The following is a 922,746-nucleotide window of genomic DNA, read 5'->3' as shown; positions in this document are numbered from 1 at the left end:
ACAACCCCTATTTTAATTTCATTTTTAATAGCAGGGTTTGTCGGATTATTTAGTGAGACAGCATTGAATATGGCACTAGGAGATCTAATAGCAATATTCGATATTAGTCCATCCTCCGTTCAGTGGTTAACAACTGGTTATCTATTAACACTGGGAATATTAGTTCCTGTTTCTGGATTTATCATGCAATGGTTCACCACGCGACAATTATTTATTGCTTCTTTACTATTTTCTATAGTAGGAACATTCATTGCAGCGGTTGCACCTAGTTTCACTGTGTTATTGCTATCACGGGTTGTACAAGCAATAGGGACTGGATTATTATTACCATTAATGTTCAATACTATTTTACTCATCTTCCCTGTTCACAAAAGAGGGGCAACAATGGGTCTCATGGGATTGGTTATCATGTTTGCACCAGCCATTGGTCCAACTATTTCAGGTTTGGTTCTTGAGAAACTTACTTGGCATTGGATTTTCTGGATCTGTTTACCATTTCTTTTCATTGCTTTGTTGTTCGGTATAAAATTCGTAGAAAATGTAACAACTGTAACGAAACCGAAAATAGATATACTTTCTATTATTTTATCAACTATTGGTTTTGGCGGAATTGTGTACGGCTTTAGTAGTGCAGGAGAAAAGGGTTGGGGCAGTGCAATAGTTATTTTTACAATCGTTGTCGGCCTTGTTTCACTAGTTTTGTTCAGTCTAAGACAGTTCAAAATGGAAGTACCAATGATTAACTTACGTGTCCTAAAATTCCCAATGTTTACGTTAGGGTTATTAAGTGTATTTATAACCTTTATGGTAATTATGTCTTCCATGATTCTGTTGCCATTATACTTACAAACAGGACTTGCTTTAGCTGCATTTACAGCTGGACTCGTACTTCTACCAGGGGGTGTCTTAAACGGACTTATGTCTCCTTTAACTGGTCGTCTATTTGACAAATATGGTCCTAGAGGCCTTGTTACTCCAGGGTTTGTCATCATGATTATCATGTTATGGATGCTATCCAATATTACAATGGACACTTCTATATTTATGGTTGTTGTGATGCACTCAGTTCTGTTTGTTGGAATATCAATGGTTATGATGCCAGCACAGACAAATGGTCTTAATCAGCTTCCGAGAAATCTGTATCCTGATGGAACAGCATTGATGAATACATTACAACAAGTATCTGGTGCAATCGGTACAGCCGTTGCGATTACAATTATGTCGACTTCTCAAACTGCTTATTTAAAGAATGCGACTGATATACTGGATCCAGAAACATTGAGTGCTTCATTAACTGCTGGTGTACAAGATGCATTTATATTTGGTTTAATCCTAGCAATCGTAGGATTAATCATGTCTTTATTTATCAAAAAGGCATAGATAAAATAAATGATAAACCCCATTCTATGAGCTAGTTGCTCAGAATGGGGTTTATTTTACCTTACTTATGCTTTTTATTTGAAGAATCCTCCATACAATCTCAATCCATTAAGTGTTAGTTAAATACTTTTGCTTTAGAAGCTTGAACTAGTGCTGTTATATGATCCAAGTCATTTTGATGGAACGCTTCCACTATAGCACTCCCTACAATTACGCCATCAGCTAATGTTCCCATACTTTTTACTTGTTCCGGGGTAGATATACCAAACCCTGCTAGTACTGGTATAGCGCTCTGCTCAGAAAGACTTGTGAAATGTTGCTCCAACTGGTCACTAAACCCATCTCTGATCCCCGTGATTCCGTTTACCGTTACAGCGTAGATGAACCCTTCACCGGACACTGCAATTTTCCTAAGACGCTCTGGTGGACTAGTTAAAGAAACAAGAGGAACTAAAGCGATATCTGTATTTTCAAGTACGCCATGAAGTTCTATTGTTTCTTCCAGTGGTACATCTGGGACGATTAGTCCAGCTATTCCTAATTTTTCACATTGTTGTGCAAACTGATCTAACCCATAACTAAGTAACGGATTATAATAAGTCATTAATACAAGCGGTACACTAACTTCCTCATAAAAAGTTTCTAATTCCTGTAGGATAGACCGAAGTGTTGCACCGTTTGCGAGCGCGCGTTCACCTGCTTCCTGTATGGTTGGCCCATCTGCAACAGGATCCGAAAAAGGAATACCTAATTCAATAGCAGTTACACCTGCTTGTTGTAAAAAGAAAATTTTAGACTTTAATGTCTCTAGTCCTCCGTCTCCTGCCATTATATATGCGACAAATGCTTTATCTCCTTGAATATTTACTGATTGAATAGCGTTTAATAATTTTGTTTTAGCCATTGTTATTCACCCCTAACGCATCACGCACTGTTTGAACGTCCTTATCCCCCCGACCAGATAAACAAATAACTAATATTTCTTCTGGAGACATTTCTTTTGCAAGTTCCGTCGCAAAATAGATAGCGTGGGCACTTTCAAGTGCTGGTATAATTCCTTCTTTTTTTGATAACAGTTGTAAACCTTCTAACGCTTCAGCATCTGTTACGGATGTATATTGTACACGTCCAATATCATGTAAATAGGAATGCTCTGGACCTACTCCAGGATAATCTAAACCAGCGGAGATGGAATGTGCTTCTTGGATAAATCCATTATCATCCTGCAAAATATACATATAAGAACCATGTAGCACCCCTTCTTTACCCCCAGTGACAGCCGCTGCATGTAGTCCTGTCGAAATACCACTTCCTCCTGCTTCAACGCCGTATAATGCAACAACCTGATCATCTACAAAAGGATGGAACATGCCTATTGCATTACTACCTCCACCCACACATGCGACAACCGCATCTGGTAATTTCCCTACCTTTTCAACTATTTGACGCTTTGTTTCTACTCCAATTACTCGTTGGAAATCACGAACAATTCTAGGGAATGGATGGGGACCAAGTGCAGAGCCTAATATATAATGGGTATCTTCGACATTAGAAACCCAATACCTTAAAGCCTCATTCACTGCATCTTTCAGCGTGCCAGACCCTTTATCCACTGACACTACTTGTGCACCGAGCAATTCCATTCGAAATACATTTAGTTCCTGTCTACGCACATCTTCTTTGCCCATGAATACAACACACTCAAGGTCAAATAATGCACAAACAGTTGCAGTTGCAACGCCGTGCTGCCCAGCACCTGTTTCCGCTACGATTTTCTTTTTACCCATTCGCTTTGCGAGCAGCGCCTGACCAATTGTATTATTTATCTTGTGGGCACCTGTATGATTTAAATCTTCTCTTTTCAAATAAATTTGTGCTCCACCAAGTTCTCTTGTCAGTCTTTCTGCAAAATATAATGGGGTTTCGCGACCAACATAGTCTTTTAAATAGTAATTTACTTCATCTACAAATGTTTGATCAGCAATTGCTTCCTCGTAAGCTTTTTCAAGCTCTATTAAAGCTGTCATCAATGTTTCTGGAACATATTGACCACCGAATCTACCATATCTTCCCGCTCTTTGGTCATCTGCTATTTTTACCATTATTCCACACTCCCATCATCTTTTACGGCTCTTATAAATGCTTGAATAAGCTTTATATCTTTGGTTCCATTTCGCTCTACTCCACTAGAAACATCAACCATAAAGGGCTTTATCTGCTCAATAGCCACTTTTACATTGTTTAGATTCAACCCACCCGCTAGAATGATTTTTTCTGTTGGAATATCATTACCCTCCATCAGCTTCCAATCAAATACTTCACCACTACCCCCTTGATAATCCGTACCCGGTGCATCAAATAAATAAAAATCAGTATCATATTGTTTCGCCTGTATAACATCTGCTTCGTTATGAACAGATAATGCCTTAAAAGAAGGTACATTATTTGTTCGAACAAATTCAGGTGTTTCCTGGCCATGATACTGTATAAAATCGAGCGGTACCTCTTGAAAAGCAGTTAATAGTTCCTCTTTTGTTGCGTTGACAAATACTCCAATCTTCCAAACTTCAGGTGGAATGCCTTTTGCTAACTCTCGTGCTTTATCAATCGTTATTTTTCTTTTGCTAGGTGCAAAAACAAAACCAATCGCATCTGCTCCCGCCTGAACTGCCACTTCCACATGTTCTTTCTCCATGAGGCCACAAATTTTCACTTTCGTCATGAAGTAATTACCTCTCTTTGTACTTGCAAGCTTTGAAGAGCATTCTGAACATCTCCACTTCGCATTAACGATTCCCCAACAAGTACAGCACTGGCACCATAGTTAGCAACTTTTGAAGCATCCGTAGCATTCCAAATACCACTTTCACTTATGAGCACACGTTTTTCCTCAAATGGAAAGCTTGCTGCAATTTCAGCCGTACGTGATAAATCTACTTGAAACGTTCGAAGATCTCGGTTATTAACGCCGATTAGTTTTGCATCCAGCTGCAAAGCACGGTCTAGCTCCACTGAGTCATGAACTTCTACTAACACTTCCAAACCCTTGCTAACTGCATATTCGTATAAAGATAAAAGTTTTTCTTGTTTTAGTGCTGCTACGATAAGTAATATAACAGAAGCTCCAGCATGCTTCGCATGATCTATTTGGATTGGATGAATGATAAAGTCTTTACAAAGAATTGGAATAGAAACAGTGCTAGCAACTTCAGCTAAATCATCAAATGTTCCTTGAAAAAACGGAGTATCGGTTAATACAGAAATACAAGCTGCTCCCGCATTAGCATATTTAGATGCTTGGTCAGCTGGAATAATACCTTCTGCGATTAATCCCTTAGAAGGGGAAGCTCGTTTAATCTCAGAAATTACTTGTAGTTTTTCAGTTTGATAAAGTGCTTCAAATAACGATGGTCGTGTAATAATTTCTAACTGGTCAGGTATCGATCTGAGAAGCATCTGTTCTACTTGCCCTTTTTTGGCTGCTAATATCTTATCTAAGATTGTTGTCATAATGCCACCTCCTGTCTAACAGATTGTTGACTGAAAGTTATAACTGCTTCCAACTTTTCTAATGCTTTTCCTGAGCGGATCGTTTCTGCTGCTAGCTTTACTCCTTCTTGAATTGAGCTAACGATTCCAGATGCAAATAATCCTATTCCAGTGTTAAAAAGCACCGTATCTAAATAAGGACTTGCTTCACCTTGGAGAACGTTACGCAGTATTTTGGCATTTGTGTGACCATCTCCACCACGTATTGCTGAAATAGGAGCAGAAGCTAAACCTACATCATTTGACGTCAGCTTAAAGGGTATTAAATCTCCGTTATCTATTAGGACTAACTGATTAACACCGGCAAGAGAAGCCTCATCCATCCCTCCAGCACCGCAAACAACAATGGCTCTTTTTCTTCCTAAAATTCTTAACACTTCTGCATATTCCATCGTGAAATCCGAACGATTAATTCCGGTATATTGTGTTTCTAATTTAATTGGATTAGTTAACGGACCGACCAGGTTGAAAATAGTCGGCTTTCCGATCATTTGTCTAGCGATTCCAATCCTTTTTAACTTCGGATGTACATTTGGTGCGTAGAGGAAAGTTAATCCCTCTTGCTTAAGTAGGTCGATAGATGCCTCAGAGCTAATAGATGCATGAATTCCTAATGCTTCTAGTACATCCGAACTTCCAGCGCTACTAGAGATTTTCCGGTTACCATGCTTCGCTATTGTTGCTCCTGCACCCGCTAACACGAATGCAGAGGTGGTACTAATATTAAAGCTATTCAAACCATCTCCACCTGTACCGCAATTATCCATATAATCACCATGGGGTTCGTTTAAGTTAATGGCAAATGACTTCATAACTGTTGCAAGTGCTGCAACCTCAATAGAAGTCTCTCCCTTTTTGGAGAGTGCTTTTAAAAAGTCAACAATATAGTGTACTTCCGTATTTTCTGCAAACAATAGCTTGGAAGCAGCCACCATTTCCTCATAAGTCAAATGCTCACTCTTCTCCACTTTATCTATAAATCCTCTCATCTTAAATCTCTCCTCTGCTCTGCTCTGCTATTTTTGAAACAAAAAAAGTCCTCTTCCAAGGGATTTCAGAAAAATCCCTTGGAAGAGGACGGTATTTACCGCGTTGCCACCTCTAGTTGGAGTGTAATACTCCCACTTAAGCTCCTGTAACGTAGGAAACACGTCTACCTCTTCAACAATGAATGTTATCGAGGAAGCTCTCATAAGCCCATTCGCTCTAGCAACAAATCAGTTCTCACCATCCACTGACTCTCTTGATTGTCCGCAAAAGCTACTATTCTTACTCAAACAATTTCTCAGCTATACTAACTCGTCTCAGCTCATCTGTTCTTAGGCGACACTACTTTTAGCATCTTCTGCCTTTTTTCCGAACATAAAAGTTAATTATTATGATAGTAGGAATACTTTCAATTGTCAAACAGTTTTTATCCTTTTATATTCAGTCTGCATAAAATGGTATCAATAAGACAAGGAGGGTTTTAATTAGTGGTAAATCCAATGAATGGACAGAGAATTAGTTCGGAGCAAGCGATAAGTATTGCTTTGCAGAGAATTCCTGGAGAAATTGTACACGTGGATTTGGATATGGAGGATGGTCTTCTCGTATACGAAGTATTCATCATGACATCAAGCAACCAGATTTTTGAAGTGGAAGTCCATGCAAGAACTGGGAATATCCTAAAAATCGAACGAGAAGAAGACTTTGATTTTGATTAATCGACAAACTGCCGATTGAACATAGAAGTGTATAGTTAAAAAACTACTCCGTTGATTCCCTTCAGGATAGTTGGTATAATAAAGGAATTACAGGTATACAATAAAATACCGACCGGATGTTAGTAGCATCCGGTCGGTAAAATAGACTGATTCCCTTCAAGGGTGTCGGCAAAGAGATTAAGTAATCCATCCGAGCGCTAACTCATAGGTGGATTACTTTTTTCGTGTCATTGAAAAGGTCAGCGTAATCAATGCAATGATTAGAGAAGAAAAACTAATCATAATTACGAGCGATTCAAATATCGTCAAAAGCAGCACCTCCTTCTGTACCGGTCGTTAAACAGAAAGTAAAAAAATTGTGCCGTCCACCCATGAGAAGATCAATCTATACTATCAATTATACCACACATACGTTCTATTCCGGTAATTTCCTCCCATTATTTTATTAATTTTTCAGCGTACTTTTGAGGATCTTTAATTTTATTTTCAACAAAAAACTTAGTCATTTCCTTAAAGAAAACCATATAATCCATGTCTAAATCTCTTTCGCTCATTAACTGTTTCAAATGCTCCATATCCCCATCTACCTGAAGACAATCATTCAATAAATCTACCTCAACAGTTATTAGTACCTGGTCATGCAAGGTTACCATACCAATCATTCTTTGATGATTCAAATCTACTTGTTGAAAGGTATGTTGTATGTCAGATCGTTTGTAAATAGTATAGCCCGAACTCTTCGTTCTGGATTCATTGTCTATTCGATTAACAGCTACCAAATGCTGTTCGTAAAAAGTGAGTTTATAAATATCAGGCATTTCAAGTTGCTTCCAAAAACGATAATCATAGATAGAGTCAAAGTAATTCATGATCAGAACCATTATATTACCATGTGTACCTATTGCGATATTCTTGCCATCAAATTTCTTCAAAATTTCTTTCGTTACATGGATACCTCTAGCTTGCGCAACATGATTAGATTCTCCTCCTGGAAGTGAAAAGCCATAATCCGACCATACTTTTAACATTGCTTCGTTAAAATCAGCAACTGGTTGATCGGATAAAAGTCGTTCCTTGAATGCATCCATAATTTCTATATCTTTTTTTAAATGATTCGCAATTCCTTCCACAGTTTGAATAGCTCTCTTATAAGGACTTGATACTACTACTTCTATATTCTCCTGTAGTAACAGATCTGTTATTTTCTTTGCATCGACCATACCCTTTTCAGACAACGGTCTTCCCAATTCGTCCGTGGAATAGATGGAATGCGCATGTCTGACGAAATAAAGATTAGTGAGCATTCCTAATTCACTTCCTTACTAGTTCGCTTTGAATATATGCTTTTAACAAATGGTTCCTTTACATCTGTATATGCACTAATATTAATATTCTTTTGCCTTGCACTCTGAATTTTTATATTCATGTAAGCTTCTTTTGCTTTCTCATTGGAGTTTAAGTAATTTCTAAAAAATAGTTGATTACACCATAGTTCTTCTTCAAAATCTACCATATGGATGAAATGAGTTTTCACTTCATAAGTTTCATCTGTAAATTTTGCCAGAACTATTTCACCTGGTCTTTCCACTCTCAATCTTAGAAATCCGATACTTTGTAATTGTTTAAATATAGCTTTATCTACATTTGAAATATCATCTATTCCTAATAATATATCTATAATAGGTTTAGCAGGCATGTTTTTTATTGCGGTGCTTCCAATATGCTGTATTCGATCTTCTAGAAGTCCTGTTGCTTCTAAAACTTCTAGTTTCACCCGGTTGAACTCTTTCCCCCATTCCCCGTCGTATGGAGATAACTTTACCTCGTTTTTTAATAGTCCAAGCTTCAAAATAATGCCTCCACTTCTACTTTTGCTTTTTAGGAATAGACAATGTTGTCCACTTCTCTTCAGTAGTCACTTGCTTCGCAATATAAATCACCTGTCCAACATGAGAAAATGTATGAGAAAGACTTCTAATAACAGCTTCCATAACGGTATGAGGCTCGTTCCTAATGTAAATAGTTTGGAGCAAATGGACTGATTTTATTGTATCTAATGCTTCTAAGAATACTTGACATCCCCTCGACCAAATTTCTAACAACTCCTCACGAGTTTCCACTGTACTTTCAAATTCCTCGTCCCGATTTCTGTCAGGCTTTTCACCGTCTGTCGTCAAAAAGTCCGTCCATCTTGAAATCAGATTCCCACTCATATGTTTAATGATGATAGCTACACTATTCGAATGATTATTTGGAGTCCAAAATAACTTATCTTCCTCCATCTGCATGATTGCTTTTTCTACATCTCTCATCAAATCAGAAAACTTTTGATGAACTACTCCAATAAAATCAGTGTGCACATCCGTTAGTACGGTCAAATCAATCTCCACCTTTTGGTATTCTCGTTTTTCTATATTATAATAGAAATATTCAGAGAAAAGGAGTTGTTTCTATTATTATGAAAAATGCAGTAGAAATTGGTCGTACTGGTCTATTGGTAAACCCTATTGGTTTAGGAAGTAACGCGGTCGGTGGACACAATCTATTCCCTAATTTAAACGATGAAACAGGCAAGGAAATTGTACGTGCTGCTATTCAAAATGGAATCAATTTTATAGATAGTGCCTTTATATATGGGATGGGAAGATCAGAAGAACTCATAGGAGGAGTATTAAAGGAATTTAACACCAGGCAAGATATGATTATTGCAACAAAAGGGGCACACAAGATAGAGGATGGAAAGGTTATTGTAGATAACTCTCCTAAATTTTTAAGAGAGACCGTTGAAAATAGTTTGCGCAGACTGCAAACCGACTACATTGATCTATTCTATATCCATTTTCCAGATGAAGGAACTCCTAAAGATGAAGCAATTGGAACACTCTCACGACTTAAAGAAGAGGGTAAAATTAGAGCAATTGGCGTATCCAATTTCACAATGGATCAATTAACCGAAGCCAATAAAGACGGGAATTTAGAAGTAATCCAATCAGGCTATAATCTATTCAAAAGAGAGGCAGAAAATGAGTTAATCCCTTTTTGCGCCAAACACCAAATTTCATTTATCCCGTATTTCCCTCTTGCTTCTGGTCTTTTGACAGGAAAATTCAATAAAGATTCTATAATTGAAGACGGCCGATCAAAAAATCCGTTATTTCAAGGGGAGGTTTATATTCGTAATTTGGAAAAGATTGAGTCTCTTCGTAGTATAGCAAATGATAAACAAGCGGAGGTTTCTTCCATTGTTCTTGCATGGTATCTAGCACAAAATACCATAGATACAGTAATTCCTGGAGCTAAAAAACCAGAACAAGTGTTACGAAATCTGAAAGCACTTGAAGTGGAACTGACGATAGAAGAAATGCAGGAAATTAACCAAATTTTTAAGACAGAATAAAAAATTATAATACTCATTTTCATCAACATATATAGGCTGATCGTGAATTCACTCACGGCCAGCCTTTTAGTTACTCCCAATCATAAGGAGTTTCTTGATACACATAATAATTCAACCAATTGGAAAAAAGTAAATGTGTATGGGAACGCCAGGAGTTCATCGGTATTTGTGTTGGATCATCGTTTGGAAAATAATTTTTTGGGACATCAATATCCACACCTTTTTTAATATCTCGGTTATATTCGTCTGCAAGTGTAGTTGCATCATACTCTAAATGACCCGTAATCATAATATGCTTTTTATCTTTTGATATTACTAGAAAAACACCCGCATCCTTTGAGTCGGAAAGCAGTATTAAACGAGGGTCTTTTTTTATTTCATCGAAAGATACAGCTGTGTATCGAGACACAGGTGCGTGAAATTCATCATTAAACCCTCGCACTAAATGTACAGTTGGGTCTGATAAACGATGACTGAATACCCCAAAGCATTTCTTTGACAAGTCATATTTCCCGATACCATAGTGATGGTAGAGAGCGGCTTGAGCCCCCCAACAAATGTGTAAAACAGAGGTCACCTGAGTTTTAGACCAATCCATTATTTCTATAATCTCATTCCAATAATTAACGTCTTCAAATTCTAAATGCTCAATAGGGGCACCAGTAATAATCATCCCATCGTATTTTCGGTGCTTAATATCCTCGAATGTCGTATAAAAAGTATCTAGATGTGTTTTACTTACATTTTTGGAATCATGGGTTGCCATATGTAAAAAGGTTACATTTACTTGTAGCGACGTATTTCCTAGTAAACGGAGCAATTGAAGCTCTGTTTTTTCTTTTTCAGGCATAAGGTTCAAGATAACTATATTTAACGGACGTATGTCTTGAGCTATCGCTCGATCGGTATCCATGATAAATATTTTCTCGTTTTTAAGATGTTCAGCTGCAGGTAACTGTTTTGGTATATTTATAGGCAATTTGTTGTCCTCCTTTAAATTCAAAAAACCCTCTTTCCTATAAACAAGAAAAGAGGGTGAACGTTTTGCTCTCGATTCTTATCTTTCAAGAAATTATCTTGTAGGAGTTAGCACCTTCCTGACTAGTCAGAGGTTGCTGAAGCTTCAACGGGCCATTTCCCTCAGCTTCTCTTGATAAGAGTTATTAAATTATATTGTTCTTCCTGAGTGAATATTAACATTTGTTTTCAAACAATTCAACTTCTTTTAAACTTTAAAGCGATTCACTGCATTCGCTAATTTGTCACTAAGCTCTGTAAGAGTCTCCGAAGCTTTCGCTACAGATTGGATCGCTCTTAGTTGTTCATCTGATGATGCACTTACTTCTTCACATGCTGCTGCAGTTTGCTCTGAAGTTGAAGCCATCACTTGAATTGTATCTACAACTTGATCTTTAAAGGTAGAAACCTGTTCAATTTCTGCTGAAACAGCATCGATCGAAGTTTGCAAATTATTCATCAGTAACGATATTTCACCAAAAGTTACTTCTGTATTTGTTACAACAGAGCCCTGTTCACGGAAAGTTTTGATAGTATCTTCCATTTGGTGTCCTACAGTATGTGATTCACTTTGAAGTTCCGTAATAGTATGCTTTACTTCTTCTGTCGCTTTTGCAGATTGCTCCGCTAGTTTCCGTACTTCATCCGCTACGACTGCAAATCCTTTACCATGCTCCCCTGCCCGTGCAGCTTCAATACTTGCATTTAATGCGAGTAGGTTCGTCTGTGCAGAAATTTGCATAATAGTTTCCATCACACTACCAATCGCATTTACTCTAACTTCCAATGTACTAAACAATGCGGACATAGAGATTAGATTTGACTCCCAGTTTTGGAAAGATGATTTAAGTTCACTCATTTGGTTTTGACCATTCGAATTCATAGTGTTTGCTTTTATAGCTATATCAGTCATCATTACTGATTTTTCATTGATGAGATTGATTTGATCACTTAAGTGCAACGAACTTTCTGTTACGTCTACAGCATCTTCTGCGGATTTAGAAGCACCTACCGCAATCTCACTCACAGCTGACGAAACTTGCTCTGCGGAAGCGTTTGTTTCTTCTGCCACCGCACTTAAACTTTCCGAATTCGATTGGACATTACTCGCAGACTCTTTCACGACCTGTATAATTTCATTCATATTTACAGCCATCTTATTGAAGTTATTAGCTAGTTGTCCGATTTCATCCTTGGATTTAATATTAGCCTGAACAGTTAAATCTCCTTCTGCCATAGAATCCATCAATCTTTTTAGTTGTTCAATCGGTTTCAATATACGACTAATTAGGAAAAATAATACTAAAAAGATTAACGCTTCTATGCATATTACAATAAAAATTATTTGTGAACGAATACTGTCTGCTGTTTGATGGATTTTACTTTCTTCATAAACAGTGCCTACCTTCCAATCTAATCCTGGTAACGTAGTGTATACAGTAGTTGTGTTAGTACCATCCATCAAACCGGTCACATGTCCTGTTTCTGAGGTACTAGAAAGCATTTTCTTTACAGAAGAATCCTTGGATAAATTTTCACCAAATAACGTTGGATGAACAATGGCATTACCATCAGCATCTACAATAATAGGATAACCTTCGTACCCCAGTTCACTGTCAGCTAGCGTTTCAGTTAACTTCGACAGTAAAATATCCATAGCAAGAACACCGACCACTTGGCCATTTTTAATAACAGCTTTAGCACCAGAAATAGCATACTCTCCAGTTGCAGCATCCACAAATGGTTTAGACCAGCTAAACCTCTCTTTGTTTGAAACAGCATTGGAATACCATTCCCTTGAAGTAGGATCAAAATCTGCTCCAAGATCCGCTTCTGGAATTATTTCGATTGACTTATCTGGAAAAGCTATATATACAGATGCTACACCATCATACAAAGAAACAAATTCATTGAAACTAGTATCTAAGTTTTTTTCTAATTGAGTAGCCAATACTACATTTGTGCTTTTAGCATTGTTTTCAAAATCTAGAATTCCATTAGAAGTAGATAATTGTAAAATTCCTTTTTCATAAACAGCCAGATAATTTTGAATGGATGATGTCATTTCCTTAACTATTACTTGACTCTGGTCAAGTAAATCTTTTTCGGTCTTTTCACTTATTGTCCTTGTACTGATAGTTATTAACGGTATCATGCTTACGAATATTAATGCCATCACAGAAACTATAATTTTCCACTTTATTGATTTTCTCATTTCCCATCAACTCTCTATATAAAATTAAATGCATGCCAATGTTACTAACCCCTTTAGCAGGTCATTTATCTTAGTATATAGTAAAATTTATGGATGTTAATACTCTTTTTATAAATATATGATATATCTTTTTTCCATTATCAAGATCAAATACAGTTTGAATCATCTTCTTGCTCTATCCACTCCAGAGTCAAATTCTCTACTTTCATTTCATTTTTTTCGATAGCTACTAATAGTTTTTCGTATGTCTCCCAATCCTGTTCTATCTCGATTTGCTCTTTTAGGTTGAAAATTTCTTTTTCCACTGCTTGAATCTCTTCCTCAATCTTTCGTTCTACACTTCCTGCACTTCTTTTATATGTGGGTTTTTCTTGCTTTTCATTTTTAAAAGGAATTTCAATCGCTACTTGCTCTTCCCACTTTATACGCGCCCAATCATATGGACCTTCAAAAGTGGTTAGCTGACCTTGTTCTAACCAGACAGTTTTCGGGAATAATTTATTCAAAAAGTATCGGTCATGTGAAACAGCTAAAATAGTACCATCAAAATCACCCAAAGCATCTTCCAGGACCTCTCTCGATTCGATATCTAAATGGTTCGTCGGCTCATCAAGAATTAGGAGGTTAATATCCTGATGCATAAGTTGCGCTAAGCGAAGTCTCATGCGTTCTCCACCACTTAAATCACCTATTCGCTTAAATACATCTGGACCAAAGAACATAAACTTCGCAAGGATATGGCGAGCATCCCCCTCTACCAAATTTAACTCACTTCGAAATACATCAATCAGCCTTCCCTTCGGATTCTGTATTTCGAAATGCTGCGATAAATAACCTACACGCACATTGCTACCTAACCGAGCCTCTCCATTATCAATAGGAAGATTACCTAGCAACAGATGTAAAATAGTGGATTTACCTGAACCATTTCTCCCAACTATCGCAACCCGTTCCTTCCAGTACAGATTAAGTTGTGCATCTTCTAACAAAACATTTTCACCAAATGATTTGTATACATTTTTCATCGTAACCACTTCTTTCCCACTTCTAGAAGCAAATTCAAATGAGAGCTCCATCTTTTTGGGGTCGATGAGTGGTTTTCTTACTTTTACCATACGTTCTAGTGCTCTTTCCATATTGCGTGCTTGGCGGAATAACTTCGGATTTGGTGGCACCGCTTCGTTGGCCCATTGTCGAAGACGTCTTATTGCATCCTTCATTTTTTTTATCTTTTTCTGTTGCTCCTCATAATGCTGAAATTCACGCATTAATTTGGCTTCTTTTTCTAGTATAAAGGCAGAATAATCCCCATGATAAAGAGAAAGCTCTCCTTCCTCTAAATCTGCAATTTTAGTCACAACTTGATCTAAGAAATATCGATCATGCGAAATAATTACAACTGTTCCTGAATAGCCAATCAAATATTGTTCCAACCATTCAACTGCAAACAAATCTAAATGATTGGTTGGTTCATCCAACAATAATACATCTGGATCCGACAGTAAGATTTTCCCTAACATTATTTTCGTCTGTTCTCCACCACTTAAACTAGCAAATGGTTGGTTTATGAACCGAGTAAGCTGGAGTCCCTGCACTACCTTTTCAATTTCAGACTCCATTGTATAACCGCCCAAAAGTGTAAATTTTTCTTGAACTTCTCCATACTGTTGTAGCAGTCGTTCCATGTCCGCTGCACCAATAGTTGCCATTTGTTGTTCCATTTGTATCATTTTCTGTTGTAAGGCTGTTATTTTTTCAAAAGCATAATGAAGAACATCTAAACCAGTGACATCTTCCGAATAGGAAGGAATTTGAGCCAAATAACCTACAGAAGTACCTTTCTTAAAGTGAATAGATCCTTCATCAGATTTCTCCATTCCCGCCAATAATTTGAATAAAGTCGTTTTACCGCTACCGTTACGACCAACAATCGCTAACCTATCCCCAGTTTTAATAGCTAGAGACAACTTTTCAAAGATTATATTTCCTCCGAGCATTTTAGTTATATTTTGAACTGTACATATCATAATGAACGCTTCCCTTCAATTCTTTAATGAGCTGAGGAGCAATTCTTTTTTTCGCAACAAAAAAAGACTGTCTAAAAAGCACAGTCTTTTCGCTACCTAATTGGATCCGAAAGAATGACTCCTCAGCTATGAGTATTACTATGAAAATGGCTAAAAATAGACAGACCTGTCCCGTTAGTAGCATTTTCATGAGTAATTGCACAAGAAGTTGATAAGAATTCCAACATAAAAAATTGTGCGTTCATAGTGTTTTTCATCCTTTCTTCACCTCCGTTCGAGTTAGTTAAATAATACAATAACACAATTATTCAAACAATTCAATCGTTATTTTCATTTGGTTTTTCAAACGAAGGATCATTTAGCCCCTCATCTACCTTTGGAATTCCTACATCATTTTCTTCATTTACTTCTTCATTCCCTGTGTTAGGAACTTCTTTATCTTGGTTGTTTAATTGTGTTTCAGGTTTAGCTGGCTGATTGGAGTCCCTTTGAAATCCACAGGCAGTCAGTAAAAGACTTGAAATAATCAATATCGAAAATATTCGTTTAATCATCATTAGTTGCCTCCCAATTTAATATTAGGATGCACTAGCAAAGAAGATTTATACTATAAGATTTCTAAAATTGGCGCATACCAAAAAAAACGTAATATCTTCCGGATAAAATTCACTTTAGGGTGAGTAACATATTTCTAAGGAACAAATAATCTACATAGAATGCCAGTTATCTTTTTAGTTCTGTAAGTAAATGATTTAATGCTCAGGATAGAAAAAAACTCCAGCACATGGCTGGAGTTTCATATATTATTCTTCAATATCAAAATGGATCTCGTCTTCATCGTTATACTCAGATCCATTTTCAAATAACACGGTTGTTCTTAAAATAAGTTTCGTAACTTCCTCATTATTATCTGGTATCCATCTTTCATCGGGCATAATCTCGAAAGGAATCATTTGCATATCCTTTGAAGCAGCTGCACCGACTAACTCTATAGAGTGTTTCGAAACTATTTTAGATGATTCACCATTCGTTAGTTTAAATACCTCTAATTTGATATTTTCAACCGATTCATCATGTACTCCATCAATATAAATTGTACCTGATAAGTTTATCCCATGTTCAATAATAGGATGATCCACAACCGTATCTATCTTAATAGATTTTACTTCTATGGAAGATTCAAACTTCTTCGCCATTATTCTCAGTCCACCTTGTGATTTGTATACTCATAATGATTTTCAATAACTGGTTCAAACTTATTATAACGCTTTTTAAACAATGTATAAAAGTGTGAAATGATAACTTTTAATATGGCATATCCTGGTATCCCTAAAATCACTCCCGGAACCCCAAATAATGATCCTGCTGTTATAAGAACAAAAATAATAGTAATTGGGTGCACATGTAGTGATTTACCCATTATTTGTGGTGATATAAACTTACCTTCTATTAATTGTACTACTGTCCATACAATTGCTAATCCAACTAGTAATAATGGGGATGTTACTAACGCGATTATCGCTGCTGGAGTAATAGCAATAACTGGGCCTAAATATGGTACAACACTAGTAACCATAGCGATAACTCCCAATAATAGAGCATATGGCATTTGAATAATAGTAAACCCTATATAAATCATAAACCCGATACACATAGATACTAGTATTTGTCCTTGAATATATGAGCTAATTTGTCTATCTATACCTGTAAATACTTCCTGTAAATCATCTCGCATCCTTGGAGGGAATAGCTTCATCACAAAATTAGGTAACTTTTCTCCATCTTTTAATAAGTAGAAAACGATAAATGGAACCGTTACAATCGCCAGTACAAAACTAGTTAAAACCCCTACAATGGAGGAAATCCCAGTTGCTATTCCAGTTACAGTATTTTGAACAAATTCCCCAATTTCGTCAGGAAGCCCATTTAATACTGATGCAACGTCATTTTCTATTTGTAAATAATAATCCTTAAAAATAGATGTTCTTAAAAAAGCATCAAGATCATTAAAAAGTTGGATAAAGTAAGTAGGCAGTTCCTCTACTAGTTTAAATATTTGTCCCTTTAAAAAAGGAAACACTAGGAATACCAGTAAAGTTATTAAACCGACTAGGACTAAGAAAATGATCAGAATTCCCCAGACCCGTTTAATTTTAATTTTTTCTAGTAACCGCAATATTGGGCGTAATAAATAGTATACAATGACAGCTAAAATTATTGGTAAAATTACATTGCCGAGAAACACTGTCAAAGGCACAAAAATAAAGGAAATTTCATCGTAGATCATAATAACAAGGCCAATCATTAGCAATAGAACTAATGAAAAGATTGTATTACGTCCACCTAAAAATTTTATGTATCTAGTAGAGAAAAAAGAAGGTTTTTCAGGCTCCACTTCTATCAAACTTCCTTTCTATTTATATTTATTTTACGGAGTAAAAAATAATATGGCAATATTAAAGCAACTTATTTCTCTAAAAACTCTGTAATGGCCGTTTTATTCATCTCTTTGTCGAGTACGATGACTGATCCAGCATGGCTATAATTCTTAAATGAATATGTACCTTCTACTGGAATTGTCAATTTTTCCATTTCTAACTTACCACTTACAACTGCATCTAATACTCTTTTTGTTTTGTCTGAACGCGAATAATCTGTTTGGATATATCCCTCAGTAGCTCCAATGAATTTAGGTAAATTCGGTACGTTTTCAATAGACAATAGCTCGTCTTTTAAGATCTCCATTACCAACTGTTGTCTACCAACTCGCCCAAAGTCTCCTTCTGCATCGGAACGGAAACGAGCATAACCAAGTAGTTCTTTACCATTTAGATTCTGTTGTCCTTTTGTTAATGTGACACCAATTTTCTCTGACATATCCTTTTCAACATTTACTGGTACGCCGTCTGGTGCAATTATATCGACTAGAGACTCAAAGCTACTAAAATCGATTAACGCATAATGGTGAATAGGTAAATCGAACATCCCTTGCATAGTATCTTTCAATAATTGTACTTTTCCTAGATAAAAAGCTGTATTTAATTTATATGATTCATGTTCAGGAATATCTGCATATATATCACGCATGAATGATATCACTTTCACATCATTGTTTTCTTTATCCCAGGAAAAGATCATCATTGTATCTGTTCGAGCTTGATCCTCCCCTCTGGAATCTACACCAAGAACCAGAATATTTTCACGGTCACCTTTCTTAAGCTCATCACCATTAAATTCCATTGGTTCTTTTTGTTCTGTATCTGCTAATTTGTAGCCACTAGAATATTGAGTAAATGTATAAATACCAATTCCTACAGCCAAAAACAAAAAAATAACAAAAAGTATGCGTCCTACTCTGGGACGTCTTTTTCTGCGACGTCTTCTAGTTTGTTGTAATTCTTCTTCCATCTTAAAATCTCCCCTTTATACAGTAATAATAACGTATTTCAGCTAAGATAGTTTCAGATTTTTGTACAACTAGTTAACAAGTGTTAAAATTTGTTTTACACAAGCAAAATTTCAATAGGTGAGATGAATCGGAGGAATAAATATGATAGAAAAAGCAACATTTGCAGGCGGATGTTTTTGGTGCATGGTAAAACCATTCGACACATGGGATGGCATACATAAGGTAACTTCTGGATACATGGGTGGTCATCTTGATAATCCTACATATGAAGACGTTAAAAAAGGGGATACAGGTCACTTAGAAGTGGTAGAAATACAATTTGACCCAAGCATCTTCTCTTACAATCAATTATTAGAAATATTTTGGCAACAAATTGACCCTACCGATGATGGAGGCCAGTTTCAAGATCGCGGTGAAAGTTATCGCACTGCCATATTTATTCATTCGGATGAACAACGACAGCTCGCGGAGAAATCAAAAGAACAGCTTGGGGCAAGCGGGAAATTCTCTAAACCTATTGTTACCGAAATACGAGAAGCTAAAACATTTTATGAAGCGGAAGAGTATCATCAAGACTTCTATAAAAGAAGCCCTACCCATTACAAAGAGGATCGAGCACAATCAGGTCGAGATGAATTTATCGAGAAAAATTGGAAGTAAAATTTAACTAAGTTGACCCCCGAGACAATTTTAAATTGTTTTGGGGGCTTTTTATATACGGGAGAATGGAAATTTCATTTTTTACACTATAAGAATACCTAGTAAGCCCTATTTCATGCTATAACTATTTTAGAATGAATTATGTGTTTAAATTTCATGAAAACCTTGTTATACCAAATACCTCATGGCATAGCATTTGTTATCCCAAGAGCAACTTAAAATTTGATTCAATATTACGATATGAGCGCTGTATTGTTAAAATATATTAAATCGAAGGAGGAATTTTATGACAGAAAAGCAAAATGCATCACAAACCTGGGCTATTGCCCTCTTTTCCATTGGTGTATTTATGGCCGCACTTGATAACGGTATTATTAGTGCTGCTTTAACAACGATTAATCGATCATTCGATGTCGATGCAAACTGGGGAGCATGGGGTGTCACGCTTTACACACTTGGTTTGGCAATTAGTGTGCCGATTATCGGAAAACTTTCTGATCGATATGGACGCAAAAAATTATTTATTATAGAAATCGCCATTTTTGGTATTGGCTCATTACTCGTGGCTTTGAGTCCAAACTTTTCTTTTTATTTAATCGCTCGCTTTTTTCAAGCAATGGGTGGCGGCGGTATTTTCATTATTGGTAGCTCACATATATTAAGTACATTACCTGTCGAAAAACAAGGTAAGGCACTTGGGATGCTTGGTGGGATGAACGGTATTGCGGCCGTACTTGGACCCAATATCGGCAGTATTTTATTAGACGTTACAGGTAGCTGGCATGTACTATTTTTAGTGAATGTACCTATTGCCATTGTACTCGTTATTTTAGGCTTTATTAAACTAGATGAAACGAAAGATGTACAGCCTGGAAAACTCGATTTATTTGGAACTATTTTATTATCTTTAGCGATTTTAGGCATTATGTATGGACTGACAAATTTAGAAGGTGTTCACCTTTTAAAAAGCTTATTGCAACCAAATGTTTATGGCTATATCATTGCTGGTATTGTTCTTTTAATTGGTTTACTAGTACATGAAAATCGTCTTGAAAAGCGTGGTGGTGACCCGATTCTACCATTCCACTTGCTACGTCAACCGCCATACTTACTAACTTTAGTGATTGGTGCATTTTCAGGTGCATTACTAGCCGGAATGATTTTCATCCCTGCATTTTCAGAGCAAGTACTTGGGATTGCATCTGAAAATGCAGGCTATTGGATGACACCACTAGCTCTTGCAGCTGGTTTGGGTGCTGGTTTAGGTGGCGTATTTACAGATAAACGCGGACCTATTTTTGCGGTCATCTTATCGAGTGTTATATCAGCAATAGGATTTTTATTATTCCCATTATGGATTGAAGTAAAATGGCAATTTATCATCTCTTCAATCATCGCTGGCTTTGGTATGGGGATTATTTTGGGTGCGCCATTAAATATGTTAGCAACTGAAAAATTACAAGCAAATAAAGGTACTGCTCTTGCAACATTATCATTAACAAGAACGCTTGGAATGACGCTGGCACCCACAATATACGCAGGTTTTATTGCTCGCGGCTACAATGAAATGCCGGCATTATTCAAAACGGACTTCCCTGAAATTTTACAAGATAATCTTGCAAAAGCAAATTTAAGTCAAGAAGGTGCGGCTGAGTTGCAACAACTAACAGCGCAAATGTCATCTGGTGCTTCAGCTAATACAGACATGACACAACTACTAAATCAAGTTCAAGATCCAACCTTAAAAGAAGTGTTATCTACTAGTGTGCAACAAGTGTCCACATTAGCGGCACAAAACGGTTACGGTGGCTTATTCACTAGTGCTGTAGTCATTGCAACTTGTATTTTAATCGTCACATTATTTTTAGCCCCACTTCGAAAAAAATCATTACAAGGCTAAAAAACTGTATGGCCAATTTTGGTCATACAGTTTTTCTTTTTGTGTGTAATAAAATCAAATTTTTTAAAAGCAGAATACTGATCTGGAACTAAAATTAATGACCTTAAGGATTCTTGAATTATTTTAGTCACTAAAACTTCAGCATCCGGCTCTGTTCACGAAATGTCCTGGAAAAAAGTATAGTCTACGTCCAATACCTTACCTGTCCCATCCCCCTTGTGCTTTAATTCTAAGGATATCAGGTTGACCATTTATCCTTTCTAGTTCCCCCCTACCCAAAGTTAAAAGTAACTCCTGAAAAATAGAACTAGAGTCTGTTTCCTTGTTCAGTCAAAGCTTAAACGCAAATGGGGCTGATTTTTGGGCGAGCATTAACTGAAATAGGTTGAAACCCTATAAAATCAAGGATTTGTAGAATTCGTTCCTATTTCGTGCTATAATAAGTTCATTGTGAATTTTAGGAGGTACTAGCATGATTGCAGTAAGTAACATAAGTCTTCGTTTTGGTGACCGTAAGTTATTCGAAGACGTAAATATAAAGTTTACACCAGGAAACTGTTATGGATTGATTGGTGCAAATGGAGCAGGTAAGTCAACATTTATCAAAATTTTGTCTGGTGAAATTGAGGCCCAAGAAGGCAATGTCATTATGAACCCAGATGAACGTTTAGCAATTTTAAAACAAAATCACTTCGAATACGAAGAATACAATGTTTTAGAAACAGTTATGATGGGACACAAACGTTTATATGAAGTAATGAATGAGAAAAATGCTATCTACATGAAAGAAGATTTTTCAGATGAAGATGGTATGCGTGCAGCCGAACTAGAAGGTGAATTTGCTGACTTAAATGGTTGGGAAGCTGAATCTGAAGCAGCAATACTTTTACAAGGTCTTGGTATTCCAGATGAAATGCACCAAAAGAAAATGGCTGACTTAACTGGATCTGAAAAAGTAAAAGTTCTTTTATCTCAAGCTCTTTTTGGTAAACCCGATGTACTATTACTGGATGAGCCTACTAACCATTTAGATATTAAAGCTATTCAGTGGTTGGAAGATTTCCTTATTAACTTCGATAATACTGTTATCGTTGTATCCCATGACCGTCATTTCTTAAACAAAGTATGTACGCATATTGCGGATTTAGACTTCAGTAAAATTCAAGTTTATGTAGGAAACTATGATTTCTGGTATGAGTCAAGTCAACTTGCTGGCAAATTAGCTTCCGATCAAAATAGTAAAAAAGAAGAAAAAATTAAAGAGCTACAAGCATTTATTGCTCGATTTAGTGCCAATGCCTCTAAATCGAAACAAGCAACTTCTCGTAAGAAAATGCTAGACAAAATAGAACTAGATGATATCAGACCATCATCGCGTAAATATCCATATGTAAACTTCTCGATGAAACGTGAAATCGGGAATGATGTATTACAAGTTCAAAATTTAGGTCATTCTACTGAAGACAAAAACCTCTTCTCTAACTTCAGCTTTACGTTGAACAAAGAAGACAAGATTATTCTTCTTGGAGATGAATTAGCGAAATCTGCATTGTTACGTATACTTGCAGAGGAAGAAGAACCAAAAGAAGGGTCCGTACGTTGGGGTGTTACTACAACGCGTGCCTACTTCCCGCTTGATAACGCTAAATACTTTGAAGGCAATGAGCCTTCATTAGTAGATTGGTTACGCCAATATTCACCTGATGATGAAAGTGAAACATTCCTACGTGGATTCCTAGGCCGTATGCTTTTCTCAGGAGAAGAAGTGAAGAAAAAACCTTCTGTTCTTTCAGGTGGAGAAAAAGTACGTTGTATGCTTTCTAAAATGATGCTTTCCGAATCGAATGTATTATTACTAGATGAACCAACGAATCACTTGGATCTTGAGTCTATTCAAGCATTGAATAATGGTCTTACATTATTCAAAGGCGCAATGATCTTCACATCGCATGATCACCAGTTCATTCAAACAATTGCTAATCGCGTAATTGAAATCCGTGAAGACGGGTCTATCTTAGATAAACAATTGTCTTATGATGAGTTCTTAGAGTGGAAAGATACACAAAACTTATAATACCTAATAATAGAGTACAGGATGATGACAATATGTCATTTTCCTGTACTCTTTTTTATTATTATAAAAAGAAAATCGTACAGATTATGGGGACAATACTTCTCTTAACTTGATACGTCTTCTCTTATCCCCCCTACAATACATGATATAGGGTTGACTAGTTCAGAACATTAACACATCAAAAAAGCACTGCTATATGGCACTGACTACCTTTTATGAGACAAGAATAAAACACCTAATTATGCAGCCAATTGACGGTATTGAACCGGTGATTGGCTGTTTAGTTTCGTTTGAATACGGATATTGTTATAATAAATAATGTATTCTTTGACTATATTTATCACACGCGCATTAGTCGTGTGGTAAATATCTTCAAGGTAAAACGTTTCAGACTTTAGCGTGGAATGGAACGTTTCGATGGGGGAATTATCAGCTGGCGTGCCTTTGCGGGACATGCTCATGGTAATTCCTTTTCCTTTGACTGCTTTTTGATAAGCATACGACGTATAAACGGATCCTTGGTCGCTATGCAGAATACATCCTTTTGGTACTTCGGGTAACTGGTGAAGTGTATCTAATACAAGGGTTGTATCTTGATTCAAGCCAATCGTATAGGCGATAATTTCACCGTTAAAGAGATCTTTAATACTGGAAAGATACAACATCGTCTGACCAAAAGGCAAGTAGGTGATATCTGTTACAAGCCTTTCCAGTGGCTTAGTTGCCGTGAAGTCACGAGCCAATAAGTTATCAGCGATATAGGCAGGTTGACCAGTTTTCTTACGTCTCTTGACTTTGACCTTACATTGCCATCCATATTTTTGCATAATACGCTGCACGGTTTTTTCCCCAATACCTGGATACAAAGCAGTTATCTTTCGATAACCATATCGGAACTTATGTTTTTTGCACATGTCTCCGATCTGCAGATCTCGAATCTCCTTTTGTGTGAGTTGACCCGCCTGCTTTCTCCATCGATAGTAAGACGAGCGACCTACACCAAGGTGGCGACAGATTTCACCAACTGGCATGATATCCTTTAAGTCTTCCACTAATTGAATTACTACTGCTGGCGCCACTTCCTTTCCAATTCCTTGTACTTTTTTAAAACTTCAATCTGCTGTTTCAAAAAACGATTCTCTGCTTGTAGTTTGGCAGTTTCACTACCATATTCCGGTCCTTTACCGAAGGTATATTGTTTACCGACTGGTTGATGGAGACGGTGGGTTTCTCCATTTCGATGCCACCGCAACCATGTTTCCAATTGTGTTTTGTTCCGAATGTTTAACTCTTCCATTACTTCTTTTACCGGCACCCCAGCCAATCGCATTTCAATGGCCTTCATTTTTACTTCCACTGGATAACTGATTCTTGTTCCCATAGAAAAAACACCTCCGTATTGATAAGTTAGGTAATGTATACCCGCTTTTCAACGAAAGGTGTTTTTATTTGTCTCATTTTTTTAGGTCACTGCAATATTATATAGCAATGCTTTTTTATAAGGGATTTGGAACTTTCCTGTGTGGATTAACTTTTAACTGCAGTGCCCTTTTTAGAAGTTTTAATAAAACGACCAAGCAGAGATCTTGTCGGCAATTTTCCAAGTAAGGAATCACTTGTTTCCGAAACTTTCTTCAATACGTTTAGTAGTTTGTCATCTCCAGCCCAATGTTCTTCAATCATTTCAGGAGAAAATTTGTTTAGTAACATATTTACTACAAAAGTAGCTACAATAATGTCATCGATAAAACCACCTGGGCCTATTAAACCTTCTGGTAATATGTCTACTGGCGTGATGAAATATAATATACCACTACCAACGAGTGTTTTACTCTTCGCATCTATGCGGTCATCAAACATCGATTTTACTAATAAGTGAAATAAATCAGGAGCAAATAGAAGATATGGAGTAAACTTTCCTGCTTTACCCGATTTATTTTCTACATAATCAGTAATTTTAGATCGTAGTTTTATATAGAAGTCTTGTTGTTCCTCGTAAGTTGGTAATTCTTTTTTAAGTTCTACATTCATAGTTCATAGCCCCTCTCTCTCTTCACTATACCAAAAATAAGACTATTTGAAACATTTTAGGCTTTTCTATGTTCTATTCCTAAAGAATCAGAAGATGGAAAAATAATAACTGCCCTTTTAGTAGTGTTAATTTCAATTGTTTTTCTCCAATAAAAATAAAAGAAGCTTCGGATCTAACCCCCCGAATCCCCCTCTCCTTTACTTGACTAAATACTCGTTTAACGCTTGTTGTAACGTTGCAAAGGTTTTAGTATCATCATCAAATTTAACGCCTAATTGAATCATTTGTCTCACAACATCCGGTCTTAAACCGGTAATAACGGTGCCACAGCCCATCATCGAAGTACCATAGATAATTTTCAGTAAATGGTCTATTACTTCTGTTTCCATTTCAGATATACCTGAGAGATCCATTATTAACGTTTGTATATGTAAACGGCCAATCTCTGTTAGTACTTTTTCTTCTAAAATACTTGTTCTAAAAGTATCTACTGAGCCAATTAACGGCAAAATACAAATAGAGGGTGTAATTGGAATTATAGGAACTGAAAGGGCTTCAACCACTTTACGTTGGGAAGAAATTAAAGCATCCTTATAAGTCGAATAGTTGATAAAAAACTCATTTAAAAAATAATCTATTTGATTATTAATTTGCTTTTCTAACTCAAAGAACGAATCAATCGAAATCGGTTGTATGTCATTATTGTACTTTTGAATAAAGATCCACAAAGTTCTTCTAATGGCCTGGATCCATTCTAATTTAAAAGATAGCGTCAAAGAAAACGTTGCCCATGCAATGCCTTCTTGCTTTGCAAAAGCACTCAAATCTTTCGTATTTTCATCAATAATATAATGTGTCAGAGTATGAGCGTTATTGATTAGATCTATATCTCCAACTCTTAATATATCATTTATCTTATCTTTAACATTAACAGCCTGGTTTAATAAATATTGTTCAAAATCATCTTTGTTTTCTTCTAAATAATGTTTTAAGTTAAGATCCAGTGTTAATCTGTCCAAAGCGGTTCCCCCTAAAATAGTAAACTCTATTTTTTATACCCAAATGTAATCTAATTAAACACACTTTTAAATTAAATTAGAAGGACTATAAAAAGAAGCACATCCTAAAGGTGTGCTTCTTAAGGGACTATAGTTTTGTAACGTTAGCTGCTTGAGGTCCGCGGTTCCCTTCGACTACTTCAAATTCAACTTTTTGACCTTCTTCAAGTGATTTGAAACCATCACCTTGAATTGCTGAGAAGTGAACGAATACATCATTTTCCCCCTCTACTTCGATAAAACCAAATCCTTTTTCTGCGTTAAACCATTTCACTGTACCTTGTTTCATACTATTACCTCCAAAAAATTAATCAATACGTGAAAAAATTCACATATTCCATGAAGTACCGATTTCACATCGATCACTTCATAGGATATGTGAATCATTAGTACGGATTTTCACTTTAAATTGTAAATTAATTATAGCATTGGCACCGATTTAGTCAATAAGTATTTTCATAATTCTAAATTGTTTAGGTAATTTCATTCCATATTAAACCATGATATATTTGTAAATCATCATCACATGATTCACAAAAACATACTTCTTTTTCTGACCAAAAAGCCCAGTATTTCTCATCCTTCACTTTTTCTTTTGGAAATTTCCCTCGTAATTCCACTAGTTTCTCATTTAAATAGGATTGGGCTTCTGCTTGTGTTTCAAAAGTATGCTTTTCTACAATATGCTGCTCCCAACCTTCAAAAAGCCACCACGGTTCATAGTCTGCCTTCATATAAATTACTTCGAACATAGACATCGCCTCTAACATTTTTTATTAATTCATATTTTACTGCTCCTATATAAAATGTCTACTTAAATGCCTAGCAATTTTATAAATTGAATATTCCTACTTTTTCAGTTAAATTATAGATAACACTATTATAAACAAGTTAGGAGACTATGCTATGAAAAAGCGGGCTTATATTCAAATGCATGGTGATGTGGATGGAGTAGGCTTTAGATTTTTAGTGAAACAAAAAGCTCAATCACTTGGATTGAAAGGTAGTTGCAAACAAACAGAAGACAAACTCATTCATATTCATATTGAAGGCAATATTCAACAGTTGGAGGAGTTTTTGGAGTATATTCAAAAAGGAGTATCTCCTTTATCCCAGACAAATGCTTATCGAATGGAATTATTTGATGAACTAAAAGGTTATACTTCGATGGAGTCAGATATTGTTTAATATTTGTAGGAAATGAAACTTTCTGCTGATTGAATCGTATATAGTAGTATAGAAAAAGTGAAACTTCTATCGTAGGATCGGTTCACCTACAAAAAGTGTAAATTGAACCATTCGGGTTTTTACAGGCAGTTTTCTCCCCCTTATGCCAGTTAGTTATATAGCCCAAACCATTAAGAGGGAGATACTGCCCGTTAATACCGGAAAAAGGAGGTAACATCATGAGTGAACTACTGCAAACCTTCATACGACATTGCTTAAATTTCCCTATCATGATTACTTCGTGGTTTGTTTTCTTTTTTCCATTCGAGAGTGGATTTTTATGGAGCTCCGTTTTTGCTATAGGAGTATATATTGTTTCTAACTTTTCGATAAAGAAAATTCAACAGAGAAGAATTATGAAAAAACATCAATTGACTCTTTCTGAGTATTTCCATATCCAACAACAATTAAAAGAAGCAAATAAAAAGATAAAAGCTTTAAATAGTCTGTATCTGAAAGTTCGTTCAATCAGTTCATTTAAACAATTATTCGAAATGAATCGATTAGCAAAAAGGATTATTTCACTTGTAAGATCTAACCCTAAAAAGTTCTACCAAGCTGAAAAGTTCTTTTATGCACATTTAGATTCAGCAGTAGAACTAACATCAAAGTATACTTTATTAGTTTCCCAACCGGTGAAGAATAAAGATATGAAATTAGCTTTGCAAGATACACGAGAGACATTAGAATCTATCAACACAGTTATGGAAGAAGATTTACAAAGTGTCTTAGCCTCTGATGTAGAGCTACTTAAAATGGAGTTAGATTTTGCTAAATTATCCGTTAAACAAACAGAAAAACCTTTATATTTAAAAGGAGAATCCGAAAATGAGCGAAAAGATATCAAATACAAGTGAAGATATATTAATGGACGAACTATTATCCAGTCCTTTTAACCTAGATACTACTAAGCCACAAGCCATTACAGAAACAGAAGCAGTCCCGACTAAACTGATCGATCGACTTTCGGAAGCTGAGCAACAAAAAGCTCGACAATTAGCTGACCAAATACCAGCTGGTGACTACGAAGCGATTCTAACTTACGGTGCAAACGCACAATCTGAGCTTACCCGTTTTTCTCATCAGATGTTAGATCATGTGCAAAAGAAAGATATCGGACCTGTTGGAGATATATTAAGTGATTTGATGCGCAAATTATCCGAGATTAATCCCGAAGAACTGTCTACCGAGAAAAAATCAGGTATTAAAAAATTATTTAGTCGTGTCAATCGCTCCGTCCAGGAGGTAATGACAAAATATCAGAAGCTTAGTACACAAGTAGATCGTATTGGCATTCAGCTAGAACATTCTAAAAGAGGACTTGTGGAAGATGTTCAAATGCTAAACAAACTTTACGATCAAAACAAAACGTATTTCCAAGCATTAAATGTATATATTGCTGCTGCAGAGTTAAAAAAGGATGACATAGTAAATGTAACTATTCCGGAGTTACGACGAAAAGCAGAATTATCCAACGATCAAATGGCTTATCAAGAAGTCAATGATATGGCACAATTCGTAGATCGTTTAGAAAAAAGAGTGTATGATCTACAGTTATCTCGTCAAATTACGATACAGAGTGCACCACAAATTCGTATGATTCAACAAACCAACCAAACGCTTGCCGAAAAAATTCAATCATCTATTATGACATCTATCCCGCTTTGGAAGAACCAAATTGCTATTGCTTTAACTTTAAATCGTCAGCAAAAAGCAGTAGCTGCACAAAAGCAAGTAACGCAAACGACGAATGATTTATTATTGAAAAATTCGGAGATGTTAAAAGTGAATAGTATTGAAACGGCAAAAGAAAATGAACGAGGCATTGTAGAAATTGATACATTGAAGAAAACACAAGAAAATTTACTACAAACAATCGAAGAAACGATGCGTATTCAAGCTGATGGTCGTGTAAAACGAAAAGCAGCAGAAATAGAAATTGGTCGTATGGAAGAAGAACTAAAACAACGTCTACTACTAATTGCTGACCAATCTAAAAACCGTTCTTCCTAATAATATTATATGGAGCAGTAAAGAATAGATTACCACAACAAAAAGAATTCATTTTAAATCACATTTGATTTAAAATGAATTCTTTTTTAAGTCGCAAGACCCTTTAGTAAGGCTTCAGCATATTTTTCTTATCCTCATCATTAAATACTAATACCTCATGAGAAGCATCATAAGAATCACCATAAAAATGTTCATCTTTATACGTGTGGATATTTTCATATGTCCATTTCATAGCTTCATAAATGGCATACTCATCTTGGTCTGTTGGGGACCAGTATAAAATTTCCAAAATGGTATTTTCTCCAGTTGCTAGAGAACGCCGTGAGTATCCTATGCGAGTAGCGTGTTTGAATTCTTCACGTGCATAAAATTTTAGACGCTTCTCAGAATCAGAGTCATCATAGTTAACAGGTTCTACTTCTAATAGTATGACCTTATTCTTTTCTTTTAATTGACTCAATAATTTCCGACCTAGGCCTTCTCCACGAGCTTCTTTAGAAACAAATAGATAGTCTACAAAAATGAAGTTTTCAAACTCCACGTACATCAATACATGCTTTGGTCCCTCGTCTTTTATATAGATATCTTCTTTATCCGTCAAAAGTGTTTCCATATGAACGCGAGATTTCATTTCATCCACTGGAAAATATTGATTAAGCTTTTCATACCAATTCATGTGTAATAGTTCTCCTTTCAAAATTATATTTTGCTCGGAGGTTTGTTTTAAATAGGAACAAGTTGCCGAAAAAAATCCTCGAGTATATTTATTCCCTATTTAAAGGTTCATAAACATGTTATAAGGATTCTTTTAAGAACTTTGCACAACCAGATGTAGCATCTTCCGAAGTAATCGAAGTGTTTCCTCTGAAAATTTTTCTAATGAAGACGCAGTGGCAGACTTTTTATCAAAGATTAAACGAAACAAGTTTAATTGTTCTTCTGTTGCTTCCCGATCATTCAAAAACAAATGTAAAACGTTGATACCAAGTTGCTCCTGCTCTAACACTGCTTCTGCTGTATCCATAATACCATTTTGGGCATAACCAAATGCAGAAGGCTCTCCATCTGAAAATACAAGTAGAAACTTATGAGCCTCTGCTCTATTTTCTAATCGTTTACCCATCCATCTGATGGCAAATCCGTCTCTATTGTCTTCATGTGCTTCCATGGAAAGAATATCCAAACCATTATCTTTTTGCCCATCTTCTAACTTGTGAATCCATTCAAATGCATTTGGTTGAGAGGTTTCCGTCGCTTCATAAGCATCTTCATAATGGAGGACAATTTCATGGGTAATTTTTAGTTCTCTTAATACATCATGAAATAGTAAAACAGCTTTTTTTGTTTCCTCCATTTTATCCTGCATGGAAGCTGATCCATCGACTAACAGACCAAAAACAGCATCTAATTGAATACTTGGCGCATTTTTTTTATAAAAGGGTTTTGGTCTTTCATCTGTCCAAATAGCCGTTAGCTTTGTAGATAACCTACCCTTTGTTAAGTTCGTACGCTTATCTACTCGCTTTTGTTCTAATCGTTTTTTCATTTCCTGTACAAATGCTTTTAGATAAGGTGCATGGTCTTGTCGATATTTGTATAGGAGATGTTGGTTTTCGGAAATACTCTTAATCGCAATACGCTTTTCCTGATACATCACATTTGTATGTTCTTTTCCGAAGGACTTACCAGCTTTTTTTAAGTCACTGGATTGGTCATTAGTGGACTGATCCACCTGACCTTCCTTGCTATTCCCACTTGATTGACCTTTACCGGTCATCGTAATTTCGTGCCCTTCCTGTCCTTCCTCCGCTTCTATTGCTTGTTGTGCTTTCCCATCTCTGCCGTGCTCTAGTTCATATTGAAGATGCACACCATTTTCTTGTTCATTTTCTCGGTGCCAGGTTCTAAATATCTCTTCAATCGTATCTTTTTCACCTTCCTCACCACGTTCTGAATCTTTAGCCCCTTGATGATAGTGAAAGTCTTTGGATGCTACCCGTGTGTACGATATAATTGCATAATATTGTAGCAGGCTATCCTCATTTATATATTCGTTTAAAAGAAAATATAGCTGATAGGCCAAATCAATAGATTGTTGAGTATTTTTAGATTCATATACTTTTTGAATGATACTATTTGTCACAGAAAATATATCTGGACCTGTTACATACATCGTACCTTCATACAGACAAATATATAAATAACTTATAAAAGCGTCCGCTAAAAAACCTTTTTGAACATTTACTCGAAGTTGCTGTTTGTGAAATTCTAAATAAGTATGAATACGAATTGTAAATACTTTTTGCGTACCTATTCTTTTTTTCTGAATCATTTCAACCATACGAAATTCTTCCAAACAAAATAGTAACTGATCCATGAATTTAGTTAAGCTAGTCGGTTTTTCCTCCTGAAACTGCTGCCATTTCATCACGTCAAAGGACTTCCAAAACCCTTCTGCCATCAAGAAAATGTCAGAAATTCTGCCTGCATGCATCACATGCTTCTCACGATGTCTCCAAAACACACTTAAGGAAATTATTTGATCCGCTGGTTGAAATTCGATCAGTTTACGCTCATTAATCGCTAATAATGTATTTTTGGTTAAAGCTTTAGCAACATTTTCGTAATGCATGAGTTGCCTAGCATCTATCGTTTCATTATTGAACTGTATAAAACGGTCAACTGAAGCCATTTATCTCCCTCACTTAATCCAAGTAGATGCCAATGCTAACACAAGCTGTTTTTCTTGGTCATCTTCAAGCTTTTCAGCAATAGCATAGGTAATCGCTCTGATTGGTTCCATATATAATGCCAGTTCAGTAGCATACAGTAAACTTCTAATGGAGGCTGCTTCTTCTGAGAGCATTCCTTGTTCTACTTGTTCCATTAAATCTTTTGCCAAATTCAACATAAGTATATGTAAGTCTTTCGGTGCTGTGGGGAACATCTCCTGCCATAGCTTTTCCAGATGCTCACCTGAAATATATGGAATTGAAAAGGTAACGAAACGATTTTTTAATGCTTCATTCATAGGGGTTGTACCTATATATCCTTCATTTATCGCTGAAATAACCGAGAAATCAGGATGAGCTCTTATCACCTCTCCTGTAAACGGGTTTGTGAGCATTCTTCTATAATCCAATACACTATGCAAAATAGGAAGTGTCTCTGATTTGGCCATATTAATCTCATCTATGTATAGAATATGCCCTTTCTTCATCGCTTCCACCACAGGACCATCTACAAAATCAATTTCGCTTAATCCACCCTTTGTTATAATTGTTTTAAAACCTAATAATGCCTCTGCATCTAGATCTACCGAACAATTTATACTTTGAATTGGCTGTGAAAAAAACTCAGAAATTGTTTCAGCCAACTTAGTTTTACCTGCTCCTGTAGGCCCTTTCAGTAATACCGGTTTTTTTAGAGATACGGCAATAAGTACATCTTCTAACAAATATTCTTCTGGAGATAGATAGCCTCCTGCTCCAATAAGAGCTGTATCTTGTGCTGAATGCACTCTGGTTAATCTCTTCAGTTTTTCTTCCATTACTAAATTTTTCATTTTCTTGTCTCCTTATGAAAAAAAACCGATGAGTTCACATCGGTTTTTTTATTGGAAATATTCCTTGTAGTAGCCGCCAATTTTTCCAGTGTTATCAATTACAAAGATAAATTCTTCTGTTTCATTTTTAACTTCATAAGTTTTCCCAACGGTAAGTACATTGCTCACAAGGAATTTTTTAGCATCTGTTTGCGTGCATGTCACTGTTTTAATAGTTGGCTTTGTAGCCCAATTTGTATGTATCATCTAACCACTTCCTTTATAACTAGTATACGTTTCAACCCAACTTTTTTCAATTAATGATTCTACTAAAAGAGGAGAAAAATTATACAGCTCCTCTTTCCTGCTGTAGTAAAGGAGAAAGTGCTAATAAATGGTCGATTCGAAATGTTCTTTTCGCTTTCTGCTTAAAACAATATGCGTAGAATATATCGGCTTCAACTCTAAGTAGCTTTACTTTACGCTTACTTATTTCACCTGCTTTGGACAAATATATTAACTCACACACCCATCCACGATGTAAGTATTTCACCAAATCATTACGCATATTCGTGCCCCCTTTTTAACACTATATGAGAACATACGTTTTAATAACACAATTAATCATCATTTTTTTATAAGATCTTTTAATTGTTTTAACACCATCGCAAAGTTGTCTTTTTCGCTGTTTACTCTAAAGTATTTAAAAGGATCTCCTTGCTTAGTTATGCGATCTAATACGGACGGAATCGTAAATGTATCAGGCTTTAAGGACTCTTTTACCTCCTCCCATTTAAGGGGAGTTGCAATAAGCCCTAACTCATTCCCTCTAGGGGAAAATGGAGCGACTATTGTTTTGCCTTCCTTATGTTGAACATAATCTAAATATAATTTATTGCCACGATTCTTTTTCAACCTTTCCGTAGTGAACCATTTTGGTTGCTGTTCCACTAAAAAGTCACATATAAATTTGGTGAATATACCTGTCTCCTCATACGTAAAGCTATCCTCGTCTAAAGGAATATAAAGCTGAATGCCTTTTCCACCTGATGTCTTCACAAACGAATGAAGGCGAAATTGATCAAATATTACTTTCATCTGTTGTGCGGCCTCCACTGCTAACGAAAACTCTTTAACAGAGGGTGGATCCAAGTCAAAAACAATCTCAGTAGGATTATTTGTATGTACCGTCTGAAAGGGAATATGAAATTCTAAAGCAAGCTGGTTACCTAACCAGAGCAATGTCTCTAAATCATTGCACATAATATAGTTAATATCGTCCATTTTCTTTGTCGCAACAAAATCAGGAACATAATCTGGACTATTTTTCTGATAGAAACTTTCCCCAGGAACACCATGTGGAAAACGAATAACTGTTAGTAGCCTATCTTTTAAAAAAGGCAACATATAGGGTGCTATACGTTGTAAATACATAAGGTAATCATCTTTTTGTATCCCAGATTTTGGCCAAATAGGTTTATCTGGATGAGTAATCTTTGTTGTTGGTGGTAAAGGGTATAATTGTTTTTGCATTTGTTCCCAACTACAATCCTGTATGTCTGTATTCAATTTAAACAAATGAAATCTTGGTTCTCTTAACTTTTTCCCATCAAAATCTATACATGCAATTTCTACGCAAATAGAAGGTTCTAACTCCCAAATATTATTGGAAAGTTGTGTTCCTTTCGTTTGAAATAATGTGATTAGTGTAGCTAACTCGACTTCGGATAGACCGTGACGAAACGTAACCACTTCTACTAAAAGGCCATTTTGGTAAACTACGCCGTGAAAAAAGCCATTACTTTTATCATATTTCGTTAAAATAATACTAATATATCTCCAGTTTTTTATTTTTAGCCACTTATTGGTCCGCTCAGCGCTATTCCATTTACTTTTAGTTTGTTTGGCTATCAAGCCTTCCCCATTATTCATGACAATCCGCTCCCACAATAATGGACTGTCTTCATAAACATTTATTGCCTGCAACCTATTTGTATCCTGATAATTTATAGAAACAGGAAGCTTTACTTTGTTAAATAATCGACTCAATTGCTGCTTTCGCTTCGTTAATGGAAGTTTGGTTAGGTCTTTACCTTTATATATGAGCAGGTCAAATACAACATAATGACACGTAAATATTTCTGCATTATTTTTAATAGTATCTATATTTTTCATTCTTCCTCGTAACTGAACTTTTGAAAAAACACTTTGGAAATTATTTACTAAATATACTAATTCCCCATCCATTGTCAGTGGTAAAAAAGGTTTGATTTTGTCATAAATTTCATGACAGAAGCTAATAATCTCAGGAAACATATTATTTAGTAATTTTCCATTCCTGCTTTTAAGTAATGGCTCTTTATCCCATTCTAGAATACATCGAAATCCATCATATTTAGTTTCGTATAGCCACTCATTTCCTATGGGCACTTCTGTTGAAGCGGTTAAAAGCATAGGCAACAAATTATTTCCTACTTCCTAGAGGTTTTTCTTTAGTCTTCATAATAATTCCTTTTTTAATACATATGAAGCGAAAATTATTGCTATCTTCTCATTATTTACTTTACTCACTTTTACAATAATTTTTAACATTACAACATTATTCATTTCATTGTTTCGGATCAAACGCTAGTATATAATGAATCTTCTCCTAAAATATAATCTATAAATTTTTACCCTTGTATAATATCAGTTAAATTGGCCTGATAGTCTCTACCTGGCAGCCACAATAAATGCCGGACTACAAGGAAGCATGAAAAAGAGAGATAAATAGTAAGGTAATTCAATTAATCATTTGCTTCATAATGTTTAGTATTACTGCGTATTTGTTTATGACTCTTATTTTTTCATACTTTCTGTCTGGTGACTGAAGGGATGAATGAATAAGAGTTTTTGTTTTGGGAAAAATAAAGTTGGAGTTGATTAAATGTTTTTTCTATTAAATATACTAGGTATATTTGTTGTCCTTGGCATCGTCTACCTTTGTTCGCCGGATAAAAAGAAAATTAAATGGCGTTCTATACTTACCCTGCTCGTCGCTGAATTGCTCATTACATGGTTTATGTTATCTACCACGATTGGGACATGGACAATTAACAAAATTGCTTCTTTCTTTACATGGTTAGTATCATCCGCAAATGCAGGAATTTCATTCGCCTTTCCATCTGTAATGGCGAACGACACTGTTGATTTTTTCTTTAGTGCTTTACTGCCTATAGTTTTCATTGTAACTTTCTTCGATATTTTGTCTTATTTTGGAATTATGACGTGGATCATCGATAAAGTAGGATGGGTTATTTCTAAAATATCTGGGCTACCTAAGCTAGAGAGCTTTTTCTCGATCCAGATGATGTTCCTCGGCAATACAGAGGCTCTAGCAGTTATCCGTCAACAGTTGGTCGTTTTAAAGGACCAACGATTATTGACATTTGGAATTATGAGTATGAGTAGTGTCAGTGGTTCCATAATAGGGGCGTATCTATCGATGGTTCCTGCCGAGTATGTATTTGCAGCTATTCCACTTAATTGTCTAAATGCCCTGTTATTAGCAAGTATTTTAAATCCTGTAGAGGTTAGCAAAGAAGACGATATTGTTTATGTTCCTCCTAAAGAAGAACGTCAAGATTTCTTTTCTACTATTTCAAACAGTATGCTTATCGGCATGAAAATGGTTATTGTAATTTTAGCGATGGTAATAGGGTATGTGGCATTAACCACTGCTCTTAATGGAATCCTGGGCTTCTTTATAGATGATTTGACAATCGAAAAGATTTTCGGTGTCATCTTCTTCCCATTTGCGGTTTTGCTTGGATTAGGCATCCAAGATGCGATGTATGTTGCATCGTTAATGGGGATTAAACTATCGACAAATGAATTTGTGGCGATGATGGATCTAAAAAACAACATCCAAGACTTAAATCCACATACGGTCGCGGTTGCTGTAACTTTCTTAACTTCATTCGCCAATTTTAGTACAGTCGGCATGATTTATGGTACATACAGCTCTACTTTAGGTGAAGAGCGTTCAAAAATCATCGGCAAAAATGTTTGGAAGCTTTTAGTAAGCGGAATGGCTGTATCGCTGTTAAGTGCGATGCTTGTTGGATTATTCGTTTGGTAGACAAGACAAATGGCTATCAAACAAAGGTTCATTGTGCTACTTAAAGAAAGCCTTCAGAGCACAGGAAATGTTCAAATAGGAAAAGAAGCTAACGACCTAGAAGTAATAGGTTGTTAGCTTCTTTATCTTCCTTACAAATCTTTGTTACGTAAAAATATCATTATCTAATACATAAAAAGAAGGCAAAGTATACATAGTAAGAAGAAAATGAAAAAGTGGTGAGCGCAATGCATACAGTTTGGAAGGGCAGCATCAGCTTTGGTTTAGTTAATATTCCGATAAAGCTTCATACAGCTACTGAAAATAAGGATATTAAATTACGTCAGCTCCACAAAGAATGTCATACACCCATTAGTTACGCTAAGGTTTGCGAAGGCTGTAAACAAGAAGTCAAAAATGAAGACATCGTGAAAGCATACGAATACTCCAAAAACAAATTTGTTATTTTAGATGAAGAAGAGTTAGAAAAACTGAAAAAAGAAAATGAAGACAAAGCGGTAGAGATAATAGACTTTGTCAAATTAGAAGAAATAGACCCAATATATTTTGAGCGTAGTTATTTTATGGCTCCTGATAGCGGTGGCGGCAAAGCTTATTCTTTGTTAAGAGAAGCATTACATGAGTCAGGGAAAATCGGAGTAGCTAAAATTATGATTCGTTCGAAAGAGCAACTAGCAATCGTACGAGTATACAACGAAACATTAATCATGGAAACAATTCACTTTCCCGATGAAGTTCGTAGTACTGCAGATGTACCCAATATTCCAACGGAACAGTCTGTAGTAAAAAAAGAACTCGATACAGCACTAATGCTTGTTGACCAGTTGACAACGACGTTTGAACCTGACAAATACACAGACGAATATCGAACTGCTTTAATGGAGCTAATAGAAGAGAAAAAGGCAGGAAATAATGTAGTATCGACAACTGAAAAACAAACAGAATTACCATCCAATGTAACGGATTTAATGTCTGCTTTACAAGCGTCTCTTGACAAAACGAAAAAGAAAAAACCTGCACCAAGAAAAAGAACGCCAAAAGCAAAAACGTCCTAAACAGCAAGTTCTCTAGCCGGGCAGCTCCTAAAGGGTCTGCCCATTACATGAGTACAGCAGCAAAAATTTTAGATTGTAGGGATATTAATATTGATGCATTTCTACAATCCCATTAATCGCTACGAAAGCATTTATGTCAATTGTCTTTATAAGTGATCTAAGTTCAGGTTCTTCCAACCTATTAATAAAACAAATGACTATTTCGACTTGTTCATTTGTGTGGCCTACTTCACCAGCTATATATGTAACCCCTCGACCTAAATGAGCATGAATTGCATCACCAATTTTCCGGGAGTGATCGCTAATAATCATAATGTTTTTAGATTCATCAAAACCAGCTTGTACCATGTCAATTACCTTCATAGCTATAAAGTATGCTATAGCCGAACATAAAGCACCCTTTAGCCCATAAATTAGCATGGCAAATGAAAATATTAACACATTAATACTCATAATAACTTCTCCCACGGATAATGGGAATTTCTTCGCAATTAGTATTGCTAAAATTTCTGTACCATCTAAGGCACCACCTTTACGTAAAACAATACCAATCCCTAAACCGATCATAATACCACCTAATACTGCTACTAACATGGTATCTCCTGAAATAATAGATGGAATGTGATGCAACAAGCTTGTAGACATTGATAGTGCTGTGATACCAATAACTGAACTAAAAGCAAATGACTTCCCAAGTTCCTTATAACCTATAAATATAAAGGGAATATTTAAAACAAATAGGAATAAACTTAATGAATATCCCGTCATATGAGAAAATAAGATAGAAATTCCCGTAATCCCACCATCAATTATATCGTTTGGGATCAGTACGGCTTCTAGTCCGATAGCTGTGATTAGCGCTCCCAATATAATAAATAATACACGACTTATTCTTTCAAATGTAGTAATAGTCTGTCCATTTCTTATTTCCAATCGGCTGGACTCCTTTTATAGCTGAATAAAGAACATCAAAACACTCCTAATTTTTATTACTCTATAAATATATGTTAGTTCATTGTCTTGTTATGCTGCTTCTGTCTAGCTATAAAATAAACTATTCTTAATATGTATTTTTTGCTGTATACCTTATTATTATACAAAAAAAGACTCCCAATGATGAAGGGAGTCTTTTAATATTAGCTATTTAGTAATAGGTCTTCAGGACTTTCAAGTAATTCTTTAACAGTTTTTAAGAAACCTACTGAATCCTTGCCATCGATTACACGGTGGTCATAAGATAATGCAATGTACATCATTGGACGGATTTCAACTTCATTTCCAACAGCGATTGGACGCTTTTGAATTGTGTGCATTCCTAAAATACCAACTTGTGTACCATTTAGAATAGGTGTTGACATTAATGATCCGAATACTCCACCGTTAGTAATAGTGAAAGAACCACCTGACATATCAGAAAGAGTTAATTTGTTATCACGAGCTTTTTTAGCAAGTTCTCCAATATTAGCTTCGATTTCTGCAAAGTTTTTACGGTCTGCATCACGAACGATCGGAACTACAAGACCACCTTCTGTAGAAACAGCGATACCAATATCATAGAAGTTATTTTTCACAATATCTGTACCATCAATTTGAGAATTTACATACGGATATTTTTTAAGTGCTGCAACTACTGCTTTTGTAAAGAATGACATAAATCCAAGACGCACATCATTTTGTTCAAAGAATTGATCTTTTTTACGTGAACGAAGTGCCATAACATTTGTCATATCAATTTCATTGAAAGTTGTAAGCATAGCTGTATTTTGTCTTACTTCTAATAGACGTGTTGCAATTGTTTGACGACGACGAGACATTTTTTCACGAGTCGTACGACCATCATCTTCTTTTGGAGCACTAGCTGTTGGTGCTGGTGCTGCTTTTGCAGGTGTAGGAGCCGAACCATGAGCAGAAACGTCTTGTACACGCACGCGACCCATAGGATCTACTGGTGAAATCTCACTTAGGTTAATGCCTTTTTCACGAGCTAGTTTACGAGCTGCAGGACTAGCAATAGTACGGTCTTGCTCAGATGAAGTTTCTTCTGCTACAGGCGCTGCTTTAGGAGCTTCCGGAGCTTTAGTTTCTTCTTTAGCTTCAGGTGCTGCTGTTGGTGCTGATGTATTTGAACCTGATCCAGCTCCAACTACTGCAATTACTTGCCCTACTTGTACTGTATCTCCTTCAGCTGCTAGAAGTTCACTAACTACTCCAGCCTCTTCGGAAATAACTTCAACGTTTACTTTATCTGTTTCAAGTTCTACGATGAACTCACCTTTTTCAACTGTATCACCTGGTTGTTTTAACCATTGTGCAATGGTACCTTCTGTAATTGATTCTGCTAATTCTGGAACTATGATGTCTGCCACTTAAATTTCCTCCTCTAGTAATCCTATCTTATAAGCTTTTTAAAGCTTCTTCAATAATACGTGCTTGTTCTACTTTATACGTATCTCCATCACCTTCTGCAGGACTTGCTCTATGCACACGACCTACATAAGTAATTTCTTGATCTTTTGCTATTTCTAATAGATATGGTAGAGCAAAGTTCCATGAACCCATGTTTTCTGGTTCTTCTTGAGCCCAAACAAGTTGTTTGGCATTTGGGAAACGAGAAACAATTTGTTGAATCTTTTCTTGTGGGAATGGATACAGTTGTTCCACACGAACAATATGAATATGATCGAAACCTGCACCATCTTTTACTTTGTCTGCTAAGTCTATTGCAAGTTTACCACTAACAAAGATAATTTTCTCTACTTTGTCTGTTTGTTGGCCTAAACCAGGTTGCTCCACAACTGTTTCAAATTGACCAGTTGTTAAATCTGCTACATCAGCTCCAACTAATGGATGACGTAATAATGATTTAGGTGAAACAATGATTAACGGACGAATAGCATCTTCCTTAAGCATTTTTGCTTGTCTGCGTAAGATGTGGAAATAGTTAGCAGCACTAGATAGATTTGCAACTGTCCAGTTATTTTCAGCCGCTAATTGTAAGTAACGTTCTAAACGAGCACTTGAATGCTCAGAACCTTGGCCCTCAGCAGCATGTGGCAATAGCATAACCAAGCCTGATTTAAGACCCCATTTAGCTCTAGCCGAACTGATAAAGTTATCAAACATAACTTGTGCCATATTTGCAAAGTCACCATATTGAGCTTCCCAGATTGTTAGTGAGTTATTATCCTCTAAGTTATAGCCAAATTCATACCCTAATATTGCTGCTTCTGTAAGTGGACTATTATGCACTACAAATGAAGCGTTTCCATCACTAATCGCATGAATTGGCGTTAATTCAGCACCAGTTTTTTCATCATGAAGAACTAAATGTCTATGAGAGAAAGTCCCACGTTGTGCATCTTGACCAGATAAACGGATAGAATTTCCTTCTTGTAAAATTGTTGCAAATGCTAATGTTTCTGCATGGCCCCAATCCACTTTCCCTTTCCCTTTGAACGGTTCTTCACGACGCTTCAATATTTTTTCTAGCTTTTTGAAAGCATTAAAGTCAGCTGGCCATGTAAGTAGCTCTTCATTGATTTTAGCAAGCTTACTCTCTTCTACCCCTGTTTGAATTTCTGGCATACCATCTAATACAACTTGTGGTATAACGATATCATGTACAGTAGATGGTGGAAGTTCTTTCACACGATCATAAGCTTGTTGCATTTCAGAGAAAACAGACTGGTCTAATGATTTCACATCAGAATTCTCCATTAAGTTTTCCGCTACTAACTGCTTGCCGTATAGCTCACGAACAGTTGGATGCTTATGAATAGAATGATACATGGTTGGATTTGTTACAAGCGGCTCATCCATTTCGTTGTGACCATATCGACGATAACCTAGTAAGTCAATCACAATATCTTTTCCAAATTTTTGACGGTATTCATGCGCAAATTTTGCAACCCCAATTACTGCCTCAGGATCATCCGCATTCACATGAATGACAGGTACTTCGTAACCTTTTGCTGGATCAGAAGAATAGTTAGTTGATCGAGAATCATAATGTTCAGTAGTAAAACCAATCATATTATTAGCAATAATATGGATAGAACCACCTGTTTGATATCCACGAACTCGACTATAGTTCAATACTTCTGTTACTACCCCTTGACCTGGGAAAGCTGCGTCTCCATGTACTAAAATAGCAAAAGCCGCATTTTTATCTTGAACAGGATAACCGGCCGCATCTGTTGTTTCTTGTGCAGCACGTGTTTGACCAGTAACAATAGGACTTACTACCTCTAAATGGGAAGGGTTATACGCAAGTTTTACTGTTAAACCTGATTGAGAGCGATAGCTTGCCCCTTTATGGTACTTAACATCACCAAACCAACCTTCCGAAAGTTCAAGTGAACCATCCTTCGGTAAAAATGATTCAGTAGGAACATGTGCAAACTCTGCAAACATCATTTCATATGGTTTATTTAGGACATGAGTTAATACATTTAGTCGACCACGATGAGCCATACCTATATTTACTTGCTTTGTATTCGTTTTATTGGATTGACGAACTAATTCATCCATTAATACAACTAATGAGTCTAAACCTTCAATGGAGAAGCGTTTAGCTCCAACAAACGTACGATGGATGAACTTCTCAAATCCTTCGACTTGTGTTAAACGTTTAAGTAATTGTTTTTTGTCTTCAGCTGAAAGCTTTTCTCTTATAGCACCTTTTTCAATCTTTTCTTGTAACCAAGTACGTTCTTCCGTATTGACAATATGAGCAATTTCAAACGCAATTTTATCTGTGTACATAGAACGCAAATATTCTATTGCTTGTAAACCATTCATTATATTGGCTGGAGCATTTTTAATAAGGAAAGAAACGGGTACTTCTCGTAAATCTTGCTCAGTTAAACCATAAGTAGTTAAATTTAGCTTTGAATCTTCTTTTGGTCCATCATTTAATGGATAAATATTAGCCGTTAAGTGACCATGATTCCGAATGGCATCTGCTAGTTGAATAGCATTAACCACTTTTTCAAAGTTATTAGGCTCTACAATAGGTGTATCAGGGCTGTTTGATGATGATGAAGCGGGCATCTTAGGTGCTCCATATTGCTTAAACAACTCTACTAATTCAGGATCCACATCGTCCGGAGACTGTAAAAATACATCATACTGCTCCATCACATACCCAAGGTTCGGACCAGAAAAAGCTGACCAAGGTGTTTGATTGTTCGACATTTAGAAAAACCTCCAACATTTTGTGCCTTTTAGGCATTTATCATAAATACATTTAAGTGGATAAAAAGTTCTAGAGTAATACATGTAAAAAATACACGCATATACCTCTCTATAGTTTACCACTCTTTTATATAGTCTCAAACTATCCTTATATAAGAACAATTTTTCCATCTCAATCTTACTACTATCGGGAAAAAATACAATGGTTTTTTTCAAAAAAATTCAGTAATTCGTCATATTTTTTTTACAATGCTACTGAATGATTATTCACTTGTTAATTTAGGGAATAAAATGTAAAATTTTGTCCATTTTCCTTTTTCACTATCCACAGAAATGGTTCCCCCGTATTCATTTACTAGACTTTTTACTATACTTAATCCCAAACCAGATCCACCTCTACGTTTGGTTCTAGCTTCATCAACGATAAAGAAACGCTCGAAAATTTTAGGTAACAATGTTCTTTCAATACCTACTCCGTTATCTTCAACTGTAATCTGGACATGGTCCATATTACAAATAACTGTTGCTTTAATAAATGGTTTCTTGTCATTATATTTTATCGCATTTTCTATTAGATTACGCAGAATTTGCTCAAGAGCTGTAGGCGGAACAGGAACTTTTACTTGCATTTCTCCTTTAATTTCAATTATCGTCTCCGGTGATAGATGGAAGTAGTTTTGTTGCAACTCATGAAGCACAGATATTACGGAAGTAGCTTCCTTCATCGTATGATGCTCATTTTTTGCTAATTTTAACATTTCCTCGATTAATAACTTCATTTTTTGAATTTCTGTAAGCGATATTTCTAAAGACTCATCTAAAATGGCACGCTCTTCTTTTCCCCATCGATTCAACAATGATAAATGTCCTTCCACTACTTGTACTGGGGTACGCAATTCGTGAGATACATTATGGATAAATTCATCTTGTCTCGAAATGGTTGTCGATACTTCATCCATTAGTTCCTTATAAATCTTCAAAAGCTCTCCGATTTCATCTTCATTGTTGTAGACGAAACTGCCTGATTTAGAAAACTTAGTCTGTTTTGCAAGCTGCATTTCATCTCGTAATTCTTTAATAGGTTTCAACAAAACCGAAGACAACATATACCCTACTAAAGCCGAGAGGACAAGCGCAATTAGCGCAAATATTCCCATGGCTATTAATATATAATTCATGAGCTGAGAAAAGCTATCTAAACTATGAGAGATTTGTACGTATCCTTTAAACAAACCAAAGTCTAATTCCTCCAGTTTATGAAAAGTTATATGACCATTAATTTCTTCTCTAATAAATTCCTCTGTTTGAAGTGTAAATGACTTTGGAAAATCACTGGCATCATTGATTCTTAGAATTTCAATACCATCGTTATTCAATACGCGAATGGATTGTTGTTGATTGACCAGCTGATTGAGTAATGTTCTGTTTTTTTGAATGTCTTGTATGGAGATGATTGGACCATTCGATTGAAAAAAGTGAGTAACCTCATCCAATGTATTTTGAGCAGTTTTCTCCTCCGAAATTTGCAGCCAATTAAAGAGCGAAAAATATAAAATAATACACATCATAAGGAAACTTAAAAATATAGAAATTGCTGAGGCATAAGTCCACTTACGTTGTAAAGTCCATTTTTTCATCATCTCATCACATATCCTACGCCTCTAACCGTTTCAATTAGGGCTGCAATTTCGGCAGGAAGTTTTTTTCTCAGATGCCTTATGTATACATCCACCACATTTGTTTCTACCTCTACATCATAGCCCCATACTTTTTCCAAAATGGTATCTCTAGTCAATACCATATTAAAATTCTCCATTAAATACACCAGCATATCGTACTCGGTTTTTGTTAACTCAATTTCTTTTCCCTCATAGAAGACCTGATGCGCTTTTTGCTCAACAGTTAGTCCCTTAATCGACAACTCGTTTTTCACTTTTTCTTCAGATGGCTCTATTCTTCTCAGTACAGCTCGTATTCTAGCTAGTAATTCCTCAATAGCAAAAGGTTTTACAATATAATCGTCCGCACCTGACTCTAACCCAGAAACTCTATCTATAATTGCATCTCTAGCCGTGATTAGAATAATAGGAGTACTTTTCTTCCTACGTACTCTTCTGCATATTTCTAAACCGTTTAAATTTGGTAACATAACATCGATTAACATAAAGTCATAAGTATGATTAAGTGCCAAATCTGCCCCTTCCCGTCCATCATGAGAAACAGTAACTTGAAAATTTTCATGCTTTAACTCAAGTTCCACAAATTTAGCAATATTTACTTCATCTTCTATTAAAAGAATATGTTGTTGCGTCATATCCTCAGCCCCTTCCATTTTGGTTTTATATTGTATAGCATAACCTAAATCAAGAAAAAACCGTTCCATTATGAATGAACGGTATTGGAATATATATAATTGTTTTTTCCATTCTTCTTGGCTATATAAAGCGCTTGATCTGCATTATCTAAAAGCTCGTCTACTGATGAGCCATCATCTGGGAACATAGCAACTCCTATAGAAGAGGTAGGTGAAAAGTAAAAGTCATCTATTGTCCAGCCTTTACGCAAGTTTTCTTGTATAGATTGAACAATTTTATCCAAACCATTGCTTCTGCCATTTACATAGTCGTTGATCTGATCAACAATTATGACAAATTCGTCTCCACCGATACGATATACATTAAACTTATAGTCCAAGCTTATTTGAAGCTTTTCAGCGAAATAAGTTAGAAACTGATCCCCTATATCATGCCCATATTGATCGTTTATAGCCTTAAAATTATCACCATCTATATATAGTAAGCCTACATTCGGAAACGCTGAACAAGCGGAAGAAATATATTCAGGAAGATCTTCATAAAAGGAACGTCTATTTGGTAGACTAGTTAAACTATCATGATAAGCCATAAACTTTAGCTGGTTTTCTAAAGCTCTCTTTTCTGTTATTTCACGAGATACTATAACAAACGACTTTTCCTTACAATCGTCTACTGTACTCTCCACGGACGTCACAGAAGTATCAGTCCAAATCGACTTTCCATTCTTTTTTTTAAGGAGAAGTTCTAATCGAAAATTATCTAACATTTTTATCTTGGAGAAACTCACAGCTTCCGTTTGATCAGCGATAAGATTAAAGTAATAACTACCAAGTAACTCTTCTTTATCGTAATTTAAGATAGTTTCATGACTAGGTGAGGAATAAAGCAAGTATCCATCCGCATCCGTAATAGCAATTAAATCATTTGAATGCTCCGTGATTAACTTAAAGTAACGTTCAATATTGCGCAATTCCTTTAACATACGATTCTTTTCCGTGTTATCAAATTGTACCGTTAAGAACTTTTCAATTTCCCCTAAATCATCTTTTTTAGGAACAACAATGGCATTTACCCAGAAAAAAGAGCCGTCTCTCGTTCGATTACGTATTTGACCATTCCAAATATGTCCATTACTGATGGTGTCCCACATGTCCTTAAAAAAAGATTCATCATGATAGTTAGAATTTAACATGTGAAAGGATTTCCCGATTACTTCTTCCTTTTTAAACCCCGTAGTCTTTTCAAACAAATCGTTTACTACTTCAATTATTCCTTTTTGATTGGTCATGGCAACAAGTGCAACTTCATTGATAGCTTCTCGATATATCTCTAAAAGATAGGTAGATTCTCTTAAATCTTGTGTTCGTGAAACTTCTCTAGTCATTGCGAGAATATAGGTGTACCCATTATCAAAAATAGGAATAACAGTTGTTTCGTTAATATGTGTTCCATTTTGTACACAATGATGATCTTGGTAGCAAACAGACCCTTTTTGAGCACACGCACGATTATATTGTTGAATAATCGTTCTGGTATGAAATTCACTAAAGCATTCATCTAAAGTTTTCCCTATCGGATTCTCTGAGAATAGTTCAGCTGCTTTTTTATTAATAAACTCATATACATAAGTAGAATCTTCTTTTCTCATAACGAACACATATTCATCAGATAAATCATATAATAAATGGAATTGAGTATGGTTTAAAAAGGACTTAGACATCTATTTTAAAAGCTCCAATCGAGTTCTATACTTTGCTATATTAATCATATGTATTTATGTAGAAACTTACAAGTATCTTTCATCTATTAATTGAAAAAATTTTTACAAAAATTTAATTATTTTTAAAATACTTTCTACTATGCAAAACCAAAAAAAATTAGTATATTATTAATGCAAATAATTTTATAAGGCAAAGTTCGCTTTGCCGAGGGAAGGCAAATGGTGCGCCACCAGTTTTGAGCTGGTCCTAGTAGGTTCGATTCCTACCCCGAAATTTTTTATGCACGTTGAAGTGAAAAATTTCAGGGGAACTAGGATGACTATGCTCATTTATGGGTTCTTTTAGGGGGCGCTTTTTTTGATAAAAAAACGAGATTTATTTGAATGTACATCTCTTTATGAACTAATGTCAGATCCAACCATTTTGCCTTTCGTACGTCAAAAAGCAAATTCTGCTGACGAATATTGGTTTATGACCAAACAGTTAATGGAAGAAGAAGAAAAAGGCACTGTTATTTCTCGTACCATTATTAGTGATTTTGGCCAACCAATTGGCACTATAAATCTGTTTGATGTAGATGATGGAGCAGGATTTTTAGGCACTTGGATTGGCAGTTCGTTTCAAGGTCTCGGCTACAATAAAAAAGCTAAAGAACAATTTTTGCAGGAAATTTTCTTTGAATTAGATATACAAACTGTTTTTTTACGTATTCGAAAAAGTAATAGTAAAAGTATTCGTGCAACAGAAAAACTTAGATATGCATTAAAAGCTAATGAATCTCATCCTTCTATCTATGCAGAGGTTAACAAGACAGAAGAAGTATTTGATCTTTACTATATACCGAAAGATTTGTTCCACTTAGTACTAATGCAACAAGAAAACGAAGAAGAACAAGCAATGTAAAAAAACTCCCGTCACTTTTTGAAGTGACGGGAGTTTTTTATTTTTGGTAAGTTAATAATAGGTCAACAAATTGTTCAGGCGTTTTAGAAGCATTAACCTCGAACATTCGATCAATCATTTCTTCTTTTTCATCTACAAGTCGATTAAAAGAGTCCATAAAAGTTGTAGCTGTAAGATCTTCCTCTTCTAATATAGTAGCAAATCCTTTTTTCTCAAAATATTTAGCGTTTAAAACCTGATCCCCTCTACTCGCATGAACGGATAAAGGAATAAGTAACATCGGTTTTTTCAGTTCCAAAAACTCAAATATAGAGTTCGAACCAGCTCGGCTAATTACATAATTAGATATTTTCATTAAATGTGGTAATTCATTGGTTACATATTCAAAAGCGATATAGTTCGGTTTCCCGACTAATAGCTCATCTTTATTGCCTTTTCCACATAGATGAATAACTTGAAATCTTTTTGTCAATTGCTCAATATTCTGTTTGATTACTTCATTGATCTTTGCAGAGCCTTGACTACCACCCATGACAATAATTGTTTCTTTTGATGCATCGAAACCAGTTAACTGTTCTGCAATTTTTTCATCACCATGAAATAAATCAGGACGCAGTATCGCTCCAATAGATGAAGCCTTGTTTGCCGGTAAATGCTTAATTGTCTCTTCGAATACAGTAAAAATATGTTCTGCAAATGACGATGCAATTTTATTGGCAAGCCCTGGAGTTAAATCTGATTCATGAATGACAACTGGTATATTGGAAAGCTTCGCTGCCAGTACAACCGGTACAGATACAAAACCTCCTTTAGAAAATACAACAGAAGGCTTTACTTTTTTTAGCACAGTAATGGCCTGCATTGTTCCATACAACACTTTAAATGGATCAGAAAAGTTTTTTATGGAAAAGTAACGTCTTAACTTCCCATTAGAAATTGGGTGATACGGAATATTAGGGAATTTATCCCCGATAATTGTTTTCTCTATTCCATTATAAGAACCAATATAATGGATATCGTATTTTTTCTTTATTAACTCGGGTATTATGGCTTCATTTAACGAAACATGACCAGCCGTCCCTCCACCCGTTAATACTATTGTGTTATTATTCATTAATAATCTCCTAACTAATTTATAACTTTAAAGGATGTATGCCAACATGCACGAAATGAGAACTCTACCAGAAAAAAGTAAGTATATGATTAAGATCGTTTTACCCATATTAATCACGCAAATTGCACTCTATTTGATGACCTTCTTTGATATCCTGATGACAAGTAAATATAGCATTACCCATTTAGCTGGTGTTTCTATTGGTTCCTCTTTATGGGTACCTGTATATACCGCCTTAACCGGTATATTAATAGGCATTACGCCAATTGTAGCACAATTAATCGGAGCAAAAAAGAAGAAAGATGTACGTACCTTTGTTCATCAGGGTTTTTATATTGGAATATTGCTTGCAATCGTTGTTTTTGTAGGTATTTTCCTAGTCATTGACCCTGTATTAAATTTAATACCTCTTGAAGCTAGTGTACGCATCGTAGCAAAGAAATATTTATTGATGTTGTGCATTGGACTAATTCCGTTATTTTTGTATAGCGTTTTGCGGTCGTTTATCGATGCATTAGGGAAAACAAGAGTGTCTATGTTTATCATCTTAGTATCTGCTCCCATTAATATTGTCTTAAATTACCTACTTATTTACGGTAAATTGGGCTTACCAGAGTTAGGGGGAGTCGGAGCAGGACTTGCCTCTGCGATTACATACTGGCTTATATTGCTGATCGCCATTATTATCGTACTTCGGAGTAACCCATTTGCAGAATTACAAATCTTTCACAGATGGACTAAACCCTCTTTAGTGAAAATAAGGATGCTCATGAAGATTGGAGTGCCGATAGGTTTATCTCTATTTGCAGAAACCACTATATTTTCTGCAGTTACCATTCTAATGAGTGTATATTCAACCGAGGTTATTTCCGCTCATCAAATAGCGATGAATTTTACTTCACTGCTTTATATGGTTCCTCTTAGCATTGCCATGGGGGCAACTATACTAGTCGGTCATGAAATAGGGGCAAATCGATTCGCTGATGCTAGGACCTATAGTTGGTTGAGCGTTGCAACAGCAATTTGCTTTAGCTTAGTTTCTATTTCGATATTGTTGTTATTTAGAGAACAAATAGCCTCTGTATATACGAATGATAAGTATGTAATCGAATTGACCGTTCAGTTTTTCTTCTTCGCCGCATTGTTCCAATTGTCTGATGCGATTCAAGCGCCTGTCCAAGGAGCATTACGTGGTTATAAAGATGTGACGATCACCTTTATTATGGCGATTATTTCCTATTGGATTATTGGCTTACCAACCGGTTATATTCTAGCCAATTATACGTCGTTTGAGCGCTTTGGTTATTGGATTGGATTGATTGTAGGATTAACTATAGGGGCTATAACACTTACGATAAGACTTGTTTATTTACAGAAGAAAATGAAGTAAAAGTGCACAGCTCCGATGTATATCCCTAAGCTTCCACTTTTCCCAAGTCAATATCCACGAATAGTAAGTAACGTGTGGAGCAACGTTTGTGAACCTTCAGTGAACTGCAAGTACTGTTCGAATAATAAAACGATACTCAGACAAATCAAATCACAGCAAACTACGCGCCAAATAATACATACACAAAAAGCGACGCATAGGCGTCGCTTTTTTGTGTGTTAATTATTTACCGATAAATTGCTGTGTCCAATAATAACCACTATCTGATAAACCTACGCCAATATGTGTAAATGAGCCGTTCATAATATTAGCTTTATGACCAGGAGATTTCATCCACGCGTCTACAACTTCAGCTGCGTTACGTTGACCCATTGCGATATTTTCTGCAGCCGATTTATACGTAATTCCCATTGATTTCATTTGATCAAATGGTGAACCGTATGTTGGGCTTGTATGTGAGAAATAATTTTTATTTTTCATATCTTGAGATTTTGCTTGTGCAGACTGAGTAAGTTTTGTATCGATTTGAAGTGCTTTCAACCCGGCTTTAGCACGTTCTTGGTTAGTTAAATTCACCACTTGCTGAATTTCAGAAGTAACTTTAACATCATCTTTCACTTCAGTTGTTGGTTTTTGCACTACAGGTTCTTTTACTGTAGGTGCTGGTTTTTGCACTACAGGTTCTTTTACTGTAGGTGCTGGTTGTTGTACTGCAGGTTTTTGAACTGTAGGTTCTTGTACTGCAGGAGTTTCTTTTACCGGTTCTTTAACAACTGGCTTTTCTTGAACTGGTTCTTTTACTACAGGTTTTTCTTCAGCTGGTTTAGCTGGGGTTACCACTACTGGTTTTTTAGCTGGTTCTGCTGGTTTTTCCACTACAGGAACCGGCGCTTTTTCTTCTGTTTGTTTTTCATCTTCTTTAGCTACTGGTTTGTTCACTACTTGGCCTATATTAATCTTAGAAACATCCTTAAGATTTAGAAGCTTTGCAAAAGATAACTGCATATTGTAATTCCATTTTACTTTATAAGAAAGATTTTTTGGAACTTCCCCATTAAATACAATGGATGTTTTTGCCTCGGAAGTAGTTGGTGAAAACCCAGTATTCATAGATGCGCTAGCTGTACTGGCAGAGATTAATAATCCACTAGCTAATACTCCAGCCATAATCGTATGTTTTTTATTCATGTTTCATTTCCTCCTTCTTTTGTGCTCCCCTATTGTAAACACAAAATTGAATGAAATTTTCACATAAAATATACCAATGAATCCAATAGAATATTTTTTTCTTTAAAATCTACAAGTCTAGCAAAGAATTATGGATAACTTATCCACTATGCTAAAATATTAGCTTTTACAATCGGTTGACAGTTTTTTATATTCTTCGTTATACAGTTCATTCATCATCTGTTTTTGGCTGACCGATAGCGTACTATTACTAATACGATCGAGTGCCAATTTATACTTCTGTTGAATAGATACCCTAGCTCTAGGATGAGTAAATTCGTCCAATAACTCAGACCGAATAATAGTTCTAACCTCTTCAACAGTTTGTATATTATTAACGGAGTGACGATTTTGGTAGAGTAACTGAAACGCACTAATCATTTGGCGTATTTCCAATTACAGTGATTGCTTCTACCTGATCTCCAATGATTACAATCTGTGGCTCTATTTTTATATATTCTGGCAACCATTGCACCATACCATATGCATACTGAAACAGAAAAGGGTTTTTATAGCCTACTAATGGTACATAACCCTTCATACGATAGACCGTATCTGGGAGTTCTTTTACCCATTGTTCGAACACTTCTTTTTCCACTGGCTCCGAAAAAGTATGTAAGCGGGAGGATAAGGTCAGTTGCTTACCTATTGCCGCTTGTTTAACTTCTTGACCACGATAAGTTGCTTCTAGACCTGTAATCATATTCAATGGCAATTTTGCGTTAGAAGTCTGAATAATAGGAGCGTGACTATTAAAACCTTGAATTTGCATCGTTACCGTAGCTACTTCATCTTCAGAAAGAAGATCTATTTTATTTGCTAGTATTAAATGCGCATGTTTTATCTGCTCCATAAATAACATACGTGTTTGAGGGGTCATTTTGTCACGCTCAAGCCATCTTTTACTATCTGCTACTGTAATAATACCCTTCATATTTAATCTATTTGCAAAATAAGGGGATAACACGGCATCCATTGCTTCGACTGGATGAGCTGCACCAGTAGTTTCGATTAAGAGGACATCAAACACTTCTCCCTCTAATAACATTTGCAACTGTGCCTCCATTTTTTCAGAACCTGTACAGCATATACATCCTTCTAACATCTCTTTAATAGGAACATCTTCATCCACTGATCGACTATCAAATGGTAATTTTCCTAATTCATTCATGATTACTGCTGGCTTTAAACCCTTTTCTTTCATTTGTTCAATTAAATGTGACAATAAAGAAGTTTTCCCACTTCCTAAAAACCCACTAAGTAAATAGACATCCTTCATAATTTTAAACTCCCTTAATCTCGTTGAAAAAGCTGACCGTATAGGCCAGCTTTCATCCAACTCTTTATTTGTTTAACAAATCTTTCACAACTTCTTGCGCTTTTAACAACTGAGGATCTTCTTCTAAAATTTTCTCTCTAAGTAAATTCATCAATTGATAAGAAGTATCGCCATCTATATCACCAGAAACTGTAAGTTTGTTGTCGGTCTGGAACTTTTTCACAGCAGCATTCATCTCTGCGTCATAGTTACCATCTACTTCACCTACATCATATCCAACTGCCTTTAACATTTCTTCAGCAGTTTGAACTGCTTCGGAGGATTGGTTAGTTTTCAATGTTACAGTAGTATCTAGAGGTGGTAACATAGCATAGGATGGATATTCCACAACATGATCTGGAAGAATCCCTTTTTCATGAATCCAGTTTCCTTCTGGCGTTAACCACTTAGCAGTTGTAATTTTAATATTAGAACCATCCGGTAAATCATTTACTGTTTGTACAGTCCCTTTACCAAAAGAATTTAAGCCTACTAATGGTACATTTGCAGATTCACTTAAGGCACCAGCCAATATTTCTGAAGCTGAAGCACTACCTTCATCAATGATTAATGTAACAGGTACTTTGATACGAGTTCCATCGGTAGCTACTGTAACCTCTTTGTTATCCTGAATTTCAATTTGCAGTAAGTTCTTTCCTTCTTCTACAAAGAGATTAGAAATATCTATCGCAGAAGATAGTAAACCTCCTGGATTTTGACGAACATCAAGCACTAACGCTTTCATGCCCTCTTTTTCCATGGCATCAATCGCTTTTAACAACTCATCATATGTGTTTGTTGAAAAACTCGATATAATAATATGCGCCACTTGATCATCCAACATTTCTGCATATACCGTTTCAATTGGAATATCGTCACGGACAATTGTTACATCCATTACAGCATTTGTACCACGTTGTATAGATAGTGTTACTTCTGTTCCTTTACTACCACGAATAAGTAATACTGCTTCGGAAGCACTAAATCCTTTAATATCTTTTCCATCTACTGCCATAACTTTATCATTTGGCATCAGCCCTGCTTTTTCAGCAGGCGAGTTTTTAATAGGTGACACGATATTAATAACTCCGTCTACTTCTTGAATCTCTGCACCTATCCCTTGAAAACTCGAAGATATATTTTCATTGAATTGAGAAGCCTCATCCTGGTTCATATAATCGGAATATGGATCTTCTAAAGCATCAATCATCCCGTTAATAGCGCCATTAATCACGGCTTCTTCATCTACTTCTTTATAATATTCTTCTTCTAATTTATCGTAAGCCAAATACAATTTAGAGAACTCAGATCGCTCACTCTTATCACCTGCATTTACATTTACAACTTTTTCATCCCCCCATGTTAACGCAATCAGTGTAACAGCTGCTGTTGCTACAACAAGAGCAAAAATAGTTAATAGGAAAACAAATGGTTTCATTTTAATATATTTGGATGCTGGTTTTATTTCTGTAAATTCTTCTTCGTTATTTTGTTTTTGTTCGTCCAAATCCTTCACCCTTTTCAAAAAACTTCTTTAAATAATGTATGTAATATTTAATATTTTAAGTCATCGTATTATTTTAAAAAAGACTGTCATATAGATGACAGTCTATTTATGATTGTTATCTTATTCAAAGCTAATAGTAGTAGTTAGTCTTGAATTGCAGCTTCTAATGCAACTACAATCATATCATTGAACGTTGTTTGACGCTCTTCAGAAGAAGTTGCTTCTCCCGTGATAATATGATCACTAACTGTTAAAACAGATAATGCTTGACGTCCAAATTTAGCAGCAAGTGTATAAAGAGCTGCTGTCTCCATTTCTACAGCAAGAACTCCGTAGTCCGCCCACTTCTCATTTTGTGCGTTCTCATTGTAGAATAAATCAGCTGTAAATACATTCCCAACTTTTAAATTCAATCCAGCTTCTTTGCCTGCATTATATGCTTTATACAGTAAGTCAAAGTCAGCTGTTGGAGCAAAACTTATATCATCCAAAAGAACTTTGTTCATAGATGAATCTGAAGATGCACTTTGAGCAAGAATTACATCACGCACTTTCACATCTTTTTGGATTGCACCACAAGTTCCAACTCGGATTAACTTTTGCACATCATACTCATTCATCAATTCTGTAACATAAATAGATATAGATGGTACTCCCATTCCTGTACCTTGTACAGAAATACGTTTTCCTTTATAAGTTCCCGTATATCCAAACATGTTACGAACCTCATTATACTGGACAACATCTTCTAAGAATGTTTCCGCAATATACTTCGCACGTAGTGGATCTCCCGGTAATAGGATTGTGTCTGCAATTTCACCTTTTTTAGCATTAATATGAATACTCATTTAAATAACCTCATTTCTAATACGTTTCGGCTTAATGATACCGTTTTTTTCCTATAATTGCAATGAACTTGCTACTTAGAATCCTCTATATAATACTCCCATATTTCATCAAATATAGTTGCAGGCATATTCGGATCTGCTAGCTCTTCTATATATAACGAAACTTTATCGAAAGAAGTTTCTGCTTTTGGAAAATCGTGGTGGTTAAACATGCTATTAGCAAATACTGCCTTTTCATCATCCTTTTGACCCCCACGATACTTTAAAGCAAATAAATAAAACGATTGTCTCATAAAATTTCCCTCCTTTAGCCCTGAAGACTTATAAAAAATTAAAAAAATGTAGATAATTCAAACTAAAACAAGTAAACTTAAAAGTGATAATAGTTTGACATATTGAAAGGATTGGTCTAATTGAGAAGTAATACTACCAGGAATTTGAAATCCTTTAAATTCCCCTCTTTAAAAAGGAACCGAACGAGTAAAGAAAAAGCTAAACGGGAAAATCCTTTATCTCTTTTTAAAAGATTAAAGAAAAAGGATAATAAATTAGATAATAATGATACATCCAAAGGGAGTTTCTTACAATCCATACGAGGGCGCGTATTAATAATATTCACCGTTCTTATCATTATTTTAATTTTAATGCTTGTACTGACATCTACCAAAATGTTCTCTGCTCAACAAGCTCTAGAGAAATTTACAAATGTGGATATAAAAGAACAGATGATGGTCAATAAGATTGCGACCGAAATTGCTCAACTTGCCAATGCAGAACAAAGTTATATTATAACCGGTAAGCAAAATTATATGGCAAGCTATAAAAAATATAAAGACTCAACTATTACACATATTAAACAATTAACAGAAACATATAAAAATCGTCCAGAAGAATCACAAAAATTACAATCAATTGATCAATTTTTCACAACATACTTAGGATACTCAGAGCGAGTAATCAAAATTCGTGATGAACAAGGTATAGAGGCAGCACAAAAGTTAGTCAATACAGGAAATGGTAAAACTGCAATGAATTATGTGGATGTACATATCGCTGCAATGAATGAAATTCTGGAGAAGAAAAACATTGAGCAAATTGCTTTGTTAAAAAAAGAAAATAATACATCACTTATATTATTCATAGCACTTACTGTATTTTCAGTCATACTTACTTTGTCATTTGGTATTTTCCTTTTCTATTCTATTAAGCGGAGTACAAATGCTATAAACCTCTCTATATTAGATATTGCTCAAGCTGGTGGAGATTTAACTAGACGAGTAAAAGTTAGATCAAAAGATGAATTTTCCGAGATAGCTATGAGTACGAATGTATTAATATCATCCATAGCAGACCTTGTAAGAAGAGTGAGAGAGCTTACCGTAAACGTCTCGGCTAGTGGTCAAGAATTAATGGCTTCCTCAGACGAAACCGCCTTAACGATTCAATCTATTGCTGATTCTACCAACGAAATTGCTGTCGGTAGTGATCAAACATTAAGAAGTATGACGGAAGCAATTCAAAAGATGAATTCATTAGAAGAAGCAACAAGGTACTTAAACAATGATGCGCAATCAGTTAAACAAGCTACCGATCACATGATTGAAGCTGCTCAAAAAGGTGGAGAATCTGTACAGCATTCATCCAATGTAATGATGAGTATCGAAGAAACAATGGCTAATACGACTCAAACTGTAGAATCACTAGGTATCAAATCTCATGAAATTACATCCATTATAAAAACGATAACAGCTATTGCAGAACAAACAAATCTTCTAGCATTAAATGCTGCAATTGAAGCTGCTCGTGCAGGAGAACATGGCAGAGGATTTGCTGTTGTTGCAGATGAGGTTAGAAAGTTAGCAGAACAATCTCAGAAGGCTGCAAAAGAAGTTACAGGCATTGTAACTTCTATACAAACTGAAGTTACTTCTATTGTTAAGCAAAATAAAGAAGGTGTAGAAAGTGTAATTCGCGGAGTTGAAGTTGCAAACGAAACGAATGCTTCACTAGACCAAATTATGAATCAAACAAATGAAACTATTTCAATCATCGATAAGATGGTAAAACAAATTGAAGAAACACTTAACTTTAGTCAAGAAGTTGCTGCATCTTTTATAGAAGTAACGCAAATTGCCGAAAATACAGCATCCAACACGGAAACGTCCGCTGCTGCTGCTGAACAAGGATCTGCTGCAATGCAAGAAATTAATGCATCTGCTGTGGAATTATCGCACCAAGCAGATGAATTAAGTAAAGTAGTAAATGAATTCAAACTATAATTTAGTTACCCCAAAAAACCAGACGATCCTTTAATGTAAAAACTAAATCGATCGTTCTCGAAGGCTTTGGACAGACGGTTGCTATATGATTACTGAGCGAATTTTTAGAGATGCTAGTTTGTTGTGACAGACGTCACAACAAACCAGCATCTTTTTTGGGGGGTAATTTTATGGTGTTTGCCTGTCCTTCACCCTTCTAATACTCCTCAAAACAGGTAAGTGCATTTGGGATAACTAGAGAAAAGATACTTTCTTATTCATTGAGGAAACTCTCGAAGATGCAATTTCACTTCTTTAGGTAGTACAAACCGAAAGATAATGCTTCTTAGTCTTCCGTTCCGTTAACTACCTGAAACGGAGATCATAGCGGTATTATTGGTTGATAAATGGGAACCCAATATACACGCGAAAACTTGTTACTTTAACTTAAAAAAAGGAAGTGGATTCCCCACTTCCTTTTTAGTTATTCATTTATTAAAATAATCTACTATACTCTTCATAGCCTTCTTCAGCTAATTTTTCCTTTGGTACAAATCGTAGTGCTGCAGAATTGATACAGTAGCGTAGCCCAGTTTCTTCCTTAGGACCATCCGGGAACACATGTCCAAGATGAGAGTCTGCAGTTTTACTTCGCACTTCTACTCTTCTCATGCCATGGGTATCATCAAACTTCTCTAAAACCTCATGTTCTTCAATTGGTCTAGTAAAGCTTGGCCACCCACAACCTGCATCATATTTATCTTTTGAATGGAAAAGAGGCTTGCCAGATACTATGTCTACATATATGCCTTCATCAAAATGCTGATCATACTCACCTTGAAATGGAGGCTCCGTACCATTTTGTTGGGTTACATAAAATTGCATTTCTGTTAAATTCTCTTTCATCTATAGCCCCTCCTTTATACTTTCCACAAATGCCGCTCTCCCTGATCCCGTAAAATAGCCATTATAGTGTGCAGGGTTTTTCTTATAATAATCTTGATGATACTCCTCTGCAGGGTAAAACTCCGCGGCAGGTAGTATTTTCACTGCAATTTTAGCTTTAAATTTGCCTGAAGCATCCAAAGCATCCTTAGAAGCGATCGCTTTTTCTTTTTGCTCTTCTGTATGATAAAAAATAGCAGTTTGATAAGACGATCCTCTGTCAAAAAATTGACCATTGTCATCAGTTGGATCTATATTCAGCCAAAAAATTTCTAATAAACGATCATATGAAAAAATAGCTGGGTCAAAAGTGATTTGTACTGCTTCATAATGTCCAGTTGCATTAGAACAAACCTGTTCGTATGTCGGATTAGGTACATGTCCACCCGTGTATCCTGAGACTACTTTTTCAATTCCATCGTACGAATCAAAAGGCTTCACCATACACCAAAAACATCCGCCCGCAAAAGTTGCTTTTTCCATTGTTTTGCCTCCTATTCTTTCGGTATTACAATCTCAAGCGTAATGATATCCTCTGCTAAATTCAACTCTTTTGCTCGAACTCCAACTCCAGAGCCCATGGGAATATCAGATAATTGAATGAGGACTTCTTCTTTTTCTGGATCTACCACCATCCATTTTGGAAGCTCAATCGAATCTCTCAGAAGCTTTAAAATGGTTTCAGGATCCAAACTTAATCGTCCAATTTCGACGGAAGATTGCTCTAAACGAATATTTCCATTCTCTTCTACATATGGTTCAAAAAACATTCTTACCGGCAAGTTAATAGAAAAAGCAGTGAACTCTGATGACAAAACAATTTGATCATCCACTGATATTTGAAGGGGAAGAGGCTTATCTCCCATCGCCTTTTTAAGATATGTATTGGCAATAGCTTGAAAATCCTCTTTCGTAGCGTTTACAGTTAACACATTCCCTTCTGCTGGTGTGTTTGTTTCCTCTATCCATACAGACTCAACAGGAGCTGTTATCCAATAAACAACAGTTCCAATACTGCCGATCAAAAGTAGTACTAATAAAAAAAACGCGATTTTCCACTTATTCAATCCATCAACTCCCTAAAACAACAATTCCCTGTTATCCTCATCTATTAAACCACAATCTTGCATTGAGCTAACTATTTCATCTATAACAAGCTGATATCCCTTGCTATTGGGATGGAAAAAGTCTGTATGATAAACCAAATTTGTATTTGTTACGAAAAGATGATCGATTGGTATAAAACAAGCATTCATATCATCTTCAGCCATCTCTTCGATAGCTTCATTCCAATTATTTAAAATTAAATCAAATTCAGATTTTTCATCTGTAACAATCGTAATAGGATTATATAAACCCATGATGATAATTGGGGCAGTACTATTAATCTCCCTAATCTCATCAAGAATCTGTTCATAATTCTTTTCGAATTTATTTAATTCCTTTTCAAAAGCCTCTACTTTCAAATTAAACAAATCTTTTTTTATTACTTTCATGATGTCATTTCCACCAATAGTTAAAGTAATTAAATGAGCTTTCCGGATATGATGATCAATATCTCCAGCTTTTAACATTTTTAATAGTTGATCACTTCTGCGCCCTCTTTTTGCAGTATTGGTTAAATCTACAGCTTCTATTCCATTATATTGTGAAAAATGTTGCTGGAGCCTTCCAAAGTATCCTTCCCTCTTTAACTCATCTCCAACTCCTTGTGTTAAAGAATCTCCAAGCCCAACGACTTCTATCGTTCTCGGGAAGAACTGAAAAGGAATAACATAATCTTCAAAAAGCACATCCTGTTTTTCCGAAAAGCTAACCTCCACCATATCATTGGAATTACATCCTACTAGAAAGATAACGCTTATAATAATTATTAAATATCTCATTTGCAGAAACCCCTTTTGGTAAAACAAAAGCAGGGAAAAATACGCTTCCCTGCCCTCTGCCTTTTACCTATTCAGTCATATACATAAATCCAATTGCTCCTGGTCCTGTATGCGTACTAATAACGGGAGAGGTAAACGAAACTTGGATGTCTAAAAAACCTGACTCCTTTATTAAATTCATCAAAGGAGTCGCCATAGAAAACCCATTTGCATGCGAAATACCTACTGCTTTGACCACTTTCCCTTTTGTATCAGCTATATACCGGTCAAATAAGTAATTAACAACTTGTTTATGACTTCTTACTTTTGCAATCGGTGTATACTCACCACCCGCTAAGCTTGCAATTGGTTTAATAGAAAGTAATGAACCGAGCATTGCCTTTCCTTTTCCAATTCGTCCACCTTTCACAAGGTTATCCAAAGTATCTACGACTACAAATAAATCAGACTTGCTACGAATATCTTCCACTTTTTGAATGATTGCTTCTTTTGTCTCGCCATTGGAAGCCATTCTAGCTGCTTCTTCCACTTGAAATAGTAATGCAAACGATATAAATTTCGAATCGATTACAGTAACATCTGCAGTTGACATTTCAGCAGCTGCTTGTGCTGATTTGACAGTTCCACTCATGCCACCAGTCATATGTATAGAGATAATTTGATCACCATTTTTACCTAGCTCGTCGTATAATTCTTTAAACACTCCTGATGATGGTTGCGATGATTTTGGCAGTTCTTTAGATGTCGCCATTTTTTCTAAAAATTCCTCTGGGTTTATATCTACTCCGTCGATATATGATTCACCATCAATATGAATAGTCAAAGGTACTACATGTATATTATATTGTTCTATCAGGGCTGATGTTAAATCCGCTGTAGAATCAGTTACTATATGAACTTTCGGCATATGCTATCCCTTCCCTTCCTACTTATTACTATTATAAGAAGAATACTGGTGTTCTGTAAACTATTTGATAGCTGAACTCATAAAATCGATTTCTTTAGCAATGATTGTGTGTAAATCCTCTATAATTTTGTTCGGTTCATTGTGGGCAATATTCTCTACAGTGTATGTGGGTAACACGCTTATTTGAACGTTAGCAGGACAAATTTTATTATTATTTTTTTCCATAATGTTTGAAGTGCCATATATGGCTATTGGAACAATTGGAACATTGGCCATTTTGGCAATTCGTACAAATCCTGATTTAAAATCCCCTACTTCTCCTCCCTTGCTTCTTGTACCTTCTGGGAAGATTAAAATAGAGTGCCCCTTTTTTAAAATATTCACAGTATCCTCAATTGACTGATAGGAACTTTTTCGATTGGACCTATCTAAAAATACACAATTCATTTCTTCCATCCACTGCGAGATAATGGGAAGTTTTTTTACTTCTATTTTCGATATGAATCCGAAAGGTTTGGGAATATACGCTAGTAAACTTGGAATATCGAAATTCCCTTCATGGTTGGAAATAAACAACACAGGTCCACTTGGAAGATTTTCTTCCCCTTGAAATCTGAAAGTACTTTTCGTTCTTTGTAGAATTCCACTTGACCATAATTGAGGCACACGATGAACAAGTCGATCATATTGCTCCGTAGTAATCATATTCTTTTGCTTTTTAATAGTTATTAATTTAGATAAAGAAACTGGTAAATATCCAAACAAAAATCCAAAAGTTCTTAGACTCGAAAACAAATTATTCACTAACCTTTCGTTCATAAACCAAATAAGCATAAGTAATACCATCTGGCGTTTTCATATCTTCCGTTGTTTCAACTAACACCCAGTCATCACCATATGGCGGGAAATAAGTATCTCCTTCAAAACTTTGTTGGATAAAAGTTATATAAAGTCTATCTGCTTTAGGTAAAACAGCTCGAAAAATTTGTTCACCCCCAATTACCATTACTTCTTCATGATGAGCAGAGGCTATTTCAATTGCCTCAACTAGGTCTGTCACTACCTCAGCACCCTCAATTTTATAATCGGGATTTCTCGAGACGATAATATTTTTCCGTCCTGGTAGCACTCGCCCGATGGATTCAAATGTATTTCTTCCCATTACAATGGCTTTGTCCATCGTTGTTTTTTTAAAGTAAGCAAGATCACCTGGAATATACCAAGGCATTTTGTTTTCAAATCCAATTACTCGATTAGGATCATGTGCAACAATTAGTGAAATCATTTGTTTCCTCCTCTAATTTTATACGGCAATTGGTGCCTTAATTCGCGGATGCGGATCATAACCCTCTAAGGCAATATCTTCTATTTCAAAATCAAAAATAGACTCTTTTTGGTCGTTCAATAGAAGTTGTGGCAATGCACGCGGCTCTCTTTCCAATTGAGTTGTCACCTGTTCCATATGATTTACATACAAATGAGCGTCTCCTAAAGTATGTACAAATTCTCCAACTTCTAAATGGCATTCTTTAGCTATTAAATGTGTTAATAATGCATATGAGGCAATATTAAAGGGAACTCCTAAAAATACATCAGCACTACGCTGATAGAGCTGACAAGATAACTTGCCATTTGCAACATAAAATTGCATAAAGGCGTGACATGGTGGTAAAGCCATTTCATCTACCTCTGCCGGGTTCCATGCAGTAATGATATGTCTTCTAGAGTCAGGATTTACTTTAATCTGCTCTATAACATTACACAATTGGTCAATCGTTTGACCATCCTTCGTCGGCCAAGATCTCCATTGACGGCCATAGACTGGGCCTAAGTCACCAAATTCTTCTGCAAATGCATCTTCCGATAAAATCTTTTCGCAGAATAGATCCATTTGCTGTTGCACAACATTTTTAAATTCCGGATCCTTTGCTGCCCGAACACCAAAATTTGTCATGTCAGGTCCCGTATATTCTTCACTTTTTACCCATTTTTCAAACGCCCATTCGTCCCAAATATGATTATTAGCTTGTATAAGTGTTTTGACATTTGTATCACCTTTTAAAAACCATAGTAGCTCGCTGACTACTAAACGAAATGCCGTTTTTTTTGTGGTAAGAAGCGGAAATCCTTCTGACAGATCAAAGCGCATTTGATAACCGAAAACGCTTTTTGTACCAGTTCCGGTCCGATCTCCTTTTGTAACTCCACTATTCATAATATGTTTACACAAAGTAAGGTATTGCTCCATGTCATATCCCTCTTTCCGTTTTCATACAAAAAAGCTCTCACTATGAGAGCCATTTTGGTGGTGTGTTTTTTGACCAAAACCCAATCCATTTAGCAATGTATAATATTTTAATACTAGCCTAGATAAATCAACGTTTACTAGGTTTCGAATTTGTATTACTTATAACTTTAGTATATTATAGCATTGTTTTGGGGTGCATTTGGAGTGATATTCACCTTTTTTTTCTATTAAATAATTGCTCGTTGAAAAGTTAGACGGATGGGCAGGTCGCGCGTTAAACATTCTAGACTCTATTATTACCGTTAGTACATTAAAGGTACAGCTTCTTAAAAACCTATTTTTCTTGTTTATTTTTTATCTTTATGAGTTCTGACACCGTAACAAAGACATAATCTTGTTTTTGGAGCTCCTCAATAATTTTTTCTAAAGCTTTAACTGTTTGACTTCGATTTCCCCCACCATCATGAAATAAAATGATATTCCCTGGCTCTACATTATTTAATACTTTTTTTTCTATACGATGCACTCCAGGACTTTTCCAATCCTCGGTATCTTGATGCCAAGACCACATCACCACTTGGTACCCTTTTTTTACAACACTTTGAATCATTTGATCGGTGTATTGCCCTTCTACTGGACGGAACAGCTCTGGACGATAACCCGTTATACTAAAAATTAAGTCATCCGTTTGTTTTAACTCTAATTCTAATTTAGAGAGCGTTGTTTTTGGATGATGAGTATAAGTATGATTTGCAATCTCATGACCTTCGTTGTATTGGCGTAAAATTAAATCTGGATTTTTTTCAGCAAGTTCACCAACAACAAAAAATGTAGCCTTTGCATTATGTTTCTCTAAAATTTCCAGTATCTCTGCTGTGTATTTTGGATGTGGTCCGTCGTCAAATGTAAGAGCCACGACCTTTTCTTTCGTGTTAATCTCCCACACTATCTCTCCAGTATTTTCGTAATGATATCGGTCTTTAACTGCTGAGGCCCTTAAATTAGAACCAAGATAGAAAGTTATTCCAACTAAAAATAAAGTGAGTATAATACTATATCTCTTTGTCATGACACCTCATCATTCCAATCTTAATATTTTACGGAGATTTGATTACTTTTTACTCCATGGTAGTTTTTATACCTTCGCCCCCCAAAAATTAGACAAATAAATTTAGATTTTTAAATAACCAGCATAAAACTTCCTTTATTGTATTATTCTATCTTCAAATTTGAACTAGATTGTCTACATACCTTACACATTTGTAGACTGGAATTTAAAAATGGGAACCTTATCTTCGCATTTGAGATTGTCCGAAAGTACCTCCAGAGCGTCATAAAAAGTATATTCTAATTTCGATTGGTAATCATAAAGTCAAGGCCGTTACTACAATCAAAAGGAAATATTTGATCAGCTGTTGAAGCAAAGCTATACTGAAGATACGCTTGTAGCTATGTAATTTCTCATTTTACCTGTATTTGTATTTTAATATTAAACGGAGTGCGGAGTGCGGAGTGAGGAATTGAGGGCTTTTCAGAAAGATGGAATAGCTGCTTCTAATATTATGGGCAGAATTATTTACTTAATCCATTTGATGAATACGAAGAATGAGGGGGTATATTTCTATATACACTATCCAAACAAAAAAACACTCATTTTCACATGAGTGTTTTGGCTTTTTTAGGATAACCATTTTGGTGGTGTGTTTTTTGACCAATATATGTCACCTAGCACATAATGTTTAGAATATTTATCTTCGGCCAAGTGGTAATGGAAATTGAAATAATATCCTTCTAATGGTTTTTTGTCCGTTCTTACATGAAAACGGATTAAATCTTTTCTTGTAGTTTCATTATAAATATTAAAAATCTTTTCGTGATAATCTCCAGATGGCTTCTCAGAAATAGACAAACGTGTTACTTCCTGACTGGAAGCTTTTGCAATTGTCAAATCAATAACCTCTTGTATTTTAGGGAAAATAACGTCGTCAAATTCATTTTGAATGACTGGTCCTATTCGATTACCAAACTTTATGTATGCTTGTTCTCTGGCAGCAACTGCCATATGTTCATAGGTCGGAGCTTCTTCCGTTATTGTAACTTGTTCATAATCACTTACATCAGAAGAAATTGCCCTTGGAGGACTCTTGGTATCTAATATTTGCTCCCATATAAAATGACTAGGAGATATTAGACCAAATGTTAGCAATGCAACAGTTATGATTATTGACTTTTGGAACCACTTTTTCATCCTATTCACCTTCTATATTGGGCAATTTTAGTAAAACTCTACATTCTATTAAACGTTTTAAAGAACTAAAGGTTTCATCTTCTTACTATTCATTGTACAATAAAATGTGTAAACATTCCATACAGCTTTTTTTATCAAAGGAGGAAAATCACGATGGATTTAGGATTAGTTATTGGTATCGGATTTTTATTTTTAATAGCATATTTAACATCACTTTGCTTTACTGATTAATTGGAAGTTATATCGAGAGTCGTGACTAACGTCATGACTCTCTTTTCTATTTATATGACCAGATTATAAATTTATCACTCCATAATGAAATTTGGAGGATAATCTTATTTCTCTTTTAAACCCGAATTGTTCAAACACCGTAGAACGGAAATGCGCTTTTAATACAACTCTCTTTCTTGCAACTCTCTTAGCCTCTTCTATCCACTCAACGTTTAAAGCATCGTGAATACCAGCTGCTCTTAAAGCTTGAAAATTGGAAGACTCTTCAATAACTTGTTCAAACATTGGGTCTAGATAAACAACATCAAAGGAATTGGATGGCACCGTTTTTGTATATTCCACTGCATCTTGATGAATTATATGTATTCTCCGCATACTAGTTTCTAATGTGTCATTATTCGATTCATAATTTTTTAGCCCTACATCGACCACATATGCTATAAGGGGTTCCTTCTCGCATGCACGCACACCCCCTTCATCACCTACCGCATAAGCAGCAATAATGCTATCGGAGCACAGACCAGCTGTCATATCTAAAATATGGTCACCTCGCTCTAAACGCGTTGCTTCCAAAAATGAATCTTGCTCACCATTCATGAGTCTCTTCAATCGAAAAGCTGCAGAATTGGGGTGAAAGAAAAAAGGAGAAGTGAAACCGTAAGAATACAGTTCCAATCTCTCTTTGTTCACCACAAGCACATTAGCATTCTGCTCTTGTTGTATAGTAGAAACTGATTTCTTGTGCCGTTGAATAAAAGGTAAATTTAACTCTTTGGCGATCCCTTTTGCTTTTAAAATATACGCTGCATTCGTTCTTCCAGCTGTCGTAATTACGGTGTTCATGAAGAAACAACTTGTGAAAGGACACCAGATAAATGATCTTTAATAGTCTCCATCGAGTTACTTTCAATTTGTTCACGTGGAATGAAGTAAGCTAACTTATCATCTTTCCAAATAGCAATAGAAGGTGAACTTGGTGGTACCTCCTCAAAATAACCTCGCATTGTTGCAGTAGCCTCTTGATCTTGTCCAGCAAATACAGTAACTAAGTTTTCAGGCTTAACTTTTAACTCATTTAATGCATGAACAACTGCAGGTCTAGCGAGTCCAGCAGCACAACCACACACGGAATTGATCACGATTAAAGAAACTCCACTTGCTGTAGACATATGCTCTTGTACATCCTCAGGTGTAGTAAGCTCTTTAAATCCTGCCCCCGTTAATTCACTTCTCATTGGTCCTACAATACCTTTCATATACTCATCGTATGCATTCATGATTTCGCCCTCTTTCTTTTAGTTTCACATATCCTATTATAACAATATTTTCCCAGCATTAGCTAATACCCTGTTTTCTCAATTTGCGTACTCTTTCAGGATTTTTGTGACTTTTTTGTGATTTTCGTGACTTTCTTGTGCAACCAAAAGTATTCTTGTGCAACTTGTTAAACAGGTTTTATAAATACAAATAGAAACCACCTTTCATCTTTTTTTACCACAAGAACATTTATTCTAATTTATAACTAGTAATTTTTGGACAAATAAAAAAGAGACAAACTCAATTAAGAGAAAATCGCTATAAAATACTATTTATTATTTCTTAATTTTTCTAGTAAACTACTTACTTTTTCAGTAGCATCATCTGTTTCGCCTTGCAGAAGTGTAATTTTGTAGGTTTCATTGATCTTTATAATCTCAACAATATCTCCTTCATCCAAATGAAGATTGATTAAATTTTTAGGAATCTATAACTGCACTAATTCATCCTCAAGTAATAAAAACTTGCCAAAATCTCCATCTAAACTATCAAGTGTGTATTTTTTATCATTATCTGACCTGCGAATCCAATAAAAATACCCACCGCAAATGCGATGAGTGGAATGAAATTCTTATTTAGTGTTTCCGAGGTTGATCTTTTAATTAATTCCACCACTCCTAAAACAATTGGTACAATTACTGTTGCAAATAATAACACTGCCGTCATCATAAGTTCCTCCTCTTATTTTAAAATAGTTGCTTCAAGTATCAGGTAGATGATACCACCAGCTGCAAATATTGTTTTCATGAAATCCCAAGCTTTTGCCCAATTATCCCGTTTGATCTCAGTATCAACTTTTTTAATTTCTATGTCTGCCTTCCTTTGTTCCTGCTGCATGTCGATGTCAGCTTTTCTTAGTTCCTGTTGCATACCAGTTGAGGATTTTATCAAATCCATTGTTTATCCATAATTGACTGAAAGAAAGAACGCGTTTCTTTGTTTTCTGTAAGAATGGTCGTCTTTAGGTCATGATAATTTTCGTCGGATTCACGTCGCCATTTTTCCATTTCCTTTTTCCATTCGAACAGAGCGTTTTGTCCCTTCAATAAATATTCTCTATCTTTCTTTAATTGCTCTATCTCTTATCCATGTACTTTAACTGTTTCAAACATAGACGAGTTGCCTCCTTTTGGCATCCTCTCACCCCTTTTTGGCAAATAAAAAGAGCACCCAATGGATGCCCTCAATGTTGATTATTAAGTTTTTCTTACAATGCAATATGTTCCAAAAGCAACTAATAATAAGTTCTCTTATTATTACTAAAACGATTAATTAAAAAATTTACTATTGAATCTAAAACAACAAACGATTTGTTAAAATGTACACGATAATTCTCCAAAAATAAAGAGACCCAAATTATTGGACCTCGATTTTTTACTTAAAGTATAGTTTATATAATTACATACAATTACTTTTTCCAGGGAATTTCTTCTCTAAGTCTTGATTACAATTGTACATTACAATTCCTAAAGTTACAGCAATTCCAGCTATATTAGACTTAATGCCTAGGGCTACTATTTTTTTAGCAGCTAAAGTAAATTCTTTATCAGAAATCAAATTGGCTATTGTCGAAAGAGCTGTCGTTGGACCGTAATTTGCTTTTAATCCTGCTAATAAACACTTATTCTCAGCTGCAATAAATTCAGGTTTTTCCTTCATTAAATGCCACTCGCATGCCACTATTAGGGGAGTAATTACCGAAGAATCATCAAACCCTTTCTCATTTACCTCCACAAATAACCCTGCTTCTTCCATCCCTTGAATTATCTCTTGATAATCTTCAAAACCATTTAATTCTTCCTCAAAAATCGCTCTATCATAACCAAGCGTAAACCCATTTTTATCGGTTACAATACCTTTTTCAAAAATTAAATTTAAAGCAGTTTCAAGTGTAGCTATATCCTCTGAATTAACTTCGTCATAAGCATTAGTTTTATTAGTTTCAACAAAACCTCCAAACACCGATAATACAACGATAGATACCACCATACCTAACTTTAATAATATACTTTTAGAAAGCTTATTCATTTTAAAATTCCCCCTTTCTCTTTTATAATATCACACAAATTTACATTTCCGACCTAATTTGGTAAATATTAGATTTTATTAACTTTATTTCTTTTTAACAACTTATTTATAACAACAAAAATTATTGCAGCAATTGATGTTATTATTATTTTTTGCGTTAAGTTAAAAGAATTAAAATTAATTGAAAGAATAACAAAAATACCAACTACGTAAACAATTAATCCTAAAACAAACCTTATATTATTTTTAAAAAAGTCTTTTAGATTTTCCATTAAATTTCACCTCGTATTTTAATTAGAATCTCAAATAAAATCTAGTTGTCTAAATATAGACGATAAATATTTGAGTTTGAAGTAAAAATCAAATACTATCGTAATACTCAAAACAAATAGTTCCTAAATATTAACACTTTTATTAACAATACACTAAAATATCAAATATGTGAAATATATTTTCCCAATCATTTACAAATAATAAAATAAATAACTCTAGCTTATTATATGCTTAATTGCTCTGTTAACTCTTCATATTGTGTTTGAGTAATACGATCACCGACTAGAAAAATATCTAGTTTCTGTTGCATATCCTCTTTTGAAATATAAGACTGACGTTCAATTTGTGATTCACATGCTCTGAAAGTTAAGTTCATTTTGCATTCTCCATTCTATTTTTATAGACCTAGTTCAATCATTGTTACTCGGTAGTCTACATCGACGATATAGTCTGTTAACGCATCTGCTTCAGAAGGAATTACTTAGTTCAAGTACTACCGGGTTCTTATCCTCACCAAACGTAATCTGACCATCTACAATGATTATTTCTTTCTGCATTGCTTGGGGCATTTCATCTGCTGTTATTTCTAGTTTTTCGTATTCACTAGCCTTGTGTCCAACGGTTTCAATAAACCGGTCAAATACTTCCGTATTAAACAAAGGGTGTTGTATTACCTCTAACATAACTTTGTTGTCTGATTTTCTATAAATTACTATTCCCACTTTGTCGCCTCCTTTTTATACATCTAGTACATAATCGCCAGAATAGCTAAAACTACCCGCACCGGTTTCCTTTTTGTTTAATCTCTTTTCAATCAATGGCATCACCCCATTATGCTATTTGCTTTTTTAGACATAGAAAAAGCACCTCGAGAGAGATGCTATATTAAGAATATTTATCTATCAATGCTCTCATATCAATTTGATTTATCTTGTGAATCTCTGAAAAGCGTTCTTGCAATTCTAATACATAATTTAATCCATTCATTGCTTTTTCAAAATCCCATTGTTTGATGAAATTTAAAAAATGAATTTTCTCAGATGAATCTGTGTTAAAATTATTCACTTTGTAAACAGAATCTTCATCAATGGAATAGACAAAATAATGATTATTATTGTAATCAATGATAGGGCCTCGTGTAGACATCCCTTCACATTCATTGTCAGGGTATTTAAAATAGTAATTGTTCTTTCTTAATACTTCAATTACTGGTTTCAACTCATCAATTCTATTCTTGAAGATTTGTCCTAGTTGTCCATTTAGAGTGATCGTCTCTTTTACTAATGAATTTAAAATTTCGTTATTCGACTCAGCCTTTAAACCATGTTGTTTACTTGTAACTTCTTCATTTGTAATTTTCATATCTTCACCTCCTATTTACAATATTCGCTACTGATTACTTCTCATATGTGATGGATGCTGCACAACATATTGCTGACCATTACACTTGATCAATGTTGCAACACCCTTCTTTTCCTTAATAATTTCACTGGAACCAAATTAGATGTGATCATTTTCAAAAACTGTGATTCTTGTATACTCGTAAAACCTTCAGTGATTGAGATTTTACTCACTCCTTTACTACGTTATTTTATGAAACTCTTGAAAATAAATAGTTTTAAGACTCCAAATTTAATCTCTTTATTATTTTTGGACAAATTGTACAATCTCTTTTCATGGCGACATCATACTTTATAAAGGTAAGGCTAGATTTTAATAGCCAGGAAAGGAGGTCTTGAATATGAGTTCGAGTTGTACAGAATGTAATAAACTTGACTGTAGAAAACATAGACAGTCTACTGAGAGTTTTAGAGATTCAAATGAGAATGATAGAAATCGCTGTAAAGGTTGCATTTGTGACCAATTAAGACGATTACAAACACAGACTGAAGTTGATGTTTTTTTATCCGGTGGCCAAATTTTAGAAGATGTTATCTTTATTGCCTTTGATCGGGAAAATTGCTGTGCTTTCTTTAATGATCCAGAAACAGAACCTGGTTCAACACTTATCGTAGATTGCCAAGACATTCAAGCTTTACGAATAGAAGCAGACTGAGTTATAAGGGACCTCTTTCTTTATGGAAGAGGTCCCTCCCTGTATAAAACAACAATATTGTGATTATAATTATTTAATTAGAGCCGAAAGCAGTCTGGGAAGCCTGCTGATTATGCCGATCTAGGCTCTGGTCTCATTCACTCTTTCCCCCTCCGTATGGTTGTACTTCGACATTATCTTATGAACAAACTTAGTCTCTTCATGGTTAGGTTTTTATTAATTGGACACTCTATCTAAGAGGTGACTAAATGAATTTTCCAACCATCCATACAAACTTTTGGGATGCTGTAATCGCAATACCCGTAATCATAATCATTACCCAAATAATTAAGATTCTTTTTCGAGTACAATCCAAATATGTTCCTCTTACAGCCTTAATATTAGGACTTCTTATTTCAGTTTTTATCAGTCACCGCCATCATTTTATTGCAGGTCTTTTCATGGGATGGTTTTATGGCTATGCTGCAATAGGGAATTACGCTTCACTAAAAACTGCAATATTATCTTACAGAAATAAACACAGAAATTAAAAAATTTACAAAATACACTATTCGGTTTGCCAATTACTTTCAACTTTTAGCGCCTACCTATATTAAGATGGTAAGAATAAACTGTTTTGTAGACACTATTTACCCTGAGGGAATGAATTTCTCCTCTATTCCCTCAGTACATATCTTGGTCGAACTGCGCTAAAAAATATAAAACCTTTCACGAAAAAATACATATTGAATAATATAAGTTGAAAATGTAAACAATGGAGGCTAATGATTTGAACAAAAATAATTTAAATTTTGAAGAAAATTATCCAGATCTCCAAACAAACAACCAATCTATTCTACCGGTAGTCAACGCCGCTTTAATTCCGCTTGCAGATGCCCTAGCTGGTATGGCAGAAGTACTTACAACATTTGAAGGACAACAACAAGAACGAAGTAACACTCCAGAAAGTAAAAACATGCAAAAACAACTTGACTATTTAAATACTGAAATAGAAAATCTAAAAAAACAAGTCAATTACCATAACTTATAATTATGGTTAAATAATTATTTTTTACTTAATTTAATTTAGTAATCAGAATAAAATTAAGGGTGTGTAAAAATGAATAATGGAATTGATCATCAAATGGATGAAAATTCTGAATCACCAGATATTTATGTAGCTAAGCTTAATTTAGTTGGAACAACACTTTCTACATTGGGCGATGCTCTTCAGACAATCGCTGCAGGGATTACTTTACAAGAATTAGAAAAAACAAATAATCAAAACCCTCAAAACCAATCAGATCAATCCAAAGAAATAGAAAGTATGCAAAAGCAAATTGAGCAATTAACTAGAAAAATAGATAGAATGGAACGTAGAAATAAATAAGCGTTCATAGATGTACAGATAGCATCATGTGTATCCACCTAATAAAATAAGAGGAAAGCCTATTCTTGGATTATCATCTTCATAAAAGGAGGTGAAAGTCATGCCTAAAGATGGAAAGAGAATTTGGAAAAGGTTTCTAAAACAATTAATTTACTTAATTGTAGAGACAATCCTCAATCATCTACTTTCGTGACAGACTTTCAGCAACCATGCTCAGTCATGAGTAATGGTTAGCCTCCGACATAAATAAACTTTTAAATTTACCTCATACATAAAATCACATTTTGATTCAAATGTAATCAATCACTTGAGATGGTCTAAAATCATCACCCCTCTTAGTTCTGCGGATCTCCATCAAACAAGGCTCGTTGTTTTCTCTGTAATCTCTAAATCTATTGCAAGCAATTTGCCACGCTTTTTCACCAGGGCCAATTTGACTGAAAATAGCATACGTATAATCACTCCATATTTTTTTAGCCTTTTCGTATTCATCACTTCCGTATTTGTATGGATTTTCTAATGGACTAAAACCTTCCGCTGGTATTACCGCTAATACAGTGCATATCTCAAATTCTCCTAGTATATCAATCCAATTACATTTTGAATCATCAAATTCATTTATCACTTCGAAAATAGTTAGTTGATCCAATTGCTCACCCTACTACTCAACATAATTTGGTTAACTGTGCATTATCAATAAGCCACCCTCACAACAACTCTAGGATGCATGCTATAAAACTTCCGAACGGTCAGAGCCTTTTAAAGAATATCAAGAATGGAAAGCTAATAGTTTTGCTGAACACGCATGCATCCCAACTTTTATATTAGATACACTAGAAACACGGAAGCTAAAGCAATATGGATGATCCAAGAGAAATTTGGTGTTGAGCGCGAGTTTGCAGAAAAGAGATTGCAACAGTATGTGTGCAATACTATGCAAAACTTATATAGGTAGCTTAAATGAAGACTAACAATTGGGGGTTTCCTACAACAGATGTGACCGTCACACTTCAAAATCATAGCGACAATGATAATAGGATGAACGCTTATGTCTATCTTGAGAAAGGATAATATCTATGAAACTAGCTGATTTGTTAAAGGAATTACGAGGAGATGAGTCATTACGAACGGCAGCTAAACGGATGAATATTAGTTACTCTTATTTATCACTTCTTGAAAACGGAATTGATAAGCGAACGGGCAAACCAGTAAAGCCTTCACCAGAAACTTTACATCAAATAGCTAAAGCATATAAATATGATTACATGAAACTAATTAAAATTTCCGGATATTTGGATGATGAGAAATTTAATCCTGAATTACAAGAACCATTCCCTACTAACCCCTCGTTACAACTATGGTATAAATCTTTACCAAATAACAAAGAAGATGACGTTAAAAAACTAAAAAACATGTGGGAGATCATTCAATAAAGTGTCTCTAAGTAACAGAAAACTGGATGGTAATTATTAATGCATTTTAAACAAATTAATAAAACCACGTGGAGATGTATCGCGGACGGTCCGGTTGATCCATTTACCGGAAAGCGCAAACAAATAGCTAGGCGTGGCAAAAGCAAAGGAGAAGCTAAAGAAAGAGTTGAAAAGGCTATTGAAGAAATAAAAAAATCACATAGCTTTGATTCGAAAGTAAAATTTAATAAATTCAGCGATCAATGGTTAAATCTTTACCGTTTAAAAGGAAACAAGGAAACTACAGTTGAGCATACTGTATTACTGTAATTAATAAATATATAGCCCAGCTGAAGATGACTGAGATAACAACCCTCAATTTACAACGAGTATTAAACGATTTATTTGAAAAAGGCACAGCTTACCATACGCTTAGAGGAATTCACAATGCTGCAAAGATGATTTTCAATTATGCAAAAGAAGTTGGAGTAATTGGAGTAAATCCTGTAGAAGCAGTATTCGTTCCAAAGAAGAAGCTAACACTCGAAGAGACCAATGGTGAAGATGTATCAAAGTTATATCTGGAAACAGATGAATTAAAAGTATTTTTAAACACTGTAGATGCTCATCGAAATATAATGAATCGGACATTAATCTATACTATTGCCTTTACAGGAATGCGTCCAGGGGAAGCAATAGCTTTAAAATATGAAGATATTGATTTGGAAAAGAAAAGTATTCGAATTAACAAAACTACTTACGCTAAGAAAAGTCTACGAGGTGATTTTGATCTAACTCCACCCAAGACCATTAGTAGTATTCGAACAGTTGATATTGATGATATTATTGTTGAAAAGTTGAAGGAGTTATTTCATTATCGTGTAATTCGAGAATGGATTGTTTCAGATTATGTATTTGGGAATATAGATGGCATCCCCCCTACTGTTAAATCATTAAATCAAACAGTCCGGAGGTTAGGTGAAAAAACACTATAAAATAACAATTCCGGACTTACATCTTGAGGCACACACATATAAGTTTGTTAGCAGAAGCTGAAGTGGATTTAAATTTCATTATGAATCGTGTTGGACATAAAAATTCAAAAACAACGACTGCAATTTATTTACATGTAACTGGTGGAATGAGAGATAATGCTTCACAAAAAATGCATGCTAAATTTACTGATTTACTAAAGGATTAAATCTAAAAAAACTAAGTTTGGGAGAAAACCAGGATAAATGTTATCTTTTTGTAACTTTTTCTTTAAAAAGATAATATTTACCCTTCATAAACGTCGTTGATACACCAAGGTTCACGAAAGATTTGAATGCTTATACTCATCGTATGCATTCATGATTTCGCCTTCTTTCAATTAGTTTCACATATCCTATTATAACAACAATTTTACAGCATAAGTTAATAACCTGTTTTCGTAGTTTTGCTTACTCTTTTGTGATTTTTGTGACTTTCTTGTTCAACCGAAAATATTTTTGTGCAACATGTTAAACAAACTCCAAATCTTCAAGTTACCCATTCTTTTATATAACTCAAATAGAAAACCACCTTTCATATGAAATTTGAATAAAAGATTTTACGAAAAAGTAATTCTCTTTCTATACCCATCCATATTTAATCGACCCACTATACTATTTGCTCTTGTTATCAAAGAAAAAAACACCAATTCAAGTTTATAGAAATTGGTGTTTCAAAAGAAGATATAGATTATTTTGTAAGATTTTTACCTCATGAAAACTAAAAGATTTACTCAGAGTATTACGATAACGGCTATATCTCTTTTGATAATTCCTTTTATGGAGGCAGGTAATTTTTGAGTCTTTCTCTGAAGTATATTCATTCACCACTACAAATTAGCTTTATGTTACGCAATGTAAAATAGGTGATCAAAATGTAGTGGTGGGAGAGACTTTTACTGTTCTAATTTTTTGGTATGATTTTTGTGATCTTTTGGAAAAAGTAAGCCAAATATTATAGTAAAGAAAAAAACGCTTGCGGCAGTTGTAATAATACAAGGCAAAATATAATCTGAATCCATCGCAAATATTACACTTTTTCGAAACCAGTTTTGAAAAGGTAAACCTAGACCTAGAAGTACCGCAAAAAACAGGATTTTAAGACTAATATGCTTGCCTTTTATCTTTTTAATGGCAGTGTTTACACCAATACGTAATAGCGCAAGTCCTAAGCCTACGAACATAAAAATAACTAAATAATATTTGACACTTTCATTTAATATAAAACTTTTACCAATCATTATAAGAAGTGTTGCTAAAGCAATATATAAAATAATCATTTTTTTCTTCAAAATAGATCACGTTTCCTCTCTAGTATGGTGTGTAATGTCTATTAAAAGCTTACATCTACGGCTATTCTTAAGCAATAAACAATATTGAACACATTGTTGTGTGGTTTGAAAGAAGAAAAGAATGTCTGCATACAACGAGAGCAACAAAAACCAAATAATTTTATTGACTTACTGATGGAAGGAAAAAGATTTTTTCTATATTACCATTCGTCAGATTGCATATTATGCTCATTTTCATTATGAAGGTAAACTTGACTTATTAAACAAAATTAAAAATAAAGTAATTATGTATAGCAGAGGCGATCTAAAATTTAAATCCTCGTATATTTCTCCAAAAACCGCTTCATGGTGTAGTAACCATTTTTTTCAAAATGGTGGAAGCTGATCTGATTAATCGACTCCTTGAACTTAGTTTTGATTGGGCTCATCGAATAGCCAATCACCTGTATATATTTGATTTGATAGGTACATACTTCCTAAAAAAGAAGTAGGTGAATATGTTGATAAAATATGAACTAACTTTAAATAATTTTTATGTTCAAACTCTCAATGAAATTGTAAAACAATACAATGAACTAGTTCCTGAGCACGCTTCTTATTCTTATTCCGCACAAGATGTAATCGAGCTACTTCTCGTTCGAGAGCATGTGAACAATGAATTTAGAAAATAGATCTTAACAGGTGTTTTTACTGATATTCATTTTCTTAGATTGCTGAAATACAAAAAGCCCCACCGCTTCAACAGTGGGGCTCAGCTATTGTTTGAGAATACGAAGGGAGATCTTCAGCATCTCCTAGTTATATTACCCGTCACACATAGATAGTAACCTGGTAATTATAGCTAAATATGTTTATCCTCTCATTGCATGTCAGGTTTCTCCTGAAATGAACTTATTTCGGCTCATTCCTGCTACTTAATAGTAAATGTCTGAATTAGGCACTGTTCATCATCCACTACATCTTGTTTTTCTGTATACTGAATATTTAAGTCGCTATAAACGTTTTTCCAAAACGAAACTGCGGGACTATTTTCTATTAATTCAATGACAAAGTACTTCCCTTTCTTAACTTCGAATATTTCCTGTATTGCTTTTCTGCCTAAACCTTGGCCTTTGTATTTATTTAATATAAATAGATCATTTATACCGAAGTCATAATCTTTTTTTAGGAATGGTCTTTCCAGTAGTAGCATAAATCCAATAATGTCTTTATCTAAAAGGATGAAATATGGGGTAAGTCCATCTAATTCCCAAAAATCATCAATTTCCTCATACTCAAAGTTCCCTTGTTCTCCAATATCTAAGAGTGTAGTAAATTTTGAAAGGTCATGAAGATATAATGAGTAAAGATTTTGCAAAATAGTCTTCTCTGTTTCTAATACTTCCTTCAGTTTAAGATTCATATTATGTTACCCCCCATATAATCATTTGAACAGTTCCTTATAGGCCAATACTTTTAAGGCAAGCATTTCTTCCTCCGTCAGATTACTTTCTAACTTATTAAATATTTCCTGTTTTTCTTCTACTGTCATCCCATTTTGAGCTTTTAATTGGATTTCTTGAATTTCACTTATACCAAACTTTGTTATCAAAGCTCTCGTAGCCTCTTCTTTCGTTTGAAATGGTAGTTTGCTACTATCTACATCCTTACCTTCTGCTATAAATTCTTGAAGCTCTGGATCATTTTCAATTTCATTTTTTATCATTTCTAATTCTCCACTATCCTGTAACTCTAGCGATATCTTCTCCATGACTTGATCGGCAACTAGCTTTGGTCCAAAGTAATATGCGCCTACTACAATAATGCCCAAAAAAATTATAATACCAAAAATTACTTTAATAATTCTCAACGTTATTCCTCCTGAATCATGATTACTACATATCATACTACAATCACAACAAGAAAAAACCTTTTACATAGTAAGCACAAAATTGCATGCACTAAAGTAAAAGGTTTCATCATGAACTTATTAAGAAGCAATCCAATCGATATGATTGAGAAACTCGTAAACATCCTCGCAAACTTTTTCTTTCTCTTTTCCAAGAGTAATAATATGACCAGATTCTTTATACCAAATAATTTCTTTATCATCTGTTTCAACTGTTTCATGAATATAAGAAGCACTTTTTTGGTATATCTCATCATCTAATGATCCTTGCATTACTAAAATAGGAGAATTTATACGTTGTAAGCCATCACAGGTCGTTTCAGTTATTTCATGAACTCCATGAAGCGATTCGGTGTTGGTGTTTTTTAATGTCTCTAATTCGTCTATTATTACTTCTGTTGGTTTGCCTTCAAATGATTTATAAATTTTAGCATAGTTATATAACCGATCAAACAATCCGTCTGTATTGTTTCTTTTTATAGGAGCACACATAGATACTACCGCTTTTACGGGGAACTCTTCAGCCACTTTCAATGAAAAAACTCCTCCAAGGGAGATCCCTGCTACTGCAATTTCCTCATAGCCTAAGTTTTTTAAATGATTATAGCCATCTACTACATCCTGCCACCACTCGGATGGACTAGTTAATAATAATTCTTCTGGGGTTAGTCCATGTCCTCTGTACATAGGCGCATGACAAGTATAGCCTCTTTTTTGTAAATATTGCCCTAATCTTTTTACATCCTTCGTGCTCCCTGTAAATCCATGAAGCAATAATACTGCTCTTTTACCGCCTTCTAATGTAAAGGCCTTAGGTGCTACAACTTTCATTTAAATATCCCCTTTATCTCATTAAACTATTAGTCCGTTAAACTTATAGTAGCATTGACTATTTATAATGTATAATTTATTATTCTTATCAGTACGATACCTTTTGTGCATGAATGAACGAAAAGGAATGATATAAATGGAATGGCAGCGATTGGAATATTTTCAGACACTAGCTAGGATTCAACATATGACGAAAGCAGCAGAAATCCTTTCTATTTCTCAACCCGCATTAAGCAGATCTATTGCAAGCTTAGAGAAAGAGATTGGTGTCCCTTTATTTGATAGACAAGGTCGCTCTATTATATTAAACAAATACGGTCAGCTGTTTTTAATGACGGTCAATAATATTATGAAAGAAATGGAGCAAGGTTTAGAGGAAATACAACATATTATTAATCCTGAACACGGAGAAGTTTCACTAGGATTTTTACATACTTTAGGAACAAGTACAGTTCCCAATATTATCCGGGCATTTCATAAGGAGTATCCACATATCACGTTTAAGTTTCATCAGAATCATACACATACACAGTTGAAAGAACTAAAACATGGTAGTTTGGATTTATGTTTGCTAGCTTCCATGGAACACGAAAATCCGATTGAATGGACAGAACTTTGGCGGGATGAATTATTTGTTATAGTGCAAACAAACCATCCCCTCGCAGCACGAAAGAGTATCCGGTTAAAAGAAATAGCAAACGAATCCTTTATAGCACTAAAAAAAGGCTATGCACTGCGCAAAACAACAGACGAAATTTTCGAGAATGAAGGGTTAAAACCTATTATTTCCTTTGAAGGTGATGAAGTTGCTACTGTAGCAGGATTTATAGCTGCTGGACTGGGATACTCCATTTTACCTTACGGAGAAGAAATGGATAAAATGACTAAATTGAAAATTGAAGACGCTTCCTACGAACGAGTAATAGGTATGGCCGTAGTGAAAGATCGCTATCTTTCCCCCGCAGCTAAATTATTTCACCAATTTGTTCTGGATTACTTTCTGGTATAAGAATAGCAGCTATACTTGTGTCTAGCCCTGGCATTTACTTTCGCTCACTATCTAGATCTCACGTTTTTTTCCAGTTACTGACCTCATTATTTAAATACTCGCTCTAGCTAATGATTTACTAGCGGAACATTATATTTCTCCATTATTTTTATCCCATAGAACAAAAAACGCAAGAGAGCAGTTCATCTTAGTGAACAGCTTTCTTGCGTTTAAAATACATGCTATTTTCTTGCTTCACTCATTTGTTTCCAAACAGAACCTTTTGCTTCTTCTCCACCCTCAATACGTGCAATAGCCATGAGAACTTGGAGTTTAACCTCATATTCTTTGTCGTCCATTGCTTCCTTAAGAGCTGGAAGTGAATCTGTGTCGCCGACTTCATAGAAATACATCGCTGCTCTCCAGCGAACTAGTTTGTTTTTATCAAAGAGAGCAATCTTCATGGCATCAGCAAATTGTTCGAACCCTAAGTCACTCATCGCATCTCCAGCTGTTCGTCTAACTGCTGAACTCTTATCTTTTAGCGCCATTTCTAAATAGGGAACAACAGCTTCATCTTCTATCAATCCTAGGTAAACAGTAGCTAAACGTCGAATAGAGACTTGCTCATCCTGCACTGCTCGCTCTAGTATAGGTAAGTCCTCAATTTCTGGATTGATCAAGTTATTTAGTAATTGGAAACGTTGCTCCCATTCACTAACCTCGAATTGTGCTAATGTAAATGGTACTCTAATTGGTTTTTTATCTTCTTCGTTAAGATCTTTATCTGCTATAAGCTGTCCTAGCTTGCTCTGCGGGAAACTAGCTTCCAGTTCTTTTACTAACTGTTCGCCTATTTCCTTTTGATCGCCATAACGAACGCCATAATCTACCCATTTACGAAGCAAAATATAGTTTTCTTTATCGCCTTCCATCGCTTCGTCTAATGCCTTAATAAAGCGTTCTGATAGTCCATATCTCGATTCAGTTTCACTATCAAATACCTTCACCTGAAGTGGAATTCCTTTATACTGCTGCACATGAACGTATACTTCCCCGTAATGTTCTAAAGGTGTAACTGTCTCGTTGACTTCATCATTAGCAGCGCCGAAAACATTTTCCACGCTTGCTAAGATTGTTTCCCATGTAAACTTTGCAATCCGTTCAATAGCAAGGAAATCCGCCACATGATAAACACCTTTAACACCGTCGATTGTAAATAGAGCTTGAATTTCCTTTGGTGCATCCGCTATATTGTCTTTTTTATAGTTATAACTTTTACCAAAAGGTAATTCCTGATCAATCACAACTTTCATGGTATTTGGACTTGGTGTTGGTTCAATCGTTACTATTTTCATGCTTACATACCTCCATTAAGTAAAGTTAAGAAGATGCTATTTCTTCCAAATAGGACCATCTTTCAATAAGTTTCTCATATTTGGCGTTAGCATCAGCTAATTGGTTTGTTATATCTTGCAGTAAAGTAAAATCAGCGCCAGCAGCTTGCATTTTGCCTTCTAATTGCTCGATTAACTGTTCTGCTTTCTCAATATCTTGACTAATAGTTTCCCATTCTCTTTGTTCTTTGTAGGAAAATTTTCTCTTTTCCTTCGGGATTTCCACTTTAATCTCTTCTACTATTTGTTTCGAAGATTCCTTTGGAGTTGTTTTCGGAGCATCAAGCATATCAGAATATACCCCTAACCACTCAGTTACAGTTCCATCCCCATTTAATAGCCATAGTTTTTTAGCAATGCGGTCTAGGAAGAAACGATCATGGGAAATGGTAATAATAACTCCTGGAAAAGATTCCATAAAGTCTTCTAATACAGACAATGTTTGGATATCTAAGTCATTAGTAGGCTCATCCAAGAATAGAACATTCGGCTGCTCCATTAACATTTTTAAAAGTACTAATCGTTTCTTTTCTCCACCTGAAAGTTTCCCTATCTGTGTACCATGTGTGTTTAATGGGAACAAGAAGCGTTCCAACATTTGCGCTGCAGAGAATTTTTCCCCAGAACCAGTTTCTATTAAATCAGATGATTCCCGAACATATTCGATCATTCTTGTTTGGGGATTCAGTTCGGGTAACTGCTGCGTAAAATGCATCAACTTAACTGTTGAACCTTTTATAATTTCGCCAGAATCCATAGGGATATCACCGGCAAGCATTTTAAGAAGTGTACTTTTCCCTACACCATTTGGACCTACTATACCAATACGATCGCCCGCTTGTAACAAGAACGAGAAATCCTCTACGATATTTTTAGTGTCGAATCTTTTAGATATATCTTTACCTTCTAACACTTGTTTTCCAAGTCGAGTTGTAACCATTTCCAATTCTAAATTGAGTGATGAATTGTCACGGTCTAAACTTGCATCTATCTCTTCAAAGCGATCTTTTCTTGCCTTTTGTTTAGTAGATCTTGCTTTTGCACCTCTACGAATCCACTTTAATTCATTACGATATAAATTTTGAAGTTTCTGCTGAGAGGAAGCGTTCATTTCTTCTCGTAATGCTTTTGACTCTAAATAATCTGCATAATTTCCTGTATGGGTATATAAAGTCTTGTCTGCAAGCTCGTAAATATGAGTTGCCACTGTATCTAAAAAGTATCGATCATGCGTTACAAATATGATTGAGCCTTCTACTCTTTGTAGCATATCCTGTAACCAATCCGTTGACTCTTTGTCTAAATGGTTTGTAGGTTCGTCCAATAGTAAAAGGTCCGCTGGTTCGATTAACACTTTTGCTAGTGCTACTCTTTTTTGTTGACCTCCAGATAGATGCAGGATAGATTCTTCAAACTGCGTTATACCTAACTTTGTTAGAGCAGTTTTAGCCAATGAATTGACATCCCACGCTTGATAATCATCCATTTTTTGTTGTAAGTCCATCAACGTATTTTGAAGTTCCGTCGAATCGGAGTTCTCCATTAATGCCAACAAAGCTTCCTCGTATTCACGGTTAATCTTTAATATAGGAGAATCTCCACCAAATACAGTTTGAATCACTGTTTCATCTTTTTCAAATGTTGGCTGTTGCTCTAAGTATGCCACACGATATTTGTTCGGATGATCTCGTTCAATAGAATCCGCTTCTAATTCGCCAGCAATTATAGAAAGAAAAGTAGATTTACCTGTACCGTTTATACCTATTAAGCCCGCTCTATTTTGGTTGTTAATAGTAAAGGCAATATTTTCGAATAGAGTTTTTTCCCCAACTGTTTTTGTTAAATTAGATATGATTAAATGACTCATAGTTGTTCACCTGTTTCTTTACGTAAGTTTTGTAGAAATAGTTCCATGAAGGCATGACGCTCGACTGCAAGCTCTTTTCCTTTTTTGGTTTGCATTCCTTCAGATAGCTTTAATAGTTTTTCATAAAAATGTGTTACCGAGGCTGTTTCCTTCGTGCGATATTCTTCTACGGACATATTATCTCGTGGTGTTTCAGATGCATCATATAATAGTCTACCTTTTGCCCCGCCAAAAGCAAATGTGCGGGCGATACCTACTGCTCCTATAGCATCCAGTCTATCCGCATCACGTACTATTTTCGCTTCTATCGTCTTCGCTTCTACTTCATGACCTCCACTAAAGGAGACTGCTTTGATCACTTCTTTTACATGAGCTATTTTATCATCTGATAAGTTCAGCTGTTTTATAATTCTTTCTTCTTCAAGCTTTTCTTCTGTTGAATATTTTGGATCACTCACGTCATGGAGTAATACAGCCAACTCAATTATCTCTCTATTTGCAGATGGTTCACTATCTGCAATATCAAAAGCATTTTTACGTACTCTTTCTATATGTTGAAAGTCGTGACTTGCATCAAAGTGCATGTACACTTCTTTAACTAAATTCTCACATTGCTCAATAGAATTCATCTTTGTATCTCCTCAGGTCTGATTCGCCTTCTCTATTATATACAATAAAGCTGCTCTACTGTACTATTTGCATTTATTTTACTAACACCTAGCTAAAATAGTTTTATTAGTCTAGTCAAATAGACTATGTCTCTTTTTAAAAAGCTCATATGTTATAGAAAGCCGGTTGTAATTAATATTGCAATCTGGCTAACAAAGAGAAAGGAGATTATAAAATGAGTCATTGGAAATGCACACATTGTAAGTATGAATGTGAAGAGCCACCAAAAAAGTGTAAACGATGCAATAATCATCGTTGGGAGCAAGGGGAAGAAGAAAACAGCTGGGATTCCACTGAAAATAGCGAGGATACAACCGTTTTCCAAGGCGGCGGTCAGTTTTCGTCTGTTGAACAAGAGTCTGACGAATTAATATGGATAAAAGATTCTTGTAACGTAACCGTTCAAACCACAGATACACAAGCAGCAGTTTCACTGCAAGTTGGATTACAACTTGCTATAGCACTAGTTATTAGTATAGCAATTGGCGATTCTATTCAAGGTCAAACTGTTTCACAAGAATTATTCCAACAGTTTAACGATGAGCAAACGAACAAACAGAAAATTTATGTAGACAATTCAAAAGACGTCAATATTGTCACTACTGATACGGACCTGTCAGTTAATATCGAAGCTATGTTACAAGTTTTATTGGCATTAGTTGCAAGATTGGATATTCTTTAATCAAAAAAATTATAAACAAAAGAGGTGAATAAACACAATGGAGAAAAAAAAATGGAGAGCTTTAGATCATTGCGATGATCCGAGTAATAAAGGCAGTGATGTAGAACAGGACGGAAAACAAGTAGTATCTACGAAACAACAATCCTTCGAACGAATTATCGTAAAGGATTCGGAAGGTGTAGAAATACGTACGACAGATACACAAGTAGCCATCTCTCTTCAACTTGGAATACAAGCAGCTATTGCAGCTGTAATCAGTGTTACTATCGGTGATTCTGACCAAGGAAGAGCAGTAACCCAAGAACTAAATCAATTTATTAAAACAAAACAAAGAAACGTCCAAACTACGATAGTTGAAGGCTCTAGAAATATATCTGTAACAACTACCGATACCGATTTGGCAGTAAATATCCAGGCAATGCTTCAAATTCTAGTAGCAATCGTTGCAAAACTAGATATTCTTTAATGTCAATTGGTTATAACCAATCATTTAAACTATTCAATTCCCCTAAAGCTGCATATGCTAATATGCAGCTAATTTTAAATGAAGGAGTGAACAACTTGAGTAATTTACCTGAAAAACCAATAAATATTTCAAACAAGGTGATTGACCTTCTAGTAGATGATACCCTTAGAAGAAATGGTATTGATCCCGAAAACATCAAAAAAAAATTAACAGATCATCAAAAACAGCAGCTAAAAGATTTAGTAGAAGATTTAACAAAGCAAGTAAATACTTTTACTGAACAACCTACGGAAAAAAAGAACTTATAATAACTATTCACAATACTTCCGTGACCTTATAATTCCAGTTAAATTATCTACTCCCATAAGTACTTCTATTAGTTATAAAACTATTTGAGTAAAATCCATAAATTATGTGAAAATTCGACATATTATTGACGAAGACTGACAATTCAAGTATAGTTTATGTATCCATTTATAGAATTCTTAGTGGATTAAGGGAGGAACGTTTATGCAACAGGGGAAAGTAAAATGGTTTAATAATGAAAAAGGGTATGGTTTCATCGAATATAACGATGGAGAAGATGTATTTGTCCATTTTACAGGAATTCAAGGTGATGGATTTCGAGCATTAGATGAAGGACAACAAGTAACGTTCGAAATAATTGAAGGAAACCGTGGACCTCAAGCTGCAAACGTGATAAAAAACGAATAGAAACGCTTCTTCCCGCGGCAAAATAGTCGTGGGGCTTTTTTTATTTTGAACCTTTTAGTTTACTTCCGATTTGTTTAATACTTTCACCAACCGTACATTGTTCTATACAAAATCTATAAGCAATTGTTTTACCGCTTTCTTTTCGTAATTGCGTTCGGATAAAGCAACCATTACAATAAGTATCGGATAAATTATCAATTTCATTTATTAGTTCTGTATTTTTCATAAATCACTACTCCTCACTATTTCACAATTGTACTATTATGTTTCTTTTATGTGTAACTATTCCCGCATTCCATCAAACTAGATATATCCATGACTTTATTAAAAAAGGTGATCATCATGTTAGAAGTATATATTGACGGTTCGACCACTGGCAATCCAGGACCAAGTGGTATAGGTGTGTTCATTAAAGGCGAAGGACATCACCTGAGATTCAGTGAATTCATTGGAGAGTATTCCAACCATACTACTGAATTTATAGCGCTACAAAGAGGGTTAGAAGAAGCCAAAAAACTTTCCCCCTCTATTGTCTCTGCAAGGTCAGATTCGCAAATCGTTTGCGCTGCAGTTGAAAAAAGATACGCAAAGAATCCAGAATTTGCAGCTATTTTAGAGAAAATTTTAGCCATAACCGATACATTTGACCTTTTCTTTATAAAATGGATTCCAGACGACCAAAACAAAGCAGCCCATGCACTTGCGAGAGATGCTGTATTAAAACAACTGCCTAAAAAGTAAGAGGCAGTTGTTTTTAACTATATTCGATTAATACTCATCTTATTATACTTCCTCTTGTTGTGTTTGCTCAAAATCTAATTCGATTTCCACCTTAGTTTTATTCATAAAATTCACAATAACCTCATCACTCCCAAATAATTGAAAAACAGAAAGTAGTGGGTTTTTCGGTTTATTTATAGAAGTATAAATGAATTTCGTCACTTTGTCACTTTGGCTTTCTAATTCATATTCCGTTGTTATTTTGAAGCGATTATTAAGAATAAAGCTTTCTTGAAATGCTTTATAATTGGATTCATTTGTATATTTTTTAATCGTCACTTCGTATTCTTCCGTTAAAGAGCCATTTTGATAGCTTTGTTTTATCATCGTACCCACGATAGATTCTGTTTGCTGAACTATTACCTCATCAATTACTTTTGGAAATATTTTTTTCTTCTTGGCTATATTCCCGTAAAAGTAAGGCCAAGCGAATTCGATTGGTACATTTAAGAGAATCTCTTTTTTCCATTTTTTCATATGATTATCATCCTATTCTATTTTCGATAACATTTTTAGTCCTATTCAAAATATTACTATAATCATAGCATATGAACCAAAATAATAGCTTACTGTTCCCTAGATGAAATTAGACAAACACAAAAAAACAGACTCTCTAATGAGAGCCTGTAAAGTTAAGTTTTAGGTTTAATTAAGCTTTAACTACGTTAGTAGCTTGAAGGCCACGTTGACCTTGCTCGATTTCAAAAGTAACTTCTTGACCTTCATCAAGAGATTTGAAACCTTCGCTTTGAATAGCTGAGAAATGTACGAATACGTCGTCTCCGCCATCGCGTTCGATAAATCCGAATCCTTTTTCTGAGTTAAACCATTTTACTTTACCTTGTTCCATGTGTATATCCTCCTCGTATGCAAAATCTGCATACATTGTGTTACTATCCTTGCTCAACACTGTTAAGTAAAAGTGTTGCCACTTACTTACTAACCGAACAAAAATAATCCTCTTTAAATATACCATGCATTATCAGATAATGCAACAATTAGACATGAAATTTTTTAGTGTATTCTAACAATGCTCCAATCGCTCCACTATAGCCGTGGTGGTCTAAAAAGATCGGTTTTTTCAGCTTTAAAACCGTATAGGATTCAATGATTTGCTGGAGTAATTCATTGTCCTCGAGTGTGGTGCCTATGTATATAATATCCTCCACGTGATGGGCATCTGCGACTTGGATACAAAGAGATGCAACGACTTCTCCAATAATTCCTTGAACACCCGCTAGCAAATCGGAAGGGCTAGTATTATTACTGTTATTAAGGGAAATACCACCAAAATTACTTGCCGTTAAAGTGCCTTTTATCGGTAGCTTATTATCTTTGTAAATATCGCTTACTAAAACATCTATGGCAGTCCTCTTACCATCCCGTGATTGGTTGATAATTTCATCAAAATCGGATATACCTGTCAAAGCCATACCCAAACCTAGAAGAGTCCCCCCACCAATGCCTGTACCACCCAATCTTTTATGGGAGCTTTCTTGCATAATATGTATAGAAGTACCTGTTCCAATATTTGCTATAATTGCAGCCTCGGGTTGGTTAGATCCGCTCTGCATTTGATACATTACACCATTCATTGTCGCATCAAATTCGACGATATACGGTATTTCCTTGTTAGTATTTAAATATCGTTTTAATTGCTCCGCACGACCACCAGTGACGCAGATAGAAGCATTCGGATGATTTGAGTCAATCCAGTCCTTCACTTTATGGAAATCAGATGAACGAAACCGTTTGAAGTCCATCTCATTAAATTCATCCCAATAAGCAATTTTTGTTAATGTTCCACCTGCATCAATACCGATTCTAGTAGTCATTCTAATTCCCCTTTATGTTAAGACACTTACTTTATCCATGATCCTACAATAGGATAATTGAAGCTATCTCCTGTAATCGCTTTAACAATTCCAATAATCGGAACTACAAATGCCATTATACCAAAAATGATTAGCATCGGAATACCAATTAAGATAAAAACTAAAAAGAAAGAAACTGTCAATAATGCAGCCATAACTAGTTGAAACAGAACCGCTTGTATGGAAAGCTTTTTAATTTCTTCATCATTTACTACTAAAAATAATATAAATGGAACTAGAAAAGGGGCAAACCATGTACTTGCATGTAGCAAGATTTTCAAACCTGTGTTTTCCATTTTCACTCACTCCTTTCTTCATAATTATACGACTATACTAGCTAAATAGTTTCATTTTTGAATTTTATAAACACTTTCACCTGCAATAACTGTTTGCACTATTTTAGTAGATAGAATATTTCCCTTTTCAAGGACATTATCTAAAATAGTAAAATCCGCATCATACCCTGGCAATATGAATCCTCGGCTATTTTCTCTTCCAATTGCTTTTGCACTACCTGATGTATATAAGGATACTGCTTCGTATACCGTTAAAGCCTGTTGGGGTAAGTGAACATTATTAACTGCTGCTTCAATTCCTAGCAAAGGGTCAGCTAGTTCTATAGGTGAATCAGATCCTCCTGAACAATCTAATCCTTCATCGAGTAATGATTTCCAAGCATATGCCCAGGGTAAGCGAGTAGTTCCAAGTCGTTCTGTTGCCCAAGGAAAATCCGAAGCTACGAATATTGGTTGTAAATCCAATATAACGGAAAGCTTTTTCATACGTTCAATTAGATCCACACGTAAAACATTAACATGTATTAACCGATCCTTTTTCCCAACTGTCACAGGATACTTTTCGATTAAGTCTAATACTTTTTCAACAGCTTCGTCTCCTATAACATGAACTGCTATATTCTCCTTATACCTACGAGCTAGCTTCACTAAGTCTTCTAGCTTTTCTGGGCTATGAACCTCTATTCCTCTTTCTCCCGGTTTATCTGCATAATCCTCAGACAATAATGCTGTTCTACCACCAAGCGAACCATCTACAAATATTTTCATCGCTCCGAATTCGATAAAAGCCGATTCCTCTTCATCCTGCATCTGTTCAAAAACATCATGATGACGTAATAAATGAACTCTAAATCCACTTTTTACAACTTCTCGGTATGCTTGTAAAGGAATATTATAGTGCCCGTAATAAGCCATGTCTTCCGAATGGACACCGGTTAACCCCTTCGTTTGCAAATCCTCAATACTAGAAGTAATAATTTCCTTTAAATAATCAGTAGTGGGTGATGGTATATAATCTGTGATTAATCGCTGTGCCTCATCATAAAACAGTCCATTTAGTTCCCCCCTCTCATCTTTACCGATTATTCCACCAGTAGGGTTTGGAGTGTCTTTCGAAATACCTGCTAATCTCATAGCTTTTGAATTCGCTACCAGATTATGTCGACATACTCGTTTAAGCACTACAGCCGTTTCCTCAATGAAGTCGATATCCATACAAGTTAATGGGCGCCCTTCTTTCAATTTATTGTCGTCCCAGCCCTCCGTCACATACCATTCTTTGTTCTGAATATGACCAACTATCGCTTCTTTTATTTTACTAATCGAGGTAAAACTAGATAAGTCTAAATAAGATAATTTCTCACCATGACCGATTAAGTGAATATGGCTATCTACAAACCCAGGATACATGACACTTCCATCTAAGGATTCCATTTGATCTGCTAATGGGAGGAGATCTTTTTTGAAACCTGTACTAATAATGGTCCCATCCTCCACTAATACTGCTTCGACGAAATCCCCTTCAGATTTCATCGTGAAAATCTTCCCATTTGTCCATAATGTCTTCACTGTTATGTCCCCTTTCTACGTTCGTTCAATTCATCAACTAATAGTTCTGCTGCTTTTCGATAAGCATTACTCATATTGGAAAGTGAAGCAATTAGTAATATAAGTTGATCGTTTTCATCTGCCTCCTGATTTTCTACTACAATCTCATGGGTTTTCATCTCTTCTAGGAAGTTTTGGGCATTGTTTTGTTGAATTATAATCCATGACCTGTAAAATTTCTCTAAAAGAAAATCCTCTGATTCCATTTTATCATTTAGTGGCTCTAACACTGATTTAATATCTTTAATAGAAAGAGCACCTTTCAACTGATAGATCAAATTGATCAACATTATATGCTTCTTAGAATATCTTTTATTTTTTATAGGGATAAACAACTTTCCCTTTGCGTAATTATTGATCATTGTTTTAGTTAATACTTTTTCCTCTTCATTGCGCAAAGTGTCATTATACTTTGCATCAAATAACTGAATCACTTGGTCCATATACAAGTCAATAATGGGAATATCATCTTCATGAATGGTGGACTCTAAATCTAACTTTTGAGCAATGTCTTCAGATTTACTCATTACCGTACCTCCTGTCAATACATTATGTTTATCATAACTTATTAAATATCCAACGTAAACCTTGACTAAGTGGTGTAATAGCAATATATTTATATGTAGTTATTAAAACTATATATAGAGATAGGAGTAATTTAAATGAATACATATATAAGAGAGCCTTTTAATAGTCTTTCACACTTGTTTGGAGCACTATTTGGGCTAGCGGGATTACTACTATTGTTAGTAAAAGGAATAGAAAATAATAGTTCCCCCTTAACTTTAACTGCACTTATTGTTTTTGGAGTTAGCATGATTTTGCTATATACAGCTTCCGCTACATATCACTGGTGGATAGGAGATGCCCGAAATATAAAGTTTTTAAGACGCTTAGACCATTCCATGATATATATTTTAATCGCAGGTACATACGCTCCATTTTGTCTGATTACATTAAATAACACTGCTGGCTATGTTCTATTTATTATAATTGGATTATTAGCAGTAAGTGGTATTTGTTTTAAAATGATCTGGTTTGACTGCCCGAGATGGGTCTCTACTGCGATTTATATTGGCATGGGGTGGATGATTATCTTCTTAGCGCCTACTTTAGCAGAATCACTAGGGTCTACAGGTTTACTTTATCTGATTTTGGGAGGGATCTCTTATACTATTGGAGGAATTATTTACGGGGTAAAACCAAACATTCCATTTATAAAGAAATTAGGATTTCATGAAATATTTCATATTTTTATATTGTTAGGGACATTGTGCCACTTCATTTGTGTTTATGCTTATGTATTGTAATGAAATTTTACTATTAGTTTAGCTTCAGAAATTCATAATTTTATATTTTCAAAAATTGATTTTCGTGAAGCTCATCACTCGGTGAAAGTGATAAGCTTTACGAAAAATAAGTATTCCCTTGGTTTAGGTTTCTTTACCTATTTCACTTTCCCTACAAGCAAAGTTGGTTCAAGCTCTATTTCCACGTTCCCTCTAAGAGCTCTACTAATCATGCAAGTATCCTCTGCTTTCAATAGTAAACGTGTGGCCATTTTGGAATCTTTTTCATTCACTATCACTAAAGTTGGTCGATGGATTATTTTTTTGTATGTGAAAATGCCATTGGTTACATCTACTACAGCTGATGATTCTACAACAAGGGATGTCTTTTCTATACGACTTCTCTCGAGCATGGCAGCAAGTGTGATAATATAACAGGTCGTTGCCGCTCCTAGCAGCATTTCATCTGGATTGGTACCTTCCCCAGGGCCATCCATATCTAATGGAATCGAAATTTTTGTTTGGAGATTTTGTGCTTGAATCGTTCCTATATCATTACGATTACCTGGCCAATCCGCTTTTAAATGAAAATAATGTTCTACCATATTTATCAATCCTCTCGTTTTTTGCATATTCTATTGGAAATATCATCATGTTCCAGTATGATTAGTTAGGGAAAGAAGGCGAATTTATTGTTAAAGAATTATGGCAAAATTGCAATCTCCATTATTTTTATTTCCATGTTTTTACTCATTTTAGGAGTTAGATATGTACTTGGTCAAGACTTAGTTATTATGAATGTGCTTGCGTTCGCTGCATTTTCCGTAGTAATCGGCGTATTAGCGGGTTCCTTGCTATTGTATAAATTGCACAAAACATTTTATATTTTTGCTATTGGATTATTCATTGGATTTTTTGAAATGTATCGTTCTTTTATTACTGGTCCCAAGGAATTTGGTGACTTAGCGGGAATTCTTTCCTTGTTCATCTTCACTGCTTTTGGATTTGTAATCGGGCTAATTGTGGAAGCTATCTATTATTTACTAAAAAAGAACGAGCAAAAGGATTAAATACAACATCCTTTCTGCTCGTTTTTTATGTTGCCATTATGGTAATATTACGCCCATTGGATTTTGCTTCGTAAAGAGCTAAGTCAACCCTATGCATAATTGCGTTTATATTCTCACCTTGTTTATACTCACCAACTCCTAGAGAAATTGTAATTTTTTTCTGAATAGGCGGGATCGAATCTTTAACCGTTTTTCTTAAACGTTCACCCAAAATATATGCTTCCTGAATATCCTTTTTTGGAAGTATAATGATAAACTCTTCTCCTCCAAGTCGAATACACTCGTCTTGATCACTACATAAGTTCTTCAAACTTTTGGAAACAAAATGGAGAACTTGATCCCCAGCAAGATGCCCAAATTCATCATTAACTTTTTTAAAATGATCTATATCTATCATGATTAATGAAAAAGCGATATTATTATTCACTAATTCATCGAGCAAAAAATCAGCATATCTTCTATTTTTCAACCCTGTCAATGAGTCCGTAACTGATAAAGCCTTCATAATATCAACCGTTTCTTCTTGTTTTTTTCTATAATTATCTATTGTTTCTGTCAGTTGTTTAGCCTCAAAATACCATGTAGGAATGTCTAAGGATAACTCGCGATCATCTTTTCCACGCATAGTATAAATGGCTAACTTTCGTAATGGGGAAGCTAACTTCGTTGAGACGTAAAATGCAATAACAATAATTATAAGAATTAACGGCAAAGAAATAGTAAATATCGTAAACATAATTCCAGATAAAGGTTTAACGGCACTACTAAACGGGGTCTGAGAGACGACTCCCCAGTCACTTTTCTTTATATATGTATAACCCGCAAGAAATTTCTTTCCAAGTGTATTATCTATCTGCAGAGCGCCACTTTTCTCTTCCATTAACTTCTGAACAACAAGGTTAGTTTCTACAGATTGTCCAATTCTACCTTTATCCGGATGATAGATTAAAGTTCCATTCCCGTCAACCACGAATACATAAGAACCATCTTCCGAATAATGTTCAGCAAGAATATTATGGAGAAAATTTCCTTCTTCCAAATATACCGTGCCATTTAGCATCCCTAAATACTCCCCACCGCCTCCAAACAATGGAGTAGTAATTAGTATTAATAATCTACCCGTTTGAGCATAATACGGTTTAGAAATAAATGCCTCTTTCCTCGAGATAGCTTCATTTACACCTGACGAGGTAATTACGCTCCCAACAATTCCAAGATTCGGTGTAGTTGCAATGACGACTCCTTGGTTATTGATAACAGATAAAGAGTTGAAGTTTTTACCACTTATATTTAATTGTTCTAGTATGCTTGTGATTATAATGGGGTTGTCCATGTTCTTAACAACATCAGACTTCCGAGCTTCCAAATTGCTTTGCATATTAGAAAAAGATTCATCTGACAATTGCGCCAATTTCATAGAGTACACCCTATTTTGCTCTAGAGAGTTTTCTATCAAGCTTTCTTTAGTTACAAAATAACTGGAAGTTAGCGTACTAAATATTATTCCAAACATAGTAAAACATATAAGTGATATAATCCAAAATCTTAAAGTTTTCAATAAAACACTCCTTTTAAAAAAACAATCCTAATTAATAATTAATAACTATCATATAACATTAGAACAAAAAAAACTACGACTATATCTAGTCGTAGTTTACTATTAATGCCCACCCAGATAGGCAAGTTTAACTTCTGCGCTGTTTTGTAAATCCTGCGCTGACCCTGAAAGTACTACTCTTCCGGTTTCAATAACATAACCACGGTTTGCAATTGATAAAGCCATATTAGCATTTTGCTCGACTAACAAAACGGTAGTACCTTCATTATTAATATCTTTAATCACTTGAAATATTGTTTTTACCATTAAAGGAGCAAGCCCCATAGAAGGCTCATCTAATAGTACTAGTTTAGGCTTTGCCATAATCGCTCTTCCCATCGCTAACATCTGTTGTTCTCCCCCTGAAAGAGTTCCAGAATGTTGTTTCTTACGTTCTAATAACCTCGGGAAGATTTCATACACTTTTTGCATATCTTCATGAATACCTTGTTTATCTTTTCGAAGAAATGCGCCTAATTCTAAGTTTTCTTCAACTGTTAGATTCGCAAAAACACGTCTTCCTTCTGGAACATGGGAAATTCCAGCCTTCACAATCGATTGTGCTTGTTTGCCTGAAATCGATTTATCCAGAAATTCTATTTTGCCTTTTTTAGGTTTCAGCAAACCAGAAAGAGTTTTTAGCAGCGTGCTTTTCCCTGCCCCATTAGCGCCAATCAATGAAACAATTTCTCCTTGGTTAACAGTAATGGAAACATCACGGAGTGCTTGAATATTACCGTAAAACACATCTATATTTTCTATTTTAAGCATTGTCATCGTGAACTTCCTCCCCTAAATAAGCCTCTATAACCTTAGGATGGTTACGGATCTCTTCTGGTGATCCTTCCGCAAGAAGTTGACCATGATCGAGTACATATATTCTTTCACAAACGCCCATTACTAAATTCATATCATGCTCGATTAACAAAATAGTTAAATCGAATTTTTCACGAACAAATCCAATTAGATTCATTAAGTCATGTGTTTCCTGTGGATTCATACCTGCTGCAGGTTCATCTAATAATAGTAACTGAGGTCCTGCTGCTAATGCCCGAGCAATTTCCAATCTTCTTTGTTGACCATACGGAAGATTTTTGGCTAGTTCATCTTTATATTTCTCCAATTTAAAAATCCTTAGGAATTCTAATGCTTTTTCTTCCATCTCTCTCTCCCCTTTGAAATGAGAAGGTAGTCGAAGAATAGAGCTTAACATCGAATGGGTAGCAAGAGAGTGATAAGCAACTTTTACATTATCTAATACAGTTAACTCGTTAAAGAGACGAATATTTTGAAATGTTCTACTTATCCCTTTTCTCGTAACTTTAAAAGGCTGTAGTCCATTTATTCTTTCCCCATTAAATAATATATCCCCTTCAGTAGGTACGTAGACACCAGTCAATAAGTTAAAGCTTGTAGTTTTTCCAGCTCCATTAGGGCCGATTAATCCGACAAGTTCTCCTTGGTTCAACTTTAGGTTTAAGTTTTGTACTGCCTTTAAACCACCAAACTGAATGCCAGCATTTTTCACTTCCAGTAAAGGTTTATTTTCCATGCTGATCGCCTCCTTTTGGCGTTCTCCAAAGCTTGAAATAATCCGTAATTTCCATCGTACCCATCAAGCCTTTCGGACGATAAAGCATAACAAGAATTAATACAAGACTATAAATAATCATTCGTGTTTCAGGATATCCTTGAAGATACGTGGAAACAACCGTCAATAAAATTGCGGAAAGTACGGCACCGGAAAGACTTCCTAACCCACCAAGAACAACAAATATTAAAATATCAAAAGATTTTAAGAATCCAAATTGACTTGGTTGAATGATATAAAAGTTATGAGAATACAAAGCACCTGCAACTCCAGCAAAAAAGGAGCCAATCGCAAATGCAGCTACCTTATAATAAGTAGTATTGATCCCCATCGCATCAGAAGCAATTTCATTTTCTCTAACAGAAATTGCAGCTATCCCATGCCTTGAATTAGTAAAGTTGACGATTACTATAATGGTGATGACAAGGCAAACAAAGGCATATGTCCAAGTCGTCAAATGTGAAACCTGCATTCCTGCAGCCCCACCAACATAGTCAATATTCAAAAATACAATGCGAATAATTTCTGCAAAACCAAGTGTTGCAATTGCCAAGTAATCCCCTTTTAATCTCAAACTCGGAATACCGACAATTAGTCCCGCTAAAGCAGCAACCATTCCTCCGACAATAATAGCAACGATAAAAGGCAAATCCAATTTCATCGTTACAATTGCTGAGATATATGCTCCTACCGCTAAGAAACCAGCATGACCTATAGAAAATTGTCCCGTAATTCCAATTACTAGATGTAGGCTGACCGCTAAAATTATGTTGATAGCTATAAATATAAATGTATTAGAATAAAATTGATTCATCGTTCCATTTGCAATAAAAAATTGAACCACTGCATAAACCAATACTGCAGCTATAATAAATAGCCAAAACTGTTTTGACTTTTTCATAATTATGTATCACCTACACTTTCTCTCGTGTATTTTTTCCAAAGATGCCAGATGGTCTAAAGATTAGAATTAATATTAAAATGACGAATGCGGCAGCATCTCTCCATAAAGAGAACCCTAAAGCACTAACAACCGTTTCCACCACTCCAAGTACTAATCCACCTACCATTGCTCCAGGGATTATGCCAATTCCACCAAGAACGGCTGCAACAAATGCCTTCACCCCTGGTATTACCCCCATTAACGGATCGATCTTTGTATAATACACACCGAATATAACACCAGCTGCTCCTGCTAAAGCTGAGCCAATTGCGAAAGTTGCAGATATTGTATTGTCAACATTTATTCCCATCAGTTTAGCTGCTTCCGTATCATGAGAAACGGCCCTCATCGCTTTTCCAGTTTTTGTTTTATGCACAATAAACTGTAACAGAATCATTAATACAACAGATACCGATAAAATAAGAATAGACTGAATGCTAATTTGTGCACCTAAAAATGCAAATGAACGATTGGAAAACACATCTGGATACGCTTCTGGTTGAGCTCCTCTAATATAAATGACGCCATACTCTATTAATAGCGATACACCGATTGCAGTAATAAGCGCTGCTATTCTTGTAGCATTTCGCAAGCGTTTGTAAGCAATTCGTTCAATAATAACTCCGAATAACGCACAAGCTGCCATCGAAATAATAAGCGCTGGAAAGAAGCCTAAATTAAACACTGTAATAGAATAGAATCCAATAAACGAACCGACCATGAACACATCCCCATGTGCAAAGTTGATCAGTTTAATAATTCCATAAACCATCGTGTAACCGAGGGCGATTAAAGCGTATATACTCCCGAGTGAAATACCGTTTATCAATTGTTGAACCCATTCCATAATTTTCACTCCTATAACTTAAGATTTCAATAATTTTAGAAATAGAAAAGGAGGGATATCAATCCCCCCTATTAATCATAAGAATCTTAAGGATTAACTTTCGTTTTAAATACTTGCGCTCCATCTACGAATTCAATAATCGTAGCCGATTTGATCGGATGGTGATTTTCATCAACAGAGTATAATCCTGTTACAAGTTCCAATTGATCTGTAGCTTCAATTGCTTCTTTAATTTTAGTTCCATCTGTTGAACCAGCACGCTCAATTGCATCTTTTAATAGATAAACTGTATCATACCCAAGTGCATTGAATGAGTTAGGATCTTTACCATATTTTTCTTTAAATTTGTCAGAGAACTCTTTCGCTTTTCCATCTGGATCTTCAGATGAATAAGCAGTAATAATGTATGAATTATTTAAAGCATCCGCTCCAGCTAAGTCAACAAGTGTTGGAGAATCCCAACCATCTGCTCCCATTAATGGAACTGTGATTCCTAATTCACGTGCTTGCTTAACAATTAAACCAACTTCTTCATAATATCCAGGAATAAATACAAATTCAGGATTAGAAGATTTAATACGAGTTAAATTTGAACGGAAATCAGTATCTTTCGCCACATATGATTCTTCTGCAACAATTTTCCCTCCAGCTGCTTCAAAATCTTTAATGAATGCTGCTGCAAGACCTTTTGCATAATCACTTGCGTTGTCTGCATACACTGCTGCTGTTTTAACTTTTAACTCATTAGCAGCGAAGTTTGCAGCTACCGTTCCTTGGAAAGGATCGATAAACGCTGTACGGAATGTGAATGGATTTACCTTTCCATCATCTCCTACTGTTACTGTAGTACTTGTTCCTGAAGGAGAAATCATTGGTGTTTTTGTGTCTGTTGCTATTTGAACCTGAGCAACGGAGTTACCACTAGTTGCAGCTCCAATAATAGCTGTTACTTTGTCTTGACTTGTTAATTTGATGGCTGCGTTTGTTGCTTCAGCTGCATCTGATTTATTGTCTACTTTAATAAGTTCGATTTGTTTCCCATCTATACCGCCAGCAGCATTGATCTCTTCAACAGCCAAATCGATAGCATCTGCTTCGGATGTTCCATAAGAGGCCACAGCTCCAGAAAGCTCAAGATTTGCACCTATTTTAATAGTGTCCCCACCCTCTGAACTATTTCCTTCTTCTGCTCCGCACCCAGCTAATATTCCGATCAATAAAGTAGATGAAAGGAAAAGTGATGCAAATTTCGATTTCTTCATATAACTACCCCCATTTTGTTTGATAATTCTGAATTTATAAGTCATACTACTCGCTCTCTCTTTTTAGCAAGCATAAACTCAAACATTATCATTTTGTAAGAACAACCCTATTGTAAAACAAACTTTAAATTCAGTCTATACTAATTTTTCTTCATTTTTAGAAAATTAACAATATTAGATTAGTATAATTATTTTAAGCAGTCGTTAAGTCCTTATAAAATAACGAGTTATAGGTCAATTTCCTTGTTCTATCATTCTAATATTTTCCTTAAAAATATTTTTTCAAGGATAGATTAAGCGATATATTTTATTATTTATACTAATATTACATACATTTTATGGTATAAATTGAATAAAATATATGTTTTTACTTTTCAATTAATTATATATATACTATTAATAGTTCGAAATCCGTAATAATGAGGAGAGATAAAATGGTAAACCATATGCCCAAGCGAGACGAAGTAAAGACAGAAGAAACTTGGAATTTAAATGATTTATTTCAGACCGAAAATGACTTTTCAGGAGCATTAAAAGAGATAGAACAAAATGCATTGGAGTTCAATAATCGTTACCACGGGAACATCCAAAATGCTACAGATGTTGTGGGTGCACTTATAGAATATACGAAACTATATGAGAAAATAGTACCTGCGGGAGCATTTGCTAGTCTTTCGTTAAGTACAGATCAAACAAATACCGACGCACAAATGAGAGCAAGTAAATTCGGTTCACTTTCCGCAAAGGTAAGCAGTCAATTATCTTTCTTAAATAGTGAACTAGTAGAATTACCGGAAGCAATCATTAAAGAAGCTATATCAAAATCTCCAGCTCACCAACTTTATTTAGATAAGTTACTAGCAAAGAAAAAATATCAACTTCATCCTGAGGTTGAAAAAACACTTGCTGCTTTCTCCGCTTCATTTGGAGCACCTTATAAGTTATACGATACTACCAAAATGCTTGATATTGCGTTTGATAATTTTGAGGTGAATGGTCAAGAGTATCCCCTTAGCTATGTGTCATTTGAGAATGACTGGGAAGGAGAAGCTGACACAGAAAAAAGACGAGCGGCATTCGAATCTTTTTCTAAAAAATTAAGAGAATACCAACATACTACCGCTAAAACGTATGATATGCATTTGCAAATGGAGAAAACAACATCAGATCTACGAGGCTATGATTCTGTTTATGATTACTTGTTATTTAACCAGGATGTTGACCGCTCTTTATATAATAGACAAATTGATTTAATCACGAAGGAACTCGCACCTCATATGAGAAAATATGCGAAATTGCTTCAAAAAGAACATGGACTAGAAAAAATTACGTTTGCGGATTTAAAAATATCTCTTGATCCCACATATGAGCCCAAAATATCCGTTGAGGAATCCAAAAACTATATTGATGATGCACTATCTGTTATGGGGGAAGAATATATTGAAATGGTCAATCGTGCATACGTTGAACGTTGGATAGATTTCCCTCAAAATGCTGGGAAATCAACTGGTGCATTTTGCTCTAGCCCCTACGGCAGTCATCCATATATTCTAATTTCATGGTCTAGTCGGATGAATGAAGTATTTGTTCTAGCGCATGAATTAGGTCATGCTGGGCATTTCTATTATGCAAACAAAGAGCAGAATATCTTTAACGCTCGCCCATCACTATATTTCATTGAAGCTCCTTCCACGATGAATGAAATGCTAGTGGCCAACCATTTACTAAAAAATTCGGATGACCCTAAATTTAAACGTTGGGTAATTTCTTCTATAGTAGCTCGTACGTACTATCATAATTTTGTAACTCATTTATTGGAGGCTGCATATCAACGTAAAGTGTATGACCGAATCGATCAAGGTTTAAATGTAAATGCACAAATTCTTAATGATTATAAACGTAGCGTTTTAGAAGAATTCTGGGGTGATGCAGTAGAAATTACAGATGGTGCTGAGCTTACGTGGATGCGCCAACCTCATTACTATATGGGATTGTATCCGTACACATATAGCGCCGGGTTAACTATCTCCACACAAGTATCCAAACGAATATTAGAAGAAGGACAAACTGCTGTAGACGAATGGACGGAAGTATTGAAGGCTGGAGGCACTAAATCACCTGTAGAGCTAGCGCAAATGGCGGGTGTGGATATTACGACGGATAAGCCGTTAAAAGATACGATCGCTTATATAGGTTCCTTGATTGACGAATTGGAATCATTAACAGAGGAAATTAATCAAAACAACTAAAATATTACTTGAATTGTAAAAAAGAGCTTGTGCAATAAAAGCTCTCAGACTGTAGACAAACTCAATCTTAGGTGTATAGAGTTGAATGTTAAACTCGGCAAGGCCCACCACTTCGCTTTCCGTGGGCTTGGCTTCAGCCTCCTCGTCACTACGAAAACATATGCTCCTGGGGTTACTCGTCGCAAAGACATTGGTCAAACAAAGTTCGACCAATGTCTTTCCTGCGGGGTCTTCAGCTCAAGCTATTCCCACAGGAGTCTTCGTGGTGAACCTTGCCTTATAAACAGTTCCAATAGAGTAATTAATATCTTACTTTTAATAAGATGAATAAACATCATTAGGGACATTTATTACTATTCATAACCGTTTATAAATATACCTTTGTCGTCAAACTGAGAGCTTGTGCTATACAAGCTCTTTTTTCTGTTTTATTCCTAGTACGTTATAGATGAAGTAGAAAAATAGGCAGTGATTACTCACTAAAATCTAGATTAATTGGTTGTTTCGGTAAGTTATCTTGGAAAAGCATATTTGTCGAATCTACTTTCTCATTGACTTCTTCAAAACGAAAACCATCTGCCCACACTTTTCCTTTACCAACAAGTAAAACGCCAAAGTGAATGGAAGCACTTTCTTCTGGAACATCTAAAACAATAGAATAGTGATTCCAGTCTGTAGTCCCATGAATAGAGCGACTATCCATATTGTCAAATTGAAGTGTATCACCAGAAACATTATCAACACGAAGCCAAGCACCACATTTGGTCACTTGTTCAGTCTTTAAGAAGCATGACATTTTTATTCTTTTATTCTTGTAATTTTCTGCCTGAAACCCTTGCATCATTGTCCCAAATTGTTGTTCATTTGCCTCACCTTTAGCAAAAAGCAAACCCGACTTTGTCCCTGTGTGAAAAACCTTATCATCTACCGTTAATTCATATAGCTCTGTATAAGAACCACTTAAGTTCCACCCATTAATCTGTTCCTGATTGTTCAAATCATTCTCCTCCTTTATTATTCGTACAGCTCTCATCAACTGGCGATACTTTCCTGGAGGCAAGCTGTACACTTCTTTAAACGCTCTTGAAAAAGCCTCTTGAGATTGAAAATGAAATAAAAAACCAATTGTTAAAATTGATTCTTCCGTTTCTAACAGAAGTGTCGCAGCCAATGCTAATCGGCGTAGACGTATATATTCCACAATTGACTTCCCTGTATCTTTTTTAAATAACCTGGATAAATGAAATTTCGAATATCCAATAACGGATGTGAAACTATCTAGATTAATATTTTCCGTCAAATTACTCTCTATATAAGAGACTGTCTTTCGCGTTATTTCACTGTAATACAACTCACTCACCTCAAGATAATCATAACGAATAAAAAGAAAGAATATTTGATAAATATTGCTATATTATCATAAAATAATAAAATAAACATTGGTCTTCTATTTTGCGACCAAAGAATTCGGATTGCGTGTCACATAAGATAATTTTAAGCATTATACGTGGATGATCGGCCGGACAGCGTCGGCCATATCGAAAACAACAACTATAGCTAAATTTAAATAGAAAGCCCTGAAAACTTTACTAATCGTAAAATTCTCAGGACTTTCTTTTTTTGAGAAGAGTTTTGTCCCCTCCTCATTTAAAATTTATGCTTCATTTGTTTATTTTTTAGATATATCTACTCGTTTGACAAATAGTGATAACACTAATGCTACAACTGTTACAAGAGTAGCGATGAAGAAAGTGAAATTGATCCCTTCTAACATTGCTTGAGCACCAAGTTGCATTTTAAACTGCGCCAAAGCATCTGTAGCAGTCGGCACATTTCCAGCTTTCGCTGCTTCTTCGAATAAACTTGCACCTTTTGATTCCATTCTAGCATTCATAATCGTGATGAATATTGCAGAACCTATAGCTCCTGAAACTTGCTGTAACGTGTTGTTGACTGCAGTTCCATGAGGATTCATCTTCATCGGTAATTGATTTAGACCATTTGTCATAATAGGCATCATTACCATGGACATACCTAACATACGGATTGTATAAACTGCCATGATGTAATAATAATCCGAATCTGCTGCTAAATTACTCATCATATATGTTGCAATCGTTGTAATTATTAAACCGATGACCGCTAACGAACGAGCACCGTATTTATCAAACAACTTTCCTGTTACTGGTGACATTAACCCCATTGCCAATGCTCCTGGAAGCATTAACAAACCAGAATCTAGTGGTGAAATACCGCGAATTGTTTGTACATACAAAGGCGTTAATATCATACCTGAGAACATTGCAGCTGAAACAACTACTGAAATGACTGACGATAATGCAAACATTGGATATTTATAAATACGTAAATTTAATAATGGTTCATCTAGTTTTAATTGTCTTAGGACAAAAATTACAAGAGCAATTACTCCGATTGCGATTGTACTATATACAATCGGTGCATCCCATCCTTTATCTCCTGCAGAACTAAATCCATATAATAGACCGCCAAAACCGATTGAAGATAAACCTAGTGATAAAATATCTAGTTTCATATCTTTGTTCGGAGTAATATTTTTTAACTTGAAAATCGCAAATATCAATACGATAACAGCCAATGGTAAGATTAACTCGAACAATACTCTCCAAGTGTAATGTTCAATGATGAAACCTGATAATGTTGGTCCAATTGCTGGAGCCATAATCATTACTAGACCAAATAATCCCATTGCTGTCCCTCTTCGTTCAATAGGGAATGCAGTCAACATAACATTCATTAACAAAGGCATCATTACTGCTGATCCTGCCGCTTGAATCATACGAGCTAATATAAGGACCCAAAACTCTGGTGCAATAGCCGCCAAAAATGTACCCAATGAAAATAAGGTCATTGCGGTAATAAATAACTTTCTGTTCGAGAACTTAGTTACAAAATACGCACTAGCAGGTATTAAAATACCATTGATAAGCATGTACCCTGTAGTAAGCCATTGAACAACTGATGCTTTAACATCAAATTCAACCATAATAGTAGGTAAAGCTACGTTTAATAACGTATTATTTAAAAAAGCTATGAATGCTCCTACAAATAGGATTGCAATCATGGCATATGGGGGTTTTTGTTGCGTTTCGTTCATTCTTATTTATCCTCCTAAAATTTTGTGCGTATTTTCCACTAGTTGTATACTACTTTGAACATTTTATACCCTTAGTCCAAAAAATGCAATCGCAAAAAACGCTTACATCTTTAATTTGTTGATTTAATAGTGTTTGTTTTGTATTATGATACTAGACTTGTAGTATAAAAGGTGTGTAAATATGAAAAATAGAAAGCATCAAGTATTATTGACTGCTCAAAAATTATTTATAAAAAATGGCTTCGCCGCCACTTCTGTCCAAGATATAATAAATGAAAGTAAAATATCAAAAGGTACATTTTATAACTATTTTTCGTCAAAGAACGAATGTATCATTTCTATAATTGACAACGCTAAGGAAGAAACGGATCTGAAGCGTAGGGAATTATTGATACATCAAGATATCACTAACAAAGACATATTAATACAGCAATTAATAGTCCGCATGGATGTATACAAAGAACGAAACTTAGTACCCATTTTTTTAGTTATCTTCCACTCACAAGATTCCGAGCTAAGGGATATTATCAAAAAAAATCATTACGAAGAAGTAAAATGGTTAGCCAAAAGGATAGTAGATGTGTACGGGGCAAAATCACGAAAATGCTCAGTAGATAGCGCTATCTTGTTATTAGGAATGATTCAACAGATGCAGCATCCTTGGACAGTTAAATCTAAAGAAGTTTCTACTGTCGAACTAGTTAACTATGTGATGAACCGTATGGATTCACTAATGGGAGATTTAGTGGAGTCCGATGAAGTTATTATTGACACGTTTGTTTTTAATCATTTTTATGATGAAGTTCGGATTACTAAAGAACATGTGATTCAATTAATCCAGACATTTAAAGAAACAAATGAGAAAAAATTGAAGCTACAGGAAATTGAATTGATGAACTTCATCATCGATGAACTAAAAAGTAATAACACTAGGAAGTTTCTTTTGGAAACAGTAGTAAATAGCTTTTCAAATACGATGAACAATACTGCGCAGTCACTTGAAATAAAAGAAATAGCCTCGAATATTTGGCAGGTAATTGACTCTCTTTCATAAGGAGGTTTGACATGAAAAACAAAGTAATCGAACAGTATGAAGCAGATGAAAATATAATGATCCAAATTTATGTCCAATGGTGTATAAATCATGATATTAATCCTTTAGAGCTTTATAATAGAGCATATCCCAACCAAGCTTCCAACAATGTTATTCTAGAACTAATGGAAACTACAGAGAAAAATTCAACCATTATTGATACAGATACTGTTTTGTATGTACTTCAATTATTCGGAAATGACGATCTTGCTTATGTAGTTTCAGAAGAGGATAAAAAGTAACTTAAGGAGCTGAACCAATGGGTTCAGCTCCTTTATCTATTCCTCTGGTATATACTTTCGTGATTTTTCTAATAAGATCTGCTGACTATCTACTTCGCATTCCGTTTTGTCTTTATAGTGATATTTTCCATTTTGATCTTGGACTCGCGCTTTAACGTTGTCTCGTAATTCTAAATCTAAAATTTCCATTACTCTCTTTTTAATAGAAGGAGATAATACTGGAAATAATATCTCTACGCGCTTTACCATATTTCTAGTCATCATATCCGCTGAGGATAGATATAATCGCGATGCTCCATTACGATAAAACCAGTAAATTCTAGAATGTTCTAAAAATCTTCCAACTATACTCGTCACATTTATATTCTCACTAACTCCTGGAACTTTAGGTAACAAACAACAAGTTCCCCTAACTATTAAATCAATTTTCACTCCAACAGAAGAGGCTTCGTATAACTTTAATATTAAATCTTTATCAGTAAGGGAATTCATCTTTAGTTTTATATGTCCATTATGAAAAGCCTTATGGTACTCTATCTCCTCATCTATTAAACTAATGAATTTGTCTCGAATATCAAATGGTGAAACGACTAATTTATCATAGTTAGGTTTGTCGGTATATCCACTGAGGAAATTAAAAAATTGGGTGGCATCTGAACCAATTTTTTTGTTTGCCGTAATAATTCCCATATCAGTATATGTTCTTGCAGTTTGATCATTATAATTTCCTGTACCGAGATGGACATATTGCTCAATTCTATTGTTCCTTCTTCGAACAACTAATGTTATTTTGGAATGCGTTTTTAAATTATGCATGCCGTAAATTACGAGACACCCTGCTTTTTCTAGCTCCTTTGCCCACTGCACATTATTTTCTTCATCAAAACGAGCTTTTAACTCTACTAACACAGTCACCTGTTTACCATTTTCTGCAGCACGCTTTAAAGCAAGAATTACAGGAGAATTCCCACTAACACGGTACAAAGTTTGCTTGATAGCCAATACGGAGGGATCGTCAGCTGCCTTTTCGATGAAATCTATGATTGGCTGAAAAGATTCATAGGGATGATGAAAAAATAAATCTTGTTTTTGAACCTTTGCAAAAACATCTTCATCACTAGCTATGTCTAGTGGTGGTTGTGGTATAAAAGGTTCATAGAATAAGTGCATATGCTTCCCTTTAAAAATTTTAATGAAGGAAAACAAAAAAGTTACATCTAATGGGCCATCTACTTTATAGACATCCTCTGGTTGAATTTCTAGCTCGTCCAGCAAGTAATTTAATAACTTAGGCTTTATTTCACTTACTTTTACTTCTAATCGACTAACTGCGCCCCACTTTCGTTTTTTCAATTCTTTTTCTATCTCAATTAATAAATCTCGCGCCCCCTCTTCATGGAGAGTTAAATCTGCATTACGTGTTATTCTGAAAGGGTTCGCATGCTTCACATGGTACCCATGAAAAAGCTTGGAAATATGTTCAATAATGACATCTTCAAGCAGGACAGCTACAAATGAACCATCAACTGTAGAAACTTGGATAAAACGCTTTAGAACAGACGGCACTTGTACAATGGCAATCTTATTTTGTTCCACTAAATCATATTGATTGTCTTCAATCATGACTAAAATATTCATTGTTTTACTCAACAATATAGGAAATGGACGGTATGCATCTACCGCGATCGGTGTTAAAACAGGAAAAATTTCTTCTTCAAATAATTTCTGCAGTTCCTTCTTTTGAGCGGTAGTTAGTTCACTATATTTAACTAAAGAAATCCCTTTCTTTGGGAGTTGTTTTTCAATTAGTTCTTTATAAATTTTCATTTGCCTAGAGACTAATTGTTTTGTAATAGATGCAATACGATTTAACTGTTCTTTTGGTGTCAACCCTGCTTTGTTTTCAGGTTTATTGAATCCTGCACGAACCTGATCTTGTAATCCTGCTACACGAACCATAAAAAACTCATCTAAATTGGAACTAAATATAGCCAAAAACTTCATCCGCTCTAAAAGAGGATTCGACTCATCTTCCGCTTCTTCGAGAACTCGCTCGTTAAAAGCTAGCCAGCTGATTTCTCTGTTATTATAATAGGCATAGTCATTAAAAGGATGTTTTTCTACAGTCTTATTAGTCATCACTCAATTTCCTCCATGTCTAAAAACTTCAACTCCACTTCTACATGAACTATTTTCTCTAAATGTTTTTTCAGTTTTTCAGCTTGGTATTGTTCTAAAATATTATTTCCAACAACTAAAAATATAAATTCAATTTTATCCATGGATCTTTTAATGGAAACATTCTTAATATGAGATCTTCCAAGGACGTCCATCCCTTTCGTAAAACGGATTAATGCACCAATATCCCGAAGTTGCTTACTTTCCGTACTATTAATAGTATGTGGATAGAGGTCTATATATTGTTTAAAGGTATCTTTATTTTTGTACGATGCAAGTAAGGCTAATTTCAAGCGATCCTTGTTTGAAATCCCATCTATTGTTAAATTAGTTAACAGATAAAAAGTATGCTGACTAGATGCCTCCTGATCAATTTGCTTTCCAATATGAAATAGTTGGTAGGCATATTGAAGTAACGCATCATTTTGCATTGGGGTAATATAACCCCATTGTCCAAATTTGTTATATATCGAAGAAAATATTTCATATAGATGAAGTGATATATGTTCATCAACATGAAATTTCCCTAACACATGCCGAACAGCATTTTTTGTTACACTATTAACGTTAAAATCACCTGGAAAATATTTTATAAGCTGAGCGTAAATTACCCCTTCCCTCAGTCCTTTTTTGCTATATATAAAGACCATACTTTGTACCACTTCCATAAATACGCGAAAAGTTTCTAAAGCAGGTACAATAATATCCGCTCGATCACTGGATAAGCCATCTATTTTCTTTAACCCCTCTAAAGATGATTGGGTGAATTTATAACTTATTTCCTGCAAATCCACTGTGCTTAACTCGTATTGGTGAGTTCCATGCAACGAATTTTTTTTTCTTTCCTGATCTACTTGTGCTATATTACGTGCGCTGCCCCCAATAGCAATGATGGGCACTTGCAAATTATGTAACCATTCAAGCGATTGAAATTGTTCTCTAACAAATTCTATTAGGGATATTTTTTCCTCTGTTGTCATAAAACCGTTCGTTATAAATCTCTTTTTTAATGAAACTGCTCCAAATGGGAAACTATGCGAAAACTTCATTTCTTTGTTTTCAAAGTATGTAACTTCCGTACTTCCTCCACCCATATCGATCGTTACAGCTGTGGGGATACTAGTAGAATGTATTACTGCTAAATAACCATAATATGCTTCTTCTTTAGCAGATATTATAGTTACTTTTATGTCTGTTTGTTGTTTAACCTTGGTTATGATAGTTTCACGATTTTCCGCTTGCCTAACAGCCGCAGTAGCAGCAGCAAATACATCGGTTACTGATAAATCATCTAAAATTTTTTTGAAATTAAATAATGTTTCTATTAAAAGGTGAATACCTTCTTCACTTAAATTTCCAAATGTATCAATATGCATACTTAAGCGTGCTACCGTTTTATAATTATAATGTTCTACTAACCCCTCTTTACTGCTATAACTAAAAACTACTAGACGTATAGAATTGGAACCGATATCTATTATTGCTTTTTGTTCACTAATAGGTTTCATAAAATCTACTCCTTTATATAAAGTTTATTCCTTATTTCTCCTCTTCAATATTAATAATGTAAATTTAAGTTATTTTTCTGAATTATTTATACTCCCCTTTATTTATTTGATGTACAATAATTTATAACAAGGCTTGGAGGGATGAATATATTGAAAAAATTCACAAAAGAAGAGAATAGCTGGTCTCTTTATGATTGGGGCTCTTCTGCCTATTCAATCACTATTACTACAGCTGTTTTCCCTATCTTTTACAAAGCATCCGCAACAGCTGGGGGGGTTGATGCAGCAGATTCCACAGCATATCTCGGATATACAATTGCTATTTTTACTTTTATACTTGCCTTGATAGGACCAATTCTAGGAACAATCGCAGATTATCGTGGGATGAAAAAGAAATTTTTCACTTTTTTCTTTGTATTAGGAGTTACATTTACTACGATGTTAGCATTTGTGCCTTTTGATAACTGGCTATTATTATTAATCTTTTATACCCTTGCCGCACTCGGTGCAACTGGAGCAAACGTCTTCTATGACGGCTTTATTGTTGACGTCACAACCAATGAACGGATGCATAAAGTCTCTTCACGTGGATATAGCCTTGGTTATATTGGGTCCACTATCCCATTTTTACTTAGTATTGTCATTATTTTATTGGCTCAGAGAGAAATTATCCCTATTTCGTCGACAAATGCTAGTCGAATTGCATTTGTAATAACAGCGGTCTGGTGGGTTATATTTTCTATCCCAATGTTCAAAAATGTGAAGCAAATTCATTTTGTGGAGAAAGAAGGAAATTTAATCGTTGAAAGTTTTAAACGATTAGGAAACACCTTCAAAGAAATTAGACAATATCGCACTGTATTTTTGTTTTTACTAGCATACTTTTTTTATATTGATGGAGTTGGTACGATTATTTCCATGTCTACAGCTTATGGATCTGATTTAGGATTGAGTGCAACAAGTTTACTTATAGTCCTATTTGCCACCCAAGTTGTCGCTGGACCTTTTGCACTTTTATATGGGAAATTAGCTTCTAAATTTACGGAAAAGAAAATGCTATATGTGGGGATCATTGTTTATATTATTGTATGTAGTTATGCATTTTTCTTAGATACTATAGTTGACTTCTGGATCTTAGCAATGCTTGTCGCCACTTCTCAAGGCGGTATTCAAGCCCTTAGTAGATCCTATTTCGCTAAAATAGTTCCAAAAGAAAATTCCAATGAGTTTTTCGGATTTTATAATATCTTTGGTAAATTTGCATCTATTATGGGACCGCTATTAGTAGCTATTACTGCACAAGTAACAGGAAACTCTTCCTACGGAGTATTTAGTCTGATAATACTATTCATTATTGGCTTTATCATTCTAACAAAAGTTCCAGAACCAAAAACTGCACCTCCTGTGGATCAAATCGTAAACAGTTAGGCTGTTAAGGCATACTAGAATCTAGTATGCCTTTTATCCTGATGCTATTTAACATGAAGCTGTCCTGTTATCAAACGTCGTTTAGTCCATATTAATGTAAAGATTAAAAACAACTCAAATGCATTCGTCACTGCTCCACTTTCTATATTAAGAGGTACGGCACTTCCAATAGTCATAACTATGGCACCTATAAAGAAAATCGGCCATTTTGTTTTTTTCCATACGATTGCACTCGCTACAATAAGAATAAGTGTTACAAATAACACCATAATTGGCGGGCCTGTCGCTTCCTCCACATTCGAATAGCTGACGACACCATATTCCTTCACCACTTCAATTTCCAATCCAACAACCTCTACTGAAAATTCAAAAACCATTAAACCAATCGTATAAATAATACCTACTATAACTAACCATTTTTTCTTTGCCCATTCAATTCCACTTTCTCGTAGTGTTCCTATTGAATACATTACAAGTAGTGGGGTTATTAAAGCGTGCAAGCAAAAACGAGAGAAGTTTAAGCTTTCCAATAATTCTCCTTCGCCAATCCACTTGCCTGTTGCTAGTATCAAATTATCATAAATCAGTGGGAGTATAACTATATAAATAACACTGCTCCATTTGGCCAACTCTTGCTTTCTTATACCATATAATCCCCATATCAATAATGCCGTATATAAAAATGTATAAAGAAAATATAAAAACGTATCCATTCAATCGTCCTCCTTTCTATTCCATTCCCATATTCCAAAAATTTTAATCAGAAAATTAAAAAACCAAGCAAAAATCGCCTGTCCTTTAACGTCATATCCTGATTCTTTCGTTTTCTAGGAGCCTTTTAGGATAACAAGAGAAAGTTACTTTCATGTCTTATTTCATAAATTTTTCCTATCTCTTTTAGTTTCGCTTTCTTATAGTATTACTCAATATGTCAAAAAAACCTGCACTAAAAACGTATTGTTTTAGTTGCAGGTTTTATAATTATTCTATTGTTTTCCAAAAGTATTAGGCATCACTACAGCAAGAACTTCACCGCGAGCGCATAGTTCTTCTCCCGCAAACACTTCTGTTATTACCTTGAATTTCTTTGGATGAATTTCTTCTACTTTGCCAACTGCTTTAAGCGTAACTTTTTGAGGTGTTGGCTTTAGGAAATCGACATGAAGTGAGCCAGTTACGAAACGAGGCGGCGTTTCTCCACTTCCTGGTTCAAACCCATTTTTTCGATGTAATGCGAGTGAAGCAGAGCCAGTTCCATGACAGTCTACCAGTGCCCCTATTAGTCCCCCGTATACAAAGCCAGGTATAGCAATATGTTCTTCCTTCGGTTCATATATAGTTACTGTCTGTTCCCCATCCCAGGCAGTACGGAAATGATGCCCATCTTTGTTCATCCTTCCACAACCGTAACACCAAGCAAAATCCTCTGGGTACTCATCTTGAATAGCGCGAATTTTTTCTACCATTATAACTCCCCCTTTAGAAAACCATACAAAAAAGCTACCCGTACGTCAATACAGATAGCGAGATTCTATTAATAGATGTCCACTCTGCGATCCTGAAAAACAGGGATCCTCTTTCTAACTTCATCCACTTCATCTAAGTTAATATCTACTAGACCGATTGTTTCTTCCTCTGCTCCAAGCCAAAGAACTTCACCCCACGGCGCAATTACCATCGAGTTTCCATTAAACGAATTGTTCAGATCTTCTCCAACTCGATTTACTGCTACGATGAAACACTGATTTTCAATCGCACGAGCCTGCAATAATATTTTCCAATGATCTATTCTTCCAGCTGGCCACTGTGCCGGTACAAATATAACTTTAGCTCCAGCCAATGAATGTGTTCGGAACCACTCCGGAAAACGTAAATCATAACAAATAACGCCGCCCATATCGACATCATTTAACGTAAAGATATTTTTGTCTGTTCCCGCCTCTAGATAAAGATGCTCATCCATTAATTTAAACAAATGTGCTTTATCATATTCAGCTATTACCTCACCAATATTATTCACGACATACATCGTGTTAAAGAAATGATTACCTCTTTTCGTAGAAACGGATCCGCCAATGATATGAATATGTAATTCTTTAGCTAATCGCGTGAGGAGACTTTTAGTATCTTCGCCGTTTACATCGGCTATTTCTTCAAGATTCGTTAAATCATAACCCGTATTCCACATTTCAGGTAATACAACGATTTCTGCATTCAGCATCGCAGCTTTTCGCACCTTTTCTTCTACTTTTCTAAAGTTTTCCTTCGGATCCCCAAAAGCTATATTTAACTGAACACATGCAATTCTCATTTTGACACTCCTAAAGACATAATTATTAAAAGGTTATAAGATTTGACGGATAAATGCAACTATTCTTGTAAATCAAACAATGAATTCGTTGCTTTATTTAATATTCCCCTTTCTCCATAAAAGTCCGTATTTCTTCTATCTCTCCTTTTAATCTTTTATCCGCAGAGTCTAAAGATTGTTTGTTATCTACTTTGCTAATGAGACCTTCCACCAACGTATCTAGTAATCGTTCATCATCACTGAGTTCTCCATCACTTAGCTTTGAGTCATACTTTTCTTTGTATTCATTAAAAGTTTCCCATTCTTCGCTTGTCGGCTCTCTGTCCATTTCTAATGAGGTTTCAATAGTAGTAAGCACCTGCTCAACATCTCCATGCATTTCTGCTTTAATATTCTCGTTAACGGATCCACATGCTGTTACTAGTAAGGTTAATGTAAGAAGTATTAATAATCGTTTCATATGACAACCCCCTTCTTTTGAAAATTGTAATCTGCCATGGAATTGCACTATGCACGGGGTGCAATTCTGGACTTACGTTTAATTTTAAACGTATTAATAAAACACCTAGACTATGTGCCTAAGTGCTTTATTGGTGTACTTGGAAGGTCAATATTGCAACAGATAATATATTACATAGAACCATCCGAAGAAACCATGAATAATCGCCCACAGTATCGACTTGTTAACTGTCCATGAGATAACTATCGCTAATACTACTCCAAATCCAATTCCGCCAGATGTTACCGACCTCTGTCTAATCGCACCCATCCTATCCTTTTGGCAGTCCTATCTATTAATATATTCCTCGTAGGCAACACCTTATGCCAAGACACGCAAAATCATCCGTAATACTTTTTTATGTAGCTTTTAGTATCTCTTTAATCGATTTTTTGTGAAATAAGGAAGGGAATTATTTAAAAAGTGGGCGTAAGTGACATCAAGGCAATCTTTTGGAGCTCTAATTTGATGGTTAGTTGGAATATTGGTACGTTTAGTTGGAATTTTAGGCTTTCTAGTTGGAATTATTATCGTCATGCTAGTTGGAAAAATGTAATACAGGAAAAAGATGTCCAGTCCTACACGTCCAAGCATGAAAAAAGATTCACATTTTAAAAATCAATAACTATAAAAACCAACCAATACATAGACAAGCTATTTATTTTTGTTAGAATAAAAATACAAATGCAACTTTTTAGAAAACGAGGTTTTGTACATGGAATTTTCAAACCGTTTAAACAATCTACCTTCTCAGTTCTTTGCTACACTTGTCAAAAAAGTGGGAGATGCAGTTCTAGAGGGTCGAGATGTGATTAATTTAGGACAAGGTAATCCTGATCAACCCACTCCCCCACATATTGTGCAAGCAGTCCAAGAAGCGGCCGCTAATCCACTAAATCATAAGTATAGTCCCTTTCGTGGAACGGGGGATTTTAAAAAAGCAGCATCCAATTTTTATAAACGGGAATATAATGTAGATATTGACCCTGAAACGGAAGTGGCAATTTTATTTGGAACGAAAATTGGGTTAGTAGAGCTCCCATTAGCTTTGATGAATGAGCATGAGTTAATGTTACTTCCAGACCCTGGTTATCCTGATTATTTATCGGGAGTAGGATTGGCAAATGTCGAGTTTAATACTATGCCATTACTGGGGGAAAATAATTTCCTGCCGGATTATAGCTCATTAACAGAACAACAAAAACAACAAGCAAAACTTATGTACTTAAATTATCCAAATAACCCTACGGGCGCTATCGCTAATTTAGACTTTTTCCAAGAAACTGTTACATTGGCAAAAGAAAATGATATTGCTATTGTTCATGATTTTGCATATGGAGGAATAGGTTTTGACGGTGTGAAGCCAGTAAGCTTCTTACAAGCTGATGGAGCAAAAGACGTTGGTATCGAAATGTACACACTGTCCAAAACTTATAATATGGCTGGTTGGCGCGTTGGTTTTGCAGTTGGAAACTCTAAAATCATTGAAGCTATTAATATTATTCAAGACCACTTATTTGTTAGTATCTTCCCTGCTGTTCAAGATGCTGCAACTGTTGCTTTGAACGGTAGCCAAGCATGTGTAAAGGAACTGGTTGGTCTATATGAAGGCAGACGGAATGCTTTAGTCGAAGCTTGTACTAGCATTGGATGGAAGGTGACTGCACCGAAAGGCTCCTTCTTTGCTTGGCTACCAGTCCCTGATAATTATACGAGTGAAGCTTTTGCAGATTTATTGCTACAAGAAGCTGACGTAGCGGTTGCTGCTGGTAATGGATTTGGGTCATCCGGCGAAGGATTTGTTCGAGTAGGATTGTTAGTGGATGAAGACCGATTGAAAGAAGCAATTACAAGGATCGGAAAGCTTAATTTATTTGGCTATGTTAAAGGAAAAGGTTGATTTGAAATGCACATAAAAAAATGAGCTGGAATATATCTCCACGCTCATTTTACTTTGGAGTATGTTTTTACTAAAACACCCGTTTGTTTAAGGTATTTATTCACATAGAACTATCCAAAATAGTTCTATGTATGCAAGTTCTAATAATCTAACTGCTTTAAGCTCAATAATAAACCATCATCTGTAATCTTTTTAACCTTAAATGAATTTAACTTTCTGTCAATTTTTTTATCCGTTTTATCTGCATTACTGAATGAATTTCTTACTGCATCTATTGCATAATTAAGAATTGATAACACACCTGCACTTCCTAATGCCACTCCTATACTTTCGTTCTCTGGAAGATGAGTATCCATAATCTTTCTTACTTCTTTATAATAGTCTCCTTTAATAAGAATATATTCAGATTTTGCCTCTAAACCTGCTAATAACTCAGTTCGATTATGTGCTTCATAAGCTTCTATACCATTCACTTTGTACATAAAAAATCCCCCTTTCAAGTGTCATAATAATAATTTACGAATATAAACAAACTAAAGTTCCGCTTTTTTCTAATTTTATTTATTCGACTAAACCGCTGCGTTAGTTTAAGTGTAACACTTTTAACATAGCTATTTATTTTAACAAAAATGCCGCCCATTAAATGAGGCGGCATTTTCTAATTATGTTAAAGCTGATTAGGTTTATATTTTTTCTTTTCTACCGGATAAAACTGAGTTGCTCCTGTTTCTTCATCAAACTTTCGTTGAAAATCCATACCAATAGTTTCTGCCAACACTAAATCTACTGTAATAACAGGATTTTCCCCTTTCATAAAATGACCACCAAAAATATTGCCATATTGGTCACAGATTGTCCCATGGAAATGTGTTTCGAACTGTCCATCTCTTTGACAGACAACTCCCGTCCCTTGCAAAAACTCGATTGGTCCCTCTTTGACAACGAGGTTATTGTACCATACACCTATGGGTGAATCTTGGTTTGGTATCAAATAAACAAATCCACTTCTTTGAAAACTTCCAAAACAACTAAGAATTGTAGCAGAATTAATTCCATTTACTTTACACAATTCCTCTATTCCTTCTAGCAAATCAGTTCCATATACTAAACGCGCTCCTACTACCTTTCCTAGCTGACCTACTGCAAAGTTTGCTCTTACTCTTGACAACGCTTACACACCCTTTTTGTATAATTATTTATTTTTATTAAACATATACTATTTCGAATGTTATACGCAACTACAAAAAAGTAGGTTGACTTTAATAAGTTGATGTAGTAAATTATATTTTATGAACTGTTGAAAAACTTAATAACTGATATCTCTTATCAAGAGTAGCTGAGGGACTGGCCCTATGAAGCTCGGCAACCATCCACCTAATAATCTATGTGGAAAGGTGCTAAATCCAGCAAAACAATTTTGTTTTGATAGATAAGAGAGGACTAACGTATGTATGCGCCTCTCTTTCTTTTGAAAGAGGGGCTTTTATATTTATACAACGTTCTGAATAATTATTTGGAGGAATGGAAAATGAAGAAATTTGGATTTTTATTGTCAACGGTACTTTTATCAGGAGCGCTTGTAGCTTGTGGAGATGATGCAACTTCAGAAACTAAAGCGATTAATGAGGACAAAATAGTAGTGGGAGTAACTGCTGGGCCACATGAACAAATTGTAGAAGTGGCTGCTAAAGTGGCTGCTAAGGACGGATTAGAAGTTGAGCTTAGAGTTTTCTCTGACTATATTTTACCTAATACAGCCTTATCGGAAGAGGATTTAGATGCAAATAGCTATCAGCATGAGCCATTCCTAGATACGTTTAACGAAGACCATGGCACAGATTTAGTTCCTGTAGGAAAAACGATATTAAATCCAATGGGTGTCTATTCAGACAAATATGATTCTATAGATGACCTGCCAGATGGAGCAACTTTTGGTATACCAAACGATCCAACAAATGGCGCTCGTGCATTATATATTTTAGAAGAAAATGGCTTTATCAAAATTAAAAAAGATAAAAGAGAATCAGCAAGTATTTATGACATTGAAGAAAACCCAAAAAACCTAGAATTTATTGAACTAGAAGCTGCTCAAATCCCGAAACAACTGAGTGAAGTAGATGCAGCTGCCATCAATACAAACTTTGCACTTGATGCAGGTATTAGTCCAAAAGAGGATTCCATATTACTAGAATCTTCCAATTCTCCTTACGTGAACTATATTGTAGTCCGTGCAGAAAACAAAGATGATCCGACAATCCAAAAGTTTATCAAAGCATATCAATCGGAAGAAGTTAAAAAATTCATCGAAGAAGAGTTTAAAGGTTCAGTTTTACCTAGCTGGGACGAATAATGGAGTCATAAACGTTACCGACTTCGGTAGCGTTTTCTTTAAAAAGAAAGGAAGATCGTGAAATGATTGTATTAGAAAATGTCTCGAAAGAGTTTAATAGTAAAAGTGGAACTGTAAATGCAGTAAAACAAGTCAATATACGGGTAAATCAAGGAGAAATCCACGGTGTTATAGGATATAGTGGTGCTGGAAAAAGCACACTAATTCGTTGTGTAAATTTACTGGAAAAACCTACAGAAGGTAAAGTTTTCATAAACGGCGTCGAACTTACTTCCTTACCCCTCCCTAAATTGCGTAAAACTCGCAATAAAGTTGGCATGATATTTCAAGGATTTAACCTACTTAAAACAGCAACGGTTTATGATAATATCGCCATTCCACTAAAGCTACTCGGCTATAACAAAGACGAGGTAAAAAAACGGGTGGAGCAATATTTAGACATAGTTGGTTTAACTGACAAGCATACAAATTATCCTAACCAGTTATCAGGCGGACAAAAGCAACGTGTTGCTATCGCTCGCGCACTTGCTCAGGAACCTGAAGTATTGCTTAGTGATGAAGCAACCAGTGCACTGGATCCAGAAACAACTGATTCCATCTTAGATTTGCTACTAAAGATCAATCGTGAATTAGGAATTACTATACTCTTAATCACGCATGAAATGAATGTCATTCAAAAAATTTGCGATCATGTATATGTCATGGAAAATGGAGTTATCGTGGAACAGGATACAGCTATCAATCTATTTACGAAGCCTACCCACCCTACTACCAAAAAGTTTTTAAATACAATTAGCCAACGGAATTTATCCAATTCATTGATTGCTCAGTTGAATGTTACTGGCGCAGTCACTCGTTTAACATTTGTAGGGGAAAGTACTGGAAAACCGTTATTGGCAGAAGTTAGTCAAAAATTTAATGTTCAGCCAAACATTTTAACTGCTAATATTATCGAATTGAAGAATGGCATTGTCGGAAATATAGTCGTTCACTTAATTGGCGACAAAGAACAAGTGAAAAACGCTATTAACTATCTAGAAGCACAAGGTGTAGCAACGGAAGAATTGGAGGGACATTCTCATGAGTAGAACAGATCAATTTGTAGAGCAATGGCTACCGATTATTGGTGAATCTGTTGTAGAAACATTTCAAATGGTTAGTATTTCCCTTTTCTTCTCTGTACTAATCGGGATTCCATTAGGTATTTTAATCGTTTTAACTAGACCTGGTCAGGCATTGGCAAATAAGTTTATTTATCAATTAACTAATTTAATCATAAATATTGTACGTTCTATCCCGTTCATTATTTTACTATTCTTCATCTTGCCATTTACAAAACTCATCGTTGGAACAACTATTGGTGTGCAAGGAGTTATCGTGCCATTAGTCATTTATACAGCACCATATATTGCTAGACTAATGGAATCTGCCCTACTTGAAGTGGAGAACGGTGTTATTGAGGCATATACAGCAATGGGGATTAGTACAGGTGCCATCATTTGGAATGTCTTACTTCGTGAAGCTCGCCCTTCTATCGTTTTAGGGTTAACCATTTCAACGGTAAGTTTGATTGGAGCTACTGCAATGGCTGGAATGGTCGGAGCAGGTGGTTTAGGCGACTTGGCATATCGTTTCGGACATTTGCGCTATGAAGTAGATGTTATGTATGCAACAGTAGTCATTTTAATCATCCTTGTCCAAAGTATTCAATCTATCGGAAACCGTATTGCAGCGAATATTAAAAAAGACTAGTAGGAGGGTTACGAATGACAAATCTATTATATGTTGAGCGCAGTGAATCTATCGCAACAGTTGTTTTTAACAGATCAGACAAGAAGAATTCATTCTCACTGGCTATGTTTAAACAGTTAGGTGAATTATTGACTGAACTGGAGAAGGATTCAAAAGTTAAATTATTAATCCTTAAAGGAGTAGATGAAACTGCATTCTCTTCTGGTGCAGATATAACAGAGTTTCTAGAAAATCGTTTCTCTGCTCAAAAAGCAAAAGATTATAATGATGCAACTCTTGAATCTATTGAGAAATTATATCGTTTCCCTAAACCTACTATTGCCCTTATTAAAACATTAGCTATAGGCGGGGGATTAGAACTTGCAAATTCCTGTGACTTCCGATTCGCCTCTTCTGGTAGCAAGCTTGGGATAACCGCTGCAAACATTGGCATTATTTATAATCTCGTTAGTACGAAGCGCTTGGTAAATCTTATCGGTCCTACGAAAGCAAAGGAATTATTGTATACCGCTAAGCTAATCACAGCCGAAGAAGGAAAAGAAATTGGCTTAGTCGATTATATTTATCCATTGGGAGAAATTGAGGAAAAGTGTCTTGAATTCGCTCGTCAAATTATTCGTAAGTCTTCTGTTGCCAACAACGGGATTAAACAAGTAATTCAAGCAATTATTGATGGCGACAACGAAGAAACAGAAGAAATTGAAAAGCTAATTTTAGAATCTTTCAGCTCCGATGACTATAAAGAAGGCATTGAAGCGTTTTTAGAAAAAAGAAAACCAAATTTTTCATAAGAGGTGAACTTTGATATGTCTACGAATGATTTATTATTAAAAAGTATCGAAGCAAGTAAGCATTACCCAATAAATTTTACCGAATTGGAAGCTGCTGCAAAACAAGCATTAGAACCCGGTCCGTTTGGTTATATTCGTTCTTCTGCTGGTGGAGAAGAAACCTACAGGAAAAATACAGATTCCTTTTATAAGTATTCAATCATCCCCCGCTTTTTAACGGATGTGTCTACTTTAAATACAGAAGTAACGATTCTTGGACATACATATCCCCACCCCCTCTTTATAGCTCCTGTTGGAGTCAATAAAATAGCCCATGAAGACGGCGAATTGGCGGTTTCTAAAGCTGCGGCAAAATTTGGATTCCCGTATATTCAAAGTACCGTGTCTAGCTATTCTATTGAAGAAATTGCCGCTGAAACAAAGGGAAGTTCAAAATGGTTCCAATTATATTGGTCCTCTCAACAGAAGGAAGTTTCCTTTAGTATGGTAAGAAGAGCAGAAGCTGCAGGTTATAAAGCAATTGTACTTACAGTTGATACGACGATGCTTGGATGGCGTGAGGAAGATATTCGCAATCAGTACTCTCCGTTAAAACGCGGTTTCGGACAAGGTAATTATGTGTCTGATCCAGTATTCATGTCCGCACTGAGCGATCATTCTCAAGAAACTATCGTCCATAAAATTATTGAAAATATATACCATCCTACTTTAAACTGGACGAATATCTCGGAGTTACGTGAACATACAACACTACCAATTCTAATAAAAGGAATACTTCATCCGGAAGATGCTAAACTTGCCGTGGAAAAAGGAATAGATGGAATTATCGTTTCTAATCATGGGGGGCGCCAGTTAGATGGTGTTATTGCGAGTATCGATGCCCTTCCAGCAGTAGTTCAAGCAGTGAATGGACGAATCCCTATTTTGTTTGATAGTGGAATTAGAAGAGGTTCTGATGCAGTAAAAGCTTTAGCACTTGGAGCAACCGCAGTTTGCATAGGTCGTCCAGTAATATGGGGATTAGCCAGTGGCGGTCAGGAAGGCGTGGAACGCGTGTTAGAAAACTTCCTACAAGAAACTAGAGTTTCTATCTCCTTGAGTGGTGCGCGGAATCTAGAAGAAGTACAAAACCTACAGTTATTTAAGGATTAAGGATTTTATAAGGTGGTAGATTGGTGATGGAACAAGCATTAAAAGGAATGAAAGTAGTTGATCTATCTCAAGTTCTCGCTGGACCCTATTGCACCATGGTTTTAGCTGATATGGGTGCAGAAGTTATAAAAGTGGAAAAATTCCCAAATGGGGACGACACTCGAAGTATGGGTCCTTACATAAATGAAGAAAGCTATATGTATATGATGGTCAATCGGAACAAACGCGGAATATGCCTTAATTTAAAAACAGACAAAGGTCTTGAGGTATTATATAAACTTATTAAAGAAGCGGATGTTTTTATAGAAAATTATCGACCGGGAGTTACGAAAAAACTCGGCATTGATTATGACACGCTGAAAGCTTTAAATCCCGCTTTGATTTATTGTTCTATATCTGGTTATGGTCAAACAGGCCCGTATAAAGACAAAGGCGGCTATGATATTATGGCGCAAGGTCTTTCTGGTCTGATTGACATGACCGGAGAAAAAAATGGGAAACCTGTCAAAGTTGGAATCGCTATTCATGATATAGCTGCTGCTCAAACGGCCATTCAATCTATTTTGTCTGCCTATATTTATCGACTTAAAAAAGGGACTGGTCAATATATTGATGTCTCCCTTGTAGATTCTGGTCTTGCATGGACTGTGTGGGAAGCCGCAGCATATTTTGGCAAAGGTGAAGTGCCTCAAAGAAATGGAACAGCACATCGTGTTTCTGCTCCCTATCAAGGATTTAAAACACAGGATGGTTTTATCCTTATTGGTGCAGGCAATCAGAAACTCTGGGAAAAGTTTTGTTTACAAGTAGTCCATAAACCACAATGGCTTACAGATGAACGTTTTTTAACAAATAGTATTCGAGCAACTAACGCTAGCCAACTCGAGATGGAGATTGAGAAGGTTCTATGCAAACACCCCTCCTCCTACTGGCTAGACTTGCTAGATACATCGGGCGTACCTTCTGGACCCATCTATTCTTACGATCAAGCTTTAAATGATGAACATATTCTATCGAGAGAAATGATAGTAGATTACGAACATCCTGTAGCAGGTTCAATGAAAACACTAGGGTTTCCAGCTAAGTTTTCCGAAACACCAGGTCAATTTAGAACTCCCGCTCCCCTCCTTGGACAGCATAACAAAGAAATACTCACGGAACTTGGATACAACGAACAGGAAACACAGTCATTGCTATCCTCCAAGGTTATCAATAACTAACGTTGGGCCTATCCCATTAAAAAGACCAATTGCACGGAGCAATTGGTCTTTTTAGTGGTAGATTTACATATTAGCCATTAGTCTTTTAGCAATAGCTTCATATTCATCCGGTCCTATTCCAGGTGCAAATTCTTCCGGGAGTGATCTTAAATCAGGAATATCATATCCTTTTGGACTTCCTTCTTTCACAATTAGCTTCTCACCACTCATAGGATTGTTACCTTTCCAAATCTGATTTATATCCTTGTAATCCCCTACATTATTCCACGTAAATAATACATTTCCATACCCTTGCTCTTCATACTTTCTTGCAGTATCAAAAACACGGTTGTCGAGGTTAGGAATCGGAAGCATTTTCGTCACATCTACCCCTGTTGCTATTTCAATCGCTTTTGCATATGCCAAAACATGCGTTCCTCCGCGCACAAGTAAATAGCCGATCATTTCTCGAGCCGTAGGATGATCCGTCATTTCATACACGCGCATTTTGTGTGTTCTAGCACCACATTCTAAAAAGAAGTTATGCAGTAAATCTAACACTAAGTTGCCACTAGAAAATACATAATCACCTCTCCAAGGATTCCCCATAGAATCTCCTGCCAATGAAGTTTGAGCATTTGCTATAAAAGCATACGTATTTCGTTTATCGATAGCATCTTGAAGAGGGGAACTGTTTGGATCACCAGTAAAAGAAGAATTTTTATTTAACAAGTTAATTGTATTTGATACAAGTTCCACATGACCAAACTCTTCGGCAGTAATACTTGCTACTAAATCATAAAATGGTTTTAATTTCTTTCTACCACGGAAATTAAAGGATTGATACATATAGTTATTTAACGTCGACATTTCCCCAAATTTCCCGCCGAGTAACTCTTGAACTGCCGATGCAGCATTTGCATCGCCATATTCAACTCTAGGTAGATCAATTAATAACTTATCCACTCGTTGAAACAAATAACATGCTCCTCTTTTTTTATTTAGTAGGTGAAATCCACACTATTTGCTGTATTCTAATGTAAAATGGAGTTCCACTTACATCTAATACTAGATGATCAGGTGCAATACCTTTAAGTATACCTTGCATGGTACTTCTAGTTGTTTGAATAGCAATCATTTTGTCCTTTAATCCTTTAGCTGCCTGGTAAACATAACCTTCAAATTGACTTACAAATTCGACCGTTCCCTGTGGCTTGTCGTTCATGGTCTATCCATCCTTTCCTAACAATCTTACTAGTGTATGACATAAGGTTTTATATGGTTACGAGAACATGCTATGATGGACTAAGACGTTTAGATAAGTTGGGTGATAATGATTAAGAGAATATTAGTAACAGGTTATAAAGCACATGAATTGGGAATATTTAATGATACTCATGATGGGATTCCTATCATAAAAAAAGCAATAGAAACACAACTTCGTGTTTTGTTGGAGGAAGGTTTAGAGTGGGTAATATTAGGTGGTCAACAAGGTATAGAAACTTGGACTGCCGAGTTAATCCTAGTGCTTAAAGATGAGTATCCGCAGTTAAAGTTTGCCATAATTACCCCATTTTTAGAACAGGAAAAAAATTGGAATGAACAAAAGAAAGAAAAGTATGAGAGCCTATTAAGGCAAGCTGATTATCAGACAAGTGTCACAAAAAAACCGTATGAAGCTCCCTGGCAGTTTATAGAGCGAAATAAATTCGTTGTTCGTAATACCGATGGAATGTTAATAATTTACGACGAAGAAAATGAGGGCTCTCCAAAGTTCATCAAAAAATTAGCAGAGCAATATGCGGAAAAAAATGATTACCGAGTAATTACCATAGATGCATATGATCTTCAATTAATAGCAGAAGAAATAGCAGAAGAAGGAAGGAACCAATTTCTATGATTACAAACAAACTAACTAAAAAGATCGAAGAAGCTACAAACAATGAAATAACATTAACAATGGAGGAAAAAGATTTTGCAGAAAAAAACCTTTTACTTCCTGAAGGATTAAATATTCTTCCACAAGACTTATTTAACCATGCAATTATCGAAAGGTACAATAAAGAAACAGATGAGTTAATAGCTAAAGAGCCCACCTCATTTTTACAAACACCTGCTTCCTATCTTAAAGACAATATGCAAGAATATGTTTATTTAGAAGCTAATATGTTGGATGTTGTAAGCGTAGATGCGATTGCAGTTGAATATGATGAAGTGTTTGAAGTTTACACAGCAATGTTTGGTTTATTTATCCAAAAAAAATATACAGCAGAAATCAGAGCATTTTTAGATGAGCATTACAATTCAGAGAAGATGCAATATAGTATAATGTTCGCAGGTAACGAAGGTTTATGGGAAATTAATTTACCGATAAATTATATAAAAGGATTCGATGGTTCCTTTACTATGGAAGAAGTTTATCAATTATTATACTCATTAATCTTTAAATTAATGACGAATATTAAATAAGTTTTGATCCGCAATCCCAATAGAATGATATTGGGATTGTTTTTATTTTTTTATAGCTTGCATATTTGATGACTTTTTACTCAAACTACAAAGGATGTTCCATCAAAAGTTTCTACAAGGAGGAAAATTGGAATGACACAAAATCCATTTGGACAAGGTCAAGGTCAAACGCATCAAAATATGCAAACTGGTAATATCTCACAAAATATGAATCATGGTGGTCATGAGGTATTTGACGTCCATGAAGTTTTAGGGACTGTTATTTCCGGATTAAATTTAAAAGTACTTCTACGTCCCCATGTAAAAGACCAGGAACTGCTAAGTATTTTAGACCGTCAATATGCATTTGCATTAGACGAATATAATATTACCGTTGAATGCTTTAAAACAGGTGCAGATCCTTCCCATCCAACTACTAGCTATAAAATGCAGACTGGAAATGACTTCATATATGGGATAAAACCTTCCCAACCTAAAAAGCCAATTCAATCTGCCAATGAACTTTCAGACGAACTGATTTCTGGATACCTTCTTGGTGCCGCTAAAGCTTCCGCAACTATTAAAACTACCGCTGCACTTGAAACAACTAATCCTGTTGTTCGCCGAGTACTTGCAGATTCCATTCCAAATTGTATTGAAATGGCTTATGAGCTCTCTATTTATCAAAACAAGCACCATTATTACCAAGTACCTCAGTTGGATCAACAAAGTATGCAAGCTCTGACGAATTCATATGCCCCTGCACAAGGAAATATGATGAGCTAAATAACAAATTTCGCCCCATGAGATTGGGGCGATTTTTTGTTTGTTCATGTATAATAATTTTATGAATTATTAATGGAGAAAAGGGTGAAATTTATGCGAGTAGCTATTTTTGATTTTGATGGTACTATCTATGCGGAAGAAACATTCACACTACTAATGAAACATTTAAAAGAACACCCTACTTATCATTCCTCATACAAACGTTTTTATCGCGCTATTGTTCCACCGTACATAGCAAATAAGTTAAAGTTATATCCGGACAACAAAATGAAAAAGCGTTCCATGCAATTATATTTAGAGGCATTTAATGGACTGACAAAACAAGAAATGGATATCTATTTTAGTGAAATTAAAGCTACTATGCAGCAAGATTTCAACGCAAAAGTATTAGAAAGACTCAAACGTCACCAGGAAGAGAATATTCATATATTACTAGTATCTGGTGCGTATACGCAGTTTTTAGAAAGTGTGACGGATGGTCTCGTGTTCAATCAGATTATTGGAACCGATATATTTTATAAGGACGACAAAGTTTACACAAAGAATGCAATCAACCATGTAAACGGACAGCAAAAAACGTTGAAGGTTTATGAAGCTTTGGATGGTCATCAAATAGATTGGGAAAATAGTTATGCATATGGAGATAGCTTTTCAGACATGCCTGTATTAGAGCTTGTAGGAAATCCAGTTGCTGTTAGACCAGAGGAAAAGCTCAGAAGCCTAGCAAATGCACGCGGTTGGGAAGTAATGGACTGAGTGCATTAGGAAATTTAATAAATTGTTGGACGACATTTCGGCAGGCTATTCGACCGATTGTCCCTTCTACCAAAAACGACCTAGTCTCCATACCGAGACTAGGTCGTATTATTAAGTAAGTCGGACATTCACATTCTTTGAATATAAGTAAGATTTTATTTCTCCAATTGTGTAGTCTCCGTAGTGAATCATGGATGCTACTAAAGCCGCATCAGCTTTACCGTCAGAGAAGACTTCTTCGATATGTTCGATCTTCCCTGCCCCACCTGAAGCGATAATAGGAATATTAACTTTTTCCGATAATAACTTGATCAGCGCTACATCATAACCGTTTTTCATGCCGTCCTTATGGATACTTGTGCAAATAATTTCTCCAGCACCTAAGTCAGCTGCTTGCTGCGCCCACTCCACAACATCCATTCCTGTTTTCTCATGACCAGAATGTGTATAAACTTCCCATCTAATAATTTCTTGGTCATCATTATAGATTGGCATGGCATCTAAGCCTAATACGACGCATTGTTTACCATAAATATCTGCTGCTTCCTTCAGTAACTCTGGGCGCATTACTGCCGCCGAGTTGACTCCAACTTTGTCTGCCCCAGCCCGCAGTAAATTTTTAAAGTCATCTACTGTGCGCACCCCTCCGATAACGGAAAATGGAATATTTACTTGTTCGGCCACCCGTTGGATCCATTCCAATTTTACATCTTGGTTTTTTAAAGAAGCGGTCGTATCAAGATAGATTAATTCATCCGCACCATCTTCCGTATACTTTTTACCAAGTTCGGCAGGATCACCAATAATAGTAGGATTTCTAAATTGAATATACTTCACTGCTTGATCATTTAGTACATCGATGGCTGGTACAATTCGTTTTCTTAACATCTTATTTATCTCCTTGCTTACAGTAGTTATCTAAAAGTTGGATGCCGTATTTACCACTTTTTTCTGGATGAAATTGTACGCCCATTACTTGTGAATTACCAATAACGGAAGCGAAATTTATACCATAATTTGTCTCTCCTAAAATATCTTCCCGATTTTCCGGCATAGCAAAATAAGAATGCACAAAGTAAAAGTCTGTTTCATCTGGAATATCTTCAAAAAGAAAATGATTTTGTACATCTGTCACTTGGTTCCAACCCATATGGGGAATTTTCTCCGATTCATCGGTAAATTCAGGTACACTGCCTTTTAGAAATCCGAGGCAATCCATATTTCCTTCCTCGCTCTTTTCTAATAAAAGCTGCATCCCAAGACAGATACCAAGTAATGGAATACCATCTGAAACTCTTCCTTTTAAATAATCACTTAAACCGCTCCGATCCAACACATCCATCGCCACTTTTGCATTTCCAACGCCAGGCAGGATAAGCTTGGTAATTTCATCGGTATGATCACTAGCTTTTGTAATAAGTTTTGTTTCATAGCCAAGCTGCTTGATCGCTTTTAACACACTATGTAAATTCCCTGCACCATAATCTATAATACCAATCATGTTATTGCCTCCATATTCGTTATGTAACTATTATGACATCTTATGACCAAAAACGGAACAAAAACTTTAGTTCACTAGCACGGTAAAAACCGATCATGAGACAATGACCGGTTTTTTACTAACATATTCATTTACTCGTTTAGCTACTTCTTGACCTTCTTTGATAGCCCAAACAATTAAACTTTGACCTCTTCTAGCATCGCCAGCTGTAAAGATTCCCTCTACATTTGTTTGATAATCTTTAGAAGATGCAGCAATCTTTTTATTGGTCATTTGTACCCCAAATTGGTCCGCCAAAGTAGTTTCTGCTCCTTCGAAGCCAATAGCAACAAATACAAACTGAGCAGGCCATATCTTTTCTGTACCTGGCACTTCTTTAAAAAAGTAGAAGCCGTCTTCTCCAAGAACTTTCTCCATTCGAATCGTATGCAGTTCTTTTAAATGACCATTCGTATCTGCAACGATTTTCTTCGTTTGAATTAAATACTCTCTTGGATCTTTTCCAAACTTAGCATCTGCCTCTTCATAAGCATATTCCAGTTTAAAAATAGACGGGTCCGTCGGCCATTGATTATCATCTGCTCGTGTTAATGGCAATTGAGGGTGCTTCCCAAATTGAACTACACTTCGACATTTTTGTCGTAGGGCTGTCGCCACACAGTCTGCTCCCGTATCTCCACCACCAATTACGATTACATCTTTCCCTTTCGTTTTGATGAACTGATTATCCTTAAAATCTGAATCCAATAGACTCTTTGTAGTCGTCGTTAGATATTCCATCGCAAGATGTATCCCTTTAGAGTCACTGCCCTCCATATGAAGCACACGTTGTTTTTGCGCTCCTATACATAAGATTACGGCATCGAACTGTGCTTTTAGCTGGTCTGCGGAAATATCTTTACCTACCTCCGTGTTTAGGACAAAATCTATACCTTCTTGCTGGAGTAACTGAATTCGACGCTCCACTATATCTTTTTCCAGCTTCATATTCGGAATTCCATACATAAGAAGACCTCCCGCTCGATCAGCTCTCTCGAAAATGGTAACGGAATGTCCCGCCTGATTGAGGTCATCTGCACTGGCAAGACCAGCAGGCCCTGAGCCGATAATAGCTATTTTCTTTCCAGTTCTCGTTAATGGGATTCTTGGTACGATCCACCCATTTTCAAATCCTTTATCAATAATAGTACGCTCAATATTCTTGATGGAAACTGCTGGATCCGAAATAGCTAAAGTACATGACCCTTCGCATGGTGCCGGACAAACTCTCCCAGTAAACTCCGGGAAATTATTAGTCATCAGCAATCTTTCTAATGCTTCTTCCCATTTCCCTTTATATACTAAATCATTCCACTCTGGAATAAGGTTATTTATAGGACAACCGGAAGTTGCCCCCCTAACCTCAATACCCATATGACAAAATGGAGTTCCACAGTCCATACATCTTGCCCCTTGTTTTTGTAAGGACACATCCGATAGTTTAGAAGAATATTCCTTCCAATTATTTATACGTTTGAGAGGGGCCACCTCTTTACCTTTTTCACGCTCATATTCCATAAACCCTGTAGGTTTTCCCATAAGTATCTCCCCTCTCCTTATTTTTTCGCAAGTACTTTCTTTTCCTTTTTTTCCACACTCGAAGTTTCCAAAAATGCTTGCATTGCAGCAGCATCGTCTGTTAAGCCTTGAACTTTGAACGATTGAATTTTATCCACCATTTTTTTATAATCATTTGGTACAACTTTCACAAATCGACTAGATGCTTCATCCCAATTGTCTAAGAGATTCATAGCTTTTGTGCTTTTCGTATAATAATAATGATCCATGATTAATTGGCGTACAGCATGTAGCTCATCTGCAGTTTGAATTTGTTCAAACCCAATCATCTCTGGATTACACTTTTCTTTAAAGCCACTCACATCATCCACAAGAACATACGCAATTCCACCCGACATTCCTGCTCCAAAATTCTTTCCTACATCTCCTAATATAACCGCTCGACCACCTGTCATGTATTCACAGCCATGATCGCCAATACCTTCAACGACAACGTCGACACCACTATTTCGTACTGCAAAGCGCTCCCCAGCACGGCCATTGATAAAAGCAGTTCCACTCGTTGCCCCGTAAAGCGCAACATTTCCAGCAATAACATTTTGTTCTGCTTTTCCTTGAATCGGTGCTGTTACGATTAGTTTTCCGCCAGATAAGCCTTTCCCAAAATAGTCATTTACATCGCCGGTTATATACATCGACATTCCTTTTGGTATAAATGCCCCAAAACTTTGGCCAGCTGCTCCTGTAAATCTTAAAACAATGGAATCATCCACTAACCCTCGCGCTCCATATTTTTTAGAGATTTCACTTCCAATTATGGTACCTACTACACGTTCTCTGTTAGTTATAGGGAAATACAATTCTGCTTTTGACTGACTTTCTATTACCTTTTCCAGTTTTGGTAACAATACACGCATATCAAATGATTCATCAATTTTATGATCCTGTAATGTATTCCAAGTTCTCGGACCTTCTGGTTGATATAAAAGAGCCTCTAGATTTAGCTGTTTTGCTTTCCAATGGGATTTAGCACGTTCACTAACTTGCAATACATCGGTTCTACCGACCATTTCTTCCATTGTTCTGAATCCTAATAATGCCATGTATTCTCGAACTTCTTCTGCTACAAACTTCATAAAGTTAACTACATAATCTGCCGTTCCAGTAAATTTATCACGCAACTCTGGATTTTGTGTCGCAATTCCAACTGGACATGTATCTAAATGACATGCTCGCATCATGATACAACCCATTACAATAAGTGGTGCTGTTGCAAAACCATATTCTTCTGCGCCAAGCAAAGCTGCCATTACAACGTCTTTACCTGTCATTAACTTGCCATCAGTTTCTAACACAACTCGATCGCGCAAACCATTTAGCATTAACGTTTGATGTGCTTCTGCAAGGCCTAATTCCCACGGAAGACCGGTATGTTTAATGCTCGTTTTAGGTGATGCACCAGTCCCACCATCGTATCCACTAATTACAATTACATCTGCCGCCCCTTTTGCTACCCCAGCAGCAATTGTTCCTACACCTGATTTTGCAACAAGTTTAACACTGATCCTAGCTGCTCTATTTGCATTTTTTAAATCATGTATTAATTGAGACATATCTTCAATTGAGTAAATATCATGATGTGGTGGTGGAGAGATGAGCCCTACTCCTGTAGTTGAACCACGAACATCTGCAACCCAAGGATATACTTTGTTACCAGGTAATTGCCCACCTTCTCCTGGTTTTGCCCCTTGCGCCATTTTAATCTGCAATTCATTTGCTTGAACGAGATAATGACTCTTAACACCAAATCGACCAGATGCAATTTGCTTAATAGCACTGCGACGATTATCGCCGTTTGCATCCAGTTCATAACGACTAGGGTGTTCACCGCCTTCTCCGCTATTACTTTTACCACCTATTCGATTCATCGCAATAGCTAGTGTTTCGTGTGCTTCTTGGCTTAAGGAACCATATGACATAGCGCCCGTTTTAAAACGTTTAACTATTGATTCGACAGATTCTACTTCCTCTAGAGGAATTTTTTTAATTGCTTTATCAAAGGTCAGTAGATTTCTTAAGAACCCGATACGCTCCTCATTGGCCATTTGCGCATATTGTCTATATAAACCATAATCCCCTCTTCTAGTTGCCCATTGTAGTGTATGAATTGTTTTTGGATTGAAGGCATGATGTTCTCCCGTATTTCTCCATTGAAAATCACTACCAGATTCTAAAGAATCACTAGTCGAAAGAATTGCTTGTTCATGTCTTTTGTTAGCTTCATTCGCAATTGTTGCTAGGTCAATTCCACCAAGTTGTGAAACCGTTCCAGTAAAATATCGTTCAATTACGTCTTTACTAATTCCAACTGCTTCAAAAATTTGTGCACCACGATAACTTTGTACAGTGGAAATGCCCATTTTCGACATTACTTTTACTACTCCATCTGCTATTCCTTTACTATATTTAGCAACTGCATCTGGATAACTACTCGTTATGTGCCCATCCTGTATTGCCTCGGCAATCGTTGCGTAAGCTAAATAGGGATTAATAGCATCTACCCCAAAGCCGATAAGTGCAGCAAACTGATGTACCTCACGTACCTCACCCGATTCAACAATAATACTCACCTTTGTCCGATTACCAGTTCGCAGTAAATGCTGGTGCACATGACTTGCTGCTAACAAAACTGGAATGGTCTGCTGTTGTACCGAAATACCTCTATCTGAAAGTATGAAGAGTGAGATTCCTTGGTCGATCAATTCATCCACTTTTTTGGATAGAAGGTCCAAGTCAATTTCTAAGTCTTCAGACATATTCAGATGGAGTGAAGCAGCAGTAAATGATTTTATACTATTCTTTTTAATATGTGCTAGTTGGCTATTTGTTAAAATAGGTGTTTCTAAGAAAATCCGTTTTGCATTTGACGCATTCGGATGTAGTAGGTCACCTTCCGCTCCAAGCAGTGTCATCGTTGAAGTTACAATATGCTCCCTAATCGAATCAATCGGAGGATTAGTAACCTGCGCGAATAGCTGTTTAAAGTAGTTGAATAAAGACTGGGGACGATCAGATAATACCGCTAAAGGAGTGTCGTTCCCCATCGATCCAATTGGGTCCTTCCCGTCTAACGCTATCGGAATCATATATTTATGCACATCTTCATACGTATAGCCAAATACTTTCTGACGGAATAACAAATCCTCTGGTTGCTCTACTTTTTCTTCGATCGCTGGTAGTTTATACATATTATCTGTTAACCATTGCTGATAAGGCTGCGCTTGAGCCATTTCTGATTTAATCTCTTCATCCGAAATAATTCTGCCTTTTTCCAAATCTACTAATAGCATTCTGCCAGGACTTAGACGCTCTTTATATAAAATATTTTCTTCTTCAATATCTACAACCCCAACTTCAGAGGAAAACACAATATAATCATCTTTCGTAACCAAATAACGCGCTGGGCGTAATCCATTGCGGTCTAAAATAGCACCTATCTGTTTGCCGTTTGTAAAAGAAATTGCTGTTGGTCCATCCCATGGTTCCATTAAACTGCTATGATATGCATAGAAAGCTTTCTTTTCTTCTGTGATATGAGGATTCTCAGTCCAAGGTTCAGGAATAAGCATCATAGCTGTATGGGCAGGAGTTCTACCTGCTAAAACAAATAACTCAAATGCATTGTCTAGCATAGAAGAGTCACTACCATTTGTATCGATAACTGGTAGTAACTTGGTTAAGTCCTCACCAAAGGCTTTGGAAACAAATTGTTTTTCTCGAGCCTTCATCCAATTGATATTGCCTCGCAATGTGTTGATCTCCCCATTGTGAACTATATAGCGATTGGGATGTGCTCGCTCCCAACTCGGAAATGTATTTGTACTATAACGGGAATGTACAAGTGAAAATGCAGAAGTGAATAGTTCATCCTGTAAATCTACATAAAACAAATCTACCTCTTCTGGAGTTAGCAATCCTTTGTAAACAATTGTTTGACTAGAAAGGCTTGCACAATAGAATTTAAGGCTTTGATGACCAGCCCAATGTTCCGCTTGCTTGCGGATAATATATAGTTTGCGTTCAAAAGCTAATGATTCCATTTCATTATTTGCCTGAATAAAAACCTGGCGAACGAAAGGTACTGTTTCCCTTGCTTTATCGCTTAACATGCTTGTATCGATTGGTACTGTTCTCCAGCCAATCAGAACTTGCCCTTCGGCAGCTATCAAATCATTTATTTTTTGTTCGATTAGTTCGCGTTCGTTGGAATCGTTTGTGAAAAATAACATTCCGACTCCGTATTTACCTTTTTCAGGTAAATCCCATTCATTACATACAACACGAAAGAATATGTCAGGTATTTGAACCATTAAGCCTGCTCCATCCCCCGTTTTACCATCGCCACCTCTGCCAGCGCGGTGCTCTAAGCGACATAACATCTCAAGTCCTTTTTTTACGATATCGTGTGTTGCATTACCTTTTATATGTGCGTACAAACCTATCCCACATGCGTCATGTTCAAAAGACGGGTCATACATACCTTGTGCTTGTGGTAGTTGGTGAAATGTCATGTTTATACCTCCCTTTAACCTAAAAAAGTGTCTTAAGAATATTGTATGTTTTCAAAATAATATAAACAATATATAATTTGGATATAAACCATCTAATATTGAGATAGATAAGGAGAATTCGATGGAACTACGCCAATTGAGATACTTTATAGAAGTAGCAGAAAGAGAGCATATTTCGGAGGCTGCAGTCCATTTACATGTTGCTCAGTCCGCAGTTAGTAGACAGATAGCGAATTTAGAGGATGAACTCGGAGTTCAATTATTTGAACGGATCGGTAGAAATGTAAAGCTAACACCAATAGGTAAGATTTTCTTAGACCACAGTGTCTCTGCTATTAAAGCCATCGATTTTGCCAAGAAACAAATTGATGAATATTTAAACCCTGAAATAGGAACTATTAAAATTGGCTTCCCAACAAGCTTAGCAGGCCACTTGTTGCCGACAGTAATTTCTGCATTTAAAAAGGAGCATCCAAACGTTGCTTTTCACTTGCGACAGGGATCCTACAATTATTTAATAGAAGCGGTTAAACAGCGTGAGCTCAACTTGGCGTTTTTAGGCCCACTTCCTCCCAAAGATAGTAATTTAAATAACACGATTCTTTTTACCGAGAATTTTTCCGTTCTTTTAAATGCCAACCATCCCTTTGCGAAAAGAAGTAAGATTCCTCTTATTGATCTTCGCAACGAGGATTTTGTTCTTTTCCCTGAGGGCTATATTATGCAAAAACTAGTGGTCGAAGCATGCAACTCTGTTGGTTTTACACCAAAAATTACCTCAGAGGGTGAGGATATGGATGCGATTAAAGGTTTAGTAGCCGCAGGTATTGGTCTAACACTGTTGCCAGAAAGCACTTTCTATGACTCTACACCTAGATTCACGAAGAAAATCCCTATTGATTTACCTAATATTCGAAGAACAGTCGGAATCATTAGTCCGGCTTCCAGGAATCTATCACCTTCTGAAAAAGTATTTCATGATTTCGTTGTACAATTTTTCTCATTGCTTGGGCAATATCAGTAACCGAACATACATCTTCCTCTAAAAACCATAAAGAACCGGGCATTTTACACGCCCGATTCTTTTATTTTCAAACCTAACATAATGCCCTGCATAAATGCGATTATTTTTTATCAGCATTGGTGGATTCGGCCACTTTTGATAAATAATATTTTTCTTCTCTTGCCATATGATCAGCCATAGATACAGTAAAAGTTCCAAGCACCTCTGCATTTAGTTCCATTTCTTCTAATTCATCTAGAAAAGCTAAAAACAGAGTTATTTCTAACTCTACATTATCATTAAATCTATTTATGCTGGGAACTTGTTGATGTTTGTGCGTAGGTAACCAGTCAATTCAACCGCTTTCAAATAAAACTGTTCAAAATGTTTGGCAAAGATTTCACTTTTTTCTTTTAGTCTTTTCTCTGTGTCATCCATTCGAGCATCAATTGCACCAGCATGACCAGAAGCATCCAGTAGCCAAATTAGATGGTGATGCAATTCATGATAAATAGGTGGTACTTCCCCTTTTTCCAGATAGCTTAATACCAGTTGATATTCTTCTAACTCGTTTACCATATGACTTATAAAGGTAGGCGTAAGGTGAATCCCCATCTCCCCTAGTAAATGCCTTTTGATAATGGACAATTTAAATGATTTTAATTGATCCACATATTCTGCGACAATATTAGCAAAAGAAATCCCATTTGTTTCGTTCAAAGCATTTACTTGAGAAAAAAGTTGATCGAAATGTTTTATGAAATAATTCGCCTTCTCGATGTCCTTCTTTTGAGAAGGATAGAGCGAATCATGAATAAAGCGAGAATGATCTCCTAGCACGCGAAGCCAAAACTGATGTTCAAAGACAGCACTTTTCAAGTAATTATTTTCCAACCATACATCTCCTTTAGTTTCCCTCTACTTCAATTTATTCATCTTATATTGTTTTATTAATAAAATTATATAAAACCGAAATGCCAACAATATATAAAAGCCAATTCTTTAAATGGCTTTTAACATAAATCATAAAAAAACATGAAGATCGCAATTACACGATCTTCATGTTTTAATGGATTACCTAAGCCTTAAAATACACTCAGTTTTTCGTCTTTTAAATCACTGATAAACATGCAACCGGGTGCATGAGTAATCATTATAGAAGGCTTAGACTGCATAGCGACTGCTTGAGGTGTAACACCACAAGCCCAGAAAACTGGCACTTCTCCATCCTTTATCGTAACGGAATCTCCAAAATCAGGCTTCGATAAATCCGTTATTCCAATTGTTCTTGGATCTCCAATATGGATTGGCGCACCATGTACCCCTGGAAATCTGGAAGTAATTTGTGTAGCTCTAATTGCGTCTGCAGAAGACATTGGTCTCATACTTACTACTGTCGGCCCTTCAAAAACTCCTGCTTTCACACACGCAATATTCGTTTTATACATTGGTACATTACAGTTTTCTTCAATATGTCTAATCGGGATACCAGCATCCAGTAGTGGAGTTTCGAACGTAAAACTACATCCAATAAGGAAAGCTACCATATCATCTTCCCAGTAATCAGTAATATCCAAAACTTCCTCTACATAGATGCCATCTTTATAAATCCGATACTTTGGAATATCTTTGCGTATGTCAGCATTTTGAGCAATTGACCTAGGCACAAAAGAACCTATATCAGTTACATCGACCAAAGGACATGACTTAGGGTTTCGCTGACAGAACAGCAAGAAATCATAAGCATATTCTTTCTTTAATATCGCTAGATTTGCTTGTGTATAGCCTTTAGACATTCCAGCTGTAGGACCTGTAACTTCTCCAGAACGTATCAATTCACGTATGTTACTGGGTGACATGGATATATAGTTATTTATACTAATTCACTCCTAACTAGTTAAAAAAGCAATGGAATTTGTTCTATAAGTGTCATGATACCTAAAACACCCATGATTATCGTTACTAATCCACCACCTATCGTCATCCAAAGAGGATGTTTATACTCTCCAACCACTTCTTTTTTATAAGCTCCAATCAGTAAAGTGCCGAGGGCAAGTGGTAAAATTAGTGCATTAAGTGCTCCTACAAGGAGAAGAACGTTTACAGGTCTTCCGATAAAAGCAAATGTCACAGTAGATACAATAATAAATAATATAATTACCCAATTATGGTATTTTTCGATTTTTGGGTGGAAAGAACGAATAAATGAAACGGATGTATAAGCTGCTCCTACCACTGAAGTAATGGCTGCCGCCCACATAATTACACCAAATATTCGATACCCAATCTCACCGGCAGCAAGTTTAAATACTGAAGCTGGTGGATTCTCTGGGTCTATTGCCAACCCCTGAGATACTACTCCTAGAATTGCAAGGAACAAAGCGACTCTCATGATACCTGTAACTGCAATTCCCGTCACCGAACTTTTTGTCACATCTGGTATCGATTCTATTCCACTTACTCCTGCATCCAGCAATCTATGTCCACCGGCAAAAGTAATGTAGCCGCCTACTGTACCACCGACTAATGTAACTATCGCAAAAATACTTATTTCAGAAGGTGCAAATGTTCTTACTATCGCATCTCCTACTGGAGGAGATGTTATAAACGCTACATAAAGCATTAGTAATATCATGACAAAGCCAGCTACTTGAGCAACTTTATCCATTGCTTTACCTGCTTCTTTAACTACGAAGATAAATATAGCAAATACAGCACTTATTATTGCACCAGTAATCGGATCAATTCCGAGCATTGCATTCAATCCTAGACCAGCACCTGCGACGTTACCTATATTAAATGCTAGTCCGCCCATCACAATAAGAATTGCTAAAACTACACCAAGCCCTGGCAATACCTTATTTGCAATCTCTTGACCACGAAGACCAGATACAGTAATGATTCTCCAAATATTAAGTTGTGCAAATACATCTAGTATTAATGAAATTAAAATTACAAATCCAAAGCTAGCTGCTAATTGTTGAGTAAATACGGTTGTTTGTGTTAAAAAACCTGGTCCAATGGATGAAGTTGCCATTAAAAATGCAGCACCAAGCAATACGCTATTCGTAACTTTCTTGTTACTATTCACAGCAATAATATTCTTTTTTGACATCTCTCTCTCCCCCTAGTCTACTAATGAAGATATAGCAATATTGCTGCGCTCTAAAGTTTCTTTAATCTGTTTTGCAAATGCAACCGCATGTTCTCCATCCCCATGGATGCAAACTGTATCTGCTTTTATCGATACCTCCGTATTTTGTTGAGATATCACTATCCCCTCTTTAATCATTTTGACAACTTGTGCAACCGATTGATGCGTATCAGTTATTAATGCATCTGCATGTTGACGAGAAGTTAAAGTTCCATCTTCCTGGTAGGTGCGGTCTGCAAAAACTTCATGAGCTGTCTGTAAACCAATTCTTTCTCCTGCAGCTGTTAATTCACTATTCGCTAGTCCAAAGAGAATTATGGATGGATCCACATCATAAACTGCTTGCGCTATAGCCTCTGCTAGCTCTTTGTTTTTCGCTGCCATATTAAATAATGCTCCGTGAGGTTTTACATGCTGCATCTTTTCATCAAATGTTGCTAAAAATGCTTGTAATGCTCCTATTTGATAAACTACCATGTCGTAGCCTTCTTGGGGAGAGATATTCATTTCTCTACGACCAAATCCGTTTAAATCTGGTAAACCTGGATGTGCACCGATTTTAACCCCATAATCTATAGCTAGTTTTACAGTTTCTCGCATCACACTAGGATCTCCCGCATGAAAACCACATGCTATATTAGCAGAAGTTACATATTTCAATATCTCTTTTTGTTCTCCTAATTGATAACGTCCAAAACTTTCACCTAAATCACAATTTATATCTATTTTAAACATTTTTCTAAACCCTCCCCAGATTTAAAATAAAAGAATCAGCCCTGATTAGTTCCGTAATATGGAACCTTAGTTTTGAAACTTAAAAAAAGTTTACCACAGTTTGATTTTTCTGAATAGATATTATTTTTTATTAGGTTATTAAATATGGTGCAAAAACAAAACTTGTAATTTAAATTTAGACAATTATAATAATTTATATAGTTCGTATTTAAGAACTAAAATACCGCAATTCGAAACTAAAGGAGTTTTTCCAATTATGAATTCTTCCCAGTTAGAAGTCGACATTAAACCTTTAGGCGATTCTGCACTTATCGTTCAGCTTGGAGAAGGTATAAGTCCTACCCTACATAAACTTGTAAAAAGTCTCTCAGACCTGATTTCTACTAATCCCTTTAAGGGAATTATAGAATTCGTACCTGCTTATAATAATATTACCGTGTACTATAATCCTTTTGTGGTACAAAACGCACACAGTGGTTCGAATAGCGCCTATGATAAAGTGAGTAATTATATAAAGAAAATTGTTCAACAAATAACTTTGGAGAACAGAACCAACACAAGAACTGTAACTATTCCAGTTTGCTACGGTGGTGAATTCGGTCCTGATTTAGAGAATGTTGCGTCAGTAAATAACCTAACAAAAGACGAGGTTATTGATATTCACACAAGTAGTGAATGTTTGGTTTATATGTTAGGATTTGCACCGGGATTTCCTTTTATGGGAGGTATGAATGAACGAATAGCAACTCCAAGAAGAGATACACCAAGATTATCTATTCCGCAAGGTTCAGTAGGTATTGCTGGTAAACAAACAGGGATTTATTCGTTAGAAACACCTGGTGGATGGCAAATCATTGGTCGAACTCCCCTAAACTTATTTCTTCCAAAACAGTCTCCTCCCTCACTTTTACAGGCAGGCGACAAAATTCAATTTGTTTCCATTGCGCCTGAGGAATACTTCTTATACGAGGGGTTGAAGAAATGAGTATCAAAGTGCTACACCAGGGATTGCTGACTACTATTCAAGATTTAGGGAGGTACGGCTTTCAAAAGTTCGGTGTTATCGTAGGTGGAGCAATGGATTACTATTCCTTAAGGCTTGGTAATCTCTTAGTTGGTAATACTGAAAATGAGGCTGCTCTTGAAATCACACTGTATGGAACTACGCTTCAATTTGAGGAAGATACACTAATTGCTATAACTGGTGCTAATTTCTTACCTACTTTAAATGATAAGCCTGCACCACTATGGAGCCCGATTATTGTTAGGAAAAACTCGGTGTTAAAATTTCATACAGCTGTAGATGGAAGTAGAGCATATATAGCAATTGCAGGAGGAATTAACATTCCTGAGGTGATGGGTAGTAAAAGTACGTATCTTCGTGCCAATATTGGCGGATTTAAAGGGAGGGCCTTACAAAAAGGAGATGTGCTTCCTCTAACTTCTTCAAAAATCTTCAATAGCAAGACGTCAAAAATTAGGCAGAAAAACAAGGGCAATTGGAGCATAAATTATAATGAGTTGATAAATTTGGGCAAACATCAAATAATTCGAGTAATACAGGGGACAGAATTTGATAGGTTTGATAAAGAAAGTCAATATAAACTTTTGACGGAAGTTTTCACTTTATCGTTACAGTCTGATCGAATGGGATATCGGTTAGAGGGATCATCACTTTCTCTTTCTGAAAACTTTGAACTGTTATCGGAAGGAGTTACATTTGGTACTATTCAGATCCCCCCTAGTGGACAGCCAATCATTCTTATGGCCGATAGACAGACAACAGGTGGTTATCCAAAGATAGGACAGGTAATTTCTGCAGATTTGCCTACCCTTGCTCAACTTCCACCCAAAGCTACTATCCAGTTTAAATTAGTAACATTGGAAGAAGCAGAGCAGGCATTCATTCAAAATGAACAAAAGATACACCTTATCAAAAAAGCGATTAACTTTAAACTATATCCCTAAATTCAAAACCCCCTCATTTTTTATTGAGGGGGTTTAGTGTAGCCTAGCTTATATGAAATTTCGTCAGCAGCCTTCATTACTTTTTGGGCATAAAATTCAATATTCTCATCTTGGTAATTAGCTGCGATACCTGCAATACTAAGCCCACCTACTACTTCCCCTTTAAAGTCCAAAATTGGTGCTGCAATTGCTGAAGTATAATCCTCTAGTTCAGAATGGCTTATTGTATATCCATTTACCCTTGCATCACTTATAGATTTTAATAACTCTTCTTTAGTAGTTATAGTTCCAGTTGCAATTCTTTCAAACTCTGTCTTATTTAGATAGGTCTCGATTTCTTGGTCAGGTAAAAAAGAAAGAATAGCCCTTGCACATGCCCCTGCGTAAAGAGGGCTTCTTCTCCCGACAGCAGTATACAAGCGAACTTTTTGATAGACATCCACTTTTTCAATATAAATTGTTTCATCGCCTTGGCGAACGATTAAATTTATTGCTTCTTTTAGTTCTTTATGTAATTCTTGCATAATATCAAAAGCAATTTGCCTCAAATTTAATCGGGAAGCTACAAGGTTTCCATATGTTAGAAACAATAAACCTAATCGGTATTTTGAATCTTTTCCTTTTTCTACGAAACCCATTTCTTCTAAAGTCAGAAGCATTCTGTAAACAGAAGTTTTCGGTATTTGAGATAGATCAATTATCTCTTGAAAAGTGAGTTCTGAGTTTTCGAGAAACAAGTTTAAGATATCCATTGAACGAACTACAGTCTTATTTTTCATATTATCACCTTCTATTAAAATTATTAGCGATTATTACTATAGTCTATCAGTTTCTTTTTACTTCTATAGTTTACAAGGAAGATACTAATGCCAACCATAACTAAACCGATAATGAGTAAATATGTAATTGGTTCATCAAGGAATACCGCTCCTAATATGACGGCAATAATTGGTACCATAAAAGTGGAGGAACCTACCTTACTTGCTTCACCTTCTCTAATAAGTTTGTAATATACTATTTGTGCCAGAGGTATACCTAATACGGAACCATATGTTAAGGCACTGATATATTTACTATTCCAAACGATATCTGAAAAGTCCTCGAAAAAGCTCCCGAATCCTATCAATACAAAACCGCCTATTATACATTGCATGGAAACCATCCAGTATGGATTCACTCTATTGCTTACTTTTTTGACGTATATAACACCTAAAGCCCAAAAGAAAGCAGTTAATAACCCTAAAATTACACCAATAACTGATACATGGAAAGTCAAACCATCCAAGCTCACAATAACAATACCGATAAAGCCAATTACTAACCCCAAAATCTTTCCAGGAGTCATAAATTCACCGAGCCAAATCCATGCAAAAAGCCCTAATAATACAGGTTGAAAATATACAAGAATGGAAAATAATCCACCCGGTAAATAATTTAACCCGACTGTTTGAATTCCAAAAAATAAAGTTGTATTTAATAAGGCAGAAGTGCAATACAGACGCCAATTCTCACGCCACTTTAATTTATCCCTAATTTTAAATAATATTACTGCTAATAGTAATCCACCCATTGTTGCTCTCATTCCTGCAAATATTACTGGAGGGGTGTATGGTAATGCTAATTTATATATTGGCCAACTGGCTCCCCAAACAAAAATCAGGAATAGGAGCATCATAGTTGATTTATTAAAAACTTTATTCACTTTAAATTACTTCCTTCCAACCTTTTACGAATTCTCTAAAATTACTATACACCTTACGTCCCAAACATGTATGAACATGTGTTCATTATCCATTAGTATATTATACCTCCACAACTATTCCTAGATTGAAATATCAAAAGAGACCGCTAAATATTTAGCGATCTCCTTTCAAAAGTATTATCTTTTTAACTTACAATAGCATTTGCAACAACTAACATTATTAATGCTGTAAACCAGGCTAAAGTTGTTGGAACAGACCAAACAAGAATTTGTTCTTTCAATTTAGTAATACCAAGCATACGGTTTACAACCCAGAACATCGAATCATTAAAGTAAGAGAACAACATGGCACCTAAAGCAGCTGCTTGTGCAGCAAGTGCTAAGTTAACATCTAAATTTACTAGAATTGGCGCAGAAATGGATGCTGCAGTAATCATAGCAACTGTCCCACTACCTTGTATTAAACGTACAATAGACGCAATGAAGAAAGGAACTAATATTGCAGGTAATGGTAATCCTGCAATAATTTCAGCAAGATAATCACCAGTTCCACTATCACGTAAAACAGTACCTAGAGCACCTCCTGCACCAGTAACCAGCAAGATAATACCCGCTGTTGTCATACCTTCTTCCATTCTTTCCAATGCTTCTTCACGCTTCATGTAATTAGCCAATCCGTAAATTGCAGCTACTAATCCTAAAGCCAATGCAATTATCGGTTGACCTAGGAACAACACATAGTCCCATACACCACCGGTAATCTCTAAAGCAGATAAAGTAGTATTAAAGAATATCAAAATAATAGGTAATAAAATTGGGAAAAAAGATTTAAATAAAGAAGGTAGTTCTTTTTCACGATCACCCGACGCTGCTAAGAAATCGTTATACACCATATCTGATGAATCTTTACGAACAAAACCATCACCATTTTCTTCAGGAAGTTGATAGATTCGTTTTCCTATCCACTGCGCGTACAATACACCTACAATAATGATTGGCACTGCAAATATAAGGCCCCATAAGATCATTTCTCCTATATCTACACCAAAAATACCTGCAACCCCTAATGGTCCTGGAGTTGGTGGAACTGCATGGTGAGTTGCCACCAAACCAATTGCAAGTGCGACTCCAAGAGTAACTACTGATTTTCCAGTTTTACGTGATAAAGATTTAACTAAAGGATTTAAAATAACAAACGCTGAATCTACAAAAATCGGAATGGACACTATATAACCAGCAATAGCCATTGCCCATTCTTCTTTTTTCTTTCCTACCAAACGTATTAATGAATACGCTAGTTTTTCAGCAGCACCAGTAACTTCTAAAATACGACCCATCATGACACCTAAACCTACTACTATACCTATTGAAGCTAGTGTATTACCAAAACCAGAAGTAATCGAATTTACTACATTTAGTGGCTCCATCCCCCCTACTAAACCAGTAATGGATGCTGCTATGATTAAAGCTAAAAATGCATGAATTTTTGTTTTTAACACAAGTAAAATTAGAACAGTAATTCCTATTACTAGCCCTAGTAACATTTGCAATTCTAATGTCATCCCCATGAAACCCCTTTCAATCCTCTGTTTTTAAAAAAGGAAAGTATAATACTTTCCTTCTATACTAATTACTTATAATGATTCACGAGTAAATTTCGGTGCATATTCAGCAGCAAGTTTAATACATTCGTACATGCTTACCTCAGATGCAATGTTTTTCCACGCTATATCAAATGCAGTACCATGATCAACAGACGTACGTAGGAAAGGTAGACCATTTGTAATAGATATTGTACGATGGAAATCCGTCATTTTCGCTGCGATATGACCTTGATCATGATATAGAGAAAGAACAGCGTCATACTTACCATTTAGTGCTTGGAAGAAAACTGAATCTGCCGGTACTGGACCGTAGGCATCAATTCCATCTGCTTTCGCAAGTTCGACACCTGGTTTAATTTCTTCTACTTCTTCCATACCAAATAGTCCACCCTCCCCTGAATGGGGGTTTAATCCTGCGACTGCAAGCTTACGACTCTCAACTCCTAGACGTTGTAGAGCTTTATCACATCTATTTAAATAATCACGAACTCTTTCTTTCGTCATTTGCGTAATTGCTTCTGCAACTGACACATGTCTTGTTAAGAAGAATATACGCATTCCTTTTACTTGGAACATTGTTAGTGGATCTGGAGCACCACCTAAATCTTCAAGCATTTCTGTATGACCGATATAAGGAACCTTTGCAGCTTTTAATGATTCTTTATTGATCGGAGTAGTTGCAATTGCTTTAACTTCGCCAGCCATTGCAAGTTCCACTGAGCGTTTGATAAATTCAAATGCTGCTTGTCCATTTTGTGCCGAAACCTCTCCTGGCACGAAATCTTCCATATTAATATTTGCTAAGTCCATTACATCTATCGTCCCAAACTCATAGGAACCTTCTGCTGGTGATGAAACGACACGAACTTTTAAATTTACACCAGTTACTTCTATTGCTCTACGAAGTATATTCGCATCCCCTACAACTAGAGGTTTACACATTGTGTAAAGTTCTTCTTTTGCTAAAGATTTAACTGTAATTTCAGGTCCAATACCTGCCGCATCTCCCATAGGAATTGCAATAATTTCTCGAACTGTAGTCATATCCTAAACACTTCCTTCTTCTTTTTTGTTTGTTAAGAATCTTACACACTTATAAATAGAGTACTTATCCCCTACCATGCCACCTTTAGTAATTACAGGAATGCCATCGAAAGCTCCTCCTATAAAATGACCATATGCCGCTAAAGGAAGTACTTCATCCTGCAAACCAATAGCCTGCGCTTCACTGACAGAGCATAGAGCTGCTGTCACATCGCCACCACTGGAAAACATTCCATCAATTGCATGTTCTGTTTGGTCAATAACACTATGAGTAACTCTAGCCAAACCTTCCGTTAAGCGCTTGGCAAGCTTTTCTTCTGTTACTCCTTCTCTAACAGCTATTTCTTTTAAATCTAGTTTCCCTGAACCCGGTGCATACGTAGTGATGATTAATACTTCTTGATCCTCTAATTTAATGATTGCTTCCTTCATCGCACGCTCTATTTCTTCGTCCCACGTACTAGTAGTAGAAGCTAATGCCTCCGTATTGACATAAACAGGGTCAGCATTTTTCTTGTCTATCAGATAATTTAGTTGTCTTCCAGTTAAAGGAGTTATGCTACCAACCGTTACGATGAACTTATTCGTCAAGACATGCTGATGAGCCATTAAACGACTATAAGATGCGGATAATGGACCTGGATCCACGGGCACTAAAACCACTCCCTCAATTGCTGCCATCGACTCTGCTATATGATCAATGTCTTCATTTGTCACAGCATCTACAACAATAATCCGATTTCCAGCTTCTATTTGTTTCATCATTTCCATTTGAATACTATTTTTTCCCTTTAAAACTCTCCCTAATCCTATGTGGGAAACTGGATACTGACTTTGCTCTATCATTATAGTAGGCACATGAGAGATTGTAATTGGATTCATTGGATCCTTCGCAACGTCCGTAGATTCAACTGGTACACCATCTATTAATAGATAGCCCCCAGATACGATACGTCCTGAATCTGGATAGGATGTAACAACTACTGCCACACTATTTTTTCCTATTGCATCTAATAATGTGTCTGTTTCTACTCCAAGGTTTCCACGTACCGTACTATCAATGCGCTTACAAAAAATACTTGCCCCCCATGTCGAAAGCTGTTCGTACGCATTCAACACTCTACTTTGTGCAATACTTGGTGCACAATATCTACTATCTGTGTCAACACTAATGGAAGTAAAACCACCCGTTTTTGGCACCTCTCCCCCAAAAACTGCAGTAGCACTATTGAACCCATTTTTAGAAAGGAGAACTCCAGTTGCATTAGCACCGGTTAAATCATCTGCAATAATTCCAACTTTCATTTTTTCACGCCCTTAATAAAGGTAGTCATTTCACTGTAGATTTCTTCTACTTCTTCTGGAAGTGTTTGATCTGTTATGATAGCTGTCACGCAATCGATATCCGCTATTTTAGCAAACGCTTTCTTTCCGAACTTTTGAGCATCCACTACTAGATAAACTGATTCACTACTATTAATCATTTCTCTCTTTATAGAAGCTTTTTCAAAAGTAGCAGATGTAATGCCTAGTGTTGAATGAACTGCATGGGCACCTAAAAACAAAATATCTACATGGATTTCTTTTAACATATTTTCTGCATATGTTCCGAAAACTGCCCCTACACCATTTTGAATTTTTCCACCTAACATAATGACTTCCACTTTGCTATCCATCAATTCTGCAGCTATTTTAATGTCATTTGTAACAATTGTTAAATTTATTTTCTGTTTTAAACGTTTGGCAATTTCAAAATTAGTAGTACCAGAATCGAGAAAAACTTTCATACCATCTTTTACAAGTCCTATAGCGATTTCAGCAATTTCTACTTTTTGTGGATGAGCTTCAGAAATTTTTTGAATATAGCTCTGTTCGGCAATAATAGCCTCGGGTATTGCAGCTCCACCGTGAGTTCTTATCAATTTCTTCTGTTTTTCTAGTTCATCTAGATCACGACGAATGGTCATCGCAGATACATCTAGTAAATTTACTAAATCCAAAATTTCTACTTTTCCATTTATGGCAAGCTCTTCAATGATGCGTTTCTTTCTTAATATCGGAGTCATACAATTCTCCTTTTCATAAAAACGTTTACTATGAACATATTATGTTCGATTCTACCAATAAAGTCAATATATTTTGTTTAATTTAAACTTTTAATGTTAATAACGAACATTAAACCATTTATAAAACAATTTAGAATTATCAATATTAACTAGCATTTTAGCGATGTAGTGTGATAAACTATATTAATCTTTTAAATGAAATTGGAGGTACACCGCCTTATGCAATTAACAGATACGAAATCAATACAAGTGGAGAATGTCCTAATTGCACATCAGTTTTTAAAAGATGTCGTCTATCATACTCCCTTACAAAAAAACGAGTATTTATCAGAAAAGTATGGAGCAACTATTTATTTGAAACGAGAGGATTTACAACATGTCCGCTCTTTTAAATTACGTGGGGCTTACTATAAGATTAAAACAATTGAGACAGAAGCAAGGGAAAAAGGAGTAGTTTGTGCAAGTGCTGGTAACCACGCACAAGGTGTCGCTTACGCATGTGCACAACTCGGTATCATCGCAAAGATTTTCATGCCTTTAACCACGCCCTCACAAAAAATTGATCAAGTGAGAATGTTTGGACGTGAATTTGTGGAAATCATTCTAGCCGGTGATACATTTGATGATTCCGCAGAAAGTGCAACGGCTTATGCAGATACGGAGGATAGAATTTTCATCCACCCATTCGATGATCCGGATATCATTGCGGGGCAAGCAACTGTTGCTGTAGAAATAATGAATGATATTGATGTTCCTATAGATTATTTGTTTGGTAGCATTGGTGGTGGAGGCTTAATATCTGGACTATCTACTTATATAAAGAATGTCTCTCCTTTCACCAAAGTAATTGGGGTTGAACCTGAGGGAGCTGCAAGTATGCAGGCTGCTTTCCAAAACGGAGGTCCAATTAAGCTAGATTTAATAGATAAATTTGTAGATGGAGCAGCGGTAAAATGTGTTGGTAATCTCTCTTATGAACTAAGCAAAAAGTACGTGGATGATATTGTTCTTGTACCGGAAGGAAAAGTTTGTACGACGATATTAGATTTATACAACAAGCATGCAATTATCGCTGAACCTGCTGGTGCTCTATCCGTAGCAGCATTAGACTTTTATAGGGAAGAAATCAAAGGGAAAACTGTAGTTTGCGTCATAAGTGGGGGTAATAATGATATTGGGCGTATGCAAGAGATTAAAGAAAAATCATTAATCTATGAAGAGTTACTATATTATTTCATCGTCAAATTCCCTCAAAGAGCAGGAGCATTACGTCAATTCCTGGATACGGTTCTTGGACCAAATGATGATATTACCACTTTTGAATATACAAAGAAAAACAATAAAGAAAGTGGACCTGCACTTGTCGGCATCGAATTGAAAAACAAAGAAGACTATTCTGGTATTCTTTATCGTATGAATGAGAATGGGTTTTCCTACAAAGAAGTAAATAAAGATAGCACTCTATTTGAATTACTTATATGATAAAAACCTGTGTAACATCAACGTTTATAGCGTTTGATGTTACATTTTTTAATATACTAATATAAAGTGTATAAAAATCTTCACACCTCTATTCTAGCAATATTTTAATCTGTTTGATATAATGATTCTTGTATTATAAATATTCTAATCTAGGGGGAAATTGAATGTCAGAAAATCAAAACAACAACAATAACAAAATGACAACTGCAGCGGGCGCGCCTGTAGTAGACAACCAAAACTCGCAATCAGCTGGACCACGTGGCCCATTATTATTACAAGATGTATGGTTATTAGAAAAACTAGCACATTTTGATAGAGAAGTAATTCCTGAGCGTCGTATGCATGCAAAAGGATCTGGTGCTTACGGTAAATTTACTGTTACTCATGACATTACACAATATACTTCAGCAGCTCTTTTCTCAGAAATCGGTAAAGAAACTGAAATGTTCGTTCGTTTCTCCACAGTAGCTGGTGAACGTGGAGCAGCAGATGCTGAACGTGATATCCGTGGATTCTCTATGCGTTTCTACACAGAGCAAGGTAACTGGGATTTAGTTGGTAACAACACTCCTGTATTCTTCTTCCGTGACCCACTTAACTTCCCAGATTTAAATCACGCTATTAAACGTGATCCACGTACTGGTATGCGCAGTGCAAATAGCAACTGGGATTTCTGGACATCATTACCGGAAGCACTTCACCAAGTGACCATCGTAATGAGTGACAGAGGACTTCCAAAATCTTACCGTACAATGCACGGATTTGGTAGCCATACATTCAGTATGATCAATGCTAACAATGAACGCGTTTGGGTTAAATTCCATATGCGCTCACAACAAGGCATTGAAAACTTAACTGATCAAGAAGCAGTTGAAGTTGTTGGTGTGGACCGTGAAAGTCACCAACGTGACCTATACGATAATATCGAAGAAGGCAATTTCCCGAAATGGAAAATGTACATTCAGGTAATGACAGAAGAGCAAGCTAACAACATGCCTTACAATCCATTCGACCTGACAAAAGTTTGGTATAAAAAAGACTTCCCTCTAATTGAAGTTGGAGAATGGGAACTTAACCGTAACCCTGAAAACTATTTTGCTGAAGTAGAGCAAGCAGCTTTCACACCTGCTAACGTTGTACCTGGTATTAGCTTCTCTCCAGACAGAATGTTACAAGGTCGTCTATTCTCTTATGGTGATGCACAACGCTACCGTTTAGGTGTAAATCATCATCAAATTCCAGTTAACACACCAAAATGCCCGGTACACTCTTTCCATAGAGATGGAGCAATGCGTGTGGATGGTAACTTAGGTGGTGCATTACCTTATGAGCCAAATAGTTATGGAAAATGGAAAACTCAACCTCAGTACACTGAGCCACGTTTACCACTTCATGGAGATGCTGGAATTTGGGAATTCCGTGAAGATGATGATAACTACTATGAGCAACCAGGTAAACTATTCAGATTGATGAGTCCAGAAGACCAACAAGTTCTTTTTGATAACACAACACGCAATATGGACGGCGTAGAAGAATTCATTAAGATTCGTCACATCATTCACTGCTATAAAGCAGATCCTGCATACGGACAAGGTCTTGCAGAAGCAATGGAAATTCCGTGGGGCAATATCGAAGCTGCAATGGCTTAATATATCCACTTAATAACATAGCTTTACTCACAGAGTGGTTAGTAGTAACTTAGGTTACTACTAACCACTTTTTTATATAGTTAAAAACCCTCTAGAATGGCTCAAACTGAACAATACTTACGAAAAGGAAACGTTCATCTATTCGTGACTCATTAAACAGACAAAAAGAGCAACCCATGGCTGCTCTTTTTGTTGTTTAGGACGATAATAATGCTCGATCACTTGTTAACTTTTGGCCACGAATACGTTGGAACTCTTGCATTAGCTTTTCAATGGTTAAGTGTTTCTTCTCTTCTTCCCCAACCTCTAATATTATTTGTCCTTTATCCATCATGATCAAACGATTACCTAAGTCTAATGCTTGCTGCATATTATGAGTAACCATTAAAGTGGTTAGATTATCTTTTTTGACAAGCTTTTCGGTCAAATTAGTTATTAGTTCTGCTCGAGAAGGATCTAAGGCAGCTGTATGCTCATCTAGCAATAATATAGAAGGCTTTGTAAATGTAGCCATTAACAATGATAATGCCTGCCTTTCTCCACCTGAAAGCAGTCCAACTTTAGCGTTTAATCGGTTTTCAAGATTTAAATGCAAGCTTTCAAGTGAGTGAAGGAAAAGTTCTTTCCTCTGTTTATCAACTCCAATTTTCAAGCTTCTTTTTTTATTTCTAGAAAAGGCAATTGCTAAGTTTTCCTCAATTGTCATGGTTGGTGCAGTACCAGACATTGGATCTTGAAACACTCTTCCTATCAACTTGGATCGTTTAAATTCGGGTAATTTTGTCACTTCTTCTCCATTAATATAAATTTGGCCAAAGTCGGGAGTCAATGCCCCAGAAACCATATTTAACATGGTAGATTTACCCGCACCATTACTTCCAATAACGGTAACAAAGTCACCAACATTTAGCGTTAAATTTATACGATCTAATGCAATTTTCTCATCTGCAGTACTCTCATTGAAAATTTTGTTAATATTATTTAATTTAAGCAAGGTTCTCACTCTCCTTACTTCTATTAAGAGCTAAGACTTCCGATTCACGCAATGCATGTCGTTTTGCTTTCCTGCTCTTTTCACGTCGTTTTTCGAAGAACTGAGGTAAAATGAGCGCTACAATTACGATAAATGCAGTAATTAGCTTCATATCTCCTGCATCCAAGAATTCTACGCGAAGCGCTAATGCTAAAACGATACGATAAATGATAGCACCAGTGATTACAGCAATAGTTGTTCTAACGATTGTTTTCGTACCGAAAATTGCTTCTCCTATTATGACGGAGGCAAGTCCGATTACTATCATTCCAATACCCAACCCTATATCAGCAGCTTTTGTATACTGAGCAATTAAAGCTCCAGAAAATGCAACAAGGGCATTGGAAATACCTAATCCTAATATGACAAGCGTATCTGTATTTGCTGAAAAACTGCGAATCATTTTCTTGTTATCACCGGTTGCACGAATTGCTAAACCAACTTCCGTTTTTAAGAACCAATCAAAAATAAATTTTATTATAACTATTAAAATAGCTACAATTACTAGTGTCCCCCAAGTTTTAGGAACATATTGAACACCTAAAGAAGTTAAGAATCCATTAATAGTATCATCTATACCTAAGCTTCCCCACCAACTGAAAAATTGGCTAAATATAGTTCCTTCATTCATCAAAGGGATATTAGGTCTTCCTACAGAATTCTCAATTGTAAAACCCATTATCCTCAAATTGATGGAATACAAAGCAATCATCATTAATATTCCCGACAGTAGTGGATTAATCTTCCCTTTCGTGTGTAAAAACCCTGTCATACATCCTGCTAGGAATCCTGCAAATATAGCAACGAGTGTTGCAATAGCAGGATGATAGCCTAACACTATCATCGCCGCTGCTGTTCCTGCTCCTGTTACAAAGCTTCCATCAACCGTCAAATCAGGAAAATCCAACACTCGGAAGGTCAAATAAACACCGAGAGCCATAAGTGCATATATAAACCCTTGCTCAACTGACCCAAAGATTGCTGTAAACATAAAACATCAAACTCCTATCTATTCTGCAAATTCCGATTCCCATTCATCTTTTACTTCTATTCCAAGGGCATCAACAGTATCTTTGTTTAAAACAAATTTCAAATTTTGTGGATATTGAACGGCCAAATCAGCTGGTTTACTTTCACCCTTCAAGATTTTAACAGCCATTTCTCCAGCTTCATAACCGATATCATAAAATTCAAAGCCATATGCACCTAATCCGCCACGTTTAACAGAATCGAACTCGCCTACCATCATCGGTAACTTATGCTCATTAGCAACATCTACTACGGATTCAAGAGCTGAAACAACCGTATTGTCAGTGATGATATATAAGGAGTCAACTTTCCCTATTAAAGATTCAGTTGCTTGCTTCACTTCAGCTGATGTTGAAACGGAAGCTTCTACTACATTTAGACCAACTTTGGCCATTTCTTCTTTTACTGCATCTACAGATGAACGTGAATTTTGCTCTCCTGCATTAAATACCATACCAACATTCTTTGCACCTAACTCATTTTTCAAAAATGCAATAGTATTTGGAATCGCATCAGGTTGTGTATCAACTGTTCCAGTTACATTTCCACCTGGGCTTTCCATTGAATCTACAAGTTCAGCATCAACAGCGTTAGTTACAGAAGTAAATACAATTGGAATGTCCTCTGTAAGAGCCGCAACTGCTTGAGCACTAGGCGTTGAATTGGCAAATATTAAATCGGCTCCTGAGTTTACTAGATTATTAGCAATAGTTGAGTTTAGACTATTATCATTTTGAGCATTCTCATATTGATATTCGACCTCGAGTCCTGCATCCTCAATGGCTTTTTGAAATCCTTCGTAAGCTGCATTTAATGATGGATGTTCTACAATTTGAGTAACACCTATTTTAAATACTTCTTTATCGTCAGACTTTACAGAAGTGGATTTTGTTGCAGCAGAATCATCTGTACCACATGCAGCTAATAGTAAAACAGCAGCGGATAATACCATACCAAACTTTTTCTTTGTTTTTCCCATCTTTAATACCCCCAGTTTACATTCAATACATCAGCGATTCAACTCGCTAAAGTATTACGATAAAGCAATGTTACACCGGATAAGAATAATAGTCAATAACATTATGAATTATTAATTAATTTAATTTGTATGCTGCTATTTTTTACTTATTGCCTTTAAGGTTAAAACCCTTACGATGTATATTAAATCTGCTATGATATAACTAATAATCCGAATTAGGAGGTATATAAATGACTACTGTAATTATTATTAGTATTTTTATTTTCTTAATAGTATTAGGTCTCACTATTTTCACTATTAATAAAGGGTACGCATTTAAGCATACAATTGATGATTTACCTGAAAAAGACGATAAAAAAACGCATAGCCATAATGGCTAATGCGTTTTTTCATTCATGCACAATTTAATTGTTTACTTTTACTTTATCTTTATCTTTTTTAATTTGTTTACTTCTTAATTGACCACATGCAGCGTCGATATCACTACCTTGCTCCATACGAACACCACAATTAATCCCTTTGTTTTTCAATGTTTGGAAGAAAGCACTAATCGATTTTTCATCACTTCGTTGATATTGACCATGCTCATCTACTGGATTGTATGGGATTAAGTTCACATACGAAAGATGACGTTTGTTTTCTAGAAGTTTAGCAAGTTGAAGTGCTTCTTCTACATGGTCATTTACATCTTTGAGTAGTATATATTCAAAAGTAATACGACGATTTTTCTTCTCTAAATAATAATCTACAGCTGCCATTACTTTTTCAATAGGGAATGCCTTATTGATAACCATAATTCTCGAGCGAAGCTCATCATTAGGAGCATGCAATGAAACTGCAAGATTTACTTGAAGATCCTCTTCCGCAAAATCCATAATTTTCTTAGCAAGACCACTTGTTGATACTGTAATATGACGAGCACCAATAGCAAGTCCTTTTTGATCATTTACAGTACGTAGGAAGTTCATCAAGTTTTTATAGTTATCAAACGGCTCCCCGATACCCATAACAACGATATGGCTGACACGTTCTTCCTTTTGAATTTGGTCCAAATGGAATTGCACCTTCATGATTTGTTCCACAATTTCTCCTGCGTCAAGGTCACGGCTCTTTTTAAGTAATCCACTTGCACAGAAACTACATCCAATATTACAACCTACCTGCGTGGTCACACACACGGAAAGACCATATTTAAAGCGCATTAGAACAGTTTCGATTAAATTACCATCTTGCATTTCAAATAAGAATTTAATGGTGCCATCTGCAGATTCTTGCTTAACACTTTCCTTTAACGTCTGTATAACAAAATTTTCTTCCAAAATCTGAAGACATTCCTTGTTTACATTGGTCATTTCTGCAAAGCTTTGTACACGTTTAATGTACAACCAGTCCCAAACTTGCTCTGCGCGGAATTTTTTTTGGCCTTGACCCATTAGCCATTCGATTAACTGATCTCTTGTTAGACCATATATAGATTTTTTCATTATAAGCCCTCATTTCATGCGTATACAATTTGCCTATTATACTATAGTTATTTACCCAAGACAACTTATTATACTGGAAAAAAGGTTAAAAAGATATAATTATGCTTGTGTCATATCTATTTCTACTTCATTTTCTCTAATCCAATCACTGTAGCTACCAACATATAGCTGAACATTTTCATAGCCTGCCTCTTTCAAACAACCATACAAAGGCGCAGCTGTAACGCCACTACCACAATAAGCTATCACAGGTTTGTCAATTGGAGCTAATTGACTTAACTTTTCCTTTAATTCTTTCTGCTCTAGGAATTTCCCGTTTTTCTTCAGTTGCTCCCAGTCAAAATTTATAGCTGATGGGATATGCCCCGCAATTGAATCGATTGGTTCACTTTCACCTTTATAGCGTACATTTGATCTTGCATCTATTAATTGACCCTCTTTTTCCTGTGCTACAACTTTCCTTACTTCAGCCATTGTCAGTAACTTATCGTTGTTCCATTCAGGGATTGTTGAAGTATGTGGTAGGACAGACTCCATGTTAGAAACTGGTAACTTGCCCTTCAACTCTTCGTAGCCGGAACGGGATACATATATATGTTTAAATCCTGCCCACTCCAATAAGAAATAGGCACGTAACGCAAAAGGTGTAGCTCCTTGATCATAAATTACTATATAATCATCTAATTTTAAACCAGCTTGCTGAACCAGTCTTGTCATTTTTTCCTTCGAAATCATTGGATGACGACCATCTTGACTGCCCATATCTGATAAATCTTCTTCCAAATCCCAATATACTGCACCTTCTATATGTCCCTTGTTATACATTTGACGACCCGCACCTTTTTCACCAAGATCAAAGCGAGTATCGATAAAACGGGGATTATTCTCTAAAATCTCTCCTAATTCAATAAATACTTTTGCCATTTAAGCCCTCCTTTATAGTTGCGCATATACTGACTTCCACAAATGAAGTGTTTGTTCCTGCTCTAATAATTTTCGTTCCGCATCAATTTGCGTAATCGATTCTTGTAGTAACTTCAAACGTAGAGCCTCCGATTCAATATCCGAGTATTGTTCTATCCACATTCCTAAACGTTCTTTTTCATTCGATAGGTATTGATCTGCCTCCACTTTGGATTCATCGGATAAAGTATCACGTAATTTTTCTTTTTCATTATTCTCAAAAAAGCTCTTGGAATTTTTAAAATAGGATTTTACATGCTCATATTTAGTAATGCTTTCAAATGGTCCTACAAAATCTAGTAATTCTCTCTCGGTAACTTCATGTGGACTAAATGTAAAGCTTGAATTCAAATCTTTTAGTACGCGTATTTCTTCTTTTTCTAGTTGCAGGATTTGTTGCTGAATATATTGCAATATACGGAAATTGGAGACCCGCATTTCTTGTTCGATATCAAAACGTATCATTTTAAGAATATCCTTTAAAGCAATGTCCAATGCAATTGATGCGGATTTATTTGCAAATAATGATGGATTATATGCCTCTTTAAAGAACTCATTGAAACGATAATATACACGTTGTAATACGTAATAGAGTAGTGTATCTAGCTCCTGGTTAGCATCTTTTGCAATCTGTGTGTATTTAGAATTTGTATAGCGTTTACGAATATTTTGTTCTTGATTTCGAAGCTCGACTAGACGTTGGTCTTTTCGGGCCAGATTTACTTCCGTCTGTTCTATTAAGCCAAGTAGTTTCGATTGTTGACGAGTTGCTTCCTCTTCAAGAGCAGATATAGAGATTTGCTTCAGATCCTTTTCAAGAAAATGATGAAAAGATTCTTCAAACTGTTGCATTCCTTCATGCAATGATAATCCATCGAGTTTCTCTTTTAACCCTTGTAAACTAGATACCCCGTAAACTCTTGGGAAACGAATACCAAAACGTTGTAGTTCATCTTGGACGTATTGTTTTACTAAATTGGCCTCCTCTTCTGAATCTGCCAAATCGATGGCATTAACAACAAAGAACATTTTATCCAACTCGAAAGCATCTTTTACTCTTCCCAGCTGTATTAAAAACTCACGGTCTGCTTTTGAAAATGCATGGTTGAAATAAGTAACAAACAATACAGCATCAGCGTTCCGAATATAGTCAAAAGCTACTCCGGTATGTCTCGCATTAATCGAATCTGCTCCAGGTGTATCTACTAATGTCACACCTAGTCTCGTTAATTCACAATCATAATAAAAATCAATAAAATCTACAAAACAGCTTTTCGATTCATCCGCTACAAATTGGCCAAATTCATCTCCAGAAACATGCAGAACATTTCCAAATTGCCCTTTAAATGTTGGATATCCTTTATAAAATGCAGTAACGAATGATTTGTGTACCTCTTCAGCTACCTTCTCTTGCATAACCGTACTAGCTTTTTCAAAAGCTTCCTCTAATGTATGGACAGTTATTCCAAGCTGCTCATAAGCATAACTCACATCTTCTAAAATTTGCCCCTCTGATTTCAACACTACATCAGCAGTATTATGTAAATGATTTTCAGACACAGGATGAATTTTGTTAATAGCTGCGGTTGTAGGGTTTGGTGAAACCGGCAGCACATTTGCCCCCATTAAAGCATTAGAGAAACTAGATTTCCCGGCACTAAATGCACCAAATAACGCGATAGTAAATTGTTGATTTTCCACTCGTAAAGCTTTTCTTTTTATCGTTGCAGCAGCTTCTTCAAAAGCAGGTAATTCTGCTAATACTTCACCAATTCTTTTCGCACGACTCACTACTGCCTCCGCGGAGAGAAGAACTTCTTCGTCCTTTACTTCTTCTTCCTTTGCTACATTTACAATAGGTTGCTCCGTAGTATGCGCTTGTTCTTCATAATCTGTAATAGAACCTTCAAATTGAAGTCGTTCTTGTTCCCAGCTTTTTAATAATTTATCTCTGTCTTTTCTAATTGGCAACGAAGGAGTAGTGACGTTTTTTTCAAATGTTTCTATTCGTGTATCTATTTCTTCCAATGATTGAATAGCTAGCCTCTTTTCATTGAGCTCCGCTGTTTTTGATAGTATTTGGTCCTCATCTTCCAACGGACTTTCTTCTATATAATGTATACTTTCTTCTTTCCATACATCTGTTTGGTTGATGTAGTAACGATTTACCGCTTCTGTAACTCGATTGGCGAAATTTAGAATCGCATTACCAGTCGTACTTGCACCTTCGTGAAGAGAATTTTCAATCAGACTAGGAGAAATAGCAAACTGAATTTCATCAATCTGATGGATTTTTTCTTCTGTTAATAAGGAAACATCTTTTAACATACGTTTCATTAACAATTTCATATGAGAAGTTATATTGGTAGAAATTATTTTTTCTAACATGCTAATAATTTCGTTAAGTCTACTTTGTCTTTCTTCTTCAGTTTTCTTTTTACTACCCAAAAATCCAACTTTAAATGTAGGTTGCTTACTTTCTGCATAAGACTTTAAAGCTTCACGCATTTCAAACGTCATTATAGAAGCATTTTCAAGTATGTTTTTTCGAAGTTCTTCAAATGTTTTTCTCCAAAGCGTAACATCTTGAAGTTTTACTTGCGTTTGAGCTAGTTCCAATTGTTCTTTGATATCCTCTTTATTATTCCAATCTTCTTCACTTAGCTGACTTTCAAAGGCTTCAAAACAAGTAGCTTTTTCATCCTCTAAAAAATGTAAATGCTCATCTTTTAACTTTTCTAGCGTTGCCTGGGCCAGTGTAAGATAGTAATCCTCTTTATTTTCAATAGAACTAGTAACGATTTGTTGAACTTGCGGAAAATCATTATGTATGAAATCTTTATTTTTTAGGCTTGTATAAAATATTCCTTTCGGATCAACCGACCACGATTTAAATGCATCTGTAACAGATTGCTTATAAGCTGCAAATGGTAGTTCTTCTTCTCTGTGCTTATCTACCTGATTTACGATTAAATATACATTCTCATTATAATGAAGTAATTGCTTTGTAAATTGAAAGTTTAACTCAGACTGAACATGATTGTAATCCATCACATAGAAAACAATATCTGCCAAATGAAGGGCAGATTCGGTGGAAATGCGGTGTGCATCATCAGTCGAGTCAACTCCAGGAGTATCCATTATAGTAATTCCTTTGGGAAGATTAGACCCAGCATGTCCTATTTCAATTTGAGATACTTTACTTCCGTCTTTTGAATATTTTTTTACTAATTGAATATCATACTCCCCTGAAAATCTAACAGGTGGTTGATCCACAAAGTGAACAAGAGCATAATTTTCTTCTGTATTTTGAACCGTCACAATATTTGCAGAGGTTGGAATCGGGCTAGTTGGCAGTATTTGCTCATCAACTAAGGCATTAATCATACTAGATTTCCCTGCAGAAAAGTGACCTGCAAAAGCGATAGTAAATGTGCCTTTTTCTAATTTTCCTGCAAATAATTTAGACTTACGATAGCGTTCATCATCATTATTCTGTTGGAAAATCGTTGCTAGTAAAGCATTTTGTTCTTTTATCATTTGTAATTCATTTGAGTTCTGCATATAAAAAGTTAATCTCCTTCATAATTCGACAATGTACATCTATCATAGCAAAGTTTTAAAGCCTAAAACAATATTCTTTCACTCTTTTAGTTAATAAGAAAAACCGAGCAAAAAGATGTCCGGTCCTTAAGGAACTGAAACGTAGATATACCGTCAATTTCCGCTCCGAGTGGTCGCTTTCCATGGGCACGGCTTCCTGCCCTTTCTTAAATTCAGAACTCGGACTACTTGAAAGAATGAAGACCACTGCTGATTTCCGCTTCAGGCGGACGCTTTCCGCAAGCTTGGCTTCACCCTCCTCGTTCGCTATGCTCCTGCGGGGTCTTCAGCTCAAGCTATCCTGATTGAGTCGCCGCCTTGCGCTCCGATCAAAATAGGGAGTAGTACTCAATCATAAGATTTCGCGTAGCCTCTCGCTTAAATGATAAGAGTGGTCAAAGTTAAAAGGATAAAATCGTACAGTGTTCATCGTAAATTTTTAAATACTTTCCTAAACTTTTAAAAATGACTCTACTTGTTTTCACAAATAAAGTCATTTCGTCTTTGTTTCATATTGTTTTCGCTTTAGGAGCTATAGATTTTAAAATATATGCCGTTACCCCACCATAAACTAAAATAGCTGATCCAATGAAAATAGCTAACAAAATAATCGCCCTCTCAACTGAATTTGATATTCATTCTCATTGACATAATACCATAGTATATTTTAAATTTCTACAATACCTATTCTTTTTTCCTATATAACATGTTAAAATTGATACATCTATACTAGTTGGAGGGTTAAAATGAGTACTACTAAACATATTCAAACAATTTTAAATGGAACAATCCAATCCTTAAAGTCAGTTATACCAATTTCAATGGATATAAAGTCACCTTCCCTGATGGTTCAACCATTTGTGCAAAAGGAAATGGGCGTACTTATCGGAATCATCGGTGATATTAAAGGGCGAATTATTATTGACTCTACGGCTGAAGCCTTTTCAGCAATTGGAGCTACTATGTTCGGAATGCCATTAGAAGGTGAAATGCTCGAATCATTTACAGGTGAACTCGGGAATATGATAGCAGGTAATCTATGTACCTCCGTTGCTTCAAGTGGAGTTGAAATTGATATTACTCCACCTACTGTTATTGTTGGTACTAGCAGGTTATATGGTTTCCAACATGCTTTTAGACTGCCTGTAGAAATTGAAAATATAGGTGAAATGACCATAATCTTAACGATAGATGAATAGAAAACGGAGCCTCCTTTTAATAGGAAGGTTCTTTTTTTTTGCTTAAAATCATTACAGGAAGGTAATTGTGTTCCAAAAATACCAGATTTCACATATATTTCACAGTTAATAACCGTATGTGTGATTTTTATCACATCATCTCACGACTATTATATTTATGATGAGACTATAGAGTTTAGTAGAAGGAGGTGTAAGTAAATGTCGAAAAAGAAAGAAAAAGACTCTGATTTAAAAGGGACACTTTATTCCGTAGGTTTAGTTGGCGCATTTATATTAGTTACTTGGTTCTTGGCATTCTACTTATTCATAGACAGATTTTGAATTTAAATTGGAGGTTTAAGACTTATGCATATTCATAAGTATGAAAAGTGGTGGCTAACATTTGGGATTAGCTCATTGGTATTATTTTTAACTATCGTCGGTTTTAGTGCATTTCATTATGGTTCCCATCCCCCTTCCGGGAAAATTTATATCGACCCTGAGCGAGTTGATGAGATAGCTCCTTTTAATAAACCAGGAGTTCATAAAGTAGAAGGTGAAGAGTGGGATTATGAAGTAGTTCTTGTAGCGTCTGCGTTCTATTATAATCCACCAGAAATAGAAGTACCTTTAGGTTCGACCATAAAGTTCATAGCAACTACTAAAGATGTAGTTCATGGATTTCAAGTTGCTGGAACTAATATTAATATGATTCTAGAGCCAGGTTATGTTTCGGAATATGTAACAACAGTTGACAAACCTGGTGAATTTTTAATTTTATGTAATGAATATTGTGGCGTAGGACATACCACAATGACGTCCATGTTAAAGGTGGTAGAGTAAAATGACAACGATTAAAGAAAAAGCACAAGAATTTGTAAGAGTTGATCGACGCGATGGGAAACTGGCACTAGCTCATATATATGTAGCATTTATCGCTTTATTCATCGGGGGGCTTTGTGGATTATTACAAGTCCTTGTCCGCTCAGGTCAATTTACACTCCCTTGGGGGATTGGCTATTATCAAGTATTAACTATCCATGGGGTTTTATTAGGTCTTATCTTAACAACTTATTTTATATTAGGTTTTCAAATTGCTGCAATTAGTAAAACATCCGGTACGTTATCAGACAAACAACGATTAGTCGGGTGGATTGGTTTCTGGGTAATGACTGCAGGTACAGTTGCTGCTTCCATAATGGTATTACTCAATGAAGCTTCTGTATTGTATACTTTTTACGCACCACTTCAAGCACATTGGATTTTCTACGTAGGTATGGCACTAGTTGTAGTTGGGTCATGGATAGTAGCTATTGCACAGATTATGAAATATGTGGAATGGCGTAAAGCAAATCCAGGGCAACCTAGCCCACTCTTATCATTTATGGTAATTGTCAATTTGGCGATGTGGATTATCTGTTCTTTAGGAGTAGCTGTAGAAGTAGTATTCCAACTAATTCCTTGGTCATTAGGATGGGTGGATAAGGTTGATGTATTGCTTTCTCGTACATTATTCTGGTATTTCGGTCATCCATTAGTGTACTTCTGGTTGTTACCTGCCTATATGGTTTGGTATGTTGTTATTCCTAAGATCATTGGAGGGAAAATATTCTCTGATGCATTAGCAAGGCTTTCCTTTATGTTATTTTTACTCTTCTCCATTCCTGTTGGTTTCCATCATCAATTGACAGAACCCGGGATTGATTCGTTCTGGAAGTTCTTACAAGTAGTATTAACAATGATGGTTGTTATCCCTTCATTGTTAACGGCTTTCTCTATGTTCGCTACTTTTGAGTTACGAGGAAGACAACTGGGTGGTCGTGGATTATTCGGTTGGTTCAAAAAACTACCATGGAATGATGCTAGGTTTACAGTTCCATTTATCGGTATGGCAGCATTTATCCCTGCTGGTGCTGGTGGTATTATTAATGCTTCTCATCAGATGAATGCATTAATACACAACACTATTTGGGTAACTGGACATTTCCATTTAACTCTGGCAACGACAGTTGTACTGACTTTCTTTGGAGCCGCTTATTGGTTAATACCTCATCTTACGGGTAGAGTATTGACGAAACAAATGAACAAGTTAGCAATTATTCAGGCTATTGTTTGGGCATTTGGAATGTCGATCATGTCAGGTGCAATGCATGTTGTAGGATTAATGGGTGCGCCTCGTCGTTCGGATTTCTCCACTTATGGTGGTGCACAACAAGCAACTGAATGGATACCTTATCAAATAGCACAAGCAGTTGGAGGAACAATTCTTTTCATCGGGATCATATTAGTACTTTATATTGTTGCAAATTTATTATGGTTTGCTCCTAAGGGTGAAACAGAATTCCCTGTTGGTGAAGTTTCAGAGAACGCGGAAAAGACTCCAATGTGGTTGGAAAATTGGAAGATTTGGTTAACAATTTGTATTGCATTAATCCTATTTGCTTACACTGTTCCAGTCTTTGAGATGATTCAAAATGCTCCTCCAGGTTCAAAAGGTTATAAATTCTGGTAACAATAAAATATTAAAAAATGGTTAGTCGAGACTTATGTCCAGACTAACCATTTTTCTATAGTCCACTAGGAACAGAAAAGCACCTAAAATAAATACCAAAAACAATTCCCTTTATAAGAAAAACCGGGTAAAAAACGCCCAGTCTTCTAATAATTGAAACGTAGATATGCCGTTGATATCCGCTCCCGGCGGACGCTTTCCATGGGCATGGCTTCAGCTGCTCCCCTCGTTATGTTCAGTCCAGGGTCTTTAGCAAGCAAACCCCTCGGAAGGCCAACAGGGCACGAAGGCGTTGCCACATGGTGCACATAGCATTTTATGAACCCCACCTGAACGGAAATCAGTATTATTCAATCTTAAAAATTCTGTAAACCCGGTGTTTATACTGCAATTTTTTTATAGTTTCTTAATCTTTTAAAAAGACCCAAGCAACATCATCGCTTGGGTCACCTATTATTTAAAGGTTATAGATTTTTGTATACTTTTCTTCTAAATAATCAGCAAGGTATTTACCGTTAAGACCTTCACCTGTTGCTGCTTTCAGAATATCTAAAGGTTTTTTAAGAGCACCATACTGATGCACGTTTTGTGTAAGCCATTCCTTGATAGGTGCTAAATGGCCTTGTTCTAACAAACTATCAAACTGTGGAATATCCTTTAGCATCGCCGCTTTAAATTGAGATGCATATATATAACCAAGAGCATAGGATGGGAAGTAACCGAAACTTGCTCCAGCCCAATGGACATCCTGCAAAATTCCTTCTGCGTTAGTAGATGGTCTAACACCCAAATATTCTTCGTACTTAGAATTCCAAATTTCAGGGAGATCTTCTACTTTCAAATCACCGTTAAACAATCCTTTTTCAATCTCATACCGAATCATAATATGAAGAGCATATGTCAGCTCATCCGCCTCGATTCGGATTAAAGAAGGTTTTACTTCATTGATAGCTCGAAGAAAGTCTTCCACAGGAACTTCCCCAAATTGTTCAGGTGAATAGCTTTGTAGCTTTTCATAATTTTGTTCCCAGAACTTTGGATTACGTCCTACAAAATTCTCATAAAACAGTGATTGAGATTCATGAATACCCATTGAAGCCCCACCCGCTAGTGGTGTACCTGTTAACTCTTCTGCAACATTCTGCTCGTATATCGCGTGACCACATTCATGAATAGTACCAAATATTGCCGAACGGAAGTCGAACTCATCATACTTAGTCGTGATGCGCACGTCACCTCTATTTAATCCAGTAGCAAATGGATGCACTGTTTCATCTAATCTTCCCGCATCAAAATCATATCCAAGCTGTTTTAGTATATCTAAACTAAAGGACTCTTGTTTTTGTTTATCAAAAGATTGGAACAAGAAATCTGTTTTTGGCTGGTTTGGAGATTCTGAAATGCGCTTTAATAACGACACAATTTTTTCTCTTAGTTCATTAAAAACTTGATCTAAAATTTCAGTCGTCATGCCAGGCTCATACTGGTCCAACAATACATTATAAGGATTGTTATCTGTAACTCCCCAATACTCTACAAAGTTCTTTAGCGTAGCAACCATTTCAGTTAAATATGGTTGGAACATAGACCAATCATTGTTGTTTTTTGCTTCTTCCCAAACAGACTCTGATTTAGATTGAAGAATAACAAATTTCTTGTATTCATCTGCTGGAATTTTCTTGCTGAGATTATATTCCTTTTTTACTTCTTCAAACACACGTTTACTTACTTCGTTTACAGAATCCAGCTCATGTTCCATCTGGTCTAGTAATTCTTTAAGATCGTCTGAAGTCGATAAATTAAATACATCCGTTGCAAGTACTCCTACAACTTCAGATCTCTGATCAATACCTTTTTTCGGAGCACCAGTACGCATATCCCAATAAAGCACCCCTAATGCTTCTTGATAAGCACCAATTTTCTTCACATAATCTAAAAAATTTTGTTCTACAGACATTTCTATTCCCCCTTGATTCATTTCGAAATTGGTGTAGGTAATACCCCTGTAAATCTACTTTCTTGTAATGCTTCTTCTTCATTTAACAATAAATGAATTTCCCCGTAATCACTAGATGTACGGATCAAACGCCCAATACCTTGTTGTAATCTTAAAAGCATAAATGGCAATTCTACTTCCTCAAATGGATTGTTAGAGAAAGAACGTTTTGCATCAAATAGTGGATCTACAGGTGGAAATGGTAGATCGTAAATTATAACTCTGGTTAAGGCTTCTAAAGGTAAATCTAACCCTTCCCAAAGATGATAGGAACATAAAGTGGAGTATTCTCCATTTTGGAATTCTTTTACAATGGTTGAAAGCTCCCGATCTCCTTCAAAGACGATATCGCTTCTATCACCTATAGTAGCTCGGAAAGAAGCCATTGCTGCTTTGGATTTAAACAAAATAAGGGTTTGCATTGGGTTATTTAATAGTTTCTCCACATGATAAGGCTTCTCTTGCTGTTCCATTTCCTCCGTGTATATCTTCATCACTTCGTCATAATCAAATGGAGATGCCACAGAGAACGATTGGAATTTTTCGATTCCTAAAGAATCTGCAATATACGTAAAGTCCTTTTCTATAGATAATGTAGCAGAAGAAAAGACAATTGGTATTTTAGATGTAAATAATTTTTCATGTAAGATATCCGTAACTAATCTTGGCATGATGATTAACGTTTCATAACCATCAATGATCTCTAACCATTCAATTCCGTCCCCTTTTTCGGTGAATAAACGAAGAGAGAATGTGTATTGCTCTAAAAATTCTTCTACCATACGTAGCTCGTATTCCGGAATCGTATATAACTCTGACTCGAATACAAATTCCTCTAACAAGCTGTCGGTTACCCGAATAGCTTGTTTACATAATTCCATTAACTCTACAGATTTATCAACCTTCATGCGGTCGGTTTCTTCCATGTTACTACCAATACGTAACAAACCAAACATTTTATCGTGTAATTCTTGGAGAACTTCCATTAAGTTCAATGTTTTTTCTCGCACACCGTCAACCATTACTTTTTCCAGTAATCGAATAAGTGTTTCACTTTGAATTTCGTACGTTAAAGCTTTTTGAGCAGCGAATTCAAGTAAATGCCCTTCATCTAATACGGCCATTGATACCTCGGGTAATAATGGCATTTGACCTTCACGTATACGAGATTCTTTTGTCCAAATATGCTCCATTAAAAATTCATGTGAGCAAATGATTAAGTCTGTAGACTCACGATAATGCTGGCGATGAATTGTTTGTCCACAACGATTTCGCAAATCACAAACCATACATTGCTGAGTTGGATGATAATTAACTTTCTGCCAATCCTCATCGCTTACTCCAGCAAACTGACTGCGCTCTCCATATGGATAAATTTTTTGCATAGATGAATGTGCATATACAAAGTCCGGAACTTGATCTTCAATTTCTTCTAAGAAATATTCATTATCATCATCTTTTTGTGCTTCTTCTAATCGTTTCAAACATAAATATTGATCACGTGATTTTGCTAATCGCACATCAATTTTTATATCTAAATAGTTTTGAAGTTTAAAAATATCTCCAGCTTCTTTTACAAGTTGTTCAATTAGCGTTTCATCTGCGCATGCGATTAAAGCCGGTTTTCCCGAATAACGAGCATACGCAATAGCCGGAAGCAAATAAGCAATGGTTTTACCAGTACCTACTCCTGCTTCAGCAAATAGCACATTTCTTTCTTTTAACGTTTTTTCAATTTGATATGCCATGAAAATCTGTTCGTCGCGACACTCAAAACCTTTTTCGGGTAATTCATCATATAATACATCACCCATCCAGTCTCCTAATGATTCGAAGAAAGAACGGTCTTTTGAAAGTTGGAATGGTAAAGCTTGCTTCATCTAAAAACTCCCTTAAATAATAATATAACAGCAAGGGGAACTAGTCCCCCTTACTGTTATGAACGTTTACCCCAGAACTGATAGTAGTCCGTTCGAATAAATCCATTAAATAATTTACGCTTCTTAGTTGCACGTCTACCGTATACATTCTCAAAGTTTTCCATAGACGATAACATATAGACAGACCAGGAAGGATACTGGCTCATTAAATACCCTAGTTCACCAATAACCTGCTCGATTTCTTCCACTTCACCAATACGTTCTCCGTAAGGTGGGTTACTAACTATTACTCCATCTGTCAAAGATGTAGTAAAATCCTTTGCATGCATTTGTTTGAATGTGATTATATCACCAAATCCAGATTCAAATGCGTTTTGTTCCGCAATTTGAATCATTTTAGGATCAAGGTCTGAACCGAAAATTTGAAGTTCTTGATCATAATTAGCCAATGATTCTGCCTCATTACGTACTTCTTCCCAAACTGTTTTTGGCATCCACGGCCATGCTTCACTATGAAAATCGCGATTAAACCCTGGTGCAATATTTTGTCCAATCATTGCTGCTTCAATCGGAATAGTACCGGATCCACAAAAAGGATCTACAAATGGTCGGTTCGGATTCCATTTAGAAATTTTCACTAAAGCTGCGGCAAGTGTTTCCTTTAGTGGTGCTTCCCCTTGTCCATGGCGGTAACCACGTTTATGAAGACCTGCACCACTTGTATCTATTGTAATGGTAGCTATATCTTTTAATATACTTATTTCCAGTTTGAATGTTGCTCCAGATTCATCTAAAAAACCAGTTCTTTTATGTGCTAATTTTAAGCGTTCCACTACTGCTTTTTTTACTATTGCTTGACAGTCTGGTACGCTGAATAATGTTGATTTGACTGATTTTCCTTGAACCGGAAATGCTGCATCGACAGGTAAATACTTTTCCCATTGTACAGCTTTTGTGCCTTCAAACAGTTGATCAAAGGTTTTTACCGGAAACTGAGCAGCTACTATTTTAACTCTGTCTGCAACACGTAACCAAATATTTGCACGCGCAATTGCACGCTCGTCCCCTTCAAAATAAACCTTGCCATTTTCCGTTGTTGTTTCATATCCTAATGCTTTTACTTCATCTGCAACGATTGATTCTAATCCCATAGCTGACGTTGCTACTAATTTAAATGTTGTCATTATATATTCCTTTCCTGTCTATAAATTTCCCATAACTCGATAAAATCCATAAGCTCCTTTGCCGCTAATGGTTTACTATAATAATATCCTTGAATGATATCGCAGCCCATTTGCTGTAAAAGCTTTACTTGACCTATCGTTTCTACTCCCTCTGCTACAACTTTTATATGCAGCCGATGAGCCATTAATATGATTGTCTCTACTATAGCTTGCTTATCTTGTAAGTTAGTAATTTGTTGAATAAAACTTTTATCTATTTTCAAATAATTTAGTGGGAATCTATTCAAATAACTTAGAGATGAGTATCCAGTTCCAAAATCATCAATTGAAATTTTAAAACCCATTGCTTTTAGTTTAACAAGTTTATTTACTATATCGTCTGAATCCTTCATCACTGTACGTTCTGTAAGCTCTAATTCCAATAGGTGCGGACTACAATTATATTGCATTAGTATAGAATTTATACGTTCTATAAAATCATCCTGTTGAAAATGGACAGATGCGACATTAATGGACACCGGTAATATATGTATCTTCCCTTGAGATCTTGACTCCAGTATATCCAAACAAACTTTTTCTAATATTACCTCACTTAAAGGAATAATTAGACCAGTATCCTCCGCAATTGGTATAAATTCAGCGGGTGAGACAAAACCTAACTTAACATTGTTCCATCTTACTAAAGCTTCTACCCCAATTATATCTTGTTTAGCTAACCCGATTTTTGGTTGATAGTGAATGAAAAAGTCTTTATTTTGAATAGCTTTTCTGAGCTCTGCTTCTAGTCCAATTATTCGTTTAGAGTCTTTCTTTAAATCATCAAAATAAAAAGCATATTGGTTTCTACCATTTTGTTTTGCAAAATACATTGCCTTGTCTGCTTTATTTATCAATTTCTCAATATCTTTACCATCTTGCGGAAAAATACTAATTCCTATACTTGCAGTGACATATACTTCTGTATCATTTATGAGAAATGGTTTGTTAAAGAGCTTTGTAATATCCTTAGCCAAGTTTGCAGCTTCTTTTTGATATTCTATGTTGAATCTAGAAAAGACAAATTCGTCTGCACCATAACGAGCAAAAATATCGGAAGAACCAGCTATCGAGTTTATTCTGTTAGTAACCTCTATTAATATTTGGTCACCTACTTCATGCCCCAAGGTGTCGTTTATCTGCTTAAACCGATCTAAATCAATAAATAATATAGCATGACTATGTATCGAATTATTTACTTTCCCAAATAATAATTCATTAAAAGTATTTCGATTCAGAATATTGGTTAATAAATCGGATTGAGTTAGTTCTTCAAGTTCTTTTTCCGTCTCTTTTTCTATAGTGATATCGGAAAAAACCCCGTAATAATTGGTGAGCTGCCCTTGTTTATCAAATACGCTATAAATAGAAAGAATTTCTGGATATATTTCTCCATTTTTTCGTCTATTCCAAATCTCGCCCCTCCATGATCCATAGGAGCGAATTTTAGACCACATTACTTTATAAAAATCGGCATCCTGTTTCCCGGATTGTAATATGTTTGGATATTTCCCGAGGATTTCAGATGACCGATAACCTGTAAGTGTCTCAAAAGCATTATTTACCATAGTAATTTGCATTTTTTCATTTGTAATCATAATACCTTCAGTTGTTGACTGAAGAATTTGTTCCAATAATTCAATTGAAAAGCTCTGTAAACGTTCGGGTGGTTGTTTTTTCAGAATCTTTTACCTCCCCTATTACGTAATTCAGTAAAATTATTCATATAATAGAAAAGCTCTCCGTTAATGGAGAGCTTCTTAGTTATTAAATATAGCCACTCATACACTCAATAAGCCATGTTTTGTTTCCACGGTACTCAAACGGTGCATTACCTCGTACGTATGTGGACGGCAATCATCTATCTACAGATGAAATCTGTTTTTCTATCCGTTCAATTCCTTCAAGAAAATGCCCCTACCATAATTTGGGTTTCTCACTCGTGGGGTTTACCTCGTTCCACCTGTATAGTTTCCTATACAGCTCCGTCACTGTGGCACTTTCAGAGATTGTCAGCCATATCCTAAGACTTAGGCCTTCATCCCGCCGTTAGCTATTAATAGCTACCTTAGTTTATTTTTTCACTAAGCACGAACACTACATTCATCGCAGAATTGTGTGAGCATGGACTTTCCTCTACAATGTCTAGCATTGCAGCGATTGCCCGAATATATAAGTGGTATTTCCATTATATACGAATCTCCAAAGTTTTTCAATATAAGATTATGCCAAATTGCCTTTAGCATCTTTTTTCGTAAGTCATGCCCGATTACTCTACAAGTAGAGCGATTATATCTATAGCAGACTTAGTAATAATTATTCGTACAATTTACTACCAAAAACATGTTTTTCTAGATGTGAAAGACGCTTTAAAATATCAAAGTTAGTTGCTCCAGTTTGCGGTGCAACAGCTTGTGTTCTCTTTGGCATTTCCTCTAGTTGTTCTTTTAGTTTATTATTTTCTAATTGGAGTTGTGCAATTCTTTTTTCATAAGCCTCGTAATCTTGAATAACATCGTCTAAAAAAACATCTACTTCTTCTTGGTTATAACCTCTTAAACCCGTTTTAAATTCTTTTTCTAATATATCAGATGCCTTTAGTTTAAATTCCATATGGTATCTTCCTTCCATCAACAATTCGCTACTCATATTATAGCATATCGGTGTCGAATAATGGAGTTTTTTCAGCCGTTTATATGCGTTTTTTGTTATGTTCTGCGCTTTCCCGGGAAATATTTAACTTCCGAATTATTCTCATTTCTCTCTTAGTAAGTTCCTTTTTCAAGCGAGACTGTACGTCTTTATTAAGTTTTGCTTCATATTCTATGCACTGCTGCGTCATTTCTAAAGCTTTTGGGAAATCTTTTACTTGATGTTCGAATAGCTTTGCCAGCTCAATATAAACTTCTATACGATATTTCCCGGAAATCTCTTTCAATGCTTGTTCAAACGCTTTCAAACTGTCCTCGTAAGAACGAGCTCGTTTTAAATGGAGACCTACGAAATAGTAAGCAATACTAGTCTCTTCTGCAGAAAAATTATTTACGACAAAAGTAAACCAATCCATACTTGTATTCATCGTTTTTAAATCTCTAAACCATTTAGCGATATTAGTATAAGTTGTGGCTGTTTCAACTACATTTTTTTCTTGAAGTAATTCTACGGAGAGAATATAAAGCGTTACAAGCGATAAAATATCCCATTCATTATGCTTTAATACCTTCATCAAATTGATAGGATTACCACTTTTCACTGCATCAAAATAGATTATTGGTGCTAGGTGACCAGGTATATCATTTTCTCTTTTAAATCCAAGCTTCATTTCCTCTATTTGCTTTAACTTAAAACGCTCTAATTCACCCTTCCAAATTCTTTTAGAAGAATGCATTAAGTCAATTTGATGATGGTGCTTTAATCGTGGTAAATCGTTTCTATTCATCGTCCATCTTGATAGCAGCTGGGGAAGGTCAAAACTCTTCCCGTTATACGTAATAATAGTCTGTTCGTTTACCCAAAAATCAGTCGCCTTTAAGAAACTTACCTCTTGACCTGGATCAGCTAGCACAAATTGAGTAAGCAAGAACCCATCCTCCACTTCCTTTAACACTCCGTTTAAGAAAATAAGTACTCCCGCACCTTTTAACCCGGTCGTTTCTGTATCATAAAAACAAAAGGGACTTTCTTTAGTAATAGTTAAAGGATGCGTCGGATAGACTTCCTGCATAAACTTTATTGCCTGTTGTAGTTTATTAAGCCCAATATTCCCATGTATATGCCCCAAAGGATAAAAAGTTTCCTTTACAAAGTAAAATCCTTTTTCTTCTTGTATAAATTTTAACCCTGCATTTTTCCATGGTTCAACGTAAAAGGGAAGCGCCATTTCTAACTCTTCCTTTTTTACTACCTCTTCAATTGGCTTCTTTTTCACTAAATTCTTCATTTGCATGAGTTTTTTTTCATACGACATGGCGGTCCACCTGCAATAAATGAAGTAACTTAATCACTTCTTCCTTTAGATTCAACTCCGCGTCTTGAGCACCAATACATGCAGGGCAGCCATGCATACAAGAGCAACTCTCTACCTGAACTGTTACTTTTGGTACTAACTCATTCCAAAGATCAAACATTCTTTCAGAGAGACCGATTCCACCTGGATAACTATCATACATATAAAAAGTCGGTTTTTCTCCGTGAATCGATTTAACCTGAGGCACAACATGGATATCCTTCGCATCACAATGAATAAATAGCGGGATAAAAGCATGTAACGCATAAGAAACCCCTGTCATTGCGTCTGACAACAAAGTGTCTTTCCAACCGTCTGGTTTATCAAAACTAAACCAGGTAGAAGAAGTATGTAATTCTATTGGTGGTAAATGGATTTGACCAGAACCGATATTATCATGTGTATCAAACTTAATCTTTTTGAATATAGTTGGTTGTGCTAACACTATAATGTCACCGAATCGAAGTATCCCAATGTCAGCTTCTTTTGCTCTATCTTCGCTTAATACTTTTAACTCAATTGCTATATTAGCATCTGTAAAATAATCGACATCGACTTCTCGCACAAATGCTTTTTTCTCTTCCCAGTCTAAAATTTCTACTTGGAATTGAGTTCCCTGATGTAAGTAAATAGCTTCTTCGTGAAGTAATGTCATCGCACTATATTGATCCATTTCACCAATAACCCTAGTTTTAGTTGGAATTGATTGATCGATAATAATAACATTCTCTTGAGATGCGGAACGTAGGCTTATATTACTCGCCGGAAAACTATCAGACATCCAATGCCATTTTTCTGATGTTTTTAAAAGGACACCTTCACTTTCAAGAAATGCTAGTAACTCCTGTATAGAAAATTCTGCATACATATCGGCAGGTGAAAAAGGTAATTCAAAGGAGGCACATTTTAAATGATCCATTAAAATTATCATATTATCCGGATGAATCCTTACTTCTTCTGGAGATTGTCCAAGAAAGTATTCAGGGTGTTTTACTACATATTGATCAAGAGCTGTAGACCCGGCCACATATATAATAAGTGCTTCATCCTGTCGTCTACCTGCTCGTCCAGCTTGTTGCCAAGCACTAGCAATGTTCCCTGGATATCCCGTCATAATACACGCCTGCAGCTGTCCAATGTCGACTCCTAACTCTAATGCATTCGTACTAACAACCGTTCTAATTATTCCCTCTCTTAGTCCCTTTTCAATAGTCCTTCTTTCCGAAGGCAAATAACCGCCCCGATAACCTCTTATTGTTTGATCATTAATCTTTTTACTAACTAAGGATTGTAAATACGTCACAAGCATTTCTACTCGCACACGGCTCTTCGCAAAAACAATTGTTTGAATACCATTTACATATAATTCCTGTGCCAAATCTCTAACTTCTAAAACGGCACTCCTTCTCACATTAAAAACTGGATGGACTATTGGAGGATTATAAAATATGAAATGTTTTCTCCCCGCTGGTGCACCGTTCTGGTTGATCAATTCATGAGGTGTATTCGTTAAATTTTCAGCTAGTTCCTTTGGATTTTTGATGGTCGCAGAAGTACAAATAAATTGTGGATTGCTTCCGTAGTATGCACAAATTCTTTTCAGACGTCTTATAACATGTGCAACATGACTCCCAAAAACACCCTTATATGTATGGATTTCATCTATCACAATATATTTTAAGTTTTCAAATAGAGTAACCCATTTTGTATGATGTGGTAAGATACCCGAATGCAACATATCAGGATTGGTTAAGACTATATGTCCAGACTTCCGAATTTTTTGTCTAATACCCGGGGCTGTATCACCATCATATGTGTAACTTAGTATTTCTTCCCCTGTTGCTTCAATCAAATTATTTAGATCGCTTTTTTGATCTTGTGCTAATGCTTTTGTTGGAAATAGATAGATTGCCCGTGAGGTTGGATCTTCCATAATCGATTGTAGTACTGGGAGATGATAACAAAGTGACTTTCCAGAGGCTGTAGGAGTGATCGTTGTATATGACTTACCGGATGATGCTGAATCGAAGGCTAGTCGCTGATGTATATATAACTGATTTACACCACGGCTTTTTAGTGCCTTTTGAATGGACGAATGCATTGTCTCTGGAAATGGAGCATAAATTGCTTCTTTTTCTTCGGTTGTGTGAATACGTTCAATTTGTGGAAAGCGATTTTCATCCACTTTCCACGCATCTAATAATTGATGAATGCTTTGTTTTTCAAGCATATTCATCCCCTACTTCCTTAATAGCTTGAATAATTGTTTCTAGCGTGTATTTGGATGAATGGACAGACGAAAGAAATCTTTTTTTGCTTGTCCCTTTATAGTAAGATTGCACGATAAACTGTTTCATGGATTCAAGTAATGAGTCAATTTGGCTTGGGTGGACATATTTTGGACGTTTCACTTGAATCCATTTCCGGACCAATTGTTCCCATTCCAGACAGATCTCATCTATTTTATATGCATGTGGTTTTACATCTATAAAAAAATCTGGCTCTTTATCAAGTTCTCTATATTGATGAAAACGTAAAATGCAATCATCGCATTCTTTCATTAGTTGGTTGCTAAGCTTTAATAATGACAAAGTGATCCCTCGCATTCTATTTACAGTTTAGCAAATTCACACTAATATTACTAGTTCTAAGCGAACGTACATTCCTTACAATTTGTTTTCAATTTTTTCTAGCTTGCCTAATAATCGAAATGAGTTTTTACTAAAATCCTCTTCAAATTTATCCTGCTCGTCATTTAATCTCGTTTCCAATAAAAATTCTAGAAGCTCTAACTGATCTATTAATCTTTCAATTTTGTTCATTTTATAGTCCCCCTTTTTTAGTATTTATTCGCTGGATTTATTTACTCTCCTTCCTGTATGACAAAGCATCTTCTCGATAGACAAAACAAGTGCCTACTCGACATTTCGGAATATGAAACCTTCTTTAATAGCTGTTCGTCTAATCTACTTGTGATAAACTAATAGCATAAAGAGGTGATTATTTTGGCTATTCATTATCCAAATGGAAAAGCGTATGTCCCCGTGATCCAAGCAAAAAAAGAAAAGAAAAAGGATTACTCATTCAGCAATAGGGGTAAGACGTTAGAGGACGAAATTAGTGATGCAAATGAATATTATATTGCGCAGGATATAGCTGTTATTCATAAAAAGCCGATACCTATTCAAGTCGTCAAAGTAGATTATCCCTCAAGGAGTAGTGCTGTTATTAAAGAAGCTTACTATCGCACTCCTTCTACTACCGATTTTAATGGAGTATATAAAGGGAGATATATTGACTTTGAAGCAAAAGAAACGGAAAATAGAACAGCGTTTCCCTTAAAAAATATTCATCTTCATCAGGTAGAACATATGCGAAAGGTTTCTAAACAACTAGGGATTACCTTTTTGCTCGTCCGTTTTTCTGCATTAGATCGTTATTTTTGTTTGCCATTTGAACAATTATCATTGTTTTGGGATAGAATGCTAACAGGAGGAAGAAAGTCTATTGCCATATCTGAAATGGAATCACATGCAATAGAAATTACTCCAAGATATGCACCAAGAATTGATTATATAAAAATAGTTAATGACTTGAACGTATAAAGTGAAAGTGAGGAGACGTTTATGAGTGAGCAAAAAATGACTCGTGAACAACGAAGAAAACAAGTACAAAAGAAGAAACAATCTAAAACACCAGCTAAAATGTGGATAAAAAGAATTTTATTAACCATTGTCATTATTGGTGTCGTCGGACTTATAGGTGGAGGGTCATTATTCGCCTTCTATGCTAGCAGTGCCCCTGAGCTCGATGAAACTTCATTAAAAGATCCGATTAGTCCAAAATTGTTAGACGCTAACGGTGATCTTTTCGCAACAGTTGGGGCGGAGAGCAGAGAATATGTCGCTTATGACGATATTCCACAGCAAATGGAAGATGCGATTATCGCTACAGAAGATGCTCGTTTTTACGATCATTTCGGTGTCGATGTATTACGTTTAGGGAAAGCCGTACTCGCTAACCTCACAAATGGTTTTGGGGATCAAGGAGCAAGTACGATTACACAACAGGTCATAAAAAACTCGTTTCTTACAAATGAAAAAACTTTAAAAAGAAAAGCCCAAGAAGCTTATCTTTCCATAAAGCTTGAGAGAAAATATCAAAAAGAAGAAATTTTTGAAATGTACTTTAATAAAGTGCTAATGTCTGGAAGAATTTACGGTTATGGTACAGCAGCTCAACATTTCTATGGCAAAGACTTAAAAGACCTTACTTTGGATCAGTTCGCAGTTCTTGCAGGTATGTCACAACGTCCAAATGCGTTTAACCCGTTTAAAAACCCAGAACTTACAAAAGATCGAAGAAATGTTGTATTACATTTGATGAATCTACACGGCAAAATTACAGAGGAAGAAATGAAAGCAGCTCAAGCTGTCCCTATTGAAGAGGCACTACTACCGGAAGATCAACGAGTTGCTAAACAAGATTCTAAATATGATGCTTTCATAGATATCGTTTTAAATGAATTAGAAGCAAATGGAGATGGGGGTGCTATCTCTGAAGGAATTACCATCTACACGACATTACAACCAAATGCTCAACAACAAGTAGAGAAAACATTAAACTCTGATATGTTCCCTACCGAAGATATTCAGTCAGCCGTATCAGTAATCGATACGAAAACAGGTGCTATTGCAGCTGTTGGTGGTGGTAGAAATTATGGAGCTGACAGAGGCTTTAACTTTGCTCAGGACATGACAACACGTTCACTTGGCTCGACGATTAAACCACTGATTGATTATGGTCCAGCTATAGAATACCTAGGTTGGTCAACAGGACAAACAATTACCGACGAAAAAATTACCTATACGGGAACTGAACAAGTAGTACGAAACTTCGATGGTAAATACAAAGGTAAGATGACATTTAGAGAAGCGTTGTATAATTCTCGAAATGTTCCTGCAGTAAAAACACTGCAAGAAGTAGGTACAAAGAATGCCGCAGAATTTATAGATCGCTTTGGAATTGATCTTGGGAATATAACAGAAAGTAGCGCAATCGGCGGTACTTCTAAGGCAATGTCCCCTATTCAATTGGCCGGTGCTTATGCAGCTTTCGGAAATAGTGGAGTTCATACAGAGCCATACTCCATTAATAAAATTGTATATCGTGATGGCAAGACAGAAAAAAATTATAAACCAAAATCTAAAGAAGTTATGAAAGATTCTACTGCTTATATGGTTACCGATGTATTACGTGATGTATTGACAAAAGGTACCGGTAAGCGAGCAGATGTCAGCGGGTTAGACATTGCTGGTAAAACAGGAACATCTAATTATAGTAAAGATGATATGAATAAATGGGACCTACCAAGTAGCGCCTTTCCTGACGTTTGGTTCGCTGGATACACAACAGACTACTCAATTGCTATTTGGTCTGGATATCCAGAGATGAAAACACCAATGACAACGAATGAGGAACGTAATCTTCCTCAAAATATTTTCCATGAAGTTATGGCTAACATTTCTACAGACACAGCGAATGAGAAATTTAAGAAACCAAGTTCTGTCGTAGAAGCCACAATTGAAAAAGGCTCAAGCCCTCTTAAACTAGCAAGTGAATATACACCTGACGAACTAAAACTGACGGAACTATTTGTAAAAGGCACAGAGCCAACCGCAGTTTCTGAGGAATATGAACAACTCGAATTGAATTCACCATCCAATCTTTCTGTGGATTATGATGAGCTAGCTTCTACTGCTACATTATCTTGGGATTTTGAACAAGAAGATTTAGAAACAGAAGTTCAATTTGAAGTTGCCGTTAAGGTAGATAACGGAGCCAATGAATTAATTGAAACGACTAAACAAAAAGGATTAATCATACAAAGTCTTATTCCAGGAAGCACATATATGTTCAGCGTTACCGCAGTCTCAGACGGTATCCGAAGTGAAAGTGTTTCCGTACAATTAACGTTAGATGCTGAAGTTGAAGAAGAATTAGATGAAATTGAGCCAATTGAAGAAGAGCCAAAAAATCCAGACGGCTCGAATAATGGTAATGAAAATAATAATGGCAATAATGGCAACAACGGTAATGGAAATGGAAACAATAACGGCAATGGTAACAACGGTAATGGGTCAGATCCAGGGACAGATCCTGGTGCAGGTGGTGCAAGTCCTGGTCCTGGTGCAGGAACAGAAAAGCCTGATGATGGATCGACTGTCCCTCCAACTGGAGGTACTGGAGAAACCGGAGAAAATGATGATACCGGAACAACCCCTTAATAATAAAAGAAGCAGATCTTGACTAATGTCAAGATCTGCTTCTTTATTTATGTTAGATTTAGGCTATTTAAGTGCAATGCTCTCCACATACTATCTCAAGATTCATATATATCCCTATTTTTCAATTTGGCAATTAAGTTTTCGAGCCAAGTAATTTCATTTATGATCGTATCGGAGATATAACCATCAGCAAAGTCCACCATTTCCTGCACAGTATCCTCTACGTGAATGTGACTATAGATATCTTTTAATTGTAACTGCTTCGAGTGCAAGCTTTCTAGCTTTCTCTCCAAAATAAGAATAATGTGGGATTTCTCTACATAACGTAAAAACATTAATCCAACGATCACTTCTGCTAGCTTATTTGCTTTTTCAAATAGTTCATATATTTTTTTAGGCAGGTCTTCACGACCCTTTTCAGTTATGGTATAAACCTGTTTATCTGGTCGATTTTCTTCCTTGATGACTTCTACCTGCTGGATTAGTCCCTGCTTTGAAAGAGATTCGAAATGATAGTATAGTTTGCTTTCTGTTAAATCACCTATTTTATCAAATGGAATAGGATCTGATAATTCTTTTTTTAATTTATAAGGATAATTATCCTCTGCCATTAACTTACTTAAAATATAAATTTGGATTGACATAATACACCTCCATACTTAATTTACATTAGAAGTAATAAAGCTTCAACCATGTAATATGATTGAAGCTTTATTATTAATTATTTACTATTGGCTGAGCATTTACTGGAACGCTTGTATTTGCGCTTGCTATTACATCCAATGGTACGTCTTTGTGAACGAATCTCACGATGATCATATTGATAATCATTGCTCCGGCTGCTACAGCTACTAAGCCCCATAAGAATGGAGATTGTTCTGTAGAACCGAACATAACCGCATAATACGATTGTACGGAATAGTACATAGGTGAAATATGACTAACGAAGTTAAAGAAACCATACATCATTTCACGAGGCATTGTCGCACCGTTCGCAATCGTTTGTGATAATAATACAGGGATATTAATAATCATACCTGCTTCACCAATTAGGAATGTGAAGATTGCACATACATTAAATGCCGCCATATATAACAAGATTTGTTGACCTGCAAGTTTGAATATAATACTTGTATCCAAATCTGCAATTGAAAACGCCACTATTAATGCAAAGATCGTTGAAACAACTGCGATGATCAATGCTGAACCTTGTACATAAGTGAATAGTTTTACTTTAGACGCTTTACCACGGCTAAGATTAAAGGCACCTACTAGTTGCATTGCCGCAATCATTGCTCCTACATAACAAGCCATCGTTAAGAACATAGGTAACATGCTGTTGTGCATACCATCTGGCACATCATTCATGATGACATAGTTTCCTACATAAGCCGTTTCGATTTGCTCTGCTATTGCAGTCGCTTGCTCTTCAGGTACATTCATATTTAATAATACACCATGAGCCGTTTGTGTGGAGAAGCTTGTACTTAACTGGTTGTTAATTTCTGTTACAACTGAGCTCATTGCTGATGAAACCATTGTAGCTGATGCTTCGTTTACAGTGAAATCAATTTGAGCTGATTCACCTTTTTGAGCATTTTCTGTAAATGTCTCAGGAATATGGATAACTAATGCATACTTGTTATCTCCTAATTTATCTAAAGCTTTTTCATTTGTTAACTCTGTATCTATCTTAAATGGTAAAGATTCGGTCAACTGTTCCGCTATTTGTGAACCGGATTCACCAGCATCATCATTAATAATCGCAACTTTTAGTTCATCCATATTACCGGGTAATGCTGAATAGCCTAATAGAAAAATTAATAGCATAGCTATAGCATAAAATATGCCCATAAAAATAGATGCTTTAAAGCCTTGTAAGTTTAAAAATTGTTTGAATTTCATTCTTTATTTCCCTTCTTCAACTAAACTTCGATTAAAGTACTTCAATTAAAGTACTTTTCTTTAACTATATTAAATTATTATATTATAAAAGTAAAGATGTTTACTATGCCTTTTCCCTTCCCTATGGTATATGTTATTAAAATAGACACATTTTTGATGCTCTCCATTATTTCATGAAGGATGATGTCATACTCCCTTAAGCTAATTCTACTAAAATTTAAAAAAGCGAATGAATCTCTTGGATTCACTCGCTTTTGGATTGTGCACGTATACGCGCTAATTTTTTCTTTGTTTCTTTAAAAAGCTCATCGAGTTGAACAAAAGCAACATGTTTATCTATATTGGACTTGATAAATGTAGTGCGTTCCATATAGTTAAGAGGTGTTGCTTCTTCTGTCTCATCAAGTATATACATTAGCTGATGAATACCCTTTCGCATAAGCTCACTTTTTTTCGGATCTTTATTTCGGATTAACTGAAGTAGTTCTTCCCTCATTATTTCCCATTCATCGAAATAACGTTGATTATTGTGGGACAATCTTATTCATCCTCTTCTTCCCTTCTCTACAAACCGAGAGTAAAGGACATTCTGGGCAATTTGGGTTTTGCGCTTTACAATGATAGCGACCAAAGAAAATTAGCTGGTGATGCGTTTTTGACCATAAATCAATGGGTGTTTTTTTCATTAACGTTTCTTCCACCTGTAGCACAGAATCTTTCCATCTGCAAAGACCTAATCGCTTTGAAACTCTTTCCACATGTGTGTCTACCGCAATCGCTGGAATGTCGAATGCAACCGAAACTACAACATTAGCCGTTTTCCGACCTACTCCTGGAAACGTAGTGAGTAAATCACGGTCAGGCGGCACTTCTCCGTTATACAATTCTATTAGCTGCCTACTCAGTGCTTGTATATTTTTAGCCTTATTTCGAAATAAACCAATCGAACGAATATCTGTCTGTAATTCCTCAATGGATACAGCTAAATAATCCTCCGGTTTTTTATACTTTTGAAACAAATTTTTTGTTACTTTATTGACTAAAACATCTGTACATTGTGCGGATAATAGAGTGGCAACTAATAATTCAAATGGATTCTCATGAACTAACTCACAATGTGCATCTGGGAACATTTGCTCCATTTCATCTAAACAGTAGAGCCATTGTACCTTTGTAAGCAAAGTTTACACCTACTCTCTTTCTTCTAACCAGTTGTAAAATGGAACCTTCACACTAGACGATGGCTGTTCCGTTGGATTTTGAACTGGCATATGCTGTCTAAATTGTGCGGACTGATTTTCAGCAGCTTCCACTGTTTTAATATTTTTCTTCTTCCAATCAAATAAAATTCGATCTATATAACGCAGACTAAGTTTTTGAGAAAGTACTGCCTCTTTTAATGCCAATCGAATCAGCGATACAGAATGTTTGTCTTGGTCAAACCACATACCAATTGTTTCACATTCCATAGGAGATAATAATCGACCAAATTCTTGTTCGAATAATTTATATATATCCCCTTCCTCTTCTTTACTGTGAAGGTCTTTATCATCGTTTTGTAGCTGTTCCATATAATCTACTAATAGCTCCCATAATAGATGAAAGGAATAGTATTCATAATGTATCCCATTTTGATCTAGATGCTTTTCTATTTGTATTAACCCCTTCTGCATAAGGCGTTGCAAAATAGTCACTACTTTATCTTCACTAAAATAAGTACGTTCCACTAAATTCTGTGGGGTAGGAAAATGATTTCCTGCTTCTCCATAAGCGATTAAATGCAATAAAAGAATAGCTTCCTCATCTCTAATATTGATCGCTTTATAGTGACTAAAAAAAAGCTGGGAAATAGTTACATTTCCCTGCTCAGTCCAGATACGGAGTCGATCTCGCTTTTGCATGCTCGTACTCCTTTCTCTCTATATAATTTCTATTTACTTTTTATGGGTATAAACGATTTAACAAACGTGGGAACGGTATAGATTCACGGATATGCTCAGACCCACTAAACCATGCTACTGTGCGCTCTAATCCTAATCCAAATCCAGAATGTGGTACAGCCCCTTGTTTACTCAAATCTAAGTACCAAGCATAAGCGGATTCATCTAGGTTATGCTCTTTAATACGCTGTTTCATCAATTCATAATCATGAATACGCTCAGAACCACCAATTACTTCTCCGTACCCTTCAGGAGCGATTAAATCAGCACATAAAACTACATCATCACGTTCTGGATGTGGCTGCATGTAAAATGGTTTAATGCCTATTGGATAGTGAGTAATAAATACTGGTTTGTCAAAACTTTCTGCGATTGCTGTTTCATGAGGTGATCCAAAATCATCTCCCCACTTAATATCATCAAAGCCTTTTTCTTGTAAAAACTTAATAGCATCATCATATGAAATACGTGGGAATGGTGCTTGAATATTTTCTAATTTAGACGTATCACGACCAAGACGCTCTAATTCAAGTGTACAGTTTTTCAATACTGCCTGCGCAATAAATGAAACATACTGTTCTTGCACTTCTAAGCTTTCTTCAAATTCAACAAAAGCCATTTCTGGTTCAATCATCCAGAATTCGATTAAGTGGCGACGAGTTTTAGATTTCTCTGCACGGAATGTTGGTCCGAAAGAAAATACTTTTCCTAATGCCATAGCCGCTGCTTCCATATATAATTGTCCTGATTGTGAAAGATATGCATCTTCATCAAAATATTTAGTATGGAATAATTCAGAAGTACCTTCTGGCGATGAACCTGTTAAAATAGGTGGATCCATTTTCACAAAACCATTTTCATTAAAGAATTCATATGTAGCACGAATTATTTCGTTACGAATTTTCATAATGGCATGTTGCTTTCTAGAACGTAACCATAAATGACGGTTGTCCATTAGAAATTCCGTACCATGCTCCTTAGGAGTTATAGGGAAATCGACTGCTGCATGAATTACTTCTATTTCTTTTACTTGAAGTTCATATCCAAAAGAAGAACGTTCATCTTTAATCACTTCACCTATTACATACATAGAAGTTTCTTGCGATAAACCTTTTGCAGTTTGGAAGATTTCTTCCCCAACATCTTCTTTTACTACTACACCTTGTACAAAACCAGAACCATCGCGCAATTGTAAAAAGGCAATTTTACCACTTGAGCGCTTATTAGCAAGCCAAGCGCCCATTTTTACTGTTTCTCCAACATGGTTGGCCATATCTTTAATCATGATTTTTTTCATTATACCCTCCAAAATTTTTGACTATAAGTTCGAAATTCGCTTCCACCATTCTCCATTATCAAATAACAAATATACATAATTGAGGTTGTCTTCTGCATTTACATAGGTTATTTCCCACACCGGCCCTATTTCTTCTACACCGAGTTTAGCATGTAAAAGCTTACCATCTTTAACATCTTTCATCACCAAGTCTACTGCTCGTTGCTCTGATATTCCTTCTTCCAGATTCACTTCCATAATTTTTTCGTCCGATTTCCCATGAGGTAAAAAGTATGCTTTTTCTTCCCCTTTAGCTGTCGAACCAATTACGGTGTAAAAAGTGGAAGTATTGTTATATACGTAAGTTTTATCCACCTGAGCTAGCAAATTGTTCTCCAAAACATACGATTCTGCTTTATCCGTTGCTTCAGAAAATGGACCTTTGGCTTGAAAGTAAATTAATAAGCTAATAACAATCGTTAAACTTAATGCAAAAATAACCATAAATAATAACCACTTTTTAAGTCCCATCTGTTACGTCCTATAAATGGTGAAAACCGCTTTATTTTCATCTTGCTTATCAAGAGCAAGCCCAAACATTAAGTCTTTCTCTTTAAGCGTACGATTCAATACATCGACTATTTTATATAAGTCTGATTGGTAGTCAACTATAACAGTTGATAGCGTTTCTATTTTGTTTTCCATATTCCAACCCGCTTTCTAAAATCATCCTTCATCAGTATACCAATTTTCTAGCTCTAAGACCATATTTTCTAGCGATACTTTCTTAACAGGAATATTAGGAATAGCCTGTAAAAAGTCTCTTCCATATGACTTAGTCTCAATACGTCTGTCCAAGACGATGAAAACGCCTTTATCTGAAGATGATCGAATCAGACGACCGAAACCTTGTCTAAAACGCAACACCGCTTCTGGTAAAGAATAAGCAGAAAATGGATTTTGACCATTTTTCGTTAACAATTCTGCTCTTTTTTTGAATAATGGATCGTCTGGAGAAGAGAATGGTAACCGAACCATAATGATAACCGATAAGGCATCACCAGGAACGTCTACTCCCTCCCAAAAGCTATTCGTCCCAAAAAGAACTGATTTGGAGAACCGCTGGAATGACTTTAATAATCTCATCCTACTTCCAGATGTCATGCCTTGTGCAAAAAGCATATAATCATCCAACAAATGGGTATCTTGTATTAATTCCACTGTTTTACGAAGCATATCTTGGGAGGTAAACAAAACAAAGCATCTACCTTCTGATACAAGAACCGTTTGGACCACTGCTTCTGCAACCGCTTCAATATAATCACTTTGCGATACCTGTTTAATGTCGGGCATATTTTCCACAATTAGCAGTTCCGCTCCACTATAATAATCGCTAGCGGCTTTATACTGATAGATAGGTATTTCTGTACCCAACCCGAGTTGGGTCGTGATGAAATGCCTATTAGAAGGTACCGTAATTGTTCCAGACGTCCAAATAACCGCTCCCACTTCTCGATGCGTCATTAAGGCTTTTTTAATATCTTCTCTATAATTTAGTGGTCTTTTTATAACAGTAAGGCTACCAGGAATACTCCGAGTATCAACTTCTAACCATCTTGCCTCTGTCACTCTGTTCTGTAAGAAAATTTCATCCCATTCACTGACTTTAATGACTAACTCTCTAATCCAATATTGCCATTCATTGATAAATGATTGTATTTTCTCGTCTTCCACATGTTTACTGTATGAGTCAATCATAGATTTGGTAGAAAAGATGAAAACCTGAATCGAATTTGCAACGGAGCGGAAAATAGTTTGGTCTAACTCCAGGTCATCTAATGCTACCGTCTTTTTAGTGCTCTTCCCGTTCCTTTTACTTTTCTGAAGAAAGGCATCAATTACATAGGAAACAGCCTTATCAAATTTCTCAATGGTTTCTACATATTGCTTTTCTAATTGAATTTGAATAGATAATGGAACATGCAAAATCTCCAATTTCTGCAACAATTGCTCGGTATCAAGTGTCCCAAATTGTCCTAAAACATATTTCCAATTGGTATAAGAGAAAATACGTTCACCGCGAGACATACTAGCGTGAATCATTTGATGGGCCTCATCGACAATCATTGCACAACCAGCTGTTAATATGGGTTGTTCTCTTTCTTGATCGGTCATTACCATTGCATGATTAGTAACTAAAATATGGCAGTCTTCACTTTTACGAAGAGCTCTTTCATAAAAATCATTTGCTCCTACTTCTTTTTTGTTAGACAAGCTTCCTCTTCTGATTTTATCGACAAATAATTGGCCGCCACCAGAGGCATTAAGCTCAGTTAAATCGCCATCCTCAGTTAAAGTAAGCCATACTAAAATTTGCATAATCGTAAAGGTTTCATCATATGACTCATCTTCCAGTTGAACCTGCTGCCAAAAGCTATACAGATCAATATAATGATGCATTCCTTTTAATGTTGCTACCTTCACATTAGTTTCTAAAATTGCGTTGATCTTTGGTATTTCTTCACTCACCAATTGATCGATCAAATGAGTTGTATATGTACTTATAATTACAGGTCTTTTCTTTTGGAATGAATAGAGGACAGCAGGTAATAGATAGCCTAGTGTTTTACCAATTCCCGTTTCGGCCTCACAAACTATTTCTATTTCATTTGTTAAGGATGCTTGAATTTGATCCATCAATTCAAATTGTCCCTCACGTTCTTCAAAGCTAGGGATACTTTTACTAAATAATTCAATTTTCTTGTCCCGTGTTTCAGGAAATGACAATGAATCGGTTTCTTCATGTTGTTCATCAGAAATTTCCTTTATCGGAATCCCTCGGTAAAGTAGAAAACCTTCTGACACTACCTGTTTTCTTTTTTCAACAAGTACATCAAAAAATAATATAGATAAATTAGATTTTAACTGAAAGGAACGTTTATGTAATAATTCGATAGTTTTTAGCGGTAGCTTCATTAATTGATCGATACATTTTATCAGCAAATAAGCAGTTGCCAGAGCATCGTCATCAGCTCTATGAGCAGATTCTAAATTGATTTCTAACTCATTTGCTATATCTTGAAGCTTATAGCTATAAAGGTTCGGAAACATTAGCTTTGTGAATTCTACCGTATCCATTGTTTTGCATACTAGGTTTGGAAGACCTACTCTCTTTAGTTCCTTCTGAAGGAATGGTAAGTCAAAGTGAATATTGTGAGCGACAAAAATGTGATCCTGTAGCATACCCAATACCTTTGCTCCAATATCCTCAAATAATGGTGCTTTTTCAACATCACTTTCCGCTATATTAGTCAGATCCTGGATAAATAGAGGAATTGGCTTTTCTGGGTTTATAAAAGTCGTATATGTGTTTACCAATTTGTTATTTTCAATAAATACAATTGCAAGCTGAATAATACGGTCACCATTCGTCGATGAGTGGCCTGTTGTTTCAATATCGACAACTGCATATTTATGATTTTCCATCATTCCTCAACTCACAGTCCTTTTGTTCTAAAAAAATTGTACCACATTCACTTTCCAGTGACGAAATTTTTACTTTCAAACAAGATACAAATGGATAAACGGAATATTCTTAAAATCACGTTCCGATCAATTTCTTTCCATATACTTACGTAAATACGTTTAAAAAGGAATTAGTATCTTTAAACAATCCTAAAAAGCCTAATTCAATCTGGAAGTATAGACCATATTAATACGAATCCTGGAGTTTCTAAATAACTTTTATAAAAAATAGGATAGGAAAAGAACAGAATAGTCGTAATTATTGGAATTTCCATAAACTGTGGTATAATCAAGCAGTACACAATTGGATTAGTGACTTCCGAGGTTGTCACTCCTTAGAGAGGAGTTCGAGGAAATGTCATCTCAACATTTAAAAAACATGTTGTTATCATTACAACAATTTCAAGATTCTAAAATCTCCATTACAATCAATGACCACAACAATGAAGCCTTATTTACAGTAAGTTTATCAGAAAGTCTATTTCAAGTTACCAATACCAACAATCACAAGACAGAAACTTCCGATAATGTAGATTCGGTAGTAGAATATATAGAGAATAATATTTTTACAAATTGACCCTAACTAGTAGGTCTCTTTTTTTTTTGAATAAAATTAGTTCTATAACTGTTTTATTTGAATTTTGATTCTGTCCCACCTTTTACTCAGTTTACTTCTGTTGTCATCTAGTAAATGGATGTCTAACATAGATGCAATGGTCTCAGCTATTCTTTCAATGGACATGTGTTCGGTTTCAATACGATGTTTAAATATATCATTGGATAAGCCTTCTATACACCTTTCTATTTGCAAAGCACCCCAAGAGTCTTTGCTCTCTCCTCTACTTCTCAGTCTCTTTATTAGTGTTTCCTTGGATGCCCAAAGGACAAAATGATTTACTACGACACCATCCTTTCTTAGCTTTGTTATTATTTCTTCAAAGTACTGTGGATTTACAATAGTCATTGGTACAATAATTACCCCATTGTATTCACTCGCTATGTATTTTAACGTAGTATAATTTAGTTCTCTCCAGACACTGTGATCTTGGAAATCCGGTTTACTAAGCTCAGTTGGAATATTTTTGTTAATAAAAAAACCCGTTTTTTCTGGATCAAAGACAACAGAATTAGGAATCCTACGATGTAATTCATATGAAGTCTGCGTTTTCCCTGAACCAAATGCCCCGTTTATCCATATAATCATAAAATCACCTTTTCTTTAATGAATGATCAACTTACTACACTCATTACTAAATTCATAAGTTCCAAAATTATTATATACAACACTTATTCAACCTTTTAAGCTAAAAATCCTTTTATTTACTGCTAAATAACAAAAAAAGAGCTGTTATTAGCTCTTTTTTGCAAAAAAGAAAATGAAGTATGTATTTCATTTTCTACTAGCTATAAATAATGGAATTTTGAATTTTGATCATTCCTTTAGTATGCATTCTTCCTCCCTAGTATTATATTAAGTTTTTCTGAGCTTAATAGCATTGCTACAGCAAAAATGACAATAACAATCGGGAAAATCCCAATAGTCATCTGAGAAGCCATGAAACCAAGAAGTGGTGGCATGAATGTTGTGCCCGTATAAGCAAACGCCATTTGATAGCCCATAATCGTCTGAGAATGCTTTTTCCCAAAACGTGTTGGTGTTTCATGCAACATACACGGAAATATCGGCGCTAATCCTAATCCGACAATTATAAATCCGACAAATGAGAAAGCGGACGGTAACGGTAAAACTAATATTATGGCACCACTCAATGCTATTAACTGCCCCCACCTAATGAGCGTAAGGTTGGTAACTTTATAAGTGATAAAACCTGTTATTAATCTGCCAACAGTTATCCCTGCGTAATAAAAAGAGATCCAACCGGCAGCTGTTGCTACACTTATTCCTTTAATATTTACCAAGAAACTACTTCCCCAAAGACCCACAGTTGCTTCAACTCCACAATAAAAAAAGAATGTAGTCAGAGCCCATTTTACTCCTTTAGTTTGAAGTGGCTTTGTATTAGTCTCTTTTTCATTAATTACATCTTTTAGCTCGTCACTTTCCTCTAGTAAACGATCATTTCTTTTTACTTTTACTTTTTTCCATAAAGGCAAGGTGAAGAAAAGAATAATAACTAATGCAAACTGAATAGCTGCAATAAGAAAATATCCATTTCTCCAAGAACTAGAACTGTCCCCTAATATAAACTGAGCCATAATAATCGGACCTAAAGTAGCTCCGACTCCCCAAAAACAATGTAACCAACTCATATGCCTCGCCTTGTAATTTACAGCTACATAATCGTTTAACCCTGTATCTACAGCCCCAGCTCCTAATCCAAGTGGAACAGCACAAACCATTAACCAAACAATCGATGGAGCAAAATGAAATCCAAGCAAGGCAACAGCGGTCATTAATACACTGACAAATGTGACTTTCCCAGTCCCGTACCGTTTGAGAATCCTTCCACTAATAAGACTAGAGATTATTGTGCCACATGCTATGGTCATAAATAATAGTCCAGCAGTCTCGAGTGGAGCCCCCAAGTCCCCTTGCATCACAGGCCAAGCTGCTCCTAATAATGAATCAGGTAAACCTAAACTTATAAAAGCCAAATAGATTATTATTAAAAGAAATGTTGCCATGTTTCACCTCATATACTTCCAATTATTTTATTTCATTCAACATAAGCTCTATCCCTAATCTTTGTAGTCCATATAAATAATCTTGTTTCCAATCACTTATAGTTAGCTTAGGAAGATGTTCTGGTGGAACATAATTAGAACTTGCACTAGTAATTTTTTCTACTAACGCTTCATCCACTTCATCTTTGCAAAAAATGATGGTATGTGGGTTAATGCTTGCTGTAAATGATGCTACTAATCGGCTAATCGGATCAATCTGATAATCTTGAGAAAAAGGAGCTTCTTTAGATTCAGTTCCGTTGTTTTCTAACGCTTGCCATAAATTCTGCTCATCATACTGAGGGACGAACGAAATCTCCCCAGCGAAAAATGTACTCCCGCGCACCACATCTCCATTTATCAAAAAACCTGCACCAGGACCATTTTGACCTATATACAAATATACAAGGGAGGGATTGTTCTTCCCCCCCTTATAATGGTGATATCCGAGTACGGCAGCATTCATATCGTTCTCAACAACCACAGGTATCGAAAAATGATTTTCATAAAATCCTTTAATATCAAAATTTTGAAAGTTCACATATCCAGGTATATGAAAAATCCTTCCATTATCAACAGAACCAGGTACCCCTATTGCGATAGAGCTAATTTTTTGGTATTCTGCTATTAATTTTTCCATGCTCATAGTTAATAGCTGTAAGCCACCTTCCACTAATACACTTGGAATTACCCCCCGCTCTTTCACCTCTCCCACACAATTAAAAATCGCATAATTTGTTTCTTGCCTCTCTAAAAAAATGGAAAGACCAAGCGTATGCTCAGGATTGTACTTATACCTTTTTGCTCGTCTACCTCCACTGGATTCATCTAAACCGACTGAAATAACCTCTCCACTCTTCTCCATTTGAGCAAGAAACTTACTTATAGTTGGGAAACTAATGTCTAATTTATCGCAGAGTTCAGCTTTTGTTGCACTTTCAAACTCTAAAAGCGACTTCCTAATACTCGAAATAATTACTTTCCTCACAGACTTTGGAGTAGCATTCACTAACTCCACCTCCTACTTAAATATACTTATTAAAGATCTTTAATAAGTATTGATGATAATATATCATAGAAAATTATTGGAAACAACTACTATATTATTCGTTTTCAAATAATTCTTTTTTCTTACAATCACACGAATAAATAACCTCTATTACTCTGTTTCCTGATTAAAAATTGAATCCATACATTACTTTTTTAATTAATTCATGAAAATCTGATGCGAAGTATGATATGGTAAATTGTCTACAATTAAAGATTAGAAGGTGAACACCGTGCTAGAGGTAAGTGAAAGTAAATTAACGAAATATGTTGTACATCACGTCGGCGATATGCTTGTACTAGGCGATGAAGCACTCTCCCAACCTGAAACGATGTTGGAAGCGGCTTTTACTCAATTAGCTTTTAACAAAATTGATTTGGAGCAACAATTCGAGTTTTTCCACGAATCAGACATAGGATTGAATGAAGTATATACGTATGTAAACTCCATATTTGATCAGGATACTAGTTTCCTAGAGCAATCCAACCAGATTGCCACTCATTTAAAAAGTGTTTCTCAGCATCCAAATATTAAACACGGAGATTTATTCATAGGGTTATTTGATAATTGCCTATGGCATAACGAAGTGAAAAAAGTAATAGCTATCGTCAAAATTGATGAAAAAGAAATGTTTTTAGATGTGAAAAATGAGCAAAATAAAATGGTTGTGAACGGCATTGACGGAATTAATGTAAAAAAAATCAATAATATGGCGGTTATCATGGACATGGGTCCAGACGTAGCACCAGCTGTCTTTATGAAAACAAAAAAGAAAGAGGATGTCGTATACTGGCAAGAGCGTTTTTTGAAGATTAAAGTAGCGGATGAGCATTATCACAAAACAGAGTTAGCTTTAACAGAATGTAAAAAGTATATTATTAAGGAAGAAAACTATACGAATACCGAGAAATTGGGTTATTTGAATAAGACACTCGAATACTTTAGAAATGAAGAAGAGTTCCAGGTAGATAATTATATTGACACAGTCTTTGAAAAAACAGATTCAGTTCAAAAAGATATAATTGTCAATTCAGTAAAACCATATGAAACGATCATTTCTGAAAGTGCCATTGCAAAAGCCGAAAAAACGTATAAACGTAAAATTAAATTAGATTCCAATATTGAAATTCAAGTGAATGTACGAGATATTGAACAAGTCAATGAGCTGATTGAAGTTGGCTATGATGAAGCTACAAATCGGAAGTTTTATAAAATCTATTTCCAAGAAGAAATCTAATCCAAGATAAACATACTAGTATAAAGTTTAGTCTGAAGAGGATAAGAGGACATGGGCAAAGGACACGCCACAATTCTCTTAGAACCTGTATTCTTTACTATATTATTACCGAATGTATTTAAAGGGATACTGGATGTGACGGATGTCACAACCAATATCCCTTTTTTTCGGTAATTTATGGAGTTTGCTTCTTCAAGTCCCATGAATCTAGTGTAAGCAAAAGAAAACCAAATTTCTTTAACTGTTTACACTTTCAACTTTCTTCGCTTGTCTCGCATGGAGTGATTTCATAGCATAACGCGCTATAGGTTGTGCGATTAACATTTCAATCCAAAATGCTACACCAAAATTTCTCGGCCACACATGCAAGAAGTTTCTAAACAAGTATTAAAACTATTACATCGATAATCTATACATAATTTGTCGAGCAATTTTAAAAAGAAGAAGTAGCCGATTAGATATAAATAGCCTGCCATTCAAGTCAGTGTTCACTGATTTGAATGGCAGGCGTATTTTGTATTCAATTACATAACTGTTGCTTCCGGTTCGTAATGGATGATTTGTTTGATAGAATTATCTTCATTCATAATTGCCACTGTTGGCTTATGTGATTGTGCTTCTTCATTCATCACATATGCATACGATAGTATGATTACTACATCCCCACGTTGAACTAGACGTGCAGCTGCTCCATTTACACAAATAACACCACTACCTCGTTCACCTGAGATAATATATGTCTCAAAACGTGCACCGTTATTATTATTTACTATATGCACTTTTTCGTTAGGTAACATACCTACAGCATCTAATATATTCTGATCTATTGTAATACTTCCTACATAATTTAAATCAGCTTCCGTTACTACTGCTCGGTGGATCTTCCCATTTAACATCATTCGCAACATATATTACACATCCTTTTTTTCTTTTAAAATATTATCTATCAAACGTGCCTTCTCAAAAAATACGGCTGTCGCAAACAGTACTTCCTTCGTATCATCTGTAACTGACTGTAACGTTGGATAAGATAATGCTTCTAAATAATCAATCTTACCAGAGGTGTTGCTCTCAATATGCTCTTTCCCTTTTGCAATTGCCGCTGGTAAGTCATTTGTTTTTTCCCATGTTTCTGTAGCTAATTGCAAAGCTTTATACAAATGAACTGCTTCTAATCGTTCTTGTTCGCTTAAAAATACATTCCGGGAGCTCTTAGCAAGTCCATCAAGCTTCCTCACTGTCTGTACCCGAACTATTTCTACTGGGAAATTATACGCATTCACAAATGTCTCAATAATAGCTAGTTGTTGTGCATCCTTTTGTCCAAAGTATGCCTTCGTTGGCTGAACAAGATTAAATAATTTAGTAATTACCTTTAGGACACCTTCAAAATGTCCTGGTCTACTTTCACCACATAGCTTAGTGGAAAGATTTCCTACCCCTATAGAGATACCACTTTCAAAAGGATACATTTCCTTTGCACTTGGAACAAATAATACATCTACTCCAGCATCTGTAGCTAGTTGTGTATCACTTTCAATATCTCTTGGATATCTGTCTAAATCTTCATTTGGACCAAACTGAGCAGGATTCACGAAAATACTTGCCACGACTATGTCATTATCGATTCTAGCCTTAGTTAATAAGGCTAGATGTCCTTCGTGCAAATAGCCCATTGTGGGAACGAAACCTATCGTTTTGTCTTTATTTAGTTCGATTATTTGTTTTAGCTCATTTATCGTTTGTATTGTTTGCATGATTGCCTCCATATAGTGCGGAAAGTTGCTCTTTCTTCATCGTAAAGGAATGTTCTACTGTTGGGAAAGCACCATTTTTAACTTCCTCTACATATTGCTTAATACCAGCTAAAATTGGTTCCCCAACATTTGCAAATTCCTTCACAAATTTAGGAATATGATGTGTACCATACTTTACCATATCATGAAAAACTAACACTTGCCCGTCAGCTTGTGCACCTGCTCCAATACCAATAGTAGGAATGGTAAGAGCCTTAGAAATAGTGTCTGTCAGTTGATGTGGAATACATTCTAAAACGACGGCACAAGCCCCAGCTTTTTCACATAGTTTTGCGTCTTCTATTAACTTTTCTGCTGCTGCTGCAGTTTTTCCTTGTACTTTATATCCACCTAGTACACCCGCAGATTGAGGCAACAAACCTAGATGAGCGATAACTGGAATACCGGCAAATGTCAATTTTTCAATGACTGGCAATACATCATCCGCACCTTCGAGTTTCACAGCCTGTGCACCCGTTTGCTGCATAAGTTGAACCGCATTAGTTAATGCTGAATCCAATGAACCGTGAAACGTCCCAAAAGGCATATCGACCACTACAAAAGTATCCTTCGCACCGCGTCTAACTGCTTTTCCATGATGAATCATATCGTCCATCGTTACGAAAACAGTAGAGTCATAGCCTAAAACGACCATACCTAGTGAATCGCCCACAAGAATCATATCCATTCCTGCTTCTTCCGCAAATTTAGCGGTCGGAAAATCATAAGCTGTCATCATCGTAATTTTCTCGTCGTTTTTTTTCATACTAATAAAGTTACTCGTTGTTTTCATACAAAATCCCTCCATTTGTGGTGAAGAGAAAACCATATAAAAGCCCTTCTATTCCGTTATGGACAGAAGGGCAGAAAAATTGTATTTATAGGTTTTCCCGTCCCTGTCATATAGATCAAGGCAGACTATTTAGTTAACAAAACTCTTTTTCTAAAGGTGCAGTTCTTAAAGGATACTGCCCAACACATACAGAATAACAAAAAAAATGAAATCCGTCCAAACTAACTTCTTCCTAACAAATGAATATCTGCCGAATAAATACCACGAATTTCACCATTATCTAATCTCAGCTCTAAAACTCCATCTTTCGTAATACCTAAAGCTACACCTTCAAGTGTTTCTCGTAACATAGTGGCACGTATACGTTTTCCAATCGTGCAGTTATGGCTTTCCCATAGTATTTTAATAGGTTCAAAGCCTTTTTCTACATATAGATCGCCATATTTTTCTAGATAGTAAAGTATTTTAGCTACCAATAAGGAACGATCCACCTCTTCTCCATTTTCCATTTTCAATGAAGTGGCAATGTTTTGGATGGATTCGTCAAATGCACTTAGTTCCTGATTTACATTGACACCAATTCCTATAATAATTGAATGGACTATATCCATATCTGCCTGTAATTCCGTCAAAATACCGGTGACTTTTTTTCCGTTTATCAATATATCATTTGGCCACTTAATCTGAGGTGTAAGATTAGTTACCTCTTGAATAGCTTGATTGATAGCTACAGCTGAAACCAGTGTAAACTGAGCAGCAAACTCGGGACTTATATTTGGACGAATAATAACGCTCATCCATATGCCTTTATTTGCAGTAGAGTCCCAGCTGCGTTCTAACCTTCCTTTTCCAGCAGTTTGTTCCTCCGAAATAATAACCGTTCCATGAGAGGCACCCTGACGTGCTTTGTCAGCGGCAATAATTTGAGTGGATGTACAAGATGTATAATAATCAATATTTCTTCCTAATTGTTTCGTGTTAAGTTTAGGAAGAATTTGCTCTGGCGTAACTAAATCCGGTATAGACTGGAGTATATACCCCTTCTTTTTGATAGCTTCAATTACATAGCCATCCTCTTCTATACTTTTCAAATGCTTCCAGATCATGGTTCGTGAAATATGTAGTTCATCTGCTAACTTCTGGCCAGAGACCGGTTCCCCTTTAGCATTGATAAGCGTTGAAAGAATTTTTTCTTTAATGGAGATATTCATGAGAAAACCATTCCTTTATTTCGTGTCTGTCATTATTTATTTTTCCATTTACAATCATGCCCGTTAATATGTCTAATACTTCTTTTATCCATGGGCCTCTTTTTTTGTTTGTCCATTCAATCAGGTCATTTCCATTCACAACAATATCTTTTTTAGAAGTAATGGGAAGTGTACGTTTCTGTAGTAAAAATTTCGCAAGTGGATGAGCTATTTCATTTGAAAAAATGGAGTTTCCAAAGTGGTAAGCTACTGTCAGAACTTCCTCCCTAAAAAGGAATAATTCATCAAGCGTCCAAGCACCTTTTTCCAAACTATAAACTGCTTCCAACACATGTTTTACATGTCTTTTCTCATCATTTGAGCATTTATAATGATTTAAAAGAATGTTAATATTTTCGTTCGACTGCAATAGAGCAAAGAAGGCCCATCCATTAGCTTTAACATTAAAACTCGAGAAGTTGTCCCAACTTTGTAGATGCCTTTCCCAGTCGCCAGGGAAATTCTGAGATAATCCACTTTCTACAAAAAGTTTCATGCCTTTGAAAGGAAAGTCACTTAGCCATATCTTTTCTAGCTCCACTTTTACTCTTTCAATGGAGACATGCTTAATAAGTGCATGTAAGGAACGAATTGCTTGAAAGGTCTCTTGCTCAAGTGTAAAATTCAGCTGCGCTGAGAAACGTACTGCTCTTAACATACGTAATGCATCCTCTGAAAATCTTAACTGAGGATTTCCAACCGCTTGAATTATTTCTTCCTCGATAGCTTTTTTGCCTCCAAAATAATCGACAAGCTCATCTTCTTTAGTTAAGGCCATTGCATTTATCGTAAAGTCTCTTCGTTGAAGATCCTCTTGTAAATTACGTACAAATGTTACACCATCTGGTCGTCTAAAATCAGAGTAGGTAGATTCCGAGCGATACGTAGTTACTTCAATAGGCTCATCTACTACAACTAAAACAGTCCCATGTTCGATTCCAACATCAATAGTATGAGTAAATATCTGTTTGACCTCCAAGGGAGTAGCATTTGTAGTGATATCTACATCATTTGCAGGAGCATTACGTACAAAGTCTCGGACAGCCCCCCCTACTACAAACGCCTCAAAGCCTGCCTGTTCCAGTTCTTCTATTATTTTATAAGCTGCCGGCCACCGATTTTTCATCAAGCTATTTTCTCGCCACTCTTTCATACATTTCTTCATACTGCTCTACAATACTTTTAGAACTAAATCGATCCCGTATAACTTCTAAGGACCTATCGACAATCTGTTTATGTAATGAGGGGTTTTGTAAAACTTCCACACCATGTTCTGCTACCTTTTTCCAATCCCCTAGTTCCACGATAAATCCATTTTCGCCATTCGTAATTACTTCAGGAATGCCACCTACATTCGTTCCTATACAAGGCACTCCACAAGCCATTGCTTCTAATAGCACTAAACCAAAAGACTCTTTTTCAGAAAGCAGTAGCATAAGATCTGCTATGGAATATAGTTCTGATAGATTTTCCTGTTTACCTAAAAATAGAACATCATTTTCGATAGATGTACCTTTAATGGATTCCATAATAGGATGTTTTTCGGGTCCATCTCCTACTAACAGTAATTTAGAAGGAACCTCTTCATGGATAAGCTTAAAGCTCTGTACTATATCCGGAACATGCTTTACTTTTCTAAAGTTAGAAACATGAATTACTACTTTTTCATGTGGTTTTATACCTAATAACTCCTTTAGATTACCTGCATCCTTTTTAGTATATTCTTGCTCATCAATAAAATTATATATCGTCTCAATATCCTTATTTGGGGATATTAAATCCATTGTTTCTTGGCCAAGGGAATGAGACACTGCCGTTACGACATCTGATTTTTCTATCCCATACTTTATTGCGCCTTTTAACGACGAGTCATATCCTAAAACGGTTATATCAGTTCCATGTAAAGTAGTAACAATGCCGATATCTGAGTTTGCCATATCCTTTGCCAGTATTGCACACACCGCATGAGGAATAGCATAATGTACATGCAATACATCTAATTGCTCATCTACAATTACCTCTGCCATTTTATTGGCTAAAGCAATATCGTATGGAGCATATTGAAAAACAGAGTAGCTATTCACTTCCACTTGATGAAATGTGATCTTTGGAGATATTTTATTTAGTCGGAAAGGGATCCCAGATGTGATGAAATGTATTTCATGCCCTTTTGCTGCAAGCATCTTTCCTAATTCTGTTGCAATTACCCCTGATCCCCCAACAGATGGATAGCAAGTAATTCCTATTTTCAATTTACGCACTTAATCACTTCCTTAACGTGAACGTCTCTCTTCTAGTAAACGCCAATCTAAAAAACCTTGTTCTATACCTTTTAAAAGGATTTCAGCTGTTCCCATATTTGTTGCAAGTGGGATCTGATATACATCGCAAAGTCGAATAAGCGCCGTTACATCTGGCTCATGCGGTTGAGCGGTAAGTGGATCTCGGAAAAATATAACCATATCCATTTCGTTATTTGCAATCGCTGATCCTATTTGCTGGTCTCCACCTAGTGGTCCAGATTTATATCTAAATATATTTAAACCAACTTCATCTATAATTCGTGTTCCGGTTGTTCCGGTAGCAAATAATTCGTGCTCTATTAATATTGACTTATATGCTGTTACGAACTGTATCAAATCTTCTTTTTTCTGGTCATGTGCAACTAATGCAATTCTCATTGTTTCCCTCCTATAAAATAATATCTTCTAAACCATAAATCAGAACATCACGCTCCATGATCTCATTGATAGACAATACAATTCCAGACATAAAGGATGCGCGGTCAAAAGAATCATGACGTAGTGTTAGCAATTGCCCCTCTCCACCTAAAAGCACCTGTTGATGTGCAACTAAACCAGGTAATCGGACACTATGTATATGCATGCCATCCATTTTTGCTCCTCTTGCACCTGGAATTATCTCTTCTTCATCCGGATGTCCCTGTTCCATAGAAGTGCGTGTTTGTTGTATCATCTGAGCTGTTTTAATTGCTGTTCCAGAAGGAGCATCTACTTTTTGATCATGATGCATCTCAATAATTTCCACATTCGGCAAATATTTTGCTGCTGTTTGTGCAAACTTCATCATAAGCACCGCACCTATAGAAAAGTTTGGGGCAATAATACATCCTACTTGTACCTCTTCTACTTTGTTTCTTAATGTATCTAATTGTAAATCAGTAAAGCCCGTTGTACCAATAACTGGTCTCACACCATAGTCAAGTGCAGTCATCGCATGCTCAAAAACGGCAGAAGGAATAGTCAGATCAACTAATACATCAGGTTCTGTTTGTTCGATTAATAAGTCTAATGATGTGAAGATGGGAATGTTATCCCCTAAGCACTCTGTCTCTTGCTTATAATCCAAAACTGCCACTAATAAAAAATTTTCGTTTTTTATTACAGTTGCTACTGCTTCTCTTCCCATTTTACCTCTTGGGCCTGCTACCGCTACTTTAATAACCATTATTAGTCCTCCTTAATCGTCCATCTATCTTTATCTCTTGTATTATATTTGTTTAAAACTTGCTCTAGTGATTGCTGCAGATCTATACCTTCTGCATTTGCCAAACATAATAGTACGAAAAAGAAATCTCCCATCTCATCCGCAATTTCTTTCTCCACTTCTGTAGATTTCTTTTTCTTTGTCCCATACTTATGTTGAACTTCACGGGAGAGCTCCCCTAGTTCTTCCGTAAGTCTTGCTAGTAGTTCCATTGGTGGGAAATAACCTTCTTTAAACTGGTTTATGTATGTATCCACTTCTAGTTGTAAATCAGATAAAGTTTTTTTCTCTACCATATAATCTATCTCTCCTTCGTGTATATCCTAATAAGAAAAGCAGCTAGTTGTCAAAAACATCAAAATAATCGATAATAACTTAAGTATGAACTAATAAGCGAGGTGTAACAATGGGAGTTGGACTTAAATTAAAAAATATTATAATGATTATATTGGGATCAGCCATTTATAGTTTTGGCTTTGTTCACTTTAATATGCAAAATGAACTTGGTGAAGGTGGATTTTCTGGTATTACTCTCGTTTTATATTTTGCATTCAACTGGGATGTAGCATTGATGAACCTTTTATTAAATATACCAATGTTCTTCTTAGGTTGGAAGTTGCTTGGGCGGAAAATGTTTGCTTATACAGTGATTGGCACTGTTTCAGTATCCGTATTTTTAAAATTATTTGATATTTATGAATTCCATCTTGGGCTAGAAGATGACTTGTTTCTAGTTTCACTATTTGCTGGGGTTTTTGTAGGTGTAGGTTTAGGTATTATTTTCAAATATGGTGGTACAACCGGAGGGGTCGATATTATCGCCCGACTTGTATTCAAATACAAGGGATGGAGCATGGGTAAAACGATGTTTATCTTCGATGCATTTGTCATTTTGTTATCCTGGGCGACTTTCCTAAATGAGCGTTCCATGATGTATACGCTTGTTGCAGTATACGTTGGCGCAAGAGTTATAGATTTTGTGCAAGAAGGCGCATATTCTGCTAGAGGTGCATTTATCATTTCAGACAAGCAAAATGAGATTGCTGATCTCATTACGAATAAATTATCTCGCGGAGTAACAATATTAAACGGACATGGACATTTCACAAAAAGTAGTCGGGAAGTAATCTATTGCGTCGTAGCGAAAAACCAGATAAGTGCATTGAAGTCGGTTATAAGTTCTATCGATCCACATGCATTTGTGTCTATAACAGAAGTAAAGGATGTAATGGGAGAAGGTTTCACTTTAGATGATGAGAAAAATCCGATAGATTAGTGTGAAGGATTATTCAAGTATCTTACTTGGGTGATCCTTTTTTAATAGATAAGCAATAATATAGAACACAGCATGAATATTGGATTATTTATAAAATTTTAATGAATGAATGATACTTCTGATTTACGCTACAGGTGGACGCGTTTCGCGGGGTGAGCGATGAGCTACCACCACAGCACACGCGTCGTTGTGATATCTCGAAGCACCTTCTCTTTTATATTACAGTCGTAATGGCATGAGGGTATAGTTTTCTTCATACGATTTACTTGAGGTGATAAAATGGAATTACTTTCTGAAAAGGAAGCATTGAATTGGATACTCTATGTTATTTACTTCGGATTTCCTATTCTAATAGCAATAAATTTAGGTGTACTAATAACTTTAATCCAATTAAAGAGAAGAATAAAAGATAAAAAATGACCCTAAAGGAACAGAGTAATTTTTGTTTCTCTTATTGAACTAAACTACTTATTTTAAGAAAAAAAAGCTATACTCCTTCTTGAAGTAAAGCACCCAATAGTGAAGATGAAATGGAGGAACTCAATTAAATTAAGTTCCTGCTTTACAATGAATATTTACAATTAAATCTATTTCGGCTTACATTCAAAAGAATAACTACTTGTGAGATTATTATGGATTTCTAATTTGACTTCCCCACCATTTTCATAACAGCCAGTAATGAGTAAATTTATTTCTTTAGTATTGAAATAACTATGGGTATGCGTTATAAAAGACACTCCAAATAAAGCCATAATGAAAATTAATAAAAAGCCTTTTAAATTCACCTTTTTAAAAATACTCATTTTCATCCCCTCCTTTATTTCAATTGAACTAACCTATTCTTTTACTTTATTACGTATAAAAGTAATAGAAGTTCGAATTATTTCAAAAAATAAAGTTCCCCTTGTTCAACTAAACTGCTGCTTTAGTTGAATAAGAAAAAGGCTTTACTCCTTCTTAAAGTAAAACACCCTTAGTTGAAGTAGGAAAACTAAAATATATTTCTAATATCTTCCCAACCATACACAAGTTCGGTAAGTTTTTTCTCTGAAATCTCAACTTCAACAGCATCTATTTTTTTCCCACCAAGTGATTCATAAAACAGACGAGAAATATTATCTTTTAAGACAAGAACAAGCATAGAGTTTAATCCCAATTCTGCAATTTCTTCAATTATTGGTTTAACAAGTACTTTTCCTAAACCATTGCCCTGATACTCTTTTAAAATGTATATTGCATATAACTCCCCTTCGAACCCATGGTAATTCCCGCTTCTTTCTAATCCACCAGAAGAAAAACCAACAATTTCCCCGCCATTGGTCTCTGCTACATATACCCCGCCATTAGGAATATTGTTTTCCCATAGCCGTTCTCTACTTTCGTATGTTAAATTATTTAAATATTGGTCTGAAACTATATTGTTATACGTAGTTTTCCAAGAATCAACGTGTACTTTTGCTATTCCTTTTACGTCTGATAAAACAGCTTTTCTAATGTTCATATTCCCATTGTTCATTAATTCCTCTCCCTCTTTTGCAGTAAATAATACCATAAAATTTCGATTTCATAATGAACTAACCTGCTGTGTTAGTTCAATAAGAAAAGTTATCCTTACAGGCAGCCACTTGTTCTAACTGCATAATCGAAATTTAAGTGAAGAAAAAAGAATATATCAAAAAAACAAAAATCCCTATTATTCCTGTGACAATAAATGGAGTTCTGGAAACTGGCCTTCTTTTAATTCGAATGTAAAAACCACTCAAGATATACATGCAACAGAGTAATAATCCAATAATATAAGTTTGATTGATTCATCTCCAAACTTGAAGTAAGCAACCCTTTTGCACAATATTTTACATATATTAACTTATTCAACACAGTAGCAAAATAACCTTCTTCTTCAACGAAACTGCCGTTAAGTACATTCTTTCACAAATTTTTAGATGCAGGTCAAATTCATAATACTTTTACTAAAAATCAATCAACCTTTACCTTTAACTTAGCCAAATTTAATAATAATTGTTGTTCTCATATTAAAAAAGAGCTTGGAAAATGAAACTTCCAAACTCTTTTTTCTGTCTTTCTTTACTAAACACCTGTTACTTTGAATGTATTTCTTTACATTGTCTTTTACTTAATTTGTTTCGTATCCTCTGTTAAGAAGGTAATAACTACAAATAATGCAAATGCCAATAACAATAAAGTTCCGCCTACAATGAACAAAATCATCACAAATGTTTCATTTAAGTTAAATGGGTTTAAATTATACATCCACATACCAAACGTTAGACCAAGTGCGCCTAACATTCCTGTAATAGCGTGTATAGGTACAAGTTTTTTGTATTTTACAGTATACACTCTATAAAATATTCCCCATGCAAATACGGATAACCATCCAACTAATAATATATGTGCATGTATGGGACGCAATGAATAATCCATACTTCCGCTCATTTTAGACCCTAAAAACGTACCGATTATTCCAAATATAGCAGCAAAACGAATTAATCGAATTGACCATTTCTTTTCCATAATGTTAACTCCTTCTAATTGGTAATTTAATTACAAATGTACTTCCTTTTCCGACTTTACTAGTGACATTTACTTGTCCACCATGTAACTCCACAACTTTCTTGACTATTGATAGTCCTAGCCCAGTACCATCTTTTTTTCTAGCTGTATCTACTCGATAAAAGCGGACAAATATTTGCGCTAATTGTTCATTACTAATCCCTATTCCTGTATCTTTGAAAATAATTTGAATTTCACCATGTACTTCTCGACAAGTAATAGAGATGATACTTCCTAATTCAGAATACTTAATAGCATTACTCAATAAATTATCCCACACACTCATGAGTAATTCTGCATCCCCTTGAATAGCTACAGGTTCTAATTTATAGGATAATTCTAATTCACGTTCATTGATTCGCCATTGCGACTTCCTTATAATCTCTTTTAACTGTTCATCTAATCGGACACTATTCCTTTGTAAGGAATAAGAAGCCTGATCTAAAGAGGTTAAGATAAGTAACTGTTTTGTTAAGTTCGATAATCGCTTAGATTCTCGCTGAATAATGGCTGCATACTGTAACCTGTCTTCTTTCTCTAGTTCATCAGTTTGAAGTAGATCAGAGTAACCTTGAATATTCATTAATGGCGATTGAAAATCATGAGAAACGTCATTTACAAATCCCTTGCGTAATTCATCATTATGAGCAAGCTGCTGCTGCATCAAATTAAAATTTTCCGCCAATTGGCCAATCTCATCGTTTCGTGAAATATTTAATCGGTAATTGAAATTTTCGTTTTTTACCGCCTTAGTAGCTTCTGTTAAGGATGAAATCGGTCGTATTAGGTTTCGTGTCATAACAGCCACACCGAGTAAGCTAATGATAGCTATTGCAACGACAAAGCTCATTAATACAACATGGATATCCGAGAAAATGGACTTGTTATCGGGTCTCAAAAATAATGCATATTGGTCTTGCTGTGTAACAACAGGTACCCCAACGGAATTTTCCAAGCTATTGGAAAAATGTCCCATCATTAATAACGAACTCGGTGCATATTTCATCCCATGATATATTTCACCATCCATAATAATTTGAACTGTTTCAGTGGGTATCTTTAGATTTTGAAATTCTTCACCAAAGGGGTATTTTTCTCCAGAACTAGATATTAGATAGATTTGATATCCTGAATTACCGATTAATGATAAATAGGCATGCATAGAATCCTTCGAATCATGCATATTTTCAATTCCATTCGCTACCTCTTGAGCAAACTCTACATTCTGTGAATCAATATTGTTTTTTGAGACTGAAAAGTAAATAATATTCGCAAGGGCAAATCCGACGATAATACTGCAAAACAAAATTAATACAGTCGCGCTAATAAATTGTCGATAAAGTGTTTTCATTTCAACAGCTCTAATTTATAACCAATTCCACGAACGGTTATAATTTCAACATTTGCCTCGTAACGTATTAATCGTTCCCTTAATCGATTAATATGTGTATTCAGCGTATAGTCATTACCCTCAATATCAATTCCCCATGTATGCTCAATTAGAAAAATTCGTTGCACGATTTTTCCACTTCGTGATGCTAACAAAGTGAGTAGTTCAAATTCCTTCAAAGGTAACAAAACGGTTTCTTTTTTTATAATTACTTCATAGTTTTTTCGATCAATTTTCATATTCCCAATTTCTATGAAGTTTTCTAAAGATCTTTCATAACGTCGCAAAACAACTGCAACCCTAAATAATAATTCGCTAGGCTCAAATGGCTTTACTATGTAATCTTCTGATCCAGCAGTAAATCCTTGTTCTTTATCTGCTAATTGACCTTTAGCGGTTAATAAAATCACGGGAATATCATAATCTTCCGTCAAAATTTCTGTTAACTCAAAACCATTCATACCCGGCATCATAACGTCTACAATCGCCAAATCCACTTTGTAAGTTTCTAGTAAAATTAGCGCTGCTTCCGCATTGTCAGCATTATGCACTTTATACCCTTCACGTTCCAAATGTATAGTTACTAGTTGCAATGTATCTAAATCATCATCTACTAATAAAATCTGCATAGTAACGCCTCCGCTTTCTAGTGAATTTGGTTTCATGTAAGTTATTAATTATATTATTGTAACGTTAATTTACCATCTTCCATACGGTAAACGCGGTCGCAATATGCCAGCATTCGTTCATCATGAGTTACCATAACAGCAGCCTTACCACGTGCTTTAACCTCTTTTGAAATAAGGGAAACGACCTCATTTGCACGGTTTGTATCCAATGATGCAGTAGGTTCATCCGCTAAAATAAGCGATGAATCATTCATAAATGAACGCGCGATTGCTACACGTTGTCGTTCCCCACCAGAAAGCTCATTAGGGAATTTTTCGAATTTACTGCTCAAACCAAGCTCTATTAATAATTCTTTTGCAAAGGCTTCATCTTGTTTTGTTACTTTACCCGACATCTTTTTTAATAGAAGTAAATTGTCTAAAACATTTAAGTACGGCATTAAATTAGACGTTTGTAATATAAATCCTATTTCATGTAATCGTAAATTGGAAAGCTCTTTATCTTTTAGTGTTGCAATATCTTTATTATCAATTTTGACTTCACCTTGTGAAGGTTTTAATAATGCCCCAGCAATCGATAGAAATGTTGACTTTCCAGAACCTGATGGGCCAATAATGGCCACAAACTCTCCAGAAGCAACCTCCATTGAAACTTGATCTAAAGCTACTATTTGTGATTCGCCTTCTGTATATACCTTTGAGACATTTTTCATGCTTAAAGTCATTATTCAACCCTCCCTAACGCGGTTAATGGATCTATTTTTGAAATTCGACGAACTGAAAACAACGAGCTACCAACAGATATCACTAATAGTACTATTCCATAAATAATAACTAATACAGGATCTAAATTAAATGGCATTTCTTCTGGGAATACCATCGCAGTTAGATATGTAAGGCCAATACCTATTAAAATACTAAAAAACGACAACACGAATACTTGAGATACGATTGCTTTAGCTATAAATCCATTTGAAGCACCAATTGCTTTCATCACACCAAATTGCTGTGTTTTTTGGATTGTTAGAACATAGAAGAATACCGCAATAACGAATGCTGAAATGACAATTAAGAACACTAGCATCATCATTATTGTACCATTTTCCGCAGTATAACCTGGCATACCATTAATAGCTTCGGATTTGGTTACTATTTCCACGCCATCGACTTCTTTTTCTATTTGTGCTGCATCTACGTCCTTACCTAATATGGCGAATGCATTGATAGCATCTTCTACTCCATTATTTGATCCGGGTGCAGAATATTTATACTCCCGTACAAAATCCATATTTGCAAATAGTGAAGGCAAGTGATTGAATGTCTCGTTTTTCACAAAACCAATAATTTCTGCATTTAGTTCAGAACCATCAATTGCTACGGAATCACCAATTTCATAGCCATTTGTATTTTTTAATGTGATATTCGCAACAACACCATTTTTAATCTTCGGATCAACAGCTTTACCTTCTATTACTTCTGGGTGTAAAAATGAGCCAGCTTCAATACCTAATAAAGCAGCATCTACTTTGTCCTCCCCTTCAGCAACACCATCAATTGGTAAGATTGCTATAACTGACTGAGAAAATGGAGCAACATCTTCTACCCCTGGCTGCGCTTCAATGTTACTTTGCAACGATTGAGATAATAATGATTTTGAAAATGTCGCACCCGCTCCATTTTCATAAACAACATGCTCTGCTTCCCAGTTTTTAATCGTCGCAGCGCTTAGTGTAGATAATCCATTTCCTAAACCCGAAAGAATAAATACAAGCCATGCGATTAATATTATGATAAGCCCAATCATTGTAAAACGTAACTTACCATGTTTTAGTTCTTTTAATGCCAAAAACATATAATAACCTCCTTATTTATTTACATTTCTCATCATATACAAGCTATATAAACTTTATATAAACTTTCACCAATTAAGCAGAATTAGAGATATAGAAATCCGCCAAATTTATTAATATATTTCATCACAAGACAAAAAAACCCACTCAAATATTTGAGCAGGATGTATCAGATGCTTTTTCATCACCATTATTTATTCCGAGCTTATAAACCTGATTGGTTCTTTTGAATAATAGATATAATCTCGATATATAACGCTGTCATTTCGTCAGGGGTCTTATCTAAACCATTTTGAATCCACTGTTCAATTAATCCTAAAAATGCTGATGTGATAAAGGATAAGTAGTATTCCATTGGCACCTTTAAGTTTGTATGGAAACTTTCATTTTTCTCTAAATTAACACGCACTTTTTCTGAAAAGGCATCTCTAAATCGAAGATGAAAACCAGCTCTACCACGATCACTTAAAAATATTTTTAACATTGGCGCATGCATTTTAATCGAGTTAAATAAGGTAGCAGCTAATTGTTCTTGATTCTTTTCAAATTTTTGCATAGATGAATAATATTTTTGCAATTCATCAATATGATTGCCTAAATCCTCAAATAACTGTTGCTCAATTTGATCAAGTAAATCAAATTTATCTTTATAGTGTAAATAAAATGTCCCGCGATTTATTTGCGCAACTTTTGTAATGTCACCTACCGTAATTGCTTCAAATGACTTATTCTCTATAATCTGCATAAATGACGTTTGGATAAGTTTTTTTGTTTTGCGATTTTTTTCTGTATAAACACTCATAAAATCAACTCCTCCCAAAAATGAACACACTGTTAACTTTTGTTTATTGCTTTAATATACGCGTAAATTGTAAGATATACAAGTACCACTAAACAACATGTTGTAAATTGAGAAAGGATGAATTCCAGTTGAGATTATTTAAAGAGAAATTAGCATGGGTTGCCCCTATCGCTGTAATATTAATAATTGCTCTATTCTCTTTGAACTTATTTGCTCAAGGAGATCCAAAAGTTAAAAATCTACCAATTGCGCTTATAACGAGTGATAAAGGCAGTCATGTGGATGCTGTAAAAGAAGCAATCGAACAAATGAGTAAAGGTACCGACGGTGAGGAACCGATGTTAACTTTTTCAAGTGAAAAAGAAGCAGATATTGAAGAGTTGTTTGCTCAAAAAGAGTATTATGCAGCTCTAGTTATTCCTGAAGGGTATAACGATGCCGTACAAAATGCCATGACAAGTAACACATCAGCAACTCTAAAAATATATATTAATCAAGGTTTTAATATGACAGGTGCAAACTTTGCGAAAACTGCTTTAAATGGATTAGTTACCCAAATTAGCGATCAATATTCAACAAACCTTATAGGACAATTGGGCGATCAACAAATAGATGCTAACCAAGCATCTGTGCTTGTCCACCCCGTCGTATCTGAAGAAAAAGTATTCAATACAATCACTACTGCCACAGCGAATGGGAGTGCACCGACATTATTGGCCGTGCCTGCTTGGGTTGGAGCATTAATCGGTGGCTTCATTGTCTTCCTAGCTACATCTAGCATCTTTAAAAAAGAAATACTAACACGTAAACAAACATTACGTCTAATGAGTGGACAAGTATTATTCGGTGTAATTATCGCCCTGTTCTCAGGCTTTACTGTTGCAACACTTGCACAGATTGCTGGTATTAATATGCCAAGCTACTTTTTAGTCGCTTTCTTTGTATCCTTTGCAGCATTCTGTTTCTACTTATTGGTATCAGCTATAACTGCATGGATTGGCAAACCTGCCATTACGTTATTTATGGTCGTTATGCTATTAGGTATGGGTGTTCTAATGACGCCACAAGAAATGCTTCCAAGTTTCTTTGTAAACTTCATTCGTCCTTGGGTACCAATTCGGTTTGCTTCTGAAGGTTTACGTGAAATCTTCTACTTTGGTAGCGGCTTCTACACAGGGGAATCTTTCAACACTATTTTAGGAATTGGTATTGCAGGTTTATTGATTTTCCTACTGTCTATTTTTAAACCAGTACGTACAAAAACTAGTGCAAATTAAAGAACAGTTGGCAAGCGTATATGCTGCCATCATTAAAAAGTGCTCTTTTGTTCCGTCCAATCAGATCTAACATTATTATCGACTTACGCACTAAAGTGAAGGAAAAAGCCAACCATATTGAACTGCCCCGTAAATGTTAGACACAAAATCTAACATTTGCGGGGCTTTTTTAATGTCTTTTACAGCGGAAGAAAGAATTAAGAGTGTATTACGAAATTTAAATGGTCATGAATCTATCTCAGAGATTGCTCAAGAAGTACAGGTAACGCCACCATATAATACAAAGTACCGTTCCGAGACTGGACAATGGTAACTGAGCCTATGGTGAAATAGAACTTGAGCAGCTACGAGTTATTCGTAGTTTAAGAAGTACCTATTACTCGATTAATGCCATTTTACGATTACTCAAACAAATCCAACAACCAAGTCCTGATATTTCCGCGATTTGAAATACACCAACAGATGAAGAATATATTGTGTCAGTAATTGATCAATTAGGTAAATCATTACTAGATGCCATAGCAGATGCAAAAGATACATTAACTTTATTTCAAGAAAAAACCACTTTCACATAACGCTAACGGAAAGTGGTTTTTAGCATCTTTACTTTAAACTAATGTGCGATTTGAAAATACCCAAAAATCCATATTTTGCTTCTTATATTAAATCCACTCTTTTCCATGTTCGCGAATAAATTTAATATCGTTTTGATAATGTTCAACGTGCCCTTCATTTATCATCTTTTGAAAAGCAATGTCACCTTCATTGGCTTTTCTTTTTATGGTTTTACATAATCCTTCTAATCTTAGCAATACCATCTCCAAATAATCCTGATCTATTCCCTCACCATAGGATTCAAAAAACAATTTTACTCTTTGTTTTATACGGTCGGCATGCTGGTATGAATTATAATAAACAGCCTCACCAGTTTCGGAATGATAAACTCTACTTAAGGGGACGCAGGTGTAAAGAGTATACGCTATGTCCCAAAGTCTTGGACCAGGACCAGCAACATCAAAATCAATAATACCTACTGGTCTTTTATGTTTAAAAATAAGGTTGTATATTGCAAAATCATTATGGCATAGTACCTCAAATAGTTTGGGGGTGTTATCTAACGATTGCCAGCTATCATCAAATGAAAAATCACTCACACAATCATGATAAAGACGGAGCATATTCGCTATTTCTATTAAGACATCATTAGACCACATGTATTCTTTTAAAGGATAATTCCCAGCTTCTCCTTCAATAAATGATAATATCTCTCTTCCTATTTCATCGATACCTAAAAACTTTGGTGCATAACTGAAACCTTTGTTCTCCAAATGCTGCAATAGCTTATGGATTTTGTGACTATCTGGCTTTAATTCTCGTCTCACAGTATCTCCCAAACGATAAACGTTAGAGACATTCCCTCCTGTTAGCACTTCTTCGTTTTCATGATTTGACATCTAAATATCCCTCCCACCAAAGATAAGAGTAATAACAGAAAAAGGATATTTGAGAAATAGGAAAGTAAATCCACTAATAATCATTCCTACCACTCTATACGGATTTTAAGATAGAATACTATCAATATATTTGATATCTATTGGATAAAACCTTGTTTCTGTGTCCCCATATGTCTATGTACTTCCATTTGTTGAGGAAGTCGATAATTATTTTAATCTTTCAATATTCTTTTCTATTTGGACTATTTTTAACAATAATTTTATCCTACATATCTGCATGTAAACTGAAATTTGCTCCACTTTTAAAGACCTAATGAATCTTTACCATAACCATTTTCTAAGCTTTGTACTAGTAACTCCACACAATTAACCACATCATCTATATCTTCAAATACTGTTTGTACTATTTTTTCTTCTATTCCTTTTCCACGGTAACATATAACAAACATACCCAGTCTATAAACTCTTTTGTAATCGTTTTTTATGATAAATTCTATACCTTCCTTTTCAGAGTTTAAAAAGAAAAATGCATGAGAATCATCTAGCAAAACATGACCTTCCATCTCCTCAAATCCTAATATCCTAATACTTAACTCACCCTCATTAATGATGGTCGAGAATTCATCATATTCTTTAATTACTTCCTTCGATAAGGGGTGATTATGTTCAACTTTAAGAGGAAGTACTCCTTTATTTCTTTGTTCTTGAAGATACTCAGAAAATCCTTTATCTATTGCTTTAGCAAATCTCTCAAAATCAAATTTATAATTGTAAAAAATGGGTTTACCATTTTCAAAAGTAAGACGTTCAATACATAGAATTTTCTCCTCTACAGTTAAATAATATCTCACCGCAAAACCGAAACCGTCTATATCAGTTTTGTTCGTTTTTCCATTCCATAGCTGTAAAAGTACATAGAAAAACGAAGGTATTGAAACGAATGCAATACAAAATGTGAAAGAGATATCTTGACCATCTCCATTTAATTTTATTTCAACATCTCCGTTTATATAATCTATATCAACACGAAATGTATATTGGTTTCCCAAAAAAACACTCCTTTTGTTATCTTGTTCAACTAACCTAATTGGTTAGTTCAATAAGATAAAAAGCTACCCTTACAGGCAGCCACTTGTTTAACTAAGTACCTATTACTTTAAGTACATTTCTTTCATTCTCTATATTGTTGCTACTAAAAAACTATCAGTAATTTCATAAACGTTTTATGTTCCAAAACTCGTCCTTTTCTGAACACTCCCCTATCCAAATGGAAAAGGGCATTTTTAAAATTCTATGCAGTGTTAGTAAATACTCTATTTTTTATAAAAGAGGCTGTTTAGAAATAATAACCCCGTCCTCATCCACATAAACATACTCTCCTGGATTCCAGTCGACTCCACCAAAGTGGAATTTGCCATTGCGCTCGCCTGTTCCATCTTTTTTACTTTTCAAGGGATTTGTTCCTAACGCAAGAATACCAACATTCATTTTAGCAAGATCAACAGAATCTCTAACATAACCGTTAATAATAACGCCTGATAACTTTCTTAACTGCGCTATGCCCGCTAAACGATCGCCAAGAAGTGCGCATCGATTAGAACCACCACCGTCTACAACAATTACTGAGCCTTCCTGTACACTTTCAAGTGCTTCAACGAGGAGCACGTTATCCTCATACACACTTACAGTTTCAATTTTTCCTGAAAAACGTGTCTTTTTTCCGAAAGAACGAAATGCGATATCGCTAATTTGTAGTTCATCTGAATAGTCGCCGCATAAATCAGTAGTTTTAAAGTCTAACATAATGGATTCCTCCTAATATTTTAATAAATATCAAATTCATTTTTCCGCAATCGGGTGCGATTATTGATTAAGCATCACTTTTCTTATTCAACTAACGGGTGCAGGTTTGATGAAGAAGGTTATAAGGATCAAGGTAGAAAATTAGTTATTATTAGAAATTCTCTAATATTACAAACAGGCAGTATAGAATAGTCATGCTCTGGAAGTAACGGTAGCAGATAAAAGAGTAAACATTAATAAGTGAAAAACGAGATGACATTCTTATAAATTTGAACTCCTTGAGATAGCTCCAATAACAGTACCTATCCATATTCCTGCTAAAATAGTAATCATAAATAAACCCAGTCCCATACCATCCCAACCACCAATTCCAATTACGCTATAAATAATTACCCCGATACAAATTAGACTTAATACAGTAGAAGTGGAAATTAAAGATTTTCTTGAAACTTTACGGGACGTAATAAACATCACAATTGCAAACACAATTCCGCAAAGCAATATAGGAGTCCATCCATCTAACATCAAAGCATCCATTTATTTACCTCCTGTTATGTTTTCTACAAACTGGCACGATTGTTGAACACAAGTTAAACAACACTCTTCAACTAATCTGTACCTTATTTTAATGCGTTTAAAATAACCATAAGTTCCAATATTAAACAAATTACCATAAACTGCCGCATTAGTTCAGTAAGAAAAATGACTAACCTTAGTACCCCCATGATACTCAACTAGAGCACCCGTTTGGTTGAATAAGTGTTTTTTCAAATGTTAAACGACTAAAAACAGAAAAAATAAGTTAAGTTTTATAACTTATTTTTTCTGCTTTCAATTAGTAATAAAAGTGACAACACCACTACACTAAATACCACTATAAACAAAAATGACAAGTATAGAGTCATGAATCCTTCAAATGCCTCATCAAACTCTATAAGAGCGACATCCGGGTTATAAATACCACCCATAGAAATATATCGAACCACTTCAAGATAAACAAGATGGAAAATAATACTCATCCATAATGTTCCTGTATACTTTCTATATAGCTGTAGAGCAATTCCAAAAGTGAGGAGCAATATAATATAATCTATAGTTATTACAAATGGATCACTAAAGAATATTGACTCCAATGCCATTACAGTAATCGGAATACAAATGAACATCAACGGTTGCAAAATTAATGAGATGATGAAGCGAAATTTCTTATTCAACTCTTGAAATATTAACCCACGTATAAAGACTTCTTCTGGAAATGCCTCATACATAAATGCTGTCAGTGCATTGATTAAAATGGCAATTATAACACTTGATGTAAAATTAAATCTAACATTTTCAATGCCACCAAATATATAAGCCGTTAAAATACCTAATAGGACTAAAGTAAAAGGCAAAGTAATTCCCACTATCAACTTAGATGATGATTTTACACCCTTCAAGCCAATGTTACTAAAAACGTCTGGTTTTTTTCTTTTAAGTATATAAAGTATAAAAAGCGTTAACCCAGTAAAGATTACTCCTTGTAAGAGCATGCCTATTTGTCGATCCATATCTTGTTTTTCTATCAAATATTGTCCGATATTACCCGATACAAAGAGGAATAATGACACGAGTACAAAGTACAAAATTAACCTGCTAATCCTGAAACTTGATGAATCTATTTGAATTCTCCTCTCTTTCTAATAGATTAATATTAAATCTTTTCTGGTGAAAAACCTTTTAAGTATTTTGTGTCATATTCCTCAGTAAAATGTTCATATGACTTTAATTCTTCTTTCGCCAAATCTGTTAAATAAGAAGACTTCGGGGTCAACAATTTTTAATACTTTATTAGATTTCACATGAACTACTCCTTTCACACTTCCCCCAATGTTAAGAAAAAAGAGCTTTTGATCAACATAACTTATCATTATGAACACGTACTTAATTTAAGAGAAAAGACCTTTTAAATATATTCTACTTCCCTCTAGTTATTCCTTCTTCAACTAATCTGATTCTTTAGTTCAGTAAGAAAAAAGGCTCTACTTCTTCTTGAAGTAAAGACCCGTTAGCTTAATAAAATTTATTTTATTCACTTGGTATATAGCCAATTACTTCATTGGTATTGGGGTCAACGAGGATTGAAGGTGTACCGATTAGTACATTATCTTTATCTTCGAACGAAATGGTTAATACCTCTTTTCCATCATAAGTTTTATCCAACAATTCATAGCTATTATCAGCAATCGTTTTTTTCACTTTCGCACTTTGCCAATCTTCTTTAGCCCTGTCATACCAACCTTTTTCATTTATAAATTCCCATGCTACTGCCCTAACATCTCCATAATTATCCGTATCATTTGTATTTTCTATAACTTGTTTATTTGAACAACCAATGATTACCCATATCGAAAATACTGTTAAGGTTAAATATAAAAATTTTAATTTCATAATACTTTAACCTCTTTTCAATTAGACGATAAAATCTATTTTGGTATTCAATAATTCAACTCTTGTTAAACTAAACTGCTGCTTTAGTTCAATAAGAAAAAAGCCTTTACCCCTTCTGTAAGTAAAGGATCCGTTATTTGAATAACTAAGCTTATTTGGGATCCTCAATAGTTTCAATACCACTAAGAAAAATTAAACCATTTCTTTTTATCTTGTATCTTACGTAATAGGTCTTATCTTTCTGAATTAAATTCATTACCATTGGTTCCCTAACAATTACTTTAGTCTCTTCTTGATGTCCTACTGGGGCATTAGGGTTAAATCCCTTTATCCATGCTTCATTGTTATCGTTAGAATACCCTTTTTCAGTGACTGTAAAATCAGTTACAGTTAACACAGACGAAAAAGAATTATAAATTAAAAAAACAATCAAAAAGGCAACAGAAATTGTTATAGCCGACAATAAAGTTCTTTTACTCTTCATAAAATTCCCCTTCTTTCACTATCCCGCTTCGTTAGTTAAATAAAAAAAGCTACCACTATAGGCAGCCTCTGTTTAACTAAAGCACCTAATAGTGAAAAACATCTCTACATTCCTTTTATCCCATTAGACTCAAAAACCCAATTGTTAAAATCATTGATCCAATAGAAAATTAGGCACACTATTACAAATTGATTAAAATTAATCTTTTTTAATTTACCTTTTCTTTTCTGACTGTATAAAAACATAGTAAAATAATTTTCCTGTAAATAATTAGAGTACTCAGATAATTTATTTAATGGTTAGATCCTTAATCGTTATATAAAGTCGCCTCGCGGAATTCATTATATGAGACCTTATATCTTCAATTTCATTTAAACTAGAAATCTTTATTTGAAGTTCTGCTACTCCTTTTAAATTACTGATATTTATATTCTCTTTTTCTATCCCAAAATCTTGAATAAGCTTATTTGTAAAATTAGTTATTTTGCTGTTACCTTTCTTTCCAACATAAAATAAAATCTTAATCTTATAACTTCTAATGGAAATTAAATACTGATTCAAGGCCCAAATATAATTATCTTTTTCATTATCATAATGGCTTGGATCTCCAAAATGTTTGGCTTGACCACAATGATGACAAATTGCTATATAACTAACATGTCGCCTATTTACACCTGGTTGTTCAACATTCACAAAAACTTCATAGGGAATAAACACATCACGTGAACAAAATCTACAAATAACAGGCTCATCGTAAATCGTGATACGACTTTTTTGGGGGCGTAGGGGTTCATCCATCCCGCTCATTCTTTTGTCACTTCCATGTATTCAATAATAGATACATGTTTTTGTAACATATGATCAAATCGGTTTTTTTCTTGAAACATTCGTATTTCACCACATGACGTGCAAGAAAATGATTGCAATGTGAGCTGGTCTGTTACCGTTTCACCTAAAGGATATAAATCCGTATAAACTTCACGATGCAAAAATTCATCTTGCTGACAAAAAAAACAAACGAGCTGCTTGTCACGAACTTTTATTTGATACGTCCCTCTTCTTCTAACCATTCCATCACTCCTGATCATTAACACTGCCTTATTTTACGTTTGAATTAAATGAGGGTTCCAAATTTAAATAATTTACCCATTTAAAAATACGCCATCTTAGTTTCTTCAACTAAACTGCTTGATTAGTTCAATAAGAAAAAAGACTTTCTCCTTCTTAAAGTAAAGCACCCATTAGCCATCCATGTAGCGCAAAATCAGCGCTACACCACAGAGAATGAAAATGTGAAAACCTGGGTATAGGATACTACGGCTGGGAGAGGAAGGTCGATGAACTATGGTGCCATAGAGCCCATCCGTTAGTCTGACTCCAACGACCACGGTGCATCACAGACTGTCGCTCCCTTACGGGAAGCACTCATGGGAGATTAATCCTACTCTGGTTATTGCACCAGCCTCCAATACTATTTGCCGTAGAAAGGATGATTACAATGGAAGTAATCATTGAACGTGCTTGTGGGATGGATGTCCATAAGGATTCCATTACTGCTTGTATTATTACCCCAAAAGGAAAGGAGATTCAAACGTTTTCCACTAAAACTGTATTTCTATTACAGTTAATTGACTGGATTAAGGGGCATGGTTGTACTCACGTAGCAATGGAGAGTACAGGTGTATTTTGGAAGCCTATTGTTAACTTGCTAGAAGCCGAGAGCATTGAGTTTTTAGTAGTGAACGCTCAACATATGAAAGCAGTACCAGGTCGCAAGACCGATGTAAAGGATGCCGAATGGATTGCCAACCTTCTTCGTCATGGTCTACTTAAAGCAAGTTTTATTCCAGACCGAAATCAGCGGGAATTGCGAGAGTTAGTTCGATACCGTCGAAGTATTATTGAAGAGCGTGCGAGACAACATAATCGGATTCAAAAGGTTTTAGAAGGAGCGAATATCAAACTCGGTTCCGTTGTCTCCGACATCATGGGTGTTTCATCGCTTGATATGCTTCGTGCTATCGCCGATGGCGAAAATGATCCTGAGAAATTAGCTAGCTTTGCCCGCCGATCAATGAAGAAGAAAAAGAGTGAACTAGAACTAGCTCTTCGAGGGTATATCAATCCACATCAACGTCTCATGTTAAAAACCATTCTGGTCCATATAGAATTTCTAACTGAGCAGATTGAGCTATTAAACGAAGAGGTGGCTACTAGGTTATCCTCCCATCAAAAAGATATAGAACGATTGGATTCCATTCCTGGCATCGCCACTCGAATGGCTGAACAAATCTTAGCCGAAGTCGGTACAGATGTGGAGAAGCAATTTCCCAGTTCAGCGCACTTATGTTCCTGGGCAGGATTAGTACCTGGACATAATGAAAGTGCGGGCAAGAGGAAATCAACCAACATGAAAAAAGGAAACAAGTACTTGAAATCGGCGTTAATTGAAGCAGCTCATTCTGTTAGAGGATCCAAGACCTACTTGGGAGCCTTGTATAGGCGTACTGCATCAAGAAAGGGTAAAAAGCGTGCAGGGATATCAGTGGCTCATGCCATTTTAAGAATCAGCTATTATCTCCTAACTCGCAAAGAAATGTACGTAGACTTAGGGGAAGATTACTTTGACAAACAAAAAGAACAATCGATTGTACGATATTCTGTTCGAAGACTTGAAAACTTAGGTTACAACGTGACAATCACTGAACCAAATGCCTCCTAGTCCAACCCACAATTTAATTCACATTTAGGCGCCGCACTTTTTTAAAAAATTATTGAGCTGCGTCAGATTTCGTATTGCCTTTTTCTCTAAATCGAAGATTTTAATTTTCATGGGAGTTCAGTAAGTTCAACAAAGAGGCGTTTAGCCCTCGTCCTCCTGTATGATAAAGGGAATTAATAATTAATACTCCAACTCTTCTAATTAAAAAGCTTTTATTACTGACCATCCTTTATAAATACCTTTATATTTTTTGGAATATAAAAACATAAGCTCAGTTTGATAATCAACAAGTGCCAATGCTTCTGTTTTAGTTACTTTAATTATAGAATAATCAAAATTTTCATCTTCAATGGCAATATTAAATCCTGTTTCACTTATCTCACTAATACATTCTCTTGCAAATTCATTTGGTATTGCAAGTACATGAGTAATGTGACATCTATTCACCTGCGATAAGTTTATTTGGGTTTGTTTTATTTTTATTCTGTTTTCCTTAAGTCTTTTTTCCTTTTCTTCAGAGGTTTCATAGCAATTGAATAACCCTACACTAAGGGAATGGTCAATTTCAATACGATTATAATCTAAAATCCATTTTCTATACTTATGATATAAAGGTAAAAGATTATCTTTATTTATGCCGAAAACATCACAACCTCGGTCATCATAAATATGAAATATTATATCCTTCTGGGTGCTTATAAAATAAACAGATTGTCCAATAGAAGGTTCTCTTCCTTGTTCATAATTTCCTATACCTTCAAGTATTTCCTTGTAAGGAATAAAATTTAATTGTGAGGATAGTAGTTTCACTTTGTATTCATTCTTGATTTCTATGGTTTGACCAGTTAACTCATCATAATCCTCATCTATATCGAACAAAGTTTCCTCTTCTATATTTTGCTTACTGAGTAAATCATACAGGTATACTGGAGTAGTATTTCCAAACATGATGTCCTCGGTTACTTCCCAATCTTTTATATAAACATAAATAATATCATCTTTCTTGAACAATTCTTCAAATAATGTAGTAACTCTTGTTACAACTTGGTTTATTCTTTCTTTAGTGCCGTTTTCATATGGCTCACCTAGTTCAAACCTTAGATGCAATTTACTTGTTAGGTTTGGAAAATTGCTGTCTATGTACTTCAATATTTTTTCCTTCATTGGAATAGCTCCCTTATATTAATTTCGAATAATTTTCAGTCAGCTTCATCTCTTTTATAAGTTTCCTTATTGAAGTAATTCACCCGTCTTACTGGGGAATAGTTTGCAAAACCGACAACTTTGCCATTAACTTCCGCAACATAAAGAATAGAACGTTCTAAACGTTGTTTCATACCTTCATCATTGTAAGCTGAATTTAAGAAGTTATTTTGTACCTCTAATGGAATTATGCCCTCATATGTAGCATTCCAAGTTGTTTTCGCTATATTTTGAACTTGTTTTGTATCTGCGTACTGCATCTTACAAATCGTAATACTCATATAAAGTCCTCCTTTTGTTCAATAACTTACATATTTTAACTTATTCAACACAATTGTAGAAAAACCTTCTTATTAAGCTGACTAACAATATACGACCGTCTTTCTCTTTAAAATAGTACAGCAACCAGAATTTTTTGCCATATCAATTATTGCTGCTTTTTTGATATTAAGGTAAGGTTTAAAGTAACAATAAGTGAGGATGATTTTCAAATGAAAATATTACTGGTGGAAGACGATCGCACAATTGCTTCAGGACTTGAATATTCATTGCAACAGGATCACTTTTCTACGGTTCTTTGTTATGATACGGTAACTGCTAAACAGGTGATAGCTGAACAATTAGATCAATTTACGTTATGTTTATTTGATATATCCCTACCCGATGGTGATGGATACGAATTATGTAAGATGGTGAAGGAGCGGAGTGATATTCCTGTTATTTTTCTAACAGCGATAGATGATGAGGTGAATGTCGTGATGGGGCTTGATATGGGAGGAGATGATTATATTACTAAACCTTTTCGTATCCGTGAGCTTCTCTCACGAATTAAATCCGTCTTAAGAAGATATCATCAACAGACCCAGACCAAATCGATCATTGAAATCGAAAATATACGGATTAACACGCTAGAAGGGAAAGTTTATAAGAATGACGATGAGATTTCATTGACTGCCTTAGAGTACCGATTATTGCTTATTTTTGCGAACCATATTGGGCAGATTCTTTCAAGAAATCAGTTATTAGAACAGATTTGGGATGTGGCAGGTGATTTTGTGAATGATAATACATTGACGGTCTATATTAAAAGATTAAGAGAAAAATTAGAGGACAACTCTCAGGTTCCAAAGATTATTAAAACAGTGCGCGGTCTAGGTTATAAGGTAGGTGATTAGTATGCTTCGAAATAGAGAGATTCAGTGGTTATTCGTTACGATGTGTTCGATCAGTCTCGTGGCAATTGTGATCTCGGCAATGATGTCACTCGCTGTCGCAGTGCTTACTTGTATCACTTCAGCGTTACTTATTACATGCAGTTTGGTATTTACGAGATGGAGATATACGGAGATTGGGAATCTCTCTAGCTATTTACGCCAAATAAGTAATGGGAATTACACGTTAGACGTTCGTGATAATCAGGAAGGTGAGCTGAGTATTCTAAAGAACGATATCTATAAAGTGACACTCATGTTATCTGAACATAGTGCGCTTTTACAACATGATAAAGTCCAGCTTACGAATGCGATTTCCGATATATCACATCAGCTTAAGACTCCCCTAACCTCCATGACAGTCATGGCAGATTTATTAAGTGAACCCGAACTTCCTCCTGATAAAAGAACAGAATTCACACGTAATATACGGATTCAACTTGAAAGGATTGGATGGCTTGTATCTTCATTATTAAAGTTCTCCAAAATTGATGCAGGAACGGTTCAATTTAAAAAAGATTCTATTTTGGTCAGAACATTGTTTCAAAAATCACTCGAGCCTGTTCTGATTCCAATGGATATTAAGCAACAAACGGTCTCGATTAAGGGTGATGACGCCGTATCTTTTCTCGGTGACCTTAATTGGAGCGCTGAAGCTGTCATCAACATTTTGAAAAATTGCGTGGAGCACACACCTGAGGGTGGGGCGATCTCTATATCTTTTGCAGAAAATGCACTGTATACCGAAGTAATCATTGCTGATAACGGAAAAGGAATTTCGAAAGAAGAGTTACCCTATGTTTTTCAACGATTCTACAAAGGAAAGAATGCAAGCGAAGATAGTGTCGGTATTGGACTAGCCTTATCTCACAGTATTATTACAAGTCAGAATGGAGATATCAATATCAACAGTGAGAAAGGAATGGGCACACAGTTTCATATTAAGTTTTATAAATAAATCATTGCATTAAGTTAAGTGACTAAATAGTCATGTAACAGTCACTGTAAAGTCACAATAGACAGATATACTGATCTCATTAACACAAATGGAGGTCTTACAATGGAAATATTAAAAATTGAACATCTGTCTAAAACGTATGGTAAAGGTGAAAGCGCGGTAAAGGCGCTTGATGATGTATCTTTTACAGTAAATAAAGGAGAATTCATCGCTATTATTGGTCCTTCAGGTTCAGGCAAATCAACGATTCTACATATGCTTGGTGGTGTGGATCGACCGACAAGTGGCAAAGTGTTCGTGGACAACACAGATATTTATAATCTAAATGAGACGCAACTGGCGATCTTTAGACGTAGACAAATCGGCTTGATCTATCAATTCTATAATCTTATTCCGGTCTTAACGGTGGAAGAGAATATTAAGCTTCCCCTACTACTTGATGAACATAAGGTGGATAAGAAGCAATTCGCGGATATCGTGAAGACTTTAAATTTAGCTAATCGCTTAAAGCATTTACCAAATCAGCTCTCGGGTGGGCAACAACAACGGGTGTCTATTGGAAGAGCACTGATTAGTAATCCTACGATTATGCTAGCAGACGAACCAACAGGTAATCTTGATAGTAAAAATGGTAACGAAATCATTGATTTATTAAAAATGTTTAATAAAACCTTTAATCAAACGCTGATTATCATTACCCATGATGAGCGGATTGCGCTACAAGCCGATAGAATCATTACCATTGAAGATGGAAGGATTGCCAAAGACGAGGTGATTCGTCCGTGAATATTGTTAACAAATTAACAGTAAGACAATTGAAGGAAAACAAACGCCGCACACTAGTGACTATTATCGGTGTCATTATCTCTGTAATGATGGTGACAATGGTCCCTACATTTGTGGTTTCGCTTATGGATTTAATGCAAAGGCAAGCGTCAACAACTACTGGATATTGGCATGTCCTTTATAAAGATGTGAATCCATCTCAACTTAAATCGATTGCTACAGATGAGGAAACTCATATACTTGGTGTATCAAGAGATATAGGTTATGCCCTATTAGAAGAGGGAGTTAATCCGAGTAAACCCTATTTGCATATTAAGGAATATAATGAACAAGGTTTTAAGCAATTTCCAATTGAACTAAGTTCAGGGCAACTTCCTCAAGCAGACAACGAAATTGTTATTTCGGAGGAAATTGCAACGAACGCCAAAGTGGTATACAAAATCGGAGACACGTTAACACTCGATATTGGCGAAAGAATTAGGACGGGGGCTGCAGCAGATGCACCGGCAATAAAACAAGGCGACTCACTGGTAACAAAAAATGGTGAGCGTGCTGAAACAATAGAACATACAGAAACTAAAAGTTATAAGGTTGTAGGCATCATAAAACGACCGACATGGGAGCCAGCATGGGCACCGGAATATACCGTCATTAGTTATGTAGATGAAAGTACATTGGGTGCAAATGATATCGTTGATGCCACAGTTGCATTAAACAAAGTTAAGAGTTCCCTGTATACACACGCACAGGATTTAGCTAATCAAATTAACATTGAATATGAGTCTATTGATGTTAATCATACTTTATTGAGTTACTATAGCATGGCGTATACCGATAAATTGAGTATGACCATTCTAGCATTAACTTTAGTCATTATGGGCATCATTATTGTTGGATCAGTATCGCTTATATATAATGCATTTGCGATTTCTGTCTCCGAACGGTCTCGTCATTTAGGTATGCTTTCAAGCGTGGGCGCTACAGCAAGACAGAAGAGGAATTCGGTATTTTTTGAAGGGATGGTTATTGGCTTAATCAGTATACCAATTGGAATCATTCTGGGAGTTGTAGTAACTGGTATTTCGTTCTTGTTTATTAATCCGATGATTCGTCAAGGGAATTTTGGCATAACGGAGGAGTTGGAGATAACTATTGCACCAGGTTCTATATTGATTGCCTGTGCCGTGTCGATCCTAACAATCTTCCTTTCAACCTATCTACCAGCAAGAAAAGCATCTAGAATATCTGCGATTGATGCGATACGACAAACAAGCGATGTTAAACTAACAAATAAAACAGTGAAAACATCCAAGTTGGTTAGCAAAATTTTCGGTATTGAAGCAGACATTGGTCTGAAAAATTTAAAGAGAAATAAACGTAGATATCAAGCAACGATCTTTTCACTTGTCATCAGTATCGTTCTTTTCTTGAGCATGTCTTTCTTTACAGACAATATACAGAAAGCGATTGAACTTTCACAGGATGTGAACTTTGATATTAAAGTTGATTCAATCGGTATTGAACCCTTAGATGATCAGGTTATCAACTCGATTGCTAATCTTGATGATATAACGGAATGGAATGTAACGAAATTTTTCTCATTGATTTCTTGGGTTGATAAAGATGTATTTCCAAATGAATTACATCACCTTTTGAAAACTGACCCTGTATGGAAAGAAGGAAAGTTCCGATATGACATTGAAGTTCATGTCTTAGATGATAAAAACCTACAAGATTATGCGAAAAGTGTGGGTGCAGATTACAAGCAACTCATTGACGCAGAAAACCTGTCTGCTATTGTGGTTGATACGCTTACTTATAAAAATGTAGCAGCAAATAAAATTGTAAAGAAAAAGGCCATTCATGCAAAAGTTGATCAGAGCCTTGACCTATTAAAATTAGATTGGGACACTGAAAAAGAGACACCCTTAAATAAGATTAAGATAGCTGCCTTAACGGATCAACTTCCTATGGGAGTCACACAAGAAGATATCGCGGGGGCTTTTAATATGATTATCTCTGAACAAGTCATGGATCAATTGACAAGCAGAGCTGATGTTCAATTAAGTCTAAATCTAAAGTCCACGGATCCCATGGCCACAGAACAGGAAATCGATGAAATGAAAGAAATTAATCTTCGCATTAGCAATAGGTTAAAATATGGGCAGGAAGGTGAACAGCTGATTCTCCTGATATCCGTATTGGCGAATGGATTCATCTTATTAATTACATTGGTGTCTATAGCCAATATATTCAACACCATCTCGACGAGTATCTCACTTCGCAAACGAGAATTCGCGATGCTGAAATCAGTTGGGATGACGCCCAAAGGTTTCAATAAAATGATTAATTACGAAAGTATATTTTATGGAATAAAATCATTACTCTATGGGCTTCCAATCAGTATCGGTGTAATATATTTGATATACAAAGCACTGATGACTAGCTTCCAATTTGAATTCACAATCCCCTGGATAAGTATAATATATGTTATCGTGGCTGTATTTATCATTGTTAGCATAACCATGTTATATGCGAGTTCAAAAGTGAAGAAGGAAAACATTATTGATGCGTTAAAACGGGAGAGTATATAAGTTTGTAATTAGGGTTTAAGATGTTAACCTAGTAGTGAAATACTACTAGGTTATTTTGTTATAGTAGGGCACCGTTAGACGACAGATTCATTCAACTTGTACAACAATAGATTATGCCCTATTCGAAGTTAAGGCACCTCTCGATTTACTAACATTATGGAGCTCAATCCCTTCAACCAGTTGGCTTTCGGCCCGCCACCTAACTGTCTACGCTTAAAGGCTAATGTTACCATTAGCCCTCCAAGACTCGCCTACGAGTGAATGGCTAGTTCATTCTCGACGGGAATCCCACCCGCTATATGATACGACCTAGGCTCGGCCGCACAAGCACCCGTTAGTAAAAAACATCTCTATCATAGCAATCCTTCATAAAAGGAAAGCATATATAACTTAATAAAGAGAGAAGTAAAATTACTTCTCTCTTTTAAATATATTATTCTGACTCCATCGTTTTTCTAAACAAATTCTGATTCTTTAAAGCCATAATACTAACTATTGCAAGTAAAATACCAGAAACAATAAAAATACTACGTACACCGAAGTAATCTGAAAGAATACCCATTGTTAGGGAGGCAATTCCAAATGTGCCTGTTCCAATAGTGCCAAGAGAAGTATAAACAGTTGCTAATTGGTCTTTGGGTACGCTTGTTTGAATTAATGTTTGTTGAGGTATATTTTTCAATTGTCCAAAAAGCCCAATTAAGACGGATAGCACCATTGCGATTACAGGGAAACTCGTCAATCCAAATACAACCGTAAAAATGCAAGTCATAAACGCTCCTGTAATGATAAAAACGTGACGTTTTTTATCTACAAACAAGGAAAACTTAATACACAATATACTTCCTACTACTAAGCCTATAAAAAAAGCTGCATTAATATAACCCCACCAATATTCTTCCGCCTTTAATGCCTGTTCGACATAGACCAATATTATTGCTGCTATCCAAACTGAACCAGCAGTAGTTTCAAAAAATTCCATACGGACCACTGTTTTTAATAACGGTGTCCGTTTAATAGTTCGCCAACCAATGGTTAATTGAGACCATTTTTTTTCTTGTCTTTCTTCTTTGTGTTCTACATTTTTTAACAAATTCAAGAAAATGCTTGAAAAAATAAATAGTACAGTAACTATCCAGATTAGTTGGTTTGGACTGAATACGATTAATAGCATACTTCCAAAAAACCAAGTCCCTATTTGGATAGTTTGTGTAACTGTTTCTGCTATTCCATTTGCTTCTACTAAGCTTTCTTCCGCTACATAAAAAGGAATCAAAGTTTGTCTAATTGGATTCGCACAACCATCAAGAAGAGCAATCAAACCAATTGCTACAAATATGAAATAATAGTTATTTGAATTAAAACCCATCATCAAAAAAAATCCTAAGCCCAATAAAAATAATGTTTTTCCTATTTGTGAACCAACTAATAAACGTTTCAAATTGTACTTACCTATTAGCAGTGGTGTTAGAACACTTGAAATAAACATAGAAAAAGTAATGGTAAACGGAACGAAGGCTGATGCGGTAGCTGACTCGGTTAAACTGTATATAATGCTAATAACACCGACAATGTACAACACATCGCCTATATTAGCTAATGATTGGCCAATCATTAAAAAAAGAAAATTACGATTTGATTTCAATATTATCCCCCATTTTCTTCTGAATTGCCTGAAAAAAATGAAGGGTGTTAAATTGGACTATTAAGCATGAAACTTTGCTCCTTTATGTACGCAGTATGACAAAAATCACTGGGGGATCAACATGACTTATCATATTACGTTTGAATATTAACTTGATTGTACCTTAAATCTTTATTAAATTAAATGGCCGTTCTTCGCAATTCATAACGATTATCAACCTTTATCTTTAACAGAACCCAAAAAATTAATAATTATGTTGAAGTGCTAAAGCTCTTGAGGAAAAATCGACCCTTTTTTCGAATTAGTTAGATGATGTTACAAGTGAACAATTCATTTGCAAACAAAAATGGAGGGAGATGACTACAGTCATCGCCCTCCATTTTTTATACTTTATTAATCGTTTCGACTCATTCCAGTATAGATTAATACTAAACGTAATAACTCTAAAACAGCAACTGCTGTAGCAGCAACATAAGTTAAAGCAGCTGCGCTTAATACTTTTTTCGCGTGACGTTCTTCCTCATTGCGAATAATGCCGTGAGAAACCATTTGGTCCATCGCTCTACTCGAAGCGTTAAATTCTACAGGTAATGTTACAATTTGGAATACAACACCAGCAGCTAATAACACGATCCCTATCAACATCAGATTAGGGAAACTAGCTATCATACCGATCATGATGAAAACCCAAGAAGCATTTGACGAAATATTAGCTACTGGCACTAATTTATGACGTAAATTTAAAAACGAATATGATTCTTTATGTTGAATGGCATGACCGACTTCATGTGCTGCAATCGCAGAACCTGCAACAGAAGCTTCATGGAAATTATGAGAAGATAATGCCACTATTTTTGTCATTGGATTATAGTGATCGCTTAAAAACCCTCTACTCTCCACAACCTGAACATCAGCTAAACCATTTGCATCAAGAATTGTTCTTGCTACTTGAGCCCCTGTCATCCCGGATGTAGAACGAACTTTTGAATATTTTTTATATGTTCTTTTAACTTTCATTTGTGCATACAAAGGCAATAACAGAATTATCGCAAAGTATATAAGATAAGAAGCCAAATTTTTTCCCCCTCTATAATCTATACTTCTTATTTTAATAGGAATAATAGAGACATTCAACTAATACGCTTTGACCTTTTTTGATAAATAAAGGAAGCTAACAAAATACAAGCAATAGATAGCCAAAATGTAAAGTAACCAATCTGATCAGCATACTTATCTAGACTACTATATATTGGCATCTGATCAAAGACATAATCAATCACATCATTATGTAATGTCCATATAGCAGCTATTATGATGTGTATCCATCTAAAGCGATAAAAAGGAATGTAGAGAATAGCCTGAACAGCCATTGCAAAATGCGATGCTACGAGCATCCAACCCATCCAACCTAGATAATCATTTTCAACATATGTCCAAATATTCATGACTACAGCCCATAACCCATATTTAACTAGTGTGATTAAAGCTAGAGCTTCAATCAACTTCCAGTTTTTCTTTAATAACCAAGCAAATAAAGCAATTGTAAAAAACAAACTTGCTGTAGGACTATCAGGAACGAATAGTAGGAATTTCGCCTCCGTTTGGGACAACTGACTTTCATACCAAATGTAGCCATAAATAGTGCCAAGTAGATTTACTATGAATAATAGCCACATAAATGTTTTGTTAAAGAGAACTAGTTTTATATACATTAGCAATTCTTTCATTTATTTGGACTCCCTTTTTGTGTAAGAAAAAAAGAGAGTCAGTTTCCTGACTCTCTTCATTTGTTAAAATTATTCTGCTGGTTGTAATGTAGTGATATACTCAGCTAGTTTTTGTAACTCTTCCTCGGTACCTGTAAATGTTCCACCAGGCATACCGCCTTTACCTTCATGAGCGATTTCAACGATTTCCTCAGCAGTATATTCTAATCCTACTAATGGTAAACCGATACCGCCCTCAAAGGAGTTACCGTGACACCCAATACAAGAAGAACCTTGATAAAGTTGATAACCTTCGGAAGTTTCATCAAACTCGACTGATACTTCTTCTTTAATCTCACCGTAAGCTTTAGCAGCTTCCCAGTCATGGTTTACAACAGATTCCCATGTTAAGTAAATGATTGAAGCAATTGCTAGAAGCATGAATCCTGTCGGTAATGGACGTTTCCATGGGCTTCTTTCCTTGCTTGTATCTAAAAATGGTACTAATAATAGCGCTCCGAAAGCCAATCCTGGCATTACGATTGCTCCAATAATATTAAATGGTCCTGAAGCAAATTCATATTTCAATAATTGGTATAAAAACAAGAAATACCAGTCTGGTACTGGAATATAACCTGTGTCAGCTGGATCAGCTGGGCGTTCAAGTGGCGATGGATGTGCAACAGTTAATACCAAATAACCAACTAAGAATACCGCACCGACTAACCATTCTTTAAGTAAAAAGTCAGGCCAGAAAGCTTCTGTTTTGCCTGGATACTCAGAATAGTCTTTTGGAGTGTTTTTCTTACGGTTAGAAAGATCTGGTACACGTGAGTCTCCAACGAATTTCATGCCTTTTCCGCGATGCATAGTGTCCCCTCCTTGTAACAATTATCTGTTCCATTTACCCATTAAAGTGGTCCAGAAATACCTTGACGACGAATCATGATAAAGTGAGCTGCAAGTAATGCAAATAGAGCAGCTGGCAAGAAGAACACATGAATCGCAAAGAATCTTGTTAATGTTTGTGCACCGATGATTGTTTCATCACCAGCTAAAAGCGTTTTAATAATTCCACCAACAAATGGAACAGATGCTGCAATTTCAATACCTACTTTAGTTGCGAACAATGCTTTCATGTCCCACGGTAATAGGTAACCTGTAAATCCTAAACCTAACATAACAGCGAAGATTAGTACTCCGACCATCCAGTTTAGTTCACGAGGTTTTTTATAAGAACCAGTAAAGAATACACGCAATGTATGTAAGAACATCATAACAATTACAAGTGATGCTCCCCAGTGATGCATCCCACGTACAATTTCACCGAATGCTACTTCATTTTGAAGATAGTAAACAGATTCCCATGCATTTTCAATATCAGGTACATAATACATAGTTAAGAACATACCTGAAAGAATTTGAATTACCGTGATGAAGAACGTTAATCCTCCGAAACAGTATACAAATGCCGAAAAATGATGTGCAGGGTTTACGTGTTCTGGTACTTCATGGTCTGCAATATCACGCCATATAGGAGTAATATCAAGACGTTCATCCACCCAATCATAGATTTTATTAAGCACTGATGTCGTACCCCCTTACTTTAAACTAATGTGTTAGGAATAGCTTTCCCAATTTCTAAGAACCCGTCATTTTCACGAACTTCATATTGATCCAACGGACCTAGAGGTGGTGTTTTTGGTACATTTTTACCGTTTTTCTCGTAACGACCAGCGTGACATGGACAGAAGAATTGATTTTTGTGCGCTGGGTCTGCTTCCCAGTTTACTGTACAACCTAAATGCTTACATACTGGAGAAAGTGCGATAATTTCATCGCCTTCTTTGTATACCCAAGCTGCATTGGTAATATCAGACTTGTACCATGCGTCCACTTGTTCAAAAGTGAAGTCAACACGTTCTGGAACTTCTGTAATATCGGCAATTTTCTTCTCCGTTAATACAAAATCTCCGCCTTCTTTTTTCTGCAATACAGGATCAACTGCAAATCGTACCATTGGCATAAGCATTCCAGCTGCCATAAATCCGCCAACACCTGTTAGGGTGTAACTTAAAAACTGACGTCTTGATACTTTATTGTTACTCATCCTTTTCCCCCCTCTTACTTAAAGGTTCAGTCCAATGGACATACTTGCTTGAATAATAATACTAGGACATATACATGATATATCAATAAAAAAGGAAGGTCAATATTCGATTTCCTCGAATTATAAACTTTATAGACAAATTATGTTCCAAATTGTCACTAATTCGCCCATATTTTCGCAAAAATCGGAATAAGTTGTCGTAATTGATCTTCTAATACTGAGTTTCTCATTTTTTGGTCCATGGAGTCCAGTGGAATAGATGGAATCCATATAATATTTTGTTCTTCTCCCATTGTACTCCAGTCTCTATCAGAAGTAACGTAAAAGATGTGTTTGAATGAGGCTTTGTTTAGTTCTTCTTGCCACGTTTCAAATATCGATTGCTTGTCCTGACTCTTTGTATAAGAGAAGGAAGGAAATAAAACAATCCTCCCTTTGAACTGATTTTCAATTACGTTTGCTAATGACAATGTGAATTCAGCTGCTGAGGCTGCAAAACGGAAACCTTCATCAGAACCATCAATCTGTATAAGTGGAATCACTGCTGTATCTATATATTCTTTTTGTGCTTGAAAAACTGTGCTATCTTTTCCGTTCCAATGCATTTGTAACCTCTCCTACATCTCTTTATGTTGTATTTGCTTCCACAACGAAGAAAGTTCCATAAACTTTTCTTTGTTATTATCATCAATTGCTTTATCAATTTGCTTTTTTAATTGCTCTACTTGAAATGAATACAAGCTTTCACTAACTATATCCTCAGCTATCATTTTATCCTTCTCATTGATCTGTAAATATTTTGGCATATAAGGATTCTCTTCTAGTACTGCAAGATACTCTGGACTCGGTGGCATCATTTGAAAGTTTAATTGAATATACATATCCTCTTCTGGATGTAATCGTAAATCATGGAAAGATTTTTCAGCATCAGCGGTCATAATACTTCCCTTGTAAAATCTAAAAGGTATACCTGAGGACGTAGTCACAGACATGATCATTGCTCGAGGACAATAATGTGCCTCCTCTACGAAGTGTACATTATTTAACAATGTCTCATGGCTTATTAAATAATTCAAGATCCACACGCACTCTCTTCTTTTCATCTGATACTTTTTCAAAAACCAACGAACAAATTCTTTTTTCTCACCAACTGAAACAGAAGCAGTCACGTAACCTCTCCTTCCCTCATTTATTCGAACATTTCAAACCATTCACTATTTTCCGGTTGAAGTTTTTGTAAAATCAGTACAACTTCTTTTGCTTCTGCCCTTTTCCCTTCCTCTAGAAGGAAATAAACATACTTTTCTAAAAATGGAACATCCTCTATATGTTCAGTATATGCAAGCTGATAAAATTCGTATGCTTTTTCATACAATTCTAATCTTTCGTAAGCGGTTGCCAAAAACGGATACATGGCAGACCATTCAAAATGCTCCTGCTTCAACGTTTCATAGAGCTCCACTAACTCTTCATCTTTTTCTTCTGTTGAATACAACGAAGATAAAATGAAGATAGCATCCATATATTCTGGGTCCAATGCAATTGCTTCTCTTAAAAAAGTTTCTGCTTCCTTCACTTTACCCAATTTCAAGGAAATTTTACCTGCAAATAAATAATATTCTTTTTCAAACTCATCACGAGCGATTCCATCTGTAATTGCTTTTAGAGCATCCTCATTTTTTTCGAGCATCGCATAGGTCTCTGCAAGTAACATATAGCCTGAGAAGTAGTCAGGATCGATTTGAAGGAGGTCCTCCAATTGCTTGGCAGCAGTTTCATATTGCTGCACTTGGAACGATGCATAAGCTGCATGGAATAGTACGTCTGGAGCTACTTCCTTTTCAAGCGTTAATGCGTAGTATGGAATCGCTTCTTCATAGGCTGCTCCTGCACTATAAATTTCTGCTAGTTTAAGGGACAAATCGATAGCCTGAAGTGATTCTTGATGAGGCAGTAGATCCTCCATCACACGTGCTGCTTCTAAGTATCTGCCGGTTTCAAACAATAATTCACCTTTAGCATACAAAAGCAAAGGCTCTTTAGGTAAAAGTGTCAGTGCTTCGTTTATCTTTTGTTCTGCAACCTCATATAGTCCAAGCATTTGATAGTAGTCTGCTAACGTGAGTAGTGCTTGCGGATAAGCGTCACTTGTTTTTTCGATAGTCGTTAGCATTTCTAGTGCTTCATCTTCTTTGTCCATTTCTAAATACAGCTGGGCTTGATCGATTTTCAATTGATTTTCCTCAGGAAATAAAAACTGAAGGTGTTCTAGGATTGAAATAGCTTCCTGTAAAAAACCAGATTGTGTTAATAGATCTGCTAACTGGTATTGCTCGTCGGGATCGCCATTCAATAAAAAGCTTTCAAGCATTGTACTAATTTTTTCTATGTTTCCTTCTTCCATCGCGTGGATAAAGGGAGTAAAGTTGTCCATATTATCACCATACTTTCATTATACCTTTATCCTACAAGAACATTTGTTTTTGAACAAGAAAAAAACCCTCTTTGGAAAAAGAGGGTGCCTGTTCATCTTAAATATCCTAAAAACAGTTAGTAATACAAGCATCACTTTATAACACTTGAAATATCATCAAAGAATGTTGGATAAGAAACAGCAATACATCCTGCATTATCAATTGTTACGGGTTCAGTAGTGATTAGAGAAGCTACTGCAGCCATCATTCCAATACGATGATCTCCATAAGTAAGCAGATCCCCACCATGGAGTAACGTGGGTCCCTCTATTATCATCCCATCATCGGTGGCAGTAATATTTGCGCCCAGTTTCTTTAATTCATTCACTACTGCATCAATACGATTTGTTTCTTTCACTTTGAGCTCTTCTGCATTTTTTATAACAGTTTTTCCAGTAGCTTGGGTAGCAAGTAGGGCAATAATAGGAATTTCATCAATTAGTCGTGGGATAAGTTCTCCACCAATTTCAGTACCTACAAGATTAGAAGATTCAATTTCAATTGTACCCATTTCTTCATGACTACTGTTTTCTGAGTCATTCACTGTAAAGGATGCACCCATTGCTTGCAGAACGTCCATAATGCCAGTTCTTGTTACGTTTAAACCTACATTTGTTAAGGTAAGTTTACTATTAGGAACAATTGCTCCAGCTACTAAAAAGAAGGCAGCAGAGGAAATATCTCCAGGTACGACCACATGAGTTCCTGTTAACTTTTGTCCACCTTGTAAACGTATCATTTTACCATCTACTGCAATGGTTGCACCAAAGTGTTGTAACATTTTCTCTGTGTGATCCCGAGAAGTTTCTAGTTCTTCCACTATAGTTTCTCCATCTGCATTTAAAGCTGCTAGTAAAATGGCAGACTTCACTTGTGCACTGGCTACAGGCATCGTATAACGAATAGCTTGTAATTGAGTACCCTCAACTGCAATTGGTGTAAACTGGCCATTCTCTCGCCCGATTAGTTTAGCATTCATATCTTTTAAAGGATCCGTTACTCTTCTCATTGGACGTTTTTGAATAGATTCATCCCCTATTAAAACGGAGGACACGGAGGAGCCTGCTAAAATTCCGAGCATTAAACGAGTAGTTGTTCCCGAATTCCCCGTATATAATATTTCGCCAGGTTCCTTCCAGTTCGCAATTCCATCACTTTTAATCGTTACCTTCTCCCCTTCGATGGTTATATCCACTCCAAGCTTTTGAAAGCAATCAATTGTACTTAAGCAATCATCACTCTGTAAGAAACCCTCAACAGTTGTAGTTCCTTCAGCTATAGCGCCAAACATAATAGACCGATGAGAGACGGATTTATCTCCCGGTATACGAATAGTGCCCTTCAAAGAGGGCTGTACATAATCTAACTTCTTACTAGTCAACAATGTCTTCCCTCCCTAAGAAATATATGTTTCAAATGTTGTATTATTTGCAATACATTCTACCGCTTTAGCACGATCATTTGTCGATTGAAAACTGATAACTAAAATTCCAAAAATATCTTCACGAGTTTCTACGATTCGTAAATTTGTAATACTTATATTATCTTTTGCCAAATAACCTGTAATCTCAGATATAACACCAGGATAATCTGGTACATCCACATACAGATCAAATACACTAAACATCGCGCCTTGTGTATTAATAGGAAGATCATCTCGTACTTTTTTAGCAACATTAAAATAATTTTCTATATCACTAGAATCCGCATATGAAAGCAGTTCTTGTAATTTAATCATTTCATTAGTCCACGCTTTCAATTGATCCGTTAATTCCTGCCGATTTTGAAGCGTTATATCTCTCCAAACAATAGGGTTGGCAGAAGCGATTCTTGTTAAATCACGAAATCCTCCTGCCGCCAGTTGTTTCGTAAATGGATATTGTTCATTCTCGAAAGACAATTGATGCACCAGAGACGCAGCAACTAAATGGGGGAAATGACTAACTACAGCGGTCATATGGTCATGCTCTTCTGCTCCGACTTGTACTACCTTCGCTTTCGTTACCTGCAATAGATTGATCAACACTTGAACACGCTCATCCGTTTCATCTTCAAAAGGGGTTAGCAAATAATAGGCATTTTCAAACAGGATTGGTCTAGCAGCTTCCACACCACTCTTGTGAGAGCCAGCCATAGGGTGACCCCCTATAAAAGTTATGCCCTGCTCCTTTAATGATATCGCGACTTTCATAATTTCTTTTTTTGTGCTTCCTGTATCTGTAATAATCACTTGTTTCTTCAATTGCCATTTCGGTAATTCTTTCATCAAACGAATCGTTTCACTCACGGGAGTAGCAAAAACAATGACATCTGCAAAGGCACTACTCTCTTCTAGATTGGTCGCTATCTCATCAATGACACTAATTCTTTTCGCTGTTTTTAACGTTTGGCCATTTGCGTCATATCCAATTATTTTCACATCTTTATTGCGCTTTAAGCTTAGTGCCAAGGATCCACCTATTAATCCGAGTCCTATAATGAATACGTTTTGTTGCATTATAAAACGCCTTCCTCTTTAAGAACCTCATCAAGCTTTTCTAATAACTCACTATTTTGTTGTTCCGTTCCAATGGTAATACGTAAATACCCTTGTTTCCCTAATGCATTTCCACTTCGAACTATAAATCCGCGCTTCATCAAACCTTGGAAAACTGCATCACTATCTGCCTTCACTTCCATTAAGATAAAATTCGTTTGCGAAGGGAAATAATGCAGATTTCTTTCGTTGCAATAAGTCACGTACTGAGCTTTCCCCGCATTATTTTTCTCTTTGCATTCATTGATAAACGCTTGATCTTCTAATCCAAGAAGGGCTACCTGTTGACTTATAACCGTATTATTAAATGGCTCACGAGTTGGTTCTAGCTGAGCTATTACTGATTCCGAGCCAATAGCATATCCAATACGGAAGCTTGCCAGACCATATGCCTTAGAAAATGTACGCATTATTAAGACATTCGGATGGTTTTCTAATAATCCAAGAGAATCTTTGTAGTTACTATCTGTTATGTATTCTGTGTATGCTTCATCTAAAACAATTAATACGTCATTTGGCACTTTCTCGATAAACTGTTTCAATTTATCACTAGGTATTAAAGTCCCTGTTGGATTGTTTGGATTACACACCCAAATAATTGCAGTATTTTCATCAATTGCTGCTAGCATGTTATTTAAATCATGTTCTCCATTTTTAGTAAGGGGTATTTCACGCACTTCTGCTCCCTCCACCACCGCATTGTGCTTGTATTGACCAAATGTTACATCCGCCATAATAGTATTCAATCCAGGTCGTAAAATAGCTCTTGATACAATCAGAATATTTTCGTCAGATCCATTGCCAAATAATAATTGCTTTTCAGAGACGTTCAAATGATTTGCCACAGCAGCTCTTAAATTTGATGCATATCCATCTGGATAGATAGCAAAATCTATATTTGCGTTTGCAAAGTATTCTTTAACTTTTGGTGAAGCACCATAAGGATTTTCATTGGATGCAAGTTTCGTCACTTTTTCTAAGTTGAACATTTTCTTCACTTCATCGGTAGTTTTTCCAGGCTGATATGCATGTAACCCATTAATCTGTTGCTTAAATTTCATTTTAACCCCTCAATTCTATAAATTATTTAAGTAAATCTGGTCTTAATGCGACTGCATTATTTAAATAGATATGCTCGATTTGTTGTTGGTTTTTATCTGTATTTATATGCATGAGTAATCGAATACACTTTTCCAAAGCCCCTGGTACATTCATCTCGTGGGTGCACATTACCGGTACATATGCCCATCCTTCTATGCCTCGAACGGCACGTGCCGGAAATGCAGAAGTTATATCCGGCGTAGTAGAAATGATCACGGAAGCAATGTCTTCGGGTAAAATGTCATTCGATTTTGCCATTGTTTCCACAAGACGTCTTGTTTCCTGCAGAACTAAGTCATTTGAATCTGCTAATACGGTGGTTGCTCCTCTTACTCCTCTAATCATTTGTTCTCCTCCTTCACCCATTGTCGTAGCTGATTATCACAACGTTTAATCTCTTCTACCGAAACTTTCTGCATAAATGGATGCCCTATTTCTTCAAGCAATGCAAAGTGGAGTTCTCCATTCATCGATTTTTTATCTTTTTGCATAAACTTTGATAAGCTTTCAAATGAACAATGAAGCACGTGTGTGAAATTATACCCAAGTCTATTTGCTAGGTCATAAACCCTTCTTGCATAGCCCTTTTCCACATTCCCATGAAGCTCACTTAGCATTAATGCTGGGATCATACCGATCATCACAGCTTCCCCGTGCGTGACTTGCCCATAACCTACAGAGGCCTCAATCGCATGACCATATGTATGGCCAAAATTCAAAAACTTTCGGTAAGACTGTTCTTTTTCATCCAGCTCAACAATATGCGCTTTAACTCGAATTCCTTTTTCAATCCAATGCAATAATTGTTTATTTTCGATTGCCAATAGGTTTGGAAGAATAAGAAATTCATCCATCCATTTAGCATCACTGATCAATGAATGTTTGATCACTTCCGCTAATCCTGAGCGAATTTCTCCTTCTGGTAACGTTTTTAAAAAATGAAAGTCATATATTACTTCCTTAGGTTGATAGAAAGCTCCAATCATATTTTTTCCATTCGGGTGATTGATCGCAGTCTTACCCCCAACGGCACTATCATGTGCTAAGATAGTCGTTGGAATTTGGTAAAAAGGAATACCACGCATAAAGGTTGCTGCTACAAACCCAGTCAAATCCCCAACTGCTCCTCCCCCTAATGCCAGAAGCGCAGAATTTCTAGAACAATTTTCATCTAATAAAAAAGATTGGACTTGATAATAGGATTCAAATGTTTTGCAGGATTCACCATTAGGAACAATATAAAGTTTAAAAGGTAGCGTAAAATTACTGCGTACATATTCCTCATGTAAACTCCACACATGTTCATCTGTGATTATGACCAATTGATCATATTTGGATAATTTATCTGTTTCTCTACTACAAAAGGATTGTAGAATATTTTCTCCTAGATAAACTTCATAGACGGAGTCTTTTGTTTTTACTTGAATAGACATCATTAAAACCCCTTTGTATAAGCTCTATGACTCTCTATATCTGCAAGTAATGTTTCTAGTTTATCTCCATGGAAAGTATCTAGAACCGCTTGTGCAATTTCCCAAGCAATAACAGCTTCTGCAACTACTGAAGCTGCTGGTACCGCACAGCTATCAGACCTTTCAATACTTGCTTTAAACGGCTCCTTCGTATCAATATCAACACTTTGAAGTGGCTTATAAAGCGTAGGAATTGGTTTCATCACACCACGTACTACAATTGGCATTCCTGTGGACATGCCGCCTTCTAGACCCCCTAGTCGGTTTGTATCACGTGTATACCCCTTATCTGCACTCCAAGAAATCTGATCATGAACTTGGCTTCCAAAAAGATTAGCCATTTCGAATCCCAACCCTACTTCTACTCCTTTAAATGCATTGATACTCATCATCGCCATTGCGAGTTTACCGTCTAGTTTACGATCATAATGGACGTAACTTCCAACTCCAGCTGGCATCCCAGAAACAATTACTTCTACTACTCCACCAATTGTATCTCCTGCTTTTTTTGCATTATCAATAGCTTCTACCATTTGTGCAGAGGCTTGAGGATCTAAGCAATAAACAGGATCATCTTCTACAATTGTACGGATTTCTTCTATTGTCTTTCCATTAGCCAAATCCAAATTAGCTTCAATCCCACCAATTTTCGTAACATGAGCCACAATAGTTATTCCTAGTTTGCTTAACAACTCTTTTGCAACGGCTCCTACTGCCACTCTTACAGTAGTTTCTCGTGCGGAGGAACGCTCCAGAACATTACGTAAATCACGATGACCATATTTCATACCACCAACTAAATCGGCGTGTCCTGGACGTGGTCTAGTGATTTTTCTTTTAATATCCTCTGGATCTATTTCATCTCCAAGCGGTTCAATTCCCATAATGTTTGTCCAGTGCTTCCAATCATCATTGTTTACAACTAGACAAACTGGAGAGCCTAACGTTTTCCCATGACGTACACCTGATGTTATAGCTACTGTATCTTTTTCAATTTGCATACGTCTTCCACGACCATGTCCACCCTGTCGACGTTTTAACTCTTTATTTATCATTTCACTCGTTATTTCCAATTGCGCTGGTAATCCTTCAATAATCGCAGTTAGTTGTGGTCCATGTGACTCACCTGCAGTTAAGTATCTCACAATACTTTCCCCCTTCAACTCGCTAAAGTATTTGTTTATCACTATATCAAAATTTTGGTGCCATGTATAGAAGAAAAGCACAAGAGCCTACGAAAGCCTCTTATACAAATAAAAACCACTGAAGTTCTTCCATCCTCATCCATCCTCATTAATCGATTATCATGATCGATTAACGCTTCACTTCCTGTATTACTGAATTTATGGAGATTTTATCCTTTATCTTTGCTTAGAAGAAAACTGCCCGAAATACATCGGACAGTTCCACTTATTTTTTCCGATAGAAAAAGGTATCTTCGGTTTCAAACCCGTACTTACCTGGATTGAATATCTGTTCCGTACTACCGACGAATAGAATTCCTCCAGGTCGCAGTGAATCACTAAAGTTTTGATAAATTTGATCTTTTGCAGCTTCTGTAAAGTAAATCATGACGTTACGACAAACAATCAAATCGAAATTTTTATCATATGTATCTTTCAATAGATTATGTTTTTTAAATGTGACGGTCTTTTTAACGGAATCACTTATCTTATAAAATGGTGTTTGAGTCTCAAAGTACTTATTTTTAATGTCAATTGGTACCTCAGCTAGTGAACGTTCTGGGTAAATACCAACTTTTGCACGTTGAATTGCATTTTCATCTAAATCTGTTGCATGTATGGCAATTTGAGATAAAGGAACATGATTGGACAAAACCATCGCTATGGTATAAGGCTCTTCACCAGTAGAGCATGCGGCACTCCAAATTTTCAATCGTTTATTTGTTTCTAATAACTTTGGAAATATTTTCGTTTGTAATATATCCCAGCGTTTTTCGTTCCGATAAAACTCTGAAACATTAATCGTCATTCTATCTAGAAACTCATTCATCAAATCTCTGTTGGAGTCAAGCGCTTGATAAAACTCAACAAAGTTTTTATATCCTTTTTTTTCATATAAAGAAGTTAGTCTGCGTCTCATCTGCGCTTCTTTATATGCTGCAAGATCAATGCCTGTTTTTTTCTTTATGGAATCCACAAATTTTATGTAATCCGGCAAAATGATTTCGCCCCTTTCTGAAAACCTTTATCTAGTATATCGTATACATAGCATTTAGAACATACTAAAAAGACTGATAAATGTGAGCATTTGCCTATTTTTTTATAAATTGAAACCAAGTGGCTCTGATATAGCTCTTTTTATCTGTTATATCTTACTTTTATAAAATAAGAAGAACTAGACAAAAAAGACACCAGTCCTTGCCATTGAATTTCCGCTCCGAGCGGACGCTTTCCGTGGGCACGCCTTCAGCCGCTTCCTTCACTTTGCTCAGTCCAGGGTCTTCAGCTCGTGCTGTTCCACTGGAGTCGCCACTCTGCGCTCCAATCAATTAGGTCCACTTTAAATAATCGATAATAGGATATAAAACCACATAAATATATGTGGAGTATCTAATATAAGTAATGATGAAATGAACTCCGAAAAAAAGAATCTTTACTTCTTCTTAGATTATAAAATAGTATTCCTAATCAGATAGACTGTTTTATTCCTCTATTAACTTTCACTACTCTTATCATCTAAGCAAAAGGCTATGCTTAATCTTATGGTTGAGCTAGTACTACTGATTGTAATGACTTGAGCGCAACGAAGAGTAGAATGAAGCTTGTTCACCAGACAATTTTCAATACTTTCTTAATCCTAAATAAAAAAATGGTTGTTTATGACCAAAGTCATAAACAACCATTTTCTGGATTAGTTAATCCAGTTGTTAGCATCTTTTTTATATGATACTAGTTCTTCTTGCTTGAAGAATAATCCAATTTCACGTTCAGCGCTTTCAGGAGCATCAGAACCATGAATAATGTTTTTCCCTACAGTTAATGCGAAATCTCCACGGATAGTTCCTGGAGCTGATTCTTTAGGGTTTGTTGCTCCAACTAATAAACGTGCAGTTGAAATAACATTTTCCCCTTCCCAAACCATTGCAAAAACTGGTCCAGAAGTGATGAATTCTACTAATTCCCCGAAGAATGGGCGTTCTTTATGCTCGCCGTAATGCTCTTCAGCAAGTTCAGTAGGAATTTGCATTAATTTTGCTCCAACTAATTGGAATCCTTTTGCTTCAAAACGACCTACGATTTCACCGATTAAGTTACGTTGTACGCCATCAGGTTTTACCATTAAAAATGTTTTTTCCATAGTTAACACTCCTCGAATATATATAATGGACTTATTCTCCACCGTTACAAATATTATCATTATAATTCATTATTTTCAAATTAAATTAATAGACGGTAGCTCAAGTTTAGGTTTTAAAGGCAGGTAACTGAACAAAATACCATTTAAAATTTCCTTTTACTCATAAACAATGCGATGTTTTGTAATGACTTTTTAGCGGAATTTGCCGGCAATTGCTTTACTTCATTTAGCGCTTTTTGCAAGTAAAGATTACTAATTTGTTTAGCACGATTGATACCATCTGAGTCCCGAATTTTAGTTAACAGAATTTGTCGATTCTCATCACTTATTGTCCCTGCTAAAATTTCTTTTAATAATGGTTCAATATCTAGATCGTTTTTAACGTATAAAACAGGCAATGTAATATTCCCCTGTGCAAGATCAGATCCAGCAGGTTTACCTAACTCCTCATCTGTAGATGTAAGATCCAAAATGTCATCTATGATTTGGAATGACATACCGACGTAATAGCCAAACCATTTCAAATGCTTGACCGTTTCCTCATCTGCTTGGGAAGCAATTGCTCCTAACTCACAGCTAGCTGAAATTAATATAGCCGTTTTCCGTTTAATCCGACGTAAGTAGTCACGAACTGTTTGTTCTAAATAGTGCTTATCCTCAATTTGAATAATTTCCCCAATACAAAGTTCCACCATCGTATGAGATAACACTTCATGTGCATATGTATTTTGTAAATCTGTTATGTATTCAATTGCATTGGCAAAAAGAAAGTCTCCTGTATACATTGCGACCCGATTATTCCATTGTGCCTTCACCGTTTCTCTGCCTCGTCTAGTTTCTGCATCGTCTATTACATCATCATGGACGAGGGAAGCCATATGAATGAGTTCAACAGAAACAGCTACGCTTTTTATAGAATCTATCGAATAGTTTCCAAATTTTGCTGCAAGCAACACAAAAACTGGTCTAATCCGCTTTCCTCCGGCTAATAGCAGATGAAGAGACGCCTCATTCAATAAGTGAGAAGAAGAATTTACCGCTACAGCTAATTCTTTTTCGATGATATCAAGATCCGATTTCAAATCGGAATAGAGTAACTTTAATTTCATCTTGTCCACGGTTACAACCTCACTCACTTAAATATCTTTTTTAAAGCCAATATGTCTAGCTGCCGCTCCACCGCTATATGGTTTGCTCGTTACATTGACCAAGCCCACTTTTTCGAATAGCTTAGTTAACTCAGCTCGATTTGGAAACTCTTTAGCAGACTCCTGTAACCATGAATATTCTTTATAACTTTTCGCAAAAAGTTTTCCGAATAATGGCATGATATAACGGAAATAGAATCGGAATAAACCATTAAATAATTTCGAATCTGGTGTAGACGTTTCTAAGCAAACGACCATCCCACCTGGTTTAACAACACGATTCATTTCACTTAACACTTGTGTATAATCTGGAACATTGCGTAATCCAAAACCAATCGTTACAAAATCAAAGAAATTATCTTCAAATGGCAGCTCCATAGCATTTCCTTGGATTAACTCAATTTGTGAGATATGCTTCACTTTTTCTAATCCCACATTTAACATGTTTTGACTAAAATCTAATCCCCTTACCTCACCAGTTGGCCCAGTTGCCTCCGCCAATGCAATTGTCCAGTCTGCTGTCCCGCAACATACGTCCAATGCTTTGCTTCCAGGTTTTACTTGCATAGCCTTCATCGTATCTTTACGCCATGCTTTATGTTGTTGAAAGCTAATAACCGAATTCATCGAATCATAGTTATCAGATATCTTTTCAAACACTTCATGTACATGCTGTTCTTTTGATTTTTCCACGACTTAACCTTCTCTCAACTGCTTTTCTAAGGTGCATTTCATTAACTTTTCTAAAATTATACTTTTTAGTTGTTCTTCTAATAGCTCAGAGTTTTTAATCTCATCCATAAGTATGGATTCAATCTTTTCTATCTCCAACTGGAGAATATTAATATTAGCCTGTAACTGACTTGACTTACTAATATAAAATGGTTGTTCACCTTGCTCATATGCTGCAAGTTCCTTTTTTAAAGCAATGAGGAGGAGAGACTCTTTCATTACGAATACATACTCATGAAAAGAATAATACTCAAGTAATTGTTCAATGGATTGAGATTCTATGAGTTGAATGGATTGAATGAGCTGATCGAACCCATAAATTTGTCGGTCATAAAATCTTGTTTTATGTTCTGAAATAGTCGCGACACCTTCCGACAAAATCTGGATTAAGTCTAGTTGTCCATCGCTTGCTAATAGGTGGTAATACTTCCCACTGTAATAATCTCCAGCTAATACTTGTAACTGTTGATCTTTGCTAGTTGCATTCAACTCTTTTACTAAATCATGAGCAGCTAAGGCAGAAAAGATAAGAGTTACTGCAATAGCAGACTTTCTTTGGGATTCTTCCCATTCTTCTCCATTAAAAAGTGGTAAAAGTGTAAAAAACAAACGCTCTTCATCAATGACAGGAGCCCCAGTATATTTCAACAATGTGCTTTGTTGAACTTGATGGAGAACAGCTTCTTTATATTGCTTTATATGTTGTTTGATCAATGCTTCGTTCATACACCTTACTCCATTTCCCAACCGCGCTTAATCTGTCTATATGGTTATATTAATAACTACTTTTTAGAATCGGATTGTATAATTCCATTCGATGAATGAATGGATGCTTTTCCTCTAATTTTTATAGCTGATGTATGTTCTGTAAACTGAGCAATCATTACTTCGCCACTATCCAGTTTTTCAGAATGATGAAATTTAGTATCCGTTCCTCTTGTAAGACCAATTACATGAACTCCATCTTCCTCAGCTTTTATCACAATATAATCTGAACTAGACATTTTATAGTCTCCTTTGTTCACAGTCTTTTTCCATCATACCATATTCTAAAGCCGACATCCAAAGGTGTTACTTCATCTTTATGAATGAAAGTATTTCTGAGCGTTTAACATCATCTGTTTCTAAAATTCCACGCGCTACCGCAGTAATTGTTTTGGCACCAGGTTTTTTAATACCTCGCATCGTCATACACATATGCTCTGCTTCCACTACTACATAAACTCCATGCGGATTTAACATTTGCATTATATCATCTGCAACGCTTGAAGTGATTCTTTCCTGTAATTGAGGACGTCTCGCGGTTGTTTCGACAGCTCTGGCAAGTTTACTCAAACCAGTAACTACACCATTTCGAGGAATATATGCCACATGTGCTTTTCCGTAGAAAGGAACTAAATGATGTTCACACATGGAGTAAAATGGTATGTCCTTCACTAAAACTAACTCTTCATGATCTTCGTTAAATACGGTTTTAAAATATTCTTTTGGATCTTGATGTAAGCCTTCGAACATTTCTGCGTACATTTTAGAAACTCTTTTAGGTGTATCCAACAATCCTTCTCTGTTAGGATCCTCCCCAACTGCTTCTAAAATCATTTTGACCGCTTCTTCTATTTTGTTCAGATCGACATTTGTCATCTGTAGACCCCCTAAAACTATGTATTATACCAATTGCATCTTAGCATATGAAATGCTTATAATAAATAAATTTATCCCGGTCGCTCTATCATTAGCAAATATTTGTATATTAGATTTCTTTAAATTATTGAAATTTCTTTTAGAAGTTTATCGAACAATCTGAGATTAGCATTTAATTGAAAAGAACGGTTACCGTGAAGCAAGCTCCACAATAACCGTTCTATGTACTACAACATCAGTTATTTAACTGCGTCTTTAAGTGCTTTACCTGGTTTAAACGCAGGTACTTTGCTTGCAGCGATGTCGATTTCTTCACCTGTTTGTGGGTTACGTCCTTTACGTGCAGCACGTTCACGAACTTCAAAGTTTCCGAAACCAATCAATTGAACTTTTTCGCCATCTGCAAGAGCAGTTTGAATTGATTCAAATACAGCTTCAACAGCTTTTGAAGCGTCTTTTTTAGAAAGTTCTGTAGCTTCTGCAACAGAGTTAACTAGTTCTGTTTTATTCATACCATTCACCTCCTCTCAAAGGAAGATAGCTTCAATCCTGTAAAAAGAGTATCACAACAAAAAATCCTACGCAACACTATTTGCACGAGTTTCGCTAAGTTTCCTCAAAAAAAGGGCAATTTAACGCAATAACAGGACTTTTTGCATAGTCGCAAAAAGCCCTGTGTTGGATTTACAATATAAATGTGACCATCCCTCGATCACCTTCATTAACCATTCTTTCAATCGTTTCTCGCATTCTTTTCTTCGCAACATCAGAAACACTCTCTGTTTTATATCGTAAACTTTCTTTTAAAACTTCGACTAGGGAAGTACCAAAAACCTGCGTTTGCCATAAAGCATCTCTGTCATGTAAAAAACCATGTTTTAAATCTTTTAATAATTGCTGACTATGAAACTCTGACCCTATTAATGGAGCAAATTCTGCTTCCATATCCACTCGAATAATATGGAGAGATGCGGCTTTTGCTTTTAAACTGACACCATAGAAATTATTCTGTTTAATAATCTCTGGTGCTGTTGGCTGAAAATCTTGTATAGTTGGTAACGATACGCCGTAGCCATGTTTCTTTGCAGCTTCTAGAGCTTCTGAGAATTTATTGTAAGCCTTTTTAGCAGTAGATGCCTCTTTTACGAATAACAGCCAGTCTTTTTTCGATTCAATAGGCTCATCTAGCCACTCATCACAAACCTCTTGAAATACTTCGGGTTTTAAGCCAATTTGTATACATGCCGATCCTCTGCCGGGGTTAGCCTCAACCACTTCTGCAGATTGTATAAAAGGAACTTGCTTAAATCTAGAAGCTAATTCCTTTACGTCTTTCATTTTGGATACTAATTGTAGCCACTCCTGTAACGAGGAAGTGATTGCATTATTGACAAAATGATCTGGTTCTAATACATCCGTCCAATCAGGCTTAACTAATTCAATATCCGTGATCGGAAATTCATAGAGTGCTTGTTGGAGTATGTATTGAATTTCCTCAGCAGTCATGCGATCAACGGCAGTTGCAATTACTGGAACCTCATGTTGTCTTTGTAATTCTTCACTTAATTGAATTGTTTCTAAATGACCTGGATTTTTGCTGTTTAGAACGATAACAAATGGTTTACCAATTTCTTTCAATTGGGTAATTATTTGTTGTTCTGCACTTTCAACGGCCATCCGAGGAATATTATTAACAGATCCATCTGTCGTAACAACAATTCCAATTGTAGAATGATCTCTAATTACTTTGTCTGTCCCAATCCTAGCAGCTTCCTCAAAAGGTATTGCTTCGCTATGCCATGGGGTGTGCACCAACTTTTGACCTTCTTCACCAGAATGTGTTTTAATGCCGTCAATCATGTAACCGACGCAATCTACTAGTCTGATTTGTAAGCGTAGCTGGTCTTCTCCTAGATGTATATTTGTCCCGTGTGCCGGCACAAATTTAGGCTCAGCTGTCATAATCACATTACCTGGTGAACTTTGCGGCAATTCATCTTGTGCACGTAGACGCTCGGCCTCTTCTTGAATATTAGGAATTACTACTAGCTCCATTACTCGTTTTACAAAAGTCGATTTACCTACTCGGACAGGGCCAACTACACCAATATACACATCACCATTCGTTCTTTCTGCTATCTGTTCATACAGTTTACTCGACATGGATACTCTCCTTTCTTAGCAATTTAATATATGCACAAAAAAAAGGTTTCATGCATATTGCACGAAACGTCTTTTTACAAAGATTAAGAAAGTAAATATGTAACAAGCATTAGGAAACATAATAATTCAACAAATAATAGCGCTTTGTTTTTTTTACTTTAAGCAGAGGCCTCCTACAGACTTGCTAAATCACGAAACGTAGAAATCTGTTTCTATGAGGGCGACGGATAAACAAACGCATAAAACAGAGGCCGGTCATGACGTCCGTCACAACCAACCTCTGTTCAAAGATCTTTGAAAACGATAGAAAAAGGAATTATCTAAAAGAAACAATACCTTTTAGCCCTATTTTTATTATTTATTCATTCATCATAAAAACAGGTTCATTCTTTTCATTTACAGTATAAGGCAGAGAGTATGCTGGCACAATCGCAAATTTGTCCGTTAACAAAAACCGAATATCATCTCCTGGCTCTATTTTCTTATCAGATTCCTGAAGTAGTCTATTCAATTCGATGGAGTAATCTACATAGACTTCCCCATCACCAGTAGCCACTATAGGCAACTGAGTATCAGAATAAGGGCTTTGAACAGTTAACTCGCTGTCATAACCCATTTTTTTGAAATCTAGCTTATATACGCCATCTACAATCGTTTCAGCTATAGGACCAAATCCATTTATACTCTTTCGATGGTTAATATCACGCAACGTATCTGCAATACGTAGGTCTACTAACTTAACCGTAGGATTCTCTTCTACATCCATGAGTACATATTGATAGATCCCCCCAGCCTCATAAGAATTGGCAGGAGCCTTTCCAAGCTTTGATGGAATAATTTTGCTAAAATCGATTGGGTATTTAATATATTGATCTGTTTCCATATCACGCGTTTTTATCGGTAAAAGTCCACCGGAATCTTTTTGAAAACTGTCAACAGCAGTTTGAACTGCAGTTAGTTGGTCCTCATATGGCAATAAATTTTCAGGCTCATAACCACTTTTATAACCGCATCCTGCTAAGAAAACCGTTATCATAATGAACACAGCAATAAGTTTAAAGTTTTTCATAGGAATCTCCTTACTAAGCCTTAGTTGGGTTAGATATAATATAGATCATCGTAATGAAACCTATAAACAATAATATGTAAGCGATCAAACCTAATATAAATTTCAATAATTTATTCTTTAGTTTTGTCTTTACAAAAAACATAAAAGCCATAGCTAAAAACATACAACCCATAGATCCAAACGATATCCACATTTTATCCATAGATGAAACTAATAACACCACAACAACTTCCACACCTTTCTACAATAAAAAAGTATAACATACTAGAATTGAGCAAGCGCCTATGTAATTCTGACTAAAGGCTTCTGTAACATACATTGTACAGGAACTAGACAGAGTATAACAAAAAGTTCAGAAGGAACATGTTAAAGAAGCTTTAATAATAATATGTCTAGTATACAGTCAAAAAAGAGTTGTTTTTAACAACAACTCTTTCCATTTGTGACAATTTTAGAACGTTTTATAATCTTCTAACTCATGCTTCTTTGTACGATGCATAAGAATGTCTACAGCCTCTTTAGGGTTGACCTGTTCAAATAAGACAGAATACAGAGCTTTAGTAATTGGCATGTCCACTTGTTGCTTTGTAGCTAGTTGATATGCTGCTTTTGTAGTACGCACACCTTCTACAACCATACCCATCTCTTCTAACACTGTATTAAGTGTAGCTCCCTTACCTAACATATTACCAGCACGCCAATTCCTAGAATGCACACTAGTGCAGGTTACAATTAAGTCACCCATGCCTGTTAATCCAGAGAACGTGTAAGGTTGAGCACCTAGACTAATACCTAAACGGGAGATTTCAGCTAGACCTCTCGTAATGAGTGCAGCTTTTGCATTGTCACCGTAACCTAATCCATCTACTATCCCTGCAGCTAAAGCAATTACATTTTTGAGTGCTGCTCCAATTTCTACGCCAATTACATCGTCGTTAGTATAGACACGGAAAGATTTGTTCATAAACAAGTCTTGAACCTTTTCGGCAGCAACCATATTTTCACTTGCAACTGTTATCGTTGTTGGATGCTTTAAGACAACCTCTTCTGCATGACTAGGCCCAGACAATACAACGATTGCTTCTGTAACATCCTCTGACAGTTCTTCCGCAATCATTTCTGATATTCTTTTTAGGGAATCAGGTTCAATACCTTTCGAAACATGTACAAATAGCTTCTTTTCAGCCAAAAAAGGTAGCATATTTTGGCAAACTTCTCTAATAGCTTTAGTGGGAACAGCAATGACAATAACATTTGCATGTTGAATCGCTTGCTGAAAGTCACTAGTAGCCTTTAAATTAGTCGGTAAGATAGTCTCAGGTAAATATTTTTTATTGGTATGATTTGTAGTTATTTCTGTTGCCTGATCATCTCTATGGGACCACAGTAAACAGTCATGTTCATTGTTTGCAAGAACCATAGCTAGGGCTGTTCCCCAGCTTCCTGCACCCAGTACAGTTACTTTTTCCATCGCTATTTCGCTCCTTTAAAACTAATAGGATTAAGTTCTTGCGCGCGTAATAATACGAATTGGAGTTCCTTCAAAGTCAAAGGATTCTCTAATACGATTTTCTAAAAATCTTTCATAAGAAAAATGCATCATCTCAGGTTCATTAACAAATACCACGAAAGTTGGTGGTTTGATAGCCACTTGAGTTGCATAGTAAATACGCAGACGTTTCCCTTTATCAGTTGGAGCCGGATTTCTTGCAACAGAATCTTCTATAACCTCATTCAGAACAGATGACTGAACACGCATTGCATGATTTTCACTTACTTGATTGATAACCGGTAGAAGTGCATGAACACGTTGTTTTGTTTTAGCAGAAACGAAAACAATCGGAGCATAATCCAAGAATAGGAAATGATCTCTAATTTTCTTTGTCATTACATTCATCGTTTTATCGTCTTTTTCAATAGCATCCCATTTGTTCATCACGATAATAACTGCCTTACCGGCTTCATGAGCGTAACCAGCAATTTTTTTATCTTGTTCTTGAATACCCTCTTCAGCATTCAGAACAACTAAAACAACGTCAGAACGTTCAATCGCCTTTAATGCACGTAAAACACTGTATTTCTCAGTTGTTTCATATACTTTCCCTTTTTTACGCATACCTGCTGTATCAATCATTACGTATTCTTGACCATCAAAAGAGTATTCCGTATCAATCGCATCTCTTGTTGTCCCAGCTATTTCACTTACGATTACACGATCATGCCCCAAAAATGCGTTGACCAAAGAAGATTTCCCTACATTAGGACGCCCAATTAGAGAAAACTTAATAACTTCTTCCCCGTAGTCTACATCTTCTACATCTGGGAAGTTTTTCGCTACTTCATCTAGTAAATCTCCTAGACCAAGTCCATGAGAACCTGAGATTGGGAAAGGTTCGCCCAGTCCTAAAGCGTAAAAGTCATAAAGCATTTCACGCATATCCGGATTGTCAATTTTGTTAACAGCTAAAACGATTGGTTTTTTCGTTTTATATAAAATTTTTGCAACATATTCATCTGCTGCTGTAATTCCTTCACGACCGTTAGTTAAGAAGATGATTACATCTGCTTCGTCCATCGCTATTTCTGCTTGTTGCTTAATTTGTTCTAAAAACGGTTCGTCGCTAAGTTCTATACCACCTGTATCAATGATATTAAATTCATGTGTTAACCAATCGGCAGAACTATATATACGATCACGTGTAATACCTGGAATATCTTCCACGATAGATACACGCTCTCCTACGATTCGATTGAATATAGTCGATTTGCCGACATTAGGCCTACCAACGATTGCTACTACTGGTTTTGTCATTACTTTTTCATCCTTCCAACTTCGTCTATGTTGTATTATACAACAAAAAGACAAAAACAGGCGACTTTATTGAAGTCACCTGTTTAAGATAGTATATTATGTTAGTTATTATTAGTGAAGCCTTTCAGCTTGTCTCCTAATACATCACTTATAGAAAACCCACGTGATTCTTCTGGCATTTGATAATCTTCTATGTTGTATTTATCTTCATTTTCAAGTAATTCTTTAATACTTAAGGAGAGACGTTTTTCAGCACTATTAACATCTAGTACTTTAACTTGTACTTCTTCGCCCTCTTTTAAAACTTCATGTGGATTGCTAATATGCTTATGTGCAATTTGCGAAATATGCACTAAACCTTCAACTCCTGGGAATACTTCTACGAATGCACCGTATGAAACAAGACGCTTCACTTTCCCAGTAAGTGTTGCTCCTTTTGCCACTTTTTCTTCCACCACAGACCAAGGTCCAGGCAGTGTATCTTTGATGGATAAAGAAATTCTTTCGGCATCGCGATCGATCGATAATACTTTTACTTTAACTTCTTGCCCTTCGGTTAAAACGTCTGTAACATTATCTAAATGCTCGTACGAAATTTGTGAAATATGAACAAGTCCATCTACTCCACCTATATCGACAAATGCGCCAAACGAAGCTAAACGTTGTACTGTACCCGTCAAGATATCACCACTTTTAATGGACTCAAATGTTTGTTGTTTGCTAACAGATTTTTCAGCTTCAACAACTGCTTTATGGGACAGGATAAGTCTATTTTTCTCTTTTTCAAGTTCTACAATTCTAAAGGTCATTACCTTCCCTTTATAATCTTCAAAGGATTCTACAAAATGATCCTCTATTAGGGAAGCAGGTATAAATCCACGGACACCTAAATCTACTACTAATCCGCCTTTTACAACTTCTTTTACTTCTGTTTCAATTATTTCTCCAGATTGGAATTGTTTTTCTAGTCTATCCCAAGCTTTTTCTGCATCTACTCTTCTTTTAGAAAGGACAAAGTTAGCTTCTTCCACTTTGGTAATCATTAATTCTAATTCGTCACCTATGGAAACGGAGTCGGATGCTTTTTCAATATGCAAGCTAGATAGTTCGCTTATAGGTACTATCCCGTCAAAAGGTGCTCCTTCAATTGTTACAATGATAGACTTTTCATCTACTTGTGCAACCGTTGCTTTTACTAGTTCACCCTCTTTAAACTCATTCGTGTCGTTTAAGTTCATTTCTTCTGACATATGATATTCCTCCTTCACAGCGTTTCTATTCTATTTTATGCGAATTGATACAGAATTACAAAAGGAAGCACTTTAAAAACGAAAAGATTCTAACTATTTAGACTGATGCGCTTCTAATAACTCAGCTATTTTTTCCATTATTTTTTCAGTCACTTCATCTGCAGAAGCTTTTCTTTCACGATACGGCGCAATATCAATTGGTTCACCATAAACTACCTTCAACTTTTTAAAAGGTTTATATGGGCCAATTATTGCGCAAGGAACAACATTAGCTTCCCCGCGTAAAGCAAAGAACCCTGCTCCACTAAATCCTTTTCCTAGCTTTCCATCTTTACTTCTAGTTCCTTCCGGAAATAAACCTACAACTTCCCCACTTTTTAAGAGTTTAATAGCTGTTCGAAGTGCGTCTCGGTCACTTAGCCCTCTTTTCACCGGGAAGGCGTTAACGCCAGGTAATATACCTTTTAAAAGTGGTACATTAAATAATTCTGCTTTTGCCATAAAGTGCACAGGTCGTGGGGCTAGTATGCCTACCACCGGTGGATCCAAAGCATTAATGTGATTAGAACATAACAAAATCCCTCCATCTTTCGGGAAATGTTCTGTTCCAATAACTTCAAATCTATAAAGTGGTTTTAATGCTGAAAAAACAACCGTCTTTGCAAACGAATATAGATTCAAATTAAGACATCCTTTCTTTTGCTAGTTGCATAATTTTATTCGATACTTCATCAACTGTTAATAATGTTGTATCTATATAAATAGCATCTTCTGCCTGGATCAATGGCGATGCTTGTCTTTCACTATCTAGCTTGTCTCGTAAAGCAATCTCTTGTTTAAGTTCTTCTAAGTTTGTTTCAATTCCTCTATTTTGGTTTTCTAAATATCTTCTATTCGCTCTTTCTTCTACACTGGCGCTCATAAATATCTTCAGCTCAGCATCTTTTAATACATGGGTACCTATATCTCTACCATCCATCACGATGCTACCGTTTTTACCCATTTGCATTTGTCTCTTAACCATTTCTTCCCGTAACGTTGCATGTGCAGCAACAGCCGATACAGAAGATGTTACTTCTTTAGAACGAATTTCGTCCGTAACAGCCACTTGGTCAAGAAATACTAATTGACCCTCTGGAGAAGGCTTTAACTCAATTATAGTTTCTTTTAATAAAGCAGTTAATTTATCTTCATCTAGCAAATCTATGTTTTGTTGTAATGCTTTATACGTGATTGCCCTGTACATTGCACCTGTGTCTACATATGTATAACCTAATAACTCTGCGGTTTTTTTTGCTATCGTGCTCTTACCTGCTGCTGCTGGGCCATCTATGGCTATTTGTATTTGTTTTTTCACTTTATTTGCCTCCACTCTATTCCTATACATTTTATCATAGAACAGCATTAATGAGGAAAAAGCAAGCTTCTAAAATGTAACTTGTTTTTTCCTTCAAATTTGAAGAGGTTACCCAAAAGTTTAACTTCTGGGTAACCTCTATTTTGATTTAACTCAATGTTTTCTTCCGGATCAATAGTTGACGTTCAAAACAGAATCTTACAATTTGTTGTTTGTCTAGGTCATCTGTATCCGTAAAATGTAAAGAAGCGATGGTTAAAGAACCTTTATCCCATATTCTAATCACTTGCGCTAGTGTGGAGACGTATTTAATATCTCCATTATTAAACAATAACGGAATTAGCAAGGAAACTTCGTCACTTGCTTGAAAGTTAACTGGCGTGTTTAAGATAATTCCTGTTCCTCCAGCGCTTATATCATCTGTGACAAATTGGTATCTTTCCTCTTCGAATTGAACGGATATATCAATAGAAGTATTAACGCGGACGAAATCTCTTCGCTGAATTCGTAAAAATTCCGAATCCGGCGGTAATGCAAGCTTAATCATCGGTATTTTCTGAGACTTTTTACCTAGCACCTCTGTTTGAAATGCATAAACGGCTTTAGATTCTTCTACAAAGCTCGCTCTAAGCTGCATACCATCCATTAGGAAAACTGTTCTATTGGAAAGTGTATCCATCGGATAGTCGATATATATAAATTGATCATCTAAATCCACAACTTTACAATGATATTTTTCCGTTTTATCCGTAAAGGTTGGCTCCAATATTAATTGTGTACCAAGTTTGATTTTCATAGGCAATCCTCTTTCAGTGTCATAATATATTTTCTATTATGACACTGAAATGGATATAATTCTATAGAAAAAAGCTCTACGGAAGTTTTTCTGCATGTAAAATTTCGTGGTTTTCGGTATCAATATAAATTTTATATGTGCCAATAGACTCGTTTACAGCTATCAATTGATAGGCCAAACGTTGTTGTAGCTGTTTATTTTCCACATATGCTAATCGCTCTTCTTCTACCGAAAAGTTACTTGAAAAAAGCTCTTCTTTATTGATTGGCACTATTTTTTGTTTATCAATTTTTTCTTTTTGAATGTATTCCATCGCATTTAAGCCAAGCAATTCTCCATTATCCTTTGCAATCTTTAATTGGATTCCATCTGCATAAATTAAAGCATCGTTATCCTCCGCTTTTCTTGCAAATGATAAATGCCAAGCAATCGAATTTTCACGATATTCAACCATCTCCGTGTCAGTAAATCCTAAAGTTTTAATATACTCAGCGGACTTATCTTTCATCTGCTGCACCGTTATAGTCGTCTTTTCAAAAGGTCTTTCCAATAAAAAGGATAGTAAATGTCCGCCTTTTTTAGTCAAATCTGCGTATCCTATACGAATACCTTCATGAAATTGGATATGATAAAAAGGATAAGGAGCATCCTGTGAGCTTTCCGTTATGTGAATCTTTGAATCCTTAAATTCTGGAAACAATTTAAAAAACTTTTCTTTAGCTTCCGCTGATGTAATATCGGCGTCTTTAATATGCTGTAAATCTTTTTTCTTTTGTTGATCCGCTTCACTTGCAGTCATTGGGAAATCGCTTTCTGTATAAGCTTTTACAGAGTTACCTAGTGACTTCCAACTCTTTTCACCACCTTGATCTAATTTGTTCTGAACAAATGCTTTAACGATATAATCCTTACTCCCACCGTCTTTGTTTGTAAATGCCCACTGATTTGAAAGTTCCTGCAAGTTTTCTCTAGCACCAGCCATATTTTTTTGCCATTCTTCAATAGGAACCTTGCCGTCTTTGACCTGTGCAGCACCATTTCCTAATCTGTTTAGATAATTCATCCATATAGCAGATGTTTCGTTATTTATCGGCAATGCACTTATCGAAGTTCTTATATCCGAGGAAATCCTCCACACATCATCTAAAGGCTGCTCTAATGCTTCCTTATCGGTAAACAGCATTGTCTGATCTACGGATTCTGTTAGCTTCGTCAATTTCTCTGAAGCTGAGGTCAATTGATTTGAATATTGTACTGCTAATGCATTCTCAAGCCTATTATTTTGAGACTGAACAGAGAAATGATACACAAGGAAGACTACAGCAACAGAAGACACGATAACCCATATAATTTTTTTCATTTTATCTCCTTATGAACAGAATATATGCTGTCCAATTGTTTTAATTTGTGGTCGGCTCCAAATCCACTTACTAGTTGCTGTTTCCGGATTAAAGTAATAAATAGCATTTTCGGTAGGATCCCAACCGTTGAGTGCATCTAATACCGCTTCTTTAGCCCGTTCATTTGGCTCAAGCCAAATTTGTCCATCCGCTACTGCAGTGAATGCTAAAGGTTGAAAGATAACTTCCGAAACTGTATTTGGAAATTCAGGATGTTCAACACGATTTAGAATTACCGCAGCAACTGCCACTTGTCCTTCATAAGGCTCTCCACGTGCCTCTCCATATACAGCATTTGCAATCAATTTCAAATCTTTTTCCGAATATTGTGGTGGCAATTGCATATTTGTGCTTTCTTCTTTTTTGTTCTTTACTTGTTTATCTAAATCAATCCCACCGTAATACGTAAAACTATTCCCTTTATTTATCTGTTCGTGTACAAATTCTTTATCGTAATCCGAAACACCTACTAGTTTTTTCTTAGTGTCTTGTCCTAATAGTCCATCTATCGGCAGACCGTATTTTTCCTGGAAATTCCTCAATGCCCAGTAGGTACTATAACCAAACTTGCCATCTATCTCACTCTTATAAAATCCGATATACTGTAATCTTGCCTGGAGTTCAATAACGTCGTCTCCATAGGCACCTCGTTCTAATGTCTGAGCAGAAAAAGCCTGGGTAGTTGGTTGCTCACTGATAAACGAATAACTGAATGTACAAAATAGTAAACTAATCAGGATGTACTTTAGTTGTTTCAAACGACATCTCTCCTTTTTTCTTAGCATGGAGTAAGATGCGCCAAATTATACAAAAAAAGTCTAGCATTTGCTAGACTTTTTCTTCTACATAATATTCATGATTTGCATATCTTTTTCTACGAGATAGAACATGAGCTTTTTTAACTTTGGATAAACTAAACAACCACAAAAACAACATGAATGGTACCATCAATAAAAGCTCTAGTCCTGTAATACTTAATATACTATTATAAATAGTATGTAAGAACAGCGGTGCTATTAATGCAAACAATATTTCATAACGAGATTTAGTTAAAGTAGTAAATTTCGCTCTACCGATATAATATCCCATTAAAACACCAAATAGCGCATGACTGGAAACAGGTAGAATTGCACGTAAGATAGCTTCATCCATACCAAAGTTCAATAAATATAGTATATTTTCCACAGTCGCAAAACCTAGTGCTACGCTAGCACCATATAATATGCCATCATAGGGATCATCGAATTCCACATGTTTGTAGATAGCGACAATTAGAACTAGCCATTTAAAAAACTCTTCTAGTGCACTCGTTACAATAGCTTGATGGATAAATAGAGAAGAAAAGATCTGTTCCTCTTGAAGAACATGTTGAATAAATAAAATTGGAAACGTTAATATGGCGCCATATATAAATGTATGTAACAATAATCTGGAGGGTTCTGCAGAAATTTCTTTTCGCAAGTAAAAATAGCTTAACAGTGCTAAAGCAGGGGCTATTGCAACGGAAAGTAGTATAAACATAAACTTACTCCTTCCATTTCATTATTACTATTATACCTTAAATACGCAAATTTTGGGAGGTACTTACTCACTATGAAAACTATTTTATTAATTCACACAGGTGGTACGATATCCATGCAAGTACATGCAGAAACAGGAGCTGTTGTACCAGCAGATCAAAATCCACTTTTAATCGAGGCAGAAAAACTTAGATCATTAGCTAATATTGTGGAAATAGATGCTTTTAATCTCCCTTCTCCTCATATAACGCCTATCGAGATGATGGAGCTAAAACAGCTTATTGACCAATACATTTTATCGGACAATATTGATGGGGTTGTTATTACACATGGTACAGATACATTAGAAGAGACTGCCTACTTTTTGGATCTCACAGTAGATACGGACATTCCCATTGTCCTTACAGGTGCCATGCGTTCATCCAATGAGATAGGAGCTGACGGGCTATATAACTTGTTATCAGCGATACAAGTGGCTTCTTCGGATGATGCAAAAATGAAAGGTGTACTAGTGGTATTAAACGATGAAATACATACTGCAGAAAATGTGACGAAGACTCACGCTAGCAATGTTAGTACTTTTCAGAGTCCGCAATATGGTCCAATAGGATTTATATCTAAATCAATAGTACATTTTCACCATTCTCCCAATCATCGTCTTGTTTTTCCAATTGAGCATATCGATAAAAAAGTTGCATTGTTTAAAGTGTATGCAGGAATGGAGCCAGACTTGCTACAAGCATCGATTGATCTTGGATATGATGGAATAGTATTGGAAGGTTTAGGGCAAGGAAATGTACCCCCTCGCCTTGTCTCTGTGATAGAAGAAACATTAAATAAAGGGATTCCGATTGTATTAGTTTCCAGATGCTTTAATGGAATTGCGCAAGATGTGTATGGTTATAAAGGTGGTGGAAAAGGTCTTAAAGATGCAGGTGTAATTTTTGCGCAAGGATTAAATGGACAAAAAGCTCGCCTTGCTTTACTAATTGCACTGAACCATCCTGATCCGCTAAAAGCGATTGAGTATATTTTTTGAGTTGTGTTTTAGGAAGATAAAAAAAGAGTAGCTGACGTAACTGAGTTTACGTCATGCTACCTTTTTTATGATGGTTAATAGTGTTTATAGGGATTTGGAGAGAGACGTCTTTTACTTACGTTCAAATTGCTGAATACTCGCTCTTAATGTACTGATACTTGCGGATGATTGTGATTGACTTCCTCTATATTCATCATAAGATGATTTTTGGGTTAGTCAGTTTGCTTATTATTTTTTCTTTTTATTTCGTTTGCAATCTGATCCCCATGGAATCGTCCATTTTCAATGAAAATTTCATTTGCGTTATTCCCTGCAGCAATAACACCTGCTATGAAAATTCCTTCTACATTTGTTTCCATTGTTTCTGCATCAAAGGATGGTCTACCTGTAGCTTCGTCAATATCCACACCCATTTCCCTTATAAATGCATGATCAGGATGATACCCAGTCATTGCAAATACAAAGTCATTCGGTATTTGAAACTCTCCTGTTTGACTACTCTTTAGCGTTACCTCAGATGAGCCTATTTCTATTACTTCTGTATTAAAGTGCATTTGTACTTCCTTATTTCTTACAAGACCATCAAACTCCGGAAGTACCCAAGGTTTTATACTTGGTGAATACTCATTTCCTCTATATGCTACTGTAACATTGGCTCCTGCTTTGTTTAGTTCTAAAGCTGCATCTATCGCGGAATTTTTCCCACCTATTACTAATATATCTAATCCAAAGTAGGGATGCCCCTCTTTGAAATAATGTCGAACTTTTGCTAATTCCTCACCTGGTATGTTCATATAATTTGGATGATCATAATAGCCAGTTGCTATTACTACATACGTTGCCAAATAAGTTTCTTTAGATGTATATACTAAAAAATTATTTTCTTGTTTCTCTACTTTTAGAACTTGTTCGTATTTATGAACATCAATGTTTTTAAGTTTTGCTACTTCTCGGTAGTAAACTAAAGCTTGATTTCGTTTTGGTTTTCTCTCTTCTACTATGAATGGAACATCACCTATTGATAATTTCTCACTTGTGCTAAAAAAGGTCTGATGTGTAGGATAATTATAAATAGCCTCTACAACATTTCCCTTTTCAATTACGATGGTTTTTAGTCCAATATTTTGTGTAGAAATAGCAGCTGATAATCCACAAGGACCTCCACCTACTATTAATACATCTACTTGTTGATACACCCAAAAAACTTCCTTTCTTTTATTCACTTATTGTCTTCCACTAATGGTAATGAGATGGCATTCAGATTTCGCTCCAAGTCGAAGTGGAACTGCCGTTGTGCCATAACCATTGCTAATGAGTTCAGCACTATTTTCTTTTTCTCTATAGCTTCCTTTTTCATAAATTCCAAATGGTCCAAAGCGTATTTGGCCGCCATGAAGATGACCAGCTAAAAGAAGATGTGGCTTACTTATTTTTTTAGCATTATTGAAATAAGCTGGAGCATGGGTTACAAAAACGATGACATCGGATTCTTTAACATCCTTGAAAGCCTCATACATTTTTACATTCCCTTCGAAACCATCGTTAATCCCAACAATGCGTAAGGAAAATTTATCTTTTTCAAACCTAACAGACCGATTTTCCAATATATAAACAGCATGTGCTTCTAAGATGTCACTTAAGTTCTGCGCACCAACTTCTCTATCATTATTCCCAAATACGTAACAAGTATTTCCAAGCTTAGCAAGCTGCTTAATATTTTCATTTGTTCTTTTTAAAGGAACGCCTCTCTCCGTCAAATCTCCACCTATTACAACTATATCTACTTTACCGATGAGGCTTTGAATTAGCTTATCACTTATTTTTCTTCTGTGAATATCTGATATGAAAAAGACACGAAATTGAATATCTTTTGTCCACTCATTGATATACAAAGAATGGGTATGAACGTTAGTTTGAAAAGCTAAAAATAGCATATATAAGAAAAGCAAAACTACGATAGACAACAAAACACTAATAATCCAAACAACCAATTCTATACCCCCAAACAACATGGAAAAGGACAGGGAAATTCCCCTGCCCTGCACTTGTGCAATTGATCATTCTACTCTTCTTTATCAATGTGTAGTACACGGAAACCTGACTTTTCTAAATCAGCTAAAATTCGATCCATTTTTGAATCATTTTCAATCTTTAATACAATGCGTCTGAATAATTTATCGGTCTCATCAAAAGTTACGATTGAAATAACAGAGGCATGGTATTTATGAAGGACATCTGTCATTTTTTGAATACGTCCTTCTGATTCCACCGAGGTAAATGTAATACGCGTTCCTTTACTATTCATACCAAATGCACTTTTAAACTGTTCTACTGCATCATAGCGTGTAACTAACCCAAGGAACTTCCCTTCCTCAACAACAGCAAGGACTGGGAAATCATGAAGCTTAATCATTGCGTTTTCGAAAACATCCTCGTAACCAACAAAAACATCTTCGTTTGTCATAATATCCGTAACTTTCGTTTGCTCCATGAAAGCTTCTTTATCCAATTTACTATAAAAATGAGCTTTATATAAAAGATATTTGTTGAACATACCAACATATTTCCCATTATCTAAAATAGGTAAAGCATCCATTTCTTTTTCTTCAAGTAGACGAAGAGCCGACGAGACTATTGTACCTACTTGAACTGTTACACATTTTTCTTTTGGGATCATAACACTTTTTACAAACATTTTAGCACCTCTTCCAACTTAGGATATACTTTATATATTCAACATTTAAAAGAAATATCCTTCTTTCTCTATGTTTAAGGTAGGACTAACTTTTGACCAACTGAAATTTCATTTGAAGACAGGCCGTTAGCAGACTTTATCTTTTCGACAGCACTTCCATCCTTATAATAATTGACCGCTATCCGATATAGTGTTTCATTTTCCTTTACGATATGCGTTCTAGAACTAGCAACTTCGGTAGGTTCCGTTTTCTCCACCGCCGCTGGTTCTTTCTTAGGCTCTTCCACAACTACCTTTTTTGGCTCCTCTTTGTCTACTTCTGCAGGCTTTTCAGCTTGCTGCTCCGTTTTTTCAGGAGTAACAGGTTCTGTTGGAGTCACTTCTTCTTTTGTTTCGTCTTCTTTTGTTCCGTTATTAATTGATTGTGTTTCAACATGTATCGCATCATTTTTCACTACTTCCGCCTTGTTTGGATCGGCTTGATAGAAAAATTGAACATAAATAAATATACTAACTGGTATTAATATGAAAACACAAAATACGGTAGGAATTAATAGGTTCTTAGATTTCTTCTTGGGTTTCTTATTTAAACTTCTACTTCTTCTCATGTTATTAGAATCGTCATCTTGTCCTATGGATTGTCGATGTTCGTCGATTTTTTTTTGGTAATCATCTTGGTTCATTTTACTCAAACTCCATTTCTGCCATCATTTCTACTTCTATTATGACGAATATTGTAGAAAAAGTAAACTTATCAAATGTATTATGTAGGAAGGAGGATATTTAACCTTTTTTTCCAATTTAATTCTTCTTGACTATTCTTTTCCTCTGTTCGTTTTTGTAAAATATTCGCAGCTTCCATCTTACATTTGGAACAACAATAGTACGGTTTCTCTATCAATCTTTGGTCAAAATAATGAAGTAGTTGTTGTCTTATACATATATCATTTCGTATCATGGTATAAAATTTTTGTATATCCTGCCACTTTTTTTGTTTTATATCCTTAAATAATTCAATTGTTTCATGTTCGTTTAAACGTTCTTTCCAGTAAGTAAGAATTCGGGTCGTTGTTTCTGCTTGTTCGACTCCAGAATAAGAAGATTGGTAAGCAATTTGAATGTCTTGTTCCTCAGGGAAGTCTTGCATCGTAACGTAAAAAGTTTGCTCCACATCCGTTGGAGTATACAAAAGAGAAGCGATTGCTTGTTTTCCATCTCTCGCAGCCCTTCCAACCTCTTGCATGTACCCCGCAATCGAAGTTGGAATATGATCATGAATAATTTGTCTTATATTATCTTTGTGTATACCCATTCCAAATGCATTTGTCGCACAGATCCACTCTAGTTGCCCTTGCTGAAATTGTTGTTGGATTAATATTCTATCACTTTGTTCCATTTTAGCATGATAAAATCCAACTGAAATTCCTTGTTCTCGCAGTGCTGCTGCATATGTCTCTGTCTTTTTACGAGACTGTGTATAAATTATTCCTGGTCCCTCTGTGGAGGTGACTCTGCCTAGTATCCACTTCATTTTTTGTTGTTGGTTATCTACCTCTATCATTTCATAGGCTATAGCCGGTCGATCAAGTGAATGAATATATTCAAATGGTGCATTCATTTGTAGAGTTTTTTTAATATCATCCACCACTTCGGCTGTCGCAGTAGCTGTTAAGGCTAGAACGTTCACCGAACCAATTGATTGGAGCCAAGTGGAAATCCTTAAATAATCTGGTCTAAAATCAAATCCCCATTGTGAGATACAATGTGCTTCATCCGCCACTACATAAGCAATAGAAAGTTTTCGAAGTGCTAGGTTAAATTGTTCATTTTGCAACATCTCGGGAGAAGTAAATATGAATTTATAGTCAGCTAATCGACGAATAGCCATCTCCTTCTCCTGCAAAGATAAAAAGGAATTAATAGCAATGACTCTTTTTTCTCCAAGTATTTTCAATTGTTCCACTTGATCTTGCATAAGGGACAAAAGAGGTGACACAATAACCACAGTACCTTCCATCAGATAAGCAGGTAGTTGGTAGAGAAGTGATTTCCCCATTCCTGTAGGAAGTATTGCGATAACATCTTTTTTTTCTATTATTTGTTCAATTATTTCTTGTTGACCAGCACGAAAAGTAGCATGGCCAAATCTGTTCTGAAGAATTTCATTTAATTTATCCATGAATTTGTTCTCCCTTTGTTAGTGCTAAACGTACTTGAAAATAAGTTAGTTCGGGTATTCTATTTTTTATCACAGTAAGCTTTTTCGTATGCAACTCTTTGGATAAATGAAGAATCTTTTCAACTTGCTCACTCGATATAAATGCCGAAACAGAGAAATTTTTATCGGATGAAACTATTTCAATTACATGATCTTCTATTGTGTTAATCTTTAACTTTCTTATTCTAGCTATTTCCTCCATTGTATACCCTTTTTCAAAAAGGCTATTCGTTTTAAAAGCAGAATCTGTGAGAGGAGTGTCTAGATGAATACCTTTTGCTAAAGAAAACAACAAAGGACTAGTATTTATATCAATATTGTCCAATATATTATGTAAGCACTCTAAGAAATTTATCTTTGCGTTCATATCAGTTAAATCATAGTAACGAGACAATTGTTCCCAAGTCAAACCAGTTTTGTTATATCCACTAAGTCGATAAACAAATAATGTCCTGTGTAAATCATTTAACAAAGGACTTTCAAGCAATCGGAATATCTCTTGCTTTATATCATTACTCAAGTTAAATTCACGAAAGTTATGTTGGATGAGGAAGTCTTTGACGAAATTCTGAATAGCCATATCCTTTTGGTTTGGCACAAATTTTTTCTCTTTTGCTTGGAACTGGGACAAAGTTTGGATCACTAAGTCTAATCTTTTCCAAAATAATTGTTCCCTGCCTCTGTATTCCCAGCCATTGAATAGAAACTCTTTACCTTCCCCTACTGTAGCTATTCCTTTTTCTGTAATATAGACGAGTGATTCCTCTACCTGAATTAGTTCACGGTTATGCAACTCATTAATTCCAATATCATAGTCTTCCTTCGATAATTGTGGAAGAATAGAGAAAAAAGCATGAAGTTGAAAATATGTCACATCTTGAATAGTTTGTCCTGATTTTTTACCTTTTAATAAATAATAAGGAGCATTCTCAGAACGTTGTCCGGATAACTTATGTATAATAAATAGTAATATTTGATGAAAATGCATAGGAATACCTCTCTTTTCTGAAGTATTTTGGTTGAAATATAGGGAAAACATCTTTAGAATGAATACGATAGCATATTCGTGTTAGTAGTTATAAAGGAGAGAATATAATAATGGCAAAATATACAATTGTAGATAAAGATACATGTATAGCGTGCGGAGCATGTGGAGCCGCTGCCCCAGATATTTATGACTATGATGATGAAGGTATTGCCTTCGTTATTTTAGATAATAACATGGGTACAACAGAAGTTCCAGAAGAACTAATGGAAGATATGGAAGACGCTTTTGAAGGCTGTCCTACTGATTCTATTAAAGTCGCAGATGAATCATTCGAAGGCGACGCACTGAAATACGAATAGTATATGGAATGGTGGTTGTGACTTTGTCATAATCACCATTTTTCATTCTAATAATATCAGACAAATAGACGCTAGGTCGGTCAATATCCGTTTCAATTGTTTTCGCATGGCTTTGGACAGACTTATTACTATCGTTTGACTGTCTCACCCTTCTACAACATTTAGAAACAGGTAAGGGCGTTTTTAGATAACTAGAGATAAGATACTTTCTTATTCTTAGAGGTGATGGATGACAGTCTAAGTACGCGACATCCTGTCGCAACGACTGCCTGACCCGCATCGTGCGAGCCCGAAGATGCAATTTCGTTCACTCGTTTGCTTCTTTGTTTTTTGGCAACACTTACTATTACTCTTTATTTCCACTAATGTACGTGAAATCTACCTTCTTCATCTATCAATGGAGAAAAATAACATTTAATTCAAAAGTGAATACAAATAACTTTTCCATTTCTAAGATTTTACCACTCTTGTGACTTAAGCGATAAGCTATGTTAAATGTTCTTGTTGGGTACTACTCGTTTATTTGATTGTAGCGCAAGGCGGCGACTCCAGCGGGTAGTGATATGAACCCCAAAAGTTGTACTCTTATTATGCCGCTTTTTCATAGTTTAAGCGATACTCAATGGGGCTCATCCCATTGAGTTTTTGTTTGATGCGTAGCGTATTGTAATATTCAATATAGGTTTCTATTTCTTGCGTCGCTTCTTCTAAAGAGCGAAATGAATTTCGATAGATACATTCATTTTTTAAAATACCAAAAAAACCTTCCATTAAGGCATTATCTAAACAGTTTCCTTTGCGTGACATACTTTGTGACATGTTATAAGGTTTTATCAACTGTTGAAAACGCGGGATTTGATACAGCCAGCCTTGATCCGAATGGATCAATACTTGATCTTGAAGAGATAAATTTGCCCGTTTGATCGCATTTCCAAAAGAATCTTGTATTAGGCCAAAGTTCGGGTTTTGTGTAATAGAATAACCGACAATCTCCCGGTTAAACACATCTAAAAAGGCGGATAAATAAAGTTTATTGCCGGCTACTTTAAATTCTGTTACATCTGTTAGCCATACTTGATTTGGTTTTTCTGTCTCGAAATGACGATTGATTTTATTATTCGCAATCTGACCAACCTCGCCACGGTACGAACGATATTTCTTTGCCTTTTGAACACCATGTAAACCAAGGTCATTCATTAAACGGCGTACCGTTTTATGATTAATAAAAAATCCTTCTTTGCGTAAGGCTAAAACAATTCGACGATACCCGTACAACTCTTTGTGTTGGTAGAATATACGTTCAATCGCTTCTTTTATCGTTGCGTATTTATCTGCCTTCTCTAAGTTCTTCTTATGATAATAGTAAGTTGCTTTTTTTACTTCAGAAACATGTAATAAAATTTGTAGAGGAAATTCATGCCTTAATTCATCAATCACTCTTACTTTCTCTTTGGTTGGGACTTCTTTTTTTCTTGAACTAAGGCATCTAACTTTTTTAAATAAGCATTCTCTGCTCTTAAGTATTCAAGTTCTTCTTGTAATTTTCCGATGTCTGTCATACCTTGTTTCGGCTGCTTTTTCTTCATATCACGACGCTCCCTTTTCAAATAATAGAGCGTCCATTCCTCTTCTGACATGTATTGATGCATCCACTTCCAGATGGTTGCACGACTGGGAATGTTAAAACGACCAGCTACTTTTGAATAAGGTTCAGCTGTCTCTATCATATGTTGTATTACGTGTATTTTAAAAGATTCCTCATAACCTTTACAAGCAGGAGCCATTAATCCTTCCATTCCATGAAATCGATAGATTTCTATCCAACTACTAATAACCATCTTATCGACACCCAGGTCGCGAGCGATTTTTCTTAATGGCATTCCTTTCTCAAAAAAGGCATCAATTACTTCTGCTTTTTTTATGTTCATAACGTGCACCCCCAAGTTAGTTTTAAGTCCAACATTTTGGGTGCACATCATAGCTTGAGCTGAAGACCCCGCGGAAGCGCAGCGAACGAGGAGGCTGAAGCCAAGCCCGCGGAAAGCGTCCGCCTGAAGCGAAAATCAGTATTATCATTCTTTCTTTTCAGCTCCATGAACCAAGTATATTTTCTTTTTAAAAAAAGTTGTTCCTCCTAGTGGAGAAACAACTTTTTGTTAATTTGTATTAGGTTTCATATATGAACTAGTTACTTTATCAAGCAATGGCTTCATTCGTTTGAATAAAACAATCATCACGATCGTTACTAATATACCTTTAATAAGATTAAATGGTAATATACCAAAAATGATCGTATTAAACAAAGCAGTGCCTGTTTCCATAGGGAAATTTAAGAAATAAGCGTACATTGGTAAAAATACATAATAATTTAGTACACTCATCCCAATAGCCATAGAGACTGTACCTGCTCCGAGTCCTGCCATAATGCCTTTGGACGAAGTAACTTTGCGATAAATCAAATACACAGGTGCGATAAACAAGATACTAGTTACAAAGTTAGCCATATGACCAACAGGTACACCAGTTGGACTTCCTGCAAATAACCAATCTAGTACATTTTTTAAAAATGCGACTAAAATTCCTGCAACTGGTCCCATTGTGATTGCAGCGATTAATGCTGGTATATCACTAAAGTCCACCTTTAAATAAGCCGGTAAAACCGGTAATGGAAATGCAAGTAGCATTAAAACAAAAGAAATACTACTCAGCATTGCGACTGCAATAAGCATTCGCGTTTTGCCTTTTAACATAAATCCTCTCTCCTTTTGCGATTCACTCCACAAGAAGAAAGGTTCAGAACGTTTGCATACTTAAAAAATCCCTCGAACTTATAGAAGTTCAAGGGAGAAACAAGGTACACTTTAATAAGCGTATCCGTATAAGCATACGAAAAACGACTGCACCTTCACCTTCTCCCATCCAGACTATACTGTCGGCTTTGGAATTTAACCAAATCAACCTGTTAAGGTTCGCGGGCTGAAGAAATAAATTTCTAATACCGCCGGTCGGGAATTGCACCCTGCCCCGAAGATGAATCAATATTTTGTTGTCCTCCAAGAATATATCTTGAATTAATAACATTTTATCAAATTAAAACAATATATGCAACAGACCTGTTTGCAACTGAGAATACTAGGCAAATTTATGTTATGGGCGATAATAAAAATTTAAGGGCTGTCTCGGATCGCTTATGGGCTGGGCTATCCTCAAGTTTTCTACTAGCAGGATCGTTAATTATAGGTATAGGCCATCACATATATCTTAAAACAAAAATGCCAAGCTTAAGTTAATAAGCATTGGCATTTTTTATTATTGAATTGTTTGCATAGTAAAACCATTTGGCCCCACTGGAACTGGAAGTGGACTAGAAAAATCTATTTCATTCCATTTTTCTTGTACGATATTCTCTAATCGGATAGTTTGATTGAAGCTTGCAGCTGTAAGCGAGAAAGCTTCTATCAAACGAGATGCATCACTTTCATTTAGTGATTCCAAATCTAAAGGCTCATCAAAATGTACAACAAGTCCCTTATCTTCCTTAACTGAATAAGTTACATCATTCGGAATAACAGAAGTATAAATTTCATTTTCAGGATTTTTCATCCCCTGCAATGCTTCTAATAGTGTATTGAAAGTTTTATTGAAGTTTGGTGTTAAATAGGTCACCTGATTAAAAGCCTTATATGCAAAATAATTTACCTTCTGCTCTGTGCCAGTTAACACCAAAGGTTCATCTATAGTCCCTACTTGATCCCATTCGATTGGGGATCCATCTTCATTTACTCTTAAGAACGAATCAAAATCGGTAAAGACCTCATTGATTGAAGAGATGTATGGTACAGCTGTTCCAGGTGCAGAATCGTAACCATGATCTGCTGGTAAGTAATGTTTTAATATTTTACCTTCTGCTCTAAAGTAGCCTTTGTAAGGATGATATTCTTGGAAACCAAGAGAAGTTTCGTCAATCTCCAGAGCATACTGATTATATAATTCTAAGCTACTAGGTTCCATATTTGGAAAATCCGCTTCTATTTTCTCTTGAGGAATGACAATCGTGATTGGTACAGTGAGCGCATTTTCTAATAGAGTAAAATGAAATACCGTTCCATCACCTAAATCCTGCTCATAAACAGAAGTAAAAGTCCGATCAAATGGAGCTATTTCTACATTAGAAGCTAACTTTTCAGACATAGTTGTCATACCAACAGATTCTTCTTCTTTAGCATCCATAGAGGATTCCTCTGGTACTTCTAGAGTTCTCATTTGATCGTCTGCTGTGGTCGATTCTTCGACAGTATCAGCTGTGGAACTCTCATTGTTATTTATATAGGAAGAGACGAGTACGGTTAATAATAATACAGATGCTACAGAAATGATAAATGGTAGCCATTTGTTCATAGACACCTGTATTCGTTTACGTTGCTCAAATTTCTCTTGCGTTTCTATTTTTGACTTAAGCTGCTGGTAAACTTCTTCTTTTGAGCGCTTATCTGTAAACTTGGGCATCTTTTTTAATAGTTCATCTAATTCACGGTCTTCTGCTTTTTTCTCACTCATGATGAACATCTGCCTCCTTTTGCTTATCAGATAATCGCTCACGAAGTGCTTTTATTGCACGATGTTGCGTTGTCTTCACTTTCCCTTCGGACCAATTTAAGATTTCCGATGTTTCTGCAATCGAAAGCTCCTGGAAATACCGCATTATAATAACCATTTTCTGATCTCCCGTACAATCATCCAACGCAACTAATAATGTTCTCATCTCATCATTGAGCTGCACTAAATCTTCCGGTAGCATATCTGAAGATGCAAGTTGCATCGTTTCCCAGTCAAATGAGTCAAATAATCTCTTTTTCCGGACAGCTTGTTTTCTAAAATGGTCAATTGCTATGTTTTTGGCTATTGAGAATAACCATGTTTTTTCTGAACTTTTCCCCTCGAAGCTACTATAAGCTCTGAGTACTCGTACATATACTTCTTGGACCAAGTCTTCCGCAGTTTGTCTATTTTTCACCAAATATATGAGAAACTGAAAAACATCTTGATGATAGGTATCATACAAGCGGTGGAAAACGGAGTCATTCATATGCTCCCCCCGTTCTATCAATTAGTCGTTTCAAGTAAGTATTTGTTACACAGCTTCTATTGGCAATTTAATGATAAAGGATGTTCCTATCCCTATTTCGCTTTCCGCTGATAACACACCATCATGTCGTTCTACTATGTTTTTAGCAATAGCCAATCCTAAGCCTGTGCCACTTTTTCCCCTTGTTCTGGCTTTATCTGCTTTATAAAAACGTTCAAATACATATGGAAGATCTTCTTTCGGAATCCCATACCCTGTGTCGATAACCTTTATAACGAACTGTGCGTCTGTCCTACTCAATTGCACGGTAACAGAACCATTTTCTGGAGTATGTCTAAGTGCATTATCGATTAAATTGGTTAGTACTTGCTCCATACGATCCTCATCTAGATGCATGGATAAGTTTTCTGTCAGGTTATGTTCAAAGTACAAGCCAATATCTTTTTCTTTAGCAGCCTGGTCAAATTTTTGCGTAATTCTTTCAATTGTCGGAATGACTAGAACGTTCTCTTTATATATACTAAGATATCCTGACTCTAAGCGTGCTAAATCTAACAATTCGGTTACTAATCTTCCCATTCGCTTAGATTCATCATATATAATACGCATCATTTCATTTTTGTCTTCTTCCGTGGTCACTACATTATCGATTATTGCTTCTGAATACCCATGAAGCATCGAAATAGGAGTTCTTAACTCATGTGAAACGTTCGCGATAAAATCTGATCTCATTTTATCTAAACGATGTTGTTCCGTCATATCACGAAGCACGATTACTGCTCCTCGAACGACATTTCCACTAGAATATAAAAGGCTTATAGATGCTGCAAAATAGGATCCTTTAATCTCTAATTCTTCGTCAAACTCTTCTTTTACTTCAAACACATATTCCAATAAGTGCTGGAGCTCAGCAGGAAGTTTAGAATCTTCTGTTGCTTCCAAACTTTTATACCACTTATCCAATAGAAGATCTGCCTGAGGGTTTTTAACTTGAACTTCAAATTTTGTATCAAAAGTAATAACAGCATCCGTCATAGACGTTAATATACTTGCTAATTGTTCCTTTTCTTGGTTAATCACTTCTACATGATGCTTCAATTGTTTACCCATCTGGTTAAAGGCGATTCCTAGTTCACCTATTTCATCTTTTTGAAGATACGGAACTTTTGTTTCAAAATTACCTTGTGCCAACTGGATTGCTGCTTCTCTCATAGATCTTAGTGGTAATGTAATTCGTGAAGTTAAAAAGAATGTGAACATCGTAGTTAAAAGTAAGGCGATAAATCCAGATAAGAAAACAATTTTCGTAGTACTATTTGTCGTTTTACTGACAACCTCTAAACTTTGATAGATAAAAACAGCACCATGGATATTTTTATTGGATTCTAAAGGTGCGGCTAAAATAATATAATCTTCCATCCGATCCTCACTATTTATAGCGGGCATTAGCATTTTTTTGACGATTGGTTCATTAGATGTATATATTTTAGATAAGTCCTTATCATCCAATATCTTTTCCTGTACTACCTCTTTGTTGAGGCCCTCATGGATAGACAAAAAAATGGACTCAGAATTACGTACAATTAGAGTATTCGTTTCTGTACCTAATATATCTCGGATTATTTCAAACGAATCTTCTACATTTTCATGTTGCTCAACTATTTTCCCTATGGTCACTGCTTCTTTGCGAAGGGTGTCCTCTGCTTGTTCTGTATGGAAATCTCCTAAAAATTCAAGTAATAAAACGGTTACAATAAATAACACAAATAAGACGAGAAGCAATATGGTTCCCCATAGCTTCCCGACAACACTATTCCAAAGTCTATTCATTTATAACCTCAAATTTATACCCAACACCCCATACAGTTACAATCATTTTAGCAGACTTTTCGGAAACTCTGTTTAACTTTTCACGCAACCGTTTTACGTGAGTGTCAACTGTTCTTAAATCACCGAAGAAATCATAATGCCAAACTTCTTTTAATAATTGCTCGCGATCAAATACTTTGTCTGGTGCTTTTGCTAAGAAGTAAAGTAATTCATATTCCTTAGGAGTTAAACCTACCTCTACACCATCTGCAGTTACTCTATGAGCATCATGATCTATTGTAAGGTGTGGAAAAACTACTATTTCTTTAGAAATAGACGATCCCTGTGAAGGTGCAAATGCAGTAGAACGTTTTAACAAAGCTTTTACTCGTAACACTACTTCTCTAGGGCTAAACGGTTTCACTATATAATCGTCTGCTCCTAGTTCAAAACCTTCTACGCGATTAGCTTCTTCCCCTTTAGCTGTCAATAATATAATAGGAGTTTCTTTATGAACACGTAGTTCTGTCATCACTTCTATACCATCTTTTTCAGGCATCATTATATCTAAAAGGATACAATTATAATCATATTCTAAGGCTAACTTTAATGCGACTTCCCCATTTTCAGCTTCTTCTACTTCGTAACCTTCTCGCTCTAAATACATTTTCAAAAGACGACGAATACGTTCTTCATCCTCAACTACTAGAAGTTTAATTGTTTCAGACATAGTTTTATCAAACCTTTCTATCAACATCTACTTTACATTGTACAATTACTGTATCCAAAATGAAAGAAAAGCCCTTCCCCCCTTGTTATATAAAGAGTAAAGAGCTTTCCACAAGTACACACATTCTGTTTCGTTTCAGTCTAGTTAGCATTTATAAAAGCTTACACTTTTTTAAGCGTAGGAATGTAATCCTGCTAAAATTAGATTTACTGCAATCAAGTTAAACATAATTATGATGAATCCGATTAAAGCGATCCAGGCAGACTTCTTACCTTCCCAACCTTTTGATAAGCGAAGATGTAAGAACACTGCATAAAATAAGAAAGTGATAAGTGCCCATACTTCTTTTGGATCCCAGCCCCAGAAACGCGACCACGCTTCATGTGCCCATATCATAGCAAATATTAAGGCCCCAAGTGTAAACACAGGGAATCCAATTAATACGGAACGATACCCAATTTCATCCATCAATTGAGAATTAGACTTTTTCGTAAGTGGTTGTAATACAGTTGCAAGACGCTTACGTAATATTAAACGAAGTAATAAATAGATTACAGAACCGATTAGAATCGACCATACCACAGTAGTTAATTTTTTAGCATTTACTAGTGGTGGCATTTCAATAAGTGGATCTAATGCACCTTCTGTAATCGCTACTGACTCATTCATACCAAAAAGCGCTGGCATTGTATACTCAATATTATGCTCTGTTTCATCTTTACTTATATACGAGTACTCTGCACTGTAATCCGCAAGTGAAAATGACAGCGTGGAAACAACAAATCCTACAACAAGTACTAAAACATACATAACTGCCTCAATCCAAAAGCGTTCTTTGGATTTTTTTGTCAGGTCAATATTTTTCAACAAGTATATAAATCCTGCTACTGCACTTATTGCTAAAATTGCCTCACCCATTGCGGCAGTAATTACATGAATAGTCAGCCAGTAACTTTTCAAAGCTGGTATTAAAGGTGTAATTTCTGTTGGGAACATGCTTGCATAAGCAATGATTAACACGGCAATAGGTAAAGCAAACAATCCTAGAGCAGGTGTTTTATATATAAAGTATATAAGAATAAATGCTCCTACAACCATCATCCCAAATGCAGTAGTAAATTCAAATAGATTACTTACAGGAGCATGTCCTGCAGCAATCCATCTAGTGATAAAATAACCAATATTAGCGATAAATCCTAAAATGGTAACGGTAATCGCTAATTTTCCCCATCTATCAAAGGACTTGGTAGTTTGAGTATTTGAAGATTTTACTGCTCCTCCAAATAAAAACGTAGCAATAAGATATGCTACAAAAGCTATAAATAATAATGTACTACTTAAGGATGCCATATCCATTATGTTAAACTCCTTCCACTTTATCCACTTTTTCTTCTAAAGAATCTATATCTTGCTGATCTAGATATTTTGGAAGATGAGCTACATCTGTAACCTTGTCCAAATCTCTCTTAACACTCAACCAGTTTTTGTTTGTATGCGCGGCAATAACCGTTTGTCCATCTTCTAATAACTGAATCCAAATTCGACGGTGATTCCAGTACGCCCCTTGTGCTACACCAATCATGAAGATAAGGCCTCCAAGTGCAAGAAGTGGAAGTGTTAAATCCTTACGAACTGTTAAACCAGATACGTCTCTTGTCTCGACACTTTGGAATGCAATTTTATGTTGGTTTTCGCCTAAAGGTTCTACTGTCTCTTTAATCATGACAAAACTTGTTTCCCCTTTAGGAAATTCAGGGCTATACATTTTGATTAGAAATGCTGGGTTATTAGGAAGCGGTGATTGAGATTGCGGAACCCCTTCTTCAAATCCAGTAAAATCTGCATAATAGTCCATTACTTCAACTTTATAACCATCATTTAGTTCATAAATGGGTTGTGGATCAGCTAGATCGATTGTAAATTCTCCAAAAGATTGTTGTGTTTGTTTATCCTGTAACTGGAAAGTCATCGTTGCTAACTCATCCAATCGGAAGTCCATTTGGAACACCGAAAAGTTATCGAATTTAATTGGTTTATTTACTTGAATAGAAGCTTCTTTTTCAAATGTTAAATCCTCTGTATGACCTGCAACAGCGCCTTCAGGACCCTTATACAAAGCTACATCTGTTTGATAGTTCTTTGCAATTGTACCCACTCGATCAATCGCTTCACCATAAACTTCTTTGGATTCTTCTTTCGAGTATGTCTCATAAATAAATTCTTTACTCTCTAAAAAGTATCCATGGGTTTCAGGTACATAAAGTGTTTCTCCTTCACGTAACCACATCGTTTCATCCACATAGAAACCAGGAAGTGCACGTAGCATTACACCAAAAAGGAATATGATAAGTCCTAAATGGTTTACGTATGGCCCCCAACGTGAAAACCGTCCACGTTCAGCCAATATAGCATTACCTTCACGTTTCACATTGTACTTAAGCTCTTTAAGCTTTTCTTCTGCTTTAAGTAGAGACTCTTCTGAAACATCAGCTTTACCAATACCATAAACACGTTGTCGTTTTAAGAAACTGATATGCCTTTTTGTCTTTTGTTTTTTTAGAGATTTATATAGTGGTATGACTCTGTCTAAACTTGCGATAACTAAGGAAATCCCTAGCATACCTACCAATCCCTGGAACCACCAAGAGCTATATAAGTCCGATAAGCCAAGCTGATAATATAGCGTTCCAAATGTACCATAAATTCGCTCATAATATGCTGCTATATCCGTTTCATTTGTTGCAGGCACATAAAATACTTGTGGAAGTATCGTTCCAATCGCGGCTGCAACTAAAATAGCAACAATTATCCACATACCTACTTTTACACTGGAAAAGAAATTCCATACTTTATCAATTATCGTCTTATTATACGTTTGAGACCGTCTTGCAGATCCTTCATAGCGCATATCTACAATTTTTTTTTCTTTTGTCTCATCATTTAATGGACGACCACAGCTCTCACATAATTCTGTACCAGCTGGATTCACGTTTCCACATGTACAAACTATCTTGTCCATTTTTAAAGACTCCTTCATGAAGGTTTAATTTGATCCATAAAATTCGCAATATCTTCTTCAGTCATTTCGCCTTTTATAATTTTTTCAATTTTACCTTCGGGATTGACCAAAAATGTTGTTGGTAGTGGATCAATATTATATGATTCCATTACACTTTTATTGCGATCAATTGCTATAGGGAAAGTTAAACCATATCGATTTAAAAAGCTATTTACCTTAAGATCTGATTCACCAATATTGATGGCTAGTGTTTGAACACCTTTATCAGTAAATTCTGCGTATTGGTTGTCCATTGCTGGCATCTCTTTTGCACAAGGCTTACACCATGTACCCCAGAAATTCAAAAACACGCCTTGTCCTTTATAATCAGACAAACGTCTTTCCGTACCATCCATATCTACTAAAACAAAGTCCGGAGCTTTATCTCCTACTTGCAATACAGCATTTTTTTCTTTATTTAGGTTGGAGTATACGGTAAAAACTATAGCTACGACGAGTACTGCTAATATAGCCGTTCTCATATAAAATCTTTGCTTTTTAGATTGAGCCAATTTGCTAACCTCCATTTCCAAGCATAATCATGAATAATTATAACAAAATTTACAATTTAAAAGAGCCTTACTTATGAAGGCTTTGTGAACACTCAAAATTTATTTACCTATTTTTCCCGTCTCTGCTAACACTCTCATTTTCTTCACTTCATGATTAGTCAATTCTCTCCACTCGCCAGCATTTAAGCCATGAAGCCCTAAGAAACCAAATTGTTCTCTTTTTAGCTTTTGAACAGGAAAACCTATTGCATCGAACATTCTACGTACTTGACGGTTTTTCCCTTCATGTATAGTGATCTCTACAATTGATTTATCCGCTTTACGCTCAGAGGATAATAACTTAACTCTAGCAGGAGCTGTTTTCCCGTCTTCTAAAACGATTCCACGCTCTAATGGACGTAATTGTTCCTTCAAAGGTATCCCTTTTATACGAGCTACATATGTTTTATCTACTTTATATTTTGGATGTGTAAGCGCATATGAAAAATCGCCATCATTCGTTAAAAGTAGCACTCCTGACGTTTCATAGTCCAGTCTTCCAACAGGATACAAACGTTCTTTTACATTAGGTAATAAGTCCGTCACTGTTTTTCTGCCTTTATCATCTGATACTGCAGAAATCACTCCACGAGGTTTATAAAGTAGATAGTATACTTTTTGCTCTTTTTCTAATTTTACCCCTTCTACTTCCACTACATCATTGTCAGATACTTTTAACCCTTGTTCCGTGACTACTTTACCATTCACTTTCACTTTTCCTTGCGTAATCATTTCTTCTGCTTTTCTTCTTGATGCCACACCTGCATGTGCGAGCACTTTTTGTAATCTTTCCAACACATTCACCTCGTCCATTCTATCCAATTCATATGACTGAATTATGTCATACTTTGGGGGAAATTAAAAGAAGACAGTCTTTTATAATAACTGTCTTCTTTATAATTTATTTAATTTTCTTTACTTCAAATTTTAATGCGACCTCATTATTTATCGTAACATTCCAAAGATAAGGTTTTTTCTCTGAAGATTTACGTGGAATGATTAACACATTTTTGGCTTCCTCTTGTTCTTCTTTTTTTAGTAAAAGGAAATAATCTTTCTTAACTTCTATAACCTGTTTATCCAACAAGCGATACTTTCCTTTTTCTACAACTTTCACATTGTCATATGACTGAAAAACATTTGTCGCAAGAGAAGAGTGCGTATTCCAATCATTCGAATGGTTTAATGTTACAACGATCACTTTTTTTCCATCGTCTTCAAAATAAGTCACAAGTGTTCTCCCAGCTACTTTTGTATAACCTGTTTTTCCGGCAATAGCAAATTTATTGTAGTGTAATAATTTGTGCTTATTTCTCCATGAGACAGATTTTTCCTTTGGTTTATAAGTTTTAGCAGAAGCAATTTTTGTAAATGCTTCATTTTGCATTGCCAAGCGAAACATATTAGCCATATCTAATGCAGAAGCATAGTGTTCTTCATGATGAAGTCCTGAAGGATTAGTAAAATGAGAATTTTCTAACCCAGCCAACTGTATCTTTTCATTCATCAACTTAGTAAAACCATCTATTGAGCCACCTGTATGCTCAGCAAGCGCATAAGCTGCATCATTTCCTGAATGTAACAGCAATCCATACAATAAGGATTCCACCGTCCAAACCTCTCCTGCTTGTAGATATAGGGAGGATCCCTCTTGAGTTGCCGCAGCGTTGGAGATGGTTATCTCATCATCTAGCGGAACATTATCCAACACCGTTAAAGCAGTCCATACTTTAGTTAGACTCGCAATAGGTAGCTCTGCGTTAGCATTGCTCCCTTCTAATAATCTTCCCGTACTTGCATCAATAACAACATAAGAAGATGAAGCCTTTGCCTCATTCACATTCCACAAAAGAAACAGCAACAAAAATAATCCTAATTTTTTATAAATGAACCATACTCCTCATTCAATTATTTCTACCCTTCAAATGTCTCTTGAAATTTTGTCATAAACAAATCTGTGTCTTCCATTTCATCAACAGATAAGTCTTCTGGAAGCGGTGGAAGTGCTTTAATATCTTCTAATCCAAAGTACTGTAGAAATTCATTGGTCGTTCCATATAAAATAGCTCGACCCGTCCCATCTGCCCTACCTACCTCTTGTATAAGACCTTTAGCAGAAAGAGTATGAATTGGTCGCTCAGACTTAACTCCCCGAATTTCCTCCATTTCCACTCTTGTAATAGGTTGCTTATAAGCAATAATAGCTAGCACCTCAAGAGATGCCTGTGACAATGACTGCGGTGTAGGATTTTCTACTAGTTTTTGAATAATTTCTATATTTTGTTGTTTTGTTACTAACTGATAAGTTCCTGCTAATTGCTTTATCTCAATACCTCTACTGCTATTCACTTTGTATTCTTGCATCATTTCATGGAGTATTTCTTCAATTTCCCCTTCTTTGGAACTTGTTAAAAATGCTAATTGTTTTTTAGTTAGCCCATCCTCACCACTTACAAATAATAGGCTTTCTAAATTACTCATCAATTTCATCTTGGAATTCACTTTCGATATCTCCCTTTCGCAACTGTACAAACAAATCATCAAAATTACTTTTTTGCTCCACTGAAATAATCTGGCGTTTCATCAATTCCAGTAGGGACAAAAAAGTAGTGACAATCGTTTGTTTATCTCTAGTTGGAAACAAATCATAAAATGATAGTTTCCCTCCACCTTTTCTTAATACGTCAATGACATTTTTCATCTGAGCTTTAATGGATATATCTTGCTTACTTACTCTCGTATTAAGAGGTGCGTTTAGTTGTTTCCTACGTAACATTTTTTGAAAAGCACCAAGCATATCGTACACATTAGCGTCTAGTTCGAGTAATTCTATTTGTTTACTAGTTTGGTATTCACTTAAATCGGTTGGTGGTCTAGAATAATAGAGTGAACGGGTTTCCTCCATCTCATGCAAGTTTTCTGCCGCTTCTTTATACTTCTTATATTCTATTAATCTTTGTACGAGTTCATCCCTAGGATCTGCTAAATCCACATCGAAAGCATCGTCCATATCATCGTCTTGGTGAATCGGTAATAACATTTTACTTTTAATAGATAGTAAGGTTGCTGCCATTACTAAGTATTCACTGGCTTCATTGAGTTCTAGTACTCGCATGGCGTGAACATGATCCATATACTGTTCTGTGATTTCTGCCATTTTAATATCGTATATATCTATTTCCAAACGATTTATTAAATGTAATAATAAATCTAGAGGGCCTTCAAACGCATCTGTTTTTACTTCATAAGACATAAAACTCCACCTAATATCGATTTTTAACATTATTATAGAGGAAAGGTGATTGCATTGCACCCTACATTTCATACTAGTTTTGTGTCATTTCTAAAACATTTCAATGAAACCTTCGATTATTTTGAGTGTCATGAGTTATTGGAAGACTATTGGAAGGAAGTTTCCCCAAGACATAAAAAACACGCATTGACTGCTTTAATCTTGTTAGCAACTTCTATGTATCACTGGCGTCGCGGGAATTTTAGTGGAGCGATTAAAACGATGAAAACAAGTTTAAAAAGAATGGATGAAACAAAGAACTCTCCTTTCTTTGAGAACATCAACTACCAAAAGTTAACAGAAAATATGAATCTCGCACTTGAATTAATGACTAGTAGTCAAGACTTCCAAACATTCTACATTGAGGTAACCAATTCTTCTTTACAAACGTTAGTTAATAACCTCGATTTAGAAATGAACGATGATTTACATTTTCTTATTCATAAACATATGCTTCGAGATCGTTCTGAAATACTGGAGGAACGGGATAGAGAGAAAAAAAAGAGAGATGACTTATAAGGTTCCAAGTCATTCTCCTTCTTTTTTTGTTTGGCATTTAGTATAAAATGATTCAACATCCTCCGATGGCTTTATAGAAGTTGTTTGTAGGACAGTTGGCAGTTTTAGCAACATTTCTTTTCCAAGTCCTTCTCCACGATGGGAAGGACTGACAGAAATGTGTTGTATAACTGCTTCAGTATCTTCCATCCGCACCCCTATTAACCCTACTAAATCGTCCTCTTTTTTCCAAAGAAACAAATGCCATGATGGATTCGTCTCATACTCATGAATTGTTTCTAATAGTTTTTTTACATCTTTTTCGTGGGGCATAAAGGAAAGTAGTCCCATTGAAATTTTCTCAAATGTTTTTTTATAGCGAAGTAGCATCATTAAAACCCTCTTTTAATTTCATGGCTTGGTTAATAATTTATCGGCAAAATTATACGTTCAGATTCATAGATTCTATAAACGCATTATTTCACATTAAATTTAACAAAGTCCAGTTTGTTAAAATATCTGTTTTATAGTACCTTAATTTTATCGATTTTACAAATTAGCATTAGGAGCTATAAATAACCAATATATTAATCCCCATACAATTCCTACGATAAATATCATTAGAAACAGTATAACGTTTGCCTTTTTCATCTTGTTCACTCCTTCTCCATTGCAAGAGGAAGGTCAAGATGTATAAGATCTTCCAAAGTCTCTCTTCTTACAGCTAATTGATGTTTCCCATTTTCTACAAATACTACTGCAGGTCTCGTTAACCGATTATAATTACTTGCCATGGAGTAACCATAGGCACCTGTACAGAACATTGCCAGTATATCACCAGGCTCAGATACAGGCAACTGAATATTTTCGATTAATTTATCACCAGACTCACAACATTTTCCTGCAATTGTATAGTTTTTAGTCGCCGGGAGATCCATTTTATTTGCAATAACTGCATCATATTGTGCTCCATATAAAGCAGGTCTAATATTATCAGACATACCCCCATTAACCGCTAAATAATTCCGAACATCTGGTACTTCTTTCTCAGATCCAATTGTATATAATGTCGTCCCTGCATCCCCAACCAATGACCTGCCCGGTTCTATCCAGATTTCTGGCATTTTAAAGGAAGAATTGTGCACGAGTTCTTTTACGATTTGGATCATTTCATTCACATATACGGCAGGTTCAAGTGGAGCATCCTCTTCCGTATATTTTATACCGAAGCCACCACCTAGGTTTAAAACGCTACATAAGAAGCCATAGTCTGTATGCCATTCGATCATTTTAGTAATGAGCTTCTCTGCTGCCACTTTAAAGCCTATTGTTTCAAATATTTGTGAACCAATATGACAATGTAGACCAAGTAACTGGATATATTCATCTTGATACACATCCAGAAATGCTTGGTCTGCTTGTCCATTCAACAAGTCAAAGCCAAACTTAGAATCTTGCTGGCCTGTCGTAATATAATCATGTGTATGAGCTTCAACACCAGGCGTTACTCTAAGTAAAATTTTAACTTTTTGCTTGTGCGTTGCAGTAAGCATCTTTAATAATTCTATTTCGTAAAAATTATCGACAACTATACAACCAATATTATGCTCAAGCGCTAATAATAATTCTTCTTTGCTTTTATTATTTCCATGAAAATGAATTCGTTCCACTGGAAATCCCGCTTTAATCGCAGTAAATAATTCTCCTGCAGATACTACATCTAAAGATAAGTTTTCTTGCTTCATCACTTGGTACATTGCAACACTAGAAAATGCTTTGCTCGCATAGGCAACTTGTGCCGATATATGTTGATCTCGGAAGGTCTGTATAAATGCATGTGCTCGTTCTCTAATAAGAGATAAATCGTACACAAACAATGGTGTTCCATATGTTTTTGCAAGCTCTAAGCTATCTATTCCACCTATCATTAAGTGACCTTTTTCGTTTACAGCATGCTGTGAAACTAGCACCATTTAGTTCGCCTCTTTTCCCTATATCTATTAGAACTTTATCACAATAGATAAGGAAATGGCAATGCACATTATGACCGTTTACGATCAGGTGATCTTGTGATAAATGGTCTTTTAGCATCATTAGGCATAGGATATCGTATGATTAAGCGCAAAAATGCTTTTGGAAAAAAGGGCTGAAGTGGCCATAAATAAGGTACATTTAAAGGTTTTACAGAACTTATATACCAAAGCAGTGCTAGAGAAGCGACAAAAAATCCATTTGGTCCAAATAACGCTGTACTCAGCAGGATAATTGTCCTAAAGATTTTCGTTGTAATACTAAGCTCATATGAGGGAATAGAAAAAGTGAAGATCGCTGTTATAGCTGTATATAATATAACTTCTGGAACAAAAATGCCTACATCCACAGCCATTTGGCCAATGACTAATGCAGCTATAATACCCATTGCCGTTGATAATGGAGTTGGAGTATGAATAGCAGCCAGCCTTAGAAATTCTATCCCAATATCTGCAAATAATATCTGTAATAATAATGGTATATCAGTCATTTCTTTAGGTCCAATAAAATCAAGCGCCTTTGGTACAAACTCCGGATGAACCGATAGCAAGTACCAAAATGGTAATAGAAACAAGCTAAGCAGAAAACCTAAAAATCGAATCCATCTGACAACAGTCCCAATCGCTGGTGCTTGCCTGTACTCTTCCGCATGTTGGAGATGGTGAAACAGGGTCGTAGGTACTATCACAACGGATGGAGATGTATCTACTACTATTATTATATGTCCTTCTAGTAAATGTGCGGCAGCTATATCTGGCCTTTCTGTAAATCGCACAAAAGGCAAAGGATGGAACCCTTGTTTAAAAAGCCATTCTTCCAAGGCTTTATCTGTCATCGTAATTCCATCATGCTTGATTTGCTTGATTCGATCACGAATTTGCGTAAGATTATCTTCATTTGCAATATCTTTTATATAAGATATTGCAATATCTGTTTGACCTAATTCTGTAACTTGGTGTAACTCAAAGCGCAAATTAGTATCTCGAATCCTCCTTCTAATGAGCGCCGTATTTTGAACTATATTTTCTGTAAAACCATCCCTAGAGCCCCTGATAACCTTTTCATTGTCCGGTTCTTCAGGTGTTCTTCCGGGATAAGAGCGTACATCAATTGTATACACTGTCCCATTCGATAATATAAACGTTACTTGTCCACTTAACAGTGCAACTATCCATTTTTCCTTGGAGTCATATTGCGTTATAGAATAATAAGGAAAATAATGTTCCATAATCTCATTTTCACTTATAGTTTTATCTGCAATTTTCATTTGAGTGTTCGTCAATAATTGAGTAATTACCATGCCATCAATTAACCCATTAATATAGACGAGTAGAACTGGAAATTCATATAAATGGGTATGTAAACTTCCCACATCATAAGACTCATTAACTCCGAACTTTTCTTTTAAATAAGATTCGGCTTCATCCATACTATTAAACAAAGGTTTCGTTTCAATCACCTATCTTTTGCATTTGTATTCGTTTGACCCACAGGTACTAGCCAACTTTTTAACTGGGTTAATATTTTCTTTTCTAATCTGGATACTTGAACTTGAGAAATTCCCAACCGTTCCGCAATATCACTCTGTGTACAATCTAGGTAATAGCGTAAATAGATAATCATTTGCTCTCTTTTTTCTAACTTCTCAACTAGCTCTCGTAGAGGAATATGCTCGAACGGTTTCTCAGACCGCTCATCCTTCATCTGGTCCATTAACGTCAAAGCATCTCCACTATCGTTTTCATACAGTTGCTCCTGCAATGATGCTGGATCACGAAGAGCGTCGGTAGCCATCACTACTTCTTCTCTAGTTACCTCTAAAATATGTGCAAGCTCCAAAATAGTCGGTTGGCGCTCGAACGTTTTCAAAAAATCATCGGTTGCATGCCGAATTTTGAAGTTTAATTCTCGAATCGACCTACTAATTTTCACCATTCCGTCATCTCTTAAAAATCGCTGTATCTCTCCTATTATCATAGGAACCGCATACGTCGAAAACTTAACCTCGTAGGACAAATCAAACTTGTCCACGGATTTCATCAAGCCAATACAGCCAATTTGAAACAAGTCCTCTAGATCTGCTCCTCTGGAAGCAAAACGCTGTACAATAGACCATACAAGCCTTGTATTACCCTCAATCATTTGTTGCCTTGCTAGTTTATCACCAGTCTGTGATAGCGCTATGAGCTCTCGCATTTTTTCTTGAGTAAGTAAAGTAGACGGTTTTTTATTTATCATTAGACGATCCTGCATGATTCTTGAATTGGTACAAATTGCTTCGTGATCGTTACTGTTGTCCCCCTATCAGGAATGGAGTAAATCTCAACACCATCACTAAAGCTTTCCATAATCGTAAAGCCCATCCCTGAACGTTCTTGCTCAGGTTTTGTCGTAAATAATGGCTCACGAGCTTGATTGACATCACGAATTCCACGTCCATAATCTACAACCGAAACGACAATTTCTCTATCTATTCGTTGTGCATGCAGTTCAATTTTACCTACTCCGTCTTCTTCATAACCATGTACGATAGCATTTGTCACCGCTTCAGAAATAACCGTTTTAAATTCAGATAACTCCTCAATAGTCGGGTCAATCGTCGCGATAAAGCTAGACATAACCATTCTTGCTAAAGCCTCATTTTCACTTTTAGCGATAAAAGATAATGTGATCTCATTGTCCATAAACTATTCCCCCTAACTTAGACATTATTTCAATTTCGGATTCGCTATAAATATAAGGACTTAAACCTGCAAACTGAAAAATTTTACGCATAGTCGGAGATGGGTTAACAATAATCGTTTGTCCATCTATTGGAGCAAGCTCCCTCATTCTTCCTAAGATCAATCCTATTCCCGAGCTGTCCATAAAATGTAAATCTTTCAAATTCCAAACTAATACTTTAATAGACCCGTTTTTAATCATTGGAACTATCTCATTTCTAATGTCATTTGTACTGTGATGATCTAATTCACCTTTTAATCGAATAATAATTATTTCGTCTCCTACTTTTTCAACTTCATGAATCATAAAATCGCCTCCTTAGATAGCGCTATTCCACATGCTCCTTGATAATTCCTTGCGCGTGACAAAAGTAGAAGAAAACATCGGTTATTAGTCGATTTTCGACAGAGGATGGTCATATAAAGTATGGGAATATAAACATTTTTTTAATCAAAAAATAGGCATCTCACAAAAGTTTTTAAAAACTTTTAGTAAGATGCCTATTTAAACTATGTAATTGGAATAATTATCTGATTCGTTAGTAATGGAACCTCTAGGGACGAGTAAAGCAATTCGTTCGTAAGTAAGTCAATATGGAGCGCAAGAATTCATAGCAAATTCGCTTGTATATGACCGACGAGAGAGCACCAAAACCTTAGAAAACAAAGCAAAACAAAATCCACAAAAAGAAAAGAGGATCATGACCGAAGTCATAATACTCTTTTCCGATCAATAATTTATGCAGTTATTACTTCATAGATTAAAGGTGGTGCATCTTTTTTAGCAGCTTCGATATCGATAAATTTAGTTAATTTATCCATTACGTCTTGAACATCTTCTCTGTTTGAATAGATCGTAGCAAGTGACTCTCCTTTGCTGACAGCGTCTCCAACTTTTTTGTTGAGTACTATGCCAACAGCTAAATCTATTTCAGATTCCTTCGTAGCTCTTCCTGCTCCTAGAAGCATTGCCGCAGTTCCGATTTCGTCTGCTTCCATAAATGTGATGAAACCATCTTCAGATGCTGGAACTTCGAATTTGAACGCTGCTTGAGGTAGTAAAGAAACGTCATCAACGATTTTTTCGTTTCCACCTTGCCATTTGATGAATTGTTTAAAGATTTCTAATGCTGACCCATCTTCGATCACAGCAAGCAGCATTTCTCTTGCTTCTTCTAGAGTTTCAGCTTTTTCTCCTACTACTACCATTTGACTACCAAGTGTCAAACATAGCTCTGTTAAATCATCAGGTCCATTACCTTTTAAGGTATCAATAGCTTCCACGATTTCTAATGAATTCCCGATTGCTCTTCCAAGGGGTTGACTCATATCTGAAATAATTGCCATTGTTTTTCTTCCAACATTATTCCCTATACGAACCATTGCTGTTGCAAGGGCTCTCGCATCTTCTGTCGTTTTCATAAATGCTCCGTCACCAGTTTTAACGTCTAATACGATAGCACCGGCTCCAGCAGCAATTTTCTTACTCATGATCGAACTTGCTATTAATGGAATACTATTCACAGTACCAGTAACATCACGTAAAGCGTATAATTTTTTATCCGCAGGAGTTAAATTACCACTTTGGCCAATTACCGCTACTTTTAGTTCATTTACTTGTTTCACAAATTGTTCGGATGTTAACTCTACATGGAAGCCTTCAATCGCTTCTAGTTTATCGATTGTTCCACCAGTATGCCCAAGTCCTCTACCACTCATCTTAGCAACTGGGACACCACAAGCAGCAACGAGCGGTCCGAGAACCAAAGTAGTTGTATCGCCAACTCCTCCAGTAGAATGCTTATCTACTTTAACGCCTTCGATGGCAGAAAGGTCAATTGTTTCTCCCGAATTAACCATAGCCATTGTTAAATTAGCTCTTTCTTCATCCGTCATATTTTGAAAGAAGATAGCCATTAAAAGTGAACTCATTTGATAATCTGGAATCGACCCATTCGTATATCCTTCTATAAAAAATTCAATTTCTTGTTTTGTAAGAGCACTACCGTCTCTTTTCTTTTCAATAATATCGATCATTCTCATCGTATATACACTTCCTTCATTTTGATTTTGCTTCCATTTAAAGCATAGTGTTATTTTAATAGAGAAAGGAAACTCTCTCCAAATTGAGGTTTTTTAACCCCAAAGTTTTCACTAATCGTTGCTCCAATGTCCGCAAATGTGTTGCGTAATGGTAACTCTTTTATTTCCTTGAACTGTGGAGAATATACAATTAACGGAACATATTCTCTCGTATGGTCAGTTCCTGGCATCGTTGGATCATTTCCATGATCCGCTGTAATTATTAATAAATCTTCCTCAGTTAACTTTGGCAGTACTTCATTTAGACGAACATCAAATTCTTCTAATGCCTTACCATAACCTAGTGGATCACGACGGTGTCCAAATAGTGCATCAAAGTCTACTAAATTTAAAAAGCTAATACCAGTGAAATCTTTATCCAACGTTGCAATGAATTTATCCATACCATCCATATTATCTTTTGTTCTTTCTGTAGAAGTAATACCTTCACCGTTATAAATATCATTTATTTTTCCAATTGCAATTACGTCTAATCCAGCATCACTTAATTCATTCATAGCGGTGCGGCCAAAAGGTTTTAACGCATAGTCATGACGATTTGATGTACGTGCAAATTTCCCGGGCTCTCCAATAAATGGACGAGCAATTATACGACCTACTAGAAATTCCTCCGAAAGTGTTAACTCACGAGCAATTTCACAAATACGATATAATTCTTCTAAAGGAATAATTTCCTCATGTGCTGCAATTTGAAGCACAGGGTCAGCAGATGTATAAACAATGATTGCCCCCGTTTTCATATGCTCTTCGCCAAGCTCGTCTAAAATTTCTGTTCCACTTGCAGGTTTGTTCCCAATAACTTTGCGACCAGTTTTTTCTTCTAATTGAGAGATTAGTTCATCCGGGAATCCATTTGGATATACTTTGAATGGTGTGTCAATATTCAAACCCATGATTTCCCAGTGCCCTGTCATTGTATCTTTCCCCACAGATGCTTCTTGCATTTTCCCAAAATAAGCGGTAGGTGCCGCAACATGTTTAATCCCTTGTATATCATCAATATTACCAAGTCCCAGTTGTTCCATCTGGGGCATATGTAGGCCGTTCATTTTTTCGGCAATATGTCCAATAGTATGAGATCCTACGTCACCAAATACGTTTGCATCTGGTGCTTCACCAATACCAACAGAATCCATAACAATCACATGTATGCGCTTAAATTTACTCATAACATAACCTCCTACTGTTTTCTTCTAGTTTAACAAAAAATTGAAAAATGTACAGGTCAGACCTCTGACAATTTAAGCTCTAGGATGAAATTGTTTATAAACATCCTTTAATCGGCTTTTGCTAACATGCGTATAAATTTGTGTTGTAGATATATCCGAATGCCCCAGCATCTCTTGAACAGCACGCAAATCTGCACCATTTTCTATTAGATGAGTGGCAAACGAGTGCCGCAGTACATGAGGAGTAATTTCTTTAGAAATTCCAGCAGCGGCGGCATGATTATTCAGTAATTTCCAAATACCCTGTCTAGTTAGTCGTTTCCCACGTTGATTGATAAAAATAGCTTCTGTTTTTTCAGACTTCAATAAAGTCAATCTAGCATTTTCTATATAATCTGTGCAAGTTCTAATGGCAGAACCACCTAAAGGTATGATTCGTTCTTTGCCACCTTTCCCAAATACACGAACAAATCCCATGGATAAATGTATATCCTCTAGATTTAAGTTTAAACATTCGCTAATTCGCATTCCACTTGCATACATAAGCTCAAACATAGCTAAATCTCTCTGCCCTTGCGGCTTAGATATATCTATACTATTTAAAAGGTTATTCAATTCCTCTACGGATAAATATGTTGGCAACTTTTGTTCCATTTGAGGTAGATCCAGATGGACAGATGGATCTGTATTTGCCACTTTCTCTCTCAATAAAAACTGATGAAAAGAACGAATAGATGATATATGCCTTGAAATCGTCCGAGCAGATTTGCCATTTTCTTTTAAGTTTCGAAGATAAAGAACGATATGTGTACGTTCTATCTCATCAAGACTATGTAGTTGTTGAATCTCAAATATATGATGCAAATAATCGGATAAATCTTTTTTGTAAGAAATTAGTGTGTTGCTCGCTAATTGCCGTTCTATTTGTAGAAAGTGCAAATAATCTTCTAAATGCATTTGCCCATTGTTCAAGTATTTCACCCCTCATATAAAATAATCATTTAAAAAAAGGATAGCTAAAAAGCTATCCTTTTTTTATTTAAGAAAGTAATGATAATTAATCGGCAACTGCCTAGCGACAGTACCTAGACCCTCTAGTCCGTTCAAATTTACTTCTAAGCAGAGTTAACCTCAGAACGTTGTCAGTACTGACTTAGGTGATTGTACATCCCTATTTCTCTTCTTGGCAACGGTAGCAAATACCGTGAAATGTTAGACGATGATCTTTTATCCTAAAGTTCCACTTTTTCTCGACAATAGCTTCGACATCTTCTAACAAATCTTCTTGAATTTCATCTACAGCTCCACATTCAATACAAACCAAGTGGTGATGAAAATGTGCTGCACCTTCTTGTCTTAAGTCATAGCGAGATACGCCGTCCCCGAATTGAATTTTGTCTACTACATTCAATTCGTTTAATAACTCAAGCGTTCTATAAACTGTTGCTAGTCCTATATCAGCTGATTTCTCTCTAACTAGTAAAAATACATCTTCTGCACTTAAATGATCTTCCTCATTTTCAAGCAAAACTCGGACTGTCGCTTCACGCTGTGGCGTCAGTTTATAGCTCGCACCAGATAATTGTTTTTTTATACGATCAATACGGCTTTCCATATGACGCCTCCTTACCTGAATCCATTATACCAATAATTGAATTCTCATTACAAGAGATTCACATAATAATAATTATTAGAAAGAACTAATTATTAAATAATATAAATGGTATTAAGATGAACTCTATAATTATAACAATTATATAAAAGGATAGCGAAAAAATATTAATCCGATTTGCTAATGCTAATAATAAGATACAATAAACTAGTTGAAATGGAAACCACCAGAACACATATGGAAAAGTAGATTCCTGTGTTTGCAGTAGATAACTAGAACAATACCCATAGAATGTAATTTTAAACGCACAAATAACTAAAATAAGTTTTCGTAAATAACGATGTTGATAAAACAAAAAAAACACAATCGCAACCATTAAATGAGGAAAAATAGTTTCTAAAAAAGTAGGCCGCTCTATTAATAGAACGCGTGCATCCAAGAGATTTATAATCCATTGCTGCTGTTCTACCGTACTTTGTTCAAATAATATTAAACCTCCGACAAAGCTAACTACAAGCACACATAATGAGATAAAAATAGTATAAGTCTGGTTCAAATTGGAACACCCCCCTATCTACTTTCATCATATGCTTGTACTAACTTAAATCATGCTTCTTTAAAATAATCTTTCAACCAAATATATGCGAATGCAGTTTTAGCATCATAGATTTGTTGTTTCTTCACCATTTCTTCCATCTCGGTAAGACTAACATGTAATAACTCTACAAACTCATCTTCATCTAACCCAACTGGTTGTTCCATCTTTACAATATTATCTGCAAAGTATAAATGGATAATCTCATCAGCAAACCCTGGTGATGTGGAAAATGATTGAATGTATTGTAAATTGTCAGTCGTATAGCCCGTCTCTTCTTCCAATTCCCGCAATGCAGTTATTTCAGGCGCTTCTCCAATTTCTATTTTCCCGGCAGGAATTTCGATAATGGATCGTTCTAATGCCTTTCTAAACTGTTCTACTAAAATTATTTTGTTGTCTTTTGTCACAGCTATCACGGCTACCGCACCAGGGTGCTTAACAATCTCTCTATTACTAGTTTTACCATTTGGTAATTCTACTTCGTCTACTTGTAAAGTAATGATTCTACCTTTAAATTTAAGCTCAGATTGAATTGTTTTTTCCTCAAATTTTTTCATAACATATCTCCCTCTCCTATATATCATTTCACTTTAGTTGAATCTATCTAATTGACATTGTACCATGTAGAAAAGGACGTGATAAAACTTGAAGAAAAGACAATTAGGTAAAAGTGATCTATACGTTTCAGAAATCGGATTAGGTTGTATGTCCCTTCCTACAGACCAAACGGTTGCCAATAAAATTATTCAAGTAGCTTTGGAAAACGATATAACGTATTTTGATACAGCTGATCTATATGATAAAGGCGAAAATGAAAAAATTGTCGGTAATGCCCTTAAGGATAAAAGACAAAATATAATATTAGCTACGAAAGTTGGAAATCGTTTAAACAAATCTGGAGATGGTTGGTCATGGGATCCATCAAAAGAATGGATAACGGATGCCGTACACGCTTCCCTCAAACGTCTCCAAACTGATTATATAGATGTATATCAGTTGCACGGAGGCACGATGGAAGATAATGTAGACGAAGTGATAGACACGATGGAGTCACTTCAAAAAGAAGGACTTATCCGTGAATATGGAATCTCCTCCATTCGTCCAAATGTCATAGAACGTTTTTTAAGTAAAAGTAATGCAGTTTCTGTAATGATGCAATATAGTTTGCTAGATAGAAGACCTGAAGAATGGTTCTCCCTATTAGAAAATAACTCGGCTACGCTCTTTAGTAGAGGAACACTAGCTAAAGGACTATTAACCAAGGAAGGTTTATCTAGAGCATCTAAAACTGAGGATTATTTAAGCTATAGTCACCAGGAATTACTAGAGGCTCTAAAAGAACTAAATGATTTGGAAGCTCCTTTAAGTTCCATTGCTCAACATTATGTTTTACAGAAAGATGTAACAGGTTCCATGATTCTCGGCGCAAGTAGTGAGAAGCAACTGTTAGAATCTCTTCAGTCATACCACTTGGAAGTTCCAGAAAGTACATTACAAAAAGCAAGTGAGTTAACAAAGAAAGATATTTATAAAGAACATCGAATTTAATATATTATTATAGGATGGCTAGCCGTGATCTACTTCACGACTGGCTTTTTTTATAACTTTGGAAGAAGATATTTTTCCCACCAAAAAACCTATTCGCCGAAGCAAATAGGTTTTCTTGTTTAAAATTTTGAACTATTACCAAAGCCGTATTCATCTAACAGTTCTTCAAAAGATTTATTTTTTTCTTTTTCTTTCTTTTCAAAAGCTAGCTGTGCTTGTCTTTCTTCTTCTTTTTCTTGTTCAGCTGATACTAATTGGTTCTTCGTTTCTTTTAGTTTCGCTAAAATATCAGAAGAAAGCTGATCGGATAACGAGTTACCTTCTTCTACTTGCTTAGCAGGCTTTACTTGTTGTTGTTGTCTTTGTTTTTTCTTAGCCAATTGATTCACCTTCTTTTTATGAGCGTTTAACTATAGTCGCAACCCCTTGGCCACCACCTATACAAAGTGTAGCAAGACCGGTTTTTGCATCTCTCTTCTCCATTTCATGAAGTAAAGTAACGAAAATACGAGCACCACTTGCCCCAATAGGATGACCTAATGCAATTGCTCCACCATTTACATTTAGTATATCATGATTAAACGACAGCTCTCTATCAACAGCAATCGATTGTGCCGCAAAAGCTTCATTTGCTTCGATTAACTCTATGTCTGCTAATGATAATTGCGATTTTTTCAATGCTTTTTTAACTGCTTCTACCGGTCCAATCCCCATGACGCTTGGATCCACTCCTGCCGATGCATTTGCAACGATTGTCGCAAGTGGTTTGAGGCCAAGTTCATCTGCTTTAGCTTTGGACATTACTACTACCGCTGCTGCTCCATCATTAATACCTGAAGCATTACCAGCAGTTACAGAGCCATCTTTTTTAAACGCTGGACGTAGACCCGCTAGTTTTTCTTCCGTAGAACCTTTTTTTGGATACTCATCTTGCGAAAAGACAACCGGATCTCCTTTTCGTTGAGGAATTTCTACAGGCACGATCTCATCTGCAAATTTACCTTCTTCCATCGCCAGTGCAGCTCTCTCTTGAGAACGTGCAGAAAATTTATCTTGCTCTTCTCTAGTAATATTATATTGGTCACATAGATTTTCAGCAGTCACACCCATATGATAATCATTAAATGCACACCACAGACCATCTGAAATCATGCTATCTACTACCTTCTGATCACCCATACGGAAGCCATCTCTTGCGTTTTTTAGTAAATATGGAGATTGACTCATATTCTCCATTCCACCTGCAACAATAATGTCTGCATCTCCCGCAATAATAGCTTGCGTCGCAAGATGAATTGCTTTTAGACCAGAACCACATACCTTGTTTATCGTTAAAGCTGAAACTGACTGTGGCAGCCCTGCTTGGATGGAGGCTTGTCTTGCTGGGTTCTGTCCTAAACCTGCTTGAAGGACATTCCCCATAATTACTTCATCCACGATTTCTTTAGAAACCCCCGCTTTTTCTAATGCTTTTTCAATAACAATAGCACCTAGTTTAGTAGCTGGTACATCTTTCAAAGCCCCTTGGAACGAACCAATTGCAGTTCTAACTGCACTTACGATCACAACTTCATTTGTCATGTGATTTCCTCCTTGTTTCCCCTGTATCAAACAAATTTTTACAAAGTTCAATTTAAATTTGCTTGTTTAACCATCCTTTCTTTACAATAAAGAGGGAGGGATGATTATGTTTAGTTTACCAAATAAAGTGACAATTATCGAGGTAGGTCCTAGAGACGGTTTGCAAAATGAAAAAAATGAGGTACCAACCGATATAAAATTATCTTTTATCGAAAAACTTCAGCAAGCCGGAATTGAAGAAATGGAAATAACTTCTTTCGTATCACCGAAATGGGTACCACAAATGAAAGATGCAAACGACATAGTGAATCAAGTGAAAAAGATGGGTAGACAGTTAGTACTTACTCCAAATAATAAAGGTGTCGAATTAGCCAAACAATCCGGAGCACAAAATTTCGCTGTTTTTGTAGGTGTCTCTAACAGTTTTAATAAAAATAATATAAATAAAACTACAAAAGAAAGTATGGATGAACTAAGACCTATTGTGGGCAAACTGCTACAAGATGGTCATTTCGTGCGTGCATGTATTTCAACTGCTTTTTACTGTCCATATGAGGGCAAAATGGAGTCTTCGGACACACTAGCACTATGCAATGAATTCGTTTCATGGGGTGTAAACGAACTTAGTGTCGCTGATACAATCGGAATGGCTAATCCACAAGAAAGCTATGAATTATTTACTGCACTCAAGAAGGAATTCCCTGCAACGCTCATTACCGCTCATTTTCACGACACACGTAAAATGGGTATCGCCAATATTTTAGCGACCTTACAAGCAGGTATTGATCGCTTTGACACATCTGCCGGCGGACTAGGAGGATGCCCTTTTGCACCTGGGGCTACAGGAAATGTAGCAACTGAGGATGTTGTGAATATGCTACATCAAATGGGTATAAGGACGAATATAGATCTCAATTCATTACTTAAAGCAGTAGAAGTAGTTGAACCTTATGTGTCCAGACCGATAGATACGGGAATGTATAAACTATTCAAAAGTAAGTAGGGGTTGATCGGATGAAGAAACGTGTAATTATTTGGACGAGTATTTTTACTAGTGTTTTAACAGCTATGGCTACGTTCTTTGGTTTCTTTGTAACTAATAGACTTATGTATATGAAAAAGAAAGAAAATGATTTTATTTTGAATCGTGAAATTACATCAAAACGATTAGATGAAGCTTGGTTTAATGCTGTAAACAAAACGGAGCAATGGATTGAATCTAAGAATGGGTATTCCCTAAAAGCAATATTTGTTGAACCACTAGAAACAAATAATTACGTCGTTATTTGCCACGGGGTTACAGAAAACAAGATTAACTCACTTCGTTTTGTACGTATGTTCGAGCGACTCGGTTTCAATAGTGTTGTTTATGACCACCGCAGACATGGAGATTCTGGTGGCAAAACAACAAGTTTTGGGTTTTATGAAAAAATAGATTTACAATCTGTAGTAGAAGCTGTAAGAGAAAGAGCTGGTCAAGATGCTGTTTTAGGTATTCACGGAGAATCTATGGGGGCTGCTACAACATTACTCTATGCTGGTTCTATTATAGATGACGCTGATTTTTATATTTCCGATTGTGCATTTTCGGATTTTGAGCAACAAGTTTATCATATAATGACCCAGTCCACGCCTCTCAGATCAAGTCTTGCCATTCGATTTGCTAACTTGTTTCTGAAGTTGCGGGATGGATATACGCTAAATCTCGTCTCTCCAATTGATGTTATTGACAAAATAGAAAAACCTGTTTTATTTATTCATAGTTTACAGGATGATTTTATATTACCTAAAATGACCGAGGAGTTATATGAAAAAAAACAAGGCTCAAAAACCTTGAAAATGTTTGATATTGGCGAACATGCTAAATCTTTCAATGAAAATAGTAAGGAATATGAGCAAGTGGTGGCTGATTTCCTACAAGAAAACGATTTGCTAAACAAATAAAAAGCACTCAGCTGAGTGCTTTTTATTATTTTTGCATTTTATTCATTTGATTCATCATTTGTTTAACTTGTTTTTCTGAAGGCTTACGACCCATTTGTGTCATCATCATACGAAGCATTTGTTCATTAATAGGTGGGTTTTCTTTTAAGTATTTCATCATATATTGACGCGCTGCAAAGAAACCTAATGCTGCACCAGCAATTAACGCAACGATTATAATAACGATCCAAATCCATGTTTGCATATATTCTCCTCCTTTACATACTTATCTACGTGTACAAGACACCATTAGAAATTATACTATAGATTCTTTTGGCATTCTATATAATTCGAAATAAAAAAGCAATTCGAATACTTATATGACAAAGTATTCGAATTGCTCGTACAACTTTTTACTTTTGAAGTAATGCTTTCATTTTCGAAACTACGTTTTCCACGGAGAAACCATATTCTTTCATAACGATTTCACCTGGAGCACTTGCACCGAATTTATCAATAGCAATTACGTCTCCATCAAATCCAACATAACGATGCCATCCTAATGATGCACCCATTTCAATTGCAAGACGTTTTGTTAAATGAGAAGGTAATACAGAGTTTTTATAAGCAGCATCTTGTTTCTCAAAAAGATCCCATGATGGCATAGAAACTACTGATACTTCAATACCTTCTTTAGAAAGTGCTTGTTGTGCTTCCACTGCAAGACTTACCTCAGAACCAGTTGCAAGTATTATTGCTTCTGCTTTTTCATTAGGTGCTACTACATAAGCCCCTTTTGAAACTCCTTCTCTTACTAGTTCTACTGAATGATCTAGTGTTGGCAAGTTTTGTCTAGAAAGGACTAAAACTGTTGGGTTATTTTTAGATGAAACTGCTAATTTCCACGCTTCCGCTGTTTCATTTGCATCTGCAGGGCGGATTACCGATAAACCTGGCATTGCTCGTAAAGAAGCTAAATGTTCAACTGGTTCATGAGTTGGTCCATCTTCCCCAACTGCGATACTATCATGCGTAAATACGTATGTTACTGGAAGACCCATCAAGGCAGATAAACGAATTGCAGGTCTAACATAGTCACTAAATACGAAGAATGTACCACCAAAGACATTTAGTCCTCCGTGTAAAGCCATACCATTTAAAGCAGTTCCCATTGCAAATTCACGCACACCAAACCAAATGTTTTTCCCTGCATAATCGTCAGCTGAGAAATCTCCTACATTCTTCATAGTAGTTTTGTTTGAACCGGCTAGATCAGCACTACCACCAAAGAATGAAGGTAAGTTTTGGGCAATTGCATTAATCGCTTCACCTGAAGCAGAACGGGTTGCATGAGAAGTACCTGCTTCGTATGTTTTAAGTGCATCTGCAAAGTTTTCCGGTAACTTACCAGAAATTGCTGTTTTTAATGTTGCAGCTAACTCAGGGAATTCCGACTCATATTGCTTAACTTTTTCATTCCACGAAGATTCTTCTTCAACACCCAATACGTTTGAAGCTTGTTTAAATGTGTCATAAACTTCTTCTGGCACATAGAAATCTTCTTCAAATAACCATTTATATTCAGCTTTAGCTAAAAGAGTTTCGTCTTTTCCTAATGGCATACCGTGCGCATCGGATTTACCAGAACGATTAGGAGAACCGAATCCAATAACAGTTTTAACTTCAATAATCGTTGGCTTGTCATTTTGAGACTTCGCTTTTTCAATGGCATTTGAAATTTCTTCAATGTCATTTCCGTCTTTTACATGAATATAGTTCCAACCATACGAGTCAAAACGTTTTTCAACATTTTCAGAGAATGATTTATGTAAATCACCGTCTAAAGAAATATCATTACTATCATATAATACAATTAATTTATCCAACTTAAGATGTCCAGCTAAAGAAATTGCTTCTGCAGCCACACCTTCCATTAAATCACCATCACCACATAATGCGTACGTATAATGATCAATAATTGAATGGTTGTCTTTATTGTACGTAGCAGCTAAATGTGCTTCTGCCATTGCCATTCCGACTGCCATACCAATACCTTGACCAAGTGGTCCTGTTGTTGCTTCTACTCCTGCAGTGTGACCAAACTCTGGATGTCCGGGAGTTTTAGAATCCCATTGTCTGAAGTTCTTAATTTCTTCCATTGGTAAATCGTACCCACCAAGATGAAGCAAGCTATATAAAAGCATAGAACCATGTCCAGCAGATAACACAAAGCGGTCACGGTTGAACCACGTTGGGTTACTTGGGTTATGACGTAAATGCTTTGTCCATAATGTGTATGCCATTGGAGCAGCCCCCATTGGTAAACCAGGGTGACCAGAATTTGCTTTATCAATTGCATCAATTGATAATGTTCTAATAGTATTAATTGCTAATAAATCGGATTGTAATGACATGAATGACATCCTCTCAAACAAATTTTTTGCTATATATCTAGTTTAGACAAGAATGTCTGTATTATCAATGGTTTTGAAATGATAATTTAATTCAGAAACTTTCCTTTCTTTGCTTCTTGAACTTTTGAAGGTGTTACATCATTTCCATCAGGGTCAATTACTTTTACACTTTCAATGGTATCTCTCATAGTAGAGCGAAAAGTTTCCAAATATTCTTTACGTAAAGAGCTTTGTTCTTTTGCTTCTTCCATGGAAAGTCCTGTAGTTTTAGATTTTCTCGATAACTCACTAATTCTCGCTAATTTTTCTTTACTTAACAATTCTTTTCACCCTTTCACTTTATCCTTATATAAAGGTAAGGAAAAAACACACAGAGTGCAAGTCATTTCACTCCGTGTGTTTCTATGTACTCCATATAACGTCGATGGACAGTTGCTTTACTAATATTAAACCCCAAACCTTTTAGGGTCATCGAAATCTCTTCATAGGTAAGACCAGCATTACGAAGTCTAACTACTTCTTCTAATGGCACGTCTATTCTCTCTCTTCCTTCGGGATTACCTCTTGTTTTCAAGTTTTTTTCCGGTCTATATCCTTGAGACACTGCTTTTTTCATACCTCTTTTAATTTTTGCGTTGTGTAATTTCCGCTGATACTCCTCCACTAGCGCCAATATTTCCAAGAGCATAGTATCCATTTCGTTTAGATTAATGACACCTTTATCCTGTAACGTATAAATCGAAGTATTGATTTTTTGAAGTAAATGTAGAACGGCCATTCTACCGTTTCCTCTGCCAATACGTGTCTCATCTTGTACAAATACCGCTTTAATTTCATTTTGTTTAATATAGTCAAGTAAATCTAATAAGCCTTCGCGTTCAATATCATATCCACTATGCTGATCTGAAAATACTTTTTCAACTTCATAATTATTTAGTTTTGCAAATTCTATCAATTCTTCCTCTTGCCTTTTTAATGAAGTCTCTTGAGACTCTTTTTCTGTACTCACTCGACAATATATAACTGATTTCACTTTGTATCGCCCGCTATCTCCGTATCATGATTGAAATGGTAACTTTTTTCAATGACTGGAATAATAATAACTTCCCCCGCTTTAATATGACCGTCTTGCAAATTATTCATCGCAATTACTTTATCGATCCATTTTAGCTTATCTTCATTCGTTCCATATTCTTGTGCTAAAGCCCATAAAGAATCTCCTTGTTCTATATTAATATGTTGGCTCTCGTCTGTCGAAAAAGAATTCGAGATTATTATAAACATTGTAAATGCAATACTGCACGCTACAAATATTGTTAAAAAGTAATTTTCTTTCATCCAGGTCATTTAAAATCCCCCTAATAGAATGTGTGTTCGTAATGTATATTTTAATATTAATGCGAACGTTTGTTTTTGTCAACAATAATTAGAACCTATGTTTGCATTACTGTTCTTCCCCTGTTATACTATTAATAAGATAGAAAAGGATAGAGATAATTATTCAAAAAGAGGTGAACATATGAAAAAAGCATCTAAAAGACAAGAAGATATACTTGCTTTTATAAAAGAAGAAGTTCGTAAAAAAGGTTATCCACCATCCGTTAGAGAAATTGGAGAAGCTGTGGGCTTAGCATCTAGTTCAACTGTTCATGGACATTTAGCACGACTGGAAAGTAAAGGTTTAATTAGGAGAGATCCAACAAAACCACGCGCTATTGAGATTCTGGATGGCTTGGGCAGCGTTGCTGAAAAACACAATGTGGTTCATGTACCGTTGATCGGTAAAGTTACTGCTGGTATCCCTATTACAGCAATTGAAAATATAGAAGAATTCTTCCCACTTCCAGAAACATTTGGAACTGCAGATGATAATTTATTTATGTTAGAGATTATGGGTAATAGTATGATAGAGGCTGGAATATTAAATGGTGACTATGTGGTTGTAAAACAACAGCAATCTGCCAATAATGGCGATATTGTTGTCGCAATGACTGATGAAGATGAAGCAACAGTTAAAAGATTCTTCAAGGAAAAGTCCTATTTCCGTCTGCAACCCGAAAATTCTTCCATGGAACCTATCATTGTAAATTCAGTTAGTATACTTGGAAAAGTAGTTGGAGTTTACCGTAATATTCAATAGTTTTGTCGAACTTGACAATATAGACAAATAAACGTAAGATAACAGAGAGCCGATATCATATTTCAACGAAAAGTGGACATTTTCGTTGAAATCATCGAAAAACCCCTTTACCTTAATGGTTGAGGGGTTTTATTTTTATACATAAGTAATTAGTAGCTTTGGTAAACTAGTAATACTACTTCTTCTTCTTGAGGGCAGCTAAAGTCTTTGTTCCGACTACCCCATCAACTGTTAAGCCCTTTTTCTTTTGAAAGTCTTTAATAGCCGAAATAGTTAAGGGTCCCTCTATCCCGTCATTTATCAATTTATAACCTGCTGAATTTAAGAGTTTCTGAACTTCAGTGACATTTATTTCACTTATATACTTTAAAGGATTTACCGCATTTGGCTGACCTGTCTCGTAAGATGGTATGTGAATTTCAAAATGTAAGTGGATACCTGTGCTATTTCCTGTACTCCCTTTAATACCTATTTGTTGACCTTGTTTAATACTTTGTCCCACTTTCACAGAAATAGTTTTTAGATGCGCATATAAGGTTTCGTACTTTTTACCGTTTAAAGTATGTGCAATCGTTATGGTATTTCCATATCCTCCAATAACTTTCGCTCTAGTCACTTTACCACTGGCAGATGCTCTTATAATCGGACTACCATCATTCCCAATGTCAACTCCTTTATGGACTTTAACATTACTATTTTTTCGAATTTCTCCAAAACGAGATGTAATTTCTCCTTCGCTTGGTCTAATAAACAATTTATAACCTCCCTCCTATTAATAAGTAGAGAACAATCCCTCTCACTAGTTAATGCTCGAATGATTAATAACATATAGTCAATAATCATCATATTTCCCTAAAAAATTGTAAAAAGATTAGAAATGAGTAAATTTGGGTATTAATATTTATAATCAAGCATATGTTAAATTATTAATATTATTTTCTGTAGACCTATATAACTATATAAAGGGGCAATAATTTATGAAACTAATTATAGAAGAACTCAAAAAGCTTATTAATGATTATTATAGATGCAATAACCACTATTTGAAGAAAGAAATTTTGATTGACATTAATCTGTTGAAAGATGCATTAAGAATTTTAGAAAAAAGAAAGTTAAATATAAACACAGAAAGCTCACTTATTTTTTAACGAAGTGTGCTTTTTTTATTAATGTTACACACTATATAGTTTTGCCATGTAATGTTAGATTTCAAAATTAATAGTATTTTATTCTTTTTTCTTACGAGACAATCAAAATGACTAGTCCTCCTAATTTCTATTACATATATTATATTATGCCGTCCAAACGGCTAATCTATTATAAGGAGGTGAATTATATGGTTCTTGTACTTCAAGAGTTTACTACCCCTGCAAATACTAATGTAATTGCAGATACAGCTGCACCACCTGGAACGCTTCCGACACCCGCTGTACCAACTCTACCAGCAATGGTTTCACCTTTAGTAGATGGAAGTAGTGCTTATATTTGGTCTCCTAACACAGAGTCCAATCAAACCGTGACATTTCAAAGTATCTTTAATATTGGAACTTTGCCACTACTCACTCTAGCATTACCTCTTTCCGCTTATTTTGCGTTTGCAGCTAACGAAACGGCTTCTGTAACTGCAACTCTAGAAGTTGTTAATCTTCTTGGAATCGTAGTTGCTACTATTCCACTTTTTTCAGGTAACAACTCAGGTAGCTCTCAGGACGTTGCAATTACATCCGGGGATACGTTACTAGCAATCGGCCTATTAGGCAACTCTGGACGAATTGTAGTTGAGACTACTGTCACTTCTCCAACCGTATCTGGATATTCCGCAAATCCCGGTCGATATCTCGGACAACTTACAGTGCATAGCATATTGGCAGTTTAGTTTATAAACTACACATTATCTCGAAAAGATAATTATGTTTTTCAAGAACAAACTCTTTTTGTTAATAAGAAATGCATATGGAGGGTCAAGCATTAATAACGCCGTGACTCTCCAGTTTGTTAGTAGAGTAATTTTTATCACTTAAAATTTTATGCAAATCACTTCCATTTACACTAGTTTTGTTAGATAATAAGTAATAGGTAATATAGTTCAAAGGGGAGTATATTTAACTATGATATTAATTTATAAAGAATTAAATAATCTAATTGATGATTATTATAAATGTCCCTTCACACATATTAAAGAACAGATCCTCATAGATATTAATCTTTTAACTGATGCCTTATTAATTGTCGATTCTGATTTTCAATATTAAATCTACCTAATCTATTCAATTTAGTTTTTGGTATCACTATGAAATTTTATAAAATAGCTTATTCAGAGCTTCCAAAGGTGAGAAACAAGTCGAGATACCTGAAACTCAATTGGATTATACATAAAAAGCGTTGGAAGCATATAGCTCCAACGCTTTTACTATGAATACATTTTCAATGTAATCCTCATGATCCCTTGCGTGTACAGTCATTCGGATAGGATACTTGTTAATTTTACGTTATGTGGAATCATAGAAGAATTCAAAGCACCTCAATCGTAGAATAAGGTTAGTTTGTTTTTTATTTATAATTCATTCACTAATGAGATCAAGTTTTCGATCTGTTTTTTTTATTCAGAGATAATGACAACCAAATAGCAGTGACACCTAATATAATAATCACGATTGTGTCAAGAATTGCGCTAGATCCTCCGCTTCCTAAAAATTGAATTAGATTATGAAGGCTATGAAACAGAATCAGTGGTAAAATGTTGCCAGTTTTAATAAATAATTGCGCTAGTACAATACCAATTAGAAAAGAATAAGCCAATTGTAGTCCAGTTTGCCCCAAACTTTGTCCAGATAACAAGTTAAGCATATGTGTGACAGAGAATAATATGCTCGAAGTCAGGATAGCTGGAAGAATACCTCGTGGTAGTAATATTTTTATCATTATTCCTCTGTAAATACTTTCTTCCACAAAACCGATTAAAATAGCAAAGCCAACATAGAAAATAATCGTTTCAAGCGGCTGGGAACTAAACCCTTGAAGGCATAATACGATTAAAATAATCAGTAGAGGTAAATACAGTATCCAATTTGCTCTTTTCATTTCTCGTTTAAAACCATAATAAGTCCACTTTCTCTTCCATGAAAAATAAAAAAGTAAAAATAGCGCTGTTGGTATGAACGATATTAATATAGGTGTATTGTAACTTAATTGTTTAATCGTAGCGATTGCACCTGCTATAAAAACGACTAGTAAAAAAATGACTTCAATAAGTATGATACTTATTATAGGGTGTTTTTTAGAATAACTTAACTTATTATGCATTACACATCTTGCCTCCCAATAATATCTTTTAACCAATTTAGTGCAAATTTAAAAAACTAAAATTTCAAAAAATATATATAACAATCTATTCGAGTTTCCTTACGCACATTCCTCCTTTTTAGTTTGAGGCCCTTTTTTAAAGTAATATTAACTCTCTTCATTGCCTTTTAACTCTGTAGATCGATCAAAATAAATAAAAAAACACCGATCAAGTCAATAAAAGACTGAACGATGTTTTTAAATTTAGGGGTGAAATTGGGGTGTTGAACATTTGAGTGAAACTCTTTATCACTCACCCCATTATAAAATCCTATACTATTAGATTAATACATTTTCAAGTATTGCTCACGTTACTATGGGTGTACAGTTGTACGGATAATATACCTACAGATCATTAGGTGAAATAACATGAAACGAATGCTATTTATATGACTTTTCAGACGTTGTCCTATAATCAAAAACAACTAGGTATAACTGCTTCGTGGTAGATCCGTGGTAGAATTCGCATATGTTCGTGGTAACATTTTAACCTTTAAATACGCAGTAATTTTATATAGGTTATTTCGGAAAGCGAATATTTAACTAAAGCACCCATTATCTTAATAAGGAAACTACATTACACCTCTTCTTTATCAAGTAAATAGCCATAAAATTCTTCGTGCAAAGCAATATCTTCTTGTAGTGATTCTTTAGTGTCTCTATCAATTAAATCAACTAAAAATTTATCAGCAAGTTCATCGCCACCATCAATCATAACTAATATTGAATGCATTACACCCTCTATCACGTTATTAACTACTTTCCTATACGCTTCCAGTTCCTCTCGACTTGAGAGTTTTTGTTGCATTATTTTAAGAGATTCTTCCACATCAGTCCAAGCAATTAAATCTGTGTTTGGATTCAAACTATCAACTGTTGATTCTCTCCAAACGTCCTTTATACTTTTTAAGTTCTGATAAAGTAATTCTTGTTAACAAATCTCCCCTAATAAAAGTAGGTCCTTCTTGAAGTAAAGCACCCGTTACTTCAAAAAGATAATTATAATTTCTTTTCAAAAAAGGTTAAGGATAGTTGTTCATTTACTATTAACTCTTTAATATTTTGAAATCCATTCTTTTTATAAAAACTAACTGCAGGATTATTTTTAGAACCAGTTGCTACTTTTATTGTTTCAACCTCGAACTTAGTTTCAATAAAATTTAAAAGCAACTGCGCAATTCCTTTTCTAAAATGGTTTGGATGTACGATTAACCTATGTATATCAACTTCATCATCATCTACTTTTATAGATATTACTCCGCATAGTATTTCATTTTCATAATAACCAAAGAATGCCTCTCCGCAATGTTGCAAAGTATGAACCGTATCCTTTAATGGTGGTATTTCATATGAACCAATAATTTCTGCCTCTATCTTATATGATGGTATTTGAATGTTTAAAACATCTGCTGCGTTTTTTCTATTACTAATATCGATTATTTTAATCAAGGGAACCCCTCATTTCTATTTTACAGATTTTATGAAATAGTTACTTCTAATCCTTCCAATAATTTTTCATCAAAGAGATTGACCATTCGGGTTGTCTTACTTCATCTTTTGGTAGAAATTCTTTCATTACTGGCTTAATGTCGATAATCGGAGTTCCGTCTAATGCATCTAATCCCTTAACTATTAATATTCGCTGTTTTTGTTCAATAAGTTCTACAATAGTTACCCCTAATTTATTTGGTCTATTTTTCCCTCTCTGAGCAAATATTCCAACCTCTGGATAATCTTTATTGTTTCTTGGGTGTCTTGCTTCATACTGAATTTTATCATCTGAGACTTTATTAAATAAAAAAACGATTTCTAAATGTGAGAATTCATTAATCCCTTTTAATGAAGCTTCATTTATATTTTCCGCAAGTTCAATTGTTGATACGATTGAACCCCAATTATCATCCAAAATATCTTTTCTAGTATTATTTATAAAGGCAATTGGTTTGATAGAATACTGCATTTGTTTCATCCCCTCCTATAAATAATGCATCACGATATATGATTTCGTTTTCATCTTTATCGTACCAAGCATTATCCCCAAAAGAAAATATAGATTAATTATACATATCCATAATTTTATCTTATTGAATATTGAACTCTCCTAGATGTCTCTATTTAGATACAGAAACACCCCCATATTCACATGTTTTTAAGAGTTACCGTTTGTCTTTCACTTTTCCACTTAAAATACGTATAAATTAATTGAACTACTAGAGTAACTATCAAAAGTACCAACAAAAATACGCTAAACTTTGAATTGATATCCATTAATAGCAGTTGAAAGGATAAAAATATAGCAAGAAGAATCATCCACAAAGTTTGAACAAATTTCGTTCTATAATTCAATTTCCAATAATAAAATCCACTTTCACGACTATTTTTCACTAATTCCACCACTTATAGTTGTTACTTCTCCATGAATGTTTGAAGTTCCTTCTTCAACTAGTCGAGTAGAAGAGAACCTCTCTACCTTGCGGTAGATTGTGTTCTTCTCCCCTCACAGAACCGTGCTTGCGCTATTCACGCACACGGCTCCTCCAAGTCTTCATTCACAAAATATAGCTAATCTCTTTTCTTAAGTCGTATATATTCACCTTTATTCTTGGTGAAGGTAACGGATATTTATGAAGAAAGAGATTGAATTTATCCCAAGTAAAGGATTTTCTTTGACTTCTTCTGTTGAGCCATTTAAACAGTAAGTATTGGATTTTGTCTTTAAATTGTTGAACACTTGGAGTGTTATCTGTGATGCAATAGTAGTTGTAATAACCTACAAGCGAGCGTTTAAATCTATCCATAATCATATGAATATCATTGTTTCGGTTCTTCTTTATCCATTCCTTCGATTCCTTAAGTTTACCTTGTAGCTTTTTCCTGCTTGATTTCCGTTTCACACGAAAGTATCCAGATTTACTCTTTCCACAGTAGTGTGTAAAACCTAGGAAATCAAAGGTGTCAGGTTTTCCATTTCCCTTTAGTTTTGCATCTTTCTCCGCAAATCTCCCGAAGGGGATAATTTTGGTTTTATCCTCCGCTATTTCTAAGTTAAACTTCTGTAATCTCAGCTTTAATGATTGAAAGAATTCCTGAGCTTCGCTCTTATATTGGAAGCAACAAACAAAGTCATCTGCATAACGAACTATGTATGCTTCTCCTTTACACTGTTTTCTAACTTCCTTCTCAAACCACAGGTCCAGGACATAATGGAGGTATAGATTGGCAAGTATCGGAGATATGACTCCACCTTGCGGTGTGCCTTTATCTGTCTTGTATTTCTTTCCTTCCTCCATGTATCCACCTTTAAGAAACCTACCAATTATTCTTAGTAAGTTAGGGTCAGCAATTCGCAGTTTTAAGAACTCCATCATCCATATGTGGTCAACGTTGTCAAAGAACCCTTTGATATCTACATCTACTATATAATTTACTGATTTCTTTTCCATGTAATAATTTAATATTTTCAAAGCATCGTGGCAGTTACGATTTGGGCGGAACCCAAAAGAGCAATCTAGAAAATCATTTTCATAGATGGCATTTAGTATTTTTGTAATGCCTTTCTGTACAATCTTATCTTCATGTTCCGGTATCCCCAATGGTCTTTTCTTGTTGGAGTTAAGCTTCGGAATATACATTCTCCTTACGGGAACAGGATGATAACTTTTACTTTTAAGCCTACTTACTAAATCCTCTATATTTTCCTCTAGTGTTTCACTGTATTGCTCTTTAGTTGTGCCATTAATCCCAGTAGCCTTCTTATTAGGTAATTCAAGATGACACTGAACTAGAGATTGCTTATTTAGTAAATGGACAATAGATGTAAATTTCATTTTAGGATCAGATTTTGCTAATTCTGCTATCCTTAATAGTTTTGTTTCCATTTAATATTCCTACCTCCGAGTGTAGTAAATGTGTCCCTAGTAAGGGTGATAACTTGGTAGCAGCCTTTCCTCCATCGGCATTACCCAACTTCATTGGTACTACGCTGCTATCCGACTCCCTACAACGGCATTTGGTTTCCTTGCTTATTATCACTTGTACACCATACTCTTCTATTAGAAGAGACCGGTAGGGTCTCCCGAGTTGCCGTATCATATCCATGTGTGACGTGCCAAGGTCTCTGACCCCAGAGAGGTTTTATTCTTCTTGCCTTTATCGAAGAATAAAATGTAGCTTTCTACCGCAGTTAAGGCATCAGCCCTCTCGATTTACTAACATTATGGAGCTCAATCCCTTCAACCATTTGGCTTTCGGCCCGCCACCTAACTGTCTACGCTTAAAGGCTAATGTTACCATTAGCCCTCCAAGACTCGCTACGAGTGAATGGCTAGTTCTTTCTCGACGGGAATCCCACCCGCTATATGATACGACCTAGGCTCGGCCGCACAACTGCTTCGTTAGTTTAAGTGTAACATTTACGGGGCAGTTCATTTTTTTTGATGGTTTTTTTTAACTAAAGCACCCGTTACTTGAAGATGGATTACTAGACATTCAACCCTAAAAAGATATTTGCCTCATTTTTAATCGTTGATATTACTTGGCTTTCATTAAACTCTAAAGGTATATCACCATTACGTTGTTCATCAATCATTTCACTTATTTCATACCACTCCATCAAATCATCAGGATAATCTAAATCCGAAGCAACAATTCGATAAATCTTATAAGCAAAATCAAATGTAAATGAATGATTATTTTCTTTAATAATTTTATTTGCTAGATGACCTATATAGGCTCTAGCACAAATCTCGAAGGTTGGTTTCTGTATTTCCAACTCATTTAATGCTCTATTAAAATACTCTTCCACTTCGAAAATACTTTCACCAGTTAAAAATGAAGAAATTATATTTACAGATGGTAATGACACATCGTTTTCTAATAAGTTAATCGACCAATTTACATAGTCCTTAGTTATTACAGTTCCCTTTTGTATTTTATAAAATAAAGCATTTGTTTGCACTATATCAACCACCTTATAGGTTCTTTTCCTACAATCAGAATAAAATCCATATTCAACTAAACTGCCGCGTTAGTTCAATAAGAAAACTCTTACAGTTACTAATATTTTACATGAGAAGGCAAATAATAAAAGCCCCACTCTAATGAGCAGGGCAATCGAATTATTTACTATTTAATTTTGCTAACAATGCTTTAGATGGTGTTTCATATTTAACATGTTCTGGCATCTTAGTAACCCACATACCGCCACCAACATTATATTGGCCACCATGATTGTCACGATATCGATACACTCGATACTCTTCACCAGGATTCAGAATACGAACCATTTGAAGTTTACCGTCTGGGCCATCTTGCCATAGGTTAATGCGTTTCAAGATTGTAACCTTACCAATCTGACTTGGTTTAAGTTCCGTTTTACCCCACATGATTTTATCATTAGCAACATCTTCCGCTGCTTTAAGTGGTAGAAATACAGGTCGATGTCCAGCCTTTAATTGAGCGATTGTTAGGCCTTTGTTGTACTGCAAATGAGGATAGTCTTTAAAACCCTTCCAATCTCCGCCCCATTCAAAACCCATTGATTTAGCAATAGCTGCAACACGTTTCCATTTATCATCGACCGTCCACAATGATTGATTTCCATCATCTGATACAAGGAAATAATCAATAGATAGTCCATAATTGTGGATGGACGTTCCTGGTGGAGCATTAGAAACGATACTCCCTTTTGAACCATATACTCTACCATTCCAAATATAATTCGGTCTACCTTGTCCATAAATATAGGCTTGGTCCTCATTCGAACGGAATCCAGATGATATTTGCATGTAAATACCTTCATTGTAACAACGCTTAATTAATTCAATTGTATATTCCTTCAAAGAAGGATGAACAGCTCCTATACGATTAACAGAACGATTTATTAATGTCTTTACTAATACAGTCATAATCTCACCTCATTTCTCTTTTGGTTTGTTATAAATTAAAGCTTGTTTACTTCAGATCCTTGTGTAGTAGGATCCGCAACTACACCACTGGTAATCAAAACTAGAATAAAGGCATCCACATAGTTATTGTATTCAGCTAAATCTATTAGACCTGAGCTGTTAACTATTAAACCGATACCAATTTGTGCGGTATTTTCTCTCAATCCCCTTTAGATATATAGATAATTAAAAAGAACGCTCCTAATGGAACGTCCCCTTATTAATTGTTATTATGTTTTCTCATAGCATGTTCAATACTTGAATAAGTTTTTATATCTCTAAAATCAATCCCTAGTTGTACGGTTGTTTGTGCAATACTTGGACGCACACCTGATAATGAAGTACTCACTCCAATTAATTTTAGCGCATTAATCATGTGAAAAAGCTGATGTGCAACCATTGTATCTACAATAGGAACCCCTAGCAAATCAATATATAAGTGATTGATTTGCAATTTAGAACATTGTTGCAGTGTTGATTCTAAAATTACTTTGGCTCTGTTTGTGTCAATTTCTCCAACTAGTGGTAACAAAGCTATGGTGCTATCTAATTTAATTACCGGGGCACTTAGTTCAATAATCATCTCTTGTTGGGATTTTAATCTTATTTTGGATTGTTCAATAAATTCATTAGTAAATTTGAGTACAACGTTATTGATTGTAGTCAATATAGCGTTTGTATACGCTATTATTTGTTTGCTTGAAAGTTCATTAGGATACTGATCCATAAATTCTTCGAGCAATTCCAAGTAAAGTTCTTGTTGCCTAAAAAATTCCCCTATTATTTCTGTAAGCGGAGTATGTTGGTGACCTTCATCATTAACAACCATTGTAATAAAATCATCAAAACTTTTTTCACATACTTCATCTGATTTATTAAACATTTCAACGAATTTTTCATGGAATAGATGGTTCTGTTGTTTAAGCAATTGTATCTCTTCTAGATTAGAAGTACCATAAATTCCATTTTGATCTTTCTTTAGACTCTCATACCATCTTTCAGTTAATTGCCATGTTTTACTTTTAAGAAAATCATACAACTTTTGATTTCTGTCCAATTGATTTCCTACTTTCGTCATAAATTCACGATTATAGCACTCAAAATATTACTATTTTGATAGTACCATAGAAAAAATAAACAGACACTTTTTAAGAATTTACAATTTATATAATTTCAGATGGAGTGACCATGATTGTTGATCTATAATTTCCATCGACCTTACTTAGACCAACTCTTTCGGGTATCCCCTCTCACCCCTTTTCGGCTTGTTTCGCCGGACATTAATCATATAACCTTGACCGTGACAATTACTCGACAATATAATGTAAGTTAGACCACTATACAGGCAACTGATTTTAAGTGGTCTGTCTTAAATACGAAATGGAGAGAGATATCACATGACAACAGCACATAATACTGCAAAATTTGAAGATATTGCAAAAACAGTTTTAATGCCAGGAGATCCTTTGCGTGCGAAATATATTGCAGAAACATATTTAGAAAATCCAGTTCAGTTTAATAGTGTACGTAACATGTTTGGTTATACAGGAAGTTATAAAGGAAAACAAATATCCGTAATGGGATCTGGGATGGGAATGGCAAGTATAGGTATTTATTCTTACGAGTTATTTAAGTTCTATGATGTAGAAAATATTATTCGAGTAGGTAGTGCAGGTGCTTATACAGATGAACTTAACATTCATGATATTGTTCTTGTAGATAGTGCATGGAGTGAATCAACATTTGCAAAGGTTCAAGCTGGGGTAGAAAATGATATCCAACTTCCTAACGAGTTATTAACGAAGAAAATTGAAGATGCTGCAAATCGCATCCACACTCCTATTGTTAAAGGTAGAGTACATTCAAGTGATGTATTTTATCATGAAGATAATGTTCCAAATCATGTTGATTTTTATAATGACCATAATTGTATTTGTACAGAAATGGAAAGCTATGCATTATTCCATAACGCACGAATATTAGGGAAAAAAGCAGCGAGTATACTAACTATCTCAGATTCTTTAGTAACCCACGAGGAAATTAGTGCTGAAGAAAGGCAAACATCATTAAATAATATGATGAAAATTGCTTTAGAGGCTTGTTTGTAAAATATAGAAACCGGAGATGCAATAATACTTTAGTATTTATGTGCATCTCCAGCGCTATCCCCAAAATGGTTTTGAATAAATGATATCTAATACATCGTTCATTAACTAAATTAAAAAGTAGGCTATATTTAAAGTAAATTGAGTTGCATAGGCAACTCTTTTTTCTTGAAGTAAAGCACTAGTTAGTCACGTTTTGAATCTTGTTTTGTGTCGTGATAATGGTACACCTTTACCTAATTCTACCCTTTTAATGCTTTTAAAGAATGCTTAGAGGAAATTGGGAATATCTCTCTAGACACACACATGCTGTTTTGTTATTGGAAGCTGGTACTGATATGAAGTTTGTACAGGAACAACTGGGCCACGGTTCTATGCAAAATACATCGGACGAATATGCACATGTTTCCAAGAAGATTGCTGCACGTTCTATAGATAAATTTGATGAGTACATGAAAGAAATTGAATAATTTCATGCTAGAAATGTGATATTATTTAAAATACTTACCACGAACCTATAACAAATAAAAAAGCGTTGGGAGCATAGTGCCCCAACGCATTTACTATTAATACATTTTCAGATATTGCTCACGTTCCCATGGGTGTACAGTTGTACGGATTCTATACCTACCTATTTTCATATGTTTTTAAAAGTCATGAATCTTATTAAATAGCCAAATTACAATATTAAAAGTCATAATTAGTCACTACATATAAGAGAAAATTGGGCAACTTCATTAATTTGTATTGGGCAAGTTATATTTATAAAAGGCTGGGGTTGATTTCGTGCGGTGGTTTTGATTGTGAAATGTTACACTTAAACTAACGCAGAAGTTTGGTTGAACAAGGAACTGGATTTTTCACTATATAACATTGCAAATGATGTAAGGTATCAGAAACAGAAATGGATTTTATATCATCTTCCACCTATAATCAAAGTAATAATGGTCATTAAAATTTTAAGGAGAATCCATTATGTATTAACAAATGGATTCTCCTTTCTTTTCTTTGCTCTTGTCAGAACGACGCTATGACTCAGTTCAGCTTATTTAATTTTTTTCTTAAATAATAAGAAGAAAATCCAAATCAAACCAATAATAATGATAAGTATAGATCCATAAGTAGAAACCCAATAGATTGTTCCTGTTGGTATAACATAGTTGGCTAGGATAAATAGAATGACTCCGAAAAATAAATATAGGTGTGGTAATATATAATTCGTTATAACGTTCCCCTCCTATATAATGATATTTTCATTTAATTATTTGGGCATCTGGGCGTGAGGTTGCGGTCTGTGTTCAGTAAAATATTTCTGTTGAGAAACAGATATACCAAGGACACCCTTTGAAATTGTGAATGATGGTGAAATACTAACACTTTTTTCTTGGTGAGCGTAATGACCGTATGCGTCAATCAAACTTACGCTGCTAACATTAGGTTTAATATCATACTTCATAGAAATTTTATGAACCTGACATCTAACGCACCCTAACCCACCATCTACTAAATCTGCTGCTAGCCCGTAATCCCCATTTCGATTCCATTTAGAACTACTACTTGAATAGTTTATGGTTTGCAGATGAGTTAGAGAAACGGCAGATCGCACTACTTGAGTACCATACTCCGTACCTCTTACTGGTGATGTATTTCCATTTATACCAATTCCGATGATATCTTCATTAGTATTCAGAGCTCCTGTAGACCAATCAACTACATTATTAACAGTATAAACACCTGTGCTTTTTTTAGATACAGAAACAGTCATTTTTTTATATGAAGTAGATGAACTATCTGAGTCACTATATATCGTTAGCCTTTCATCATCTTCTTTAAGCCTTTGCCAATATTCCTCATAACTAACTTCTTCAACACTAGTAACAGGAAGAGAAGCTTTAGAATTCATATTCAAATAATCTTTCTGGATAAAAGGGTTATTTATAGTAGTAGTTATGTAATACTTTGTAGAATTGCTTACAAATTCCCTTTTTAAGATATCTTCTTTACTCTCACCTGAAGAAACCAAAAGTGTAATTACATCTAGGGTGAATCCTTTGTCTGTTAATGATTTTAACTCATCCTCCGAAAAAACAGGCCCTAATACTTTGACATGATTCTCATCCATTTCTAGTCCGTATACCATTTCTTGCGCTTTAAGATTTTCACTTTCTGCGCTAGCAAAAGTATTCACTGAAAAGAAAAATAATGTAGATAAAAGAATTGCTGTTAAAACTTTCTTCATTTTCTTCACTCTTTTCTATTTTTTTAGTACACACTGTAGTTCATCATCTTATTGCGATTCTCCAGTAAGTAGGTATTCTTCAACTTGTTTATCTGTCAGTTGAACTACTTTTGGACTAATAGATATTTAACTTTCATTACTGCTAGATGTGTTTGCCCAAAAAAACGAAGCCATGTTAAAGGTAAGTAATAATGCTGCCAAGAATACTAAAATGTATTTTTCATGTATTTCACCCCCCTTCATTTTACACAAGAAGATACCAAATATTGTGTATATCCTTAAAATAACATTTTTTCATGAAATGCCAAGATTTTATGCACAAATGGATATTTTCTTTTTTGAAAAACCTCATATTTTTTATATTAAAATAGAATTAATAAAACCTTGGTACTCGATTCAAACTCTTTTTCAATTCTGGATGCACCTTTATCAGTGGGTGCAGATACCTTTACCTTTTTACGATTGTAGAAAGTGGTTGTACGTTTTTCCTCTAAAGTTAATGGATCACCTTCTCCTCCAGCTGACACCGGAAAACGATCAATCTCATCCGCTAATAAAACACGAATTGCACGGGATGCTAAACCAGTAGGGGCATTTGCACCTGCCAGAGCAATAAATCCCCCTGGAAATGATTTTTGTAATATTGTATTTTCACCGTCACGTGATTTTGAGTTTGAGACTTTATTTCGTAATGAAGGGCAAGCTCTGAACATAGGTGCAAGACGTTCTTTTGAAAAGTTCTTTGCAGCTTGTTCAGTTGGTTGCAACATCATTATTGGATATGGTTCCATGTCTATAAAATAGCCTAGGGCATTTAATAATATTTCTGACTTCCCTACTTGCGCTGAAGACATAATTACAATATCTTCATAGCGTGGGTCTGTAATAGCATTCATAATTTCGCGTTGATATGGAGCTCGACTTGTATCCCATTGTCCAGGCTCAGCAGAAGTTTCAGAGAGTAACACACGAAATTCGTCGGCCCATTCCGAAACTGTTAAATCCGGTGGAGGAGACAAATTTTCTTTAATGCTGTTTTGAATTAGCTTTAATGTTGCTAGGTATTCTTTACTCATTCAATCCATCGTCATCTTCAATAAAAACTTCTTCTTAATAAAAGTCTTTTGCGTTATATTCGGCTAATTCGGTCATTGCTTCGTGTATACCTGATTTCAGTTAAGTAGGTTTTACCAGCTACACGAGATGCTATTTTGGATGGAAATGCTAAGAGTTTTCCTCTAAAGTGACCTAGCATTTCATTCATTACACGTTTAACATCTTTGGAACGGTGTAAATCGCCACGCATAACTTGTACCTGCAACTCTGTTTTTTCACGTCTTGCTCTTGTCCAATAAGCTTCTTCTACTGTTTTATCAACCACTTCTGTACGTTTGCTATCTAAATAAGCAATGTATGCTTTAATAGATTTCGGTAAATCATACTTTCCATGCGATACCCTAACCACTGCATTTTCTTTCGTATATTGACGGATTCGAGCCTCTGAAACACCCAAGACTATCGAAATTTCTTTGCTACTAACAATCTACGCAGAATCCTCTGAACCTTTACGTGTCAAGCACTCTCACCCCTTTCAAATTCTTAAATATTCATATTTTATTTCGAAAACGTAAATCACCGTTTTCGTTTTGTAACTAGACGACTTTCGGGCTCGAAAGCACCCGTATGTCAATTTAAAACCCAGGAGAACCTAGTGTTTTTTTATTCACCTTTTGAATATCATATACAACCTCAATTAATAACAATAAATCCTTATTATTAAAGGTTTTACGGGTCATGAAAGGAGATGCACATGACATGTAGTATGCAATGTTTTAATCATTGCTCTTCACTATTAGTGGGCAGTCGCTTACATTAACCCTTTGAGTTCCCTTCAAGTGATAGGGAGTTGAACTCATTTTCAAACGCTCAAAGCTTGATAAATCAACAAACTAAAAAGGAATTTCATTTCAGTTCGGTTAATACTCTTATTGAAGGGAAGTAAAACGATAATAGATCTGTTAGAACTAACAAACGTAGGTTGTTCTATAAAAATAAAAAAGATATGTTAAAGGTAAGGGTTGATTTTTCGTGAGGTTAATAGTTTGTAAAATGTTACACTTAAACTAACTAAGCAGATTATTGAATAGGCTTATGTAAGGTTATTATTAAATTGATTTGTAGATACTCCCCAAAATAGAAAATAGTAAATTTATACTATTTTAAAATAAACTGAATTTTTCTATAATTATGGCTATAATAAAGGAGGGAGAAATCAATGAAAAAATTTTTATTTTTATGTTGCACTGTTTTCATGCTGGTACTGTTAAGTGGGACAACCACTTCTGCCCAAGAAAACCTTAGTTACGAAGAGGTTATTAACACAGAAGTAAGTGAATTGAATGAAGATTTAATTTCTGATGACTTAGTTCCTTACGGATTAATCAAAAAGCCTGAACTTGCAGGTGATATGGGAGCCTTAGCTTCACGTTCAACTTATGTAGGTAAAGTTAGTGGTGCCAAACAATACCATAATAGTGGGGATTATAACAAAGGTCTTACTGAAATGACTAAACTTGGAGGTAGAGGCGAAGTTTATCCTGTTTATAATAATAATGGAACATTACAATGGCGAAAAGATGGATCTGACGGAGTAGCTTTTTATTATCAAAGTAGCTCTTTTACAGATGGACTACAAAGATGGACTATAAATTTCCCAGGATATAAAATAAGGTTTATGGACAGTTAATTATATTGGGGGAAGATAATCTTGGAAAATGGAAAATTAATTATTTGGGAACCACTTGAGAATAATCCATTTGATCGTTTTAAAGAACCAATGAATTTAGTATCTATGCACTATGATGGAGTAGATTTGGAATTAACATTCTCGGCATTCAACAGTGGACAGGAATTTAAATTCACATACATGCAAGATGAAACTAATTTTTATGCCATTCGTCATTTTCGTATTCTGAAAGAATTAACAAGAAATGATATTGAAATCCTAATTGGTAAATTACGAGAGGAAAGGGAAGTCGCAGGATTGACAAGGTTCGCATACGATCCCACTTTTTACAAAATAGAAAATTCAAGTTTTAAATCCTGGTATAAAAGTATTGATCTTTCCTTGCCATTACCTGAAGATTCTCATCTTGAACATCACTTATATATAGCATCGGATTATTTTATTGACGTCCTAAGTGAACAACAACCCACAATCACTAAATCAACTTAGATAATATAAAAACTGAATACTTTTGTTTTATTTCAACTATCTAGTTGAAATAAAATTGTCAAGGACAAGGGTGTTCTCATAATAAAGGATATTTTAAAAACTCATAGAAACTACTACTGCTGTTTTAGTTATACATGGCCATCATTTCGATGGTCTTTTTTTATGTCCAATATATTAGTTAATCTCAGATATGCATTGTGAAATGTTACACTTAAACTAACGGTGTGCTTTAGTAAAAAAGGACATCATTTGGAGAACAAATCTAAGCTCATTTTATATGTGTATTTTAAATCAACCTTTATCTTTAACATCACCAATAATAAAGTCAAAGAGATATAATTCCCTTTGCCTCTCTAAAGGTTAGCAACGTTTTCATCAAACTTAGCTTGTTGCATACCTATGTATCTCAATGTTATTTTGGGTGAAGAATGATTGAACAGGTCCTGCAAGTCCGCAAGATCTTTATGTTTTGTATAATACATATGGCCGAACGTCTTCCTCATCGAATGAGTTGCTATTGGTTCCGTATAACCAATTTCTTTCGCAGCCTTCTTTAAAAACTTATCTACTGTGCTGCGTTCAATGGCTTTATTCTTACCAGTGCGAGTTTTTTGTCTAGATTCAAACAGATAATCATATTTATTTTTGTTCTTAATCAATCGTTCAAGTGGTCTCTTTAGATTTCTATGGATAAATACTTTTCTTGGTTTCTTTGTTTTTCCTTCTACTATGTCTAAATGCATCTTTCCCTGGACATCTTTAACCCTTAATTTTGTAATGTCTGAAATACGGAAACCAGTGTAAATCCCAATTAAAAATAATACTAAGTTTCTATCACTGGTGTTCTCAAAGTATTCAATAAAGGATTCTCTCCACATTTCATCACGTATAGGTTCAACAGATTTCATAGCATAAACCATCCTTCCGCTTTTATCTTTTCTTTAATTCTTTTCATAGTCACATCTACCGTACCTTTAGGGATTCTCAGACTTTCAGCTATTTCACTATGTGTTGCTCCATCTGCTTTTAGTGTCAATATTTCTTTTTGTTTAGCGTTCAGGATTTTAGTAATTTCCTTTACTGATGTCTCTTTCATTATTTCTTTTTCCTTATCATCTTCATCAAATAGCCTTTCTATTGAATCGATACTTTCAGACTCATCTTTTCTTAACTGAATCCAATAGGGTTCAAAAGGAACTTCTCTCTCTTCTGATGCTCTTCTGCTAATTTCTCTTCGAGCTCCTGGACGTTTACCGATAGTGATCCATTCGATTGAATATTGTAGATTTGAAATCCAACTGTTTATAATCTTTTTGTCTTCTTGCAGCCTAATTAAAATGTGAAGTGCCTTTTTATGTTTTATCCGTTTTGCAATCGTTATTTTCTTTTCTAAACGAGTACGTAGTGCACGGGTTTCTTTCAAAGTTTGTTTGTATTCTACTAATAATTCTCTCAAATCGAATGCACCACCCTTCTTTTATCTTTGTCAAAAGGCTCCACCTTTGCATCTTGTATAAGTACCACGATTACAACCCATAAGATTTTTCAAATCTTTATTTGATAATTTTTCTTTGACTTTAGTGTGGGTAAATGGACAATTGTCCTTTGATGGCTTTGCAAATCCTATTTCAGTAAGCTCACTTTGAATCGTTCTCATTCCCTTCACTCCTCATTAAATAATCTTGCGAATCATTTGTTTTGGTCTACGATCTATTACTTGGTGCGTGATTTTCTTCCGAGAAAAATTCATACGATACTGATTCTTTTTAGTCTTTTGCTTTTCCTCTTCCAACTGATAAAGCTCTATCCACTTCCCTTTGAGCCACGGCTGATATATACGCTCATATTTCTGAAAACTTCGAACAAAAATCAATGGATAAATTTGATGACTTTATGAAATCTCGTGAAAAATAATTGGGCAAAAATTGGGCAAAACATTATATGTGCCCAACAATTATATAAAGAAACAATAAAAAAGCGTTGGAAGCTTAGTGCCCCAACGCTTTTACTATTAATACATTTTCAAGTATTGCTCACGTTCCCATGGGTGTACAGTTGTACGGAACATATCCCATTCGATTTCTTTCGCTTCTACAAAGTTAGCGTAGATATGCTCACCAAGGGCTCCGCGAATAATTTCATTCTTACCTAATTCTTGTACAGCAGCATGTAAAGTTGGAGGTAGATTATGAATACCATTTTCAATACGTTCCTCTTCTGTCATCACGTAAATATTACGGTCTACTGCTGGTGGAGGAGTTAGTTTATTTTTGATACCATCTAATCCTGCTTGTAGAATTACTGCCATTGCAAGATATGGATTTGCTGCAGGATCTACTGAACGAACTTCAATACGTGTACTTACACCTCTTGAAGAAGGAATTCGGATTAAAGGACTTCTATTTTGTCCTGACCAAGCTACATAACAAGGTGCTTCGTATCCAGGAACGAGACGTTTATACGAGTTAACTAACGGGTTTGTAATCGCTGTAAAGCTTTGTACATGCTTCAGTACTCCAGCCATAAATTGCATAGCTGTTTCACTTAAGCCAATTTCAGCTGATTCATCATAGAATGCATTGTTTTTCCCTTTAAATAGAGATACGTTAAAGTGCATTCCTGAACCATTTACACCAAATAGTGGTTTTGGCATGAATGTCGCATGCAATCCGTGTTTACGTGCAATTGTTTTAACAACCAGTTTGAACGTTTGAATATTATCACATGCTGTCACTGCATCAGCATACTTAAAGTCAATTTCATGTTGACCTGGAGCAACCTCATGATGAGATGCTTCAATTTCAAAGCCCATTTCCTCAAGTTCTAAAACGATATCACGGCGACAGTTTTCACCTAAATCCATAGGTGCTAAGTCAAAGTAACCACCATGGTCATTCAGTTCAAGTGTTGGCTCTCCCGCCGCATCTAATTTGAATAGGAAAAATTCAGGTTCAGGTCCTAAGTTAAAGCTTGTAAATCCTAACTCTTCCATTTCCTTCAAGACACGTTTTAAATTATTACGGGGATCTCCTGCAAATGGAGTTCCGTCTGCTTTATTTACATCACAGATTAAACGAGCTACTTTCCCTTTGCCCGTAATCCACGGGAATACTACCCATGTATCTAAATCTGGTACTAAGTACATATCTGATTCTTCAATTCGTACAAATCCTTCAATAGAAGATCCGTCGAACATCATTTTATTGTCAAGAGCTTTATCGAGCTGACCCACTGGAATTTCTACGTTTTTAATCGTACCTAGTATGTCTGTAAACTGAAGACGAATAAAATTCACCTCATGTTCTTGAACGAACTTTTTAATATCCTCTTTTGTATACTTGCTCATTATTTCACTCTCCTATTTAAGTTATATATGAACCTCGATTATCTGAAAAATCGAGATAGGTCCCCTTGTCGTAAAGAAGCTCTTTGTTGCCTTTGAGCTAAATGCATTTCTTCTTTTACAATCGCACGTAGTTCTCTGTCCGAAATCACTTGTCGAACATCTTTCGTAGTAATTGGACTATTCTTCATTTCAAAGATTTGTTTAATCCCAGCGATATTAACTCCTGTTTTTAGTAGATCCTTAATCTCCAAAAGTATATCTATATCATCCAATGAAAACATGCGTTGTTTACCTTCCGTCCGTGCAGGGTGAACCAGTTCTTGCTCTTCATAGTAACGAATTTGTCTAGCAGTCAAACCAGTCAGCTGCATAACAATATTCATCGAAAGTAATGGCATCGAGCGTCTCCATTCCTTTTCCATCACTGCACCTCCTAGTAGGTTATAAGATTATTATATGTTATGTTAGCTAACATGTCAACATCATGTCAGGAAAACTAACAATTATTTTTCAGAAAATTAAAACCACTCCCTTTTAATCGGAAATGGCTTCACTTTACTATCTGTTTAACGTTTGTACGGCCCCTAAAATAGCATATTTCACATGTTCATATGTTAATCCACCTTGGATAAACGCTGTATAAGGAGGACGAATCGGTCCATCAGCTGTTAACTCCATACTAGAACCTTGTACAAATGTACCTGCCGCCATTATGACATCATCTGCATAACCAGGCATATAAGCCGGTTCAGGCATAAATTGAGCATTTACCGGAGAATGCATTTGTATTGCTTTGCAAAATTGAATCATTTGTTCAGCATTTTGAAAAGAGACCGATTGTATTAAATCGGTGCGCGGCTCTGCAAAATGGGGTTCCGTGTTCATTCCTACCTCCTCTAAAAGAGCTGAAGTGAAGATAGCTCCTTTGACTGCCTGAGATACGACATGTGGGGCAAGGAAGAATCCTTGATACATATCCATTAGCGCATGTAAAGAAGCGCCTGCTTCCGCTCCTATACCAGGAGAAGTCATACGGTATGCACATTTAGTGACAAATTCTTCTTTACCCGCTATATAGCCACCAATTTTCGCTAGCCCACCACCTGGGTTTTTAATCAGAGAGCCCGCCATTAGATCTGCCCCTACATCGGTAGGTTCCAACTCTTCTACAAATTCTCCATAACAATTGTCTACGAAAATTACTGCATCCTCTTTTATACTTCTAATTTCGATAACCATTTGCTTAATCTGATCTATTGTAAACGAAGGACGTACCGCATAGCCCTTCGAACGTTGAATAGCAATTACCTTAGTATTGCTTTTTACAGCATTTTTTACAGCATCCCAATTGATGTCCCCAGTTTCCAGTAAATCTATATGATTATACGATATACCAAAGTCAGCTAAAGACCCTGTATCCTCTTCTCCACCACTTACGATCGATTGTAACGTGTCGTAAGGTTTACCGGTTATATATAGCAATTCGTCCTGTGGTCTTAAGACGCCGAACAAACTAATAGAAATAGCATGTGTACCTGAAATAATTTGAGGGCGAACAAGCGCAGCCTCTGAACCAAATGTCGTTGCATACACTTTTTCTAATGTATCTCGTCCCTCATCATCATAGCCATATCCAAAGGATGGGTGAAAATGATGATCACTAACACCATGTGTCTTAAAGGCTTGAATTACTTTTTGTTGATTTAAAAAGGCAGTTTTTTCTACAAGCTTTTGATATGGCGCTACTTTGGATTCTACCTTCTCAGCAAGCTCTAATATTTCCTTCGATAAAGTTGTTGTAAATGTCATGTTATATTCTCCTAATATTTATATTACAAATAGAAAAGACTAATCTCATAAATGAAATTAGCCCTTAGTTATTATCAAATATACCTTGGCCTATTTGAGCCCAGACTTTATCGAGCTCTATCGATAAAGACCACTGTAATTTGATAAGTTAAGTTAGAACTGTAACTCGCCGTCCCAGTCCATCATACCACCAGCAATGTTCGTAACCTCATATCCGTTTTCCTCTAAAATCTCACAGGCCATTGCACTACGGCCACCTGCTTTACAAACTATGTAATGAGGAACTGATTTGTCGAGTTGATCCATGCTGTTTTCGATTTGACCTAAAGCGATATGTTTAGCTCCAGGAATAATCCCAGTTGCCACTTCATCACTTTCACGTACATCTATGACACTGATTTGCTCACCAGCATCTAATTTTTCTAAAAGTTGTTCTGTTGTAATAACATTCATTTTAAACTCTCCGCTTCTGTGATTTCTTCTATAAAATCATAATGGGAGCATAGCTATCTGTCAAACAATCCATATTATTCTTCTGTCAGTTTAACTGGTTTTGAAGGAGCAAATGTGGAAATTGCATGTTTGTAGATTAACTGTTGCTTTCCATCTGATTCAAACAGGACAGTGAAATTATCGTATGACTTAACTAACCCTTTTAGTTGGAAACCATTTAACAAAAATACTGTTACAAAAATGTCGTTTTTTCTAAGTTGATTTAAATATAAATCCTGAATATTTGTAGGTTTCATCCCAATACCCCCATTATACAATTTGCATGTTTAAACACACTACTATGTTAATATTCGCTTTTTTTATTCTTTTTCCTGCATAAACTCATTAATTTCTTTCGATATTTTTTTTGCATCCGTGAAAGGATTAAACCAATTAATAGCCATTTTGTTTCGGAAATAGGTTAGTTGCCTTTTTGCATACCTTCTCGAGTTTTGCTTTAATTGTTCTATTGCATCATCGAAGGAAACATCTCCGTCCAAATAAGCATATATTTCTTTATAGCCAATTGCCTGGATGGATTGCACATCTCTAATCCCTTTACTATGGAGCATTTTCACTTCTTCTAGAAGGCCATTTTCCAACATTATATCTACTCGCTGATTGATACGATTATATAATTGCTCCCGATCTATGGTTAGGCCAATAATATAATGATGATATACTTTCTCATGGCCTTGGTTTTGCTCTATAGCATTCTTTTGTTTCCCTGTAAGCTCTACTCGTTCAATTGCCCGAATTACCCGTTGGACGTTATTCGGATGTATTTCCATTGCTGCTTCTGGATCGAGAGAATGCAAAAGGTCAAATAGATCAACAGGAGACATTTTTTCTAATTCGGCGAGTCTGTTTTCATCGCGATTCGGTTGTTCCGTAAATCTAAAGTCAAACAGAACCGACTGAATATATAGACCAGTTCCTCCTACTATTATCGGAAGTTTACCTCTTGCTGTAATTTCTTCAATTTTTCCTCGGACGAGGCTTTGGTACTCCGCTACAGAGAAACTCTCTTCTGGACTTTTAATATCTAGAAGATGATGAGGAATTCCCTCCATTTCTTCTTTTGTAACTTTTGCAGTTCCAATATCAAGCTCACGGTACACCTGCATGGAGTCGCCATTAATAATTTCTCCATTAAATGCTTTAGCCAATTCAATACTTAAAGCTGTTTTCCCAACAGCAGTTGGCCCGACTATAGCAATTACGTTTGTTCTATTTAGCATTATTCCAACATCCAATTTACAATTATTTCATATGTTTGAAGTTTGTTTACCTCTTTTAGTATTTCATGCCTTGCATCCTCTACCAAATGGACAGTAACTTTAGACATTCCGACTTTTTTATAGCCATTTGCGACTTTAAATAAATCCTTGCCATCCTTACCAACAGGGTCCTTGATACCACTAATAATTAAAACAGGTAAATCTTTTTTTATATGATTATTTTTTTTGTCATCGTGGATTATTCTTAACCCATCAAATAGGTCTATATAAAATCGGTTCGATGGTATGAAACCACATAACGGATCTTCTATATATTTTTGTACTTCTGTTTCATCAGTTGTAAGCCAGTCAAATGGTGTCTTCGTATCTTGAATTTGTTTATTAAATCCTCCGAATGCCAAACCATTTATCAAAGTCCCTTCAGATTTTGGACTTTTAGCAGCGGATACAAGCTGAGCGACCACTTTACCGATTTCACCCATAACTCCAGGACTAAAAGTAGTACCTGAAAGGACCACTTTAGTTAATGAGTCGCTATACTTTTGCATATATCTACGAGCTACAAACGACCCCATACTATGGCCAAATAGAATGAGCGGCATATCACCCAGATCCTCTCGCACATGCAATAACACTTCCCGAACATCTTCTGTTACACGCTCGAATCCTAACTTATCTGCAAAATAACCAAATTCACCGTTTTTTTCAGCAGTTATGCCATGACCACGATGATCATGACCAGTAACGACAAAACCTTTACTCATTAAAAATGTTGCGAATTCATCATAACGACCGATATGCTCTACCATTCCATGTAGAAGATGGATATGAGCTATTGGGGGTGTATCAGGGGAAAACTTCACAATATGAATAAGATGATTATCTGACATTTTGCCTTCTAAGATAGTTTTCAGCTTAATCCCTGCTTTCTTTTAATGTAGCTTCGGTATAAAGTATTTCTAGTTGTTTATTAAACGCAGTCGTTTCTTCTTTAGAGTAATGCAATAATTGCTCCATCACTTTTACTACTTCTTCTTTATACTCTTTAAAATGCTGTATATCAAAATAGAGCATACCTGTTCTTCTTACTAAAAAGTCGACAGGAGAATATGCCATTTCTTCATGCACCGCGTAATAGATTTGAGCGATAAGCGATAAAGGCAAAGTTGAAGGGATAGTAGAAAGAATTTGTGCATTCTGAAATACTTTATCGACATTCGTCCCATACATTTTAGCCAATTTTCTACCTTCTATACGAGATAGACCATAAGCTGGAGCCATTTCTTCCTTCTGAGTAAGAAAGGCTTCCCATTGCTCAGAGCCACCAATATCCCCACCGGATAACGCTAAGCGTTTAGTAACACATGGACCATATTTTTCATTTCCTAATTGTTTGGATATTTTATCGACAATTGTTTCTGCCATTTTCCGATATCCTGTTAGTTTACCTCCAGCTATTGTAAATAAGCCTGCCTCCGATTGCCAAATCTCATCTTTTCGAGAAATTTCAGATGGATCCTTTCCATCCTCATATATTAATGGACGAACCCCTGCCCAAGTAGACTCCACTTGATTTGCTGTAACGTGAACTAATGGAAACATTGCATGAATGGCTTCAATTAGATAATCGACATCTTCCGGCGTTGCTACAGGATGTCGAATATCACCTTCAAAGAATGTATCCGTAGTCCCTACATATGTTTTTCCATCTCTTGGGATAGCAAAAACCATTCGTTTATCAGGAGTATCAAAATAGACAGCTTGTTTAAGAGGGAAAACAGATTGATCGATAACCACATGAACACCTTTTGTGAGCTTCAGTTTTTTGTTATTTTCAATAGCATCTAAAGCACGAACTCCATCTACCCAAGGACCAGTAGCATTTACTATTTTTTTTGCATGAATCGAAATTCTTTTATTGCTTACTGTATCTACAATTTCCGCTCCAATTACCTGGTTATAGTCATCATAAATAAAGGAACGAGCTTTAGCATAGTTTAAGCACACTGCCCCTTTTTCCATTGCTTTTTTCATGACCTCAATGGTTAGTCGAGCATCGTCCGTACGATATTCAACATAATAACCTCCACCAAGTAAACCTTTACTTTTTAGGAGGGGTTCTTTTTCCAGAGCTTCATGGTCAGAAAGCATTAATCTTCTCTCATCTTTTTTGACACCAGCTAAATAATCATACATTTTCAACCCAGCTGATGTAGTGAGAGGACCAAATGTTCCTTTTTTATGAAAGGGCAGTAGCATCCATATAGGCTCCGTCACATGAACTGCATTTTCATACACTATTTCTCTTTCTTTGCCTACATCCGCAACCATTTTCACTTCTAATTGCTTTAAATATCGTAAACCACCATGCACAAGTTTTGTTGACCGACTAGAAGTTCCCGCAGCAAAATCCTGCATCTCTACTAACGCAACAGACATGCCTCGAGTAACGGCATCTAGCGCAATACCCGCCCCGGTTATACCTCCACCTATCACCAATAAGTCAAACTCATAATAATTTAAAGTATTCACTATTTGCTCGCGTTCTACAGAAGACTTCAATCATTCCACCTCTTCATCTGAAAGTTTGAAAATACGTGTTGCCTCAACTGCTTTTGTCCAACCTCTATATAGATGATCTCTTTTCTTCGTTTCCATTTTTGGCTTGTACTGCTTTTGACTTTCTCGCAAGTTAGTAAGCTCTTGTTCATCTTTCCAGAAGCCTGTAGCTAGACCCGCTAGGAAAGCCGCTCCTAATGCCGTGGTTTCATTAAGCTTGGCAAGTTCAACAGGCAAATTTAACATATCACTCTGGAACTGCATAAGAAACTCATTGCTTACTGCTCCACCATCAACTCGCAATGTCTCTACATCTACTCCAGAATCTTTTTCCATCGTATCAAGAACATCTTTTGTTTGATAAGCGAGGGATTCTATCGTTGCACGGATGAAATGCTCTTTAGTTGTTCCCCTAGTTAATCCGAAAATAGAGCCTCTCGCTTCAGAATCCCAATAAGGCGTTCCTAATCCTACAAATGCGGGAACAAAATAGACCCCGTCTGTGGATCCAACTTTTTTTGCATAAACTTCAGATTCAGGTGCACTTTTTATCATGCGAAGCCCATCTCGAAGCCACTGAATTGCAGAGCCAGCAACAAATACACTACCTTCTAACGCGTAGGTTACTTTTCCATTAATCCCCCACGCAATAGTTGTCAATAAACCAGACGGAGAGGCAACTGCTTCTTCGCCCGTATTTAAAAGCATAAAGCAGCCAGTGCCATATGTGTTTTTCGCCATGCCTTTGTCAAAACAGCATTGCCCAAAAAGCGCAGCCTGTTGATCTCCAGCAGCTCCTGCTATATCTATTTCTTTACCGAAGAAAACAGAAGGATCTGTCTGTGCATATACCTCAGATGATGAGGCAACCTTTGGAAGCATTTCCATAGGTATAGCAAGCTTCTCGCAAATCTCTACATCCCATTGCTGATCATATATATTATAGAGCATTGTTCTGGAAGCATTAGAGTAGTCCGTAACATGGGCTTTTCCATTAGAGAGCTTCCAAATTAGCCATGTATCTATCGTTCCAAAAAGTAATTCACCCGCTTCTGCTTGTTCTCTCGCACCATCCACATTATCCAGAATCCATTTTACCTTTGTTGCAGAAAAATACGGGTCCAATTTCAAGCCCGTCTTCTCTTGGAAAAACGTTTCTAAATTAGCCTTCTTCAATTCTTCAATGATGGATTGTGTTTGTCTCGATTGCCAAACAATCGCGTTGTATACTGGTCTTCCCGTGTGTTTGTTCCATACAACGGTCGTCTCCCGTTGGTTTGTAATTCCAATAGCATGAACGTCCTCTGGTTGGCTACCACTTTCCGTTAGAACAGCAGCTAATACGGATAATACAGATCCCCAGATTTCTTTTGCGTCATGCTCAACCCAACCAGATTTAGGAAAATATTGTTTAAATTCTCGTTGAGCAGAGTGAACAATATTGCCGAGCTCATCAAATAGTATTGCTCTAGAGCTTGTCGTTCCTTGATCGATCGATAATATATATTTTCCCATTTTGGCTTCCTCCTACATAACTCGTTTGAACATTTTCTCCACTTCATAAGTAGAAAAATGTATGATAACTGGTCTACCATGTGGACAAGTCAATGGATGCTTTGCATTTTTTAAGCTTTCAAGCAACTGCTCCATATCCCTCATCGTTAAATAATGATTTGCTTTGATAGAAAGCTTACAGCTCATCATAATTGCTGCATCTTCTCGCAGTTTTTTTATATCTGTTTTACGGTTATTCAATACTTGTTCGATTAGACCTTCAATAATCTTTGTTTCTTGACCCTTAGGGAACCATGTAGGATAATCTCTTACGACAAAGCTTGAAGAACCAAACTCCTCTAAAAATATCCCTACATTTATTAATTCATCCAAAGACTCTTTAATACGGTATGCCTCGTCCAAAGAATAGTGAAAAGTTAGCGGCAGCAACAGCGATTGTCGCTCATCTGCATTTACTTCCCCTATCTTCTCCTTGTAAAACTCATATTTAACCCGTTCTTGTGCAGCATGTTGATCTATTAAGTAAAAACCATCATCACTTTGGGCAACAATGTATGTTCCATGGATTTGACCTACTACATGTAAATCAGGAAATGGCTTCTTCTCTTCGATATTTTCAACTGGTTGGACTTCGAAGTCTGTAAGCGGATCTACTTCTTCATATATGATACTTGTCTGTTTTTCAGGTGAACTGTGAGCCTGGTCAAAATACACTCCATCATTGGCAGGTGTTATTGGATCCTTTTGAACTGGCTCATACGTCTGTTTAAAGAAATTGAATTGTACACTTGGTTGCTTTTTCTCAACTGGCTTCTCTATAATTTCTGGTGGTTTCTGCACTCGATGCATAATAGAACGGATTGTTATACGAACCAATTCCATTAGCTCTTTTTCTTTGCTTAGTCGAATTTGATGCTTGGCTGGATGAACATTGACATCGGTAAGAATTGGATCCATTTCAATATTTAGAACTACTATTGGATATCTACCTATCGGCAACAATGTATGGTAGCTATCTACTATCGCATTATTTATACCATAGTGCTTTACCCAACGACCGTTCACTAAAACCGTTATATAGTTTTTAGATGCTCTCGTTATTTCTGGCAATGTCGCAAAACCAGAAATACGAAAATCCGATGAATCATTGTCGAAAGCGACCATTTTTTTCACGTTAGATATTCCGTATATGGCAGCCAAAACTTGTTTTAAATCGCCTCTACCACTCGTCTGCATAATGGTTTGTTGATTGTGCGTAAGTTTAAAGGCAATCCCTGGATAACTGATTGCTAAGCGATTTATCAAATCTATTGAATGACCTAATTCCGTTTGAATCGTCTTCAAGTATTTTAAACGAGCTGGCGTATTGTAAAATAGTTGACTTACAACAATATCCGTTCCTCTCCGAATCGGACCTGGGGTATTAGATATTACCCTCCCACCTTCTAACTCTACTTTTGACCCAATATTTTCACCATTTGATGTCCATAAACTAATCTTAGATACAGAGGCTATACTAGCAAGTGCCTCTCCCCGAAAACCTAATGAACGGATTCTAAAAAGGTCATGCTCTGTAGTTATTTTAGAGGTCGCATGTCTAGAAAATGATTTTAGCGCATCATCTGCGTCCATCCCCTTACCATTATCGGTAACTTGAATTTTAGACAGTCCTGCTTCTTCCAGCGTAATTTCAATAGAAGTACTATCAGCATCTATGGCATTTTCAACTAATTCTTTTACAACAGAAGCTGGTCTTTCCACCACTTCACCGGCTGCAATTTTGTTGGACAGCAATTCGTCCATTACAATGATTTGTCCCATTTCATTCACCTACTTTTGGGTTATTCTAGCTCTTTTTGTAGCTCGTATAAAAGTTGTAACGCTTCTAATGGAGTAGTACCCGATATATTGACTTTCTTTAACTTTTTCATAATTTTATCTGTCGCTTTATTTTCTGGGTTAGTAACTAGTTCTTTACGTATCTTTGGTTGCTCATCAAAAAATGATAATTGCGTTTCGCTTACATTTACAGCACTTTCTCCCTTTTCTTCCTGATCTTCAAAAGTTGCTAAAATCTCACGGGCACGGGAAATAATTTGTTCTGGTAGTTGCGCCAACTCAGCTACGTGAATACCGTAACTCTTATCCGCTGGGCCATCTTTTAACTTATGTAGAAAGACAACTTTGCCATCTTTTTCTGTTGCTGAAACATGAACATTTCGAAGCTTCGATAACGATTCTTCTAACTCAGTCAGTTCATGATAATGTGTAGAAAATAGCGTATTAGCACCTATATTTTCATGAATATATTCCATCATTGCCTGAGCTAAGCTCATGCCATCATATGTGGAAGTACCGCGTCCAATCTCATCAAACAAAAGCAAGCTCTTATTTGTTGCATTCATAATAGCATGCTGTGATTCCATCATTTCAATCATAAATGTACTTTGGCCACCCGCCAAATCATCCGCAGCTCCAATACGAGTAAATATTTTATCGACAATTGGTAACTTTGCAGATTCAGCAGGTACATAGCACCCTATTTGCGCCATCACCGTTGTAATCGCGATTTGTCTCATAAAAGTACTTTTACCCGACATATTTGGTCCGGTGATCAACAGCATATTGGTCTCTTCCGTAAGTACACAATCATTCGGTACATATAGCTGATTGTTCATCATTTTCTCAACAACTGGATGTCTACCTTCTTTAATGATCATGGCATTAGAATCATGAAACACAGGCTTTGTTAAACGATGGTCCTCTGCCACTTGAGCAAATGATATAAAGACATCTAGCTCACTAATTTGTTTAGCCAATTTCTGAACAAGCGGTATATATGTTTTAATTTCTTCCCTAACTTGGGTAAATAGTTCATATTCAAGTACTAGGCTTTCATCTTCTGCAGATAAAATAAGAGATTCTTTTTCTTTCAGTTCATCCGTTATATATCTTTCAGCGTTCGCAAGCGTTTGTTTTCGAACATATCTAGACTCATCTGCTAAATGAATATACGATTTAGTTAACTCAATATAGTAGCCAAAAATACGGTTATATCCTATTTTTAGATTTTTGGCACCTGTAATTTCTCTTTCTCTTTGCTCTAATGCGGCAATCCATTTTTTACCGTTAACGGAAGCATCGCGAAGTTGGTCCAGTCGTTCATGGTAACCGTTATTAATCACTCCACCGTCTTTTACGGCAATCGGAGGATTTTCACTGATTGCTTCTTGTAACTTTCTCCAAATAACTTCACAATCCTCTAAAGCAGCTCCAAGTTTTTGCAACACCGTATCTTCCGATTCACTGAGTAGTTGCTTTATAATTGGCACCTTTGAAAGAGATTGTCTTAACTGCGCAAGGTCCCTTCCTCCAGCACTTCCAAATCCAATTCTTCCTACAAGTCTTTCTAAATCATATACTTCCTTAAAAGCTTCTTTAATCTCCTCACGAAGCATAAAGTCATTTAGAAAACTTGTCACTATTTCTTGACGTGCTTCAATCGATTGTTTGTTTGCAAGTGGCTGATGAATCCATTGCTTTAACTTTCGGCCTCCCATTGCCGTTACCGTTTCATCTAGTAGCCATAATAACGTCCCTTTTTGGTCACCACTTCGGATAGATGATATTAGCTCTAGATTCCGTTTGGAATGGTAGTCCATTGCCAAAAAGGATTCTCTTTGCTGAAACGTGAAAGGCTGAATATGTAAAAGAGATTGTTTTTGTGTTTTTTGAATGTATTGTAAAAGTCTTTTTACTGTTTGATGCGTTTGTTTGGGATGATTCGGAATGTACTTTTGAATCGCTTCATCTGTTAACTCCTCTTTTTCAATCGAAACCGTAAAATCATGGATAGTTGATAAATCATTAATCAGTACATACATTTGTTCACTGACGATTAGTTCTTTTGCTTGGATGGAGAGTAGTTCCTGTACGACCTCCTTTTCATCACCAGAAAGAATAGTCGTAAAACCATCACCTGTCGATACATCCAAATAAGCAAAAGCAACTTCGTTTGATGCAAGTAAGTCAGCAGAAGCAATAAAATAGTTAGACTTGGTTTGCATTGCTTTTCCTTCTATTAGCGTCCCTGGTGTAACAAGACGTACAACTTCTCTTTTCACAACACCCTTTGCATGCTTTGGATCTTCTACCTGCTCACAAATAGCGACCTTATATCCTTTACTTATAAGTGTTTCAATATATCCTTGCGCAGAATGATGAGGAACGCCACACATCGGAATATTGTCCTTCCTACTGGTCAATGTAATTTCTAAAATCGCGGCAGCTTTAATAGCATCATCATGAAACAATTCATAAAAATCACCTAAACGAAAAAATAAAAACGCATCTATGTGGTCTTCTTTAATTTTTAAGTATTGTTGCATCATTGGAGTCTGTGTAGTCATTTAAATCCTTCTCTCTTCTTTACTAATATAATGATTATACCAAAAAACAATGAAAAATGAGGGAGTTGGAAGAATCAATGAAAGGATTCATCTATTCATGACGAATAAAATGAACCCTGAATAAGTAACCTAATCAGGGTTCAAATAGTCTGTTACTTTTTAATTGGATTTTTCTTAAAAGACTCTTTGTCAGCACGCTTGAATTCTTTTGGATATATAACTTCTTGCATCGATGATAATCCGTTATCTTTTAGTTTGAACTTTTCATGTGGTTGCTTACGTTCTTTCATTGAGAACACTCCTCTCGTTTTTAATCTTTGTTAGTTTTTCCTTTATCACGAGAGATATTCAGTGTTTTATAATGGAATGAACTTTATAAGCACTTCCAAAAATTTCTTTACTACATGCCTGCATATTTTCATTTGAAAATGGTATTTATAAAGCTAACGAGAGAAAAATGATACAGCGCTTAAATTATTTTTAGTCAAAAAAAAAGCCGGTAGTAATAGCCGGCTTGTTAAATGGACGAAGAATCATCCACTTCTTTAGAGGAGCCTGTGGAACTCGAACTAGAGGAACTGGAAGATGAACTAGATGAGCTTTCTTCTCCATATGCCCATTCTTCTTCAAATTCCGCTTCATGTACTTGAATACAAATAGTTGTTTCCCCAACGACCTCAACAAGTATCTCTCTTTCTACTGTTACTTGGAATTGTGTACCACCTGAAATAATAATAGCCTCTGTACAGTTTGGTTGTTGCAGCACACGTACATGTACTTCTTCTCCCGTAGTGTCTTTATCGCGATAATGTAGTTTAATGCGATCTTTATAATTGATTGTTTCCGTGAATACGGACGTTTTGGAATGGTCATGGTGCGCATACCAAACGTTAATATCAAATTTCCCAGTTACTTCTACATATCTTCCGTGTTTTTTAGACGAACATGTGTGATTAATAACCCAGCAACCTAAAATACTCGATGGTGTATTCGGTGGACGAAGCACTTCACAGGATTCTGTTCTCTTTTTACCTTTCGCAACAACAGCTTTCGTCACAATATGGCGCATGTGTTTCATTTTTTTCCTCCTTGTAATCAAGTCATAACATCATATGCGCCCATCGCCCAATCGGTTCATCTTGTTACAAATGTTATGTAGAATAAAAAGAGGAAAACCATCATTAACTCACTTTTTGTCACATCATACGTCTATTCAATCGTTATTTTAGGCCAATTTGACTGCCAGTTTTTCCGCTGAATACGTTGCTCATATACTACCATAAGATTTTTATCTTTTGCAAAGTGAGGGACTGGTTTCACATGTAGCTTCAGAATGTCCGCTACCCCATATGGAGCTACGAGCGCTATATCATTTTGTCCAAGTAATTTCACTCCAATGGCAGTCACCGTTTCAGGAAAATTGGCTATTCCCTCCGCTGAAGAATGATAAGGCGGCAAATTATTGATCTTGTGCATTCTCGCCTGATTTTTTACTGACCAAGGAATTGTGGGCATTATTTTACGTAATTGATCCTCCCACTTTTTTTCCTCTGATTCTTCCTTATTGTTAGCATCAAAATAAATTACATCGATATCTTCTAAAGGCGTTCTTTCTATATACCCATGTAATGCATCCCAGATTTTGGACCGAACAAATCCCGCACATATCCACCAGTCTGGAAGGTCTAATTGTTGAGCTGCTCCTAATATATCCATCATCCATTTATCTTCTAGTATTAAATTTTTTATATCTTCTGTTGTTTGCAAAGCCCTAACCTCCCTCGTTGTTACCCTCTTGAGAACATTAATTTCCAACCTATGATAATACTTATAAACAGAATGACCGCATATATCGGTAAACCATAAGGAATGAGCAAAATAAATGCATGTATCGCTGCCATAACCCCAACTAGGAACATGCTGCCGAAAACTTTGATGAAGCCATTAGTTTGCGTATGCTCATGTGAGCTTATGAAAGGGAACTTCCCTTTACTAAAAATTCCATAGGATACGAGTGTTAGAACGATTGTAGCTAGTAGAACAACCACTAAGTCCAAAAAAATTCGGAAAGAAAAAATCCAGAGAAATATTACACTTAAAATCGCTAAAATAGGTATGAAATAATTCATGATACTCGCTTTTAAAGTTGCACTATATACAAGGGCTTTATTTTTGATAGGAGCTGCATAAAAAATCCATTGCCCTTTATAGTTACCAGAGTACTCTAGCATTTGCACAACGGATGGAATCATTATTAAAGAAAAATAGATGACCATAAAAGAACTTCCACTTCTCATTTCCTCAAAGGAACTAGAGCTTATCGTATTGAATAAAAAAATAAAAGGAAAAATAATCGCAAATCCTAACAAAGGGAATATTTTGAGCTTTAGTTCTCTTTCTTCTTTTAACAGTAGAGTGGCAAACTTATAAAAAGTCCGTTCCTCTTTAGTCCCACAAAGAATTCTTGCCCAAACTCCTTGTAATTTACGGTTTCGCTTTTTCGTTCTGTTAGCATCACTTTGTAATTTAGAAAGATTTCTTTCAAAGGACGGCATTAAACGTATATATAGTGCTATTGCAAGAAATGGAGCTAGAATAGCAAACAGCGATAAGATAATAATCGGAACGGAAAAATCTTTATTTAAGATTAATTCGAAGGGAGCAGCAAACCAAAATGGCGGGAGGAACATATGCCACCATGTAAAAGTGTACGTAATGTCAATATTAACTATTTGAAACACACGACCCACTAATTGATAACTAATCGCCATGCCAATCGCTAGGAAAATTTGCACGTAGTTAATAACATCCTTTAACATTTCCCCACTGAAGAAACGTAGGATAAATAGATATACAAAGGCAGTCAATACTACAGACAAACTGCTAACCAATAATATTTCAAATAAAAACAGGAGCGCAAATATAATACCAAACTTAAAGACACTGACAATGAGAGGAATAATTACAAACGAACCAGTTAATAGAACCATATATATCATAATATGAGTAATCTTCGCTGCATTTAAAGTCTTTGCGCTAATAGGTTTCGGATGAAGAATATTTTTGTCTCGTATATCTAGTAGAACAGCAGAAAAATCAGAAACCATCGATGTCATTAAAATGATAAATAAAGAGCTAAACATGATAGTAAGCGAGAACAGAAACTCATTGCCTAAAAATAGAAAAGGAACTAAAAAGAGAACACCAAATAACCCATACATCCATAAGGATTTAAGAAACTGATTTCCTTCCTTTTTCACATTAGAACCACTAAAAATTGCTGGCATTCTTCTACTATCCATCGTCAGCTTTAGCTGTAAGATCAAACGCATCACATCATAGTCTATATTCAACCTTTGAAAAACGGACCTAAAGCGATCTAGAATTCTCAGTGACGCAAAATCATTCATCTTTCCTGCCTCCACGAACTAAATTCACAAATCGCTCTGCAATTTCCTCATGCTCAGTAAAACCAGTCAACTGATTGAAGATGTCTTCTAAAGAACCTTCCTGGTTTTGCATTTTCAACTCTTCAAAAGATCCATCTGCCACAACTTGACCATCTACTAATAGTACAATTCTATTACTAATTTTCTCAACGACATCCATAATATGTGAAGAATAAAAAATAGTCTTCCCTTGTTCTGCAAGCTTTGCTAGTATTTCCTTAATAACCATGACACTGTTTGCATCTAGACCACTTAACGGTTCATCAAAAAACAATAAATCTGGGTTATGTAGCAAACTAGATATGATTAATACCTTCTGTTTCATCCCTTTGGAAAAGGAGGAAATTCGTTGATGAAAAACAGCCTCTAAACCAAATTCCTTCATCAATCCGAAAGCCTTTACCTCCGCCTCTTTACTGCTTAATCCATAAATTTCGCCAGTGAAGGTGAGATATTCAAAGGCAGTTAGATTTTCATAGAGCTCGGCTGTCTCCGGCACGTAGCCAATGCGTTTTTTATAGGAATAATCACCTTTAATAATATTTTCTCCGAAAATTTCAATAAGCCCTGTGTAGCCATCTATTAGACCAAGCATTAGTTTGACAGTTGTACTTTTCCCTGCTCCGTTAGGTCCGATGTAGCCAATAATTTGACCTTCATATACATCTAAATTGACACCTTTTAATACTTGTTTGTGTCCAAAACTCTTTGAAACACCATTCAGTGACAATACTTTTTTAGTATTCATCATACTCCCCCTCTGTATATATCATTCTCAAATTCTAAATATTTACATATTCATATTATCATATCAATACTCTTAATATTCCATTATTTTCATATAGAGAAATTTCTTTCTACTTCTAACTATTGAACTTCAAGGACAAAGAGTGTAGCATTTTCTAAAGTTGGACTACATAATCTCGTAAGGAGAGAAGATATTTGTTAACTACTAATGAAATGAATAAAAAGGCTTTTATTTTATTGATAATTGGAATTGTTTTCATCTCCACCACTCTACGTGCACCGCTTACCGCCGTGGGACCAATTATCTCGTATATACGAGATGGATTAGACATTTCCAATGTTCTAGCAGGATTTATCACAACGATTCCTCTGCTAGCTTTTGCTATTGTCTCTCCCTTTGTCCCAAAAATTGCGCGACGACTTGGGATGGAAATGACACTATTTCTAGCTATTCTATTGTTGGCAATAGGAATTATTATTCGTTCGCTCGGAACGCCCTTTCTTTTACTCTTAGGTACTGCGCTTATAGGTGTTGCTATAACATTTGGAAATGTACTACTTCCAAGTTTTATAAAGCTAAAATTTCCTTTACAGCTTGGACTTATGACTGGAGTATTCACTGTTTCTATGAACTTATCTGCGGGTATTGGTGCAGGTATCAGCTATCCAATAGCAGATGGAACATCTTATGGTTGGCAAGGTGCGCTCGGATTTTGGGCTATTCTTGCAATAATTGCATGTATTATTTGGTTACCTCAAGTCAAGAAAAAACAAGAAATAGATGTCGTGCCCTCTTCAACTAATGTAGAAAAAGCCAAGTCAATATTAAAATCACCTCTAACATGGACAATCACTTTATGCATGGGTTTACAATCACTCATATTTTATACAACTGCAGCATGGATTCCTGAAATATTGCAAACCCAAGGAATGGAGGCCGAAAAATCCGGCTGGATGTTGTCCATTATGCAATTTGCACAACTTCCAATGACTTTTCTTATCCCAATTCTTGCGGGTCGATTTAAGGATCAGCGAATATTAGTTTTGGTATTTACGATTTTCTATTTAATAGGCTTCACCGGACTGTTATATGGGGATATCTCACTGACACTTCTATGGATGGTTGCACTAGGCTTAGGTGGTGGGGCATCATTCGGACTGGTCATGATGTTCTTTTCTCTTCGTTCGCGTACCCCTATGGGAGCAGCAGATTTGTCGGGTGTTGCGCAGTCATTTGGTTATTTACTTGCAGCAGTCGGCCCTGTATTTTTTGGATTTATCCATGATGCAACGGGTAGCTGGGAGATTCCTAAAATACTATTTATCGTAACTGTTATTCTTCTTTTCTTTGCTGGAATGCATGCAGGAAGAGATCATTTTGTTTCGGAGGAAGTCTAAAGAACAATTAAATTCACAATTAAAAGGAGCATGATTAACCATGCTCCTTTTTTAATACGGTGAAGGTTGATAGGAATAATTTGGCGTTACTTTCTCATTATTATATGGCTTATGAAAAATATGCGTGGTGGCAGGTGACATTGGAGGAATAAGCCATGTCCAATTACCTGTGACGTCACGACCTGCATCTTTCTCAATTTCTTCAAATTTCTTAAATTGTTGCGCAGCAGTATGATGATCTACAATACTGACACCATCTTTTTTGAAGGAAAACAATACAGCTGTATTTAGTTCCAAAAGAGCCCTATCTTTCCACAGAGAAGCATTAGATTTCGTATTTAATCCCATTCCTCTGGCAACTGAAGGTAACATATTGTAGCGATAGTCATCAGCTAAGTTTCGTGCACCAATTTCGGTGCCCATATACCATCCATTAAACGGAGCAGCAGCGTACGTAATGCCTCCAATCTCCAACTTCATGTTCGAGATCATGGGTACTGCATACCACTTCATCTCTAAATCTTCAAACCAATCATATTCAGGATGACGAATTGGTACCTCTAAAATATACTGCTCCGGAATATCAAATAATTTCGGTGGGTGATCCTTCACCTGAATAACAAGTGGCAACACATCAAAATTGGTTCTCTTCCCCTTCCATCCAAGTTCCTCACATTTTTCCGTAAATTCTATGGAATCGGAATCTCCAATAATCCAGTTCTCCGTTTCATAGCCAGCATATCGGATAAGCTGATGATTCCATATGCGAATATCCTTTTGTGAAAATATTGTGATAGTCGGCCGAATTCGACCTTCATTTGTCGCAAACTGCATATGGGCGATGAGTGCCTCAAATACAGCTTCCTCGTTATGTAAATGTCGTTTTTCAAAAACGGTAAGGCTTTGCCAAAACAGACGACCTATGCATTTATTACTATTACGCCATGCCACCTTGGCACCGAATTCTAGCTCTTCAGTAGTGTGTTCGTAGGCCCCTACTGTATTAATCTGACTTTCTATTTCTTTTAAACGTATATGCATGTCTATTTCCGCCTTACCAGTTTCCCTATAAAAAAGATGAATAAAGTCCTGTGCTTCCAATAACATTATCGTAGCACCTCCCCATCTCTCCATCTTAGTAGAATAGAGCCACTACAGACAAGTGACAGAACTAAGAAAGATGTGAGGATTTTATGTCAGTAGAAATAATCGAATTAATTTATATGCTATATACATATTCGACTCCTTTATGTTAAAGTCTAGGTAACATTGAATAATTTGGTAAAATTAAAGGAGATTTCCCCATATTATATTGTGATATGTAGTTATCTTTACACACACCTTTTGACTCACCACAACTTAGTTCAAAAACTTAGGAGGATTTACTATGAAACGATTTTCTGTAATCATACTTTCCGCAACATTAATTTTGGGGGTTTCTACAACAGCACCGACAGAGACAGAGGCGGCAGCTAAGGAATTTAGCAATTGCACAGAATTAAACAAAACCTATAAAGGTGGAGTAGCCAAGGCTGCAAATATTAAAAACAAAGGCGGAAAAACCAAATTTACTCCTTTTGTATCAAAAGAGATTTATGAAGCTAACATTAAAAGCGACCGTGATAAAGATGGCATTGCATGTGAGAAGTAATTTTATAATATAGCTATTGTAACTTAAGAAAAGTTGATAATATGTAATGCATTTTATTGTATTACCTGACTAGATTCTAATTTCTCCTTTTTATATAACTAAAATAAAAAATAACCTTGAAAGGCGTTAAGCCTTCAAGGATATGATTTTTTATTTGGTTGTAATCTTGAATGTTGATCTTTGCACTTCAGGATTTTTTAGGTATATACTAGCGCCCTACATTATAGTATATTTATATCTAGAAACATTAATGTTTAAAGAGTTCTTTACATTAAATCGGTCTTGTAGCTCAGTTGGGAGAGCACCACCTCGACAAGGTGGGGGTCGCAAGTTCGAGACTTGTCGAGACCATCCTTTTCACAAGCCTGTAAACGTTGATGTATCAATGTTTACAGGCTTGTTATTTTAGTGGAATTTCCTAACATATACTTCGTAATCTAGGGTTTGTCCGCAATTTGACCGCAGGATTTTCACTGTATTAGTTAGCGTGACTTTGAATGGTCTGATGAAAAGTATCAGCAATATCACAATCTGTATTCGGTAATAAATGGGCATAGAATTCTAAGGTTATTTTGGGATTTGCATGGCCCAACCGTTTAGAAATTTTAACGATATCTACGCCTGCCGAGATAAGTATGGATGCATGTGTGTGTCGAATATCATGGAACCGAATATTTGGTACATTGGCGGTCTTTACAATACGTTTCATTACTCGAACAACATTGCGCGGATCTTGAAGGCTTCCTGTATTTGTACAAATGACCAGGTCTTGGTCCTCAAATGCAGATCCCACTAACTCCTTCCATTCTTCTATTCGTTTTTTTTGCAAAACTAATTCATTGAGAACGAATTCAGGAATAGGAATTTGTCGCTTGGAATTTTTCGTTTTCAATGATGTGAAAATATAACCCTTTTTAGGAACATGCGCTAACGATCTTTTCACATGAATTACTTTTTGTTCGAAGTCTATATCACTCCACTGTAACCCTAAAATCTCTCCTCTTCGCATACCCGTATAGATAGCAAGTAAAAAAGTTAAATAATGCTTCTCTCCTTTGCAGTTGCGAAGAAACTCCTGTATATCTTTAAGTGACCAAATAGACATCTCCTCATATCTAACTGAAGGCGGATCTGCATCAGCCACTGGATTGAACATTATTTTCTTCCATTTAACAGCTTGGCTAAATGCTTGATTTAATAGTTGATGCATTTTGCGAATGTAACTCGTACTATAGTTTTCTTTTAATTTTTGGTTATAGAAAAAATCAATATCCGATGTAGAAACTTTAGCTATTTCTTTATTTGCAAACGCATTCTTTTGAAGGAGGTGTTTCTCTATAATGTACCTACTGTTCGTAGCGGATGTTTGTTTAATCCTATTACTGTAATGGTTGTCGAACCAATTTAAAATATAATCCGAAAAGATTTCTTTGCTTAGCACTATATAACGATTTTCATCTAACAGTAATTCAATTTTTCGCGCAGCTGCCTCTGCATCCTTCTTTTTAATAAACCCTCCTTTGCTTATTTGTTTACGTTTCCCAATTAACGGATCATGCCCAATATCAATTGTATATGAATATGTTTTACCTCTTTTTCTGATGTGCGCCAATTATTAAATACCTCCATTTTTTTACGCAACAAAAAGGTAAACAAGTGGTCTAGTCACCAGTCTGACCATTCATTTAACCTTTTATAATTGCGTTGAGATATTAGCGATTACTTAACCATAAAAAAAACTCATCTCTCAATACTCTTTTACACCTTCCTATTTTAATTAGTGGAAAGTCATCTTTATCCATGAGTTCATAAGCTGTTGGTTTAGAGACTTTTAAAATTTCACTGATATCACTGGCAGTTAAGATAATAGGATAAATGTCGATATCAATTTGCTTCATATTATAGACCACATCACTTTATCCTTTTCTAACATTTAGAACCACTTATTTTTTTGCTCTCATTTTTCTCCGTGAATTTCACCTTGCTAATTTTATTCTTCATTTTTAGCTCTTCCTCCCATTCTTTTAATATTGCTAATCCATTATCACGTTTACATTTCGATTGACCTCGAACATTTTCATCCAAAAGAAACCCTCCTAAGGCATTTAGGCACTGACCTAAACAAATGAGACAAATAAAAACACCTTTCGTTGAAAAACGGGTATACAATACCTAAATTCAATGCGGAGGTGTTTTTTCTATGGGGACAAGAGTTAGTTATCCAGCAGAAGTGAAAATGAAGGCAATTGAAATGCGCTTGGCTAAGGTGCCGGTAAAAGAAGTAATGGATCAGTTGAACATTCGTAATAAGACGCAATTAAAGACATGGATGCGGTGGTATCGAAATGGAGAAATCCACCGTCTCCATCAACCAATTGGTAAACAATATACCTTCGGTAAAGGGCCAGAATACGACAGTGAGACAGCCAAGTTACAGTTGGAGAATCGGTACTTGAAACAGCAAATTGAAGTCTTAAAAAAGTACGCAGAATTGGAAAGGAAGTGGCGCCAAAAGTAGTCATCCAATTAGTCAAAGAATTAAAGGACATTATGCCAATAGGCGAGATTTGTCGGCACCTAGGTGTAGGTCGCTCATCCTACTATCGTTGGAGAAAGAATGCGGATCAACTCACTCAAAAAGAAATTCGAGATCAGCAGATTGGCGACTTATGCAAACAACATAGGTTCCGATATGGTTATCGCAAGATTGCCACTCTGTACCCAGGAGTTTGTGAGAAGACTGTGCAGCGTATCATGCAAATAAATGGTTGGCAATGTAAAGTTAAGGTGAAGAAACGCAAGCGTACCGGGCAGCCCGCATATGTCGCACCGAATTTATTGGCACGGGATTTTACAGCATCTAAGCCCTTGGAGAAGTTAGTCACAGATATTACGTACTTGCCTTTTGGCCAATCGATGATGTATCTTTCTAGTATTCTAGATGTCTACAATGGGGAGATTGTGGCACAAACTATTGGATTTAAACAAGACACCGACTTTGTGTTGGACACGCTCTATCAATTGCCTGAGCTACCCGAAGGGTGTATTCTGCATAGTGACCAAGGTTCCGTTTATACATCCTATGCTTATCAAAAAGCAGTCAAAGAAAAAGGAATTATCATGAGCATGTCCCGCAAAGGCACGCCAGCTGATAATTCCCCTATCGAAACGTTTCACTCCTCGCTAAAGTCAGAAACGTTCTACCTCGACGAAATTTACCGCACAACTAATGCGCGTGTGATAAGTATCGTCGAAGAATACATTACTTATTATAACAATATCCGTATTCAAACGAAACTAAACAGCCAATCGCCGGTTCAATACCGTCAATTGGCTGCATAATAGGGGTTTTTATTCTTGTCTCAAAAAGGGTAGTCAGTGCCTTTACCTTAAGAGGGTTTCTATATATTACAATCTTTTTCATTTAACCAATATATTAGCTAATATTATTAAAGTAAAATTATAGCTTATCTTTTATTTGAACTAATGTTAATCATTAACGAGAATTGCCTTTATTCTAGTTAGCAGAAATTTTTCAATCCAACTCTTTACAGTAACAATTATATAAATTTCTAAATCAAAGACCTTCGTTAAAAAAGGATCTGTTAAATATATATCAATTAAACAAGCAGTCCAATTTTCATTGTTTTTATAAAGCAAAAGAGTCATAAAGGTAATTTTAAAAGAAAAAGTTGATTTCCTTTTCTTTCAATAATTTAGTTAATTTTTCGTCCTTCAATTCAAATAATACATTTCTCCATAAAAAGCTTTTATTCAGATAAACAATATTTTGTTCTATACTATTGTCTTTTGAAATTAGTATACATAGTTTTTGATTGGTTCTTAAGAATGCATCCCGAATATAAATCTCATTTTTCATACCTATAGATTCCTCTAACGTAATTAGTTCTGAATAATTTATATTCGCTTTATTGTCTAGATGAATTTCAATTGTAAAAAAGTTCTCGCGAATATCCACACGAGCACATAAATGCCTTGAATCCCCAGCATCAAAAAAGTTATTTTTAATTCTTACACCAAAAATCCTTCTTTTTAATCTTGATATTTGATTCATTTCGATTAGGACTTCTTCTATTAATTTATACAATTTCATTTTTTTGATTTTAGGAATTTTATATTCGGTAAATGATTCAATCATTTCATATTCGGTAGACGTATTTTCTATATAGCGCAATGGCAGATCTAATATAATCGCTAAATCATAAATCATTTCTAATGAAGTAGTCCTGTGAGATATTACTTCACTCTCTCCATTGTATTCCATATTTTTCCTAATAAAATCACTTATTTGACTACTGCTAAAATCAATAAAGAGTTCTATTTCATCATCAATTAAATCAAATAGACCTTTCATAGCTCTGCAGCGTAGACCGATTGAAATGATAGATAAAAACCCATCCAATAAGTATTGATTATTATTTACGATATATTTTAATTCCTTCAAATTATCATATTTGCTTAAACCTCTTTTTTTAAGGTATCCCGGAAAACTAATTTCCTTTTTGATTAGTTGTTGGATTAGTTTTATATTGTCCACTTCAATCTTATTGATTTTCATCTAATCATCACCTGAGTAAAATATACCTGTCTCAAAGTGATACGAATTCTTTAGCCAATATTTTGGCTAAAGAATTACATTTTGTAATTTTCACAAATACTTTAATAAACGACCATTTCATTTATAGTATTTCTAATTAGTATTCAACCAAATTATATTCCCATTTTGCATTTTCCATTAATATTCTAATTGGCACCCTAGAATGTCCAATTGTTTTCTGATCATGAATCGGTAAAACCTTAATATTTTCAAGTTAAAAACTTGAGGCCACTGATATTTTAAGGCCAGATAGTTAATTTTCAATTGAACACCTCCAAAAAACTCGCATGGTTCTTAAATTCTCTGCAAGTATAAAATTAATAAAAATGGGACAAAGTTAGGATGAATACTTAAACAAATTCAATTACGAACAATTTCCGTTTTATCTTTCCGAAATGCAAAAAAGCACTTTTGAAAAAATGGACAAACCAATCCCCTTGAAGGGTAATTGTCTGAACACTTACCAAAAGTGCTTTTAAGTAAACCTCTGCCGCGTGGTGGAGGCCAATAAATAATTTCTCTATATTTATATTTTATTTCATAATATCTTCAATATCAAGTAAAATTTTTCAAATATTTATCGCAAACTAATACTTTAATTAGAGGGAGAAGTAAATGGAACACAAAGTAACTAAACATGGTTCTTCTAATAATGAAGAAGATCAATCTAGAGAAATTATCGAGGAATTTAGAAGAAGATTCTCTTCAACTAAACAAAAAGATATCGAGAAATTTGTAGATTTCTTTTATAAGGAATGTCAAAAAGACAGTTTTCTATTCTGCTCAAATAATGATATTCAATTAAATAAGTTGAACCTATCTCATGCAATGAAAATACAGGAACAAGTGGAAGCATTAAAAAGTATGAACCAATTAGATATAAAAGAAGCCACTTCCTATTTGTATTTCTTAGATCGGTTCTGTAAGTTTCTCACACAAAAAGAAGTAGCAAAGATATATTATATTCTACCTATAAAACAAAAAAATTCAAAAAAAAATAAAAATCCTACCCTTCCTCTCATTACTGATTTTGAAGTTTTTTTGAACTTAAAAAGATATTCCCATACGACTATTAGGTGTTCGTTGGTTAATATTAAATCTTTCTTGAAATTTTTTAATTATACTCCTGAAATTCGCCCTACAAATGAATATTGGTCAACTAGCTTTAAAAGATTTGAAGAACACTTGATTAGAAAATCACTTTTAGAAAACATTCAACTTAGCAGTGCTTATGAATATTTAAAAGCAGTAAGATTGTTTTCCAGGTTTTTATATGAAAATAAAGAAATAAACTTTATTTATAATATACCAACTAAAATGATACAAAATGCTAAACGGTGTAATGAATATACAAATGAGTCAGATATTCTCTTAGTAATAAAATGTATATTTGAATACTCAAAGAATGTTTTAAGGGATATTTCAATCTTCCTAATTATTTTAGAAACAGGGTGCAGACCCATTGAAATAGTTAATTTAAAAATTGATGATGTATATTTACACGAAAAGCTAATAGTATTAAAGAGCAAAAAGTCTCATCAAAGGACTTTGTTAATATCAGGCACGACTTGTTCGCTTATTAAAGACTACTTAAAAATTCGCAAAAATTATCTTATTAATCAAACAGATTCTTTATTTATAAATAAATTTGGAAACCAAATAACGAGTTCAAATATATCTAATTTGTTTCGAAAATATAATAAACCCTTTCAAGAAAAAAATTTTACTCCTAAAACACTAAGACATACTTTCATAACAAACGCACTAAATAACGGAAATAGTATGGAACAAGTCAGAGAAATTGTTGGCCATAAACATTTAATTTCTACCCATTATTATTTTTACAGGAATATTGAAAAATTAAAAAAATTATTTTTAGACAAAAAACTATTTTAATTGGAGGATTTTTAATGTCAATAAATAAAAAAACAAATATGTCTATTGAAGAAATATGTACTCAACTAGGTATTTCCGAAACAGCTTTTTTAAAATTCCTTGAAACATCTAATGATGAATTCTCGAGTGTTCAAAAGCCTATCGAAAATAATAAAACCGTTCTTTTTGTAATAGATAAATATCTAGAACACCTTAAAACATTAGTTAATATTAATAAAAGATCTAAAGAAACTGCAAAAACTTATAATAACTTTCTATTAAGAGTTAAATCACACATTTCAATTAACTATCCTTCTTTAAAAATTAACGAATTTAATGAAGTTATATTAAACGAAATAATCACTAAGGATAATTTAGAAAATAAAGAGTACTCCGTTAGAACCATTAATAAATATAATGCCATTATAAAAAGTCTATTAAAATTTACTTATCATATGGATTTTTCAAATAAAGATTTTCGTCATAAGTTCACAATAGAAAAAACTTCCTTAATACCTAGATACATTAAAGAAGAAGATATCCCTAAAGTTTTGGAGGCCACTAAGAAATTATCTAAACCAATTAGATGTAGAGCAATAATTATGTTTTTATTATTGACTGGTTGCCGTGTAAGTGAAATATCAATTGTTAAAGTAAAAGATTTTGATATCGAAAATAATTTAATTTATATATTAGGTAAAGGAAATAAGAAACGAATTGTCCCTATGTTCCCTCAACTTAAAGATGAAATACTATATTATTTACAAAATAGTGGGATGAAGGAATGGGACCCTCAATGTGAAGGATATCTTTTTGCAAGAGATGAGAATCTTATAAGAAACAGAAATTTTCCAATTAGGACTATTCAAAACACAGTTGATCGTATACGAGACCATTTACCTGAGCTCACTTATATCACATCTCATTCTTTTAGACATACATTTGCTGTATATTGTCTTAAAATTGGCGTTAAAGAACACCTTCTTACTGAGATTTTAGGTCACACAGATCCAAAAACCACTATGACATATACAAAATTACGTGGTGAAGATTTAAGAGATGCTATTATGAATAAGTTTCCTTTCCCGTTTGAAAAACTTTTAAATGCTATAAACGGGGATTAAAATGAATACAGCTTTAGAAGAACTTGAAATTTACAAAAAAAATGTACGCTTAGCCAAATCTACTCTCTATACTTATACCCTATATTTAAAAAAATTTCTTAAATACTTATCAGAAGAAATGGAAAATGAACTTCACTTAATTTATTTGGATAAAGTCTCTAATTTAAGTGACATTAATGGTAGAATAATCAGATACTTTCCGATTGATGGTAAAATAATCGACAATTATTTATCACTTATTAAACATAAAGGATTTAATGTTTTGAAAGATAATTATAAAGCCTTAATGAGTTTTTTCAAATTTCTAGAACACAATTACAATTTTTCAAACCCTATGTATACTTTGGAATTTCAACTGAAAGATTATTTAGAAGAAAAAAAGTATTTTACAGTCCTAACTCGAGGGAATATCTTAAAGTTGCTAAACACAATTCATGTCCATTCAGACAATTTAGAGAGAGATGTTAATTTATTTTTAACCTTAATTTCAACTGGTTGTAGAATTGGAGAAATACTTAAATTAAAATGTGAAGAAATAGATGGTACTAACGATACACTCTCTCTCAATAAGACCAAAACCAAAGTAGAAAGATTGTTGTTTTTAAGAATTGAAATGGGAAAGGCATTAAAAAAATACACAATAAATTGTAACAGAAAACCAACTGATTTTGTATTTTTGTCAGATGATAATAAACCCTTTACTAATAAAGAAATAAATACTTTATTAAAAAGATACTTGGAATTAGCAAAACTACCAATTATAACTGTACATGGACTAAGACGTACCTTTGCAACTATAATGGCAGATCAAGGAACCCCAATTGACGTCATTAGGCAGTTACTAGGCCATGAAAGCTTAATCACTACAAAGCAATATATAAACCCACATTATGTACGCAACAAAGACTTTAATGCCCCTAATAATAAAATGATTCTAGAATATCTAAATCAAAAAATCTGATTGCATATATGATAAATTTTATATGTATTAATAAAGAATAAAGGAGTAGGGCATTTCTGCTCCTTTATTCTTAAATTAAATTGACTACCTTTTTATAATTAATAGATTAATCTAACTAACATAATAGTAAATAGCATCAATCCCAAAACAATAAAGCCAATTTTCATTTTGAGCTGATTTTTTTAGTAATGATAATTATAGTATAAATAAAGATTACAAGGAATATTGAAAGTATTACGATAATACATAGTTCCTCAAGAGCTGAAATGTTACTTTGCTTTTTCACAGTTATTCCTGCTTTTTTAAAAGCATCATCAACTGTTGCTACTAATAAAAATGGTGATAATCTTGGAGCTAGTCCTACCCATTCTTTAGTCATTTCCCCCCTCCTTTCTTATTTTGTTATTAATGAAACAAAAAATACCCCACACTGAAATATATCACTCATCAAAGTGATATATATTTCTGTGTGGGGTACTCCCATTTATTTCTATTAACTTAAAAATATTATAGCTTCTCTAACTTATTAAATCAAGCTTCTTTATAAGAATACCAAATATTGCCACAGAAATTCATTATACACACAAGAACTTTATAAGCCAACGATCACCTTACAAAATGATGAGTCTGTTCGAAATGTCCTAAATAGGTCATTTTGTGTGGATAAAGAGAGGTCTTATATTGGTAATGGATATAGCTATTGTCAAAGTATGTAGAAACTAGAATTAATTTTGTTTTTATTTTATATTCGAGAAATCGGTGTGATAACGGTAAGAACATAAAGATTCTGGTATAGTTCAATGTGCCTTTAATTCTGTTAGAATCCAGTGAGAATAGGAGAATATTTCTACTGATTTTAGATCTGAATTTAATAATGTTGTAATTGATAAATTACACGGCTATTGGTAAAAAAGAAACACTTATGATAATACGGAGTATGGGGTAACATATAAGATTTTATGAACTGAACTCATCAATCAACCGGACTACCCTACCCTTGAACAGCACTTTTGATTCAGTTCATACCATTGGCTTTAATGGAATAGAAAAATCTTGTAGTTCATTTTCTAAATTCATACCTACTGCAATTAGGACTGTCCATACAACTGGTGTGAAAATAGGAAGTTGTTTTGTCGAATATTATAACAAGAAAGAGGTGTATGCTATGTCGGATAAAACCCAACGTACTTGCCTTATGGCCAATCTATATATACAGATGATCCCAAAGAAGGAACTGGGGTACAGATTCCAAAAGGAACAAAGAAAATAACATTTCATGTTGAAGCAGAAAATACAGAAACCATCTTATTCTGGTTGATTCCAACAGGTACTCTAACATGGACAGAAAGAAAACTTATTGGATATGACATTCGAGAAAATCAAACTGATAATAACTTTACTTTAACTTGGAACATAGATAAGCCAAACCTAAATGACCATTTACATGTTCAAGCAATAGGTGAAGAAATAGTGGAACAGGATATAATCAATTTATATATGGAATAAAACTTGGATGCTTCTTTAGTTGAAGAAGAATAAAGGCTGCCAGCTGACAGCCTTGTTCTGCTAGTCGAGTAGAAGGGAACCTCTCTACCTTACGGTAGATTGTGTTCCACCCCCCTCTCAGAACCGTGCTTGCGCTATTTACGCACACGGCTCCTCCAAATCATCCTTCACAAAATGGTGATTCTGCTATCCTCAATAGTTTAGTTTACATTTATTATTTCTACCGCTGTGTGTAGTAAATGTGTCCCTAACTGCGTTAGTTCAATAAGAAAAATGCTTTACCCTTCTTGAAGTAAAGCACCCGTTAGTTGAAGATGAAACAGAAAAGTAATCTTCCACAATCGCGCCCGATTGTGGAATAACTTTATCTACTATACGATGTCCAAATTCTATAAATATCTTTACCTTCTACCTCAATCTTATCTCTATGCATTGTAACATTTACATTCGTGTATCCCGCCCATTGTGGTATTAGTTCCGTTAAACAATCAATTACCTTTACAGCAGGAGTTGCATAACCGATATTTTCTTTTCTTAAAAAGCCATTTGAGAAATCTTGATATAATGAGTCCGTCCATTCATAAACTTCAAACTGAGAATCAAAAATCCGTTCATCTTCTTGATATCGTCCGTTAACCCAGTATATTTCCATAACAATGCCTCCTCCTAATCAAAGCAGCGTTCCATAACACCATGTCCTATAAAGACAAAGACACTTTCCTAGTTTTCCGGGAAAGCGCCGGATTGTTGTTGACTAAAGCACCCGTTAGTTGAATTAGATCTTCTATTATTTGTTTAATTAATCTCCACTATATGAATTATATTTTAATATAGACAGTATATTCTTTTGGATTAATAAAACCTAATTTACTACCTAAATTGATTGAAGCAATATTATCAACATCACAATCCCAACGAGGTTGAATATTATGGGAAAGACAATAATCCATAAATTGTTCAGCTACAATACTTGCTAACCCTTTTCCTCTATAATTTGAGTCGGTTATTATATCTACTTCGGCATAATTTTTAGATTTAAAAATTGAAACTCCTTCACTAATAACCCTCTCTCCATCCTTCACACAAAAACCAATCCCATTTTGAAGAAAATTATCAGTGGAATCCCAATATTCGTCGTAGTATTTTTTATCAAATTCCAAACAATGTTCAATCAGATATTGATTAATATTTGTTACATCAAACTCACTAATATCACTTCTTTTTCTATTTTTAAATGCCATTAAATCAAAAGAAAAACCATAACGTTGTATTTTTCTTACTTTCTTCTCAAGGCATTTTTCAATTGCCTGATTCCAAGTAGGTTCAGAAAAAAATAATGTAAATCTTTTCCCTTGCTTAATTGATGCCTCATGTATTCTAACTATGTTCTTAAGAAATAGTTCATCAGTTGATTGCCCTGTAACGTAATATAATCCTGAATCGGTGTTAATAAGCAATGATTCATAATTGGTGGAATCCGCAAGTACCGTTCCTTTAATAATGCAATCTAATACGCTAAATACAAATGTTGGTGCTTCTTTAATTTTCTCCTTTATTATATTAAAATGTTCTTTTGGGACCGTAATCATTTCGTTAAACCTCCATCAATCCTACTAATAGAATATTTATTTTTTGATTCATATATTTAACAAACCTGCACCTTTAGTTTAATAAGAAAAAACAGCTATACCCCTTCTTCAAGTAAAGCACCCGTTAGCCATCCATGTAGCGCAAAATCAGCGCTACACCACAGAGAATGAAAATGTGAAAACCTGGGTATAGGATACTACGGCTGGGAGAGGAAGGTCGATGAACTATGGTGCCATAGAGCCCATCCGTTAGTCTGACTCCAACGACCACGGTGCATCACAGACTGTCGCTCCCTTACGGGAAGCACTCATGGGAGATTAATCCTACTCTGGTTATTGCACCAGCCTCCAATACTATTTGCCGTAGAAAGGATGATTACAATGGAAGTAATCATTGAACGTGCTTGTGGGATGGATGTCCATAAGGATTCCATTACTGCTTGTATTATTACCCCAAAAGGAAAGGAGATTCAAACGTTTTCCACTAAAACTGTATTTCTATTACAGTTAATTGACTGGATTAAGGGGCATGGTTGTACTCACGTAGCAATGGAGAGTACAGGTGTATTTTGGAAGCCTATTGTTAACTTGCTAGAAGCCGAGAGCATTGAATTTTTAGTAGTGAACGCTCAACATATGAAAGCAGTACCAGGTCGCAAGACCGATGTAAAGGATGCCGAATGGATTGCCAAACTTCTTCGTCATGGTCTACTTAAAGCAAGTTTTATTCCAGACCGAAATCAGCGGGAATTGCGAGAGTTAGTTCGATACCGTCGAAGTATTATTGAAGAGCGTGCGAGACAACATAATCGGATTCAAAAGGTTTTAGAAGGAGCGAATATCAAACTCGGTTCCGTTGTCTCCGACATCATGGGTGTTTCATCGCTTGATATGCTTCGTGCTATCGCCGATGGCAAAAATGATCCTGAGAAATTAGCTAGCTTTGCCCGCCGATCAATGAAGAAGAAAAAGAGTGAACTAGAACTAGCTCTTCGAGGGTATATCAATCCACATCAACGTCTCATGTTGAAAACCATTCTGGTCCATATAGAATTTCTAACTGAGCAGATTGAGCTATTAAACGAAGAGGTGGCTACTAGGTTATCCTCCCATCAAGAAGATATAGAACGATTGGATTCCATTCCTGGCATCGCCACTCGAATGGCTGAACAAATTTTAGCCGAAGTCGGTACAGATGTGGAGAAGCAATTCCCCAGTTCGGCGCACTTATGTTCCTGGGCAGGATTAGTACCTGGACATAATGAAAGTGCGGGCAAGAGGAAATCAACCAACATGAAAAAAGGAAACAAGTACTTGAAATCGGCATTAATTGAAGCAGCTCATTCTGTTAGAGGATCCAAAACCTACTTGGGATCCTTGTATAGGCGTACTGCATCAAGAAAGGGTAAAAAGCGGGCAGGGATATCGGTGGCTCATGCCATTTTAAGAATCAGCTATTATCTCCTAACACGCAAAGAAATGTACGTAGACTTAGGGGAAGATTACTTTGACAAACAAAAAGAACAATCAATTGTACGATATTCTGTTCGAAGACTTGAAAACTTAGGTTACAACGTGACAATCACTGAACCAAATGCCTCCTAATCCAACCCACAATTTAATTCTCTTTTAGGCGCTGCACTTTTTTTAAAAATTATTGGGCTGCGTCAGATTTCGTATTGCCTTTTTCTCTAAATCGAAGATTTTAATTTTCATGGGAGTTGAAGAAGGAAAGTGAAGCTAGTTCAATAATCTCGTCCGATTGTTGATTTTTCATTTATTGACAAACAGCTCATCTATTGTGGTGTCCAATACAGAAGCAATATTAAAAGCTAATTGTAAAGTAGGATCATATTTATCATTTTCAATTGCATTTATCGTTTGTCTAGATACCTTACAAAACTTTGCTAGTTCCTCTTGGGATAATTTAGCTGATTTTCTTAATTCTTTAATATGATTTTTCATTTAACCACCATATTTCTTCCTAAAAAACAGTAATGAACTTAAATATATAATGGAAGTTGTTATGAGAAAGGTAACTGGATTTATACCCTCATACGAACCATTTTTCCAAATATTTATATATATTTTTTGAAAAAGTTCAATTAACACGTATCCAATTACTATTGCAAAGGTGAAGGACTGGGCTTTCATTTTGACGAGGTTTTTTCTTTCGTCACCCAATTGTGGTAAAGATACAAGAGTACTGATAATCAAAATAGCACTAATCCCTAAGATAATAAAAAGAACAGTTGAAACAATCCAGTCCATAACTTATTTCCTCCTCATAAATGTAAAAAGTGTTTGACATTTATTATTGTATCACTGATTAATCAAATGTCTAATACTTTTTACATTTCGTCATAAATAAGGGAAGAATTCTCTATAAGAAAAAATGCTTTACCCTTCTTGAAGTAAAGCACTCCGTTAGCTTAAGTAGGAATATTAACAAAATATAGTTTTATTATAATGGACAGAAATCATTAACTATCTTAATAAGACGTTCATTTTTTTCTGATGATACATTTTCAGATAATCTTGCTCCTGCAATGATTGGAGCCCATTGAAAAATGTCATCTTTAGATAAACCACTTTTTTGACAATAAAGACGCAAATACATATCTGCTAATTCAATTGAGAACTGTTCATACAATAGATACGTTCGATAGACGTCTGCACGTAAATCCCCTGCACTGGAATCCACCCAATCAATAATTGTCACTTGGTTATTATCTGACATAATTAAATTAAACATATGAAAATCTCCATGACATAACCTTTTCTTATATGTAATCGTATCCATTTTTTGTAGTAAAGCGGACTTATGTCTTTTATCTAACTGTTGTGCTGATTCAATTTGACGGCTTAACTTTAAAGACATAGGTTCAAGAGAATCAGCTACTATCATATGAATTTTTTGTTGTATATCTATGGAGATATTCATGTAATATTCTGCTTGTTCCATGTTTTCGGATAAAATATCACCTATTGTTTTCCCTTTAACAAACTCCATTATTATGGCTTGTTTCCCATCTATTGTCGTGACATCTAATATTTTTGGTACAGAAAGTCCACATGAATGTGCAAACTTTTGTTTATTTGCTTCATATGAAGATTCCGTATCGGGCAAGAAATCATTGAAAACTTTGACAATCTTGTTTTCGTAGAGATAGATTTGTGCTGTATTTCCAATTGCTATTGGAGCTCCTAAATTCATGGGTTTTACTCTCCCCTTATTTTACTTAATAAGTATTATTAAACATTATTTCAAATGATTTTTCACTGGCTTATTGAACTAACCTGCCGCTTTAGTTCAATAAGAAAAAGACTTTACCCCATCTTGAAGTAGTCGAGTAGAAGGGAACCTCTCTACCTTACGATAGATTCTGTTCCACCCCCCTCACAGAACCGTGCTTGCGCTATTTACGCACACGGCTCCTCCAAATCATCCTTCACAAAATGGTAATTCTGCTATCCTCACTAGTTTAGTTTACATTTATTATTTCTACCGCTGTGTGTAGTAAATGTGTCCCTAGTGAGGGTGATCATTTGGTAGCAGCCTTTCCTCCATCGGCATTACCCAACTTCATTGGTACTACGCTACTATCCGACTCCCTACACGGCATTTGGTTTCCTCGCTTATTATCGCTTGTACACCATACTCTTCTATAAGAAGAAAAGACCGGTAGGGCCTCCCGAGTTGCCGTATCATATCGATGTGTGACGTGCCAAGATCTCTGACTCCAGAGAGGTTTTATCCTTCTTGCCTTTAACGATGGATAAAATGTAGCTTTCTGCCGTGCTTAAAGCATCAGCCCTCTCGATTTACTAACATTATGGAGCTCAATCCCTTCAACCAGTTGGCTTTCGGCCCGCCACCTAACTGTCTACGCTTAAAGGCTAATGTTACCATTAGCCCTCCAAGACTCGCTACGAGTGAATGGCTAGTTCTTTCTCGACGGGAATCCCACCCGCTATATGATACGACCTAGGCTCGGCCGCACAAGCACCCGTTAGTTGAACAAGCAATAGCATTATTATGACTTTTATAAATTACAAATTTCTATTCTAATTTATCATTTAATTTCGATTTTATTTCCTCCAATAATTTATACTGCTTATCTTGGTTATCTAAAATCTTATCTGTTAAATTTTCTAATGTTTTCGTAATAGACCATAAAAAAATCCATAAAAATATAATAACTGGTAAGGCTACTATAATAATCACCACCACCCTCTACTTTTACTTCAAACTAATTAGATAATCCATGTTGTTAGTTCAACTAACTTACCACGTTAGTTCACTGCCCTTTCAGGCAGCCACTTTACTAAGCACCCGTTAACTTAATAAGCATTTTATGTATTAGATAGACTCTCATTTTCCAATTCAACTTCCTGATTGCAATACTCATCATAAAGTAATTTCATTGCTTCAATAATTATTTCATCTGCTAATTCCTCTTTATATCGATTTGGTAACTCCTTTGCACCCAAAACAAATAATAATGGATTTTTGGAAAACTCACCCATTATCCCAATATCAATTACTACATTATCTAAACCTCCAGTCATATGATTTAAGAAATGGCTTGGTATTCCTTCTATATTACCTCGTTGCCTAACTAAACCATTAATAACTGGAATCCATAAATCAGGATTAGTTTTGTATCCTTGATGTATTAATTGTAAAAGTTCTAACATCTCACTCAATTCTCCATTGTTGTCCAAGTCTCTTGGATTTTGAGTAATATTTATGCTTTTAAAATATGATTTTATTCTATTGTTAATCCTTTCCCATCCACCACAAAATTGAACAACTCTCTCTGCGACAAAGCTATCGTGACAGGCTATCATAACTTCCACCGCATCTTGGAGTGCCAAGTTTTCTCTACTTTGAAAGTGAGGATACACTTCGTTGCTATCCTCTTCTGGATTTAAAATTACATCATAAACAATGTCAGTCCATTTATAGTGTCTTTCTTCAACCAATTTTGCGATACAAAAGGCAATAGCAACTTTTGCCGCAGAAGCAAGAGGTACTAATAGCCCTTTATTTAATGATAAAACTATATCCTGTTTTGCTTGAGAATAAATAATAATTCCCACTTCACCTGACTTTAGTTCCTCTAATTTTTCAAGAACTTTCTCCATTTCCGAACCCCACTTCACAGTATTTTTCTATTCACTTGTCCTCTCTGTAAACTTGTCCTTGTTCAACTAAACTGCTTCCTTTAGTTCAATAAGAAAAAGGGCTTTACTCCTTCTTGAAGTAAAGCACCCAGTAGGTTAAGTACAAAATTTCACAATCTCTTCATTACAGCATGAGCTACAATAAGCGGTGCATGTATTTATTTCATGTATCATTTTACCATGATCCATGAAAGGTCTTTCTTAATTCATCTGCAACACGAACTAACTTTATCTTTAATCCATCAAACCAAGGTGGAGTATCAATAATTTCTTCAAACTCCAAAGTTTTTAATAACTTGGCGAACTTATATAAGTTTGCATATCTTTGGTATTGCGAAAATTGAGCCACTACATCATTTTCTAGGACCATTTTGGAACGATATCCGTTCAAAAAAGACTGAATCAGTAATTTTGAATGTGGATTGTCATCGTCAATAAAATCATCAAGGGCTGTAACGATATCAATTGCATACCAATGGTACATTGCATCATCAAAGTCGATTACATTGAAACTATGATTCTTATTCTCTTCAAAAAAGATATTATCCAATTGGAAATCATAATGTATCAATCCGTACACATCATTTCCAGTAGGTAACGATTGAAGCCAAGAGGTAACCCTACCTAGCTCCTCTAGGGCAATAAGTTCCATTGGATGCTTTTGAAATACACTTTCCATGAAATGTACTGTGTCCACCCAACTATTTCTTCTTTCAGATACAGGCACGAATTTTTTTGACAAACAATGTAGTGAGCCTAGAGATTTCCCCCATTCCTCCATCTGTTTTTCGGTAATTGTATCGGAATCCAAATTAATTCCGTAAGCTGCACTAAAGACAACAGCAATATAGGTTGCTTCAGGAGTCTTTAGTGTTTCAATAAGTTCTCCACTTAGTGATTTAATTGGTGTTACAGATGGAAACCCATTTAAGTGTAAATATTGCATATACTCTATTTCAGCTTTTAATTGTTCAATATTTTTATCCTGCTCAAAACTAAATCTCAAAAAATATTGAACCTGATTACGTTCAAAAGCATACACAAAGTTTGAACTTGCACGCCACAGCTCCAAAGTTCCCTCGTCATGTTCCCAGAATTGAATGAGTCTCTGGGCGATAGTATCGGAAGCTAATCCTCTTACCATGTTTTCTAATTTCATCATCTCTTATTTTTCCTCCCATACCTTTGAGAGGATTAAACCTTAGTTAAGAAGTAATCCCTCTCATTAGTGTACTATTTTGAAGTTCTATCATTTTCAATATGTCACCCCTTCCATAAGTTTCGGCTATAAAACTAAATAGCCAGACATAAACTAATTCTACATAAAATTATATATACCTCTTTTATTATTTCTTCCCCGATAGGTCAATAAGACTTACTACAATAAGAAAAAGAGCTGCCGAACCATGTTCGTTTAGCAACTCTTCCATCGGTTATTTTTTATTCAACTAATTATTCCGGAAAGCGAATCTTCAACTAACCTGCGACTTTAGTTCAATAAGAAAAAAGGCTTTACTCCTTCTTGAAGTAAAGCACCTCGTTAGTTGAAGTATTTACCTTTCTTCTCATTGATGATGGTCGAGAATTCTTCATATTCTTTAATTACTTGCTTCGATAAGGGGTGAGAATCTTCTTCTACTTCTATAGGAATTCCTTTACTGCGTTGTTCTTGAAGGTATTCTGAGTCTTCGGCAGGGATGGATTTTTCTGGTTCAACTTTTTTCGTTTCTTTTTTCATAGATGGACGCTCCTTTTTCTTTGGTTCTAGCGCGTCCATTCCTTTTGTCTTAAGCAATTGATCCCACCGATAAATGATACTCGGAGAAGAAATATTAAATGTGCTTGCCGTTTCTAGAAAAGACGTACCTGTTTCGTTCATAAAATTAAGTACGTCTAGTTTAAACTCAGATGAGTAGCTTGTATAGCATTTCTTAAACCCTTTTTCACCCTGTACTTCAAATAATTTCACCCAAGTAATGACTTGAGATTTAGCTACGCCAATGCTTTCTGCAATAGTTTGATAGCTTTCGTTTCCAGTTAAATAGCGTTTTACCGTTTGTAATTTAACTTCTAATGTATATTTAGACATAAAAACACCCCGTAAATGTTAGTTGGTGTCTAACATTTACGGGGCAGCTCAAAATGATGGCCATATTTTGCTAAAGCACCCGTTAGCCATCCATGCAACACAAAAAAATGCTGCACCACAGAGAATGAAAATGGTTAGGAAGTGTTATATACTGATATTAACCTTAATCCAGTCAACCGTAATCCATAGACTTATTTACGCTCTCCTCTTTTTTTAACGATTAAGTGGGGTGTTCTTAGTATTGTCATTTTTCATTTCTTGATGAACTAATTTTCATGGGAGTTGAATAAGCACCTTCTCTTCTATACTTAATCAATAAATTCTCCTAGCCCATCAAAGCCTTTTATTTTATAACCTATTTCACCCATATCACCAACTTGATTAATATCTATAATTACAACAACTTTTCTTGGTTTCTGAATACTAAAATATGCTAGTGCATCTGATTTTTTTTCACCATTTTCAAGATTATAGTGCATATACATACTCAAATCATTGGGATATATATCTTTACTACTACCAGTTAACGTAGCAGTCTTACCAACCTCTATATGTTTTATTAATCCTATTTCTTTAAACTCAAAGTTCTCAGCGTGACCATATGTAAATTTGAGGTTTGATATGCTTTCATTATTTAAATTATTTACCTCAATAGTTACTCCCGAATTGTATTTTTTATACTCTCCTTGACCTAAAGTACCTAAAAATGAAAGAAACAAATATATCAAAAACATTAAAATCGATAAACAGATTATCCCTATTAAAACAAATAAAAGAGTTTTATATTTTTTCAATAAAATATCACCCTATCCTTACCCGACAAGTCTATTAAATGTACTAACGTCAACTGCGACATAAAACTCCTAATTTCATCTAACAACTAAACTGCTGCGTTAGTTCAATAAGAAAAAAGGCTTTATTCCTTCTTGAAGTAAAGCACCCGTTAGTTAAGTACCGTTCTTCACAAACTTTTATATTCATTGAGTAAAAAACAAATTAAAATCTCCCCGTTTATTAATCAAAAATTAATTCTTTTCAATAAAAATATAGTAGATAATTGATACATTAATGAAATTATAAATGCAACAATACAAGGATACCCAATTATCACCACTGGGTTCATATGTTCAACCAAGCTAACTTCTCCCCATTCTAGCCATAACCCCCATCCCATTCCAAGAGAACTTAAAATCAAACTTATTGTAAATACAAAATATAATCTTCCTTTAAATAATCCAACGTACATATTTGCAATAAGAAAATAAAAAGCTACGATAATGATTGTTAGATACAAATTAAAGCCATTTAAACCTGGTATTACTAAAGTAAATGTGGCACCAGTAGTAAAGACAACTGCTATCATACTTAATATCAAAAAATATAACCTGTTCTGTTGTACTTGTTCGTAAAAGTTCTCATTTGACTTTTTCATTGAGTACACTTCCTTACTTATTAATTCAAAGACCTTTAAAGTTTGTTATTGAACTAACCTGCCCCTTTAGTTGAATAAGAAAATGGCTTTACTCCTTCTTGAAGTAAAGCACCCGTTAGTTGAGTAAGCACTCCTTGATACCCATTAAGCAATCACTCTCTATCGGAAGTCAAATCTATTTCATATTGTCCAGAAAAATCTTCATACCCACTTGCCCTAAATAAAAGTTTCCCCTTATTATCAGTTCCGGTTATTTCTAAAATAAGTACTACTTTACTTGGTTTATTAGAGTGTAAATAAACTAGACTTTCAAATTCTGTCTCAGTTTTGTTAATTGGATATTGTAAATATAAACTTCTATCATTACCTGTGTCTTTTATTTGATGATTATAAAAACTAGAGGTTTCTTCAGGTCCTAATTGAGTGATAGTACCTAAATCCTGATATACATGATTACCATCGAACGCAAAATAGAAATTTAATCCCGTTATTACTTCTTTACTTGAATTATAAACTTCAATTGTCACACCATTATCATATTTTAAGAACTCTCCTTGATGAGTCCATCTCAATAAGTTGAAAAATACGAAAAATAACAGAAAAAAAGAAACAATGCCGATTATTTTGTATTTCAGTATTTTTTTCACTTTTTTCTTTCCCTTTCTTTAACTAAACTGCTGCTTTATTTTAATACGTTTGAAACAAATAGAGGTTCCAATTTTAAATAATTTCCCCATTTTTAATTAACATAAATTCATTTTTCTTATTAAACTAACCTACCGCGTTAGTTTAAGTGTAACATTTCACATTCTACATAAAAATAGACCATCATTTTTTTGATGGTCTTGTTTAACTAAAGCACCAGTTATTGAATAAGATACTCTTTCATACTTTTTTTAGAGCAAGTTTGACCGAAGTATTTATTTGCTCTTTATACACACCATTTTTATCAATAGCTAATAATTCCTCTTTTAAATGTTTTTCAAATAAATCAACGTTTTCTCCTAAAAACCGTTTAGCACCAAAAGAAGTAGAATAATGATTTCCGATTATAGAGTCCAGTGTCCATATCTGCTCATATGAAGGTAATTGATGAATTTCTAGGTCGAACTTTGATCCTGTTATAATTTCCTCATGACTAACTGTTGGATGACTGTATGTAATATTCCCTGCTCTTCTTTCATTCCCATACCAATGTTTTACAACTTCTTGAACTGTCTGCTGCCAAGGTAGAAGCACTTCATTAGGAGAGTAATTATCTATAATAGCTATTCCGCCACCAACAACTATCATTTCGTATAAACTTTCAAGGACTCGCGGTCTATCCATCCAGTGAAAAGCCTTTGCAATAGTTACAAGTCTAAAGGTCGTATTGTTATTACGTTTATATTTCTCTAAATCACCAATTAGCCACTCTGTATTTTCAGCTCTAATTTCCTTACTGATTCTTTCAGCCTCTTGAATCATCTCAGGCTCTGTATCCAACCCTACCACTTTTTCAAACCAATCAGAGAACCTTAGTGGTAATCGACCATCGCCGCAGCCTAAATCCAGCATGTTGCTTTTCCCATCTAAAGAAAACTTATTTCTTAAATATCTGATTAAAGAAGAAGAATATAATGGTCTATATTGTGAATAATACCAAGCTGTGCCTTTAAATAAATCGTCCCCATAATCTTTCATTGAATAATCCTCCTTAATTAAGCACTTCAAATCTTATTAAACTAACCTGCTGCTTTAATCTACTGAAAAAGGCTTTACTCCTTCTTGAAGTAAAGCACCCGTTAGTTGAAGAAGAAACTCAGTACTGGCGGTAAGAATAAGAGACTAATTGCAGTGAAAATAAGTATTTTAGAAATCAATTTCGGTAGTTTTTCTCTATCTTTTCCTTTATTCCTTCCGCTAAATTGCAATTTATTTTTATATAGCACCAAAAACAGAATAAGAATAGAGACATAAGGCATTCCACCATATCTTTCATCAATATCAATGCCAATCTCTAAATATATACTTCCCCAAAGAATTACCCATATGATACTAACAAATACGAATATAACTAAAATTAGTGTTGACTCTAGAAAGATTTTCATTGCACTCTCCTAATTTATATCTAATTAGTTTTACCCTTTATTTCACTAACCTGCGGCTTTAGTTCAATTAGAAAAAAGGCTTTACTCCTTCTTGAAGTAAAGCACCCGTTAGCCATCCATGCAGCACAAAAAAATGCTGCACCACAGAGAAAGAAAATGGTTAGGAAGTGTTATATACTGATACTAACCTTAATCCAGTCAACCGTAATCCATAGACTTATTTACGCTCTCCTCTTTTTTTAACGATTAAGTAGGGGTCTTCTTAGTATTGTCATTTTTCATTTCTTAAAGAACTAATTTTCATGGGAGTTGAATAATTTATCTATGAATTTTCTTTTTTATCTTTTATGAAAAGCCCAATTATTACAAGAATAAATCCTAAACCTAAAAGGAAAATCTCGTCACCACCTGTTCTAAAAGCACTTTCATGTGGTAAATATAATGCAACAAGCATCAGTGCAATACCCAGTAGCATTGTTTTAGTAGAACGCATTTATTTATACTCCCCCTTCCATAATAAGTCATTAATTTTCAAATAAAGTTTCATTTATGTTTTTTGAACTAAACTGCTGCTTTAGTTCAATAAGAAAACAGGCTTTACTCCTTCTTGAAGTAAAGCACCCGTTAGTTTAAGTGAAAAATTTCACAAACACCTTATTTTTTGACTATAGATATTTTTAAGTCTTTTATCAGTCTTAAAAGAATTCATAAAAATTTGAATCACACTAATTTATATCTTTAAGATATCCTTCATCTTCTAATCTTTTTATTGCACCTGCTAACATCAAATATTCAGTTGTAGTTGCCTCTTCTTCATAAAGTTCATTATGAAGAAGAATCAGATGATTAGCTATTTGAATTATAAAAGCGACATGGTATGCATACAATTCCCTAGAAATTTCTTTATTATATATAGGCAACATACTGACAGGGTAAGCATCTCCTAAACTACCTATTTGAAATAATGGATCAAAAGACTTCCTGTCTGAAACATGGGCAACTTTATTCAAGTCACCATAAATTTTCGCCATATCCCATTTTACAAACTTTACATTAGGTGTTTTCCCATCCTTACGATTCCCAGCGATAAATTCTTCCAATGCGGCAATTGTTTCTAATTCTTGTTTTAATAGATTGGCGGCTTGTGCATAGAGACCTTCAGAAATAGAGGTTTCACATAAATCTATTCCTTGTACAAAAGATGCAATTAGACTTAATCTACCTGATATTGACTCGTTTGATTTCCCCAGTCTCAAATTATTTTTATATAAAAGACTTCCTATACATGCTGTAGCAGATAGATGGGCATCAAGTAACAAACTATAATTTTGCTTTGATACTTCCCGATTTTCTACTCTTTTGATTTGAGTTTGTTCAAATAATTTAATTGCATATGCTAGTTTATTTTCCATATCTTTTTTTACTTTATCCAATGTACTAACTCCTTCTTCACAATTCACAATCCTCACACTTTAATCTTTTCACTTAATTGACTTGTCCATGCAAAAAGACGCTTTTTTTTATTAATGAAAAGCACCCGATTGTGGAATTTAAGCTTAATGCAGAAAATGCTTATACAAGCTGGAATTTGCCGCTAATCATTAATCTCACTTTCATCAGCAATACCTGAGTATATAATATGGTGGTACGTGTCCCCATCATATTCGTATGCTGTGTATGGAACAATATGATTGTATTTATTCGTAAGTTTCTCAACAGGTTGAAATTGTGCAATGGCATCTGATTCACTATAATCATTTACTGGGAAAAAAAGATACTCATACAAGCTATCTTTCCTACCAAGACGTTTGGCACTTATTACATGATATTTCACGTTTGCAACACTCCCTTCACTTAACTCAATAACTTTGGTATCTTTAATTAACTTCTACATCAGAGTTAGAAAACCCTTTTTACACTAAACTGCTTCGTTAGTTTAAGTGAAAACCTTCACAATCTTATTCAAATACTAACATAATCATCTAATTTGGTCTCATCAATTTTTTAAACAAATTAATATTTCTAAGATTGAATTTCCAGATCTGATTTTCTCAAACTCGATTGATAACACCCTTTTCTTCTTTAATTCCATCCTATTTGCTTGATTTTCCGTCGTTTTTGCGTTAATCCTTCTTGTAGCAACCCCACCGTAGATTAAAAACCTCACTATTCTACATAAATAAAATTGCACTGAACTAAATGGGGTAGACCAACAATATCACTCACTTAATCCATGATTCAAACGAAAACAAACAGCCAATCGCGGGTTCAATACCGTCAATTGGCTGCATGATAGGGTGTTTTATTCCTGTCTCAAAAATTATAGTCAGTGCCCTCCACCCAACAAGGTTTCTTTATGTCTATTATGACTCAAAAGCTGTTTTATCTGGAAATATACCATTTTCTCTTACAAGGCAAACTGCCAATCTTTGAGCAGCTCGATCAAAATAAAACTTAGAGGGAATATTTTGATCAGGTAAACTTTCTAACTCTGAAAAGTTTCTGGTTATTTTATTTAACTCAATTTTACCCATAATCTCTTCATTAGGTCCAAATTTGTAAACTACAGTTTCATCATCTTCATATTCCTTTAATAGTAAAACATACGAAGCCATTTTTAATCCTCCTCTGCTGGAACCACGGACGCCCAGATTTAACTGTTTTATCGTGTGCGGTCCTGTAATCTGTTTTAAATATTCCTTCAAATTTTGATTCGAAAAGTTCATGATTCAATAAATCAATAGCATTCTTGTTATAATTACCTTTTTGAAGCCTATCCCATGCTTGTCCAATTTGATAATCTGACTCAAAGCGTCCAATTCCATGTTCTTTTATGTGCCCTTTGATAAATAAATACTGCTTTATTCTTTGTACCCGCTGTTCAGTCATTCCAGTACTGTTAGCAATAGACAGGACATCAGTTTTGGGTTTTCTCTTCTGCTTTATCAAGTTGCTTTAGATATTCATCAACTGAAAGTTCCCTGCCTCCAGTTTGAACTTTATCAGTGCCCTTAGAAAAAGATTCCTTCACCAGTCTTACCAATACCAATAATACTTTTAATTTCAGTGACATTTTTCACTTCATCTATTTCTGTACCATCCACTGCAGTAGTTCCAGATTTCTTAACTGGCGATGGTACCAGTTTTAGTCCAAAATGCTTGGCGATCACTCCAATGCTATTTTGCCAATGATCCTTTGAAAAAGTCTACTTGGTGAGACTGCTTCTTTAACCATTCCGCTAAAACCGAATGTAGCATAATTAGTAAAATCGGCTTTCGAGTCGAACATCTTGTCTCCTCTCTCTTTGGCTCCTGACAAAGTTTTCTCCCTTAGTAGTATGGTTTGTCCGCAATTTGTCTGCAAGATTTTTCTGTATTAGTTAGTGTGAATTGCGCGGATCTTGAAGGCTTCCTGTAATTGTATAAATGACCAGGTCTTGGTCCTCAAAACAGGTCCCACTAACTCCTTCCATTCTTCTATTCGTTTTTTTTGCAAAACTAATTCATTGAGAACAAATTCAGGAATAGGGATTTGTCGATTGGAATTTTTCGTTTTCAATGATGTGAAAATATATCCCTTTTTAGGGACATTGGCTAATGATCTTTTCACATGAATCACTTTTTGTTCCAAGTCTATATCACTCCAATGTAGCCCTAAAATCTCACCTCTTCGCATACCCGTATAGATGGCAAGTAAAAAAGTTAAATAATGCCGCTCTCCTTTACAATTACGAAGAAATTACGGATGGAGGATTTGCATCTGCCAATGGATTGAACATAATTTTCTTCCTTATAGCTGTTAAAATTACTGTTACTATGCCCTGGATACCGAAGAAAAATAAATTGATAAAAAATCATCTTACCTAAGATTGTCTCTAAAAGGTAAGATGATTTATAATAATTTTATAAAAAATTATATATATAAACTACGTTTCACTTTCGCCAATAAATCTGTTAACTGAATATTTCCTGAATTTTTTTTCATTTCTTTTTTTACATTTTCGTCCAAATAATCATAAAATGTTTTAAAATCTAAATAAGCCATTTGTTCAATTTCAACCGCTGGATAACCTATTTCTATCAAAACATGTTTTTCGTCTAAAGGTTTAGGTAGTTGTGCAATATCATATTCATCTAAATCAGATTGAAAAAAAGCAAATACTATCTCTTGTCCATAACCTTCTCTTTCAACAAAGCTTTCTAATGCCTTTTCTAGATACTTTCCATTTATGAAATCAAAATATGTTAGCATTAATTTATCAATATCAGCTTTACTTTCATTTACTTGATATTCTCGACTCATTTTCGTACTCCAATCAAATAATATTTTTAGTTAATCAATAACAGGGAAAAAGTTTGTTATTTCACCAGCCTCATTAAGATACCCTCTAAATTTTAAACTGTTTGAAGCAGTTCCCTCCACAAGTCTCCCATTTACTTTTCCATTCTGCATCGCTTCCTGTCCCCATTGATAAATTTTCTCGTCACTAATCTTAGAGGGGTCATAGACTGTTTTAGGTTCCTTGATATTTTTATACGATACTGGTTCGGCAATATTACCTGAAATATCTTTTCTAGGTATTTTATACTCAACCTCAAAAATACCTTCAATGGATGGATGTGCTTTTTTGGATACAATTAAATCATCTGATTTAAAACCTTGATTTTTCAAAGCTTTATTAAATTCATCCATATTATGGCCACCAACAATACCTTTTTTTGTATTCACATTTTCAACATTTTTAAGGTGATTCTTTGCATTGTCAACAAAATTAAACTTATTAGTCGCACCTATATTTGCATTTTCAGACAAGTTTTTACCTTCACCTATTGCTTTACCATCCCCTGTAGCATTCCCAGGTTTCTTAACCAGTGACGGCGATGATGCCAATCTAAGTCCAAATAAGCTTCCTACAAATCCAAAGCTATTTTGCCAATGTTCCTTTGAAAAAGACTCCTCTGGAAAGATGGCTTCTTTAACCATTCCACTAAAACCAAATGTAGCATAATTAGCAAAATCGGTTTTCGAGTCGAACATCATGTCTTTTCTTTCTTTAGCTCCTGACAAAATTCCATCTGAAACCCCGAAAGTCCAATAGTTTACAAAATCATATGGAGAATCTAGAGCCTTATCACGTCGTATACCTACCCCATTCCAAAAGTCTTCAGCAATACCCTTGAAACTATTGAAGGATTTTACGAATGGGTTTTGATTAATATCTTCCTGTTCTGTCCCATTGACCTCTGGTCTAGGACAAGATAAGGCAATCATATCTGTACCAACAAAAGGATGGTGTATGCTAATTAAACCCCCATAGCCAAATCGTATTGGACCACTACTAGCTATAAATGCCTGGAGCATAGTCGTCAACTGATTTTCTCTATTTGATAAGTTGGAAAGCCCAGCTATCGGAGATGTACGATACGCCAATTCTGTCTTCAAATTATTTTTAGAAGTCAAAACTCCCCAATTTTCTGTTTGGAAATGAATATCTGTTAGTCCAGATTCAAACATACCCTCTAAATCCGAGAGCCAAGTTTCCATGGTCTGCATATCCTGTTCAATGGTTTGTAATGCATTCGTTTGAGTTGCATCAAATTCATAAAGTTGCGAGATTGTATCATCACGTTTTCTCTTAGAACTAATGACTCCCTCGTGCACTCCGCTATCATCTAAGTGGGGAAGACCTACAATATCGCTCACCTGATCCATAATGCTGTTTGCCTCATCCGTTAAGCTAGCTGTTAGTTGACCGATTTGTGTTAGCCCCTGTTCCAGTTCTCCCTCTAGAAAAGTTTCGAGTATATAACCGGAAGAATCAGGTTCTAGTGAGTAAAGTGCTGCTTCCATTTGGTGAAGGACTTGTTGATAGTGTACGGAAAACAACTGGAAAAATTGGAGAAATGGTAAATGACATTCCTCATAAAAGGAGCGAATGGCATTTCCTCCTTCTCCTTTTAATTGATCCTCCATCTGAACTAACCCCTCCACTGCACGGTGGATTGCTTCTATTTCAGTACTTAACCTGGTTAACATAGTAATGTTTCGTTGTAGCCCTTCTTGAAATAAATCTACATCTAATACTTTCATAGACTTTTCCCCATTAAGCTTTTGGAAATAACTACTTCGCAATATTCTTTATTGTACAATAATACCCCACAGGTGAACATTCTTCTCCCCCTCTAGTAAACTACCAATAGTTATAATATTCCATTTTTATACAAGAAGGTAAAGAGAGAAGTTACCATTTCCAAGAAAACAATTCTAAGGAATTAATATAAAATTTTTTAAATGTGACTATTAAACTACTACCAAATTAAAACAGTGGTTGTATAGATAGAAGTGAATACGGAGTTTTATTTAGTACTATCATCATTAATAAAATCATCTTTTGATGAGTAATCTTACTATGATGATAGTAAAAGTCCTTATTTAAAACGCGAGAATCTAAAGAATGTTAGCAATGGATTAAAGGGGATTCTATTTTAAAAAGTCTATAAGACATATACGACAAAGGCAATACTGTAATTAAGACATTTTACCGATTAGCTATTATTAAAACTGTAGTAACCTGTTTTCATTAAATGAGTAATACAGACCACCTGTTTACTCTTTTGTCCGCAATTTGTCCGCATAATTAATTTTTTGTACCGATCTTATTTTACTGAAATGATTTTCACTGTCTCGACAACCTTATTAAACCAGACTTATTTAACCTAATAGAATTCAATTTAACCAGGTTATATAAGGGTTACAAATTCGACAAGGTGGGGGTCGCTGGTTCGAGACCAGTCGGGACCATATTAATAATGTAGTCGCAACCTTTGATACATATAGGGTTGTGACTTTTTTATTTTAAAGATAATTCATCAAATTATTGCTTATGGGGTTAAAATGGGGTTAAAATTCATATAAATCTAAAGTAAAACTTATAAAAATAAACCACTTAAGTATATATATCTACCACAATAACCAATTCTCTAAATTAGGATTACTCTTCATTACAGTCCGTCCCTCAACCTCTTCTAACCAGTTATAAAACTTCACAGGTTTACTCGCACGAGGTTGTTCCTCCACAGATGAAGAAGTGGGTCTCTTCCTATTAGAACGTCCCATCGACTTACTATAAGCTCCTACGAATGCACTTCTTAATGTATTAGTAAGAGTTAATGTTCCATCTGCAATATCACTAATAAGCTTGAAAATAACATTCTTAGCTTTTATGAAGTCAGATACATTATTTAGATCAGTAGCTAATACTGCTTTATGCAATTCATCCTTTAACTCATCTTTCATTGGTAAGCTATTCATGAAATCAAATAACATCTCCTGGTACTCATTCATGTACGCTCACCCCTTTTGAATATCTATTCGAGATGAGTCATGAAATTCCTTCTTCAATCCATTATGGTAACGTCAACTATTTCATCTAATTTTAATTGCAGCAAAGTAAACGGATCTTCTAGCTCAATTACTCTTCTTCGTAGATCCACACTTTCTACAACACCTCTCTTGTAAATAAACGCTCCTTCCCTCCACAACTTCACTTTAGTGTCAGACTTTCTTGTATTGGCTGCATCTAAAGTATGTTGGATAGCATCGTAGTCCCACTCGTTTAAATCAGGTCTTGGTTCCAGTTTAACTTCGTGACCAAATCCTCTTAGCATTGCTACATGTTCGGGAAGCATCATAGACGTTTTCCACTTCACATCATGACGTGCATCAAGCCCGTATTTAGCGCTAATCTCCATATCTTTATGACTGTCTGGCATCATATTACTGCACGCTCCTTGTGGATGACGGGAACAAATGCGAGCAAATTTTCAATAATGAAGGTACGTTTTGCATTCCTTTTAAAACAAAACGCTTGAAAAGTATCGCCTTGAATCTTTAGGACCTTCAATCTTCTTTGACTAATATTACCTTTAGAATCCATATACATTATTTCTACCAGTTGATTTCTTTCCATACACTTCATTAAATTTATACGTACACTTGTTCCCTCCCCTTTCAATCATTATACGAACAATAGTTCTATTTCACAACAAGTAATTTTTAGGTAAACAAAAAAGCGACCTACCCATTTAAGAGTAAGTCGCTAAACCATGATTTATTTCTATCAAGAATTAATTAACTTCATAAAAACAAGAACTAGATTCTATTACCAATTAAAAGTAATTTTTTCTCCTGTTTTTAAAATAGTGATACCTTCAAATTCAACTTCTTGTCCAGTTGATTCTGCCAAAGTAAGAATGTTATTGAATTTTTCAATATCCATTGGAAAACCTATGACTTTCAAAAGAGAATAACCAGTGGTTATACTTGTTTTATTTTGAATTTCAAAGTGATGTCTTCCGCCAAGATTAGCATATTGAAAATGTAGTTCACCTTTTCTAGATACCAATATGTTTTCAGCTGAAACCTGCATAACATATGCTTCACCTAAAACCTTTTTAAAACCTTCAAATGCAAATTTTATTTCTTCCCTTGCAGATGAATCAATTACAGGTTCTTTTATTACACCACTTCTTCTAATTATTTCTAAATGTTCAACTAAATCGTTGTATACTGTTAAATCTAAATTTTGTTTTTCACTCTCTTTTACATCTGGTAGTTTCTTAGCTATTTCTGCAAGTCTCTCAATTAAATCCTCGGTATAAGTTGTAAGTGGAATGCTATCAATTAAATTCTGAATATGTGATGCACTGTATATGCCTGCCTCTTTGTCAGTCGTTCCTACTGGCGTAGGAATTATAACAGGTTTTTGGTTTTTGTTAACCAATGCTAACTTAGATTTAGATGGAGTTTCATATTTTAAACTGTCGTTGTTTTTTTGAATAAATGAGCCTGCGCCAACTCCATATAACCCGCCATGTTGTCCTTTGAATTGGTACGCTCGGAACTCATCACCCTTTTTTAAAGTACGAACAATTGTTAAGGTTCCATCATTATTTAATTTAACCAGTGGAGTGTCTTTTAAAATTGTTACTTTACCAATTTGTCCTAGTATTAATTCTGTCTTACCCCACATAACTTTAGAAGCTGCCTCAGCTGTATTGACTTGAAATGTAAATATTCCCATTACGAGTGTTGTAATTATTGTGCCTTTAATAAATTTTGAAAACATATGTATTTTCCCCTTTCCGATTACTTTAATAGTACATATTGGAAAAGGTGATGTCTATAGACTTATTAAAAGACCCACTCGAATATGAGCAGGGCTGTATGATCATTTACTATTTAGTTTCGCTAACATCGCTTTAGATAGCGTTTCATATTTAACATGTTTAGGCATCTTAGTGATCCACATACCGCCACCAACATTATATTGACCTCCATGATCATCTCGCTCACGATACACACGATATTCTTCTCCAGGATTCAGAACACGAACCATTTGAAGTTTACCGCTCTCATGAGGGCTATCTTTCCAAAGATTGATTCGTTTAAGGATTGTTACTTTGCCGATTTGACCAGGTTTTAATTCTGTTTTTCCCCACATAATTTTATTCGTGTTAGTTCCAGCGACTTGATTAGGCACTAGCAATGCTTTCAATCGTTTACGAACACTATCCATATTAATTCCTGGGCATGATGTTGCAGTGCCTTCAAATTCATTGTGGCCAAGTACATCCTCCACACCTAATCCAAAGTCCTTCATCGCTAGTAAGCATCGTTCTTCAAACGTTCGCTCTTGTGCAGCAGTAAATGCACCATTACCGACTACGCATATATGATAAGTGTTTGTATTGTGGTTACCGATACCATTTGTAGGATAGATAGGATCATAACAAAGTTGAACTGTGCCATCTGGTAAAATGATTTCTGCGTATCCACCTTTTGTCCATCCTTTGCTTTTCCAATGATTCCAGAACGTAAAATAATCACCACTCGTTGTCGCTGAATGGTGACGTGCTATTTTGGTTATTTGAGATATCTTTCGTGTGGAAGATGATAGAGCTACTTTATTTCGAATATCTTGAATATTAGCCAAATCGACAGAACACAAAGACCAAGAAGCTTTTCAAGAGACTGAGGAAATTAAAGTAAAAGCAAAAATAGTGAACTGAAACATAGACACGGGTATGACACAGCGTCATCTACGGGTCTATCTGGTATTGGGATTCAAGGAGCTACAGCTATATTCGCAGTTAATCTCAAACGAATCCTAAAGCTTCTGAGTGAAAAGGAGTAAAAAGAAACAATGAAAAAGGCAATTTATCGTCTAATCAGACGGCAAATCACCTTTTTTTGAATCATATTCAGTAAAACCATAAAAAAACGTAAGTTTTTCAGTGGCTTCCTCGAAATAAGTGCGACCTTATCATTTATTTTCTTTTACATATCTAAGGTTACCTAAATATTTGTATAACTTTCCATGTAAGGATATAGATAACATGTTTCTCATGTACATTGACTCTATCCGTGATAAAGGTTTCCTAGACTGTATAGCACACCCTTAACATCATGTTTAGGAGAGGAACGCAATTTTAAGGAGGTGAAAACAATGTCAAATTCCATAACTAAGTTACTAGTACACGCAAAGCAACAGAACAAATGGATTCCAAGAAGTGTTTTGACCATGAATAACTTTTCACTAAAGGCAATACACCATTTAGAGGATGAAGGTTATTTACTTGGACATCATTGTAATGATAGAGGAGCGCTGATCCACTACGCGTGTTATCTCTGTAAAGCAAAAAAGACGTTGCTCATCCGAATGGATAAACAACGTCTTATCAAAGGGGTGGGGCATGAAACAGGTGGGTACCTCCTTTAATATAGATGACCAGGTACTGAGAAAAATTCTATTTAGAAAAACACATGTATATGGCTGGTTCCTTATAGTTCACCTTTATATTTGATCAAGAATGACAATATAAAATGATTAAAAGAATGTAATATTATTGAAAAATCTAGTTGCCTAATACATATCGCTTATATAGAATTAGTTCAATAGGATTATCCCCTATATTTACATAGGTAGATTATGATGAAGAAGCCATGAAGGTAGCTATCCCTGAGATGGTACAAGTGAGGATTATCGAGCCTACAGTTAATTTTCGAAATGCACCGTCGCTACAAAGTACTGTAACAGCAACAGGTTATGCCAATGTTATTTATGTTTTTTAAAATGAAGAACAACTTGATGACGATTGTGTTACTTGGTTGATGATTCAGCTATCTGATGGACGAACAGGCTATGTTAGTAAGAAGGTTGTTGTAACTCAAAGAACATTGGAAAGTAGTACAAAGTATTTGGCACAGGGAACCAAAATCAATATTAAAAAAGGGGTTATAAATTGTTCTGTTCGAAGTGTGGAATAAAATTAGATGTAGAAGATACTTTTTGTTTTAAATGTGGTGCAAAGGTTTCGGCACCAATAGTAGGGGAAGTGCAAAGTGAAGTAGCAGCTTCTTTTGATGGGAAGATTTCTCATAATCAAGTTAGAAGTACTAGAGTGGGAAATTTATATAGCCAGTGTTCTGAATTAAGTTATGCAGGTTTTTGGCAACGAATGGGTGCAACCATAATTGACCTAGTTTTGTGGATAGCATTCTCTTTTTCGATTGCACTGCTATTGCCTATAGATGAAGAGTTTTTAACTATCACTGGCTTATTTATAAGCTGGATGTATTACGCTTTGTTAGATAGCTCTTCTTGGCAGGGTACTATAGGCAAAAAGGTAATGGGTATATCTGTATGCGATTTAGATGGAGAGAGAATTTCATTTGTGCGTGCAACATTTCGTTACTTCTTTCATATATTTTCAGCATTAATTTTGTATATTGGATTTTTTATGGTTATCTTCACTCAAAAAAAGCAAGCTTTACATGATATGATGACTAGTTGCGTCATCGTTAAAAAATAACTTAATAGATCGTAGGGATAGTATAATGGAGCGTTTTATATTATTTTTGATTATGACAGCTTTAACCTTAGGAGGTGCAGTCTGGATGTCAGATGGTATGAGTTATCCTAAGGAGAATGCGCAAGAATCATCCAATGAGTCATCTTACTTAGAAAACTTAAATGACGAAAATATTACATATGATTCTGATAGTGAACTTAATATTGAATCTGAATCAAATTATCAAACTACTGAGAGTAATATTGAAGAAAATCAAAATAGTAACGGTGAGATAAACAATAGCTTTAATTTAAGTCAGGTAGTAGACAGATTTATTAATGAAAAGATTATTACGGTAAATGGTGTAGATTTAACCTTTAAACAACCCCTTAATGAAAATTTTATTTATAATTCGTTCGGTAAACCATCTGATGTAACAGAAGAGATGTATTTGAGTTACGAATACCCCGATTTTCGTATAAGCTTTTATGAGGACAGATTAATGAGTGTTGCCTATTATTATATAAATATTGATGAACAAGAAATATTTGAAGTTTTAGGTGAACCTGATTATTTCAATGACAGAAACGAATATAACCAAAAAACTTTCGGCTATACAGTATATTTTAACGGTGAGGAGCATGGAGAAAATTTCATTACACTTGATTTTGCATTCAGTGCTGATGGTACTTTAGAATACTTTACAATTAATTAGGGTTCCACTTCTTTTTCCTCATTCGAGAAAATTGTAACTCACAAAATGTATAGATAAATATTTATTCTTAATTCCCCTTTGAGTAAATACATAAACAATTAGATTTATGATATCGTTTATGGTTTCTTTTATTGTCCTCATAACTTCTGTTGGTAAGTTTATCAATAGCTAATTTGGTTGGATGATAATAAAGGCAATGAATATCATGTCCGTAACTTATAGCGAATTAACTGTAACAGATTTTTATGTCTTAATTTCAAAAAAAGTTGGATAAAGTAATTGTCACTAAGCCAATGCATCAAGAAAGATATGATCTCTAAGAAAAAAGCAATAAGTAAGATGGGTCATCAATTTAGGGGGCAGTTTTGTGGGATACTTAAAATATTTATTTAAGCTGTTAGGAATAGTTTTTATAGGAATCGTCATTATTCTTTGCAGTATGTATGTATACATGTTCACACACGATCCACCTGCTAGCTCGTATAATGTTTCCGAGGAAATGTATAGTGACTCACAAGAATTACTAAGTGTCATTGATATAGAATTCCAATCAGTTAATTTTTCGGGAACTCTTGATGAAGAAAGCATGGATAAAGTTCTGGATGCAATCGAAGGATATACTACTAAATATGTTGGAAGTGGTAGTATAACAGCTCAAGAAGAGGGGTTGCTTCAGGATATTGGTAGAGTCGTTAAGAATTATATTCAACTAGATGAATTGGATTTATCGTATCAAGGTGTAGAGCTTGATTTTAACGAGGGATTTGGTGATTATTCTGGGGAGAAACGGAATATTTATGAAAGCTATTTTCTGCATAGAGCAGACTTAAAAGATACATATGGGTTTGAGTTTGAGGAGTGAATTAAGACTAACCTCAGGAAAACTACATTGAAATTCGTAAGGTACTGTTGGTAAAAAGAAAACATTGCCAAAATCCCAAGCCTCATGAAGGACTTGTCGGGACCATCATTTTAGTAAGCCCACAAACGTTGATATTCCAACGTTTGTGGGCTTTTTCTTTTGAAACATTTTTTGTACAGAACGACGAATTTTAAGCTGCTCACGATATTTTTTCCAGTGCTTTTTCAAAAATATCAGCTAAATCATTGTCTTCATTTGGAATGAGGTGAGCATAGGTTTCTAATGTGATTTTCGCATTCGCATGGCCTAAACGTTTTGACACCTTCACTACATCAACACCCTTAGAAATTAAAATGGATGCGTGTGTATGACGGAAATCGTGGAATCGAATTTGGGTTACGTTTGAAGTGGTAATCAGTCTTTTCAACGCGCGTAACACATTTCGCGGATCTTGTTTTGATCCTGTTTCCGTACATATCACAAGATCTTCCTCCTGATATTGTTCACCAAGTTGTTCTTTCCAAATTTCTTGTTGTTTGCGATAGTTAACTAACGCTTTCACAACCATATCTGAAATTGGAATGATTCGTTTGGATTTCCGCGTCTTCGTTGATGTTAAAATATAACCCTTTTTTGGAATATACGCTAACGAACGTTCGACATGAATCGTTTTATTTACAAAATCAATATCGCTCCATTTTAACCCTAAAATCTCGCCTCGTCTCATTCCTGTATAAATGGCAAGGAAGAAAGTTAAATAATGTCTTTCTCCCCTACAATGTTCAAGAAACGTTTTGATTGCATCATAAGACCAAATTTTCATCTCTTCTTTTCTCACAGCAGGTGGATCCGCATCATTAACCGGATTGTATTTGATTCTTTTCCATTTAACCGCTTGGTTGAATGCTTGATTTAGCATTTGATGCATTTTACGAATATAACTCGAACTATACGCTTCATCAATTTTAAGGTTATAAAAAGCATCAATATCCTCTTTCGTAATTTTTGATAAAGGTTTATTCGCAAACGGATTCTCTCTTATTAAATGTTTATTGATGAGAGATTGGGCATTAGATGCCGTCGTTTCTTTAATTCGTTTTTCATGGTGAGATGTAAACCAACTTTCAATAAAAGTAGAGAAAATTTCCTTACTTGGCTCTACATAACCTTGATAACGGATTTTCGAAATTGGATTAAAGAAATAGAATCTGAAGAGATATCTAGTATGGAAAAAGAAAGGCTTGTCCCCTTATTTCCTATAGAACAAGCAATTAAGCTACTCAATTGTTTCTTTAAATGCTTTTCTCCCTGTATAAACTTTATTAACATCTATTGTTATGCTGCTAATAGAGTTTTCTGTCAAGGGGACTTTGCCATCCTTCTGTACTTTGTTCCAATTCTTCACATCACTTCTGTACAAATATTCTGATAGACGATAAATATCCACGTCTTTTTCCAGTCCTTCTAAATAGGTTTCTTCGATTTCTTTCTTTATTTGTTTCTTCACAAATTGGCGAATCTCTTTCTCAGTAATTTTTCCTTCAAAGCTACTTAGTAAAGCATTCATATTTAATTTTACTTCAAATTTTACATCATTGCCTTGAACTTTAGGTTTTACTTTTATTTTTAGATTATCTATAGTAATCGAAACAAACTTATCTTCACGAGGAATTGTAATTTCCCCTTTTTTAGTTTCCTTAGTCATCCACTGTAATCCATTAATCTTTTCGCCTGAGATAAAGCCTTTAAATTCATCTGGAGTAACGACACCTACTCCCTCGAATTTCGGTAGTTTATCTTTTTCTTTTTCATTCTCCCAATTATCGTCTATTTTCACATAGGGTATGTTTACTTCGTAACTAGGTTCATTTAAACGGATAACGAGCTTCCGAAAATCTATTGGTTCTACAAAGGACTCTTGTTGGTATGAACTCATAGGATCTGCTAGTTTAAGTCTAGTCATGGCGCTGTTAAAAAGAGGATTTAGCAACATAATTTCACCGATAGGATCATTCGTTGAATATACCCACGTTTGATATCTAATCTCCCTAAATCTTAAAAAGGCGTTAATAACAACATTAGCTCTTCCTTCTTTAAGCGCTTCCTCTGAAAGTACCATATATGTCATATGCCCCCAGAATAACTTCAAATCCGTCGATTTATACAATTCAAAGAATGCCTCTTCTATAGTGTCTCCTTTAGCCTTGCCAACTTCCACCTGAATAGCATCCTGGTTTGGTTGCTCCGTTTTTGCAATATTGATGAAGTCGATGATTTGAGCATGTATTTCATACTTATCCTCTTTATAATCTATCCCTATTGCATAGATGTATCGTATTCTATTTGGTTCATCCACATCCCAACAGCTGGTAAGTAGAGGTAGAACTAAGCAAAGAATGCACAATTGTTTAGTTATTCTCTTCATCATCTTCTCCTCCAATTCGAGTAGAATCCTGAGGGTTTAAAGAATGAGGACGTTCTTTATAGTTTTTGGGCGCAGGCCTTATAAGAGATCTTTTAATAGTTGACCAGCTCAAATCCGTTGCAATATTCATATAAGGAACTCCAAATATTCTGATATTTGATAAATAAAGCAATAAAAAAAATAAAGCAATAAAAAATCCAAACAATCCTAGAATAGATGTAATCAGTATGAGTATGATTCGAACTATACTTACAGCAGTGACAAGCGACTGATTCACTAAAGTGAAGGTGGCGATTGTGGATATAGCTATCACAACAATCATTGCAGGGCTAGTTAAGCCTGCTCTTATAGCTGCATCCCCTATGATTAGACCACCTACTACACTTATGGTTCCACCAATAACGCTTGGCAATCGTAAGCCTGCCTCCCTAAATAACTCAAACATACCAAGCATCGTCAGCATTTCAACGGCTGAGGGCAACGGTAGTCCGGAATTATTTTGAACAACGGTGGCTAGTAATTGAAAGGGTAGTTGGTCCTGATGAAAAGTAGTAAGCGCTAGCCAAAAGGCTGGCAAAGCTAATCCTATCATTAGACCAATTATCCTCAGCACTCTTTCCGCACTACTAAAAGCGATTGGATATTCCACGTCTTCCCCTGCTTTTAAAAGTAAAAACAAATTGACAGGAGTAATGACTACATAAGAGACACCATCTACTAGAATAACAAACCTTCCCCTTACTAAAGCTTGTACAGCAAAGTCTGGCCGACCTGTATAATCATTTCTTGGGAAGATAGGCGATCTTTTATTTATCATTTCTAGTAGCAGTTCACCACTAAAAACGATATCAATATCCACTTCATTTAATTGACTCATAATATCCTTCAGAATATCCTTATTAGCAATATCATCCATATAAAGTACGGCAACTGTCGTTTTTGACCTTTTTCCTAATTCGAGTTTTTCCACGTTCAGGGAATTGGTAGGTAATCTTTTTCTTATTAAAGCAATATTAACCGATATATCCTCAATAAAATTATCCCTTGGCCCCTTAATAAGTACTTCCATCCTAGATTCCTCAGGATTTCTATTCGGCTTTTTAGCAATATTACTTGAGAGCGTAAGATTTTCATCCTCAAAATAAAGAATTAGAAAACCATTAAAGATTCTTGAGATTAAATCTTCTTTTGTCTCAACCTTTTGTAAATCTGGTATATAAAGCTTATTCAAAATGAACTCTTCAAGTGGTTCCTCGCTAACCTCACTACACGTTTCTTGTACCCGTGGAACAATGGTCTCATTTAGTAGTTGAAGATCGATCATAGAATCACAGGTGATAAAATGGACTTTATATTTCCCGTAGTTGTACAACTGAAATATGACATCTTCATTCTTCTTGAATAGTTCCTTTATTGTGTGAAGATTTAGTATCCCCTCCGGTGGTTTCACTTTGTTTACCTCCTTTCCTACGTTTTTTCTCTTTTTTAGTTGTTTTTTTATGAAAGAAAGCTATCAAGAACAGGAAGATTGATACGAGTAAAAAGAATACGAAAGTAGCTATAAGAAAGTAATTACCTTTGATGAAAAGAAATAAATTGTCATTTATTACGGTTAAAATCATACAAAGGATAAAGAACGCAGGGGCTAATATGAACCATACAGACTTCTTTTTATTCATTTTAAGAAGGTCAACTGTGATGAATAAGAGAAGTCCAACACGTATAAAGGCACCAGTTAACCATTGGTAGATGGAAAAAAAGTCTAGATGTTCAATGAACTGCCCAATGGTAACTAAACCCCATTCCTCATATGCCGGATAATTTTGTTCGGCTGCCTCGTGTGGTCCAAACTCTGTAATAGCCCCCAATAATGGACCTAAGGTTAGCCCCATTAACAAGAACAGAATGATCGCAAAATGGAACCATCTCATTTTGTCCTTAATATGTTGTTGTAAAAAGAGAAGTAGTATTAGCTCGATATAACCTGCAGCAGGAAAAACACTGGCTTTTAGCACTGGCTCCCAGCCATGCTCCAAAAAAGGTCGTAGTAATGAATAATCCTTCACTTGAATATTCACAAAGGCTACAAAAAAACCTAAAACTAAAACACCAAACAAGACCATGACATTTACAATGGCAATAGTTTGAATACTGCTAGTTGCTAATAGGATGCACAAAACGATATAAATTATTAATAAGACGATAATGGAGGTGGTAGGCAAGAAGGTTGTTTTCACCCATTGCATCGCTTCACGCATTGTAAAGGCCGCCGATACGAACAGATAGATCCCTACTACGTAACGAAAAATTGTACTAGTTTTGGGACCTGTTGCCTCCTGAAGCCACTCCAACAATGGCCTCTGTTTAGCTTGCTTATAAATATAAACAAGTATAAAAATCCATAAGCCCATGATTACTGCAGCCAATATGACAGAAATCCACCCATCTCTACCTCCTACCTCTAGAATAGGAGGTAGAATAGTGACATGATTTTTTAATCCAATCATAGTCATGGATAAAGCAACAACGTGTAAAATACTTATTGGACCGACTTTTTTCAAATTCATACCTTCTAACGTTTTATAATACTTTCTAGTTTTGACAACTTTTAAAGTGTTTATAAGGTAAAATAGATATAAATTGAGAACTATTCATAAATAAACTAAGTGGAGTTAAATAGGATATGTTTTTTAAAACGATAACATCCTGGTACAACTTATTACTGGAGAGATTTATCTTTACGCAGAGAAAACCTTCTAGCTAAGGATTCCTCTAAAACAAAAAAGGGTTAAGATAAAATTCACCGAAAATAAAAAAGGGTTAAGATAAAATTCACCGAAAATAAAAAGCCTCGCAAACTTTACGACCTAGCAAAGTTTGCGAGGCTTTAATTACAATTATTTATAGTTTTTTATTACAGCGGATGCTTACCAGGATAAGGATATCTCCCAAACAACTACAATGGAGTATTTCTTACAAGAAATAAGCTACCTAAAAAAACGTGAAATCAAGTTGACCGATTTCACGTTTTTTTAATTGATAGACTAGCTATGTCCCAGTCTCTATTCTTATTCAACTACTGAATAGTTTCCGTGCTCCATGGAAATTACATATTGGAATTTGAAATTAAAATAATTGGTGAACATCTGAGAGCCATAAAGCCTGAAGATGGAACCGCACTTTTAGATATTTCCTTAAGAAACCTAAGTACCAATCCTGTAACCATTGTTTCCGGAATATTGATTGTAAAAGACTACCAAAATAAAGTGAGATCTAAGCATGTCGTTTACGGTTTCGAATCTGAGATGGGAGCAGTTTTAGTATAGAAATTCAGCCTAAAAGAGAATTAATAGGGGAATTGCATGTTGGCTTTGGATCTACTGATTGTTTAAAAATTGTCCTTGATAAATATGGTTACACTGATGAACGATTTATCTTTGATTTGTATTTGCTAAAGATGAATTTCTATGGAAGGTAGCTCAAAAAATGAAAAACGAATGATATGAAGATGTTTTATAATGAGGGGAAACTAAGAAACAACTGTTACACACTGTTTTCATAAAAGTAGTAATACAGACCACCTGTCTACTCTTTTGTCCGCAATTTGTCCTCATAATTAATTTTCTGTACCGATCTTACTTTACTGAAATGATTTTCACTGTCTCGAAAACCTTATTAAACCAGACTTATTTAATCCAATCGAACTCAGTTTATCTAGATTATATAAGCGAGATAAATTCGACAAGGTGGGGGTCGCTGGTTCGAGACCAGTCGGGACCATCATTCCAAAAGCCTTTAACCTCAGCGGTTTCAGGCTTTTTTTAATTCAATTTGTTACCTATAAAACAAGTAGAAATCCTTCTTGCGTGACCGATGTGTGACGAATTTATTAAAAACGTATTTTTTGGACTTTTATCCATCGATATTTTTAGATAATTAAACCTGCTAATAGGATTATATATAATAGAATAAATAAACCACCTTCCCTTAATCTGGTTGGTGGTTTTCCATTATTATCATTTGTTCCACATTTATCGCATTGTAATATACTTCTCCAATTTGAATTACTCCTTCATTAATCTTTTTAGGGGCTTGGTCGCTCTCTACTCCTTTCCAATAACTAAATGTGATTGGTGAGTTAATAAGCAATTGAATGTTATATTTTTTCATTATTTCACCTCAAAGATATCTATTGGAGATGAGTAGGGAAATTCCTTCTATTATGAAGTAATAATCTGTTTGTTGTTTTTTGTTTTAATGCACTAAATATGCACCAAGTAATTCTTCGCATTTTTCTTTTATCTCTACATTTAAAAATTTCCGATGATCTTCTACATCTCTGGATTGAAATACATAGGTTGTAGAATCGTTACTGGATTCCCTCTTAAAAACTTTCATGCTGTTCCTAAGCAAATACATTTCCGATGCTTTTAAATCTTTATTAATCATTTCTATAGCAGATTCTACAATTTTTAAATAGGGTCTTTTTAGCTTTAATGGTTGTTTATTAATTTGATCGATATCTTTTTCTAATACTTTTATAAGCATTGGTAAATAAAGCTGGTTTTCAAAGTATATTAATTCTTCAGCTCGAATATCAGGCACTTGAAACACCTCGTCTTCTTCTTTTTTATTACCTTTATTATAAGAACGCTTGTTTGATTTTACAACAAGTAAATTTTGGACAAATAAAAAAAGCGACCTCCCCTATTAAGAGTAAGTCGCTAATTAAAAATTCATATTTTTTGTTACAGTTAAAAACTCAGACTAAAACTAATTGTTTTCAGTAGTCTCTTTTTTTATACCACCACTTATTAATTCTTTTAGATAGACTAGGGTAGCGCTGACGAAAGCCAACATATAAATATAGCTTTTACTATCTAAATAAACTTGATAATTATTACTTCCTTCAGGTACTACTAATGGAAAAGCAATCGTACCAGCAGCTTCTCCGATCACAAGAATTGTTGTAATCGTTGCAATAATAGAATATAGTTTCTCTAAATTATAGATTTTCTTGAGTTCTATTTCCGGTTCTAGTATTTGACTATTTTGACCTTTTAACAGTTTTTGCATCAACCAGTTAAACACTTTTTCAATCTGATACGGTAATTTTATTAATATATCCAAAATAAATAAAATACAAAGAGTAAACATTAGAATAACAAACAGATCGCTTTCAGTCAGCCCTGTTGTTTCAATAAGAAGAAAAGCTATCGGTAACCCAAAGATGAAATAAGCTAAAGTTTGAAGAAAAACTCCGAAATAATACATAAATAAAAAACCTAATAATTTTATTTTAATACTATTAATCATTGGAAAAAACGTATATTTAGGACTCCCTAAAAATATAATTGCGCAAGAATAAAGCACAAGTGAGATAATAATACTATTTAATCCCAATTGACTAAAGGAAGTGACAATATCTTTTTGACTCTTCACCCATTCATAGCCCATAATAAAAGCAATTATAATAAGTACAAAGCAACAAAGCATTATTAAAGTTAGTATAATTCCTAGGTTTCTGTAACGCTTGTCAGCTTTGGTATTGTAAATATTTTCTCCCATATTAAAACTCCATCCAATTATATTAATTTGATAAATATTTATATCTGGGATTAATGATTATCCCTACAATTTATTTCGTCCAATTTTAATTTAAATTAACAATTTCTCTATATATTTTATACTTATAGTATATAGTTTAATTAATATTATCTAAAAAAACCCCACTCAAATTAGTGAGCAGGGCTTGATATTAAAGGGAACCTTTAGATTCTAATTTAGTTAATAATGGTGCAAGCATTGTAATTAATCGAATATCTACAGAATCTTTTACTTCGTAATTAGCTGCCATCAAACCATGTTTCACTAATTTATCAAAAGCATTTTTTTGTCCTGGCGTTAGTACTATTTTGTCTGCTGTCACTCCATCCACCTCTTTCTTTATTAGTCCAAATGATTTTACTAGACCATTGACATGTCCCTGTGCTAATCCATTAATAAATTCATCTTGTTTTAGTAGTGCTGCATCAGATGCATTATCAATAAAACCACACTCGGTTAATATGGAAGGCATTTTAGTATTTCTCAATACTTGAAAATCTGCTTGTTTCTTTCCTCGGTTTTTCATGGTACCAATTGTTTTGATAATTTCTGCATGAATAATATTTTGGTAAGCGATAGATTTGGTGCTACCTGGATAAACAAAATCTTCGTAACCACTACCTCCACCTGCATTAATGTGGAAGGACATAAAGTAATCAGCCCCCCAACTATTCGCTTCATTTGTCCGATCAGAAAGTGATGGATATGTGTCGCCAGTTCGGCTCATTTTCGTTTGAACATCTTGATAAGCTGTAAGTAAAGTTTCTACTCGTTTAGCAATTTTGAGTGTAAGGACTTTTTCTAACAAATCATTTCCAACTGCACCTGGATCACTGCCACCATGCCCTGGATCTAAATAGAATTTAACCATATTATTTTCCACCTACTTTTCTATCATTTCCAAGTTCAAATAGTCCTGTGGAAGCAAGTCCTGCTAAAGCACCTGACCAAAGTCTTAAAGTTAAATCTAAATCGGTAAACGGTTGACCTGCGAACCCAATAAAAATACCCACCGCAAATGCGATGAGTGGAATGAAATTCTTATTAAGTGTTTCTGAGGTTGATCTTTTAATTAATTCCACCACTCCCAAAACAATTGGTACAATTACTGTTGCGAATAATAACACTGCCGTCATCATAAATTCCTCCTCTTATTTCAAAATAGTTGCTTCAAGTATCAGGTAGATGATACCTCCAGCTGCAAATATTGTTTTCATGAAATCCCAAGCTTTTGCCCAATTATCCCTTTTGATCTCAGTATCAACTTTTTTAATTTCGATGTCTGCCTTCCTTTGTTCCTGCTGCATGTCGATGTCAGCTTTTCTTAGTTCCTGTTGCATACCTGTAGTGGATTTTATCAAATCCCATTGTTTGTCCATAATTGACTGAAAGAAAGATCGTGTTTCCTTGTTTTCTGTAAGAATGGTTGTCTTTAGATCATGATAATTCGCATCGGATTCGAGACGCCATTTCTCCATTTCCTTTTTCCATTCGAACAGATTGTTTTGACCCTTCAATAAATATTCTCTGTCTTTCTTTAATTGCTCTATCTCTTCTCCATGTAATTTCACTGTTTCAAACATAGAGTTGCCTCCTTCTGGCATCCTCTCACCCCTTTTTTTGCATATAAAAAGAGCACCCATTTGGATGCCCTCACTGTTAATTATTAAATTTCTTTAAGACGCTTTATGTTCCTACTAGGTAAGAAAACCCTACCAAAAAGATGAGGCCAAATGTGTTAGAGTTTACAAATTTTAAAATAAGAATTCCTCCCACGGAACACTGATATAAGTGGACTGACCTATGAATTTAAGCTTTCCAGTTGTTTTATCAATTTCGATTTTATCGATATATCTTGCCCCTGTTTTTTTCCAAGTGCGTACTTGATTTCCAGATTGATTGTAAGCGGTAATAGCTATAATATCGTTATTATTTGTATCTGTAGATACCCAATAATTATAGCTTCCCAGTTTAAAACCAACTGAAAAGTCTTGAAACCTAAATCCCTGAGGCGGCGTTGTCGTCCAATATAAATATGTAGCTGACTGTAATACTATATCGTCAATTGTTAAAGGGGCACTCGGAGTAACAATTAAGTTTATTGTATAAGTTGTAGTAGACTTACCGTCTTCTGAGGAAACCTCTACCTCCCATGTAGTACCGCCATTATCGGTTGTAGCTGGAGCTATTATCGCATTTACATCTGTTGCTGTTACCTTAATATCTGTTGCTGTTAAGTTTGCCAAAATTGTTCCAGCTGGCAGCTCCACAGAATAAGTAATTGTATCCGCTGTGCTTACTACCGCAACTACACCTGTTACAGTAATTTCACGAATAGTAGAAAGGGAGGATTTAATTTCAATTAGTAGAATTGCTGCTTTTGCATTCGCTAAGGCTGTTGTAACCTCTGTAGTTTGCTTGGCAGAATTAATCGCATTAAGTCCAGCTGTTTTTAAAATCGAAATCTGTCCCCAATTCGTCGTACTATAATCATCCTTCACATCTACTTTAAAGCTCTTTAGTTCATTAATCGCATTTGTTTTAGCTAAGCGTAATGCTCGTTGCGCTGAAGTTTCAGAAGATCCTCCGGTGTCTCCACCTCCTCCAGTTGATGGCGGTGTTACTGGTGCCACAGGTGCTGGAAAGATGATAGCTTGAAGTCTTTCCAACTCTTTTATTAATGCTTGGTGGAACGGGTTTGTACTAGATAGCTTTGCTACTAGGGATGAAATATCTTCTATCGCTTTTATTGTTTCTTCTTTTTTTCCTGCTAGGTATAACTGTTGTGCATTTGCTAGCTTCATCGTAATAGTTACTGGAATAATTAACTCATCACGCTTTGTATCTGCAGGCTTTTTATACTTTTCTAGTAGAAGATCACGAGGTGCTTTTCCTGTGAAACGATACAAAATCATCGTTCTTGATTTTAGTTGGACAGATAACTTGTGATAGGCTTTTTCCACTGCCAAGAAATCATTTTTTACTTCTGCTTCTTTTATTTCCTTTAGTAATGGATCTAAATACTTCGTTGCGTAGTTATAAGCATCGATGTATGGGATGAGTCCTTTCACTATTTTCTCTTCATACAATGCATCTAATTCTTTCAATTTAGCTTGTTTTTCTTTTTCTGAAAGATTAGATGTGAGAATGACATTCTTAGTTGCTTGATAATTTTTCTTTACACTGTTTAACACCGAATCTAGTGAAGTACTCGGTATAAGTTCCCCTTTAAGTGCCGGTTCCACATAAGACATGGTCGCTTTTTTCATTTCCATTTTTATTGCATCAATGGATTGTTGAACAGAAGTTGTTTCTCCGTATGCAACTGGTGAAAATGACAAGATAGTTGAAACTAATAAAACTGCCACCATTATTTCTTTCCATAGTTTTCCTTTCATACTTTCTCCCCTTTGTAGAGTATTTATAAATACTCTGGATTGTTCAAATAATATACCTACTAACATTAAACTACTTTTGTTCATATGAATATTGAGGAATGTTAATAGTGACTAAAAATATTTAATTTTTTTTCTTAAGCTCCAGTTTTGTGAAAAGTATATAAAAAAAACGCTCCGATTGGAACGCTCTCTTCCTGCATTATTATCTTACACAACAGAACAAAAGAATAAATGATATATAAAAGTATATATTTCTTGTGTGATTCAATTTCCTATAAAGAAGATATTTAGCTTTTGTAGAATATCCTCCTTCGTGATAAATACCAAAAAATTCGTGACTATCCCCATTTCAAAAAAAGATATAAACTATAGATATAGATTAATTGAACTACCAAAATGATGAAAAGTACCCACAAGGAGTGATAACGAGATGCAAATGGTTTTGCTAAATGCAAAAACAACCGCTCCACAAGCTTTTGCTGAAACGGTTGAACGAGAAAGGTTATATGATTTACTTCGTAGTAATGCATCAAAACAAGTAACATTAATACAAGCACCTGCAGGGTATGGTAAAACAACTCTTCTTAGTCAGTGGTTCAATTTATTGAAGGATCCGGTTGCATGGCTTTCCATAGATGATGCAGACAATGATCCTATTCGTTTTTGGAAATATGTAGTACATAATGTATCTGAAAGCACCAAAACGGATATAAATGAAATTCTTTCCCCTTTATTTAATTTGCAAGAGCAGACCTCATTAGAATTTCTGATTGACTCTTTTTTAAGTGAAATTGGTTCCATTCCTCAAACATTACATATCGTATTTGACGATTATCATTTAATCCAAAATGAAGCCATTCACAAAATGATGACGCAATTTATAGAATACTTACCGAAAAATGTGCAAATCTATTTGACTAGTCGAAAGGATGTATTATTACCAATTACTAAGTGGCGAGCTAAATCCCGACTGAAAGAAATTAGTATGGAACAACTTCGTTTTACCTTTAAAGAAGTGCAAAGCTTTTTTCATCAGAGAGACATTACTTATAGAGATGCCGAATCACTACAATATGTGTTAGAAAAGACGGAAGGCTGGGTAACAGGACTTCTATTGGCTAGTCTCGCAACAAAGGATATACCGGCAGAACGAGTAATCTCAGAAGCAATCGATAGTAAACATCCATTTATAACAGATTTTTTATTACAGGAGATTTTGGTAACACTCTCCCCTTCTGTACAAGAGTTTCTAGTTCGCACCTCTCTATTAAACTCGCTTGAACCAGCAGTTTGCGATGCTCTAACGAGTCGTACGGATAGTTATGATATATTACTTGAACTTGAGAAAAATGGACTTTTTATTGTGCGCCTTAATTCAAACCCTCTAGTTTTCCGATATCATCATCTGTTAACTGAGGCATTGCAGGTTGAGCTAAGAAACCGCTTTACAAAAGTGCAGGTACTTTCGATTGTCAAAGAAGCAGCAACTCTTATGCGTGAGAATGGGGATTTTATCGCTGCCATAGAATTGACTTTGAATGAACAAGCTTTTGAACTCGCAGAATCTTGGATTACTTTTCATCTTGTTGACTTATTCACTTCAGGACAAACGACTACTTTCATGCGTTGGGTACAAATTTTCCGCTCTAATAATTTCCCCGTACCTTATGAGATGCTTGTAATGGACGTCATTGCATTGATCGCTGTACTCGAAATAGAAGAAGCTGGCCTAATCATGCAAGAATTAGAATACCGCCAAATAACAGAGCAGTGGATGGATAAAAGTGAAAATCAAGCTATGGCTACCATTTATGAAAAGGTTAAAGCATTTGTCCTGTTTGGTATGGATGGGAATATGGAACAGGCAGCAGAAATTGTACGCAAGCAATTAGAAAAAGAAACTGTTAGTTCAAGATGGGATGATATCCCTATGAAATATAATTTATTTGAACACAAAATTTTGCGTACTAATGTAGGAGCAAAAGGAAAACTTGTCTCATTCGAACAAGGAATTCCATTTGCCAAGTTATTTCGTGAATCAACATTTAAAACACAAAGTATCAATGCGTTCAGTTACGGAAGTTCTGCAGAAACACTATATGAGAAAAATTATATGGAGGAAGCATCGGAAGAGCTTGAATTAGCTCTACAATATGGTCATCAATTTAAGGACCCAGGTTTATTTATCCCTATGTATATTCTAAAAAGCCACATATACGCTATGAAAAAGCAGTTTATTTCAGCACATGCTATCCTGAATCACGCTATAGAGAATGTGAAGGAAAAACATTGGGTTACCTCGTTGCAGATTATGAAAGCACATTGTTATTTACTAGAAGGGAACCTCTTGCAGGCAAAGTCAGAACTCACCCATACGAAATCTAGGCATCCTTTCTGGTTATTAGTACATGCTCGACTTTTATTGGCACAAGAACAAGTGGGGGATGCCCTATCTACTATTATTAGCGTAAAATCAAAGGCAACATTAGAAGATCAAGTATCGACAATCATTGAAGCAACGACCCTCGAAGCAATTTGTCACCTTGCCATGGATAATGAGGAGGCTGCACTGACTACATTGCATGAAGCATTGAAGCAGGGAGAACCTTATGGATACGTTCGTACTTTCTTAGATGAATCAGCAATTATTCCATTGTTAACTAAGTACCTAGCAATTAGACAAAAAAAGGAGCAAGGACATTGGAATACTGTTCCCCTTTCATATGTTGAGCACATAATCCAGAGTGGTGATAAAAAGAAAAATGCATCCATCCTACTGACACCCCGGGAGTTGGAAATCTTCGCATTACTTAAAAACGGATCAACAAATCGCGAAATTGCTAAACATCTCTTTCTTACTGAAGGAACAGTACGTGTCTATTTAACAAACATTTACGGAAAACTTGGCGTGAAATCTAGAACCCAGGCAATTTTAGTAAATTAATCCACCAAAACGGATTTCCTTCTATAAATAAAAGGGAATCCGTTTTTTTATTAATTTTTCAAATAAGATTAACGTTTTACAGTTAGACTTATTTTATCGAGGAATTTTAACATTAAAGCTGTCGAATTTGTAGTTCTTATTCTCGTAAATTTTCATATCTACTTTTTCCTTCGGAAGGTCAATAAACGGTGTTATGGTCAATTCATCTACCTTATCATTAATAGGCTCATAAACGATTTTTCCATCTCCGTCACTCACACCTCCTTCGAGTATTTTTAGTTCCTTACCTGATGAATCCACCACTCGGAATTGTAGAAACATCTCCAAATGACCTATTTCCCAACTTCTAGCCTCATAGCTGAGAAGCAGACCACTTGGACCAAGTATTACTTTGTTAACTGCGAATCTAAAGTCCCCTCTTTTTTCTGAATGACCAATATCGATTTCTTTATTATTCTGTTTCGTAACTGCAGTAGTAAAACTCCATTGTTCGCCTGACTGACCTTTAAAGGACAATTCCAAATTTAGCTCTTCAGGTTGTGGCTTCTCCTTCCAAAAATGATCGAACTGTAAGAACCCTACTGTTTCTGTTGGGGTTTCGATAATATTATTTATTCCAATTCCACCTTGACCCAATTGCTTATCTATTGTGTATCCAGGTATTTCAATGTATTCTTCAACGATTGGTTTTTCCGAAACGATCGAGTAGCTAATATTAAACCTTGTGCCATCATAGAATATTTCCCCTAGACTAATGGTAATCCCATTGACCGTTTTGGATTGTCCTACAACTTCTATTAAATCCAGTTCAGATACATTTTTTTGTCCTGAATCACCTAGATAGCTAAAAATAGAGCTTATCCCATGAATAGAAGACAAAACTGTAGCCATTGCTGGAGACACCATCGAAGAAGCTACTAATAATCCAAAAGCCAAAACTGCTGCCCCAATGCCATAACCCCACTTTTTTCGAGTTGATTGTTTTCTCATGTGATGTGACTGGTTCTTTTCAATTGATTGCTTTAGTTTTGCCTTTACACGTGCCTTTTCGACTTCATTTACTTCCATTACTTCAAAATCTTCATCATCCAGCTTGAGATTATTTAAGTGCTCAAAGATATCTTTCATGCAAAATCCCCCCTAATTTACTATTAGTCCGTTGTAGTTTTAGTCTTTTCTTTCCACGGTAAATGCGATTATCGACTGCAGCTTTCGTTAAACCAATATTTTTCGCAATTTCTTCACTTGTCATGTCCAAGAAAAATCTCATCATGAAAATATCTCGGTCAATGACTTCAAACCCACACATTAACTTTAATATTTCATATTTATTTTCAGTAACGAGAACCTCGCTTTCTACAGAGGGACTACTACCTACATCTAAATCATTCGTACCAACAATTTCAACTTCTACACGTTTGTTTGCTATCCGATAGGTATCAATTGCTTTAAATTTTGTGACAACACAGAGCCATTTCCGAAAATCATCCGTGTCCCCTTCAAACTGATTTGCGTGATGCCAAATAGTTAAAAAAACATCATTTATACATTCATCAACAAGACCAGGGTTTCCTAATGGTGACAATACTTTATAGGTAATCCCCTTAACTAACGGTAAATATTTGTCAACTGCATATTCTAAAGCATCTTCTTTTTGACGTTTAAGCCGTTTTATAAAATTATGGTCGGTAGATCTCATAAGAATTGTCCCCTTACTTTTTGTAAAATCCCTCACACTATATACAACGTAACATATACACTTTTTTTCTCACATTTAATAAAATTTAATCATAAAGCCGGAATACCTTTCCCTTTGTTTCTTAAACTACAACAAAAAAACCTGCCAAAGACAGGTCTTTTCGGTTTCAAAAATATTAAATTATATTGGAGTTCATAAGAAAATTCTTATTGAACTAATCTGCTGCGTTAGTTTAAGTGAAACACTTCACAAACTTTCCTAACGAATGATTTCTGAAAGTTCTTTCAACAATCAATTTCGTTGTATTTTGCTCCATTAGTATAATAAATAAGTTCAACAAAAAGAGCGTTAATTCCTTCATTTCAGAATCAACGCATCTATATATTTCATCCGTTCTCTCAAACCCTTTTCTTTTGGGTCAACTCGTTCCAAACAACAATTTCTTCATATAATCCTTAAATTTACTCGAATTTCTGCCGTTTTTGCGTTAATCCTTCTTGTAACAACACCCCGTAGTTTTAAAACCTCACTATTGTAATTGTACAGACCTAAATGGGGCGAGCAACAATATCACTCACTTAATCCATGATTCAAATGAAACCAAACAGCCAATCATCGGCTCAATACCGTCAATTGGCTGCATAATAGGAGTTTTTATTCCTGTCTCCAAAAGGGTAGTCAGTTCCGTTCTTGATAAAACTTTTTGGGGCGGTTTTTTAGTCTTTATACTTATGAATAATTTTTAGTGAAGTTTCAGGTAAATATGGCCATATATAATTAGCACCTTCAAAAAAATTATCTTCTTCTGCCAGATGCCAATATAGCCTAGCTTCTTCATAATAACTGACGTGAAGTCTTCTTATAATTTCTTGATAATCTGTAAAATTCTTGATCAAAGAAACATCAAATCCTAAAAAGTATACAAGACCACTTTCACCAACTAACCCCTCTATTTGCATAGACCCTGCTTGCTTCCCTTTTTTAAATATCAATTGAGGATCATACATACATGTCGAATCATGATGAACTATCCTAAAGTCTTCTATTAAACTATTTTCTAAATCAGTTCCTTTATACCACCACTCTAAACACCCATTCCCTATACTTTCGATAATTTCACCACAGTTGTCACAAATCCATTGTTGCTTTGGTTTTAATCTTGTATCTAACTCAGAAAATATTACATACATAAAATCACCCCTGATTCATTAAACAACACAAACTTAGGATAATTATACTATAATTCAGCCTCTACTTTAACAATTTTTTCATTTTATTTTTTTTGAAGTCATAGTATCTATGTTCCAATTCTGAAGTTAAGAATTACGCGTTATAAAAAAGACGCAAAAAAACTAATTAAAATAAATTTAGTACGCTAGTTCATTTCTGAATTTTTATCCACTAATCTGCTGATTAACATAAAGAGGTTACAACATAATATACATTCTCCTTCCCTTTGAAAGTTCAATTATAAGAATTGTTATTCTAATTCTATAAAATTACCAAGGAAAAAAACGGAAAGTGTGCTCTATCTTACATACCAAAGACCCTTTATTCGCCTTTTATGAACGTTTAAAACAATCGCATATCCCTGAATTCAATAAGGTAATAAAAACGTTACAAAATTGGTAAGTAGAAATTCTGAATAGTTTTGTAAACAACTATTCAGACGGGTTTTTAGAATGCATAAATAACTTAACCAAAGTGATCAAATGGAACGCATTTGGTTATCAAAATTTCTTGCGATTCCGAGCTATAATATTACTAATACACAAGTATAAAAAGATTGGAACTCATGTTAGTTAAGGTGAAGAAAGTTTTACTTCATTCCAACATTTGACGGAGAACCAAAATTACACATAAAATTATTATCATCCTTAAATATAGTTACCTATTATTAGAGGGAGAGACTCTTATCCTTTTATAGTATTTTAATACAAGGTAGTTCATATTCTTTATATAATAATTTCTATTTCCATACCCCCTTGAGTAATATTTGCAAAGGGAATATGGTCCGTTTCTTTTGTTTGTTTTATACCTATAATGACACTAGAATGCGATACTTGTTGACAGTATAGATAATCTATTAAGTGACTATCTGCTTTTAGTCCATTCTCTCCTATTTGAGAAAATCTTACCATTGGAAGAATGCCAGAAGAGACATGTTGTAACTTAACCACTAACCCCTTAGGATTGCTTTCTACTAAAGAGACATAGGATTGTCCGCTTTTAAATTGAATGCTCCCATTTCCGTTATTTGCTTCTAGGATAAATACTATTGTCTGACCTTGAAGAGGCTGGAATGCTGCATTACCACCTACTAGTGTATTATGTGCTACTGATCCCGTTGTTTCTACGTTAAGTGGAACACCTTTAGTCCCCATTTTCATCGTGTTTCCAACTACCCCAACATCCTTACAATTCCATATTCTCAGCCCGAATTGAGTTAGAGAATTAGGGGTTTTAATCGTGTTCCCTTGAACCGATCCGTCCTGTAAATTACGGACTAATATTCCTCCTGCTATTCTCTGATGGTCTACATCTATTAAATTATTAGTTACAATTCCCCCAAAGTTCGGTTGAGTAGGAATGGAATATCCAGCATAAAGTACATACGGCTCAAAAATCGTGTTTGCAATGTCCAGCTCATCTGGAACTCCGTGAATGATATTCCCATCAACAATCAATCGATCAAAAGAACCTACAAATATCACTCCGTCTGTACCAAAGCAATTTTCAACATGATTATTGCTTATTACGGCATTTGTCTGTTGATTAACTTTGCTTTCTCTTTGGACTCCTCCAATATAGATTGCGCCCAACGGATTTTTAGCGTAACCACAATTGATGATTTTATTGTTAGCTATAATACAATCCTTTGCAAATTGCTCTACATTGGTCCATTTATAATAGACCCCTCCGACCATGGAGTCAGAAATAAGATTACCCGTTGCTATTAAACCACCACCTGCGTGGCCATCTATGGCTTTACGTTTGTTTCCCCTAAGGGTACACCCGCTGATTAAAAGATCGTTGGCTTTGGAAAATGACGTACCCAGTGAATTGATCCCGTAGCCAGGGTCTACATAAGTATGATGTTTGGAGGCATGTGGATGTCCAGCCCGATCGCTTATGCAATTAATTACCCGTGGTCTTTCTACTGCTGAGAATACATAATTACTTGAATAATTATCATGTGCATTACATTCTATAAAAGTTATATTTGTATTTTCTCCGTATTCTAAATCAGTTGGTAGATAGTCCCCTAAATGTCCAACTGAAAATCCAGAGTAATTAAATCCACTACTTTCACAAGCCCTTAGGGTAATGTTATTACAGTTACGATGCACTAAAACCCCACTTCCTACATTCCCTATAAATCCTCCGCCAAATAACCCAAATGGCTTGCCATCATTTCTAATCCGAGCACTAGTATCGAAACTATTGTTTTTTCGGTAATTCCAAAATCCAGATGTTGGATAGCCCCCTGCAGCAGTACCTTTTTCCCCATAACCAGTTAAAGGATCTATTTCCGGAAACTGACCAAAGCCCTCAAACTTAATACCTTCAATAATGCAGTCATCACAAAGCTGAAGCTCTAAGATTCCCTGAGCATGAGTTTTGGTAAATAAAACAGCTCCATAACCTATTAGATGTAAACGTTTCTTACCTCTTAGGAGCAGGCAAGGTTGATCATTGTTCGGAAAATCAGATAACTTTGTATTCTTTTCTAGCCAGTAATGGCCCGGTGGTAAAATCAGGGTATCACCATCATTTGCATAGTTAAGTGCCGCCTGTATCAGATCCTGTATTTTAGTCTGTCCAGATGTGTCCGCCTTTATAGTCTTCGCTGTTCCACCTTCTATTTCATCTAACATTTCAAAATTACGTGTTAACCCCTTAAGGAAATCTGTTGAAAGTTTGTCCTCGATATTAGCTGGAATATAATATTTCTTCTTGGGTGTATAATTTGTCATTTTTTATATCATCTCTCCTTAAATAATGTTTCTAAGATCTGCAGGATTTCACGACAAAACTAGCTATTTTTTTGATCTAATGAATCGTTACTATTTAAATAGGTGAACAATCTCATTTGTTTCTCTCCTCTCTTAAATTACTAATAGTTATAATATTCCATTGTTTCATATGAAGGTAAAGAAAGAAGTTATATTATTCACACAAATAATACTTAAGGATTAATAACCCAAAAATATTGTATGACTCTAACACTAACACTGAAGGATAATAGTGGTTAAATAGGAATGACTATATATTTTTATAAAGTACTCTCCTTTCAATGAAAACTCTACTTGCTTAGCCCATCTCAATAAGAGTTAATAATTAAGCTCTTTATCCACCTTCTTGATTTCCTGTTTCTTAAAAATAATATCTCGAACTATGCTTTGAATGATAAAATCTCTAGATGTCTGATATTCTCGCTTTATTTCACCATCTGCTTGAACGTGTGATAGTATCTGTTCTGCTTTTCTAGTTGAACAGTTATTTACACAAAATGAAATTCATTAAATAGGGCATACAATTTAAAGGTGTTGTACGTACTAAAAAATTTGTTAAAACATCAGATTGGGATTGCAAGGTTTATCTCTATTCTGTAAGTAATAAATAGTTCATTCGTCACTAGGTATCTCTTCAACAAAGAAACCTTGAAAGGCACTTTGCCAATCAAGGTTTCACATAAATTACATTATATCTCAGGTATATCAATCTCTTTGCCTGGAGACTTACTAATTAGAACCTTTTAAAGTTATCTTATTCATAATTTGTAGTAGCAATAAAGTCAAAAGCACCTGTTGAACTAATTTCATTTTTATATTCAAAATTATATATTAAAATTACTGCATTATATGATTTCTTTAGGTTTATACTTTTCTGGATTTTTGGGATGACAATTTCTTCATACGAACAGCCATCTAATAATGCTGAAATATCACTACTACTATTCTTATAGACCGCTTTTTCTATAGTATCCTCATCTGTTTCATCCATATCAATATTAAAATCGATAAAGAATTGGGAAGAGACAGACTCGCCATCCTCATCATACGTTAAATCAACATACTCTCCTATTGAGTCCTCATCGTTAATATTCCCTAACCAAATTGAAACCCATCCTTGTTTTTCCATTATAGTATCCTCCTACTTTAATCTTAGACCTTGTGGTAAAGACGAAACTCCACCCTCTAATCTATAATTAGCCCAATTATTAAGTCGTCTAACAAATGTATTATAGTCGCTAGAAGTATCTATTATTGCTAACAATTCATTATGTGCTTTAGTTGAGCCTAATCCTCCATGAACACCGTTTGGATTGACAAATTTGACATCGGTTATAGCTGTTCTTAAATCTTTAATCTCTTCAGCACCAATATTCCAATACTTAAATTGTGGAGCCCTTGAAACTAAGTGCCACTCACTCAGTGCGTAAGTCTGGGTAGCATCAAATTCATAAAGTTGCGTTAAAGTATCATCACGTTTTCTTTTAGAACTAATGACTCCCTCCTGCACTCCGCTATCATCTAAGTGGGGGAGACCAACAATATCACTCACTTGATCCATGATTCAAATAAAAATATAAAACCAATCACGGGCTCAATACCGTCACCATTCTCTAGATTCAGCATATAAAAAAATCTTACCCCATTCTTCGGGAACCATATTAACTAGTATATTTGCAATTTGTTGATATATCTGTTCCATCAATTGCGTTTCCATCTGCCTTGCCTCCTGGATAATTAGCTAATCTATCTGAGGATTTTTACCGTCTATTGGATAGCTTACCCGAAACTTATTAAGGCAAAATTAAAATGCAAGCGACCGACCGGTATAATATCGAACTCATGCCAAAAGCAGTGAAAAATGAATTAACTGTGTTTCATTATTGGTCACTTCATTAAACAAAGACCATTTGCCGCATCTGCTACATCACCCACAACAGGTATAAGCGCTACTATATCTAATGCAAACCGACGATAAAAAACATACAATTTAGTGAGTATACCGTATGTATTCAAATTCAAACGAAATTAAACAGCCAATCGACGGTTTAATTCCGTCAATTGGCTGCATACAGGTTTTTATTTCTATCTTAAAAAGGGTAGTCAGTGCCTAAGCACTCAATCAAGGTTGTATATAATTTATTGAAGGTTTAAATATTTATTTTAAACCTTCATCCCTTTCGTTTGATATTATCTTTATCTTATTTCCTTTAAAAACACCATAGTGTCATTTGGTAGAGCGAGAATCTGAATGATTTATGGCTTAAGTTTAAAAGCATTAAGCGTAAAAAAACATACAACTCTATAGGCCTAGTTGTATCAAATTCTTAAAGTTACATGATTGTATATATATATATTTACTTAAATATTACCTTTTCTCCTGACTCAGTATATACAAAATATTTTTTCTTGTTTTCACTAAGTAAGGTGATATCTGTCCCGAATGACATATCAAATATATTCATTATTGCTGGTTCTATTTCAATAATAGTTCCCCAATCACAAATCGACATATTTGATGCATCAGCAAGATATTCCTCTGTATCTATATCTGACAAAAATCTCCACCCATTATCAAGAGCATTTACCGGTTGTTCTTTAATACACCATTTCAATTCCCCTTTATTTTGTAAAATATTATTTGATACAACACTACCACCTAATCCACTGCTCTTTTTCAACTAATCACCTCTATGACTTTTTTCATATCATCAGTTCCACGTTCTTCAATTAAATACTTTAATGAATATCCAGATTTATTTAAATCATTAATATTCGGACGTTTTTCTAAACATTTTACTATTAAATCATTTCCTTCTTTAGTTCGTTTTTTTAATACTTCTTGACATAAAGCCCATATCGCAGGATTACCAAATTTTTCATCTTTTAAATTCAAATCTACCCCCATATCAACCAGCCTATGAGCCAACTCAACCGCACCTTTACAATTAATATTTGCTGCTAAATAGTGCAGTTCATTACATTCATCATTGGAAACTATATTAATCTTTGCATTATTGTCCAATAAAAAGTTAGCTATATCAAACTTTCTACTGATTAATGATTTTTCAAGTAAACTAATGCCATTTTTATCAATAAAATTTACAACCTCTTCAACACGTTTTTTCTCAATTTTAAGCTTTTCCAAAAATAATTCAAGATTTCCAAATTTTATAGTAGTCCAATAATCAGCTTTATTAATATCCATTTATACTATCATCCCCTCATTCATGCTTATGACTTCGGTTAGTGCTAGGTAATTCTGGTCGATAGTTTGCAGGATCTCTATACCAATCTAAGAACTCTTTCTTTGTAATAGTCCCATTCATATACAATTCATGCATATCAGAATATTTTTCTCCTGGTAAATGCCCCATATCCCATTGACCACCTCTTGTTTTAGATTTATCCCAAATTATTTCTACTCCTGATGGGTCATAAACTTTCTCAGTAATAGGATCTATTGCATTTCCCCATACTTGATCAACTTGACCTTTGCCATAACTAGGTCTGCTATTACTATATGGCTTTTTAGAAGCAATACCACCCTCAGTAGCATTACCCGTACCCTTAGCTCCATCAGTAACATTGTCCACCGCTTTGCTCGCATCCTGAGCTTCCTCTATTGCCTTACTTCCTTTTACAACAAGTTTACCACTCGTACTCGCCCAGCCAGCAAAGGGAATCATCGCAGTAAAAGAAAGTGTCGCATTTAATTTATCGCCTCTAGCCGTATAGATAGCACCATTCACACCATCTGCTATTTCACCAAAACCAGGTACAAGTCCTGCAATATCTAATCCAAACTGTAAAGAATCTAGGAATTTGTTTTCTTTCGGTTTGTCTACGGTGACCGCTTCTTCTTTATATTCAACCTTGGAAACAACTTCATAGAAAACAGTTTCGTTTACCACATACTCTTTAATAAGTAAACCATTGTCATACGCATGATATTTAATATTTTCCACTACGTTTTCTTCAATAGTCTTCAGTTTCTTTCCTTCCAACGTTTGGAAAGTTGCCGCGGTAATCATCGTACCGATTAGTTGTTCCTGTTCTTTTACCCATAAGTCATTTGGATTTAAGTATACCTTCGGAAACAATTCCGTTCTAATGTCACTTCTAAACGTAAGGACATCCCACTGACTCGGTAAAAAGTTTATATCCTTCACCCCTGCATGGAACAGTCCTTCCATATCCGTAGCAAGACCGTTCGCCTTCAGATTTGCATGTTGCCAAACTTCATGCCCTTCTAGATTATCCCCACCAACAGACCTATCAACAAAATCCTTATAAGTAGTAACTTCATTTTGCTGAATAGTTTGCTTGGTAGCTGCTTTACCCATTTCTTTAGCTCCATCATTGACATTATCTACAGCTTTGCTCGCATCCTGAGCATCCTCTATTGCCTTACTTCCTTTTACAGCAAGTTTACCACCCGTACTTGCCCACCCAGCAACGGGGATCATCGCGGGAAAAGAAAGTCCCGCATTTAATACATCCCCTCTAGCTGAATAGATAACATCATTTATGCTATCTGCTATTTCACCAACACCAGGTATAAGCCCTGCAATATCTAATACAAACTGAAAAGAATCGAGTAATTTGTTTTCTTTCGGTTTCCACCTTGCCTATTTCCTGCTTTATAAAGTGTAGCCCACAATGCTTTTCACCAAAAAGTTTCGTGTTTTCTCGATTCTCAAACAAATTATTTTCTAATTGTCTCATTCAAATATCAGCTGATTTAATATAAATCATAGAAAAAAACCTTGAGAGGCATTTAGCCAATCAAGGTAATAGGAATTTTTTAAACTACTAAATTATCTTTATTGTGCTCTAAATGAAAAACTCTGTAATAATAAATTCAATTAGCTGATACTATCATTTTCTTCTATGAATTCTAAAAACGAATCTTGCAGTTCTCCCTCAGTATCAATAGAATCAAGCAGTAATTTAGGTTCAAACGAACAATCTTTTAAAGTTGAACTTCCATCAATTACTCCTAGCATGTTTGAAATAGTATCAATCATGGTTTGCTCAATTATCCTCATTAATATATCTTTATTTTCATCAGTTAAACTATCGTGAAAACCAATATTTTTTTTCCAATAATCATCTGTTTTAGGAGTCACATTCGTAGTTTCATACAAGTTTTTGTATAGTTGAAGGTTCTCTTTAACTATAGACTCATAAAGTGATTTAACAAAAATCTCATTCATTTTATTTCCTCATTTCTGGATACATTTTTTTATTTAATTCAATGAGTTCTTTTAATGCAGAGTTCGGTATGTCGTCATAGACTCTTCTTAGCTCCATAATATCCCTTGCCAATAGCTGTCTAGGAGTCTCTATTCCTTTGGTACTCCTTGAAACTATACCGTTAGGCCCTTTTATTGTATGACCGACCTTCGGAACATTGATTGCAGGAGCAATACTTGGATCATAATTATCCACTAATTTCTTCATCACTGCCTTCTGCCCTGTATGATGGGCATCTAGTCCTTCCACTCCTTTAATATCTTTATATGGTCCAACTTGATATTTATCCGTACCCTTAGTTCCGCCTTTAACATTATCCACCGCTTTGCTCGCATCCTGAGCTTCCTCTATTGCCTTACTTCCTTTTACCGCAAGCTTCCCACCCGTACTAACTGAACCTATAATCGGAATCATCGCTGAAAAAGAAAGTGTCGCATTTAATGCATCCCCTCTAGCTGAATAGATAAGACCATTTGCCGCATCTGCAATTTCACCTGCAACTGGTATAAATCCCGCTATATCCAAACCCAACTGTAAAGAATCTAGGAATTTGTTTTCTTTCGGTTTGTCTACGGTGACCGCTTCTTCTTTAAATTCAACCTTGGAAACAACTTCATAGAAAACAGTTTCGTTTACCACATACTCTTTAATGAGTAAACCATTGTCATACGCATGATACTTTATATTTTCCGCTACGTTTTCTTCTATTGTCTTTAGTTTCTTTCCTTCCAACGTTTGGAAAGTCGCTGCGGTAATCATCGTACCGATTAGTTGCTCCTGTTCTTTTACCCATAAGTCATTTGGATTTAAGTATACTTTTGGGAACAGCTCTGTTCTAATATCACTTCTAAACGTAAGGACATCCCACTGACTCGGCAAAAAGTTTATATCCTTCACCCCAGCTTGGAACAGTCCTTCCATATCCGTCAACCACTTGTCCATCGTCTGCAAACCATGTTCAATTGGATTCAGTGCGTACGTCTGTGTAGCATCAAATTCATAAAGTTGCATTAAGGTATCATCACGTTTTCTTTTAGAACTAATGACTCCCTCCTGCACTCCGCTATCGTCTAAATGGGGCAGGGCTACAATATCACTCACTTGATCCATGATACTGTTTGCCTCATCCGTCAAGCTAGCGGTGAGTTCGCCAATAAGCGTAAGTCCCTGTTCTAGCTCTCCGTCAAGGAAAGTTTCGAGTATGTAACCGGAGGAATCAGCTTCCAGTGAATGAAGTGCTGCCTCCATCTGGTTAAGCACTTGTTTAAACTGTTCAGAAAACAACTGAAAAAAATGAAGAAACGGTAAATGACATTCCTGGTAAAAAGAACGGATGGCATTACCTCCTGCTCCCTTTAATTGATCCTCCATCTGAACTAGCCCCTCCACCGCCTGGTGGATTGATTTCATTTCACTGCTTAGCCTGTCTAACATAGTTAGGTTTCGCTGTAGCCCATCTTGAAATATATCTACATCCAATATTTTCATAGGCTTTGCCTCATCGAGCTTATAGAAATAGCCACTTCACAATATTCTTTATTATACAATAATACCCCACAGGTGAACATGCTTCTCCCCCTCTAGCAAACTATTAATAGTTATAATATTCCATTTATACGTGAGAAGGTAAAGGGAGAAGTGATAATATCCAAAAAAATAAACCATACGAATTAATAAACAAAAAATTGACCATGACTCTTTCACTACCAAGGAAAGAGAATAGTAGTTAAATAGATAGTAATGAACATTTAGTTTGATTTTATCTTCAATGAGAGAACTTGCTAATGTGTAAGTAAATGTTGTTATTTAAAAAGCTGGAGTCTAAAGAATGTTGCTAATACACTCATCTACTGGTAGTTTTTATCGCTACTTGCCAATAACAATTAGCCTTTCATTTTCATCGATTTAAACCCTGGTGAATTAGAGTATGTACATACCTGGATAATGAAGGAAAACTGTGGACGTAAGTATCAAAAAAATGCGCGCACAGTGGAATATATGCATGCACCTGGACTATTTCCTACAATCTCAGTAATAGATAATCCTTCATGAGTTAATTTCAGAATTGCTCTTATTAGGTATGCCTCTATGATTTTCCAAATTGAATCCCCACTTAAGCTAAAACTACTAATTCTTCCTCAGATTTAGAAGAATACTCTGTTTTTATACTATTTAGAGTTTCTTCTCCATCATGATGTCTTCCTAAATAAGCGTAAGCTTTCTAACCACTTTAATATTATCCATGAGTCCATCTCCCTTCAACATCTACCCTTCAACGATTACAAGATATTTTTTGATTTCTCCTTCAGATTCAACAATTAAAATATCTCCTCTTTCTTTGGCAGAAAAAATCTTTGCACCAACAGGAAGTTTATTCGACATCTCATCTTTAAAATTTGTATTTGCATCATTTTTTGTTTTTATTTCACCGATTTGAACACCTTTTGTTAAAGACAATTCTTCAACCCAATCAATATTAGTTTTGTAGATAACTCCATCATATTGAAAAATATCAGCATTAGAATCCAATTTTAAAATCTCTTCGGCATCAATACTATCAATTGTTACAGTGGTTACTTCCCCATCATTCGAACATCCACTAATCATTAAAAATGGTAATGCAATCAGTACATAAAATAATTTTTGAACCAATGTAACACCCCCTGTAAATATAGTCGGTAATAATCTATCTTAAGTTTCATCTTAAGTATCATTTGAATAACGGTGTAATGCAACTTCCTCTAGGTCACTCGGTTATCTCCCTCATACGATTAAAGTAACTGATAGTTGGACGAATGCAACGCCCTCATTTTATTCAAAGTGAAACATATCTTCTATTTCTTCGCTTGCTTTGGGTAAATCCATTCCTTTTTTCCAAATCAAAATATTATCTTCTGGAGTTCCGTAATACAACGCCTTTATCTCCGCACCCTCACGATTCAATTCTTGACCTTCAATATTAAAAATATCATACCCCTTCACCATAGAATATGGCGGCTGTGCCCTGCTCTTAATTATTGGTCGTAAAGGAGTTAAGTAAAAGTTACCTTTTTCATCCATATCATATTTTATTCTATATATACTATAACCATCTGTTATATCATTTTCATAAACGATACTTCCGTTTTCCAACTTACTTACGTTCTTTATCTCTACCACTTCGATTGGAACGTTTGTTATGTGCCAATGAAACAAACCGTAATATCCTAATGTGATAAACGATAACAATAATGCACTAATTATTCCCCCTTTAATAAATGATTTGGTTTTTGAACGGTTCCAGAAAGATGAAATACCTTTAATAGCATTGCCATCATTCTTATTTCTCTCCATTTCTTCTTTTGGCAATATAAAATCAGCTTTTATTCTATATAGTTCCTCTTTGCAACTCTCACATTCAACAAGGTGTTCTTCTACTATTCTTTTGCTATCATCACTACACACATTGTCATAATATAATGGAAGCAAATCTTGAACTATTTCACATGATACTTTACTCATTTCCTATTCCTCCTTTAGCAAATCTTGAATTTTACGTTTGGCTCGGTGAAATGTGACTCTCGCCCAACTTTCGGTTCTCTCAAAGAGTTCACTTATTTGTTTGAAGGAAAGTTCACCAAATACTCTTAACGTAAAAACTTCTTTATAAGGCTCTTCTAAGTGACGTAATACCTTGTGAATACGGAAATTTTCTTCCTTATTTAGTATGATTTCTTCAACACTACTTACACTTACTTCAGGTATATTGTCTGTATCAAAACGCTTTTGTTTATTGAGATAGGTAAAGTATGTATTTTTAGCTATTTGACAAAGCCATACATTAAGTTTGCACTTCCCGTTAAATTTATCAATATTTTTTAATGCCTTAAAAAATGTTTCTTGTGTAATTTCTTCAGCTATCTTTTCGTTGCGACTTAACAACAGTACAAACGAGTAGACATCCCTAAAATATTGATTGTATATCCTCTCAAATTCAGGCACATTTTTACCTCCTTTCATAAATAAGACTAAATTATGAGGAATTCGTTACAAAAAATAATAAAAAATTGGCAGACGTGTAAGTCTGCCATTAAGTCATGTTTTATTTATTCATAGAAGTCCTTTTATCTGTTAAAATTTCTGAAATAAGCACCCCTTAGCTTTATTGTTTATGAAAATTAGTATCTTTAGGCATTATTAACTATCATAAATAACATCAATAAAATCCTCATTCATAATTGATTTTCTAACTTTACTTTAATTGGTTTAATACATTTTGCATCTAATCATTCCCTATACGATTTAACGCTTTATATGTCAGAAGGACAAGCACTTTAAAAGAATTATTGTTAATAAAATAAACCACCTTCCATTAATCTGGTTGGTGGTTTTGAGCTTCTGTAGCCTCAACTCTATTTATATTTTTATTTCCAAGTGATAATAATTCGTTCCTATTCATTCGTGACATTTCATCTAATGCACCAAGTATTAATTCTGGAGGATGCTCATCCATTAATTTGTTAAATAGTTCCTCGGTTCTATCCAATACTTTCACAACCTTAATCTATTATGGTTACATCTACTATTTCATCTAATTTTAATTGTAGCAAAGAAAATGGGTCTTCTAGTTCAATAACTCTTCTTCGTAAATCCACACTTTCTACAATTCCTCTATTGTAAAAGAATGCTCCATCTCTCCACAATTTAACTTTAGTATCCGCTTTGCTTTTAATGGCCATATCTAAAGTATGTTGAATTGCATCATAATCCCATTCATCTAATTCAGGGATAGGTTCTCTTTTGATCTCTTTACCGTATTCTCTAAGTAAAGAAACGTGTTCGGGAAGCATCATAGCTACCCATTTTTTATTCCCTCTATCTTGAACCTTGGATAAATCAAAAACTGGTTCGTAAAATTCATCGTTCATATAACTTCACGCTCCTTCTGTGTGAAGGGAACAAATGCTAGTACATTATTTACTTTAAAAGTCCTTTTAGTATTTCGTAAAAAACAAAAAGCTTTAAATGTATTACTTTCCACACTTAATACCTTTACTCTTCGCTTGCTAATTTCACCGTTATTATTCATATAAATCATTTCAGATATTTGATCAAACTGCAACGACTTTAAAATATTTATACGCACATTTGTTCCCTCCCTCTTGTTTTTTAGTATACGAACAATAGTTCTATTTTACAACTAGTAATTTTTGGTGAAATAAAAAAGCGACCATCTCAATGAATGAGAAGGCGCTTTTAAAGAAGGAAGTACAAAAAGAAAAGTTCTCTTAACTAACACTTTTTTATGAAAGAATACATATACAGCAAGCGTACTGTATTCATGTCTAAAAAGTGCTATTGGCTAAGCTAAATTTCTCTCTTAAGCTTCCTTTTTAGTAACTCATAAAACTAGCTCCCACAATAACAAGTAAGATAAACAATACTACAATCAATACGAAGCTAGATCCGTTATTAGAATTATCGCCGTAGCAGTCTCCTCCATTATAACCAGACATCTTATCCTCCTCCTTTCTAATTAATATTTATAGATTATGCAAATATTGTTGAGCGACTAAGGTAATCCACCTTGTCATTAAGAATTATATTTGTTTCTTTCTTTGGTTCCTTTAAACAAAACATCTAACAAAAAAAAACCCGCTCAAATTAATAAGCAGGGTTAAATAAAACTGTACTATTACTTTCTTCTATAGTGTATGTTCCTTTAGGTGTTGCTTTCTATCCAATCACAAATGTGTGTTCCTAGGTCTCTAATACTCTTTCCTATACGATAAATGCAAAGTATAAAATGAATAATAAACAAAGAACATACATAATCGGATGAATTTCTTTATAACGCTTTTGTGCTACTAAACAAATTGGATAAAGAATAAAACCTAATCCAATACCGATTGCAACACTAGAAGTTAGAGGCATCATAATAATTGTTAAAAATGATGGAATGACAATTTCTAACTTCGTCCAATCAATCTTACGGATTTCCATTGCCATTAAGGCACCTACAATAATTAATGCAGCTGATGTAACTTCCACCGAAATAACGTTAACAAGTGGGGAGAAGAATAAAGCAACGACAAAACAAGCCGCTATAACGACAGAAGTAAAGCCAGTTTTCCCTCCAACAGCAATACCAGCAGAAGATTCAACGCTTGTAGCAGGAGTTGAGGTACCTAAAATAGCACCAATTACACCAGCAGCAGAATCAGCAAGTAATCCTTTACCGATATTCGGAATCTTATTACCTTTCATCATTCCTGCTTGGCTCGTTAATCCAATTAATGCACCAGCTGTATCAAAGAAGGCAACGATTAAGAAGGTGAAAATAACTGTCAGTGTTTGTACATTAAAGATTTCATCTAAATGGCCAAACACAACACCAAATGTTGGTTCTAGGCTTGGGATACTTCCAATAATCGATGAAGGAACTTCGATTAAACCGAAAATCATACCAATACCCGTTGTAATAACCATTGCGTAGAAAATACCGCCATTAATTCCACGTACTAACATAATGATTGTAATAATAAGACCAATAATAGCTAATAAGGTCATCGGTGAAGTTAAATCACCAATCGAAACAAATGTATCCGCATTGCCGATAATGATTCCACCATTTTTTAAACCGATAAATGTGATGAAAAATCCAATACCAGAAGCGATAGCGTATTTTAAATCGATTGGAATGATATTAATAATTTTCTCACGAATTTTCATTAAACTTAATAGCATAAAAATGATTCCGGCAACAAAAACGCCCGTTAAAGTAACTTGCCAGTCAATACCCATTCCAATACATACTGAAAAAGTAAAGAATGAATTTAATCCCATACTAGGTGCAATGGCGATTGGGAAGTTCGCAAGTAAGCCCATCAGAAGTGTACCGACGATTGCAGTAAGTGCAGTTGCAGTAAATACAGCACCATGATCCATACCAGATTGGCTTAGGATAATTGGATTCACGACTAAAATATAAGCAATAGATAAGAAAGTTGTGATACCGGCAAGTGTTTCCGTTTTATAGGAAGTACCCCGTTCTGCAAATTTAAAAAAGTTTTTCATGTTGTAATCTCCTATTTGCAAGATTGAAGGTAATGATCCTAGGTTCGTGTTACAACCTATTCATTTTACTTTCTCTGGATAGCAAAAAAACTTTGACCACTATTTGGACAAAGTTTCTCTACAAAATGGGATAAAAAAATATCATTAATTTCCCATTCCTTGTAGTCAGCTATTTATTGGTAGCTGGTAGAAACTCTCAAGCCATATTCTTGAATTTATACAAGGTATATATTTTCTTTTAAAAACAATAGGAGAATCATAACAAGTTTAATTTGAATCGTCAATATTATATTTTTCCATTAAAAGATGTAAAAATATTTAAAAAAGAGCAAAAAGTTAAGAAGATACATATCTACAAAAAAACAAAAAATTCGGCTATATTACTGCACTCAACTTCTTAGTACTAATAGTACGTGGTTAGTAATGGTTATTTGCAGTATTGTTGGGGTACAAAAAAAGCCACTTGTAATTAAGTGACCTCATCAAGAACAAATACATATTTTTCAATACTTTCATCTGCTTTGATAATAATTCCAAATACAGTAGCTATACCCTTTGAAACCTTAACATCAGTAAGTTCAATCATACTCTCAAAAATGTTTGGGTTCATTCTTATTTCCTTTACCTGTTTACCCTGCGAATTGAGATAATCAATATCTTCGTGTATTTTATTTAATAATACTTCCAATTCCTTTCCTCCTTAGGTATCTTCTACTTGATATCATGCCCAAATTGACACTAATAATTTCAAAGCACAATAAAAAAGCCGGTATTCAGAATTGAGTGCGACTTTAAATACTTCTATTTATCATTATTTAAATGCCTTAGTTCACTTACCCACTACAGTCAAAACGAATGAATTAGCATTGAATTCTCTCATTAACAGTATTAAAATCGCCCACACTACAGCTACAGTAGACAAGAATATCCCTTTATTACTGGTTGATTGGAACACAACCTCCCCCTTATAAAATAAATAAATAATGGACAAATAAAATAAGCACCTACTAAATTAGTAAGAGTAAAACTTTATTTTGAATATGCCCCATACAACTCCTATTAGTAACCCTCCTACATTAAAACCAGTTAAAGAAATAATTATGTTAGTTATCTAGTTATTAATAATCATATGCTTTTCTTTATACAAATTAATTATGTTCAATATAACTTTATTCTGAAAATTAAGCTTACTAAATTAATTTAGAAAAAATAAAAAAGCCTCACTTCTTCAACAGTGAGGCTCCAATCTATATATATTAAGATTGTATGAGAAGTTACAAAGGGAGATCCTTGCTTTCTCAATAACTATACTACCATAGTTTAATGAATCATAAAAATGCTATACTTCCTATAATACTTTTACCTATTTTTATTACAATATTAGTTTGCTATTAAATTCTTCAATTTACGAGCTAGTGGAAGTAAAGTATTCCACACATTATACTGATTTACTTTTCTAAAAGAATTCTTTCTATCGTACAGCCCTAACTAAATTGCTTCCTGTCTTACTCTTTCTTGAACTTCATACAATATAGGTTCATTTACCACTCTATCCACCTCTCTCTTTATTTAAATCAAATGATCAAACTAGACCATTGATATGTCCCTTTGCTAATCCATCAATAAATCTCCCTTGTTTAAGTAGCGTTGTATCAAAAGTACTACTTATAAAACCACTTTCGGTTAATATGAAAGGCATTTTTGTATTTCTTCACACTTGATAATTAGCTTGTTTCTTCCACGGGTTTAAAAATGTCTTTTTTATAATGATTTCTGCACTTATTTATACCGCTCAGAAAACAGCTGAAAAAATTGAAGAAATAGTAATTGCATACCACCCGGTAATAGGAGTGGTTAATTGCCCCATGGGACTAGTAAAATAACAGCGTATGTACAGGAGTGATTATGTGTTTGCACTTTAATAAAAACTAGTTACTAGAACCGGACTTTTCAGTCAGCCCATGATATGACAGGGACTGTTAACAGAAAAGAAATTAAGTTCATATACTAGTTTGAGCAATTGTAGACGTTTTTAATTGATCATTTTGTTTCTTAAAGGAATGAATGTTATTGAATGAAAGTAATGCTGAGCAAATGGAGTTAAATCGTCTTCATCTTGGATGCGGGCATACAATTCTTGAGGATTGGATCAATCTGGATTTTGTTGCACAAAAAGGTGTGGATGTTATTGCAAATTTGGATGCCTGTGCGGAAGTTCCACTTCCGTTTGAAAATAACAGTATTGAGGAGTTTTATGGGAGTCATTTAATTGAACATATTCAACATACATTACCGATGATGCAGGAACTTCATCGGATTGCAAAACCGTGTGTGAAGGCCAATTTTCGACTTCCAAACGGAGCAAGTGATGATGCTTTTGAAGACCCAACTCATGTAAAGCAGTACTTTTTACAATCATTCGGTTATTTTTCACAACCTTATTATTGGCGGTCCGATTATGGATATAGAGGAGATTGGAAAGCTGATAAGATTACTTTACTCGTAAGCGAAGAAAAATACCAACAACTATCTTTTCAACGAATATTGGAAGATGTAATGACTAAACAGAATGTTGTTCTCGAAATGGTTGTTGAATTAACAGCAATCAAACTGATTCGAGAAGCAAAAAAAGAATTACAAACAAGACCAATCATTGATTTTGTCTTGGTGAAATAATCATAAGGATAAAGTCCACATAATTAGTAACAGTTAACCAAATATAAAAAAACACCTATATTATAGGCGTTTAAAATGACTAGAATAATTACTCCACTACATCTCTTACTTATAAAACATTTATTTGGTACCCCTTATCATTTCTTTCTATTTCGACTACGTCCCCTTTACTCAAAGGAACCTTAATCATTTTATACGGGATAAGTAAACGATTTAGATCTTTGTTTTTATTATTAGAAAACACACCAAAGAAATCGTCAATTTGTTCAACAATATATTTTTCCATAGTAATCTATCCTCCTTAAAAATTATAATACCTTCTATGTAAGTTGAATGAATAAATCATTAAGATAATAAATTTTAAAAATTTTTATTGCCTATAATGACGAACAAAAATATATCAATAAGTTAAAGCCTCACTTCTTCAACAGTGAGGCCCCAATCTAATTTCATTAAGATTGTAAGAGAATTTCGAAGGGAGATTCTCAACTTCTCATATTTATATTCTACATGATAATCTTCGGATTTAATTTGGTAATTATATGCACATAATATTTTAATATATCTTTATTCCACGTATCTCTTTGTTCTAAATCTTGAACCAAGGTAGCTTACATATTTTCAAATAAATTTCTTTTAACTGGAAAGAAGATGCGTGTTTCGGATTGTGTTAGCTATTTGTACTCATAATTGCGTAACTCCTACGAGACATTTACTGTAGAGACATCTAAATCTGAACGACTGAAGATGCACCAGTATATAAGTTTATTATCTCCGTGTTAAACTATAAATAGATGAATTAGAAGTAATCGTTCGGGAACTATTCAATGAATACACTACATATTGATCGAAGTCGATGGAATTTGGTTAAGAGGTGTATTATTGAATACATATATGTGAATTAAGTGAATATCAAAACAGATAACCTGCAAGTATTACATAGAAAATAAAATAATAGGGTGGTGCTTCCATGACTGGTATGGGCTATCGGACGATAAAGACTGCTGTAGGAGCAGGGCTGGCAATTTGGATTGCGAGTTTATTGGATTTGGAATTTGCAACATTTGCAGCAATTATTGTTATTATGTGTATTGAGAAAACGAAAAAAAAGACATTAATTACTATTAAGGATAAATTCTTTGCCTCCCTTTTATCTTTGCTGCTTGGTTCATTGATATTCGAGGTATTAGGTTATCATCCCATTGTCTTTTCTTTATTTATTTTGTTATTTGTTCCAATCCTCGTAAGAGCTCACATCCAGGGTGGTTTTGTCACAAGTATGGTTGTCGTATTACATGTTTATACGGTAAAGAATGCTGATTGGACAATGTTTCTGAACGAGCTATACATTATTTTCATCGGGATGGGAATTGCTGTTCTCGTCAATAGTTTCATGCCAAATTTCAAACGAGATATTGAGGTTTTTAAAAAGGAGATTGAAAAACGGTTTGAAATTATACTTTATGAATTCTCTGCCCATTTAAGGGATAATATGCGGAACTGGGATGGGAAGGAAATACTTGAAGTAGAAGATTTAATCAATCAATCCAAAAGCCTTGCCAATCAAGATGTAGAAAATCAACTATTACGAAAACAAAATATAGATTATTATTATTTGGAAATGAGAGAGGATCAACTAGAACTTCTAAAGCATATGATGAAAATCATTGCTATTTTCTCTTCCTTTAGCCTAGACATCAAACAGAAAGAAATGTTCGCAGAATTCTTGGAGGATTTAAGTAGAAACGTTCACTCGGGAGATACAACGAACATTTCAATAAATAAGTTAGATGAATTAAATGCCATAATCCGCGAGATGGAGTTACCGAAGACAAGAGAAGAATTTGAAGTAAGGGCGAATCTATTTTATTTGACTTATGAAATGAAAAACTACTTAAACATAAAGAAAAAGCTTTTTGCTCAAAGAAATTAAAGATGGAAAAAAAACAACCTTTGATATTTATATGGTTGGTTTATGGTTTTGCTATCAGGTGTATACCCCCTTTATAATATGATTCTAATGAATTGTCACAAACTAATAGGAAAAATAAAAGAACAACTACAATCAGTTGTCCTTCGTTAGTATTCAATGTTTAGCTTTTAACAAATGTACATTACTGGGAGGCAAAGTTCAATTGCCTTCCATTTCTTGTTTGAAGATAATCCCATCCTCATCTGGGATTAAGTCGATAGTTGAGTCAACTTCTAATATGTTTGCTATCGTCTTGGGAACGTGTAGCGTGCAACTTGATCGTTTTAAGTGATCAAATCTTAATTCATGTTCTGGTTTAAATGAAATATCTTCGGGCTCTTTAACAATTTGTCCTTCTGAGAAAAGAACTTGTACATCGCTTTTTGTTAAATGTGGATACTTTTCTAAAATGTGTTTTTCTGTTGTTTCTGAAATCTCTATCTCCATATCAACGTCCACTTCCTTTTCCCTAACACCTTTAGTTTATCACACCTAACAACCATCCAATCCAATTAGCAAAATACAGAGAACTTGTCTGTCGCGTTTTCCATTTACTGAATACACATTAAATGCACTATTGAATCGAAATTGACTGCTCTCTCGTCACTTTCTCCCAATCGTCGAGCTCCTGTATACATTTAAAAAGAACGCCCGGGTGGACGTTCCTTTGATTACTTACTTATTTATTATTAATATAGTCCATTCCTTGAGCTGTTATTGCTAAAACAAGGTTTTCTGATCCTTGCCCACTATCTATGGCATAACCCTCTTCGATAAGGTATTCAATAGCATGTTTGCTACTAGCATCAGCATTAACCATTGCTTTAGGTAATGTATAACTTCCGCCATTATTAGCAAAATGATAATCATAGAGACTTTGTAACAAAATATCCGATAACTTTTTTATTTCTTCGTTAATCATAAATAATCCCTCCTCAATAATCAATATACAACACAAGTTTTAAAATTTCTTTCTTTATGCTTTTGACAAATCAAGTATATTGCAGTTAATCAAAATGGATAGGCCAAATTTACAATAGTTCGTTAAAACAACAACTAATATAACCCAGTACCACTTAATTGTAGCAAAGTAGTAACTATATACTTTTTACCAAGTTCATAGTCATCAAAGTTCTGTTCATTGTAGATGCAACCTCTCTCTCTAAAAAAGGTATACCATTTACCTTCTTCCTCAAAATAATGGAAACCCTCATTTAGAGAATATTTACTCGCTGAATCACTATGTTGCAGACCCTGGACTGAAATATATTCATATACCTCTTCATCGCTAACCGTAAAAACTTTAGAGTATTTATGATTTCTCATATTTGGAACACCCAGCGTTTTACAAGCAAAGTCTAATGGATTTCCATAGAGAAGTGTCTCTATTTGTTTTTCTTTATCTATCAAACTGTCCCCTCCTTATTTAAATTCCATTTTATATCTATCTTTCATTCTACATTTAAAATACTTTATTTTTTTAGTATGTTCAAAAGATGGTCATATTCTATACCAAAGAATTTGATAAGTATAAAAACATATTTTGCCCCGAAAATAATGATAGAATCATATATACAAAGACTATGAGAGAAATTTAGGTACTGCTTGCATTGTTCTAAATGCAAAAATGCTCGACATCCGTCTTATATATGTAGAAATAGCCCTAAAATGTTCATAAGTAATGAAGAAAAAGAGATAATATAATGGAATTTTGCTAAGCAATTAGGTTATATTAGTTCAAGTGGGTAAACAAGGAGCTAACAAATACAATGAACAAAAAATCACAAAAGACGTTATGGGCTCAAGTAGTTAAAACAGGAATTATCAAGTCCAATCTAATTCCAATGGTTGCTGGATTAATGCTCGCATTATATACATATCAGTACAGCTTTACAGATAATATTTGGAATGTAGTGTTTGCATTTTTAGGTACAGCAGCTGTAATTGCTGCGGCAGGTTCATTCAATAACATTTATGACCGCGATATTGATGCCATTATGGCACGGACTAAGGTTCGTCCAACTGTAACAGGTGAAATATCGATTAAGAAAGTTTTGATCGTTGCTATTTTATTATTAGTAATCGGATTAATTTTATTATATATAGCTTCTCCGTTAGCATCTTTACTAGGGTTCTTAGGGGTGTTTTTCTACGTAGTCCCTTATACAATGTGGACAAAACGTCATACTATTTGGAATACGGAAGTTGGTAGTATTTCAGGAGCTATGCCTCCTTTAATCGGTTGGGCAGCAGTCGGTCCTGATATTTGGCATCCAGCTTGTTGGGCGTTATTTTTAATAATGGTCATATGGCAAATGCCACACTTTTACTCTATAGCCATTCGCAAGAAAGCAGATTACGCTGCAGCAAAAATACCGATGCTCCCTGTTGTCATGGGGAAAAAACGCACATATATTCAAACAAATTTCTATTTAATTTTATTAGTGCTATCTAGCTTTTTATTTTTACCACTAAGCTTAGGTCTAACCTTAGTATCACTTGCTCTAGGCTTATTTTGGTTAGGGTTGAGCCTATTCGGCACACGCAAAATGGATATAAAAGATTGGGCAAATAAAATGTTCAAATTCTCTTTAGTGCACATGATTGTTATTTATTTTACGGTAATAATATACTCTACAATCGGCCTTATTTTACAGGCACTTTAATGATAAAATTAGCCATAATAAATGAAGTTTAATATTAATTTTTTTAGTTATATGAACTACCAAAAGACTTGCACCGTAATGGGCAAGTCTTTTTTTCTTTCTTCTTATTCACTGGTATCATCGACTACTTTATTAATTCTTTCAAGCATTGTTGGATGAGAATATCGAAACCATTTTACTAGGAGTGGAGGATTCACTTCATTTAATCCAGCTATGGTTAGTTTTTGAAAAGTGCTCACAGCAGCACTTGGCTCTGCCACTAACTCGATTGCGTAGTCATCAGCTCTTGTTTCTTCATACCTGGAAATGTAATTTGTTAACGGACTTGATGCGAATGATAGAACGGATGTAATTAGTAAAAACAGTGGAAACGAATGAATAGCGTGTATCTGTTTTATTTTTAAGCGACTTCCGAAACGAGCGATAATCCAAGGCATTAGTTTTGCTATTAACCATAATCCTAAAATGGTCGTGAAAGTGTACACTACTATTCCAATATAAATATGTTTCTCTACATAATGGCCCATTTCATGTGCCATTACGAATAGAATTTCACCCTCTGTTAGCTGATTTAATGTCGTATCCCATAATACTATTCTTGAATTACTCCCGATTCCCGTTACATAAGCGTTCAGAGCATTTGTCTTTTCTGCCATATTCACTTCATATACATGGTTGGCAGGAATATTTGCTTGCTCAGCTAATGTGAGAATTTTTGTTTCTAATTCTTTATCCGTTAACGGATAAAAATCATTATATAATGGATCGATTACTACTGGTTGAATGAACATCATGAATATAGAGAACGGAATCATTAAGAGGCTAGCATTTATCCACCATTTCTTTGTGTTTTTATAGATAAGCCAATACAGCACCGTCACAATCACTACAGTCATACCATAGTTGACCCAAAAATCGATGAGATTATCTCGCATCCAAGAAGAAAAATTTTGGTTGCTGATTCCGTAGTTTTTACTTAAATAATACCTATAATAGTCCAATGGAAATAACACGATGAATATAAACAAGGACAACAAGAATAAATATACTGCTTTTTTAATAATTCCCCATTTTACTTTAATGAGTAGCGAGTTTGCAAACGCTTGAGAAAGGCCAGAAACTAATATGAAAATGTAAACTAGCCACTCAAAAGGTGTCGCGACAAAAAAGAGGAAATTCTTTATTTTTGAATATTCCTCACTCAGGTATACTTCTTGCTCCGACATAAAAGTATGCGGATCTGCGACTGTCCCCTGCAAGGATTCAGGTATACCTCCACTATTGCTATGAAAAATATATACATACATCACTAATATATATACTCCAAATAACAAAAGAGCGGAAATCCCGTATTTTTTTACCAAGACCATTCATCTCCATTCACACTTACTTATATTAAGTGTAAGCAGAAAAAATGAAATATAGAACTTCAACGAACCAATACGTTTTTCACCTTAAAATTAAAGAACTTATCATTTGGAATAACTCCAACTATACGGAGCACATTAAACTCTAGGAGGTGACTTAACTTTGTCAAACAAAAGCAAACCAAACTTTAAGAAAAAAGAACCAAATTCACGAAGCGATAATCGAGAAGAATTTTCAGGAGAATTATCTTCAAACGAAGCCAAAAGTAAAAATGAAAAACGAAATAACCAAAAGAACAGATAGAAAAATCATTAATAGGTGCTCTGGGCTCACTTGACTTTTAAGGGCAGCCTAAAGATGACGCAACTTTTGGGTCTGCGTCATCCTTCTGTTTTTATTTTTCCGATTTTAGGAGTTCCTCATACAATTTTATATATTGTAGAGAAGACGATGACCAGCTAAAATTCAGATCCATTGCTCGATCTATCAGGTTGTTCCACTTTGTAGGTTGGAAGCGAAATAGACCTACTGCACGTTCAATTGTATGTAACAATTCATGGGCATTATAATTAGCAAAGCTGAATCCCGTTCCTTCTTCGGTTATTTCATTGTAAGGAATTACTGTATCCTTCAGCCCACCTGTTTCACGGACGAGCGGCAAGGTACCGTATCGAAAGGCGAGTAATTGCCCTATTCCGCAAGGCTCAAATTGGGATGGCATTAGAAATATATCTGAACCAGCATAAATTTGTCGAGCCAATGATTCGTCAAAAAACAGATTAGCTGACACCCTATCAGGATAAATGTCTTCAAAATATCTGAATGATTCTTCATACTGCTGATCTCCAGTGCCTAGTAAAACAAACTGAACATCCAAACCGATGATTTCATGAAAGACATGTAAAATCAAATCTATCCCTTTCTGGTCAACTAATCTAGTAACCATTGATATGATCGGAGTATTAGCTTGGATAGGTAGGCCGAGTGTTTCCTGTAAATGTTTTTTATTAGCTGCCTTTCCCTTAGAATCATCGAATGGAAGCAATAAACTTCCATCACTTTTAGGATTATAGCAGTCATTGTCAATTCCATTTATGATTCCTTGCAGATTAGCACCTCTTTTACGTAAAAACCCGTCCAGTTTTTCGCCATAGTAGGAAGTCTGTATTTCAGATGCATAGGTTGAACTTACAGTCGTTAGGCAATCAGCAAAAGCTAGTCCTCCCTTGAGATAACTAATTCTCCCATAAAACTCTAAGGCATCTATATGGTAATATTGGTCGTCAAGATCCAATAAATCAGACAGAACTGTTTTAGGATATACTCCTTGGTAGCGTAAATTGTGAATGGTAAACACAGTTTTTAATCCCTGATAGTATGGGTTATTGTTATAATTGGCTTTCAATTGGACAGGTATCAACCCTGTTTGCCAGTCATGGCAATGTATTATATTCGGGCGCTCTTCTAAAAAAGGTATAGCTTCTAGTACAGCCCGAGAGAAGAATGCAAACCGTTCACCATCATCTCTAAATCCATAGCTACCACGCCTTTTAAAATAGTATTCGTTATCCAGAAAATATACGGTTATTCCCTGATAGTGAATTTTCTCTATACCACAAAATTGACGTCTCCATCCAACAGGTACTTCAATACTTTTAATCCATTGCATTTGTTCTTTAAACTGTAATGGGAGATCATCGTATTTAGGCAATATTATGCTAACATTTACGCCCTGTTCTTTTAAAGAATGGGGTAAAGCGCCAATCACATCGCCTAACCCCCCTGTCTTTATAAATGGAGCGCACTCTGAGGCTGCAAATAACACATTCATGCAAGTGGACCTCCCGTTTAAACTACTTCTTCTTTTTTGATAACAACCGGCTTATTTATCGCTGTGATTTTCTGATTTTTAGTGATAATTACTTGTTTATCCGTAATTACGTTTTCTATACGTGCTCCCTCTTCAATATCCCCTTTTTGCATAATGATACTATTTTTCACCACCGCTCCCTTTTTAACCTTTACTCCACGAAAAATAATACTATTTTCCACAGTGCCTTCGATAATACATCCATTGGCGATTAATGAGTTAGATACCTTGGAGGAATTCGTAAATTCGGCAGGAGCTTCGTGTTTGATCTTGGTGAAAACTTCCCATGAATCATAGAAAAAGTGTCGAAGAATTTCTGGGTTAAGAAACTCCATATTACTAGCATGGTATGTTTCTAGGGAGTGAATAAATGGCATATAACCCGTGTATTGATACCCTTGCACTTTAAGATTTATCAAATTAGCTTTCACAATATCTTTTAAAAAATCATATTCATCGTATTCTATGCAATTCTTTATTAAATCTATTAAAAGTTGTTTCTTAATCACATATGTTTCTAAACATATATGGTCACCTTTCTTCGGTGCTGTAAAGAAGTTTATATCACGGACTGCACCGTCTGTGTCTAGTGAACACTGATGATAAATGGGCCTTTTAACTGCCCCCCCATCATAATCCTTAAACAGAACCGTAATATCTGCTTTATTGCTTTCATGTTTTTTTAACACATCATTAAAGTCAATTTTACAAATATGGTGACCAGGTGCAATAATTACAGTATCTGCAGTTGCTCGTTGAAAGAATTCTAAATGATCATAGAACTGTTGTAAGTCACCTTTAATCTTTTCATCTGGATGAATGGACGGAAGTATAAATAGACCTTGTGAGCGGTGATCCAAATCCCATTCCTTTCCGGAGCCAAGATGATCCATCAATGACCGATATTTATCTTTGGTGAAAATAGCAACTTTACTTATTGAGACGTTCATAAAGTTGGACATTGTAAAGTCAATCATTCGGTAGCGTCCGCCAAAAGGTAAGGAAGCTAAACAACGGTGATGGGTCAATTCTTTTAATATAGGTCTTTCATTTACAAGATTAATAACACCTAAGACATTCCTCATTAAAATACCTCCTATTATAAAGCTTGCAGCAAAGCACTTTCCGAAGATATTTGTTGATTTTCTCCTATTAATATAAGTCCTTTTTTCGTGTCAGAGATTATTGCCCCATCTTCTATAACTGTACCGCTACCGATTATTGCTTTTTCTATTATTACATTATTTCCAATTTTTACATTTGGCATAATGACCGAATTCTTTACATTTGAGCCACTTCCAACTTGAACATTATATGACAGAACAGAATGGTCGACATTCCCAAATACTAAACAGCCTTCATTCACCAATGATTCGGTTACATTCGCATCTTCTGATATATATTGTGGAGGGTGGTTAGCGTTTCCTGCGTAAATTTGCCAGTTTGGATCTCCTAACTTAAAATTTGATGGTTCTTCCAATAGATCCATATGTGCCTCCCACAAGCTTTCAATCGTCCCGACATCTTTCCAGTAGTCTTTAAAACGGTACGCTTGTAGTTTTGCTTTATTCTTCAGCATTTTTGGTATAATATCTTTTCCAAAGTCATTAGAGGAACTAATATCCTCTTCGTCTTCTGTTAAATATTGTTTAAGATGGTTCCAATTAAATATATATACACCCATGGAGGCTAGGTTACTTTTTGGATTTTGTGGTTTTTCATCGAATTGTATAATTTGATCAGTTTCGTTGGTATTCATAATACCAAAGCGATTTGCTTCTGCCCAAGGTACCTCTATGACCGCAATGGTCGCATGTGCATCATTTTCCATATGATCTTCAAGCATTTTGTTATAATCCATCTTATAAATATGATCCCCCGAAATTACAAGTACATATTCCGGATCATTATGATCGATAAAATGAAAGTTTTGGTACACAGCATTAGCCGTACCTTTATACCATTCACCGCCATCTTTCCCTTGATAAGGTGGAAGCATAGAAACCCCACCGTTATTACGGTCCAGATCCCATGGCCGTCCGTTTCCAATATATGAATTTAAAATATGCGGCCGATATTGAGTAAGTATGCCGACGGTATCGATACCCGAATGTGTACAGTTACTTAACGTAAAATCGATAATTCGGTATTTCCCTCCAAATGGTACTGCGGGTTTAGCTAAGTCACTCGTCAATTCCCCGAGCCTCGAACCTTGACCTCCTGCTAAAAGCATTGCAATCCATTTTTTAGATGCCATTTAGATGGTCTCCCCTTTTTCTAGTTTTTGTTTCTTTCATGAATATCGCCATTCCTAATGGTGGTACAGTTATTTCTAGGCTATAAGGTTGTTTGTTACGCGGAAATGGATTAGTGCTCCTAATGGTAGAATTCAACTGTCCCGAACCACCAAATGATGCAGCATCACTACTAAATGCTTCATAATAATTACCTTTAGTAGGAACTCCTATTTGATAATTGTGGTAAACCTCGGTTGAAAAATTACAAACTATAATGCAGTAATCACCCTTCCGTTTTCCTTTTCTCATAAACGTAATCACACTTTGTTCCCTATTGTCTGCATCGATCCACTGAAATCCAGCTTGCTCATGATCCAGCCGCCATAGGGAAGTGGTTTTTTGATAAAATTTATTTAACTCTTTATAGTAATTAAAAAAACTAGAGTGAGTGTCAAAATCTAACAGCATCCAATCCATCTCCTGCTGATATTTCCATTCGTCAAATTGACCAAATTCACTACCCATAAATAAAAGCTTTTTGCCGGGATGCGTAAACAAATAGCCAAATAAAAGGCGTAAGTTCGCAAATTTTTGCCAGTAATCACCGGGCATTTTATTTAGTAATGACTTTTTGCCGTGAACCATTTCATCATGCGAAAATGGAAGAACAAAGTTTTCCGAAAATGCATATAAAAAGGAAAAGGTTAATAAGTGATGATGCTTCGGTCGTTCATTCACATCCAGCTTCATATATTTGAGTACATCATTAGACCAGCCCATATTCCATTTGTAGTTAAACCCAAGACCCCCTAGACTTGTAGGACTTGTTACAAGTGGCCATTCCGTAGCTTCCTCCGCCATCATAAGTGCGCCAGGAAATCTCCGGAAAATGATTTCATTTAGCTTTTTTAGAAATTCAATTGCTTCGAGATTCTCTCCTCCACCATACTGATTCTTCAACTCTACAGGAAGAGGATTATCATGATTTAAATAAATCATGGATGAAACTGCATCAATTCGAAATCCATCTACATGATAGACTTCCATCCAAAATATGGCGTTTGAGATGAGAAAGCTGACGACTTCGGGTTTACTATAGTCAAAGCTATATGTTCCCCAGATAGGTCTCTCTGCTCGCATGGGATCTGCTGATTCGAACAGAGGCGTCCCATCAAATCTTCCAAGTCCATGGATATCCTTACAAAAATGCGCTGGCACCCAATCAAGAATCACACCAAGCCCTTGTTGATGGCATTGATCTATAAAATACATTAATTGCTCAGGCGTCCCATATCTGCTAGTCGCTGAATAATAACCAGTAATTTGGTAACCCCATGAACCATCGTAAGGATGCTCCATAACAGGCATTAACTCAATATGGGTAAATCTATTATCGATTGCATACTCAATTAGTTCGTCAGCAAATTCTTGATAACTATAAAACTCACCATCTTCTTTTTGTTTCCAGGAAGCCAAATGAACTTCATAAATAGCCATCGGTTTATGATACATATCTTTCTTTACTCGCTGAGTCATCCATTTCTGATCTGACCATTCAAATGCATTTAAATTGTAGATAATAGAAGCTGTTTCTGGTCGAAGCTGCGAATAAAAGGCATAAGGATCTGCTTTTAATACTTTTTGTCCGTCTGGACCTGTAACCTCATACTTATAAATATCTCCTTGTGCTAAGTCGGGAACAAATAGCACCCAGATTCCAGATTGATCCAAACGTTCCAATCGATGCTTTGTACCAATCCAATTGTTAAAATTACCTACAACCGATACCTTTTTAGCATTCGGTGCCCAAACTGCAAAACGAACTCCTTGCACTTCGTTCTCTTCAATTAGATGAGCTCCAAGCATCTTATAGCTTTCATACAATGTTCCTTCATGAAAAAGGTATACATCAAAATCACTTGGGAGTCGCCGGTGATCCAACTTCATAATCTCTACCATTTAAACACCTCTTTCAATCTATGATTCTTTTCATTCAAATACTCGTTCTCCCCTAAATTATTCGCCATTAATCTTTAAACACCTTTTAATATTTCGCTATTGCCAATAGTATATAAATTTCGACAAAATAAAAAATCCTCCATGCACTGAAGGACTTTTACTAATATATTTTGTTCTGTAAATATTAATAACGATAATACACTAAAGTGCATTGACCAGAGATTAGCTATTAGCTGTCCTCCCTTTTGGGGTAGAAGATGCATCAATCATACGATTTAAAAATAAGTAGGAAAGTGAGACAGACCAAGCAAGTGGAGTGTTACCATTTGGAACATTTTTACCACCAATATATAACTCAGGAACTTCCCAATTTTCTGGGATAATTCGCTCTGTTTTACTAATATATTCGAAAGCTTTGTCATACATACCTAGCTCCAAATAACATAGTCCGAGCCAAGGTAGTCCAAAGCACCATTCTGCTTCGCTGCCTTCGTTATAATACTGATCATTGTGATAACGAATACAGCCATGTGTGCGCTCAAGTTGTTCAGAAACCATTTCAACTATTTTAAGAGCAGTTTTCCTTTCAACTATACGATATGGATAGATAAGTGAAAGTAGGGATAAATCTGTTTCTTTCGTTTCACTTTCTCTAGGTAAGAGAAAACGCAACGTCTCTTCACCTTTTTGAATTAGTTCATCCTTTACGTTTACTAACATTTTCACAGAACGTAATCCAGCAACACATGCTCCTACACTGGAAGCATGTAGTTCCATATTTTCTTCCCACATACCATTATCCTTTGCCTGCCAGTATTGAAGACACTCTAAATAATCGACCAGCTTCTGAACGATAGCGATATCTTTCTCATCACGAATAACTTTATGGCCATGGCTCACCCCTACTCCCACACCCCATAAAAATGCTCCAATTGCATCATTTTGAGCGTGACCCCATTCTTGGTTCAATTCCTCTAAATCTGTAGAATAGCGTGAGTGTATATATTCAAAAAGGTAGACAGGTTTTTGTTCTCTATGGATGTCTATTTTCCATTCATAGGTTTTAAATAGATCAAATAACGCATAATATGCTTTTTCATACCGATCAGATTGACTTTGTAAAAAAGGCAAAACTGTGTATACAATATCACGTATCCAGACATAATTGTAGTCTTGCGAAACACTGGCAGTATAGGCTCCATTCGGTAAACGCATCCGATCTAAAACTTCCATAGCATTGTTGACTTTCATATACGAGACCTCCTTTAATAATATCTATACAGTGATTGTTAACCATTTTCTTTTATTCTAGACAATTTAAACAAAGACGAAAGCGCTTCCAATAATTATATATTATGCAAAATTTTTTAATTGGAAAAGCAACAGTACCTAGTCTTTAAAAATCTTTATTTTCTTAGTTACAAATTTCAGATTCTACTATGCGTTTAGTATCCAATGCTACCACTACCCAAGATATTAATTTGTAAATCAGCATTTGGGATTTAGTTAACGAATAATATTAACCAAACCTAATTCAACAAAAAAACATAACGAAGTCCCGGAGGAGGGATTCGTCATGTTTCGTTTGCTGTTAAATTTGGTCTACGGCTTCCTTGAATATTTCATATGAACGTTTTCTAGCTTCCTGGTCATAAATGTATGTAACTGCCATCAATTCATTTACATGGTATGTCTCTAAGAATGGTTTTAATTGCTCCGTTATTGTATTTCGACTGCCTTTAAAAGTATAAGTCGACATTGCACGTACTGCACTTTCCTCTAAATGATTCCACACACCATTCAAGCTTTCCACTGGCGGCTGTAATAAGCTCTTTTTACCAGACACCACATTTAAATAAAATCGATCACTAGTAGTAGAAAGCAGTTTCGCTTCTTCATCGGTTTCTGCTCCTATTACATTTACACAAACAATCACATAAGGTTCAGATAGATACTCTGAAGGAACAAACTGATTTCGGTAAATTTGTATTGCATGTTCCAACTGCTGAGGAGCAAAATGTGCAGCAAATGCATACGGTAGTCCTAAACGAGCAGCTAATTGTGCGCTTGAAGTACTTGAACCTAGAATATATATTGGTACATTGGCACCGACTCCCGGAAATGCGCGAATAGCTCCTTGGTTATCTAGCGATTTAAAGTAATTTTGCAATTCTACCACGTCCTGTGGAAAAGAAAAAGCAGTTTCCTGTGTAGTCCTGCGGAGCGCACGAGCTGTTTGCATGTCTGTACCAGGTGCACGACCAAGTCCTAAATCTAGTCTATTTGGATAGATATTTTCCAGTGTCCCAAACTGCTCTGCAACTACAAGAGGTGCATGATTTGGTAACATAATTCCACCTGATCCTACTTTAATCGTTTCGGTTTTTTCCAACACATGGCCGATTAGAATGGAAGTTGCTGAACTAACAACATTCGGTGAATTATGATGTTCTGTTAGCCAGTATCGACTGTAACCAATCTTTTCTACGTGTTGCGCTAGGCTAACCATATCCTCAAAAGCCTCTTTGTTTGTTTGGCCTTCCTTTACTGCCACTAAATCCAAAACTGATACAGGAACAGGTTGAAGTCTTTTATTCATATATTTACTTCCCTTCATTATATAACGTCTCCATTAGATAATAGAATCAAGTTACTATTACTTCAAGGTATCTGCTTGATAAGTCTTATAAACTATTTGTATAGAAGACATACAAAAACCCCATCTAAGATGAAGGATGGGGTTGGCTCTATACAATTATTTTTTGATATTTCACCGTGATTTATAGCTTCCATTTCCCTTAATGTTCCTTTGACAAATCGAGAAAATCTTTCACTCGTTGCATATATTCATCTGCGTCATAAGAGAAGTATAGCTGACTAGCTAGTCTAACAGGATCTCCGAAGAAGAAACGTTCGTATAACGTTTGCCGAGTACCAAAAGAACTCATCGTTAAGTCCCACGCTAAGCGGAAAAGTTGGACACGATCCTCACCCGTATTTTCACGAGATTGTAAGTAATGATTTAATTCATTTCCTACAGGTGATTGAAAAGTATTTCCTGTTGGAATAGACATTAATCCACTGGCACCTAATAGTTGAATAATTTCTGTAAAACGCGGATATACGCGAGGATATACATTCATAGCAATTTGTAATGTCGACCGATCTGGCTGCATCCATCCACCTTTGTCTATTTTGGCTTCTACTTCTGATTTAATCACTAGTGCTTTCATCGTTTCCAAAGCAATAATTATTTCGGAGACTTTTTCTTGCACATGTTGGTATTCCCCAATATTAATAGTTTCAATAATAGAGTGGACTATTCCTAATATGAATTCGGTTTTCACAATTTGCCTAGATACTACTTGATGAAGTGTAAAAGGCAAGAAAGAATTCGATCGCATAAAAATATTGGAGATAGGAACATTATCATAAAAAAATACACGTTCCCAAGGAACTAATACGTTATCAAATACAACAATACTATCCATTTCTTCAAACCTTGAACTTAATGGATAGTTAAAAGACGAATCACCTCCAACAAATGATTCTCTACATATGAACCTTAACCCTGTTGTATTACTAGGTATTGAAAATGCGAAACCATTTCCATCCTCTTCCTTCCCATTTGCAGAAATAACTAAAAGCTCATCCGTTATTCCACCTTGTGTCGCAAGAAGTCGTGCCCCTTTTATAATAATACCATGCTCGTTTTTATCTACAATTTTTGCAGCAATTGGCTCTTTCGAACGTTCTATATACAGTTGAGTCCGATTTACTTGTGGCTCTATAAATGTATGGGTCATAGAAATATCTTTTTCTCTTGCGTATTCATAAAATGATTGCAGGTTTTCTGGGAAACAGTTTTTTTGATCCTGCAACAGATGCACGGATGAAGCTAGAGCCATTAAAACAGTGTTCATATAATCTGGACTTCTCCCCATTAACCCGTTGTTACTTCTAGCCCATTGCTGAATCATTGTACGTCTTGTTACTAAATCTTCCTTCGTCTTTGGTTGTAAATATGAAATACCAACCCTATTTTTAGTTGTTGGAGATAGATACGTTAAAATATCCTTTAAGTCTTTATGATGCTGAAGTTCATATAATGCAGCCTGACTCTTAATAATTCCTTTAAATGCAGGGTGCTCCGAAATGTTACCTGTTACACGTTTCCCCTCTATCCAAATATCCGTTTTTAGCTCATCAATCCGTTCAATATACTGTCTCCCCGTTATAGCCGGCATACTCTCACCCCTACTGTATTAGGTTGTTCATAGCACTATATTATTCTACTGAAGCTGAGGTGTGACGGATCAGTTCTGAAAGATAAAAGGATAATATCAATTGGCCTGTCTCCACTTATAAAAAGGAAATCCTCATACTTCCTATTTAAATCTATTCTCTTCTTCTTTTACTGTGCAAATCATCCAAAAAAAATTATTGTTTAGTGGAATAAATTTCCTTATTTATGAATATACTTCACCTAGAAGAAGGAAGTGAGGTCTATTAAATACTTAATTCTTATATTTGTTATTTGTTTATATGGCTGTAGCGAGCAATATACAAATCCCCCGAGTCAAGACTCTGTTGAAAATCAATTGATACAAGTATCCAAAGAGGATTTCTCAACGGAGGACATACCAAAATATGAATATTATGCAAAACAAGGTTGGACTCTAACATTTCAAGATGAGTTTGATGATTTAGAAGTGTCGAGTAAGAAATGGAACAAACTAAATTCAGGTTATAAGGATCATGGTCGTAAGCATCATTATTTACCGGAACAAGTTTCTAGCTCCTCAGGCACTTTAAAATTACAAGTTGATAATAAACCATTTCAAAGTTATCCCTACCGTTCAGGTGCAGTAACTACTCAAGGACTCCACGAACAGCTTTATGGAAAATTTGAGATACGTGCAAAACTACCAGTGGGACAAGGGTTATTACCTGCGATTTGGCTACTACCAACAAACCATGCTGCCTTCCCTGAAATCGATATAGTGGAGATGTTGGGTCAACTTCCTAACGAAATTTGGCATGTCGGTCATTCAGGACCAGGTAAACGTGAATATCAAGTTACCAATATAAATGGAAGTCAATGGCATTTATATACGCTAGATTGGACTAAAGAGGAAATAATTTTTTCGATCGATGAAATTGAAAGATTCAAGATCAAGAATTTTGCCAATACAAGCATGTACTTATTAATGAACGTTACAGTCGGCGGTGTTTGGGTTGGGGACCCAGACAAAGAAACGAAATTCCCCTCATATATGGAAGTAGATTACGTCCGAATTTATTCAAAAAATAATTAATATTAGAAAGTTGGAACAAATTGAGTTATTGGTCTTTTTTATTTACAGCAATCTTCGTACTTTATCTCTTATTACAATTAAAATATATATATAGATCCTTAAAAGTTAAAAAAGCACCCTACATTTCAAATAAAGAGAAAAAAATTACTGTGTTAATCCCTGCATTTAATGAGGCGCTCGTTCTCTTACAATGTCTAGAAAGTTGGAAAAGGTTAAACTACGATAACAAAGAAGCTATATTTATAAATGATGGGTCAACCGATAATACGATGAATGTTTTACATGAGCTACTTGATCTATTAATAGTAGAAAAAGAAATAACCTTAGATAATTCATCCATAAATTTTTCTAGACTCTTTCAAAGTAAAAATTTCCCACAAATTTACGTAATCGATCAACTAAACGGTGGTAAGTCGGCTGCCCTTAATGCCGGTATCTCCATTGCAACTGGAGAAATTGTAATTACCCTTGATGCCGACTCCATATTAGAAAGTGATAGTCTTACTAGAATTAATGAATCATTCTCTGATCCAAAAGTGATTGCTGCTGGTGGTATGGTACAAGTGGGACAAGTAATAAATAGAAGAGGTAATAATTTTTACGGGAAAAATTGGATTATCAAGTATCAATTATCTGGTTATTTATCTTCTTTTTATGTACGGAAAGTAACACAAGCAAAGTTAAATGTATTAGGAGTGGTATCTGGGGCATTCGGAGCTTTTCGTCTATCTATCCTACAACAAATTGGTGGTTTTAAAGATACGCTAGGAGAGGATATGGAAATTACTTTTAGACTTCATAAATTTATTCATGAGCGGAAACTCGGTGAAAAGATGATATTTGTTCCTGAGGCAGTTTGCTATACAGAAGTTCCTGAAGATTTCAAATCTCTATTACATCAGCGAGTTCGTTGGCAAAAAGGTTTTCTAGATTGTATTAATCTATATAAAAAAGATTTTTTTACCAAACTAAGTAAAAGGTTCTCCTTTTTTTTATTATTCGAATCCATTGTACTTAGCATTTTAGGGATAATCACAATTTTTATATTACCAATTACCTTATATTTAGGGAATGTATCTCCATTTACCATTGTATTGCTTATTACTGCATGGTCTAGTGAATTCATTTTAAGATTAGTAGCGGTTCAACGCGCTGGACATTTTGGTTATACCTTTTCTTCTAAGCAGTGGTTAAAAATTATATTATTTACTATTTGGGAGTCTGTAACTTATCGCTTGCTGGATACCTTTTTCTTCTTTTATGGATCCATCCTTTATATTTTCGGTAATCGCCATAATTGGCATAAACTCCAAAGAAACGGATCTGTCATCTACTCCGAATTGGAACCTGTAAGATGACCTATCTTCATTAAACCCGAATGGCCCTATAGGGGTTCCCATTCGGGTTCTTTTTTTATTTAAAGCGTCCCACCAGATCCACCATCAATATTAACAGATGTTCCCGTTACATAAGACGCGGCATCTGACACTAAAAAAGTAATGACATTTGCTGCTTCTAAAGTTTCACCAATTCGCTGAAGTGGAATCGTTGGACCAACTACATTTTTAGAATATTCTTCCCAAGTAAGTTCTGGAGCTTCTTTTTTCCACTTCAATTCGATTTGGTTGCTTCTAATAAGGCCAATACATACTGTATTAACTCGGATATTATCTTTTCCCAAATCTTTGCTCATCGCTTTAGTCAATGCCATTCCAGCTGCTCGACTAACAGTTGTTGGCAGCGAACTAGCAGGAGGTGTTTTTCCTAATACTGCTGTTACGTTTACAATTGCTCCTCCGCCCACTTTTCTCATATAGGGTATTGCAGCTTTTGACGTATGTATAGCTCCAAATAATTTTAAATCTAAATCTGTTTGCCACAAATCTGTTTCCACTGATTCAAAAGGGTTTGCAGAAGAAGTACCAGCATTATTAACTAAAATATCAATACGTCCATAATGATCTACTGTTTTTTGAATAATTTCTTTGCATGCTTCTTCTTTGGTAATATCCGCAGGAACAATAAGTACTTGTACCCCTGTTTCACTATTAATAAATGCCGCAGCCTCTTTTAATTGTTCTTCTCCTCGAGCACAAAGAGTTACCTTAGCCCCTTCTTGCACTAATTGTAAAGCTGTTTGTAAACCTATCCCTTTACTTGAGCCCGTAACGATTGCTACTTTTCCTGCTAATCCTAATTCCATTATGTTACCCCCTCTAATTCAAATCATGTTCTTCTTTCATTATATTACAATTTTATATTTTGTCAGAATTATTGCTCTCCTCATTAGGAATCAAAATAACGATAGAATGATTTCTTTTGAATGACACATTCTAAAGGAAAGGAGAAGTGATGAATTATGCAAAAACTAGTTATCGAACTTACCATTATAGCTTCTATGCAGACATTAACAACATATATACCTAAAACCGCTCCTACTCATCAGGAAACCCCTGCCTATGCTAAATGGGGACAAGTTGCTGTAAAAGAAACTCAATCCAAATTTCCCCATGCAAGTATAATTGACTACCTTTATGAAGGAAGTGAACCGAAAGAAAATTCTACCATTGAAAAGTTCCGTCTAAGGTTAAAAGAGAGTGATAAAGAATTTGGAGTCTCTGTTAAAATTGAATATTTTACTGATACTAATGAATTGATCCATGTTCAAATCCATGAAGTTTCAGATTAATTGTTTATACTTTTCCTCTTGTTTCTAAGTCATTTCTAGATATTAAGTAAGTCAATTATCACGACATGACCTTTAACAGATTTGCCATCTCAATTGCAGAGACGGCTGCATCGTATCCTTTGTTTCCAACCTTTGTACCTGCCCGTTCAATAGCTTGTTCTATAGATTCTGTAGTGACGATACCAAAAATAACTGGTACTCCAGTTTGTAAACCTACTTGTGCAATTCCTTTTGCTGCTTCGTTGCAAACATAATCATAGTGTGTCGTTGAACCTCTGATTACTGTACCAAGACCAATGATTGCATCGTATTTTTGGGAATCCGCCATTTTTTTTGCAATAAATGGTACTTCAAACACACCAGGAACCCAAGCAACTTCAATACTTTCTTCAACGACACCATGACGTTTTAACCCATCTATTGCACCGTCAACTAGTTTTGCATTGATGAAATCATTAAAACGTCCGACAACAATACCTACTTTCAAATCTGTTCCGATTAAATTTGCTTCGATTGTTTTTACCATCTTATTCTCTCCTCAGCTAGCTTTAATATTTATTAAATACCTTGATAGTTCTTCGATTGTGACAATCTTTAATTGATATTGTTTGGCAAGTTCCAGTAAATCTGGTAAGCGTGCCATTGAACCATCATCGTTCATTATTTCGCAAATTACACCTGATTTAGCTGATGCACAAAGCATGGCAAGGTCAACTGCAGCTTCCGTATGACCTCGTCTTTCCAGTACACCACCTGGCTTTGCGATTAGCGGAAAGACATGTCCTGGTCGTTTAAACTGTTGTGCCTTTGCTTGTGGCTTAATGACTTGTAACATCGTCTCTGATCGATCAAACGCACTTATGCCCGTTGAAGTGTTTTCATGATCAATCGACACAGTAAATGCAGTTTGATGAGAATCTGTATTATTAGAAACCATCGGATGTAATTGCAATACCTCTGCGATTTCTTCATGAATAGGCATACAAATCAATCCTCGACCATACTTAGCCATGAAATTGATGTTTTCTGGTGTTGCAAATTCTGCTAAGCAAAGGAAATCACCTTCATTTTCACGGTTTTCATCATCTACTAAAATAATAAGCTTTCCTTGTGTTAAATCTGTAATTGCTTCTTCTATCGTATTTAGCATGCTAATTTCTCCTTAAAAACCGTTCTGCTGTAAAAAGTCCTGGGTGATAGTCGATTCACTTTTCTTTGTACTAAATTGATGCACATACTTCCCTAGCATGTCACCTTCGATATTAACGAGTTCACCCGCTTTTTTCATGCCTAGAACTGTTTCCTTATTTGTGTGGGGAATTAATGAAACTGTTACCGTCGACTTATTTATAGCAAAAATAGTTAAACTTGTTCCATCAATCGTTATAGACCCCTTTGGAATACAAAAGTGACTTGCCTCTTCTGGTACTATAATATCGATATACACTGCATTTGCTGCATGGCGCTTTTTCAATATGGTACCCACACCATCCACATGTCCTGTAACGAAATGTCCACCGAATCGACCGTTTGCCGCTAATGCTCTTTCTAAATTGACAACTGAACTGCTATTTAATAATTTTGTTGTAGTTGCATAAAACGTCTCTGGCATAACGTCCACTGTAAATTCAAATCTTGAAAATGCGATTACTGTTAAACAGATACCATTCACTGCAATACTATCACCTAATTTGATGTCCTCTAAAATTCGTTTTGCTCGGATAATAAGTTGCATACTGCTAGCAGATGTTTGTACGTTCTTAATGGTGCCAAGCTCTTCAACAATTCCTGTAAACATCGTATCCTCCTTATTAGTAAGTACTTTTAGATGGAATCTAAAGCCTACTTCAAACAAAAACCTCCGTACACATAAGTGTCGGAGGGAAATTAGGTAGATTCAAATAAGCCTTTTGTGTTTTTCTCTCAAAAAGCATTGAACTACTCCTTCTCCCATCCAGACTATAACTGTCGGCTTTGGATTTTCACCAAATCATGCGTTTTACGGCTCACAGGCTTTGAGATTTCTCTCTTACTGTCGATTGGGAATTTCACCCGACCCCGAAGGATAGTTATTCAATTTTAAAAAGTAGAAGCGCCTATGCTCGCGGGATCATGTCCCAACAAACTGACTTACCCAGATTTGTTGGCACCGACAAACGCTATAGCTAGACATTAAAAAACGCACCCAAATTTATGGATGCGAGAGAAGTCATACTTTAATAAGCCTTTTGTTCCTTTTTTAGCATAACTAAAAAACCTCCAAATAGGCAACTTTCTCCTTCTCCCATCCAGACTTTAACTGTCGGCTTTGGATTCTCACCAAATCATGCGTTTTACGGCTCACAGGCTTTGAGATTTCTCTCTTACTGTCGATTGGGAATTTCACCCGACCCCGAAGGAATGTTATAAAATTGTTCTTAGCATAACAATTTCATATCTTAATTGCAAGGAGTTGAGTACTTTTACATTATACAAAAGGATTTTGAAAAACATAAAAAGCTAAGAACCTCTTATGTTGAGGGTCTTAGCTAACTTTTCTCTAAAAAATAATTAGATCATGATGATGACAATCTTTTATTTTTCATACTGTTTAATACTTTTTGCTGTATGTACAAATACTGATCTAATTCTTCCACAGTCAACTCTTCAAATAACTCCACAAATATTTCTTCGCCAATCTTTTGTGCTTCCATTAAAGCAGATCGCCCTTTTTCTGTAATCTGAAGATGGATCGTCCGGCGATCTTCTTCACTATACAGTCGTTCCGCTAATTCAAACTTCACTAGCTTGCTAGAAATATTTGTGATTGCTCCTTTTGTATACCCTAAGGTCTCTGCTAAACCACTTTGCATTACCGGACCATTTGCACGTAATTGAGCTAGTACCAAAATTGCAGATATTCCTACTGGAAATTCAAATTTAGAAGAGAATTTAACTATATTTTCGTTTGAGATTATTTCAGTTGCATGAATCAATTTAAATAAATTTGTTTTCTCCATACTAATTCCTTCTATTAACGCAACATGATGGATCCACCATCAACCATCATCGTTTGACCTGTAATATATCTTGAATCCTCACTAGCTAAAAATACTGCTACACGTCCAATATCCTCTTCTACTTCACCGAAACGACCCATCGGTATTTTACTTAGTACTGCTTTATAATATTCAGGTTGAGCTTTTGCCCATGCTTGTACTCCCTCTGAGTTAGCAACTGGACTGATAATATTCACATTAATACCAAAACGACCCCATTCGTTTGCAGCGACACGTGATATCCCACGAATTGCTTCTTTAGCAGCAGCATATGCTCCTTGAGTTTCATGACCAGCCAATCCTGCCCCTGAAGCAAAGTTAATAATATTTCCTTTTGTTTCTTTTAAGTAAGGCAGTGCAGCCTGCATTAAATAGAATGTTGGATAGAATCCAGTCCCAAATGATAGATCAAGATCCGCTTGTGTAATATTCTCAATCATTAATTGTTTTGATGCATGTGCATTATTTACAAGTACATCCAACTTACCATAGTTATCAACTATTGTTTTAATGATATTTGGTAAGTTTTCGCGATCCATAAGATCTGCTTTTAAAAACATTGATCTTGGGGAAATTTCTTGTAGTAATTTCTCACTTGCTTTACCTGTCTCCTCATTCACATCTACAATTGCAACGATTGCGCCTTCTTTAGCCATTGCTTTTGCCATCCCAAATCCAATTCCACCAGCACCACCAGTAATGATTACAACTTTATCTTGAAGTTTACTCATCTTTAACACTCCTTTTTCTCTAATGATTTCTAATTTAGTTTAACACTAAACAATTTAACAATAAACTAATATGGTTTATCTATTTTAAAGTTCTATAACTTTTAAATAATCATAAAATACATAGATTCTAAATTATAAAGTAAGGGGAAATGGAAATGTTTGCAGTTCATTTTATGGAGAAAAATATGGTTATTTTAACTCAAGTATTAAGAGATATCCCTTCCATCGATGATGATCTTAAAATCAAAGGTAGAAAAGGTAAAGTAATTAATGTACAGGAAACAGAAGAAAATGGTATTCAGGTTCAGGTAGAATTTGAAAAAGTGGTAGATAAAAGCAAAACTTCTGTAAAAGATCTCGGGAAGAAGAAACGAAAATAACTTTAAAACAATAATACCCGTTAAATGAGCGTATATACTCATCTAACGGGTATTTATATTTTAGTGAATATCTCGTTTTTTGAACGTACCGCCTCTTACTTCTGCCACATCTGTGATCACAATAAAAGCACCAGGATCCAATTCTTTAATAATTGTTATTAACTTATTTTCTTCCATGCGAGTGATTACACATGTGACAATATCCATAGTTTCATTGGAGAAACCTCCGCGGCCACTGGAGTACGTTACACCACGTCCTAAACGATCTTGTATTGCAGACCCAATTTCCTCTGATTCTTTACTAACTATACGAACTGATTTGGAACTTTCAAGTCCAACTTGAATAACATCAATTACTATTTTAGCTATGTAATAAGTAGTAGCTGAATAGAGTGCTCCTTCTAAGCCATATATAAAACCAGCACCTAGAAAAATAAACGCATTAATAAATAAGATTATATCTCCTACTGAAAATGGTACTTTTCGAGATACTAGAACCGCTAGAACTTCTGCACCATCAAGTGCACCACCGTTACGTAATACCACACCAATACCAATACCTAGCATTACCCCTCCAGATATTACTACTAATAGTGGATCTTTTGCACTCAGAATCGGCTCAATTTGATGCATTAAAACTGTTGAAATAGATAGGGATGCTATACCAATGATACTCATTATTGCAAAGGTTCTCCCCACTTGTTTATAACCAATATATACAAACGGTATATTTAATATAAAGAGTAAAAGTCCAAGTGGTATATTAAACAAATATGTTCCCATGATACTAACACCTGTTACGCCGCCATCAATAACTGAGTTTGGTATTAAAACTGCTTCCAGTGCATAACCAGCTATAGCTGCTCCTATGACGATTAAAATTATTCTACGGACTTTATCCGCTACTTTATTTTTCTGCATAATTTCTAAGACTCCCTTATTCATAAAAAGATTAAACAAATATGATTACTATTAATTTTAAAGAAAAAAAGACTGAGTTACAAGATTAAATCTGCATAACGTAATACATTTCAGTTTTTGATATTTATCCTCTCCTGTAAGTGAGAAAAGCCCGTAAACTTTTAAGGTTCACAGACTTTTCTTTCCTTTGGATTAAGTACCGCAAAACGTTTTGTACGGTCCTGAAGTATCAGGAGGAAGAGTAGTATAATCCATATAGTCTGCCTTGTAATCATAAGGATGTGAAATTACACTTAGCAAATTGTTTAATACACTATAGTCCTCATTATTCACTGCTGCATCAAGCGCTTCTTCTACTCGATGATTTCTCGGAATAACTACTGGATTACTTTTCTGCATTAGTTGCTTTATAAATTCTTCTGACACCTGTTGATTTTCAAGTCTAGTTTTCCATTTTTCATACCATTGTTCAAATCCATTTTTACCGAATAATTCAGTTTCTTCCACTTTATCAAGAGTCAATAATCGGAATGTATTTGTATAATCTACTTCGTATTTCTCCATAAGTTCAAGAAGGTTTTCGATTAGGGAAATATCCTCTTTTTCTATATTAAAAATCCCTAGCTTATTCCCCATTCCTGTTAACCAATAATTTTCATAAGTTACAGGGTAGGCCGCCATCGCTTCTTGCGCTTGCTGCACAGCTTCATCCGGATCTTCGTGAATAAGAGGCAATAAACTTTCTGCCAATCTCGCTAAGTTCCATGCGGCTATATTTGGCTGATTTTCATAAGCATAACGACCTTGTCTATCAATGGAACTAAATACTGTTTTCTGATTATATATATCCATAAAAGCACAAGGTCCATAATCGATTGTCTCTCCGCTTATCGTCATATTATCTGTGTTCATCACTCCATGTATAAAACCGACAAGTTGCCATTTTGCTATCAATGCCGCTTGGCGTTCAATCACTTCTTTAAGGAATGCAAGATAGCGATTTTCATTAGCCAATAAAATTGGGTAATGTCTTTCTATTGCATAATCCGCTAAAGCTTTAAGATCTTCGAATGTGCCCCATTTTGCAGCGAATTGAAAAGTACCTACACGTAAATGACTTGCAGCAATACGTGTCATCACTGCACCCGGTTGAACAGTTTCTCGCATAATACTCTCTCCGGTAGTAACTACTGATAAGCTTCTGGTTGTTGGAATTCCTAGAGCATGCATCGATTCACTAATAATATATTCACGTAACATCGGCCCGAGGCCCGCTCGACCGTCTCCCCCACGAGAATATGGTGTTCTACCAGAGCCTTTCAATTGTACGTCTACTAGCTCCCCCGACGGAGTTATTTGTTCACCAAGCAATAGTGCTCTTCCATCACCTAATATGGTAAAATTTCCAAATTGATGACCAGCATAAGCCTGAGCTAAAGGTATACCGCCCTCAATCACCTTATTACCAGCAAGTACCTCAACACCATGAGTATTTTCTAGCTCTTTCAAATTTAGCCCAAGAGATGTTGCCACCGCATCGTTTAATATAACCAGTTTAGGATTACTAACAGGATTTACATTAATAGCTGTATACAGTAATTCTGGAAGTTCGGTATACGTATTTTCCAAGTTCCATCCTATATTTAAATTCTCTTCCTTCATCGAATCTTCCTTTCTTGAGTTAAAAAAGCAATACTAGTTACTTATTATTCATTATTATACCCTTACATGCTACAGATACGCTTCCCTCGCCTTTACATTTTGTTCAAAAAAAGATATTACCTGCGTAATTAAAAACTTCACATAGTCGAATATCACACTGCCTTTAATGACAGGCTAATTATGGATGATTTCCTTTTCACTCCATTTCTAGAGTATTTAAAAACACGAGCTAAAATCAGCTCGTGTTTTTAACATTAATATTGATTTGGTAGTTTCCTAGTGTGCTAGTGTGCTAAAACTTCCGTATTTTTCTTTTCTTTTGTCATTAATTGAATAACAAGTAGAATAACAAAGATTATTAATCCAGCAATATCTGAAAAGTTTTCTGGATATATTAATAGTAATCCCGCGCCGATAGCAATTATTCTTTCTACCCACGTTACTTTGCGATACCAATAACCAATCATCCCAGCTCCAATTGACATCATCCCTATAATTGCCGTAAAGACGACCCATATAACTTCCCCAAATGACGTATCTATCATTAAGAGAGCTGGGGAGAATATGATCATATAAGGAATGATAAATGCAGCTATTGCTAATTTAGCAGCTACTACTCCTGTTTTGATTGGATCTCCACCAGATACACCTGCTGCTGCAAACGCTGCAAGTGCAACCGGTGGTGTAATATCTGCTATTATTCCGAAGTAGAATACGAATAAATGTGCTGATAAAGCGACAACTAAAGGAACTGTTGCTCCTGCAGGCATATCAAGCATCAATAAAGTAATAATAGCTGGTGCAGCTATTGTTGATGTAATCACATAATTGGCAGTCGTTGGAGAACCCATACCTAAAACAATAGATGCTAGCATCGTAAAGAATAGTGTTAAGAAAATATTTCCACCCGATGCAGAAATTAGACCATTCGCTAAACTTAAGCCTAATCCGGTTTTTACAACTACTCCAACAATAATACCAGCTGCGGCTGTGGCAGCTGCGACTGCTAATGCAGTTCTCGCTCCATCCACTAAGGCATCTATTATATCTTTAAAATTCATTCTAGTTTCTTTATCAATAGCACTAAATACTACTGCTGCAACGATACCCCATAATGCTGCTTGCATCGTTGGTACACCTATAAACATTAAGACGATAATTGTTACAATCGGTATTAATAAATATAACTTTTTCAATACTTCTTTTCGGTCTGGCATCTCTTCTTTAGACATACCTTTTAATCCAACACGCTTTGCTTCAAAATGTGTCATGATCCAAATACCTGCAAAATATAAAACTGCTGGTATTGCTGCTGCTTTGGCAATTTCCCAATACGTTATTCCACCAATGAACTCTACCATAAGGAATGCCGCTGCTCCCATAATTGGAGGCATTAATTGTCCACCAGTAGAGGCCGCTGCTTCTACTCCTCCAGCAAATTCCTTCCGATATCCAAGCTTCTTCATCATTGGGATCGTGTAGGAACCAGAAGTTACAACATTAGCTACAGAACTTCCCGAAATAGTACCCTGTAATGCACTCGAGAAAATAGCAACTTTTGCAGGTCCTCCTGTTAAACGACCTGCAAGTGTTACAGCAAGGTCATTAAAATATTGTCCAACTCCTGTTTTTACAAGGAATGAACCAAATAATAGGAAAACAAATATAAATGTAGCAGATACACTAATCGGCGTACCTAATATCCCATCCGTTGTAAAGAACATAAGATGGATTAAGCTGCTTAAATCTTGCCCTCTGTGTGCCAAGAAACCAGGGAAATACGGTCCGAAAAACGCGTAAACTAAGAAAACAGTAGCGATTATTGTAATAGGTACCCCGACAGTCCGACGAGCCGCTTCTAAAGTTAATAGAATTGCTAACGCACCTACGATAAAATCTAAATTGGTCATTGTCCCAACTCGGAACACTAATTCATTATACATAATCGGCCAGTAGAGACCTACTCCAATAGATAGTAAGGAAAGAAGATAATCATAAATTGGAATTTTTCTATTTCTAATTGATTTTTTCATAGCTGGGAACATTAAGAAAATAAGCGATAATGCAAACCCTAAGTGTATGGATCGTTGAATGTAAGCCGTAAATTGGCCTTGTATAGCTGTATATAGCTGAAATATAGAAAATGCTAATAATCCGAAGAAAATTACCTTTTTCATAATACCATCTACAGATCTTGTATTAGATTCAGGATCATATTTCTGTAAAATGGCTTGTTGCTCTTCTTCTGACAATTGCTTAAAGGATTCTGTTTCTGTAGAATCGTTATTCGGCTTTACTTTTTTTTCAGTCATTCAACCTAACTCCTTTCCATTGTTCATATAGCGATATATTTTTTATTTTGAATTCATAAGATTTACTTCGTTCTAATAATTTTTTTAAGTTATAATCTCTTTGTCTATATTGAAATATTAAATCCATGTCAATATTAGCAACTAGAAGTGTAAAAGAAGGGATAACTTTGTCATCAAAAGAAAGTTTGTATATTCCATCCTTTACTTCTAATGCTTGCCCTTCCTCCGCATATCCTGGCATTCCGATTCCTAGATCTTCATACACCATCGACAATAGCTGAATTCTAGCATCTTTTGTAATCTTATATAGTTCTATTACATTGCTTTTATGTATAGAATGTGTGAATTTAACTTGGAATTCTTGTTCATCTTCAACCCTTATATAATAAAAATTAGGATTATCACTTCTTGTTTCCGTAAAAATAAATACTTGTTGAAATGGATAGAAGAATGAAATACTCACTACACATATGAGGATTATTATTCCCAGCATCTTAAGTGATCTCATTTTTTCTCCACCATTCCTTCAATTAAAAAGGGACATGTAAGCAAACGCAACATGCCCCCAAGCATTTAGTTTTATTTATTTACTTCATCAAAGTACTTTTGTGCACCTGGGTGAATTTTGATACCAATACCATCAAGTCCTGTTTCGGGCTTAATGAACTGCCCTTTTGGATGTGTAATGCTACCAGCATTATCATAGATCGCTTTTGTCATTTCATACACTAAATCTTCTGGAAGCTCGTTAGTTACAGCTAGCATTGCTAATACTGAAACTGTTGGTACTTCTTGAGTTAAGCCATAAGTACCTGATGGAACTATGTCTTTAGCATAATACGGATATTTTTCGATAAGCTCATCTGCTTTAGCATCATCAACTGGAACGATTACTACATTTGAAACTGCATTTAATGCTTCTACAGCACCAGTTGGAGTACCAGCCGTAATAAACGCTGCATCGATTTGACCAGCTTGTAAACTATCTTGTGATTCTCCAAAATCTAAATTCTGTGGTTCAATATCATCCATTGTTAACCCATGAATTTCAAGTAATTGTTCTGCATTTGCATATGTTCCTGATCCAGGTGCTCCTACAGAAATTTTCTTACCTTTTAAATCTGCAAATGTCTTAATCCCAGTCTTATCTGTAGTTACTAATTGAACAGTTTCTGGATAAAGAGCACCAAGTGCAGAGATTGTATCAACTGCGTTATCTTTAAACATTAACTCACCTTCTGTTGCATAGTAAGCAATGTCCGTTTGAGTAAAGGCTATTTCTGCTGTACCTTCTTTTAAAGCTGTCATATTAGCAGCTGATGCTTGTGAAACCTCTGCTGTTGTTTTAATACCAGTTTCTTTACTGATCAGATCAGCAAAAGTTCCTCCAAGTGGATAGTACGTTCCTTGAACCCCACCGGTTAACAAACTTAAAAACTTAAATTCATCTTTTGTTTTACTAGAATCTCCATCTGCAGATGAACCTTCCTCATTTGAGCCACATGCTGCAAGTATTAATAAAACTAAAATACTTAGAATGCTTAACAACTTAAATTGTTTTTTCTTCATACAATTTCCCCCTCTTATAAATATTCCCAATGTACAGAATAATTTTAACATACAACTTAATTGAATTACCACCCAATTATGTAACTTCAGAGTTTTGGACAAGATAATTACCACTACACTTCTCTATCGAACCGACTTCATAAGTTTGAAGAAATATTCAGTTCTCCATTTTTACTATCTGTAAAAATAACAAAACACATGAAAAAAGCATGCATATAATCGTGTAAGGATTACATGCATGCTCTATTTTAAGCTCTACTTATGAGCAGCCATCATATGTTGTGTTTTTTACTTTTGAACCAGTTTCACCTCTAAGTAAGTCACCTTCAGTTGCTTCAATAATTTGATTGGTTACATTGTTAGAAATGGAATTAGCTACTAATTGTAGAAGACTATTTACATCACCTTGGGATTGTTTAAATTCTTGTACAATTGGTAGTCCATCGATTTCTTCTTCGATAGCAGCAATTTTTCCTTCTATTAGGCTAAGTGCTTTTTCTTTCCCTAAATGTTGAAAGTTAACTGCTTGTTTTTGTAAGCTTTTTAGACTTGCTATTTTTTCACGTACCTTAGTATTCTCATTAATTTGTTCTTCTGCACGTTTGAAGAATTCAACTTCCTCCGTATTTGCAATCATTGTTGCTATTTCTTTTGCTTTTTCAATAATATCTTCTCTTGTATATTTAGTTGTAGACATTATACTCCCACCTTTTGCTCGATTATTTCATTTACCAGTTCCCCAGTAAGTGACCATGTTTTTGCTTCTACTATTTTAACCTTAACTAATGTCCCAATGATATCTTTTGGTCCTACAAAATTTACTAGTTTACTTTTGCTCGTATAACCTGCAAGTACGTCAGGATTATTCTTACTTTCACCTTCGACTAAAACTTCCACAATTTGTCCATCATGTTTTTTCATAGCCTCCGAAGACATATCATTCACCAGCTTATTTAATCGCTGCAGTCGTTGTTTTTTCACTTCCATCGGTACGTTATCTGCCATTTTTGCAGCTGGTGTACCTTCTCGAGGAGAGTAAATGTACGTGTATGCTATTTCGAATCCTACTTCTTTATACAAAGACATTGTTTCTTCAAATTGTTCCTCTGTTTCATTTGGAAAGCCCACAATTATATCCGTTGTCAATGAGACGTTCGGTATAGCTGCTTTTATCTTTCTAACTAGCTCTAAATAGTTCTCTCTTGTGTATTTACGAGCCATTATCTTAAGAATATCCGAAGACCCAGATTGAACAGGTAAATGAATGTGGTCGACTAAATTTCCTCCCTTGGCAAGCACTTTGATCAAATGATCATCGAAGTCTCTAGGATGACTAGTCATGAAACGAATGCGTGCTACGTCAATTTTCCGAAGATCATCCATTAAATCACCAAATCGATAATTCAAATCTTCAAAGTCTTTTCCGTAAGCATTAACATTTTGACCTAGCAATGTTACTTCTTTGTATCCTTGCGCAGCAAGATGTCTAATTTCTTGAATAATATCTTCCGGACGACGACTACGCTCTTTTCCACGTGTATATGGAACGATACAATATGTACAGAATTTATCGCAGCCGTACATAATGTTGACCCAGGCTTTAATCGAACCTTTACGTACTCGCGGCAGATTTTCTATAACGTCTCCTTCTTTAGACCAAACCTCTACAACCATTTCTTTTGAAAGGTATGCTTCGTTCAATATTTCAGGAAGACGGTGAATATTATGTGTTCCAAAAATCATATCTACTTGATTGTAAGTTTTTAATATTTTTTTTACAACTGATTCTTCTTGGGACATACATCCGCATACACCAATTAGGACATCAGGGTTTTTTTGTTTTAAATGCTTAAAGTGACCAAGCTCACCAAATACTTTATTTTCAGCGTTTTCACGAATTGCACAAGTATTAAGTAAAACCACATTGGCATCATCTACAGTATCTGTAGGTTCATAACCTAGTTGCATGAAAATACCTGCCATTACTTCTGTATCATGTTCATTCATTTGACATCCGTATGTGCGTATATAAAATTTTCTGTTTTGACCCATATCTTTAAATTGTTCTGCAATAGCAAAGTCGTTATGGTACTCTATTTCTTCTTTGCCACGTTTTTTCGCATCTTTTAATGATGGTGGAGTATAGACTGCTTGAAAATATTTACTATAATCCTTATCGGATTTTTTATCCAAAGAGCTAGCTTCCTTCACTTGAGTACTTTGTAAACGTGATTCCTCGTTCATAAGAACTCTCCTTTCCTTCATTCGTGAAAAGTACGAATATCCCTACTATTATACTGAATAGTTATGTATTGCCACAAGGCTTTCAGCTTAAAATTGCCTAATTAGACAAATTAAGTGCATATACTTAGTTTATCGGGATTAGTTGGGAGAGGTTATGGGCTATATCTTCATGCTAGAGGGCTAGATGAGAATATTTATGGGCTATACTCTATCATTTATGGACTTGCTTAGTTTTTATGGGCTATATTGGCTTGTTATAGGCCATAATCCATTTTTAATGGGCTTTCGTTCGCAGTTCGCAGTAAAAAAGCTCATGAACTTTTGACATTCATGAGCCCTTAAACCATTACATAAAGTCTTGAATTAAAGCATTGAATTCCTGTTCACTCATCTTCAAATTTTGATCGACAAGTGGTGTTGGTGCATACCCAGGAACTTGTTCTTGGTATGATGGTGCATTTTCGTCTTGATATATGATACCTGTTACAAGACCTTTTGTTTCCATTACTACTTTCATAGCTTCATCTCTGTTTGTAGAATCATATCCTTCTACAGCAGAAAGCTTAGTTAAATGCTCTTTAAACCAGTCATACGTATTTACTTTATTGTATGTTACACATGGGCTAAATACATTTATAAACGAGAAGCCTTTGTGATTAATGCCCGCCTCAATAATAGCAGTTAGCTCTTTAATATCAGAAGAAAATCCTTGCGCTACAAATGTTGCTCCTGATGTAAGAGCTAGTTCTAATGGCTGCACGGATGGTTCAATTGCTCCACCAGGTGTTGACTTCGTTTTAAAGCCCTCTGCTGAACGTGGAGACGTTTGCCCTTTTGTTAATCCGTAGATTTGGTTATCCATAACAACATAAGTTATATCTACATTACGACGTATCGAGTGAATGGTATGACCCATACCTATTGCAAAGCCATCTCCATCACCACCAGAAGCGATAACGTGTAAATCTTTGTTTGCCATTTTTAGGCCCTGAGCTATTGGTAGTGCACGCCCATGAATGCCATGAAAACCGTATGAGTGAATATATCCAGAAATACGTCCAGAACAACCGATACCAGAAATTACAGCTAAATCATGCGGTTGAATGCCAACATTTGCAGCAGCACGTTGAATCGCTGCCTGCACTGAGAAGTCACCACATCCTGGACACCAGTTAGGTTTTACGTTATTACGAAAATCTTTAAATGTTACCATCTGTTAGCAACTCCTTTACTTGTTTTGCAAGCTGTAATGGTAAAAATGGTGTGCCATCATATTTTGTGACACTCACCAATTTATCATGACCACCTACATTCATTTTGATGATATTTGCTAATTGTCCAGTTGCATTGTTTTCCACTACTACCACTTTTTTCGCTTTCGCAACTAGTGATTGCATTTCCGCCACTGGGAATGGGTGTATTAAGCGAATATGCGCATGATTTACTTTAATGTCACTTTTAATAAGTGTTTGTTGTAATTCTTCCAACACACCTCTAGTAGAGTTGAAACCAACAAATAGTATATCAGCCTCTTCATATGGTGCGTTTACATATACAGGCTCTTTGAAGTTAATATGATTAAGCTTTCCTAAACGTTTGTCCATTTGAGCCTTACGATTTGTAGCTGCCTCCGATGGTTTACCTGTTTCATCATGCTCTACCCCAGTTACATGATGAATCGCATGCTGTGTGCCTGGTAAGACACGTGGTGATACCCCATCTTCAGTCAGTTCATAGCGTTTGAAGTACGATTTATCTTCCGTTACCGGTATTTCTTCATTCTCCACTAATTTTCCACGACGAATTTCAACCTTCGAATAATCAAATGGCTCCACTGTTTGTTTACCAAGTGATAGTTGTAAATCAGATAAGATTATTACGGGAAGTTGCAATTCTTCTGCAATATTGAATGCTTGAATAGTATCGTAGAAAGCTTCTTCTCCAGTACTTGGTGCAATAACCACTTTTGGAATTTCGCCATGTGTTCCATAAATCATTTGCATTAAGTCGGATTGTTCCTGTTTAGTTGGTAAACCTGTTGAAGGTCCACCACGCTGTGTATCCACGATTACAAGTGGTTGTTCAGTCATACCAGAAAGTCCGATTGCTTCCATCATGAGCGACAGTCCTGGACCCGCTGATGCAGTAAATGCACGAACACCTCCATAGTTTGAACCAATCGCCATTGTAGCGGCAGCAATTTCATCTTCTGTTTGAATAACTGCACCACCAAAGAGTGGTAATTTTTTAATCATATATTCCATAATTTCTGAGGCAGGTGTGATTGGATATGCTGCCATAAAACGAACACCTGCAGCTAATGCCCCAAATGCAATTGCATCGTTTCCAATCATGAACATACGGTGTTTTCCATCCGCAGGAGCAATCTCCCATTCTCCTAGACGATCTCCGAGCTGCTCCGCCATTGTATCAAAACCTTGTTGAATAGCTTGCATGTTTTTTTCTACTACTTCTTGTCCTTTTTTGCCGAAAATTTCATCTACCACACCTTGGAATACTGCTTTGTCTAAGTTAAGTAATGCTGCACTTGCGCCAATTGCTACCATGTTTTTCATAAGAGATGTCCCAAGTTCTGCAGCTATCTCTGTGAAAGGGACGATATACATTGGGGCCTTACAATCTTCAGGTACCACTGGTGAGAATTTTGCATCTGCTAAAACAATGCTTTTTTCCGTTAACTCTTTGTAATTTACATCAATTGTTTCTTGATCAAATGCTACTAAAATATCTAAATCATCTGGTATTGTACGAACTTGTGTTGGGCGTACACAGATTTTATTGTTTGTATGGCCACCTTTAATACGTGAAGAGAAATGACGGTATCCGTATAGATAGTATCCAAGGCGATTCATCGCCATTGAGAATATTTCTCCTGTACTCTCAATTCCCTCTCCTTGCTGCCCTCCTACTTTCCAAGAAAGCTGTTGCAACATATAAACATCTCCTTACTATTCGATTAAATACTAATTTCCTTCATAAGTTTATCATGAAGTTTAAGTTATCACTATGTATTCTCTATATTTTTATAGAAATTCAGACCTTTGACGGAAGCTTATCGTCACATTTTATTCGAATAGTTTGGAGTGAAAAGGCGGCGAGGAGGCTGAAGCTAATCCAACTGAAATCATTGCGCTATTAGCAGCGCTCACTAGACCTCTTACAAAAGAGAGGTCGCTACTCTATGAGCAGCGACCTCTCGTCTATTTTGATCTTTTTTCAACAAGTAACTTTAAAGCTGTTCGATCTTCACCTGAAATGACAATATCGGTGAAGGCAGGAGAACAAGTTAAGTCTGTTCCACTTGGAGCTACAAATCCTCTGGCAATTGCTATCGCTTTGATAGCCTGGTTTAATGCTCCTGCTCCTACTGCTTGCATCTCTGCATACCCTTGTTCTCTTATTACTGCAACTAATGCCCCAGCAACTGAATTTGGGTTTGAACGGGAAGATACTTTTAAAGAATCCACTATCATTTCTCCTTTTGTCGCTATATTATGAACTTGCTTCTGGTCCATAACCTAACGTATGCGCAGGAGTAATCTTTTAGACTTTTTAACCTTTAAATGGGTAATCCTCATTTATATAAATTCTTTCCTGGTGTATCGCTTTTCCAGTAGTATTGTCCACTTCTACGAAGAAACCACTGAGCACAGAACGACCTTCCTTCGGTACCTCGAATCGCGTTGGCATATTTGTTTGAAAGCGGTAAAGTACATCCTCTTTTTTCATACCCAAAACTCCATCATAAGGACCTGTCATTCCCACGTCTGTAATATATGCGGTACCTCCAGGTAAAATACGAGAATCTGCAGTTTGAACATGTGTATGTGTTCCTACAACAACAGAAGCTTTTCCATCTAAATGCCAACCAAATGCAATTTTTTCACTTGTCGCTTCGGCGTGGAAGTCTACAAAGACAATCGGTGATAGCTTTTTGGCTTCTGACACCATCTCTGTTGCCATTTTAAAAGGATCATCATGTGGTGGTAGAAACGTTCTACCGTGCATATTGATCACTGATATGGTATGACCATTTTTAGAAATGGACGTCATTCCTTTACCAGGTGCGTCTTCTGAAAAATTGGCAGGTCGTATTAAGTAGTCTGTGTCATCGATAAAATCCATGATTTCTTTTTGATCCCAAGTATGGTTGCCCATTGTCACCACATCTACTCCCATATGGAGCAATGACTGGAAAATACTTTTTGTAATCCCGCGTCCTGCCGCTGCGTTTTCTCCATTTGCAATGACTACATCTACATCGTATTTTCTTCTCAGTCTTGGTAGATAATCCTCTAACGTGTCTCGTCCCATTGAACCAACGATGTCACCTATAAATAATATTCTCATTACTACATCAATTCCTTTCACGAAAAAAAGGCTTCATTTCGAAGCCTTTTTGTTAATACTACCATAAAGCATTCACATCTATACTAGATGTTATTTTGCATATTCTACTGCTCTAGTTTCTCTAATAACAGTCACTTTTATATGACCAGGATAATCTAACTCTTCTTCAATTCGTTTACGAATATCTCTTGCCAAACGATGAGCAGTTAAGTCATCAATTTGATCTGGACGAACCATAATACGAATTTCTCGACCAGCTTGAATAGCGAATGATTTTTCTACACCTTCATAGGATTCAGAAATTTCCTCTAATTTCTCCAAGCGACGAATGTAGTTTTCTAATGTTTCACTTCTTGCACCAGGTCGCGCTGCAGATAATGCATCGGCAGCTGCCACTAATACAGCAATAACGGAAGTAGCTTCTGTATCCCCATGATGGGAAGCAATACTATTAATAACTACTGGATGTTCTTTGTATTTTGTTGCTAGCTCGACACCGATTTCTACGTGGCTACCTTCCACTTCATGGTCAATTGCTTTCCCAATGTCATGTAGTAACCCTGCACGTCTTGCAAGTGTTACATCTTCACCAAGCTCTGCTGCCAACAACCCTGACAAGTAGGCAACTTCTGTGGAGTGTTTTAATACATTTTGGCCATAACTTGTACGATAACGAAGTCTACCTAGAATTTTCATAAGATCTGGATGTAAATTATGAATCCCCATATCGAAAGTAGTTTGTTCTCCAATTTCACGAATTTGTTCATCTACTTCTCTTCTAGACTTTTCTACCATTTCTTCGATTCGCGCCGGATGAATTCGTCCATCCTGTACCAGTTTTTCAAGTGCTAAACGCGCTGTTTCTCTTCGAATTGGATCAAAACCTGAAAGAATTACTGCTTCTGGTGTATCGTCAATAATTAAATCGATACCAGTTAACGTTTCAAGTGTACGAATGTTTCGACCTTCACGTCCTATAATGCGACCTTTCATCTCATCATTCGGCAGATTAACTACAGAAACAGTTGTTTCAGCAACATGGTCTGCAGCAAAACGTTGTAACGCAAGAGAAAGAATCTCTCGAGACTTTTTATCGGATTCTTCTTTAGCTCTAGTTTCCGATTCCTTTGTCATCACAGCAATATCAGTAGTAAGCTCATTCTCTACTTCCTGAAGAATTATTGACTTCGCTTCTTCACGGGTTAAAGTAGAAATTCTTTCTAGTTCTGTTTGTTGCTCTTTAACTAGTTCATCCACTTTGCGTTCTTTTTGTTCGATATGCTGTTGTCTTTCAGTTAGAGCATCATCTTTACGCTCAAGACTTACTTCTCTCTTGTTTAGAGCATCATCTTTACGATCAAGGTTCTCTTCTCTTTGTACTAACCGATTTTCCTGTTTTTGCAGTTCCATACGGCGTTCACGGATGTCAGATTCTGCTTCATTTCGTAATTGGTGAGCTTCATCTTTGGCTTCTAAAAGTGCTTCTTTCTTCAACGCTTCCGCTTCTCGCTTTGCTTCATCTATGAGATTAGCTGAAGATTGTTTTGCACCAGTCACTTTTGAATCGTTCACGTTTTTTAGATAAATATAACCAACAACGGCACCGACAATCAGACCAAGCAAAGCGGAGATGATAATTTCTGTCATTCGAACACCCCCTAATGCTATACTTTTTAGTTTCAGTCGGCACGTATATACAAAACCATATACGTAATGCCTATAATCATTTAATAATAAAGAAATTATACAATTTTAATTGTATAGATGTAGAAATACTCTGTCAAGGAAGGGAGGTATAATATATATAAAGTAGGACAAAATAGATAGATGTTTGTGCAAAATTCCATTCAAATGAATTTAAACACAAGCTTTTATAAGATCAAAACTTGTTTCTATCCTTTTAGAGGTGCTTAAATAAGCCATTTTCTATTTGATAATGTTACTAATTTTATAGCCCGAGATGAATGACAAGTCATTTGAAACGGAAATTATAACAAGATTATTATTTATCCAGAAGGAACTAGTCTACAACATACAATTTATATGTTTTCAAAAAAAGTCTCTCAAATGAATGAGAGACTTTCTGTCTTGTTATTACTTATCCTCTAATAATAATTCAAATTCTTCGTCTTCGTCCTCTTCAATGTCATGTGCACCAATCGTTAAAGACCCTGCTGCCATTCCAAGAGATTCACGGATTTTACCTGTAATTTCTGCTTTAATAGCAGGATTCTCTTTTAAATATTGTTTTGCATTTTCTCTACCTTGTCCTATACGTTCCTCATTGTACGCATACCAAGAACCACTTTTTTGAATAATGTCATATTCAGAACCAATATCAACTACTTCTCCTTCTTGAGAAATTCCTTCACCATACATAATATCTACTTCCGCAGTTCTAAATGGTGGAGCAACTTTGTTCTTCACTACTTTAATTTTTGTTTTATTACCCATAATATCTGTACCATGCTTGATTGCTTCTGCCCGTCTTACTTCTAAACGCACAGAACTATAGAATTTAAGCGCACGACCACCTGTTGTAGTTTCCGGATTTCCGAACATTACTCCAATTTTTTCACGAACTTGGTTGATGAAAATAGCGATTGTGTTCGATTTACTAATAACACCAGAAAGTTTACGTAATGCTTGAGACATTAATCGAGCTTGAAGACCCATATGAGAATCTCCCATTTCTCCTTCAATTTCAGCTTTAGGTACTAAAGCTGCTACAGAGTCAATTACTAGTATTTCAATTGCACCACTACGTACAAGTGCTTCTGCAATTTCAAGTGCTTGTTCCCCTGTATCTGGTTGAGATAAAAGTAATTCATCAATATTTACACCTAGTTTTTGTGCGTAAACTGGATCTAATGCATGCTCCGCATCGATAAATGCAGCTTGCCCACCAGTTTTTTGTATTTCTGCAATGGCATGTAGAGCTACAGTTGTTTTACCTGAACTCTCTGGACCATATATTTCAATAATACGTCCTCTTGGGTATCCACCTATTCCTAGTGCAGCATCCAATGCTAAAGAACCACTAGAAGAAGTAGAAATTTCAAGATTTGTCTTTTCTCCTAATCTCATAACAGAACCTTTACCAAATTGTTTCTCTATTTGTTTTAACGCCATATCTAATGCTGCTTTACGATCATTATTAGCCAATTAATTTCCTCCTCAAAAGAAATGATGATGTTTTTTATTTCTATCCTTACTATACTCGGTCTTTGAGAAATTTACAAGAAAAAAGCGAACGTTCATTCGTTTATTTTTTACGTCTATTTAATTTTGAGTGTGAAAAACGGCTCAAAATTGGATTTTGGGCCGTTTTATTGATCTAAATTAAATTTTCGATAATGTTTGCTCACGCAGTAGTCGTATTAGATAATAGATTGTAAATTTCACTGTTCTAATTCTGTTCGTGTTTCGTAAACCTGAAAGATTGAGCTTATAGGTCACTGGCTTCAAATCCCCTAATGCAATTCCAATCCAAATCGTGCCAGCAGGTTGCCCTCCATGACCATCAGGACCAGCAGCTCCAGTAATACCTACACCTATATCGGTTTGAAATTTTTCTTTTACTTTAAGTGCCATTTGCTCTGCACATTCACTTGAAACAACGCTAAATTTCTCAATAATAGCAGCATCTACACCTAGTTGGTTTATCTTCACGTCTTCTGTATAAGTGATCATCCCACCAACCAATGCTTCCCCCATTCCCGGCACTGCAGCAAGTTCTGATTGGAAAAGTCCTGCTGTCATGCTTTCAGCTGCTGAAATAGTCAAGTCATTTTCGATAAGTATTTCTCTAAGTTTCGAAGGTAAAGAGTCATTATTATATCCATAAACAAATTTACCAACTCTGTTTAAAATTTCAGCTTGTAATGCTTCAATCTTTTTCCAAGCCTCATCCTCCGAATTACTCTTTGCTGTTAATCGGAGTGTAACCTCTCCATCAGAAGCAAGGGGTGCAAGCGTAGGATTCGTTTGGTTATCTAGGAGATCTTGGACTTCTGTTTCTAGCTCGGCTTCCCCTATTCCATAGAACCGAATAACATGGGACATAATAACATTTTCATCTAAAAGAAGCTTCGGTAATAGTGGCTTCGCTTCAAATTGGAACATAGGCTCCATCTCTTTTGGTGGACCAGGAAGTAGCATATATGAATGACTATCGGTAGTTAGTAACATACCAGGTGCCATACCATGTTTGTTTTCTAATACGGTGCTTCCTTCTAAAACAAGTGCTTGTTTTTTGTTGTTATCTGTCATTTTGCGACCCATACGTTTAAAGAAATCCTCAATATAGATGATTGCATGATTATCTAGCACTAAGCTCAATCCTAAATGCTTGGCAATAGTTTCTTTTGTTAAATCATCTTTTGTTGGACCTAACCCACCTGTGAATATGATTAAATCCGCACGTTTTTCTGCTATTTTAATCGATTCTACCAACCTATCCGCATTATCTCCTACAACCGTATGATAATATACGTCCAACCCAATCTCTGCTAGCTGAGTAGATATAAAGCGGGCATTTGTATTAGAAATCTGACCTAGTAATAATTCAGAACCTACTGCAATAATTTCTGCTTTCATAAAGAACCTCCTTCCTACTTAGAATCTAGTAACACCTTGCGATTCAAATAAAAGTAATCCCACCCAGACCATACAGTGAAGAATAAACAAACGTAAAGCATGATCATATCAAAAGGAATATGGAACATTTCAAAGAATATATTACCCAATAATAGGGAAGAAATCGCAACGATTTGAGTCCACATTTTTATTTTGCCTAGTTGATTGGCTGCGACTACCTCGCCTTCATTCGCTAATATTAATCGAAGGCCAGTTACTGCAAATTCACGGCTAATAATTAATATAACTACCCATGACGGTGCCATTCCAAACTCAACTAAAATGATTAGAGCTGCAGAAACTAATAATTTATCTGCGAGAGGATCAAGAAATTTCCCCATATTAGTAACCAAGTTATACTTTCTCGCATAGTATCCATCTATAAAATCAGTAATCGAAGCAATTATAAAGATAATTGCACCTACTAGATGTCCAACTGGAATTGTTGCTCCCAGTAGTGTAATATCTCCCCAATTGAAGTCTATAAGCATAAAAAACATAAAAATTGGGATTAAAAATATACGGAACAAAGAGATTTGATTTGGTATATTCATTTTCATAAAAAATAACTCCTTTCAATATCAAATAAAATAGCCATCATAAAGATGACTATTTGTTGAACTGTATTACTGCATTTTGAGTAATTTCTGCACTTTTAAACTCTACAACTTCATCATTTATTGTAACAATATTTCCAGGAGCGTGTCCAAGACGTATACGTATTTTCGATAATGCACTTGCATCAAATTCGTACGTTTCTCCAGCCTTTACAGATTGATCTGCAATAATTTTGTCGTTTTCATCCCTAATATTCAACCATGTAGTATTTACTGCGACCAATTTTACTAAATAGGTTTCCGCACCGGTTAAATTATAATTTGAAGTTACCCCTTGTAAATCGACGAAACTTAGCTGTTGTGTAGGTTTTGGTTCTTCTTCTACCTCTTCAACTGTTTCTTCTTCTTCTTTAGGCTCTTCCTTATCAGTAGGTTGTATATTTTCATTGTCCTCAAATGTTGGCTTGTTCTCTTGTGTTAGCTCATCACTTGTTACAGTATCTTCCGGCTCATCGGCCCTGTTTTGGAATAAAAACCACGACATTATGATAATTGCGATAACAAAGACTACTACCATAATCATTGGGAAAATCTCCATGATTTTACTAGATGATCGGCCTCCTAATGCTCTTCTAGAAGGAGTTGTAGGAATACTCTTCGTTACATCCTCGTTGGATGGCGAAGGGATTTCTGATTTATACGTTTCTAATAATTGGTCTCCATTTAATCCAACTGCCTCTGCATATTGTTTAATAAATGCACGAACATAAAATGCACCTGGCATACTTGCATAATTTCCTTCTTCAATACCTGCCAAGTACCGTTTTTGAATTTTTGTTATTTCTTGCAAATCTTCAATACTATAACCTTTTGCTGTTCTCGCTTCTTTTAAGCGAGCCCCAAGTTCTGTCAACTAAAACACCTGCCCGTTAAAAATTGAATCCACCAAATCCGCCAAAGCCAGTCATTCCTTTGTCAGACATTCCGTGGTTTTTTTCCATCATTTCATATGTGATTTGTTCGTCAGGAGTGTGACGAAGCTCGATAATATAATCAAAATCATCAATAGAATACTCCGAATGTTGGATGAACATATCCGGATGTTCAACAACTTTGATTGTTGGCATCCGCATCATTTCCCTGACTAATTGGAGATGCTTTTCATCGTTTGATTTTCTCGTTACAATTCCATCTAATATAAAAATATTACGATCGCTAAACTCATCCCCTGCCAATTGGTTTCTAATCGTTTGCTTAATCATTGTAGAAGACAAGAATATCCACTTTTTATTTGCACATACACTTGCTGCGACGACCGATTCCGTTTTCCCTACTCTCGGCATACCTCTAATCCCTATTAGTTTATGCCCTTCTTGCTTAAAGATTTCAGCCATGAAATCTACTAAGAGCCCTAGTTCATTACGCACAAATCTAAAGGTTTTTTTATCGTCTGCGTCACGCTGAATATACCGGCCATGACGAACCGCAAGTCGATCTCTGAGTTTGGGTTCCCTGAATTTAGTCAACTGAATCGTTTCCATAGTAGAAATAATATGTTCAAAACGTTCAATATTTTCTTTTTTCTCTGCTTTTATAAGCATACCCCGTCTGCCTTCATCTACACCATTGATTGTTACAATATTAACTCGAAGCATACCAAGTAAAGAAGAAATGTCACCTAAAAGTCCCGGACGATTAACTTGAATTTCATATTCAAAAAACCATTCACTAGCCATGTTATATCTTTCCCTTCTCTGTAGATGACGTTTCACTTCATGATTAGTTCTATCATATATGATTTTGTAGTCGAATAAAAGAAAAAAAGAAAAGAGACTGTAATACTCTCCTTTCTTTTACCCTTGCGCTCACTATTAAAACAGTAAGGAGGAAATTAAATATACCATCCTCCATTTACTCGAATAACTTGACCGGTTATATAACTTGCCTTTTCGCTCGTTAAAAATGCGACAGCATTCGCTATATCTTGTGGAGATCCCAAAATACCGGCAGGGATTTCTTCCAAAATCAGCTGACGAGCTTCTTCTTCAATATGGGTATTCATCTTTGTATCGATAAAACCTGGAGAAACTGCATTTACCCTTGTCCTCTGTAAGGCAACCTCTTTAGCATAAGCCTTTACAAGAGCATGCTGAGCGCCTTTAGCAGCAGAGTAAGCCACTTCATAAGATGCACCCGTATCTCCCCATATACTACCTACAAAGACGACTGAGCTACTAGTCTGTTGTCGAAGCTTGCTATTTAGTTTTCCTAATAAGGCCATAGGATGTTCTACATGCACTTGAAACAACAAACGAATCTCATCTATAGTAGTATCCTCTAATCCTTTGTAGAGGCTATGCCCTTGGGCAAATACAATTGCATTAAGCGCGAAGATGCTATCTACAATTTTTTCAATACAATCTGCCTTACTCATATCCGCATGCACAACCATAAACTCTTGTTCAGAATAGGACTCATTTAGTTCTGTTAACAGCTTTTCAATACGCTCATTATTGTTAGCATAGTGAAGGTACAAGGACCAACCAGCTTCTGCAAGATTACGACAAATTGCGGAACCAATTTCACCAGATGCACCTAGCACTAATGCAAACTTTTTAGTCATTTTGTTTCTCAAAAGGTAATATCGTAAACACAGTATGAGCATCTTCGTCTGCTAACGATAGAAATGCAGATTTCACTTGGTCCATTGTAAGTTTTTCTAGAGCTAGTACTACATCAAACAAATTCATGTCATTAAATGAATAACGAGTAAATTGATTGGCAATATATTCTATCGAATTCAGCGCACGTAAGAAAAAGCCTAATTTTTTACGGACAATACGTTGTAAGTCCTGTTCTTCTACGTTCCAATTGGAAGCAAAGTGCTTAATCGTTTCTTTTATTTTGTCGTTTAGTTCAGTAGGATTAACAGTATCTGAACCAATCATTGTAAATCCATATCCTTGCTCCATAGAGAAATCAGCAGAGTAAGATTCATCAATCCAACCATTTTCGTATATTTCTTGATAAAATGCAGAACTTCTGCCAAATATCATTTCAATCGCAACTTGCATTGCCAACTCGTAATTTAACATTTCATCACCGGAAATATCCGTATTACTAGCTTTAATACCGAATAAAACTTTAGGCTTTTGAACATCCATCTGAAGAGTACGCTCTTTTATATCCACTGCTTTTTGTTCTTCAGGATAGAAACGTTTAATTTCTTGTGGCTCCTCAAATTTCTTCGCTGCTTGATCTGCTTTAATGAAATCCATCATTTCTTCTGGATTAACAGCTCCCACTACGAAAAGCACCATATTTGATGGATGATAGAAAGTGTTATAACACTCATAAAGATGTTCTGCAGTAATATGACTAATAGTGTCAATTGTACCAGCAATATCAATCTTTACTGGATGCTCTTTATACATATTTTCGATTGTTCCAAAGTATAAACGCCAATCTGGTTGATCATCATACATCGTAATTTCTTGACCAATTATTCCTTTTTCCTTTTCTACTGTCTGTTCTGTAAAATATGGCTGTTGCACGAAATCCAATAAAGTTTTCGTATTATCTAAAACATGGTCGGTCGAGGAAAACAAGTACGCTGTTCTCGTAAAAGAAGTAAATGCATTCGCAGATGCCCCTTTTTCGCTGAACTTTTGGAATACATCTCCTTCTTCTTTTTCGAACATTTTATGTTCTAGAAAATGGGCAATTCCATCAGGAACAACAACAGGCTCCTCTTTACCTAGAGGTATAAATTCACGGTCAATCGAGCCATATTTTGTGGTAAAAGTGACAAATGTCTTAGAGAAATCTTTTTTAGGAAGAATATAGACATCTAATCCATTTGGAAGTGTTTCTTTATATAATGTTTCATCTAATTGTTGAAAATACTCTTTATTCATTTGTTGCACCTTCCTTACCTGAAAGGAAATAAACAAATTCCTTTTCAATTGTTAAAGCCATTTGTTGTATTTCTTCTTTTGTAACATGCATCCATTTTTCTACCCAATCTTCAACAGTGAAAGAGGTATTTAGCTCTTTATATTGATCATAAATTTCAATTTGAGCACGTGCTGAATCCAAAGCTTCTTTCAACTGATTGGTAAGCATGGATTTCGTTTGATTTAATTCTAAGTCAGAGATTTCACCGTTTTGCAATGCTTTTAGTTGTTCATCGATTAATGCAACTGCTTTTTCTTGTAAATTAGAATCTATTCCTGCTAGCACAAAGATTAAACCATAGAGCGAAGAATAACTGCTCGATGCATAATAGGCCATACTTTCCTTTTCACGTACGTTCATAAAAATCTTCGAATGTGAAAATCCACCTAAAATACCATTCGTCAGCTGCATAACCGGAAATTCTTCCGAGAAGAATGTGATAGGTGTTTGATAAGCAATATGGAGCTTACCTTGTTTCATATCTTGAATTTCATGAAGAAATTCCTCGTTATTACTTTCTTTTGGTATATCTACTGCTTTTACAATCTTCTCTGTACGAACAGCAAAAGAAAAATGGCTTTGCATTTTATCTTTTATTTCCTGCACGTTAACATCCCCTACTATATAGATGGATAAATCATCTTTTGTTAGCAAATCATGATGCATATCAATCAGTTGATCGTTTGTAATTGCTTTGACAGCTTCTACTGTCCCATTAGACGTTATGGAAGCAGGACTATTAGGGCGAATATTCTCTAACAAGCGCTGTTGAGCGTATCTTGTTTTGTCATCATACATAGATTGAATACGTTCAATAACCTGTTCTTTTTCTCGTTTAACAATCGACTCATCAAATTTCCCATTCACCAAATTTGGCTTGAAAATAACCGTATGTAATAAAGAAAAGACTTCATCGACAATTTTTTCATTGGATAAGTATGCGTCATTTACAGTTTCTGCGTTCAATGAAAAAATATGGTGGCTCCCTTTTTTCGTCGTATCAAAGTATAAGACGGCACCGTACAAATCATCTAAACGTTTTCTAAAAGCTACATTTGTAGGGTATACTTCATTGCTAAATTGTAATATATTCGCTAATACTGCACGCACAGCCGCTTTTTCTACTGTTAATGGCTGTTTCCATTTGAACGATATATTGATCGTTTTAAATTGTTCTGTTGGTCTCACAAAAAGCTTTACGCCACTTGCAAGTTCAAATTGTTGAAACATAAGTGATCCCCCTTTTTCTTTCTAGTGTATCTCAGATAGTGATTCACTATACATCCTCTAATTATATCAGTACAAACAAAAAGGGACCAATTAATTGGCCCCTCTTCCATTTTTTCCATTAAATTTTAATCATTGAATACTTGACTGTCGATTTATGTTCCAATCAAATTATAAAAAGTTTAGAGTATCTTCACTACAAACTATCAATTAACGTTTTCCTTTGATATAAGGAATTCCACTTGCTCTTGGTGCGTATGCTCTTCCAATAAATCCAGCAACCGCCAAAATAGTTAAAGCATAAGGCAAGATGTGTAAGAAGTATGTTGGCACTTCTTTCACATATGGAATTTGTCCACCAATTATACTTAATGCCTGAGCGAATCCAAAGAACAATGCCGCTCCTAGCGCTCCTAGTGGATGCCATTTACCAAATATCATGGCAGCCAGTGCCATGAACCCTTGACCATTTATAGTAGTATGACTGAATTCACCAGAAATTGATTGAGAATATACTGCTCCACCTAAACCTGCAAGCGCACCTGATAGGATAACTGCAATATAACGCATTTTTGTTACATTTACACCCATTGTATCTGCTGCCATTGGATGTTCCCCAACTGCACGGAGACGTAATCCAAATGGAGTTTTATAAATAACAAACCAAGCCATCACAGCGATACCAATCGCTAAAATAGAGGTACCATATACATCTTTAAATAACATAGGTCCAATTACTGGTAGATCACTCAAGAATGGAATATCAAATCGGATAAATCGTTCTTGAATATAATCTGTTTGCCCTTTACCATAGATCATTTTCACCGAGAAAAGAGCAATTGCAACACCTAGCATATTGATCGCAACCCCGGATATTGTTTGATCCGCGCGGAAAGAAATCGATGCTACAGCATGCATAACAGAGAATAACCCGGATACAAGCATTGCTGCGATTAACGAAACCCATGGAGTCATTGCGCCAAATGTATCCACGAACATTAAGTTAAATAGAATACCGATGAATGCTCCCATAACCATTAAACCTTCTAGTCCGATGTTAATAACACCAGAACGTTCGGAGAAGACTCCTCCTATTGCTACGAAGATTAACGGAGCTGCATAGAAAATAGCTGCTGGAATAATAAAATATAAAACATCTAAGAAGCTCATATTACTTCGCCTCCTTTTTCTTGTTCGCTTTTTCTAGGAAATAGCGAATAACGTATCCACACGCTACGAAGAATATGATAATAGCTATTACAATAGAAACGATTTCTACTGGAATACCAGCTTCGTTTGGCATATTGAGAGCTCCGTATTTTAATGATCCAAATAACACCGCACCGAAAATTACTCCTAGTGGTGTATTGGCACCTAATAAGGCTACTGCTATTCCATCAAATCCAATTCCAGTAAATCCACCCTTAACATTTGCATATTGGAACGTACCTAATGCTTCCATAGCACCAGCTAATCCAGCAAATGCTCCAGCAATAACCATTGAAAGAATGATATTTTTGTTTACATTCATCCCTGCATACTCAGATGCATGTTTGTTAAATCCAACCGATTTTAACTCATAACCAGTTGTTGTTTTTTCTAATATAAACCACATTAGCAGTACCATAGCAAGAGCTATGAAAATACCATAATGCAAACGAGAGTAATCTGTAATACTTTCGAAAAATGCAGATTTCAATGAAGCCGAAGCATTAATCGTTCCTGTATTGTCTCCACCATCCGACACCACTTTAATTAAAGCGTTTGTTGTATGTAAGGCAATATAGTTCATCATAATTGTTACAATTACTTCATGTACCTGTAGTTTCGCTTTTAATAAACCTGGGATAAAAGCCCAGGCCGCTCCAGCTAATGCTGCTGCGATAATAGCGAATGGTAGATGGATATACATCGGTAGATCAAATGCAATCCCTACATAAGAAGCGGCAAACCATCCAACTAATAATTGCCCTTCAACCCCGATATTAAATAGTCCCGTACGAAAAGCAAATGCCACGGATAAACCAGCAAGTAAATATGGAGTGATTTGACGAATTGTCTCTCCAATTGCATAAGCATCTCCAAAAATACCATTCCATAGTGCCGTGTAACCTAGTATAGGATCGTACCCACTAACCAGCATGACAATGGCACCTACAAGCAATCCTAAAATAACAGAAATTACAGGGACAAGTATATTGACTACTCTATTCGACATGAGTTGTATCCCCCTGTTTAGCTATGTTTGAATTCTTCTTTTGACCCGCCATCAACAAACCAAGTTCTTGTTCTGAGGTTTCTTTTGGCAATAATGTATCTACAATTTGTCCATCATAAATAACTGCAATACGATCGGATACATTCATAACTTCATCTAATTCGAATGAGAGTAGAAGTACCGCTTTTCCGTTGTCTCGTTGTTCAATAAGACGTTGGTGTATAAATTCAATAGCTCCTACATCAAGGCCTCGTGTCGGTAAAGCTGCGATTAACAAATCTGGATCACGCAAAACCTCTCGTCCAATGATTGCTTTTTGCTGATTTCCTCCAGACAGTGCACGAGCAGGTGTATGCTCTCCTTGCGTCCGCACATCAAAATCATTAATAACTTTTTGCGCCAACTCAGAAACTTTTTTATAATTCATAATTCCACTTTTTGAAATAGGTTTTTGATAGTAAGTTTGTAATGCAATATTATGTCCGATTGAAAAGTCTAAAACTAAACCATGTTTATGACGATCTTGTGGAATATGCCCTACACCAGCCTCCGTAATTTTACGTGGCTTTTTGTTCGTAATATCTTTCCCGTTTATCGAAACAGAACCGGCTTTTACTTTGCGAAGACCAGTAATTGCTTCGATTAACTCACTTTGACCATTCCCATCAATACCAGCAATCCCTAAAATTTCTCCTTTGCGGACTGTTAGGTTTAGGCCTTTTACTTTATCAATACCACGATAATCTGCGACTACTAGGTCTTTAACAACAAGTGTATCGTCTGTTGGATTAGCTTCACTTTTAACAGTTTTGAATTCTACTTGTCTACCAACCATTAATGATGCTAATTCATTGGGATTTGTTTCTGCAGTTATAACAGTACCAATTCCTTCACCTTTACGAATAACTGTTACTCGATCAGATACATCCATAATCTCTTTTAACTTATGTGTAATTAATATAATCGATTTACCTTCTTGTATTAAGCGTTTCATAATTTGTATAAGTTCATTTATTTCTTGAGGAGTTAGTGAAGCAGTCGGCTCATCAAAAATAAGAATATCCGCACCACGATAAAGCGTTTTCAAAATTTCAACTCGTTGCTGCATCCCAACCGAAATGTCTTCAATCTTCGCATTAGGATCTACATCTAATCCATACATTTCAGACAGTTTTTGAATTTTCTTAGCCGCATCTTTAATATTTACCATACCAGCTTTAGTTAATTCATTACCTAATATTATATTTTCTGTTACTGTAAAGTTTTCAACAAGCATGAAATGCTGATGCACCATTCCTATGCCTAAATCATTGGCAACATTTGGGTCTGTAACTTTAACTGTCTTTCCTTTTACTTTTATCTCGCCGGCCTCTGGTTGATATAATCCGAACAAAACGTTCATAAGCGTGGATTTACCAGCACCATTTTCTCCTAAAAGAGCATGTATTTCTCCCTTTTTTAACTGAAGGGTAATGTTATCATTTGCAACAAACGATCCAAACTCTTTCCTTATGCCAAGCATCTCTATTACATAATCCAATGAACTCACTCCCCACTATCATACTAGTACTAAATTAATACACGAAAGACTCTAGACTTTTGAATAGTTAAAATCTTTCGTCTACTAATTTAAAATATCATAAAGACCGAGAGAGATCGGTCTTTATGATGTTCGTTAATATTATTATTCTACTGTTTCAGGAACAACGATTTCCCCATCAGCGATTTTCTTAGTGAACTCATCAATTTGGTCAAGAACATCTTGTGGAATAGCTCCACGAGAATCCGCAAGACCAACACCTTCTTCAGCTAAACCATAAGTTACAGTTGTTCCACCCGGGAAGTTTCCAGCCATTGCATCTTTTGCAATGTTTTGAACTGCAGTTCCAACTTTTTTCAACATAGAAGTAAGTGTTACGTTAGTATCGCCTACAGCACCTTCTTCGTATTGGTCAGAGTCAACTCCGATTACCCATACGTTTGCGTTAGCATCTTTTGTTTTACGTTCTTTTGCTTCTGCAAATACACCATTACCTGTACCACCAGCAGCGTGGAAAATAATATCTACGCCTGAAGAGTACATACGGTTAGCAGTTGTTTTACCAAGTGCAGCATCATCAAATTTACCAGTGTATTGAACATCTACTTTAATAGATGGATCTACAGCTTTAACACCTTCTAAGAATCCTGCTTCAAAACGTTCAATTACCGGAATTTCCATTCCACCAACAAAACCGATTTGTTTAGACTCAGACATTAGAGCAGCAGCAACACCTGCAAGGAATGATCCCTCTTGCTCTTTGAACATTACAGAAGCAACGTTTGGAGCATCAACGATTGAATCGATGATTGCAAGTTGAGCGTCTTTTTGTTGTGCAGCAATCGTTTTAATTGGTTCTTCCATTAGGAAACCAATACCATATACTACATCAAAGTCGCGACGCACTAAGTTATTTATGTTTGTAATATAATCTGCATCTGATGTTGATTGAAGGTAGTCATATCCACCATCGCCTTTTTCAAGACCATTTTCTTTACCAAACGCTTCAATACCTTCCCAAGCTGATTGGTTGAATGATTTGTCATCAACCCCACCAACGTCAGTTACCATTGCTAGAGAAAAATCTACTGCTTCAGTTGTACCTTCAGAACCTGTTCCTTCTGAATCTTTTGGTGTAGTTGTTTCTTCATCTTTAGACCCACATGCTCCTAGGATAGTTCCAGCAGCAAGTACTAGTGATAGACCTAATCCAAATTTACGTTTTGTCAATTTGAAAACCCCCATTTATTTTCTTATTAGCAGGAATTGTTGCATTTTACACCCTTTTCCGAACAACGTGAAAGCTAAATTTATCCGCTCGAAAATAATTTTTCGAGTACAAAACCACACGATCGTTTTCATCGTAATGGAGTTGTTTTAAAACAAGCAAGGAAGTTTCTGGCTCACAGTTCAAAGTAGGAGATGCGATCTCGTGGTAACCCACAGGATCAATGTAAGTCACCGCATATGAAATATGTATTTCTCCAGACTCTTCTAATGCAGTAAAAATAGAGCCTTCTTCTCTAATGAGAAAATCATTAGGTAAATAATTTTTCGGAACCTTATCGACACAATACACAACCGGTTCGTCATTTGCAGTACGGACACGTTCCATTGTAACTATCGATTGCTCATCTCCACACTGGAATCTTAAAATATCATCCTCAGATGGAATCGCTTGCATAGAACTCAAGTAAACTGTACCTGGTTCCATTCCAGCCTTACGAATCATAGATGAGACGCTAGAAAGCTGTTCGATACCAGACGTGAAAATGGGCTTAGAATTTACAAACGTGCCCACTCCATGTCTTCTGACTATTACATTTTCTTCTTCCAATAAGCGAAGAGCTTCTCTTAAAGTTGCGCGACTTACTCCTAATGACTTGGCCAATTCAAATTCTGAAGGAAGCTTTTCCTTTTCTTTGAATATCCCCTTATCGATGTCTTGTTTAAGACGATCAATCACTTGTAAATATAAATGCCGATGGTCTACTTTTATTGTCATCTAAAACACCACCATTTTGAAGAGATCAGACCTCTGATGTAAAACTTTCCTACTAATCAGTCATACTATAACATTTTTAATACATGAAATAAATACTTTTATTTATATTATTTTAAAACTTGATACAAAAAGTATGTGAATTTGTAATTATTTTGTCATACTTTTTCTATAAAGTGTGATACTATTTAACCTTTTAGGTTATATATTATCATCATCCACAGAGTGTTTAGAAACCAATACTTGTCTTGGCTTACTTCCCTCATAAGGTCCGACAACCCCACTAAGTTCTAGCTGATCGATAATTCTGGCTGCTCTGGAATAACCAATTCTAAATCTTCTTTGAAGTAATGAGACGGAAGCAGTTTGCATTTCAGTTACTAGTTGCACAACATCATCATATAATTCATCTCTATCTAACTGTTCTGCCGACTCTTGCACTTCATCTGGAATCATTTCATCTTGATAATTAGCCTTTTGTTGTTCAATAACAAAATCTACAATTCTTTCAACTTCCGCATCTGATAAAAATGCCCCTTGTACTCGGACTGGCTTCGAGCTACCGGCTGGAAGAAATAACATATCCCCTCTACCTAATAGTTTTTCTGCTCCTCCCATATCTAAAATAGTTCTGGAGTCAATTGCTGAGGAAACTGCAAATGCAATTCTTGAAGGAATATTAGCTTTAATAATCCCTGTTATCACGTCAACGCTCGGTCTTTGTGTAGCAATAATCAAATGAATACCAGCTGCACGAGCCATCTGAGCCAAGCGAGTGATAGAATCTTCTACATCACTAGAAGCAACCATCATTAAGTCAGCTAATTCATCTACTATAACCACAATAAATGGTAGTTTCGGATGTTTTTCTTCATTCTCTTCATTCCATCTGTCAATATGCTCATTGTACCCTTGCATATTTCTTGTGCCTGTATGAGAAAACAACTCATATCTTCTTTCCATTTCAGAGACTATTTTCTTCAAGGCCTGTGATGCTTTTCGTGGGTCAGTTACAACGGGCGCAAGTAGATGCGGTATCCCATTATACATATTAAGCTCTACCATTTTTGGATCAATCATCATCATCTTCACTTCATGCGGTTTTGCTCGCATCATTATACTTGTAATTATGCCATTGATACAAACACTCTTCCCACTTCCAGTAGATCCGGCAACGAGTAAATGTGGCATTTTATTTAATTGGGCCAGCACAGCTTGCCCAGTTACATCTCGTCCAAAGCCAATTAATAGCTTCTGACTCGGCATATTATTTTCTTCTGATTCCAAAACTTCTCTCAAACTTACAATAGCTACTTCCTTATTTGGTACTTCGATCCCTATAGCCGATTTCCCAGGTATAGGTGCCTCAATCCGAATATCTCTCGCTGCTAAGGCCAAAGCAAGATCATCATGTAAACTAACGATCCTACTAACTTTCACCCCTACATCAGGTAGAACTTCATATTTTGTTACTGCTGGGCCTAAGTGAACTTGAGTAACCTTTGCCTTAACACCAAAACTTAAAAATGTTTGTTCTAGTTTTTTAGCATTAGCTTGAATCGCATTCAATTCACCACTTTGATCACTATGAGCAGGTGCATCTAACAAATTAATAGAGGGTAGTTGATAATCTTCATTCTCAACTGCTTCATTTTCCAAATTAATCTCTATAGGTTCAACGGGTTCAGATGGTTGCTCTACCACTTCTTTTCTAGCTATACGTTCGGTAAATGCAGAAATGATCGGTGATGTGGACTGCTCCTCTTCTTCTGTTTCTAAAGGAACTGCTTCTATTACAGTAACAGCCTCTTCCTGTGCAGCCTGTTTTTTGTTTCGACGGGACTGACCACTAATAGGAGTAGCTGTAGGTGTAGGTTTTTTCTTCTTTTTTTTCGGTCTGTTTAGGAAGCTTTCTTTTAGCTTCGGAAACGCTTCTACTAAGTAAGGAACTAAGGCTTTTCCAGTCAGTAACACAATTCCTATAAATAACATTAGCCAGCCCGCTACTTTTGCGCCGGCCGAAGCAAACAGAACATGGAATGATGCAAAAAGGATTGCACCTATTATTCCGCCGCCTAATGAGGTATTTCTATTGGTAATCCCACCACTTTCTACTAGAACGCGATAGCTTTCTCTTAACACAGAGTTGGTTACTAATGCTTTTCCTTCAAATAATTGTTGAAATAATGCGATATGGCTAAATAACAATAAACTTCCCAAAACAAAAGCACAGCCTAAAAGTAATCTATGGTTCCATGCCGGTACGGATTGTTTGATCATTATAATAAGTGCATACACGATTAGCATAAATGGAACTGCAATATGCCAATTCCCAAATAAGAAATAACTAATATAAGACAAAAATTCACCCACAAGCCCATATTCAAAAAACGAAATAATGGATAATCCAATAATTAATAGTCCAATAATTTCATAAAGGAGCGGATGCATTGTTTTTTTAGACGGCTTTTTAGTTGGTCTTTTTTTCTTTCTTGCCAAAGTGTCACCTACTTTCTAAGTAATTTTAAAAATCTATTAGAAGAAAAAACAGAAATATGCGCCAGGTCCTTAAACCGACAACGATCGTTTTCGAAGGATTATGGACAGACATTTCCCTCATACTAGTCGTACACGCAGAAAGCGTCCAACTGTATTGGAAATCAGAATACTATTCATTCTTTCCCCTGCCACGGATGCCTTATTCAAGTTACTTTTTTATATACTTTCTTGTCCTTTAAGATAAAAAGGATTTCCTTCCGTATTCGGAAAGGAAATCCTTTATTCATATTAATATTCCATAATAATAGGGATAATCATTGGACGTCTTTTGGTTTGTTGGAATAAATATGAATTTAGCGTATCACGGATTTCTTGTTTAATGTTTGTCCATTCAAACGTTTCTTTATTCACATATTTTTCAACAACAGTTCTGACCAGCTTGGCAGACTCTTCCATTAGCTCTTCAGATTCACGAACATAAACAAATCCTCTCGAAAGAATTTCTGGTCCTGAAGCAATTTTCTTCTGTGCTCGGTTTAAAGTAACAACAACAATAAATATACCATCTTGTGAAAGTAGTTTGCGATCGCGTAAAACAATATTTCCTACATCTCCAACACCGATTCCATCTATTAAGATATTGCCAGCTTGAACTCGGCCACTCATTCTCATTTTACCACTCTTATATTCTACGATATCCCCTTTATCGGCGATGAAAATTTCCGATTTGGTCATACCAATTGCTTGAGCCAATTTTGAATGGGCTATCAACATGCGATATTCCCCTTGAATTGGTATAAAGTATTTAGGTTTTGTTAGATTTAACATCATTTTTAAATCTTCTTGACTACCATGACCTGATACATGAACATTTTTTTCAGAAGTAAGTACTTTTGCTCCAACTTTTGCAATTTGGTTCATCGTATTATACATTCCTACCTCCATACCTGGAGACGGTGTAAAAGTGATCAAGACAGTATCTGTATCTTTTATTTTAATATCTTTATGATGCTTACGGATCATTTTTTCTAAGGCTTCTAATGGTTCACCTTGTGTACCTGAGACAATAACTACAATATTTTCATCATTGTATTTAGAGATTTCCTTGATAGAAATAATTGTCTCCTCTTCTACAGTGAAATACCCTAGATCTAACCCTATTTCGAAAATATTTTCTAAGCTTTTTCCTGCAATTGCGACTTTTTTTCCTGTTTCAATTGCTTTGTCGATAACTTGTTGAATTCGTATAAAGTTAGATGCATATAGTGCGACTAGTATACGACCTTTAGCAGCGTGGAATGTTTCTGATAATTGGTTTTCGATTACCGCTTCAGAAGTTGTATAACCTGGTCTTTCTGCTTCTGTTGAATCAGATAGAAGTATAAATACACCATCTTCTCCTAAACCAGCAATTTTTGCTATGTCAGGACGATACTTTCCTTTAGCCGATTGGTCAAACTTAAATTCTCCGGTATGAACAATTGCACCTTCAGACGTATGGAACACAATCCCAAGAGAATCAGGAATACTATGCGTTGTATGGAAAAAAGTAACATAGGTTCCTTGGAAATTCATGCGACTTTTATTTGTTACTTCGAAAAACTTGACTGGTTGTTTCGTCGGTAACGCTTTTAAATGCGTTTTTGCTAAAGCAATTGTCAATTTAGAGCCATATACCGGTGCTTGTACTTTTTGAAGTAAATATGAAATGGAACCAATCGCATCTTCGTGACCATGTGTTAAGAAGATCCCTTTTACACGATCCTTGTTTTCTACTAAGTACGTAATGTCAGGAATTACAATATCTATTCCTAGCATTTCATTTTCTGGGAACATTAAACCACTATCTACGACAAAAATTTCTTCATCTATTTCTACTACGTACATTGCTTTTCCGATTTCTCCAACTCCACCGAGCGGTATAATTCGAATAAGTTCATTTTTTACTTTTACCAAATCTTTTCCTCCTATAAATCAATTACGCCTCAGAGAAATTGTATCTAGATGTATATGGTGCTTAGTCCTGCGTCATGCAGTTCAGTTTGCAACTATCGAATAGTAATACGATTTTAGGCTTTCTGTAGTCTAAGACTCCATTCAACACCTTTTACATCCTCCGAAAGCTTTACTTTCTAGCAAATGCTTGTACTTCCTGAATCTTTATTACTTATTAATTAGTATTCGTCTCTCCGCCCTTTCCAAGGGTGGGAGATATCTATTTACGTTAGCTTGTTAAATTTTTTATAAAAGAAGTTAACCCGACCAACATCCACGTATTTTCATTATATCGGACGTCAGCGATTCACACAAATAAAAAAAAGGCTGAAATAGGAAATCTTCAGCCTTTCTGCCAAATTATTGAGTATTCAAATATTCATCCCAGATTACATCAAATTCCTGCTTTTCTCTTTCGGTCATCTCAGTGAGTGGTAAGCGTAAGCTTCCCACTTCTACTCCTACCTTCGAAAGCGCATATTTTACGACAATCGGGTTGGGGTGTTTGAAGAGTGCCTGTATTAACGGCAATAATGATTGATGAATTCTTGCAGCTTCCGTATGATTTCCATTATGAAAAGCTTCCATCATTTTCTTCATATCATTTCCTACAATATGGGAAGCAACCGAAATTACTCCAGTACCCCCTATTGCTAGTAATGGAAGAGTGAGTGAATCATCTCCGCTATACACTTCTAAATTCCCTTTTGTTTTAGCCATTATTCGAGTCATCTGATCTAAATTACCACTAGCATCTTTTAAAAACTTAATGGAGGGTATTTCGCTTAAAGCTACCAATGTATCTAGTTCCATATTGATAACAGAACGGCTTGGAATATTGTATATGATAATTGGCAATATTGTTTCATTTGCAATAGCTTCATAATGAGCTATCAGCCCGCGTTGATTGGGTTTGTTATAATAAGGGGTGACAATCATTAGGCCATCCACTCCCAGAGCCTCAGCCTTTATAGACAAGTCAATGGATGCGGCTGTGCTATTACTTCCAGTACCTGCAATGACAGGTACTCTTTTGTTTACTTTCTCTACTACGAATTTAATAAATTTAAGTTTTTCTTCCATTGTTAAAGTTGGAGATTCTCCTGTTGTCCCACAAACGACAAGAGAGTCAGTCCCTGTCGAAAGTAAATGTTCAATTAATAATTCTGTCACAGTATAATTGATGGAGCCATCTATTTGAAATGGGGTAACCATTGCCGTAGCAATTGGTCCTATCTTCATTTTTACACCTCTTTTAATATACCTTCAGCAATAAGTGCTTCTGCAATTTGTATAGAGTTTAGCGCTGCACCTTTCAATAAATTATCTGATACTATCCACATATGAAATCCTTTATCGTTTGATGGATCTTTTCTTAAGCGTCCTACAAATACATCGTCTTTACCATCTGCATAGTACGGCATAGGATAAAATTGTTGGTCAGGAGCGTCTTGTAACGTAATCCCCTCTGAGTTTGCAAGTAGTTGTTTTAGCTGATCGATTGATACATTCTCTTGATCTACCTCTACATAGACAGATTCGGAATGTCCGGTAACAACGGGCACTCTTACACAAGTTGCTGCAATAGCAAGATTAGGTAAAGACATAATTTTTTTAGTTTCATCCATCATTTTATGTTCCTCAAAAGTGAATCCATCTTCGGTGAACACGTCAATTTGAGGAATAACATTACCTGCGATAGGATAATGCTTTTCAGCACTTTTAACAGGTAAGATTTCTGGTTTTGCTTGTTTATCTTTTATACCTTCACTTTGTGTTGTCAATTCATTAATTGCAGCAGCTCCGGCACCCGATACCGCTTGGTAAGTTGAAACTATTACTTTGGTTAGACCAAATTTCTGACGAATTGGTTCAAGTGCGCAAACCATCTGAATAGTAGAACAATTTGGATTAGCAATAATCCCTGTTTGTTCATGTAAGGCTTGTTTATTTACTTCAGGAACTACAAGTGGTGTATCTTTATCCATCCGGAAGGCGCTTGTGTTATCAATTACGATTGCCCCTCTATTGCTCGCTTCTTTTGCTAGAACTTTAGAAATTGAACCACCTGCAGAGAAAAATGCTACATCTACACCTTCAAAAGCTTCAGGTGTTGCTTCTTCAATAGTATAAGAACTTCCATCTACTTCTACTTGTTTACCTGCTGATTTTTTAGAAGCTAATAACTTTAACGTTTTGTATGGAAAACTTCTTTCTACTAATTTTTCAATGATTTTTTGACCAACTGCTCCTGTCGCTCCTACAATTGCTACTGTATAACCTTGTGACATGAAAAGCTCTCCCCCTAGACCTATGCTATTTTTGATATTGTATTTTATTATACATGAAAATACATCTTCATCAATATTTATAATTTATGACTTATGAGCAAAGGCTGGAATTGTTTGAATTGAATCGCATGTTCAACTGTTTGAATTATTTTTGTAAAGTCAGCAATGAGTGAGTTTGGTTTGCTATGAGGATTATCTTGGCCAAAGGGGATAAAGTATATGTTTTTAGTAGAAAGTAATTTCATAATGTTCATTCCATTCAATCCTAATGCATCATTTGTGGATATTCCAAGAACTACTGGTTTTCCATTTCGCAATGTTGCTTTTGCCGCCATCAACACAGGTGAATCTGTTTGGGCATTTGCAAGCTTACTAATAGAGTTGCCTGTCATCGGAGCAATTACCATACAATCCAGTGGGTTTGTAGGTCCAAATGGTTCTGCCTCCACTATTTTTGACACTACTTTACTACCACTTGCCTCTTCTATTTTCTCAATCCATTCTTCCCCTGTTCCAAAACGTGTTGCCGCAGTTAATACAGAATACGTAATAATAGGAACTACAGTTGCCCCTAGATCAGTAAACTGTTTAATCATTGGGATAACTTCCTCATAAGTACAATGAGAAGCAGTTATTCCTAATCCAATTCGAAAACCTTTTAACACTATTTTTCCCCCTCCAGTAGAGCCAATTGAGTTTGCACAGCTTTTGCTATCAAATATCCTGCATCTTTGGGAAAATACAATCCTGGTAAGCTAGTTGAATGGATATAATTTGTTGGGATTGAATTGGCTGACTCGAGTAAACATCCTGGATTTGAAGCTAGATCATACACTTTTTTAAATATAGCCGTATCAGACGTGCTCAGCCATCTGTTTGGAATAGTGTTTATCAGATAGCTAGTATCTGCTTCTTGATTATGAACAACATGCTCAAATTGTTCTATCTGATATCCATAGCTTTTTGCCTCAAATAATTGATGTTCCGAGCGAACCGAGATAATTACCTCTGCGCCCAAATGATGTAGAGCAAAAGCAAGTCTTTTTCCCACTCTTCCATACCCAGTTATGATGAATTTTTTATTATAAATAGATTCGTTTTCACTTCTATAAAAGTTATATATAAATCCCTCTGCTGTAAGATTTGCATTTTCCCAAATCCACTGTTCATCCTCTAAATAATAAAAAGCATGGACCTGGCTATTTTGTATTTCCTGTTCAATTTCTGTATTCGTTTTTCCAACGAAAAGGAGAAGACATGACTCAGGCAAAACGAAAGAACTATCTATTTGTAATGGTGGAATAGGTAAAAAAATGATGGTAGGTTGAAAATCCATTATTGCGGCTTTTAGTTCTTCCGTCCAAATCGTCGTTGGAAAGATTTTCACTTCTAGTTCGTTATCTAATGTGTCCTTCAAAAACGATAGACGGGCGTCTGTACCTATGATTGCACATTTTTTTTTCACGAATATTCACTATTTCCAATTTCATTGTTTGCCTCATTAAACAGAATTCTATCTTTACCAATGAGAATTATTTCTTCCCATGAGATAAATTCCTTTTTTTTCGCTGATTTATTTCCTTGAAAAAAGGATCCTGTTTTTTGAAAAACTTCAAAACCTTCTATTTTCCCATTTTCAGGATTGAAGAGTAACTCAGTGTCTGCTAGTTTGCCATATCTCGCCCCGTCCTTAACTTGGATCAGCTCTTTTTCTGCAAGTTCCGAAAGTAACAATCATTCTCCCCCTTATTGATTTCTATTTATATATATGCCATTTCGCAGTACAAAGTGAATATAAAATAACGAGCAAGAAGACGCCTGGTCCTTAAAAAAACAAAAAATATATTTCCTATATAAAAAAAGCCGATCAAATTTGATCGACTTTTGGTTTAATGATTGAGATGGCTGGTTTATGGGAAAATGTCTCTGCAGCAAGATCCATTACCGATTGTAAGGAGACTTCATCAATTGATGCACTTACTTCATCTAATGAACGATGTTCACCATACAGCAATTCATTTTTACCATTACGGCTCATTCGAGCATTGGAGCTTTCTAAGCCAAGGAGTAGATTACCTTTCAATTGCTCTTTTGCATTAGATACTTCTGTTTCTGTAAATCCTTTTTCAAGAATATTTTGTATCGCTTGCTGAATTGACATAGATAGTTCTTCCAATTGGTTGCTAGAAGTCCCACCATAAATAGCAAGAGCACCAGTATCTTCATATGAAGAATGATAAGAATAGATCGAGTAAGCAAGACCTTTTTCTTCTCTGATTTCTTGGAAAAGCCTAGAAGACATACTTCCACCCAAGATATTGTTCATCACAACTAGGCTATAAATGTTATCAGCCTTTACACTTAAACTTGGATATGCTAAACAAAGATGTGCTTGCTCAGTTTCTCTAAAGTTTTCGACATGTACTGCTCTCAACTCTGGAGTTGCCATAGGTATCTTCTCATTACTCGATTTTTCTAGTTGGCTAAATAATGTTTCAATATACTCTAGTAGTCCTTCTGGAATATTACCCGCAACAGATATAACTACATTTTCTGGGGTATAATGTTTTTTCATGTATGCTTGAATCGTTTCTTTTGTGAAACTATTCAACGTTTCCTCTGTGCCTAAAATAGGCGCACCAAGCGGGTCATTTTCGTACATCGCTTGCCATAAATATTCATGCACGATATCATCTGGTGTGTCCTCTACCATATTAATCTCTTCCAAAACAACCTGTCTTTCTTTCTCAATTTCATTTGCATCAAATTGAGAGTGGAAAAACATATCTGCTAGTATTTCCACCGCATGTTCTGCATGATGATCTAATACTTTTGCATAGTAGCATGTATTCTCTTTAGAAGTGAAAGCATTGATATTACCACCAATACGATCAAATTCTTCTGCAATTTGTTTCGCAGTTCTCGTTTCAGTTCCTTTAAATAACATATGCTCAATAAAATGAGTTAAGCCATTTTCTTCAGGTAACTCATACCTTGATCCTGCCTCGACCCAAATCCCCACAGCTACAGATCGCACATAAGGAATATGTTCTGAAACAATTCGTATTCCATTTTCACAAGTTATTTTATTTATCAAATTAACACCTCAGTTTATTCTATTCAGCTATTTAAAAAGGTTGCCGTAGCAACACGGCTACGGTCAACCTTTTTTGTCATGCTGATGTAATTGATTAATTATTTGTTTTCTTGTTGCTCAGCGCGTTCTTTTTCTTCTTTTACAACAATTTTACGAGATAAATTGACACGACCTTGATTATCAATTTCTATTACTTTCACTAATAGCTCATCCCCAAGTTTTAGAACATCTTCCACATTTTTCGTACGTTCTTCTTGAATTTCGGAAATATGCAATAAGCCATCTTTGCCAGTGAATAATTCTACGAAAGCACCGAATTTTTCAATTCGTTTAACTTTCCCAAGATAATATTCGCCAACTTGCGCTACTCGTACAATGTTCTCGATAATTTCTTTTGCACGTGCAATCATCTCTTCATCAGCTGATGCGATATAAATTGTACCATCTTGCTCTGTATCAATTTTCACGCCAGTTTCATCGATAATTTTATTAATTTGTTTACCACCTGGTCCAATTACATCACGGATTTTATCCGGATTAATCTTAATCACAACAATTTTAGGTGCATATTTGGACAGTTTCTCACGTGGTTCAGAAATTGTTGCAAGCATACTTTCTAAAATTTGCATACGACCAATTTTAGCTTGCTCTAACGCTTCTTCAAGAATTGTTCTTGATAGTCCATCAATTTTAATATCCATTTGAAGTGCTGTAATACCTTTAGATGTACCAGCTACTTTAAAGTCCATATCTCCAAGATGATCTTCCATTCCCTGAATATCTGTTAACACAGTATAATGTTCACCTTTTTTCACAAGTCCCATTGCAATCCCTGCAACTGGTGCTTTCAAAGGAACACCTGCATCCATCATTGCTAGAGTTGATGCACAAATACTAGCTTGTGATGTTGATCCATTGGATTCTAACACTTCTGCTACTAAACGAAGTGTGTATGGGAAATCAGCTTCATCTGGAAGAACTGCCTCTAGAGCGCGCTCTCCTAAAGCACCATGACCAATTTCGCGACGACCTGGAGCACGGATAGGACCAGTTTCTCCTACACTAAACTGAGGGAAGTTATAGTGATGCATGAAACGTTTTGTTTCTTCTAAGCCAATTCCATCGATAATTTGCACATCACCAAGGGGCCCTAGAGTACATATGCTCAAAGCTTGTGTTTGTCCACGTGTAAACAATCCAGAACCGTGAGTTCTAGGCAATACGCCAACTTCTGAAGATAGTGGACGAATTTCCGCTACTCCACGACCATCAGGACGAATTTTGTCTTCTGTTATCAAACGACGAACTTCATCTTTCACCATTGCATCTAAAATTTCACGTACTTGCTTCAACGTCTCATCAGTTGCTTCTTTTTCTGTATAAATTGCAATGACTTCTGTTTTTACTTCAGTAATAGCATCTTCACGAGCATGTTTTTCTTGTACTTGTATTGCTTGTACAAGTTTTGTTTCACAAATACCTTTTACTTCTTCAAAAAGTACTTTATCTAACTCAAAAAGAGGAATATCTTTTTTCGCTTTTCCAACTTCAGCTACTACTTTTTCTTGGAATTCGATTAACTTGATAATTTCATTATGACCGAACATAATTGCCTCAAGTACCGTTTCCTCTGAAACTTCTTTAGCTCCTGCTTCAACCATGTTAATCGCATCTTTTGTCCCGGCTACTACCAAGTCTAAAGTGCTCTTACCCATTTGCTCTACAGTTGGATTGATAATTAGTTCTTCTCCAATTAAACCTACCTGAACGCCAGCTATTGGACCGTCAAATGGGATATCTGAAACGCTAAGCGCTAAAGATGAACCTAACATTGCCGCCATCTCAGAAGAACAGTTTTGATCAACAGACATCACGATTGAAATCACTTGAACTTCATTACGGAAACCATCTGGGAATAAAGGACGAATTGGACGGTCAATCAAACGACTTGTTAAGATTGCTCGTTCTGAAGGACGTCCTTCACGTTTGATAAATCCGCCTGGGATTTTACCTACAGCGTAAAGTTTTTCTTCATAGTTCACAGTTAAAGGGAAGAAATCTAAATTCTTAGGGTTTTTCGATGCAGTTGCTACAGATAATACAGTTGTATCACCATATCGTACTAATACTGCCCCGTTCGCTTGTTTTGCAAGTTGTCCTATTTCTACTTGCAACGGGCGTCCTGCCCATTCGTACGTAAATACTTTCTTTTCACTCATGTAATCTGGACTCCTCTCGACTTCAAAAACTCCTTTAAAAAAGGGTATATAAAAGTTATATGTATCATAAGTAGTGTATCAAAAATCTTTCAACTATGCGAAGTTTTTTATGCAAAAGAAAAAGCGGGATAAATCCCGCTTTCCTAAATCGAATCTTATCGACGTAAACCAAGTTTTGCGATTAGATCACGGTAACGTGATACTTCGTTTTCACGTAAGTATTTTAATAAGTTACGGCGACGTCCAACCATTTTGAATAGACCACGACGTGAGTGATGATCTTTCTTATGAGTACGTAAATGTTCGTTTAAAGAGTTAATCTCTTCTGTAAGAATTGCGATTTGAATATCAGCAGATCCAGTATCACTTTCGTGAGTTCTGTACTCAGCGATTAATTCATTTTTGCGTTCTTGTGTAATTGCCATGTTGGTTTCCTCCTAAAATTCTTGTTATCCCCTAATCCTGAGCAATCGTTGGAGAATCGAAAAAGCCAAGGAAAGGTTAAGTACGGTATTGTACTTATAAAGATTATCATAAATAGATTGGTGAAGCAACTAATTAGTAATGGAGAACATTCATGATTCTTGTGAAAAAAGGAGAACAATTTATGTTATTGGGCTAAAAATCTAAAAAGTAAGTGCTCTGATTTCCGTTCCGTGTGGACGCTTTCCGCGGGCGAGGTGGAGCCTCCTCGCTTCGCTGTGGGGTCTCGACTTTCTCACTGTTCCCGCTGGAGTCGCCGCATTGCACTCCAATCATTATGTGAGTAGTACTAATTTTGGAGATTGAATACAGAACTTTTAATAAAAACTATCATTTTAAAAAGTGTATTAAAAACTTCAAATTTTTATTGAAATGGAATTTGATCTCTTTTAATTGACATAACTTCCGAGTAGTCCAACCGGGAGTGCACGAAAATAATACATAAGTTTTTACCAGAACCTCTGATTTATAATTAGTGATTATAGCATAGGATTTTTCACTACATTTTTAACTTAGACCAATTTCGATTATCTAAGCGATAGGTTGTCGAGTACTACTAACTTCGTTGATTGTAGCGGAAGGCGGCGACTCCAGCGGGATTAATGATGTGCACCCAAAATGTTGGACTTAAAACTAACTTGGGGGTGCACGTTATGAACATAAAAAAAGCAGAAGTAATTGATGCCTTTTTTGAGAAAGGAATGCCATTAAGAAAAATCGCTCGCGACCTGGGTGTCGATAAGATGGTTATTAGTAGTTGGATAGAAATCTATCGATTTCATGGAATGGAAGGATTAATGGCTCCTGCTTGTAAAGGTTATGAGGAATCTTTTAAAATACACGTAATACAACATATGATAGAGACAGCTGAACCTTATTCAAAAGTAGCTGGTCGTTTTAACATTCCCAGTCGTGCAACCATCTGGAAGTGGATGCATCAATACATGTCAGAAGAGGAATGGACGCTCTATTATTTGAAAAGGGAGCGTCGTGATATGAAGAAAAAGCAGCCGAAACAAGGTATGACAGACATCGGAAAATTACAAGAAGAACTTGAATACTTAAGAGCAGAGAATGCTTATTTAAAAAAGTTAGATGCCTTAGTTCAAGAAAAAAAGAAGTCCCAACCAAAGAGAAAGTAAGAGTGATTGATGAATTAAGGCATGAATTTCCTCTACAAATTTTATTACATGTTTCTGAAGTAAAAAAAGCAACTTACTATTATCATAAGAAGAACTTAGAGAAGGCAGATAAATACGCAACGATAAAAGAAGCGATTGAACGTATATTCTACCAACACAAAGAGTTGTACGGGTATCGTCGAATTGTTTTAGCCTTACGCAAAGAAGGATTTTTTATTAATCATAAAACGGTACGCCGTTTAATGAATGACCTTGGTTTACATGGTGTTCAAAAGGCAAAGAAATATCGTTCGTACCGTGGCGAGGTTGGTCAGATTGCGAATAATAAAATCAATCGTCATTTCGAGACAGAAAAACCAAATCAAGTATGGCTAACAGATGTAACAGAATTTAAAGTAGCCGGCAATAAACTTTATTTATCCGCCTTTTTAGATGTGTTTAACCGGGAGATTGTCGGTTATTCTATTACACAAAACCCGAACTTTGGCCTAATACAAGATTCTTTTGGAAATGCGATCAAACGGGCAAATTTATCTCTTCAAGATCAAGTATTGATCCATTCGGATCAAGGCTGGCTGTATCAAATCCCGCGTTTTCAACAGTTGATAAAACCTTATAACATGTCACAAAGTATGTCACGCAAAGGAAACTGTTTAGATAATGCCTTAATGGAAGGTTTTTTTGGTATTTTAAAAAATGAATGTATCTATCGAAATTCATTTCGCTCTTTAGAAGAAGCGACGCAAGAAATAGAAACCTATATTGAATATTACAATACGCTACGCATCAAACAAAAACTCAATGGGATGAGCCCCATTGAGTATCGCTTAAACTATGAAAAAGCGGCATAATAAGAGTACAACTTTTGGGGTTCATATCATAACTTGAGCTGAAGACCCCGCAGGAGCGCAGCGAACGAGGAGGCTGAAGCCAAGCCCGCGGAAAGCGTCCGCCTGAAGCGAAAATCATTAGTATTTTTCATTCTTTTTAAATCCCATGAAACAAGTATTCACATGATACTTATATACTTTTCTATTTTTTAAAAAAGCTACCGAAAATAACCTTCGGTAGCCATCTATAATTATTCATTTTCATTTTTAAAAAACTCGATGGCAACTTGCTTGTCTTTTCCAATTTGTTCTTTTAACTCGTCAATTCCATTGAACTTTTGTTCCGATCTAATTCGCTTATACCAATGGACCGTTACTTCCTCACCATAGATGGATTGATCAAAATCAATAATATGTACTTCAATAGAAAGTCTTTTCTCATCGGGATTATTAAATGTTGGTTTGTAACCTACATTACATACTCCCTCATGCCAAGTCTCCTGAACGCGTATTTTAACTGCGTACACGCCAGTTGCTGGTGTAAATTGTCCTTCGGTCGGTTCAACATTCGCCGTTGGAAAGTTTATAGTTCTCCCTCTTTTGTCACCATGGATCACAACTCCTGTTAACTTGAAAGGTCGGCCTAATAATTCTCTGACTTGCTCCATATTACCCGCCGTTAGCTCAGCTCTTATTCTAGTTGAGCTAATCTTCTCGTCCACGAGCTGTTTTTTCTCTACGACTGATACAGAATATTTCCCTTCAGAAAGAATCTCCATATCTTTCATTGTACCTTTACCAAAAGCTCCAAATGTAAAGTCAAAGCCGGCTGTAACGTGTTTGACATTCGTCCCGTTTATAAAGAATTCTATAAACTTTTCGGGTGTTAACTTTGCAAAATCGGAAGTAAACCGAACAACAAAAACTGCATCTACCCCTAAGCTTTGCAATATATCTGTTTTTTCTTGAATAGGTGTAATATAAAATACTTTCTCTTTTCTGCCACCAAGTACTAATGAAGGATGCGGATCAAATGTCATCACAGCTGTTTTGATATTCTTCTCTTTCCCTTTATCGAGGGCTTCCTGAATGACTGCTTGATGCCCTTTATGCACTCCGTCGAAAAAACCAATCGCTAAAGAGTAAGCTTCATTTTTATCATTTTTAAATAAATGGTTTGGATAGGATAAGTGATATACGTCCATATTAATCTCCTTTTTCAGATGAAAACATTTTTTCTGGTTTCATCATACCACTTTTCGTCGGATGTTTAATATAAACTGCTATCGGATTTTCCAACAGTTCGAAAACTATTTTTTCGTTTTCAGATAATAACGGATGAATTTCTACTACTTGTCCATTAGTTATACTTTTGTTGTTATCATCATTGACTTCAACTGTTGGCCAAGTCGCTAATGCATCTTTTAAGGGAAGTAATGTTACAGATAATGAACCTTCATCCACAGCAGTTTGCACCTCACTTAAAGTGAGACACTGATCTTTAGAAAAGCTTCCAGAAGCGGTTCTTACTAGAGATGACATATGTGCTGGATATCCCAGTAATTCACCGATTTGAACAGCAAGGGTACGAATATAGGTACCTTTTCCACAGTCGACTTCAATGTTGAACGTAACTTCTTGTCCTGAAAAAATAGGGGCTTCATCCAATAATCTTATATTGTGAATCATCACTTTCCTACTTGGGCGTTCTACTTCTTTTCCTTCACGAGCGTATTCATATAGTTTTTTTCCATTCACTTTTACTGCAGAATACATCGGGGGAATTTGAGTAATCTTCCCAGTCAGTTTCGCTAATACTTCTAAAATTTGTTCACGAGAAAAAGACTTAGGAGTTATGTCATTTACAACGATGTCACCGTCTGCATCTTCAGTAGTTGTTGATGTACCAATAGAAATAGTAGCTATATACGTCTTCCCTTGATCCATTATATATTCTGACACTTTTGTAGCCTGCCCTAAACAAATAGGTAAAACTCCTTCCACACTTGGATCCAATGTTCCTGTATGGCCAATTCTTTTCATCTTCAATATTTTTCTAAGTTTAAAAACACAATCGTGTGAGGTCATTCCTTTTTCTTTCCATAAAGGCAATATTCCTTCGTACATCCAGTTCACCCCTTGTATATATAACAAAGAAGTCTGCTTTAATAACAAAGCAGACTTCTTAGTTTTTATTACTCAGATGGCTTATTAATTTGTCTTAATAAATCATCTATACGATTACCATATGCTGCAGATTCATCATATTCAAAGATTAGTTCAGGCGTTATACGTAAGCGAATACGTTGACCTATTTCAGAACGAATAAATCCTTTAGCTTGTTCTAAAGCTCTTAAAGTATCCGCGCGGTTTCCATCAAGCACCGTAACATAAATGGTCGCTTGTTGTAAATCACCAGTAACAGCTACATCTGTGATAGTGACAAAACCGATACGTGGGTCCTTTAACTTTCGTCCGATAATTTCGCCCAATTCTTTTTTCATTTGCTCAGCAACTCGGTTAGCACGCATTGACATGATCGCTACACCTCATTTTCTTTTATAAGTATTCTTTACTTATATTAATACATTCCCATTCAGGATTAGATTCAAGAAATCGGATTGCGTTCATTAGCTCTCGTTCGGCCGCATCTTTTTGAGAAGCAATTGCAACGATTCCAATGCTAGTACGCTGCCATGTATCCTGATGATCTAATTCTGAAATAGAAACATTATACTTTTGTTTTGTTCTTGTGAGCATTCTTTGAAGAACAGCTCGTTTTTCTTTTAAAGAATGTGCAGTAGGAATGAGAAATTCACAGTCTGCATAGACAATCATTAGCGTTTAATTTCTTCCATGATATAAGCTTCCACGATATCGCCTTCTTTGATATCATTGAAGTTTTTAATCGTGATACCACACTCATATCCTTTAGCAACTTCTTTAGCATCATCTTTAAAGCGTTTTAGCGTATCTAGTTCGCCTTCGAAAATAACAATTCCTTCACGAATAACACGTACACCACTATCTCTAGAAATTTTACCTTCCGTTACGTAAGAACCAGCAATCGTACCAACTTTAGATACTTTGAAAGTTTCACGAATTTCGGCTTGACCGATAATTTTCTCTTGGAACTCAGGGTCAAGTAGCCCCTTCATTGCAAATTCAATTTCTTCGATTACTTTATAAATAATACGGTGTAAACGAATATCTACGCCTTCTTGGTCGGCCATACGTTTTGCATTTGTATCCGGACGAACGTTAAATCCGATAACAATTGCATTCGATGCAGCTGCCAAACTAATATCTGATTCTGTAATTGCTCCAGCTCCAGTATGAATTATGCGAACGTTAACACCTTCTACATCTATCTTCATAAGGGAAGCAGCCATCGCTTCAACAGTTCCTTGTACGTCTGCTTTAACGATTAAGTTAAGCTCTTTCATTTCCCCTTGTTTCATTTGATCAAATAAATTGTCTAATGTTACACGAGTTTTTTCTGAGCGTTGAGTAACTTGTGCTTCTGATGCACGAGACTCTCCAACTTGTCGAGCTGTTTTTTCATCTTCGAATACTACAAAGCGGTCTCCAGCTTGTGGCACTTCGTTTAGACCAGTTATTTCAACTGGAGTAGATGGTCCTGCCTCTTTCACACGGCGACCAAGATCATTAACCATTGCTCTTACGCGTCCGAATGCATGACCAACAACGATAGGGTCTCCAACTTTTAATGTACCATCTTGAACTAGTAATGTAGCAACAGAACCACGACCTTTGTCAAGTTGAGCTTCAATTACAGTTCCTAAAGCAAGACGTTTTGGATTTGCTCTTAACTCTCCAACTTCTGAAACAAGTAAAACCATTTCTAACAAGTTGTCGATTCCTTCTCCTTTTAGTGCTGAGATTGGTACGAAGATAGTATCTCCACCCCATGCTTCAGGAACTAAGCCATGCTCTGTTAACTCTTGCATTACACGGTCAGGATTGGCAGATGGTTTATCCATTTTATTTACTGCTACGATAATTGGCACTTCAGCTGCTTTCGCATGGTTAATAGCTTCTACTGTTTGAGGCATAACACCATCATCAGCTGCAACTACAAGAATCGTGATATCCGTAATTTTTGCACCACGTGCACGCATTGTCGTAAATGCAGCATGTCCTGGTGTATCTAGGAATGTAATTTTCTTGTCGTTGTCTTCAATCATATAAGCACCGATATGTTGAGTAATACCACCGGCTTCTCCTGCAGTTACTTTTGTATGACGAATTGAGTCAAGAAGTGTTGTTTTACCATGATCGACGTGACCCATAATTGTAACAACTGGTGGACGCTCTGATTGATTAGTGCTGTCTTCTGGAGTTGGATCGAAGTGAACTTCTAAATCAGTAATGTCGATACGGATTTCTTCTTCAACTTCTACACCATAGTCTGCACAAATAAGTTCAATTGCATCCTTATCTAATACTTGGTTTATTGTTGCCATTACGCCAAGTAGGAATAATTTTTTGATAATTTCTGCTGGTTCACGACCAATTTTTTTCGAAAGTTCAAGAACAGTTAAAGAATCGGTAAACGTAATCTTCGCTGGAAGTTCACGTTCTTTTCTTGGTACTGGTGGTTGAACTGGTGTAGTAGGACCTTTTCTACGTTTTTGGAATTTTTGACCCGGTCTATTGCCACCTGGACGATTTTGACCACCTGGACGATAAGCACCCGCTGGAGCTTTGTTATTTGTAAACGTCTTTTTAGGTTGGTTATTTGTTCCTTGCGTGCTGCTAGATTGCGTATTACTTCCTGAAGCTGCAGCATTTGTATTCGTTTGGTTAGACGGTCTTGATTGTCCGCCAGATGTTGGTCTTTGTTGACCTTGGTTAGACGGTCTTGACTGTCCGCCAGATGCCGGTCTTTGTTGGCCTTGGTTAGACGGTCTTGATTGTCCACCAGATGTTGGTCTTTGTTGACCTTGGTTAGACGGTCTTGATTGCCCGCCAGATGTTGGTCTTTGTTGACCTTGGTTTGAGTTTGATGGTCTTGATTGAGTCTGTTGTGCAGGTTTTGAAGATGTTGAAGCAGGTTTAGTATTTGATTGTGAAGAATTTTTATAAATACCATCTAGTTTAGAGATAGTTTCTCCTTCAAGTGTAGACATATGATTCGTCACTTGAATATTCATCTTTCCTAATTGCTCAATAACTTCTTTACTCGATTTATCTATTTGTCTCGCATATTCATGAACTCTGATTTTAGTCATTAGCTCACCCCCGGTTATATTCGTTGAGAAGGCCGGACAGTTTTTTAGCGAAACCGTCATCCATAATGGCTATTGCCACCCTGGCCTCTTTTCCCGTCGCATGTCCGAGATCGTGCCGGTCTCCAAAGACATGCAGCTCAACGTTAAAAGATGCACATTTATCATTAATTTTTTTTGCTGTATTTTTAGAAGCGTCATTTGATAAAACAACTAGTTTTGCCTTTTGGCTTCTTATTTCTTTTACAACTAATTCTTCACCAGTTATTGTTTTTCTTGCTCGAGTCGCTAAACCTAAAAGATTAGATATCTGTTCTTCTATTTTCATTTGAGTTTATCTCTTTCAATAACAACGATTAACTGGTCATATACTTCATTTGGAATTGGTGCTTCTAAATGAGTGCCTAGTGAATTTTTCTTTTTCGCTTGGTTTACCGCTTCGATAGATTTGGATACATAAGCGCCACGACCAGATTTTTTACCTGTTAGGTCTACGGAAACTTCTCCTTCTTTCGAACGGACTATACGAATCATTTCTTTTTTCGGAAACATTTCACCAGTAGCAACACATTTACGTAACGGTATTTTCTTTTGAACCGCCATTTTAAATCACCATCCTTGCTTATTGTTCTTCTTTATAAAAATCGAAATCATCCAATTCTTCTTCATCCATTTTTTCTACGATAAGCTGTGGAGAATTTTCATTTGGATAAATTCCAAGTTCTCTTGCATCGGTTTCGCTCTTAATATCGATTTTCCAGCCAGTCAGTTTTGCTGCAAGACGAGCATTTTGACCTCTCTTACCAATTGCAAGTGACAACTGATAATCTGGTACTACTACCGTTGTAGATTTTTCATCTTCATTTACTTGAACGTCGATTACTTTAGAAGGACTAAGCGCATTTGCAACAAACACTACTGGATCTTCAGACCATTCAACTATGTCAATTTTCTCTCCACTTAACTCGTTAACAATTGTTTGTACTCGAGCACCCTTTGCACCAACACATGAACCAACTGGATCAATTTCGTCATTATGTGCAAAAACGGAAATCTTCGAGCGGTCACCTGCTTCACGAGCAATAGACTTAATCTCTACAATACCTTCAAAGATTTCTGGAACTTCCATTTCAAACAAACGACGAAGTAAGCCAGGGTGAGTTCTAGAAACAAATACTTGTGGTCCACGAGTAGTACGTTCTACTTTCGTAATATACACTTTAATACGTTCATGTGGACGGAATGTCTCTGTTTGGATTTGTTCATTTGCTGGTAATACAGCCTCAACTTTTCCTAATCCCACGTAAATATTACGAGCATCTAATCGTTCTACAATACCATTTACAATATCATCTTCACGATCCACATATTCTTCGTAGATAAGACCACGTTCAGCTTCACGTACACGTTGAGTAACAACTTGCTTCGCCGTTTGAGCTGCAATACGCCCGAAATTACGTGGTGTAACTTCCTCTTCAACTACATCACCAATCGCATAGTGTGGATTTATAACTTGAGCATCCTCTAAGGATATTTGCTGACGGTCGTCTGCTACTTCTTCTACTACATCTTTTCTTGAATAAACAAGCATAGTACCAGTAGCTAGGTTAATATCGACACGAACATTTTGGGCTTGGTTAAAATTTCTTTTATAGGCAGTTACTAAAGCAGCTTCTATTGCTTCTATTAAAACATCTCTTGAAATTCCCTTTTGTTGTTCGAGCGCAGTTAACGCATCTAAAAATTCACTACTCACTGCTTTCACTCCTCCATATACGTTATGCAGAGAAATCAATTGCTAAACGGGCAAGCGCAATTTTCTCTTTTTCAATTTGAATTTTTACTCTTCTTGTTTTCACACGTACTTCAATTAATGCGCCTTCTTCTATTGAATAAGAAAGTAATGTTCCTTCAAATTCCTTAGCTCCGTTCACTGGCTCGTATGTTTTGATAAAAACATGCTTACCAATCGCATTCGTGAAATCCGAATCCTTTTTCAAAGGTCGTTCTGCTCCAGGAGAAGAAACCTCTAAAAAGTAATTTTCTGATATTGGATCTTCTACATCTAACTTTTCACTTAGTTTTTCACTAACTTGAGCACATTGTTCAATATCAATGCCGCCATTTGGAGTATCAATATAAATACGTAAAAACCAATCTCGACCTTCTTTTACATATTCTATATCTACAAGATCTAAATTTAACTCTTGTAAAATAGGCGATACAAGCTCTTCAATTTTACTAATAATATTACTCATATAAGCCTCCTACACAACAATGATTTTCTATATAACAACAGAAAAGAGCGGGAAATCCCACTCTTTCGTCACAGAACTATGAAACATTGGTAGTTTTATATTACCATACATCATGGTGCCTTGCAAATTACCTCCTAAAACAATGAAAGCTGATTGGCATCTGGCAGACCTTCTAGACAGCCCATCGCATCCATATATTCGATGATTGTCTTGGATACTTTACCTCTTTGTTGAAGATCTTCCTTGGATAAAAATTCACCATCAATTCGTGCTTTAGCAATTTGAAAAGCAACATTTGTACCTAATCCTGGTATCGAATCAAAAGGAGGAATTAATGTATTTCCTTCTATAATAAATTCATTTGCATGTGATTTGTATAGATCAACTTTTTGAATTTTAATGCCTCGTTCTGTCATTTCCAATGCAATTTCTAATACTGTTAATAAGTTTTTTTCTTTTGGAGATGCTTCAAGGCCCTTTGCATTAATCTCATCTAGTTTTGCTCGAATTGTTTGAGATCCGTTGACCATTGAGATCAAATCAAAGTCAGAAGCTCTTACAGTAAGATATGCCGCATAATATATTATGGGGTAATGCACCTTAAAGTATGCAATACGAACTGCCATTAATACATAGGCAGCAGCATGTGCTTTCGGGAACATGTATTTGATCTTTTTACAGGATTCAATATACCAATTAGCTACCCCTTGTTTTTTCATCTCTGCTTCAAATTCTGGAGTTAGCCCTTTCCCTTTCCGAACTGACTCCATAATTTTAAATGCTAAGGAAGGATCTAACCCTTGATAGATTAGGTAAACCATAATATCATCACGACATCCGATTACATCAGAAAGCTGGCAAGTACCAGCTTGGATCAACTCTTGAGCATTTCCAAGCCATACATCTGTCCCATGTGATAAACCGGATATTTGGACAAGCTCAGAGAAAGTAGAAGGTTTCGTTTCTTCTAGCATTTGTCTTACAAAGCGCGTTCCAAACTCAGGGATTCCAAGTGTCCCTGTTTTACAATCAATTTGTTCTTCAGTAACACCTAATGATGCTGTTCCACTAAATATTTTCATCACTTCTGGATCATCTGTAGGAATTGTCTTAGGATCAATTCCCGATAAGTCTTGAAGCATACGAATAACAGTAGGATCATCGTGTCCCAGAATATCAAGTTTTAGCAAATTATCATGAATGGAATGAAAATCAAAATGAGTTGTTTTCCATTCAGAATCCTGCGCATCGGCCGGAAACTGAATCGGGGTAAAGTCATATATATCCATATAATCAGGAACAACAATGATTCCACCTGGATGTTGACCAGTTGAACGCTTAACACCAGAACACCCTTGAACTAAACGATCAATTTCGGCACCACGAAGAGCCAAATTATTATCGTTCATATAGCCCCTGACATATCCATAAGCTGTTTTTTCAGCCACCGTTCCGATTGTACCAGCACGAAACACATAGTCCTCTCCGAATAATTCCTTGGTGTAATTATGTGCAATAGGCTGATATTCACCACTAAAGTTTAAATCTATATCTGGAACTTTATCTCCTTTGAATCCAAGGAAAGTCTCAAACGGGATATCTTGCCCCTCTTTTACATAAGGTGTATCGCAGTTAATACAATTTTTGTTAGGTAAGTCGAACCCAGACCCAACCGATCCGTCTTGGAAAAACTCTGAATGCTGACAACTTGGACATACATAATGCGGCGGTAGTGGATTTACTTCCGTAATTTCTGTCATTGTAGCTACAAGAGAAGAACCTACCGATCCCCTGGATCCAACTAAATAGCCATCATCTAGAGATTTTTTCACTAATTTATGTGAAATCAAATAAATTACCGCAAAACCATGACCAATAATAGATGTTAATTCCTTCTCAATTCGTGCTTCTACTATCTCTGGTAGTACTTCCCCATAAATTTCTTTTGCTTTGGAATAAGTAAGAGATCTAACTTCCTCATCTGCTCCCTCAATCTTTGGGGTATATAAATCATCTTTAATCGGTTTTATGTCTTCAAGAGAATCGGCTATTTTTTGAGGATTAGTGACAACAATCTCTTTTGCTAGGTCTTCTCCAAGAAAGGCAAAGGCATCTAACATTTCATTAGTTGTGCGAAAATGTACTTTTGGTAGCCCGTTACGATTTAACGGATTAGCTCCGCCTTGTGAGTTTACAAGTATTTTTCTAAAAATAGCATCATTTTCATGCAAGTAATGTACATTGCCGGTTGCTACAACTGGTAAATTCAATTTTTTACCTAGTTTGAGCATTTTACGGATGATATCTTCTAAGTTCCATTCGTCTCTAACTAGTTCTGCCTCGATTAAATGAGAATATACTTCTTTAGGATGTATTTCTAAGTAATCATAAAACTGTGCAATTTCCTCCACTTGCTCTAATGGTTTTTGCATTAGTCCCTCAAAAACCTCTCCCTTATCACACCCTGAACCAATGATCAGCCCTTCTCTATGTTTTTGCAACACTGACCTTTTTATTCTAGGTACACGATAGAAAGTAGTTGTATGAGCAAGTGATACTAATTTGAACAAGTTTTTTAAACCTACCTCATTTTTAGCTAAGATTGTGCAATGAGTTGGTCGAGCTCGTTTATATGAATCCCCTTGTCCAATATGCTTGTTAAAGTCATCTAGAAACTCTATCTTATGTTCCTCAGCTTCTTTTAACAAATGTTGTAGTAAATATCCTGTTGCCTCACAGTCAAATATCGCTCTATGTGCTTGTGTTAACTCAATATTGAACTTTTTAGTTAGAGTACCAAGTCGATGGGACTTCATCTCTGGATGTAAGAACCTAGCTAGCTCTAATGTGTCTATAACCGGATGACTGAAATAATCTATTCCTGTTCTCCGATAACCTTCATATAGAAAGCCCATATCAAAAGATGCATTATGAGCAACAAGTATGCCATCGCCTATAAATTCATAAAAGTCCTTTATAACCTGTTCTATTTCAGGTGCATTTTGAACCATGTCATCTGTAATTCCAGTTAACTCGATCGTAGTAGCGGAAAGAACGTGATGCGGATTAACAAATCGTTCAAATTTATCGATAATATTACCATTTTGCATTTTTACAGCTGCCAACTCAATTATTTTATCGTAAGTAGCAGATAAGCCTGTAGTTTCAACATCAAATACAACATATACAGCATCCTCTAATGCAGTATGCTGTTCATCATAAGCAATAGGAACACCGTCATGTACAAGATTTGCTTCTAATCCATATAGAATTTTAATACCATTCTTTTTCCCAGCAGCATATGCTTCAGGAAATGATTGTAGATTCGCATGATCTGTAATAGCTATAGCTTTATGTCCCCATTTCGCTGCTTGTGATACAAGTGAGGATACAGAGGAAACAGCATCCATTTGACTCATCGGTGTATGTAGATGTAACTCTACACGTTTTTCTTTCGCTGTATCGATTCGTACCGCCGGATTTATCTCATTCATATCTTGTGCCATAATGATTAAATCTCGTACAAAAGTATCGTTTTGCACGGAACCTCTTACCTTTATCCACATTCCCTTTTGTAGTCGTTCCATCATTTGGGCATCTTCTTTATCTCTAGAGAACATCTTCACTAAAATAGAATCTGTATAGTCAGTAACTTTTGCAGTCAGAAGAGAACGACCACTTCGCAACTCTTTGACTTCGACGTCGAATACAAAACCTTCGATCGTTACTCTGCGTTCCTCATCTTGAATCGATTTTATGTCAATAATTGGCTCATCTTTTTTAAGAGGCACTCCTAGTTGGAAAGGACCGTCTGTATTCTGATTGCCATTCTCTGTTCTATTTTGATCACGTTTTTGCATATCTTCTAACGCTTTTTGACCTAACATTTCTTCCTCTAAACGACGTTGTTCAAGAAATTCTAACTGCGCTTGTGCTATTGCTTCTGTATCTTCAACTAAACGGAAGTCGAATGCTATTTTTGGAAATCCAAACCCTACATATACATCTGACAATTGTTCGATATATTTCTTTTTAAACGTTCGCAATTCAATTTCCTGCCCACAGGTTAAATGAATCATCTGACCGTTCCATTCGGGCTGTTGTTTTAATAAGCGGTCTTTTAAAGGTGGTGCCATGTCACTTAATTCTTTCAGAACTAATGGCCAATATTGATTGATAAGCTCCTGCGATACGTCTTTTCCTTCACTTTGAATAGTGAGTAAGATATTCGCTATACCAGAAAACTTTTCTATTAACCTTGTTTGAAAAATCGTAAATACATCTATTGGTAATACGGCCTGTAGTTGAATTTGAAAAGCCCATTGTCTATTTTTTTTATGTACAGTGAATCGATCGATGGATGCATGTTCAAAATGCTTTACGAAGGAATCCTCTGTTAACTCCAGTTGCTGCAATAACAAATGCATCCTCATTTTACCGTCGTCCATAGTTTGTATCCCTCCCTGATCTGTCTAGCTCCAGCGCTAGTCTGGGGTGTAATAGATGTTTGTGCTTTTATATACACAGTAAAAGAAAGGAAGTTCAGATGATTGAACTTCCCCCCTTAAAATTTTTTTACCCATTGAAGAAAAATCGTTGTATATCATTCCATGTAACGACAACCATTAGTACCATCAATAGCATAATACCGATAAAGTGGACCATACCTTCTTTTTGTTTATCTACCGGTTTTCCTCGTAAAGCTTCAAACAAGAAGAATAATAGTCTACCACCATCTAATGCTGGTAATGGTAACAGGTTCATAATACCAAGATTTATACTTAGTATTGCAGCCCAATGCATTAAATTGAATACACCATATTGCGCTACTTCTTCAGTCGCTTTATATATTCCAACAGGACCTGATAAATCATCTATAGAGAAATTACCAGTAATTAATGTGCCAAGTATAGTAAATATACGTTTAGTCCATTCATATGTTTGCTCTGCTCCAAAGACAACCGCCTTGGCAGGATTTTTTTCCATTGGACTAGTGTATTGTACACCAATTTGTCCAACTTTTTCTTTTCCAGCTACAACTTCTTGGGGTGTCATAGACAGATTAACTTCTTGTCCATCACGTTCTACTGTAAATTCCATCAGTTCATTTGAACTTACTTTCACTTTTTCTGATAATTCGTCCCATGTCGTAATGGAAGATCCATCTATTTTAGTTACCAAATCGCCATCTTGCATGCCCGCTTGAGCAGCAGGACTGTCTTTCACAACTGTTGTTATGACAGGTTCATATGTTGGTACTCCTTGAAACAACCCAAGCGCTAAGAAAATGAAAAACGATAGGATAAAGTTAAAAAGGGGTCCTGCAAAAATAGTTAGTGATCGCTGACCAACTGTTTTGGATCCGAATTGACGATCGGCTGGTGCAATGATTGTTTCACTGCCTTTTTCATTAATGACAGCATTTCGTGCTACATTGTACCTTACTAACTTTTCTTCTTCATTGTATCCCTCGATAAACATTTTATCGGTTAAATCAGATTTTTCTACTTCTAAAAACAACATATCAGGATAATGCTTATTTTGATTTAATAAAATCTGATCAATTTCGTCTTGATCATTTAAACGGATTCCTAATCGAAAGCCCGGCTGAAGCTCAACGGAGTCCATATCTTCTCCTGCCATACGAACATATCCACCGATAGGCAATAATCGTAGTGTATAAAGAGTCTCACCTTTTGTATATCCAAAGATTTTCGGTCCCATACCTATTGCAAACTCACGCACCATGATTCCAGCTTGTTTTGCAAAGATAAAATGCCCGAGTTCATGGAAAAATACAATACTTCCAAATATAATTATAAACGCAATGGCTGTCTCCACTATATCCCACCTTTAGTTTCTAGCTGTTTATGCTTTTACTTTCACATCTCTTCATTTTACCATGTTCTCAATAGATTTTCTTGTTTTTGCATCTACATGAAGAATAGTTTCTAAATCTGGATTTGAAAGAATCGTATGCTCATCCATAGCTCGTTCGATTAGCTCATCAATTGTTAAGAAACCAATTTTTTCTTGTAAAAACAAGGATACAGCAGCCTCGTTTGCAGCATTTAGGACCGTTGTCATAGTTCCGCCTGCTCGTCCTGCATCAATAGCTAATTTCAAAGCATGATAACGTGTGTAATCCATCTCTTCAAAATGTAACTTACCTATTTGAGCTAAATTAAGTCGTGGAGCTGACTCTCTTGTCAATCTCTCCGGATAAGACAATGCATATTGGATAGGTACACGCATATCTGGCGTTCCTAATTGAGCAATAACACTAGTATCTTGGAATTCAACTAATGAATGTATAATACTCTCTCGATGAAGTAACACTTCTATATCATCATAAGGAATATCAAATAATACTCGCGCCTCAATAACTTCTAAGCCTTTGTTCATCATTGTGGCTGAATCAATTGTTATTTTCGACCCCATAGACCAGTTAGGATGATTCAGTGCATCTTTTACCGTTACATTTTTAAGCTCTTCCCGAGTAAAGTCTCTAAAGCTTCCACCTGAAGCAGTAATGATGAGCTTTTCAATTTCAGAACGTTTTTCTCCGTTCATCGCTTGAAACAAGGCTGAATGTTCGCTGTCGACCGGCAGTATTGGTACATTATATTGCTTAGCTGCATTCATTATTAAGTGTCCAGCAGTTACTAATGTTTCTTTGTTCGCAATTGCAATTGTTATTCCTTTTTTAATAGCTTCTAATGTTGGTCTTAATCCTACACTTCCAAGTACAGCATTCACTAAAACATCTGCATTTGCATGAGCAGCAACTTGTACTAATCCTTGATCACCAAATACTAGTTCTGTTCGTGGAAATTCTTTCCTTAACAGAACTGCATCCTCTTCAAATAACACAGAAACTAGAGGAACTGAAAAATCTCGAATTATTTGCTTCGTAATTTCTATATTTTTTCCCGCTGAAAATGCTACTAGTTGAAACTTATCTGGATGCTCTTTTATTATATCCAGTGTTTGTATCCCGATAGAACCAGTTGCACCTAATAAACTTATTTTTTTAACCATGAAATAATGTCGTCTCCTTAGATAAAATGTAAAAAGTGAAGAAGCGGTAAGACAAATAAAATACTGTCAAATCGATCTAAAATTCCACCATGACCTGGCAATAATTTACCAGAGTCTTTCACATTATAATGTCTTTTTATCGCTGATTCTACTAAGTCACCTAGTTGTCCAAAAATAGAAGAAATAATTGTAATTCCTATTAATACAAGCATCGATGAAGTAAGCGGGCTTATCCATTGAATAATGAAAGCAGTGATTAATGCCCAAATAATGCCTCCAACAAAACCTTCTACTGTTTTATTTGGAGAGATATCAGGCCATAATTTTCTTTTCCCAATTTTTCGTCCGGTAAAATAAGCTCCAGAATCTGTTGTCCATACGATCAGCAATGCAAAAATAACGTATGCTAAACCTTCATTTCTTGTTTCAATAAAATAGTAAAAACCAATACCAACATATAGTGTACTTAAAATGACAAAAGCTGCATCATCAAAAGTGAAACGATTTTTCACCAATACTGTATAGATTAATACTAAAAATACTCCAACAAACACCCACTCTAATTTCGTGTGCCCTGTATAATGCAAAATATCATCTGTAAATGATGATGGCAATAACAATAGAAACAGGAGTAGATACGAAACTAAACTGGCGAATGAAAATAAACTTAAGTGCTTCATGCGAAGCATTTCATATAATCCTACTGCTGCAATTATGTATACTAATATAGTGAAAACAGGTCCTCCCAACAAAACAATTGGGAGAAATAGTGCCAAAGCAATAGCACCTGTTATTATCCGCTGTTTCAATTTACTTCTTCCCCCTTAAGTCCACCATATCTTCTATTCCTTTTTTGATAACTTTCAATAGCTTCTAATAAGCATGCTTCATCAAAGTCTGGCCAAAGCGTATCTGTAAACCAAAACTCCGTGTAAGCAAGCTGCCAAAGCATAAAGTTACTCAGTCGAACTTCACCACTTGTTCGAATGAGAAGATCTGGTTCCGATAAGTCTTTGGTCATTAAATTATTGGTCAGCAATTCTTCTGTAATTTCATCCTCTAAAATCTCTTTTTGCTCGATTTGTTTTGCAATACGTTTGACTGCCTGTACAATTTCATCTCTACTTCCATAATTCATGGCAAAGTTAAGAATCAGTCCATCATTTTGGGCAGTTTCATCCATCGCTTTATAAATAGCTCTTTTTGTATGCTCTGGCAGCATATCATGATTTCCCATCATTCGTACTTGAACATTTTGTTCAATTAACTCCGGTAAATATGTCCCTAAAAATTCTTCGGGTAGTCGCATTAAAAACTCGACTTCCATTTTTGGACGTTTCCAATTTTCTGTGGAAAAAGCGTACAAGGTTAACGTATCTATCCCGACTTCATTTGCAAATAGAGTAATTTTTTTTACAGTCTTCATACCTTCGTGATGACCAGCAATACGGGGAAGTGACCTCTTTTTAGCCCATCTACCGTTCCCATCCATAATAATTGCAATATGGCTAGGTAACTGTTCCTTTTGGGCATTTTCTTTACGTTCATCTAAATGAATATTGATCTTTTTCTCATTTTTACGAATTAGTTTATTAAACATTTAGAACCCCCCAATCTACCAAGTCGAACGTCTATCCCTATCATAACAAATAAACCCATATATAAAAAGACGTCCCTTTCAAAGGACGCCTTTTTTAAATAAAAGTTCAGAAATACTTAACCTAGACAAATCATTTGAAGAAGACTTTGGTATTTATTAAAGCATTAACCTTCACTACATCTTCATAAGGGTTAAACTTCTAAAATTTCTTTTTCTTTATCTTTAGTAATTGCATCAATTTTTTCAATGTTAGCATCTGTAAGTTTTTGAATTTCTTCTGTATAATTTCTTAACTCGTCTTCTGTAATCCCACCAGATTTTTCAAGTTTTTTCAAATCATCATTACCGTCACGACGAACGTTACGAACATTTACTTTTGCTTCTTCTGCTTCTTTTTTTACTAGTTTTACTAATTCTTTACGACGCTCTTCCGTTAATGCTGGAATTGCAATACGAATTAGTGTTCCATCATTAGTAGGAGTAATACCTAAATCTGATTTCATGATCGCTTTTTCAATATCTCCTAAAATAGTTTTATCATAAGGAAGGATTGTTAATAAGCGAGCTTCTGGTATAGAAATACCAGCCATTTGATTGATAGGGGTTGGAGCTCCATAATAATCTACTGTAATTTTGTCAAGTAGGGAAGCACTAGCACGCCCAGCACGGATAGTAGATAATTCTCTACTAAAAACTGATATTGTTTTAGTCATTTTATCACTTGTTTGCTCTATCACTTTTTTCGGCATTAAGAATTCCTCCTAACGACTGTCCCTATGGTTTCCCCGAGCACAGCCTTTTTAATATTTCCTTTTTCCATAATCGAAAATACAATAAGCTCTATATCATTGTCCATACATAAAGTAGATGCTGTAGAATCCATTACTTGGAGTCCTTGTTGTATTACTTCGATAAATGATAGTGTATCATATTTCACTGCCGTACTATCCGTTTTAGGATCAGCAGAGTAAACACCATCTACATTATTTTTGGCCATTAATATAACATCTGCTTCTATCTCAGCTGCTCTTAAAGCTGCAGTTGTGTCAGTAGAGAAGTATGGATTACCTGTTCCCGCTGCAAAAATAACTACTCGTTTTTTTTCTAAATGACGAATGGCTCTTCTACGTATGTAAGGCTCTGCGACTTGTCGCATCTCGATAGATGTCTGAACACGTGTTTCGACACCCGCTTTTTCAAGAGAATCTTGTAGAGCTAGTGAATTCATAACTGTAGCAAGCATACCCATATAGTCCGCTGTAGCACGATCCATGCCCATTTCGCTTCCTACTTTACCTCGCCATATATTTCCTCCACCTACAACTACCGCAACCTCTACTCCAAGATCTACAACTTCTTTCACTTGTTCGGCTACAGATTTAATAATGTCAGGAGATAAACCGAAACCTTGTTCTCCAGCTAACGCCTCGCCACTCAATTTTAAAACGATTCTTTCGTATTGTGGTTTGCTCATAGGTATCCTCCATCTCTATCTTGAAAAATAGGGAACACAAATTACGTGTCCCCCGGTTGTTATTGATATTATTTCTAGCAACGACGCATATTGTGAAGACTACCGAATTCCGTTTCAAGATAACGCCTTCCGCGGGAGAAAGCGCTGAACTATCGAGTCGAACGGTGTCTGCCGCTTTTCTATTTGTCTAGCTCCAGACACCAGCTGCTCATTCGCTTCAGACTTGCAAATAAAGGCAAAGGACGCCTTTATTGCAATTCTTCCAGCGCTGATCGCAGCAGGGCGGTGTCTGCCGCTTTTCTTTTATTAGTTACCTTTTACTTGGTTCATTACTTCTTCAGCGAAGTTGTCTTCACGTTTTTCGATTCCTTCACCAACAGCATAGCGTGTGAATGAAACTAGTTTACCACCAGTTGATTCAACAAATGTTTTTACTTTTTGGTCTGGATTTTTAACGAATGATTGGTCTAATACACAAACTTCTTCAAAGTATTTACCAAGACGACCTTCTACCATTTTAGCAACGATATTTTCAGGTTTTCCTTCGTTTAGAGCTTGTTCTGTTAATATTTTGCGTTCGTGTTCTACTTCTTCAGCAGAAACTTCATCGCGTGAAATATAAGAAGGGTTTAAGGCTGCAATATGCATTGCTACATCTTTAGCCGCTTGCTCATCAGTTGATCCTTCAATCACTGTAAGAACTCCGATACGTCCTCCCATGTGTAGGTATGGACCAAATGCATCTGCATCTGTTTTATTTTCAATTACAAAACGACGTAATGTAATTTTTTCTCCAATTTTCGCAACTGCGTTAGAGATTAAGTTTTCTACTGTTAATCCATCTTCTATAATTGTAGGTAGTGCTTCTTCTACTGAAGCTGGCTCTGTAGCTAATAAATGAGATGCTACAGTCTTCACTAAATGTTGGAAAGATTCATTTTTAGAAACAAAATCAGTTTCAGCATTCATTTCTAATAATACAGCTTTGTTTCCTTCCACTTGGATGAAAGTAGTACCTTCCGCTGCGATACGATCTGCTTTTTTAGCTGCAGAAGATAGACCTTTTTCACGTAAAAAGTCGATTGCTGCTTCTAAATTACCGTCTGATTCTACTAATGCTTTTTTACAGTCCATCATACCTGCACCAGTTTTTTCACGCAATTCTTTAACCATTTGTGCTGTAACTGCCATTATAAATTCCTCCTAGAACAATTAATATGTCATTTTCTCAAAAAAAGGTGATAAGAGGTTTGGCCGCTTATCACCTGTTAATTACATTTGTATTACTCAGGTCTTACTCAGCTGCAACTTCAGCAGAAGTTACTTCTTCGTCTTCACCTTGTCTTGCTTCTAGTAATGCATCCGCCATTTTAGCTGTTAATAATTTAACTGCACGAATTGCATCATCATTTGCAGGAATTACATAGTCGATTTCATCTGGATCACAGTTTGTATCAACAATTCCTACTAATGGAATGTTAAGTTTGCGAGCTTCTGCAACAGCAATACGCTCTTTACGTGGATCTACTACGAACATTACATCTGGAACAGCTTTCATATCACGGATACCGCCTAAGAATTTAACAAGACGTTCGTGTTGTTTTTTAAGTTGAACAACTTCTTTTTTAGGAAGTACTTCAAACGTACCGTCTTCTTCCATTTTTTCAATAGCTTTAAGACGAGCTACACGTTTTTGAATAGTACCGAAGTTAGTTAAAGTACCACCTAACCAACGTTGGTTGATATAGTAGTTACCTGAACGTTCTGCTTCTTCTTTAATAGCTTCTTGAGCTTGTTTTTTAGTTCCTACGAAAAGAACTTTCCCACCGTCTTGACCTACTTGACGCATGAAATCATAAGCTTCTTCTAATTTTTTCACCGTTTTTTGAAGATCGATGATGTAGATTCCGTTACGTTCAACAAAAATGTATTTTTTCATTTTTGGATTCCAACGGCGAGTTTGGTGACCGAAGTGTACACCAGCCTCTAATAATTGCTTCATTGAGATTACTGACATGATTTGTTTCCTCCTGGTTTGGTTTAGTCTTCCGCATTCATCATTTTTCTTTAGCTACTCTATAAATAGAGCACCTGCTAAATCCATCCGAACTGCGTGTGTATTCATACCGTTTTCTAATATAACATATCATTTTTATACTTTCAACTATTTTAATCTTTAAATTTCAGGAAAAGTTCAACTTCAGTCTTTCCTATTTGGAGAATTTTCGCTATTTCGTCAGAATTTCTTCCTTCTTCATGGTGAAATAACACTTTTTCTCTCATAGTTTCCGGTACTTTTTTTGCTATTGTTTGAGCAGATTTCATATAACTACTTGCTGCAATTTGCTTAGAGACGAAAGAAGTTGGTGTTTCAAATACTCTAGCTTCCTTTGTTGATGGATTTTCTACCATTTTAGAAAATGTAGTTTGAGGTACTTCTGTATTTTGTAATTCCTGTATAAGTCGATTATTTTCGTCTGTAATTTCTGCAATATATGCACTAAAAGAATCTTCAATATCCAATAAAACTTGTTGTTGTTTTCGTTCCATTTCATTAAACTTTGAAATCTTGGCATTTAATAGAGCAATGAAGTAAAAACTTATAACTTGCATCAAGAATAATATTATTAATAAGGTCGTTATCATAACTGCTCCTAACCACTAAAATCTACAAATTTCCCTTTGAAAGGATGCTTTGTCTCTTTCAATTCTCGCTCTTTCTTTTCTCTGTTCTGCCGCTCTTGCTCCATACGCTCTTTCTCTTCTTCCTGAGAGCTTGTCTCCGAAGTTTCCGAAGACTTGATGACCGTTTCTCTGTTTTTTTCTAACTGTTTTTCTGAGGCAGCTTGCGCGTTGGATTGACTAATTGCACCTTGTTGTTGTATTTGGTCTGCTATTTTACCAGCATCAAACGTTTTAGGAATAGCTATTTGAAGTTCTGCTAGTTTTAAACTCATAGTAGTATCCCCTTTATCTATACATTCGTCATTTCAGGCATTAAAAGTTTTCTAAGTTTAAATAGTGCTTTCGAATGAATCTGAGATATTCTCGATGTAGAAAGACCAAGCATCTCTCCAATAACTGTGAGCGTTAGCTCCTCCGTATAAAATAAACTTAAAACTAATTGTTCATTTTCATTTAATTGTTGAATTTGATCGGCTAAATCACCTATTAGTTCTCGCTGAACCATTTGTTGTTCTGGTGTTTTCTGAGAGTCATCTCGAATTACATAAGATTTTTGCTCAGGTTCATCACTTTCTTGTAATTGCTCATCTATAGACAGTACATTAGAAAAAAAATGTTCCTGTACAGTTTGATAAACCTCTTCAACAGGTAACTCGACAAATTCTGCTATCTCTTCAGCAGATGCATGTCTCATCAACTTTTGCTCGAGTTCTTCAATTTTTGATTCTAATTTCTTCGATTTTTCTCTTGAAGAACGTGGAAGCCAATCTTCTTTTCTTAATCCATCAATAATAGCCCCTCGTACACGAAAGGAAGCATAAGTATCAAATTTCAATTCTCTACTATAATCAAACTTGTTCAGAGCATCAAATAATCCCATCATTCCTAAACTTTTAAGCTCTTCTCTAGATATATTTTTAGGGATACTCGCACCAATTCTTTGCACATGATAGTTTACAAGTGGCACATATTTTCTCATGAGTAAATCTCCGGCTTGAGGATCTTTGCTTTCAGTCCAATTCTTCCAAAGAACCTGTTCATCTGTCGAATCTTGATTTGCCACAATTATCCTCCTCTCCCATATATCTGACCATTATGGTTATTATAACAAAAATCTCACTAAAAAGGGGAGTCGAAACTACCGACCCCCTCGTTTTTTAATACATTTTGTTATATTGTATTGGTTTTTTCATCTTCTACTAACATTGTTTTTACTAACTCCGCATAATCTTCTGAAGATATTTCAGACTTTAAATTACTGGCTTCATCTTGAATAGCTATTTCTTTTATCTCTTCCTGCGGATTACTCATTATATAACTAATAATTGCTCTAGCTAAAAATGTTAATAGGAAAAATCCAACAGAAATAATACTTGCTTCAAGAATAATTCCCATACCCTCTATAAATGGATAAGAGAATAAAAAATATACAGTAAAAGCAATAAGCGCTACCCAAAAATTAGAAAGAATAGTTCCTAGCATCATATATTTCTCACTCCTTGATTAACTGTTCGAATATTTAGTAATTTGGTGGTAGGATCAAATTCTATTGTTCTACCACTATTTCCTCCAGTATCTTCTGCGATTATAGGAATAGAATACTTTTTTAAATACTCTTTTACTGCTTCAACATTGCGTGGTCCAATTCGCATTGCATCTTTAGTAGAAGAAAATTGAAACATTTGAGCTCCTCCGGCAATTTTAGCTTTTAATTTAAAAGGCAGAATACCTTCTATTTTGAGCTGTTCCACCATTGCGGGAATTCCAGTATCCGCAAACTTAGCGATATTTACCACCTCAGTTCTACCAAGACTAGAATCTGGTAACATTACATGGACCATGCCTACTATCGTGGATCTCTCGTCATACAAAACAACTCCTACACATGAACCAAGTCCTGAAGTACGTATTTTATCAGGAGCTTTCGCAATATTCATATCGGCAATACCAACTTTAACTATTTGACCTTGTGTATTCATATTAGCTAACTCCTAAAGCTTTAAAAATAGCTTCAAATGATTCTGGATCAGGTAATAAAAAGAAATGCCCTTTCACACTTTCCACATTCCGAACATCCTTTTCATTAATAGCAGTATCAATCACAATAACATAATCACTTACATGAGATAACTCTACCAATCCAAAACTAATTATAGCTCCCACCATATCTACGCTTAGGGCAGGTACAGTAGGGTAGATTTTTAAAGAAGTAAAATCTGACAATGCAGATAAATAAGAACCAGAAAGTATATTACCAAGCTCCTGCATGGCTGAAACACCTATTTCAGAAACTTCACCTGTTTGAAAATCGAAGCTCTCATCTTGTATCAACCTTCGGATAAATCGATTCGCTTGTTCTACAGGTAGCACAAAAAACATGCTGCCTGTTACATCTCCCTCAATGCGAAGATAAATACCTGCAACTACTCTTTCTGGCCCTCCCGCTAAATCCATCATTTCATCAAAGGAAACCATTTCTACTTTAGGTACCTTCATATCAATTTTTTTGTTTAATAATGTCGATAATGCCGTTGCAGCATGTGCAGCACCAATATTTCCTATTTCCTTTAATACATCTAAATGTACAGAAGTTATTTTATTATCGTACATTTATTAAACTCCTGACTTAATAGGATTTAACACAAGATTTAAGTTCAATAGTATTAAAAGGCGGCTATCAATTTTAGCTACTCCAGCTATAAAATCTGATTCCATTCCCCCAACCACCTCAGGCTGTGGTTCAATTGCATCAAGAGGTATATCTAATACATCATTAGCAGAGTCAACAATTACACCGACATTCATATCATCTAGCGTAATTATAATAATACGAGTAGAATCACTTAAACTGCTTTCACCTAATCCAAAGCGATTTTTCAAGTCTATAATTGGAGTAACTACCCCTCGCAAGTTAATAACTCCTTTTACAAACTCAGGAGTTTTAGGTACACGTGTAATATATATAAGTTTTTCAATGCCTTGTACCTGACTTACAGGTATAACATATTCTTTATCTGCCAATTGAAAAACGACTACTTTTAAATTTTTATAATCTACGACTTCTGTCATAATGCTATCTCATCCTTTCTAATTGATGCTCTTTAGCTGATTAACGCATTACAATCTACAATAAGTGCTACTTTACCATTACCTAAAATAGTTGCACCAGAGATTGCGAACACACTTGATAAATATGCACCCAGTGATTTTAAAACGATCTCCTGTTGACCAATAAATGAATCTACTACGATACCAGCCATTTTATCTCCTTTACGGACAAGAACAACCGAATGGAATTCGTCATCAGTACTTTCTCTTGGAACATCAAATACAGTTTCTAAAAATACTAGTGGAACAACTTTTCCACGGAAATCTATCACTTTTTGGTTATGAGCATTCAATATATCAGAAGAACGAATAATAGCAGTCTCGATAATAGAAGACAGCGGGATAGCGTAAATTTCTTCCCCAAGTTCTACAAGCATTACGGAAATGATAGAAAGGGTCAACGGTAATTGTATAGAAAATAGAGAACCTTTTCCTTCCGTCGACGAGATATCTATAAAACCGCCAAGAGATTCAATCGTTGTTTTTACAACGTCTAAACCAACTCCTCTACCTGAAACGTCTGAAATGACATCAGCAGTAGAGAATCCTGAAGAAAGAATAAGCTCCGCTACTTGTTTATCACTTAGCATTTGCGCTACTTCATCTGATACAATTCCTTTTGCTATAGCTTTTTTCAACACTTTCTCACGGTTAATGCCTGCACCATCATCTTCAATTTCGATAAATACATGATTTCCGCTATGGTATGCACGAAGAACGACTGTACCTTCCTCTGGTTTACCTTTTGCTAAACGGATTTCAGGACTTTCTACACCATGATCTAGAGAGTTTCTTATTAAGTGAACAAGAGGATCTCCGATTTCATCAATAACCGTTCGATCTAATTCAGTTTCTGCCCCAATAACTTCTAGATTGATTTTTTTGTTTAAATCACGTGCTAATTGACGTACCATTTTAGGGAATCTATTAAATACTGTTTCTACTGGAACCATACGCATATTTAATATAATATTTTGAAGGTCACCAGTGATACGGGACATACGTTCTACTGTTTCATCTAATTCACTATTGTGTAAATCCTCAGAGATTGATTGTAGACGACCGCGATCTATTACTAACTCCTCAAACAAATTCATCAATACATCTAAACGTTCAATATTTACACGAATTGTTTTACTAGACTGAACTTGATTGCTTTTAGTAGTCGGTGATTTTTCCGTAGCTTTTACTACCACTACCTCCTGACTACCTTCAATAACTTCTGTATTCCCCGAAAATGGAGTCGCTTCTACTTTGTCAAAATCGATATTATTGCGTTTTTTGAGTTGCTCTAACGTAACCGAGTTAACTAATACTTCCGTTACTTCAGAGACCTTCATTAATTTCTTTTTCACATCTTCAGAAGACTCATTTGTAACTAAAGCTACATAGAAAATTTCATCAAAATCTTCTCCTTCTAACTTTTCAACGGAGGGTGAAGATTTTATAACATCTCCCATTTTCTCTAATAATTCAAAGACCATATATACTCTTGCAGCTTTTAATAAGCAATCTTCTCGCAGCTTGACAGAAATTTCATACGTAGAGAAATCCTGTTCGACTGATTGTTCTATAACTGTCATTTCATAATCATCATACGATAACCAATTTTCTTGAGAAATATTACTTTCTACAGTTGATTCGACTATCGTCGCGGACAATGGAATTTCTTCTCCTGTTTCTATATTATGTAACTTTTGAACAGTATCTGTTACATCCAGATTTCCTTTTCCACCGGAGGCAATATCCATTACCATCTCTTCCAATTGATCAACAGCTATAAAAACAACATCCAATAATTCTACTGTTACATGCAGACGGCCGTTTCTAATTTCATCTAAAACATTTTCCATTTTATGTGTTAAATTAGCGATATCTTCATACCCCATCGTTGCGGACATGCCTTTTAAGGTATGTGCAGAGCGGAATACTTCATTAACAATTGCAATGTTTTCAGGATTTTTTTCTAATTCTAATAAATGTTCATTGCAGGCTTGTAAATGTTCCTTACTTTCTTCTATAAACATTTCAAAATATGGATTCGTATCCATTGATTAACACCCCTTAAGGAAGATATTGTATGATTGTTTTTGCTATTTGATCTAAATCTACTACTTCATTTACTAAATTAGTTTCTACAGCAGCTTTTGGCATTCCATATACAATACATGTACTCGCCGATTCTGTTATAGCTATAACATTTCCACTCTTTTTTAACTGTTTGAGACCGAGAGATCCATCAGATCCCATTCCTGTCATAATAACGGCAATCTTGTCGAAATCATTGAACTGACTATTATCTTCAAGAAGCACATCTACCGCTGGTCTGTGTCCCGCTCGAGGTGGTTCTATGTCGTCTAGAACGATGTAATAAGCCGAAACTTTTTTTTGTATACGCATATGAAAGCCGCCTGGTGCTACATATGCGTGTCCATCTTGCAGTAAATCCCCATCTTCTGCTTCTTTTACTTCAATTTCAGATAATTGATTGAGCCTTTGTGCCAAAGACTTTGTAAATCCTGCAGGCATATGTTGAACGATTAATACAGGAGCTTTCATATCCTTTGGAAGTTTTGTAATTACTTCCTGAAGAGCGCGAGGTCCTCCAGTTGAAGTACCAATTAAAACCATTTTCTTTCTGGACTTGTCCCACTTAACAGCATTAGTAGTATCAGGTTTATTTTTTAATTCGACACTTTTTGATATTATATTATTGGTAGGTAATGAGGAGCGTTTCTGCATTTTGTTAATGGATACTTGTGCAGCATGTTCAACTTTTTCTACTAATTCCAATTTAATCTTATGTAAATCTAAGGAAATAGTACCACTTGGTTTTGCGATAAAATCCACGGCGCCATAATCCATCGCTAGCATCGTACTTTCCGCTCCACTTTTCGTCGTACTGGAAAGCATTACAACCGGAACCGGCGTTTCTAACATAATCTTGCGGAGCGCCTCCAAACCATTCATCACTGGCATTTCAACATCCATAGTGAGAACATCTGGCTGTAGAGTTTTTATTTTTTCAATTGCGTCTTTTCCATTTCTCGCGATCCCAACTACCTCTATCAACTTACTATCGACAAAGAAATCACTGATAAGTTTTCTCATAAATGCAGAGTCATCTACGACTAATAACTTCTTTTTAGACTTGTTATCCATAATCTCACGTCCTTCCTGAAAAAAGACTTTTTAATCGAGATATGAAATTATTTTGCTTACGAGTAGCTTCTATTGCATCTTCCAAATCGGTAAATGTATAGACTATCTTTTTTAACTTTTTCGTTATTTCAGCTTGCGGATATAAGACAGAAAATGGGGTTTGCTCCCTTACTGCTTTTCGAACAACTGTATCTTCGGGCAATACACCTAATATCGTAATTTCTTTGGAGAGAAACTTAGACATTGCTAGTTTTAATCTTTCTGTTGTTTCAGCACCTTCTTCATCGCTAAAGGCTCTATTACAAATAAGATAGAATTTTTTTTCAGAATCTTTATAGTAAATATATTTCATCATAGAATATGCATCTGTAATAGAGGTAGGCTCCGCTGTCGTAATGACGATAATATCATCCACAGACATTAACAAATCTAGTGTCTGACTTGTTGCACCGGCCCCCATATCAAAAACAATGTAGTCAAAGGTTTTCTGTAAATATTCGAAAGCCTCTATTAAGCGATTGAACATTTCACCTGTCCACTCAATTACACCACTTAACCCAGAACCCCCAGATATATATTGCAAGCCATTTGGACCTTCAAACAACACAGACTCTATTGGCTGTTCTCCAACCAAATAATCTTTCAAGCTATATGGCACTGATTTCCCTAGTAAGATATGAATATTGCCCATTCCAATATCCATATCAATTAGCACGACTTTTTTGCCATGCCCACTTAAAGTTGTGCTAAAATTTATAGAAAAATTACTTTTTCCAACTCCACCTTTACCGCTAACTATTGCTAAGGAACGCCCAAGCCTATTTTGATTACGCAGCATTTTCATTCTAAGTTCTTCAGCCTGATCTCTCATAGCGAATCCCCTTTAAAAACAATTTGAGTAATTCTTCAAGACTAGCTTCCATAATATCTTCCGGGACTTCTTGACCATCAGTGTAGTAAGCAAGTCCTTTATTATATTTAACCATTAAATTGATAATTGAGCCAATAGTATTTGTTTCATCTATCTTCGTAAAGATAAATTTATCAATAGGAAATTCACTAAATTGTTCTATTATCATTTCCATGTCTTTTTGCTTAGACGTAGACGAGAGTACTAGAAAGGTTTCCGTATTCACTTCAAATTCGATTAACTTTTCCAAGTCTCTTACAAATTTAGTTTCTTTAAAATTCCTTCCTGCTGTATCGATAAAAACGATATCTAAATGTTCGAACTTTACCATTGCTTCTTGTAAATCTTTTTCGTTATACACAATTTCTAAAGGAGATTGTAATAAGCCCGCATAGGTTTTTAGTTGCTCTATAGCTGCAATCCGATATGTATCGGTCGTAATAAAACCAACTTTTTTCTTTTTCTCTAAAATTGCACGCGCAGCTATTTTAGCAATAGTTGTCGTTTTCCCGACACCTGTTGGTCCTAATACGTTTATATATTTTTTAGTATAAGAAATTCCACCAAATGGAAGATGCTCCATATGAGTTTGCAGAGTAGAATTTGTCAGACTAAGCTGATCTGCTATTTCGAAAGCTTCAGCATTCCTTTTATGATGCACAAAAAGCTCATCACTAACAGATGTGATCAGCTCCTCTGACAATTCTTGTTCTTCTAAAAAGTCCATAAGAGTTTTCATTTCAGCTGGGTATGAACTTAGCATTTCTGGACGTTGAATATTCCTAACCATTTGTTTTAAATCTGCTAATTCTTTATGGATCTCTATAGAAACATTTTGTTGTTCTTGAGACACAATAGTGGGCATCTCAAATGTATTATTGGTCTGTTCTAATGTATCGATTCCAGCTAACACTTCGAAAGATTTTTTCTTAAATAAGCCTAAAAAACCTTTAGAAAATACAACCTTAGAACTTAATATAACTGCATCGTCACCAAATTCTTTTCGAATTAACTTCATTGCTTCTGGCATTGTGCTAGCCGTATACTTTTTCATCTTCAATCTACATTCACCACCCCGACGCTTTGTACCTCAATGGAGGATTCTAGTTCATTATAAGAAAGAATTGGCACATGAGGGAAATATCTTTCCGTCATTTGTCTAAAATACATCCTTACTGCAGGTGAACAAAGAATAATTGGAGACTGTTCCATCATGGAAGCACGCTCCACCTCTTTTGCCATAGACTCTAGTATTGCTTGAGAATCATCTGGATCAATCGATAAATAGTTTCCATGTTCTGTTTGTTGAATACTGTCAGCAATTAGTTTCTCCACTTTACCAGAAACCGTTAACACTTTTAATATATTACTATTTCCAGCATACTGTGTTGTAATTTGCTTCGCTAGAGATTGTCTTGAGTATTCAGTTAATACATCGGCATCCGACGTCATTTTTGAATAGTCTGCAAGGGTTTCAAAAATGATTGGCAAATTGCGAATTGATACACGTTCTCTTAAAAGATTGCTCAATATTTTTTGTATTTCTCCTACAGTTAATGGTGTAGGTGTTAACTCGTCTACTAGGATTGGATATGTCTCTCTAATGTGGTCGATTAATTGTTTTGTTTCTTGACGACCTAATAATTCATGTGCATTATTTCGGATAATTTCAGTCATATGTGTTGAAACAACACTTGGAGGATCAACAACAGTATATCCTAGTATTTCTGCTTCCTCTTTTACGGATTCTGTTATCCACTTAGCAGGTAAACCGAAGGAAGGTTCAACAGTATCTATACCCTCAACGGAATCATCATCACCAGGACTCATAGCTAAATAATGATCTAAAAGAAGCTCTCCTCGAGCCATTTCATTTCCTTTAATTTTTATACGGTATTCGTTTGGTTGCAGCTGAATATTGTCACGTATTCGAACTACTGGAATAACTAAACCTAATTCAAGTGCTAGCTGTCTCCGAATCATTACAACACGATCAAGTAAATCTCCGCCCTGCGCAGCATCTACTAAGGGAATCAGGCCATAACCAAACTCAAATTCTATTGGATCCACGTTTAGTAAATTAATAACATTTTCTGGACTTTTCATATTATCAGTTGTTACTTCCTCTTCAAATTCTTCCATCTCTTCCGGACCTTCTTTACTAGCCTTACTTATCATATAAGCTCCTACAGCTAGTGCAATTGCAATCGGCAAAGTTAACACTAAACCAATCGGTGTAACAATACCTAGAAGCGTTATTGTCACGGATGCAACATAAAGAAGTTTTGGCTGATTAAACAATTGTCCTGTTATATCTCCACCAAGATTTCCTTTAGATGCAGCTCTGGTTACAACAATACCAGTTGCAGTGGATATTAATAACGCTGGAATTTGGGAAACTAAACCGTCTCCAACAGTAAGAGTCGAAAATAATACCGCTGCTTCCCCAAAAGGAAGTCCAAATTGAACGACACCAATAATAATACCAAATAGTAAATTTATAATAACGATAATAATACCTGCTATGGCGTCCCCTTTAACAAACTTTGTAGCCCCGTCCATCGCACCGTAAAAGTCCGCTTCACCACTAACCTTTTCACGTCTTTCACGAGCTTCTTTTTCGGAAATCATTCCTGCGTTTAAATCCGCATCAATACTCATTTGTTTACCAGGCATTGCATCTAGAGTAAATCGAGCAGCAACTTCAGATACACGCTCTGCACCTTTTGTAATTACGATAAAGTTAATAATAACTAAAATAGCAAATACAACTAAACCAACGAGCATATTCCCTCCTGTAACAAATGTACCAAAGGTTTCAACTACTTTTCCCGCGTCACCCTCAGCTAGAATTGCTCTTGTTGTAGAGATATTTAAAGCAAGTCTAAATAATGTTACAAGAAGAACTATTGTTGGAAATACAGAGAACTCTAAAGCTTCTTTCATATTCATAGCGGTCATCAATATTAGTAAGGCTATTGTAATATTTATAATAATAAGGAAACTTATCAACCAATGAGGAAGAGGTATTACGAGCATCGCCACTATAGATATTACAGCTGCCAATACGGTTATATCGCGGATTTGCATTTACTTCCACCTCGAACTTTAACTTTAAATTTTTTGTTTAATACGATATACATAAGCCAATACTTCTGCAACTGCTTTGAAGAATTCGTCTGGAATTCGTTGACCTACTTCTACTTGGTCAAACATAGAACGAGCAAGCTGTCTATTTTCTACCATGACAACATTATTTTCCTTGGCAATTAATTTAATCTTTTGAGCAACAAAATCTGCACCTTTTGCAACTACCGTTGGGGCATCCATTGATTCATCATCATATTTTAAAACAATCGCAAAATGTGTTGGATTCGTAATAACAACATCAGCTGAAGGAATCTCCTGCATCATACGACGCATCGCCATTTCACGCTGTCTTTGTCTTATCCGTGATTTAACAATTGGATCCCCTTCTGAGTTTTTATGTTCATCTTTAATATCTTGCTTAGACATTTTAAGGTTTTTTTCATAGTCGAACTTTTGATAAAAGAAATCTAAGATTGATATAAACAATAATACACATGAGGCAGCTATGCCCATCGTACCAGTTAACCATCCTACAGTGGAGAGTGTATCCCAAGCAGTTTTAAATGATAGAGATAATACCTGTTCCAAGTTCATCCATAATATCAAAGTAGTTATAGATCCGATAAATGATATTTTTAAAATAGATTTTAATAGCTCAATAATTGCTTTAAGTGAAAAGATCCTTTTGAGACCTTTTATAGGGTCAATCTTTTTCAAATCAAACTTCAATGGCTCTGTCGTAAACAGCAAACCAAATTGAAAGTAATTTGCCGCTACAGCTGCTACTACCGCTACTAACATAATGGGCAATAAAATTACAGCCATTTCTAGGAGCATATCTTTATAAATGATAATGGCAGTATCAATTGTTAACGTTTCAATCAACATATATTTAGTAAACGTCACGCTGAAAAACGAAAAAATTTCAGTTCTTAAAAAGCTTGCAAAGAAAAATAGAAATACAAAAACAGCGAGTAATACAATCGCACTTGTCACATCCGGACTTTTTAATACTTGTCCTTTTTTTCGAGAATCTTCTCTCTTTTTTGGAGTAGCTTTTTCTGTTTTTTCTCCCGCAAAATACTGAAGATCTAAGCGTAGAGTAATCATTTTAGCCACCACCTAAAATTATCATTAAGTCGCGCATAGCTACGACCATAATTTCAAACAGTTGCTGCACTACAGCCATAAGCACACCCATCATCACAAGAAGAACTAAAAATCCTACTGCAATTTTTATCGGAAACCCTATAACAAATATATTTAATTGTGGTACAGTCCTTGCAGTAATTCCAAGAGCTATATCCACAAGAAATATTGTTGCGACTATTGGGATGGACATTTGAAATGCTACTGCAAAAACACCGGCAAAAGTTTTCATAATAAATACCACATAATTTTCTTGACCAAAAGTTGGCCAAACCATTTCCATCGGCATAAATTGATAGCTGTAAAAAATCCCATCCAACAATAAATGATGACCGTTTAAAGCTAATAACAGCAATAGGGCCAGAGTGTTCAAGAACTGACCAACTAAGGGACTTTGTGCACCTGTCTGTGGATCAATAACATTGGCCATTGCAAATCCCATCTGAAAGTCAATAAATCCACCTGCAATTTGAACAGCTGACATAATGATATAAGCAAGTAAACCTATAAATAATCCCAATATAACTTCTTTAATAATTAAAAGAATATAATCTCCATTAATTTCAAATGGTTCTACATCGAGGGTATAATACATCATCCACGATAAGATTACAGCAAAGGCTATCCGATGTGTTGCAGGTATTGTTCGATGCGAGAATAGTGGTAACACTATAAAAAATGCGGAAACACGAGCAATTATTAGTAATAAGACTGTTAAACTTGGTAAAATTGCATCCATTGTATCAACCAATGTATCTTATTAAATTCCCGAAAATATCTGCTGCATAAGAAGTTACTTGTGAAAGCATCCAAGGGCCAAAGAAAACTATCGCAACTAACACAGCAACGATTTTAGGCACAAATGAAAGTGTTTGTTCTTGAATTTGTGTAGTGGCTTGAAAAATACTTACAGCAAGACCCGTTATTAACGCAACTAAAAGAAGAGGACCTGATGCAAGAAGAATGACCCAAATTGCTCGTTCCGCAATTGAAATTACCATTTCATTGTTCAATACAATCAGCTCCTAAAAACTTTGTAATATAGACTTCATAACTAAATACCATCCATCTACCAATACAAATAATAATATTTTAAATGGTAAAGAGATCATAACTGGAGGTAACATCATCATACCCATAGACATCAAAATACTCGCTACAATCATATCAATAACTAAAAAAGGAATAAAAATCATAAATCCAATTTGGAATGCTGTTTTAATTTCACTAAGTGCAAAAGCAGGTACCATAACAGTTAGCGGAATATCCTCAATTGTTTCAGGTCTTTCTGCTTCTGAGTATCTCAAGAAAAGCTCCAAATCTTTTTGCCTTGTATGCTTACTCATGAACTCTTTGAAGGGACCGCTAGCTTTTTCATAAGCTTCTTCTAAAGTAATATCTTCATCAAACAATGGCGTTAAAGCTTCTTCATTTACTTGTTGTAATGTTGGTGCCATTATAAAAAATGTTAAAAATAGTGCTAAACCAACTATCACTTGGTTGGGCGGCATCTGATTAGTAGCAAGAGCCGTTCGAACAAATGATAATATAATTACTATTCTAGCAAAGGACGTCATCAATATTAAAATACTCGGAGCTAATGATAAGACCGTTAACAATAGCATTAATTTTATAGATGTGGAGAGATTTGATGGGTCGCTGTCCGAGAAAAACTGGACAAATTCATTCATTGTTATCGCGCTCCTTCGTCTTCCAATCCTTTAATACATTACTACGGTCTTTTTGAATTTCTTGTAATTTTTTCTGAAAGGTCTCTTCAAACGAAGGCTGTTTACTATCCTTCTTCTGTGAGGTACCTTTGCCTTTCAAGCGACCTACTATCTCAGATATGTATGGAATACTTGTTCCAACATCTACTTTTGCTTCATAAATTCTCGTTAAATTTTCTATCTCAACTGGATCGTTTATTTCTTTTAATAAAGTAACATCTTCCCCAATACCTACCAAGAATATGGAATTCCCTACTTGCATTAGCTGTAACGATTTACCTTGACCTACCCCGACCCCACCTAAATTGTGAATAAGCTGGTTGGTTTGAAAGGTTTTGTTTCTACTATTTACAAAACGAAGTACACCGTAAAGTAAGGCAATAACAAACAAAAGAGCAAGCACCATTTTGATGTAATCCCATACTGTAACAGAAACACCTGCAGAAACGGGTTCATCTGTCGTTTCTGAAGTATCAGGAGTTTCTTTTATAATTGCTTCTGAATCTTTTTCATTTTTCGAATTATTGTTCTTTAGGTACTCATCAACACTTTCATTTGAACCTACCTCTGCTTTTACATCTAGCAGAGTTCCAAAAGTTAAAAAAAGAAGTACACTTAAAACGAGGGGAAGTTTCCTCATGTCATTACCCTAAAGCTTTGGAAATAGCTTCAATTACACGATCTGCTTGGAAAGGTTTGACGATGAAATCTTTTGCTCCAGCTTGGATTGCATCAATTACCATTGCTTGTTGGCCCATTGCTGAGCACATAATAATCGTCGCGGTTGGATCTTTTGCCTTTATCTCTTTTAAAGCAGCAATTCCATCCATTTCTGGCATAGTAATATCCATCGTTACTAAATCCGGTTTAAGCTCATTATACTTTTCGATTGCTTGAACTCCGTCTCCAGCTTCTCCAACTACTTCAAATCCATTTTTGCTTAATATATCTTTAATCATCATTCTCATAAATGCTGCGTCATCTACTACTAAAATTCTTTTCGACATAATATGTCTCCTCCATTGCTTATCTTAAATTGTTAATACGATCTGCTTGACTTAATATATCTGTTATACGAACACCGAAATTCTCATCAATAACAACGACTTCTCCTTTAGCTACATGTCGATTATTAACAAGAATATCTACCGGCTCTCCAGCCAGTTTATCGAGTTCAATGATGGAACCGCTTGTTAGTTCCAAAATCTCTTTTACAGTTCTCTTAGTACGACCTAGCTCTACTGTTACTTGGAGGGGAATATCAAGTAGTAAATTTAAATTTCTAGACTCATTTTTCGATAAGCTCGGAGATTCAAAGCTTGCAAATTGTGCTTGTTGCACTTCCACTCGCGATGCTTGTGGTCGTGATTGTTGCTGATTATACTGCATTGGAGCCTGTGGTCGCATTTCATGTTCTTGTTGTGTTTGCATAGTAGGTGGCTGTTGAACCGGCGCTTGATTTACTTTTTCTTCAATAACAGTAACTGCTACCTCTGGTTCTTCTTCTCCTGTTAATGTTTTCACTAAGCTCAGCCCAAATTCTAATGGTAATAGTTGCATAATATTAGAATCTATTAACTCTCCAATTTTAAGACGGAAAGATATTTTTATGAGTAATTCATCATCAGGAATGGCATTTACTCCTTCACCTTGTACCAGGTTCATAAGGTCGATGGTAGGTGGTGAGATATCTACTTTTTTATTGAAAACAGTAGACATTGACGTTGCTGCTGAACCCATCATTTGATTCATCGCTTCTTGAACTGCACTTAACTGAATTTCGCTAAGTTCAGGGTTTGGATCTAAACCATCTCCACCAAGCATTAAGTCTGCGATAATGGCTGCATCCGACTGTTTTATAACGAGAAGATTCATACCGATTAGTCCAGCAGTATATTGTACTTGTACTGCCACATATGGATGTGGAAATTCTTCTTTTAATTTTCTACGGTTAATCATTTTAATATCAGGTGTAGTGATATCCACTTTTTGGCCTAAAAGGGAAGAAAGGGCTGTAGCTGAACTACCAAATGAAATATTACCGATTTCCCCAAGTGTATCTTGAGCAAATGAATCCAAATAGTCTTCTATATTTATATCTTCTGTATCTCTTTCTTTTGTACTTTCCTCATCAATATTCGTTCCTCTAAGGAGGGCCTCAATTTCTTCTTGGGAGAGCATATCATCACTCATCATCAACCTCTCCTCCTTTCACAGTTTCAATGACTTGCACAGCCATTCGTTTTTTTAGTTTACCAGGTTGACCTATAAATTTAGGAATACCGCCAACTTTAACAGTTAATGAATCATCAATCTTAGTATTTAATTGAATGACGTCTCCTAATTGTAAATACAATAAATCTTCCATAGAAATATCTGTTGTCCCAATTTCTGCGACAATAGGAATTTCTGCTGCTTTTACACGTTTTTTCAGAACTGCTAATTGTTCTGGTGATACTTCTTTTTTATTTGTTTGCATCCAATAACGTACAGAAAGGTTAGGAACAATCGGCTCCAACACTACATGTGGAATACAAATATTAATCATTCCGCTTGTTTCACCAATAATAGTATTAAAGGATATTACAACTACAGTTTCATTCGGTGATATCATTTGTAAAAATTGTGGATTTACTTCTAGCTCTGTAAGTATCGGATCGATATCTGCAATGTTTATCCATGCTTCTCGCAAATTATCAAATGAACGCTCAAATAAATTCGTCATAATCTTCGTTTCAATCTCTGTTAAATTGTCTACTTTTGTATGTGCTTGTCCTTTTCCACCCATCATTAGATCCAACATAGAATATGCAATATTTGGATTAATCTCCATCAGGATATTCCCTTCAAGTGGTGGGACCTCAAAAACATTAATTAATGTCATATGTGGCACTGAACGAACAAACTCTTCAAAAGGTATTTGATCGACTGACACTACCGAAATTTGCACATATGTTCTTAACTGGGCAGAAAAGAATGTAGTTAATAGACGAGCAAAGTTTTCATGTATTCTCGTTAAACTTCGAATCTGATCTTTTGAAAAGCGAAGTGCTCTTTTGAAATCATATGTTCTTATTTTCCTAGCCTCTTGTTCACTTTTCATTTCATCTGCAGTCATTTCACCTGTTGAAAGTGCACTCAACAAAGCATCTATTTCTGATTGAGATAATATATCTCCTGCCAATCTACTCACCTCCGTTCCAAAAGCTCACTTTATTGAATAATATAAGAAGTTATATAAACTTGTTGAATTTTCCCGTTATCCATTAGCTCACCAATTTTTGATTTTAATGTAGATTCAAAAACGGTTTTACCTTCTTTTCCTTCTAAGTCTTCAGGAGTCATTTCAGATAGTTCCGTAATGACTATATTCTTTACTTGAAAATCCCGTTTAGTTAATTCTTCTGCAGCATCTACACTATCCGCTTGAACTTTTAATGATATACGGATAAATTTGTTCGATGTTAGATTAGTAGTTATTTCTGGTATATCTACAGATGATTCAATAATCTCATCAATTGTTGGCTTATCCTTTTCATCTGTCTTGTTTAACTGCATCACTATTAGCAAAGCGACTACTCCAACTAACGTAATCGAAACTAAAATAATAAGCATAATGGTTAATAGTTTACTTTTACTCTTCATCTTGTTCACCTCTTATATGGGGGTTCGATAATATATGTACTTCTTCGTAAAACTGAGAAATTTTGGAGTATACTTCTTCCCTAGATTCCAACGCTACATATTTATGACCATTTGTGAGTGTAATCGTCGTATCTGGAAAAGACTCCACAGTCTCTATGTACAGAGCATTTAACGAAAACTCCTTGCCGTTTAAACGAGTAAGATTAATCATAATGAAGGGCCAGGACATTAAGGAACGGCCCAACCCTCCCTTTCAAATAGATTTAAGATTAATAGATGATTAACGTTTTAAGTTGATTAACTCTTCTAAAATAGAATCCGAAGTTGTGATTATACGAGTATTAGCTTGGAATCCACGTTGTGCAACGATCATATCTGTGAATTCTTCTGATAAATCTACGTTAGACATTTCTAGGAATCCAGAGTTGACTGAACCAATCCCCTCATTAGTTGCCACTTGGTTGAATGGCTCGCCTGAGTTAGCAGATTTTTGGTAGTAATTTTGTCCAACCTTTGTTAACCCGCCAGGATTAGGAAATTTAGCAAGTACTAATTGTCCAGCCCATTTTAACTGACCATCTGCATCTACAAAAGTTACCGTACCATCTTGGCCAACACCCATACTTTGAGCATTTGTTGGAATGCGAATCGGAGAATAATCTGGTGTACCTCCAGTTGTTAAGGCTATATCTGGTATTCCGTCTGCATCTGAATCTAAATTATCTACTGCCCCAGCGGATACTACCGAATCAGCATCAGGATAAGAAGCATCAACAGTTGCAGAAGTTCCATCCCATCCAGTTGCTGCGAAACCAATAATGTACTTCCCATTTCCATCTACCAGGTAACCATTGTTGTCCATATAGAAATTTCCTGCCCTAGTATAAGAAGGGTTTGTAAAGTCTCCAGTTGTAGTAGTTGGATCGACACCTACCCCATCTGCCACTTGAAAGAAACCATCCCCAGAAACAGCTAGGTCAAGTGTGTTACCAGTGGACTGCATTGAACCACCTGCATGAATAGTATCAATTGCAGATAATTGTGATCCTAAACCAACTTGTTTCGGATTAACTCCCCCTCGAGTATTTGTTGCACCAGAAGCGCCAGAAGTAGTTTGAGAAATCAAATCTTTAAAGATTGTACGACCTTTCTTGAATCCATAAGTATTAACGTTTGCAATGTTGTTACCAATCACATCCAATTTAGTTTGAAAGTTTTTTAAACCTGAAATACCTGAGTACATTGAGCGAATCATTAATTTTATTCTCCTTTCAATTTGCGTGCTAGCTTCTATCAGTCGGCTGCACATAGCATCCTTTACAGGTCCTGCTATTATTTAGTTAGTTCAGTACGATTGTACCGTCAATATTTGTGAATAATTGGTTTGTTGCTTCCGTGCGATTCATCGCAGTAATGACAGTGAAATTTTTTGCACTGACGATTAATGCTGCTTGGTCCATCAATACAAGAGAGTCGTTCACACCTTTAGAGCGTGCTTCTGCAACTTTATCACTTACTATTGCCCAATCTGCATCTGAAATATATATATTTCTTTCTTGTAAACGTTGGTTTGCATGTTTACTTACTATTAATTCTGTTTTGACAGATGCTTCATGTAAATGATGTAAGAAAGATTGTTTTGGTAAAGCCACCTGATTTGATGTGATTGGTTGACGGATTTTTGTATGCAGCGGAACACGATTTATAGAAATATTGTCCATTGCAATTCTCCGTTCTTATTGGATAGATATAAACTGATCGGCTTTTATTGAGACGTTACCACTTAAGTTATATATAATCTTTCCGTCTTTTTTAGAAACAGATTCTACTAATCCTGAGCTTGTTGCATTTCCGTCTGTATAACTAACTGTTTTCCCAATAATCATACTAGCTTCTACCAAATTACCTGAATTGGAACTACCAGATAATACTTCTGAAATATTCCCAGGTTTAATGACTTTACCATCTGCTAAAGTGAATTCTACGTTCCCTTCTACAAATTTAATACCTGTAATAGATCCAGTACCTTCATTTGTAATAGGCTTTCCAGCAGCATCTAATTTATCTGTAAGTTCATGCCATTTTACTTCTTTACCAACGAAATTACTAAACTCAATCATTTGGCTTTGCTCTTGTATAGCTGCAAATTCTTTAAAAGCATTTGTTAAGTTAGTCATCTGTTCTAAAGACGAAAACTGCGCCATCTGTGAGATGAATTGTGAGTCATCCATCGGTTTTGTTGGATCCTGGTTTTGAAGCTGTGTCATTAGGATTTTTAAAAATGCATCTTTTCCTAATTCTCCACTACCTGTGGTTTTAGTTGTTGTAGCTTTATTTGTTAAATACATACTTTTTGTAATTGGGGTCGTATCTGCCATCTGTTAAACCTCCATATCTGTTAAGAAGTCATCGAAAGAAAGTGTTTTTTCCTGATTTTCGATATTTGTTTCTTCGTTAGGCTGCTCTTGCTGTTGTTGTTTAAAAGATTGTTGGAAGTTTTGGTTCTTCTCTTGTCTCACTGAATCTTGTAAGGCTTGTGTAATTTCTAGCTTATCTAGCTGAATGTTTTGCCCTGCAAAACCTTGTCTCAATTGACCAGAGTTTGAATCCAACATTTCTTTTCCTAAAGCAGTGGAAGCTAATATTCTGGCTGTTAACATACCATCTTTTTGTATCAATTCAATTCGAATTGTACCGAGATGCTCTGGAAATAGCTTTAAGACTAATCTGTTTACTCCACCCGTTTGCCCAAATTGAACACGGTTCATTACTTTTTGTAATTCATTTATAAACTCTTTTGACTGACCAGCTTTCTCTGTTGGTAAGTTCAACGAAACTGATTCTACTTTTGTTTGAACTACTGTAGTCGTACTACCTTGTATATTTGAGGTAATCTCTTTCGTTTCAGTAACTATCTCTGGTTGAACAGAGTTAGTTGTCTGTTTAACTACCAATTGAGTATGAATAATTGGTTGTTTTAAGAGCTGTGGTAATGATGTTGGTTCATTGGCAGGCATTTTCCCTACAGTTTCCTTCACATTTTCAAGCAACAGCTTAATATCAAATAGTGTAGATTCCTCTTTAATAGTTAAATCTGATTTATTACCGATTAACTGTACCGTTTTTAGTAACTCTACAGCCTGTTTTGCTTCAGTTGGATTACTCGGCCCTCGTCCATTAAGAGAAGAAATAATTGCATCTATTATTTTGGGTGCCTGTTCATTTATTCCGGTAAGTAAATCCCAGACATTCGATTCTTGTATTTCTTCATTAGTGTTAGCATCACCCTCGGCGCCTAATAGTTTATCTAAAAGATCCTTTAATTCCTTAGGATTTACCGTTAATTCTTCTGAGCCGACTAATGATTCAAGTTCCTCTAAAGATGTTGCATTAAGAATCGAAAGCAAATCTTGTAGTACATCTCCCTCGGTGTTTACTGGAGATATAGCAGTCGGTTGTACTTGTGAATTGGATAAAATTTGTCCAAATACGGAACCGAATTTTTGACTGTTATTCTTAGTCATTTGTACTTTACTGTTTGTTTGTATATCAGCAGTTATATTTGTATTAACGGACATAACGACATTCACGTTTATATTCACCACCCTTCAAATGGAGATAATTACTTCGTCATTAACTCTGTATATTTAGCAGCATCTTCTGGAGTCATTTTTTCATAAATGCTCGCTACTGTATCTGGTTTGAGACTTGTTAAGATGCGCAAAGCTTCCGCATCGCTCATCTTTGTAATAACTGGAGCTGCTGTTTTTGCTGACATTTTTTCAAATGTAGAAACAACTTCAGCATAATCTCGTTTAGCACTTTCCTGATTTCTAGTTAATGTTGCTATTTCTTCTAGCAATCTTTCTTGTTCTATTAATAATGCTTCCTTCTCTGTTGCAGAATTATCTAGTTCGGTTTGAACTTTGGCAATTCGAGCTTCTTTTTCTTGAATTTCAGCTTGTAATGAGACAACTCTTTCTTCTAGTACTTCTGTTTTTTTGTCTACTGTTAAAACCTGTTCCTCACTAAAGCCAGTTATCTCTTTTGCTTTTTCAAAAACATTTATATTTGCTATTTGAGCAAGTACCAGTAAGAGAAGTAAAGCAAATAAAAGAGGAATGATAATCCAATAAAAGAACATTTTAATTTTACTTAAACCTTTTGTTTCAGCCATGCTTCTACTCACCTAATCTCTTTGTTTTGAAACTTTAAAGAAGATATTTCATCTAATTGAATCGTTTCTAGTCTTTGTTGCTCTTCTTGAAACTGTGATAGGTCTTTTTCTTTAATCTTTTCAAACTTTTTTACCTCTAATGACTTTTCGAGTAACTTTTCTTCCATCCAATTCATTTTAGACCTTGCTTGGACAACTTCCTTTTGAACAACATCAATTCTTTTTTGAAGTCCGTCCATATAATTTGAATAATGGTGGATATTGTCTACTGAAAGTCCAGAAAGCAGAAGGTTATTTTGAGTATCTGTTGTATTTTCTTTCTTTTTCAACAAATTATATAACTCCGTAGCAACTTTCTCGAAAGACGACACGGATTCTTTAAAAGCCATTTCCGTTTCTGATTTTTCTTGTTCACGAATTGTTAGAACTTTAGCAAATTTAAACTGATAAGCAACCATTTATGATACACCACCTGATAATTTCACTAATTCATCAACGGAAGAATCCAAAGATACTTTGTCTAAATACCCTTGTTTTAAAAAAGAAGTAATTAAAGGTTCATATTGTATTGCTTCATCAATCTCACGAGATGTCCCACGCTTATATGCACCAATATTAATAAGATCTTCTGATTTATCATACGTAAAATATAAATCTCGTAATCTTTCTGCTGCTTTCACATGTTTGTCATCTGAAATATGATTCATCAATCGACTAATGCTTTTTAATACATTAATAGCAGGATACTGTCCCTTGTTAGCAAGTGAACGATCCAACACAATATGACCATCTAATATTCCGCGAACTGTATCAGCTATTGGTTCATTCATATCGTCACCGTCTACCAATACAGTATAGAACGCTGTAATTGTGCCGTTTTCATTTGTGCCAGTTCGTTCAAGCAACTTAGGCAAGATAGAGAATACAGAAGGAGTATATCCTCTTGTAGCTGGAGGTTCTCCAACTGCAAGTCCGACTTCCCGTTGTGCCATCGCTACACGAGTTACGGAGTCCATCATAAGCATTACGTTTAACCCTTTGTCTCGGAAGTATTCTGCAATAGCTGTAGCTGTAAAAGCACCTTTTATGCGCATTAATGCAGGTTGATCAGAAGTAGCTGCTACGACAATCGATTTTTCTAAACCTTCTTTTCCCAAATCTCTTTCGATAAACTCTCGTACTTCCCTGCCACGCTCTCCAATTAGCGCAATGACGTTTAAATCCGCATTAGTATTTCTAGCAATCATTCCAAGCAATGTACTTTTCCCTACCCCCGAGCCAGCAAAGATACCGACCCTTTGGCCTTTTCCGACAGTAAGCATTCCGTCAATTGCCTTCACACCTACTTCTATTTGCTCTTCAATAGGTGGTCTAGTTAAAGGATTTGGAGAATCTTTTTCTGTCCCAACAGTCATTAAACCCTTTGGTAAAACAGATCCATCAATTGGATTGCCCATTGAATCTAATACTTTTCCAATAAGTTCCGGCCCTACCTTAATCTCTAATGGACTATTCGTTCCTTCGACTAAACAACCAGTAGATATCTCTCTTATATTCGTATAGGGCATTAAGACGACAATTTCTTCCTTAAAACCAACAACTTCAGCAAGAATAATAGAAGCTCCTGTTTTGGCGGAGTTTATATGGATTTTACATACATCACCAACGGAACTTTCAGGACCTTGTGATTCAATCATTAATCCAACAACTCGACTAACTCGACCATATTTTTTAAATGTAGGTATATTCGAAATTTGTTGTATTAAATCTACAGCTTTCATCACATTCACTCCATAATGTCTAGAATATCCACAAGTTTACGTCGTAATTCTTGCACTTGCTCATCAATACTTACTACAATTCTTCCGTGATTTGTTTCTATATAACAATCAGTTTCATTCATATCTTCATCAACAAAAACCATAAATGGAACATCTACAGGAAAAATGGAGGAAAGCTCTTCTCTATTATTAGAAACAAGTTCAAAGTAAGTGGGAGATACATATAGTTTAATCACTTTCATTTCTCTCGCTTCTTTTAACCCTCTTTTTACAACAGATAAAAATAGTTCTTCATCATCCTCAAGCTTTGTACCAATAATTCTTTCTGCAGTCCGTAATGCTAGTTCTATAATGACCTGTTCTTGTTGTTGTAAATAATTAGCAGCATTCTCATGAGCAATTTCCATTGCATTATTAGCAAGTTTTAGCGAATTTTGCATATCTGCTTGAGCTCTTAAACGACCTTCTTCTAATCCTTGCATAAAGCCTTCGTCATATGCCTGTTGCTGATAAGCGATCTTTTCTTCTTCCCACGCATTCAACTGATTTTCAATATATTGTTTCGTCTCTTCAATATCTCTTGTTAATAAGCTTCGTTTCTCTGCTATTTCATGATTTACCTGTTCCAACATTTTACTTCTCTCTTGTGTAAGAACATCTATCGTTAACGGCTCGGCTGTGTTCATCATTTCTTGAACATATAGATTCCTTATTTGAATGGGTTTGCAATTTTCCTTCGTTTCACTCAAATATACATTCCGGAAAATTTTAGACAATGATGTCATCTCCTCCACCACGAGCAATTATTATTTCGCCTGCATCTTCAAGTCTTCTAATTACTGTTACTATTCTAGATTGTGCTTCCTCTACGTCACGTAAACGAACTGGACCCATAATTTCCATTTCTTCTTTAAAGGTGTCAGCCATACGTACGGACATATTGCGGAAAATTACGTCCTTAACCTCTTCACTAGATACCTTCATAGAAAGCAATAAGTCTTCGTTTTCACAATCACGAATAACTCGTTGAATCGAACGATTATCCAATGTAACAATATCTTCGAATACGAACATTCTTTTCTTAATCTCTTCTGCAAGTTCTGGATCTTGTATTTCTAAAGCATCCAAAATTGTTTTTTCCGTAGTTCTATCCACACCATTTAATACTTCTACGACAGCATCTACACCGCCTGTTTCCGTATAATCCTGCGTCACAGTTGAAGATAACTTGCGCTCAAGTACAGATTCTATTTCACTAATAACTTCAGGTGAAGTGGAATCCATTGTCGCTATTCGTTTAGCTATATCTGCTTGCATTTCCTGTGGTAAAGAGGAAAGAATAATTCCTGCTTGCTGCGCTTCTAAATAGGAAAGGATTAACGCTATCGTTTGTGGGTGTTCATTTTGGATAAAGTTAAACAGTTGAGCAGGCTCAGCACGTCTGGCGAAATCGAATGGTCTCACTTGTAGAGAAGATGTGAGTCGATTGATAATTGCCTGAGCATGTTCAGTACCTAATGCTTTTTCTAAAACTGTTTTTGCGTATCCAATACCGCCCTGCGAAATATAGTCTTGCGCTAATGCTATCGTGTGAAATTCTTCTATTATATCTTCTTTAATGTCAGGTTCTACTTTTTTTACACCTGAAATTTCAAGAGTTAAACGCTCAATTTCTTCTTCATTTAAATGTTTATAAATAGAAGCAGACACTTCAGGTCCGAGAGAAATTAATAAGAGCGCGGCTTTTTGTTTACCACTTAAATCTTTTTCTTTCTTGCTCATAGCCGTTCCCCCAATCAATTACGCCTCGGCGTACTTACATCAAGATTTTGAATCCGGCAAGCCGGGAGTATTGTTCCAGAATCTATGACATTCGCCGGAGGCTTTAACTTTATTATGTGAATAAAGTTAATCCTCTGCTATCCAAGTACGTAATAACTTCGCAAATTCTTCTGGCTTATTTTTAGCCATTTTCTCTAATTGTTTTCTTCTAAGAGTCGATTCTGTTTCTTTTTCTGTGTTAATATCATCGACATTAAATTCCTCGCGTTGCTCTTCTAGAATAATCATTTCTTCCTCATCGGTTTTTCTAGAGCGAAGTAGAGATACTACTAATAGAATTATTGCAACAAGTAGAATTCCACCTATTACATAAACCCACCAAGGGATAGCTGATTGCGTATTTGCTACTGTAGTAGCTTTCCCGTTAAATGGTTGTACAGATACTACAATTTTTTCTTGTAGTAAATCTTCTGTCAACTCTCCTCCAGCCTCTTCATCTATAGAAGTGCGGATTATTGTTGCGAGAATTTGTTCTATATCTTGTTCTACACCGTCGGGCATTGTTGTTACATCCTCTGGATTTGGTGGTTCCACCATAACTTGAATGCCAATGTCCCGAATTTTATAAGGACTTTCAACTATCTCTTTTTTAATTCGATTTACATCACTATTTATTGTATCTTCTATGCGTTCATAATCACCATTTGATGTGGAACCTTCTACGTAGTTCGTGAAATTGTCAGTTGCATCTTCTGTCGCCGGAGTTCCTCCAGCTACAGGATTCTCGCCGGTAAAGGTTTCAGAAATACGTTGTGCACTAATTTCAATTCCAGCCATATTCTCTTCATCCACAGGTTCCACTAGATTTTCTTCTCTGTTTTCCTGTTTAAAATCAATATCTGTTGTAATAGAAACAACTACTTTATCTTGTCCCATTAAAGTACCCAACATTGTTTGTACTTGTCTCTGTAAATCACGTTCAATTGTTTTCTTAACAGACATTTGATCTGTAACATTCGCACCAGCTGTATTTGCATTTGCTTGTTCTAAATCGAAGTACTCTAGATACTGATTTCTAATGCTAATGTCTTCTGTAGCTAAGTTAGGTATTGACTTGGATACTAAGTTATATAAGGACAAAATCTGTGAATCTGAGAATTTGTATCCAGCCTCTGTATTCAAAACTATTGCTGCACTTGCAGTTTCATTGCTTTGAGAAAGAAATACACCCTCTTCCGGTAACGTAATCATTACCTGTGCATCCTTTACTCCTTCCACACCTTTAATTAATTTTGCAAGTTCTGTTTGCATGGAAGCCAATTTTAATACATTAAATTCGTTATCTGTCATACCAAATCCAGCATTTTGAGAAAAGAAGCTGTAATCAATCATCCCCGATTCTGGGTAACCTTCTGCTGCAAGTTGAACTAACAACGAGTCCACTTGCTCTGCTGGTACTAATATGGACGTTCCACCTGGAGCAATTTCATTTGGTACTCCTTGTGTATCTAATGTTTCTTTAATACGTCCTATTTCAGATGGAGATACATCTGTATATAGCGGAACGAAGTTAGTTCTATTCATCAATAGTGTAATAACTATAGCTAAAATAATAACCGCTAAAAAACTGCCAATCATTGTTCCTTTTTGCAATTTATTGCGACTTTTCCAAAAAATTGTTACGTCGCTCGTCATTTTCTTTATACGTTCATTCATTATTATCCTCCGGTTATGGTGAATATTTTTGCCTAATTTATCGCGTTAACCGAGAGAGGTTAAACTGACATACGCATGATTTCTTGATATGCCTCTACAACTTTGTTTCTGATTTCTAAAGTAGTATTTAATGTAATACTTGCTTTTTGAGAGGCAATCATTACATCGTGCAATTCGATATCGCCACCGTTTATAAGCTTTTCAGTAGCTACATCGGACGCTTTTTGATTTTCATTTACAGATTGAATGGCTGTTTTTAAAAAGTCGCCGAAATCAGCTTGTGCTTCTGAAGGACTAAGTTTCGATGTTGACGAAACTGGATTTATCTGTGAAGGATTAAATAATGAAACGGATTCTATTGCCATTTAAACTATACCTTCTTTCCTATTTACCTATTTCTAAAGCTTTAGACATCATCGCTTTGTTTGCATTAAAAACTGTTACGTTTGCCTCATAAGATCGAGTAGCTGATATTAAATCAACCATTTCTTTTAATGGATCAACGTTTGGCATTTCTACGTATCCATCTTCATCTGCATCAATATGTGTTGGATCGTATACTAATTTAAAAGGAGTTTCCATATCTTCTTTTACATTACTAACTTTTACTCCATTTCCAACACTTCTATTATCCGACGAACCCATTGCTACATTTAAAAAATTTGAAAAATTACCATCAATTGGCTTCATTGTTACAGACTTTCTTCTATAAGCTTGCCATTCACCATTGACAAGTTTAGCTCGAGTAGTATCAACATTTGCCATATTGGAGGATATTACGTCCATTCTAAGCCGCTGAGCCGTTAACGCTGATGCTGTAGTATTCATACCGTGGAATATCGACATAATTTTAGCTTCCTCCTCTTACAACAGTTTGAAGCGTATTTAACTTACCACTCATTCGGTCTATTAATGCATTATAGTAGATTTGATTGGTTGCCAGATTAGCTTGTTCTTTATCCATATCTACCCCATTGCCATTGTGGTTATAGCTATAATTGGCATAATCGAACACACCTGCACCACTAGTTTTAGTTTGAAAATCTATATGTCTTTCTTGAGTTCTGTGTGCAGAAATCTTGGATTGTTTAGCACTAGATAGATATTCATTAAAACTTACACTTTTCGCTTTGTAGTTCGGAGTGTCGATATTTGCTATATTCTGCGCAATTGTCTTTTGTTTTGTAGCAGAGAAATCTAAACCTTGCTCTAAACTTGAAATTGAACCACCAAATATACTCATTTTTTCACCTCATCATTAAAAGTTTTCGACATATTTTTATTAAAAAATCTCTAATATCACAATAATCTAATTGTAATGATTTTGTAACATTGTGTCTATCTATTTTTTTTGATATTCATAGGACTTTATTCCTCTTAATTTGATAAACATCGACACTTTGTCACAAAAGTGCCATTATTAAAATATTCAGATATATTAAACGCTAAATTTATCATCATTTATTCCAATAAAAAAATCTCTTCCACAAAAATGGAAGAGATTTAATCTTATTTAATTATTTCATTTTAAGTTGAGCTAACTCTGCAAGAAACTTATCATTTAATACTTTGATATATGTTCCTTTCATCCCAAGTGATCTTGATTCAATAACTCCAGCACTTTCCAGTTTACGAAGTGCATTAACGATAACTGATCTTGTTATTCCAACACGATCAGCTATTTTAGATGCTACTAATAGACCCTCACTGCCATCTAACTCTTCAAATATATGTTCAATTGCTTCTAATTCACTGTAAGATAGTGAGTTGATAGCCATTTGTACAATTGCTTTACTACGAGCTTCTTCTTCAATTTCTTCGGATTTTTCACGTAAGATTTCCATTCCAACTACTGTTGCACCGTATTCACCAAGGATCAAATCATCATCTTCAAATTCTTGTTTCAGACGACCTAAGATTAGTGTACCTAAACGCTCTCCACCACCGATGATTGGAACAATTGTCGTTAGACCATCTTTAAATAGTTCGCGGTTTTCTTCAGGAAATACCGAGTGCTCACTGTATACATCTAAATTTGATGATGTTTCATCCACATGAAAAAGGTTTTTCGTATATTTCTCAGGGAATTGACGCTCTTCCATCATTTTAATAATACGTTCGTTTTCAATTTGTTGATAAACTTCAAAACCTAATAATTTTCCTTTTCTAGATACGATGAAAGCATTACTTTCAATTACTTCGCTTAAAGTAGCAGCCATTTCCTTAAAGTTTACTGGCTTACCAGCAGAAGCTTGTAACATTGAGTTAATCTTTCTTGTTTTTGTTAATAAATTCATGAATTGAATCCTCCATTTAATTTTCCTATTTATTTTAATATTCTAAAGGTTTTTAATTGTTTTAGATACTAATACGATTTGATTTTACAATATAAATTGAGATAAATCTCTGTTTTTCACAATATTGTCAAGTTTGCCGTCAATATATGCAGGAGTGATCTGTATATGTGCAGGAGAAATGTCAGAAGCTTCAAAAGAAAGCTCCTCTAATATCTTCTCTAAAATAGTGTGAAGACGTCTCGCTCCTATATTATCGGTCTCCTGATTGACTTCATACGCAATTTCACCAATTCTTTCAATAGCATCTTCTGAAAACGTAATGGTTACTCCTTCGGTTTCCAATAGAGCTTCATACTGCTTAATAAGTGATTGGCGCGGTTCTTTTAAAATACGGACAAAATCGTCTTTTGTCAATTTTTCTAATTCTACACGAATTGGGAAACGACCTTGTAATTCAGGGATTAAGTCAGACGGCTTAGCCATATGGAAAGCTCCTGCTGCTATAAATAAAATATAGTCCGTTTTAACTGCACCATATTTCGTGGTAACCGTAGACCCTTCTACTATTGGTAGAATATCCCGTTGAACACCTTCACGCGAAACATCCGCAGAAGATCCTCCACTATTTTTACTTGCTATTTTGTCCATTTCATCAATAAAAATGATCCCTGTTTGTTCTGTCTTTTCTATGGCAATTTGAGCAAGTTCATCTTTGTCTATTAGTTTGTTCGCTTCTTCTTGCATTAATACTTTTCGAGCATCTTTTACTTTCATTTTTCGCTTTTTCTTTTTCTTCGGCATAAGATTTGATAAGGCATCCTGCATATTCATGCCCATACTCTCCATACCACCTGGTTGTAGTGCATCAAATAAAGACGGAGTTTGTTCAACAACCTCCACAGTAATAAACTCATCCTCCAATTTGCCATCTCTTAAATCTTCGGCAATTTGCGAACGTTTTAAACGTACATCTGTATCTTCTACATCTGTAGTATCTTCTTCCTTCCCTCCAAACAACGCTTCAAATGGATTGGAATTTGCGTTCTTTTTCTTCAATGAAGGTACAAGTAACTTAACAATCCCGTCGTTCGCCAATCGAATTGCTTGGTCTTTCACTTCTTCCATCTTTTCTTCTCGAACAATTCGAATAGCTGCTTCCACTAAATCTCTTACCATTGATTCCACATCTCTACCGACGTAGCCTACTTCAGTAAATTTGGTTGCTTCTACTTTGATAAATGGAGCCTTCGTTAACTTAGCAATTCTTCTAGCGATTTCTGTTTTACCGACTCCGGTAGGTCCAATCATTAGAATATTCTTCGGAATCACTTCATTTTTCATCTCATCGTCTAATAATTGTCGACGATAACGATTTCGTAGTGCAACGGCTACTGCTTTTTTAGCAGCTTCCTGTCCAACAATGTATTTATTTAAATGCTCTGTAATTTGTTTTGGGGTTAAGTTAGCTTCTTTCATTCACCTAATACCTCCACAATAATTTGATGGTTTGTAAAAACACATATATCTGCAGCAGTAGTTAGAGCCGCTTTAGCAATTTCTTCTGCCGTCATATTCTCCCCTGCAAACTGCTTTAATGCTCTCCCAGCAGCTAATGCATAGTTCCCACCAGAACCGATAGCTAAAATACCATCATCTGGTTCGATTACCTCTCCAGTTCCCGAGACAAGTAACAAACTATTTTTATCCATCACTAGAAGCATTGCCTCTAGTTGACGAAGCATTTTATCTCCTCGCCATTGTTTAGCAAGTTCGACTGCTGCTCTTTGTAAATTGCCGTTATATTCTAATAGCTTGCCTTCAAACATTTCAAAAAGTGTAAAAGCATCTGCTACGGAGCCAGCAAAACCTGCTACAACTTGACCGTTAAAAAGCCTTCTTACTTTTTTCGCAGTGTGTTTCATCACTACTTGGTTACCTAATGTCACTTGACCATCTCCGGCCATTGCTTGGCTACCATTGTGACTAACTGCAAATATCGTGGTTGCATGAATATTACCCATTTAAATTTACCTCCAATATTTACGCACGCGGATGCGCATTCATATAAGTTTTACGTAAATGCTCTTTTGTTACATGTGTATATATCTGTGTGGAAGATAAGCTGGAATGCCCTAATAGCTCTTGCACGCTCCTAAGATCAGCACCATTATTTAATAAATGTGTAGCGAATGTATGTCTTAGCATATGTGGATAAATAGTTGAGTTCATCGAGGCTTTTTTCAACATTTGGTTCAAAATATATCTTACGCCATCAGTCGTTAAATGCTCTCCTCTACTATTGACGAATAAAAAGGTATGGGAGGTTTTCTTCATCAGTTTTGGTCGACTATTTTGTAAATAATCATCTATCGCTGCTAAAGCAAAATCACCGACCGGGACATATCGTTCTTTTCTTCCTTTACCCATCACTCGCACGACTCCATAGCTACTATCTATATGACGCAGTTCAATCGATGTAAGTTCACTCACTCGTATCCCTGTCGCGTATAATAGTTCTAAAATAGCAATATTTCGTACAGATAGAGAATCTGTTCCCTTATTTTCCTCAAACAATTGCACCATTTCTTCTTCATAAAAGAAATGAGGAAGTTTTTTTTCTCTTTTAGGATGAAACAAAGATTGAAACGCATCATCTCGAACATTATATTCTTTGTGTAGGAATTTATAATAAGAGCGAATGGAGGATATCTTTCTCGATATAGAGGTTCTCGCTAACTTTTCATCATATAACCTTGTTACATACAATCTTGCGTGAATATACTCAACTTCATTTAGATCCGTAACACCTTCATTGTTTAAAAAAGATAAAAACTGCTTTATATCTTTTTCATACTCCTGAACTGTATGAACGGAATAATTTTTTTCTAATTGTATGTATTGTATAAATGCATGAAGTTCTTCAAATCCAATAATGATTATCAACTCCAGTATAAACCATTGTAAAAGCCTCTAAAAGTATACAACTTTTAAGAGGCTTTTAGCAATTATAACGCAGTCTTTTTCATAAAATTTCGAATTGTCGTCAACGCTCGATTTGCCAATTGTTCTACTTTCAGCTTTTTATCTCTAACTTTCGGCTGTAATTCAGGAAATAAACCAAAGTTGATATTCATAGGTTGGAAGTTTCTCGGGTTCGCTTCAGTAATATATCTCGCCATACTTCCAAGCGCTGTTTCAGGTGGAAATACGACTAATTCTTCCCCTTTTGCAAGCTTAGCTGCATTTATCCCGGCCAGTAACCCGCTACCAGCTGACTCCACATAACCTTCTACACCCGTCATTTGACCAGCAAAGAAAATTTGGTTATTTGCTTTTAACTGATAAGTTGGTTCTAGAACATATGGCGAATTAATGAACGTATTACGATGCATAACTCCATAACGGACTATCTCTACGTTTTCAAGACCAGGTATTAACTTCAGTACTTCTTTTTGTGGTCCCCATTTCAAGTGTGTTTGGAAACCAACAATATTATAAAGTGTTCCTGCACCGTCATCTTGTCGAAGCTGAACTACTGCATAAGGACGTTGACCAGTTTTAGGATCTTCTAAACCTACAGGCTTCATCGGACCGAATAATAATGTCTTCCTCCCACGTGCTGCCATCACTTCTACTGGCATACAGCCTTCAAAGAAAATTTCTTTTTCAAACTCCTTTAAAGGCACAACTTCCGCAGCTATTAGTGCATCATAAAAACGATTAAATTCGTCCTCCGTCATTGGACAATTAAGATATGCAGCTTCACCTTTATCATATCTCGATTTTAGATATACTTTATCCATATCTATACTATCCTTTTCAACAATAGGAGCAGCTGCATCATAGAAATACAAATAGTCTTGACCAGTCATGTCTTTCACTTTTTCAGCAAGAGCTGGAGAAGTTAATGGACCAGTTGCTATAACCGTTATACCTTCTGGAATTTCTGTTACTTCCTCATTGACAATTTCGATTAGCGGATGATTACGTATAGCATCTGTAACTCTACCCGAGAAATCATGTCTGTCTACAGCAAGAGCACCTCCTGCAGGTACACTACTGTTATCTGCAGATTGTATAATAATAGAGTCCAACATACGCATTTCTTCTTTAATAACGCCTACAGCATTAGTTAAGTTGTTAGCTCTAAGCGAATTGGAGCATACCAATTCAGCAAATTTGTCCGTATGATGCGCAGGAGTTTGTTTAACGGGGCGCATTTCGTAAAGACGTACTTTTATACCTCTTTTTGCAATTTGCCACGCTGCCTCACTTCCTGCTAATCCAGCACCAATAACGTTTACTATTTCAGTCATGTCGTATCCTTCTTTCTAACTTTGCGGATCTTCTTTATAATCACACGCAACACATTGTATTTGTATACCTTTTTTCAATTTCTTTTCCACTAACATTTCGTTACATTTCGGACATGGTCGACTTATCGGCTTGTCCCAAGAAACAAATTCACAAGTTGGATATTGGTTACAGCCATAAAACAAACGTTTTGTTTTACTTTTTCTTTCCACAATCTGGCCTTCCCCACATGCTTTACATGGGACCCCTATCTCTTTGATGATTGCTTTTGTATTACGACATTCCGGGAAGTTACTGCAAGCCATAAATTTACCATAACGCCCTAATTTATATACCATTGGTGAACCACAGTTTTCACAATCTTCTCCTGTTGGTTCATCTTTTATAACAATTTTCTCCATCTCAGCGTCAGCATACACGACACGCTTCTCAAAATCTTGATAGAAGCCATCAATTACTTCGACCCATTTTACTTGTCCCTCTTCTACACTATCTAAATCTCTTTCCATCTGGGCCGTGAACTCAATATCCAAAATTTCCGGGAAGAATTCAAATACTAGCTGATGGACGATTGTTCCAAGTTCAGTAGGAACAAAACGCTTCGTCTCTAATGCAACGTAACCACGTTTTTGAATCGTATCTAACGTTGGAGCATAAGTAGACGGTCTACCTATCCCTAATTCTTCTAATGTTTTTACAAGTCTTGCCTCTGAGTATCTTGGAGGAGGTTGAGTAAAATGTTGTTTCGGATCAATAGCCAATGCATTAACTTTATCTCCGATTTCTAAAACTGGTAATAGCTTGTCTTTATCGTCGGTTTGATCATCTGAACCTTCCACATACACTTTCATAAATCCTGGAAATTTAACTTGGGAGCCATTTGCTCTAAAGTAAACTTCTCCGTTTTTAAGGTCAACAGCCACTGTATCTAGTATAGCAGATTCCATTTGACTAGCTATAAAACGTTCCCATATTAGTTTGTATAATTTTAGTTGGTCACGCGACAGAATCGCTTTTAGTTCACTTGGTGTTCTAAGTACACTTGTTGGTCGAACAGCTTCGTGGGCATCTTGTGCTTTTTTCGATTGCTTTTCTACTTTTTTTGTAGAAATATATTCAGATCCAAATTCGTTTTTTATATATTCTTGAGCTTCTGCTTTTGCACTATCCGAAATTCTTGTAGAATCAGTACGCATATAAGTAATCAAGCCGACCGTTCCTTGTTTTTTCCCTAGGTCGATTCCCTCATACAGTTGCTGTGCTAACATCATTGTTTTTCTAGCTCGGAAGTTTAATTTTCTTGCTGCTTCTTGTTGAAGGGATGATGTAGTAAAAGAAAGGGCTGGATTACGTTTCCGTTCTTTTTTAACAACATTGGCAACTTCAAACTTTTTGCCCTTCATCGACTTCAGTACTTCTTTTACTTCTTCTTCATTTGAAAGTTTTCTCTTTTCTTTCTCACTTCCATAATAAAGTGCATCGAAGGCTTTCTTATTCTTGTCAAATTGCCCTTCAATCGTCCAGTACTCTTCCGGCGTGAAATTATTAATTTCATTTTCCCGGTCAATGATTAAACGAAGAGCTACAGATTGAACTCGGCCAGCTGATAGACCTTTTTTTACTTTTTTCCATAGTATAGGACTTATATTGTAACCTACAAGACGATCCAAAATTCTTCTTGCTTGCTGAGAATCTACTAAATCCATATTTATTGGTCTAGGATGTTTAAACGATTCTAGGATTGCTTCTTTTGTAATTTCATTGAATACTACTCGACAATCTGATTCAATATCCACGTTTAATGAGTTAGCTAAGTGCCATGCAATTGCCTCCCCTTCTCTGTCGGGGTCAGCCGCGAGATAAATTTTCTTCGCTTTTTTAGCTGCTGTTTTTAATTCTTGTAGTACCGGGCCTTTACCCCTAATTGTAATATACTTTGGTTCGTAATTATTTTCTGTATTTACACCCATTTGACTTCTAGGGAGATCACGAACGTGACCAATCGATGCTTTGACTTTATATTTTTTCCCAAGATACTTTTCTATTGTTTTTGCCTTTGCTGGTGATTCTACAATTACTAAATAATCCGACATAAATTTCCCTCCTTATAGAAGGTAACTCGCTTTAATCTACAAAACAAATACCTGTTGCAAAATGTATAACAGTTTTCTTATAAAAGCAAGACTTTTCATTTTTTTGTTTTTCTATTTATTTAACTCTTCCAGTATTTGATGTCCATTCCACACAGGTTTTGCACCTTCCAATATAAGCAAATGCGGTCCTATAGATAGCGGGGAAAGGATAGATCCCGGGATAGCAAAAATCTCCTTACCATTTTCTAAAGCATGTTCCATAGTGGAAACTGTACCACTCTTTTCAGTTGCTTCTGTGATAACTACGCCTTGGGAGAGCCCACTTATTATTCGATTTCTCATAGGGAAATTCCACTTTTGGGGTGTTATATACGGAGGATACTCTGTTAATAACAACTGATTTTTCTCCATATCGGTAGCTAACTTAAGATTTTGTTTAGGATAAACGTGAAAGAAACCTGTTCCTAGTACTGCAATCGTTTTTCCACCTAAATTCATAGTTATTTGATGGGCTAATGTGTCTGCCCCCTTTGCAAGGCCACTAATTATCACATACTTTTCTTGTATTAAAGGGGGGAGTATAGCCTTAATACTTTCAGCCGAATAATCTGTTGCTTTTCTCGAACCAATAATTGCTAGTTTCTTAGAGTTCGTAAGTAGTTCTGTCTTACCTTTTAAATATATTACTGCAGGAGGGTCATACAAATCTAATAGACTTTTAGGATAGTTGGGATCAGAAAATAGAATGGGGATAATCGAGTGTTTTTTATACATTTGCAGCATTGGAATTTCGACAAATTCTAGGAATATTTTTTGGAGTTTAATAGCACGTTCGAGGGATATTTTACATAATTTCGCCAATTTTTGCGGGGGGATTTTTTCAATTTTCGCTAGTTCTGGATCATATTCTAATAGAGGAAATAGCTTATTTAATGGTACTGGAAACACATAATGTAAAGCTAAAAAGCGGTTAATAAACGGACTCTTACCCATTGGTTTCCTCCTTTTTTTGACAAGCGGGAGCGCCTGATTTATAAGTTATTCGAGGTTTAAAACTTTGTGTTGTACCGAATAATACGACACTTTTCAGGCATTCTACATACGCTAAAAGCCCTGAAATATATAGGTTTGATTCTATTTAGGGAACTCTGAAGTTGCTCAAGGGAATCCTCACTGGAGTCAGCTTTTAGATGACCGAACAATCAGTTATATTCATTTTAAAAAATACGGCAGCACCATCCGATGCGCCGTACCTCTTTATTAATGTGTTTTACAAGAATCGTAGATACCCGCTTCTTTAATCGCTTCGATTAAAGTTTCACCAATAACAGATGGAGTTGCTGCAACTTTCATACCAGCTGCTTCCATTGCTTTGATTTTTCCTTCTGCAGTACCTTGTCCACCAGAAATAATAGCTCCAGCATGACCCATACGTTTGCCTTCAGGTGCAGTTTGTCCACCGATGAATCCAATGACAGGTTTTGTCATATTTTCTTTGATCCATGCAGCTGCTTCTTCCTCTGCAGTTCCACCAATTTCCCCAATCATAACTGCTGCATATGTGTCAGGGTCATCGTTGAATTCTTTTAGAACATCGATGAAGTTTGTTCCGTTGACCGGATCTCCACCAATACCTACAGATGTAGATTGGCCAATACCTGCATCAGTTAACTGTAGAACAGCCTCATAAGTCAGTGTTCCTGAACGAGATACTACTCCTACATGACCTTTAGTGTTGATGTATCCTGGCATAATACCAATTTTACATTCATCTGCAGTAATAACACCTGGACAGTTTGGTCCAACTAGACGAGTTTTCTTACCTTCCATGTAACGTCTAACGTTAACCATGTCTAGCACTGGGATATGTTCAGTAATACAAATAGTCATATCTAAATCAGCATCAACAGCCTCTAAAATCGCATCTGCAGCAAATGGTGCTGGAACATAAATTACTGAAACATTAGCGCCAGTAGCTTTAACAGCATCTTCAACTGTATTGAAAACTGGTACTCCCTCTACTTCTGTTCCACCTTTACCAGGTGTAACCCCAGCAACGATTTTAGTTCCATATTCTAACATTTGCTTTGTATGGAAAAGAGCAGTTGAGCCCGTAATTCCTTGTACAATTACTTTAGTATCTTTATTAATATATATGCTCACTTTTTGTCCCTGCCTTTCTTATCCTACAAGATTAACGATTTTTTGAGCGCCGTCTGCCATTGAATCTGCAGCAACGATATTTAAGCCCGATTCATTCAATAGTTTTTTACCTAATTCTACGTTAGTTCCTTCTAAACGGACGACAAGTGGAACTACTAATCCTAATTCTTTCGCTGCAATAATAACACCTTCAGCGATAATATCACACTTCATAATTCCACCGAAGATATTAACAAAAATACCTTTTACATTTTTATCAGAAAGGATGATTTTGAATGCTTCTGTAACTTTTTCAGCAGTCGCGCCGCCCCCAACGTCAAGGAAGTTTGCGGGTGATCCGCCGTAATAGCTAATCGTATCCATTGTTGCCATAGCTAGTCCAGCACCATTAACCATACAACCGATATTTCCATCTAAAGAGATATAGCTTAGGTCATATTTTGAAGCTTCAATTTCTTTTGGATCCTCTTCATCATAGTCGCGCATCTCTAAAATGTCTTGATGACGATATAGAGCATTTCCATCGAAGTTGAATTTAGCATCTAGCGCTAAAACATCGCCATCCGCAGTTACTACTAATGGGTTAATCTCAACGATTGAAGCATCTTTTTCTTTATAAACTTGATATAAACCAAGCATAAATTTAGCTGCTTTGTTCACAAGTTTAGCAGGAATGTTCATATTAAATGCCATACGGCGTGCTTGGAAGCCTGTTAATCCTACAACTGGATCAATTTCTTCATAGAAAAGTTTTTCAGGAGAATTTGCAGCCACTTCTTCAATGTCCATACCGCCCTCTTCAGAGCCCATTAATGTTACACGTGAAGTTGAACGGTCTAAAACTAGACCCACATAATATTCTTTCTTGATGTCGCTTCCTTCTTCGATAAGTAAGCGTTTAATTTCTTTACCTTCAGGACCAGTTTGGTGAGTAACAAGTACTTTACCTAGTAATTCCTTCGCGTATTCACGTACCTCATCTAAATTTTTAGCGATTTTAACTCCACCAGCTTTACCACGACCACCCGCGTGAATTTGAGCTTTAACAACGATAACGCTTGTTCCTAATTCTTTTGCCGCTTTAACTGCCTCTTCAGGTGAGAAAGCTACAATCCCGTTAGAAACTGCTACACCATATTGTCTAAGGAGTTGTTTTCCTTGATATTCATGGATATTCATCTTACATCCTCCAATCAAACTTATGTCAAGTAATTTACTACCCTTCTAATTGTATTAAAAGTGTCACATTTTGTCCACAAAAGTATAGCATTTACGTAATACGACGAATATTCAGACTATGTGTTGGTAGATCTTATTGTAATTCCTTTTTCTTTATCTATTTTGTAAATATAGGCAAAGACCTCTGCTACCGCCTGATATAACTCCTCTGGAATCGATTGGTTTATATCCAATTGTCCGAGAAGTTCTACTAAACTTGCATCCTCTTGGACGGGAACATTAAATTCTTCGGCTCTCGCTAAAATATTTTCTGCTATTTTACCTTTTCCTTTTGCTACTATCTTCGGTGCATCATTACGATCGGAATTATACGTTATTGCTACAGCTTCTTTTCGAGTATACCTTTCATCTTTCATATACGAATGTCTACTCCTTGTGCATCAAGCGCCTTTGATTTTGCCATCAAAGCCGAAGTGATTTTTTGTTCCTCAAAGCTTTTTACGAATACTCCCGAAAGTTGATATCCTACCGCTGATAATCCTTGCTTTAATATTTCTTTAAATTTATCTACAACTGGAACTAAATCCTTGTCATCGTTATATAAAGTAATCGAAACGACTCTATTTTGTACTTGCATATCTACAACCGTTTCTTTTAAAGTATCTAGCTGCAAATAAAACATAATCCTAGCAAAATCAGAGTCGATTTTACCGTCTTCTTTCATCCGACCATTCCACTCAAGTGTAGCATCCATTTTTTTACCTAGAAACTCTAAAGGAACTTGCATCAGCAACTGATGTTGTGGCCCATTTTCATTGGATAATATTTGTAATCCATTCATACGTGCAAGCACTGTTTCTGCACTATCTCTCAATGCAGTAGAAATGGTCTGATTTTGCATTAACTCCACAATTTGTGGCTTTAATTGAGAAGCTAGTAGTCTTATTTCTTCGCTATTATTTCCTAATTTTGCTTCATAACCGAATCCTAGAGATCGTAAGACATCTTTTATAGCGTGCTCAAATGCTTTTCCATCTAATTGCTGCATAACTTGTTGCTCTGCTTGAATGACCGTTTGAGTAAGTATATTACTGCTGGCAGCATTTCTACTTATGTTCGTTACATTTTGTAAATTTTGAGTTATAGCTTCTTCCGTAATGCCTTTCCCTAATAACGACACCAAGTGGTCCTTGGGAGTTAACCCATTTAAATCTTTTGTAAAAATTGCTTGCTGACTTTGCTCGGCAAATACTTTTATCAATGCATTATTCACTAGCTGAAGTTGATTAGGTTGCCTATTATTTTTCAGTAAAGCTATCACTTCATTCTTTTGAGTGGTCGTTAATGAAGACTGTTGACTAACCCAACTACGAAATTGTTCTAACACTTGCCCTTTTTCTGTGGGAGAGGCTTGTTCAAGTTTTAATAACAATTCTCCAGCTGAATTTGCAATTGCCGTCTGACCAGTAATCGGTGTTGGATTCGAAAGGCTCGCAGTAGCTGGCAGCACATTGGATTCCTTTAACATTTGTAGAATCGGTAAGCGTGATGATAGAGGGGATTGTTGATTTTGAAGATTTTCTATCTGCTTACCTAGTATCGCACCTGCAACTGGGCCATTAAATGGCTCTGCTAACTTTTGTATGTTTTGCAGGATATTATTTTTTAAACCTAGCATTACTGTTTGATCCATCTGTAATTGGGATTGTAAGTTTTGAAGAATATTATGCATTCCATCCGTAGATTTCCCGCTCATTACTGTCTGTAGCATAGTAACCGTCAAAGGCAGTTTCATATCGACTATTTTTTGGATAGCCTCAAGGGCACCTTTTAACGTCACATCTTTTGGCATTTGTTTTAATAATTGTTCTACTTGTACTAATGTATCTTTGGAAACCGGTAATTGTTGTTTTATAAAAAACTGCACGGCTGCTTGCATTTCGGTTGTTTTTGGTAAATTCATGGCTTGTAATAATTGTTGGCCTTGTTGTGCTAATGTATTTCCTTGTGTGAGAGGCCCTGTAACTACCTTTAGTTGTAATTCAGGTGCTGATTTCTCTACTTGAAAAAAATGAGAATCCCCAGCTTTTAGTGGAGTCTCTAATTTTGCTATTACTTTTTGATTGCCAATTTGTACTTCGGCAGTTTGGTTTGGATACAATTTTTTAATCGTTCCATGAACTACTTGCCCTTCCTTCAAAGGTGCTTGTAAAGGAGAAGTTATCCCGGAAGCTGCAGATGATTGAGTAATTGAAAAAGATGTGGAAGTCACGTAATCACCTCATTCTTAATATTGATTTAATCGGCTCAAATGTTTTTCGATGGTGCTGGGTAGGACCATATTTCTCTATCATTTCGACATGTAACTTTGTACCATAGCCTGCATGTTTGTTAAATAAATACATCGGATATTGCTCATGTAACTGATCCATGTATTCGTCTCGAGCGGTTTTAGCTAAAATAGATGCTGCTGCAATTGCCAAGCTTTTTGCATCCCCTTTTATAATAGAATGTGTTTCGATGTCAATAGGCAATTTCATCGCATCTACTAATACGACATTCGGTTTTTCTTCTAAGTTTAATACAGCCTCTGTCATGGATTGTTTCGTTGCTTCATAAATATTCAACTGATCGATTTTTTCAACTGTTTGAAAGTGTATGCTGTACGCAATTGCATTTTGTTTAATCGCTATAGCTAACTCGTTTCGTTTAGTTCTAGAAACTTGTTTTGAGTCATCTAGGCCTATTAATTCTTTCGTATCATTTCGAAGGATTACAGCAGCTGTGACGACCGGACCTGCCAAAGGACCTCTTCCAGCTTCATCCACTCCCGCTACTAAACTCTTATCCTCCGAACAATAACTTCTATCGAAGGCTACTTTTTCTTCATGTGCCTGACGTTCTACTAATAATTGTTGTTGTTTTCTTTTCCAACTTGTCCACAGTTTGCGTGCACCAATTCGTTCATCCTGCTCTAACTCCGTTATCCATGTTTCTAAACCTGTAGATTGCTCTAATTTTTCTTTTATCTCTTTTATACTTAACATCTCATTCACATCAGCTTTCCATCTCTTATTCTATGTATCGGCAATAATGTATAAAATTCAACAAATCCACTTCCATCAAACACTCTTTAGAAACGAGAAAACCCTTTTTACCATTTGGCAAAAAGGGTATCAGTAACATTAATATTCTTCCACAAAATCAAACGTTAACCTACCTAGATTTAGATTGCGCACATCTCGAACAACTAGTTCTGATACTTGATCGTAATCTATTTCGGTACCATTTCTATAACATCTTCTTAACTTGCCAATATGATCAAAAGTTTCTACTAAATCTTTGCTTACTTCTGTAATCTGATACCGTTCTTCCATCCGCTTTGGATAGTGGTCCTGCAAGAAGTTTAGACCATATACCGCTAAATCTTCCATATTAATAACTGCATCTTTAATAGCACCAGTAAGCGCAAGTTTATAACCAACTTGCTGATCTTCAAACTTTGGCCACAAGATACCCGGTGTATCTAACAATTCAATTTCTCTTTCTACTTTGATCCATTGTTGCCTTTTCGTAACACCAGGCGTATTACCTGTTCTTGCTATATTTTTCTTGGCAAAACGGTTAATCAGCGTGGACTTCCCTACATTCGGAATACCAACAATCATTGCGCGAATTGCACGAGGTTTTATTCCTCTATCTCTCATACGGTCCCATTTAGGCTTTAAAAGCTCTTTTGCGGCCTTGAATACAGTTTGTAGTCCTTTTCCCTCTAGAGAGTTAATCGCCACTGCTGGATGTCCTTTTTCCTCGAAATAAGAAATCCATTTTTTAGTCTGCATTTCATCTGCCATATCCATTTTATTTAAAATAAGTAATCGCGTTTTTTGATGGATCACTTCATCTATCATTGGATTTCGAGATGATAGTGGTAATCGTGCGTCTATTAATTCAAACACGATATCCACTAATTTTAAGTTTTCGGTTACTTCTCTTCGTGCTTTGGCCATATGACCTGGAAACCATTGAATTGTCATCGTGCACCTCCTGTTACTTTATAAAACCAATTTCATTCAGAGGCCAAAAAACAATATTCGTATTACCAATAACTTCATCAATAGCGACTAGTCCAATATGTCGACTGTCTTTACTATATCTTCGATTATCACCCATAACAAAAATATATCCTTCTGGGATTATCTCATTTTGAGTAATCTCTTCTAAAGTGAAATCATCTGTAAGTGTACCTTCTGTTATTTCACTTTTATATTGATCTAAATAAGGTTCAACTACTTCTTCTCCATTAACGTATAATTGATCATCTTTATACTCAACATGATCACCAGGTAGGCCTATTACACGTTTAATATAATTTTTTTGCTCTGGGGCATGGAATACTACTATGTCAAAACGATCTGGCTCACCAACCATATAGCCGATCTTGTTAACAACCATACGATCCCCATTTTCTAATGTGGGCATCATTGATTCTCCGTCTACTACGATAGGTGTGAATAAAAAGAAGCGAATTATCGCAGCTAGTCCAAAAGCAATTAATAAAGCTTTTGACCATTCCCATAATTCATTCTTTTGCTTTTTTGCTTGTTCCATTAACTTGCCCCCTTTGGTTATTCTCTTTATTGTACAAGGAAAACTCTTTTCAAGCAAAAACAAATATCCAATTTTCGTGGAGTTTGTGTGATTTGTTTATTATGAACAAAAAGTAAATACCCTTTTAATGACTCTATTATATGCTCTACGGAAATCAGTAGTATTATTCACCCTTAAATGTTCTTCAAATCGTGTGTTTATGCTACATTGTATAATTTCTTATCTTCAAATAAAAAATGTTGTAGCAAAAGTGGAACCACCTTTGCTACAACATCTACTTTTGCTATTAACGACGTTCTTTAATACGAGCTGCTTTACCACGTAGGTCACGTAAGTAGTACAATTTAGCACGACGAACTTTACCACGACGAGTAACTTCTAAGTTTGCAATTTTTGGTGTGTGTACAGGGAATGTACGTTCAACACCAACACCGGATGAAATTTTACGAACTGTGAAAGTTTCGCTAATTCCGCCACCACGACGTTTAATTACAACTCCTTCGTACATTTGGATACGTTCGCGAGTTCCCTCTACAACCTTAACGTGAACACGAACTGTGTCCCCAGGACGGAATGTAGGAAGGTCTGAACGTAATTGTTCTTTAGTGATTTCTGAAATAATGTTTTGCATCATTTTCTCTCCTTCTGTAGAATGCTCTTACACACAGTTGCTGTTGCAGCGGAACACCCAAAATCAGTACTTTCCATAAAAGTACATAATAAAATATAACATACCTAATTACCGGACGCAATAATTATTATAAAATTACTATCCTTTTATTTCTTTTAATAAACATTCCTGTTCCGAGGTCAATTCTATTTGATCCAATAAATCAGGTCTGCGTGTGAACGTTCTATTTAAAGATTGTTGTTTACGCCATTTATCAATTGCCGCATGGTTTCCAGACATTAAAACATCTGGAACTTTATAACCTCGATATTCAACCGGACGAGTATAATGGGGATGCTCTAACAAACCAGTCGAAAAAGAATCTTTTTCATGCGATTCTGCATTTCCTAATACATTAGGCAGTAACCTTACCACGCTATCTACCACAGTCATGGCTGCTAACTCACCGCCTGTTAATACAAAGTCCCCTATAGAAATTTCATCAGTAACTAGATATTCCCGAATTCGTTCATCGTAGCCTTCATAATGTCCGCAAATAAAAACAAGCTCTTGTTCCATAGCAAGCTCTTCCGCTTTTTTCTGCGTAAAACGCTCTCCCTGTGGACACAAAAGGATAATACGTCTATTTGTCCCTTGACTCGGCGGAAGTGCCTCTATGGCATTAAAAATAGGTTCTGGCTTTAATACCATACCCGCCCCACCACCATAAGGATAATCATCTACTTGATGATGTTTATTCCCTGAGTAGTCTCTAAAATTCACTACGTTTATTTCTACTTCATTCTTTTCTTGGGCCTTTTTCAAAATAGATGAGTTAAATACACCAGTAAACATTTCTGGAAAAAGAGAAAGAATGTGAATATTCATCATGACAGTAAACCATCCAATACTTCTATGGTAATTTTCTTATGTTCAATATCAATTGATTTGACTACGTCCTCAATATATGGGATATAGTGATCTTTTTTCCCTTGTTCTGGGTGTACTGTCCATACATCATTAGCACCCGTTTGAATAATTTCCGTTATAGTTCCAATGATTTCGCCATCCGTAGACTCTACTGTACAGCCTATAATTTCATGAAAATAGAACTCATTTTCTTCTAAATCTGAAAGATATTTTTCAGATACCTTTAAAATGGCATTACGAAATACATCTACATCTTTTAACAATGAATAACCTTCAAAAGTTAATAGATCAAAGTTCTTATGTCTACGATGACTTGCTACTTTAACCATAATTGGTTTAGAACCATCCGCTTTATGTAAAGCAAGTTCACTTCCAACCTCGTAGCGTTCATCTGCAAAGTCAGTCGTGGAGATTACTCGAACCTCTCCCCAAATACCATGTGTATTTACTATCTTTCCTACATTAAACCATTCCATTAAGATTACCTCCTAGTCAAAAATAATTTAAATATGCCGTTGATTTCCACTCCGGTCGGACGCTTTCCGTGGGCACGGCTCGAGCCTGTAGTCTCTCCCTCGTGCTGTCTCACTGGAGTCGCCGGCCTGCGCTACATTCAACAATAACCACTTAATATAAGAAAAGTTGCATACAATGTCGTATTTTCTCTCTCCAAATAATATAAATCGATTTCTGCATTCTTCATCTATTATTGGTTAACATTTTTTAATTTAAAAAAATTAAAATTGATTTTAATTGATCGCTAAAAATTTGACCAATCTTTTTATTTTAGTGATAAACTATGCCCAATCTTTTAGTGTAGTACTGCACATTAATTAATTGTAGTGCAAGGTGGCGACTCCAGCGGGAAAGCGTTAGGCGAAGACCCCGCGGGAAAGCGTTAGGCGAAGACCCCGCAGGAAAGCGTACAGCTGTAACGGAAATCATGGGATTATTCATTCTAACAAGTTCCTTAAACAATTGTTAACAGGACATTTTTATATACGGAGCTACGCATATACTGAGTATAATGTTTTCTACCTATCAAAAAAGGAAGAACAAATTGTTCTTCCCTTTTAATCTAATATGTCGACATATGTTTTTTTCTTTTGGTGACTGCCTGCTGCTGAGTAAACAATTGTACGAATTGCTTTCGCGACACGCCCTTGTTTGCCAATTACTTTTCCCATATCTTCCGGATGAACAGAAAGTTTATAAACTATACGGTTTATATTTTCTTCTTTTTCAACCTTCACATTTTCTGGATAATCAACTATCGGTTTAACGATTGCTTCGATCAGCTGCTTCACATTGTCCCCTCCGATTATTTGCCGAGTTTTGCGTTATGGAATTTCTCCATAATTCCTTGTTCTGAGAACAAGTTACGTACTGTATCAGATGGTTTTGCACCGTCTTGAAGCCATTTTAACGCTAATTCTTCGTTAATTTTAACTTCAGCTGGTTTAGTAAGTGGGTTGTAAGTACCTACTGTTTCAATTTGACGACCATCACGTGGTGAGCGAGAGTCTGCTACTACAATACGATAGAAAGGAGACTTTTTAGCTCCGATACGTTTTAAACGAATTTTTACTGCCATTTTCATTGCACCTCCGAATAGTTTCACACAAGATAGTATATTATCAAGCTTTTATTTGTTTGTAAAGTGTTTTTTCTTAACACCCTATATTTTTTATTTAAATAATGAGTCTAGACCAGGCATTTTCATCTTTTTCTTGCCTTTTTGTTGCATATTGGTCATTTGTTTCATCATTTTTTTCATATCTTCAAATTGTTTCAGTAATCTGTTTATATCTTGAATAGATGTACCAGACCCTTTAGCAATTCTCTTTTTTCTTGGTCCATTAAGTATCTCGGGAGTTGTTTTTTCCTGCGTAGTCATCGAATAAATGATGGCTTCTACACGATCCATCTGTTTTTCATCTACCTTCGCATTTTCCAACCCTTTGATTTTACCTGCACCTGGTAACATTTTTAGAATTTCATCTAAAGGTCCCATTTGTTTCACTTGACCAATTTGCTCTAAGAAATCATCGAATGTAAAACTTTGCGTACGGAATTTCTCTTCTAATTCCTTCGCACGTTCTTCATCGACATTTGCCTGAGCTTTTTCGATAAGTGACATCATATCGCCCATACCTAAAATTCTAGAAGCCATTCGTTCCGGATGGAAAGGCTCTAATGCATCCATTTTTTCACCCATCCCGACAAATTTAATCGGTTTTTGAGTAACGGAGCGAATAGATAACGCAGCACCACCACGTGTATCTCCATCTAATTTCGTTAAAACGACACCGGTAATACCTATAGCTTCGTTAAAATTATTTGCTACGTTGACTGCATCCTGACCAGTCATTGCATCTACAACTAAAAATACCTCATCAGGTTCTTTAATTGCGCGTATATCTTTTAACTCTTGCATAAGTGTCTCATCAATATGAAGACGTCCAGCAGTATCTATAATAACTACATCGTGATGTTCTTCCTTAGCTTGTTCTATAGCCTGCTTAACAATTTCAACAGGGGAAATATCGGTCCCCAATGCAAACACAGGTAAAGAAAGCTGTTTTCCGATAGTTTGCAGCTGTTGAACGGCCGCTGGTCTATAAATATCCGCAGCAACCAATAAGGGCTTTTTGTTGTACTTTTTACGCAGGACATTGGCTAATTTACCAGTAGTAGTTGTTTTCCCCGCCCCTTGCAAACCGACCATCATAATAACCGTAGGTGGTCTCGTAGAGAAAGAAATTTGACTTTGCTCTCCACCCATCAGTTCGGTCAATTCATCTTTAACGATTTTAACAACCTGTTGACCAGGCGTTAAACTTTTCATCACGTCTTGACCAACGGCACGGTCCGATACATTTTTAACGAATTCTTTTACTACTTTTAAGTTAACGTCTGCCTCAAGAAGTGCATAACGAACTTCTCTCATCATTTCTTTTACATCAGCTTCAGAGATTTTACCTTTACCTTTAATCTTCTGAAGTGTACCTTGGAGTCGCTCTGCTAATCCTTCAAACGCCATGCACGTTCGCCTCCTAATCCCATTCTTTTAATTGATTAATGAGTTGAATCAGTTCTTTTTCAGATGATTGATCTTCTACAAGAGAAAGCAGTTGTTCCACCGTTTCTTGTCTACGTTGAAATTTGGAAAACAGACTTAGTTTTTCCTCATACTCTTCTAACATAGCTTCAGTTCGACGTATATTGTCATATACAGCCTGCCTTGAAATAGTATATTCTTCTGCTATTTCCCCAAGAGACAAATCATCTAAATAATAAAGTTGCATATAGCTTCTTTGTTTATCTGTTAATAAAGCCTGGTAAAAATCGAAGAGAAAATTCATGCGAGTTGTTTTTTCAATCATTCCCATCTCTCCTTACCATATCAATTACAGCATGGGGTTATTACTTCTCCCATTCGCTAATCACTTATCATACTCTAGTTTAGTAAGAGAAAAGACATCTGTCAAGTAAAATTACTTGTCTGACTCTATTTCTTCTGCTTCTTCCAAGTCTAATCCATCAGCGAAAAGACCATATACATACTTTTCTGCGTCAAATGGTTGTAAATCATCCATCTGTTCTCCTAGACCAACAAACTTTACGGGAATATGCAGTTTATTGCGTATAGCGAGTACGATACCACCTTTTGCGGTACCATCTAGCTTAGTTAAGACAATACCCGTTACATTTGTTACTTCTTTAAACGTTTGTGCTTGAACTAGTGCATTTTGTCCTGTAGTAGCATCAAGAGCAAGTAGCACTTCATGAGGAGCATTTGGTATTTCACGAGAAATTACACGATGAATTTTTTCCAACTCATTCATTAAGTTTACTTTGTTTTGTAACCTACCTGCAGTATCACAGATTAGCACATCTACACCGCGAGATTTAGCAGCTCTTACAGCGTCATACATAACTGCTGCAGGATCGGAGCCTTCTGACTGCTTAATAACTTCGACTCCTACTCTATCTCCCCATACTTGTAGCTGTTCGATAGCCCCAGCACGGAACGTATCCCCCGCTGCTAGCATAACGTTTTTCCCTTCCCCTTTTAAACGATGGGCAAGTTTTCCTATCGTCGTTGTTTTACCAACGCCGTTCACTCCTACAAACAAAATAACCGATAAATCATTTTCTTCAAGTTGAAGCTCCGTTACGTCTTCCTCACCAGCATTATAAATTTCTACTAACTTCTCAGAAATAACCGATTGAATGCCAGAAGTATTTTTAATGTTTTTACGTTGTACTTCAAAGCGTAATGAATCCATTAATTCTGTAACTGTTTCGAAACCTACATCCGCTTGCAGTAATATTTCCTCTAGTTCTTCAAAAAAGTCTTCGTCCACTTTACGATATTTGGCTACTAGATCATTTACCTTTGACGTAAATTGGTTTCTTGTTTTGGAAAGACCTTCTTTAAACTTATTTGTAATAGAAACTGTTTCTTCTGCTTCTGGAGTAGAACCTAACATTTTTTCTTTGAATTTTTTAAAAAAGCTCATATATAAACTCCTTTTAAGTTACTAATTCCTCTTCTAATTTAACAGAAACTAATTTAGAAATACCAGATTCCTGCATGGTAATACCATATAGGACATCCGCGCCTTCCATTGTACCCTTACGATGTGTAATCACGATAAACTGTGTATCGTTGCTGAATTTCTTTAAATAATCGCTATAACGTGTGACATTAGCCTCGTCAAGTGCTGCTTCCACTTCATCCAAAATACAAAATGGAACTGGGCGTGTTCGTAAAATCGAGAATAGTAACGCAATGGCAGTAAGTGCTCGTTCTCCACCAGATAATAAAGAAAGGCTTTGTAGTTTTTTCCCTGGAGGCTGAGCCAGTATCTCTATCCCCGTATCAAGTAACGACGTTGGCTCTGTTAATAACAAATCTGCCTGACCACCACCAAATAGTTCTCGGAACACTACTTTAAAATGACGTTGAATTTCATTGAAGGTTGTTTCAAAACGAATGGTCATCTCTTCATCCATTTCTTTAATAACCTCATGTAATGTCTCTTGAGCAGATAACAAATCTTCTCTTTGTTCAGTTAGGAATGAATGACGTTCGTTTACTTGTTCAAACTCCTGAATGGAACTAAGATTTATCGGACCCAATTCTTCAATAGAACGCTTTAATAATTTAACCTTTTTACGCGCCAAATCCTCGTCCATTTCAAATGGATAATCCTGCTCTGCATCTTCTAATGTCATGTCATAAGTTTCTTCTAAATGATTTTGTAACGACTTCATTTCTACTTCAATTTTACTTTGTTTTATGTCTAACGTTCGTTCATCCATAAGATGTATATTAGCTTGTTGTTGCAATTGTTTTAATGACAGTTCTGCTTGCAATATTAATTGTGCAAGTTCTGAACGCTTAGTTTTACCTGATTGTATTTGAACGATTAAATATTCTTTTTTCTTTTTATGTTGTTCGATTAGTTCGATTAGTTCTTCCGGAGATGTCTCCCCTTGGTCATCATTTTCATACCATGCGATTTCCTTTTGTAAAGTTGTCACTTTTTGTACACTCACCGTACTAGACTGTTCCAAAAGAACTTTTTCTTTCTCAAGTTGAGATAGTTGTTCATTGACAACAGCGATAAGAGAAAGTAATTCGCCTAACTCATTTTGGAATTTATCTTTCTCTTGCAAAGATTGTTGCTTCAACGACTGTAGTTCATCAATTGTTTTCTGAATAGAAATCAATGACTCGTTAATTTCTTTACTTCTGGCAGCAGTTTGCGCTTTTTTCTGAACTAAGCCTTCATGGTGATGATTCTTTTCTGTTTTTTCCTCGTCATATTCCAATAACTGACTTGTCAATCTAGAAATTATAGCAGCACATTCTCTAGATTCTGAAAGAAGTTTATGCTCTAATTCTCTTAGTTGCTCACCAGAAATTCGAGTGTCTTCTAAATCTATTTTCAAGTCTTGTACTTCTTGTTTTCTTTTAGAAACAGAAACTTCTGCTTCTAAAACAGATTTTTCTAGTTCTACTAGCTTGATATTAAGTTGTTCAAGCTCTGCTTTACGAGTAAATAAAGAAGACTGCTGTTTAACAGACCCCCCTGTTAAAGATCCTCCGGCATTTACTACATCTCCATCTAATGTAACGAAACGGAATTTATATTGCAGTCGAGCAGCCATTTCATTGGCCCCTTTTAAATCTTTGGCAATTATAATATTACCAAGAAGATTTTCTACAATAATTTGATAGCCTTCAGAATAATTAACAAGTTTATCCGCTGTATTTACAAAAGATGGATGGTCTTGAATAGAATTGAGTGTGAACTCGTTTATTTTACGAGATTTCATAACCTGTAGTGGTAGGAATGTTGCTCGGCCTACCCTTTTCTTCTTTAACCAATCTATTGCAATTCTAGCATCCTGGCTACTATCCGTAATTATATGCTGAGATTGCGGACCAATAGCAGTATCAATTGCCGTCATATATGATTCTGGTATTTGAATTAGTTCAGCAACTGCTCCGTGAATACCTTTTAGTTCCTTCTTATCTCGCGCAATAAGAACTTCTTTAACTCCTTGGAAAAACCCGGAAAACTCAGATTCTAACTCTTCCAATGAGTCTCTTCTTGCTTGCATTTGGTGTTTCATCTGATAGGCTTTTTGAAGCATTGTTTGTTGCTCTTCAAAGGAACCTTCTAGACGTTCTGAAACTTCTCTTTTTGTTTTATAATCCGTAAGCCTTGCTTGTAGATCCTTTTGACATTTTGACAATAACGGGTCTAACTCGTTTTTGCGGATTGTTAGCTTTTCTAATTCGTTTTTAATTTCTTGGTAGTCTGCAACCATTTTTTCTGAAGTAACGAGTTCCAAGTGAAGTTGTTGCTCCATATGTTTCATCTCGTTTTTCATAGTTGCTTCTTCATTTAGCAAATCGATATATGTACTTTTCAAATCTTCAATTTCTTCTTCCATTTCAGAAGCAGATTTACTCAACACATGATCGATTTGAACCTTTTTAGCACGAAGTACTTTAAGTTGAGCTTGTTTATTAGATTTTTCTTTGTTATTCGTTTTCATTTGCTCTTCTAGCGTTTGAACTTTATAACGTTCTTCTGCTAGCGCCTTTTTAAGCTGCGATATTTGTTGACTAGCATTTTGTTGTTTCTCCGCCAAAAGCAGCTTTCTGCCTTCCAAGCGTTCTAATTCAGAACTGGATTCTACTAGTTCACTTTGCTCTGCATCCAACTTTTCATCAATAGCGGTCATTACTTTTCTGTCTTGCTGAATATTTTTTTCCAGCTCGTCAATTTGTAAAAGTAGAGACTGTTTGATGTGCTGAAGTTCGCTTAACTTTGTTTTTAATTCCATATTTTCTTGAACAAAATTCCTTAAATCATGAGCGATAACTGCAATTTCAATATCCTTAAGTTCTGCGGACATCATTAAATAATCGGACGCCAGAGAGGATTGAATCTGCAAAGGCTCCATTCGACTATCCAATTCATGCAAAATATCGAGAACACGATTTAAGTTATCGTCTGTTTCAATTAGCTTGAATTCAGCTTTCTTTTTACGTTGCTTGTACTTTAAAACACCTGCAGTTTCTTCAAAAATAGTACGGCGATCTTCAGGTCGACTATTTAGTATTTCGTCGACCCGGCCTTGAGAAATAATAGAAAACGCTTCTTTTCCAAGCCCAGAATCCATAAATAAGTCAGTAATATCCTTCAATCTGCACGTTTGTTTATTTAACAAGTATTCACTGTCACCAGAACGGAACACTCTTCTAGTCACACTAATTTCCGAAAAATCAAGAGCTACCCGTTGGTCTGCATTATCTAATATCAAGTTCACTTCTGCAAAGTTCAATGCTTTTCTAGAATCACTTCCTGCAAAAATGACATCCTCCATTTTTGCACCTCGAAGAGACTTCGCAGACTGCTCTCCTAAAACCCATCTTATTGCATCTGTAACATTACTTTTTCCACTACCATTTGGCCCTACTACTGCAGTAACTCCTGGAACAAAATCTATTCCAATACGGTCTGCAAAAGATTTAAATCCAACAATTTCTAATCTTTTAAGGAACAATGACTATTCCCCCTGTTCTGAATCCCTTAATGCGAGTATAGCAAGTCTTGCAGCTTGTTGTTCTGCCTCTTTTTTAGAACGACCATCGCCGATACCCAGTTCTTTAGTGTTTAAAATAACCCGAGAAACAAAAGTACGATTATGAGCCGGTCCTTTTTCCTCTACTATTTCATAGCTTAACGTACCAATATTTTGTTGTTGAATAATTTCTTGTAATTGACTTTTATAATCCATCACATGCGAAAAAGCACCGAGTTCGATTTTGGGGAAAACAATTTTTTCTAAAAACTCTATAACTGTTTCTAATCCCTGATCTAAATATAATGCACCGATATATGCTTCAAAAACGTCTGCTAAAAGTGCAGGTCTTTCACGACCGCCTGTTAGCTCTTCCCCTTTTCCTAACAATACATATTTGCCGAAGTTCAACTCATTTGCAAACAATACAAGAGATGGCTCACAAACGATGGCCGCTCGGAGTTTAGTTAACTCGCCTTCACTCATGCCAGTATATTTTTGAAATAAATATTGAGAAACGGACAATTCTAATACTGCGTCTCCAAGGAACTCTAGACGTTCGTTATCGGCAAAAAATTTACGGCGATGCTCATTCACATAAGATGAATGGGTAAAGGCTTGATACAATAATGTTGGATTTTCAAATCTTATTTGGAAATGCTCCTGAAACTGCTCAAATTGTTCTTTTACAGTTTCTGAAAAAATTACTCTGCGAATATTATTTTTTTTGCGATTTACTTTCATGAATTATCTGCCTTTCCACTTATCATATGTTCATCTAAGTTTACCCGTTTCTAGCCTAATGTGCAAAAAGAAATAGAGACGTTCTCTTATTCACATGGAATAAGTAGAACGCCTCTGCTACTATTAAATTTTATGTAGTAGACTTCCTACTGCATAATATTTAACCTTGTTTGCTTTCAATATATTTAACTGCACTACCTACAGTTGAAATTTGTTCAGCATCTTCATCTGAAATTTCCATATCGAATTCATCTTCTAATTCCATTACTAATTCTACCACATCTAGAGAGTCTGCACCTAAATCTTCACGAAAAGATGCTTCTAATTTTACTTCGTTCTCATCTACTCCTAGACGATCGATGATTACTTTAGTTACGCGTTCTAAAACAGTTGACACATTAGTCACCTCCCCTCAATGATTATACAAAAAACTGCTTTGTAATGAAAGTGCTACTACAACTTATACATAAAACTGCCCATATAGACTGGAGCCTTACATATACATGCCGCCATTTACATGAATTGTTTGACCAGTGATATAATTTGCGTCTTCCGAGGCTAAAAATGCAACCGCCTTAGCGATGTCTACCGGATTTCCAAATTTAGCTAGTGGAATCTGGCTTAACATTTGAGACTTAATATCCTCCGGTAAAGCATCTGTCATATCTGTTGTTATAAATCCAGGTGCAACCGAGTTCACTGTTATATTACGACTGGCCAATTCTTTAGCAGATGACTTGGTTAGACCAATAACCCCAGCCTTAGCAGCGACATAATTGGCCTGCCCTGCATTCCCAGAAACTCCAACAATCGACGTAATATTAATAATTCTCCCTGCTCGTTGTTTCATCATTTGTCTAGTCACAGCTTTTGTACAAAGAAAGACACCTTTTAAATTCGTATTAAGCACATCATCCCACTCTTGTTCCTTCATACGCATAAGTAGATTATCACGAGTGATACCAGCATTGTTTACTAAAATATCAATCGAACCAAATTTCTCTAAAGTGGAGCTTATTAGATTTTGAACATCATCTGCTTTGTCTACATTCGCTTGAATAGCAAAAGCCTCTCCACCTGAAGCTTTAATTTCTTCTACCACAGCTTCTGCTCTCTCTTTACTCCCACTATAGTTAACAGCAACCTTAGCTCCCTCATTCGCAAGGTATAAAGCAATATCTTTTCCTATCCCGCGAGAAGCACCAGTTACAATTGCACATTTCCCATCTAATTTACCCATGTTGCTCAACTCCTAGCTCAGTAATAACTTGCTGTAATGTCTCTTCATCATGCACACAATAAGTAGTTACAGATCGATCGATCTTTTTCACTAAACCACTTAAGACTTTACCAGGACCACATTCTATAAAAATAGTCGTTCCTTGCTCTATCATCTGTTGGATCGATTCTTCCCAGCGAACAGGTGAATACAATTGTTCAACTAGTAAATTTTTAATATGGCTAGCATCTGTAACTGGTTCAGCAGTTACATTTGAAATGACAGGTATAGAAGCTTGCTTTAGTTCAATTGCTGAAATTGCAGCATCTAATTGCTGCGCTGCAGGTCTCATTAGTTCGGAGTGGAATGGTCCACTTACTACTAGAGGAATCGCTCTTTTAGCACCAGCTTCTTTTGCTTTACTTGATGCTTCTAATACTCCTGCAGCAGTTCCCGAAATAACAATCTGACCTGGACAATTTAAATTAGCTATTTGCACAACCTCACCGTTTGATGTGACATCATGAGTAATAGCTGCTAATTCACCTTTGCCTAATCCGAGAATCGCAGTCATCGCACCTTTTCCGGCAGGTACTGCTTCATTCATATATAAACCTCGTTGATGAACTAATAAAACCGCTTCTGCAAAGCTTAGAACATCTGACGCAACTAGGGCAGAATATTCACCCAAACTATGACCAGCGGTAAAATTAGGCATGATTCCAGCTAATTTTAGTTTGTGTGCAATCATGGAACTTGTAGTGAGTAATGCCGGCTGTGCATTATAGGTTTTGGTAAGTTCCTCTGCAGGTCCATTCAACATGAGCTCACTCAAAGAAAATCCTAACACTTCATTTGCTTGTTCATAAAAATGGTGACAATCTGTATTATTCTCTACTAATTGTTGACCCATGCCCACTGTTTGTGAGCCTTGGCCAGGGAAGATAAAAGCAATTTTAGTCATTGGGTGATTCCTTTCGTAATGTAGTTGAAATTATGTCCGCAACATTATGTTCCACCATTGTACGAGCCTGTCTGATGGCATGATAGATAGCTCGACCGTTCGAGGAACCATGTGCTTTAATAACTGGAGCTTTCAGACCGAATAATCCTGCTCCTCCATATTCGGAGTAATCTAATGTGTTTTTTAACACTTTAAGTTCATTTTTTGCCAATAAATAAGATATTTTTGTTTTAGCAGATGTATTAAAAGCTTCCTTCAATAAAGTAAATATGCCCGAAGCTGTACCTTCAATCGTTTTAAGTACCATGTTCCCAGTAAAACCATCCGTCACAACCACGTCCGCTACTCCATTAAGTAAATCTCTAGATTCAACATTACCCACGAAATTAATAGGTGAGTCTTTTAAAAGTTTAAAGGCAGCTTTAGTTAACTCGTTTCCTTTAATATCTTCTGTCCCAATATTCAGCAGCCCCACACGAGGATTGGAAATACCGCGAACTTTCTCAGCATATATACTACCCATAACCGCAAACTGCTCTAAATGCTCAGGTTTTGCATCGGCATTGGCACCTAAATCCAACATAACAAACCCTTTTCCATCAAGCGTAGGTAATGTCGGTGCTAAAGCAGGACGATCTACTTGATCGATACGACCAACTATAAATAATCCAGCCGCCATTAAAGCGCCAGTATTCCCCGCTGACACGCAAGCATCAGAATCTCCACTTTTCACAGATTCAGCCATTTTAACCAAGGAGGAGTTTTTCTTTCTTCTAATTGCACGAACAGGCTCATCTATCCCTTCAATTACTTCATCTGTATGTATAACTGTTAAACGTTGATGTTTAGTTATTAACGAGGCAAGCTTTTCCTCATCACCATATAACTGAATTTCTATATCTTGGAACGCTTCTAACGCCTCGTAAACGCCTTTTACTATTTCATGAGGAGCATTGTCCCCACCCATTGCATCTATTGAAATTTTCATTATTAATCACCTTTTTTATGACATCGTTACTCGATACATGCTAAATTGACCAACGAAAACCGTCTCATTTTCTACCTTGCTAGTAACCTCTATTAACGTACTATTCTTTTCGACATCACTGGATGTCACTACTGCTTTAGCAATTACACGATCTCCTACTTTTACAGGTTTGACAAATGTAAGATTAGACTTTCGAGTAAGCGCTAAATCATCATTTATAACCGCAACCGCTAATGAATTGGCCTGAGCAAATAAATGGTGTCCTCTTGCTATACCATTTCTAGCAAAAACATGATCATGTGTAATATCTAATAAGGAAATCGCTTGTTTATCCAAATCTATATCAATAATCTCTCCAATTACTTCGTCAATTGGAAGAGACTTGACGTCTTCTCCAAAATTATGAGCAGCAACTGACTTAATACGTTCTCGCAATTCCGGAATAGATAATTCCATTCTATCCAGTCGGATAGTTTGAACACTTACATGAAAAGTAGAAGCTAAATTTTCATCCGTCACAAACGGGTTTTTATCTAATGTTTCTAAAAGTAATTTCTGCCTATCCTTTTTGGAGTATTTCATATCCTCACCACCATTTTAGCACTTGGTACTAATATCAGTATATAAATATTAAAAAAAGAATGCAAGAATAGATTCAAAATCCTTCTTACATTCTCTTTAATCAATTCGTTCTCCATCCATAGCTTTTGAATTTATCAGCATCTCGCGGAGTCCCGCCATTTCACTCGAATCCCAAAATTCTTTAGAGTCTAATAACCTCTCAGCATCCACTTTAGCAGTATTTAAAGCACGATAATCATGCACAAGATCTGCTACTTTAAATTCTGGAAGTCCACTTTGTTTTTTCCCAAAAAAGTCACCAGGCCCTCGAAGTTCTAAATCTTTTTCTGCTAGTATAAAGCCATCATTAGTCTCGGTCATGGAAACCATTCGCTCTTTTCCTTCTTCGGACTTTGGATCAGCTAACAATACACAAAATGATTGATGTTCACCTCGACCAACTCGACCTCGTAGTTGATGTAACTGAGCTAGACCAAAACGCTCTGCATCGAAAATTATCATAAATGTTGCATTCGGAACATTTACACCAACCTCTACAACTGTAGTGGAAACTAATACCTGGATAGCCCCTTCTGAGAAATCTCTCATTACTTGTTCTTTCTCATCCGAATGGAGTCTTCCGTGCATTAAACCAACTGTGGAGGTGGCCTTCAGTTCTTCTGTCATCATGTTATACACATCTACCGCATTTTGGACATCAAGCTTTTCAGACTCCTCGATTAAAGGACAAATTATATAAGCTTGTCTTCCGGTAGCCAGTTCACTTTTTAATCGAGCTATCAATTTATGTAGCTGATCAGGTTTCATCCAATGTGTTTCAATCTTCTTACGACCTGCAGGCATTTCATCGATAATGGAAACATCCATTTCCCCAAAAGCCGTAATAGCTAAAGTACGAGGAATAGGAGTCGCGGTCATAAAAAGAACATCTGGATTTTCCCCTTTGTCTTTTAGGACTCTCCGCTGCTCCACACCAAATCTATGCTGCTCATCGGTTATGACAAGCCCAAGCTTTTTAAATACAACATCTGGTTGAATTAATGCATGCGTCCCTATTAAAAGATCTATAGTCCCAGCTGCTAGATTTTCTAAGACTGCTCTTCTAGCTTTAGTTTTTGTTGAACCGGTCAGTAAAGCAATTCGGACACCTATAGGAGCTAACCATTCGTCAAGTGAACTAGCATGCTGCTCAGCTAAGATTTCCGTAGGAGCCATTAATGCCCCTTGATATCCCGCTGTAATTACGGCATATAAACTAATTGCGGCGACTATTGTTTTTCCAGACCCAACATCCCCCTGAAGTAAGCGATTCATACGATGAGGTTCCCGTAAGTCTCGACATATCTCATTAACGACTCTTTTTTGAGCATTTGTTAGTTCATATGGCAAAGTTTCGATTAGCTTCTTAACTAGATCATTATGAAAGGCAATCCCATTCCCTACATTTTGTTCTTTTCGAACCTTTTTAATTGCCTGCATTTTTAATTGAAAAACTAATAATTCCTCATACACAAAACGCCTTCTTGCATCTTTGGAATGTTCCGCATCTAGAGGGAAATGAATACCTTCTAAAGCATCTGATATACCTGGTAAACGGTATGGCACTCGAATAGAATCTGGTAGTGGATCTACTAAAGATCCCTTTAAATGATCCAGCGCTTGCCTCATGAACTTACGAAATGTTTTTTGATTGATCGAGCCTTTTAAAGAATATACCGGTTCAAAATCTTGTAAATCCGTTTTTGGTCCAATTGAAAAAGTAGAGACATTAATGACCTGTCTACCTCGATCCCATTTTCCCGATACGGTTACGATAGAACCTGGAATTATCTTATCTTTTAAATAGCCTTGGTTGAAAAATACAGCCTTTATTAAGTGTTGTCCTGCAAGTATTCGAACTTGCATTCTGGATTTGTTTTTCCCTAAAAAAAGAAGGGAAGGCTCACTTTCGACCCTTCCTTCTACTGTCACTCGTTCATTATGCGCAGTCTCTGCCAAATTTTTTAGTCGGAAATCCTCGTGTCTATAAGGGAATGTCATAACTAAATCCTCTAAAGTAACAATACCTAGGTCTTGCAAGGCGTTTGCTGTACTACTTCCCACTCCCTTTAGAGAAGCGACTAAATCATACTTATTAGTTTCCACTTCCAACTACTGCTCCACCAAAAATTTTAGCCTCTAACCATCTACCGGTAGGTGTTGCTGCAAGACCGCCTTGACCCGTTTCTTTTAAAGTAGAGGGCATCGATTGACCAATTCGATACATTGCATCTATTACTTCGTCACAAGGAATTCGACTAGTCACACCCGCTAGCGCCATATCTGCTGCCACTAATGAATTAGCGGCACCCATCGCATTTCTTTTCACACAAGGTACTTCTACTAATCCAGCTACTGGATCACAAACTAAGCCAAGCATGTTTTTTAATGTTATCGCAAAAGCTTCCGCACATTGAGCAGGAGATCCTCCCGCCATTTCTACGATTGCTGCTGCCGCCATTCCTGAAGCAGAACCAACTTCTGCCTGACAACCGCCCTCTGCTCCTGAAATAGAAGCATTATTCGCCACTATAAATCCAAAAGCACCAGATGTGAACAAGTACCGTATCATCTGTTCTCTAGTAGGGTTCAATTTGTTTTTTACTGCAAATAAAGTACCAGGAACTACTCCCGCCGAACCTGCTGTTGGCGTTGCACATATCGTTCCCATAGCAGCATTAACTTCGTTAGTTGCCACTGCTTTACTAACAGCATCTAACATAAGCCCTCCTGTAAGAGCATTGCCTTTTTTAAGATAGTTTTGTAGTAAAACTGCATCTCCACCAGTGAGACCCGAAGTAGATTGAACACCACGAAGGCCTTTTTCAACAGCCTCTTCCATAACCGTCAAATTACGATCCATTTGAGCCATTATATCTTCTCTAGAACGATCTGTAATCATTATTTCCTGTTCTATCATTATTTCAGAGATCAGTTTGTTTTCCCGGGTTGCTCGCTCTACTAATTCACGAACGTTACGAAATAGAACTTCCATTTGTATTCCCCCTTAATCGGCGATTCTTGTTACTTGCGTAATATTAGGCAAATCACTAATTTCATTTAATATTTGTTCATTCACATTTTGATCGATTTCAATAACCATCAATGCCATATTTCCTTTTTCCCGTCTCGAAACTTCCATATGTCCAATATTAATATCATATTTTGCCAAACAGTTTGACACACTTGCAATACACCCTGAACGATCCTCGTGAACTACTAAAATAGCCGCTAGTTCACCTGAAAGACGTAGTGGAAAACCATTCAACTCTGTAATTTCCGTTTTTCCGCCGCCAATAGAAATTCCGACCATAGACATTTCACGGCTTTCGTCACCAATGACGATCCGTGTAGTATTCGGATGCTCTGTGTGTGCGGTCTCTGGTATAAATTCATATGTTAAACCAGCTTGCTTCGCGTCCTCAAACGCCGTTTTAATACGTTCATCAAAAGTATCATAATCTAGCAAACCACCAACAATTGCTTTATCCGTTCCGTGACCTTTATATGTTTCTGCGAAAGACCCGTATAAATATATTTTAGCCCATGTAGGCTGTTTTCCAAATAAGTCCCTAGCTACTCGCCCTATACGAGCTGCCCCAGCAGTATGGGAGGAGGACGGACCTATCATAACTGGCCCGATAATATCAAAAACAGATTTAAATTTCACTGATTAAACCTCCACATGATGTTTTAGTACCCCCATTTTACACTCTAACCTCAAAATAAACAAAGTATTATATTTTATCTAGTAAACTTCGGCAATTAGATACGAGGATATATTTTCTAGTATATGTATTAGGATACGAACCAAACCATTCATGGCACAGGGTGAGCCAATCTAATATCCTTTATAAAATCTGGGTTCCAGACCTTAAATAGTCAATGTGGTCTTGTTTAATATTTTTCGCTCTAAATTATAAACATAAAAAAACCATGTAGAGAAGATTAGCTCTACATGGTTTCTAAATTATTCTACAGATAAGATATATGGGTAAAGTGGTTGTTTCCCATTATACACTTCTACTTCTATATCTTTATAATGTGCTTCAATAAAAGCTGCGAATTCGTTCGCATCCTCTGCACTTACATCTTCTCCATAAATGACCGTAACTATTTCGGACTCTTCATCCATTAATGACTTGATCAAGCTAGTAGTTACTTCTTTTAAGGAAGGTTTAGAAAGTACAATCTTACCTTCTGCAAGCGCCATGAAATCATCTTTTTTAATTTCGACTCCATCAATAGATGTATCTCGAACAGCAAATGTTACTTGTCCTGTTTTGACATGTGCATATGCTTCGGTCATATTGTTTTTATTTTCCTCGACAGTTGCTTGCGGGTTAAAGGCTAATATTGCAGCCATTCCTTGCGGGATTGTTTTGGTAGGAACTACAGCAGCTTCGATACCTAGTATTTCCGCAGCTTGCTCGGCAGCCATTACGATATTTTTGTTGTTAGGTAAGATCAATACGCGCTCTGCTCCAACCGCTTGTACAGCTTTGACAATATCTTCAGTAGATGGATTCATCGTTTGTCCACCTTCGATAACTGCTGATGCACCTAAGCTTTTTAATAGTTCAGAAACGCCAGTCCCCATCGCTACAGTAACAATTGCATATGGATGAACCTCTGTTTTTTTCGTTGCTGCTCCAGTGGAATATCCTTCTCCCACGATTTCTGTATGTTGCTGACGCATATTTTCAATTTTAATCTTGATAAGGTCACCATATTGTTGTCCATATGTTAAAACCTCACCTGGTGTTTCTGAATGAATATGAATTTTTGCAATTTCATCATCCGAAATAACTAGTAAAGAATCCCCATATTCACTTAAATCATTACGAAAAGCCGTTTCATCAAATGATTTTTTTCCTTCTTCAAAACGAACCATAAATTCTGTACAAAAGCCGAATTCAATATCAGCAGTATCCATAAATCCTTGAACATTCATATGATGTTCAGCGCTAACAAGATCATCCATTGAAGACCCTACCGTCTTACTCGGTAATGCTTCCCCTTTTAGACTCGCTAAAAATCCTTCATAAACAAACACTAGTCCTTGTCCACCGCTATCAACTACTCCAACTTCTTTTAGGACGGGTAGAAGATCAGGTGTTCTGTCCAATGATTTTTTTGCTTCATCCACTATCGCTTCCATTAGCTCACGAATGTCATCCACATCTTCGCTAACCTCTACAGCTTTTCGAGCAGAATCCTTTGCAACAGTTAAGATAGTACCTTCAACCGGCTTCATAACCGCTTTATATGCAGTTTCCACACCATAGTTAAGTGCATCAGCAAATTGTTTTGCATTTAATACATCTAACTGCTCGATTGATTTACCGAAGCCACGGAATAATTGAGATAAAATTACTCCTGAATTTCCACGAGCACCCATAAGTAACCCTTTAGAAAGCGCTTGAGCTGTTTTTCCAATATGCTCATGAGTATGGGCTGCTGTTTCTTTTGCCCCTGAAGTCATGGATAAATTCATATTAGTCCCTGTGTCACCATCTGGTACAGGAAATACATTTAATGCATCTACGTAATCAGCATTTTGGAAAAGATGATGTGCTCCCATCTGAACCATGTCTGCAAATTGGATACCATTGATTGATTTCATTATTTTCTCTCCTTATTTACACGTTTGCCACGCGAACTCCTTGAACATACACATTAACGGATTTCACTGACATACCAAGAGATTTGTTTAGTGTGTATTTGACTTTTGACTGTACTTGGTAGGCTATTTCTGAAATTTTCGTACCATAGCTAACTATAATATACATATCAATATGTAAATCTTCTTTTTCTTGTCTCACTAAAACACCTTTAGTGAAGTTTTCTTTTCTCAATATATCTGTTAATCCATCGCGAATTTGATGCTTTGAAGCCATACCAACTATTCCATAACATTCAATAGCGGCTCCTCCAGCAATTTGAGCAACTGTATCTTGTGATATATCAATTAGTCCGAATTCATTTTTCAATTCAATTGACATGATAAGACCTCCAAGTCTTTTTGACTATCTTTTATTGTACTACACCCATTAAAATTATAAAAGAGACGTTTACTTTCGTCCACTTTTTCAACAGTTTGGGAAAATGTGCTAGTTTTATACAGCCTGTTTTTATCACTTCTTAGTATAGGTAATTTTATAGCACTTGTCTGTCTTACACCCTACATTAACTCTTAGAAAAAGGTTAGTACATTTTCAGATAATTAGAGAAAAGATACCTTTCTATACATAGTGGAAGCTCTCGATGATATAATTTCGGGAGCTATAATACTTCTCTAGAAGGCAAACACTTACTTACTACTTCCTTTATTGCCACTCGTATAAAGTAAGTATGCATTCTTCAAATCATCAGGTAATAACATTTCTATTTCAAAAAGCGATTACAAATAACACTTTCTAAAATTTTACCAACCTTAACTTTTAAGCGATAAGCTTTGTTAAATCTTATAATATATTACTACATACTTATTGATTGTAGCGTAAGGTGGCGATTCCAGTGGTAACAGCGTTAGGCGAAGACCCCACAGCGAAGCGAGGAGGCTGAGGCAACGCCCACGGAAAGCGTCCGCCTGAAGTGGAAATCACAGCGGCACTATTATTTTTCTTAAACTAAGTCTTCCAGTGATTTTCGCTGCCTAACGGCGTCTTACGCTTTTTTATACTGGCTAGTTCCAGCGCCTAGCCCCTCGAGTCGCTTCAGGATTTCAGTAAAGGCAAAGGACGCCTTTTCTTGAAATCCCTCCAGCGCTTTTCGGGGCTTGCATAGGCGCTTACACATTTTTATACTGTAAAGGTTTTTTTCTTGATAAGTCTTGCACTTCATTAAGGTCTGTGGTAAATTATTAAAGTATGTGAAATATCGAACTGAAAAATCTTTCAGCTTCTTTTTTAAAGGAGGAAATATAATGCCAAAAGTATGTGCAATCACTGGGCGTAAAGCTCGTTCGGGTAATGCTCGTTCTCACGCAATGAACTCTACTAAACGTACATGGGGAGCTAACCTTCAAAAAGTACGCATTCTTGTAGACGGTAAACCAAAACGTGTATGGGTTTCTGCGAGAGCTTTAAAATCAGGAAAAATTGAGCGCGTTTAATCGCACTCATAATTAATGCCAGACCGACTTTCGTCGACCTGGCATTTTTTCATTTCTTCTTTTCTTCTTTTTTAAATAGCCGTATACAAACCTTCACAAAACTACTTACGGATTTAGGCAATCTAAATGTGTAGACCTTCACACAATTCCTCCCTTTTAGTCGCTACTTCTTATCATTAAACATATGCCCGCGGTAAAAGAGATAGTACCTGTTTGGTCTTTAAGTTCATTACTTGTAAATTTTGCATTCCCTACATCCATAAATTCCTTATTAACATTGTACAAAAATCCATGTAAAGTCATATTTTCTACCTGTTCTCCAAAAGAGAAAAAAGACACATATTTATAATGATCATCATAATTTATCTGATGTGTTCCTGCAGGTAAAAACTGTATAATATTTTGTTTGTTTTGGATGGAAAATATTATCGATGGATTTTTTAATTGCAAACGACAAATATCATGTAAAGCTGCCTCATAGTGATCTAACCGTCCGCCAGTTATTCCTGTTACGATTACTTCATTGGGTTTATAGTCTAAAGCAGTGAGGATCGCAATATGAGTATCCGTTTCATCCTTTTCAGATTGTAGTTCCGTAACTTTTTGTACTTTAGTCTTCATCAAATTTAGCTCTTCTGTTGTTAGGGAATCAAAATCACCGATTGCTTCATTTGGTAATATGCCCTCTTTCAACAACCACAATGCACCCCGGTCAGCACCTATAAAAATAGCTTCGTCTCGATGAAAAGGAAGTTGTTTAAAATCAACAACTTCCTTAGTTGGCCCACCTGAACAAACAACTACACGTTTCATTTTGGTACTACACTTAAACCGGCCGCTTTGATCGCTTGCAAAGCTTTTGCTTTATCTGGAGCATTATAAATGGCAGATCCTGCTACTAATATAGTAGCTCCAGCTTCGACACAAGGTTTAATCGTTTCTTCATTTATACCACCATCAATTTCAATCTCAATCGATAGATTTCGTTGTTTGATAATATCAGATAACTGCTTCACTTTAGGGACAACCGAGTGAATAAACTTCTGCCCACCAAATCCTGGGTTAACAGTCATGAAAAGAACTATATCTATATCTTCCAGTACGTGCTGGATTGTTTCTATTGGGGTATGTGGGTTCAGTACAACGCCCGGTTTAACACCGAATGAACGGATTAATTGGATAGTTCTATGCAAATGAGGACACGCTTCTACGTGAACTGTAATATAATCTGCTCCCGCTTTGGCGAATGACTCAATATACTGATCTGCGTTTTCAATCATTAAATGAACATCTAAAGGTAATTTTGTAAGTGGGCGAAGTGCCTCCACAACAATTGGTCCCATTGTAATATTGGGAACAAAATGACCATCCATTACATCGATATGAATTAGTTCTGCACCGGCTTTTTCTACTTCTAATACTTCTTCTCCAAGTTTAGAAAAGTTTGCTGCTAATATTGATGGAGCTATTTTCACCATAATTTAGTACCTCGGCTTTCTATCCATAATTTCTTCTAAGAATTGCAAGTAATGTTTGTAACGATATGCTTTAATCTCACCAGAATCTACAGCTTCTTTTACTGCACATTTCGGTTCCTTAACATGCATGCACTCTCTAAACTTACAATCATTTTGCTTAACTACAAACTCCGGGAAACACCGATAAAGTTCTTCTTTTTCCATCAAGTCAAACTCAAATGAGCTGAAACCTGGTGTATCAGCGAGCAGACCTCCGCAAACCTCGATAAGTTCCACGTGTCTAGTCGTATGTTTACCTCTCCCTAATGCATTAGAAATAACACCAGTTTTTAAATCTAAGGAAGGTAAAATAGTATTCAACAAAGTAGATTTACCCACACCAGATTGACCTGCCAAAACAGTTGTCTTTCCTTCCAATAGAGGAGTAATTTTCTGATCAAACGCTGAATCGTCTTTATATGTCATAAATAATTGATACCCTATTTTTTCGTAATCCTTCATATATTCCCTAATTTGAGTTTCTAATTTTTCATCCATTAGATCACTTTTCGTCAAACAAATAATCGGTTCGATATGAAAAGATTCTAATACTACTAGGAATCGATCGAGTAAGATTGTATTAAAGTCTGGTTCCTTAATGGAAAAAACCAATATCGCCTGATCGATATTTGCAATAGGTGGACGGACTAAATTGTTTTTTCTCTCATGGATAACTGTAATGGTCCCATCATTATTCCCTTCCACCGTATAGTCAACAAAGTCACCGACTAAAGGTGATTCTCCTCTGTTTCTAAATATACCTCGCCCGCGACACTGGATAACCTTTCCATTATCGTAAACATAATAAAATCCACTTAATGCTTTTCTTATTTGACCTGTTGGCATCCGAAACCTCCCTATTCTTAATCATCATACCCAATTGTTTCTTGCAAGATTGTTTTAGAGTTTACCTCAATTCGATATGCTGCTTTTTGACCTTCACTAATTTCTAATTTCAATTGTTTTACAACAGTTTCAGTAAGTTCAAATTCTTCGGCAGGCTCCAACATTGAACGTGTTTTGTCTTCAATGTATATCCGAACTACTTGCTTCTGAGCAACTGGTTCTTCTTTTATTTCCTCTTCCTCATCGCCCTCGCCTTCAACGGGTTCTTCTTTCTCTTCTTCGGCAGGTTGTTCATAAGGAATCGTAACTGTTTTCACGACGAATTTAGTAGGCTTGGCCTTTGGACCGTCAGAAATTGTTACGTTTATTGTACTTCCAGGATCTACTTTTGCATTTGGTTTCGGTGATTGTTCCATCACATTTCCTTTTGGAATGGAGTCCGAATTTTTTCTGTTTGCAACTTTAATCTTAAATCCAGATGATTTTTCATAATCACTTAAAGCTTTTTCATTCCAATCAGTCAAATCACTAACTGTGCGTAAATCTGGGCCTTTACTGACAGAAAATAGAAGATCTGTTTCATCTGGTATGACCTCTTCTCCTGCAGCAGGTGTTTGTTTTATTATAGTTCCTTTTGGCTGATCATCAAAGTCTTCACTTATCTCTATATTGAAATTTGGTAACAATGTAGTTACTTGATCTATATTCTTACCGATATAATTTTCAAGGACAAAAGATTCTTTTCCAGACGATATAAATAAATGAATTTCACTATTTTTTTCACGAAACTTACCGGCTTCCGGTGTGGTGCGAATAATTTTGTTTTCTTCCACTTCATCTGAAACTTCTAATGTTTCATCGCCAATTTTAAATCCTTCTGACTCTAATTGTTCAATCGCCTCTTCTAATTCTAGGTTAGAAACATCAGGAACTTCTACCTTTTCGGCTTTAAAGAGACCCGGAAATACGATGAAACTTAATAATATTAATAGGACTAGTCCACCTAATATCCCACCAAATATCTTCCTTTTTTTGTTCTTACTTTTTGGCTTCCCTGGTTTTGAAACTTTATCTGATGTGGACATTTTTTGGGTGTCCGCTATCTCATTAAATGGCACAGGCTCTTTAATAACAGGCAATACCTTCGTTGCATCATCATCAATAGCTACTGCAAATTTTGCTTCTTCTGCTCTTTCAGGTGATAGAGCAGTTGCTAAATCATCTGCCATTTCTTCTGCCGTAAGATATCTATCTTTTGGGTCTTTTGCTGTAGCCTTAAAGACGACATTTTCAATACTTTGTGGTATAGAGGGAATAATTTTCCGTATAGACGGTGTTTCAGTTTGTAAATGCTTTAAGGCGATTGATACTGCAGACTCCCCTGAAAATGGTAGTTGTCCAGTTAATAGCTCAAATAACACGATACCTAAAGCATAAATATCCGACTGTTTTGTGGCTGTGCCGCCTCGCGCTTGTTCAGGCGATAGATAATGCACTGTACCTAGAACAGAGTTCGTCTGTGTATAAGATGTGGCACTAAGTGCCATCGCAATACCGAAGTCAGTTACCTTTACATTTTCCTCTTCATCCAACAAAATGTTCTGTGGCTTTATATCACGATGAATAATATGATTATTATGCGCAGTAGAAATTGCTGAAGTAAGTTGCTTCATAAACAATACTGATTTTGTTGGTGAAACCGGTGCATTCTGCAATATGTATTCTTTTAATGTTTTACCCTTCACATACTCCATCACAATATAATGAATATCCTCATCTTCGCCTACATCATATATATTGACAATATGTGGATGTGTAAGGCTTGTTGCAGAAAGGGCCTCACGTTGGAATCTGCGGCGTAATTCTTCTTCATTTGCAAAATCATACCGTAATATTTTTATCGCTACGTCGCGATCCAAAATCATATCATGTGCCAAATATACATTGGACATGCCGCCTCCGCCAATCATTTCAAGTAATTTATATCTACCACTTATTCGTTTGCCTAACAGCATCCTTACACCTCCTCAGCATTGTTATATAATAGGATTAAAGAAATATTATCTTCTCCACCTAAACTATTTGCTTCTTCCACTAAATCTTGACCTTTTTCTTCCAGTGTCTTACTGGAATATAAAATGGACTGCATTAATGATTCACTTATCTTATTACTCAAACCGTCTGTACAAAAAAGTAAATAAGAGTTTGGTTGGAACTCGATATCGTAGAAATCTGGTTGAATTGTTCGTTCCGTACCAATGGCTTTCATGAGAACATTTTTGTTGGGATGGGTCTTCGCTTGTTCTTCACTTATTTCACCCGAATCGATGAGCACATTTACATATGAATGATCTCGTGTAATTTGAAGCACTTGCGCAGGAGATATTAAATAGACGCGACTATCCCCTACATGGGCAATAATCCCTTGGTGATTTTCAAACAAACCCGCGATTAACGTTGTACCCATACCTGCGCACTCTACGCTCATTTTAGAATGTCTCATGACTGTTTGGTTAATTGATTGAAATGTATAGGTTAACCAGTCTTTTGCTTTTACTATAAATGGATTGAATGCAGCAAAATACTTTTTAAATTCAGAAACAGCTAAGTCACTAGCTACGTCCCCAGCATTGTGCCCACCCATTCCATCAGCAACTACAGCCAGTAAACGACCGTCTTCTCGCCTAAAAACCTCTACTCTATCTTCATTTACCGTTCTTTTCATACCTACATCCGTTTTCACAACAAACTTCATCTTATCATTCACCTCTTTTGAATTTGGCAAAGAGTGTTCTCTATTTCTGTTTTTGGAATAGAGCTACGTAAAATCCATCACTGCGTAAATCTTGTGGGAAAATCTGAAGCGTTCCTTCTTTTTCCTGATTCTTTATACGTTTAATAACGTCTGGAAAATGCTGAAGTTTCATATCTGGATGTGCATCTAAAAATAGTTGTGTTGTACCTTCATTTTCCTCTAAATCCACTGTACAAGTACTATAGACCATTAACCCATCTGGTTTTAATAGTTTATATGCTTCTTCAAGCAAATTCATTTGAATTGGTTTAAGAGAAGCAAAATCTTTTTCCTGTTTAGTATATTTAATATCTGGCTTACGTTTCATAACGCCAAGTCCACTGCACGGTGCATCAACAAGTATTCGATCAAATGATTGTTCTGCAAAATTTTCACTAGCTTTTCTTCCGTCCATCTCCACTGTTTCAATGAAACTAAATCCTAAGCGTTCCGCATTTTCCTTCACTAGCTTTAATTTATGCTGATGAATATCCATTGCTACAAGTTTCCCTGTATTTTTCATTTTTTCAGCAATATGAGTAGTTTTCCCACCTGGTGCAGAACACATATCTAGAACGGTCATTCCAGGTTCTGGCTGAAGAACATAGGCTGGAATCATTGAACTTTCATCTTGAATGGTCACAAAGCCCTCTTGATAAGCAGTTGTTCTCGCTGCTTGTCCGTTGATCAGGTAAATGCATTCAGGAATGATTTCACTTTTAGCTACTACATGACCTTCTTGAGTCATTTGATGAATTACTTGATCAACGGTGCGTTTAAATAAGTTTACTCGCAAAGTAGTCACAGGTGGTTCATTGTTTTCTTTTAACATTTTTTCTGTTGTTTCAAAACCATATTGGGATATGAAACGCTTCACCATCCATAGAGGGTGGCTCGTTTCGATGGAAAGTCTCTCTTCTCTATCCTTAATATCTTCCGTTGAACGTACGCCTTCTCTTAAAATGGACCGTAATATACCGTTAACAGCTGAGGCAATCCCTTTATGTCCTCTTCTTTTCGCGATTTCTACTGCTTCGTTCACAGCAGCATGATCAGGAATTCGAGATAAATAATGAATTTGATATAAGGATAATCGGAGTAATTGCTTCACCCAGTCATCTAACTTACCTTTTATAAACGGTTGCAAATAATAGTCTAGTGTCATTTTATATTGAAGTGTGCCGTATGTTAGTTCCGTAAGCAAAGCGCGGTCTTTAGCGTCAATCGTATATTTTTCAATTGTTTGATGTAACAGTAAGTTACTATAGGCTTGTTGCTTTTCAACAGCCATTAATATAGTAAGGGCTGCATCTCGAACATTACCTGTCCAAATCTTTTCATTTTTTTTAGTCATTCAAAAGTATCTCCTATTCGCAATTTCGAACCTACACCGCGCAAATAATCTTCAGCGGACATTTTCTTCTTACCTGCTGGTTGTAACTCATTAATGCGAATTGCATCTGATTTGCCAGTTTGTACAACGAAATAATCTGACTCAATTTTTACAACAGTTCCAGGCTTTTCGTTTGTTTGAGTGTTTATAGTATCCGCTTTCCATATCTTCACTACTTGTCCTTCTAATGTTGTATATGCTACAGGCCACGGATGGAGCCCACGGACTTGATTGTGTAATTGTAGTGCTGAATTGTTCCAGTCCATTCTTTCTTGTTCACGAGAAATATTTTTAGCGAATGTCACTAGGCTGTCATCTTGTTTTGTCCGATTATTCTCTTTAGCGATAATCGAAGGCAATGTTTCTTTAAGTAGGTTAGAGCCCACTGCACTTAGTTTTTCAAATAATAGTCCGGTATCATCCGTATGTTCAATAGATATCTCACTTTGAGAGATGATATCTCCAGCGTCTAATTTCTCTTCCATATACATTATAGTGACACCAGTTTGGCTTTGGCCATCAATAATCGCTTGATGAATTGGAGCTCCTCCACGGTATGCAGGAAGCAACGAGGCATGAACATTAATGCATCCAAGTTCAGGAACGTCTAACAATTCTTTCGGAAGAATCTGACCAAAAGCGGCGGTGATGATCAAATCTGGTTTTAGTGCAATAATTTGCTCTAGCTCTTCGGAACCCTTTAGTTTGTTTGGTTGAATGACAGGTAAGCCAAGTTTAATAGCTTCTTCTTTTACAGGTGGAGCCGTTAGCACTTTCTTCCGCCCTACTGGTCGATCTGGTTGAGTCACGACAGCCTTAACTTTATAGCCTTCTTCTACTAACATTCTCAAGATAGGAGCAGAGAATGCTGGGGTACCCATGAAGATAATAGAAGTCATACTTCTTCCACCTCATTTTCAATTTCATCTAATTCAACGTAACGAACAACCTTAGTCGTAAATAAAACACCGTGCAAATGGTCAATTTCATGTAAAATGGCTCTTGCCTCATAATCTTCTGCTTGTAATTCATATAAAGCTCCTGTTCGATCTTGAGCTTCTACTTTCACAAAAAATGGACGTTCTACTTCTCCATAAATGTCGGGAAAACTAAGACATCCTTCCACTTCTATTTCTGAACCTCCGACTTCCACTATCTCAGGATTAATCATTTCGATAATATCTTGTCCTTCACCTAAGTCGACAATAGCTGCCTGGATCGTCTCTCCAACTTGTGGTGCAGCTATGCCAATTCCATCTGAAGCAACCATCGTGTCATACATATCGTCTAAAAGTTTCGCTAGTTTATTGTCAAACTTGGTAACTTCTTCACATTTCTTTAATAATACATCATTGGGATGTGTAATGATTGAACGTACTGCCATTTCTTTTCCTCTTTTCAAACACCTTATAAAATAGTGGATGGATCTAAATCAATCGTTAAAATGATTCCTTTTTTTATCCACTCTGTTCGGTATATTTTTATTAACTGTTGAATTTTTTCAACTAGTATTGGTTCTTTTTTGTATTTTATCAAACATTGGTAACGATATCTATTTTGTATCTTACTAATAGCGCTAGATGTTGGTCCTATGACCATCGTAGTAGAGGACAGATTCTCTCGTAACCATTCAGTCGCTAATTTTGCATATTCCGATGCTAACATAACATTTTCATGTGTTACTTGAACAAGTGTTAAATAGTAGAAAGGTGGATATTCAAACTGTTTTCGTACTAGCATTTCTTTATGATAGAACGGTTCATACAACTGTGACTTTGAATATTCAATGGCATAGTGCTCTGGGGTATAAGTTTGAATGTAGACCTGTCCCTCTTTATCGTGTCGACCAGCTCGACCACTAACTTGTGTCATCAGCTGAAATGTTTTTTCAGCGGCTCTAAAATCGGCTAAATGCAGAGTGGTATCCGCGTTTAACACTCCAACCAGTGTTATATTAGGGAAATCAAGCCCTTTAGCAATCATCTGGGTACCGAGCAAAATATCTGCTTCTCCATCTCCGAATTGTTTTAAGATCCGTTCATGAGAACCCTTTGTCCTAGTCGTATCTACATCCATCCGTAGAACTCTTGCATAAGGAAATAACTTAGTGATTTCCTCTTCTACTTTTTGAGTTCCCGTTCCGAAAAATCGTATATGCTCACTTTGACATTCTGGACATTGCTTCGGTACAGGTTCTTCATGTCCGCAATAATGACATTTCAGTTGCTCACCTTCTCGATGATAAGTTAACGAAATATCACAATTATCGCATTCAACTACAGTTCCACAATCTCTACAAAGTACGAATGATGAAAATCCTCTTTTGTTTAAAAATAATACGATTTGTTCTTTTTTCTCTAGCTTTTCTCTTACAGCATCAGCAAGATCTACACTGAACATGGAACGATTACCATTTTTCAACTCTGCACGCATATCTACAATATTCACGACTGGTAAGGGCTGTTCTTTTGCACGCATTTGTAATGTTAACAAACTGTATACACCCTTGGAAGCTCGTGCATATGATTCAAGTGAAGGTGTTGCACTTCCTAAAATAACGGGACATTGATGAAAATTACTTCTCCATATAGCAACATCTCTTGCATGGTATCTTGGTGTATCTTCTTGTTTATATGTAGATTCATGCTCCTCGTCGAGAATTATCAAACCTAAATTTTTAAAAGGTGCAAAAATGGCAGATCTAGCTCCTACAACAACCTTAACTTCCCCACGCCAAATTTTTCGCCATTCATCAAATTTTTCTCCGACAGATAGCCCACTATGCATAACAGCTACTTGATCGTCAAAACGTAATTTAAATCTTCTAGTCATTTGGGGGGTCAATGATATTTCAGGTACAAGCATAATTGCCTGTTTGCCTTCATTGATTGACTTTTCAATAGCATTCAAATAAATTTCCGTTTTCCCGCTACCCGTAATGCCATGTAACAGAAAAGTAGTATGTTCATTATTATCCTGTGCATTGTTAATTTTAGAAAGAGCTTCCTGTTGTTCGTCTGTCAATTTAAATCTATTATCCCGATCGTTATACTCTAGGCTGTTTATTTCACGGTATATTTCTTTGTTTTTTGTTTCTAAGATACCTTTGTCTATTAAAGCTTTAACCGTATGATTATTTGTTTGCGTATAATCTTTAAGTTCTAGCATTGTATACGAGGGTTGCTTCTTAAGTAAAAGCCATTCAATAAGTTCTTTTTGTTTGATTGCATTTTTTGGTAGCGTATTTAGTTGTGATAGAACTAATTCCTCATCCTGTACCATACGATACTTGGTAATTGTTTTTACCTTACCTTGTTGCTTAATGACAGTATCTAACTGAAACTTCCCTTGTTCCAGATATTTTTTCATCTGTTTTAGCATGCCGGCTTTTTCAAAAATTTCGTATGATATAGACTCTTTTGATCCAAACAGAGCTAATGTTTCTATATCTATACCATCATGTTCTACTAATCGAATTTCTTTTTTATATGAAGCACGAAGAGCGGCAGGTAACATCACTTGAAGTGCATCTATTTCATAACAGAGTGTTTTTTGTGTCATCCACTTGGAAAGCTGTAATAATTCATCGGTTATAACAGGCTCCACATCGATTATTGAGATAATCGCTTTTAGCTTGGACAGATCTAAATCAGATTTTTCTTTAATATTCGTTATAAACCCCTGTACTTTTCTATTTCCAAAGGGTACATGCACTCGACTTCCACGCTCTATCACTGTCTCTAATTTATCAGGAACTATATAGTCAAAAGGGCGATCAATAGGATAAGCTGATACATCTACGATAACTTCTACTATCATTTGGCATCATCTTTCTCCAATTGAATAATAGTTTGCAGTAATTGTAGAGCGAGCACTTTTTTAGTTTGATGTCCAAAATACTGTTCTATATTTTTACCTACTAACGTAACAGCATTCGTATCTGTTCCAAATCCAGATCCTTCCTCCGTCACGTCATTAGCAATAATATAATCTGCATTTTTCTTATCTAACTTGCTTTTAGCATAGTGGATCACATCATTGGTTTCTGCTGCAAAACCTATTAATAATTGGTCTTTTTTTCGTTTCCCTAACTCCAAAAGAATGTCAGTAGTTCTTTCTAATACAATTACAGACTCCCCTGGTTGTTTTTTCATCTTTTGCAAATGAACTTCCTTTGGTTTGTAATCTGCCACAGCAGCAGTTTTGACAACCATTGTTGCTGTATCAAAATGAAGTAAAACGGCATCTAACATTTCTTTGGCACTTTCTACAGAAACAAGTGTTACATTTGGTGGTGGACTTAAACTGACAGGGCCTGATATCAAAATTGTTTCAGCTCCTAGTCTAGCTGCTGCTTCCGCCATAGCGTAACCCATTTTCCCACTAGAAAAGTTAGTTAAAAAACGAACAGGATCTATTCTCTCTCTTGTTGGTCCGGCTGTGACTACAACTTTTTTTCCTTTTAAAGGTAGTTCTTTCGGGACAAAATATCCCTCCACCAACTGTACAATCTTCTCTGGTTCCTCTAAACGACCTTTCCCAACATATCCACATGCTAAAAAACCTTCAGAAGGCTCTATAAAATGAAATCCATCTTTTGAAAGTTGGGCAATATTGCGAATAACCGCAGCATTATCATACATATGTACGTTCATCGCAGGTGCTATCCATACATCAGCAGTAGTCGCTAATAAAGTTGTAGTGACCATATCATCTGCAATACCATTTGCTAACTTACCAATCACATTAGCTGTTGCTGGTGCTACAATTACCAGGTCAGCCCAGTCTGCTAAATCTATATGTGCAATTACACTAGAATCCTTTTCATCAAATGTGTCAAAATACACATCATTCCTAGACATTGCTTGGAAGCTTAACGGCTGCACAAATTCCATTGCTGATTTTGTCATCATTACTTTTACATTTGCGCCTGCTTGAGTCAATTTACTAACCAGCGCAACTGCTTTGTATACAGCAATTCCACCAGTAACACAGATAAGAATTTTTTTAGAAGTTAACATTATGAATTCTCTCCTCTAAACAACAACCTCCCAAAGAAACGTACATTCTTTGGGAGGTCATTGCTAACAAAAATATTTAAACTTCGTCTTCATAAACTACAGAATCATTTGATGATAATATAGTTAACTCACCAGCTGCAACTTCCTCTAACGCTCTTCCTACTTTTTTATAGGACACATATGAAGTTAGACGTTCTCCGCCTTCTTCTTGTAACTGACGAGCTCGCTTGGATGCGACCGTCACTAAAGAATATTTTGAATCGATTTGCGTTTTTAAAGAATCTACAGATGGATATAACATATTAAATTTCTCCTTCCAGCATAGCTGAATATCTTTTTTCTACACGTTCACGACGACAATGTTCGGCTACGACAATTGCATTAATTTTCGCACATGCTTTAGACACTTCATCGTTTTCTACTACATAATCATATAAATGCATCATTTCAAGCTCTTGTCGTGCAGCTTGAATACGTGAACTGATGACATCTTCTGTTTCCGTTCCTCGGCCAATAAGTCTTTGTTGGAGTTCAGAAAGGCTTGGAGGCGCAAGGAATATAAATAAAGCTTCTGGAGCTTTCTCGCGAACAAGCGCTGCTCCTTGAACTTCAATTTCCAAGAAAACATCGCGTCCCGAATCTAACGTAGCATTCACATAGTCGATAGGAGTTCCATAATAATTCCCCACATATGCTGCATACTCTAACAATTTACCTTCTTCAATCAATTGTTCAAATTCTTCTTTTTGTTTAAAGAAATAATCTACTCCGTCTACTTCACCTTCACGAGGGCTTCTTGTAGTCATAGAAATAGAGTACTCATAGTTTGTACCGGGTTCGGAAAACAACTCTTTTCTAACTGTCCCTTTACCTACTCCTGATGGACCTGATAAAACGATCAATATACCTTTTTCTCTTCGCATAACGTCTCCTTCAAATACAGTCATACTACAACGACTTCTTCCAATTACATACTTAACTGATTATAACACAAGTGTACTGGAAAATGATAAGATATATTAGATAAGTGCAAGCGCCGATGCTTTAGAAGTCGTCTAATTTAGTGACGTCGTGTCACAACGAAATAACTTTAGACACTAGGTGCTCGAGCTCGACATATAGAAGGCGCACGCAGCACAATAAAAATAATGATTTGAAAGAGGAGTACTTATGGCATTTGACGGTTTATTTACTATATCTATGACAACAGAATTACAACAACTCGTGTCCGGACGTATTTCTAAAATACACCAGCCCAATTCACAAGAGATATTAATGCATATTAGAGCTCAAGGTAAAAATTACAAACTTTTGTTCTCAGTTCATTCATCTTATTCACGCGTACAAATTACACACGAAACAATTGACAATCCAGCCCAACCACCACTATTTTGTATGGTATTGCGTAAGCATTTAGAAGGTGGAATTATTACTGGAATTCATCAACATGAAAGTGATCGAATTATTATTTTCCAGATACAAAGTAAAAACGAAATCGGTGATGATATTTCCCGTGAAATTCATATGGAAATAATGGGACGTCACAGTAATTTACTTTTAGTAGATCCAACTCGCAATTTAATCTTAGAAAGTATAAAGCATCTCTCTCCTTCTATGAATAGTTATCGTACTATTTTACCAGGACAGCCCTATATTGCTCCTCCTTCTCAAAACAAGCTGAATCCACTCGATGTTTCAGAAAAACTAGAAGCAGTACTTAAATCGGCTAATGATTCGGAAGAAATTATGGATCAAATTTCTGGTTTTTCTCCATTACATGCGAAGGAAATCATGTATAGATTCCAAAGTTCAACGGATAGAGTGGAGATTTATAAGGAGTTTATCCAAGAGATTACGCATGGTGGCTCTACAAAACAAATTGTAGAAGTAAATGGAAAATCCTATTATTCACCAAATGCATTAACTCATTTGGAAGGCGACAAATTTGATGAAGCAAGTTTAGGTAATTTATTGGATCGGGTCTATTTTGCAAAAGCAGAACGCGACCGTGTGAAGCAGCAAGCAGGAGATTTAGAAAAATGGCTTCAAAACGAATTAAACAAATTGAAGTTAAAAATGAAAAAACTCCAAAAAGACTTTGAACAAGCAGAGAACTTAGAAACTTATCAACTATTTGGTGAGCTAGTCATGGCAAATGCACATGCGATTGAAAAAGGATTAAAAGAAGTAGAGCTAGTAAATTATTACGATGAAAATGAAAAAACAATTGTGATTCCTTTAGATGTCCGAAAAACTGCTACGCAAAATGCACAAAAGTATTATAGCCGTTATACAAAAGCTAAAACTGCATTATTAAAAATAGAACAGCAATTTGAAATTACCAAAGATGATATTGCTTACTTTGAGTTGCTGCTCCAACAAGTAATGCAAGCCTCTCCAACTGATATTGAAGAAATTCGAGAAGAGTTAATGGAGCAAGGATTACTGAAAATGCGCGCTTCGAAAAAGAAGAAAAAGCCCGTTAAGCCAACACCAGAAAGATTTATCGCCTCGGATGGTACCGAGATATCGGTCGGCAAAAACAATAAACAGAATGATTTTGTAACTTTTAAATTAGCTCGTAAAACGGATACATGGCTTCATACAAAGGATATCCCTGGATCCCATGTAGTTATACATTCAGAGAATCCGTCAGAACAAGCACTATTAGAAGCGGCAAATCTTGCAGCATATTTTAGTAAAGCACGCGAATCTTCCTCAGTTCCGGTAGATTATACCGTAATTAAACAAGTGAAAAAACCAAATGGGGCAAAACCTGGATTTGTCATCTATTTTGAACAGACCACCTTATTTATCACACCGGACGAAGAAAAGATTAGAAATATGAAGAAGTAGAAAGATGTTAATCTCTAAAAAAAGCTAAAAGAAAGGTCTGTTGGAAGTAAATCTTTACTTCTGTCAGACCTGTTCTTTTTTTATAGTTAATAATTTTAATCTTTTTCGCATAACTAGAAAACCTTTTCGAAATAATTCTGTATTAGCTACAATCTCTATGATGATTGCTTCTAACAAAGCGATAGTGAACACGACTAGAAGTAAAAAAATAGCTACTTTATCGAAAATGCTCTCGAAGGAGTTTGGGTACGATATAAATTTTAGCCTAGTGTAAAAAAAGATTGAACCAAAACCCAAAGCAAAAACAGGGATATATTTGAATAAGTTCTTTGATACCTTTTCCCCTATATAGTAAGTTATTATAGCAATGAGACACATTAGAGTTAAACATACTAAGATTGCAATCTTAAAACTCATATTGAACACCTCTTTCCGAAAACAAGAAAATATTTTTGTTTACTAAAGACAAAATAGCCTTTACATACCATATTCATAATATAAGCGGATAATACACTTCCTATAGAGTAAGAATTTTAATTTTCAACCTTTCAGAACCATAAGATGAACATTCTCCTATAGACTCAATACAAGCTTAACCAAGATATAAATAATTTAGTCTTTACTTGTTCATACCAAACATTATATGGGAAATATCAATACCAATGGAAAAGGCCACTTGATGCGTTAACATCAAGTGGCCTTTAAAATTATAACCCAAATCTTCTTTTATTTTAATTGACACTAAAACTACTACCTAATACATCGCGGACTTCGTGAACAACAACGAACGCATTTTTATCTACGCTACTGACAGTTTGCTTCAGCTGTACTAGTTCAGGTTGGTTTATAACAATATAGAGAACTTCTTTTTGGTTTTGACTGTACCCGCCTCGACCTTCTAGAATTGTTACACCACGCGACATATTGGACACTATAAATTGGCGAATCTCCTCCGAATGTTCAGAGATAATTGTCACTGCAGTTCGACTATTTAATCCTTCAATTACATAGTCAATCACTTTTGAACCTAAAAATACGGCAACAAGCGTGTACATTGCTTTTTCCTGTCCAATGATAAATACAGATCCCGCAATAACAATAATATCAATAACTAAAACACCTTTTCCTAGACTCCATCCTAAATACTGATTGGCTAAACGAGCTAAAATGGCTGATCCTCCGGAAGTTCCGCCTGCTCTGAACATTAAACCCAGACCAAGACCTACAAACACACCAGAGAAAAGAGCAGCTAGCAATGTATCGCCATTCAATTGATGACCTACATCTTCTGTTAGAAACAGAAACAAAGAAGAAAAAACAATTCCAATTACTGTATATATCATTGTCTTTTTGTCAAAAAATTTATAACCAATAGCCAAAAGGACCGCATTAATCATCAGGTTGACAACCCCTGGTGACCATTCAAATAGATAATAGGTAATTACCGTTACCCCAATTACCCCGCCTTCGGATAATCTGTACGGAATTGCAAAATAGTTAATCCCAACTGCGAATAACAATGATCCAATAATAATTAACAATATTTCTTTCATACGTTGTTGTGCCATATTATGTATATCCTCCTACGAATAACCAGGCAAAAATTCTACTCTATCCCTTTTTACAGGCTGTAATCCTCCACGGATGGAGGTTTCACTCTATGTAGTTTACTGTCGGTCTTCCGACTCCCATTTCTTTGCGTGCTTCTCGATTATTTCTATTAATTTATTCATTGCTGGGGTAAGCCATTTATCTTTGTGATACGCTAATTGAGTAGTCACAAACTCATCACTGTGCAGCCAAGGTAAAGCAACTAAGCTGCCTCGTTCTAGTTCTTCTCTCACCGTCATCAAAGGGAGATAGGAAAGACCTAATCCACACTTCACTGATTGTTTAATAGCTTCGATATTCCAAAAAGCTATTCGTGAACAACCAACACCCTCCTCTTTAATCCATCTTTCTAGCAAATCGCGATAACTTCCAGTCTCTGTTAAAAGTAATACTTCATCTTCCAAGTCGTTTGGAGTTATCATCGCTTTACCACATAATCGATGTCCTGCAGGCGCAATCATTACCAACGTCTCTCTTACTAAATCACTCGTAACAATGTCAGGTCCTAATTTTTCAGGATTTGTAAATAAAGCCAAGTCAAATTTCCCAGATTTCAACTCATTATTAAGCTCCTGACTTTCGGAAGGTTGTAATATAAGTTGGACTTTCGGATACAGCCTTTTGAATTCATATAAAATAGTTGGCAGTCTATATACCATTAAAGATTCATTTGCTCCGATCAATACTGTACCGGAAGGCTCTGTATTTAATCGGGAAGAATCGACCGCTTCCTGATAAAGATGTAATATTTCCTTTGCATACGATGCTAAATGGTTCCCTGTATCTGTTAGAACAACTGTTTTTCCTAGCCGGTCAAAAAGGCGATTTCCAACAGCCTCCTCCAATGCTCTTACATGATTTGTAACTGTCGACTGTGTGTATCCCAACTGCTCACCAGCTCGAGTAAATCCTCCACATTCAGCTACAACTAAAAAGGTCTTTAGATTGCGAAGTTCCATAGTCAATTCCCCCATACGAATAATATTCCTCATATTGTATAGGAATCCTATTTAAATGGCGATATTTTTTACCGCCAAATGATATTATAGTATCTTTTTCGATATTAATGAAATTAATTATATTAATTAAAATCATTTAAAATATTAGGGTGAGGTGAATTCCTAGTTATTTAAATATAATTCTTTATGCATCGGGCATTATCTTTAAAAGAATAAGCTTTCCTTTTGCGGAAAGACTACCAAAAAGGAGTGAAACAAAATGGCGCAAAAAAATAAAATACTAGTACCTTCTGCACGTGAGGAGTTAGATAAATTAAAGTTGCGAGTTATGAAGGAGCAAGGTTATAAGCTAAAAAGCAATAATCCGGACGATGTAAAATACGAAGTTGCAGATGAATTAAGTATTCCCTTAAATAATGGATATAACGGTAAACTGACTTTAGCACAAGCAGGCAAAATTGGTGGACCAGTTGGTGGGAGTATGGTGAAAGAAATGGTAAGAATGGCGCAAAATCAAATGAAGAAAAGATAATTCCCTCTATCGATAAGGAAAACAATTCAATAGCATAAAACCTGTAGATGGGGGGATTATAATGCTGAAACAGATAAGATTAAATTAATTATCTGTTTTTTGACATTAAAATATTTCCCGAGAAATAAAAAATGAAAAGAGGAGGTCATGACAAATGGCATTTAACCAACAAAACCTTAGTCCAGGAACAGCTTTCTTTCGGTTCATGTTAGGTTCAGTAATGACCACTTATGGAACTGTACGACTTTTACATGAACCTAAAAGCAGAAGCGGGAAGATGCTCGTCCTTTTTGGTTCTATGAAAGCTGCTGAAGGAGCAACAAAGTTTTGTCCGACGAAAGCGATTGGTACGGTGATGGATAATTTAGCAAATGAAAATGCTAAATCAGGTGCACAAGGATCTCAAACAGGACAATATGCATCAGGTGGGAATACTGACAACCAGCATGGTGGAATCATGCAAATGGTTGGAAGTCTTGCACAAAAACTAACAAATGCTAATTCGTCTCAAAATACTTCTGGCTCACAGAACGTAGGAGGGAATCAGACTAGCAATTCAGCTGATCAAAGTAATATGGGGAGTAATTCATCATCAATCAGTAACCTCGCTCAAACTATTGCCCCTCAGTTAAGTCAAGCAGTCAAAGAAGTAACGAATATGGCAAGTTCACAACAATCATCAGGTACTAAAAATGAGCAAAAACAAGCTTCCGGAACTAGTGAGGGAAGTAGCAAGAAAAATGCTACATCAAGTGGAAACAACTCAAAATCAGCTTCTAGTACTAATAATAAGCAAGCTGCTCCCGCAAAAGCAAACACTGATACAAACGGGAAATCTAACAATTCGAATATAGACTCATCCATCATAGTAGAAGTATCGAAATCAAGTCATAAGAATTCAACTACACCAAACATTCTACAATAAGCAATATTTGACTATACTTTCTTCAAACTGAAAACGTGCTCAGTACCAGTCGAAAACTTCGAGTGACTACATAGCACGTTTTCAGTTATCCCATCAAGTATTACAGTCCTATTGCTAAAATGATGTAACCAACAATTAATATTAACCTTCCTCTTCAAAATCTTCCTCTAATCGCTTTACAAACTCTTCTGCAGCACTATATCCTTGCTGTTTTAAATACCAATTATTTGCCGCTGCCTCAATAAGTCCCGCAACATCACGACCAGGTTGTAATTGGATTTGCATATGTGGTATTTGAACACCCATATAATCTATAAATTTTGTTTCTAATTCTAATTCATTATTTAATGTATTGCTTTCCCATTTAGTTAACTCAATATCTAATGCGATTCGAGTTTCCTCTTGAAATGCAGTGCGGCCATATAGGCGGACTACATTCAACAAACCAATACTTCGTAGCGCCAAAAATTCTTTGTTTTTCTCATTATGGGAACCTAAAAGAGTCTGTGGACTTAGCTTTTTTAACACAACGATATCATCTGCTACTAGCCTATGGCCACGCCCTATTAGTGTATGTGCTGTTTCACTTTTACCGACACCAGATTTCCCCCGCAACAAAATGCCCATACCAGATACATTCACACAAACACCATGAATTGAAATCTCTGGAGCCATCGCTTTTACAACAAATGCATCTAGTTTTGCACTTACTGCGCTTGTAGAATCAGGAGTGCGCAATAGTGGGATATCATTTTCTACACAATATTGTATTAGACCGGGAGGCTCGGCCTGGTTGGAGGTAATTATTATACAAGGTGGATCGTATTGAATAATGTTACCTATACGTAACTTACACTCTTCAATCTGGAGTGTGTGTAAATAATTTATTTCATTTTTCCCTAGGATTTGAATATGTTCCGTTGCTATAAAATCGAACTTGTCCATAAACTCCAAGCCTGGACGTCGAACTTTTGTTTTCTTTACTCCCCGATGGAATTGATTGTGACCAGATAAAACTTCTAGAGAAAATCTATTCACAAGGTCCATCACAGTTAAAATTTTCATCGCTTACACTCGCTCTCTCCATATCATTAACTCATCATATAACAAAAATAAGTGCATAACTATTCATTTCTAGTTTGATGAAGGTCTACATTTCCCATCCAACTCTTAAATAACAGTGCCTTATCTCTAAGCCAATCGCAAGTATTAAAGGAATGGCAACTACTCTGCGGTCTGCAAGAATTATTCTAAACGCTTACAGTCATCTAGAATAATCATATCTTTTCTATATAGATTACGAGCAGTATATTGTATTGTAAAATGCTTATTTATAAATTCAAGCCAAAAACTCCAACCTCGGTCTGTATGTGATGGAAACGGAATACTATGTAATTTTTGCTCACAATACCCTTAACAAAAAGCCTTCTAAATATACGAGTAAGTATAGAATTAGTTTCAAGTTAAAATTGTCTATAAGAAAACGATCCCTCTTTTGTAGAGAGATCGTTTACAACCTAGTCTATTGTAGTAGTCCACTTTTTAAATCACTATGCCATTTAGCAAGCATAGGAATATCTTCTTCCTTAATCATTCTTGCTTCTTTTGCAGCAGTTGTTAAAGCATCGTAATTTGTTAAACTGACGAACGAAATCCCTGCTTCTTCAAATGCATGATCTGCTTTTAGTAGTCCATAAGTAAAAATACTAACAACACCTAGTACTTCTAGACCCTCTTTTTGAAGGGCTTCAACTGCCACTAGACTGCTTCCACCTGTCGAGATTAGATCTTCAATGACTACTACTTTTTGTCCTGCGACTACTTTACCTTCAATTTGATTGCCACGACCATGTTCCTTTGCTTTTGAACGTACATACATCATCGGAAGTTCCAGTACATCACTCACCCAAGCAGCATGGGGAATCCCCGCAGTTGCCGTACCAGCTACTGCTTCAGCTCCTGGGAAGTTTTTGTCGATGGCTTCTGCTAATCCCTGAGCAATTTCTTTTCGAATAGCAGGTGATGACATCGTAATACGGTTATCACAATATATTGGAGATTTAATACCAGAAGCCCATGTGAATGGATCGTTCGGTTTTAATGCAACTGCACCAACTTCTAGAAGTGCCTTGGCAATTTTGTTTTCTAAGCTCATGCATTTTCCTCCCACATTTTTAAAATAGTTTCATATGCTTGTACTGGGTCATTCGCTTTTGTTATTGCACGACCTACCACAATATGAGAAGAACCAAAGATTCGAGCATTCGCTGGAGTTGCAACACGTACCTGATCATGCGCTTCTCCTTCTGCTAAACGAATACCAGGAGTAACACGTAAAAATCCTTCACCACAGACAGATGCAATTTTCTTGGATTCTAAAACGGAGCATACGACTCCATCTAGCGCTGCCGTTTTAGCTAGCTCTGCATAATGAACAACTGATGCGTCTATCGTTGTTTGTACCAGCTGTTCTTGCTGCATTTGCAATTCAGAAGTGGATGTTAGTTGCGTTACAGCAATAATAGAAGGTCTTTTACTGCCAGCAGCGGTGCCAGCATCTAATCCTTCACGCGCTGCAATCATCATTGCTACTCCACCTGCCGCATGCACATTCACCAAATCTGCTCCTAAACGAGCGAGACCTTTCATCGCATGCCCTACTGTATTTGGAATATCATGTAGCTTCAAATCAAGAAAAACATCATGACCCATCTCTTTTAGTTTATACACAATAGAAGGCCCTTCTTGTAAATATAATTCCATCCCTACTTTTACAAATAATGACTTCTCAAATGGAGTGAGAAATTGGTATGCATCTTCTGCAGAAGCAAAGTCTAAAGCAATAATTGGACTGTTTTTCATAGTCGATGGCTCCTTCCAACTAAATCTGTTACGGTGTTAAATCCTAGTTCATCTAATTTTGCTGGAAGCTGTTCGATTAAATTAGGACAAATGAATGGATCAACAAAGTTTGCTGTTCCTATCGCAACCGCACTTGCTCCTGCCGATAAGAAATCCACGACATCATCAATGTTAGTAATACCACCCATTCCAATAATGGGGATAGACACTTTTTGGGCTACATCATAAACCATACGAAGTGCTACTGGTTTAATAGCTGGACCGGAAAGACCACCAGTTACATTTGCAATTACTGGACGACCAGTTTTAGTGTCTAAGCGCAATCCTAATAATGTATTAATCATCGTAATACCATCAGCTCCGCCTGCTTCTACCGCTTTTGCAATTTCTCCAATATCCGTTACATTTGGAGATAGCTTCACATATACAGGGACAGAGGAAACAGCTTTTACAGCTTTTGTTAACTCCTCGGCAATAAGAGGATCTGTTCCAAATGTAATTCCCCCTTGCTTCACATTTGGACAAGAAATATTTAGCTCAAGAGCATGAACATTTGGTGCTTGAGAGATTGCCTCTGCTACCGTGACATAATCTTCTGTAGTATAGCCTGCAACATTTGCTATAATCGGCACTTCGTATTGTTCGAGCCAAGTCAGTTCATTTTCTAATACTTTCTTTAGGCCTGGATTTTGCAGGCCAATTGCATTTAACATTCCTGACGGCGTTTCTGCCACACGTGGTGTAGGGTTACCTAATCTTGTTTCAGGAGTTGTAGCCTTTATCATAATGGCACCTAATTGCGATAAATCATATAACTTCGCATATTCTTTACCAAACCCAAAGCAACCAGAAGCTGGCATGATTGGATTTTTCAAAGAAAGACCTGGTAAAAGGGTAGCTAATCTATTCATACTCGAACAACTCCTGACGGGAACACTGGACCATCTGAACAAACCTTCACATAATCAGCCTCTATTTTTTCTGTTGTATTGCAAACACAAGCAAAACATGCCCCTATTCCACAACCCATACGTTGTTCAAAAGATAAATAACCTTCTTTTTCTGGGTATAGTTTTTCTAGAGCAGCTAGCATCGGTGTTGGTCCACAGCTATAGTAAACTGCAAAATCATCTTCTAGCTTTTCTAACACATTTGTTACGTATCCAGTAGAGCCATGGCTACCGTCCACTGTTACAATATAAGTTTCTCCAAGTTCTTGAAATTGTTTTTCAAAAAAAACAACATCTTCCGACTGAAATCCTAATACATGAATAGGCTTTACACCTTTTTCCACTAGCCTTTTAGATAGTTCAAATAGAGGTGGCACACCAATTCCGCCACCTATTAGCAAAGCCTTTTGACCCACTTCTACTTTATCAATCGGAAAACCATTTCCAAGGGGTCCAAGTACATCCACTTGGTCCCCTGGTTTCTTTTCAGAAAGAAGTGTAGTCCCTCTGCCTTCTGCGCGGTATATCATTGTAAATTCTAAAGTTTTTTCATTTATAGATGAAATACTTATTGGTCTTCTTAGCAAAGGTTCCATTTGATCAGACACTCTTAGATGGACAAATTGTCCTGGTTGTTTCATATCCAGTACTAACTGTCCAGTCAATGTGAGTTCAAAAATGTTCGTCGCAATAGCACTTTGTTTTACGACTTGCATTTGTTCTTGTCTAATCATGCTTTTACCTCCTGATGTTTCATCGTTTCAGTTGAGAATGTCATTGACTCAATGACACGCAGCATTGCTTCTGCAGTATCTAATGAAGTTAAACAAGGGATGCCATTTTCAACGGATTCTCTACGAATACGGAATCCATCACGTTCTGGCTGCATTCCTTTTGTTAACGTATTAATGATAAATTGTGCTTCCCCTTTTTGAATTACATCTAGTAAAGTAGTTCCTTTTGAACCTATTTTATCAACGATATCTACTGGAATCCCAACATTTTTAATTGCTTCAGCAGTACCTTGAGTAGCCATAATGCGAAATCCTATTGCATAGAATCTTTTCGCAATTTCGATACCTTCTGCTTTATCTTTATCTGAGATAGTCATTAGCACTGTGCCATGATCTTTAATCTCCATACCCGCTGCTACTAAACCTTTATATAATGCTTTTTCAAGCGTGATATCTTTGCCCATTACTTCGCCAGTAGATTTCATCTCAGGTCCGAGTGTAATGTCTACACGACGAAGTTTCGCAAAACTGAACACTGGTACTTTTACATATACACCTGGGCTAGTTGGAGCAAGTCCTGGTGTATAACCTTGTTCTACAATTGATTGACCTAAAATCGCTTTTGTTGCGATATTCGCCATCGGAATCGATGTGATTTTACTTAAGAATGGTACAGTACGACTTGAACGTGGATTTACTTCAATAACATAAACCTCATCTTTTGAAATAACATATTGAATATTCATCAATCCAACAATTTTCAATCCTTTTGCAAGTCTTGTTGTGTAATCTACCAATGTATCCATCTGGTATTGCGAAAGCTTCTGTGGCGGATACACAGCAATTGAGTCACCAGAATGGACTCCTGCACGTTCAATATGTTCCATGATTCCTGGTATTAACACATTTTCACCATCACAAATTGCATCTACTTCTATTTCTGTTCCAGTTAAGTAGCGGTCAATCAAAACTGGTTTTTCAGGACTTGCTTCCACCGCATTCTCCATATAATGTTTAATCTCATCTTCGGTGTAGACAATTTGCATGGCACGCCCACCAAGTACGTATGAAGGTCTCACTAATACTGGGTATCCTATTTCATTGGCAATGGTCGTTGCTTCTTCTACAGACACAGCAGTTTTTCCGAGTGGCTGTGGAATATCTATTTCATGAAGAGCTGCTTCAAACTTATTACGATTTTCTGCACGATCAATGTCCTCTAGCGTTGTACCTAAAATTTTCACGCCTCTTTCTTCCAGCCCAGCAGCTAGGTTGATAGCTGTTTGTCCTCCAAATTGAACAACTACCCCTTTTGGCTGCTCTAAGTCTACGATGTGCATAACATCTTCTAATGTGAGTGGTTCAAAATATAATTTATCTGAAATGGAGAAATCGGTTGAAACTGTTTCAGGGTTATTATTAATAATAATTGCCTCATAGCCCGCTTCTTTAATCGCCCATACAGAATGTACAGTTGCATAGTCAAACTCAACCCCTTGACCAATACGGATCGGTCCTGACCCTAACACAATCACACTTTCCTTTTCCGTACGAATAGATTCATTTTCCTCTTCATATGTTCCGTAAAAGTAAGGTGTTTCAGACTCAAACTCCCCTGCACACGTATCGACCATTTTATAAACTGGTACAATTCCATTTTCTTTTTTAAATTTATAAACTTCTAATTCAGTTACATGCCAATATTTCGCAATAGTTTTATCTGCAAAGCCCATACGTTTTGCTTTATATAACACTTCTTGATCGAAAGGATTTGCTTGGATTACTTGTTCGTACTTTACAATATTTTGAAGCTTGTTTAAGAAAAATTGATCGATCTGACTCCACTCATGTATCGTTTCTACAGATACTCCACGGCGGAGTGCTTCTCCTATAAAGAATAATCTTTCATCACCCGCACGACGAATACGTTTTTCCATCCACGCATCTGTAATTGATTCACTATTTTTCATTTCGATATGGAAGTGCCCAGTTTCCAGTGAACGTACTGATTTAAGAATTGCTTCCTCAAATGTACGTCCTAAAGACATTACTTCTCCAGTAGCTTTCATTTGTGTTCCTAGATTACGTTTTGCCGATTCAAATTTATCGAATGGCCATCTAGGAATTTTGGCAACAATATAATCCAATGCTGGCTCGAAGCAAGCGTAGGTTTTTTGGGTAACTGGATTCATCATCTCATCCAACGTAAGACCAACAGCAATTTTAGCGGCAAGTTTTGCAATTGGATAGCCAGTTGCCTTTGATGCCAATGCAGAAGAACGGCTAACTCGTGGGTTCACTTCAATAATATAGTAATTGAAGCTATGTGGATCCAGTGCTAACTGTACATTACATCCACCCTCAATTTTAAGTGCACGAATAATTTTTAAAGATACATTTCGAAGCATTTGGTTTTCTCGGTCCGACAATGTTTGTGTAGGAGCAACAACAATTGAGTCCCCAGTATGGATCCCAACAGCGTCGAAGTTTTCCATATTACATACAACAATTGCATTATCCGCAGAATCACGCATTACTTCATATTCTATCTCTTTATATCCAGCAATGGATTTCTCCAGTAAACACTGTGTAACCGGACTATATTTTAAACCACTTGTCACTATTTCAGCTAAATCGTTATCGTTATAACAAATACCCCCGCCAGTTCCACCCATTGTAAATGCCGGACGGACAATAACTGGATAACCAATTCGCTCAACAAATGCTTTTGCTTCTTCCAGATTATGAATAATATCGCTATCGGGAACTGGTTCATTTAATTCATTCATCAACGTTCGGAATAAATCTCTGTCTTCCGCTTTGTGAATAGCTTCCAGTTTTGTACCTAATATTTCAATTCCTAGTTCATCTAAAATGCCGGACTCATCGAGTTCAATTGCCATATTTAGTCCAGTTTGTCCCCCAAGTGTTGGTAAGATGGCATCTGGACGTTCTTTACGAATGATTTTACTAACAAATGGTAACGTGAGAGGTTCAATATAAACTTTATCTGCAATTTCTGTATCTGTCATAATAGTTGCAGGATTTGAATTCACTAAAATAACACTATAGCCTTCTTCTCTTAGTGAGATACATGCTTGTGTACCCGCATAATCGAATTCCGCTGCTTGGCCGATTACAATTGGACCAGAACCTATTACTAGTATTGTTTTTATATCTTTACGTTTAGGCATGTGAACTCTCCTTTTTGCTTTCAGCATTCATTAGTTCAATAAACTCATCAAATAGATGTTTTGAATCTTCTGGTCCCGATGATCCTTCTGGGTGGAACTGAACACAGAATACTGGGAATTTAGTATGTCTTACTCCTTCAACCGTGCCATCATTTAACGCTATATGTGTTATTTCTAAATCTGTTTGTGCGATGGAATCTGCATCAATTGCATAACCGTGATTTTGAGAAGTTAACTCTGTTCTTCCAGTTCTGAGATCTTTTACTGGGTGATTTCCTCCGCGATGTCCAAATTTTAACTTGAAGGATGTAGCGCCACTTGCAAGTGAAATAAGTTGATGTCCAAGGCATACTCCGAAAATCGGCACTTTCCCAATAATTCCTTTGACCATTTCAATTGCTTCTGGAATATCAGTTGGATCTCCAGGTCCGTTAGATAGCATGACACCATCAGGGTACATACCTAGAATTTCAGTTGCTGATGTATTATAAGGGACAACAATAATATCGCAATCTCTTTTATTTAGCTCTCTTAATATGCCGTGTTTCATACCAAAGTCCACAAGTACGACTCTCTTTCCTCGTCCGGGACTTGGATATGGACGAGTTATAGAAACTTGTTGTACTACATTTTTGGGGATTTCCGTAGCGAGAAGTTCTTTTACAACTTGATCCACATTCACTTCTTCACCAGCATTTGTAAGTCTGCCTTTTAGAGAACCATGCATACGAATAATACGAGTAAGCTTTCTCGTATCAATTCCTTCAATTCCAGGAACGTTTCTCCCTTTTAAAAATTCACTCAAAGTACCTGTACTTCTGAAATTTGAAGGTTGTTCCGCAAGCTCTCTTATAACCACTCCGGAAAGACCTATTTTAATAGCTTCAAAATCATCAGGATTTATACCGTAGTTACCAACCATTGGATATGTAAACGTCAATATTTGTCCACAGTTAGAAGGATCTGATATAGATTCTTGATAGCCTGTCATGGCAGTTGTAAAAATCACTTCACCAATTGTCCCTGCATCACTACCAAATGCATTTCCCTTAAACACCGTACCGTCTTCTAATATTAAATATCTTGTTTTCATATTTGTTCCTCCTGCCATACGATTTCTCCGTTATACATTGTCAGTTGTGGCCAACCATTACAATCCCACCCGTTAAATGGTGTATTTTTTCCTTTAGATATAAATGTTACTTTATCTATTTTTTGTTCTTTTTTTAAGTCTATTAAAACCAAATCCGCTGGTGCTCCTACTTCAAGCTTCCCGAACTCAAATCCGAATACTTTGGCTGGTTTAATAGTTAGGTAATCCAATAGTTGCTGTAATGTCCACTCACCAGGTTTTACGAAGTGAGTATATAATAATGGGAATGCTGTCTCTAAACCGACAATTCCGAACGGCGCTTTTTCAAATCCATTTGATTTTTCTTCTTCTGTATGAGGAGCATGATCAGTGGCGATAAAATCTAAAGTTCCATCTACTAACCCCGCTCGTAGTGCCATCATATCTTCTTTAGCTCTAAGTGGTGGGTTCATTTTCCAAATTGCTTCATCAGATGGAATATCATCCTCACAAAGTATTAAATGATGAGGACTTACTTCCGCTGTTACGTGAATACCTGCTTTTTTAGCGTCTCGTATTACTCGTACAGATTCTTTTGTACTTACATGACATACATGATAATGAGCCCCTGCTGCTTCTGCGAGTAAAATATCACGCGCAATATGTACGGATTCTGAAACTGATGGGATCCCCTTCAATCCAAGCTCTTCACTTCGTTTTCCTTTATGCATAACTCCACCGTAGATTAACGAGTTATCTTCACAATGCGCAACAATTGGAATATTAAATTTCGCAGCTTCTTCCATTGCTTCCAGCATTGTACCTGCAGCTTGAACACCAACACCATCATCTGTTAAAGCAAAGGCTCCAAGATTTTTCAACGATTTAATATCTGTTCTTTCTTTACCTGCTTGTCGAATAGTAATAGAACCATATGGCAAGACACGTACAAGTGCGTTTTTCTCTACTAAATCTAAAACATGTGAGAAGTTTTCGGCTGTATCAGGCACTGGTCTTGTATTTGGCATAGCACAAATAGTTGTATAGCCCCCTTTAGCGGCAGCATTCGTTCCTGTTTCTATCGTTTCCTTCTGCTCTCCACCTGGCTCACGTAAATGTACATGAACATCAATAAACCCTGGAGAGAGCAAGAGACCCTTACCATCTATTTGTTGTGCTACAGTTGATGTGACATTGGCTCCGATTGCAGCAATCTTACCATCTTCAACTAAAACAGCAGTCGTTTCAAATTCCCCTTCATTGTTAACTATTTGAACGTTTTGAATAATTTTCGTCATGTTATTCTCTCCCTTTCAAAATCATTTCAATGACAGCCATGCGAACAAAAACACCGTTTTCCATTTGTTTAAAGATTCTTGATCGATTACATTCAACTAATTCAGTGGCTATTTCCACATCTCTGTTAAATGGTGCTGGATGCATGATAATTGCACTTTTGTTCATTTTTTTCTCTCGTTCTAGTGTGAGACCATACGCTTTGTGATATTGCTCTTTAGAAAATATTGTCTTCCCATCATGTCTTTCGTGTTGAACACGAAGCATCATGAGAACATCACTATCTTCTATTACCTCGTCGAAATTAATAAATGCTTCGAATTCTCCTTGCCATTCTGGTGGACATACAAATCGGACTTGTGCGCCTAGTCTTGTAAGTGCATCTGCATTTGATCTGGCAACACGACTATGGCTAATATCCCCAACAATTGTTATTACTTTATTTTGCAGGGTCCCAAACTCTTGCCAAATAGTATAAATGTCCAAAAGGCTTTGAGTCGGATGATTTCCTGTACCGTCTCCCCCGTTAATAATTACAGGTTTTACTTTTCCAACGAGTTCCTCAAAATAATTATTTTGTTCATGCCTAATTACTAATACATCTAGACCGATAGATTCTAAAACTTTTACTGTGTCATAAAGTGTTTCCCCTTTAAGGGTGCTGGAGAATCCAGCATCGAATGGAAGGACCTCTAGATTTAACTTTCTTTCTGCCATTTCAAAACTCATCTTCGTTCTGGTACTAGGCTCAAAAAACAGATTTGAAACCATGTAATTATTCCTCAAAGTTGAGGAAGTGCCATCATGAAACGCTTTTGTTTGATTTAATATGGAAAGTATTTGATCTGTCGATAATTCTTTCATTGATACCAAATTTTTCATTTAACATCTACCTTTCTTTCCCACCAAGCATTTTTTGATAATATCCAAATAATAGGAAAACCTCCTCGAAAAAGTCTCGAGAAGGTTCGTTTAAGCATAGACAAGTAGCAGGATCATATGAAATGTCCCAACTTGCTATCCGAACCTTTTGCTGACTCACTGTTCAACTTCTTAAAAGGCCAATTATTTAGTTTGATATAAATCCGTACTTTCTGCTTGCTTTCTTCCAGGTAGGATGAGATTTAGTATAACTCCGATAATTGCTGCTAAAGCCATTCCTTCAATGCTAAGTGCTTCCGTAACGATGAATTTTGCTCCTCCAATTCCTATTACGAGAATGACGGATGCAATAACTAAGTTTCGACTATTGCCGAAATCTACTTTTGCATCAACTAACATCCGTAAACCACTTGCTGCAATTATCCCAAATAACAGAATAGATACGCCACCTAGGACTGCTGTTGGTATCGTTGATATAACTGCCATCGCTTTTCCAAAGAATGATAGTAGAATTGCCACAACAGCAGCACCCAATATCACATAGACACTATAAATACGAGTGATGGCTAAAACTCCAATGTTCTCCCCGTAGGTAGTTTTAGGTGGACCACCGATAAGTGCACTTACTAAAGTACCTAAGCCATCACCTAATAATGATCTATGCAGCCCTGGTTCTTTTATGTAGTCTCTCTCTACAACTTTTCCTAATACGAGCTGATGTCCAATATGCTCGGATATAGTAACGATAACGATTGGCACCATTACTAGTAAAATATTCGTAGTAATGACAAAGTTATAATGTACCCCAGGTAGCAAAAAGTCTGGTGAAGCGAATAATTTCGCTTCTTTAATTGGAGCAAAGTCAACAATCCCGATAATAATGGAATATATATAACCCACCACTAAACCTATTAAGATTGGCATTGTACTAATAATATTTTTAAAGAAAACCGTACAGACTATTGCTGTAAACAAAGTAACTAATGCCGCTGAGAAATGTAAGAAGCTATATTCTTTTAAGCCTGAATCTGCATTTGTTATATTCATCGCCATATCTACTGCAACACCAGATAGTCCTAATCCAATGACCATGATGACTGGTCCAACAACGATTGCTGGTAACAGCTTCATAATCCACTTATAGCCACTTTTCCAAATTACTAGCGACACAATTCCGTAAACCAATCCTACGAAAACCGCACCGATCATTGCATTACCCGGATTAATAGCTTCCCCCGCTTCATTCAAGCCATTTACTGCCACAAGAATTGGTGCGATGAATGCGAACGACGATCCTAAATATGCCGGCACTTGAAATTTAGTTACGAGTAAGAAGATTATTGTTGCAATCCCACTTGTTAATAATGCAATTGCAGGACTCAAACCTACTAGTTGCGGTACCAAAATAGTCGATCCGAACATTGCAAACATATGTTGAAAACTTAAAGTGATGAGCTGTCCACTTGATGGCTTATCATTTACATCTAAAATGGCATTTGACATGAATTTTCCCTACCTTTTAAATAGATTCTTATTCGTAAATGGATACTGCATCTACCTCGTCTGTTTCCGTTACTTTGACGACAATTCTCTCCCCACTAGAAGTGGGTATATTTTTGCCAACATAATCTGCTCTAATAGGTAGCTCGCGGTGTCCTCTATCGATTAATACTGCTAACTGTATTTGAGCTGGTCTTCCAAGATCCATAACTGCATCCATCGCCGCTCGTACTGTTCGACCTGTGTATAAAACATCATCCACTAGAATAACTTTTTTATCTTTCACATCATGCGTAATATCCACTTGCTGTACTAAAGGTTCATCAGTATTATTTTTTAACGATAAGTCATCCCTATAAAGTGTAATATCGAGCTCTCCTGTTTTTATCGGCTTGCCCTCAATTACCTCGATCCGATCTGCTAAACGTTTCGCTAAAAACGCTCCTCTAGTTTTAATGCCCACTAGAATACACTCATCAATTCCTTTGTTACGTTCAATAATTTCATGTGCAATTCTTGTGAGTGCTCGATTTATCGCTTTCTCATCTAGAATATTTGCTTTTTCTCCCATTACCTTCTCATCTCCTTTGAACAAAATAAAAAACCTTCTAGACTCGAGAGCCTAGAAGGTTGTAAATGCGTTATTAAGTAGAGTGATTCCTAAAAATCCGCAGATTGATAGTGAGTCACGTTCACATGTACCTTCTCAGCCTCTCTGGACTGTTATTAAAGGTGAAGCTATATAGTTTTTAAATTACTAGCAAGTAAATGTTTGCTTGTTTTCAGTATAGAGTACTATTCCTCATTAATCAACGTTTGATTTTTTAAATTTTGTATCAAATTAGTAAAATCATCTGGAAGAGGGTATGAGAACTCTAAGTATTCTCCCGTTTTCGGGTGAATGAAACCTAATAATCCTGCATGTAAAACTTGTCCATCAAAGTTAATCGTTTTCTTCGGACCATATTTTGGATCTCCAGCAAGTGGGTAACCAATATATTTCATATGCACACGAATTTGATGCGTACGTCCAGTTTCTAATTGGCATTCCACTAACGTAAATTTATCAAATCTATCTAATACGCGGAAATGTGTAACAGCATGTTTGCCGTTATCCACTACTGCCATATTTTGTCTTTCTCTTTTATCACGAGCGATAGGTGCATCTATTGTCCCTTTATCATGCGCTATTCGACCGTGCACAATTGCTGTGTATTTACGAGTAACTGTTTTCTTAACCAGTTGATCTACTAAAGAGACATGGGCAACATCATTTTTAGCTACCATCAGTAAACCTGTCGTATCTTTGTCAATACGATGCACAATTCCAGGTCGCATTACTCCGTTAATACCCGACAAATCTTTAATCTGATACATTAAACCATTAACGAGGGTCCCAGTTGTATGACCTGGTGCAGGGTGTACTACCATTCCACGAGGTTTATAAACTACTACAACATCCGCATCTTCATAAATAATTTCTAAATTTAGGTTTTCTGCTTGGATATCCAGTGGTATAGCATCGGGAGGTGTTACGACAATAACATCTCCTACTTTCACTTTATAATTGGACTTAGCTGGTTCATTGTTTACAGTAACATGTCCATCTTTTATAAAGTTTTGAATCTGCGTACGTGACCAATCTGATTCAAAAGATGCCACTGCTTTATCAATACGCTCTTTTGCTTGTTCATTTTCAATAATAAATGTTAAATCTTCCATTACTTCACCTTTTTCTTTTCAGCTCGTTCTTCCTGAAATACAAATATTATTATAATTATAACTCCGATAGTTAGTGCAGCATCCGCCACATTAAAAATAGGAAAATCATAATTGATAATAGGTATTAAAACATCGACGAAATCTACTACTTCGCCTCTCCAAAGTCGGTCAATAAAGTTCCCAATTGCTCCACCAAGCAGTAACATCAAACCAACTTGAAACATCGGTTTTCCTTTTGCTTCTTTATGGAAGTAATAGATAATTCCAATGATAACAATGATAGTGACTATGGTAAAGAATCCTATTTTTCCTTGCAGAATGCCCCAGGCTGCTCCTTTATTTCTATGAGAAAGTAGCGCTAGGTAAGGGTCCCACAAAATAATTCGTTCACCAAGTGACATATTCTTAACGACAAGCCATTTGGTCCATTGATCTAACGCAATGAAAAAAGCAGCTAGTCCATAAAATTTCCACACATTATTTCCCCCACATAACAAATTCTTTACAGTAAAAAATTGAACACTCTCCACTTAGTTTAACACAGAACCATACAATTCGTAAAAGAGCAGAGAAATTTCAATATAGAAAATATTCTTCAGCTTATGAGGAGTATTTGTATTATGTGCTAGATCGGCTTTATTATAGGCTTCCATTACAGTTACGAGGTATATTGTTGAATTTGTGGCTATCTTCATTAAAACGAAATATTTAAAAATGTGGCCCTATATAAAATAGGACCACATTTTCTTCGTACTATTTACTTCACAACCTCTGCGCAACGTGCACATAATGTTGGGTGTGCTTCTACTGTTCCCACTGTTTCAGAAATTGTCCAGCAACGCTCACATTTTTCACCATCTGCTTTTTCTACTACAACGGAAGCATGTTCTAATGCCAAGCTGTTAGCAGGAGCTTCAGAAGGAGCCCCGCCTAATTCAAACTTAGAAACGATAAACAATTGAGCGAAGTCGATCGCATCTGTTTCAAATAATTCTTTATAGTCATCATTTACATATAGAGCTACTTTAGCTTCTAATGATTTACCAATAGTTTTTGCATTACGTGCTTCTTCCAATGCTTTTAGAACATCATCACGTAATTCCATAATTTTATCCCACTTAGCTGCTAACTCTTTAAATTCAGGATAATTGACTGCTTCTGGCATATCTGTTAATTGAATACTTTCTGCTGTTTCATGCTCTAAGTAAGCCCAAAGCTCATCTGTTGTATGAGGCAGAATAGGTGTTAATAGTTTTAATAGCGCTAGTAGCGTATCATACATAACTGTTTGCATTGCACGACGATCTGGGTGATCCTCCCCATAGATATACACAACATCTTTTGCAATGTCTAAATAGAATGAACTTAGCTCACTTGATACAAAATTATTAATCGTATGGTATACACTTGCGAAATCATAGCGATCATATGCCGCTCTTACTGTAGAAATTACTTCTTGAAGTTTCATATACATATATTGATCGACTTCACGTAGATCTTTAAATTCCACACGATTATTAACCGGATGGAAATCACTGATATTACCATGCAAGAATCGGAAAGTATTACGAATTTTACGATATACTTCGGATACTTGTTTGAAAATCGCATCAGATACACGTACATCTGCTGTATAATCCACGGAAGCTACCCATAAACGTACAATGTCCGCACCTAACTGATTGATCACTTTGGAAGGAACGATAACGTTACCTAAGGATTTACTCATTTTTCGACCATTGCCATCTAATGTGAAACCATGGCTTAACAATCCTTTATAAGGAGCATGACCAAACATAGCTGTACTTGTGATTAGAGAAGAGTTAAACCAACCACGATACTGATCTGATCCCTCTAGGTATAAGTCAGCTGGGAATACTAAATCATCCCGTTCTTCTAGAACACCTTGATGAGATGAACCCGAATCAAACCATACATCCATGATATCTGTTTCTTTTGTAAAGATACCATTTGGACTACCAATATGAGTGAATCCTTCAGGTAATAATTCCTTCGCTTCTCTTTCAAACCAAATATTCGATCCGTGCTCTCGGAATAGTTTAGAAACATGTGAAATCGTCTCTTCTGTCAGGATTGGTTCTCCATCTTCCCCATAAAATACCGGAATTGGAACTCCCCATACACGTTGTCGAGAAATACACCAGTCTCCACGATCACGAATCATGTTAAATAGACGAGTCTCTCCCCATGCAGGAGTAAATTTTGTATCTCGAATTGCTTGTAGTAATTCATCTCTAAATGCCTCAATTGAAGCAAACCATTGAGCAGTAGCACGATAAATAACTGGTTTTTTTGTACGCCAGTCATGTGGATATGAATGCGTAAAGAATGTAAGTTTCTCAAGTGCACCAGCAGCTTCTAGAGCTTCTGTAATTGCTTTGTTAGCTGTATCATAAAATAATCCTTCAAAACCTGGTGCTTCAGCAGTCATAACACCGCGGTCATCCACTGGACAAAGGACATCTAATCCATAAGCTTTACCAACATAAAAGTCATCTTCCCCGTGACCAGGCGCTGTATGAACACAACCAGTACCAGATTCAGTTGTTACATGCTCCCCAAGAATGATAAGAGAATCACGATCGTATAAAGGATGTTTTGCAACTAAGCGATCCATTTCTTGACCTAATAGTGTACGCTCTACTGTGTATTCTTCCCAGCCTAATTCTTCTGCCACAGCTTTTACTAAATCTAATGCAACAACAAACTTAGAACCCTTCGTTTCGACAACTGCATACTCCACTTTTGGATGTAAAGAAATAGCTAAGTTCGCAGGAATAGTCCAAGGTGTTGTAGTCCAAATGATAAACTTTGTTCCTTCTTCAAGAACTCCTTTACCTTCCGTTACCTTAAAGCTTACATAGATAGATGGTGATTTTTTATCTTGGTATTCAATTTCAGCTTCTGCTAATGCTGATTCACTTGAAGGTGACCAGTAAACAGGCTTTAATCCTTTATAAATGTATCCTTTTTTAGCCATTGCACCGAATACTTCGATTTGACGTGATTCAAAATCAGGAGTCAATGTAACATATGGATTTTCCCAGTCACCACGAACACCCAGACGTTTGAACTGCGAGCGTTGATTATCAATTTGTTGATAAGCATACTCTTCACAAAGCTTTCTAAACTCTGCTAAAGACAGTTCTTTACGTTTCACACCTTTATTTGTTAATGCTTGCTCGATTGGAAGACCATGTGTATCCCAACCTGGAACATACGGTGCGTGGAAACCTGTCATAGACTTATGACGGACAATCATATCTTTCAATACTTTGTTTAATGCGTGACCCATATGAAGATCACCATTTGCGTACGGTGGTCCATCATGCAGTACAAAAAATGGTCGATCTTTTGTATGATCCTGTACTTTTTTATAGATATTCTGCTCTGCCCATTTTGCTTGGATTTCTAACTCTTTCACCGGTAAGTTTCCACGCATTGGGAAAGCTGTCTTAGGCATTAATAACGTATCTTTGTATTCCATCTTATTACCTCCTAATTAGTAAAAACGTAAAAATTGTATTAATCTACACGTAAACAAAAAAACTCCACATCCCAAAAAGGGACGAGGAGTTATGCTCGCGGTACCACCCTACTTGCGATTTCTCAAAAAATCGCCGCTTAGAATGCCATAACGGGGCACTAACCGAAGACACTTACTAAAAAGTTCAGTGCCCTTGCTCCAAAGTGATAATCTAAAGAGTTTATATTCCTGAGCTCTCACCATCCTCAGGTCGCTTTATCAAAAACAAATTTAGACGTCTTTTTCTACGCATATTATATGATATGAAATTATTATAGGTAAAGTATGGCGATGAGTCAAGAAATGTTAATCTTCTGTTACAGATAGTCGATCAATTACTTCTGTATCCACATCATATTGCATTAAATGATTCCAATCATCAGTATTGATCAAGTCTAACTGTGCTTCTACTAACATTTTAAAGCGATTGCGGAATACTTTTGATTGTTTTTTTAGATCCTCTATTTCCATCGCAATTCTTCTAGCTTTCGTTAAAGCTTCATTAACGATTCGGTCAGCATTTTTCTCTGCCTCTTTCACAATCAGCTTCGCTTCTTTTTGTGAATTGCGACGGACTTCTTCTGCAGCCTCCTGAGCAACGACAATGGATTTATGTAGGGTTTCTTCAATCGAAGTAAAATGACCAACCTGTTCGCTTGAAGTTTTAAGCTTTGTTTCTAATTCTTTTTTTGCTTTTGTCAAAATTTCAAGGTCTTTCATTATTTGGTCAAGGAATTCATTTACTTCGTCTTCATTGTACCCTCTAAATCCTTTACTAAATTCCTTGTTATGTATATCAAGTGGTGTTAGTGGCATTTTAACATCTCCTTCACTTTACTAAACTTGTATTCTTTCTCCCATTATACATTTCTACGAGATTGAATACATCTATATTTGAAATATTCTTATAAAAATTAATTTTTTAGTTCTAATCTACCTATTTGTAATCGAATTTTATCTTTTTTTGTCCTGCCTTCCATCATGATTAATTTCACTCTTCCATGTCCTCTTATAGAAATGAGATCGAGTTCTTGTAATTCAAGGGATACTTGATCTTTCTCGGACCAGTTCACTTTCACTTTCCCACTTTGAATAAGAGATGCAGACTTTTGACGAGAAATATTAAAAATTGAGGCAATTACAGTGTCTAAACGGAGTGAGCTTACCGTTAAGGTCTCAGTCATCCATTCCTCCTGTTGAACAAAATAGTCTTGTGGATTTCCTACATCATCGATATGAACTTTCACTTTTCCAATAGATGTAAAATTAGCTCGTACATAATCCAGTACCTCTAAAGCTACAACGAACTGAATGGCACCATCTTGTACACGTATATCTCCAAATTTACTACGATCAATTCCTAAGGACATCATCGAACCAAGCACGTCCTTATGTTTTAACGTTACAAATTTAGTAGGGTAATGGACCTCAACTACCCTCATAGAGAAATCAATTTCCGATGAAACATAATAGGAAGGAAACAATAGAACTCTTCTTCTCTCCGCATCCTCTAATGCACCTTCAGCGCTAGAACCAATATCTTCATATTGTCTACGAATCGAGTCTACTATAAATTGCTGCCTAGGATCTAGAAAGTCCGTTAACTTAGGAGCATATCGGTCCTCTACTTCCCGCATCATACTAACAACCTGCTCAATAAAAGGCTGTTCTTCTTTTCTAAAATGTTGCATTACATTTTCCATTATAATATTTCCCTTTCAATTATAGTAAAAAACCCCACGGAAGTGAGGTTAGAGAACTATATTAGCTATATAATATATACCCGTCATTGCTAGGTTTAATACAAAAATTGCAACGATTGGTGAAATATCAATCATTCCTAGTGGTGGAATAATTTTTCTAAACGGTTCTAAGTAAGGTTCACAAATTCTACCTAAAAACTTCCCGAAACTCGATTGTTGAATGCTAGGTACCCAAGACATTAAAATATATGCAATTAATGCATACGAATAAATTCGAACACCTAAACTTAATAAAGTTAAAACTAATGCCATAGTATAATTACTCCTCTGTTAATCTAGGTCGTTATAGTAATAATCCGATATTGCACCATCGACTTCTACTGAATCGGGTGCACAAAGGAATATATCCGTACCTATTCTTTGTATATCTCCACCTAAAGCGTACACTGTTCCACTTAAAAAGTCGATAATTCGAATTCCTTGTTCCTTGTCAATACGTTGCAAATTTACAATCACTGCTTTTTTACTCTTTAAGTGTTCAGATATATCTTGTGCTTCTGCATATACTCTCGGCTCTATTAATATTACCTTGGAAGACTTTTGGACATTTTGAATACTAACAAGATTAGGAGTATTTATTTCCTTGGGCGTCGTATTGAATTTACGTTCTTTAGGTACTGACTTTGCTGTTTGTTGCTTTATATTGTTATCTACCGTTTTTTGTTGTTGAGGTCTTGACTGCTGCGTTTCTGATGCTTCCTCTTCTTCATCTAAGTAAAAGAAATTTTTCATCCAGTTTTTCATGCTATTCAATACCCTCCTTCTCTTTTCCAACCAATGCTGTTCCAATTCTTATAAAGGTAGCACCTTCTTCTATTGCTATTTCAAAGTCTCCAGACATTCCCATGGAAAGTTCTGTACAAGGTGCGTTAACTATTTGTTTAGCTGCTATTTTACTTTGAAGTTGCTTCAATTTTTGGAAAACATTTCGGATGATTGTGTCATCTTCTGTATTAGGAGCCATCGTCATAAGTCCAATAACACGAATTTTTTCATGGTTGTGGAGTTGATCTATAAATGCTTCTACTTCATCATAAGGAAGACCATGCTTTGACTCTTCTTGCGATACGTTTACTTGTACAAAACAATCCTTCGTAGAGGTAGCTCTTTTCTCAATTTCATCTGCTAGGCTCATCCGATCCAATGAATGCAGGTATTTTATATGATTAATTACTGATTTCACTTTTCTTGTTTGAAGTGACCCTATGTAATGCCATTGAACATCACTAGAAATGGCATCTAACTTCTTCTTTAAACCCTCTGGTCTATTTTCACCCAAATGCATAACACGATTCTCGATTACTTCATTTGTTCGATTAACAGAAACTTCCTTTGTAACTGCAATTAGAGTTATATCTTCTAACTTTCTATTTGCTCGATTGCTAGCACTTTGCATACGTTGTTGAATTTGTTCTAAATTTTGTTTTACATTTGTCATTCGAAACCCAACTTTTCATCAATTGTTTATATTTATTGTATCAATGAAAAGTTGTTTTATCAATGAAGAACATTGTAAGACTATATTTTTGAGACAATTATAACATCTTTTCCAATTATCGCTATATTTTGTACCGCTATTTTCTTCGTTTCTCTTTTTTTATTAAAAAAAGTTGGATAAGCGCCATTTTCCTCTACTATAAATGAAATAATAAAACCAGTGTCTTTATCAATTTCTGCATCCACGATATAGCCTAATAATTGACCACTTTTCGCTTCTATTACTTCTTTTTGCTGTGCATCTGAAAATTTCATCACTAACCCCCTTTATTTAGTATATGAACGAAATAGGAAAAAAACCCATTCCATTATGATGAAACCTTTGTTTGGATTTACTCATAAGGGAACTCTATTACTAGCTTTGTTAGGATGAATACACACTTTTAACAATATGGTATCGTCAATATTTTACACGCAAACCGGGAAATAACCATCCCAGCGACTTGCAAAACGTATTAACTATTGTCGTTTTCTAAATTTATCAAAAAAAACAAAAACGTTTTTTTCTAGAAAGAAAAAAACGTTTTTGCTGAAGTAATATTATGGATTCAATTGACTTTGAATAGTGGATAAAGCACTCTTTTCCAATCGAGATATCTGCGCTTGTGATAGCCCTAAGTCCATTGCTATTTCTGTTTGCGTTGCACCATAATAAATTCTCTTCGTTAATATTTTCTTTTGTCTTGTATCTAGCTTCTGAAAACTTTCTTTCACAGTAAAATAAGTGACCCATTGATCTTCCGATACATCATTGTCGCATAATTGGTCCATCATATAAATAGCATCGCCACCGTCACTGAATATCGGTTCTTGCAAAGACACTGGATCCTGAATGGCATCTAGAGCAATTAAAATATCTTCCACCGGAATATCTAGCTCTTTGGATAAATCATCCAAGGTTGGCTCTTGTAGATGCTCGTTTATAAACTGTTCCTTTGCTTTCATAGCTTTATATGCAATATCTCTCAAAGATCTTGATACTCGTACTGAATGGTGATCACGTAAATGTCTTTTTATTTCTCCAATAATCATAGGAACTGCATACGTTGAAAAACGGACGTTATGCTTTAGATCGAAGTTCTCAATAGACTTGATGAGTCCAATGCAACCAACTTGAAACAGATCATCAGCTTGCTCTCCCCTGTAAGCAAACCTTTGTACTAGACTTAAAACTAACCTTAAATTACACATTACTAGTTCGTCTTTAACAGATTCTTCACCAGCTTGTAATCGGATAAATAATTCTTTCATTTCTTCATGCTTAAGTAAAGGAAGCTTAGATGTATCAATGCCGCATAATTCAACTTTTGTTCTCGTCATAGATCTTCCTCCGGACTTTTTAATTGTTCTAAGTCAGTTTGTCCGGTATAGGTAAGATTATTCTTTATGATACTATCCAATTTCACCCATTAAGCAATAGGTTCGTTTAAGAGCTCCTTTAAATCCAATATTATTTTCTTTTCTAATCGGGATATATATGATTGTGAAATACCTAAATGATCGGCCACTTCTTTTTGAGTCATTTCTTCCTTGCCGTTTAACCCAAACCGACATTGCATTATATATTTTTCTCTATTTCCAAGTAAATTTATTGCTTCGAACACATGTTGGCGCTCTAGTTTTTTTTCCACATCTTCAATGATTAAATCCTCACTAGTTCCTAAAATATCTGATAATAATAGTTCATTGCCATCTGAATCCGAATTTAAAGGTTCATCAAAAGAAACCTCTGACTTCATACGGTTCGTCTTTCGTAAATGCATTAAAATTTCGTTCTCTATACATCTAGAAGCATAAGTGGCAAGCTTGATACCTTTATCTAGATTAAATGTTTCTACTGCCTTTATAAGACCTATAGAACCAATACTTATAAGATCTTCTATATTTGTATTAGTTTGATCAAATCTTCTCGCTATATAAACAACTAACCTTAAGTTTCTTTCAATTAATACATCTCTTGCATGATCATCGCCATCCATAAATGCGAGTAACATTTCTCTTTCTTCTTCTCTCGATAATGGTTTAGGTAATGATTCATTGCCTCCAATATAATGTACACTTTTTCGTCTAAAAGATAGGACCCAATAATAAACTTTACGGAACCATTTCATCAGCATTAGCCTACACTCCTTTTCTTCAAATGAAAATATGAGGAACTTTGCAGTATTCCATCCGCCTCATGTGGAAATTTTTCTTTCGCTTTCGTCATCACAATATATCCTTTAGGTAACGGTTGACCGTCAACCAACCACTGATCATACTTGATACCAATAACCCATGTTTTATGTTTTTGTATCGTTGCAATTGGTATTAATCGTAATTTGCTAACATACTCTTTTGGTATCTTGTCCAAACTAGCACTTCCGTCAAACTCCCATTCACTAATTTCTTTAAATAACTCATATGGTAATATCTCTTGCAACATTTCTGCCGCTACAAAATGAACAGGATCATTGGATAATGGTTCTGTACAGACATTTCCCGAATCTATAAAAAGGGTTAATTCTTGAGAAACTCCAAATAACGTAACGTTGGATGAATATAATAGCTCTCTTTCGGAATTTGCTATATTTAAATGCAATATATTTTTTGTCAAAAAATATAAACCACCAGTCGCTATTAAGGCAAAATTAATAATCATAAACAAATTACCACTATTGTCATACAAAGGTGCGATAGCTGTAAGCAATCCTCCAGCAAAGACACTAGCAAGTAATGTTAATATAATTGCTTTAATTATCTGTGAACGTTTTTTCCAAAAAGCGATTGAAATCATTACAAAAAACGATAAAAATATTGCGAATAAAGAATGAGAGAAAACGACTGTTATTACTCCAGCTGTTAGAGCAGAAAGAAATAAATACCTTTTCTGATTTTCAATCCACCCAATCTTATTGGCAAATGCTAAAACGGTGTAATTGAAAAAAGTATTGGTTACAATCATTACTTCCGCATACATAACTTCCCTCCTTTTGATTAAAGCTTAGCATCTAAAGTGTAAGAAATTTGTCAAAAGACCGTTCAAAAACGTTCTTTTTTTACGACATAATAATAACTAGGAAAAATTGTGATTTAACAAAAAGTCGTGTAAATTTTATATCCTCCATCTGTGTAATGCATAAGAAACACCGGGCAAAAGATACACGGTCATTGAAGGTAAAAACCTGTTTCTATCGTTTCTGGAGTGCTTTGGACAGAAGATTTGCTGTATGATTACCGATTGATTTTTTTAAGATGGTGTTCGTGACTGACGTCACGAACACCATCCCTTTTCTCAGTAATCTTATGGCATTTGTCTTTCCGCCGCCCTCCTACAACTTTTAGAAACAGGTTAGTTCGGTTTTGGATAACTAGAGAAAAAATACTAACTATTAATAGAGAAAGCTCTCGAAGATGTAATTTCGTTCGCTATTTATTCTGTTTTACATAATGAACACTTATTATTTCTCTTAATTTCCACCAGTATGAAAGAAAATCTACTTTCTTCATCCTTCTTTGGATAATAGTATTTATAGTTCAAAAGCGATTACAAATAATTGGTTACTTTCTATTTTTGACCAATCTGATCATCTAAGCGAAAAACATTGCTATATCCTTATAGTGGAGTACTACCTATATTTTGATTACAGTGGAAGGTGGCGACTCCAGTGGGAGAGTGAGACAGATGAGCTATCACATCGATGCGTTAGCGACGGTGATAGCTCATCGCTCACCCCACGGAGGCCAAAAAGATGTTGGTCACGAAGGCATTGCCACACGATGTGGCGCTCTTAGCCTTTGAACCCCACCTGAAACGGAAATCAGCAGGATAATCCATTCAAAAAAGTTATCATGAACCCAGTATTAACGATAGCTTTTTATATACTTACTCAAAAAAAAGCAACCACCGAAGTGATTGCTTTTTGCATTTTAGTTAGTTTCTGCGTTGACGATTTCTTAAGAAAGTTGGGATATCTAACGCATCCTCTTGTTGGTTATGAGAAACATGACGTTCTTGTTGAGGCGCTTGTTGTTGCGGCACTTCTTCTTTACGTTGTTCTCTAATAGGTGCTGTTGTTGGTTGTTGCGGTGCTCTGTTTCCACCAAATCCTGTGCTACGCGGTTGTTTTTGTGTGACTAACTCTTCATTGAATCCTGTTGCAATTACTGTTACAACTATTTCATCTTTTAAGTTATCATTAATAACCGAACCGAAGATCATATTAACTTCTTCATCGGATGCAGAGGCAACAATATCGGCTGCTTCTTGCACTTCAAATAGACTTAAGTTAGATCCACCAGTAATATTCATCAAGACTCCTGTCGCACCGTCTATTGAAGTTTCAAGCAGTGGACTTGAAATAGCCTTTTTCGCCGCTTCAGCTGCACGATTTTCTCCTGCAGAAATACCAATACCCATCAGAGCAGCACCTTTGTTAGACATAATAGTTTTAACATCTGCAAAGTCAAGATTGATAAGACCAGGTACAGCGATCAAATCAGAAATACCTTGAACCCCTTGACGTAAAACATTATCAGCTTCTCTGAATGCTTCTAGCATTGGCGTGTTTTTATCAACGATTTCTAATAAACGATCATTTGGAATGACGATTAATGTGTCTACTGATTCTTTCATCATACTAATTCCGCCTACTGCTTGAGTAGCACGTTTACGCCCCTCAAAAGTAAATGGACGTGTTACAACACCTACTGTTAATGCCCCTAAATCACGTGCGATTTGAGCAATAACTGGTGCTGCACCAGTTCCAGTACCGCCACCCATACCGGCTGTTACGAATACCATATCCGCTCCTCTAAGAGCTTCCTCGATTAACTCTTTACTTTCTTCAGCTGCTTTTTTCCCGACTTCAGGGTTTGCTCCTGCACCAAGTCCACGAGTTAGTTTTCCACCAATTTGTAATTTCACTTCGGCTTTTGACATATTGAGTGCTTGCGCATCCGTATTAACAGCGATAAAATCTACACCTTGAACACCATGTTCAATCATACGATTTACAGCGTTATTACCGCCACCACCTACTCCAATAACTTTAATGATCGCTAATTGATCTTCATTTGTTTCAAATTCTAACATGCTATTGCCTCCTATGTTCTAACTGCTATGATAAATGGTTTGTTATTCAAAAAACTTGTCAAAAAATCTCTTTGCTTTTGTCATGGCGCTATCCTTGTGTTCATTAGTCGATTGAGCAGACTGTTTTTGTTTTTTAGAAACGGCAACTGCTTCATTTGAAACCGAATGCGCTAACGCATGGCTATCACCAATTTTACCATAGAAAAGATCTTCTTTATAGGCATATCTTATAAGACCAACTGCAGTTGTATATTGAGGTTCTCGAACCCCAATATAATCCGGAGTATATAGTCTCACTCTTGTTTGAAGGATATGTCTTGCTAACTGTCCTAAGCCTTCTAGTTTAGAAACTCCACCAGTAATGACTACTCCGCCTGGTAAGTCTTGTAACCCAAGTCGATAAAATTCTTCTAGAACCATTTCAAATAATTCTTCTAGTCGAACTCCAATGATTTCCGCAATATAACGTTGTGAGTATTGTTCTTTCATATCTGCACCTATTACTGGGACTTCAAATAGTTCATCATCTGAAGCATCATCATAGAAAGCATGTCCATATTTTAGTTTAATCATTTCAGCTTGTTCAGTTGGTGTTTTTAAGACAATCGATAAGTCTTTTGTAATATGGTCACCGCCAACTGGAATAACGGAAGTGCTGACTAAATGGCCTTCATTGAAAATAGCAATCGTCGTCGAACCACCACCTATATCGATATAAGCTGTCCCATGATTTTTTTCGTCTTCCGTTAATGCAAAGTGGCCACCAGCTAAAGGCTGTAAGTAAATCTCTCTTATTTGAAGGCCAGCTCTTTCCACACATCTTAACACGTTATGTAAAATTGTTTTGGATGTAGTCATCATAATACCGTCAAGCTCCAAACGCGTCCCGATCATTCCACGTGGATCCTTAATTTCTTCTAAGTGATCGACGATGAATTGTTTTGGTGCTATATTAATAAGCTCTCTCTCAGGAGGAATAGACATAACTTGAGCTGACTCTATAACACGTTCTAAGTCACCATCAGTTATTTCTCTATCATCACGATTAACAGCCACTACTCCCTTAACATTTTGTATATTGGCCATATTTGCCGGAATACCTAATACAATTTCATTAATAGACATACCGATCATTCTTTCGGCTTCACTTACCGCTTTTTTAATTGATTGAACTGTTGCATCTATATCTACGATGGTGCCTTTTCTAATTCCGTTAGATTTTACATTTCCAACACCTATTACGTGCAGCGAGTCTTCATTCATTTCGCCGATTAAGACCTTAATGGAAGACGACCCAATATCTAGTGATACGTATAATTCTGATTGATTCAACCCGTGGCACCTCCTAAGAACTCTTTATTTATTATTCTAGTGTAAAAATAGTATAAAGTCTAAAATTTTCTAAAGAAATAGTCAATTTAAACCTAATAATTTATTAATTTTTTCTTTCTGACCATTTTGTGAGCAAAATTCGACGGATAACTGCTATATTCTGAAATAATCGTACACCAAACGCAAAAATCGCCGCTAGGTATAAATCTATCCCTAGGTGTACACCTAAAAATGCTAAAGCTGCAGCTAGGGCTATATTGAAGAAAAATCCTGAAACGAATACTTTGTCATCATAGACATGCTGTAGATGTGCACGTATGCCTCCGAATAGAGTATCAAGTGCTGCCAATACCGCTATAGACAAATAGCTTTCATATATTTCAGGGATTTGTATTTCCGTTAATAAACCGAGGGAAATCCCAAGTATCAGCCCTAATAATGGCAACCACATTTCATGACTCCCCTTCCGGTACTTCTTTTAAGAATTGGTTATTCAGAGCTTGGTCATAAGAGGAAATCGTGATATTTTGCTCGGGCTTACCAATCTTCAGTTTTAAATTATCAATATAAAAGTCATCTCCGATTGTGGAGGCCTCTAACTGATTATACATTTTTTGCGCATCCTCAAAAGTAGAGGTTCCAATTTTAATAGTAAATGGTGCATTTCTTACTGGTATATTATTCACTGTTGTTTTACCATTTACATCTCTAATTGGGGAAGAATAGATAATTCGTTTACCATCCACTTCAATATCATTTGCTTTAAAACGATTGATTTCATTGATAAGTCGGATGAGCAAATCTGGTGAAATACCTTCCACAGGTTGTCCAAGTGCTACGCTTTCTAAGGATGGCTCCACTTTAATAATAATTCCTGGACCAGTATGTTCAACCAGACCTATATCTTTTTTTAATTGTTCTACTGTATCCTCTAAAGCAAGTTCAGCACTTTCGCTTACCATGTTTCCATATTTCAAGATTGTTTGATCTAATACATAAATTTCCGAAAGTAACTCTGAATGTGTTTCGGTTTCTTTGGATAATTCTTGACGAATAGCCCATATATCTCGTGTATCTCTTGTTTCAGGATTTTGAACTGTGTTAAATTGTATCGCTAACATAAAGCCAATTATTAACAAAACTATAGTAAACCGAATATAGACGGTTTTTCTCATCATTCGGCCTCCTTATATCCCGTTTTACTACCAGTGAGTATTGAAGAAACCTCACCCAGTTGAGTAGCATTACTATATTAGTTAGCTATAATCATCTTCACGTAAAGCAGGCATTGTTATTAAATCCTTTTCTCCTACAGTCACCACTATATTATCACTAGTAAGTTGGTCAACAACACCTCCTCCTAGATTTACGGAAGAAAGCAATACTTTCGGATCTCCTACTGCTTCAATCGTAAATGGTGCTGGAAAGGTCTTTCCATCTACTACAATCACTGGGCCTGTACATCTTATATAAGAGTTTGCATGAAGTCTTTGGCCATTAATAGATATAGCTTCTGCACCAGATATTTTAAGCTCATTAATCACTTTAAATACGTGACTTTCATGTACTATATAGTCATTTGGATTTTCTTGAGAAGGATTATAAGCTCCGTCTTCCAATGAAACAGTAATACCTTTTCCTTGTGAGGGAATATCTCCAATCAATAATCGAAGTATTTCTGCTTCCTCTACTAATTCTTCTACACTTTCTTCACTCTCTACAAAAGAATGTTCAAAAGCACGGATTTTTTGTTGCTTATCAGTAATTTCTTCTGTTAGCTCTTTATTGCGTTCTTTTTGTTCCACTAATTTTTCTCTATACTTTTCTTGTTCTTGGAAATTCGAGAGATTTGAAGCGTTTTTTTCGTTGTCTTCAGATGAGATACTATACGAATATGCAAGTATAAATCCTAACACTAAACTTACCATCGATATAGTAATAAGCCCTCTAGATGGTACTTTAAGGAGTTTGGTCTTCTTCACTTTCCACAACCTCCTCTTCTACTGGTACATTATACACATCTTTAAATGGTTGGAAAAATGTCCCTACTTCCAAATCAATAACACCCTTCACTTCGGGATTTAGCTGAGAAACAATGGAAGGATAAAAATTCATTTTTTCTCCGAATGATGGAATGATCGCCTTAACTTCATTTCCATCATTCATAAATACTAGGATAGAGTATGCATCATTTTCAGTTGGTGCATATTTAATTTGAGAAATACCTGTTAACACTTCGCTGTCCAATAATTTTAATTCTTTTATCATCCTCAAACGGTTTTTTTCATTGTCAAAACCTGAAAAGATAGGTCCATCCTTTGGTAAAACTTGTCCATCTGTTTTAATAATCTGTCCATTTTCTAAAATTATATGAAGAAAATCTCCATCCTCTAAATAACCTATTTGATGAAACTCATTAACTTGAATATGAACGGCTGTTAACCACTTTCGCTTAACTTGTACTGATTCTACCCATGCGTTCTTAGCCAAGAGGTTTTCAATTTTACTTTCATTAAAACTCCACATCGACTCGCCAATATTCAAGGTACTCTCCTCTATGTACAATTCTTTAGGTACTAGTTTTTCACCGTCCACTGTAATCTTTTGAACCTGACTATAAGAGGATTGAAAATATAAAACTATTAATAACGTAGTAACAAAGAGAAAAAGTAGAATGGAAAATTTTTTATTTGTTCTACGTCTTCTGCGTTCTTTTAAGGTAGGTATACGATCTTCAATATCGATGATTTTTTCCATTCTACCGCCTCCCTTCTTTTTCAGTTTCTTGAGCTAAGTTTAAAATAATTCCAATAATCCCCCAGGTCATCACTAACGAAGATCCTCCATAACTGATGAATGGCAAGGTTACCCCAGTCACTGGCAATAGACCTGTAACTACCCCCATATTTAAAAATGTTTGTACTGCTAATAGAGAGGTAAATCCAATAATCATTAACTGACGTTCACGTGTTTTTGCACGCGCAGCCATCGAAAAACTGGTTGAAAAAAACGTTAAAAATGCTAATACGATTATGAACCCACCGATGAAACCTGACTCCTCCAACAAAATAGAAAAGATGAAATCATTTTGTGGTTCAGGCAAATACAAAAACTTCTGGCGGCTATTTCCATACCCAAAACCAAATAATCCAGCTGGACCTATGGCAAGCAATGATTGTATTGCTTGAAATCCTGATCCCAGTGGGTCATTCCAAGGATCTAGAAAGGCTTGTATTCGCACAAGTCGGTATGGAGCAGAAACAATTAGCAGTACAAAAGCAATAATGCCACTCATACCTATCCAAAGAAAGAACTTGAACGGAAGTCCTGCTGCAAACAATAAAAAGAATACAGCAACAACCAATACAAAAGCGGAACCAAAGTCTGGTTGAACCATGATAAAGCCAATTGGCAATAATAACAAAAGGCCACTTTGAATATACATTTTCATTCTAGAATTTTTAACATTTGCTAGAGAGTTAGCTAACACTCCTAATACTGCTATTTTAGCTAACTCTGCTGGTTGAAAATTCATAAATCCAAGAGAAATCCAACTTTGTGATCCATTTCGAACCACTCCAATACCAGGGATTAAAACGCCAATTAGCATGAGAATCGCAACTATATATAATCCTCTCCAAAATCCATCAGACCGTATGAAACTTGCCTTTTGAATAATGAAGGCTCCAACTATCCCTACAATAAGATATGCTGCTTGTTTTAATGCAAATGGCATTTGTCCTTTGTAATGGACTTCGCTCCAATAGGAACCCGCTGAGTGGACAAAGAATATACCAATGATGGATAAAAACAATACAGAAGATAGGAAAATAAATTTTCTTGTATCTTTCGTTTAGGTCATCCTTTCATTACTCTTTTAAAGATGTAACATGGTCGATAAATTCATCTCCACGAATCTCAAAGCTTTCATATTGATCCCAACTTGCACATGAAGGTGAAAGCAATACGATATCCCCTTCGGATGAAGTCGCTAATGCTATTTTAAATGCTTCACCTAAGGTTTCTGTGCTAACTACCGAGGAGATTCCTTGCTCTTCTCCAAACTTTTGCAATCGATCTTTAGTTGCTCCGTAATGGACTAATGCTTTCACACGATCTAAGTAAGGTATTAGTTCATCAAATGAATGGCCGCGGTCCACACCACCTGCTATTAATATAACTGGCTCTGTAAAACCTTCTAGAGCACTTTTAGTTGCAAGTGCATTTGTAGCTTTTGAGTCATTATAAAATTTACGGCCTTTCCATTCCCTGATGAATTGAGTACGATGTTTAACCCCGTGGAATGTTGATAATACTTGTATAATAGCTTCAATAGGACATTTCATCAGTAATGCTGTCGCTGTCGCAGCAAGTACATTCTCTAAATTATGCTTACCTCTCAGCGCAATAATAGATCGTTCAAATAATCGTTCACCGTTCCAGTAGACGTATAGCTCATCTGCACTTATACCCTCTTTTGTCTTACTACTAACATAAAAAGGTATTTTGGCTGCCTTACTCATTTGAGCATAGTCTTTCACTATTTGTTGTTCTCCATTATAAACTAGCCAATCAGTAGCATCTTGCTGTTGGGTAATTTTAAATTTAGCATCTGTATATTCCTGAAAATCTTTATGGTAATCTAAATGCGCTTCATATAAGTTAAGTAATACAGAAACTTTTGGCTTTAACTCTTCTGTACCCATAAGCTGAAATGAAGATAATTCGGTTACGATAATATTCTCTGCTGTCGCTTCTTTTGCAACAGTAGTTGCAACTGTACCAATATTACCAGCTATTTTGGGCTTTTTATCGGCAGCTGCAAGCATTTCAAATATCAATGTAGTAGTTGTAGTCTTTCCATTTGAACCGGTTATTCCGATCATTGGAGCATCGCTAATACGATAGGCAAGTTCTACTTCTGTCCATACAGGTATTCCTCTTTTATTTGCCTCTGTAATAACGGGATTGTTATAAGGTATTCCAGGATTCTTGACGATTAAACTAAAGCCTTCATCTAAGATATCTTCAGGATGACTTCCACAAATAACAGTTAAACCTTTTGATAACAAGTACTGAGCATTTTCATTTTGCTCGAATGGCTTAGCATCATTCACAGTAACAAATGCTCCTAAGTCATGTAGCGTTTCAGCTGCTGCAGTACCGCTTTTTGCCAAACCTAAAACAAGTATTTTTTTATGAACTACATGTGGTAATTTCTTCATCTCACAAAACCTCCAAGCAGACTACAATCATTGCAGCTATGAAACCTATTGCCCAGAACACAGTAACTATTTTACGTTCATTCCAACCCGACAATTCAAAGTGATGGTGAATCGGACTCATTTTGAATATACGTTTGCCCGTTGTTTTAAAGCTAATCACTTGTAATATCACCGATAACGTTTCAATTACAAAGATAATCCCAACAATTAGCAATAATAATTCATGTTTCACTAGAATAGATACCATGGCTAGCGCACCACCTAATGCAAGAGAACCCGTATCTCCCATAAACACTTTTGCTGGATATTTGTTGAACAATAAAAACCCTAAAAGTGCTCCTGATACACAGAATGTAAAAATAGCTATATCACTCTGTTCATAAGCAAGTGCTAGAACACCAAATGCTGCAAAGGCAACTGTTGCTGTTCCTGCAACTAATCCATCTAAGCCATCTGTCAAATTAACGGCATTTGAAAAACCAACTAGCCAAAAGATAAGAAATGCAATATACAATTGACCTAATTGAAGTTCCATTTCTGTAAATGGTATAACTATATTTGTATCAAAGGGTCCTTGTTTTAATAAGAAGTAGGCAATGATCGCAATAATAATTTGACCAATTAGTTTCTGGATAGATGTTAAGCCTAAATTTCTTTTTAAAACGACTTTTATAAAATCATCCAAAAATCCAATAACACCAAAACCTACTAGGATAACTAACAAAACAATGGACTGAGTCGTTAATTTATCAAAATAAAGGGATAGAGCAAGTGTTGAAATAATGATGGAGGTTAAGAAAATCAGCCCTCCCATTGTAGGTGTACCTGCCTTTACTTGATGCGACTGAGGCCCTTCTTCTCTTATGCTTTGACCAAATTTCATCCTTCTTAAATAAGGAATAACAATTGGAGCAAGAATAACTGTAAGGATAAAACTAACAATAAGTGTAATAACCGTTGTAGACAATGTCATAAAAAAATCTCCTTAAATACGATCAACTATTAATGAATGTACTATTTTATTTATTTGTGTATACATGAATTGTTCCATCTAATGGGATGAGCCCATTTTCTTTTGGCAGCTGAGAAATTATTTCGTCTCCATCACCATGCCAAACAATATTGAAAGGATACATATAGGACGTTATTTCCTTCCTTTTTGTTCCTACCAGGTTCGGTGTACGAACTTGCTCTACATCTCCCCATCTATACTCTTTTTCTATCTGGGTGCCGCTTCCTTTTGTCTTCAGTGAATCTTCCAAAATTTGACCAACAATAGGGGCTGCTATTACTCCTCCGAATTGAGTGCTGTGTTTAGGGTTGTCGATGGCAACATATACGATAAGTTCTGGATTATCTGCTGGTGCAAAACCTATAAAGGATACAATGTACTCTCCATCCATATACCGGCCATTTTGAACTTTTTGCGCTGTACCTGTCTTGCCACCAATTCGAAGTTGATCACGATAAGCATTTCTACCCGAGCCCTCCGCAACTACATGTTCCAGAGCATCTCGCACAATGGCTGAAGTTTCCTCACTAATAACTTGACGCTTCATCTCTGGTTCACTACTTGATAAGATTTCGTTTGTTTCACCATCTATTGTATTTTTCACAATAAATGGCTTATATAGATACCCACCATTTACTGCCGCAGCTACAGCTTGCACTTGTTGAATAGGGGTGACTGAAATACCTTGACCAAAAGAGGTTGTGGCGTGTTCAACTGGTCCAAAGTTCTCTTTACTAAATAGAATACCCGAGGATTCCCCTGCCATCCCTGAACCTGTAGATTTACCGAACCCAAAGTTACGTATGTATTCTTGTAACTTCTCTGCGCCTACTCTATTTCCTAACTCAATAAAACCAGGGTTGCAAGAATTTTCAACAACTTCTAAAAATGTTTGATTTCCATGTCCTGATCTTTTCCAGCAACGAAGCCTAGAGCCTTCTACCATGGTATATCCTTTATCATGAAAGTGATCATTCTGTAAGTCTACTACATTCTCTTCTAATGCCGCACTCAATGTAATAATCTTAAAAGTTGAACCAGGTTCAAAAGTCATCCAGACCGGTAAGTTACGATTGTAAACGGTCGAATCCACCTCTTGATAGTCCGACGGATCGAAATTAGGAGCAGAAGCAAGTGCTAATATTTCACCATTTTTGGGGTTCATAACAATCGCAATCGCTTGAGTCGCTTCATATTTCTGCATAGCTTGCGATAACTCACGTTCCACTACTTGCTGAATATCTAAATCCACTGTCAACTGAACATGATTGCCTTTTACACCATTTTTCCATCCATCGTCCACATGTGGAAGTGGTACTCCTTTTGCGTCGGTAAACATTCGTACAGCAGAGGATTTACCTTTTAAAATAGAATCATATTGGTACTCGATTCCCGCAAGCCCTTGTGCATCATAACCAGTAAAACCTATTAATCTAGATAACATATTGCCATATGGATAGTCTCTTAAATAATCGACTCCTGCATACAAACCTTTAATATTCTTATCTTGTATTTCCATAGCAAGCTCGCTCGAGATATTTTTTCCTTTAGGTGCAATTTTCACCAAGTATGCTCTTTTGTTTATTTGCTCTAAAAGCTCACTTTTGTCCATCCCTATTAAGGAACCAATTTCTTCAGCTACTTGCTCTGGATTCTCATTTTGAGAAGGCATATAAAATAATGTCGGTGCAAGCTTGTTTCCTACGATAACTTCTCCATTACGGTCTAAAATATTCCCACGGAGAGAAGCATAAGGTAGTTCTCTATCCCAGCTTTCTTTTGCCTTTGTCGTAAGCTCATCAAATTGGAAAAATTGAAGCTGAACTAATTTGAGAAGAACTAGGACGAACAAAAAAATAATCATAATCCAAATCAGGCGCAGACGTACAATTTGTTTTAACTTTGAAATTGCCAAATCCCCTTTAGTCCGTTTTAGATAACTTATGAGAAAATGACACTAACTATTCTATCCCTATTTAGTCCTGAGGTAAATCAGTTTGTGATTCGTCTAAATTTTCCTTATTATTTGTTACTTCTGCTGGAGTTGCAAGTTTCACGACGATTGGAGTATCTGCAGTTACGATCGATCCTCCAGTCAAGCTCTGTTCATTTACAAAACCTTCTCCAACAATTTCTATTGGTAACTTAGATAACGATTTATATATCATAATATTTCTTTTCGACCAACCTTTAAAGTCAGGTAATTGAATATCACCCTGTCCCTTTAGAAAGACTATACTATTTGAAATAGCACTTGTTTTTGCCGCTGGATATTGTTCTTCTACCTTATCCGACTGACCGATAACTACTGTCTTTAATCCTTGTGCTTCCAATTTACTTTGACTTGCCATTAAATCTTCCCCAACTACATTCGGCATTTCAATTGATTTTGCAAGTTCCAAGTTTTCCGGCTCAATATTTAAATATTTCAAGCTTCTTTCTGTCACTGCGTTGAAAATTTCGGATGTTGTATCAGAACCAGTTTCCGTCATTTCTAAATTAGGTCGATGAACCATCACATAAACAATTAACTGCGGATCCTCTACTGGAGCCATTCCTAAGAAAGAATAGAGGAAATCATTTCTTCCCCAGTAGTAGCCCCCTCCAGGTTTTGATATTTGAGCAGTACCAGTTTTACCTGCTGAAGTATATCCATTCAACTTAAATTTCTGGGCAGTACCTTTTTCTGACGTTACCGTACTTGCCAATATTTCTTTTACCTGCTGCGCAGTTTCTGCAGAAATAGGAGATTTCTTTTCAACCTCTTTATGATTCTCCACTACATCATTAGTATTAGGATTGACAATTTTATCAATTATAAAGGGTTGCATCATCTTCCCTTCATTTGCTATAGCAGTCATTCCTTGCACCATTTGTATAGGTGTTACGGTTGTTCCCTGACCATATGTTGTAGTTATACGTTCAACTGGACCAGCATTTGCTATAATTCCAGTTGCTTCGCTGGGAAGGTCTATACCCGTCTTCTGTCCAAATCCAAAGAGTTTAATATATTCATTGAACGTTTCCTCTCCTATTTGGTTAAGCAAGTACGCCATTGAAACATTGGATGAACGTTGGAAACCTTCTAAATACGTTATATTCCCCCACCCTACTACATTATGATCCCTTATAGTTCTATCAAAGATCTTATAGGAACCCGATTTATATGTAGCATTAGGTGCCCAGACCCCTTCTTCGATAGCGGCGGCTAATGTGAATATCTTAAAGGTAGATCCTGGCTCAATCGTTTGCTCAGTTACTTCATTTAGCCAGTTAGTAGATAATCCTTCTCTTGTATTCGGTTCAAAGGAAGGGCGCTGGGACATAGCTAATATTTCCCCAGTTTTTGGATCTGCTACAACAGCCGTAATCCGTTCTGGATTATATTTTTCTTGTGCCGTATTCATCGCTTCTTCTAAAAAGTTTTGTATGGTTTTATCTAAAGTGAGGTAGATGTCTAAGCCATTTTTAGCTTCTGTCACCATCTTCTCAGCATTCGGTAGTAAGAAGCCTTTAGTATCACTTTTAAATTCCACTTTCCCAGGAGTGCCGGTTAACTCTTCATCGTAAATATATTCAAGACCCATTTTGCCAACAGGTTCAGCTGTTCCATCTTCTTTCTCTTCCTTTAAAGCAAAACCTATCAAATGCGAAGCAAACTGACCATTAGGATATAATCTTTTTAAATCTTCGATAAAAATTATTCCAGGTAGTTTGTTGCTTTTTATCTCTTCCATAACTTTGTTGCTAATATCCCTGCCAGCTTTACCAAATTCAACTTGGTATTTCTCGGATTTTATACTTTTCTCTAGTAAACTAGTAATCTCTTGTTCTGTCATATCAATATACTTTGCTAAAACTTTGGCCGTGTTAGCTGGATCACTAACATGCCTTTGTATACCACTATTGTTAGAAGCGTTCGGGCTAATGACAGCGATCATTTTATAGCTAAGTGTATCCTGCGCTATTATCTCGCCGTTACGATCAACTATTTTCCCTCTACTAGCTTGAAGAACCTGTTCTCTACTATACTTGTGCTCTGCCTTCGTTGATAATACTTGACCTTCAGCAGTACCCGTATATTGTATAAATACAAAACGACTAAGTAATAAGAAAAAGAGCCCTCCATATAATAAAAACATTAGAAAGGCTCCCCATTGAAAACGAAATTTCTTATTCATTGTCCTGGCACTACCTTAACGTTTTGCTCATTCAGTTTCAAACCGAGCTCTTCCGCCTTTTTCCAAATACGGTCATAGGTAGATAATTCATTTACTTGTACTGATAAGTCAGTATTATTTTTTATAGTAGAGTCAATTTCCTTTTCCATTAGTGCAATATCTGTAGTAGTTGCTCGCACAGCGCTTTCCGTTTGAATAATCATGACAGATAAAGCAGTAACTATTGCTAACAACCCGACTAATAGTATTTTTTCTCCTTTAGAAATAAGATTATTACGTTTTTTCGCCTGCTTCTGTACCTGTGGTTGTTCAGTGTAAGAAGGGCGTGGTATGTATGTTTGTGATTGCTGTTTACGTAAAGCCATTTAGACACTTCCCTTTTCGATTAATTTTTCCACAATACGTAACTTAGCCGAACGAGAGCGATTGTTTACTGCCAACTCTTCTTCCGAAGGGACTATCGGTTTCCTTGTAACCACTCTTAACATTGGCTCCATACCAGCTGGAATCATTGGTAAATTTGGTGGTAACTCTGGTAAAGAAGATGCTTCTTTGAAAATTGTTTTAGTTAATCTATCTTCTAAGGAATGGAAGGTAATAACACTTACTCTTCCTCCTACTTTTATAAGCTTAATTGCATCTTCTAGTGAGTCTTCTGCTGCACCTAATTCATCATTTACAGCAATTCGGATCGCCTGGAAAATTCGTTTAGCAGGATGTCCACCCGTTCTTCTAGCAGCAGCTGGAATACCTTCTTTTATAAGCTCAACAAGTTGGAAAGTGGTAGCAATTGGTTCAACTTCTCTTGCCTTCTCAATTTTGCGCGCAATTTGTTTAGAAAACTTTTCTTCTCCGTAACGGAAAAATATCTTAAGTAATTTTTCATATGGCCAATCATTGACTACATGGTAAGCAGTTAACTCACTTGTTTGATCCATTCGCATATCTAACGGGGCATCGTAGTTATAACTAAACCCTCGCTCCGGTGTGTCTAATTGGGGAGAGGATACACCTAAGTCATATAAAATCCCATCAACCTTTTCAATACCAATTTGGTTAAGTTCATCTTTTAGATAACGAAAATTTGCATGGACAAAGGTAACTTTGTCTAAATAAGGTGCAAGTTTTAGCTTTGCATTTTCAATGGCAGTCATATCTTGATCAAAGCAAATTAGTCTACCTTTTTCGTTTAACTGTTGTACTAAGTATTCACTGTGGCCAGCTCCGCCTAGCGTGCAATCCACATAGATCCCATTAGGACGAATAGCTAGTCCATCTACTGTTTCTTTTAGTAATACGGTCGTATGATGAAACAAGCGTTTCTCCTCCTCTTAATAAAATACATCTTGGCGTATTTATTCCTAGTTAAACTTCTTTAACTCTGAAATCCAAGACATTTGTCTAGACTTTAATGCAATCCACCGGGACAAACCCAGTTAGATAAGTTATATATCAAAGCCAATCATATTTTCTGCAATATCATTGAAAGAATCCTCAGACTCCACAAAATAATTTTCCCAAGCATCTTTAGCCCAAATTTCAAGCCTATTTGACACTCCAAGTACGATACATTCCTTATCCATCTTCGCATAACTTCTGAGATTACTCGGAATGTTGATACGCCCTTGCTTGTCTATTTCTACTTCGGTTGCACCGGAAAAGAAAAAACGAGTAAATGCTCGAGCATCTTTCTTCGTTACAGGAAGTTCTTTAAGTTTGTCTTCGAGTTTTCGCCATTCATTCATAGGATAACCAAATAAGCAATTATCAAGACCACGTGTAAGGACAAAACTGTCATCTAAGTGTTCTCGAAATTTGGATGGTATTATTAACCGTCCCTTTGCATCAACGTTATGTTGATATTCGCCCATGAACATGCTACTCACCCCACTTTATGTCATTAACATACCACAACGCCCCACTTTCCTCCACCGTTTTTTTAAAAACAGGACGATATTTCTTTAAAATGTGTAATTAGTACTTGTTGAGACACGTTTTCTAGTAAATTCTACAAAGAAATCCTATAACTTTGATACATGAAAAGTTTGGAAAAGTTCCTGTGTTTATTGCGATTTCCAGTGAAATTATGAAGGAATTATCTTAAAAGTGGGGGCAAGTGACAAGAATCCAAGCGAAGGAAGCTCTATTTAGTCGTTAGTTGGAATATTGGTACCCTAAGTTGGGATTCTGGCACGTTTAGTTGGAATCTTGGGCTCTCTAGTTGGAAAACTGTAAAACAAGAAAAAAAATCCCCACTAATGAAAGTGGGGATACAAATTATAAATAAATCACGTGATGTTTACCATTAAATTCATATGGTACTTTTAAGAGCTGTTTAATCAGAGATGGACCATACTCATTCATCAATTGAATCGGTGTATATGTTCGTTCTTGAAGACCATCGTTAGGCATTAAGTTCATACTAATACGATCATAACGATTAGTAGTCGCATCTAACTTACTAAGGAATGTATCTTCAATTGCGTTATTAATAAAATTCAATTGTTTTTCATGATTTTTAAAATTCTTTTGTACTAATGGAGATAACTTCAAACCGTCTTTCATCAAAAGTTGCTCCAACTTCCCGTACTTTTCTATAAGATCTGCTTTTATTTCCTCTATCAAGCGAGGAACTTCCTCGTTACGATTGCTATTTATATAGTGCAACTTAGCATCTTGTAAAGATCCATCCCACACATCTTCAATCGTAAAGGATAACTTTTCTAATAAGGATTGCGTATTTGCATTGACTATCGAAATACTAATACGGGGCATTAGAACTGGCATTTTCATGTCAAACAACTCAAATGCTGTTTTTAATGCGCCCCAGTATGCAATCTCGCCTGGTCCAGCAATAAAGCTTAGCACTGGAAAGACCATTTCCTGCATGATTGGTCTAGTTACCACATTATTGCTTAACTTCTCCGGATGTTCTCTTGCAATTTCCATCATCTCGTCCAATGTAAATGAGATTCCCTTTGCCTCATGAACAAATTGATTGTTCACTCTTTCTAATAAGAAACGCTCTCCTGCTTCAACATAAAACAAATGAGCCGCTGACTCTTTTGCTTGTATCGGTGTACCAAATCCTTCAAGTGCTATTTTTTCTTCATGCTCAAATACTACTTTAGCTAGTTCTGAAGAATGTAATATTTGAAGTTGAAAATAATCACTTTCCAATTTTCTTAATGGCTCATACGCAGCGTCTATTAAGAGTAAACCTTCCTCTTGAAATAGTTCGTTCATCAAGGCTGTGAAAAAGCTTGTATACGTTAAATTATTATCTAAAAGCTCTAAAACATTAGATTTAAGATCTTTCGTATATAAGGTTTCGGGTAAACTTTTGAAAATTTCATCTAAATACTCTTTTATTAACTGGTGGTCAAAAGTAGCTTCAGATGCAATTTTTTTCGTTCGAGACTTTTCTGGATAAACAAGCTTTTGAAGTGTTCGGCTTCTATCTATGTATACATGATTTATCTCATCGATATCATGATCTTCTCCAGCAATCCAAAAAACAGGTATAACAGGTACTCCTAGAGTTTCTCTTTGTTGTTTTGCCAATGTAATAACCGAAATTGCTTTATGAATTGAATATAACGGTCCAGAAAGAATCCCTGCTTGCTGCCCGCCTATAACTACAACCCCATTGTCTTTAAGTTCATTTATATGCTGACTACTTTTTTTGGAAATACCATATTCACTCATATAAGAAGTAATTACATCAGCAAGCTCAGTTCTTTTATGTTTAGTAAAATTAGCTTCTTTAACCCTTTTGTTAAGTGCCTTTTGGTTCCATTCATAATGAAAGAAAGAAGATAAATTAGCTACATCCTCCAAATATTTCTTATAAAATGAGGAAGCGAATGGTTGTGTGTACTGCTCTAATCGCACGTTTTTTCCACCTCTATTATTTTCAAGTTCATTTTGGCGAAAATTCACCAAAGCTATCATTTTAAATACTTTAAGAGTATAACACTTACTATATATGTGTAAAAATTATTAGCTTATATAAGTTAAAACATATTGGATAACTCCGAATAACCATAAAAATGCATAAAAACAACATAATAGTAAAAATAGTATTCTCCAAATTTTCCTCAACAATGGAATTATTTCAATTTCTTTTTTAGAACGCCAGTCTAAACATGTCATAATCGTCGCTAGTATAATGGAAAAAATAATAAGATACCAACCAATCCCTTTCGAGAAAAGGAATGAGAACAAATTAGCCGTAGAAAAGTATAAAAAGAAAGTCGAAACATCAGACGCAATGCCAATTGATTTTTTTCTTTTATGTAAAACAAATTTACAAATGATAAATACAAGCAAAAACACGACTACTGGGTATATTACAAAAATCGAAAGAACATTAACGACGGTAATCACCTTCTTTGTTTATTTCACTTAGTAATAAATAGAATGCTTGTAAAATAGGCAAAGTTTTATTTCTTTGAGCGGCTTTCTCTATTATAGCTCCAACAATGGTATCTAACTCCATCATTCTCCCATTCTCAAAGTCCTTGAGCATAGAGGAACGATTTCCCCTGGTATTTTCGCACAGGGAGACAACCTCCTCCCATATAAGCCTTTCTCGCCAGTCATCAAAAGCAAACATCATTTCGTCATACATGCCTCTCAATATAGCTTTATAGGAGTCATTTTCAACTAGCTCCCCATTAGTCACTTGAGCAATAGTAGTCAAAGGATTAATCAAGCAATTTAACATAGCTTTCTTCACAAGCATCTGTTCGATATCACCGGTAAAGATCAAAGGGAATTCCTCGTTATTACCCTCCATTAAACTATTAATCGAAGCCCATTGCCCTTTATAAAACCCAATATAAGTTGGACCTATTCCTAAGTGTTGAACCGTGGAATTATTTATTTTCGTAGCACCATGTAATACAGAACCAATAAGGACAGTTTCTTGTGGTAACTTCCGTAGAAAAGATATGTGTGATAAACCATTTTGCAAAAACAGAAGAGGGATATGCTTTGGTAAAGAATTTAGCTTAACTTCTAAATGTGTAAGATGATGATACTTCACTGCAATAATAATAAGATCCATTTGTTTTAAATCAGTTATGTCCGAAACTATATCACAAGTAATTTGTTTCGGATTTTCCGTTTTCTTTTCTATGTATAAATGATGGACTTTACTAGTTTTTCTGACTAAAAAAGTAATGTCATGATCTGATTCCGACAAATATGCACCAAATAGGAGGCCTATCGCTCCTGCACCAACAATACCAATTTTCATAAGTCACCCCCAAGTTCTTTAATAAAACAGGTACTTTTTCACTCTTAAGAAAAACCGAAAAAAAGACTCTTGGTCTTCTAAGATCGGAGACGTAGATATGCTGTTGATTTCCGCTCCGTACGTTAATCAGTATTAAATTTGTTTTATTCATTCTTAAAAGTTCTATAAACCCAGTGTTATGGTAAATTAATATATACTTTCTCTTAAAAAAGGTCTACCTCTGGGGTAGACCTTAACTTTATCATTATTATACAGGAAGCACCGGATGTTTTCGAGGTGCATTTACTATTTGTTTATCTTCATAAAAACGTAGTCGATTTGCAAGTTCTGCGCGTAAATCGCTTGGTGCTACAATTTCATCGATGATCATTTCAGAAGCAAGTTTATAAATATCAATTTCCTCTTTATATTCGGCATGTTTTTGTTGAACGAATTTCAGACGTTCTTTTGGATCTTCGATTGCCTCAATTTTGTTTGAGTACACAGCATTTACTGCCGCTTCTGGGCCCATTACAGCTATTTGAGCTGTAGGCAAGGCAATGCACACATCCGGCTCAAATGCAGGACCAGCCATTGCATATAAACCTGCTCCGTATGCTTTACGTACTATAACAGATATTTTGGGAACTGTTGCAGAACTCATCGCTGCAATAAGCTTCGCCCCATGTCTTATAATTCCAGCACGTTCTACTTTCGTTCCTATCATAAACCCAGGAACATCAGCTAAGAATAGTAGCGGAATTGAAAACGCATCACACAGGGAGATGAATTTTGTAGCCTTATCCGCTGAATCTACGAATAGCACTCCACCTTTAGCTTTTGGTTGATTGGCAATAATTCCTACTGCTCTGCCATCAATTCGCGCTAAGCCTGTAATTAACTCAGGAGCAAACAACTTCTTCACATCAAAGAACGTACCTTCATCGATAATTGCTTCAATTGCTTCGTACATATCAAATGGCGCGTTTTGATTTTCAGGAATGATTGCTTCTAGTGTTCTTCCTTCTTTAATGGCTTTAGGTTCCACTTGTTTTGGTTTCTCCGTATAATTCGCCGGGAAGAAGTCCAAATAGCGTTTAGCCTCGGCAATTGCTTCTTCTTCTGTTGAAACAAGAACGTCCCCTACTCCACTGACTGTGCAGTGCATACGAGCTCCACCCATCTCTTCTAGCGTCACTTTTTCACCGATTACTTTCTCTGCCATACGAGGTGAGCCTAAATACATCGAAGCATTGCCTTCAACCATAAAGACAATATCACAAAAAGCAGGGATATAAGCTCCCCCAGCTGCGGAAGGACCAAATAATAGGCAAATTTGTGGAATGAACCCTGATAGCCTTACTTGGTTATGGAATATCCTTCCTGCTCCTCGTCTATTTGGAAACATATCTAGCTGATCGGTAATACGCGCACCCGCTGAGTCTACTAGATACAACATTGGTACTCTATTTTTTTCTGCTATTTCTTGGATACGAATAATTTTTTCTACAGTACGCGATCCCCACGACCCAGCTTTCACAGTGGAATCATTTGCCATGACACAAACAGTTTGCCCATTTACTTTACCGGTAGCAGTCACAACACCATCTGCTGGCAAATCTCCTGCTTCCACATTCGCAAAGCGACCATCTTCGATGTATTCCCCATTATCAAAAAGTAACGCTAAACGATCTCGTACAAATAATTTGTTTTGCTCTTTCATCTTTTCATGGTATTTTGCTTGTCCCCCTGAATAAACAGATGCCAGTTTTTCTTCTAATCTATCATTATACGCTTTTGTTTCTCCCACGTTGTAAAACCCCCTTTATTCAAACGTTACTAATACATCGCCTTCATTGACGAAGTCGCCTTCATTTGCATTGATTGTGGCAATTTTACCCGCTGTTTCTACTTCAATTGGAATCTCCATTTTCATGGATTCCAACACCATTACTACTTGTCCAGCTGCCACTTCTTCTCCAATTGCTACGTTTACGGTAAATACTGTACCTGCCATAGTCGATTCTAAATTTTTCATTTTGAAACTTCCTCCCTTTGTTTGTCCATCCATTCCCCTAAAACGGATGTTGAATACTCCCCACTGATGAAACTCTCATCATCCAAGAACTGTTGGAATAGTGGAATATTTGTTTTCACACCTTCTATTTTAGCAGAAGAGAATACTTTTTGTGCAGACTCTATTGCTAATTTTCTATTTTCTGCATGGATAATAACCTTAGAAATCATCGGATCATAGAATGGTGTAACTTTGTCACCTTCCGCATAACCAGCATCAATCCGGACATCCTCATCTGTTTCCCAATTTTGAACTGTAATAGTTCCAGGTGATGGGAAAAATGTTTTTGGATCCTCTGCATATATTCTAAACTCTATCGCATGTCCATTAGACTTTATCGAAGCTTGGTCTCTCACAGGTAGTTCTTCCCCGGCAGCAACTCTTAACTGCCATTCCACTAAATCGAACCCAGTGATAGCTTCGGTAATGGGATGCTCTACTTGCAGTCGAGTATTCATCTCTAAAAAGTAAAACTGATGATTATGATCTACTATAAATTCTACCGTTCCAGCATTTATATAATTTACAGCTTTCGCTGCATTCACAGCAGCTTCCCATAATTTCTCTCTTGCTTCTTGTGGGAAGTTCGGAGAAGGTGCCTCTTCTAGAACTTTTTGGTTACGACGCTGAACCGAACAATTTCGTTCAAATAAATGAACGATATTACCATGTGTATCCCCAAAAATCTGCACTTCAATATGTCTAGAGGAATCAATGAACTTTTCAAGAAAAACTACATCACTACCAAAATACGATTTTGCTCGTGTTTTAATCGATTCAAAATGTTTAAGGAGGGTCTCTTCATCGTCACAACGAATCATCCCTATGCCACCCCCCCCTGCACTTGCCTTAAGCATGATTGGATATCCAATCGAAGAAGCTGCCGTAATTGCATCTTCTACAGAAGCAAGTCCCGCTTCTGTTCCTGGGACAACTGGCACGTTTGCATTGATCATTGTAATTCTTGACTCGATTTTATCTCCCATTTTTTCCATTGTATCAGGACTAGGACCGATAAAAACTATACCTTCAGCCTCTGCTTTACGAGCAAAATCAGCATTCTCTGATAAAAAACCATATCCCGGATGAATCGCATCCACTTTTTCTCTTTTTGCAAGAGCGATAATATCATCTACTTTTAAATAGGATTGCTGAACTTGACTCGGGCCAATCTCAAAAGCATAGTCCGCTTCTTTCACATAAGGTAAATCTTTATCAGCTTCTGAATAGATTGCTACTGTTTCAATATTTAATCGCTTACATGTTTTAATAATACGTCTTGCGATTTCTCCCCTATTGGCGATTAATACTTTCTTCATCTTACTTCCCCCTTCGTTTGAACATTTCTCCCATCTATATTAGTCTATACGATTGTTGAAAGCGATTTCAACTAAATTCTGCTTTGTCTCCCCAGGAACAACAAAAGAAGCCCTATAAAAAGGCTTCTTTTACTTGCGTTCAATATGCGTAATACCTTGTTTAACCCAGTTTAAAAGCTGTTCATAATCATTTTTCAACAAATTGTATGCACTTGAAATTTCATTATAAGAATGCTTCATCTCATCGTAACTTTCCATCGCCAGTTGCAAATGGTTTTGAAGGGAGGAGGAATCTGCTGCTTCTTTAGTAGAATAAGAAGTTGGTTTATGTTCTTTTTTCATAATTTGAGGGCGTAGATTTTTGTTCCACCGGAATGCACAGGCTTGCTTAGATCTACCAAGTAATACACTTGCTTCTTGAAAACCAGAAATTTGCGTGTGGCCTTGATTAATTTTGTTCAAAATTATTTCTTTTAGAAGATTATCTTCTTCCTCAGTCCAACTATCTTTTCTCAATTTCACATTCATCTGGATCACCCTTTGCTTTTTTATTAATATATGCAAAGTGGGTGCAAATAGACTCTCATATTATTTCTTTTTAGATAAAAATGAATTGACCGCATCGTGATGTACTTCCTGCTCCCAAAGAACAGAACAAGTTCTTACTTCTTCCATAATTCTTTCGTATAATTTTGACTGCTCCCACTTACGTATTAATTGCATTTTGTATGCTCTTAATACAGTCTCATGAGGCACAATCATTCTTTGCACAAAAGCTTCAAGTGCTGTATATTTATGTCCTTCAAAAATTTCCGTTGCCCACCCAATAGTTTGAAGTTTGTCAGATGGGTAAGGTACCGCTTCAGTAAGCATTTGTAGAGTGTGATCCTGACGCATTCCTTTTTCCCATAAATAGGTTCCACCACCCCATCCAGAAGTAATGGCCAACTGACCTTGTATGAATCCACATCTTGCTTCTTTCTTTACTAAACGGTAATCACATAAGGTTGCAATCTCACAGCCTCCACCAACTGCAGTTCCGTTAACTAATGCTAATGTTGGAATAGTCATTGTAGCAACGTCATACAAAATAGTTGCCGCCTCACTTAACATTTCAAATGATTCTCGCTCTGTTTTCAACTTGTGAAGAACAGATAAATCACCACCAGAACAAAAAGACTTATCACCTGCTCCAGTAATTACTGCTAGTTTGATCGAACTATCATTTTTCACTGTATGTACTAGTTCTTTAAAACCTGCTAAGACTTCCATATTTATCGCATTATGAATTGCAGCTCTATTTATTTCAAAAATGATAATTTCATCTCTTTTTACTATAGTATAATCCATTTTCTGACACCCCTTTTTAAATTATATATAGAAAAAAAAGACTACCCAAGAGCCATGATCTCTTTGGTAGTCTTTTAAGGAACAAATACTGAATTATTTGCTCAATACTTCTTTCCCTTTGTATTGACCGCAAGATTTACAAATACGGTGAGCCAATTTCATTTCACCACAGTTTGAACAAGCAACCATACCAGGTACGGATAATTTAAAATGTGTACGGCGTTTTCTTTTTACAGTTTTAGAAGTTCTTCTAGCTGGTACTGCCATAGGTGGCACCTCCTTACAGATCTATTATTCGTCTGTCTGATCAAAATACTTCGCTAAATCAGCAAGTCTTGGATCTACTTTTGGTTGTTCATCTTCCTGCATTTCTTTAAGTTCTTCATCTGTTGCATAACTCCAACCATTTCCACCCTCATGTCTAAAGTGGTCTGCACCTTCTTTATACACTTGCATTGGAATTTCCAGAAGAATTAATTCTTCTAGAACTGGGTCAACGTTAATAACATCACCTTCTACTACATGAAAATTATCATAGTCGCTAGCAGAAGTTAATGCTGACTCAGACCAGTTGAAGATTTCATCAGATTCAATCTCAAATGGAAATTCTACATCCTCCCATGTGCGTGCACACGGTAAAATAAGAGTTCCAGAAAGCTGAAAGTGACAAGTCATTTGCGCTGCACCAAATGTGCAGTGCCCTTTTACGTGAACGGCTGAAATCCTTCGAACGTCTTGGTTCCGCTTCTTCACGTTTTCGAGTTCCACGAATTCATCTAAAGTTAGTCCGTTCTCACGATATTTAGATAGCTGATGAATTGTCCATTTCATACGATTATCACCTCAAGACAACAAAGTTGATTATATAATGACTGAATTTAGATGTCAAGATAATTTCTTGTCACTACAATATTTTAACATTATACTTGCATAAAAGAAAGGATTTGATTTGAATATGAAAGCAACTGGAATTGTTGTAGAATATAATCCATTTCATAACGGTCATTTACACCATTTACAACAAACCCGCATCAAAACAAATAGCGATATTATCATTGCCGTGATGTCTGGGAACTTTCTACAGCGCGGCGAACCAGCACTTGTTGACAAATGGACTCGATCAAAAATGGCCGTTGCAGCGGGTGTTGACTTAGTAATTGAACTTCCCTATGCATTTGCAACTGCCCAGGCAAGTGATTTTGCTAAAGGTGCTATTTTCTTGTTAGATGCTTTAAAATGTCATTCCTTTTGTTTCGGCAGTGAAGAGGGATCATTAGAAGCATTTCAAGAAACCTATAATCTATTATTAACCAAAAAAGACGAATATAATACGGCCATTGCAAGTTATATGAAAAAAGGTATTAGTTATCCTAAAGCGTTAAATGAAGCCTATAATGAAATTTCTGAAGCTACGACGGTTCGATTAGTAGATTTATCTAAACCCAATAATATATTAGGATACCATTACATTCAGGCTGCAAATCATTTAAATAGTGATATTAAGCCAGAGACAATTCAACGTGTCGTGGCAAATTATCATGATGATGCTCTGAAAACAGAAACTATTGCCAGCGCCACAGGTATTCGCAAATTGCTTTTTGAAGGCCAGAAACTTTCGGAGGTAAATGCTTTCATGCCTAGTACAAGCCTATTAGGATTAACAGAATGGGAAAGCAATAACAAATCTTTTGGTAGTTGGGAACAGTTCTATCCAGCATTACGATTACTAATAATTCGCTCCTCTAGAGAAGAGCTTGGTCAAATAGCAGAAATTACCGAAGGGATGGAAAATGCTATTTGGAAAGCGGCAAAAACACATACGAACTTTCAATCTTTTATGCAACAGATAAAATCTAAGCGTTTTACATGGACACGTATTCAGAGGATGCTAACACATATTTATACAGATTTTACTTGGAACCAATTGCGAGAAATCGATTTCCCCACATATATAAGACCCTTAGCAATGAACAAGAATGGACAGGCATATTTGCAGAGCATAAAAAAAGACTTGCAGCTTCCACTTGTAAGTAGAGTAGCCGCAAGTAAAAAAGATACACAGTTGCAATTAGATATTAAAGCTGCCGACCTCTACTACTTAGGATTACAGTCTTCGTATGGAGAATCTATGGTTGGAAGTGATTTTCGTATTGCTCCCATTATCGAATAGCTTATTTGGCCTTTAACTGATCTAAATACGCCAGAGCATCATCAATCGTTTTCACAGGTACGATTTTCATTTTCGTACCTATTTTTCTTGCAGATTTTAGAGCTTCTTCATAATTAGATGTCAAATCAGGATTATTTGCTAAAATAGTTGGATTAATATCATCATCAGGAGCGAACATTATTTCCATGTCTTTATTGTCCGCAGCTATGACTTTTAAATCTATCCCACCAATTCTTCCTACTGTCCCATCAGGACCCATTTCACCAGTGCCTGCTATTTTATAGCCCTTCGTAATATCTTCAGGTAATAATTGATTTAAGATTTCCAAGGTGAACATTAGTCCAGCAGATGGTCCTCCAATATCTTCGGAATTAATATGTACGACAGGAGTTGTTTCCACTTTTTTGTCTGCCGTATAACTAATTCCGATACTTGGCGTTTCAAGCACTCCAGGTATTGTTTTAAGGGATACTTCTTTATCCAACTGTTTTCCATCACGCTCAACCTTTAGACGAATGACATCGCCTTCTCCTTTGCCAGTTAAGTATGTTCTTATAGACTCTTCGGTTAATTCTCCGATATCATCCATTTGTAAAATTTTATCGCCAGCTTCTAATATTCCATCAGCTGCACTTTCATCCACCACGTTAAAAATAAATATTCCATTATTTGATATAGTGTAGGGCTTATTTGCTCGGTTAAATGCAACTGAAATAGCATTAAATTGAGAATTAGACATAAGCTTTAATTGACGAACATTATATTCTGTTTCATCTTCGTCTTCTTGGCGGATTTCATTTGCTTTGTATATTTTTTGGTTGTCCGTTATTTTGGCAAAAGCATAAGTAAGCGGGGTAGCTTTTGCTAGTGCGATTGTTAGGAGACTCAATGTACCCTCGTCATCCTGATCCCCACCATCTACTTCTACAAATGGTTCAAGTTCGTATGCACCACCTGGTTTAGAAATATAAGAGTCCATCGGATAAAAACCTAACGCTAACACTATTGCTACTATGAAAAGAAGGATTATCGGATTTCTCTTCTTCATTTAATTATCCCTCTCTTTCTACAACACATTTGAATATTAGTTTATCACTTCCATTTTTTTCTGACAAAATTTATGTGAACAAAGGATGAATTTTACATGCATAGACTAATAACAATCGGTAGTTGGGCACTTATTATACTTTTATTTTTACAGCCTGGCGTTGCCCACAAAGGTGCACTAGAAGGAATGAGGATTTTCACTACTGCTTTACTACCCTATTTACTCCCCTACTTAGTAATAACACAGCTATTTATTCGTTCTAAAAACTCGTTTTTAAATACTACGAACAAATATAAAATGTATTTAAATATTTATTTACTAAGTGCAATAGGTGGATTTCCAAGTGGAGCTGCAGTTATAACATCGTTAAAAGATATAGGTACTTTAAATAAAAACAATGCAAGTTGGTTGCTTGCGATATGCCACGCACCTAGTCCAATGTTCGTTATAGGCTTTGTAGGAATTGAAATTTTCCATGCAGAAATTGCTGGCATTAAACTTTTAATCATTATACATGCTGTGAATTTAGTTTTTTTGCTAGTATTTATTGTGTTATCTCCACCCATTCATCCAAGTACACATATTCAAAAGCCTTCTGAATCTCCATTCCAGGAAAGTATTAAAGAGACGTATCAAATACTATTGCTAATCGGTACTACGGTTATATTTTTTACTACAGTGAGTTTTATCGTATTTGAATCCGTCAAAGAAATTTTACCGAATATTTCCCCAACCTTACTTGTTTTCGTCGCATCTCTCTTTGAAATGACTGGTGGGATTAGCTTAGCTGGTGAAATGTTGTCAGGCTCCGCACTATTACCTTTAGTAGTTGCTTTTATTATTGCTTTTAGTGGTATAAGTATTCATATGCAAATAATCGTTCTTGCTCAGAAAGCAAATATCAGTATTCGTAAATACATTCTTTTCCGCTTTCTTCATATGCTAATAATTCCAGTACTGTTTTTCTTTTTATAACACTGTGAAATAGTAAAATAATAAAAGATACATAATCTGATATAATGTCTCTTTTAAGACTACAAAATCATATCTCTGTTTAGGCAGTCGGTAATATCCATACATTCACTTTGACTGCCCTTATCCTCTATTATCTTAACCCTTAGAGAGTTTAATAGAATAGCTTAAACTGCGTCTGCCTGATAACAGTACAACAGTATTATTCATTCTTTAAAGCGTTATGAATATTGTGCATAAGGCATTTTTATCTATATTTAAAAAAGAACCCTGCATAATCGCAAGGTTCTCTATTCATTAATATGTATTATATTTTTCTATTAATGCTTTCTCTACATGAGAGGGCACAAGTTCATCTATTTTGCCACCATACCTAGCAACTTCTTTTACGATACTTGAGCTCAGGAAGGAATACTGATTTTTGGTCATGATAAAGAATGTTTCTATTTTATTATTTAGTACTCGATTCATAGAAGTGATTTGCATTTCATACTCAAAATCAGAAACAGCCCGTAAACCACGAATAATAACACTTGCATTTACACTTTCAGCATAATCTATCAATAATCCTGAAAATGTTTGAACCTTGACGTTCGGCAAATTAGAAGTAGCATCTATGATCAATTGCATTCTTTCCTCCACAGAGAAAAGTGGATTTTTGGATGAGTTATTCAAAACAACGATAAAAACTTCTCCAAAAATAGATGCTCCTCGATTTATAATATCTAAATGACCATTCGTAATTGGATCAAAAGTTCCTGGCACTACTGCTATTTTTCCCAATTTAATTCTCCTCTTCTTTAAGGCAACGATAAATAGAGATGACCGTACCTCCATATATCTCTTTTTTCACTAGCTCAAAGTCACCATATGATTTTTCAAGTGTGACATTTTTCTCATGTTCACAAACAATAATAGCAGATTTACTCATACATCCTTTGTCTACTAATGATTGAACTAAGTCATAATACACTAACTTGTCATATGGAGGATCCACAAATAATAAGTCAATTTTGAGTTCTCTTTTCTCAATAGCCTTTACCGCTCTTGTAGCATCAGCTTTGAATATTTCACCAGAATCCTCCAAACGACACTTCGTCAAATTATCTTTTATAGTTTGGATAGCTTTTGGATCTTTTTCGATAAAAATACATGTATCAATACCTCTACTTAAAGATTCGATACCCAAGTTACCACTGCCTGCAAACAGGTCAACGGCAATACCTCCATCAAAATATGGACCAATCATATTAAAAATAGACTCTTTTACCTTATCAGTGGTAGGTCTTGTATTCATTCCAGGGACTGCTTTTAATGGCAGTCCTTTCCTCGAACCTGATATTACTCTCATAACTACACTCCAATGCTAAAATAGTGCGGATTGTGTAATATTTATACGTTTTTCTTGTTTTTCAATATTTACTAAAAACAAACGTATCATCCACGCTTCTTCAATATACAACTGCGAACCTATATCTTCAAATGGTTCTGATAAAGCATCATATCTTTTTTCATTTAATACATAGAAAGGTTCTTGAATCGGAAAACGAAATGCTCTTGTTGCATTTTGCACATATAAACCTTTGTCTGTGTGGTTAAGTGTATATCCCAAATTAGTAAGCAGCGGTTCTGCTGCATAAAGAATTTTGCCATCCTTAAAAAGAACTTTCATCTTTTCCTGTTGTATCTCATTGATATATAAGGGTCTATAATCTTCAAATAATAATGGGAAATTTTCAGCACCTGCCTGCTCATTCAAAACAAAGAAGGAGGTTTTTAGATTGATAATATCTGTCAAAATCTCATCAAACTTCGCTGCAGTAAGTTGTTGTTTATTGTTAAGTAAAGCAGTTTGAAACTTCTTTCGTTGTTCGGAAGTTAAATAATTAGTTATCGTTTCGTACATCCAACTGGATTTTGGAGAGCCAACAGGCAACTCTAACAAAAAGCTACTTAGGACTTCAGCTATCAATTGATCATCTCGAGGTAATTCATATTGTGCTTGTATATTCTTAACGATAAGTTCATTTTGAATAGAAGCAATATCCTCCTGTTGAACAAATGCAATTCGAGAAGCATCAATATTACTTTTGTTTTTCTCAAAAATTACAGCTAAATGTTCGCTATTCGTATAATCTAACTCCCCCAGTAAGTTAGTGACTTCATCAGGCAAAGTATTTGAAGCGTATACTGTAAAATAATCATCTTCATATTGAATAGGCAAGACATTCTGCTGCCAATATAATTCTTCTACATCCCCAGCGCCAATAGAAAGTGAATAATCGATTAGCTCAAGGGAAGTTTTACCGATTAAAGGTAATCCTGATACCCACATACCGCCTCTTTTTAGTTCATCTGTAATTTGAAGTGAAGTTAGCGAAACAGCCCCAGTTTCTATTTTAACTAGGAAGTCTTGGATTAATTGGCCATCCTTTAAACCGTCTACTAAAGGAATTTCATAGGAAATGCTCTGTTTAGAGTTATCTTCTGCTTTAAACGTAGTCATGTCTTCAGTTAAGCGGTTGCAACTATCACTCGTATCTAAATCACAGCTTCTATTTTCGCTAATAATCGGCCATGTTACAATAACTTCTTCCTCAGGAAGATTGATAAAATGTTGTTTAATAACAATCTTATCCTTTTTTACTTTCATCTCTACATCCTGTTCATAGAAGAATACTTGTCCATTCTCTTCTAATCCTGAAGAGTACGCATCATATTGAAATAAGAGCAAAACACTATTAGTTACAATTAGGAATAGGCATAAAAAACTTAAAACAAATTTCATAGAATTGTCCTCCAACAAAGTGTTAAGATATATGAGAAAGGAAGTGTTTTCAATTGATCCAACGTTTTATAGAACTAGGCGAAGGTTATGGCGATATTTACGAGCTATGTGAACTCGCAAAAGTAAACAAAGAGCGTATACACCAAGCATTTATATTTTCTTCAACTAAAGACGATATAAAATATTTTTCCATAGCAATTGCTCTAAAACCAGTAAATACTGCAAATTTCTTTCCCATATATATATGTCGAGAGGGTATTGTTGAAACCCAAAAAGAATCTAAACGACTCAGTATTTTTAAGGAAGCTTTAAACGAAATAGCTATCCAACCTGTAACAGTCGATATAAAACATTCTTCCATCTATGTGGATGTTAATTTATATTATCAGTATATAATCGGTATTTTACGTTTAAACAATTTAATACCACCGCTTCAATAGGCTAGTTACAGTCCAATTTTGTAATCGTATTCTTTTGCTTTATCTGGTTTACTATTTTCAAATTCAGTTTTTAAAAACGGTCTATATGACTCTAAAATTTCCTTGACATAAGGCAGTTTGTTCATCTTTTGCTTAGCAGCGTCAATTTGATCTTGATCGCAATATAATACGACATATTTTTGTCTTTTAGAAATATAATGAACGTGACCAAACTTTCGCAAGGATTTAGCTTGTTTTAAATGATGTACATAGACAATTAGTCCTTGTCTTTCTGTCATACTTTTCCCCTCATTTCTTCCTCTCAAGAATAACATAGGGAGGAATTTGATAGCAACAACAACTAACTGACAGTTTTGTGTTCTTTAGATATAATAGGAAAATGCCTATATATTTTTTAAAAAAACATTTTACTCTTTTAAGGAGGAATTGAAACTATGGGTAAAAAATCAAATGTAGCTTTCGCACTTGCTGCTGCTGCAGGTGCAGCATGGGCTAGTACTAAAGTACTTTCTAAACCCCAAAGTCGTACCACCAAAAAAGCATTGGAATATGAACAACCTATTATATTGGCTCATCGTGGGGGCTCGGCACTTGCCCCCGAATGCTCTCCTTCTGCATTTGAACAAGCCGCCAAACTTGGAGTCCATGGTTTTGAAATTGATATAAGACTGACAAAAGATGAAGAGATAGTTGTATTTCATGATGAAGAATTAAACAGAGTTACTAACTTTACTGGTAGAATATCTGATTATACGTTAGCCCAATTGAAAGAAGCAGATCTTGGGCATCATTTTTTAGATATTGAAGGAGTTCCTTCTTACAAAAATTGTGGAGAACAGATTATCACTTTAGGAGAATTATTAAATTCATATCCACAGATGCTTATCAATATGGATATGAAAGATGCACCCAATACCTATGAAGGTAGTTTAATGCCTTCAAAACTTTGGAGACTTTTAGAGGAACATCAAGCATTCGATCGAGTTGTGGTTGCGAGTTTTTATGATGATCAACTAGATAGATTTAATCTATATGCACAAAACTCGGTTGCAATTGCTGCCAGTGAAAAAGAAGTAAGAAAAGCCTATACGGCATACTCAAGCAAACTAAAACATCTATATCATCCAAAGGCAGATGTTTTTCAGATTCCAGTCAAATCAAATGTATTTCCACTTGATAATCCTGGATTTATAAAGTTTTTGAATTCATTAAATATCCCTGTTCACTATTGGACAATTAATGATCCAGAAGTGATGAAAAAACTTATCAGCAATGGAGCTAAAGGAATAATTACCGACAGACCTGACTTAGCAATGGAAGTTTTGAAATTAGATTAGTGTCTAATTAAGAAGAAGTATGATTCAACTATAATATTTATCACCTCTATTGATTTCCGTTTCAGGTGGACGCTTTCCGCGGGGTGAGCGATGAGCCATCACCGTCGCTTCGCGTCGTTGTGATATCTCATCTGTCTCACTCATCCCGCTGGAGTCGCCAACTTATACTGCAATCAGAGATAGTAGTGCCCAACTAAGGATAGGACCAAAAAGCGTCCAGTGTAGAAGAAATTACAGTGTTTATAAGGTTACACTTCTTAATCAATCCGTTTCTTCAAATACTTAGATTTATATAACGAAAAATTTTATATTTGATTCAATTTTATAATTATTTATTTCCATTTAAAACACGAATATTTAGATGATATTTTCCGTTTATTAAAAGTGGATTTTGTTGATTGGAACGCAAGGTGGCGACTCCAGCGGGAACAGCGCGAGCTGAAAGCCCCGCAGGAACGCAGTGACGAGGAGATTGAAGCCGTGCCCGCGGAAAGCGTCCGCCTGGAGTGGAAATCAACTTTATTCGAATTATACTACTAATTACATAATTATAAAATTGACTCTTTATTTCTTTGTAAAAAAAGATGTGTGCATTTTATGCACACATCTCATAACTTTTGAAACTTTAGGCTGAACAAGAACAAGATCCACCTGTACCGCAGCCACTTCCACAACTAGAACCCGAAGAAGCAAAAAATGGGTTACTAACAGGAACTTTAACACCTTCTGAAACAGATTTACCAATTAATAAACTCACTTCGTCCAGTAAGTCCTGCAATTCGTTCTCAGCGACTTTCAAGTTCGCCACTGCATCTACCATATCTAATTTTCGTTTAGTTACTCGGATGTCTTTCATAACTTTCGAATAATCAGGATGGTATTTCCCGAAACGTTGAACCTCTTCGTATTGCTCTTTTAGCCTAGCGAAGCTATTAACCTCACCTACTAAAGATGTATCTGTATATACAGCACGATGTGCATCTAAGTATTGATAAAATTGTTCAGAGGAAAGAATCATAGTACATAATATATCCGATTGATCCATTATCTCGACCCATTCGTTTGTCATAATCATTTTGATTAACCTCCAATCATGTTAATCATACCAGAAAAGTAAAAATAAATGCCAAACTATTAACTTATTGTTAGGAGAAAATAATGAACAAACTACAAAATTTATTTGAAACAGTGACAGAAAACGCATCAGAACAAGAAATTAGCCTAGTAAATGATTTTCTAAATGCGATTCAACAAAAACAACAAAATGAAGCACCTACATACTTAAATGCTGTATTTCAAATGGACACCCAGTATGACGAAGGCCAATGTACTGTCACGATGCCAATAACTCCAATCTCGCATAATAGTTTCAATATGCCGCATGGCGGTATTATTGCTACACTTTCCGATAATGCGATGGGTTTTTTAATTAACAAGGATCTACACCCTGAGGGCAAAGGTGCAGTTACAACGAATATGACAATTCATTATGTTAAAGCATCAACAGAAAAAACCTTAATTGCAACTGCTAAATACCTACATAAGGGTCGTCAAACGATAGTTATGGAATGTACGGTAACACAACCGGATGGAAGAAAAATAGCTTATGCTACTGGATCATTTTTTGTGATTAACCCGCCCTCTTCTTCAAAATAGGTATTGACTACATCACGATCAGAAAAAGGGACTACAAGGTCATGTAAAATTTGCTCTTGTTCATGTCCCTTTCCTGCTATTAACACGGTATCCCCTGCTTGCGCCATTTGTAAAGCATATATAATAGCTTTTTTGCGATCTGGTTCTATTTGAAACTTCTGTATATCTAATCCTCTTACAATATCTTTAATAATATCTGCTGGACTTTCACTACGCGGATTATCCGAGGTGATTATAGCCTTTGTTGCAAAAGTTGTCGCAACTTTTCCCATTTCGTTTCTTTTTTTCTTATCTCTATCTCCTCCACATCCAAAAACAACGTAAATATTATTTTTAGCGAAGGATTTAATAGTTGTAAGACATACTTCCAGAGCATCAGGAGTATGCGCATAGTCGATAAATACTTTTATGCCCTCAAGGTTATCTATTTGTTGAAACCTACCAGTTGGAAGTGTTACTGGTTTTATGTTTTGTAGCGGTATATTCAAAGTCCATAACGACGCAAGTGCAGCAGCGAGATTCATCCCGTTATAAAATCCACTATTCCTCATTCGCACGTCAATCTCTTCGTTCTTTACTTTAAATTTATATATTATCTCGTCTTCTTCTTCATTTTCCTGTTTAAAAGCAACCGCATTACGAGTATCTACACCGAAACTAGTAATAGGTAAAAAAGAATTTTCTGCTACTGATCTACACCATTCGTCATCTGCGTTAACTACTAGTTTTTTACATAATGGGACGAGTAATTCTTTTGATTTCTTATAGGGAACCATTCCCCCGTGAAATTCAAGATGATCTTTTCCAATATTTAAAAATACACCGATATCGATTGGATAGCTTCCCAATCGATTGTCCAATAATCCTTGAGAAGATGCTTCTAATATAATGAACTCAACAGAATGCTTGGAACAATGCTGAACAATTTGGATAAAATCATAAAATGGCAACGTAGTATTATTTCGGAAATTTTGCTTCAACTGCCTACCGTTTATAAACACGCCTAATGTTCCGATTACACAAACCGATTTCCTCTGCTGCATGAGTAATTGAGCAATGAAAGATGCAACTGTTGTTTTACCATTAGTACCTGTTATTGCTACAGTTTTCATTTTGGTTCCATATAGTTCGTATGTTTTTTCACTAATTTTCTGCTTTAACCGGTCCAAATCCGAAGGAATAATAATCTGAGGAACACTGCAGTCAGCTATAAAAACTTCTGAAATTATTGCAATTGCCCCTAGTTGAATTGCTTCATCAATAATGCGAAGATTATTTCTTTCGGAAACAAAGATATCCCCTTCTTTAATTTGCTTTGAATAATTGATGATTTTGCTCTTTCGGCTTATTGAAAAGTCACCGATAATCCTATATGTTAATCCTTCTAAAAGTTCGTTTAACGGATAAATAGTACCACACTCCCTACACCATTCTTGTAAAATCGCATACAGTAAAATGAATTCCCTGTATCGTATGAACGGAGTGTTTGAAATGTCACGAATAGAGTGGTTGAGATTATGATTGTTCAAAAATTTGGCGGTATTGCCATGCAAAATCATCAGAACAGACAATTAGTAATACAACGAATCCAACAAGCAATTAATACCCATCAACAGGTTCTTGTCGTTGTTTCAGCAATGGGACGTAGAGGAAAGCCCTATGCAACTGATACTCTTTTAGATTTGCTTCCTTTAAACGACAGTAGTATTGAAACTGATTTACTCTCCGCATGTGGAGAACTAATCTCGAGTGCCGTATTAACAACAGAACTTAAAGCGCAAGGAATATCTTCTACTCTTCTTTATGGGAAAAGTGCTGGCATAATTACGAACGATACGTATGGAAATGCTCTTATAAAGAAAGTAGATCTTAGTTCTGTAAACCAAGCATTTAAAAATTTCCATTGTGTTATCGTTCCTGGTTTTCAAGGCTTTTCAGAAAGCACCCATAATTTCACTACATTAGGAAGAGGAGGTAGTGATTTAACAGCAGTAGTCTATGGCTATCATTTAAATGCAGATGTAGTTGAATTTTATAAAGATGTACCTGGTATAATGACGTCAGATCCGTTTACTAGTGACAATGTGGAACTTATTCCTTTTATGACTTATAAAGAGCTTGAAGAAAAGATTGATGAGCCAATCGAAGTCATACAAAAAAGAGCAGCTACATTCGCTGCTCTTCATCAAGTGCCTTTGCATATTCGGTCTTTGTATTTGGATAGTGAAGGTACCTTTGTCTCTAACTAATTATTGAGGTATGTTTTTGGGTGTATTTACTACTTTTCGTTCGATAAAGTTTTGAGTATAATAGCTACCGTATACCCCAATACCAGTATGTGTAAAGTCTTTACCTAATAAGATTTCTCGATGGTCTTTAGAGTTCAACCAACCATTTACAGCTTCCCCAGCATCAAAGTAAAAAGCAGCTGTATTACCGGCAGCACTAGAAAATTCAATGGATGATTCTTTCAATTGATCACTAAACTTAGATACTTCAAATTTTTCATTGGCCACAATATTGTTTCTAGCCATTTCTTCACTATTAGCCATCGCTATATTTTGCAATTCATTATCAGATACTAAAAGTTGAAGACCATTCCGATAACGATATACGTTTGTCAGTTCATAAATTTGACGCTCATTGGCACGATCTATTGCTACTTGTGAAAGAGAGTCGGGAGTTTTTGCTTCTACCATGATTCCGTTATATAAAATATCATATGGCTTATGTAACAAAATAGTCTTTGGATCTGTAAATCTCACTGCTTCTAATTGTTGACTTTCTGTATCAATGTATAACATAGCAAATAAATTATCAAACTGAACTAGTATTCTATTGTTTATGTCCTCTTCCGAAAGTGTAAAAGTATACGTATTTGAATCTATGGAAAATGTAATTTCCGATTGTACTAGTGTAAATCGATATATATCAGCTAGTTGTTGCCCAATTTTATATGGAGCCACTTCTACATTTTTTCCAGCTGCAAAGGCTTGAGTTACTTTGTCTCCTTCTATACCTATTAATAAATAAGTTGTAAGAGATTGATTGTACACCCACCATTCATAACCAAATGCTGATGGCTCGGTTCTAGTTGGTTTTCCTAACATCTCCACAACCGATTGGGCCGATTCTCCTACTAATGTTGAAATGCCATCTTTAGGACGTGTAAATACCGTCTCCACCTCCACAACTTCTGGAGTAGTATCAGGAATTACTTGACCTGAATTATTGGAACCAGTTATCAGTTTATTTTCATGTACAGGATTATCAAAATATATAAATATCACTAGTACTATAGCTATAGCGATAACAATTCTAATTAGATTATTCATCATATCTTTTTCACCTTTTTCTTCCCCCATTTCTCCTAGTATACCAAGCTTAACTAGAAAGACACAATGTTACCATTGCAACATTATGAAATTTGCATTAATATTAGTAGGAACAGATTCTATTTGGAATATGAACGTGAGGGAGGACAATTTAATGTATTTCGAAAACACTGGTATAGAAAACACTGTCATTGATCTAAATATATTAGACGATCTTATGAAAAAGCATGGTTTAGTTCGTGCAGGTCAATGGGATTATGAACGTGTAACATATGATAAAAAGTATATAATCAAAGAAGGTACTTTTTATCTTCGAGTATTTGGTTTTACAAAAGATGGCGATGTAGGTGCTCATGATGCGAACATTACTCTTTTAAAACCTGTTATAGGAAAACACTATTATCCTCATGGTGTTGAATATGGTGAAAATGAAGTTTTCCCAAAACATTTACTAAAATCAAGTGAACAAACATTAGCTGCAGTAAAAACAGAGTTAGCTGCTTTTGAAATTCACGCATAATAGGAATATCCTAAAACGCAAGAGTTTCATTCTCTTGCGTTTTTTCTGTTCAAAATTTACTAATTTGTCTATACTGTAATAAACGATAGAAAAGGAGTGTATGATGGTCTTAAATCTTTTTAAAAAGGAATATATAAAATATCTTTTTGTAAGCATTTTTCTTTTGTTGTTAATAATATTTATCCTTCCAGTTTCCATACCTATTATACTCGCATTACTGACTGCTATTATAATCGAGCCAATTGTTAAGTTCACTCAAAAAACATTTAAATGGAAGCGGAAACCTGCAGTCATAACAAATTTCGCTCTTTTTATCAGTATCATTTCCGGACTTTTATATTTAATAATAACAAAACTCTTTAGCCAGCTTATTTATACCTCACAGACTATTCCTACATATATTAATAACTGGACTGGATTATGGATTGATATGCAAAACAGTTTATTTCGATATACGGAAGGACTCCCTAAAGAAGTAGTAGAATCAATTCAAAAAAAATTTGACGCTACACTAGAAAGTATGAGAGATGCCCTGCTAGATATACTTAGCTATAGCAATATTACTGCATTGCTGACGAATATTCCAAACTTCTTAGTTAGTTTTATAGTTTTTATTATTGCTCTTTTTTTATTTATGTTAGATTTGCATAATTTACAAGTAAAGTTTTTTTATTATTTAACTGATAATACTGCAAGTAAAGTACGATTTATGTTTGCTAGTATAAAAAAAGTCGCTATTGGATTTATGAAAGCCCAAATTATAGCAAGCTTCATCATTTTAGGTGCCGCATTCCTTGGGCTACTGCTTATTATTACACCAAAATATGCTTTAATAATGGCAATTGTCATTTGGATAATCGATATCATCCCTATATTAGGTTCAATAGCTATTTTAGCACCTTGGGCTATTTATCATTATTTAACTGGAGACATGGTGATGGGAACCAAATTGGCTATTTTAGCTGTCGTTTTACTAATAATACGTAGAGCAGTGGAACCAAAGTTGATGGGTTCCCAAATGGGTATATCTCCATTAGCTATCCTTATAGCTATGTTTATCGGAGCAAAGCTTTTCGGTTTTATTGGATTTTTAATAGGTCCACTCGTTGTTATTATATTTATCACTGCAAAAGAGTCCGGCATGCTAAAACTAAATTTTAAGGTTTAAATGATTAAGTAAAAGTGCAAAATAGAATGCAGCTACTCTAATGATCTTTAAAAGGCAACGTTCTTATGGAATAAATCCATAAGAACGTTGCCTTTTGTTTTGTTCTTTATCTATCCACCTATTATTGCTTTAATAACTGAGGTAGTTTCTCCACCATGATAGAATACGTATAGCAATAAATACACAGCAACCCCTGTAATTGCAACAAAGAACCAAATAACACTGGTGATTGGCCCAATCTTACGATGCTTTTTAATGTTATTTTTATAACCTAAGTATAAAGTAACTAGGCCAAAAACTGCACCAGTCGTTGCTAATGTAATATGGAATATCAAAAAGATAGTGTAGTAAATTTTAATGTCATCAGGACCACCAAAAGCTGTATTTCCGATGAAAATAGTTCGCGATGCATAGATGATGAAGAAAAGTAAAGCCGAAATTGCAGCAGCAGTCATCGTTTTTTTGTGGGCATCAATTTTTCTTTGTTTAATAAGTGCCCAACCTATTGCAACTAACACCGCACTTAACACGATAAAAAATGTACTTATAGTTGGTAGAACCGGTAAATTCATTAATCATTCTCCTCAAATAACTTTATTAAGTTTAAAGGTCAGCTTGGACTTTTAAATCATCCAGAGCTTTTTGTGTGATTTCATCTGCATTATCTTGTTCATTTTTATACCACTTGAAGAAAATAGACATTAAAAATGCAGCATAAATTATTTCCTGTACGATTTTCATCAGTATTCCACCCAGTTGTTGATCATCGATAGGTGACATATTAGAAAATAATTCAGGTCCACTCAATGAAAGTCCTGCTAATGTACTTGCAGGTACACATAGCTCCATTGCTTTCAACCAAACATCTGGATTCGTATACGTATCATATAAAGGTGTCCCCGTAAATATAATTAACGCACATGCAGGAGTTATTAAAACTGCACTGCCTATTATGAAGCCAATCTTCTTTAAACCGTGTAGTCGTTGAGTAACTTCCTCAATATCTATAATAGACCACCACATGAAAACTGCTGAGATGAATAGGATAAACGTATATGTGCCATGTAGTCCTTCATCCAGTTTGATAGTATCAAATAATAAAGGAATGTGATAAATCGAAAACAAACCAGAAAATACTATAAGCGCTAGTAATGGCTTTGTTAATATTGGAAAAACCTTACGAACTACTGGCAATTCTATTACTACTTTCCAAACCCACCAAGGAATACCTTTCATCAGTAATGGCGGAACTAACAATAACAATAATGCCATCTGAACCATATGGAAAGAGAACATTATATGTGCCATTAAATCTACAGGTGAACCTTTCACAATATATAAAAGAACTATACCTATTAGAAAATAAGCAGCCTCTTTCTTTTTTAGTGGCTCTGATACTTTAAAGTCATTTCGCCATTTGACCGTTATTAAAAAATATAAAATAGTTAAAAATACTATAACACCAATCATTATAGGGCTCCACAATGCTTGGAATCCAAATATACTTATAGGCATAAGTATCATCGCTCCTTTTTAGGTAACTTCCTCTATTATATAGGTCAAACCCAATAACTTCAATGAACGAACTATGACATTTCGCTATTTTCAAATATCATTTTAATCAACAAAAAGCCGAGACAAAGTTTTTAACTTTGTCTCGGCTTTAAGTTGTTTAACCCCACCAAATAATAGTAAGGAAAGTTAAGATAAAAGTGAATGCTATTAAAACAGCACTGTATAAGAAAAACGCAACTACCTGATGATTTTTTTCACTCATATGCATGAAGTAGTAAAGCTGTAACACTACTTGAATTGCAGCAAGTAATAAAATCACTGGAACGATTAGATAGACAGAAAATCCAGCAGCTACTGCTGTAAAAGAAATTAAAGTTAAGAATATCATAATCCCAAAAGTAGTAACTTGGTTACGCATATCCTTTTTGCGTTTTTGCTTAATATAATCAAATTCTGTTTGAGATCTCACATAAACTTGAGCGTCGTGTGACATATTAACCAACAACTCCCATCAAGTATACTACTGTAAAGATGAACACCCAAACTACATCAATGAAATGCCAGTATAGGGAAGCAGTATAGTATTTTGGTGCATTATACAAACTAAATCCACGTTTTGCATTACGTACCATTAATAGAATAATCCATCCTAGTCCAATTACAACGTGCAATCCATGAGTACCTACAAGCGTAAAGAATGCAGATGAGAAAGCACTTTGTCCATAATGAAAACCTAAATGTACATAGTGATTAAACTCATAAATTTCTAAACCTAAGAATGCTAATCCCAACAGAACTGTGATAGCCAACCAAGTTTGCATACCTCTAAAATTATGGTTTTTCATATGATACATTGCATACACACTAGTTAGCGATGAAGTTAATAGAATCATCGTCATAATAAATACTAACGGTAATTCGAATAGTGTGTTAGTAGAGAATTCCATCCCACTTGGGCCTTTGTTTTTAAGCGCTAAATACGTAGCAAACAAACTTGCAAATAGTACAGTTTCTCCACCAAGGAATAACCAAAAACCTAAAAACTTATTCTTACCTTCTAAAGTAACTTGCTCAGGATGATCTGGCCAAGTTTGTGGGGTGTACTTTTTATTAAAGTCCATTATTATTTACCCCCTTTATCATTCATTAAATCTTCTTTGTGAATATGGAATCCATGATCATCTTTTATAGAACGAACAGCCATAGAACCAAGTGTAATTGCTAAACCTAATACTATAACAGGAATAGCCCAATCTTTTTCACCGTTATATAATGCTCCAAATGCAGCGATAAACAAACCGAAAGTCATAACAATTGGAATGATTGAATTGTTAGGCATATGGATATCAGAAAGTGGTTCTGCATATGTCATACCTTCTTTATTACCTTCTTGTTTTTCAATCCAGAATGTATCTAATCCACGAACAAGTGGAGTTTGTTTAAAGTTATAAAACGGAACTGGTTGAGGAATAGCCCACTCTAAAGTACGGCCGTCTTCCCATGGATCATTGCCAGCAGGTACATTCTTAACAACTGTTATGATAATGTTCACTACTAGAATAATAACTCCCACTGCCATGAATGCAGCTCCAATTGAACTGATTAAGTTGAATAAATCCCAACCTTGATCTGCTCCGAACGTAAATACGCGACGTGGCATACCCATTAGTCCTAAGAAATGCTGTATGAAGAACGTTAAATGGAATCCAATAAAGAAGAACCAGAACGTCCATTTACCTAGTTTTTCACTTAACATTTGGTTGAACATTAAAGGCCAATATAAGTGTACTGCTGCTAAAATTGCTAACACTACCCCACCTACGATTACATAGTGGAAATGAGCAACGATAAAGTATGAATCATGTAATTGATAATCAAGCGGAGCTGCTGCTTGCATAATACCAGTTACCCCACCTGCTACGAATGAAGGAATGAATCCTAACGCATAAAGCATTGGAGTTGTAACTTTAATACTTCCTCCCCAAATCGTAAGCAACCAGTTAAATATTTTCATACCAGTAGGAACAGCGATTGCCATAGTAGCAACTGCGAAAATAGCATTAGCTGTTGGTCCTAAACCAACCGTAAACATATGGTGAGCCCAAACCATGAAGCCTAAGAAACCAATTAATACAGTTGCAAAAACCATAGAAGAGTAACCGAATAAACGTTTACGTGAGAATAAAGCAAATATTTCTGAGAATATACCAAACGCAGGTAATATTAAGATGTATACTTCAGGATGCCCGAATATCCAGAATAAATGCTCCCAAATAATCGTATTACCACCCATTGTATGATCAAAGAAGTTACCACCGAACATGCGGTCTAAGATTAAGAAAAATAAACCAATAGTAAGTGGTGGGAATGCGAATAATATTAATGCACTAGCTACAAATGTAGTCCAAGTAAACAATGGCATACGCATGTATGTCATACCTGGTGCACGCATATTAATGATCGTTACAAGGAAGTTAATACCTCCTATATAGGTACCAGCACCGGCTATTTGAAGTCCAAGTGCATAAAAGTCAATACCATGACCAGGAGACGCTAGCGATAATGATGCGTAAGAAGTCCATCCCGCATCAGGCGCTCCTCCCATAAACCAAGATAGGTTAAGGAAAATACCACCGAACAAGAATAACCAAAATCCAAGTGAATTTAGAAATGGAAACGCTACGTCACGTGCACCAATTTGAAGTGGCATAACGGCGTTCATAAATCCAAATAATATCGGCATGGCCGCTAGGAAAATCATCGTTGTTCCGTGCATTGTAATAATTTCATTGAACAGTCCAGCACTAACAAAGTCATTATCTGGTTGTGCTAATTGAATACGAATAAGCATTGCCTCAATACCACCGATTACGAAGAACAAACCGCCGGCAGCAAGGTACATGACTGCAATTTTTTTATGGTCTACTGTTGTTAAATAGTCCCATAAAGTTGCGCCAAAGCCTTTTTTCTTTGCGATAGAACTCACAACTTTAACCTCCCTCATAATTTATCTGTGGAACTTATTTTTCTACAGATAGTCCCATTAGGTATGCTGCAAGAGCATCTAATTGAGCTTCACTAAACTTTTCGCCATCGTTAATAGCTTCTGGCTGAGGCATTAAGTTACCCGGTTTGTACTCTTGAGGATTATTAATCCATTTTTTTAAGTTTTCTTCATCATGAGCCATAAATCCAGCAACACGATTACGGTCACCAAAAGTAGCTAAGTTTGGTCCCACTCCACCTGTAGTGCCTGCTCCTGAAGTAGCATGACAAGCTATACAGCTAGTATTAAAGATTTCTTCACCTTCTGTTGCAAGATCATCTGTTGCAACATTTTGTGTAGATTTCATAGATTCAACCCAAGCATTGAAATCGTCTGATTCCAATGTTTTAACTTTGAAATCCATTAGAGCATGTGACGGTCCACAAAGTTCCGCACATTTACCATAGAACACACCTTGTTCTAAACTTGCAGATGCTTCATCAAATTCTAAATAGAACTGGTTAACGTTTTCTACGTTTGTATCCATTTTACCACCTGCTGTAGGAATCCAGAAGGAGTGCTTCACATCAGCAGCTTTTAAATTGAAAAATACTTTTTGATCAGTTGGTACTACTAACTCTTGAGATGTAACTATTCCAAGGTCTGGATACTCAAATTCCCACCAATAAAGTTTAGCAGTAACATTTACTGTTACATTTGTTTTGTTACCTTCTTCGTCTACTTGATCCATTGCAGCTACATCAGCATGTTTATACGTATAGTAAACAGTTGGAATAGCCAGAACGATTAACAGTATTATTGGAATAACTGTCCATACTATTTCAAGCGTATGACTTCCTTCTACTTGTTTAGGAATAACATCTTCCCCAACTTTTTTACGACGGAATTTCACTAGTGCAACAACATAAATAATTACTACTACAATAATAACTAAAGCCATAATAGCAGATGATAGTAATAACAAATTAAATTGATCTCTTCCGACTTGTCCTGCAGGTGTAAGCGTTGATAAGTATTCTTCGCCACAACCCGATAAGAAAATCGTTAGAGCTGCTAACAGTGAAAAAAGTCGCCATTTTTTAAGCCCTCTCATCATAGCTAAATCAAACCCCTCTTTCATAGTTGTTTTCATGTTTCTTTGGACTGTGGTTCTGTTTATATGAATTCTTGTTGACTAAAGAAAGAATTCCAGCAATTAGATAAAGATAGAAAAAATAATTATAGCTACGAATAATATCGTCATATAGTTTAAGGAATATATAAACATTCCTGTCGCCCACTTGATATCATCTTTCACACGGAAACCTTTTATAGAGAAGTATAACCACCCCAAGTTAAGTGCTGTTGCCAACGCAACAAATAGTACACCTAAGTCCATCAATAAAAATGGTAATGGGAATAATAATAGAATCCATAAAAGAATTGACACTTTTGTACGTTTGAAACCTTTTACTACAGGCAGCATGGGAATATTAGCAGCACGATATTCTTCCGTGCGCTTCATCGCAAGCGCATAAAAGTGTGGAGGTTGCCATGCAAACATAATTAAAAATAAAGCTAATGCTCCAAAACCTAAGCTAGGTTCAACAGCTGCCCATCCAATCACCGGCGGTATTGCACCAGATATACTGCCAACTATAGTATTACTCACATGCTTTCGTTTAGACCACATCGAGTATAACACAACGTAACTGACGATTCCTGCTAGTCCCCAAACTCCAGCTGAAGTAGAGGCCATAAACAACAATATTTCACCTACAATCATTAGTGAAAACGAAGTTATTAACACTGATGTTGGACTAAAACGTCCAGTAACTGTAGGTCTACCTTTTTTGCTCTTCATGACAGGATCTATATCACGATCGATAAAATTATTCATAGCTGCAGAACCTGCGATAATCATGCCCGATCCAATTAGCGTATAAAATAATATGTCTAACTCTCTAAGAAAGTTTCGATCCGTAAATTGAAATGCTAGCCACATACCAGTAAATGTTGTAAATAAGTTAGAGTTAACTATACCTATTTTAATGAGCGATAGAAAATCTTGATAAAAAGTATTATTAATTTGTTCAGATTCCCTCTCATTAGTCGCGGTAATAGAATGACCATTTGACATGCTGCCCCTCCTTTCAAAGTTGTAAGCATATTCCGCTACCTTTTACTATAACGAAAATCTTTCTTAATTTCTACAGTTAATGATAATTTTCGCATAAATATAGTTTAGACAGTTTTTTTTATACTCAGAACATATCAATAGTAAATCATTTCTAGATTTTATTTGTGAAAGTTAGAGTACGAATTTATGAACATTTTGTGAATAACTATAACTAGGTATATTAGTTTGAAGGTTATACATTGTATTTTCCATCGCGATTCGATATCATCAAAAAGCAGATACCGTCTTTTCAAGACGAGCAAGATACACAAAGTAGGTGGCGTAATGCACATTCATAAAATTTTAAAATGGTTAGCTGTTGCTTCTACAGTAGGTATGCTGCTCATTCTTTTAGGAGGAGCATTAGTTACTAAAACCGATAGTGGTATGGGTTGCGGTAGACACTGGCCTGGCTGTAATGGACAACTTATACCTGATGTTATAACAGCTGAAGTATTGATTGAATTCTCTCATCGTCTAGTTACAGGTGCTGTTGGTATATTAATCGTAGCACTTGCAGTTTGGGCATGGAAAGCACTTGGACATGTCCGAGAAACAAAATTTTTATCAGCAATGGCAGTTTTTTTCTTAGTAGCGCAAGCATTAATTGGTGCTGCCCAGGTAAAATGGGGACAAGGTGACTTTATACTGGCTCTTCATTTTGGAATCTCTCTAATCTCTTTTGCTTCGGTGTTATTACTGACCTTATTAATTTTTGAGATTGATCGCAAGTTTGATACAGATAAGATCAGAATCGGCAAAACATTAAAATTCCATACAATTGGTGTAACACTTTATTCTTATATTGTTATTTACACCGGCGCATTAGTACGACATACAGAATCTAGTCTCATATGTAACGATTGGCCCTTATGCAATAATGACCAGTTTGCTCTTCCTACTAATTTATACGAGTGGGTCCAAATGGGACATCGAGCTGCTGCAGGATTAATATTTATATGGATACTCATTATTGCGATTCATGTAATGCGAAATTATAAACAGCAACGCGCAATTTACTGGGGATGGACCATCTCTTTAATATTAGTTTCGTGCCAAGTAGTTACCGGTATGTTAGTTGTATTGACTAAACTTAATCTTTACTTAGCTTTACTACATTCTTTATTTATCTCCTTACTATTCGGTTTACTCTGTTATATGATTCTATTGTTATCCAGAAGTAAATTGAATAACTAAAAGAATAAAGGCTGTTAGACAGAAATGTCTAACAGCCTTTTAATTATTCTTTATCCATGACAATCAATAAATCACCTGTTGCAATTGCTTCTCCAGCAACAACATGAATCTCTTTTACAACTCCGTTAAATGGTGCTTGGACTGTAGTTTCCATTTTCATCGCTTCTGTAATAAGAAGATGTTGACCTCTTTTTACTTTGCTACCTGTAGAAATTGCAACCTTTAGAACAGTACCTGGCATAGTTGCTCCAATATGACCATCATTCGTTAAATCCGCCTTAGGTTTTGATAAATGACTCACTTCTACATTCATATCTTGAATAGAAATTTCTCGTGGTTGACCGTTTAGTTCGAAGTAAATAATACGGTTACCATCATGAGTCGGCTCACTTATAGACACTAACTTGATGATTAACGTTTTTCCAACTTCAATTTCTACTTCAATTTCTTCTCCTAATCTCAATCCGTATAAAAACGTCGGCGTATCTAGTACGGAAACATCCCCAAAGTTTTTATCTGTTTCACTATATTCTTCAAAAACCTTTGGATATAACGTATAAGCAAGAACTTCTTGGCTAGTAACAGGGCGCTCTAATTTATGGAATAGCATTTCTTTAATCGCTTCGAAATCAACCGGCTCCAATAATTCACCCGCACGCACCGTGATTGGTTCACGATCTTTTAAAATTACTTTCTGTAGCTCTTTTGGGAATCCTCCATAAGGTTGCCCAATATATCCTTCAAAAAACTCTATAACGGAATCTGGGAAATCGATGGTTTTACCTCTCGTAATGACAGAAACTTCGTCTAAGTTATTTTGTACCATGAATAGTGCCATATCCCCTACTACCTTAGAAGAAGGAGTAACTTTTACCACATCACCAAATAACATGTTTACGCGAGAATACATCTCTTTTACTTCTTCCCAGCGATCGCCAAGCCCTACTGCTTTCGCTTGTTGTTGAAGATTACTATATTGGCCACCTGGCATCTCATGAACATAAACTTCCGTATGGGGACTCATCATACCGCTTTCAAAGTCTTGATAATACTTGCGGACATCTTCCCAGTAATAAGAAATTTTCTCAAAAGCATCGATATTTCCTATAACTTCTCTGTTCGATCCTTTTAACGCATAACTTAGACTACTTGAACTCGGTTGAGAGGTTAGACCTGCCATAGCCCCTAATGCCGTGTCGACTATATCTACACCAGCTTCAATTGCTTTTGCATAAGTAAATACTCCGTTACCGCTTGTATCATGTGTATGAAGATGTATAGGAATGTCAACCGTGCTCTTTAACTCGCTTACTAACCGATAAGCTGCTTCAGGTTTTAATAATCCAGCCATATCCTTAATCGCTAGAATATGCGCTCCAGCGCTTTCTAATTCTTTTGCCATGTCTTTATAATACTGCACCGTATATTTGTCTCTAGAGTCATCTAAAATGTCTCCTGTGTAACATAACGCCGCTTCTGCTATCTTCCCTGATTGTCTAGTTGCATCTATCGCAACTTCCATCCCTTTTATCCAGTTTAAGCTGTCAAAGATTCGGAATACGTCAATGCCCGCTTCTGCAGATTTTTGTATAAATTCCTTTATAACGTTATCTGGGTAGTTTTTGTATCCTACTGCATTGGCTCCACGGAATAACATTTGGAATAAGACATTTGGAATCATTTCTCTCATTTTTATCAAACGATCCCATGGATTTTCTTTTAAGAAGCGGTAAGCAACGTCAAAAGTTGCTCCTCCCCACATTTCATATGAAAACAAATTATGCATTCCTTGCGCTGATTCTTTCGCAATACCGAACATGTCATGAGAGCGAACGCGTGTTGCTAATAATGATTGATGTGCATCTCGGAAAGTTGTATCCGTTAATAGAACACCTTGTTGCTCCTTCACCCATTTAATCACTCCATCGGCACCTTGTTCATCTAAAATTTGTTTTGTGCCTTTAGGTGGAGCAGTACTTAGATCAAAACTAGGTGTTCTAGCCTCTCCAAAGATAGGCTTGGACTTTTTCTCGATACCTGGGAAACCATTAACAGTAACATTCCCTATATAATTTAACAATTTAGTACCACGGTCTTTGCGATTAGGGAATAAAAACAACTCAGGTGTAGAATCAATGAAACTCGTATTAAATTGTCCAGAAATGAAGCTCGGATGTTTTACGACATTTTCTAAGAATGGGATATTCGTTTTAATCCCCCGGATTCGGAACTCCTGCAAATTTCTGTCCATTTTAGCAGCAGCTTCCTTGAAGGACATACCCCAAGTACTAACTTTAACTAACAGAGAATCGTAGTACGGGGTGATAATAGCCCCTTGGAAACCATTTCCTGCGTCTAAGCGTACACCAAACCCTCCACCCGAACGATATACCATTAACTTTCCTGTATCAGGCATGAAGTTATTTAAAGGGTCCTCCGTTGTTACTCGTGACTGAATAGCGAATCCGAATAATGGGATATCTTCTTGCTTTGGAATTCCCATCTCTTCACTATTAAGAGCAATACCATCTGCGATTTTAATCTGTGCATGGACAATATCCACCCCAGTAATCATTTCTGTAATTGTATGTTCCACTTGAATGCGTGGGTTTACTTCGATAAAAAAGAATTCATTATCTGTCACTAAAAACTCTACTGTTCCTGCATTTATGTAAGATACATTATTCATTAATTGGACAGCTGCATCACATATTTTATCGCGCAATTCTGAATTTAATGAATTTGAAGGTGCTATTTCTACGACCTTTTGATGTCTTCTTTGTATAGAACAATCACGTTCATATAAATGGATTAAATTACCTTGAGTATCTCCTAGAATTTGAACTTCAATATGTTTAGGTTCGAAAATACAGCGTTCTACATATACTTCATCTGAACCAAAAGCCGCTTTCGCTTCGGATTTAGCACGTTCAAATGCACTTTCAAGCTCATCTTCCGATTGAACAACGCGCATCCCGCGTCCACCGCCACCTAAAGAAGCTTTAATCATTAATGGATAGCCATGGGCTTCCCCAAATGCCTTAACCTCTTCTACAGTATCTAAAGGACCATCGCTACCCGGTATAACAGGTATACCCGCTAATGTTGCTTGTTCACGGGCTTTTACTTTATCGCCAAACATATCTAAATGCTTGGATGTTGGACCGATGAAAATAATTCCTTCTTCTTCACATCTCTTCGCAAAATCCACATTTTCAGAAAGGAAACCATACCCCGGATGAATGGCATCAGCCTTACTTTCTTTAGCAATTCGAATAATATCTTCAATATCTAAGTATGCATCAATAGGCTTCTTACCTTCACCAACAAGATAAGACTCATCGGATTTAAATCGATGGAACGAGCCGGTATCTTCTCTTGAATATATAGCGACTGTTCGAAGGTTTAACTCCGTACATGCTCGAAAAATACGGATTGCAATTTCTCCCCTGTTTGCAACTACAATCTTTTTAATCTTATTCATTCAATTCGCCCCTTATTGTCTATTTTTTTCATGCTTCACGAACATAGATACGTTCATCAATATCCCAAGTGCTGCCGATAAAATAATTACGGAAGTACCCCCGTAACTTATAAACGGAAGTGGTACCCCAGTTAGCGGAATAATTCCAAGCATTCCACCTAAATTTATAAAGGTTTGAAACCCTATAATACTACCAATACCCGCAGCGATCATGCGAGCTTGTGGATCTTTTGTAGATAAAGCAATACTAATAGCTTTAAAAACAATAAAAAACAATCCACATAAAACAATTAATACTCCGATTAGTCCAAGTTCTTCTGCTATGATAGCCATGATAAAATCAGTATGTGGTTCTGGTAAATATCCATATTTCTGATTGGAATTCCCTAAGCCTAAACCAGTTAAACCACCTGATCCAATAGCAATATAACCATTTACAATTTGATATCCAAATCCTTGCTCGTAATCAAAAGGATTGAAAAACGCTTCTAACCTCCCTCTACGACGTTCTGTCAACAACGCATCTTTTAGCATATAGATGGCAAACAATCCTGCTACTATAACTATACCAATTAATCCGATTATTTTGGAAAATGATTTAAATTTAATTCCACTTGCTGCAATTACTGAAATAGCAACGAAACTAATAATCATTGTATTTCCAACATCCGTCTCCATCATGATTGAAACGAAAACAAAAAATAACACGATTAATGGTGGTCCAACAGATTCGTTTAATTTATTTAATGTACCATTTTCTGATTTTTTTGCAAATATACCTGCGAAATATAAAATTATTACTAGTTTAGCAATTTCGGATGGTTGTACATTAAAACCTATATCTATCCAACTTTGCGAACCACTCTCTCCACCCACACCGATAAAGTGGACGGAAAATAAAAGTGTAAACATCACAAGAAGCATGAGTTTCATTACTGTTTTGTTTTTATAATGTTTATATGGAAAAAAAGCTGTTATAAATAAAACCGGAATACATAGTAATAAGTTAGTTTTTTGCTTATTAAAGAAGTAATCTGGCTCCCACCCATAATTGAGTACGGCCCACCCCATACTGGCGCTATAAATCATTACCAAACCGAAAAGGCACAAAGCTAAGTATACAAAAAATAATGGGTAGTCAAAGTTTTTAGCGTAACGTTTTAAATATGTAGTCATATAATCATACCTCTATTTCTTTGGATAGAAAAAAAACTCAAACAGATAGTTTGTTTGAGTTTTATTATTTTTCTGTATGGATCTCATGTAAAACAGACATTTCTTTTTCAAGTGAGGCAACAATCTCTTTTCCTTCACTCTTTTCTAGAAGTCCAAGTTTTACCGCAAAATCTATTTCACGAGATAATCCAAACATTTGCGTGTCTAAAACCTCTTCATATAGAGGGCATTGAGGCATCATTAAATTATCCATCTGCACTTTTATAAGCTGCGCGATTTTTTCTGCATCTTTTTTCAAAAGCTCTAAAGCTTTTTCTTGATACGAAATTTGTATATTAGTATCCATGAGGACGCCCCCATTTTTATTATTTCTAATTATTTAGCTCCCTAAAGTGTATCTTTTGAAGAGGAAAATTGCAAGCATTCTCTTATTGAAGTTAGCTAAATAGTTAAATATTCTTTAGAACTTTTTAATTTAAAGGTATACTTATGAAGATTAGATAGTTTAGAGGAGGCAATTCTGTTGGAACTTATTATACCAGTTAAAGGTGCAGTTAAATTTAATATTACATTAGACCCTACTGTTTGGATTTTTGATGATCGTAAAATCGATCTGGATGAGTTTTTTTCTGGGAAGTATGAATATAAAGATGAACTAGAAGAGTATACAAAAGTTACATCTGCTCATTGGTCACGAGAGATTATCGAGGGCTCTACAAACCCACCAACTCTTCAAACAGAGAAAAAATATGAACGGACAAAAGCACTGACAAGTACTTTCGGAATTGATATGAAGCCATTTATCCTAAATTCTGAACCTTTGCCAAATGCTACAAAAGTTGTGATTGAAACTACTGAGGAAGAATATATATTCTCTTTAGAAGACTTAGATAAGCTATTATTGAAATTTAGTCATAAAGGTAAACCACTACGTGAGGATGGTCCTGTTCATATATTGAAAAAAGATGGAACAAATATTAATGCTCCAATCAAATTTGTCACAGCATTCCGTGTAGAATAGGAGATGTTTAGATGAAAGTACAATGCGCGATTTGCGATCGAATAGATGAGCTTCCAGATGATTTACCACTTGCGAAGAAACTCAGAAACCGCCCAATTCACACTTACATGTGCCCTGAGTGTCATGATCGCATTGAAGAAAGAACAAACCGCCGTCTAGCAAGCGGAAAGTTCATTTTTTATAAGAGTTCACGACTGATTGAAAATGAATTTTAAACATTAAACATCGTAAATTAGCTTTAGGTCAATACCAGTTTCTATCGTTTTCGAAGGGCTTTGGATATACGTTTTCTATATGATTACCGAGAGAATTTTTTAGGGATGCTGGTTGGTTGTGACTGTTCGTTACAACCAACCAGCATCCCTTTTTTCGGTAATCTTATGGCGTTTATCCATCCGGCGCCCTCATACAACTCTTAGAAACAGTTAAGTACGTTTCGTTTTTGGATAACTAGAGATAAGTTACTTTCCAATTGATAGAGCAAGCTCACGAAGATGCAATTTCGTTCGCAACTTCGCTTCTTTAATTAGTAAACACTTACTATTTCACTGCATTTTCACTAGTGAGAAAGGAAATCTTCCTTCTTTATCCTTCATTACAGAATAGTATCCCTAACTTTTAGGTAATATCACTATATTAACTTTGACTACTATTATCATCTAAGCGATAAGCTATGCTTAATATTATAGTTGACTACTACTCATTATTTTGATTGGAGTGCTAGGTAGCGTCTCCAGCGGGAAAAGCGTTAGGCGAAGACCCCGCAGCGAAGCGAGGAGGCTGAGGCAACGCCCGCGGAAAGCGTCCACCTGAAACGGAAATCAGCAGTATTATTCATTCTTACATGCATCAGAAAACCTGTATTCACAGTGAATTTCCTTTATCAATGTTTATCTTCAAAAGAAAAAGCTCGGCTACATTTAAGTAGTCGGGCTTTGTCTTTTTTCAAGTCGTAAACGTATTTTATAAATTATTAGGATTAATGCCGCCACGATTAATCCCTCCACTACGGGAAGGAAAAACGCAAGGAACGTCAACATTAGACAACCTAATAACAAAAATGCATAAATGACGATATTTTGGCTAAAACGCAATTTCTTTGCAAATCCAAGCTTGTACACAAGCACAGACAGAAAGAAGATTAAAAGAAATAGTACATAACCAGCTATATCGTAAGTTGGCATAACCTCATAAATATATCTTGATATACTAGACATTCTACCAAATACGAATTGCTTTTCCTCCAAGGTTATTCACCCTTTCAGTTGCTATTAAAGTTCTGCATTTTTCAATTTTTTCGTTACTCGTTCGCGCTCGCTCTTCTCAAGAACTTTTTTACGTAAACGGATTGACTGAGGAGTTATTTCTAGGTACTCATCGTCTCCTAAGAACTCAATTGCTTCTTCAAGCGTTAAAATACGAGGTCTTTTAATTACGTTCGTTTGGTCTTTGTTTGCAGAACGGATATTTGTTTTTTGTTTTGCTTTTGTAATATTTACAGTGATATCAGCATCACGAGTATTTTCTCCTACGATCATACCTTCATATATATCAGTACCTGGTTCAACGAATAAAGTACCACGGTCTTCAATACCCATCATACCGTAAGTTGTTGATTTACCAGTTTCCATAGAAACAAGTACACCTTGATGACGTCCGCCAACACGACCAGAAACTACTGGTTGGTAGCTATCGAATGTATGATTGATGATACCGTAACCTTTAGTAATTGACATGAATTCAGTTGAATAACCAATTAGCCCACGAGCAGGAACCATAAAGATTAAACGAACTTGTCCACTACCATTGTTGACCATATCAATCATTTCGCCTTTACGAGTACCCATAGATTCAATAATTGAACCTACACTATCTTCTGGTACATCAATTTGAACGCGTTCGATTGGTTCACATTTTTTCCCGTCAATTTCACGGATGATTACTTGTGGTTTTGAAACTTGTAATTCAAAGCCTTCACGACGCATATTTTCGATTAAGATCGACAAATGAAGCTCTCCGCGACCTGAAACAGTCCAAGCATCTGGAGAATCAGTATCTTCAACACGTAAAGATACATCAGTTTCTAATTGAGAACGAAGACGCTCTTCAATTTTACTTGAAGTAATCCATTTACCTTCACGACCTACGAAAGGTGAGTTGTTTGTTAAGAAAGTCATTTGTAATGTAGGCTCATCAATACGTAATGGAACTAATGCCTCTTGATGAGTTGTAGGACAAACTGTTTCCCCTACGTTGATGTCTTCCATACCAGAAACAGCAATTAGATCCCCAGCTTTAGCTGATTGGATTTCATCGCGTTTTAAACCGAAGAAACCAAATAATTTAGTTACACGGTAATTTTTAACAGTACCATCAAGTTTCATCAATGAAATTTGTTGACCTACTTCAATTGTTCCGCGGAATACACGACCAATACCAATACGACCAACATAGTCATTATAATCAAGTAAAGCTACTTGGAATTGTAATGGCTCATCGGAGTTGTCAATTGGTGCTGGAATAGCAGAGATAATCATTTCGAAAAGTGATTTCATGTTTTCTTCTTGTTTAGCAGGATCTTCATCTAAAGAAGAAGTTCCGTTTACACCTGAAGCGTAAATAACTGGGAATTCTAATTGATCTTCATCCGCACCTAATTCAATAAACAATTCTAGAACTTCATCTACTACTTCTAGTGGACGAGCTGAATCTTTATCTACTTTGTTTACTACTACGATTGGCGTTAATTTTTGTTCTAACGCTTTTTTCAATACGAAACGGGTTTGAGGCATACAACCTTCATATGCATCTACTACTAGTAAAACACCATCTACCATTTTCAAAATACGTTCTACTTCGCCACCGAAGTCAGCATGTCCAGGCGTATCAAGAATATTAATACGTGTGCCATTGTAATCGACTGCTGTGTTTTTTGCTAAAATGGTAATTCCGCGTTCACGTTCTATATCATTCGAGTCCATGGCTCTTTCATCAACATGTTCATTTGAACGAAAAGTTCCTGATTGTTTCAATAATTGGTCGACTAATGTCGTTTTTCCATGGTCAACGTGTGCTATAATTGCAATGTTTCTTAAATCTTGACGTATATTTGTCATATTTCCACTCCATATTCTTTTTTCGAGTCCATAACTGTGTTATTATATCACAAGTGAAACTAAAGTAACATTATTTTTTATCATTTATTTTGGAGGTAATCAATTTGGGTAATATTAAATGGATTTTTGTTCTATATTCTCTAGGTGCAATTTTATCAATGGCACTTATAGGAATCGCTATTGCATTGCGAAATATTCCACTTGTTTTTATATTTCTTATCTTATTATTTGTTATTATGGGATTTGGTTTCAAAACAAAGAAAAAAATGCGTGATGAAGGTTTACTTTAAATACGAGTTACCATCCAGCAGGATTCATACTGCTGGATTTTATTTTAGTTGAATATAATCCTTTAATAATTCTTCATGTAGTCCTGGTTTAGACACGATAAAGCTATCAGCATCTAGTAAATCTAGATGTTCAAATGCTAAATTCGTAGCAATTGCTCCGACCTCTTTTGCAATAACCAATCCACCAGCTATATCCCAAGGCGATAATCGCATGGACATATAGGCATCTAGCCTTCCTGTTACTACATATGATATTTCGATTGCTGCGGAACCAAGTGACCGAGTACCTCTAACAGTTTGAAGTAATTTCACCATCCCTTCATAATGTACATATCTATTTGGCACTACCCATCTTGCATTTACTCCCACGACTGCCTCCTCCACTGAAGCAGAACTTAACTTCGGCAACCGTAAATCATCCAGATAGGCACCACCATTTAAGGACCCACTAAGTAATGAATCCTCCATCACATTATATATATACCCAAGAATCCCTACTCCATCTTTAAATATTCCTAATGAGATAGCAAAATTTTGTTTTTGGTGTATGAAGTTTGTTGTACCGTCTATCGGATCAAGTAACCATACATAGCCGTTTAAATCTTTTATGTCATCACCGAATCCTTCTTCACCAAATATTCGATGCTCAGCAAAATCTGCTTTTATATGCCTAATAAAAAATTGCTCTGTTTCTTTATCGATATTAGTAACCAAGTCATTGGCTTCGGATTTCGATTCAATAATGAGTTCAGAAGATAAGGAAGTTTTAATGTTATATGCCGCTTCCTTTATTAACGACTTTGCGTATGTATCTAGCTTGTGTAAATCCAATTGTCCCACCCCTTTTTAACGCTTATGTTATTAGTATAAAGAAAAAAACACCGGCTGTCTTATCATTAGCAGGTGTTTTTTTAAGGTACTCCTATAATTGGAACATTAATCGAGAGCATTGAGTTCCTCCAAAAGCTGGTGAATCTCAGCTAGGCGGGTTTTAGATCCATTTATCTCTTTTTCATTGTTAGTCGTCATTGCATCAAATAACGTTGCAAGTTCATAGTCTAACTCCATTTTTAATGTTTGTATTTTTTCTTTTTCCAAGTCTTCTTTACGAATAATATGCACTACCTGTCTCATCACTACCACCCCTTCTTTTTCGTATCGTAATATTCAGAAGATTCTTTATAATAAAATATGCAGTTATATAAATAATGTCTACTGAAAAATACTACTTACAAGATTTTTACCCAATTTTCCTATAAAATAAACATAGAAGTTGAAAGGAGTTTACATATGAGCAAAACATTTTGGACAAAGGAAGATTTTGATGTCTTTCAAATAGATGGACTTGAAAACAGAATGGCTGGATTGATCGAAAAAGTTAGACCTAAGTTCGAAGAGTTAGGAAATCATTATAGTCATTATTTTTCTACATTACTCGGACAAGAATATTACGCTCATGTAGCAAAGCATGCTAGACGGTCAGTGAATCCTCCTAAAGATAGTTGGGTAGCATTTGCACCTTATAAAAGAGGCTACAAGGCACTCCCTCACTTCCAAATAGGGTTATGGGGAAGTCATGCTTTTATTATCTTGGCGGTTATTTATGAAGCACCCGATAAAGTGAACATTGCTGAACGATTATTAAAGAAAAAAAATTTGTTTAACAATTTGCCTTCGGACTTTATCATTTCTGGTGATCATATGAAGCCAGATGCTTCCTTGTTAAAAAAAGTAAAGAAAGAAGGTCTTGAACAACTGCTGGTACGGTTAAAAGATGTAAAAAAAGCAGAATTTTTAGTTGGCCGCCATATTAGTAAAGACGAAGCAGTTCAATTTACGGAGGAAGAATTTTTGAAATTTGCAGAAGAAACTTTTGATCATTTAATACCAATTTATAAAACGATGGTCCAAATGAAGTAAAAAACTTTCCTCCTATACTATTTGAGTATAGGAGGTATTTTTTATCCTTTAATGATAATATTCTCCGACTGTTCTTTCATCTTTTTAATAATAGGAAAACTTATATATCCACTTTCTTTTTCAAATTCACGAAAATATGTTTTCTCTTCTGCAATAGAAGGTACTATTTCTTTAAACCTCCGATATCTCTTTAATAGTTCCTCTCGTTTGATGCCATTTTCATATGCTTTTTCTATCGCTTCAAAAAATTGCACTACATCTACTATTTCTTCTGTGGACCAATCCAAAGAGAAAGGATATGTGTATTCCATATAATATTGCCTCCTATTATTTCCATTTATTTCGTATGTTCATTGCTTGCATTTCCATTCGATTGAATAGCTCCTGTACGGAAGGTATATCTTCTATTAACCCGACTGACTGCCCTGCCCATCCAAATCCATTTCGTTCATCGCCTTCATATATAAATTGCTTATTAGCCTTACCGCTAATGTAGTCCTTAAGAGCATCATATGTTGGATTCTCTTTTTCAATACTTAAAATTTCATCAGTCCAACTATTTTTTAAAGCTCTTGCCGGAGCACCAATAGATCTTTTGATAACTACTGTATCCATTTCTCCGCTCTTTATTAATGTATTTTGATAAGCCATGGAGGCATGTATACATTCTTTTGTGGCGATGAACCTTGTCCCCATTTCAATCCCTTCTGCTCCAAGTGCGTGAGCAGCCATCCATCCTCGACCATCTGCGATACCACCAGAAGCGATTACTGGAATGGATACAGCGTCAACCACTTGAGGAATTAGCACGATAGATCCCACATCATCTCTACCTAAATGCCCCCCGCCCTCCTGTCCAACAACCATTACTGCGTCCGCCCCAAGTTGTTCTGCCTTTTGAGCCTGTCGCTTAGCTGCAACTAACACTAATTTTTTAATAGATGTATTTGCTAGTTTTTCTAAAATAGGAGCTGGATTTCCACCAGTCATTGATATCACTGGAACTTCTTCATCAATAGCAACTTGGAGCATATTTTCATAAGGTCTCCCAGTCTGTCCAATTGCGAAATTCACACCAAAAGGTTTCTCCGTTAACACTCTTACTTTATGTATTTCTTCACGTAGCTCATCTGGCGTCTTCAAACTCATAGCAGTTACCTGTCCTAAGCCTCCCGCATTTGATACAGCCGCACATAACTCCGAGTATGCTAAATATGCCAGTCCCCCTTGAATAATCGGAAAGTTAGTCCCTAATAAATCAGTAACCTTTGTTTGAAAAGTCATTCCTAATCCCCCCTTATATGAATAGTGTAATAAAATTGTTCTGATGATACAAATGACAATTATTTTAATAGTATTAATGAACATGAGATGCTATAATTTCTTTTGTTTTAAAAAAATTTATCTTAAGGTGGTTGGAGCGTTGTCACAATTAGAAACTCCATTATTCGATGCATTACTTAAGCATCGTAATCGTCATCCAATCCAGTTTCATATTCCTGGGCATAAAAAAGGAAAAGGGATGGACCCTGCATTTCGAGAGTTCGTTGGAGATAATGTACTTTCAATAGATTTGATCAATATTGCACCATTAGATGATTTACATTCTCCTAAAGGTGTCATTAAACAAGCACAACATTTAGCGGCAGAAGCATTTGGTGCGGATGAAACTTTTTTCTCCGTTCAAGGGACAAGTGGTGCTATTATGACCATGATACTTACTATTTGTGGACCTGGAGATAAAATCCTTATTCCGCGAAATGTACATAAATCAATTATGTCCGCTATTGTTTTTGCAGGTGCGATTCCTGTTTTTATCCATCCTGAGGTAGATAAAGAATTAGGTATCTCTCATGGTATTTCCGTAGAGTCAGTGGAAAAAGCATTAGAGGCACATCCAGATGCAAAAGGACTACTAGTTATTAATCCTACCTATTTTGGATTGGCAGCAGACCTTAAAAGAATTGTAGAGCTATCTCACGCAAAAGGAATTCCAGTTGTGGTAGACGAAGCGCACGGAGTTCATATACATTTTCACGATTCTCTACCTATTTCTGCAATGCAAGCTGGCGCGGACATGGCTGCAACCTCTGTGCATAAATTAGGTGGCTCCATGACGCAAAGTTCTATATTGAATGTAAGAAAAGGGTTAGTTTCTACTAAGCGTGTACAATCTATCTTGTCTATGCTAACAACAACTTCTACTTCTTATCCATTACTAGCATCTTTAGACACCGCTAGACGTCAGTTAGCCATTCATGGGGAAGACTTAATAGGTGATGCCATTCGCCTTGCAAAAGATACACGTAAACGTATTAACGCTATTCCACATATCCGTTGTGTTGGAGATGAAATTTTAAAAACATCTGCAACATTTGATTTTGATCCTACTAAACTTTTAATAAGTGTGAAAGACTTAGGCATGACAGGCTATGATGCGGAAATATGGCTTAGAGAAAAAGCAAATATAGAAGTAGAGCTTTCTGACCTGTATAATATTTTATGCCTTATTACACTCGGAGATACAAAGAAAGAGGTTAATTTACTTGTTAATGCTCTTTCGAGAATGGTTGCAGCACATGAATCCGATGCAGTGGTATTAGAACCTTTTGTTACTTTGCCTGAAATACCTGGGCTTGCCATGTCTCCAAGAGATGCTTTCTATGCGGCTACAGAGTCTGTACCTCTGAAAGAGGCAAGTGGACGTATTTCTGCAGAGTTCGTAATGGTATATCCGCCTGGTATTCCGATCTTTATTCCCGGGGAAATAATTACACAGGGTAATATCGATTATATAGCGATGAATATGGAAGCAGGATTGCCAGTACAAGGTCCTGAGGACGATACACTTGAAATGATTCATGTCATTAAAGAACATCAAGCTATATATTGACAAAAAAAGGAACTCGTGGTGATGAGTTCCTTTTTCATTTCGTCATATTATACATATACTGTAATGAAGTCTTAAATTTAGAACTAGATTAATAGAGCAATTAACGGGAAAATGAAAGACCCTAATATAGCACTCAATGTCATAGAAACAGAGCCCATTGTTAACGTTTCCTCACCGTATTCTCCTAGTTTAGATACACCAATACCATGAGAAGCACTTCCCATGGAAACCCCTCGACTTATCGCCTTATCAATACGACAAACTTTAAAAATAGTGGGTCCCAGAATAGCCCCCACTAAACCTGCAAGAATAACGAAGACAGCTGTTAAAGTTGGTATACCGCCTATTGTTTCACTTATCGGAATAGCAACAGGTGAAGTGATGGATTTCGGTAATAATGATAATAGAATATGTTCTTCAAATGACAATAACTTAGATAATATCATAATACTGATTATCCCTGAAAAAAGAGCACTTAATACACTTAAGATAATCGGGTACTTGTATTTATAGATTTTCTCTTTATGAATATATAATGGATAGGCCATACTAACAACAGCTGGCCCTAATAATTCATTTATCCACTTTCCACCAGACATATAGGAATCATAAGGTGTTTTACTAATTATTAAGATAAGAACAATTAGTACAGTTGTAGAAAGAATAGGTAACAATAACGGGTATGTAAATCGTTTATAGACGATAGACATAATATAAAAAAGCACAATAGTTCCTACTATCATCATGGATGCAATCATTCAATCAGCTCCTTTTCTAATAGCTTCCGCTCAAGGTACTGACAGAACCTTCCTGTGAAAATAATAGTAATTACAGTACTAAGTACAATAGCAAATACCATTCTTAAACCAGCCCATGATAAGAGTTCTGGATAATCCATAATGCCAACAGTCGCTGGTATAAAAAACAACGCTAGAAAAGCCAATAAAAATCCAGCCCCATCTTTTATAAGTTCTACCGGTATTATTCTGAAATATAAGCAAACAAAGAGTAATAACAACCCGGCAATACTCCCTGGAAATTGAAGAGAGAGACTTTGAACGATCCATGACCCGATAAACGAGAAAAGATATAAAATAATTACTTGAAATACAATTCGGATAACTTTAACCATTTTTTTGCTTTAAAAGAATTTCTTTTAAAGCTTCCACCTCCAAGAAACTGATAGATATATAGGGAATAATTCTACGCCGATTTAGATACACTGTCTATTAATATAACCAGACAAAAATACGCAGGACCTTTAAGTACAAAACCTGTTTAATGAGTTCCCGATATGATTTGGACAAGCTTCCCCAGTAACCAAAGGACGTTTGTCTCTACTTCCTGGAAGTCTTAGAACAGGTAAGTGATTTTAGAATAGTAGAGAATAGCTACTTTCTTATTCATAAAGGAAGACCTTTGGATTATCCAAAGGTCTTTAGATTATTGTATTCCTTTAATTGTTTTTGGATCAATTAAATCGTATCCATTTGCACGAAGACCCTCCACAATACCTCGTAATGCCTGTGCAGTCCATTCCCGATCATGCATTAACAAATTAGCCCCGTCTGTCAAATATTCAGTGTTCACCATAATATCCGTCAAACTAGCAGCATCCCGATATTGTTTTTCCCAATCATATCCATATGTCCAGTTCATTAAAAGCATACCCTCTTGCTTAACAAGGCTCTTACTAAAATCTGTATTAACCCCAAAAGGCGCTCGGAAGAACTTCGGTTTTTCTCCAATTACAGCTTCTACTGTCTCATTTACTTTTATAATTTCTTCTTTTTGCTGCTCCTCAGAGCTCTCTTTTAAATTTACATGTGTTTGCGTATGATTTCCAATAGAGAATCCCATATCGTAAATTGCTTTTAAGTTATTCTTTTCATCATCTGTGTCTAGAAAATGACCATTTACGAAAAATATAGCCGGTGCATTTAACTCTTTCAACGTTTTTGCCATTTCTACTGCGTATTTTTCAGGAGCATCATCGATTGTAAGCAAAACTGCTTTGGGATTGGCATCTTCAATTGGTTTGAATGTCCAATTTGCCTCATTTAGCTCGTATAGTGATTCAGTTTCTTGGATCACTACTTCTTCTTCTACAACCTCTTCCACTTCTTCTACTACAGGTTCTTGAGATTCTGTAGTAGTCTCATTACTTTCTTTTACTGTTTTAGGCTTTTCATCTCCGTCACTACATGCAGAAAGTCCAAGTAACATTACTGCTGATATCATCCAAGTTGTATGTTTCAATATAATCACCCAGTCCCTTCCTCTATATTTTAACAGGCTAACTAGATTGATAGTAGTTAAAAAGAAAACACACTAAAGAGGATTTCCTTAGAGTGTTTTCGAAGACTGATATTGTTCCGAGATTATGAAGTCGTCATCCAATAGAACATAAGGATGTGTTTCCATCAAACTATTTTTGAGAAAATCTGGCATTTTCTCTCCTTCATATGCACAGATTAAGGGAAAGGAAAGTGAATTTACCGCTTCATCTACTATTTCCTCAAGATCTTTTATAAGATGTAGCGGCTCTTCCATGCTAGCCCACTCGACATGTGCCCATGCGCGAAAAGAAAGTTTATTTTCCACATAAGACTGTATTGTTTTACTAAAATACTCTGCGATTGAGGGAGGATGATAACTTCCACTTGACCAATAGAAATCCATACTATTTACATAATGAATTAACTCTAATTGTTCTTTCGTTAAACGCGAGTTTAATTCTTTTTGAATAACAGAGTAAAGACGAGAGTTCTCTATAAGAACCACGTAATCACCTGCTGCGATACCGTCTTCAATATAATTCAATAACTGTGAAGTGTAATTTTCTAATCCACGGTACTTATACAAAATATGAAGATGATCATCTCTATGATTTTCAAGCACTTCATTCATATTTACTATTACTTTTCTTCTTACAATACCTTTTGAGTTTTCAAGCATATGTATCACCCCTTTTTTATTCATTCGACGGATTTCCCCAATTTCCTTCATTACTATTCAAATATAGAAAGTCATATTAACTTTAACAGAAGAATTTCTTTCCACAATAAAAACAATAGACCTGCCGCAAAAGCGAACAAGTCTATTGTTAAACTTAAGTTAGAAGTTATTTAGATAGAATATGAATTGGATGACCCATAACTACTTCTGCAGCTTCCATCGCAATTTCACCTAAAGTTGGGTGAGCATGAATAGTCATTGCAATATCTTCAACAGTCATTCCCGCTTCAATTGCTAAACCAAGTTCAGCGATCATATCTGAAGCACCTTGACCTACGATTTGAGCTCCAAGTAATAAACCATCTTCTTTACGTGAAACTAGTTTTACGAAACCATCTGTAGCGTTTAAAGCTAGTGCACGACCATTTGCTCCAAATGGGAATTTCCCTGCAGCAACGTCATATCCTTGCTCTTTCGCTTGTGCTTCATTAAGACCAACTGTAGCCATTTCAGGATCTGTAAAACAAACAGCAGGAATTGCTAGGTAATCTACAACAGATGTTTGCCCAGCGATTGCTTCTGCAGCTACTTTTCCTTCGTATGATGCTTTATGTGCAAGCTGAGGACCAGCAACAATATCACCAATAGCGTAAATATTAGAAATGCTTGTACGACATTGTTTGTCAACCTCTAATAATCCACGTTCAGCGAATTTAATGCCAATTTCCTCCAGACCCATTTCATCCGTATTTGGACGACGACCTACAGTAACTAGAACGTAATCTGCTTCAACTTTTTTCTCTTCTCCGCCAACTTCATAAGTTACTACTACGCCAGTATCTGACTCTTCCACACCTTTTGCAGATGCTTTAACAGCTATTTCCACGCCTTTTTTCTTCAAGCCTTTTTTAACAATTGTTGTCATTTGTTTTTCGAAGCCAGCAAGAATATCATCGCCACCTTCAACAATCGTAACTTTTGAACCCAAGTTAGCAAATGCTGAACCTAGTTCTGTACCGATATATCCTCCACCAATTACAACTAAGTTTTCTGGAATTTCAGGTAAACTTAATGCACTAGTAGAGTTTAAAACACGTTTTGAGTATTTAAAAGTTGGAATTTCTACAGGACGAGATCCTGTTGCAATAATTGCATTTTTAAATGTATATGTTTGCGCAGATTTTTCATCCATTACACGTACAGTATTAGCATCAACAAAATAAGCTTCGCCCATAACTACTTCGACATTGTTTCCTTTTAATAATCCAGAAACACCGCTAGTCAGTTTTTTTACTACACTGTCTTTAAAAGCTTGTGATTTAGAAAAATCGATTTTCACATCTGTAGCTGTAATTCCCATATCATCAGCATGTTTTGCTTGTTCAAAACGGTGACCAACAGAGATTAATGCTTTAGAAGGAATACATCCTACGTTTAAGCAAACTCCTCCGATATGTTCTTTTTCCACAACTACGACTTTTTGTCCTGTTTGTGCTGCACGAATTGCTGCAACATATCCACCAGGGCCTGAACCTATTACAAGTGTATCTGTTTCGATTGGGAAATCTCCTACTACCATTTTTTACGCCTCCATTAATAATAATTCTGGACTGCTAAGCAAACGCTTCATGTGATTCAACGCATGTTGAGCAGTCGCACCATCGATCATTCGGTGATCAAAGCTCAATGATAATGCTAACACAGGTGCAGCCACAATTTCACTATTTTTTATTACTGGCTTCTCTGAAATTCGACCAATTCCTAAAATAGCGACTTCTGGATGGTTGATAACTGGAGTGAACCATTGTCCACCCGCGGACCCGATATTTGTAATAGAACAAGATGCACCTTTCATTTCGGCAGCAGCAAGTTTACCATCACGCGCTTTTCCTGCTAGTGCATTAATTTCATCTGAAATTGCAAAAACCGACTTACGATCAGCATTTTTGATAACTGGAACTAATAGACCTTTATCCGTATCAGCTGCAATACCTATATTGAAGTAATATTTTTGAATTACCTCGTTTGTTTCATCATCATAAGATGTGTTTAACGCAGGGAATTCTCTTAAAGTACTTACTAAAGCCTTAACTACATAAGGTAAATATGTTAACTTGATATTTTTTTCAGCAGCAATTTCTTTAAATTTCTTACGATGTGCAACAAGTTCAGTAACATCTACTTCATCCATTAACGTTACATGTGGAGCTGTATGTTTAGAATGTACCATTGCTTTTGCGATTGCTTTACGCATCGGTGAAAGTTTTTCTCTAGTTTCAGGGAATTCACCTTCAAATGTAACTGGTGCTGAAGTTTTAGTTGGTTGTTCAGCTTCTGCATTAGTAGTTGTTTCAGCTTTTTCTTCCACTGCAGTAGGCTGATCTCCGGATAAGAAAGTTTCAATGTCTTCTTTTAAAACGCGGCCATTTTTACCTGAACCCGTTACATCCGAAATACTTACATCGTTTTCACGTGCAAACTTGCGAACTGAAGGCATAGCAATAACGCGTGTATCACCTTTTGGTTGTTCTTTAGGTGTTGTCGTCACTTTCTCCGCTGAAGCTTCAACATTTTTTGCTGGAGTTTCAACTTTTTCTTTGTCTACTGATTGGCCATCTTCAGCAGTTGCTTGAACTTGCGCTTCTGTTTTTTCTTCTGCTTTTTCCTCATCACTATGATCGCCTTTAAATTTAAGGTCTTCATAACCAGGAGCATCAAGCTTAATAAGCACATCTCCAACGATAGCTACTGTTCCTTCACTTACAAGAACTTCTGTAACTTTCCCTTTTACAGGAGATGGAATTTCTACAACCGCTTTATCATTTTGCACTTCGCATAAAATATCGTCCTCTTGTACCTCATCGCCCGCTTTTACAAACCACTTAACAATTTCACCTTCATGTATACCCTCACCGATATCTGGTAATCGAAATTCAAATGACAATGTATTCACCCTTTCTATAGCAGATTTTAAATTAGAATGTTAAAACTTTTTTAGCTGTATTTACTATATCCGTAGCATTCGGTAACCAAACCGTTTCTGCTTGAGAGAATGGGAAAACAGTGTCTGGAGCAGTTACTCGTAATACTGGAGCTTCTAAACTTAAAATAGCACGCTCTGTAATTTCTGCTACAATGTTTGCCGCAATCCCTGCTTGTTTTTGTGCTTCTTGAACAACCATTGCACGATTCGTTTTTTCTACAGAAGCAATAATTGTTTCGATATCCAAAGGTTGAACTGTACGTAAATCGATTACTTCTACAGAGTGCCCTTCTTTTTCAAGTTCTTCTGCTGCCTTCAAGCTTTCGTGTACCATTGCACCGTAAGCAATAATTGTTAAATCTGTACCCTCACGTTTAACATCAGCTTTTCCAAGAGGAATTGTATATTCTTCTTCCGGTACTTCTCCACGGAATGAACGATATAATTTCATATGCTCAAGGAAAATTACTGGATCATTATCACGAATTGCAGAGATTAATAGTCCTTTTGCATCGTATGGAGTAGAAGGAATAACCACTTTTACACCTGGTGTTGAAGTCATAAGAAGCTCTAAACTATCAGCATGCATTTCTGGTGTATGAACTCCTCCACCGAAAGGAGAACGGATTGTAACAGGTGCATTAAATGCTCCCCCTGTACGGAAACGCATACGAGCTAGCTGACCAGCTATAGAATCCATTACTTCAAAAACAAATCCAAAGAATTGAATTTCTGGAACAGGACGGAACCCTTGTAGGGAAAGACCTACGGCAAGACCACCAATACCTGACTCAGCAAGTGGTGTATCAAATACACGATCTTCTCCGAATTCTTTTTGTAATCCTTCAGTTGCACGGAAAACTCCGCCGTTAACGCCTACGTCTTCACCGAAGACTAGAACGTTTTCATCATTTTTAAGCTCAGTACGGAGTGCATCCGTAATTGCTTGAATCATCGTCATTTGTGCCATCGGTTACTTCGACTCCTTCTCAGTGTAGTAAGCTAATTGCTCATCTAAGTTATATGGATTTTCTTCATACATAATATTGATAAGGTCCGTTACTTTTTGTTTTGGTGCTGCATCTGCTTTCTTAACAGCTTCTTTAATTTCTTCTTTTGCTTTTTCAATTACTTCTGCTTCTTTTTCTTCACTCCAGATACCTTTTGTTTCCAGGTATTTACGGAAACGAACTAATGGATCTTTCTTTTCCCATTCAGAATCAGTTTCTGAAGTACGGTAACGAGTCGGATCATCGCCAGCCATCGTATGAGGACCGTAACGATAACATACTGTTTCAATAAGACTAGGTCCGTCACCTTTAATGGCACGTTCTCTAGCATCTTTCGTAGCAGCATAAACAGCAAGTGGATCCATGCCATCAACTAGAACACTAGGAATACCAGCTGCAATTCCTTTTTGTGCAATTGTTTTAGCAGATGTTTGTAGTTCGCGAGGGGTAGAAATCGCAAATTGGTTGTTCTGAACGATAAACACTGCAGGAACACGGAATGCTCCAGCAAAGTTAATACCTTCATAGAAGTCCCCTTGTGATGATCCACCGTCACCCGTATAAGTAATAGCGATTGCTTTCTTACCACGTTTTTGCATACCAAGTGCAACACCAGCCGCTTGGATAAATTGAGCACCAATAATTATTTGAGGTGGGAAAACATTTACACCTTCAGGAATTTGGTTCCCCATAAAATGCCCACGTGAGAATAGAAACGCTTGCCATAAAGGTAAGCCATGCCAAACTATTTGAGGTACATCACGATATCCAGGTAAGATAAAATCATCTTTTTCTAAAGCATATTGAGAAGCTAGTTGAGAAGCTTCTTGACCCGCTGTTGGAGCATAGAAGCCTAAACGTCCTTGTCTATTTAAAGAGATAGAGCGTTGATCTAAAATACGTGTATAAACCATACGACTCATCAACTCTACTAGTTCCTCGTCAGATAAGTTAGGATTTGCTTTTTCGTTTACAATTTCCCCTTCTTCATTTAAAATCTGAAACATTTCAAACTTTTCTTCGATTTCATGAAGCGTTTTCATAGGGTCTAACTGCGCTGGTTTGTTTGCAGCCATTATTACATCTCTCCTTTTCTTCTGTATTAAAATTATTATTTAATTATAGTAGTACAACAACATTTCCTTTTTAGTATACTCAAGAATAAATCCAGGGTCAATCATATGAAACCCGTGTATTTAATTGTCGGAATATTAGAACTTATATAGCCTGTACTACTACTAAATTATGTCTGTACTATATCAGATTGCTATATTTATATAAAAAAGCAGCTCTGCGTAGAGCTGCTTTTTTATTTTCCATCTTTCTGTAACGAAGTTAAGACTTCTTCCTTCACTTCATTTACCCTTGCTGTTGCTTCATTAAACTTTTCAACGGATTTTTTCACTACTTCATTGTGCATGTTTACATCTTGAACCTGTGCTTGAATGACAGTTATATCTGCAGATTCATCTATTAACATATTATATAAATTTTGTTGCAGATCAGCTAACTCATTATAGTTAGTCGTTACTTCTTCATATGCTGTAATACGTTCTTCCAATGAAGTCTCCATTTTTTTTAAAGTTTCTTTCTCCGAAGCTTCCTTGGTTTCTGAAATAAGTGTATTAATTTTTTTAATATCCTCAGTAGTAGCGTTTATCGATGCAGCTTCCTTTTCTACTAAAGTTAATCTAGTTTCTAATAGAGTTGCCGTATCTTCTACCATTGTAGTAAGTTCTTCCTTTTGATCTTTAGTCAGTTCCATCATTTTCTGAAAGTTTGCCTGTTCTTTGGATTCTGTTTCTGCTAATTCTTTTTGTACATCTCTATAATCGGCTTCTTGATCGTAAATTTCCGTTAAGATGTTAGATAACTTTTCTTCTGTCGACTCCCCAAAGTTACAGCCGGCAAGTAGTAATATACTACTTAAAATGAGTACAAATTTGTTTATTTTCATCATGTAACCTCCTATACCCATTCAACTATAATTGTATTAACTATTAAATTCAACTGACGAATAGGCTGTTTTTTGTTTAGTATACAGACAAATTTCGCTATAATAGATATATGAACATTGAAAGGACGATTAAAAATGATTTTAATGAATGATATTGTCAGAGATGGTCATCCATCTTTACGTACAAAAACAGAAGATCTTATCTTCCCATTATCACAAGAAGATATAATTCTTGCCAATGATTTACTGGAATATGTTATTAACAGCCAAGACGATGAAATGGTTGAAAAATATAAAATACGACCAGGAATTGGAATTGCTGCTCCACAGGTAAATGCTAACAAAAGAATGTTCGCACTTCACTTAGAAGATGAAAACGATCTAGAAGTAAGCTTCGTAGCAGTTAACCCCAAAATAATTAGTCACTCCGTAGAAAGAACGTATATTTCTGCTGGAGAAGGTTGCTTATCTGTAGATGAAGTAATCGAAGGATATGTGCCAAGATATGCACGCATTACCGCGACAGGTTTTTACCCAGATGGAGCTCCATTTAAAAAACGCTTAAAAGGATTAGCAGCTATTGCTTTCCAACATGAACTCGATCATTTAAATGGCATCATGTTCTATGATCACATCAACAAAGAAAATCCATATGCTCCGATTCCAGATTCGGTACCTTATGAACGAGTTTAAACTTTTACACAAAACGCCGGTCCTACGTATGTAGAACCGGCGTTTTAGTTATCGTATTCAAGTTTCTAATTTGTCGTTTGTAGTAGTGATATGATGGCTATTCGAGACTTTTTATTTGTAATTGCACCAACTATAACTACCATTTTGCACTCTCCATTATTGTAAGTCTTTCAATCTTGGCATAGCAGATAATGCACCAGGTTTAGTGGCACAGATCCCACCTAACCTATTACTAAATGCGATGTAACGTATCCAGGCCTCTTTTGTGGAAGGATGCCCCTCCAAATATATCTTTGAAAGAATGCCTGCGACAAAAGCATCTCCAGCACCAGTCGTATCAACTGGTATTACTTTTTCTACCGGAACATGTACTACTTCCCCGTGAAGCACCGCATAAGTCCCCTCTGCACCAATAGTAATAAGTAAAGCCTCGATATTATATTGCTGCATAGATTTGATACCATCTTCTATAGATGTCGTTTCCGTTAAAAAGAATAATTCTTCCTCTGTTAACTTCAATATATCAACCATGTTAAAAAAGGAAGAGATGGTTTCTCTACAACTCTCTTCACTACTCCAACGTAATGGTCTAATGTTAGCATCAAAAGAAATAAGTACATTTGACTTTTTCATATTCTCTACAATTTTTCTAGTTGTCCCAAGAGCTATAGGATGAAATAGGGTACCAGAACAAAAATGAAAAACAGATGTTTCATGAATTATCTGGTTCTTAATAGCGGAAAAGTCTACTTGGATGTCAGGGGTAACATCAACATAACGTTCAAAATGACGTTCATTGTTCTCCAAGAGATGTACATATACACCGCTAACCTCTTTTTCGGGAACTATTTGCGAAAAGGATAGATCTACTCCCTCCTCTGCTAATTCATTTCTAACAAATTCAGATGTTTCATTTTCTCCGGTTACAGTTATGAACGAAGATGCTGCTCCGAGTCGTGCTACTCCTGCAGCAACATTAACGGTCGCACCACCTAAAAACTTTGTGAATCGACTATTGCTTTGATCTTCTGCAATATAATCGACAAATGCATCACCATATATCAGGACAAACTTTTTGGACATCTAGTAAACTCCTTAAATTAACCTTAATTTTTTCATTGCGTTGGAAAGCCCACTCTCTGATACATGATCCGTAACAAAGGTAGCATGTTCCCTTAACTCTTCGACACAGTTCCCCATTGCGACACTTGTACCAGCGAACTGAAGCATTTCTATATCATTTAGGCCATCACCGAAAGCTATCGCATCTTCGGGTCCTCTTCCAATATGTTTTAACAAAAGATCCATCCCTTTAGCCTTTGAAATCCCTTTAGGAAGAACATCACAGGAAACACGGTGCCAGCGGACAAATTTTAAATTTGGAAAAGCTTGTTCATATTCCTTTTGTTCCTCTAAACTGCAAAAGATAAGCGCTTGATGAATATCATTCGTCAAATAGAAATCCTCTGCATAACGTGGGAAATTTATTTTCAGTGTAGATATACTATCGAATACATCTTGGTGATCAGGAAAGCTAGAAACCATTTCATCACTGTCCATATACACAACTGGTTGCTTTCTTTTGTTAGCAAACTCCGTTAGTCGGGCCAACTCTTCCCTCTCAACAATCCCTTTATGTAATACTTCTCCTCTGAACTGAACAATTTGACCATTGTAACAAACAAACGAATCTATTTTCAATCGATCTAAAACAGCTTGAGCAGTAAAAGGAGAGCGTCCAGTCGATATGACAATTTCATGTCCATTATCTCTGGCCTTTTGAAGTGACTCTTCTACTCCATCGGGAATATTTTTATCATCGTCTAAAATCGTTCCATCAATATCAAAAAATAAAATTTTGTTTTTCATAAAAATCCTCCATTCTAAAATGCGAATTATTTGACTTTTCAGTCATAATCCTTTACACATTTCACTCTTGCGTATATAATACTCTATAAGGAGTGAATAGCCATGTTGAAACGCCTGAAAAGGAAATGGTTGAGACGGCTCGGTGGAATGCTTAGAAACAAAACGATTGCTTAAAGTAGGCTTCAATCCTCAGTTTTTCACTACAGGATTGATAGTTTTAACATTTGACCGCTTACGTAAATTTAATCTCCCGCTAACGCCAAAGTTTTAGGACAAGGCTTAAAATCGGGATATTACACTACTCGTAACGTAGGTAAAATACTTTTGCCCTCTAAAATGGAGGGCTTTTCTTTATTTTAAATAAGTGTCATGATAATATAAAGAGAATTGATTTATTTTGAACGTGAAAAAGGAGAGTATAAAATGATTTTTAAAGTTTATTATCAAGAGAATGTACTAGAAGTACCAGTTCGCGAAAACACACAATGTTTATATGTAGAGGCTGAAACTGAGCGCGAAGTTCGTGCGCTATTAATAGACCGCAAATATAATATCGAATTAATTCAGTTGCTTGAAGGTAATCATTTAGAGTACGAACAAGCCGGCGAAAATTACAAAGTAGAGAAGATTTAATATATGAAATTTGTAAAAAATGACCAAACTGCGGTTTTCGCCCTCGGCGGACTAGGCGAAATCGGCAAAAACACATATGGCGTTCAATTCCAAGATGAAATAATATTAATCGATGCTGGTATTAAATTCCCAGAGGATGATTTACTCGGCATTGATTATGTAATTCCTGATTACACTTATTTAGTAAAAAATGTGGACAAGATTAAAGGACTCTTTATCACTCACGGTCACGAAGATCATATCGGTGGTATTCCCTATCTTTTAAAACAAATTAATGTACCCGTTTACGGAGGAAAGCTTGCCCTTGGTTTATTAAGAAATAAATTAGAAGAGCATGGCTTACTACGCCAAACAAAAATGATCGTTATTCAAGAAGAAGATGTTATCAAGTTCAGAAAAACTTCTGTAAGTTTCTATCGTACAACACATAGTATTCCAGATGCATTTGGGATAGTGGTAAAAACACCACCCGGCAATATTGTGCATACGGGTGACTTTAAATTTGATTTCACACCTGTAGGTGAACCAGCAAACTTAACAAAAATGGCTGAAATCGGAAAAGATGGAGTGCTATGCTTACTATCAGATAGTACAAATGCAGAAATCCCTAATTTTACAATGTCAGAGCGTAAAGTCGGAGAAAGCATGGATTCTATTTTCCGTAAGGTAGATGGTCGTATTATCTTTGCTACTTTTGCATCTAATATTCATAGACTTCAACAAGTAACCGACGCAGCTGTTCTTCACGGACGTAAAATTGCTGTCTTTGGTCGAAGCATGGATAATGCTATGACAATCGGTCGTGAACTTGGTTATATTACAGCTCCAAAAGAAACGTTTGTGGATGTAAGCGCATTGAACCGATTACCAGCGAACGAAGTACTTATACTTTGTACAGGTAGTCAAGGGGAACCGATGGCAGCATTATCTCGTATCGCTAACGGTACACATCGACAAATTCAAATTCAACCTGGAGATACAGTAGTATTTTCTTCTTCACCTATCCCTGGAAATAGAGCAAGTGTCAATCGTACGATTAACTTACTATTCCGTGCAGGAGCAGAAGTAATCCACGGTTCATTAAACAATATTCACACTTCCGGGCATGGTTCACAAGAAGAGAATAAGCTTATGCTTCGTCTTATGAAGCCTAAGTTCTTCATGCCTATTCACGGAGAGTATCGAATGCTGAAGATTCATACTGAATTAGCAGTAGATTGCGATGTAGATCCGGATAATACCTTTATTATGGAAAACGGAGAAGTACTAGCCTTGAGTGCGGATGAGGCACATGTTGCTGGCCGAATTCCTTCTGGCGATATTTATATTGACGGAAGTGGAATTGGAGATATTGGTAATATTGTTCTTCGTGATCGTCGTGTCTTATCAGAGGAAGGCTTAGTTATTGTTGTAGTAAGTGCTGATATGGAGAAGAAAAAAATTGTATCAGGTCCTGATATTATCTCTCGTGGTTTCGTTTATATGCGTGAATCAGGAACAATGATTAATGAGGCACAACAAATGTTGAATAAACATTTACGATACACTATTCAAAGTAAAGAGACTGAATGGTCTGAACTAAAAAATGAAATTATAGACGTTCTAAGTCCTTATTTATATGAAAAGACGAAACGTCGTCCAATGATACTTCCGATTATTATGGAAGTATAAGTAATAACCTCAGAATCTAAAATTCTGAGGTTATTTTTTTTACCTAAAAGTTAGTTGTACATGTTCCCTCTTTTGAATATCATACATGGATATCATTCCAATGGAGGCATCTAGTATGAACTCAATATTTACTTATATTTTTTTAGGTATATCCTTAGCGGCACCCGTGGGACCTGTCAATGCGGCACAATTAAATACAGGTATAAAGAACGGATTCTTTCATGCATGGATTTTTGGCTTTGGTGCTTTGTTGGCTGATATTTTATATATGGTGTTAGTCTATTTTGGAGTGGGACAATTTGTTGATTCTCCATATATCAAAATATTTCTAAGGTCCTTTGGATGCTTTGTTCTAATTTACACCGGGATAGAAAGTCTACTAACGCTCCATAAGATTAAGTTAAATTTCCATAAAGAAAAAAGAATTAGATTTAGACAGTCATTATCTTCAGGATTTCTTTTGTCTTTGCTAAACCCTTTAAGCATTCTTTTCTGGTTAGGAATATTTGGTTCAGTACTAGCTGAAGCCTCTCAACAAATTACGGATAGTCAACTCATTTTATATAGCTTTGCAATTATTGGGGGTATTATTTTATGGGATACTTTTACGGCTTTCCTATCTAGTGGTGCACGGAAATTTCTTTCCAATAAATTTTTAGTGATCATTTCTATCATTTCCTCTTTGTCCATGCTTGGTTTCGGAATTTATTTTGGCATTCAAGCTTATCAATTACTTTTTTAAACCTCTTCTTTTTTCCACTTTTTGCGTAAAAATAATACGATGATCGCGATAATTGATAGGAATATGAGGCTGATGAAGAAACCTGGTCGACTAGTTGAATGATAAAGCGCCCCACTGACAGCTGCCGAAACAAGAATAATACCGATTACTCTTTTTACTTTATCAGCTTTCGTTGTGTCCACTAGCCTGTGATACATAGCTAAGATAAACAGCCAATTATAAAGCAACATCAATGCGGCTGCAGTAGTTATATACTGATAAACTTTATCTGGTAGCAACAAGGAAGTAACTATCGAAAGAATAAGACCTACAGAAGTTAGAGCTATTGCTGGTAAAGGCGTCTTAAACTTCTTTTTCGTTTGCTTACTAAATATGGCTGGTGCATCCCCCTCTTCAGATAAGGTAGTAAGGATTGTCGTTACTGAGAATAGGGACGCTGACATAGTTGAAAAACCCGCAATTATAATAGCAGCTGTAAAAACATGAGGAAAAAAATCCAGATTAAAACCGGATAATGCTGTAACAAATGGGCTCTTGTCATCCTTAAATTTAGTATATGGCATTAATAATAACGCCAAAATAAGAGACGTGACATAGATTATACCAAGTAATCCTAACATGACCTTACCCGATTTTGGTGCATCTTCTTTCTTTTTCAGATAAATAGCCATGACACCCATTACTTCAATTCCACCGTGTGCATAAAATGCAAATAGAAGAGCACTCCAAAAACCTAAAATTCCTTTCGGAAAGAAACCTTCTAATGTACTTGGAATATTATCTTTAGGGTTGCCATCTATTACTCCAGTCAATGCCAAAACTGCAATGATGATGAACATAAAAATAGCAGCAATTTTCATCACTGCGAATACACTTTCTAGTTTTCCAAATGCCTTTGCTCCTATGAATAACACTAACAATCCGCAAATTGCATAAATTAATGCAAATATCCATAGAGCTACTTTTGGAAACCAAAGTTTGGTTAACAGAGATATCGCTGTCAATTGACTACCAATGATCAATATTTCAGAACACCAGTAAACCCACCCACTACTAAATCCCGCCCAACGTCCATAAGCTTTTTTGGCATAAGTTCGAAATGATCCTTTTTGTGGATCATTCGCTGACATTTTAGCAAGTGCCTCAAACACAATATAGGTAGCACAAGCTGCCATAGTGAAAGCCAATATAACCGAAGGACCAGTCATTTGGATGGCTATGCTAGAAGCTAAGAAAAATCCTGTGCCAATAATACATCCTACTCCGATAAGAGATAGTTGCCACCATGCTAAGTGACCATCTTCCTTATTGGTACTAACCGGTTTTTTGGACATTTCACACCTCCTCGTAAACCTAGTATTTCACGAGAAATAGTAATTATGAGTTCGGTTTACACTTAGTTCACTAATACATAAAGAGACTGTTTATGACATGAGTCACAAACAGTCTCTTTTATATAACTTATACTTTTTTTAAGATAAAACTTTCTTTTCAAAACGTATAATATCCACGTCCGCTCCAATAATGATTAACACATCATTAAGTATTAGATTTTCATCTGCCTGTGGAGAAACTATAATATTATTCCCTCGTTTAATCGCCACAATATTAATGCCATATTTTGCACGGATATCTAAGTCAATAAGTGATTTACTTGCTATTTTCTCATTGACTCTTATTTCCATAATAGAATGTTCATCAGAAAGTTCAAGGTAATCTAATACATTGTTGGAAAGAATATTGTTTGCAATTCTAATACCCATATCTCTTTCAGGATGTACTACCTGATCTGCTCCAATCTTTCTTAATACCTTTTCATGGTAATCATTTTGTGCTTTGACTGTAATTTTCTTAACGCCAATCTCTTTTAGCATTAAAGTAGTCAAAATACTAGATTGAATATCGTCTCCAATAGCAACAATAACATGTTCAAAATTTCGAATACCCAATGATTTCAGCACAGCTTCGTCTGTTGTATCAGCAACTACCGCCTGAGTGGCAATGGTCGCAAACTCATCTACACGTTCAGATGCTATATCAATTGCCATAACATCTGCTCCTTGATCAATCAGCTCTCTGACAATACTACCACCGAATCTACCTAAACCGACTACAACAAATTCTTTGTGCATCCTAAATGCCTCCTACATATCTAATGCGATAAGTTTAACATATCCAATCCTTTAATTGATAGAGAATTTAATCATTATTTTATGTTTTCATTAATAAGCATAAGCAGCCTTTTTTCTAACATCATCATCCCTTTTTCGCCTGCTTGCATATGCCTTAATAGTCCTTTCTTATCAAACAAATAAAAAGATGGAACTACTCGATTTTGAAATTGATTAGTCACGATTAGTTCATGATCCAAATAAATAGAATCCTTCATCCTTCCTCGTTGAATTGCATCTAGAATAGGCTTCTCGAATAAGTCATCTCTAGATCTTGGCATATGAATGCCTACTACATGAAAATTTTCCTTATATTTTTCTTTCCACAATCTAACGTTATTATATGCTCCTCCACATAATGAACAGCTCACTGACCAAAAGTAAACTAGGACGGGCTTTTCCCCTATTAGTCTGTCATTGTTTATCTGTCCATTTATCCATCTCGGATCCATTGGAAATGACGGTAATTTAGTACGTAACTTCACTGCCTATATCCCTTCTTTCTTTCAGCATTCATTAGTATATGCATTCTTCAAAAATAGCGTTTGTTCTGTTAAAGAAAAAAATTTTGATATTCCTCAAATAAATTGTTAAAGTAAACTTTAAGTTGTGTTAAAATAAACTTTGTCTGAAAAATACTAGTTTATTTCCGAAGGAGCCTAAAAATATGCAAATCGGGAAAAAAATTAAACAGTTGCGCTTAAAAAAAGGTCTGACACAAGAAGAATTAGGTGAAAGAACCGATTTAAGTAAAGGTTTTATATCTCAATTGGAAAGAGATATAAACTCTCCTTCTATCGAAACGTTGTTTTCAATCTTAAACGTCCTAGGTTCCAAGCCAAAAGATTTTTTTGATGACGATGATCATTCTCGAACGAAAGTGTACTACCCGAAAGAAGAACAGACTATTTACTTGGATGATGAAAAAAAGTACAAGCTTCATTGGCTAATTTCAGAATCCAATGAAAATGAAATGGAGCCAGTACTAATTTCATTGGATATTGGGGGACAATTTAAACAATTCGAACCTTCTCTTTCCGAGACTTTCATATACGTGCTACAAGGGAAAGTGACACTCACTATAGGTAAACAAAACTATATAGCTACAGCTGGTGAATCACTTTATTTTGATGCTTCTGATAATCATCTTCTACAAAATGCAGCGGAAGAAATTTCAAAGGTAATCTATGTCGTTAACAATTCTTATTTGTAAGATACTTAAATAACAATGGAGGTATATTATGTCTGACAATACTATTATTCGTTTTGAAAATGTGACAAAATCATATGATGCAGAAACGACCGTATTAAAAAATATCAACTTAGAGTTAGAGCGAGGGAAATTTTATACTTTACTAGGTCCATCTGGTTGTGGGAAAACAACAATTTTACGTTTAATCGCTGGTTTTATGCAACCTACAAGTGGAAGTATTTACTTTAACGGCAAACTCATTAATAATGTCCCCGCCAATGAAAGACAGGTAAATACAGTATTTCAAGATTATGCGTTATTTCCCCATTTAAATGTATTTGAAAATGTAGCATTCGGTCTTCGCATTAAAAAGCTTGGCAAAAAAGTAATAGAACAAAAAGTAATAGAAGCTTTGAAATTTGTTAACTTAGTAGGTTATGAAAAAAGAGAAATTGCTGAAATGTCAGGCGGACAAAGACAACGTGTAGCAATTGCACGTGCCATTGTAAATGATCCTGAAATCATTCTATTAGACGAGCCCCTTTCTGCATTAGATTTAAAATTACGTTCTGAAATGCAATATGAGTTACGTGAGCTTCAACAAAGACTTGGCAAAACTTTTATATTCGTAACACATGACCAAGAAGAAGCATTGGCAATGTCTGATGAAATTTTCGTGTTAAATGAAGGCGAAATTGAACAAAGTGGTACTCCAATGGATATATATGATGAGCCGATTAATCGCTATGTAGCTGACTTTATCGGAGAGTCAAATATTGTTTCTGGTACAATGGTCGCTGATTTCCGCGTAAAAATTGGTGACAAAGAGTTTGAATGTGTGGATCAAGGACTAAATCCAAACGAAAAAGTAGATATCGTCATTCGCCCAGAAGATTTAGAAATAACAGCTGTTGACAAAGGGAAAATGAAGGTAAAAGTAGATACACAATTATTTAGAGGAGTTCACTATGAACTTTCTACTTACGATGATGAGGGAAATGAATGGCTAGTACATTCTACGAAAAAAGCAGACGTTGGTGCTTCTATTGGTTTAGATTTCGACCCGGAGGCTATTCACGTTATGCGTTTAAATGAAACAGAAGAAGAATTTGACAAACGTCTCGAGTCTTATGGAGAAGACGCATATGCATACTAAAACTACCAAAGCATTTTATTTAATACCTTATTATGTGTGGATTGTATTATTTGTTGTTGCTCCCATTGCTTTAATTGCATATTATTCCTTTTTCGATTTAAGTGGAAACTTCACTTTAGATAATTATCAAAACTTTTTTACTTCAGTTTACTTAAAGTTAACCTTGAGTTCGTTTTGGTATGCATTTCTTATAACTTTTTTTACTTTACTTATTGCATATCCAACAGCATATTTGCTAACAAAAACACGACATAAACAGCTTTGGTTGCTGTTAATCATCATTCCCTCTTGGATAAATTTATTATTGAAAACTTATGCTTTTATCGGGATTTTTGGTTTATATGGGCCTGTAAATGCATTTCTAAATGTATTTGGGTTGGAAGAAACACAAATTTTATTTACAGATTTTAGTTTCGTTTTTGTATCAGTCTATATATTTATCCCATTTATGATTTTACCTATTTTTAATTCATTGGATAAGTTAAATCCTTCCTTAATGGATGCTAGTCGAGATTTAGGTGCATCTAGCTGGACGACATTTTCAAAGGTGATTCTACCATTAACTATTAATGGGGTAAAAGCTGGAATTCAAGCTGTATTTATCCCTTCCCTTTCGCTATTCATGATTACTCGATTAATCGCGGGGAACAAAGTTATTACTTTGGGTACAGCTATTGAGCAGCAATTCTTAGTTACCCAAAACTGGGGAATGGGTTCTACAATCGCCGTTTTCTTAATCATCTTTATGGTAATTATAATGATCATTACTGGTCAACGTGATAAGGGGGCTTATGCAAATGGAAAAAACAAGTAAGTCAGCGAAGTTTTACTTAGCCCTTGTATTTATCGTTTTATATACGCCTATCTTATATCTGATTTTTTACTCGTTTAATAGTGGTGGAAATATGAATAATTTTGAATCATTTACTTGGGAACATTATTCTGCTGTCTTTTCAGATACTCGTTTGATCATGATACTTCTCAATACAGTAATTGTTGCTTTACTTTCTGCATTAATAGCAACAATAGTTGGTGTATTTGGTTCAATCGGCATTGTATTTATGCGAAACAAATCACTGCGCAGATCTATCCTTTCTTTAAATAATGTATTAATAGTAAGTCCCGATGTTGTTATTGGTGCATCGTTCCTAATACTATTTACAGCTATTGGGGTAAAACTTGGATTTGCATCCGTATTAATTTCTCATATTGCATTTAGTATACCCATTGTTGTATTAATGGTATTACCGAAGCTGCAAGACATGAATAGTACACTCATTGATGCAGCAGCAGATCTTGGCGCATCCAAACGTGATATTCTGACACGCGTAATTATCCCTTTTGTTAAACCTGGAATCTTCGCAGGATTTTTTATGGCCTTAACATATTCTCTTGATGATTTCGCAGTTACTTTCTTTGTTACAGGAAATGGCTTTAGCACACTTTCAGTTGAAATTTACTCGATGGCAAGAACTGGTATTACGTTAACGATTAATGCTTTATCGGGAATCATATTTATAGTGACACTAGTTCTCGTGGTTGGGTATTATTTTGTTAGCCAACGCGGGAAAAACCCTGTCGGAATGGGGGTTCGAAAATGAAAGAAATAACAAGAGCAGCTATAGCCATTGTTGTCGTTTGTATCATTTTGTTTGGTGTCAATAAATATTTAAACCAAAGCTCTGGCAATGCCAGTAGTGATACATTAACTATCTTTAACTGGGGTGAATATATCGATCCCGATTTGATCTCTCAATTTGAAGAAGAATCAGGTTATCGTGTTGTGTACGAAACATTTGACTCCAATGAAGCAATGATGACAAAAATAGAACAAGGCGGAACTTCTTATGATATTGCGGTACCTTCAGAGTACGCAATTGAAAAGATGAAAGAAAATGACCTATTACAAGAAATTGATCATTCTAAGATTCCGAATCTAAGCAATATTGATCCATACTTTTTAGACTTAGCATTTGACCCTAAAAATAAATACTCCATTCCTTATTTCTGGGGAACAGTTGGAGTTGTGTTCAATCCTTCTCTTCTAGACGGACAGACCTTTGATAGCTGGGAATCACTTTGGGACCCATCTTTAGAAGGTGAAGTGTTACTAGTAGATGGTGCACGTGAAATTATTGGGATGGGATTAAATAGTCTCGGTTATTCCCTTAACTCTACGGATGAAAAAGAATTGCTGGAAGCTACGGCGAAACTGAAGGAATTGACTCCAAATGTAAAAGCAATTATCGGAGATGAAGTAACTCAGCTAATGATAAATGAAGAAGCTTCCGTAGCTATTACTTTCTCTGGGCAAGCAGCTGATATGATGTGGGAAAACGAAGGATTAGATTATTCAGTCCCTGAAGAGGGATCGAATCTTTGGTTCGATAATATGGTTATACCTAAAACTGCTGCAAATGTGGAAGGTGCTCATGAGTTTATCAACTTTATGTTAGATGCAGAAGTTGCCGCACAAAATGCAGATTATGTTGGATATTCCATTCCTAATACCGCAGCAATTGAGTTAATGGATGAAGAAGTAACTTCTGATGAGCGATTCTATCCCTTAGAAGAAGCTAGAGAAAATCTAGAAGTATATAAAAACCTAGGTCTTGAAATGCTTGGTAAATATAACGAGCTATTCTTAGAATTTAAAATGAGTGCTAACTAAATGGGAGAGTCGTCATAGTGACGACTCTTTTTATTGCGTAGAAAGTATATAATAAATTACCATATACACTATTTTAATGATTGAAAGAGAGAATGAATGAATAATACTACTGGTTTCTATTTCAGTGGCCGCTTTCCGCGGGGGGAGCGGAGCGAGGGAATCGGCTGAAGTCGTGCCCACGGAAAGCGTCCGCTCGCAGCGAAAATCAACGGCATATTTTTAGAGGATTGGGCGTCTTTTTTCTCGTTTTTTTTTATGTTAAATATTATATAATTCGTTACTCGAAAGTTTTTATTCTTTTAGGAATATGGTAGAATCTATAGACGCATAAAAGTAATTACAGAAAGCAGGAGTATTATGGCGAAGAAAACAAATAGTTCGGCCTTATATATTTTAATGTTCAATATGTTTATTGCTATGTCGGGGATAGGATTAGTAATTCCAGTAATGCCTCAATACCTAGAAACCTTTGGTGTTGCAGGTCAAGCTCTCGGATTTATTATAGCTTCCTTTGCATTAGGTCAGTTTCTATTTTCCCCACTTGCAGGTGACCTATCTGATAAACTGGGACGAAAAAAACTAATTATTGTAGGATTGGTCATTTTTTCGGCATCTCAATTATGGTTTGGGTTAGCTACATATGAATGGATGTTGTATGCTGCACGATTTATAAGTGGTATTGGGGGAGCCTTTTTAATACCAGCCACTATGGCATTTGTTGCAGATATTACTACATTAGAAGAGCGTGGGAAAGGAATGGGATTCTTAGGAGCTTCTATGTCACTAGGCTTTATGATTGGACCAGCGCTTGGAGGATTTTTAGCAAGTGTAAGCTTATCGTTCCCATTTTACATGGCATCTTTAGCAGCTTTGATTGCAGGAATAATATCTTTAATCATTCTACCCGATATTAAAAATACTGTTTCCGAAATACCGTCGGAGCCTAAAAAGCGCGAAAACATCATCACACAGATGAAAAATTCAGTGAAGACACCTTACTTCATGATGTTAATCATAATTTTTGTTTTCACTTTTGGAATAGCAAACTTCCAAACGACGTTCTCATTATATGTAGATCATAAGTATAATTATACTCCACAGGATATTGCTGTTGTCTTAACAGTTGGTGGGTTTATAGGTGTCATCGTGCAAACGTTAGTAGTGGAGAAACTATTTAAACGTTTTGGCGAATTAAATGTTATCTTAGTCAATTTGGTTGTAGCTGCAATAGCTTTTCTACTATTCTTTGTAGTAGACGGCTTTGCACTTGTATTGCTTGTCGCATCTATCTTCTCTACTGCAACTACACTCATCCGACCAGCAGTAAATACAGTAATTTCTAAAATGGCTGGTAATGAGCAAGGATTTGCTGCTGGTATGAATAATGCTTATATGAGTTTAGGAAGTATGATTGGACCAGCGCTAGCAGGGATGTTTTTTGATATTAATATAAGCTATCCGTTCATTGTAGGATCTATCATACTACTAGCTTCGTGGGCTATCACACTTATATGGATTAAAAGAAAAAAACCGATAATTTAATTTTGAATTAACTTATCAATACTCTTTCTCGGAAGTGAAATTTATTAAGACGTTTTTACTGTATGATTTCCGAGTGAAATTTTAAGGATGCTTGATGATTATGACTTCTGTCACAACCATCAAGCATCCTTTTTTGGTAATTTTATGCCTTATCTCTTTTTCTTTTCTCTAACTAGTTTCCCCACGTAGGTTGTAGTCGTATTTACTGGTTCCGCTTTTTTGCCAGATCTTTTGAACGGAGAAAGCAATAGGTGGAAACCAAATCTTCTTATTGTAATATCGATAAAGAACAAGAAGATAGCTAACAATAGAAGAGACTGTTGAATAGATTGTTTCTCTGAACTAGAGAGTTCCATTTCTCGGAAAGCTTCAGATGGTTCAGTTAGTATCTTTCCATTTGTTCTACTTGTAATCATTTCCAGAATTGCTGTATTCGGCTTTTGTATTTTGTATTCCTCGCTATAAGGAACGGAAATACCTGCCTGGTAAACAGCATCTTGTTCATTGGAAATTCGGAAAAACACTAATCCTGGTTCACTATCTATTGTTACCCTTGCTTTACCTGGTGCAATTGCTTCAGATGTAACAGAAACCTCTTCGCCTTTTTCATTGACAACTGCTACGTCCAAAAATGATGACTTTCCTGACGGATCTGTAACAGTAAAGGATTCATCCGAGGACTTTTGAATAGAAAAAGGCACCTCACTATATGCTGGTAATAACCTGGAGACTGCTGTATTCCAAAAATCTCCCCAATTAGCCCATCTCGCTAGGTCACCACTCCATTCACCAGTGGAATCCGATGTAAAAGCAATTGTGCGACCGAGTCCATACATCCATTCAGCTAATACCGGATCCTTTTTTTCACTTTCAACAACAACGGAAGCTGTTTGTTTAGGTGTTGTGGCAATATAGGCATTCATTTGAGGAACTCCTTCTGCAAACAAACTTGTCCATGCAGCATCTCCAAAAATAGTGGGATAGAACGGATTATCTTCAATATAGGTTCTTGAGATCATTGCTGTCTCGGTGGACATTATAGCAGGAATAGTAGATTCATCTTGGACATCGTAGAACGTGCCCCCTCCCATTTCTGCTAAACTTTCTAGTAAAGATCTATCCGCATCTTGCCCAACTGCAACAGTGGAGACTGTTATTAATCCCTCTTTACCACCTTCTATCAACGTTTGATAGTCATTGTTGGTAGCTGACTGACCATCTGTCAACAAGATAATATGTTTTCGCTGAAGTTTAAGAGGTGATAAATTTTCGTATGCTAGCGCTAAGCTCGTATAAATTTCTGTTCCTCCGCCTGTCCCTACAGATAGTATGCTTTCTACAGCTGTTTCTTGGTCATTCAATGGAGCAGTATCAATTATTTCCCATGGTCGATCATCAAAAGCGATAAATCCGAGTGTATCTCCTTCTCGAAGCATTTCTACAGAACGCGCTGCTGCTTCCTTCGCATATTCTAATTTTGTTCCACTCATACTACCTGACCTATCCATAACGATAATTAACCCCAGTGAAGGCAGTTGTTGCTTTCCTTTTATCTCCATCTCCACTGGTAATAATCGCTCAATAGGACTCTTAAAATAGCCTCCTAAGCCAAAGCTGTTTTTCCCTCCGACCATCATAAAACCCACACCAAAGTTTTTCACAGCCTGTTCAATAACCATCATCTTCTGTTCACCGACGACATGACCAGGTACATTATCAAATATAATCGCATCATATGATAAATAATTTGATAAATCAAAAGGCAGGACACCTGCATCTATAACATCCGTTGTAATCGCTTGTTGATCAATGACTGTGGCAATATTAGAAGAATTACCGTCATGCGTAACTATTAGAAGTCGTGGAGAACTCTCTACATTTGTGACACTTGTCAACTTGTTATTCTCTATTAGTCCATCCTCAGCCAGCACAACTTGTACTTCATATTTAAGTAATCCTTCGCCCTTAGATGCATTTCTAAATGTATACGTATTAGTGCCAGGTTCTACATTTATTTGTTCGCGCGTGAGTAGCTGATCATTTTGATATAGAAGTAACTCGGCCACTGCTTCACTTGTGGCATCAAGGGTAACATTTAATTGTTGCTGTTCTCCTTCAAAAGCCACAGGCGGCGTCTCAAAGGAAGTTATAGCGACATCTTCCGATGACAGACGAGCCATTTGAACAACATCTATCGTGACATTCCCTCCTGCGATTTTCACAATTTCATCACTAACAGATCCAATTGTTTCTATCCCATCTGTAAAGAGGACAATTCTTGTAGCTTTGTTTGGCTCAATAATACCTGTTGAAAGCTGCAGGGCTTTCGCTAAATCTGTATTACTTGGATCTGACATAGGAGTGAAAACTGGTAAATTCACTTCTCCCGTTGTTAGCGCTACTTCCGTTTGAAAATTCTCTGCAAATGTATAAACACCTACTAAATGGGTCATTTTTTTAGACTTTAAACTTTCCTCTACCCACTCCGTTATTTGTTTGTCAGTTCCTTGTAGAGAAGCAGAGCGATCTACCAAAAACAGAACCTGCTCTTCTTTGACAGGTAACAAAAGATAGGGATTAGTAATTCCTAATATTAAGCACAGAATAGCCAGTATCCGTATACTAAAGACTACTTTCCCCTCTCGCTTAAAGATTTTCTTATCTTTTCGCCAAGTCCAAAGAAAATAAAAACCAATAGGAATTAATAGTAAAAGCCAAAGTGGTTGGTCAACTCGTAAATCCACGTCTTCTTTGCACCTCCCACTCTATTACAAATAGTAAAATTAGTAGTATTAATATAAATGGAACAAAGGAATTGGCTTGATAGTCTTCCTCAGCATTCATCTGTTGTCCATTCACTTTATATGAAGTACCTTTTTCAATTACTTTTTCCTCTTGAGGCAATATGACAGAAAGATTCTTCTCAGCATCTTTCGTACGTAGAACATATAAGCCTGGTTTATGTGGTGCTACGAACTTCCCACCATTTTCAATAGCATACTCATATTCATCATTCATCGTATAAATTTCCCACTCGTCCAAAGCACCAAGAGATAAAGGCTTTCTCTCGTTAGGAGTGAATGTTCCTAAATAATCACTTCCTGATGAAAGTTGCTCCTTTACACTCCACATAAATAGTGGAAACGTAGGACTCAGTGGCCAATCTGTCATTTGAATATCTGCAAGGATAATAATATTTCCAGATGGTGAGGTTTGGATGAATGGATCATCCCCTACAGAAGCAATAGTAGTATAGCCCTCTATAGGCGGATACACTGAACTCACATATATGTCCTTTAAATCAGCAAAAGCAAATAATGGAGATTCAGTTGTCTGAACGTTTCCATTTACTTCCTTTGGTATAGCATCGTTCCTGCCTATATATAAGATTGGCCTTTCATCCTCTATATTTACGCCAAACTGATTGGTGACCATCATACCTTCATCCTTTAACAAACCAACTTGCTCTGGAGGAACACTACTCACCTTAATGTCTAATGACTGAAAAGCAGTTCGAACTAGCGAATGAATGGTGCTATCTATGAAAACATTAGACAATTGATCCTGCATGAATATAATATTTTCATTATCTAAAAGGTAAGAATCTTGGATGTCTATATTTGCTTTTAAATAACTTGAATTGACTAGTTCATCAAAAGATAATGTAATCGTTTCTTTTGGCGGTAAATTGACAACTTCCGTTACTAATATTTTCTCTTCATTGGATATCGTCAGCTCTGTTGTACTCTCTTTTTCTGATTGATTTTCAATTTGAACTAGTGTTGAAATTCCATTTGCTGTTTCTGTTGCACCAAATCTTTTAATAGATGCATTGGTAACCTCAGTTGTTAAAGCTTCCACATTCCAGCTTACATTTTCATGTTGCAACGGAAGAGATTGCCTTTCTAAATCATCTGTAAAAATATACACAGAGGTTGCTTTATCTTGAAAAAAGGATTGGGTAAAATCAAGAGACTTTGACATATTTTCTGCTTCATAGCTTATCTCTAGTTTATTTATCTCTTTAATCATTTGCTCTGTATTCTTTTCTTTCCTCAATAGGACAACTGGCTCATTTCCCGTTGTGATTAATGTTAAGGGCTTACCCGATAATTCCTCGACTAACTCAAGCATTTTACTTCTATGCTGTTCAAAAAGAGAAGTAGCGTTATTTACATTTACTTTCATCGTTGCAGAAGTATCTACGACAAACACAATCTGTTCCCCAGCAATCGATTTTGTTTTCCAATAAGGTTGAAGTAATGCTAGAACAAGCAAAAGCATGGCGAGCATTTGTAAATAAAACAAAGCATTCCGCTGCAAATGTTGTAAATATGGGGATGCCTTTGTTTCTTTCATTGCCTCCTGCCAAAACAGTGTAGAGGAAACAGATTTTTTTACATATTTTTTTCGAAAAAAATAATATAAAAGCACAGCAATTGGGAAAATGGCTGTCCAAGAATATATTAACTGATTAATACCCAAACCTATTCACCTCATTGCACCCAGTTTGCTCTTAATAATTGTTGAAACATTGTATGTGATATTCCTTCATCTGCATTTACCTGCAGTATTTTAATACCAAACTTATGACAAAGTAGTTCTAATTGTTGTTGATGCTCTTTTCTTTCTCGATGAAATGATTCAAGTACTCTGGAGGAAATAGAGACATTTACTTGTTCCAACGTTTCAATATCTTCTAATTGAACATCCCCACCGTATGATGGAGCGAGCTCCTCATCAGTAACTACTTGTAATATTCGAATATCACCAGCGAATTTTGGCAATTTCTGTAGAAATCGTTCCCATGAAGCAATACTTTCTAAGCAATCTGTAATCACAAACAATACAGTACTGTCTTTCGGTAAAAAAGGAAGTGCATTATCTGTAAAAGTGGAAGTCATTGCTGGTTTGTCTATGTCAGAAATAGTTTGAACGAACGCTTTTCGGTAGGTTGCACCCTTTCTTCTAAAGGGCGGCTTTTTGTCTTCATTAACAGCTGAAAAAGATAAACGATCATCTCTCTGTAATACAAGAATTCCTAAAGAAGCAGCTAATTGCTTAGCAAAGTTCCATTTCAGTGAATCTCCCATAGACTTAGTCGTATCAAGTAAGATATGCACTCGCATTTCTTGTTCGTCTAAAAAACGTTTAATAAAATACTTGTCTGTACGTGCATAAACATTCCAATCTATTTGCCGTACATCATCACCTGGCGAGTATTCACGAAAATCCGAAAAATCTAGAGATGCACCAAAACGCTGAGATCGATGGGAGCCTTTATGTTGGCCTCTGAGTTTCGATTTAGTTGAGATGGATAATCTACTTAGCTTACCTGCCCAATCCTTTGGTACTAATTGTTCACTACTCATACAACTTGTCCTTGTTTTACTGTTTGTAAGATAAGATCGATTAGTGCATCTGCCGTTTTACCTTCCGCTTCCCCTTCATAATTGAGTAATAAACGATGTCTCAATACCGGTTTAGCCACTGTTTTAATATCCGCTATCGACACATGATATCTCCCAGCAACCAATGCTCTAGCTTTGGCTAACTTTATGAGACTTTGTAATCCACGAGGACCACTTCCATATTGAACATATTGGGTTATTTCTGGGATGCTTGCTTCCTCAGGATGCGTTGCGGCAATAATATCTACTGCATATTCCAACATATCATCTGCTATAAGGACTTCCTTTACCATTTGCTGTGCACGCACTATTTCTTCTGCGTTCATTACTTTATTCAGTTGAATCGTTAATCCACCTGTCGTGCGTTTTGTTATTTCCATTAACTCGGCTTTAGAAGGATATGCTACTAATATTTTACATAAAAAACGATCCATTTGAGCTTCTGGTAAAGGGTAGGTACCTTCCATTTCAATTGGATTTTGCGTTGCAAGGACGAAGAAAGGTCGGTCCATTTGTTTAGTGTCACCGAGCACGGTAACTGTTTTTTCTCCCATAGCCTCTAACAGTGCACTTTGTGTTTTAGGTGTGGCGCGATTTATCTCATCAGCTAACACCATTTGGCTAAAGATTGGTCCCTTTTGAAAGGTAAATTGTTGTTTACCATTTTCTAATCTTTCAATCATACTAGTACCAGTTATATCAGATGGCATTAAATCAGGCGTGAATTGAATACGTGAAAAGGATAAATCTAACACTTCCGAAACTGTCCGTATGAGCATTGTTTTACCCAATCCGGGTAATCCCTCGAGAAGGGCATGCCCATCAGCCAACACACAATAAATGGAGAATTCAACAGCCTCCTTTTGACCAACTATAAATTGACCTATTTCCGTTCGAACATCATCTAAACGCTTACTCATATCCATATAGTCTTCTGTTGTATAAGTCATGTTTCCCCTCCGTTATTCTCTTTTTTCAACTGATGAAAAGTAATCTTGGACGATTCTTTGTAAGTCAGCTGGTAATTGCATGCGCTCGGAACTTTTTATATAAGACTCCGAATAATCATTAACTACCTCTTTATATGGTCTTGATGAGCCGCGAGTTATAGCAGTATCCGCGGGTTGTTCACTAGCAGAATTTCCGTCTCCCAGTCCACCTGAATCGACTGAAGTTTTCCCGTTTCCACCAATCCTTGGAGGTATAGACAGTAAATCTCTACTTCCTGAACCTAAACCTGCGCCTGACCCTGTTCCTTGGCCTTGACCTTGACCCTGGCCTTGGCCTTGGCCTTGGCCTTGGCCTTGGCCTTGGCCTTGGCCTTGACCCTGTCCTTGTCCTTGTCCCTGTCCTTGTCCTTGTCCTTGTCCCTGTCCTTGTCCTTGTCCTTGTCCCTGTCCTTGTCCCTGTCCTTGTCCTTGGCCCTGTCCTTGGCCTTGACTTTGACTTTGTCCTGCGCCAGAATTAGGTGGATTTTTTCCCTGCTGCCCATTTTTATTGCTTGAAGATTGCGAACTATTATTTTGAGCTACCCCAGCACTGTATGGTAAAGATTTCCCCATCTTACTTAGTGTAGTGCGAGAATTTGATGCACTTTTAGCTAGTGCATTATTAATATCCTCTAACGAAGCGAGTTCTTTTTGCTCCTCGGTACTTAAAGAGGATTCAGACGTCCCTTCTTGTTCGGCTACCTTTTTCTTTTCTTCTAGCTTCTGTTCTTTTAGTGCTAATTCTTTTTGCTTTTTCACCACTTCACGCAAAGTTTCTTCTGCTATATCTAAATCTTTAAGTTTTTCTTTAAGATCATTCAATTCTTTTTTTACTGGCTTTGACAATTCCTTTTTCTCAAGCTTACTTACTTCTTTCTTTAGTTCCTTTACAATCTCTTGCTCTTGTTCCAAATCCTTAGCTTCTAATTGCGTTGCAGCTGGGAATACATACAAACTGAGAACTGCTGCAAAAGCCAAAACAAACCCTATAATCCATTTGGGTTTAAAGTATTTTTTGTCACGCTTCTTAAAAAGAAGGAAAGCACTCTCACTGTTTGTTTCTGCTTTGTCTATTAATCCTTTAGCAAGAAGAGATTTCCCCTCTAGAAAACTTAAAGCACTTACAAGTAAATTATCAACAAAATATGCGTCCAACTTTTGTACTGCTTCTCCACTTGAGGGTCTTTTCCAAAAAGCATAAAGATAAGTGCCTATAAAAACAGAACTTCCAACAATGATGGAAGTTCTTAAAAAATATGGAAAGACAAATAAACGAGATACCAATAGGATAAGCGCAGTGGCACTAAAACCATAAAAGAGGGCCGCTTGGAGCATTCTGACATAATGCTCCATAGCTAGACTATTTCTTGCCCTTTGAACGTATCTGATCAGTTTTTTCGGAGTAGTCATCCATTTGTCCTCCTTATTTTGTCCGTTTCATATTTACTCGTAATTTTTTCACCGATATGAAAATTGATATTACTGTAATACAAATATAGAAGATGGCGTAGCCTGCCCAAATAGGGAAATCGACCTTCGTTGTATCTGTTATAAATGTATCTGACCCTGGTGATATAAGTGTTAAGACGAGGACCACCGGATTTATACTCGCAAAGAAATGCCCCAACGGGGAAGATGCTATCGAACCAGCTACCATGCTGTTCATTCCTGTAATTACTAAATAAATAAAACCCGTCACCGCACTTAAGAAAATCATTGTCCCATATGTTGCAATCATAGAAACAATCGTCTTACGAATGATGGTCGAGTACATAATTCCAATACTTCCAATAGCTAGCATCGTTAAAAAGAAAAATAAAAATATAATTCCTAATTGACCTGGTGACACCCCACCGAATAAGAAAACCATACTATAAATAGGTAATCCCGCTATTAATAATAGTAATAAAAAGGCAATAGATGACGTTAATTTGCCCGAAATAATTTGGAAAGAAGTTTGTGCGGTCGTTAATAATATATTCAATGTTTGTTTCTCCCGCTCTGAGCTAATAGCACCTGCCGTTAAGCCTGGAGTGATGAAAAGTATTAAACCTAATTGTATATAAGTAAGCATTGCAAACATAAAAAAGCTTTCTTCCGGACGGAAATATCCAGTTCCTGTAAATTGAGTTGTTAGTAAAATAAATCCAAAAACAAAAATACACATAGCAATTAAATAAAATAGAATTCCTACAAAACTTTTTGGGGAACGAAAGCGCAACTTTATTTCCTTTACCAATACCGGGTTAGAAAACACCTGCTTCATTTATTTCGCTCCTTTCGTTATTTCCATAAATACATCCTCAAGATCCGTTTCTGTCTCGGCGAAGGAAATAATTCTAATCGAATGGTCCATTGCCTTTTTAAGTAAATCGATTTGATCGTCATCAGTCCCTCGATAATTGAAGGTCACTGAATTTTTATCCGTGTGTAATTCCACAGAAGAGACAAAAGGATCCTCTTCAAAAAAAGTAGCAACATTTTCTAATAATCCTTTTACTTTCACCGTAATATGTCTTTCTCCTGCAAGCTGAGCTTGGATATCTGCAACGGAGCCATGCGCGATCAATCTTCCCCCATCTATTACACCTATTTCATCACACATTTCCGCTAACTCCGGTAATATATGGGAGGATATAAGAATCGTTTTCCCCATTCCTTTTAGCTGCTTTAAAATATCTCTCATCTCTACCCGTGCTCTTGGATCAAGTCCAGAAGCTGGTTCATCCAATATAAGAACCTTTGGATCATGTATCAATGCTCGTGCAAGGCATAAGCGTTGTTTCATCCCTCGTGAAAGTAAGTCCACATATTCATAACGCTTATGAGTCAAGTTCACTAGTTCGAGCAACTGTGGAATTAATACTTTTCTTTCCGCTTCAGAAATCCCATAACTAGCGCCATAAAAATCTAAATATTCATTTGCTTTCAACTGATCATACACTCCAAAAAAGTCAGGCATATAACCAATTTGTTTACGTACTTCACTTGCATCTGTCCTTACACTTTTGCCATTTACAATGGCGTCACCAGAGGTTGGTTGCAGTAATGTAGCCAGTATAGAAAAAGTGGTCGATTTCCCTGCTCCGTTTGCACCTACGAAACCAAATACAGTGCCTTCTTGTAGCGTTAAATTTAGATCATTAAGTGCAAAAAATGAGCCGTATTTTTTAGTTAATCCTTTAATTTCTATCATTGCTTCACTTCCCCCTTCATACGCACTTCTGGAAGTCGTGTATATGGATCGCCTTGTACTGATTTTTTAATTAATTTGTATTGGATTACTCCTGATTGATCGATATACGTATTAATATTTTCAGTTAAAGTAAATCGACTTTCTGTAATCTCTTCAAAAGATTTTGTTTCTAAGTTCCAAATTTCAATATTATGAGAATTTCGATCTGTATTCGCTATCTGTAACTGCGTCCAATTCACCTTATCTAAAGGAAGTGTGTCTGGAACTTTCCAGTGTATATTATATTCTCCATCATCTAAATACCACTCGAAGTTATTGCCTTGGACTGGTTCCATGTATTTACCGAATTGCTCGGTATTTACAACTACTGAGAACGTATTAGCTGGGAGTGTAAATTCACCTGAGAAAATAGTAGTAGCTGTGAAAGGTTGAATAACTAAATGCAAGGCAGAAAGCTCCACTTTTTTATCCTTCAACTCAACTGGAAGAATATTATCTTCTGCAAAACCAGTTATAGCAGGTGTTGAATTTGAATTATTTAACATAAGACTTGATGAATAAAGTGCTTGCTTACGTTGTGTTATTAGATCCATTTGATTTGCATTATATGTTCCATAGCTTGCACTAGCGTATGGGTTAGAAATGGGCATTAACATAACGGTACCCAAATCCTTATTTATCTCTATTTTTTCTCCAGCAGCCATGTCACCTAACTTATATAGCTTACTACCCGACCAAATAGAAACATCCTTTAAGCCAAAAGGAAAATTACTTTGAACTGTACCATGTATTTTACTAGAATCTACTGTTAAATCTACATTAAAGTTACCTACATCTTGCAATTGGGTCTCCCCAAATAAGGAAGATACAGACCAATAACCAACATCACGGAAGATCAGTTCACTCTTGGCTGCATGTTTTTCCATAATAGCATTTTCATGCACATTTGCAGTTTGACCTGTTAATGAGTTAGTACCTCTTTTTGCAACCATCGTAGTAGTATTTGGCGCTTCAAAAGTGAAATTTCCACCTTTGTTACTCAATATAGATTCAGCATAATATCCTTGTAGGCTCTTATCTTCATTGACTTGAAGAAACGATGATTGCTGAACTTGCGGCCTTGCTATTCGATCCTTGGCGCCGTATCCAAAAATAGCAAGGGATGCAATTATTGCAGTGAGAGGAATGATACCCCAAGCATACTCGCGCTTATCTTTTCTTTTCAAAATAATATATAACAGTGGAACTATTATGATCATATAAAATACGACAATTCCAATCATTAGTGGGGTAGATACCTTAAAGGAACTAAATAACGAATTCGTTTCCCCTAGATTGTATACAAGCTCGTCTTTCATATTATAACCATACATACTTTGTGTATTTTTCACTTGAACTGACTGCAATATAGTAGACATTAAGTCATTATAAACGGGATCATCTGCCAATGGTGCATCCCCTAGTGAAAAAGTAGTTTGGATGATTGTTCCGCTTCCCAATTGTTTCTTGCCAGCTAGTATCATCCCATCGAGTTGGACTAGTGGGGTAGACCCATTGTTCAAAGTCGCATCATATAACTTTAAATCATTTGTCAACAAGCTCTCTGTTAATGCACTTAGATTCTGAGGAGTAATACTTTGTGTTGTCGTATGTAAGTTTAATGGTAAATAGTCAGCTAGATTTCCAAGCTCACCTATTACATTATCAGAGGCTCCAATTACTATTATTCCGCCTGACGATACATAATCGATAAATGCTTGCTGTTGTTGTTCAGTTAAATCAGCAATTACAAACTCATCGATAATAATGTAATCTGCCATTTCCCAAGCAACCGCTTCATCAGGTAACGTAAAGTTACTCTGCTGGGCTACATGGATAATTTCGTTGTTCACCTGATTTGGTTGTTTCAGTTGAGTGAGAACCTTTAAGCGATCTGCACTTTCCGTCAATGTTAAATAGAAAGTCGTTGCAGGGTCTGAAAAATTTGGTTTCAACGTCTTATTTCCTTTGTAGGCAATGGATTTCCCTTTTTCCCATCCTCCTTCAAAAAAGTGAATCAACTGAAGACTATTTCCAGAATACATATAGTCTTCCGCTAGCCCACTTGCTGCAATTTGGACAGTTTTTGTTTCCCCTGCGCCAATTTCAAAAGGAATAGACTGGGCATTTCCTAAACTATAGGATTCTGCTAAATCTAGGACGATGTCACCTGAAAATGCATCTCCCTTGTTTTCTACGGTTAGAGTTACAGGTAATCCTTCCCCATATTTTGCTTTTCCATTAAACCCAGTTGTTACTTTTACATTTAGTTCAGGTTCTGGCGCAGCTAAAGCTTCTAATGATGGCGTAAATATTAAATAAAATATTAATGCTGAAATAACCACCATAAACTTTTTAATATACATCTTTTTCCCCCCTTGTCTATATATGTATTAGTACGTTAATGGTATAGTTAGGTTCCATTATTGAAAGTTATTTGCATGTTTTTTTACAATTTCGACAAAAGCATTAACCTGGGGTAAATTGAAAGCCGCATCATAGCCGATTAACCATGTATCTCTTGTCAATTCAAATTGCTCTTCATTATTCGTTAATGGTATTTTGTTGACATCTTCATGACCCGTTAAAGTGATCGACGGTAGAATTGCATAACCTATTCCATTTAGCGCCATTTGCTTACAAGTTTCAATTTGATCGACAATAATTTGCCTTTTCGGATTAACCGTAAAATGTTTTTGCCACCATTGTTGAATTTCCTGGTAGTAGTTAGAATCACTTTTAAATTGAATAAAGGGCTTATCCGTCGTCAACACTTCCTCTATCGACGTCATCTCCTTGTCCACCAAATATAAAGTATCTCTAAATAAGTGAATCTTATTTCCCTTCCAGTCAGATTGGCCACGCACTATGCCAATCTGCGCCTCGCCATCATAAATGGATTTCACAATTTCTGAGCTCCATCCGGTCAATAATGAGATTTTCGCTTCTGGATAAGTTTGTACAAAGTCTTTTAATACTTTTGGCAGCCAATTTTGTCCAACGATCGAAGCACATGCAATTTTCAATGTCCCATGTACTTTCGATGATAAGGATTGAATTGCTTCAAATACTTCTTCTCTTTGTTGAAGCATCTGGTTAGCAAACTCAATGACAAGTTCCCCCTCTGGCGTAACCGTTAGACCTTTTTGTGATCTCAAAAAAAGCTTAGTATTCCACTCTTTTTCAATTGTTTGCAGCCTAAGAGACAATGCCGGTTGAGACAAAAACAGTCTTTCCGCTGCTTTTCTCATATTTTGTTCCTCAGCTAATGTACGAATTATTAAAAAGTCTGTTACCATTTGCTTACCTCTTTTCGGATAGGATTATTTTAAGCTTTATACGCTTATAAGAAAAAACGGATAGAAGCTCCCGGTACAGTACTATAAGTTCAAGGGTATCACTTCGGCGGGATGAGTGAGACAGATGAGACATTGTAGCTCTATGTTCAAATATATACTTTCCTAAAAAAAGAAGGCCAACTAGGATTGGCCTTCCCTTCTAACTGTTTAAAATTTTATTGTGCTTGATAAAGATACTTTTTCATTTGCTTTAAAATAACTCTTCTTGTTAAAATCCCCAAAAAGGTCTTCTCGTCATCTACGACACAAATATACGGGTTATCTACTAATAAATCCAACCCTTTTTGAAATTTTTCATCTACATGAATAACCGCGATGTCTTTTTTCATAATATCGTCAACTTTTAAATCTGGTAAACGTTCATATTCAATATGTTCTAATCCTAAAATTTCATCCGTAATTTGTTGAGAGCTTATTAACCCCTGAAGTCTATATTTTACATCTAATACTGGGATCGAAGAATACCCAGTTTTAGTAAGTACAAGTAAAGCATGTTCTGCGTTATTTCCTAATTGTACATGTGCAACCTTCTCTGCAGAAATAATGAATTCCAAAATAGGAATTTGTAAAAAGTCTTTGCTGCTCACAGTTATCATTGCATCCTACTCCTTTGTTTGCTTTCATCATAAGAAAACACCCTATGTAACTATCATAGCATATTAAAGGAATAAAAAAACCATGTAATCGCTTACTTTTATGTTAGAAAGGATTAGGATTCAACCATTGCCCGCCATCTAACGTAACAATCTCTCCATTCATATATGAAGCCTTGTCGGATAATATAAATGTTGCAAGTTCTGCAATCTCCTCTGGTTTTCCAAGTCTGCCCAGTGGTACTGATTGAAGTGTTCGTTTCGCAGCTTCTTCAGATTCCCATAGTTTTCCTGCTCCACCAGTACGTTCGATAGGTCCTGGGGCTATACCATTTACACGGATACCATATTTACTTCCCCATTCAACCGCTAAAGTTCTTGTTAACGACATTACCCCAGCTTTTGCAGCGGCTGAATGGACAACTCCTGCTCCTGCCCCCCATGCATATGTAGCAAGCATATTTAAAATAGAACCTTTACTCCCCTTGCTAATCCAATAGTTTCCAATAGCACTTGAACAATAGAAAGAACCATTAAGTACGATATCAATTACCGCTTTCCAACCATTAGGGGAAAGTTTTTCAGCTTCTACTATAAAATTACCCGCTGCATTATTAACTAAACCATCAATATGGCCAAATGTTTGATCTGCAAATTGAATCATTGCTTCTACATGCTCAGGCTCACGAACATCCATTTGGAAGTACGCTATATTACTACCATATGCTTCTATTTCCTTTTTAGCGCTCTTCAACTTTTCTAAATCTCGGCCAGTTATGACTACATTGGCTCCTTCTGAAACAAATTTCATCGCCATGTATTTTCCCATCCCGTTTGAACCACCAGTAACTATTATCGTCTTCTCTTTTAACAATATAAACACCCCTTTTAAATTGAATGAACATTCACTCATTATATTATCATAGATAATAAAAAAAAGCCGTAAATTCTCTAAACGAATTTACGGCTATGTGCGTTGCATATAAGATTCATTGATATGTTCAATTGAGACAGGTTTACTGAACAAATAGCCCTGAGCTTTTTGGCAATTTGCCGCTTTGAGAATTTCTACTTGTCGATCCTTTTCCACTCCCTCAGCAATTACTTCCATCCCTAAGTTGTGCGCAAGTTGGATAATAGTTCTAGCAATAGCTGCATTTTTATCGTCTAATTCCATATCTTTGATAAAAGATTGATCTATTTTAATAATATCAATAGGATATTTCTTTAAATAACTTAGTGAAGAATAACCAGTTCCGAAGTCATCAATTGAAATAACAACTCCTATATCCTTCAGTTCTTTTAAAGTAGAAAAAGTATCTTGCATATCGGTCATAGCACTCTCGGTAATCTCCACTTCTAACGAACTCGGACTGATACCATACTTTTGTATTTTTTCGTTAATCTTTCTAGCGAAGTTATCTTGGATAAACTGTTTTGGCGATATATTTACTGCGATTCTAACTGGGCGATAGCCTTTTTCTTGCCAATACTTTAGCTGCTTACAAACTTCTTCTAGCACCCATTCTCCTATTTGCATAATCATTCCTGATTCTTCTGCAAGTGGTATAAAATTCATAGGTGATACATATCCAAACTTCCTATTATTCCAACGAAGTAATGCTTCAAATGAATTTATCTCACCAGTTACTAGATTAACTTGTGGCTGGTAATGGATAGAGAATTCTTCCTTCTCAATTGCTCTTCTTAAATGTGATTCCATTAATGCATCATTAGGAAAAGCTAAGTTCATTTGTTCTTGATAGAAACGGTAATGTGCCCTTCCTCTATCTTTAGCAATATATAATGCTTGATCTGCTTTGATAAGTAACTCATCCATTTTTTTCCCATCATAGGGGAACATCGAAATCCCAATTGAAGCCGTGACGAAATATTCTTGATGGTCTAAGTATAAAGGTTTAGAAAGTTCTAATAATATATTCTCTGCAAAGTCACTAGTCTCGTCTCTAGATTTACCAACCACTATAAAAACAAATTCGTCGCCACTTTGTCTATATAAATTACTCGATTTATCAATATATAATCCAAGTCGATCTGCAATTTTCTTGAGCAATTCATCACCGTAATTGTAGCCAAGTGATTCATTTATCATTTTAAATCGATCTAAATCTATCCTAACTACTGAAATTTCAGTTCCTGACATTGCATTCACCACATTATCTTGTAAATGTTCCTTCAATGCTCGTCTATTCCACAAGCCAGTAAGGTGATCATGATATGCAAGATAATATAGCTGTTCTTGTTCATCAGATTCTGCGGTTGTATCGCGCAGAACTAAGTGAAAAGTAGTCACAATATTATTTTTTTCCAGTGGGATAGCTTTTATATACATCGGTATATAATGCCCTTTAACATGCTGTATTAAGCAACTTTGCATTTCTGTAGGATAGCCTGTTAATGTTTGTTTCATCATTAACTGGAAATTTCTCCTCGAATTTTCTTCTATTAAGATTTCAATAGATTGTCCTACTAAGTTTTTTGGATTATACCCTAAAATTTTTGAAGTAGTACCGTTTAGATCGAGGATCTCTCCATTCTCAAAAACTGATATGACGGGGTCCAAATTGTTATTAAAAAGAGACAGATATTTATCTTTAAACCCTTTTAATATACTTATTTCTTTCTCCTCGTTCGTCCTATCATTCATTGTCACACTATAGATCGGTTCTATTCCATCTTCTAATAGGACAATGGTTATATCATATGTAAATAACTTTTTATGTATAGTAAAAGGTATATTTGGATAAAGCTTATACTTACCATTATTGACAAGCATAGGTTGTAATTGGTTCAACACTACTTCTAATGTACTTTGATCTAACGGATTTAAAATTGAAGTAGCAGCATCATTTACATAAATTAAGGAAAATTTATTTTGTTCCTCTTTTTTCAACAAAAATGCTAGAATCAAAGGGTTTTCGTCGATAATCTTTATTAAATAATCACTGATAGCTAAATTTTTATTTGATGAATTATGCATATAGTCCTCCAATGATTATTTAAAAGTACTTGATATATAGATAACTTTACTTCATTTTATCGGTTTGTTCACTACTTTCTTTAGGATAATTATTCAAATATATTTATTTTTCACTATTCTTTTGGTTTGTGTACACAATTAACTACAAAATTGGTATGATATAATTATGGAGCAACTTTCGAGGAGGATTATATGTCCGTTATATTTGATGAAAAAAGCATAGCAACAGCAATTTATACTGTTAATCGTCATGCGAAAACAGCAATAGACAACAAACCGCTATACGAATTAAAGAAGTTAACGATTGAAAAGTTAATAGCTGAAAATAAAGCAAAAAAAGTTGGTCTTCATTTCGTACGAAACCCTAAAAATAGTCAACAACAATCCTCTGTCTTAATCCAGTATGCCGACTACTATTTTCATATAATTCCGGTAAAAGAAGATTTTAAGAACCTCCCTCACCTTGGGCATTTAGACGACTCATATCGAAATCCAATTCGAAAGATGAATTTAAAAATGGCTAAACAGTTACTTACCGATTATATTGGTCCTCAACTTATTGTAAAAAAGCCTTCAAAGCAACCTGTTGTTTGTACTAAGTCCTATATGAAAGAAAACTATAAACGTACCATGAAATCCTATTTAGACAGGTAAGAAATTTTATACAAAAAACTAGCAGGAAGAAACTAATCCCCTTGCTAGTTTTTTTGCGTTATTCAATATAAACCATAGACTAACCTACAAAATAAATTTGTCGATTTTCAAGACCAGCTCAGCTATTTCTGGTTTACTAATTTGGTCCTCTGCTCCGACTTGGTCTCCTTTATGACGAAGATCATCCGTAATTAAACTGGAGAAAATAAGTACAGGCAACTTGGATAAAATAGTATGCTCTTTTATCTTTTTAGTCAATGTGTGACCATCCATCTGAGGCATTTCGATATCTGTTACAACGATTTGTACATGCTCAGCAATATCATTCGTCACTTTAGTTATTTGGTCTAAATAGTTAATAGCATCTAAACCATTCTCAAAAAATTCTAGGTTTGCGTAACCAGCTTCCGTCAAAGTGTCATGTAATAGTTTACGAAGTAAAGGGGAGTCCTCTGCTACTACAATTTTTTTGTCTGATCGCTCACGTTTACCAAGCTTTTTCACAGACTCGACACTAATACCTGATTCTGGATTAATATCGACAATAATTTTCTCGAAATCTATTAATAGAATCATTTCTTCTTGTCTTTTAATAACTCCAATAACATGGGAAGAACTACCTTGATAAATATCGGATGGTTTTTCAATTTGATCCCAAGAGATACGATGAATTTGCGTGACATTATCTACATGGAAAACAACACGTTGTTTATTGAACTCTGCTACTATAAATTTTTCTTGATCACTCTTGTTTTGAACAGGAATTCCTAAGACTCGGTTCATGCTTACTACTGGCAATACCTCACCGCGAAGTTGAACAATCCCTTCCACATGGGGGTGCGCGTGTGGAATAAATGTAATGCCAATAGGCTGAATTATTTCTTTAACTTTAATCACATTTATACCAAATTTATTTTGTCCAATCTGAAATTCCACAATTTCTAATTCATTTGTGCCACTTTCAAGTAATATTCCTTTTTGATCGCTCACGACAATTCGCCTACCTTCATAATATGTACAGTTATTATAACATGTAGTAGTAAATAATTACTATATTATATGTACAGATTTATTAAGGCTTGTGTACCATTTTCGGAATACCCTTCTTCCATTAGTTCCTCATATAAGGATTTGGCAAGTGCTAAACCTGGTAATTGAAGACCCATTTTATCCGCCTCTTCTAAAGCAATCTTCATGTCTTTCACAAAGTGCTTAATATAAAAGCCAGGCTCATTATTTCCTGCTATCATTCTTGGGGCCAAATTACTAAGTGACCATGATCCTGCTGCTCCTGTTGAAATGGAGCGTAAAACTTGGTCTAAGTCTAAGCCAGCCTTTCTTCCATAAGCTAATGCCTCACAAACACCAATCATACCTGTAGCGATAGTTATTTGGTTACACATTTTAGTATGTTGACCAGCACCAGCTGTCCCTTGGTATAAAATCGTTTCTCCAAATAGACTTAGAATAGGAAGTGCTAGTTCAAATGTCGATTTTTCCCCACCACACATAATAGAAAGCTTTCCAAGCTGTGCACCAATATCTCCTCCAGAAACAGGGGCATCTAACGATAGCATCCCTTTCTCTTTTGCTTTTTCTTCAATTTTCTTAGCTAAGGTTGGTGTCGAAGTTGTCATATCTATCACAATTAGATTGACATTGTCTATTTGAAAAATACCATTATCGCCAAAATACACTTCCTCCACATCTTGTGGATAGCCAACCATAGTGAATAATATCTCTACTTTCTTTGCAACCTCGCTAGGGGAGGAAACCAATACTGCTCCTTCTTTGACTAAGTCAGCTGCCTTCTCTTTTGTTCTTGTATAAATCGTTACTTCATGATGAGCATTCAATAGATGCTTTACTAAACTTTTCCCCATTACACCTGTACCAATAAAACCAACATTAAATTTTTTTGACATAGTTAATCCCCCATTTATATTTTTCAATACATTAAGTGTACCAAAAAAAGAGGACCATCCATATAACTTTTGGATGATCCTTAAAAAGGGGGAAATGAGAATGTTGCTGTGTTCTTTATTATTATGCCCCGCTCTATATTTTTTAAACATCTTTTTCAAAAAAAAATTCTTTTTTTATTGTTTCCAGGTTTGATTGAAAAAGTTGGGCCTTCTCTGAAGAAATCGTTTGGCCCCCATATCTTACTTCTTCGTATACTTGAAAGAACTCGTCCTGCACGACCCATTCCATTCGTCGGAACCAATCACGAACTGTCTCACTTTTAGCCCGGTTATAAGTATAGAATGAAGCCTCTACTTCAAATTGTTGATACTTCTCTCTTAATAGAGACGTATCCACTTTATACAGGGATTGCTGACCAATGTGTTCATGCTCTTCTTTTTGATCTTCTAATTCTTTATTCAAATAATGAATTACACTTGGCTCTGCAATTAGCTCATCTGGTTTGTTTTTCATTAAAAATCGAAGGAAAAGTATAATCGCCAGGATAGCTAAAACAATGAAGATTAATTCAAATGGAAATGCTCCTCCTAAAGTTTCGGATACAACTTCTTGTGGTTCAAGTTCCGTTTGCTCTTCTGAAGGGATACGTTCCATTTCTTCCGGAATTTTTATTTCTAACTTATTTAATAACTTGTCTAGATATTCCAATAGAGGGACAAATGGAATGATAGCTATAGTCATCACCTTACCTAGAAGAAAACCGAACCCAGTTCTTAACAATGGTATTGTAAAATAAACCAACATTGATAAACCAACTACAAAAACTAATCCGATAGAAAATCCACCTGCCACGTGAGACAAGGAAGCTGAATTTTGTTTATTTGTGCTTATCCACACAGCATATAGTCTCGTTGCACCTTGGATCACAATACCTAAAATGACGATGCTATATAAAGGAAAAATATAGTCCTCAATCCCAATGATTAAGCAAATAAAATGAACTACTAAAAATACTAGGAAGAAACTCAAATGATAATTACTTTCTACTGACTGTTCATCTTGAATTTTATTAAATCGTATTTGTAGGCGCCATATAGATATTCCCGTACCAATTATGTATAACCAGAGTGGGCTATTAAAAAGAAATAGTATTAGTAAAACACTCATAGGAACTATATACGGAATTATTGGCCTTGGACCAGTTTTACTCATGATTATTTGCACGCAGCTCACAATGAATAGCTGAAGTATAATCCATAAAAAAGGTAACACGATATTCGTTTCCTGATGAAAAATAACGGACACTAATGCGATTATCCATATATCTTGTAGGTATTTGCCCAGGGACTCCGCTTGAACCATTTTCGAACTAAGAACTTCATTCATTAGATATGCCCCCTACCTTTGTAGACGCCATTAATATTACATTCGTGCTCTGTTCCCATCGATGGAGCCACAATGTAAAATTATCTACATGAGGCGTCATTACATACGTCACCACTGGTAACTCCTCATGTATATCTATGTAGGCTAGTAATTTATCAAAAGGAATAATACTATTAGCTATCGATAGGATGGAAAGCAATTCCATTGCTTGGATACGATGCGAATCCCCACTACCAAGTGGTAGATGTACAAAAGGAACTTTTCCTGTTGCTCGGATATTTATAGCAAATGAGAAAGGGATCTCTTCTCTGTAGCAAGCATCTATGTAGGAAGCTAGCCATTCTATTTTTTCTTCAAAATCAGAAAGAACGCTGTATCTTTCCCCAACATTAACAACAAATAGAGCAGACACATTGGCCACACGTGTAAAAACTTTTGTTTGTAATTGTCCCGTCTTTGCACTAGCCTTCCAATGTATATGATGAAATTGATCGCCAGGCTCGTATTCCCGTGTACCTACAGGGAAGAAAGGATCATCAAACAAAGAAGAATTCAAAGGTAAGTCACCTTGCTTCAATTTAGATGGTGGAAAATTAGTGTTCACTTCATTTATAGTAGGAAAAACAATAGCATCCATTAATATAAACGGCTTGTACTCCAGTAATATAGATCCTTCTGTTAATGGATGAGGTATCAGTACTTCGAGCTGTCTAATTCTAGCAAGGCCTCTAGTTATCCCTTTAATAGGTACCTTTAAGGAAACTGTTTTTTTATATCCTATTGAAAAAGGAATTCTAACCTCGTGAAACTCCCCTATAGTTGTATTGGCTATACCATCTGGAGCTATATTCGTTTGGAAACTAATTTTTAGAACTGCGTTCCAAATTGGGAGTCCTTTGTTGTGAAAAGTCAATGTAAAATCAGAGGAAGTGTTTTTCATTAAACGTATTCTTTTTTTTTCATTTACAAATTCGAACCTTTTTCCAACTCGGTGATAATAAATTATTTGTAACAGTGCTACTATCAATAAAAATGAAATAATGGTTACTAAAATATACTGCTTAAATAGAAAGCAGAGAATAAGAGAAAATACTAGAATATCTATATACATTCTAGTATTCTTCATACCTGCACCATGACGATTCCAATTCATCGCACATTAGCCTCCACTGGTGCTTCCACCTCTTCAACTATTGTTGTTAAAATCTCTGCTAAATTATGAATTAGCATTCCTTGAGGTGATAACTTCATGCGGTGAAGACATACTGGTTCGATAACACTCTTCACATCATCCGGTGTTACAAATGTTCTGTTGTTCACAAATGCATATGCCTTCGCTGCTTGGAGAATAGCCAGAGAAGCGCGGCTACTAAGTCCAAGTTCTATGTAAGGGTGATTCCTTGTACTATGCACAATTTGAATAATATAGGTCATGATATCCTCATGCACGGTTATTTCTTTCACTTGTTCAGACCACGTCTCGATCTGATCCAGCGATACGATTTTCTCTATATTTATTTTTCCTGGAGTGCGACCAAATTGTTTTAGAATAGTTTTTTCTTCATCCTTTGAAGGATAATCTATCGTCAATTTAAACAAAAAACGATCTAACTGCGCTGCTGGCAATGGAAAAGTTCCTTGTTGTGATTCGACAGGATTTTGTGTGGCAATTACCATAAATGGTTTTAACAGAGGAATTGTTTCCCCATCTATTGAGACCTGCTTTTCTTCCATTGCTTCTAACAAACTTGACTGGGTTCGAGGAGTAGCACGATTAATCTCATCAGCTAGCAATATATTACTCATTATTGGTCCTACGCGAAGAACAAATTCTTGTTTTTGCGGATGAAAATAACTAATGCCTGTAACATCTGAAGGTAATACATCTGGAGTAAACTGTAGACGCTTAAATTCACCATGAATAGCTTCTGCAAAAGCTTTAGCCATCATTGTTTTACCGGAGCCAGGAACACTTTCCAATAGTACATGCCCCTGCACTAACAACCCCATTAACATAAATTTTATTTCTGTTTCTCTCCCAATTATAGCTTTGTTCAGTTCTTGTTGTAATAATGATATATTACTCAATCTACTCTCTCCCCCTATTATCCTTCTATTTTTGTTTCTATATCACTCATATCAGTATATTGGAAATCATTTAATAATTGATCTAATTCTTCACTTAACTTAATCGTTTCATTGTTTAAGATTCCTTTTTCTATCGCGCACTTTATCATTTTTTCTCTTGTAACCTCTAATTGATTTGACCTTGTTTCTGACATACTGAATCGCCCCTTTTAAAAATGTATATTCTTTAAATTATACCTATTTTTGAAAAGCGCTAAACCAATAAACGGACGACAATTAATGACATCCTTAGCTTCTAGCTACGTCTAAATAAGTGTATACTACTTGCCCACCTTGTTTTGCATTACCAGAAAAGTGTTTAAAATCCTCTCGCAAAACTAATACTTTTCTAAAAGCTAGAAATTCATTTTTTTCGATGACTATTTCTTTAATATCTCTATTTTTAAGCATATTTAGTTTTTTTTCATATGATTCATGCATATATCTCATTCCTTTCACAAATATTTTAAGATTTTCAGTGAAAATACTTTACGTACTCCTTATTTTAAGGCAAACTGTATTATATTACGTTCTTAAGGGGATGGGGCACTCTATGAAAATAGCTGAAGTTGGTAATATTATTGAATTCAAAGATGGTCTTCAAGGCATTGTAGAGAAAGTCAATGAAAATTCTGTAATCGTTAACTTAACTTATATGGAGAACTTTAACGAGCTTGAGGCAGAAGAAAAGACAGTTATAAATCATAAGCGTTATAAAATATTATATAGTAATGAAGATTAAACGTCATGCCGTTCCTCTCAAAAGATGGACGGTTTTTTAAATATAAGAAGGATGTGTATTATGTTTCGTCAATTATCCATTTATCAGTTAGTATTTTCACTATTTCTTGCTTACTTTTTGTCCTGGATTACTTTTTCGAACGAAGAAGTTTTTTGGTACTTTTATACGTTTTCTGTGTTTTTCCTAATGGCAGCTTTTTTTTACTTTTCAAAAATGGAAGAAGACAACAATTCAGTTCGCTTAATTTTTCTTGGAGTTATGTTCGGGGTGCTTGCTTATGCAGGCATTCTAGTATCATACTTATTAATCGACATGGGACCAGCTAGTTGGACAAATAGTATAGATAAATTTCTAAATCATTTTGGACCATCCGCTATCTGGCATTATCTCCTGTTAGTATTCATCATCGCTCCTGGGGAAGAGGTATTTTGGAGAGGACTAATCCAACAAAAATTAAAAAAATTTATGAAGCCTAAATATGCTGTTGTGTTAAGTTCGTTACTATTTGGATTGTCGTTCATTTTCACTGGTTTTTGGATAGGTATATTAGGAGGATTTTTCGTAGGGATCATCTTTGGTATACTATATGAGTGGAAACGTAGTATTACTGCAATTGTTCTCGCCCATATCACATTGCTTGTTCTATTGTTTTTAATATTACCCATCACTTGAAACATATGAAAAATCTTTTCGTCAATATGAGCGAGTACTTTGTTAGCCAACAATCGCTGAGATTCTGTAGCAACTTGAGATGCTAAAATTGAACAAGTATTGAATGAAAAGCAAAGACTTTATTTTATAAAAGGGAGCTGAATAAGGATGAAAAAAATTTATACGCTACTTTCTATACTATTACTAACAGTAATTCTCACAGCTTGTGGGACAAGTACAACAACCGAGAAACAGGATAGTAATACACAAGAAACTGAAAATACGGAAGTAACAACTTCCCCAGAAGTAACGGAAAATAGTGAGGTTGATACAACACAAGCTGCTTCACCTGAGAAAGAATTAGAAGGGACCGCAACGGAAAGTGATAGTAATAAATATTCCATCACTGTGTTGGAGGGCTATGAGTTAACTGCTGAAGAACCAAATAAAGACCTATTATTTAACCAAGAAAACGATTTACAATCTATGCGTATCGAAACTTTCTCGGCAGAGGAAATTACTCTTGAAGAAATTCAAGAGAATATAATGGCTTCATTGCAAGCATCCAATGAATCTTCTACTGTTACAGAAATTACGGACGACAATATGATTCCTACACATGATTCTATCAAAAATGTTTCTGCTCATCAGATCGATACAACTGATGGCAAAGTTTCTGGATATGTATTTGAACGTGATGGATTGCTCGTTAAGTTAACTGTTTTTGACACAGCTGCTACACCTGCACTTGAGAAATTTGTACAAATGGCTGAAACAATTAAATCTAAATAATTACAGTACTCGCTATATTATTAACCGACTAATTATTGAAGGAGTGGTCATGACTAACGTCATGACCACTCCTTTTTTTAAAATATCTTTTTAAAACAGACTAGTACTTTTCTTGAAAACTAGAGCGTGATCCATTCGAAGATTCAATTTCACTCACTATCTCTTTCGGTAAAAAACAAAAACCCCGCTCACATTGCAAGGTTCAAAGGATAAAATATTAGTATGATAAGTTTTTAATTGATAAACCTAACTTTTTTGTAAGTTCAATGACTTCCTGCTTTTCATCTTCGGATAATGCACCCATAAGACTTACTAATTGTTCCTCATGGCGCGGAAATAGTTCATCCATAAACAACGTACCTTCTTCGGATATTTCTGCATATGTTACACGTCTATCCGTAGGACTCGATACTCTTTTAACATACCCTCGTCCTTCTAATTTATCAACTACATACGTAATAGAACCACTTGCCAACAAAATTTTGTTACCAATTTGCTGAAGGGGTTGTTTACCTTTATGATATAAAAGCTCTAGTACAGCAAATTCGGTTGGATTTAAACCATTTTCTTGAAAAAACTGATTCGTACATTCATGGATTACTTTATGGGCACGAGATAATACTATGAATAGTTTTAATGCACTGTTTGACTGTTCAGCTGTCATATTTCGTCATCCTCACCTATATAAAATACATTACCCACTATTATATAGGTCTAAGCTTTGAAATGTCAAAAAGCTTTATAAACTATTATTTAATGGAAGGACAAATTCAAAAGTAGTACCTTGTTCTACTACACTACTAACTTCTATATTTCCACCATGCTCTTCAATTACTTTGTAAACATGTGAGAGCCCTAGACCTGTCCCGGTTGATTTAGTAGTGAAAAAAGGTTGAAAAATTTTATTGATATGTTCATCATCAATGCCTTGTCCTTCATCACAGACAGAAATACTAACAAACTTCCCTATCTTATAAGAAATATTAATATTAATATTTCCCCCATCAGGCATTGCTTCCATTCCATTTTTAATAGCGTTTACAAATACCTGCTTAAGTAGCTGACTATCGCCAATTACCTGACACTCTCCGTTTGTTTGGCTAGTAACATGAAGGTTGATTGATTTTAGTAATGCTTGGGGACCCATAAAGCTCACTACTTCTAGTATTATCTCTTCAATATTTATGACAGTAAACTTAGATTTACTTGGTTTCGAGAGCTCTAAAAATTGAGTAAGTATTTCTTCCATTTTATTGATTTCTTCATTAATTACAGTTAAGTAACGCTTCGCATCATCCGTTGCATTTTGAGTTAATAATTGAGTAAAACCTTTCAAAGATGTCATAGGATTTCGAATTTCATGTGCTATTCCTGCTGCTAATTGGCCTAATGTTCGCAGTGATTCCGATTGATCCAATCTTTTCTTCATATATATTTTTTCCGATTCATCACTAATTTCTAATAAATATAAATCACTATCACTTTGTTTAGAAATTACTACATGTACATATTTATATTCACCAACGATCGGTTGGTATTCCATATGATTTTCCAAATATCCTTCTTTTTTAAGTTTTTTTACTAGGAACTTTTTCTCCTCATCACTTACACTAAACATCTCACATAAATCATTAGTATGATTACCAACATAGTCATCTTTGTTGATGTCTAGAATTTTTTCGGCATATGAATTCATATCTAATAATATCCCTTTGTCATTAATAAATATAAGTCCACTCGAGAAAAGCTCGAATATATTCCCTAAATTTTCTTTATATTCATATTTTGTTAACAAGAAAACACCCGCCTTTTCGGATTATTTCCACCACAAGATTGAAAAACAGAGATTTTATTTATACATGATTATTTATTCTGATTATTCCACAATGACGGACAGATTGACATAATTCTTTTGACCTATATTGTCGACAGTAGTAATGACTGATACAATAGAAATACTAATAAAGGAGTTTATGAACAATGAATATTATATTAACTACATTGAATGCTAAGTTTATACATACAAACTTGGCACTACGCTGTTTAAAAGCATATGCTGAACCCGAGTATCACCCCTTAATAGTTGAATATACCATTAAAGATCCAACGTTTAATATTGTGGCAGACCTTTATCAAAAGAAGCCTAATGTAGTTGGTTTTAGCTGTTATATTTGGAACATTGAAGAAACAATAAAAGTTATTAAAATGCTAAAAACTGTGGACCCATCTGTTGTTGTCGTTTTAGGTGGTCCTGAAGTTTCTTATGATACTAATGTCTGGCTTCGACAAATTAGAGAAATAGATTACGTAGTTGTCGGTGAAGGAGAACAGTCCTTTAAAGATTTACTAAATTATTTATCAGATAAACAAACTATAAAAGATGTTCCTGGTTTAGCTTATGTTCGAGATGACAAATTTATACTTAATCCGCTACCTCCAAAACTCGATTTAAGATTATCTCCCTCCCCCTATCGTTTTGTAGAAGATCTACCTGATTTGTCGAAACGTATTGTCTATGTAGAAACAAGTAGAGGGTGCCCCTTCTCTTGTCAATTTTGCTTATCTTCTATAGAAGTTGGGGTTCGATATTTTAACCGTGACAAAGTCAAAGAGGATATTCGTTATTTGATGGAAAATGGTACAAGAATCATTAAATTTGTGGATCGAACATTTAATATTAGTCGAAGTTATGCGATGGAAATGTTCCAATTTTTAATTGACGAACATCAACCGGGAGTTGTTTTTCAATTCGAAATAACTGCAGATATAATGCGTCCTGAAGTAATTCAATTTTTAAACGACAATGCTCCAGCAGGATTATTCCGTTTTGAAATAGGTGTTCAATCTACAAATGATTTAACAAATGAACTTGTACAACGTCGCCAGAACTTTGAAAAGCTAAAACGTACTGTAACTATGGTTAAAAGTGGTGGAAAGATTGCCCAACATTTAGATTTGATCGCAGGTCTTCCAGAAGAAGATTATTCTTCATTTAGAAATACTTTTAATGAAGTCTTCGAAATGCGTCCGGAGGAACTTCAGTTAGGTTTTCTAAAATTACTTCGTGGTACTGGACTAAGAGTTGAAGCCCAGAAATATGGCTACGTTTATGTAGACCAAGCCCCATACGAAATATTTTCAAATAATGTGTTAACCTTCGATGATATTTTGCGTATTAAACAAGTAGAAGATGTTCTGGAGAAGTATTGGAATGCTCACCGGATGGACCGCACATTAGAGTATTTATTCGAACATGTATTTGAATCTCCTTTCGATTTCTTCCAACAGTTCGGTACATTCTGGGAAGAGCGGAATTGGTCTAGAATCGGTCATCAATTGGAGGATTTATATACTAGACTTTATACGTTCTTGGAAGGTCTAGAACATATTTCATTGCCTACTATTCGAAGTGTTATGAAATTAGATTATTTATCTAACCAAAAGTTTCAACCTCGTAAGCCTTGGTGGAATAATGACCTTAGTAAGGAAGAACAATCCAAGATGTATAAATTATTGCTAGATAATCCAGAGCTTGCTGGAGAGTCCTTTACAACGCTTCAGCTGAATGAAAGAGAATTATACAAACAAACGTTCATCACACCAGTTTCTATTGATGTAGATGCATTTATGCAAGGATCTATAGAAGAAAAAGAAGGATATCTACTGACTACCTTTGGTAAATCAGAGTTTCCTCACTTATCATTTGTGCACAAATAATATAGAGCCTTTCTTATTTTTCTAAAATAAAACGAGCTATCCGTAAAGGAATAGCTCGTTTTTTCATTCACCCAATAATTACACGTTCTTTCGGATAATGATACTTTGTTTTGTTATGCTTACCTCCTAATGTGAATAAGAAGGAGATTAATCCAACTCTACCTATGAACATCAGAATCATAATAATAACCTTTCCAATATTCGACAAATCCCCTGTAATACCTAGACTCATACCACAAGTTCCAAAAGCAGAAGTAATTTCAAATATTAAGGAGGAAATTGGAACTCCAGGCTCTGTTACAGTAAGAAGTATGGTAGCAGTGAAAACCATTACTAAAGCTAGAATAATAACAGCATACGAGCGATACACATCTATTAAGTGAATCTCCCGACCAAAAATTTGGATATTCTCTTTGCCCCTTGAAAAATGGATTAAAAATAGAAGCGCAATAGCGAAAGTTGTAGTACGAATTCCGCCTCCAACAGAACTAGGTGAAGCACCAATGAACATTAAAACACTCATCAAAAAATTGGTGCCTTCGCTAAATATAGTAACGTCTATCGTCGTTAGTCCTGCTGACCGCGTGGAAATTGAATGAAAAAATGCAGTAAAAAACTTCTCGTGCCACGGCATACTTTTAAATGAATTAAAAAATTCTAATATAAAAATCATAACAGTTCCAAATAGCAACAATGCTCCATATGTAATGGTCGTTAACTTCGTAAACAAAGAAAAGCGGAAATTCTTATTTTTGTTCGATAAAAACTCTTTTACCTCAATTAAAACTGGAAAACCTATCGCTCCAAAAACGATTAATATTCCTGTAATCGTTTGAACAAAATAATCATTATGATATGCATATAATGATTGCCCAGTAATATCAAACCCAGCATTAGTTGTTGCGGATACAGATGTGAATATTCCATGAATTGCTGCCTGTTTTATCGTATCAAAATACTGTGTAAAATAGACAGTTAATAGCGCTGCGCCAATAGTTTGGACAAGCAAGAGAATTTTAACAATCTCTTTTATTAGATGAACGACGCCTGATAAGTTAGATTGATTGTGATCAACCATTATTAACTGCCTTTCACGTAAACCAATCTTCTTCCCAGCTATTAACCAGACAAAAGTCCCTAGTGACATAATTCCAATTCCACCAAGTTGTAAAATAAGAATAATCATGAAATAACCAAAGACACTATATGTATCCAAAATACTGACTGCAGTCAAACCAGTAACAGAGACTGCGCTCACTGCCGTGAACAAACTATCAATGAATGCGACTTCTACACCAGGTTTATGCACTCCTGGAAGAGAAAGTAGAACTACTGAAATAGCTATAGCAATAAAATAATACGTAACAATTACTTGAGCAGGTGTAAATTTTAATCTCTTTTTAAGTTGTGGCTGCTTCATTATTTTATTTCCTTTCAACATTTCGAGTAATCATTATCTCATTGTAAAAAAAAAAAGCGTAAAAAGATAGCTAAAACTATCTTTTTACGCTTTTACTCTAATTATTTTGCTTCTTTTTTCTGTTTTGCAACACCTAAAAGGTATCCACCAATAGCAATCGCAAGTAATACGATCCAGAAAGTTAACTTCCATGGAGTAGAATGTGGGAAATGCTCATCTAACACGCCAACGTTTGGATGTGATAAAGTCATAACAGTAAGTTTAACCCCAACCCATCCTACGATTAAGAATGCAGCTGTTTCTAATGTAGGCATCTTCTCTAGTAATTGTACGAATTTATGTGCAGCAAATCGCATAATTATTAGACCAATGATTCCGCCTAGGAACATAACTGCGAATTGCCCTCCATTAATACCACCAATTTCATAAGTTCCCCAATATGGTAATGTTACTGCTATTGCAACTGCAGCTAGCATAGAGTCAATAGCAAATGCTATATCTGCAAGCTCTACTTTTAATACAGTCATCCAGAAACCGGATCCTTTTTTAGGCTCCATTCCTTCCACATCTATATGTGGTCCAGGGCTTTTACGTTGATCATAAATATGTTTTATAGATATGAATAACAAGTATGCCGCTCCTAATGCTTGAACCTGCCAAATATTCACCAAGAAAGTAATCATGAATAACGCTAAAAATCTAAATACAAAAGCACCTAGTAAACCGTAAAACAATGCTTTTTTCTGTTGCGCCTTCGGTAAATGTTTTACCATTACAGCCATTACGACTGCATTATCGGCTGCTAATAATCCTTCTAAACCAACTAGAACTAATAACACCCAACCGTATTCCAATAATATTGCCGTGTCCATAAAAAAATCCTCCTTTTTTGCATATAAAAAGACCCATGCCTTAAAAAGGCAAAGGTCTTGCTAAGCAAAAATATTATAATTGCTATCATAACCGGTGGCATAACCACGTAATGACGACTATGAAATAGGTTTCCCTATAGCTACTCCCCTTTGACGTTAGTCAAAAGTTTATTTAATTATGTTCTAATTATACCATTATTCTTCCTCTTGTAAACTAATAACTACTATATGCTACATTAACGATTCGTATGATTATCACTTTTAATCTGCTAAAACGTCTTAAATATATGAGGGCTCAAGTTCACTTTATCGGAATATGAAAAGAAGTGTCATTCTTATGCTTATTATAGAATTCTATCATTGTCGGTACCGTTTGAATGAAGTCTGGACATGTAATATCTCCTTTGGCAAGAATACTTTCAGCATTTGTCGTATCAAATGTGGCATTCCATGTTAGATAATCTAATGTTTCTTTTTCAACTTGTAAGAATTTCCTTACTGGAGACAAAGTAACTGCGGTTTTCGCAATTGGTAGCGGGAGCCTACCTTTAGGATACTTTCCTGTAAGTTCTTTTACGAATGCTCTATATACCTCTTCCACTGGATAAGGATTGGGATCAGTTAAATGAAGCGTTTTACCAATGGCTTCTTCGCTATGTGAACAATAGATGGCTGCTTTCGTTATGTAATCACTTGGAACTACGTTTATACATGCAGTGGATTTACCTAAATACGGGAGAAAAGGAAGCTTTCTTAGATTAGAAATCATATTTACAAAGAAGTATGGACCATCAAATTTAATCGTTTCTCCAGTTTCTGAGTGGCCTCTTACAATTCCCGGTCGAATAATTGTAACGGGTATTGTTTCCTTTAACTCTTCAACAAGTAATTCAGCCTCATATTTTGTTTCTTCGTAATGGTTTTTAAATCCTGCAGGACGAATTAATTCTGTTTCTAATAATTTCCCTTCTCTCAAACCTGCAACATAAGCCGTACTAAAATATGTATATCGCTTTAGTTTAGAGAACTGTGTAACTACTCTATTAAACATTTCTGTACCGTGAACATTTACTTTCCATGCAATTTCTTTAGGGACAGCTAAATCATATATAGCGGCAAGATGCCAAATATATTCGACTTCGTCTCGTAAATTTTCAAGTGTATTCTTAATAATCCCCGCGTCCGGTAGAGTTATATCTCCTTCTATTATTTCAATAGTTTGAGAATGGTGTTGATCTTGATAAATTTCAGCAATCATTTTTTCCGCTAAACCAGTTTGTGAAGGGAGTACAAGTACATATATTTTGGAATAAGCATCCTGCTTTCTTAACTCTTTAATGATATTCTTTGCCAAAAAGCCTGGAAATCCTGTTATTAATGCTGACGACAATAAAAACACCCCTTTTTTACAGTATACAAAAAAAGAGTCTCCAACTGAAGACTCTTTTCCCTATTTTACAGAATATTTGGATGTTTCCTTCTGGTTTCTTTATCAAATAGACTATAGATGACCGGAACTACGTATAGTGTGAGGAAAGTGGAGCTTATTAATCCCCCTATTACTGTGATTGCCATTGGCTGATTAATCTCGGTACCTTCCCCAATTCCTAAAGCTAATGGTACTAAGCCTAATATTGTCGTCAATGCTGTCATCAGTATTGGACGTACACGATCACGTACAGATGTAATAATTGCATCATATGAAGACATACCATCCCTTTTACGTTGGTTAATATAATCGACCAACACAATACCATTGTTTACAACAATTCCCACTAGTATTAAAATTCCTATTATAGCAGAAATACTTATTGGTAAATTAGTCGCAAATAGTCCAATGAAAATACCTATCACCACGAGTGGAACAGTGAACATAATTACAAAAGGATATTTGAATGATTCAAACTGTGCTGCCATCACTATAAACACCAATACTACAGCAAGTATTACCGCTAAAATCATATCATTCTTGGAGTTATCTAATAATTCTCGATCGCCTCCAAAAGATACGGCAATATCCTCTGTAAATTTCTGTTCCTGAATAATCTCATCGATTAAATCTGACATCTCACCTAGCGAATACGCTGACTCATATTTTACTGAAAATGAGATTGCACTAGCTTGATCGACACTTCGAATTGCTACAGGTCCTTCTGCTATATCAATTGTCGCAATTTCTTCCAGAGCAATGTACTGACCTGAAGGAGTACGTAATTGCAATTGCTTCAACTGCTCTAGATTACTTCTATACTTTTCATCAAACTTTACATACACACCTAAAACTTGATCATTTTCATCAATAATTTGAGAAGTTAATACCCCTCTCGTCATATTATTTACTGTCTGAGCTATTTGCGCAGGAGCAATTCCATAATCTATAGCATTCTCTCGAATGACATTTATCTGAACTTCTTCTACTTTAGTAGTTAAATCATTTGTAACTTGGACAACTCCATCTAAGCTGGTTAAATCTTGCTGTAATTGATTCACTGCTGTGTCTAATTTTTTCTTATCGTTAGACAACACAGTAAATGACACAACATTCGGAGAAGAACCAGAAGCAGTTTGGACATTGAAATTTATCTCTGCATCAGCTCCGACAGCTTTTACCACCTTAGGTTGCACTTCATCTACAAAAGTGAAAACAGAACGATTTCTATCCTCTAATGCTTTTAATTTCACAGAAATTTCTGCTGTATTAGAATTTGCACTTCCTCTAGACTGTCCTTCTTGACTGCCTCCAACAAAGCTGACATAAACCTCGATATCCTCTTCTTTTTTTAGAATTTTTTCTACTTTCTTGACTACTTTATCAGTAGCTGCAAAAGAAGAGCCCTTTTCTAGATCTACCGCAATAGTAACAAATCCTTCATCTGTAGCGGGTAGAAATTCTGTCCCAACGCGGAATAAGCCGATAGTCGAAACTACTAAAAGAATCACAGTAATTATTAATATCATGGCACGATGACCTAAAGTCCACTTAATCGATCGTTCGAAATTACTATACGTTTTCGACCTTCTTCTTCTAGCCTCTATATTTCCTTTTGGCTTTTTCAATAATTTACTTGCCATCATCGGAATAACAGTAATGGCTACTACTAATGATGCAAACAAGCTGAAAGATATCGTAAGCGCAAATTCTGTGAATATCTGTCCAATTAGACCAGATAAAAAGAGAACTGGAACAAACACAGCTACCGTAGTCAAAGTCGAAGCAGTTATAGCACCTGCTACCTCCTTCGTTCCAATACTGGCAGCTTCTTTTGGTGTTTTTCCTAACCCTAAATGTCGTTCAATATTCTCAATAACAACAATGGAGTTATCCACAAGCATCCCTATACCAAGAGCTAATGCCCCTAACGTCATAATATTTAGAGAAAAACCAGCAAAATACATAAGAACAAACGTGACAATAACGGAATACGGAATAGCAACCCCAACTATAATAGGACTTCTTATGCCCTTTAAGAATATAAATAATATAACCATTGCCAGTAATCCACCCGTTATAAGAGTAGTTCCAATATTATTAATGGCAATTTTCACATAGTCACCTTGGTCAAAAAGTATATTGGCATTTACATTTTGAAACGCCTTTTTCTCCAATTGCTTATCTAATGCTTCTTGAAAAGATGTGGAGACATTAGCTGTATTAGCACTAGATTCTTGGAAAACTGATAGTAAAACAGCCGGTGCATCGTTAGCTCTAGTTTCCGAAAACTGCTTTGCCTTTGTTAAATCTACCGTTGCTACATCAGCAATTGTAACTTCCGTTCCATCTAACGGGTTAACTGTGACAACTAAGTTTTTAATATCATCTACAGACGTTAGTGTACTAATGATACGAGTAGTAAGTGATTTATCCTCGTTTGTTTCAACGGGATTACCTGGAAGGGAAATATTATTTACTTGAATGACTTGTACAATATCTGACTGTGTAAGTCCTTTAGCTTTTAATTTCTCTTGATCCAGTAAAATCTGCACTTCTTCCACTAAAGAACCAGATATATTAACACTTGCAACTCCTTCAGTTCTTAACAGTTCTTTCTCTAATTGCTTAGCTATTAGCTGAATATCAGTTTCAGAATTCTCCGCATTCAGTGCAAGTTGGATAACCGGGAATTGGGCAGGGTCAAATTTAAGGAATCGTGGTTTGTCTGCTCCATCAGGGAGAGGAATAATATCGATACGCTGCATAACATCCATTTGAATGGCATCCATATCCGTAGACCAATCAAATTCTAGCAAGATGAAATTTGCCCCTTCTTGCGAAGTACTATTTACAGACTCAATTCCTGGCAAAGTGCTAAGTGAAGCTTCCAAAGGCTTCGTAATTTTCTCATCTACCTCAACTGGGCTTGCCCCTTGATAATTTGTAACAACTACTGCGATTGGTGGATTTAAATCTGGTATTAACGTAACAGGTATTTTAAAAAATGAAACCCCGCCCAGAATTATGATTAAGTACATTATAACAATTGTAAATACGGGTCTTTTTATAGAAAAGTCACTAATTTTCATTTTCGGGGGACCACCTTCTTATTGTGCTATTTATATCATATGCTCTACAGAAGAAGAGTTCAAATTTTTATCACATGTAAATAAATGACCCCATGAGATTGAACGCTATTACACGCTTTTTTCGGATTAATATTTCACTTGGAAAGTTATTGTGCCTCGAGAATGCTTAGTCTAGGATGACAGCAGTAATATATAGAGCTCCGAGAGGTATAACCACTGGAAGCGCTAGTATTTGGCTCTCGACCGCTAGTGAAACAATTTCCATTATTACAAAAGAAAGAGGTCACCTGATAGGCAACCTCTTGAAGATTAAAGTAAATTATAAAGTTTAATATGCTCGTATTTGTCTTGGAACCAACGAGTAGCGAACTCATTTTCAAACAGGAATACATAATTATCATATCGATCTCGGACAAGCATCGAGCGTGGACCTGTCATCGATTCCTTTACATCTTCCTCATTTTCAATCCATCGTGCTACTTTTGAGCCAATCGATTCCATTCGAACATCGACATTGTATTCGTTATTCATACGATGCTCAAACACTTCAAATTGAAGCTGTCCAACAGCACCTAAAATAACTTCTTCTGTATGAAGTGTCTTATAGTATTGGATTGCTCCTTCTTGCACTAACTGTTGGATTCCTTTATGGAAATGCTTCGACTTAAGTACGTTTTTAGCAGTTACTTTCACAAATAGTTCCGGTGTAAATTGAGGTAGCTTTTCATACGTAAATGCTTTTTTACCTCCAACAACGGTATCCCCTATTTGATAGTTCCCCACATCGTATAGCCCAATAATATCTCCCGCAACTGCTGTTTCAACTGTTTCACGGTCATCTGCTAAAAATTGTGTAGATTGTGTCACTTTGAAGGTTTTCCCCGTTCGAGCCAAAGTCACGGTCATTCCACGCTCAAATTTACCAGAGACAATTCGCACAAAAGCAATACGGTCACGATGAGCTGGATTCATATTTGCTTGAATTTTAAAGATAAACCCAGAAAAATCTTCATTTAGTGGATTTACTTCTTCCTCTTTTTCAGTCATTCGTGGCTGAGGGGTTGGAGCAAACTGTAAATAAGTCTCCAAAAATGTTTGAACCCCGAAATTTGTTAAAGCACTACCAAAAAATACTGGCGTTAAATCACCTGCAAGTACTTTTTTCTCATCAAAATCATTACCTGCTTCATTTAGCAGCATAATATCTTCCATAGCTTGAGTGTAATAAGAAGTCGCTTTCATCGAATGATCTACGGCAAGTTCTCCATTCTCATCTATAGGAAGAAATCTCTCTGATTCATCCGTACGGAATTGTTCAATCCGTCCATTAAAACGATCATAAATCCCTAAAAATTCTTTCCCCATACCTATTGGCCAGTTCATGGCATATGATTGAATACCTAGTACCTCTTCCAACTCTTCCATAAGTTCAAGAGGTTCTTTCCCTTGACGGTCAAGTTTGTTTATAAACGTAAAAATAGGAATTCCTCTCATACGACAAACTTTAAATAGTTTTAACGTTTGAGCTTCAATACCTTTTGCAGCATCGACTATCATAACTGCACTATCAACAGCCATTAGTGTACGGTACGTATCTTCACTAAAGTCCTGATGTCCAGGTGTATCCAATATATTTATACGACAATTATTATAGTCAAATTGCATAACCGATGATGTTACCGAAATTCCACGTTGCTTTTCGATTTCCATCCAGTCAGACGTTGCAAACTTCCCGGATTTTTTCCCTTTAACTGTACCTGCATCACGAATAGCTCCACCAAAGTACAAAAGCTTTTCCGTAATAGTCGTTTTACCAGCATCGGGATGGGAAATAATTGCAAAGGTTCTTCTTTTCAATATTTCATCTTGTAATTTTATATCCATTCTGTTATATCTCCTTCTTATTTCACTTTCTTATCATATGGATTTAGGGAGCAAAAAACAAGTAAAAAAAGTGTAAGTGCTTATGTTTACTCTGAAAATCATTGTAAACACCGCAGCAAAAACCATTTTCCTCTTTATCGAACCATATGTTATCACTCATGGAGCATGACGTTGAAGTTTGATAAAAAAAAGCGAAAGCGCCAATTTCGACCTAGAAATCACTTCAAAAATTGGTTAAAGGCACAGTATACCTTTAACCTATATTAGAAATTGAATCTGGCAGGTTAGGCGCTAAGCTTAAATAAGCAGGACTCTTAAGACATTTTTGTATTTACGTAACTATATAAAAGTTTTGCTGTATTTTCCAACGAATCAATATGTGTACGCTCGTATGCATGAGATGCTTCAATACCAGGTCCCAATAGTGCATGCTTCACATCATATCCTGCACGAATAGCCGCCGATGCGTCAGATCCATAGTAAGGATAAATATCCAACTTATATTCAATATTTTCATTTTTCGCCAATTCTACTAATCGTCGAGTTAGCTCGTAATGGTAAGGTCCTGAAGAATCCTTTGCACAAATAGACACGGTATACTCATCAGACGATTGACCATCTCCGATAGCACCCATATCAACAGCCAAATATTCCACCGTTTCAGCCGGCACATTAGAGTTACCACCATATCCGATCTCCTCATTATTAGAAATATAGAAATGTGTTGTATGAGGTAATGTCATGTCTGTATCTTGAATGATTTTGACTAATTGCAGTAGTAATGCTGTACTCGCTTTGTCATCGAGATGGCGAGATTTGATAAAACCATTTTCAGTTTCTTCGAATCTCGGGTCAAATGAAACAAAATCTCCAACCTCTATACCTAATTTACGTGTATCTTCAGCCGTTAATACTTTTTCATCTATACGAACTTCGATATTTTGCTCATCTCTAGGTAAACCACTGGCATTCTTATATACATGTACAGTTGTTTGATGCATTAAAATAGTACCTCTAATTTTTTTGCCATCTGCTGTATGAATAGTACAGTACTCACCTTCCACAGCATTCCAATTAAAGCCGCCTACCATCGTAAGTTTTAATCTTCCACTACCTTTCACTTCTTTTACCATCGCACCTAATGTGTCTGTATGGGCTGTTAAAAGTCGATGCTTTGTATCATCTGTTCCTTTTATAGTAGCGATTAATGCACCTTTATTTGTCCGAATATAATTCACTTGCAGTTGCTTTAATATATTTTCCATAAAGTCCATAATCTCTTTTGTATAACCAGACGGACTAGGAATTTCTACTAATTGCTTTAATAATGCTACCGTTTCTTTTGCTTCAAATGTATATGACACTTTTTTATCCCCTTTCACTACCTTAGTCTTATCTTAACAAAATCTTATATAATCAGATACACCTAATTAGGATACTATTTCAACAACTAAAAAAGCGGATTCACTTTAAGGTTCTAGATTATCATTAGATAAAGTAATACTACTTATCTGTTGTCATAGACTAGACGAAAGAGTAAATCCACTTTTTTATTTAATTTCCCAGCACAAATTCAGGTACTTGATAGAACTCTAAAGGTTTAGAGAAATAATATCCTTGGACAGTATGACAGTCATTTTCTCTTAAAAACTCAATGACCTCGGCTGTCTCTACCCCTTCTGCTACTACTTCGAGACCAAGGCTATGACCAATTTTAATAATAGAGGTTACAAATTACTGCATCTCTACCTATTAATACTTGGCTTGTCAAACTACAGTCAATTTTCAATGTATGAATCGGTAACTCACTTAAATATCAGAAATTAGAAAAGCCAGAACCGAAGTCATCCATTGCAAGTTTAATTCCCATTGACTCAAGGTCATGTAATATTTTCAATAATATTTCCATATTTTTCATTAAAACATTTTCAGTCAACTCAATTTCTAAATAATGAGGAGGTAAACCTGTTTTTTCTAGAATTGTATGTACATTTGCTAAGAAATCATTTTGCTCTAGCTCTATAGGACTTATATTAACGGATAATGAGACCCGTTTCTTCTACGAAAGGTATGAAATCATTTGGAGGAATAATTTCTTTTCCTTTTTTATTCCAACGTAACGCTAGATCAGCGGCTCTGTGAATTTCTTTATAACTAGATCCATGTAGTGGAAAAGAAGCTATCCCAATGGAACAGGATATATGAATTTCCATTTCTTCTATATTAAAAGGTTCTTCTACCTTTTGAATAAGTAGCTTTGCATTTTCTAGCATTTTAGTTCTTTCCGCTTGCCCCTTAATAAGCACATCAAATTCATCCCCACCAATGCGATATAACTCCCCTGTAGTGTTGTAAAATTTCTTAATCCTAGCCGTTACTAACATCAAGAGGGAGTCACCAGTAAAATGACCAAATGAATCATTAATGTTTTTACATCTGTCCAAATCAATATATAAAAAAATAAAAGGTGTGTTTTCGTTTATCACTTGTACAATATCTCTTTATAAAGCCGCAGTATTAAACGAATTTGTCAAATGATCTCGGTAGGCAAGCTCAGTCAATTTAGTCCTTGCCGACTCAAGTTCCGTAATATCGTTTCCAATACCAATTGCGCCACTTATTGTTTCATTTGTTTCAATAGGAGAGATTGTAATATGTATACATCTATCATCTAACCATTCCTTATAAGAGACCTCCTCACTTCGATTTGTCATCTCTTCTGAGATGTATGTATCCATATTATAAATAGGATTTAATATTTTGTTTTTTATAGAATTAATGCTAGGTTGAATCGTTTGTAGACCTTTCTTTGCTAAAAACTCTGAGGCTAATTTTCCGGTCAATAATGAAAAACCATAATTATTTTCACTATCTATTTCCACTTTGAAGACAAGATTGTTTATATGGTGTGCCACAGTTTCAAAGGAAGAAAGTAGTTTGGTCTGCAATAATATTTCCTTTTCTTTTTCTATAGTAATATCAGTGCGGATACTTAGAAAATAGGTATCATATCCGTTATTTTCAACAGGTATTATATACGTTTTCACCCAATATAATTCGCCATTCTTACGCCTATTACATATCTCACCTGTCCATGTATGTCCATTTAGAATAGTAGGACCACATGTTTTTAAAGAAAGCTTCAGGATGAGTTTTCGAGTTAATAATTCTATGTGTATTTCCAATTAGTTCTTCTTTACAGTATCCTGTAATCTGGCAGAAGCGGTCATTCACGAATAATATTTGTCCTACCTTATTGGTTACCGCTATTATCATCGTTTCATTCACTGCATAGTCCATGACCTATTATTTATGAATTGTGACATTTTGAATCTATTAAGTATTTTAAAAAAGCCATTCTAGTACAAAGACTAGAATGACTTATCTCATTTTATAAAGCTCTATTGGCTGATACCATTACTTTAGTAAGCCTCTCACTAGCTTCACTTTGTTCTTGTAAGGTGGGAAAACGATATTTACTGGTAAGCTTGTATTTTTTTTCACGATAGACTTTTGATGTGTAAATAGAGTAAAGCTTGCTTCTCCGTGATAGGATTGTACTCCTGAGTTCCCTACTCCTCCAAATGGTAAATGAGCACTTCCAGCATGCGTGATTGTGTCATTTATACAGCCTCCTCCAAATGGTAGCTCTTGAAGAAAGAATTGTTGCGCTTTCTCATGTTCACTAAACATATAAGCAGCCAAAGGTTTTGGAAACTTACGAATTTGCTGGATTATAGTCCGTAAATCATTGTAAGGGATTATAGGTAGTATCGGCCCAAATAATTCCTCTTTCATCGACGTACTATTGAAATCAACTCCATTCAATAAAGTTGGTTCCATAAATAAATCATCACGATCCGTTTTCCCTCCAAAAATAATATGGTCACTTTCCTCTTCTAAAATTCTCTTTAGACGATCAAAATGATTACCATTTACTATTCTTCCTAGGTCAGGACTTTGTTGCAATTCTTTTCCGTAAAACTGTGTAATTGCTTTTTTCATCTGTTCGATAAACTTATCTTTTACCGATTCTTCCACTAATACATAATCGGGCGCTATACATGTTTGACCTGCATTCACAAATTTCCCCCATACAATACGTTTAGCTGCTACAGCTAAATTTGCAGTATGATCCACAATCGCTGGACTTTTCCCACCTAATTCTAAAGCAATGGGTGTTAATCGCTCTGCAGCTGCTTTCATCACTATTTTTCCTACTTGGACGCTTCCAGTAAAAAATATAAAATCAAAAGGAGCATGTATTAACAAAGAAGTTTCTTCCTTCTCTCCCTCTAATACTCTAATATATCTCGGATCAAATGCTTCAGAAATAATTTTCTTCACAATATTAGTGGTGTGAGGTGTTGCTTCTGAAGGTTTAATAACTGCACAATTTCCTCCAATAATTGCTCCAATTAGCGGCTCCATAATAAGTTGGAATGGATAATTGAATGGTGCAATTATTAATACGGTTCCATAAGGATCATTTACAACAAAGCTTTTAGATGGCATTAAAGCAACAGGTGTTTTTACGTACTTCGGTTCCATCCACTGCGCAATATTTTTAATCATAAAGGAAATATTGTCATAAACTAATCCTATTTCTGTGACATAGGCTTCGAATTCACTCTTCCTTAAATCCTTGTATAATGCTTCTATTACTTCTACTTCATATTTTTTAATCGTATTTTTAAGTATTTCTAATTGGGCTATTCGAAATTCTACAGGTCGAGTCATTCCAGCATAAAAATAGGCTTGGTGCTCTTCTAGCATATGGTTTAATTGTTGCTCTGAAAATTTCATTTTTTATTCTCCCCTTTTATTCATTTAATCTTAAAGGAATCATACTATTTTTTTCTAATAGAAGAAAGAATAAACATTTAATATGCAATACATGAAGTCTACCTTTCGTGGAATACTAATTGTAAGAAGTCATTTCCACCAATAGACTACAACTATAAGTCTATAAGACTTCAGAATCCCTGTGCTAAACGATTCATTTTTCACGTAATTGGTTTATATGCGAAGCTCAGCAGGGTATAAAAATCGTATATATAAACAACACGAATTATTAAAAGGGAGGAAATAATAATGACTGAAACAGAAACTTGGTGGGAGCCCATTTTTACAGGAGCTTTCGCATTAGGGCTAAATAAAGAGCGTTTAAATGAATTAGAAGAAGAAACATTTTTATATTTTCAAGAGGATCAAGGTGAAATGGAGAAACACTAATTGAATAATCTATTTAGGATTTCAGCTTTTCCCTTCTATTGTATAAGGAAAAGCTGATTTTTTATTTCCTCTTTATTTATATGCTAAACTACAATTGGTGATAATAAATGAAGAAGATTTTTGCTTGTCTAGTTCTATACACTACACTTCTATATGGTTGTGATGAAAGTTCCACTAATGGTGTGATTCAAACTGATGGAAGTACCAATCAAATAGCTGTTGAAGTTGTGGAAGTTATTGACGGTGATACGATTAAAGTTAAATATAATGGAGACATAGAAAAAGTTCGATACTTGTTAATAGACACTCCCGAAACAAATCATCACACTCTAGGAAAACAACCATTTGGTGAAGAAGCAAAACAACGCAACAAGGAAATATTAAAGAGTGGGAATGTAACCATTGAGTTTGATGTAGGAAATCGACTAGACGACTATGGTAGAATGCTCGCTTATGTGTATGTAGACGGCGAAAGCGTCCAAGAAACATTGCTCGAAGAGGGACTAGCAAGGATAGCCTATATCTTCCCTCCGAACACTCGATATTTAGACAAGTTTGAGGAAGCTTCTAAAGTGGCTAAAGAAAGAAGTATTGGTATTTGGGAGACAGATAACTACGTTACTAATAGAGGTTTTAATAATGAAGTTCTAACTAATAATAATGCTGAAGAAAAATCCACAAATGAACAATGTAATATCAAAGGCAATATTAATCGGCAAGGCAAAAAAATTTACCATATACCTAGCGGGAAATATTATGAACAAACTAATCCTGAAGAATGGTTTTGTACTGAGCAGGATGCTATACAAGCCGGTTTCAAAAAGTCTGGTGAATAAAAATGCAATCAGTGGGAGATGATGGCGCCACTGACTGTATTTTTATATTATGTTCTTGCGCCTTTTATTTTAGCTTCTGGAACTGTTTCTTCAGGTGAAATATCTGCAAAGGTTTCATTTTGTTCTTCTAAATCTCTTGTCCGATGCGCTAAACGTGAAGCTGCACTAGAAGCGATGCTCGCCACTAAATCATCTAAAAATGTATGAACTGCTCCTCCAATTTTAGTATCTAATTTTGAAATAAGTCCAATTTTGTTTTTATCTAAATGGCCAAATGTAGTTACTGCTATACTGCCATAAGTAAATACAGCTCCCAATGCAATCGTTTCGTCTACCCCAAACAAACCTTCATCCGCTTCCACTATTTGTTGCAATGGTGCAGATAGCATTTTCTTCTCTGCCAACTCGTCAAGTTCGATACCAACTAATATCGCATGTTGCATTTCTCTTTTTTTCAATACACTTTTAACAGATTCTATACAATGTTCTATAGTAAGTCCCTTATTGTAAGGAAATTGCATCTCAAATACAATCTCTGCTATTTCTTCTAAAGTAACTCCACGTCTTTTTAACGCGTCTTTTGTAGCTTGCTCTACTTCACGAGAATGGACTCTAGATGTTTGTCTATCCATATTGTTATCCCCCTTGTTGTTTCATCATTTCGTTTATTATACCTCTTTGCTAGTATATGATACAATTTCTGTACTACATGAATGATATTAGGAGGAAATTATGAACAAGGGAACTATACAAGATATATCGTTTTTTAGTGAGGCTTTACAGGAAGAAATGCAACTTCTAATATACTTGCCTCCAAATTATTCACCTCTCTATAAATACTCTGTACTAATAGCATCTGACGGAAAAGACTATTTTCAACTAGGAAGAATTTCTCGAATGGCTGATGAGTTATATGAAGAACAAGCAATTGAGAACTTAATCATAGTTGGAGTACCTTATAAAAACGTAAAAGATCGAAGAGATAAATATCATCCAGATGGTTCTCAATTTCCTGCTTACAAACGTTTCTTGGCGCAAGAATTAGTACCGTATATAGATGAAAACTATCCTACTTATCAAGTTGGAATGGGCAGATCACTAATAGGCGATTCGTTAGCTGCTACTGTTTCACTCATGACAGCTTTAGCATATCCAAATACATTTGGAAGAGTAATAATGCACTCCCCACTTGTCAATCAGGCTGTAATAGAATCCGTCGAGAAATATAAAGACGTTCATGCATTTTCTCTTTACCACGTCATTGGAACGGAAGAAAAAGCCGTGAAAACAGGGGACGGTTTATTAACGGACTTCATTACTCCAAATAGAGAGTTACACAATTTATTTAAAAATAAAGGATTTTTGACCTTTTATGACGAATTAAGAGGAGACCATACTTGGAAGCTTTGGCAACCAGATATAAAAAGAGCGTTGTTGCAAAATTTTAGCCTATAGAGAAAGATTTGTTATAATAGGTAATATTGTTATTTTAATAATTTGAGGAGGTAATGAAAAATGAAATACGGAATTGTTGCTTTTCCATCTAAAAAGGTACAGGACTTCGCAAACTCCTATAGAAAGCGTTATGACCCTCACTATGCTTTAATCACTCCACATATGACGGTCAAAGGTGTATTTGAAGCCGATGAAAATGAGATTAAAACCATCGCTGAAAAGGTTAATAAAGTAGTGCGTAATCATAAACCATTTACTTTAAAAACAACTAAGGTAAGTTCATTTGCCCCTGTTACTAATGCTATATACTTTCATGTGGAACCAACAGCTGAGCTAGTTAAACTGCATGAGGATTTAAATGATATTCAATATAATGAGAATGAAAGCTATTCTTTTGTTCCTCATATTACAATTGCTCAAAAGATGAACGCAAGTGAACATGATGATATCCTGCCACAATTAAAAATGATTGGTGCACAGTTTGAAGAAGAAATCGATCGCCTACATCTTTTATATCAACTGGAAGATGGATCATGGACTGTATACGAAACATTTAGATTGTCTGGAGCTGAGTAAGTATTGGTGTACGCAAAGAAAGTGGAAACTGAAAAAGAATATGAAGATGCTATAAAAATTAGAAGAAAAGTTTTTGTTGAAGAACAGGACGTCCCTCTTCATCTTGAACTGGATGAGCATGACGAAGAGGCAGTACATTTTGTAGCATACGACGAAGGCACTCCATTCGGCGCAGGTAGAATTAGAGTTATTGAACCTGGAATAGGTAAAGTAGAAAGAGTATGTATTCTTCCAAGTTATCGTGGACGAAAGTTAGGTAATCTCATGATGCAATGCATGGAGGACTACTCGAATTCTACCGGCATTAATAAGTTAAAGCTAAATGCACAAAGTCAGGCCATTCTTTTTTATGAAAAAAGAAATTATACTATTACTTCACCTGAATTTTTAGAGGCTGGAATTCCTCACAGAGCGATGGAGAAACAAATTTAATACGACAATTTTATGGAGAGTTTTGACTAACGTCAGACTCTCCATTTTACGTTTAAAACTTTTTTAGTGACCAATATTTACAAAATTTTCATTTCCGTGACATTCTTTCATGCTATATCATATAAATACTATTAAAGAATGAATTCAAACCATATATGTATCCATATAAAATTCATCAAAATATTCCAAACTTCATAAACATCCTAGTTGAAGATAAGACTTTTTATGGTTTTTTGTTTTAAATAGTAAAGCAGGAAATCTCCATTTTGTTTGAAAAGTTCCCGCTTAATCATAGGCTTTTCATCTCTTTCAATTAAAAACGATTTGCACCCAAAAGTATAAGAGGGTTAACGTTACAATCGTTGTTATAGGAATTACTTTTATCGAGATGCTCAAATAATCTTTCCATGTAATTTTAATTTTATTTTTCCTTAAAATGTCCATCCAAATAAGGGAAGCAAGTGTGCCAATTGGTAACAACAGTGAACCCATATCGCTCCCAATAATATTGGCAAGATAAATCGTTTTTAAAGTAATCGGGTCTAAGCCCATTTCTGTTAATGTTATCGTCCCAATCATTAAGGCAGGATGATTGTTAAAAAGGTTTGATAGTATAGACACTAACCCCCCCATGATGAAACTAGCTTGGAATAACCCCTGCTGAACTATCGGCTCACACCACTCAACTAGTAGTGCAGTTAGACCCACATTGTGTAGGCCGTAAATAATTACGTACATAGAAAATGCAAAAAGTAGAATATGCCATGGTGTCTTTTTCAAAATATCTATTGGATTAGATTTTAAATAATATCCTCTCCATAGTAATAGAATAAGCGAACTAATTGCTGCAACAATTTCAATGGGAATATTTACATAAGAAGCAAAAAATAGCATCCCTCTTACAACTAAGACAAAGAATAGAATCTTGAACATAAATTTACTACGCTTATGTTTCGTTTCCAGGGAGATACTTGCTTTCAGTGGATGAAAGTTTTGAGTAAAAAATGATTCCTCCACATTTATGAGAGAGTTTGGTAAAGTTTCAGGCAGTCTTTTCTTCACAATAACAAACATCAAACAGGACATAAATAATAACCCTAAAGTTGCTGGGACAAACATCATTAAAGTATGCATCCATAAAGACATATCAACAATCTTTAATGCTATTAAGTTAACTAGATTGCTTACTCCGATAGGTGCGCTGGAGGCAGTCGCAATTAAAGCTCCACTGATTAAATAGGGGATTTGTTGAGGAGGTTTTAGTCTCATGTTCTTAAGTAGTAGTATTAAAATGGGAGTTGTTATCAAAATACTTCCGTCATTATTGAACAATAATGTCATTCCAAAACATAATAACTGTGTATACCAATACAATCGATAACCTGATCCTTTTGAAAAACCTACAATTCTAGTAGCTACCCAGTTGAAAAAACCAAAGCTTTCCAATATAACAGCCATGACAACTGTCGATATTATCGTAATGGACGCCCCTCCAACTTTATCGATAATATCAAACACGTCTGCTAAAGTCACAATTCCTGCAAATAATAATATCCCAGCGCCAATTGTTGCTGGCCAAGCTTCATTTACTTCTCTAGGTCTTACAAAAATGACTAACATCGTAGATAGGAACACCAGAATGGCGATTCCAATTTGCAAACTCATACATATACCATTTCCTCTCCTTATTATGATTGTCCCCTTCCTTGTATGTATATTCCTTTCCCATTAGAGAAACGAGGTGTATGTCCATATTCTCTAAAATATTTTATGAATCTCACTATTTTACATAATAGAATAAATAAATTCTATCTATCCCCAACTTCAAGAAGCATGAAATATTTCATGCTTCTAATTTTTATACTCCGTGAATCGTTTTTATATGATCAATATTTATATAATCCTTAACTCCTCTAGCTGCCTCCAACTCGACAACTTGTTCTTCTACATTTTTTATAGTTCCAATATGACTCTTACTTCCACCAATATTAAACACAATAATCTTATCTATAAATTTTTCTATTTTGTTTTTAAAAGTATCAACACTAGCTTCTGTCACTGATAGTTGGAACTTCGGATTATTTAACCCGTAAGGACATTCATTTGTAGGATAAGGAATTAGCCACTTTAAATGTTTGGTAGATATATACATAGTTTTATAAATCGGCGAATAAAATTCAAAATAATCATCCATTATCTCAGTAATATAACCATGTAGGGGCTGATCATCTATTAAGTATATTTCAGTGCTCTGTCCCTGAGCTTGATGTAGCGTTACTCGTAAGGATAGTTCATGATTATTTCCACCAGTTTTAATACTAGAAGACTCTATTGGGGCAAGGGCATCTAGCTCATTTTTCTTTAGAGGACAGAAGCTATGGATATGAATGATAGGAATATACATATAATCTGTACCATTGAAAATAACTATAATATCTGTTCCAACATCAATTAGAGTACCCTTTAATACCTTTTTTCCTGACACCTCTATTTGGACATACTCTTTCAGTAGACTTTGAATAATTTTATTCAAGGTCACAACTCCTTTTAGTATTTACTCGTCCTGGAAACACTACCGTCTTAACTTCCGGTACATTGTCGTTGCATGTCTCATTAGCGATATATATTGTTTTTCTATTGCAGCTGTGTCGTGCCTAGAGTCATAAATTGGATAACCATAAATCATTTCATACTGTCTTATTTTTTCTGGACTCCCCTCGACTCTTGGGTGAAAATAAAATTTGTTATCTGTTTGTTTAAAATTTACCGCATTTGAAATTTGAACTGCTGCGTAATTCATCAAGGCAAAGTATTGCTGCTCCAACATTTCATTCACTTCTTTTTTACTCATCACATTTACATTTAATTGAGGTTTTTTTTTTTCTAATGTCCTCGGTGGATTATCTAAGATATCTAGTTTGTCTTGCCCATCCGAGTTTCCACCAAGTTGTTTTGAATAGTCTGTCTGTTCATTTAGCTCCGGCTTGGACGTGGTCACTAATTTATTTTCAATTGGGGGTGTCATTTTATTTTTCAAATCATTTTCCTTTGGTAATGTAATAGTAGATTGATCACTATTCATTGAGCTCCAAGCCGTTAGAAGTACATCTTTCCCCTTCACTTTCGACCTATTTTCAGAAATATTTAGTTCTTCATTGGAATCAAAACTAACTTGTTCTTCTTCAATTTGATCTTTTATTTCATCTAGGTAAATCTCAAGTTGTTCTTCTGATTGAGGAGGAATAGCTTTATCTAATAATTTATCTTCAGCTATTAAGTCTGTCACTTCACTTTCGACTTCATCTATACTGGATACTTCCTCTTCTAACTCTAAAATAATAGCCTCGGCAATTGCTAAATCTCCACTGCTACCTTTTTGCTCCAATTCAACTTTAGCAGAAGTGTCATTATCCTCTAACCCGGTTATTTTAATCGGGTCCACTAATTTATCAGTAACCCCAATCGTCACTGCCTCAACTTCTTGTTTACTAACTAAAGTACTAACTTTCTCTGTTAATTCACCAGGGGTTGGATTCTTCCTTACTTCCGGTTCGGGTAGAGGAGCTGTCACATTTGTAACAATCTTATTGGCCATTAGTTTAGTTCTGTCCTGTTCCACAGATAAATTCTCATTTCTAACCTCAATAGAACCTTTGCTAATAGTAAATCTATATAGTTTTTGGATAGCCAGTTGTTCCTTCTTATTGGAAAAATAGAGGTCACTCTCAGATATATTGCTAGAAATATCGGTAATATGTGAAATAGGAATAAAAAATAACTCTTTCCTATTTATTAGAATGATATGATCCTCGAAGATACTGCTTAATATTCCGTAAAGAGTAGGAATTCCGTATTTGTTTACCGTAACCCATTGGTACCTTAATGCAATTAACACATCTGTCATATCATTTCTAACTAGATATGGACTAAACTTCTTGACTAGAGACAAATCGGTAGTATTCTTAGAAATTGCTTGTATTTGATGTATCGCTATATAGAAAGTATTTTCATTCACTTCCAAAACAATATGATTTTCTTGAATATCTAATAAGATACCTTCAACGAATTGATTATTAGCTAAATACAATCCTATACTCTTCTTTTCATTGGCATATAATACGTTTTCGAAGTTTCTTTTCTGCACTTGGAGGTCACCTCCCTTATAGAATATTCGTCGCTTTTAATTAAAAAAGCGACGAATGCATACTTATTTACTAGCTTTACTTTGCTTCTTCTTGATTTTTTGATTCATTTTTATTATCTTCTTTGTTATTTTTATTTTCCTCTTTACCACTTTTATCTTTGTCTTTTTTCGTTTTTTCAATCTTCACTCCATAACTAATATTACGAATATGGAATAAAGCAACTCGAATTATTTCTTCGTTCGCCACAATTATTGCGTAATCATCTGTAACTGAATCTAAAACACCTTCTAGTGTTTCAGGCCCACCACGATTGATTTTTACCCACTGTAATGTTAGACAATTCAAAATACCTTTGAAATCTTCGGCTTGAATATACTCAAAATCTTTCGGTATTTCAAGATTGAATTCTGTCTCGTTTTTAGAATGATTCGTCAAACTTTTAATATGTTGTGTACTATAATATATAATTCCATCGTTTTCTGTTAATAAAGTAAAGTAATCGTCCTCAGCTGACAAGAGTAAACCCACTCTCGATTCTGGGCCTCCTCTATCTACTTTAATTACTTTGTCTACTAGAGAGAGTAACATTTTCTTATTCATCTTTCTAACCTCCTTTTTAGTTATCCTTGTATCTATATGTATCTTGGAGGACCTGAGTATTGGTTAAACGCCCATTTCACTTTAATTATACAAGCACCCATCATCTTAACTCCCCGAACAATATGATGCATCTCTTCATATTCTGTAATAGTGTCATTAAATCATAGAAAGTAGTGAGTATTTTGAAAGACCACAAAAAGAAAAAAATGCCTCATCATAAGTCGGAAGATACATCAAATGATATTGCTGATAAAAATGTAAGCGAATCAGAAGATGAAACAATAGGAGCAAAGGAAGGATCAGAGAACAAAAAAGACAAGGATTCGAAAAAAGAAAAAGATAGTAAAGAAGATAAAGAGAAAAAGGAAAAAAAGACCTCGAAGGATTCAGAGAAAAAACAAGACACTAAAAAAGAACATAAAGAATCCAGTAATTTTGAAAATACAGATGAAGACAAAAAAGATAAAAAGAAAAAACATGAAAAATCAGAATCAAGTGAAAAAAGCGCTGACGATGAGAAACATTCAGACGAAAAGAAAAAAGGACATAAAAAATAACCATAGCACTAAGTCAGACGGAGTAATAAATAAAGGTCCAGCTAATTCCATGATGGAATTAGCTGGACCTTTTATTTTCGTTGTTTGTTAGTTCAAAATTGAGATTCATCCTGAAAGAATCGCTTATCGTAGATAAGCGATCTTTCTAATACTATGAACTAAACATACGTATTAATACTGTTTCCTTTACCACTGATTTCAGCTATTAGTGGAGATAAGTTTACTGGATTTGGATGGATAAAGCCTTTAAATAATGGTTGGATTGATGGTCTTTCTTGTTCCATTAATTGCTCTGCTTCCTCTTCTAAAAATTGTTCCTGCTCTTCTAAGTGATCATCAAAACCAGATTTAAATTTTACAGGTTGAATATTATCAATATAAGCAAAATTATAATCATTCCCAATCATTCTATTAGCATAAACTTGTGATTGAATCGGTTGTATTGGAAGAATATATCCCATGTTCTCCACCCCCACATTATTTTTATTATATTATGCTTTACCCCATCCTATTATTCTTAAACCTATTTTTTTATAAAAAGTTTAATTAATTTACAAACTTATAATAGTTTTTGAATATCTGCTAAACTTAACGAACTCCCACTCTGTAAAATAGAGCGTGTAAGTTCATCTTCTAATTCCTGAGAAACAGGTTTATTTGCTAACTTGCCAACTTTACGTACAATTTTACGAACTTGTTTCTCATCCGTAAAATCAGCATGTGAGATGGCATTGGCAAGCGTAAATAGGTCATCCATTGACACACCGGTTTTATTTTCTATAGATTTAAAAAATGAATTTTGCATAATTTTTCCCCCTCACATCTTATTGTTTTTTATTAATAAGGGAGAAAGCTTCTACCAACAATGATTAGTAATATAAACAATACAACGATTAGTACAAACGTTGAACTTTTGTTGCCACCATATTCGTTGCCTCCAGCATACCCCGGGTATCCTTGGTATCCTGGGCATCCTCCACCACAGTAGTCATACATACTCTTTCCCTCCTCTCCTCTTCAACTTATTGTATGCGAGAGGAGAAAGGAAAAAAGGGCGAATCAACTAGTACGTTGTCTTCCGCTTTTGAAAAATGAACGCTCCAATGACACCAAACAATATTGCAGAGCTTATACCAGAGCTTGTTACTTCAAACATTCCAGTCAATACACCGATTAACCCATGCTTTTCTGCTTCTGCTAGTGCTCCATGTGTCAAAGAATTTCCAAAGGAAGTTATAGGAACCGTCGCTCCTGCACCAGCAAAGTCAATCAATGGCTCATATAGACCAAACCCATCTAATATAGAACCTAATACCACTAAAGTACTTAATGTATGTGCAGGTGTTAGTTTAAATACATCCATGAAAATTTGACCAATAACACATATCAAACCACCAACGATAAAAGCAGTCACTAATGATGAAATCATGTTAACCCCTCTTTTCCATACGACATTCAATAGCATGAGCAATACAAGGGATTGTTTCCCCTTGTTGAAATGTTAAAGGGGATAATAATGCCCCTGTAGCTACTAACAAAACACGTTTAAAAGATCCTTTTTTTAACTGATCGTATATTTGACCGAAAAAAACAACAGCCGAACAGCCTGCTCCACTACCACCTGCATTGAAAAACTTATCATTTCCATAGAACTGAGCACCCGCATCTTGCAAGATAACACCAGTATTTTCATCTTGAAACATTTCCTTTAATATAGAAATTCCTATATTGCCTAAATCCCCTGTCATAATTACATCGAAGTCAGCCATTTTACTATTCGTATTCGTTAAATGTCGCTCGATTGTATCTCTAGCAGCCGAGGCCATTGCTGCACCCATATGTAATGGGTTTGTTTGTTGACTATCCACCACTTTGCCAATAGTTGCATGGGTTACGACTGGAGTATTTTTCAAGTCTTTTTCTAACAGAGAAAAACCTGCTCCAGTTACAGTCCATTGAGATGTTTTGGGTTTTTGAGTACCATACTCCAACGGGTACCTAAATTGACGCTCTACAGCTTGATGATGACTAGAAGCTCCCGCAAGTACAGTCCGCGCATTTCCTGACTCCAACAAAAGACAGCCAAGAATAACCGATTCCATCGAACTGGCACAAGCTGAAAAAACTCCCAAGTATGGGATAGCCAGGCTCCGCGCTGCAAAATTCGTTGGAGATAACTGATTGATAAGATCTCCTCCTATCAGAACATCTACTTTATCTACCTGAGTATGACCTTTTTTAGCAGCCCAATGACATGCACTTTCAATCATCCGAGCATGTGCCTGCTCATTTGTTTCATCCTTTTCTGTTTCTAATGAAAGAACCTCATCAAAGGAATCAGCAAAAGTACTATCCTTTTCTACTGGTCCCACCACTGTTCCCGTATTGGCTATACAAATTTTAGTTGTAAACTGAAGAGTTCCAAACGTATTTACCATGAGACAACACCTATATTCACTAATATTGTTTTAATAAGTGCAACGACAAATGCAGACAGCACACCAAATAAAATAACCGATCCTGCAAGTTTGAACATATTGCCTCCAACCCCTAATACATACCCTTCCGATTTATGCTCTATTGCAGCTGAAATTACTGCATTACCAAATCCTGTAACGGGTACCGCTGATCCAGCACCCCCGATTTGGGCAATTTTTTTGTATAAACCAGTTCCGGTAAGAATCATTGCGATAAATACTAATGTAGCAACCGTTGGGTTTCCAGCAGTCCCCTCTGTAAAAGGGAAAAAGCGCATATAGAAAAATGTAATAAGTTGTCCTATAGTACAGATGATTCCTCCAACAATGAATGCTTTGAGTATGTTCATAAAAAATGGCACTTTGGGATTTTTTTCATCTACTATTTTTTGAAATTGTTGTTGGTCCATTAGGTCTCTTCCTTTGATAACAATTTTATTTTTTCAATCGACTTTTTCAGTTCTTTTTGTTTCAATTTCTTTTCGATGATGGTTTCTACTTCCCACATAAGTTTTTGATCACCTGTAACAAGTACTTTTTTTTCCGGAAATTGTTTTTCAATTTGTTTAGTAATTTTTTTTTCGATTTTTGCTTTATTAAATCGATCGAATCGATTTATATAGATTGCAACTAAAATATCTTCCTCATTTATCACACTTTTATATCCATAAATCGTATCTTGTTTTTGCATGATTGGTTTTAATGAAGCGGAATTATCAGAGGGGAATATCACTTTTTCTTTCTCGCTTGAACAAGCGCCCAACAATAAAACCATTAGAAAAACAAATAAGCTTTTTTTCATATGATTACTTGCTCCTTTTTTTTGTTAGTATGCTCGCGGGTATTTGAAATATGCAAATTGCTTACGAGATATTTGCCCTTGTCAAGATGAACTTCCCACATACGTTAGTAAGAGATGAAGAGGAGGTGAATTTAATGGGTTGTGGAAAAATAGGTGATGTTACTGACGAGCATCGTTCTAGAAACTGTGTTTGTGATGTTGTCCGCGCAATTAAAGACATTCAAGATCAAGCAACAAACGACGAATGCCCTCAATGTCCTACAAATTGTTTCCTAGAACCACTTGGTGGTCTTGTTAGCCCTGCTAGTAGACGTCAAGCAGACACACGTGTATTTATGTTATTAACGAAAGATGGAGATCCTTTTAAAGCATTCTTCCGTGATAATGATAGATTTGATTGTGATTGTATTTCTGTTTTCTTCCGTGTAGAAGATATCTTTGACGGGTGCTGTGCAACATTAAGAGTTTTAGAGCCACTTGACAGAGAGCGTAAAGAAGTTGATTTATTAAACGATTGTGGTACAAAAATCGATTTAAGAAAACTTTGTAAAGTTCGAAACTTCAGATCTACTGGTAGCTGTGTTACTGTAGACTTAGAGTGTTTCTGTGCAATTGAATGTATCGCCGATGTATTTTTAGATGTATGTGACTGATCGTTTCATCTGTAGTGTCTATTCCGTTCGGGGCGAACCCGAGCGGTTTTTTAGTGATTTTTTTTGAAACACCTGTCCTTTAAAAATCGGTTGACGCTCTTAGCCTTTGTACTCCACCTGTAACTTAAATCAGTAATATATTTTCTTTATGCTTTCTTTAAACACAAAAAAGCTATCCTACAATAGGATAGCCTAAGTTCACTTCAATATACTTCCACGCCACATAATCTTTTCGATCTCTTCTAATGGAACAGTCATCAATTCTTCTTTTCCAACTTGTAAAGTAACTTGACTATCTTCAACCCTCTCTACTTCACCTGGCACAGTTACTCCACCTTTTAGATGAAATATTAACGGTTGATATACTTTACGTTGAAATGGTTTTGCTAAAAATTTTAATTTATCTATAATTGCTAGTGTCTTCGTCGAATAACTTTTCTGTATTTCATAAATCGATGTACTTTCATCTAGTAATTCGTATGGAATTACAGCTCGTTCATTTGGTGGCAGATGAAAAACTGGAGGACCTTTTATAAAGAGCAAAGGATCATTAAATGAGTTCATTAGCACATCCTTTTTACTTTACTTTATGCAATTTTTAAAAATATGATACAAACTACAATGATGAAATAAATAAAGTGGCCAATCCAAGGTAAATTAAAATACTCACGACATCATTTATTGTTGTGATAAATGGTCCCGATGCGACTGCGGGATCTATTTTCATTCGATGCATCAATAAAGGAATAAAAGAACCTCCCAAAGTAGCAACAAAAATCGAACCAAAAATCGATGAACCAACCAAAATACCAATTAGTAAATCATGTTTCCAAAAAAATACTACTCCGACCACAAGCAAACCACAAATGAGACCGGTAATCAGTCCAGTGCCAGCTTCCCTAAAAAGTAATTTCGTCTTACTTTCTTCTTCTATATCTCCTGTTGCAATACCACGAACTGCGACGGCTAGGGCTTGTGTCCCACTATTACCAGCCATACCAGCGATTAGGGGAATGAATACAGCAAGAAGTGCAACTTTATCTAGTGTTTGTTCAAAAATACTCATTAGATTAGCAGTGAGCATTCCTAGGAATAACAAAATAATAAGCCAAGGCAGTCTTTTTCTAGCAGCTTGTAATGGTCCTTTATCAAAGGTGTCCATATTGGATACACCAGCAAGTTTTGAGTAATCATCTGATGCTTCTTCGTCTAATACATCTAAAATATCATCGACCGTTACAATTCCTAGTAAATGATTTTTAAAATCTACTACTGGAACAGCTAGGAAATCATAGTCTTTGATCATTCTTGCTACTTCTTCTTGATCAACACTTACTAAAACACTTACTACGCGGTCATTCATAATATCCTTTATCAATGTATCTTCATCTGCAATGATTAAATCACGTAGTGAAATAACACCGGATAGTTTATGATCATCGTCCACCACAAATAAATAATAAATGGTTTCTGCTTCAGGTGCAGCGCTACGCAAAATAGTCATTGCTGAGCGACATGTTGAATTTTCTGGAATGACTACATATTCTGTTGTCATGATGGAACCAGCTGTATATTCCTCATAATGCAAGAGGTCCTTAATTTCTTTTGCAGATTCCTTATCCATAATGTTTAAATAACTAGCAACCTTATCTTTACCTAACTCATTTAGAACATCTACTGCATTATCTGTAAACATAAAGGAAAGCATATCTGCAGCATATGTAATATCCATTTCCTGCATAAACAAATCATATTGCTCGCCATCAAATTTTGTCGCTTCAAATAGTTCAGCTATTTCTTTAGGAGAAAGGTAATGATAAATTTTCATACGTACATCTGGCTCCACCTTTTCAAAAAATATGGACTGATCATACGGATGTAGTTGCATAAATTCTTCTCTAAACTCTTCCATTGACTCATTCAATAAAAATTCAATTAAGATAGATTCCTCTAAGGGCTCTTGGGTGATTTCATCTTTCACACTTTCTCCTCCTCTCTGCATTTTGCTTATTTATTGTATGAAGTAAGCACTAAATAAGCAATGTTAATATTCCCTAGGAAATAATTTTATAAAAAATTTAGGTAATCTTTTAACTAAATCAACAATATGAAACACACAAAATAACTTAATATTATAACCTATAATTCGTATTCGTTTAATGAACTTCGCTGATTGGAGCGTAAGGCTGCGATTACCATGTTAAAAACGCCCTGTGGACGAAGTGACAGGGAATGAAGTGTCCGTCTGGATTAGATACCGATGAGGTTGGTTTGGCTACCACTAACTTTTTATAAATACGAACTCAGTTACTAAAAATATGAAATCCCACCATTCTTCCTGTCACTTAGGAATAATTAGTGGGAATCAGCGCTTTCATATCTTCTGGAAATGGAGCAATTAAGTGCATACGCTCTTTTGTAAATGGGTGTATCAATTTTAGTTCTTTCGCATGAAGTGCTTGCCTACTTATGATTTGGAGTTCACCACCATATAGATCATCTCCGATTAATGGATGATCAATAGACATCATATGTACTCGAATCTGATGTGTACGACCAGTATGTAAATATAATCGTACATGCGAAAGTTTTTTTCCGTCGATTTCAAAACGAGATAATACGTGAACAGTTGTTTTAGCCTGTTTACCATTGTCATCGATAATACGTTCAATAATACTACCATTTTTTCTACCAATAGGAGCATCAATAACTAATTCATCTTGTTCAATATGACCGTGAACGAAAGCCTCATAAGCACGTGAAATTTGGCCTAATTTTTGCATTTCACTTAATAAATGATGTGCGTGACGATGCTTAGCCACACAAATGATACCAGAAGTGTCCTTATCAAGCCTAGTTACAATATGTACTGTAGAAGATAGTCCACTTTTCTCCAAATATCCAGCTATATAATTGGCCATTGTTCCGGTGGGATGTTCGCGAGATGGAATTGTGCTTATGCCGGCAACTTTTGTAAGAATGAGAAGATGGTCATCCTCCATCAAAATTGGAAAGTCGACTTGCTGAGGTATTAATCCCAAACTCTTTTTCTCAGGTGGAAATGTAATTTTGACCGAATCCCCTATATCTAACTTATGGCGTACGGTCTTCTCCACTCCATTAACCGTAATTTGCCCACCTTCGTATTTAATACTAGTCAATGCTTTTTTCGAAATACCGTATTGCCGAATTGCATCCCGAAGTAATTGTTGCGACTCATTTACTCGAAATTCTAAATGGATTAAATCTTCTTTCATATTTCTAAATCACTATCGATAAAGGAAGAATGTACTCTATGCCAAAAAGGAAATGATCTAAACCGAGCGAAACGAACTTTTTCATCTGCCACTCGATACTTAATAGATTGAACATCTTTGTGTAATAACTGAAGATGGTCTACAGTAACCATGAAATCCGGTCCTTTCACAGGCTTGAGTAAACATGAGTGATGTTTCGGTAAGACCAATGATGAACCAACTGTTCGGAAGACCCTGTTATTAATAGATGCAATTTCCGCAAGTTGAATAGCTTCTAACGAAGGATGCACAATGGCCCCTCCAAGTGCTTTGTTATATGCCGTACTCCCAGATGGAGTAGACATACATAAACCATCTCCTCTGAATCGCTCAAAATGGTCTCCGTTCAGTTCCACATCCATTACTAATGTAACATCAGGTGATTTTACAGTAGACTCATTTAATGCTAAATAGACCGAACTGTCTTCCCCATGTTTATAATTGATTGTTACCTCAAGTAAAGGATATTCTATTACTTCAAATTCTTTTTTCGCGATGCTAATAACTAGTTTTTCAATCTCTTCTGGTTTCCAGTCCGCATAAAATCCGAGATGCCCTGTATGAAGTCCGACAAAAGCAACAGAAGGGGTTAAATGTTTGTACTTATGAAATGCATGTAATAATGTGCCGTCCCCACCAATGGATAAGACGATATCCGGGTTTTCTTCATCAATAACGAGTCCAAAATCTACTAAATACGTTTTGGCACTTTCCATTAATTCATTCGATAAATCATCATTTCGGGACAATATAAAAAATTTCATAATTCATGTTCCCTCTCTTTCGTTTTTGGATTCCAGGAGATTTGGATGAGAAAGTTCCTTATTTTCACTAAAGTATTTCTGCGCTTCTTGAATTTCTCCACGGATTAAAGACATTTCTTCATCTAATCGAAATGCTGCTTCTGCCGCATATTGAAGTCTTTTTTTAATTTCTTCTGGAAAGATCCCTTTATATTTGTAATTCAATGAATGCTCGATAGATGCCCAAAAATTCATCGCTAATGTACGTATTTGAATTTCAGCGAGAATATTTATCTCCCCGTGAATTGTTTGAACTGGATATTCAATAATCATATGATAGGATCTATACCCACTTTGTTTCTTGTGGGAAATATAATCGCGCTCTTCTACTATTCTTATGTCATTTCTAGCGCGCAACAGAACTACGACCGTTTCTATATCATCTACAAATTGACACATCATCCGTAAGCCAGCAATATCTGGTATTTCTTGCGCTAACGTATCAGAAGGCTCAAATAAGATTCCTTTTTCAAGTGATTTATCATATATACTTGCCAACGGTTTGACACGACCAGTTACAAATTCGATAGGTGAATTTGTATTATCTCTTTCAAACTGCGCGCGCATTCCTTTTAGTTTTACTTTTAACTCTGACACAGCTTGCTTGTATGGCTCCAAAAAGCGATCCCATTGCCCCATAAGCTTGTCCTCCACTTCCAATGACCTTAGTTCTATGGTTGTAAAATTTCACTAAATGCTTCTTCCACTGCTCTGGAGAAATCTGCACCGTAATTGTCATTACCTTCTATATTGAAAATTAGCATGTTCAGTTCCTCTTTAAAGCCCTGTAAGATCAATTCTTTGTCACCGATTTGCAACGATGGATCTTTTTCAGCTTTTAAGGTGTTTACAAGTAATGGCCAAACTTCTTGACCAAACTTTAAGTAATGATATCCTATTTCATCTTCTAAGAGATAAATAAAAGCCATAGAGTCTGAATCAGTAATCATTTGACCCGCTGCTTTTAGTTGAGGATTATTAGGTAATACTTCTAGCGTAAAGCGTATATCATTTTCTAATTGAACACCACTAAGCACATTATAAGTAATAGGCAAAATAAATCGTTCCTTTCTGTCTATGCTTCCACTATTTTAACATATTGAATCTCTTTGAAAAGCGCATATAATAGAAATAATAGGAAAGGTCGTGTAATATGCAATCCGAAAAAGAAATAGAGTTTAAAAATTTATTAACAAAACAAGAATTTGAATGCTTTGTATCCTTTTTTCAAATAGGTCAAAAGGACTTTCACACCCAAACAAATTATTACTTTGATACACAGAATAACTTTTTTAAGGATAATCGGATGGGTTTTCGCTTGCGCGTATTAAAAAATAAAAATGAACTTACTCTTAAACGACCGATAGAAGAACATGTGATGGAAGAAAATACAGTAGAAGTGTCTGATTTTGAAAGGGATGCTATTATCAATCAATCCACTTTCCCTTCTATTCCCTTTCTACAGCAATTCAATCTTGCCACTCCTTTACTCTGTATTGGAAGCTTACAAACAAATCGTGTCGAAATGTCCTATAAAAACGGGAATCTTTTTTTAGATCACTCCATTTATAGTCAAACAGAGGATTATGAGGTAGAATATGAGAGTAGTGATGTAAAATATGGAAAAAAAGTGTTTCTTGAATTGTTGGAAGCACATAGTATTCCAATTCGACCCACTGATAAGAAAATTGCTCGCCTAGTGAAATATAACAATATGTTGAAAGGTTGATCCCTTTGGATATTCAATCCTTAAAAGTTTTAATGGAAATAAATGCAATGCAAACTTTAGGTAGTGTGCAAAGCTCTCAAAATGACTCATCCAATCCTTCCTTATTTTCTGATATGTTAGGACAAGTTTTACAAGCTAGTACAGGGAGTCAGACAAATGAAGATATTTCTTCATTATTATATAGTGGAAAATCCCCTATATTTGTTCCATCTAGTGTAAACTCTGCACAGAGTAATTTAGCGGATTTAATCTCTTCTTATTCAACCCCTACTACAAATGGGACAGACTATGATGAAATTATTAAACGAGCTGCAGAAAAGTACAATGTTCCAGAAAAACTGATTTCTTCTATTATTAAACAAGAGTCTAACTTTAACCCCTCTGCTACTAGTTCTGCTGGTGCTTCCGGATTGATGCAATTAATGCCAGGTACAGCTAAGTATTTAGGAGTTACTAATTCATTAGATCCTGAACAAAATATAATGGGTGGGGCAAAATATATAAGTCAAATGCTTACTAAATTTGATGGCAATATTGAAACGGCGCTTGCTGCATACAATGCAGGACCAGGAGCAGTAAAAAAATACGATGGTATTCCACCATATAAAGAAACACAAAATTACGTACAAAAAGTGATGAATAACTTCCATGCATAACCGAAACATTAACAACCTATTAATATTAGTAGGTTGTTTTTTTATGCCACTCCCTTTGGTGAGGGAATAAGATAAAATAATATATTTGTCCTATTAAAAGGGATTAAAAGGCTTATTTTCATTAGATTTTTCGTTAGTTGTCTACACTAAAATTCGACTACCGTTTACTATGAGATAATCTAATTGTTTGAGATATTTAGGTTTCGTTGATAGAATGAATATAGTGCTAGAGCAAAGGGGTAAAGAAAATGACACAACAACCTATACTTCCTTACGATGAAATCGGAGCAGAAAAATTACATCTGCTCGTGGATACGTTTTACGGCAATGTAGCAAAGCATCCACTGCTTATACCGATTTTCCCTAATGATTTATCGGAAACAGCAAGAAAACAAAAACAATTTTTAACGCAATATTTAGGTGGACCTAATTTATATACAGAAGAACACGGACATCCGATGATGAAAATGCGACATAATCCATTCCCGATCACTCCTGAAAGAGCACAAGCATGGCTTTCCTGTATGAGAGATGCGATGGATACAATAGGATTAGAAGGGAAGTCTCGGGATACATTTTATCGCCGCTTAGAACTTACAGCCAACCACATGGTCAATCAAACGAGTCATGAGGAGGAGAAAACGTGACAAGAATACAAATTCCGTCTGATACGTGCACATCCCCAGTAGTAAACAAGCCGCTTGAAATGTATGTTTTTTTGGACCCACTTTGTCCAACTTGTTGGGATATGCAACCTACCCTACGGAAATTGCAAGTAGAGTATGGCCAGTACTTTACTGTACGCACTGTATTAAGTACTAAACTGAATAAGTTAAATACAGTTTGTAACTTTCCCAATGCCGATTTGAGTAATGATCCATTCAGTATTTCTAAAATAGAACATTCAGTTTTCCCTTCAATTGCTGTAAAAGCAGCTGAATTTCAAGGGAAAAAAGCTGCTTTACGGTTTTTCATAAAAATACAAGAATATTTGTTTTTGAAGACTAAAAATGTTACATCCTTTTCTGTTTTACAGGAAATAGCAGAAGAAGTTAAACTCGATGTTGATGAATTTACACGAGACTTTATTTCCAATGAATGTGCTAGGTCCTTCCAAAGCGACTTATCCATTACTTGTGAAATGGAAGTCGACTCTTTTCCAAGTATTGTATTCTTTAATGAAAATATCGAAGATGAAGGCTTAAAAGTTTCCGGAAATTATCCTTACGAGATATATGTACAAATTCTACAAGAAATGTTAAATAAAGAGCCTGAAATACAAGACCCTCCGTTGCTTGAAAAGCTTTTTGATCGATTCCATTCTTTAACTACAAGTGAGATTGCAAGCTATTATAATATTTCTAATCAATTAGCAGAACGTGAGCTTAAAAAACTTCTATTATTGCAAAAGGTTGAAAGACTACTCTTACCAAATACCGTATTATGGCGGTTAAAATAAATAAACAACGGCCTATCTTTTATAAGATAGGCCGTTGTTTATTGTCATAAATACAGAAAACACCCATTCCTCCTACCGAGGAAAGGGTGTTTTCATTTACAAAGGGGATGGGAGAAATGTTCACGTTCAAACAAAGGGGTGTATGTTATCTTGTGATTTATTTCACACTCTTACTTTACCACGCCATATTATATAATACAATATATTAGCTTATCTTTTCACAAATTCGTCATACATCATAGGACGTCTTACCTCTATCCCAAACATATTATCAGTGCACTAGTTACTGAGAACGATAAAGCTGACACTAGATTAAACCTATTTTCCGTTCGTGAATTACACTGGACGACTTATTCGTATGATTGCCGAGTTTATTTTTAGATGTTTCATCGTATTTTACATCACTACGACCAGCATCTCTTTTTCAGGTAATTTGGTGCTTACGGTATATTTTCTTAAAAAAAGCTTGGCATTAAGCCAAGCCTTGTTGTTATTCTCCTAAAAGTAGTTGTTCTAATTCATTTAATTTTTCTTCAAATACGCGACACGCTTCTTCAATAGGAGCAGCAGTGTTCATGTCTACGCCAGCTTTTTTCAATACTTCGATTGGATAATCCGAACAACCTGCTTTTAGGAACTCGTTAATATAACGGTCTACAGCCGGCTTACCTTCCGTCAGAATTTGGTTACTTAAAGCAGTTGCAGCGCTTAAACCAGTCGCATATTGGTATACATAGTAGTTGTAATAGAAATGAGGAATTCTAGCCCATTCCAATCCTATTTGTTCGTCAATTACAATTTCATCTCCAAAGTACTTTTGATTTAACTTATAATATTCTTCTGTTAGTTTATCTGCCGTTAAGGCTTCACCATCTTGATCCAATTGGTGAATAATATGTTCAAACTCCGCAAACATAGTTTGACGGAAAACAGTTCCACGGAACCCTTCTAACCAGTGATTTAATAAGTAAATACGTTTCTTTGGATCATCAATCGTTTTTAGTAGATAATCATTCAATAATGCTTCGTTACATGTAGAAGCTACTTCTGCCACGAATATAGAATAATCTCCGTAAACATAAGGCTGATTAGCTCTAGTATAATAACTATGAATACTATGGCCAAATTCATGTGCAAGCGTAAAAAGGTTGTTAACGTTGTTTTGCCAGTTCATCAGTATATATGGGTTCGTACCATAAGTTCCTGAAGAATAAGCGCCAGATCGTTTACCTTTCGTTTCTACTACATCAACCCAACGATTTTCAAGTCCTTGCTTGACAATAGACACGTACTCTTCCCCTAGAGGTTCAAAGCTCTTAAGCATCGCATCACTCGCCTCTTCATATGTGTACTCCATATCCAATTCTTTCACTAATGGGGTGTATAAATCCCACATATGAACTTCCTCTAATCCTAATACTTTTTTTCTTAGAGCTACATATCGATGAAGTAAGTGAACATTTTTATTGACTGTATTGACTAAGTTGTCATATACACTCTCGGGAATATGATTGTTAGACATAGCAGCTTCACGTGCCGATTTATAGTTACGAATTTTAGCGTTAACATTGTCTCCTTTAATATTCCCTGTAAGGGTTGAAGCAAATGTGTTTCGGAATTTTCCATACGTATCATACATCGCCTTAAAAGCATCTTCACGTACACGCGGATCTTCACTTTCTAAGAAACGTGAGTATCTGCCATGGGTTAGTTGGACATCATTGCCATCTTCATCTTTGATAAATGGAAATTCTAAATCTGCATTATTTAGTTTACCAAAGGTATCAGCTGATGCACCTGCAACTTCCGAAAACTGTGCCAATAATGCTTCCTGTTCTTTTGGAAGTATATGAGGACGCTCTTTATTAATCTCTTCAAGTAATTGTTTATAAACTTGTAAATCCTTGTTTTTAGCTAAATAACTAGCAATTACAGTCTCATCGACGGAAAGTATTTCTGGCACTAAAAACGATAGCACAGTAGACACTTTCACATACAATGATTTTATACGGCTATCCATCGCCTGATATGTGCTATTTGCAGTATCTTGGTCCGTTCTCATATGTGCGAATGTATATAGTTTACGCAATCTTGAAGTAATTTCATCACGGTAAGTCAACACTTCTAACAGAGCGTCAGCACCATTACTGATTGTTCCCTGATAAGAAGATGCCTTCTCTGACAATTTCGCTACCTCTAGATATTCTTTTTCCCATTCATCATTTGAAGCAAAAATATCTTCTAATTTCCAAGTTAAATTTTCTGCTACTTCATCACGAGTCAATATTTTATTTTTTGTATCTGTAGTCAAACTAAACTCCCCCTCCTACTGTTTCGAATTTCGAATCACCTTCTATTTTCTCAATATTCAAATCAATTTGCAAGGAATTCACTGTATAACAATTGTTTCATTAAATAATAATTCATTTTACTATTATATATTGCATCTTCAGTAGAAATTAGACAGCGTTGAAGTGTATTAAGATAGTTTTCTACTGCTTTTATATGTTCTGCGGAAGGCTGGGATGATATATTTCTATCTAATAGAAAAGTTTCACAATGTTGATAGTCCGCTTGTGGAATGGATAGACCTAGTTGATGTAAATAATCTATAAACTGAATTTGCCATTCAACCGCATGGGTAGGAAAAATAACAGCTAGTTTAGTTGGAATACCTATAAAAAAAGGTACTTTCTTGGGATGCATTCGCCATCTATAGCATATTTGGAGGAACAAGGATTGGACTCCTTTTCTATTAAAAAAGTATAGATTGTCTAAATGCTTGGAGCGGTGGTGCTTGTATAAGCATAAGTATTTTTGAAACTCTTCCCATGAATTCTTTTTTAGTATGGCAAAGGGCCAGGACTGCTCTTCCAAGGATAGCTTCTTAACTTTAACAATATAATTATTAGCCTTTACATGCATTGGATTTGAAATATAATGAAAATACTTTGTTCGAGGGCAATAGGTGAGTATTGCTTTTCCATTTGGGGTCGTATAAAAGAACTGTTGCCGGAAGGAGGATAGCTTCATAGTGCCTATTTCATGGATTGGAAAGTCGGAACTTCTCGGTGTCCGCAAGATCCATAGAGGAATAATTTGCTTAGTTATATAGCCATTTGTACGCTCCTGAATTGTGGTAACGGGGATTTGACTACACTGGAATTCTATTGCAAATTTGGATACATTGCTTTGAACATATAGGTCGGGTCTTTGATGAAGAAAAGGTAGGTAAGCTTCTAATTCTACGGATGATGAATGTTTCTGCAAAAACTCATATAAATCCAATTTACCATTTAAATGGTCTTCGCTTTCTCCTTCTGAAAAAGCCTGATTGCAGGAAATATTCCGAGTATGAGCAAAATGTGGGATTTTTATTGGTCCATTTTTCAAAATAACTTGTTCGCTACATTGAGCGCAGGAGAAGGTATTGCTCGTTTTTAAAACATTTAAAAAGGTTCGAGGATGTTGTGCAGGTATGATTATTTCTCCATCTCTTGTTACAGCTGATAATATTGGTATCACCTCCAAATACCAATATACAAATTTTCAGAAAATAATGCAACTACTTTAAACAAAAGTATAAGCGCATATCCAGAAAGATTCTATAAAGAAGCAATCAAAAAAACCTTCTATAAATAGAAGGTTTTAAAAATGTTTATTTAATTCGTCTAGAACTCCACTGGAAATTATTTCTTTCCCATACTCTTGAATTATATGAATGGTTGTCTTTGAATTATTTGCAAACTCTGAAACAACACTTAATGTATTAAGTACCAATTCAAATTCGGTTTCATCAAAATCAAAAACGATATGCAAATAATACTTCTCTTCATAAAAATACAAAGAAGTCTGTAAATCTGCCTCATCTAATTTTTTTGCTAGACCAATTACATCCTCAAAGCTTTCAAAAACAAATGTATAATCCGTTGGAATTTCATCTAATTCATCCATATAACTTGAAAAATCATCAAACTCATGTGGACCGATAGAACTTGATACCCCATTTTTAAATATTTTACTAGATATATCATCAGCATCTGAATTATTCCCTAAACGCTCATCTTGTTTTGTTAATTCCGTTCTTGTAACAATCACTTCCAAACCTTTTTCCATCGCATGAACTTGAATCCATAAAGGACCATCTAATTCTTCAAAATGATCATCATCATGAACCTCATCCATCATTTCCCAAAAAAGCTGCTCGCTCTTATCCTTATTGAACCAGATTTCATCTCGGCTGAAGCCTCTTTCTTCAATGTCGATGTATGAAATGTATACTTTGAAAGTGTTATCATTGATACGCTCGATATCCATTTAACACATCTCCTTTCGCTTCTTACCGTCTCAAATGTGTAGTGTCTATTACTATTGTATGTCGTTTATAAAAAAAAGAAAAGGATTCCTACTTAACTTTTAAAATTATTAATCAAACTACATGCATTGTAGAAAAATTTAGCCTTGAATGCAAGTGGAAGAAAAAAAGAAAAGCCAATTATTTTTCAAAAAAGTACTTTGAAAAACAATTAGCTTAATATTACACTAGTTAACTAGACGTTGTGCTTCAAGTAATTGATAAGCACGTACTTTTCTAGGTAAGAATCTACGAATTTCATCTTCATTGTAACCAACTTGTAGACGCTTTTCATCTAAAATAATTGGTCGACGTAGCAAGCCAGGATGTTCTTGAATTAGTTCGTAAAGACGTTGTAACGGGAGACTTTCTAAATCAACATTCAGCTTTTGAAATATTTTAGATCGTGTTGATATAATTTCATCTGTTCCGTCTTCTGTCATACGAAGGATTTCTTTTATTTCACTTATACTAAGTGGTTCTGAAAAAATATTACGTTCTTTATATGCAATCTCATGCTCTTCTAACCACGCTTTTGCTTTTCTACAAGAAGTACAACTTGGTGAAGTGAATAAAGTTACCATCATTTTAAAAAACACGTCCCTTCAAATGTCTGTGTTATATAAAGTAGATTATAATTAATTTAATGTAGTTATATACTTTCTTTAGTATACACCACTTTTAATTTTTTTAAAATACGTTTTAATGAAAAATTTAACTAGGAAAAATTACTGTCACAATTTCGTGTTACTTATTAGGTAATCCGTATATAGAATGAATCATTTTTAATTATATACTAATTATTACCCACCATTTCAAGAACTTAAACATCTCCAACATAAAATACTATTTTCTCAATTAGTGATACTTAATGAAAATAACTGTTATACTTAATAGTACGTTTTAAATGCAAAAAGGTTTCAAAAAAACAAAAAAGTAGAATGATAATATCATTCTACTTTCTTGTTATTCTATGCTTAAGGAGTATAATCTACGCCTTTAGTATACTTATTGCCTGCATTCCATAATAAATATTCTTTAATCCCAGCTTCGCTTAATGCCCTAATCTGGGCCTCTACTTCCTCTTTACCATATTGTTGATAATTACCCGCCCCTAAATACGAAGCAGTAAAATCTTGTAGCCATGGACGTGATACAGGGGGCGTTTCTAGCTCTGCCAGTTTAGCATTTTCAACCTTTGCATATTCTTGTACTAACCTATATGGCTCTAAATCTGGTTTTGCAATTCCAAAGTAAGAAGTCCAATGACTTGGGTAAATCATAGAAGAAATAACGTCCACATTTTCAGATATTTTACTGAAATTTTGACCGATTCCTGGAGCCTCTGGTAATGTAGCTGAATATCCAAAAATATCAACCGATAGTTGAGCGCCATATGGTTTTAGTTTTTCTTTTGCATAAGCTACAAAATCTGTAACTGCCGAAACCCTACGTTGAACAAAATCTAGGTCTGACTTTTCATATTCACCCATTGAGTATTTTAACGTGTTTTCTCTCTTCTCAAAACCTTCTGGAAAACGAACATAGTCAAATTGAATTTCCTTAAAGCCCATTTTAGCTGCCTCAATTGCTATTTCCACATTATAATCCCATACCTCTTTCATAAAAGGATTAACAAATGCTTCCCCACGTCCATTTTTCCAGACTGATGTACCATCTACAAATGACCATTCAGGCTTTCTCTCCGCAAGCTCTGTATCTTTAAAGATAACGATACGCGCTATCGGATAAATCTTCTTTTCTTCCATGGTTTTCAACATTTTTTGCGGATCTTTTATGTACGGTTTCCCAATATCGTATTTTGTTAATGCTGAATCTTCTTTTGGGATGTATGTAAGGTTTCCAAAATCATCTTTAATATCAACAACCATTGCATTTAAATCGGTTGTGTCCATTAAATTCACTAAATCATTAAAACGTACTCCACCTGCAGAATGTCCTGTTACATATACACCTCTTACCGCATCTGGATATTCAAATGTCAAACCAGAATCATATGTGAATAATTTAGATGAAGATACAAGAGTTTCGTCTATTGCTTGAAAGCTAAATTCTTTAGAAGAAAATTCTTTTGAAAATAAATTTGTTTCTGCACTAACAGCACCAGGTATAAATACTGTCATTGCTATCGATGCCGAAGCTATTACTCTTAGATACTTTTTCATATTTTAAAAATCCCTCTCCTATAAGTCACTCTATTCTAACAAGTTCAAACTATGAAAGAAAGTGCCATTAGACCAAAAATAAATAGAGTGCGAGAATTTCATATTTACCTTACATGTATACCCATTAAAATACGATTAAATCAATTTATGATATAAAAGGCACTTTGGACAGAATATTGGCTTTATTAATTAGTCAGCTAATACTTGAAGAGGTGAACCACATCGTTTGTCCACTAAAATACTTTCCGCTGACGTTTTCTCGGCCCTATAGAAGGCACCACATTACACTCCAGTCAATCAAGTAAGTAATACTTCAATGAAACGTTTATCGCTTAGGTGTGAGTATTTTCATATCATTTACTTGGAATCCAGTCAGTACCTTATATACTTTCTTTCAAAAAAAGCGACCATTCGTATGAATGGTCGCTGATTTATTATACTTGTGAACCTGAAATAGCTTGTAAAGTGGCAAGCTCTTTTGTTGAACAATATACAAAATGTCCAGGCGTTACTTCGCGCATTGCTATCTCTTCCCCATCTTGATAATTATGAGAAGCAGGATCGTATGATTTACGCACACGAGTACGCTCATAATTTGGATCCGGAAGTGGTATAGCTGACAATAGTGACTGTGTATATGGATGCATTGGATTTTTATATAAATCCTCTGCAGAAGCTAGTTCTACTAACTTACCAAAATACATAACACCGATTCGATCCGAAATATACTTAACCATTGATAAATCATGGGCGATAAACAAATACGTTAAGCCTTTTTCTTCTTGTAATTCTTTTAGTAAGTTAACTACTTGTGCTTGAATAGAAACGTCTAATGCCGAGATTGGCTCATCGGCAATGATGAATTCTGGGTTAACAGCTAGTGCTCTCGCAATACCTAGACGTTGTCTTTGTCCACCAGAAAACTCATGTGCATAACGGTCAGCGTGCTCACGGTTCAACCCTACAGTTTCTAATAATTCCACAACACGTTCTTTACGTTCTTTTGGATTTTTAACAAGTCCATGAATGTCTAAACCTTCCGCAATAATATCAAGTACTTTCATACGCGGATTTAGCGAAGCATAAGGATCTTGGAAGATCATTTGCATTTTACGGTTAAATGATTTTAAATCTTTTTTCGACTTTTTATCATGAACGTTAATTCCATCATAAATTACTTGTCCATCTGTTGCTTCGTAAAGGCGTATAATTGTTCGACCTGTTGTGGATTTACCACAGCCAGATTCCCCTACTAGTCCAAGTGTTTCCCCTTTATATATATCGAAACTGATATCGTCTACCGCACGAACTTCATTAGGCTTACCTTGATTGAAATACTGCTTAAGATTTTTAATTTCTAGTAATTTTTCAGCCATTAGTAAGTCCCTCCTTCCGTTCCTTCATAATAGCGGCTACCTGGGAACTTTTTCATACGTTCTACAATTGCTAGTGGAGGCTCAACTTGTGGAGCATCCGGATGTAACAACCATGTAGCAGCTGAGTGCGTATCACTTACTTTAAAAAATGGTGGTGCTTCTTCTAAGTCTATTTTCAAAGCATAATCACTACGTAGTGCAAATGCATCACCTTTAGGTGGATACAATAAATCAGGAGGTGTTCCTGGAATTGCATATAATTTTTCATCGGCACTATCTAATGAAGGCATTGAACTTAGTAAGCCCCATGTATAAGGGTGTTGAGGGTTATAGAATATTTCATCTACGGTCCCAATCTCAACTATTTTACCACCATACATAACGGCTACTCTATCCGCAACATTTGCCACGACCCCAAGATCATGTGTAATGAAGATGATAGATGTATCTATTTTCTTTTGAAGGTCTTTCATTAACTCTAAAATTTGTGCTTGAATCGTTACATCTAATGCAGTAGTTGGCTCATCCGCAATAAGAATCTGTGGATTACATGCTAGCGCAATAGCAATAACAATACGTTGACGTTGACCACCAGAGAATTGGTGAGGATATTGCTTAATACGTGCTTCAGGTTTCGGCATACCAACTAAACGCAATAAGTCTATTGCTACTTTACGTGCTTCCGATTTCCCAACTTTTTGGTGTTTTAAAATCGGCTCCATAATCTGGTTACCAATTGTCATTGTAGGATTCAAAGAAGTCATTGGATCTTGGAAAATCATTGAAATATCTTTTCCTCGAATCTTTTGCATCTCTTTATCCGATAGCTTAGTTAAATCTTTTCCGTTAAATAATATTTGACCACTTTTAAATTCTGAACTAGATTCAGGTAACAAACGCATAATTGCTTTTGTTGTAACTGATTTACCAGAGCCAGACTCTCCTACAATTGCCAGTGTTTCCCCTTTTTTTAAGTCGAAGTTAACGCCACGAATGGCCTTTACTTCACCAGCAAATGTATGGAAGGAAAGCTCTAGGTTTTTAACTTCTAATATCTTTTCCATATTCGCTTTCCTCCTTTAGTCTTTCATCTTCGGATCAAATGCATCACGCAAACCATCACCAAGTAAATTAAATGCAATCATTAATAGACTTAAGATAAGAGACGGATACAATAAAATATGCGGTTGGAACTGAATTAACTTATAACCATCATTAATAAGTGTACCTAAAGACGCGTTAGGTGCTTGAAGTCCTAATCCTATGAAACTTAAGAAAGCTTCAAAGAAAATCGCACTCGGAATAGTAAACATAGTATTAATAATGATAATACCCATGATATTAGGTAAAATGTGCTTAGTAATAATTCGACCATTAGTTGCGCCTAGTGTTCTTGATGCCAGAACAAATTCTTGGTTTTTGAATTTCAGTACTTGACCACGAACAATTCGGGACATACCGATCCACCCTGTTAAGGTGATTGCGATAATGATCGCAGTTATGCCTGGTTCCATAAATAGAAGCATTAGTATAACGACAACTAACGTCGGAATTCCATATAAGATTTCCACGATTCGTTGTAATATATCATCGACACGACCACCGTAGTAACCAGAAATCCCTCCATATGCTACACCAATAACCATATCAATTAAAGCAGCAGCAAAAGCAATTAATAAGGAGATTTGCGTACCTTCCCAAACACGTGAGAACATATCGCGGCCTAGGCCATCTGTACCGAACCAATAATACGTATCAACTTTTTTCATTTCGTATAAATCTACTTCTTTACCAGCTAAGTTACCAACTCCATCGAATATACCAAGGTTTTCAAGTCCTGGAACTTTCGGTGGTAGATTTGCATGTTTCAATGTTTGAGTTTCAGCATCATGTGGACTAACCACCGGTCCGACAAACGCCATGATGATGATAAAAGCCAATATAAACATACTAACGATAGCTGCTTTGTTTTTGCGGATACGCAACCAAGCATCTTGCCAGAAACTTAAACTTGGTTTCGAAATTCTTTCCGCATGACTACTATCTAATTGAACTCTTTCAAACGACTCAGCAGGTAATTTTTTTGTTTCTTGACTCATTAATTATTACCTCCTGACAAACGAATACGAGGGTCAATGATTCCGTAAAGAATATCAACTACGAATATTACGACTATTAAGAACGCAGAGAAGAACAGTGTTGTACCCATAATGATTGAGAAGTCATTTGATAAAATTGCTTTTACAAATTGTTCTCCGATTCCAGGAATCGCAAAAATTTGTTCAATTACAAGTGATCCAGTTAGTAATCCTGCAGCTAGAGGACCTAATACTGTTACAAGTGGGATTAATGCATTACGGAAAGCATGTTTAAATGCAACTTCAAATCCACTTGCTCCTTTAGATTTAGCTAAAGTGATGTAATCTGAACTTAATACTTCAATCATCTCTGTTCGGATAAAACGAGAAGCTGTTGCAAGTGGTCCCATTGCTAGTGCAAGAGATGGAAGCACACTCGACATCCAACCGTCTTTCCATAAGGCAACAGGGAATAGTCCCCATTTAACACCAAACCAATATTGGAGGAATGTTGCAAAAACGAAAGATGGAATTGAAATACCAATGATAGCTATTAACGTACTACCATAATCCCATATTGTATTTTGTCTTAAGGCTGCAATCATTCCTAAAAGTATACCGAGTACTACACCAAGGACTAACCCTTGGGTTCCGAGTAATACTGAAGGTCCCAGACGATTAATAATCAATTCTGTTACACTTGCGTTTTTAAATTGGAACGAGTTTCCTAAATCACCTTGGACCAAATTTAACATATACTTTGCATACTGTACCGGGACTGGTTTATCTAACCCATAATTGGCTTCAACTATCGCAAGTTGTGAAGGAGATAGTTTAGGAGCAGAGCTAATCGGGGATCCTGGAAGCGCCTTCATCAAGAAGAATGTAGCCGTTGCAATCAGGAAAAATGTTATAAACATATAAAACACACGACGAATAATGTATTTTGTCATCTTTGCACCTCCTACAAAAAATATTTTAATAGATTAATTACTAAATATATATAAACAGATTAAACTACCTGTTGTCAAAAAGAATAAAAATATAAAATATTTGGTGAATTCTGATTCATTTAAAAAGAGAGTATATGGTCCGCATTAGGAAACCATATACTCTCAAACTATGTGATTTTAAAGATTTACTAAACTATTAGTTTTTACCTTCGATGTAAGCCCATTTGTAGCTATAGTCTCCACCGAATGGGTGGGCAACAATACCTTTAACATATGGTTTTTGAAGGAACATTAATCCACGTTGGTACATTGGTCCGATTCCAAAATCTTCATCAATAAGAAGTTTTTCAGCATCAGCAAGTGCTTGCCAACGAGCTTCTGGATCTAGTGCTAATTCATTTACAGCCGAGTTTACTAATTTGTCATATTCAGGGTTTGCATATGACATTTGGTTGTTACCGCCACCAGTTAACCATAAGTTCATGAATGTGTAAGGATCTTGATAATCAGGTCCCCATCCAGCAATTTGAATATCGTAGTCTTGGTTTGTATCAAGATCTAAACGAACATTAAATGGAACTTCTTTTAATTGTACAGTTAAACCTGGTAAGTTTGTTTCTAATTGATTTTTAAGGTATTCACCAGTTTTCTTCGCAGATTCTGTATCTCCATTTAAGATTTCTAGAGTTAACTCAGAAACACCTAATTCAGATAAACCTGTTTCAAACGCAGCTTTTGCTTCTTCAACATTAAATACAGCCATGTCTCCGTTAACATCACGGAAGTCAGTACCATTTTCGTCGAAAGTGAAGTCTTTTGGTACTAAGTAGTTAGCAGGTACAGAACCATTCGCTAAAACTACATCTACTAAATCTTGTTTGTCAAACGCTTTTGTGATTGCTTCACGAATATTTACGTTAGCAAGTGGAGTTTTTTCTCCAAGACGTTCTTGATTGTATTTGAAATAGAATACAGATGTTTCTGACTCATGGATTAAATCTGGGTCAGCACCGTATTGCATCGCAAAATCACCTGTAAGTGGTGCACGGTCTTTTTGACCTTCTGTATATAAGTTAACGCCAGTACCTGGCTCTTTAACTACATCATAGTTAATTTCTGTTAGTTTCACAGTTTCTTTATCCCAGTACTCTTCGTTTTTAAGAAGTTGCCAAGATAAACCTGTTCCGTCCCAATTAGCAAGTGTAAACGGTCCGTTGTATAAAAGTGATTCAGAGTTTTTCGCGTAGTTTTCACCTTGCGAAGTAACGAATGCTTCACTTTGTGGTAAGAATGTTCCAAATGACATAAGTGATAAGAAGTAAGGAGTTGGTTTATCAAGCGAAACTTCTAAAGTTTTTTCATCTAGCGCTTTAACACCTAACTCAGTGTAATCCATTTTTCCTTCAGAAATCGCAGTAGCGTTTTTGATAACTCCCGCCATCATATATGGACCATATTCAGATGCAGTATCTGGGTTCATAGCACGCTTCCATGAATATTCAAAGTCATTAGCAGTTACTGGAGTACCGTCAGACCATTTAGAATCACGTAATTTGAAAGTATAAACTAATCCATCTTCAGAAACTGTTGGTTCCCCATCAGAGATTGCAGGAACAGCAATATTTTCTTGATTCAAACGGTATAAACCTTCGTTCACGTTGTTAAGTAGGTCAAAACCAACTGCGTCAGTTACTAGAGCTGAGTCCATTGTTGGAATTTCAGCAGTCATGATCAAGTTAAGAACTTGTTCCTCATCTGCTGCTACTTCTGTTTCTTCAGTTGTTGCGTCTTTATCGTCTTTGTCTGTAGTTGTATCATCTTTAGTTTCCTTATCATCGCCACCACAAGCAGCTAGGAATAAAGCAACAACTAACAGTAGGCTTAAAAGCCATACAAGCTTGTTATTCTTCATAAAATTAACCTCCTTAAATATTCAGAAAAATTCATTACAATATTTATTATACATTTTCTTTCTAGCTTGTACAGGCTTTTTTTTTATATTTTTACAATAGTGTAACAATATCATTACATTGTCCTAACAATTGTGAATCTTTGGAAAAGAAATTGCTTATTTTTGGTAATTTAAATAATCAATTTTTTGCATATTTTCAGTGTCTATTTTATAATTTACAAATGATGAGGTGAAATATGAAGAATAGGTTAATTTATTTTTTGGGTAGTCAGGTAATTATTTTTATATTAATGCTATTGGTTTATAAAAATATCCAACTCGTATCATACATAAACATGTCCTTTTTTGTCGGAGGAACAATAACATTTATTGGTTTAATGACTTATGTGGTTTCAGGTGGTTTTTTTGATTTCTTTACTGCAAGTACACGCAAGATATTTACACCGAGATATATGAGAAAAGAAGCAAAACAGATGCGTTTGCCGTCTGAAGTTTTTTCATTTCCCTATAAACCAATAATTGCATTAGGTCTCTCGAGTTTACTTTGTATGAGTATTGCTTTGTTTATCTATTTCAGCTAATTAAGATCCCTTGATTTTTGTGTTTCTTCTATATATAATAATCAAAACTAAATAATTTAGCTTTGAAGAAGAAAAGTACATTTACTGAAGTATGCTAAGAGAGTCTGTGGTCGCTGTGAACAGATCATACGGTAAATGGAATGGGCTTCTGAGCAGTATATGTGAAAGGAAAGTAGCATATACCGTCCCGTTCACGTTACGAAACAAGAGTGGCTAATTATTTTAGCAAGCTGGGTGGTACCACGGATTTAACATCATTCGTCCCTTTTATAGGGATGCGTGATGTTTTTTTTTATTTTTCAATACAAAAGGAGATAGTAAAAATGAAGAAGATCTTTTCAGGCGTACAACCAACAGGAATTATCACATTGGGGAATTACATTGGTGCCTTCCGACAATTCACTGCATTACAACATGATTATGATTGTGTGTTTTGTATTGTAGATCAGCATGCTATTACAATTGCGCAGGACCCGAAAGAACTAAGTGATCATATTCGCTCATTAGCAGCATTATATATTGCTGTCGGCATTGATCCGGAGAAATCCACATTATTTATACAGTCTGAAGTTCCTGCACACACACAAGCTGGCTGGATTATGCAATGTATTTCGTATATCGGTGAATTGGAAAGAATGACTCAATTCAAAGATAAATCTACTGGTAAAGATGCGGTTTCAGCAGCATTGTTAACTTATCCACCATTGATGGCAGCGGATATACTTTTATACCAAACAGATATTGTACCTGTCGGTGATGATCAAACTCAACATGTCGAGTTAACAAGAGACTTAGCTGAAAGATTCAACAAACGATATGGTGAAGTATTGACAGTTCCGCAAATTCAATTACCCAAAAATGGAGCTCGTATTAAATCCTTACAAGACCCACTGAAGAAAATGAGTAAATCAGATTCCAATCTAAAAGCTACGATACGACTTTTGGATAGCCCAAAGGAAATTGAAAAGAAAATTAAAAGCTCTGTTACAGATTCTGAAGGTATCGTTGCTTTCGATCCTGAAAACAAACCCGGAGTTTCTAATCTCTTAACAATTGAATCCGCTTTAACAGACGTATCCATCCCAACACTTGTACAAAAATATGAAGGCAAGGGATATGGAGATTTCAAAGCTTCCGTGGCTGAAGTCATTATTGCGCATTTAACCCCTATTCAACAAAGATATGAGCAGTTGCTCAATTCTACTGAACTGGATGAAATTCTAGACTTAGGAGCAGAGAAAGCCCAGGCTCTTGCAAATGAAACTTTAGTTAAGATGGAAGCTGCAATGGGTCTCGGAAGAAGACGACTAAAGTAATTGCTAGTATAGACACACATAAAAGTATAAAATCCGTCGACACCATCATATACATGAGGACCGATCTCCAGGAGTAGCCTAGCGATAAAAAGTTCAAATAAAGTACTAAATGTGAGCAGCTAATAACTGCTATTCCATAACTGACTAAAAATATTAATAATCTTATTAGTATCACATCCTTATAAGACCATATGAAAAACCGCTCCTAAACTTTCGTTTAAGAGCGGTTTTTTAAAAAAATATTTATTTAACTGGAGTATCAGCCACTAGTTCGATATCGATATAATCGAAATCAGTATCATAACCGAAGTCCCAGTTTTTAACACGATCATTGATTGGAAGTAATTCATAACGGAATTGCATAGGAATTACAGCAGAAACATCTTGCATATATTCTTGCCATTCACGGAACTTCTTAGCACGGAATTCTCCATCAATTGCTTCAGGAGAATCGATTGCAGTTAACAATCCTTCAAGGTCTTCAGATGTGTAACGGCTGAAGTTATATACCGCTGTTTTAGAGTATAATCCTGCTGGAGATGGGTTTGTACCTGTACCCCATGCGCCCATGAATACATCGATTTCTGGATCATCCGCTTGTACTTTATCATAGAATGTGTTGAATTCAATTAGACGACCTGTAGCTAATTGTACGTCTAAACCAACCTCACCCCAGTTTTGTAAATAGTAAGAGATTACTTGTTCTTGTGTTTCATCACCAGCCATAGCTGCTAATTTAATAGAAAGTTTTTCTCCTTTTGGATCTTCACGTAGACCATCGCCATCTGTATCTTTATATCCAGCATCGTCTAGTAGTTTTTTAGCTTTTTCTGGATCATAGTTATATCCTTCAATAGATGCATCATGGAATGATTTAAATACTGGTGGAATTAGAGAGTTAGCACGTTCACGTAAGTCGAAGTAAAATACTTCATTAACTTGCTCGATGTCTAAAGCATAACCCATTGCTTGACGTAATACTTTGTCACCCATTTTTGCTTCTTCTTCATTTGTAATTGCAAGACTTGCATCATAGTCATATTTCCCAAGTTTGAATCCTACATAAGAGTAGTACAATTCTTGACGACCAAGAAGCGAAATATTTTCAAGATCTTTCACATTTTCATAAGCGCTTGTTGGGAAAGAAAGAGCTAAATCGTACTCACCAGTTTCTAATGCTTTCGCAGCTGATGCAGTTGGAACTGTTTTGATCACTACGCCGTCCAGTTTTGCTTGACCTTTCCAGTAGTTGTCATTGCGTACAAATTGTACAGTCTCACCAGGAACGATTTTGTCGAATTTGAATGCCCCTAGAGTAACTGGGTTTTTACGTACAGCATCACTTTCAAGTAATTCAGCAACAGGAATATCTTTTACGATATGACTTGGTTCAGCATAAAACCATAGTCCATCTCCACCTGAGTAGATTGCTGGAGAAACTTTGTTGAATGAAATTTCTAAAGTAGTTTCATCCACTTTTTTCAATCCTGAAATTGTATCTGCTTTTCCATCATGATATTCTACAGCACCAACGATATTTTGGAAGTCTGAATCATAACGAACTCCTGCATAATCAGGATGGCCAATAATTAAGTAAGGTTGGATTAAATCCTCAATTTTAAGTGGCTCTCCGTCTGACCATTTAACTCCGTCTTGAATCTTAATAGTTGCTTTATTGCTAGCTTCGTCAACATCTAATGTAGCAATGCCACCATCAGAAATTAGGAAATCTCCATCAGTGTCAAATAGTACATTACTTGAGTAAGCCATAATTTCAGAATCATAAGCATCTTCATATAGAGTATAAGAGAAGATACCTTGGAATGGAGAATCATTTACTAATGCAACTTGTAAAGTTCCTCCTTTAATAGCTTCGCCTTCGTTATCAAGTACTACAGAGAATAAATCGTCTGAGGCAGGCTCTTCAGCATTTTCCTCTGCACCATCATCTTCCTTTTCTCCACCGTCTTCTGTCTTATCCGGCTCATCAGCAGGTTTTGAAGTGTCTTCATCTGAATTACACGCGGCAAGAACTAGCATCATTGTCAAAAGTAATGCAAGTAAAGCTAAAAGTTTCTTATTCATTCTTTTTCCTCCTTTTTATTCTCTTTTTATATATCAAACGCTCTAGCGTCTAATAACTATTTTTAACCAAGTCGTTGACGTGCATCAGCAGATCTTCGAATTGCCTGACCAACATAATTGATCGCTAACATAAGTAATAAGATTAGTAATGCTGCTGGCAACCAGTTCCACCAGGCATTTTCCATGATGAATGGATCTGTTGCATAGCTTACAAGTGTTCCTAAACTTGGTGTAGACGGCGGTAAACCAAAACCTAAAAACGATAGTCCAGTTTCCAATCCGACATTTCCGGCAAAATTTAGTGTCATCTCCACGATTAATAGAGAGCTTAAATTCGGCATCATTTCTTTGAAAATAATAACGAAATTACCTGTGCCTAATGTTTTCGATGCATTTATATAGTCTCTTCTACTTTCAGAAAGAGCTTTACTTCGAATAACCCGCGCAGTACCTACCCATAAGAATACACTCATTATTAAAATGAATATGAGAATATTATATTTTGGTACGATAGTTACAAATACAATGATAATCATTAGAGAAGGTATAGTAATGAAGAAATCAATAATACGCATAAAGATATTATCAATCCATCCTCCAAAATAGCCTGTCACTAAACCAATGACTACACCGATAAAGCCTGTTAATAATGTAACTGATATTGCAATTGTCAATGAGTTACGCGCACCTACTACTAATTGGCCAAGGATATCCCGCCCGCCTTTATCGGCTCCTAACCAGAATTTTTCACCTGGTTCTGCTAGCTTGTCACGCAAGCTTATTCGCATAAGCTGAGTTTGGTCAATTTGCCATGCCCATATATATATGCTTCCAATAACTACAATTAACGATATTAATGAGAACATTGCTAATTTATCTTTCATGAACTCCCGCGCAATAACTTGAAAACCAGTCGGGGGAGAGCTTACTTTCATCTCTTTTGATGCTTCAATAGCTTCCGTATTTTTCATTATTTGGACTCTCCTTATCCATTATTTTTTAGTCAATCCTAATTCGAGGGTCAACGATGCTCATGATGATATCGGATAATAGACTTCCTAATAATGTTAAGAATCCAAAAAGCATAACAAGTGCTGTAATTACACTATAATCACGCCCATTAATTGCGTGAATGAACAATTGTCCCATACCATGATATCCAAAAATAGTTTCAATAAAGATAGATCCAGTTAGAAGTCCTGTAATAGTAAACCCTAAAAAGGCTGCAATCGGTAACAACGAGTTACGTAATATATGACGAGAATACACTTTATTGATCGGAATACCTTTACTTTTCGCAGTCCGTACATAATCTAACGACTTAGAATCAATAATTTCGGAACGTAGGTACTGAATAATCCCAGTAGTCGCAAGTAAGGCATACGTAATCGCTGGTAATAAAATATGATAGAACTTACTCCATATAAAGCCAGCTGTTCCAGACTCGTATTTAATATCTACGGTCCCACTAGTAGGGAACCAACCTAATTCATATCCGAAGAAGAACAGATTGATCAATCCTAATACAAATGTTGGTATGGCAAAAACTATAAAGCTATACAATACAATCGTTTTATCTAGGAGAGAGTCATGGAATCTACCAGCTATAACTCCTAGTGGAATGGCAATTAAATATAATAAAAATACACTTAACAAAGATAACCATAATGTATTCAACGCACGTTCTCCGATTAAATCAGCAACAGGGACGTTAAAGGTGTAGCTACGTCCAAAGTCTCCTTGAAAAGCATTCCCAATCCAGTTCACATATTGAACATACCATGGGTCATAGAAACCAGCTTTAATACGAAGTTCTTCTACTCTAGCGGGATCTGTTTCTGGAGTGATTAATCCTGTAAAAGGGTCCCCAGGCATAAACTTCGCCATAATAAATATTAAAAGACTAAGTACAAATAATTGTGGAATCATTACGAGAATACGCCTAATTATTGTTTTCCACATATTACATGCCCCCTTTGTTCTGAGCACTCATTGCCACTTGATGTGTATTGGAGATTGTTTGTAAATCAAAAACTCTTCCATTCTCATCATAATAATTATGGTGATTCGTTAAATAATCTACTTCTACAGCTCTTCGGATATTCTTTCGCTCTTCACGATTTGTAGGATTTACCTCCGGTATTGCAGACAGTAATCTTTTCGTATATATATGTTGAGGATTTGTATAAATATCATTTCGATTACCAGACTCTACAAAACGTCCTTTATACATAATCGAGATATTATCACACATATGTTTAACTACTCCCAGATCGTGGGATATAAATAAGAAACTCAATCCAAACTCCTCTTGAATATCTTTTAAGAAGTTTAAAACCTGTGCCTGAACGGATAAATCGAGTGCCGATACTGGTTCATCAGCAATAATTAGTTTAGGATTGCTTGCAATTGCTCTTGCTATACCTATACGTTGTTTTTGTCCACCTGAAAATTCATGGGGATATTTGATTCTTGCTTCCTCACTCATCCCAACAATCGCCAATAATTCATTTATTCTTTTTCTTTCTTCACCAGGAGAAAGTTTCAAGAAATTACGAATAGGTTCTGCGATGATATCCTCTACTCTTTTTCGCGGATTCAAACTAGAGTGTGCATCCTGGAAAATCATTTGGATATCACGGTTATAGGCGGAATTTCTACTTCTTACTTTGTTTGTAACATCCACGCCTTCATAAATAATGTTTCCAGATGTAATTTTCTCTAGACCGATAATAGATTTGCCAGTTGTAGATTTTCCACAACCTGATTCTCCTACTAGTCCATATGCTTTCCCTTTTTCAAATTCAAGATTTATTCCATCTACAGCGTGCACATTATCTACAACTGTATTGAAAAATCCTCCACGAATAGGGTAATGCACCTTTAGGTCATTAATTTGCATGAAACTCATAGGGGATTACCTCCTTTTTCACTTTCAAAGTGAAAATGCTGCCAGCATGTACATCTAACGAGATGACCTGGAGATACTTCATGCAATGTCGGATTTTCTTCATGTGCTTCAGCAGGAATCCAAGGGATACGATCTGCAAATCTACATCCTACTCTTGGTAATTTTACTAACGATGGTACCATTCCTTGTATTACTTGTAGCTTTTCATTCTCACTATTCATCTGTGGAATAGAATTTAGTAGTGAACGTGTATATGGATGTCTAGGATTTGCAAACAACTCATCTACAGGTGCTTCTTCAATAATTTGCCCAGCATACATAACTACAACACGGTCAGCCGTTTCAGCTACTACACCTAAATCATGTGTGATTAATACAATACCTGCTCCTGTTTCATTTTGAAGTTCTTTCAACAGATCCAGAATCTGAGCTTGAATTGTAACATCTAATGCAGTTGTCGGTTCATCAGCAATAATAATATTTGGTTTACAAGAAATAGCAATTGCAATAATTACACGTTGTCTCATCCCGCCTGAAAGTTGGTGGGGAAACTGTTTAGCAATTCGATCTGGATTCGGGATTCCTACTTGTTTTAGTAATTCTAATACACGCGTATTGCGCTCTTGTTTTGACATTTTAGTATGATACACAAGACCTTCTTCAATCTGCTCACCAATTCTCATTAATGGGTTTAAAGCTGATAACGGATCTTGGAAAATCATTCCTATCTCTTCTCCACGGACATCATTTAACTTATCCTCTTTCAACAGGGTTAGGTTTTCCCCATTATATAGAATTTCTCCTTGAACTCGTGTCTTGTTATGATCATATAGTCCAATAATAGAAGTGGCTAATGTAGATTTCCCACAACCTGACTCGCCCACTACTGCAAGTATTTCATTTTTTCTTAAGGTTAGAGATACACCATCAACCGCATCGTAATATGTATCTTTTATGCGAAAACCTGTATGTAAGTCGTTTATGGTTAAAATCTGTTCTAAGTTGTTCAACATATTGCTCCTTTCAGTAATCGCTCTACTAAACTATTATTTTAGAAGTCTACTTGCTCATTCAATGTTTAAATTTTCTGTTTATTATTACCTTCTGGTTAAATTCTATTACAGTTCTATTACAATCGCAATATTATTTTTTCAATATTTGATTAATTGGATACTTTGAGAAAATTTAAATAATCTAAAAAGCTAGTTATAACATACGATTGAGGCATATATAAATAATTAAATTATTTTATTGGAATATTAATATATTCGTCATATTTCAACATTTTCTCTTACAAAAAAGTTGTTTTGTGTATTAAAACACTGACGAATCAACACTTTAAAGCGATGAATTATAGAATTCAAAAAAAGCATTTCCAAATAAACCTTGGAAATGCTTTGAGAGAATAATTTTATATTTTTTTGAATAAAATACTTGCATTATGTCCACCGAAACCTAATGAATTACTCATAGCATATTCGATGTCTTCTTTTCTTGCAGCATTTGGTACATAGTCTAAATCACATTCTGGATCTGGAGTGTCTAAATTCATTGTCGGTGGCAATATTCCCTCTTTTAATGCTAATACAGTGAAGATTGCTTCAACGCCACCTGCAGCACCTAAAAGGTGGCCTGTCATAGACTTAGTAGAACTCATAGCAAGTTTATATGCATGTTCTCCAAACACAGTTTTCACTGCCATTGTTTCAAAATGGTCGTTGTATGGTGTACTCGTTCCATGCGCATTAATATAATCTACTTGTTCTGGTGAAATTGTAGCATCGTCAAGTGCTTGTTTCATCGCACGAGCTGCACCTTCGCCTCCTGGTGCTGGTGCTGTAATATGATGTGCATCTCCAGTTGAGCCATATCCGATAATTTCCGCATAAATTTTAGCTCCACGTGCAACGGCATGTTCATATTCCTCTAAAATAATAATCCCAGCGCCTTCTCCAATTACAAATCCATCGCGATTTGCATCGAATGGACGAGATGCTTTCTCAGGATCTGTATTTAACGTAAGGGCAGTATTTGATACAAATCCTGCTACAGACATATGAGTAATAGGTGATTCTGCTCCGCCTGTAATCATCACGTCTGCATCCCCACGTTCAATCACCTTAAATGCATCTCCAATTGAGTTTGTGCCAGATGCACAAGCTGTTACCGAACAAGAATTAATAGCCTTCGCGCCAAAATGAATGGATACTTGCCCTGCTGCCATATCTGGAATCATCATTGGTACAAAAAATGGACTTACTCGGCGTGCTCCTTTCTCTAAAAAGACACGGAATTGTGCTTCATAAGTCTCCATTCCCCCTATACCAGAACCAATCCATACTCCTGTACGAAGACCAATTTCTTCTGTTATTGTCAGGTTGGCATCTTCGACAGCCATAATAGAAGCAGCTAATGCGTAATGGGTAAAGCGATCCATTTTTCGTGCTTCTTTTCTTTCAATATATTTTTCTATATCAAAGTCTTTTACTTCAGCAGCAACCTTAGCAGCAAACTGTGATGCATCTAATCTTGTCAGCATACCTACACCAGATTTTCCTTCTTTAATACCCGACCAAGTTGTTTCTATATTATTACCTAGTGGTGTAACAGCTCCTAAACCCGTAACTACTACTCTGCGTTTCATCATGTAAGATTCATCCTTCCAAATTGTTCGCTTATTTTCCCCATTTTAATGCAATTGCACCCCAAGTTAATCCTCCACCAAAGCCAACCATCACAATAATATCATCATCTTTTACTTTGCCATTTATCACTTCATCATATAAAGACAATGGGATAGAAGCCGAAGATGTATTACCGTATTTATGGATTGTTTTAGACATCTTTTCAATTGGTAATCCTAGTCTTTCTCTGGACGATTCCATTATACGGATATTGGCTTGATGTGGAATGAGCATATCCACTTCTTCTTTGTTTAGACCAGCTTTTTCTATTACATTGATCGCAGATTCGCCCATTTGTCTTACTGCAAATTTAAAAACTTCTCGTCCATTCATGTGAAGATGAGGACCTTCTTGTGATAAATGCTTCCCACCACTACCATCAGCACCGAGTTCAAAAGATAAAATTCCTCGTCCTTCTGACACTTTACTAATTACCGCAGCACCAGCACCATCTCCGAATAATACTGCTGTATTTCTATCTTCCCAATTAGTAATTTTAGAGAGTTTTTCTACTCCCACAACAAGCACGTGGGAATATGTATCAGACTCCACAAATTGCTTTGCTGTAACAAGTCCATACATAAAACCTGCACAAGCAGCCGACAAGTCCATTGCAGCAGCATTTGTTGCGCCAATTTGTTCCTGTATCATTGTTGAGACACTTGGAAAAGGACGGTCTGGTGTTACCGTCGCTACAAGTATCAATCCAATTTGATCAGCTGTTATTCCTGCGTCTTTTATAGCTTCTTTTGCAGCTTTCACAGCCATATGAGATGTATTTTCTTCTTCTCCAGCAATTCTACGTTCTTCTATACCAGTCATTGTTCTTATCCATTCATCAGATGTATCCATTCTTTTCTCAAGGTCTTCATTTGTCAAAACATGCTCAGGTGAATATGTTCCTAAACCAATTATTCCCGCATTCATGAAAGTTCCTCTTTTCTTATAATCTATTATTAGTACCTGGTATTAATAATAACGAATATATGTACATTTTTCAACAACAGAGTTCCTTTTGCCAAATATTCTTTTGTAATATGCTATGCTATGTTATGATATATATATAAAATTAGCGCCTGAGGTGAAATTACATGCAATATATAATGACAGTATTTTGGTCAGTAGTTTTAGTTACAATGTTAAATTATGTAGTAAGTTCCGTGCAAAACGTTGAATTTGTGTTCATGAATGGTATTATCATGTCCATTCCAGTTGCAATTATGGTTCTAATTATCGCAGCTATCATTCCTGAGGAACCAACAGCTAAAGCACATCACTAAAAAAGCCTTCCCACACGGGAGGCTTTTTTAGGTTCTATAATATTTGTTGGGGTTTTTCTACAATTGTGCATAAAAAAATGCACGTAACTTCCGATTCTTTTATACTTGAATTGTCGAGAAACAAGTATGAAAAGGAGCTACGTGCAAATGAATTTTACCATGAATATGCCAGGATTAAAAGATGTAACTATCCAAAAGGTGGAGGAAACAGGTGAGAGAATTGCTCTTCACGTTTCACTGCCAAAGAAAGCGCATAGCTGTCCAAACTGTCATCAATTTACGTCCAAAGTCCATGATTATCGGGTTCAAAAGATTAAGCATTTAAAATGGTTTGAGCGATTAACAATACTTTTTTATAAACGTCGTCGTTATGCATGTAAATGTGGGAAGCGCTTCTCGGAGAAATCCCCTTTCGTGGATAAATATCAGCGTTTCTCAAAAGAATGGAATCAAGTCGTACGTATACGTTCCATTAAGGCTAAAACTTTCAAAGAAGCCGGCGAAGTACTTGGTTCTTCGAGTTCAACGGTGATGCGTCGTTTTAAAGAGGCTGCGAAAACAGAGCTTATCAGTGGAGTTAGCTTACCTAAAGCTATTGCGATTGATGAGTATAAAGGAGATACAGATGCAGGCACATATCAGCTGATTATTGCCAATGCCGAAACACATGAACCGATTGATATATTGCCTAACCGCCGCAAAGAAACGGTAAAAGACTATCTTTCGAAGCATGGTGCCAATGTAGAAATCGTAGTGATGGATATGAATCCGAGCTTTAAAGCAGCCGTGAGAAAGGCCCTAGGCCAGCCAGTGATTGTGGCCGATCGCTTCCACTACTGTCGATATATTTATTGGGCGTTAGATGAAGTTCGTCGTCAAGTTCAAAAAGAGTGGCATGAATACGACCGCAAGAAATGTAAGAGAATGCGCCATGTCTTGTACAAGAGACAAGAGAAATTAACAAAAACCAACGCTTGGTATTTAGCTCGTTATACGAACATGTCTGAAACATTGAAACAGGCACATGAACTCAAAGAGGCATACTGCAAATGGTTTGATTGGGCAAAAGAAACGAAGGATTTAGTAGAAGTAAAAAAACAATTAGAAGCTTTTTACCGTAAGGTAGAGGACAGTAAAATTCCAGCCTTTATAAAAGCTATTCGAACCTTTAAAAACTGGCAAACTGAGATCTTAAATAGCTTTAGTTTTGGTTATTCGAATGGCTTTCTGGAGGGCATTAATAATAAAACGAAAGTGATGAAGCGTAACGCATATGGTTTTCGTCGCTTCGATCACTTTCGCGCAAAGATTTTATTAAATATAAAGTATAAAGAAATCGGAGTTCATCTCGGTTAAAGAGAGGAGTGGAAATGTCACCACCCCAACATTTGACGTTGAACCCTTTTTTATATGCAATATAGTTATATACGAGAAATACTACCGGTCTTACATGTAACTTTCCATCATGATTTTCAGTTCATCTTCTTCCATTTTAGCAACTACCTTACTGCCAGGTAGAACAGTACCACCGATTAGCAGTTTAGCTACTGCCGTTTCTAAGTAACGTTGAATATATCGTCTCAATGGTCTTGCACCAAAAGCTGCATCTGTACCTTCCTCAACAATCCACTGTATCACTGAATCATCTACTTGCAACTCAATTTCTTGCTCATGCAAACGACTTTGAAGTTGTTTCACATATTTTTCTGTAATCTTAATGAAATGATGCGTGGTTAAGGAATGGAACATAATAATATCATCTAAGCGATTTAATAATTCTGGTTTAAAATGTTCACGTAATGCACTCATCACAAGGCTTTCATCTTGTTCCGATACTTCCCCAGTTGTATTTGCTAAGTACCCTGAGCCAATATTAGAAGTTAAGATGACAATTGTATTTGTAAAGTTTACTATTCTACCTTGGCTATCTGTTATTCGTCCATCATCCATCAATTGCAATAAAATATTTGCGACATCTGGATGTGCTTTTTCTATTTCATCGAGCAACACGACTGAATACGGATTTCTACGAACAGCCTCTGTTAATTGACCACCTTCTTCATACCCGATATATCCTGGAGGTGCTCCAACCAAACGAGAAACACTGTGCTTTTCCATATATTCCGACATATCAATACGTATAAAATGCTCCTCAGAGTCAAATAAATTTGCCGCTAATGATTTAGCAAGTTCCGTTTTACCAACTCCCGTAGGTCCTAAAAATAAGAAAGAGCCAATTGGTTTATGAGGATCTTTAATACCTGCTCTTGCACGCCAAACCGCCTCTGTCACTAACTGGACAGCTTGATCTTGTCCAACTACTCGCTCTCCTAATGTTTCATTCAAGCGTAAAAGCTTTTCTCTTTCTCCCTCTACCAGCTTTGTTACAGGAATACCAGTCCATCTTGAAACAATAGAGGCAATTTCCTCTGCTGTTACCTCTTCTCGTAATAGACGAGTTTCTGTATCTTCATTTACTTGGTTTTCATACACTTGAAGCTCTTTTTCTAGTGTGGGAATTTTACCATGGCGAAGCTCTGCTGCTAAGTTTAAATCGTATTGATTTTCCGCCTCTTCTAATTCTCGGCGATAGAGATCCAGTACTTCTCGTTTTTGTTGAATTACTTGAATAGCCTCTTTTTCTAGCTGCCATTTTGTTCGCATTTCACTTGTTGAAGTCTCTAATTCTTTTAAATCCTTACGCAATTGCTCTAGTCTTTTTTGACTTGCGGCATCCTTTTCTTTCATTAACGCTTGTTCTTCAATTTGAAGCTGCATCATTTTTCTTGTAACTTCGTCGAGTTCCTGCGGCATTGAATCGATTTCTGTCCGAATCATCGCGCAAGCCTCATCAACTAAATCGATTGCTTTGTCTGGCAAAAAACGTTCAGTTATATAGCGATTTGAAAGCTCTGCCGCCGCTACAATTGCTCGGTCATGGATTCGCACCCCATGATGTAGTTCATAGCGCTCTTTCAGTCCGCGTAAAATAGAAACTGTATCTTCTATAGAAGGTTCTCTGACCATTACTTGTTGGAAGCGTCTTTCAAGTGCTGGGTCCTTCTCAATATACATGCGATATTCATCGAGTGTTGTAGCTCCAATACAATGCAATTCCCCGCGCGCTAACATTGGTTTCAACATATTACCGGCATCCATTGCACCATCTGATTTCCCTGCGCCAACTATCGTATGAATTTCATCGATGAATAAAATAATTTGTCCTTCGCTATCTTTCACTTGTTTTAAAACGGCTTGAAGGCGTTCTTCAAATTCTCCGCGATATTTTGCACCAGCGATTAACGAACTCATATCAAGCTCAAAAATCTGTTTCTCTTTCAATCCTTCTGGTACATCCTTACGTACAATTCGCTGGGCGAGTCCTTCTACAATGGCCGTTTTACCTACCCCTGGTTCGCCTATTAATACAGGATTATTTTTCGTTTTTCTCGAAAGGATTCGAATAACATCCCTTATTTCCTGATCACGCCCAATAACAGGATCCATTTTCCCCTCTTTGACTGCATTTACTAGATTTCTACCGTACGTTTCTAAAGGACTTTTTTCATCTTGCTGTTTCATTTGCATTTTACAAACCTCTCCTCACGAAATAGTTTGACCTTCTTTGACTAATATAAGTATACGTTTTCCCTATAACCTTTGTAAAGAAATATGGCATGATATTTGGTTAAGTAAATTACCTAAATATGCTATTATATATGAAAGTGCACATATGAAAACAAATGTGAATATCGGAAAGGAAGTAATAATTATGAATGAACAAAGTTCCAATTCACAAGGTATACATGCACTATTCGAACAATATGGAGCCAACTTAAAAATAGATAAAGATCAATCCATTTTTTTAGAAGGTGAAAGATCAGAAGATGTTTTTCTTGTAAAAACTGGTACCATTCGCATAAGTAAGGATACAGAAAGCGGAAAAATATTAACTTTGAGAATTACTGGAAATAATACGATTATAGGAGAAACTTCTATTTTTTGCGAAGTTTTGTATCATTCCGTTTCGGCAAATGCAATAGAACCTACCCACTTATTAGTATTATCTCGTTCTACATTGGAAAAATACTTATCGGATGATTCTACCCTTATGAAAGAATGGCTTCAAATCCTACAAGTGCATAATTTAAAAAACGAAACTCGCTTAAGAGATTTATTGCTCCATGGGAAAAAAGGTGCGTTATTGTCCACATTAATACGATTAACAAATACGTATGGGGTAAAACAAGAGGATGGTGGTATACTAATAGATCGCGCATTGACCAATCAAGAATTGGCCAACTTTTGTGCTACTAGCAGAGAAGTTGTAAATCGAATTTTAAATGACTTAAAGAAAAAAAGGGTTTTATCGTTAGATAATGGTATGATTACAATTCATAATCTACCTTTTTTACGCACAGAAGTTGAGTGTGATAACTGTCCATTGCATATTTGTCGAATTGACTAGCTGCTGAGCTAATTCAGCGGCTTTTTTGTTTGGATTTTGGAAGGTGAAACTTAGGTGGAATCGTGTTTAACTCAGGGCACTATTGTGGAGCTTAATAATAAAAAGTCGAATCTACTATGATTCGACTTTTTACTCGATGTATTTTATTACCTAATTCCTAGTGCTATTTTAGCGTAGCGGGACATATTGTCTTTTGACCATGGTGGATTGAAGACAACATTCACATCTGTTCCTTTTACTTCAGGTAGTTCACTAAGTGCTGTTTTTACTTGATCTACAATCTGTGGACCCATTGGACAACCGATTGATGTTAATGTCATGGTAACTTTTGCAATATCTTCATCTGCTAATTGCACATCATATACTAAACCTAAATTGACAATATCTATGCCTAGTTCAGGGTCGATAACATTTTCCAGAGCGGCCATCATACTATCCTTCATGTCTTGTTCTTCATCTTGACTCATATTGAAAACCTCCTCTATTTTATCCCGCTTAACAGGCTATATATCAATCATATCAAACTCAACAGTTTATGCCAAACTATCCGCAAGCCACTGCATAGAAGCTAGCAATCCTTTTCGTGATACTGCATGTCCCGCTGACTTCTCGTTCATCAAGACTATATTCTTTTTATCATATCGCTTTCTAAGCGAAGCGATAAATTGGGCAGTTGGTTCATATGGTACTACAGGATCCTTTTCTCCATGCCAGAAGAATAATGGCGTTTCAATAAGATTATCAGGATAGTTTGATGCGTCAAAAGTAGCTAATGTGTCGAACATATTTTTTCGTTCAACCGCATTCAATGGTACTTTGAATCCTTTTTGTTCAACGGAAGCAATTTGTCCTTTTGCAAGTTCTACATAACCAGGCGTACCCATCATAATAGCAGCAGCGTCAATCCATGGATAGACTGTTAAACAGCCTAGAGTAGTAATACCGCCCATTGACGTTCCACCTATACCAATTTTTTGACCTGTGAAATAGCCACGTTTTTCTAACTCAAGCTTAATATGCCCAACTTCTTCGATAGAAGTTAAAACAATTTCCCAAAAACGAAGACTTATTTCTACTTCATCTAATTTTTCATCTCGTTCTCCATGTAGATGTGCATCTGGTAAAATGACGCGACAGCCTTGTTGTACAAGCTGGTAAGCGTAATGTAGGTTATGCTCTTTTCCACTTTCAAATCCGTGTAAAAAGATGACAATTGGAGCATCCTTTTTTGTTTCTTCTTTAAAAATATGTAATAACGGAATGTTTCCCCATGCCTCGGTAGTAACTATCATTGCTATCCCGCCTTTCTTCTTTCATTATTCTACCAAAGTAATCTTAAGAGTTCAAAGAGGCTGATTTTACATTTTGACGTTATTCATTGAAAACGATACACTTTAAAGTAAGATAGAAGGGAGTTTTTTTTAATGAAACCACATTTAATCGTGTTAGATTTAGATGGTACTTTATTGACCGATGAAAAAGTAATTTCAACAAAAACTAAAAATATACTTCAGCAGGCAAAAAATGAGGGACATGAAGTAATGATTGCCACTGGTAGACCTTATAGATCCAGTGAAATGTATTATAAAGAGCTCGGTTTGAGTACACCAATTGTTAACTTTAACGGAGCATTTGTTCATCATCCTGGAAGATCCTCATGGAAAACTGTACATACACCGATAGATTTAAAGGTTGTCAAACAAGTAGTTGAAGCGGTAGAAGGTTATTCCATCAAAAATATGCTCGCGGAGGTATTAGATGATGTATATTTACATTATCACGATGAAAAAATACTCTCAGCATTTTCATTAGGGAATCCACAGGTAACTACCGGAGATTTACGTAGCCTTTTGAAAACAGACCCAACTAGTTTACTAATCCACGCAGAAGAAGACTCGGTCGATTTAGTACGCCAGCATTTAAGAGATGTTCACGCGGAAGTAATTGATCATCGTCGATGGGGTGCACCTTGGGATGTTATTGAAATTGTACGCCATGGTTTAAATAAGGCGGTTGGACTCTCCCAAGTATCCAAGTTCTTAAATATACCAAAGGAACGTATTATTGCGTTTGGTGATGAAGATAATGATTTAGAAATGATAGAATATGCTGGTGTTGGTGTAGCTATGGGTAATGCAATTAGTCCTCTTCAATCCATCGCCAATGAAGTAACTTTAACGAATAATGAAGATGGTATTGCAGAATTCCTAATAGAAAGATTAAACTTAACTAAATAGATTCTGCTGTTTTTCACTCCAGACGGACGCTTTACCCTCAACAACCAAAATCAACAATTTCTAAAAATGATTATAAATATGTTACCATGCAAAAGTTATATTATATTTGAAACAAGTAATTATGAAATTAACTCAAATAAATAGAGTTACAGGAGGATGGGAAATGAGAATATTTGCTGATAGTGCTTCAGATTTACCTAAGAGTTTTTTTGAAGAAAATAACGTTCTTTTAGCACCACTTAGAGTTCATATTGAGGAAGATGAATACGAGGATATTATTAGTATTGATTCTTCGGAAGTTTATGCTGCAATACGTGCAGGGAAGCATCCAAAAACTTCACAAGTTTCACCTGAATTATTTTTGCGCTTATTTGAAGATCTTGCAAAGTCAGGAGAAGAAGGATTATATATTGCATTTTCATCGGCTCTTTCCGGAACCTACAGCACAGCTATGATGATGCGGGAGCAATTATTAGAAACGTATCCAGATTTAAAACTGACGATTATCGATACTCAATGTGCATCACTAGGATATGGTTTGGTCGTTAAAGAAGTAGTTAGACTGCGTGATGAAGGAATGGATGCGGCTCAAATTATTGAAAAAGCACATTTTCATGCCGAGCATATGGAACATTTATTTACCGTGGAGGATTTAGATTATTTAGCACGTGGTGGGAGAGTTTCTAAAGCGAGCGCATTTGTTGGAGGGTTACTTAATATTAAACCACTGCTCCACGTAGAAGAAGGCAAACTCGTGCCTTTAGAGAAAATTCGTGGACGTAAAAAAGTGTTGAAGCGTATGCTTGATATGATGGATGAACGAGGAGATACTATAAGTGAACAGACAATCGCTCTTTGTCATAGTGATGATGAAGCGACAGTACTAGATTTAAAGCAAATGATTGTAGAAAGATTCAATCCGAAGAATATTGAAATATATTCCATCGGTTCAACTATTGGTGCGCACGTTGGTCCAGGAACAATGGGACTGTTTTTCTTAAATAAACGACCATAAAAGGTAAAGTAAGATCTATAGTTTATGTAGATCTTATTTTTTTTGGAGAATACTTTCTCATTTACTTCACATACTACCATTTACATGGAGAAATTCTGTGAAAATATAAACTAGGAGTGAGACAAATGGGAATTTTGAGTGGTAATCCAAAAGAAGAACCTTTACATTACGGTGAAGTATATGCTCTGTGGTCAAACTTAGTAATTAATAACGGGTTAATCGCCGCATATCAAACTTTTTATAATCATGCAGGTGATGATGAACTAAAACAGTTGATAGAAGAGTGCTATAAAGCTATGGAAGAAGAAAATAAACAAATTGAGAAGATATTAAAAGTAAATTCCGTTGGTTTACCACCTGCACCCCCTGCTCGCGCAGATGCTCGACTTGAAGATATTCCGGTTGGTGCACGATTTAATGACCCTGAAATTGGAGCGGCATTAGCCATGGATTCAGCTGCTGGACTAGTAGCATGTAGCAAAGTAATGGGTGAAAGTATCCGCGAAGATATTGCTATGCTTTACGGACAATTTCATATAGCTAAAACTCAAATTGGTGCAAAAATTCTACGCTTAAACAAAAGTAAAGGGTGGTTGGTATCTCCACCTCTTCATAATTTCCCTAGTAAAAAATAGTTTTTCGCAGTCCCACAAAAAAACTGTTCACCCGTAAATACAGGTGGACAGTTTTTTTAGTTATTTACTTTTTTCTTCATCTACTCGGCGTTGTTTCCCTTTACGCCAAACAATGATCAAAAATAACATAAACAGTAGATAAGCAATGACCATTGCAGAGATATAAGCACTATTTAGTCCTGTATCATCTTTAACTTGATATACTTCGACAATCTCTCTATCTAATACTAAACGGTAAGAACCATCATCGGTAGCACGGACTATATCCGATTCAAATAAACCAAGCAGTTCTTTATCTTCACCGATTTCATCACTAGAAAGATCTATTCTTTTGGTCTCACTTGTATTATTCACTACCACATAAAATGTTTCTTCATCCGAAGAACGTTTGTATACTGCATAACCATCTTTGTTTTCTAATAATTCCATTTTACCAGTTCGCATTGCTTCAGACTTTGTGCGAATGGAGGCCATATCCTTTAAGTATTCAATTAACTCTTCATCTACCCGGAAATTCATGATTTGGTGGCTATCTTGTGGTTTTTGACCATTCATCGCTATTTCCGTACCATATGTCATATACGGCACTCCCGGTAATGTAAGAATTGTACCGATTGCCATCTTAATGCGAGTAGGCGGGAACATATTTTCCACTGCACTATGATACGTAATTCTCTCTGTTAACAAATTATCCACCATTACAAGGCTATCTTCATTTGTAGAAGAAATAGACTCTGAAGGTAAATCTGTATTTTTGAAAGTATCCCGGAAATCTATCATTTGCTGTTCTGAATAGTCCAAGTCAAAATTCGCTTCTGACTCTTCGAGTGCGATGACATACATAGGATCACGAACTTCTTTTACTGCAGCGATTAAGTCATTAATAAATGCAGTTGGCGCTCCCTCCAACTCTGACAATTTAACTCCATCAATTTTGTAGGTTTCTGCAAATTTTATGATGGTATCAATAAGAGCCTGTTGTACATCATTATTAGTCAAATCCAATTGCATCTGACCATTTTCTGTTGATAGTACCCAATCACTCTTTTTGTTGTCGGTTGACCAAATATGTTGGTCGCTAAAGTTATTTAGAGGAAATTCAACCATAATCTTTATATCTTTTTTGTGTGATTCATCTAATAACTCGTTAAATTCTTCCGTTGTCCCAAAGTGTCTCTCTAGTTCTTCAAAGTCCAAGATTCGCTTTCCATCATAAGATTCAGTAGAAAAAACAGGACCAATAGAGATTGTAGTGAAACCCATATCTTTAATATGTGTCATCTTTTCTAAAACACCTAGAAAGTCCCCACCTGCGAATGCATTGGGATCTTTGGGATTGACCTCATAATCATTCGTTCCTAATTTATTGAAGTAACGATCTACATATAGATCATAAATACTTTCGTTATGTATAGAGTTATTCGTTTCTGCATTGCTCACCTGAGTTGTTGTAAGGCAAAGACTACTCATCAGCAATCCAGTTATAATCCATTTTGTAAACTTCAAGGTAAATCCTCCTTTGACGCATATACATTTCATTTTAACAAAGCTCTGTTTTAATCGCTATTGTTTCGCCATTAAAGCATTAAATATCTATTATATTTCGTCCAAACTGTGACAGCTATACTAAAAGTATTTCTAGTGCTTTATAACAATGTTTTACATTACGACTACCGAGTGACTTTTTGAGATGTTGCTAGGCTGAAAACACCATCTGTTCCTTTTTCCAATTCCCTTGTCCGCAGTACACTTTTATAAAAAACAAAACCACCAATCACTCTGGTGGTTTCTCGATTTTATGAAATTCTTGAAGGATATGTGATTGGAGTTCACCAGGAGAATCAGTATTGTTTTTTTGTAGATTTGCAATGACAACTGACGCACCTACAAAAACAAGCATTAGAACAATGACTAATATTAGCAATGTTATTCCCACCTAAAGCTCCCCCTCTCTTATTCTCTCAAAATAGCACAATATCAATAAAATGAAAAGAAGCTTTCACTAAGTGAAAGCTTCCCAAAACCTATGCTAAAAAGTTGATACCCATTGGTAATTTGAACCCAAGGAAAAGTGCGATCAAGAAGAAAACAAATACTAACACTAAGAAAGTTGTGTACGGTTTCCCTTTTGCCTTTTTCACTAAAGTCATTTCCATCATTCCAATTACTAATATGCCTGCTAGGAACTTAAATCCGTAAAGCATTCCTTCACCAAAGTCCATGCCCTTGATGAACAAAGCAACCCCAGAAATGATGATTAGGATGTAGAACAAACGTAAAATCATATGAACTACTTTAGGTTTAGCAATCGCTAATGCTACAAAAAATAGGATTAGTGCGACTACCCAAGTGGTAATGTGTAAATCTGTTCTTGCTAGAAAATCCATTTTTTCCACCTCAATATACTTGTAGTTTACTACTATCCTATTTAGTGTACCATGTTACTCGAATTTGTTCACTAATGTACCTATTCCTTCAATAGAAATTTTTACTACATCTCCTGATTTTAAGTAACGTGGTGGATTAAATCCCTTGCCTACCCCAGCCGGTGTTCCAGTTAATATAACATCACCTGGCTCGAGGGTAACAGACTTAGAAATCTCGGCAATAATTTGTTCCACTGAAAACACCATATCGGAAGTTTTACCATTTTGACGAATCTCATCATTTACCTTAGTCACAACAACTAGCTCCTGTGGATTTGGTAACTCATCCTTCGTTACTACATAAGGCCCCATAGGACATGACCCTTCAAGACTTTTCCCTAAGAAATATTGCTGATGCTTCGTTTGTAGATCACGCGCAGTTAAGTCATTGGCAATTGTGTAACCGAATATATAATCATAAGCTAATTTTTCTGGAATATTTTTTCCTTGTTTACCGATTACAATAGCTAGCTCGCCTTCGTAGTCGAAGGAATTTGTAATATCTGCGTGTAATGATAGAGTTTGCTCATCTGCTGCAATGGAAGTGGGAGATTTCGTAAATACAACAAATTGACTTGCCGTTCCACCCATTTCTTTTGCATGATCTGCATAGTTTTTACCAATTGCCATAATATTTTTTGGTGTTCTTGGAATTGGTGAAAGCCACTCTATTTCTGTAAAGGAACGTTTGAAGTTATTTGGCTGTTCAGCCTTTGATGCCGCTTCTACTAATTTACGGATTTGTTCGAGAAAATCCATCCCTAAACCTACTCCATCTATAATAGTAGTGGGAAATTTGGGTAATACTTGGAGCGTCTCCTGAATGTGTAATACATCCCATACTGCCTCTTCTTTTTTTACTTTTGGTCCGAAGTAAATTTTGTCGTTTAAACGGTATGATAACAGTTTCATTTGATGGACACTCCCTTAAAAGTTTTAATCTATCTCTTAGTCTATTACAAATTAACTTCATTTTCATCTATTTTCGACTAATTATTCGAATAAGTCAGTTTTCTCCATAACATTTCTACCGGACCTTGCTTAAATTTCGTAAACCAAATCTCTGCAAAGACTACTTGAAAAGCATAAATCCCTATAGCCATCCACGTTCCTGTGCTTAAATCAATTTTCCCGTATAATCCGAATCCATAAGCATAAAAAATAGTAGTCGCAATAATAGATTGCATTAAATAGGTCGTCATCGACATTCTACCAACCTTCGAAATTGGTGAAAATATTTTTGCTGCGAAAGGAATCGAGCAAACTAATGCAATTATACCTGCGTAGGCTATTGCTTGAAGTGGTCCTCCAAAAGTATCTTGAATACCCATAGTAAATAAGTTTGCTTCTAGTAAATATGGAAGCCATTTAATAACAGTACCGACTATTAACATTACTAACACTGTAATCATCCAATATACTTTTAATTCTCTTGCTCTTTCTATAAGCTTCCATTTTGCTGCTGCTGCACCTAGTAGTAGGAAGGGAACGATAGTAAATAGCATCGAAATGACGATTAGTCCATTTCCACTCATATATAACCAGTCTGCTAAGCGTTGAGAGAAAATATCGCCCCATGATCCTTGGCCATATGCAACAATAGAAGCTTCAATTTCCTGAATGCCAGTATAAATAATCGTGGCATTTGGCTCTAAAAAAGATCCTAAATAAACTAAACCATAAAGTAATCCATTTGGTATTAAGAATAAGAAGATACTAATGAGTAGTAACCAAATTGGCTTTAATCTAATCATCAGTATTAAAACAAATCCTGCTAGGGCATAAGTTATCAAAATATCACCGGCCCAAATAAGAAATGCATGAATACATCCTATTATTAACAATACAGTCAATCGGCGAACGGCAAATTTGGCAAATGGACCGCCGTTAGCCGTAGACTTCCGAAATTGCATAGCCAAACCGTAACCAAATAACATGGAAAACAGTGGATATACACTTCCTTGTACAAAAATGTCAATCATTTTAAACGTTTCATAATCACTTGGGTTTTGAAACCAAGTATACGGATTTATATAAATATATGGAGAGTGGAAAAATAGCATATTAACGACAAATATGCCGAGTAGAGCAAAACCTCTCATGACATCTATCGAGATAATTCGTTCATTGACTCCTGTTGGTTTAATAGACAAGCTTTTTTCCCCCTAAAATGACACTGTTCTATTTACGTCAAATAAGTATAGTACTTTTTCTTTAATCTCTACTTGTAATATTGCCTCAATTGCCTGCGTGTAAAGAGACAATTGCAACTGATAACGTTGTTGCATCTCTTTTTGTAATATGGAGTCATCCTTAACTAAATGTTTTACTTTATCTGTTTTATAGTCCAATAAAACCCAACGACCATCCTCTTCCAAAAACAAGCAATCTACGACCCCTTGGATAATTTGTTTATCTCCATCTGCGTCTTCTAATGCATACGTAAAAGGAAACTCTCGCATAATTTCTTTCGCATTCCGTAGACGTTCTGCCATCTCTGACTGGAAGAAGGAAACCATTTGCTTAGGTTTTATAGCAGCTCGTTCAGCTTTCGTTAAAATTTCACGTTCTTCCAGCCTTTCTGCAAAAAGGAGAACCTGCTCTTCATTTTTTTGTTCCTGAAGGTCGACATTTTGCATAAATGCATGGACCGCAGTACCTGCTTCTGCACCTGTCAAAGCCGTTTCCTGCTGCAGGAAGAAAGGACGCTTCGCAACTTTTTTTAGATTAGTTGGACCAGACATTTTAAAATAGTCATCGTCCGATTGTTCCATTAGCTGCTGAATTTTCTTCATCTCACTAACAGTTTGCTTTGAACGTTTATGAGTAGAAATTTCATGGACATATGGTGTATCGAAACGGTCCTTAATATCCTGCAAATAAACACTTTTTGATGGATCTATTAGCTGCTCAAGTAAAACAGCCTCTTTTTCTTCCTCTTGTACAGTGTGCTTTAAATCATCTACACATTTAGCAACAATCTTCCATTTTGATTCGCTATCTACGAGATTTGCTTCATTTACTTCCGATAGCTGCCTGAAATTTGTATGTCTTGCTAAAGCTGGACCAATCCAGTCTAAATACCCTTTTGCTTTCGCACGCATATAACCCGGTAACATTTCTTCACTCAAAACATTTTGGGCATCAACCCATTTTTCTAACGTTTTTGCTAAATCTTTTATAGACCCAATGAGGAATAATTGCTCTTTCGCACGTGTCATTGCTACATATAAAACTCGCATTTCCTCAGCTTTCAATTCCATTTGCTTTTGTTCCTTCATAGACAAAAATGGCAATGAAGTGTAAGAAATCCGCTTGTCAGGATCAATTGCTTTTACTGCAAGTCCAAAAGATTGGTCAAATAAATAAGCTTCATTAAAATCCATTTGGTTAAAGGGTCTACCCATTCCCGCTAAGAACACAACTGGAAATTCCAATCCTTTAGAAGAATGAATAGTCATTAAACGAACAACATTTTCCTTTTCTCCTATAGAGCGTGCAGCCCCTAAGTCATCCCCTCGTTTACGCATACGATCGATAAAACGTAAAAAGCGGAACAGCCCCCGAAAAGAAGTTTTCTCATAATCGATTGCACGGTCGTGTAGAATACGAAGGTTTGCTTGTCTTTGCTTACCATTTGGCATCGCACCTACTATTTCGTAGTAATGCGTATCTAGGTAAATCTGCCATATTAAATCGGCAAGTGAGCCTCTCCTACTTAAATCGCGCCAATCTTCATATTGAAGTAAAAATCTTTGCAGCTTCTCAGCAGTATCAGATGATAGTCCAGCTCCTCCGGTAGACACAAAGGTTTTCATCGCATCATAGAAAGGCTCTTTTGGAGCAGATAATCGGATAAGTGCAAGCTCAGATTCTGTTAGACCAACAAACGGCGACCTAAGAACAGATGCAAGTGATATATCTTGATAAGGATTATCTATTGTACGCAACGTATGTAGCATGATCAGCACTTCAATTGCTTCAAAATATCCTTTCGAAAGTTCTGCATATAGTGGAATACCCGCTTCTTTAAATTGCTCTGTAACCTCTCCTGACCATGTCATCGACCGCATTAATATGACCATATCGCTATACCGGACGGGTCGATGAGTTTTTTTCCATGGATCGTAGACAGTTGCTTCGGATTGAATCAGTTCATTTATTTTTGAAATAATATATCGCGCTTCAGCTTGTGACTTTTTAAGTTCTTCTTCTGCCATTACTTCGATTGTTTCTTCGTCATCTTCATTTGGTTCAGCACTACCGTCTTCCACTTCATATAACAGTGCCAGTTCAACAGGAGTTTCGATTTCTTCATACGGTGCTCCAGGTTTTAACGAAGCTGCTTCATCGTATTGAATTTCCCCAACTTGTTTACCCATTATTTGACTGAAGATATAGTTCGTTGCGTGTAATACTTCTTTTCTACTGCGGAAATTGGCATTTAAATCGATTTTGATACCAGAATCGATTGGAAGATCGTTGAATGCGAGATATTTCCCTAAAAATAGCATTGGCTCCGCTAAACGGAAACGATAAATGGATTGCTTTACATCCCCTACCATGAACATATTGCCAGTATTTTCATCTCCACTTTTCACAAATTGTAAAATGGTTTCTTGTAGTAAATTTGTATCCTGATATTCATCCACAAGCACTTCTTTAAAACGAGCTTTATATTCCTTCGCTATTTCGGAAGGAATGAGTTCACCATTTTCACCCTTTTCCGATAGAATATCTAATGCATAATGTTCTAAGTCTGAAAAGTCGACTAGACCTTTTTCATTTTTAGCTGTGGTATAACGTTCCCCATATGCTATAGTCAATTCCACTAGTTTTTGCAGCTGTGGGGCCATTAAACGCATTTCCTCTAACAATCTTTCAGGTGTTCGAGTGAAATAATTATCCTTTAAGTCATTGATGATTTTCTTCACTTTCGTACGTTTGTTAGTCGCTTGGTTTTTCAACCCTTCATCGCAAGAGTCTTTTTTTATCGCTGCCGCTCTTCCCCATTTAATGCCCTGGAAATAATGAAAAACACTTTGCCAGGAGCTATTCTTCATCAAGTCTACTGCCTCTTGAATCATTTGCTGGTCGATTACCGCAGTATCTGCAAGAGGTGCTGGCCCTTTTGGTTCGTTTGCAAGTCGACGAATCTCTTCAGTTACAGCGATTGCCTCTTCTAAATGATGTATGATCGCAAGTTTCAATGAGCCAATAAATGATAACTCATCAATAGTCATGTCTTCCGAAAGATTATATGCTTCAGGAATTGCCAGTAACCATTTCTCTGGTTCCGGATGAACGCGTGAATAAGAATAGAGCTTTTCAATCATCACTTCGATGGATTGATCATCACGATCGGATGTGAAACTGTCCGATAATCGATACATAGGTTCTGGATTGTCGACATGATAAGCTTCTTCTAGCACTTCTGCTAACATATCGTCACGCATAATTGCAGCTTCTGTTTCATTTGCGATACGGAATCCTGGATCTATCGTAAGCATATAAGCGTATTGTCGAACAATATTTAAACAAAATGAATGCAATGTAGAGATTTGGGCTTTGTTTAATAGACTTAGTTGCTTTCGTAAGTGATTCGATGTTGGATCATTTGCAATAGCCTTTTCAAGGGCCTCTCCCATACGATGGCGCATTTCTGCTGCCGAAGCATTAGTAAAAGTAACAACCAGTAACTCATCGACATTAATCGGTTGTTCTTTTGCAATGACTTTTTGTATGAGTCGGTCGATGAGAACAGCGGTTTTTCCCGAGCCTGCAGCAGCGGAAACAAGTACATCAGCACCTGTTGCCCAGATAGCCTTCCATTGTGCAGGTGTCCATGTTAACTCTGCTGGCATATTAGGAATGTTCATGTGGACTCATCTCCTCACGTATTTTTTCAGCTATTATTTCAGGCTGCTCCACTTTCAATGCACGTACTTGTTGTGCGGGATCCGCGGGATCAAATTGGCAAACACTACGGAACGAGCAATAATTACATGGCATTTTATCTTTTATTCGATAGGGTAATACTCGAGTATCGCCAGCATTCATCGCGTTTCCGGCTTGTTCATGCTTTTTACGAACAAAGGACTGCAGTAATCTCATTTGCTCCGGTTCTACTACTTTGGACGATGATTTCGATAAGTTTCCGTCTTTGTTCATGCGTACGGGAATAACCTTTGAAAATCCTGAGATTTGATCGTCCATTTCCATAATTACTTCAGGATCATCAAGTAGAAGGCCATTCATTTTATATGATTTATAAATAGCATCCTCAAGTTCTTCCTCTTCCATTTCTTTTTGTGATTGGATAAATGGATTATGCATATGCACATATAAAACTCCTGCTGGATCAGCATCTTCATGTAGCCACACATCAGCATTTTCAACAGCGACATCTAAATAAGTTAACATTTGAAGAGAAATACCATGGTAAACCTCATTCAAATCAATCCCTTTTTTAGAAGATTTATAATCGACAATTCGAACAAACATATTGCCGTTAATATTAGCTGCATCTACACGGTCAATTCGACCGCGTAATTGCATTTTCCGGTTCCGCTTCAGTGGAATTTCTAAAGCTGGTAATACCTCTCCAGGACCAAACCCTGCTTCTATAGCTATCGGGACAAAGCCCGAGCCTTTAGAATGTCTACTTAAAGCGATTAACGTATTAGCAACGATTTGTTCCAATTTTCGTTGAATGTATCGATAGCGGTTTGTACTCAATAACAATTGGTGGACAAAAACAGGCACAATATAATCGACCGCTTGTCTAGCAAGCTGGTGGCATTGCGGGCGGGTTAAATCAGACCATTGTATATCTATACGCTTCGTTTCATCCGCAATCCATTTTAACGCCGCATGGAATAAGTCTCCCATTTGTGGTGCTTCTAATCTATACTCCGCACGCTCTTCTAGCTTTAGACCATAGGATGCGTAATGTGCAAAAGGACAACTATAGTATTTCTCTACCCGAGACACACTAGAAATCATTGTTTCTCCGTATAAAGCAGCAGTCATTTCTTCATTTAATCTTTCGGTTTTATTGCCATGGATTAATGGCTTTGTAATTCTCTTCAATAATTTGGACCAATATGGATCCTCTAAATAATATTGATAAACGGACTGCCACACTTCAGTTAACTTACCTGTTGCTAGTGCTCCTCGAAGTTGCATAACCACATAAGGTAATGTAGGGCGTGGATGACTAATGGAAGTTAAGTCTAATTCATCCGAGAGCATATCACTTGGGTCCACAACAGCTATTTCGACCGGTAAGTCGCTTACCATCTGATGAAGTTTTTTTATATACAAGGAAGGCAACAATGCTTTCCCTTCGTTATCTGCCATCGGATACGATACGTATAGGAAATGAGATGCGGTTACGAGTGCTTTGTATATTAAATAGTTTTCATCCATTAAACGCATTTTCGATGTAGGTGCTAGTTCAAAGCCAATTTGCGTGAACCATTCACGCTCAGTATCTGTTAATAACCCTTCATGGTCCATCCGTTTTGGATATGCTCCATCGTTAACACCTACTACAAATGCAGCTTTAATATTTGTGAGCCGAATAATATCTACATTTCCAACTATTACTTGATCAATCGTCGGCGGAATGCCCGAAAAAGTAAGTTGGTCGTAACCCTCGTCTAAAATTTTCGCTACTTCCTCCAAGGACATTTCCTTTTCACCAAACATCAAGACAAATTGGTCTATTACATTTACCCATTCGTTCCACACTTGTTCATGTTCGGAAGCTAGAAGCAATTGGCCATTTTCTTCTTCCGCTTGCTTTAAGCTTTGTAACTTTTCATATACGTTAAGTGCCTCTATAAATGTATAAATAGCTATTGCAAAATCCTTACCAGTTCTACTTTGTTTCAGCTGATCGGAAAGAAGTTTTATTGGTTTGACGATTAAATCTCTCATTGTATGAATAACTGCTTGAATACTCTTCTCTTCATCTGTTTGGACTTTGGAATAAAACTCTAAGCCTCGATATTTTTTATAAACCCAGCGTCTCTCATCTAGCCATCTATCTCCATAAATTCCGAATGCCAACACAAAATTTTCTAAACGATCAGCACGCTCTCTCCAAGTTTTTTTAGAAGCATCTAATGGGAAAAACAAATCCGTCTTCACTGCACGAAAAACTGGTTCATACTTCCAGTCTGTTCGGATTATCTCAAGAATAGTTCGACTAAATTCAATGAGCGGGTGATGTAACATCGGTTTCTTTTTACTTATGAAAAACGGTATATCATACTGTGGAAAAATAGTCTCGATTAAACCTTCGTATGTATCAGCATCTCTATGCAAAATAGCCATTTCGTTAAACCGAATACTTTTTTGTTGCATGAGCTCACGTATGTGTCTTGCTATAGCATGCATCTCCGCACGACGATTGGCAGCTTCCGTTATGTGAATATTTCCTTCTGATTTTGCTTGCAAAGGAGGAAGCTTATCAAGATTTGCCTCTATATGAGCAATTTCTGGTGACCTAAATCGTTTCTGTTCAGATTGATGTACAGTCTCTTCAATTTCCACCTTTTCCATCTGCGCTATTTCTAATAATCTTGCACATGTATTGGCAGGCTGATAAAAAAGAGATTGTTCATCTACTGCATCCTGTAATGATTCCATAGGAAGGGCAACGGTAATACGTTTTACTTGTTTCATTAATTGCTCGATAATCTCTAATTCTCTCGGCGTAAATGAAGTAAACCCATCTATATATAAATCTGTATTTGCAAGGAGGCTAGAGTCTTTTATTTTATTTGCTAATAAGGTTAAGTATCCTTCTCCGTCAATGTAGCTAACGCCTAATTTTTGCTCTACCTTTTCAAGCATCAGCATGATATCAGAGGATTTATCAATAAGTGTTTTGGGTGCATTTACATTTTCTAAATTGTTTAGGGCATTTGCCATTGTGGAATAATCCATACAGTATCTACTAAACTCTTTTAGTAGCACTTCAATTTGATCGGTGAATCCTCTTTTGGTTGCTGCTCGTTTAAATAGTGTAAATTCGTCTTTGTGGTTTTCAAGTAGGCTACGAATGAGCATTCGGTAACCGAAGCCACTTATTTCTTCTTTAGCTATTCCTCCTGTTTCTTGGAGAACGCGCCATGCTAGTCGTTTAAATGTCGTTACTTGTGCTCTAATTAGCCCAGGTAGTCCGGATTCGGCTGCAAGGTCATATTCACTGGAAAAGGACATCTGGTCAGGTACTATGTAGAATATTGGGTCTCCTATAGGAGCTTTTTGTAGAGCTGTGATTATTTCTTCGTGGATAAAAGTTGTTTTTCCAGAGCCTGATCGGCCACTGACTATTCGTAGCGACATTGGGTTTTCAATCTCCTTTCTAGTGAGTTAATATCTTATAATAAAATCTCAACCTTTTTACCAGTTACTCGCACTTGCTATTCGTTAATTGCTCTCGGGACGGATAAATAATCCTGGATGAAGGAGCTTTAACGGCTTCCTGAAGGTTCATGTGTAGCGTGAGGCAACATATCCTTCTAGGAACAATCTATTGATTTGCTTAGTATGCTGAATATAATTTTTGTGAATGCTAGAGTTATCCAATATTTTGTGGAATATTAAAAAACCGAATAATCTCCTATCTCTATTGTACAAAACATACTACAGAGAGGGAAATTATTCGGAATAAAATTGGGATGTAGCTTGTGATATTGGCCAGTAGCGTGCTTTTACCGTACCAACAATTTCTTCAGTATCTACAAAATAGAAATATCGACTATCCATACTAGAAATACGATTATCGCCTAGAACAAATAACTTTCCAGACGGAACCCTTTGACTTCCTGTTAGTTCCTCTAATTCAAAATCACCAGTAAAGTTCTCATCTGGATTATTGAACGCACTATAAGACTGCAAATAAGGTTCTTTTATTCTTTTATTGTTTATAAACAACTCATCATTCTCATAGGTAATCGTATCACCTGGCAGACCAATTACACGTTTTACATAATCTTCTTGCTGATCACCATGGAAGATCACAATATCCATGCGTTTAACTTCTGTCATTTTACTAACTATTACCTTATCTTTATCGTTTAATGTGGGCATCATTGACTGGCCCACTACTTCATAATTTGTCACGAGAAATACTTTGACAAGCGTCACGATTAAAATACCTATTACAAGTGCTGCCAGCCATTCCCACATTTCTTTTTTCACATTATTCAAGACTTTCTCCTCTTTTGTTTTTTCGTTCGCTGCTGATCAATCTAAAATCAGCCTCTACTTTTTTATTTAATCTCTTTTCAATTGCCTTACCTACAAACCATAGGATTGCAATTACCAAAATAACAATAGCGGTTCTAATTGGTTGAGTGATTAATGCTTTGATGTCAGATCCAATAAAACTAACAACGAAAATCATAATGAGTTTACCTAATGCCAGTGTCCAGAAATATGTGTTTTTCTTCATATCTGAAAGACCTGCAACAATATTAACTAGAGCAGAAGGTGTAAATGGAAAACAAACGAGTAAAAAGAGTGGTCCAAATCCATTTCGCTCTACCCATTTTATTAATTTTTGAATTTTAATATGTCTTGTAATAAAACCTAATGCGCGAGCTCGTCCATATTTTCGGATGACTAGGAATACTGCATAGGAACCAGCTACAGACCCTATCCAGGATATTAAAAATCCAAACAATAATCCATAGGCATTGACGTTTGCTACTATGAAAACGACTAAAGGTAAAAATGGAAGAAAGGCTTCCAAAAAAGGTAATAAGATACCAATTAGCGGTCCAAGTGCTCGATAATCATGTGTTAAGTTAGTTAAAGTTTCTACTGAAAACCATTCCGGCATTTGGCTCTCCTCCAAATATGTATATTTATACTATTCCCATTTTTGCTGTACATAAAACTCTCTAATTATAGTATAATTTGATGATTATGCATTTAGGTGGTGAACATTTTGTGAATAAAAATTCGTTTTTATCGGGTTTGAAAGCTGGAGTCAGTATAGCAATCGGTTACTTTCCAGTTGCACTGACATTTGGCTTGCTAGCAAAAACGACCGGACTATCTATTTGGGAAGCAACGGCGATGAGTATTTTTGTTTATGCAGGAGCAGCTCAATATATGTCCCTCACACTTATTTCAAAAGGCGTTGACCCTATTTTAATCGTTTTAAATACATTTGTCGTTAATATTCGTCACTTCTTAATGACGGCTGCACTGAATGAAAAGATGCAAAGTGAAAAAAGATGGATCAAAGGGATTTATGCTTTTGGTATTACAGATGAGAGTTTTTCAGTATTAGCTACACAAAAAGAAAGTAAAATAGCTACCCCCTTTGCTTTTGGCGTAGCTGTAATTGCATATAGCAGTTGGGTTATATTTACTGCAGTTGGACATGTCATTGGCGCAAATCTCCCTGCATTTTTACAAGCAGCAATGTCCATTGCTTTGTATGCAATGTTTGTTGGATTGCTTGTTCCATCCATGCGTGGAAATCGTAAAGTGGTAATGCTTGCGCTTGTAGCTGCCGTAATTAACGGTTTCTTTTATTGGACCGGGCTATTATCAACTGGTTGGTCCATCTTAGTTGCTACTTTGGTATCTTCTATTTTAATTGAAGTCATTTATACAAAAAGAGGGAAAAACTTACCGAAAGGGGCTTAACAAAATGGGGATGTGGTATTGGTGGACTTTGCTTGGAATGGCACTGGTGACATATATTCCAAGGGCATTTCCTCTTACCTTTTTAGAAGGGAAAGAATTACCTCCAGTAGTATCGGGGGTATTGCGTAATATTCCTTATGCAGTATTAGGAGCTTTAATATTCCCGGCTATTTTATATGTCCAACAAGACAATCTTTTATTTGGTTTAATAGGAGCAGCCGTAGCGTTTAGTTTAGCTTTTCTATTTTCAAATGTGATGATTGTAGTTCTTGGAACAATTGGAGTTTTAGCTGTATATAGCTTGATATTTTAATCCGTTTGTTTGTACATAGTTTTTAGAACAAAAAATCCGCTCTCTTTACAGAGGCGGATTTTCTTTATTATTACTAGTTTTCATATTGGTACTATACCAAAATCCTAATGTAAGGGATGCAGCGTCAATCACATAAATCCACCATCTATGTGTATAGCCTGCGTAGACCGATGCTGCGAATAATGCTACGGTTAATACTAGCGCAACATAATGATTGAAAGTGATACGTGTAAATAACACGACCATTAATCCCGGAGCAAAAATAGCCAATATTATTTGAGTTGTGATTGATAGTGATTCCATAGCTTCTCCTATCTAACTAAGATTAGACCTAGTCGATAATGATCATGTCTAAATAGTATGTGCTGACGAAGACGTAATTCTCCGTTTGAATCCAGCACTTCTAGGCGACAATGAGCAGCATTTATTTGAACTGCTTCATATAATTCCTGTTCGTTTTCAACTTTCTGTCCGTTCACTTTAACAATACGTTCTCCTATTAAAAGACCCATTTTCTCGGCAGGAGATCCAGAAAGCACACCTGCAATCATAACACCATTCGATTGTGGCGATACAGCATAGTTCCCTGTTTTTTCTTGTTGGTATTTTATAATAGTAATTAGCAATCTCGCGATGACACCTATTAGTATAGCAATTGCACTTACTAATGGCTCAAAATAACCGATCGCTGCAATTATTGTAATAACAATTCCTAGTTGCCAAACAATTTTACCGTACCCAGCAAAAAAATGAATCGGTAGAGAATGTTGAGATTTTTGTTGAAAACCAATTACAAATGGAAATACAACGAAAGAAAAAGCAGTTTCTCCTAATGTAAACTGTGGCCAATAAGGTAAATACGTAGGAATAACATCCCCCGGAATCACCAGTAGTATAGGTAATAACCATAATTTTTTCACATGATATACAATCGCTTCAATACCTCTATGAGTAGTAACCAGTTTTGGTGAAGCTTGAGCTGACCCATGCTTTTGAATAAGGACGCCCTCTACAATGAGTAACAATCCAGCAATTATAGCAACTGGCACAATTCCTGCCTGAAGAATATCTAGCCCCGAAACAGTCCAAGTAAATACGTCTATACTCCAGTTAAATGTATACATAGCATAGGCAGTTGCCGTACCTAATGCAATTGTATAAATAGCAGAACCAAACTGATACGTAAACAATAGTATAAATAATAGCATCCACATGCTGTATATCAATAGCCATGAATTAGGAATAACTAATCCGATAGCTACGCTAATAACTGATAAAATAAGTGCCCAAATGATACCATCTAGCAAGAACCCCTTTGCCTCGGTCCATCCCCATAGTAGCCTCGTGCGAAATTGTCTTCTTTCTCTTTTAACGCGAACGTATCCGATTAATATCGAGAAGAGAAGCGTAACATATACTGCTGGATGGAGGAAAAAACGTCCAATTCCTTTAACCAATTCGATTAATACTTCTTGCACCATACGCATCCCCTCACTTACAACTATACTTCCTATTATTGTAACAAACGTAGAGGGCTTTGCGTATAGGATTTTCGTATATACTTTGTTATTTGATATCGTGAAGTAAATAACTTACTCCCATTTGGAACTGTTTATCGTTTTCTCTACTAGTTTTATAATCTAGAATAGTTTTTGATAATGACTGAAATAATACATCATCAATCTCGTTATACTCGTCTAGGCTTCTCTCTTGTCGATACTTTTCAATAGCATCCTGTGTATCTTCATCAAAATATCCATCCTGGCGACTGATATTATAACCAAGTGCCCCTAATACTTGTTGAACATACTTTACTTCCTCCCCGAAGTCCCCCACATGAAAATTCCCTTGATAGTATTTTATATCCATCATATATAATTCATCTGGCTCGACCTGTAAATCTGCTTGAATTCCTTTGTGATGGATCCACTCTTGTTTCGGAGTAAGCCATTTATGAGTGGAGATTTTAAGCTTTCCTCCATTTAGAAGAGGGTGTGTTTCTTGCACTGTCCCCTTACCAAAACTTTTTTCGCCAACAATCATTGCACGCTTATTATCCTTTAAAGCCCCGGCTAATACTTCACTTGCTGAAGCACTACCGCCATTTTGTAGCAACACCACCGGGAGCTTGTTTAAATACTGATTGTCTTTTTTTTCAGTATTTAGCATTTCCAAAACCCCTTTGGCATCTTGCATATAAGCAAAAGTGGAACCATTCGGTAGTAAAGTACCGATTATTGTCGAAACACTATATAAATAGCCACCTGGATTTCCTCGAACATCAATTACAAGTCCATCTATTCCTCGTTCTACCAGAGCTTTCGTTTGTTTCTCCCATTCTTCTCCAGTCTTCTCTCCGAATAATGAAATATTGACAATGCCTAGTGAATAATCATCTACTTCATAAACATCACTGGAAACCGTATGCATCGCAATCGTGTCCCGTTTCATATGTAATTCGACATGGCGATTCTCACTAGACCGATATACAGTCATTTTGATACTAGTACCTTTTTTACCGCTTAATAACTGCATTAACTGAGTCATTGACTTTCCTTCTACTCTTTCTTCATTTACTCGAACGATTTCATCCTGAGGCTTTAAGCCAGCTTTAAAAGCAGGTGAATCTTTCAAAGGTGCTACTACGACAAACTTTCCTGCCGAAAGCATAATCTCCGCTCCAATTCCAACCCGTTCCTCCGCTAGTGATGCTTCTTGGTTCGCTGCTTCTTCCATAGTTAAATACGTACTATGCGGATCCTCTAATGCCTCAGCCATACCACGAATGGCTCCTTCAACGAGCAGACTGTCATTTTTCGAGAATACTGCTTCTTTTTTGATCAATTGAAACGCTTCATCAATGACTTGACTATTGCTTACATCTTTTTGTTCTGTAGCTGATGGTTTCATCAACCACATATACCCGATACCTAAAACAACAACGACTAGCAATCCATAAAGAAAAAATCGACTTTTGCGCAAGTTCAACCTCCTACTTTTCCACTAATATATGTGTGAAAAGAGGAGTTTAATACTTGCCCCAAAAATCGATTCTTATTTTAAATTACTTATATAGTCTGCTAACATTTGCTCATCCATTGGACCAACAATCTTATTTTGGATGGTCCCTGTCGTATCGATCATATACGTCGTTGGTATTGTAATCGCTTGATAGGTTTCTCCAACTATTCCATCTTCATCTAAAAGTATAGGAAAGCTAAGTGCATAATCATCTTGGAAGGCTTTCACTTTATCAATTCCAACATCGCTACTTGTCAAATTGACAGCTAAAATTTCTACATTTTCTTTTTCTGCCATATCTTCGTAATAGTTTTGCATATGTGGCATTTCTGCTTTACATGGTCCACACCAGGTTGCCCACAAATTTAAAACTATTTTCTTCCCTTTATAATCTGCGAGCGTAACTTCCTCGCCAGCTAATGTCGTGAGTGTAAAGTTAGGTGCCACATTCCCTTGACCTAAACCTTCGTTCGCAGGATTGTTTGCCAAATCTGTGCCCAACTGCTCCCCTGCAAATGCTTCTTGTTCATCGATATTACCTCTAACAAATGATATTGTGGCTATCGCTATTAGAGCAGCAATAACTACTAGCGCAATTATTTTCTTTTTCATATAATACCTCCTACTTGGTACATACATTTCTCTGCCCTTATTATATGTTATTCGTTGCCTAAAATACGAATTAAAAGAGTTGCAATTGTGACTATGTAGTGAAAAGTAAGCTTATGAAATATTTTCTAAACGGATGTACGCTGACCGTACTTCCCTGCTAATGACATAGAGAAGATATTCTAAAGGGACGAATGATAACAATAGAAAGTAATTATGTTACGCTAATTTATAGAATTTTTTCCGTTTCGCGATATTATGCGAGCATTTGAATCAGGTCCCCTTGTATTTAACATTCCTGAGTGAGTAAATGATTAATGAAATGTCTTCTAAACGGATGTGCGCTGGCCGCACGCTACGCATGAGCCTTCTAGGATGGTCGCTTTCAGCTCCTTCATCCTTTAGGAAGTCTCATTCTTCGCGCTCATGCGGCTCGGAAGGCGCACATCCTGTTTTCTTGCTAAGACATAGAGAAGATTTTCTAAAGTGACGAATAATAACAATAGAAAGTAATTGAATTTCACTAAAATTTATGGGGATTTTTTCCGTTTCGCGAGTAAATAAATGCGCAGAGTGAGTAAACCCATTGTGAACGCCAGTATCTAGTGAATTATGCGAGTATTTGAATCAGGTACGCTTGTATTTAACGTTCCTGAGTTAGTAAGTGATATTTATGCTAATGAAATGTTTTCTAAACAGATGGGCGCTGACCGCACGCTAAGCATGAGCCTTCTAGGATGATCGCTTTCAGCTCCTTCATCATCTTCGCGCACATGCGGCTTGGAAGGCGCACCTCCTAAGTACCACTGATCATACTAAATTGAATATCTATATTTATGAAGTGTTCATTATTAAGATATCAGACGCTAATAAATTACAGACCCATAGCGAGTAACTCATTCTTATGCTAATAAAATGTTCTCTAAACGGATGTGCGCTGGCCGCACGCTACGCATGAGCCTTCCAGGATGGTCGCTTTCAGCTCCTTCATCCTTTAGGAAGTCTCATTCTTCGCGCTCATGCGGCTTGAAAGGCGCACATCCTAGTTTCTGCTAATGACATAGAGAATATATTCTAAAGGGACAAATCATTAGAAAGTAATCATTCTTGCTAATTTATGACAATTTTTTCCGCTTCACGAGTAAATAAGTATGCAGGGTGAGTAAACCCATTGCGAACGCCAGTATCTAGTGAATTATGCGAGTATTTGAATCAGGTCCGCTTGTATTTAACGTTCCTGAGTGAGTAAATGATTAATGAAATGTCTTCTAAACGGATGCGCGCTGGCCGCGCGCTACGCATGAGCCTTCCAGGATGGTCGCTTTCAGCTCCTTCATCCTTTAAGAAGTCTCATTCTTCGCGCTCATGCGGCTTAAAAGGCGCACATCCTAGTTTCTGCTGATGACATAGAGAAGATATTCTAAAGGGACAAATCATTAGAAAGTAATCATTCTTGCTAATTTATGACAATTTTTTCCGTTTCGCGAGTAAATAAGTTTGCAGAGTGAGTAAATGATATTTATGCTAATGAAATTGTTCTCTAAACGGATGGGCGCTGGCAGCAGGCTACGCATGAGCCTTCCAGGATGATCGCTTTCAGCTCCTATCATCCTTTAAGAAGTCTCATTCTTCGCGCTCATGCGGCTTGAAAGGCGCACCTCCTAAGTACCACTGATGATACTAAATTGAATATCTATAGTTATGAAGTGTTCATTATTAAGATATCAGACGCTAATAAATTACAGACCCAGAGCGAGTAACTCATCTTATGCTAATGACATGTTTTCTAAACAGATGTGCTCTGGCCGCACGCTACGCATGAGCCTTCTAGGATGGTCGCTTTCAGCTCCTTCATCCTTTGGGAAGTCTCATTCTTCGCGCTCATGCGGCTTGAAAGGCGCACATCCTAAGTACCACTGATGATACTGGATTTAATTTCTTTAGATCTGAATCATTTTCTCTTAACTAACCTTTTCCAATTCATCGTTTTTATACTACTAAGTCAATTCAATTTCAAAGTTAATACCTACTCACTTCTTGATTGAAGTGCAGTGCGGCGACTCCTGCGGCAACAGCGTGTCCAGGTGAGACTCTGCAAGAGGCTCACGGACCGCCCGCGGAAAGCGTCCGCACGGAACGGAAATCACAGTAGTACCTTCCTTTTGTTACTTACTACTATCTGTTATTTGCTGCCTTCTATATTAAAATTTCCAATTCATCGTTTTTATACTACTAAATAAATTCAATTTTAAAGTTAACACCTACTCACTTATTGATTGAAGTGCAGTGCGGCGACTCCTGCGGCAACAGCGTGTCCAGGTGAGACTCTGCAAGAGGCTCACGGACCGCCCGCGGAAAGCGTCCGCACGGAACGGAAATCACAGTATTAACTGCCTTTTGTTACTTACTACTATCGGTTATTTGCTAAATAATCTAGCTAGTGTTTTTCCTTCTATATTAAAATTTCCAATTCATCGTTTTTATACTACTAAAATCGATTCAATTTCAAAGTTAACACCTACTCACTTATTGATTGAAGTGCTTTGCTGCAACTCCAGCGGCAACAGCGTGTCCTGGTGAGACTCCGCAAGAGGCTCACGGACCGCCCGCGGAAAGCGTCCGCACGGAACGGAAATCACAGTAGTAACTGCCTTTTGTTACTTACTACTATCGGTTATTTACTGAATAATCTAGCTAGTGTTTTTCCTTCTATATTAAAATTGTTTTTATACTACTAAATAAATTCAATTTCAAAGTTAACACCTACTCACTTATTGATTGAAGTGCAGTGCGGCGACTCCAGCGGCAACAGCGTGTCCTGGTGAGACTCCGCTGGAGGCTCACGGACCGCCCGCGGAAAGCGTCCGCACGGAACAGAAATCATAGTAGTACCTTTCCATAAGCTATCTTGAATTCTATTATGAAATCTACAATAAAAAAACGCTTCTCCACGAATGGAAAAGCGTTGGTTACTATTATAATGAAATATATCTCAGTGGGTTAACAGAGTTTTTGGCCATACCTTCCCAGTTTCCAATATGAATCTCAAAATGTAAATGAGGTCCAGTAGAATTACCGGTAGTACCTATCGCTCCAATAATCTGACCTTTTGATACAACTTGTCCAACACTAACTTTAATACTACTTAAATGCGCATATAAAGAAGTAAATGTCTGGCCATCAATAGAATGTGTCACCATGATTACATTCCCGTATGTGCTCAGTGGAGAAGCGTAAGAAATAACTCCATCAGCAGCAGATAGTACTGGTGTACCTGTACTGTTCGCAATATCAATACCGTAGTGAGTTTTTATTCCTCCTGAAATTGGATGTGTTCTACTACCATATCCAGAAGTGTATCGACCTGATGCTGGTTTTGTCCATGCCCCAGCAGAGACATTTGGAATGGCTATTGAAGAACCACCGCCACCACCGCCGCCACTAGCTGCTTGCTGACGTTGTCTTTCTGCTGCTTCTTTACGTTTCTTTTCTTCAGCTGCTTTTCTTGCAACTTCTGCTAATCTTTTTTGTTCAGAAACGATTTTGTTTTGTGTTTCTTGACTTAAGTTTAGAATTTCATCATATTCCGTTTCTAAAACTTCTTTTTCTTCATGTAATTTTGCTTGTTCTACCTCTAGTTGGTCTACTAAATTACCTTTAGAAGCTTTTTGTCCATCCAGGGAGGCCTTTAAACTTAAAAGTTCATTTTTGCTATCTTCTTGCTGTTGCAATTTTTTGTTTAAACTTGCCTGTTGTTCTTCTAATTGCTTTTTATCATTTGCTTGCTCTTCTAAGATAGTACGATCTGCATCCATCAGCGTGTTGACAGCAGAAAAACGGTCGATAAAATCAATGAAACTATTTGCCCCTAGTAAAACATCTAGGTAACTTACAGATCCTCCGCTTACTTGAACAGCACGAATACGTTCTTTTAGTAGTTGATCGCGTTCTTCAATTTTTCTTTCAAGCTCTTTAATAGAAGCTTGTAACTTTTCAATTTCAGTAGTTGTTAATTTTATTTGGTTTAATACTTCCGAAATCTGTGATTCTGTATTAATAATCTTAGTATCTAACTCTTTAATTTGAGCCATAATTTGATCTATTTTCGATACATTTTGATCGATCTTACCTTCTGTATGTTTGATAGTTGAGTCAATACTATTTTTCTTTTGCTCTAATTGTTTTTGTTCCTGTTTTAAATTATCTAGAGTATTCGCTAAAGCGCTAGGAGTCGTTATTAAAAGCGCCCCAGTAGTAGCTATAGCCATAATTCTTAGCATCCATTTAGACTGTTTTCTCAAAACCTATCTTGCTCCCTTCAATTTACCAATTATACCCGTAAAAATTTACGAACCGACATGAAACTTCCCCAGATACCAATAAGTACACCCATTAATAATATTAATGCGTTTACTTGATAAATAAATGGCGAAAATTCGAGCAGTTTAAATAAGTTTCCTGATTCTAATTTTGGCTCTAACAATTTATAAATATTAGAGTAGAGTACTGTAACTAATGTTATAGGAATGATAGCTCCTAAAATCCCTAGCCACATACCTTCTAAGATGAATGGAATACGAATAAACCAATTCGTTGCTCCTACTAGTTTCATAATTTCGATATCTCTTCTTCTTGCAACAATTGTGATACGTATAGTGTTAGATATTAGGAACATTGCTGTAAATAGCAATGCCAAGATTAGCACTAATCCAACATTTCTCCCTGTGTTCAAGAAGGAGAATAGTTTTTCTATTTTACCTTCCCCATACTTCACTTCAAATGTATTATCGAGACGATCTAATTTTGTTGCCACTTTTTCAGTTTCCTGAGGGTTGGTAGCTTTAGCATAAAACACATCATGTAGTGGATTCTGTTGTTCAAATAATCGTAAATCTTCTCCAAAATCAACTACTAATTTACTTAATTCTTCTCCTTTTGGAGAATATGTAACTTCTTCAATTCCAGTTGTGTCTTTAATATCTTGTTCTAGCTTTGTAATAGCTGCTTCATCTGCTGTTAATTCGACATAGACTTTAATCTCTACGTCTTTCTCCAAGTCATCTGCTACTTTGTTCAAGTTCATCATAATCATGACGAAAACGCCGACAAGTAATAATGTAACTGTTACCGCACTAACCGAAGCAAATGTCATCCATCCGTTACGACTGATGCTCTTTAAGCTTTCTCTAAAGTGTCTTGCTAATGTTCTACCCTTCATAACCGTATTCTCCTCCGTATTCGTCTCGAGTGATTAATCCACCCTCAACTGCAATAACACGGTGTCTAATAGTATTAACAATTTCTCTATTATGAGTTGCCATAATAATTGTTGTTCCTCGAGCATTAATTTCTTTAAATATATTCATAATTTCCCATGAGGTTTCTGGGTCTAAGTTCCCTGTAGGTTCATCTGCTATAACAAGTTTGGGCCTATTGACGATGGATCTTGCAATTGACACACGTTGTTGTTCTCCACCTGAAAGCTCCGTTGGGAACATTCTTGCTTTGCCTTTCAACCCTACCAGTTCTAATACATCCATAACTTTTTGTCGTATCACTTTTGGTGTTTCTTCTATAACTTCTAATGCAAACGCCACATTTTCATAAACACTCAAACGTGGTAATAATTTAAAATCTTGGAACACTACACCGATTTGGCGTCTTAAAAGTGGAACTTTACTATTTTTTAGAGTAGCTAAATTGATACCATTTATTAAAATATCTCCTGAGGTTGGGCGTTCTTCTCGATACATCATTTTGATGAATGTCGTTTTCCCTGCTCCACTTGGTCCAACTACATAGACAAAGTCACCTTGTTCAATCTTTACATCAATACCGTTTGCGGCAACAATACCATTTGGGTATTTCTTGTAGACATTTATCATTTCTATCATTAATAAACCACCTATTTAGATTCGTCATAAAATGCAACACGCCTATTATAACATTAGATTCGCTATTTTTTGTTACAATTAGATTTCATTTTATAGGTAATTATAGGGGGAATTGTCTAAAGTCGAATCTGCGTTTTATCCTAACCAGTAAATTTCACTTACATACCTTGTACCCATTACCACATATTCTACATTATGTGAGAAGATTCCTTCTTTTATTTCAATAAAAAAATCAGCTACTCAAAGAGCAGCTGATTTCGTTTGTTAACCTTCAAAGATTATTTCTTAGCAGCTAACCACTCTGCTACTGCAGTTGCGTCATCTCCAGAAATAATTCCTCCTGGCATTGCGCCTCTACCGTTTTCAATTACATTTAAAATTTCATCTTGTGATAGGCGTGAACCTACATTGTTAAGGGCCGGGAAGTTACCTTGTCCCTCTAAGTTTTGACCATGACAGCTAATACATTTCGCGCTAACAATTTTTTCTGCGTCTACTGAAGCTGTTTCAGTAGTAGTAGTGCCAGAGTCTGTTGATGTATCTTTATCAGCATTATCATCTCCGCCACCACATGCAGCAAGTACTAATCCTGCTCCAAATATTAAAGCTAAGAGTTTCTTATTCATGTTATTACCTCCCTAAGTTAAATTTAATCTGCATACTCATTATACCTTACTTATGATCTTTTGAAACCTTCTCCCAGTACTTCATAGGCATCCGAAACTATGACAAAAGCAGCAGGGTCAATAGTTTTAATGATATGTTTCAACTTTGTGAACTCTGTCTGATAAGCCACGACCATTAAAATTGGTCTTTCCACATTCGTATACCCACCATAAGCTGGAAGTTTCGTTACACCGCGATCAATCTCGGTATATATAGCATCTCTAATTTCATCCTGTTTATTCGTAATAATATAAATCATTTTTGATTGACTAAAACCTAGTTGCACAAGATCAATCGTTTTAGTTGTAACAAATAATGCTATTAATGCATAAAGGGCCCTTTCAATATCAAAAACAAAGGCTGCACTAAGTACGATCAATCCATCTATTAACAGCACACTTGTCCCAAGAGAGAATCCCATATACTTCGTAATAATTTGTGCTGCTAAATCTGTTCCACCTGTAGATGCGCCACCTCTAAAAACGATACCCAATCCTAAACCAACACTAATTCCACCAAACAATGCGCCAAGTAATGGATTCATCGTCCATGGTTCCCAGGTAGCAGTTAATAGTACAACTGCTGGTAGCACTAAAGTACCGACAAACGATTTAATACCAAATTTTGCGCCTAAAAATATGAGTCCTGCTATAAACAATGGAATATTAAAGGCATATTGCACAAGTCCAGGCGCCCAACCAAAGACTCCTTTTAAGATTGTACTAATTCCGCTAACTCCACCAGAAGCTACCTGGTTCGGTAACAAAAAAACGTTAAATGCAATCGCAATAATAGCTGCACCAATGATTACATAAACATAATCCTTGGAATTGTTAATAATGGGGTGTGGTTCTTTATATTGTCTACGATTATTATTAGTTTCCATTTCATTCCTCTTTCATCCACATTCTTTGTTTGCCTGCACTAGTATAACAATTGAAAAGTAATTTGTGAACTTCAACAAGATAGCGTGTTGACGAGGTGAAGTGGATGAAAAGGAGAGGTGTGGATTGTCTTATATAGTTGTTATCTCTCCAAAACAGTGAGTTATACATACAACTGTTTCAAGTTCATGGATAAGTAATTAAAAATAAAAATATAAAGTTGATTTCTGCTCTGGGCGGACGCTTTCCACGAGCATGGCTTCAATCTCCTCGGGCCAACAGGATGTTGGTCACGAAGGCGTTGCCACACGAAGTGGCGTTCTTAGCCTTAGTTCCTCTTAAGCATTCCTGCGGGGCTTTCAACACATGCTATTCCGCTGGAGTCGCCTCCCTCCGCACCAATCAACAAAGTACACCATATTTGTGGTTTTATTAAAATAAGTAACTATTATATTGACTACCTTCGGACGGTATGCCTTATAAATCGCTAACTAACATTCTAGGCAAATATGTTAGTTACTCTAACCTTATCTTTTATCGTGTTTAGATAAGCTCATTTCTAATTAATAGTTAATGACTTCTCACTTACTGATTGGAGTGCAAGGTGGCGACTCCAGAATATAAGCGAGAAAGTCGAGACCCCGCGAAAGCGGCCGCCTGAAAATGAAATCAGTATTCTATGAACTGGAGTGTTCACTCTTTATTTTATATACTTTGTATTTAAAAAGAGCATGTCCTAAGACACACTCTCTAAGTAACTATTTTGTATTAATGCTTTGTGCTTCTTTGTATGTTTCGTCGATATAGTTGGCAATTGCCTGCTGATCTTCTGTTATTTGCACAAGTGTTGCATTGAATTCTTCTACAGTCGCGGTGCTTTCTTCAATAATGGCCGCAAATTCACTCGTACTAATATTAATGGATTCTGTATTATTGGAGATAATATCTACATCCTTTAAGAACTTAGCTAACTCGTTTTGCAGTTTCTTCATTGTTTCATGAAGTTTATTAAATGATTTATTTGATTTATCGGCTGTTGAAACTTGTGCATAAATTTGATTTACTCCATTTTCTAACTTTTTTAGAGCTTCTTGATTGTATTTGTTTAATTGGTTTAAATTATCATCTATTTTTTCTAGAGACTGATCAGTGACACCAGCAAGTTTTCGGATTTCTTCTGCCACAACGGCAAACCCTTTTCCTAGTTCCCCAGCTCTTGCAGCTTCTATAGATGCATTCAAGGCTAGAAGATTAGTTTGTGCTGTTATTTGACGAATATCACTCGCAAAATTATTTGTTTCATTAATTTTTTCGGAAAGAGCATTAAATGTTTTATTGAGTTCCACAAAAAATACGGTGAATTCATCAATTTCATTTTTCATCTTTTCCATCACTATAGAACCGTCCGAAGCATTCTGTTCTGCAAATTCCGCTTGTTTGACGATTTCATGTAAATGTCCAGCCATTTCTTTTACTGAATCAGATGTTGCCTCAGTAGATTTTACAATGTCCACTACATGATCTGCTTGTTTTTGAGAACCAATACTTACTTCCCCTACAGCAACAAGCATTTCTGCCTGTGCATTGTTTGTATTAAATGTATTCGTCCGAATTTGCTCCAAATTAGATGTAATGACAGACACTGCAGTTTCCAGTTTTTGGTGAAGAAATGTTTCTTCATCAGATTTAACTTTAGCATCTTCTAAAAGTTTTTCAACTTTCGTGAATAGATTCTTACTTTGCCTTACTTGTAAGAAGATACCTAGAGCCATTATGAACTGGATGAAGAAAATATTCACAGTTCGACCTTCAAATATACCTGAATCATCCCACATTACATTTAATATCATTGCGAACACGCATAAAATGTAACCGTATACAAAAACACTCTGCTTTGAATGTAAACTGCTTAGAATTAGTATGAAAAGTGCTAAAACGATAGTAGCAATGCTCACTACATTGAAATAACTCATGCTAACGGCTGTAATAGCTCCCGCTAGTATGACAAAATACGGGAATATACGAGCGAAATATATCGACTTTCGAGCGATAATAAACATAATTACGGATATGACAAATGGAATTCCAATTGAAATAATGACAACTACTGCCTGTTGAATAATAATTTGAACAAGTAATCCTAAACCTGCTGCTAATGCATAAGCTAAAAATAAAATGACGTTTTTTCTCTGTAAGTCTTCATTTTTCAACTCATTAATATTCATTACTCTTTCCCCCGCCCCTTATATTCTGAAAATTTAAAAACCGATGCTATATAATTATAACATCGGTTTCTAAAACGTCTATTAGTTTATTTTTGAACGGAGATAAGCGTGAATAAATGGATCAATTTCACCGTCAACAACGGCATGAACATTACCGCTTTCTTCATTTGTACGATGGTCTTTTACCATGGAGTATGGGTGGAATACGTACGAACGTATTTGACTTCCCCATCCGATTTCTTTTTGTTCCCCACGGATTTCTAATAACTGTGCTTCTTGTTCTTCGATTTTCAATTGATATAATTTTGATTTTAATAATTTCATCGCATGCTCACGGTTTTTTATCTGTGAACGCTCTGACTGACAAGTAACAACCGTATTTGTTGGTAAATGTGTAATACGAACGGCTGAGTCAGTCGTATTAATATGCTGTCCACCAGCGCCAGTTGCACGATAAGTGTCAATTTTCAAATCTTCTGTCCGAATATCAATTTCAATTTCATCTGTAAACTCTGGCATTACTTCGCAGGATACAAATGAAGTATGACGGCGCCCTGATGAGTCGAAAGGTGAAATACGTACAAGACGATGAACGCCTTTCTCCGCTTTTAGATAGCCATATGCATTATGTCCTTTAATGAGTAGAGTTACCGATTTAATACCTGCTTCATCTCCAGGTAAGTAATCAATCGTTTCTACTTTAAAGCCGCGTTTATCTGCCCATCGTTGGTACATACGAAGCAATATAGAACCCCAATCTTGAGACTCTGTACCACCCGCACCTGGATGCAATTCTAAAATTGCATTGTGCTTGTCGTATTCTTCACTAAGTAACATTTGTAATTCAAAGTCACTCAGCTTGTTTGTAAACTCATTGAGTTCTTTCCCAAGATCTTCTTGCAACTCTTCATCTGGCATTTCTTTGATCAATTCCAAAGTCATTTCCAAATCTTCTTGCGTAGATTCAAGAGAACGATATTCTTCTACTATTGCTTTTAGAGCATTTGTTTCATTTATTACTTTTTGAGCTCCTTGTGCATCATCCCAAAAATCAGGAAATGTCATTAGCTCCTCTAATTCTTGAATACGAACCTCTTTGTTTTCTAAGTCAAAGAGACCCCCTAAAGTCTTTTAACTTTCCTGAAGTTCTATCTAGTTCATTACGTACTGTTGCAATTTCTATCATTTGTATTCCTCCGACTTTCTGGTGTCTAGTTATAACGTTCACATGTCGTTACAATAACATTGTAACGACATGTGAACGCATTCTGCATTTCTTAGTGGCTTGCTACAGACGCCAACCTCTCGAGTCGCTTTACGATTAAGATAAAGTCTTCCAAGGCCGGTCGAGGGTTACAGGCGTCTTGCGCTTTTTATATTATTTTACTGCACCGTGACAGTTTTTGAACTTTTCACCACTACCACATGGACATAGGTCGTTTCGTCCGACAGAAACTTCTTTACGCATAGGTTTTTTCTTCACTGGGCCGCTTTCTTCTTTTGGATTTACAGCTTGCCCTTTTGCTACTTCTTCACGTTCTAAGTTATTGCGAATTTCTGCTTTCATCGCGTATTTAGCAACGTCTTCCTGGATAGAATCGACCATTGCTTCGAACATAGCGAATCCTTCACTTTGGTATTCGCGAAGTGGATCCGTTTGCCCATATGCACGCAAATGAATTCCTTGGCGAAGTTGATCCATTGCATCGATATGATCGATCCACTTAGAGTCAATAGAACGAAGTAATACTACCTTTTCAAACTCGCGCATACGTTCTGCAGTCATTTCTTCTTCTTTCGCATCGTAGAAACTTATAACTTCTTGTTTGATTTTTTCGATCATTTCTTCAGAAGATAAATTTTCTAATTCTGATTGTGTAATGACACCTTCAGGCAACAAATTCGCTTGAATATAATCTTCAATCCCTTTTAAGCTCCAGTCTGCCTTATTCTCAGAGCTTGTATGAGAAGAAACTAAACGTTCAATTGCGCCAAATAACATCGACTCTACAAGTACACGCATATTATCTGTTTCAAGTACTTCATTACGTTCTTTATAAATGATTTCACGTTGTTGACGTAGTACATCATCATATTGTAATAAACGCTTACGTGAATCGAAGTTATTTCCTTCTACACGTTTTTGTGCCGATTCCACAGCACGAGATACCATTTTAGATTGAATTGGCTGTGAGTCATCCATACCAAGCTTAGACATCATGGCACGCATATTATCGGAACCAAATCTGCGCATTAACTCATCTTCCATCGATAGGTAGAACTGTGTTACCCCTGGGTCACCTTGACGACCAGAACGTCCACGTAATTGGTTATCTATACGACGAGATTCATGTCGTTCTGTACCAATAACCGCTAATCCACCAACTTCAATGACACCGTCACCTAATTTAATATCTGTACCACGGCCAGCCATATTTGTTGCAATCGTTACAGAACCTAAATGTCCCGCAGTCGCAATAATTTCTGCTTCATGTTCATGATTTTTGGCATTTAATACATTATGCTTAATGCCATGTTTAGTTAACAATTTAGAAATAATTTCAGAGGTTTCAATGGCAACAGTACCTATTAGAACTGGTTGACCATTTTTATTGCGTTCTGCAATATCAGCCGCTGCTGCTTCGTATTTACCATTCATAGAAGCATAGATTAAATCTGCACGGTCATCCCTTGCTATTGGACGATTTGTTGGAATCGCAATAACGTTCATATTGTATATATTACGGAATTCTTCTTCCTCCGTTTTTGCCGTACCTGTCATACCTGATAGCTTATCGTACATACGGAAAAAGTTTTGGAACGTAATTGTAGCCATTGTCATTGACTCATTTTGAACTTCTAAGCCTTCTTTTGCTTCAATCGCTTGATGAAGACCATCACTGTAACGACGACCTTTCATCAGACGACCCGTAAACGAATCGACAATTACAATGTCACCTTCTTGAACGACATAGTCGACATCCAAATGCATAGAAGCGTGGGCTTTAAGTGATTGATTGATTGCATGGTTTAAACGCACATGAGTCAAGTCAAATAAGTTATCTATATTGAAAGCTTTTTCTACTTTTTCAACACCTGTATCCGTTAGTGTTACACCTTTTGTAGATTCTTCATAAGAATAATCTACTTCTTTTGTTAGGGTACGTACAAATGCATTTGCTTGTTTATAAAGAAGTGCAGCTTTATTGGCTTGTCCAGAAATGATTAACGGCGTTCTAGCTTCATCGATTAAGATCGAGTCAACTTCATCAATTACAGCGTAGTGAAGTGGACGTTGCACTTTATCTTCTTTGTATAACACCATATTATCTCTTAAATAATCGAACCCAAGCTCATTATTCGTCGAATACGTAACATCCGCAGCATAAGCTTCACGTTTTTCTTCTTTGGACATTGAATTTAAATTCAATCCCACACTTAATCCTAGGAAATTATATAATTTTCCCATCTCCGCAGCATCACGACTAGATAAGTATTCATTGACCGTAACAACATGCGCACCAAGACCAGTAATTGCATTTAAATAAATGGATAATGTAGAAGTTAGTGTTTTACCTTCCCCAGTCTTCATTTCCGCAATATTACCTTCGTTTAGAGCAGCTGCTCCCATAATTTGAACACGGAAAGGGAACATTCCAAGTACACGTCTAGATCCTTCACGTGCTACTGCAAATGCTTCTGGCAATAAACTATCTATGCTTTCTCCTTTTGCATAACGTCCGCGGAACTCGTCTGTTTTCCCACGAAGTTCATCATCAGTTAAGGCTTCCATTGTACTTTCTAATGCCTCTACTTTATCCGCAATTTTTTCTAAGCGTTTTAGTTCACGTTTATTCAAATCGAACACTTTGTTTAATACACCCAGCATCTATTTTCACTTCCCATTTAATATCTTACTCTACATTTTACCATTCGTTCTAAAGGCACGCAAATAAGGTCCATTATTAAATCAAAAAACTCTCCTCGCAGTTACGAGGAGAGTTGGATATAAGCTTTAAAGGCTTAGTTAGTTTCAATTAAGCCGTATTTTCCATCTCTGCGTTTATAAACGATATGAGTACCATTAGACTCAGCATCTGTAAAGATGAAGAAGTTATGACCAAGCATGTTCATTTGCAATACTGCTTCTTCTTGGTCCATTGGTTTTAGGTCGAACTGTTTTGTACGGACGATATTATATTCATCCTCTTCGGAATGATCAGTTGCTCCTTCAGGTGGATCGATTGTAGCAAAAAATGTAGCTACACCTTCACGCTCACGGAACTTGCGATTTACTTTTGTTTTATATTTTCTAATTTGACGTTCTAGTTTATCTACGATTAAGTCCACTGCAGCATACATATCTGCATTACGTTCTTCTGCTCGTAGTGTTAAGTTTTTCATAGGAATTGTTACTTCTACTTTTGTTTGTTTGTCGTTATACACTTTTAAGTTAACGTTTGCAGTCGCTTGAATCTCTTCGTTGAAGTAACGGTCTACTTTATCAATCTTACCTTCAACGTACTCACGTATTGCAGGAGTCACCTCAATATTTTCTCCACGAATGTTAAAGTTTAGCATGAAAACTCCTCCTTTAATTTAACTCTATATATATATTTCAACACCACCTTTAAAATATCCTTCTTATTTTAAAGTTTTTATTTATTTTTTGTCGAAACTTGTAATATTTTTTACTTTTTAAGTTCCATTTCTTTCCGTCTACGTTTTTTTAGCTCTCCAATAATCATCTGTTCACTTTCACTATCTCCAACCAACTTAACACCATACTCATGGCCCCATGCTTTGCGGTGGGACCATACAAATTCCCCTACCATTGAAATAGGATTTGTGTCTAACATGAAATTCAATTCCACATGATGTAATTGATCTATGGAGATAAATAATTCGCTAAACAACTTCAAGCCATTCGGACTTATGTCTATGATTTTGCAGGCACCTTTGTTTGATAACTCCACACCAACATTACCTTCGTGTTGCTTGATTAGACGAAAGGTTGCGTCACAGGGTTCTTCAAATGTATAACGAGAATATTCATTGCGATTATACTTCAAATCCACCTCTCCTTCCGATATTTTTAAATTTTATATTTCTTCATTATGCATAATGAGGAAAGAATTATCAAATGATATGAGATAATTTACACTATTTTAAGAAACAAAAAAGTTCTACCGTAAATTATACGATAGAACAGACATGTATATGTTTTATTTATTTATCGCTACTGTTACATCAGCAATTCGTTTAGCTCCTACATAGCGGTCTCCCCAATAATGAGGATCACTTAACTTATCGATTTTCACACCTTTTGAAGAGGATGAGTGGATAAATTTCCCGTCACCAATATATATACCAACATGCGATACGCCTTTACCAGCTGTATTAAAGAATACTAGGTCACCAGAAGCCAAATCACTTTTACCTACCTTAGAACCCGAAGCATACATTCCAGAAGATGTTCTCGGAAGGCTTACTCCTAAATCTTTATACACATAGCTGACGAATCCTGAACAATCAAATCCTGCTTTTGTTGTACCGCCACCACGATATTTCGTTCCAATTAAATCTTTAGCTGTTGCGACTAATTCAGTTGAGTTAACAGAACTTGCGGCTTGCGTATTTACTGCGAATGGTGCTGTTACTAAGAGAACAGATAATAGTAACATAGCCGTGACTTTTTGCGACATAGATTTCAAATTCATCGTGTTCCCCCAAGGTCTTAAATTTTCTGATTATTCCTCTAAACTCATATTACCATTCTTTAAACCTTTTTAATTTTACAGTTATGTAACAATTGTGTTACAGAAAAAATCGAGCATTCCCAAGGGTTTGCATATAAAAAAACTAACAAGTATAAAAAATATCACTTGTTAGGAAGAGTTTATATTACAAATCTTGTGCTTGATTTCTCCAAAATAATTGCCTGCTCATTCACATCATTTATCAATTTAGATAGCTTTTCGATATTTTGAACATTAGCTCGAAGCATGTCATCTGTTAGTTCCATTTGTACTGTGTTAGATTCTATCGATTCTATTAATGCAAAAATGAGTTTCTCAGAAGTATTCTTTTCTTTTTCAATAGTTAACATAGAATCTTTCATATGGTCGTTTTGATACTTGGAATCTCTTATGTAGGAAACTATTTTATCCATCTTTTGATGCAACATTTTAAATGTTACATCATTATTTTTGGAAGTTTCCATTCCTTCGACAAAAACATTTGCCATTTGAGTACCTTGTTGAGTAATCGAATTGGATATTTGACGTATAGTATTTGCTGTACCAGATACTTCATCTGCCAATTTCTTCACTTCTGCAGCTACAACAGCAAATCCTTTACCATCTTCACCTGATCTAGCGGCCTCTATGCCAGCATTCAGTGCCAAGAGGTTTGTTTGTTTTGAAATCGCCTGTACAATTGTGGTCATTCTAGCGATTTCCTCTGTTCTTTCTTGAAGAAGCTTTCTTTCTTGATCTGCTTCTTTAAATAAGTTTCGTAACCTTGCAGACTCTACAGCCGTATTTCTCAATGCCAATGCACTTTCATCCGCCATTTGTACAGCAATAGCAGAATCCCCGTTTAACTTAATAACCTTCTCTGTTACTTCATCAAAAGTATGGGAGAATTCCTCTAGAAAGGAGCGAATACCGATAGATGCTTCTTTTTGATTGCGCATGCTTCCACCAGTTTCATAAATAGCTAGTTTAATGGTATTTGTGCTATCGACGGTATTCTTAGAATATCCCTTTAGCTTTACGCTATTAGCACTTAGAGTTTCTGCAGTAAGTTTAATCGTTTTTACGATGTTAATAAGATTAGCTCTCATCTCGTTCATCGCTTTTGATACTTCTCCTATTTCATCGTTTGTTAATATGTGTATTTGTTCACCATTTAGTTTTCCTAGAGATATATCTCTTGCAGATAGTACTACTTGCGAAAGCTGAGTCTTAATTTGTCGATTTGTTAATAATACTAGAGCGAGTGATAGTAATCCCGCAATTAGAAACGATGAAACGACAATATAAATTGTATTTTTCTGGCTCTCTGACATTTCTTCTATTAAAAGAATTCTTTTGTCAGATTCAAGTTGTCTAGCGTCTTTTAGCAATACTGTCAGGCTTACGTACTTTTCATTGATGGACTGAAGTTGTCTTCGTTTGGCGACATTTTCTTTGTTCATAACCGATTCCTTTAAGTTATTCTCATATGTAGTTTGTATTGATTGTAAGGTTTCTAAGAAAGTTTTCCAATTTACATAGGGCATATGCTTACTTGAAGAAATTTGTAGATTTACTAGATTCTCTTTTGTCGATTCATAATCTTTATCAAACTCTTCTAGAGGATCTCCAGCAAAATTGGAAATGGCAATATATAAACTCGCTACCTCCGATCGCATAATATCCGTACTCTCGATATTTTGTGAGTAGACTTCCATATCATTAGCTAAATCTTGGTTGTGAACTACTTGGAAAATCAATAAGACAGTCATCGCTCCAAATAAGATAAAGGAACTAAAAATAGCAATTAAATACTTCATTCGCAGTGGTATAGTAGACCATTTTTTCATAGGTATTCCGACCTCCCACTGAAATATAGCATAACACTTTGCTTAAATGAGCGTGTTTTCTGAAACTTTACAAGGATTTTACAAATTTACAAAGGAGCTTTCGGTGCAACCTCTTAATAGTCTTAGTAAAATTTCAATTTTTTTCTCTTTAATTTATTTTAGTAACCTGTCGAATACTCTGATTAGAGGTGTCGATATAAATGCAGGAAACAACAAAATTCCTTATCTAGGTTTGGAAGATCGAATTCAAGCATATTTTGTCACAGATAGAGGATTTCAAAAATAAACGAAATGAAGATGGGAGAGTAGAAATTTGTTGAAGGGATAGATAGAGGGAGAAGATTCAAAAATGACTCCGAATTTCTCGGAGTCATTTGTTTATTTTATAGTTAATCTAATTTTATTTTGAGAAGGGTCTTTAACTGTGTATATACCATTTTCTTCAAAAACTTCTGATCCAAATGCTTTTACTTTAGTGATTGCTATTTGTAGTGCCTCATTTGAAGGGTAAACGACTGAGAATGCTTTTAACCCAACCACGTTTTCTGGTGTAGGAGGTGCTCCAATTCCCGCCCAAGTATTTAATCCAATATGGTGATGGTATTTACCAGCTCCCATAAATAATGCACCAGGATAATTAGGAGTCATCACATCAAAACCTAAAGCATTGTAAAATTCTTTTGTTAAGTCTAGTTCTGAGACATGTAAATGAATATGTCCCATTACAGTTCCTGCTGGCAAACCATTCCACGAGGTACTAGCTCCTTCCGTCAAAATACTTTGTGCATCAATTTGAAGGGTAGCCATTTCCACATACTCATTTTCCCATTTCCACTCAGAATCTGGACGATCAGTATAAATCTCAATGCCATTTCCATCAGGATCATTTAAATATAGTGCTTCACTAACTAAGTGATCTCCTGCTCCCACTCTAATGTTAAGCTCAGAAAAATATCTTAAAATTGCCCCTAAATCAGCACGTGTTGGTAATAATAACGCAAAGTGATATAATCCAGCAGTTTTTTGTTGAGTTGGCATAATATTTTCTGGTTGTTCAATAGAAAGAAGTGCTGTTTTTCCATCGGCAGTAAGATATATTTTGTTAGCTTGCTGTTCCAATATTGTAAAGCCTATGATATTCTCATAAAATTCTACGGAACGCTGAAGATCCACTACCTTTAACTCTACTAATTCTACAAATGTGTTTGGTTTATTATGATATTTCATGTTGATTCCTCCAGTTATTTATATAGGTTACTTTTCGTAAGTAATTATATTTTAGTTACTTAATAAAGTCAAGAGAAGAGTTTAGGATGAGCTTGTAATAATGGTATCGTTAATTAGTTGGTGTTAATCGCAAGGTCTGAGGACAGAATCACAAGTTAGTTGATGCATATCACAAGATGATTGTGTGGAATCGCAAATTAGTCGATACAAATCGCAAATGGTGGGATTAAATCGGAGCATTACAGTTTTGCGCATCGTTTTTATTATTCGCAACATCTTACGTCGTATACGCAACGTATACCTCGATTTACGCAACTCTCGCAATATTATAATCACTCTTCCTGTAAAACATCAAAACACCACTTTCCTCAATCAGGTAGTGGTGTTTTCGAGTTGCTAATTAGCTATTCTTTTGTCTTCATAAGCTTTAATTTTATCTTCATATTGGAAGGTTAACGAAATTTCGTCCCATCCATTTAGAAGCATTTTCTTTTGGTATGGATCAATATCAAATGAATATACCACACCATCTTCGCCTGTTACTGTTTGCACTTCTAGATTAACTGCGACGTTGTATGCTTCTTTGCTTAACAAGGCTTCCACTTCACTCACCGATAACTTAATCGGTAAAATTCCATTTTTCATGCAGTTATTATAGAAGATATCCGCAAAGCTCGGTGCAATGACTACTCGAAATCCGTAATCCAAGATGGACCAAGGAGCATGTTCACGGGAGGAGCCACATCCAAAGTTATCATGGGCTACTAGAATAGTAGATTCTTTATATCGTTCATCATTTAGTACAAAGTCTTTAATTGGCTGATCATTTGCATCGAAGCGCCAGTGGTAAAATAGGTATTTTCCAAATCCAGTACGTTCGATACGTTTTAGAAATTCTTTCGAGATAATTTGATCTGTGTCTACATTTTTTTGATTTAAAGGTGTGATGACACTGTTAATTTCATTGATAGGCTCCATTTGGTTTCCTCCTCCTTATGCATTTACTAGTCCAAATTTGCGAATATCTACAATATGACCTTCGATTGCAGCAGCTGCTGCCATTGCTGGGCTCATCAGATGTGTTTTCGAACCCGCACCTTGTCGGCCTTCAAAGTTTCGATTAGAAGTGGATGCACAGTGCTCTCCTGCTGGAACGATATCATCATTCATCGCTAGGCACATACTACAGCCTGATTCGCGCCATTCAAATCCTGCATGAAGGAATATTTGGTCGATACCTTCTTGCTCTGCTTGTTTTTTAACCGTTTGCGATCCTGGAACGACAATCGCCGTAACATTGGGATGTACTTTGCGACCTGCAATAACAGTTGCTGCTGTGCGAAGATCGCTTAAGCGTGCATTTGTACACGAGCCGATAAATACATTTGATATTGTAATGTCCTGTAGCGGCATCCCTTGTTCTAGTCCCATATAAGCTAATGCTTTTTCATGTGCTTGTTGGTCACTTATTTCAGCAAAATCGGTTGTGTATGGAATATTTTGTGATACACCAGAACCCATCGAAGGATTGGTACCCCATGTTACAAATGGCTCAATTTCATCTGTAGAAATCTCTACCGTTTTATCGTAAAGTGCCCCTTCTTCCGTTGCTAGAGCTAACCAACGTGCTGCTTCTGTTTCAAAAGCTTCCCCTGAAGGTACATGTTCACGCCCTCTAAGGAATTCAACTGTTGTTTCATCCGGGCTGATCAAACCAGCACGTGCTCCTGCTTCAATCGACATATTACAAATAGTCATACGCTCTTCCATTGATAGCTTTCGAATCGCTTCGCCAGTATATTCAACGATGTAACCTGTACCCATATCGATACCAAACTTCGCAATGATTGCTAAAATAATATCTTTTGCAGCAACGCCATATCCAAGCTCACCCGTCACTTTAATTTGCATTGTTTTCGGTTTAGCTTGCCATAAAGTTTGCGTTGAAAGTACATGCTCCACTTCACTTGTACCGATACCAAAAGCTATGGCACCAAATGCACCATGTGTAGATGTATGGCTATCTCCACAAACAATTGTTTTACCAGGCTGAGTTAGACCCAGCTCTGGTCCGATAATATGAACAATCCCTTGGTCCGGATGGTCCATATTGGCAAGTGGAACGCCAAACTCTTCACAGTTTTGTTGAAGTGTAGAAATTTGTTTACGAGCGATAACGTCTTTAATCTGTTCTCTATTTCGAGTTGGGACATTGTGATCCATCGTTGCATAACATAGATCTGGCCGACGCACCTTACGATTATTTAGTCGTAACCCTTCAAACGCTTGGGGAGATGTCACCTCATGGATTAAGTGTAAATCGATATAGAGAAGGTCTGGTTTACCTTCTTCCTCGTACACAATATGTTCATCCCAAATTTTCTCAATAATCGTTTTTGCCATTTAGTTTCTCTCCTTTTGGTTAGACATAAGAAAACATAATACTATCTGATACAAATTCTGAGTCTAATTCTTCTAAAACTTTTGAAGTCCATTCTGTAGTAGAAAGCACTCGTTTTCCTTTTATTTCTAAGTCACTTGTGAAGTTACCGTCATTTAATACATTGAATACTGCTTCTTCAATTGCTGCTGCTTCTGTTTCCATTTGGAAAGACTCACGTAGCATCATTGCTGTTGAAAGAATTGTAGCGGCTGGATTTGCTTTATTTTGTCCAGCGATATCAGGAGCAGAGCCATGGACCGGTTCATATAAACCAAAACCATCCTCACGCGTACTTGCAGATGGCAGCATTCCTAAAGAACCAGTGATTACGGAAGCTTCATCACTTAAAATATCTCCAAACATATTTTCCGTTACAATTACGTCAAAGTAATCTGGCTTCGTAATTAGCTTCATCGCTGTTGAATCGACTAGCATATGCTCTACTTCCACATCTGGATATCCTTGTTTTTTCTCTTCCACAATTTGACGCCATAGTTTACTAGAATCCAATACATTCGCTTTATCCACAGAAGCGAGCTTGCCGCGACGGCTTCTTGCTAATTGGAAGGCAGTATCTACAATTCGTTCAATCTCATTGCGGGTATAAACTAACGTATCGACTGCGTAATCATTTGTTTTCTTACGTGGTTCAGCAAAATATAAACCACCCGTTAACTCGCGTACAATTACTAAATCTACTGATTCTGCAACCTCCTTTTTAAGAGGAGAAGCTTCTAGTAATGCAGGAATCGCTTTGACTGGACGAATATTAGCGTACAATCCAAAGTGCTTACGAATAGCTAGCAAACCTTTTTCCGGACGTAAATGAGATGGATTTTGATCCCATTTTGGCCCACCTACTGCGCCTAATAGGATGGCATCACTTTGACTACATGCTTTAATTGTTTCTTCTGGAAGTGGGTTTTCACAAGCATCAATTGCTGCTCCACCGATTAATCCATATTGCAAGTGGAACGTATGGTTATAACGTTTTGCAATTGCTTGAAGCACCTTTACTGCTGCTTCCGTTACTTCTGGACCGATTCCGTCTCCCGGTAATACCGTTATCGTTTTTTCCATCTCATTCACTCCCATTTTTTTATTTACAAAGTTGATTTTCACTCTAGGCGGACGCTTTCCGCGGGCACGACTTCAATCTCCTCGGGGCAACAGGATGTTGGTCACGAAGGCGTTGCCACACGAAGTGGCGTTCTTAGCCTTAGTTCCTCTTAAGCGTTCCTGTGGGGCTTTCAGATCGTGCTGTCCCGCTGGAGTCGCCTCCTTGCGCAACAATCAACGAAATCCAATTAAATTCCCCTGGATTTATCCTACCTATTTATTACTGTTACTGACCTACTGCGGCTTGTTCTTTTATTTGAACGTTTACTAATTGACGATTGATGGCGTTGATATACGCTCTGGCAGATGCTTTCAATACATCTTGGGAAGCATTTCTACCCGTGGAGGTTTTGCCGTTGAATGTTAAGTTGATTACTGCCTCACCGAGTGCGTCGCGTCCTTTAGATACAGACGATACACGGTAATCTAAAATGCGAACTTCGCCGTTCACAATCTTTTCTAGTGTATTGAAAATGGCTTCTACTGCACCTGAACCTGCGCAAGTTTCCACTACTTGTTCACCTGATGGTACTTTTACAGTAATCGTTGAGGTTGGGACATTGTTTTCATAGTGGACGACTAATTCCTCTAATTCATACAATTCCACTTCTCCGCTCTTCACTTGCTGATCAGTTAATAAAACAAATAAGTCCTCTTCTGCAATTTCTTTCTTACGATCTGCCAATTTCTTAAATGCGACAAAAGCGGCATTTAGTTTCTCATCACTTAGCTGGAAGCCCATTTCCGCCGCTCTCGAGAAGAAAGCATGACGACCGGAATGTTTTCCAAGAACAAGTTCAGTAGCTACGTCACCGATAAGATCAGGTGTAATGATTTCATACGTTTCTGGATTTTTAAGCATGCCATCTTGGTGAATTCCGGATTCATGAGCAAATGCATTTTTTCCGACAACCGCTTTATTTGGCTGAATTACAACGCCTGTAAGCTGACTTACTAGTTGACTAGTACGTTTTGTTTCTTTTAATATAATGCCAGAATCTGCTTGGTAATAATCATTGCGAATATGTAGTGCAACAGCTACTTCCTCCAGTGCTGCATTACCCGCACGTTCACCGATACCATTAATCGTACCTTCTACTTGCGTTGCTCCATTTTCAATAGCTGCTAATGTATTAGCTACAGCCATTCCTAAGTCATCATGACAATGAGCTGATAATTTCACTTTTTCGATACCTGTTACGTTTTCACTTAAGTATTTGAAGAGAGCTCCGTATTCAATAGGACTCGCATAGCCCACTGTATCGGGAATATTAATTGTTGTTGCTCCTGCTTTAATGACTTCATTCATAATGCGAACTAAGAAATCCTTGTCGGAGCGAGTTGCATCCTCTGCAGACCACTGCACAAGTGGAAAATATTTTTTTGCTAGTTTCACAGATTCCACAGCAATTTCGATCACTTGCTCAGGTGTTTTATTTAACTTATATTGCATATGAATCGGTGAAGTTGCGATAAATGTGTGTAGATGCGGTTGCACGCCACCTTTTAACGCTTCCCAAGAAGTTTCGATATCACTTTTAATCGACCTAGCTAGACCAGTAACGACTGAATTTTTCACCGTATCTGCAATTAGCTTAACTGCCTCGAAGTCCCCAGGGGATGAAGCAGGAAACCCTGCTTCAATAATGGAAACACCGTACTTTTCTAGCTGACGAGCAATCTCTAACTTTTCTTTTGTATTTAAATTAATACCAGCTGATTGTTCGCCGTCACGTAGAGTTGTGTCAAAGAATTCAATTTTGCGCACTAGTCACCACTTCTTTCTTGACTTTTTTCCCTTCATTGATGAAAGGCATCATTTCACGTAATTTTGCTCCAACTACTTCAATTTGGTGCTCTGATTCTGCTTTTTTAATAGCATTATATTTTGGACGATCTGTTTCGTTTTCTTTAATCCATTCTCTTGCAAAAGTACCGTCTTGAATATCTGTTAATACGTCTTTCATACGATCTTTAACAGATGCATCAATAATACGTGGTCCTGATACGAAATCTCCCCACTCTGCAGTGTCTGAGATGGAAGAACGCATTGTAGCCATTCCTCCTTCGTACATAAGGTCAACGATTAGTTTTAATTCGTGTAAAGTTTCAAAGTAAGCAAGCTCTGGTTGGTAACCTGCTTCTACTAATGTTTCGAAACCTGCTTTAACGATTGCAGTTGTACTACCACAAAGTACCGCTTGCTCTCCGAATAAATCTGTTTCTGTTTCTTCTTTAAACGTTGTTTCTAAAACGCCTGCTCGTGCAGCTCCGATACCTTTTGCATAAGCAAGTGCTAGATCCTTTGCCTGACCAGTTGCATCTTGGTAAACTGCGAATAATCCAGGTACTCCTGCTCCTGCTTCGAATGTTCTACGCACTAAATGACCCGGACCTTTTGGTGCTACTAGGAATACATCCACATCTGTTGGAGGAACGATTTGACCAAAATGTACGTTGAAGCCATGTGCGAACACTAATGTTTTGCCAGCTTTTAACGAAGGTTGAATTTCTGCTTCATACACTGCTTTTTGTCTTTCATCTGGCAATAAGATCATGATAACGTCTGCTTTTTCTGCCGCTTCTTTTACAGAATATACTTCTAGACCATCCTCTTTTGCTTGGTCGAATGATTTACCTGCACGGATACCTACTACTACATCAAATCCTGAATCCTTTAGGTTTTGTGCATGTGCGTGACCTTGTGATCCGTACCCGATGATTGCGATTTTTTTGTCTTGTAAAAGTCCTTCTTTGATATCTCCGTTATAATACATTTTAGCCATTGTTATTTCCTCCTCGAATTTGGGTTTTTTATATTTTTTATTCATTAATCACTAATAATGATAGATTTCCGTTTCATGCGGACGCTTTCCGCGGACGTTCCCCACATTACAATACAATCAAATGAGTTTTAATTATTTCAAAATGGATAGCTGTGGGCCGTTTACTTTCTGTGTCTCGCGTACAAATGCGGTTACGCCTGTTCTTGTTAGTTCTTTAATGCCATAGGGTTTGAGCAAATCGATGAATGCATCAATTTTTTCTGGACTACCTGTTACTTGGAAGGTGACTACGTTTTTACCAGTATCAATAATAGAAGCACGGAAAGGTTCTATAATACTATTAACCTCTGCTCTTACAGTTGGTGGCGACGCAACTTTTACGAGTGCCAGTTCTCTTACGACAATTTGTTTTTCGGTAATATCATTTACTTTCAGAACATCTACTTGTTTTTGTAGCTGCTTTAATAGCTGCTCAAGCTTTTGTTCATCCTCCACATTTACTACAAATGTCATTTTAGAAATTTGCGGATTTTCTGTATGCCCGACTGTGATGCTTTCAATGTTGAACTGACGCTTCATGAGTAAGCCAGTCACACGATTTAGTACTCCACTTTGATTGATCACGGTTACTGTGATGATTCGTTTCATTCTGGCTTCACCCCAATCATTTCATGTAGAGCTGTGCCTGGAACAACCATTGGATAAACTAATTCTTTTTGTACTACTCGGCAATCGATTAAAACTGGTTCATCTGATTCTAATGCTTCTTTTAACTGAACCTTCGCGTCTTCAAACGTTTCAATTTTATACCCTTTGATATCGTAAGCTTCCGCTAGTTTCACGAAATCTGGTTGAACCGAAATTAATGATTGTGAGTACCTTTCACCGTGGAAGGTCTCTTGCCACTGGCGGACCATACCAAGTGCTTGATTGTTTAAAATAATTACCTTTACTGGAATTCTCAGCTCTTGTAATAGAGATAATTCCTGTAACGTCATTTGGAAACCTGCATCCCCAACAATTGAAACCACTTTCGCATCAGGCTTTGCTAACTGTGCACCAATTGCTGCTGGGAAACCAAATCCCATCGTCCCTAGTCCACCGGATGTTACCCAGTTATGTGGTGACCTAAATTTATAGTATTGCGCGGTCCACATCTGATGCTGTCCAACGTCTGTTGTGACAACCGCGTCTCCGTTTGTATACTCATGCACTAGCTCGAGAACTTGCTGCGGAAGCAATCCACGTTCTTCGCTTGCTTGATAATGAAATGGATATTGCTCTTTAGAAATATTTAAGCTTTCTAACCAAGCAGCTGTATTTCCATTCGGTGCTTCATGCGCTATCAAAGCTTCTAATGCTTCTTTCGCATCCGCTACAATCGGAATTTCTGTTGGAACGTTTTTGCCAATTTCTGCTGGATCTATATCAATATGAACAACTCTAGCGTTTGGAGCAAAGTAATTTAAATTTCCTGTTAAACGGTCATCAAACCGTGCACCGACGTTTATAAGTAAGTCACATGTTTGGATGGCCATATTCGCTGTATAGGTTCCGTGCATGCCTGCCATTCCGAGGAATAGTGGATGATTACCTTCGATACCCCCTAATCCTAGCAGCGTATTCGTTACTGGAATTTGATACTTTTCAGCAAATTCAGTAAGTTCGTCTGATGCTTTTGCAAATAATACTCCTGCTCCAGCAAGGATTAACGGTTGTTTGGCGGTAGAAATAGCTTGAGCCGCTTTTTGAATTTGTAAAAAGTTTGGCTTTGTCGTTGGCTGATACCCTGGAAGATTTACTTCCTGATCTTCATCTTTTGGCGTTACGAACAATCCGGTAGCCATATTTTTAGGTATATCTACGACAACTGGTCCTGGACGACCTGTAGAAGCAATATGAAAAGCTTCGTTGATGATTCTTGGAAAATCAGCTACATCTTTTACTTGGTAATTATGTTTAGTTATAGGCTGCGTAATACCGATAATATCTGCTTCTTGGAATGCATCTGTACCAATCACGGTTGTAGCAACCTGCCCCGTAAACACGACTAACGGAATGGAATCCATCATCGCATCGGCAATGCCGGTAACTAAATTCGTTGCACCTGGTCCCGAAGTAGCAATCACTACTCCAACTTTTCCAGAAACACGGGCATATCCTTCCGCTGCATGAATAGCGCCTTGTTCATGTCTTGCAAGAATATGTTTAATCGGATTTTTGTACAATGCGTCATAAATAGGTAAAACCGCACCACCTGGATAACCAAATATTACTTCAACCTGATGCTTCTTTAACGTTTCGATAAAAACATCTGCACCATTCAACTGTGTAGGAGCCTGTGTGGTTATTAGCTCTTCATAAACTTGCTCAGTTTCCTCAACGGTCAACTTCATCATTAATTCCTCCTTTTTAATCAAATCGCCCAGTTCGCTTGTAAAACTTCACTTTACTCTCACTTTAAATGACTAAAGTTAAATGTATAAAAAAGAAAAGAATCTCACCCCACACAAAGAAACCAACGTTCTTTTGTATAGGGATGAAATTCTTTTCATGGTACCACCCTAGTTCGTAGCGCAACCGCTACCTCGCAGATAACAAGCAATTGCCCACTATCCATTTATAACGAGAGTAGCTAAACTACACCCGGAAGTATCTAAAAGGTTTCCCGTTCAACACTTCACTCCGAGGGGATGTCGCTAAAGGTTGTATTGTCGGTTCCCACCACACCGACTCTCTGTTAATACAAGGTTCCTTTAACTTTTGCCTCATCAATGATTTATCTATTTGATTTTTTATAAAAACCGTTTGTAAAGTTTATCCTTAGATTTTCATAACTCCACCAGTACTTGCTGATGTTACTAGTTTTGAATATCTTGCTAAATAACCTTTTTTAATCTTTGGTTCAAATGGTTGTAAGTTTGCTTTTCTAGTAGCTAATTCCTCATCGCTAACTTGTAAATCTATCGTTCTATTTGTTAAATCAATAGCGATCAAATCATCATTTTGAACTAAAGCAATTGGTCCACCGTCTGCAGCTTCTGGAGAAATATGTCCGATTGAAATCCCTCGAGATGCTCCGGAGAAACGACCGTCTGTTATTAGTGCTACTTGTGTTCCTAATCCGCGACCTTGAATCGCGGAAGTCGGTCCAAGCATTTCCGGCATTCCTGGTCCACCCTTTGGACCTTCGTAGCGGATAACAACGACATGACCTGCTTGAACGGTACCATCATCAATCGCTTCTTGTGCAGCTTCTTGCGAATCAAACACAATCGCTTTACCAGTGAACTCTTTAATAGAAGGATCCACCGCACCTACTTTAATAACTCCGCCTTCAGGAGCAATATTTCCAAATAATACGGATAAGCCTCCTACAGGACTATATGGGTTTTCTTTTCGGCGTATGACTTGATCATTCGTAATTTCTGCTTCTTTCACATTTTCATAGAGTGATTTTCCAGTAATCGTTAGTCGATCTGGATGAACCGCTCCAGGAATCTCACAAAGCTCTTTTATAATGGCACTAACTCCTCCTGCTAGATGAACATCATGCATGGAGTAATCAGATGCTGGCATAATCTTCGATAAGTAAGGTATACGTTTTGCGACTTCATTAATCTCACGCACGTTATATTCAATTTCAGCTTCGTGTGCAATTGCTAATGTGTGGAGTACTGTGTTTGTTGAACCACCCATTGCCATATCTAGCGCAAATGCATCATCGATCGTTTCTTTTGTTATTAAATCTCTAGGCTTCACATCTTCTTTTACCATTCGTATTAGATGATGGGCTGCTTCTTTTATAAGGCGATGACGTTCATCTGAAGTTGCAATAATCGTTCCATTACCGGGAGGCGTCACTCCTAGCATTTCCATCAAGGAATTCATGGAGTTCGCTGTGAACATACCTGAACATGACCCACATGTTGGACACGCATTCTGTTCAATATCTAGTAGTTCTTCAGCCGACATACCACCTGACTTATAAGAACCTACTCCTTCAAACACAGAAGTGAGTGAAAGTTGTTTCCCGTCGGCTGAAGTACCAGCTTCCATCGGACCACCTGAAACAAATACAGATGGAACATTCGTTCTTACTGCTGCCATTAACATACCCGGTGTGATCTTGTCACAGTTTGGAATGTAAAACACTCCGTCGAACCAGTGCGCATTAATAACTGTTTCAGCTGAATCTGCAATAAGCTCTCGACTAGGAAGTGAATATCTCATACCGATGTGACCCATTGCAATTCCATCGTCTACACCAATCGTGTTGAACTCAAATGGAATTCCTCCTGCTTCACGAATAGCTGCTTTCACAACTTCGGCAAATTTGTTTAAGTGCATATGACCAGGAATAATATCAATATAGGAGTTACAAACACCGATAAACGGTTTATCTAAATCTTTTGTTTTAACCCCAGTTGCATAAAGCAAGCTTCTGTGTGGGGCGCGATCGACGCCTTTTTTTATCATGTCACTTCTCAATTCAATCGCTCCTATACTTTCCGCTTATGTAGCGTTTAGCTTTGCAGCTTTGAATATTTATCATTGTGAATTTTCTCACAATAATTAATATATTGTTGATATCATATCGCCTTTAAAATGCCCCGTCAACACCCAAATTTTAAATTGTCAGTTATTTTTGAATATTCTTTTTGTTTGTAATCGCTTTCATCTGCGATATATCGCATTTCGCAGAAAGAAAAAATAATTATGAACTTTTTGTTAAAATGACATGAGTTTGGAAGATATTAGAGTTGTGGGGCAGATGAGAGGTTGATTGAGGTATATCTTTTTGAATCGCAAATCACACATCACAATATACACTTCGATAATCGCAAGTTGACAAATAAAAACCCTTTCTCCAAAAAGAGAAAGGGTTGTCTGTTACCACAAATTTGGCTTTGCAACCATGAACCATAGCATGAGTAATAACAATAATATGTATTTCCACACATTGGACTTTAATTTTTTGATGAGTGTATCCAAATCAATCGAACCTGCGCGAAATTCTCGAATATTTGGTTTAAATGCTCTTGCTAGGAATACGATTGAACTTACCATCACAACAATTGTCATAACCACCCAGGAGGTTGTCCATGACCAGTTCCCTTGCCATACAAGAAGAATCCCTGACCCAACAAGCACATGGCCAGCGTGTTTAACTAGACGAATAGCTGCTTGAAACACTTCTAATGAAGTATCGATCATCTCTTTACTTTTGCCTTTCATCCTATTTAATAACGGGAACAGAACAAAAAACGGACCTATCGATAAAACTGCACTTATCACATGTATGAAAATAATGAATGTATACATTTCGAAACAACTCCCTACCGCAAGTATACCTGATTTCCCTTGATAACTTTGTGACGAGTTCTGGAATGTTAAGAGATAATCTTTGGGAATTAGAGGGATTTACTTTTGTGCAATGTTATTGGTCTTTCTCACACTTTTTTCCGCAACTCATTTCCAGTTGACACAACATTAGGTATCTTTTCAGCAATATCCTGCATCGTTTACGCAACATTGCCGATCATTCACGCAACTTCCCTCTATTATGCAGAAAAACGACTCCCATAAGCAATGGGAGTCGCTTGTGTTTCTTATATTTTAAAGTGACTTACTTCGTTTTGAAGTTTTTCTGCTAAGTCTGCTAGGAATTGTGCATTGGATGAAATTTCTTCGTTTGCTGCTAACTGTTGTTCGGTTGCGGCGCTTGTGTCACTTGCTCCGTCTGCTGCTTGTGTTGCTAGTGTTTGAACTTGTTGGACACTTTCTGTCACGGTACTAGATATTTCTTGGATATGACTTATAGCGGTTGTGACGGATTCTACTTTTTGTACTACGTCGTCTACACTTGTTTCAATTTGATGGAAGACATTTAGTGATTCAGTTGTTTGCGCTAAGCCTTCTTCCACTTTTTCTCCGCCCGAAGTTATTGCTTTAACTGCTGAACTCGATGCTGTTTGGATTAACAGGACCATGGCTGCTATTTCTGCTGCTGAGTTTTTCGATTGCTCTGCAAGTTTGCGCACTTCTTCTGCTACTACTGCAAAGCCTTTTCCATATTCACCAGCACGCGCTGCTTCAATTGCTGCATTCAACGCGAGCAGATTTGTTTGATCGGAAATGTCTGTAATCATGGAAGTAATGTTTTGAATTTCATTAGAATGTTTCGCCATGTTTTTCATAATTTCTGTTGTTTCATGAAAAGTAGTATGAATATTATCCATTTGACTAGCAACATTTGTAACGACATTAGACCCCTGTATAACGAGAGATCGTACTCCGTCTGTAGCTTTTAACATTTCGTCATTACTTGAAGCAATTTGGGAAACACCTTTTTGTAAGTCTGTCATGGATTGCATCGAAGCATCCATTTGAGTTACTTGTTCATCACTTGCTAGCATTTGAGCTTCCGCAGATTTTGCAACCATTTGGGAAGATGCCAGACTTTCTTCGGAACTAGCAGAAAGTTCTTCCGCGTTCGCTGCTAATTGCATCGATGAATCTCGAACACCGGAAACTATTCGTTGTAAATCACCAGACATTTTGTTAAATGTAGTGGCCATCTCTCCAACTTCATCTTTATTCTTTATAGTAATTGACTCGATTGTTAGATTGCCGTCCGCAATTTCTGCAAGACCATTCGTCACTTTTTTAATAGGTTTAGCTATACTTCTACTTATAAAGTATGATACGAGCACTCCAACAACGATACTAAGAATCGTTAATATTAGTGTAACGATATTAGAAGTTCCTACATACGTATTTAATTCGTCTCTTGTTTGATTTGCTCTTTTTTCTTCATTAGTTTTTAGTTCCACTAGTATATCTGCAATCTCCAGATTCAACTGTGTAGATTCAGACGCATTTTTTTGGTACATTCCGTTTTTCTTTTTTAACTCAATTATTTGACTGTTTGATTCGTAAAGCTGTTTAGATTTCTCTTGTAACGTACCTACTAATTCTTTTGACGTAGTATCATTTAGATTCTTAGAAAGTGATTCTGTAATCTCCGTCACTTGTTTATAATTCATTTCTAGTTTTTCTACTGACGTTAGTTTGCTAAACATTAAATACTCTAACACTGACGTTGACATTTCCTTTTGAAGTAGTTCCACTTTCTCTACAAGAGACACGCGTTCCATTTCCTCATCGATTAATGAATCATATTTACTTGATATATCGTAAGTTGTCCACATAGACATAACACTCGCTATTATTAACAACACCAATACCGCTGAAAATCCACCCCATAATTTCTTAGAAATTGTTAATTTCATAATTATCCCCTTTTTCTCTATAGATGCTACTTAATGCTAATTATACAAGTGGAGAGCTGACTACATTTATTGTCGAAATATTTATATTTTAGGCAATAAATGGCCCTAAATCTAAATTGAAATTTAGGGTCATGGAAAATTATAGTTTAAAATGACTAACTTCATTTTGTAGCTGTTCTGCTAAATCTGCTAGTGATTGAGCATTTGAAGAAATTTCTTCGTTTGCAGCTAATTGTTGTTCTGTAGCCGCACTTGTGTCACTTGCGCTATCTGCAGCGTGCGTAGCAATTGTTTGTACTTGTTGAGCACTCTCTGTAACAGAATTAGCCATCTCTTGAATTTGTCCAATAGCAGATGTTACTAGCTCAACTTTGTTCACTACATCCACTACACTAGTTTCAATTTCTTCGAAAACATGAAGAGATTCTGTCGTTTTCGAAAGACCAAGTTCTACTTTGTCTCCCCCAGTTGTTATAGCTTTCACCGCTGATCCAGAAGCAGTTTGGATTAGTTTAACCATTGACTCGATTTCAGAAGCGGAATTTTTCGATTGCTCTGCAAGCTTACGAACTTCTTCAGCAACAACCGCGAATCCTTTACCATATTCTCCTGCACGAGCTGCTTCAATTGCAGCATTTAATGCAAGTAAGTTCGTTTGTTCGGAGATATCCGTTATAAGCGATGTAATGTTTTGAATTTCATCAGAATGCTTAGCCATATTTTTCATTATTTCAGTTGTTTCAGTGAAAGTAGTATGGATCGTTTCCATTTGGTTAGCTACTTCAGATACTACTGAAGAACCCTTTGTTACTAAAGTTTGCACACTGTCTGTCGCTTGTAACATTTCATCGTTACTCGAAGCTATTTCTGCAACTCCATGCTTAAGACCTTCCATAGAGTTCATCGAGGACTCCATATGTTTTACCTGTTGTTCACTGGCTACCATTTGCTCTTCGGCAGATTTCGCTACCATTTGAGAAGATGCAAGACTTTCTTCTGAGCTTGCAGAAAGTTCTTCCGCATTTGCTGCTAATTGCATCGATGAATCGCGCACACTTGATACAATTCGTTGTAAATCGCTCGACATTTTGTTAAACGTTTTCGCCATTGTACCTACTTCATCTTTATTTTTAATTATAATCGGTTCAACTGCCAAGTTACCATTCGATATTTCTTCTAGTCCTTTTGTTACTTTTTGAATTGGACTAGAAATAGATTTTCCAATGAAATAAGAAATCAGAACTCCAACAACAATTGCCGCTATAGTTAAGAATATTAATATTTTGGACGTGCTAGCCTCAAAATTTTCTAAATCCACTCTTGCTTCTGCCAAGTTTCCTTCTTGAACATGTTGTATTTCTGCCAAAATATCAAGTACCCCCGCATTAATTTCCGAGGAGTTTGCTGCATATTGTTCAAAAGGCTGATTCGCATTTTTCATTTCAATAATTTTACTGTTATTTTCAAATAACTTCACTGTTTCTGTTTGAAGCTCTTTCATTAACTCCATGGACTCTGCATCTGGAGCTTTTTCTATTAAAGCTCGTGCTGCAACAGAACCTTTCTCTATTTCAGCATCAAACTTATCCACTGCTTCTCTCTTACCAAACATAACAAACTCTAATATAGCAGTAGCCATATCTTTTTGAATGACAGTAATCTCTTCTACTAAATCTATCTTAGCAATATCGTCATCTAGTAAATCCTTGTATCTGTCCGTTAACTTCGCAGTCCCAATTTGAGTAATAATACTTGTAATTACTAGTAATAGTAAAACAGCACTAAAACCAAACCACATTTTCTTAGAAATTGTTAACTTCATATATATCCCCTTTTTTCCTATTTATATTGTTATTATATGATTCTAATGTAACTATATCATTATACATAACATCAGGGTATTTGGACACATGAATTTCAAAAAAATCCAGTAAAATATCCTATGCCATATAAAATGACATAGGATAGACAGTTTTAATTTAAATTTTAAAATGACTAACATTATTTTGTAATGCTTCCGCAAGATCTGCTAATGCTTGTGCATTGGATGAAATCTCTTCATTTGCAGCGATTTGTTGCTCTGTCGCTGCACTAGTATCATTGGCTCCATCTGCTGCAAGTGTTGCAAGTCGCTGTACTTCTAATGCGCCCTGTGAAACAGACTCCGCCATTGCTTGTATTTGCTCAATAGCTGCAGAAACCGATTCTACTTTAAGCCCGACTTCTCCAACAGCCACTTCAATGCCTTCGAAGACTTTTAAGGATTCTGTTGTTTTAGCGATACCAGCTTCCACTTTCTCGCCACCATCTGTTATAGCATGAACAGCCTCACCTGATGCACTTTGAATCAGTTGAACCATAGAAGCTATTTCTGTAGCAGAGTTCTTAGATTGCTCTGCAAGTTTACGCACCTCATCGGCTACAACTGCAAAGCCCTTACCATATTCACCAGCTCTTGCTGCTTCAATTGCCGCATTCAATGCTAATAGATTCGTTTGTTCTGATATATCCGTTATTAAAGCAGTAACCGTCTGAATATCATTGGAATGTTTCTCCATATTCTTCATGATTATAGTCGTATCAGTAAATGTTGTGTGAATAGTATCCATCTGTTTAGCAACATCTGATACAACATCAGATCCTGTGTGAACTAGTTTTTGTACATCATTTGCTGCATGTAGCATTTCTTCATTGCTAACAGAAATTTGACTGATGCCTTGTGATAGTTCTGTTAATGATTGGACGGATGAATCCATATGATGCACTTGCTGTTCACTTGAGACCATCTGAGCTTCCGCAGATTTTGCAACCATTTGAGAAGATGCTAAGCTTTCTTCGGAGCTAGCGGAAAGTTCCTCTGCATTAGCAGCAAGCTGGATAGAAGAATCTCGTACTCCTGATACTATATCTCTTAAGTCTTTAGACATTGTATTAAATGCTGTGGCCATTTCGCCGACTTCATCTTTATTTTTAATCACAATAGGATCAACTAATAAGTTACCTGTTGCAATTTCTGTAAGGCCTGCCGTAACACGCTTCACGGGTGCTGAAATACTTCTACTGATAAAGTATGCAAGTATAACACCTAGTAAAACACCTAATGCCGCTAAGGAGCTAACGAATACTTTTGCCCCAAATTCATAACTAGTAAGCTCTTCTCTAGTTTTATCCATATCGTCTTGTAAAAACTTTTCAATTTCTTCTAGTACTACTAACGCATCTGCATTTGTAGTTTTCGCATTGGCAGTAAGTTTATTGACCGCCGCAGTATCTTTTTCCATTTTCGCTTTAATTGCATCTGCATTAATAGCAGCGAACATATCATTTTTCTTTTCAAATTCTGTCATCATCTCTAACGTCTCTGGTGAAAACAACTTATTGCGTAATTCAGCAGTTAAATTATTCGTAATTTGTTGATGTTCCTCTACACTTGCTCTGGATGCATCTGTAGTAAATAGTAAATAATCCATTAGTGCTCCGGACGTGTCTTTTTGAGAAATTTCAATATCTGCTACTATATTCACTTTAACCGCTCGGTCATCTAGCAAAAATTTATATTTATTACTAGTTTCCATTATCGTCATAAGCGACAAAACAGATACAGCTATTAATAACACTAAAACAGTAACAAACCCTAGCCACATCTTCTTACCGATAGTCCACTTCATGTCTAATCCCCCTTTGCCTTACTTCACAGTTAATGCATTAAATCGATTGAATGAAACAAAATGTTCTTTCCAATAAGAAGAATCTAAACTTGTCACTTCCACATTTTTTGAACCCGCATGGATAAACTTATTATCGCCTATGTAAATTCCCATATGAGAAATTCCTTGTTTATATGTATTTTGGAAAAATACTAAATCTCCTACAACTGGTATCGAAACAGCAGAAGTTTGTGTAAAGTAACTCTCACTACTTTGCCTATTAATATCTAAACCTGCTTGCGCATGTAAGAAATAAATAAATCCACTGCAATCAAATCCGGACATTGAATAACCACCATATACATATGGTATACCTTCTAAACGTTTTGCAAAATCTACTATTAACGGATACATAACTTGTCCCTTAGCAGATAGATTACTTGCTTGGCCTGAAACTGGTGCTGTAATAAGTGAAGTATCTTTTACTTGAACAGGTGTAACAACTGTCTCTTCTTTTGGTGAGTTAGAAACCACTACAGGTTTAGTAGTAACAACCTTTACCGGAGTTTTAGTCGCAACAGTGGGCTTTTTCACAACCAACTTTTGTTTGATATAAATACTATCCTTCGTCAGCTTATTCCACGAACGAATGTCGTTGATTGTCACTTTATGAAGCTTAGCAACTTTCGATAGTGTATCCCCCTTTTTAACTTCGTATAAGGTATTGGCACTAGCAGATGATGCAAATGAAATAAGTAAGACTGTTACTATTAGCACTTTCTTGAACATAAAGACCCTCCTTCTATTTAACTATTAAATCCATAATACCATTTCTACTGAAGATTCACATTACTATTTTAAAATTTCCCAGGAAATATTAACTCGCCAAAGAGAGTTTAATGTGAGAAAATAAAATATGAATGAATATTCAGTCATAAATAGAAAGGGAGATTATATATGAACGAAACGTGGCAACTAATCGAAACAACGATGAATGAAAATCCATCACCTATTCAAACTGAAAATGTACGTTATGAGTTTCATTTGACTGGGGATGATTCGAGTGTGAAACAGCTAGTCTTAGCAAATGGTATTGTAGAAGTAACAAATGACACTTCAACAAAAGCTGATTGCAAATTAACATTAAGCTCTAAAGACTTTATGAAATTACTTGCAGGAGATTTAAATAGTACTACTGCTTTTATGTTTGGGAAGTTGAAGGTCGATGGGAGTATAGGGTTGGCCCTGAAATTGGAGGGGTTGTTGAAGGAATATGTGTTTGAATAAAGTATATAGTGTTCTGATACCTAGCATTCTATTTAAACTTTCAAACTCGTTTAAAAAGAGACATATGGCTTACGTAATGAGTCCTCCCATTTGACGGGTCTTTAATTAGGTTTACTTACTGAATTTATTTGGCCGCTCATTTTTTACTATAATAGATTGCTAGCTTTATTCCATCAACCTCAGACAAAAAGTTATGTTCCTCTAGAATCGTTACATTTCAATGAATTTCAAAAACTACAAAAAAAATTGGAAGAGATTAATTCTCTTCCAGGTTTACTTAATTTTTAGTGTCGTAAAACGTACCATCTTTAGTTACATTTCTATATGGGTTAACGTAGTTTTTCATATTACTTTTTTTCGATTTAGCATCGTAAATATTATTTTTTATTTGCTTGGTGAACAAGGCAAGTTTCAGTTGAATATTACCTTCCATTTCTATAAGTTCTTTGCCAAGGACTTCTTCTTCAGCTGTAAAAGGGCTAGTTATTTGTGAATGTAATTGGTCACGTATATCTAGACATTTCTCAATATTTGCTATTGTTTCATCACGTTCGGCTTCCTCTGTCTGCTGTGTTAGTTTCAGAAGTGTTTCGGCCACCTCGCGCCAGACTTTCATTGCTGGCCGAATCATATTTCATTTACTTCCCCGTATTGTTTTTGACGGTTAATTTGAATAACTTGCTTCCATGTATCCCGAAAATCTGTAATGATAACAGATGCTTCCTCGAACATCGTACCATCTTTTTTTATGTTACCATCAATGAGACGACTATTTACAAATTCATATAGGCTAAGCATATTTTGTGAAACTGGATAAGATGTATCTAACGTCAACATCAACTCAGATATAATTGCCTGCGCTTTTTGCGACGATAGATTCATCTCTTGGAAGTTATTATTTTCGAGTGAATTTTTAGCCTGGTGGATAAATTTCAGGCACCCATTATACAGCATAAGCGTTAGTTCGCCAGGCGTCGATGTATTTACTGAGTTATGCTGGTACGTTGCATAAGGATTATTAGTAGCCATTAAAATCTCTCCTTTTTGTTACTACTTTATTATGCTCCACCGCCAAGAGCATTCATCAAGTTAGCAGATTGTGCATTTGCACGCTGAATTGCATTTTCCATAGCTGAAAACTGTTTCCAATAACGTTCTTCCACGACTTTTAAACGATCTTGAAACTTGTCCATTTGCTTGTTCATTTCTTTTAAATTTCTACCTAAGGTAAATGAAGCCTCCGTAGAACCGGAATCTCCAGCACGCTTATGAATTTCTTTATAACTACTCTCTGCAATAGCTCTTAATCGAACTGCAAATCCTTGCTCGCCTGTCGAACTACCAGCAGTCGCTGCAGTACCAGTTTGTGCGAATAGTTTTTGGACTTTGGCGGGGTCGGTGTTAATGGCTTCCTTTAACTTTGCCTCATTGACAACGAGTTTACCATTTTCTTGCCAAGCGTAATTGCCACTAGGAGTCGCAATACCAATATCTTTCAGTGATCCCTGGTCTTTAACGGAACCCATAAGTGCAGAGCGCATCTGTGTTATCATACCTGAAATGACTGGATCGTTTTTAAGCAAACCACTTTTGGCTTTCTCTTCCCATAATTCGATCTCTTTATCTGACATCTCCGCTTTTTCTTCAGCTGAAAGTGGTTTAAAGTCGCGATATGTTTTTTCTCTGACTAGACCATTCAACTCATCTATAAGTTTATTGTAGTCATCTACAAACTTGACGATATTATCAAAAACTGCATCCGTGTCTGGCTTCGTACTAAAATTTATATCTGTATTATTTGCTGCTTTAAGTGTAAATTCAAACCCATTGACATCAACAATATTTTTTGAACTTTCCATTCTAAGACCATTTACAGTATATATCGCAACTTGACCCTTATTTGCAGGAGCAACGGTTTTTCCAGATAAACCTAGACTTTGAACAATATTACCATCACCCGTAACAACGATTTCACTACTGCCATTTGTATTAGCACCACCATTTTTGGTTGCCATTGCAATTTGACCAGTCTTAGCATCATAAAAAGCATTTACACCTGTCTGCTTCGTAATTCTATCCATTACATCTTGAATTTTATCTGTAGATGCAATAGTTATATCTTTATCTTGCATTACTCCATTTTCATCTATCGCACTTATTTTAAGTGTGGTTCCAGTGATTCCAAGATTAGCCATAGTAGTTGTTGCTGGTTTTCCAGCACCTGCTGCTATTACATCACTCTGCATTGTCGAATTTTTTGCTAACTGTTCGATTTTAATCGTTCCTGAAAAATCGCTTGTTGAATTTTTGTTTTTAATAGAAACATCATTTGGCGCAGAACTCTCCGTAATTTTCGCATTAAAGTTCGTTGAAAGGACCATATTTTTAAACGTATTATCGCTAAACTCTTTCACCTTTCGATTAACAGTACGGTAGCTATCTAGTTGCCACTGAAGCGTTTGTTTTTTTTGTGTAACTTTAGTAAGTGGGATTCGTTGTACTTTCATTAAATCATTAATGATCGATTCTGTATCTATTCCAGATGCTAATCCACCAATTTTCATAAATAATCACCCTTCCTTATATTTTGTGATTGACAAACAAACCATTGAACTCTCGCATAGCAGCGTGAGCATCCATTAATTTTCTGGAGGGAATTTCTTTAATAACTTCATGCGTTTTTGGATCGACGATTGTTACATAATACTCATTCAATTTTTCATGGAACTCAAATCGAAGTTCTGAATTCGAACCTTCTAAAAACTTATTCATACTTTCCGTCAGTTTCTTTGCTTGATCAGCAGGCAACTGATCCCCATCCGCAGCCTTTTCAATGGCCTTATCAACTATTTTTCGGAATTTTTCAACCATGACATCCATGTCTGGTCCGCTCCGCTCCAATTGAGAACTTCCTTGCGTTGTAACTCCAGTAACATCAATACGATTTACCATTTCTCATACCTCCTTGTATTTGAGAGCGCTCACATATAAATTATATCGGCTAATCAAAAAAAAAGTTAAGAAAATTGGTAAAAATAAGTATTAGACCTATATTAAGTTAAATCACTTATTTAGTTTGGACTTAAAATCATTATATAGGTAAATATTTCTAATTTAAACTTTGAAATTCTCTATAATAATTTGTAAATTAGAATCCCAAACTTTTAGTATACTACCTTTGTAAAACTATTTTTCATTTAAAATAAACTATTTCATCTTAACTATTGGAATTGAACTCGAGATATTTTCTGGGGGATTACCAAGCATTCAAACCTCCATCTACAATGAGATTCTGTCCGGTTACATAACTGGATGCATCAGATGCTAAATATATAAGTGCCCCTACCATTTCCTCTGGTTGTGACATGCGCCCCAATGGAATACGAGAGCTATATTTTTCCTTAAAAGTATCATTTTGTCCGCTTTCTATTCCACCAGGTGTAATCGCATTAACACGTATACCTTCCTTTGCCCAGTAGGTGGCAAGATACTTGGTCAGTCCAATAACCCCTGCTTTGGATGCTGAATAAATTGCGGGGGAATTAATTTGACGACCAAGATAATATGAACCTTCGTATATTCGCTGATCAGGGGCCATCACACCATAAATAGAGGATGTCTGAATGATAGACCCTCCTTCTCCCTGTTTTTTCATAACTTTACCAACGTGCTTCGCAACTAGGAACATACCATCCAAATTTGTGCTCATAATTTCTTTCCACTGATTAAGTTCATAATCTTCAAAATCAGCAAAGAATGCATCCAAATTATTCGATTTTCCAGCTGCATTGTTATGCAAGACGTTTATTTCACCAAATTCTCTTACAACTGCCTGAACCATCTTAATAACTGACTCCTCAGATGTAATATCACATTCGAAAGCAATTGCTCGTCCAGCATAGCGTTCATTAATTGAAGCCGCAACTTTTTTAGCTTCTGCAAGTTGAATGTCTACAACAGCTACATTCGCTCCCGCATCAGCCAACCCAGAACAAAAATGCCTTCCTAGTATTCCTGCTCCACCCGTAACAACAGCTGTTTTACCTGTCAACTTAAATTTCTCAATGTAATCCTTTTTCATAATCTCATACTTTCTATTCAATATTTTTTTGAAATATCAGTTCAATATATTGTTAAATTCTTTTAGATACACTTTTCTTTCCTCTTTTTTTGAAATCTGTCCGCCTATTAACAAGCAAAGAGTGACAAGAGTGTCATGCGGTCGATAATAAACTTCATTTTGAGAGACAAGTTGTCCAAATCTCCAGAGCATTCTTCGGAACATTGAAAAATTATCTTCTATATTAAATGAAGCTCTTTTAGTAATTCCCCAAACATTAATATTAAAAGTTTTTGGAGCATTTCCTAAAATATTTATTGTCCATGTTAATCCATCTTCAAAATTAAGTAAATACATATCCGAAGTTGTTTTTATATACTCAATTGATACTGGTGAATTTGGAAGAATTCCTAACACAGCATCAAGAAGATGAATACCATATTTTTCCCAATCATTTATGACAGAGGATTGAATAATTTTCAACTCACCATAATCTTTTAAGTTAGATCTAATATCATCTAATTCTATTGCATAACGCATTCCTGACATAGACATTAACTGTCCATTTATAAGATAATCTTTAAAATAAAGTAATTCTTGAACATCTACAGTCAATGGTTTATCTACAAATACTTTTAAACCCGCTTCTAAATACAATTTAGCCATATCAAGATGATTTTCATAATCATCCCTCGCTATAATCACAGCATCTACTTTACCAATCATATCCTCGTATTTGTCCAAGACATGATCTATTTTACAGGCTAAAGCAAGGTTTTGACTGATTTCTTTTTCTTGGGTCCAGACATGCGTAATTCTAATATTTTCAAAGCCCATTTCAGATGGATCGCGTTTTTTAATATATCTATAAATAACTTCCCAACTTGATTTCTTAAGGTGCTCATCATTATAACCATTTATAATCGCACTAAATGAATAGGGATGTCCGTTACCGTCTGACAGACCAAGTAAACCAATTTTCTTTACCACACACCCCAACCACCATCCACACATACATTTTGACCAGTCATATACGAAGATGCATTCGAACATAATAATGCTACTGCACCTTTAATTTCATGAGGTTGTCCAATCCTATTCAATGGATTTTTTTCCGAAAGTCTTTTCATGAATTCTTCGTCTTGTTGAGTTTCGGGGTGGGGAAACGGTCCCGGACTTAGACAGTTTACTCTAATTTCATGAGGTGCAAGAAAGCTTGACAAGTATTTTGTAAATTGAATAACACCCGCTTTTGCAGCACCGTAACTAGGAGGATTAGTATACTTTTCCTCATTATATAATCTATAGTCAGGAGCAATATGACCATACATTGAAGTAATATTTAGAATAACCCCTTTAGTTTCAATTAGCTTAGGCATAGTTGCCTTTACAAGTCTAAAGACCGAATTCAAACTCATATCAATGTCATACTCCCAGTCAAGGTCTGAAATTGACTCAAATGAATTTTTGTTTCCCGACCACGCATTATTAACTAAAATATCTAAACAATCTAATTGATCAACAAAGCTTCTTATTGATTCTTTATCCATCAGGTCAAGTTGAACAGCTTTTATTTCAACATTTGGAAATTGAACTTTTAGCTCCTCAATTTTATTCTTACTATTTTCAATATTCCTACTTGCAATTATGATATTAGCGCCTAATTCTGCTAAACTTTCACTAATTGAATAACCTAAATAACCCGCTCCTCCTGTGACTAGAGCAGTTTTCCCACTTAGATTAAATAGTTCAGTTAATGTTACATTCAATTATAATCTCTCCATTCTCTTAATAAATAATATTAGAACTTAAATAGGTTTTCAGCAATTACTAAATCAATAGGTTCATCAATATCAATTGACCTCTCTTTTGGCATTATTATTGCACCTGTTTCACCAATAACCAATCCAATACTATTGTTATTAATTTTTTTTACTTTTGCTACATATACCGCTCCATTAAGCTGATACGCTTCAGGTAATTTTTGTCTAGGAAGCCAAGGAACTGCTCCTTCTATGAATATTTCAGGGACACCATCTTTTATTTTCCAAGCACGATGTGGATTAAGTGAAGCTTCAGTATAAGTAGCAACAGAATCATACTTTTTCTCATCTATTAACTTAATGCAACTACTAATATCTTCAATATCGCGAAATGGAGCTGTTGGTTCAAGAAGGACAATGTATTCAAATTCTTTTGTTTCTTTTTGTAACTCACCCAACACATATCTTATTGTATCGATTACAAGAGAATGATCTTGAGAAAATTCTCCTGGTCTCATGTTAATTTCAGCTCCATACTTTCTGGATACGTTAGCAATATTATTACAATCGGTCGAAACAATTACATTGTCAATTTCCGGAGTTGCTAAAGCTTTTTCTATTGTCCAAGCAATTAATGGTTTTCCTGCCAATATTGCAATGTTCTTTTGAGGTATTGATTTACTTCCACCTCTAGCTGGTATTATAGCAACAACCTTTTTGTTATTAATCATAAAGCTCCTCCATTATAGTCCAGGTTTGCCTTCTCATAGTCATCCACTTGACCTATATCCAACCAATACTCTCTTAAGGGAAATGCAGAGACCATCTCTTTTTCTTGCATCAATATCTTGTATAATTCAGGCATATCAAAAAATTGATCTTTAGGTATTCGATCTAACGAATTTGGATTTAACACATATATACCCGCATTTACAAAGCTTTTATGTAATGGTTTTTCCACAATAGATAAAAGTTTATGATTATCTGTCTCAATGACTCCATACGGAACTTGATATTCATATTCACGAACACACATTGTCGCAACGGAATCAGTATCATTATGAAAATTAAGCAATTGTTCAAAATTGATTTTCGTTAATATATCACCGTTCATCACAAAAAAAGGTTCGCTTAGCTTTTCGGGTAACAATGATAGAGCTCCAGCCGTACCAAGTTTTTTTGTTTCTACTATATATTCAACATTTACGCCAAGATGTGAACCATCTTGAAAATAATCCATAATCATTTCTTTTTTATAATTCACTGAAAGTATAAAATTGGTAAACCCAAAGTTTTTAAAACTTTCAATTATCGTTTCTAAAATCGGTTTATCTCCAACATTTAACATCGGTTTCGGGATTTTTTCTGTCAATGGTCTAAGTCTTGTACCAAGACCACCAACCATTAATACAACTTTGTTTTCTTTCTTAATTGCGTGTTCAAGTTCATCTGAAAATAGAACACTATGTAATATATTATCTTGTAAAATGATAGGCAGTTGCTTTAGCTTTCTCTTTATCATAAATTGTTTATAGTAAGAAGCTTTTTTACCTTCCAGTTCGCATATAGGAACATTATTCATCACTTCTCTTATCGGAGTATCAAGAGATAATCCTTTTAAAATCCCGCGCCGAATATCTCCGTCTGTTACTGTGCCTAGTAAGTGCATAGTATTATCTACGACAGCGGCAAATTGCATTGTTGTTTCATCAATCAATTTCATCGCTTGCAAAATCGTCGTCTCAGGAGCAATTAAGATATCTTTCCAATTTTTCATGCTTACACTTCCTTTGCTGGTACCCCGTAAACTTTTTTATTTTTAACGATATCATTTACAACTACGGATCCCGCACCGACTAATGTCCCGTCACCAATTGAAATTCCTTGTATAATCGAAGTCCCTGTACCAATGTGACAATTTTCTCCAATCAGAACACCGCCAGACAACGTTGTCCCTGGCGCTATGTGGGAATGCTTCCCAATTGAACTATCATGTTCAATGATTGTACCAGTGTTAATAATGGAATTATCCGAAATTTTCGCATTTGTTTGAAGAATAGCGCCTGCCATAATTTGAATACCTTGTCCCAACTGAACGGAAGGAGAGAGAATTGCCGCTGAATGTATAACATTAGCAAATGAATAACCATGTGCTATAAACGCTTCAAAAATGGCTTTACGATGCAATGAAACAGATACAGTTCCTAATCCTAAAACAAGATCTATTTTATTTTTTCCATACAACTTGATTGCTTCATCCGTACCCAAATATGGTAAATTGAAGAGGGATTTATTCTGTTCTGGTGCCGTATACCCTAATATTTTTCTTTTCTGTGCTATTAGTATTTCCAATAATACAGCTGCATGACCACCATTACCAATCATGATTACTGGCTTACTCATCGATTAACTCATCCACTTCATAAGATTGATTAGCCACTTTTCCAATTAAAGACCAATACGATCTTGGAGGCATTCCGTGACCAGGACGTTTAATAGCTATATGACGTTCAGCAAATATTTCACCAGCTGCGATTTTCACTTTAGCTACAATACTTTTTCTAGCTACTTTACGATTATCAAGTTCTTTTGGAGTCGGCTTCTTATTCCCAGTACCCATAGATTCTTCAATTGCTTTAATCCCAGTCACCATTTCCTCTAACTCTTTTGGTTCCAAAGAAGCACGATGATCAGGCCCTGGAAGATTTCGATCTAATGTAAAATGCTTTTCGATTACTACTGCACCAAGAGCAATTGCCGCAATTGGGACCGCAATTCCTTCAGAATGATCCGAAAAACCAATCGGTAACTGAAGTTCTTTTTTCATCTCATTCATTGCACAAAGATTTATTGTTTCAAATGGTGCTGGGTATTCGGTTGTACAATGTAATACGGTTACAAACTCTCTCAGAAGCAGCCTCGCCTCTTCCTTTTGATAGAATCTTTGTACTTGATTAAGATTAACCTCTTGGTCAGGGAATGCCAAGCCGTATGCAATAAATGACAATGCTTCATGAATATCTTTCATTGTCGCCATTCCAGTTGACAGAATTATTGGTTTCTTCTTAGTAGCAATATAATGAATAAAAGGACTATTAGTCAGCTCACCAGAAGGGATTTTAAATTTGCTCATTCCAATATCATTCAATAAAAAATCGACACTTTCAATATCAAAAGGCGTCGACAAAAATTCAATTTCATTTGCATCACAGTAATATTTAAGTTTCACAAATTCATCGTAAGATAACTCGAGCTTTTTCAACATCTTAAATTGAGATGTCACTTCACCTAAATTTTCCACTTGATAATTAGCTTGTTGTGCAGAACGTGTTACTAAATTCTCCGCTTTAAAAGTTTGAAACTTTACTGCATCCGCGCCCGCTTGCTTCGCAACATTTACTAATTGTTTTGCCATTTCAAGTGAACCATTATGGTTAACACCCGCTTCAGCAATAATATAAGTATGATGATGTATCATAAGTCATAAAACTCCTTTTGAATTGGCTGGGAAGGTAACTTTTTTATTTGCCTAATAATCTTTTTAGATACATCTCCGTCACCAAATATTTGTCCGTATGGACCTTGAAATTTCAGTGCGTTTTCTATCGCTTCACAAACAGAATTATCGTCTATAGAAGTCTGAATAACTGAAGAAGGACATTCTCTTCCCATTTGACGATTTCCACAATTCACAGTTGGAGTCTGTAAATAGGGTACTTCGATAATTCCACTTGAAGAGTTACCAATAACAATCTCCGCGTGTTTGACTGCACTTAAGTAACGTAACTGGCCCAATGATTCAAATAGATAAGCATTTGGATTATTTAGAACAAATTGTTCGATTTCCTCATTGATAGTCCTTCCACCATTATCTGCATTTGCTTTTGTGAAAATAAGTTGTACATTCTGGTAACGACCTAGAGCAGATAGAAGTGGATAGATGCCATTTGCATTGCCATTAGTTTCAGGATGATATGTAATTAAAAAGAAAGGGATGTTATCGTCTATCTTAAGTTCTGTACACAATTCTGTTTTTGAAAGAAGCGGTATCTTTAAAATATTTTCGATACCAAGAGCACCAACATTCCATACATTTTTGGGATGTTCTCCGAGTTGAATGACTCGATTACGATGTGATTCTGTACTTACAAAATGCCATGATGCCATTTTGGTAATCGAGTGGCGGATTGCATCATCATATGCCCCAACAGTCAATTCTCCACCATGTAGATGAGCAATTGGCAATTGCATAATAAGAGCTGTTTGCGCTGCAGCCATCATTTCAAAACGATCTCCCAGAATAATTAGTAAATCAGGTTGCAATCGGTCGAATACCTCTGCAAAACTAATCGTGGCAAGCCCCATTGATTTGGCAACACCAACGGTTGTGTCTGATGATAAGAGTATTTCTACTTTTTCATCTATCACAAATCCATCCAATTCAATCTGTTTATACGTCAACCCAAATTCAGGTGATAGGTGCATCCCTGTAACAACTAATTGTAATTCAAGCTCTGCATCTTGTTGGATTTCTTTCATTAGCCAGTAAAGAAGGCCGTATTCTGCTCGTGTGCCCGTAACAACACATATTTTCCATCGCAATGAATTCACTTCACTTTCAAAGGTGTACTTGGAATATTAATCAATGTATTTTTCAATTTTTTTGTAATTGTCAAATCAGCTTTCGGCATATTTTCAAATGGTTTCAATTCATCCATCGGCGTCCAGATCGGTCTTGACATGACACCACTTTCATTTAAAAAATCCAATATATTATCACGATTTTGTTTTTGATCCAGAACCAAAGTTTGCAACCAATAGTTTCCTTTTGTATTAACGGGTTCTTTAAAAAGAGTTACACCATCTAAACATTTTACTATGTTCTCATATTTTTCAGCGAGTTGTCTTTTTTGTTCGATAAACTTAGGTACTTTTTGCAATTGTGCACAACCAAGAGCAGCATTTATGTTGGGCATTCTATAATTAAAACCTATTTCATCGTGTTCATATATCCAACGATGCGGTACCTTCGCTGTCGTAGTTATATACTTTGCATAATCAGCAAGGCGATCATTATTTGTTAAAATAGCACCACCGCCACCTGTAGTCATAATCTTATTTCCATTAAAGCTCAGTGCACTTACACTCCCAAACCCACCTGTATGTTTTCTTTTATAATAGGAACCTAAAGACTCTGCTGCATCTTCTACTAGCACTAAATTATACCGCTCACATAGTTCAATAAGCGGGTCAAGATCGACAGAATGTCCAAAAGTATGCATTGGTACTACCGCACGGATGATTCGTCCAGTTTGTTTGTTTACAAGATGTCCATTTTGCATTTCACCGATATCCTTGATATGCTCCTCTAGCATGAACGGATCTAAACCAAGCGTTACCTCACTAACGTCAATAAAATGCGGAAATGCCTGCAAGTATGAAACTGCGTTCGCTGTTGCTACAAAGGTTAGAGATGGCATGAATACCTCATCATTTGATTGTACTCCTGCTACTTTTAATGCTATGTGAAGGGCAGCAGTTCCGTTTACAACAGCAACTGCACGTTTTACACCAGTAAATTCAGCCAGCTCCTTCTCAAAACGATCAACGTATTTACCTACTGATGAAACCCATCCTGAACTAACACAATCCGTTACAAATTCAATTTCCATTTCATCGAAAGTTGGTTCATGAAGCGGAACAAAATCTTTTTTGTAGAGCTCTTTTATTTCGTTTGCAAATGTTATCCATTGTTTATTCATATATTATATACATCCGTTTTATATGTTGCTAAATTTGCCGGATTGGTGAACCATTCAATCGTTTCCTCTAACCCTCTTCTAAAGCCCTCTTTACCACCGTAGTTAGGCTCCCATCCAAGTAACTCTTTCGCTTTTTGGTTATCAGCCCACAAGCGCTCTACTTCACTTTTAGCTGGACGAAGACGATGTTCATCCGTTTCGATCGTCAAATTTACATTCATAATATCTGCAATTATTTCCGCTGTTTCTCCGATTGAAACTTCATAGTTGGAACCAATATTTATCACTTCACCATTGGATTTATTACTATTCATCACAGAAATGAAACCATTCACAGTATCTCTCACATAGTTAAAGTCACGCGTCGGACTTACTGCCCCTAGTTTTATCTGTTTGTTTCCAGCTGCTAATTGCCCAATAATTGTAGGAATTACTGCACGAGCAGATTGACGAGGTCCGTATGTATTAAACGGGCGTATAATAGAAACTGGAGTATCAAACGATTTATAAAAAGATAACGCTATTTGATCTGCTCCAATTTTCGATGCAGAATATGGTGATTGCCCTTGTAATGGATGGTTTTCATCTATAGGAACATATTGCGCCGTTCCGTATACTTCACTAGTAGATGTATGTACCACTTTTTCGACATTCAATTCACGGGCTGCTTGTACAACATTCAAAGCTCCTTTAATATTTGTATCTACATAAGTATCCGGTGAATGATATGAATATGGTATTGCAATGAGCGCGGCCAGATTTAGGACATGTGTGCATCCCTTCATCGCTTCTCTTACTCCATGCGGGTCGCGGATGTCTCCTGCGAAAACTTCCAGTCTTTGTTTAATATCATTAGACAACTGATCAAGCCATCCCCATGAATTAAATGAATTATAATAAACAAAAGCACGTACGTCATAACCTTGACGTATTAGTTCCTCTGTTAAATGAGAGCCAATAAATCCATCTGCTCCTGTAACTAATACCTTTTTCGAATTCATTTCATATTCCTCCAACTGATTAATATATTTTACATTTATCCTTTATTATTTGACTAAAGATTAAATAATAATTCTAATACAGTTAGTAATAAAGGACAGTGATCTCTTTTGTAATTATAACAGTAATTTAAATAACTAAATTACTCTAAAATCTATTTTTATCTATATTTTAATATCGTCAAAAATAAATCAATTTCAAGAAAAATGCTACTGATAATAATGGTTATAAATTATAGACGTTACAATCCGACTTATCATCATATATCATTCGCAATATTCATCACTATTAGACTAAAGAAAATATTAATATAAACACACTAAACATTACTTTTATCCTCCCGATAATATAAGTGTATTGAACTATATTAATAGGAGGAAAGACATTGAAAATTTTAAAGTTTATTAAGCTTGCTTTAATAGCTATTCTTATTATCGGCATAGCTACTCCACTTTCAACAGAAGCTGCAACAGTTAAAAGTGGCGATTTAATGAATATTAACAAGACAGTAAGTAACAGCACCCTAGTAAAGGGGGAAACTACAGATGTAACACTTACTGTAAAGGGAACTCCACAGGATTCAACTTTTGTAAAACCTAATGACGTTATCTTAATTATTGATAAGTCTGGTAGTATGCAGTCAGACAATAGACTTAATGCGGCCAAACTAGCTGCAAAAGAGTTTATTGATTTAATGGATTTAACGAAGCATGAACTTGGAATAGTTGATTTTAGTGATCGTGCATCTTCTTTTGCATTAACTACTGACCAAAATGCTGCGAAAGCATATGTAGATACCATTCAACTTGGTGGAGGTACAAATACAAGTGATGCCATCAGAACAGCTACAACAATGCTAGCAACTAAACGCTCTGAAGCACAACCAACCATTGTTATTATGACTGATGGAGAAGCCAACAGTTCAACTGATGCTTTAGCTGCTGCAAAAGCTGCGAAAGCTGCTGGTATCACGTTCTATTCAATTGCTTTATTGGGACCAAACGATAATCCAGATACTAGCGCACCTAACAAATTATTAAAAGAAATGGCATCTTCCTTTGATCACCATCATTTCGTATTGGGTTCTGTAGGGCTCTCTGATGTCTACAAAGCAATTGTAGAAGAAATTGGTCTTGCAAGTGCTTATAATGTAACAATCACTGATAAAATTTCTCCTGAGTTTGAATTGGTACCGGGCTCATATGACAACCATATACCTAGACCTACTGTGAATGGTAACACAATCTCATGGTTCATCTCAGAATTAAAAACTGACGAACTAAGCTTTACTTACCAAGTTCGTGCTAAAGATAGTGCAACAGCTGGTAAATATACCCTAGCTCAAACATCTTCAACGTTTGAAATTGGTGATGGTTCTACGTATTCATTGAACACGACAAATCCAATCATTGAAATTAAGAATCATGCACCAGTTATTACAAATATAACTAAAGATAAAGGTCTTACTTCAGGTGGAGAAACAGTAACGATTACTGGTCAAAATTTCTTACCTGGTGCCAAAGTTTACTTCGGAACAGTTTTAGGAACAGTTACTTCATTTACTACCAATGAAATAATTGTTACTACACCTGTTGGTACGCAAGGAACAGTGGTGCTTAAAGTTGAAAATACAGATCGTCAATTTGCGATTGGTAGTTTTAACTATTATGCAATCCCAACAATTACAGCTGTTTCACCTGCTGAAGGTCCGTTTCTGGGTGGTAACACTGTTACAATTTCAGGTACCAATTTCTTAAAAGGTGCTGTCGTTTATTTTAATGATGTTCCAGCAACTACTACATTTTCATCCAATATACTTTTACGTGCAACAGCACCAGAAGCGACTGCAAGTGGAGTCGTAACTGTTAAAGTTGTTAATCCAGATCAGACAAGCGGAGAGCTAATTGATAGCTATACGTATTTAGAAAAGCCAACTCCACCTGCAGTTGAGATTATTAGCTTGTCGTTAACAAGTGGCGAACTTCAAGGTGGTACAACTCTTATTGTAACTGGAAAAAACTTTGATCGAAATGTTCAAATCTATTTCGGAGATACTGTAGCAAGTACTACATTTGTTTCTTCTACCAGTGTCAGAGTAACTGTACCTGCTGCGACTACGCCTGGTGCCGTTCCGGTTAAAGCTGAAAATCCAGATGGTATTAGTGCTGTCTTAACAAATGCATTCGAGTATTTAGCTCCTGCTCCACTACCTGTACCTGAGATTACATCTTTGTCTGTAGATACAATCTTAGTAGGAAATACACAAAATACAATTGTTTATGGAAAAAACTTTAACAAAACTACAAAAGTATTTATAGGTAAAGAACAATCAAAAGTCACTTATCTGACTGCGACAACATTACGTGCTACAATCCCAGTAAGTAATGTAGCAGGAGCAGTAGATGTGAAAGTAGAAAATGATGAAGGACAAGGATCAATGTTAGTAGATGGATTCACATATACAGAACCTGTTCTAGATCCTGCTCCAATCATTACAACACTTTCAAGTAATGCAGGTTCTACTGCTGGTAATGACACAATTACAATAACGGGTGATAACTTTAAAACTGGTGCTAAAGTGTATTTCGGAGACAGACTAGCTACTATAACATCTATCTCAGCTACAGAAATCACAGTAAAAACACCAAGTGCACTAAATAAAGGTCTAGTTTCTGTAAAAGTTATCAACTCTGATCTACAAGAAGGTATATTACAAGATTCCTTCACATATGAAGGAATTAAGCCTACAGTTACACGTATATCGTTAGATAATGGTTCAGTAAAGGGCGGCTATAACACAGTTGTCTACGGTACAAATTTTGCTTCAAATATAACAGTCACAGTTGGCGGTAAACCAACAACCGTCAAATATTTATCTGCAACTCAACTCCGTGTTACTATACCATCTGGTGCAGCTCCAGGAGTCGTACAAATCGTTGTGGACCTTGGTGGGGAAACGGATAGTATATCGTTCACATATAATTAAACAGCACTAAAATAAAAGCGTCATGGCTGTTAACTAGCCATGACGCTTTTATTTATAGTTCTTTATTCTTTCATCCTTTATGATTTCCGTACAAAGCTTACCAATAAGCGCATAAAATGTTTCTAATTCTGTAATTAGCTCAAGATAATCCTGGCTCATATACCTCTTTTTAAGATCAAACAGTTGAAATTCATTATTAATCTTTTTAAACATAAACGTTACATTAGCAAGTAATACTTCAACTAAGATTGGATGATTCCTAATCCCACTAAAATCTTTTACGACTTTAGGCATATCATTCGCCGTCACAAGACCTATTTGGATTAACCTATCTAAATTATCCTTCGCTTCGAATACTTGTTTTTGTAAGCCTTTTAGTTTCCCTGTGAATTCCTTTAAAACTGCAAGCGGATCGATTAAGATCTCTTGAGGTTCCTCATCTAATATGATTATATTTTTCATCTCTTTAGTAATGACGCTCTCTTCAATAAATATTGTCCCTTCGATTTTAGCACCATGCTTAGATAAATTAAATATCGCTATATCAGCTGGAAGTGTCTTAATAATCGCTTCAAATGTTTCTAAAAATATTTTTAAGGGTCTTGTAGTACCTACCGGCTGGCCTAGATTATTGGTGACTACTAATTCTTCTTTCTCATTTTGTACCGCCGCATGATGCTTTACACCTTTTGCATAATACTCTCCATCTATCAAGGCTAAATCTTGACCGACTAGATAGACTTCTGAAAAACCAAAGTAAATAATTGCTCGCATTGTAAAGACAGCAACGGATGGCGATCGTTTTAAGACTTCAGATAGATTATCAACGAATTGAGGAGAAATATAATCATTTGCTGTTTTTGAGACTACTAATCTACCTTGATGATTCGTTTGAATACTTGAATTTGATACTGTTTCATATATTAAAGTGCCTTCAAAAACAATCCCCTTAAAATGTGTATCATAGTTTAATTGCCCCGCATCTATGCTTAAAACATAGTCGGGTTCAATGCCATTATCCAGTAATACTCGTAAAGCAGGACCCACTACAAAAATATGAAAAAAGTCTTTATTGTCCTTCAAAAACTCAATATGCTGTTGAAGGGATGGTCCTGCTGCAACTAAAATAGCTCTTTCCCCTTTGAACTTATCTTTTAACGTATGAATTTTTATAGCTTTTTTGGTGTTTTGTATATTTAATAACGGCTCAATAATCCAGTCTTTTGCAAACCACATTTCAGTATTATCGGAAATTTGTTTTGTTTTAATTCCTTCATTAATAACCTGTAAACAATCTTTTATAATAGGTTCTTCAATTTTTATGTAATTAGGATGAACTTGAATAGATGTCGGCATACCAATATACTCATTTAAAAATGACATAAATGAAATAGATGTTAAATTTTTATAATGTATAAATGTTAGTTTATCCCTTTGGCTATTAATGATTTCTCTATGTACATCACGTACTAGTACTTCTTGAAATGGCTCAATAAATAGAAAGTGAGCATTTTGCTTATATACATCACTCTTAACAAGTTGCTCAAACAGCTCCCCATTACCATAACCCAGAATAACAATAAAATTATTTTTCAAAGACGACATTTTTTTGAGAAAACGTTGCGCTTCTTTCTCTGGTGAATATAATGAGTTCAAAGGTGTTGTCTTGCCCGATTTTTCATACACATAGACAGCCATATTCGAATCTGATTGTACCGTACTAATTGTATAAGTCATTTACATTACCTCATTTGTCTCGTCTAAGAAATGCTGAAGAATAGTCAGTACTTCATATTCCAATACATCTAATACATATTCATAGTTTCCCTCTTCAGCACGCGCCAGTGCTTTAGTGGAAATGTCATTCATTTGTTGCTGATCAAGTAAACTTTTTTGTAAAAATTCTTCGACAGATGAAAACTCTAATAAGGCTTCTGTTACTTGTACAAAGCCACTTAAAACGTCTGAGAAGTTTTCTGTTTCACGCATATCTTCAATATACACTTCTACTTTACGGATATAGGTTTCTAATTCATCATTAAACTCGCTGAGTAATACTGAAGTATGCATAGCTACTAAGCGAAGCTCTGGGTTATTATTCAGTAATAGACTTGCTAATTCGTCTTGCGACATAGGTTGCTGATCCTGTTTCACTATGATTAACTTCTCTGTAAACAAGTAATCCTTCAGTTGTTGTGCTACTATTTCTACTTCTTTTTCCTCTGTCACCAGGTGATCATTCACATATAGCATTTGAATCTCTCTCCTTAATTTAAAAAATAGATAGCCCGGTTAGGCTATCTATTTTCAATTATAGTTTAACTACTAATTAACGAAGTAGTTGTAGTACACCTTGTGGTTGTTGGTTAGCTTGTGCAAGCATAGCTTGTGAAGCTTGTGTCAAGATGTTGTTTTTCGTGAATTCCATCATTTCTTTCGCCATGTCAACGTCACGTACACGTGATTCCGCTGCTGTTAGGTTTTCAGAAGATGTGCCCAAGTTATTGATTGTATGCTCAAGACGGTTTTGAATAGCACCCATTTTCGCACGTTCCACAGAAACTTGGCTAATTGCTCCATCGATTGCAGCAACCGCAGCAGTTGCACCAGCGCGGCTTGTGATATCGATTGCACCTGCATCTACGCCTAAAGCAGATGTACGCATATCATTAATTGAGAATGTCATTGCTTGACCAGCGTTAGCACCTACTTGAAGTACTAAATTCGAAGCTCCACCGCTTAATAGTTTTTGTGTATTGAATTCAGTAGTAGTTGCAATACGATCGATTTCTAATGTTAACTCATCGATTTCTGCTTGCATAGCTTCACGGTCTTCAAGTGTATTTGTATCATTACCTGACTGAATAGATAGTTCACGCATACGTTGAAGGATTGAATGTGTTTCGTTCAAAGCACCTTCAGCCGTTTGAATTAAAGAAATACCATCTTGTGCGTTTTTAGAAGCCATGTCAAGTCCACGAACTTGCGCACGCATTTTTTCAGAAATTGCAAGACCAGCAGCGTCATCGCCAGCACGGTTGATGCGAAGTCCTGAAGATAATTTTTCAATGCTTTTAGAAGCAGCAGCATTGTTTGTCGTTAATTGACGGTGCGTGTTAAGCGCAGCTATGTTGTGATTAATTCTCATATTAATATTTCCTCCTTGAGTGTGTGTTTGGTTCACATCCATGTGAACCAGAATTTGTTTGTTTACAACTTTCAGGAATCGGCCGGTATTCCTTACTTGCTGCTTACATTAATTATATCGGATTGCTTATAGGTATGTTTAGCTTTTTTTTCAACTTTTAATTCTTTTTTGATAGTTTATTAAAAAGCGCATGATTTAGTTTGTTTGCCTCTGTATTTGTTTCAGAAATGGTTAAAATAAGTTCACCACGTAAAATTTCCATCGACTTAGGTGCTTCAATTCCTATCCTAACCGTGTCCCCTTTCACTTCTAACACTCTAATTTCAATATCATCATCAATTTTAATCGTTTCATTTACTTTTCTTGATAATACAAGCATCGGTCACGCCTCCTCTTTTGTTAGAGATGGTTGAGAACCAATTACGTGGCGTACTGCGAATTTGTTGTCATTAATGATCATTTGTTTTGCTATTTTTTTTGATATATGGAAAACAATAGGAGCTTGCAAGTTGATCGTTGACGCCTCTAAGGGCTCTTTTAATGACAAAACTCCTAAAACAAAAACATCCCCCTCTTGTTTAATATCAAGTAATTCAATTGTTGGTTCATCGATATCGAAGGAATAATTTTCTACTAAAGTATATGGATTTGCCACAATTAGTGCAATCTCACTAACATTTATAGATTGTAGCACTTGAAACATTGTATTTACTTCAATCGGTATCAAAGCAAATTCTCTTTCGTCCTTAAAACCTGGAATCCCTTTCGGAAAATGCCAAAGTTGTTCGGAATTTAGTTCGATTTCACCAAAGAACTTTGTTTTGATCAGCATATAATCGACTCCTTTTCATGTTACCTATTCTTTAGACTACCATTCTATCATTAATAAAAAAAACTTGTACTATGACAAGTTTTTAAATTCATTATTAATTTTGGAATTTTTTCTATATATGTACCTACCATTTAACATCAATTTGAATGGATGGCCATTGTTCCATTTGAACAGTCACTTTACCTGGCGTATATCGATGGATAGGTTTCTGAACTGTTACTTCATTAATCGGCTTTTGCGGTTCCACATTTATATCCAAAGTTCCCGGTTGTATCTCCATTTCAAGTTTTAATGGATTAGGAATAAACTTAATGCCTAATGATTTCATCGGGCGACTTCCATTTTCAATTGCTTGTTGCTTGATGACATTATTTCCATTCGCAATATCCATAAGTTCCCTGCCTTGTTCTGCCCGGCGCGCTATTCCTTCCATCCCTTCTTGCATACCTAGTTGAGCAAACTCCTCTGTCCGTTTAAAAACGCTCTTTAAATCTAAATCAGCACGCACTTCTGTAGTATCAAGTGAAAGTTGAGGGCGGGTCGTAGAGATTTCCAAAATTGCAGCAGGTTGTTGCTGCGACATAATAGCACGTGGTTGTTCTATTTCTTGTGTCCCAGGTGTTGTTTGAAGACCTAGAACACCTCGTGTTGTCGTGATTTGAAGTTGAGGGATGTTCACATGAGTCACCTTCCTATAGAGAAGGCGCTTGGATATATACTCCAAACGCCTTGTTTATATTTATGTGGATATTTTTTTCAGATGTTTCCTATTTCAATAAATTTATCTTAAGAAATCAACTAACGAAGGTTGGATAATGCGAGATCCAATAGCTAATCCCGCACGATGAATGGACTCTTGCGTGATTAGATTTGTGATAGCTTCTTCATACTCCACATCTTCGTTATCAGACATTTGTTTCGTAACAATTAAATTTTGAGATGAAAGGCGATTTTCCATCATCTCTACTCGATTTTGACGTGCTCCTATTTCAGAACGTGCCGTTAGTACTGTGTCAATATTTTCATCAGCTAATCCAAGTAACGCATCATAATTACCTTTTACTCCAGTGTTTTTTTCGTCTTCCAATGCACTCTGAAGTTGAACCATCATATCATCAATTTCATTAAATATTCCAATTCCATTAGTATTTACTGTTATTTCTACTCCTGCATTAATCTCAATATTAACGTTTTCATTAACTCCCGGATAGTTAGTATCTAAAAATCCATTCGCATCATAAAGTGGGGCAGTCCCATTTGGATCGTACATAGGAGATAAAGTTTTGGTACCAGAAAATATAAACTTGTCCCCAACCTTCGTATTTCCTAAATCACGGATTTGTAATTTGATTTGGTCAATTTCTTTCGCAATCTTATCTCTATCTTCTGCTGTTTTTGTATCATTATTTGCATCTATAATTAGATCCCTTACTCGGTGGAGAGCTTGACCTACTTTGTCCAGCCCATCATCTGATGAGTCCAGCCAGTTATTTACCTCACCTAAATTACGCTCAAATTGTTCTACTCTATTTAAATCGGATCTATACCCAATTCCTTTCATCGCAATAACTGGATCTTGTGATGGTCGCGAAATTTTTTTTCCAGTATTTATCTGCTCTTGTAAAACACCCATTTTTGAGTAACTACTCGATAAATTACGTAGCATATTGCTTGAGAGCATTGATTGAGTTACACGCATGTTGTTTACCTCCTATTATAGTCCTACTCGACCCATACCATTGATAATTTTATCTAAAGTTTCGTCTACTACAGTAATCATACGAGCAGACGCATTATAAGCTTGCTGGAATATAATCATGTTTGTCATTTCTTCATCAAGTGATACCGAGCTTACAGACGCTCGACTATTCATAATTGTGAGTTGTTTAACTGCTGAAGTTTCAGCTAGACGATTCGCTTGTTCTCCGTCTACCCCTAGTTTTCCGATTAAAGATTGATAAAAAGATTGAGTACTTGTATTGTTTAAGCCGGCTATAGATTTAGTTTTAAATTCAGAGAGTAGTTGGGCATTTTTACCGTTACCTTCTTGGTTTATTAAATCAGAAGCAGCAACTTTACTCGGGTCATCTCTTACTACTTTATTCACTGCTATATTTCCAGCAGTTATAGTATCTCCACGGTCATTTGGATCAAATGGAGCATTGGGATCTACAAAGAAATTATGTCCTGTCTCACTTGGTATCGGATTTCCAGCTGCATCCTTGGTTGGAAGTCCAAAGCCAGAGCTATGAATCTCATTAAACGCTTTAGCAAATTCTTGCGCCATTTTATTAAGCTCGGTAAGCATCTCTGGATAATCCCCTTGACCAGTATTGCCGTATCCATATGAATTAATAAGGGACAGCATTTTCCCTTGGTTTGGCAGAAGTTCCGAATGATCAATTGTTGCACCATTTGCCGGAAGACCGTTAATCGTAAAGCTTTGGAAAGGATCTTTATTGTCTCCTGCGGGTAAATTATGCGCAAATTGAGAAGCTTCTTTGCCCTCTACAATTTTAATAATATGATCAGGTGCTGGTTTACCAGTTTTTATACTGATTGTCATGTTGCCTTCTGCAATTGCAAGTGAATTACCGCCGTTTTTAACATAATCTACTTGTATAGGGAAGTACTGAGATAATTCATCCACCAGAACATCACGAGCATCGTACAAGTCATTTGGCATATATCCATTTGGCTCAACTTTTGAAATATTCTCATTGAGTGATGCTATTTGCTTTAAAATGGAATTTATATCTTTTGTTGAAATATCAATTTCGTTTTTTAAATTACCTTGCACTTCTATTAGTTGTTTATGAATATAATTGAATGATTCTGCTGCTGTAACTCCGCGTTCAGTAACAACTTTACGTGTACCTGCATTTTCAGGAGATGTACTCAACTCTTGTAGTGAATTCCAAAATAAATCTAGTGATTTATTCAGACCAAATTCGGACGGTTCTGACATGATATCTTCTATTTGGGTAATTGCTTTTGATTTGGAATCCCAGTAACCAAGTTGGTTGGTCTCTTGTCTAAGTTGACGATCGATGAATTGGTCACGCACACGTTGAATCGAATGTGATTCCACGCCTGTTCCAATAAAACCTGGAACTTTTGGTGCATTTAAACCTATTCCAGGATAAGGAAGAGTTGCTTGCATATTTACACGTTGACGAGAATATCCAAGAGTATTGGCATTTGATATATTATGTCCTACTGTATAAAGAGCAGTTTGTTGTGTGAACATACCACGTTTACTAGTTTCTAATCCCATAAATGTTGAGCGCATGGGTTCGCCTCCTTAGACTTGTGAATTGAAGTAAGTTTTGTCATTTGATGGGCCTTTTACTTCGGTTTGTGAATAGTTTATTTGGTCTGGCTTTGGTCGGTACATATCGATCGTCATGTTGACAAATTGTAGTGATTGATATGTTAGTTGTTGGTTTAATGCATTTTGTTTTTTTAATGTTTCCAATGTTAATAAAAGATTATTACGTGCTTTTGTTAGCTGAGCTTTTTCTGCTTCTGTGGTGGTATTTTCTAAGACAAGTGCAACAGTTGGGTTGTCAGTAGGAGCAATTCCTTTTGCTCGAAGGTAATCCGTTACCTCTAATTGACGCTGTTGTTCAAGTTGTGAAATTCCTGCTACGTGTGCCTGCTCATCCTTGAGCAGTTGGTTTAGACTGTCCATGTCACCAACCTTTATAGCTTCTGTCTTTTTATAAGCAACCTCTAGTAAGCTTTTGTGAAGCATGTCTAGTTTGGTAAGTGATTGCAAAATGTTAGCGATGGACATGATTGTAAGCTCCTTTTATAATCGGTAATAATCTAGGATGTTCGATGCTAGTTTTTTTGCATCTACTTTGTATGTTCCAGCATCAATATCCGCTTTTATAGCTGCAACTCTTTCCGCTTGTTCTACTTCAACTGACGATTTTGTTTGCATACTTTTAGCAGCAGACGAAATTTCTAATTGATCCGCGGCTGTCTTCGTAGTTTGAAGTGCTTTTTCAGCTTGTTGTTGATTGCGTTGATAAGGATTTATCTGATTTAAACCAATGTTATTTATTTTCATTAGAATTTTGTCCTCCCCTCTTCTTACTTAGTGTCTATACATTATTTCGGCATGAAATATGAAGTGTTTAGAGTAACATGAACTATTTGTATGGATTAGGTCTTGGGAATTAAAGGTATAAGTAGAATTGGAAGGTCTTTTGGTGGAACTGGAATTGATTTTAGTGGAACTCGTGTGGCCATGAGTGGAACTCAAGAAAAGTTGGATAGAATTCATTTATTACTATTGTTTTCATCCCATGAAAAAACTCTCACATGAGGTGAGAGTTATTTCTTCTTGCTATCTGAGTGGTATGTACCACTTCCTTGATTTTCTACTTTATCACGGAATTCTTTTGCTGCATCAAATTGACGAAGACCTGATTTTAGTTCTTCTGTACATTTTATACATAGTTTACCTGATTGTGTAATTTTTCCACAGTTATCGCATGGATAGCCTAGGTTCGGGAACATTGTTGGTTGTAAACGGTTTTTGCGAACCCATTTATGTAGTAATGACTCTTCTACTCCTGTAGCTTCTACAATTCTTTCTACAGTGGCTGCACGGTTTTCGCGTTTACGTAGGAAGCGGTAAACCGTTTCGTATAACTTTTCTTCGTTCATTGCGCAATTATTACATACTTCTCTTAAACCCGTAAAGTTAAAAAACTCGCCACATGAAGGACAATTTTTAAGTTCACCCATGTCGTTACCTCCAAATAATATTCTTTCTTTGTTTATCGGCAAATTACCCTTTTATTAAAGTAATTGCGTCGACTCTTTTGGCACCTTTATCCTTTAAAGTCTTCGCTGCATGATGGATAGTAGCACCAGTTGTGTAGATATCATCGAATAAAATATAATTTGTTGCTTCGATAGTACTACTTATTACTTCGAACAAATTGTTTGTTTTTAATCGCTCTATTTTTGTTTTCTTCCCTTGAGAATCAGATGTTGTTTTGGTGAGTAATTGTTGAAAAGGAATTCGCGCTGCTTTTAGGAGCTCGTCCACTTGGGAGAATGTACGTAACTTTAGTTTTTCTGGATGCATGGGAATTGGTACGACAATGCCTTCTTTTCTCTGTAATGCTAGTTGCAGCTTTCCGGCAAATACTTTTGCTAATGCAACGTCTTGGAGGAATTTATATTGGTGTAGATATTCTTTCATCGGTTCGTTATAAGTGTATAAACAAAAGACTGAGTCGACTGCTCCTTCATAAGGAGTTCCTAGAAAATCAGTAAAATCATTGGTCAACTTTGAAATGTCAAATTTTTCAAAACATCTACCACAAGTAGAAGAATCCAATTCATATAAAAAAAGCTTGGACCAGGTAGCTGTAGGTTGATAAGGAGTGGCACAAATTAAGCAATTCACGAACGATTCCACCCTTCTATCGCATCCTGTGCTTTATCCATTTCTCTGCTTATTCCGTGATGAAAGAAAGTAATGTCTCCATCTGGATACAGAGCTGATCTACCAACTCGTCCACTTATTTGAATAAGGGCACTGGAGGTGAAGATGGGCTGCTCTGCTCCAACTACAGCTACATGGACGTTTTCGATCGTAATTCCTCTTTCTAATATGGTTGTTGTTAATAAACCAGGGATTTTCTTTTCGCGTAATTGCATCACTAGTTCTTTTCTATCTGGGTGCTCTGCATGAACCCTTGGTAAATCACCTGGGAAGTTCTCTAGCATTTCGATAGTAGGCAAGAAGATAAGAAAAGGCGTATTAGTTTCTATCTTTTCATTTATCCAGTTTTGTATTTTCAGAGGAATTTTTCCTTTTTTGAGTTGTCTGGAGTAACCCCAAAGACTTACAAATTTAGGTACTGGCAGGTCGTGGCCGTGATATCTTCTCGTTAGGATGGATTGGTTGGTTATTTTTAATGATTTTGTAGGAGTGGCTGTTACATAATGTATGGCAGCTTCTTGTTTTGCGGCTTTAGTAACTGCTTTTTGGAGGGTTTCATCAGCATAATAAGGAAAGGCATCTGCTTCGTCGACAAATACGACATCGAATGCATTTTCAAATCTATAGAGTTGATGTGTTGTTGCAAGTATGAGTTCAGGAAATCCTTGTTGGTCAGGTGCTCCGCCGAATAATGCATGGATTTTTGTGTTTGGGAAGACTTTCTGGAATCGAGGGAATAACTCTAAAATTACATCGGTTCTTGGTGCAGCAACGCAAACTCGTTTGCCTGCTTGTAAGCAAGCAAATATAGCTGGAAATAGGAGTTCTGTTTTTCCCGCTCCGCATACTGCATGGACTAGGTGAGATTGGTTTTGTCCCACACTAGCAAGTAGTTCTTTACTCGCCTTTTGTTGAAGAGGTGTAAGCTGGCCGCTCCACGCAAAGACATGTGCGTTCACGCTGTGAGCATGCTGCTTGTCCCAAAGGAGTAATTCGGAACAACTACTCACACGCCCCATTCGTATACAGTGGCGGCAATACGTACAGATTTTGTTGCAATGGGCACAGTTGAATAAGTGAAACAAGGATGGGTTCGTGTTGTGGCATCTGTTGCAGATGTTCATGTTTGATTGCCAAAAAAGGTTGGAATCTGATTTTGTGAGGACACCAGGTTTTAGGTGGATGTGACCGGAGTCGATGTGGGCGTCGATGACTTCGCGTGGGAATGGGGTGTGTTCGCGAAGCCATATGCGGCCAGTTAGAAATTGTTGTAACTGTTCGTTCATGGGCATTCTCCTCATTAGTTAATCTTGTACCAACCGAGACCCATGGACCCTTCCCCAAGATGTGTACCGATTACCGGACCGAAGTAGCTGATAGTGAAGTCTACGTTTGGCATTGTTGCTTGAAGTTCTTCTTTCCATGCAATTGCTTCGTTTTCGTAGTTAGCATGGATGATTGTCGCTTTTATGTTGAATTTGTTTGAGTCTTCTTGGAGCATGTCCGAAATACGTTTCATCGCTTTTTTACGCGTACGAACTTTTTCAAATGGTACAATGACTTTGTTTTCAAAGTGTAGAATCGGTTTTACTTGTAGTACGGAACCGATGACGCGCTCGAAGCCGGTTAGTCTTCCCCCGCGGTGAAGGTGGTCTAGATTGTCGACCATAAAGTATGCACGCATCGTTTGTTTCATGTTATTTAGTTCTTGTAGGATAGCGTCCGGTGAAGCACCTTGTTCTGCCATTTCAGCAGCTTTAAGTACGTAGAAGCCTTGGACCATACAGGAAATTTCTGTGTCGAATGTTCGTACATCAAGATCAGCTACCATTTCTCCTGCTTGTTCTGCTCCGGCAAGTGTTCCGCTGATGCCACTAGATAGGTGGATAGAGATAATTGCATCGTTGTCTTTAGCTAGCTTTTCATATGTTTCGATAAATGTTCCTAAGGCTGGTTGGGATGTCTTTGGAAGCGCTCCACCTTTACGAATTTTATCGTAGAATTCTGTGGTGTTAATGTCGATTTCTTCTTGATAGGTGTCATTACCGATGACAACACTTAGCGGCACCATATGAATATTCAGTTGGTCACGAATTTCTTTCGGGATATATGCGGTGCTGTCGGTTACGATTGCTGTCTTCATTTAATAAATCACACTCCTACTTGTAGTTTACTGAATAATGAGTAGAAATGAAAGGATAAAAAAGCCCAAACATGATATTTGTCATATATGTCTGGGGAATCCGTTGTTATTCAGTTGTTTCGCCTATATAGTAAACGCTAGAAACTAACCATTTGCCATCTTCTTTGACGAATACAGTTACTTGACGTCCATTCTGTTCAAGTTTAGCGCCTGTGTCCATTTGTTCTAGAGAAGTATGGATATTAGAGAATACTTGCGCTTGTGATTTATCGTATTCAATAATGGTAATATTATCAGCTGTACGGATAGTATTAAAGTCGTTGAACGTTTCTTCTACTTTGACTTTTTCAGCTTCGTAGTTGAAACCTTCTGGATTTTTAGAAATTGTGTTCATATAGCGTTCTGGGTCTTCTGCGTTAAATGATTCCATGTATTCCGTGAACGATGAGAGTAATGCTGTTTTTTCTTTTTCTGATACATTTGTTGCTTCTTCAATATTGTCGCCTGACAATTCGAAGCCTATATTGGTTTCGCTTTTATCTTCTGCACCGTGATCCGTTGTTGTTTGTGTGTTTGTTGGAGTGATGTCGGTTGCGGAATTAGCGTTTTGCGCTGTTTCGTCGTTACTATTGCAAGCTGCCAACGTAAGTGTGAAGGCCGCGAGTGTGATTGCTTGGATTATTTTCATATATTTCTCCTCCTGCTGAAGGTTATTTTGTCATAATTAGGACGAAAACTCAATTATTATGTTCCCATTTAAAATAGGTAGAATATTCCGGTATTGGAATTTGAGATATAGGTAGAAAGGAGCTGAAGTATTGAGTGGACATTTTGCTTTGTTGAAAAGGTTAAATGTTGGATCTCCGTCGTCTGATTTTATTCGCAAAGAGTCGAAAAATGTATGTTTGCGAATGTTGTGAGGATCGACTTGTTAAGAGGTAGAGAGTTGCGTTTGTCCGGAAATTTTCGTGCTTTCTCTGATGTTTGTTTGGAGTTGGATGATTGGAAGATGCAGATAGATTGTCTTTTAGTAACCGACAGGTATTGTATTGTGATTTAGTCAAGAATATAAGTATACGCTTATATTTCTGGGAAGCGCTAGATGAATTTTATAAAACAGAGAATGGATCGAAAACCCCTGTTCTATCCTTATTTTCAATTGATGCCACAGATTCGCTTCATGAAAGATTTCTAAGTATTACCTATCCAAAGATGAAAGTGACTGGTGCAATATCTTACAACTAAGTCCTGCTATATTTTATAACAATTCACCATAATTCCATTTATAAATTAGAGAGCATAATTGAGAGAGAGAGACACACAGATTTACAATAGTTCTGGTGTTCTAGTCTTTCTATTGAGGAATTAGAGACTGGCACAAGCTCGACCGAACGCCTATAAGAAAGCAGTGGACGATTACTTTTGGTTTATCAATAAATATAATATAATACAAAAAAAATTCCCACTCCAAAACACTGGAGTGGGATTCTTTATTATTAACGAACTTCAACCCAACCGTTTTTGATGCCGGTTACTACGGCTTGGGTACGGTCGTTTACGTTCATTTTTTGAAGAATGCTGGATACGTGATTTTTTACGGTTTTTTCGGAGATGAATAGTGTTTCTCCGATTGTTCGGTTACTTTGGCCATCTGTTAGTAATTGAAGTACTTCGCATTCACGTTTTGTTAGTAAATGGAATGGACGACGAATTTCTGTTTGATGGAAGTTCCCTTTGTTTTCACGCTCGCTTAAGCGACGGAATTCTGCAACTAGGTTCTTAGTAACTTTTGGATGTAAGTATGAACCGCCTTTTGCTACAACTTTGATAGCGGAGACAATTGCATTTGCATCCATTTCTTTTAGCATGTATCCAAGAGCACCTGTTTTTAGTGCGTGTGATACGTATGACTCATCATCATGGATAGAAAGGATGATTACTTTTGCATCAGGGAATTTCACTAGTAATTCTCCTGTAGCCTCTACACCATTTTTAGTAGGCATATTGATGTCCATCAATACTACATCTGGAAGATATTTTTCATAAAGACTTAAAACGTCGTGGCCGTCGTCACCTTCTGCTATTACTTCGAAAGAGTCTTCAAAGTCTAATATACGTTTTACTCCTTCGCGAAATAGTTGGTGATCATCTATGATTATTATTTTTGTCATGTTCATTTCCTCCTATAATTAAAAAGCCATATTTACTATTCCTCATTTAATGGAATACTAAACAAAATACTTGTTCCTTTGCCAGGGGATGATATAACTTTCATCGATCCTTCTAACAAATCCACTCTTTCCTTCATACCGATTAAACCAAAGGATTTTTCTTTTGCTACTTCTGGATCAAAACCAGCTCCATTATCTTTGACGATAATATTTATCTTTTGTTTCAACCATTCTACTTTTACCCAAGCTTCAGTAAATTTCCCGTGTTTAGTTCCATTCGTTAAGCACTCTTGGACAATACGGAAAATGGCTACTTCAAAATTGGTTTCTAGTCTTTTCTCTTCTCCAAAGTTTTGGAAATTAATCCTACCTGTTGGGTTGTATTCTTCGATTGTTGTTATATACTTTCGAAGCGTTGGTATTAAACCTAAATCGTCTAATGCCATAGGTCGCAGGTCGTAAATAATACGACGTACTTCTGAAAGAGCATCACGAACCATTTTTTTAAGGTCTAAAATTTCTTTCATCGCTGCTTCTCCGCCACGCTGCTGATATGTAAGATTGATTAAATCTGTTCTAAGAAGAACATTCGCTAGCATTTGCGCAGGGCCATCATGAATTTCCCTTGAAAGTCTTTTACGTTCTTCTTCTTGTGCTTCGATAATTTTCAAGGTGAAATCTTGTTTAATTTTTGCATTTTCAAGTGCTTCCCCTACATCTTTCAAATCGGATGTTAAGTAATTCATTACGATATTCACCTGATTGACCAGATGATCGGCACGTTCAATCATTTCTAGCAAGCCCTGTAATCTGCGTTCTAAATCATCTCTTCTAATTCTAAGCTGACGTTCCTCACTACGTTTTATGAGAAGATTTATTTGAATTTCATTTGCAGTTTCGTAAGCTTGACGAACTTGTGGTTCATCGTACGAGTCAAAATTCTTGGTTACCTCAGCTAATCGATTTCGGGAGTGCCTCGATTTTGAATCGAGCAAATCTCCTTCTATAATAACTGTCTCGATATCTCCACGAATAATTTCTAACTCCACTTTCATTTCTTCAAAGCTTTGTCGACTCTGTTCGCTTATAATGAATATATCCTTTTTCGAATGATCCATCACTTCGACCATGCGATCGAAAATAACATCTAACGACTGCGTTTCAAAATTCATATTCGTCATCTGTTTTTTCTCCTTTATGCGCCCAAATGAGTCCTCATTCACAAATGATGACATGTCCTATTATAGCACTAAGTGACTAAAAATAAATTAAAATTACTTTACAACTATGTTTCAATAGAATCAGGAGGGGAAATATATCTATGAGAAAAGATTACCATACTATCCAAGGCTATGGCGAGAGCGAAATAATCATTCAAAAATCACGTTTTCTAACGTATGTGAGCCGGGCTGAAACAGAACAACAAGCGCAAGATTTTATTAATAACATCAAAGAAAAGCATAAAAGTGCTAATCATAACTGCTCTGCATACATTATTGGCGAGCATGACAATATACAAAAAGCCAATGATGATTGGGAACCAAGTGGAACTGCAGGAGTCCCAATGCTCGAAGTATTGAAGAAACAAGGTCTACAGGATACAGTTGTTGTCGTCACTCGTTACTTTGGGGGTATTAAGCTCGGTGGTGGCGGACTTATCAGAGCTTATGGAAAAGCAACTACAGAAGGAATTGACGCCGCAATAGTGGTGGAACGAAAGCTGCATCATCTGATGAAGATCTCTATAGACTACACATGGCTAGGAAAAGTGGAAAATGAAGTTCGCAACTCAGTATATCCTTTAAAAGAGATTAACTATGTGGATCTTGTCGAAGTAATGGTATTTACAAAAGCAGATGAAGAAGAAACCTTTATTAACTGGATGGCTGAAATGACTAATGGACAGGCGAAAATCGAACTTGTCGAAAAAGAGTTTTTGGAATTTACGGTAAATTGATTTATACTTTTATTATGAGGAGATGAATCTATGAAAAAAATCGCTATTATCATAATGTTATTGTTCACTTTAGTCTCAGTTCCAGCAATTTCTCAAGCAGCAGATTGTCCTTCCATCGTATACTGGGATGGTGTTCAACTAAAACCCGGTCAAATCGGCCGAGTTTTGATACAAAAACCAACAACTATTTATAAAAATGTAAACGGAAAGTTCGAATTTTCTAAAACTGTTAAACCTGGAGAAAACTACAGAATATACGCGAATAAATCTACATACTATCATCTTGGTGGCGGATTAGTCATACGAGATAATGCCGATATTGTGTATCAAACACCTTCTAAAAGTAAACTTAGTCAACTAAAATGTGTGAAAACAGCTTCCACTTCTATATCCATTGGTGATAGCAAAACGACTACAGCAGCAAAACTAGGCGCACAACAAAAAGCAGTTATAAACGAATTTGGTGCTTCTACATCGATTTATCATAATAATTATAATAGCTTCTATGCAATTAGTTATTTAAACAATAAAGTTGCATCCGTTTATACAAAAGATAAAAATTACAGTATTAATGGTGTTTCAATATCGAACACAATTGCACAGCTAGAAAGCAAACTGGGTACTACCTATGAAACTACTGGCAATACGTATCCAATTGAAATAATTACGTATAATTTACCAAAGTATGAAGCAAACTTTTTCATAGATGTGCATAGTGACAATAAAGTTTCTGCTATCTATTTAATAGACCATCAATTGATAGATAAAAATCCTAATTTATATCCTAAAAAGTCTACTACACTAGAAAGAGGTTATGAGACACTGTTATTCGAATTGACAAATGCTGAACGTAAAGCACAGGGAGTTGCAGTTTTACAAAGCTCATCGAAGATTGCGAGTGTTGCACGAACTCATAGTGTGGATATGGGATTAAATGATTATTTTAATCATGATAATTTGAAAGGAAAATCACCATTTGATCGTCTAGCCGATAGCGGAATCGCATTTAGAAATGCGGGAGAAAACATTGCAATGGGTTATACAAGTCCTTACTTTGCACATGAAGCGTTGATGAATTCTATAGGTCATCGTAAAAATATCATTAGTACCTCTTACTCTCAATTAGGTGTAGGGGTTTACTTTGCAGATTGGACATATGGATCGATTCCCTACTATACCGAAAACTTTATAAGACCTTAAGGAGCAATAGCGAAAGCACCTATGATATCCCCGACGAGCGCTGAAAGGAATAGCAATAAAGGTGTTTTTTGTCTTTATTCGCTAGTCTGAAGCAATTCAAGACGCTAGGCGCAAAAGTCTAGACGGAGACTCATTTATGGGGAAAAGATTATTATTTTCTTAAGATAGATTAAAAGCAGCCCAGATTAAAAATTCTGGGCTGCCTTTTTTAATTAATACTTTTCAATTGTTGTGCCTTGATAGTAATGTTTTAGAATCCGATCATATGTCCAACCTGCTTCGGCACGTGCTTTGGCACCGTATTGACTCATACCGATTCGGTGACCATAGCCTTTACCATTTACAGTTACTGTTTGGACACCTGTCATGCCTGTTGAGGAGATGATGCCTTCATTCGTTTGGACTTTCACAGAACCATCAGGAATCGTCACTGTACCATTTGCTGTTTGAACAGACATTCCCTTAAGTGATGACACCTCTGAGGAACTTTTAGCACCTTGAATAGCAAGGTCAGTTCCACCTGTTGGTTTAGTGAAAGTTATGTCGAACCAGCTAGATTTTAATGATGCATTGTTAGCATCTAAAAATACATTTCTCATAACAGTTTCATTGCCAGTAATTGTTTTCTGTCCGGTGGAAGTCACTGCAGTTACGGCAGTAACTTCACCGTTAGATCCACCTTTTGTTAGCTTGATGTCTAACAAAGTATCAGTTGATGCAAATCCGAATTTTTTTAATATATTTGATACTGGAATGCTCACTGACCAATTTTTATATGGTGATACCTCAATGGAATCGTCTACAGAAACAAAGTGTGAAACCTGGGTACTATTCCAAACTTCACCAATGTTTGCTGTTCTACCTCCACTAGTAGAATAATAGTAAGCTTGAACTAGTTTACCATTAGCTTTTAACACCAAACCGTTTGTTGCCTCTACTGCAGCATTTGAATTTTTGTGTTCAGATGAATAACCTTTATACATTTGGTCCTTCGTAGTACTACTTAGAATACCTGCTTTACTCAATGTATAGCTTCTTGCTGCAACCGTCTGAGCTTTTAAAGCCTCGATATGCCAAGAAGCTGGTGATTCATTTGGAATTACGCCTTTCAAATAATTTTCTAAATCTAATCGGTTAACGATTTGAACTGTCGTTCCTGATTTAACTACATTAAAACTTCCACGATATTCTCTGCCATCTGGAGCTTTCCCAATTGGTAATGAGGAAACTTCAGCAACTCTCCCACTACTAGCAGGAATCCACGATGAAATGCCTTGCTCATCCGTAATAGAGTACCAGGTTTCTCCGTTACCATTTGTAAATTCATTCACATAGTTTGCACCTTGGAAAGCTTTATATGATTTTACTGTTTCATACTCAGTTGTTGCACCTTTTTTGCCATCTACATTTTCATTAAATACTACTATCTTTTCGTTGCCGGATATTGCATGTAAAGCATACCCCTTTGACGAAAACATAGATGCCCCTGTTTGATAAATGGAAACTTCCCCATTCACTTGAGAAAATGTTACGGGTGTATTAGGCAAAGCATAGAATATTTCGTTAGTTGTTAGGTTTTGAAGCTTATACACTCCTGATAAATTTAGAGAAGTTGAGGAAGCATTGTGTACTTCTACTTGTATTTGCTTGGAATAGCTTTCTTGCTTATATGCAAATGCACTATTTGTTGAAACTAAGCTAAGTGCTGCTACTGATAACATGGCTATTACTTTTTTCTTCAATTATTTCACCTCAGTCAGCGTACTTAGCACCCAACCTTTGTTGCCTTTAGGAGTTTGAACATTATACCAAGTTTCACCATTCGCATTTTTGAATGACCCTAAATAAGTTAATGTCGAGCCTTTCGCAACTGTTTCAAGTGATGTGTAATTAGTAGTTGCGCCTTTACGTACATTTGTAGCTTCTTTTGTTATTACTTTTGATGGTACGAAGTTTCCTGGTTTGGTCATAGATACATCACCAGAGAAAATCCAACCTTTTACAGTTGCTGAAATTTCTACATTATACCAAATTCCATCTGTACCTTTATGCTCACCAATAACAGTCAAACCTTTGTTGGCTACAATTGTGGAAATTACTTTGTAACTTCTTGTTGCTCCAGAATGTACTTTTGCACTTGCCGTAGTATAAATTACAGCAGGTGTTCCAGTTGGAGGATTAGTTGTTACTGGTGGCGTTACAACAGTACCGCCCTCCGCTACCGCTTTTTGTAATTGTTTGATAGCCGCATCTTGTTGTGCAACTTGTTTTTCTAATGATGCTACTTTTGTTTGCAAAGGATTTAATTGTGCTTGTACCCATTCAACTGATGCCAAAAGTAGATTTGAATCTGCTTTCGTAGATGTCGGAGCATTAATAGTTAACAACAAACTTAACCCTAACACAGTACCAACTGTTGCTAATAATTTCTTTTTCATAACTTTATCTTCCTTCCATTACTGATTGAAATAGTTTTCTAATCCATTACGAATTCCAGTGGCAGCTTTTTTACGGAAGGCCGTAGAAGCCAATTGTGCTTCTTCCGTAGGATTTGAAAGAAATGCTAATTCGACTAAAACAGAAGGAATCTCATTCATACGATTCACATAGAAATTTTCCTGTTTCACTCCACGATTATAAGTTCCAATAGATTTTACTAGATCAGATTGAATACTCTTGGCAAGTGTCAAACTTCTAGGACCATTAAAACTCACTGTAGAATTATAGAACGTTGTAGTTCCTTTCGAAGTAGAATTAAATGAATCTGCATGAATACTTATAAAAGCATCATAATCAGAAGCATTTGAGATACCCGTACGCTGTGAAAGCTCTAAGAATACATCTGTACTTCTAGTAAGCCTAACAGTAGCACCTGCAGCCTCTAACTCAGCTTTAAGGAATTGAGCAGTTGCTAGATTCACATCTTTTTCTTTCGTCCCTTTTTTACCTATAGCACCAGGATCAGAAGCACCATGTCCTGCATCGATAATTATTTTCTTACCTACTAACCCTTTAGGTACTACTTTGATTGTTAGTTCGTTATTATAATCTCTAATTGTATAAGAGTATTTAGGATCGAAAGTTATTAATAATACAGATGTACCTCCGGATACCTTCTCCACTTTCATACTCTTCACGCCAACTACATTCGATTTAATCTCGTTGATACTTGTGAGATTGCCATAAACACGCAGTACATTTGCGGATGGTACTGAGTAAGTAATGTCAAACTTCTTAGGTTTAGACCACACCATATAATTTTGACCGTTTCTTACTTCAGTTCTACCGTTAGTCAATGAAATTGCTGAAACTGGCGCTGCATCTGAAAGAACAGATGCTTGAATCCAACCACGTTTTTCAGTTGGTGTTTCGATATTTACCCACCCGTTAAGCGTACGTAGTATTCTTACAGGTGAACTTAAATAAATTGTATCTACTTTCTTCGCCGTAGCACTTGCTCCGTTATACACTGTAGAAGTCTTTGTCCCATACTTAGTTGGGAGATTTGTACTTATTTCGAAGCCAGGAATCCAACCTTGCTTTCCGTTTGCTTGAATATTTAACCAAGTAGTACCATCAGTCGAAACTAATTTGCTTAATACGGTATACTTCGTATTTTTTGCTACTCCTACTATAACAGCAGAATTATAATTGCTATCTGCATACATTAAAGCATTAGAACGTTGTATGGTACCTGTTTCTCCATTCCCAGGAGTGACAACTGGAGTATCGTTCTCTTTATCTACAATAGTTACAACAGATTGATGTAACCAAGCATCTCCACTGCTGGAAACTACTTGATACCATTTCTCATTACTTGCATCAGTTGCATATTGAGAAGAAACATATTGGTCATTTAGTTTGGATTGAGTTACAACATCAAAAGTCGTTCCCGGACCTGAACGCATATTTGCTACAGAGACAGAAACTTTTAAGTTATTTTCTTCCGTAACTATATCTCCATTTGGAGATGGTGTTTCAGTGGATGGATTTTCGGGTACTGTAGAAACACTGTCAAATGATTCAGCAGACATCCATCCTTTTTTACCCACTGCATAAGTTACTTGATACCATTTTTCTTTTGCAGCATTCGTAAACTCTTGATGGATTGCTAGTTTTACACCTTTTTTAATAGTTGCTACAGTTTTATAACTTTTCGTAGCACCAGAATGCACGGTCGATGTTTTGCTTACGACTTTATTTGCAATAGAGTTATTTTCAAAGGCAGATGCAAGAATCCAACCTTTTTTCCCAGTGGCATATGTAACTTGAACCCATTTCTCGTTATAAGCATTAGTAAACTCTTGGTGAACGGTAAGGGTTGATCCAGCTTTAGCTGTGAAAACTGTCGCATAGTTTTTCGTAGCTCCTTTATGAACAGTTGATGAATTGATAACTGTCATCACTGTAGCTGTTTCTCCCGCAGTCCCATTCAAGACGAATAAGTCCGAGCTAACCCAGCCTTTTTTACCGCTATATTCTACGTTAAACCAAATCTCATTTTGAGCATTCGTAAAAGCACCGATAATTTTTAACGAAGTTCCTGCAGGAATAGTCTTCACTACTTTATAAGAAGTTGTCGCTCCACTTCTCATATTAGTGGCATTTTTCCCTATTTTTTGTGTTGTTCCAACATAGGAATCCCCAGATTTTGTAGCAGCCGCTTTAACAGCAGTTGTGGCTGCTTTTAAATAGTCACTAATAATCCAACCTTCAGTCGAATTAAAGGAAACTTTATACCAAATTTCCCCTTTACTATTTTTTTCATTGGCAAGTACAGAAACCGACTGACCCACGCTAGTTTGTGATATTTTATTGAACTCAGTACCCGCACCTGATCTAATATTGACATTATTTTCAGTAACTAACGCTTTGTTACCTATCAATTGTTGAATATCTTCTAATATTATCGAAGAATTAGAGGCTGCGTAAACAGATGGCGCTTCACTGGCAAGAAGGTTAAGTGGCAAAAGGACAGAAGTTGCTAATACGGATGATGCGATTACTTTTTTCATTTGTTCCTCCTAGAACGTTTATTTCTTACATAATAAAACACAGTATCTCATAAAACAATCCAATTAATGAATTTAAAACCTATGTACTATAAATTTAACATATAACCTAATTTTTTAGCATAAGCTAAAAATACTCATTTGTATAACAATATTATTACAATTCTCGATATTCTGTCATTGAATTGTAATATATATCGAATTTACTAGAATATACGAATATTATACAAGGGAACATAATGCATTCTCACAAAGTATCGGTCAAACCTGCAACATGTTTAATTACCCTCTCTCATTCAATTTGTGGATAAAGAATATAAAAATTACCGTTCATATCTATCCAAACTTCAAATCTTAACCTTTGGAGTGTGAGATGGGTGAGAAAGATGAGATATCACAGCGACGCGCTAGTGACGGTGATAGCTCATCGCTCCCCCCACGAAAAGCGTCCAGCTAAAACGGAAATCAGCTGCATCTATTCTATTACTGAGTTTAATATTTTATTATTTAAGCACGCGCTATTGATGACAAGCTGGCGACTTCGGCGATAGCAGATGAGCATCACAGCGACGCGCTAGCCCTCATCGAAAAGCGTCCAGCTAAAACGGAAATCAGCTGCATCTATTCTATTACTGAGTTTAATATTTTATTATTTAAGCGATAACCTCTATCCAAACACCAAATCGAGATGCACCTTACATTATTGATTGGAGTGCAAGCTGGCGACTTCGGCGGGATGAGTGAGACAGATGAGCTATCACAGCGACGCGCTAGCGACGGTGATAGCTCATCGCTCACCCTGCGAAAAGCGTCCAGCTGAAACGGAAATCAGCTACATCTATTCTATTACTGAGTTTAATATTTTATTATTTAAGCGATAACCTCTATCCAAACACCAAATCGAGATGCACCTTACATTATTGATTGGAGTGCAAGCTGGCGACTTCGGCGGGATGAGTGAGACAGATGAGCTATCATCACATCGCTCACCCTGCGCGTCCACGAAACGGAAATCAGCTGCATCTATTCTATTACTGAGTTTAATATTATTATTTAAGCGATAAGCTCTATCCAAACACCAAATCGAGATGCACCTTACATTATTGATTGGAGTGCAAGCTGGCGATTTCGGCGGGATGAGTGAGACAGATGAGCTATCACAGCGACGCGCTAGCGACGGTGATAATCGCGTCCAGCTGAAACGGAAATCAGCTGCATCTATTCTATTTCCTTATAAATTGAAATCATTGAAAAGCTACACCTGTCATAGAATCTTTATCCTCTAAATTACTCTAACAAATCTCTTTATCTGATACCACTCACTTTATTGATTGAAGTGAAGTCGGCGACTCCAGCGGGAAAGCGCAAGCTGAAAGCCCCCAGGAACGCTTAAGAGGTACTAAGGCTAAGAACGCCACTTCGTGTGGCAACGCCTTCGTGACCAACATCCTGTTTGCCCGTGGAGATTGAAGCTGTGCCCGCGGAAAGCGTCCGACCGTAACGGAAATCAACAGCATTTATTACATATCTTTTATCTTTTATCTTTTATCTTTTATCTTTTATCTTTTATCTTTTATCTTTTATCTTTTATCTTTTATCTTTTATCTTTTATCTTTTATCTTTTATCTTTTATCTTTTATCTTTTATCTTTTATCTTTTATCTTTTATCTTTTATCTTTTATCTTTTATCTTTTATCTCTCACCCTCCCATTTAAATATAAGAAAATCAAATTTATTTTATAGACAAGCAGTTCCTCTCCTGAGAATCCAATTCTTTATATTTCTATAAAAAAAAGAGTAAAACGAAACGCCCGTGAAGGCGCTCCATTTTACTCTCCAAAAGATAAATCATTTGCAGTCTTAGTTTCATTTAATTCACTTTGCGCATTTTGTCCAAAATCATCTAAATTCAACTTTAGCTGCTTTGAAACAGTCTCGATAGAATCCTCATCAGGGATGAAATAATAGATTCCTCTAATAGTTGCATCATCTCCAGTTATTTGTAACTGCTCAAAAGGAGACGACTTTAAATTTTGATACATTTTGATCAACCCAAAATACTCAGATGAAGGAATATTAGTTCTCACATTTTTTCCTACATCCCTAATCATATCATCAATTTTTGTAATATTACCGAGGCTTGTGCCTTGATTGATAATCTCTTGAATTACTTGTTTTTGACGTAAATTACGTCCGATATCCCCTTGGGGATCTGTTTTACGCATACGTACATAAGCAAGCGCTTCGTTCCCATTTAACTCCATAGGTCCCTCTGTGTACGTTTTCCATTTTAAGCTCTCAGTTAACTGAGCCTTAAACGTAAACGGCACATCCACTTCAATACCGCCAACTGTATCAACGATATCTTCAAATCCTTGGAAGTCAGTAGAAACATAGTAGTCAATTTCTAAATCTAAAAACTCTTCTACAGCATTAATCGTATAGTTAATACCACCATTTGCATAAGAGTGATTGATCTTATCTTCATAACCTAAATCCGGAATATACACTTTAGTATCACGAGGGATACTAACCATTGAGATTTTCTCCGTTTTCGGATTAATCGTTGCTACAATAATCACGTCGGATCTACCATAAGTAGCACCTTCTTCATTTTCAATACCTGTAAGCATCAGAGTGAAAGCGGAATCTTCTGCCATCGCACTATCAAACTTACTTTCTGCTTTATTTTCTTTATCTCGTTCTAACGGTTCAAACATGTTCGAGGTCGCATTTTTTGTCTGTAAGGATAGGTTAGTAGCGAATACAATCACACCAGACAATAAAACCATCGAAATGACTAGAACCGTATATAATAATTTTCTTCTCGTCTTCTTTTTTCGTTTTGTTTGACGTGAAGTAGCCATAATTCTTCCCTACTTTACTGTTAAAATATAATCTCACCAATTATACATAAAATATTGTCGTATGTATATCAGGAAGTTGCTTACTTCTTCGTAAGGTTATGCAAGAGATCTTGGACGATTGAAACCCAGCTGTATTCGTTCAATGCTAAATTTCGTCCACATTCTTTCATTTCTGTACGTACTGCCTCATCCATTTCTACAAATGAGAACATCGTATCCGCTATAGAATCAACATTTTCTGGCATTGCAACTAATCCAATATTATTTTCCGTCACAATCTCAGCACTTTCCCCTTTTCCGCAATATAATACCGGAACCCCAGAGGAAGCAGCTGGGAAAATTTTTGATGGGCGAGCTCCTTCAAATAATTGAATGTCTCTTAGTGGTACGATACTTACATCTGTAACTGAGAATAATTTTGGCATTTCTTTTAAAGGTAAATGACCTAAAAAAGCTATGTTCATAAGTCCTAATTCTTTTGCTAATTCATGAAGTTTTTGTTCCTCTGGACCCGCTCCAGCTATTAAGAAGAAAGCATTAGGAACTGTTTCCTGCATTTTCTTTGCAGCGTATAAAATAAATTCCAACCCTTGAGCATAACCCAAATTACCACCATAAGAAAACACGAACTTATCTTGTAGATTGAACTTTTCTACGTACTCCGCATTTTTTTCTTCTGGTTGGAAGAAAGTTGTGTTTACTCCATTTGGCAAGACAAATACTTTGTCTTCTGGCTGAGAGTGGTTAATAATATATGATTTTATACCATCTGTTGCAGTAGCAATTTTCCATGAATGCTTATATAAAAATGACTCTAAAATTTCAGCAAGTTTAATAAAAAATTTATTTTTTACCAATCCTAATTTTACCGCAGACTCTGGCCAAACATCGGCAACATTAAAGACAAATTTTGCACCTTTTAATTTGGCGCCTAATAGCCCCGTTAAGCCTAAAAAGATAGGCGGTGAGTTCACTATAATAACATCTACTTTGCCAGTTTTCATTAATCCGTAAAACGAACTGAATGTAAAGGAAAAGTACGACACTAAACGTTTATAAAATGTTCCTTTTTTAGAAGGATAAATCCAAGTACGATGAACAGGAATTCCATCCCATTTTTCAAACTCATATTTTTTTCCTTTATACTCATCCGGAATAATGCCGTGAGGATGATGAGGGAATGCTGTTACCACTTGAATATCATGGCCTTGAGCAAGAAGTTCCTTACTCACTTCATATACTCGAATTTGTGGTGCTCCTGTTTCTGGAGGGAAATGTTGACACAAATATACAATACGCATTTAAATCACCGTTTTAATCTTTCAATTTATTCTTTAAATATGCCAATAAAGGCTCTCTTAAATCATCACGTTTTAAAGCAAAATCAAATGTCGCTTGTAAGAATCCAAATTTATCACCGACATCATAGCGTTTGCCCTCAAACATATAAGAGTAAATAGGCTCTTTAGCGAGCAAGGAATCGATTGCATCTGTTAATTGAATTTCGCCTTTTGCATCTGGTTGTACTTTTTCCAATTCTTCAAAAATACCAGGTGTCAAAATATAACGACCAACTATTGCTTGGTTGGATGGAGCATCCTTAATGGCTGGTTTTTCCACTAATCTTTTCACTGTATATAAATTATTATCTGCTTCGCTATAGTCAACAATACCATATTTACTTACATCTTCAGTTGGTACTTCATTGACCCCTAAAATACTACTTTGCACTTGCTCATACTTATCAATCATTTGTTTTAATGCAGGTACTTCCGCATCAATAATGTCATCAGGTAGTAAGACTGCAAATGGTTCATTGCCAATGAATTTCTTTGTACATAAAATCGCATGTCCAAGTCCAAGTGGCTCTTTTTGACGCATATAATGTATATCGACTAAATTAGAAATGTTTTCTACTGTTTCTAGCAGCTCTAATTTCCCAGTCTTCTTCAATAATAGCTCTAGCTCAATGGATTTATCGAAATGATCTTCCATCGATTTTTTATTGCGACCAGTTACAATAATAATATCTTCAATTCCAGAAGCAATAGCTTCTTCAATAATATATTGTAGGTTGGGCTTATCTACGATAGGTAACATTTCTTTTGGTAATGCTTTTGTGGCAGGAAGGAAACGAGTTCCAAAGCCTGCTGCAGGTATAACCGCTTTTTTAATCATATCCAATCACCTTTCTCTTCTATACGATTATAGATACTTTTTATATAGCTCTAACATATAGTGCGCATTATCAATCCAACTATAGTGTTCCAATACATGTGTAACTCCAGCTTGTCCCATGGAAGCTCTCAATCCATCGTTACTTGCTAGCTTCTTGAACGCATTTGCCAGCTGATCTGGACTTTCTTTATCGGTCACTATTCCAGTCACATCATTGACTACTACCTCAGGAAGACCACCAACATTTGAAACGACTACTGGAATCCCACAAGCCATCGCTTCCACTGCAGCAACTCCAAAGCTTTCACTATCTTCCGTAGATGGTACCGCAAAAATGGTCATTTTCCGAATTACATTTGGTACTTCTGTATTCGGTACTTTACCTGTAAACGTAGTAACTGAATCTATACCTAAGTCTTTGGATAGTTGCTCATACTCTGCTCGTTGTGGTCCGTCACCTGTTATCACCAGCTCGGAATTTGAAAATTCCTTATGAAACAAAGCAAAGCCCTTCACTAAATCAGCGATTCCATACTTATCTTCCAGTGCTTTTACTGTACCAACAATGATTTTATCAGTAGATTGTTCTGTACCTGTTTCCGGATAAAAAATATTAATATCTACCCCAAATGGAGTTACCTCTACAAAACGTTTAGTATATAAATTTGTCTCTTTAGCCATCACATGACTGGTAGAGAAAACAGCTGTAGCTTTACTTAATGTGAATTCTATTAGTTTTTTATTGAGTTTGCTCTTTTTAGGGAAATCAAAAATATCTTTTCCCCACACCGAAACAAAATACTTTTTATAATTAACCATCGCCCCTAACAATCCATAGCTAGAAACAAAATGAGAATGTAGAACATCTGGCTGCCATTCTTTCAGCATTTTTTTCAACGCAGGAGCTGCTGCTAAATAGGAAGCTTTGCCTGGTAAAGATTTCGGTAATACAACAGTTGGTACTAATTTAGCATTGTCCTCAGAGTAATGATCTTTAAATGTGTATACTTTTACGTCAATTCCTTGGGATTGATAAAATAATGCCCACTTTTGAGTATGAATGGATCTGCTTGGTGCTAATAACGCAATTTTCATTGGTTACCTCCTATTAGCGCATGCGCTGCTTGTTCAGCTCGTTCATTCCATGCATGCTTTTGTAAAAAAGTTCGCTGTATATTTTGTTTGTATTCAGCGAATTGAGATGGGATTCCTTGCATTCCTTCTACAAGACTCTCAGCATCATCACCTGTTAGAACCCCGTAAGGACCAGAAGCTATGAAGTCTTCCTGTGCAGAGCAATTAGTTGCAATGATCGGCAGTCCTGCTGTTAAGTATTCCACCATTTTAATCGGCACTGCAAAATCATTGTACACCGAGCGTTTACGTGGAATGAAAGCAAAATCTACTTCCTCATATACTTTCTGTAATTCTGCCCCACTAACGTGCTTAACCTCTATATAGGATTTGTTTAGCTTGTCCTTATCCGCTCTTGGTAAATCATTAAATTCATCTTCACGACAAACAATAACTAATTTACCATGAATTCCACTCTTGTTTAACGCATCATAGGCATCCACTAATGTAGGTAAGCCGTAATCATCATTATTAATACCACCTACATAAATCCCTTTAAACGGATTTTGTATCTCATTTGTACTTGATTTTATTTCTGTAAAACGTCCTCCTGGAGGAAGCGCCATTTTAGCTGCATTTATATTAACGTACTTGCCCATAGCATCGCTTGGTAAAAAGACCGTATGCACATATTTTCCGTAAAACTTCTCTTCTATCTTATAGATAGATTGCATGATAAATTTCTTTAACCCTTTTAATGAATACAATTCGTCGAATTTCCAGTACACATCTCGATAAAATACTCCGACTGGAATATCGTGTTTTTTTAAAGTTTTAAAGACATCTTTATCAATTTTCCAGTCTTTTGGAATATGCCCCGCATCAGTTAACCACAGCGGTATCGTTTGATTTTCAGAGTAACAAAATAGTGTCTGCTCTAGCTTTCTCTCCTGTAATACTTTATTCCACAAGAGACGACGTTCAGTTGTATTACCTGAAATGATGATAAGTTCTAAATCATGCTTTTGTGCATATAACTCAAAGGCTTTAATCATTTCTACTGGACGGATAGCAGATCCGCTCTTTGGATTTGCAGCTATCGTAAAAGGATAATAAATAAGAATATTTTTCATGCTTTCACCTTTTTCCTCTTCACCTTACTCATAAGGAATGTCCAAATGACGTGAAAATATTGCTCTACTATAAATAATCCTGCTAGCACGACTGTCATAATTATCCAAATAGGATTGAAGAAAAAGTCTGCTGCTCCACCAACTAGTGTTCTTGGAATATTAATCGTAAAGTAAACTGTTAATGCAATAACGACTGGAGTTTTTGGCAGTCTTAAGAAAGCGATATATAACAACTGAATAACAGCCGCTACATAAATAATACATACAATAACACCGACATAACCAAAGGAACCAAATGCTTCTCCGATGAAAATTGTATTTAATACACCGCCAGTTCCTTTATCTACATTTTCAGGGAACACATTTTCCATGACCATTCTTGCTGAACGTACCTGTTCAACATCGAAAATACCAGCAATAAATGACGGCAATCCTTTCATCTCAAGGAAAGCGATTGAATGCGAGTAAGTATCCAAATGTAAAAAGAAAGGAGATATTTGTGCAAGAATAATTCTTCCGATTGGACCAGAATTATAAGACAAAAAGCTCTCTACCTCTGTAACTCCTTGGATAGCTATATACATTATTACTAATAACACAGTCCCTGAAATAACAAAGGCACTGATTTTCTTCCAATTTAACTTTAACGTTTGTGTGAATACACCCGCTAACAACAACATGATGACATAAAAGAAAATAGGTGACTTTGCCAAATCGTATGTAGTTATTACTAAAGATGACATAAACAATAAGAAGAATACAATTTTCCAATACAATGCTTTAGACTGTGTTGTGTATATAAAAGCAATAATAGAAAGCACCGGTGTCAAAGCAATCGCAAATATGTTCCGTATATATACATCTATCCCACTTATTCCTCGCGATGCATCAATACGCATCTTCGCAAGTTCAGAAGTGTTTCCTTTTAACAATTCATATAAAGGAACTGTGGAGGTTTTTAACATTGTATACGCAACGGCTAACACTGATATAGCAGTTAATGCACCAAATGCTAACCTAAACAAGCGTCTATTCTTATCTACACTTGTACGAACGGGTTCGTGTAGGTAGCGGTCAAACTCTTTTTCGGAATTAAAACCGAACATTCTTCCTACAACCAATTGCGTTAATGGAAATAAAATCATTAATATCGTCAACAAAATAAATCCAATGATTCGATATTCCTCATGGTCCATTCTCTTGATCATATAATAATCGTCAATTCCTAAAGCTATCAATAATCCGCCAATATAACTGGAGATAAGGAAAGAATAATAATATATTATCGTAATCATATTTGGCCTTACAGGAGAAAGGCTTCCAGAAACCTTTTTGAAAAGGTATGTGGAAGCCACCACAGTAAAGAGCCATATGCTAAAAATTAACAATGCTCACACCTACTTTATATTCATCAATAACGCCCAGCTTGGATATCTGTGGCATTTGCTAGATTTTTTGATCACTTGAATCACTGTTGATTTCCGTTACAGGCGGACGCTTTCCGCGGGCACGGCTTCAATCTTCTCGTCACTGCGTTCCTGCGGGGCTTTCAGCTCGCGCTGTTCCCGCTGGAGTCGCCGCCTTGCACTTCAATCAACAAGCTCGACTTACATATAAAAAGGACTTACTTACCGTGATTTTCAGAACTAAGCTAAATATTCCTTTAGTAACGTCAAAACTTTCTGAGCTGTGTTCCCATCTCCAAATACAGGTGTGTATGAAGGAGAAACTTGTTTGTTTACTGCTGCTACTATTTTATCTGTATCTGTACCAGTTAAAATATTTGCATCTTCTATTAATGTTTCTACCCATTCTGTTTGATCACGAACTGTTACACATGGTACTTCTGCGAAATATGCTTCTTTTTGTACGCCACCAGAATCTGTAACGATTTTTTTCGCATTTGTTTCCAATGAGAGCATATCTAGATAACCTACAGGTTCAATTACATGTAAATTAGGAATTTCATCTAATTTAAATCCATAATCTTCTAACATATGCTTCGTACGTGGGTGTATTGGCCATACTTTTTTATCGGGAATTTGACTAAATGCATCTAAAATAGATTTCATACGTTCTACATCATCTGTATTTTCTGCACGATGAATCGTGATTAATAAGTAATCTTTAGCTGTTAGATTTTCACGTTCTAAAATAGTTGTAGATGACGCTGCTAATTCTTTGTTGTACAATACTGCATCATACATGACGTCCCCTACGTTATAAACGCCATCTGATATATGCTCGTTTGTTAAATTTTGGATAGCTGTATCAGTTGGGCAAAGAAGTAGTGTAGAGATATGATCTGTTAGAATACGGTTTACTTCTTCTGGCATTTTCTTGTTGAAACTACGAAGTCCTGCTTCAATATGCACAATCGGTACATGAAGTTTAGCCGCTGCAAGAGCCCCTGCTAGTGTTGAGTTAGTATCACCATATACAAGTACAAAATTCGGAGTCTCAGTTAAAATTATTTCTTCAATTTTAGCTAACATTTCTCCAGTTTGTTTCCCATGGTTTCCAGAACCAATTCCTAAATGATAATCTGGTTTAGGAATATTCAACTCTTCAAAAAAGATGTCGGACATATTCGCATCATAATGCTGCCCAGTGTGCACGATAAGTTCTGTCACTTCTTCACGAATTACACGTGATACCGCTGCAGCTTTTATAAATTGGGGTCTTGCTCCTAAAATTGTAAGAACCTTCATTTTGTAATCTCCTTCATCATTTCAATCATGTCTTTTACGATAAATGAATTAATATTATATGGATGTTCATACTTTTTACCATTTCGTGAGAACTTTAACGATTTTATATATTGCTTATAAGTTGGATAAATACCAAACCATTCCATAGGCTCATCAAAGTATTTCCGGTACAGATTTTTCTTCCTATATAGCTTGCGCAAAACAGGATAAAGAATCCCATACTTATTTTTTAATGAATTTTCCGGACCTGGTTTTTGAGGTATTGAATAATAATCTGGATGCATTTTATGCAAAGTATAATCATATAAATATTTTTTATATTTTAAATCTGCTGGAAGCTTACTGAAGAAATGGATTAACCGATCGTCCCATAACGGAAGGGACCAACTTTGGCCAAAATATTCATACACGCGGACAGAGTTAATAATGAATTTAGATTGTCTTTCTCTCCAGTTCCACTCATCTATTAATGAAGACACTCGCTCATTCGTGTAATTGGAATACACTTCTATGTCTTCTATTAAACCTCTTCCTATATTCGTGTTTGCATAAGTTTTTTCACCATTTAGTTCCCATAATCGGAAATGTTTGTTCATGATAAAGGTTTGAATTTCACTCACTTCAAAGTCTTTATCAATAATCGATTCATAGGGTAAGTGACCACCTGCAAGATAATCTAAGGAATGACCTGGAAGGAACACTGCATCCTCTAATTTCTCTTCTTGCACTAATAACTTTGTGCTCGGAAAATCCTGTAAATGGGCAACAGAAACACCATTACTGGAATATACAACATAGTCTTTCCATTCTTCAGACTTGTACATGTCTTCCCACATTTTTTTGTCATAAGCAAAATACTTCCACTTCAGCCCTAACTGATCTGCTATTTGTTTACTAACTGTAGATTCACCATTACCTGGTCTTCCATATGTAAAGGTAGTAATATTCTCTTTTAAACCTCGTTCCACGAGATTCAATGCTATTAACCTAGAATCATAGCCACCACTAAGTGGGATAATTATTTGACGTCCCTTTAAGCGCGTTGCCAAATCATCAAATAATTCTTGGAAAACCTGCTCCAATTCCGCAGCAAATGTATCAATAGACTCGGATTCTTTTTCCAAAACATAGGTGTAATAATATGTTTGCTTAGCTTCCTTAGCTAGTTTTACATAAGAAACCGCTGGTACTTGGAACCAGTCTACAAATAGAGTTTTATCTCTAAATACAAATCCTGTGACAAGAAACTCATCTTCTGCTTCCATTACCATGTCCATGCCTTCATGAGGTGTAATATAATCTTGGACAATCCAATTGGCTGCAGAATCTTGTGAATAGAATAATGGGATGGATCGTTTCATATCTGTCACTAAAGTGGTGTTATGTTCATTCGTGAATATTAATGCATATTCGCCATTCCATTTAGAATAGTCCATAGTGGAAAGCTGTGCTTCATTAAATAGGCTACCAAAATTTTCATGGGTGACATATTGATTTTCATAGTAGAAATAACCTCTGAAAAACCCTTCATACCCTTCGCCTATAATAGGATAAAAATCTTTATGCCTCAGGTTAATTTTACAATTTCTCGCCATGTCATATCCCCCATTACTTTCTATTTACAAAATACTTATCCATTCGAACAAGCAGTACTAAAATGATGAACGCTAACCATACTCCAGCTATTAGCAAATCATTTAAATCCGTTAATTGTATATACACTATGCTAAGTGTAGCAGCGATTAACCAGAAGATTGTCCATGCCATTTTAAATCCAGAGAAAGGTACATAGTATAGCTTCTGACTTTTGCGAAACACCATAAATAGAGCCAAGCAGTATGCTGATATATAGGAAATGACAGTGCCCCAGATTAAGAAACTTGGAACGAATATAAAATTCAATATAACAGATACAACTGCTGCTATTCCAAATGCTATAGAAATGTGTTTTGTTTGTTTGGAATAAAATATCCCCGTAGAAACGATCATATAATAAAAGCTTAAAAAAGTAGCAATTGAAATAGGTGCTACATATTGAAACGCAATTCTAAACTGCTCTGGCATTACTAAAATAACCCATGGCATAACTGTAGCTAACGCTAAAACTCCAAAACTACCTATCAATAAAAATGCTGCATATAGAGTAGAAAATAGTTTTGGGCTACTTTCCTTATCTTTCAATGACATAGAAAAAGGTCTCCAAGCAAGCTGAATCCCACTCGTCAACAAGGTGATGAACGTAGCAAATTTTATAGCGGTACCATAGAGCCCCACATCGCCAATAGTTCCATAACCTCTGATAAAGTAATTATTTGCATTTGCAATAATCCAAAACGCTAAAGAAGCAGGTACTAACGGAGTAGCATAAACAAGTATTTTCTTTAAAATACTCCACTCAAACAGCGGTTTCAAATAAACTCTTACTGGCTTTATCAATACTAAGACAATAATAGCTACACTTATCAAGCGAGCTAATAGTATTCCTTCCAGTGAAGTCCAAACGAACATCAAGAAAAGGAGAGATACGATTGCTATTAAAAGCATCTTGGCAACAGTCATTGCGACTACTTTTTTTGTATGAAAATCGTATCTCAAAATAGTTAGAACAAGTGTCAAAATCGTATCTAAACAAAGTGTACCAAGAGCTATATAAAACAATGTAGCTTGACCAGGAACGTCTAATAGCAATACAGAAAGCCACTCTCCACCGATTAAAAATACAACAAATAACAAAATAACAATGGATATTCTAAAGGTCATAACGGATCGAACATATTTTTCACGTGTCTCTTTATCTTTATACTCAAAGTAGTAATAGGCCAATGCTGAATCTGTACCAAAGATTACTAAGAAAGTAAGCATCGACACATTTGTATCGACTAACTGAAGCAAACCTACTAGCGATGTATCAACTAAATAATGAGCGTACAAAGGAAACAGGATGAAAGCTATTAGTTTCGTTCCTACATTCATAAATGCGTAAAGGAGCGAATCCGCTCCTAAACGTTTTAACTGAGAGAACACTTAGAGAAGCTCCTCTTCAGGTACATTTTTCATGAATTTTGCTGGGAATCCTTTTATAACTGTCTTCGCTTCTGTATCTTTTGTAACGATTGCTCCTGCAGCAACAAAAGTTTCTTCTGCAATAGTGATTCCCGGAAGAATAATAGATGCTCCACCTACACGTGCACCTTTTTTCACAATTGCTCCTTTGATTTTATCAAAACGAGCTTCTGTTCTTCCCATAAAGTTATCATTTGTAGTAGTAACACAAGGTGCGATAAAGACATGATCCTCTAGAGTAGAATGCGCCGTTATATAAGAATTCGATTGAATTTTTGTGCGTTCTCCGATTGTTACAAAGTTTTCTACCGTAACATTACGTCCGATAATAACAAATGATCCAATCTTCACATCTTCACGAACAGTAGCTAAATCGGCTATTAATGTACTTTCACCGATAATAGCACCTCTATAAATAATTGTATTCGCACCAATTGTACATTCTTTTCCTAGTTCAAGGGGTGGAATTTCTTTTGTAATTTGCATTGTGCTCGTTTTAGCTGGCTTCGGTTGCTTTCCAACAACAGCACCATCATCGACAGTTGTTCCATCACCAATGATTGTGTTTGCATGAATAGTCACACGATTACCAATGCGTACATTACTTCCCACTCTGGCCCCTTCTTCAATTACTGAAAAATGTCCAACTGTTGTATTTTCACCTAGCTCCGCAGTTTCATGTATAAAGTTCATGTTCATATCCCCCTTAAAGTTTAATATAACGATTTGGAGTTTCGATTCCTTTGAATGCATTACGCGTATCAAAGATAACTTTAGATCTCTTAGCAATATTTTCATAATCAAAGCCAGTATGATCTGTAGCCAGGATAACCATATCTGCATTATCAAGTAGTTCATCCGTCAATTCTGAAGTATGTAGAACTTCTCCATTTACACGGTAAGATTCTACATGCGGATCCACTGTTTTGAAATCAGCACCATGATGTAATAATAACTCGACTAATTTAAGTGATGGAGATTCGCGCATATCATCGATATCTTTTTTGTATGCTACACCTAAAAGAAGAACTTTTGCATTACGTAACGCTTTACCTTCATCATTTAAGATTTGCATTGCGCGCGTAATAACATAATCAGGCATTGAATTGTTTATTTCTCCTGCTAGTTCGATTAATCTAGTGTGGTAGTTATACTCACGTGCTTTCCATGTTAAATAGAATGGATCGATTGGAATACAGTGACCACCTAAACCAGGACCTGGATAGAATGCCATAAAGCCATATGGCTTCGTTTTAGCTGCATCAATTACTTCCCAAACGTCAATTCCCATTTTTTCGCATAGAATAGCCATTTCATTTGCAAGAGCGATATTAATGTGACGGAATGTGTTTTCAAATATTTTTTCCATTTCAGCAATAGCTGGACTTGAAACTTTATGGACATCGCCTTCAAGAACACTGCTGTATAATGCAGCTGCTACATCCGTACATTTTTCTGTAATCCCACCAACTACTTTTGGAGTATTTTTTGTATTGTAAGTTTTGTTACCTGGATCGATACGCTCTGGAGAATACGCAATGAAGATATCTTCTCCAACAATAAATCCTAATTTTTCCAAAGCAGGACGAATAATTTCTTCTGTAGTACCTGGATAAGTTGTCGATTCTAAAACAACTAATGTACCTTTTTTCGCATATTTTGCGATTTCAGTTACTGAACTTTCAACGTATGAAGTATCCGGTTGTTGATAAATATCAAGAGGCGTTGGTACACAAATAGCTACCGCATCCACTGAACTAATAGAACCATAATCCGAAGAAGCTGTTAAATGACCTGAGTCTACCATTTCTTTTAAGTCATTATCTACAACGTCTCCAATATAGTTAACGCCTTTGTTTACTTGTTCAACTTTAGATTCTTGTACATCAAAACCGATAACTGTATAACCAGCTTTTGCTTTTTCTACAGCTAGTGGTAATCCAACATAACCTAATCCAACGACACCAATAACAGCAGTACGGTTTTCAATTTTTGCTAATAATTCTTCATAGTAATTTGACATATATGTCTCTCCTTTAAATTAACTGAATGTAATACGTTTACCTGTCTCAGATGATTCGATAATTGCTTCTATAAGTCGAACAGGGTTATAACCATCTAAACCGCCAACTTCTGGATTCCGGTCTTCGTTGATCGCTGCAACCATATCTTCAATAATACAGTCGTGACCCTTTTTGCCCCATGGATCATTTTGTATTTTAGTTTTTAATGCTTTTACTTCTTCTGAAGAATAACCTTCTACATCCCATGTATCAATGAATACCGCATTTTTCCCACTAACTTTCACACTAGCAGTTTCACCAAAAATGGATAAAGATTCTTCCAAGTTTTGCGGATAAACAGTTGTAGCTGCTTCTACCACTCCTAGAGCACCACTTTCAAACTCTATTAACGCAGTTGCCACATCTTCTGTTTCTATATCACGGAAGCGTGTAGCGACCATTCCTTGAACAGATTTCACTGGTCCCATAAACCATAACAACAGGTCTAGATTATGTATTGCTTGATTCATCAGGACTCCACCGTCGAATTGCTTTGTACCTCTCCATGGTGCTTGATCGTAATACGCTTGTCCTCTATTCCAACGGACAGTTGCATTAGCATGGCTAATTTTACCGAATTTCCCTGCATCCATTAATTCACGAACTTCCATAATAGCTGGACGGTAACGATTTGGATGAACGATAGAAAGTTTAACGCCTGCATCTTTGGCAATTTCCATCATTTCAAGAGCATCTGAAGAATTTAGTGCCATTGGCTTCTCTGTTACAATATGCTTTTTATGTTTTGCAACAGCCTTCGTTAAGGTTGCATGAAGACCAGAAGGAACACAAATGTTTACTACATCAATTTGTGGATTTTCAGTCAGCATTTTATCTAAATCTGTATATTTCAACACATTTTCATCATCGATTAATAATCTTTCCGGATTTGTATCACAGATGGCAAGAAGATTTGCTCCTTCTGCATTCTGAATAGCAGCTATATGTTTATCTGCGATGAAACCCATACCTACAATTGCAAATTGAATCATACTCTTTTACTCCCTCTAGCTTCTAAAATATATTTCCATAAAGATAAAGTAAGGATAGCAGCCAATATACCAAGAATGAATCCTGCGATTGCTCCTTCTAAACCATATGATTTTGTTTCTACCACATACGTATTTGCTAATGCGGGTTGCTCATAAGTAATTATGTCATTTCTCACACGTTGCTCTGTAGCTAATGCATTTTTCAAATCCATTTCTGCAGTACTTAATAATGCTGCAAAGTTATTTACTACTGTTAAATTTTCTGTTTCACTAAGAATCCCTTTATAGGACTCAATTGCCGTCTGTAAGGTTTCAACTTGGGCAGCCTGCGTATTTGCATACGTTTCTGTTGCTTTTATCACTTTATCATGTTGAACTATTAGCCCGTCTAATAACTGATCATTAAATTGAGTTAACTCTTTTGTTAATTCATCCTTATTATTCCCACGAGTTTCAACTTTAATATAGCTTCTTGTTGGGACAAATACTTCTGTAGTTCCAGTAAAGTGTTGACCATATTTTGTTTTAATATGTTCTGGGTTAGTCAAAGCTTCTAACTTAACAGAACCTGTAAAGATTGTACTTTTCCCTACGTAATCTCCATCTTTAGGTATGACCATTGCGCCAAGGTAACCTAACAAAGCTAAAATTACAGGAATAATAATAAACCATACTTTCTTTTTCCAAAAAAATTCTAATGAATCGTACAAACGATATGTTTTATTTTCAGCCATTTCACTTCTCCTTCAAATCTCTTGAACAGGCAGTTAGAGGGAAACGTAAATAACGTCTCCCTCTACTGTTTATCCATTCATTATTTACTAGCAAAAAACTCGGCAATCTTCTCTACCACGTATTGTTGTTGTTCTTCTTTTAACTCTGGGAACATTGGTAAAGAAAGTGCTTCGTTAGCAGCTTTTTCAGATTTAGGGAAATCACCTTGTTTATAACCTAAACCTTCAAAAACAGGTTGAACATGCAATGGTAGTGGGTAATAAATCATTGTAGCAACGCCATTTTCTTTTAAGAAAGCTTGTAATTCATCACGACGCTCCGTCAAAATAGTGTACTGATGGAATACATGATGGAATCCTTCTACAACTACAGGTGTTTTTACATGATCCGCAACTTTTTCGTTTAACAGATTTGTATAAAAATCAGCATGTGTTCTACGTTGTGCACTCCATGTATCTAAATGAGGGAATTTAACATTTAATACAGCTGCTTGTAACTCATCTAAACGGCTATTATAACCAAGTACATGATGGTAATATTTTGGCTTGCTACCATGCACACGAATTACACGACTTTTTTCTGCAATATCATCATTATTCGTAACGACCATACCACCATCGCCGTAGGCACCAAGGTTTTTAGTAGGGAAGAAGCTATATGTAGCTGCATCTCCTAATTCACCAACAGTAAACTCCCCTTGTTTAGCACCAATTGCTTGTGCTGCATCTTCCACTACAAAAAGATTATGTTTATCTGCAATTTTACGAATGCTTACCATGTCAGCCATTTGTCCATATAAATGTACTGGAATAATAGCTTTTGTTTTATCAGTAATATGTTTTTCAATCTCATTAGGGTCTAAGTTAAATGATACTGGATCAATATCTGCATATACAGGTGTTGCACCAGTTCTTGCAATTGCTCCACCAGTCGCAAAGAATGTGAACGGAGTTGTAATAACTTCATCTCCAGGTCCAACTCCAGCTGCTTGTAAAGCTATATGAATTGCATCACTACCATTCCCACAGCCAATACCATGGGCAACATGACTATATTCTGCAATATCTGCTTCTAGTTTTTTAACATTACTACCAAGTATAAATTGAGAGCTACTCATAACTCCGTCTAATGCTTCTAAAACTTCACTTTTTAATGTTGCATATTGTTCTGATAAATCTAACATTGGTACTTTCATTGTCTCAACACCAACCTATTCCATAAATTAAAATCTAATATAAATTTAAATAAATATGTGAAAAGCACAAATTAATTGCGCTTATACCCAACAACTTTTTGGAATACAGAAATAATTGGCCTGTATTCATCACTCACTAGTCCAATCTTTTCAGCAATAATTTCAAACGCAACTAATATAAACAACAAGATAAATATTGCCCATCGTAAAGTTAGTGTTTCAAATGTAATTGCCGTAATACTGAATATTAAACCAAAACCATATATTACTAATACAGTGTCACGATGCTTCAACCCTAATGCTAATAATCGGTGATGCAAATGCGACTTATCTGCAACAGAAATAGGTTTCCTGTTGACGACCCTTCTAATTATCGCAAAGGACGTATCAAAAATTGGAACACCTAAAATCATAATTGGAACAACAAAGCTAAACAAAGTGACGCTTTTGTATAAACCAAGTAATGACAGTATCGATATTGCATATCCTAAGAACATCGAACCAGTATCACCCATGAAAATCTTCGCAGGGTAGAAGTTATGGAACAAGAATCCAAGTGTACTTCCCAATAATATTAAGGAAAGTGTCAAAATCAACATTTTATCTCCTGTGAAAGCCAGGAACGCAATACTTGCAAATACAATGGAGGAAATCCCAGCCGACAATCCGTCCAAGCCATCAATTAAATTGATAGCATTGGTAATAGCTAATATCCAAAACAATGTAACTACATATGAGAAGATACCAAGTTCGAAAACACCAATGAATGGGATATTTAAAACATCAATCGTTAATCCACTACCCATTACTGCACAAGCCGCTAATATCTGACCTAATAGTTTAATCTTTGCTGAAATCTCGTATTTATCATCTATTATTCCCAAAACAATTATGATCAATGCACCGACCATAATACCAGTAATTTTCGCCTCATATAATCCAGCAACAAAATAACCAGCAACCACCGCTATAAAAATAGCAAGTCCACCTAATCGAGGCATTACGTTTTGATGTACTTTTCTTTCAGAGGGCTTATCAACCGCTCCTATTTTGTGTGCTAGTTTAATAACAAGCGGAGTAACCGCTATTGCTGTCGCCATAGATATGATAAAAGCAAGAAGTAATTTAATATCCAAATATATCATCCTTGTTTTATTATTTTCAAAAATTTAAATGCAACTCCCATTTAGACGTATATGCTATATGAAAGTTTCTTCAATTACTGATTATACTATAAAAATACGGTTATAACCAAATTTAGTATAAAGAAAGAAAAGACAGATTTTTCTTAAACAATCCAGTCAGGTTCGTAATAAAGCAGTAAATTTTAGAATCCACTTCCACTGATCGCAATTTTATATAACTACTTAAAATATCTATTATCAGATTCAATTCTATATGTTAACTGTATTTCAAGATTATTAAAATGGTAAATTATGCATATGAAAATCACAATCTCCATTATAGGAAAGGGTGGCTTGGAAACCATTTGATTGGCTCTGCTATTTCTTTTATAAAATACTTATTTCCTTAAAATTGTAATTAATTATAGATTATCTTTAAAAACATTTAAAGGAGCGCGATATTAGTCGCACTCCTTTGTGAAAAATATAGTTATTAAGAACTCCAAGTATTCTTTAAGAGAACTCTGGCCAGTTTACCTGAAACTGATCTCCCTCAATCTTTTCGAGAGTTCTATACTTGAATGGTACTAACTCATCCAAATTATACTCTTCCAATGCTTTTTCAAGTGGTAGCAATTGAAAACTTTCCTCATCTTCTAGGATCAAATACGCTCCTACTACTTTACCTGCTTCTTTCGTGTTAATACGAATAAAGGCGGGGAAGAACAAATCGTTATTAGATTGTATGATAGAAGAAGCAAGTATTACATTTTTACCATCCTCGACAATACTATCTTGTTCAATTTTATCAAATACCTTTAAAGCCCAAGCTTGTCGCTTATAATAACCAATAATCTTTTCCGCTCCAGCTTCCACTGAGGCGTTTGATTTCTTCGTTTCTCTCTCTTCCGAACTCATGTACTTCCCTCCACTATTAGCAAAAATCCATACGAATTACGTTATCATACATCAATATAGTTCGCAACTACTATTACTATTCTCTTACGTTAGTCTTTATAAATAGATTGAATATCATCAATTATAATAGAACCATTTGTTTTGTTGTTATTATCTGTTTCCATATAACGAACAGGTAGAGCCATTTTCAGTGGATACGATAATCCAGCTGGTACTTCTACTGAAACAAATTGCCAATTAGACCAGTTTACATTTTTACTAAAGTCTAACTGAACTGTTTTACCAGAGGCATCTGTAATTTGAGAACGCAACCAATGCCCCTTACTATCTCCCTTAACCCACATACCAATTTTCTTAGCAGGAGTAGTGATCGTTAGACTAGTTTTTGCGTCCACATACGCACCTGATGTTCCAGTGGTACCTGTAAAGTCATAAACTAGTTTAAGCGCTTTGGACCCATCTCTATCACTTGTAACTGATTCAACCGAAACAGAGTTTACGCGATCACCTGAAGCCTCATAGTTAGAAATACCTTTATTGAATGATTCTAGAATAGTTGGCGCTACTTCTCCTATAACAACAGGAATTGTTGTAGTCTTAGAGCCATATTTTGCAGTAATCGTCCCAATACCATCTTTGTTTGGAGCTGTAAATTTACCATTCTTTATCGTTCCAATAGTCGTTGACCAAGTAAATGCAGCTTGATCTGTAATTACTGCTTGACCATTATTCATTCCACTTGCAGTAACTTGAATAGCTTGTCCTTTATTTGCGTGCAACGTACTTTCGTTAGTCTTAATGCTATCTAACGTATTGGTAACTTTAATTTTAATATTGGTTGTTTTGCCTTCATACGTTACAACGCCAGCATAAGTTCCTGGACCTGCTGTAACTACTTGTTTTCCATTCGTACTTTTTAACACAGAAGAAGTTACTGTGCCGTTGCCGGATACTGCTACAGGATTCATGTATTGATCAATACCTTTAACAGGCACGGAAAGATTAGTATAAGTTGCACCTTGGAAAAGTTCTAAAACATCCGAAGCAGGTGCAATTGTTGCAAGTGCACTTGTCTTATACTTGCTGATAAATAATAGTGTATTAGAAACAGAACGTTCTCCACCATCTGATGGTTTGTTCGCAACAGTCACCTTATTTGCTCCTAGTTCTCTAGCTACTAGAGTTGAAGAACCACCGCCATCGAATGTCATCGCATATTGAGCGCCTAAGTCTTTCATAAGTTTAGCAGTATTTTGTAGTGTCAAACCTTTACTTGCAGTACTACGGCCATCTACTACCGCCGTAAAAATACTTCCGTCTTTTTTAATACCAACTGCCGTACGTGGCGCAACCCCTGCAACTTTGATCGTTTGTAGTGCTCCATTTTTCACTAAATGATAACGTCCACTAATAGATTCACGAACATCATTCCATTCAGTAGGCGTAAAGTTAGTTGTAATTTCTATTTGATCTCCTACTTGAACAGTTTCTAAAAACTTACTTGCAAAATGGTGTCCTGAAAGAATAATTTCTCCACTGTTTAACTTTGCATTTCCAACACTAGAAATATTTTCAGTTACGGTACCTACTAATTTTTCAGAACCATTTAACTTACCAGATTCCACTTTCACTCTGACTTCGGTTCCGAGGTTATTTGTCCCTGTTGTTCCCGAGAAGTCTTTTGTATATATTACTAGGTGATTTGCAGCTCTACTTCTATTAACTGAATTAATAGCATAAGATTGTCCACCATTAACTGTAACATTCATCGCAACTTTTGGAGCACCAATAATAGCTTTTCCATTCCCTTTGATGCCTAATACGGCTAAATCACTTAATGCCGTTTGAGGTGTAGAAACGATAGATCCATCCATCATCATTAAATCGATAGGTTGGCCATATTTATCGAAATAATCTCCATTTACTCCCCCCACTACATGGTAGGAATCGTTTTCAGCCACACTATTCGCCTGTGAAGATGTAGTTTCAAAGCCTTTTATTTGATCTTTTGCTAACTCAGTCTTTAACTCAATATTTGATGTTTTTCCATCATATTCAAGCATAAATAGTTTTTGTAAACCATTCGTTGAATCGATATCAAAGTACTTTTTGCGTACACCAGGAGCTATTTGAGTAATAGATTGGTTAGAAACCTTACCTATTGTTAAAGAGGGTTTATTCTCGACAGGAAATAAATTAGAAACTGTATTTCCTGGTGTTGGTGCCGTCCCTTGTGCATTTGCTAATTCTTTTAACTTTGCTTTAGATGGTGTTTTATAATCAACATAGCCTGCCATTTTCGTAATGTACATGCCACCACCTAAACCATACTGGCCCCCGTACATATTGTCGTATCGATAAACTCGATATTGCTCACCTGGTTTTAATATTCTTTCAAATACTAATCCCTCTGAAGTACGCTTCCATAAGTTTATAGGTTTAATAACCTTAATCTTCCCTGCTTGTCCGGGCACCATTAAAATCCCATCCCAATAAACTTTTGTAGTTTGTGCTTCTACGTGATTTGTTTGAAATAATCCACCCATGGCTACTGCAAAAATAATAAAAAGATATAGCAATTTTTGTTTCATTTAAGTTACATTCTCCTTCGCTTCGTTGAACTTTTATCGCTATTCGTTTTCCTTCACTTTACGATTTTGTTCGATTGTATATTTCCATAAATTACTGCCATCGTAGTAATATAAATTACCGTTCAAATCTTTCTCAAGGCCGTAAACGCCTTTATCTTTTAACCACTCAACTTTTAATGTATCTTTTGTCACTTTGAATAATTTACCTTCAACGCTTCCGTATATAAATCCATCAACGTTCTCAAGGATTTGAGCATTACGGAATCTGCCGGAGATTAATGGTAGTAATTCAACTGTTTTAACATCTGTCCACTCATCTGTGTAGACGAATAACTTTCCGTCCGCCATACCCCAAACTTTATTATCTTTATCTACTATTAAACTAGTAACCATACTCGCACTAAATGGAAGTTGAATATACTTCTTGTCTTCCGGAGTACTTCTATTAAAGTAGAACAGTCTTGCTCCCCTTGGATTTACTTGTTGGTTTGCATGAATAGACGTACCACCAAATACCTGTGTTCCTCTACTAACAAGCGAAACAATACTTTGGTTATAAATATAATTCTCGTAAATCTCCATTTTTTCTGTTGTTGTATCATAGAATGCTAAAGCTCCGCCACCAACACTTGTATCTGGCAAGGTTCCAAAAATGATTTCTTTACCATTGTTATATGGTGCTACAGCAGTCGTACGTTCTTGACCATATTGATTCATACGAATAACTTCTTTCGGATTTCCAGTAGACCATTCTTTTTCACGATCATAAACTAGTAATCTTGCTAGCGGGTAAGCGCCTATATATAGCTTGTTATTAATATCAAACATAGATTCAATTTGGCTGATATTACGGTACAATTCTTTGTTTCCTGTTTGTACATCATAAACACCAAGTCCACCAGACATATATCCGTTAGCAAAAATTTTCTTGCCATCTGAACTTGAAGCAAGTGTATACAACTCTACTGGCTGTTCTGGTAATTCAAATTGGTGGTAAGTCATTTCACCTGTTTGAGGATTATATTCAAAATGTTGCCCTAAATTATCCACCATCCCAGAAAGAACAAATTCTTTTGGCTCTTCTTCGATAGGTTGTTCTTCTATTACTATTCCTTCTTTATTAGGAATTCCTTTATCGATTGGATTTACTATGACTGGTAGAGCATTTTCAATTGGTTTTTCTTTTCCAGACTTGTCTAGTACTCCTCTTAAAATCGTATCCTTAGACTTATCTTGAATCTCTTGTTCTGATGTTGGAGTTTCTTTAATGATAAAGTCTAAGTTAATAGCTTCTGTTCCTTTTGGTAAATAGACACCTAGCTCTGTATGTTCTTTCGTTTTTAAATTATATTTAATGAGCTGTTGCGCTTTTGTATAATACAATGCATCCTCATTTGGAGATAGTACTGAAACTGTTTTAGAATTCAATTCAAACTCATCAACAACTTTTAATGTTTTACGATCAAAGATTACTGCTAGATTCGAAGGATGTAATCTTGCAATAATATAGTCTTCCGTTAGAACTAAATCCTGTGCATATTTTTCAGACATATATTTAGAAGGTAAAAATGAAGTGAAATTTTTTGTTTTAGGCTTTTTCACCAATAAATCCATTGGAGATCCAATTGAAACATAGATTTCATCTTTCTCTTCATCTGCTACAATTGCTTTCACAAATTCCCTTCTTTTCCGAATTTGACCAAATTCTTCAATTTCTTTTTTGTCTGTATCAAAAGCAACTAAACTTCCTCCATATGCAGAACCTGCATATACTTTGTTACCAGAAACGATTAAATCTTGTATAGATGTATCGCTTTTATTCGAAAAAATAGCACCATGCTTTTCAAATTCCTCTGAGTTAGGATCATAGCTGTACAACGTACTAGAAACAGAACCACCAACCCATAACTTACCGTTTACATCTACATCAAGACCCCATGCACTTTTTGAATCTTCCAACGTAAACGTATGTAGAATTTCTTTTGTAGCATAACTAACAACTACTAAAGCTGCAGGAGAACCATGCATGATGTAATAGATGAAGTACTCTCCCTTTTCATTTGCTGCAATTTTCGAAGAAACTGCTGATGATTTGAATATCAACGAACCAAGATTTTCATAACCTTCTAAAATAACCTCTTCTTCCGGCTCAGCTTCAACCGCATCCTCTAGCCATTCTTCGGAATCACCTTCTACTTCAATAATATTTTCTACTTCTACAACGTTCTCTATCTTTACTTCCGTGGCTTTTAATCCTTCTGCATAAACGGGTGAACTTATTGGAGCAACTAACATAATACATACCATAGATTTGTAAATTTTTCTCATTTTATAACCCCTTTCCCTACTATTCTAACATTAACATCTATTGGTAACATTTAAAACTTATTGTTGTAATATAATTGAAATATAAGCACTTTATCTTACAAATGCTCACTTATATAATTCATGATATAATGGAGTTTGGAATTTAAAAGTAGGGAGAATGAATATGTTACATTCTATTAAAAAGATGATATCTGGTGAAACAATCGAATTAAAACAACTGAATAAAATTGTATCTAAAATAAATGCCTTAGAAGAATCATTTTCTCTTAAGACAGATGAGGAATTAAAAGCTTATACACAAGTTTTCCGAGATCAACTAAATAATGGAATCTCTCCAGAGGAATTGATCATTGAGGCTTTCGCTGTCGTTCGGGAAGCATCTAAACGAGTTCTGGGGTTAAGACATTATGATTCTCAGTTGATGGGTGGTGCCGTACTAACGCAGTCACAAATCGCTCAAATGCAAACGGGTGAAGGTAAGACATTAGTAGCAACACTTCCTGCTTATGTGATGGGTGCACACGGGAAAGGAACTCATATCATTACAGCCAATGAATATTTAGCCACTCGTGATTATCAACAAATGAAACCTCTGTTTGAGTTCTTAGGATTGACAATTGGCTTAAATATTTCTGGAATAGAAGCAGATGAAAAAAAAGCAGCTTACAATTGTGATATTACATATGGGACTGGGACAGAATTTGGCTTCGATTACTTACGAGACCATATGGTGCAAGAAGCAAATCAGCTAGTTCAGCGCCCTCTTTTTTACGCTTTAATCGATGAAGTGGATAGTATTTTAATAGACGAAGCTAGAACACCTTTGATAATAGCTGGGAAGTCTAATGCAAGCTTGAACTTATTCCCAATTATGCATATGGTAATTGATTCATTTAAAGATAAAGTAGAATATGATTATTATCCTGAAACAAAACAAATCGTATTATTAGACGATGGAGCAGACCGATTAGAAGAGGCATTTGGAATCGACAATGTGTATGATAGTGAGCATCGGGAATTTATGCATATCGCAATGCAGACTCTTCGAGCTAAAGTAGTAATGCGTAAAGACGTAGATTATATTGTAAAAGAAGATAAGATTATGATTGTTGACCCTTACACTGGTCGTGTAATGGAAGGGCGCACCTTTAGTGATGGACTACATCAAGCAATTGAAGCAAAAGAAAAGATTTCATTGAAGGAAGAAAATAACACCCAAGCTTCAGTTATGATCCAACATTACTTCCGATTGTACAAACACGTTTCTGGTATGACGGGAAGTGCAGTTCCATCTAAAGATGAATTTTGGGAGACGTATAATTTACGTGTTACAGAAATTCCAACGAACAAACCAAATCAACGTAAAGATTTAGAAACACTTGTTTATGTGACAATTGAAGATAAAATCAAAAAAATTATTGAAGAAACGAAAAATTACCATAGTATTGGTCGTCCAGTATTAATAGGAACTACTTCTATCCAACAATCTGAAGAGCTTTCTGCTGCTCTAAATGAATTAAATATTAAACATTCTATATTAAATGCTAAAACCGAAGAAGACGAAGCGGAGATTATTTCTAACGCAGGGCAGCTACACAAAATTATGCTTGCCACTAACATGGCTGGTCGTGGTACCGACATTATTCTTGGTAACGACGTACACCAACTAGGTGGACTTCATATTATTGGTACCGAGCTACATAGCAGTGCTCGTATAGATATGCAACTGCGTGGCCGTGGAGGTCGTCAAGGAGATCCTGGTAGTACACAATTTATCATTTCTTTAGAAGATGAACTGTTCTACTATTATGACGAAGAAGAATTGGAGAAATATAGAAAGAAAGTCAAAACAGATCAAACTGGTTTGATAATTGCTCCGAATCCATCTAAATTTGTTTATAATGTACAAAAGGTTATTGAAGGTACACATTTCTCTAGTCGCTCTCATTTATTGAAACTTGATGATATTAATAATGATCAGCAATCAGTTATGTATAATTATCGGGAGAAAGCGCTACATGTCAATAATATGCAGTCGCTCATCATTGATGCGATGCACGAAAGAAAAGAACATCTTATCCAAGAACTCTTGGACATTAACTTAGATAATGTAGACAGTGTCGCTATGTGGAATGAAATTATTGATGAAATTAGAATTTTATCCACACTAAATTCCGATACCGAAAATTTAATGGACTCTACTGATAAAGACAGTAAAGAGCAATTAGAAGTAGCATTAAATAAGGTGTATAACCAAGCAATGGATGTTGCCAGTACGGTTTCCCAAGAAGAAGGTATTTGGGCAAATATACAATCCATATACTTAGAAGCATTAGACAGGTCGTGGATCACCCATTTAGATAATCTTCATCATTTAAGAGAAGGTATCAATATACGTGGATATGGACAAGAAGATCCTTATAGATTGTATGCTTTTGATGCACTTCATACTTTCGACGAAATGTTACAGGCGTTCTTCCGTGATATTATTCGACACTTCCTACAATCAAGCGCAACGAAAATAGAAGAATAAATATTTATATCTTTTAAGGGGATTGTGGTCACTGCTCAATCCTCTTTTTTGACGTTTAATAAAACAACAAACTATATATACTATTATCAGTTCTCATTTATATTCTGGGACTTACACTCATATATTTACAAAAGGGCTTGTAGTTATAAGAAATGAGGACCATGAATGTCGAAGAAAAAAACTTGGATTACAATTTTTAGTTGCTTGCTTTTTGCTGGTATTGTATATGCTATTAGCATTTATCAAAATGTATCCACTACACTCGAAACAATCCATGAACCAGAGATTCGCAAAGTTTCTGAGCTTAGAGAGACAAAAGTAGAACTAGTAGAAAAGGAACCCATCTCCGTTTTACTACTAGGCGTAGATGAACGAGATGCGGATATCGGTCGTTCTGATACTATCATTGTACTTACCGCTAATCCTTCTCTCGCTTCGATTAAAGTATTAAGTATTCCCAGAGACACGTATACAGAAATTATTGGGTTAGATAAGAAGGATAAATTAAATCACGCATATGCATTTGGCGGAATTGACATGGCACTTCATTCCGTTGAAAACCTTCTAGCTATCCCAATTGACTATGTTGTACAGGTTAATATGGAAAGTTTTTTAGAAATTGTCGATAGTGTTGGCGGTGTTACGGTAGAGAACCCATCTGCTTTCGAAGAAAACGGTTATCAATTTGCAGCAGGACCCATACATTTAAATGGAGATAGTGCACTTAGTTATGTTCGCATGCGTAAAAATGATCCGCTAGGTGACTTTGGAAGACAGGAGCGCCAAAAACAAGTTCTCCTAGGTATATTAAAGGAAGGTGCTTCTTTCAATAGCTTACTCAACTATAAGGAACTATTGACCTCCTTAGCGGACAACATCCGTACAAATATGACATTCGGTCAGATGATGGATATTCAAAAAGGTTATAAGACTTCACTAACAAATGTAGAGTCTATTACGCTAACGAATGGAAGTGGGCAGCGAATGGATCGCATTTGGTATTATGTGCCCAACGATAAAGAAATGAGCAATGTAACTAGGACCTTGAAGGAGCATTTGGAACTCCTTGACGATCAGAGGGAATAGTGGCTTGAACATGTTTGCTCGCGGTTGACAGGTGAATACCCGAGGACTCACTTCTGATACTCTCGTTCGGGGGTTGTTTACTCTCGGAACGGGAGATTCTTCTATTCTATAGTAGGGTAAATTGCAAAAGGCTGTTCCAAATTAATGGAATAGCCTTTGTTTTGTCATCTAAACTTAAACGCTATAGGAATTGAGATGGACTTAATGTAAGAAGGAATTCTTCTAGTCTATTCATTCCTTTTTCTAGCACAGCCATATTGTACGCATAAGAAATACGTATGAAACCTTCTCCGTATGCTGTAAACGCACTTCCAGGAACGACAGCCACACCGCCCTCCTGTAATAGCTTCGTAGCAAACTCAAAGGAATTCATTCCATACTTTCTTATATCAGGGAAAATATAAAAAGCGCCATTTGGCTTTTCCACCGTCAGTCCCATCTCTGTTAATCGACTAAATACAAAGTCACGCCTTTTCACGTATTCCAAATTCATCTCACTTGGAGTGTCTTTGGCGCTTGTGATTGCTTCCATTGCTGCATATTGGGCAGGTAGTGAGGCACAAATTGTATTGAAGGCATGCACTTTTACTACATGCTCCATCACATTTGCTGGCCCCATCAGGAAGCCGATTCGCCAACCCGTCATCGAATGCGACTTTGAAACACCATGAATATAAAATAATTTTTCGCGTATTTCCTCATAGCTTGCAAAGGAATGATGCTTTCCTGAGAAAGTGTTCTCGCTATATATTTCATCTGTTAGTACGAATAAATTCTTTTCTTGTATCACATCAACTAATTCATCCATTGTCTCTTTTGTAAGAACAACCCCAGTAGGATTAGAGGGATTATTGAAAAACACGGCTTTTGTTCGCTCATTGATCAAGTTTGCAAGTCTTTCTGCAGACGGTTGGAAATTAGTGTCCGTCGTATCTAAATACACTACTTTCGCTCCACAAAGTTCAATCACAGGTACATACCCTGAATAAGTAGGAGCTGGTAGAATAACCTCGTCTCCTTCTACTAAAATTGTTCGAAAGACTGCATCGATTGCTTCACTAGCACCATTTGTTATAATAATTTCACTTTGAAGATCATATGAAAAACCATATTTGTCAAAGAAAAAAGAGTTCACTGCATTTCTTAACTCTAGCAGCCCTGCATTATGCGAATACCCGGTTAAATTTTGTTCAATTGCCCGGATACCTGCTTCTTTTACAGATGTAGGTGTTGGAAAATCCGGCTGACCAATCGTTAGATTAACGGCATCTGGGTAATTAACTAATTGATTGGAGAATTGTCGTGTTCCAGGAATTTTCAATGCTTGTGCTCGAGGATTTATTTTTATATCCATAGGTTGATCTCTTCTTTCTATTAATTTTCTAGTAAGTATATATGCTAGTATACTTTAAACAGCATCGTTTTATTATTATATTCTGAATTATTTAGTAATCAAAAAAAGTCATGCAATGTATACTTGAACATTGCATGACTCCCTATTTTATTGTGGCATTTGATCTGGTTCGTGGCTAAATTGCCATTCAATACCGAACTTATCTCTTAGGGAACCGTAACATTTACTCCAAAATGTTTCTTGAAGATCCATGCTCACTTTACCGCCTTCTTTAAGAGCATTAAATGTGGATTTAACCGTATCTTCTTCATTACTTACAAAAGCTAAACTGATATTATTTCCTTCTGTAAACGGTGATCCCGGAAACGTATCAGAGAACATTATATTGCTTCCATTAATATTTAAGCGAGTGTGGAGAACTAAGTCTTTTGCTTCTGCAGGCAATACAAAATCCGGGCTTTGCGGTGATTCACCGAAAGTCATAATCTCTGGTTTTTCTGTCTTAAATACTTCTGCATAAAATTCTGCAGCTTCTCGACAATTCCCGTTAAAAGTAAGATATATATTAATAGCCATTTTAGAACACTCCTCTTCTCAAATAATGTAATTATTCAAACAATAAACATCAACTTTATTGTAGCACTCAGAGATCTAAAATAACATTAATTTTTAGTAAACTTTATCGCCATTGAAAATAGAGTTCTTTACGATTACATAGTCTACATTACGAATCGACTCTAATTTATTTCCACCTGAATATGATATAGAAGATTGCAAGTCTTGTTCCATTTCTCTTAAAGTATCTTCTAGTGGACCTTTATATTCTACAAACATTTTTTTACCTTCAACATTTTTCTTTTCGCCTTTTTGAAATTCAGATGCAGAACCGAAGTATTCTTTATACTGCTTGCCATCTTTTTCGACTGTAACACCAGGAGATTCTTCATGACCTGCAAATAGAGAGCCAATCATAACCATGGAAGCTCCAAAACGAACGGATTTTGCAATATCACCATGTGTACGAATTCCACCATCTGCAATTATTGGTTTGCTAGCTGCTTTTGCACACCAACGCAATGCCGCAAGTTGCCAACCACCTGTTCCAAATCCTGTTTTAATCTTCGTGATACATACTTTCCCAGGTCCGATTCCAACTTTCGTTGCATCCGCTCCAGCATTTTCTAACTCTCTTACTGCTTCTGGAGTTCCAACATTACCAGCAATGACAAAGCTATTCGGTAAATGTGTTTTAAGATGTTTAATCATGTTAATAACTGCATTAGAATGACCGTGCGCAATATCTATAGTGATGAACTCAGGTACAAGATTTTCTTCCGCCAACTGTTCTACAAATGTGTACTCTTCTTCTTTGACACCCACACTTATAGATGCAATTAAGCTACGTGATTGCATACTCTTGATGAAGGCAATACGTTTTTGTGGTTCAAAGCGATGCATTATATAAAAATAACCATTTTCAGCTAAATAATTTGCAATATTTTCATCTATAATTGTCTGCATATTAGCAGGCACTACTGGCAATTTAAAAGTATGTCCCCCAAGTGTGACTGTAGTATCACATTCTGATCTACTATTAACTACACATTTTGCCGGAATTAATTGAATATCTTCATAATCGAATACATTTTCCATCATATACACTCCCAAATACGAATATTATTATCAATTGAACTAAAAACGTTCGTCCATTTGGTAATTTACATCATTTTGAGTAGTATGTCAATCTCTTATACTAAGCTTGCACATAAGTACTCGAAGTATTACATACATTTTACTGAATTCTTTTCATCTTATTTATATCTATTTGCATTTCAATTAATTTTATCCGGTCACTTAGTTCCAATACCGCTTGCATAATTTGATGCTGATCTGCCTTAGACATATTTGTATGACGTTCTACCTGGTCAACTGTTTCCTCCACTTTTTGAATACTGCGATTCATTACTTGTACTAGATACTCAACTGTCAAAATTTATCCACTCCCTTCATTTCCCCTAATTTTACTTCCTCAACAAGTTATTTCAATTGTCAGAATATATCATTAAATACAACTATAGAATTTTCATCGACATTTCGCCCTTAAAAATCCTTTTTCAACGGATTTAGATACTCAAAATAAATTTGAATGTTCCATGATTTATTTTATTTTTGATTAATATAATAGTAGAAAGAAAAGGAGGAGGAGATTTCTATTAAACCAAATCCAGTTGAACCAGAAGAAATGGCTTATAGAAATGATTTAGATATACAAGCTTCCCTTCAAATGATTTGGGAAGGCGCCCCTGTTTCGACAGTGGAAATCGAAAAAGAGGAGTATGAAACACCTTAACTTCCCTACAGTAGTAGGGTTTTTTTAATTTGTTTTAGTAGCTAGAACATGATAAGTTGAATAATAATAGTGTTCTTAGAGGAGTTATTAAACATGATTATAAAAAAAATAACTATGCGGCATATGAAAATGACAATGAAAAACCCATTTGTCACTAGCTTTGGAAGTATGCAGGAAAAAGAATTTTTCTTACTAGAGGTCTTTGATGAAAAGGGAAACTCTGGTTGGGGAGAGTCCGCAGCCTTCCAAGCACCATGGTACACAGAAGAAACCGTTCAAACTACTTTACATATGATTAGGGACTTTTTAATACCACTTGTGTTGAACAAAGAAATTAGTCACCCAGATGAAGTAAGTGAAATTTTTGCAACTATCCGAAAGAATAATATGGCAAAGGCCGCCGTGGAAGTGGCTATTTGGGACTTATATGCTAAACGAACGGATCAATCACTTTCACAAGCTCTGGGCGGAGTTACAGAAAAAATTGAAGTAGGCATTAGCATAGGCATTCAAACAACTACAGAGAAATTATTAGAAGTGGTCAGCAATTATATCCAAGAAGGATACAAGCGAATTAAGGTGAAAATTAAGCCTGGATATGATATCGAAGTGATTCAAAAACTGAGAGAAGCATTTCCCAGTGTCCCTCTTATGGCTGATGCGAATTCATCTTACACGCTCGAGGACTTTGAACTTTTAAAACAATTGGATGATTTTCAGCTAATGATGATTGAACAGCCACTCGCTAATGATGATATTGTCGATCATGCTAAGTTACAAAAACAGTTAAATACCCCTATTTGCTTAGATGAAAGTATTCTTTCTGTAGCTGATGCACGTAATGCAATTGAGCTTGGTAGCACAAAGGTTATCAATATAAAAATTGCGCGTGTTGGAGGTCTAACGGAAGCAAAGAAAATTCATGACTTATGTATGGAAAAAGGTGTTCCTGTTTGGTGTGGTGGAATGTTAGAGGCAGGGATCGGCCGTGCACATAATATCGCTCTCACCTCGCTACCCAATTTCACGTTGCCAGGTGATACTGCAGGTTCTTCTCATTATTGGGAGGAGGATATCATTTCCCCGGAAATAGTTGTGGTGAATGGCTATATAGAAGTTCCCAAAGGGAATGGAATAGGCTATGAGCCGAATATGAAAGTAATTCAACGTTATTTGTTAGACACTATAGTATTTGAATAGTAATCTTTGTAAAAAAACAGTCTTAAAAAAATTAGCTGGCATGAGTCCGGTTATATACCGTATGCACGCCAGCCAATTAGCTTTCATTATATTAATCTCTAAGATTAATGGATTACAATAAAAGGTGACTTATTTTACTTTAATAATGCAAGTTTTGATTTAGAAGGTGTTTCATACTTCAAAGCACCGTGCATATCGACAAACAAGCCGCCGCCTAAGCCGTATGCTCCTCCGTGATTATCTGATACGAATGTATAGACACGATACTCTCCACCCGCTGGTAACACTTCTTTTCTGCTAGTGCCATCTGCATTAAATGTTGCCATATCTGCGGAAAGTGTTACTTTACCAATCTGTCCTACTTTAAGTTCCGTTTTTCCCCACATTACTTTTGGGGATGAATCTTCTAGTAATGCAAGTTTTGCTTTAGATGGTGTTTCGAATTTTACATTTACACCATTTAATGTACTATTTTGGACAACATAATACTCACCGCCTACATTATACATAGGAAAGTATCCTTCTGGTGTTTTGGTGGAATATACTCGATACTCTTCACCCTTCTTCAATTCACGGACAGCACCTCCGTCAAGCATTGGGTCTTTACCTATATGCAATAGAGGTGTGTCCTTTAAGATGGTAACTTTACCAATTTGCCCCTTCTTTAATTCCGTTTTACCCCACATTACTTTTGTGGATGAAGCTTCTGATGTAATGCTGAAAGTAAACATCGCCATTAAAGTAAATGCAATTATTGTTAACATAATTTTTTTCATTATCTTACCTCTTTCACTAGTTAATAAGTAAATTATAACATATAAAATAGTAATATTTTGATATTTAAAGTATATTTTCCTTTTTAATAGAGATTTATAGGCTAGTCCTAACTTTTCTCATTTAATTGCTACTTGCTTTCAAATATCTTCGAGGAATCTTTCAATCTTTCCAGTAGTCTAATCTTTTCCTTATTATTTATAGTGAAACTGGTTTATAATAACTCATAGAGTTCTTAGCATTAATTTTAGATTCTAAAGTATTTACTTTAGCAACCAAATCGATAAGTAGTGCATTATTCTCAGTATTACCTAATTTTTCTATTAACATTTTCAGTTTTCTTACTTTTAAAGCTACTTCGCCGATATTTTCAGTTTCTAACTCTGCTTCTATATTTTCCACACCCATATAAATAGATATTGGTAAAGCTAGTTCAGCTCGCTTTTCTTGTGCAGGAGCTTTATATGTGGCAATTAGTTTGTTACGGTTCGCTTTTCCGTCCACTTTATAGAAGACTTCCGTGCCTTTTTTCAATTCATTTGATAATAAATGATAGTTTTTAGCCAATGTTTCCCAATCTAAATTTGCTTTAGCAGTTTCCAAGCCAGCTATTAATGGTAAAATAGTATCCTTCCCATAAGCATCTGCCTCTGTATAGGTAACCAGAGGAACTTTTGGTTCATACTTCACCTTTTCTGGCTTGTTCTGTATTTTGGTATCACCTTTTTTCTGAGTATTAATTTCTTTATCTTTTCCTTCACCTAAATTGTTCTTAACTTTATCTAACATTTTATTACTTATATTTTTATCATTAAACTTTAAATCATCTTTTTTATCCCAGTTATCGTAGTTTCTATGATTTGTCCCTAGTCGCTGTTCTTTTCGCTCCTGTTTGCGATCCATCATTTGGTGAGAGCTTTTGCCTTCTTTGTGTCCACCATCTCTTCCTTCTCCATTGACATGAGCTTCTCCAATTAAAGGAACACCCAAAATTGTTGTAGATAATAGAGCCGTTGCAGCTGTTAACTTAAAAGTATTGATCTTCATATGAAATCCCTCCTCTTTCTTAATAAACCAGGAATTACCGATACATATATAAATCATAATTACATTAACATTTTGATACCCCACCACTTTTTCTATAAACGAAAATCACAGATCTGTAACATAACAGTAATGGTAATTAATAATTGTAATATTTTTAAAGTTGTCCATAAAAAAATCCTATCGCTAAATTAATAGCGATAGGATTTTACAGATCTTACTTTTTCACGTCAACAATTCGACCTTCTGTTTTATTGTTAACTGTTTTTAAAGTTTTCAATTGTTCTTGAAGATTTTCCCAATCTGATAAGCCCAGGTCTGTTACTCGACCTTCTTTATAGATTTTTTCAAATACATCGTAGCCATCTCCGCCTTTAGCTGTAAATGCATTAGTTGCTACCATGTATTTTTCATCATCTTTAATATCTACCAACGAGCCATCTGCTGATTTATACTTAATGGAAACTACCCGTTCATTAGCAGGTTTTGAAGAATCGAATTCAATTTTTGCACCAGCCACGTGTAAGAATCCACCGTTTTCTTTTGGATAAGTTTTAAAGCTTATTTCAAATGCAGCTTTTAGTTCTGCTCCAGTGATTTCCATCGTAGCAAGTGTATTGCCGAACGGCAGAACGGTTATTACTTCTCCAACTGTAATTGGACCTTTGCCAATTTCAGCACGTATACCTCCACCATTTTGGAAGGCCATAATAACCTTATTATCGAATTGTTTTGCCTTTGACAGCATACCATCAGTAATAATATTTCCAAGAGCAGTTTCATTTTTACGAACGCTTGGCTTTGTATCATCTCCATCAGTACGTGGTGTTTGCAACTCTTCTTCTGCAACTACACCAATTTCAGTCTTATTGATTGTATCTATTTTATCCGAGTATTTTTTTAATAAAGCAGCAGCCGCTTTATCTTCTACTTGATCTTTAATCTCAATCAGTTTTCCAGCTTGTCCTACTACTTTACCTTCTTTGTCAAAGGACACATCCAATGTTCCTAAGAATTCACTATATTGTGAAGCTTGTACTATAATAGTAGGATTTTTCTCTTTGCCAGTGCTATCTTTTCCTACTACTACAGGTTTTTCTAATTTAGTATGGCTATGGCCACCAACGATCACATCAATACCATTTACAGCAGCTGCTAGCAACAAATCATTGTCTACTGTAGGATTATCATCATATCCAATATGCGTTACAGCGACAACTTTATTTACTCCTTGTTTTTCAAACTCATCCACCATTGTTTGAGCTGCTTTTATATAGTCTGTAAAAGTAACGTCTTTCGGACTAGATATTGTAGCAGTCTCCGCAGTAGTAAGACCAAATAAACCAATTTTCTGTCCATCTACTTCTTTAATAATTCCGCTATAAATTTGTCCATCTTTAGGATCTGCTGAAACCTTTACATTAAACAATCCTTTTAAATTTGCATCTTTTGAAAAATCAACATTTGCGCTAACAAATGGGAAGTTAGATTTCTCAATAAATTCTTTTAATGCTTTATGACCTTCAGTGTCGTTTCCTAGGTCAAACTCGTGATTACCAAATGTCATTAAGTCATAATCCATTAACTTCATTAACTCTAAATCTGCTTGTCCTTTAAACTCATTGAAATATAATGTACCTGAGAATACATCTCCAGCATCAATAAGTAAAGTAGAAGGTTTTTGAGCTCTCACTTCTTTAATAGCTGTTAAACGTTTAGGTGCCTGTGTTGTACGGGCATGTGTATCATTAACATGCATTAAAGATAATGTGAAGTTTGTATTTGTTTGAGCTCTAATATTCTCAACATACGTTAGTAATTCTTTAATAATTGGTGAAGTAGAATTACTCGGTAACTTCTCTATTAATAGATTAATAGATTCAAGCACTTTTACAGCTTCTTTTTCTTTATTTGCAGTTATATAGGCTTCTGCTTCCTTCGTTTTCATAAAAATAGTAACCGGTAGCATTAGTTCGTCACGTTTTTTATTTGCAGGCTCTTTATATTGGTCTAGTAATAGATCCCGAGCTGCTTTACCTGTAAAACGATACAAAATAGAAGTACGAGTTTTTAACTGTACAGAAAGTTTATGGTATGCCTTCTCTAACTTATCCCAATCCTTACTAGCTTCAGCCTGTTCAATTTCTTTCATAATTGGATTTAAATACTTGTCCGCATAATTATAAGCATCGATATAAGGAACTATTCCTTTAACAACTCGTTCGTTATATAATTCATCTAAATTTTTGAGTAATAGATCTTTGTTTTTAGCTGTAGATTTAATAATTTCATTTCTTGCTTTTTGGTAGTTTGCTTTCGCAATATTCAAAGCTGGGTATAAGTCTTTACTTGGCGCAAGTTTTCCCGCTTGAGCTGGGACTACATAGGAGTAAGCTGAATTCTTTACGTCTTTCCTTGCGTTGTCAACTACCTCTTGTAGCGAACTATTTGCAAATGAAACGCTTGAAACAGAGAATAATGATGTTGCAATTACTGCTGCTACCGCAGACTTTTTAAACTTATTTTTCGTCATATTCTGCCTCCTGAAAGAGTATTTAATATAAGTAATTATTGAAAATTCACTAAAATTACTCACTAACTCAAAGTTAACTTACAATTTTGTAAATGGCAAGATAATTTGTTGATAAATAGCATTAATGTTTTGTAAATATTTTTCTAGTAGGAGGTTGAACTTTTTACTCAAAGAAATATGTCGATTTAACAGCTAAATGAATACTATCAGGTATACTAAATGTGGTATAATCTAAGCATCAAAACAGAGATAGGAGCATTACAATGTTAAAAGATATCTTTATGGCTTTGTCGGAGAATCAAGTATTAAATGGTGCGGCAAAAAAATATGGTTTAAAAATGGGAGCACAGCATGTTGTTGCTGGGACAAACATTGAAGAGACTATTGAAAGCATCAAAAAGCTAAATGCAATGGGTATCTCTTGTACAGTAGATAATTTAGGCGAATTTGTTTTCGTAAAAGAAGAAGCATTGGCTGCTAAAGAACAAATTATCGCAGTAATTGAGGCAATTGAAGAACATCAAGTGGATGCACATATTTCTTTAAAACCATCCCAACTTGGACTTGATATTGACTATGACTTCGCATTAAATAACTTAAAAGAAATTGTTGAAATCGCACATAAATATGGTACTTTCATCAATATTGATATGGAATCTACCAAACATTTACAACCATCATTCGATATTTTGGACGAGCTTTCTAAAAACTATGATAACGTGGGAACTGTAATTCAAGCATACTTCTACCGTGCAGAGGAAGATATTCAAAAGTACAAAAACTTCCGCCTACGTATTGTAAAAGGAGCTTATAAAGAACCTGTTGAATATGCGTATCAAACAAAGGAAGAAATTGATAAAAACTATGTAGAGCTTATTGAATGGCATCTTCTTAATGGTAAATTTACTTCTATTGCAACTCATGATCATAATGTGATTAACCATATTAAACAGTTCATTAAAGATAATGACATTCCTTATGATAAGTTTGAATTCCAAATGTTATACGGCTTCCGCACAGAGATGCAACAACAACTTGCTAACGAAGGCTACAACTTCTGTACGTACGTACCATTTGGACAAGATTGGTACGGTTACTTCATGCGTCGTCTTGCAGAGCGTCCAGCCAATATGAACTTAGTTGTAAAACAAGTTTTCAATAAAAATACTAATACAATGATTGGTCTTGCTGCCGGTGCATTTGCACTTGGTCGCATAACTAAACGTAACAAACGCAAGTAATAGAGTTGTCTCCCTGTTGAAAGCTACAGGGAGACAACTTTTTTTATACTGCTTTCGGAGACCTACAGTCTAGCACCTCTACGTATCGTTACTTGCTTGCACTTGTATTTTATTTATGGACAGACATGTTTAATTGCTCAATGTATTTTATTTACGTGTGTTTATGTACCTTTTATTCACTAAAATTTTATTTGGTTAGAACTTAAATGTTTGAAATTGCATTACTATATTTTCAGAAATAAAAAAACACCTCATTCTACGGGGAATTGTAGAATGAGGTGTATTTCTCCTTGTTATCGCACAAGGATTATATTATTACGCCGTAAACATTAGTACCTTCGTTCGCTCGTTTTATCGCTTTGATCGCCGTAAGATCGTTCCCCTATTATGCTTAGTTGACTGAACTTGTTTCCTTCAAACTCGTTCAACAACTTGAAATACTATTCATTTGTTAATTTCATATTATAGTAACTAAATGAGAATACCAATAGAGTTTTATTAGAATTTGATGAGAATATTATTCCCAAGTCACAGAAAGTATTTTCCCAGAGATTGCATGAACTTGAATTGTTGCTTTCGTTTTCTTATCCTTCGCATTAGCATCTTTTGTTTCCTCTGTTTTCGAAGCGGTCATTACTATTAAATAATACCCACCCTCATTGGTCTTCACGAAGGAATTACTTTCTACTATGCCTTTTAGTTGTTGATTAGCAATCTTTAGGGCTTCATCTACTGTAATTAGAACAGTAACTGGTTTTTCGGTAACTTCCGTCTTCTTTTCTTCTGTCTTTGTTACAGTGACTTCATTGGTCTCAGGTTTCTGTTGTACAACTGTTTTTGAAGTCTCTGTTTTCGATACTTCCGTTTTTACAGTCGTTTCACTCTTAGAGGTTTCTGATTTATCTGCTTCTGTTCTTAATGGTTTGTTAGTGGCCTGTTCTGATTTTTCCAAATCTGATTTACTTGCCTCTGTCTTACTTGTATCAGTTTTACTTGAATCAGTTTTACTTACTTCTGCTTTAGCAGTTTCTGTCTTTGGAACCTCTGTTTTATTGGTTACCTCTGTTTTTAAATCTTTTTTTGTTTCTTCTTTAACAATTTCGACTGTTTTAGTATTTTCAGTTGCCAATACTCCTTTAATAGCATCTTTAAACACTTCTTTCATTGGTTTCTCTTCAGCTTTCGTATCTTTAGCTACTGAAGTTTGTTTTGAGTTTTTCTTTTCAGCAATATTAGGGTTCTCCACCACTTTAATGTTGGAGGATGTTCCCTTAGGTTTTTCTATAATAACTAATTTAGTAGTGCCATTAGAGGAAATTATATGACTCTCAACTATTTCTACTTTAGTCGAATCTTTTAATGTTTTGGAATTTTCTTTATGATCATTTTCTATCTCTTCATAGGTCACTGAAGGTTCTAGTGGTACTTCCTGGATTATAAACTCATCTGTATGTTCCAATGAATTCACATGGCCAGTCGAGGCATTCATTTCGACCAAATACACTTGTCCACTCTTAGCGATAATAGCTTCATAAACATCTTCATTTTTCTTCACTTCTGCTACTTCTGCATCATACATTTGCTCGAGTTGGGTGCGTACATTGTTTTCGGTTATAGGCAATTGATCTGAGCCAATGTTGACTATGTATACAATTACTATAATTCCCAATGTAGCGAAACAAACGATAAAAAACTTTTTCATCTTCATAAACTTCATTCACGCACGCCTCCTCAAACTCATCTTAATAGACGAACATTAAAAATCAATGAGAATTTGATTAGAAGGAAGAAAAATATGGATGGTTGTACCAAATCCTACCATACTTTGAATGGTTAAAGTTGCAGATAGCCGGTTTGCTATATCTTTTGCAATTGCCATACCAAGTCCAGTACCTCCCGTTTTACGATTTCTTGCCTCATCGACTCGGTAAAAACGATCAAAAATCCGATCCAAGTCTTCTTTCGGAATCCCATCACCATAATCCATGATAGAAATAGTAACTCCATCATCAGTTTCAGCAATAGTTGTCTTTATATCTTTTTCACTGTATTTACGAGCGTTATCCAAAATGATAAAAAGCAATTGTCTTAGTTGCTCAGTATCTGTACTTATATAGAATGGTCCTTCACCTTTTAAAAGAAAATTTCGATCATATGCAGTTCGCATCGACTGTAAAGTTTCGGTTACTAAAATGTTTACATCTATTAATTCATATTTATGTTGTTGTTTCCCGTTACTTTTTGCTAGAACGAGCATTTGTGAGACCATTTCTTTCATTCTACTAGTTTCATTAATAATTGCCTGAACGGATTCTTCCGCAATTTCAATATTATTGAAACCATGTCGAGACAATAGTTTTGCATAGCTTTCTATTACTGTTAACGGTGTTTTTAATTCGTGAGATGCATCAGAAACAAATTGCTCCTGCTTTTTATAATTTTGTTCCAGCTGCTCCATCATTTCATTAAAAGCGATGCCCATTTGTGCCATTTCGTCCTTTCGATTTGGGTGGACTGTAATTTTTTCATATTTACCTGAAATCCTGCTATGGGACATTGTATTGATTAATTTACTAATTGGGTTCGTAATAATTTTTCCTAAAGTAACACTTGATAAGGCCATTAATAGCATTCCACCTACGGTGACACCAAGTAGGATAAGTCGAAGAAAGTCTAGATTGTTTCCTACTTCTAATAATTGTTTCATCGTTTGAACTTCTACTACTTCTCCATTTGACCAAATAACTGGTTTGCTAATCGTCAAAACAGGAGACCCTTTGAGCATACCAATTGAGTAACGTTCACCATCTTCAAAGTTAGGTTGATAATTTGTTATTTCTTCAATGGACTGAACAACTAATTGCAGCTCTTCTTTACTATTTAAGATGCGAATCCCACCATTAGGCGGAATATAAGTACGTAAAATAGTTGCAGGATCGTCCTTTTCTTGCATTTTACTTAATGCCTGGATCATTTCATCTACATCCGAGTTAAACTGGGTATATTCCGAATCATAGGCCATATCCTCAAATAAAAAATATACACCTATATTCATTAATCCTATGATTAGGAACGTCAATAGGGTAGAGAATAGATGTATTTTCGTTTTAAGCTTCATTCTTTTGCTCCTTCAACACATATCCGACGCCCCGCACTGTTTGAATTAAAGAAGATTGTTGTTTTTCTTCTAACTTTTTCCGAACATAACGTATATAAACATCTACAACATTCGTATCTCCATAATAATCAAACCCCCAGACAGCATCTAACAACTGTTCGCGAGACAATACTTGGTTAGGATGCTTCAACATATATAATAGCAGGTCATATTCTCGTGGAGTTAGATTGATAGACTCTCCAGAATTAGTAATTTCCCGTGTTTGTTCATTCAGTGAAAGCGTATGAAAAACATGAATATTCTCGTCCTGAACAGGAGTTACACTCGATGTTTTAGTAAATCGAATTGCCGAGCGAACACGAGCAAGTAATTCCTCAATTTCAAAAGGTTTAGTAACATAATCATTTGCCCCAAGATCCAAGCCAGTGACTTTATCTTCTGTATTATTTTTTGCTGTTAATAAGATTACTGGTGTTTCGTCTTCTGTAGCACGGATTCGTCTCAATACATCTAAGCCATTTAAACCTGGAAGCATTAAATCGAGTAAAACTAAATCCCATTGCTGCTCCCGATATTTGATCAATCCATCAGTTCCTGTATATGCAATATCTACATCATATCCTTCAAATTCTAACTCCAACTGAAGAACACGTGCAATATTTTTTTCATCTTCTACAATTAACACCTTGTCCTTCATATAAACACTCCTTTTCCCCCTATTTTATCATACAAAGGCAATGTAGTTTCTACATCATGCGATAATAACTGACTCCATTAGTTTACTTGTCATATAGAGAACTATTAAAGAATTTTATTTTGAGGCTTTAAATTTGAGATAAATGAAGTTTTGAGTCTGTTTTTGAGGTGGAAATGAAATTGTTGCTTAAAACCACAAATTATGACAATTGTCTTTTAAGCTTTTATAAATTATAGTGTTATCAATATATAGAGGAGGGGAAGGTTTAAATGGGTAATATTAGAAAAGTATGGCAACCAGAAATATTTTATCATATTACGATGCGTGGCAATAATAAGCAAAATATTTTTAAAAACAAAGAAGATTTCATATTCTTTACTACAACGCTATACCAGGCAAATAATATGTACACTTTTACTATAATCGCTTACTCTCTTACGAATAACCACTACCATTTATTAATACGTTCTCCCATAATCCCACTTTCTGAAGTTTTAATATTCATTAATCAACAATACTCATCCTATTTTAAGCGTAAATATAAATACTCTGATCAGTTATTTGAAACTAGATATTACACTAATATGATTTCTGATGCGAAGGAGTTATTAAAAGCTAGTAAGTATATTCATCGAAATCATCTTTATACACAAAGAGCTATCCTAGAAGGATTGGCAAACTACCCTTATAGTTCCTTTATATTTTATACGGATAAGAAAATAAGAAAACCTTCTTATATTAATACGCATTTACTAAATTCGTTAATAAAAAAGTATCCTGAATTAAAAATGCAAACTTATACTATGTACTGTGAAACTGTTCAAATTGAAGTAGAAAAATCCTTCCATCGTCCATATAGCATGACGTAGGGAGGACTTTCTTCATCATTATGCTATAGTCTCTACTAATGCTACTAATTCGTTAACTTCGGCCGTCATTTTACTAGCCTCAACAAATGCAGTGAAAATCGGTCGGATTTTATCCACTTTTTCTTCCATCATTTCGGGATGCCATTGTACGGCTACAACAAATCGGTTTGACTCTTCCCATTCCATCCCTTCTATAATTCCATCAGGAGCAATCATTGTTGCTTTAAAACCTTGCCCTAACTCTTTTACTGCTTGGTGATGGAAACTATTTACTGTCAAAACGTCACCTTGATAAATATTATACAATACAGAACCAACTTCCATCCTAACCGGATGAAATGCATGATGTCTGATGGATTTTGGAACGGAGTGGTTAATTCCTTCTGGTTTTTGAGATGCTAAATCCTGATAAAGCTTGCCTCCTGTTGCTACTGTAAGCAATTGCATTCCACGACATATGCCCAGTACCGGTATGTTTAACTTCGTTAAAGCAATCTGAGCCAGTCTGATCTCATGAGCATCTCTGCGTGGTTCAATAGCTCCTAAACCAAATTTCGGATATTCTCCGTATAAATTCGGATCAATATCAGAACCACCAGAAAATAGTATTCCGTCCAACTTCTGAAGGAGTGGCATCAAAGTTTCTACTTCTCTAGTGATCGGTAAAATAACTGGAACCCC

The 922,746-nt window shown here is 35.9% G+C and carries 914 protein-coding genes, 1 tRNA gene, 1 other RNA gene, 11 pseudogenes, 7 riboswitches and 4 other annotated features (2 of these 938 running past the window's edge); of the genes and pseudogenes, 174 read left to right on the top strand and 753 right to left on the bottom strand.

All coding sequences use genetic code 11. The annotated features are described in order from the left end of the window. Positions 1-1,380, top strand: partial view of a DHA2 family efflux MFS transporter permease subunit gene (locus tag MKX53_RS08680; protein WP_340910659.1) — the 3' portion only. 42 nt of this gene lie to the left of the window's left edge; 1,380 of the gene's 1,422 nt are visible here — the last part of the coding sequence; its start codon lies beyond the left edge, outside the window; its stop codon occupies positions 1,378-1,380. A 115-nt stretch (positions 1,381-1,495) separates the two neighbouring features. On the opposite strand, the gene trpA is transcribed toward MKX53_RS08680, so the two are convergent. From trpA to trpD, 5 genes are read right to left on the bottom strand one after another with little or no spacing between them, the layout of a single operon-like run. Then, a complete protein-coding gene (trpA, locus tag MKX53_RS08675) occupies positions 1,496-2,284 on the bottom strand; it encodes a tryptophan synthase subunit alpha (RefSeq protein WP_340910657.1) in 789 nt (262 codons plus the stop codon). Then, on the bottom strand, positions 2,277-3,482 hold the full coding sequence (trpB, locus tag MKX53_RS08670) for a tryptophan synthase subunit beta (RefSeq protein WP_340910654.1): 1,206 nt from the start codon (positions 3,480-3,482) through the stop codon (positions 2,277-2,279). The genes trpA and trpB overlap by 8 nt, the downstream gene beginning before the upstream one ends. Continuing rightward, on the bottom strand, positions 3,482-4,102 hold the full coding sequence (locus tag MKX53_RS08665) for a phosphoribosylanthranilate isomerase (RefSeq protein ID WP_340910651.1): 621 nt from the start codon (positions 4,100-4,102) through the stop codon (positions 3,482-3,484). Before MKX53_RS08665 ends, trpB begins: the two co-directional genes overlap by 1 nt. Continuing rightward, the gene (gene trpC, locus MKX53_RS08660; RefSeq protein ID WP_340910649.1) at positions 4,099-4,890 is read right to left on the bottom strand and encodes an indole-3-glycerol phosphate synthase TrpC; all 792 of its coding nucleotides are present in this window, start codon (positions 4,888-4,890) and stop codon (positions 4,099-4,101) included. Before trpC ends, MKX53_RS08665 begins: the two co-directional genes overlap by 4 nt. Beyond that, complete coding sequence (gene trpD / locus MKX53_RS08655; protein ID WP_340910647.1) at positions 4,887-5,918, bottom strand: anthranilate phosphoribosyltransferase; 1,032 nt, start codon at positions 5,916-5,918, stop codon at positions 4,887-4,889. Before trpD ends, trpC begins: the two co-directional genes overlap by 4 nt. Before the next feature lie 81 nt (positions 5,919-5,999). Next, positions 6,000-6,215 (bottom strand) — a binding site (T-box leader). Positions 6,216-6,404: 189 nt separating this feature from the next. On the opposite strand from trpD, the gene MKX53_RS08650 reads away from it, so the two are divergent. Further along, complete coding sequence (locus tag MKX53_RS08650; RefSeq protein WP_245762604.1) at positions 6,405-6,635, top strand: PepSY domain-containing protein; 231 nt, start codon at positions 6,405-6,407, stop codon at positions 6,633-6,635. Positions 6,636-6,848: 213 nt separating this feature from the next. Here the strand turns inward: MKX53_RS08650 and MKX53_RS08645 are convergent, their stop codons facing one another. The 4 genes and pseudogenes from MKX53_RS08645 to MKX53_RS08630 form a co-directional block, all read right to left on the bottom strand. Then, positions 6,849-6,944, bottom strand: a complete 96-nt coding sequence (locus tag MKX53_RS08645) for a putative holin-like toxin (protein WP_245762605.1) — start codon at positions 6,942-6,944, stop codon at positions 6,849-6,851. A 443-nt stretch (positions 6,945-7,387) separates the two neighbouring features. Beyond that, a pseudogene (locus MKX53_RS08640) lies at positions 7,388-7,939 on the bottom strand (histidine phosphatase family protein); the annotation flags it as partial. 2 nt (positions 7,940-7,941) lie between these two features. Further along, positions 7,942-8,484: a GrpB family protein gene (locus MKX53_RS08635; protein ID WP_340910645.1), complete on the bottom strand. Its 543-nt coding sequence runs from the start codon at positions 8,482-8,484 to the stop codon at positions 7,942-7,944. Between the two features lie 16 nt (positions 8,485-8,500). Beyond that, positions 8,501-9,013, bottom strand: coding sequence for a DUF1572 family protein (locus MKX53_RS08630; RefSeq protein ID WP_340910641.1), 513 nt, complete (start codon positions 9,011-9,013; stop codon positions 8,501-8,503). Between the two features lie 80 nt (positions 9,014-9,093). Between MKX53_RS08630 and MKX53_RS08625 the strand changes: the two genes are divergently transcribed. Beyond that, positions 9,094-10,032 carry an aldo/keto reductase gene (locus tag MKX53_RS08625; RefSeq protein ID WP_340910637.1) on the top strand — a complete coding sequence of 313 codons (939 nt, stop codon included), beginning with the start codon at positions 9,094-9,096 and terminating at the stop codon, positions 10,030-10,032. Between the two features lie 70 nt (positions 10,033-10,102). Here the strand turns inward: MKX53_RS08625 and metA are convergent, their stop codons facing one another. The 8 genes from metA to MKX53_RS08585 form a co-directional block, all read right to left on the bottom strand. Next, complete coding sequence (gene metA / locus MKX53_RS08620; protein ID WP_340910635.1) at positions 10,103-11,011, bottom strand: homoserine O-acetyltransferase MetA; 909 nt, start codon at positions 11,009-11,011, stop codon at positions 10,103-10,105. Between the two features lie 75 nt (positions 11,012-11,086). Beyond that, a riboswitch (SAM riboswitch) is annotated at positions 11,087-11,192 on the bottom strand. Positions 11,193-11,257: 65 nt separating this feature from the next. Beyond that, the gene (locus MKX53_RS08615; RefSeq protein ID WP_340910634.1) at positions 11,258-13,264 is read right to left on the bottom strand and encodes a methyl-accepting chemotaxis protein; all 2,007 of its coding nucleotides are present in this window, start codon (positions 13,262-13,264) and stop codon (positions 11,258-11,260) included. A 146-nt stretch (positions 13,265-13,410) separates the two neighbouring features. Then, the gene (gene abc-f / locus MKX53_RS08610; RefSeq protein WP_340910632.1) at positions 13,411-15,291 is read right to left on the bottom strand and encodes a ribosomal protection-like ABC-F family protein; all 1,881 of its coding nucleotides are present in this window, start codon (positions 15,289-15,291) and stop codon (positions 13,411-13,413) included. 122 nt (positions 15,292-15,413) lie between these two features. Then, positions 15,414-15,536: an RAxF-45 family protein gene (locus tag MKX53_RS08605; RefSeq protein WP_340910629.1), complete on the bottom strand. Its 123-nt coding sequence runs from the start codon at positions 15,534-15,536 to the stop codon at positions 15,414-15,416. Between the two features lie 72 nt (positions 15,537-15,608). After that, complete coding sequence (locus tag MKX53_RS08600; protein ID WP_340910628.1) at positions 15,609-15,848, bottom strand: hypothetical protein; 240 nt, start codon at positions 15,846-15,848, stop codon at positions 15,609-15,611. Between the two features lie 246 nt (positions 15,849-16,094). Then, complete coding sequence (locus MKX53_RS08595; protein WP_245762606.1) at positions 16,095-16,487, bottom strand: sporulation protein; 393 nt, start codon at positions 16,485-16,487, stop codon at positions 16,095-16,097. 5 nt (positions 16,488-16,492) lie between these two features. Then, complete coding sequence (locus MKX53_RS08590; protein WP_340762250.1) at positions 16,493-17,686, bottom strand: AI-2E family transporter; 1,194 nt, start codon at positions 17,684-17,686, stop codon at positions 16,493-16,495. Positions 17,687-17,757: 71 nt separating this feature from the next. Continuing rightward, positions 17,758-18,699, bottom strand: coding sequence for an LCP family protein (locus MKX53_RS08585; RefSeq protein ID WP_340830533.1), 942 nt, complete (start codon positions 18,697-18,699; stop codon positions 17,758-17,760). A gap of 142 nt (positions 18,700-18,841) precedes the next feature. On the opposite strand from MKX53_RS08585, the gene msrA (MKX53_RS08580) reads away from it, so the two are divergent. The 3 genes from msrA (MKX53_RS08580) to MKX53_RS08570 all read left to right on the top strand — a co-directional run bounded on the left by msrA (MKX53_RS08580) (position 18,842) and on the right by MKX53_RS08570 (position 23,334). Then, positions 18,842-19,360 (top strand): peptide-methionine (S)-S-oxide reductase MsrA, encoded by a 519-nt coding sequence (gene msrA / locus MKX53_RS08580; protein WP_340910627.1) that lies wholly within the window; start codon positions 18,842-18,844, stop codon positions 19,358-19,360. 286 nt (positions 19,361-19,646) lie between these two features. Then, entirely contained in the window at positions 19,647-21,260 is a 1,614-nt protein-coding gene (locus tag MKX53_RS08575) for an MFS transporter (protein WP_340910625.1), read from the top strand. A gap of 472 nt (positions 21,261-21,732) precedes the next feature. Beyond that, entirely contained in the window at positions 21,733-23,334 is a 1,602-nt protein-coding gene (locus tag MKX53_RS08570) for an ABC-F family ATP-binding cassette domain-containing protein (protein WP_093534328.1), read from the top strand. A 239-nt stretch (positions 23,335-23,573) separates the two neighbouring features. Here the strand turns inward: MKX53_RS08570 and MKX53_RS08565 are convergent. The 5 genes from MKX53_RS08565 to MKX53_RS08545 form a co-directional block, all read right to left on the bottom strand. Then, positions 23,574-24,715 (bottom strand): IS3 family transposase gene (locus tag MKX53_RS08565; RefSeq protein WP_340910623.1). Its coding sequence is split into 2 segments (ribosomal slippage): positions 23,574-24,442 and positions 24,442-24,715, totalling 1,143 coding nucleotides; the frame shifts between segments, so codons are not numbered across the junction. A gap of 146 nt (positions 24,716-24,861) precedes the next feature. After that, positions 24,862-25,365, bottom strand: coding sequence for a YkvA family protein (locus MKX53_RS08560; RefSeq protein ID WP_340910620.1), 504 nt, complete (start codon positions 25,363-25,365; stop codon positions 24,862-24,864). A gap of 198 nt (positions 25,366-25,563) precedes the next feature. Further along, positions 25,564-26,385, bottom strand: coding sequence for an STAS domain-containing protein (locus MKX53_RS08555; RefSeq protein ID WP_340830514.1), 822 nt, complete (start codon positions 26,383-26,385; stop codon positions 25,564-25,566). Between the two features lie 127 nt (positions 26,386-26,512). Continuing rightward, positions 26,513-26,713, bottom strand: a complete 201-nt coding sequence (locus MKX53_RS08550) for a cold-shock protein (protein ID WP_093534334.1) — start codon at positions 26,711-26,713, stop codon at positions 26,513-26,515. Between the two features lie 184 nt (positions 26,714-26,897). Continuing rightward, positions 26,898-27,176 (bottom strand): DUF1033 family protein, encoded by a 279-nt coding sequence (locus MKX53_RS08545; protein WP_340910618.1) that lies wholly within the window; start codon positions 27,174-27,176, stop codon positions 26,898-26,900. A 154-nt stretch (positions 27,177-27,330) separates the two neighbouring features. On the opposite strand from MKX53_RS08545, the gene MKX53_RS08540 reads away from it, so the two are divergent. The 3 genes from MKX53_RS08540 to MKX53_RS08530 all read left to right on the top strand — a co-directional run bounded on the left by MKX53_RS08540 (position 27,331) and on the right by MKX53_RS08530 (position 29,664). Beyond that, entirely contained in the window at positions 27,331-27,612 is a 282-nt protein-coding gene (locus MKX53_RS08540) for an acylphosphatase (RefSeq protein WP_093534338.1), read from the top strand. 218 nt (positions 27,613-27,830) lie between these two features. Next, positions 27,831-28,508, top strand: coding sequence for a 5-bromo-4-chloroindolyl phosphate hydrolysis family protein (locus MKX53_RS08535; RefSeq protein WP_340910615.1), 678 nt, complete (start codon positions 27,831-27,833; stop codon positions 28,506-28,508). Beyond that, positions 28,480-29,664, top strand: a complete 1,185-nt coding sequence (locus MKX53_RS08530; protein WP_340910613.1) for a toxic anion resistance protein — start codon at positions 28,480-28,482, stop codon at positions 29,662-29,664. Before MKX53_RS08535 ends, MKX53_RS08530 begins: the two co-directional genes overlap by 29 nt. 103 nt (positions 29,665-29,767) lie before the next feature. Here MKX53_RS08530 and MKX53_RS08525 read toward each other — a convergent pair whose 3' ends face one another. From MKX53_RS08525 to MKX53_RS08500, 6 genes are all read right to left on the bottom strand, one after another. Continuing rightward, the gene (locus MKX53_RS08525; protein ID WP_093534344.1) at positions 29,768-30,340 is read right to left on the bottom strand and encodes a GNAT family N-acetyltransferase; all 573 of its coding nucleotides are present in this window, start codon (positions 30,338-30,340) and stop codon (positions 29,768-29,770) included. Between the two features lie 132 nt (positions 30,341-30,472). After that, positions 30,473-32,356 (bottom strand): vWA domain-containing protein, encoded by a 1,884-nt coding sequence (locus MKX53_RS08520; RefSeq protein ID WP_093534346.1) that lies wholly within the window; start codon positions 32,354-32,356, stop codon positions 30,473-30,475. A gap of 9 nt (positions 32,357-32,365) precedes the next feature. After that, positions 32,366-33,229 carry an ATP-binding protein gene (locus MKX53_RS08515; protein WP_093534348.1) on the bottom strand — a complete coding sequence of 288 codons (864 nt, stop codon included), beginning with the start codon at positions 33,227-33,229 and terminating at the stop codon, positions 32,366-32,368. Between the two features lie 48 nt (positions 33,230-33,277). Next, positions 33,278-33,475: a DUF6501 family protein gene (locus MKX53_RS08510; RefSeq protein ID WP_093534350.1), complete on the bottom strand. Its 198-nt coding sequence runs from the start codon at positions 33,473-33,475 to the stop codon at positions 33,278-33,280. Between the two features lie 79 nt (positions 33,476-33,554). Continuing rightward, a complete protein-coding gene (locus MKX53_RS08505) occupies positions 33,555-33,776 on the bottom strand; it encodes a transcriptional regulator (protein ID WP_340769115.1) in 222 nt (73 codons plus the stop codon). A gap of 59 nt (positions 33,777-33,835) precedes the next feature. After that, a complete protein-coding gene (locus MKX53_RS08500; RefSeq protein ID WP_340910610.1) occupies positions 33,836-35,671 on the bottom strand; it encodes a DNA ligase D in 1,836 nt (611 codons plus the stop codon). A gap of 195 nt (positions 35,672-35,866) precedes the next feature. Further along, positions 35,867-35,971: riboswitch (purine riboswitch) on the top strand. A 163-nt stretch (positions 35,972-36,134) separates the two neighbouring features. Here MKX53_RS08500 and MKX53_RS08495 point away from each other — a divergent pair. Together MKX53_RS08495 and ku are read left to right on the top strand one after the other, a co-directional pair. Then, complete coding sequence (locus tag MKX53_RS08495) at positions 36,135-37,328, top strand: NupC/NupG family nucleoside CNT transporter (protein ID WP_340910609.1); 1,194 nt, start codon at positions 36,135-36,137, stop codon at positions 37,326-37,328. Between the two features lie 227 nt (positions 37,329-37,555). Continuing rightward, complete coding sequence (gene ku / locus MKX53_RS08490) at positions 37,556-38,383, top strand: non-homologous end joining protein Ku (RefSeq protein ID WP_093534358.1); 828 nt, start codon at positions 37,556-37,558, stop codon at positions 38,381-38,383. Between the two features lie 84 nt (positions 38,384-38,467). On the opposite strand, the gene MKX53_RS08485 is transcribed toward ku, so the two are convergent. The 6 genes from MKX53_RS08485 to MKX53_RS08460 form a co-directional block, all read right to left on the bottom strand. Then, a complete protein-coding gene (locus MKX53_RS08485) occupies positions 38,468-39,316 on the bottom strand; it encodes a YitT family protein (protein ID WP_340910605.1) in 849 nt (282 codons plus the stop codon). Between the two features lie 203 nt (positions 39,317-39,519). Beyond that, positions 39,520-40,749: a 2-oxoglutarate dehydrogenase complex dihydrolipoyllysine-residue succinyltransferase gene (gene odhB, locus MKX53_RS08480; RefSeq protein ID WP_093534360.1), complete on the bottom strand. Its 1,230-nt coding sequence runs from the start codon at positions 40,747-40,749 to the stop codon at positions 39,520-39,522. 28 nt (positions 40,750-40,777) lie between these two features. After that, positions 40,778-43,579: a 2-oxoglutarate dehydrogenase E1 component gene (locus MKX53_RS08475; protein WP_340910603.1), complete on the bottom strand. Its 2,802-nt coding sequence runs from the start codon at positions 43,577-43,579 to the stop codon at positions 40,778-40,780. A 263-nt stretch (positions 43,580-43,842) separates the two neighbouring features. Continuing rightward, positions 43,843-45,219, bottom strand: a complete 1,377-nt coding sequence (locus MKX53_RS08470; protein WP_340910601.1) for a HAMP domain-containing sensor histidine kinase — start codon at positions 45,217-45,219, stop codon at positions 43,843-43,845. Next, entirely contained in the window at positions 45,216-45,893 is a 678-nt protein-coding gene (locus MKX53_RS08465) for a response regulator transcription factor (RefSeq protein WP_340910599.1), read from the bottom strand. The genes MKX53_RS08470 and MKX53_RS08465 overlap by 4 nt, the downstream gene beginning before the upstream one ends. Positions 45,894-45,961: 68 nt before the next feature. Further along, positions 45,962-47,614 (bottom strand): diguanylate cyclase domain-containing protein, encoded by a 1,653-nt coding sequence (locus MKX53_RS08460; RefSeq protein ID WP_340910597.1) that lies wholly within the window; start codon positions 47,612-47,614, stop codon positions 45,962-45,964. Positions 47,615-47,972: 358 nt separating this feature from the next. On the opposite strand from MKX53_RS08460, the gene MKX53_RS08455 reads away from it, so the two are divergent. Next, positions 47,973-48,518: a GNAT family N-acetyltransferase gene (locus tag MKX53_RS08455; protein WP_340910595.1), complete on the top strand. Its 546-nt coding sequence runs from the start codon at positions 47,973-47,975 to the stop codon at positions 48,516-48,518. 37 nt (positions 48,519-48,555) lie between these two features. Here the strand turns inward: MKX53_RS08455 and MKX53_RS08450 are convergent, their stop codons facing one another. Continuing rightward, positions 48,556-49,632: an undecaprenyldiphospho-muramoylpentapeptide beta-N-acetylglucosaminyltransferase gene (locus MKX53_RS08450; protein WP_340910593.1), complete on the bottom strand. Its 1,077-nt coding sequence runs from the start codon at positions 49,630-49,632 to the stop codon at positions 48,556-48,558. A gap of 46 nt (positions 49,633-49,678) precedes the next feature. Here MKX53_RS08450 and MKX53_RS08445 point away from each other — a divergent pair, with 46 nt between their 5' ends. Then, positions 49,679-51,022 carry an MATE family efflux transporter gene (locus MKX53_RS08445; RefSeq protein ID WP_340910590.1) on the top strand — a complete coding sequence of 448 codons (1,344 nt, stop codon included), beginning with the start codon at positions 49,679-49,681 and terminating at the stop codon, positions 51,020-51,022. Positions 51,023-51,244: 222 nt separating this feature from the next. Here MKX53_RS08445 and MKX53_RS08440 read toward each other — a convergent pair whose 3' ends face one another. The 6 genes from MKX53_RS08440 to MKX53_RS08415 form a co-directional block, all read right to left on the bottom strand. Further along, positions 51,245-52,210, bottom strand: a complete 966-nt coding sequence (locus tag MKX53_RS08440) for a CAP domain-containing protein (protein ID WP_340910588.1) — start codon at positions 52,208-52,210, stop codon at positions 51,245-51,247. 159 nt (positions 52,211-52,369) lie between these two features. Continuing rightward, complete coding sequence (locus MKX53_RS08435; RefSeq protein ID WP_340910587.1) at positions 52,370-52,630, bottom strand: hypothetical protein; 261 nt, start codon at positions 52,628-52,630, stop codon at positions 52,370-52,372. Then, complete coding sequence (locus tag MKX53_RS08430) at positions 52,623-53,528, bottom strand: CobW family GTP-binding protein (RefSeq protein ID WP_340910585.1); 906 nt, start codon at positions 53,526-53,528, stop codon at positions 52,623-52,625. The genes MKX53_RS08435 and MKX53_RS08430 overlap by 8 nt, the downstream gene beginning before the upstream one ends. A 64-nt stretch (positions 53,529-53,592) precedes the next feature. Beyond that, complete coding sequence (locus tag MKX53_RS08425) at positions 53,593-55,074, bottom strand: lmo1851 family serine protease (RefSeq protein WP_340910582.1); 1,482 nt, start codon at positions 55,072-55,074, stop codon at positions 53,593-53,595. Between the two features lie 143 nt (positions 55,075-55,217). Beyond that, on the bottom strand, positions 55,218-55,922 hold the full coding sequence (gene deoD, locus MKX53_RS08420) for a purine-nucleoside phosphorylase (RefSeq protein WP_093534383.1): 705 nt from the start codon (positions 55,920-55,922) through the stop codon (positions 55,218-55,220). A 71-nt stretch (positions 55,923-55,993) separates the two neighbouring features. After that, positions 55,994-56,215: a YozE family protein gene (locus MKX53_RS08415; RefSeq protein ID WP_340910579.1), complete on the bottom strand. Its 222-nt coding sequence runs from the start codon at positions 56,213-56,215 to the stop codon at positions 55,994-55,996. Between the two features lie 351 nt (positions 56,216-56,566). On the opposite strand from MKX53_RS08415, the gene MKX53_RS08410 reads away from it, so the two are divergent. After that, on the top strand, positions 56,567-58,201 hold the full coding sequence (locus MKX53_RS08410; RefSeq protein WP_445678280.1) for a methyl-accepting chemotaxis protein: 1,635 nt from the start codon (positions 56,567-56,569) through the stop codon (positions 58,199-58,201). Positions 58,202-58,675: 474 nt separating this feature from the next. Here MKX53_RS08410 and msrB read toward each other — a convergent pair whose 3' ends face one another. The 19 genes from msrB to MKX53_RS08315 form a co-directional block, all read right to left on the bottom strand. Then, on the bottom strand, positions 58,676-59,086 hold the full coding sequence (gene msrB, locus MKX53_RS08405; protein ID WP_245762610.1) for a peptide-methionine (R)-S-oxide reductase MsrB: 411 nt from the start codon (positions 59,084-59,086) through the stop codon (positions 58,676-58,678). Next, the gene (gene msrA / locus MKX53_RS08400; RefSeq protein ID WP_340830480.1) at positions 59,087-59,608 is read right to left on the bottom strand and encodes a peptide-methionine (S)-S-oxide reductase MsrA; all 522 of its coding nucleotides are present in this window, start codon (positions 59,606-59,608) and stop codon (positions 59,087-59,089) included. An 11-nt stretch (positions 59,609-59,619) separates the two neighbouring features. Further along, the gene (locus MKX53_RS08395) at positions 59,620-60,192 is read right to left on the bottom strand and encodes a YpmS family protein (protein WP_340910574.1); all 573 of its coding nucleotides are present in this window, start codon (positions 60,190-60,192) and stop codon (positions 59,620-59,622) included. 12 nt (positions 60,193-60,204) lie between these two features. Further along, a complete protein-coding gene (locus MKX53_RS08390; RefSeq protein ID WP_245762612.1) occupies positions 60,205-61,011 on the bottom strand; it encodes a GDSL-type esterase/lipase family protein in 807 nt (268 codons plus the stop codon). A gap of 67 nt (positions 61,012-61,078) precedes the next feature. After that, on the bottom strand, positions 61,079-61,918 hold the full coding sequence (locus MKX53_RS08385) for a DegV family protein (RefSeq protein WP_093534389.1): 840 nt from the start codon (positions 61,916-61,918) through the stop codon (positions 61,079-61,081). Positions 61,919-61,978: 60 nt separating this feature from the next. Continuing rightward, complete coding sequence (locus tag MKX53_RS08380; protein ID WP_340910571.1) at positions 61,979-62,752, bottom strand: lysophospholipid acyltransferase family protein; 774 nt, start codon at positions 62,750-62,752, stop codon at positions 61,979-61,981. Beyond that, positions 62,715-63,203 (bottom strand): dihydrofolate reductase, encoded by a 489-nt coding sequence (locus MKX53_RS08375; protein ID WP_340762221.1) that lies wholly within the window; start codon positions 63,201-63,203, stop codon positions 62,715-62,717. Before MKX53_RS08375 ends, MKX53_RS08380 begins: the two co-directional genes overlap by 38 nt. Before the next feature lie 18 nt (positions 63,204-63,221). Next, the gene (locus tag MKX53_RS08370; RefSeq protein ID WP_340910569.1) at positions 63,222-64,166 is read right to left on the bottom strand and encodes a thymidylate synthase; all 945 of its coding nucleotides are present in this window, start codon (positions 64,164-64,166) and stop codon (positions 63,222-63,224) included. Positions 64,167-64,500: 334 nt separating this feature from the next. Next, entirely contained in the window at positions 64,501-65,235 is a 735-nt protein-coding gene (locus MKX53_RS08365) for a polysaccharide deacetylase family protein (RefSeq protein WP_340910567.1), read from the bottom strand. A gap of 609 nt (positions 65,236-65,844) precedes the next feature. Beyond that, entirely contained in the window at positions 65,845-66,414 is a 570-nt protein-coding gene (locus MKX53_RS08360; RefSeq protein ID WP_340910565.1) for a YpjP family protein, read from the bottom strand. Positions 66,415-66,708: 294 nt separating this feature from the next. Then, the gene (locus tag MKX53_RS08355; RefSeq protein ID WP_340910562.1) at positions 66,709-67,488 is read right to left on the bottom strand and encodes a class I SAM-dependent methyltransferase; all 780 of its coding nucleotides are present in this window, start codon (positions 67,486-67,488) and stop codon (positions 66,709-66,711) included. Further along, positions 67,485-67,922: a BrxA/BrxB family bacilliredoxin gene (locus MKX53_RS08350; protein ID WP_340910561.1), complete on the bottom strand. Its 438-nt coding sequence runs from the start codon at positions 67,920-67,922 to the stop codon at positions 67,485-67,487. The genes MKX53_RS08355 and MKX53_RS08350 overlap by 4 nt, the downstream gene beginning before the upstream one ends. Positions 67,923-68,442: 520 nt before the next feature. Continuing rightward, positions 68,443-68,631 carry a hypothetical protein gene (locus MKX53_RS08345; protein WP_340910560.1) on the bottom strand — a complete coding sequence of 63 codons (189 nt, stop codon included), beginning with the start codon at positions 68,629-68,631 and terminating at the stop codon, positions 68,443-68,445. 12 nt (positions 68,632-68,643) lie between these two features. After that, entirely contained in the window at positions 68,644-68,853 is a 210-nt protein-coding gene (locus MKX53_RS08340) for a hypothetical protein (protein WP_340910557.1), read from the bottom strand. A 507-nt stretch (positions 68,854-69,360) separates the two neighbouring features. Further along, positions 69,361-69,990, bottom strand: coding sequence for a hypothetical protein (locus MKX53_RS08335; RefSeq protein WP_340910555.1), 630 nt, complete (start codon positions 69,988-69,990; stop codon positions 69,361-69,363). A 68-nt stretch (positions 69,991-70,058) separates the two neighbouring features. Further along, the gene (locus MKX53_RS08330) at positions 70,059-70,262 is read right to left on the bottom strand and encodes a hypothetical protein (protein WP_093534410.1); all 204 of its coding nucleotides are present in this window, start codon (positions 70,260-70,262) and stop codon (positions 70,059-70,061) included. 224 nt (positions 70,263-70,486) lie between these two features. After that, the gene (locus tag MKX53_RS08325) at positions 70,487-70,639 is read right to left on the bottom strand and encodes a hypothetical protein (RefSeq protein WP_340910552.1); all 153 of its coding nucleotides are present in this window, start codon (positions 70,637-70,639) and stop codon (positions 70,487-70,489) included. Positions 70,640-70,730: 91 nt separating this feature from the next. Beyond that, positions 70,731-70,985 carry a hypothetical protein gene (locus MKX53_RS08320; protein WP_340910550.1) on the bottom strand — a complete coding sequence of 85 codons (255 nt, stop codon included), beginning with the start codon at positions 70,983-70,985 and terminating at the stop codon, positions 70,731-70,733. Positions 70,986-71,148: 163 nt separating this feature from the next. Next, the gene (locus tag MKX53_RS08315) at positions 71,149-71,625 is read right to left on the bottom strand and encodes a hypothetical protein (RefSeq protein ID WP_340910548.1); all 477 of its coding nucleotides are present in this window, start codon (positions 71,623-71,625) and stop codon (positions 71,149-71,151) included. 490 nt (positions 71,626-72,115) lie between these two features. On the opposite strand from MKX53_RS08315, the gene MKX53_RS08310 reads away from it, so the two are divergent. From MKX53_RS08310 to MKX53_RS08295, 4 genes are all read left to right on the top strand, one after another. Beyond that, complete coding sequence (locus MKX53_RS08310) at positions 72,116-72,319, top strand: hydrolase (RefSeq protein WP_093535676.1); 204 nt, start codon at positions 72,116-72,118, stop codon at positions 72,317-72,319. A 248-nt stretch (positions 72,320-72,567) separates the two neighbouring features. Further along, positions 72,568-72,849: a hypothetical protein gene (locus MKX53_RS08305; protein ID WP_093534416.1), complete on the top strand. Its 282-nt coding sequence runs from the start codon at positions 72,568-72,570 to the stop codon at positions 72,847-72,849. Positions 72,850-73,088: 239 nt separating this feature from the next. Then, positions 73,089-73,349 (top strand): hypothetical protein, encoded by a 261-nt coding sequence (locus MKX53_RS08300; protein WP_340910546.1) that lies wholly within the window; start codon positions 73,089-73,091, stop codon positions 73,347-73,349. 69 nt (positions 73,350-73,418) lie between these two features. Next, entirely contained in the window at positions 73,419-73,688 is a 270-nt protein-coding gene (locus MKX53_RS08295; protein ID WP_093534420.1) for a hypothetical protein, read from the top strand. A 289-nt stretch (positions 73,689-73,977) separates the two neighbouring features. Here the strand turns inward: MKX53_RS08295 and MKX53_RS08290 are convergent, their stop codons facing one another. Continuing rightward, positions 73,978-74,337, bottom strand: a complete 360-nt coding sequence (locus MKX53_RS08290; protein ID WP_340910545.1) for a hypothetical protein — start codon at positions 74,335-74,337, stop codon at positions 73,978-73,980. Positions 74,338-74,764: 427 nt separating this feature from the next. Between MKX53_RS08290 and MKX53_RS08285 the strand changes: the two genes are divergently transcribed. Genes MKX53_RS08285 through MKX53_RS08270 form a run of 4 tightly spaced genes read left to right on the top strand, consistent with a single transcriptional unit; the run spans position 74,765 to position 76,301 of the window. Further along, entirely contained in the window at positions 74,765-75,121 is a 357-nt protein-coding gene (locus MKX53_RS08285; protein WP_340910544.1) for a helix-turn-helix domain-containing protein, read from the top strand. A 39-nt stretch (positions 75,122-75,160) separates the two neighbouring features. Then, positions 75,161-75,430, top strand: a complete 270-nt coding sequence (locus MKX53_RS08280) for an Arm DNA-binding domain-containing protein (RefSeq protein ID WP_340910541.1) — start codon at positions 75,161-75,163, stop codon at positions 75,428-75,430. A gap of 26 nt (positions 75,431-75,456) precedes the next feature. Next, on the top strand, positions 75,457-76,095 hold the full coding sequence (locus MKX53_RS08275) for a tyrosine-type recombinase/integrase (RefSeq protein ID WP_340910539.1): 639 nt from the start codon (positions 75,457-75,459) through the stop codon (positions 76,093-76,095). 23 nt (positions 76,096-76,118) lie between these two features. Next, positions 76,119-76,301 carry a tyrosine-type recombinase/integrase gene (locus tag MKX53_RS08270; RefSeq protein ID WP_175496157.1) on the top strand — a complete coding sequence of 61 codons (183 nt, stop codon included), beginning with the start codon at positions 76,119-76,121 and terminating at the stop codon, positions 76,299-76,301. 726 nt (positions 76,302-77,027) lie between these two features. Here the strand turns inward: MKX53_RS08270 and MKX53_RS08265 are convergent. Beyond that, positions 77,028-77,423, bottom strand: coding sequence for an MFS transporter permease (locus MKX53_RS08265; protein WP_340910536.1), 396 nt, complete (start codon positions 77,421-77,423; stop codon positions 77,028-77,030). Positions 77,424-77,920: 497 nt separating this feature from the next. Between MKX53_RS08265 and MKX53_RS08260 the strand changes: the two genes are divergently transcribed. Continuing rightward, positions 77,921-78,094, top strand: a complete 174-nt coding sequence (locus MKX53_RS08260; RefSeq protein WP_175496158.1) for a hypothetical protein — start codon at positions 77,921-77,923, stop codon at positions 78,092-78,094. Between the two features lie 239 nt (positions 78,095-78,333). On the opposite strand, the gene MKX53_RS08255 is transcribed toward MKX53_RS08260, so the two are convergent. From MKX53_RS08255 to MKX53_RS08245, 3 genes are all read right to left on the bottom strand, one after another. Further along, entirely contained in the window at positions 78,334-78,825 is a 492-nt protein-coding gene (locus tag MKX53_RS08255) for a GNAT family N-acetyltransferase (RefSeq protein ID WP_340910533.1), read from the bottom strand. Positions 78,826-78,846: 21 nt separating this feature from the next. Next, positions 78,847-79,272: a hypothetical protein gene (locus MKX53_RS08250; protein ID WP_340910531.1), complete on the bottom strand. Its 426-nt coding sequence runs from the start codon at positions 79,270-79,272 to the stop codon at positions 78,847-78,849. A 120-nt stretch (positions 79,273-79,392) separates the two neighbouring features. Beyond that, positions 79,393-80,142 carry an alpha/beta hydrolase gene (locus MKX53_RS08245; RefSeq protein ID WP_093534434.1) on the bottom strand — a complete coding sequence of 250 codons (750 nt, stop codon included), beginning with the start codon at positions 80,140-80,142 and terminating at the stop codon, positions 79,393-79,395. A gap of 136 nt (positions 80,143-80,278) precedes the next feature. Here MKX53_RS08245 and MKX53_RS08240 point away from each other — a divergent pair, with 136 nt between their 5' ends. After that, positions 80,279-81,151 carry a LysR family transcriptional regulator gene (locus MKX53_RS08240; protein WP_093534436.1) on the top strand — a complete coding sequence of 291 codons (873 nt, stop codon included), beginning with the start codon at positions 80,279-80,281 and terminating at the stop codon, positions 81,149-81,151. 221 nt (positions 81,152-81,372) lie between these two features. Here the strand turns inward: MKX53_RS08240 and MKX53_RS08235 are convergent, their stop codons facing one another. From MKX53_RS08235 to MKX53_RS08225, 3 genes are read right to left on the bottom strand one after another with little or no spacing between them, the layout of a single operon-like run. Next, complete coding sequence (locus tag MKX53_RS08235; protein ID WP_093534438.1) at positions 81,373-82,488, bottom strand: virulence factor; 1,116 nt, start codon at positions 82,486-82,488, stop codon at positions 81,373-81,375. A gap of 25 nt (positions 82,489-82,513) precedes the next feature. Next, a complete protein-coding gene (locus MKX53_RS08230) occupies positions 82,514-84,394 on the bottom strand; it encodes an ABC-F family ATP-binding cassette domain-containing protein (protein WP_340910527.1) in 1,881 nt (626 codons plus the stop codon). Beyond that, positions 84,391-85,023, bottom strand: a complete 633-nt coding sequence (locus MKX53_RS08225; protein WP_340910525.1) for an HD domain-containing protein — start codon at positions 85,021-85,023, stop codon at positions 84,391-84,393. The genes MKX53_RS08230 and MKX53_RS08225 overlap by 4 nt, the downstream gene beginning before the upstream one ends. Positions 85,024-85,238: 215 nt before the next feature. Here MKX53_RS08225 and MKX53_RS08220 point away from each other — a divergent pair, with 215 nt between their 5' ends. The 4 genes from MKX53_RS08220 to MKX53_RS08205 all read left to right on the top strand — a co-directional run bounded on the left by MKX53_RS08220 (position 85,239) and on the right by MKX53_RS08205 (position 86,925). Beyond that, complete coding sequence (locus MKX53_RS08220) at positions 85,239-85,745, top strand: spore coat protein (RefSeq protein ID WP_093534444.1); 507 nt, start codon at positions 85,239-85,241, stop codon at positions 85,743-85,745. A gap of 37 nt (positions 85,746-85,782) precedes the next feature. Continuing rightward, positions 85,783-86,211, top strand: a complete 429-nt coding sequence (locus tag MKX53_RS08215; protein ID WP_340910522.1) for a spore coat protein — start codon at positions 85,783-85,785, stop codon at positions 86,209-86,211. A gap of 95 nt (positions 86,212-86,306) precedes the next feature. Then, the gene (locus MKX53_RS08210) at positions 86,307-86,519 is read left to right on the top strand and encodes a spore coat protein (protein WP_340910520.1); all 213 of its coding nucleotides are present in this window, start codon (positions 86,307-86,309) and stop codon (positions 86,517-86,519) included. Between the two features lie 202 nt (positions 86,520-86,721). Next, positions 86,722-86,925 carry a cold-shock protein gene (locus tag MKX53_RS08205; RefSeq protein WP_093534448.1) on the top strand — a complete coding sequence of 68 codons (204 nt, stop codon included), beginning with the start codon at positions 86,722-86,724 and terminating at the stop codon, positions 86,923-86,925. A 40-nt stretch (positions 86,926-86,965) separates the two neighbouring features. Here MKX53_RS08205 and MKX53_RS08200 read toward each other — a convergent pair whose 3' ends face one another. Next, entirely contained in the window at positions 86,966-87,151 is a 186-nt protein-coding gene (locus MKX53_RS08200) for a zinc-finger domain-containing protein (RefSeq protein WP_093534450.1), read from the bottom strand. Positions 87,152-87,267: 116 nt separating this feature from the next. Between MKX53_RS08200 and MKX53_RS08195 the strand changes: the two genes are divergently transcribed. Beyond that, positions 87,268-87,666 (top strand): reverse transcriptase-like protein, encoded by a 399-nt coding sequence (locus tag MKX53_RS08195; RefSeq protein ID WP_340910518.1) that lies wholly within the window; start codon positions 87,268-87,270, stop codon positions 87,664-87,666. Between the two features lie 42 nt (positions 87,667-87,708). Here the strand turns inward: MKX53_RS08195 and MKX53_RS08190 are convergent, their stop codons facing one another. The 6 genes from MKX53_RS08190 to MKX53_RS08165 form a co-directional block, all read right to left on the bottom strand. Then, positions 87,709-88,182, bottom strand: coding sequence for a hypothetical protein (locus MKX53_RS08190; RefSeq protein WP_340910515.1), 474 nt, complete (start codon positions 88,180-88,182; stop codon positions 87,709-87,711). A 172-nt stretch (positions 88,183-88,354) separates the two neighbouring features. Continuing rightward, positions 88,355-88,555, bottom strand: coding sequence for a cold-shock protein (locus MKX53_RS08185; protein WP_093534456.1), 201 nt, complete (start codon positions 88,553-88,555; stop codon positions 88,355-88,357). Positions 88,556-88,703: 148 nt separating this feature from the next. After that, complete coding sequence (gene coaW, locus MKX53_RS08180) at positions 88,704-89,540, bottom strand: type II pantothenate kinase (RefSeq protein ID WP_340910513.1); 837 nt, start codon at positions 89,538-89,540, stop codon at positions 88,704-88,706. 26 nt (positions 89,541-89,566) lie between these two features. Next, positions 89,567-89,875: a DUF4870 domain-containing protein gene (locus MKX53_RS08175; protein ID WP_093534460.1), complete on the bottom strand. Its 309-nt coding sequence runs from the start codon at positions 89,873-89,875 to the stop codon at positions 89,567-89,569. A gap of 51 nt (positions 89,876-89,926) precedes the next feature. After that, a complete protein-coding gene (locus MKX53_RS08170; RefSeq protein ID WP_340910511.1) occupies positions 89,927-91,444 on the bottom strand; it encodes an amidohydrolase in 1,518 nt (505 codons plus the stop codon). 2 nt (positions 91,445-91,446) lie between these two features. Next, on the bottom strand, positions 91,447-92,010 hold the full coding sequence (locus MKX53_RS08165; RefSeq protein ID WP_340910508.1) for a DUF1836 domain-containing protein: 564 nt from the start codon (positions 92,008-92,010) through the stop codon (positions 91,447-91,449). Positions 92,011-92,145: 135 nt separating this feature from the next. Here MKX53_RS08165 and trhA point away from each other — a divergent pair, with 135 nt between their 5' ends. Beyond that, positions 92,146-92,793, top strand: a complete 648-nt coding sequence (trhA, locus tag MKX53_RS08160; RefSeq protein WP_340910506.1) for a PAQR family membrane homeostasis protein TrhA — start codon at positions 92,146-92,148, stop codon at positions 92,791-92,793. A 137-nt stretch (positions 92,794-92,930) separates the two neighbouring features. Here the strand turns inward: trhA and MKX53_RS08155 are convergent, their stop codons facing one another. Beyond that, positions 92,931-93,377: an OsmC family protein gene (locus MKX53_RS08155; RefSeq protein WP_340910504.1), complete on the bottom strand. Its 447-nt coding sequence runs from the start codon at positions 93,375-93,377 to the stop codon at positions 92,931-92,933. 87 nt (positions 93,378-93,464) lie between these two features. Between MKX53_RS08155 and MKX53_RS08150 the strand changes: the two genes are divergently transcribed. Continuing rightward, positions 93,465-93,842, top strand: a complete 378-nt coding sequence (locus MKX53_RS08150; RefSeq protein ID WP_340910502.1) for a hypothetical protein — start codon at positions 93,465-93,467, stop codon at positions 93,840-93,842. 25 nt (positions 93,843-93,867) lie between these two features. Here the strand turns inward: MKX53_RS08150 and MKX53_RS08145 are convergent, their stop codons facing one another. The 6 genes from MKX53_RS08145 to MKX53_RS08120 all read right to left on the bottom strand — a co-directional run bounded on the left by MKX53_RS08145 (position 93,868) and on the right by MKX53_RS08120 (position 100,082). Beyond that, entirely contained in the window at positions 93,868-95,355 is a 1,488-nt protein-coding gene (locus tag MKX53_RS08145; protein WP_340913297.1) for a sensor domain-containing diguanylate cyclase, read from the bottom strand. A gap of 147 nt (positions 95,356-95,502) precedes the next feature. After that, on the bottom strand, positions 95,503-96,210 hold the full coding sequence (locus MKX53_RS08140; RefSeq protein WP_340913296.1) for an ABC transporter ATP-binding protein: 708 nt from the start codon (positions 96,208-96,210) through the stop codon (positions 95,503-95,505). Continuing rightward, entirely contained in the window at positions 96,203-96,991 is a 789-nt protein-coding gene (locus MKX53_RS08135) for an ABC transporter ATP-binding protein (RefSeq protein WP_340762194.1), read from the bottom strand. The genes MKX53_RS08140 and MKX53_RS08135 overlap by 8 nt, the downstream gene beginning before the upstream one ends. Continuing rightward, the gene (locus MKX53_RS08130; protein WP_093534476.1) at positions 96,981-97,931 is read right to left on the bottom strand and encodes a branched-chain amino acid ABC transporter permease; all 951 of its coding nucleotides are present in this window, start codon (positions 97,929-97,931) and stop codon (positions 96,981-96,983) included. Before MKX53_RS08130 ends, MKX53_RS08135 begins: the two co-directional genes overlap by 11 nt. A gap of 13 nt (positions 97,932-97,944) precedes the next feature. Next, the gene (locus tag MKX53_RS08125) at positions 97,945-98,820 is read right to left on the bottom strand and encodes a branched-chain amino acid ABC transporter permease (protein ID WP_093534478.1); all 876 of its coding nucleotides are present in this window, start codon (positions 98,818-98,820) and stop codon (positions 97,945-97,947) included. An 86-nt stretch (positions 98,821-98,906) separates the two neighbouring features. Beyond that, positions 98,907-100,082, bottom strand: a complete 1,176-nt coding sequence (locus MKX53_RS08120; protein WP_093534480.1) for an ABC transporter substrate-binding protein — start codon at positions 100,080-100,082, stop codon at positions 98,907-98,909. A 434-nt stretch (positions 100,083-100,516) separates the two neighbouring features. Here MKX53_RS08120 and pepF (MKX53_RS08115) point away from each other — a divergent pair, with 434 nt between their 5' ends. Further along, complete coding sequence (gene pepF / locus MKX53_RS08115; RefSeq protein ID WP_340910500.1) at positions 100,517-102,331, top strand: oligoendopeptidase F; 1,815 nt, start codon at positions 100,517-100,519, stop codon at positions 102,329-102,331. Positions 102,332-102,803: 472 nt separating this feature from the next. Here pepF (MKX53_RS08115) and MKX53_RS08110 read toward each other — a convergent pair whose 3' ends face one another. Both MKX53_RS08110 and MKX53_RS08105 read right to left on the bottom strand, forming a co-directional pair. Next, positions 102,804-103,682: an AraC family transcriptional regulator gene (locus MKX53_RS08110; protein WP_340910498.1), complete on the bottom strand. Its 879-nt coding sequence runs from the start codon at positions 103,680-103,682 to the stop codon at positions 102,804-102,806. Positions 103,683-104,000: 318 nt separating this feature from the next. Then, entirely contained in the window at positions 104,001-105,467 is a 1,467-nt protein-coding gene (locus tag MKX53_RS08105; protein WP_093534486.1) for a DHA2 family efflux MFS transporter permease subunit, read from the bottom strand. Between the two features lie 181 nt (positions 105,468-105,648). Between MKX53_RS08105 and MKX53_RS08100 the strand changes: the two genes are divergently transcribed. Then, the gene (locus MKX53_RS08100; protein ID WP_093534488.1) at positions 105,649-106,521 is read left to right on the top strand and encodes a TetR/AcrR family transcriptional regulator; all 873 of its coding nucleotides are present in this window, start codon (positions 105,649-105,651) and stop codon (positions 106,519-106,521) included. 11 nt (positions 106,522-106,532) lie between these two features. Beyond that, positions 106,533-106,802: a hypothetical protein gene (locus tag MKX53_RS08095; RefSeq protein WP_340910495.1), complete on the top strand. Its 270-nt coding sequence runs from the start codon at positions 106,533-106,535 to the stop codon at positions 106,800-106,802. A 36-nt stretch (positions 106,803-106,838) separates the two neighbouring features. On the opposite strand, the gene MKX53_RS08090 is transcribed toward MKX53_RS08095, so the two are convergent. Together MKX53_RS08090 and MKX53_RS08085 are read right to left on the bottom strand one after the other, a co-directional pair. Further along, on the bottom strand, positions 106,839-108,941 hold the full coding sequence (locus tag MKX53_RS08090; RefSeq protein WP_340913294.1) for an RNA degradosome polyphosphate kinase: 2,103 nt from the start codon (positions 108,939-108,941) through the stop codon (positions 106,839-106,841). Next, the gene (locus MKX53_RS08085; protein ID WP_340910493.1) at positions 108,941-110,488 is read right to left on the bottom strand and encodes a Ppx/GppA family phosphatase; all 1,548 of its coding nucleotides are present in this window, start codon (positions 110,486-110,488) and stop codon (positions 108,941-108,943) included. Before MKX53_RS08085 ends, MKX53_RS08090 begins: the two co-directional genes overlap by 1 nt. Positions 110,489-110,635: 147 nt before the next feature. On the opposite strand from MKX53_RS08085, the gene MKX53_RS08080 reads away from it, so the two are divergent. Further along, positions 110,636-111,916, top strand: a complete 1,281-nt coding sequence (locus tag MKX53_RS08080; protein WP_340764437.1) for an MFS transporter — start codon at positions 110,636-110,638, stop codon at positions 111,914-111,916. Between the two features lie 44 nt (positions 111,917-111,960). On the opposite strand, the gene MKX53_RS08075 is transcribed toward MKX53_RS08080, so the two are convergent. The 4 genes from MKX53_RS08075 to MKX53_RS08060 all read right to left on the bottom strand — a co-directional run bounded on the left by MKX53_RS08075 (position 111,961) and on the right by MKX53_RS08060 (position 114,687). Beyond that, complete coding sequence (locus MKX53_RS08075; protein ID WP_340762185.1) at positions 111,961-112,629, bottom strand: phospholipid phosphatase; 669 nt, start codon at positions 112,627-112,629, stop codon at positions 111,961-111,963. A 273-nt stretch (positions 112,630-112,902) separates the two neighbouring features. Beyond that, entirely contained in the window at positions 112,903-113,382 is a 480-nt protein-coding gene (locus tag MKX53_RS08070; RefSeq protein ID WP_340910490.1) for a PaaI family thioesterase, read from the bottom strand. 68 nt (positions 113,383-113,450) lie between these two features. Continuing rightward, the gene (locus tag MKX53_RS08065; protein ID WP_340910488.1) at positions 113,451-114,227 is read right to left on the bottom strand and encodes a carbon-nitrogen family hydrolase; all 777 of its coding nucleotides are present in this window, start codon (positions 114,225-114,227) and stop codon (positions 113,451-113,453) included. 97 nt (positions 114,228-114,324) lie between these two features. Then, positions 114,325-114,687, bottom strand: coding sequence for a hypothetical protein (locus MKX53_RS08060; RefSeq protein ID WP_093534504.1), 363 nt, complete (start codon positions 114,685-114,687; stop codon positions 114,325-114,327). Between the two features lie 507 nt (positions 114,688-115,194). Here MKX53_RS08060 and MKX53_RS08055 point away from each other — a divergent pair. Further along, positions 115,195-115,341 (top strand): hypothetical protein, encoded by a 147-nt coding sequence (locus MKX53_RS08055; RefSeq protein WP_340910486.1) that lies wholly within the window; start codon positions 115,195-115,197, stop codon positions 115,339-115,341. Positions 115,342-115,441: 100 nt separating this feature from the next. Then, a complete protein-coding gene (locus MKX53_RS08050) occupies positions 115,442-116,626 on the top strand; it encodes a pyridoxal phosphate-dependent aminotransferase (protein ID WP_340910484.1) in 1,185 nt (394 codons plus the stop codon). Positions 116,627-116,766: 140 nt separating this feature from the next. On the opposite strand, the gene MKX53_RS08045 is transcribed toward MKX53_RS08050, so the two are convergent. Together MKX53_RS08045 and MKX53_RS08040 are read right to left on the bottom strand one after the other, a co-directional pair. After that, the gene (locus tag MKX53_RS08045; protein WP_340910482.1) at positions 116,767-117,108 is read right to left on the bottom strand and encodes a hypothetical protein; all 342 of its coding nucleotides are present in this window, start codon (positions 117,106-117,108) and stop codon (positions 116,767-116,769) included. Between the two features lie 185 nt (positions 117,109-117,293). Further along, positions 117,294-117,794: a PPC domain-containing DNA-binding protein gene (locus MKX53_RS08040; protein ID WP_340910480.1), complete on the bottom strand. Its 501-nt coding sequence runs from the start codon at positions 117,792-117,794 to the stop codon at positions 117,294-117,296. 152 nt (positions 117,795-117,946) lie between these two features. Then, positions 117,947-118,062: riboswitch (SAM riboswitch) on the top strand. Between the two features lie 92 nt (positions 118,063-118,154). Between MKX53_RS08040 and MKX53_RS08035 the strand changes: the two genes are divergently transcribed. The 6 genes from MKX53_RS08035 to MKX53_RS08010 all read left to right on the top strand — a co-directional run bounded on the left by MKX53_RS08035 (position 118,155) and on the right by MKX53_RS08010 (position 123,891). Next, positions 118,155-118,976: a MetQ/NlpA family ABC transporter substrate-binding protein gene (locus MKX53_RS08035; RefSeq protein WP_340910477.1), complete on the top strand. Its 822-nt coding sequence runs from the start codon at positions 118,155-118,157 to the stop codon at positions 118,974-118,976. Positions 118,977-119,038: 62 nt separating this feature from the next. Further along, the gene (locus tag MKX53_RS08030) at positions 119,039-120,064 is read left to right on the top strand and encodes a methionine ABC transporter ATP-binding protein (protein WP_340910475.1); all 1,026 of its coding nucleotides are present in this window, start codon (positions 119,039-119,041) and stop codon (positions 120,062-120,064) included. Beyond that, the gene (locus MKX53_RS08025) at positions 120,057-120,728 is read left to right on the top strand and encodes a methionine ABC transporter permease (protein ID WP_093534516.1); all 672 of its coding nucleotides are present in this window, start codon (positions 120,057-120,059) and stop codon (positions 120,726-120,728) included. The genes MKX53_RS08030 and MKX53_RS08025 overlap by 8 nt, the downstream gene beginning before the upstream one ends. A gap of 14 nt (positions 120,729-120,742) precedes the next feature. Beyond that, positions 120,743-121,519 (top strand): enoyl-CoA hydratase/isomerase family protein, encoded by a 777-nt coding sequence (locus MKX53_RS08020; RefSeq protein WP_340910473.1) that lies wholly within the window; start codon positions 120,743-120,745, stop codon positions 121,517-121,519. Between the two features lie 15 nt (positions 121,520-121,534). After that, complete coding sequence (locus MKX53_RS08015; RefSeq protein ID WP_340910469.1) at positions 121,535-122,671, top strand: alpha-hydroxy-acid oxidizing protein; 1,137 nt, start codon at positions 121,535-121,537, stop codon at positions 122,669-122,671. 26 nt (positions 122,672-122,697) lie between these two features. Then, the gene (locus MKX53_RS08010; protein ID WP_340910466.1) at positions 122,698-123,891 is read left to right on the top strand and encodes a CaiB/BaiF CoA transferase family protein; all 1,194 of its coding nucleotides are present in this window, start codon (positions 122,698-122,700) and stop codon (positions 123,889-123,891) included. A 63-nt stretch (positions 123,892-123,954) separates the two neighbouring features. On the opposite strand, the gene MKX53_RS08005 is transcribed toward MKX53_RS08010, so the two are convergent. Together MKX53_RS08005 and MKX53_RS08000 are read right to left on the bottom strand one after the other, a co-directional pair. Then, positions 123,955-124,848 carry a manganese catalase family protein gene (locus MKX53_RS08005; RefSeq protein ID WP_340910463.1) on the bottom strand — a complete coding sequence of 298 codons (894 nt, stop codon included), beginning with the start codon at positions 124,846-124,848 and terminating at the stop codon, positions 123,955-123,957. A 19-nt stretch (positions 124,849-124,867) separates the two neighbouring features. Next, positions 124,868-125,095, bottom strand: a complete 228-nt coding sequence (locus MKX53_RS08000; RefSeq protein ID WP_093534524.1) for a YuzF family protein — start codon at positions 125,093-125,095, stop codon at positions 124,868-124,870. 108 nt (positions 125,096-125,203) lie between these two features. On the opposite strand from MKX53_RS08000, the gene MKX53_RS07995 reads away from it, so the two are divergent. The 4 genes from MKX53_RS07995 (at position 125,204) to MKX53_RS07980 (ending at position 127,860) form a co-directional block, all read left to right on the top strand. Beyond that, entirely contained in the window at positions 125,204-125,770 is a 567-nt protein-coding gene (locus MKX53_RS07995) for a DUF1273 domain-containing protein (RefSeq protein WP_340762166.1), read from the top strand. Continuing rightward, positions 125,767-126,339 (top strand): branched-chain amino acid aminotransferase, encoded by a 573-nt coding sequence (locus MKX53_RS07990; protein ID WP_340910461.1) that lies wholly within the window; start codon positions 125,767-125,769, stop codon positions 126,337-126,339. The genes MKX53_RS07995 and MKX53_RS07990 overlap by 4 nt, the downstream gene beginning before the upstream one ends. Positions 126,340-126,471: 132 nt before the next feature. After that, positions 126,472-127,104 carry a spore coat protein gene (locus MKX53_RS07985; RefSeq protein WP_093534530.1) on the top strand — a complete coding sequence of 211 codons (633 nt, stop codon included), beginning with the start codon at positions 126,472-126,474 and terminating at the stop codon, positions 127,102-127,104. Positions 127,105-127,197: 93 nt separating this feature from the next. Further along, complete coding sequence (locus MKX53_RS07980; RefSeq protein WP_340913292.1) at positions 127,198-127,860, top strand: HAD family hydrolase; 663 nt, start codon at positions 127,198-127,200, stop codon at positions 127,858-127,860. A 111-nt stretch (positions 127,861-127,971) separates the two neighbouring features. Here the strand turns inward: MKX53_RS07980 and hisF are convergent, their stop codons facing one another. From hisF to gltB, 4 genes are all read right to left on the bottom strand, one after another. After that, entirely contained in the window at positions 127,972-128,748 is a 777-nt protein-coding gene (hisF, locus tag MKX53_RS07975; RefSeq protein ID WP_340910458.1) for an imidazole glycerol phosphate synthase subunit HisF, read from the bottom strand. A 1-nt stretch (position 128,749) separates the two neighbouring features. After that, positions 128,750-129,361, bottom strand: a complete 612-nt coding sequence (gene hisH / locus MKX53_RS07970; protein WP_340910456.1) for an imidazole glycerol phosphate synthase subunit HisH — start codon at positions 129,359-129,361, stop codon at positions 128,750-128,752. A 93-nt stretch (positions 129,362-129,454) separates the two neighbouring features. After that, entirely contained in the window at positions 129,455-130,939 is a 1,485-nt protein-coding gene (gltD, locus tag MKX53_RS07965) for a glutamate synthase small subunit (RefSeq protein ID WP_340910453.1), read from the bottom strand. Between the two features lie 17 nt (positions 130,940-130,956). Beyond that, on the bottom strand, positions 130,957-135,489 hold the full coding sequence (gene gltB / locus MKX53_RS07960; RefSeq protein WP_340910451.1) for a glutamate synthase large subunit: 4,533 nt from the start codon (positions 135,487-135,489) through the stop codon (positions 130,957-130,959). A gap of 121 nt (positions 135,490-135,610) precedes the next feature. Between gltB and MKX53_RS07955 the strand changes: the two genes are divergently transcribed. Then, complete coding sequence (locus tag MKX53_RS07955) at positions 135,611-136,513, top strand: LysR family transcriptional regulator (RefSeq protein ID WP_340769038.1); 903 nt, start codon at positions 135,611-135,613, stop codon at positions 136,511-136,513. 100 nt (positions 136,514-136,613) lie between these two features. Here the strand turns inward: MKX53_RS07955 and MKX53_RS07950 are convergent. From MKX53_RS07950 to pxpA, 4 genes and pseudogenes are all read right to left on the bottom strand, one after another. Next, positions 136,614-137,386 (bottom strand): annotated as a pseudogene (locus tag MKX53_RS07950) (DUF2935 domain-containing protein). Between the two features lie 191 nt (positions 137,387-137,577). Beyond that, positions 137,578-138,351, bottom strand: a complete 774-nt coding sequence (locus MKX53_RS07945) for a putative hydro-lyase (protein ID WP_340910449.1) — start codon at positions 138,349-138,351, stop codon at positions 137,578-137,580. A gap of 38 nt (positions 138,352-138,389) precedes the next feature. Then, positions 138,390-139,607 (bottom strand): NRAMP family divalent metal transporter, encoded by a 1,218-nt coding sequence (locus MKX53_RS07940; protein WP_340910447.1) that lies wholly within the window; start codon positions 139,605-139,607, stop codon positions 138,390-138,392. 12 nt (positions 139,608-139,619) lie between these two features. Further along, positions 139,620-140,381 (bottom strand): 5-oxoprolinase subunit PxpA, encoded by a 762-nt coding sequence (gene pxpA / locus MKX53_RS07935; protein WP_340910445.1) that lies wholly within the window; start codon positions 140,379-140,381, stop codon positions 139,620-139,622. 256 nt (positions 140,382-140,637) lie between these two features. Here pxpA and pxpB point away from each other — a divergent pair, with 256 nt between their 5' ends. Next, a complete protein-coding gene (pxpB, locus tag MKX53_RS07930) occupies positions 140,638-141,366 on the top strand; it encodes a 5-oxoprolinase subunit PxpB (RefSeq protein WP_340910442.1) in 729 nt (242 codons plus the stop codon). Further along, complete coding sequence (locus MKX53_RS07925; RefSeq protein WP_340910440.1) at positions 141,363-142,349, top strand: 5-oxoprolinase subunit C family protein; 987 nt, start codon at positions 141,363-141,365, stop codon at positions 142,347-142,349. The genes pxpB and MKX53_RS07925 overlap by 4 nt, the downstream gene beginning before the upstream one ends. A gap of 20 nt (positions 142,350-142,369) precedes the next feature. Here the strand turns inward: MKX53_RS07925 and MKX53_RS07920 are convergent, their stop codons facing one another. The 6 genes from MKX53_RS07920 to MKX53_RS07895 form a co-directional block, all read right to left on the bottom strand. Further along, entirely contained in the window at positions 142,370-143,128 is a 759-nt protein-coding gene (locus tag MKX53_RS07920; RefSeq protein WP_340910437.1) for an IclR family transcriptional regulator, read from the bottom strand. Positions 143,129-143,151: 23 nt separating this feature from the next. Further along, the gene (locus MKX53_RS07915) at positions 143,152-144,051 is read right to left on the bottom strand and encodes a DMT family transporter (RefSeq protein ID WP_340910434.1); all 900 of its coding nucleotides are present in this window, start codon (positions 144,049-144,051) and stop codon (positions 143,152-143,154) included. Positions 144,052-144,236: 185 nt separating this feature from the next. Then, a complete protein-coding gene (locus MKX53_RS07910; protein ID WP_340910432.1) occupies positions 144,237-145,613 on the bottom strand; it encodes a GntP family permease in 1,377 nt (458 codons plus the stop codon). A 72-nt stretch (positions 145,614-145,685) separates the two neighbouring features. Continuing rightward, positions 145,686-146,699, bottom strand: coding sequence for a 4-hydroxythreonine-4-phosphate dehydrogenase PdxA (gene pdxA / locus MKX53_RS07905; protein WP_340910430.1), 1,014 nt, complete (start codon positions 146,697-146,699; stop codon positions 145,686-145,688). 3 nt (positions 146,700-146,702) lie between these two features. After that, positions 146,703-148,004, bottom strand: coding sequence for a four-carbon acid sugar kinase family protein (locus MKX53_RS07900; RefSeq protein WP_340910429.1), 1,302 nt, complete (start codon positions 148,002-148,004; stop codon positions 146,703-146,705). Then, positions 148,001-148,765 (bottom strand): DeoR/GlpR family DNA-binding transcription regulator, encoded by a 765-nt coding sequence (locus tag MKX53_RS07895; protein ID WP_340762144.1) that lies wholly within the window; start codon positions 148,763-148,765, stop codon positions 148,001-148,003. The genes MKX53_RS07900 and MKX53_RS07895 overlap by 4 nt, the downstream gene beginning before the upstream one ends. A 219-nt stretch (positions 148,766-148,984) precedes the next feature. Between MKX53_RS07895 and ilvA the strand changes: the two genes are divergently transcribed. Together ilvA and MKX53_RS07885 are read left to right on the top strand one after the other, a co-directional pair. Beyond that, complete coding sequence (ilvA, locus tag MKX53_RS07890; RefSeq protein WP_340910426.1) at positions 148,985-150,247, top strand: threonine ammonia-lyase IlvA; 1,263 nt, start codon at positions 148,985-148,987, stop codon at positions 150,245-150,247. A 164-nt stretch (positions 150,248-150,411) separates the two neighbouring features. Continuing rightward, positions 150,412-151,896 carry a catalase gene (locus tag MKX53_RS07885; RefSeq protein WP_340910424.1) on the top strand — a complete coding sequence of 495 codons (1,485 nt, stop codon included), beginning with the start codon at positions 150,412-150,414 and terminating at the stop codon, positions 151,894-151,896. Positions 151,897-152,092: 196 nt separating this feature from the next. Here MKX53_RS07885 and MKX53_RS07880 read toward each other — a convergent pair whose 3' ends face one another. From MKX53_RS07880 to MKX53_RS07870, 3 genes are read right to left on the bottom strand one after another with little or no spacing between them, the layout of a single operon-like run. Continuing rightward, complete coding sequence (locus MKX53_RS07880) at positions 152,093-152,890, bottom strand: ABC transporter ATP-binding protein (RefSeq protein WP_340910422.1); 798 nt, start codon at positions 152,888-152,890, stop codon at positions 152,093-152,095. After that, positions 152,883-153,920, bottom strand: coding sequence for an ABC transporter permease (locus tag MKX53_RS07875; RefSeq protein WP_340910420.1), 1,038 nt, complete (start codon positions 153,918-153,920; stop codon positions 152,883-152,885). The genes MKX53_RS07880 and MKX53_RS07875 overlap by 8 nt, the downstream gene beginning before the upstream one ends. A gap of 18 nt (positions 153,921-153,938) precedes the next feature. Continuing rightward, on the bottom strand, positions 153,939-154,937 hold the full coding sequence (locus MKX53_RS07870) for an ABC transporter substrate-binding protein (RefSeq protein ID WP_093534575.1): 999 nt from the start codon (positions 154,935-154,937) through the stop codon (positions 153,939-153,941). 230 nt (positions 154,938-155,167) lie between these two features. On the opposite strand from MKX53_RS07870, the gene ytzI reads away from it, so the two are divergent. Continuing rightward, positions 155,168-155,317, top strand: coding sequence for a YtzI protein (ytzI, locus tag MKX53_RS07865; protein ID WP_094030739.1), 150 nt, complete (start codon positions 155,168-155,170; stop codon positions 155,315-155,317). Positions 155,318-155,341: 24 nt separating this feature from the next. Here the strand turns inward: ytzI and rlmN are convergent, their stop codons facing one another. The 3 genes from rlmN to MKX53_RS07850 form a co-directional block, all read right to left on the bottom strand. After that, positions 155,342-156,421, bottom strand: a complete 1,080-nt coding sequence (gene rlmN, locus MKX53_RS07860) for a 23S rRNA (adenine(2503)-C(2))-methyltransferase RlmN (protein ID WP_340910416.1) — start codon at positions 156,419-156,421, stop codon at positions 155,342-155,344. A gap of 99 nt (positions 156,422-156,520) precedes the next feature. Beyond that, positions 156,521-157,345, bottom strand: a complete 825-nt coding sequence (locus tag MKX53_RS07855; protein ID WP_340910414.1) for a sulfurtransferase — start codon at positions 157,343-157,345, stop codon at positions 156,521-156,523. Positions 157,346-157,357: 12 nt separating this feature from the next. Beyond that, positions 157,358-160,948 carry a dynamin family protein gene (locus tag MKX53_RS07850; protein WP_340910413.1) on the bottom strand — a complete coding sequence of 1,197 codons (3,591 nt, stop codon included), beginning with the start codon at positions 160,946-160,948 and terminating at the stop codon, positions 157,358-157,360. Between the two features lie 785 nt (positions 160,949-161,733). On the opposite strand from MKX53_RS07850, the gene MKX53_RS07845 reads away from it, so the two are divergent. The 4 genes from MKX53_RS07845 to MKX53_RS07830 all read left to right on the top strand — a co-directional run bounded on the left by MKX53_RS07845 (position 161,734) and on the right by MKX53_RS07830 (position 164,677). Next, positions 161,734-162,186, top strand: a complete 453-nt coding sequence (locus MKX53_RS07845) for a chemotaxis protein CheX (RefSeq protein WP_340910411.1) — start codon at positions 161,734-161,736, stop codon at positions 162,184-162,186. A gap of 198 nt (positions 162,187-162,384) precedes the next feature. Continuing rightward, positions 162,385-162,507 carry a cytochrome c oxidase subunit 2A gene (locus MKX53_RS07840; RefSeq protein ID WP_340910409.1) on the top strand — a complete coding sequence of 41 codons (123 nt, stop codon included), beginning with the start codon at positions 162,385-162,387 and terminating at the stop codon, positions 162,505-162,507. 24 nt (positions 162,508-162,531) lie between these two features. Beyond that, positions 162,532-163,008, top strand: coding sequence for a cytochrome B5 (locus tag MKX53_RS07835; RefSeq protein ID WP_340910407.1), 477 nt, complete (start codon positions 162,532-162,534; stop codon positions 163,006-163,008). A gap of 1 nt (position 163,009) precedes the next feature. After that, positions 163,010-164,677, top strand: coding sequence for a b(o/a)3-type cytochrome-c oxidase subunit 1 (locus tag MKX53_RS07830; RefSeq protein WP_340910405.1), 1,668 nt, complete (start codon positions 163,010-163,012; stop codon positions 164,675-164,677). Positions 164,678-165,134: 457 nt separating this feature from the next. On the opposite strand, the gene MKX53_RS07825 is transcribed toward MKX53_RS07830, so the two are convergent. From MKX53_RS07825 to MKX53_RS07780, 10 genes are all read right to left on the bottom strand, one after another. After that, entirely contained in the window at positions 165,135-166,634 is a 1,500-nt protein-coding gene (locus tag MKX53_RS07825) for a carboxypeptidase M32 (RefSeq protein WP_340910402.1), read from the bottom strand. Between the two features lie 17 nt (positions 166,635-166,651). Further along, positions 166,652-168,553, bottom strand: coding sequence for an ATP-dependent DNA helicase (locus MKX53_RS07820; RefSeq protein ID WP_340910400.1), 1,902 nt, complete (start codon positions 168,551-168,553; stop codon positions 166,652-166,654). A gap of 56 nt (positions 168,554-168,609) precedes the next feature. Further along, positions 168,610-169,737, bottom strand: a complete 1,128-nt coding sequence (locus MKX53_RS07815) for a THUMP domain-containing class I SAM-dependent RNA methyltransferase (protein ID WP_093534598.1) — start codon at positions 169,735-169,737, stop codon at positions 168,610-168,612. Beyond that, the gene (locus MKX53_RS07810; RefSeq protein ID WP_340913291.1) at positions 169,737-171,416 is read right to left on the bottom strand and encodes a putative bifunctional diguanylate cyclase/phosphodiesterase; all 1,680 of its coding nucleotides are present in this window, start codon (positions 171,414-171,416) and stop codon (positions 169,737-169,739) included. Before MKX53_RS07810 ends, MKX53_RS07815 begins: the two co-directional genes overlap by 1 nt. Positions 171,417-171,561: 145 nt before the next feature. Then, an RNA gene (gene rnpB, locus MKX53_RS07805) (RNase P RNA component class B) lies at positions 171,562-171,945 on the bottom strand. 144 nt (positions 171,946-172,089) lie between these two features. Continuing rightward, on the bottom strand, positions 172,090-172,386 hold the full coding sequence (gene gpsB, locus MKX53_RS07800) for a cell division regulator GpsB (protein WP_093534602.1): 297 nt from the start codon (positions 172,384-172,386) through the stop codon (positions 172,090-172,092). Between the two features lie 79 nt (positions 172,387-172,465). Continuing rightward, a complete protein-coding gene (locus MKX53_RS07795; protein ID WP_340910399.1) occupies positions 172,466-173,740 on the bottom strand; it encodes a ribonuclease H-like domain-containing protein in 1,275 nt (424 codons plus the stop codon). Beyond that, positions 173,730-176,009, bottom strand: a complete 2,280-nt coding sequence (locus MKX53_RS07790) for a DEAD/DEAH box helicase (RefSeq protein WP_340913288.1) — start codon at positions 176,007-176,009, stop codon at positions 173,730-173,732. Before MKX53_RS07790 ends, MKX53_RS07795 begins: the two co-directional genes overlap by 11 nt. Next, a complete protein-coding gene (locus MKX53_RS07785) occupies positions 176,002-176,370 on the bottom strand; it encodes a YppE family protein (RefSeq protein ID WP_093534606.1) in 369 nt (122 codons plus the stop codon). The genes MKX53_RS07790 and MKX53_RS07785 overlap by 8 nt, the downstream gene beginning before the upstream one ends. A 75-nt stretch (positions 176,371-176,445) precedes the next feature. After that, a complete protein-coding gene (locus MKX53_RS07780) occupies positions 176,446-176,601 on the bottom strand; it encodes a hypothetical protein (RefSeq protein WP_175496162.1) in 156 nt (51 codons plus the stop codon). Positions 176,602-176,784: 183 nt separating this feature from the next. Here MKX53_RS07780 and recU point away from each other — a divergent pair, with 183 nt between their 5' ends. Then, the gene (gene recU, locus MKX53_RS07775) at positions 176,785-177,384 is read left to right on the top strand and encodes a Holliday junction resolvase RecU (RefSeq protein WP_340910397.1); all 600 of its coding nucleotides are present in this window, start codon (positions 176,785-176,787) and stop codon (positions 177,382-177,384) included. A 21-nt stretch (positions 177,385-177,405) separates the two neighbouring features. Then, positions 177,406-180,066 carry a PBP1A family penicillin-binding protein gene (locus MKX53_RS07770; protein WP_340910395.1) on the top strand — a complete coding sequence of 887 codons (2,661 nt, stop codon included), beginning with the start codon at positions 177,406-177,408 and terminating at the stop codon, positions 180,064-180,066. Between the two features lie 95 nt (positions 180,067-180,161). Here the strand turns inward: MKX53_RS07770 and MKX53_RS07765 are convergent, their stop codons facing one another. The 9 genes from MKX53_RS07765 to dinG form a co-directional block, all read right to left on the bottom strand. Next, positions 180,162-180,710, bottom strand: a complete 549-nt coding sequence (locus MKX53_RS07765; RefSeq protein WP_340910394.1) for a PadR family transcriptional regulator — start codon at positions 180,708-180,710, stop codon at positions 180,162-180,164. A 73-nt stretch (positions 180,711-180,783) separates the two neighbouring features. Further along, positions 180,784-181,971 carry a YhgE/Pip domain-containing protein gene (locus MKX53_RS07760; protein ID WP_340910392.1) on the bottom strand — a complete coding sequence of 396 codons (1,188 nt, stop codon included), beginning with the start codon at positions 181,969-181,971 and terminating at the stop codon, positions 180,784-180,786. 244 nt (positions 181,972-182,215) lie between these two features. Beyond that, positions 182,216-182,509, bottom strand: a complete 294-nt coding sequence (locus tag MKX53_RS07755) for a YpoC family protein (RefSeq protein WP_340769013.1) — start codon at positions 182,507-182,509, stop codon at positions 182,216-182,218. Then, positions 182,496-183,152: an endonuclease III gene (nth, locus tag MKX53_RS07750; RefSeq protein ID WP_340762125.1), complete on the bottom strand. Its 657-nt coding sequence runs from the start codon at positions 183,150-183,152 to the stop codon at positions 182,496-182,498. Before nth ends, MKX53_RS07755 begins: the two co-directional genes overlap by 14 nt. A 9-nt stretch (positions 183,153-183,161) precedes the next feature. After that, positions 183,162-183,872: a DnaD domain-containing protein gene (locus MKX53_RS07745; protein ID WP_340762124.1), complete on the bottom strand. Its 711-nt coding sequence runs from the start codon at positions 183,870-183,872 to the stop codon at positions 183,162-183,164. A gap of 40 nt (positions 183,873-183,912) precedes the next feature. Further along, positions 183,913-185,208: an asparagine--tRNA ligase gene (asnS, locus tag MKX53_RS07740; protein WP_093534623.1), complete on the bottom strand. Its 1,296-nt coding sequence runs from the start codon at positions 185,206-185,208 to the stop codon at positions 183,913-183,915. A gap of 21 nt (positions 185,209-185,229) precedes the next feature. Further along, complete coding sequence (locus MKX53_RS07735; protein WP_340762123.1) at positions 185,230-185,718, bottom strand: cell wall elongation regulator TseB-like domain-containing protein; 489 nt, start codon at positions 185,716-185,718, stop codon at positions 185,230-185,232. 3 nt (positions 185,719-185,721) lie between these two features. Then, entirely contained in the window at positions 185,722-185,892 is a 171-nt protein-coding gene (locus MKX53_RS07730; RefSeq protein ID WP_093534627.1) for a YpmA family protein, read from the bottom strand. A 21-nt stretch (positions 185,893-185,913) separates the two neighbouring features. Beyond that, entirely contained in the window at positions 185,914-188,676 is a 2,763-nt protein-coding gene (gene dinG / locus MKX53_RS07725) for an ATP-dependent DNA helicase DinG (RefSeq protein ID WP_340910390.1), read from the bottom strand. A 391-nt stretch (positions 188,677-189,067) separates the two neighbouring features. Here dinG and MKX53_RS07720 point away from each other — a divergent pair, with 391 nt between their 5' ends. Beyond that, on the top strand, positions 189,068-189,289 hold the full coding sequence (locus MKX53_RS07720) for a hypothetical protein (RefSeq protein WP_340910388.1): 222 nt from the start codon (positions 189,068-189,070) through the stop codon (positions 189,287-189,289). A 42-nt stretch (positions 189,290-189,331) separates the two neighbouring features. On the opposite strand, the gene MKX53_RS07715 is transcribed toward MKX53_RS07720, so the two are convergent. The 3 genes from MKX53_RS07715 to MKX53_RS07705 all read right to left on the bottom strand — a co-directional run bounded on the left by MKX53_RS07715 (position 189,332) and on the right by MKX53_RS07705 (position 192,406). Then, positions 189,332-189,916, bottom strand: a complete 585-nt coding sequence (locus MKX53_RS07715; protein ID WP_340910385.1) for an AAA family ATPase — start codon at positions 189,914-189,916, stop codon at positions 189,332-189,334. Between the two features lie 236 nt (positions 189,917-190,152). Beyond that, positions 190,153-191,358 carry an MFS transporter gene (locus MKX53_RS07710; RefSeq protein WP_340910383.1) on the bottom strand — a complete coding sequence of 402 codons (1,206 nt, stop codon included), beginning with the start codon at positions 191,356-191,358 and terminating at the stop codon, positions 190,153-190,155. Between the two features lie 22 nt (positions 191,359-191,380). Continuing rightward, positions 191,381-192,406 (bottom strand): ROK family transcriptional regulator, encoded by a 1,026-nt coding sequence (locus MKX53_RS07705; RefSeq protein ID WP_340910380.1) that lies wholly within the window; start codon positions 192,404-192,406, stop codon positions 191,381-191,383. 271 nt (positions 192,407-192,677) lie between these two features. Here MKX53_RS07705 and MKX53_RS07700 point away from each other — a divergent pair, with 271 nt between their 5' ends. Then, positions 192,678-193,682 (top strand): nucleoid-associated protein, encoded by a 1,005-nt coding sequence (locus MKX53_RS07700; protein ID WP_340910378.1) that lies wholly within the window; start codon positions 192,678-192,680, stop codon positions 193,680-193,682. A gap of 524 nt (positions 193,683-194,206) precedes the next feature. Here MKX53_RS07700 and panD read toward each other — a convergent pair. The 9 genes from panD to MKX53_RS07655 form a co-directional block, all read right to left on the bottom strand. Then, the gene (panD, locus tag MKX53_RS07695; protein ID WP_093534641.1) at positions 194,207-194,590 is read right to left on the bottom strand and encodes an aspartate 1-decarboxylase; all 384 of its coding nucleotides are present in this window, start codon (positions 194,588-194,590) and stop codon (positions 194,207-194,209) included. 3 nt (positions 194,591-194,593) lie between these two features. Then, complete coding sequence (gene panC, locus MKX53_RS07690) at positions 194,594-195,439, bottom strand: pantoate--beta-alanine ligase (protein ID WP_340910377.1); 846 nt, start codon at positions 195,437-195,439, stop codon at positions 194,594-194,596. Then, entirely contained in the window at positions 195,414-196,271 is an 858-nt protein-coding gene (gene panB / locus MKX53_RS07685) for a 3-methyl-2-oxobutanoate hydroxymethyltransferase (protein WP_340910375.1), read from the bottom strand. Before panB ends, panC begins: the two co-directional genes overlap by 26 nt. Positions 196,272-196,492: 221 nt before the next feature. Next, positions 196,493-197,482, bottom strand: coding sequence for a biotin--[acetyl-CoA-carboxylase] ligase (locus MKX53_RS07680; RefSeq protein WP_340910371.1), 990 nt, complete (start codon positions 197,480-197,482; stop codon positions 196,493-196,495). Continuing rightward, a complete protein-coding gene (locus MKX53_RS07675) occupies positions 197,466-198,674 on the bottom strand; it encodes a CCA tRNA nucleotidyltransferase (RefSeq protein WP_340910369.1) in 1,209 nt (402 codons plus the stop codon). Before MKX53_RS07675 ends, MKX53_RS07680 begins: the two co-directional genes overlap by 17 nt. Next, the gene (bshA, locus tag MKX53_RS07670; RefSeq protein ID WP_093534651.1) at positions 198,652-199,782 is read right to left on the bottom strand and encodes an N-acetyl-alpha-D-glucosaminyl L-malate synthase BshA; all 1,131 of its coding nucleotides are present in this window, start codon (positions 199,780-199,782) and stop codon (positions 198,652-198,654) included. The genes MKX53_RS07675 and bshA overlap by 23 nt, the downstream gene beginning before the upstream one ends. A gap of 12 nt (positions 199,783-199,794) precedes the next feature. Then, positions 199,795-200,202, bottom strand: a complete 408-nt coding sequence (gene mgsA, locus MKX53_RS07665; protein WP_093534653.1) for a methylglyoxal synthase — start codon at positions 200,200-200,202, stop codon at positions 199,795-199,797. A 10-nt stretch (positions 200,203-200,212) separates the two neighbouring features. Beyond that, the gene (gene dapB, locus MKX53_RS07660) at positions 200,213-200,989 is read right to left on the bottom strand and encodes a 4-hydroxy-tetrahydrodipicolinate reductase (protein ID WP_340910367.1); all 777 of its coding nucleotides are present in this window, start codon (positions 200,987-200,989) and stop codon (positions 200,213-200,215) included. 2 nt (positions 200,990-200,991) lie between these two features. Next, entirely contained in the window at positions 200,992-201,324 is a 333-nt protein-coding gene (locus MKX53_RS07655; protein ID WP_093534657.1) for a nucleotide pyrophosphohydrolase, read from the bottom strand. A 110-nt stretch (positions 201,325-201,434) separates the two neighbouring features. On the opposite strand from MKX53_RS07655, the gene MKX53_RS07650 reads away from it, so the two are divergent. After that, positions 201,435-202,304 (top strand): YitT family protein, encoded by an 870-nt coding sequence (locus MKX53_RS07650; protein ID WP_340910365.1) that lies wholly within the window; start codon positions 201,435-201,437, stop codon positions 202,302-202,304. A gap of 587 nt (positions 202,305-202,891) precedes the next feature. On the opposite strand, the gene MKX53_RS07645 is transcribed toward MKX53_RS07650, so the two are convergent. From MKX53_RS07645 to MKX53_RS07610, 8 genes are all read right to left on the bottom strand, one after another. Continuing rightward, the gene (locus MKX53_RS07645; RefSeq protein WP_340910363.1) at positions 202,892-203,107 is read right to left on the bottom strand and encodes a hypothetical protein; all 216 of its coding nucleotides are present in this window, start codon (positions 203,105-203,107) and stop codon (positions 202,892-202,894) included. A gap of 188 nt (positions 203,108-203,295) precedes the next feature. Next, on the bottom strand, positions 203,296-203,820 hold the full coding sequence (locus MKX53_RS07640) for a GNAT family N-acetyltransferase (RefSeq protein ID WP_340910362.1): 525 nt from the start codon (positions 203,818-203,820) through the stop codon (positions 203,296-203,298). A 614-nt stretch (positions 203,821-204,434) separates the two neighbouring features. After that, the gene (locus MKX53_RS07635; RefSeq protein WP_340762105.1) at positions 204,435-204,836 is read right to left on the bottom strand and encodes a hypothetical protein; all 402 of its coding nucleotides are present in this window, start codon (positions 204,834-204,836) and stop codon (positions 204,435-204,437) included. Positions 204,837-204,840: 4 nt separating this feature from the next. Then, entirely contained in the window at positions 204,841-206,226 is a 1,386-nt protein-coding gene (locus MKX53_RS07630) for a sensor histidine kinase (protein WP_340910361.1), read from the bottom strand. After that, the gene (locus MKX53_RS07625; protein ID WP_340768988.1) at positions 206,223-206,894 is read right to left on the bottom strand and encodes a response regulator transcription factor; all 672 of its coding nucleotides are present in this window, start codon (positions 206,892-206,894) and stop codon (positions 206,223-206,225) included. The genes MKX53_RS07630 and MKX53_RS07625 overlap by 4 nt, the downstream gene beginning before the upstream one ends. 53 nt (positions 206,895-206,947) lie before the next feature. Beyond that, entirely contained in the window at positions 206,948-207,619 is a 672-nt protein-coding gene (locus MKX53_RS07620; RefSeq protein ID WP_340910358.1) for an ABC transporter ATP-binding protein, read from the bottom strand. Then, on the bottom strand, positions 207,619-208,746 hold the full coding sequence (locus MKX53_RS07615; RefSeq protein WP_340910355.1) for an ABC transporter permease: 1,128 nt from the start codon (positions 208,744-208,746) through the stop codon (positions 207,619-207,621). The genes MKX53_RS07620 and MKX53_RS07615 overlap by 1 nt, the downstream gene beginning before the upstream one ends. Before the next feature lie 203 nt (positions 208,747-208,949). Beyond that, the gene (locus MKX53_RS07610; protein WP_340910354.1) at positions 208,950-209,546 is read right to left on the bottom strand and encodes a TetR/AcrR family transcriptional regulator; all 597 of its coding nucleotides are present in this window, start codon (positions 209,544-209,546) and stop codon (positions 208,950-208,952) included. Positions 209,547-209,674: 128 nt separating this feature from the next. Between MKX53_RS07610 and MKX53_RS07605 the strand changes: the two genes are divergently transcribed. Together MKX53_RS07605 and MKX53_RS07600 are read left to right on the top strand one after the other, a co-directional pair. Beyond that, positions 209,675-210,823: a YhgE/Pip domain-containing protein gene (locus MKX53_RS07605; protein WP_340910351.1), complete on the top strand. Its 1,149-nt coding sequence runs from the start codon at positions 209,675-209,677 to the stop codon at positions 210,821-210,823. 172 nt (positions 210,824-210,995) lie between these two features. Then, complete coding sequence (locus MKX53_RS07600; protein ID WP_340910348.1) at positions 210,996-211,136, top strand: hypothetical protein; 141 nt, start codon at positions 210,996-210,998, stop codon at positions 211,134-211,136. Between the two features lie 349 nt (positions 211,137-211,485). Here MKX53_RS07600 and MKX53_RS07595 read toward each other — a convergent pair whose 3' ends face one another. From MKX53_RS07595 to MKX53_RS07555, 9 genes are all read right to left on the bottom strand, one after another. Then, a complete protein-coding gene (locus tag MKX53_RS07595) occupies positions 211,486-212,277 on the bottom strand; it encodes a phosphotransferase (protein ID WP_340910346.1) in 792 nt (263 codons plus the stop codon). Positions 212,278-212,579: 302 nt separating this feature from the next. Continuing rightward, positions 212,580-213,326, bottom strand: coding sequence for a hypothetical protein (locus MKX53_RS07590; RefSeq protein WP_340910343.1), 747 nt, complete (start codon positions 213,324-213,326; stop codon positions 212,580-212,582). Between the two features lie 271 nt (positions 213,327-213,597). Next, positions 213,598-214,080 (bottom strand): ribonuclease E activity regulator RraA, encoded by a 483-nt coding sequence (rraA, locus tag MKX53_RS07585; RefSeq protein WP_340910341.1) that lies wholly within the window; start codon positions 214,078-214,080, stop codon positions 213,598-213,600. Between the two features lie 261 nt (positions 214,081-214,341). Then, positions 214,342-214,617, bottom strand: a complete 276-nt coding sequence (locus tag MKX53_RS07580) for a YesK family protein (protein WP_093534693.1) — start codon at positions 214,615-214,617, stop codon at positions 214,342-214,344. 272 nt (positions 214,618-214,889) lie between these two features. Next, complete coding sequence (locus tag MKX53_RS07575) at positions 214,890-215,705, bottom strand: CPBP family intramembrane glutamic endopeptidase (RefSeq protein ID WP_340910337.1); 816 nt, start codon at positions 215,703-215,705, stop codon at positions 214,890-214,892. 442 nt (positions 215,706-216,147) lie between these two features. Then, positions 216,148-216,510, bottom strand: coding sequence for a hypothetical protein (locus MKX53_RS07570; protein ID WP_340910333.1), 363 nt, complete (start codon positions 216,508-216,510; stop codon positions 216,148-216,150). Positions 216,511-216,661: 151 nt separating this feature from the next. Then, a complete protein-coding gene (locus tag MKX53_RS07565; protein WP_340910330.1) occupies positions 216,662-216,994 on the bottom strand; it encodes a hypothetical protein in 333 nt (110 codons plus the stop codon). Positions 216,995-217,282: 288 nt separating this feature from the next. Continuing rightward, the gene (locus tag MKX53_RS07560) at positions 217,283-217,801 is read right to left on the bottom strand and encodes a hypothetical protein (RefSeq protein ID WP_340910327.1); all 519 of its coding nucleotides are present in this window, start codon (positions 217,799-217,801) and stop codon (positions 217,283-217,285) included. Continuing rightward, positions 217,798-218,064 carry a hypothetical protein gene (locus tag MKX53_RS07555; protein WP_340762094.1) on the bottom strand — a complete coding sequence of 89 codons (267 nt, stop codon included), beginning with the start codon at positions 218,062-218,064 and terminating at the stop codon, positions 217,798-217,800. The genes MKX53_RS07560 and MKX53_RS07555 overlap by 4 nt, the downstream gene beginning before the upstream one ends. A gap of 428 nt (positions 218,065-218,492) precedes the next feature. Between MKX53_RS07555 and MKX53_RS07550 the strand changes: the two genes are divergently transcribed. After that, on the top strand, positions 218,493-219,716 hold the full coding sequence (locus MKX53_RS07550) for an IS110 family transposase (RefSeq protein WP_340910324.1): 1,224 nt from the start codon (positions 218,493-218,495) through the stop codon (positions 219,714-219,716). A gap of 201 nt (positions 219,717-219,917) precedes the next feature. On the opposite strand, the gene MKX53_RS07545 is transcribed toward MKX53_RS07550, so the two are convergent. Beyond that, on the bottom strand, positions 219,918-220,880 hold the full coding sequence (locus MKX53_RS07545) for a DUF3885 domain-containing protein (protein WP_340910321.1): 963 nt from the start codon (positions 220,878-220,880) through the stop codon (positions 219,918-219,920). A gap of 86 nt (positions 220,881-220,966) precedes the next feature. Next, positions 220,967-221,200: pseudogene (locus MKX53_RS07540) on the bottom strand (GNAT family N-acetyltransferase); the annotation flags it as partial. A gap of 210 nt (positions 221,201-221,410) precedes the next feature. On the opposite strand from MKX53_RS07540, the gene MKX53_RS07535 reads away from it, so the two are divergent. The 4 genes from MKX53_RS07535 (at position 221,411) to MKX53_RS07520 (ending at position 226,468) form a co-directional block, all read left to right on the top strand. Beyond that, a complete protein-coding gene (locus MKX53_RS07535) occupies positions 221,411-222,094 on the top strand; it encodes a response regulator transcription factor (protein WP_340910319.1) in 684 nt (227 codons plus the stop codon). A gap of 1 nt (position 222,095) precedes the next feature. Next, on the top strand, positions 222,096-223,088 hold the full coding sequence (locus MKX53_RS07530) for a sensor histidine kinase (RefSeq protein ID WP_340910316.1): 993 nt from the start codon (positions 222,096-222,098) through the stop codon (positions 223,086-223,088). Positions 223,089-223,190: 102 nt separating this feature from the next. Further along, positions 223,191-223,874, top strand: coding sequence for an ABC transporter ATP-binding protein (locus MKX53_RS07525; RefSeq protein ID WP_093534719.1), 684 nt, complete (start codon positions 223,191-223,193; stop codon positions 223,872-223,874). Further along, entirely contained in the window at positions 223,871-226,468 is a 2,598-nt protein-coding gene (locus tag MKX53_RS07520; protein ID WP_340910313.1) for an FtsX-like permease family protein, read from the top strand. The genes MKX53_RS07525 and MKX53_RS07520 overlap by 4 nt, the downstream gene beginning before the upstream one ends. A 433-nt stretch (positions 226,469-226,901) precedes the next feature. Here the strand turns inward: MKX53_RS07520 and MKX53_RS07515 are convergent, their stop codons facing one another. The 35 genes from MKX53_RS07515 to prsW all read right to left on the bottom strand — a co-directional run bounded on the left by MKX53_RS07515 (position 226,902) and on the right by prsW (position 258,722). After that, positions 226,902-228,113 carry an MFS transporter gene (locus MKX53_RS07515; protein WP_340910310.1) on the bottom strand — a complete coding sequence of 404 codons (1,212 nt, stop codon included), beginning with the start codon at positions 228,111-228,113 and terminating at the stop codon, positions 226,902-226,904. 393 nt (positions 228,114-228,506) lie between these two features. Then, the gene (locus tag MKX53_RS07510) at positions 228,507-229,187 is read right to left on the bottom strand and encodes a zinc metallopeptidase (RefSeq protein ID WP_093534725.1); all 681 of its coding nucleotides are present in this window, start codon (positions 229,185-229,187) and stop codon (positions 228,507-228,509) included. A gap of 56 nt (positions 229,188-229,243) precedes the next feature. Beyond that, a complete protein-coding gene (locus MKX53_RS07505; RefSeq protein ID WP_340762091.1) occupies positions 229,244-229,840 on the bottom strand; it encodes a DUF1405 domain-containing protein in 597 nt (198 codons plus the stop codon). A 69-nt stretch (positions 229,841-229,909) separates the two neighbouring features. After that, complete coding sequence (locus MKX53_RS07500) at positions 229,910-230,689, bottom strand: menaquinol-cytochrome c reductase cytochrome b/c subunit (RefSeq protein ID WP_093534729.1); 780 nt, start codon at positions 230,687-230,689, stop codon at positions 229,910-229,912. 41 nt (positions 230,690-230,730) lie between these two features. Then, positions 230,731-231,405 carry a menaquinol-cytochrome c reductase cytochrome b subunit gene (qcrB, locus tag MKX53_RS07495; protein WP_093534731.1) on the bottom strand — a complete coding sequence of 225 codons (675 nt, stop codon included), beginning with the start codon at positions 231,403-231,405 and terminating at the stop codon, positions 230,731-230,733. A gap of 20 nt (positions 231,406-231,425) precedes the next feature. Then, positions 231,426-231,929, bottom strand: a complete 504-nt coding sequence (locus MKX53_RS07490; RefSeq protein WP_090561754.1) for a QcrA and Rieske domain-containing protein — start codon at positions 231,927-231,929, stop codon at positions 231,426-231,428. Between the two features lie 158 nt (positions 231,930-232,087). Further along, positions 232,088-232,534 carry a YpiF family protein gene (locus tag MKX53_RS07485; protein ID WP_340762089.1) on the bottom strand — a complete coding sequence of 149 codons (447 nt, stop codon included), beginning with the start codon at positions 232,532-232,534 and terminating at the stop codon, positions 232,088-232,090. 12 nt (positions 232,535-232,546) lie between these two features. Next, positions 232,547-233,098, bottom strand: coding sequence for a ReoY family proteolytic degradation factor (locus MKX53_RS07480; protein WP_093534735.1), 552 nt, complete (start codon positions 233,096-233,098; stop codon positions 232,547-232,549). A gap of 20 nt (positions 233,099-233,118) precedes the next feature. Then, positions 233,119-234,363 (bottom strand): tetratricopeptide repeat protein, encoded by a 1,245-nt coding sequence (locus MKX53_RS07475; RefSeq protein ID WP_340910307.1) that lies wholly within the window; start codon positions 234,361-234,363, stop codon positions 233,119-233,121. Between the two features lie 131 nt (positions 234,364-234,494). Beyond that, positions 234,495-235,784 carry a 3-phosphoshikimate 1-carboxyvinyltransferase gene (aroA, locus tag MKX53_RS07470; protein WP_340913285.1) on the bottom strand — a complete coding sequence of 430 codons (1,290 nt, stop codon included), beginning with the start codon at positions 235,782-235,784 and terminating at the stop codon, positions 234,495-234,497. A 15-nt stretch (positions 235,785-235,799) separates the two neighbouring features. Next, positions 235,800-236,900, bottom strand: a complete 1,101-nt coding sequence (locus MKX53_RS07465) for a prephenate dehydrogenase (protein WP_093534741.1) — start codon at positions 236,898-236,900, stop codon at positions 235,800-235,802. Next, complete coding sequence (gene hisC, locus MKX53_RS07460) at positions 236,900-238,000, bottom strand: histidinol-phosphate transaminase (RefSeq protein WP_340910305.1); 1,101 nt, start codon at positions 237,998-238,000, stop codon at positions 236,900-236,902. Before hisC ends, MKX53_RS07465 begins: the two co-directional genes overlap by 1 nt. 22 nt (positions 238,001-238,022) lie before the next feature. Continuing rightward, positions 238,023-238,385, bottom strand: coding sequence for a chorismate mutase (gene aroH, locus MKX53_RS07455; RefSeq protein ID WP_093534745.1), 363 nt, complete (start codon positions 238,383-238,385; stop codon positions 238,023-238,025). Beyond that, positions 238,382-239,473: a 3-dehydroquinate synthase gene (gene aroB / locus MKX53_RS07450; RefSeq protein ID WP_340913283.1), complete on the bottom strand. Its 1,092-nt coding sequence runs from the start codon at positions 239,471-239,473 to the stop codon at positions 238,382-238,384. Before aroB ends, aroH begins: the two co-directional genes overlap by 4 nt. 2 nt (positions 239,474-239,475) lie before the next feature. Next, positions 239,476-240,657 carry a chorismate synthase gene (gene aroC, locus MKX53_RS07445; protein ID WP_340910302.1) on the bottom strand — a complete coding sequence of 394 codons (1,182 nt, stop codon included), beginning with the start codon at positions 240,655-240,657 and terminating at the stop codon, positions 239,476-239,478. A 265-nt stretch (positions 240,658-240,922) separates the two neighbouring features. Beyond that, positions 240,923-241,693 carry a CheR family methyltransferase gene (locus tag MKX53_RS07440; protein WP_340910299.1) on the bottom strand — a complete coding sequence of 257 codons (771 nt, stop codon included), beginning with the start codon at positions 241,691-241,693 and terminating at the stop codon, positions 240,923-240,925. Between the two features lie 693 nt (positions 241,694-242,386). Next, positions 242,387-242,833, bottom strand: coding sequence for a nucleoside-diphosphate kinase (gene ndk / locus MKX53_RS07435; RefSeq protein ID WP_093534753.1), 447 nt, complete (start codon positions 242,831-242,833; stop codon positions 242,387-242,389). Positions 242,834-242,976: 143 nt separating this feature from the next. Then, positions 242,977-243,942 carry a heptaprenyl diphosphate synthase component II gene (gene hepT, locus MKX53_RS07430; protein WP_422194406.1) on the bottom strand — a complete coding sequence of 322 codons (966 nt, stop codon included), beginning with the start codon at positions 243,940-243,942 and terminating at the stop codon, positions 242,977-242,979. Positions 243,943-243,969: 27 nt separating this feature from the next. After that, positions 243,970-244,674, bottom strand: a complete 705-nt coding sequence (locus MKX53_RS07425) for a demethylmenaquinone methyltransferase (protein WP_340910295.1) — start codon at positions 244,672-244,674, stop codon at positions 243,970-243,972. Between the two features lie 3 nt (positions 244,675-244,677). Then, the gene (locus MKX53_RS07420; RefSeq protein WP_340762083.1) at positions 244,678-245,439 is read right to left on the bottom strand and encodes a heptaprenyl diphosphate synthase component 1; all 762 of its coding nucleotides are present in this window, start codon (positions 245,437-245,439) and stop codon (positions 244,678-244,680) included. A gap of 56 nt (positions 245,440-245,495) precedes the next feature. Beyond that, positions 245,496-245,717, bottom strand: coding sequence for a trp RNA-binding attenuation protein MtrB (mtrB, locus tag MKX53_RS07415; protein ID WP_093534759.1), 222 nt, complete (start codon positions 245,715-245,717; stop codon positions 245,496-245,498). Between the two features lie 67 nt (positions 245,718-245,784). Then, positions 245,785-246,354, bottom strand: a complete 570-nt coding sequence (folE, locus tag MKX53_RS07410; protein WP_093534761.1) for a GTP cyclohydrolase I FolE — start codon at positions 246,352-246,354, stop codon at positions 245,785-245,787. A 239-nt stretch (positions 246,355-246,593) separates the two neighbouring features. Further along, positions 246,594-246,866 carry an HU family DNA-binding protein gene (locus tag MKX53_RS07405; protein WP_093534763.1) on the bottom strand — a complete coding sequence of 91 codons (273 nt, stop codon included), beginning with the start codon at positions 246,864-246,866 and terminating at the stop codon, positions 246,594-246,596. Positions 246,867-247,038: 172 nt separating this feature from the next. Next, positions 247,039-248,517 carry a stage IV sporulation protein A gene (gene spoIVA / locus MKX53_RS07400; RefSeq protein WP_093534765.1) on the bottom strand — a complete coding sequence of 493 codons (1,479 nt, stop codon included), beginning with the start codon at positions 248,515-248,517 and terminating at the stop codon, positions 247,039-247,041. 358 nt (positions 248,518-248,875) lie between these two features. Further along, complete coding sequence (locus tag MKX53_RS07395; RefSeq protein ID WP_340910291.1) at positions 248,876-249,586, bottom strand: LptM family lipoprotein; 711 nt, start codon at positions 249,584-249,586, stop codon at positions 248,876-248,878. A gap of 13 nt (positions 249,587-249,599) precedes the next feature. Next, entirely contained in the window at positions 249,600-249,779 is a 180-nt protein-coding gene (locus MKX53_RS07390) for a DUF2768 family protein (RefSeq protein ID WP_340764432.1), read from the bottom strand. A gap of 258 nt (positions 249,780-250,037) precedes the next feature. Next, complete coding sequence (locus tag MKX53_RS07385; protein ID WP_340910288.1) at positions 250,038-251,057, bottom strand: NAD(P)H-dependent glycerol-3-phosphate dehydrogenase; 1,020 nt, start codon at positions 251,055-251,057, stop codon at positions 250,038-250,040. 30 nt (positions 251,058-251,087) lie between these two features. Beyond that, complete coding sequence (gene der / locus MKX53_RS07380) at positions 251,088-252,398, bottom strand: ribosome biogenesis GTPase Der (RefSeq protein WP_340910286.1); 1,311 nt, start codon at positions 252,396-252,398, stop codon at positions 251,088-251,090. A 101-nt stretch (positions 252,399-252,499) separates the two neighbouring features. Continuing rightward, positions 252,500-253,648, bottom strand: coding sequence for a 30S ribosomal protein S1 (gene rpsA, locus MKX53_RS07375; protein WP_340910284.1), 1,149 nt, complete (start codon positions 253,646-253,648; stop codon positions 252,500-252,502). Between the two features lie 93 nt (positions 253,649-253,741). Further along, complete coding sequence (locus tag MKX53_RS07370; protein ID WP_093534775.1) at positions 253,742-254,329, bottom strand: lysophospholipid acyltransferase family protein; 588 nt, start codon at positions 254,327-254,329, stop codon at positions 253,742-253,744. Between the two features lies 1 nt (position 254,330). Then, positions 254,331-255,005: a (d)CMP kinase gene (gene cmk, locus MKX53_RS07365; protein WP_175496167.1), complete on the bottom strand. Its 675-nt coding sequence runs from the start codon at positions 255,003-255,005 to the stop codon at positions 254,331-254,333. A gap of 148 nt (positions 255,006-255,153) precedes the next feature. Continuing rightward, entirely contained in the window at positions 255,154-255,801 is a 648-nt protein-coding gene (locus tag MKX53_RS07360; protein WP_340910281.1) for a flagellar brake protein, read from the bottom strand. A 76-nt stretch (positions 255,802-255,877) separates the two neighbouring features. Next, entirely contained in the window at positions 255,878-257,161 is a 1,284-nt protein-coding gene (locus tag MKX53_RS07355) for a PepSY1/2 domain-containing protein (protein WP_340910276.1), read from the bottom strand. A 9-nt stretch (positions 257,162-257,170) separates the two neighbouring features. Beyond that, positions 257,171-257,986 (bottom strand): spore cortex-lytic enzyme, encoded by an 816-nt coding sequence (gene sleB, locus MKX53_RS07350; RefSeq protein ID WP_419958320.1) that lies wholly within the window; start codon positions 257,984-257,986, stop codon positions 257,171-257,173. A gap of 43 nt (positions 257,987-258,029) precedes the next feature. Beyond that, positions 258,030-258,722, bottom strand: coding sequence for a glutamic-type intramembrane protease PrsW (gene prsW / locus MKX53_RS07345; RefSeq protein WP_093534783.1), 693 nt, complete (start codon positions 258,720-258,722; stop codon positions 258,030-258,032). A gap of 72 nt (positions 258,723-258,794) precedes the next feature. Here prsW and MKX53_RS07340 point away from each other — a divergent pair, with 72 nt between their 5' ends. After that, positions 258,795-259,760 carry an asparaginase gene (locus MKX53_RS07340; protein WP_093534785.1) on the top strand — a complete coding sequence of 322 codons (966 nt, stop codon included), beginning with the start codon at positions 258,795-258,797 and terminating at the stop codon, positions 259,758-259,760. A 212-nt stretch (positions 259,761-259,972) separates the two neighbouring features. On the opposite strand, the gene MKX53_RS07335 is transcribed toward MKX53_RS07340, so the two are convergent. The 6 genes from MKX53_RS07335 to MKX53_RS07310 all read right to left on the bottom strand — a co-directional run bounded on the left by MKX53_RS07335 (position 259,973) and on the right by MKX53_RS07310 (position 265,661). Further along, on the bottom strand, positions 259,973-260,983 hold the full coding sequence (locus tag MKX53_RS07335) for a YpdA family putative bacillithiol disulfide reductase (RefSeq protein ID WP_340910273.1): 1,011 nt from the start codon (positions 260,981-260,983) through the stop codon (positions 259,973-259,975). Beyond that, positions 260,984-261,751: a metallophosphoesterase gene (locus tag MKX53_RS07330; RefSeq protein WP_340910270.1), complete on the bottom strand. Its 768-nt coding sequence runs from the start codon at positions 261,749-261,751 to the stop codon at positions 260,984-260,986. A gap of 71 nt (positions 261,752-261,822) precedes the next feature. Beyond that, positions 261,823-262,455, bottom strand: coding sequence for a CBS domain-containing protein (locus MKX53_RS07325; RefSeq protein ID WP_093534789.1), 633 nt, complete (start codon positions 262,453-262,455; stop codon positions 261,823-261,825). Between the two features lie 74 nt (positions 262,456-262,529). Then, positions 262,530-263,138, bottom strand: coding sequence for a LysM peptidoglycan-binding domain-containing protein (locus MKX53_RS07320; RefSeq protein WP_340910268.1), 609 nt, complete (start codon positions 263,136-263,138; stop codon positions 262,530-262,532). Between the two features lie 80 nt (positions 263,139-263,218). Continuing rightward, positions 263,219-264,634, bottom strand: a complete 1,416-nt coding sequence (locus MKX53_RS07315; protein ID WP_340910266.1) for a RecQ family ATP-dependent DNA helicase — start codon at positions 264,632-264,634, stop codon at positions 263,219-263,221. After that, positions 264,627-265,661 carry a helix-turn-helix domain-containing protein gene (locus MKX53_RS07310; protein WP_340910263.1) on the bottom strand — a complete coding sequence of 345 codons (1,035 nt, stop codon included), beginning with the start codon at positions 265,659-265,661 and terminating at the stop codon, positions 264,627-264,629. Before MKX53_RS07310 ends, MKX53_RS07315 begins: the two co-directional genes overlap by 8 nt. Before the next feature lie 110 nt (positions 265,662-265,771). Between MKX53_RS07310 and MKX53_RS07305 the strand changes: the two genes are divergently transcribed. Beyond that, the gene (locus tag MKX53_RS07305; RefSeq protein WP_093534797.1) at positions 265,772-266,020 is read left to right on the top strand and encodes a ferredoxin; all 249 of its coding nucleotides are present in this window, start codon (positions 265,772-265,774) and stop codon (positions 266,018-266,020) included. Positions 266,021-266,608: 588 nt separating this feature from the next. Here MKX53_RS07305 and MKX53_RS07300 read toward each other — a convergent pair. The 14 genes from MKX53_RS07300 to MKX53_RS07235 all read right to left on the bottom strand — a co-directional run bounded on the left by MKX53_RS07300 (position 266,609) and on the right by MKX53_RS07235 (position 280,507). After that, positions 266,609-267,544, bottom strand: a complete 936-nt coding sequence (locus MKX53_RS07300) for an IS3 family transposase (protein ID WP_340771389.1) — start codon at positions 267,542-267,544, stop codon at positions 266,609-266,611. Continuing rightward, positions 267,460-267,948, bottom strand: a complete 489-nt coding sequence (locus MKX53_RS07295) for a hypothetical protein (RefSeq protein ID WP_340909900.1) — start codon at positions 267,946-267,948, stop codon at positions 267,460-267,462. Before MKX53_RS07295 ends, MKX53_RS07300 begins: the two co-directional genes overlap by 85 nt. A gap of 228 nt (positions 267,949-268,176) precedes the next feature. Further along, positions 268,177-268,770 (bottom strand): ECF transporter S component, encoded by a 594-nt coding sequence (locus MKX53_RS07290; protein ID WP_340762070.1) that lies wholly within the window; start codon positions 268,768-268,770, stop codon positions 268,177-268,179. Between the two features lie 153 nt (positions 268,771-268,923). Continuing rightward, positions 268,924-269,056: riboswitch (FMN riboswitch) on the bottom strand. Between the two features lie 273 nt (positions 269,057-269,329). Then, positions 269,330-270,577, bottom strand: a complete 1,248-nt coding sequence (locus tag MKX53_RS07285) for a hypothetical protein (RefSeq protein ID WP_340910260.1) — start codon at positions 270,575-270,577, stop codon at positions 269,330-269,332. After that, entirely contained in the window at positions 270,570-271,106 is a 537-nt protein-coding gene (gene sigX / locus MKX53_RS07280; protein ID WP_093534803.1) for an RNA polymerase sigma factor SigX, read from the bottom strand. The genes MKX53_RS07285 and sigX overlap by 8 nt, the downstream gene beginning before the upstream one ends. A gap of 45 nt (positions 271,107-271,151) precedes the next feature. Beyond that, positions 271,152-272,936, bottom strand: coding sequence for an ATP-binding protein (locus MKX53_RS07275; RefSeq protein WP_340910257.1), 1,785 nt, complete (start codon positions 272,934-272,936; stop codon positions 271,152-271,154). Further along, complete coding sequence (locus MKX53_RS07270) at positions 272,929-273,645, bottom strand: response regulator transcription factor (protein WP_093534807.1); 717 nt, start codon at positions 273,643-273,645, stop codon at positions 272,929-272,931. Before MKX53_RS07270 ends, MKX53_RS07275 begins: the two co-directional genes overlap by 8 nt. A 171-nt stretch (positions 273,646-273,816) precedes the next feature. Further along, positions 273,817-275,001 (bottom strand): c-type cytochrome biogenesis protein CcsB, encoded by a 1,185-nt coding sequence (gene ccsB / locus MKX53_RS07265; RefSeq protein WP_093534809.1) that lies wholly within the window; start codon positions 274,999-275,001, stop codon positions 273,817-273,819. 4 nt (positions 275,002-275,005) lie between these two features. Beyond that, positions 275,006-276,664, bottom strand: coding sequence for a cytochrome c biogenesis protein ResB (gene resB, locus MKX53_RS07260; RefSeq protein ID WP_093534811.1), 1,659 nt, complete (start codon positions 276,662-276,664; stop codon positions 275,006-275,008). A gap of 14 nt (positions 276,665-276,678) precedes the next feature. Then, positions 276,679-277,215, bottom strand: coding sequence for a thiol-disulfide oxidoreductase ResA (gene resA, locus MKX53_RS07255; protein WP_245762618.1), 537 nt, complete (start codon positions 277,213-277,215; stop codon positions 276,679-276,681). A 99-nt stretch (positions 277,216-277,314) separates the two neighbouring features. Continuing rightward, on the bottom strand, positions 277,315-278,049 hold the full coding sequence (locus MKX53_RS07250; RefSeq protein WP_340910255.1) for a pseudouridine synthase: 735 nt from the start codon (positions 278,047-278,049) through the stop codon (positions 277,315-277,317). Between the two features lie 106 nt (positions 278,050-278,155). Next, positions 278,156-279,115: a D-alanyl-D-alanine carboxypeptidase family protein gene (locus MKX53_RS07245; RefSeq protein ID WP_340910251.1), complete on the bottom strand. Its 960-nt coding sequence runs from the start codon at positions 279,113-279,115 to the stop codon at positions 278,156-278,158. A 53-nt stretch (positions 279,116-279,168) separates the two neighbouring features. Further along, entirely contained in the window at positions 279,169-279,735 is a 567-nt protein-coding gene (scpB, locus tag MKX53_RS07240; RefSeq protein WP_340913281.1) for an SMC-Scp complex subunit ScpB, read from the bottom strand. Next, positions 279,728-280,507, bottom strand: a complete 780-nt coding sequence (locus MKX53_RS07235; RefSeq protein ID WP_093534819.1) for a segregation/condensation protein A — start codon at positions 280,505-280,507, stop codon at positions 279,728-279,730. The genes scpB and MKX53_RS07235 overlap by 8 nt, the downstream gene beginning before the upstream one ends. 54 nt (positions 280,508-280,561) lie before the next feature. Here MKX53_RS07235 and MKX53_RS07230 point away from each other — a divergent pair, with 54 nt between their 5' ends. Continuing rightward, entirely contained in the window at positions 280,562-281,065 is a 504-nt protein-coding gene (locus MKX53_RS07230) for a DUF309 domain-containing protein (protein ID WP_340910248.1), read from the top strand. A gap of 9 nt (positions 281,066-281,074) precedes the next feature. On the opposite strand, the gene MKX53_RS07225 is transcribed toward MKX53_RS07230, so the two are convergent. The 12 genes from MKX53_RS07225 to MKX53_RS07170 all read right to left on the bottom strand — a co-directional run bounded on the left by MKX53_RS07225 (position 281,075) and on the right by MKX53_RS07170 (position 291,837). After that, a complete protein-coding gene (locus tag MKX53_RS07225) occupies positions 281,075-281,434 on the bottom strand; it encodes a GNAT family N-acetyltransferase (RefSeq protein ID WP_340913279.1) in 360 nt (119 codons plus the stop codon). Positions 281,435-281,700: 266 nt separating this feature from the next. After that, positions 281,701-283,017 (bottom strand): diaminopimelate decarboxylase, encoded by a 1,317-nt coding sequence (gene lysA, locus MKX53_RS07220; protein WP_340910245.1) that lies wholly within the window; start codon positions 283,015-283,017, stop codon positions 281,701-281,703. 68 nt (positions 283,018-283,085) lie between these two features. After that, positions 283,086-284,504, bottom strand: a complete 1,419-nt coding sequence (locus MKX53_RS07215) for a spore germination protein (protein ID WP_340913278.1) — start codon at positions 284,502-284,504, stop codon at positions 283,086-283,088. A gap of 26 nt (positions 284,505-284,530) precedes the next feature. Continuing rightward, entirely contained in the window at positions 284,531-285,313 is a 783-nt protein-coding gene (locus MKX53_RS07210; protein ID WP_340762065.1) for a SigF/SigG family RNA polymerase sporulation sigma factor, read from the bottom strand. Next, a complete protein-coding gene (spoIIAB, locus tag MKX53_RS07205) occupies positions 285,313-285,759 on the bottom strand; it encodes an anti-sigma F factor (RefSeq protein WP_093534829.1) in 447 nt (148 codons plus the stop codon). Before spoIIAB ends, MKX53_RS07210 begins: the two co-directional genes overlap by 1 nt. Then, a complete protein-coding gene (locus MKX53_RS07200; protein WP_093534831.1) occupies positions 285,749-286,105 on the bottom strand; it encodes an STAS domain-containing protein in 357 nt (118 codons plus the stop codon). Before MKX53_RS07200 ends, spoIIAB begins: the two co-directional genes overlap by 11 nt. 431 nt (positions 286,106-286,536) lie before the next feature. Continuing rightward, positions 286,537-287,841, bottom strand: coding sequence for a pyrimidine-nucleoside phosphorylase (locus MKX53_RS07195; RefSeq protein ID WP_093534833.1), 1,305 nt, complete (start codon positions 287,839-287,841; stop codon positions 286,537-286,539). A 50-nt stretch (positions 287,842-287,891) separates the two neighbouring features. Continuing rightward, entirely contained in the window at positions 287,892-289,070 is a 1,179-nt protein-coding gene (gene deoB, locus MKX53_RS07190; protein ID WP_340910243.1) for a phosphopentomutase, read from the bottom strand. Positions 289,071-289,142: 72 nt separating this feature from the next. Continuing rightward, a complete protein-coding gene (gene xerD, locus MKX53_RS07185) occupies positions 289,143-290,042 on the bottom strand; it encodes a site-specific tyrosine recombinase XerD (RefSeq protein ID WP_445678261.1) in 900 nt (299 codons plus the stop codon). A gap of 199 nt (positions 290,043-290,241) precedes the next feature. Further along, the gene (gene fur / locus MKX53_RS07180; RefSeq protein WP_093534839.1) at positions 290,242-290,685 is read right to left on the bottom strand and encodes a ferric iron uptake transcriptional regulator; all 444 of its coding nucleotides are present in this window, start codon (positions 290,683-290,685) and stop codon (positions 290,242-290,244) included. Positions 290,686-290,770: 85 nt separating this feature from the next. Continuing rightward, a complete protein-coding gene (locus MKX53_RS07175) occupies positions 290,771-291,238 on the bottom strand; it encodes a hypothetical protein (protein WP_093534841.1) in 468 nt (155 codons plus the stop codon). A 50-nt stretch (positions 291,239-291,288) separates the two neighbouring features. Further along, the gene (locus MKX53_RS07170) at positions 291,289-291,837 is read right to left on the bottom strand and encodes an NUDIX hydrolase (protein WP_093534843.1); all 549 of its coding nucleotides are present in this window, start codon (positions 291,835-291,837) and stop codon (positions 291,289-291,291) included. An 88-nt stretch (positions 291,838-291,925) separates the two neighbouring features. Between MKX53_RS07170 and MKX53_RS07165 the strand changes: the two genes are divergently transcribed. Then, positions 291,926-292,828 (top strand): aldo/keto reductase, encoded by a 903-nt coding sequence (locus MKX53_RS07165; RefSeq protein ID WP_340910241.1) that lies wholly within the window; start codon positions 291,926-291,928, stop codon positions 292,826-292,828. A 119-nt stretch (positions 292,829-292,947) separates the two neighbouring features. Here MKX53_RS07165 and MKX53_RS07160 read toward each other — a convergent pair whose 3' ends face one another. Together MKX53_RS07160 and MKX53_RS07155 are read right to left on the bottom strand one after the other, a co-directional pair. After that, positions 292,948-293,217: a DUF3886 domain-containing protein gene (locus tag MKX53_RS07160; protein WP_340830309.1), complete on the bottom strand. Its 270-nt coding sequence runs from the start codon at positions 293,215-293,217 to the stop codon at positions 292,948-292,950. A gap of 7 nt (positions 293,218-293,224) precedes the next feature. Beyond that, positions 293,225-294,409, bottom strand: coding sequence for an acetyl-CoA C-acetyltransferase (locus tag MKX53_RS07155; protein ID WP_340910239.1), 1,185 nt, complete (start codon positions 294,407-294,409; stop codon positions 293,225-293,227). Positions 294,410-294,515: 106 nt separating this feature from the next. Here MKX53_RS07155 and MKX53_RS07150 point away from each other — a divergent pair, with 106 nt between their 5' ends. Next, positions 294,516-295,412, top strand: a complete 897-nt coding sequence (locus MKX53_RS07150; protein WP_340910237.1) for a hydroxymethylglutaryl-CoA lyase — start codon at positions 294,516-294,518, stop codon at positions 295,410-295,412. An 11-nt stretch (positions 295,413-295,423) separates the two neighbouring features. Continuing rightward, positions 295,424-296,353 (top strand): alpha/beta hydrolase, encoded by a 930-nt coding sequence (locus MKX53_RS07145; protein ID WP_340910232.1) that lies wholly within the window; start codon positions 295,424-295,426, stop codon positions 296,351-296,353. A gap of 25 nt (positions 296,354-296,378) precedes the next feature. Here the strand turns inward: MKX53_RS07145 and MKX53_RS07140 are convergent, their stop codons facing one another. The 5 genes from MKX53_RS07140 to yneA all read right to left on the bottom strand — a co-directional run bounded on the left by MKX53_RS07140 (position 296,379) and on the right by yneA (position 300,093). Continuing rightward, entirely contained in the window at positions 296,379-296,597 is a 219-nt protein-coding gene (locus tag MKX53_RS07140) for a YneF family protein (RefSeq protein WP_093534855.1), read from the bottom strand. A gap of 148 nt (positions 296,598-296,745) precedes the next feature. Continuing rightward, positions 296,746-298,746, bottom strand: coding sequence for a transketolase (tkt, locus tag MKX53_RS07135; protein WP_340910230.1), 2,001 nt, complete (start codon positions 298,744-298,746; stop codon positions 296,746-296,748). An 86-nt stretch (positions 298,747-298,832) separates the two neighbouring features. Next, complete coding sequence (locus MKX53_RS07130) at positions 298,833-299,066, bottom strand: DUF896 domain-containing protein (RefSeq protein WP_093534859.1); 234 nt, start codon at positions 299,064-299,066, stop codon at positions 298,833-298,835. Positions 299,067-299,128: 62 nt separating this feature from the next. Next, complete coding sequence (locus tag MKX53_RS07125; protein ID WP_340910227.1) at positions 299,129-299,779, bottom strand: YneB family resolvase-like protein; 651 nt, start codon at positions 299,777-299,779, stop codon at positions 299,129-299,131. Then, positions 299,776-300,093: a cell division suppressor protein YneA gene (gene yneA, locus MKX53_RS07120; RefSeq protein ID WP_093534863.1), complete on the bottom strand. Its 318-nt coding sequence runs from the start codon at positions 300,091-300,093 to the stop codon at positions 299,776-299,778. Before yneA ends, MKX53_RS07125 begins: the two co-directional genes overlap by 4 nt. Positions 300,094-300,265: 172 nt before the next feature. On the opposite strand from yneA, the gene lexA reads away from it, so the two are divergent. Then, complete coding sequence (lexA, locus tag MKX53_RS07115) at positions 300,266-300,886, top strand: transcriptional repressor LexA (protein ID WP_093534865.1); 621 nt, start codon at positions 300,266-300,268, stop codon at positions 300,884-300,886. 175 nt (positions 300,887-301,061) lie between these two features. Here lexA and MKX53_RS07110 read toward each other — a convergent pair whose 3' ends face one another. Further along, positions 301,062-301,640 (bottom strand): peptidoglycan DD-metalloendopeptidase family protein, encoded by a 579-nt coding sequence (locus MKX53_RS07110; RefSeq protein ID WP_340910223.1) that lies wholly within the window; start codon positions 301,638-301,640, stop codon positions 301,062-301,064. A gap of 223 nt (positions 301,641-301,863) precedes the next feature. Between MKX53_RS07110 and MKX53_RS07105 the strand changes: the two genes are divergently transcribed. Continuing rightward, positions 301,864-302,034 (top strand): hypothetical protein, encoded by a 171-nt coding sequence (locus MKX53_RS07105; RefSeq protein WP_340910220.1) that lies wholly within the window; start codon positions 301,864-301,866, stop codon positions 302,032-302,034. Positions 302,035-302,222: 188 nt separating this feature from the next. After that, complete coding sequence (locus tag MKX53_RS07100; RefSeq protein WP_340910218.1) at positions 302,223-302,762, top strand: hypothetical protein; 540 nt, start codon at positions 302,223-302,225, stop codon at positions 302,760-302,762. Positions 302,763-303,463: 701 nt separating this feature from the next. On the opposite strand, the gene MKX53_RS07095 is transcribed toward MKX53_RS07100, so the two are convergent. The 9 genes from MKX53_RS07095 to MKX53_RS07055 all read right to left on the bottom strand — a co-directional run bounded on the left by MKX53_RS07095 (position 303,464) and on the right by MKX53_RS07055 (position 311,230). Beyond that, positions 303,464-304,189, bottom strand: a complete 726-nt coding sequence (locus MKX53_RS07095; RefSeq protein ID WP_340910215.1) for a CPBP family intramembrane glutamic endopeptidase — start codon at positions 304,187-304,189, stop codon at positions 303,464-303,466. 616 nt (positions 304,190-304,805) lie between these two features. Beyond that, a complete protein-coding gene (locus MKX53_RS07090; protein ID WP_340762053.1) occupies positions 304,806-305,093 on the bottom strand; it encodes a histidine kinase in 288 nt (95 codons plus the stop codon). Between the two features lie 134 nt (positions 305,094-305,227). Beyond that, positions 305,228-305,677, bottom strand: a complete 450-nt coding sequence (locus MKX53_RS07085) for a GNAT family N-acetyltransferase (RefSeq protein ID WP_340910214.1) — start codon at positions 305,675-305,677, stop codon at positions 305,228-305,230. Positions 305,678-305,723: 46 nt separating this feature from the next. Beyond that, positions 305,724-306,188 carry an SAM-dependent methyltransferase gene (locus MKX53_RS07080; RefSeq protein WP_340913273.1) on the bottom strand — a complete coding sequence of 155 codons (465 nt, stop codon included), beginning with the start codon at positions 306,186-306,188 and terminating at the stop codon, positions 305,724-305,726. 589 nt (positions 306,189-306,777) lie between these two features. After that, positions 306,778-308,106 carry a group II intron reverse transcriptase/maturase gene (gene ltrA, locus MKX53_RS07075; RefSeq protein ID WP_340910211.1) on the bottom strand — a complete coding sequence of 443 codons (1,329 nt, stop codon included), beginning with the start codon at positions 308,104-308,106 and terminating at the stop codon, positions 306,778-306,780. Positions 308,107-308,708: 602 nt separating this feature from the next. After that, on the bottom strand, positions 308,709-309,185 hold the full coding sequence (locus tag MKX53_RS07070) for a hypothetical protein (RefSeq protein ID WP_340910208.1): 477 nt from the start codon (positions 309,183-309,185) through the stop codon (positions 308,709-308,711). A 160-nt stretch (positions 309,186-309,345) separates the two neighbouring features. Further along, a complete protein-coding gene (locus tag MKX53_RS07065) occupies positions 309,346-310,134 on the bottom strand; it encodes a M15 family metallopeptidase (protein WP_340762048.1) in 789 nt (262 codons plus the stop codon). A 35-nt stretch (positions 310,135-310,169) separates the two neighbouring features. Continuing rightward, entirely contained in the window at positions 310,170-310,337 is a 168-nt protein-coding gene (locus MKX53_RS07060; protein WP_340910205.1) for a hypothetical protein, read from the bottom strand. Positions 310,338-310,393: 56 nt separating this feature from the next. Then, positions 310,394-311,230: an STAS domain-containing protein gene (locus MKX53_RS07055; protein ID WP_340910202.1), complete on the bottom strand. Its 837-nt coding sequence runs from the start codon at positions 311,228-311,230 to the stop codon at positions 310,394-310,396. Between the two features lie 340 nt (positions 311,231-311,570). On the opposite strand from MKX53_RS07055, the gene deoD (MKX53_RS07050) reads away from it, so the two are divergent. Further along, complete coding sequence (deoD, locus tag MKX53_RS07050) at positions 311,571-312,281, top strand: purine-nucleoside phosphorylase (RefSeq protein ID WP_093534875.1); 711 nt, start codon at positions 311,571-311,573, stop codon at positions 312,279-312,281. 335 nt (positions 312,282-312,616) lie between these two features. Then, the gene (locus MKX53_RS07045) at positions 312,617-312,748 is read left to right on the top strand and encodes a hypothetical protein (protein ID WP_340830278.1); all 132 of its coding nucleotides are present in this window, start codon (positions 312,617-312,619) and stop codon (positions 312,746-312,748) included. Between the two features lie 791 nt (positions 312,749-313,539). Here MKX53_RS07045 and MKX53_RS07040 read toward each other — a convergent pair. The 3 genes from MKX53_RS07040 to MKX53_RS07030 form a co-directional block, all read right to left on the bottom strand. Further along, positions 313,540-314,517, bottom strand: coding sequence for a hypothetical protein (locus MKX53_RS07040; RefSeq protein WP_340910200.1), 978 nt, complete (start codon positions 314,515-314,517; stop codon positions 313,540-313,542). 362 nt (positions 314,518-314,879) lie between these two features. Beyond that, on the bottom strand, positions 314,880-315,593 hold the full coding sequence (locus MKX53_RS07035; RefSeq protein WP_340762042.1) for a phage terminase large subunit family protein: 714 nt from the start codon (positions 315,591-315,593) through the stop codon (positions 314,880-314,882). 53 nt (positions 315,594-315,646) lie between these two features. After that, positions 315,647-316,030 carry a hypothetical protein gene (locus tag MKX53_RS07030; RefSeq protein ID WP_340910198.1) on the bottom strand — a complete coding sequence of 128 codons (384 nt, stop codon included), beginning with the start codon at positions 316,028-316,030 and terminating at the stop codon, positions 315,647-315,649. 762 nt (positions 316,031-316,792) lie between these two features. Here MKX53_RS07030 and MKX53_RS07025 point away from each other — a divergent pair. Next, the gene (locus tag MKX53_RS07025; RefSeq protein WP_340762040.1) at positions 316,793-317,263 is read left to right on the top strand and encodes a hypothetical protein; all 471 of its coding nucleotides are present in this window, start codon (positions 316,793-316,795) and stop codon (positions 317,261-317,263) included. A gap of 21 nt (positions 317,264-317,284) precedes the next feature. Next, a complete protein-coding gene (locus MKX53_RS07020) occupies positions 317,285-317,752 on the top strand; it encodes a hypothetical protein (RefSeq protein ID WP_340762039.1) in 468 nt (155 codons plus the stop codon). Positions 317,753-318,105: 353 nt separating this feature from the next. Here MKX53_RS07020 and MKX53_RS07015 read toward each other — a convergent pair whose 3' ends face one another. The 19 genes from MKX53_RS07015 to MKX53_RS06925 all read right to left on the bottom strand — a co-directional run bounded on the left by MKX53_RS07015 (position 318,106) and on the right by MKX53_RS06925 (position 337,320). Continuing rightward, a complete protein-coding gene (locus MKX53_RS07015) occupies positions 318,106-318,660 on the bottom strand; it encodes a tyrosine-type recombinase/integrase (protein ID WP_340762038.1) in 555 nt (184 codons plus the stop codon). Continuing rightward, entirely contained in the window at positions 318,657-319,208 is a 552-nt protein-coding gene (locus tag MKX53_RS07010; protein WP_340762037.1) for a sigma factor-like helix-turn-helix DNA-binding protein, read from the bottom strand. The genes MKX53_RS07015 and MKX53_RS07010 overlap by 4 nt, the downstream gene beginning before the upstream one ends. 30 nt (positions 319,209-319,238) lie before the next feature. Further along, complete coding sequence (locus tag MKX53_RS07005) at positions 319,239-319,409, bottom strand: hypothetical protein (protein WP_340762036.1); 171 nt, start codon at positions 319,407-319,409, stop codon at positions 319,239-319,241. Positions 319,410-319,763: 354 nt separating this feature from the next. Next, a complete protein-coding gene (gene glnA / locus MKX53_RS07000) occupies positions 319,764-321,098 on the bottom strand; it encodes a type I glutamate--ammonia ligase (RefSeq protein WP_093534877.1) in 1,335 nt (444 codons plus the stop codon). 38 nt (positions 321,099-321,136) lie between these two features. Beyond that, complete coding sequence (locus tag MKX53_RS06995; RefSeq protein ID WP_093534879.1) at positions 321,137-321,520, bottom strand: MerR family transcriptional regulator; 384 nt, start codon at positions 321,518-321,520, stop codon at positions 321,137-321,139. Between the two features lie 136 nt (positions 321,521-321,656). Beyond that, a complete protein-coding gene (locus tag MKX53_RS06990; protein WP_340768926.1) occupies positions 321,657-322,907 on the bottom strand; it encodes a methionine gamma-lyase family protein in 1,251 nt (416 codons plus the stop codon). Between the two features lie 153 nt (positions 322,908-323,060). Beyond that, complete coding sequence (locus MKX53_RS06985) at positions 323,061-323,360, bottom strand: rhodanese-like domain-containing protein (RefSeq protein WP_093534883.1); 300 nt, start codon at positions 323,358-323,360, stop codon at positions 323,061-323,063. 74 nt (positions 323,361-323,434) lie between these two features. Continuing rightward, the gene (gene hfq / locus MKX53_RS06980) at positions 323,435-323,656 is read right to left on the bottom strand and encodes an RNA chaperone Hfq (protein WP_093534885.1); all 222 of its coding nucleotides are present in this window, start codon (positions 323,654-323,656) and stop codon (positions 323,435-323,437) included. Between the two features lie 63 nt (positions 323,657-323,719). Then, positions 323,720-324,640, bottom strand: a complete 921-nt coding sequence (miaA, locus tag MKX53_RS06975) for a tRNA (adenosine(37)-N6)-dimethylallyltransferase MiaA (protein ID WP_340910195.1) — start codon at positions 324,638-324,640, stop codon at positions 323,720-323,722. Next, positions 324,640-325,530, bottom strand: a complete 891-nt coding sequence (locus MKX53_RS06970) for an alpha/beta hydrolase (protein WP_340910193.1) — start codon at positions 325,528-325,530, stop codon at positions 324,640-324,642. The genes miaA and MKX53_RS06970 overlap by 1 nt, the downstream gene beginning before the upstream one ends. A gap of 25 nt (positions 325,531-325,555) precedes the next feature. Continuing rightward, the gene (locus tag MKX53_RS06965) at positions 325,556-327,202 is read right to left on the bottom strand and encodes a glycerol-3-phosphate dehydrogenase/oxidase (protein ID WP_340910190.1); all 1,647 of its coding nucleotides are present in this window, start codon (positions 327,200-327,202) and stop codon (positions 325,556-325,558) included. Continuing rightward, positions 327,203-328,714, bottom strand: coding sequence for a glycerol kinase GlpK (glpK, locus tag MKX53_RS06960; protein ID WP_340910187.1), 1,512 nt, complete (start codon positions 328,712-328,714; stop codon positions 327,203-327,205). Positions 328,715-328,726: 12 nt separating this feature from the next. After that, on the bottom strand, positions 328,727-330,535 hold the full coding sequence (gene mutL, locus MKX53_RS06955; RefSeq protein WP_340910184.1) for a DNA mismatch repair endonuclease MutL: 1,809 nt from the start codon (positions 330,533-330,535) through the stop codon (positions 328,727-328,729). A gap of 20 nt (positions 330,536-330,555) precedes the next feature. Continuing rightward, positions 330,556-333,123, bottom strand: coding sequence for a DNA mismatch repair protein MutS (gene mutS / locus MKX53_RS06950; RefSeq protein ID WP_340910181.1), 2,568 nt, complete (start codon positions 333,121-333,123; stop codon positions 330,556-330,558). 152 nt (positions 333,124-333,275) lie between these two features. Continuing rightward, entirely contained in the window at positions 333,276-333,413 is a 138-nt protein-coding gene (locus MKX53_RS06945) for a YfhE family protein (protein ID WP_340762025.1), read from the bottom strand. A gap of 227 nt (positions 333,414-333,640) precedes the next feature. Beyond that, positions 333,641-334,201, bottom strand: a complete 561-nt coding sequence (gene cotE / locus MKX53_RS06940; protein WP_093534899.1) for an outer spore coat protein CotE — start codon at positions 334,199-334,201, stop codon at positions 333,641-333,643. 131 nt (positions 334,202-334,332) lie between these two features. Next, complete coding sequence (locus MKX53_RS06935) at positions 334,333-334,842, bottom strand: nucleotidyltransferase family protein (RefSeq protein WP_340913269.1); 510 nt, start codon at positions 334,840-334,842, stop codon at positions 334,333-334,335. 68 nt (positions 334,843-334,910) lie between these two features. Then, the gene (locus tag MKX53_RS06930) at positions 334,911-336,533 is read right to left on the bottom strand and encodes a hypothetical protein (protein ID WP_340910179.1); all 1,623 of its coding nucleotides are present in this window, start codon (positions 336,531-336,533) and stop codon (positions 334,911-334,913) included. Next, positions 336,526-337,320, bottom strand: a complete 795-nt coding sequence (locus MKX53_RS06925; protein WP_340913267.1) for an ABC transporter ATP-binding protein — start codon at positions 337,318-337,320, stop codon at positions 336,526-336,528. The genes MKX53_RS06930 and MKX53_RS06925 overlap by 8 nt, the downstream gene beginning before the upstream one ends. Positions 337,321-337,514: 194 nt before the next feature. Here MKX53_RS06925 and MKX53_RS06920 point away from each other — a divergent pair, with 194 nt between their 5' ends. After that, a complete protein-coding gene (locus MKX53_RS06920; protein ID WP_340910175.1) occupies positions 337,515-338,717 on the top strand; it encodes a CynX/NimT family MFS transporter in 1,203 nt (400 codons plus the stop codon). Positions 338,718-338,768: 51 nt separating this feature from the next. Here the strand turns inward: MKX53_RS06920 and MKX53_RS06915 are convergent, their stop codons facing one another. Continuing rightward, positions 338,769-339,824, bottom strand: a complete 1,056-nt coding sequence (locus MKX53_RS06915) for a nitric oxide synthase oxygenase (protein ID WP_340910172.1) — start codon at positions 339,822-339,824, stop codon at positions 338,769-338,771. 280 nt (positions 339,825-340,104) lie between these two features. Here MKX53_RS06915 and MKX53_RS06910 point away from each other — a divergent pair, with 280 nt between their 5' ends. Beyond that, a complete protein-coding gene (locus MKX53_RS06910) occupies positions 340,105-340,368 on the top strand; it encodes an excalibur calcium-binding domain-containing protein (protein ID WP_340910170.1) in 264 nt (87 codons plus the stop codon). A 278-nt stretch (positions 340,369-340,646) separates the two neighbouring features. Then, a tRNA-Val gene (locus tag MKX53_RS06905) sits at positions 340,647-340,719 on the top strand. A 127-nt stretch (positions 340,720-340,846) separates the two neighbouring features. On the opposite strand, the gene MKX53_RS06900 is transcribed toward MKX53_RS06905, so the two are convergent. The 3 genes from MKX53_RS06900 to MKX53_RS06890 form a co-directional block, all read right to left on the bottom strand. Beyond that, entirely contained in the window at positions 340,847-341,980 is a 1,134-nt protein-coding gene (locus MKX53_RS06900; protein ID WP_340910167.1) for a site-specific integrase, read from the bottom strand. 100 nt (positions 341,981-342,080) lie between these two features. Further along, positions 342,081-342,266 carry a helix-turn-helix domain-containing protein gene (locus MKX53_RS06895; RefSeq protein ID WP_340910164.1) on the bottom strand — a complete coding sequence of 62 codons (186 nt, stop codon included), beginning with the start codon at positions 342,264-342,266 and terminating at the stop codon, positions 342,081-342,083. A 28-nt stretch (positions 342,267-342,294) separates the two neighbouring features. Beyond that, on the bottom strand, positions 342,295-342,453 hold the full coding sequence (locus MKX53_RS06890) for a hypothetical protein (protein ID WP_340910161.1): 159 nt from the start codon (positions 342,451-342,453) through the stop codon (positions 342,295-342,297). Between the two features lie 115 nt (positions 342,454-342,568). On the opposite strand from MKX53_RS06890, the gene MKX53_RS06885 reads away from it, so the two are divergent. Then, positions 342,569-343,710, top strand: a protein-coding gene (locus MKX53_RS06885) for an IS3 family transposase (protein WP_340910158.1) whose coding sequence is annotated in 2 segments (ribosomal slippage) — positions 342,569-342,839 and positions 342,839-343,710 — 1,143 coding nt in all. Because the reading frame shifts where the segments join, the coding sequence is not laid out codon by codon here. A gap of 337 nt (positions 343,711-344,047) precedes the next feature. On the opposite strand, the gene MKX53_RS06880 is transcribed toward MKX53_RS06885, so the two are convergent. Further along, positions 344,048-344,947, bottom strand: a complete 900-nt coding sequence (locus tag MKX53_RS06880; protein ID WP_340910156.1) for a hypothetical protein — start codon at positions 344,945-344,947, stop codon at positions 344,048-344,050. Between the two features lie 654 nt (positions 344,948-345,601). On the opposite strand from MKX53_RS06880, the gene MKX53_RS06875 reads away from it, so the two are divergent. The 3 genes from MKX53_RS06875 to MKX53_RS06865 are packed head-to-tail and all read left to right on the top strand — an operon-like array spanning position 345,602 to position 348,946. Then, on the top strand, positions 345,602-346,882 hold the full coding sequence (locus tag MKX53_RS06875) for a tyrosine-type recombinase/integrase (protein WP_340910153.1): 1,281 nt from the start codon (positions 345,602-345,604) through the stop codon (positions 346,880-346,882). A 14-nt stretch (positions 346,883-346,896) separates the two neighbouring features. Further along, positions 346,897-347,985 (top strand): tyrosine-type recombinase/integrase, encoded by a 1,089-nt coding sequence (locus tag MKX53_RS06870; protein WP_340910150.1) that lies wholly within the window; start codon positions 346,897-346,899, stop codon positions 347,983-347,985. 1 nt (position 347,986) lies between these two features. Further along, positions 347,987-348,946: a tyrosine-type recombinase/integrase gene (locus tag MKX53_RS06865; protein ID WP_340910147.1), complete on the top strand. Its 960-nt coding sequence runs from the start codon at positions 347,987-347,989 to the stop codon at positions 348,944-348,946. A 163-nt stretch (positions 348,947-349,109) separates the two neighbouring features. On the opposite strand, the gene MKX53_RS06860 is transcribed toward MKX53_RS06865, so the two are convergent. Continuing rightward, on the bottom strand, positions 349,110-349,325 hold the full coding sequence (locus tag MKX53_RS06860; RefSeq protein WP_340910144.1) for a hypothetical protein: 216 nt from the start codon (positions 349,323-349,325) through the stop codon (positions 349,110-349,112). Between the two features lie 809 nt (positions 349,326-350,134). Between MKX53_RS06860 and MKX53_RS06855 the strand changes: the two genes are divergently transcribed. After that, positions 350,135-350,452 (top strand): hypothetical protein, encoded by a 318-nt coding sequence (locus MKX53_RS06855; RefSeq protein WP_340910140.1) that lies wholly within the window; start codon positions 350,135-350,137, stop codon positions 350,450-350,452. A gap of 364 nt (positions 350,453-350,816) precedes the next feature. On the opposite strand, the gene MKX53_RS06850 is transcribed toward MKX53_RS06855, so the two are convergent. Next, positions 350,817-351,104, bottom strand: coding sequence for a hypothetical protein (locus MKX53_RS06850; RefSeq protein ID WP_340910138.1), 288 nt, complete (start codon positions 351,102-351,104; stop codon positions 350,817-350,819). 166 nt (positions 351,105-351,270) lie between these two features. Then, positions 351,271-352,041, bottom strand: a complete 771-nt coding sequence (locus tag MKX53_RS06845; protein ID WP_340910135.1) for a GNAT family N-acetyltransferase — start codon at positions 352,039-352,041, stop codon at positions 351,271-351,273. Between the two features lie 381 nt (positions 352,042-352,422). Between MKX53_RS06845 and MKX53_RS06840 the strand changes: the two genes are divergently transcribed. Beyond that, positions 352,423-353,646 carry an IS110 family transposase gene (locus tag MKX53_RS06840; protein WP_340910132.1) on the top strand — a complete coding sequence of 408 codons (1,224 nt, stop codon included), beginning with the start codon at positions 352,423-352,425 and terminating at the stop codon, positions 353,644-353,646. 168 nt (positions 353,647-353,814) lie between these two features. On the opposite strand, the gene MKX53_RS06835 is transcribed toward MKX53_RS06840, so the two are convergent. The 25 genes and pseudogenes from MKX53_RS06835 to MKX53_RS06715 all read right to left on the bottom strand — a co-directional run bounded on the left by MKX53_RS06835 (position 353,815) and on the right by MKX53_RS06715 (position 372,828). After that, positions 353,815-354,006, bottom strand: a complete 192-nt coding sequence (locus MKX53_RS06835; RefSeq protein WP_340910127.1) for a helix-turn-helix transcriptional regulator — start codon at positions 354,004-354,006, stop codon at positions 353,815-353,817. Then, positions 354,007-354,312 carry a DUF2178 domain-containing protein gene (locus MKX53_RS06830; protein WP_340910124.1) on the bottom strand — a complete coding sequence of 102 codons (306 nt, stop codon included), beginning with the start codon at positions 354,310-354,312 and terminating at the stop codon, positions 354,007-354,009. A gap of 193 nt (positions 354,313-354,505) precedes the next feature. Then, positions 354,506-355,258 (bottom strand): aminoglycoside phosphotransferase family protein, encoded by a 753-nt coding sequence (locus MKX53_RS06825; RefSeq protein ID WP_340910121.1) that lies wholly within the window; start codon positions 355,256-355,258, stop codon positions 354,506-354,508. 846 nt (positions 355,259-356,104) lie between these two features. After that, on the bottom strand, positions 356,105-356,269 hold the full coding sequence (locus MKX53_RS06820) for a hypothetical protein (RefSeq protein ID WP_340910118.1): 165 nt from the start codon (positions 356,267-356,269) through the stop codon (positions 356,105-356,107). 128 nt (positions 356,270-356,397) lie between these two features. Next, on the bottom strand, positions 356,398-357,192 hold the full coding sequence (locus MKX53_RS06815) for a serine hydrolase (RefSeq protein ID WP_340910114.1): 795 nt from the start codon (positions 357,190-357,192) through the stop codon (positions 356,398-356,400). A gap of 214 nt (positions 357,193-357,406) precedes the next feature. After that, positions 357,407-358,393, bottom strand: a complete 987-nt coding sequence (locus MKX53_RS06810) for a phosphotransferase enzyme family protein (RefSeq protein WP_340910111.1) — start codon at positions 358,391-358,393, stop codon at positions 357,407-357,409. Between the two features lie 378 nt (positions 358,394-358,771). Continuing rightward, positions 358,772-359,320, bottom strand: a complete 549-nt coding sequence (locus MKX53_RS06805) for a helix-turn-helix domain-containing protein (protein ID WP_340910109.1) — start codon at positions 359,318-359,320, stop codon at positions 358,772-358,774. Positions 359,321-359,628: 308 nt separating this feature from the next. Beyond that, entirely contained in the window at positions 359,629-360,114 is a 486-nt protein-coding gene (locus MKX53_RS06800) for a hypothetical protein (protein ID WP_340910107.1), read from the bottom strand. 224 nt (positions 360,115-360,338) lie between these two features. After that, positions 360,339-360,752 carry an ABC transporter permease gene (locus MKX53_RS06795; protein WP_340910105.1) on the bottom strand — a complete coding sequence of 138 codons (414 nt, stop codon included), beginning with the start codon at positions 360,750-360,752 and terminating at the stop codon, positions 360,339-360,341. Between the two features lie 152 nt (positions 360,753-360,904). Continuing rightward, positions 360,905-361,399 (bottom strand): hypothetical protein, encoded by a 495-nt coding sequence (locus tag MKX53_RS06790; protein WP_340910103.1) that lies wholly within the window; start codon positions 361,397-361,399, stop codon positions 360,905-360,907. A 238-nt stretch (positions 361,400-361,637) separates the two neighbouring features. After that, complete coding sequence (locus tag MKX53_RS06785) at positions 361,638-362,435, bottom strand: class I SAM-dependent methyltransferase (RefSeq protein WP_340910100.1); 798 nt, start codon at positions 362,433-362,435, stop codon at positions 361,638-361,640. Positions 362,436-362,536: 101 nt separating this feature from the next. Then, positions 362,537-362,842, bottom strand: coding sequence for a hypothetical protein (locus tag MKX53_RS06780; RefSeq protein ID WP_340910097.1), 306 nt, complete (start codon positions 362,840-362,842; stop codon positions 362,537-362,539). Positions 362,843-363,164: 322 nt separating this feature from the next. Beyond that, positions 363,165-363,335 carry a hypothetical protein gene (locus MKX53_RS06775; RefSeq protein ID WP_241600715.1) on the bottom strand — a complete coding sequence of 57 codons (171 nt, stop codon included), beginning with the start codon at positions 363,333-363,335 and terminating at the stop codon, positions 363,165-363,167. 232 nt (positions 363,336-363,567) lie between these two features. Continuing rightward, positions 363,568-364,275, bottom strand: coding sequence for a hypothetical protein (locus MKX53_RS06770; protein ID WP_340910090.1), 708 nt, complete (start codon positions 364,273-364,275; stop codon positions 363,568-363,570). Between the two features lie 161 nt (positions 364,276-364,436). After that, the gene (locus tag MKX53_RS06765) at positions 364,437-364,676 is read right to left on the bottom strand and encodes a hypothetical protein (protein ID WP_340910088.1); all 240 of its coding nucleotides are present in this window, start codon (positions 364,674-364,676) and stop codon (positions 364,437-364,439) included. A gap of 529 nt (positions 364,677-365,205) precedes the next feature. Next, positions 365,206-365,457 (bottom strand): hypothetical protein, encoded by a 252-nt coding sequence (locus MKX53_RS06760; RefSeq protein ID WP_340910086.1) that lies wholly within the window; start codon positions 365,455-365,457, stop codon positions 365,206-365,208. A 396-nt stretch (positions 365,458-365,853) separates the two neighbouring features. Then, complete coding sequence (locus MKX53_RS06755; protein ID WP_340910085.1) at positions 365,854-366,012, bottom strand: hypothetical protein; 159 nt, start codon at positions 366,010-366,012, stop codon at positions 365,854-365,856. A gap of 206 nt (positions 366,013-366,218) precedes the next feature. Next, positions 366,219-366,518: a hypothetical protein gene (locus MKX53_RS06750; RefSeq protein ID WP_340910083.1), complete on the bottom strand. Its 300-nt coding sequence runs from the start codon at positions 366,516-366,518 to the stop codon at positions 366,219-366,221. A 237-nt stretch (positions 366,519-366,755) separates the two neighbouring features. Beyond that, on the bottom strand, positions 366,756-367,145 hold the full coding sequence (locus MKX53_RS06745; RefSeq protein ID WP_340910081.1) for a hypothetical protein: 390 nt from the start codon (positions 367,143-367,145) through the stop codon (positions 366,756-366,758). Between the two features lie 30 nt (positions 367,146-367,175). After that, the gene (locus tag MKX53_RS06740; RefSeq protein WP_340913264.1) at positions 367,176-367,673 is read right to left on the bottom strand and encodes a CdiA family toxin C-terminal domain-containing protein; all 498 of its coding nucleotides are present in this window, start codon (positions 367,671-367,673) and stop codon (positions 367,176-367,178) included. A 675-nt stretch (positions 367,674-368,348) separates the two neighbouring features. Beyond that, positions 368,349-368,933, bottom strand: a pseudogene (locus MKX53_RS06735) (ribonuclease YeeF family protein); the annotation flags it as partial. Positions 368,934-369,803: 870 nt separating this feature from the next. Then, a complete protein-coding gene (locus tag MKX53_RS06730; protein ID WP_340910079.1) occupies positions 369,804-370,187 on the bottom strand; it encodes a hypothetical protein in 384 nt (127 codons plus the stop codon). A 53-nt stretch (positions 370,188-370,240) separates the two neighbouring features. Then, complete coding sequence (locus MKX53_RS06725; RefSeq protein WP_340910076.1) at positions 370,241-370,618, bottom strand: YolD-like family protein; 378 nt, start codon at positions 370,616-370,618, stop codon at positions 370,241-370,243. Between the two features lie 386 nt (positions 370,619-371,004). Continuing rightward, on the bottom strand, positions 371,005-371,970 hold the full coding sequence (locus MKX53_RS06720; protein WP_340910074.1) for a hypothetical protein: 966 nt from the start codon (positions 371,968-371,970) through the stop codon (positions 371,005-371,007). A 102-nt stretch (positions 371,971-372,072) separates the two neighbouring features. Continuing rightward, entirely contained in the window at positions 372,073-372,828 is a 756-nt protein-coding gene (locus MKX53_RS06715; RefSeq protein WP_340913262.1) for a peptidoglycan recognition protein family protein, read from the bottom strand. A gap of 7 nt (positions 372,829-372,835) precedes the next feature. Between MKX53_RS06715 and MKX53_RS06710 the strand changes: the two are divergent. From MKX53_RS06710 to MKX53_RS06685, 6 genes and pseudogenes are all read left to right on the top strand, one after another. Next, positions 372,836-373,038: pseudogene (locus tag MKX53_RS06710) on the top strand (IS5/IS1182 family transposase); the annotation flags it as partial. Positions 373,039-373,350: 312 nt separating this feature from the next. Further along, entirely contained in the window at positions 373,351-373,623 is a 273-nt protein-coding gene (locus tag MKX53_RS06705) for a hypothetical protein (protein ID WP_340910072.1), read from the top strand. Positions 373,624-373,847: 224 nt separating this feature from the next. Then, a complete protein-coding gene (locus tag MKX53_RS06700; protein ID WP_340910070.1) occupies positions 373,848-373,976 on the top strand; it encodes a hypothetical protein in 129 nt (42 codons plus the stop codon). A gap of 170 nt (positions 373,977-374,146) precedes the next feature. Continuing rightward, positions 374,147-374,716, top strand: coding sequence for an RDD family protein (locus tag MKX53_RS06695; protein WP_340910069.1), 570 nt, complete (start codon positions 374,147-374,149; stop codon positions 374,714-374,716). Positions 374,717-374,801: 85 nt separating this feature from the next. Continuing rightward, positions 374,802-375,410, top strand: coding sequence for a hypothetical protein (locus MKX53_RS06690; RefSeq protein ID WP_340910067.1), 609 nt, complete (start codon positions 374,802-374,804; stop codon positions 375,408-375,410). 367 nt (positions 375,411-375,777) lie between these two features. Further along, positions 375,778-376,272 (top strand): hypothetical protein, encoded by a 495-nt coding sequence (locus MKX53_RS06685; protein WP_340910065.1) that lies wholly within the window; start codon positions 375,778-375,780, stop codon positions 376,270-376,272. A gap of 199 nt (positions 376,273-376,471) precedes the next feature. Here MKX53_RS06685 and MKX53_RS06680 read toward each other — a convergent pair whose 3' ends face one another. The 5 genes and pseudogenes from MKX53_RS06680 to MKX53_RS06660 form a co-directional block, all read right to left on the bottom strand. Continuing rightward, a complete protein-coding gene (locus MKX53_RS06680; protein WP_340910062.1) occupies positions 376,472-377,191 on the bottom strand; it encodes a site-specific integrase in 720 nt (239 codons plus the stop codon). A gap of 63 nt (positions 377,192-377,254) precedes the next feature. Further along, positions 377,255-377,401, bottom strand: a pseudogene (locus tag MKX53_RS06675) (site-specific integrase); the annotation flags it as partial. A gap of 147 nt (positions 377,402-377,548) precedes the next feature. After that, the gene (locus MKX53_RS06670; RefSeq protein WP_340830137.1) at positions 377,549-378,700 is read right to left on the bottom strand and encodes a Ger(x)C family spore germination protein; all 1,152 of its coding nucleotides are present in this window, start codon (positions 378,698-378,700) and stop codon (positions 377,549-377,551) included. After that, positions 378,681-380,147, bottom strand: a complete 1,467-nt coding sequence (locus tag MKX53_RS06665; protein WP_340910060.1) for a spore germination protein — start codon at positions 380,145-380,147, stop codon at positions 378,681-378,683. The genes MKX53_RS06670 and MKX53_RS06665 overlap by 20 nt, the downstream gene beginning before the upstream one ends. Continuing rightward, positions 380,086-381,258: a GerAB/ArcD/ProY family transporter gene (locus MKX53_RS06660; protein ID WP_093534916.1), complete on the bottom strand. Its 1,173-nt coding sequence runs from the start codon at positions 381,256-381,258 to the stop codon at positions 380,086-380,088. The genes MKX53_RS06665 and MKX53_RS06660 overlap by 62 nt, the downstream gene beginning before the upstream one ends. Before the next feature lie 552 nt (positions 381,259-381,810). Here MKX53_RS06660 and MKX53_RS06655 point away from each other — a divergent pair. After that, positions 381,811-382,023: a hypothetical protein gene (locus tag MKX53_RS06655; protein ID WP_093534918.1), complete on the top strand. Its 213-nt coding sequence runs from the start codon at positions 381,811-381,813 to the stop codon at positions 382,021-382,023. Positions 382,024-382,684: 661 nt separating this feature from the next. Here the strand turns inward: MKX53_RS06655 and MKX53_RS06650 are convergent. The 7 genes from MKX53_RS06650 to MKX53_RS06620 form a co-directional block, all read right to left on the bottom strand. After that, a complete protein-coding gene (locus tag MKX53_RS06650) occupies positions 382,685-382,867 on the bottom strand; it encodes a hypothetical protein (RefSeq protein WP_340910057.1) in 183 nt (60 codons plus the stop codon). Positions 382,868-382,951: 84 nt separating this feature from the next. Next, positions 382,952-383,302: a hypothetical protein gene (locus MKX53_RS06645; RefSeq protein ID WP_340910054.1), complete on the bottom strand. Its 351-nt coding sequence runs from the start codon at positions 383,300-383,302 to the stop codon at positions 382,952-382,954. A 168-nt stretch (positions 383,303-383,470) separates the two neighbouring features. Next, positions 383,471-384,265, bottom strand: a complete 795-nt coding sequence (locus MKX53_RS06640) for a hypothetical protein (protein WP_340910051.1) — start codon at positions 384,263-384,265, stop codon at positions 383,471-383,473. Positions 384,266-384,455: 190 nt separating this feature from the next. After that, on the bottom strand, positions 384,456-385,175 hold the full coding sequence (locus tag MKX53_RS06635; protein ID WP_340910048.1) for an N-acetylmuramoyl-L-alanine amidase: 720 nt from the start codon (positions 385,173-385,175) through the stop codon (positions 384,456-384,458). A gap of 1 nt (position 385,176) precedes the next feature. Further along, complete coding sequence (locus tag MKX53_RS06630; RefSeq protein ID WP_445678260.1) at positions 385,177-385,443, bottom strand: holin; 267 nt, start codon at positions 385,441-385,443, stop codon at positions 385,177-385,179. A gap of 12 nt (positions 385,444-385,455) precedes the next feature. Continuing rightward, entirely contained in the window at positions 385,456-385,887 is a 432-nt protein-coding gene (locus tag MKX53_RS06625; RefSeq protein ID WP_340910045.1) for a hypothetical protein, read from the bottom strand. A gap of 171 nt (positions 385,888-386,058) precedes the next feature. Next, positions 386,059-387,702, bottom strand: coding sequence for a hypothetical protein (locus tag MKX53_RS06620; protein ID WP_340910043.1), 1,644 nt, complete (start codon positions 387,700-387,702; stop codon positions 386,059-386,061). A 430-nt stretch (positions 387,703-388,132) separates the two neighbouring features. Between MKX53_RS06620 and MKX53_RS06615 the strand changes: the two genes are divergently transcribed. Then, positions 388,133-390,646, top strand: coding sequence for a helix-turn-helix transcriptional regulator (locus MKX53_RS06615; protein ID WP_340910040.1), 2,514 nt, complete (start codon positions 388,133-388,135; stop codon positions 390,644-390,646). A gap of 93 nt (positions 390,647-390,739) precedes the next feature. Here the strand turns inward: MKX53_RS06615 and MKX53_RS06610 are convergent, their stop codons facing one another. The 3 genes from MKX53_RS06610 to MKX53_RS06600 form a co-directional block, all read right to left on the bottom strand. Next, a complete protein-coding gene (locus MKX53_RS06610; RefSeq protein WP_340910037.1) occupies positions 390,740-391,774 on the bottom strand; it encodes a DUF4179 domain-containing protein in 1,035 nt (344 codons plus the stop codon). Beyond that, positions 391,758-392,345 (bottom strand): sigma-70 family RNA polymerase sigma factor, encoded by a 588-nt coding sequence (locus tag MKX53_RS06605; RefSeq protein WP_340910035.1) that lies wholly within the window; start codon positions 392,343-392,345, stop codon positions 391,758-391,760. Before MKX53_RS06605 ends, MKX53_RS06610 begins: the two co-directional genes overlap by 17 nt. A gap of 716 nt (positions 392,346-393,061) precedes the next feature. After that, positions 393,062-393,535, bottom strand: a complete 474-nt coding sequence (locus MKX53_RS06600; RefSeq protein ID WP_340910032.1) for a hypothetical protein — start codon at positions 393,533-393,535, stop codon at positions 393,062-393,064. Positions 393,536-393,983: 448 nt separating this feature from the next. Between MKX53_RS06600 and MKX53_RS19705 the strand changes: the two genes are divergently transcribed. Continuing rightward, positions 393,984-394,151, top strand: a complete 168-nt coding sequence (locus MKX53_RS19705; protein ID WP_422194162.1) for a transposase — start codon at positions 393,984-393,986, stop codon at positions 394,149-394,151. Between the two features lie 149 nt (positions 394,152-394,300). Here the strand turns inward: MKX53_RS19705 and MKX53_RS06595 are convergent, their stop codons facing one another. The 21 genes and pseudogenes from MKX53_RS06595 to MKX53_RS06500 all read right to left on the bottom strand — a co-directional run bounded on the left by MKX53_RS06595 (position 394,301) and on the right by MKX53_RS06500 (position 409,631). Continuing rightward, the gene (locus MKX53_RS06595) at positions 394,301-396,322 is read right to left on the bottom strand and encodes a right-handed parallel beta-helix repeat-containing protein (RefSeq protein ID WP_340910029.1); all 2,022 of its coding nucleotides are present in this window, start codon (positions 396,320-396,322) and stop codon (positions 394,301-394,303) included. A 366-nt stretch (positions 396,323-396,688) separates the two neighbouring features. Beyond that, a pseudogene (locus MKX53_RS19700) lies at positions 396,689-396,850 on the bottom strand (IS110 family transposase); the annotation flags it as partial. Positions 396,851-397,115: 265 nt separating this feature from the next. Then, positions 397,116-397,490 carry an immunity 22 family protein gene (locus tag MKX53_RS06590; RefSeq protein ID WP_340910026.1) on the bottom strand — a complete coding sequence of 125 codons (375 nt, stop codon included), beginning with the start codon at positions 397,488-397,490 and terminating at the stop codon, positions 397,116-397,118. A 12-nt stretch (positions 397,491-397,502) separates the two neighbouring features. Continuing rightward, positions 397,503-397,784, bottom strand: a pseudogene (locus MKX53_RS06585) (T7SS effector LXG polymorphic toxin); the annotation flags it as partial. Between the two features lie 3 nt (positions 397,785-397,787). Next, positions 397,788-397,922 (bottom strand): annotated as a pseudogene (locus MKX53_RS06580) (T7SS effector LXG polymorphic toxin); the annotation flags it as partial. A gap of 42 nt (positions 397,923-397,964) precedes the next feature. After that, positions 397,965-398,078 (bottom strand): immunity protein YezG family protein, encoded by a 114-nt coding sequence (locus tag MKX53_RS06575; protein ID WP_340910024.1) that lies wholly within the window; start codon positions 398,076-398,078, stop codon positions 397,965-397,967. A gap of 640 nt (positions 398,079-398,718) precedes the next feature. Beyond that, positions 398,719-399,042 carry an immunity protein Imm33 domain-containing protein gene (locus tag MKX53_RS06570; protein ID WP_340910021.1) on the bottom strand — a complete coding sequence of 108 codons (324 nt, stop codon included), beginning with the start codon at positions 399,040-399,042 and terminating at the stop codon, positions 398,719-398,721. After that, entirely contained in the window at positions 399,039-399,569 is a 531-nt protein-coding gene (locus MKX53_RS06565; protein WP_340910018.1) for an ankyrin repeat domain-containing protein, read from the bottom strand. Before MKX53_RS06565 ends, MKX53_RS06570 begins: the two co-directional genes overlap by 4 nt. Positions 399,570-399,585: 16 nt before the next feature. Continuing rightward, positions 399,586-400,830 (bottom strand): GH-E family nuclease, encoded by a 1,245-nt coding sequence (locus MKX53_RS06560; RefSeq protein ID WP_340910015.1) that lies wholly within the window; start codon positions 400,828-400,830, stop codon positions 399,586-399,588. Positions 400,831-401,229: 399 nt separating this feature from the next. After that, positions 401,230-401,580 (bottom strand): transposase, encoded by a 351-nt coding sequence (locus MKX53_RS06555; protein ID WP_340910012.1) that lies wholly within the window; start codon positions 401,578-401,580, stop codon positions 401,230-401,232. Position 401,581: 1 nt separating this feature from the next. After that, positions 401,582-403,108, bottom strand: a complete 1,527-nt coding sequence (locus tag MKX53_RS06550) for a T7SS effector LXG polymorphic toxin (protein WP_340910011.1) — start codon at positions 403,106-403,108, stop codon at positions 401,582-401,584. 777 nt (positions 403,109-403,885) lie between these two features. Continuing rightward, positions 403,886-404,272 (bottom strand): hypothetical protein, encoded by a 387-nt coding sequence (locus tag MKX53_RS06545; protein WP_245762625.1) that lies wholly within the window; start codon positions 404,270-404,272, stop codon positions 403,886-403,888. 159 nt (positions 404,273-404,431) lie between these two features. Beyond that, the gene (locus tag MKX53_RS06540) at positions 404,432-405,121 is read right to left on the bottom strand and encodes a zf-HC2 domain-containing protein (RefSeq protein WP_340910007.1); all 690 of its coding nucleotides are present in this window, start codon (positions 405,119-405,121) and stop codon (positions 404,432-404,434) included. 3 nt (positions 405,122-405,124) lie between these two features. Then, positions 405,125-405,601, bottom strand: coding sequence for an RNA polymerase sigma factor (locus MKX53_RS06535; protein ID WP_340762003.1), 477 nt, complete (start codon positions 405,599-405,601; stop codon positions 405,125-405,127). A gap of 370 nt (positions 405,602-405,971) precedes the next feature. Then, positions 405,972-406,145: a hypothetical protein gene (locus MKX53_RS06530; RefSeq protein ID WP_340910004.1), complete on the bottom strand. Its 174-nt coding sequence runs from the start codon at positions 406,143-406,145 to the stop codon at positions 405,972-405,974. A gap of 13 nt (positions 406,146-406,158) precedes the next feature. Next, positions 406,159-406,527: a YolD-like family protein gene (locus MKX53_RS06525; RefSeq protein WP_340910002.1), complete on the bottom strand. Its 369-nt coding sequence runs from the start codon at positions 406,525-406,527 to the stop codon at positions 406,159-406,161. Further along, the gene (locus MKX53_RS06520) at positions 406,524-406,745 is read right to left on the bottom strand and encodes a transcriptional regulator (RefSeq protein ID WP_340830105.1); all 222 of its coding nucleotides are present in this window, start codon (positions 406,743-406,745) and stop codon (positions 406,524-406,526) included. The genes MKX53_RS06525 and MKX53_RS06520 overlap by 4 nt, the downstream gene beginning before the upstream one ends. A 247-nt stretch (positions 406,746-406,992) precedes the next feature. Beyond that, a complete protein-coding gene (locus MKX53_RS06515; RefSeq protein WP_340768824.1) occupies positions 406,993-407,115 on the bottom strand; it encodes a YjcZ family sporulation protein in 123 nt (40 codons plus the stop codon). 265 nt (positions 407,116-407,380) lie between these two features. Further along, the gene (locus MKX53_RS06510) at positions 407,381-408,676 is read right to left on the bottom strand and encodes an NCS2 family permease (protein WP_340910000.1); all 1,296 of its coding nucleotides are present in this window, start codon (positions 408,674-408,676) and stop codon (positions 407,381-407,383) included. 142 nt (positions 408,677-408,818) lie between these two features. Further along, a riboswitch (purine riboswitch) is annotated at positions 408,819-408,919 on the bottom strand. Positions 408,920-409,145: 226 nt separating this feature from the next. Then, positions 409,146-409,364 carry a lactate dehydrogenase gene (locus tag MKX53_RS06505; protein ID WP_340909998.1) on the bottom strand — a complete coding sequence of 73 codons (219 nt, stop codon included), beginning with the start codon at positions 409,362-409,364 and terminating at the stop codon, positions 409,146-409,148. A 141-nt stretch (positions 409,365-409,505) separates the two neighbouring features. Next, positions 409,506-409,631: a hypothetical protein gene (locus MKX53_RS06500; protein WP_340909996.1), complete on the bottom strand. Its 126-nt coding sequence runs from the start codon at positions 409,629-409,631 to the stop codon at positions 409,506-409,508. A 1,115-nt stretch (positions 409,632-410,746) separates the two neighbouring features. On the opposite strand from MKX53_RS06500, the gene MKX53_RS06495 reads away from it, so the two are divergent. After that, entirely contained in the window at positions 410,747-411,352 is a 606-nt protein-coding gene (locus MKX53_RS06495) for a class I SAM-dependent methyltransferase (protein ID WP_340909993.1), read from the top strand. Positions 411,353-411,461: 109 nt separating this feature from the next. Here the strand turns inward: MKX53_RS06495 and MKX53_RS06490 are convergent, their stop codons facing one another. Continuing rightward, positions 411,462-411,638, bottom strand: coding sequence for a hypothetical protein (locus tag MKX53_RS06490; RefSeq protein ID WP_340909991.1), 177 nt, complete (start codon positions 411,636-411,638; stop codon positions 411,462-411,464). A 684-nt stretch (positions 411,639-412,322) separates the two neighbouring features. On the opposite strand from MKX53_RS06490, the gene MKX53_RS06485 reads away from it, so the two are divergent. Next, positions 412,323-413,285 carry an aromatic acid exporter family protein gene (locus MKX53_RS06485; protein ID WP_340909988.1) on the top strand — a complete coding sequence of 321 codons (963 nt, stop codon included), beginning with the start codon at positions 412,323-412,325 and terminating at the stop codon, positions 413,283-413,285. Between the two features lie 198 nt (positions 413,286-413,483). Here MKX53_RS06485 and MKX53_RS06480 read toward each other — a convergent pair whose 3' ends face one another. The 3 genes from MKX53_RS06480 to MKX53_RS06470 form a co-directional block, all read right to left on the bottom strand. Continuing rightward, on the bottom strand, positions 413,484-413,771 hold the full coding sequence (locus MKX53_RS06480; protein ID WP_093534967.1) for a hypothetical protein: 288 nt from the start codon (positions 413,769-413,771) through the stop codon (positions 413,484-413,486). 232 nt (positions 413,772-414,003) lie between these two features. Further along, a complete protein-coding gene (locus tag MKX53_RS06475; RefSeq protein WP_340909986.1) occupies positions 414,004-414,246 on the bottom strand; it encodes a hypothetical protein in 243 nt (80 codons plus the stop codon). A gap of 134 nt (positions 414,247-414,380) precedes the next feature. Beyond that, the gene (locus tag MKX53_RS06470; protein ID WP_340909984.1) at positions 414,381-414,734 is read right to left on the bottom strand and encodes a hypothetical protein; all 354 of its coding nucleotides are present in this window, start codon (positions 414,732-414,734) and stop codon (positions 414,381-414,383) included. 359 nt (positions 414,735-415,093) lie between these two features. Between MKX53_RS06470 and cyoE (MKX53_RS06465) the strand changes: the two genes are divergently transcribed. Continuing rightward, positions 415,094-415,990: a heme o synthase gene (cyoE, locus tag MKX53_RS06465; protein WP_093534973.1), complete on the top strand. Its 897-nt coding sequence runs from the start codon at positions 415,094-415,096 to the stop codon at positions 415,988-415,990. 104 nt (positions 415,991-416,094) lie between these two features. On the opposite strand, the gene MKX53_RS06460 is transcribed toward cyoE (MKX53_RS06465), so the two are convergent. Further along, positions 416,095-417,354, bottom strand: a complete 1,260-nt coding sequence (locus MKX53_RS06460; protein WP_340909983.1) for a M48 family metallopeptidase — start codon at positions 417,352-417,354, stop codon at positions 416,095-416,097. A gap of 166 nt (positions 417,355-417,520) precedes the next feature. Between MKX53_RS06460 and MKX53_RS06455 the strand changes: the two genes are divergently transcribed. Then, on the top strand, positions 417,521-417,661 hold the full coding sequence (locus MKX53_RS06455; protein ID WP_340909982.1) for a hypothetical protein: 141 nt from the start codon (positions 417,521-417,523) through the stop codon (positions 417,659-417,661). A 91-nt stretch (positions 417,662-417,752) separates the two neighbouring features. On the opposite strand, the gene glgA is transcribed toward MKX53_RS06455, so the two are convergent. From glgA to hpaB, 7 genes are all read right to left on the bottom strand, one after another. Further along, the gene (glgA, locus tag MKX53_RS06450) at positions 417,753-419,189 is read right to left on the bottom strand and encodes a glycogen synthase GlgA (RefSeq protein ID WP_340909979.1); all 1,437 of its coding nucleotides are present in this window, start codon (positions 419,187-419,189) and stop codon (positions 417,753-417,755) included. Positions 419,190-419,206: 17 nt separating this feature from the next. Continuing rightward, positions 419,207-420,313, bottom strand: a complete 1,107-nt coding sequence (glgD, locus tag MKX53_RS06445) for a glucose-1-phosphate adenylyltransferase subunit GlgD (protein ID WP_340909976.1) — start codon at positions 420,311-420,313, stop codon at positions 419,207-419,209. Positions 420,314-420,327: 14 nt separating this feature from the next. Continuing rightward, positions 420,328-421,485 carry a glucose-1-phosphate adenylyltransferase gene (locus MKX53_RS06440; RefSeq protein ID WP_340909974.1) on the bottom strand — a complete coding sequence of 386 codons (1,158 nt, stop codon included), beginning with the start codon at positions 421,483-421,485 and terminating at the stop codon, positions 420,328-420,330. Continuing rightward, positions 421,475-423,424, bottom strand: coding sequence for a 1,4-alpha-glucan branching protein GlgB (gene glgB, locus MKX53_RS06435; protein WP_340909972.1), 1,950 nt, complete (start codon positions 423,422-423,424; stop codon positions 421,475-421,477). Before glgB ends, MKX53_RS06440 begins: the two co-directional genes overlap by 11 nt. Before the next feature lie 222 nt (positions 423,425-423,646). After that, positions 423,647-424,675, bottom strand: coding sequence for a glycoside hydrolase family 15 protein (locus MKX53_RS06430; protein ID WP_340768809.1), 1,029 nt, complete (start codon positions 424,673-424,675; stop codon positions 423,647-423,649). A gap of 340 nt (positions 424,676-425,015) precedes the next feature. Next, positions 425,016-426,023 (bottom strand): LLM class flavin-dependent oxidoreductase, encoded by a 1,008-nt coding sequence (locus MKX53_RS06425; protein ID WP_340909969.1) that lies wholly within the window; start codon positions 426,021-426,023, stop codon positions 425,016-425,018. A gap of 199 nt (positions 426,024-426,222) precedes the next feature. Next, on the bottom strand, positions 426,223-427,671 hold the full coding sequence (gene hpaB / locus MKX53_RS06420; RefSeq protein ID WP_340909966.1) for a 4-hydroxyphenylacetate 3-monooxygenase, oxygenase component: 1,449 nt from the start codon (positions 427,669-427,671) through the stop codon (positions 426,223-426,225). 252 nt (positions 427,672-427,923) lie between these two features. Here hpaB and MKX53_RS06415 point away from each other — a divergent pair, with 252 nt between their 5' ends. Then, positions 427,924-428,742, top strand: coding sequence for a glycoside hydrolase family 16 protein (locus MKX53_RS06415; protein WP_340909961.1), 819 nt, complete (start codon positions 427,924-427,926; stop codon positions 428,740-428,742). A 20-nt stretch (positions 428,743-428,762) separates the two neighbouring features. Then, positions 428,763-430,100: a glycosyltransferase family 2 protein gene (locus MKX53_RS06410; RefSeq protein ID WP_340909958.1), complete on the top strand. Its 1,338-nt coding sequence runs from the start codon at positions 428,763-428,765 to the stop codon at positions 430,098-430,100. Between the two features lie 59 nt (positions 430,101-430,159). Here MKX53_RS06410 and MKX53_RS06405 read toward each other — a convergent pair whose 3' ends face one another. Next, positions 430,160-430,945: an SDR family NAD(P)-dependent oxidoreductase gene (locus MKX53_RS06405; RefSeq protein ID WP_340909956.1), complete on the bottom strand. Its 786-nt coding sequence runs from the start codon at positions 430,943-430,945 to the stop codon at positions 430,160-430,162. Positions 430,946-431,101: 156 nt separating this feature from the next. Here MKX53_RS06405 and MKX53_RS06400 point away from each other — a divergent pair, with 156 nt between their 5' ends. Next, positions 431,102-431,431 carry a DUF3889 domain-containing protein gene (locus MKX53_RS06400; protein ID WP_340909953.1) on the top strand — a complete coding sequence of 110 codons (330 nt, stop codon included), beginning with the start codon at positions 431,102-431,104 and terminating at the stop codon, positions 431,429-431,431. 58 nt (positions 431,432-431,489) lie between these two features. Here the strand turns inward: MKX53_RS06400 and ribH are convergent, their stop codons facing one another. The 5 genes and pseudogenes from ribH to MKX53_RS06375 all read right to left on the bottom strand — a co-directional run bounded on the left by ribH (position 431,490) and on the right by MKX53_RS06375 (position 435,200). Continuing rightward, positions 431,490-431,957 carry a 6,7-dimethyl-8-ribityllumazine synthase gene (gene ribH, locus MKX53_RS06395; RefSeq protein WP_093534997.1) on the bottom strand — a complete coding sequence of 156 codons (468 nt, stop codon included), beginning with the start codon at positions 431,955-431,957 and terminating at the stop codon, positions 431,490-431,492. Positions 431,958-431,993: 36 nt separating this feature from the next. Further along, positions 431,994-432,581 (bottom strand): annotated as a pseudogene (gene ribB, locus MKX53_RS06390) (3,4-dihydroxy-2-butanone-4-phosphate synthase); the annotation flags it as partial. Positions 432,582-432,593: 12 nt separating this feature from the next. Continuing rightward, positions 432,594-433,229 carry a riboflavin synthase gene (gene ribE, locus MKX53_RS06385; RefSeq protein WP_340909949.1) on the bottom strand — a complete coding sequence of 212 codons (636 nt, stop codon included), beginning with the start codon at positions 433,227-433,229 and terminating at the stop codon, positions 432,594-432,596. A gap of 140 nt (positions 433,230-433,369) precedes the next feature. Further along, a riboswitch (FMN riboswitch) is annotated at positions 433,370-433,501 on the bottom strand. A 202-nt stretch (positions 433,502-433,703) separates the two neighbouring features. Then, a riboswitch (FMN riboswitch) is annotated at positions 433,704-433,835 on the bottom strand. Positions 433,836-433,986: 151 nt separating this feature from the next. After that, complete coding sequence (locus MKX53_RS06380; protein ID WP_340909947.1) at positions 433,987-434,430, bottom strand: MarR family winged helix-turn-helix transcriptional regulator; 444 nt, start codon at positions 434,428-434,430, stop codon at positions 433,987-433,989. A gap of 14 nt (positions 434,431-434,444) precedes the next feature. Then, positions 434,445-435,200 carry an SDR family NAD(P)-dependent oxidoreductase gene (locus tag MKX53_RS06375; RefSeq protein ID WP_340909944.1) on the bottom strand — a complete coding sequence of 252 codons (756 nt, stop codon included), beginning with the start codon at positions 435,198-435,200 and terminating at the stop codon, positions 434,445-434,447. 155 nt (positions 435,201-435,355) lie between these two features. Between MKX53_RS06375 and MKX53_RS06370 the strand changes: the two genes are divergently transcribed. Further along, positions 435,356-435,580 carry a hypothetical protein gene (locus tag MKX53_RS06370; RefSeq protein ID WP_093535007.1) on the top strand — a complete coding sequence of 75 codons (225 nt, stop codon included), beginning with the start codon at positions 435,356-435,358 and terminating at the stop codon, positions 435,578-435,580. A gap of 60 nt (positions 435,581-435,640) precedes the next feature. Here the strand turns inward: MKX53_RS06370 and MKX53_RS06365 are convergent, their stop codons facing one another. The 35 genes from MKX53_RS06365 to rpsO all read right to left on the bottom strand — a co-directional run bounded on the left by MKX53_RS06365 (position 435,641) and on the right by rpsO (position 477,324). Further along, complete coding sequence (locus MKX53_RS06365; protein WP_411747851.1) at positions 435,641-436,525, bottom strand: YitT family protein; 885 nt, start codon at positions 436,523-436,525, stop codon at positions 435,641-435,643. Between the two features lie 168 nt (positions 436,526-436,693). Beyond that, a complete protein-coding gene (locus tag MKX53_RS06360; RefSeq protein ID WP_340909939.1) occupies positions 436,694-438,163 on the bottom strand; it encodes a protein adenylyltransferase SelO in 1,470 nt (489 codons plus the stop codon). A 284-nt stretch (positions 438,164-438,447) separates the two neighbouring features. Continuing rightward, positions 438,448-440,475: a TRAP transporter permease gene (locus tag MKX53_RS06355; RefSeq protein WP_340909937.1), complete on the bottom strand. Its 2,028-nt coding sequence runs from the start codon at positions 440,473-440,475 to the stop codon at positions 438,448-438,450. Next, positions 440,468-440,983, bottom strand: coding sequence for a DUF1850 domain-containing protein (locus MKX53_RS06350; RefSeq protein WP_340909934.1), 516 nt, complete (start codon positions 440,981-440,983; stop codon positions 440,468-440,470). The genes MKX53_RS06355 and MKX53_RS06350 overlap by 8 nt, the downstream gene beginning before the upstream one ends. A gap of 71 nt (positions 440,984-441,054) precedes the next feature. Continuing rightward, positions 441,055-442,044, bottom strand: a complete 990-nt coding sequence (locus MKX53_RS06345) for a TAXI family TRAP transporter solute-binding subunit (RefSeq protein WP_340909931.1) — start codon at positions 442,042-442,044, stop codon at positions 441,055-441,057. 259 nt (positions 442,045-442,303) lie between these two features. Next, positions 442,304-442,741 (bottom strand): RicAFT regulatory complex protein RicA family protein, encoded by a 438-nt coding sequence (locus MKX53_RS06340; protein WP_093535017.1) that lies wholly within the window; start codon positions 442,739-442,741, stop codon positions 442,304-442,306. Then, positions 442,741-444,288: a tRNA (N6-isopentenyl adenosine(37)-C2)-methylthiotransferase MiaB gene (miaB, locus tag MKX53_RS06335; RefSeq protein ID WP_340909927.1), complete on the bottom strand. Its 1,548-nt coding sequence runs from the start codon at positions 444,286-444,288 to the stop codon at positions 442,741-442,743. The genes MKX53_RS06340 and miaB overlap by 1 nt, the downstream gene beginning before the upstream one ends. 346 nt (positions 444,289-444,634) lie before the next feature. Next, on the bottom strand, positions 444,635-445,501 hold the full coding sequence (locus MKX53_RS06330) for a 2-oxoacid:ferredoxin oxidoreductase subunit beta (RefSeq protein WP_340768787.1): 867 nt from the start codon (positions 445,499-445,501) through the stop codon (positions 444,635-444,637). After that, complete coding sequence (locus MKX53_RS06325) at positions 445,488-447,242, bottom strand: 2-oxoacid:acceptor oxidoreductase subunit alpha (RefSeq protein WP_340909924.1); 1,755 nt, start codon at positions 447,240-447,242, stop codon at positions 445,488-445,490. Before MKX53_RS06325 ends, MKX53_RS06330 begins: the two co-directional genes overlap by 14 nt. Before the next feature lie 267 nt (positions 447,243-447,509). After that, positions 447,510-447,776: a stage V sporulation protein S gene (locus MKX53_RS06320; RefSeq protein WP_093535025.1), complete on the bottom strand. Its 267-nt coding sequence runs from the start codon at positions 447,774-447,776 to the stop codon at positions 447,510-447,512. 85 nt (positions 447,777-447,861) lie between these two features. After that, the gene (locus tag MKX53_RS06315) at positions 447,862-448,659 is read right to left on the bottom strand and encodes a TIGR00282 family metallophosphoesterase (protein WP_093535717.1); all 798 of its coding nucleotides are present in this window, start codon (positions 448,657-448,659) and stop codon (positions 447,862-447,864) included. Between the two features lie 90 nt (positions 448,660-448,749). Continuing rightward, positions 448,750-450,306, bottom strand: a complete 1,557-nt coding sequence (gene rny, locus MKX53_RS06310; protein WP_093535027.1) for a ribonuclease Y — start codon at positions 450,304-450,306, stop codon at positions 448,750-448,752. 447 nt (positions 450,307-450,753) lie between these two features. Next, the gene (gene recA / locus MKX53_RS06305) at positions 450,754-451,824 is read right to left on the bottom strand and encodes a recombinase RecA (protein WP_340761964.1); all 1,071 of its coding nucleotides are present in this window, start codon (positions 451,822-451,824) and stop codon (positions 450,754-450,756) included. A gap of 177 nt (positions 451,825-452,001) precedes the next feature. Beyond that, positions 452,002-453,258 carry a competence/damage-inducible protein A gene (locus tag MKX53_RS06300; protein ID WP_340909922.1) on the bottom strand — a complete coding sequence of 419 codons (1,257 nt, stop codon included), beginning with the start codon at positions 453,256-453,258 and terminating at the stop codon, positions 452,002-452,004. A 14-nt stretch (positions 453,259-453,272) separates the two neighbouring features. Continuing rightward, positions 453,273-453,851, bottom strand: coding sequence for a CDP-diacylglycerol--glycerol-3-phosphate 3-phosphatidyltransferase (gene pgsA, locus MKX53_RS06295; RefSeq protein ID WP_093535721.1), 579 nt, complete (start codon positions 453,849-453,851; stop codon positions 453,273-453,275). A gap of 55 nt (positions 453,852-453,906) precedes the next feature. Next, the gene (locus MKX53_RS06290; protein ID WP_340909919.1) at positions 453,907-454,767 is read right to left on the bottom strand and encodes a helix-turn-helix domain-containing protein; all 861 of its coding nucleotides are present in this window, start codon (positions 454,765-454,767) and stop codon (positions 453,907-453,909) included. Between the two features lie 16 nt (positions 454,768-454,783). Continuing rightward, positions 454,784-455,590, bottom strand: a complete 807-nt coding sequence (locus MKX53_RS06285; protein ID WP_093535033.1) for a DUF3388 domain-containing protein — start codon at positions 455,588-455,590, stop codon at positions 454,784-454,786. Positions 455,591-455,745: 155 nt separating this feature from the next. Then, on the bottom strand, positions 455,746-456,477 hold the full coding sequence (gene ymfI / locus MKX53_RS06280; RefSeq protein ID WP_340909917.1) for an elongation factor P 5-aminopentanone reductase: 732 nt from the start codon (positions 456,475-456,477) through the stop codon (positions 455,746-455,748). Then, positions 456,470-457,771, bottom strand: coding sequence for an EF-P 5-aminopentanol modification-associated protein YfmH (gene yfmH / locus MKX53_RS06275; protein ID WP_340909914.1), 1,302 nt, complete (start codon positions 457,769-457,771; stop codon positions 456,470-456,472). Before yfmH ends, ymfI begins: the two co-directional genes overlap by 8 nt. Continuing rightward, positions 457,764-459,041 (bottom strand): EF-P 5-aminopentanol modification-associated protein YfmF, encoded by a 1,278-nt coding sequence (gene yfmF / locus MKX53_RS06270; protein ID WP_340909912.1) that lies wholly within the window; start codon positions 459,039-459,041, stop codon positions 457,764-457,766. Before yfmF ends, yfmH begins: the two co-directional genes overlap by 8 nt. Before the next feature lie 207 nt (positions 459,042-459,248). Then, positions 459,249-460,208, bottom strand: a complete 960-nt coding sequence (locus MKX53_RS06265) for an ABC transporter permease (protein ID WP_093535041.1) — start codon at positions 460,206-460,208, stop codon at positions 459,249-459,251. Position 460,209: 1 nt separating this feature from the next. Continuing rightward, the gene (locus tag MKX53_RS06260) at positions 460,210-461,256 is read right to left on the bottom strand and encodes an ABC transporter permease (protein WP_093535043.1); all 1,047 of its coding nucleotides are present in this window, start codon (positions 461,254-461,256) and stop codon (positions 460,210-460,212) included. After that, on the bottom strand, positions 461,246-462,796 hold the full coding sequence (locus MKX53_RS06255; protein WP_340909911.1) for an ABC transporter ATP-binding protein: 1,551 nt from the start codon (positions 462,794-462,796) through the stop codon (positions 461,246-461,248). Before MKX53_RS06255 ends, MKX53_RS06260 begins: the two co-directional genes overlap by 11 nt. Positions 462,797-462,940: 144 nt before the next feature. Continuing rightward, positions 462,941-464,026 (bottom strand): BMP family lipoprotein, encoded by a 1,086-nt coding sequence (locus MKX53_RS06250; protein ID WP_093535047.1) that lies wholly within the window; start codon positions 464,024-464,026, stop codon positions 462,941-462,943. 46 nt (positions 464,027-464,072) lie between these two features. Further along, positions 464,073-464,801 carry a GntR family transcriptional regulator gene (locus tag MKX53_RS06245; protein WP_093535049.1) on the bottom strand — a complete coding sequence of 243 codons (729 nt, stop codon included), beginning with the start codon at positions 464,799-464,801 and terminating at the stop codon, positions 464,073-464,075. Positions 464,802-464,999: 198 nt separating this feature from the next. After that, positions 465,000-467,249: an FtsK/SpoIIIE family DNA translocase gene (locus tag MKX53_RS06240; RefSeq protein ID WP_340913258.1), complete on the bottom strand. Its 2,250-nt coding sequence runs from the start codon at positions 467,247-467,249 to the stop codon at positions 465,000-465,002. A gap of 336 nt (positions 467,250-467,585) precedes the next feature. Then, positions 467,586-469,253 carry a ribonuclease J gene (locus MKX53_RS06235; protein WP_093535051.1) on the bottom strand — a complete coding sequence of 556 codons (1,668 nt, stop codon included), beginning with the start codon at positions 469,251-469,253 and terminating at the stop codon, positions 467,586-467,588. A 399-nt stretch (positions 469,254-469,652) separates the two neighbouring features. Next, complete coding sequence (gene dapA, locus MKX53_RS06230) at positions 469,653-470,534, bottom strand: 4-hydroxy-tetrahydrodipicolinate synthase (protein WP_340909908.1); 882 nt, start codon at positions 470,532-470,534, stop codon at positions 469,653-469,655. Between the two features lie 2 nt (positions 470,535-470,536). Continuing rightward, a complete protein-coding gene (locus MKX53_RS06225) occupies positions 470,537-471,583 on the bottom strand; it encodes an aspartate-semialdehyde dehydrogenase (protein WP_093535055.1) in 1,047 nt (348 codons plus the stop codon). A 77-nt stretch (positions 471,584-471,660) separates the two neighbouring features. After that, the gene (locus MKX53_RS06220; protein ID WP_340909906.1) at positions 471,661-472,248 is read right to left on the bottom strand and encodes a dipicolinate synthase subunit B; all 588 of its coding nucleotides are present in this window, start codon (positions 472,246-472,248) and stop codon (positions 471,661-471,663) included. Beyond that, complete coding sequence (locus tag MKX53_RS06215; RefSeq protein WP_340909904.1) at positions 472,248-473,048, bottom strand: dipicolinate synthase subunit A; 801 nt, start codon at positions 473,046-473,048, stop codon at positions 472,248-472,250. The genes MKX53_RS06220 and MKX53_RS06215 overlap by 1 nt, the downstream gene beginning before the upstream one ends. Next, a complete protein-coding gene (locus MKX53_RS06210) occupies positions 473,045-473,317 on the bottom strand; it encodes a YlmC/YmxH family sporulation protein (RefSeq protein ID WP_093535061.1) in 273 nt (90 codons plus the stop codon). Before MKX53_RS06210 ends, MKX53_RS06215 begins: the two co-directional genes overlap by 4 nt. A gap of 133 nt (positions 473,318-473,450) precedes the next feature. Next, a complete protein-coding gene (locus MKX53_RS06205) occupies positions 473,451-474,680 on the bottom strand; it encodes a M16 family metallopeptidase (RefSeq protein WP_340909902.1) in 1,230 nt (409 codons plus the stop codon). A gap of 98 nt (positions 474,681-474,778) precedes the next feature. Continuing rightward, complete coding sequence (gene pnp / locus MKX53_RS06200) at positions 474,779-476,899, bottom strand: polyribonucleotide nucleotidyltransferase (protein WP_340909901.1); 2,121 nt, start codon at positions 476,897-476,899, stop codon at positions 474,779-474,781. 155 nt (positions 476,900-477,054) lie between these two features. After that, complete coding sequence (gene rpsO, locus MKX53_RS06195) at positions 477,055-477,324, bottom strand: 30S ribosomal protein S15 (protein WP_090562453.1); 270 nt, start codon at positions 477,322-477,324, stop codon at positions 477,055-477,057. Between the two features lie 711 nt (positions 477,325-478,035). Here rpsO and MKX53_RS06190 point away from each other — a divergent pair. Together MKX53_RS06190 and MKX53_RS06185 are read left to right on the top strand one after the other, a co-directional pair. Further along, complete coding sequence (locus MKX53_RS06190) at positions 478,036-478,524, top strand: hypothetical protein (RefSeq protein ID WP_340909900.1); 489 nt, start codon at positions 478,036-478,038, stop codon at positions 478,522-478,524. Further along, positions 478,440-479,375, top strand: coding sequence for an IS3 family transposase (locus MKX53_RS06185; protein ID WP_340771389.1), 936 nt, complete (start codon positions 478,440-478,442; stop codon positions 479,373-479,375). The genes MKX53_RS06190 and MKX53_RS06185 overlap by 85 nt, the downstream gene beginning before the upstream one ends. A 230-nt stretch (positions 479,376-479,605) precedes the next feature. Here MKX53_RS06185 and ribF read toward each other — a convergent pair whose 3' ends face one another. The 87 genes from ribF to MKX53_RS05750 all read right to left on the bottom strand — a co-directional run bounded on the left by ribF (position 479,606) and on the right by MKX53_RS05750 (position 562,764). Then, positions 479,606-480,559 carry a riboflavin biosynthesis protein RibF gene (ribF, locus tag MKX53_RS06180; protein ID WP_340909897.1) on the bottom strand — a complete coding sequence of 318 codons (954 nt, stop codon included), beginning with the start codon at positions 480,557-480,559 and terminating at the stop codon, positions 479,606-479,608. A gap of 1 nt (position 480,560) precedes the next feature. After that, positions 480,561-481,481: a tRNA pseudouridine(55) synthase TruB gene (gene truB / locus MKX53_RS06175; protein ID WP_340909894.1), complete on the bottom strand. Its 921-nt coding sequence runs from the start codon at positions 481,479-481,481 to the stop codon at positions 480,561-480,563. 68 nt (positions 481,482-481,549) lie between these two features. Then, the gene (rbfA, locus tag MKX53_RS06170; protein WP_093535071.1) at positions 481,550-481,891 is read right to left on the bottom strand and encodes a 30S ribosome-binding factor RbfA; all 342 of its coding nucleotides are present in this window, start codon (positions 481,889-481,891) and stop codon (positions 481,550-481,552) included. A gap of 22 nt (positions 481,892-481,913) precedes the next feature. Continuing rightward, the gene (locus MKX53_RS06165; protein ID WP_093535073.1) at positions 481,914-482,192 is read right to left on the bottom strand and encodes a DUF503 domain-containing protein; all 279 of its coding nucleotides are present in this window, start codon (positions 482,190-482,192) and stop codon (positions 481,914-481,916) included. Then, positions 482,192-484,609, bottom strand: a complete 2,418-nt coding sequence (gene infB, locus MKX53_RS06160) for a translation initiation factor IF-2 (protein WP_340761951.1) — start codon at positions 484,607-484,609, stop codon at positions 482,192-482,194. The genes MKX53_RS06165 and infB overlap by 1 nt, the downstream gene beginning before the upstream one ends. Positions 484,610-484,613: 4 nt before the next feature. Continuing rightward, positions 484,614-484,934, bottom strand: coding sequence for a YlxQ family RNA-binding protein (locus MKX53_RS06155; RefSeq protein WP_093535077.1), 321 nt, complete (start codon positions 484,932-484,934; stop codon positions 484,614-484,616). Continuing rightward, the gene (gene rnpM / locus MKX53_RS06150; protein ID WP_093535079.1) at positions 484,931-485,209 is read right to left on the bottom strand and encodes an RNase P modulator RnpM; all 279 of its coding nucleotides are present in this window, start codon (positions 485,207-485,209) and stop codon (positions 484,931-484,933) included. Before rnpM ends, MKX53_RS06155 begins: the two co-directional genes overlap by 4 nt. A 19-nt stretch (positions 485,210-485,228) precedes the next feature. Next, positions 485,229-486,362 carry a transcription termination factor NusA gene (gene nusA, locus MKX53_RS06145; RefSeq protein ID WP_340909892.1) on the bottom strand — a complete coding sequence of 378 codons (1,134 nt, stop codon included), beginning with the start codon at positions 486,360-486,362 and terminating at the stop codon, positions 485,229-485,231. A 22-nt stretch (positions 486,363-486,384) separates the two neighbouring features. Beyond that, positions 486,385-486,864, bottom strand: coding sequence for a ribosome maturation factor RimP (gene rimP, locus MKX53_RS06140; protein ID WP_093535083.1), 480 nt, complete (start codon positions 486,862-486,864; stop codon positions 486,385-486,387). A 134-nt stretch (positions 486,865-486,998) separates the two neighbouring features. After that, positions 486,999-491,321: a PolC-type DNA polymerase III gene (locus MKX53_RS06135; RefSeq protein ID WP_445678279.1), complete on the bottom strand. Its 4,323-nt coding sequence runs from the start codon at positions 491,319-491,321 to the stop codon at positions 486,999-487,001. A gap of 118 nt (positions 491,322-491,439) precedes the next feature. After that, positions 491,440-492,705 carry an RIP metalloprotease RseP gene (gene rseP / locus MKX53_RS06130; protein ID WP_340909886.1) on the bottom strand — a complete coding sequence of 422 codons (1,266 nt, stop codon included), beginning with the start codon at positions 492,703-492,705 and terminating at the stop codon, positions 491,440-491,442. A gap of 51 nt (positions 492,706-492,756) precedes the next feature. Further along, on the bottom strand, positions 492,757-493,905 hold the full coding sequence (dxr, locus tag MKX53_RS06125; protein ID WP_340909883.1) for a 1-deoxy-D-xylulose-5-phosphate reductoisomerase: 1,149 nt from the start codon (positions 493,903-493,905) through the stop codon (positions 492,757-492,759). Between the two features lie 17 nt (positions 493,906-493,922). Beyond that, a complete protein-coding gene (locus MKX53_RS06120; protein WP_340909881.1) occupies positions 493,923-494,714 on the bottom strand; it encodes a phosphatidate cytidylyltransferase in 792 nt (263 codons plus the stop codon). Then, positions 494,711-495,505: an isoprenyl transferase gene (locus MKX53_RS06115; protein WP_340761944.1), complete on the bottom strand. Its 795-nt coding sequence runs from the start codon at positions 495,503-495,505 to the stop codon at positions 494,711-494,713. Before MKX53_RS06115 ends, MKX53_RS06120 begins: the two co-directional genes overlap by 4 nt. Positions 495,506-495,696: 191 nt before the next feature. Continuing rightward, positions 495,697-496,254 (bottom strand): ribosome recycling factor, encoded by a 558-nt coding sequence (frr, locus tag MKX53_RS06110; protein WP_093535095.1) that lies wholly within the window; start codon positions 496,252-496,254, stop codon positions 495,697-495,699. Then, positions 496,254-496,979: a UMP kinase gene (gene pyrH, locus MKX53_RS06105; protein ID WP_093535097.1), complete on the bottom strand. Its 726-nt coding sequence runs from the start codon at positions 496,977-496,979 to the stop codon at positions 496,254-496,256. The genes frr and pyrH overlap by 1 nt, the downstream gene beginning before the upstream one ends. Positions 496,980-497,285: 306 nt before the next feature. Then, a complete protein-coding gene (tsf, locus tag MKX53_RS06100; protein WP_340909878.1) occupies positions 497,286-498,170 on the bottom strand; it encodes a translation elongation factor Ts in 885 nt (294 codons plus the stop codon). A gap of 103 nt (positions 498,171-498,273) precedes the next feature. After that, positions 498,274-498,996, bottom strand: coding sequence for a 30S ribosomal protein S2 (gene rpsB, locus MKX53_RS06095; protein WP_090562513.1), 723 nt, complete (start codon positions 498,994-498,996; stop codon positions 498,274-498,276). 152 nt (positions 498,997-499,148) lie between these two features. Then, a complete protein-coding gene (locus tag MKX53_RS06090; RefSeq protein ID WP_340909876.1) occupies positions 499,149-499,625 on the bottom strand; it encodes a DUF6115 domain-containing protein in 477 nt (158 codons plus the stop codon). A gap of 8 nt (positions 499,626-499,633) precedes the next feature. Further along, entirely contained in the window at positions 499,634-499,936 is a 303-nt protein-coding gene (locus tag MKX53_RS06085; RefSeq protein WP_340909874.1) for an RNA polymerase subunit sigma, read from the bottom strand. A gap of 17 nt (positions 499,937-499,953) precedes the next feature. Beyond that, the gene (locus tag MKX53_RS06080) at positions 499,954-500,727 is read right to left on the bottom strand and encodes a FliA/WhiG family RNA polymerase sigma factor (protein ID WP_340909873.1); all 774 of its coding nucleotides are present in this window, start codon (positions 500,725-500,727) and stop codon (positions 499,954-499,956) included. Between the two features lie 107 nt (positions 500,728-500,834). After that, entirely contained in the window at positions 500,835-501,149 is a 315-nt protein-coding gene (locus MKX53_RS06075; RefSeq protein ID WP_340909872.1) for a hypothetical protein, read from the bottom strand. After that, on the bottom strand, positions 501,146-501,643 hold the full coding sequence (locus tag MKX53_RS06070) for a chemotaxis protein CheD (RefSeq protein WP_340909871.1): 498 nt from the start codon (positions 501,641-501,643) through the stop codon (positions 501,146-501,148). Before MKX53_RS06070 ends, MKX53_RS06075 begins: the two co-directional genes overlap by 4 nt. A gap of 1 nt (position 501,644) precedes the next feature. Then, a complete protein-coding gene (locus tag MKX53_RS06065; RefSeq protein ID WP_340909870.1) occupies positions 501,645-502,274 on the bottom strand; it encodes a chemotaxis protein CheC in 630 nt (209 codons plus the stop codon). A gap of 3 nt (positions 502,275-502,277) precedes the next feature. Continuing rightward, entirely contained in the window at positions 502,278-502,733 is a 456-nt protein-coding gene (locus MKX53_RS06060; protein ID WP_340909867.1) for a chemotaxis protein CheW, read from the bottom strand. 32 nt (positions 502,734-502,765) lie between these two features. Next, positions 502,766-504,823 carry a chemotaxis protein CheA gene (locus MKX53_RS06055; RefSeq protein WP_340909866.1) on the bottom strand — a complete coding sequence of 686 codons (2,058 nt, stop codon included), beginning with the start codon at positions 504,821-504,823 and terminating at the stop codon, positions 502,766-502,768. A 13-nt stretch (positions 504,824-504,836) separates the two neighbouring features. After that, complete coding sequence (locus tag MKX53_RS06050) at positions 504,837-505,934, bottom strand: protein-glutamate methylesterase/protein-glutamine glutaminase (protein WP_340909865.1); 1,098 nt, start codon at positions 505,932-505,934, stop codon at positions 504,837-504,839. Between the two features lie 4 nt (positions 505,935-505,938). Next, the gene (locus tag MKX53_RS06045) at positions 505,939-506,805 is read right to left on the bottom strand and encodes a MinD/ParA family protein (RefSeq protein WP_340909863.1); all 867 of its coding nucleotides are present in this window, start codon (positions 506,803-506,805) and stop codon (positions 505,939-505,941) included. After that, entirely contained in the window at positions 506,789-507,904 is a 1,116-nt protein-coding gene (locus tag MKX53_RS06040) for a flagellar biosynthesis protein FlhF (protein WP_340909862.1), read from the bottom strand. Before MKX53_RS06040 ends, MKX53_RS06045 begins: the two co-directional genes overlap by 17 nt. Then, positions 507,901-509,934: a flagellar biosynthesis protein FlhA gene (flhA, locus tag MKX53_RS06035; protein ID WP_340909861.1), complete on the bottom strand. Its 2,034-nt coding sequence runs from the start codon at positions 509,932-509,934 to the stop codon at positions 507,901-507,903. The genes MKX53_RS06040 and flhA overlap by 4 nt, the downstream gene beginning before the upstream one ends. Before the next feature lie 24 nt (positions 509,935-509,958). Further along, a complete protein-coding gene (flhB, locus tag MKX53_RS06030; protein ID WP_340909860.1) occupies positions 509,959-511,044 on the bottom strand; it encodes a flagellar biosynthesis protein FlhB in 1,086 nt (361 codons plus the stop codon). A gap of 1 nt (position 511,045) precedes the next feature. Further along, a complete protein-coding gene (fliR, locus tag MKX53_RS06025; protein ID WP_340909858.1) occupies positions 511,046-511,822 on the bottom strand; it encodes a flagellar biosynthetic protein FliR in 777 nt (258 codons plus the stop codon). 4 nt (positions 511,823-511,826) lie between these two features. Continuing rightward, positions 511,827-512,096, bottom strand: a complete 270-nt coding sequence (gene fliQ / locus MKX53_RS06020) for a flagellar biosynthesis protein FliQ (RefSeq protein ID WP_340909856.1) — start codon at positions 512,094-512,096, stop codon at positions 511,827-511,829. 12 nt (positions 512,097-512,108) lie between these two features. Then, the gene (gene fliP / locus MKX53_RS06015; protein ID WP_340909855.1) at positions 512,109-512,774 is read right to left on the bottom strand and encodes a flagellar type III secretion system pore protein FliP; all 666 of its coding nucleotides are present in this window, start codon (positions 512,772-512,774) and stop codon (positions 512,109-512,111) included. Next, positions 512,767-513,453, bottom strand: coding sequence for a flagellar biosynthetic protein FliO (locus MKX53_RS06010; RefSeq protein WP_340909851.1), 687 nt, complete (start codon positions 513,451-513,453; stop codon positions 512,767-512,769). Before MKX53_RS06010 ends, fliP begins: the two co-directional genes overlap by 8 nt. 4 nt (positions 513,454-513,457) lie before the next feature. Beyond that, positions 513,458-513,820 (bottom strand): response regulator, encoded by a 363-nt coding sequence (locus MKX53_RS06005; RefSeq protein WP_093535132.1) that lies wholly within the window; start codon positions 513,818-513,820, stop codon positions 513,458-513,460. A 19-nt stretch (positions 513,821-513,839) separates the two neighbouring features. Next, on the bottom strand, positions 513,840-515,006 hold the full coding sequence (gene fliY / locus MKX53_RS06000; protein ID WP_340913256.1) for a flagellar motor switch phosphatase FliY: 1,167 nt from the start codon (positions 515,004-515,006) through the stop codon (positions 513,840-513,842). Then, complete coding sequence (gene fliM / locus MKX53_RS05995) at positions 514,999-515,997, bottom strand: flagellar motor switch protein FliM (RefSeq protein ID WP_340909848.1); 999 nt, start codon at positions 515,995-515,997, stop codon at positions 514,999-515,001. Before fliM ends, fliY begins: the two co-directional genes overlap by 8 nt. A 29-nt stretch (positions 515,998-516,026) precedes the next feature. Beyond that, positions 516,027-516,458: a flagellar basal body-associated protein FliL gene (fliL, locus tag MKX53_RS05990; protein ID WP_340909846.1), complete on the bottom strand. Its 432-nt coding sequence runs from the start codon at positions 516,456-516,458 to the stop codon at positions 516,027-516,029. Next, positions 516,448-516,669 carry a flagellar FlbD family protein gene (locus MKX53_RS05985; RefSeq protein ID WP_340913254.1) on the bottom strand — a complete coding sequence of 74 codons (222 nt, stop codon included), beginning with the start codon at positions 516,667-516,669 and terminating at the stop codon, positions 516,448-516,450. Before MKX53_RS05985 ends, fliL begins: the two co-directional genes overlap by 11 nt. 69 nt (positions 516,670-516,738) lie before the next feature. Further along, positions 516,739-517,713 (bottom strand): flagellar hook-basal body complex protein, encoded by a 975-nt coding sequence (locus MKX53_RS05980; protein WP_340909844.1) that lies wholly within the window; start codon positions 517,711-517,713, stop codon positions 516,739-516,741. 85 nt (positions 517,714-517,798) lie between these two features. After that, entirely contained in the window at positions 517,799-518,179 is a 381-nt protein-coding gene (locus MKX53_RS05975; RefSeq protein WP_340909842.1) for a TIGR02530 family flagellar biosynthesis protein, read from the bottom strand. Positions 518,180-518,194: 15 nt separating this feature from the next. Then, positions 518,195-518,836 (bottom strand): flagellar hook assembly protein FlgD, encoded by a 642-nt coding sequence (flgD, locus tag MKX53_RS05970; RefSeq protein WP_340909840.1) that lies wholly within the window; start codon positions 518,834-518,836, stop codon positions 518,195-518,197. 3 nt (positions 518,837-518,839) lie between these two features. Then, positions 518,840-520,048 carry a flagellar hook-length control protein FliK gene (locus MKX53_RS05965; protein ID WP_340909838.1) on the bottom strand — a complete coding sequence of 403 codons (1,209 nt, stop codon included), beginning with the start codon at positions 520,046-520,048 and terminating at the stop codon, positions 518,840-518,842. Positions 520,049-520,080: 32 nt separating this feature from the next. Next, entirely contained in the window at positions 520,081-520,635 is a 555-nt protein-coding gene (locus MKX53_RS05960) for a MotE family protein (RefSeq protein WP_340909836.1), read from the bottom strand. Positions 520,636-520,643: 8 nt separating this feature from the next. Next, complete coding sequence (fliJ, locus tag MKX53_RS05955; RefSeq protein ID WP_340909835.1) at positions 520,644-521,093, bottom strand: flagellar export protein FliJ; 450 nt, start codon at positions 521,091-521,093, stop codon at positions 520,644-520,646. After that, positions 521,094-522,416, bottom strand: a complete 1,323-nt coding sequence (fliI, locus tag MKX53_RS05950; protein ID WP_093535152.1) for a flagellar protein export ATPase FliI — start codon at positions 522,414-522,416, stop codon at positions 521,094-521,096. Between the two features lie 5 nt (positions 522,417-522,421). Continuing rightward, positions 522,422-523,201: a flagellar assembly protein FliH gene (gene fliH, locus MKX53_RS05945; RefSeq protein ID WP_340909832.1), complete on the bottom strand. Its 780-nt coding sequence runs from the start codon at positions 523,199-523,201 to the stop codon at positions 522,422-522,424. Then, complete coding sequence (fliG, locus tag MKX53_RS05940; RefSeq protein WP_340909829.1) at positions 523,185-524,198, bottom strand: flagellar motor switch protein FliG; 1,014 nt, start codon at positions 524,196-524,198, stop codon at positions 523,185-523,187. The genes fliH and fliG overlap by 17 nt, the downstream gene beginning before the upstream one ends. A 126-nt stretch (positions 524,199-524,324) precedes the next feature. Next, positions 524,325-525,914: a flagellar basal-body MS-ring/collar protein FliF gene (fliF, locus tag MKX53_RS05935; protein WP_340909827.1), complete on the bottom strand. Its 1,590-nt coding sequence runs from the start codon at positions 525,912-525,914 to the stop codon at positions 524,325-524,327. 59 nt (positions 525,915-525,973) lie between these two features. Beyond that, positions 525,974-526,279, bottom strand: coding sequence for a flagellar hook-basal body complex protein FliE (gene fliE, locus MKX53_RS05930; protein ID WP_340909825.1), 306 nt, complete (start codon positions 526,277-526,279; stop codon positions 525,974-525,976). 19 nt (positions 526,280-526,298) lie between these two features. Beyond that, positions 526,299-526,760 carry a flagellar basal body rod protein FlgC gene (gene flgC / locus MKX53_RS05925; protein ID WP_340909823.1) on the bottom strand — a complete coding sequence of 154 codons (462 nt, stop codon included), beginning with the start codon at positions 526,758-526,760 and terminating at the stop codon, positions 526,299-526,301. Between the two features lie 4 nt (positions 526,761-526,764). Then, on the bottom strand, positions 526,765-527,157 hold the full coding sequence (flgB, locus tag MKX53_RS05920; RefSeq protein ID WP_340909822.1) for a flagellar basal body rod protein FlgB: 393 nt from the start codon (positions 527,155-527,157) through the stop codon (positions 526,765-526,767). Positions 527,158-527,431: 274 nt separating this feature from the next. Then, entirely contained in the window at positions 527,432-528,211 is a 780-nt protein-coding gene (gene codY, locus MKX53_RS05915) for a GTP-sensing pleiotropic transcriptional regulator CodY (protein ID WP_093535166.1), read from the bottom strand. 84 nt (positions 528,212-528,295) lie between these two features. Continuing rightward, positions 528,296-529,687, bottom strand: coding sequence for an HslU--HslV peptidase ATPase subunit (gene hslU / locus MKX53_RS05910; RefSeq protein ID WP_340909820.1), 1,392 nt, complete (start codon positions 529,685-529,687; stop codon positions 528,296-528,298). Next, complete coding sequence (gene hslV / locus MKX53_RS05905; protein ID WP_093535170.1) at positions 529,684-530,232, bottom strand: ATP-dependent protease subunit HslV; 549 nt, start codon at positions 530,230-530,232, stop codon at positions 529,684-529,686. The genes hslU and hslV overlap by 4 nt, the downstream gene beginning before the upstream one ends. 19 nt (positions 530,233-530,251) lie before the next feature. Beyond that, positions 530,252-531,151, bottom strand: a complete 900-nt coding sequence (gene xerC, locus MKX53_RS05900; RefSeq protein ID WP_340913251.1) for a tyrosine recombinase XerC — start codon at positions 531,149-531,151, stop codon at positions 530,252-530,254. Positions 531,152-531,216: 65 nt separating this feature from the next. After that, positions 531,217-532,527, bottom strand: a complete 1,311-nt coding sequence (trmFO, locus tag MKX53_RS05895; RefSeq protein WP_340909817.1) for an FADH(2)-oxidizing methylenetetrahydrofolate--tRNA-(uracil(54)-C(5))-methyltransferase TrmFO — start codon at positions 532,525-532,527, stop codon at positions 531,217-531,219. 15 nt (positions 532,528-532,542) lie between these two features. Beyond that, a complete protein-coding gene (gene topA, locus MKX53_RS05890) occupies positions 532,543-534,618 on the bottom strand; it encodes a type I DNA topoisomerase (RefSeq protein WP_340909815.1) in 2,076 nt (691 codons plus the stop codon). Between the two features lie 111 nt (positions 534,619-534,729). Then, the gene (gene dprA, locus MKX53_RS05885; RefSeq protein WP_340909813.1) at positions 534,730-535,611 is read right to left on the bottom strand and encodes a DNA-processing protein DprA; all 882 of its coding nucleotides are present in this window, start codon (positions 535,609-535,611) and stop codon (positions 534,730-534,732) included. 267 nt (positions 535,612-535,878) lie between these two features. Next, positions 535,879-536,781, bottom strand: a complete 903-nt coding sequence (gene sucD / locus MKX53_RS05880) for a succinate--CoA ligase subunit alpha (RefSeq protein WP_340768728.1) — start codon at positions 536,779-536,781, stop codon at positions 535,879-535,881. 18 nt (positions 536,782-536,799) lie between these two features. Then, on the bottom strand, positions 536,800-537,960 hold the full coding sequence (sucC, locus tag MKX53_RS05875) for an ADP-forming succinate--CoA ligase subunit beta (protein WP_093535180.1): 1,161 nt from the start codon (positions 537,958-537,960) through the stop codon (positions 536,800-536,802). A 116-nt stretch (positions 537,961-538,076) separates the two neighbouring features. After that, positions 538,077-538,376, bottom strand: coding sequence for an EscU/YscU/HrcU family type III secretion system export apparatus switch protein (locus tag MKX53_RS05870; RefSeq protein WP_340909812.1), 300 nt, complete (start codon positions 538,374-538,376; stop codon positions 538,077-538,079). Then, complete coding sequence (locus MKX53_RS05865) at positions 538,373-540,232, bottom strand: hypothetical protein (RefSeq protein WP_340909810.1); 1,860 nt, start codon at positions 540,230-540,232, stop codon at positions 538,373-538,375. Before MKX53_RS05865 ends, MKX53_RS05870 begins: the two co-directional genes overlap by 4 nt. A 4-nt stretch (positions 540,233-540,236) precedes the next feature. Beyond that, a complete protein-coding gene (locus MKX53_RS05860; RefSeq protein ID WP_340913249.1) occupies positions 540,237-541,007 on the bottom strand; it encodes a ribonuclease HII in 771 nt (256 codons plus the stop codon). A gap of 138 nt (positions 541,008-541,145) precedes the next feature. Continuing rightward, the gene (ylqF, locus tag MKX53_RS05855) at positions 541,146-541,997 is read right to left on the bottom strand and encodes a ribosome biogenesis GTPase YlqF (protein ID WP_340909808.1); all 852 of its coding nucleotides are present in this window, start codon (positions 541,995-541,997) and stop codon (positions 541,146-541,148) included. Between the two features lie 13 nt (positions 541,998-542,010). Then, complete coding sequence (lepB, locus tag MKX53_RS05850) at positions 542,011-542,571, bottom strand: signal peptidase I (protein ID WP_093535188.1); 561 nt, start codon at positions 542,569-542,571, stop codon at positions 542,011-542,013. 286 nt (positions 542,572-542,857) lie between these two features. After that, positions 542,858-543,202, bottom strand: coding sequence for a 50S ribosomal protein L19 (rplS, locus tag MKX53_RS05845; protein WP_093535190.1), 345 nt, complete (start codon positions 543,200-543,202; stop codon positions 542,858-542,860). Positions 543,203-543,340: 138 nt separating this feature from the next. Continuing rightward, complete coding sequence (trmD, locus tag MKX53_RS05840) at positions 543,341-544,069, bottom strand: tRNA (guanosine(37)-N1)-methyltransferase TrmD (protein ID WP_093535733.1); 729 nt, start codon at positions 544,067-544,069, stop codon at positions 543,341-543,343. Then, complete coding sequence (gene rimM / locus MKX53_RS05835; protein ID WP_093535192.1) at positions 544,069-544,587, bottom strand: ribosome maturation factor RimM; 519 nt, start codon at positions 544,585-544,587, stop codon at positions 544,069-544,071. Before rimM ends, trmD begins: the two co-directional genes overlap by 1 nt. Before the next feature lie 597 nt (positions 544,588-545,184). Then, positions 545,185-545,418 carry a KH domain-containing protein gene (locus MKX53_RS05830; protein ID WP_093535194.1) on the bottom strand — a complete coding sequence of 78 codons (234 nt, stop codon included), beginning with the start codon at positions 545,416-545,418 and terminating at the stop codon, positions 545,185-545,187. Between the two features lie 14 nt (positions 545,419-545,432). Beyond that, the gene (gene rpsP / locus MKX53_RS05825; protein WP_093535196.1) at positions 545,433-545,705 is read right to left on the bottom strand and encodes a 30S ribosomal protein S16; all 273 of its coding nucleotides are present in this window, start codon (positions 545,703-545,705) and stop codon (positions 545,433-545,435) included. A gap of 93 nt (positions 545,706-545,798) precedes the next feature. Beyond that, complete coding sequence (gene ffh / locus MKX53_RS05820) at positions 545,799-547,154, bottom strand: signal recognition particle protein (RefSeq protein ID WP_093535198.1); 1,356 nt, start codon at positions 547,152-547,154, stop codon at positions 545,799-545,801. A gap of 13 nt (positions 547,155-547,167) precedes the next feature. After that, positions 547,168-547,497 (bottom strand): putative DNA-binding protein, encoded by a 330-nt coding sequence (locus tag MKX53_RS05815; protein ID WP_093535200.1) that lies wholly within the window; start codon positions 547,495-547,497, stop codon positions 547,168-547,170. Positions 547,498-547,608: 111 nt separating this feature from the next. Continuing rightward, positions 547,609-548,637, bottom strand: a complete 1,029-nt coding sequence (gene ftsY, locus MKX53_RS05810; RefSeq protein ID WP_340909805.1) for a signal recognition particle-docking protein FtsY — start codon at positions 548,635-548,637, stop codon at positions 547,609-547,611. Positions 548,638-548,650: 13 nt separating this feature from the next. Then, complete coding sequence (gene smc / locus MKX53_RS05805) at positions 548,651-552,205, bottom strand: chromosome segregation protein SMC (RefSeq protein WP_340909803.1); 3,555 nt, start codon at positions 552,203-552,205, stop codon at positions 548,651-548,653. A 3-nt stretch (positions 552,206-552,208) separates the two neighbouring features. Continuing rightward, positions 552,209-552,967, bottom strand: coding sequence for a ribonuclease III (rnc, locus tag MKX53_RS05800; protein WP_093535206.1), 759 nt, complete (start codon positions 552,965-552,967; stop codon positions 552,209-552,211). A 160-nt stretch (positions 552,968-553,127) separates the two neighbouring features. Beyond that, the gene (acpP, locus tag MKX53_RS05795; protein WP_093535208.1) at positions 553,128-553,364 is read right to left on the bottom strand and encodes an acyl carrier protein; all 237 of its coding nucleotides are present in this window, start codon (positions 553,362-553,364) and stop codon (positions 553,128-553,130) included. A 96-nt stretch (positions 553,365-553,460) separates the two neighbouring features. After that, positions 553,461-554,207, bottom strand: a complete 747-nt coding sequence (fabG, locus tag MKX53_RS05790) for a 3-oxoacyl-[acyl-carrier-protein] reductase (RefSeq protein WP_340909802.1) — start codon at positions 554,205-554,207, stop codon at positions 553,461-553,463. Then, entirely contained in the window at positions 554,200-555,150 is a 951-nt protein-coding gene (gene fabD, locus MKX53_RS05785; protein ID WP_340909800.1) for an ACP S-malonyltransferase, read from the bottom strand. Before fabD ends, fabG begins: the two co-directional genes overlap by 8 nt. Next, positions 555,143-556,138 carry a phosphate acyltransferase PlsX gene (gene plsX, locus MKX53_RS05780; protein ID WP_340909798.1) on the bottom strand — a complete coding sequence of 332 codons (996 nt, stop codon included), beginning with the start codon at positions 556,136-556,138 and terminating at the stop codon, positions 555,143-555,145. Before plsX ends, fabD begins: the two co-directional genes overlap by 8 nt. 15 nt (positions 556,139-556,153) lie before the next feature. Continuing rightward, positions 556,154-556,720: a transcription factor FapR gene (gene fapR / locus MKX53_RS05775; protein ID WP_340909795.1), complete on the bottom strand. Its 567-nt coding sequence runs from the start codon at positions 556,718-556,720 to the stop codon at positions 556,154-556,156. A 96-nt stretch (positions 556,721-556,816) separates the two neighbouring features. Next, positions 556,817-558,865 (bottom strand): ATP-dependent DNA helicase RecG, encoded by a 2,049-nt coding sequence (gene recG / locus MKX53_RS05770; protein ID WP_340913247.1) that lies wholly within the window; start codon positions 558,863-558,865, stop codon positions 556,817-556,819. Next, positions 558,855-559,754: an L-serine ammonia-lyase, iron-sulfur-dependent, subunit alpha gene (gene sdaAA / locus MKX53_RS05765; RefSeq protein WP_340909793.1), complete on the bottom strand. Its 900-nt coding sequence runs from the start codon at positions 559,752-559,754 to the stop codon at positions 558,855-558,857. Before sdaAA ends, recG begins: the two co-directional genes overlap by 11 nt. Before the next feature lie 12 nt (positions 559,755-559,766). After that, on the bottom strand, positions 559,767-560,429 hold the full coding sequence (sdaAB, locus tag MKX53_RS05760) for an L-serine ammonia-lyase, iron-sulfur-dependent subunit beta (RefSeq protein ID WP_340761901.1): 663 nt from the start codon (positions 560,427-560,429) through the stop codon (positions 559,767-559,769). Positions 560,430-560,729: 300 nt separating this feature from the next. Beyond that, a complete protein-coding gene (locus MKX53_RS05755) occupies positions 560,730-562,385 on the bottom strand; it encodes a DAK2 domain-containing protein (protein ID WP_340909792.1) in 1,656 nt (551 codons plus the stop codon). Between the two features lie 16 nt (positions 562,386-562,401). Continuing rightward, entirely contained in the window at positions 562,402-562,764 is a 363-nt protein-coding gene (locus MKX53_RS05750) for an Asp23/Gls24 family envelope stress response protein (protein WP_093535224.1), read from the bottom strand. 923 nt (positions 562,765-563,687) lie between these two features. On the opposite strand from MKX53_RS05750, the gene rpmB reads away from it, so the two are divergent. Continuing rightward, on the top strand, positions 563,688-563,876 hold the full coding sequence (gene rpmB, locus MKX53_RS05745; RefSeq protein ID WP_090562690.1) for a 50S ribosomal protein L28: 189 nt from the start codon (positions 563,688-563,690) through the stop codon (positions 563,874-563,876). Positions 563,877-563,925: 49 nt separating this feature from the next. On the opposite strand, the gene spoVM is transcribed toward rpmB, so the two are convergent. The 13 genes from spoVM to gmk all read right to left on the bottom strand — a co-directional run bounded on the left by spoVM (position 563,926) and on the right by gmk (position 576,370). Beyond that, positions 563,926-564,018 carry a stage V sporulation protein SpoVM gene (gene spoVM / locus MKX53_RS05740; protein ID WP_093535226.1) on the bottom strand — a complete coding sequence of 31 codons (93 nt, stop codon included), beginning with the start codon at positions 564,016-564,018 and terminating at the stop codon, positions 563,926-563,928. A gap of 14 nt (positions 564,019-564,032) precedes the next feature. Then, positions 564,033-564,689 carry a thiamine diphosphokinase gene (locus MKX53_RS05735; RefSeq protein WP_340909788.1) on the bottom strand — a complete coding sequence of 219 codons (657 nt, stop codon included), beginning with the start codon at positions 564,687-564,689 and terminating at the stop codon, positions 564,033-564,035. Further along, a complete protein-coding gene (gene rpe / locus MKX53_RS05730; RefSeq protein ID WP_340909785.1) occupies positions 564,686-565,354 on the bottom strand; it encodes a ribulose-phosphate 3-epimerase in 669 nt (222 codons plus the stop codon). The genes MKX53_RS05735 and rpe overlap by 4 nt, the downstream gene beginning before the upstream one ends. A gap of 3 nt (positions 565,355-565,357) precedes the next feature. Then, positions 565,358-566,239, bottom strand: a complete 882-nt coding sequence (gene rsgA, locus MKX53_RS05725; RefSeq protein ID WP_340909783.1) for a ribosome small subunit-dependent GTPase A — start codon at positions 566,237-566,239, stop codon at positions 565,358-565,360. 17 nt (positions 566,240-566,256) lie between these two features. Continuing rightward, on the bottom strand, positions 566,257-568,254 hold the full coding sequence (pknB, locus tag MKX53_RS05720) for a Stk1 family PASTA domain-containing Ser/Thr kinase (RefSeq protein WP_340761897.1): 1,998 nt from the start codon (positions 568,252-568,254) through the stop codon (positions 566,257-566,259). Between the two features lie 2 nt (positions 568,255-568,256). Then, positions 568,257-568,994 carry a Stp1/IreP family PP2C-type Ser/Thr phosphatase gene (locus MKX53_RS05715; RefSeq protein WP_093535236.1) on the bottom strand — a complete coding sequence of 246 codons (738 nt, stop codon included), beginning with the start codon at positions 568,992-568,994 and terminating at the stop codon, positions 568,257-568,259. Between the two features lie 40 nt (positions 568,995-569,034). After that, positions 569,035-570,387 carry a 16S rRNA (cytosine(967)-C(5))-methyltransferase RsmB gene (gene rsmB, locus MKX53_RS05710; protein WP_340768710.1) on the bottom strand — a complete coding sequence of 451 codons (1,353 nt, stop codon included), beginning with the start codon at positions 570,385-570,387 and terminating at the stop codon, positions 569,035-569,037. Beyond that, a complete protein-coding gene (gene fmt / locus MKX53_RS05705) occupies positions 570,384-571,325 on the bottom strand; it encodes a methionyl-tRNA formyltransferase (protein ID WP_340909781.1) in 942 nt (313 codons plus the stop codon). The genes rsmB and fmt overlap by 4 nt, the downstream gene beginning before the upstream one ends. Continuing rightward, on the bottom strand, positions 571,322-571,810 hold the full coding sequence (gene def / locus MKX53_RS05700) for a peptide deformylase (RefSeq protein WP_093535242.1): 489 nt from the start codon (positions 571,808-571,810) through the stop codon (positions 571,322-571,324). The genes fmt and def (MKX53_RS05700) overlap by 4 nt, the downstream gene beginning before the upstream one ends. Positions 571,811-571,833: 23 nt before the next feature. After that, a complete protein-coding gene (gene priA / locus MKX53_RS05695) occupies positions 571,834-574,245 on the bottom strand; it encodes a primosomal protein N' (RefSeq protein WP_340909779.1) in 2,412 nt (803 codons plus the stop codon). Next, a complete protein-coding gene (gene coaBC, locus MKX53_RS05690) occupies positions 574,242-575,447 on the bottom strand; it encodes a bifunctional phosphopantothenoylcysteine decarboxylase/phosphopantothenate--cysteine ligase CoaBC (protein WP_340909775.1) in 1,206 nt (401 codons plus the stop codon). Before coaBC ends, priA begins: the two co-directional genes overlap by 4 nt. A gap of 76 nt (positions 575,448-575,523) precedes the next feature. After that, entirely contained in the window at positions 575,524-575,748 is a 225-nt protein-coding gene (gene rpoZ / locus MKX53_RS05685; RefSeq protein ID WP_093535248.1) for a DNA-directed RNA polymerase subunit omega, read from the bottom strand. Between the two features lies 1 nt (position 575,749). Continuing rightward, positions 575,750-576,370: a guanylate kinase gene (gmk, locus tag MKX53_RS05680; protein ID WP_340764399.1), complete on the bottom strand. Its 621-nt coding sequence runs from the start codon at positions 576,368-576,370 to the stop codon at positions 575,750-575,752. A gap of 247 nt (positions 576,371-576,617) precedes the next feature. Here gmk and MKX53_RS05675 point away from each other — a divergent pair, with 247 nt between their 5' ends. Further along, positions 576,618-578,303 carry an Rqc2 family fibronectin-binding protein gene (locus tag MKX53_RS05675; protein ID WP_340909771.1) on the top strand — a complete coding sequence of 562 codons (1,686 nt, stop codon included), beginning with the start codon at positions 576,618-576,620 and terminating at the stop codon, positions 578,301-578,303. A 731-nt stretch (positions 578,304-579,034) separates the two neighbouring features. Here MKX53_RS05675 and MKX53_RS05670 read toward each other — a convergent pair. Both MKX53_RS05670 and MKX53_RS05665 read right to left on the bottom strand, forming a co-directional pair. Then, positions 579,035-579,871 carry a YitT family protein gene (locus MKX53_RS05670; protein ID WP_093535254.1) on the bottom strand — a complete coding sequence of 279 codons (837 nt, stop codon included), beginning with the start codon at positions 579,869-579,871 and terminating at the stop codon, positions 579,035-579,037. Positions 579,872-579,970: 99 nt separating this feature from the next. Continuing rightward, the gene (locus MKX53_RS05665) at positions 579,971-580,873 is read right to left on the bottom strand and encodes a LysR family transcriptional regulator (RefSeq protein ID WP_340909769.1); all 903 of its coding nucleotides are present in this window, start codon (positions 580,871-580,873) and stop codon (positions 579,971-579,973) included. Between the two features lie 259 nt (positions 580,874-581,132). Between MKX53_RS05665 and MKX53_RS05660 the strand changes: the two genes are divergently transcribed. Continuing rightward, entirely contained in the window at positions 581,133-581,405 is a 273-nt protein-coding gene (locus MKX53_RS05660; RefSeq protein ID WP_340909766.1) for an alpha/beta-type small acid-soluble spore protein, read from the top strand. A gap of 154 nt (positions 581,406-581,559) precedes the next feature. After that, a complete protein-coding gene (locus MKX53_RS05655) occupies positions 581,560-582,330 on the top strand; it encodes a hypothetical protein (protein ID WP_340909765.1) in 771 nt (256 codons plus the stop codon). Between the two features lie 141 nt (positions 582,331-582,471). Here the strand turns inward: MKX53_RS05655 and hprK are convergent, their stop codons facing one another. The 47 genes from hprK to MKX53_RS05425 all read right to left on the bottom strand — a co-directional run bounded on the left by hprK (position 582,472) and on the right by MKX53_RS05425 (position 630,992). Beyond that, a complete protein-coding gene (gene hprK, locus MKX53_RS05650) occupies positions 582,472-583,395 on the bottom strand; it encodes an HPr(Ser) kinase/phosphatase (RefSeq protein WP_340909763.1) in 924 nt (307 codons plus the stop codon). A gap of 457 nt (positions 583,396-583,852) precedes the next feature. Then, a complete protein-coding gene (gene pyrE, locus MKX53_RS05645) occupies positions 583,853-584,485 on the bottom strand; it encodes an orotate phosphoribosyltransferase (protein ID WP_340909761.1) in 633 nt (210 codons plus the stop codon). Beyond that, a complete protein-coding gene (pyrF, locus tag MKX53_RS05640) occupies positions 584,482-585,192 on the bottom strand; it encodes an orotidine-5'-phosphate decarboxylase (RefSeq protein WP_340909759.1) in 711 nt (236 codons plus the stop codon). The genes pyrE and pyrF overlap by 4 nt, the downstream gene beginning before the upstream one ends. Continuing rightward, positions 585,189-586,103, bottom strand: a complete 915-nt coding sequence (locus tag MKX53_RS05635; RefSeq protein WP_340909757.1) for a dihydroorotate dehydrogenase — start codon at positions 586,101-586,103, stop codon at positions 585,189-585,191. Before MKX53_RS05635 ends, pyrF begins: the two co-directional genes overlap by 4 nt. Continuing rightward, the gene (locus tag MKX53_RS05630) at positions 586,100-586,876 is read right to left on the bottom strand and encodes a dihydroorotate dehydrogenase electron transfer subunit (protein WP_340909755.1); all 777 of its coding nucleotides are present in this window, start codon (positions 586,874-586,876) and stop codon (positions 586,100-586,102) included. Before MKX53_RS05630 ends, MKX53_RS05635 begins: the two co-directional genes overlap by 4 nt. Continuing rightward, on the bottom strand, positions 586,873-590,070 hold the full coding sequence (gene carB / locus MKX53_RS05625) for a carbamoyl-phosphate synthase large subunit (protein ID WP_340909753.1): 3,198 nt from the start codon (positions 590,068-590,070) through the stop codon (positions 586,873-586,875). The genes MKX53_RS05630 and carB overlap by 4 nt, the downstream gene beginning before the upstream one ends. Continuing rightward, positions 590,063-591,163: a carbamoyl phosphate synthase small subunit gene (locus tag MKX53_RS05620; protein WP_340909752.1), complete on the bottom strand. Its 1,101-nt coding sequence runs from the start codon at positions 591,161-591,163 to the stop codon at positions 590,063-590,065. The genes carB and MKX53_RS05620 overlap by 8 nt, the downstream gene beginning before the upstream one ends. Beyond that, a complete protein-coding gene (locus MKX53_RS05615) occupies positions 591,160-592,440 on the bottom strand; it encodes a dihydroorotase (RefSeq protein WP_340909751.1) in 1,281 nt (426 codons plus the stop codon). Before MKX53_RS05615 ends, MKX53_RS05620 begins: the two co-directional genes overlap by 4 nt. A gap of 1 nt (position 592,441) precedes the next feature. Next, positions 592,442-593,320 (bottom strand): aspartate carbamoyltransferase catalytic subunit, encoded by an 879-nt coding sequence (locus MKX53_RS05610; RefSeq protein ID WP_340909750.1) that lies wholly within the window; start codon positions 593,318-593,320, stop codon positions 592,442-592,444. 183 nt (positions 593,321-593,503) lie between these two features. After that, entirely contained in the window at positions 593,504-594,823 is a 1,320-nt protein-coding gene (locus MKX53_RS05605) for a solute carrier family 23 protein (protein ID WP_340909747.1), read from the bottom strand. A 28-nt stretch (positions 594,824-594,851) separates the two neighbouring features. After that, positions 594,852-595,391 (bottom strand): bifunctional pyr operon transcriptional regulator/uracil phosphoribosyltransferase PyrR, encoded by a 540-nt coding sequence (gene pyrR / locus MKX53_RS05600; RefSeq protein ID WP_093535739.1) that lies wholly within the window; start codon positions 595,389-595,391, stop codon positions 594,852-594,854. 224 nt (positions 595,392-595,615) lie between these two features. Next, positions 595,616-596,542 carry an RluA family pseudouridine synthase gene (locus MKX53_RS05595; protein WP_340909745.1) on the bottom strand — a complete coding sequence of 309 codons (927 nt, stop codon included), beginning with the start codon at positions 596,540-596,542 and terminating at the stop codon, positions 595,616-595,618. Beyond that, complete coding sequence (lspA, locus tag MKX53_RS05590; protein ID WP_093535286.1) at positions 596,542-597,018, bottom strand: signal peptidase II; 477 nt, start codon at positions 597,016-597,018, stop codon at positions 596,542-596,544. The genes MKX53_RS05595 and lspA overlap by 1 nt, the downstream gene beginning before the upstream one ends. Before the next feature lie 281 nt (positions 597,019-597,299). Further along, positions 597,300-600,050, bottom strand: coding sequence for an isoleucine--tRNA ligase (gene ileS, locus MKX53_RS05585; RefSeq protein WP_340909742.1), 2,751 nt, complete (start codon positions 600,048-600,050; stop codon positions 597,300-597,302). A gap of 74 nt (positions 600,051-600,124) precedes the next feature. Next, positions 600,125-600,346, bottom strand: a binding site (T-box leader). A gap of 49 nt (positions 600,347-600,395) precedes the next feature. After that, complete coding sequence (locus tag MKX53_RS05580) at positions 600,396-600,905, bottom strand: DivIVA domain-containing protein (protein ID WP_340909740.1); 510 nt, start codon at positions 600,903-600,905, stop codon at positions 600,396-600,398. 98 nt (positions 600,906-601,003) lie between these two features. Next, positions 601,004-601,792 carry a YlmH family RNA-binding protein gene (locus tag MKX53_RS05575; RefSeq protein ID WP_340909738.1) on the bottom strand — a complete coding sequence of 263 codons (789 nt, stop codon included), beginning with the start codon at positions 601,790-601,792 and terminating at the stop codon, positions 601,004-601,006. 48 nt (positions 601,793-601,840) lie between these two features. Continuing rightward, positions 601,841-602,104, bottom strand: a complete 264-nt coding sequence (locus MKX53_RS05570) for a YggT family protein (protein WP_093535294.1) — start codon at positions 602,102-602,104, stop codon at positions 601,841-601,843. An 18-nt stretch (positions 602,105-602,122) separates the two neighbouring features. Beyond that, the gene (locus tag MKX53_RS05565) at positions 602,123-602,596 is read right to left on the bottom strand and encodes a cell division protein SepF (protein ID WP_340909737.1); all 474 of its coding nucleotides are present in this window, start codon (positions 602,594-602,596) and stop codon (positions 602,123-602,125) included. 1 nt (position 602,597) lies between these two features. Next, positions 602,598-603,290: a YggS family pyridoxal phosphate-dependent enzyme gene (locus MKX53_RS05560; protein ID WP_340909736.1), complete on the bottom strand. Its 693-nt coding sequence runs from the start codon at positions 603,288-603,290 to the stop codon at positions 602,598-602,600. A gap of 80 nt (positions 603,291-603,370) precedes the next feature. After that, positions 603,371-603,604 carry a YlmC/YmxH family sporulation protein gene (locus MKX53_RS05555; protein WP_093535300.1) on the bottom strand — a complete coding sequence of 78 codons (234 nt, stop codon included), beginning with the start codon at positions 603,602-603,604 and terminating at the stop codon, positions 603,371-603,373. A 285-nt stretch (positions 603,605-603,889) separates the two neighbouring features. Then, positions 603,890-604,669: an RNA polymerase sporulation sigma factor SigG gene (gene sigG / locus MKX53_RS05550; RefSeq protein ID WP_093535302.1), complete on the bottom strand. Its 780-nt coding sequence runs from the start codon at positions 604,667-604,669 to the stop codon at positions 603,890-603,892. 89 nt (positions 604,670-604,758) lie between these two features. Next, positions 604,759-605,466: an RNA polymerase sporulation sigma factor SigE gene (gene sigE / locus MKX53_RS05545; RefSeq protein WP_093535304.1), complete on the bottom strand. Its 708-nt coding sequence runs from the start codon at positions 605,464-605,466 to the stop codon at positions 604,759-604,761. Further along, entirely contained in the window at positions 605,466-606,308 is an 843-nt protein-coding gene (locus tag MKX53_RS05540) for a sigma-E processing peptidase SpoIIGA (protein ID WP_340909734.1), read from the bottom strand. Before MKX53_RS05540 ends, sigE begins: the two co-directional genes overlap by 1 nt. Before the next feature lie 954 nt (positions 606,309-607,262). Next, entirely contained in the window at positions 607,263-608,423 is a 1,161-nt protein-coding gene (gene ftsZ / locus MKX53_RS05535; RefSeq protein WP_340909732.1) for a cell division protein FtsZ, read from the bottom strand. A gap of 42 nt (positions 608,424-608,465) precedes the next feature. Beyond that, positions 608,466-609,755, bottom strand: a complete 1,290-nt coding sequence (gene ftsA / locus MKX53_RS05530; RefSeq protein ID WP_093535310.1) for a cell division protein FtsA — start codon at positions 609,753-609,755, stop codon at positions 608,466-608,468. Between the two features lie 103 nt (positions 609,756-609,858). Continuing rightward, positions 609,859-610,206 (bottom strand): small basic family protein, encoded by a 348-nt coding sequence (locus MKX53_RS05525; RefSeq protein ID WP_093535312.1) that lies wholly within the window; start codon positions 610,204-610,206, stop codon positions 609,859-609,861. Position 610,207: 1 nt separating this feature from the next. Next, positions 610,208-610,933 (bottom strand): DUF881 domain-containing protein, encoded by a 726-nt coding sequence (locus tag MKX53_RS05520; RefSeq protein ID WP_340909730.1) that lies wholly within the window; start codon positions 610,931-610,933, stop codon positions 610,208-610,210. A 78-nt stretch (positions 610,934-611,011) separates the two neighbouring features. Beyond that, positions 611,012-611,683, bottom strand: a complete 672-nt coding sequence (locus tag MKX53_RS05515) for a DUF881 domain-containing protein (protein WP_093535741.1) — start codon at positions 611,681-611,683, stop codon at positions 611,012-611,014. Between the two features lie 31 nt (positions 611,684-611,714). Beyond that, the gene (locus tag MKX53_RS05510; protein ID WP_340909728.1) at positions 611,715-612,512 is read right to left on the bottom strand and encodes a cell division protein FtsQ/DivIB; all 798 of its coding nucleotides are present in this window, start codon (positions 612,510-612,512) and stop codon (positions 611,715-611,717) included. A 1-nt stretch (position 612,513) separates the two neighbouring features. Continuing rightward, the gene (locus tag MKX53_RS05505; protein WP_322788060.1) at positions 612,514-613,569 is read right to left on the bottom strand and encodes an FtsW/RodA/SpoVE family cell cycle protein; all 1,056 of its coding nucleotides are present in this window, start codon (positions 613,567-613,569) and stop codon (positions 612,514-612,516) included. 55 nt (positions 613,570-613,624) lie between these two features. Further along, on the bottom strand, positions 613,625-614,980 hold the full coding sequence (murD, locus tag MKX53_RS05500; protein WP_340761873.1) for a UDP-N-acetylmuramoyl-L-alanine--D-glutamate ligase: 1,356 nt from the start codon (positions 614,978-614,980) through the stop codon (positions 613,625-613,627). A 1-nt stretch (position 614,981) separates the two neighbouring features. Continuing rightward, complete coding sequence (gene mraY, locus MKX53_RS05495; RefSeq protein ID WP_093535322.1) at positions 614,982-615,953, bottom strand: phospho-N-acetylmuramoyl-pentapeptide-transferase; 972 nt, start codon at positions 615,951-615,953, stop codon at positions 614,982-614,984. A 46-nt stretch (positions 615,954-615,999) separates the two neighbouring features. Next, positions 616,000-617,856, bottom strand: a complete 1,857-nt coding sequence (locus MKX53_RS05490; RefSeq protein ID WP_340761871.1) for a penicillin-binding transpeptidase domain-containing protein — start codon at positions 617,854-617,856, stop codon at positions 616,000-616,002. 112 nt (positions 617,857-617,968) lie between these two features. After that, entirely contained in the window at positions 617,969-620,134 is a 2,166-nt protein-coding gene (locus MKX53_RS05485) for a penicillin-binding transpeptidase domain-containing protein (RefSeq protein ID WP_340909726.1), read from the bottom strand. A 35-nt stretch (positions 620,135-620,169) separates the two neighbouring features. Then, positions 620,170-620,538, bottom strand: a complete 369-nt coding sequence (gene ftsL, locus MKX53_RS05480) for a cell division protein FtsL (RefSeq protein ID WP_093535324.1) — start codon at positions 620,536-620,538, stop codon at positions 620,170-620,172. Further along, on the bottom strand, positions 620,539-621,489 hold the full coding sequence (rsmH, locus tag MKX53_RS05475) for a 16S rRNA (cytosine(1402)-N(4))-methyltransferase RsmH (protein ID WP_340909724.1): 951 nt from the start codon (positions 621,487-621,489) through the stop codon (positions 620,539-620,541). Positions 621,490-621,618: 129 nt separating this feature from the next. Continuing rightward, positions 621,619-622,050: a division/cell wall cluster transcriptional repressor MraZ gene (mraZ, locus tag MKX53_RS05470; RefSeq protein WP_093535328.1), complete on the bottom strand. Its 432-nt coding sequence runs from the start codon at positions 622,048-622,050 to the stop codon at positions 621,619-621,621. 400 nt (positions 622,051-622,450) lie between these two features. Then, complete coding sequence (gene bshC / locus MKX53_RS05465; RefSeq protein ID WP_340909722.1) at positions 622,451-624,067, bottom strand: bacillithiol biosynthesis cysteine-adding enzyme BshC; 1,617 nt, start codon at positions 624,065-624,067, stop codon at positions 622,451-622,453. 108 nt (positions 624,068-624,175) lie between these two features. Further along, a complete protein-coding gene (locus tag MKX53_RS19695; RefSeq protein WP_093535332.1) occupies positions 624,176-624,562 on the bottom strand; it encodes a DUF3397 domain-containing protein in 387 nt (128 codons plus the stop codon). Further along, the gene (locus MKX53_RS05460) at positions 624,546-625,436 is read right to left on the bottom strand and encodes a 2-dehydropantoate 2-reductase (protein ID WP_340909721.1); all 891 of its coding nucleotides are present in this window, start codon (positions 625,434-625,436) and stop codon (positions 624,546-624,548) included. Before MKX53_RS05460 ends, MKX53_RS19695 begins: the two co-directional genes overlap by 17 nt. 247 nt (positions 625,437-625,683) lie before the next feature. After that, the gene (locus tag MKX53_RS05455) at positions 625,684-627,225 is read right to left on the bottom strand and encodes an acyl-CoA carboxylase subunit beta (protein WP_340909719.1); all 1,542 of its coding nucleotides are present in this window, start codon (positions 627,223-627,225) and stop codon (positions 625,684-625,686) included. Positions 627,226-627,240: 15 nt separating this feature from the next. Beyond that, positions 627,241-627,453, bottom strand: a complete 213-nt coding sequence (locus MKX53_RS05450) for a biotin/lipoyl-containing protein (protein ID WP_340909718.1) — start codon at positions 627,451-627,453, stop codon at positions 627,241-627,243. Then, positions 627,450-628,811 (bottom strand): acetyl-CoA carboxylase biotin carboxylase subunit, encoded by a 1,362-nt coding sequence (locus MKX53_RS05445; RefSeq protein ID WP_340761864.1) that lies wholly within the window; start codon positions 628,809-628,811, stop codon positions 627,450-627,452. The genes MKX53_RS05450 and MKX53_RS05445 overlap by 4 nt, the downstream gene beginning before the upstream one ends. A gap of 129 nt (positions 628,812-628,940) precedes the next feature. Beyond that, positions 628,941-629,339, bottom strand: coding sequence for a hypothetical protein (locus MKX53_RS05440; RefSeq protein WP_093535342.1), 399 nt, complete (start codon positions 629,337-629,339; stop codon positions 628,941-628,943). Between the two features lie 60 nt (positions 629,340-629,399). After that, positions 629,400-630,161 (bottom strand): enoyl-CoA hydratase/isomerase family protein, encoded by a 762-nt coding sequence (locus tag MKX53_RS05435; protein WP_340909714.1) that lies wholly within the window; start codon positions 630,159-630,161, stop codon positions 629,400-629,402. A gap of 93 nt (positions 630,162-630,254) precedes the next feature. Next, positions 630,255-630,428 (bottom strand): 50S ribosomal protein L32, encoded by a 174-nt coding sequence (gene rpmF / locus MKX53_RS05430; protein WP_090562877.1) that lies wholly within the window; start codon positions 630,426-630,428, stop codon positions 630,255-630,257. A 24-nt stretch (positions 630,429-630,452) separates the two neighbouring features. Continuing rightward, on the bottom strand, positions 630,453-630,992 hold the full coding sequence (locus tag MKX53_RS05425) for a YceD family protein (protein ID WP_093535346.1): 540 nt from the start codon (positions 630,990-630,992) through the stop codon (positions 630,453-630,455). A gap of 124 nt (positions 630,993-631,116) precedes the next feature. Here MKX53_RS05425 and MKX53_RS05420 point away from each other — a divergent pair, with 124 nt between their 5' ends. Continuing rightward, on the top strand, positions 631,117-632,331 hold the full coding sequence (locus tag MKX53_RS05420) for a nucleotidyltransferase (protein ID WP_340768679.1): 1,215 nt from the start codon (positions 631,117-631,119) through the stop codon (positions 632,329-632,331). Position 632,332: 1 nt separating this feature from the next. Here the strand turns inward: MKX53_RS05420 and MKX53_RS05415 are convergent, their stop codons facing one another. Next, positions 632,333-633,379, bottom strand: coding sequence for a SepM family pheromone-processing serine protease (locus tag MKX53_RS05415; protein ID WP_340909712.1), 1,047 nt, complete (start codon positions 633,377-633,379; stop codon positions 632,333-632,335). A 96-nt stretch (positions 633,380-633,475) separates the two neighbouring features. Here MKX53_RS05415 and MKX53_RS05410 point away from each other — a divergent pair, with 96 nt between their 5' ends. Further along, on the top strand, positions 633,476-634,354 hold the full coding sequence (locus tag MKX53_RS05410; protein ID WP_340909710.1) for a hypothetical protein: 879 nt from the start codon (positions 633,476-633,478) through the stop codon (positions 634,352-634,354). Positions 634,355-634,648: 294 nt separating this feature from the next. Here MKX53_RS05410 and coaD read toward each other — a convergent pair whose 3' ends face one another. Genes coaD through MKX53_RS05395 form a run of 3 tightly spaced genes read right to left on the bottom strand, consistent with a single transcriptional unit; the run spans position 634,649 to position 637,139 of the window. Then, positions 634,649-635,134, bottom strand: coding sequence for a pantetheine-phosphate adenylyltransferase (gene coaD / locus MKX53_RS05405; protein ID WP_340909708.1), 486 nt, complete (start codon positions 635,132-635,134; stop codon positions 634,649-634,651). A 1-nt stretch (position 635,135) separates the two neighbouring features. Further along, entirely contained in the window at positions 635,136-635,702 is a 567-nt protein-coding gene (rsmD, locus tag MKX53_RS05400) for a 16S rRNA (guanine(966)-N(2))-methyltransferase RsmD (RefSeq protein WP_093535356.1), read from the bottom strand. Between the two features lie 15 nt (positions 635,703-635,717). Then, entirely contained in the window at positions 635,718-637,139 is a 1,422-nt protein-coding gene (locus tag MKX53_RS05395) for a hypothetical protein (RefSeq protein WP_340909706.1), read from the bottom strand. Positions 637,140-637,192: 53 nt separating this feature from the next. On the opposite strand from MKX53_RS05395, the gene MKX53_RS05390 reads away from it, so the two are divergent. After that, a complete protein-coding gene (locus MKX53_RS05390) occupies positions 637,193-637,579 on the top strand; it encodes a DUF7147 family protein (protein ID WP_093535360.1) in 387 nt (128 codons plus the stop codon). 5 nt (positions 637,580-637,584) lie between these two features. On the opposite strand, the gene MKX53_RS05385 is transcribed toward MKX53_RS05390, so the two are convergent. Further along, positions 637,585-637,857: a YlbG family protein gene (locus MKX53_RS05385; RefSeq protein WP_090562904.1), complete on the bottom strand. Its 273-nt coding sequence runs from the start codon at positions 637,855-637,857 to the stop codon at positions 637,585-637,587. A gap of 156 nt (positions 637,858-638,013) precedes the next feature. Between MKX53_RS05385 and MKX53_RS05380 the strand changes: the two genes are divergently transcribed. After that, on the top strand, positions 638,014-638,916 hold the full coding sequence (locus MKX53_RS05380; protein WP_340909704.1) for a glycerophosphodiester phosphodiesterase: 903 nt from the start codon (positions 638,014-638,016) through the stop codon (positions 638,914-638,916). Positions 638,917-639,541: 625 nt separating this feature from the next. On the opposite strand, the gene MKX53_RS05375 is transcribed toward MKX53_RS05380, so the two are convergent. Beyond that, positions 639,542-639,991, bottom strand: coding sequence for a YlbF family regulator (locus MKX53_RS05375; RefSeq protein WP_340909702.1), 450 nt, complete (start codon positions 639,989-639,991; stop codon positions 639,542-639,544). An 83-nt stretch (positions 639,992-640,074) separates the two neighbouring features. Between MKX53_RS05375 and MKX53_RS05370 the strand changes: the two genes are divergently transcribed. Further along, entirely contained in the window at positions 640,075-640,572 is a 498-nt protein-coding gene (locus MKX53_RS05370) for a PaaI family thioesterase (RefSeq protein WP_340909699.1), read from the top strand. On the opposite strand, the gene MKX53_RS05365 is transcribed toward MKX53_RS05370, so the two are convergent. Then, positions 640,521-642,101 (bottom strand): UDP-N-acetylmuramoyl-L-alanyl-D-glutamate--2,6-diaminopimelate ligase, encoded by a 1,581-nt coding sequence (locus MKX53_RS05365; protein WP_340909698.1) that lies wholly within the window; start codon positions 642,099-642,101, stop codon positions 640,521-640,523. The genes MKX53_RS05370 and MKX53_RS05365 overlap by 52 nt on opposite strands. Between MKX53_RS05365 and MKX53_RS05360 the strand changes: the two genes are divergently transcribed. Further along, positions 642,090-642,821 (top strand): amino acid kinase family protein, encoded by a 732-nt coding sequence (locus tag MKX53_RS05360; protein WP_340761855.1) that lies wholly within the window; start codon positions 642,090-642,092, stop codon positions 642,819-642,821. The two genes, MKX53_RS05365 and MKX53_RS05360, sit on opposite strands and share 12 nt — an antisense overlap. Here the strand turns inward: MKX53_RS05360 and MKX53_RS05355 are convergent, their stop codons facing one another. Then, positions 642,822-643,937: a CAP domain-containing protein gene (locus MKX53_RS05355; RefSeq protein WP_340761853.1), complete on the bottom strand. Its 1,116-nt coding sequence runs from the start codon at positions 643,935-643,937 to the stop codon at positions 642,822-642,824. Positions 643,938-644,061: 124 nt separating this feature from the next. On the opposite strand from MKX53_RS05355, the gene MKX53_RS05350 reads away from it, so the two are divergent. Both MKX53_RS05350 and ytvI read left to right on the top strand, forming a co-directional pair. Continuing rightward, positions 644,062-644,427 carry a YugN family protein gene (locus MKX53_RS05350; protein WP_340761852.1) on the top strand — a complete coding sequence of 122 codons (366 nt, stop codon included), beginning with the start codon at positions 644,062-644,064 and terminating at the stop codon, positions 644,425-644,427. A 100-nt stretch (positions 644,428-644,527) separates the two neighbouring features. After that, positions 644,528-645,595, top strand: a complete 1,068-nt coding sequence (gene ytvI / locus MKX53_RS05345; RefSeq protein WP_340909697.1) for a sporulation integral membrane protein YtvI — start codon at positions 644,528-644,530, stop codon at positions 645,593-645,595. A 110-nt stretch (positions 645,596-645,705) separates the two neighbouring features. Here ytvI and MKX53_RS05340 read toward each other — a convergent pair whose 3' ends face one another. From MKX53_RS05340 to cyoE (MKX53_RS05310), 7 genes are all read right to left on the bottom strand, one after another. Next, positions 645,706-646,167: a DUF420 domain-containing protein gene (locus tag MKX53_RS05340; protein ID WP_093535378.1), complete on the bottom strand. Its 462-nt coding sequence runs from the start codon at positions 646,165-646,167 to the stop codon at positions 645,706-645,708. A gap of 31 nt (positions 646,168-646,198) precedes the next feature. Then, a complete protein-coding gene (gene ctaG / locus MKX53_RS05335; RefSeq protein ID WP_340761849.1) occupies positions 646,199-647,110 on the bottom strand; it encodes a cytochrome c oxidase assembly factor CtaG in 912 nt (303 codons plus the stop codon). A gap of 157 nt (positions 647,111-647,267) precedes the next feature. After that, entirely contained in the window at positions 647,268-647,603 is a 336-nt protein-coding gene (gene ctaF / locus MKX53_RS05330; protein WP_340909694.1) for a cytochrome c oxidase subunit IVB, read from the bottom strand. A gap of 1 nt (position 647,604) precedes the next feature. Further along, positions 647,605-648,231, bottom strand: a complete 627-nt coding sequence (locus MKX53_RS05325) for a cytochrome (ubi)quinol oxidase subunit III (protein ID WP_340761848.1) — start codon at positions 648,229-648,231, stop codon at positions 647,605-647,607. A 2-nt stretch (positions 648,232-648,233) separates the two neighbouring features. Beyond that, a complete protein-coding gene (locus MKX53_RS05320; protein WP_093535386.1) occupies positions 648,234-650,096 on the bottom strand; it encodes a cytochrome c oxidase subunit I in 1,863 nt (620 codons plus the stop codon). Positions 650,097-650,130: 34 nt separating this feature from the next. After that, positions 650,131-651,213, bottom strand: coding sequence for a cytochrome c oxidase subunit II (gene coxB, locus MKX53_RS05315; RefSeq protein ID WP_340909692.1), 1,083 nt, complete (start codon positions 651,211-651,213; stop codon positions 650,131-650,133). Positions 651,214-651,312: 99 nt separating this feature from the next. Further along, positions 651,313-652,236, bottom strand: a complete 924-nt coding sequence (cyoE, locus tag MKX53_RS05310; RefSeq protein WP_340909691.1) for a heme o synthase — start codon at positions 652,234-652,236, stop codon at positions 651,313-651,315. Between the two features lie 324 nt (positions 652,237-652,560). Between cyoE (MKX53_RS05310) and MKX53_RS05305 the strand changes: the two genes are divergently transcribed. Beyond that, positions 652,561-653,472, top strand: a complete 912-nt coding sequence (locus tag MKX53_RS05305; RefSeq protein ID WP_340761846.1) for a COX15/CtaA family protein — start codon at positions 652,561-652,563, stop codon at positions 653,470-653,472. A gap of 43 nt (positions 653,473-653,515) precedes the next feature. On the opposite strand, the gene pyc is transcribed toward MKX53_RS05305, so the two are convergent. From pyc to MKX53_RS05290, 3 genes are all read right to left on the bottom strand, one after another. Then, the gene (pyc, locus tag MKX53_RS05300) at positions 653,516-656,956 is read right to left on the bottom strand and encodes a pyruvate carboxylase (RefSeq protein WP_340909689.1); all 3,441 of its coding nucleotides are present in this window, start codon (positions 656,954-656,956) and stop codon (positions 653,516-653,518) included. A gap of 12 nt (positions 656,957-656,968) precedes the next feature. Continuing rightward, positions 656,969-658,132 carry an FtsW/RodA/SpoVE family cell cycle protein gene (locus tag MKX53_RS05295; protein ID WP_340761843.1) on the bottom strand — a complete coding sequence of 388 codons (1,164 nt, stop codon included), beginning with the start codon at positions 658,130-658,132 and terminating at the stop codon, positions 656,969-656,971. Between the two features lie 64 nt (positions 658,133-658,196). Then, the gene (locus MKX53_RS05290) at positions 658,197-658,478 is read right to left on the bottom strand and encodes a YlaN family protein (protein ID WP_093535398.1); all 282 of its coding nucleotides are present in this window, start codon (positions 658,476-658,478) and stop codon (positions 658,197-658,199) included. 177 nt (positions 658,479-658,655) lie between these two features. Here MKX53_RS05290 and MKX53_RS05285 point away from each other — a divergent pair, with 177 nt between their 5' ends. Together MKX53_RS05285 and MKX53_RS05280 are read left to right on the top strand one after the other, a co-directional pair. Beyond that, positions 658,656-659,153, top strand: coding sequence for a peptidyl-prolyl cis-trans isomerase (locus MKX53_RS05285; RefSeq protein ID WP_340761842.1), 498 nt, complete (start codon positions 658,656-658,658; stop codon positions 659,151-659,153). An 11-nt stretch (positions 659,154-659,164) separates the two neighbouring features. After that, positions 659,165-659,368 (top strand): YlaI family protein, encoded by a 204-nt coding sequence (locus MKX53_RS05280; RefSeq protein ID WP_093535402.1) that lies wholly within the window; start codon positions 659,165-659,167, stop codon positions 659,366-659,368. A 705-nt stretch (positions 659,369-660,073) separates the two neighbouring features. On the opposite strand, the gene MKX53_RS05275 is transcribed toward MKX53_RS05280, so the two are convergent. Next, positions 660,074-660,400: a YlaH-like family protein gene (locus MKX53_RS05275; RefSeq protein ID WP_245762629.1), complete on the bottom strand. Its 327-nt coding sequence runs from the start codon at positions 660,398-660,400 to the stop codon at positions 660,074-660,076. Between the two features lie 24 nt (positions 660,401-660,424). After that, on the bottom strand, positions 660,425-662,269 hold the full coding sequence (gene typA, locus MKX53_RS05270; RefSeq protein WP_340909688.1) for a translational GTPase TypA: 1,845 nt from the start codon (positions 662,267-662,269) through the stop codon (positions 660,425-660,427). 104 nt (positions 662,270-662,373) lie between these two features. Here typA and MKX53_RS05265 point away from each other — a divergent pair, with 104 nt between their 5' ends. Continuing rightward, positions 662,374-662,559, top strand: a complete 186-nt coding sequence (locus tag MKX53_RS05265; protein WP_340909687.1) for a YlaF family protein — start codon at positions 662,374-662,376, stop codon at positions 662,557-662,559. A 39-nt stretch (positions 662,560-662,598) separates the two neighbouring features. On the opposite strand, the gene MKX53_RS05260 is transcribed toward MKX53_RS05265, so the two are convergent. Together MKX53_RS05260 and MKX53_RS05255 are read right to left on the bottom strand one after the other, a co-directional pair. Continuing rightward, positions 662,599-663,390 carry an inositol monophosphatase family protein gene (locus tag MKX53_RS05260; RefSeq protein WP_093535408.1) on the bottom strand — a complete coding sequence of 264 codons (792 nt, stop codon included), beginning with the start codon at positions 663,388-663,390 and terminating at the stop codon, positions 662,599-662,601. A 105-nt stretch (positions 663,391-663,495) separates the two neighbouring features. After that, positions 663,496-663,693 carry a hypothetical protein gene (locus MKX53_RS05255; protein ID WP_093535410.1) on the bottom strand — a complete coding sequence of 66 codons (198 nt, stop codon included), beginning with the start codon at positions 663,691-663,693 and terminating at the stop codon, positions 663,496-663,498. Positions 663,694-663,849: 156 nt separating this feature from the next. Between MKX53_RS05255 and MKX53_RS05250 the strand changes: the two genes are divergently transcribed. Then, positions 663,850-664,479, top strand: coding sequence for a YktB family protein (locus tag MKX53_RS05250; RefSeq protein WP_340909683.1), 630 nt, complete (start codon positions 663,850-663,852; stop codon positions 664,477-664,479). Positions 664,480-664,520: 41 nt separating this feature from the next. On the opposite strand, the gene MKX53_RS05245 is transcribed toward MKX53_RS05250, so the two are convergent. Together MKX53_RS05245 and MKX53_RS05240 are read right to left on the bottom strand one after the other, a co-directional pair. After that, a complete protein-coding gene (locus MKX53_RS05245) occupies positions 664,521-664,790 on the bottom strand; it encodes a UPF0223 family protein (protein ID WP_093535414.1) in 270 nt (89 codons plus the stop codon). 16 nt (positions 664,791-664,806) lie between these two features. Beyond that, positions 664,807-665,763 carry an NAD(P)H-dependent flavin oxidoreductase gene (locus MKX53_RS05240; protein WP_340909681.1) on the bottom strand — a complete coding sequence of 319 codons (957 nt, stop codon included), beginning with the start codon at positions 665,761-665,763 and terminating at the stop codon, positions 664,807-664,809. A gap of 139 nt (positions 665,764-665,902) precedes the next feature. Between MKX53_RS05240 and MKX53_RS05235 the strand changes: the two genes are divergently transcribed. After that, positions 665,903-667,372 carry an aminotransferase class I/II-fold pyridoxal phosphate-dependent enzyme gene (locus tag MKX53_RS05235; protein ID WP_340909679.1) on the top strand — a complete coding sequence of 490 codons (1,470 nt, stop codon included), beginning with the start codon at positions 665,903-665,905 and terminating at the stop codon, positions 667,370-667,372. 83 nt (positions 667,373-667,455) lie between these two features. Here the strand turns inward: MKX53_RS05235 and MKX53_RS05230 are convergent, their stop codons facing one another. The 9 genes from MKX53_RS05230 to MKX53_RS05190 all read right to left on the bottom strand — a co-directional run bounded on the left by MKX53_RS05230 (position 667,456) and on the right by MKX53_RS05190 (position 676,280). After that, positions 667,456-668,130, bottom strand: a complete 675-nt coding sequence (locus tag MKX53_RS05230) for an LrgB family protein (protein WP_340909676.1) — start codon at positions 668,128-668,130, stop codon at positions 667,456-667,458. After that, entirely contained in the window at positions 668,127-668,504 is a 378-nt protein-coding gene (locus MKX53_RS05225; RefSeq protein WP_340909673.1) for a CidA/LrgA family protein, read from the bottom strand. The genes MKX53_RS05230 and MKX53_RS05225 overlap by 4 nt, the downstream gene beginning before the upstream one ends. Before the next feature lie 311 nt (positions 668,505-668,815). After that, positions 668,816-669,631 carry a polysaccharide deacetylase family protein gene (locus tag MKX53_RS05220; protein ID WP_340913245.1) on the bottom strand — a complete coding sequence of 272 codons (816 nt, stop codon included), beginning with the start codon at positions 669,629-669,631 and terminating at the stop codon, positions 668,816-668,818. 87 nt (positions 669,632-669,718) lie between these two features. Beyond that, a complete protein-coding gene (locus MKX53_RS05215; protein ID WP_340909670.1) occupies positions 669,719-670,330 on the bottom strand; it encodes an MEDS domain-containing protein in 612 nt (203 codons plus the stop codon). A 166-nt stretch (positions 670,331-670,496) separates the two neighbouring features. Next, positions 670,497-671,909, bottom strand: coding sequence for a dihydrolipoyl dehydrogenase (lpdA, locus tag MKX53_RS05210; RefSeq protein ID WP_093535426.1), 1,413 nt, complete (start codon positions 671,907-671,909; stop codon positions 670,497-670,499). Positions 671,910-671,912: 3 nt separating this feature from the next. Beyond that, positions 671,913-673,274 carry a dihydrolipoamide acetyltransferase family protein gene (locus MKX53_RS05205; RefSeq protein WP_340909668.1) on the bottom strand — a complete coding sequence of 454 codons (1,362 nt, stop codon included), beginning with the start codon at positions 673,272-673,274 and terminating at the stop codon, positions 671,913-671,915. A 31-nt stretch (positions 673,275-673,305) separates the two neighbouring features. Continuing rightward, positions 673,306-674,283, bottom strand: a complete 978-nt coding sequence (locus MKX53_RS05200; RefSeq protein WP_093535430.1) for an alpha-ketoacid dehydrogenase subunit beta — start codon at positions 674,281-674,283, stop codon at positions 673,306-673,308. Between the two features lie 3 nt (positions 674,284-674,286). Continuing rightward, positions 674,287-675,399, bottom strand: a complete 1,113-nt coding sequence (pdhA, locus tag MKX53_RS05195) for a pyruvate dehydrogenase (acetyl-transferring) E1 component subunit alpha (protein ID WP_340761834.1) — start codon at positions 675,397-675,399, stop codon at positions 674,287-674,289. Positions 675,400-675,632: 233 nt separating this feature from the next. Next, a complete protein-coding gene (locus tag MKX53_RS05190; protein WP_175496186.1) occupies positions 675,633-676,280 on the bottom strand; it encodes a YkyA family protein in 648 nt (215 codons plus the stop codon). 135 nt (positions 676,281-676,415) lie between these two features. Between MKX53_RS05190 and def (MKX53_RS05185) the strand changes: the two genes are divergently transcribed. After that, a complete protein-coding gene (gene def, locus MKX53_RS05185) occupies positions 676,416-676,973 on the top strand; it encodes a peptide deformylase (protein ID WP_340909666.1) in 558 nt (185 codons plus the stop codon). A gap of 156 nt (positions 676,974-677,129) precedes the next feature. On the opposite strand, the gene MKX53_RS05180 is transcribed toward def (MKX53_RS05185), so the two are convergent. Continuing rightward, positions 677,130-678,056 (bottom strand): carbohydrate kinase family protein, encoded by a 927-nt coding sequence (locus MKX53_RS05180; RefSeq protein ID WP_340909663.1) that lies wholly within the window; start codon positions 678,054-678,056, stop codon positions 677,130-677,132. 12 nt (positions 678,057-678,068) lie between these two features. Continuing rightward, a complete protein-coding gene (locus tag MKX53_RS05175; RefSeq protein ID WP_340909660.1) occupies positions 678,069-678,842 on the bottom strand; it encodes a Cof-type HAD-IIB family hydrolase in 774 nt (257 codons plus the stop codon). 423 nt (positions 678,843-679,265) lie between these two features. Between MKX53_RS05175 and MKX53_RS05170 the strand changes: the two genes are divergently transcribed. From MKX53_RS05170 to MKX53_RS05160, 3 genes are all read left to right on the top strand, one after another. Then, on the top strand, positions 679,266-679,475 hold the full coding sequence (locus MKX53_RS05170) for a DNA-dependent RNA polymerase subunit epsilon (RefSeq protein WP_093535442.1): 210 nt from the start codon (positions 679,266-679,268) through the stop codon (positions 679,473-679,475). A gap of 3 nt (positions 679,476-679,478) precedes the next feature. Beyond that, positions 679,479-681,146 carry a ribonuclease J1 gene (rnjA, locus tag MKX53_RS05165; protein WP_093535444.1) on the top strand — a complete coding sequence of 556 codons (1,668 nt, stop codon included), beginning with the start codon at positions 679,479-679,481 and terminating at the stop codon, positions 681,144-681,146. 115 nt (positions 681,147-681,261) lie between these two features. Beyond that, the gene (locus MKX53_RS05160) at positions 681,262-681,888 is read left to right on the top strand and encodes a LysE family transporter (RefSeq protein WP_340909658.1); all 627 of its coding nucleotides are present in this window, start codon (positions 681,262-681,264) and stop codon (positions 681,886-681,888) included. Here MKX53_RS05160 and MKX53_RS05155 read toward each other — a convergent pair. From MKX53_RS05155 to MKX53_RS05145, 3 genes are all read right to left on the bottom strand, one after another. Next, positions 681,885-683,222: an amino acid permease gene (locus tag MKX53_RS05155; RefSeq protein ID WP_340909657.1), complete on the bottom strand. Its 1,338-nt coding sequence runs from the start codon at positions 683,220-683,222 to the stop codon at positions 681,885-681,887. The two genes, MKX53_RS05160 and MKX53_RS05155, sit on opposite strands and share 4 nt — an antisense overlap. A gap of 138 nt (positions 683,223-683,360) precedes the next feature. After that, positions 683,361-684,020 (bottom strand): potassium channel family protein, encoded by a 660-nt coding sequence (locus tag MKX53_RS05150; RefSeq protein WP_093535450.1) that lies wholly within the window; start codon positions 684,018-684,020, stop codon positions 683,361-683,363. Positions 684,021-684,094: 74 nt separating this feature from the next. After that, positions 684,095-684,544, bottom strand: a complete 450-nt coding sequence (locus tag MKX53_RS05145) for a TlpA family protein disulfide reductase (protein ID WP_340909654.1) — start codon at positions 684,542-684,544, stop codon at positions 684,095-684,097. Positions 684,545-684,726: 182 nt separating this feature from the next. Between MKX53_RS05145 and MKX53_RS05140 the strand changes: the two genes are divergently transcribed. From MKX53_RS05140 to MKX53_RS05115, 6 genes are all read left to right on the top strand, one after another. After that, entirely contained in the window at positions 684,727-685,272 is a 546-nt protein-coding gene (locus MKX53_RS05140) for a helix-turn-helix domain-containing protein (protein ID WP_093535454.1), read from the top strand. Positions 685,273-685,300: 28 nt separating this feature from the next. After that, the gene (locus MKX53_RS05135; RefSeq protein ID WP_340909650.1) at positions 685,301-686,407 is read left to right on the top strand and encodes an ABC transporter ATP-binding protein; all 1,107 of its coding nucleotides are present in this window, start codon (positions 685,301-685,303) and stop codon (positions 686,405-686,407) included. Further along, positions 686,397-687,221 carry an ABC transporter permease gene (locus MKX53_RS05130; protein WP_340909649.1) on the top strand — a complete coding sequence of 275 codons (825 nt, stop codon included), beginning with the start codon at positions 686,397-686,399 and terminating at the stop codon, positions 687,219-687,221. The genes MKX53_RS05135 and MKX53_RS05130 overlap by 11 nt, the downstream gene beginning before the upstream one ends. Then, positions 687,205-688,008 (top strand): ABC transporter permease, encoded by an 804-nt coding sequence (locus tag MKX53_RS05125; protein ID WP_093535460.1) that lies wholly within the window; start codon positions 687,205-687,207, stop codon positions 688,006-688,008. Before MKX53_RS05130 ends, MKX53_RS05125 begins: the two co-directional genes overlap by 17 nt. Continuing rightward, a complete protein-coding gene (locus MKX53_RS05120) occupies positions 688,005-689,078 on the top strand; it encodes an ABC transporter substrate-binding protein (RefSeq protein WP_093535462.1) in 1,074 nt (357 codons plus the stop codon). The genes MKX53_RS05125 and MKX53_RS05120 overlap by 4 nt, the downstream gene beginning before the upstream one ends. A gap of 357 nt (positions 689,079-689,435) precedes the next feature. Further along, positions 689,436-690,620 carry an MFS transporter gene (locus MKX53_RS05115; protein ID WP_340909646.1) on the top strand — a complete coding sequence of 395 codons (1,185 nt, stop codon included), beginning with the start codon at positions 689,436-689,438 and terminating at the stop codon, positions 690,618-690,620. Positions 690,621-690,769: 149 nt separating this feature from the next. On the opposite strand, the gene MKX53_RS05110 is transcribed toward MKX53_RS05115, so the two are convergent. From MKX53_RS05110 to MKX53_RS05055, 12 genes are all read right to left on the bottom strand, one after another. Beyond that, the gene (locus MKX53_RS05110) at positions 690,770-693,364 is read right to left on the bottom strand and encodes a VWA domain-containing protein (protein ID WP_340909644.1); all 2,595 of its coding nucleotides are present in this window, start codon (positions 693,362-693,364) and stop codon (positions 690,770-690,772) included. Continuing rightward, positions 693,348-695,105: a vWA domain-containing protein gene (locus tag MKX53_RS05105; protein ID WP_340909642.1), complete on the bottom strand. Its 1,758-nt coding sequence runs from the start codon at positions 695,103-695,105 to the stop codon at positions 693,348-693,350. The genes MKX53_RS05110 and MKX53_RS05105 overlap by 17 nt, the downstream gene beginning before the upstream one ends. 11 nt (positions 695,106-695,116) lie before the next feature. Beyond that, positions 695,117-695,992 (bottom strand): DUF58 domain-containing protein, encoded by an 876-nt coding sequence (locus tag MKX53_RS05100; protein ID WP_340909640.1) that lies wholly within the window; start codon positions 695,990-695,992, stop codon positions 695,117-695,119. Next, the gene (locus MKX53_RS05095) at positions 695,989-696,981 is read right to left on the bottom strand and encodes an AAA family ATPase (protein ID WP_340909637.1); all 993 of its coding nucleotides are present in this window, start codon (positions 696,979-696,981) and stop codon (positions 695,989-695,991) included. The genes MKX53_RS05100 and MKX53_RS05095 overlap by 4 nt, the downstream gene beginning before the upstream one ends. A gap of 12 nt (positions 696,982-696,993) precedes the next feature. Next, positions 696,994-698,430: a hypothetical protein gene (locus tag MKX53_RS05090; protein WP_340909635.1), complete on the bottom strand. Its 1,437-nt coding sequence runs from the start codon at positions 698,428-698,430 to the stop codon at positions 696,994-696,996. Positions 698,431-698,443: 13 nt separating this feature from the next. Beyond that, entirely contained in the window at positions 698,444-699,286 is an 843-nt protein-coding gene (locus MKX53_RS05085) for an ABC transporter permease (protein WP_340909633.1), read from the bottom strand. Then, positions 699,287-700,216, bottom strand: coding sequence for an ABC transporter ATP-binding protein (locus MKX53_RS05080; RefSeq protein ID WP_093535476.1), 930 nt, complete (start codon positions 700,214-700,216; stop codon positions 699,287-699,289). Further along, positions 700,213-702,621 (bottom strand): hypothetical protein, encoded by a 2,409-nt coding sequence (locus MKX53_RS05075; RefSeq protein ID WP_340909631.1) that lies wholly within the window; start codon positions 702,619-702,621, stop codon positions 700,213-700,215. Before MKX53_RS05075 ends, MKX53_RS05080 begins: the two co-directional genes overlap by 4 nt. 57 nt (positions 702,622-702,678) lie before the next feature. Then, positions 702,679-703,554: a LysR family transcriptional regulator gene (locus MKX53_RS05070; RefSeq protein ID WP_093535480.1), complete on the bottom strand. Its 876-nt coding sequence runs from the start codon at positions 703,552-703,554 to the stop codon at positions 702,679-702,681. A 215-nt stretch (positions 703,555-703,769) separates the two neighbouring features. Further along, positions 703,770-704,210, bottom strand: a complete 441-nt coding sequence (gene cbpB, locus MKX53_RS05065; RefSeq protein ID WP_093535482.1) for a cyclic-di-AMP-binding protein CbpB — start codon at positions 704,208-704,210, stop codon at positions 703,770-703,772. 103 nt (positions 704,211-704,313) lie between these two features. Next, positions 704,314-705,081 carry a 2,4-dienoyl-CoA reductase gene (gene fadH / locus MKX53_RS05060; RefSeq protein ID WP_093535484.1) on the bottom strand — a complete coding sequence of 256 codons (768 nt, stop codon included), beginning with the start codon at positions 705,079-705,081 and terminating at the stop codon, positions 704,314-704,316. Positions 705,082-705,174: 93 nt separating this feature from the next. Then, entirely contained in the window at positions 705,175-707,208 is a 2,034-nt protein-coding gene (locus MKX53_RS05055; protein ID WP_340909630.1) for a sensor domain-containing protein, read from the bottom strand. A 192-nt stretch (positions 707,209-707,400) separates the two neighbouring features. On the opposite strand from MKX53_RS05055, the gene MKX53_RS05050 reads away from it, so the two are divergent. Then, entirely contained in the window at positions 707,401-707,862 is a 462-nt protein-coding gene (locus MKX53_RS05050) for a YkyB family protein (RefSeq protein ID WP_340909628.1), read from the top strand. An 84-nt stretch (positions 707,863-707,946) separates the two neighbouring features. Here MKX53_RS05050 and MKX53_RS05045 read toward each other — a convergent pair whose 3' ends face one another. From MKX53_RS05045 to MKX53_RS05015, 7 genes are all read right to left on the bottom strand, one after another. Continuing rightward, the gene (locus MKX53_RS05045; RefSeq protein WP_340909625.1) at positions 707,947-708,852 is read right to left on the bottom strand and encodes a chemotaxis protein; all 906 of its coding nucleotides are present in this window, start codon (positions 708,850-708,852) and stop codon (positions 707,947-707,949) included. 65 nt (positions 708,853-708,917) lie between these two features. After that, complete coding sequence (locus MKX53_RS05040; RefSeq protein WP_340909623.1) at positions 708,918-709,787, bottom strand: NAD(P)-dependent oxidoreductase; 870 nt, start codon at positions 709,785-709,787, stop codon at positions 708,918-708,920. A gap of 142 nt (positions 709,788-709,929) precedes the next feature. Then, complete coding sequence (locus tag MKX53_RS05035; protein ID WP_340909620.1) at positions 709,930-711,174, bottom strand: hypothetical protein; 1,245 nt, start codon at positions 711,172-711,174, stop codon at positions 709,930-709,932. Further along, on the bottom strand, positions 711,167-712,327 hold the full coding sequence (locus MKX53_RS05030; RefSeq protein ID WP_340909617.1) for a DUF58 domain-containing protein: 1,161 nt from the start codon (positions 712,325-712,327) through the stop codon (positions 711,167-711,169). The genes MKX53_RS05035 and MKX53_RS05030 overlap by 8 nt, the downstream gene beginning before the upstream one ends. Next, positions 712,324-713,262 carry an AAA family ATPase gene (locus MKX53_RS05025; RefSeq protein WP_340909614.1) on the bottom strand — a complete coding sequence of 313 codons (939 nt, stop codon included), beginning with the start codon at positions 713,260-713,262 and terminating at the stop codon, positions 712,324-712,326. The genes MKX53_RS05030 and MKX53_RS05025 overlap by 4 nt, the downstream gene beginning before the upstream one ends. 17 nt (positions 713,263-713,279) lie before the next feature. After that, positions 713,280-713,456, bottom strand: a complete 177-nt coding sequence (locus MKX53_RS05020; RefSeq protein ID WP_340761813.1) for an aspartyl-phosphate phosphatase Spo0E family protein — start codon at positions 713,454-713,456, stop codon at positions 713,280-713,282. A gap of 94 nt (positions 713,457-713,550) precedes the next feature. Next, positions 713,551-713,742: a hypothetical protein gene (locus tag MKX53_RS05015; protein ID WP_340909612.1), complete on the bottom strand. Its 192-nt coding sequence runs from the start codon at positions 713,740-713,742 to the stop codon at positions 713,551-713,553. A 112-nt stretch (positions 713,743-713,854) separates the two neighbouring features. Between MKX53_RS05015 and MKX53_RS05010 the strand changes: the two genes are divergently transcribed. The 3 genes from MKX53_RS05010 (at position 713,855) to MKX53_RS05000 (ending at position 715,486) form a co-directional block, all read left to right on the top strand. Next, positions 713,855-714,043, top strand: coding sequence for a YkvS family protein (locus tag MKX53_RS05010; RefSeq protein ID WP_093535505.1), 189 nt, complete (start codon positions 713,855-713,857; stop codon positions 714,041-714,043). A 60-nt stretch (positions 714,044-714,103) separates the two neighbouring features. Continuing rightward, positions 714,104-714,715 (top strand): CPBP family intramembrane glutamic endopeptidase, encoded by a 612-nt coding sequence (locus tag MKX53_RS05005; protein WP_340909610.1) that lies wholly within the window; start codon positions 714,104-714,106, stop codon positions 714,713-714,715. Positions 714,716-714,862: 147 nt separating this feature from the next. Beyond that, the gene (locus MKX53_RS05000; protein ID WP_340909608.1) at positions 714,863-715,486 is read left to right on the top strand and encodes a hypothetical protein; all 624 of its coding nucleotides are present in this window, start codon (positions 714,863-714,865) and stop codon (positions 715,484-715,486) included. A gap of 217 nt (positions 715,487-715,703) precedes the next feature. Here the strand turns inward: MKX53_RS05000 and MKX53_RS04995 are convergent, their stop codons facing one another. Beyond that, a complete protein-coding gene (locus MKX53_RS04995; RefSeq protein ID WP_340768628.1) occupies positions 715,704-716,150 on the bottom strand; it encodes a MarR family winged helix-turn-helix transcriptional regulator in 447 nt (148 codons plus the stop codon). A gap of 75 nt (positions 716,151-716,225) precedes the next feature. Further along, positions 716,226-717,281 carry an ATP-binding protein gene (locus MKX53_RS04990; protein ID WP_340909606.1) on the bottom strand — a complete coding sequence of 352 codons (1,056 nt, stop codon included), beginning with the start codon at positions 717,279-717,281 and terminating at the stop codon, positions 716,226-716,228. A 185-nt stretch (positions 717,282-717,466) separates the two neighbouring features. On the opposite strand from MKX53_RS04990, the gene MKX53_RS04985 reads away from it, so the two are divergent. Beyond that, positions 717,467-719,203 (top strand): B12-binding domain-containing radical SAM protein, encoded by a 1,737-nt coding sequence (locus MKX53_RS04985; RefSeq protein ID WP_340909604.1) that lies wholly within the window; start codon positions 717,467-717,469, stop codon positions 719,201-719,203. A gap of 67 nt (positions 719,204-719,270) precedes the next feature. On the opposite strand, the gene MKX53_RS04980 is transcribed toward MKX53_RS04985, so the two are convergent. The 12 genes from MKX53_RS04980 to MKX53_RS04940 form a co-directional block, all read right to left on the bottom strand. Next, complete coding sequence (locus MKX53_RS04980; RefSeq protein ID WP_340768625.1) at positions 719,271-720,623, bottom strand: TrkH family potassium uptake protein; 1,353 nt, start codon at positions 720,621-720,623, stop codon at positions 719,271-719,273. Between the two features lie 101 nt (positions 720,624-720,724). After that, positions 720,725-721,495, bottom strand: a complete 771-nt coding sequence (locus tag MKX53_RS04975; protein ID WP_093535520.1) for a TerC family protein — start codon at positions 721,493-721,495, stop codon at positions 720,725-720,727. A gap of 301 nt (positions 721,496-721,796) precedes the next feature. Then, positions 721,797-722,885: an SDR family oxidoreductase gene (locus tag MKX53_RS04970; RefSeq protein WP_340909602.1), complete on the bottom strand. Its 1,089-nt coding sequence runs from the start codon at positions 722,883-722,885 to the stop codon at positions 721,797-721,799. A 65-nt stretch (positions 722,886-722,950) separates the two neighbouring features. Next, the gene (locus MKX53_RS04965) at positions 722,951-726,016 is read right to left on the bottom strand and encodes an efflux RND transporter permease subunit (protein WP_340909599.1); all 3,066 of its coding nucleotides are present in this window, start codon (positions 726,014-726,016) and stop codon (positions 722,951-722,953) included. 309 nt (positions 726,017-726,325) lie between these two features. Beyond that, positions 726,326-727,900, bottom strand: coding sequence for a peptide chain release factor 3 (locus tag MKX53_RS04960; protein ID WP_340909597.1), 1,575 nt, complete (start codon positions 727,898-727,900; stop codon positions 726,326-726,328). A 314-nt stretch (positions 727,901-728,214) separates the two neighbouring features. Next, the gene (locus tag MKX53_RS04955) at positions 728,215-729,264 is read right to left on the bottom strand and encodes a M42 family metallopeptidase (protein ID WP_340909595.1); all 1,050 of its coding nucleotides are present in this window, start codon (positions 729,262-729,264) and stop codon (positions 728,215-728,217) included. Positions 729,265-729,454: 190 nt separating this feature from the next. Next, positions 729,455-729,622: an EAL domain-containing protein gene (locus MKX53_RS19690; RefSeq protein WP_424514130.1), complete on the bottom strand. Its 168-nt coding sequence runs from the start codon at positions 729,620-729,622 to the stop codon at positions 729,455-729,457. Between the two features lie 94 nt (positions 729,623-729,716). Beyond that, the gene (locus tag MKX53_RS19685) at positions 729,717-729,923 is read right to left on the bottom strand and encodes an EAL domain-containing protein (RefSeq protein ID WP_445678278.1); all 207 of its coding nucleotides are present in this window, start codon (positions 729,921-729,923) and stop codon (positions 729,717-729,719) included. A 10-nt stretch (positions 729,924-729,933) separates the two neighbouring features. Further along, positions 729,934-730,386, bottom strand: coding sequence for a diguanylate cyclase domain-containing protein (locus tag MKX53_RS04950; RefSeq protein ID WP_340909593.1), 453 nt, complete (start codon positions 730,384-730,386; stop codon positions 729,934-729,936). Between the two features lie 15 nt (positions 730,387-730,401). Further along, positions 730,402-731,085 carry a PAS domain-containing protein gene (locus MKX53_RS04945; protein WP_340909591.1) on the bottom strand — a complete coding sequence of 228 codons (684 nt, stop codon included), beginning with the start codon at positions 731,083-731,085 and terminating at the stop codon, positions 730,402-730,404. Then, positions 730,985-731,200, bottom strand: a complete 216-nt coding sequence (locus MKX53_RS19680) for a PAS domain S-box protein (protein WP_422194937.1) — start codon at positions 731,198-731,200, stop codon at positions 730,985-730,987. The genes MKX53_RS04945 and MKX53_RS19680 overlap by 101 nt, the downstream gene beginning before the upstream one ends. Before the next feature lie 117 nt (positions 731,201-731,317). After that, a complete protein-coding gene (locus tag MKX53_RS04940) occupies positions 731,318-732,706 on the bottom strand; it encodes an aldehyde dehydrogenase (RefSeq protein ID WP_340909589.1) in 1,389 nt (462 codons plus the stop codon). 288 nt (positions 732,707-732,994) lie between these two features. Here MKX53_RS04940 and MKX53_RS04935 point away from each other — a divergent pair, with 288 nt between their 5' ends. Next, the gene (locus tag MKX53_RS04935) at positions 732,995-733,135 is read left to right on the top strand and encodes a hypothetical protein (protein WP_175496189.1); all 141 of its coding nucleotides are present in this window, start codon (positions 732,995-732,997) and stop codon (positions 733,133-733,135) included. A gap of 107 nt (positions 733,136-733,242) precedes the next feature. After that, on the top strand, positions 733,243-733,971 hold the full coding sequence (locus MKX53_RS04930; RefSeq protein WP_340909587.1) for a thermonuclease family protein: 729 nt from the start codon (positions 733,243-733,245) through the stop codon (positions 733,969-733,971). 47 nt (positions 733,972-734,018) lie between these two features. Here MKX53_RS04930 and MKX53_RS04925 read toward each other — a convergent pair whose 3' ends face one another. Beyond that, on the bottom strand, positions 734,019-734,603 hold the full coding sequence (locus MKX53_RS04925; protein WP_093535536.1) for a phosphatidylglycerophosphatase A family protein: 585 nt from the start codon (positions 734,601-734,603) through the stop codon (positions 734,019-734,021). A 100-nt stretch (positions 734,604-734,703) separates the two neighbouring features. On the opposite strand from MKX53_RS04925, the gene MKX53_RS04920 reads away from it, so the two are divergent. From MKX53_RS04920 to MKX53_RS04910, 3 genes are read left to right on the top strand one after another with little or no spacing between them, the layout of a single operon-like run. Beyond that, complete coding sequence (locus tag MKX53_RS04920; protein WP_093535538.1) at positions 734,704-735,426, top strand: alpha/beta hydrolase; 723 nt, start codon at positions 734,704-734,706, stop codon at positions 735,424-735,426. A 60-nt stretch (positions 735,427-735,486) separates the two neighbouring features. Beyond that, positions 735,487-736,002: a YjcG family protein gene (locus MKX53_RS04915; RefSeq protein ID WP_340909584.1), complete on the top strand. Its 516-nt coding sequence runs from the start codon at positions 735,487-735,489 to the stop codon at positions 736,000-736,002. A gap of 3 nt (positions 736,003-736,005) precedes the next feature. Further along, positions 736,006-736,434 carry a GNAT family N-acetyltransferase gene (locus tag MKX53_RS04910; protein ID WP_340768616.1) on the top strand — a complete coding sequence of 143 codons (429 nt, stop codon included), beginning with the start codon at positions 736,006-736,008 and terminating at the stop codon, positions 736,432-736,434. A 309-nt stretch (positions 736,435-736,743) separates the two neighbouring features. Here the strand turns inward: MKX53_RS04910 and MKX53_RS04905 are convergent, their stop codons facing one another. From MKX53_RS04905 to MKX53_RS04890, 4 genes are all read right to left on the bottom strand, one after another. Beyond that, positions 736,744-738,099, bottom strand: coding sequence for an arsenic transporter (locus MKX53_RS04905; RefSeq protein WP_340909582.1), 1,356 nt, complete (start codon positions 738,097-738,099; stop codon positions 736,744-736,746). A gap of 193 nt (positions 738,100-738,292) precedes the next feature. Beyond that, positions 738,293-738,967: a DUF6897 domain-containing protein gene (locus MKX53_RS04900; protein WP_340909580.1), complete on the bottom strand. Its 675-nt coding sequence runs from the start codon at positions 738,965-738,967 to the stop codon at positions 738,293-738,295. A gap of 39 nt (positions 738,968-739,006) precedes the next feature. Further along, on the bottom strand, positions 739,007-740,578 hold the full coding sequence (locus MKX53_RS04895) for a DUF2642 domain-containing protein (RefSeq protein ID WP_340909577.1): 1,572 nt from the start codon (positions 740,576-740,578) through the stop codon (positions 739,007-739,009). Between the two features lie 76 nt (positions 740,579-740,654). After that, positions 740,655-741,179, bottom strand: a complete 525-nt coding sequence (locus MKX53_RS04890; protein ID WP_340909575.1) for a hypothetical protein — start codon at positions 741,177-741,179, stop codon at positions 740,655-740,657. 182 nt (positions 741,180-741,361) lie between these two features. Here MKX53_RS04890 and MKX53_RS04885 point away from each other — a divergent pair, with 182 nt between their 5' ends. Next, a complete protein-coding gene (locus MKX53_RS04885) occupies positions 741,362-741,736 on the top strand; it encodes a hypothetical protein (RefSeq protein WP_340909573.1) in 375 nt (124 codons plus the stop codon). Positions 741,737-741,894: 158 nt separating this feature from the next. Here the strand turns inward: MKX53_RS04885 and MKX53_RS04880 are convergent, their stop codons facing one another. From MKX53_RS04880 to MKX53_RS04850, 7 genes are all read right to left on the bottom strand, one after another. Continuing rightward, positions 741,895-742,197, bottom strand: a complete 303-nt coding sequence (locus tag MKX53_RS04880) for a hypothetical protein (protein ID WP_340909571.1) — start codon at positions 742,195-742,197, stop codon at positions 741,895-741,897. Between the two features lie 98 nt (positions 742,198-742,295). Then, on the bottom strand, positions 742,296-742,541 hold the full coding sequence (locus MKX53_RS04875) for a stage VI sporulation protein F (RefSeq protein WP_340761790.1): 246 nt from the start codon (positions 742,539-742,541) through the stop codon (positions 742,296-742,298). 32 nt (positions 742,542-742,573) lie between these two features. Beyond that, the gene (locus tag MKX53_RS04870) at positions 742,574-742,732 is read right to left on the bottom strand and encodes a YjcZ family sporulation protein (RefSeq protein ID WP_340909569.1); all 159 of its coding nucleotides are present in this window, start codon (positions 742,730-742,732) and stop codon (positions 742,574-742,576) included. A gap of 67 nt (positions 742,733-742,799) precedes the next feature. Continuing rightward, complete coding sequence (spoVAE, locus tag MKX53_RS04865) at positions 742,800-743,165, bottom strand: stage V sporulation protein AE (RefSeq protein WP_340909567.1); 366 nt, start codon at positions 743,163-743,165, stop codon at positions 742,800-742,802. A gap of 1 nt (position 743,166) precedes the next feature. Next, on the bottom strand, positions 743,167-744,174 hold the full coding sequence (locus MKX53_RS04860; RefSeq protein ID WP_340761788.1) for a stage V sporulation protein AD: 1,008 nt from the start codon (positions 744,172-744,174) through the stop codon (positions 743,167-743,169). Next, on the bottom strand, positions 744,168-744,623 hold the full coding sequence (gene spoVAC / locus MKX53_RS04855; RefSeq protein WP_093535564.1) for a stage V sporulation protein AC: 456 nt from the start codon (positions 744,621-744,623) through the stop codon (positions 744,168-744,170). The genes MKX53_RS04860 and spoVAC overlap by 7 nt, the downstream gene beginning before the upstream one ends. Continuing rightward, positions 744,623-745,015 carry a hypothetical protein gene (locus MKX53_RS04850; protein WP_340909564.1) on the bottom strand — a complete coding sequence of 131 codons (393 nt, stop codon included), beginning with the start codon at positions 745,013-745,015 and terminating at the stop codon, positions 744,623-744,625. The genes spoVAC and MKX53_RS04850 overlap by 1 nt, the downstream gene beginning before the upstream one ends. 134 nt (positions 745,016-745,149) lie before the next feature. Here MKX53_RS04850 and MKX53_RS04845 point away from each other — a divergent pair, with 134 nt between their 5' ends. Then, complete coding sequence (locus MKX53_RS04845) at positions 745,150-745,668, top strand: CotY/CotZ family spore coat protein (protein WP_093535568.1); 519 nt, start codon at positions 745,150-745,152, stop codon at positions 745,666-745,668. Between the two features lie 198 nt (positions 745,669-745,866). Here MKX53_RS04845 and MKX53_RS04840 read toward each other — a convergent pair whose 3' ends face one another. From MKX53_RS04840 to MKX53_RS04815, 6 genes are all read right to left on the bottom strand, one after another. Continuing rightward, positions 745,867-746,232 carry a hypothetical protein gene (locus MKX53_RS04840; RefSeq protein WP_340909561.1) on the bottom strand — a complete coding sequence of 122 codons (366 nt, stop codon included), beginning with the start codon at positions 746,230-746,232 and terminating at the stop codon, positions 745,867-745,869. Between the two features lie 52 nt (positions 746,233-746,284). After that, positions 746,285-747,670: a magnesium transporter gene (gene mgtE / locus MKX53_RS04835; protein WP_340909558.1), complete on the bottom strand. Its 1,386-nt coding sequence runs from the start codon at positions 747,668-747,670 to the stop codon at positions 746,285-746,287. 343 nt (positions 747,671-748,013) lie between these two features. Next, positions 748,014-748,925, bottom strand: a complete 912-nt coding sequence (locus MKX53_RS04830) for an RluA family pseudouridine synthase (RefSeq protein ID WP_340909556.1) — start codon at positions 748,923-748,925, stop codon at positions 748,014-748,016. Further along, positions 748,922-749,728, bottom strand: coding sequence for an NAD kinase (locus tag MKX53_RS04825; protein WP_340761781.1), 807 nt, complete (start codon positions 749,726-749,728; stop codon positions 748,922-748,924). The genes MKX53_RS04830 and MKX53_RS04825 overlap by 4 nt, the downstream gene beginning before the upstream one ends. A 3-nt stretch (positions 749,729-749,731) precedes the next feature. Beyond that, positions 749,732-750,406, bottom strand: a complete 675-nt coding sequence (locus tag MKX53_RS04820; protein ID WP_093535578.1) for a GTP pyrophosphokinase — start codon at positions 750,404-750,406, stop codon at positions 749,732-749,734. A 32-nt stretch (positions 750,407-750,438) separates the two neighbouring features. After that, positions 750,439-750,822: a UPF0738 family protein gene (locus MKX53_RS04815; RefSeq protein ID WP_093535580.1), complete on the bottom strand. Its 384-nt coding sequence runs from the start codon at positions 750,820-750,822 to the stop codon at positions 750,439-750,441. Between the two features lie 98 nt (positions 750,823-750,920). Between MKX53_RS04815 and MKX53_RS04810 the strand changes: the two genes are divergently transcribed. The 4 genes from MKX53_RS04810 (at position 750,921) to MKX53_RS04795 (ending at position 753,611) form a co-directional block, all read left to right on the top strand. Continuing rightward, positions 750,921-751,496 (top strand): CYTH domain-containing protein, encoded by a 576-nt coding sequence (locus MKX53_RS04810; RefSeq protein ID WP_340909552.1) that lies wholly within the window; start codon positions 750,921-750,923, stop codon positions 751,494-751,496. Between the two features lie 5 nt (positions 751,497-751,501). Then, entirely contained in the window at positions 751,502-752,152 is a 651-nt protein-coding gene (locus tag MKX53_RS04805; protein ID WP_340909548.1) for a lytic transglycosylase domain-containing protein, read from the top strand. A 248-nt stretch (positions 752,153-752,400) separates the two neighbouring features. Further along, positions 752,401-752,799 (top strand): globin domain-containing protein, encoded by a 399-nt coding sequence (locus MKX53_RS04800; protein WP_340909545.1) that lies wholly within the window; start codon positions 752,401-752,403, stop codon positions 752,797-752,799. Continuing rightward, positions 752,796-753,611 (top strand): ClpXP adapter SpxH family protein, encoded by an 816-nt coding sequence (locus tag MKX53_RS04795; RefSeq protein WP_245762631.1) that lies wholly within the window; start codon positions 752,796-752,798, stop codon positions 753,609-753,611. Before MKX53_RS04800 ends, MKX53_RS04795 begins: the two co-directional genes overlap by 4 nt. A gap of 490 nt (positions 753,612-754,101) precedes the next feature. Here MKX53_RS04795 and pepF (MKX53_RS04790) read toward each other — a convergent pair whose 3' ends face one another. The 11 genes and pseudogenes from pepF (MKX53_RS04790) to MKX53_RS04745 form a co-directional block, all read right to left on the bottom strand. After that, entirely contained in the window at positions 754,102-755,922 is a 1,821-nt protein-coding gene (gene pepF, locus MKX53_RS04790; RefSeq protein WP_340909542.1) for an oligoendopeptidase F, read from the bottom strand. Between the two features lie 62 nt (positions 755,923-755,984). Beyond that, positions 755,985-756,347 carry a hypothetical protein gene (locus MKX53_RS04785; protein ID WP_340909540.1) on the bottom strand — a complete coding sequence of 121 codons (363 nt, stop codon included), beginning with the start codon at positions 756,345-756,347 and terminating at the stop codon, positions 755,985-755,987. A 132-nt stretch (positions 756,348-756,479) separates the two neighbouring features. Continuing rightward, a pseudogene (locus MKX53_RS19675) lies at positions 756,480-757,136 on the bottom strand (competence protein CoiA); the annotation flags it as partial. Between the two features lie 123 nt (positions 757,137-757,259). Then, on the bottom strand, positions 757,260-757,928 hold the full coding sequence (gene mecA, locus MKX53_RS04780) for an adaptor protein MecA (protein ID WP_093535589.1): 669 nt from the start codon (positions 757,926-757,928) through the stop codon (positions 757,260-757,262). A 225-nt stretch (positions 757,929-758,153) separates the two neighbouring features. Beyond that, positions 758,154-758,549: a transcriptional regulator SpxA gene (spxA, locus tag MKX53_RS04775; protein WP_175453953.1), complete on the bottom strand. Its 396-nt coding sequence runs from the start codon at positions 758,547-758,549 to the stop codon at positions 758,154-758,156. 393 nt (positions 758,550-758,942) lie between these two features. Continuing rightward, positions 758,943-760,151 (bottom strand): putative glycoside hydrolase, encoded by a 1,209-nt coding sequence (locus MKX53_RS04770; RefSeq protein ID WP_340909538.1) that lies wholly within the window; start codon positions 760,149-760,151, stop codon positions 758,943-758,945. 434 nt (positions 760,152-760,585) lie between these two features. Then, positions 760,586-761,527 (bottom strand): ABC transporter ATP-binding protein, encoded by a 942-nt coding sequence (locus MKX53_RS04765; protein ID WP_340761775.1) that lies wholly within the window; start codon positions 761,525-761,527, stop codon positions 760,586-760,588. Then, positions 761,527-762,591 carry an ABC transporter ATP-binding protein gene (locus tag MKX53_RS04760; RefSeq protein WP_340909537.1) on the bottom strand — a complete coding sequence of 355 codons (1,065 nt, stop codon included), beginning with the start codon at positions 762,589-762,591 and terminating at the stop codon, positions 761,527-761,529. The genes MKX53_RS04765 and MKX53_RS04760 overlap by 1 nt, the downstream gene beginning before the upstream one ends. Before the next feature lie 15 nt (positions 762,592-762,606). Further along, positions 762,607-763,626: an oligopeptide ABC transporter permease gene (gene opp3C / locus MKX53_RS04755; protein WP_340909535.1), complete on the bottom strand. Its 1,020-nt coding sequence runs from the start codon at positions 763,624-763,626 to the stop codon at positions 762,607-762,609. Beyond that, complete coding sequence (gene opp3b / locus MKX53_RS04750; RefSeq protein WP_340761772.1) at positions 763,626-764,558, bottom strand: oligopeptide ABC transporter permease; 933 nt, start codon at positions 764,556-764,558, stop codon at positions 763,626-763,628. The genes opp3C and opp3b overlap by 1 nt, the downstream gene beginning before the upstream one ends. Positions 764,559-764,754: 196 nt before the next feature. Next, positions 764,755-766,470 carry a peptide ABC transporter substrate-binding protein gene (locus tag MKX53_RS04745; RefSeq protein ID WP_340909532.1) on the bottom strand — a complete coding sequence of 572 codons (1,716 nt, stop codon included), beginning with the start codon at positions 766,468-766,470 and terminating at the stop codon, positions 764,755-764,757. A gap of 236 nt (positions 766,471-766,706) precedes the next feature. Between MKX53_RS04745 and MKX53_RS04740 the strand changes: the two genes are divergently transcribed. Together MKX53_RS04740 and trpS are read left to right on the top strand one after the other, a co-directional pair. Further along, the gene (locus MKX53_RS04740; protein WP_340761770.1) at positions 766,707-767,051 is read left to right on the top strand and encodes a DUF3899 domain-containing protein; all 345 of its coding nucleotides are present in this window, start codon (positions 766,707-766,709) and stop codon (positions 767,049-767,051) included. A 53-nt stretch (positions 767,052-767,104) separates the two neighbouring features. Beyond that, positions 767,105-767,320: a binding site (T-box leader), on the top strand. Positions 767,321-767,374: 54 nt separating this feature from the next. Further along, positions 767,375-768,367 (top strand): tryptophan--tRNA ligase, encoded by a 993-nt coding sequence (gene trpS, locus MKX53_RS04735; RefSeq protein ID WP_340761769.1) that lies wholly within the window; start codon positions 767,375-767,377, stop codon positions 768,365-768,367. A gap of 243 nt (positions 768,368-768,610) precedes the next feature. Here the strand turns inward: trpS and MKX53_RS04730 are convergent, their stop codons facing one another. From MKX53_RS04730 to MKX53_RS04700, 7 genes are all read right to left on the bottom strand, one after another. Then, positions 768,611-770,452, bottom strand: a complete 1,842-nt coding sequence (locus tag MKX53_RS04730; protein ID WP_340909531.1) for an oligopeptide ABC transporter substrate-binding protein — start codon at positions 770,450-770,452, stop codon at positions 768,611-768,613. Between the two features lie 62 nt (positions 770,453-770,514). Continuing rightward, entirely contained in the window at positions 770,515-771,423 is a 909-nt protein-coding gene (locus MKX53_RS04725) for an ABC transporter permease (protein WP_093535609.1), read from the bottom strand. A 28-nt stretch (positions 771,424-771,451) separates the two neighbouring features. Continuing rightward, complete coding sequence (gene opp4B, locus MKX53_RS04720) at positions 771,452-772,414, bottom strand: oligopeptide ABC transporter permease (protein WP_093535611.1); 963 nt, start codon at positions 772,412-772,414, stop codon at positions 771,452-771,454. A gap of 1 nt (position 772,415) precedes the next feature. After that, positions 772,416-773,363: an ATP-binding cassette domain-containing protein gene (locus tag MKX53_RS04715; RefSeq protein ID WP_093535613.1), complete on the bottom strand. Its 948-nt coding sequence runs from the start codon at positions 773,361-773,363 to the stop codon at positions 772,416-772,418. Next, the gene (locus MKX53_RS04710; RefSeq protein ID WP_445678259.1) at positions 773,360-774,376 is read right to left on the bottom strand and encodes an ABC transporter ATP-binding protein; all 1,017 of its coding nucleotides are present in this window, start codon (positions 774,374-774,376) and stop codon (positions 773,360-773,362) included. The genes MKX53_RS04715 and MKX53_RS04710 overlap by 4 nt, the downstream gene beginning before the upstream one ends. Before the next feature lie 398 nt (positions 774,377-774,774). Further along, on the bottom strand, positions 774,775-776,010 hold the full coding sequence (gene fabF / locus MKX53_RS04705) for a beta-ketoacyl-ACP synthase II (protein ID WP_340909529.1): 1,236 nt from the start codon (positions 776,008-776,010) through the stop codon (positions 774,775-774,777). A gap of 28 nt (positions 776,011-776,038) precedes the next feature. Then, positions 776,039-776,974, bottom strand: a complete 936-nt coding sequence (locus MKX53_RS04700) for a beta-ketoacyl-ACP synthase III (protein WP_340761765.1) — start codon at positions 776,972-776,974, stop codon at positions 776,039-776,041. 164 nt (positions 776,975-777,138) lie between these two features. Between MKX53_RS04700 and MKX53_RS04695 the strand changes: the two genes are divergently transcribed. Both MKX53_RS04695 and MKX53_RS04690 read left to right on the top strand, forming a co-directional pair. Continuing rightward, entirely contained in the window at positions 777,139-777,327 is a 189-nt protein-coding gene (locus tag MKX53_RS04695) for a YjzD family protein (RefSeq protein ID WP_340761764.1), read from the top strand. 147 nt (positions 777,328-777,474) lie between these two features. Next, entirely contained in the window at positions 777,475-778,683 is a 1,209-nt protein-coding gene (locus tag MKX53_RS04690; protein ID WP_340908222.1) for an ISL3 family transposase, read from the top strand. 90 nt (positions 778,684-778,773) lie between these two features. On the opposite strand, the gene MKX53_RS04685 is transcribed toward MKX53_RS04690, so the two are convergent. After that, the gene (locus MKX53_RS04685) at positions 778,774-780,915 is read right to left on the bottom strand and encodes an ATP-dependent Clp protease ATP-binding subunit (protein ID WP_340909528.1); all 2,142 of its coding nucleotides are present in this window, start codon (positions 780,913-780,915) and stop codon (positions 778,774-778,776) included. 184 nt (positions 780,916-781,099) lie between these two features. Here MKX53_RS04685 and MKX53_RS04680 point away from each other — a divergent pair, with 184 nt between their 5' ends. After that, positions 781,100-781,795, top strand: a complete 696-nt coding sequence (locus MKX53_RS04680; RefSeq protein WP_340909526.1) for a Crp/Fnr family transcriptional regulator — start codon at positions 781,100-781,102, stop codon at positions 781,793-781,795. A gap of 146 nt (positions 781,796-781,941) precedes the next feature. On the opposite strand, the gene MKX53_RS04675 is transcribed toward MKX53_RS04680, so the two are convergent. Continuing rightward, positions 781,942-782,262 (bottom strand): metal-sulfur cluster assembly factor, encoded by a 321-nt coding sequence (locus MKX53_RS04675; protein WP_093537336.1) that lies wholly within the window; start codon positions 782,260-782,262, stop codon positions 781,942-781,944. 66 nt (positions 782,263-782,328) lie between these two features. Beyond that, entirely contained in the window at positions 782,329-783,087 is a 759-nt protein-coding gene (locus tag MKX53_RS04670) for a prolyl oligopeptidase family serine peptidase (protein WP_340761758.1), read from the bottom strand. Between the two features lie 132 nt (positions 783,088-783,219). Between MKX53_RS04670 and MKX53_RS04665 the strand changes: the two genes are divergently transcribed. The 3 genes from MKX53_RS04665 to MKX53_RS04655 all read left to right on the top strand — a co-directional run bounded on the left by MKX53_RS04665 (position 783,220) and on the right by MKX53_RS04655 (position 785,682). Further along, positions 783,220-784,032 (top strand): Cof-type HAD-IIB family hydrolase, encoded by an 813-nt coding sequence (locus MKX53_RS04665; protein WP_093537334.1) that lies wholly within the window; start codon positions 783,220-783,222, stop codon positions 784,030-784,032. Positions 784,033-784,195: 163 nt separating this feature from the next. Next, the gene (locus MKX53_RS04660) at positions 784,196-785,047 is read left to right on the top strand and encodes a DegV family protein (protein WP_093537333.1); all 852 of its coding nucleotides are present in this window, start codon (positions 784,196-784,198) and stop codon (positions 785,045-785,047) included. Positions 785,048-785,172: 125 nt separating this feature from the next. Next, entirely contained in the window at positions 785,173-785,682 is a 510-nt protein-coding gene (locus tag MKX53_RS04655; protein ID WP_093537332.1) for a DUF3231 family protein, read from the top strand. A 60-nt stretch (positions 785,683-785,742) separates the two neighbouring features. On the opposite strand, the gene MKX53_RS04650 is transcribed toward MKX53_RS04655, so the two are convergent. The 9 genes from MKX53_RS04650 to MKX53_RS04610 all read right to left on the bottom strand — a co-directional run bounded on the left by MKX53_RS04650 (position 785,743) and on the right by MKX53_RS04610 (position 798,969). Beyond that, entirely contained in the window at positions 785,743-787,188 is a 1,446-nt protein-coding gene (locus MKX53_RS04650) for an alpha-amylase family glycosyl hydrolase (RefSeq protein WP_340909523.1), read from the bottom strand. 268 nt (positions 787,189-787,456) lie between these two features. Continuing rightward, positions 787,457-787,618, bottom strand: coding sequence for a hypothetical protein (locus tag MKX53_RS04645; protein ID WP_175496271.1), 162 nt, complete (start codon positions 787,616-787,618; stop codon positions 787,457-787,459). Between the two features lie 88 nt (positions 787,619-787,706). Next, positions 787,707-788,069 carry a YisL family protein gene (locus tag MKX53_RS04640; protein WP_093537330.1) on the bottom strand — a complete coding sequence of 121 codons (363 nt, stop codon included), beginning with the start codon at positions 788,067-788,069 and terminating at the stop codon, positions 787,707-787,709. Positions 788,070-788,123: 54 nt separating this feature from the next. Beyond that, a complete protein-coding gene (locus MKX53_RS04635) occupies positions 788,124-789,020 on the bottom strand; it encodes a fumarylacetoacetate hydrolase family protein (RefSeq protein ID WP_093537329.1) in 897 nt (298 codons plus the stop codon). A 77-nt stretch (positions 789,021-789,097) separates the two neighbouring features. Further along, positions 789,098-790,261 (bottom strand): DUF418 domain-containing protein, encoded by a 1,164-nt coding sequence (locus MKX53_RS04630; RefSeq protein ID WP_340909520.1) that lies wholly within the window; start codon positions 790,259-790,261, stop codon positions 789,098-789,100. 12 nt (positions 790,262-790,273) lie between these two features. After that, entirely contained in the window at positions 790,274-793,987 is a 3,714-nt protein-coding gene (gene addA / locus MKX53_RS04625) for a helicase-exonuclease AddAB subunit AddA (protein ID WP_340909517.1), read from the bottom strand. Next, positions 793,974-797,468 carry a helicase-exonuclease AddAB subunit AddB gene (gene addB, locus MKX53_RS04620; RefSeq protein ID WP_340909516.1) on the bottom strand — a complete coding sequence of 1,165 codons (3,495 nt, stop codon included), beginning with the start codon at positions 797,466-797,468 and terminating at the stop codon, positions 793,974-793,976. Before addB ends, addA begins: the two co-directional genes overlap by 14 nt. Before the next feature lie 315 nt (positions 797,469-797,783). Next, positions 797,784-798,326, bottom strand: a complete 543-nt coding sequence (gene lepB / locus MKX53_RS04615) for a signal peptidase I (protein ID WP_340913241.1) — start codon at positions 798,324-798,326, stop codon at positions 797,784-797,786. Between the two features lies 1 nt (position 798,327). After that, entirely contained in the window at positions 798,328-798,969 is a 642-nt protein-coding gene (locus tag MKX53_RS04610; protein ID WP_340909513.1) for a TVP38/TMEM64 family protein, read from the bottom strand. Positions 798,970-799,079: 110 nt separating this feature from the next. On the opposite strand from MKX53_RS04610, the gene MKX53_RS04605 reads away from it, so the two are divergent. Then, entirely contained in the window at positions 799,080-799,787 is a 708-nt protein-coding gene (locus MKX53_RS04605; protein ID WP_340909510.1) for an AzlC family ABC transporter permease, read from the top strand. 4 nt (positions 799,788-799,791) lie between these two features. After that, the gene (locus MKX53_RS04600; RefSeq protein ID WP_093537323.1) at positions 799,792-800,100 is read left to right on the top strand and encodes an AzlD domain-containing protein; all 309 of its coding nucleotides are present in this window, start codon (positions 799,792-799,794) and stop codon (positions 800,098-800,100) included. A 45-nt stretch (positions 800,101-800,145) separates the two neighbouring features. Here the strand turns inward: MKX53_RS04600 and MKX53_RS04595 are convergent, their stop codons facing one another. The 30 genes from MKX53_RS04595 to MKX53_RS04450 form a co-directional block, all read right to left on the bottom strand. After that, positions 800,146-800,403 (bottom strand): CsbA family protein, encoded by a 258-nt coding sequence (locus MKX53_RS04595; protein ID WP_093537322.1) that lies wholly within the window; start codon positions 800,401-800,403, stop codon positions 800,146-800,148. An 8-nt stretch (positions 800,404-800,411) separates the two neighbouring features. Further along, the gene (locus MKX53_RS04590) at positions 800,412-801,581 is read right to left on the bottom strand and encodes a PDZ domain-containing protein (RefSeq protein WP_340909507.1); all 1,170 of its coding nucleotides are present in this window, start codon (positions 801,579-801,581) and stop codon (positions 800,412-800,414) included. A gap of 85 nt (positions 801,582-801,666) precedes the next feature. Continuing rightward, positions 801,667-803,082, bottom strand: coding sequence for a S41 family peptidase (locus MKX53_RS04585; RefSeq protein WP_340909506.1), 1,416 nt, complete (start codon positions 803,080-803,082; stop codon positions 801,667-801,669). 72 nt (positions 803,083-803,154) lie between these two features. Beyond that, positions 803,155-803,733, bottom strand: a complete 579-nt coding sequence (locus tag MKX53_RS04580; protein ID WP_340909504.1) for a peroxiredoxin family protein — start codon at positions 803,731-803,733, stop codon at positions 803,155-803,157. A gap of 2,972 nt (positions 803,734-806,705) precedes the next feature. Then, positions 806,706-808,031 carry a murein hydrolase activator EnvC family protein gene (locus MKX53_RS04575; protein WP_340909503.1) on the bottom strand — a complete coding sequence of 442 codons (1,326 nt, stop codon included), beginning with the start codon at positions 808,029-808,031 and terminating at the stop codon, positions 806,706-806,708. A 29-nt stretch (positions 808,032-808,060) separates the two neighbouring features. Then, positions 808,061-808,948 (bottom strand): permease-like cell division protein FtsX, encoded by an 888-nt coding sequence (ftsX, locus tag MKX53_RS04570; RefSeq protein WP_340909502.1) that lies wholly within the window; start codon positions 808,946-808,948, stop codon positions 808,061-808,063. Further along, on the bottom strand, positions 808,938-809,624 hold the full coding sequence (gene ftsE / locus MKX53_RS04565; protein WP_093537316.1) for a cell division ATP-binding protein FtsE: 687 nt from the start codon (positions 809,622-809,624) through the stop codon (positions 808,938-808,940). The genes ftsX and ftsE overlap by 11 nt, the downstream gene beginning before the upstream one ends. A 278-nt stretch (positions 809,625-809,902) precedes the next feature. After that, entirely contained in the window at positions 809,903-810,250 is a 348-nt protein-coding gene (gene cccB / locus MKX53_RS04560; RefSeq protein WP_340909501.1) for a cytochrome c551, read from the bottom strand. A gap of 50 nt (positions 810,251-810,300) precedes the next feature. Then, a complete protein-coding gene (locus MKX53_RS04555; RefSeq protein ID WP_340909500.1) occupies positions 810,301-811,176 on the bottom strand; it encodes a YitT family protein in 876 nt (291 codons plus the stop codon). A 756-nt stretch (positions 811,177-811,932) separates the two neighbouring features. Further along, positions 811,933-813,399: a methyl-accepting chemotaxis protein gene (locus MKX53_RS04550; protein WP_340909498.1), complete on the bottom strand. Its 1,467-nt coding sequence runs from the start codon at positions 813,397-813,399 to the stop codon at positions 811,933-811,935. Positions 813,400-813,480: 81 nt separating this feature from the next. After that, a protein-coding gene (gene prfB / locus MKX53_RS04545; RefSeq protein ID WP_422194502.1) for a peptide chain release factor 2 occupies positions 813,481-814,585 on the bottom strand; the annotation gives its coding sequence in 2 pieces (ribosomal slippage) (positions 813,481-814,518 and positions 814,520-814,585; 1,104 coding nt in all). Positions 814,586-814,777: 192 nt separating this feature from the next. Then, complete coding sequence (gene secA, locus MKX53_RS04540) at positions 814,778-817,288, bottom strand: preprotein translocase subunit SecA (RefSeq protein ID WP_340909496.1); 2,511 nt, start codon at positions 817,286-817,288, stop codon at positions 814,778-814,780. 134 nt (positions 817,289-817,422) lie between these two features. Then, complete coding sequence (hpf, locus tag MKX53_RS04535) at positions 817,423-817,980, bottom strand: ribosome hibernation-promoting factor, HPF/YfiA family (RefSeq protein WP_093537311.1); 558 nt, start codon at positions 817,978-817,980, stop codon at positions 817,423-817,425. Between the two features lie 110 nt (positions 817,981-818,090). Further along, positions 818,091-818,471, bottom strand: a complete 381-nt coding sequence (locus MKX53_RS04530; RefSeq protein WP_340909494.1) for a PilZ domain-containing protein — start codon at positions 818,469-818,471, stop codon at positions 818,091-818,093. Between the two features lie 153 nt (positions 818,472-818,624). Then, entirely contained in the window at positions 818,625-819,119 is a 495-nt protein-coding gene (locus tag MKX53_RS04525) for a C40 family peptidase (protein ID WP_340909490.1), read from the bottom strand. A gap of 179 nt (positions 819,120-819,298) precedes the next feature. Beyond that, on the bottom strand, positions 819,299-820,987 hold the full coding sequence (locus tag MKX53_RS04520; RefSeq protein WP_340909487.1) for a methyl-accepting chemotaxis protein: 1,689 nt from the start codon (positions 820,985-820,987) through the stop codon (positions 819,299-819,301). 378 nt (positions 820,988-821,365) lie between these two features. After that, positions 821,366-822,214: a VOC family protein gene (locus MKX53_RS04515; RefSeq protein WP_340909485.1), complete on the bottom strand. Its 849-nt coding sequence runs from the start codon at positions 822,212-822,214 to the stop codon at positions 821,366-821,368. 396 nt (positions 822,215-822,610) lie between these two features. Continuing rightward, positions 822,611-823,192 (bottom strand): 3-isopropylmalate dehydratase small subunit, encoded by a 582-nt coding sequence (leuD, locus tag MKX53_RS04510; RefSeq protein ID WP_340909484.1) that lies wholly within the window; start codon positions 823,190-823,192, stop codon positions 822,611-822,613. A 15-nt stretch (positions 823,193-823,207) separates the two neighbouring features. Beyond that, positions 823,208-824,617 carry a 3-isopropylmalate dehydratase large subunit gene (leuC, locus tag MKX53_RS04505; RefSeq protein ID WP_340909481.1) on the bottom strand — a complete coding sequence of 470 codons (1,410 nt, stop codon included), beginning with the start codon at positions 824,615-824,617 and terminating at the stop codon, positions 823,208-823,210. Positions 824,618-824,636: 19 nt separating this feature from the next. Further along, positions 824,637-825,737, bottom strand: a complete 1,101-nt coding sequence (gene leuB, locus MKX53_RS04500) for a 3-isopropylmalate dehydrogenase (RefSeq protein WP_340909479.1) — start codon at positions 825,735-825,737, stop codon at positions 824,637-824,639. Between the two features lie 265 nt (positions 825,738-826,002). Further along, a complete protein-coding gene (locus tag MKX53_RS04495; RefSeq protein WP_340909477.1) occupies positions 826,003-827,544 on the bottom strand; it encodes a 2-isopropylmalate synthase in 1,542 nt (513 codons plus the stop codon). Further along, complete coding sequence (gene ilvC / locus MKX53_RS04490; RefSeq protein WP_340909476.1) at positions 827,531-828,562, bottom strand: ketol-acid reductoisomerase; 1,032 nt, start codon at positions 828,560-828,562, stop codon at positions 827,531-827,533. Before ilvC ends, MKX53_RS04495 begins: the two co-directional genes overlap by 14 nt. Before the next feature lie 132 nt (positions 828,563-828,694). Further along, on the bottom strand, positions 828,695-829,210 hold the full coding sequence (ilvN, locus tag MKX53_RS04485) for an acetolactate synthase small subunit (protein ID WP_093537301.1): 516 nt from the start codon (positions 829,208-829,210) through the stop codon (positions 828,695-828,697). After that, positions 829,207-830,958: an acetolactate synthase large subunit gene (ilvB, locus tag MKX53_RS04480; protein ID WP_340913236.1), complete on the bottom strand. Its 1,752-nt coding sequence runs from the start codon at positions 830,956-830,958 to the stop codon at positions 829,207-829,209. Before ilvB ends, ilvN begins: the two co-directional genes overlap by 4 nt. Before the next feature lie 136 nt (positions 830,959-831,094). Next, positions 831,095-831,346: a binding site (T-box leader), on the bottom strand. Positions 831,347-831,385: 39 nt separating this feature from the next. After that, positions 831,386-833,053: a dihydroxy-acid dehydratase gene (gene ilvD, locus MKX53_RS04475; RefSeq protein WP_340909473.1), complete on the bottom strand. Its 1,668-nt coding sequence runs from the start codon at positions 833,051-833,053 to the stop codon at positions 831,386-831,388. 402 nt (positions 833,054-833,455) lie between these two features. Further along, a complete protein-coding gene (locus tag MKX53_RS04470; protein WP_340909471.1) occupies positions 833,456-833,887 on the bottom strand; it encodes a hypothetical protein in 432 nt (143 codons plus the stop codon). A 287-nt stretch (positions 833,888-834,174) separates the two neighbouring features. Next, positions 834,175-835,857: a methyl-accepting chemotaxis protein gene (locus tag MKX53_RS04465; RefSeq protein ID WP_340909468.1), complete on the bottom strand. Its 1,683-nt coding sequence runs from the start codon at positions 835,855-835,857 to the stop codon at positions 834,175-834,177. Positions 835,858-835,996: 139 nt separating this feature from the next. Continuing rightward, the gene (locus MKX53_RS04460; RefSeq protein ID WP_340909466.1) at positions 835,997-837,679 is read right to left on the bottom strand and encodes a methyl-accepting chemotaxis protein; all 1,683 of its coding nucleotides are present in this window, start codon (positions 837,677-837,679) and stop codon (positions 835,997-835,999) included. 157 nt (positions 837,680-837,836) lie between these two features. After that, positions 837,837-839,525, bottom strand: a complete 1,689-nt coding sequence (locus tag MKX53_RS04455; RefSeq protein ID WP_340909465.1) for a methyl-accepting chemotaxis protein — start codon at positions 839,523-839,525, stop codon at positions 837,837-837,839. 18 nt (positions 839,526-839,543) lie between these two features. Further along, the gene (locus tag MKX53_RS04450) at positions 839,544-840,293 is read right to left on the bottom strand and encodes a C40 family peptidase (RefSeq protein ID WP_340909464.1); all 750 of its coding nucleotides are present in this window, start codon (positions 840,291-840,293) and stop codon (positions 839,544-839,546) included. 168 nt (positions 840,294-840,461) lie between these two features. Here MKX53_RS04450 and MKX53_RS04445 point away from each other — a divergent pair, with 168 nt between their 5' ends. Continuing rightward, positions 840,462-840,791 (top strand): SCP2 sterol-binding domain-containing protein, encoded by a 330-nt coding sequence (locus MKX53_RS04445; protein ID WP_340909463.1) that lies wholly within the window; start codon positions 840,462-840,464, stop codon positions 840,789-840,791. A gap of 277 nt (positions 840,792-841,068) precedes the next feature. On the opposite strand, the gene MKX53_RS04440 is transcribed toward MKX53_RS04445, so the two are convergent. The 14 genes from MKX53_RS04440 to MKX53_RS04375 all read right to left on the bottom strand — a co-directional run bounded on the left by MKX53_RS04440 (position 841,069) and on the right by MKX53_RS04375 (position 853,377). Next, positions 841,069-841,422, bottom strand: a complete 354-nt coding sequence (locus MKX53_RS04440; protein ID WP_340909461.1) for a hypothetical protein — start codon at positions 841,420-841,422, stop codon at positions 841,069-841,071. Then, positions 841,419-841,820 (bottom strand): flagellar export chaperone FliS, encoded by a 402-nt coding sequence (fliS, locus tag MKX53_RS04435; protein ID WP_340909459.1) that lies wholly within the window; start codon positions 841,818-841,820, stop codon positions 841,419-841,421. The genes MKX53_RS04440 and fliS overlap by 4 nt, the downstream gene beginning before the upstream one ends. 29 nt (positions 841,821-841,849) lie before the next feature. Then, the gene (gene fliD / locus MKX53_RS04430) at positions 841,850-843,355 is read right to left on the bottom strand and encodes a flagellar filament capping protein FliD (protein ID WP_340909456.1); all 1,506 of its coding nucleotides are present in this window, start codon (positions 843,353-843,355) and stop codon (positions 841,850-841,852) included. A gap of 16 nt (positions 843,356-843,371) precedes the next feature. Next, positions 843,372-843,743, bottom strand: coding sequence for a flagellar protein FlaG (locus tag MKX53_RS04425; RefSeq protein ID WP_340909454.1), 372 nt, complete (start codon positions 843,741-843,743; stop codon positions 843,372-843,374). Between the two features lie 304 nt (positions 843,744-844,047). Next, complete coding sequence (locus MKX53_RS04420) at positions 844,048-844,872, bottom strand: SDR family oxidoreductase (RefSeq protein ID WP_340909451.1); 825 nt, start codon at positions 844,870-844,872, stop codon at positions 844,048-844,050. 36 nt (positions 844,873-844,908) lie between these two features. Next, entirely contained in the window at positions 844,909-845,841 is a 933-nt protein-coding gene (locus MKX53_RS04415; RefSeq protein WP_340909449.1) for a Gfo/Idh/MocA family oxidoreductase, read from the bottom strand. Continuing rightward, complete coding sequence (locus MKX53_RS04410; RefSeq protein ID WP_340909448.1) at positions 845,835-846,620, bottom strand: SDR family oxidoreductase; 786 nt, start codon at positions 846,618-846,620, stop codon at positions 845,835-845,837. Before MKX53_RS04410 ends, MKX53_RS04415 begins: the two co-directional genes overlap by 7 nt. A 32-nt stretch (positions 846,621-846,652) precedes the next feature. Beyond that, complete coding sequence (locus MKX53_RS04405; protein WP_340909446.1) at positions 846,653-847,345, bottom strand: acylneuraminate cytidylyltransferase family protein; 693 nt, start codon at positions 847,343-847,345, stop codon at positions 846,653-846,655. Beyond that, positions 847,342-848,391 carry a nucleotidyltransferase family protein gene (locus MKX53_RS04400; RefSeq protein ID WP_340909444.1) on the bottom strand — a complete coding sequence of 350 codons (1,050 nt, stop codon included), beginning with the start codon at positions 848,389-848,391 and terminating at the stop codon, positions 847,342-847,344. The genes MKX53_RS04405 and MKX53_RS04400 overlap by 4 nt, the downstream gene beginning before the upstream one ends. A gap of 2 nt (positions 848,392-848,393) precedes the next feature. Beyond that, entirely contained in the window at positions 848,394-849,017 is a 624-nt protein-coding gene (locus tag MKX53_RS04395) for an acetyltransferase (protein WP_340909441.1), read from the bottom strand. Then, positions 849,010-850,092 (bottom strand): N-acetylneuraminate synthase, encoded by a 1,083-nt coding sequence (gene neuB, locus MKX53_RS04390; protein ID WP_340909439.1) that lies wholly within the window; start codon positions 850,090-850,092, stop codon positions 849,010-849,012. Before neuB ends, MKX53_RS04395 begins: the two co-directional genes overlap by 8 nt. Next, entirely contained in the window at positions 850,089-851,216 is a 1,128-nt protein-coding gene (neuC, locus tag MKX53_RS04385; RefSeq protein ID WP_340909434.1) for a UDP-N-acetylglucosamine 2-epimerase, read from the bottom strand. The genes neuB and neuC overlap by 4 nt, the downstream gene beginning before the upstream one ends. 5 nt (positions 851,217-851,221) lie before the next feature. Then, positions 851,222-852,376 carry a LegC family aminotransferase gene (locus MKX53_RS04380; RefSeq protein ID WP_340909432.1) on the bottom strand — a complete coding sequence of 385 codons (1,155 nt, stop codon included), beginning with the start codon at positions 852,374-852,376 and terminating at the stop codon, positions 851,222-851,224. Continuing rightward, positions 852,373-853,377 (bottom strand): NAD-dependent 4,6-dehydratase LegB, encoded by a 1,005-nt coding sequence (locus MKX53_RS04375; RefSeq protein WP_340909430.1) that lies wholly within the window; start codon positions 853,375-853,377, stop codon positions 852,373-852,375. Before MKX53_RS04375 ends, MKX53_RS04380 begins: the two co-directional genes overlap by 4 nt. 383 nt (positions 853,378-853,760) lie before the next feature. On the opposite strand from MKX53_RS04375, the gene MKX53_RS04370 reads away from it, so the two are divergent. Next, the gene (locus tag MKX53_RS04370; RefSeq protein WP_340909428.1) at positions 853,761-856,361 is read left to right on the top strand and encodes an IPT/TIG domain-containing protein; all 2,601 of its coding nucleotides are present in this window, start codon (positions 853,761-853,763) and stop codon (positions 856,359-856,361) included. 48 nt (positions 856,362-856,409) lie between these two features. Here MKX53_RS04370 and MKX53_RS04365 read toward each other — a convergent pair whose 3' ends face one another. The 15 genes from MKX53_RS04365 to MKX53_RS04295 form a co-directional block, all read right to left on the bottom strand. Next, positions 856,410-858,098 (bottom strand): motility associated factor glycosyltransferase family protein, encoded by a 1,689-nt coding sequence (locus tag MKX53_RS04365; RefSeq protein ID WP_340909425.1) that lies wholly within the window; start codon positions 858,096-858,098, stop codon positions 856,410-856,412. Then, positions 858,099-858,614 (bottom strand): hypothetical protein, encoded by a 516-nt coding sequence (locus MKX53_RS04360; protein WP_340909423.1) that lies wholly within the window; start codon positions 858,612-858,614, stop codon positions 858,099-858,101. Between the two features lie 76 nt (positions 858,615-858,690). Then, positions 858,691-859,509 carry a flagellin Hag gene (gene hag, locus MKX53_RS04355; protein WP_340909422.1) on the bottom strand — a complete coding sequence of 273 codons (819 nt, stop codon included), beginning with the start codon at positions 859,507-859,509 and terminating at the stop codon, positions 858,691-858,693. 157 nt (positions 859,510-859,666) lie between these two features. Next, positions 859,667-859,888: a carbon storage regulator CsrA gene (gene csrA, locus MKX53_RS04350; protein ID WP_340909420.1), complete on the bottom strand. Its 222-nt coding sequence runs from the start codon at positions 859,886-859,888 to the stop codon at positions 859,667-859,669. Between the two features lie 3 nt (positions 859,889-859,891). Beyond that, complete coding sequence (gene fliW / locus MKX53_RS04345; RefSeq protein WP_340909419.1) at positions 859,892-860,341, bottom strand: flagellar assembly protein FliW; 450 nt, start codon at positions 860,339-860,341, stop codon at positions 859,892-859,894. 124 nt (positions 860,342-860,465) lie between these two features. Beyond that, complete coding sequence (locus MKX53_RS04340; protein ID WP_340909416.1) at positions 860,466-861,020, bottom strand: DUF6470 family protein; 555 nt, start codon at positions 861,018-861,020, stop codon at positions 860,466-860,468. Positions 861,021-861,122: 102 nt separating this feature from the next. Then, complete coding sequence (gene flgL, locus MKX53_RS04335) at positions 861,123-862,040, bottom strand: flagellar hook-associated protein FlgL (protein WP_340909415.1); 918 nt, start codon at positions 862,038-862,040, stop codon at positions 861,123-861,125. A gap of 15 nt (positions 862,041-862,055) precedes the next feature. Further along, positions 862,056-863,633, bottom strand: coding sequence for a flagellar hook-associated protein FlgK (gene flgK, locus MKX53_RS04330; RefSeq protein ID WP_340909413.1), 1,578 nt, complete (start codon positions 863,631-863,633; stop codon positions 862,056-862,058). 12 nt (positions 863,634-863,645) lie between these two features. Next, positions 863,646-864,140: a flagellar protein FlgN gene (locus MKX53_RS04325; protein ID WP_340909411.1), complete on the bottom strand. Its 495-nt coding sequence runs from the start codon at positions 864,138-864,140 to the stop codon at positions 863,646-863,648. A gap of 15 nt (positions 864,141-864,155) precedes the next feature. Then, complete coding sequence (flgM, locus tag MKX53_RS04320; protein ID WP_340909410.1) at positions 864,156-864,419, bottom strand: flagellar biosynthesis anti-sigma factor FlgM; 264 nt, start codon at positions 864,417-864,419, stop codon at positions 864,156-864,158. Positions 864,420-864,685: 266 nt separating this feature from the next. After that, positions 864,686-865,102 carry a TIGR03826 family flagellar region protein gene (locus MKX53_RS04315; RefSeq protein WP_340909409.1) on the bottom strand — a complete coding sequence of 139 codons (417 nt, stop codon included), beginning with the start codon at positions 865,100-865,102 and terminating at the stop codon, positions 864,686-864,688. Positions 865,103-865,145: 43 nt separating this feature from the next. Next, positions 865,146-865,772 carry a ComF family protein gene (locus MKX53_RS04310; RefSeq protein ID WP_340909407.1) on the bottom strand — a complete coding sequence of 209 codons (627 nt, stop codon included), beginning with the start codon at positions 865,770-865,772 and terminating at the stop codon, positions 865,146-865,148. Next, positions 865,769-866,770: a DEAD/DEAH box helicase gene (locus MKX53_RS04305; RefSeq protein WP_340909404.1), complete on the bottom strand. Its 1,002-nt coding sequence runs from the start codon at positions 866,768-866,770 to the stop codon at positions 865,769-865,771. Before MKX53_RS04305 ends, MKX53_RS04310 begins: the two co-directional genes overlap by 4 nt. Positions 866,771-867,111: 341 nt before the next feature. Next, positions 867,112-867,954 carry a DegV family protein gene (locus MKX53_RS04300; protein ID WP_340909402.1) on the bottom strand — a complete coding sequence of 281 codons (843 nt, stop codon included), beginning with the start codon at positions 867,952-867,954 and terminating at the stop codon, positions 867,112-867,114. Between the two features lie 106 nt (positions 867,955-868,060). After that, positions 868,061-868,642: a nuclear transport factor 2 family protein gene (locus tag MKX53_RS04295; protein ID WP_340909400.1), complete on the bottom strand. Its 582-nt coding sequence runs from the start codon at positions 868,640-868,642 to the stop codon at positions 868,061-868,063. A 314-nt stretch (positions 868,643-868,956) separates the two neighbouring features. Here MKX53_RS04295 and MKX53_RS04290 point away from each other — a divergent pair, with 314 nt between their 5' ends. Then, on the top strand, positions 868,957-869,199 hold the full coding sequence (locus MKX53_RS04290; protein WP_340909398.1) for a hypothetical protein: 243 nt from the start codon (positions 868,957-868,959) through the stop codon (positions 869,197-869,199). A gap of 251 nt (positions 869,200-869,450) precedes the next feature. Here MKX53_RS04290 and MKX53_RS04285 read toward each other — a convergent pair whose 3' ends face one another. Then, positions 869,451-870,125, bottom strand: coding sequence for a response regulator (locus MKX53_RS04285; protein WP_093537271.1), 675 nt, complete (start codon positions 870,123-870,125; stop codon positions 869,451-869,453). Positions 870,126-870,160: 35 nt separating this feature from the next. Further along, a complete protein-coding gene (locus MKX53_RS04280; protein WP_340909396.1) occupies positions 870,161-871,306 on the bottom strand; it encodes a sensor histidine kinase in 1,146 nt (381 codons plus the stop codon). A 140-nt stretch (positions 871,307-871,446) separates the two neighbouring features. On the opposite strand from MKX53_RS04280, the gene MKX53_RS04275 reads away from it, so the two are divergent. After that, the gene (locus MKX53_RS04275) at positions 871,447-872,082 is read left to right on the top strand and encodes a YigZ family protein (protein ID WP_340909393.1); all 636 of its coding nucleotides are present in this window, start codon (positions 871,447-871,449) and stop codon (positions 872,080-872,082) included. Positions 872,083-872,112: 30 nt separating this feature from the next. Continuing rightward, positions 872,113-873,282: a CAP domain-containing protein gene (locus tag MKX53_RS04270; protein WP_340909391.1), complete on the top strand. Its 1,170-nt coding sequence runs from the start codon at positions 872,113-872,115 to the stop codon at positions 873,280-873,282. A gap of 212 nt (positions 873,283-873,494) precedes the next feature. Here MKX53_RS04270 and MKX53_RS04265 read toward each other — a convergent pair whose 3' ends face one another. The 21 genes from MKX53_RS04265 to MKX53_RS04165 form a co-directional block, all read right to left on the bottom strand. Further along, positions 873,495-874,760, bottom strand: a complete 1,266-nt coding sequence (locus MKX53_RS04265) for a SpoIID/LytB domain-containing protein (RefSeq protein ID WP_422192190.1) — start codon at positions 874,758-874,760, stop codon at positions 873,495-873,497. 264 nt (positions 874,761-875,024) lie between these two features. After that, positions 875,025-875,720, bottom strand: a complete 696-nt coding sequence (locus MKX53_RS04260) for an SH3 domain-containing protein (protein WP_340909387.1) — start codon at positions 875,718-875,720, stop codon at positions 875,025-875,027. An 18-nt stretch (positions 875,721-875,738) separates the two neighbouring features. Next, complete coding sequence (locus tag MKX53_RS04255; RefSeq protein WP_340909385.1) at positions 875,739-878,297, bottom strand: SH3 domain-containing protein; 2,559 nt, start codon at positions 878,295-878,297, stop codon at positions 875,739-875,741. A gap of 1,826 nt (positions 878,298-880,123) precedes the next feature. After that, complete coding sequence (locus tag MKX53_RS04250; protein WP_340909383.1) at positions 880,124-881,161, bottom strand: LCP family protein; 1,038 nt, start codon at positions 881,159-881,161, stop codon at positions 880,124-880,126. An 80-nt stretch (positions 881,162-881,241) separates the two neighbouring features. Continuing rightward, positions 881,242-882,462, bottom strand: coding sequence for a glycosyltransferase family 4 protein (locus tag MKX53_RS04245; protein ID WP_340909381.1), 1,221 nt, complete (start codon positions 882,460-882,462; stop codon positions 881,242-881,244). Between the two features lie 13 nt (positions 882,463-882,475). Continuing rightward, complete coding sequence (gene galU / locus MKX53_RS04240; protein WP_093537350.1) at positions 882,476-883,339, bottom strand: UTP--glucose-1-phosphate uridylyltransferase GalU; 864 nt, start codon at positions 883,337-883,339, stop codon at positions 882,476-882,478. 27 nt (positions 883,340-883,366) lie between these two features. Then, the gene (locus MKX53_RS04235; protein WP_340909379.1) at positions 883,367-884,434 is read right to left on the bottom strand and encodes a glycosyltransferase; all 1,068 of its coding nucleotides are present in this window, start codon (positions 884,432-884,434) and stop codon (positions 883,367-883,369) included. Beyond that, a complete protein-coding gene (locus tag MKX53_RS04230) occupies positions 884,431-885,546 on the bottom strand; it encodes a glycosyltransferase (RefSeq protein WP_340909377.1) in 1,116 nt (371 codons plus the stop codon). The genes MKX53_RS04235 and MKX53_RS04230 overlap by 4 nt, the downstream gene beginning before the upstream one ends. Further along, positions 885,543-886,841: an O-antigen polymerase gene (locus MKX53_RS04225; protein WP_340909375.1), complete on the bottom strand. Its 1,299-nt coding sequence runs from the start codon at positions 886,839-886,841 to the stop codon at positions 885,543-885,545. The genes MKX53_RS04230 and MKX53_RS04225 overlap by 4 nt, the downstream gene beginning before the upstream one ends. 351 nt (positions 886,842-887,192) lie before the next feature. After that, the gene (gene wecB / locus MKX53_RS04220) at positions 887,193-888,257 is read right to left on the bottom strand and encodes a non-hydrolyzing UDP-N-acetylglucosamine 2-epimerase (protein ID WP_340909373.1); all 1,065 of its coding nucleotides are present in this window, start codon (positions 888,255-888,257) and stop codon (positions 887,193-887,195) included. Then, complete coding sequence (locus MKX53_RS04215) at positions 888,254-889,852, bottom strand: asparagine synthase C-terminal domain-containing protein (RefSeq protein ID WP_340909370.1); 1,599 nt, start codon at positions 889,850-889,852, stop codon at positions 888,254-888,256. Before MKX53_RS04215 ends, wecB begins: the two co-directional genes overlap by 4 nt. Before the next feature lie 13 nt (positions 889,853-889,865). After that, positions 889,866-891,281, bottom strand: coding sequence for a lipopolysaccharide biosynthesis protein (locus MKX53_RS04210; RefSeq protein ID WP_340909368.1), 1,416 nt, complete (start codon positions 891,279-891,281; stop codon positions 889,866-889,868). Further along, positions 891,282-892,013, bottom strand: a complete 732-nt coding sequence (locus tag MKX53_RS04205; RefSeq protein WP_340761689.1) for an acyltransferase — start codon at positions 892,011-892,013, stop codon at positions 891,282-891,284. Between the two features lie 13 nt (positions 892,014-892,026). After that, a complete protein-coding gene (locus tag MKX53_RS04200; RefSeq protein ID WP_340909366.1) occupies positions 892,027-893,343 on the bottom strand; it encodes a nucleotide sugar dehydrogenase in 1,317 nt (438 codons plus the stop codon). Positions 893,344-893,361: 18 nt separating this feature from the next. Next, positions 893,362-894,375, bottom strand: a complete 1,014-nt coding sequence (locus MKX53_RS04195) for a Gfo/Idh/MocA family protein (RefSeq protein ID WP_340909365.1) — start codon at positions 894,373-894,375, stop codon at positions 893,362-893,364. After that, positions 894,372-895,109, bottom strand: coding sequence for a hypothetical protein (locus MKX53_RS04190; protein WP_340909364.1), 738 nt, complete (start codon positions 895,107-895,109; stop codon positions 894,372-894,374). The genes MKX53_RS04195 and MKX53_RS04190 overlap by 4 nt, the downstream gene beginning before the upstream one ends. A gap of 80 nt (positions 895,110-895,189) precedes the next feature. Continuing rightward, on the bottom strand, positions 895,190-896,305 hold the full coding sequence (locus MKX53_RS04185; RefSeq protein WP_093537252.1) for a DegT/DnrJ/EryC1/StrS family aminotransferase: 1,116 nt from the start codon (positions 896,303-896,305) through the stop codon (positions 895,190-895,192). A gap of 71 nt (positions 896,306-896,376) precedes the next feature. After that, positions 896,377-897,441, bottom strand: a complete 1,065-nt coding sequence (locus tag MKX53_RS04180; RefSeq protein WP_340909362.1) for a glycosyltransferase family 4 protein — start codon at positions 897,439-897,441, stop codon at positions 896,377-896,379. A gap of 501 nt (positions 897,442-897,942) precedes the next feature. After that, entirely contained in the window at positions 897,943-898,347 is a 405-nt protein-coding gene (locus MKX53_RS04175; protein WP_340909360.1) for a hypothetical protein, read from the bottom strand. An 89-nt stretch (positions 898,348-898,436) separates the two neighbouring features. After that, the gene (locus MKX53_RS04170) at positions 898,437-900,938 is read right to left on the bottom strand and encodes a phosphodiester glycosidase family protein (protein WP_340909357.1); all 2,502 of its coding nucleotides are present in this window, start codon (positions 900,936-900,938) and stop codon (positions 898,437-898,439) included. A gap of 39 nt (positions 900,939-900,977) precedes the next feature. Continuing rightward, the gene (locus MKX53_RS04165) at positions 900,978-903,266 is read right to left on the bottom strand and encodes a hypothetical protein (RefSeq protein WP_340909355.1); all 2,289 of its coding nucleotides are present in this window, start codon (positions 903,264-903,266) and stop codon (positions 900,978-900,980) included. A 163-nt stretch (positions 903,267-903,429) separates the two neighbouring features. Here MKX53_RS04165 and secA (MKX53_RS04160) point away from each other — a divergent pair, with 163 nt between their 5' ends. Further along, positions 903,430-905,799 (top strand): preprotein translocase subunit SecA, encoded by a 2,370-nt coding sequence (gene secA / locus MKX53_RS04160; RefSeq protein ID WP_340909353.1) that lies wholly within the window; start codon positions 903,430-903,432, stop codon positions 905,797-905,799. A gap of 165 nt (positions 905,800-905,964) precedes the next feature. Beyond that, on the top strand, positions 905,965-906,885 hold the full coding sequence (locus MKX53_RS04155; RefSeq protein ID WP_340909352.1) for an LCP family glycopolymer transferase: 921 nt from the start codon (positions 905,965-905,967) through the stop codon (positions 906,883-906,885). 181 nt (positions 906,886-907,066) lie between these two features. On the opposite strand, the gene MKX53_RS04150 is transcribed toward MKX53_RS04155, so the two are convergent. The 4 genes from MKX53_RS04150 to MKX53_RS04135 all read right to left on the bottom strand — a co-directional run bounded on the left by MKX53_RS04150 (position 907,067) and on the right by MKX53_RS04135 (position 910,229). Continuing rightward, positions 907,067-908,239 carry an aminotransferase class I/II-fold pyridoxal phosphate-dependent enzyme gene (locus MKX53_RS04150; RefSeq protein WP_340909350.1) on the bottom strand — a complete coding sequence of 391 codons (1,173 nt, stop codon included), beginning with the start codon at positions 908,237-908,239 and terminating at the stop codon, positions 907,067-907,069. Positions 908,240-908,386: 147 nt separating this feature from the next. Further along, complete coding sequence (locus MKX53_RS04145; RefSeq protein WP_340909349.1) at positions 908,387-908,815, bottom strand: VOC family protein; 429 nt, start codon at positions 908,813-908,815, stop codon at positions 908,387-908,389. A 93-nt stretch (positions 908,816-908,908) separates the two neighbouring features. Further along, positions 908,909-909,892: a GMP reductase gene (gene guaC / locus MKX53_RS04140; RefSeq protein WP_340913234.1), complete on the bottom strand. Its 984-nt coding sequence runs from the start codon at positions 909,890-909,892 to the stop codon at positions 908,909-908,911. A 139-nt stretch (positions 909,893-910,031) separates the two neighbouring features. Further along, complete coding sequence (locus MKX53_RS04135) at positions 910,032-910,229, bottom strand: hypothetical protein (protein WP_093537242.1); 198 nt, start codon at positions 910,227-910,229, stop codon at positions 910,032-910,034. A 453-nt stretch (positions 910,230-910,682) separates the two neighbouring features. Here MKX53_RS04135 and menC point away from each other — a divergent pair, with 453 nt between their 5' ends. Continuing rightward, positions 910,683-911,789 (top strand): o-succinylbenzoate synthase, encoded by a 1,107-nt coding sequence (gene menC, locus MKX53_RS04130; protein ID WP_340909347.1) that lies wholly within the window; start codon positions 910,683-910,685, stop codon positions 911,787-911,789. Positions 911,790-911,923: 134 nt separating this feature from the next. Here the strand turns inward: menC and MKX53_RS04125 are convergent, their stop codons facing one another. The 3 genes from MKX53_RS04125 to MKX53_RS04115 form a co-directional block, all read right to left on the bottom strand. Beyond that, a complete protein-coding gene (locus MKX53_RS04125; protein ID WP_340909346.1) occupies positions 911,924-912,565 on the bottom strand; it encodes a hypothetical protein in 642 nt (213 codons plus the stop codon). 196 nt (positions 912,566-912,761) lie between these two features. Beyond that, the gene (locus MKX53_RS04120; RefSeq protein ID WP_340909344.1) at positions 912,762-913,610 is read right to left on the bottom strand and encodes a hypothetical protein; all 849 of its coding nucleotides are present in this window, start codon (positions 913,608-913,610) and stop codon (positions 912,762-912,764) included. Positions 913,611-913,824: 214 nt separating this feature from the next. Continuing rightward, the gene (locus MKX53_RS04115) at positions 913,825-916,140 is read right to left on the bottom strand and encodes a 5'-nucleotidase C-terminal domain-containing protein (protein ID WP_340909342.1); all 2,316 of its coding nucleotides are present in this window, start codon (positions 916,138-916,140) and stop codon (positions 913,825-913,827) included. A gap of 263 nt (positions 916,141-916,403) precedes the next feature. Here MKX53_RS04115 and MKX53_RS04110 point away from each other — a divergent pair, with 263 nt between their 5' ends. Next, positions 916,404-917,381: a proline dehydrogenase family protein gene (locus tag MKX53_RS04110; protein ID WP_093537238.1), complete on the top strand. Its 978-nt coding sequence runs from the start codon at positions 916,404-916,406 to the stop codon at positions 917,379-917,381. A 517-nt stretch (positions 917,382-917,898) separates the two neighbouring features. On the opposite strand, the gene MKX53_RS04105 is transcribed toward MKX53_RS04110, so the two are convergent. Genes MKX53_RS04105 through MKX53_RS04095 form a run of 3 tightly spaced genes read right to left on the bottom strand, consistent with a single transcriptional unit; the run spans position 917,899 to position 921,196 of the window. Beyond that, the gene (locus MKX53_RS04105; RefSeq protein WP_340909341.1) at positions 917,899-919,098 is read right to left on the bottom strand and encodes a hypothetical protein; all 1,200 of its coding nucleotides are present in this window, start codon (positions 919,096-919,098) and stop codon (positions 917,899-917,901) included. Positions 919,099-919,137: 39 nt separating this feature from the next. Next, positions 919,138-920,499, bottom strand: a complete 1,362-nt coding sequence (locus MKX53_RS04100; protein WP_340909339.1) for a sensor histidine kinase — start codon at positions 920,497-920,499, stop codon at positions 919,138-919,140. Beyond that, a complete protein-coding gene (locus MKX53_RS04095; RefSeq protein ID WP_340761671.1) occupies positions 920,489-921,196 on the bottom strand; it encodes a response regulator transcription factor in 708 nt (235 codons plus the stop codon). Before MKX53_RS04095 ends, MKX53_RS04100 begins: the two co-directional genes overlap by 11 nt. A 269-nt stretch (positions 921,197-921,465) precedes the next feature. Between MKX53_RS04095 and MKX53_RS04090 the strand changes: the two genes are divergently transcribed. Further along, on the top strand, positions 921,466-922,065 hold the full coding sequence (locus tag MKX53_RS04090; protein ID WP_340909336.1) for a transposase: 600 nt from the start codon (positions 921,466-921,468) through the stop codon (positions 922,063-922,065). An 18-nt stretch (positions 922,066-922,083) separates the two neighbouring features. Here the strand turns inward: MKX53_RS04090 and MKX53_RS04085 are convergent, their stop codons facing one another. Continuing rightward, positions 922,084-922,746 carry the 3' portion of a gamma-glutamyl-gamma-aminobutyrate hydrolase family protein gene (locus MKX53_RS04085; RefSeq protein ID WP_340909333.1) on the bottom strand. 135 nt of this gene lie beyond the right edge of the window, so only the last 663 of its 798 coding nucleotides appear in the window; its start codon lies beyond the right edge, outside the window; its stop codon occupies positions 922,084-922,086.

Origin of the sequence: Psychrobacillus sp. FSL K6-4615, from assembly GCF_038008225.1 — a bacterium.
GTDB classification, from domain to species: Bacteria; Bacillota; Bacilli; order Bacillales_A; family Planococcaceae; genus Psychrobacillus; species Psychrobacillus psychrotolerans.
The sequence above is the reverse complement of the archived record's forward strand: the minus strand, read 5'-3'. Positions and strand labels throughout refer to the sequence as shown.

What these genes read in the sequence shown, in the direction of transcription:
- trpA (WP_340910657.1), bottom strand. Translation starts at nt 2,284, where the DNA reads ATGGCTAAAACAAAATTATTAAACGCTATTCAATCAGTAAATATTCAA.
- trpB (WP_340910654.1), bottom strand. Translation starts at nt 3,482, where the DNA reads ATGGTAAAAATAGCAGATGACCAAAGAGCGGGAAGATATGGTAGATTC.
- MKX53_RS08665 (WP_340910651.1), bottom strand. Translation starts at nt 4,102, where the DNA reads ATGACGAAAGTGAAAATTTGTGGCCTCATGGAGAAAGAACATGTGGAA.
- trpC (WP_340910649.1), bottom strand. Translation starts at nt 4,890, where the DNA reads ATGACAACAATCTTAGATAAGATATTAGCAGCCAAAAAAGGGCAAGTA.
- trpD (WP_340910647.1), bottom strand. Translation starts at nt 5,918, where the DNA reads ATGAGAGGATTTATAGATAAAGTGGAGAAGAGTGAGCATTTGACTTAT.
- MKX53_RS08625 (WP_340910637.1), top strand. Translation starts at nt 9,094, where the DNA reads ATGAAAAATGCAGTAGAAATTGGTCGTACTGGTCTATTGGTAAACCCT.
- MKX53_RS08615 (WP_340910634.1), bottom strand. Translation starts at nt 13,264, where the DNA reads ATGAGAAAATCAATAAAGTGGAAAATTATAGTTTCTGTGATGGCATTA.
- abc-f (WP_340910632.1), bottom strand. Translation starts at nt 15,291, where the DNA reads ATGATATGTACAGTTCAAAATATAACTAAAATGCTCGGAGGAAATATA.
- MKX53_RS08605 (WP_340910629.1), bottom strand. Translation starts at nt 15,536, where the DNA reads ATGAACGCACAATTTTTTATGTTGGAATTCTTATCAACTTCTTGTGCA.
- MKX53_RS08600 (WP_340910628.1), bottom strand. Translation starts at nt 15,848, where the DNA reads ATGATGATTAAACGAATATTTTCGATATTGATTATTTCAAGTCTTTTA.
- MKX53_RS08595 (WP_245762606.1), bottom strand. Translation starts at nt 16,487, where the DNA reads ATGGCGAAGAAGTTTGAATCTTCCATAGAAGTAAAATCTATTAAGATA.
- MKX53_RS08585 (WP_340830533.1), bottom strand. Translation starts at nt 18,699, where the DNA reads ATGGAAGAAGAATTACAACAAACTAGAAGACGTCGCAGAAAAAGACGT.
- msrA (WP_340910627.1), top strand. Translation starts at nt 18,842, where the DNA reads ATGATAGAAAAAGCAACATTTGCAGGCGGATGTTTTTGGTGCATGGTA.
- MKX53_RS08575 (WP_340910625.1), top strand. Translation starts at nt 19,647, where the DNA reads ATGACAGAAAAGCAAAATGCATCACAAACCTGGGCTATTGCCCTCTTT.
- MKX53_RS08570 (WP_093534328.1), top strand. Translation starts at nt 21,733, where the DNA reads ATGATTGCAGTAAGTAACATAAGTCTTCGTTTTGGTGACCGTAAGTTA.
- MKX53_RS08560 (WP_340910620.1), bottom strand. Translation starts at nt 25,365, where the DNA reads ATGAATGTAGAACTTAAAAAAGAATTACCAACTTACGAGGAACAACAA.
- MKX53_RS08550 (WP_093534334.1), bottom strand. Translation starts at nt 26,713, where the DNA reads ATGAAACAAGGTACAGTGAAATGGTTTAACGCAGAAAAAGGATTTGGT.
- MKX53_RS08545 (WP_340910618.1), bottom strand. Translation starts at nt 27,176, where the DNA reads ATGTTCGAAGTAATTTATATGAAGGCAGACTATGAACCGTGGTGGCTT.
- MKX53_RS08540 (WP_093534338.1), top strand. Translation starts at nt 27,331, where the DNA reads ATGAAAAAGCGGGCTTATATTCAAATGCATGGTGATGTGGATGGAGTA.
- MKX53_RS08535 (WP_340910615.1), top strand. Translation starts at nt 27,831, where the DNA reads ATGAGTGAACTACTGCAAACCTTCATACGACATTGCTTAAATTTCCCT.
- MKX53_RS08530 (WP_340910613.1), top strand. Translation starts at nt 28,480, where the DNA reads ATGAGCGAAAAGATATCAAATACAAGTGAAGATATATTAATGGACGAA.
- MKX53_RS08525 (WP_093534344.1), bottom strand. Translation starts at nt 30,340, where the DNA reads ATGAATTGGTATGAAAAGCTTAATCAATATTTTCCAGTGGATGAAATG.
- MKX53_RS08520 (WP_093534346.1), bottom strand. Translation starts at nt 32,356, where the DNA reads ATGGCTTCAGTTGACCGTTTTATACAGTTCAATAATGAAACGATAGAT.
- MKX53_RS08515 (WP_093534348.1), bottom strand. Translation starts at nt 33,229, where the DNA reads ATGAAAAATTTAGTAATGGAAGAAAAACTGAAGAGATTAACCAGAGTG.
- MKX53_RS08510 (WP_093534350.1), bottom strand. Translation starts at nt 33,475, where the DNA reads ATGATACATACAAATTGGGCTACAAAGCCAACTATTAAAACAGTGACA.
- MKX53_RS08505 (WP_340769115.1), bottom strand. Translation starts at nt 33,776, where the DNA reads ATGCGTAATGATTTGGTGAAATACTTACATCGTGGATGGGTGTGTGAG.
- MKX53_RS08495 (WP_340910609.1), top strand. Translation starts at nt 36,135, where the DNA reads ATGTTTTTTCTATTAAATATACTAGGTATATTTGTTGTCCTTGGCATC.
- ku (WP_093534358.1), top strand. Translation starts at nt 37,556, where the DNA reads ATGCATACAGTTTGGAAGGGCAGCATCAGCTTTGGTTTAGTTAATATT.
- MKX53_RS08475 (WP_340910603.1), bottom strand. Translation starts at nt 43,579, where the DNA reads ATGTCGAACAATCAAACACCTTGGTCAGCTTTTTCTGGTCCGAACCTT.
- MKX53_RS08470 (WP_340910601.1), bottom strand. Translation starts at nt 45,219, where the DNA reads ATGATGAAAAAATGGACTTTACAACGTAAGTGGACTTATGCCTCAGCA.
- MKX53_RS08465 (WP_340910599.1), bottom strand. Translation starts at nt 45,893, where the DNA reads ATGACGCAACAACATATTCTTTTAATAGAAGATGAAGTAAATATTGCT.
- MKX53_RS08460 (WP_340910597.1), bottom strand. Translation starts at nt 47,614, where the DNA reads ATGTCTAAGTCCTTTTTAAACCATACTCAATTCCATTTATTATATGAT.
- MKX53_RS08450 (WP_340910593.1), bottom strand. Translation starts at nt 49,632, where the DNA reads ATGAATAATAACACAATAGTATTAACGGGTGGAGGGACGGCTGGTCAT.
- MKX53_RS08445 (WP_340910590.1), top strand. Translation starts at nt 49,679, where the DNA reads ATGCACGAAATGAGAACTCTACCAGAAAAAAGTAAGTATATGATTAAG.
- MKX53_RS08440 (WP_340910588.1), bottom strand. Translation starts at nt 52,210, where the DNA reads ATGAATAAAAAACATACGATTATGGCTGGAGTATTAGCTAGTGGATTA.
- MKX53_RS08435 (WP_340910587.1), bottom strand. Translation starts at nt 52,630, where the DNA reads ATGATTAGTGCGTTTCAGTTACTCTACCAAAATCGTCACTCCGTTAAT.
- MKX53_RS08430 (WP_340910585.1), bottom strand. Translation starts at nt 53,528, where the DNA reads ATGAAGGATGTCTATTTACTTAGTGGGTTTTTAGGAAGTGGGAAAACT.
- deoD (WP_093534383.1), bottom strand. Translation starts at nt 55,922, where the DNA reads ATGAGTATTCATATTAATGCTAAAAAAGGTGAAATTGCAGACACAATC.
- MKX53_RS08415 (WP_340910579.1), bottom strand. Translation starts at nt 56,215, where the DNA reads ATGAGACAATCGTTTTATTTATTTGCTTTAAAGTATCGTGGGGGTCAA.
- MKX53_RS08410 (WP_445678280.1), top strand. Translation starts at nt 56,567, where the DNA reads ATGCTTGTACTGACATCTACCAAAATGTTCTCTGCTCAACAAGCTCTA.
- msrB (WP_245762610.1), bottom strand. Translation starts at nt 59,086, where the DNA reads ATGAAAGAGAATTTAACAGAAATGCAATTTTATGTAACCCAACAAAAT.
- msrA (WP_340830480.1), bottom strand. Translation starts at nt 59,608, where the DNA reads ATGGAAAAAGCAACTTTTGCGGGCGGATGTTTTTGGTGTATGGTGAAG.
- MKX53_RS08390 (WP_245762612.1), bottom strand. Translation starts at nt 61,011, where the DNA reads ATGAGATATTTAATAATTATTATAAGCGTTATCTTTCTAGTAGGATGT.
- MKX53_RS08385 (WP_093534389.1), bottom strand. Translation starts at nt 61,918, where the DNA reads ATGCCGAAAGTTCATATAGTAACTGATTCTACAGCGGATTTAACATCA.
- MKX53_RS08380 (WP_340910571.1), bottom strand. Translation starts at nt 62,752, where the DNA reads ATGCTTATTTGGTTTATGAACGAAAGGTTAGTGAATAATTTGTTTTCG.
- MKX53_RS08375 (WP_340762221.1), bottom strand. Translation starts at nt 63,203, where the DNA reads ATGATTTCACTAATTGTTGCACATGATCCTAATCGAGTAATTGGATTT.
- MKX53_RS08370 (WP_340910569.1), bottom strand. Translation starts at nt 64,166, where the DNA reads ATGGAGCAATACCTTACTTTGTGTAAACATATTATGAATAGTGGAGTT.
- MKX53_RS08365 (WP_340910567.1), bottom strand. Translation starts at nt 65,235, where the DNA reads ATGACAAAGAGATATAGTATTATACTCACTTTATTTTTAGTTGGAATA.
- MKX53_RS08360 (WP_340910565.1), bottom strand. Translation starts at nt 66,414, where the DNA reads ATGAAAAAGTGGTTCCAAAAGTCAATAATCATAACTGTTGCATTGCTA.
- MKX53_RS08355 (WP_340910562.1), bottom strand. Translation starts at nt 67,488, where the DNA reads ATGAACACCGTAATTACGACAGCTGGAAGAACGAATGCAGCGTATATT.
- MKX53_RS08350 (WP_340910561.1), bottom strand. Translation starts at nt 67,922, where the DNA reads ATGAATGCATACGATGAGTATATGAAAGGTATTGTAGGACCAATGAGA.
- MKX53_RS08345 (WP_340910560.1), bottom strand. Translation starts at nt 68,631, where the DNA reads ATGATGACGGCAGTGTTATTATTTGCAACAGTAATTGTACCAATTGTT.
- MKX53_RS08335 (WP_340910555.1), bottom strand. Translation starts at nt 69,990, where the DNA reads ATGAATAAGCTTTCTAAAAGTATATTATTAAAGTTAGGTATGGTGGTA.
- MKX53_RS08330 (WP_093534410.1), bottom strand. Translation starts at nt 70,262, where the DNA reads ATGGAAAATCTAAAAGACTTTTTTAAAAATAATATAAGGTTTGTTTTA.
- MKX53_RS08325 (WP_340910552.1), bottom strand. Translation starts at nt 70,639, where the DNA reads ATGAACTTAACTTTCAGAGCATGTGAATCACAAATTGAACGTCAGTCT.
- MKX53_RS08315 (WP_340910548.1), bottom strand. Translation starts at nt 71,625, where the DNA reads ATGAAAATTACAAATGAAGAAGTTACAAGTAAACAACATGGTTTAAAG.
- MKX53_RS08305 (WP_093534416.1), top strand. Translation starts at nt 72,568, where the DNA reads ATGAATTTTCCAACCATCCATACAAACTTTTGGGATGCTGTAATCGCA.
- MKX53_RS08295 (WP_093534420.1), top strand. Translation starts at nt 73,419, where the DNA reads ATGAATAATGGAATTGATCATCAAATGGATGAAAATTCTGAATCACCA.
- MKX53_RS08285 (WP_340910544.1), top strand. Translation starts at nt 74,765, where the DNA reads ATGAAACTAGCTGATTTGTTAAAGGAATTACGAGGAGATGAGTCATTA.
- MKX53_RS08280 (WP_340910541.1), top strand. Translation starts at nt 75,161, where the DNA reads ATGCATTTTAAACAAATTAATAAAACCACGTGGAGATGTATCGCGGAC.
- MKX53_RS08275 (WP_340910539.1), top strand. Translation starts at nt 75,457, where the DNA reads ATGACTGAGATAACAACCCTCAATTTACAACGAGTATTAAACGATTTA.
- MKX53_RS08260 (WP_175496158.1), top strand. Translation starts at nt 77,921, where the DNA reads ATGTTGATAAAATATGAACTAACTTTAAATAATTTTTATGTTCAAACT.
- MKX53_RS08255 (WP_340910533.1), bottom strand. Translation starts at nt 78,825, where the DNA reads ATGAATCTTAAACTGAAGGAAGTATTAGAAACAGAGAAGACTATTTTG.
- MKX53_RS08245 (WP_093534434.1), bottom strand. Translation starts at nt 80,142, where the DNA reads ATGAAAGTTGTAGCACCTAAGGCCTTTACATTAGAAGGCGGTAAAAGA.
- MKX53_RS08240 (WP_093534436.1), top strand. Translation starts at nt 80,279, where the DNA reads ATGGAATGGCAGCGATTGGAATATTTTCAGACACTAGCTAGGATTCAA.
- MKX53_RS08235 (WP_093534438.1), bottom strand. Translation starts at nt 82,488, where the DNA reads ATGAAAATAGTAACGATTGAACCAACACCAAGTCCAAATACCATGAAA.
- MKX53_RS08230 (WP_340910527.1), bottom strand. Translation starts at nt 84,394, where the DNA reads ATGAGTCATTTAATCATATCTAATTTAACAAAAACAGTTGGGGAAAAA.
- MKX53_RS08225 (WP_340910525.1), bottom strand. Translation starts at nt 85,023, where the DNA reads ATGAATTCTATTGAGCAATGTGAGAATTTAGTTAAAGAAGTGTACATG.
- MKX53_RS08220 (WP_093534444.1), top strand. Translation starts at nt 85,239, where the DNA reads ATGAGTCATTGGAAATGCACACATTGTAAGTATGAATGTGAAGAGCCA.
- MKX53_RS08215 (WP_340910522.1), top strand. Translation starts at nt 85,783, where the DNA reads ATGGAGAAAAAAAAATGGAGAGCTTTAGATCATTGCGATGATCCGAGT.
- MKX53_RS08205 (WP_093534448.1), top strand. Translation starts at nt 86,722, where the DNA reads ATGCAACAGGGGAAAGTAAAATGGTTTAATAATGAAAAAGGGTATGGT.
- MKX53_RS08200 (WP_093534450.1), bottom strand. Translation starts at nt 87,151, where the DNA reads ATGAAAAATACAGAACTAATAAATGAAATTGATAATTTATCCGATACT.
- MKX53_RS08195 (WP_340910518.1), top strand. Translation starts at nt 87,268, where the DNA reads ATGTTAGAAGTATATATTGACGGTTCGACCACTGGCAATCCAGGACCA.
- MKX53_RS08190 (WP_340910515.1), bottom strand. Translation starts at nt 88,182, where the DNA reads ATGAAAAAATGGAAAAAAGAGATTCTCTTAAATGTACCAATCGAATTC.
- MKX53_RS08185 (WP_093534456.1), bottom strand. Translation starts at nt 88,555, where the DNA reads ATGGAACAAGGTAAAGTAAAATGGTTTAACTCAGAAAAAGGATTCGGA.
- coaW (WP_340910513.1), bottom strand. Translation starts at nt 89,540, where the DNA reads ATGACTACTAGAATCGGTATTGATGCAGGTGGAACATTAACAAAAATT.
- MKX53_RS08175 (WP_093534460.1), bottom strand. Translation starts at nt 89,875, where the DNA reads ATGGAAAACACAGGTTTGAAAATCTTGCTACATGCAAGTACATGGTTT.
- MKX53_RS08165 (WP_340910508.1), bottom strand. Translation starts at nt 92,010, where the DNA reads ATGAGTAAATCTGAAGACATTGCTCAAAAGTTAGATTTAGAGTCCACC.
- trhA (WP_340910506.1), top strand. Translation starts at nt 92,146, where the DNA reads ATGAATACATATATAAGAGAGCCTTTTAATAGTCTTTCACACTTGTTT.
- MKX53_RS08155 (WP_340910504.1), bottom strand. Translation starts at nt 93,377, where the DNA reads ATGGTAGAACATTATTTTCATTTAAAAGCGGATTGGCCAGGTAATCGT.
- MKX53_RS08145 (WP_340913297.1), bottom strand. Translation starts at nt 95,355, where the DNA reads ATGTTTGGAATAATATTTAGTACGCTAACTTCCAGTTATTTTGTAACT.
- MKX53_RS08140 (WP_340913296.1), bottom strand. Translation starts at nt 96,210, where the DNA reads ATGCTTAAAATAGAAAATATAGATGTGTTTTACGGTAATATTCAAGCA.
- MKX53_RS08135 (WP_340762194.1), bottom strand. Translation starts at nt 96,991, where the DNA reads ATGGAAAATAAACCTTTACTGGAAGTGAAAAATGCTGGCATTCAGTTT.
- MKX53_RS08130 (WP_093534476.1), bottom strand. Translation starts at nt 97,931, where the DNA reads ATGAAAAAGTCAAAACAGTTTTGGCTATTTATTATAGCTGCAGTATTG.
- MKX53_RS08125 (WP_093534478.1), bottom strand. Translation starts at nt 98,820, where the DNA reads ATGGAATGGGTTCAACAATTGATAAACGGTATTTCACTCGGGAGTATA.
- MKX53_RS08120 (WP_093534480.1), bottom strand. Translation starts at nt 100,082, where the DNA reads ATGAAGAAATCGAAATTTGCATCACTTTTCCTTTCATCTACTTTATTG.
- pepF (WP_340910500.1), top strand. Translation starts at nt 100,517, where the DNA reads ATGGTAAACCATATGCCCAAGCGAGACGAAGTAAAGACAGAAGAAACT.
- MKX53_RS08105 (WP_093534486.1), bottom strand. Translation starts at nt 105,467, where the DNA reads ATGAACGAAACGCAACAAAAACCCCCATATGCCATGATTGCAATCCTA.
- MKX53_RS08100 (WP_093534488.1), top strand. Translation starts at nt 105,649, where the DNA reads ATGAAAAATAGAAAGCATCAAGTATTATTGACTGCTCAAAAATTATTT.
- MKX53_RS08095 (WP_340910495.1), top strand. Translation starts at nt 106,533, where the DNA reads ATGAAAAACAAAGTAATCGAACAGTATGAAGCAGATGAAAATATAATG.
- MKX53_RS08090 (WP_340913294.1), bottom strand. Translation starts at nt 108,941, where the DNA reads ATGACTAATAAGACTGTAGAAAAACATCCTTTTAATGACTATGCCTAT.
- MKX53_RS08085 (WP_340910493.1), bottom strand. Translation starts at nt 110,488, where the DNA reads ATGAAACCTATTAGTGAACAAAAAGCAATAATAGATATCGGTTCCAAT.
- MKX53_RS08075 (WP_340762185.1), bottom strand. Translation starts at nt 112,629, where the DNA reads ATGGATACGTTTTTATATTTTCTTTATACATTTTTATATACGGCATTA.
- MKX53_RS08070 (WP_340910490.1), bottom strand. Translation starts at nt 113,382, where the DNA reads ATGGTAGAAAAAATTCGCGCTATTCAAGATGAGTACCCAGAGGATTTT.
- MKX53_RS08065 (WP_340910488.1), bottom strand. Translation starts at nt 114,227, where the DNA reads ATGAGAATTGCATGTGTTCAGTTAAATATAGCTTTTGGGGATCCGAAG.
- MKX53_RS08060 (WP_093534504.1), bottom strand. Translation starts at nt 114,687, where the DNA reads ATGAAACGATTATTAATACTTCTTACATTAACCTTACTAGTAACAGCA.
- MKX53_RS08055 (WP_340910486.1), top strand. Translation starts at nt 115,195, where the DNA reads ATGGTTAGTTGGAATATTGGTACGTTTAGTTGGAATTTTAGGCTTTCT.
- MKX53_RS08050 (WP_340910484.1), top strand. Translation starts at nt 115,442, where the DNA reads ATGGAATTTTCAAACCGTTTAAACAATCTACCTTCTCAGTTCTTTGCT.
- MKX53_RS08045 (WP_340910482.1), bottom strand. Translation starts at nt 117,108, where the DNA reads ATGTACAAAGTGAATGGTATAGAAGCTTATGAAGCACATAATCGAACT.
- MKX53_RS08035 (WP_340910477.1), top strand. Translation starts at nt 118,155, where the DNA reads ATGAAGAAATTTGGATTTTTATTGTCAACGGTACTTTTATCAGGAGCG.
- MKX53_RS08030 (WP_340910475.1), top strand. Translation starts at nt 119,039, where the DNA reads ATGATTGTATTAGAAAATGTCTCGAAAGAGTTTAATAGTAAAAGTGGA.
- MKX53_RS08025 (WP_093534516.1), top strand. Translation starts at nt 120,057, where the DNA reads ATGAGTAGAACAGATCAATTTGTAGAGCAATGGCTACCGATTATTGGT.
- MKX53_RS08020 (WP_340910473.1), top strand. Translation starts at nt 120,743, where the DNA reads ATGACAAATCTATTATATGTTGAGCGCAGTGAATCTATCGCAACAGTT.
- MKX53_RS08015 (WP_340910469.1), top strand. Translation starts at nt 121,535, where the DNA reads ATGTCTACGAATGATTTATTATTAAAAAGTATCGAAGCAAGTAAGCAT.
- MKX53_RS08010 (WP_340910466.1), top strand. Translation starts at nt 122,698, where the DNA reads ATGGAACAAGCATTAAAAGGAATGAAAGTAGTTGATCTATCTCAAGTT.
- MKX53_RS08000 (WP_093534524.1), bottom strand. Translation starts at nt 125,095, where the DNA reads ATGAACGACAAGCCACAGGGAACGGTCGAATTTGTAAGTCAATTTGAA.
- MKX53_RS07995 (WP_340762166.1), top strand. Translation starts at nt 125,204, where the DNA reads ATGATTAAGAGAATATTAGTAACAGGTTATAAAGCACATGAATTGGGA.
- MKX53_RS07990 (WP_340910461.1), top strand. Translation starts at nt 125,767, where the DNA reads ATGATTACAAACAAACTAACTAAAAAGATCGAAGAAGCTACAAACAAT.
- MKX53_RS07985 (WP_093534530.1), top strand. Translation starts at nt 126,472, where the DNA reads ATGACACAAAATCCATTTGGACAAGGTCAAGGTCAAACGCATCAAAAT.
- MKX53_RS07980 (WP_340913292.1), top strand. Translation starts at nt 127,198, where the DNA reads ATGCGAGTAGCTATTTTTGATTTTGATGGTACTATCTATGCGGAAGAA.
- hisF (WP_340910458.1), bottom strand. Translation starts at nt 128,748, where the DNA reads ATGTTAAGAAAACGAATTGTACCAGCCATCGATGTACTAAATGATCAA.
- hisH (WP_340910456.1), bottom strand. Translation starts at nt 129,361, where the DNA reads ATGATTGGTATTATAGATTATGGTGCAGGGAATTTACATAGTGTGTTA.
- gltD (WP_340910453.1), bottom strand. Translation starts at nt 130,939, where the DNA reads ATGGGAAAACCTACAGGGTTTATGGAATATGAGCGTGAAAAAGGTAAA.
- gltB (WP_340910451.1), bottom strand. Translation starts at nt 135,489, where the DNA reads ATGACATTTCACCAACTACCACAAGCACAAGGTATGTATGACCCGTCT.
- MKX53_RS07955 (WP_340769038.1), top strand. Translation starts at nt 135,611, where the DNA reads ATGGAACTACGCCAATTGAGATACTTTATAGAAGTAGCAGAAAGAGAG.
- MKX53_RS07945 (WP_340910449.1), bottom strand. Translation starts at nt 138,351, where the DNA reads ATGTCACCCAGTAACATACGTGAATTGATACGTTCTGGAGAAGTTACA.
- MKX53_RS07940 (WP_340910447.1), bottom strand. Translation starts at nt 139,607, where the DNA reads ATGTCAAAAAAGAATATTATTGCTGTGAATAGTAACAAGAAAGTTACG.
- pxpA (WP_340910445.1), bottom strand. Translation starts at nt 140,381, where the DNA reads ATGTTTAAAATAGATATAAATTGTGATTTAGGTGAAAGTTTTGGACGT.
- pxpB (WP_340910442.1), top strand. Translation starts at nt 140,638, where the DNA reads ATGAATTCTTCCCAGTTAGAAGTCGACATTAAACCTTTAGGCGATTCT.
- MKX53_RS07925 (WP_340910440.1), top strand. Translation starts at nt 141,363, where the DNA reads ATGAGTATCAAAGTGCTACACCAGGGATTGCTGACTACTATTCAAGAT.
- MKX53_RS07920 (WP_340910437.1), bottom strand. Translation starts at nt 143,128, where the DNA reads ATGAAAAATAAGACTGTAGTTCGTTCAATGGATATCTTAAACTTGTTT.
- MKX53_RS07910 (WP_340910432.1), bottom strand. Translation starts at nt 145,613, where the DNA reads ATGACATTAGAATTGCAAATGTTACTAGGGCTAGTAATAGGAATTACT.
- pdxA (WP_340910430.1), bottom strand. Translation starts at nt 146,699, where the DNA reads ATGACTACAGTTCGAGAAATTATTGCAATTCCTATGGGAGATGCGGCA.
- MKX53_RS07900 (WP_340910429.1), bottom strand. Translation starts at nt 148,004, where the DNA reads ATGAAAGTTGGAATTATTGCAGATGATTTAACCGGTGCTAATGCAACT.
- MKX53_RS07895 (WP_340762144.1), bottom strand. Translation starts at nt 148,765, where the DNA reads ATGACTCCGATATTAAGAAAGAAACGCATCATTGAAGAGCTTGCCATA.
- ilvA (WP_340910426.1), top strand. Translation starts at nt 148,985, where the DNA reads ATGCAATTAACAGATACGAAATCAATACAAGTGGAGAATGTCCTAATT.
- MKX53_RS07885 (WP_340910424.1), top strand. Translation starts at nt 150,412, where the DNA reads ATGTCAGAAAATCAAAACAACAACAATAACAAAATGACAACTGCAGCG.
- MKX53_RS07875 (WP_340910420.1), bottom strand. Translation starts at nt 153,920, where the DNA reads ATGTTTACAGCAATCTTTGGGTCAGTTGAGCAAGGGTTTATATATGCA.
- MKX53_RS07870 (WP_093534575.1), bottom strand. Translation starts at nt 154,937, where the DNA reads ATGGGAAAAACAAAGAAAAAGTTTGGTATGGTATTATCCGCTGCTGTT.
- ytzI (WP_094030739.1), top strand. Translation starts at nt 155,168, where the DNA reads ATGACTACTGTAATTATTATTAGTATTTTTATTTTCTTAATAGTATTA.
- rlmN (WP_340910416.1), bottom strand. Translation starts at nt 156,421, where the DNA reads ATGAAAAAATCTATATATGGTCTAACAAGAGATCAGTTAATCGAATGG.
- MKX53_RS07855 (WP_340910414.1), bottom strand. Translation starts at nt 157,345, where the DNA reads ATGGCAAAAGTATTTATTGAATTAGGAGAGATTTTAGAGAATAATCCC.
- MKX53_RS07850 (WP_340910413.1), bottom strand. Translation starts at nt 160,948, where the DNA reads ATGCAGAACTCAAATGAATTACAAATGATAAAAGAACAAAATGCTTTA.
- MKX53_RS07845 (WP_340910411.1), top strand. Translation starts at nt 161,734, where the DNA reads ATGAGTACTACTAAACATATTCAAACAATTTTAAATGGAACAATCCAA.
- MKX53_RS07840 (WP_340910409.1), top strand. Translation starts at nt 162,385, where the DNA reads ATGTCGAAAAAGAAAGAAAAAGACTCTGATTTAAAAGGGACACTTTAT.
- MKX53_RS07835 (WP_340910407.1), top strand. Translation starts at nt 162,532, where the DNA reads ATGCATATTCATAAGTATGAAAAGTGGTGGCTAACATTTGGGATTAGC.
- MKX53_RS07830 (WP_340910405.1), top strand. Translation starts at nt 163,010, where the DNA reads ATGACAACGATTAAAGAAAAAGCACAAGAATTTGTAAGAGTTGATCGA.
- MKX53_RS07825 (WP_340910402.1), bottom strand. Translation starts at nt 166,634, where the DNA reads ATGTCTGTAGAACAAAATTTTTTAGATTATGTGAAGAAAATTGGTGCT.
- MKX53_RS07820 (WP_340910400.1), bottom strand. Translation starts at nt 168,553, where the DNA reads ATGAAGCAAGCTTTACCATTCCAACTTTCAAAAGACCGTTCTTTCTTC.
- MKX53_RS07815 (WP_093534598.1), bottom strand. Translation starts at nt 169,737, where the DNA reads ATGACAACATTTAAATTAGTAGCAACGTCAGCTATGGGATTAGAATCA.
- gpsB (WP_093534602.1), bottom strand. Translation starts at nt 172,386, where the DNA reads ATGGAATTTAAACTAAAGGCATCTGATATATTAGAAAAAGAATTTAAA.
- MKX53_RS07795 (WP_340910399.1), bottom strand. Translation starts at nt 173,740, where the DNA reads ATGTCGTATGAAAAAAAACTCATGCAAATGAAGAATTTAGTGAAAAAG.
- MKX53_RS07790 (WP_340913288.1), bottom strand. Translation starts at nt 176,009, where the DNA reads ATGCTTGAAAAACAAAGCATTCATCAATTATTAGATGCGTGGAAAGTG.
- MKX53_RS07780 (WP_175496162.1), bottom strand. Translation starts at nt 176,601, where the DNA reads ATGAACAAAATTGAAAGATTAATAGATCAGTTAGAGCTTCTAGAATTT.
- MKX53_RS07770 (WP_340910395.1), top strand. Translation starts at nt 177,406, where the DNA reads ATGAGTGAGCAAAAAATGACTCGTGAACAACGAAGAAAACAAGTACAA.
- MKX53_RS07765 (WP_340910394.1), bottom strand. Translation starts at nt 180,710, where the DNA reads ATGTCAATCCAAATTTATATTTTAAGTAAGTTAATGGCAGAGGATAAT.
- MKX53_RS07760 (WP_340910392.1), bottom strand. Translation starts at nt 181,971, where the DNA reads ATGAAATTCAAACAATTTTTAAACTTACAAGGCTTTAAAGCATCTATT.
- MKX53_RS07745 (WP_340762124.1), bottom strand. Translation starts at nt 183,872, where the DNA reads ATGCAAAAGCGAGATCGACTCCGTATCTGGACTGAGCAGGGAAATGTA.
- asnS (WP_093534623.1), bottom strand. Translation starts at nt 185,208, where the DNA reads ATGAAAAAAATCATGATTAAAGATATGGCCAACCATGTTGGAGAAACA.
- MKX53_RS07735 (WP_340762123.1), bottom strand. Translation starts at nt 185,718, where the DNA reads ATGGGACTTAAAAAGTGGTTATTATTTATGGTTATTTTTGCATTAAGT.
- MKX53_RS07730 (WP_093534627.1), bottom strand. Translation starts at nt 185,892, where the DNA reads ATGGAAAACAAAATAGAAACGCTATCAACTGTTATAGTTGACTACCAA.
- dinG (WP_340910390.1), bottom strand. Translation starts at nt 188,676, where the DNA reads ATGATGGAAAATCATAAATATGCAGTTGTCGATATTGAAACAACAGGC.
- MKX53_RS07720 (WP_340910388.1), top strand. Translation starts at nt 189,068, where the DNA reads ATGTCATCTCAACATTTAAAAAACATGTTGTTATCATTACAACAATTT.
- MKX53_RS07715 (WP_340910385.1), bottom strand. Translation starts at nt 189,916, where the DNA reads ATGATTATATGGATAAACGGGGCATTTGGTTCAGGGAAAACGCAGACT.
- MKX53_RS07710 (WP_340910383.1), bottom strand. Translation starts at nt 191,358, where the DNA reads ATGGCAACATTTCTTTTAATAATAATCTATTTGGCTTTTATAAGTTTA.
- panD (WP_093534641.1), bottom strand. Translation starts at nt 194,590, where the DNA reads ATGTTGCGAATGATGTTAAATGGGAAGATCCACCGAGCAGTAGTAACG.
- panC (WP_340910377.1), bottom strand. Translation starts at nt 195,439, where the DNA reads ATGCAAACAATACAAACGATAAATGAGCTAAAACAAATAATCGAACTA.
- panB (WP_340910375.1), bottom strand. Translation starts at nt 196,271, where the DNA reads ATGAAAACAACGAGTAACTTTATTAGTATGAAAAAAAACGACGAGAAA.
- MKX53_RS07680 (WP_340910371.1), bottom strand. Translation starts at nt 197,482, where the DNA reads ATGAATATCTCCATTAAAGAAAAAATTCTTTCAACGCTTATCAATGCT.
- MKX53_RS07675 (WP_340910369.1), bottom strand. Translation starts at nt 198,674, where the DNA reads ATGAAAGAGTGGCGAGAAAATAGCTTGATGAAAAATCGGTGGCCGGCA.
- mgsA (WP_093534653.1), bottom strand. Translation starts at nt 200,202, where the DNA reads ATGAGAATTGCATTAGTTGCACATGACCAGAAAAAAGAAGATTTGATA.
- dapB (WP_340910367.1), bottom strand. Translation starts at nt 200,989, where the DNA reads ATGGTTATTAAAGTAGCGGTAGCAGGCCCAAGAGGTAAAATGGGAAGA.
- MKX53_RS07655 (WP_093534657.1), bottom strand. Translation starts at nt 201,324, where the DNA reads ATGGTAGAGAAAAAAACTTTATCTGATTTACAACTAGAAGTGGATACA.
- MKX53_RS07650 (WP_340910365.1), top strand. Translation starts at nt 201,435, where the DNA reads ATGGGAGTTGGACTTAAATTAAAAAATATTATAATGATTATATTGGGA.
- MKX53_RS07645 (WP_340910363.1), bottom strand. Translation starts at nt 203,107, where the DNA reads ATGAGTATTTTTAAAAAGGTGAATTTAAAAGGCTTTTTATTAATTTTC.
- MKX53_RS07640 (WP_340910362.1), bottom strand. Translation starts at nt 203,820, where the DNA reads ATGAACAATGGGAATATGAACATTAGAAAAGCTGTTTTATCAGACGTA.
- MKX53_RS07635 (WP_340762105.1), bottom strand. Translation starts at nt 204,836, where the DNA reads ATGGAAAAGAAATGGTCAATTCGATTAATTCGTTTTGCTGCTATATTT.
- MKX53_RS07630 (WP_340910361.1), bottom strand. Translation starts at nt 206,226, where the DNA reads ATGAAAACACTTTATCGACAATTTATTAGCGCGACTGTATTAATTTTG.
- MKX53_RS07625 (WP_340768988.1), bottom strand. Translation starts at nt 206,894, where the DNA reads ATGCAGATTTTATTAGTAGATGATGATTTAGATACATTGCAACTAGTA.
- MKX53_RS07620 (WP_340910358.1), bottom strand. Translation starts at nt 207,619, where the DNA reads ATGACTTTAAGCATGAAAAATGTCTCAAAGGTATATACAGAAGGCGAA.
- MKX53_RS07615 (WP_340910355.1), bottom strand. Translation starts at nt 208,746, where the DNA reads ATGTTTTTGGCATTAAAAGAACTAAAACATGGTAAGTTACGTTTTACA.
- MKX53_RS07610 (WP_340910354.1), bottom strand. Translation starts at nt 209,546, where the DNA reads ATGAGTGTTTATACAGAAAAAAATCGCAAAACAAAAAAACTTATCCAA.
- MKX53_RS07600 (WP_340910348.1), top strand. Translation starts at nt 210,996, where the DNA reads ATGTCTTTTACAGCGGAAGAAAGAATTAAGAGTGTATTACGAAATTTA.
- MKX53_RS07595 (WP_340910346.1), bottom strand. Translation starts at nt 212,277, where the DNA reads ATGTCAAATCATGAAAACGAAGAAGTGCTAACAGGAGGGAATGTCTCT.
- rraA (WP_340910341.1), bottom strand. Translation starts at nt 214,080, where the DNA reads ATGTTAGACTTTAAAACTACTGATTTATGCGGCGACTATTCAGATGAA.
- MKX53_RS07580 (WP_093534693.1), bottom strand. Translation starts at nt 214,617, where the DNA reads ATGGATGCTTTGATGTTAGATGGATGGACTCCTATATTGCTTTGCGGA.
- MKX53_RS07570 (WP_340910333.1), bottom strand. Translation starts at nt 216,510, where the DNA reads ATGAAATTAAAATTTTTATATTTAACCTTAACAGTATTTTCGATATGG.
- MKX53_RS07565 (WP_340910330.1), bottom strand. Translation starts at nt 216,994, where the DNA reads ATGAAGAGTAAAAGAACTTTATTGTCGGCTATAACAATTTCTGTTGCC.
- MKX53_RS07560 (WP_340910327.1), bottom strand. Translation starts at nt 217,801, where the DNA reads ATGAGCGGGATGGATGAACCCCTACGCCCCCAAAAAAGTCGTATCACG.
- MKX53_RS07555 (WP_340762094.1), bottom strand. Translation starts at nt 218,064, where the DNA reads ATGGTTAGAAGAAGAGGGACGTATCAAATAAAAGTTCGTGACAAGCAG.
- MKX53_RS07550 (WP_340910324.1), top strand. Translation starts at nt 218,493, where the DNA reads ATGGAAGTAATCATTGAACGTGCTTGTGGGATGGATGTCCATAAGGAT.
- MKX53_RS07545 (WP_340910321.1), bottom strand. Translation starts at nt 220,880, where the DNA reads ATGAAGGAAAAAATATTGAAGTACATAGACAGCAATTTTCCAAACCTA.
- MKX53_RS07535 (WP_340910319.1), top strand. Translation starts at nt 221,411, where the DNA reads ATGAAAATATTACTGGTGGAAGACGATCGCACAATTGCTTCAGGACTT.
- MKX53_RS07530 (WP_340910316.1), top strand. Translation starts at nt 222,096, where the DNA reads ATGCTTCGAAATAGAGAGATTCAGTGGTTATTCGTTACGATGTGTTCG.
- MKX53_RS07525 (WP_093534719.1), top strand. Translation starts at nt 223,191, where the DNA reads ATGGAAATATTAAAAATTGAACATCTGTCTAAAACGTATGGTAAAGGT.
- MKX53_RS07505 (WP_340762091.1), bottom strand. Translation starts at nt 229,840, where the DNA reads ATGAAAGAATTGCTAATGTATATAAAACTAGTTCTCTTTAACAAAACA.
- MKX53_RS07500 (WP_093534729.1), bottom strand. Translation starts at nt 230,689, where the DNA reads ATGCATCGCGGAAAAGGCATGAAATTCGTTGGAGACTCACGTGTACCA.
- MKX53_RS07490 (WP_090561754.1), bottom strand. Translation starts at nt 231,929, where the DNA reads ATGAGTAACAATAAAGTATCAAGACGTCAGTTTTTAAGTTACACCCTA.
- MKX53_RS07485 (WP_340762089.1), bottom strand. Translation starts at nt 232,534, where the DNA reads ATGCATTGGAACGGAAAAGATAGCACAGTTTTTCAAGCACAAAAAGAA.
- MKX53_RS07475 (WP_340910307.1), bottom strand. Translation starts at nt 234,363, where the DNA reads ATGGACAACTTTACTCCCTTTATCCACGCGATGGAAGAAGGAAACATA.
- MKX53_RS07465 (WP_093534741.1), bottom strand. Translation starts at nt 236,900, where the DNA reads ATGCAACAAAACGTATTCATTATAGGACTCGGATTAATAGGTGGATCC.
- hisC (WP_340910305.1), bottom strand. Translation starts at nt 238,000, where the DNA reads ATGAAATTTAAGCAACAGATTAATGGGTTACATGCATATCAGCCTGGA.
- aroH (WP_093534745.1), bottom strand. Translation starts at nt 238,385, where the DNA reads ATGATTAGAGGAGTAAGAGGAGCAACCACCGTATTAGCAGATTCAAAT.
- aroB (WP_340913283.1), bottom strand. Translation starts at nt 239,473, where the DNA reads ATGTCTATTCAAGTAAAAACAAAAGACTCCGTCTATGAAGTTTATCTA.
- ndk (WP_093534753.1), bottom strand. Translation starts at nt 242,833, where the DNA reads ATGGAAAAAACATTTTTAATGGTAAAACCTGATGGCGTACAACGTAAC.
- hepT (WP_422194406.1), bottom strand. Translation starts at nt 243,942, where the DNA reads ATGAAATTAAAGTTACTCTATTCCGATTTGAAATCGGATCTTGATATC.
- MKX53_RS07420 (WP_340762083.1), bottom strand. Translation starts at nt 245,439, where the DNA reads ATGAACGAAGCATTGATCAAACAACATATAAAGCAATATAAAGAAGCT.
- mtrB (WP_093534759.1), bottom strand. Translation starts at nt 245,717, where the DNA reads ATGTCTAGTTCAGATTATATTGTGATAAAAGCTGAGGAAGATGGAGTT.
- folE (WP_093534761.1), bottom strand. Translation starts at nt 246,354, where the DNA reads ATGACAAATGTCGATCTGAACAAAATAGAAGAAGCGGTCAAAATGATT.
- MKX53_RS07405 (WP_093534763.1), bottom strand. Translation starts at nt 246,866, where the DNA reads ATGAATAAAACAGAACTAGTTAACTCTGTTGCAGAAGCTACAGAACTT.
- spoIVA (WP_093534765.1), bottom strand. Translation starts at nt 248,517, where the DNA reads ATGTCGAGTAAACTGTATGAACAGATAGCAGAAAGAACGAATGGTGAT.
- MKX53_RS07395 (WP_340910291.1), bottom strand. Translation starts at nt 249,586, where the DNA reads ATGAAAAACTTTAAACTTATTGCTGTGTTCATTATGATAACGGTTTTC.
- MKX53_RS07390 (WP_340764432.1), bottom strand. Translation starts at nt 249,779, where the DNA reads ATGTGGATATCGTTTGGATCTATGGGTTGTATGTTTTTAGCTATGGCT.
- MKX53_RS07385 (WP_340910288.1), bottom strand. Translation starts at nt 251,057, where the DNA reads ATGGAAAAAGTAACTGTACTGGGTGCAGGAAGCTGGGGAACAGCCCTA.
- der (WP_340910286.1), bottom strand. Translation starts at nt 252,398, where the DNA reads ATGACAAAACCAGTAGTAGCAATCGTTGGTAGGCCTAATGTCGGCAAA.
- rpsA (WP_340910284.1), bottom strand. Translation starts at nt 253,648, where the DNA reads ATGTCAGAAGAAATGAACTTAAACGACACGAATGAGTTTAAAGAGGGT.
- MKX53_RS07360 (WP_340910281.1), bottom strand. Translation starts at nt 255,801, where the DNA reads ATGAAAATCAAACTTGGTACACAATTAATATTGGAGCCAACCTTTACG.
- MKX53_RS07355 (WP_340910276.1), bottom strand. Translation starts at nt 257,161, where the DNA reads ATGAAAAAAATTATATGGGTTATCGTGTCTTCTGTTGCTGTAGTCTTC.
- sleB (WP_419958320.1), bottom strand. Translation starts at nt 257,986, where the DNA reads ATGCTAAGAAAAAAGGAGAGATGTCGTTTGAAACAACTAAAGTACATC.
- prsW (WP_093534783.1), bottom strand. Translation starts at nt 258,722, where the DNA reads ATGTTTATACTACTTTCCGTTGCAATAGCCCCTGCTTTAGCACTGTTA.
- MKX53_RS07340 (WP_093534785.1), top strand. Translation starts at nt 258,795, where the DNA reads ATGAAAACTATTTTATTAATTCACACAGGTGGTACGATATCCATGCAA.
- MKX53_RS07325 (WP_093534789.1), bottom strand. Translation starts at nt 262,455, where the DNA reads ATGTTTGTAAAAAGTGTTATGATCCCAAAAGAAAAATGTGTAACAGTT.
- MKX53_RS07320 (WP_340910268.1), bottom strand. Translation starts at nt 263,138, where the DNA reads ATGAACCAAGATGATTACCAAAAAAAAATCGACGAACATCGACAATCC.
- MKX53_RS07315 (WP_340910266.1), bottom strand. Translation starts at nt 264,634, where the DNA reads ATGGATAAATTAAATGAAATTCTTCAGAACAGATTTGGCCATGCTACT.
- MKX53_RS07310 (WP_340910263.1), bottom strand. Translation starts at nt 265,661, where the DNA reads ATGCATTTTCATCAAATATTACTATTTATTATACATAAGTTATCCGGA.
- MKX53_RS07305 (WP_093534797.1), top strand. Translation starts at nt 265,772, where the DNA reads ATGGCAAAATATACAATTGTAGATAAAGATACATGTATAGCGTGCGGA.
- MKX53_RS07295 (WP_340909900.1), bottom strand. Translation starts at nt 267,948, where the DNA reads ATGAACATAAAAAAAGCAGAAGTAATTGATGCCTTTTTTGAGAAAGGA.
- MKX53_RS07290 (WP_340762070.1), bottom strand. Translation starts at nt 268,770, where the DNA reads ATGTTAAAAGGCAAAACGCGAATGCTTATTGCAGTCGCAATGCTGAGT.
- MKX53_RS07285 (WP_340910260.1), bottom strand. Translation starts at nt 270,577, where the DNA reads ATGAGTGAGAAAAAAGCAGAAGACCGTGAATTAGATGAACTATTAAAA.
- sigX (WP_093534803.1), bottom strand. Translation starts at nt 271,106, where the DNA reads ATGAATGACTCCGTTTTCCACCGCTTGTATGATACCTATCATCAAGAT.
- MKX53_RS07275 (WP_340910257.1), bottom strand. Translation starts at nt 272,936, where the DNA reads ATGAATAGACTTTGGAATAGTGTTGTCGGGAAGCTATGGGGAACCATA.
- MKX53_RS07270 (WP_093534807.1), bottom strand. Translation starts at nt 273,645, where the DNA reads ATGTCTGAAACAATTAAACTTCTAGTAGTTGAGGATGAAGAACGTATT.
- ccsB (WP_093534809.1), bottom strand. Translation starts at nt 275,001, where the DNA reads ATGGATATGGCATCCTTAAGTAGTACATTATTATTTATAGCTTTTGTA.
- resB (WP_093534811.1), bottom strand. Translation starts at nt 276,664, where the DNA reads ATGGACAAGATAGTTTGTACATGTGGAAACGTGAATCCAGCTGGTACA.
- scpB (WP_340913281.1), bottom strand. Translation starts at nt 279,735, where the DNA reads ATGAGTAATTTAGAAAGCCTATTATTTGTAAGTGGTGAGGATGGGCTA.
- MKX53_RS07235 (WP_093534819.1), bottom strand. Translation starts at nt 280,507, where the DNA reads ATGTCTTATGAAGTAAAAACAGATGCGTTTGAAGGCCCTCTAGATTTA.
- MKX53_RS07225 (WP_340913279.1), bottom strand. Translation starts at nt 281,434, where the DNA reads ATGCTACTTCGCTATAAAAAAACATTTGAGAAAATTTCAATGGGACTA.
- lysA (WP_340910245.1), bottom strand. Translation starts at nt 283,017, where the DNA reads ATGGTGCTAGTTTCACAGCATGCTGTAAACGAAAAAGGTCACTTAATG.
- MKX53_RS07215 (WP_340913278.1), bottom strand. Translation starts at nt 284,504, where the DNA reads ATGGATGAAGCCGAATCTTATTTAAAAGAAAAGTTCGGAGTTAATGAG.
- MKX53_RS07210 (WP_340762065.1), bottom strand. Translation starts at nt 285,313, where the DNA reads ATGATAAATAAAAAACCGTCTACTTTACTTACTCAAGAAAAAATGCGA.
- spoIIAB (WP_093534829.1), bottom strand. Translation starts at nt 285,759, where the DNA reads ATGGACAATGAGATCACATTATCTTTTATCGCTAAAAGTGAAAATGAG.
- MKX53_RS07200 (WP_093534831.1), bottom strand. Translation starts at nt 286,105, where the DNA reads ATGATTCATGAAGTTGAAAAAGTAGGAGACGAAATAATTATTATTCGA.
- MKX53_RS07195 (WP_093534833.1), bottom strand. Translation starts at nt 287,841, where the DNA reads ATGAGAATGATCGATATTATTGAAAAGAAAAGAGACGGTAGTGCTCTT.
- deoB (WP_340910243.1), bottom strand. Translation starts at nt 289,070, where the DNA reads ATGAGTAAATTTAAGCGCATACATGTGATTGTTATGGATTCTGTTGGT.
- fur (WP_093534839.1), bottom strand. Translation starts at nt 290,685, where the DNA reads ATGGAAAGCCGTATTGATCGTATAAAAAAACAATTATCTGGTGCGAGC.
- MKX53_RS07170 (WP_093534843.1), bottom strand. Translation starts at nt 291,837, where the DNA reads ATGAAAAAATTTGAGGAAAAAACAATTCAATCTGAGCTTAAATTTAAA.
- MKX53_RS07155 (WP_340910239.1), bottom strand. Translation starts at nt 294,409, where the DNA reads ATGACAAATGAAGTTGTGATCGTAAGTGCAGTTAGAACTGCAATTGGT.
- MKX53_RS07150 (WP_340910237.1), top strand. Translation starts at nt 294,516, where the DNA reads ATGTTTAGTTTACCAAATAAAGTGACAATTATCGAGGTAGGTCCTAGA.
- MKX53_RS07145 (WP_340910232.1), top strand. Translation starts at nt 295,424, where the DNA reads ATGAAGAAACGTGTAATTATTTGGACGAGTATTTTTACTAGTGTTTTA.
- MKX53_RS07140 (WP_093534855.1), bottom strand. Translation starts at nt 296,597, where the DNA reads ATGCAAACATGGATTTGGATCGTTATTATAATCGTTGCGTTAATTGCT.
- tkt (WP_340910230.1), bottom strand. Translation starts at nt 298,746, where the DNA reads ATGTCATTACAATCCGATTTATTAGCAATTAATACTATTAGAACATTA.
- yneA (WP_093534863.1), bottom strand. Translation starts at nt 300,093, where the DNA reads ATGACCTGGATGAAAGAAAATTACTTTTTAACAATATTTGTAGCGTGC.
- lexA (WP_093534865.1), top strand. Translation starts at nt 300,266, where the DNA reads ATGAAAAAAGCATCTAAAAGACAAGAAGATATACTTGCTTTTATAAAA.
- MKX53_RS07105 (WP_340910220.1), top strand. Translation starts at nt 301,864, where the DNA reads ATGAAACTAATTATAGAAGAACTCAAAAAGCTTATTAATGATTATTAT.
- MKX53_RS07100 (WP_340910218.1), top strand. Translation starts at nt 302,223, where the DNA reads ATGGTTCTTGTACTTCAAGAGTTTACTACCCCTGCAAATACTAATGTA.
- MKX53_RS07095 (WP_340910215.1), bottom strand. Translation starts at nt 304,189, where the DNA reads ATGCATAATAAGTTAAGTTATTCTAAAAAACACCCTATAATAAGTATC.
- MKX53_RS07080 (WP_340913273.1), bottom strand. Translation starts at nt 306,188, where the DNA reads ATGCAGTATTCTATCAAACCAATTGCCTTTATAAATAATACTAGAAAA.
- ltrA (WP_340910211.1), bottom strand. Translation starts at nt 308,106, where the DNA reads ATGGAAACAAAACTATTAAGGATAGCAGAATTAGCAAAATCTGATCCT.
- MKX53_RS07065 (WP_340762048.1), bottom strand. Translation starts at nt 310,134, where the DNA reads ATGACTGTATTAGTAAAGACATTAATAAATCGTTCTGTTAATCGTATA.
- deoD (WP_093534875.1), top strand. Translation starts at nt 311,571, where the DNA reads ATGACAACAGCACATAATACTGCAAAATTTGAAGATATTGCAAAAACA.
- MKX53_RS07045 (WP_340830278.1), top strand. Translation starts at nt 312,617, where the DNA reads ATGAAGTTTGTACAGGAACAACTGGGCCACGGTTCTATGCAAAATACA.
- MKX53_RS07040 (WP_340910200.1), bottom strand. Translation starts at nt 314,517, where the DNA reads ATGAAGAAAGTTTTAACAGCAATTCTTTTATCTACATTATTTTTCTTT.
- MKX53_RS07035 (WP_340762042.1), bottom strand. Translation starts at nt 315,593, where the DNA reads ATGAGTAAAGAATACCTAGCAACATTAAAGCTAATTCAAAACAGCATT.
- MKX53_RS07025 (WP_340762040.1), top strand. Translation starts at nt 316,793, where the DNA reads ATGAAAAAATTTTTATTTTTATGTTGCACTGTTTTCATGCTGGTACTG.
- MKX53_RS07015 (WP_340762038.1), bottom strand. Translation starts at nt 318,660, where the DNA reads ATGAAATCTGTTGAACCTATACGTGATGAAATGTGGAGAGAATCCTTT.
- MKX53_RS07005 (WP_340762036.1), bottom strand. Translation starts at nt 319,409, where the DNA reads ATGAGAACGATTCAAAGTGAGCTTACTGAAATAGGATTTGCAAAGCCA.
- glnA (WP_093534877.1), bottom strand. Translation starts at nt 321,098, where the DNA reads ATGAGCAAGTATACAAAAGAGGATATTAAAAAGTTCGTTCAAGAACAT.
- MKX53_RS06995 (WP_093534879.1), bottom strand. Translation starts at nt 321,520, where the DNA reads ATGGAAAAGGAATGGAGACGCTCGATGCCATTACTTTCGATGAATATT.
- MKX53_RS06990 (WP_340768926.1), bottom strand. Translation starts at nt 322,907, where the DNA reads ATGACATTTACAACAACTTTATCGAAGGAAATATTAGAGCTTGCTGAG.
- MKX53_RS06985 (WP_093534883.1), bottom strand. Translation starts at nt 323,360, where the DNA reads ATGAATGTTATTACAACAGAACAACTTTTAGAAAAATTAGATGCTGGT.
- hfq (WP_093534885.1), bottom strand. Translation starts at nt 323,656, where the DNA reads ATGAAACCTACAAATATTCAGGATTTATATTTAAATCAACTTAGAAAA.
- miaA (WP_340910195.1), bottom strand. Translation starts at nt 324,640, where the DNA reads ATGCTAAATAGAACAAACGTAATTGCTATAGTCGGGCCAACTGCTGTT.
- MKX53_RS06970 (WP_340910193.1), bottom strand. Translation starts at nt 325,530, where the DNA reads ATGTCAGATAATCATCTTATTCATATTGTGAAGTTTTCCCCTGATACA.
- glpK (WP_340910187.1), bottom strand. Translation starts at nt 328,714, where the DNA reads ATGGGAAAATATATATTATCGATCGATCAAGGAACGACAAGCTCTAGA.
- mutL (WP_340910184.1), bottom strand. Translation starts at nt 330,535, where the DNA reads ATGGGACAAATCATTGTAATGGACGAATTGCTGTCCAACAAAATTGCA.
- mutS (WP_340910181.1), bottom strand. Translation starts at nt 333,123, where the DNA reads ATGACTACACAGACTCCAATGATGCAACAATACTTAAAAATTAAAGAA.
- MKX53_RS06945 (WP_340762025.1), bottom strand. Translation starts at nt 333,413, where the DNA reads ATGAAAGAACGTAAGCAACCACATGAAAAGTTCAAACTAAAAGATAAC.
- cotE (WP_093534899.1), bottom strand. Translation starts at nt 334,201, where the DNA reads ATGAAACACATGCGCCATATTGTGACGAAAGCTGTTGTTGCGAAAGGT.
- MKX53_RS06935 (WP_340913269.1), bottom strand. Translation starts at nt 334,842, where the DNA reads ATGATGGATATATTAGGAGCAGCTCAACAATTAGACCTTCCAGACTGG.
- MKX53_RS06930 (WP_340910179.1), bottom strand. Translation starts at nt 336,533, where the DNA reads ATGAATGATTTTGCGTCACTGAGAATTCTAGATCGCTTTAGGTCCGTT.
- MKX53_RS06925 (WP_340913267.1), bottom strand. Translation starts at nt 337,320, where the DNA reads ATGAATACTAAAAAAGTATTGTCACTGAATGGTGTTTCAAAGAGTTTT.
- MKX53_RS06915 (WP_340910172.1), bottom strand. Translation starts at nt 339,824, where the DNA reads ATGTTATTGGAAGCACAGGACTTTATTCATCTTTTTTATAGGGAAACT.
- MKX53_RS06910 (WP_340910170.1), top strand. Translation starts at nt 340,105, where the DNA reads ATGAAACGATTTTCTGTAATCATACTTTCCGCAACATTAATTTTGGGG.
- MKX53_RS06895 (WP_340910164.1), bottom strand. Translation starts at nt 342,266, where the DNA reads ATGAAGCAAATTGATATCGACATTTATCCTATTATCTTAACTGCCAGT.
- MKX53_RS06880 (WP_340910156.1), bottom strand. Translation starts at nt 344,947, where the DNA reads ATGAAAATCAATAAGATTGAAGTGGACAATATAAAACTAATCCAACAA.
- MKX53_RS06875 (WP_340910153.1), top strand. Translation starts at nt 345,602, where the DNA reads ATGGAACACAAAGTAACTAAACATGGTTCTTCTAATAATGAAGAAGAT.
- MKX53_RS06870 (WP_340910150.1), top strand. Translation starts at nt 346,897, where the DNA reads ATGTCAATAAATAAAAAAACAAATATGTCTATTGAAGAAATATGTACT.
- MKX53_RS06865 (WP_340910147.1), top strand. Translation starts at nt 347,987, where the DNA reads ATGAATACAGCTTTAGAAGAACTTGAAATTTACAAAAAAAATGTACGC.
- MKX53_RS06860 (WP_340910144.1), bottom strand. Translation starts at nt 349,325, where the DNA reads ATGACTAAAGAATGGGTAGGACTAGCTCCAAGATTATCACCATTTTTA.
- MKX53_RS06850 (WP_340910138.1), bottom strand. Translation starts at nt 351,104, where the DNA reads ATGGAAATATACTGGGTTAACGGACGATATCAAGAAGATGAACGGATT.
- MKX53_RS06845 (WP_340910135.1), bottom strand. Translation starts at nt 352,041, where the DNA reads ATGATTACGGTCCCAAAAGAACATTTTAATATAATAAAGGAGAAAATT.
- MKX53_RS06840 (WP_340910132.1), top strand. Translation starts at nt 352,423, where the DNA reads ATGGAAGTAATCATTGAACGTGCTTGTGGGATGGATGTCCATAAGGAT.
- MKX53_RS06835 (WP_340910127.1), bottom strand. Translation starts at nt 354,006, where the DNA reads ATGAAAAATCATATTAAAGAATTAAGAAAATCAGCTAAATTATCCCAA.
- MKX53_RS06830 (WP_340910124.1), bottom strand. Translation starts at nt 354,312, where the DNA reads ATGGACTGGATTGTTTCAACTGTTCTTTTTATTATCTTAGGGATTAGT.
- MKX53_RS06825 (WP_340910121.1), bottom strand. Translation starts at nt 355,258, where the DNA reads ATGAATTTAGGAGCTCCAATAGCAATTGGAAATACAGCACAAATCTAT.
- MKX53_RS06815 (WP_340910114.1), bottom strand. Translation starts at nt 357,192, where the DNA reads ATGGAGAAAGTTCTTGAAAAATTAGAGGAACTAAAGTCAGGTGAAGTG.
- MKX53_RS06810 (WP_340910111.1), bottom strand. Translation starts at nt 358,393, where the DNA reads ATGATGAAATTAGAAAACATGGTAAGAGGATTAGCTTCCGATACTATC.
- MKX53_RS06805 (WP_340910109.1), bottom strand. Translation starts at nt 359,320, where the DNA reads ATGTCTAAATATACATTAGAAGTTAAATTACAAACGGTAAAACGCTAT.
- MKX53_RS06795 (WP_340910105.1), bottom strand. Translation starts at nt 360,752, where the DNA reads ATGAAAAAGTCAAATGAGAACTTTTACGAACAAGTACAACAGAACAGG.
- MKX53_RS06785 (WP_340910100.1), bottom strand. Translation starts at nt 362,435, where the DNA reads ATGAAAGATTATGGGGACGATTTATTTAAAGGCACAGCTTGGTATTAT.
- MKX53_RS06780 (WP_340910097.1), bottom strand. Translation starts at nt 362,842, where the DNA reads ATGAAAATCTTTCTAGAGTCAACACTAATTTTAGTTATATTCGTATTT.
- MKX53_RS06775 (WP_241600715.1), bottom strand. Translation starts at nt 363,335, where the DNA reads ATGCGTTCTACTAAAACAATGCTACTGGGTATTGCACTGATGCTTGTT.
- MKX53_RS06760 (WP_340910086.1), bottom strand. Translation starts at nt 365,457, where the DNA reads ATGGCTTCGTATGTTTTACTATTAAAGGAATATGAAGATGATGAAACT.
- MKX53_RS06750 (WP_340910083.1), bottom strand. Translation starts at nt 366,518, where the DNA reads ATGCGAAGAGGTGAGATTTTAGGGCTACATTGGAGTGATATAGACTTG.
- MKX53_RS06745 (WP_340910081.1), bottom strand. Translation starts at nt 367,145, where the DNA reads ATGAGTCGAGAATATCAAGTAAATGAAAGTAAAGCTGATATTGATAAA.
- MKX53_RS06730 (WP_340910079.1), bottom strand. Translation starts at nt 370,187, where the DNA reads ATGAATGAGTACCAGGAGATGTTATTTGATTTCATGAATAGCTTACCA.
- MKX53_RS06725 (WP_340910076.1), bottom strand. Translation starts at nt 370,618, where the DNA reads ATGATGCCAGACAGTCATAAAGATATGGAGATTAGCGCTAAATACGGG.
- MKX53_RS06720 (WP_340910074.1), bottom strand. Translation starts at nt 371,970, where the DNA reads ATGTTTTCAAAATTTATTAAAGGCACAATAATTACAACACTCGTAATG.
- MKX53_RS06705 (WP_340910072.1), top strand. Translation starts at nt 373,351, where the DNA reads ATGTCAAATTCCATAACTAAGTTACTAGTACACGCAAAGCAACAGAAC.
- MKX53_RS06700 (WP_340910070.1), top strand. Translation starts at nt 373,848, where the DNA reads ATGAAGGTAGCTATCCCTGAGATGGTACAAGTGAGGATTATCGAGCCT.
- MKX53_RS06690 (WP_340910067.1), top strand. Translation starts at nt 374,802, where the DNA reads ATGTCAGATGGTATGAGTTATCCTAAGGAGAATGCGCAAGAATCATCC.
- MKX53_RS06680 (WP_340910062.1), bottom strand. Translation starts at nt 377,191, where the DNA reads ATGCTAAATCAAGCATTCAACCAAGCGGTTAAATGGAAAAGAATCAAA.
- MKX53_RS06670 (WP_340830137.1), bottom strand. Translation starts at nt 378,700, where the DNA reads ATGATGAAGAGAATAACTAAACAATTGTGCATTCTTTGCTTAGTTCTA.
- MKX53_RS06650 (WP_340910057.1), bottom strand. Translation starts at nt 382,867, where the DNA reads ATGAAAAAATATAACATTCAATTGCTTATTAACTCACCAATCACATTT.
- MKX53_RS06640 (WP_340910051.1), bottom strand. Translation starts at nt 384,265, where the DNA reads ATGGGAGAAAATATTTACAATACCAAAGCTGACAAGCGTTACAGAAAC.
- MKX53_RS06635 (WP_340910048.1), bottom strand. Translation starts at nt 385,175, where the DNA reads ATGGTTAAATTCTATTTAGATCCAGGGCATGGTGGCAGTGATCCAGGT.
- MKX53_RS06630 (WP_445678260.1), bottom strand. Translation starts at nt 385,443, where the DNA reads ATGATGACGGCAGTGTTATTATTCGCAACAGTAATTGTACCAATTGTT.
- MKX53_RS06625 (WP_340910045.1), bottom strand. Translation starts at nt 385,887, where the DNA reads ATGTTTGAAACAGTGAAATTACATGGAGAAGAGATAGAGCAATTAAAG.
- MKX53_RS06620 (WP_340910043.1), bottom strand. Translation starts at nt 387,702, where the DNA reads ATGAAAGGAAAACTATGGAAAGAAATAATGGTGGCAGTTTTATTAGTT.
- MKX53_RS06615 (WP_340910040.1), top strand. Translation starts at nt 388,133, where the DNA reads ATGCAAATGGTTTTGCTAAATGCAAAAACAACCGCTCCACAAGCTTTT.
- MKX53_RS06610 (WP_340910037.1), bottom strand. Translation starts at nt 391,774, where the DNA reads ATGAAAGATATCTTTGAGCACTTAAATAATCTCAAGCTGGATGATGAA.
- MKX53_RS06605 (WP_340910035.1), bottom strand. Translation starts at nt 392,345, where the DNA reads ATGAGATCTACCGACCATAATTTTATAAAACGGCTTAAACGTCAAAAA.
- MKX53_RS06600 (WP_340910032.1), bottom strand. Translation starts at nt 393,535, where the DNA reads ATGTATGTAATATTTTCTGAGTTAGATACAAGATTAAAACCAAAGCAA.
- MKX53_RS06595 (WP_340910029.1), bottom strand. Translation starts at nt 396,322, where the DNA reads ATGACAAATTATACACCCAAGAAGAAATATTATATTCCAGCTAATATC.
- MKX53_RS06590 (WP_340910026.1), bottom strand. Translation starts at nt 397,490, where the DNA reads ATGGAAAAACAAGGATGGGTTTCAATTTGGTTAGGGAATATTAACGAT.
- MKX53_RS06575 (WP_340910024.1), bottom strand. Translation starts at nt 398,078, where the DNA reads ATGGAAACGCAATTGATGGAACAGATATATCAACAAATTGCAAATATA.
- MKX53_RS06565 (WP_340910018.1), bottom strand. Translation starts at nt 399,569, where the DNA reads ATGGATATTAATAAAGCTGATTATTGGACTACTATAAAATTTGGAAAT.
- MKX53_RS06560 (WP_340910015.1), bottom strand. Translation starts at nt 400,830, where the DNA reads ATGATCCCCGTTGCTGGGTGGGCAAGTACGGGTGGTAAACTTGCTGTA.
- MKX53_RS06555 (WP_340910012.1), bottom strand. Translation starts at nt 401,580, where the DNA reads ATGAATGAGATTTTTGTTAAATCACTTTATGAGTCTATAGTTAAAGAG.
- MKX53_RS06550 (WP_340910011.1), bottom strand. Translation starts at nt 403,108, where the DNA reads ATGAAAATATTGGATGTAGATATATTTCAAGATGGGCTACAGCGAAAC.
- MKX53_RS06540 (WP_340910007.1), bottom strand. Translation starts at nt 405,121, where the DNA reads ATGAGTAAAGTATCATGTGAAATAGTTCAAGATTTGCTTCCATTATAT.
- MKX53_RS06525 (WP_340910002.1), bottom strand. Translation starts at nt 406,527, where the DNA reads ATGAACGATGAATTTTACGAACCAGTTTTTGATTTATCCAAGGTTCAA.
- MKX53_RS06515 (WP_340768824.1), bottom strand. Translation starts at nt 407,115, where the DNA reads ATGTCTGGTTATAATGGAGGAGACTGCTACGGCGATAATTCTAATAAC.
- MKX53_RS06510 (WP_340910000.1), bottom strand. Translation starts at nt 408,676, where the DNA reads ATGAAAAACTTTTTTAAATTTGCAGAACGGGGTACTTCCTATAAAACG.
- MKX53_RS06490 (WP_340909991.1), bottom strand. Translation starts at nt 411,638, where the DNA reads ATGGAAAAATATATTGTTGAACAAATTGACGATTTCTTTGGTGTGTTT.
- MKX53_RS06485 (WP_340909988.1), top strand. Translation starts at nt 412,323, where the DNA reads ATGACTGGTATGGGCTATCGGACGATAAAGACTGCTGTAGGAGCAGGG.
- MKX53_RS06480 (WP_093534967.1), bottom strand. Translation starts at nt 413,771, where the DNA reads ATGGAGATAGAGATTTCAGAAACAACAGAAAAACACATTTTAGAAAAG.
- MKX53_RS06475 (WP_340909986.1), bottom strand. Translation starts at nt 414,246, where the DNA reads ATGATTAACGAAGAAATAAAAAAGTTATCGGATATTTTGTTACAAAGT.
- cyoE (WP_093534973.1), top strand. Translation starts at nt 415,094, where the DNA reads ATGAACAAAAAATCACAAAAGACGTTATGGGCTCAAGTAGTTAAAACA.
- glgA (WP_340909979.1), bottom strand. Translation starts at nt 419,189, where the DNA reads ATGAATGTGTTATTTGCAGCCTCAGAGTGCGCTCCATTTATAAAGACA.
- glgD (WP_340909976.1), bottom strand. Translation starts at nt 420,313, where the DNA reads ATGAGGAATGTCTTAGGTGTTATTAATCTTGTAAATGAAAGACCTATA.
- MKX53_RS06440 (WP_340909974.1), bottom strand. Translation starts at nt 421,485, where the DNA reads ATGGCATCTAAAAAATGGATTGCAATGCTTTTAGCAGGAGGTCAAGGT.
- glgB (WP_340909972.1), bottom strand. Translation starts at nt 423,424, where the DNA reads ATGGTAGAGATTATGAAGTTGGATCACCGGCGACTCCCAAGTGATTTT.
- MKX53_RS06430 (WP_340768809.1), bottom strand. Translation starts at nt 424,675, where the DNA reads ATGAAAGTCAACAATGCTATGGAAGTTTTAGATCGGATGCGTTTACCG.
- MKX53_RS06425 (WP_340909969.1), bottom strand. Translation starts at nt 426,023, where the DNA reads ATGAATAAAAGACTTCAACCTGTTCCTGTATCAGTTTTGGATTTAGTG.
- hpaB (WP_340909966.1), bottom strand. Translation starts at nt 427,671, where the DNA reads ATGCCGGCTATAACGGGGAGACAGTATATTGAACGGATTGATGAGCTA.
- MKX53_RS06405 (WP_340909956.1), bottom strand. Translation starts at nt 430,945, where the DNA reads ATGGAATTAGGATTAGCAGGAAAAGTAGCAATCGTTACGGGCTCAAGT.
- MKX53_RS06400 (WP_340909953.1), top strand. Translation starts at nt 431,102, where the DNA reads ATGCAAAAACTAGTTATCGAACTTACCATTATAGCTTCTATGCAGACA.
- ribH (WP_093534997.1), bottom strand. Translation starts at nt 431,957, where the DNA reads ATGGTAAAAACAATCGAAGCAAATTTAATCGGAACAGATTTGAAAGTA.
- ribE (WP_340909949.1), bottom strand. Translation starts at nt 433,229, where the DNA reads ATGTTTACAGGAATTGTTGAAGAGCTTGGCACCATTAAGAACGTACAA.
- MKX53_RS06380 (WP_340909947.1), bottom strand. Translation starts at nt 434,430, where the DNA reads ATGGAGAAAACAAATTTATTTAAATTGATTCATGCAACTGAAATAATC.
- MKX53_RS06375 (WP_340909944.1), bottom strand. Translation starts at nt 435,200, where the DNA reads ATGAGTAAACTTCAAGATAAAGTTGTAATCATTACTGGTGGTGCTGGT.
- MKX53_RS06370 (WP_093535007.1), top strand. Translation starts at nt 435,356, where the DNA reads ATGTTTGCAGTTCATTTTATGGAGAAAAATATGGTTATTTTAACTCAA.
- MKX53_RS06365 (WP_411747851.1), bottom strand. Translation starts at nt 436,525, where the DNA reads ATGAATAAGGGAGTCTTAGAAATTATGCAGAAAAATAAAGTAGCGGAT.
- MKX53_RS06360 (WP_340909939.1), bottom strand. Translation starts at nt 438,163, where the DNA reads ATGAAGGAAGAGAATTTAAATATAGGATGGAACTTGGAAAATACGTAT.
- MKX53_RS06355 (WP_340909937.1), bottom strand. Translation starts at nt 440,475, where the DNA reads ATGACTGAAAAAAAAGTAAAGCCGAATAACGATTCTACAGAAACAGAA.
- MKX53_RS06350 (WP_340909934.1), bottom strand. Translation starts at nt 440,983, where the DNA reads ATGAGATCACTTAAGATGCTGGGAATAATAATCCTCATATGTGTAGTG.
- MKX53_RS06345 (WP_340909931.1), bottom strand. Translation starts at nt 442,044, where the DNA reads ATGAAGAAAAAACAATTTAAGTTGTTAAGCATTCTAAGTATTTTAGTT.
- MKX53_RS06340 (WP_093535017.1), bottom strand. Translation starts at nt 442,741, where the DNA reads ATGTCTACAACTAAATATACAAGAGAAGATATTATTGAAAAAGCAAAA.
- miaB (WP_340909927.1), bottom strand. Translation starts at nt 444,288, where the DNA reads ATGAACGAGGAATCACGTTTACAAAGTACTCAAGTGAAGGAAGCTAGC.
- MKX53_RS06330 (WP_340768787.1), bottom strand. Translation starts at nt 445,501, where the DNA reads ATGGTAACATTTAAAGATTTTCGTAATAACGTAAAACCTAACTGGTGT.
- MKX53_RS06325 (WP_340909924.1), bottom strand. Translation starts at nt 447,242, where the DNA reads ATGTTGCAACAGCTTTCTTGGAAAGTAGGAGGGCAGCAAGGAGAGGGA.
- MKX53_RS06315 (WP_093535717.1), bottom strand. Translation starts at nt 448,659, where the DNA reads ATGAGAATATTATTTATAGGTGACATCGTTGGTTCAATGGGACGAGAC.
- rny (WP_093535027.1), bottom strand. Translation starts at nt 450,306, where the DNA reads ATGACAGAAATTATCATCTCCGCTTTGCTTGGTCTGATTGTCGGTGCC.
- MKX53_RS06300 (WP_340909922.1), bottom strand. Translation starts at nt 453,258, where the DNA reads ATGAAAGCAGAAATTATTGCAGTAGGTTCTGAATTATTACTAGGTCAG.
- pgsA (WP_093535721.1), bottom strand. Translation starts at nt 453,851, where the DNA reads ATGAATATACCAAATCAAATCTCTTTGTTCCGTATATTTTTAATCCCA.
- MKX53_RS06285 (WP_093535033.1), bottom strand. Translation starts at nt 455,590, where the DNA reads ATGGCTAGTGAATGGTTTTTTGAATATGAAATTCAAGTTAATCGTCCG.
- ymfI (WP_340909917.1), bottom strand. Translation starts at nt 456,477, where the DNA reads ATGACTAAAAAGTTTGCATTAGTGCTAGGTGCATCTGGTGAAATTGGT.
- yfmH (WP_340909914.1), bottom strand. Translation starts at nt 457,771, where the DNA reads ATGAATAAAGAGTATTTTCAACAATTAGATGAAACATTATATAAAGAA.
- yfmF (WP_340909912.1), bottom strand. Translation starts at nt 459,041, where the DNA reads ATGTTTCAACAATTTGAACTTGCAAGTGGCGTAAAGCTTTTTGTGAGA.
- MKX53_RS06265 (WP_093535041.1), bottom strand. Translation starts at nt 460,208, where the DNA reads ATGAGCTTCTTAGATGTTTTATATTTTATTATTCCAGCAGCTATTTTC.
- MKX53_RS06260 (WP_093535043.1), bottom strand. Translation starts at nt 461,256, where the DNA reads ATGTCGAATAGAGTAGTCAATATACTTGTCCCTGTAATTTCTGTTATT.
- MKX53_RS06245 (WP_093535049.1), bottom strand. Translation starts at nt 464,801, where the DNA reads ATGACAATAAAAGTAGACCATCGGCATTTATATTTACAAGTGATTGAT.
- MKX53_RS06240 (WP_340913258.1), bottom strand. Translation starts at nt 467,249, where the DNA reads ATGCATCCGCTCCTTTATGAAATTATTGGACTATTAATTATTGGATTA.
- dapA (WP_340909908.1), bottom strand. Translation starts at nt 470,534, where the DNA reads ATGAAGATAGGACCAATTGCTACGGCAATGGTTACCCCATTTCAAATA.
- MKX53_RS06225 (WP_093535055.1), bottom strand. Translation starts at nt 471,583, where the DNA reads ATGTCACAAGGTTATACAGTAGCAATTGTAGGAGCGACAGGAGCAGTT.
- pnp (WP_340909901.1), bottom strand. Translation starts at nt 476,899, where the DNA reads ATGAGTGAAAAGAAAGTATTTACGTACGAATGGGCAGGACGCCCGTTG.
- rpsO (WP_090562453.1), bottom strand. Translation starts at nt 477,324, where the DNA reads ATGGCAATTACACAAGAACGCAAAAATGAATTAATCGCTGAGTACAGA.
- MKX53_RS06190 (WP_340909900.1), top strand. Translation starts at nt 478,036, where the DNA reads ATGAACATAAAAAAAGCAGAAGTAATTGATGCCTTTTTTGAGAAAGGA.
- ribF (WP_340909897.1), bottom strand. Translation starts at nt 480,559, where the DNA reads ATGGACGTATATCACTTATCCTATCCAAACCATTTATTTAAAAATGAT.
- truB (WP_340909894.1), bottom strand. Translation starts at nt 481,481, where the DNA reads ATGTACGAAGGAATATTGCCTTTATGGAAAGAAAAAGGAATGACCTCA.
- rbfA (WP_093535071.1), bottom strand. Translation starts at nt 481,891, where the DNA reads ATGTCAATGCGTGCTAACCGAGTTGCTGAGCAAATGAAAAAAGAATTG.
- MKX53_RS06165 (WP_093535073.1), bottom strand. Translation starts at nt 482,192, where the DNA reads ATGATTGTCTATGCAGACTGTGAATTTCTCATTCCTACTGCACATTCT.
- infB (WP_340761951.1), bottom strand. Translation starts at nt 484,609, where the DNA reads ATGACTAAAATCAGAGTTCATGAATATGCGAGACAAATAGATAAATCG.
- MKX53_RS06155 (WP_093535077.1), bottom strand. Translation starts at nt 484,934, where the DNA reads ATGAAAATAGAAGAACAGATATCTAATCTTTTAGGTTTAGCGACTCGA.
- rnpM (WP_093535079.1), bottom strand. Translation starts at nt 485,209, where the DNA reads ATGGCGGTTCAAAAGAAAATACCGTTACGTAAATGTGTTGCTACTGGT.
- rimP (WP_093535083.1), bottom strand. Translation starts at nt 486,864, where the DNA reads ATGAGTAATATTATTAGTAAAATTGAAGAGCTTGTATCGCCTATTTTA.
- dxr (WP_340909883.1), bottom strand. Translation starts at nt 493,905, where the DNA reads ATGGTTAAAAAAATAAGTTTATTAGGTGCAACTGGTTCTATCGGGATA.
- MKX53_RS06115 (WP_340761944.1), bottom strand. Translation starts at nt 495,505, where the DNA reads ATGTTTAATAAACTAATTCGTAAAAATGAGAAAAAGATCAATATTCAT.
- frr (WP_093535095.1), bottom strand. Translation starts at nt 496,254, where the DNA reads ATGCCGAAAAAAGTGATAGAGCAAACAAGTGATAAAATGACTAAAACA.
- pyrH (WP_093535097.1), bottom strand. Translation starts at nt 496,979, where the DNA reads ATGAGCAAACCACAATACGAAAGAATCGTTTTAAAATTGAGTGGCGAG.
- tsf (WP_340909878.1), bottom strand. Translation starts at nt 498,170, where the DNA reads ATGGCAGTTACAGCACAAATGGTTAAAGAATTGCGTGAAAAAACTGGT.
- rpsB (WP_090562513.1), bottom strand. Translation starts at nt 498,996, where the DNA reads ATGTCAGTAATCTCAATGAAGCAATTATTAGAGGCTGGTGTACACTTC.
- MKX53_RS06090 (WP_340909876.1), bottom strand. Translation starts at nt 499,625, where the DNA reads ATGATAACGACCTTATTAATAATATTATTCTTGATGCAAGTTATAAGT.
- MKX53_RS06085 (WP_340909874.1), bottom strand. Translation starts at nt 499,936, where the DNA reads ATGAGTTTAAAACTAGCAGAACTTCAAATAGCTATTCCTAAAACGTTT.
- MKX53_RS06075 (WP_340909872.1), bottom strand. Translation starts at nt 501,149, where the DNA reads ATGATGCTAGGAACTATTCTTTCTAATTTTTGGGTAGCGCTTATTGCT.
- MKX53_RS06070 (WP_340909871.1), bottom strand. Translation starts at nt 501,643, where the DNA reads ATGAATACACAAGGTCAAATAGTTAAAGTTGGTATTGCCGATATGAAT.
- MKX53_RS06065 (WP_340909870.1), bottom strand. Translation starts at nt 502,274, where the DNA reads ATGTACGATAATAAAATAACTTCTGTACATTTAGATGTATTAAAGGAA.
- MKX53_RS06060 (WP_340909867.1), bottom strand. Translation starts at nt 502,733, where the DNA reads ATGACAGAAGTCGTAGATTATAAAAATTTAAAAGTAGTCGTTTTTCAA.
- MKX53_RS06055 (WP_340909866.1), bottom strand. Translation starts at nt 504,823, where the DNA reads ATGGATACGAATCCATATTTTGAAATGTTTATAGAAGAAAGTAAGGAA.
- MKX53_RS06050 (WP_340909865.1), bottom strand. Translation starts at nt 505,934, where the DNA reads ATGGATAACAAGTCTAAAAAGAAGTTATTAGTCGTAGATGACTCTGCA.
- MKX53_RS06045 (WP_340909863.1), bottom strand. Translation starts at nt 506,805, where the DNA reads ATGAGAGATCAGGCTGAAGAACTTAGAATGAAAATGCTGCGTAATCAA.
- flhA (WP_340909861.1), bottom strand. Translation starts at nt 509,934, where the DNA reads ATGCAAATCCGCGATATAACCGTATTGGCAGCTGTAATATCTATAGTG.
- flhB (WP_340909860.1), bottom strand. Translation starts at nt 511,044, where the DNA reads ATGATTACTCTACGCTTAGATCTTCAGTATTTTGCGGGAGAAAAAACA.
- fliR (WP_340909858.1), bottom strand. Translation starts at nt 511,822, where the DNA reads ATGGATGCAATTTTACCAAGTTTAACAGTCTTATTACTAATAATTGCT.
- fliP (WP_340909855.1), bottom strand. Translation starts at nt 512,774, where the DNA reads ATGAATGAATTTGTCCAGTTTTTCTCGGACAGCGACCCATCAAATCTC.
- MKX53_RS06010 (WP_340909851.1), bottom strand. Translation starts at nt 513,453, where the DNA reads ATGAGGAAACTTCCCCTCGTTTTAAGTGTACTTCTTTTTTTAACTTTT.
- MKX53_RS06005 (WP_093535132.1), bottom strand. Translation starts at nt 513,820, where the DNA reads ATGTCGAAAAGAATTTTAGTAGTAGATGACGCAGCATTTATGAGAATG.
- fliY (WP_340913256.1), bottom strand. Translation starts at nt 515,006, where the DNA reads ATGAGTGATGATATGCTCTCCCAAGAAGAAATTGAGGCCCTCCTTAGA.
- fliL (WP_340909846.1), bottom strand. Translation starts at nt 516,458, where the DNA reads ATGAAGAGTAAAAGTAAACTATTAACCATTATGCTTATTATTTTAGTT.
- MKX53_RS05985 (WP_340913254.1), bottom strand. Translation starts at nt 516,669, where the DNA reads ATGATTAATCTTACTCGTTTAAACGGCAAGGAGTTTTCGTTAAATGCT.
- MKX53_RS05980 (WP_340909844.1), bottom strand. Translation starts at nt 517,713, where the DNA reads ATGATTCGCTCAATGTACTCAGGTATTTCAGGTTTAAAAAACTTTCAA.
- MKX53_RS05975 (WP_340909842.1), bottom strand. Translation starts at nt 518,179, where the DNA reads ATGGACAATATTTCTATAAATCGTGTTCCGCTGCATACAAAAATCCGT.
- flgD (WP_340909840.1), bottom strand. Translation starts at nt 518,836, where the DNA reads ATGGCAGATACGACCCCAATTACAAAAAGTATGTATTTAACAAATAAA.
- MKX53_RS05960 (WP_340909836.1), bottom strand. Translation starts at nt 520,635, where the DNA reads ATGGCTGAAACAAAAGGTTTAAGTAAAATTAAAATGTTCTTTTATTGG.
- fliJ (WP_340909835.1), bottom strand. Translation starts at nt 521,093, where the DNA reads ATGGTTGCTTATCAGTTTAAATTTGCTAAAGTTCTAACAATTCGTGAA.
- fliI (WP_093535152.1), bottom strand. Translation starts at nt 522,416, where the DNA reads ATGAAAGCTGTAGATTTAATACAACAAATTTCGAATATACCTACATTT.
- fliH (WP_340909832.1), bottom strand. Translation starts at nt 523,201, where the DNA reads ATGACATCATTGTCTAAAATTTTCCGGAATGTATATTTGAGTGAAACG.
- fliG (WP_340909829.1), bottom strand. Translation starts at nt 524,198, where the DNA reads ATGAGCAAGAAAGAAAAAGATTTAAGTGGTAAACAAAAAGCCGCGCTC.
- fliF (WP_340909827.1), bottom strand. Translation starts at nt 525,914, where the DNA reads ATGAATGAACGTATAAAGAAAATGACGAGCGACGTAACAATTTTTTGG.
- fliE (WP_340909825.1), bottom strand. Translation starts at nt 526,279, where the DNA reads ATGGCAATAGAATCCGTTTCATTATTTAATCCTTCACAGATAAATCCA.
- flgC (WP_340909823.1), bottom strand. Translation starts at nt 526,760, where the DNA reads ATGTCGATATTCCACGGTATGAATACTACAGCATCAGCGTTAACGGCT.
- flgB (WP_340909822.1), bottom strand. Translation starts at nt 527,157, where the DNA reads ATGAGTATATTTGGTGGTTCAATTTCAAGTTTAGAGCAAGGTTTAGAT.
- codY (WP_093535166.1), bottom strand. Translation starts at nt 528,211, where the DNA reads ATGAATTTATTAACAAAAACAAGAAAGATTAACTCAATGTTACAAGCT.
- hslU (WP_340909820.1), bottom strand. Translation starts at nt 529,687, where the DNA reads ATGAAAGAAGCTAACTTAACCCCAAAACAAATTACAGAGCATTTAAAT.
- hslV (WP_093535170.1), bottom strand. Translation starts at nt 530,232, where the DNA reads ATGGGTAATATTCATGCAACCACGATATTTGCAGTTAGTCACAATGGT.
- trmFO (WP_340909817.1), bottom strand. Translation starts at nt 532,527, where the DNA reads ATGACTGAAATAGTAAACGTTATTGGTGCTGGATTAGCAGGAAGTGAG.
- topA (WP_340909815.1), bottom strand. Translation starts at nt 534,618, where the DNA reads ATGTCGGATTATTTAGTAATTGTAGAATCACCAGCAAAGGCAAAAACA.
- dprA (WP_340909813.1), bottom strand. Translation starts at nt 535,611, where the DNA reads ATGGGTAAGAGTCCGTTTATTAACCGCTTTTTAGCTTTACATTATGTG.
- sucC (WP_093535180.1), bottom strand. Translation starts at nt 537,960, where the DNA reads ATGAATATCCATGAATATCAAGGAAAACAACTCCTTAGACAATATGGT.
- MKX53_RS05870 (WP_340909812.1), bottom strand. Translation starts at nt 538,376, where the DNA reads ATGAAAGATGAAAGGTATACTCGAAAAGAAGCTGTAGCAATAACGTAT.
- MKX53_RS05860 (WP_340913249.1), bottom strand. Translation starts at nt 541,007, where the DNA reads ATGTTAAGTATAAAAGAGATAAAAGAAAAATTAGAGCAATCTACAGGT.
- ylqF (WP_340909808.1), bottom strand. Translation starts at nt 541,997, where the DNA reads ATGACAATTCAATGGTTTCCAGGTCATATGGCCAAAGCACGAAGAGAA.
- lepB (WP_093535188.1), bottom strand. Translation starts at nt 542,571, where the DNA reads ATGGAACAAGCAAAAAAGCAAAAGAATGAATTATGGGAATGGTCAAAA.
- rplS (WP_093535190.1), bottom strand. Translation starts at nt 543,202, where the DNA reads ATGCAAAACATTATTTCAGAAATCACTAAAGAACAATTACGTTCAGAC.
- trmD (WP_093535733.1), bottom strand. Translation starts at nt 544,069, where the DNA reads ATGAATATTCACATTCTTTCTCTTTTTCCAGAAATGTTTACTGGTGTA.
- rimM (WP_093535192.1), bottom strand. Translation starts at nt 544,587, where the DNA reads ATGGAATGGTTTAATGTAGGAAAGATAGTAAATACACATGGTATTTGG.
- rpsP (WP_093535196.1), bottom strand. Translation starts at nt 545,705, where the DNA reads ATGGCAGTAAAAATTCGTTTAAAACGTATCGGAGCTAAAAAGTCTCCT.
- ffh (WP_093535198.1), bottom strand. Translation starts at nt 547,154, where the DNA reads ATGGCGTTTGAAGGATTAGCAGAGCGACTCCAAGGTACACTTCAGAAG.
- MKX53_RS05815 (WP_093535200.1), bottom strand. Translation starts at nt 547,497, where the DNA reads ATGATTGAAAAAACAACTCGCATGAATTTTCTCTTCGATTTTTACCAG.
- ftsY (WP_340909805.1), bottom strand. Translation starts at nt 548,637, where the DNA reads ATGAGCTTTTTTAAAAAATTCAAAGAAAAAATGTTAGGTTCTACTCCA.
- rnc (WP_093535206.1), bottom strand. Translation starts at nt 552,967, where the DNA reads ATGAAAGTAAATCGCAAAAAAAATAATATTCGCAGAGTAATTTTTTCA.
- fabG (WP_340909802.1), bottom strand. Translation starts at nt 554,207, where the DNA reads ATGGGTAAATTAGATGGGAAATGTGCAATTGTAACTGGTGCTTCTCGC.
- fabD (WP_340909800.1), bottom strand. Translation starts at nt 555,150, where the DNA reads ATGACTAAAATTGCTTTTATCTTCCCTGGCCAAGGCTCACAAACAGTG.
- plsX (WP_340909798.1), bottom strand. Translation starts at nt 556,138, where the DNA reads ATGAAAATTTCAATAGATGCAATGGGTGGGGACAATGCTCCTCATGAA.
- fapR (WP_340909795.1), bottom strand. Translation starts at nt 556,720, where the DNA reads ATGAAATACTCCAAAAAGGATAGGCAGAAATTACTTTTAGAAACATTA.
- sdaAA (WP_340909793.1), bottom strand. Translation starts at nt 559,754, where the DNA reads ATGGAAGTTCTATTTCGTAACGTTCGTGAATTAGTAGAGCGAGCAACC.
- MKX53_RS05755 (WP_340909792.1), bottom strand. Translation starts at nt 562,385, where the DNA reads ATGAAATCAATCAATGGTATCCAATTTGCAGACATGGTTCAGATGGGA.
- MKX53_RS05750 (WP_093535224.1), bottom strand. Translation starts at nt 562,764, where the DNA reads ATGTCAATTGAATTGAAAAATGAATTCGGACTAATTGATATATCACAA.
- rpmB (WP_090562690.1), top strand. Translation starts at nt 563,688, where the DNA reads ATGCCAAAAGTATGTGCAATCACTGGGCGTAAAGCTCGTTCGGGTAAT.
- MKX53_RS05735 (WP_340909788.1), bottom strand. Translation starts at nt 564,689, where the DNA reads ATGAAACGTGTAGTTGTTTGTTCAGGTGGGCCAACTAAGGAAGTTGTT.
- rpe (WP_340909785.1), bottom strand. Translation starts at nt 565,354, where the DNA reads ATGGTGAAAATAGCTCCATCAATATTAGCAGCAAACTTTTCTAAACTT.
- rsgA (WP_340909783.1), bottom strand. Translation starts at nt 566,239, where the DNA reads ATGCCAACAGGTCAAATAAGAAAAGCATTAAGTGGATTTTATTATGTT.
- pknB (WP_340761897.1), bottom strand. Translation starts at nt 568,254, where the DNA reads ATGCTGTTAGGCAAACGAATAAGTGGTAGATATAAATTACTTGAAATG.
- MKX53_RS05715 (WP_093535236.1), bottom strand. Translation starts at nt 568,994, where the DNA reads ATGAAGTTTGTTGTGAAAACGGATGTAGGTATGAAAAGAACGGTAAAT.
- rsmB (WP_340768710.1), bottom strand. Translation starts at nt 570,387, where the DNA reads ATGACTAAAAAAAATGAAAAGATTTGGACAGGTAATGTTCGAGATGCA.
- fmt (WP_340909781.1), bottom strand. Translation starts at nt 571,325, where the DNA reads ATGACTTCTATTATCTTCATGGGTACCCCAGCATTCTCTGCTCCTATC.
- def (WP_093535242.1), bottom strand. Translation starts at nt 571,810, where the DNA reads ATGGCAGTACGTTCAATCATTACACATCCCAATGATGTATTATTAAAG.
- priA (WP_340909779.1), bottom strand. Translation starts at nt 574,245, where the DNA reads ATGATAGTAGAAGTTATCGTAGATGTATCAGCTTATCCTATTGATCGC.
- coaBC (WP_340909775.1), bottom strand. Translation starts at nt 575,447, where the DNA reads ATGTTAACTTCTAAAAAAATTCTTATCTGTGTTACTGGTGGAATTGCT.
- rpoZ (WP_093535248.1), bottom strand. Translation starts at nt 575,748, where the DNA reads ATGTTATATCCATCTGTAGATTCTTTAAAAACGCAAATCGATTCAAAA.
- gmk (WP_340764399.1), bottom strand. Translation starts at nt 576,370, where the DNA reads ATGCGAAGAGAAAAAGGTATATTGATCGTTTTATCAGGTCCATCAGGA.
- MKX53_RS05675 (WP_340909771.1), top strand. Translation starts at nt 576,618, where the DNA reads ATGGCATTTGACGGTTTATTTACTATATCTATGACAACAGAATTACAA.
- MKX53_RS05670 (WP_093535254.1), bottom strand. Translation starts at nt 579,871, where the DNA reads ATGGCACAACAACGTATGAAAGAAATATTGTTAATTATTATTGGATCA.
- MKX53_RS05665 (WP_340909769.1), bottom strand. Translation starts at nt 580,873, where the DNA reads ATGGAACTTCGCAATCTAAAGACCTTTTTAGTTGTAGCTGAATGTGGA.
- MKX53_RS05660 (WP_340909766.1), top strand. Translation starts at nt 581,133, where the DNA reads ATGGCGCAAAAAAATAAAATACTAGTACCTTCTGCACGTGAGGAGTTA.
- MKX53_RS05655 (WP_340909765.1), top strand. Translation starts at nt 581,560, where the DNA reads ATGGCATTTAACCAACAAAACCTTAGTCCAGGAACAGCTTTCTTTCGG.
- hprK (WP_340909763.1), bottom strand. Translation starts at nt 583,395, where the DNA reads ATGAAAATTTTAACTGTGATGGACCTTGTGAATAGATTTTCTCTAGAA.
- pyrE (WP_340909761.1), bottom strand. Translation starts at nt 584,485, where the DNA reads ATGAGCTTAGAAAACAAAATTGCCAAGGCACTTCTAGAAGTTGGTGCA.
- pyrF (WP_340909759.1), bottom strand. Translation starts at nt 585,192, where the DNA reads ATGAAAAACAGTCCAATTATTGCTTTAGACTTTGCTTCTGCAGAAGAT.
- MKX53_RS05635 (WP_340909757.1), bottom strand. Translation starts at nt 586,103, where the DNA reads ATGAATAGATTAGCTACCCTTTTACCAGGTCTTTCTTTGAAAAATCCA.
- MKX53_RS05630 (WP_340909755.1), bottom strand. Translation starts at nt 586,876, where the DNA reads ATGATTAGACAAGAACAAATGCAAGTCGTAAAACAAAGTGCTATTGCG.
- carB (WP_340909753.1), bottom strand. Translation starts at nt 590,070, where the DNA reads ATGCCTAAACGTAAAGATATAAAAACAATACTAGTAATAGGTTCTGGT.
- MKX53_RS05620 (WP_340909752.1), bottom strand. Translation starts at nt 591,163, where the DNA reads ATGAAAACAAGATATTTAATATTAGAAGACGGTACGGTGTTTAAGGGA.
- MKX53_RS05615 (WP_340909751.1), bottom strand. Translation starts at nt 592,440, where the DNA reads ATGACGAAAATTATTCAAAACGTTCAAATAGTTAACAATGAAGGGGAA.
- MKX53_RS05610 (WP_340909750.1), bottom strand. Translation starts at nt 593,320, where the DNA reads ATGAAAAATTTGGTATCAATGAAAGAATTATCGACAGATCAAATACTT.
- MKX53_RS05605 (WP_340909747.1), bottom strand. Translation starts at nt 594,823, where the DNA reads ATGTCAAATGCCATTTTAGATGTAAATGATAAGCCATCAAGTGGACAG.
- pyrR (WP_093535739.1), bottom strand. Translation starts at nt 595,391, where the DNA reads ATGGGAGAAAAAGCAAATATTCTAGATGAGAAAGCGATAAATCGAGCA.
- MKX53_RS05595 (WP_340909745.1), bottom strand. Translation starts at nt 596,542, where the DNA reads ATGGAAGATTTAACATTTATTATTGAAAATGAACAAGCAAAAGAGCGT.
- ileS (WP_340909742.1), bottom strand. Translation starts at nt 600,050, where the DNA reads ATGGAATACAAAGATACGTTATTAATGCCTAAGACAGCTTTCCCAATG.
- MKX53_RS05580 (WP_340909740.1), bottom strand. Translation starts at nt 600,905, where the DNA reads ATGCCACTAACACCACTTGATATACATAACAAGGAATTTAGTAAAGGA.
- MKX53_RS05575 (WP_340909738.1), bottom strand. Translation starts at nt 601,792, where the DNA reads ATGGAAAATGTAATGCAACATTTTAGAAAAGAAGAACAGCCTTTTATT.
- MKX53_RS05570 (WP_093535294.1), bottom strand. Translation starts at nt 602,104, where the DNA reads ATGGCATTAGTTTTAACTTTATTAAGTTTAGGTGTTCGAATTTATTCG.
- MKX53_RS05565 (WP_340909737.1), bottom strand. Translation starts at nt 602,596, where the DNA reads ATGAAAAACTGGATGAAAAATTTCTTTTACTTAGATGAAGAAGAGGAA.
- MKX53_RS05560 (WP_340909736.1), bottom strand. Translation starts at nt 603,290, where the DNA reads ATGACAAATGTAAAACAAAATTTAGAACAAATTCAACAACGTATGCAA.
- MKX53_RS05555 (WP_093535300.1), bottom strand. Translation starts at nt 603,604, where the DNA reads ATGAAATTTTCAGATGCACAGCAAAAAGAAGTAATAGAAGCGAAAAGT.
- sigG (WP_093535302.1), bottom strand. Translation starts at nt 604,669, where the DNA reads ATGACGAGAACAAAAGTTGAATTATGCGGCATTGATACATCTAAGCTT.
- sigE (WP_093535304.1), bottom strand. Translation starts at nt 605,466, where the DNA reads ATGCTGATGAAATGGTTCCGTAAAGTTTATTATTGGGTCCTATCTTTT.
- MKX53_RS05540 (WP_340909734.1), bottom strand. Translation starts at nt 606,308, where the DNA reads ATGTATGCGGAAGTAATGATTGTAACCAATACTTTTTTCAATTACACC.
- ftsZ (WP_340909732.1), bottom strand. Translation starts at nt 608,423, where the DNA reads ATGTTAGAATTTGAAACAAATGAAGATCAATTAGCGATCATTAAAGTT.
- MKX53_RS05525 (WP_093535312.1), bottom strand. Translation starts at nt 610,206, where the DNA reads ATGTGGTTGCCATTATTAGGGCTGATACTTGGGATTTCCCTCGGTTTA.
- MKX53_RS05520 (WP_340909730.1), bottom strand. Translation starts at nt 610,933, where the DNA reads ATGATGAGAAAAACCGTCTATATTCGGTTTACTATAGTTTTGTTAATA.
- MKX53_RS05515 (WP_093535741.1), bottom strand. Translation starts at nt 611,683, where the DNA reads ATGGTAAGTTTAGTGTTAGGATTTATACTTGCATATTCGTATAGTATC.
- MKX53_RS05510 (WP_340909728.1), bottom strand. Translation starts at nt 612,512, where the DNA reads ATGGAAAAAATCATCGATATTGAAGATCGTATACCTACCTTAAAAGAA.
- murD (WP_340761873.1), bottom strand. Translation starts at nt 614,980, where the DNA reads ATGAAGAAATTACCACATGTAGTTCATAAAAAAATACTTGTTTTAGGT.
- mraY (WP_093535322.1), bottom strand. Translation starts at nt 615,953, where the DNA reads ATGACATTGTCTACAACGGTTATTACACTTATTGTTAGTTTTATCCTT.
- MKX53_RS05490 (WP_340761871.1), bottom strand. Translation starts at nt 617,856, where the DNA reads ATGATTATTTTTTTGTTCGTCCTAGTTCTTCTCAAATTAGTTCAGCTT.
- MKX53_RS05485 (WP_340909726.1), bottom strand. Translation starts at nt 620,134, where the DNA reads ATGTTTTTATTATATGGAGGGCTCTTTTTCTTATTACTTAGTCGTTTT.
- ftsL (WP_093535324.1), bottom strand. Translation starts at nt 620,538, where the DNA reads ATGGCTTTACGTAAACAGCAATCACAAACATACATACCACGCCCTTCT.
- mraZ (WP_093535328.1), bottom strand. Translation starts at nt 622,050, where the DNA reads ATGTTCATGGGCGAATATCAACATAACGTTGATGCAAAGGGACGGTTA.
- MKX53_RS05460 (WP_340909721.1), bottom strand. Translation starts at nt 625,436, where the DNA reads ATGAAAATTGGTATTGTTGGTGCAGGAGCGATAGGCCTCCTATTTGGT.
- MKX53_RS05450 (WP_340909718.1), bottom strand. Translation starts at nt 627,453, where the DNA reads ATGAAAAATTTAGAATCGACTATGGCAGGTACAGTATTTACCGTAAAC.
- MKX53_RS05445 (WP_340761864.1), bottom strand. Translation starts at nt 628,811, where the DNA reads ATGAAGAAAGTATTAATCGCCAATAGGGGAGAAATCGCAAGACGTATT.
- MKX53_RS05440 (WP_093535342.1), bottom strand. Translation starts at nt 629,339, where the DNA reads ATGAATGTGAAATTGAGAAAAGATAGTTGGACTGAGGAAGAAGATAAT.
- MKX53_RS05435 (WP_340909714.1), bottom strand. Translation starts at nt 630,161, where the DNA reads ATGGATTATACTATAGTAAAAAGAGATGAAATTATCATTTTTGAAATA.
- rpmF (WP_090562877.1), bottom strand. Translation starts at nt 630,428, where the DNA reads ATGGCAGTACCAGCTAGAAGAACTTCTAAAACTGTAAAAAGAAAACGC.
- MKX53_RS05425 (WP_093535346.1), bottom strand. Translation starts at nt 630,992, where the DNA reads ATGAAATGGACAATTCATCAGCTATCTAAATATCGTGAGAACGGACTA.
- MKX53_RS05420 (WP_340768679.1), top strand. Translation starts at nt 631,117, where the DNA reads ATGAAAGCAACTGGAATTGTTGTAGAATATAATCCATTTCATAACGGT.
- MKX53_RS05415 (WP_340909712.1), bottom strand. Translation starts at nt 633,379, where the DNA reads ATGAAGAAGAGAAATCCGATAATCCTTCTTTTCATAGTAGCAATAGTG.
- MKX53_RS05410 (WP_340909710.1), top strand. Translation starts at nt 633,476, where the DNA reads ATGCATAGACTAATAACAATCGGTAGTTGGGCACTTATTATACTTTTA.
- rsmD (WP_093535356.1), bottom strand. Translation starts at nt 635,702, where the DNA reads ATGAGAGTAATATCAGGTTCGAGGAAAGGACTGCCATTAAAAGCAGTC.
- MKX53_RS05395 (WP_340909706.1), bottom strand. Translation starts at nt 637,139, where the DNA reads ATGAAATTTGTTTTAAGTTTTTTATGCCTATTCCTAATTGTAACTAAT.
- MKX53_RS05385 (WP_090562904.1), bottom strand. Translation starts at nt 637,857, where the DNA reads ATGACAGAAAGACAAGGACTAATTGTCTATGTACATCATTTAAAACAA.
- MKX53_RS05380 (WP_340909704.1), top strand. Translation starts at nt 638,014, where the DNA reads ATGGGTAAAAAATCAAATGTAGCTTTCGCACTTGCTGCTGCTGCAGGT.
- MKX53_RS05375 (WP_340909702.1), bottom strand. Translation starts at nt 639,991, where the DNA reads ATGATTATGACAAACGAATGGGTCGAGATAATGGATCAATCGGATATA.
- MKX53_RS05370 (WP_340909699.1), top strand. Translation starts at nt 640,075, where the DNA reads ATGAACAAACTACAAAATTTATTTGAAACAGTGACAGAAAACGCATCA.
- MKX53_RS05360 (WP_340761855.1), top strand. Translation starts at nt 642,090, where the DNA reads ATGATTGTTCAAAAATTTGGCGGTATTGCCATGCAAAATCATCAGAAC.
- MKX53_RS05355 (WP_340761853.1), bottom strand. Translation starts at nt 643,937, where the DNA reads ATGGGGGAAGAAAAAGGTGAAAAAGATATGATGAATAATCTAATTAGA.
- MKX53_RS05350 (WP_340761852.1), top strand. Translation starts at nt 644,062, where the DNA reads ATGTATTTCGAAAACACTGGTATAGAAAACACTGTCATTGATCTAAAT.
- ytvI (WP_340909697.1), top strand. Translation starts at nt 644,528, where the DNA reads ATGATGGTCTTAAATCTTTTTAAAAAGGAATATATAAAATATCTTTTT.
- MKX53_RS05340 (WP_093535378.1), bottom strand. Translation starts at nt 646,167, where the DNA reads ATGAATTTACCGGTTCTACCAACTATAAGTACATTTTTTATCGTGTTA.
- ctaG (WP_340761849.1), bottom strand. Translation starts at nt 647,110, where the DNA reads ATGCCTATAAGTATATTTGGATTCCAAGCATTGTGGAGCCCTATAATG.
- ctaF (WP_340909694.1), bottom strand. Translation starts at nt 647,603, where the DNA reads ATGTCACACGACGCTCAAGTTTATGTGAGATCTCAAACAGAATTTGAT.
- MKX53_RS05325 (WP_340761848.1), bottom strand. Translation starts at nt 648,231, where the DNA reads ATGGACTTTAATAAAAAGTACACCCCACAAACTTGGCCAGATCATCCT.
- coxB (WP_340909692.1), bottom strand. Translation starts at nt 651,213, where the DNA reads ATGATGAGAGGGCTTAAAAAATGGCGACTTTTTTCACTGTTAGCAGCT.
- cyoE (WP_340909691.1), bottom strand. Translation starts at nt 652,236, where the DNA reads ATGTCAAATGGTCATTCTATTACCGCGACTAATGAGAGGGAATCTGAA.
- MKX53_RS05305 (WP_340761846.1), top strand. Translation starts at nt 652,561, where the DNA reads ATGCACATTCATAAAATTTTAAAATGGTTAGCTGTTGCTTCTACAGTA.
- pyc (WP_340909689.1), bottom strand. Translation starts at nt 656,956, where the DNA reads ATGAATAAGATTAAAAAGATTGTAGTTGCAAACAGGGGAGAAATTGCA.
- MKX53_RS05295 (WP_340761843.1), bottom strand. Translation starts at nt 658,132, where the DNA reads ATGACTACATATTTAAAACGTTACGCTAAAAACTTTGACTACCCATTA.
- MKX53_RS05290 (WP_093535398.1), bottom strand. Translation starts at nt 658,478, where the DNA reads ATGGATACTAATATACAAATTTCGTATCAAGAAAAAGCTTTAGAGCTT.
- MKX53_RS05280 (WP_093535402.1), top strand. Translation starts at nt 659,165, where the DNA reads ATGAAAGTACAATGCGCGATTTGCGATCGAATAGATGAGCTTCCAGAT.
- typA (WP_340909688.1), bottom strand. Translation starts at nt 662,269, where the DNA reads ATGACAAATATACGTCAAGATTTAAGAAACATTGCAATTATAGCACAC.
- MKX53_RS05255 (WP_093535410.1), bottom strand. Translation starts at nt 663,693, where the DNA reads ATGAGACAGGTAGTGCATATTATTCGTAAAGAAGACTTGGAAAAAGAA.
- MKX53_RS05250 (WP_340909683.1), top strand. Translation starts at nt 663,850, where the DNA reads ATGAGCAAAACATTTTGGACAAAGGAAGATTTTGATGTCTTTCAAATA.
- MKX53_RS05245 (WP_093535414.1), bottom strand. Translation starts at nt 664,790, where the DNA reads ATGGAATACACATATCCTTTCTCTTTGGATTGGTCCACAGAAGAAATA.
- MKX53_RS05240 (WP_340909681.1), bottom strand. Translation starts at nt 665,763, where the DNA reads ATGACTTTTCAAACAAAGGTTACTGATTTATTAGGGACTAACTTTCCG.
- MKX53_RS05230 (WP_340909676.1), bottom strand. Translation starts at nt 668,130, where the DNA reads ATGATTGCATCCATGATGATAGTAGGAACTATTGTGCTTTTTTATATT.
- MKX53_RS05225 (WP_340909673.1), bottom strand. Translation starts at nt 668,504, where the DNA reads ATGGTTAAAGTTATCCGAATTGTATTTCAAGTAATTATTTTATATCTT.
- MKX53_RS05215 (WP_340909670.1), bottom strand. Translation starts at nt 670,330, where the DNA reads ATGCTTGAAAACTCAAAAGGTATTGTAAGAAGAAAAGTAATAGTAAAT.
- lpdA (WP_093535426.1), bottom strand. Translation starts at nt 671,909, where the DNA reads ATGGTAGTAGGAGATTTCCCAATCGAAACAGATACACTTGTAATAGGT.
- MKX53_RS05200 (WP_093535430.1), bottom strand. Translation starts at nt 674,283, where the DNA reads ATGGCACAAATGACGATGATTCAAGCAATTACGGATGCACTCCGTACT.
- pdhA (WP_340761834.1), bottom strand. Translation starts at nt 675,399, where the DNA reads ATGGCTGCAAACAAACCAGCGCAGTTAGACCCTATGAAAACGCTTCAT.
- MKX53_RS05190 (WP_175496186.1), bottom strand. Translation starts at nt 676,280, where the DNA reads ATGAAAATAAACAAATTTGTACTCATTTTAAGTAGTATATTACTACTT.
- def (WP_340909666.1), top strand. Translation starts at nt 676,416, where the DNA reads ATGATTTTAATGAATGATATTGTCAGAGATGGTCATCCATCTTTACGT.
- MKX53_RS05180 (WP_340909663.1), bottom strand. Translation starts at nt 678,056, where the DNA reads ATGTCCAAAAAGTTTGTCCTGATATATGGTGATGCATTTGTCGATTAT.
- MKX53_RS05175 (WP_340909660.1), bottom strand. Translation starts at nt 678,842, where the DNA reads ATGAAAAACAAAATTTTATTTTTTGATATTGATGGAACGATTTTAGAC.
- MKX53_RS05170 (WP_093535442.1), top strand. Translation starts at nt 679,266, where the DNA reads ATGATTTTTAAAGTTTATTATCAAGAGAATGTACTAGAAGTACCAGTT.
- rnjA (WP_093535444.1), top strand. Translation starts at nt 679,479, where the DNA reads ATGAAATTTGTAAAAAATGACCAAACTGCGGTTTTCGCCCTCGGCGGA.
- MKX53_RS05160 (WP_340909658.1), top strand. Translation starts at nt 681,262, where the DNA reads ATGAACTCAATATTTACTTATATTTTTTTAGGTATATCCTTAGCGGCA.
- MKX53_RS05155 (WP_340909657.1), bottom strand. Translation starts at nt 683,222, where the DNA reads ATGTCCAAAAAACCGGTTAGTACCAATAAGGAAGATGGTCACTTAGCA.
- MKX53_RS05150 (WP_093535450.1), bottom strand. Translation starts at nt 684,020, where the DNA reads ATGCACAAAGAATTTGTTGTAGTCGGTTTAGGTAGATTCGGTGGTAGT.
- MKX53_RS05140 (WP_093535454.1), top strand. Translation starts at nt 684,727, where the DNA reads ATGCAAATCGGGAAAAAAATTAAACAGTTGCGCTTAAAAAAAGGTCTG.
- MKX53_RS05135 (WP_340909650.1), top strand. Translation starts at nt 685,301, where the DNA reads ATGTCTGACAATACTATTATTCGTTTTGAAAATGTGACAAAATCATAT.
- MKX53_RS05130 (WP_340909649.1), top strand. Translation starts at nt 686,397, where the DNA reads ATGCATACTAAAACTACCAAAGCATTTTATTTAATACCTTATTATGTG.
- MKX53_RS05125 (WP_093535460.1), top strand. Translation starts at nt 687,205, where the DNA reads ATGGAAAAAACAAGTAAGTCAGCGAAGTTTTACTTAGCCCTTGTATTT.
- MKX53_RS05120 (WP_093535462.1), top strand. Translation starts at nt 688,005, where the DNA reads ATGAAAGAAATAACAAGAGCAGCTATAGCCATTGTTGTCGTTTGTATC.
- MKX53_RS05115 (WP_340909646.1), top strand. Translation starts at nt 689,436, where the DNA reads ATGGCGAAGAAAACAAATAGTTCGGCCTTATATATTTTAATGTTCAAT.
- MKX53_RS05100 (WP_340909640.1), bottom strand. Translation starts at nt 695,992, where the DNA reads ATGAGTAGTGAACAATTAGTACCAAAGGATTGGGCAGGTAAGCTAAGT.
- MKX53_RS05095 (WP_340909637.1), bottom strand. Translation starts at nt 696,981, where the DNA reads ATGACTTATACAACAGAAGACTATATGGATATGAGTAAGCGTTTAGAT.
- MKX53_RS05090 (WP_340909635.1), bottom strand. Translation starts at nt 698,430, where the DNA reads ATGACTACTCCGAAAAAACTGATCAGATACGTTCAAAGGGCAAGAAAT.
- MKX53_RS05085 (WP_340909633.1), bottom strand. Translation starts at nt 699,286, where the DNA reads ATGAAGCAGGTGTTTTCTAACCCGGTATTGGTAAAGGAAATAAAGTTG.
- MKX53_RS05080 (WP_093535476.1), bottom strand. Translation starts at nt 700,216, where the DNA reads ATGATAGAAATTAAAGGATTAACTAAAAAATACGGCTCATTTTTTGCA.
- MKX53_RS05075 (WP_340909631.1), bottom strand. Translation starts at nt 702,621, where the DNA reads ATGTATATTAAAAAGTTTATGGTGGTTATTTCAGCATTAATATTTTAT.
- MKX53_RS05070 (WP_093535480.1), bottom strand. Translation starts at nt 703,554, where the DNA reads ATGGTAACAGACTTTTTAATAATTCGTACATTAGCTGAGGAACAAAAT.
- cbpB (WP_093535482.1), bottom strand. Translation starts at nt 704,210, where the DNA reads ATGATAACTGTGAGCAGCAAAGACTTTTTACAAATTCCTATTTTGGAA.
- MKX53_RS05055 (WP_340909630.1), bottom strand. Translation starts at nt 707,208, where the DNA reads ATGCATAATTCATCAAATAAAAATTTAGCTATCAGTGATTATTTAATA.
- MKX53_RS05050 (WP_340909628.1), top strand. Translation starts at nt 707,401, where the DNA reads ATGTCCGTTATATTTGATGAAAAAAGCATAGCAACAGCAATTTATACT.
- MKX53_RS05040 (WP_340909623.1), bottom strand. Translation starts at nt 709,787, where the DNA reads ATGTCAAAAAAATTTAATGTTGGTTTTATTGGTACAGGTGTAATGGGG.
- MKX53_RS05035 (WP_340909620.1), bottom strand. Translation starts at nt 711,174, where the DNA reads ATGAATGAAGTTCTTAGTTCGAAAATGGTTCAAGCGGAGTCCCTGGGC.
- MKX53_RS05030 (WP_340909617.1), bottom strand. Translation starts at nt 712,327, where the DNA reads ATGAATTGGAATCGTCATGGTGCAGGTATGAAGAATACTAGAATGTAT.
- MKX53_RS05020 (WP_340761813.1), bottom strand. Translation starts at nt 713,456, where the DNA reads ATGTCAGAAACAAGGTCAAATCAATTAGAGGTTACAAGAGAAAAAATG.
- MKX53_RS05015 (WP_340909612.1), bottom strand. Translation starts at nt 713,742, where the DNA reads ATGCATGAATCATATGAAAAAAAACTAAATATGCTTAAAAATAGAGAT.
- MKX53_RS05010 (WP_093535505.1), top strand. Translation starts at nt 713,855, where the DNA reads ATGAAAATAGCTGAAGTTGGTAATATTATTGAATTCAAAGATGGTCTT.
- MKX53_RS05005 (WP_340909610.1), top strand. Translation starts at nt 714,104, where the DNA reads ATGTTTCGTCAATTATCCATTTATCAGTTAGTATTTTCACTATTTCTT.
- MKX53_RS05000 (WP_340909608.1), top strand. Translation starts at nt 714,863, where the DNA reads ATGAAAAAAATTTATACGCTACTTTCTATACTATTACTAACAGTAATT.
- MKX53_RS04995 (WP_340768628.1), bottom strand. Translation starts at nt 716,150, where the DNA reads ATGACAGCTGAACAGTCAAACAGTGCATTAAAACTATTCATAGTATTA.
- MKX53_RS04985 (WP_340909604.1), top strand. Translation starts at nt 717,467, where the DNA reads ATGAATATTATATTAACTACATTGAATGCTAAGTTTATACATACAAAC.
- MKX53_RS04980 (WP_340768625.1), bottom strand. Translation starts at nt 720,623, where the DNA reads ATGAAGCAGCCACAACTTAAAAAGAGATTAAAATTTACACCTGCTCAA.
- MKX53_RS04975 (WP_093535520.1), bottom strand. Translation starts at nt 721,495, where the DNA reads ATGGACACGGCAATATTATTGGAATACGGTTGGGTGTTATTAGTTCTA.
- MKX53_RS04965 (WP_340909599.1), bottom strand. Translation starts at nt 726,016, where the DNA reads ATGAAAATTAGTGACTTTTCTATAAAAAGACCCGTATTTACAATTGTT.
- MKX53_RS04960 (WP_340909597.1), bottom strand. Translation starts at nt 727,900, where the DNA reads ATGGATATAAAATTACAAGATGAAATATTGAAAAGAAGAACCTTTGCA.
- MKX53_RS19680 (WP_422194937.1), bottom strand. Translation starts at nt 731,200, where the DNA reads ATGGACTATGCAGTGAATGAAACGATGATAATAGCGGTAACCAATAAG.
- MKX53_RS04940 (WP_340909589.1), bottom strand. Translation starts at nt 732,706, where the DNA reads ATGAAATTTTCAGAGCAACAATTAAACCATATGCTAGAAGAGCACCAA.
- MKX53_RS04935 (WP_175496189.1), top strand. Translation starts at nt 732,995, where the DNA reads ATGACTGAAACAGAAACTTGGTGGGAGCCCATTTTTACAGGAGCTTTC.
- MKX53_RS04930 (WP_340909587.1), top strand. Translation starts at nt 733,243, where the DNA reads ATGAAGAAGATTTTTGCTTGTCTAGTTCTATACACTACACTTCTATAT.
- MKX53_RS04925 (WP_093535536.1), bottom strand. Translation starts at nt 734,603, where the DNA reads ATGGATAGACAAACATCTAGAGTCCATTCTCGTGAAGTAGAGCAAGCT.
- MKX53_RS04920 (WP_093535538.1), top strand. Translation starts at nt 734,704, where the DNA reads ATGAACAAGGGAACTATACAAGATATATCGTTTTTTAGTGAGGCTTTA.
- MKX53_RS04915 (WP_340909584.1), top strand. Translation starts at nt 735,487, where the DNA reads ATGAAATACGGAATTGTTGCTTTTCCATCTAAAAAGGTACAGGACTTC.
- MKX53_RS04905 (WP_340909582.1), bottom strand. Translation starts at nt 738,099, where the DNA reads ATGAGTTTGCAAATTGGAATCGCCATTCTGGTGTTCCTATCTACGATG.
- MKX53_RS04890 (WP_340909575.1), bottom strand. Translation starts at nt 741,179, where the DNA reads ATGAATAAGAAAATGTTACTCTCTCTAGTAGACAAAGTAATTAAAGTA.
- MKX53_RS04880 (WP_340909571.1), bottom strand. Translation starts at nt 742,197, where the DNA reads ATGGGATATATTCTTCCAATACAACCGATTCAATCACAAGTTTATGCT.
- MKX53_RS04875 (WP_340761790.1), bottom strand. Translation starts at nt 742,541, where the DNA reads ATGCAAAATTCATTTTTTAAATCTATAGAAAATAAAACCGGTGTGTCA.
- MKX53_RS04870 (WP_340909569.1), bottom strand. Translation starts at nt 742,732, where the DNA reads ATGTATGACTACTGTGGTGGAGGATGCCCAGGATACCAAGGATACCCG.
- spoVAE (WP_340909567.1), bottom strand. Translation starts at nt 743,165, where the DNA reads ATGATTTCATCATTAGTGACTGCTTTTATCGTTGGTGGTTTGATATGT.
- MKX53_RS04860 (WP_340761788.1), bottom strand. Translation starts at nt 744,174, where the DNA reads ATGGTAAATACGTTTGGAACTCTTCAGTTTACAACTAAAATTTGTATA.
- spoVAC (WP_093535564.1), bottom strand. Translation starts at nt 744,623, where the DNA reads ATGGACCAACAACAATTTCAAAAAATAGTAGATGAAAAAAATCCCAAA.
- MKX53_RS04850 (WP_340909564.1), bottom strand. Translation starts at nt 745,015, where the DNA reads ATGAAAAAAAGCTTATTTGTTTTTCTAATGGTTTTATTGTTGGGCGCT.
- MKX53_RS04845 (WP_093535568.1), top strand. Translation starts at nt 745,150, where the DNA reads ATGGGTTGTGGAAAAATAGGTGATGTTACTGACGAGCATCGTTCTAGA.
- MKX53_RS04840 (WP_340909561.1), bottom strand. Translation starts at nt 746,232, where the DNA reads ATGAACTCATTTAATGATCCTTTGCTCTTTATAAAAGGTCCTCCAGTT.
- mgtE (WP_340909558.1), bottom strand. Translation starts at nt 747,670, where the DNA reads ATGCAGAGAGGAGGAGAAAGTGTGAAAGATGAAATCACCCAAGAGCCC.
- MKX53_RS04830 (WP_340909556.1), bottom strand. Translation starts at nt 748,925, where the DNA reads ATGAAAGAAGATTTAATCCATTTAGAATTTCGAGTAAATGAGTCGCAA.
- MKX53_RS04825 (WP_340761781.1), bottom strand. Translation starts at nt 749,728, where the DNA reads ATGAAATTTTTTATATTGTCCCGAAATGATGATTTATCGAATGAATTA.
- MKX53_RS04820 (WP_093535578.1), bottom strand. Translation starts at nt 750,406, where the DNA reads ATGGGGCAATGGGATCGCTTTTTGGAGCCATACAAGCAAGCTGTGTCA.
- MKX53_RS04810 (WP_340909552.1), top strand. Translation starts at nt 750,921, where the DNA reads ATGCAATCCGAAAAAGAAATAGAGTTTAAAAATTTATTAACAAAACAA.
- MKX53_RS04800 (WP_340909545.1), top strand. Translation starts at nt 752,401, where the DNA reads ATGACACAACAACCTATACTTCCTTACGATGAAATCGGAGCAGAAAAA.
- mecA (WP_093535589.1), bottom strand. Translation starts at nt 757,928, where the DNA reads ATGGATATCGAGCGTATCAATGATAACACTTTCAAAGTATACATTTCA.
- spxA (WP_175453953.1), bottom strand. Translation starts at nt 758,549, where the DNA reads ATGGTAACTTTATTCACTTCACCAAGTTGTACTTCTTGTAGAAAAGCA.
- MKX53_RS04770 (WP_340909538.1), bottom strand. Translation starts at nt 760,151, where the DNA reads ATGAAAAAGTATCTAAGAGTAATAGCTTCGGCATCGATAGCAATGACA.
- MKX53_RS04765 (WP_340761775.1), bottom strand. Translation starts at nt 761,527, where the DNA reads ATGGCTGAAAAATTACTAGAAATTAAAAATCTTAAGCAGTATTTCAAT.
- MKX53_RS04760 (WP_340909537.1), bottom strand. Translation starts at nt 762,591, where the DNA reads ATGGAAAAGATATTAGAAGTTAAAAACCTAGAGCTTTCCTTCCATACA.
- opp3C (WP_340909535.1), bottom strand. Translation starts at nt 763,626, where the DNA reads ATGAGTCAAGAAACAAAAAAATTACCTGCTGAGTCGTTTGAAAGAGTT.
- opp3b (WP_340761772.1), bottom strand. Translation starts at nt 764,558, where the DNA reads ATGACAAAATACATTATTCGTCGTGTGTTTTATATGTTTATAACATTT.
- MKX53_RS04745 (WP_340909532.1), bottom strand. Translation starts at nt 766,470, where the DNA reads ATGAAGAATAACAAGCTTGTATGGCTTTTAAGCCTACTGTTAGTTGTT.
- MKX53_RS04740 (WP_340761770.1), top strand. Translation starts at nt 766,707, where the DNA reads ATGAAGAATAGGTTAATTTATTTTTTGGGTAGTCAGGTAATTATTTTT.
- trpS (WP_340761769.1), top strand. Translation starts at nt 767,375, where the DNA reads ATGAAGAAGATCTTTTCAGGCGTACAACCAACAGGAATTATCACATTG.
- MKX53_RS04730 (WP_340909531.1), bottom strand. Translation starts at nt 770,452, where the DNA reads ATGAATAAGAAACTTTTAGCTTTACTTGCATTACTTTTGACAATGATG.
- MKX53_RS04725 (WP_093535609.1), bottom strand. Translation starts at nt 771,423, where the DNA reads ATGAAAAATACGGAAGCTATTGAAGCATCAAAAGAGATGAAAGTAAGC.
- opp4B (WP_093535611.1), bottom strand. Translation starts at nt 772,414, where the DNA reads ATGTGGAAAACAATAATTAGGCGTATTCTCGTAATGATTCCACAATTA.
- MKX53_RS04715 (WP_093535613.1), bottom strand. Translation starts at nt 773,363, where the DNA reads ATGAGTTTCATGCAAATTAATGACCTAAAGGTGCATTACCCTATTCGT.
- MKX53_RS04710 (WP_445678259.1), bottom strand. Translation starts at nt 774,376, where the DNA reads ATGTTGAACAACTTAGAACAGATTTTAACCATAAACGACTTACATACA.
- fabF (WP_340909529.1), bottom strand. Translation starts at nt 776,010, where the DNA reads ATGATGAAACGCAGAGTAGTAGTTACGGGTTTAGGAGCTGTTACACCA.
- MKX53_RS04700 (WP_340761765.1), bottom strand. Translation starts at nt 776,974, where the DNA reads ATGAATGCGGGAATAATTGGTTTAGGAACATATTCACCTGAGCATGTT.
- MKX53_RS04695 (WP_340761764.1), top strand. Translation starts at nt 777,139, where the DNA reads ATGCAATATATAATGACAGTATTTTGGTCAGTAGTTTTAGTTACAATG.
- MKX53_RS04690 (WP_340908222.1), top strand. Translation starts at nt 777,475, where the DNA reads ATGAATTTTACCATGAATATGCCAGGATTAAAAGATGTAACTATCCAA.
- MKX53_RS04685 (WP_340909528.1), bottom strand. Translation starts at nt 780,915, where the DNA reads ATGCAAATGAAACAGCAAGATGAAAAAAGTCCTTTAGAAACGTACGGT.
- MKX53_RS04680 (WP_340909526.1), top strand. Translation starts at nt 781,100, where the DNA reads ATGAATGAACAAAGTTCCAATTCACAAGGTATACATGCACTATTCGAA.
- MKX53_RS04675 (WP_093537336.1), bottom strand. Translation starts at nt 782,262, where the DNA reads ATGAGTCAAGATGAAGAACAAGACATGAAGGATAGTATGATGGCCGCT.
- MKX53_RS04670 (WP_340761758.1), bottom strand. Translation starts at nt 783,087, where the DNA reads ATGATAGTTACTACCGAGGCATGGGGAAACATTCCGTTATTACATATT.
- MKX53_RS04665 (WP_093537334.1), top strand. Translation starts at nt 783,220, where the DNA reads ATGAAACCACATTTAATCGTGTTAGATTTAGATGGTACTTTATTGACC.
- MKX53_RS04660 (WP_093537333.1), top strand. Translation starts at nt 784,196, where the DNA reads ATGAGAATATTTGCTGATAGTGCTTCAGATTTACCTAAGAGTTTTTTT.
- MKX53_RS04655 (WP_093537332.1), top strand. Translation starts at nt 785,173, where the DNA reads ATGGGAATTTTGAGTGGTAATCCAAAAGAAGAACCTTTACATTACGGT.
- MKX53_RS04640 (WP_093537330.1), bottom strand. Translation starts at nt 788,069, where the DNA reads ATGGATTTTCTAGCAAGAACAGATTTACACATTACCACTTGGGTAGTC.
- MKX53_RS04635 (WP_093537329.1), bottom strand. Translation starts at nt 789,020, where the DNA reads ATGAAACTGTTATCATACCGTTTAAACGACAAAATTTACTTCGGACCA.
- addA (WP_340909517.1), bottom strand. Translation starts at nt 793,987, where the DNA reads ATGAACATTCCTAATATGCCAGCAGAGTTAACATGGACACCTGCACAA.
- addB (WP_340909516.1), bottom strand. Translation starts at nt 797,468, where the DNA reads ATGTCGCTACGAATAGTCAGTGGCCGATCAGGCTCTGGAAAAACAACT.
- MKX53_RS04610 (WP_340909513.1), bottom strand. Translation starts at nt 798,969, where the DNA reads ATGCCGGAATGGTTTTCAGTAGAAACTTTAACTAACTTAACACATGAT.
- MKX53_RS04600 (WP_093537323.1), top strand. Translation starts at nt 799,792, where the DNA reads ATGGGGATGTGGTATTGGTGGACTTTGCTTGGAATGGCACTGGTGACA.
- MKX53_RS04595 (WP_093537322.1), bottom strand. Translation starts at nt 800,403, where the DNA reads ATGGAATCACTATCAATCACAACTCAAATAATATTGGCTATTTTTGCT.
- MKX53_RS04590 (WP_340909507.1), bottom strand. Translation starts at nt 801,581, where the DNA reads ATGGTGCAAGAAGTATTAATCGAATTGGTTAAAGGAATTGGACGTTTT.
- MKX53_RS04580 (WP_340909504.1), bottom strand. Translation starts at nt 803,733, where the DNA reads ATGAAAAAGAAAATAATTGCGCTAGTAGTTATTGCTGCTCTAATAGCG.
- ftsX (WP_340909502.1), bottom strand. Translation starts at nt 808,948, where the DNA reads ATGAAGGGTAGAACATTAGCAAGACACTTTAGAGAAAGCTTAAAGAGC.
- ftsE (WP_093537316.1), bottom strand. Translation starts at nt 809,624, where the DNA reads ATGATAGAAATGATAAATGTCTACAAGAAATACCCAAATGGTATTGTT.
- cccB (WP_340909501.1), bottom strand. Translation starts at nt 810,250, where the DNA reads ATGAATAAGAAACTCTTAGCTTTAATATTTGGAGCAGGATTAGTACTT.
- MKX53_RS04555 (WP_340909500.1), bottom strand. Translation starts at nt 811,176, where the DNA reads ATGGAAACTAATAATAATCGTAGACAATATAAAGAACCACACCCCATT.
- MKX53_RS04550 (WP_340909498.1), bottom strand. Translation starts at nt 813,399, where the DNA reads ATGAATATTAATGAGTTGAAAAATGAAGACTTACAGAGAAAAAACGTC.
- secA (WP_340909496.1), bottom strand. Translation starts at nt 817,288, where the DNA reads ATGCTGGGTGTATTAAACAAAGTGTTCGATTTGAATAAACGTGAACTA.
- hpf (WP_093537311.1), bottom strand. Translation starts at nt 817,980, where the DNA reads ATGCTAAACTTTAACATTCGTGGAGAAAATATTGAGGTGACTCCTGCA.
- MKX53_RS04525 (WP_340909490.1), bottom strand. Translation starts at nt 819,119, where the DNA reads ATGAATTTGAAATCTATGTCGCAAAAAGTCACGGCTATGTTACTATTA.
- MKX53_RS04520 (WP_340909487.1), bottom strand. Translation starts at nt 820,987, where the DNA reads ATGAAAAAATGGTCTACTATACCACTGCGAATGAAGTATTTAATTGCT.
- MKX53_RS04515 (WP_340909485.1), bottom strand. Translation starts at nt 822,214, where the DNA reads ATGAAATATCATAATAAACCAAACACATTTGTAGAATTAGTAGAGTTA.
- leuD (WP_340909484.1), bottom strand. Translation starts at nt 823,192, where the DNA reads ATGGAGCCTATCAATGAAATTAACAGTGTCATCACACCTTTAAATCAA.
- leuC (WP_340909481.1), bottom strand. Translation starts at nt 824,617, where the DNA reads ATGGCAAAAACGATTATTGAGAAAATTTGGGATGAACATATTGTGTAC.
- leuB (WP_340909479.1), bottom strand. Translation starts at nt 825,737, where the DNA reads ATGGAAAAAACGATAACGGTATTACCGGGAGACGGAATCGGTCCAGAA.
- ilvC (WP_340909476.1), bottom strand. Translation starts at nt 828,562, where the DNA reads ATGGCTAAAATGTATTATAACGGAGATATCAAAGAAGGACTTTTACAA.
- ilvN (WP_093537301.1), bottom strand. Translation starts at nt 829,210, where the DNA reads ATGAAACGAATCATCACAGTAACCGTGATCAATCAAAGTGGAGTACTA.
- ilvB (WP_340913236.1), bottom strand. Translation starts at nt 830,958, where the DNA reads ATGAAGTTGACCGTTGAGGAAACTGAGCAAGTTTATGAAGAGCTAATA.
- MKX53_RS04470 (WP_340909471.1), bottom strand. Translation starts at nt 833,887, where the DNA reads ATGTATACATTCATTATTTTCATACATGTGATAAGTGCAGTTTTATCG.
- MKX53_RS04465 (WP_340909468.1), bottom strand. Translation starts at nt 835,857, where the DNA reads ATGAAATTAACAATTTCTAAGAAATTATGGGGTGGATTTTCAGCGGTA.
- MKX53_RS04460 (WP_340909466.1), bottom strand. Translation starts at nt 837,679, where the DNA reads ATGAAGTTAACAATTTCTAAGAAAATGTGGTTTGGTTTTAGTGCTGTT.
- MKX53_RS04455 (WP_340909465.1), bottom strand. Translation starts at nt 839,525, where the DNA reads ATGAAGTGGACTATCGGTAAGAAGATGTGGCTAGGGTTTGTTACTGTT.
- MKX53_RS04450 (WP_340909464.1), bottom strand. Translation starts at nt 840,293, where the DNA reads ATGTTCAAGAAAGTGCTAATAGTAACAGTCTTACTTATTTCATTTGCA.
- MKX53_RS04445 (WP_340909463.1), top strand. Translation starts at nt 840,462, where the DNA reads ATGAACGAAACGTGGCAACTAATCGAAACAACGATGAATGAAAATCCA.
- MKX53_RS04440 (WP_340909461.1), bottom strand. Translation starts at nt 841,422, where the DNA reads ATGATTCGGCCAGCAATGAAAGTCTGGCGCGAGGTGGCCGAAACACTT.
- fliS (WP_340909459.1), bottom strand. Translation starts at nt 841,820, where the DNA reads ATGGCTACTAATAATCCTTATGCAACGTACCAGCATAACTCAGTAAAT.
- fliD (WP_340909456.1), bottom strand. Translation starts at nt 843,355, where the DNA reads ATGAAAATTGGTGGATTAGCATCTGGAATAGATACAGAATCGATCATT.
- MKX53_RS04425 (WP_340909454.1), bottom strand. Translation starts at nt 843,743, where the DNA reads ATGGTAAATCGTATTGATGTTACTGGAGTTACAACGCAAGGAAGTTCT.
- MKX53_RS04420 (WP_340909451.1), bottom strand. Translation starts at nt 844,872, where the DNA reads ATGAAAAAGGATTACATTGAGAAATTTAAGTTGACAGGTAAAACAGCT.
- MKX53_RS04405 (WP_340909446.1), bottom strand. Translation starts at nt 847,345, where the DNA reads ATGATTAATAACAAAAAGGTTGTTGCTATAATACCAGCTAGAGGTGGA.
- MKX53_RS04400 (WP_340909444.1), bottom strand. Translation starts at nt 848,391, where the DNA reads ATGAAAAATTGGAAAGATATCTTAATTGCTCCTGAGACGACGATTTTG.
- MKX53_RS04395 (WP_340909441.1), bottom strand. Translation starts at nt 849,017, where the DNA reads ATGAGTAAGCCAGTAATCATGATTGGTAATGGTGGTCATGCAGCTGTA.
- neuB (WP_340909439.1), bottom strand. Translation starts at nt 850,092, where the DNA reads ATGATACATCATCATACTTATATTATTGCTGAAGCGGGTGTTAACCAT.
- MKX53_RS04380 (WP_340909432.1), bottom strand. Translation starts at nt 852,376, where the DNA reads ATGAATAAACAATGGATAACATTTGCAAACGAAATAAAAGAGCTCTAC.
- MKX53_RS04375 (WP_340909430.1), bottom strand. Translation starts at nt 853,377, where the DNA reads ATGAATTCGAAAAAGGTATTAGTTACAGGAGCAGATGGATTTATTGGC.
- MKX53_RS04365 (WP_340909425.1), bottom strand. Translation starts at nt 858,098, where the DNA reads ATGACTTATACAATTAGTACGGTACAATCAGATTCGAATATGGCTGTC.
- MKX53_RS04360 (WP_340909423.1), bottom strand. Translation starts at nt 858,614, where the DNA reads ATGCTATATGTGAATGATCACCTGGTGACAGAGGAAAAAGAAGTAGAA.
- hag (WP_340909422.1), bottom strand. Translation starts at nt 859,509, where the DNA reads ATGAGAATTAATCACAACATAGCTGCGCTTAACACGCACCGTCAATTA.
- csrA (WP_340909420.1), bottom strand. Translation starts at nt 859,888, where the DNA reads ATGCTTGTATTATCAAGAAAAGTAAATGAAACGATTAAAATTGATGAT.
- fliW (WP_340909419.1), bottom strand. Translation starts at nt 860,341, where the DNA reads ATGCTGATCAAAACAAAGTTCTTTGGTGAAATCGAACTAAATTCCGAA.
- flgL (WP_340909415.1), bottom strand. Translation starts at nt 862,040, where the DNA reads ATGCGTGTAACTCAATCAATGCTCTCAAGCAATATGCTACGTAATTTA.
- flgK (WP_340909413.1), bottom strand. Translation starts at nt 863,633, where the DNA reads ATGCGCTCAACATTTATGGGATTAGAAACTAGTAAACGTGGTATGTTC.
- MKX53_RS04325 (WP_340909411.1), bottom strand. Translation starts at nt 864,140, where the DNA reads ATGTCCATCGCTAACATTTTGCAATCACTTACCAAACTAGACATGCTT.
- flgM (WP_340909410.1), bottom strand. Translation starts at nt 864,419, where the DNA reads ATGAAAATAAATAACATTGGTTTAAATCAGATAAATCCTTATCAACGC.
- MKX53_RS04315 (WP_340909409.1), bottom strand. Translation starts at nt 865,102, where the DNA reads ATGGGTGAACTTAAAAATTGTCCTTCATGTGGCGAGTTTTTTAACTTT.
- MKX53_RS04300 (WP_340909402.1), bottom strand. Translation starts at nt 867,954, where the DNA reads ATGAAGACAGCAATCGTAACCGACAGCACCGCATATATCCCGAAAGAA.
- MKX53_RS04295 (WP_340909400.1), bottom strand. Translation starts at nt 868,642, where the DNA reads ATGAAAATAATCCAAGCAATCACACTCGCGGCCTTCACACTTACGTTG.
- MKX53_RS04285 (WP_093537271.1), bottom strand. Translation starts at nt 870,125, where the DNA reads ATGACAAAAATAATAATCATAGATGATCACCAACTATTTCGCGAAGGA.
- MKX53_RS04280 (WP_340909396.1), bottom strand. Translation starts at nt 871,306, where the DNA reads ATGACGAATATGAATTTTGAAACGCAGTCGTTAGATGTTATTTTCGAT.
- MKX53_RS04275 (WP_340909393.1), top strand. Translation starts at nt 871,447, where the DNA reads ATGAGAAAAGATTACCATACTATCCAAGGCTATGGCGAGAGCGAAATA.
- MKX53_RS04270 (WP_340909391.1), top strand. Translation starts at nt 872,113, where the DNA reads ATGAAAAAAATCGCTATTATCATAATGTTATTGTTCACTTTAGTCTCA.
- MKX53_RS04265 (WP_422192190.1), bottom strand. Translation starts at nt 874,760, where the DNA reads ATGTTTTCGTCAAAGGGGTATGCTTTACATGCAATATCCGGCAACGAA.
- MKX53_RS04260 (WP_340909387.1), bottom strand. Translation starts at nt 875,720, where the DNA reads ATGAAAAAGAAATTATTAGCAACAGTTGGTACTGTGTTAGGGTTAAGT.
- MKX53_RS04255 (WP_340909385.1), bottom strand. Translation starts at nt 878,297, where the DNA reads ATGAAAAAAGTAATCGCATCATCCGTATTAGCAACTTCTGTCCTTTTG.
- MKX53_RS04250 (WP_340909383.1), bottom strand. Translation starts at nt 881,161, where the DNA reads ATGGCTACTTCACGTCAAACAAAACGAAAAAAGAAGACGAGAAGAAAA.
- MKX53_RS04245 (WP_340909381.1), bottom strand. Translation starts at nt 882,462, where the DNA reads ATGCGTATTGTATATTTGTGTCAACATTTCCCTCCAGAAACAGGAGCA.
- galU (WP_093537350.1), bottom strand. Translation starts at nt 883,339, where the DNA reads ATGATTAAAAAAGCGGTTATACCTGCAGCAGGCTTTGGAACTCGTTTC.
- MKX53_RS04235 (WP_340909379.1), bottom strand. Translation starts at nt 884,434, where the DNA reads ATGAAAATTGCGTTATTAGCACCAAGCAGATCCATTCATACTCAAAAG.
- MKX53_RS04230 (WP_340909377.1), bottom strand. Translation starts at nt 885,546, where the DNA reads ATGAAAAATATTCTTATTTATTATCCTTTTACGATAGCTGCAAATCCA.
- MKX53_RS04225 (WP_340909375.1), bottom strand. Translation starts at nt 886,841, where the DNA reads ATGATTACGATAATATATTATTATTCTTTCCTTATCTCCAGTTATATT.
- wecB (WP_340909373.1), bottom strand. Translation starts at nt 888,257, where the DNA reads ATGAAGGTTCTTACAATTTTAGGAGCAAGACCCCAATTTATAAAAGCT.
- MKX53_RS04215 (WP_340909370.1), bottom strand. Translation starts at nt 889,852, where the DNA reads ATGGCGAGAAATTGTAAAATTAACCTGAGGCATAAAGATTTTTATCCT.
- MKX53_RS04205 (WP_340761689.1), bottom strand. Translation starts at nt 892,013, where the DNA reads ATGAACTTTATACATGAAACTGCGGAGCTAGGTGAAAATACAACAGTT.
- MKX53_RS04200 (WP_340909366.1), bottom strand. Translation starts at nt 893,343, where the DNA reads ATGTCAAATTACTATGAAGAATTATTAGCAAAAATTGAAAACCGTACT.
- MKX53_RS04195 (WP_340909365.1), bottom strand. Translation starts at nt 894,375, where the DNA reads ATGATTCAATTTGCAATTGTAGGTATGGGTTTCATCGCAGATAAACAT.
- MKX53_RS04190 (WP_340909364.1), bottom strand. Translation starts at nt 895,109, where the DNA reads ATGGCTGAAAATAAAACATATCGTTTGTACGATTCATTAGAATTTTTT.
- MKX53_RS04185 (WP_093537252.1), bottom strand. Translation starts at nt 896,305, where the DNA reads ATGAAAGTACCAATGTTAGATTTATCAGAACAATATGCAACATTAAAA.
- MKX53_RS04175 (WP_340909360.1), bottom strand. Translation starts at nt 898,347, where the DNA reads ATGAGTTCGGAAGAGAGAGAAACGAAGAAATCAAACGCCTCAGTGGAA.
- MKX53_RS04170 (WP_340909357.1), bottom strand. Translation starts at nt 900,938, where the DNA reads ATGAAACAAAAATTGCTATATCTTTTTATTATTTTTGCAGTAGCCATG.
- MKX53_RS04165 (WP_340909355.1), bottom strand. Translation starts at nt 903,266, where the DNA reads ATGAGAAAAATTTACAAATCTATGGTATGTATTATGTTAGTTGCTCCA.
- secA (WP_340909353.1), top strand. Translation starts at nt 903,430, where the DNA reads ATGTTACATTCTATTAAAAAGATGATATCTGGTGAAACAATCGAATTA.
- MKX53_RS04155 (WP_340909352.1), top strand. Translation starts at nt 905,965, where the DNA reads ATGTCGAAGAAAAAAACTTGGATTACAATTTTTAGTTGCTTGCTTTTT.
- MKX53_RS04150 (WP_340909350.1), bottom strand. Translation starts at nt 908,239, where the DNA reads ATGGATATAAAAATAAATCCTCGAGCACAAGCATTGAAAATTCCTGGA.
- MKX53_RS04145 (WP_340909349.1), bottom strand. Translation starts at nt 908,815, where the DNA reads ATGGCTATTAATATATATCTTACTTTTAACGGGAATTGTCGAGAAGCT.
- guaC (WP_340913234.1), bottom strand. Translation starts at nt 909,892, where the DNA reads ATGGAAAATGTATTCGATTATGAAGATATTCAATTAATTCCGGCAAAA.
- menC (WP_340909347.1), top strand. Translation starts at nt 910,683, where the DNA reads ATGATTATAAAAAAAATAACTATGCGGCATATGAAAATGACAATGAAA.
- MKX53_RS04125 (WP_340909346.1), bottom strand. Translation starts at nt 912,565, where the DNA reads ATGAAAAAAATTATGTTAACAATAATTGCATTTACTTTAATGGCGATG.
- MKX53_RS04120 (WP_340909344.1), bottom strand. Translation starts at nt 913,610, where the DNA reads ATGAAGATCAATACTTTTAAGTTAACAGCTGCAACGGCTCTATTATCT.
- MKX53_RS04115 (WP_340909342.1), bottom strand. Translation starts at nt 916,140, where the DNA reads ATGACGAAAAATAAGTTTAAAAAGTCTGCGGTAGCAGCAGTAATTGCA.
- MKX53_RS04110 (WP_093537238.1), top strand. Translation starts at nt 916,404, where the DNA reads ATGTTAAAAGATATCTTTATGGCTTTGTCGGAGAATCAAGTATTAAAT.
- MKX53_RS04105 (WP_340909341.1), bottom strand. Translation starts at nt 919,098, where the DNA reads ATGAAGTTTATGAAGATGAAAAAGTTTTTTATCGTTTGTTTCGCTACA.
- MKX53_RS04100 (WP_340909339.1), bottom strand. Translation starts at nt 920,499, where the DNA reads ATGAAGCTTAAAACGAAAATACATCTATTCTCTACCCTATTGACGTTC.
- MKX53_RS04095 (WP_340761671.1), bottom strand. Translation starts at nt 921,196, where the DNA reads ATGAAGGACAAGGTGTTAATTGTAGAAGATGAAAAAAATATTGCACGT.
- MKX53_RS04090 (WP_340909336.1), top strand. Translation starts at nt 921,466, where the DNA reads ATGGGTAATATTAGAAAAGTATGGCAACCAGAAATATTTTATCATATT.